We start from the raw sequence: 892418 nt of genomic DNA, 5'->3' as shown, positions 1-892418 counted from the left end.
ATCTCGGTGAAGATGGACGACAAGCCGAGCCAGGCGCTGCGCTACGGCCGCTACAAATCCTCGATGTGGCGCGCCATCGACGCGACCAAGACCGGCGAGGCCGATGTCACCGTCTCGGCCGGCAACACCGGCGCGCTGATGGCGATGTCGAAATTCTGCCTGAAGTCGATGGCGCAGGTCGACCGGCCGGCGATCGCCTGCCTGTGGCCGACGGCGCGCGGCGAGAGCATCGTGCTCGATGTCGGCGCCACCATCGGCGCCGATGCCCGCCATCTCGTCGACCTCGCGGTGATGGGCGCGGCCATGGCCCGCGTCGTCTTCGATCTCGACCGGCCGACGGTCGGCCTGCTCAATGTCGGCGTCGAGGAGATCAAGGGCGTCGAGGCGGTCAAGGAGGCGGGCCGCATCCTGCGCGAGGGCAATCTCCCGCATCTGGCCTATCACGGCTTCGTCGAGGGCGACGATCTCGGCAAGGGCACGGTCGACGTGGTGGTGACGGAAGGCTTCACCGGCAATATCGCGCTGAAGACCGCCGAGGGCACCGCCCGCCAGATCGCCTCCTATCTGCGCGCGGCGATGGGCCGGTCGCTGATGGCCAGGATCGGCTATGTCTTCGCCCGCGGCGCCTTCGCGGCGCTGCGCGAAAAACTCGATCCGCGCAAATCCAACGGCGGCGTCTTCCTGGGGCTGGAAGGCATCGTCATCAAGAGCCATGGCGGCACGGACGCCGTCGGCTTCGCCAGCGCCGCCGAACTCGGCTACGAGATGGCGCGCGAGGACCTGATGGCGAAGCTGCGCGAGATGGTCGCCGCCAGCAGCCAGCCGGCGCCGTCGGCGGTGCAGCCGGCCGAGACCGAATAGGGAAAACGTTTCTTGTCCATCTTGCGCTCCCAGGTCATCGGTTGCGGTTCCTATCTTCCCGCCCGCATCGTCACCAATGCCGAACTCGCCGCGCGCGTCGACACCAGCGACGAGTGGATCGTCCAGCGCACCGGCATCCGCCAGCGCCATATCGCGGCCGATGACGAGCCGACCTCCGTGGTCGGGCTCAAGGCGGCGCAGGACGCCATCGCCGATGCCGGCATCGACGCCTCCGAGATCGACCTGATCGTCGTCGCCACCGCGACGCCGGACCACACCTTCCCCGCCACCGCGACGCAGATCCAGGCCGCGCTCGGTATCACCGGCGGCGCCGCCTTCGACCTGCAGGCGGTCTGCTCCGGCTTCGTCTTCGCGCTGGCGACGGCCGACAAGTTCCTCACGACGGGCGCGGCGAAGACCGCGCTGGTGATCGGCGCCGAGACCTTCTCGCGCATTCTCGACTGGGAGGACCGCGCGACCTGCGTCCTCTTCGGCGACGGGGCCGGCGCCCTGGTGCTGCGGGCGGTGCCGGGCGAGGGGACGCTGAAGGATCGCGGCGTGCTCGCGACCCATATCCGCTCGGACGGGCGCTACAAGGACAAGCTCTATGTCGATGGCGGCGCCGGCTCGACCAAGACGGTCGGCTTCCTGCGCATGGAGGGCAAGGAGGTCTTCCGCCATGCCGTCAACAACCTGGCCGAGACGGTGCGCCACACCTTCGCCGAGACCGGGCTCTCCGGCGCCGATATCGACTGGTTCGTGCCGCATCAGGCCAATCGCCGGATCATCGACGCCACCGCGGACAAGCTCGGCATCAGCCATGACCATGTCGTGCTGACCGTCGACCGCCATGGCAACACCTCGGCGGCCTCGATCCCGCTGGCCCTGGCCGAGGCGCATAAGGACGGCCGCATCAAGCCCGGGCAGCTCGTTCTGATCGAGGCGATGGGCGGCGGCTTCACCTGGGGGTCGGCGCTGATCCGCTGGTGAGCCGGCTTTCGGAATTCGCGCAATTTGTGATGTTTTCTCGCCAATTCGGGCCGTTTTTGGCCGCCGCGGTCGCAAATCCCGTGTTCGAGGATTGACCGGGGCGGCGGGGGCGCCTAGCGTCCGCCGTCCGTATTTGGCGAAAGGTGGTGGCTCGATGCCGCCGCCCGTGATCCGCCTTTGGAGGATGTGAATGTCGGGGCAAACGGTGACTCGTGCGGATCTGTGCGAGGCTGTCTACCAGAAGATCGGGCTGTCGCGGACGGAAGCGTCGAAGCTGGTCGAGACCGTGCTCGACGAGATCTGCAATGCGGTGGCGCGCGGCGAGAATGTGAAGCTGTCCTCCTTCGGTTCTTTCGTCGTGCGCGACAAGGGCGAGCGAATCGGGCGTAATCCCAAGACGGGCGTCGAGGTGCCCATCGAACCGCGTCGCGTCATGGTGTTCAAGCCCTCGAACGTGATGAAGGCCCGCATCAACGGGCAGTTGAGTGAGGGTGAGGCCGAGTGAAGCTCGAGTTCCACGCCGGCGAAGCGGATGCGGAGGCCGAGATGGACACCAAGAGCCCGGACGCTTTCCGGACCATCAGCGAGGTCGCCGAGGACCTCGACGTTCCCCAGCATGTGCTGCGTTTCTGGGAAACCCGCTTCAACCAGATCAAGCCGCTGAAGCGTGGCGGCGGGCGCCGCTACTACCGTCCCGACGACGTCGCCCTGCTCAAGGGCATCCGCCGCCTGCTCTATGGCGAAGGCTATACGATCAAGGGCCTGCAGCGCATCCTCAAGGAGCAGGGGCCGCGCCATGTCCAGGCGATCGGCCGCGGCGCCCCGGTCGGCCCCGCGAGCGATCCCGGCTCCGCCGCCCCGGCGGCAGGCGTGCAGCCCGCCCATGACCGGACGCCGCCGCGCCAGCCCGTCCCGGAAGGGCTCGACGACATCACGGTGCTGACGGCGGTGATGGCGGAGCTGGGCGAGTGCCGCCGCATCCTCGAAAACGCGCTGAAGCCGGCCGACGAGCCGGCCTGAGCCGGCAACCGCCCGGTCGCGGCGCGCGAATCCTCCCATCGCAGGGGTGGGGGCGCATCGGCGCTTGAACGGCTGAACCCGCATATTAGCTTGCAGGGCGAGGACGACCTCGGGCGAGCAGCCTTCTCTTCTTCAGGCGTGGACGACCTCGCCGGATTCCTCAGGAGGCCGTCATGGCCTGGTTCACTCTTGTCATCGCGGGACTGTTCGAGGTCGGCTGGGCGATCGGGCTGAAATACACCCATGGCTTCACCCGGCTGGGACCGACCGCCTTCACCGTCGCCAGCATGGCGGTCAGCCTCGGGCTGCTCGGGCTGGCGCTGAAGAGCCTTCCGGTCGGGACGGCCTATGCCGTCTGGACCGGCATCGGCACGATCGGCACCGCCATCCTGGGCATGGCCCTGCTCGGCGAGCCGGCGAATGCACTCCGGCTCGCCTGCATCGGCCTCATCGTGGCCGGCATCGTCGGGCTGAAGCTGGTCTCGGCCTGAGCGGCAGGCTCAGCGGCGGCGCAAGGCCTCGGGCCAGTAGCCGCCGCGTTCCAGCGCGACGACCAGGATGATGATGGCGAGCGTCACCACGATCGTCATCAGCTTGGCGTTCCAGGGCACGCCGCGGCCGATCAGCCAGAGCAGCGCGAGGCCGGCGATGAGCGGAACCATGATCTCCATGGCGCGATCATAGCTTGCTTCGGCCGCGGGCAGAACCGTCGCCGGCAATCCGGCGGGGATTCAGTCCTGGGCTTCGTCGCGCGGGGAGGCGACGGTCCGGTCCCCTTCGACCAGCGGCTTGAGGCGCGCGAGCGCGCCGAAGGCGAAGTCGAGGAACAGCCGCACGCGCGGCGTGTGCCGCAGGTCGGGATGGGTCAGGAGCCAGAGATCGGCGGCGAGGTCCGGGTCCGGCGCCGCCAGCCGGGCCAGGCCCGGCCGCACGTCGCCGATGAAGCAGGGCAGGAAGCCGATGCCGATGCCGGCCTCGATCGCCTCGGCGAGGCCGAGCACCGTGTTGAGCCGGTAGACGACACGCTCCGCCGCGACATGGCGCGCGAGGTAGCGCACGGCGCTCAACTGGGTGAACTGCTCGCCCAGCGACACCCATTGCCGCTGCCACAGCGCCTCGATCGGCGGCAGTTCCGGCCCGGGGAAGTCTGAGCTGCGGCCGTAGAGCGCCCAGGCGATGCGGGCGGGCTTGCGGCCGATCAGGGTTTCCGGCGGGTTGTCGGTGGCGCGGATGGCGATGTCGGCGTCGCGCTTCGAGAGATTGGCGGCCTGGTTGCCGATCAGGATGTCGAGCCGGATGTCCGGGCACTGCGCCAGGAACTGCGCGAAGACCGGCGTCAGCAGGTCGACCAGCAGCGTGTCGTTGGTCGCGATCCGCAATTCGCCGGCCGGCTTGATCTCCTGGCCGGCCAGCCGGCGCGTGAAGGCGTGGATGTCGTCATCGACGCGGCCTGCGAGCTGGACCATCTCTTCGCCGGCAGGCGTCGCGATATAGCCGCTGCGGTGGCGCTCGAACAATCTGACGCCGAGCGCCTCCTCGATCTGGCCGAGCCGCCGGAACACCGTGGAATGGTTGATGCCGAGGGCCGTCGCGGCGGCGGGCAGGGCGCGCTTGTCGGCGATCGCCTTGATCAGCCGGAAATCGTCCCAGGCCAGCGATTTGGCCGGGTTGGAGCGGGGAGCGGACGTCATCGCGCCACTCTCCGCCAAGGCGGTTTCGTGTTCAAGCGCGGCGCGAGGCGTGCGCGCGCCGCATCCGCGAGGGCCGGGCTCAGGCAAGGGCGGCCTTCGCCGGCAGGAGCGCGCGCTCGGAGCGCAGGGCGAGGGCTCCCTAGGAGGCGAAGCGGGTGTCGGTCATGGTCGTGTTTCCGGGGGAGTAGGAAGATCTCGCCGCCGAAGGTCGGTCTGCATTCGTTGCAATTAAAATTGTAATTTTAGTCATATGACATTGCGTTGAAGCAATGCGTTTGCCCTGGCGCCCGGAGCGAACACTGACGATCTTTCGGCCAACGGCGACGCCGCTGCTCCCCGGAACGCTCCGGTCTGGCGGCGCCCGCCAAAGCACTCTTCGAAACGGAGGATCGTCATCATGCAGATCAATGGACTCCACCACGTCACCGCCATCTCCGGCCCGGCCCGCCGCAATCTCGACTTCTACGGCCGCGTGCTCGGCCTGCGCCTGGTCAAGAAGACCGTCAATTTCGACGATCCCGGCACCTATCATCTCTATTACGGCGATGCCGACGCGGCGCCGGGCTCGATCCTGACCTTCTTCCCCTGGGACCAGGCGGCCCCCGGCCGTCTCGGCATCGGCGAGACGCAGGAGACCGTCTTCCGGGTGCCGGAAGGCGCAATCGGCTTCTGGACGCATCGCTTCGTCGAGCTCGGCGTGCCGCATGAGGCGCCGGCGAAGCGCTTCGGCGAGTCCGTCCTGAGCTTCCGCGATCCCGACGGGATGCGGCTGGCTCTGGTCGGCCTGCCCGGCGTCGAGTCCGAGCCCTGCTGGACCGAAGGCGGGATCGCGGTCGAGAACGCGATCCGTGGCTTCCACAGCGTCAGCCTGCTTCTGGCCGACGCCGCGCCCACGGCGGCGATCCTGACGGACATCTTCGGCTTCGCCGAGACCGCCCGCGAGGGTTCGCTGATCCGCTATGCGGTCGCGGGCACGAAGGTCGGCGGCGTGATCGACCTGCGGGTCGCCGGCGGCTTCCTGCCGGCCCGGCAGGGCGCGGGCTCGGTGCACCACATCGCCTTCCGGGCCGCCGATGACGCGGCGCAGGAGGAGATGGTGCGTCGCCTGGTCGAGAACCATCGCATCCGGACCACGGAGCAGCGCGACCGGAACTACTTCCGTTCGGTCTATTTCCGCGAGCCCGGCCATGTCCTGTTCGAGATCGCGACCGATGTCCCCGGCTTCGCCGTCGACGAGCCTGCCGCCGAGCTGGGCCGCGCGCTCAAGCTGCCCGCCGGGCTGGAAGCGCACCGCGCCCAGATCGAGGCCGTCCTGCCCGCGCTCGACTGAGCGGACGCGACCCCGCCGCCCTGCCGCCATCCATGGAGCAGGGCGGTCCCTCCGCTTCCCGAAGGGAGAGAACCCATGACCGAGACCAAGGCCGATACCGGCTTCATTCATGTCTTCGAGTCGGGCGGCGATCCGGCTCGCAAGCCGCTTCTGCTGCTGCACGGCACCGGAGGCGACGAGCGCGACCTGCTTGCGCTCGGCCGTTCCGTCGCGCCGGGGGCGAGCCTGCTCTCGCCGCGCGGCAAGGTGCTGGAAGGCGCAGCGCCGCGCTTCTTCCGCCGCCTGGCCGAAGGCGTGTTCGACGAGGCCGACCTCCGCCGCCGCACCCATGAGCTCGCCGATTTCATCGTGGACGCCCGGTCGCGCTACGGCCTGCCGGCGCCGATCGCGGTCGGCTTCTCCAATGGCGCCAACGTCGCGGCGAGCCTTCTGCTGCTGCGCCCCGAGGCGCTGGCTGGGGCGGCGCTGCTGCGCGCGATGCCGCCGTTCCGCGATCCGCCTTCCGCCGATCTCTCGGGCAAGCCCGTGCTGCTGCTTTCGGGCCTGCTCGATCCGATCGTCCCGGCGGCGGACTCGGAAAGGCTGGCGGCGCTGCTCGCCTCGGAGGGCGCGGCGGTGGAGCATCGCAGCCTGCCTGCCGGCCACGGCCTTTCCCAGGCCGATCTCAGCCTGCTGACCGGCTGGCTGAGCCGGGTCTGAGGCGGGTTCATCCCGGGCGGCCCCTGGCCGCCCGTCGCATGTTGCATTCGGCCGGAAGGCGGCAAGGGACGCGGCAGCGGGCGGGAAACCAGCCCGCTTCGGGCCGGTTCCTTGCGGGGACAGGGGAGGCGAGGGGCGCGGCCGCCGGCGTCCGGAGCTCGATCCTCGGCCGGAAAATGCGTTGCCGGACCGAAATCCACAACCGGGATGAGCGAAGCAGGGTTAAATCGCCCGGCGCGGGCGGCGTTCGGTCGTGTCGGCGGCGGAATCAGAAACTAATCCTTCCGCCGTATCGAAGCGGATTGCATCCGGGGCAGTGCGCCACTATAAGCCGTTGCGTCGGAGCGTAGCGCAGCCCGGTTAGCGCACTTGTCTGGGGGACAAGGGGTCGGAGGTTCGAATCCTCTCGCTCCGACCATCTCTTCAATCAGAACAGCGAATTGAGCATCGCAGGGCCACGGGCCCCAAGGGTGGTTTCCGGCGTGTCCGCCGGAGATCGGCGGCGCGGATTCCCGGCATGGAGGCGGGCTTTCTTCCGTCCAGGCGGGACCTCATGCTCTGCGATCGCATTTGGGAAAAGGTTCTCCGGCCCCTAACATCGTCCGGCATGAACGCTTTCCGACGGCGGCGTTCATGAACCATTGAGCTTTCACCGTGTTGATTGGTCAGACGAACCTAAGGAGTTTCGCATGCGATTTCTTGTCCTGTCCGCCGCCATTGCCCTGGGCGCCGCTTTCGGCACCCCCGCCCTGGCATCCGAAGCCCTGCCGCAGGATCTGGCCCAGCGCCTGGACAAGGCGCCGATCGCGTTCACGATGACCGCAGCGAAACAGCGCCGGCTCATGATGATGCAGGGCGCCCGGCCGCATGGCTATGGCCGCCCCGGCTACGTTCGTCCCGGCTATGGCCCGCGCCCGGGTTACGGCCCGCGTCCCGGTTATGGTCCGCGCCCCGGCTACGGCCCGCGTCCGCGTCACGGCTACGGTCCGCGCCCGCGCTGGTGATGATCCGGCGGTGACCCGGAAGGCCGAACACGAAAAAGCCCCCGCCGGACGCCCGGCGGGGGCTTTTTCATCGGAGTGTCATCGGGGCAGCCGCGCATCGTCGCCGGAGCAGAGGCGAATGAGCTTCGCGTTGCGGATACCGCAGCCGCAGACCCGGTCCGCGCGCAGCGGACAAGCGCCCCAGCGCCTGTCCCCGAGCCTGCGATCCGCTAACCAGCCGACGAGGCCGGCCGCCACCATTCCCATGCAAACCGCGATTTCCGTGACCATCTCAAACCCTGCTGATTCGAGGGCTTGGTAAGGGCGCTTCGCGCGCGCCTCATTGAGCTGGCGCAAATGCTTGCGCGCGAGGCCATGCCTGCGCGCGTCCGGCCGGCGACAGCGGCCGTCTCGCCGGTTCCTCGGAGGGCCTCCCGGAGCGCAAACGCCGGCCGCCGGAGCTATTTGAGCTGGCTGTCCTTGCTGCCGCGCCGGTTATAGGCGCTGGCGGCGGCGGGACGGTCCAGGGCCGTCTGGCAGGCGATGCAGGTGCGGGCGCCAGGCATGGCGCGGCGCCGCGCCTCCGGAATCTCCTCTCCGCATTCCTGGCAGTGAATCTCGCCCGGCCCCGTCGGCAGGCGCGAGCGGGCGAGGCGCACCGCATCGCTGATGGAATCGTCGATCTGGTCCTGAACGGCTCCGTCCGGAGCCCACCCGCTGGCCATGGCTGCACCTCCACCCGGAAGATGGGGCTTGTCGCGCCGGAATCCAGGCCGCTCCCCGCCGCGCCGCGACGGCCCGCGGCCCTAATAGGCGTTCTCGTTCTTGGTCAGGAGGGAGAACGGCGTCTTCAGCAGGATGTAGAGGTCGAGCAGGACCGACCAGTTCTCGATATAGTAGAGGTCGTGCTCGACGCGCCGCTGGATCTTCTCCTCGGTGTCGGTCTCGCCGCGCCAGCCATGGATCTGCGCCCAGCCGGTGATGCCCGGCTTGACCTTGTGGCGGGCGAAATAGCCGTCGACCACCTGCTCATAGGCGCGGTTCGCGGTGTGCGCGTGGATGGCGTGCGGCCGCGGGCCGACCAGCGAGAGGTCGCCCTTGAACACGACGTTGATGAGCTGCGGCAACTCGTCGATCGAGGTCTTGCGGATGAAGCGGCCGACGCGGGTGACGCGCGGGTCGTCGCGGGTGACCTGCCTGGCCGCGGCCTTGTCGGCCATGTCGTGGCGCAGCGAGCGGAACTTCAGCACCTCGACGGTCTCGTTGTTGAAGCCGTAGCGCTTCTGCCGGAAGAGCACCGGCCCCCTGCTGTCGAGCTTGACCGCGATGGCGGTCGCCAGCATCACCGGCGAGAGCGCGATCAGCGCGAGCGTGCCGACGATCTTGTCGAACAGCCATTTGACGACGACGTCCCAATCGGCGATCGGCCGGTCGAAAACGTCGAGGACGGGCACGGCGCCGAGATAGGAATAGGAGCGCGGGCGGAAGCGCAGCTTCGACATATGGGCCGAGAGCCGGATGTCGATCGGCAGCACCCAGAGCTTGCGCAGCATGGTCAGCAGCCGTGCCTCGGCCGAGATCGGCAGGGTGAAGATCACCAGGTCGAGCCGGGTGCGCCGGGCGAATTCGACGAGGTCGTCGATGGTGCCGAGCTTGGGATAGCCGGCGACGAGGTCGGGCGAGCGCGCATCGTTGCGGTCGTCGAAGACGCCGCAGATGCGCAGGCCGGTATCGGGCTGCGCCTCGAGCGCCTCGATCAGCGCGGCGCCGGCCTCGCCGCCGCCGACGATGGCGGTGCGCCGCTCGAGCCGGCCGGAGCGCGTCAGGCGGCGGATGGTGACAGCCGCGGCGAAGCGCCCGGCGATCAGCGCCGCGCCGCCGCCGAGATAGAAGCCGACCAGCCAGCCGCGCGAGATCTGGCTGCCGATCTTCAGCATGAAGATGATCGCGAGCGCGATCAGGAACAGCATGGTCCAGCCGCCGAGCAGGCGCACCGCCGAGCCGGCGAAATGGCGCAGCGCTCCGATCGGATAGAGCCGCAGCATCTGGAAGGTGACGAGCGTGCCGCCGGCGAAGGCCGGGATCGCGATCTGGTAGATGATCGCGGACGCGACGCTGCCCGCCACGTAGAGCCGGTAGACCAGCGTCCCCATGACCAGGACGATCGCGATGTCGAGCAGGCGCGCCAGCCCCTCGATCAGCACCGGCGACAGCGTCGGCTTGACCGGCATGGCCGCGATCCGCTCGGCGAGCGGATGGAAGCGGCGCGTCTGCCCGTTTCCTGATTGCGCGCCCGATGTCGCAGAGGCCGCGCCGGCGGCATCCGCCTTCATCATGTCGCGGACATCGAAAGCACCCATGACGTCCAACCCTCGTCCAGACCGCGGCGTCTCCTGTCGCGGCCGGGGCCGTATACTAGCAGACATTGCTCTCGGAACGCTTAACCCGACTTGAACGATCATACCGCGTTTCCCGGCGATCTGGGGGACGATTCGCGGCTTTGCGAGAGGCCATCGGCGCAGTTTTTTTCGCCGCTTCCGAAGACGTCGAAATTGCCTTTTCGCTTCAAGGGGTTGCCCAAGGTTTTGCGCGCCTGATTTTGCGCTCGTCTGCGAGCGCTTTGGATAATCGATAGTGTTTATCCGTTGACAGAAGGTCTTGGCGCCAGCATATTCCCGCTCGATGAGTGTCTGAGAAACACATATTTCGCGTGATGAGTTCTGCCCTTGCGGCGTTGCTCCCTCCGCGGTTCGGTTTTCCGGAGCGAAGCTCCGGAAAGGCGATTTCATCGGAACTCACGATTTAAAACCCTAACGATTGCTAGGCTGTTCTTGCGGCGCTGATGCGCCGTGCGGCGCGGCTTCGCCCGTGTGCAACATGTCTTTTCATTGGTTGGTTCTGCTCGCGGCCATCGCCGTCGAGATTATCGCGACGGCCGCGCTGAAGTCGGTCGTCTCCGCATCCTGGCTCGTCGGCGTCCTGCCGCTGCTCCTGATCGGATTGTCCTTCGCGCTGCTCAGCGTCGCCCTGCGCGTCATTCCCATGGCGGTCGCCTATGCGGTGTGGGAGGGGCTCGGCATCGTCGGCATCGCCGCCGCCGGGCATGTCCTCTTCGGAGAGCATCTGACGCCGGGGCGGATGGTCGCGCTGGCGGCGATCCTGGCCGGCATCGTCCTGATCGAGGCCGGCGTCGGCCATGGCGGCGGCGAGGAGGAGGGTGAGGCTCTCCCGAGCGAGGGGAGGCATGTGTGAATGTCTCCACCCTTCATCTCATTCCCCTGTTCTGGCTGCTCGGCGCCGTCGTCCTCGAATTGTCGGGCACCTATCTGTTGAAGCGCTCGGACGGCCTGACGCATCGCCTGCCCGGTCTGGGCGGGGTGGTGCTGGTAATGGCCGCCTTCGGCGCGCTCGCCCAGGCGATCAAGGGCATGGACCTCTCGGTCGCCTATGCGGTCTGGGGCGGTGCCGGCCTCGTCGCCACGGCGGTGATCGGCGCGCTCGCCTTCGGGCAGAGGATCACGCCGGCCGGCTGGCTCGGCATCGCCCTGGTGGTGGCCGGCGTGGTCGGACTCAAGCTGCTCTAGCCGCGGGCTCGTCCGCGCGGCGCGCCGCGAGCGCCTCGCGATAGGCGGCGATCACCCCGTCGGTCATGGCGTCGAGACGGAAATGCTGGCGCACATGCCTTGCGAGATCGGTCGCCTCCGCCCGCCGTTCGGCTTCGGGCCTGGCCAGCATGGCGCTGATGGCTCCGGCGAGGACCGCCGGGTCGTCGGCCGGGATCAGGCGGTGGCGATGGCGCTCGCCATAGATCTCGTTGATGCCGCCGACATCGGTCGCGATCATCGGCTGGGCGGCGGCGGCGGCCTCGAGGATGACATAGGGCAGGGACTCCGCGCGCGAGGGGATGACCATGATCCGCGCCTGCGCCAGCGCCTCGCGGATCGGTCCCGGCGGCTCGAAGACGCATTGCTCGGCGATGCCCCGCGCGCGGGCCATCCCCTTCAGCGCCGCCTCGTCCGGCCCCGAGCCAACGATCAGGATGCGCGGCGCCAGATCGTTCCGCCGGCGCAGCAGGGCCAGCGCGTCGATCAGCGTGTCGACGCCCTTCGCCGAGCGCAGCTCCCCCAGATACAGCAGATCGAAACGCGCCTCGCCATGGTCGATCGGGACGAGTTCCGCCTCGGAGATGCCGTTGAGCACGATGCGGTGCGCGGTTCTCGGCGGGTGCCCGACATAGGCCTCGAAGCGGCCGGCGATGAAGCGGCTCTCGAACAGGAACATGTCGGTCGCGCCTTCGAGCAGGCGCTCGACGCCCATATAGATCTTATGCTCGACGCTGCCGGGCCTGTAGTTGAAGCTGCCGCCATGCGGCGTATAGGCCGTGACGTAGCGCCGGCCCGGCGCGAACAGGGCCGGCAAACGGCCATAGACCCCGCCTTTCGAGCCATGGCAGTGCACCACGTTGGGATCGAGCCGCCGGCGCAGCGCGATCTGCGCGATCTGCGCCCGCAGGTCGGTGAGGCTGGGATAGCGCGACATCGGCACCCGGGTGACGCCGAGCGGCAGGGTCTGCGAAAGCGCGCGGAAGACCGCGTCGGCCCGCTCCCCGCCCGTCGTCGAATTGCAGAAGATGCCGACCCGGTGGCCGCGCTCGGCCTGGCCGCGCGCCACGTCGAGCACATGCCTAAAGAGCCCGCCCAGCGGCGCCCGGAAGACATGGAGGATGCTGAGCGGCGCGGCGGCGGCGTCCGCGCGGGCAGGGCCGGGCAGGGGCGTCAGAACCAGCGTTCCTTGATGACGATCGTGTCGCCGGCCTGGACCGGATAGGTGATCGGCACCGTGATCGTGACGGTCTGGCCGTCGATCTGGCGCGTGATCTCGGCGGAGTTGCGCTGGCCGCGCGGGGTGAAGCCGCCGGCGATGGCGACGGCATTCTGCACGGTCATGCCGTTGACGAAGGGGAACTGGCCGGAATTCGTGACTTCGCCGAGGACGAAGAACGGCCGGTAGGTGTCGACCTCGACGGAGACCTTCGGTTCGCGCACATAGCCGCCGCGCAGCTTGGCCTCGATCTCGCGGGCGAGCTGCTGGGTGGTGCGGCCCTGGGCCGAGACCGTATTGATCAGCGGCATCGAGATCTTGCCCGAGCCGTCAACGGCATAGATGTTCGACAGATTGTCCTGGCCGAAGACGATGACGCGCAGCTTGTCGCCGCTGGCGAGCCGGTAGGGGCCCTCCGGCTGGGCCAGCGCGGTGTCCGCCGCCTGGTAGTCGGGCGCGCAGGCGCCTGCCGTCAAGGCGGCGGCCAAGGCGAAGGAGGCGAGGCGACGACTCATCACTGGCTACCCATGCGTAATTCGCGCCGAGCTATAGGACGGATATGGTTAACAAAGCCTTCCGCCGGGCTCCCGGCGCCGCTTCCCGGGGAGCATGGGGCGGCGGGCGTCGGACGGGCGCTCGGAGTTCGCGCCTTATTCTGGCCGCCGCGAGGGACTTGTCTGGCATCGCAGCCCGGATGATTCCCGCGTGGAGATCGCAGATGAGGCCAGCAGCGCTTGCCGTGACCGTCCTCGCGATGGCCGTCCCGGCGCTCGCGGAGGATCTGCCGCAGCGCCGGCCCGGACTTTGGGAGACCCGCTGGCAGGGCGAGCAGGGCGAGGTGGTGGCGAAGCAGTGCCTGGGTCCGGACACCGAACGCTTCCTGGCCGGGAGCCTGGCGGGCGGGACCTGCTCCAAGCTCCTGGTGACCCGGACCGCCACGGGCTACGCGATCGAGACCGAATGCGCGATGGGGCCGGTCAAGGCTTCCGGCAGCAGCGTCGTCACCGGCGATTTCGAGACGGCGATCCGCAGCGAGGGCGCGACGCGGCTGACCGGCATGCCCGGCCAGTCCGCGCCGCTGGAGCGCCGGCTGGTGATGGAGTCGCGGCGGCTCGGCGATTGCGGGCCCGGCCAGAAGCCCGGCGACGTCGTCGCGTCCGGCGGGCCGGGACCCGCGAAACCCTAGGCCGGGCTGAGGATCGTACGCGCTTCGCCCGGGCTGTCGGTATCGGCGCATGATCCGCCAACGTCATTCCGGGGCGGGCCGCAAGGCCCGCGCCCGGAACCCGGAACCGACGGCCCGGCTCGCGAAGGCATCCCCGATCGACCTGCTTCCCGACGAAGGGCATCGGTTCCGGGTTCCGGGCTCATGGCTTCGCCATGCCCCGGAATGACGGTGGTGGTTCCGTACGGGACCGGAATGGCGGTTCCCGTGCCGCGTGCGATATTCAGTCCGATACTTTAGGCACGCAGCCGGGCGCACCGTTACCGTCAGGCGCCCGGCGGCGGAGGGCGCGCACGGCCTTCGCCGGTGGCGTCTTGCGGCATTTACCGGACAATAACCTTACCGCGCCTTAAATGACGCGGCATGCCTGCGGGGATGCGGGAGTTCTGCGTCACATGGGTGGGTCATGACCGCTGAAGCTGGGACCGAGGCACGGGGTGGTGGCGAAGGCCGCGGCGATATGCTCGACCTTTCCGCACTCTGGGCGGCGATCAAGCGCCGGAAGGCCTGGATCGTCGTGCCGACCCTGGCCGCGCTCGGCCTCTCCTTCCTCGCGGTGAATGTGGTGACGCCGCGCTATACCGGCGAGGCGCGCCTGCTTCTGGAGAGTCGCAGCGGCTTCTATGCTTTGCCCGGGCAATCGGCGCCGGATACCTCCGGCCAGTTCGATGCCGAGGCGGTGCAGAGCCAGGTGCAGGTCATCATGTCGCGCGACCTGGCGCGCGAGGCGATCAAGCGCATCGGCCTCGTCGGCAATCCCGAATTCGATTCCGGCGCCGGCGCGCTCGGGGCGCTGCGCAAGGTCGCGGTGATGATCGGGCTCGGCACCCATCCGGCCGACCGCTCCCCGGAGGAGCGGGTGCTGGAGAAGTATTTCGACCGGCTGCTGGTCTATCCGGTGGCGCGCTCGCGCATCGTCGCGATCGAGTTCACTTCGCAGGACCGGGCGCTCGCGGCGAAGGCCGCCAACGTCATCGCCGAGACCTATCTCGAATTCCAGGAGGCGGCGAAGCAGGACAACGCCCGCAGCGCCTCCGCCTGGCTCTCGACCACGATCGAACCCCTGCGCAAGCGCGTGGCCGAGGCCGATGCCAGGGTCGAGACGTTCCGCGCGAAGCACGGCCTCTTCGCCGGCCCCAACAATACGAGCATCACCTCGCAGCAGCTCGCCGACCTTTCCACCCAGCTTTCCGCCGCGCGCAGCCAGCAGGCCGAGGCCCAGGCCAAGGCCGGGCTGATCCGCGACGCGATCAAGCGCGGCCGCACCTTCGAGATCCCGGACGTCGCCAACAACGAGCTGGTGCGCCGGCTGATCGAGCAGCGCGTCACCCTGCGTGCCCAGATCGCGGCCGAGTCGCGCAGCCTCCTGCCGGGCCACCCGCGCATCAAGGAGTTGAACGCCCAGCTCGGCGACCTCGAAGGCCAGCTCCGCGCCGCCGCCGAGCGCGCCGTCCGCACGCTGGAGAACGAGGCCAAGATCGCCGGGCAGCGCGTCGAGAGCTTCCAGGCCGCGCTCGACGGCCAGAAGAAGAGCGTCGCCTCCGCCAACGACAATGAGGTGCAGTTGCGCGCGCTCGAGCTCGACGCCCGCACCCTGCGCGAGCAGCTCGAGCAGTACATGCAGCGCTACCGCGAGGCCGCCGCCCGCGACACGCTGAACGGCGCCCCGGCGGATGCGCGCATCATCTCGCGCGCCGTCGAGCCGACCGATCCCTCCTTCCCGAAGAAGCTGCCGATCGTGCTGGTCTCGACGCTCGCGACCTTCCTGATCGCGCTGGCGACGATCGTGACGCGGGAATTGCTCAACGGGCAGGCGCGCCCCTTGCCGCCGACGCCGCAGGGGCCGCGCTGGGTGTCCGTCGGCGAGGAGGACGAGGAGGGGCGCAGGCCGGAGGGCCCGGCGCCGGAGCGGCCGCGCCGGGATGCGGTTGCGGGCCTGCTCACCCATGCCGGCCGCCTCGGCCAGATCCGGCTCGACCCCGAGAAGCCGGAGGCTGTGCTGGTCGCGCTATCGGAGCGGACAGATGAGCCGCCGCCGGGGCTGGCGCCGCTCGCGCTGGTCCTCGACGCCGGGGGCGAGGGCGCGGCGGGACCGCGCGATCTCGCCGAGGCGCTGTCGCAGCGCTGCCGCTGCATCCTCCTCGATCTCGCCCGCGACGACGATCACGGCGAGCCGGGCTTTTCGGAGCTGCTGGCCGGCGAGGCGCTGTTCTCCGACATCATCATGCGGCAGGCCGGCTCGCGCCTGCACAGCATCGGGCCGGGCCGGGCCGGGCGCGAGGCGGTGTTCGCCGCGCCCGATCTGGTCGATGTCGCGCTCGAGGCGCTCTGCGAGACCTATGACTGGGTGCTGGTCGCCGCCGCCTCGAACGACGAGGGCGCGATGCTGGAGCCGGTCGCGCGCCGCGCCCAGGGCGGGCTGGTGATGAGCGGCCAGGCCGGAAACGGCCATGCGCTCGAGGCGGGCTATCGCCTGAGCGAGCTGGTCAAGGGGCCCGTCTCGCTGGTGCTCGATGCCGAGCGCGCCCCGGCGATGGCGCGGATGCCGCGCGTCGAGGAGGAGCCGGCGGAGGCCTGAGCGCGCCGCCTCGACGCTGCCCGGATGGCGGGATCCCTCGGCCGGGCATGGCTGCTTCTATTCGCCGCCCGTCGTCTCGGCCGGCCGCCGCCTGAGCCAGCGGGAGGCGCGCTGCGCCAGCCTGAGCGCCCTGGGCGAGCTCTTGATCCGCCGCTTCAGCTCCCGCTTCGCCTGCGCGACCCTGACGAACCACCGGCCCTTCAGGGTCAGCGGCAGGAAGCTGTCGACGAGGTCGTCATGCGCGTCGCAGAAGGTCGTCTTGTAGCGCGCCTCGCCGACACCGAGATCGAAAGCCGCGAAGTTCTCGCTGCATTTCAGCCGGATCAGCTCGGCGAGCAGAAGCTCGCCCGGGCTGACCCGCGCGGTCTCGCTGGCCATGTCGAAGGAGGTCGCCATGCCCGAGAAGCGGCCTCCCTGGACGGCGCCGACATAGGTGGCGACGCAGGCGCCCTTCAGGTCGAGCGTATAGAGCTCGACGGCGGGCTGGGCCTCGCCGTCGCCTGTCGCCGCCCTGGCGAGGAAGGTGCGCATCGCCGGCTCCTCGAAGGGATCGGGCACGCCCATGCGGCGGAAGCGCTCGGCCTTCTGCTGCAGGAAGGCGTCGACCGCCCGTTCGATCTCGGCCGGCGTCCGGGCGCGCGTCACCGTCGAAGGGCCGAAATCGGCGAGGCGGCTGCGCTTGTTCTTGAGCTTCTTGCGGGCGTGGCCGCTCATCGAGCGCCTGAGCGTGGCCTCGCCGTCGCCGGGAATCAGGGCGAGCCTGTAGGCCCGGCTCGGGCTCGGCCCGGCCGCGAGCAGGGCGGCGGGGTTGGCGATGTCGTGCCACCGCGTCGGCTGGTTGATGAAGACCAGCGCGTCGAGCCCGCCGATGGCCCGGCCGATCTCGGAGAGCATCCGCGCGGCGAGCCCGGCGTCGAGCCGTTCCGCGAAACCGGGCGCATAGAGGCCCATATGGTAGTTGGCGTGCTTGCCGCCGATGAATTCGGCGAAGCGGATGCCGCTGCGCCGGGTGATCGCGAGCGGGAGCAGCGCGCAGAGAGCGCCCTCCGCGTCCCGCAGCAGCGCGTAGCGGAATTCCATGCCATGGGCCGCACCCACCGTCTCGACGAAGGCGCGCACCCAGCCATGGCTCTGATAGGGGGTGACCAGCGCCCGCGCCTCGAAGCCGCGCCACGCGGCCGCGATCGCGGCGATCTCCGTCTCGACCGCTATCGACGCCCAGGGCGCGGCGGCGGCCCCTGAGGAGCCGGCGGGTCGGGAGGAGGAGGGCGGAATGGGGGCAGGCACGCGCCGTCGCCTCGCGAGCAGGACAGGACGGCCCTTCCTTAACCCGGCATTGTGAACGGATCGGTCAAGATCCTGAGGCCGGCGGCGCGATCGCGCGATAGCGTTAGCGGGCGGTTGCACGGACAGGCGATGAACGGACGACACAGGGCCATCGCGGCCGCATTCAGGATCATGGCGGCGACCGGCGCCGACCGCTGGAGCCGGGGCTTCGCTCAGGGGAAGGGCGTCATCCTGACGCTCCACCATGTCCGCCCGGCCGGGCCGCGCGGCTTCGCGCCCAACGCGCTGCTCGAGATCACGCCGGATTTCCTCGACGCGGCGCTCGGCCTGATCCGGGGCGAGGGCTACGACCTCGTCTCGCTCGACGAGGCGCTCGCCCGGCTGCGAAGCCCGAAGCGCCGGCGTTTCTTCGTCGCGCTGACCTTCGACGACGGCTATCGCGACAATGTCGAATATGCCTGGCCGGTGCTCGCGAAGCATGGCGCGCCCTGGACGCTGTTCGTGACGCCGGGCTTCGCCGACCGCACGGCCCGGCTCTGGTGGCTGGAGCTTGAGGAGGCGATCCGGGCCCTGCCGCGCCTCGAACTGGCGCTGCCAGGAGGGCGCTTTGCCGCCCGCACCGGGAGCGAGGCCGAAAAGGACCGCGCCTTCGCCAGGCTCTACTGGCGTCTGCGCAAAGGCCCGGAAGCGATTCTCCTGTCGACGGTTTCCGATCTGGCACGGCAGGCCGGCATCGACCCGGCCGCGCTGGTCGCGCGCGAATGCCTGCCCTGGGAAACTTTGCGCGCCCTGTCCGGCGCGCCCGGAATCGCGATCGGCGCCCATACGCTGACGCATCCGATGCTGGCGAAGCAGGACGAGGCGACGGCGCGGCGCGAGATCGCCGAGAGCAAGGCGAGGCTCGAAGCCGAGCTCGACCTGCCCATCCGCCATTTCGCCTATCCCGTGGGCGATCCCGGCTCGGCCGGGAGGCGGGAGTTCGCGCTGGCCGCGGAGGCCGGCTTCGACAGCGCCGTCACGACCCGGCCGGGGCATCTGATGCCGGAGCATGCCGGCCAGCTCCACGCCCTGCCGCGCGTCTCGCTGAACGGCCTCCACCAGAACGAGGCGGCGCTGCGGGCGCTGCTCTCGGGCCTGCCCTTCTGGCTGCGCGACCGCGGCCGGCGGTCGGATCCGGGGTAGGGCGCGGCTGCTCTGCGCAAGCGCTGCGCCCTACGCCTCGTCCCGGCGCTCCATCCAGCGGATCAGCGGCAGCAGCGGCAGCACCCAGGCGAGGCCGAGCGCGACATAGGCGATGCCCTGCACGAGCTTCGAGGCCTCGGTGATCCGCCCCTGCGCCAGCGCCATCGCGACGAGCGCATAGACGCAGACGAAGACCAGGATCAGCACGGTTCCGACCAGCTTGCGCGTGCGTTGTTTCATCGGTTTCCCTGCCGGGTTCGGCTCTGGCTCGGCCGCTGCTGCGGCAACGCGATCATTGTCGCGCTGTCGCGACGGGTCTAAAGCATGTCCCGCAAAAGCGGGTACCGTTTTTGCGACCAGAATTTGCTTCCTTCGCGCTATGTCACCCTCGACCGCGCTTGTGAAGCGCCACCGCGTCCAAGGGTCCGTCGCGTGAGCATTGCCTTGAACCAGCCGGCCGCCGCACCGGCCCTGACCGCGAACCATGCCGGCATCCGCCGCTGGCTCTGGACGGTGGCGGGGCTCGTCTTCCTGATGATCGTCGTCGGCGGCGCGACGCGGCTCACCGGCTCCGGCCTCTCGATCACCGAATGGAAGCCGATCACCGGCGCCATGCCGCCGCTCTCCGCCGCAGCCTGGGCCGAGGAGTTCGCCAAGTACCGGGCGAGCCCGCAATACCAGATCCTCAACAACGGCATGAGCCTCGGCGAATTCCAGTTCATCTACTGGTGGGAATGGGGCCATCGCCAGCTCGGCCGCTTCATCGGCCTCGTCTTCCTGGCGGGCTTCCTCGTCGTGGCGCTGCGCCGGCTGCTGCCCGGCCGCCGCGTCGCTCTCCTCTTCGGCATGGGGCTGCTGCTCGGCCTGCAGGGGGCGATCGGCTGGATCATGGTGGCCTCCGGCCTGGAGCCCGGCATGGTCGCCGTCGCGCCGGTGAAGCTGACGCTGCATCTCACCTTCGCCGGGCTGTTCTTCGCCTCCGTCGTCGCCTTCGCCACGGCGTTGACGCCGCAGCGCCGGCCCGAGACCGCCGGCAGCCCTGCCATGGCCTGGCTGCTGCTGGCGCTGACCTTCGTCCAGATCGCGCTCGGCGGGCTGGTGGCGGGCTCCAAGGCCGGCTTCGCCTTCAACACCTGGCCGATGATGGACGGGGCCCTGGTGCCGCCGGGCTCGCTGCTCTTCGCCAGGCAGCCCTTCTGGGAGAACTTCGTGGACAATGTCGCGCTGGTGCAGTTCAACCACCGTCTCGGCGCCTATGTCCTGCTCGCGGCCGCTCTCTGGCAGCTCTGGCGGCTTCAGCGCGCGGCGCCGCGATCCAGCGCGGCCCGGCGCGCCCGCGCCATCGCCGGCATCGTCGCGGCGCAGGCCGTGCTCGGCATCGTGACGCTGCTCCTGGTGGTGCCGCTCTGGGCCGGGCTGGCGCATCAGGCGCTGGCCTTCGCGGTGCTCGCGATGGCCGTCGTCCATCTCACCCGCCTGGCGGCGAGGCGTGCCGATGTCGTCTGATTCCTGCCTGTTCTGCGGCATCGCGGCGGGCCGCATCCGGTCGCACCGCGTCGCCGAGACCGAGAACCTCGTCGCCTTCCTCGACATCGCTCCGGTGCGGCCGGGCCATGTCCAGATCGTGCCGCGGGCGCATTACCCCTATTTTGACGAATTGCCGCCGGAGCTGGCGGCCGAGATCGTCCAGCTCGGCCAGCGCGTCGCCAAGGCGCTGAAGGCGATCTACGGCGTCGGCCGCGTCGCCTTCCTGTTCACGGGCAACGATGTCGCGCATGCCCATGCGCATCTCATCCCGATGGTGAGCTCGGACGACGTCACCTCGCGCCGCTACATCGCCGAGGAGGTCGTGACCTATCGCGCCATGCCGCGCCCTCCCGCCGCGGAGCAGGCGGAGACGGCGGCGCGGATCCGGGCCGAGCTGGGATAGGAGTATGTTTTCATAAGAACGCGGGTCATCCCGGACGCGGCCCTCGGGCCGATCTTCGATCGGCCCGAGGATGAACGCCGCGCGGTCAAGCCCGGGATGACGACGCGGTTCCGTAAAGAAGGCCGTCAGGCCAGCGCCTGATCCAGATCGGCGATCAGGTCCTCGACATCCTCGAGCCCGATCGAGAGGCGCACCACCTGGGGGCCGGCGCCGGCCTGCGTCTTCTGCTCGTCGTTGAGCTGGCGGTGGGTGGTCGAGGCCGGGTGGATCACCAGCGAGCGCGTGTCGCCGATATTGGCGAGATGCGAGAACAGCTTGAGCTTCGAGACCAGCTTGACGCCGGCATCGTAGCCGCCCTTGAGCCCGAAGGTGAAGACCGCGCCGGCGCCCTTCGGCACATAGCGCCTGGCGAGCTCGTGATACTTGTCGCCGGGCAGGCCGGGATAGCTGACCCATTCCACCGCCGGGTGCCTGGCGAGGTGCTCGGCGACCTTCTGGGTCGAGTCGCAGTGCCTCTGCATGCGCAGCGGCAGCGTCTCGATGCCAGTCAGCAGCATGAAGGCGTTGAAGGGCGAGAGCGCCGGGCCGAGATCGCGCAGGCCGAGCACGCGCGTCGCGATGGCGAAGGCGAAATTGCCGAAGGTCTCGCCCAGCACCATGCCGTTATATTCCGGCCGCGGCTTGGAGAGCATCGGGTAGCGGTCGTCGCCGACCCAGTTGAACGAGCCGCCGTCGACGATCAGCCCGCCGATCGAGTTGCCGTGGCCGCCGAGGAACTTCGTGGCCGAATGCACGACGATGTCGGCGCCGTGCTCGAAGGGGCGCAGCAGATAGGGCGTCGCCATGGTGTTGTCGACGATCAGCGGGATGTTGTGCTTCTTGGCGATGGCGCTGATCGCGGCGATGTCGACGATGACGCCGCCCGGATTGGCGACGGATTCGATGAAGATCGCCTTGGTCTTCGGCGTGACCGCCTTGGCGAAGCTCTCGATATCGTCCGGATCGGCCCAGATCACGTTCCAGCCGAAGCTCTTGTAGGAATGGTTGAACTGGTTGATCGAGCCGCCATAGAGCTTGCGGGCGGCGACGAACTCGTCGCCCGGCTGGAGCAGGGCGTGGAAGCTCAGGAACTCGGCCGCATGGCCGGAGGCGACGGCGAGCGCGGCGGTGCCGCCCTCCAGCGCCGCGACGCGCTCCTCCAGCACCGCGTTGGTCGGGTTGCCGATGCGGGTATAGATGTTGCCGAAGGCCTGCAGGCCGAACAGCGAGGCGGCATGGTCGACATCGTCGAAGACGAAGGAGGTCGTCTGGTAGATCGGCGTGGCGCGCGCGCCCGTCGCCGCGTCCGGCGCGGCCCCGGCATGGATTGCGAGCGTGTTGAAGCCGGGCATCCGGTCGGTCATGGCGTGCTCCCTGAAGTGATCTGATATGCGAATGCTCTGTTCGATTTAACGAACGGTCCTCGCAGCGTCAATTCGGCCGGGCGGGCGCGAGCTGCGGGCCGATATGCTCGGGGCGGAACCCCATGCCGACGAGCCGGGCGGGCAGGCGCCGCAGCGGCGGGAACCAGCGCAGCAGCTCCAGCGGGAAGGGCGGCTTCACCGGGCCGCCGCCGGCGAGGATCGGCGTGATCACGCGGTTCTGGATCGCCACCTGCAGCGCCTGGGTCGCCCGGGTCGGAAAGCTGCGGCGCTCCTGGATGGCAGCGAGGTCGGCGTTCGTTACCCGCTTCTCGCGCAGCGGCACCGCGAGCCGGTTGGCGGCGGCGACGGCGTCCTGGATGGCGAGGTTCACGCCGACGCCGCCGATCGGCGACATGGCATGGGCGGCGTCGCCGATGCAGATGAGCCCCGGCTGCCACCAGCGTTCCAACCGGTCGACCGCGACCGAGAGCAGCTTGAGGTCGTCCCAGCTCGCGATCTCGCCGACGCGGTCGGCCACGACCGGCAGCAATGCGGCCAATCCTGCCTTGAAGGCGTCGAGCCCGGCGGCCCGCAGCGTCTCCAGCGCGCCCTTGGGGATGACATAGGCGCATTGCCAGTAGCTGCCCCGGTTCAGCATCACGGCGAAGCGCCCGCGTTCGACCTGGCCGAAGGTCTGGCCGGCGTCGCTCTCGCGCCGCGACAGCCGGAACCAGAGCACGTCCATCGGCGCGCCGATCTCCCGGACGGTGAAGCCGCCGGCCTGGCGCAGGTCGGAATGGCGCCCGTCCGCCGCGACGACGAGATCGGCCCAGATCGTCGTCTCGCCCTCCGGCGTCTCCACCGTGACGGCGGCGACCCGGCCGCCCGAGCGGACCAGCCCGGTCGCCTTCGTCCGCATCAGCAGCCTGAAAGCCGGCAGCGCGCGGCCGCGATCCGCCAGGAAATCGAGGAAGTCCCATTGCGGCATGAAGGCGATATAGGGCGCGGCCACCGGCAGATGGCTGAAATCCGCGATCGGGACGTCCCTGTCGCCGAAGCGGGCGACGATGCTGCGCTCCTCGGTGTGCGGCAGCTTGAGGAAATCGTCGAGCAGGCCGAGTTCCTGCATCAGTTGCATCGTCGAGGGGTGGATGGTGTCGCCGCGGAAATCGCGCAGGAAGTCGGCATGCTTTTCCAGCACGGTGACCTCGACGCCGGCCCGCGCCAGCAGGAAGCCGAGCATCATCCCCGCCGGGCCGCCCCCGGCGATGCAGCAGGTGGTGGCAAGCTCGCGCATAATCCTGCGTCCCGTGAGAATGGGCTTCGGAGTCCAGCCTAGAGCAGGTTGATTCGGTGCGGAAGCGCGCGGTCGTCGCGGGCGACCGGAGGAGAGCCGGGATCGGTGCCGGAGCCTTTCCAGCAAAGGTCCGGGCCTGGATCCCCGGGGCTTCGCTTTACTGCGCCCGGGATGACGGCGCTAAAACCGGGAAGAGGGTCACGTCCCCGGACGGTTGATCGACAGCTTCTGGAAGCCCTTGCCGGCGAGCGCGGGCTTCTTGGCCGAGAGGATGCGCGAATTGATGCCCTGCCAGCCGATCTCGCCGGAAAGCCGGCCGTATTCGATCTTGGGGCAGCGGTTCATGACGACGGTGACGCCCTTCGCCTCGGCGCGGGCGGCGGCTTCGTCGTTGCGCACCGAAAGCTGCATCCAGATCACCTTCGGCAGCGGATCGAGCGCCAGCGCCTCGTCGGTGATCGGGCCGGCGGCGTCCGAGTTGCGGAAGATCTCGACCATGTCGACCGGGCCGGGGATGTCCCTGAGCGCGGCATGGACCGTCCTGCCGAGGATGGTCTGGCCGGCGAGGCCGGGATTGACCGGGACGACGTCGTAGCCGCGCTCGAGCAGGTATTTCGTCACGATCCAGCTCGGCCGCGCCTCGTTGGCCGAGGCGCCGACCAGCGCGATCCGCTTCACGGATTTGAGGATGTCGCGGATCAGGCTGTCGGGATAGGCGTCGTGGTTCATGCCGATACTCTGTGTCGTTCCCGGGCGAGGCGAAGCGTGGAGCCGGGAATCGCTTCGAGGAGGATTTCCGGTTGGCGGGATGCCCGGGTCAAGCCCGGGCAAGGCGGCCTCACGGCCTCTTCCACACCGGCGGGCGCTTTTCCATGAAGGCGCCGATGCCTTCCTCGGCGTCGCGCGCCAGCATGTTCTCGACCATCACCGCCGAGGCGTGGTCATAGGCCGCCTTCAGCCCCATCTCGCGCTGCTCGTAGAAGGCGCGCTTGCCGATCCTCACGGTGGCCGGCGATTTCGAGGCGATGATCGCGGCGAGCCGCCGCGCCTCGGCCAGCGCCCCGCCGGCCGGCACGACGCGGTTGACGAGGCCCATCCGGGCCGCTTCCGCCGCCGGCACCATCTCGCCGAGCAGCAGCATCTCCAGCGCATGCTTGGCCGAGAGGTTGCGCGAGAGCGCCACCATCGGCGTCGAGCAGAACAGGCCGATATGGACGCCCGGCGTGCAGAAGCGCGCTTCCTCGCCCGCGACGGCGAGGTCGCAGCTCGCCACGAGCTGACAGCCGGCCGCCGTCGCCGTGCCCTCGACCGCGGCGATCACCGGCTGGGGCAGGGCGGTGATCTGCTGCATCGTCGCCGAGCAGCGTCCGAGGATATCGGCGAAATAGGCCCGGCCCCGGTCGGGATCGGCGCGATGCGCCGTCATTTCCTTGAGGTCGTGCCCGGCGCTGAAGACGGGCCCGGCGGCGGCCAGGACGACGGCCTTGACCGAAGGGTCGGCGGCGATAACCGTGAAGGCCTGGCTCAGCGCCGCCAGCATCGCCTCGCTCAGCGGGTTGCGCGCCTGCGGCCGGTTGAGCGTCAGCACCGCGATGCCGTCGGCGTCCTCGCGCAGCAGCACGGGGGCGGCGTCGGGCTTGTGATGGGCGTTCATGGCATTCCCTTTCGGCATTTCGGCCTATTGTCGGGGCGGGTCCGCCATGCTGCAAGGGGATAAGACCCGCTTCAGCCTCCGGTTTTCCGCATGACCACCCGCATGACCGCCTCCGAGATCGAAGCCTATCTCGACGAGGTCTTCCCCCAGCTTCACCATGGCGGGCGCACCTATTTCGTCGAGGCGGTCGGGCCGATGACGGCCCGGATGCGCTGCGATTATCACGAGCGCCATCTGCGCCCGGGCGGCACCATCTCCGGCCCGACCATGATGGCGCTGGCCGATCTCGCGCTCTATGCGGCGATCCTGGCCCAGATCGGCCCGGTGGCGCTGGCCGTGACCACCAGCCTCGCCTTCAACTTCCTGCGCAAGCCGGGGCCGACGGCGCTGATCGGCGAGGCGAAGCTGATGAAGCTCGGCAAGCGCCTGGCGGTCGGCGAGGTCGGGCTCTATTCGCAGGGCGAGGCCGAGATGGTCTGCCACGCGACGGGGACCTATTCGATCCCGGCGGAACGATGAGGCGACGCCCGCCGTGATTGCGAGGTGCGGAGCGACGAAGCGATCCAGAGGACCGGGCCAGCGCTTCACCCCGGTCCCTGCATGGCTCCGCGGGGCCGGTCCATGGGCTTGCCGGAGGCAAAACCCCGGATTCGCAATGACAGAGTAAGAAATATGATGCGGTATCTCGATACCGTTTTTCATATCTGATTGAAAAATCGAAACTTTCTTCCTTCTTCCGCCGATTGCGGTGCTTGACAGTCGATGCGCCGCCCCCTATTGCCACGCCACACCGCCGCCGGATGTCCCGGCGGCTTGTCCTTTTTTACGCAACCGAAGGGTGTCCGCGATGAAGACCGTCTCGCTCAAGCCCGCCGATGTCGAAAAGAAGTGGGTTGTGATCGACGCCTCCGGGCTCGTCGTCGGCCGTCTCGCCTCCATCGTGGCGATGCGCCTGCGCGGCAAGCACAAGGCTGCCTACACCCCGCATGTCGACTGCGGCGACAATGTCATCGTGATCAACGCCGAGAAGGTCTCCTTCACCGGCCGCAAGCGCGAGCAGAAGAACTACTACCACCACACCGGCTTCCCGGGTGGCATCAAGGAGCGTTCGGCCAAGTTCATCCTGGAAGGCCGCTTCCCCGAGCGCGTCGTCGAGAAGGCCGTGGAGCGCATGCTGCCGCGCGGCCCGCTCTTCCGCCAGATCCTCGGCAATCTGCGCGTCTACAAGGGCTCGGAGCATCCGCACGCCGCCCAGTCGCCGGAGGCGCTCGACGTCGCCGCGCTCAACAGCAAGAACAAGAGGGTCTGACCATGGCCGAGGTTCTTCAGTCTCTCTCGCAGCTCGGCGAGGTCGCCAAGCCCGAGCAGCCGGCCGCTCCGGTCCATGTCAAGAAGGTCGACGCCCAGGGCCGCGCCTATGCCACCGGCAAGCGCAAGAACGCCATCGCCCGCGTCTGGATCAAGCCCGGCTCCGGCAAGGTCACGGTCAATGGCCGCGACCAGGAGGTCTATTTCGCCCGCCCGGTGCTGCGTCTCGTGCTGGCGCAGCCGCTCCAGCTCGTCGATCGCATGACGCAGTACGACGTCGTCGTCTCGGTCAAGGGCGGCGGTCTTTCCGGCCAGGCCGGCGCGGTGCGCCACGGCATCTCCAAGGCTCTGACGCATTACGAGCCCGAGCTGCGCGGCCCGCTCAAGAAGGAAGGCTTCCTGACCCGCGACTCGCGCGTCGTCGAGCGCAAGAAGTTCGGCCGGGCCAAGGCTCGCCGCAGCTTCCAGTTCTCGAAGCGCTGATCGTCTCCGGTTCGTCCGGCATGCGGAAGGGCGGCTCTCGCGAGCCGCCCTTTTCGTTTGCGCGCCACCCTGGCGCCGGGCCGTCGCGCCGCGCGGGCGGCGCCGGTCTCCTGGGAGCTCAGTCGCAGACTTCCACCTGCCGCATCACGCCTTCGACATTGGCCTGGGTGAAGCGGCACGGATTGGCCTTCACCGGCGGCGAATAGTAAACATCCGTCTGCTGGTCGTGGTATTTCGGATATTCCTGCGGCGCCTGCTGCGGCTGCAGATCGGCCGGCCTCTGGGTTCCGCGGCTGGCGACGGGGGTGATCAGCCCGCCGAGGCCCGCGCCGGACCGGGCCGGGACCGGGCCGGCCAGAGCCGGCGATTGGAAGGCGAGCCCGCTGCCGGCCAGGGCGAGGGCGAACGCTGCTGCGGCCAGTGTCTTCTTCATGGCTGTCTCCGAACCATTGCATTGAGAGATAAGGGCTATTCGCTCCCGCAGGGTGCTGGGAACGGCGCAGGATGCGGCCCGGAAATGGACCTAGCTTGGTCCGGTCCGCGGCAAATCGGTGGCAGCGATCACAATCATGTGCCTGCTTATCATCATTCGGCTTATGAATTGGCGGCAGGGTATCCGTCAGATGGCGAGCCGGGGGGGCGAAACGCGACCATGCCTCGCGCTGAGAGGCTGATGCGCGCCGCGGATCGTGCTAAAGCCCGGTCGTCCCGATCCCGCCGGTCCGCCATGCGTGTTGTCCTCGTCCTGATCGCCTTCGTCCTGATCGCGGTGCCAGCCCTGATGATGCTGTCGCGCGAGGATCTGCCGCGCGGGCGCCGCATCGGCCGGGCGCTGGTGATCTTCCTCGCCCCGGCCATCGCGCTCGGCGCGATCCAGAGCGTGCCGGAGCTCGACGGGCGCGCGCTCAGCTATCCCAATGCCTGGACGATGCTGCGCCTCGTGCTCAGCGGCCTCGCGCTGATCCTGCCCTGGTGTCTCTATGTCTGGTTCACGGCCCGCCGCTGAGCGGCCCGGCCTTCCCGAGGAGTCCTCATGAGCGAAATCGCCGGCAAGCCGCCGATCGACCACGCCTTCGCCGGCGAGCGCCGCGGCGGCGCGGCCGACCCGACCTATGCGGGGGCGCTGTCCTTCATGCGCCGGCCCTATGGCAAGGCGGTCGCCGGCTGCGATCTGGTGATCTGGGGCGTGCCCTTCGACCTCTCCGTGACCAACCGGCCCGGCACCCGCTTCGGGCCGCAGGCGATCCGCCGGGCCAGCGCGATCTTCGACGGCGACCCGCAATACCCTTCGCGCATCGACCCCTTCGCCCGGCTCGCCGCGATGGATTACGGCGACTGCGCTTTGCCGCGCGGCGATCTGCCCGGCTCCGCGCGGGCGATCGAGGCGGAAGCCGCCGGCATCCTCGCCACCGGCGCCCATCTCGTCACGCTCGGCGGCGACCACTTCGTCACCTTGCCCTTGCTGCGCGCCCATGTCGCCCGGCACGGCAAGCTCGCGCTGATCCAGTTCGATGCGCATCAGGACACCTGGGACGACGGGCCGGGCGGCATCGGCCATGGCAGCTTCGTGCTGGAGGCGGTGAGGGAAGGGCTGATCGACGTCGCGCGCTCGATCCAGGTCGGAATCCGCACGGTGGCGCCGCGCGATTGCGGCCTCGCCGTCATCGACGGCTACGAGGCGCAGGCGCTCGGCGTCGACGCCGTGGCCGAGCGCGTCCGCGCGCATGTCGGGGACGGGCCGGCTTATCTGACCTTCGACATCGACGCCCTCGATCCCGCCTTCGCTCCCGGCACCGGCACGCCGGTCTCGGGCGGGTTTACGGCCGATCAGGCGCTGCGCCTGGTCTGGGGGCTGCGCGCGCTCGACATCCGCGGCATGGACGTCGTCGAGGTTTCGCCGCCCTACGACCATGCCGACATCACCGCGATCGCGGCCTCGACCATCGTCCAGCACCACATCCAGGCGCTGGCCTTGAAGAAGGGCGGCTGAATCGGTTTCTCAGGAAAGGCCGCGAAGCGATTCCCGGGATTCGGCTTTCCTGCCTGGCAGGTCCGTCATCCGGGGGCGGGGGAGCGGCTGCGTCGAGCCTCCTGCCCAAGGCGAGAGCCGCAGGGCGCAATGACGGGATCGGAGCCCAAGCGCGATTGACACCTGCTGCGACCGCGAACATATACGGATGCATGAAGATCCGTTTCATCCGACGTCGCCCGTCCCAGGCCGCTCCGGCGCGCCCGCGATGACGCTCGGCTGAAGCCCGAACGCCCGCGACCGCGCCATCGAGCGCGGTTTTTTTATGCCTTAGCCAACTCGCCTGCCCAGCCACCGGGGGTCCCGATGAGCCAGAACCTGAAAACCATCTTCATCGACGGCGAGGCCGGCACCACCGGGCTCGGCATCCGCGAGCGCCTCGCGGCCGTGCCCGAGGTCGCGGTGAAGAGCATCGACCCGGACAAGCGCAAGGACCCGGCCGCCCGCAGGGAGATGATGGCCGCCGTCGATCTCGTCGTGCTCTGCCTGCCGGACGAGGCGGCGAAGGAGTTGGTCGCGCTGGCCGACGAATTGGGGGCCGACGCGCCGAAGATCGTCGACGCCGCCACGGCCCATCGCGTCGCGCCGGGCTGGGTCTACGGCTTCGCCGAGCTCGAGCCGGGCCACGCCGCCCGGATCGCCAAGGCCGACCGCGTCGCCAATCCCGGCTGCTATCCCACCGGCGCCATCGCCCTGCTGCGTCCGCTCGTCGACGCCGGGCTGATCCCGCATGACTATCCGGTCGCGGTGAACGCGGTCTCCGGCTATTCCGGCGGCGGCAAGTCGATGATCGCCGATTTCGAGACCGGCGTGGCGCCCGCCTTCGAGCTCTACGGGCTGGGCCTGCGCCACAAGCACCTGCCCGAGCTCCAGGCCTATGCCAGGCTGACCCGGCGGCCGATCTTCGTGCCCTCGGTCGGCAATTTCCGGCAGGGCATGCTGGTCTCGGTGCCGCTGCATCTCGACACGCTGCCCGGCCGGCCGGGCATCGCCGATCTCCATCACGCGCTGGCGGAGCGCTATGCCGGCTCGACCTATGTCAGCGTGATCTCGCAGGAAGGGGCGGGCGGCAAGATCGAGCCCGAGGCGCTGAACGACACCAACAAGCTGGAGCTCAGGGTCTTCGGCCAGGACGATCTCGGCCAGGCGGTTCTGGTGGCGCGGCTCGACAACCTGGGCAAGGGCGCGTCCGGCGCGGCCGTGCAGAACATCCGGCTGATGCTGGGGCTGCCCGAGGGCTGAGGCGGGGCGGCCCGCATCGGACCTCCGGGGTGGTTTTCGATACAAAAAGGGCCGCTCGCGCGGCCCTTTCCATATCCCTCGAGCGGGAAGCTCAGTCCTTGTAGGCGACGACGTTCTGCTTCTGCTCGCCCAGGCCCTCGATGCCGAGGCTGACAACCTCGCCGCCCTTCAGGAAGCGCGGCGGCTTGAAGCCGAGGCCGACGCCCGGAGGCGTGCCGGTGGTGATGACGTCGCCCGGATCGAGCCGCATGAACTGGCTGATATAGTGCACCAGATAGGCGGCGCCGAAGATCATCGTCTTGGTCGAGCCGTTCTGGACGCGCTCGCCGTCGACCTCGAGCCACATGGCGAGGTTCTGCACGTCCTTGATCTCGTCGGTCGTCACCAGCCAGGGGCCGAGCGGGCCGAAGGTCGGGCAACCCTTGCCCTTGGCCCACTGGCCGCCGCGCTCGATCTGGAAGGCGCGCTCGGAGACGTCGTTGCAGACGCAGAAGCCGGCGATCGCCGCCATCGCCTTGTCCTCGGGGATGTAGGAGCCGCCGTCGCCGATCACGATCGCCAGCTCGACCTCCCAGTCGGTCTTGTTCGAGCCCTTCGGAATGACGACGTCGTCATTCGGGCCGACGATGCAGTTCGGCGCCTTGTTGAAGAGGATCGGCTCCTTCGGGATGTCCGCGCCGGTCTCGGCCGCATGGTCCGCGAAGTTCAGGCCGACGGCGATGAAGTTGCGCACGTCGCCGACGCAGGCGCCGATCCGCGGCGAGCCCTCCACCAGCGGCAGCGATTCCGGCGACAGCGCCTTCAGCTTGGCGAGCGAGGCCGAGGTCAGCGCCTTGCCGGCGAGGTCCGGAATCACGCCCGACAGGTCGCGCAACCCGCCCTTCGCATCGAGAAGGCCCGGCTTTTCCTGGCCGGGAGCACCGTAACGGAGGAGTTTCAAGGCATTTCCCCAATTCAAACGATATAAATGGCGCGCGATCAGACCGGATGCGCCGCGCGATGACAAGGCCATCGTTACGCATGGCGCGCCTGCGTCTCAAGGCTTCGATGGCGCCGCTTCCGGATTTGTTGCGGGAATGCAACGCGGGCCAGCAAAGCGACATGTCCCTGCGGTCGCAGGGTGACCTCCGGCGCAGGCCGGAATGGTTCAAAAATCGGCAATAGTTCGCATGTGAACGGTCCTTTTGACTCAGAACCGGACGGGCCGTCTTCAAAAACCGTGATTTTGAGCGGTTTTCGTGGTTGCGCTGCCCGATATGGGCCAAAGCGAGGGCGTTTTGCGGCGTTCGCGGCGGGATTGCGGCGGCAATCGGCTCGGGTCATGCTCAGAATCAGGCGGGACGATCAGGTCCCGCACAATGAAAAACGGGATGGATTCGATGAAGGGCCTCGTTCGCAGCGTCGCTGCCGCTTCGGTTTCTCTGGCTGCCCTCCTGGCCGCGGGGGCGGCTTGCGCCTCGTCCTTTGCCATCCGCAGCGGCCAGAGCGCCGAAGGCCTCGGCATGGCCTATGCCGGCGCCGCCTCGGGCGGGATCGGCATGGGCGCGATGGCCTGGAACCCGGCCACCATCACCATGTTCCCCGGCCGCAACAGCCAATGGAACTTCACCTATCTCTATGCGAACGGCGACTATCAGCCGACCTCGACCTCGCGCGTCGTCACCCCGCTCGGCACGATCACCAATCCGATCCAGAACGGCACCGGCAATCTCGGCGGCGACGGCGGCTTCATCCCGGCCTCCTATTCGGCCTGGCAGCTCACCGACCGCCTCTGGATCGGCATGACGACGGGCGCGCCCTACGGGCTGCGCTCGAAGGCGGATAATCAGGTCAACGCCGCGCAGATTTACGGCCGCTCGGCGCGGGTCGCGACGATCAACGTCTCGCCGACGATCGGCTACCAGGTCAATGACTGGCTCTCGATCGGCGCCGCGGCCCAGATCCAGTATTTCAAGGCCGAGCTGAAGCAGGCCTCCGGCATCGGGCCGACGGCCGCCCCGGTCATTCTCGAAGGCGACACCATCGACTTCGGCTATCGCTTCGGCCTCACCCTGACGCCGCTGCAGGGAACCACGATCGGCCTCGCCTATCGCTCCGAGGTGCGCCAGACGCTGGAAGGGACCTTCCGCGCCCCGACCGTCGGGGTCATCCCGGTCAAGGCCAATCTCAACCTGCCCGATTCGGTCGTCTTCGGCCTGTCCCAGGTCGTCAACGACCAGTGGCAGGTCCATGCCGGCGTCGAATGGACGAACTGGAGCCGCTTCCGCAACATCCCGATCGTCGCCCGCGGCATCGGCGTGCCGGTCACCAGCCTGAACTTCCAGTATGACGACGCCTGGTTCTTCTCGCTCGGCGCTGAATACAAGTACAGCAACGCGCTGACGTTGCGCGCCGGCGTCGGCTACGAGCTCTCCGCCGTGAACGACCGCAACCGGACGATCTTCATCTCCGACAACGACCGGCTCTGGCTCTCGGCCGGCGCGAGCTACCAGGTCACCGACAAGATCAAGCTCGATCTCGGCTACACCTATATCGACGTGAAGAAGGCCAAGGTGAACTATAGCGGCACGCATCCCCAGCAGAGCGCGGTGCTCTTCACCGGCGAGGCGAAGCCCTATGTCCACGTCGCCTCGATCGGCCTGACCTATCGCTGGGACGATCCGGCCCAGACGATCCCGGTCCATCCGGTCGTCCGCAAGTACTGAGCCCAGTCGCGGGCCCGGCGCGCTCCGGCCTTTTCGGAAAGCCGGCCTTTGGGCCGGCTTTCCTTTTCGGGCGCCCGGCCGATGCGGCGCCTCAGCGCCACTGGCGCCCGTTGCCGGCCTGGCAGCCATAGGGCGGCAGCGCGCTGTCGAACTGCGCATGCAGCTTGTCGCAGCCCCATTTGTTGATCGGGCCGGGCATCCGGCTGTTCAACGCGATGCCGACCTCGTCATAGGGGCTCACGGTGTTGCTGACATACTGGAACCAGCGCCAGCCGACGGTGCCGGCGACGGCGATCAGGACGACCAGGAGGATTTTCAGGACTTTCACGGACACGGCCTCGCAAAAGGCCGCTGTCTAGAGCACCGACCCGAAAAGGGGAACGCGGTTTTCGGGGAAGGCCGATGCGGAATCGAAGAACCGGGGCCGCGGTGCCGGCAGGGCCGCGGGCCGCCGCGGCGTTCTCCGCCGGCCGGAGCCGGCCTACACCCTCACCTTGACATAGGTTCCCGGCGCATCCGCCAGGGGGGCGATCCTGCCGCCGCCCGGCTCCCGTGCCGCGACCTTCTTCGGCGCCTGTGCCGCGAGCCAGGCGAACCAGTGCGGCCACCACGAGCCCGGATGCTCCTGCGCCGCGGCCATCCAGTCGTCATAGGAGCCCTTCGCCGGCCCCCCGGTCCAGTACTGGTACTTCACCTTGGCCGGCGGGTTGACCACGCCGGCGATATGGCCCGAGCCCGCCACCACGTGCTCGACCGGGCCGCCGAAGCATTGCGAGCCGATGAAGACGGAAGGGGCGGGGGCGATATGGTCCTCGCGGGTGGCGAGGTTGTAGACCGGGATCTTCACCGCCTTGAGGTCGAGCCGCTTGCCGGCGATCTGCATCTCGCCTTTCGAGAGCTTGTTGTCGAGGTAGCAGTTGCGCAGGTAGAAGGAGTGGTTCGCGGCCGGCATCCGCGTCGAATCCGAATTCCAGTAGAGCAGGTCGAAGGGCGCCGGGGCCTTGCCCTTGAGGTAGTTGTTGACGGCGTAGGACCAGATCAGGTCGTTCGGCCTCAGCATGTTGAAGGCGCCGGACATCCGCGAGCCGTCGAGATAGCCGGTGCGGGCCATCTGCTCCTCGATCGCGCGGATCTGCTCCTCGTCGACGAAGACGGAAAGCTCGCCTGCCCGGGAGAAGTCGACCTGCGTGGTGAAGAAGGTCGCGCTCTCGATCCGCTTGTCGCCGATCGCCGCCATATAGGCCAGCGTCACGCCGAGCAGCGTGCCGCCGACGCAATAGCCGATGGCCGAGACCTTCTTCTCGCCGGTGGCCTCTTCGATGACGTCGAGCGCGGCGAAGACGCCCTCGCGCATATAGCTCTCGAAATCCTTGCCGGCATGGCGGGCGTCCGGATTGACCCAGGAGATGCAGAAGACGGTGAGCCCCTGCTCGACGCACCAGCGGATGAAGCTCTTCTCCGGGTTGAGGTCGAGGATGTAGAACTTGTTGATCCAGGGCGGCACGATCAGCAGCGGCCGCTTCAGCACCTGCGGCGTCGCCGGCGCGTACTGGATCAGCTCCATGATGTCGTTGCGGAAGATCACCTTGCCCGGCGTCGTGGCGATGTTGACGCCGACCTCGAAGGAGCGCGCATCCGACTGGCGGATCTTGAGCTCGCCGCCGCCGGCCTCGACGTCCTCGGCGAACATCTTCATGCCGCGCACCAGGTTCTCACCGTTCTGCTGCAGGGTCTCGCGCAGCAGTTCCGGATTGGTCGCGATGAAGTTGGTCGGCGAGAGGGCGCTGGCGATCTGCTTGATGTAGAAGCGCGCCTTCTCGCGGGTATGCGGGTCGAGGTCGTCGGCCTTGTCGACCATGGTCTCGGCCCAGCGCGAGCCGATCAGATAGGCCTGCTTGATGAAGTCGAAGGTCGGATGCTCGGTCCAGTCCGGGTCCCTGAAGCGGGAATCGCGCTTGTCCGGCTCGGCGACCGGCGCGACCTCCTCGCCGCCGGCCCGCTTCAGCGAGGCGCTCCACAGGTTGAGGAAGTCGCCGGTGAGCGAGGCCTGGGCCTCGATGATCTTCGCCGGATCGCTGACCCAGCGCTCGGCCACGCGTCCCAGCGTCCTGACCATGTCGCTGGCCTCGTCGGCCTGGCCGGTCTTGGCCTCGCCGCGCTCGATCGGCTTCAGATAGGCGGCGGTGACCTTGCCGTATTCCTCGAAGAGCCGGCCCATGTTCTGGGCGAACTGGTCGAAGTCCGGGGTCGAAGCGGCGGACGCCCCGGCGGCCTCTTTCGATCGGTCGTCTCCCTGCCGGCCCATGAATCGGATCCCCCTTTGCGACGAGGCTAGCGCATCGCTTCCTATTTTGGTCCTATTAAGGACGCAGCGACTGTGCTTTACCAAGAAAATTCGTCGACCCGCCGGAAGTCCTGATGCCGATCGATTCCCTCGTGAAAAAGCCGCTTCTCCTGTCGGCGATGCTGTTGGCCGGCGTCGCCCTGGCGGGCTGCGCGGCGGACGGTCCGGTCAAGGGCACGGCCGAGGCCATCGGCATGGCGACGACGCCGCAGGAAGCGAAGGCCTTCGTCCGCGCCACCCGCCCTTCCGAGATGGAGTACATCCCGGTGGGAACGACGATTCCGGTGGCGCAGCTCTGCCCCGGCCCGAACCCACCGCCGGCCTATACGCCGAGCGGCCAGTCGGCCCATTTCGCCGCCCCCAAGCCGCTCGTCGACCCGAGCGCTCCCTGCAAGCCGCGCGCCGACTTCAAGGGCATCCAGACGCGCCTCGAGGCCCAGCAGAAGACCAACGAGGCGGCCGGCGAGACGGCCAAGGCGCTCGGCGCCGCGACCACCCCGCCCAAGCCGGCGCAGATTCCGCCGGCGAACTGAGGCACCGCCTTCGGCTCAGGCCATGATCGCCGGCGCCCGGCCGAGCCGTGCCGGCAGCGCGTCGCTGAACAGGGCGATCGGTTGCGCCGCTTCCAGACGCTCGGCCGGCATGCCCTCAGCCTGTTGCGGCCCGAGTTCCGCGGGCACCTCGACGGCCTCCATGGCGGGCTTACCCTTCCTCGGCGGCGCGGCAGGCCCGGCGCTCGCGGGGCTGCTCTGGGTCCGGGGCGGCTGGGGCGCGGTCTGCGCCACGGGCGCGCTGGCGGCGGCGATGCTGGTTTTCGACGGCCGCAGGGGCGCAAGCGGATCCCGCGTGGCGGCAGTTCGACATGATTTCATCGATTCTTGCGTTTTTATCTCTGTCCTGGCGAAAGATGCGGTGCTAAGCACCTTCGGCGCAAGGAAGTGACCGCGCGAAAACACGCCGCTGCCCTCGCGGCCCTGGGACCTGTTCGAGATGACCGATTTTCACCGCATCAAGCGCCTGCCGCCCTACGTTTTCGAACAGGTCAACAAGATCAAGGCCGCCGAGCGCGCCAAGGGCGTCGACATCATCGACCTCGGCATGGGCAATCCCGACCTGCCGGCGCCGAAGCATGTCATCGAGAAGCTGGTCGAGACCGCCGGCAAGCCGCGCACCGACCGCTATTCCGCCTCGAAGGGCATCGTCGGCTTGCGCCGCGCCCAGGCGCATTATTACGAGCGCCGCTTCGGCGTGAAGCTCAACCCGGAGACCCAGGTCGTCGCGACGCTGGGCTCGAAGGAGGGCTTCGCCAACATGGCGCAGGCCATCACCGGCCCCGGCGACGTCGTGCTCGTGCCCAATCCGAGCTATCCGATCCACGCCTTCGGCTTCCTGATGGCGGGCGGGGTGATCCGCTCGGTTCCGGCCGAGCCGACGCCGGCGATGTTTCCGGCGCTGGAGCGGGCGGTGATGCATTCGGTGCCGAAGCCGATCGCACTCGTCACCTGCTATCCGGCGAACCCGACCGCCTATGTCGCCTCGCTCGACTTCTACCGCGACCTCGTCGCCTTCGCGAAGAAGCACGAGCTGATCCTGCTCTCCGATCTCGCCTATGCCGAGGTCTATTTCGACGAGACCAATCCGCCGCCCTCGATGCTGCAGGTGCCGGGCGCGATCGACGTCGCGGTCGAGTTCACCTCGATGTCCAAGACCTTCTCGATGGCGGGCTGGCGCATGGGCTTCGCCGTCGGCAACGAGCGGCTGCTCGCGGCGCTGGCGCGGGTGAAGTCCTATCTCGACTACGGCGCCTACACGCCGATCCAGGTCGCGGCGGCGGCGGCGCTGAACGGCCCGGAGGACTGCATCCGCGAGATGCGCGAGACCTATCGCAGGCGCCGCGACGCGCTGGTCGAGAGCTTCGGCAAGGCCGGCTGGGCCTTCCCGGCGCCGGAGGCCTCGATGTTCGCCTGGGTGCCGATCCCGGAGAAGTTCCGCCATCTCGGCTCGCTGGAGTTCTCCAAGCTGCTGATCGAGAAGGCCAAGGTCGCGGTCGCGCCGGGCATCGGCTTCGGCGAGCATGGCGACGACTATGTCCGCATCGCCATCGTCGAGAATGAGCAGCGCATCCGCCAGGCGGCGCGCAATATCGGCCGCTTCCTCAAGAGCGCCGACGCGACCCTGCACAACGTCATCCGCATGCCCAGGGCGGGGTAGGGGCCGCTGCCGGCCGCCCGGAAGCGGCGGGTCGTCCCGGGCGAAGCGCGGCGCAGACCCGGGCTCCCTGCCTGAACCTCTTCCGGAAAGGCTCCGGCATGGAGCCCGGATCGGCGCGGCCTCGCCGCTGGCCCGGGGTGACGGCATCGCATTGTCGAGGCCGTGACACCCTGGGCTCTGGACCCGCCGCCGAAAACATGGGAACCGGAGCGCTGCGGAGAAGGAGATTCCGCATCCTGTCCGGGGTTAGCTTCATGCAACGAAAAGGCCGCCTGCTCGGCATCGGCTTCGCCGCTTTCGCGCTGATCTGCCTGGTGGCGACCTACGATTATTCGCGGGGCCGCATCACCGACACCCGGTCCGAACTCGTCCGGGACGTCCTCGCCTCGTCGGGCAACGCCCGCGAATGCGCCCGCGACGTGACCGACGTCGTCTCGCGCCATATCCCCCTCGGCACCGAGCGGGCGGAGGCCGAGCGCATCCTCGCCGCCGCGACCATCGACCCGCCGAAGCCGTGGTTCTGGACGCCCGATGTCGAGAACAGCACGGCTTCGGAGGGCCAGACGCTCGAGGCGATGCACACCATCAAGGCCACGGCCTTCGTCAGCAACCTGCTGCGGGTCTACCTCTCCTTCGAGGACGGCAAGGTGAAGCGCGTCGCGGCCGAGGTGATCTGCCATTTCGGCTGAGGCTTCCGGCGGCACGCCTGCGGCCGGCCTTGCGGCGGCCCGCAGCCGGTGACGCTGCGGCTGGGGCAGGCGCTGTCGTCGTCCTGCAGCGCGGGCCGCCGGCCGCGCATGGCGACGCCGCGATTTCCTGCGTCTCGCGGCGCTGCTCTCCGTTGACTCGCATCGCGCCTCATGCGACCCCGCGCCGATGAGCAGCGCGATCTTTTCACCTCATTCCCAGCCCCTGCGCGTCGGCGTTGCCGGCCTCGGCACGGTCGGCGCCTCCGTGCTGCGCATCCTGCGGCGGCAGGAGAACGCGCTCGCCGCCCGCTGCGGCCGGGCGATCCGCGTGGTCGCCATCTCCGCCCGCGACCGCAAGCGCGACCGCGGCGTCGATCTCGGCGGGCTCGCCTGGTTCGACGATCCGGTGGCGCTGGCGAAATCCGACGAGGTCGACTGCCTGGTCGAGCTGATGGGCGGCTCGGACGGACCTGCGAAAGCGACGGTCGAGGCCGCGCTCGGCGCCGGCAAGCCTGTCGTGACCGCCAACAAGGCGCTGCTCGCCGCCCATGGCGTCGCGCTGGCGGAGCTGGCCGAGAGCAAGGGCGTGGCGCTCGCCTTCGAGGCCTCCTCGGCCGGCGGCATCCCCGTGGTGAAAACGCTGCGCGAGGCGCTGGCGGGCAACACGATCAGCCGCATTTCCGGCATCCTCAACGGCACCTGCAACTACATCCTCTCGCGGATGGAGGAGGAGGGGCTGACCTTCGAGGCCTGCCTGAAGGACGCGCAGCGCCTCGGCTATGCCGAGGCCGACCCGACCTTCGACGTCGAGGGCTTTGACACCGCCCACAAGCTCGCCATCCTGACCAGCCTCGCCTTCGGTACGAGGATCGACGCAGAAGCGATTCATGTCGAAGGCATTTCGGCGATCACGCCGCTCGATCTGAGGATGGCCGACGAGCTCGGCTACCGCATCAAGCTGCTCGGCGTCGCCGAGCGCACCAAGACCGGGATCGAGCAGCGCGTCCACCCGACCATGGTGCCGAAATCCTCCGCCATCGCGCAGGTGATGGGCGTCCTCAACGCCGTCTCGATCGACGCCGACGCGGTGCGCGAGGTCACGCTGGTCGGCCCGGGCGCCGGCGGCGATCCGACCGCCTCGGCCGTCGTCGCCGACATCGCCGATGTCGCGCGCGGCACGGCGGGCCTGCCCTTCGGCCTGCCGGTGGCGCGGCTGGAGAAGGCGAGCCGCGCCGCGATGCAGCGCCATGAGGGCGGCTACTATGTCCGCCTCGCCGTGGCCGACCGCCCCGGCGCCGCCGCCTCGATCGCGACCCGCATGGCCGAGGCCGACATCTCGCTGGAGAGCATCGTCCAGCGCCGCTCGCCGGAAGCCGCCAATCGTGACCCCGGCGGCCGCTCCGGCGCGCCCGTTCCGGTCGTGCTCATCACCTATGCCACCAGCGAGGCCGCCATCCGCGCGGCGCTGAAAAAGGTCTCCGCCGACGGCCATGTCGCGGAACCGCCGCAAGTTATTCGCATAGAGCGGGAATAGGCCGCCAGGTCGATTCCATTCGCCGCATTGCAAGGGGAAACCATTTCATGTCCGTCGATCTCCGCATCTCCCCCGATCAGATCATCGAGCGCTACCTCTCCATGGAGCTGGTGCGCGTCACCGAGCGCGCCGCCGTCTCCGCCGCGCGCTGGCGCGGTCACGGCAACGAGAAGGCCGCCGATCAGGCCGCCGTCGACGCCATGCGCCGCGAACTGAACCGCCTGCCGATCGACGGCGAGATCGTCATCGGCGAGGGCGAGCGCGACGAGGCGCCGATGCTCTTCATCGGCGAGAAGGTCGGCAACAAGCAGGGCCCGAAGGTGCATATCGCGGTCGACCCGCTCGAGGGCACCACGCTCTGCGCCAAGGACATGCCGGGCTCGATCGCGGTGATGGCGATGGCCGGCGCCGGCAGCCTGCTCTATGCCCCCGACGTCTATATGGACAAGATCGCGATCGGCCCCGGCTATCCGCAGGGTGTCATCGACCTCGACGCCTCGCCGGCCGACAACATCGCCGCGCTGGCCAAGGCCAAGGGCGTGAAGCCGCGCGAGATCTCGACCCTGATCATGGACCGCCCCCGCCACGCTAAGCTGATCGAGGAGGTCCGCAAGACCGGCTGCTCGATCCGGTTGATCACCGATGGCGACGTCGCCGGCGTGATCTTCTGCACCCAGCCCGAGAAGACCGGCATCGACCTCTATCTCGGCATCGGCGGCGCGCCGGAAGGCGTGCTCGCGGCGGCGGCCTTGCGCTGCGTCGGCGGCCAGATGCAGGGCCGGCTCATCCTCGACACCGAGGAGAAGCGCCAGCGCGCCCATGGCATGGGCGTCACTGACCCGAACCACAAATACGACATGTCGGAAATGGCCTCGGGCGACGTCATCGTCTGCGCCACCGGCGTCACCGATGGCGGCCTGCTCTCGGGCGTGCGCTTCGGCCAGGATGTCATCGAGACGGAGACGATCGTCTATCGCTCGATCACCGGCACGGTCCGCCGCATCTATGGCGAGCACCGCGAATTCTCGAAGTTCCAGCTCGACTGAGCCGGGGCGGCGCCCTCGGCACAGGGCGTCATTCCCGCGTGAAAGCGTGGCTTCGATCCGAAAATCTCTTTCAGGAGAGGCCCGGATTCGCACGCACCCCCGCCGTCATTCCGGGCTCGACGCTGCGCGATGTCCCGGAATGACGGCGGGTGTGCGTGAAAACTGGCAGGCTTCAAAGCAGGGCGGTCTCCAAAGCCCCGTGACAAGGTGGCGCTGCCCGTCCGCGGCGGTTGACGGGCCCGGCGCGGTGCGCGACCCCGGTGGACGATGGATTCGCAGGCTCACCGCTTCTTTCTCGGCGTTTCGCGCTCGGTGCTCGGCCGTCCCTGGCGCGACCGCCTCGACATGGCCGGCCTCGGCCGGGCCGAGGCGCTGAGTCAGCAGCAGGGCCTGCCCGACATCCTCGCCCGCCTGCTCGCCGCCCGCGACGTCGCGCCGGGCGAGGCGCTGCGCTTCCTCGAGCCGAAGCTGCGCGACCTCCTGCCCGATCCCATCGTGCTCACCGACATGGCCGCCGCCGCGGCTCGGCTGGCGCGGGCCGGCGCGGCCGGGGAGCAGGTTGCGATCTTCGGCGACTACGATGTCGACGGCGCCTGCTCGGCGGCGCTGCTCGCCGGCTTCCTGCAGCAGGCCGGCGCTCGCCCGCGCATCCATATCCCCGACCGGCTGATCGAGGGCTACGGCCCCAACAGCGAGGCGATCCGCATGCTGGCGGGCGAGGGCGCGACGCTGCTGGTCACGGTCGATTGCGGCACCACCAGCGAGGAGCCGCTGGCCGAGGCGCGCCGGCTCGGCCTCGACGTCGTCGTGCTCGACCATCACCAGGCGCCCGAGCGGCTGCCGGCGGTCGAGGCGCTGGTCAATCCCAACCGCCAGGACGACCTCTCCGGCCTCGGCCATCTCTGCGCGGCCGGCGTGGTCTTCCTCGCTTTGGTCGCGACCAGCCGGGAGTTGCGCCGGCAGGGCGTCTGGGCCGGGCGCGGCGGCGAGCCCGACCTGCTGGCGGCGCTCGATCTCGTCGCGCTGGCGACGGTGGCCGACGTCGTGCCGCTGCGCGGGCTCAACCGCGCCTTCGTCCGGCAGGGCATCGCCATGATGCGCGCCCGCATCCGGCCCGGCCTGACCGCGCTGATGGATGTCGCCGGGCTCGACGGCCCGGTCCAGCCCTGGCATCTCGGCTTCCTGCTCGGCCCGCGCATCAATGCCGGCGGGCGCATCGGCGACGCCGGCCTCGGTGCCCGCCTGCTGCTCACCGCCGACGAGGTCGAGGCGCGCGCCATCGCCGGCGAGCTCAACCGCCTCAACCAGGAGCGGCAGGAGATCGAGCGCCTTGCGGTGCTGGAGGCGGTTTCGCAGGCCGAGCATGAGTTCGACAGGGCCGGCGGCGACCTGCCGGTGCTGCTCGCGGCCAGCGCCGACTGGCATCCCGGCATCGTCGGGCTGGTGGCGGCGCGGCTGAAGGAGCGCTTCCGCCGCCCGGCCTTCGCCCTGGCGCTGAACGGGGAAGGCGGCGCGACCGGCTCCGGCCGTTCGGTCGCGGGCGTCGATCTCGGCCGGGCCGTGCGCGCGGCGGTGGAGGCGGGCATGGCGGTCAAGGGCGGCGGCCATGCCATGGCGGCCGGCGTCACGCTGGCGCAGGGGCAGGCGAACGCCTTCCACGCCTTCCTGAACGCGCATCTCGCCGGCGAGGTCGCGGGCGCGAGCGAGGCAGAGGCGCTGCTCGTCGACGCCGCCCTGAGCGCCGGCGGCGCCAGTCCGCGCCTGATCGCCGAGATCGAGAAGGCGGGTCCCTTCGGTTCGGGCAGCCCGGAGCCGGTCTTCGTCTTCCCGGCGCATCGGCTGACGGATGCGATCCCGATCGGCAGCGGCGGCCATGTCCGCATCAAGCTGCGCAGCGGCGACGGCGCCAGCATCGGCGGGGTCGCCTTCCGCGCGGCGCAGGAGCCGCTCGGCCAGGCGCTGCTGGCGGCGCGCGGCGAGACGGTGCACCTCGCCGCGACGCTGAGCCTCAACCGCTGGGGCGGCAACGAGACGGCGGAACTGCGCCTTCTCGATCTCGCCCGGCCGGTTTGAGCCCGTTCGGGGTGCGTGCCCGAATTTTCCGGGCCGGCTCACAATTCTTGTGAACGGGAGCTTGCGGAGCGGCACTCCCCCCACTATACCTCGCCCCGCTTCGCGACGCGGCCCTGGCCGCAGAGAGCAAGCGGTCTTCGTCTATCGGTTAGGACACCAGCCTTTCACGCTGGGAAGACGGGTTCGATTCCCGTAGACCGCGCCAAGCTATTGATTTTACTACATAATTTCTCATTTAGGACTACTTGAAACCGGCGTTAGGACCGGTTTTTAGGACCGTTTTCGAACGCTCCGAATCCGGCCGGAAAGCACGGTTTTTGGGAGCGTGCCGTTCGAGGTCAGCGCGACGATGTTGTCCTGGTCGATGACATGGTCCTCGGTATGATCGACGAGGGGTGAGCGCGGGCCGCGCACACCCGCTCGCATCGGATGACCAGCCGGGCAGCTTCGGCCGCTACGCGACCTCGGCCCGCTCGCTCACCCGCCGATCTCTTCGAGCCCGGCATGATGGGCGTCGGGGGATCGGGGGATCGGGGGTGACCCCGGCCAACATTTGCGGCGGGGTGGTAGGCACCAACAGAACTCTCTCTAAAATATCTCCCGAAATACCCGAAAGCCCTTATTTTACAGGGGTTTTCGCGGCGGGAGATGGTCCCAGGCATCCCCCGCCGCCGCCTTCGATCCCCCGGCGAGATCAGGCCGGACACTTCCGGGCGATCTCGTCCATCCTGATGAGCGCTTCCGGCCGCTTCGTCGGGGATGTCAGCATCGTGGTTTCGGGCAGCGTCTCCACGATCGTCATGACCGGAAGCCGAGATCGTCACTCCGAATCGTCCCGGCAATCGTGTTCGTGTCCAAGATCGTTCTTTACTCAGATTACCGTCAGACCGTTTTCCCCAATTTCGATCGTGGCATCGGCATCGCATTCCATCTGGTCAAGCTGGTAGAAGATGTTGCCTCGCTTGCGCACCTCGGTTTCGGCGGTGCGAACTGGCAGTAGCTCCGGGTGTTTGCTGCCATCTCCATTGTATGCTCGCTCGGCGGCCCATGTTCCCACGACCTCCTCCGTGTAGCTAATGAAGTCGCAAGCAAATCGAACGACGCATGACGGGAACAGCGCACTTGCGGAATTCCGATCATAGACCGGGTGCTTGCTGCCGGGAGCCGTGCCGTAGAAACTGAGAATGAACAGGCTGGGTGTCATGACGGGCCAGCCCCTGCTCGCAGCGTAAGCCGGAAACAGCACGCCAATCTCGTCCAGTCGTTCGTCCGCTTCCCTTTTTGCTGGTGCGTCAAGCGAGCCATAGTTCCTTTTGCATTCGAAAACGTACGCTGTCTTCGTGCTCTGGTTCACCGCGATGCAGTCCGGCTTGTAATACCCCTTGCCCAGACGCGGCACCTTGGATTTTTCTGCCACCCACCCTTGAACGCCGTTGATCGCGGCTATGAGCGCATCTTCGATAAGCGGACCATGTCGCTTCTTGACGCTATCTACGACGGAAACAACTTCCGAAAGCCGAGGTGCGGCCATGAGGAGAGGATCGGTTGGGATGCCAGCCGCTACGGCACCGGCAACCATCTGATGGGCACGCTGGTTCCAGAGGCGGGCTTCTTGGTAGCGTAACTTCAGGCACATCTCGGGCTCATTCGGTCGATAGGTCTACCTTGATGCCCGCCTCTTGCGCCTTTTGAAAGCCTCTCTCCTCAGCCGATCACACTGGTTCAAGCAATGTTTGGAGGATGCGCTCGGCGATATCGTTCGCGCCCGCTTGTGCCAAACTGCGTACGAGATGAAGCAACGTGTTCTGGCTGGGCTGTTCGCGGGTCCGTTTCGCGCTCGCGTAGTTGTGCGCCCGCCCCAGGAATTGGCGGCTGAAAGCGCTTCGGTTCTTCACGAGACCGCGCTCGCGGACCTGCTCATAGATATCATCCAGCATAGGACAGTTTCTCAGATTACCCTGTATTTATACCGCACGTCCGCCAGAAAGTCGAAATTTGATATCAGCGACTCCACCCGGAATCGCACGAATATAAATATTGCGTAGCCACAGCTACGAGCGTTAAATATGCATAGATTGAAGAGATTACTTCAATGGATACTAGAAATATTATTTTATGAACATTTCAACAAAGGCAGAATACCCGCCTTGCGCGAGCTATCTGCGCGAAGTTTACACCGGCCGCGATGGGGTACGCACCCTCCATCAGGCCAAGATCACGGAAATGATCGCGCATCAGAACTTCGTCGCGTTTGCGGCGGATTTCAGGGTGAACGAGGCCTATCCGCAAGCCCAGACGCACAAGCAGGAGAGTTTCGGCTTCCTGCCGACCGTTTTCGAAGAAAGCGGGTGGGTGCCTCGCAGCGATCCCGGCCGTACTCCGCTGTGGGGCCTCTGGCGGCGGGCCGAGCATTCCGTGCGCGAGATCACGCTGATGTATCTCGACCTGGACAATGCAGCGGCCGATCGGCCGTTCGTCACCCTCGACGAGATGGAAACGACGCTGAAGGCTCTGGGCCTGTCGCATATCCTCTATACGTCATTCAGCCACACCTCCGAACGCCACAAGGTCCGGGCCATCCTGCCTGTCAGCCGCAGCTTGGACTACGACACGGCGTTCCTGGTCTTCCTCTGGTTCAACGCGATGGTCTGCGGCGGCCAGCTTGATGAGGCAATCTACGACGACGGCGATTTCCTGTACGGCCCGCCGTTCGTTGGACAACAGCGCCAGTGGTTGGACGGAAGCGTCGATGTCGATGCCGTCCTGGCCCTCGTCGAAGACCTGTCGGACGAAAGCCTGGAGCCAGCCCGTCGCCGTTGTGGCGCTGTCCAATCTCGCCGCGAACTCACCCCGACCGAGATCGCTGAGATGCGTGCTGCGATGCAGGACGACACCGTCCGCCACGGTGAGGTGACGATCACCAATCCGGCCGTTTTCAACCCCGATTGGCTGGTCGATCTACACGCCCTCTGCAACGCGGGTTCCCATCGCCAGACGTTGCTGACCATCCTGACGAGGGCCTTTGTCAAGTCGGAACACGGCCTGACTTTCGGCGAACTTCGGCATCTTCAGAACGAATTGGACGCGGAGTGGGGGTTCTACTGTCGCGTCAAATACGGGGACCGTGAACTGGCGGCAGACGCTCGTTCGGTCCTCACCGTCCGCTCAACAAAGCCGCTCTCCTCTCCGACCTATCAGCGCCAGCAGTCCGTCAAGGCGGCGCTGGCCCGGAAGCGGCGCTCCTAATCTCTCTTCATAGAAATGAGTCCCACTATGACAACCACCCAGCAAGATACCTCCTCCGAATTCCAGGCCGCCCTGAGGGCCTGGGACAACATGAAAAAGCCCACTGATGACGAAGTGGCCGCCCTTATTGCGTGTGCCGAAAAGGCACGGCACGCATCCGAATTGGCAGGGCCATGGGCAACGCTTGCCCGCCACCTCGTGGAGTTGGGCGGCTTCAGCAAGGACGCCGCCCAGAAGGAGGCGAGCCGGTGCCGGATCGTCGCAGCGCTTGGCCGGTATCCCGAGGGCTATGATGATTTCGTCGCCCTCTGGCTCGATGCGCGCGGCTATTCCATGAAGCATAGCGGCGAGTTTCTCGGCCCGCGTGGCGTGCCGGTTTGCCTTGATCATGTGCTCAACCAGATGAAGGTCTGGACCGAGGACAAGCGGGTTTTCAAAGGCGCGTACGAGGCTGCGCTGCGGCTCTGGACCGCTGATGAACGGCTCAAGATCATCGAACGGACGTATCGCGACCTCGTCTTCGATGCCGCTGCTGACCCCGACATGAACGAGTTGAAGCGCTGGATCGACCTCATCGTTCGCGAGGACGAGGACCCCGAAATCACCGAGCGCAACAAGCGCGGCGTCCTGGTCGCCGTTACCAACTTCATCCACCGGGTCAAGAACCACCTGGGTGCCATGGTGGGCATCGAGCATCCGTCCGGCGACGCCCGCTGGCATCACCACACCCACGTCATGCCCGTGCTCTATGGCGCGCAGGAGGACGGAAAGACCCTCGCGGTGAAGACCCTGCTTCGGGCCGTGTCCGATCTCGCCACGGGCATGGGCTTCGAGGTGCTCGAAGACAACTCCAAGCAGAACATGCTGAGCTACATGCCTGTCATGTCGTTCGATGAACTCGCTGGCTTGAAGAACGCCAACGTCGAGAAGCTGAAGGGCATCATGACCGAAGAAACGCGCTCAATGCGCGACGTTTATGAGCGGGCTGGGCCGAAGCGGGTGGTGACGACCTTCATCGGCTGCACGAACGAGGACTTGAACGGATTCGTCAGGGATAAGACCGGAAACCGTCGCTTCTTTCAGTTCGCGACGAAGCTGGTCGATGTAGCCGCGATGAGGTCGATTGATGCCCGCCGCATCTGGCGTAGCGTCGATGAGAACGCGGTGAGCCCCTGGTACGCCCATGCCGAGGACCTTCAGATCGTAAAGGCAATCCAGGCTGAGCAGCGGCACAAGTCGTCGGTGGAGGACTGGATCGAGAATTGCTCGACGCTCCCCACCGGAGGCGGCGGCTGGGTCACAACGAGCGAACTGTATCGGAGCTACTTCGCCTACATTGAGGAGTTCCACCGCTCTGAGGTGAACGGCGCGAACGTCGGCAAGTTTGGCCGCGAGTTGAACAGGCTTTTCGGCGCGAGGCATCCGCAGATCGAGCAGAACTACAACACCAAGACGAAGAGCAACCAGTACAGGATCGCGCGCCCAGGCGCAGTGAAGCGCTCGAAGCCGAAGACTGCTACCTCCCTTCCCGTAGCGGCAAACACGAACACGATTGCCGGGACGATTCGGAGTGACGATCTCGGCTTTCCGGTCATGACGATCGTGGAGACGCTGCCCGAAACCACGATGCTGACATCCCCGACGAAGCGGCCGGAAGCGCTCATCAGGATGGACGAGATCGCCCGGAAGTGTCCGGCCTGATCTCGCCGGGGGATCGAAGGCGGCGGCGGGGGATGCCTGGGACCATCTCCCGCCGCGAAAACCCCTGTAAAATAAGGGCTTTCGGGTATTTCGGGAGATATTTTAGAGAGAGTTCTGTTGGTGCCTACCACCCCGCCGCAAATGTTGGCCGGGGTCACCCCCGATCCCCCGATCCCCCGACGCCCATCATGCCGGGCTCGAAGAGATCGGCGGGTGAGCGAGCGGGCCGAGGTCGCGTAGCGGCCGAAGCTGCCCGGCTGGTCATCCGATGCGAGCGGGTGTGCGCGGCCCGCGCTCACCCCTCGTCGATCATACCGAGGACCATGTCATCGACCAGGACAACATCGTCGCGCTGACCTCGAACGGCACGCTCCCAAAAACCGTGCTTTCCGGCCGGATTCGGAGCGTTCGAAAACGGTCCTAAAAACCGGTCCTAACGCCGGTTTCAAGTAGTCCTAAATGAGAAATTATGTAGTAAAATCAATAGCTTGGCGCGGTCTACGGGACCCCTCTGACCTCATTTCGCATGTCTAGCGAACTCGTTCTTTTGATTGCGGCTTTTCTGTTTCGGGGTAGCGTTTTCACTGTTTGGGAGCAGATCGGCCAGTTGAAGCGGCCGGAGAAGGTGAGCGAGGTCGCGATCGAGGATGCCGCGTTTTGGACTGGTTCCCTTCACGAAGCAGGATGTGAAGGGCGACATTTTCCGGTTCCGGCTCCAACTTCCAGATGATGTGTTCGAGAGGCTGGTCGCGACCGGAACGGCCGGTGTGCGGCGGACAGTGACCTTCTCGCTCAGGACCCGCGATCCCATGGCTGCGCGAAGCCGGGCGCTGCGGGCTGCGGCCGATGTCAGCGACATGATCGTGGCGGTCGGAGCCGGGGGGACATCGCCCAGGTGGCCTGATCCAACCGTGTATCAGCGGGACGGGATCGTTCTGCCGAGCAGTGGCCACAAGCCGGTGGCTCCGAAGCGTGTCAGGAGTTCAGCGAAGCCGCAGAAGGCCATGACCCTGCGCCGGACGTATGAGGAGGTCTATCTGCCTCGTCGGACCGATCGGAAGGGGCAACCACCGCGACGGAGAGCCCGCCTCGGCGATCGCGCTCTTCGTGGCCTCGGCCGGTGATCTCGCCATCACCAGCATCTCGCGGAAGGAGGCGGAGAAGTTCGTGCGCGGGTTGGAGATGGGCTCGATCGGCACGAAGAAGAAGCTCGTCATCGCGCTCTCTACAGTGTGCAACGCAGCCGTCGCGGCCGATCTGATCCCGGCGAATCCGTTCAGGGGGCTCGGCCCGGACAGGTCGGCGATCGCAGCCGCCCGGCGCAGCTACAGCCGGTTCGATCATGATCAACTGGCCCGGTTCTTTGCCAGGACAGAGCGTGAAGACGGAGCGGTGCTGTGGTTGCCCCGCTTGCTCCTCCTGACCGGGGCTCGCCTCGAAGAGATGGCCCAGCTTCGCAGCGAGTGGTTCGTGCGCCGGGATGGCGTCGAGGTGATCGACCTGCACAACGCCCAGGTGAAGAGCGCCCACAATCGCCGGTACATCCCGTTGCATCGGGACCTTCTCGATCTCGGTATCCTCGATCTGGTTCGCCGTTCCCCCGATCGGCTGTTCCCCGAGCTTCGGTATCGTCCTTCCGCCGAGCGCTGGAGCGGGGCGATCAGCATGAAGCTGATTTGCAAGACGAGATCGATCTCGGCTCCGTCAGGAATAGGGCCATCCTGACGGGCGTCTTCGGTGATGGCTGTCCGGTCATCGGGCTTGGGTCTTTCCTCTACGTCGAAGAAGCTCCGTCGCCGAAAGTCTTGCGGCAATCCTAATTTGTATCGCGCGGATAAATACCCTCAGAAATCTGTCCCGAGCGAACGATGCCCAGCCATGCTCTGCCTCCAATTCTCGATTTCGTGCGTGACCCCACTGCGCGGGAAGCTGCGCTCGTCGTGTTGGAGGGCGAGACCCTCGATCTCATGGCTGTGCTTATGGAATGCGGGGACTACACCCTCGTTGAGCGTGCACGCCCTGATCCGAGACTGCCGATCATGCATTTCATCCGCTGCCCGTCTCAGCTTTGGGCTGAACGCCTTAAGCGCGCCTGGGCGCAGCACCGTTTGCTGAAGACTCTTCATGGCCGAAGGTAGAGCCTGCTGCTCAGCTTTTCGGTGCTGTTCGATCGACTGCGCCTCGTGCGGGTGGCGATATTCGCTATCCGTGGCGCGCCGTATCCTCGCCTGGGAACTGCGTAACCTCCATGCGGCGACGATCATGTGCGCGGCTTCGAGCCCGGCGGAATTTCGAACTTGGAGAAAGGCCGTTCATAATGTCGTGGCCTACCAGAGACGCAGGTCACGATGGTGGCGGAGCGTCGGCCTTTGGGCATGGTGGACCAGCATCGGTCTGTACGGCATCGTCGAACTCGGTTCGATCACCGCGACCGAGTTTGTTTCCGCTCTGCGGCATCGCGGAGATGTTCGTCTGCGGCCAATTGCGATCGAGACGGTCCGAACCGAGGTCTACCGGGCGGCACAATCCGTCTCGCTGTCCCAGCGCGGCGATGCTGCGGGTCGATACCAGCCGGTGAAGATTGCGATCGAGCCGGTGATCGTGGCGGTGTCTGCCGTGCCGATCGTTGGCAGCAGGATGATCCCGCCGATGCCTATGATTGTGTGAGCGTATCGCGCTGGAACTCGTGCGGGTCGAAACGTCCTGATGTCGAGGCAAGTGAAAGCGAAGCGATGCCTGGAATGGCAACGAGCGATCACCACCTGTTTCCGGGAGACCGACCCATGCTCTTCGGAAACCGCCCAGGGCTCGACATGGCAGGATTAAACCCGATCGCGCTCAGCGCCTCGATCTGGCGCGCGGACAGCGGGCCATTGTATCCATCGGGCAGCAGCTTGAAGCCGTACCCGAGCGGCTCGGTCTTGCCGGGCGCTCTGACGAAGCGCGGGGCAAGCTCGGAAATGAACTCGGGCACGACGGTACCGAAGCGGTCTTCGTCAACAGCCTTGAAGATCGAGCTTGCGACGCAGTCGGCAAACTGGAGTCCGGGCTCGCTCTTCGACCGAGCACTATCGATCAGGGAGGGATTTACGACAGACCAATCGATCTGGTGCTTGTTGTTGAAGTACGAGGCGTCGCGCGTTGAGATACTGAGCTTGTGAAGGTACGCCTTGGTCTGTGAGTATCGGAAATGTTTGCGATGCGAGAAAATGACCTGGATGGGGAGGTTCCGGCCAAAGGCTGCAACAGAATACCTTGCGCATTCCGCACTCGCGGTTTCTAGCAGGTAACGGAAGAGATGGTTGTAAAACCAATTGTAGCGCTGCGGCTACTCCTTACCGTCTCTTACGATCTCCATATTCTTGGCTTCGACGCGCTTGTTCCGGTATTGGCGCATGTTTCGCTTGTTTGAAACGACCGCGACCAGTCCGGCGTTGAACCGAGCCAACTCCCTGATGACGCTGATCTGAGCTTCAGCGGCAACATCACGGAAGTGCAGTTCCTGTTCCGGCCGAAGTTGTGCCAAGCGTTTGGCGGCGTTGACGCTGTCCAGTAGCTCGTTACGCCGATGAACACGGATGAGGACGCCCGCGAGGATAAAGAACTCCGATGATCCGTTTTCGTCGATCGGCCTGACGGTGTCGGTGCCGTCGTCTCCAGCCTCATCGATGAACAATAAGAAGCCGGGTTGCATCATCAGGCACTCGCGGTGACCAACAGGTTGCGATCGGAAAGTATCGGTTGCGATTTCTGACGACCCACACCTGATCGCCGCATGCCCGCTCTCTCGTTTAATTCTCGAACCTCCGGTGACCGGACGATCTGCCCAGTCTCTACCTGTACCAAAAACCCTCCCGCCGACGCTCCCCAAGCGTCATCGCACCCCCCCTGCATTTCCTGGGCTGGCGACGCTCCCTGAACGCGGCTTCGACTGTTTCCGCAACCATCTGGTTCCGACCGCCCGATCCCCTCGAAGCCCTCTCTCACAAACGGTCGTTTCCGCGACGCTGCTGATGTGGCGGGATCGTCGCGGATTTTCGTAGCGGACGGTCTCGCAAAAACTACTTGCGGAACTGGCTTCTCATGAGAGCCTGCTCCCGACGAGTTTTGCGAAGGAGAGGCGATGAAGCTGGGGCTGGCGCGGGTTTCGACGGACGGACAGGATCACAGCCTTTAGCTTGATGCGCTGAAGGCAGCCGGGTGCGAGAAGGTCTTCGTCGAGACCGTGTCCGGCACCAAGGCCGAGAGGCCCGAGTTGCGGAAGCTCCTCGACCATGCTCGTGCTGGTGATGTGGTGGTTGTCTACTCGCTGTCCAGGCTGGCGCGATCCGTGCGCCATCTGATCGACCTGAGCGAGGAGTTCCAGCGCCGCGACATCGGCCTGATGTCGATCACCGAGGCGATCGATACGACGACGCCTGCTGGCAGATTCCTCTATGTTACGATGTCGGCGCTAAGCCAGCTTGAGGTAGACCTACTTCGCCAAAGAACTGCTGCTGGGCTTTTGGCTGCCCGCCAAAGAGGGCGAGTTGGCGGACGCCCGAAAGCTCTCGACCCGGTGAAGCTGACCGTGGTGAAGACGCTGCTCAGCGAAGGGACGTTGACGGTCGCCGAGATCGCCGAGCATGTCGGCGTCGCGCCCAGCACGATCTATCGAGCCGTGAAGGGTGGGCGGAGCGCGTTGGCCTAGCGGTCCGGGAGATAGTGGGGCTACGTTCTCGCGTACGAGATTCAGTCAAAAACAGACCCTCTCAGGCCGCGATCGGCGCGCAAACCTGCCTCAGGAATGGGAAGTCGATCTGATCAAGATGCCGCTTCAGCAGCGCCACGTCGTCCTTCAGCATCAGGTAGTGCTCTTCTGACACGTCGCCCAGTTTGTGGCCGGTGATCGCGTTGATGCTGGTTTTGGAACCCCGATCACATAGGCGGCGTGCTCGAACGTCTTTCTGAGCGAGTGCACCGTCAGCCGCCGATCCCGCCCCAAAGCCTCGTCGATCGTCCTGTTCAGCTTCATGCTGATCGCCCCGCTCCAGCGCTCGGCGGAAGCCCGCAGCGCCCGGCTTCGCGCAGCCATGGGATCGCGGGTCCTGAGCGAGAAGGTCACTGTCCGCCGCACACCGGCCGTTCCGGTCGCGACCAGCCTCTCGAACACATCATCTGGAAGTTGGAGCCGGAACCGGAAAATGCCGCCCTTCACATCCTGCTTCGTGAAGGGAACCAGTCCAAAACGCGGCATCCTCGATCGCGACCTCGCTCACCTTCTCCGGCCGCTTCAACTGGCCGATCTGCTCCCAAACAGTGAAAACGCTACCCCGAAACAGAAAAGCCGCAATCAAAAGAACGAGTTCGCTAGACATGCGAAATGAGGTCAGAGGGGTCCCGTAGACCGCGCCACCGAAGCATTCAAGCGCTTGATCTGAAAGAAGTGATTGGCTTTCAATAGCTTCCGCTCGCCCTTCCGCGACAAAGGGCGCTACAAATGGCTGTTGCGATGACCTCCCTAACCCGCGCCCAAAACGGCGTGGTTCGCCCGCCGGGAAACGATACGGGAAGCTTTAACCCAAGGCGATCCAGTTTTAAGGGCTCAGATCATCCGGATGGCGGGCCGCACGCCTGCGGCGCTTCCGGCCGCTCGATCGGAGACGGGGAACGGATGGAACAGCTCGTTCAAACGCAGCCGGATGGGGAGACGCAGGAGCATCGCGCCTTCGACCGGCTGGCCTCGGCGCGCCATAGCTGCCGCGGGTTCCTGCCCGCGCCGCTGCCGCAGCCCCTGATCCGGCGGATTCTCGAAACCGCCCAGCGGGCGCCGTCCTGGAGCAACGTCCAGCCCTGGCAGGTGGTCGTGACCTCAGGGGAGGGCACGGAGCGGTTTCGCCGGACGATGCTGGCCAAGGCCGGCTCGTCCGAGCCGATGCGGCGCGATTTCGCGTTCCCGCGGGCCTATTCGGAGGCCCAGCTCGCCCGGCGCCGCGCCTGCGGCTTCCAGCTCTATGCCGCCGTCGGCATCCCGCGCGGCGACAGGGAGGGCTATGCCCGCCAGACGATGCGCAACTTCGCCTTCTTCGACGCCCCCCATGTCGCGATCGTCACCACCGACGAGGCGCTGGGCGTCTATGGCGCGGTCGATTGCGGCGGCTATGTCTCGCATTTCATGCTGGCGGCCCAGTCGCTCGGCGTCGGCACGATCGCGCAGGGCGCGCTGGCCGAGTATGCCGGCGACATCCGCGCGCATTTCGGCCTGGGCGAGGACAGGCGGGTGGTCTGCGGCATCGCGTTCGGATGGCCGGATCCCGCCCATCCGGCGAACAGCTTCAAGACCGGCCGGGCGGCGCTGTCGGAGGTTGTCACCTGGGCCGGCGACTAAGCATCGGCCCGAAAACCGCGTTCCGCTTCTCGGGCCGATGGACTAGCCGCCGGATTCCCGCGTCGCGTCGCGCGCCGCCGCGAACAGCGCGGCGCGATGTCCCTCGGCGTCGGCCGTCCTGACGAAGGACACCGTCGTCGCGACGCAGGCGATCTCGCCCAGCGCGTTGAAGACCGGCGCGGCCTTGCCGGTCAGCAGCGAGAACAGGTGCTCGTTCAGCTCGGCGCCGCCTTCGCGCCTGACCGCGTCGAGGATGCCGGCCGGCGGACGGCTGCCGCGGAAGGAGGGCGGCTGCTGCTCGCGCGCCATGGCGATCGCCTCCTTCGGCAGATAGGCCTGGAAGACGAGGCCGCAGGCGGTGTTGTCGACGGGCAGGACGTCGCCCAGCGTCACCGTGCTGATCGCGAAATCGGTGCTGCGGTACCAGCGCACGATCGTCGGGCCGCGCTCGGTCCAGATCGCCACGCCGCAACTGGCGGCAATGCGGGCGGAGAGCGCCTTCATCGCCCGCGCCGCGACTTCCACCGAATCGATACGGCGAAGGGCGCGCACGCCGATGTTCAGCGCGGCGGGGCCGAGGTCGTAATGCCCGGTCTCGGCATCCTGCGCGGCGAGCCCTTCGCGGACCAGGCTCTGCATGTAGCGATGGGCGGTCGAGGCGCCGGTGCGCGCCCGGCGGGCGACCTCGCCGAGCACCAGCGGGCCGTCTGCCCTGGCCAGGATGTCGAGGAAGCGGGCGGCGATCGAGACGGACTGGATCGTCGCCGAGCGTTTGGCGGCGCCGCCGCCATCTCCCGCGGGCGTCACCGACCGGGCCCCGGATCGGTCGCCGTCGGGGTCGAAAGGGGGGTGGGGCGGGGAAGGCTGGTCATCATGCGAATCGCGCTGGAACGGGCGGCGGGCGCCGGAACGCGCTTTGTGCCATCGCGAGCCCGAGCAGGACAAGCGCGGGGCGGGGAAGCATGGGGGTGCGGTTCCGCCCCGGGCTGTCCGGACGCCGATCGCATCCCGGCCCCTGCGACCTGAAAACCACAGCCCGCGACAATGCCCGGCCGGCGCCGATATCGATATTGACATGCGGAATGCGTTCCGCACTGTAGGATACCTTGTTGCAAACTCGCGAGCCACGGCCCTGTCCCCAGCCAGCGAGACACGTCCGATCCGGGGATCGTCATGTCATCCAAGCTTGTCCTGATGCGCGGCGTCAGCCTCGTATCGCTCCTCACCGTCGCCGCCGCCATGCCGGCCTTCGCGCAGAGCGGCCCGGCTGCGCCCGCCGCGACGGCGATCGAGCTCGACACGATCACGGTCACCGGCGAGAAGGTCGAGCGCGACCTCCGCAGCACCGCCTCCTCGGTGGCGGTGAAGACCGCCCGGGACATCGACAGGGAGGATACCGGCAACGCCTCGGTCTCCGAGGTCCTCACCGGCACGCCCAACGTGACCTACACCGACACGGTCGGGGCGCCGATCATCCGCGGGCAGGACACGCAAGGCCCTCTCACCGGCCAGAACTCGTTCTGGGGCGGCACCGTGCCCCGCGCCACGATCAATGTGGACGGGCATTATCTCAGCTACAACGAGTTCTATTTCGGCGCGACCTCGCCCTGGGACGTCAAGAGCATCGAGGTCTTCCGCGGGCCGCAGACGACCTCGCAGGGCGCCAACGCCATCGCGGGCGCGATCGTCGTCAACACCAAGGACCCGACCTTCACGCGGGAGGCGGCCTTCCTCACCGAGTTCGGCAGCTATTCGTCGCGGCGCACCGCGCTCATGCTCTCCGGGCCGATCATCGCGGACCAGCTCGCGGGCCGGATCTCGCTCGACTATTCCGGCCGCGACAGCTTCATCGACTATGTCAGCCCGAATTTCCAGCGGCGCTACGCCGATCAGGACTTCCGGGCCCTGAACCTGCGCGCCAAATTGCTCTGGCGCCCGACGGACCTGCCCGGATTCGAGGCGAAGCTGACCTTTTCGCGCAATTCGACCAACCGCCCGAGCCAGGAGGCGGCGTCCGCGCCCTTCGATAGGCTGAAGCACACCACCACCACCATGCCGAGCTGGCGGCAGGACACCACCACCGGCATCCTCGACCTCAGCTATGATTTCGGCAACCGCTTCAAGCTGTTCAACCAGAGCCAGTACAGCGACCTCTCGGTGAGCCGGAAGACCGGGCTGCTCGGCAATGGCGATGCCTATATCGACCAGTGGAACGCCTCCAACGAGACCAGGCTCACCTATGGCGAGCAGGGCGACGTCCTGAGCGGCGTCGCCGGCATTTACTATGCCCATACCAAGACCGACGAGATCCTCTACCTCTCCGGCCGCTCGACCTTCGACGACACCAAGCGCAATCTCGGCATCTTCGGCGAGGCCAGCTACCGCCTGACCGACCGCTGGACCTTCACCGGCTCGCTGCGCTTCCAGCAGGACCAGATCGAACGCGCCGGCCAGACGGTGCTGGCGCGGCAGGGCGTCGATTTCGACAAGACCTTCCAGGCCGTGCTGCCCAAGGCCTCGCTCGCCTATGCGGTGACGCCGGACTGGACCGTCGGCGCGATGGTCAATCGCGGCTACAATCCCGGCGGCGTCTCGCTCAACCTCAATGCCGGCCAGTGGCAGCCCTTCAAGGAGGAGACGCTCTGGAACTATGAGCTGTTCACCCGCGCCAGCCTGCTGGAGAACCGGCTGAACGTCAGCGGCAATCTGTTCTATACCGACTTCAAGAACGCCCAGTACTTCATCCCGGTCGTGCTCGCCACCGGCGTCGTCCAGTCCTACGGCATCAACGCCGAGAAGGCCCATGCCTACGGCCTGGAGGTCAATGCCGACTACCGCGTGCTCGACAACCTGACCCTCAAGGCCGGCGCCGGCCTGCTGCGCACGGAGATCGACAAGATCTCGGCCAATACCGGCTACAAGGGCAACGAATTCGCCAAGTCGCCCGGCTATATGCTCAGCTTCGGCGTGAGCTGGGACGTCACCAGCAAGTTCAACGTCACCGGGCAGCTCCGGCACACCGACGGATACTATTCCGACGTGGCCAATACGCGCCTCTACCTGATCAAGCCCTATACGATCGCCGATTTGCGCGCGAGCTACCAGTTCACCGAGAACCTTCAGCTCTACGGCTATGTGAAGAACATCTTCGATGCGCGCAAGCCGACCTATATGCAGCAGAATCGCGGCATCGGCGGCACCGAGGCGAGCATGACGGAGCCGCGGATGATCGGCGTCGGCCTGAAGGGCACCTTCTGAGCCGGGCCCGGCCGCAAGGCCCGGGCGGGGCTTTCTCCCGGCCGGGCCGTGCGGACCGACAGGCGCCCGGCCAGAGCCTCGGCCCGAAAAGCGGGACGCGGGGTGCGGGAAAAGCCGGTGCAAGATCAAAGGGCTGGAGCATCGGACTGAATACGATGTCCGGTCCGACACTCCCAGCCGGACGCAACCGCCGGCCCGCCTGCCGCCACACGCTCGCCCGCGCGGGATTCCCGCGCTCCCGGCGGGGCCGGGCGGCCTCTCGCCGCTCATCGATGGATCGGCCCGCAATGGGTGGTCTCACGGCCGCGCCTGTCCGGCGCGGCCTCGCTTATTTCGTCAAGATCAGCTTTCCCTGCCGCGTGATCCGCAGGCGGTAGAGCTCGCCGTGATGCTCGATCCCGATCTCGGTTTCCCCGCCGAAGACGCTGGAGCTCGGAATCAACTTCGCCGGCTTCGGCGACGGACTCGCGACGGCTCGCCGGGAAGCGCTCCAGGCAGCTTGTCTCGGCGGTCGGGCAGGGGTCGGGGTGTTCACGTGAGCGCTCTGGTCGGTGACGGTGCCGCGGAAGGCGGAGACTATCTGCCATCAAACAAAAAAGACAGCAATTACAATAATTTATACCTATAACGATTCAAATCTTCTTCTTCCTTGGCGAACGGTCCGGAGAGCCACTGCATCGGGTTTCTCGACCTCCTCGACACGGTGCGCTCGGCGATGCGCGATCCGACCTGGGCATCGCCGTGCTCGAGGGCTATGTCTTCACGGCGCTAGCCTATGCGGTGCTCAGCTACGGCAGGGGCTCCTACAGCGGCTTCGTGGAGCGCCGCCTCAAGACCTGCCATCGCGCTTGCGCGGCGGAGCGCCCGGCATGTCGAGAACGCGGATTCCACTTTTACGCCAGATGCCTTAGGCGGTTCGTTGCGGGGCCGCTTGCGCTTCCGCAGGGCGACAGGAGCTCGCAGCCACGATGCCGAACTACCCGGATACCTTCTATGCCCGCACCGCCGCGACGACGCAGGAGCGCGCGCCGCTCCAGGGCCGGGTCGAGGCCGATTGCTGCATCGTCGGCGGCGGGCTAGCGGGACTGACCTGCGCCCATGAGCTGGCCAGGGCGGGGCGCTCCGTCGTGCTGCTCGAGGCGCAGGCCGTCGGCTGGGGCGCCTCGGGCCGCAATGGCGGCTTCGTCGGCACCGGCTATGCGCGCAGCCACGCCTCGATCGCCGGCGCCATCGGCGAGGCCGGGGCCGATGCCCTCCACGCGCTCTCGATCGAAGGCATGGAGATGGTCCGTCAGACCATCGAGGAACTCGGCATCGCCAGCGCGGAGCCGCTGCCGGGCAAGCTCGGCGTGGTCCGCTACGACAGCGGCGATGCGCTCGAGCGCAGCCGCGACAGGCTGGCGCGCCAGCATGGCTACGAGGTCGAGTTCTGGCCGACCGAGCGGGTGCGGGCCGTGCTGCGCTCGCCGAAATACCATCAGGCGCTCTACGATCCGCATTGCTTCCATATCCACCCGCTGAACTATGCCCGCGCGCTCGCGGCCGCGGTCGAGGCCGGGGGCGGGCGCATCTTCGAGGCCTCGCGGGCGGTCGGGACGGAGCTTTCCGGAGCGGAGAAGCGCGTCGCCACGGCCTCCGGCGAGGTCCGCGCCCGGCACGTCGTCTTCGCCGGCGGCGGCTATACCGACCGGCTGGTGCCGAAGCTGCGCGCGAGCCAGCTTCCGATCGCCACCTATGTGCTGACGACCGAGGAGGCGCCCGAGACGATCGCGTCCGTGATCCGGACGCGCGCCGCGATCAGCGACGACCGCCGGGCCGGCGACTATTACCGGCTGGTCGAGGGCGGCCGGCGCCTGCTCTGGGGCGGGCGGATCACCACGCGCACCAGCGAGCCGCGCGACCTCGCCGCCCTGCTGCGGCGCACGATGATCTCGACCTATCCCGAGCTCGCCCCGCTCAGGGTCGAGCTGGCCTGGTCGGGGCTGATGTCCTATGCGCGCCATCTGATGCCACAAATCGGCGAATTGCAGCCGGGGGTCTGGTACTGCCAGGGTTTTGGCGGCCACGGGCTCAACACCACCGCCATCGGAGGGCGCGTCGTCGCCGAGGCCCTGCTCGGCCGGGGCCGCCGGCACGAGCTCTTCGCGCCCTTCGGCCTGGTCTGGAACGGCGGCCCCTTCGGGACGTTCGCCGTGCAGGGCACTTATTGGGGCTACCAGCTCATGGATTGGTGGCGCGAGCGCTGAGCGCGCCGCCGGCTGGGCGCGGGGCAGGCTTCGCGCCCGTTCTTTCGGCGCATCCTCTCCCTGCCATCGACGCGGTCCGGCTCCCGGCCGGGCTAGCCCGAAAGGGGTACCCCATTTGTGCGGACGGGAATCCCTTTGCTCGCTTCGTTTTGCGGTGCACCAAGCGTAAGCTGGGCATTCAATTGGGTCGAGTGAGGGTCGTGTCGTGCTGCCGAACAGGATTTCTTCCGAAACCGCGATCACTCCGGCGGAGTTGAAAGTATCGGCTCAGAAAATCAAGGATCTTCGTCTCTCGGCGACCGCGAGCTCGGTCGAGATAGGCAGGGAACTGCTTAGAGTCAAGGAAAAGTTGCCCCACGGCATTTTCGTCAAGTGGGTCGAAAGAGCCTGCGAGTTCAAGATCAGGACGGCGCAGGATCTGATGAAGCTCGCGCGGGAGGCGGAAACCGACGCGAAGCTGGTCGCCCTGATGGTGCCTTCGACGCTGCGCGTCTACCTCTCGAAGAAGACCCCGCCCTCGGTCCGCGAGGCCATCCGGCAAAGGCTGGAGAACGGCGAGCGCGTCTCGCGCAGCGATCTGCATTCCCAGATCGCGGACATCAGGGCGAAGGCCGGGGCCGAAACGGGGGCTCCGCCGGCGCGGGAGGGGTTTTCCTCCTCCTTCCTCTCGTCCGGCCTGCGCGGATCCGTCGACGGGCGGCGCAGCGACGGGGGCGGCGACAAGGCCCGCAAGGTGGCCGAGCTGCTGCTCAGCCGCCTGAGCGCGGAGGATTACGACCAGATCATGGACGGGACGAGCTGGGAGGTCTGGAACAGGGTTTTCGTCTGGATGAGGGCCGCGCGGGGCGCGCAGACCGGAGAAGCGGAGCCGGCCCTTTCCAGCGCGCCCGCCCCGTCCCTCGCCATCGCCGACATGCCGTCGGCCAAGCTCCAGTAACGATCATCGCGGTTGCCTGTTCGGTTGTTCCCGGTTCGAGACGCGTGCCCCTGAACCCGCTTTCCGGCGGCGAAGCATGATGCGGGCAGCGCATGGCCGGCGGATTGGAGAAAGAGCGGAAAGCCAATGTCGGGTGATGTCGACGATCCTCGGTCCCTGTCGCCGCTCGGCTGGCTCACCCTGCGCCGGCGCTGGAAGCTGATCTGCGCCTGTGCCGCGGCGGGGCTGCTGCTCGGTGCGGCTTTCGTCGCGCTGAGGGGCGCGAGCTACACGGCCTCGACGCAGTTCCTGGTCTATGTGAAGGAGGTCCAGCCCGGCTCGGAGCTCGTCGTCTCCCTCGGGCGCGCCGATCTGACCCAGGTCGAGAACGAGATCGAGATCATCCGCTCGCGCGGCACGCTGGCCAAGGTCGTGGATGCGCTGGGCCTGGCCGACGACCCTGAATTCGGGCCCGCCGCCTCGCTGCTCGGCAGCGGCGCCCGCTGGCTGCCCGGCGCGTCGCGGGCCGCTTCCGAGGACGCGCGCGGCCGGCGCGAGATCGCGATCGAGGCGCTGGCGCGGCACATCGCGATCAGGCGGATCGGCACGAGCCACGCCATCCTCCTTGCGGTCACCACCGCCGATCCGCAGAAATCCGCGCTCATCGCCACCGGCATCAGCCAGGTCATGCTCCAGGCCCGCGTCAGCGCCGAGCAGGACGGCGACCGGTCGTCGCTGCTGCGCGAGCGGCTGCAGGGGCTGGGCCCCAGCGTCTATGTGATGACGCCGGCCCTGGTCCCGGACAGGCCGAGCGGGCCGCGCAGGATCCTGCTCGTGCTCGGCTCCGCCATGGCCGGCCTGCTCGCCGGCGTCGTGCTGGCGCTGTTGCGCGACCTGGCGGACCGGACGATCCGCACAGCGGCCGAGCTGGAGGGTTTCGGGCTGGAATGCCTCGGCGCGGTGCCGTGGATCGCGCAGAGGGGGCGGGGGGCACGCGGCCGGCACCTGCCGGGCGAAGCGCCGCGCGCCGCGGAAGCCGTGCCCGCGCCGCTCGCGAACCAGACCTTCCTGCGGATGGTGGCGGCGGCCGAGGCGGCGAAGGCGCGCCTCGTCGGCATCGCCTCGCCGCTGGCGGGAGAGGGGGCCGCGACCGTGGCGCGGCATGTCGCCCGGGCGGCGGCGCGCAGCCGCAGGACGGTGCTGCTCGTCGAGGCCGGCGGCGCGGCGCCCGCGCTTCGGGACGGGGAGACGCCCGTGCCGGCCGTGCTCGGCGACGCCCTCTTCCAGCGCCATGGCGGCGTTCTCCGGCATGGCGGCGGCGAGGAGCCCGACATTCTCATGGTCGCGCCGCAGGGCGAGGGCGGCATCGCCAACTGGCGGCTGCGGGCGGACCGCAGCTTCCTCGCCGCCTACGACCTGATCGTCATCGGCCTGCCGCCGCTCGAGCAGGGCCCGGTCTTTCGCATGGCGGCGCAGGGCGTCGACGGGATCCTGCTGGTGACGCGCTGGGGCGGGGCGAGGATGGAGCGGATCGAGCGCGCCTTCACTGTCTCGGGCGCGGTGCCGTCGGATTTCATCGGCGCGGTGCTGAACTGGGTCGACGACCGGATGATCGGGCGGTTCGGCGACGGATTCTGGCAGGCGGAGGCGTCGATCGCGGCCCGGCGACGCCCGTTCGCGGCGGCGACATCGTCCATTCCGGCCGCAGGAACAGCGTAACGGAGCAGCGTAACGCGGAGAGGTGCTACAATGAAGCGGAACCGTTCATGGGTGAATTTCGTCGGCACAACGTCACTGCTTCTATGCATGCTCGACGGCAATGCGGTTCGCGCCACGTCCGACTACGTGGTCCGCGCCGACGACAAGCTCAAGATCAAGGTCTTCCAGTATCCGGAGCTGAGCGGCGAGTACAAGGTTCGCGCCAACGGCACGATTTCCATCGCGCCGCTCGGCGATATCCCGGTCAACGGCCTGTCGACCAAGGAGATCGCCAACCAGATCTCCGAGCGCTTCGTGCGGGCGGGGATTTCCGACAAGCCGGGAACCTCGGTCGAGGTGCTGGAGACGCGGCCGGTCTATGTGCTGGGCGATGTCCAGAAGCCGGGGGAATATCAGTTCCGCCCGGGCATGACGGTGCTGCAGGTCGTCAGCCTGGCGGGCGGCTGGCTGCGCTTCAACGATCCCGGGCTGATGCGGCTCGACCGCGACAGCATCACCATCACCGGCGAGATGCGCAATCTGGTCCGGCGTTATTATGAGCTGACGGCGCGCCGGGCGCGGCTGAACGCCGAGCTGGTGATGAAGACCGACGTGCAGTTCCCGGCCGAATTGGTCGCGCGTTCGCAGAGCGACCCCGGGCTGAGGCAGTTGATCGACGAGGAGCGCTCGCTGCTGAACATCCATGTCGATGCGCTGAAGACCCAGATCGACAGCCTGGAGCAGAACCGCAGCCTCTACGAGCGCGAGATCGAGGCGATCGGCCGCCAGATCGAGGCCAACAAGGTCCAGGCGGCGAGCGTCGAGAAGGAGCTGGTGGAGGTGCGCGGCCTGGTCAAGCGCGGCCTGACCACCATCGGCCGCCTGGCCAATCTCGAGCGCATGCAGGCCCAGCTCGAGATGAACGAGCAGGGCTTCCAGACGCTGATCCTGCGCTCGCGCCAGAACATCACCCAGGCCGACCAGCGGATCTTCGACCTCAAGAGCGAGCGGAACGCCTCGCTGACCGCCGAGGTCCAGAAGGTCCGCATGGATATCGACGACATCAGCGTCCGGTTCGACACCAACAAGAGCCTTCTCGTCGAGGCCAAGGTGACGGTCCCGACCCTGGTCGGCGTCTCCGACGGCGCCGTCGAGACCCGCAGCCTCGTGGTCGTGCGCATGCAGGACGGCAAGGCGCTGACGATCGACGCCAGCGAGCATACCGAGCTCCTGCCCGGCGACGTGCTGCGGGTCCAGCGCAGCATCCTTCCCGATGCGCTGGGGATCGGCCCGCTCGAGCAGACCGGCCTGGCGGCGCCGGCCGCCGGCCTCACGACCCCGGCCGGCGTCAAGCAGTAGCCGCGCCGCAAGGTCCGTATCCAATCAGTATCGTTGCGTGTGGTGCCTTGTTTCGTCCCGTGGATGCGAGTGGGAGAGATCGACGATGGCCTTGGGAGACGGTGATCCCGGAAAGAAGGGGGCTGGCGAGCCCTCCATCCAGCAGCAGATGCTGGCGTTCGAGCCGCAATTGCGTGCCTATGCCATGTCCCTCAGCCGCAGCGCTGACAGATCCGACGATCTCGTGCAGGAAACGCTGCTGCGCGCGATCACCAAGATCGACACCTTCCGGCCCGGCACCAATCTCGGCGCCTGGCTGACGACGATCCTGCGGAATTGCTACCTCTCCGACCTGCGGCCCGGCGCCACGAGGTCGAGGACGCCGATGGCTGCTATTCCGAGGCGCTGCGCGCCGCCCCGGAGCAGGAGGGGCTGCTCGAATACCAGGAATTCTGCTCGGCCCTGCGGGAGATCCCGTTCGACCAGCGCGAGGCGCTGATGCTGGTCGGCGCGGCGGGGCTCTCCTACGAGGACACCGCGACGCTCTGCCGGACCACCACCGGCACGATCAAGAGCCGGATCAACCGCGCCCGCGCGCGGCTGGCCGCGCTGCTCTCGATCGACAGCGTCAGCGAGATCGGCTTCGACAGCCGCACCCGCGCGGTCATGGCCGGCGGCCAGGCCAGCGTTCCGAAGCGCTGGTCTTTCTGACCGACGGCCCTTGCTTGGGCCGGAACGGCGCCGCCGGCGGTGCCGGGAGTGCGCTTCATTTGACCGAACCAGGCCGTCCTTCCGGGCTGGCCCGGAAGGACGGCCTGGTTCCGCGTGAAGCGGACCTGCTCTAGCGTTCGCGCAGGCTGTCGTGCCGGTAGCGGGCGAGCGGAGAGAGCAGATAGCTGATGATCCGCCGCCGTCCGGTCTTGATCTCCGCCGTCACGGCCATGCCGGGCGACAGATTGACCTGCTTGTCCTCGATCGCGAGCTGCGTGCGGTCCAGCGAGATCCGGGCCGAATAGAGCAGCTCCTGGCCGCGGGGCTCGCTGCTGTCGGTGGCCGCGCCCGAGGTCTTCTCGCCGCCGGGGGCCTTGTCGCGCGGGATGGCATCCTGCGAGATGCTGAGGATGTTCCCGCGCAGCAGGCCGTAGCGCGTGAAGTTGAAGGTGTCGATCTTGATCGCGGCTTCCTGGCCGGCGCCGACGAAGCCGATATCCCGGTTCGAGATCATCGCCTCGATCTCCAGCCGGCTCTCCGCCGGGACGATGAACATCAGGGTCTGTGCCGGGGTGACGACGCCGCCGATGGTGTGGATCGCGAGCTGCTGCACCACGCCGTCGACCGGCGCGGTCAGCCGCTGCAGGTTGCGGCGCTGCTCGGCCTTGACGATGTCCCGCCTCAGGCCGGCCGCCTTCTGCTGCGCCTTGCTGAGATCGTCGAACAGGGTTCTCTCGTATTCGGCGATGGTCTTGGTCCGGGTCTCCGTCAGGGCCGCGACCGCGGCCTTGGTCTCGCTGCCGCGCTTCTCCTGGACCAGGATATCCTGGCGCTGGCCGACGAGGTCCTGCAATTCGGCCAGATAGGTGACCTTGGAGCCGAGCTCCTTCTGGAAGAGCTGCTCGCGGATCTCGACGCGCTGCTGGAGCGGCACGATGGTCGATTTCAGCTTGTCGACGGAGGCCTGGATCGTGTCGCGCTCCGCCACCTTCTGCGCGAGCTGGCCGTCGATGGTGGCGAGCTTGGCCTTCTGCTCGCTGCTCTGGCTGACGAGCAGGCCGCGATAGACCTGGAGCAGCTCGGGCGGCGCGTCCGCCGGCGGCGCGAAGACCGAGATCGGGTTTTCCTTGTCGGCGATCGCCGCCTGCAGCCGGGCGATGTCGAGCCGCGCGGCCATCAGGTCGCTCTTCAGATGCCCGAGCTCGGCGTCGACGGTCGTGGTGTCGAGATCGACCAGCACGTCGCCGGCCTTGACGCTCTGGCCGTCATGGACCTGGATCGCGCGCACGACGCCGGTCTCGAAAGGCTGGATCATCTTGGTCCGGTCGCTCGGCACGATCTTGCCGGGCGCGACCGCGACGATGTCAACCGTGCCGATGCAGGCCCAGGCCAGAGCGGCGCCGAAGATCGCGACGATGCTGAGCCCGATGATCCGGCCGAGCGGCGAGGGCGGCGTCTCCACGATCTCGAGCGCCGCCGGCAGGAAGGCGAGCTCCAGCGCCCGCAGGCGCTTCTCGTCGGTCGAGCGGGCGATGACCGCCCGCTGCAGCGCCTGGGAGCGCATGGCGAGGCCGGACACCGCCGAGCGGGTGTTGTCCGCGCCCCAGCGCGCCGTCGTCGCCAGCGCCCGGCGCGCCCGGATCGCCACCGCCCTGTCGAAGCGCGGCACGCGCGCGCCAGCCGTCCTGGAGGGCCTCAGCAGGATGATGCGGCCATCCCATTCGTCCTCGAACTCGGCCCGCGTCATCAGGATCGGCCGCGGGCTTTCCGCCCGGACGACCAGCACCTTCTCGGCATTGGCCTTGCCGAGCAGCAGGAAGCCGCCGTCGCGGAGCCCTGCGATGCAGGGCAGAGGCAGGGCGGCGAGCTTGTCCCAGCCCACCGACCGCAGCCGGCCGCTGAAGCCGCAGGCCCGCGCGCCGCGCAGGATGGCGGCGGCATCGACGGCGCCGCCGCCGAGATGCCGGCGGAGATCGTCCGTGGTGATCGTGGCGCCGCGCAGGCGCAGCAGCATGTCCAGGGCGTGAAGGCCCGACTGATGATGTGTGAACGCTTGCATGGCGTTTGTCTGGCCGCGGTCCCCGCTCGGGATTCAACGCGGCACACTGGTCCCCGATACGATGGAAGGTGCGATTATCCGACGGCGTCCTGGAACGGCTCCTGGAACGGCTCTTGGAGCGGTCCTTGGCGCGCCTCCTGGCCGCGCCTCGCGGCGATGCCCGAAGGCTGGTGCCCCGCGAGCGCCGGCAGCGCCGCGCCGGCATGCGGTTCGGCCCGGCCCGGCCCGCGATGCGCGGCCGCGGGCGCGCCGCCGGCTTCCGGCAGGCCGGACTGGAGCCGGTGCAGCGTGGCGTAGCGGCCGCCCGTCCGCACGAGCTGCTCATGCGTGCCGTCCTCGATCAGCCGGCCCGACTCGATGGTGACGATGCGGTCCGCCATCCGCAGGGTGGAGAGCCGGTGCGCGATGATGAGTACGGTGCGGGACCGCGCGATCTGCGCCATGTTCTGCTGGATGATGTGCTCGCTCTCGTAGTCGAGCGCGCTGGTCGCCTCGTCGAAGATCAGGATGCGCGGATCGGTCGCCAGCGCGCGGGCGATGGCGATGCGCTGCCGCTGCCCGCCGGACAGGCTGCCGCCGCGCTCGCCGACGATGGTGTCGTAGCCCTCGGGCAGCTTGAGGATGAAGTCGTGCGCGCCCGCCAGCTTCGCCGCCTCGATCACCCTGTCGGCCGGGAGGGCCGGGTCGGCGAGGGCGATGTTGTCGCGGATCGAGCGGTTGAACAGGACGTTGTCCTGCAGCACGACGCCGATCTGGCGGCGCAGCCAGGACGGGTCGATCTGCGCGACGTCCACCCCGTCGACCAGCACCCGGCCGTTCTCCGGCACGTAGAGGCGCTGGGCGAGCTTCGCCAGCGTGCTCTTGCCGGAGCCGGAGGGACCGACGATGCCGATCATCTGCCCGGCCGGGATGGTCAGGTTGATGTTGTGCAGGATTTCCGGCCCGTCGATCCGGTAGCGGAAGGTGACGTGCTCGAAGCTGATGTCGCCGCGGATGGCCGGGAGCGCCGTCCGGTTGGGGTTGTAGGCCGGCTCCGGCGTGGTGTTGAGGATGTCGCCGAGGCGGGCGATCGAGAGCCGCGTCTGGTGGAAGTCCTGCCAGATCTGCGCCAGCCGCAGCACCGGGCCGCTGACCCGGCCGGCCAGCAGGTTGAAGGCGACGAGCTCGCCCACGGACAGGTCGCCGGCGATCACCAGCTTGGCGCCGACATAGAGCAGCGCGGCGGTCACCAGCTTGCTGACGAGCTGGACGACCTGGCTCGCGACATTGCCGAGGTTGAGCACCCGGAAGCTCGCCGCGACATAGGCGGCGAGCTGCTCTTCCCAGCGCTGCTGCATCTGCGGCTCGATCGCCATGGCCTTGAGCGTCTCGACGGCGGTGACGCTCTCGACCAGGAAGGCCTGGTTCTCGGCGCCGCGGGCGAATTTGTCGTCGAGATAGCGCCGGAACAGCGGCGTCACGCCCGCCGAGATGCCGACATAGAGCGGCAGCGAGGCGAGCACGATCCAGGTCAGCAGCGGCGAGTAGAAGAACAGCGCCGCGACGAAGACCAGCGTGAAGAACAGGTCGATGACGAGCGTCAGGCCGGAGCTGGTCAGGAAGTTGCGGATGTTCTCCAGCTCGCGCACCCGGGCGACGGAATCGCCGACGCGCCGCGCCTGGAAATAGCCGATCGGCAGCGCCAGCAGATGGCGGAATAGGCGCGCGCCGAGCTCGACGTCGATCCGGTTCGTGGTGTGCGAGAACAGATAGGTCCTGAGCCCTCCGAGGACGACCTCGAACAGCGCGATCGCCACGAGCCCGATCGCCAGCACGTCGAGCGTGCTCAGGCTGCGGTGCACGAGAACCTTGTCGATGACCACCTGGAAGAACAGCGGCGAGACCAGCCCGAAGAGCTGCAGGAAGAAGGACGCCACCAGGACTTCGGTGAGGAGCCAGCGATATTTGTGGATGGCGCCCATGAACCAGGTGATGTCGAACCGGCGCGCCAGGTCGGTCAGCGTCGCGCGCTTGGTCATCAGCACGAGCCTTCCGTCCCAGACCGCTTCCAGCTCGGCGCGCGACATCATGCTCGGCCGCGGCGCGTTCGGCGCCTGGACGAGGATCCTGTCGTCGCCGCAGCGCCCCAGCACCAGGAAGCCGCCGTCGCGCAGCGCGGCGATCACCGGCAGCGGTGTCTTGGCCAGCCGCTCCCAGCTCGTCGTGATGGAGCGCGCCTTCAGGCCGAGGCCCTTGGCGCAGCGCACCATCTCCGCGACCCCGATGGGGCGCCCGGGAAACTGGTGCTGGATCTGTTCCGGGAGGACGCTGACGCCCTGTCCGCGCAGGATGAAGAGCAGCGCGATCAGGCCGTCATCGGAGATGGGATGGGTATCGTTGTCGGGATTTTCCAATCGCCGTACCCCGCATTCATAATGGTGAACGCGTGCGCGCGGGGATAAGCTCCGCGTGCACGGCTTGGTGAGCGCGCCGGGCGCTCCGGTGGCGTCGCGATCCGGGAAGGCCGGGCGCGGCTCCTCTGCCGGCCCGGCCTCGCTGCGGGATCAGCGATTCGGCTTCGCCAGCGTCTGCGCGGGGTTGTTCCACCACGCTTGCGCGGCCCCGCCGGAGATCGCTGCGGGGGTGGCGAAGCTCGACGCCGCATACTGGTCGAGCAGGGCGAGCCTGGACATCGCCGACCCTTGGGACGAGGTGGCGCCGGCCACGCCGTCCTGCGCGCCCGGATAGCCGACCGTCCTGCGGTTTCCGAAGGAGAAGTCGGAGCCGCTGCCGTGACGGTTGCCGCCGAACCAGGTGCCGGTCGAGGCGGCGGCGGACGCATCCGTGCCGGAGGCTGCCGTCGCAGTCGTCGCCGCCTCCGCCGTGGTCGCCGGAGCCGCGAGGTCGGTTGCCGCGACCCGCGCCGCCTGGCGGGTCGATCCGCTCGACGACGCCGCTGCGACCACCAGCGTTCCGGCCGGCTGGTGCGGCGCGCCGGAGACGTTGACGGCGTTGCCGGCCTTGTCCTTGACGCCGGCCAGGTTGTAGCCGGAGACCTCGAGATCGGAGGCCTTGTCGCCGGCCTGCACCTTGTAATCGAACTGCAAGGTGGTGGTGCCGGCGCCGCTGACGTATTTGGCCGTCCCGTTGCTGTTCAGCGACAGGGTCGGCGTGCCGTCGACGGTCACCGCCTCGTTGAAGTTGACCGAGAGGCGGACGGTGTCGCCGGCGCGAACGGTGCCGTTTCCGTTGGTGATGCCGGAGCCGTTGGCCGCGATCCACTGCACCTTGGGCGCCGTGGCGTCGCCGCGGGTGTCGACGGCGAGCGTCCCGGCCGGCTGGTGCGGCGCGCCGGAGACGTTGACGGCGTTGCCGGCCTTGTCCTTGACGCCGGCCAGGTTGTAGCCGGAGACCTCGAGGTCGGAGGCCTTGTCGCCGGCCTGCACCTTGTAGTCGAACTGCAAGGTGTCGGTGCCGGCGCCGCTGACGTATTTGGCCGTGCCGTTGCTGTTCAGCGACAGGGTCGGGGTGCCGTCGACGGTCACTGCCTCGTTGAAGTTGACCGAGAGCCGGACGGTGTCGCCGGCGCGAACGGTGCCGTTTCCGTTGGTGATGCCGGAGCCGTTGACCGCGATCCACTGCACCTTCGGCGCCGTGGTGTCGCCGCGGGTGTCGACGGCGAGCGTCCCGGCGGGCTGGTGCGGCGCGCCGGAGACGTTGACGGCGTTGCCGGCCTTGTCCTTCACGCCGGCCAGGTTGTACGCGCTGATCTCGAGATCGGCGGTGTTCTGGCCCGCGGCGACCTTGTAGGCGAACTGCAAGGTGTCGGTGCCGGAGCCGCCGACATAGCTGGCGGTGCCCTTGTCGTCGAGCGACAGGGTCGGCGTGCCGCTGACGGTGACCACCTCGCTGAACTTCAGCGTCAGATAGACGGTGTCGCCGAGATGGACGGTGCCGGTGCCGTTCTTGACGCCGGGGCCGTCGGCCGCGACCCACTGCACGGTCGGCTTCGTCGTGTCCTTGCCGGAGGAGGAGCCGCCGGAGGATCCGCCGGTCGCCGGCGGGTTGGTCGTGGCCGGAGGATCGGTCACGACCGGCGGGGTCGTCGTCGGGGGCGTGGTGGTCGTGCCGCCGGACGAGCCCGAGCCGCCGCTCACGCCCTGGAGCAGGGGCGTGATGTTGCCCATGTCGTGCCACAGCGCCGTCATCGTGGCATCGTCGAAGGCGTTCGCCTGCGCGCGGATATTGGTGGTGCCGCCCGCCACGTCGACGACATAGGCGCCGTATTTCTGCAGGGCGGTGAAGACCTCCTGGCCGAGCTTGGAGAGGCCGGCCGGCATCGGCGTGCCCGGCGGGATCGCCAGGAGCTGGCCTTCCTTGACGATGCCCGAGGCGCTGCTGCCGTCGCTGGCGATGGCCTGGCCGATGGCGCCGGACTGGACCAGCTTGGAATCGACCACAAGCTGCAGGGCGTGGTCGATCGAGCCGTCATTGACCTCGTCCTTGACGAGAAGGCCGCCGAGCTGGCTGGCGCCCACGGCCGTGATCCCGGCGCCGAGGAAGGGCGACTTGCTGCCCCAGCCGTCGCCGGTGACGATGTTCTCGGCCCCGAACGAGGCGGCCGAGGCCGTCGTCGCGCTGGTCCGCTTGAACTGCCAGAAATTATAGGCGACGTCGCCGTCGATGACGATGAGCTCGCCATCGGTGCCGGCGGCTCCGTTCGCGGCTGCCGGCATGTGAACGCTGACGGTGCCGCCGGGGTAGCCCCAGCCCGGGGGATAGGTGACCTGGACCAGCGGATCGGAAGAAGAGGCAACGTAAACGGCGGGGGAGTAACTATCCCACGCTACGCTGTAATTGTATCCGGTTGAAGCGGGCCAGTTGAGTTTGGTGAATGTAGCATCGCTAGATACTTGGGTATTCCAACTCGAAGACGCAGAAAACGGCGGGGTTTCGAGTGAGGTCATATGCCTATTTTCCTTGGGTATATAGCAGGAAGCGGACGCGAGCTTGGTAGGCCAGCCGGATAGTGCTCGCTGATCCGTGGAAACGCAGCGGATAGCCAGGCATGCTGCGCGACGTGGAAGGCCGGATGACGGGTCGTCGCCCTCTCAATCGGCGACTCTTAGGCCCATCCGCGAGCGAGGGTGGTGAAATATCGTGTTTGGAATGTGATGCGCAAAGAAATTTGTTGTTAAAAAATTTTCCAAAGATTTTTCAATGAATTATACCGTTTTCTTCTGTGGGAATCTCGTGTCCCCCGCCTGAATCGGGCGTCGGACCGGGCTCCCGGAAGGGCTGTCCGGGCCGATCGGGAACCGGCGGAAGGGCCGCGGATTCGGCGGTCGTGCGGGGGCGGACGGGGCGTCGCAGGGAACGCTAGGGTACGGTCTGCTTCACGCGCCGGAGCAGCGGCGAGATGCGCGCGAGGTCGCGCCGCAGGGCCGCGATCGTCGCCTCGTCATAGGCGTTCGCCTGGGCGCGCAGATTGGTGACGCCGCCGGCGACGTCGACCACGAAGGCGCCGTAGCGCCGATAGGCGCGAAACACCTTTCCGCCCAGGGGCGAGAGCCCGTCCGGCATCGGCGTCGCGGCGGGAATGGCGAGGCGCTCGCCTTCTTGGACCAGCCCTGCCGGGCTGCGGCCGTCGCCGCCGATCGCCGCGCCCGTGTAGCCCGGCTTCGCATAGGCCGCGTCGATCGCGATCTGGAGCGCATGGGCGATTTCGCCGCGGTCGGTTTCGGCCTGCACCAAGAGGCCGGCGAGCTGGCTCGCGCCGGCGGCCGTGATGCCCGCGCCGAGAAAGGGCGAGGCGCGTCCCCAGCCATCGCCGCAGGCGAGATCGGCCGAGGCATAGGCCTGCGCGGTCGCTTCCTCGGGGCCGAGCCGCCTGAACTGCCAGAAATTGTGAACGGTGCCGCCGTCGATCACCAGCAATTCGCCGTCGCTTCCCCGCGCGCCGTCGGCCTCGGCCGGGATGCGGATGGCGAGCCGGCCGGCCGCGCGGCCCCAGCTCGCCGGATAGGCGACCAGGACGAGCGGGTCCGAGGCCGCGCCGACATGGATGGCGGGGGAATAGCTGCTCCAGGCGACGCCGAACAGCGCGTCCGCCGGCCAGTCGAGCTTTTCGAGGGGCGTGCTCGCGGGCAGCGGCGTGTTCCAGGAGGACGCAGCCGCGAATGGCCGCTCTCCCAGGGTGAACCCCCCGGCTGGAGGAGCCTCGGCGGCGGCGCGCCCACCACCGGGCGCGTTCGCCGGGCACCAGCCCGCGATCGCCAGAAGCGCGAGGGAAAGGGCGAGGCGCTGCATCCGGCCGGCGCCCATGGTCATCGCTCCGTGCGGACCCAGTCGATCCGGCGGCGGATGAGGAAGCGGGCATAGGAGGGCAGCTTGCGCAGGCCATAGGCCGGGCCGGCCGCCAGCTCGCGCCAGGAAATCACGTCCCGGCCGAAGCGCCGCCATGCGGCGGCGATGGAGGCGGCGAAGCAGGCCAGCGTCGCCGAGGCGGCAAGCAGCGGGGCCGTCGCGCCCGTCGCGGCAAACCAGGCGAGGCCCGCGCCTTCCAGCAGGAGCAGGGTCAGCGCCAGCAGCGTCAGCGGCGGCGTGCACAGGTCGAGCGTGAAGGCGAGGAGATGCAGGCTGCGCCGCGCGACCGCGCGACGGGCCAGCGGGAGCAGGAATTCGGCGATGATGGCGAGATGGCCGTGCTCCCAGCGCGTGCGCTGCTGGCGCTTTCCGGCCTCGGCGCCGGGAAGCTCGCTGACGATCCCGGCATCCGGGCAGAACAGCGGCGCCAGGCCGGCGAGGGCGAATTCGGCGCCGAGCTTCTGGTCTTCCGCGAGGTGGCCGGTGGCGAGGTCGAACCGGCCGAGCGGCGCGAAGGGCAGGGCCATTCCCGAGCCCATCAACTGGCAGGGCCAGCCGAGATGCGCCGAGCCCAGCGGCCGCACGAAGGTCTTGATCGTCCAGGCCAGCCGCGAAACCTTGTCGGCCGGGCTCGCGAGGGGCGGCGCCAGCATGGCGTAGCGTGCCTGGACGGGGCGCCCCGTCGCGGCGCAGCGCCGGGCGAGCAGCGCCAAGCTTCCGGGCAGGGCCTCGCAATCGGCGTCGACGACGATGACCACCTCCGGCGGCTCGGCGGCGAGGACGCGCAGCCCATGCGCCAGCGCATGGCCCTTGCCGCGCCGCGTCGCGTCCCGGCGGACCGTCACCTGCGCGCCGGCGCGCGAGGCGGCCTGCGCCGTCTCGTCGGAGCAGTTGTCGGCGACCACCAGCAGGCGCCCGGCCTCGGCCAGTTGCGGCAGGATCGCGGCGATGCCGCGGGCGATGATCGCCGCCTCGTCATGGGCGGGCATGATCACGGCGAAGCGCGGGCACGGCCCGGCCGCCGACGGGCCGGGGCGCCGGCCGGGACCGAGCGCCGCGCCGATCTGCACCGCGAGGAAGAGGACGGGCACCGCCGCCAGGAGGCAGGCCGCGAGCAGGGCGAGGGTCAGGGCGCCGGTCATCGTCACGCTGGCTCCACGCCCGGGAGGCTTGCCGGCGAGCGGGCCGCCTCCGCCGCGATCACGGCCTGGAGGACCGCCTGCGCCGGCAGGGCCGCGGCCTGCGCGGTTCCGGCCGCGGCGCCGCGCCATTCGCTTTCGCCGGGCGAACGGGCCAGGACGTCGAGGATCTGCTCGGAGGCGTGCCCGTCGCCGAACGGGTTCCGCGCCTGCGCCATCGCGCGATAGGCCGCGGGGTCGGTGAGCAGTTCCCGGCAGGCCGAGACGATCGCGCCGACCTCGGTCCCGACCAGCCGGGCGGTGCCGGCCTCGACGGCCTCGGGGCGCTCCGTGCTGTCCCGCAGCACGAGGACGGGCTTGCCGAGGGCGGGTGCCTCCTCCTGGACGCCGCCGGAATCGGACAGGATGATATGGGCGCGGTTCATCGCCAGGACGAAGGCCTCGTAGCCCAGCGGCTCGATCAGCGACACGCGCGGATGCGCCCCCAGCATCGGACCGACGACCTGCCGCACGCGCGGGCTGAGATGCATCGGGCAGACCACCCTGAGCTGGGGGAAGGCCTTGAGCAGGATCAGCACGGCTTCGCAGATGCGCCGCATCGGCTCGCCCTGGTTCTCGCGGCGATGCGTCGTCAGGAGAAGGGTGGGGGCGGGCGGGGCCGCCGCGGCCGGGGCTGCCCTGGCCAGGGTCAGGAGGAGCGCGTCGATCGCCGTGTTTCCGGTCACCCAGATCGTTTCCGCCGGCACGTTCTCCTTCAGCAGGTTGAGTCTGGCCGTCTCCGTGGGCGCGAAATGATAATCGGCGATGACGCTGATCAGGCGGCGATTGACCTCCTCCGGGAAGGGCGCGCGCTTGTCGTAGGTTCTCAGCCCGGCCTCGACATGGGCGACCGGCACGTTCTCGTAGAACGCCGCCAGGGCGCCGACGAAGCTCGTCGTGGTGTCGCCCTGCACGACGACGACATCGGGCCGGACATCCGCGAGCAGCCGTTGCAGTTTCCCAAGGATCGCGGTCGTGACCTGGGCGAGGCCCTGGTCCCGGCGCATCACGTCGAGATCGGCGAGGATCGGCAGGCCGAAGAAGCCGACGACCTGGTCGAGCATCTCGCGATGCTGGCTGGTGCGCACGGCGAGCACCTCGAAGCGGCCGGCATCGGCCCCGGCCGCCAGGATGAGCGGAGCGAGCTTGATCGCCTCGGGCCGTGTGCCCATCACCACGAGAAGGCGTTTGCGGCGAGCCATCGCGAGCCTCCGTCAGGGCCGCGGGGCGGCGCGCCGGGCCTGGAAGATCTGGGCGGGGGAGAGCTGGGCGAGGACGCTCCAGGACATCAGGCCGAGGAAGCGCGAATTCGTGACCAGATAGCGCCGGAACAGCCGGCGCGGCTCCTGGGCGAGGCGGTAGGCCCATTCGAGGCCGGCGCGCTGGAGGAAGGCCGGCGCCCGCTTCCGCAGCCCCGCGATGACGTCGAAGCTGCCGCCGACGCCGATGACGACGCGCGCGCCGAGACGGTCCCACTGCTCCTCGATGAAGCTCTCCTGCCGCGGCACGCCCATCGCGACGAAAAGCAGCTCGGCGCCGCTCTCCGCCACCGCCTTCGCCCGCGCCTCGGCCTGCTCAGGCCCGAAATAGCCGTCGGCGCAGCCGCGCAGGGCGAGCCCGCGATGCCGCTCCTGCAGCACCCTGGCGACGGTGCGCACGGTGGCGCCTTCCGCGCCGAGGCAATAGACGCCGATGCCCTCCCGCGCCGCGCGGGCGCAGAGCAGGTCGATCAGGTCGATGCCGGTGACGCGCTCCGGCAGGGGCTGGCGCCACAGGCGGGAGGCCCAGACCAGCGGCTGCCCGTCGGCGACGGTCCATCGCGATCTCTCGACGAAGCGCTGGAGGCGCGGATCGGAGCGCATCGTCATCAGGACCGCGACATTGACCGTCGAGAGGATGCCGCGCTCCCCGGCGCGGATCGCCCGGACGACCGCTTCGACCGTCTCCTCGGCCGTGAGGCTGTCGAAGCGGCCGTTCAGGATCTGGATCCGTGGGGGCGCCTCGGGGACGAGGCCTTCTGCGACAAGGCTCCCGGAAGCACGGCTTGCGACTGCGTCTGGCGGCATCGGAAATCCCTCGGGCGGAAGTCGAAGGGCGGCGGCAGGCAGGCCGGCGGGAGGATCGGCACGGCGAGAATTCGCCGTCCGCCGGACGCATGCCGTACGGAAAGCCAATGCCGGATTCTGGGCTTTGTTCGCGCGGGAGCGGTTATCGGACTGCTTTGCAGCGTATCGCCGGAGGTCAAGACGATGGGAGTGCGGGGACATCCGCATGAGGAGCGCGGCGCCAGCGTCAAAAGCGCAACCGGTTGCGTTTTCGACGCTGGCCTTGCTGTCGCGGAGACTTGAGGGCGCCGATTCGGGCGGCTGCGAAGAACCGGCGGCCACCGCCTGCATTAAGGCAGTGCGGATGTCGAAACCTTCGATGCGCGCCCCAGCATTCGGTGAGCCGATGTCGACCAATGCCATCTCCCCCCGGATGCGACATCTCTCCATGGCCGTGCTGGCGCATGGAACCCAGCTCTTCTGGACCGTGCTGGTGGCCGCCCTGGAGATGATCGTGATTGTCGCCTGCGCCTATGGCGCGTTCGTCGCCTATTCGGCGGTCGTCTATGGCGTGATCTTCTTCCGGCTCGACTATGCGCTCGCCTCGCTCGCCGTCGGGGCGCTGTATGTCGCCCTGTGCATCGCCGACAACCAGTACGACCTGCTCGGCCCCCAATGGAACGAGCATTGCTGCTCGCGCGGCGGCGTGGCGCTCGGTCTGTCCTTCGTGACGCTGCTGACGATCGGCTACCTGACCAACAGCCTCGGCGGCTATTCCCGCGGCACCTTCCTGGCGCAGTTGCTGGCGACGCTGTTCGGCCAGATCGCGATCCGGGCCGGCCTCGCCCATGTCATCGAGCGCGTGCGCTGGCGCGGGCGATGGCGCCGCGAGAGCATGGTCGTGCTGGTGATGCCGGGCGCGCGCGGCGTCGGCCATGTCCGCGCCCGGCTGGCGGCGCGGCACGAGCACATCCTGCGCTGGTACGACTTCCCCGCGGCGCCCGGCGGTGGCGGCGGCGCCTCGCTGGAGGCCCAGCTCGCGGCGATCCGCAGCGAATGCCGGGTGCTGCCGATCGACGCCGTGCTCGTCCTGTTCGGCTCGGACAACATGGAGGATGTCTCGAAAGCGGTCGGGGCGCTGTCGGAGCTGCCGGTGCGGATCCAGCTCCTGCCGGTCGAGCTGGCCGAGCTGATGCGGCGCAGCCGCATCGGCAGCTACGGCCATCTGCGGGTGCTCGAGCTGTTCTGCGGCCCGTGCTCGCTGCGCGACCGCTTCCTCAAGCGAACCTTCGACATCGCCGGCTCGGTCGTGCTGCTGACGCTGCTGTGGCCGCTGTTCCTCGTCGTCGCCGCGCTGATCAAGCTCGATACGCGCGGGCCGGTGCTGTTCCGGCAGATGCGGCTCGGCTTCAACAACGAGCCGATCCAGGTGCTGAAGTTCCGCAGCATGAACTGCCTGGAGGAGGCCCGTGCCGGATTCCGCCAGGCGACCCGCGGCGACCCGCGTGTGACGCGCGTCGGCCGGGTGCTGCGGCGGACCAATATCGACGAGCTGCCGCAATTGCTGAACGTGCTGAGGGGCGAGATGTCCCTGGTCGGGCCGCGGCCGCATGCGGTGGCCCACAACCAGATGTTCGCCGACCAGATCCGCCGGATGTTCCGCCGCCACAACGTCAAGCCCGGGATGACCGGCTGGGCCCAGGTCAACGGGCTCAGGGGCGAAACCGACACCTTCGAGAAGATGCAGAAGCGGATCGAGCACGATCTCTACTATGTCGACAACTGGTCGTTCTTCTTCGACCTCAGGATCCTGGTCAGGACGATCGTCTCCAGGAGCGCGCGCATCAATGCCTACTGAGCGGGAGGGGGAAGCCGCGATGCGGGTCTGCTATTTCGTCAGCGAATACCCCGCCGTCTCGCACACCTTCATCCGGCGCGAGATCGCCGAGCTCGAGCGGAGCGGCCTGTCGGTGCTGCGCGTCTCGCTGCGCGGCGGCGGCCGCAGCCTGGTCGACGAGGAGGATCTCCGGGAGAAGGCGCGCACGCGCTACATCCTCGACGGCGGCAAGGCGCGCTTGGTGGCGCGCTGCGCGGCCGCCTTCGCCGCGGCCCTGCTGCGCAGCCCCCTGGCGCTGGCGAGAGCCGCCGGTGCGGCCTTTGCGATGATGCGGCGCTCCAGCCGTCCGGCGCCGCTTCACCTCGCCTATTTCGCCGAAGCCCTGCTGCTCGCGCGCCGGGTGGTCGAGGAGGAGGTCGAGCACGTCCACGCGCATTTCGGCACGAACGGCGCGGAGGTCGCCATGCTGTGCCACCTCCTGACCGGCGTGCCCTACAGCTTCACCGTGCACGGCCCCGACGAGTTCGACAGGCCCGAATATCTCGGCCTGCCCGCCAAGGTCCGGCACGCGGCCTTCGTCTGCGTGGTCAGCGCCTTCACCGGCAGCCAGTTGCGGCGCTGGGTCCCGGCTGGGGAGTGGCACAAGATCCAGATCGTCCGATGCGGGCTCGATGCCGCCTTCCTGTCCCGGCCGCCGCTGAGGGGCGTGCCGAAGAACCGCCTCGTCGCGGTCGGGCGGCTCAGCGGGCAGAAGGGTCATCTCGTGCTGCTCGAGGCGCTGGGGATGCTGGCGCGCGAGGGCGTGCCGTTCGATCTGACCCTGGTCGGCGACGGCCCGCTGCGCCCGCTGCTCGCGCGCGGCATCCGCGAGCGCGGGCTGGAGCGGCAGGTCGAGCTGGCCGGCTGGATGAGCAATGCCGAGGTGCGGGCTGCGATCGGCGAGGCGCGGGCGCTGGCCCTGCCCAGTTTCGCCGAGGGTCTGCCCGTCGTCCTGATGGAGGCGCTGGCGCTCGGCCGCCCGGTCGTCGCGACCTATGTCGCCGGCATTCCCGAGCTGGTCTCCGACCGGGAGAACGGCTGGCTTGTCCCGGCCGGCAGCGCCGAGCGCCTGGCGGGCGCCATCCGGCAATGTCTCGCGGCGCCCGACGCCGTGATCCGCGCGATGGGGGCGGCCGGCCGGCGGCGCGTGCTGGAGCAGCACGACATCGCCCGGGAATGCCGCAAGCTCGCCGCCCTGTTCGCCGCCGGGCGGCCGGCGCAGGCCGCGGTGGCGGTGTCCGCGGATGTGAGCGAGGCCGCAGCCTTCGCCGGCGGCCATCCGATGCGGCTGGGCGAGGTGGTCACGCTCCGGACGGGGCATTCGGGCTGGATCAAGCGCTGAGGCGCGGACACAGCCAATGGCCCGCGGGGGCAGGAACGGGGAAGCCCTTATGATCGACGTCTCCGTCGTCGTTCCGACCCATGATCGCCGGCAGCTCCTGCCGCAGGCCGTCCGCGCGATCCTGGGCCAGAGGGAGGTCGCGATCGAGCTCGTCCTGGTCGATGACGGCTCGACCGACGGGACCGGGCCGTGGCTCGACCGTCTCGCCGCGGTCGAACCGCGGGTCAGGGTCGTGCACCATGCCCAACCGCGCTTCATCTCGGCCGCGCGGAATGCCGGCATCGCCCATGCCGCCGGGCGCTGGATCGCCTTCTGCGACGATGACGATCTCTGGGCTCCCGACAAGCTCGCCGCGCAGCTTGCCGCGATGCGCGCCGCCGCCGCGAGCTGGGCCTGCACCGGCGTCGCGGTGGTCGACGAGGCGCTTCGGGTCGTCGGGCATCATCGCGCCGCGGGCGGCCGGGTGCTGCCCGGCCTGTTGCAGGCCAACCGGGTTCCGAGCGGGTCGACGGTGATCGTCGAGCGCGACCTCCTTCGCCTCGCCGGCGGCTTCGATCCGGGGTTGCGTGGCTCCGAGGACTGGGACCTCTGGATCAGGCTCGCGGCGCATGCGCCGCTGGCCGCGGTCGACCGGCCTCTGGTCGCCTACCGGCTCGGGCGGCGATCCCTCTCGATGGACGTCCGGGCGATGCGCGCCGGCCGGGAGGTCATCGCCGCGCGCTATGCGGCGCTGGCTTCCGCCCATGGCGTCGCGACCAATGTGGCCGGCCATGAGCGCTATCTCGCCCGGCAGCTCCTGCGGGCCGGCGCGCGCCGGTCGGCCGCGGCCATCTTCGCCGCGCTGGCCTTCCGGCATGGCCGCTGGCGCGAGCTGCCGCGCGCCGCCGCCGCGCTGCTCGCGCCGCGCCTGACGGACCGGATCGGCCAGGCGCGTGCCGCAGGCGCGGTTCCCGCGGCCTGGCGGCGGGAGGTCGAGCCCTGGCTGCGGCCGATCCGGGAAGCCGGCGGCCTGCTCCCCGCGCAGGTCGGGCGCTGGGCCGACGCCGTGGAGCAGGCGACATGAGGCCGGCGGCGGGGGCCGTCGGCATCGCCCTGCGCGAAGGGCCGCCGGTTGCCGGCCGCATCCCGCTGACCTGCTCGGTGCGGACGGCCAATGACGAGGCGATCGGGCGGCTGCTGCGCGGCGCGGTGTTCGCCATCCTGCTGGTGCGGGCCTCCTCCGACCCCATCTTCAACCTGCTCGGCGGCGAGTCCGGCACGTCGATGGGCGTCGGCGCCCTGTTCAACGTCCTCGCCATCGCGATCGCCGGCACGCTCTTCCTGCGGGCGCCGCTGAAGGCGCCGTTCCCCGTGCTGGCGATCTGGGGGCCGTTCCTGCTGATCGCCTTCGGCTCGACGCTCTATGCGCCGGACTTCAAGGCGGCGGCGCGGCTGGCCTGCGTGCTGCTGTCCTACTGGGCCTTCTTCGCGATCCCGTTCTTCATCCTGCGCACCGCGCGCGATCTGTGGCGCTTCGTCCTCGTGGTGCTGGCGTCCTCGCTTCCGCCGACGCTCTACGCCTTCGTCGACATCGCGCGCGGTCTGTCGGACCTCGGCGCGTTCCGCCTGCAGAGCACCTTCTCGCATCCGAACATCTATGCCTTCTACCTCGTGCTCATGCTCGGGCTGGCACTCTATGTCCGGGCGTCGCGGGCCGTGCGCTTCTCGCCCCGGCTGCGGCGGCTGGTGACGCTCTATGTCCCGCTCCTGGTCCTGTTCCTGCTGCTGACCAAGACGCGCAGCGCCTGGGGCGCCTGCGGGCTGATGTTCCTGGTCTACGCGGTCCGGATCGACCGCCGGTTCCTCGCCGGGCTGCTGCTGGTGCCGCTGCTGTTCGCCGCGAATCCGAGCCTGATGGACCGGCTGACCGACATCACCGCCGCGACGGAGGTCGACAGCTTCTCGCAGCTCAACGACAGCACGCGGCTGAACTCCTATGTCTGGCGGCAGGCGCTGTGGCAGTCCGCCCTTCCGGAGATCCTGGAGCGGCCGCTGCTGGGCCACGGCCTCGAAACCTTCAGGCCGTCGACGCCGCGCTTCTTCCCGCTGATCGGCCCGCAGGGCATCGACGGCCACAACTTCTATCTTCAGATGGCGTTCGAGATCGGCCTCCTCGGCGTGCTCGCGCTGGCCTGGCTGCTCGCCTGCGTCGGCTGGAGGCTGGCGCGCGGCCTGCGGCGCGATCCGCCCGGCCTCCTGATCGTCGCCTGCATCCTGCTGGCCTACCTGCTCGAATCCTATTCGGACAACATGCATTTCTACCTGTCGTTCAACTGGTACTTCTGGTTCGTGATGGGCTGCGTCCATGCCTGGCTCGGCCGGCGGGAGGCGCCGGCTCCGGCCGGCTGCCCTACGGGAACGGCGGCGAAGAACCCGGCGTTGTCTCCGTGAATGCCAGAGCGGGCGAAAGGCGCCGGCTGGGCGGTGCCGGCGATCCGATCCCGCCACGGGCGGTCCGGGCGTCCCTCCGCTCCCGTCGCGGGCCTGTCGGGCCGGATGTGATCGAAGGCCGAGATGGACACGAGAAGCCGCCCGCAGCTCATCGACGACAGGGACGGGCTCGAGGGCGGCATCGCCGTGCGGCCGCACCCGTCCTTCGGGCCGGGAAGCCTCAGGAGCCGCAAGCGCCTCCTGGCGGGCGGTGCCCTGGCCTGCCTCGTCCTCGCCGCGCTCTATCTCGGCCTGCGGCCGGCGACCTACACCGCCACGAGCCAGCTCCTGGTTTATATCCGGCAGATCCTGACGGGTCCCGACCAGGCGATCCTGCCGGGCCGGGCGGACCTGCCGATGGTGCAGAACCAGATCGAGCTGCTGCGCTCGGGCAATGTCCTGGCCAAGGTCGTCGAGGCGCTGGACCTGGCGGAGGACCCGGAATTCGCCGGCGAGGCGCGGCTCCCGGCGGGCGGCTCGGCCTCCCGCGCCGCGCTGGGCGCGCTGGGCGCCAGGCTCGCCGTGCGCCAGATCGGGACCAGCCATGTGATCGCCGTGAGCTTCAGGGCCTCCGACCCGGCCAAGGCCGCCCGCATCGTCAACACCGTGGTCCGCATCTATCTGCAGGAGCTGGCGCGCGCCTCGGACGCGGCCTCGTCGCGGGCGCCGACCCTGCGCGAGATCTACCAGAGCCTCGGGCCGAGCGCCCAGGTGATCGCGGCGGCGGAGCCGCCGGTCCGGAAGGACGGGCCGCCGCCGGCGCTGATCCTCGCGGCCGCCGCGCTGTTCGGCCTGGCCGCGGCGGCCGGGCTCGCTTTGCTGCTCGACGCGCTCGACGACACGATCCGCAGCCGCAATCAGATGGAATACGTCCTCGGGCTGGAATGCCTGGGCGTCGTGCCGCGCGTGCCGGAGAGCGGCGACGGGGCCGGGGACGCCGCCGCCCGCCGCCTGCTCGCGGCGAAGCATCCGGCGCTGCGACGCGCGCTCGCGCTGATCCGGGAGCGTTCCGCCGGCGGGCTCAGGACGGTCGGGCTGACCTCGGCGCTGCCCGGGGAGGGGGCCACGACCCTCGCCATCGGCCTGGCGCAGGCCGCCGCCGCCACGGGCTGGCGCGTGCTGCTGGTCGATGCGGTGCCGGACGACCCGGCGCTGTCGCGCCGGGTCGCGAGCCTCGTGCAGGAGCCGCCTGCGCCTGGCGCGCCACCGGGCGCGGGAGCGCTCGACGGCCTCGTCGCCGTCCGGCCGGGGCTGGACGTCCTGCCGCTGGCCGAGCGGCTCGGCGGCACGGACCGCCTGGCGCCGCGCGGCCTGCTCGAGGCGGTGCTGGGCGCGGCCGGGGCGGCTTACGACCTCGTGATCGTCGACATGCCGCCGCTCGCCGCCGGGCCGCAACTGCGCGCCGCGGCCGGCGCGCTCGACGGCATCCTCCTCGTGGTCAGATGGGGCGCGACCCGCTCCGAGCTGGTCCGGCAGGCGTTCCGCTCCGCCGGGCCCGCGCGGGAGCGGTTCGCCGGCACGGTCCTCAACATGGCCGATGAGGCGGCGATGAAACGTTATGGCTACGAGCTTCCCGCGGATCCGACGGCCGCAGCGGCAGCCTGAGACACTTCGCTCCGGCCTCCGGACGGAGACTTGCAGAGGGAGAGCATCATGAAGGTCGTACTCTTTTGCGGCGGCATGGGCATGCGGCTGCGGGGCTATGTCGACGATGTTCCGAAGCCGATGGTGCAGATCGGCTCGCGCCCGATCCTCTGGCATCTGATGAAGTACTACGCCCATTTCGGCCACAAGGACTTCATCCTCTGCCTCGGCCACAAGGGCGGCGCCATCAAGGATTATTTCCTGAAATACGACGAGTCGATCTCGAACGACTTCGTTTGGTCCCGCGGCGGGCGGAAGATCGAGTTCATCAACCGGGACAGCGACGACTGGACGATCACCTTCGTCGAAACCGGCCTGCATGCGACGATCGGCGAGCGGCTCAAGGCCGTCGAGCCCTATCTGCGGGGCGAGGAGTATTTCCTCGCCAATTACGGCGACGGCCTCAGCGACCTGCATCTGCCGACCATGATCGGCGAGCTGCAGCGCAGCGACGCCGTCGGCTCGCTGCTGCTGGTGCAGCCCACGGCGAGCTTCGACATCGTCAGGACGGCGCCTGACGGCAAGATCGCCGAGGTGGCGGCGCTGAGCCAGTCCGACATCTGGATCAATGGCGGCTTCTTCGTCTTCCGCAACGAGATCTTCGACGACATCCACCCCGGCGACGAGCTGGTGCGGGAGCCGTTCGCCCGGCTGATCCGGCGCCGAGCCCTGCTGGCGCATAAATGCACCGGGTTCTGGCAGTGCATGGACACCTTCAAGGACAAGCAGCGCCTCGAGGAGCTGAACGACACCAACCCGCCCTGGAAGGTGTGGAAGGAGAGCGCCGCCGTCTCCTATCCCGCCAGGGCCAAGCCGGTGCCGGCGATGACCCAGGTCGCCTGACCATGCTGCGCCTGAAGCCGGACCGTGACGGCGCCTCTCCGCTGCGGGTCCTGTGCCTGGGCTGCCACTCCGACGACATCGAGATCGGCTGTGGCGGCACGGTGCTGCAGCTCGCGGCGGAGCATCCGGGGGCGGTGTTCGACTGGGTCGTCTTCAGCGCGAGCGGGGTGCGTGCCGCGGAGGCGGCGAGCGGGGCCAGGCGCTTCGTCGATCCCGCCCGCATGGAGCGCGTGGTCCTGAAGGATTTTCGCGACGGCTACATGCCGTTCGCCGGCGCCGAGATCAAGGACGTCTTCGAGGAGCTGAAGCGGGAGATCTCCCCCGACATCATCTTCACCCACAACCGCCGCGACGCGCATCAGGACCATCGCCTGATCGCCGAGCTGACCTGGAACAGCTTCCGCAGCCACCTGATCCTCGAATACGAGATCCCGAAATATGACGGCGATCTCGGCCGGCCCGGCGCCTTCAGCGCGCTCTCGCGGGAAACCTGCGAGAGGAAGGTCGAGCTGATCCTCGAGACCTTCGCGTCGCAGGGCGGCAAGCACTGGTTCGACCGCGCGACCTTCATGGCGCTGATGCGGCTGCGCGGCATGGAATGCGACGCACCGAGCGGATATGCCGAGGCGTTCTACGCCCGCAAGCTGCTGCTCTGAACCGGCAAGCGAGGCCGCCATGCAGGACCTGAAGGGCAGGACCGTCCGCGCCGGACTCATCAATGTCGGCTCGCGCGGGCTCGGCTTCGTCATCCGCATCCTCGCCCTGATGGTCCTCGGCCGGCTGCTCACCCCGGAGGATTACGGGCTGGTCACGATGGTGACGGCCTTCACCGGCGTCTTGAACATGTTCGGCTGCTTCGGCCTGTTCCAGGCCGCGATCCAGCGCGACCGGCTGAGCGAGGAGGAATCCTCGTCGCTGTTCTGGCTGAACCTGGTGTTCGGCGGGCTGCTCACCCTGACGGCGCTCCTGGCGGCGCCGCTGGTCAGCGCCTTCTACCGGGAGCCGCGCCTGCTGGCGATCATGGACGTGATCGCCTTCACCTTCGTCATCACGGCGGCCGGCATCCAGCACGGCGTGCTGCTGCAGCGGCGATTGTCCTTCGGGGTCTCCGCCAGGGTCGATATCGGCGCGCTCGTCGTCGCCACCGCCGTCTCGGTCGGGATGGCCATGGCCGGCTACGGCTACTGGGCGATCGTCTCGATGACCATCACCCTGCCTCTGGCGACGACGATCGGCCTGTGGCTGTCGACCGGCTGGGTTCCGGGCCGGCCGCGGCTCGTCGCCGGGCTTTCCGCCATGCTGCGCTTCGGCGGCGGGACGACGCTCACCGGCTTCCTGTCCTACGTCACGATCAATATCGACAAGCTTCTGCTCGGCCGCGTCTGGGGCACGGAGGCGACCGGCCTCTACAGCCGCGCCTTCTATCTGGTCAATTTCCCCACCGAGAGCCTCAACACCACGATCGGGGAGGTCGCCTTCGCGGCGCTGTCGCGGACCCGGGAAGACCCGGACCGCCTCCGCCGCTACTTCCTGAAGGGCTATTCGCTGGTGGTGACGCTGACCCTGCCCCTGACCGTGGTGTGCGGGCTCTTCGCCGACGACCTGATCCTGGTCGTGCTCGGGCCGAAATGGACCAGCGCCGTCGGGATCTTCAGGATCCTTGCCCCAACGATCCTGGTGTTCGCGATCTCGAGCCCGCTCGGCTGGCTGCTCAACGCGCTCGGCCTGGTCCGGCGGGGCGTGCAGATCGGGCTGTTCTCCGCCGCCTTCATGGTCGCGGGCGTGCTGGCCGGGCTGCCTTACGGCCCGCATGGCGTCGCCCTGGCCTATTCCTCGGTGATGGTGCTCAAGGTGATCCCGGTCGCGGTCTGGGCGCTGCACGGCACCGGGGTGCGGCTGCGGGCCTTCGCGGGGGCGCTGGCGAGCCCGCTCGCCGCCTGCGCGTTCGCGGCCGCCGTCGGCTACGGCGTGCATGGCCTGTGCCCGCCGGCCTGGCCGCCGGTGCTGCGCCTGCTGCTGGATATGGGTTCGTTCGGCGCGACCTATCTCGTGGTCCTGCTGCTGATCGCGGGAGAGAAGGCGCTGTATCTCGACCTCTTCCGCGCCATCAGGTCGCGCGCCGACCAGATGGCCTAGCCGCCTGCCTCCTGCTCCCGGCCCCCGGATACCGCGCTTCCTGCGCCGGAACGGCGCGGCGCGGCCGGCATTATCCGGTAGAGGGCCTGAATCCGGGGGCTGGGCATGCATTTTGCGGCGACGGACGTCGAAGGGGCGATGGTCATCGACCCGTCTCCCCATGCCGATGCGAGGGGGCGCTTCATGCGGGCCTGGTGCGTCGCCGAATTCGCCGAGCACGGCCTGGATTTCGTCCCGGTGCAGGCGAATATGGGCTTCAGCACCAGGCGCGGCACGCTGCGCGGCCTGCATCTCCAGTGCGCGCCGGCGCGCGAGGCCAAGCTGGTGCGCTGCACGCGCGGCGCGATCTTCGACGTGGTCCTCGACCTGCGGCCGGACTCGCCCGGCTACGGCGCCTGGCACGGCGTCGAGCTGAGCGGCGAGAACGGCCGCATGCTCTACCTGCCCGAGGGCTGCGCGCATGGCTATCAGACGCTCGAGCCGGATACCGAGATGCACTACATGACCTCGGCGTTCTACGCGCCGGCCTGTGCCACCGGGGCGCGTTTCGACGACCCCGCCTTCGGCATCGCCTGGCCGCTCGCCGTCACCGAAATCTCCGAGCAGGACCGCAACTGGCCGCTGACCGAGCGCCGGCGGCCCGCGTCGCTGCCGGACCGGCTCCTGCCGGCCTGACTGCCTCCGGCGCCATCGAAAGGGAACGCATCATGGCTCTCGATCTGGTGTTGCGGGACTTCGAGGCGGCCGGCCGGCCGATCCGCGTCGGCCTGGTCGGCGCAGGCGCCACCGGCCGCGCCTTCGCGCTCCAGCTCGGCACGCCGGTGCCCGGCATGCGTCTCGTCGCGATCGCCAACCGCACGCCCGCCCATGCCGAGCGGGCCTTTCGCGAGGCGGACATCCGGGGGTGGAGCCGGGCCTCCTCGGCGCGGGAGGCGGCAAACGCGATCGCGCGCGGGCTGCCGGTCCTGGCCGAGGATCCGTCCGTGCTGACCGCCTGCGAGGCCGTCGACATCGTCGTCGAGGTCACCGGGACGGTCGAGGCCGGGGCGGCCGTGGTGCTCGATGCGATCGCGCATGGCAAGCATGTCGTGATGGTCAATGCCGAGCTCGACTCGCTGCTCGGCCCGCTCCTGAACGCGCGGGCCCGCGAGGCCGGGGTGGTCCTGACCAATACCGACGGCGACGAGCCCGGCGTCGCCATGACCCTGCTGCGCTATCTGCGGACGCTCGGCCTCAGGCCCGTGGCCGCGGGCAACATCAAGGGCATGGTCGACCATTACCGCAATCCCGACACCCAGCGGGCCTTCGCCGAGAAGAACGGCCAGGACCCGCGCAAGGTCACCTCCTTCGCCGATGCGACCAAGCTCTCGATGGAAACCGCGGTGCTCGCCAATGCCACGGGCTTCCAGGCCGGCCGTCGCGGCATGTACGGGCCGGCCTGCACGGATGTCCGCGAGATCGCCGAGCGCCTGCCGGCGCAGGCGATGCTCGAAACCGGGCTGGTGGACTATGCCCTGGGGGCCGCGCCCCATACCGGCGCCTTCGTCGTCATCCACGAGGAGAACCCGCTGAAGCGGGCGCAGCTCGCCTATTACAAGCTCGGCGACGGGCCCTTCTACGTCTTCTACACGCCCTTCCACCTGCCGCATCTGCAGATCGCCTCGACCATCGCGCGCGCCGTCATCCGGCACGATCCCACCGTGGCCCCGCTCGGCGGCCCGGTCTGCGAGGTGGTCACGGTGGCGAAGCGCGATCTCAGGGCCGGCGAGCGCCTCGACGGCATCGGCGGTTTCTGCGCCTACGGCCTGATCGAGAACGTCGCGGCGGCGCGGGCCGCCGACGCGCTGCCGATCGGCCTGTCCGAGGGCTGCGTCCTGCGGCGCGACAGGCGCCGGGACGAGGTCGTCGCCTTCGCCGATGTCGCGCTGCCGGCCGGCCGCCGGGCGGATGCGCTCTGGCGCGAGCAGGCGATGCGCTGGCCGAGGCGCCCGGTGCAGGCGCCGCCGCGGCGCGCCCTCGCGGCGGTGGAGGGCTGAGATGGCACGGCGTCTCGCAGACGGGCGCGCGCGCCGGCCGGGGCAGGCCCCGGCGGCATCCGATTCCTCGATCGCAACGGGGCTGGACCGGCCATGCTGAATCGCTCCTTCTGGCAGGGCCGCAAGGTCTTCCTCACCGGCCATACCGGCTTCAAGGGCGCCTGGCTCTCGCTCTGGCTGGAGGCGCTGGGCGCCGACGTCACCGGCTACGCGCTCGACCCGCCCTCCGAGCCGAGCCTGTTCGTCCAGGCGCGGGTGGGCGAATGCATCCGCTCGATCCGCGGCGACGTGCGCGACCTCGCGCATCTGCAATCCGCGATCGCGGCCTGCGATCCCGACATCGTCATCCATATGGCGGCGCAGTCGGTGGTGCGGCGCAGCTATGACGAGCCGGTCGAGACCTATGCGACGAATCTGATGGGCACGGTCCATCTGCTCGAGGCCGTCCGTCGGCGCGGGCGCCCCTGCGTCGTGGTCAACGTCACCAGCGACAAATGCTACGAGAACCGGGAATGGGTCTGGGGCTATCGCGAAAGCGACCCGATGGGCGGCCACGATCCCTATTCCAGCTCCAAGGGCTGCGCGGAGCTGGCGACGAAAGCCTATCGCGACTCCTATTTCGCGCCGGAAGCGCTGTCCCGCCACGGCGTGGCGCTGGCCAGCGCCCGGGCGGGCAACGCCATCGGCGGCGGCGACTGGACGGCCGACCAGCTCATCCCCGACCTGATCCGGGCCTTCCTCGACCGGCGCCCCTGCCGCATCCGCAATCCCGGCGCGATCCGGCCCTGGCAATTCGTGCTGATGCCGCTCCACGGCTACCTCCTGCTCTGCGAGAGGCTGGCGGAGGACGGCGCCGGCTTCGCGTCCGGCTGGAATTTCGGGCCGGCGGAGGCCGATGCCAGGCCGGTTTCGTGGATCGCCGACAGGCTCGTCGCCTCCTGGGGCGAGGGCGCTTCCTGGACGCAGGACGGGGCGGCCCACCCGGCCGAGGCGCAGTTGCTGCGGCTCGACACGTCGCGGGCGCGCGCGCTGCTGGGCTGGCGCCCGGTGCTCCAGCTCGATCAGAGCCTGCTCTGGATCGTCGAATGGTACGAGGCGTTCCAGGCGGGGCAGGATCTCCAGTCGCTCACGCGCCGGCAGATCGAGCGCTACGAATATCTCCTCCAGGACGACGCCGAGACCAGCGCTCAGGCGGCACGGCGGCGGATGAAGGCCGCCGCCGCGCCGCTGCTTTCGGCCGCCGAAGGCTGATCCGGAAATTGAACGACGGCACAGGGAAAGCACGCTCATGCCGAACGCGATTGTACTGGGAACTGGAATGGCCGGCTTCGGGGCGGCTCACCGCCTCCGGGAGGAGGGCATCACGCCGATCATGTACGACAAGAACGCGTATTATGGCGGCCATACCATGTCGTTTCGCCACGAGCCCGGCTTCGTCTTCGATATCGGGCCGCATATTTCCTTCACCAAGGACGAGCGCATCCAGGGCCTGTTCGCCGACAGCGTCGACCAGCTCTACGAAACCATCCAGATCAGCCTCAACAACTACTGGCGGGGCTACTGGCCTCAGCATCCCGTCCAGCTCCACCTGCACGGCCTGCCCGAAGACGTGATCGTCAAGGTGATCGCCGATTTCGTGGAGGAGCGGCAGAAGCCGGAGGGGCCGATCGACACCTACAACGACTGGCTGATGGCCTCTTTCGGCCCGACCTTCGCCGAGCTCTTTCCGAAGCAGTATACGCGCAAATACCACCTCACCACGGCCGAGAACATGAGCACGGACTGGCTCGGGCCGCGGATCTACCGCCCGACGCTGGAGGAGGTGCTGCGCGGCGCGATCTCCGCCTCGTCGCCGAACATCCACTACATCACGCATTTCCGTTACCCGAACCGGGGTGGCTTCGTCTCCTACCTGCGGAAATTCGTGCCATTCGGCGACATCAGGCTGAACCACGAGCTGGTCTCGGTTGACCCGCGGGCGCGCCAGCTCGCTTTCTCGAACGGCGCGCGCGCCGGCTACGATCTCCTGGTCTCGTCCGTGCCGCTTCCGGATCTCGTCCCGATGATCAGGGGCACGCCGCCAGACGTTCTGGAGGCGGCGCGCCGGCTCGCCTGCTCCTCCTGCGTGCTGGTCAATATCGGCGTGGACCGCGAGGACATCTCCAGCGCCCACATGACCTATTTCTACGACGAGGACATCTGCTTCACGCGCCTCGGCTTCCCGCACATGCTCTCGCCGAACAACGCCCCAAAGGGCATGGGAAGCATCCAGGCGGAGGTCTATTTCGCGGACAAGTACAGGCCATTCACCGGCAGGCCTGCCGATCTCATCGAGCCCGTCATCGGCGATCTTCGCCGCTGCGGTCTGCTGCGCGACAGCGACCGGATCATGTGCCGCAACGCGATGTATCTGCGCTACGCCAACATCATCTTCGATCTCGACCGGGCAGCCGCGCTCGCGACGGTGCACGGCTATCTCGACGATCTCGGCATCTCCTACTGCGGGCGCTACGGCGACTGGGGGTACATGTGGACGGATGAGAGCTTCAAGAGCGGTGAGGCGGCGGCAGGGGCGGCGCTCTCCCGGCTGGCGGCCTCCCGGGTCCAGCGGCAGGTGCAGATGGCATGAGCGACCGGGGCCGCATCGATCTCCGCGCCGGCGCCACGCCGCTCGAACCGTCCTGGTCCGAGCGGCGGGAGGCAGGCGTCGAGCCGGTGCGGGCCGTGCCGGCGCGGTCGAGCCGTATCGCCCTTCTGGGGCATTGCGGCACGGGCAATCTGGGGGACGAGGCCTCGATCGCCGCCGTGCTCGACAACATCGCGAGCAGGGTCTCCGGGGCGTCCATCGTCGGCCTGTCGATGGACCCGGAGGACACGACGCGCCGGCACGGCATTCCCTGCTTTGCGATGCGCCAGCGCGTTTTTCCGTTCGAGCGCGAATGGTCGTCGGCCCAGCATCCGGGCGGCCCTCAGGGAGTTGCAAGCAAGCTCAAGGCTTTCATCAAGAAAACCGGGCCCTTGTTCCGCGTCGGGAACGCGGTTCGGCGCGGGCTGATCCTGCGGCCCGCCCAGTTCATTCGCGAGACGGCGTTTCTGCTGCGCGCGCTGCTTTTGCTTTGCGGGCTCGACATGCTCGTCATCTGCGGAGGCGGGCAGCTTCTCGATTGGGGCGGCCCCTGGGCGTTCCCCTATACGCTGTTCAAATGGATCCTCCTCGCCAAATGCGCCAACGTCAAATGCGTCTTCCTGAACAGCGGGGCAGGGCCGCTCGATGCGCCTTTGAGCCGCTGGTTCGTCCGGCGCATGCTCGCCATGGCCGATTACGTGTCGGTGCGCGACCGCGCTTCCGGCGAATTGCTGCGGAGGATCGGCTTCCGCGGCAAGGTCAGGGTCGTCGTCGACACGGTGTGGAATCTGCGGCTGCCGGACTCCGCCAGGCAGGCCCCGGCCGCTGCGCACGCGGAGGGCGTGATCGGCATCGGGCCCATGGCCTATGGCGATTCCTCGCGTCACTGGGTCGATGACGATCGGGGCTACCGGAACCTGATCGCCAGCCTGGCCGAGTTCGGCAGCCGGATGCTCGCGCGCGGATACCGGATCAAGCTCTTCAGCAGCGATATCTGGTTCGATTCCCGGGCGATTGCGGATCTCGAGGCTGCTATTCGGAGGAATGACCCGGCATTGGCGCCGGACCGCGTCACCTGCGAGGCGGTTTCCGGCATCGACGGCATGTTCGCTGCCTTGTCCGGCCTGGATTGCTACGTCACCTGCCGCTTCCACGGCGTGGTGTTCGCGTCATTGCTCAATGTGCCCGCCGTCGCGCTGGCGCCGCATCCGAAGGTCACCAACCTGATGGAAGAGCTGGGGCTCGGCGAATACTGCGTCGAGATCTCCCGCTGCGATGCGGAAGATCTGGCAACCAGGGTCGAGCGCCTGCTCGCCAATGCCGATGACGTCAAAGCCCGCATCGGAAGGCAGGTTGCGATCTTCCAGGTGCAGTTGACCCGGCAATTCGACGATCTTTTCCTGGACAACAACGAAAAAGAGGCCGGGAAGAAGGAATAATGCGAGGAAGGTGGGCGAGATGAGCGAAAGCAGCGAGCCGTTGGTCAGCGTTGTGACCCCCGTCTACAATGGAGAGAAGTTCCTCAGGGAATGCATCGAGAGCGTTCTGTCGCAGACATACCGGAATTGGGAATACATCGTTCTCAACAATGCCAGCACGGACGGGACGCTCGGTATCGCCGAGGAATACAGCCGGCGCGACAGCAGAATTCGCGTCCTCAGCAATGACGCGCTGCTTCCGATCATCGCCAACCACAACAGGGCGTTCGGACTGATCGCGAAGGACAGCAAATACTGCAAGGTCGTCTCGGCGGATGACTGGATCTATCCGGAATGCCTCGAAAAGATGGTCGCCCTCGCCGAGGCGCATCCATCGGTCGGCATCGTCGGCGCCTATCAGCTCAGCGGGGGCCGGGATATCTGGTATGTCCGCAATGTCGGGCTGTCCTATGCGCAGCCCGTCATCCTGGGGCGGGACATCTGCCGCGCGCAACTGCTCGGCACCTTGAGGGTCCTGGGAAACCCGACCTCGGTCCTGTACCGGGCCGATCTCGTGCGAAGCACCGACGCATTCTTTCCAAATCCCACCCAGGAGGCGGATACCAGCGCCTGCCTCAAGCATCTGCGCCATGCGGATTTCGGTTTCGTGCATCAGATCCTGACGCATGAGCGGATTCACTACGACCGCGTGACCACCGCCTCGCTCGAAAACAACGCCTATGTGTCGGCGGAGATCAGCGACTGCCAGGAATATGGCGACTGGTATCTCACCCGCAGCGAGAAGCAGGCGCGGATCGCGCAATTGCTGGACCAGTACTACGCCTATCTGTCGCTCAACGCCTTCAAGTTCAGGGACAGGGCGTTCTGGGACTATCACATCCAGCGGCTGCGCGATCTCGGCTATCGCTTCGACGGGCGAAAACTCTCTCTCGGTATCGCGGCGAAAGCGGTGGATTCGGTTCTGAACCCGAAGGGCACGATACAGACCATCAGCAAGAGAATTCGCCTTCATTACATGATCAAAGGGATGAAAGTTTCCTAGAGGGGCAATTTCGACTGAAATCGAATGTTGAAGGGACTGTGTTCGATCAGCAGACAACGGTTCGTGCCGGATCAGGCGCTTGCCGGCGAGAGGCGCTTGCTCAAGGCCTCTCGGTCATGACGTTGCTGAATTGGTTAACGGATTGATAATCAACTTGCGCGATCGGTGAATTTTGAGTAGCTTTCAAAACAGGAGATGCCGACGGCCCGATGCTTCCTCGGGTCGACCGTTCATGTGTTGCGGGCATTCCAGTGATAGGCAGCGTCTTTCACGATCTGCGGCGGCGCGAGGCGGGTGAGCCCGCTCTCGACAACCGCGGGCTCGTGCGGCCGGGGCCGCGCCGGCGGCCATCGGGCGCCGGCGGCCTTTCCGCCGCAGGAGCGCCTGCGGCAGCCGGTCGGGCGGCCCAGGCCCGGGCCCAGGCCTGCGTCGAGACCCATGCTCAGGCGCATCCGGCGAAGTCGGCGGGGCCGTTGTCGCAATTGCCGAAGCTTTTGAAGGCGGCCGGGAGGGATGCCTGTCGGGCCGCCTTGCGCCGCGCCGTGCCGCGTGGGCGGCGGATCAGGGCCGGCGCGGCCGCTTCGGCCGAGCCGGCGTCCAGCGTTCCGATAAACTGAGTTTTTCATGGGGGAGGAACAACGAAAGCTGCCTGAAGAGTCAGGAGGATTACATGAAGGAGAGTCGATCCTTCGGAATCGCCGTCCTGGGGAAATATTCCCTGATGCGGGAAGGCATCTCCCGAATCCTGCAGGAGCAGAAGTTTCGCGTCCTGACCTCCGCCACCGGCGTCGAGGAGTTGCGCGGCAAGGTCCGGGCGCAACGGCTCCTCTTCCTGATCGTTCATACGAGCGACGATTTCAGCCTCGTCGCCGCGGAAATCGGACGCCTGCGCGACGAATATCCGGAGGCGCATGTCGCGGTCGTGGCCGAGCATTACGCCGCCGCCGAACCGGGGCTGGCCTTCCGGGCCGGGGCCGCCGGCTATCTCGTCAATGCGATTTCCTGCGACGCTTTCGTCAAATGCATCGAATTGCTGATGCTGGGGGAGGCGGTGTTCCCGCCGGCCTTTCCCGCGCCCGAGCCCATGGCCGGAAAGCGCCGCCGCACCGGCCGGGGCGCCGGAATCCCCCGCCAGGAGCAGGCTGCCACGGCCGGCTGCGCCTCTCCCGAGAGCCCGGCGGCGCCGCTGCTGTCGCCGCGCGAGACCGCGATCCTGCGCTGCCTGATCGAGGGCGATTCCAACAAGTTCATCGCCCGCAAGATCGACATCGCCGAGGCGACGGTGAAGGCCCATATCAAGGCCATCCTGCGCAAGATCCGGGTCCAGAACCGTACGCAGGCGGCGATCTGGGGCATCAACAACGCGGTGCTGCTGCTGCCCGCAAACAGCAACTCGGTGTTTTCCGCCGCCGAGGCCGAAACGGGCTGGACACTCTCCCGCTAGAGCATTTTCGAGCGAAGTGGATACCGGTTCGCGTGAAGAAAATGCGTTAAATCAATAAGCTAGAGCATCGGACTGGATGTCGTATTCAGTCCGATGTTCAGGTTCTTTGATCTTGCATCGGCTTTTCCCGAAAGCCGCGTTCCGCTTTGCGGGCCGATGCTCCGGGAGCCTCCGCGCCCCGGCCGCCGGCGATGCGATAGATCCCTGCGCGGCATCTCAGGCCAGCCCGACCAGGTGCAGCAGGGCGAAGCAGCCGGCGCCGCCGCCGATCAGCAGGAGCGGGTTGATCGGGGTGGCCATCAGCAGCGCCGTCGAGGCCAGCGCCAGCCCGCGGCCGATCCAGCCGCTGTCGAGCGAGGCCAGCAGCACGTAGCTCGCCGCCAGGATCGTCCCGGCGGCGACCGGCCGCAGCCCTCTTTCCAGCGCCTTGAGCAGCCTCGCGCCCTCGAAGCGCGACCAGATATGGGCGACGCCGTAGATCAGCAGCGCGGTCGGGCCGAAGATGCCGATCGTCGCCGCCAGCGCCCCCCAGGGCCCGGCGATGCGCCAGCCGATCAGCGTCGCCAGCAGCGAGCCCGGCCCGGGCGCCAGCCGCGAGATCGCGAAGGCGTCGACGAATTGCGAGGCGGTCATCCAGCCATGCAGGTCGACGATCTGGCGGTGCATGTCGGCGACAGCACTCTGCCCGCCGCCGATCGTCACCAGCGAGAGCGGCAGGAAGACGACGAGAATGCTGAGGGCGATGGCGGGCATCGGCGAGATCAGCCCCGGGAATAGCTGACGGCGACGCTGAGCGAGCCGGCGACGAGCACGGTCCAGATCAGCGGCCATTGCAGGATGGCGACCGCGACGAAGGTCGCGGCCATGATCGCGAGCGGGAAGGCGCGGCGCGGCACGCGCCGGGCCGCGGTGAGCCCCATCGACAGCGACAGCCCGATCGCCGCGCAGGCGGCGCCGGCCAGCGCGACATGGGTGAGCGCGAAGCCGGCGAGCGCGCTGAAGGCGGTGCTGATCAGCACGATCAGCAGGGCGGCGGGCACGACGATGCCGAGCCAGGAGGCGATGGCGCCGTTGCGCCCGCCGAGCCTGTAGCCGATCCAGATCGCCATGTTGGTGACGTTCACCCCCGGCAGCGCCTGCGCGATCGAAAGCCCGTTGAGGAAGTCCTCCTCGCTCATCAATTTGCGCTGCTGCACGAATTCGCGCAGCAGCCAGCCGCTGAGCCCGCCGCCGAAGCTGGTCAGCCCGATGCGGGCGAAGATCAGGAAGAGCTGGGCCGGGCTGGGAGGTTCTGGGGTCGAAACCGGCATCTGAGGTCCGCGGGGCAGGCGACTCTGGGATCGGCACAATGCCGGCTTCGGCGGGGATGGCCAGCGCGGCCGTGCATGCGAGCCATGACCGCGCGGCGGTTCCCGCCGCGCGCCGGCGGCGTCACGAGCGCGGCGGCGGCCCGCGCCGGCCGAGGGTACGGTTGACCGCCCGCTTGAGCCGGGCTCCCGCCTCCCGCACGCGCTCGCGGTTGCGCTGCCCCGCCTCGCCGCGCGGCAGCGGCTCCGGCATGGGCAGGGGCCGCTCGGAGAGGGGCGCGGGCCTGCCGCCGCGGGCGAGATCGGCCTCCGCCGGGGAGAGATCCGGCAGGCCGGGATCGACATAGGCCTTGATCGGCAGATGGTCCGAGGCGGTACGCGCCAGCGGCGTATCGTGGACCTCGACATCGGAGAGGATTTCCGGCCGGTTGGCGATGATGCGGTCGAGCGCCAGCAGCGGCAGGCCCGAGGGGAAGCTCGGCACCGGCACCGGCAGGGTGTGGAAGGCCGGTCCCAGCTCCTTGAGCGAGGAGCGCGCGCCCAGGCGCCATTCGTTGAGATCGCCGAGCAGCAGGGTGGGGCGCTCGTCCCGGCTTTGCATGATCTCGATCAGGCGGCGCGCCTGCTGGGCGCGCGAACGCTTGAGCAGGCCGAAATGGGCGGCGACGATCCTGAGCGCGGCGCCGCCTTCCAGGTCGAGCTCGACGACGAGCGCGCCGCGCGGCTCCAGCCCCGGCAGTGTCACCTGGTGGACGTCCCGCACCATGCCGCGCCGGAACAGCACGACGTTGCCGTGCCAGCCATGGGCGCGGCTCGCATTGCCGAGCGGCACGGGCACGAGGCCCGTCTCCTGCTCCAGCCGGGGAAGGTCGAGCAGGCCGTGGCGCTCGCCGAAGCGCTTGTCGGCCTCCTGCAGGGCGATGACGTCCGGCCCGATCTCGGCGATGACGCGGGCGATCCGCTCCGGGTCGAAGCGCCCGTCGACGCCGACGCATTTATGGACGTTGTAGGAGGCGACCAGCGTGCCGGAAGCCTGCTCGGCGCTGCGCCCGGAGGGCGCGGCCGGCCGGCTTCTGCGGTGGCGGAGCGAGGAGATGATGCTCGCCGGCAGGCTCGGGCTCTTCTTGTGCATCGCGGCGCCAGCCTGTGTCGGCATGGAATCGAATCGGCGGACCGGCAGGATACGCCAGAGCCGTCTCATGCGCCCGCGCCGTGTCAGAGATAGGGCGAGCCGAGCCAGATCAGCCGGTCGGTCAGACGCAGGAGATAGGGTCGCGCGCGCAGGCCGGCAAGCGTCACCTCGGTCGCGGCCTCGATCACGCCGGCGATCCGGGCGTCGATCTCGCCGGCGAAGTCGCGGTCCAGCACCTCGACGTCGATCTCGAAATTCAGCCTGAGCGAGCGCGGATCGAGATTGGAGGAGCCGACATAGGCCCATGCGCCGTCGACGACGAAGAGCTTGGAATGGTCGAAGGCGCCGGAAGCCCGCCAGATCCGGCAGTAGTTCTTCAGGATCTGGTCGAACTGCGCCGTCATCGCCCGGTCGACCAGCACGAGGTTGTTGACCGAGGGCACGACGATGTCGATGGCGACGCCGCGCCGCGCCGCCGTCACCAGCGCGCTGATCAGCTCCTGGTCCGGCAGGAAATAGGGCGACATGATCCTCACCGAATGGCGCGCCACCGAGAGGGCGCCGGTCAGGATCTTGTGGTTGTTCTCCAGGCAGGAATCGGGGCCGGACGGCACGGCCCGCATCAGCACCTCGGGCCCCTCGGCGGCGGGGGCGCGCAGCGCCCAGGCCTCGCCTTCGAGCGCCTCGCCGGTGGTGAAGCGCCAATCCTCCGCCGCCACGGCGAAGAGGTCGGCGACCACCGGCCCGGTGACCCGGAAATGCGTGTCGTGCGCCGAAGCCTCGCCCGCGAACTCCGCGGTGAAGCCCTGCCGGATGTTCATGCCGCCCATGAAGGCGACCGCCCCGTCGACGACGATGATCTTCCGGTGGGTGCGCAGATTGGCGTAGGGCAGCCGGAGGCCCATGATGATGTTGCCGTTGAAGACCCGGACGTCGAGCCCGCCCGCGCGCAGATAGCCGGCCATGCTCGGCACCGAATAGCGGGCGCCGACGGCGTCGATCAGCACCCGCACCGCGACGCCGCGCTTCTGCGCCGCGATCAGCGCATCGGCGATGCGCAGGCCGAGCGGATCGCGGTCGAAGATGTAGCTTTCGAGGATCACGCTGCGCTCGGCGGCGGTGATGGCGACGAGCATCGCGGCATAGGCCTCGTCGCCGGTGCGCAGCGTCTCGATGCGGTTGCCCATGGTCAGCGGGTGGCGGGCGACGCGGTCGCCGAGCGTCTTCAGCGCGGCGAAGCGCCGCCCGAACAGCCGCTCGACCGTCGCGCCGTCGGCATGGACCGCCGCGCCGCCATCCCCCCCGACGCGATGGCCCGGCCGCTGCGACAGGATGGCGGTCCGGCGGATGCGGTTGACGCCGGCGATGGCGTAGAGCAGGGCGCCGACGATCGGGGAGAGGACGATGACGCCGGCCCAGCCGATGGCGGCGCGCACCTCGTCCTTGGTCATCACCGCATGGACGGCGGCCGTCGCCGCCATCGCCAGCGAGATGACGGCGAGGATATGCGGCCAATAGGCCGAGAGAATCTCCCACATATGCCGAAGCTAGAGCATGTTTCGCACGGATTGAAACGTCATTGCGGGCGCAGCGCGGCGATCCGGGGCGGCCGGGTCGATCGGTGCCGCCGGGCCCCTCTGGATGGCCTCGTCGCCGCGCTCCTCGCAATGACGGGAGCGGGGGATCCCGCCACCCGCTGTCAGCGGTTCACCGCCCAGCCCCAGACTCGACTCGCCTTCCATGAGAGGGCGTTCTATAAGAACAAAGAGAGAACAATTGAGCCGCCACCCATGCAGACAGCCGCCTCGCCAGCCTTGTCCGACCTGCGCCGCAGCCTCGCCGAAGCGGCTTTGCGGACGGGCCCGGCCGCGGCCGGCAGGGTCGGGCTCGGCGCGGCGGAGATCGACGCGGCCCTGTCCGGCGGGCTCGAGCGGTCGGCCCTGCACGAGGTCTACGCCGCTGGAACCGCCGGCCTCGCCGCCGCGACGGGCTTCGCGCTCGGGCTGGCGCTGCGGGCGGCGCGGGGAGACGCGCAAGGGGGCGTGCACGAGGACGCACAAGAGGGCGCAGCCGGGAGCGGGAGGCCGATCCTCTGGGTGCGGCAGGATTTCGTCGACGCCGAGACCGGCCGGCTGCATGCGCCGGGGCTAAACGAGTTCGGGCTCGATCCGGCCCGGCTGCTGCTGGTCAGGGCGCGCGACGGCGAGGGCGTGCTGCGTGCCGGGGCGGAGGGCGCGCGCTGCCCGGCGCTCGGCGCCGTGCTGATCGAGCCCTGGGGCGAGCCCCGCGCCTTCGACCTCACCGCGAGCCGCCGGCTCGCGCTCGCGGCGGAGGGCTCGGGCGTGACGACCCTGCTGCTGCGCGTCGCCGCGGCGGAGATGCCGAGCGCGGCGCGCACGCGCTGGCAGGTCCGGCCGCTGGCCTCGCGGGCGCTGGAGGCGAATGCGCCGGGCGGCCCGGCCTTCGGGCTGCGGCTGCTGCGCCAGCGCGGCGGCGTGGCGGAACGAGAGTGGCGTGTGGAGTGGAACCGTGACCGATGCGCTTTCGAGAACCGAACCGTCTTCGACCGATCCGACACTTCCCGCAGAACCGATGTCCCGCCGCTATCTCGCCCTCTGGTTCCCCTATCTGGCGACGGACAGGCTGCGGCGGCTGGGCCGGATTCCGGCCTGCGGCGCACCGGCTGAGAAGCCGCATGTCCTGGTCGGGATGCAGGGCAACGCCCTGCGCCTCGTCGATTGCGACCGGCTCGCCGTCCGCCTCGGCCTGACGCGGGAGATGACGCTGGCCGATGCCCGTGCCCGCATCCCCGACCTCGTCGCGCTGGAGGCGGAGCCGCTGGCCGACCGGGAGTTCCTCGACGGGGTCGCCGCCTTCTGCGACCGCTTCACCCCGCTCGTCGCGCGCGACGAGCCGCATGGTCTCGCGCTCGACATCACCGGCTGCGCCCATCTCTTCGGCGGCGAGGAGGGGATGATCGGCCTCGTCCGACGCAGCATGGAGCGGATCGGCCTGATGTCGAAAGCCGCCATTGCCGGCACGCCCGACGCCGCCCGCGCCTGCGCCCGCTTCGGGCCGTGCGGCATCGTCCCGCCGGGCCGCGAGGAGGCGCTGCTGCACCCGCTGCCGGTCGCCGCGCTGGAGACCGAGGCCGAGACCGTGATCGCGCTCTCCCGCGCCGGCCTGAAGACGCTGGCCGACGTCGCGTCGCGCCCCTCGGAAACCCTCTCGGCCCGTTTCGGCGAGGCGCTGGCGGTGAAGCTCCGGCGCATCCTCGGCCGCGAGGACCGTCGCATCATCCCCTTGCGCCCGCCGCCGGATTGCGTGGTCGAGCGTCATTTCGCCGAGCCTTTCGCCGATATGGCGAGCCTCGAGGCGGTGGTCGTCCGGCTGATCGGGGAGGCGGCGCGGGTGCTGGAGGCGCGCGGCGCGGGCGGGCGCGTCTTCGAGCTCGGTTTCTTCCGCAGCGACGGCGCGGTGCGCCGCCTCGCCATCGAGACCGGCCGGCCCTCGCGCGAGCCAAAAGCGCTGCTCCGGCTCTATCGCGAGCGCATCGAGACGCTGGCCGATCCGCTCGATCCCGGTTTCGGCTTCGACGCGATCCGGCTCGCCGTGCCGCTCTGCGAGCCCCTCGGCACGCCCCAGCACAGCCTCGATGGTCGTGCGGTCGAGGAGGAGGCGGTGGCCGATCTGGTCGACCGGCTCGCCACCCGTTTCGGTCGCGACCGGGTGCTGCGCTTCGCGGCGCAGGACACGCACCATCCCGTCCGCGCCGCAAAGGCGCTCTCCGCCGCGGCGCCGCAGCCGGAGACGGCCTGGCCCGCGCCCGAGCCGCGCGAGCCGCCGGCCCGCCCGCTCCAGCTTTTCGAGCCGCCGCAGCCGGTCGAGGCCATCGCGGAGGTGCCGGACGGGCCGCCGATCCGCTTCCGCTGGCGGCGCCTCACGCACGATGTCGCCCGCGCCGAAGGGCCGGAGCGCATCGCTCCCGAATGGTGGCGCGACGGCTCGGACGAGCCGGTGCGCGACTACTACCGCGTCGAGGATGCTGAAGGCCGCCGCTTCTGGCTCTACCGCATCGGCGTCTACGGGGTCGGCGCCGTCCCGCCGCGCTGGTTCCTGCACGGGCTCTTCGCATGAATCAGATCGGAAACCTTTTCGCCGAACCCGTTGCCGCGACGCATTTTTCCTTCCTGCGCGGCGCCTCGCCGGGGCCGCATATGGTGCTGACGGCGCTGCTGCTCGGCTATGCCGGCATCGGCATCGCCGACCGCAACACGGTGGCCGGCGTCGTGCGCGCCTGGGCGGCGCTCCGGCAATTGCGGGAGGACGGCCTGCCGGCGCCCGACAAGGTCCGGGAAGGCGGCAGCCCCGGCGAATATGTCTGGGTCGAGAATGCCGACTTCGCCGCGCTGCCCTTCACCTCCGACCAGATGAAGGCGATGGCGAAGCGCTTCAAGCTCGCCACCGGCGCCCGCCTCGTCTTCGCCGATGGCACGCCCGACATCGTCGTCTATCCGGCCAATCGCGACGGCTGGGGCCGGCTCTGCCGCCTGCTCAGCCACGGCAACCGCAAGGAGGACGTGAAGAAGGGCGAATGCCGGCTGGTCCTCGACGACCTCCTGAACGATGCCCGCGACCTGCTGCTGATCCCGCTGCCGGGCCGCAGGCTCGACGGCCTGCCGGCGCTGCTCGCCCGGCTCGACGAGGCCGCGCCCGGCGCGGTCTGGCTCGGCGCGACCATGCATCGGCGCGGCGACGACCGCCGCCGCCTCGCGCGCCTGAAGAACATCGCCGCCGCGACCCGCACGCCGCTGATCGCGACCAATGACGCGCTCTACGATTCCATCGGGCAGCGCGATCTGCAGGACGTGCTCACCTGCATCCGCGAAGGCGTCACCATCGAGCGGGCGGGGCGGCGGCTGGAGGCCAATGCCGAGCGCCATCTCAAGCCGCCCCGGGAGATGGCCCGCCTCTTCCGCGACGCGCCCGAGGCCATTGCCGAGACGCAGGCCCTCTTCTCGCGCGTCGAGTTCGACCTCGGGCAATTGAAATACGAATACCCCGACGAGCCGATTCCGCCCGGCTGGAAGGATCAGGACTGGCTCGAGGAGCTGGTCCGTCGCTGCTGTCTGATCCGCTACCCGGACGGCGTGCCGGAGAAGGTGCAGGGCTTGCTGAAGAAGGAGCTCGATCTGATCGCGAAGCTCGAATATGCCCGCTATTTCCTGACCATCCGCCAGATCGTCGAATTCGCCGAGAGCAGGGGCATCCTCTGCCAGGGCCGCGGCTCGGCCGCCAATTCCGCCGTCTGCTACGTGCTCGGCATCACCGCCGTCGATCCCGCCGAGAACGACGTGCTGTTCGAGCGCTTCATCTCGACCGAGCGCAAGGAGCCGCCCGATATCGATGTCGATTTCGAGCATGAGCGGCGCGAGGAGGTGATCCAGTGGATCTACGAATTCTATGGCCGCGAGCGGGCTGGCATCGCCGCGACGGTGATCCATTACCGGCCGCGCAGCGCCATCCGCGAGGTCGGCAAGGTGTTGGGTCTGACCGAGGACGTCACCGCCCGCATCGCCGACACGAATTGGGGGAGCTGGGGCAGCGAGATCGGCGACAACCGCGTCCGCCAGGCCGGTCTCGACCCGAAAAATCCGACGATCCGCCGCGCCGTCGACTTCGCCATCCGGCTATTGGGCTATCCGCGCCATCTCTCGCAGCATGTCGGCGGCTTCGTGCTCTCGCGCGGGCGCCTCGACGAGACGGTGCCGATCGGCAACGCCGCGATGGAGGACCGCACCTTCATCGAATGGGACCGCGACGACATCGACGCGGTCGGGCTGATGAAGGTCGATGTCCTGGCGCTCGGCATGCTGACCTGCATTCGCAAGGCGTTCGATCTGCTGCGCGAGCACGAAGGCATCGATTGGGGTCTTGCCGATGTGCCGAAGGAGAACGACGCGACCTACGACATGCTCTGCGAGGGCAAGTCGCTCGGGGTCTTCCAGGTCGAGAGCCGAGCGCAGATGAATATGCTGCCGCGTCTCAAGCCCAATAAGTTTTATGACCTCGTCATCCAGGTCGCGATCGTCCGGCCCGGCCCGATCCAGGGCAACATGGTGCATCCCTATCTGAAGCGGCGGGCGGGGATCGAAAAGGTGACCTTTCCTGCTCCATCGCCAGAGCATGGGCCGGAAGACGAACTCCATCACGTACTGGAGAAAACTGAAGGCGTTCCGCTCTTTCAGGAACAGGCGATGCGGCTCGCCATGGTCGCTGCCAAATTCTCCGACATCGAAGCCAACGGCCTGCGCAAGGCGATGGCGACCTTCCGCAATGCCGGCACCATCGGCGATTACGAGGCGATGATGGTCGAGCGCATGGTCGCGCGGGGTTATGAGCGCGATTTCGCCCAGCGCTGCTTCGAGCAGATCAAGGGTTTCGGCAGCTACGGCTTCCCGGAGAGCCACGCCGCCTCCTTCGCCAAGCTGGTCTACATCTCCTCCTATCTGAAGCGCTGGCATCCGGCCGCCTTCGCCTGCGCGCTGCTGAACGCGCAGCCGATGGGTTTCTACGCCCCCGCCCAGATCGTGCGGGAGGCGCAGGAGAACGGCGGCGTCGAGCCGAGGCCGGTCGATGTGAATGTGAGCGGCTGGGACAACGGGCTGGAAGCGGTCGGGCACTTTGAAGAAAACGGCTCAGTCATCCCGGGCGACCGAAGGGAGACCCGGGATCCATGCCGGAGCATTTCCGAAAGAATCGCGGAGAACCCTCTCCCGGAGGGAGAGGGCAGGGTGAGGGGTAGGCCGTTGGACGATGTCGCGAGACCTCACCGCTGCGACGCCGCAGGGGCGCACCTCGCTGGTCGAACGGCCAGCACCTCACCCCTGCCCCTCTCCTTACAGGAGAGGGGTTCTAGAGCATTTTCGAGCGAAGTGGACACCGGTTCGCGTGAAGAAAATGCGTTAAAACAACGGCCTAGAGCAATTCCGCGATTCGAAGAATTGCGGAATTGCTCTACCGGAGTGTCTGCTGGAAAGGGATCAGACGAACCGAAGCAGAAACACCCCTTCGCGCTGCGTCTCGGCTTCCGCCAGATCGACGGCTTCAAGGAGGATTGGGGCAAGGCGATCGCAAAGGCGCGGGATGCCGGCGGCCCCTATCGCGATGTCGAGGAACTGATGCGCCGCGCCGGCCTTCCGGCCCACGCCCTGCGCCTGCTCGCCGATGCCGACGCCTTCCGCTCGCTCGGGCTGGATCGGCGCGAGGCGCTCTGGGCCGTGCGCCGCCTGCCGGACGACGCGGCGCTGCCGCTCTTCCAGGCCGCGCAGGCCCGCGAGCTGGGGCGGGAGCCGGCGATGGCGCTGCCGGCCATGCCGCTCTCCGAGCACATCGTCGCCGACTACCAGACGGTCCGCCTCTCGCTGAAGGGCCATCCGATGCAGCTCCTGCGCCCGCGCTTCCGCCGCGAGGGCGTGCTGAGCTGCGCCGAGACCGAAGGGAGGGCCGATGCCGCCTTCGTCCGCACGGCCGGAATCGTGCTGGTGCGCCAGCGGCCGGGCAACGGCAACGCCATCTTCGTCACGCTGGAGGACGAGACCGGCATCGCCAATGTCGTGATCTGGGCGCGGCTGTTCGAGCGCTTCCGCCGCGAGGTGATGGGCGCGCGTTTGATGCTGGTCGAGGGCCGCGTGCAGAAGAGCCCCGAAGGCGTGGTGCATCTGATGGCCCAGCGCATCCTCGACCGCTCGCCCGATCTGCTGTCGCTGTCGGACACGCATCGCGCCGAGGTTCCCCTGCCCGTCGACGAATTGAAGAACCCGCCGCTGCCGCGCCACCGTCACCCGCGCAATGTCCGCATCCTGCCGAAATCGCGGGATTTCCATTGAAGGGGGCGACCGTCCGGCTGTTGCTACTTCCGTTATCTTCCGGGTCATCCCGGGCGACCGGAGGGAGAGCCGGGATCGATGCCTGAGCCTCGACCGAAGGCGCTCAGGCATGGATCCCGGATCGGCGCGACTTGGCCGCTTGTCCGGGATGAGGGCGGGGATGTTGCGGCAGGGCCTCATTCAGGCGCGCCGCGCAGGCGCGTCCGTCAAAACAAACTTCTCCAATGGAAGTGAAATAAGAAAAAACCGGCTACCTCATGTTAATTGCGCCTTCGCCCTCCTGGGTATAACTGCTTTGTTCGATTTACCGAACAGAAGCCAGGTCCATGGCGCTCAGCTCCGGCCCCGACGAAACGCCGCCCGCTCCTCCGCACAGCGCGGCGCTGGCGCGTCGTGCGGACGGGCTCGACACGGCGTTCGGCGGGGCGGACGTCGCGGACCGCCTCGCCGGCCTCGTCGCGCAAGCGGTCGGCCCCGTCGTCTTCACCACCTCCTTCGGCCTCGAAGACCAGGTGCTCACCCATCTCATCGCCGGCGCGAAACTGCCCGTCACCTTCGCCACGCTCGACACCGGCCGGCTGTTCCCGGAGGTCTATGCGCTCTGGCAGGAGACCGAGGAGCGCTATGGCATTCTGATCCGCCCCTATTATCCGCGCCATGAGGCGGTCGAGCTCTATGTCCGCCGGAACGGCGTCAACGGCTTCTACGGCTCGCGGGAGGCCCGCAAAGCCTGCTGCGACATCCGCAAGGTCGAGCCTCTCGGCCGGGCGCTCGCCGGGGCGGATCTCTGGCTCACCGGCCTGCGCGCCGACCAGTCGGCCGCGCGCGGCGGCGTCAGGCTGGCCGAGGCCGATGCGGGCCGCGGCCTCGTCAAGGCGAGCCCGCTGTTCGACTGGACGCGCGAGCGGGCGCTGGCCTTCGCGCAGCGCAACGCCGTGCCGATCAATCCTCTGCACGCGCGGGGCTTCGTCTCGATCGGCTGCCAGCCCTGCACCCGCGCCATCCGCCCGGGCGAGCCCGAGCGGGCCGGGCGCTGGTGGTGGGAGGACGATGCCGCCCGGGAATGCGGCCTGCATGTCGGACCGGACGGAAGGCTGGTGCGCAGCAAGCCGCCCCTGCGGGAAGCTCCGCCGGCGGAGGCGCTGGCATGATCCAGCTCAGCCATCTCCAGAAGCTCGAGGCGGAAGCGATCTTCATCATCCGCGAGGTGGTGGCGACCTGCGACAAGCCGGTGCTGCTCTATTCGATCGGCAAGGATTCCGCCGTCCTGCTGCATCTGGCGATGAAGGCCTTCTCTCCGGCCAAGCCGCCTTTCCCGCTGCTCCATGTCGACACGACCTGGAAGTTCCGCGACATGATCGCCTTCCGCGACGAGACGGCGAAGCGGCTCGGGCTCGACCTGATCGTCCATATCAACCAGGAGGGCGTGAAGGCGGGCATCAACCCCTTCGCCTCGGGCTCGCGCATCCATACCGACGTGATGAAGACGCAAGGGCTGAAGCAGGCGCTCGACCTCCACAAATTCGACGCCGCCTTCGGCGGCGCCCGCCGCGACGAGGAGAAGAGCCGGGCCAAGGAGCGCGTCTTCTCGCTGCGGAGCCCCGAGCATCGCTGGGACCCGAAGAACCAGCGTCCCGAGCCCTGGCAGCTCTTCAACACCCGCAAGCATCGCGGCGAGAGCTTCCGTGTGTTTCCGCTCTCCAACTGGACCGAGCGCGACGTCTGGGACTACATCGCGCTGGAGAACATCCCGGTCGTGCCGCTCTATTTCGCCGCCCCGCGCCCGGTGGTGCGGCGCGACGGCGCCTGGATCATGCGCGACGACGAGCGCCTGGAACTCCTCCCCGGCGAGACGGTCGAGACCCGGATGGTCCGCTTCCGCACGCTGGGCTGCTATCCGCTGACCGGTGCCGTCGAGAGCGAGGCGGCGAGCCTCACCGACATCATCGCCGAGATGCGCTCCTCCCGATCCTCCGAGCGGCAGGGCCGCGTCATCGACCATGACGGGGCGGGCTCGATGGAGCAGAAGAAGCAGGAAGGCTATTTCTGATGGGCTTTGCCGTCGCCGGGAGTCTGGCCAGGAAGATACCGATCAGGAAGGCGAAGCCGGCGCCGAACCTTCTCCCTGCCAACGATACGCCAGGCAGCAGCGAAACCGGCCAGCATTCGCTCCTGCGCTTCATCACCTGCGGTTCGGTCGATGACGGCAAGTCGACGCTGATCGGGCGCATGCTCTACGAGGCCGGCGCGATCTTCGACGACCAGCTCGACGCGCTCGACAGCGATTCCCGCAAATTCGGCACGCAAGGGGCGAAGCCCGATTTCGCGCTGCTGGTCGACGGCCTCTCGGCCGAGCGCGAGCAGGGCATCACCATCGATGTCGCCTATCGCTATTTCGCCACCGAGACGCGCAGCTTCATCGTTGCCGACACGCCCGGCCACGAGCAGTATACCCGCAACATGGCGACCGGCGCCTCCACCGCCGACCTCGCCGTCATCCTGATCGATGCGCGCAAGGGCCTGCTGCCGCAGACGCGCCGCCATTCCTTCATCGTCTCGCTGGTCGGCGTCCGCCACGTCGTCGTCGCGATCAACAAGATGGACCTCGTCGGCTATGACGAGGCCGTCTTCGAGCGGATCGCGGGCGAGTATCGCGCGGCGGTGCGGAGCCTGGGTTTCGCCTCGATCCGCTTCGTGCCGGTCTCGGCCCGCGACGGCGAGAACGTCATGCGGCCCTCGGCGCTGATGCCCTGGTATGACGGCCCGGCGCTGCTGCCCTATCTCGAAAGCGTCGCGGTCAGCCGCGCCGGGGGCGGCGAGGAGGGCTTCGTCCTGCCGGTGCAATGGGTCAACCGTCCCGATCTCGACTTCCGCGGTTATGCCGGCACCCCCGTCGCCGGCCGCGCCCGCATCGGCGACCCGGTCGTGGCGCTGCCCTCCGGCCGCGCGAGCCGCATCGCCCGGCTGATCGGTGCGGGGGGCGAGGCGAGCCAGATCGCGGCCGGGCAGGCGGCGACCGTGACGCTGGAGGACGACATCGACATCTCGCGCGGCGACGTCATCGCCGCCGCCGGCACGGCGCTCCCAGTGAGCCGCGGCCTGAAGGCACGCCTGCTCTGGACCGGCGCGCGCGCCATGCTGGAGGGCTCGCAGTTCCTGCTGAAGCTCGGGACGCAGAGCGCCAACGCCACGGTCGAGACGCTGCATCACAGCATCGACATCGAGGGCTTCCGGCCGCTGCCGGCGCAGAGCCTGCGCATGAACGGCATCGGCCTCGTCACGCTCCGGCTCGACCGGCCGCTGGTATCCTTGCCCTACAGGCGCAGCCACGAGCTTGGCGGCTTCATCCTGATCGACCGGATCAGCAACGAGACGGTCGCCTTCGGCTTCGTCGAGCCCGGCGCGGGCGAGGCCCGGCAGGCCGTGGGCGAGGGCAGCGCGCTGGCGCGGGCGAAGCGCGGCCTGATCCGCATCGTCGGCCGGCGCGGCACGCCGGACCGCCGGGCCTGGCTCGCCGCGCTGAGCTGGCGCGTGCTCAGCACGGCCGGGCTGTTCGCGGCCGCCTTCGCCCTGACGGCGAACGCCCCGGCCTCGCTCGGGCTCGCCTTCGGCGACATCCTGCTGCGGCCGGGCCTGCGGGCGCTGCATATGCGGCTCTGGCGCAAGGCGCCGGTTGGAGCGCTGCAGGACGGCGCGGGGATTTGAGGGCGACCGGCTCGTCTTTCCTTGTCATTCCGGGGCGCGCCATCGGCGCGAACCCGGACAACAGGGCTCCGGCGTTATCTCGGCGACCGCGCGCTATAGCGCGCTAGCCTCCGACCACCGCCGTCGCCTCGATCTCCAGCAAGGCTTCCGGCTCGACCAGCGCCGTCACCGCGACCACCGCCATCGCCGGGAAATGCCGGCCGAAGACCTCGCGATAGATCGGCCCCATGGCGCCCAGGCTGGCGCGATAGGCCGCGATGTCGGTGACGTACCAGGTCATCCGCACGATGTCCTCGACGCGCCCGCCGCCGGCCTCGACCACCGCCCTGACATTGAGGAAGGTCTGGCGGAGCTGGCCGATGAAGCCCGGCGCGAAGACGCCCTCGGCGTTCCAGCCGACGAGCCCGCCCGTCACCAGCACGCGGCCTTCCGCCACCATGCCGTTGGCATAGCCGCGCGGCTGCGGCCAGCCCTCGGGCAGGATGGCGCGGGATTGCGGATGGTCGGACATGGATGGTCGCCTCGGTTTCGGCTGTTGTCGGGCTCTGGTTGACGTATCTCAGGCCTCGCCCTGGGCCATCCGGCGCAGGGCGAAGCGTTGCAGCTTGCCTGTCGCCGTCTTCGGCAGGGCGTCGACGAATGCGATCGCACGGGGATATTTGTAGGGGGCGATGCCGGCCTTCACATGCTCCTGCAGCGCCCTGGCCAGCGCCGCGTCGCCGGAAATGCCTTCGCGCAGCACGACATAGGCCTTCACGATCTGCCCGCGCTCGGGGCAGGGCGCGCCGACCACGCCGCATTCGGCCACCGCCTCATGCGTCAGCAGGCAGGCCTCGACCTCGGGGCCGGCGATGTTGTAGCCGGCCGAGACGATCATGTCGTCGGAGCGGGCCTGGTACCAGAAATAGCCGTCCGCATCGCGCAGATAGGTGTCGCCGGTCAGGTTCCAGCCATCCAGCACATAGACGGACTGTCGCGGATCGGCGAGGTAGCGGCAGCCGGTCGGCCCGCGCACGGCGAGGCGCCCGGGCGTGCCGTCCGCCACCTCGCGCCCTTGCGCATCGACGATCTTCGCCTCGTAGCCGGGCACCGGGAGCCCGGTCGAGCCCGGCCGGATCGCCTCGCGCGGCGCGCCGATGAAGATGTGCAGCATCTCCGTGGCGCCGATGCCGTCCATCAGCGGCAGGCCGGTGCGCGCCTGCCAGGCCTCGAAGGTCGCCCTGGGCAGCGCCTCGCCGGCCGAGACGCAGATCCTGAGCGAGGCGATGTCGCGCCCGTCGAGCTTGTCGAGCATGGCCCGATAGGCCGTCGGCGCGGTGAAGACGACGCTGACCTTGTGGCGCTCGATCGCCTCGATCAGGTCGGCCGGAGCGGCCTTCTCGGGCAGCACCATCGCCGCGCCGATCCGCATCGGGAAGAGGACGAGCCCGCCGAGCCCGAAGGTGAAGGCGAGCGGCGGCGAGCCGGTGAAGCGATCATCCGGCGAAGCCTTCAGCACGCGGGCGCCGTAGCAGTCGCAGATCGCCAGCATGTCCTGGTGGAAATGCATGGTGCCCTTGGGCTCGCCGGTGGTGCCGGAGGTGAAGGCGATCAGGCAGACATCGTCGCGCGCCGTATCGGCGGCCTCGAAATGTTCGTAGCCCGGCTGCGCCATCAGCGCCTCCAGCTCGCCGCCGGCGGCGCCGAACGCGACGATGCGGGAGAGTTCCGGCGCCTGCGCCCGCGCGGCTTCGAGATCGGCGGTGAGGCGGTGGTCGCAGAGCGCGAGCGCGATCCTGGCCTTGCGCAGCGGATAGGCGAGCTCGCCCGCCCGCAGCATCGGCATGGTCGCCACCGCGATGCCGCCGGCCTTGATGACGGCGAGATAGGCCGCGACCATCATCGGCGTGTTGCCGGCCCGCAGCAGCACGCGGTTGCCGCTGACCATGCCGAGGTCGCGCACCAGCACATTGGCGATGCGGTTCACCTTGTCGGCGAGGTCGGCATAGCTCCAGTGCAGATCGCTGGCGATCACGGCGATGCGCCCGCCGCGCCCATCGGCGATGTGCCGGTCGAGCAGTTCCGCGACGCAGTTCAGCCGCTCGGGGTAGTTCAGGCCTGCCTCTTCCAGCCTCAGATCGGGCCAGCTTTCGCGCGGCGGCAGGTTCTCCCGCGCGAAGCCGTCCTGATGCCCCGATCTCGCGAATCCGGTTGCTGTCATGGCGTTCCCCTGCGAGAGCCGGGTTCGGTCAGGCCGTTGGCCCGATCGGTGCTCCGGCCCTAACGATGTGCTCTTCCGGCATGCGTCTTGAGCAGGTCGCGCGCGATCACGACCTTCTGGACCTCCGAGGCGCCCTCGTAGATGCGCAGCGCCCGGATCTCCCGGTACAATTCCTCGACCTTGACGCCCCTGGTGACGCCGAGGCCGCCATGGATCTGCACGGCCCGGTCGATCACCTTCTGGGCGTTCTCGGTGGCGACGAGCTTGGCCAGCGCCGCCTCGCGGGTGACGCGGGCGGCGCCGCGGTCCTTGGTCCAGGCGGCGCGATAGACGAGGAGGGCGGCGGCATCGACCTCCGCCGCGCTCTCGGCGATGGCCGCCTGTGAGAGCTGGAGATCGCCGAGCGAGCCGCCGAAGAGCTTGCGGCCGTTGGCATGCTCGAGCGTCTCGTGCAGGGCGCGCCGGGCGAAGCCGAGCGCGGCGGCGCCGACCGTCGCGCGGAAGATGTCGAGCGTCGCCATCGCGACCTTGAAGCCGTCGCCCGGGCCCCCGATGCGGTTGTCCAGCGGCACGCGGCAAGCCTCGAAGCGCAGGGTCGCCAACGGATGCGGCGCGATCACCTCGATCCGCTCCGCGATGGTCAGCCCGGGCGTGTCCGCCTCGACCAGGAAGGCGGAGAGCCCGCGCGCGCCGGGGGCTTCGCCGGTGCGGGCGAAGACGACGTAATGGTCGGCGATGCCGCCATTCGAGATCCAGCTCTTCTCGCCGTCGATGCGGACATGATCGCCGCCGTCCGGCGTCGCGGTCGTCGCCATGGCGGCGACGTCGGAGCCGGCCTCCTTCTCCGAGAGGGCGAAGGCGGCGATGCGCCTGCCGGCGGCGACCTCCGGCAGGATGCGCCGCTTCATCTCCTCCGGCCCGGCGAGGCTGATGGCGCCGGTGCCGAGTTCCTGCATGGCGAAGGCGAAATCGGCGAGGCCGTCATGCGCGGCCAGAATCTCGCGGGCGAGACAGAGCGTGCGCACGTCGAGCCTGTCGGAAAGCCCGCCATAGGCGGCCGGCACGGCGGCCTTGAGGAAGCCGGCGGCGCCGAGCGCCACGACGCGCGCCCGGCAGGCCGCGTCGATTTGCGTATGCGGCAGGCCGGCGAGATGGGTACCGGCCCAATCGGCGAGCGCGGTGGCGAAGGCGCGGTGGCGCTCCTCGAAGAACGGCCAGTCCAGCGTATCGCCGAGAATGTCCAGCCCGAGGCGAGGAGCGCGGTCCATCTCAGTTGCCCTCGAACACCGGCTTCCGCTTCCCGGCGAAGGCGTGGTAGGCGCGAGCGAAATCCTCGGTCTGCATGCACAGCGCCTGCGCCACGGCCTCGGCCTCGATCGCGCTCTCGACCGACATCGCCCATTCCATCTCGAGCATGCGCTTGGTCATGGCATTGGCGAAGGTCGGCCCGTCCGCCAGCTCGGCGGCGAGCGCCTGCGCCTCGGTCAGCACCGCTTCCGGCGCGCAGAGCCGGTTGAGAAAACCCCAGCGCTCGGCCTCCTCGCCCCTGAGCACGCGCCCGGTATAGAGCAGCTCGGCCGCACGGCCCTGGCCGACGATGCGCGGCAGCATCGCGCAGGCGCCCATGTCGCAGCCGGCGAGCCCGACGCGGTTGAACAGGAAAGCGATCTTGGCCCCCGCCGTGCCGAGCCTGAGATCGGAGGCCATGGCGACGATGGCGCCGGCCCCGGCGCAGACCCCGTCGATGGCGGCGACGACCGGCTGCGGGCAGGCGCGCATCGCCTTGACCAGCTCGCCGGTCATCCGGGTGAACTTCAGCAGGTCCTTGGTCTCCATCGCGACCAGCGGCCCGATGATCTCGAAGACGTCGCCGCCAGAGGAGAAATTGCCGCCGGCGCCGGTGACGACGATCGCCTTGACCGCTTCCTCCTTCTGCGCCGCGAGGAAGAAATCCGTGAGTTCGCGGTAGCTTGCGAAGGTCAGCGGATTCTTTTTCTCAGGCCGGTCCAGCGTCACCGTCGCGACCTTGCCGGAGACCGAGAGCGCGAAATGCCGCGGGGCGAAGCCCGCCAGCGGCAGGGTGGTGGCGTTGGCGATGCTCATCGGGCGTCTCCCTTGGCGGCCTCGTCGGCGCCGCCTTGCAGGCGCCCGGCGATGGCGCGGTGCAGCGAGGCCTTGGTCTCGCCGAGCAGCCGGAAGAGCTGCGCGCGTTCGGGTTGGTCGAGCCCGGCGAACAGCTCGGCGATCCAGCTCTCATGGCGCTCGGCCATGGCCTTGAAGCTCTTTCGGCCCTGCGCCGTCAGGGTGAGGATCTGGACGCGCCGGTCCTGCGGCGCCGGGCGCTTGTCGACCAGCCCCTCCGCCACCAGCCCGGCGACGACGGCGGTGACGTTGCCGTTCGAGACCATCAGGCGCTGCGAGACCTCGCCCACGGTCATGCCGACCACGCTCTTGTCGAGCTGGGCCATCAGGTCGAAGCGCGGCAGCGTGGTCCTGAACTCCTCGCGCAGCCGGTTGCGGATCTCGGTCTCGATCAGCGTCGAACAGGTCAGCAGCCGGAGCCAGAGGCGCAGCTCGTCCTTATGGTCGCCGGGGCGCTCGCTCGCCTTGGTCTCGCGGTCGAGCAGCAGCGCGGCGAAGGAGGGGATCTCCATCTCAGAACTCCCCGCCATTGATCATCAGCGACTGGCCGGTCACGGCGTCGCTGCTGGCCCCGCAAAGATAGAGCACCGCCGCCGCGACCTCCGCGGGCGCGACCAGCCGGCCCTGCGGATTGTCCCTGAGCAGGGCCGCCAGCGCGTCGTCGCGGCTCTTGCCGGTCTTGGCCGCGACATTGTCGATGCTGGCGGCCGCCATGTCGGTGTCGGCATAGCCCGGGCAGACGGCGTTGACGGTGACGCCGGAGCGGGCCGTCTCCAGCGCCAGCGACTTCACCAGCCCGATCACGGCATGCTTCGCCGCCGTATAGGCGCTGACATAGGGATAGCCGCGATGCCCGGCCGTCGAGGCGATGGCGATGAGCCGGCCGCGGCGGCGCTCCAGCATCGCCGGCAGCGCGGCATGGAACAGGTTGACCGTGCCGATCAGGTTGATCTCGACCATGCGGCGGAAGCGCTCCGCGTCGCTGCGCAGGAACGGCCCCGTCTCGACCGCGCCGGCATTGGCGACGGCGATGTCGAAGCCGTGGCCACCGGAGAGCCGCCCGAGCGCCGCCGCGACGGAGGCCGCGTCGCGCACGTCGCAAACCGCGAAATCCGCCGCCGCGCCGGCCGCGACGGCGTCCCGCAAGGTCGCTTCGTCGCGGCCGAGGATGCCGACACGGGCCCCGGTTTCGGTCAGCGCGCCGGCGATGGCGCGGCCGATGCCGCGTCCTCCCCCCGTCACCAGCGCCCGCTGCCCTTCCAGAGTCATGCTCGTCCGCCTCCTGCCGCAAATGTATTTTAAGTCTCAATCAATTTGCAAGCCGCCGCATCGCGCAGGGCGGGCGGAGGCTCAGTGCGGGGGAAGAAGCGCGCCGGCACAGAGGGTTCGTCGAAAGCCGGAGAGGGATCGGGAAAAGGCGCAGATTCCGCCTTGCAGGGCAGCGGAAGCCCTCTGAAAGCCTGGTCCGCGGCGCTTCGCCCTCACGCCGCATCCCGGCGGGGCCCGGGCGTTCGGCAATGGGAAAAGCGCTTGAGGGAAAAATCGTTTGAGGTTTAAAATAATTTCCAGGCCGGATCGCCCGGCTCCCGGATGGAGGCGTCGATGCGTATCGCGGTCGTGGGCGGAGGGCCGGCGGGGCTCTATTTCGCGCTGCTGATGAAACGGGACTGGCCGCAGCTCGCGGTCGACGTCTTCGAGCGCAACCAGCCCGACGACACCTTCGGCTTCGGCGTGGTCTTCTCGGATCAGACGCTCGACATCTTCAGGGCCGCGGATGCCGAGAGCTATGCGGCGATCCGCGACAACTTCGCCTACTGGGACGACATCGAGATCCACTTCAAGGGCGAGGCCTTCCGCGTGCCGGGCAACGGCTTCTGCGGCTGCTCGCGCCGCTCGCTCCTGATGCTGGTGCAGGCGCGGGCGCGCGCGCTCGGCGTCGGCCTGCATTTCGGCGCCGAGATCGCCGATGTCGCGGCGCTGAGGCGGGATTACGACCTCGTCGTCGCCGCCGACGGCGTCAACAGCCGCATCCGCGAGAACTGGCGCGAGCGCTTCCAGCCGGAAACCGACCTGCGCCCCAACAAATTCGCCTGGATGGGCTCGACCCGCCCCTTCGACGCCTTCACCTTCTTCTTCAAGCGGACGGAGCACGGGCTCTTCATCGCCCATTGCTACCAGTACGAGGCCGGCCGCTCGACCTGGGTGCTGGAGACCGACCCCGAGACCTTCGCGAAGGCGGGCCTCGACGCGATGGACGAGGCGCGGTCCGCCGCCTTCCTCGAAGGCGTCTTCGCCGAGGAATTGCAGGGCCACAGGCTGATCACCAACCGCTCGCTCTGGCGCAATTTCCCGATGATCCGCTGCCGCAACTGGGTGAGCGAGAACGTCGTGCTGATCGGCGACGCCAAGGCGACGGCGCATTTCTCGATCGGCTCGGGCACCAAGCTCGCGATGGAGGACGCCATCGCCCTGCACGGGGCGATGGGGCAGGCGAAGCTCGATGTCGCCGCGGGCCTGAAGCTGTTCGAGGCGCAGCGCCGCGAGGAGGTCGAGAAGACCCAGCACGCGGCGGATGTCTCGCTGGTCTGGTTCGAGGAATTGAAGCGCTTCTGGGATTTCGAGCCTTTGCGCTTCGCCTTCGGCCTGATGACCCGCTCCAAGGCGATCACCTACGACAATCTGGCGCTCCGGGCGCCGGAGATGGTCGCGGCCGTCGACGCGATGGTGGCGGACGGGCTCGGCCCGCTGGCGAGGCGGCGCAGGGACGGCTCGCCCGTGCCGCCCGCCTTCCAGCCCTTCATGCTGCGCGGGATGCGGGTGGAGAACCGCATGACGCTGTCGCCGATGTGCCAGTATTCGGCGCAGGACGGCCTGCCGGGCGACTGGCACCTGATGCATTACGGCGCGCGCGCCATCGGCGGCCCGGGGCTGGTCTTCACCGAGATGACCTGCGTCGCGCCGGACGCGCGCATCACCCCCGGCTGCACGGGCTTGTGGAACGACGCGCAGGAAGCCGCCTGGAAGCGGATCGTCGATTTCGTCCATGCCCATTCGGCGGCGAAGATCTGCCTCCAGATCGGCCATGCCGGGCGCAAGGGCGCGACGAAGCTGATGTGGGAGGGCATGGACCGGCCGCTGCCGGAGGGCGCCTGGCCGCTCGTCTCGGCCTCGCCGCTGCCCTACTATCCCGAGAGCCAGGTGCCGCGCGGGATGACGCGCCTGGACATGGACCGGGTCAAGGCCGAATTCGTCGCCGCCGCCGAGCGGGGGCTGCGCGCCGGCTTCGACATGCTGGAGCTGCACTGCGCCCATGGCTATCTGCTGGCGAGCTTCCTCTCGCCGCTGACCAACAGGCGCGACGACGACTATGGCGGTCCGGTCGGGAACCGCCTGCGCTATCCGCTGGAGGTGTTCCGGGCGCTGCGCGAGGCCTGGCCGCGCGAGAAGCCGATCTCGGTGCGCATCTCCGCCACCGACTGGGCCGAGGGCGGGCTCACGGCGGCGGATTCCGTCGCCATCGCCGAGGCTTTCGCCGCCGAGGGCTGCGACCTCGTCGACGTTTCGACCGGCCAGACGGCGGCGGAATCGCGGCCGGTCTATGGCCGCATGTTCCAGACGCCGTTCTCGGACCGCATCCGCAACGAGGCCGAGGTCGCGACGATGTGCGTCGGCAACATCACGACGGTGGACCAGGTCAACACCATCGTCGCCGCCGGACGGGCCGATCTGGTCGCGCTCGGGCGCCCGCATCTGGCCGATCCGTCCTTCGTCCTGCGCGGGGCGGCCTGGTATGGCGTCGATATCGCTCAGCCGGTGCAGTACCGGCCCGGTCAGGACCAGCTCATGCGCAACACGCCGCGCGAGCGCGAGGAACTCCAGGAGCTGAAGCTGAAGGCCCGGCCCGGGCGCCACGCCCCCCGTTCGTGAGCGTCCGTCTCGTCCGGCTGAAACCCGCCGCCTGCGCTATTTCGCCTCGGCGTGGCTCCTGTGGCCCGCGGGCGAGACCTCCGGGATGGTCGGCGCGACCGGCTTGCGCTCGCCGAAGGGGTGGGCGGAAGGCGGCTTCAGCCTGAGGCGGAAGGCGAGATAGATCCCGGTCGCCGCCGAGAGGCCGCCGAGATAGACCAGCATCCCCTGCGGCCCCATGCCCTGCATGAAGGCGGTGGAGACCAGCGGACCGATGGCGGAGCCTGTCGCCCAGAGGAATAGGAGCTGCGCCGAGAGGCCGAGCGCCCGCTCGCGGCCGAGCCGGAAATAGGCATGCGCCACGGCGACGGTGTAGACCGGCATCGAGCCGGCGCCGATCAGCGCGAACAGGCCGAACAGCCAGAGCCGGCTATGGGGCAGGGCGAACCAGAGCACGGCGCCGAGCGCCAGCGTGCACAAGACGACCGAGGCCGTGGCGCTCAGCATGATGACGCGGCTCTCGACCCGGTCGGCCAGCAGGCCGAGCGGCCATTGCAGGACGAGCGCGCCGATCTGGATCCCGGCGGTGAGCAGGATCGCCCATTCCTGGTCGAGCCCGATCAGGATGCCGTAGGCCGGGGCGACATTGGTCAGCGCCCCGCCCATCAGCCCGACATAGAGGCAGCCGATCACCGCCGCCGGCGCGTATTGCCAGATGGTGTGCAGCCGCACCGAGATGACCTCGCCCGATTCCGGCCCCTTGGCCCGGGTCATCGCGACGGGGATCAGCGCCAGCGAGAAGGCCGCGCTGGCGATCAGGAAGATGTCGCCGGACTGCATCGAGACATAGCCGGTGCCGATCTGCGAGCCGATCAGGGCGAGGCGGTTGAGGATCTGGTAGAGGCCGAAGATGCGGCCGCGCTGGCCGGCGCTGGCCTGCCCGCTGATCCAGCTCTCGATGCAGATGGCGTGGCCGGCGCCCGCGACCCCCATGCCGAGGCGCGACAGGCCCCAGAGGTCGACCGGCCAGAGCGGGAAGCTCAGCGTCAGCGCGCCCTGGACGGCGGCGAAGACCGCGAAGGCGCGGATATGGCCGACGCGGCGGATGAAGGCCGGGATTACGAAGCAGCCGGCGAGGAAGCCGACCGAATAGGCCGAGCCGACGAGGCCGATCAGCAGCGGCGCCTTCTGCGCCAGCGCCATCTTGAGCGGGATCGCCGTGTTCACGATCGTGGCGGCGACCTGCAGGATCAGGGCGCCGCTGACGATGGCGCCGAGCGCCGCGACCGAGCTGGTCTTCGCCTCCGCCGCTGGTGTCACAGGGGGCGCGGCCTCGGGAGAGGCCGTGTCTGCGGGCTGCGGTCCTGTCGACATGTCCGATTCGGCGAAGCTGGGCGGAAGAGGGCCCCCTTTCGCCGGGAAAGATGGACTAATCAGGGCGGGCAGGCCAGCAAAAAACCTCTCCGGCGGCGCGGCCGCCGGCGCCATGATGGCGCCGCCTTTGCGTGGCCTCTCGGCGGCCCCGGCGCCGGCCGTCCCGCGCCCCGGGGAATGCGAAAAAAAAGCCTGGCCGGGTTCACCGACGATTAACCAACGCGGCGCCTTATCGAATGAGAACGAGATTTGGGTTCTCCCAGCATGGCCGGACGCATCGTCGCGTGCCGCTTGTCCCGTCGTGACGGGGCCGGGCGGAGCGGGTGCGCGCGCCTGCCGGGGCGTGGCGTAGGCGTGTCGAGAGTGCGGCAATGAGCTATGGCAGACATGCGCGGCGGGGCGGGGCGTCCCATCTGCGTCTTCGGCGTCGTCGCCGGCCCTTCGGCCGGACCCTGTTCTGGACTGCCGCGCTCTGTCTCGGCGCCATGACCGGCTTCAAGGTGCTGGACCAGGTCTCCCCGCATGATCCGAATGTCGAGGTCGCCGGCAAGGGCGCCAGGCCCGCCGCCCGCCTCGCCGTGGCGACCGCGCCCGAGCGCCCGGCCGCCGGCGTGACCCCGCCCGCCTATAGCGGCCTGCTCGCTCCGGGCTTCTCCGGCACGACGCCGTCCTCCCTGGCGCAGAGCCGGCCGGTGGGCTCGGCGATGCGCCTGGCCTCGGTGCCTGAGGCGCTCGACCTGCCGGATTCCGAGCCGGTGCTGCCGCTGCCCTCGCAGGCGCCGGTGAGCCTGGCCGAGAAGGCCGCGCCGCAACCCGCCTCGCGACCTGCCGACCTGATCGCCTCCCTGCCGCCCGAGACGCTGGCCGCGGACGCCGCCATTCCCGGGCTGGGCACGGCGCCGCTTCCGGTTCCGCGTCCCTCGGAGCTGGCCCTGCCGCCGGCCGAGGCCCAGCCGCCGCGCCTCGCGCAGCAGCCGGCCGCGTCCTCCCGCCGCAGCCGCACGGCCGCGACGGCACCCGCGCCGACGCCCGGGGACAACCGCAATTTCTTCGAGAAGCTGTTCGGGGTGCAGAAGCAGCAGCCGGCCGGGCCGGCGCTTGCCTATGCCGCGCCGCAGGACGACATCGTCGACCGCGGCCGCGTCACCCGGATGAGCCCGTCGCTCGGCACGCCGCCGCGCACGGCCGAGGCCGGCACGGCGATCTACGACATCAGCGCCAGGCTGGTCTATCTGCCCAATGGCGAGCGGCTGGAGGCCCATTCCGGCCTCGGCGAGATGATGGACGATCCGCGCTACGCCCATGTCCGCATGAAGGGCGTTACCCCGCCGCACACCTATACGCTGACCGAGCGCGAGGCGCTGTTCCACGGCGTGCGCGCCATCCGCCTGAACCCGGTCGGCGGCAGCGGCGCGATCCATGGCCGCGCCGGGCTGCTCGCCCACAGCTATCTGCTCGGGCCGCGCGGCGACTCGAACGGCTGCATCTCCTTCAAGGAGTACGACCGCTTCCTGCAGGCCTATCTGCGCGGCGAGGTGAAGCGCATCGTGGTGGTGGCGAGCCTCTGACGAGGCGGGCCGGCGGGGTTGCCCGGACGCAGTCCTCGGGTCCGATCTTCGGCCCGGGATAAACTCCGCGGGATCCGGGATCCTGCCAGAATCCTTGCCGGAAAGGCTCCGGCCTGTGGAACCCGGGCCCGGGATGACCGCGTGTCTCCGCGTAAGACCGGCGCGCTCCGAGGCTTCAGCGTCGCGGCGAGCGGTGTCCGATCCGCAGCGCGAGACCTGTCGCGATCAGGATGCCCCCGACCACGAAGGGCGGGATGAACAGGCTGAGCGCCTCGCTGTCCTCCCAGCGCAGGCGGAAGCCCTTGCAGCCCGTCGGAATCATGCCGCAGGCGAAGGCGTTGAGCCAGACCCAGCCGGCGAAGGTCGCCAGGCAGAGGAAGAGGCCGCCGCCCAGGAGCAGCCAGCCGGCGCGCCGCATGACGAGCCCTTTTCCGCGCGGCGCCGTCAGCCGCGCGCCGCCTTCGGCGCCTTCTTCACCGGCGCGTCCGCCTCGGCGGAAGCCTTGGGGGCGGCCGCCTTCTTCGCCGCGGGCTTCTTGGCTGCGGGCTTCTTGGCGGCAGCTTTTTCTGCGGCCGGTTTCTTGGCCGCAGCCTTCTTCGCCGGCGCCTTGCCCTTGGCTCCGCCCTTGGTCGCGGCCTTGGCGTTGACCAGCTCGATCGCCTGCTCGAGCGTCAGCGCGTCGGGCGATTGCGACTTCGGCAGGGTCGCGAAGATCTTGCCCCAGGCGACATAGGGTCCGTAGCGCCCGGCCTTGACCTCCAGCGCGCCGCCGTCGGGGTGTTCGCCGAGCGCCCGTCCGGGCGTCGCCGCGGCCCGGCCGCCGCGCCCGCCGCCGCTTTCCTTGGCGACGATCAGGTCGATGGCGCGATTGGCGCCGAGCTCCAGCACGTCGTCGCCCTTGTCGATATTGGCATAGGTCCGGCCATGCTGGACGTAAGGCCCGTAGCGGCCGATGCCGACGAGGATCGGCTCGCCGCTCTCGGGGTGCTTCGCCACCTCGCGCGGCAGGGAGAGCAGCGCGAGCGCCTTCTCCAGCGTCACGCTGGCCGGGCTCATGCCCTTGGGCAGGCTGGAGCGCTTCGGCTTCTCGCCTTCGCCGAGCTGGACATAGGGGCCGAAACGGCCGTCGCGCAGCGTCACTTCGAGGCCGGTCGCCGGATCGGTGCCGAGCACGCGCACGCCGGGCGTGCCCTGTCCGCCTTCCGCCGAGGCCTCGCCTTCAGCGGCGGGAATCGAGAGCGGGCGCGTATAGCGGCATTCCGGGTAGTTCGAGCAGCCGACGAAGGCGCCGAACTTGCCGAGCTTGAGCGAAAGCTGGCCGTTGCCGCAGTTCGGGCAGATGCGCGGATCGGAACCGCCGGCCTTCTTCGGGAAGATGTAATCGCCGAGGATGCCGTTCAGCGCCTCCAGCACGTCGCCGACGCGCAGATCCTTGGTCTCGCCGATCGAGGCCTGGAACTCCTCCCAGAACTGGCGCAGCAGCGCCTTCCAGTCGACTTCGGCGTTCGAGACGCGGTCGAGATTCTCTTCGAGGTTCGCGGTGAAGTCGAACTCGACATAGCGCTTGAAGAAGCTTTCGAGGAAGGCCGTGACCAGCATGCCCTTGTCCTCGGGCACGAGGCGCTTCTTCTCGATGCGGACATATTCGCGGTCGCGGAGCGTCGAGAGCGTCGCGGCATAGGTCGAGGGCCGGCCGATGCCGAGCTCCTCCATGCGCTTGACCAGGCTCGCTTCCGAGAAGCGCGGCGGCGGCTCGGTGAAATGCTGGTCGGCGGCGATGGCGCGCTTCTCCAGCCGGTCGCCCGCCTTCATCGCCGGCAGCTTCTTCGAGTCCTCGTCCTCCTCGTCGTCGCGGCTTTCCTGATAGAGCGTCAGGAAGCCGTCGAAGAGCACGACCTGTCCCGAAGCGCGCAACTCCAGGTTGCGCGCGCCGACCTTGGCCGCGATGTCGACCGTGGTGCGTTCCAGCTCGGCCGATTCCATCTGGCTCGCGATGGTGCGCTTCCAGATCAATTCGTAGAGCTTCGCCTGCTCCGGCTCGAGATGGCGCGCGACCATCGCCGGCAGCCTTCCGAGGTCGGTCGGGCGGATGGCCTCGTGGGCCTCCTGCGCGTTCTTGGCCTTGACCGTGTATTTGCGCGGCACGTTCGGCACGTAAGCGTCGCCGAACTCCTTGCCGATGACGCGGCGCGCCGCGGCGATGGCCGAGCCGTCCATGTCGACGCCGTCGGTACGCATATAGGTGATGAGGCCGACCGTCTCGCCGCCGATGTCGACGCCCTCGTAGAGCCGCTGGGCGAGCTGCATCGTCCGCGCCGGCGCGAGGCCGAGCTTGCGCGAGGCCTCCTGTTGCAGCGTCGAGGTCTGGAAGGGCGGGTAGGGGTGGCGCTTGACCGGCTTGGCCTCGACCTGCGCGACGGCGAAGAGCGCGGTTTCCAGCGCCTCCTTGAAGGCCTTGGCCTCTTCGGCATTGCCGATGTCGAGCCGGGCGATCTTCTTGCCGTCGGCGCCGACGAGCCTCGCCTCGAAGGTCTGGCCGGATTCGGTAGCGAGCGTCGCCACCAGCGACCAGTATTCGCGCGGCCGGAACGCCTCGATCTCGCGCTCGCGGTCGCAGACCAGCCTGAGCGCGACGGACTGCACGCGGCCGGCCGAGCGGGCGCCGGGCAGCTTGCGCCAGAGCACGGGCGAGAGCGTGAAGCCGACGAGATAGTCGAGCGCCCGGCGCGCCAGATAGGCGTCGACCAGCGCCTGGTCGATGGCGCGGGGATTGGCCAGCGCCTTCTGCACGGCGTCCTTGGTGACGGCGTTGAAGGTGACGCGCTCGACGGGAATCCCCTTCAGCACCTTCTTCTGGTTCAGCGCCTCCAGCACATGCCAGGAGATCGCCTCGCCCTCGCGGTCCGGGTCGGTGGCGAGGATCAGCTTCTCGGCGCCCTTCACGGCGCGCGCGATCTCGGAGACCTGCTTGGCGCCGCGGCCCTCGATCTCCCATTTCATGGCGAAGTCGTGGTCCGGTTCGACCGAGCCGTCCTTGGCCGGCAGGTCGCGGATATGGCCGAACGAGGCGATGACCTCGTAGTCGGAGCCCAGATATTTATTGATCGTCTTGGCCTTGGCCGGCGACTCGACGACGAGGAGCTTCATGATTTTCGTGTCTCGATAACAGCCCTGATCAGAGCGCGGGACCGGCCGTAGCGGACGGTTCCGCGACCCGCAAGAGCGCTGCGGTTCGGAAGTGCGCGCGAAAGTGGTTCAGCGGAGAGGCCGTGTCAAACGGCGATTGTCCTTTCGGGGCCGCGCGGAACCGTTTAGGGCCTTGCCCGTCGCGTTGCCGTCACATGGGGAGAGGGGCATGTCGTCGCAAGTCCGGATCAGGCGCCTGACCGCGCTGGATATCCGCGGTCGCAAAGGGGGCGAGCCGATCGTCTCGCTGACCGCCTATACCGCGCCGCTGGCGGCGCTGGCGGACCGCCATTGCGATTTTCTGCTGGTCGGGGATTCGCTGGGCATGGTCGTGCACGGCCTCGACAGCACCGTGCCCGTCACCCTGGAGATGATGATCCTGCACGGGCAGGCGGCGATGCGCGGGGCGCAGCGCGCGCTGATCGTCGTCGACATGCCCTTCGGCAGCTATGAGGAGAGCCCGCAGCAGGCCTTCCGCAACGCCGCCCGCATCATGCAGGAGACCGGCTGCGGCGCGGTGAAGCTGGAGGGCGGCGGGCGCATGGCCCCGACCATCCGCTTCCTGGTCGAGCGCGGCATCCCGGTGATGGCGCATGTCGGGCTGACGCCGCAGGCGGTCAACGTGCTCGGCGGCTTCAAGGCGCAGGGGCGCGAGCGTGCCGAATGGCCGGCGATCATCGCCGATGCCGAGGCGGTTGCGGCGGCCGGCGCCTTCGCCGTGGTGCTGGAGGCGGTGGCCGAGCCGCTGGCAGCCGAGATCACCGGCAGGATCGCGGCCCCGACCATCGGCATCGGCGCCTCCGCCGCCTGCGACGGGCAGATCCTCGTGCTCGACGACATGCTCGGCCTGACCGGGCGCGTGCCGAAATTCGTCAAGCTGTTCGGAAACCTGACCGAGAACGTCGACAAGGCGGTGGCGGACTATGCCGCCGAGGTCCGCGCCCGGCGCTTCCCGGGGCCGGCGCAGGTCTACGCGGTAAAAGACTGAGCTGAAAACCCGCCGTCATTCCGGGGCTTCGCGGAGCGAAGAGCCCGGAACCCATGAACACGACGTTTATCGCGTCAATGCAACGCCTGTCGCGTCATCGTCGGGCGAGCATGACGGAACTGGAACAGTGTCGTGTTCATGGGTTCCAGGCTCAAGCCTTCGGCTTGCCCCGGAATGACGAATGCGGTTTTCGGGCGAACGCGGCGAGCGCTTAGCTCTGCGCCGCCAGCAGCCGGTTGATGAAGCCCTCGGTCGCGGCGCCGTTGATCCAGCGCAGCACCGCGACGATGTCGCGCTCAGGCTCGACCCAGATCACGTTGCTGCCGGCGCCGAGCGCCGAGAAGGCGGTTTCGGGAACGCCCGGCCGCGCCGCCGGCCCGCGCGCCAGCCACCAGAGATAGCCGTAATTGCCGAGCGTGGGGGAGGGCGTCAGCGAACGCTCGATCCAGTCGCGCGAGACGAGCTGCCGCCCGTTCCACTCGCCCCGGCGCGCCATCAGCAGGCCGAAGCGGGCATGGTCGCGCGCGCCGATGAACAGCCCGCCGCCCCAATGCCCACCCCCCGGCACCGACTGGATGCGCTTGCCGTCGATCTCGACGAACGAGGTGCCGTAACCTTCCCAGCGCCAGTCCGGCGAGGCGCCGATCGGGTCCATGATCCGCTCGCGCAGCACCTCGGGCAGCGGCCGGCGGAACAGCCGGAGCAGGGCGTAGGACAGCACGTTCACCCGCACGTCGTTGTATTCGTAGAGGCTGCCGGGCTGCTTGAGCTCGCGGCGCTGGCCCTTGCGGCTATTGTCGGCGCCGGGGCCGATCTGGCGGTTGTGGTCGACCTGGTCGGACTTGCCGAACAATTCGCCCTGCCACTCGCTCGACTGCTGCAGCAGATGCCGCCAGGCGATCCTGCCGTTATGCGGCCCGGCGAAGGCCGGATCGTCGACGCTCCGACCCACGGGCTCCTCGACGTCGCGGATCAGGCGATCGTCGAAGGCGATGCCGGCGAGCACCGAGAGATAGCTCTTGGCGATCGAGAAGGTCATGTCGGTACGGGCGGTGTCGCCCCATTCGGCGACGATGCGCCCGCCCTTCAGCACGAGCCCGGCCGGGCCGCCGCGCTCGCGCACCGGGCCGACGATCTCGGTCCAGGGGCCGGTCTCGTTCCACTCGACATTCCCGACATAGCTGCCGTCCGGATAGTACAGGCTGCGCGGCCAGGGGCTTTCGTTCGCCTGCGCGAAGGCGACCGCCTCGCCGAGGCGGCCTGCGTCGAAACCGGCCTCGGCCGGCGCGATCGTCGGCCAGGCGCTCCCATGCGGAGCCGGAACATGAGCTTGGGATAGGCCGGGCACGCTGTGATCCTTTCGAGGCAGGCAGATAGCGGTTTCGCCGAAAGCGCCGGGCGGCGCAAGGAAGCGCCATGGCTCCCTGCGCGAGCAGCGGGACCGTCATGCCGGCGCTGCGCTTCAAAATAGATGTAGATGCAATTATTGTTATTGCATCGAAAAGAGGGCGCATGGCTTCCGAAACAGCGAGGGAGATGATCGGCCGCACCGTCGCGCGTGCCGGCCGGCTGCTGCGGCGGGCGGTTGATCTCCGCTTGCAGGCGTTTGGCCTGACCGAAGCGACGTGGTTGCCGCTGCTGCATCTGTCGCGTGCGGCTGAGCCGATGCGCCAGAAGGATTTGGCCGCCTCGCTCAATCTCGACGGCTCGACTGTCGCCCGCCTGCTCGACGCTCTGCAGGCCGCGGCGCTGATCGAACGCCGCGAGGACGAGGCGGATCGCCGGGCCAAGACGATCCATCTGACCCCCGAGGCGGAAGACCTCGTCGCGCAGGTCGAGGCGATTTCGCGCGAGGTCCGGCTCGCCGCCATCCAAGGCATTCCCGATGAGGATATCGCGTGCACGGCGGCGGTCCTGGAGCGGATCTGCGCCGCGCTCACCACTCTTCCCGACAGAGATAACGCATGACGATGACGACCGACATATCTCCCCTGCGGGCCGCGATGGCGCGGCCCGCGCCGCTCTGGCTGCTGGCGCTGATCACCTTCAGCGGCACGCTCGCCATGCATGTCTTCGTGCCGGCCCTGCCGCTGGCGGCGCGCGATCTCGGCGCGAACGCCGGCTCGCTCCAGCTCACCATCAGCTTCTACATCCTCGGCCTCGCCTTCGGGCAGCTCTTCTACGGGCCGATCTCGGACCGCTTCGGCCGCCGCCCGGTCCTGATGGTTGGGCTCACGCTCTACACGCTCACCAGCATCGCCGCGGCGCTGACGCCGAGCGCGGAAGCCCTGATCGCCACGCGGCTGCTGCAGGCGCTGGGCGGCTGCGCCGGGCTCGTCCTCGGCCGGGCGATCGTGCGCGACGGCTCGGGCATGGCCGATTCGACCCGCCGGCTCGCCACCATGAACCTGATCGTCATCCTCGGGCCGGGCGTCGCGCCGCTGATCGGCACGGCCGTGTCGGAGACGCTCGGCTGGCGTGCGATCTTCGTCGGCCTCGCCGCGATGGGCGTCGCCAACCTGCTGCTGACCTGGCGCGTGCTGCCGGAAACGGCGCAGCCGGGCGCCGGCGTCGATTTCCGCTCGGTGCTGCGCGGCTATCGCCGCCTGCTGCGCTCGCCGGCCTTCCTCGGCTATGCCGTCGGCGGCAGCCTCGCCACCACGCCGATGTACGCCTTCATCAGCGCTGCGCCCTTCATCTTCACCAAGGATCTTGGCCGCCCGGCGCATGAGGTCGGTACCTATCTCGCCTTTGTCGTGGCCGGCGTCTGGCTCGGCAATCTCGGCTCCAGCCGCCTCGTCGGCCGCGTCCGCGTCGGCAGGCTCCTCATCGGCGGCAGCGCGCTCGGCCTCCTCGGCGCGCTGATCCTGCTGGCGGGCGCGGCGTCGGGCCATCTGAGCGTCGCCTCCGTCCTCGCCGGCGCCATGCTCTTCACCCTCGGGGCGGGCGTGGCCAGCGCCCCGGCGCTCGCCGAGGCGATGAGCGTCGATCCGCATCTGGCGGGCTCGGCCTCCGGCTTCTACGGCTTCATCCAGATGGCGATCGGCGCCTTCGCGACCTCGCTGGCGGGGCTGGGCGGCGTGCCGGCGCTCGGATCGGGGCTCGTGCTCACCGTCGCGGCGCTGGGCGCCCAGCTCTGCTTCGCGCTCGCCCTGCGCGCGAGCCGCCGCGCCGCCGTCCAGCGTCTCGCCGCGCTGCCGGAAGAGTGAGGCCCGACCGCGCGGTTTCGTGATGCCCGAGCCTTGCGCCCCGCCCGACTCGGGCCTATGAACCCGGCTTCAAATGACATCGCCAGCGCCGCTCTATCCGCACCGCCACCTGCTCGGCATCGAGGGGCTGTCCCATCTCGACATCGAGGGGCTGTTGGACCGGGCGGAGGATTATGTCGCGCTCTCCCGCCAGGTCGAGAAGAAGGCGGCGACCCTGCGCGGCCGCACCCAGATCAACCTGTTCTTCGAGCCCTCGACCCGGACGCAGGCCTCCTTCGAGCTTGCGGGCAAGCGCCTCGGCGCCGATGTGATGAACATGTCGGTCGCCTCTTCCTCGGTGAAGAAGGGCGAGACGCTGATCGACACCGCCGCGACGCTCAACGCGATGCGGCCCGACATCATCGTCGTGCGTCATCACGCCGCCGGCGCGGTCAACCTGCTCGCCCGCAAGGTGAGCTGCTCGGTGGTCAATGCCGGCGACGGCGCCCATGAGCACCCGACGCAGGCCCTGCTCGACGCGCTGACGATCCGCCGCAACAAGGGCCGCATCCAGGGGCTGACGGTGGCGATCTGCGGCGACATCCTGCATTCGCGCGTCGCCCGCTCCAATATCATCCTGCTGAATGCGCTCGGCGCGAAGGTCAGGCTGATCGCGCCCTCGACGCTGATGCCGCCGGGCATCGAGCGCATGGGCGTCGCGCTCTTCACCGACATGAACAAAGGGCTCGAAGGCGCCGACATCGTGATGATGCTGCGCCTCCAGCTCGAGCGCATGCATGGCGCCTTCGTGCCGTCCTCGAAGGAGTATTTCCGCTATTACGGGCTCGACCGCGAGAAGCTGGAGCGCGCCCAGCCCGATGCGCTGGTGATGCATCCGGGGCCGATGAATCGCGGCGTCGAGATCTCTTCGGAGGTGGCCGACGGCGCCCAGTCCCTGATCCGCGAGCAGGTCGAGATGGGCGTCGCGGTCCGCATGGCGGTGCTGGACGCGCTCGCGCAGCACCTGCCGAATGTCTGAGGTCGATGGCGGCCCCGCGCAACCGGCTGCTCGGAGCGTTGCGACGGGCGCGGTTCGTCCTGCTGGGGCTCTATCTCGTCGTGGCGGCCGGCTATCTCTGGGCCGATCCGCGCGCCGGCTGGACCTGGTTCATCGTCGTCGCCGGCGGCTCGCTCTGCTGTCTGCTCTGGTGGCTCGTCGCCCGCCAAAACTTCGTCTTCACGCGCCGTCCGGATGCTGACGGCAATGGAACCGGTCATGGCTGAAACGCAGGATATCGCCATCGTCAACGCCCGCCTGGTCGACCCGGCGACGGGGCGCGAGGGCGCGGGTGCGGTGCTGCTGCGCGACGGCGCGATCGCGGCCGTCGAATGGGGCGGGGCGCCCGCGACGGGCGAGGGCGTCCGGCGGCTCGACGCCAAGGGGCTGGTGCTCGCCCCGGGCCTGATCGATCTGCGCGCCTTTCTGGGCGAGCCCGGCGCGGAGTTCCGCGAGACGCTCGGCACCGGCTCGCATGCGGCGGCGGCCGGCGGCGTCACCACCATCGTCTGCCGGCCCGACACCGACCCGCCGATCGACGATCCGGCCATCATCGACTTCCTCAAGCGCCGCGCCCGCGACAAGGCGATCGTCAACGTGCTGCCCTCCGCCGCCCTGACCAAGGGGCTCGAAGGCCGGGAGATCACCGAATTCGGCCTGCTGCTGGAGGCCGGGGCGGTCGCCTTCGGCGATGGCGCCAGGGGCCTGCGCAACCCGCAGGTGATGCGCCGCGCCATGATCTATGCCGGCAATTTCGACGCCCTCATCATGAACCATGTCGAGGATCCGGAGCTGCGCGGCTCCGGCGTGATGAACGAGGGCGAGTTCGCCAGCCGCAAGGGTCTGCCGGGCATCCCGGCCGAGGCCGAGACCGTGATGCTGGAGCGCGACCTGCGCCTCGCCCGCGCCACCGGCGCCCGCTACCATGCCGCGATGATCTCCTGCGCGGACTCGGTCGAGCTGATGCGCCGCGCCAGGCAGGACGGGCTGCGCGTCACCTGCGGCGTCTCGATCAACAATCTCACCCTCAACGAGAACGACGTTGGCGACTACCGCACCTTCTGCAAGGTCTCGCCGCCGCTGCGCAGCGAGGATGAGCGCCTTGCGATGATCGCGGCGCTGGCCGAGGGCGTGATCGACGTCATCGTCTCCGACCACGACCCGCAGGACGTCGAGACCAAGCGCCAGCCCTTCGCCGAGGCTGCCGATGGTGCGCTCGGCATCGAGACCATGCTGCCGGCGGCGCTGCGGCTGGTGCAGGCCGGCCAGCTCGGACTGCCGCAACTGCTGGCGGCGCTATCGACCAGGCCGGCCGGGCTGCTCGGGCTCGCCGGCGGGCGGCTTGCAGCCGGAGCGCCGGCCGATCTCATTCTGCTCGATCCTGATGCGCCCTTCGTCGTCGACAAGCGCAAGCTGAAATCCCGCGCCAAGAACTCGCCCTTCGACGAGGCCCGCCTGCAGGGCATCGTCCAGACAACATTCGTCGGCGGCCGGGTGGTCTACGAGGCCGAGGCGGGCTGAGCGTCGGGCCGATCCGGTGCTTTTTCCGCGAGGTCATCCCGGGCAAGCGAAGCGCAGACCCGGGATCCATGCCCGAACCTTTCTCGGAAGCGCTCCGGCATGGATCCCGGATCGGCGCGGCTTCGCCGCTTGTCCGGGATGACAGCGCGCTTTCTATTCGTGAAAACGGATTCTATCCTGCCGGCGCTGGCCGGGGCGAGGGGACTGCATGGCTGAGACGTTGACCTGGAGCCTGTCCGGCTCCGCCACGCTGATCGCGCTCGTCGTCGGCTATCTCTTCGGCTCCATCCCCTTCGGCATCATCCTGACGAAGCTCGCCGGCGGGCCGGACCTGCGCAGCATCGGCTCGGGCAATATCGGCGCGACCAATGTGCTGCGCACCGGCAACAGGAAGCTCGCCGCCGCCACGCTGGTCGGCGACATGCTGAAGGGCACGGTGGCCGTGCTCGTCGCCTGGCACTGGCTCGGCGGGCCGCAGGCGGCGCTGGCGGCCGCGATCGGCGCCTTTTTGGGCCATCTCTTCCCGGTCTGGATCGGCTTCAGGGGCGGCAAGGGCGTCGCCACCTATCTCGGCGTGCTGATCGGCGTGAACGGCTGGATCGCGCTCGCCTTCGCCGCGATCTGGCTCGCGGTGGCCTGGCTTTCGCGCTATTCCTCGCTGTCGGCGCTGACGGCGAGCGTGCTGACGCCGCTCCTGCTCTGGTTTGTCGCCGGGATGCATCAGGCGGCGCTGGTCATGGCCGTCCTGACGCTGCTGCTCTGGGTCATGCACCGCACCAATATTTCCCGCCTGCTCGCCGGGAGCGAAGGCAAGATAGGCCAGAAGGGCTGAGGCGCATGGCGGCTGGCATCGTCCTTTCCGATCGCCAGCGCCTCGATTGGCTGAGGCTGATCCGCAGCGACGGCATCGGGCCGCGCAGCTTCCGTTCCCTGACGAACCGCTTCGGCGGCGCCGGCGCGGCGCTGGAGGCGCTGCCCGCCCTCGCGCGGCAGGCCGGGCGCGACATCCGCATCTGTCCGCTGGCCGAGGCCGAGCGCGAGATGGCCGGGCTGCTGCGCCTTGGCGGGCGCTTCGTCGCGCTCGGCGAAGCCGGCTACCCCCGCCCGCTCCAGGCGATCGACTCCGCCCCGCCACTGCTCGCGCTCATCGGCAACGCGGCGGTTCTCCAGCAGCCCGCCGTGGCCATGGTCGGCTCGCGCAACGCCTCGGCGGCCGGGCTCAGCTTGACCCGGCGGCTGGCCGGCGGGATCGGGAATGCGGGCTTCGCCATCGTTTCCGGTCTCGCCCGCGGCATCGACACCGCCGCCCATGAGGCGAGCCTCGCCACCGGCACCGTCGCCGTGCTGGCCGGCGGGCTCGACCGGATCTACCCGCCGCAGAACAGCGGGCTCGCCGCGCGCATCGCGACCGAGGGCGCGCTGGTCAGTGAGATGCCGCTCGGATGGGAGCCGCGCGGGCGCGACTTCCCGCGCCGCAACCGCATCGTCTCGGGGCTGGCGCTCGGCACTGTCGTCGTCGAGGCGGCCCGCCGCTCCGGCTCGCTCATCACCGCGCGCTTCGCCAACGAGCAGGGCCGGCAGGTCTTCGCGGTGCCGGGCTCGCCGCTCGATCCCCGCGCCGAGGGCGGCAACCATCTGATCCGCGAGGGTGCCACGCTCTGCGCCGCCGCCGCGCATGTCGTCGAGGCGCTGCAGCCTATGCTCGCGGGTCCCGGCGAGCGCTTCGATCCGCCGCGCGCGCTGCGCGAGGAGCCCGCGCCGGAGGCGGAGGAGCCGCTCTGGGACGAGCTTGACCTGCCCGATATCGACCGGCCGCCGCGCGCCGCGGCGCAGCCGGCCGGGCCCGGCCGCTTTCCGCCGCCTCCCCCGGCCGCGGACGGGATGGGAGCGGTGGGGGATCTTGGCCCGCAACTGCTCGGCCTGCTCAGCCCCACCCCGATCGCGCTGGACGAGCTGGTCCGGGCGAGCGGACGCCCGGCGCGGGAGGTCGGGCAGGCGCTGGCCGAACTCGAGCTGGCGGGCGCCGTGCTGCGCCATCCGGGCGGCGGGCTTTCGCGCGGCCCGGGCTGAGCGCCGCGGGGGCCGGCTCAGGAGGCGAGCTCGCGCTCCGCGATGATCTCGATCTGGGCGGAGGCTTCGATCCGGGCCATCTCGAGGAAATAGGACAGGGTGTCGAGCTTGACGGCGCGCGCCATCAGACGCAGTTCCGCGGCCATGCCTTCGATGAAGGTCGCGGCCTCCAGCGCCGAAAGCGGATGCTCCGGCAGCGTCGCTTGCCGTTCGGCCTCGTCATAGGGAAGGATTGTCTTGGCTGGGGTCATCGCAGAGAGGCTCCCTCACCCGTTGGACGCCGGACAGCCCGCGTTTCGGCTCCAATCGGCGATACAACTATAGAGTGTATATCTTAAAAAATACAAGTTTACGTATCGCAGGTTCCGGCGGCCGCCGACCGCTCGGGCAGAGGCTGGGGGGAGCTTCCTCGCGCATGCTTTCGCGGAAAGGCAGCGCGCTCTAGCCGAGCAGGAAGACGGCGGCGGGCAGGGTGGCGAGCGCGAGCACGGTCTGCAGGGTGGTGATCTCGGCCATCAGCGGGGCGTCGCCGCCGAGGTCGCGGGCCAGGAAATAGGCGGCGGTCGCGGTCGGGACGGCGCCGGCGATGATCGTCATCGTCAGCGCGGGGCCGGAGACGCCGAGCTGGCGGGCGAAGAGCCAGGCGAGCAGCGGCATCGCCACCAGCTTCAGCAGCACCGCCGCGCCATGGGCGAGGCTCGGCCGCGCCAGCCTCTTCAGGTCGAGCCCGGCTCCGACCACCAGCAGCCCGATCCCGAGCGAGGCCCGGCCCAGCACGTCGAGATAGCCGATGAAGGCGGCAGGCAGCAGCCCCTGCGCCGGATTCAGCGCCAGCCCCAGCGCCGAGGACCATATGAAGGGGTTGTAGAGGATCGAGCGCAGGGTCGCGCCCGCGCTCATCGGCCGGCCATTGGCGAAGCGGGCGAGCGCCAAGACGCAGATCACGTTCAGCAGCGGGATCATCGCGGCGACGGCGATCGCCATCAATGTCGCGCCGGTGCGGCCGAGCAGGCCGGAGGCGAGCGCCAGCGCGACGAAGGTGTTCCAGCGCACCGAGCCTTGGAAGACCGAGGTGAAGGCCGGGCCGCCGATGCCGGCGCGCGCCAGCAGCGGCCGCGCCAGCAGCAGGAGGGCGGCGACGGAGAGGATGGCGAGGACGAGGCTCAGCCCCATCGCCAGCACCGGCAGGTTGCCGAGATCGGCGGTCGCCAGCGTCGCGATGACGACCGCCGGAAACAGCACCTGATAGGTCAGCCGCTCGACGCCGATCCAGTGCTCCGGCGCCACGATCCCGCGGATCTTCAGGCACCAGCCCGTCGCGATGACGAGGAAGACGGCGATCAGGCTGTCGAGCATGAGGGGTTGGAACTCGGCTGGTCGGGTCGGAAGGAACAACGGCCGGGCCTGGCCGTTGTGGTCTGATGGAACGCCGGCCTGTCCCTCTCATGGCGCGCCGCCCGCGGGCAAGGGCCTTGCCGTGCGGTCGCATCTGCCCCTGCCGCAATGCCGCCGCGATTGGTTCAGGTCCCATTCAAGCGCGACGGGGCAGGGTGTCCGCGAGGTTCGGGCATCGTCCCGGGAAAGGAGATGTCGCCATGATGTCTTTCAGGAAGAAATGGATTGTCGCCCTGACCGCGGCCGGCGTCGCGGCGGGCAGCCTGGCCGTGCCGGCGATGGCGCAGGAGCGTCGCTCCTTCGATCCCGCCCGGCTCGACAAGACGCAGGCGGAATACAGCCAGTACCGTTACCGCGGCTATCGCGGCGGCTGGCGCGGTCCGTCCCGCGGCGCGGCGATCGCGGCCGGCGTCGGCCTCGGCATCCTCGGTGCGGCCGCCGCCGCGGCGAGCACCCGCTCCTACGACCCCTATTATGACGGCTATTACGCCGCTCCGGTCTATGCGCCGCCCCCGCCGCCCGTCTATGTGGCCCCGCGCTATTACGCGCCCTATGGCTATTACGCGCCCTACGACTTCCGCGACCATCGCTGAGGTCGGGAGACGTCCTGCTGTGCGGCCCGCGCTCCGGCGCGGGCCGTTTGCGTTTCAGGCCTCGTCGTCCTCGTCCGCGGGCTGCAGGCGCAGCAGCCGGTCGAGCGCGCCTTGCAGGATGTAGGCCGCCGCCATCTTGTCGACCACGGCGGCGCGCTTGGCGCGCGAGGCATCGGCGTCGAGCAGGGTGCGCGTCACGGCCAGCGTCGACATCCGCTCGTCCCAGAACGCGATCGGCAGGCCGGTCAGCGGCGCGAGATTGCGCACGAAGGCCCGTGTCGACTGCACGCGCGGCCCTTCGCTGCCGTCCATGTTGAGCGGCAGGCCGATCACCAGCCCGGCGACCCGATGTTTGTCCGCGATCTTGAGCAGGGCGGCGGCGTCGAGCCCGAACTTGACGCGCTGGATGGTTTCCAGCGGCGTGGCGATGCGGCGCTCGACATCGGACAGGGCGAGCCCGATCGTCTTGGTGCCGAGGTCGAGCCCGAGCAGCCGGGCATGGGCCGGCAGGGCGAGGAAGTGCTCGAGCGGGACGAGGGCGCTGGTCATCCCCGCGCGGTACCACGCCCGCGCGGCGCAGGCGAGCGCTTGCGGCGCGAAGGGGGGCGTCGCGCCGGGCGAATGGCGGTTCCGGCGCAGGACGCGCGCCGCAGCGGTCGCCGCCCGCCGCCGACCGCTCTATCCTCGTTCCCTCCGGCGGACTCGCCGCGACATAAGGAACATGGCGGCCCATGCCAGCGTCGATCTCGCTGCGAATACCCGACAGAGCCCTGCTCGACGCCTATGAGGCTGCGCTGCGCGGCGGCTGGTCGCCGAACACCACGCGCGATGTCGCGCCGGAGCAGCTTGCCGCCATCGCCGCCGATCCCGATGCCTTCCTCGCCGAGATCCGGGGCGGGCCGGGCCGCGTGCGCCTGCCGGATGGCCGGGAGGTCGATCGCATCCCCGGGCCGACGCGCTGGATCTTCGCCGAGGACCGGCCGGAGCGGCCCTTCATCGGCTCGATCAACCTGCGCTGGCAGGAGGATGCCGAAGGCCGGCCGATGCTGGCCCTGCCCGAGCATGTGCTCGGCCATATCGGCTACACCATCCTGCCGGCCTTCGCCGGCCATGGCTACGCCACCGCCGCGCTCGCGGCGATGCTGGGCGTGGCGCGTGAGGCCGGGCTGCCGGACGTCATCATCACCTGCGACGAGGCCAACCACGCCTCGCGCCGCGTCATTGAGAAGAATGGCGGGCGGCTGGTCGAGACCTTCGTCGCGCCGCTCTATGGCCCGGCTAGGCGTCTGCGTTTCATGCTCGGCACCGCCGCGCCGTGATCGGCCTCGGCAGCCGCGGGTGAAGCGATAAGTGAAGCTGTGAACGGAAGCGATTCGGTTCATTGAAGAATCGTCCGCGCCTGGATAGGCTCGAATTATGTGTCGCGTCATCTCGGACAAGCCGCGCCAGCGGCGCCGATCCGGGATCCATGCCTGAACTTCTTGCGGAAATGCTCAGGCATGGATCCCGGGTCTTCGCTTCGCTCCGCCCGGGATGACCGGTCCGCGAGGAGCTCCTCACAGGAGCGCGAAGCGGTCGACATCGACCAGCCCCTTGTCGGTGATCTTCAGATGCGGGATCACCGGCAGCGTCAGGAAGGCGACCTGCAGGAAGGGCTCGGCCAGCACGACGCCGAGCGCCTTCGCCGCGGCGCGCAGCCTTTCGAGATCGCGCCGCACCGTCTCGAAGGGCTCCTCGCTCATCAGCCCCGCGACCGGCAGCGCCAGCTCCGCCACGACCGTGCCGCCATCGGCCACCGCGAAGCCGCCGCCGGTCTCGATCAGCCGGTTGGCCGCGGCCGCCATCGAGGCCTCGTCGACGCCGACGACGCAGAGATTATGGCTGTCATGCCCGACCGAGGAGGCGATGGCGCCGCGCTTCATGCCGAAGCCATGGACGAAGCCGGTGGCGATGCCGCCATTCCGGCCGTGGCGCTCGATCACCGTGACCTTGACGGCGTCCTGCGCGGGATCGGGCAGGGCCTCTCCGTCGCGCGTAGGCAGGCTCATCGCGAGCCGTTCGGTGATGATCCGCCCCGGCACCACCCCGATCACCGGCGTCTCGCCCGTGCGCGCCTTCACGCGAAAATCCTCCGGCGTGACAGGCCGGCATTTCACGCTGCCATGCCCGACCGCGGGAACCTCCGCCCGGCCTTCGAACAGCCCGTCCTCGACCAGCCTTCCGCCGCTGAAGACCCGGCGCACCGAGCAGGCGGCGAGGTCCTCGACCAGCACGATGTCGGCACGCTTGCCGGGCCCGATGAAGCCGCGATCGGCGAGGCCGAAGATGCGGGCCGCCGAGAGCGAGGCGATGCGGTAGGTCGCCAGCACATCCGCGCCGTTGGCGATGGCGGTGCGGATCATGTAGTCGAGATGGCCTTCCTCGCCGATGTCGAGCGGGTTGCGGTCATCGGTGCAGAAGGCGAGGAAGGGCGAGGCGTCGCGCGAGATCAGCGGGATCAGCGCATGCAGATCCTTCGAGACCGAGCCCTCGCGGATCAGGATCGCCATGCCCTTGGCGAGCTTTTCGCGGGCTTCCGCGGCGGTGGTGGTCTCGTGGTCGGTGCGGATGCCGGCGGCGAGATAGGCGTTGAGGTCGAGCCCGCGCACCAGCGGCGCATGGCCGTCGATATGGCGCTGGGAGAAGGCTTCGAGCTTGGCGAGGCAGCCCGGGTCGCGGTGGATCACGCCGGGAAAGTTCATGAACTCGGCGAGCCCGATGACCTTGGGATGGTCCATCAGCGGCGTCAGGTCGGCGGCCTCGAGCTGGGCACCGGCGGTTTCCAGATGCGTCGCCGGCACGCAGCTCGACAGGTTGACGCGCAGATCCATCCGCATCGCCTCGGCTGAGGCGAGGAAATAGCGGATGCCCTCGGTGCCGAGAACATTGGCGATCTCGTGCGGGTCGCAGATCGCCGTGGTGACGCCGTGCGGCAGCACGCAGCGCTCGAACTCGAACGGCGTCACCAGCGAGGATTCGATGTGCAGATGCGTGTCGATGAAGCCCGGCACGGCGATCAGCCCGGCGGCATCGACGACGCGCTTGCCTTCGTAGCGGCCATAGGTGCCGACGATGGTGTCGCCGCAGATGGCGATGTCGCTCTCGCTCAGGTCGCCGGTGACGAGGTCGAGGAGCCGCGCGCCCCTGATGACGAGATCGGCCGGTTTGTCGCCATGGCCCTGCGCGATCCGGCGGGCGAGTGTGGCGGCGTCGGTCATGGGAGGTTTCCGTTCCGTGGTCATGGGCATCAGCCTGCATGGGCGATCCCAGCTTGTCGATACCGCTCCAACCCGGTCATCCCGGGCAAGCGGCTTCAGCCGCGCCGACCCGGGATCCATGCCTGAACGTTCGTCGGATTGCGCCGCCTGCAGCCCGCTTAGCTGACGAAGGTTCCGGCATGGATCCCGGGTCTGCGCTTCGCTCCGCCCGGGATGACCCGCGTATGGAGCAGGAATGTGGATCTACATTCTCGCAAGCCAGAAAAACGGCACCCTCTATGTCGGCGTGACCAACAGCCTCTCCCGGCGTGTCGGCGAGCATCGCGATGGCCATGGCTCCGAATTTGCGCGCCGTTATGGCGTCGCGCGTCTGGTCTATGCCGAGCACTATGATGATCCCGCCGAGGCCATCGCGCAGGAGAAGCGTGTCAAGCATTGGCGGCGGAGCTGGAAGGTAGAGCTCATCGAGCGTGCCAATCCCGATTGGAATGATCTATACCGGACGGCACATCTCGATTGATACGCACGTCCCTGGAGACCCCGCATGAAGCTCACCTGGTACGGCCATTCCGCCTTCCGCGCCGAGATCGACGGCGCCGTCATCCTGATCGACCCGTTCTTCACCGGGAACCCGGCCTTCGAGGGCGATGTCGCGGCGATCTCCGAGGGCGTGAGCCATATCGTCGTCACCCACGGCCATGGCGACCATGTCGGCGACACGCTCGCCATCGCCGGGAAGACCGGCGCGGTCGTCATCACCAATTACGACCTCGCCATGCACCTCGCCTCGAAGGGGCTGAAGACATTCCAGCCGATGAACACCGGCGGCACCGTCGATCTCGGCCCGTTCAGCGTCACGCTCACCCGGGCCGACCATTCGGCCGGCATGGGCGAGGCCGGCGTTTCCGTCCCGGTCGGCAGCCCCAACGGCGCGATCATCAAGGCCAAGGGCGAGAAGACGCTCTGGCATATGGGCGACACCGACATCTTCTCCGACATGGCGCTGCTCAGCGAGATCCACGGCGTCGAGGCCTGCATCTGCCCGATCGGCGATCGCTTCACCATGGGCGGCAAGGTCGCGGCGCTCGCCATGAGCCGTTTCGTCAAGCCGAAGCTCGCGATCCCGAGCCATTACGGCACCTTCCCGATCATCGACCAGAACGCCGACCTGTTCGTCGCGGGGCTGGAAGGCAGCGGCATCAAGGTCGTGGTGCCGAAGAAGGGCGAGGCCTTCGTGATCTGACCGCGTTGCCCCGCGGTCGTCCGGGCGACCGCGGGGAGACGCGGGATCCCTGCCGGAGCGTTTCCGGTAAGGTTCGGGCATGGATCCCGGATCGGCGCGGCTTCGCCGCTTGTCCGGGATGACGGCTCGGTTCAGTAAGCACTTACTTATTTGCCAAACCCTCTGCTATAGCGCGGCGAACGCATCTCAGGCGCGCCAGCCCGCGCCTCATTCAGGAGCCCGCCATGTCGGTCGATCTCGCCACCGTCAAACGCGTCGCGCATCTGGCGCGCATCGCCGTGCCGGAGGCCGATCTGCCTAAGCTGCAAGGCGAGCTCAACGCCATCCTCGGCTTCGTCGAGCAGTTGAACGAGGTCAATGTCGAGGGCGTCGAGCCGATGACCTCGGTCACGCCGATGGCGATGAAGCTGCGCGAGGACGTGGTCACAGACGGCGGGATCGCGGAGAAGATCGTCGCCAACGCCCCGGCCTCCGAGGACAATTATTTCATGGTGCCGAAGGTGATCGAATAGGCGCATCGCTTCGCCTGCGTTCCCGTCATTGCGGGCGCAGCGAGGCACTCCAGCGTCGTAGAGCTCTACGTCCGCCTGGATGGCTTCGTCGCTTTGCCCCTCGCAATGACGGCTTCGATCCGCCCGACCGTATAGATGCTGGATAGTCCCGTGACCGATCTCACCCGCCTGACGCTGACCGAGGCCCGCGACGGCCTGAAAGCCAAGAGCTTCTCCGCCACCGAGCTGACGAAGGCCCATATCGCCGCCGTCGAGAAGGGCCGCGCGCTCAACGCCTATGTGCTCGAAACGCCGGAGCATGCCCTGAAGCAGGCCGCCGCCTCCGACGAGAAGCTGGCGAAGGGCGAGGCCCGCCCGCTCGAAGGCCTGCCGCTCGGCATCAAGGACCTTTTCGCCACGCAGGGCGTGCGCACCACCGCCTGTTCGAAGATCCTTGGCAATTTCGTGCCGCCCTATGAATCGACCGTGACGAGCCAGCTCTGGCGCGACGGCGCGGTGATGCTCGGCAAGCTCAACAACGACGAGTTCGCCATGGGCTCGTCGAACGAGACCTCGGCTTTCGGCAATGTCGTCAACCCGTGGCGGCGCAAGGGCTCCAACGTCTCGGCCGGGCAGGGCGGCGCCGTCGAGGGCAACCATCTCGTGCCGGGCGGCTCCTCGGGCGGCTCGGCCGCGGCCGTCGCCGCCGATCTCTGCCTCGCCGCCACCGCGACCGATACCGGCGGCTCGATCCGCCAGCCGGCCGCCTTCACCGGCACGGTCGGCATCAAGCCGACCTATGGCCGCTGCTCGCGCTGGGGCACGGTGGCCTTCGCCTCCTCGCTCGACCAGGCCGGGCCGATCGCCAAGACGGTGCGCGACGCGGCTGTCATGCTGCGCTCCATGGCCGGCCACGATCCGAAGGACACCACCTCGGTCGACCTGGCGGTGCCGGATTACGAGGCGGCGGTCGGCCGCTCGGTCAAGGGCATGAAGATCGGCATTCCGAGGGAATACCGGCTCGACGGGCTCAACCCGGAGATCGACGCGCTCTGGCAGCAGGGCATCGAATGGCTCAGGGCCGCCGGCGCCGAGATCGTCGAGATCGCGCTGCCGCACACCAGATACGCCCTGCCGGCCTATTACATCGTCGCTCCGGCGGAAGCCTCGTCCAACCTCGCCCGCTATGACGGCGTCCGCTATGGCCTGCGCGAGCAGGGCAGGGACATCGTCGAGATGTACGAGAAGACCCGCGCCGCCGGCTTCGGCGCCGAGGTCAAGCGCCGCATCATGATCGGCACCTATGTCCTCTCGGCCGGCTATTACGACGCCTATTACCTGCGCGCCCAGAAGGTCCGCACCCTGATCAAGCGCGATTTCGAGACGGTCTACGCGCAGGGCATCGACGCGGTGCTGACGCCGGCGACGCCGTCCGCCGCCTTCGGCATCGGCGAGAAGGGCTCGGCCGACCCGGTCGAGATGTACCTCAACGACATCTTCACGGTGACGGTGAACATGGCGGGCCTGCCTGGCATCGCCGTGCCGGCCGGGCTCGACGAGCAGGGCCTGCCGCTCGGCCTGCAGCTCATCGGCCGGCCCTTCGACGAGGAGACGCTGTTCGCGCTCGGCGCGGCGATCGAGCAGGCGGCGGGCCGCTTCCCGGTCGCCGAGCGCTGGTGGGGCTGAGCCGGCTTCGGCTTGAGGCCGCGCCGTCATTCCGGGGCGGGCCGTAGGCCCGAGCCCGGACCGCATGAATACCTCGGTTTATCGAAAAGGCGCCGAATCAGCCTTTTAGTCCGATCTCGTGTTCAGGGGTTCCGGGCTCTTCGCTGACGCGAAGCCCCGGAATGACGGGGCGGTTCGTGTCATGCCGGCACCTACTCGATGGGGGTGCGGGCAACCTTCCAGGGAGACGGCGATGATCTTCAGCCGCGCCATGGCCTATGCCTGCCTGACGGTGCTCGCCGGCATCCTCGCCGTCGTCGCCGTGCTGATGATCCTGCTGACGATCGTGCAGATCGCGCGCGGGGAGGCGGTTCCCGAGCCGGTCGCCAGGGCCGTCGGCACCGTCATCGCCGCCGGCCTCGCATTCCTCTGCCGGGCGGTGGCGAAGCGCCTGGTCTGACCGGCTCCGGCCGGAATTCGCCGCCGGGAGCTCGGCTGCGCGCAGAAGAGAGACGAAAAAAGGGGCCGCGGCGCGGCCCCTTTCCTGTTGGCGATCCGGCTGTTCGCGCCCTCAATGCGCCGCTGTCGGCGCGGTCGGCGGCTGGACCTGCGCCTTGCGCTTCGTCCCGCGCAGATCCGCCAGCCAGCGCACCATCACGTAGAAGACCGGCGTGAAGATCAGGCCGAAGAAGGTCACGCCCAGCATGCCGGCGAACACCGCGATGCCCATCGCCTGGCGCATCTCGGCGCCGGCGCCGATCGAGACGGTCAGCGGCAGCACGCCGAGGATGAAGGCCATCGAGGTCATCAGGATCGGGCGCAGGCGGGTGCGGGCGGCGGCGATGGCGGCGTCGCGCCGGTGCATGCCTTCCTCCTCCGCCTGCTTGGCGAACTCGACGATCAGGATCGCGTTCTTCGCCGCCAGGCCGACGAGCACCACCAGGCCGATATCGACCAGGATGTTGCGGTCGAGATTGGCGTAGTTCACCCCGAACATCGCCGCCAGGATGCACATCGGCACGATCAGGATGACCGCCAGCGGCAGCAGCCAGCTCTCGTAGAGCGCCGCCAGCAGCAGGAAGACGAAGACCACGGCCAGGCCGAAGGCGATGATCGCCGTATTGCCCGCGAGCTTCTCCTGCAGCGCGATCTCGGTCCATTCGAAGCCGAACCCTGCCGGCAGGCGCTCCTTGGCGATCTGCTCGACCGCCGCGATGCCCTGGCCGGTCGAATAGCCGTGCTTCATCGAGAGCTGGACCTCCGCCGCCGGGTAGAGGTTGTAGCGCGGCACGCGATAGGCGCCGGTCGTGTCCTTGAAGGAGGCGACCGAGCCGATCGGCACCATCTCGCCATCCGCGTTGCGGGTCTTGAGATTGGCGACGTCGCGCGTGGTCAGGCGGAACGGGTTGTCGGCCTGCGCCGTCACCCGGTAGGTCCGGCCCAGCAGGTTGAAGTCGTTGACATAGGCCGAGCCCATATAGATCGACAGCGTCTCGAAGATGCGGGTGATCGGCACGCCGAGCATCTCCGCCTTGGTGCGGTCGATATCGGCGTAGATCTGCGGCGTCTTGGTCGAGAATAGGGTGAAGGGCTGCACGATGAAGGGCAGTTGCCCGGCCGAGCCGGCGACCGTCCAGGCCGCGCCCTCGAGCGCCGCGAGGCCGCGCCCGCCGCGGTCCTGCACATAGCCCTTGAGGCCGCCGCCATTGCCGATGCCGGAGATCGCCGGCGGCTCGATCACCAGGGTGAAGGCCTCGGCGATGCCGAACATCTGCTGGCGCAGGTCGTTGAAGATGCCCTGCGTCGTCAGGCCCTGCGCCTCGCGCTCCTTGAACGGGGTCAGCGAGACGAAGGCCACAGCCGCGTTCGGCGCGATGGTGAAGGTCGCGCCGTCGAGGCCGGCGAAGGCGACGGTATGCGCCACGCCGGGCCGCGACTGCAGCAGGTCGTTGGCCTTGCGCAGCGCCGCGTCGGTCCGCTCCAGCGAGGCGCCCGGCGGCAACTGCATCGCGACGATGAAGTAGCCGCGGTCGAGCTGCGGCACGAGGCCGGTCGGCGTCTGGACCAGGCGCTGGGCGGTGAGCGCGATCAGGCCGGCATAGACGATGAGCAGGATCACCGCGAGCCGGATCAGCCGCGAGGTGACGCGCCCATAGCTGTGCGACAGCCAGTCGAAGGCGGCGTTGAAATAGTGGAAGAACCACCGCACCGGCGCGCCCAGCCGGTAGAGGAAGCCGTGCGGCTCGTGCTCGCCATGCTGCTTGTGCGGCTTCAGCAGGATCGCCGACATGGCGGGCGAGAGCGTCAGCGAGACGAAGCAGGAGATCGCCGTCGAGGCCGCGATGGTCACGGCGAACTGCTGGTAGAACGTGCCCTGCAGGCCGCTGATGAAGGCGGTTGGGATGAACACGGCGCAGAGCACCAGCGCGATCGCGAGCAGCGCGCCGCCGACCTCGTCCATGGTCTTGTGCGCGGCCTGCGCCGGCGTCATGCCCTGGGCGAGATAGCGCTCGACGTTCTCGACCACGACGATGGCGTCGTCGACGACGATGCCGATCGCCAGCACCAGCGCGAGCAGCGAGATCGTGTTGAAGGAGATGCCGATCGCGCTCATCACCAGGAAGGTGCCGACCAGCGAGACCGGGATCGCCACGATCGGGATCAGCGCGGCGCGCCAGGTCTGCAGGAACAGGATCACCACGATGACGACGAGGACGATGGCCTCGAGCAGCGTGTGGACCACGGCGTTGACCGATTCCGCGATGAACTCGGTCGGGTTGTAGATGATGCGGTGCTCGAGGCCGGGCGGGAAGTCCTTCGACATCGAGGCCATCGTCGCGATCAGCGCGTCCGAGGTCGCGAGCGCGTTCGAGCCCGGCCGTTGGAAGACGCCGATGGCGACGGTGTTCTGGTTGTCGAGATAGGCGTTCGAGGTGTAGTCCTGCGAGCCGAGCTCGACCCGCGCCACGTCGCGCACCCGGATGGTGCCGCCATCGGCGTCGGAGCGCACGACGATGTTCTCGAACTCCGAGACGTTGGTCAGGCGGCCGAGCGTGTTCACCGCGAGCTGGAAGGCCTCGTTCGACTTGGCCGGCGGCTGGTTCAGCGCACCGGCCGCGACCTGCACGTTGGCGGCCCTGAGCGCGGCGACGACGTCGCTCGCCGTCAGGTTGCGCGCCGCGACCTTGGCGGGGTCGAGCCAGATGCGCATCGAGAAGTCGCGGGCGCCGAAGACCTGCACGTCGCCAACGCCGTCGACGCGGGTCAGCACGTCCTTCACATAGAGCGAGGCGTAGTTGGAGATGTATTGCGGGTCGCGCGATCCATCCGGCGAGATCATGTTGATGACCATCAGGAAGTCGGGCGAGGCCTTGCGCACCTGGATGCCGAGCGCGCGCACGTCCTGCGGCAGGCGCGGCTCGGCCTGCGAGACGCGGTTCTGCACCAGCACCTGCGCCTGGTCGATATCGGTGCCGGCCTTGAAGACGACGTTGATCTGCACCACGCCGTCGCCGGTCGACTGCGAGGTGATGTAGAGCATGTCGTCGACGCCGTTCACCTCCTGCTCGATCGGCGTCGCCACCGTGGCGGCGACCGTCTCGGCCGAGGCGCCGGGATAGGTGGCGCGGATCGACACCGTGGGCGGCGCGATCTCGGGATATTCGGCGATCGGCAGCGTGCGCATCGCGATCGCGCCGGCGATCGTCAGCAGCACCGAGAGCACGGTGGCGAAAATCGGCCTGTCGATGAAGAAATGGGTGAAGCGGAACATGGAAGCTTCCTGTCCGGAAAAGGCGGGCGGGCGCCGCGAGGCGCCCTGAGGGTCGTGGCGGGGCCGCGAGGAGCGGCCCCGACGCCGTTCAGTTCGTGGTCGCGAGCTTGATCTCGCCGGGCTGCGGCGTGACCGCCACGCCGGGGCGGACCATCGGGTTGGCGTTGCCGCCGACGATGACCTTGTCCTGCGCGGTCAGGCCGGCGCGGACCACGCGCAGGCCCTGGCTGATCGGCCCGAGCTCGACGACCTTCGGCACCACCTTGTTCTCCGGGCCGACGGTCAGCACCACCTTGTGCGCCTGGTCCGAGGCGATCACTGAGTCAGGCACCAGCAGCGCCTCGGCCTCGCCGGCATAGAAGCGCAGCCGGCCGAACACGCCCGGCGTCAGGAACTGGTCCTTGTTGTCGAACACGGCGCGGCCGCGGATCGTGGCCGAGCGGGCGTTGACCGCGTTGTCGAGGAAGTTGACCGTGCCCTTGTGGGTCCATTCGGTCTCGTCGGCCAGCCGGACCTGGACCGGCGTGCCGGTGTTGCGGCTGGCGCTGTCGCGGACGTTGGCGATGCGGGCATAGCGCAGATAATCCGCCTCCGAGACGTCGAAGGTGAAGTAGATCGGGTCGACCGCGACGATGGTCGTCAGCAGCGTCGCGCCCGACTGGCCGCCGGCGATCAGGTTGCCCGGGTCGACGCGGCGGTTCGAGATCCGCCCCGAGAGCGGCGCGCGCACCTCGGTCCATTCGAGGTTGAGCTCGGCGTTCTTCAGATTGGCCTCGGCGCCCTGCAGGGTGCCGATCGCGCTGTTCAGGTTGGCGCGGCGCTGGTCGACGTCGCGGGCGGTGATGGTGCGGTTCTGGGTCAGGCCCTCGGCGCGCTCGACCTCGTTCTGGGCGAGCTCGACCTGCGCCTTGGCGCGCGCGACATCGGCGCGCGCCACATCGACTGCCAGTTTGTAGGGACGCTGATCGATGGTAAAGAGGAGGTCGCCCTTCTGGATCAGCGAGCCGTCGCGGAAATGGACGTTCTCGATGAAGCCGGAGACGCGCGCGCGCACCTCGACCTGGTCGCTGGCCTCGAAGCGGCCGGTATATTCGTCCCAGTTGGTGATGCGCTTGGCGAGCGGGGGCGCGATCTGGACCGGAGGCGCCGGCGGGGCGCCCTGGGCCGCGGCTTCCGACGCGGGGAGGCCGGTCGAAGCAGCAATGGCAGCAAGCGCCAGGCCGATGAAACGGCTGCGTGACATGGGGGAACTCCGAAATAGCTGGCCGGCGCAACCCTGTCGGTTTTGCGGCCTTGGCCGCAAGAAGGGTGTCCTAGTGACGAATGTCAAGATCCATCACCCGTCAAAATCCGTGATGGGACGACGATTACGCCATGTTCCCGCCATCGGGTTGCAGGAGCGCAACGCCCCAGGCCCGCTCCGAGGCTCGCGATGGCAGGCTCCGGCGCAACGGAAGCTTGCCGCACGCGCGCCGACATCGTAACGCGTAGGCAATCGCTGAAGCCGGAAGAGACCAGATGAACGCGCATGTCCGCCCCGCCGACCCGAAGAAGCTGATCAAGGGCGCGACCGGGGACTGGGAAGTGGTGATCGGCATGGAGATCCATGCCCAGGTCACCTCCAACGCCAAGCTCTTTTCCGGCGCCTCCACCGGCTTCGGCGCCGAGCCGAACGCGCATGTCAGCCTCGTCGACGCGGCGATGCCGGGCATGCTGCCGGTGATCAACGCCGAATGCGTCCGCCAGGCGGTGCGCACGGGCCTCGGCCTCAATGCGCAGATCAACAGGCGTTCGGTCTTCGACCGCAAGAACTATTTCTATCCCGATCTGCCGCAGGGCTACCAGATCAGCCAGTACAAGAGCCCGATCGTCGGCGAGGGCGAGATCGTCGTCGATCTCTCGCCGACCGAGCAGATCACCGTCGGCATCGAGCGGCTGCATCTCGAGCAGGATGCGGGCAAGTCGATCCACGACCAGCACCCGACCATGAGCTTCGTCGACCTCAACCGCTCGGGCGTGGCGCTGATGGAGATCGTCTCCCGGCCCGATCTGCGCTCCTCGGAGGAGGCGAAGGCCTTCGTCTCCAAGCTGCGCACCATCCTGCGCTATCTCGGCACCTGCGACGGCGACATGGAGAAGGGCAATCTGCGCGCCGACGTGAACGTCTCGGTCCGCCGGCCGGGCGAGCCCTATGGCACGCGCTGCGAGATCAAGAACGTCAACTCGATCCGCTTCATCGGCCAGGCGGTCGAGGCGGAGGCGCGCCGCCAGATCGGCATCATCGAGGATGGCGGCACCATCGACCAGGAGACCCGCCTCTACGATCCCGGCAAGGGCGAGACCCGCTCGATGCGCTCCAAGGAGGAGGCGCACGACTACCGCTATTTCCCCGATCCGGACCTGCTGCCGCTCGAATTCGACGACGCCTTCGTCGCGAATCTGAAAAGCGCGCTGCCGGAGCTGCCGGACGCCAAGAAGGCTCGCTTCATCGCGGAATACGGGCTTTCGCCCTATGACGCCTCGGTGCTGGTCGCCGAGCGCGAGCAGGCCGATTACTTCGAGGCCGTCGCCAAGGGCCGCGACGGCAAGGCCGCCGCCAACTGGGTGATCAACGAGCTGTTCGGCCGCCTCAACAAGGAAGGCAAGGACATTGCCGCCTCGCCGGTTTCGGCCGCGCAGCTCGGCGGCCTCGTCGATCTGATCGGCGAGGGCACGATCTCCGGCAAGATCGCCAAGGATCTGTTCGAAATCCTCTGGACCGAAGCAGCAAGCGGACCTTTGGACCCGCGCCAGATCGTCGAGGCCCGTGGCATGAAGCAGGTCACCGACACCGGCGCGATCGAGAAGGCGGTCGACGAGATCATCGCGGCCAATCCCGACAAGGTCGAGCAGGTCAAGGCCAAGCCGACCATGCTGGGCTGGTTCGTCGGCCAGGCGATGAAGGCCTCGGGCGGCAAGGCCAACCCGCAGGCGCTCAACGAGATCCTGAAGAAGAAATTGGGCATCTGACTTTGACCAGCGGCGCGGGAAACACGCCGTCATTCCGGGGCTTCGCGTCAGCGAAGAGCCCGGAACCCATGAACACGGTTGGCGCAAGACGGGCTGGACCCGTTCGCGCTTTTCCGCGACGGCCGGTGTTCATGGGTTCCGGGCTCGCGCCTGCAGCGCGCCCCGGAATGACGGCGCGCTTCTTTCGCCTCTTGAGCCCATGACCCCCGCCGATCTCGTCATCCGCGATGCCGAAGCCGCCGATATCGCGGCGGTCAGGGCGCTTCTGGTCGAGACCTGGCATGCCACCTATGACGGCATCTATGGCTGGCGGCGCGTCGCCGAGATCACCAATGCCTGGCACTCGCTGGAGAATCTGCACAGTCAGCTCGGCTGCGAGGAAGGCGTCTTCCTGGTCGGGCTCCTCGGCGAGCAGATCGTCGCGACGGCCTCCGCCCGCTCCGAGCGAGACGGCGCGGCGCTGCTGACCCGGCTCTATGTCCTGCCGGCCTGGCAGGGCGTCGGCATCGGCCGCACGCTGCTGCAGGTCGCGCTCGCCTGCTTTCCGCTGGCGCCGGTCGCCCGGCTCGAGGTCGAGAGCCAGAACGAGCCGGCGATCGCCTTCTACGAGCGCATGGGCTTCTTCCTGCAGCGCCAGGCCCGCTTCGACGGGCGCGACGACACCCCCAACACCCTGCTGATGGCAAAACGCCTCTTCGTCGAATGAGCCGCCATCGCCTCAACCCTTGCCCGAGCCGAAAGCCGAAGCGATGACCAGGACGCCCGTCACTGCCGCCGAGATCGCCATCCGCCGCGCGCAAGCCGGCGATGTGGAGCGCATCGCCGAGCTGATCATGCTCGGCGCCCCGACGCAGACGATGACGGCGGAGGAGATCCGGGCCGAGGCGCGCCATCCCGGCTATGCCGAGGCCTTCGCCGAGATCGACGCCAGCCGCGACAACGCCCTCTTCGTCGCCGAGCGGGCGGGCGAGGTGGTCGGCACCTTCCAGGTCACGCTGATTCCCGGCCTCGTCGCGCGCGGCCGCAAGCGCGGCAAGATCGAGAGCGTCCATGTCGCGCCGGAGAGCCGCGGCCTCGGAATCGGCGCGCTGATGATCCGGCATGCCCTGGCTTTCGCCGGCGAGAACGGCGTCGGCCTGGTCGAGCTGTCCTCCAACAAGTCCCGCACCGACGCGCATCGCTTCTACCGCAATCTCGGCTTCGACCAGAGCCATGAGGGCTTCAAGAAGATGCTCTGACCTCGCGGTCATCCCGGACGCAGCGAAGCGGAGATCCGGGATCCATGCCTGAGCATGGATCGGAAAGGCTCCGGCATGGATCCCGGGTCTCCCTCCGGTCGCCCGGGATGACCCTCTTTTCGGGAAAAGCCGCCCGCGACTGTGAAATGGCGCGCCTTGAGGGCATGGCGCGGTCGCGCTGGGGGCAGGCGCGGCCCCTTCCGGCTCGCCGGCCCGCCGCTTAGGCTTGCGCCCGAAAGCGCTGAGCCCGAAAGGAAGCGAACGATGTCCGAAGCTCCCGCCAAGCCGATCGACCTCTATTACTGGCCGACGCCGAACGGCTTCAAGATCACCATCATGCTCGAGGAATGCGGGCTGCCCTACAACGTGATCCCGGTGAATATCGGCAAGGGCGATCAGTTCAAGCCGGACTTCCTCGCCATCTCGCCGAACAACCGCATGCCGGCGATCGTCGATCCCGCCGGGCCGGACGGCAAGCCGATCTCGGTCTTCGAATCCGGCGCGATCCTGCAATATCTCGGCCGCAAGACCGGGAAGTTCTATCCGCAGGACGAGCGCGCCCGCGTCGCGGTCGATGAATGGCTGTTCTGGCAGATGGGTGGCTTCGGCCCGATGCTCGGCCAGACCCACCATTTCCGCCTCTACGCGCCGGAACAGATTCCCTACGCCGTCGAGCGCTATACCAACGAGGCCAACCGGCTCTACGGCGTGCTGAACAAGCGCCTCGAAGGCCGCGACTATATCTGCGGCGACTATTCCATCGCCGATATGGCCTGCATCGGCTGGGCCCGCGGCTGGGAGCGCCAGGGTCAGGACATCAAGCAGTTCCCCAATGTCGGCCGCTGGATCGAGACCATGTTGGCCCGTCCGGCCGTCGCCCGCGGCCTCAAGGTCGGCGAGGAGCTGCGCAACCCGGCCGGCATCAGCACGCCCGAGGAAAAGGCGATCCTCTTCGGCCAGAAAGCCCGCTGAGGCCCTGTCTTTTGCCCTTCCGGTCATCCCGGACAAGCCGCGTGAGCGGCGCCGGGCCGGGACCGATGCCTGAACCGTTCCGGTGGGGGGCCCTGGGTCCACGCTTCGCTTGGCCCCGGACGACCGGCGTCCGGAGCAAGGGGCGCGAGGACCCGAATAGGCCCGTCCAGGCGGCGCCTGCGGATGTCTCGCCTTGCGATCCCGCGGGGATGCCGGGCCGCCGGCGGGCTCCGCCTCAGTTCGTCCGCTTCCAGGTCACCGAGCGGCAGATCAGCCCGCCCAGCACGCAGCCGGCGGTGGTCAGCGTCGGGCCGGAGAGCGTCATCGTGCCCGAATAGGTCTTGCCGTCCTCGGGATTGAAGGCGCTGCCCTTCCAGGTGTTCGCGCCGCTCGGCTTCATGTCGAAGAAGATGCGTTGGCCGAGCTTCGCCGGCCCGTTCGGATCCTTCAGCCAGGAGATCGTGCCGCAGATCGCCTCGCCGCATTTGCCGAAGCGCACGCGAGAGGCGCCGGTGTCGCGCTCCCAGACGCCGAGTACCTCCTGCGCCGAGGCGCCGGCGAGGCCCGCTCCCAGGAAGAGCGCCGCCATGCCGGCCAGTCCGAATGCCGCCGTCCTTGCCATTCCATCCTCCTTCTCGACCGGGGTCGTTATGGTTTAGGTATGAACCATATCGCCGTTCGAGCCCGCCTCCAAGAGGTGTCGTCAAGAGACGCTTCCAAGCGACGCTTTCGGGCTGCCGCGAGGCCGGCGTTCGAAGGGGCTTCCGCGAGGCAGGGTGAATCCATCCTCAACACCGCTGGCGGGCGCGGTTGGAGAGGCCTTTGAAAAGAAACGAATTTCCGGATTTTCTTGGTAAGCGTCCGGTTGCCTTAACCCGGCGATGACGTCGAGTTGAGATTCGATTCATCGCAAAATTTAGCGCGCGTTTTAACGATCGCGGTCACCCTCGCCTCATCGGTCGCGGCTCCGGGACGGGCGGTCGGCCGGCAGAAAAAGACAGACAGGGTGGGTTCAGTCATGGCACGCATGGAGATGAGCGCGATCCCCGCTTCGCTGGCGCTTCCGCCGGAAGCTTCGGCCGAGGCCTGTTGCGAACTCGGGCTATTGCATGCCTCGGGTCGGGCAGGAGCCGTCGACCTGGTCAAGGCGCAGACCTGGTTCAACATCGCCTTCGCCAGCGGCAGCGCTCGCGCGGCGGCGCATCGCCGGGAGCTGGCGCTGGAGATGAGCCGTGACGAGGTGGCCGCGGCGCTGCGCGAAGCCCGCAGCTATCTGACGCGGTACTGAGCGCCGGGCGCTCCCTGCCGCGCGGTTCCGGTCGCGGACGGCGCGTCCGCGCCGCTCAGAAGGCCGCGATGCCGCCCGAGGGCGGCGGCAGGTTGCCCCTGCGGTCCTTCGTGATGGATTCGGGCGTCACGAGCAGCACCTGGCAGAGCATCGTCAGGAAACCGGCGAAGACGAGCGCAACGACAACCATGGATCGGCTCCTTGTCGTCAAGGCCCCCATCCTAGCATGAAATCGCGCAGCCGGCTCATGGATTCCGGGGGCCGGGCATCGGCATGAACGTCCGGCGGGGCAAGCCTTGTGGGGGGCGAAGGCGGCGGCTATAAGCGCGCCGCGTTCCCCTTATTCGAGCCGTTCAAGGATCTTTCGATGGCAGTCCAGCGTACCTTCTCCATTCTCAAGCCCGACGCGACGAAGCGCAATCTCACCGGCGCGGTCAACGCGGTCATCGAGAAGGCCGGCCTGCGCATCGTCGCGCAGAAGCGCATCCAGATGACCAAGGCCCAGGCCGAGACCTTCTACGCCGTCCATGCGGCGCGCCCGTTCTTCGGCGAGCTCGTCGCGTTCATGACCTCGGGCCCGGTCGTCGTGCAGGTGCTGGAAGGCGAGGACGCCATCGCCAGGTATCGCGACGTGATGGGCGCCACCAACCCGGCCAACGCCGCCGAGGGCACCATCCGCAAGCTCTTCGCCGAGTCGGTTGGCGAGAACACCGTCCACGGCTCGGATGCGCCGGAGACCGCCGCGGTCGAGATCGCGCAGTTCTTTTCGGGCAACGAGATCGTCGGCTGATTTCAGCCGCACGCCTTGCTGAAATGCAGAAGGGCGGGCCGGAAAGCGGCCCGCCCTTTTCTTTTGGCGCTGCCGGTCCTCAGAGGCCGCCGAGCGAGTAGTTCGAGCCGGTGTCGAAGGAATAGCTCGCCGAAATGCCGACGGTGAGCGAATTGCGCGAGCCGAAGGGCCGCACGATCGGCGAGCGGGCGGCGTCGCCGGTCAGGCGCTTGTACTCGATATAGGTCGTGGTCTGGAGGCGGTCCGACCAGTGATAGGTCGCCTGCGCCAGCGCGCCGTAGGAATGGACGCCGGCGTTGAAGCGCTGCAGCAGCCCGGAGGTGCCGGGCATGGCGCCATAGGTGCCGAAATAGGTGCGGACGTAATCGGCGCTGGCGATCCGCATGCGCGGGCCGACGCCGAAGGTCCAGGAGCCGAGATTGGTGAAGGCGTCGAGCTTGAGATCGGCGACGACGCCGTCATGGGCGACGATGCCGCGGCGGACATTGGCGCGGGCGCGCAGCCAGGAGGCCGGGTAGAACTCGACGAAGCCGCCGGCCTCGCCGCCGAACTTGGTCGCCGGCACCGCCACCAGCGCCGGATTGACCTTGGCGCTGCGCTTCCAGAGCAGGTCGCCCGAGAAGCCGATGCGCCAGCCCTGGCCGGAGAACACGCCGATGCTGAGCATGGCGTCGTCCTCGGCGCTCCACCAGGTGCTCTTCAGGCCGCGGCCGAGCGAGATGATCGGCCGTGCGCGGAAGATGTAGTCGTCGGAGCCGGTATAGTCCGGCTGGTAGCGCAGCCCCGCGCCGACGGTGAGATACCAGTTCTGGGCGGATTGGGGTGAGGTGAGCTGGCTGTAGTCGCTCGACTGCGCCAGGGCGCGGCCGGGAGACGACAGGGCGAGGCAGGCCGCCAGGCCCGCCAGGTACACAACGCAACGCATGATCCAAAACTCCGACGCAAAAGGCGTCATCGGCAGAAGGGATGCCGGTAGACTGAAACAAGTCCGTTAAGGCGCGGTTAGCGTTGACGAGACCTTGCGCTGCGCGTCGCTTCTCCCGGCCTGCGGCCGCCGCGGTCGAAGCTGCGGCGAGGCGGCGTAAATCGGGAAGGCGTGACTTTCGAACCCCTTGACCTTTCATGTAGCTGTGGCATGCGGAAGCGGGGCGTCGCCGCGAGCCATGCGGCGCCTCTTCGCGAAGGACGGGCAAGTCATGATGATGCGGCGGTTGGGTGCGGTCGTTCTGGCCGGTGGACTCTCTGTGCTGTTGGGCGCCTCGGCCTATGCCGCGAGCAGCTCGACCGCGCTGCCCCCGCCCGACCCGACCGCGAAGAACCTGTCGCCTTACATGATCAAGCTGCGCGCCTTCGACGCCTGCCTGATCACCCAGTCGCGCCTCCTCAATACGACCCGCGAGGCCGTGCACTCGCCCTGTAGCTGCTACGCCAGCGGCACGGTCGACTCCATGAGCAAGGACGAGATCCAGGCCTTCCGCGACACCGGCTATTTCAACGACTCGGCCCGCGAGAAGGGCCTCCGCTTCATCGACAAGTGCAAGCTGAAGCGGCCGTTCTGAGCGGGCCGACGGCTCCTCGATTCCTTTAAAATCGCGGGTCATCCCGGGCGACCGGAGGGAGACCCGGGATCCATGCCTGAACCGTTCCGGCAGGGATCCCGGGTCTGCGCTTCGCTCCGCCCGGGATGACGGCGCGTTTGTTGCGCGCCCTTACGGGACGGCGACCAAAAACGGGACGACGATCAAAATCCCGTCCTCTGCCGCCTTGCTGCTGACACGCTCCTGACAGAAACTGTCAACCCGGCTGAGCCATCCTGCGGTCATTCAAGCATGCGCCGGCCGGATCGCGAAGGCTATCCGATCGGAGCCGTGCTTTCCGCCAGAGCATCGGCCCCAAAACGTGGAATGCGGTTTTCGGGACAAGCCGATGCCCGAAGAGTTTCGATCCGGGTAGGGGGACGACGCCGTGCAGCGCGCCGAACGATTGCTCGACATGATCCAGAGCCTGCGCCGCCGCAGGCGCCCCGTCACCGCCGAGACGCTGGCCGCCGAGCTCGACGTCTCGGTGCGCACGGTCTATCGCGACATTGGCGCGCTGGTGCGCCAGGGCGTGCCGGTGCGCGGCGAGGCCGGCATCGGCTATGTCCTCGACGCCGGCTTCGACCTGCCGCCGCTGATGCTCTCGCCCGACGAGATCGAGGCCGTGCTGGTCGGCATGCGCTGGCTGAGCGAGCGGGCCGACCCGGTGCTGGCCCGCGCCGCCGAGGACGTGGTCAGCAAGGTCGCGGCGGTGCTGCCGCCGCATCTGCGGCCGATCCTGCTCGACGGGGCGCTGTTCGCCGCCTCCCATCCCGGCGACGTGCCGGCCGACCAGGTCGATGTCGCGGCGGTGCGCGCCGCCATCCGCAACGGCCGCAAGCTCTCGATCCAGTACAGCGACGAGAGCGGCCAGGCGACGCAGCGCATGATCTGGCCGATCGGCATGACCTTCTACGAGCGCGTGCGCATCGTCATCGCCTGGTGCGAGCTCAGGCAGGCCTTCCGCCATTTCCGCACCGACCGCATGACCGGCCTCGTCGCGCTGGAGGAACGCTATCCCGCCCGCCGGGCCGATCTCTTCCGCCGCTGGCAGAAGGAGGAGGAGCGCGCGCGGGAGGAGTGGGAGCGCTGCAAGCGCGAGGGCGGCCAGATGCAACCGAACGGCGAGGGCGCCGCCGCGGCTCAGCCGCGGATGACGGCGCCGTCGACGAGCCTCGCCCGGCCGGAGGCGACCTCCGCCAGCGCCGCCGGATAGAGCTTGTGCTCCTCGACGAGGACGCGCTGCGCCAGCCTGTCCTCGTCGTCGCCGGGCAGGACCGGCACCTTCGCCTGCAGGATCACCGGCCCGGCATCGAGCTCCGGCACGACGAAATGCACCGAGCAGCCATGCTCGGCAACGCCGGCTTCCAGCGCCTGCCGATGCGTATGCGTGCCCTTGAACAGCGGCAGCAGCGAGGGATGGATGTTGATCATCCGCCCTTCCCAGCGCTTGACGAACCAGGGCGTCAGGATGCGCATGAAGCCGGCGAGCACGACGATCTCGATCCGGTTGAGGCGCAGGAGTTCGTCCACCGCCTGCTCGAAGGCCTCGCGATCCTTGCCGAAAGGGCGATGGTCGACCGTCGCCGTGGCGATGCCGAAGCCGCGCGCCCGCTCCAGCCCGGCGACGTTGGGGATGTTGGAGACGACCAGCGCGATCTCGGCCGGGTAATCCGGCGCCTGCGCCGCCTCGGCGAGCGAGACCATGTTGGAGCCGCGCCCCGAGATCAGCACCCCGACGCGCCTGCGAGCCGCTGCCATGCTCACAGCGAAAGCGTGCCGCGATAGCCGACCGGCTCCTCGCCGGCGGCGACCGGCACGATCTCGCCGAGCTTCACCGGCGCCTCGCCGGCGGCCTTCAGCGCGGCGAGCACCGCATCGGCCTTGGCGGCCTCGGCCGCGACGATCATGCCGATGCCGCAGTTGAACGTGCGCAGCATCTCGCGCTCGGCGACGCCGCCGACCCTGGCGAGCCAACCGAAGACGGGCGGCACCGGAATCGCGGGCAGGTCGAGCGCGACGCCGAGCCCTTCGGGCAGCACGCGCGGGATGTTGTCGGGGAAGCCGCCGCCGGTGATATGCGCCAGCGCCTTGATGCCGTCGGTCGCCTTCAGCGCCTGCAGCAGCGGCTTCACATAGATCCGGGTCGGCTCCAGCAGCGCTTCGGCCAGCGTCTTGGCCTGAGCGAAGGGGGCGGGCGCCTCCCAGCCGAGGCCGCTCAGCGCCACGATGCGGCGCACCAGCGAATAGCCGTTGGAATGCACGCCGGAGGAGGGCAGGCCGAACACCACGTCGCCGGGCTTCAGGTCCTCGCGCGGCAGCAGCGTGCCGCGCTCGGCCGCGCCGACGGCGAAGCCGGCGAGGTCGTAATCCTTCCCGGCGTACATTCCGGGCATCTCGGCGGTCTCGCCGCCGATCAGTGCGCAGCCGGCCTGGCGGCAGCCCTCGGCGATGCCGCGCACGATCTCGACGCCGACCTGCGGGTCGAGCTTGCCGGTGGCGTAGTAGTCGAGGAAGAGCAGGGGCTCGGCGCCCTGCACGACGAGGTCGTTGACGCACATCGCGACGAGGTCGATGCCGATGGTGGAGTGCAAACCGCTCTCGATCGCGATCTTGACCTTGGTGCCGACGCCGTCATTGGCGGCGACGAGGATCGGGTCGCTGAAGCCGGCGGCCCTGAGGTCGAACAGCCCGCCGAAGCCGCCGATCTCCGCATCGGCGCCCGGCCGGCGGGTGGCGCGCACCAGCGGCTTGATCTGGTCGACCATGGCATTGCCGGCGTCGATATCGACGCCGGCCTGCGCATAGGTCAGTCCGTTCGCGCCGGGCTTGCTCATTGCGGTCTCGCTTCCGTTCCTGCTCGCGCGAGCGATAGGCAAGCGCGCCGCGGCTGGCAAGGCGTTCGGGCGGTTTTCTCGACTTCTCACAACTCGTCATCCCGGGCGAAGCGAAGCGTAGACCCGGGATCCATGCCGGAGCGCTGTCGGGACAGGTTAAGGCATGGATCCCGGATCGGCGCGGCTTCGCCGCTTGTCCGGGATGACGGACTGTCGCGCGTGAATGGCTCGCCGCTGGCATCGTGCCGCGCCCTGAGCGAAACTGCTGCCATGACGATCCCGAACCTGATCACGATCGCCCGGCTCTTCCTGGTGCCGCTCGTCATCGTCATGATCGTCAATGCGCGCTGGGAGACCGCCTTCATCCTCTTCGTCGTCGCCGGCGTGTCCGATGCCGTCGACGGCTTCCTCGCCCGGCATTGCGGCATGGCGAGCGAGCTCGGCGCCTGGCTCGACCCGATCGCCGACAAGGCGCTGATCGTCTCGATCTACGTCACGCTCGCCGTCGTCGGCGTGGTTCCCGTCTGGCTCGTCGTCCTCGTCGTGGCGCGCGACATCATGATCGTGGCCGCGGTGCTGCTCTCCTGGCTGCTCTCCCGGCCGGTCGCGATGGCGCCCTTCGCGGTCAGCAAGCTCAACACCGCGGCGCAGATCGCCTTCGCCGCGCTGGCGCTGGGCTCGCGCGCCTTCGGCCTCGATCCGGGGCCGGCGGAGGCGGCCGGGGAGCTGCTGGTCGCGCTGTTGACGCTCGCCTCGATGGCGGCCTATCTCGCCTTCTGGCTGCGGCACATGGCGGGCTGAGGCTGGCCGGGAACCGTGGCTGCGCTTATAGAGTTGCAACGTCTTCCCCCGGAGACGCGAAGAGGCTGATGGATGACGTTACAGCGCCAGATCGGCTTTTGGCTGGGTTCCCTCATCGTCTTCGTGCTGTTCCTGGTGCTGCTCAGGGACATCCTGCTGCCCTTCATCGCGGCGCTGGCGCTCGCCTATCTGCTCGACCCGCTGGCGGACCGGCTCGAGCGCATGGGGATGAGCCGGCTCGCCGCGACCATCGTGATCCTGATCGTGTTCATCCTGATCTTCGCCGTGGCGCTGGTCCTGCTGGCGCCGCTGCTCGGTCAGCAGCTCGCCGGGCTGGTGGCGCGGCTGCCGGGCGACGCGGCCAAGCTGCAGGCGCTGCTCCTGGAGAAGGGCGCGCCCTGGCTCGAGCGCTTCGGCGGCGGCGAGCTGACCAAGGAGGCGCAGAATTCGCTCGGCAACCTCGTCGGCGAGGCGACGAAATGGGCCGGCGGGCTGCTGCAGTCGCTCTGGACCGGCGGCACCGCGATCGTCGGCGTGTTCTCGCTGCTGGTGCTGACGCCGGTGATCGCCTTCTACCTGCTGGTCGACTGGGACCGCATGGTCGCGACCGTCGATAGCTGGCTGCCGCGCGACCATCGCGACACCATCCGCGGGCTCGTCCGCGAGATGGACACCGCGATCGCCGGCTTCCTGCGCGGGCAGGCGCTGGTCTGCCTGCTGCTCGGCGGCTTCTATGCCGTCGGTTTGAGCCTCGTCGGCGTCAATTTCGGGGCGCTGATCGGCATCATCTCCGGCTTCCTCTCCTTCATCCCCTATGTCGGCTCGCTGACCGGGCTGGTGCTGGCGGTGGGCGTCGCGACCGTGCAGTTCTGGCCCGACTGGACCTGGCCGCTGGCGGCGCTCGGCGTCTTCCTGGCCGGGCAGTTCCTCGAAGGGAACATCTTCCAGCCGAAATTCGTCGGCGATTCGATCGGCGTGCATCCGGTCTGGCTGATGTTCGCGCTGCTCGCCTTCGGCTCGCTGTTCGGCTTCGTCGGCCTGCTCGTGGCGGTGCCGCTGGCGGCGGTCATCGGCGTGCTCTGCCGCTTCGCGCTCAGGCAGTATCTCGGGAGCAATCTCTATCGCGGCCTCGCGCCGCCGCAGCCGAAGGGGATCGAGGTCGAGATCGACCTCGAGCGCTGAGCCCGTCATGTCCGAAGCGCCGTCGCGCCCGCGCCAGCTCGCCTTCGACCTGCCGCTCGACAGCCGCCATGGCGTCGAGGACTTTCTCGTCGGCCCCTCGAACGAGGCGGCCTACGGGCTGGTCGAGAGCTGGCCGCGCTGGCCGGAAGCCTGGCTGCGGCTGACCGGGCCGGAAGGGGCGGGCAAGACCCATCTCGCCGCGATCTGGGCCCGCATGGCCCATGCCTGGACGATCCCCGCCCGCGAATTGTCGGACGACCAGGTTGCGCATCTGGTCTCGGGCGGGGCGCTCGTCATCGAGGATTGCGATGCCGGCCCCTTCGACGAGCCGGCCCTGTTCCACCTGATGAACGCGGTCAAGGCGCGCGGCGGCCATCTCCTGCTGACGGCGCGCAGCGCGCCCGAGCTCTGGGGGCTGAAGGTGCCGGACCTGCTCTCGCGGCTGCGGCTGGCGCCGAGCGCCACCATCGAGCCGCCGGATGACGGCCTGCTGCGCGCCGTGCTGGTCAAGCTCTTCATCGACCGCCAGCTCGTGGTCGACACCGCCGTCATCGACGCGCTGGCGCTCAGGATGGAGCGCTCCTTCGCCGCCGCGCGCCGGGTCGTCGACCGGCTCGACAGGGTGGCGCTGGAGCGCGGCCGGCGGGTCACGCGCCCGCTGGTGCACGAGGTGCTGGCCGAGCTCTTCCCGCAGGAGCCGGGCTGAGGGTGCCGGCGCTGGACGCTCCGCCGATGCCTGCTAACCTTCCCGATGGCCGCTTCAGGCCGCCCGTCATCGAACTGTCACGATAGGGTGGCTTCACACGGTCCATGAGACGCACAGGCAGGACGACGACCAGGACGCGGGCGAAGCGCATGACCACCGAGATTGCGGCCGAGAGGCCCGGGACGACGGACGGGGCGATGACGGATTCCGACGCGCCGTCGCTGCGCCGGCTGCCCGAGCGCTTCATGAACCGCGAGCTCTCCTGGCTGGAGTTCAACCGCCGCGTCATGGAGGAGGCCTCCAACCGCCGCCATCCGCTGCTGGAGCAGCTCCGCTTCCTCTCGATCTCGGCCAATAATCTCGACGAGTTCTTCATGGTCCGGGTCTCGGGCCTGCGCGAGCAGCTCAAGGCCGGCGTAGTCACCCGCAGCCAGGACGGCCTGACCCCGGCCGAGCAGCTCGTCGCGATCGGCAAGGCGGTCTCGGCCCTGACCGACGACCAGCAGGCGCGCTGGGTCGAACTGCGCCACGAGCTGCACGAGAACCGCATTCACCTGCTCGGGCCGGCCGATATCGGCCCGCAGGACCGGATCTGGCTGGAGGACTACTTCCTCAACTACATCTTCCCGGTGCTGACGCCGCTCGCCATCGACCCCGCGCATCCCTTCCCCTTCATCCCCAATCTCGGCTTCACCGTCGCGCTGGCGCTGGAGCGGATCAGCGACGGGCGCCAGCTCGACGCGCTGATCCGCGTGCCGACGAAGATCGACCGCTTCATCGAGCTGCCCGACCTCGCCCGCGAGGGTTTGCACCGCTTCATCGCGCTCGACGACGCCGTCTCGCTGTTCATCGCCAAGCTGTTCCCGGGCTACGAGGTGAGGGGGGCCGGTTCCTTCCGCATCATCCGCGACTCCGATCTCGACATCGAGGAGGAGGCGGAGGATTTGGTGCGCGTCTTCGAGACCATGCTGAAGCAGCGCCGCCTCGGCGTCGTGATCCGGCTCGAGCTCTCGACCGGCATGCCCGACCATCTGCGCCGGCTGATCGTGCGCGAGCTCAAGGTCGACAGCGACGAGGTCGTCGAGGTCAACGGCATGATCGGCCTCACCGAGCTCTCCCAGCTTGTCGGCGTCGACCGGCCGGACCTCAAGTTCAAGCCCTACAACGCCCGCTTCCCCGAACGCATCCGCGAGCATGGCGGCGACTGCTTCGCCGCGATCCGCCAGAAGGACCTGCTCGTCCACCACCCCTATGAGAGCTTCGACGTCGTCGTGCAGTTCCTGCAGCAGGCGGCGCGCGACCCCAATGTCGTCGCGATCAAGCAGACGCTCTACCGCACCTCGGCCAATTCGCCGATCGTCAAGGCGCTGACGGAAGCCGCCGAGGCCGGCAAGTCGGTGACCGCGCTGGTCGAGCTCAAGGCCCGCTTCGACGAGGAGGCCAATATCCGCTGGGCCAAGGAGATGGAGCGCGCCGGCGTCCAGGTCGTCTACGGCTTCATCGAGCTCAAGACCCACGCCAAATTGTCATTGGTCGTGCGGCGCGAGGCCGGCCAGCTCGTCAGCTACTGCCATATCGCGACCGGCAACTACCATCCGATCACGGCGCGCATCTACACCGACGTCTCCTTCTTCACCGCCGATCCGGTGATCGCGCAGGACGTCGCGCGGATCTTCAACTTCATCACCGGCTATGCCGAGCCGGCCGGGCTGGAGCGCATGGCGGTCTCGCCGACGGGGCTGAAGCAGCGGCTCCTCACCGACATCGCCGAGGAGATCGCGCATGTGAAGGCCGGCCGCAAGGGCGCGATCTGGGGCAAGTGCAACGCGCTGGTCGACCCCGAGATCATCGACGCGCTCTACGATGCCAGCCAGGCCGGCGTCGAGATCGATTTCATCGTGCGCGGCATCTGCTGTCTCAGGCCCGGCCTGCCCGGCCTGTCCGAGAACATCCGGGTCAAGTCGATCATCGGCCGCTTCCTGGAGCACACCCGAATCTACGCTTTCGGCGGCGGACATGGCTTGCCAGCGCAGAAGGCCAAGGTCTACATCTCCTCCGCCGATCTGATGCCGCGCAATCTCGACCGCCGCGTCGAGGCGCTGACGCCGATCCTGAACGCGACCGTGCATCAGCAGTTGCTGGATCAGATCATGCTCGCCAACCTGCTCGACAACGAGCAGAGCTGGACGATCCTGCCCGATGGCGGTTCCCGCCGCATCGTCCCGGCGCCGAACGAGGAACCGTTCAATGCGCACAACTACTTCATGACGAATCCGAGTCTGTCCGGCCGTGGAAAATCGCTCTCCAGCTCCAGCCCCCGCGCCCTGTCCCGAAAAGGCGGGCGCAAGGCCTGAACTGCAGCACGCCCCGGGGCGCCTGGCGCTCGGGGACACCATCGCCATCGTCGACATCGGTTCGAACTCGGTTCGTCTCGTCGTCTACGAGATGCTGGTGCGCGCCCCGGCGCAGGTCTTCAACGAGAAGGAGATGGCCGGCCTCGGCCGGCAGGTGGCGACCACCGGGCGCCTCGCCGCCGACGCCATCGAGAAGGCGATCGCGGCGCTGGTGCGCTTCCGCATCCTCTGCGAGGCGATGCGCGTCGGCGAGATCCGGGTGATCGCCACCGCGGCCGCCCGCTACGCCGAGAACGGCCCGGACTTCATCGCCCGCGCCGAGGAGGCGATCGGCCAGCCGATCGAGCTGATCTCCGGCCGGCGCGAGGCTGTCCTCTCCGGGCTCGGCGTGATTTCCGGCTTCGACGACCCCGACGGGGTGGTGGGCGACCTGGGCGGCGGCAGCCTCGAGCTGATCTCGGTGAAGGGCGGCGAGGTCGGGCCGGGCGCCAGCGTCCCGCTCGGCGGGCTCGCTTTGCTCGACCGCTCGAAAGGCTCGCTCAAGGCGGCCGAGAAGATCGTCAAGGACGAGCTCGACAAGCTGCCGCAGCTCGCGGCCATGAAGGGACGGGACTTCTTCGCCGTCGGCGGCACCTGGCGCGCGCTGGCGACGCTGCATCAGCGCCGGGCCAATTATCCGCTCAACGTCATGCACGGCTATGCGATCCCACCCCGCGACGCGTCGGACTTCGTCAGGCTGGTCGAGCGGGCCGACGCCTCGGTGCTCGATGCCATCGACGTGGTGTCCTCGGCCCGCCGCCCCCTGCTCGCCTATGGCGCGCTGGTGCTCGACGAGCTGATCAAGCGCGGCAAGCCGCGCAACATCGTGATCTCGGCGCAGGGCGTGCGCGAAGGCCTGCTGCACGAGCAGCTTTCACCGGAGGAGCGTGCCGCCGACCCGCTGCTGCAGGCGGCCCGCGACTACAACCTGTTGCGCGCCCGCGACCCGCGCCACGCCGCCGAACTGATCGACTGGACCCGCAGCATCCTCGAAAGCGCCGGGCTGCCGGAGCACGAGCCGTCGAACCGGCTGGTCGAGACCGTCTGCCTGCTCTCCGATATCGGCTGGCGCGCCCACCCCGACTATCGCGGCGAGCAGAGCATGAACGTCATCGCCCATGCCTATTTCACCGGGATCGATCATCTCAGCCGGGCCTTCCTGGCGCTGGCGATCTTCCATCGCTATGCCGGGCTGAAGGCGTCCTCGCCCGCCGCGGCCGGGCTCAGGGCGCTGCTCGCGCCGGCTCTGTTCGAGCGCGCGCTGCTGATCGCGGCGATCTTCCGGGTCGCCTATCTGCTCTCGGCCGGCATGGCCGGCATCCTGCCGCGCATCCAGGCGCAATGCGTCGACCGGCGTCTGGTGCTGCGCCTGCCCGAGGATCTCGCGGCGCTGGCGAGCGAACGCGTCGAGGGCCGGCTGAAGCAGCTCGCCAAGCTGCTGGCGCGGGATTACGAGGTCGCCCGGATGTGAGCGAGGCAGCCGGCAATCGGCGGCAGGCAGTCGGGTCATGATGGGCAGTTTCCGACCGCCCCCCGCCGATTTCCGACCGCCTTTCGCTCAGGCCGCCGCCTTCAGCCGCGCAAACCCCGCTTCCAGATCGGCCTTGAGGTCGTCGAGATTCTCCAGCCCGATGTGGATGCGCACCGTCGGGCCCTTGTGGTCCGGCGTCGTCGCGGTGCGGTAGGCGCGGCAGTCGAAGGGCAGGACCAGGCTCTCATAGCCGCCCCAGGAGGCGCCCATGCCGAACAGCGAGAGCCCGTCCAGCATGGCGGCGACCGCCTTCATCGAGACCGGCTTGAACTCCACGGCGAAGAGCGAGGAGGCGCCGGTGAAGTCGCGCTTCCACAGTGCATGGCCGGGGTCATCCGGCAGGGCGGGGTGCAGCACGCGGGCGATCTCCGGGCGCGCCTGGAGCCATTTCGCCATTTCGAGGCCGGCCGGCATCTGCTCCTTGAGGCGGATCGCCATGGTGCGCATGCCGCGCAGCGTCAGGAAGGCGTCCTCCGGCGCGACGATGACGCCGAGCTCCTCCCAGGCCTTGCGCAGGGTCTTGTAGAGCGCCGGCGTGCGGGCCGAGATGGTGCCGATCAGCACGTCGGAATGGCCGGCATAGTATTTGGTGCCGGCCTGGACCGAGATGTCGACGCCGAATTTGTGGCTGTCGAAGAAGAGCGGCGTCGCCCAGGTGTTGTCCATCATCGTCAGGATGCCGCGCGCCGCGGCGGCCCCGGCGATGGCCGGGATGTCCTGCATCTCGAAGGTCTGCGAGCCCGGCGCCTCGGTCCAGACCGCCTTGGTGTTCGGCTTGAACAGCCGCTCGATCGCGGCGCCGGCATGCGGGTCGTAATAGCTGACCTCGACGCCCATGCGCGTCAGGAAGGAATCGCAGAAATTGCGCGTTGGCCGGTAGACGCTGTCCGTCACCAGCACATGGTCGCCCGCGGAGAGGAAGGCGAGGAAGGGCAGGGTGCAGGCGAGCAGCCCCGACGGCGTCACCACCACGCCCGCGCCGCCCTCGATAGTGTTGGCCGCCGCCTCCAGCGCGTCCAGCGTCGGGTTGCCCTGGGTGCCGTAGGTGTAGCGCGCCTTCCGCGCCAGGAAGTCCTCCGTGCTCGGATAGAGCACCGTCGAGCCTCGTACGATAGGCGGATTGACAAAGCCGTAGCTGTCGCTGGGGTCGCGGCCGGCCAGGGCGAGGCGGGTCCGCGTTCCGAGGCGGGCGAATTCGGAAGAAGGCAGCTTTTTCATGGAACCGATGCGGCTGGAGCGGCGGGCGGAGGCGGCCAGACTTGACCACCTTGCCAAACTCGCATGTGATGATTGAGGCGAACAAGTGGCGGTCGCGGCGGATGGCCGTTGCTTGACGCTCATGGGTCGCTCTGGCAATCGACTCGGTCAAGGGGACGCCGTTTCAGAACTGGGAACGACAGAGCGGTTCGACAAAGGACCGCCGGCGGCGAACCGGATCGATGTGCCTTCCGGGCTTCTCCGGGGTGGTTGTTTTCAATGGGAGAGTACTGATGAAGAAAATTCTGGCGGCCGGTCTCTTTGCAGCGGCCGGGCTTGCGATCTCCGCCACGGGGGCTTCCGCGCAGGCGACGCTGGCGCAGGTCAAGCAGCGCGGCATCCTCAACTGCGGCTCGAACCCCGGTCTCGCCGGCTTCGGCGTGCCGGACGCGCAGGGCAACTGGACCGGCCTCGACGTCGATGTCTGCCGGGCGATCTCGGCCGCGATCTTCAACGATCCGAGCAAGGTCAAGTTCATCCCGCTCTCGGCCAAGGACCGCTTCACCGCGCTCCAGTCGGGCGAGGTCGACGTGCTGGTCCGCAACTCGACCTGGACGATGTCGCGGGACGCCTCGCTCGGCCTGCTCTTCACCGGCGTCAACTACTATGACGGCCAGGGCTTCATGGTCCGCAAGAAGCTCGGCGTGAACTCGGCGCTGCAGCTCAACGGCGCCTCGGTCTGCACCCAGCAGGGCACGACGACCGAGCTGAACCTCGCCGACTACTTCCGGGCCAACAACCTGAAATACGAGGTCGTGGCCTTCGCCACCGCCGACGAGACCGTCAAGGCCTATGACGCCGGCCGCTGCGACGCCTTCACCACGGACGCCTCCGGCCTCTATGCCGAGCGCCTGAAGCTCGCCAACCCCGAAGACCATATCGTGCTGCCGGAGATCATCTCGAAGGAGCCGCTCGGGCCGTCGGTCCGCAACAACGACCCGCAATGGTTCAACCTGGTGAAGTGGGTCGGCTTCGCCATGCTGAACGCCGAGGAGCTCGGCGTCACCAAGGCCAATGTCGACGAGAAGCTGAAGTCGGACAATCCCGAGATCAAGCGCCTGCTTGGCACCGAGGGCAAGTTCGGCGAGCAGATCGGCCTGACCGGCGACTGGGTGGTCCGCATCCTCAAGCATGTCGGCAATTACGGCGAATCCTTCGAGCGCAATGTCGGCCAGGGCTCGCTGCTCAAGATCGCCCGCGGCCAGAACGCGCTCTGGACCAAGGGCGGCCTGCAATACGCTCCCCCGGTTCGCTGAGCGGAGTTGGGGGAGGCGCCGGACCGTCCGGCGCCTCTTCGTGTCTTCGCGCGGTTCCGCGAGCCGGGCGAAGCGTGATGGCATCGGCCGCTCGCCGGCCGCAACCGCCGGTCTCGCCATGGAAAGAGCAGGGATAGCGCCCGTTCTCGCGCCGCTCGCCGCCAGGGCGACGGCTGCGGCGGGCAGCCTGCGGGCCCGCGGCGCCTTCCTGCCGGGACGGGCCGGGCCGGACGCCATCGCCCCCTGCGGCCGGAGCGGCCCCGCCGGCGCGGCGCCGGCGCGCGCCGTGCCCGTGCCGCGCGGCCGAGCCGCCTTGCCTGAAAGCCTCGTCAGACCGCCCTCCGGCCCTGCCGGGAGCGCCGTCGCTGCCCTGCCGGCATCGGCATGGCGGGCGCTCCGCCGCCATGCCGGGGTCGCGGCGACGTTTCGGACCAAGGGAGGATTGCGTTGCGCGCCCGGGGCGCGCTGAAATCCGCCGATGCATCGGCGAGGGTGCCGGGAGGGCGGCTCGCCGGCGCGCGGGACAGGGCAGGTCGCGGAGGGGTGGTCCGGGACTTGCTACGAAGGCAGCGAGGGCGGGACGAACCCGCTCCCAACAGGGGAACCACGATGAAGCATGCGAGCCAGAGGCGACGCCGGCCGGATGCCCCGCAGCCAGGGATGGCGCGGGGCCGGGAGGGGGCATGGCCGGCAGCGGAACGGCCGCGGTGACGCCGCCGGCGGCGAGCGGCGCCCGCGCGGGGGCGGGCCGCTCGTCCCGCCGGGCCGCCGCGGGCGGAAACGGCAGGAGCGCCGAGCGAGGATAGCGACAGACAAACGGTCCGGACTGAACGGCCTTGGGTGGAATCGCACCGCCCCGGGATCGCCGGCCTCAACAAGCGAAACACAAAGGGCGTAACAGGTGTCGAGCATCCCGACCGAAACGGTATCACCCGGCAAGGCGTCGTTATTCTACGACCCGAAGATCCGCGGCTATGTCTATCAGATCGTCCTGCTGGCGGTGGTCGGCTTCCTGGTCTGGTCGGCCGCCTCGAACGCGATCGAGAATCTGCGCGCGCAGAAGATCGCCTCCGGCTTCGGCTTCTGGAACAATGCGGCGGGCTTTGACGTCAACCAGAAGCTGATCCCCTTCAGCGCCTCGGGCTCGACCTATGGCCAGGCCTTCTGGGTCGGCCTGCTCAACACGCTGCTGGTCGCGGCGCTCGGCATCGTGCTGGCGACGATCATCGGCTTCGCGGTCGGCGTGGCCCGGCTGTCGAGCAACTGGGTCGTCGCCAAGCTGGCGATGGTCTATGTCGAGGGCATCCGCAACATCCCGCTGCTGCTGCAGCTCTATTTCTGGTACAACGCGGTGCTGAAGCCGCTGCCGGACGCCCGCAACTCGATCGCGCTGCCCGGCAGCATCTATCTCAACAACCGCGGCATCATCCTGCCGAGCCCGCAATTCGCGCCGGCCTTCGAGGCGGTGGCGGTCGCCTTCCTCGTCGGCATCGCCGGGGCGGTCGCCTTCTTCGTCTGGGCGCGGGGGCAGCAGGCCCGGACCGGCCGGCAATATCCGAACGGCTGGGTCGCGCTCGCTCTGATCGTCGGGCTGCCGCTGCTGGTGTTCTTCGCCGTCGGCCAGCCTCTGTCCTTCGACTATCCGCAGCAGGGCCGCTTCAACCTGACCGGCGGCATGCAGATCTTCCCGGAATTCGTGGCGCTGCTGCTCGGGCTCTCGACCTATACCGCGGCCTTCATCGCCGAGGTGGTGCGCGCCGGCATCCTCGCGGTCTCGAAGGGCCAGAGCGAGGCGGCGCATGCGCTGGGCCTGAGGCCCGGCCCGACGCTGAAGCTCGTCGTCATCCCGCAGGCGATGCGGGTCATCGTGCCGCCGCTGACCTCGCAATATCTCAACCTGGTCAAGAACTCGTCGCTGGCGGTGGCGATCGGCTATCCCGACCTCGTCCAGGTCTTCACCGGCACGGTGCTGAACCAGACCGGCCAGGCCGTCGAGGTCGTGGCGATCACCATGGCCGTCTATCTGACGATCTCGCTGGTGACCTCGCTCGCCATGAACATCTACAACAAGCGCATCGCGCTGGTCGAACGGTGAGGGCGCAAGCGATGACCGACGCAACTCTCGACAACGCCCCGCGCGCCTTCGTCCGCACCGAGACGCTGCCGCAGCAGCCGGCCCCGCTCTCCGTCGCGGGGCCGCTGGCCTGGATCCACGCCAACCTGTTCTCCAGCCCGCTCAACGCGATCCTGACGCTGCTCTGCATCTGGTTCGTCGTGGTGACGGTGCCGGAGCTGGTGCATTTCTACATCCTCGACGCGGTCTGGTCCGGCGCCAGCCGCGACGCCTGCCTCGCCGACAAGGTCGGCCGGCCGGTCGGCGCCTGCTGGGCCTATGTCGCGGACCGCTTCCAGTACTTCATCTACGGCTCTTACCCGATCGCGGATCGCTGGCGGGTCAACATCGTCTTCGCGATGTTCGCGCTCGGCGTCGTCTGGCTGCTCTGGAACCGGGCGCCGCTGAAGCGGATCGGCGTCTTCTACTTCTTCGTCATCCTGCCGCTCAGCGGCTTCATCCTGCTGCTCGGCGGCGACCGGGCGCAGGGGCTGCTGCGCTTCCTGATCCTGCTGAGCTTCGCGCTGGCGGTGCTCTATCTCGTGCTCTCCTTCGTGCCCTCGCTCGCCCGCTTCTGGACGAATCCGGCGCTGCTGGCGGTCGAGCAGGAAGCGCCGCCCTGGAAGCGCTTCCACGGCGCCAAGAGCCTGATCCTGCTCTCGCTGGTGGTGTTCGGCATCCTCGCCATCCTCGACGACCGCATCGGCCTGCTGCGGGTCGACACCGGCCTGTGGGGCGGCATGATGGTGACCTTCCTGATCTCGGCGGTCGGCATCGTCTTCTCGCTGCCGCTCGGCGTCGTCCTGGCGCTCGGCCGCCGTTCCCGCCTGCCGATCATCCAGTTGCTCTCGGTGATCTTCATCGAGTTCGTGCGCGGCGTGCCGCTGATCACGGTGCTGTTCATGGCCAACACCATGCTGCCGCTGTTCGTGCCGCAGGAGTACTCGCCGGACCGTTTGCTGCGCCCGCTGATCGGCGTCGCGCTCTTCGCCTCCGCCTATATGGCCGAGGTCATCCGCGGCGGCCTGCAGGCGATCCCGAAGGGGCAGTTCGAGGGCGCGATGTCGCTCGGCCTCGGCTATTGGCAGATGATGCGGCTGATCATCCTGCCGCAGGCGCTGCGGATCGTGATCCCGGGCATCGTCAACACCTTCATCGGGCTGTTCAAGGATACCACGCTGGTCACCATCGTCGGCATCTTCGACTTCCTGCGCACCGTCGAGGCGACGCTGGTCGATCCGACCTGGGCGACGCCGACGACCCGGACCACCGGCTACGCTTTCGCGGCGGTCTTCTATTTCCTATGCTGCTGGGGCATGTCGCGCTATTCGATCGCGGTCGAGAAGCGCCTGGCTGCCGGCCAAAAACGCTGAGAGGGACAAAAGACATGGCAATGGCAGAAACCAAGACCACGGACACCCGCCCCGCGGCCTTGAAGCCGACCTCGCTGAAGACGGCGACGGCGGTCGAGATGATCGGCGTCAACAAGTGGTATGGCGAGTTCCACGTGCTGCGCGACATCAACCTCAAGGTCGAGCGCGGCGAGAAGCTGGTCATCTGCGGGCCGTCGGGCTCGGGCAAGTCGACGATGATCCGCTGCATCAACCGGCTGGAGGAGCACCAGAAGGGCCAGATCATCGTCGACGGCACGGAGCTGACCAACGATCTCAAGAAGATCGACGAGATCCGCCGCGACGTCGGCATGGTCTTCCAGCACTTCAACCTGTTCCCGCATCTGACGATCCTGGAGAACCTGACGCTCGCGCCGATCTGGGTGAAGAAGATGCCCAAGAAGGACGCCGAGGAGATCGCGATGCACTATCTGCGCCGCGTGAAGATCCCCGAGCAGGCGACGAAATATCCGGGCCAGCTCTCCGGCGGCCAGCAGCAGCGCGTGGCGATCGCCCGCTCGCTGTGCATGAGCCCCAAGATCATGCTGTTCGACGAGCCGACCTCGGCGCTCGACCCCGAGATGGTCAAGGAGGTGCTCGACACCATGGTCTCGCTGGCGGAGGAGGGCATGACCATGCTCTGCGTCACCCATGAGATGGGCTTCGCCCGCCAGGTCGCCGACCGCGTCATCTTCATGGATGCCGGCCAGATCGTCGAGATGAACACGCCCGACGAATTCTTCAGGAACCCCCAGCACGAGCGCACCAAGCTCTTCCTCTCCCAGATCCTGCACTGAGGCTCGGGCGAGGGCGATCGACAGGCCGGTCCACGGGCGCGCCGCGGAATCGGCGCGCTTTCCGGTTCCGGCCGGGGCTGCCGCCGACGGGAGCAGGGTCGCCTCGCGGTTCGTCTTTGCCGTTGCGCCGGCCGGCATCGCCCCCTATCTTTCCGGTGATGGGGATGGAGTTCCCCCGAAACCGCCTGCCGGTCGCCTTTGCGGTCGAGGCTGATGACTCCTACCGCAGCAAGCCGCGGTAGGGGTGTGTCCGACGCCCGCCGCCAGGCGGGTTTTTCATGCCCGCCGACAAGGGAGCCAAGCGAGCATGTCCTTCTCGACCGTCGTTCTCGTCATGACCGGAGGCGCGCTCGGCACGCTGGCGCGCTATCTTCTCTCGATCCTCGCCCTGCCGATCAGCCGGGACCTGCCATGGGGCACCATCCTGATCAACATCGCGGGCTCCTTCGTCATCGGCTTCTTCGGCACGTTGACGCTGGCGAGCGGCCGTTTCCCCGTCTCCGAGCCGGTGCGCCTGTTCGTGATGGTGGGGCTGTGCGGCGGCTTCACCACCTTCTCGTCCTTCAGCCTGCAGACGCTCGACCTGCTGCGCAGCGGCGAGATGGTGCGGGCCGCGATCAACATCGTCGCGTCCGTCGTGCTTTGCGTCACCGCCGTCGCGGTCGGCCACGCCGTCGCCAGCAAGTTCAACGGCGACCAGCGCATCGCCCAGATGGTGGTGGAGGAGGAGGCCTGAAAGCCCGTCCGGCGCCATCCCGAGCTCTCCGACCGAGAGGCTGACCTGAAAATCGCGGCCTGATGCCGAGAAGCCGCGAGAGCGGCGTCTCGAAGGATGTTCCAGAGGGGCGGCGGGCCGCCTGGAGCACTTCTCGAGATGCCATTTGCGCCGAAATCGCTCCTCGGGGGGAGGACCGGGTTCTTCGGGCTGTCCTTTACTGGCCGTCGCGCGCCTTCACGGCGTGGTCGGTGAAGTCGGTGAACACGCCGTCGACGCCGAGCGCCAGATGCGCCTTGTACTCGGCGATCGGATCGCCGTTGTAATCGGCGGCGAGCCGGCTCGCCTCGCTGCGATAGGCCCAGGGATGGACCAGCAGCCCGGCCGCATGCGCATTCTTCACCACATCGCTCGGCGCGATGACGGTGCGGTCGCGCTCGTCGATCTTGCCGTCGCCGTTCAGGTCCTTCGGCTTGCCGTCCGGGCCGATCGTCTGCTTCGCGCCGATCAAATAGGCCTTCCACGGGCCGACGCCGTCGGCATAGGTCGCGATCTCCTTGAGGCCCTCGGCCGAGAGCATGTCCTGGAAGCTGCGCTTGTCGCCGAGCACGGCGAAGTCGTAGGGCCGGTCGAAGGGAGCGGCGAGCGTGACCTTGCCGTCCTTGTCGACACCGTCGCCGTCGACGAGCTGGACGAGGCGGATCTGTGTCTTGCGGCGCAGATATTTCAGGTTCGCCGTCTCGAAGCTCTGGATGAAGACGGGGGAGTTCTTCTCGGTCCAGCCCGCGGCCTTGAGCATGTCGAGGAGTTTGTCCTCGAAGGCGAGGCCGAGCGAGGCGTGATAGGTCGGGTGCTTGGTTTCCGGATAGATGCCGATGGTCCGGCCGCTGCGGGCGCTCTCGGCCTTGGCGAGGTCGATCACCTCCTGGAAGGTCGGGATCTCGTATTTGCCGTTATGCGACTGGTCGCGGTCGGCGAAGGCCTGCCTGGCGCGCAGAGTCTTGATCTCGGCGAGCGTGAAATCATTGGCGAACCAGTCGGTGGTCTCGATGCCGTCGAGCTTGCGCGTTGTCTTGCGGCCCGCGAATTCCGGGCGTTCGGCGACGTCGGTGGTGCCGCTCAGCATCGGCTCGTGGCGCACCACCAGCACGCCGTCCTTGGTCGAGACCAGATCGGGCTCGATGTAGTCGGCGCCGAGCGCGATGGCGCGGCGATAGGCCTCCAGCGTGTGCTCCGGCAGATAGCCGCTGGCGCCGCGATGGGCGATGACGAGCGGGCGCTGCCCGGACAGCGTCGGGGCGGGCTCGGCGCCGGCCGCCAACGGCAGCAGCGCCAGGGCGGCGGCAAGCGATGTCGAGAAAAGCAGGGTCTTCGTCATGGCGGCCTCGGCTCGCGAAAGGGCGTGCGAAACTAGGCTGCGGGATGTGACATCCCCATGAAGCGCACGGTCCCGCCGCGCCATGCGGGCCGCCGGCCGCATCGGCCAACCGGCCGCGGAGAAGCGGCAGCAGCCACGCGCCATCCCGGAGAAAACGGCGATCCGGGATGGCGGCGGGGTCCCCTGGAAAAGCGGCGCGCTTCAGCCGCTCATGCGGCAGCCGATCTCAGCGGTGATTCTCGAGGGTGGTCTTGGCGTCGAGGCGCTTGGCCGGCGGCGGCGTCAGGTCGGCCTGCGGCTGGGTCGCGCAAGCGGCGAGGGCGAAGGCGAAGAAGCCGAGAACGGCGAGGCGGGCAGCATTTTTCATCGTGGCGTGTCCCCTTGGCCGCGACATGCGGTTGCATCGTCTTTCCGCTTATGAAACGACCGCGTCAAGAACATGCCGCGACGGCGCCCATGCCGAAGCGTCATGCTTGAATTGGTTGAAACAAGCCCTTGCCTCGCGGCGCTCCGCTTCCGGCGGTTTGCGTCAGGACCGAACGACCATGACGCCAGCCGCCCGGATCAACGCCGCCATCGAGGTGCTGCAGGATATCGTCGAGCGCCGCCGCCCGGCTGCCGATGCGCTCAAGGATTGGGGCCTGTCGCGCCGCTTCGCCGGCTCGAAGGACCGCGCGGCGGTGGCCTCCCTGATCTATGACGCGCTGCGCCGCAAGGCCTCCTCGGCCTACGCCATGGCGTCGGAGGAGCCGCGCGCGCTGGTGCTCGGCATGCTGAGGGGGCTGCGCGGCCTGGCGCGGGACGAGATCGCCGCGCTCTGCTCGGGCGAGAACCACGCGCCGGCGCCGCTCTCCGCCGACGAGACCGCGCTCCTCACCGCCTTCTCGGACGACGACGCGCCCGGCTGGGTCCGCGCCGACGTGCCGGAATGGCTCTGGCCTTCCTTCGAGCGGGCTTTCGGCGCCATGGCGGTCGAGGAGGGGCAGGCGCTCGCCGCCCGCGCCCCGGTCGATCTGCGCGTCAACCGGCTGAAGGCGAGCCGCGAGGCCGTCGCGAAGGACCTTGCCCATCTCCAGCCGGAGGAGAGTGCCTGGTCGCCGGATGCGCTGCGCTTCCAGCCAGGCCATGACGGGCGCGGTCCCTCGCTTCAGACGGAACCCGGCTTCTTCGCCGGCGCCTTCGAGATCCAGGACGAGGGCTCGCAGCTCGTCACACTACTCGCCGGCGCCAGGCCCGGCGACACCGTGATCGACCTCTGCGCCGGGGCAGGCGGCAAGACGCTGGCGCTCGCCGCGCTGATGGCCAATCGCGGCAATCTCTACGCCACCGATCTCGACAGCCGCCGCCTCGCCCCCCTGCACGACCGGCTGGCGCGCTCGGGCGCGGCGATCGTCGATATCCGCATCCCGCGCTCGCGCGGCCACGAGCCGCTGGCGGATGTCGCCGGCCAGGCCGATCTCGTGCTGGTCGACGCGCCCTGCACCGGCTCCGGCACCTGGCGGCGCAACCCCGATGCGAAATGGCGCGTGCGCCCCGGCGCGCTGGCCGAGCGCGTCAAGGACCAGGCGGAAGTGCTGGCCCGCGCCGCCAGGCTGGTGAAGCCGGGCGGGCGCATCGCCTATGTCACCTGCTCGATGCTGCCGGAGGAGAACGACGAAGCCATCCGCGCCTTCCTCGGCAGGCATTCCGGCTTCTCGACTGTCGCCCCGATTGACGTGCTCGCCGGGGCCGAGAGCGACTTCTCCCTGCTCGCCCGCTTCGCCACGGAATTCGGCCTGCAGCTCTCGCCGCGACGCACCGGCACGGACGGTTTCTATCTGGCCTGCCTGCGACGCGGGGACTGAAGCGGGAGAAGCGTTGCGCGCGCCCGCGCGATCCAGTAACGGGACGCGATGACGAGCGCTCAGCCCCATCACGACTCCATCCTGATCATCGATTTCGGCTCGCAGGTGACGCAGCTCATCGCGCGGCGCATCCGCGAGATCGGCGTCTATTGCGAGATCGCTCCGTTCCAGAAGGCGGGCGAGGCCTTCGCGCGGCTGAAGCCCAAGGGCGTGATCTTCTCCGGCGGCCCCGCCTCGGTGCCGGACGAGGGCAGCCCCCGCGCGCCCGAGGCCGTCTTCACGGCGAACATCCCGCTGATGGGCATCTGCTACGGCCAGCAGACCATGGCGCATCAGCTCGGCGGCACCGTCGAGGGCGGGCATGCCGCCGAGTTCGGCCGCGCCGATGTCGAGATCGTCGCGCCTTCCGCGCTCTTCGCCGGCGTCTGGGAGCAGGGCGGCCGCTATCCGGTCTGGATGAGCCATGGCGACCGCGTCACCGAGCTGCCGCAGGGTTTTTCGGTCAAGGCGACCTCGGAGAACGCGCCTTTCGCGGTCGCGAGCGACGAGGAGCGGCGCTTCTACACCACCATGTTCCATCCCGAGGTGGTCCACACCCCGGACGGCGGCAAGCTCCTGCGCAACTTCGTCGTCGAGATCTGCGGCTGCAAGCCGGACTGGAGCATGGCGGCCTATCGCGCCGAGATGCAGAAGAAGATTCGCGAGCAGGTCGGCAGCGGCCGCGTCATCTGCGGGCTCTCCGGCGGCGTCGATTCGGCGGTGGCGGCGGTGCTGATCCACGAGGCGATCGGCGACCAGCTCACCTGCGTCTTCGTCGATCACGGCCTGATGCGCCTCGGCGAGGCCGAGCAGGTCGTGACCCTGTTCAGGGATCACTACAACATCCCGCTCGTTCATGTTGAAGCCGAGGAGCTTTTCCTCTCGGAGCTCGCCAAATGCGGCGCCGACCCGGAGGCCAAGCGCAAGACCATCGGCCGGCTCTTCATCGAGGTCTTCGACGCGGAAGCTGCCAAGCTGGGCGGCGCGGATTTCCTGGCCCAGGGCACGCTCTACCCGGACGTGATCGAGAGCGTCTCCTTCTCCGGCGGGCCTTCGGTGACGATCAAGAGCCACCACAATGTCGGCGGCCTGCCCGAGCGCATGAAGATGAAGCTCGTCGAGCCGCTGCGCGAATTGTTCAAGGACGAGGTCCGCGTGCTCGGCCGCGAGCTCGGCCTGCCGGAAGCCTTCGTCGGCCGCCATCCCTTCCCGGGACCGGGCCTCGCCATCCGCTGCCCCGGCGAGATCACCAAGGAGAAGCTCGACATCCTGCGCAAGGCGGATGCGATCTATCTCGACGAGATCCGCAAGGCGGGGCTCTACGACGTGATCTGGCAGGCTTTCGCCGTGCTGCTGCCGGTGCGAACGGTCGGCGTGATGGGCGACTACCGCACCTACGACCATGTCTGCGCCTTGCGCGCCGTGACCTCGGTCGACGGCATGACGGCGGATTTCTATCCCTTCGACATGAACTTCCTCGGCCGCGCCGCGACCCGCATCATCAACGAGGTTAAGGGCATCAACCGCGTCGTCTACGACGTGACCTCGAAGCCCCCCGGCACGATCGAGTGGGAGTGATCGGCGCGGCGGCGCCTTATATGGAGGCTGGCGCTCTGTCGGGAATGTGAGCTAGGCGACCGCGGCGGCGAGGCTAGCCATGTGGCCGGGCGGCACGGGCAGATGCTCGATGGCCGGGCGCGCGAAATAGTAGCCCTGCATCAGCTTGATGCCGAGCCCGCGCAGGGCGTCCATTTCCTGCCTTGTCTCGATGCCCTCGGCGATGACCGCGATCCGCAGGCGGCGACAGACGTCGTGGATCGCCGCCATGATCGAGCGCCGCCGGACGTCGGAATCGATGCCCCGGATCAGGCTCATGTCGAGCTTCAGGATATCGGGCCGGATCTCCAGCAGCGCGGCGATGCAGTTGTAGCCCGCGCCGAAATCGTCATAGGCGATCAGCGCTCCCCGGCGCCGGCAGGCCGCGATCTCGGCCTTGACGCGGCCAAGGTCGCCGAGCGCCCTGTGCTCCGAGATCTCGAAGATCAGCTTCCGCTCCGGGAAGCCCAGCCCTCGTGCGGCCTCGAGCGTCGCGAGCAGCCCGTGCGCGGAATGCCCGACCGCCTCGGCCGAGATGTTCACGCTGAGGTGGCAGGGTAGCCTGAGGCGCTGCGCGAGCTCGACCGCGCGCCTGCGGCAGGCCGCGTCGAAGGCCGCGGCATCCGCGCCGCCGATCCCGGAGAGGACATGCGCGGCGCCTTCGCCTTTCGTCCCCCGGACCAGGGCCTCGTAGGCATAGGGCGCAGCCCCCGAGGCGAGGTCGACGATCGGCTGGAACGCCATCGTGAAGGAGCGGGGCTGCGTGGCTGCGCCCGGCGGGCCGGGCTCCGCCGCTTCACGGGCGGCGCCGGCCGGCAGCATCGGCATCTGCCGGCCCGGCGTCGGGCGCGCGGTGGCGGTGCGGGACATGGCGCAAGACAATCTGGGACCCTTTCGCTGTCGACGCTAATCTGTGGAGAGGGGGCCTTTGCGGCCGCTCGGGCTTCCGTCGGGGTTCAACCCGTATTGGCGATAGAGCGCGGCCCGATCCTTCGCCGCCTGGGCGTCCAGCAGGGCGTCGGCCCGGCGGCGGAAGGCCTCCCGGGCGGCGAGGCCGGCGGTCGTCGTCACCAGGCTGGCGGCTCCGGTCGGGTCCCAGGCCGCGGGCATGCTCGCCAGTGCCTGCGCCGTGCCCAGGGCCGTGGCTTCCGCGTCGAGCTGCTTCTCCAGCGCGCGGCTCTCCGCCGGGATCGGCGGATGGTCGGGGCGCGTCTCGCCGGTGCTCTGGCAGGAGGACAACGCGATCGTCGCGGCCGCGACCGCCAGCAGGCGGGCAGGGCGAAGGACAGCCTCGCCCCGGCCCGAAGGCCGATGCGGCGGCGTGCGTGGCGCTGTTGCAGGCGTGATCATGGCATCTGCCCCCGGCTGTGGAAGCAGTCCTATCAGGGCGGCCGCGCCGCTGCCCCCTCCGAACGGGGAGGGAGCATCCGGCTCAGGGCTGCAGCGAGAGCGGAACCGTGGCGCGGATCAGCAGCGCGACCAGATCGGCCTGGCGGTTGGTGTGCGTCTTCTGGAACAGGTTCTGCAGATGGAACGTCACGGTCGTCTGCTTGACGCCGAACTCCTCGCCGATCTCCTCCAGCCGCTTGCCCGCCACCAGGGCGGCGGCGAGCCGCGCCTCGGTCGCGGTGCAGCCGAACAGCGAGGCCAGCACCTCGGTCGAAATCTCGGGCTGCTTGTCCGGGTCCACCACCAGCGCCAGGGCATGGCGCGCATTGCTGCCGGGCAGGCCGAGCGAAGAGAGCTGGAAGACGAGCGGGTGCCCTTCCTCGCGCTCGACCGCGACCGTCAGGCTGCTGCCGGTCTCGCGCAGGACGGTGGCAAGCGCGGCCTTCAGCGATTGCGAGGACCTGGCGGTGCGGGCGAGGAGGCCTGCCCCTGTCAGGGCCAGCCCGTCCGCCTGGCCGATCAACTGCCGCCCGGCCTCGTTGGTGAGGCGGACCTCGCCGCTTTCCTCGAGCAGGAAGATGCCGATCGAGAGCCGGTCCAGCGCCGCCGCCAGCGCCGCGAGGGTGATGTCGCCGCCGCGGACGGCCTGCTCGATCATCTGCTGCTGCTGCGCGCGCAGATCGGCCAGCAGCGCCTGCCGGACCCGGTCGACCAGGCGCAGCCGCGAGCGGACCGTCGCGAGCAGGTCGTCATAGTCGACGGGCTTGACCAGATAGTCGTCGGCACCGGCATTCTTGCCGTTCAGCATCTCGGCCCGGTCGGCCAGCGCCGTGAGGAAGATGAACGGCACCTCGGCGAGGTCGGGCCGGTCGGCTCTGAGCTTGGCCATCAGCTCGTAGCCGCCGAGCTCGGGCATGGTGATGTCGCACAGGATCGCGTCCGGGCGGGTGGTGTCGAGCCGCAGGAGCGCCTCGCGGCCATTGCTGGCCTCGACGACGCGGTAGCCGGCCGCGACCAGCTCCTCGACGATGTCGGAGCGAAGATCGGCCTCGTCCTCGATGCAGAGGATCGTCCTCTGGCGCTCGGGGGAGAGGTCCGGTGAACCGGGCTGATCCGCTGTCATGCTGCCAGTGCTTTCTCGGTCGGAATTGCCAGGACGAAGGTCGAGCCGCCGCCGCTGCGCAGGGAGGCGGTGACGTCGCCGCCATGCATCCGGGCGATGGTGCGGGCGACGTGCAGGCCGATGCCGGTGCCTTCGACGCCGACCGCGTTACGGGCGCGAAAGAAGCGGTCGAAGAGGTTGTCGCGGTCGCCTTCCGGGAAGCCGACGCCGCGGTCGCTCACCTTGATGCGGATCCATTCCGCATCCGCCTCGGCCACGATCTCGATCGGGTCGGGCGGCTGCGAGTATTTGGCGGCGTTGGACAAAAGATTGGCGACGACCTGGTCGATCAGCAGCGGATCGCACGAGACCGATGCGGGCAACTGGTCGAGATCGAGCCGGAAGCGCCGGTCCGGCGTGGTTTCCTTCTGGCGCTCGCAGGCCTCGACGATCAGCTTCCCGAGATCGTGGCGGCATGGCACGAAGTCGATCTCGCCGGCGTCGAGCTTGGTGGCGTTGAGCGTGCTGGAGACCAGCCGGGTCAGGCGCAGGATGGCGGTCCTGATCTTCCCGGCCCGCTCGCGGATCTCCGCCTCGCTCATCTCCCGGCCGCGGCGGATCATGCGCTGGGCGCTGGAATCGACGATCGAGAGCGGCGTCCTGAACTGGTGCGACACCATCGAGACGAAGCCCTTGTAGAGCTCGCGCAGCTTGGTCTCCCTTTCCAGCGACTCTTGCAGGTCCTTGGTGCGTGCCTTGACGGTCGCCTCGAGCTGGTCGCGGCGGTCGACCAGTTGCAGCCGCGCCAGATGCGCGTCGGTCACGTCGCGGATGAAGAGGATGCCGCCGATGATGGCGTTGTCCGACCAGACCGGATAGGTGAATTTCTCGATATAGCGGTCGCCGCCGGGGACCGGATGAGCCGGCATGTGCAGACTCTGCCCCGCCAGCGTGTCGCGGATCATGGCCAGGATGATGTGGCCCTCCGGCAGGCGGTAGGCTTCGCTGATGGCGCGGCCGATCACGCCGGAGCCGCAGGGCGCCGGAAACATCCGGCCCATCGCCGAGTTCCAATGCGTGCAGCGGCCCTCGACGTCGAAGGCGATCACCCCGTCGCCGCTCGATTCCAGCAGCAGGTTCGAGAAGTCCCTGTCCCGCCGCAGCGCCTCCTTGGCGCGGGCGGCGCTGCGCAGGCTGACCAGCAGGCGCGCGACGATGAAGGCGCCGCAGCCGAGGATGAGCAGGATCGCGACGATCGCCTGCCACAGAACGGAGGAATAGCGGTCGCGCTGCCGGCCGATATTCTCGCGCTCGGCCAGGAACACCCGGGTCGCGGCCGTCTTGAGCCTGCTCGCATCGGCGCGCAGGCCTTGCATGAGTGCCGGCGGGATCGGGCTGCCATCGCGGATGGCGGTTTCCATGGCGTCGTTGAACGCCATCAGATGGGCGCGCGCGGCGGCGATCACGGGGCCTTCGCGGGTGCCCGCCAGCGCGCGGCCCAGCGTTCCATGCGAGACCACGTCCATGCGGCTGAGCGCCAGGTCCATCTGGAGCCGAAGCTTCTCCGTGTCCTGCTCGCTGCGCGCGCCGTCCTTCCAGCCATAGGCCTCGAGGACGAGGCGCTGCTCCTGGTCATGGGCCTGGAACAGCGCGTAGAGCAGGCTCTCGCCGGAGCCGGTGGCGAGCTGGGCCTCGGTCTGGAACAGCCGCTGCAGCGCGAAGGTCAGCAGCAGCGCGGAGACGACGACGGCGCCGAGCGTCATGGCCGTGATCGTCCATGTCCGCGCCGGACTGCTCATTCGATCTCGATCCTGGCGAGCTGCCAGACCCAGCGGGCATCGTGGCGCTCGTCCTGGATCCTGGGGTTGGCGTCGCGCGGATAGACGATCCAGATCGGCCCCTTGTCCCGGCGCGTCATGGGCTTGCCGTCCATGCGCGTCGCCAGAAGCGCGCCGTGCTCGACCGCCTCGGGCAGGGGCGTATCGATCTCGTATTCGTTCAGCGCGACCGCGCGGAACCGTCCCGTGGCCTTGACGCCGAGGAAGTCGAGCAGATCGGCGAGGAGCACGCCCTCGAAGACCTTGGTGCCGTCGGTCCACGGCGTCGAGGTCTCGACGCGCTTCTGTGGCAGGCCGGCGAACAGGGCCTCGTCGAAGGCCGCTGCGGCGCCCTGATTGGTCCGGCCGAGCTTCCCCGTGACGGTGAGGAGAACCGGCCCGGCCGGCGCCGGGAAGCCGTCGGCCTGGGCCGCGCTCGCGATGAGGAACGCGGCCAGCAGGACGGCCAGATGCCGGAGCAGGCGCAGAAGCCTGCCCGGCAAACGAAAGTCTCGGGAACGTTGCATGAATATTCGGCCCCCCGAATAGTTGCATGGCGCGGACAATACCATTCCTGATCTTCTATCCTTACACATTTTTCCCGTCCCCCTCCGAACAGAGGGGGTGCCCCCCATCCGGCGACCTAAGGGGAGGCGGCAACGCGATCCCGCCGCGGCGCCGCAGCGCGCCGGAAGCGGATGCGCGGGAGCGTCCCGCTCCTGGCCTGGGGGGAAACATGGATATCGTCGCAGAAGCAGGCATGGCCGTTGCCGGCCCCGCCACGGAAGGCCGGCCCGCGCGGGCCGGGAGGTCTTCGCTGCGCAGCCGTCGTCCGCTGCCGGCACTGCTCGCCGCCCTCTCCCGGCCCGAGCTGGAGCGGATGACGCGGGACTATTCCGACAGGCTTGGCAAGATGACGCCCGAGCACAGGCAGATGGCGAGGGCCATGCTGCGCGAGCAGGTGAAGCATGTCGACGCCCTGCGCGAGCGGGGAGAGCGCCATCGCCCGATGGTCGTGCCCTACGCCGCGCGCCTCAGGCTGCTGTCGCGGCGGAACTGGCAGGCGGCAGCGGGGAGGGAGGCCGGGCGGCAGTGGTGGGCGGTGACGGGCTCGAACCGCCGACATTCTCGGTGTAAACGAGATGCTCTACCGACTGAGCTAACCGCCCCCGCTTCCGCGTTTAAGGCTTCGGCGCGCGTATCGCAAGCCGGCCCGGCGGCGTCGGCGCTGCCGAATTCCGCCATCTTCATCGGGACAGATCAGGGCCATGAAACGCGCATCACGACGCTCCGGCCTCGCGGCCAGGCTGCTGCTCTCCCTGGCGCTCATCGCCGCGCAGCAGGCGGCGGCGCAGACGGCTGTGCCCGATTCCTTCTTCGAGGGGCGGCCGGCCTTCTCCCCGCCCGAGCAGCCGGGGACGCCGGCGAGCTGCGAGAGCATCGCGGCGCAGCTTCCCGATTCGGTGCCGCCCGATTCGCGCGTCGACATGGCGATCGCCGGCCCGGTCACACTGATCCAGAACGACGGCACGGTCTGGTACGTCGCCGTCTGCGCCGACCCCGGCATCCGCGTGCTTTGCGTGACCTATGGGGCGGGCGACCTGAAGCTCGGCGACATCGCCGTATTGCGCGGCGGATACAACCGGCAGAACGCCCGCCACGTCATGCTCGATCCCTGTCTCGCGGCTCGGGAATGAGCCGCGCGCCGCGCGGCGGCGCAGGCCGCGGCGGGCGAGGCCGGGGATATTTTCCACCGAAGTGATTTTGCCGGCATCCGGTGCTTGACACTTCGGGTCGAGGGCAATACTCACCACGTCGCTGACGGCCGACGCGCCCCAGCCGCCCAGCGCGGGCGTAGCTCAGTTGGTTAGAGTGCCGGCCTGTCACGCCGGAGGTCGCGGGTTCGAGCCCCGTCGCCCGCGCCATGTATCTCTCTGAAGATACTCATCTTTTCTTCTTTTCCAAATTCTTGGAATGCCTCGGTTCGGAATCGCCAGACCGGCGCTTTCGGAATTACGGGCCGGTTTCGTTCCCGGCCCGAGCTCGTCTGCCCTTCTTCCTGGCCTCCGGAACGGTGGCTGCTGTGGCGATCTGGGCCGGAGTGTAGGTGCGCTGCAGCGTCCGGCTCTGAGCGATCGTGTTGCCCATCACGTCCGAGAGTGCCTTGGGGTCAACCGAGCCTGCCGCGGCCTCGAGCGCGCCGCTGCGACGCATGTCGGAAAGCTTCCTTTGCTCCGCCTCTCCGAATTCGGCGGCTCTGACGACTCGGAAGACCGACTTCGACGGCCATCCCATCGCCTTCGATCTGACCGGAGGCGAGAAGAGCGACGCGCCGCATTTCCCGATCCTGCTCGGACACGGCCCCGACATCGACCCGGGTGCCACTGTCGGTGACAAGGGTTATGCCAGCAAGGCAAATCGGCAGGCGGCACGGTCACGCGGCATCATCCCGGTCATTCCGCACAAGGTGAACGAGAAGGACAAGCCCGGCTTCTTCGCGAAAGCCCTTTATCGCGGGCGTGCCCGCATCGAGCAGACCGTCGGCAAGCTCAAGCGCTTCAAGCGGGTCGCCCTACGATGCGAGAAGGCCAAGCGAAACTTCACAGCCATCGTCGCCCTCGCAGCAGCATTCGTCTTGGTCAAATCCGTCCACACCGCTTAGGGCTTGTAGGGATTCATCGTGAATTGATGACGGCGGCGACGAGATGGATCATTGCCGCGAAGCTTTTGGTCGGTTTTGTCGGCTCGCATTGCGATGCGCTTGAACTCCTTGAGCTTGCAGAAGAAGTTCTCGATGAGGTGGCGCCATTTGTAGAGCTCGCGGTCGAGCGGCAGCGGGGTTTTGCGGCGTGGGTGCTGCGAGATGACGATCTTAGTCCCGCGGGCGTTGAGATCTTCGACGATCCAGTTACTGTCGAAGGCCTTGTCGGCGATCAGGCCGCCGAAATCGATGCCTGCCAGCAGGGGCTCGACGCCGACCGTGTCGAAGCGGTGACCAGGCAGCAGTTCGAAGCGCACGAGATTGCCCAGTGCGTCGGTCAGCGCAAGGATCTTAGTGGTCATGCCGCCCTTGGAGCGGCCTATGGCTTGGCTCTGAGTCCCCTTTTGCGCCCTGGCCATGGCGGTGGACCTTAACGATGGTGGCGCCGACCATGGCGTATTCCATGTCAGGTTCGTCCGAACAGGCCTCGAAAAGCTTCACGAAGGCATCGGCCTTGCGCCAATCGCTGAAGCGCCGGAACGCTGTGCTCCGGTTGCCGAAATGGGCCGGAAGGTCGCGCCAAGGGCTTCCCGTCCGCGCGATCCATAAGACCGCCTCGATGAAAAGCCGGTTATCCTTACCACTGCGGCCCGGGTCCGCAGCCTTCCCCAGACAATGCGGCTCCATCTTCGCCCATTGGGCGTCCGTCAAGACAAAACGATCCATCAAAAGCTTGAATCACATCCAAATCTCCATGAGAATCCCCACAAGCCTTAGTCTACCTTACCCCGCCTGTGTAGCCGGCGGGGCGTTTTCAATTTGGAAAGTGGTTGCCTTTAATTTCACTCGCCGGATTTTCTCCGCCTAACCGACCATGCGCGCGTACGCGTCGGTCGAGTAGACGGTTCGGTTGCCAGCGGGTTTGTTGGGGGGGGGGCGTTGAGGTGGCCTTCTTGCTACATTCTTATTAGAGCCCGTTCTGTTGACACAGCTTGCTCGCCCGCTAAACACAGGCGCCAGTTGGTAAGTCGCTGACACAGTGGATTATGATGTCTAAAGCCGTCACCATTGCAGCTAAGATCAATTTAGCCGCCTTGATTGTGATATTCCAATCCAATTTTCTGTATTTTTTTTACGGACCTCTCTCATCTTTTTCATTTTGGAAGTTATGTTATTATTCTATATGGGGGGTAACGGTACTTGTTTCACTAATTTCTATTATTGAACGACGGCATTTGGCGCGAGCTGTAGCGCCAATCGCTAATGTTTTAATGTTGTGTGCTCTCATTATCTTTATTCATCCAATTGATAATATCTCTAAGAGCTTTCTGGCTGGGCTCTGTACTTTCATCTGCGTCTTTGTCTTGGCATCTCGCGCAGGCGCGAAATGGGCTCTCTCATTCTCTGCCTGCGTGACAGCCTTTGCGGGGGGATTATGTTTGATGGACGCTGCTTTTCCTGCGTTGTTTGGGAATACAGCCGGTCGAGCGAGCGGCTTTGTGGGTAATGCCAATGACGCTGCAATGCAGCTTCTTCTTGGCCTGATTGTCTCGGTTCAGGCGCTTCCTCGCGGGTTGCGGGCCAGCTACGTCGTCTGGATTTGCGCTGCCATCATCGCGACGCTTTCGCGTTCGACAATGCTAGTTGCATCGATCGTCTTGGCGATTTCCGCGGCTAGGCAACCTGAAGTGCGTGCAATGGTAAGGAATGTTGCCGGGGCTAGAGAAACGCGTGTGATTGCGTCAGTTGTCGTCCTCTGGCTAGCTGCCGCTGCGATTTGGAATCCGTTCTTTGGCAAAGGGAACGATTCGATTGTTGATCGAATCGGCCAATTGCCCTTTGCCCTGCAGTCGTTCTTGGGCTCGGTTCGTCCTATGTGGGATCAACAGGCAGAAAATAACTCTTATCCCGATGGGGCGTCCAACGGTGATTTCAAAAACCTAGAACAAGTCGATAGCGCTGCTGCGCGAGGCATTTACCTGCGGAGATCCATTTCTGCCTATTCAAGCGGACCTCCAACAGGAATTGGGCTTGCCGAGGCCTATAAACTCAGTTCACACAATACATATCTGTTGTTCGGTGTGGCGTTTTCAACTATTGGATTTGCGATTCCGATTATGATTATTTTTTTGATATTTGCTTATTCTGGATTTGGTTTGGCCCTTCCAATGACGGTTTGCACGCTAATGCTGTTCTCCAGTAACATATTGTTTTTCCCAGCCACCATGATTCTGTTGTCTCTCGGGATGGTCGGAAAACAAGCGTCGATATCCGTTTCGTCATCCTCAGCAGAAAACCGGATCTAAGTATGCTCGCAGCTAGCTCAAGCGTAATGCTTAACACTGCGCTTGCGCAGGTTATTGGTTTTTTTAGAACGGCTATGATCGCCTCATATTTTGGGGCCTCGATTGAAGTAGATTCCTATTACATCAGTCTTGTCGTTCCGACATTCGTCGCTACTGCTGTCGCTAGCTGGCTTCAGGTGGGTTTCGTCGGGCAGTACTCGATACTGCGATCGCAATCCCGAGAAACAGATGCAGTGGATTATCGGACGAGCATGATACTCAGCGTCGCGTTCGTGTCTATTGCTGTAATGGTTGTCTGCATTGCTTTTCCATATCAGGTAATGAGCGCTCTATTGCCTGAAAATCAAAGCAGCTCCGTGGCAGCGCAAGCTCTTGTTCTCAGTAGTTTGACGATTGCTCCGATCCTTCTCTCCGATTTTTTTGCTCTTATCTTAAACTGCCATGGGGGGTTTTTTGCTCCTTCTGTGGCGCCTGTCGTGAATGCTGCAGTCTCTGTTTTCTCCCTGTGGATCTGGCCGAGCGCTGACCTCAATGCGTTGTTGCTGACGCTGGTTCTGGGCAGTTTGGGCCAGTTTTCGGTCGTTTTTGTTGCGCTACTGAGATCCAAGATTGGATTTCGGCTTAGCTTCGGGCGCGGCAAAGAGCTTGCTTGGAAAAGCCTGTTTGTGGGCATGCCCGTTATCCCAGCAATCCTTTTATCGAATGCGACGAGTGCCACGATCCAGCTTCGAAGCGCTCAATTAGGCGAGGGGGCTGTTTCCATCCTAAATTATGCTCAGCGGCTCAGTGGCTCTATCGGCCAGGTTCTTGTCATTGGCATCGGGACCATTCTGCTCCCCCAAATGGCATCCTTGATGTCTCAGGAGAACAGAGCGGCAGCGCTGGCGGTAATTCGCAAAATTTCGCGTGTGGCTGTTGCGATCTCCGCATATTTCCTTGTTGGCATCTACCTGTTCGGTTTCCCGGCGGTTAAAGCAATTCTCTCCAGAGGTTCATTCAGCGTCGATATTGCAAGGCATGTTTGGGAGGTTTGGTTTATCTTAACTATATCGCTGTTGCCTTTTTCTCTTGGGACATTTATCGCGAAAGTCGCTCAGGCAACGCAAAAGTCGGTTATGATACTTATCAGTAGCGCGATCCTATTTGGGGTGATCTGGGTAGCCACCCTTTGCGGGGTTGCGATCGAAAGCTTGAGTCTGATCGCAGCGTCTCTGGCCTTGGCCTACTCTGCGACGGCTATCTTCTGGCTCGTTTGGATGATGCGGTCGTTCGATGGTGGGGTACTAATTCAAGACCTGCTACAGTCGCTCGTATTTGTGGCGCCCGCCATCGCCGCTGGAACGCTATGTGATCTAGCGGTGTCAACGCTGACCGGTTCGTGGTTGCCGATTCTTGAGGTGGCGGTTCGTGGCGCGATCTACACAATCGCTTTCGGTGCCGCCTTGGAGCTGCTCAGGTTCAGAAAGTGGTTGGGGCAGACAGGGACGGTTCCGAGCACTTCCGATCTGCAGGCGTCAACTCAATAGGGATGAGCGATCGTCAAGGCCACGAGCAGTCGTCTGTCGATAGCCCCGCCAGCCAGCGGCGGCGGGGCTAGCGCCGCCGCCGCTGGCTGGCGATGCCGCGCGCGCTGATCTCCAAAAGCTGGCCGGCGAACCAGCCCGCATCGTCAGTCCTGTCTGCCACGAATAAGGGTCTCTATTATTCGATAACATAATAATCATTGATTAGGGCCGCCTGAAGAGGTGCTCGGTAATCCGCAGCATCCGCGCACGCGCCTGTTCCTCAGCCGCTTCATCGACAAGGCCTGAAGCCGCCGCCTTGGCCGGAAAGCCGGGGCGGCGCGTTCGTACCGGGGCTGCCCTGTTCTCAGGCGGCCTTGGCGGCGGCGGCCTTCTTGTCGGCGGCGTGCTGGTCCTCGGCCAGGCCGGCGCGCCAGTAGCTGACGACCAGGTGCCGGTCGCGGTCGCGCCGCAGCCGCTCGCGGGCACCGGCCCGGATGCGGAGGAAGTCGGCGTGCTCCATTGCCGCCCAGAGATAGGTGTCCGGCCCGTCGGCGGGCCAGTCGAGCGCCTCGAAAGCCTCGGCCAGGCACGAGGGAGCGCCCTCGGCGCGGTGCAGCCAGCGCAATGTCACGCCCTCCGGCCGGGCCAGCGCCTGCTCCTCCTCCGGGCCGGCGACTTCGACGATGGCGAGGCCGGTGGCCTGCGCCGGCAGCGCCGCCAGCATCCGCCCGACGGCGGGCAGGCCGGTCGCGTCGGCGAGGAAGACATAGCGTCCGGCGCTCTGCAGGCCGCGCCCGCCGGGGCCCGCCATGCCGACCTGGTCCCCGGGCTGCGCCCGGGCCGCGAAGGCCGCGCCCGGGCCGGCATCGTCATGCAGCACGAAGTCGATCGCGAGCCTGCCGGCGGCGGCGTCGATGCTGCGGATGGTGTATTTGCGGATCGCCGGGCGCTTGTCCTCGGGCGGCGCGATCGGCAGGCCGTCCTCGCCCAGCATCGGCCAGGCCGGCTCGGCCAGCCCCGCCGGCGGAATGAACAGCCGTACATGCAGCGCCTCGAGCGAATCGTAGCGCGCCAGATCCTCGCCGGCGAAATGGATGCGCCGCATATGCGGCGTCACCGTTTCGATCGCCGCAACGGTCAGGACCCGGAAGCCGGGCAGCAGCGAGGGGCCGGCCCCGTCGCCCTCCCAATGGATCCGAAGCTGCTTTCCGTCCGGCGCGAACTCGACGACATGGCTGGCGACCGCGAAGCGCAGGCTCGTCAGCGCGGCGAGCTCCGCCGCCTCGACCGCGACCTCGAGCTGCGCGTCGTCGTAGCGCAGCGTCGCCGTGGCGCCCGCGAGGGCGATGCGCGCCTCGCCGGGGCCGGTTTCGACGACGGCCTCGTGCTCGACCAGATGCGCGCAGAGCGGCGTCACCACGGAGGCGGGATCGGGCAGGGCGATCCGGGCGCGGGTCAGGAACATCGGTTTCTCCATCGGCGGGCGGGCCGGGCGGCGGCTTCGCCGCAGGCCGCATCGACGCGGCGGTGCAGGGCTGCCGCCTTCAAGCTTCGATCCAGAGCGTGCCGTCAAGCGGGATCGCCGAGAAGGCGGCCGCCTCGGCCATCGTGGCGGCGGGGTCGATATCGGCGAAGCGCTCGGGATGGAGCCATTTCGCCAGCCGCTCGATGGCGACGACATGCAGGGGCGTGTCGTTGAACAGGTGCCACAGCCCGTAGGCGCGCCGCTCCGAGACCGCCTTGAGCGTGGCGATGCCGGGCCTGGCGAGCAGGCGCCGGAAGCTCTCCTCCGCCGTCGCGCGGTCGACGCCGAGCCCGAGCACCAGCCCGCCCTGCTTGGCCATATGCGTGCCGCCGGTCGCGACATAGACCTGCGGGTCCGAGACGATGAGCTGTTCGAGGCTGATCTGCCCGGTGGCGCCCGGCAGCAGGCCGGAGGCGATGTTGCGCCCGCCCGCCGCGGTGATGAAGTCGTCGAGGGTGCCGCGCCCGGGCGACATGCAGCACTCGGCGCCGCCGGCATGGGCGTGGATGAAGACGCCGGGCGCGGGCGCGCCCGCGATCCGCGCCGCGACCCCGCGCATCCGGCCCTCGTAGAAGGCGAGGAGCCGCTGCGTCTGCTCCTCCCGGCCGGTCAGGCTTCCGAGCAGCGTCAGGCTCGGCAGCGTGTCCTTCAGCGGGTCGAGGAAGAAGTCGATCACCGCGACCGGGATGCCGGCGGCCTCGAAGCGCTCGACCAGGTCGCCCGGCCCGTTCCGGGTTCCGGCGAGCGAGCGGCTCAGCACCATCAGGTCGGGGGCCAGCGCCAGCGCCTGCTCGAAGGAGAAGCCGCCCGCGGTGGCGCCGTCGCCGACGAAGGGCAGGGTCTCGATCGCGGGAAAACGCTGCCGGTAGCGCGCGAAGGTGTCGGGGCTCTGGCGGCGGTAGTCGCTGCCCCAGCCGGCGAGGATGCTCACCGGGTCCGGGTGGATCAGCCCGAGCGCGTTGATCTGCCGGCCCTGGCCGAGCACGATGCGCCGGGCCGGAGCGGGCAAGGTCACCTTGCGGCCGAGCACGTCGGTCGCCGAGACCTCCTGCGCGCGGGCCGGCCGGATCAGGGCCGGGGCGGCGAGGGCGCCGAGCATCACGGCGCGCCGGGAGGGCCGGGCGCTCATGCCGCCCTCCGGCCGGCCAGCCCCGGCGCGGCCAGCGCGAAGCCGACCGCCCGCGACAGCATCGCCGGGATCACCGAGGCATGGTTCTCGCCCGGCCATTCGACGAAGCTGCAATCGACCCGGCCGCTGGCGGCGAGGCGCGCGGCCATCTCGGCGGCGTTGTCGCGCATGCGCGCCATCGCCCGTCTTTCGCGCCGGCGCGGGTCGCCGCCGTCCGGGCCGTCCTGCTCCGCCCCGCCGAGGGTGATCAGCAGGCGCCCGGCGAAGCCCGATGCCGCGCGGAAGCGCTCCTCGGTCGCGAGGATCGCCCGCTCGCCCCACCAGATCGACGGGCTGCCGGCGACATGGGCCGCGAACAGGCCGGGGCGGGTGAACAGCGCATGCAGCGCGAACAGCCCGCCATAGGAATGGCCGGCGAGGGTGCGGCGGGTGGGGTCGAGCGGCGCGAAGCGCTCCACCGCCGGCAGGATCTCCTGCACGATGCTCGCCAGGAAGCGGTCGGCGCCGCCCTCGACCGGCAGCAGGTCGCGCTGCCGGCGCTCGGCGTCGAAGGGCGCCGCGCCGGGATAGCCGATGCCGACGATCACGGCGGGGGCGACGCCGGTGACCTCGGCGCGGGCGGCCTGCAGCCGCGCCGCGCTCACCGCGGTTGCGAACAGCGCCTGCCCGTCGACCAGCACCAGCGTCGGATAGCCGGCGGCCGGCGGCGGCGCCTCCGGCCAGGCGACCGCGATGCGATAGGCCGAGCCGTCGCCCGCGACGAGGCCGAACGCCGCCGTCCGCTCCAGCGTGAAGGGCGCGGGCGCCGCTGCGGCGGAGGGGGCTTCGTCCGGACTCACCTGCCGCCTCACCACCTGTAGGAGACGGTCGCCAGCACGGTGCGGCGCAGGCCGAAGGAGCACTGCGTGGTGCCGTAGCAGCCGGAGATGTATTCCTTGTCGAACAGGTTCTGCGCGTTCACCTGGAGCTTCCAGCCCTTGAGCGAGGGATTGGCGATGCCGAAATCATAGCTGATTCCGGCATCGACCAGCGTGTAGTCGCTGGTCCAGAAGGTGTTGCCGGGGTCGCCGGCGCCCTTGCCGACATAGCGCACGCCGGCGCCCAGGCCCAGCCCGGCGAACAGCCCGGTGCGGAAGGTGTAATGGGCCCAGAGCGAGGCCATGTGGCGCGGCACCACCGGCGGCCGCTTGCCGAGATCGACGCCGTTGCTCTTCGTCACCTCGGCGTCGGTATAGGTGTAGGCGGCGACGAGGTCGAGATCCTCGAACAGGCGGGCGCGAGCCTCGAGCTCGACGCCGCGGGCGCGCACCTCGCCGGTCTGGATCTGGAAGGTCGGGTGGGCGAGGTCGGTGGTCAGCACATTGCTCTGGGTGAGCTGGTAGACCGAGCCCTGGAGCAGGATGTTGCTGCCCGGCGGCTCGTATTTCAGGCCGACCTCGTATTGCTCGCCCTCGGTCGGCTTGAACGGCGTGCCGCCGAAGGCGGTGCCGGACTGCGGCTCGAACGAGGTCGCGTAGCTGGCATAGGGGGCGAGGCCGTTGTCGAAATTGTACATCAGCGCGACGCGGCCGGTGCGGGCGTCGTCGTCCTGCTTGGTCAGCACGCCGGTGCTGGCGGCGCGGGTGCGCGCCATGGCGCGGTCGTAGCGCCCGCCGACCAGCAGCGACAGCCGCTCGTAGCGGATCTGGTCCTGGATGTAGACGCCGTATTGCTGGGTCGTCTGGGCGGTGCCCGCCAGGGCCGGCAGCACGAAGGGCGTGCGCCCGTAGACCGGGTTGGTGAAGTCGAGGCTCTGAACCGTGCCGCCGGCGCCGGTCCAGGCGGTGGCGTCGGTCCAGTAGCCGTCGACGCCGACCAGCACCTTGTGGGTCAGCGGGCCGGTGCGGAAATCGGCCTGGAGCTGGTTGTCGATGGCGGCGGTGCGCGCCTTCTCGTTCGATATGGTGGCGCGGCGCGTCAGCGTCTTCTGGTCCGCCGCGATGCCGCCGACCGCGACCGTGCGGTTGCGCGATTCGAGGTCGGAATAGCGGAAGTTCTGGCGGAAGCTGAAGATGTCGTTGAAGCGGTGCTCGAAGCTGTAGCCGATATTGAGCTGGTTGCGGCTGTAGCCCTCGAAATTCGGCTCGCCCGGGAAGAACTTGCTGTGGATCCGGCCCGCCTTGCTCGGCAACACGCTGCCGACGGCGGGGATGAAGCCGTAGAAGCCGGTTTCCGGGTCGCGCTGGAACGAGGTCAGCAGCGTGAAGCTCGTCGCCGCGTCGGGCCGGTAGGTCAGCGACGGCGCGATGAAGATGCGCTCGTCCTTGGTGTAGTCGACCTGGGTGTCCGCCGACCGCCCCAGGCCGACGACCCGGTAGAGCCAGTGCTTCTCGGCGTCGATCGGGCCGCCGATGTCGAAGGCCATCTCGGCGCGGTCATAGGTGCCGTAGCGGAGCTGGACCTCGCCATGGCGCTCCTCGAGCGGCCGCTTCGAGACCAGGTTGACCAGGCCGCCGGGCTTGACCTGCCCGAAGACGACGGAGGAGGGGCCGCGCAGCACCTCGACGCGCTCCAGCCCCCAGGGGTCGTAGCTCGGCACCAGGAAGCTGATGCCGCGTTGGTAGCGCAGCCCGTCGAGATTGTTGACGAAGCCGGCGCCGCTGCCCGCCCCGCCGAAGCCGCGGATGAAGACGCTGTCGTAGCGGCCGCCGGAGGAGAGCCGGGTCTCGCCGAGGACGCCGGCGCTGTAGCGCAGCGCCTGGCTGACCGTGGTCGCGGCCTGGTCGTCCATCTGCTCGCGGCTGACGACCGTGATCGATTGCGGCGTCTCGATCAGCGGCGTGTCGGTCTTGGTCGCGGTGGCGCTGCGGCGCGCGACATAGCCGTCGACCGGACCGGAGGCGCGCTCGCCCTGCACCTCGATGGTGTCGAGGCTGACGGCGCCGGACTGCTGCTGTTGCTGCGCCCGCGCGGCGCCGGCCGCCGCCATGGCCGAGAGGGCGACGCCGAACATCAGCGCCGTGCGACCGCAGACCAGAACACCTGCCATGATAGAACCCTTGCCCGCCGCCCCGTCGCGGCCCATCGGCCCTGTTTCTTTCAAGAACCGACAGGGGGTCGCAATGCGCTCGGCTTTCGGTCGCGGCAGTATTTCTTGCGCGGCAGTTTCGAATGGCTCGAATGCGAAACGGATTCGCGGCGAACGGCCGTGCGGCATCAGCGCAGGGCGCTCGGCGGCAGGCCGAAGCGGCGCCGGAACAGCCCCGAGAAATGCGCCGGCGTATAGCCGACGCGGAAGGCCGCCTCCGCGACGCTGGCCTCGCCGCCGGCGATCAGCGCATGCGCGTGCTGCAGGCGTTGCTCCTGGAGATAGCCGAAGACGCTGCTGCCGAACTCGCTGCGGAAGGCCGAGGTCAGCTTGGTCGGGTTGAGGCCGCTGGCGCGGGCGAGCTCCGCCAGGCTCGGCGGCGCATGCATCGAGGCCAGCAGCATGTCGCGCACCAGGTGCACCTGCTCGCGCGTCCGCTCCGGCAGCCGGCGCGCGCGCTGGCCGGGCGCCCCGAGCAGCTCGTCCAGCGCATGGGCGGTGAGCTCCAGCGCCTTGCCGCCGAGATAGATCGGCCGCAGGCTCTCGGCCACCGGGCACTCCGCCATCTGCCGGGCGAGGCCGCGCAGCACGGCGCCGGCCGGGCGCACCCAGGCGCCCGCGCCTCCCGGCCCGGCCAGGGCGAACAGGCGCCGCATCGGCACGGCGAATTCCTGCTCCACGAAATCGAGCTCGAGCTGCAGGATCGCGCAGCGCAGCGAGCCGCCGACGATGCCGGTGCGCTGCTGGACATGCTCGCCCTCATTGGCGGCGATCAGCACGGCCGGCCCCTCGATCGTCAGCGCCGGCCGGTTGTCGAGCGCGAGCGACTGCAGCCCGTCGAGCAGGACCGCGATCTTCAGGCCGCGCCGCATCGGCCCGACGATGCGCTCGCCGGAGGCGACGGGGAAGGCGCCGGCGGACAGCGACAGGCTGTCCGAGAAGAACTGGAGCGCAGTCGCCGGGGCGGCCTGCGACGGCGGAGTCGAAACCATCACGTCCTCGCAACTGCGGGCAATATAGCGAGGGCGACAAAAATATCAATTAAATCAATATTTTATAGATTCTAAACAAGGTTTTCCCCCGGGCGCGGTGCCGGCCCCGCATGCCGCCGGCGCGCTTCGCTTCGCCGGGGGCCGAACGAGCGGGGCCGATCCGGATCGGCGGCGTGGCTCCGAGAAACGAAGCCGACCCTGGATCATCGCGCGTCCTTTCGGACGCGGTAACGATGATCTATCTCATTTCTGTTGCATCGGATTCTTCCGAAAAGTGGATTCCACTTTTCGGTCCGGCGTTCTAGTGGCGCGTGTTGCGCAAAAATTCGGCGAGGCGCGCGCTCTTGGGATTGCCGAAGATCTCCGCGGCCGGGCCTTCCTCGTGGATGCGTCCCTGCTCCATGAAGACGACGCGGCTGGAGACGTCGCGGGCGAAGCGCATCTCATGGGTGACGATCAGCAGCGTCGCCCCGTCCTCGGCGATGCCCTTCACCGTGTTCAGCACCTCCTGGACCAGCTCCGGGTCGAGCGCCGAGGTCACCTCGTCCAGCAGCACGAGCTTGGGGTTCATCGCCAGCGCCCGGGCGATGGCGACGCGCTGCTGCTGGCCGCCGGAGAGCTGGCTCGGGTAATGGTCCGCCCGCGCGGCGAGTCCGACGCGGGCGAGCCACGTCTCGGCGATGGCGCGCGCCTCGGCCTTGGGCAGCTTCAGCACCTTGCGCAGGCCCAGCATGACGTTGCCGGCGGCGCTGAGATGCGGGAACAGGTTGAAGCTCTGGAAGACCATGCCGGTCATGGCGCGCTGGCGCGAGAGCGCGCGATCGCCGAGCCTGTGGCGCCGCCCGTTCACCGAGCGGTAGCCGATGGTCTCGCCGTCGAGCACGATGTCGCCGCCCTGATACTCCTCGAGCAGGTTGACGCAGCGCAGCAGCGTCGTCTTGCCCGAGCCGCTGGAGCCGATGATCGAGACGACGTCGCCCTGGTCGAGGTCGAGGTCGACGCCCTTGAGCACCTCGACCGCGCCGAACTGCTTGGTCAGCCCGCGGATGGCGAGAAGGGGTTGGGGCTTGTTCATCAATGCTGTCCCACGCGCCGCTCGAGGCTCTTGCCGAGCTGGTCGAGGGCGATGTTGATCACGAGGTAGACGATGCCGGCGAAGATGTAGAACTGGATCGTCATGAAGGTCCGGCCGATCACCTCCTGCGTGCGCAGCAGCAATTCGCCGACGCCGATGATCGAGAGCAGGCTCGAGCCCTTGATCAGCTCGACGCCGGTGTTGATCCAGGGCGGCAGGGCGCTGCGCGCCGCCTGCGGCAGCAGCACATAGGCGAGGAGCTGCGGGAAGGTCAGGCCGATGCTGCGCCCGGCCTCCGCCTGCCCGGGCGGGATCGCCTGCAGCGAGCCGCGCAGCAATTCGCCGATATGGGCGCCGGCGAAGAGCGTCAGTGCCAGCGTGCCGGCTTCCGTCGGGCCGAGGCTCAGCCCGGCCACGGCGGGGATGTAGAAGGCGGCGAGGATCAGCACCAGCACCGGCGTGCCGCGCATGATGTCGACATAAAGCCGGAAGGGCAGGCGCAGCCACCAGGGCGCATAGGCGAGCTGGACGCCGACGATGCCGCCCAGCAGCGTCCCGAAGGCGATCGCGGCCGCGGCGATCCCGGCGGTCAGCAGCAGCCCGTCCCAGAGCGGCCAGCGGGCGATCCAGAGCTGATCGAGAAAGGCTTGCATGGCTCCCGGCTCAGAACTTGGGGAAGCGCCGTTCGAGGCCGCGCAGCAGGGCGGCGATCACGACGCAGGCGGCGATGTAGAGGCCGCTCGCCACCGTCCAGGTCTCGATGACGCGGAAGGTGTCGACATTGATCTTGCGGGCCTCGAAGGTCAGCTCCGGCACGGCGATGGCGGCGGCGATGGAGGAGTCCTTGAACATGCCGATGAAGGTGTTGCCGAGCGAGGGCAGGGCGTTGCGCAGCATGATCGGCGCCACGACCGAGACATTGGTCTGCAGCCGCGTCAGCCCGATCGAGCGCGCCGCCTCGATCACGCCCTTCGGCACCGAGAGCAGCCCGGCGCGGAACACCTCGGTCAGATAGGCGCCCGAATAGAGCGCGAGCGCCCCGGCGAAGCTCTGGTACTTGTCGAGCGCGATGCCGATCTGCGGCAGGGCGAAATAGGCCAGCAGCACCAGGACGAGCAGCGGCAGGTTGCGGATCAGCGCGACATAGAGCCCGGCGAGGCTCCTGAGCGGGCGATAGGGCGAGACGGCCGCGAAGGCCGCCAGCAATCCGAGCACGGTGCCGATGGCGACCGCGACCACGGCGAGCGCGAGCCCGATGGCGAGCCCCGACAGAAGCCTGTCGAAGCTCGCCCAGACGGCGCCGAAATGCAGCGAATATTCCACGAGACGCTGGCGGCTCAGCGGAATTCCTGCGGGAAGCCGATCTTGGGCTCCGGCGGCGTTTCGCCGAACCAGCGCTCGAAGGCGGCCTTGTAGAGCGGGAAGGTCGTCCCGGTCATCGATTCGCGCAGCGCGACGTTGACGAAGTTGAGCCAGTCCTGGTCGCCCTGCCGGACGATGCAGGCATAGGTCTGCGGGTTCCAGCTATAGCCGGAATCGACGTAGCGGCCGGCATTCTGCTTCATGTAGTAGCGCAGCGAGGAGGAATCCGTCGCCGCCGCCTGGGCCCGGCCGGAATTCAGCGCCTGGTACATCAGGTCGACGCTGTCGAACTGGTCGACCTTGGCCTCGGGCAGGGCGTCCTTGACCATCTTCTCGGCGAAGACGTTCTGCAGCACCGAGACGGTGACCTTGCTGCCCGCCGCCTTCAGCGCCGCATAGTCGGCATAGGGGCCGCCGGCGACCATCATCAGGCTGACGCCCTCGCGGTAATAGGGCACGGTGAAGGCGACCTGCTGGGCGCGCGCCGCCGTGACCGTGACGAACTGGCAGGAGATGTCGACCTTGCCGGTGACGATGTTCGGGATGCGCGCATCCGAGGCCTGGTTGACGAACTCGACCTTGTTGGGGTCGTCGAACAGGCCCTGCGCGATGATCTTGGCGATCTCGATGTCGAAGCCGACGAGCTGGTTCTTCTCGTCGCGGAAATGCCAGGGCGGGTTGGTGCTGCCGGTGCCGACGATCAGCTTGCCGCGGTTCAGCACCTCCTTGAGCTTGCTTTGCGCCGAGGCGTCCGTGGCCGGCAGCAGGGTGCAGGCGGCGATGCCGATACCGGCGGCGATCCTGGTCAGGTTCTGGAACATGGCTTCCCTCTGTTGTCGTTGGAATTGGCGGCATGGCCGACGCTCGCCGGAGCAGACGACGCACCGCCCCATGGAACAAGGCGCGCGCGTTTCGCGAGGCGAAACGGCTGTGGACGGGTCGGCGCGTCGGCCGGGCCGGGCCTTCGGCCCAGGCTACGCCTCGTCAGCCTGGATCGGAAAGACGTCCTTGCGCAAACGCTTATAGGGCAACCCGGCGATCCTGCTGGTGCAGGGGCCGGGCGTCGCCACGGTGAAGCTGCCTCTTGCGATCTTGTCATAGGCGCGCCGATGCGCCACCGCCGCCTTGACGCCGATGGCCTTCAGCCTCTCGGGATGGATGCCCTGCGAGCGGAACTGGCCGAGATCGAAGGGCGGGGTCTTGCGGCTGCTCAGCAGCACGGTGACGCCGCCCGCCTGCACGACCGCGCAGGGGCCCATGCCGAAGCGCGAGCCCTGCGAGGCGGCGAGGTGGCTGTTGAGGTCCTCCAGCGCGAAGAGCCCGTCGCTGGCGCTGACGAAGCGGGCCTCGATCTCGACCGGCCCCTCGGCGATGGCGCTACCCTTGCCGCCGATTGAGAGCCTGCGGACCTCGCCCGGCGCCGCCCCGGCCATCGCCGCGACCGCGGCCGGGTCGGCGATCGCGACGGCGCAGTTCTCGACGCCGTGGCGCAGGAAGGCGCGCAGCACCGAGGTGCCGTCGCCCGGCGCGCCGCCGCCGATATTGTCGGCCGGCTCGACCACGAGATAGGGCCCGCCCGGCGAGCGCTGGATCTCGGCGATCGCCGCGTCGATGTCCCATTCCTCCGGCAGGCCGAGCGCGCGCAGCGCCACGGCGGTTTCGCTCAGTTGGGCCAGCGCCTCCCGCGCCGCCGCTTCCGGGCCGGTGAAGGCGACCGCGAAGGCGACGCCGGCCTCGGGAACGTCGGAGAAGGAATAGCCGCCGACGACATTGGCGACCCAGATCGCCGGGTCGTCCCGCTCGATGCCGCGCGCCAGCGCCTCGAGGTCGCGCATCGGCCGGTCGGCCGTGCCGGTGCCGGTCGGCGGCCACATCACCGGCGGGTTGCAGGAGAGCATGCGCGGCAGCGCGCCTTCCTTCAGCGAACGCGCCAGCAGCCGGGCGGCGCGCACCGCGGATTCGCGGGCGTCGCTATGCGGGTTCTCGCGATAGGCGACGAGCGCGTTCGCGTTCGCGGCCATCGCGGCGGTGAAATTGGCGTGGAGGTCGAAGACGCCGAAGATCGGCAAGGTCTCGCATCCCGGCACGGAGCGGATATGGGAGAGCAGGGCGCCTTCGGGATCGGGGCATTCGGTCGTGACCATGGCGCCGTGCAGGGCGAGCCAGATGCCGTCGAGGCCGCCATCGGCGAGCGCCGCCCGCAGGCCTGCGTCGAATTCGGAGAGGAAGCGCGCGAAGACGGCATGCTCGACCGTGCCGGCCGGCAGCGCCGTATAGTCGACCGTCGGCACCACCTGCCAGCCCTCGGCCTCGGCGACTTCGAGGAAGCCGTCGACGGTCGAGCCGTCGCCGCGCCGGCGCAGCAGCTCCTCGCCGCTGCGGATGGTGAAATCCTCCAGCCGCGTGACCTCGTCGACGAAGCTGTGCGTCTCGTGGAAGAGCGATCCCAGCAGGATCCGGCGAGGCTGCGGCATGACGATGGAGGCTCCCTGCTCACGAGGCCCGCGCATCTCGGCCGCTGCGCCGTTCCGATTCAAGCCTGCATTGTTCCGCTCGGAGGAACGCGGATGCTTTGACAGCCTGCGCCCGCTGCCGGTTTCATGAGGCCGGCCGGGGGCTTCGGAGCGCCGCCGCGCCTGATCGGGAAACCATGCGGATACGCGTCTTCACTGCCTCGCTGGCGACGGAAACCAACACCTTCGCGCCGCTCTTCGTCGACCGCAGCGCCTTCGAGAGCGCCTTCTACTGCCCGCCGGGCACGCATCCCGAGACGCCGACATTGTGCTCGGCGCCGACCGTCGCGGCCCGGCGCCGCGCCGCGAGCGAGGGCTACGACCTGGTCGAGGGCACCGCGACCTGGGCCGAGCCCGCCGGGCTGGTCTCGCGGGAGAGCTATGAGAGCCTGCGCGACGAGATCCTCGGCCAGCTCGAGGCCGCCCTGCCGGTCGACATCGTCCTGCTCGGCCTGCACGGGGCGATGGTGGCGCGCGGCTACGACGATTGCGAGGGCGACCTGATCGCGCGGGTCCGGGCACTGGCGGGGCCGGATTGCGTCATCGGCGCCGAGCTCGACATGCATTGCCACCTGACGGCGCAGATGGTCGAGGGCGCCGATGTCATCGTCGCCTTCAAGGAGTTCCCGCATACGGATTTCCTGGCGCGGGCCGAGGATCTGCTGGAGCTCTGCCTCAAGACGGCACGCGGGCAGGTCAGGCCGGTCAGCGCCGTCTTCGACTGCCGCGGGCTCGCCGCCTTCATGACCAGCCGCGAGCCCGGCCGGGGCTTCGTCGACCGCATCAAGGCGCTGGAGGGCAAGGACGGCATCCTCTCGATCTCGGTCGCGCATGGCTTCCAGGCGGCGGATGTCGCCGATGTCGGCACGAAGGTTCTGGTCGTCGCCGATGGCGACAGGGACAAGGCCGCTGCATTGGCGAAGGAACTCGGCCTCGAAATCCTGCGGTGGGGGCAGGGCGCCTCGCCGAGGCACTACAAGCCGGAGGAGGGGATCGCGGAGGCGCTGAAGCTGGCGCAGCCGGGCAGGCCGGTCGTCCTCGCCGACCGCTGGGACAATCCCGGCGGCGGCGTCGCCGGCGATTCCTCGGTGATGGTCGAGGCGCTGCTGCGCCATCCCGCGATTCCGGCGGCGATCGGCGCGCTCTGGGACCCGGTGGCGGTGGGCTTGTGCCGCGCCGCCGGCGTCGGCGCCGAAATCCCGCTGCGCTTCGCCGGCAAGGCCGCGCCGTCCTCCGGCCGGCCGATCGACGCGACCGTCCAGGTCGTCGGCACGACGGCGGACCTGCTGATCCCGTTCGAGCAGAGCCGGGTCTCGCTCGGCCCGGCGGCGGCGATCCGGATCGGCGAGCTGGACATCGTGCTGGCCTCGACCCGGGCGCAGACCTTCAGCCCGCCGGTCTTCACCGATCTCGGCGTCGATCTCGCGGCGAAGACGATCGTGGTGGTCAAATCCTCGAACCATTTCCACGCCGCCTTCGCGCCGATCGCGGCGAGCGTGCTCTATCTCGACAGCGGCGGCCCCTATCCGCCGGATGCGAGCAAGATCCCCTACACCAAGGTCGCGCGACCGTTCTCGCCGCTGGATCCGAACCCATGGCTGTAACCGCTCCCGCCGCCGCTCTGCCGCGCCTGTCGCTGGGCGAGATCGAGGCACAGCGCCTCGATGTCCTGACCAAGGGGCTGCCGCCGGGTGCGGCGCTGCGGCTCGGCGAGATCGGCAGGCAGGGCTGGAGCCTGCTCGAGGGCGACATGCCGCTGCCGCTCGCGGTCATCCGCGAGAGCGTGCTGAAGGCCAACAGCGCCTGGATGAAGGCCTTCACCGCCGCCAACGGCCTCCTGATCGCGCCGCATGGCAAGACGACGATGGCGCCGCAGCTCTTCGACCTGCAGATCGCCGACGGCGCCTGGGCGATCACGGTGGCGACGATGCAGCAGCTCGCCGTCGCCCGGCATTTCGGCGTGAAGCGCGTCATCCTCGCCAACCAGCCGGTCGGGCGCCAGGACATCGCCTATTGCTTCGCGGCGCTGCGCGACCCCGGCTTCGAACTCTATTGCCTGGCGGACACGCTGCCCGGCGTCGCATTGCTGGCGGAGGCGGCGCAGGCGCATGGCGGCGCCAATCCCCTGCGCATCCTCGTCGAGATCGGCTTCATGGGCGGGCGCACCGGCGCCCGCAGCCGCGAGGAGGCGCTGGCCGTGGCGCGCGCCGTCGCGGCGGCGCCGGGCCTGAGGCTCGCCGGCTTCGAGTGCTTCGAGGGGCTGATCAGCGATACGGCGGGCGCCGACAGGCTGCTCGGCGAGGTCGTCGCGGTCGCGGCCGCCGCTGAAGGCGAGGGCTTGCTCGGGGCGGAGCCGCTGGTGCTCAGCGCCGGCGGAACCGCCCTGTTCGACCGCGTCGGCGAGGCGTTCAACGCCGCCGCCTTCAGGCGCCCGATCGTCAAGCTGCTGCGTTCCGGCTGCTACCTGACCCATGATTCCACCGTCTACAGCGCCGCCTTCCGGCGGATCGCGCTGGAGACCAGCCTCAAGCTGCCGCCGGGCGGCCTGGAGCCCGCGCTCGAGGTCTGGGCCCATCTCCAGTCGCGGCCCGAGCGCGGGCGCAGCCTGCTCACCCTCGGCAAGCGCGATATCTCGTTCGATTCCGGCATGCCAGTGCCGCTGCGCTGGTACCGGCCGGGCGGGGCGATGGCGCGGCCGCAGCCGATGCCGGCCGGGCACACGGTTCTGGCGCTGAACGACCAGCACTGCCATCTCGGCACGCCCGAGGGGAGCCCGCTGCAGGTCGGCGACATGGTGGCGTTCGGCATCGGCCATCCCTGCACGACCTTCGACAAATGGGCCGTGCTGATGCTGGTCGACGACGACTGGCGCGTGACCGGGGCGGTGCGAACCTTCTTCTGAGATCGGCCGCCTGTTCCTTCTTGTGAAACCGGCGATCCTTGACGCGGATTCGGGCCGTTCCTAGCCTGATCTCCAGAGAGGGAAAGCCCGCCATCCGCTCCGGCCGGTGAGACGGGCAAGCCAGTACCGGCCGCATGGAGGGAGCGAAAGCTCTCGTTCGCGGCAATCCGGCCCGGATGAGGCCGGCCGCTGAGAGGGAGGATCGTTCGTGACCACACCATCAGGCGAGATGGCGGCCGGGCAAGACGGCGCCTTGCACGGCTCGTCGCGGCGCAGCCTGCTACAGCTCCTGGCCGCGGGCGGCGCGGCGCTGGCGACGCCGGGGCTCTGGAGCACGCTGGCGGCGGCGCAGGCGCCGGTCGCCGGCGGCACGCTGACGATCGGCGCGGATGCCGACCCGATCGGCCTCGATCCGGTCACGGTCAACGCCTTCTCGTCCTACGATTTCACCAGCCTGATCTATTCCGGCCTGCTGCGCTGGAACGCGCGGATGCAGGTCGAGCCCGATCTTGCGACGGGCTACGAGCAGCCCGATCCAAAGACTTACGTCTTCAGGCTCAGGCAGGGCGTGAAGTTCCACAACGGCAAGGATTTCACCGCCGCCGATGTGAAGCACACCTTCGACCGGATCATGGACCCTGCGACCGGCAGCCGGCTCAAGGCGCTCTATTCGAGCGTGGAATCGGTGACGGTGGTCGATCCCTTCACGGTCAGATTCCAGCTCAGTGCAACCGACGCCGCCTTCCTCAGCAATCTGGCGACCAATCCGAATGGCTGCATCGTCCCGGCCGGGGTCGACGGCATCAACACGCAGCCGGTCGGCACCGGCCCCTTCGCCTTCGAGGCCTATCAGCCCAACCAGCAATTCTCGCTGACCCGCTTCGCCGATTATTACGAGAAGGGCGAGCCCTATCTCGCCAGGGTCGTGTTCAGGTTCTTCAAGGACCAGGCGACGCTGACCTCGGCGCTGCGCTCGCGGGCGATCGACATGACCTGGGTGAAGGATCCGAAGGTCGCGGCCGCCATCGCGCGGACCTCGCCCCAGTTCGTCTCGGCGCCGGGCCAGACCTCGCGCACCTTCCCGATCTGGCTGAACATGAAGGCCAGGCCCCTGAACGACGTCAGGGTGCGGCGCGCGCTCAGCCTCGCCACCGACCGCAAGGCCTGCCTCGACACCGTGCTCGGCGGCTCCGGCAAGGTCGGCGCGATGATTCCGGAAAGCCAGGTCGGCGGCTATGACGGCACCGGCGAGATGCCCTATTACAGGCACGACCCGGCGGCGGCGAAGGCGCTGCTGGCCGAGGCCGGCTATCCGAACGGCATCGATCTCGGCGACTACATCATCGTCGCGGCCAATCCGCTCGACGTCGCCTGCGCCCAGATCCTGCAGCAGCAATGGCAGGCGGCCGGCATCGCGGTGAAGCTGGTGCCGATGGAGACCGCCCCGCTGCTCAGCAAATGGGCGACGGGCGATTGGCCGACGCTGCTCTCGGTCGCGCTGTCCTGGACGCCGGATCCCGATGGGATCTTCCAATACGTCAAGTCGGACAGCGGCTTCGGCAAGGCGATGGGCTCGAACGATCCCGAGCTCGACAGGATGATCTTGGAGGCGAGGGCCGAGCTCGACGTGGGCAAGCGTGCCGCGAAGAACCTCGCGATCCAGCAGCGCATCGCCGACAACGCCTATGTCATCCAGATCTACCAGTACCCGCTGCGCTGGGAGATCTGGTGGAACTATGTCCAGGGCTATGTGCCGCTGGCCGCGAATATCCGCTCCTTCGTGCGCACGACATGGCTGAAGAAATAAGAGCTCGTCCGGACAGTCGAGCCCTCATCCTGAGAGTCTGGCCGATAAAGAATGCAATGATCTCAAAGTGGGGCAGGCGCCCAAAAAGAGAGCGCGTCATCCCGGGCGACCGCAGGGAGACCCGGGATCCATGCCGGAGCGCTTCCGATGAAGGTTCAGGCATGGATCCCGGCTCTCCGCTTCGCTCCGGCCGGGATGACCTCGCGTTTGAGATACAGAACAAACCTGAAAAGCCCCGCATCATTTTAGGCGGGCCTCCGAGGAGCCGCGAAGCGACGTCTCGAAGGATAAGGGCTCGCATGATTTCCACGCAGCCTCCAAAGCCTGCCTGCCGCCTCCCGGCGGAGGCGTGCCGATGACCCGCTTCGTCCTCGGGCGTCTCGCCTGGATGGTGGCGATCCTGCTCGGCGTCTCGCTCGTCGCCTTCCTGCTGATGCGTGCCATTCCCGGCGATTTCGCCATCGCGGCGGCGGGGTCGCAGAGCGTGGCGCCGGAGGTGCTGGCGACGATCCGGCGCGATCTCGGGCTCGACCAGCCGCTGATGGCGCAATATCTGCGCTGGCTCGGCCATGCGCTGACCGGCGATCTCGGCACCTCCTTCGTCACCCGCCGGCCGGTGCTCGGCGAATTGCTCGACCGGCTCGCCGTCACCATCCAGCTCACCCTGCTGGCCGCGGTCATCGCCGCGGCGATGGGCGTCGCGACGGGGCTCGCGGCCGCAAGGCTGCGCGGCGTGACCGACTGGCTGGTCCGGCTCTGGAACGGGTTGATGCTGGCCGTGCCGAACTATGTCGTCGCGACGCTGATCGTGCTGCTCTTCGGGCTCTATTTCCCGCAGGTCACGGTGCTGGGCTATACGCCCTTTCTCGAGAACCCGCTCGCCAATCTCGCCAGCCTGCTGCTGCCGGCGCTCGCGCTGGCGCTCGCCGTTTCGGTGACGATCGCCGAGAATACGCGCGCGGCCGTGCTGGAGGTCGCCAACCAGGATTTCGTCATGGTCGCCCGCGCCAAGGGGCTGACGCCGGCGACGATCCTGCGCGACTACCTGATGCGCAACGCGCTGACGCCGGTGGTCACCGCCGCGGGCCTGAAGATCGCGGCGCTGCTCGGCGGCAGCATCCTGGTCGAGACCATCTTCGCCATCCCGGGCATGGGGCAGTACCTGTTCGATTCGATCAACAGCCGCGACTATCCGGTGATCCAGGCGATCGTGCTGGTCGCCGCCGGCATCGTCGTGCTGGTCAACACCCTGATCGACATCGCCTATGCCCGGATCGACGCGCGGGTGCAGATGTGAGCGGGCCCGTGCAGGAGAGCGGGCAGGCGGCCGCTGCGGCGCCGGGCGTGCGCAGGCGGGGCGGGCTCGGCCAGGGCTGGCCGCTGCTCGGGCTGGGGCTCGCCATGCTTGCGCTGATGCTGGCGCTGACGGTCTTCGCGCCGCTGGTCGCGCCCTACGATCCCTCCGCGACCTCGCCGGATTCGCTCGCCCCGGCGACCGCCGCCCATTGGCTCGGCACGGATTCGATCGGGCGGGACGTGCTGAGCCGTCTCATCGTCGGCGGGCGCACGACTTTGCTCATCACCGTGACGGCCGTGCTGATCGCGATGGTGGCGGGGCTGATCCTCGGATTGGCGGCGGGCTATCTCGGCGGGCGCACCGACGAGATCGTCATGCGCCTGCTCGACGTCGTCTTCGCCTTTCCGGTGCTGCTGCTCGCCATCGCGGTCGTCGCGGCGCTGGGGCCGACCGTGCCGAACCTGATCCTGACCATCGCCATCGTCTACACGCCCGCCATGGCGCGGGTGGTGCGGGCGCCGGTGCTGAGCGTCAAGCGCTGGGACCATGTCGAGGCGGCGCGCAGCGTCGGCATGAGCGAGATGCGCCTCGTGCTGCGCCATATCCTGCCGATCGTGGTCTCGCCGATCCTGGTCGCGACCAGCCTGACCCTGTCGCAGACCATCTTCACCGTGACGGCGCTGTCCTTCCTGGGGCTCGGCCCGCCGCCGCCCGATCCGAACTGGGGCGGCATGCTGTCCGAGGCGCGCCAGTTCATGGAGCTCGCGCCGCTGACGGTGATCGGCCCGGCCGCCGCGATCGTCTTCGCGACGCTGACCTTCATCATCATCGCCAACGGCTTGCGCGAGGTGCTCGACGTGGGGAGCGTGCGATGACCGGCCCCTTGCTGCGGGTGCGCGACCTGACCGCGACCGTGACGACGCGCCGCGAGGTGATCCGGGCGGTGCGCGGCGTCTCCTTCGACATCAACGCCGACGAGGCGGTCGGCTTCGTCGGCGAATCCGGCTGCGGCAAGAGCGTCACCGCCAAGGCGCTGATGCGGCTGGCGCCCGAGGGCGCCTCGATCGCGCTCGGCGGTTCGGTCGCCTTCTGGGGGCAGGAGCTGCTCGGGCTCGGCGAGGAGGAGATGCGCGACCTGCGCGGCCGGCGCATCGCCATGGTCTTCCAGGACCCGATGACCTCGCTCAACCCGGTGATGAGCATCGGCGCCCAGATGGCCGACATGCTGCGCCGCCATCTCGGCCTGTCGGGCAGGGCGGCGCGCGAGCGCGGCATCGAACTGCTCGACCTCGTCGGCATTCCCGAGCCGGCGCGGCGCATCGACGATTTCCCGCACCAGTTCTCCGGCGGCCAGCGCCAGCGCATCCTGATCGCCATCGCGATCTCCTGCGAGCCGGACCTGCTGATCGCCGACGAGCCGACCACGGCGCTCGACGTCACCGTGCAGGCGCAGATCCTGCGGCTGCTGCTGCGGCTCAGGGAGGAGCGCGGCATGGCGCTGATGCTGATCACCCATGATTTCGGCGTGGTCGCCGGCATGGTCGACCGGGTCAATGTGATGTATCGCGGCGAGATCGTCGAAACCGGGCTCGTCGACGACGTCTTTTCCGCGCCGCAGCACGCCTATACGCGGGCGCTGCTCGACGCCGTGCCGCGGCTGCAAGGGGCGGGGGCAATCCGATGACGGCCGCGCCGCTGCTGCAGGTCCGCGATCTCTCGGTGCTGTTTCCGGCCCGGCGCGGCGCGCCGCCGGTCAGGGCCGTGGAGCGCCTGTCCTTCGAGATCGCGCCCGGGCAGACGCTCGGGCTCGTCGGCCAGTCCGGCTCGGGCAAGACCACGGCCGGGCGCGCCATCCTCCAGCTCCAGAAGGCGAGCGGCGGCTCCGTCCGGCTGCTCGGGCAGGAATTGACGACGATGCCGGCCGGCGCGCTGCGCCGGATGCGCCGGCACATGCAGTTCGTCCTACAGAACCCCTATTCCAGCCTGCATCCGCGCATGACCATCGGCCAGATCCTGAGCGAGCCCTTGCAGGTGCATCGCAGCGTGCCGGCGAATCGCGTCCGGGAGCGTGTTGAAGAGCTGCTGGAGCTGGTCAATCTCGATCCGACGATGATGCGGCGCTATCCGCATGAATTCTCCGGCGGGCAGCGCCAGCGCGTCGTCATCGCCCGCGCGCTGGCGGTCAATCCCGATTTCGTCGTCTGCGACGAGCCGGTCTCGGCGCTCGACGTGCGCACCCAGGCGCAGATCGTCGCGCTCCTGCAATCGCTGCAGGAGAAGCTCGGCCTCTCCTATCTCTTCATCGCGCACGACCTCGCCATCGTGCGCGAGATGGCGCATCGCGTCGCGGTGATGTTCCGCGGGCGCATCGTCGAGATGGGCAGCGCGGACCAGGTCTATGACAGCCCGGCCCATCCCTATACGCGGCTCCTCCTCGACGCCGTGCCGGTGCCCGATCCCCGGTTGCAGCGCGAGCGCCTGCGGCAGGCGCCGCCGGATCTGCGCTTCCTCGAAGGCGATGGCGGGGCTTGCGTCCACGGCGTCGACCACGAAGGTGCCGGAACGCCCGAATGGCACGAGGTGGCGGAGGGACACGGAGTCTCCTGCCGCTACTGGCCGGCCGGATCGTCCCCGGCAGGCTGACGCCGGTTCCTTCTGGCGGAACGGTCGATCCTTGACGTGAAATGTTTGTGACAACTAGGCTTTCGACGGTGGCGCGGGCTGCCCCTCCGGCCCTGGCCGGGGGCCGATGCGGCCGCTGCCGCGCCGCGCCGACGGTTGATTCGCCCGGTTCCACGGGCACTCGTCATTGCTTTCCGGGAGGTCGCTGTGCGCCTGGCGCTGATCCACATCGTTCAGGAAACGAACGACTTCAATCCGCAGTTGACGACGCTCGCGGATTTCGAGGCCTTCGGCCGCTATGAGGGCGCGGAGATCGCCCGGCATTTCGGCGAGATCGGCCAGATCGGCGGCCATTACGCGGCGGTGCGGGAATCCGGCCTCGACATCGAGACGATCCCGATCATCCGCGCCTGGGCGGTGGCGGGCGGGCGCATCTCGCGCCAGGCCTTCGACTTCTTCCAGGCCAAGATCCGCGCCGGGCTCGAGACGGTCGGGCCAATCGACGGCCTCGTCCTGCACCTGCACGGCGCCTGCGCCGCCGAGGGCATCGACGATGTCGAGGGCGAGCAGGCAGAGCTCTGCCGCAGCATCCTCGGCCCCGATGTGCCGATCCTGCTCGGGCTCGACCACCACGCCAACATCACCCGCAAGATCATGGCCAACTGCACGGCCATCGTCGGCCACCGCACCCAGCCGCACGACGTGTTCGACACCGGCAAGGTCGGCACCGAGGTGCTGCTGCGCATCCTGCGGGAGAAATGCAGGCCGGTGATGGCCTGGCGCAAGATTCCGCTGCTCTCGCATCAGGAGCAGTTCCTGACCGCACAGGGGCCGATGAAGCTCTGGTTCGACCGGGCGCGGGCGCTGGAGGCCGACCGTCGCGTGCTCCAGGCCTCGAACTATCCGATGCAGCCCTGGCTCGACGTCGCGGAGGGCGGCTGGTCGACCATCGTCGTCACCGACGGCGACCGGGCCCTGGCGGAGAAGCTGGCCGACGAGCTCGCCGATCTCGCCTGGTCGCTGCGCGACGACTTCCAGCGCCGCGAGGCGGTGTCGGTCGACGATGCCGTGCGCCGGGCCGATGCGGCGCCGCGCGGCATGGTGGTGCTGAGCGACACCGGCGACACGGTCTTCGGCGGCGCGGCCGGCGACAGCAACCTGCTGCTGGAGGCGATGCTGCGGCTCGGCATCGAGAACCGGGCGCTGATCCCGCTGATCTCGCCCGCGGCGGTCGCGACGCTGACCGCCGCGGGCGAGGGCGCCGAGGTCACACTGCCGCTCGGCGGCGACGTGGCGACGGCCTTCTTCGCGCCGCTGACGGTGACCGGACGTGTGCGCAGGCTCGGGGGCGGGACGATCCCGCTCGCCTTCAACCACCAGACCGAGGTCGATATGGGCCGGGTCGCGGTCTTCGATGTCGGTCCCGTGACGCTGCTGATCTCGGAGCTGCGCGGCGTCGCCGGCAATGTGCCGGGCGTCTACGAGGCCTTCGGCATCGACCTGTCCGCCTATAAGATGGCGGTGCTGAAGACGGCCTCGAACTTCCAGTATTTCGCGCCGATCAGCTCCGAGGTCGTCCGCGCCGACACGCGCGGTCCGGGGCAGTCCGACGTCTTCACCCTGCCATGGCGGCGGATTCCGCGCCCGGTCTATCCGCTGGAGCAGATCGCCGACTGGCGGGCGCATTCGTCCCAGCCGGGCGCGGGAGCGCGCTGAAGAGACACCGAACCGACAAGAAGGGGAAAGCGATGACAAAGCTGTCGCGACGTCGATTCTGCATCACCGGCCTCGCCCTCGCGGGAGCGGCCCCGTTCGCGGCGGCGCTGCCCGCCGCCGCCCAGACGCTCAAGGGCGGGACCTTGCGCGTCGGCGTGCTGTACGAGCTGGCGAATTACGATCCGCAGCAGCTCTCGACGGTGAATTTCCACGTCATCAAGAACCTCTATGACAGCCTGATCGAATACACGCCGGAAGGGAAGCCGGAGCCGAGCCTGGCGACGAACTGGACGATCGCGCCCGACAAGACCTCGGTGACGCTGACGCTGCGCGAGGGCGTGAGCTTCCACAGCGGCAACCCGTTCAAGGCGGATTCGGTGCTGGCCACCCTGCAGAAGGGCGCCGATCCGAAGCGCGGCAAGAACGTCTTCTCGACCATGGCGATCGTGAAGGACTGGTCGGCGCCCGACGAGCGCACCGTGACGATCAACTTCAAGGCGCCGGTGCCGGACCGGCAGATCCTCGACCTGCTGCAGTTCCTGATCCCGATCGACCCGAAGGGCATCGACACGGTCGAGACCGTGCCGGCCGGCACCGGCGCCTATACGCTCGTCAGCCGGGCCGTGGGGCAGGGCCTGACGCTCAAGGCCAATCCGAAATACTGGCGGGAGAAGCAGCCGCTCGCGCAGGACCTCGTCTTCACCGTGTTCAGCGAGGACGCCGCCGCCAGCGCCGCGCTCGAATCGGGGGCGGTCGACATCGTCTATAACGGCTCCTCGCGCAGTGCCGTCCGGCTGAAGGATGCGGGCTTCCAGGTCTTCTCCGGGCCGGGCCAGCTCGTGCAGGTCTTCCGCATCAACTCGACGCGCGGGCCCTTCCGCAACAAGTCATTCCGGCAGGCCTTCAACTACCTGATGGACCGGGCGAGCATCCTGCGCGTCGGCTATGCCGGCATGGGCAAGGTGGTGGCGCTGCCCTGGGCGCCGGCGAGCCCGGCCTTCGACGAGAGCTACACCCGGACCTACGCCTACGACCTCGACAAGGCGAAGAAGCTGATCGCCGCCTCCGGCCTCTCCGCCGATGCGATGAAGGGCTGGAAGATCCTGGTGGACGGCAGCAACGAGGCCTCCGTCACGATCAGCCAGGTCGTGCAGGGCTCGCTCGCCAAGGTCGGCATCCCGGTTGAGCTCGACATGCGCCAGGGAGCCGAATACGTCACGGCGCTGCTCGGCGGCGATTTCGACGCGACCTTCGGGGCGGTCGGCAACGTCCAGAAGTTCCCGACGCGGGTCACCACCAACTCGATCTACCGCACCGCGGGCAACCCGATCCTGAAGGACCCGCACCCGCATCCCGACTATGTCGCGGCGATCGCCCGGGTCGACGGCGCGGCCGGCGGCGAGGCCGAGGTCAAGGCGGCCTATGACAACCTCAACCGCGTGCTGGTCGACGAGGCTTTCGGGATACCGACCAATTCCTACGATGTCGGCCTGATCGTCGCCTCGGAGAAGATCGGCGGGGTGACGCTCGACATCGACAACCTCTTCGTCGCGCGCACCATCGGGTTCAAGTGATGCGGCGCGTCGATCCGCGGCGCCGGGCCGGCGCCCCCTGATGCGGGATGGCCTGATCTCGCTGGGCCGCCGGCTGCTCGCCCGGCGCGGCGCGGCGCTGAGCCTGGCCTTCCTGGCGCTGGTCGCGCTGGCGGCGGCCTTCGCCGGGCTGCTGCCGCTCGACCCGCTGGGCCAGAGCGTCGCCGACGCGCTGAAGCCGCCCTCGTCCGAGAGCTGGTTCGGCACGGACGAGCTCGGCCGCGACATCCTCGCCCGCGTCGTCTACGGCGCGCGCACCTCGCTGGTCACGGCCTTTGGCGCGGTCCTGACCGCGGCGCTGGTCGGCGTGCCGGTCGGGCTGGTCGCCGGCTTCTACGGCGGCTGGCGCGACTCGCTGCTGATGCGCTGCATCGACGTGCTGCTGGCCCTGCCCAACATCCTCTTCGCCATGGCCCTGATCGCCGTTCTCGGGCGCAGCCAGAGCGCCGCGCTGATCGCCGTCGGCGTCGCCGGGATTCCGGGCTTCGCCCGCATCGCGCGGGCGCAGGTGATGACGCTGCGCTCGCTCGACTTCGTCACGGCGGTGCGCGGCTTCGGCGGAAAGCCGGGTTACATCATGTTCCGAACCATCCTGCCCAACGCCTTGAGCCCGCTCGTGGTCCAGGCGATCGTGCTCGCCTCGATCGCGATCCTGCTCGAGGCGGCGCTGGCCTTTCTCGGGGTCGGCGTGCCGCCGCCGACGCCGAGCTGGGGCGAGATGCTGCGCACCGGCAAGTCCTATCTCTACGAGGCGCCGAGCTATGCGGTGCTGCCCGGGCTGGTGCTGACGCTGACGATCCTGTCCTTCGACACGATCGGCCGGGCGCTGACCGCGATCCTCGACCGCGACGAGACCGACGCCTCCGGCGCGACGATCGGGGGGCGGCGATGACGGCCTATGTCCTGCGCCGCCTCGCCCAGATGCTGCCGGTGCTGCTGCTCGCCTCCTTCGCCATCTTCGCGATGATCTATGCCGTGCCGGGCGGCCCGGTGGCGGTCATCGTCGGGGAGAATGCCGGGCCGGAGGAAATCGCGGCCGCCATCCGGCGCTACGGCCTCGACCGGCCCATGGCGGTGCAGTATCTCGACTGGCTCGGCCGCGCGCTCGCCGGCGATTTCGGCTCTTCGCTGCACAGCCGCCAGCCGGTGCTGCAACTGATCGGCGAGCGGCTGCCGGCGACCCTGCAGCTCGCCCTGGCGGCCATCCTCGTGGCGCTCGCCATCGGCATCCCGGTCGCGATCGCGAGCGCGGTCCGTCCGCATTCCTGGCTCGACCGCATGCTCAGCGGCTGGAGCGCGCTGGCGCTCGGCGTGCCGACCTTCTGGCTCGGCATCCTGCTGATCCTGCTCTTCGCGGTGGAGCTGCACTGGCTGCCCTCGGCCTCGCGCCATGTGCCGTTCTGGCAGGCGCCGCTCGACGCCCTGCGCAGCCTCGCCTTGCCGGCGCTGACGCTCGGCGTCTATGTCTCGGGCATCCTCGCCCGCTTCCTGCGCGCCTCGCTGATCGGGGAGGCGCGGGCCGACTATGTCCGCACCGCCCGCGCCAAGGGCGTGCCGGAGCGGCGCATCGTCGGCCTCCACATCATGCGCAACGCGATGCTGCCCTTCGTCACCATCGTCGGGCTGATGATGGCGAACTTCATCGGCGGGGCGGTGGTGACCGAGGCGGTCTTCACCTATCCGGGGCTGGGCCGCCTGCTGATCCAGGCGATCAGCACCCGCGACTATCCGCTGATCCAGGGCTGCATCCTGGTGATCCTGGTCGCCTATATGCTGATCAACCTCCTGGTCGACGCGCTCTATGCCTGGATCGACCCGCGGATCGAATACCGATGAGCGCCGCCTCAGCCCGCCGTCGTCGGCGGCGGCGAGCCGAGCCGGGTCGAGATGCCGGCGGCGACCTCGCGCAGCCTGACGCCGGCCTTGGCCGCCAGCGAATGCGGCATCCGCATCAGCGGCGCCGAGATCGACAGCGCCGCGACCGGATAGCCGTCCTCGTCGAAGACCGGCACGCCGATGCACATCGCCCCGTCCTCGTTCTCGCCCAGCTCGGTCGCATAGCCGACGCGCTTCACCTGCCGGAGCTGGCGCTCGATCTCCTCCCGCTCGAGCAGGGTCCGGCCGGTGCGCTCGGTCAATGGCAGGTCGAGCTGGCGCTGGCGCTCTGCCTCCGGCAGGAAGGCGAGGATCGCCTTGCCGAGCGCGGTGGAGTGCATCGGGTGGCTGTCGCCGATGCGCGCCTGCATCCTGAGCGAGCGGTTGGCCTCGACCAGGTCGATATAGACGATGGTGCCGTTGCCCTTCACGGCGAGGTTCACCGTCTCGTTGAACTCGTGCATCAGCTCGATCATCGCCGGGCGGGCGAGCTCCCGCACCTTGCTGACGCTGGCGTCGGCGCGGGCGATGGCGCGCAGTTGCGGCCCGAGATTGTAGCGGTCGGTGGTGCGGTTGTGGTCGAGGAAGCCGGCGGCCGTCAGCGTCTGCAGGTAGCGGAAGGTCGTCGTCTTGGGGATGCGGAGCTCCTTGCTGACGGCGGTGAGCGCGATCTCGTGGCCGTGGCGGGCGACCAGCTCCAGCACCTTCAGCGCCTTCATCACGGGCTGCACGACGTAAGGGTTGTCGGATTTCTTCGCCATGGCGGCCGTGCCTTTCGGAGAGTGACGGCGCCGGCATAGCCCGGCCGCCCATAATTCCGCAAGGCGAAACTCGTGTTCCTTTACACGGTAAGGTCGGTCTGGTCTGGTCGGCATGACAGCATCGGAGGCAAGGCAAGTGGCAGGCAACGGCACCCAGCAGGCGGCAGCGCTGCGCTTCGAGGAATCGGCGCGGCGGATCGCGGAGAACGCGCGCTACATCGCCGGCGGCGTGAACAGCAACTTCCGGCTCGGCATGGTGCCGGGACCGCTCGTCTTCGAGCGCGGCGAGGGTGCCTATCTGATCGACGCCGACGGCAACCGCATCATCGACTATTACTGCGGCATGGGCGCGACCGTGCTCGGTCATACGCCGAAGCCGGTGATCGAGGCGGCGCAGCGCCAGGCCGAGAAGGGCATCCTCTTCGCCGGCCAGATGCCGATCGAATACGAGGCGGCCAGGCTGATCTGCGAGCGCGTGCCCTCGGCCGAGCGGCTGCGCTTCGGCTCCTCGGGCTCGGAGGTGGCGCAGGCCGCGATGCGGCTGGTGCGCGCCGCCACCGGCAAGCGCATCATCGTCAAGTTCGAGGGCCATTATCACGGCTGGTTCGACAACATCCTGTGGTCGACCGCGCCGGGGCTGAACGCCGCCGGCCCGGAGGACGCGCCGACGCCGGCGATCGGCAGCAGGGGGCAGGACCCCGCCGCCGGCGACGGCCTCTCGATCCTCGGCTGGAACGACCTCGCGGCGCTGGAGGCGCGGCTCGCCCGGGGCGACGTCGCCGCCGTGATGATGGAGCCGGCGATGTGCAACCAGGGCGCCATCGCCCCGGCGCCGGGCTATCTCGAAGGCGCCCTCGCGGCCTGCCGCAGGCATGGCGCGCTGCTGATCTTCGACGAGGTGATCACCGGCTTCCGCCTCGGCCGGGGCGGGGCGCAGGAGCGCTTCGGCGTGACGCCCGACCTGACCATCATGGCGAAGGCGATCGCCAACGGCTTCCCGGTCGCGGCCGTGGCCGGGCGCGCCGACCTCCTCGACCTCTTCGCCGACGGCGTGCTGCATGGCGGCACCTTCAACGCCCAGCCGATCGCCATGGCGGCGCTGGTCGCGACCCAGACCATGCTGACGCCGGAGCATTACGAGCGCAGCTCCGCCCACGGCCAGCGCCTGCAGGACGGCATCCGCGCCATCCTGGCGGAGGAGGGCATCAAGGCGCAGGTCGTCGGCTTCCCGCTGATGTTCCACGTCGCCTTCGGGCTCGACGCGCCGGCGCGCAACTACCGCGACGTGGCGCGCGCCGACAAGGTCGCCTACAGCCGCTTCGCCCATGCGCTGCTGAAGCGCGGCGTGCGCGCGCTGGAGCGCGGCGCCTGGTTCGTCTCCTCCGAGCACGATGCCGCGGTGATCGACCGCACGCTGGAGGCGGTGCGCGGCGCGGCGCGTGAAGTGGCGGGGCAGGCGGCGTAGCGCCGCGCCTTTTCCACCGATATCCGGGCATCCCGGACGCCGTGACGCGGCGGTCCGGGATGTTTCGCTGCGCCTTCGCCGGAAACGGTCCCGCATGCGTCCCGGGCTGGCCGCATGGTGCCGCCGAAGTCCGGCGCGGCGGCTTCCTTCCCCTTCCTTCCGCCGGCTGGCGCGCCCTGGCCGGCCGGGCGGCCCGGACTACCCTCCCGTCACGCCTCGCGCGGCTCGTCCGGAACGACGGCATGGTCCCGCGTCGCCTCGGCGCGCTCTAGCTTCGCCTGCCCGAGTGCAGTACTGCGTCCCCGCGCGTCCGCTCCTCGGCGACGGGCGCGCTGGCGTCGGGACGTGGGCGGGCCGCGTACGGCCGTCGCCGCGGCCTTGCCCACACGGCAGTTCGCCCATGCGGCAGGGACAGTGGTACACGCCGAAGACGGCTTGCTGATTCCGCGATTGCGGCGATGCTGCCGCAGGGGCAGCAGGCCGGCTTCCGGCCGGACGGAGAGGATGGGATGAAGAAGGCGCAGGACAGCGGCTCCGCTGCCGCCGCCCGGGGCGGGCGGCGCGCATGAGCTATGAATTCGATTTTGCCGACGTCTTCGCGGCCTGGCCGGAGCTGCTGCAGGGTCTGCTCAATTCGCTGGTGCTCTCGGCGCTGGCGATGGCGATCGGCATGGTGGTCTCGGTCGCGGGCGCGCTCGGCAAGACCTCGGGGCCGGGCTGGCTGCGCCGGATCATCGACGAATATATCGAGCTCATCCGCAACACGCCGTTCCTGATCCAGATCTTCGTGATCTATTTCGGCCTGCCGGCGGCTGGCCTGAAGTTCTCCTCCAACGCGGCGGCGCTGCTGGCGCTGGTGGTGAATGTCGGCGCCTACGGCATCGAGATCATCCGCGCCGGCATCGAGAGTATCCAGAAGGGGCAGGTCGAGGCCGGCAAGTCGCTCGGCATGCGCCCGCTCCAGATCTTCCGCTACATCATCCTGAAGCCGGCGATCCAGGCGATCTACCCCTCGCTCACCAGCCAGTTCATCCTGCTGATGCTGAACACCAGCGTCTGCTCGGCGATCGCGGCCAGCGAGCTGACGGCGGTGGCCGGCGACATCCAGTCGCGCACCTTCCGCAGCTTCGAGGTCTATTTCGTCGCCACATGCCTGTATCTTGGCTTGTCCGTCTTCTTCTGGACGGTCTTCGCCGGGATCGAACGCGCCTTCCTGCGCAAGCCGACACGGTAGGTTGACCCATGCGCGCACTCGGATCAGGCGACATCATCTACATCATCATGGCGGTGCGCTGGACGCTGCTGCTCTCGCTCGTCGCCTTCCTCGGCGGGGCGATCGGCGGGGCGCTGGTGGCGCTCGCCCGGACCAGCGAGTTCAAGGGCGTCCGGATCGTCTCGGCCGGCTACATCAAGCTCTTCCAGGGCACGCCGCTGCTGATGCAGCTCTTCCTCGCCTTCTTCGTGCCGGGGCTGTTCGGCTGGTCGGTCGACCCCTGGACGGCGGCGGCGCTCGGCCTGTCGCTGCATGCCAGCGCCTTCCTCGGCGAGATCTGGCGCGGCGCGATCGAGGTCGTGCCGCGCGGCCAATGGGAGGCGGCGACCTCGCTCGGCCTGCGCTACTGGCCGAAGATGGTGCTGGTGATCGCCCCGCAGGCGATCCGCATCGCCATCCCGCCGACGATCGGCTTCCTGGTGCAGCTCATCAAGGGCACCTCGCTCGCCTCGATCATCGGCTTCGTCGAGCTGACGCGGGCGGCGCAGATCATCAACAACGCCACCTTCCGGCCCTTCACGATCTTCGCGCTCGTCGCGCTGATCTATTACGTCATCTGCAGGCCGCTTTCGGCCTACAGCAAGCGGATGGAGCAAAAGCTCCTCGTCGCCGCGCGCTGAGCCTGTGCCGCGAAAGGGGGAAACCCCTCTCGTGGCAGGGACAGGCCCGGAACGCATCGATGCAAACACCAGCCTACCCCATGAGGAGAACGACCCATGTCCCTGTTTAAAACGATTTGCCGGCGCGGATTCGGCGCGCTGGTCGTCGCCGGCCTCGCCGCCGCCGCGCTCGACGCCGCCCCGGCCCATGCCGCGACGCCCGACGAGATCAAGGCGCGCGGCAAGCTGATGGTCGGCGTGCTGACCGACTACCCGCCCTTCGGCGGCACCGACGCCAACCAGCAGCCGGCCGGCTACGACGCCGATGTCGCGGCGCTGATGGCCAAGAAGCTCGGCGTCAAGCTCGAGCTCGTCCCGGTCACCGGCCCGAACCGCATCCCCTATCTGCTGACCAACAAGGTCGATCTGCTGATCGCGACCTTCGGCATCACCCCCGAGCGCCAGAAGCAGGTGCTGTTCTCCAACCCCTACAGCGCCATGACGATCTATGTGCTGGCGCCCAAGAGCTTGGCCATCAAGACGCCGGAGGACCTGAAGTCGGTGACCATCAGCGTCGCCCGCGCCTCGACGCAGGACATCGCGATCAGCGCCGTCGCCCCGCAGGGCACGCCGCTGAAGCGCTTCGACGACGACGCCACCACCCTGCAGGCCCTGATCTCGGGCCAGGTCCAGGCGATCGGCGCGAGCAACATCGTCCTCGCCCAGCTCACCAAGGACTATCCGCAGCTCGGCATCGAGCCCAAGATCATCCTGAAGGAGCAGGCCAACGGCATGGCCTTCCGCAAGGCCGACACCGCGCTGGCCGACTACGCCAACGGCTTCATCGCCGAGCTGGTGAGCAATGGCGAGCTCTCGAAGATCAACCAGAAGTGGTTCGGCGTCCCGCTGACGAAGCTGCCGCCGATGCCGCAGTTCTCCTCGGACAAGTGGTGACCGTCCGCGGAGCCACGGCCTGATCCCGGCCCCGCCCGAACGCCTCCGCTCCCGGAGGACCCGCTGCGGCCGTCTTCGCGCCGGCCGCAGCGTCCAGCCCAGCAAGAACGGTTTTTGCAGATGCCCGCGACCGCTCCCCCAGCCGCCGATCACGCCCTCGGCGACACGATCATCGAGATGCGCCATGTCGACAAGTTCTATGGCGACTTCCACGTCCTGCGCGACATCGACCTCTCCGTCGCGCGCGGCGAGCGCATCGTCATCTGCGGCCCCTCCGGCTCCGGCAAGTCGACGCTGATCCGCTGCCTGAACCAGCTCGAGGAGCACCAGAAGGGCGAGATCGTCATCGACGGCACCGCCGTCCACGCCAGGCTCAAGGGCATCGAGGACATCCGTCGCGAGATCGGCATGGTGTTCCAGAGCTTCAACCTGTTCCCGCATCTGACGGCGCTCGAGAACTGCATGCTGGCACCGATGAAGGTACGCGGCATCCCGAAGGCCGAGGCCGAGGCGACCGCCCGCAAGATCCTCGAGCGCGTCCATATCCCCGAACAGGCGCACAAATACCCGATCCAGCTTTCCGGCGGCCAGCAGCAGCGCGTCGCCATCGCCCGCTCGCTGTGCATGAACCCGAAGATCATGCTGTTCGACGAGCCGACCTCGGCCCTCGACCCCGAAATGGTCTCGGAGGTGCTCGACGTCATGGTCGAGCTGGCCGAGAGCGGCATGACCATGCTCTGCGTCACCCATGAGATGGGCTTCGCCCGCAAGGTCGCCGACCGGGTGATCTTCATGGATGCCGGCGAGATCGTCGAGGTCGCGCCGCCCGAGCGCTTCTTCACCGCGCCGCAGAACGAGCGCACCCGCAAGTTCCTCGGCCAGATCCTGCACGCGCAGACGCAGGCGCATTGAAGCCCCGCCATGCGTGATCTGTCGCCTTCCGGCCTGCAACGCTGGACCCACGGCACGCTGATCCCGGCCTGGATCGAACGCGCCCACGCGCGCGAAGGCGGCTATGTCGAGGAGTTCGCGGCGGATGGCCGCCCGCTCGCGGCGCCCGACCGCAGCGCGCTGACGACGGCGCGCCTGGCCTACACCTTCAGCCATGCCGCGCGGCTGAGCGGCGATGCGGCGGCGCTGGAGGCGGCGCGCCGCGGCTTCGACCTGCTGCTGAAGGCGCAGGCCGCGAACGGCCATGTGCCGAAGCGTTTCCTTCCGGACGGCGCGGCGAGCGTCCTGCGCCGCGACCTCTACGATCTCGCCTTCGTGCTCTTCGCCTGCGCCCATTATCACCGGGCGACCGGCGAGGCGGCCGCCATCCGCCTGGCCGAGGCGACGATGGACGGGATCGAGACCGGGCTGGCCGCTCCGTTCGGCGGCTATGCCGAGGACGACCGCGGCACGCTGCCGCGGCGGCAGAACCCGCATATGCACCTGCTCGAAGCCTTCCACGCATTGGCGGAGGCGACGGGCAGCCAGCGCTGGTTCGACGCCGCCGACCGCATCGTCCGGCTGGCGGCGGAGCGCTTCATCGATGCCGGGGGCACGCTCGGCGAGTTCTTCGATATGAATTGGCAGCCTGTCGCTGGCGCCGCCGGCCGGCTGCGCGAGCCGGGGCATCAGTTCGAATGGGTCTGGCTGCTGCATCACCACCAGCGCCTGACCGGCTGGGAGCCGGCGCGCAGGCTGGCAGACGGGCTCCATCGCTTCGGCCTCGCCCAGGGGCTCGACCGCGATCCGGGGTGCCCGCCGCTCGTGCTCGACGGCGTCGAGACCGACGGCACGCCCGTCGCCGCGACCAAGCTGCTCTGGCCGCAGACGGAATTCGTCAAGGCGCTCGGCGCGCGCTTCGAGTTCGCCGGCGAGGCGGAGGCGGCGGACCGGCTGACGCACCATCTCGGCCTGATCTTCGCGCATTTCATCGATGCGCGGACCGGGCTCTGGCGCAACCAGCTCGACCGGGCCGGCGCGCCGCTGCCGGTCGCGCTGCCCGCGCGCGTGCTCTATCACCTCTTCCTCTGCCTGGCCGAGACGCTGCGGGTCCTGCCGCCGCCTTCCGGCCCGGGCGGGCAGGCGGCCTGAAGGCGGCGTTCTGGCCTCCGGGGCGCGGCCGCCCTAGATTGCCTTCGTTCCGGGGCGCCGCTTCGGGGCCGGGGCGCGCAACGGACTGGACTGCGACATGGCCGCCAAACCCGACTGGGATGCCGAGCAATATCTGCGCTTCGAGGATGAGCGCACCCGCCCCTCGCTCGACCTGCTCCAGCGCGTCAGGCTGGCGGCGCCGGCCCGCTGCATCGACATCGGCTGCGGCCCGGGCAACAGCACGGAGCTGGTGGCGGCCCGCTTCCCGCAAGCCGAGGTCAGCGGGCTCGATTCCTCACCCGACATGATCGAGAAGGCGCGCAAGCGCCTGCCGGGACTCGCCTTTGCCCTGGCGGATCTCGACACATGGTCGGCCGAGTCCCGCTACGACCTGATCTTCGCCAATGCGGTGCTGCAATGGCTGCCCGACCATGCCGCCCTGTTCGCGCGCCTCGCCGCGGCGCTGAAGCCGGGCGGCGTGCTGGCGGTGCAGATGCCCGACAACCTCGCCGAGCCCTCGCATCGGGCCATGGCGGAGACCGCGGCGGAAGGCCCCTGGGCGGCGCGCCTCGCCGGGGCCGCCGAGGCGCGGGCCTCGATCGGCAGCTTCTCCGACTACCGCCGCTGGCTCGCGGCCGCCGGCTGCGCGAGCGACCTGTGGCGGACGACCTATGTCCACGCCCTGGACGGCGCCGACGCGATCGTCGAATGGTTCAAGAGCACCGGGCTGAAGCCCTATCTCGACCCGCTGCCGGCCGAGCAGCGCGCAGGCTTCATCGCGCGCTACCGGGAGCGCATCGCGCAGGCCTATCCGGCCGAGCCGGACGGCAAGGTGCTGCTGCGCTTCCCGCGGCTGTTCATCGTGGCGACGCGGGCGGCGGCCTGAGCGGCCGGGACGCCGCGCCGCGCCGCGGGCTCACCAGGGCCGGCGCGGCCCGGTGTCGATATGGATCAGCCCGTTCCAGTAGACATGGTTGCCGCCGACCTCCGGCAGCGTCCGGGCCCATTCGAGGACGACCCGCGGCCGGACGCCCGGCACGCGGAAATCCATCGCCTCGCAGCGCCGGTGATAGGAGTTGCGCCGCGCCCGCCAGGGCGGCCGCCAGGCCGAGGTCACCTTCACCGCCCCGTATTTCTCGACGATCTTGCCGAGAATCCCCTTCAGCCGCTCCGGCAGGCAGGCGATCGAGGTGCCTGGATCGGTCGAGATGCCGGGATGCTCGGCTTTCTCGTTCGGGTCGAATGCGGGCTCGGCTCCGGCCTTCTGGCCGGGGGTGAGCTTCGGCCATTCCGGGCCCTCGTCCTCGTCGGGCCCGCCGAGGGCGGGGGAGGCGCCTTCCGCCGGAGGGGTTTCCGTGGCCGGCGCCTCCGGCTCCGGGGTTTCGGCCGAGGGCGCGGCGGGCGGGGTTTCCGCGACGGCCGGGCTCTCCGGCGTCTCCTGCGGCGAAGGCGCGCGGGGCGGGATGACGATCGGCGGCAGCTTCGGCGTGCCCTCCAGGTCGAGGTCGAAGGGCCGCTGCGGCGGCAGCGGCGCGCGCATGCTCTCGCCGGACTGGGCGAGGCTTGCGGTCGGGAGGGCAAGGAGGGCGGCGAGCGCCAGGCTCGCCGGCAGGCCGGCGGACCTCACGCGGCGCGGGCCGCTATCGGCAGCGCGGCATGAGCGGTCCGGGTCGGTGAAGGCATGAAGGCGACCTTTGAAAAGCGGCCCTGCCGCGGGCGATTCGGGCAGGGTGAATGAATGCATAGGGGCCAACCGCGCAAAAAATGCGCATTTGCGGCCGAATTTCGCCTCGCGGCTGTCGGAGCAGGCCGGGGCGGGATGATTTTGCCTCATCCTGCGCCGCATACAACCCGCCTGCGCGATTGTGCGGCGCGGCGGAGTCTTGCTTCATTCTAATCGACGGTCTAAGCGAACGGGGCGGCAAGCCTCGGTGCGGCCGCGCGAAGCGAGTTCGACGATGCAAGCTTTCCCGATGCATTCCCTTCTGACCGATTATCTGCCGCTGGTGCTGTTCATCGGCGTCTCGGCGGTGATCGGTCTGGCGCTGCTGATCGCGCCCTTCGCCATCGCCTATTCCAAGCCGGATGCCGAAAAGCTCTCGGCCTATGAATGCGGCTTCAACGCCTTCGACGACGCCCGCATGAAGTTCGACGTCCGGTTCTACCTGGTCGCGATTCTCTTCATCATCTTCGATCTCGAGGTCGCGTTCCTGTTCCCCTGGGCCGTCGCCTTCGGCAGCCTCGGCTGGTATGGTTTCTGGTCGATGATGATCTTCCTCGGCGTGCTGACCGTGGGCTTCATCTACGAGTGGCGCAAGGGCGCGCTGGAGTGGGACTAACTGTCCGGTCGCGAAACGGTTTTCCGCTTCCTATCTGACAGGCTTGAAGTTCACGAGGATTAGGTCATGGCAGTCACAGCGATCGATCGCGGCGACCCGCTCGTCGCGCCGGCACCGAGAGGGCTTCTCGGCCCCGACGGCAAGCCGGCCGGCGTGCGCGATCCTTTCTTCGTCGAGATCAACAACGAGCTGGCCGACAAGGGCTTCCTGGTCACCGCCACCGACGATCTGATCAACTGGGCCCGCACCGGCTCGCTGATGTGGATGACGTTCGGCCTGGCCTGCTGCGCCGTCGAGATGATGCAGCTCTCGATGCCGCGCTACGACGTCGAGCGCTTCGGTTTCGCGCCGCGCGCCTCGCCGCGCCAGTCGGACGTGATGATCGTCGCGGGCACGCTGACCAACAAGATGGCACCCGCCCTGCGCAAGGTTTACGATCAGATGCCGGAGCCGCGCTACGTCATCTCGATGGGCTCCTGCGCCAATGGCGGCGGCTATTACCACTACAGCTATTCGGTGGTGCGCGGCTGCGACCGCATCGTCCCGATCGACATCTATGTCCCGGGCTGCCCGCCGACGGCGGAGGCGCTGCTCTACGGCGTGCTGCTGCTGCAGAAGAAGATCCGCCGCACTGGCACGATCGAGCGATAGAAGGTGGAAGACGGCTCCGGTTGACCTCCGTGTCATTCCGGGGCCGAGCGAAGCGAGGAGCCCGGAACCCATGAACACAGGTGTTCCCTTGCAAGGCTCCGACTGTGTTCATGGGTTCCGGGCTCGCGCCTGCGGCGCGCCCCGGAATGACGTGGTGGATGGACGATGAGCGAAGCGCTCGTGAAACTCGGCGAAGAGATCCAGGCCGCGCTGCCCGGCGCGGTCACGGAGGCGGTCGTCGCCTTCGGGGAGCTGACGATCCATGCCGAGGCGGCCGAGATCGTCCGGGTCATGAAGACGCTCTATGCCGACCCGCGCTTCCGCTTCGTCAATTTCACCGATATCGCCGGCGCCGACTATCCGGGCCGCGAAAAGCGCTTCGACATCGTCTACCATTTGCTGGCGCCGCATCATAACCGCCGCATCCGCGTCAAGGTGCAGACCGACGAGGCGACGCCTGTTCCCTCCGTCGTCGAGGTCTTCCCGGCGGCGAACTGGTTCGAGCGCGAGGCTTACGACTTTTACGGCATCCTGTTCTCCGGCCATCCGGACCTGCGCCGCATTCTCACCGACTACGGCTTCGAGGGCTATCCGCTGCGCAAGGACTTCCCGCTGACCGGCTTCGTCGAGGTCCGCTACGACGACGAGCAGAAGCGCGTCGTCTACGAGCCGGTGAAGCTGACCCAGGAATTCCGCAACTTCGATTTCCTCTCGCCCTGGGAAGGGACGGACTACGTCCTCCCGGGCGACGAGAAGGCGAAGGGGGCGTGATGGCGCCCGGCGCGGAAAAACTGTCCGGCGGCTGCCTGTGCGGCGCGGTGCGGTTCACCGCCGTGCCGCAGAAGCGCGAGATGGACGTCTGCCATTGCGGGATGTGCCGGCGCTGGAGCGGCGGCGTCTTCATGGCCGTGCCCTGCGGCGAGGTCACGGTCGAGGACGAGAGCCGGCTCGGCAGCTATGTGTCGTCGGACTGGGCACTGCGCCAGTTCTGCCGCAACTGCGGTTCCAGCCTGTTCTGGCGGCTGCGCGAGGGCGGCGACCATGTCGCGGTGGCTTTCCAGAGCTTCGACGATGTGAGCTCGTTCAAGTTCCTCGAAGAGATCTTCATTGACGAGAAGCCGGCGCTTTACGCCTTCGCCGGCGAGCGCCCGCGGCTGACGGGCGAAGAAGTGATGGCGCGCTTCCAGGCGCAGCAGGAAGGCCGGTCATGACCGAGCACAATATCCGCAACTTCTCGATCAATTTCGGGCCGCAGCATCCGGCGGCGCACGGCGTGCTGCGCCTCGTGCTGGAGCTCGACGGCGAGGTGGTCGAGCGCGTCGATCCGCATATCGGCCTGCTGCACCGCGGCACCGAGAAGCTGATCGAGGCCAAGACCTATCTCCAGGCCGTGCCCTATTTCGACCGGCTCGACTATGTCGCGCCGATGAACCAGGAGCATGCCTTCGCGCTGGCGGTCGAGCGCCTGCTCGGCATCGCCGTGCCGCGCCGCGGCCAGCTCATCCGCGTGCTCTATTCCGAGATCGGCCGCATCCTCTCGCATCTGCTCAACGTCACCACGCAGGCGATGGACGTCGGCGCGCTGACGCCGCCGCTCTGGGGCTTCGAGGAGCGCGAGAAGCTGATGATCTTCTACGAGCGGGCCTGCGGCGCGCGCATGCACGCGGCCTATATCCGCCCCGGCGGCGTGCATCAGGACATCCCGGTCTCGCTGATCCACGACATCGCCGAATGGTGCGACCCCTTCCTCAAGGTCTGCGACGACCTCGAAGGGCTGCTCACCGACAACCGCATCTTCAAGCAGCGCAATGTCGATATCGGCGTGGTCGATCTCGAAACCTGCTGGAAATGGGGCTTCTCGGGCGTGATGGTGCGCGGCTCCGGCGCGCCCTGGGACCTGCGCAAATCGCAGCCCTACGAATGCTACGAGGAGATGGAATTCGACATCCCCGTCGGCAAGAACGGCGACTGCTACGACCGCTACTGCATCCGCATGGAGGAGATGCGCCAGGCTACGCGCATCATGAAGCAGTGCTGCGAGAAGCTGCTGGCGGCCGATGGCGGCGGCCCCGTCTCGTCGCTCGACGGCAAGATCGTGCCGCCCAAGCGCGGCGAGATGAAGCGCTCGATGGAAGCGCTGATCCACCATTTCAAGCTCTACACCGAGGGCTACAAGGTACCGGAAGGCGAGGTCTACGCCGCCGTCGAGGCGCCGAAGGGCGAGTTCGGCGTCTATCTGGTCTCGGACGGCACCAACAAGCCCTATCGCTGCAAGATCAAGGCCCCGGGCTTCGCCCATCTCCAGGCCATGGATTTCATGTGCCGCAAGCACATGCTCGCCGACGTCTCCGCGATCCTCGGCTCGCTGGACATCGTGTTCGGGGAGGTCGACCGGTGAAGCTCGTGCTGCTCGCCCTGTTCGGCATCGGCGTCGCGACCTCGGCCGTGGGGGAGGAGCCCGTCTGCCGAAGCGCGGACAGGGACCAGTATCCCTGCTACAGCGATGCCATCCGGACGGGCGGGCTGCCTCAGCCTGGCCTGACCTCGGGCCGCGACGGATATTTCCGCGTAAAACGGGGCGGTACGACCTTCAATTGCATCCGGTTCGAGGACAGGCAGACCGGTCGCTTTATCGAAGAGGGCTGTGAGCCGACGCAGGCCGTCCTGTCTGAAGAGCTGCAGTACCGAATTCAGAATCGGAAGTGATTCATGTCCGTCCGTCGCCTCGCACCTGATCCCGTCCAGCCGGCCTCCTTCGCCTTCACCCCGGCGAACGAGAACTGGATCGACCAGCAGATCGCCAAATATCCGGAGGGCCGGCAGGCCTCGGCCGTCATCCCGCTTTTGTGGAAGGCGCAGGAGCAGGAGGGCTGGGTCTCGCGCGCGGTGATCGAGACCGTCGCCCGGCGCCTCGGCATGGCGCCGATGCGCGTGCTGGAGGTCGCGACCTTCTACACCATGTTCAACCTCCAGCCGGTGGGCGAGTATTTCGTCCAGCTCTGCGGCACGACGCCCTGCGCGCTGCGCGGCGCCGAGGCGCTGAAGAAGGTCTGCGAGGAGGTCATCGGCCCGCAATCGACCGTCACCGCCGACGGCAAGCTGTCCTGGCTCGAGGTCGAATGCCTGGGCGCCTGCTGCAATGCGCCGATGGCACAGATCAATGTCGACTATTACGAGGACCTGACGCCGGATTCCTTCCGCCGGCTCCTCGACGACCTGCGCCATGGCCGCCCGACCAAGCCCGGCCCGCAGAACGGCCGCACCGGCTCCGAGCCGGAAGGCGGCCCGCAGACCCTGACCGACAAGGCGCTCTATGACGGCTCGATGATCGGCGCCGGCGATTGGCAGAAGCGCGTCGTCGAGCAGCGCAGGGCCGCGGCCGAGGCCGCCGCCGCCAAGGCCGCCGCCGAGGCGGAGGCCAAGAAGGCCGCCGAAGCCGAGGCGAAGAAGGCCGAGGCCACGCCCGCCGCCGTCGCCGCGAAGCCCGCGAGCGAGACGGCCGCCGCCGCCCGCCCGAAGCCCTCCGAGCCGGCGCAGCCTTCCGGCGCGGCCAACGACACCCCGGCCGCCAAGGGCAACGTCGAGGCGAAGGACGTGGCCGGGACGGCCACGCCCGCGACCGACGAGAGCAAGCCGGAGCTGCTGGCCGCCGCGCGCAGCGGCAAGGGCGACGATCTGGAGCTGATCTGGGGCGTCGGACCGAAGCTGGCCAGGATGCTCAACGAGATGGGCGTCTGGCATTACGACCAGATCGCGAAATGGACTCCGGCCGAGCTCGCCTGGGTCGATGCGCGCCTGACCGGCTTCAAGGGCAGGGCGCTGCGCGACGACTGGATCGCCCAGGCGAAGAAGCTCGCGACGGGCTGGCGCCCCGAGTCGAAGCTCGGCGACAAGCCGGTGGAGTGAGGACGAGACCATGCTCGCAGATCGCGACCGCATCTTCACCAACCTCTACGGCCGGCACGACCGCACCCTGAAGGGCGCGATCCAGCGCGGCGCCTGGGACGGCACCAAGTTCCTGCTCGACCAGGGCCGGGACTGGATCATCGACGAGATGAAGAAGTCCGGCCTGCGCGGGCGCGGCGGCGCCGGCTTCCCGACCGGGCTGAAATGGTCCTTCATGCCCAAGCAGAGCGACGGGCGCCCGCATTATCTCGTCGTCAATGCCGACGAGTCGGAGCCGGGCACCTGCAAGGACCGCGAGATCATGCGCAACGACCCGCATACGCTGGTCGAGGGCTGCCTGATCGCCTCCTTCGCCATGGGCGCGCATGCGGCCTATATCTATATCCGCGGCGAATATGTCCGCGAGCGCGAGGCGCTGCAGCGCGCCGTCGACGAAGCCTATGAGGCGAAGCTCATCGGCAAGGATAACGTCCACGGCTATCCCTTTGATCTCTATGTGCATCACGGCGCGGGCGCCTATATCTGCGGCGAGGAGACGGCGCTGCTGGAGAGCCTCGAAGGCAAGAAGGGCATGCCGCGGCTGAAGCCGCCTTTCCCCGCCAATATGGGTCTCTATGGCTGCCCGACCACGGTGAACAACGTCGAGTCGATCGCGGTCGCGCCGACCATCCTGCGCCGTGGCGCGGCTTGGTTCTCCTCGATCGGCAACCCGAACAATGTCGGCACCAAGCTGTTCTGCGTCTCGGGCCATGTGAACAAGCCCTGCAACGTCGAGGAGGCGATGGGCATTCCGTTCCGCGAGCTGATCGACAAGCATTGTGGCGGCATCCGCGGCGGCTGGGACAACCTCAAGGCGGTCATTCCCGGCGGCTCCTCGGTGCGCATGGTGCCGGCCGAGCAGATCATCGACACGCCGATGGATTTCGACTCGCTCTCGAAGCTGCGCTCGGGCCTCGGCACGGCGGCGGTGATCGTGATGGACAAGTCGACCGACATCGTCCGCGCCATCGCCCGCATCAGCCATTTCTACAAGCATGAGAGCTGCGGCCAGTGCACGCCCTGCCGCGAGGGCACGGGCTGGATGTGGCGCGTCATGGAGCGCATGGCCGAGGGCCGCGCCCAGAAGCGCGAGATCGACATGCTGCTCGACGTCACCAAGCAGATCGAGGGCCACACCATCTGCGCGCTCGGCGACGCGGCGGCCTGGCCGATCCAGGGCCTGATCGCGCATTTCCGGCACGAGATCGAGCAGCGCATCGACGACTATGCCGCCAACCCGTACAGCGAGCCCGTGCGGCTGATGGCGGCGGAGTGAGACCATGACCAAAATCGTCATCGACGGCATCGAGGTCGACGTTCCGGCCGACTACACCGTCCTCCAGGCCTGCGAGGCCGCGGGGGCCGAGATCCCGCGCTTCTGCTTCCATGAGCGGCTCTCGATCGCCGGCAATTGCCGCATGTGCCTCGTCGAGGTGAAGGGCGGCCCGCCGAAGCCGCAGGCCTCCTGCGCCATCGGCGTGCGCGACCTGCGCCCCGGCCCGAACGGCGAGCCGCCGGTCGTCATGACCAAGTCGCCGATGGTCAAGAAGGCGCGCGAAGGGGTGATGGAGTTCCTGCTCATCAACCACCCGCTCGACTGCCCGATCTGCGACCAGGGCGGCGAATGCGACCTGCAGGACCAGGCCATGGCCTTCGGCACGGATTCCTCGCGCTTCGCCGAGAACAAGCGCGCCGTCGAGGACAAATATATCGGCCCGCTGGTCAAGACGACGATGACGCGCTGCATCCAGTGCACGCGCTGCGTCCGCTTCACCACCGAGGTCGCCGGCGCCTCCGATCTCGGCGCCATCGGCCGCGGCGAGGACATGGAGATCACCACCTATCTCGAGCGGGCGATGACCTCCGAATTGCAGGGCAATGTCGTCGACCTCTGCCCGGTCGGGGCGCTGACCTCGAAGCCCTACCAGAACAAGGCCCGGCCCTGGGAGCTCTCCAAGACCGAGAGCATCGACGTGATGGACGCCGTCGGCTCGGCGATCCGCGTCGATTCCCGCGGCAAGGAAGTGATGCGCATCCTGCCTCGCCTCAACGAGGCGGTGAACGAGGAGTGGATCTCCGACAAGACCCGCCACGTCGCCGACGGGCTCAAGACGCAGCGCCTCGACCGGCCCTATCTGCGCGAGCATGGCCGCCTGCGCCCCGCGAGCTGGAGCGAGGCCTTCGCCGCCATCGCCGCCAAGGTGAAGGCGACCGCGCCCGAGAAGATCGGCGCCATCGCCGGCGATCTCGCCGCGGTCGAGGAGATGTTCGCGCTGAAGAGCCTGATCGCCGCCCTCGGCAGCGCCAATCTGGACTCCCGCCAGGACGGCACCAGGCTGCATCCGCGGTTCGGCCGCGCCTCCTACGTTCTCAACGCCGGCATCGCCGGCATCGAGGAGGCGACCTCGCTGCTGATCGTCGGCGCGAATCCGCGCCGCGAGGCGCCGATCCTGAACGCGCGCATCCGCAAGCGCTGGCTGCGCGGCGACTTCAAGATCGACCTCATCGGCGAGAAGGCCGATCTGACCTATAGCTATGACTATCTCGGCGCCGGCCCGGAGACGCTGGCCGAGGTCGTGAAGTCGGCCGCCGCTGCCGGCGGCAAGCCGATGGTGCTGGTCGGGCAGGGCGCGCTCGCCCGCGCCGACGGCGAGGCCGTGCTCTCGCTCGCCGCCAAGGCGGCGCAGGCCCTCGGCGCCGTCACCGAAGGCTGGAACGGCTTCGGCGTGATCCATACCGCCGCCGCCCGCGTCGGCGGGCTCGATCTCGGCTTCGTGCCGGGCGAGGGGGGACTGGACGTGGCGGGCATGCTCCAGCCGGGCGCGCTCGACCTGCTCTTCCTGCTGGGGGCCGACGAGATCGACGTGCCGGAAGGCGCCTTCGTCGTCTATCAGGGCACGCATGGCGACAAGGGCGCCCACCGCGCCGACGTCATCCTGCCCGGCGCGGCCTATACCGAGAAGTCGGGCACCTACGTCAACACCGAAGGCCGCGTCCAGATCGGCGAGCGCGCCACCTTCCCGCCGGGCGACGCCCGCGAGGACTGGGCGATCCTGCGTGCGCTCTCCGGCCATCTCGGCAAGACGCTGCCCTTCGACTCGCTTTCCGGCCTGCGCAAGGCGCTCTACGAGGCCCATCCGCAATTCGCCGCTATCGACGGGCTGCCGGCCAACGACGCTGCGGCGATCGGCAGCCTTGCCGGCCGCGGCGGCAAGACCGACAAGGCGGGCTTCGTCTCGCCCATCGGCGATTTCTACCAGACCAACCCGATCGCGCGTGCCTCCGCCGTGATGGCGGAATGCTCGGCGCTGGCCTCGGGCCGGCACCAGCAGGCGGCGGAGTAACCGGCCATGAACTGGGACCTCGTCCTCGATATCGCGATCATCCTCGGCAAGAGCCTGCTGCTGCTGGTCTGCCTGCTGGTCTTCATCGCCTATATCCTGCTGGCCGACCGCAAGGTCTGGGCGGCGGTGCAGTTGCGCCGCGGCCCGAACGTCGTCGGCCCGTGGGGGCTGTTCCAGAGCTTCGCGGACCTGATCAAGTTCGCGCTCAAGGAGCCGATCATCCCGGCCGGCGCCAACAAGGGCATCTTCCTGCTGGCGCCCTTCGTCTCCTGCCTGCTGGCGCTCGGCGCCTGGGCGGTGATTCCGGTGGCGGAGGGCTGGGCGATCGCCGACATCAATGTCGGCATCCTCTATATCCTCGCCATCTCCTCGCTCGGCATCTACGGCATCATCATGGCCGGCTGGGCCTCGAACTCGAAATATCCGTTCATGAGCGCGCTGCGCTCGGCCGCGCAGATGGTCTCCTACGAGGTCTCGATCGGCTTCGTCATCATCACCGTGCTGCTCTGCGTCGGCTCGCTCAACCTCTCGGCCGTGGTCGAGGCGCAGCAGAACCGCGGGCTCGCCCATGCGCTGGGCGTGCCGTGGCTCTCGATCCTGAACTGGTACTTCATTCCGCTCTTCCCGATGTTCGTCGTCTTCTTCGTCTCGGCGCTGGCCGAGACGAACCGGCCGCCCTTCGACCTGGCCGAGGCGGAATCCGAACTCGTGGCGGGCTTCATGGTCGAGTATTCCTCGACGCCGTACCTGCTGTTCATGCTCGGCGAATACGTGGCGATCATGACCATGTGCTCGCTGACCACGATCCTGTTCCTCGGCGGCTGGGCGCCTCCGGTCCAGCTTCCGCCCTTCACCTGGCTGCCCGGCGTGTTCTGGTTCGCGCTCAAGGTCTGCCTGGTGTTCTTCATGTTCGCGCTGGTGAAGGCCTTCGTGCCGCGCTACCGCTACGACCAGCTCATGCGCCTGGGCTGGAAGGTCTTCCTGCCGCTCTCGCTCGCCAGCGTGATCGTCGTGGCGCTGGTGCTGCAGGTCATGGGCTGGGCGCCGGTGGCGGGATGAATGGGGCCGGCCTGCTCGGCGCCGCGATCGGCCTCGGGCTCGGCCTGCTGGAGTACCGGCTGATGTCGGCGGTGGTGATCGGGGCGCTGAGGCGCACGGATCGCTCCGGGACCGAGGCCGAGAAGATGGATTACGAGCGCCGCATCCGCATCCTGCGGTGGGCGCTGATGGCAATGACGGTCGGCTTCACGCCGATCCTGGGTTTCGTGATCGGCCGGACCTTGTTCGGCTGAGGATGTAAAGGACGAAGGCGATGTCACTCGCGCAAGCCGCAAGGGGCCTGCTGCTGAAGGAGTTCGTCGGGGCGATCGGCCTGTCGATGCGCTATTTCTTCAAGCCGAAGGCGACGCTCAACTACCCGTTCGAGAAGGGCCAGCTCTCGCCGCGCTTCCGCGGCGAGCACGCGCTGCGCCGCTATCCCAACGGCGAGGAGCGCTGCATCGCCTGCAAGCTCTGCGAGGCGATCTGCCCGGCGCAGGCCATCACCATCGAGGCCGGCCCGCGCCGCAACGACGGCACGCGCCGCACCACCCGCTACGACATCGACATGACCAAGTGCATCTATTGCGGCTTCTGCCAGGAGGCCTGCCCGGTCGATGCCATCGTCGAGGGGCCGAATTTCGAGTTCGCGACCGAGACCCGCGAGGAGCTGTTCTACGACAAGGACAAGCTGCTCGCGAACGGCGCGCGCTGGGAACGCGAGATCGCGCGCAACATCGCGATGGACGCGCCCTATCGGTGATGCTTTTCCGGCCGCCTCCCGGCGGTCATCCCGGGCGACCGCAGGGAGACCCGGGATCCATGCCTGAACCTGTGCCGGTAGCGCTCCGGCATGGATCCCGGATCGGCGCCGCTTCGCGGCTTGTCCGGGATGACGGCATGGAAAACCGAACGAGACCAGACCCGCCGCGCGGTTGTCCGGCACGGCGGGCCTGATTATAGACGCTCCAAATTGCGCCGGGTCCTTTTGAGTCCCGGAGCACGAACCAAACGAGGACCGCTCCGGAAAGGGGCGGGAAGGGCTGGCCGAGATGAATGCCGCAGCGGCTTTCTTCTATCTCTTCGCAGGGGTGACCGTGGCGTCCGCCTTCATGGTGGTGACGTCGCGCAACCCCGTGCATTCGGTGCTGTTCCTGATCCTGGCCTTCGTCAACGCGGCCGGGCTGTTCGTGCTGCTGGGCGCCGAGTTCCTGGCGATGCTGCTGGTCGTCGTCTATGTCGGCGCGGTCGCGGTGCTCTTCCTCTTCGTGGTGATGATGCTCGACGTCGATTTCGCCGAGTTCCGCCAGGGCTTCCTCAACTACCTGCCGATCGGCGCGCTGATCGGCTTCATCTTCGCCGTCGAGCTTTTGATGGTGCTCGGCGCCTGGGCCATCGACCCGCAGCTCGTCAAGGCGCCGGTCGCGGCGATCCCGACCGGCATGACCAACACCGAGGCGCTCGGCCGGGTGCTTTACACCCAGTATGTCTACTACTTCCAGGCCGCCGGGCTGGTGCTGCTGGTCGCGATGATCGGCGCGATCGTGCTGACGCTGCGCGACCGCAAGGGCATCAAGCGCCAGAGCGTCCCGGCCCAGAACGCCCGCACCAAGGAGGCCGCCATGGAGGTCAAGCAGGTGCCCTCGCGCGCCGGTGTTCCCGAGGAGATGGCATGATGATCGGACTGGGCCACTATCTCGCCGTCGGCGCCATCCTGTTCACGCTCGGCGTGCTCGGCATCTTCATCAACCGCAAGAACGTCATCGTCATCCTGATGTCGCTCGAGCTGATCCTGCTCTCGGCGAACATCAACTTCGTCGCCTTCTCGAGCTTCCTGGGCGATATCCTCGGCCAGGTCTTCGCCCTGTTCGTGCTGACGGTGGCGGCGGCCGAGGCCGCGATCGGGCTGGCCATCCTCGTCGTCTACTTCCGCAACCGCGGCTCGATCGCGGTGGAAGACATCAACATGATGAAAGGCTGAGCGCTTCCCCAGCGCCTGGACCTCACGACCATGTATCACGCGATCGTCTTCCTACCTCTCATCGGCTTCCTGATCGCCGGCCTGTTCGGCCGGCTGATCGGCGCGCGCGGCTCCGAAATCGTCACGACCTCGCTGCTCGTCGTCTCGGCGGTGCTGTCCTGGATCGCCTTCTTCCAGGTCGGCTTCGGCGCCGGCACGACGCGCATTCAGGTCGCGAGCTGGATCGCCTCGGGCGAATTGCAGGTCGACTGGGCCTTCCGCATCGACACGCTGACCGCGGTGATGCTGGTCGTCGTCAACACCGTTTCGTCGCTCGTGCACCTCTACTCGATCGGCTACATGCACGAGGATCCGCACCGGCCGCGCTTCTTCGCCTATCTCTCGCTCTTCACCTTCGCCATGCTGATGCTGGTGACGGCCGACAACCTCCTGCAGATGTTCTTCGGCTGGGAAGGCGTCGGCCTCGCCTCCTATCTGCTGATCGGCTTCTGGTACCAGAAGCCCTCGGCCAATGCCGCGGCGATGAAGGCCTTCATCGTCAACCGCGTCGGCGATTTCGGCTTCCTGCTCGGCATCTTCCTGATCTTCGTCCTGTTCGGTGCGGTCACCTTCGACGCGATCTTCCCGCGCGCCGGCGAGATGGTCGGCCAGGGCTTCCGCTTCCTCGGCTATGACTGGAACGCGCTGACCCTGACCTGTCTGCTGCTGTTCATGGGCGCCATGGGCAAGTCGGCGCAGTTCCTGTTGCACACCTGGCTGCCGGACGCGATGGAAGGCCCGACCCCGGTTTCCGCCCTGATCCATGCGGCGACCATGGTCACGGCCGGCGTGTTCATGGTGGCGCGGCTCTCGCCCGTCTTCGAATACGCGCCCGTCGCGCTCACGGTCGTCGTCGTCATCGGCGCCACCACGGCCTTCTTCGCCGCCACGGTCGGCCTGGTGCAGAACGACATCAAGCGTGTCATCGCCTATTCGACCTGCTCGCAGCTCGGCTACATGTTCGTCGCGCTCGGCGTCGGCAATTACGGCGCCGGCGTCTTCCACCTGTTCACCCACGCCTTCTTCAAGGCGCTGCTCTTCCTCGGCGCCGGCTCGGTCATCCATGCGATGCACCACGAGCAGGACATGCGCCATATGGGTGGGCTGAGGAAGTACATCCCCTTTACCGCGGCGACGATGACGATCGGCACGCTGGCGCTGACCGGCTTCGGCATCCCCGGCACCGTGCTCGGCTTCGCCGGCTTCTTCTCGAAGGACGCGATCATCGAGAGCGCCTATGCCTCGGTGGCGCATGGCGGCTTCGCCTCGTCCTATGCCTTCGTGCTGCTGGTCGTCGCGGCCTGCATGACCTCCTTCTACTCCTGGCGCCTCTACTTCCTGACCTTCGAGGGCGCGCCGCGCTGGGGCCATGCCGCGCATGGTCACGACGATCACGCCCATGCCGCGCACGGCCATGACGACCATGCGCAGGACGACCATGCGCATGACGATCACGGCCACGGCCACACGCCGCATGAGAGCCCCTGGGTGATGCTGCTGCCGCTGGCCCTGCTTTCGATCGGCGCGATCGCGGCCGGCTTCGCCTTCAAGGAATACTTCATCGGCCATGACTTCGCGCATTTCTGGAAGTCGGCGCTGTTCATGGGCAAGGACAACCACATCCTGCACGAGATGCACGAGGTGCCGGTCTGGGTGATGGTCTCGCCCTTCCTGGCGATGCTGATCGGCTTCGTGCTGGCCTGGTACATGTATGTCCGCCGGCCGGACGTTCCCGGCAGGCTCGCCGCGGCGAACCCGGCGCTCTACCAGTTCCTGCTCAACAAGTGGTACTTCGACGAGATCTACGACTTCCTGTTCGTGCGTCCGGCGAAGTGGCTCGGCCGCTTTCTCTGGAAGAAGGGCGACGGCTTCGTCATCGACGGCTTCGGTCCGGACGGCGTCTCGGCCCGCGTGGTCGACGTGACCAACCGCGTCGTCAGGCTGCAGAGCGGCTATGTCTATCACTATGCCTTCGCCATGCTGATCGGTGTCGCCGGGCTGGTGACCTGGTATCTCGTGACCCGCGGGTGAGATGATGTTCGGCTTCGGTATCCTCACCGGTCTCCTGATCCTGCCGCTGGTCGGCGCGGCCCTGATCCTCGTGCTACGCGGCGACGAGGCCTCGGTCTCCTCCAATGCGCGCTGGATCGCGCTGTTCACGACGGTGCTCGCCTTCGTGCTCGCCTGCGTCGCCTGGAGCCGCTTCGACACGGCCGATCCCGGCTTCCAGCTCGTCGAGAGCCATGGCTGGATCTCGGAGGCGATCCGCTTTAAGCTCGGCGTCGACGGCTTCTCCTTCCCCTTCATCGTGCTGACGGCCTTCCTGATGCCGTTCTGCATCCTCGCCTCCTGGACCTCGGTCGAGAAGCGGGTGGCCGAGTACATGGTCGCCTTCCTGGTGCTCGAGACGCTGATGATCGGCGTCTTCGCGGCGCTGGACCTCGTGCTGTTCTACCTGTTCTTCGAGGCCGGCCTGATCCCGATGTTCCTGATCATCGGCATCTGGGGCGGGAAGCGGCGCGTCTACGCCTCCTACAAGTTCTTCCTCTACACGCTGCTCGGCTCGGTGCTGATGCTGCTCGCCGTGATGGCGATGTACTGGAACGCCGGCACCACCGACATTCCGTCGCTGCTCGCCCACAAGTTCCCGGCCGGCATGCAGACCTGGCTCTGGCTCGCCTTCTTCGCCTCCTTCGCGGTGAAGATGCCGATGTGGCCGGTGCATACCTGGCTGCCCGACGCCCACGTCGAGGCGCCGACCGCCGGCTCGGTCGTGCTGGCCGCGATCCTGCTGAAGATGGGCGGCTACGGCTTCATCCGCTTCTCGATCCCGATGTTCCCGGAGGCGTCGCACTACTTCGCGCCGCTGGTCTTCGCGCTCTCCGTCATCGCCATCGTCTACACCTCGCTGGTGGCGCTGATGCAGGAGGACATGAAGAAGCTGATCGCCTATTCCTCGGTGGCGCATATGGGCTTCGTCACCATGGGCCTGTTCACGCTGACCCCGCAGGGCATCCAGGGTGCGATGTACCAGATGGTCAGCCACGGGCTGGTCTCGGGCGCGCTCTTCCTCTGCGTCGGCGTGATCTACGACCGCATGCATACCCGCGAGATCGCCGCCTATGGCGGGCTGGTGAACCGGATGCCGCTCTACGCGGTGGTGTTCATGATCTTCACCATGGCCAATGTCGGCCTGCCGGGCACCTCGGGCTTCGTCGGCGAGTTCCTGACCCTGCTCGGCTCCTTCCGGGCCAATCCCTGGGTCGCCTTCTTCGCCACCTCGGGCGTCATCCTCTCGGCCGCCTATGCGCTGTGGCTCTATCGCCGCGTCGTCTTCGGCGAGCTCACCAAGCCCGAGCTCAAGGACATCTCGGATCTGAACGGCCGCGAGGTCCTGATCCTGGCCCCGCTCGTGCTGCTGACGATCTGGTACGGCATCCAGCCGCACACCATCCTCGACGCCTTCGCGGCGCCGACCGAAATGCTGATCAAGAACTATCAGGCCGCGCTCACCGTCGCGAAGACGGCGCTGGCGGCCGCGCAGTAAGGTCTCTGACATGGCTCTGCCCGCTCTCGGCCCGGCCCTGCCGGAAATCATCCTGGCCATCGGCGCCATCGCCATGGTGCTGGTCGGCGCCATCCGGCGCGAGCGCGCCGCCCGCCTGCTCGAAGGCGCGGCGCTGATCCTGCTGGCCGCGGCGCTGGTGCTCGTCGTCACCGGCGAGGGCAGGGCCACGACCTTCAACGGCAGCTTCGTCGTCGACGCCTTCGCCCGCTTCATGAAGGTGCTGACGCTGATCGGCGCCGGCGCCGCGATCCTGCTCGCCTCCAGCCCGCTGCGCCGCGACGGGGTGATGCGCTTCGAGTTCCCGGTCCTCGTCGTGCTGGCCGTCATCGGCATGATGATGATGATCTCGGCCAACGACCTGATCGGCCTCTATGTCGGCATCGAGCTGCAGTCGCTCGCGCTCTATGTCGTCGCCGCCTTCGACCGCGACAGCGCCCGGTCGACCGAGGCCGGCCTGAAATACTTCATCCTCGGCACGCTCTCCTCCGGCATGCTGCTCTATGGCGGCTCGCTGGTCTACGGCTTCACCGGCACGGTCAGCTTCACCGGCATCGCCGCGGCGACGCAGGGCGGCCATGCCGGGCTCGGCCTGGTCTTCGGCATCGTCTTCATCGCCGCCGGCGTCGTCTTCAAGATCTCCGCCGTGCCGTTCCACATGTGGACGCCGGACGTCTACGAGGGCGCGCCGACCCCGGTCGCCGCCTTCTTCGCCTCGGCCCCGAAGATGGCCGCCATGGCGATGGTGGTGCGCATCTTCATCGGCGCCTTCCCGGGCGCGATCCATGACTGGCGCCAGATCATCGTCTTCATCTCGATCGCCTCGATGGCGCTCGGCGCCTTCGCCGCGATCGGCCAGCGCAACATCAAGCGCCTGCTCGCCTATTCCTCGATCGCCAATATGGGCTTCGCGCTGGTCGGCCTCGCCGCCGGCACGCCCGACGGGGTGCAGGGCGTGATCACCTATATGGCGGTCTATCTCGCCACCACGCTCGGCGCCTTCGCCTGCGTGCTGATGATGCGCCGCGACGGCAAGCTGGTCGAGGACATGTCCGAGCTCGCCGGCCTGTCCCGGACCAATCCCTGGATGGCCTTCGCCTATTCGATGATGATGTTCTCGCTCGCCGGCATCCCGCCGCTGGCCGGCTTCTGGGCGAAGTTCTACGTCTTTCTCGCCGCGATCGACGCCAAGCTCTACGTGCTCGCCGTGGTCGGCGTGCTGACCAGCGTCGTCGGCGCCTACTACTATCTGCGCATCGTCAAGCTGATCTATTTCGACGAGCCGAAGCCGGCCTTCGAGCATGGCGACCTCGGCGTGCGCACGGTGCTGTTCGTCTCGGCGCTGTTCGTGCTGGCGCTCTCGCTCGTGCCGGCGCCGCTGTTCAATTCGGCGGCGGCGGCTGCGAAGTCGCTGTTCTGAGCTGACGGCGCGTGCTCGGCGAAGCCGCCCGCGCCGCGGGCTACCGGCTGATCGTCCGCGACGCGGTCGGCTCGACCATGGAGGAGGCCCGCCGCGCGCTCGACCAGGGCGAGCCCGGTCGGCTCTGGATCGTCGCCCGCAGCCAGAATGCCGGCCGCGGCCGGCATGGCCGGCAATGGGGCTCGCCGCCCGGCAATCTCTACGCCAGCCTGCTCCTGACCGACCCGTGCGAGCCGGCGCTGGCGCCGCAGCTCGGCTTCGTCGCCGGGCTCGCCTTGCACGACGCGGTGGCCAGGCTGCTCGGCCCCGCCGCCGCGGCGCTCCGGCTGAAATGGCCGAACGACCTGCTGCTCGGCGGCGCCAAGATGTCGGGCCTGCTGCTCGAGGGCGAGAGCCGGGCAGGGCGGCTCAACGTCATCCTCGGCTGCGGCGTCAACATCGCCTCCTGCCCCTCCGATACGCCCTATCCGGCGACCTATCTCAAGGCGCTGGCGCCGGAGGCGAGCGTCGAGGCCTTGCTCGCCGCCCTCAGCGACGCCTGGGCCCGGCGCTTCGCGATCTGGTCGGAGCCCGGCGGCTTCGGTCCGACCCGCGCGGCCTGGCTGGAGCGCGCCGCCTTCCTCGGCGAGACGATCACCATCCGCCTGCCGGAAGGGCCGCTGAGCGGCCGCTTCACCGGGCTCGACCCGACCGGGCGCCTCGAACTCGAGACGGAGACGGGGCGGCGGCTGATCGATGCCGGCGATCTGTTCTTTGGCCAGCCGGCCTGAGGCGCGCGCCTCCATGCTGGTCTGCCGCGGTGCGGCCATGCTAAGGGAGGCTGCCGTTTTCAACGCGGTCATCCCGGGCGACCGCAGGGAGGCCCGGGATCCATGCCTGAGCCTCTCCGGCAGACGCTCGGGCATGGATCCCGGGTCTGCGCTCCGCTCCGCCCGGGATGACCCGCGTTCTTCGTGATTTCAGTCCAGAAGGCTGCGGCGGCGTACGACCCCGTACCCGCGGCCGCCTTCGCGCCGTTCAGGATTGCCAGTGACCCGTTCCAGCGACCAGCTCGTTTTCGTTCCCCTCGGCGGCCTCGGCGAGATCGGCATGAACGCCGCTCTCTACGGCTTCGGACCCGAGGGCAGGCGAAAATGGATCCTGGTCGATTGCGGCCTGTCCTTCGCCGGGCCGGAGGCGCCGGGCGTCGATATCGTCCTGCCGGACCTGCGCTACATCGTCGAGGAGCGGGCGAACCTCCTCGGCATCGTCATCACCCATGCGCATGAGGACCATATCGGCGCGCTCGCGGCGCTCTGGCCGAGCCTGCGCGCGCCGGTCTGGTGCACGCGCTTCGCCGCGGGGCTGCTCGGCACGCGCCGGCTCTCGGAGCCCGGCGCGCCCAAGGTCGAGATCAATGTCGTGCCGCAGGGCGGGCGCATCACGCTCGGCCCCTTCGAGATCGAATTCGTCCCGGTCGCGCATTCGATTCCCGAATCGAACGCCCTCGCCATCCGCACCCCGGCCGGGCTCGTCGTCCATACCGGCGACTGGAAGATCGATCCGACCCCGCGCGTCGGCCTGCCGACCGACGAGAAGCGCCTGCGCGAGCTCGGCGAGGAGGGCGTGCTCGCCCTGATCTGCGACTCGACCAACGTGATGCGCGAGGGCATCAGCCCGAGCGAGGCCGATGTCGCCGCCAAGCTGAAGGAGCTGGTGCAGTCGGCGCCGGGCCGCGTCGCCGTCACCACCTTCGCGTCCAACGTCGCCCGGCTGCGCGCCGTCGCCGAGGCGGCAATGGCGAACGAGCGCGACGTCGTGGTCGTCGGCCGCGCCATGGAGCGGGTCATCGACGTCGCGCGCGAATGCGGCTATCTCGACGGCATCCCGGCCTTCCGCCCGGTCGACGCCTATGGCTACCTGCCGCGCGACAAGGTGGTGGCGCTGCTGACCGGCAGCCAGGGCGAGCCGCGCGCCGCGCTCTCGCGCATCGCCGCCGACGACCATCCCGAGATCGCGCTCTCGCCCGGCGACCGCGTGATCTTCTCCTCGCGCACCATCCCCGGCAACGAGAAGGCGGTCGGCAACATCCTGAACGCGCTGGCGCGCGACAATATCGAGATCATCACCGACCGCACCCATCTGGTCCATGTCTCCGGCCATCCGCGCCGCGAGGAGCTGGCCCGGCTCTATGGCTGGCTGAAGCCGCAGATCGCCATCCCCGCCCATGGCGAGGACCTGCATCTGGCCGAGCATGAGAGCTTCGCCCGCAGCCTCGGCGTGAAGCATGTGCTGCGCGCCGGCAATGGCGACGTCGTCGCGATCTCGGCCGCCGGCGCCAGCAAGGTCGACGAGGCCCCGCATGGCCGGCTCTACCAGGATGGCAGCCTGCTGGTGAACGCGCTGGAGAAGACGATCCAGGAGCGGCGGCGCCTGTCCTTCGCCGGCATGGTGTCGGTCGCGGTCGCCGTCGACGAGAAGGGCGGCATCGCCGGCGAGCCGGAGATCGCCATCCTCGGCCTGCCGCCGCGCACGCAGGACGGCACCGATTTCGACGAATACGTCGCCGATACCGTCGCCGACCTGCTCGACGGCATCCCCAAGGCCCGCCGCCGCGACCCGGAGGCCCTGCGCAACGCGCTGGAGCGCGGCGTCCGCAGCGCGGTCAACGAGGAGTGGGGCAAGAAGCCGCTGGTGCATGCGCTGGTGATTGAGGTTTAGGGTAGTCGGGAGTAGGCAGGCGGCAGGAGGGCACGGATTCCGATTGCCTAATGCCGACTGCCCATTGCCCAGCGGAGCCCCCATGATCGGACGCCTGAACCATGTCGCCATCGCGGTGAAGGACCTCGCGGCCGCGACGGCGCTCTACCGCGACACGCTCGGGGCGCGGGTCTCGCAGCAGCAGCCCGAGCCTCAGCATGGCGTCACCGTCGTCTTCGTCGAATTGCCCAACACCAAGATCGAATTGCTGGAGCCGCTCGGCGCCGAATCCCCGATCGCCAAGTTCCTCGAGCGCAATCCCGATGGCGGCATCCACCACATCTGCTACGAGGTCGACGACATCCTCGCCGCCCGCGACCGGCTGAAGGAACGGGGCGCGCGCGTGCTCGGCTCCGGCGAGCCGCGCATCGGCGCGCATGGCAAGCCGGTGCTGTTCCTGCACCCCAAGGATTTCCTCGGCACGCTGGTCGAACTGGAGCAGGCTTGAATGTCGGAGATCCGCTTCCTCGGCCAGCCCGAGCCCGGCTCGCCGCGCCCCTTCAGCGCCGCGACCGTCGCCGGCGGCCTGGTCTTCGTCTCCGGGCATTCGGCGCCGCATGATCCGGCCCGCGGCGTCCATCGCGGCGCCACGCCGGCCGAGGAGGTGCGCAACGCGCTCGGCCGCATCGCCGCGATCCTGGCCGAGGCCGGCAGCGGGCTCGACCGCGTCGTGCAGATGACGATGCTGATCACCGACCCGGCCGACTACGCCGCCTGCAATGCCGAATATGTGAAGCATTTCCCGGCCGGCCTGCCGGCACGGCACACGGCCCGCTTCGGCGTGCCGACGGAGGCGCGCGTCGCCTTTTCCTGCATCGCGCTGGCGGGAGCGGCAGCATGACCATCGCCAGCGCGCTCGCGGTCTATTTCATCATCTGGTGGACGACGCTCTTCGCGGTGCTGCCCTTCGGCATCCGCAGCCAGCATGAGAGCGGCGAGGTGGTCGAGGGCACGGAGCCGGGCGCCCCGGTCCTGCCCGGCCTGCTGAAGAAGGCGGCGATCACCTCGGTCATCGCTGCGATCATCTTCGTCTTCGTCTGGTACATCTGGGCGAATTACGACTTCTGATCCCGCCTTTCGGGCAGGCGGGGCTGTCCGTGCAGGCAGGCCGCTTCTCCGCGCCGAGACGAAGCGTCAGCGGGCAGGGCGCAAGGCCCGCCGCCGGCCTTGCGCGGAAACGGGGCGCGTTCTCGGTCCTGCGCGCGGAAGCGGGAAACGGCCTGTCCGGAAAGGCAAATCATCGCGGCTGCAGCATCAGCGCATGCCGGAGCGGCCCTAACGTCACCTGGCGGGGAAGCTGCCAAAGAAAAAGGCAAGGCCAATGCCCTGCCTTGGTTAGTACGCTTTTTTCCGCAGTATCGGCATACGTCTAGGTGCGTGCGCCTTGTATACGTGCGGGCGTTCGTTCCTCCCGAGACCTGGTCCGCGGCGCCTTGGCTAGCAAAGCGTGCCCAGCGGAAGAAGGATTAGCCGATTGTGACGCAGTTGTCATCTGTTTAGGCATGTCGAGCCTCAACTTTTTGCAAATCCATTCTCGGCTGCACTTGTGCAGTGCAACAAAGTCGGATTCGCGCCCGTGCGATGCCTTGTTCCGGTCAAAGGATATCGCTACTCAGCGCGGGATTGCCGCTGTCCCCGATGCGGCCATGGAGATCTTCATGCTGCGCAGCTCGCTCGCCGCCCTGGCCCTTCTCGCCTCGCTGGGCTTCGCCCAGGCCCAGAAGGCCGATCCCGAGAACACCGTGGTACTGACCACCAAGGACGGCCCGGTGACCATCCGCCTGCGGCCCGACCTCGCGCCGAAGCATGTCGCGCAGATCAAGACGCTGGTGAAGCGCGGCTTCTATGACGGCATCGTCTTCCACCGGGTCATCGACGGCTTCATGGCCCAGACCGGCGACCCGACCGGCACCGGCACCGGCGGTTCCGACCTGCCCAACATCCCGGCCGAATTCAGCCAGACGCCGTTCAAGGTGGGCTCGGTCGGCATGGCGCGCTCGCAGTCGCCGAACTCGGCCAATTCGCAGTTCTTCATCTGCTATGAGGGCTGCGGCTCGCTGACTGGCAGCTACACGCTGTTCGGCGAGGTCGTCTCCGGCATGGATGCGGTGCGCAAGATCAAGAAGGGCGCGCCCGGCAGCGGCCAGGTCACGAACCCCGACAAGATCGTCTCGATGCGGATGCAGTCGGACGCCAGGTAAGGCGCGGCGAACATCCTGCCGGAAGGGGCGTTTCGGTGCAAAGGAGTGGTTCATGCGCCATCTCGTCCTGACCGCCTTCCTTCTCGGCGCGGCACTCGCGCCGGCCGCCGCGCAGGAAACGCTCGATCTCGGCCGGCCGCCGCCCTCGGGCTCGCAGAATCCGGTCCTGCCGCCGCCTTCCGGCGCGCAGAACCCGATCCTGCCGCCGCAGAGCGGCCAGCGCTACGCGCCCGGCGTCGGCGGGCCGTTCGGCGGCAACGACATCCCCGGCATCGACCAGCGCCGCATCGGGCCGCCGCGCCTCAGGGGCGTGGCGGGCGAGATCGGGCTGGTTGGCGACGTCTCGCCCGATATGCCGGACGAGAAGGGCGACACCGTCGACAAGCTCGCCGACATCGCGCCGGCCCTGCGCCGTTGCTGGCAGCCGCCGCCACTGCCCGGCGATCTCACCGGCGCAATGGTCTCGCTGCGCTTCAGCCTGCGCCGCGACGGCACGCTCTTCGGCCAGCCGCGCGTCACCTGGGAAACCCGGCGCGGGGATCCGGCGTTCCAGAAGCGCTTCGGCGATTCGGCCATTGCCGCCGTGCATGCCTGCACGCCGATGAGGTTGTCGAAGGGCCTCGGAGCGAGTATCGCGGGGCGCCCCTTCACCATACGCTTCCACGGCCATGGGCCGCTCAACGAAAGGCAGAGCTGATGTCGCTCGATCCGGAAAACACCATCGTCATGGAGACGACCAAGGGCCGCGTGGTCATCAAGCTGCGCCCCGATCTGGCGCCCGGCCATGTCGAGCGCATCAAGACGCTCGCCCGCGAGGGCTTCTATGACGGCATCGTCTTCCACCGCGTCATCGACGGCTTCATGGCGCAGGTCGGCTGCCCGCACGGCACCGGCACCGGCGGCTCGAGCTATCCGGACCTGAAGCAGGAGTTCAACGCCGAGCCGCATGTCCGCGGCATCTGTTCGATGGCCCGCGCCCAGAACCCGAACTCGGCCAACAGCCAGTTCTTCATCGTCTTCGACGATGCCCGCTTCCTCGACAAGCAGTACACCGTCTGGGGCGAGGTCGTCGAAGGTATGGAGAACGTCGACAAGATCAAGCGCGGCGAGCCGGTGCGCGATCCCGATTCGATCGTCTCGATGAAGGTGATGGCCGACGCGGCCTGAGATTTCGACATTGGGCGAGCCCTCGTCCTGAGGAACCGCGCTTGCGCGGCGTCTCGAAGGATGGTTCCGGTGAGACCTGGAGCATCCTTCGAGACATGAGCGCTGCTCGTTCCTCAGGATGAGGGCTCGCTGCTTTTGGAAGAGACACACTCGCCATGAATGTCGATCTCTTCGATTTCGACCTGCCCGAGGAGCGCATCGCGCTGAGGCCGGCGAGCCCGCGCGATGCGGCACGCCTGCTCGTGGTGCGTCCGGACGCTCCCGAGCCCTTCGCGGATAGGGGAATCCGCGACCTGCCCGCGCTGTTGCAGCCGGGCGACGCGCTCGTCCTCAACGACACGCGGGTCATTCCGTCCCGCCTGCGCGGCCGGCGCTATCGCGGCGCGGATTCGGCCCGCGTGGAGATCATGTTGCACAAGCGCGAGAGCGACGATCGCTGGCGCGCCTTCGCCCGTCCGGCCAAGAAGCTCAACCTGGGCGAGACGGTCGTGTTCGACGCGGAAGGCGCCAGCAATGCCTGCGAGCTCGGCCGCCTCCAGGCCGAAATCGTCGGCAAGAGCGAGGGCGGCGAGGTCGAATTGCGCTTCAGTCTGACCAGCGCCTATCTCGACGAGGCGATCGCCCGGCTCGGCGAATTGCCGCTGCCGCCCTATATCGCCGGCAAGCGCCCGGCCGACGGCGCCGACGCCACCGACTACCAGACCGCCTATGCCCGGCATGAGGGCGCCGTCGCCGCGCCCACCGCCGGCCTGCATTTCACGCCGGAGCTGTTCGCGGCGCTGGAGGCGCGCGGCGTCTCGCGCCACTTCGTCACGCTGCATGTCGGCGCCGGCACCTTCCTGCCGGTGAAGGCGCAGGACACCGACGCGCATCGCATGCATGCCGAATGGGGCACCGTCTCGGCCGAGACCGCCGCCGAGCTCAACGCGGTGAAGGCGCGGGGCGGACGCATCGTCGCCGCCGGCACGACCTCGCTGCGCCTGCTCGAAAGCGCGACTGACGCGGACGGGACCGTGAAGCCCTTCGCGGGCGACACGGCGATCTTCATCACGCCGGGTTATCGCTTCCGCGCCGTCGACCTGCTGATGACCAATTTCCACCTGCCGCGCTCGACATTGTTCATGCTGGTCTCCGCCTTCTGCGGACTCGACATGATGAAACGGGCCTATGCCCATGCGATCGCAGCGAATTATCGCTTTTATTCCTACGGCGACGGCAGCCTGTTGTTCCGGGCGGCCGCGCCGCCGCTTCCGCCATCGCGCGCCTAGCGCATCGGCCCGAAAAGTGGAACGCGGTTTTCGGGAAGAGCCGATGCAAAATCGAGGAAGCGGGGCGCGCGGGATGGCTTGGCCGCTGCCGGTCCTCGCGACGACGGGGATGGGCGATCGGACCTGTTCCGGCTCGCATTCCCGGTGCGAAAATGCTACCGGGCTCCCAACAGGGATTTTGACAGTCAAATGGCCGATATTTTTCGCGAGATCGATGAAGAGGTCCGCCGGGACAAGGCGGCGCAGCTCTGGAAGAAATATGGCTGGCTGATCACGGCTCTGGCCGTGATCGCCGTCGTCGGCGTGGCCGGCTGGCAGTTCTGGCAGCACCAGCGCAACCAGGCGGCGGCCGAGGTCGGCGCGCGTCTCGAAGCGGCGCTGAAATCCTCGCGCGACGGCGACAGCGGCCAGGCCGAGGCGATCCTCAAGGAGCTCGCCGCCGGCGCCCCGGCGGGCTATCGCGAGATCGCCCGCTTCCGCCTCGCCGCCGAGACCGGCAAGGGCGACCCGGCCGCGGGCGCCGCGGCTTTCGACGCGCTCGCCGGCGACGCTTCGCTCGACCAGAGCTATCGCGATCTCGCCCGCCTGCGCGCCGGCATCCTGCGCGTCGATCTGGTTCCCTATGCCGAGATCAAGCAGGCGCTGGAGCCGCTGGCGACGCCCACCGGCGTCTGGCGCCATTCGGCCCGCGAATTCCTCGGCGTCTCGGCGCTGAAGCACAATCTGTTCGAGGATGCCGGCCGCTGGTTCGACGCCATCGTCACCGATCCGGCGACGCCGCAGGCCGAGCGCCAGCGGGCCGACCTCTATCTCGCGCTGGTCCGTGGCGGGCCGGTGACGGTGCAGAACTAGAAAAATCTCCTATCATCGCGCGTCATCCCGGGTGACCGAAGGGAGACCCGGGATCCATGCCTGAGCCTTTCCGGATGACGTTCAGGCATGGATCCCGGCTCCGCGCTCCGCTTGGCCGGGATGACGACGGAAGACGTGAAAACTGATGACTGCCATCGTCGCCCTCATCGGCCGCCCCAATGTCGGCAAGTCGACGCTGTTCAACCGGCTCGTCGGCCGGAAGCTCGCGCTGGTCGACGACCGGCCGGGCGTCACCCGCGACCGCCGCGAGGGCGACGCCACGCTCGGCCATCTGCGCTTCAAGGTCATTGACACGGCCGGCCTCGAGGAGGCGGACCGCGATTCGCTCGCCGGCCGCATGCGCGCCCAGACCGAGACGGCGATCGCCCAGGCCGACATCATCCTGTTCATGATCGATGCCCGTCTCGGCCTGACGCCGATGGACCAGCCCTTCGCCGATCTGGTGCGCCGCTCCGGCAAGCCGGTGATCCTGCTCGCCAACAAGGCGGAGGGGAAGAAGGGCGCCGACGGCATCATCGACGCCTATGCGCTCGGGCTCGGCGATCCCGTCCCGTTCTCGGCCGAGCATGGCGAGGGCACTTCGGATCTGCTGGAGGCGCTCGCGCCCTTCATCGACGACGAGCCCGAGGAAGACGCGGAAGAGAGCGGGGCGGGCTGGGACGAGGTCGCGGGCGATGACGGCGTGGAGGGTCTCGATCCGAACCGGCCGCTGCGCGTCACCATCATCGGCCGGCCCAATGCCGGCAAGTCGACCCTGGTCAACCGCATGATCGGCGAGGAGCGGATGCTGACCGGCCCCGAGGCCGGCATCACCCGCGACACCATCTCGGTCGACTGGGAGTGGCGCGGCCGCAAGGTCAAGCTGTTCGACACCGCCGGCATGCGCAAGCGCGCCCGCATCGAGGAGAAGCTGGAGAAGCTCTCCGTCGCGGATTCCCTGCGCGCCATCCGCTTCGCCGAGGTCGTGGTCGTGCTGCTCGACGCCACCATCCCCTTCGAGAAGCAGGACCTGACGCTGGTCGACCTGACCGAGCGCGAGGGCCGGGCCGTCGTCATCGGCCTCAACAAATGGGATCTCGTCGCCGACAAGCAGGGCCTGCTCGCCGAGCTGAAGGAGAAGGCGAACCACCTGCTGGCGCAGGTGCGCGGCGTGCCGATCGTGCCGCTCTCGGGCCTCGCCGGCGAGGGCATCGACCGGCTGATGCAGGCGGTGTTCCAGGCCTATGACGTCTGGAACCGCCGCGTCTCCACGGCGCGGATCAACCGCTGGCTCGAGGGCGTGCTCTCGGCCCACCCGCCGCCGGCGGTGGCCGGGCGGCGGATCAAGATCCGCTACATGACGCAGGCCAAGTCCCGCCCCCCGACCTTCGCCCTGTTCGGCAACCAGCTCGAGCACCTGCCGGTGTCCTATATCCGCTATCTGGTGAACAACCTGCGGGAGGGCTTCGACCTGCCGGGCACGCCGATCCGCCTGCATCGCCGCGGCGGGCACAACCCCTACGACAAGGAGCGCAAGGGGTGATGCGCCGGTCGGACGCCGCGTGACCCGGGCGAAGCGGCCGATGCCCGAGACGGTGAGCGCGCTCTTCGTCGACCGGGACCGGAAGGTGCTGCTCGGCCTGCGCGCCGTCTGGAAGCGTGCCTGGCCCGGCCATTGGGACGCCATCGGCGGCCATGTCGAGCCGGGCGAGGTGCTCGACCAGGCGCTGATCCGCGAATGCCGCGAGGAGGTCGGGCTGACGCCGACCCGCTACGAGCTGGTGCTGTCGGAGGCCGAGCGCTTCCCGGAGCGCAACGGCGCGGCCCTCCACCACATCTACGTCGTCAGCGACTGGGAGGGCGGCAATGCGGTCAACCTCGTCGAGGAGCATGACGAGATCCGCTGGTTCAGCCTGGAGGAGATGGCGGCGCTGCCGAACCTGACCATCCCCGACCTGATCCGGCTCGCGCGCGCGTCGCTGGGCTGAGAGCCCGCCGGCCGAGGCCGCCGCCGGCGGCTCAGGCCGGCTTCTGCGGCGTCAGCACCTTGCCCTGCGGGAAGTCGAAGATCCGGCCGCTCTCGGTCCAGCCGGGCGAGGCCAGCCGGACCAGATGCGGCGCCAGCTCCTCCGGCGTCTTCAGCGTCAGCGGGTCCTCGCCCGGCATCGCCTCGGCGCGCATCTTGGTGCGCAGCGGCCCCGGATTGACCAGCATGACCTTGACCGGCGTCGTCGCCGTCTCGGCCGCATAGGTCCGGCCGAGGGCTTCCACCGCCGCCTTGGAGATCGAATACGGCCCCCAATAGGCCGTGCATTTATGGGCCGCGCCCGAGGAGAGCAGGATGACGCGCCCGGCATCGGAGGCGCGAAGCGCCGGGTCGAGCGTCTTGATCAGCCGCCAGTTCGCGGTGACGTTGATGTCCAGCGTTTTCGCCCATTCCTTCTCGGTGGCGTGGCCGAGCGGCGTCAGCGGGCCAAGCACGCCGGCATTGGCGAGCAGGATGTCGAGCCGGCCCCAGCGCTCCAGCAGGGCCGGGCCGAGCTTCTCCAGCCCGCCGGCATCGGAGAGGTCGAGCGGGACCAGCGTCGCGCTGCCGCCGAGCGCCTGGATCTCGTCGTCCAGCTCCTCGAGCGCGCCCTTGGTGCGGGCGAGCGCCACGACATGGGCGCCGGCGGCCGCGAAGGCCAGCGCCGCGGCGCGGCCGATGCCGCGCGAGGCGCCGGTGACGAGCGCGATGCGATCCTGGAGTGGTTTGGTCATGACGGACGCGGCCCCGGTCTCATCAAGCGCTCGTCATCCCGGACGAGCCGCGCGGCGGCGCCGATCCGAGGTCCATGCCGGAGCGCTTCCAGCAAAGGTTCAGGCATGGATTCCGGATCTTCGCTTCGCTGCGCCCGGGATGACGGTTGAGGGTGGAAAAGCTTCAGCCGGCTTCGGCCAGCAGGGAGATCTGCTGCTTGGCGCTCTCGCCGATCACGTCGGTCAGCGAGGTCGGATAGTCGCCGGTGAAGCAGTGGTCGGTGAATTGCGGCCTCTGCGGATCGCGCCGCTCATGGCCCATGGCCCGGTAGAGCCCGTCGACCGAGATGAAGGCCAGCGAATCGGCGCCGACGAACTGGCGCATCTCCTCGAGCGAATGCGTCGCGGCGAGCAGCTTCTCGCGATCGGGCGTGTCGATGCCGTAATAGTCGGGATGGGTGATCGGCGGCGAGGAAATGCGGAAATGCACCTCCCGCGCTCCGGCCTCGCGCATCATCTTCACGATCTTGAAGGAGGTCGTGCCGCGCACGATCGAATCGTCGACCAGCACGATGCGCTTGCCCTCGACCACCGAGCGGTTGGCCGAATGCTTCAGCTTGACGCCGAGCTCGCGGACCTTCTGCGTCGGCTCGATGAAGGTGCGCCCGACATAGTGGTTGCGGATGATGCCGAGCTCGTAGGGGATGCCGCTCGCCTGGGCGTAGCCGAGCGCGGCCGGCACGCCGGAATCCGGCACCGGCACGACGACGTCCGCGTCGGTCGGCGCTTCCTGGGCGAGCACCGCGCCCATCGCCTTGCGGCGCTCGTAGATGCTGCGGCCTTTCACGATGGAATCCGGCCGGGCGAAATAAATGTACTCGAAGATGCAGGGCCGTTCCGCCGCCGGCGGGAAGGGCTTGTGGCTCTCGATGCCGCTGTCGGAGATGATCACGACCTCGCCGTTCTCGATCTCGCGGACGAACTTGGCGCCGATGATGTCGAGCGCGCAGGTCTCGGAGGCGAGGATCGGGCAGCCGTCGAGCTCGCCCAGCACCAGCGGGCGGATGCCGAGCGGGTCGCGCACGCCGATCAGCTTCTTGTTGGTCATGCCGACGAAGGCATAGGCGCCCTCGATCTGGCGGATCGCCTCGATCAGCCGGTCGACGAACTGGGATTTGCGGCTGCGCGCCACCAGATGCAGCAGCACCTCGGTATCGGAGGTCGACTGGTAGATCGCGCCGTCGCGCACCAGGTTGCGGCGCAGCGTCAGCCCGTTGGTGAGGTTGCCGTTATGCGCCACGGCGAAGCCGCCGCCATGCAGCTCGGCGAAGAGCGGCTGGACGTTGCGCAGGATCGTCTCGCCGGTGGTCGAGTAGCGGACATGGCCGATCGCCTGCCGCCCCTTGAGCTTCTCGATGACGCCGGCCTCCGAGAAGGCGTCGCCGACCAGGCCGAGCCGGCGCTCCGAATGGAAGCGCTTGCCGTCGAAGGAGACGATGCCCGTCGCCTCCTGGCCGCGATGCTGCAGCGCATGCAGGCCCAGCGCCGTCAGCGCCGCGGCATCGGCATGGCCATAGATGCCGAAGACGCCGCATTCCTCCCGCAGCCGGTCGGCGTCGGGGTCGAAGGCGGTCTCCGTCTCGGTCTGCGAGATCATGGCGAGCTCCACGCGGCGGGCTTGAGCGGACTTTCTACGCGCTAATTAGGGTCGGGTCGGGGCAGGCGCAACCGGCGCCGCCGGCGCGGGCGTGCGCGGCTCCTCGGCCGGGGCCTCCGGCGCGGTCTCGGCGACCGGCTTCTTCAGCAGGTTCTTGATGAAATCGGCGTTCACGTCCTGCGGCAGCAGGGCGATCAGCGAGCGGCCGGTCTCCTCGAGCATCGGCTTGGCCTTGGCGTCCTTCGCCCAGACCGGCATCTTCTCGTTGCCGACCAGCGCCGCGAAGAAGAGGTAGCCGATCACCGCGAGCAGCAGCCCGCGCGCCGCGCCGAAGACGAAGCCGAGCGTGCGGTCGAGCGCGCCGATGCGCGAATCGAGCACGAAATCGGAGATCCGGGCCGTGATCAGCGAGACCACGATCAGCGTGCCGAGGAACAGCGCCGCGATCGAGGCCACGAGCGCGATCGTGTCCTGCGCCGAGCTCGCCGGAATGTATTGCTTTACGAAGGGCACGAGCTGCGGGTGGAACACCCAGGCCACCGCCGCCGCGGCGATCCAGGAGACGATGGCGAGGACTTCACGGGTGAAGCCGCGGACCGCCGCCAGCAAAGCCGAGATCAGAACCACGCCGATGACGACGAGATCGAGAATGGTGACAGGCATGGGAGGGCCGCTTTGCTGATGACTCAGGGCGCGGCGGCCCGCAGGCGGACCACCGTTTCGGCTTTGCTATACGCGCTCCGGGCTCTTGCGTCACCCATCCGCGGAGGTCATTTCACACTCTTGCGCGGTGCGCGGGCGGCGATATCGGCAACGAGTTCCGTGACATGGCCGAAACGGCGCAGGCTGAGGCCGTTGCCGTCGCCATGGTCCGCGCCGCCGGCGGGCATCAGCGCCGATTCGAAGCCGAGCTTCGCCGCCTCCCTGAGCCGCGCCGCCGCGACCGAGACCGGCCTGATCGCGCCCGACAGCGCGATCTCGCCGAAATAGACCGCTTCCTGCGGCAGGATCGCCCCCGTCAGCGAGGAGACGAGCGCCGCCGCCACCGCGATATCGGCGGCCGGCTCGTTGACGCGCAGGCCCCCGGCGACGTTGAGATAGACGTCGTGCTGGCCGAGCCTCAAGCCGCCATGGGTCTCCAGAACCGCGAGCACCATGGCGAGGCGGCTGTTCTCCCAGCCGACGACGGCGCGCCGCGGCGTTCCGAGCGCCGTCGGCGCCACCAGCGCCTGGATCTCGACCAGCACCGGGCGGGTGCCCTCGACCCCGGCGAAGACCGCCGCGCCCGGGGCCGGCTGGTCGCGGCCGGCCAGGAACAGCGCCGAGGGGTTCGTCACCTCCGACAGGCCCTTGCCGGTCATCTCGAAGACGCCGATCTCGTCGGTCGCGCCGAAACGGTTCTTCTGGCCGCGCAGGATCCGGAAGGAATGCGCCCCTTCTCCTTCGAAGGACAGCACGGCATCGACCATGTGCTCGACCACGCGCGGCCCGGCGATCTGGCCGTCCTTGGTGACATGGCCGACCAGGATCAGGCAGACGCCGCTGGTCTTGGCGTAGCGGATCAGCGCCTGGGCCGAGCCGCGCACCTGCGTCACCGTGCCGGGCGCGCTCTCGACCTCGCCCGACCACATGGTCTGGATCGAATCGATCACGACGAGGGCAGGGCGCTCGCCCTGGCCCAGCGTCGCGACGATGTCCTCGACATTGGTTTCGGCGGCGAGGTCGACCGGCGCCTCGGCCAGCCCCATGCGCTCGGCCCGGAGCCTGACCTGCCCGGTCGATTCCTCGCCCGAGACATAGACGACGCGCCTTCCGGCCTTGGCCAGCGCGGCGCAGGCCTGCATCAGCAGGGTCGACTTGCCGATGCCGGGATCGCCGCCGATCAGCAGCACCGAGCCCGGCACGAAGCCGCCGCCGGTGACGCGGTCGAGCTCGCCGATCCGTGAGACGATACGCGGCGCGTCCTGCGTCTCGCCCTTCAGCGTCTCCAGCGCGAAGACGCGTCCGCGCGCCCGCCCGCCGGAGGAGGGGCGGCCGCCGCCGGGGGCGGGCGCGGCCTGCGCATCCTCGACCAGCGAGGACCAGGTGCCGCAGGCGTCGCACTTGCCCTGCCAGCGGTGGTAGACGGCGCCGCAGGCCTGGCAGTGATAGGTCGGGCCGCGCTTGGCCATCAGCTCGACGCCGTCAACGGCTACAGCCCCACATATCGCCGCCGGTAGCGGCGGCCGAGGCTGGTCAGGATCTCGTAGCCGATCGTCCTGGCGCCGGCGCCGACGGCTTCGAGATCGAGCGGGCCGCCGATCAGCGTCACCGGCGCGCCGCGCACGGCGGATCCTTCCGGGGCTTCCGTCACGTCGATGATGATCAGGTCCATCGAGACCGAGCCGACGAAGGGGCAGGTCACGCCGCCGACCAGCGCCGAGCCGCCCGTCGCCGTGTCGGTCCAGCTCGCATTGCGCGGATAGCCGTCGGCATAGCCGAGGCAGATCGTGGCGAGCTTGCGCCGGCTCCCGGCCGTCCAGCGCCCGTTATAGCCGACCTGCGTGCCGGCCTCGACCACGCGGGTCTGGATGATCGTCGCCTCCAGCCCGACGACGGGCTGCATCGGGTTCGGCTTGCCCGGCGTCGGGTTGCCGCCATAGAGCGCATAGCCCGGCCGGGTGAGCTGGTAGGACGGGCAGTCCTTCAGGAAATGGCCGGACGAGTTCTTGAGCGAGGCCGGCAGGCCGGGGAAGGCCGCGGCGATCTCGGCGAAGGCGGCGATCTGGCGGGCATTGGCCGGGTCGGCCTCGTCCTCGGAGGAGGCGAAATGGCTCATCACCAGCCCGATATCGGCGGCGGCGATCGCGCCCGATTTCTCGCGGGCGAGGTTCAGGCCTTCGCCGGGCCAGAGTCCGAGCCGGTTCATCGCCGTGTCGACATGCAGCGCCGCCGGCCTGACCTTGGCTCCGGTCTGCCGGAAGGAGGCCCATTCCAGCAGTTCCTCATGCGAGCCGAGCACCGGCGAGAGCGCATGCTCGGCATAGAGGCCGCAACTGCCGGGCAGCAGGCCGTTGAGGATGTAGACCGTCGCCTCGGGCGCAACCTTGCGGGCGCGCACCCCCTCGGAGAGATGGGCGACGAAGAAGTTGCGGCAGCCGGCCCTGGCGAGCGCCGTCACCGCCGGCTCGATGCCGATGCCGTAGGCGTCGGCCTTGACCACGGCGCCGGCTTCCGTGCCGGCGCGCCGGCCGAGAAGCCGCCAGTTCGAGACCAGCGCAGCGAGGTCGATGGTCAGCGTCGCGCCATAGGCGGGGGGATCGGGCGTGTCGAAGGACATCATTCACGGTCCGGGAGATGGAGTTCGTCGGCGCGGTCGGAGAAGCGTGTCACATCGGCGTCGAACTGCAAGGCGACGGTGCCGGTCGGGCCGTGGCGCTGCTTGCCGATGATCAGCTCGGCGAGGCCGTGGGCGGCCTCCATCTCGATCTGCCATCTGTTGTGCTCCTCGGTGCCGGGGCGCGGCTCCTTGCCCTTGAGATAGTACTCCTCGCGATAGACGAACATCACCACGTCGGCATCCTGCTCGATCGAGCCGGATTCGCGCAGATCGGCGAGCTGGGGGCGCTTGTCGTCGCGGTTCTCGACCTGGCGCGAGAGCTGCGAGAGCGCGACGATCGGGACGTTGAGCTCCTTGGCCAGCGCCTTCAGGCTGGTGGTGATCTCGGTCAGCTCCTGCACGCGGTTCTGGTTGTTCTTGGACGAGCCGGAAAGGAGCTGGAGATAGTCGATGAACAGGACGTCGAGCCCCTTCTGGCGCTTGAGGCGCCGGGCGCGGGCCATGAGCTGGGCGATCGAGATGCCGCCGGTCTGGTCGATATAGAGCGGCAGCTTCTCGATCTGGGCGGCGACGTCGGTCAGCCGGGCGAAGTCGGCCTCGGTGATGCGGCCCTGCCTGATCTTGTAGGAGGAGATGCCCGACTGCTCGGCGACGACGCGGGTGGCGAGCTGGTCGGCCGACATTTCGAGGGAGAAGAAGCCGACCACGCCGCCGTCGACCGTCTTGATCGACCCGTCCTCCTGGCGCTCGCCGCGCCAGGCCTTGGCGATGTTGAAGGCGATGTTGGTGGCGAGCGAGGTCTTGCCCATCGCCGGGCGGCCGGCGAGGACGAGCAGGTCGGAGCGCTGCAGGCCGCCCATGCGCTGGTCGACGTCGCGCAGCCCCGTCGAGATGCCGGAGAGGCCGCCGGCGCGCTGATAGGCACTGGCCGCCATGTCGATGGCGAGGCGCAGCGCCCCGTCGAATTTCTGGAAGCCGCCCTCGTAGCGGCCCTTTTCCGCGAGCTCGTAGAGCTTGCGCTCGGCATCCTCGATCTGCTCGCGCGGCGCCATCTCGACGGGGGCGTCATAGGCGACGTTGACCAGATACTCGCCGACGCCGATGAGCTGGCGGCGGATGGCGAGGTCGTAGATCGTGCGGCCGTAATCGCCGGCATTGATGACGGTCGTCGCCTCGGCGGCGAGGCGGGCGAGATACTGGCTCGGCGTGATCTCGCCGAGGTCGAGGTCGTTGACGAAGGTCTTGAGCGTGATCGGCGTCGCGATCTTGCCGGCCCGGATCAGGCTTCCCGTCAGCTCGAAGACGCGCTGATGGATCGGCTCGAAGAAATGCTCCGGCAGCAGGAAGTCGGAGACGCGGTAGAAGGCGTCGTTGTTGACCAGGATCGCGCCGAGCAGCGCCTGCTCCGCCTCGATGTTGTGAGGCTGGACGCGATATTCGGCCTCGCGGTTGTCGAGGCGGGCGACGAGGGCGGTAGCGGTGGCCATGACTGCCTTGATAAGTAAGCGTTTACTTACTTTTTTCGCGCCGCCATAGGCCCGCCGGGGACGGGCGCACGACGGCAACTGAGTCGGGATGGTCCTAGAGTATCACCGCGCCAGCTCCTGCCAGTAGGGTCTTGCATGATCCACCCCTTTGCACAGGCCATGGAACGAAAAAGGCGCCGTGTTGCCACGGCGCCCTTGACTCGTCGTCCGAGCGGTTCGGCTCAGCGATCGTCGTCGCCCGCCTCGGCCAGCGCCGCGCCGACCTCGAGGCCGAGATCGTCGAGATCGAACTCCTCGCGGGCCGTGACGTTCTCGCCGGCGGCCTGGCGGTCGGCCTCCTCGGCCGAGCGGGCGACGTTGACCGTGACCGTGACGGCGACTTCCGGGTGCAGCACCACCGGGACGGTGTGCAGGCCGAGCGTCTTGATCGGGTGGTTCAGCGTCACCTGGCTGCGGGCGACCTTGAAGCCTTCGGCCGAGAGGGCCTCGGCGATGTCGCGGGTCGAGACCGAGCCGTAGAGCACGCCGGACTCGCCCGACTGGCGCAGGATCACGACGGTCTGGCCGTCGAGGCGCTCGGCGACGGCATCGGCTTCCGACTTCAGCTCGAGGTTGCGGGTCTCGAGCTCGAGCTTCTGGCTCTCGAAGCGCTTCTTGTTCTCCTCGGTGGCGCGCAGCGCCTTGCCGCGGGCGAGCAGGAAATTGCGGCCGAAGCCGTCGCGGACGCGGACGACGTCGCCCATCTGGCCGAGCTTGGCGACGCGTTCGAGCAGGATCACTTCCATTTTGTCTTCTCCTTGGGTTCGGTATGCGGATGTCAGGTTCGGCTGGGCGGAGGAGGCAACGCCGCCCGCCTGCGCAGGCCGAACAGCGAGTTGGCCAGCCCGATGAGCGCGAGCAGCGGTGTCAGCACGGCCTGCATCACGACGAGCGCGACATAGACCGAGATCAGCATCGGCGCCCGCCAGGGGCGGCCGCGCGAGATGTCGTGCAGCAGGCAAAGCCCGCTGAACATGAAGGCGGCGAGCAGCGCGCCGGCGAAGGCCGTCGCCGCGAGGCCGACGAAGCCGCCGAGCGCGGCGAGGGCGGCTGCGAGCAGGAGCAGCAGCAGCCCCGTGCGCGGCAGCGCCGTCGCGGGGATGAAGGGCCAGGGTCGGGGCAGCCGGCCCGAGACCTTCACCGCCCGCGCCGCGAGCCAGAGATTGGCGGTGATGGTCGTGACGAAGGAGGCGCCGATGCCGAGCGGCACGGCCGGCGCCAGGCTGTGAGCCAGCTCGCCGATCTCGAGATCCGCCGGCAGGGAGATCAGCCGCCCGCGCACCATCTCGTTCAGCAGGCTCTCGATCATCCGGGCGATCACCGAGCGGTAGGTCTCGTAGTCGGTGGTCATCACCAGCGCGCTGCCGACGGTGGCGAGCGCGGCGGTGGCCGCGATCCAGACCATGAGGTTGCCGAGCGGATACCATTCGACGGCGCCCTGGGCGTCCGTGCGGGCGAGCAAGGCGAGATAGGCGATCCACCAGGCCGGCAGGCCGATGATCAGCGCGAAGGCCACGCCGCCTGTCGGCGCCAGCGCCACGGCGACCGCGAGCGCGCCCGCAACCGTGGCGAACAGCCCGGAGCGGTGGTTCCAGCCCAGCGATGCGATGAAGATCGGCAGGGGAGCGGCCGAATACAGCAGGGCCGCCAGCGGCGATCCGGTGATCACCACTGAGAAGAGCAGGGCCGATACGAGGCCCGCGCCGATGCCGACAATCGGAATCATGGTCCGTCCTGCTGTCCCGCTGCTCGCACGCCTTCCGGCGCGGCAGGGTGAGAGGCCCTTGGCCTCAACGAACCCGGAGGAGTCTCACCGCCGGGCGACTGGTTGGTCTTGAATGCGAGAGCCGGAGGCGCCGGGGCGCCTCCGGAAATTGTCAGTATCCGGATCCGAATGGACGGATCAGCGGATGACGTAGGGCAGCAGGCCGAGGAAGCGGGCGCGCTTGATCGCCTGGGCGAGCTCGCGCTGCTTCTTGGCGGAAACCGCCGTGATGCGGGACGGCACGATCTTGCCGCGCTCGGAGATGTAGCGCGAGAGCAGGCGGACGTCCTTGTAGTCGATCTTCGGCGCGCCCTCGCCCGAGAACGGGCAGGACTTGCGGCGGCGGAAGAAGGGGCGGCGGGCGCCGGCGGATGCAGTCGACATGGATCAGGCCTCCGCTTCGGCGGTTTCGGTGGTCGCTTCGTCCTCGCGGCGCGGACGGTCGCGGCGCGGGCCGCGCTCGAAACGGTCGCCGCCGCGCTCGGGGCGGTCGTCGCGGTCGCGCTTCTGCAGCATCGCGGACGGGCCTTCCTCCAGCTCCTCGACCTTGATGGTCATGAAGCGCAGGATGTCCTCGTTGATGCGCATCTGGCGCTCCATCTCCAGCACGGCGGCGGAGGGGCCCTCGATGTTCAGCAGCGTGTAATGCGCCTTGCGGTTCTTCCGGATGCGGTAGCCGAGGGACTTGACGCCCCAGTACTCGACCTTGCGGATGGCGCCGCCATTCGCCTCGATCACGCTCTTGAACTGCTCGACAAGAGCCTCGACCTGCTGCGCGCTGACATCCTGCCGCGCGAGCAGCACATGCTCGTACAATGCCATATGTGGCCTTCCTTGTTTCACCCTGCTTCGTCCGGCGCGGAGCCCTTCGAGCCCTGGATAAGGCCCGACAGGATTTCATTCGAAGGCGGAGACACGGGATGCCGGTTCTGTCGCCTCGGCCGAAAGGTGGATTCCACTTTTCGGAAAATCCGATGCGACGACAAAGCCCGATCACCGTTATCGCGTCCTGTCGGACACGCGGTGATCTGAGGAACCTGCGCCCGTCCTTGCGGGCGAGCGCCATCCGTTCAGCCTCCGGCCGAACAAGCAGGAGGCGGTCGTTACAGTGTCCGCGCCGCAATGGCAACCGGAATCTGGCACCGAAACCCGCTCGCGCAGCGGAAAATCCGGGCTCCAAGCTTGACTTGGCGGCAAAACCGTTGTGACAGCCCCGTCACAAAGACAGAAAACATTAAGGACGAGGCGTTCCGGACATGACGACAGCCTTCATCTTTCCCGGGCAGGGCTCCCAAGCCGTCGGCATGGGCAAGAGCCTGGCCGAAACCTTCCCGGCGGCGAAGGCGGTGTTCGACGAGGTCGATGCGGCCCTGTCGCAGAAGCTCTCCGCGCTGATGTGGGAGGGGCCGTCCGAGGAGCTGACGCTGACGGCCAACGCCCAGCCGGCGCTGATGGCGGCGAGCCTGGCGGTGGTGCGCGTGCTCGAAGCGGAGGCCGGGCTGGACCTGGCGCGCGACGCCGCTTTCGTCGCGGGGCATTCGCTCGGCGAATATTCGGCGCTGGCGGCGGCCGGCACCTTCTCGGTCGCCGACGCCGCGCGCCTGCTGCGCATCCGCGGCGACGCCATGCAGCAGGCGGTGCCGGCGGGGCAGGGCGCCATGGCAGCGCTGCTCGGCGCCGAGCTCGACCTTGCCCGCGAGATCGCGGCGGCCGCCGCGCAGGGCGAGGTCTGCGAGGCGGCCAACGACAATGGCGGCGGCCAGGTCGTGCTCTCCGGCGCGAAGGCGGCGATCGACCGCGCCATCGCGCTCGCGACCGAGCGCGGCGTCAAGCGGGCCATGCTGCTGCCGGTCTCGGCGCCCTTCCACTGCGCGCTGATGCAGCCGGCGGCCGAGGCGATGCGGCAGGCCCTGGCGACGGTCGCGATGCAGGCGCCCGTCGTGCCGGTGATGGCCAATGTCGGCGCCGCGCCGCTGAGCGAGCCGGAGGCGATCCGCGCCTCGCTGGTGGCGCAGGTCACCGGCACCGTGCGCTGGCGCGAATGCGTGCAGGCGATGGCGGCGGCCGGCGTCAACGATTTCGTCGAGCTCGGCAGCGGCAAGGTGCTCGCCGGGCTGGTCAAGCGCATCGCCGCCGGCGTCGCGACGGCTTCGGTCGGCAGCGCCGACGACATCGCGGCCTACAAGGCCCGCAGGGGCTGACGACCGCGCCCCGCCTCGGAAGGCGGATGCGCATGCACGGCAGAAGGCCGCAGAAGGGGAGTAGACATGTTTGATCTGACCGGCCGCAAGGCCCTGGTCACCGGCGCGACCGGCGGCCTCGGCGGCGCCATCGCAAGGACCCTCCACGCCCAGGGCGCGAGCGTCGCGATCTCCGGCACGCGGGCCGAGGCGTTGGAGACGCTCGCCGCCGAGCTCGGCGAGCGGGTCGTGGTCGCGCCCTGCAACCTCGCCGACAGGGATTCGGTCGAGGCGCTGGTGCCGGCCGCCGAGGAGAAGCTCGGCGGGCTCGACATCCTGGTCAACAATGCCGGCATCACCCGCGACAACCTGTTCCTGCGCCTCAAGGACGAGGATTGGGACAGCGTGCTCGCCGTCAACCTGACCGCGGCGTTCCGCCTCTCGCGCGCGGCCGTGAAGTCGATGATGCGCCGGCGCTACGGCCGAATCGTCGCGATCGGCTCCGTCGTCGGCACCACCGGCAATCCGGGGCAGGGCAACTACGCCGCCGCCAAGGCGGGGCTGATCGGCATGTCGAAGGCGCTGGCCGCCGAGGTCGCGAGCCGCAACATCACCGTCAACGTCGTCTCGCCGGGATTCATCGAGTCACCGATGACGCAGGTCCTGACCGAGAAGCAGCGCGAGGGCATCCTCGCCGACGTGCCGATGGGCCGCCTCGGCTCCGGCGCCGACATCGCGGCGGCGGTCGCCTATCTCGCCAGCGAGGAAGCCGGCTACGTCACCGGCCAGACGCTTCATGTCAATGGCGGAATGGCTATGATCTGAATGGGTTACGGTGCATTCTGGACGCTCTCCAGAAGCGGTTTTACGCTCTCGCCACTGTGGACAGGGTGTGTTAACTAGCGCCGTCGCTCTGCCTTTCGAACGCCCGGGGACTTGACGAAAACCCGGTTGTTGCGTTTGTGCAGGCTTCGAGCTTTCCGGATCGCGGGCATCATTCCGATGGCGCGGCGGGGCGGAATGAAGATCCATATGCGCGTCGCGAATCCGCGATGCGTTTCCAGTTTCTAAGGAAGAGACTCATGAGCGATGTCGCCGAGCGCGTGAAGAAGATCGTGGTCGAGCACCTCGGCGTCGAGCCCGAGAAGGTCGTCGATAGCGCCAACTTCATCGAGGACCTGGGCGCGGACAGCCTCGACACCGTCGAGCTCGTCATGGCCTTCGAGGAAGAGTTCGGCGTCGAGATCCCGGACGACGCGGCCGAGACGATCGTGACGGTCGGCGACGCGGTCAAGTTCCTGTCGGCCAAAAGCGCCTGATCGACAGCGCTGATCAACGGCGCCTGATCAAGAACGCCGGTCCCGGCTTCCGATCGGCCCTCCGGGGCCGTTTCCCGCAGAAGGTATCATGGCTCCTCGTAGTGTTTCGATGCGGCGTGTCGTCGTGACCGGGCTCGGCATGGTGACGCCGCTCGCTTGCGGCGTCGAGCCGACCTGGACCCGCCTCCTTGCCGGCGCCAGCGGCGCCGGCCCCATCACCAGCTTCGACGCCAGCGACCTGCCGGCGCGGATCGCCTGCAACATCCCGCGGGGTGACGGCAGCGACGGGACCTTCAATCCCGACGAGTGGATGGAGCCCAAGGAGCAGCGCAAGGTCGACGATTTCATCGTCTTCGCCATGGCGGCGGCCACGCAGGCCCTGGCGGATGCCGGCTGGAAGCCGGAAAGCTACGAGGACCAGACCCGCACCGGCGTCGCCATCGGCTCCGGCATCGGCGGGCTGGGCGGCATCTACGACGCCTCGCTGCTGCTGCACGAGCGGGGCCCGCGCCGCCTCTCCCCCTTCTTCATCCCCGGCCGCCTGATCAACCTCGCCGCCGGCTATGTCTCGATCGAGCACGGCCTCAAGGGGCCGAACCATTCGGCCGTCACCGCCTGCTCGACCGGCGCGCACGCCATCGGCGACGCCGCGCGCATGATCGCGCTGGGCGACGCCGACGTGATGGTCGCGGGCGGCGCCGAATCGGCGATCAACCGCATCGGCATCGCCGGCTTCTGCGCCTGCCGCGCGCTTTCGACCGGCTTCAACGACACGCCCGAGAAGGCCTCGCGCCCCTATGACAAGGATCGCGACGGCTTCGTCATGGGCGAGGGCGCCGGCGTCGTCGTGCTCGAGGACCTGGAGCACGCCCTGGCCCGCGGCGCCCGCATCTATGCCGAGATCGTCGGCTACGGGCTGTCGGGCGACGCCTATCACATCACCTCGCCGGCCGAGGACGGCGACGGCGCCTATCGCTGCATGAGCATGGCGCTCGACCGCGCCGGCATCGCCGCCTCGGACCTTGACTACATCAACGCCCACGGCACCTCGACGCCGCTCGGCGACGAGATCGAATTGCGCGCCGTCGAACGGCTGCTGGCGAACGCGCCGAAGCGCCCGTCGATGTCCTCGACGAAATCGGCGACCGGCCATCTGCTCGGCGCTGCCGGCGCGATCGAGGCGATCTTCACCGTGCTCGCGATCCGCGACCAGATCGCGCCGCCGACGATCAACCTCGACAACCCCTCCGTCGAGACCGAGATCGACCTGGTGCCGCATGTCGCCCGCAAGCGCGAGATCGACTACGCCCTGTCGAACTCCTTCGGCTTCGGCGGCACCAACGCTTCGCTGGTGCTGAAGCGCTTTCAGCCGGCCGGCTGAAGGTTCGCGCATCGGGCATATCTTCCCCGTCATTGCGAGCCCCCGCGTCCTGCCTTCGGCAAGCCCGGGGGCAGGCTCCGCGAAGCAATCCGGGGATCGGGCGGGGCGCTCCAGCCCGGTCCCCCTGGATTGCGTCGTCGCTTCGCCCCCCGAGGACGGAGGGGCGTTCCGGCCCCGGCCAGCGCGGTTTCGCCATAATCTTGGGTAGAGTTCGCGCCCGGTGCTGGCGAATGCATGATTCCGCGTTCACAGCCGCGACGAAACCGGCTCTAATGGCGCGGCTCCGGAGTCCGCCGTGCCCGGTGTTCCATCCGGCCGATGCGCTTCGGACGCGTCGTGCCGAGGTCGTCTCTCCCGTTCTGCGAGCGCTGAAACTGTGAACGATACGCCCCGCGTCGCCCCCAAAAGCCCGAGCGAGGCCCTCAAGCCGGTAGCGCCGCCGGCGCCGCCGCCCAAGGCGCGCCGCCGCCGGCGCAGCCCCTTTCTGGCGATGCTCAGCGGCCTGTTCACGCTGCTCCTGGTCGCGGCCGGCGTCATCGGCGCCGGAATCGCCGTCGTCTCGAATCAGAGCAAGGCGCCCGGCCCGCTGACCAGCGACCGCGCCCTGATCATCCCGAAGGAGAGCGGCCTCACCGAGATCGCCGAGCTGCTGCAGCGGGAGGGGCTGATCGAGCATCCGCTCTCCTTCCGCATCGCCGCGGTCGTCAGCGGCGACTGGCACAGGCTCAAGGCCGGCGAATACCTGTTCAAGGCCCGGGTCAGCCCGCAGGAGATCCTCGACATCATCTCGAGCGGCAAGGTGGTGGAGCATTCGATCACCATTCCCGAGGGGCTGACCAGCGAGCAGATCGTCGAGCGGCTGCGCGAGAACGACCTGCTTACCGGCGAGATCGCCCAGGTTCCCAAGGAAGGCTCGATCCTGCCGGACACCTATCGCTTCCCCCGCGGCTTCTCGCGCCAGGCCATCATCGACCGCATGGCGCGCGACCAGCGCGTGGTGCTGGCCCGGATCTGGGAGCGCCGCCCCGCCGACCTGCCGATCAAGACGCCGCAGGACCTCGTGGTGCTGGCCTCGATCGTCGAGAAGGAGACCGGCCGCGCCGATGAGCGCCCGCGCGTCGCCGGCGTCTTCATCAACCGCCTGAACCAGAAGATGAGGCTGCAGTCCGACCCGACGATCGTCTACGGCCTCGTCGGCGGCAAGGGCACGCTCGGCCGCCCGATCCAGCGCAACGAGATCACCCAGGCGACGCCGTACAACACCTATGTCATCCCCGGCCTGCCGCCGGGGCCGATCGCCAACCCCGGCCGCGCCGCGATGGAGGCCGTGGTGAACCATTCGCGCACCAAGGAGCTCTACTTCGTCGCCGACGGCACCGGCGGCCACGTTTTCGCCGAGACGCTCGATCAGCACAACCGCAACGTCTCGCGCTGGCGCCAGATCGAGACGACGCGCTCGCAGCAGAACGGCAAGCCGCCCGCCGACGCCATCGACAAGGTCGAGCCGCCGCCGGCTCCCGACAACCGCACCGAGGCGCCGGCTTCGACCCAGCCCGCGGCGGACACCGGCGCGGCCGAAGGCGCCGCCCCGGCCGTCGCCCAGCCCGGCGGCGTGGCGGGCACCCGCGCCCGCGCCTTCGACGCCTCGGAGGGCACGGCGCGCGACCCGCTGCTGAACAAGAGCTTCGACCTGAATTCGCCCAAGCAGGTGCCGCAGCTCAAGCTCCCCTGACGAGGCCGGGGACGGCGGCCCGTCGTCCCCATCTTCCGCGTCGCCGCGCTTGCGATGGCCGCAGCGCGCCACTACGGTCCCGCCGCATCGCGCCCGGGAAAGGCGCGGCAGACGGATCGCAAAGCGGGGGATGAATGGCCATCGAGAGCATGACGGGCTTTGCCCGTGCGGCGGGGACGGCCGGCATTCATGGCTGGGCCTGGGAGATCCGCAGCGTCAACGGCCGCGGGCTCGATCTGCGGGTCCGTGTCCCGCCCGGCTTCGAGGTGCTGGCCGAGGCGGCCCGCAAGCGCCTGACCGGCGCCTTCGCGCGCGGCACCCTGCACGTCAATCTCAGCGTCACCAGCGACGCCGGTCCGCCGCGCCCCCGCGTCAACGAGGCGGTGCTGGAGGCCCTGCTGGAGGCGATCGCGAAGCTGCCGCCGGCAGCCGGCATCGACCCGCCGACCTATGACGGGCTGCTCGGCATCCGCGGCGTGGTCGACTATGCCGACGAGGCCCAGGACGCGCTCGGCGCCATCGAGAAGCCGGCGCTCGCCGGGCTCGAGGCCGCCGCCGAGGCGCTCAAGGAGGCCCGCGCCGGCGAGGGCCGCGCGCTCGAGGCGATCGTGCTTGGCCATGTCGAGACGATCGCGCGCCTGGCCTCGGAAGCCGAGAACCATCCGGCTCGCAGCGCCGAGGCGATCCGCGCCCGCATCGCGGCCCAGCTCGAGGCCCTGCTCGGCGCGGCGGGTGGGCTTGACCCGCAACGCCTCCACCAGGAAGCCGCGCTCATCGCCGTGCGCGCGGATATCCGCGAGGAGATCGACCGGCTGCACGCCCATGTCGCGGCCTTGCGCGAATTGCTGGCGAAGGGCGGCCCGATCGGCCGCAAGCTCGATTTCCTGGCGCAGGAATTCGGCCGCGAGGCCTCGACGCTCTGCGCCAAGGCCAACGATCCCGGCCTGTCCCGGATCGGCCTCGACCTGCGCACGGTCGTCGACCAGATGCGCGAGCAGGTCCAGAACGTGGAGTGAGCCCGATGGCCGAGACAACCCGCCCGGCCCGCCGCGGCCTCATGCTGATCCTGTCCTCGCCCTCGGGCGCCGGCAAATCGACTCTGACGCGCAATCTCTCGCAGAACGAGAACAATCTCGATCTCTCGATCTCGGTGACGACGCGCCCGCGCCGGCCCTCCGAGATCGACGGCGTGCATTACCGCTTCATCGACCGCGGCGCCTTCGACGCCATGCGCCAGCACAACGACCTGCTGGAATGGGCCGAGGTCCACGGCAATGGCTACGGCACCCCGCGCAAGGAGGTCGAGGCCTCGCTGGCGGCCGGGCGCGACGTGCTCTTCGACATCGACTGGCAGGGCACCCAGCAGATCGTCAAGAAGGCGCGCGCCGATGTGGTGACGATCTTCATCCTGCCGCCCTCGATGGCGGAGCTGCGCTCGCGCCTCGTGCGCCGGGCCGAGGATGCGCCCGAGGTCATCGCCAAGCGGCTGGCGAATGCGCGCGACGAGATCGCCCGCTGGAGCCAGTACGACTACGTCATCGTCAACGACGACCTCACCGCCGCCTATGACGCGATCAAGGCGATCCTGACCGCCGAGCGGCTGAAGCGCAGCCGCGCCGTCGGCCTCGGCGATTTCGTCGATCAGCTTCTCGCCGAGGAGCCGGCCTGAAGCTCCGCCGCGAGCGCGTTCGCCAGCCTCACGAAGCCGGAGACCGGCACCTCCTCGGCCCGCGCCGTCTCCGCCAGGCCGGCCGCGGCGATGATCGGGGCCGGATCCGGCAGCACCGCCTTCAGGCTCTGCCGCAGCATCTTGCGGCGCTGGCCGAAGGCCGCGAGCGTCACCCGCTCCAGCAGGCGGCGGTCGCAGGGCTCGGGGGCCTCGCGCGGCAGGAGCTGGACCACGGAGGAGGTGATCTTCGGCGGCGGCACGAAGGCGCCGCGCGGCACGTCGAACAGGATCTTCGTCCGGCAGCGCCAATTGGCCAGAACCGCGAGCCGGCCGTAATCGGCCCGCTCCTCCGGCGCGGCGACGATGCGCTCGGCGACCTCGCGCTGGAACATCAGCGTCAGCGACGTCCACCAGGACGGCCAGGGCTCCTGGCTCAGCCAGCCGACCAGCAGGGGCGTCCCGATATTGTAGGGCAGGTTGGCGACGATGCGGGCGGGCCTGCCCTGGAGATAGGGCGCCAGATCGGTGGCGAGGGCGTCGCCGTCGACGACCTCCAGCCGCCCCGGATAATGCGCCGCGATCTCCGCCAGCGCCGGCAGGCAGCGCCGGTCGCGCTCGATCGCGATGACGCGGCCGGCGCCGTTGGCGAGCAGGGCGCGCGTCAGCCCGCCGGGCCCGGGGCCGATCTCGACCACCGTCTCGCCGTCGAGCGGGCCGGCGGCGCGCGCGATCCGGCCGGTCAGGTTGAGGTCGAACAGGAAGTTCTGGCCGAGCGCCTTCCGGGCCATCAGCCCGTGGCGCTCGACCACCTCGCGCAGGGGCGGCAGGTCGTCGATCTGGCTCATGCGCGGGATACCGTGTCCTGCCGCTCCGCCATGCGCGCCGCGAGCTTCAGCGCCGCACAGAGGCTGTCGGGGCGCGCGATGCCGCGTCCGGCGATGTCGAAGGCCGTGCCATGGTCGGGCGAGGTGCGGATGAAGGGCAGTCCGAGCGTGACGTTGACGCCGTCGTCGAAGGCGATGGTCTTGATCGGGATCAGCGCCTGGTCGTGATACATCGCCAGCGCCACGTCGTAGCCGGCCCTGGCGCGGGCATGGAACATCGTGTCGGCCGGATAGGGGCCGCGCGCGTCGACGCCTTCGGCCCGAAGCTGCGCGATGGCCGGCTTGACGATCTCCTCGTCCTCGCGCCCCATCGTGCCGTTCTCGCCGGCATGCGGGTTGAGCCCGCTGAGGGCGAGCCGCGGCGCGGCGATGCCGAACTGCCGGCGCAGCCCCACCGCGACGATGCGGGCCGTCTCGACGATCAATGGCGCGGTCAGGAGATCCGGGACCTCCCGCAGCGGGACATGAATGGTTACCGGAACGACGGCGAGCTCCTCGCACCACAGCATCATCACCGGCAAGGGTTCGACTCCGCCGTCGGCGGCCAGGTGAGCGAGGTATTCGGTGTGTCCGGGATGCTTGAAGCCGGCGGCATAAAGCACTGATTTCGCGATCGGATTGGTCACGACGGCACCGGTCTGGCCGCTTCGCACGGCCGCCACGGCCCGGTCGATCGAGGCGATCGTGGCCGCGGCCGAAGACGGGTCGGGCTCGCCGGCCGCGGCTTCGACCGGCTGCTCCAGCGGGATCACCGGCAGCGCTTGGGAAAAGACCGCGGGGGCGTCGCTCCAGCCGCATTCCCGGATCGGAACATGCCAGCCCAGCCGCTCCGCCGTCCGCCTCAGATGGCCGGGATTCGCGATGCAGGCGAAGGCCGGAAGCGTGCGCTCGCGGCGTTCCTGCCAGGCGCGCAGGGTCAGTTCCGGCCCGACGCCGGCCGGGTCGCCCTGGGTCAGCGCTAGCGGCAGGCTCGGCAAGGGGTGCTCCGATATCGCGGCGGGCGCGGGCCGTCCGGCGGCCCGCATCGCCTCAATTGCTGCTGCTCACGCCGTCGCCGGTCGTGGCTCCGAGATTCTGAGAATAGTTGATCTCGCCCAGCGTGCGCAGCTCCAGCCGGAACATGATGGTGCGGGTGTCCTTCGTCGCGCCGGCCTGCCGGTCCGCATAGCTCTGCGAATAGCTGACGTCGAAGACGGTGCACTCGTCGGTGTAGTTGAGGCCGAGCGATGTCGAGGCGGTCTGGAACGGGCCTGTATTGGGATAGGTCGCGACCGTCGCCGTTCCGGCGGCATAGGCCGCGCGCCACTGCTCGCGATCGTATTTGTACTTGTCGAGGTCGAACAGCACGCTGCCGCGGACGCGCCAGTTCTCGGCGACGCGCAGCGAACCGCTCAGCGACAGGCCTTCGCGCCGGCGGAAGATGCCGAGATCGGGCTGGGGCTCGTAGCGGCCGTATCCGACCGAGGTCGAGATCACGGTATTCGAATAGGTCGCCGCGGCGTCGATCCGCTGCGGTTCGAAGGTGCTGTGGTCGAGGCGGGTCGCTCCGGTCAGGAAGAACCCCTTCATCGGCGAGATCTGGGCCCGGGCGACATAGTCGGAGCTGTCGGTGTTCAGCCCGGAATCGAGGCCGGTGTTGACGAGGTCGCCGGAGGAATAGGAGTTGCGCCCGGCGAGCTGGAAGGACTGGCCGATGAGAAGGTTGGCATAGGCCTCCTTGCCGAAGCGGCCCGTATAGAGCGCGCCGACATTGGCGCGCGTGCCGCCCTCCAGCCGGTCGTAGCCGGAGAACTTGCCGTTCCACTCGAACAGGTTGTTGGCGTCGAACACCAGGCTCTGCGCGTCCTCGTTGGCGACGCGCAGGCTGTTGGTCTCGTTCGGCCGCGCGACGATCTGCGCCACCGGCTCGATGATGTGCGTGCCCCAATCCGTCTTGGCGACGAAGGGATAGCGGTACATCAGGCCGACGGCCGGCATGACGCGCCCGAAGACGTCGTCCGAGGCATCGGCGATGGTCGCGACGCGCGAGTTGATGATTCCATTGGTGTCGGGGCTGATCGCGAAGACGTTGGCCCGCAGCGAGGCGTAGGGCGTCCAGATCTGGCCAAACGAGTCGATGACGTTGCGCCGCCAGGACAACTGCGCCGATGCGCGCGAGACATTGCCCGCCAGGCCGCGCACGAGGCAGTGGTTCTTGTCGTAGACCGCGCAGCCGTCATAGAGCGAATAGCTCGGCGTCGAGATCAGGTAGCTCTTCTGCTGCGGCAGCTCGGCGAAGGCCGCCGTGTCGCGGTTGAGGCTGGTGACGTTGACGTTGAACTCCAGCTCGCCGCCGAAGAAGGCCGGCTTGTGGATGCGCTTGTCGTAGTCGAGCACCGGCAGCACGACGGGCTGCTGCTTCTGCCAGTCCTGATAGTTGAGGGGCTGGAAATAATAGCCGCGCAGATCGAACCAGGCGGTCGGGCTCTGGCCGTTCAGATAGGCGGTCGAGATCGATTCCTGCAGATAGGTCGTGTTGCTCAGGGTCGTGTTGAGGATGCGGTAGTTCTTGTAGAACCAGCGATCCGTCGACATCGAGGCGTTCCAGCCGATGGTCCAGCGCGGATTGATGAAGAACTTGCCGCTGCTCTCCAGCGAGCCGCGGAACTCCTTGTCGCGCGGCCCCAGCGGCGCCGCGAGGAAGGCGTCCTTGTCCTGCTGGAAGATCCCCGAGGCCCGGATCGAATAGGAGCCGTTGAGCAGGCGGTGGCGCCACTCGACCTGGCCCAGCAGCCCCTGCCGGGTCAGATAGGTCGGCGTCAGCGTCAGGTCGTAATTCGGCGCGAGGTTGATGAAATAGGGCAGGCCGACGCCGAAGCCGAGCGCCGAGGTGTTGATGAATTTCGGCGCCAGGAAGCCGGTCTTGCGCTTCACGGTCGAATCCGGGCCCGACATATACGGGATGTAGGCCATCGGAATACCGGCGAATTCGAGCCGGGCGTCCTCGTAGTAGATCGTCTGCTCGGACTTCTTGTGAATGATCCGCGCCGAGCGCACCTGCCAGAGCGGCGGGCGCTCGGGATTGTCCTTGCAGGGCTCGCAGGCCGTGTAGATGCCCTTGTCGAAGATGAAGGTCTCGCCGTCGGTCCGTTCGGCGCGGGGGGCGGAGAAGCGGGTCTTGTCGGGATTGACCACCCGGAGCGAGTCGATGAAGCCGTCGCGGAAATCGTCGGTGAGGTTGAAGCGGTCGCCGGTGATCACCGAGCCGTTCGACTCGATGATGCGGGCGTTGCCGACCGCGGTGACGCGCTTGTTGGCCTGGTCGTAGACGACCCGGTCCGCCTCGATGGTGCGGCCCTGATAGAGAATCTGGACGTCGCCTACGGCTGCGACGGTCTTCTTGTCGTTGTCGTAGACGAGCTCGCGGGCATCGACGACCATGCGGTCCTGCGGCTTCGTCGCCGCGGCCGCCGGCTTTCCGTCAGCCGAAGGCTTGCCGCCAGCGGAGGGCTTGCCCTGGGCGAAGCCCGGGCCCGCCATCAGAAAGGCGAGGCTGGAGGCGAGTGCCGTCGCCGCAGCGAAACGCGCTACGTTGGTCACGCCTTGATCCGTCCGTTAAACGCAAAATTAACCATAGGCACAATATGTTCTACCCGTCTTCCTGATGGAGGAGGGCGAGAGCGCCCAGCATTGTCCCCAATGCTGCGGGCAGCCACGCCGCGACGATCGGATTGACGATTCCCGACGATCCCAGTTCCTCCGACAGCTGTGTCGCCACATAGAGCACGAACCCCGCCGTGACGCCAGCCACCACCAGTTTGGTGACACCACCAAATCGGAAAAATCTTAAGGAAACGGATGCGGCCACCAGCACCATGGCGATCAGCAGCAGCGGGCGCGCCATCAGCGATTGATAGCGCAGCTCGTAGCGTGTCGTGTCGAGCCCGGCGCGCTGCGTCCGTTCGATGACGGCAGGCATCGACCAGAAGCCGACGGCCTCGGGCGGGGTGAAGCTCTGCCGCATTTGGTCCGGCTCCAGCGTCGTCGCGAGCATGTAGCTCTTGTAGCTCTGCGGCTCCTCCTTGGCGGAGGTGATGCGCGCGTCGCTGAGCTCCCAATGGCCGGGCCGCAGGACGGCCTGGCGCGCGTCGATTCGGTCCCGGAAGGAGCCGTCGGGATTGAAGTTGAAGAACGCGACACGCGAGAGCCCGTCCTCGTCGGGCAGCGCTCCGGCGGCGCGGATGACGGCCTGGCCGTCGACGCTGGCCTGGCGCAGCCAGACTTCCGGCAGGCTGGCCGAGGATTGACCGCCCGCGCGCACGAAGAGCCGCGTTTCCAGCGCGGTCGCGCGGCGCTTCATCTCGGCGGCCAGCGGGTTGTAGATCATGATCGAGACCAGCCCGATCACGCCCGCCACCACCGCCGCCGGCTGCAGGAACTGCCAGGCCGAGACGCCGGCGGAGCGCGCGATCACGAGCTCCAGCTTCCGGCTCAGCGTCAGCAGCGCGAACATGCCGCCGAAGAGCGCCGCGAACGGGAAGATCTGCTCGGCGACGCTGGGCACGCGATAGAGCGCCAGCATGATGATCTTCGGCGTGGTGGCGATCGGCGAGTCGCCGGCCCGGCGCATCAGCTCGACGAAGTCGAGCGTGCCGATCAGGAAGAAGAAGGTGCTGAACACGCTGAGGATGGCGCGCGTGAAGCGCAGCGTCAGATAGCGGCCGAGGGTGGTGAAGAGCAGCATCAGGCGCGCCGGAATCGAGCCATGAGGGAGACGAGCGGCATGGTCAGCGGGGCTGTCAGCCGCGCCAGGATCGGCCGCATCCTTTCGCCGTAGAAGATGAAGGCGACGGCGAGCACCATCGCCGCGATCGGCAGGATATAGAGCAGGGCGGCGGCGAAAGGCGAGCGCACGCTCGCCGTCCACGCCGCATAGGCGGCGAGCCGCGTTCCGCCGACGATCAGGATCGCCGCCTGGATCGCCAGCGCCCGGCCCTGGCGGGTGGTGCGCGCCTCGCCGATGGCGGCGAAGGCGAGCAGCATGAAGGCGAAGGGGTAGAGCGGCGCCGAGAGGCGGTTGTGCAATTCGGCCCGGAAGCGGCCTGCCTGGATCTGGTAGTAGGGCTCGTTCGGGTCCTGGTTGATCAGCTCCCAGGTCGAGCGCTCGCGCGGCTTGTAGATCACCTTGTCGCCGTCGCCCTCGCCGGGGCCGCCCGTCGTGTCGCCGGTCAGCGCCGAGAGGTTGAGGGCGTAGCGCTCGAACGAGATGATCGAGGTCGTGTCGGTGTTCTTGGCCTCGCGCTGGATCGTGCCCTTTTCCAGCATCAGGAAGCTCTGGCCTTCCGCCTCGACGGTGCGGCCGCGCTCGGCGAGATAGATCGAGGGCTGGGTCGGATCGCGCCGGTCCTGCATGAAGATGCCGACCAGGGCGTCGCCGACCTTCTCGCGGTAATGGAAGGTGACGCCGGAATCGAGCGAGACGAACTGGCCTTCCTTGACGACGTTGGCGACGAAGTCGGCGCGGATCAGCGTGATCAGGTCGCGCAGCATCCGGAAGCTCGCCGGCATCACCGAGACTGTCATCCAGGCGACGATCAGCGCGGTCGCCACGGTCAGCACGAGGAAGGGGCGGGTGACGCGGTGCGGCGCCACGCCGGCGGCGTTCATCACGATCAGCTCGGAATCGCCGTTGAGCTTGTTCAGCGTGTAGAGCGTCGACATGAACAGCGCGACCGGGGCGATGCCCGCGATCAGCGCCGGCAGCGAGAGCAGCGTCACCGTCAGGAAGATCAGGATCGTCTGGCCCTTGCCGGTGATCAGGTCGACCTCGCGCAGCGCCTGCGTCACCCAGATCACCCCGGTGAGGCCAAGCAGCAGCACGATCGCCGCGACCGCCGCGATCTTGAGGATGTATCGGTCGAGGCGGTTGAGGAACACGCGTTACTTTCCGGGAAAAGGGAACCGGAGCTCCCTCAGGTGGTTCGGCGAACACACCCTATGGTATAGGCGGATTTGCGGCGCAAACGGGAATCGTCTGCGGCGCGTCCCCCAACTGTCCCTTCCCGACAGTTTTCGCAAGATTGTGAGCCGGTCATGTCGCAGCACCCGAAGCTCGAGATCAAACCCCTGGACGCCGTCGAAGGGCGCGATCTCGTGGTTTTCCTGTCCGACGAACTGGCCTTGCCCGGCCGGGCGGAGGCGCTGGCCGGTCCGGGCGCGCAGGCTCTGCTGACGCGGGCGGCCGCGGCCGAGCGCTTCAAGGGCAAGGCTTTGTCCGCACTGGCGTTGCCCTCGCCGGAGGGCGCGCCCTATGAGCGGCTCGTCGCCATCGGCGTCGGGCCGGCGGGCGAGCGCGGCGATCTCGATTTCGTGAAGCTCGGCGGGGCGATCGCCGGGCGGCTCGGCGCCGGCCGCGAGGCGGATGTTGCGCTCGTGCTGCCGGAGGGCGAGGTCGATGCGCGGCAGGCGGCCGATCTGGCCCTTGGGCTCAGGCTGCGCAGCTACAGATTCGACCGCTACAAGACGAAGAGCAAGGACAAGGACGACGCCGGTTCGCGTTCGGTGACGCTGCGCGTCGCCGACCCGGCGGCCGTGAAGAAGGCGCTCAAGGCGGCGGAGGCGGTCGCGGCCGGCGTCCTGCTGGCGCGCGACCTCGTCAACGAGCCGCCGAACGTCCTCTACCCCGAGGAATTCGCCGACCGCGCGAAGAAGCTCGGGAAGCTGGGCGTCGAGGTCGAGGTGCTCGACGAGAAGGAGCTGAAGAAGATCGGCATGCGGGCGCTGCTCGGCGTCGGGCAGGGCTCGCGCCGCGAGAGCCGCGTCGTCGTGATGCGCTGGAACGGCGGCAAGGGCGATGAGCCCGTCGCCTTCGTCGGCAAGGGCGTGACCTTCGACACCGGCGGCATCTCGCTGAAGCCGGGCGCCGGGATGGAGGACATGAAGGGCGACATGGCGGGCGCGGCGACCGTCGTCGGGCTGATGCACGCGCTCGCCGCCCGCAAGGCCAAGGTCAACGCCGTCGGCGTGATCGGCCTCGTCGAGAACATGCCGGACGGCAACGCCCAGCGTCCGGGCGACATCGTCGCCTCGCTTTCCGGCCAGACCATCGAGATCATCAACACCGACGCCGAGGGCCGGCTCGTCCTGGCCGATGTGCTCTGGTACACGCAGGACCGCTTCAAGCCGCGCTTCATGGTCAATCTGGCGACGCTGACGGGGGCGATCCTGGTCGCGCTGGCGCAGGAGAACGCCGGCCTGTTCAGCAACAATGACGAGCTGGCCCAGCGCCTGACGGCGGCCGGCCTTGCCACCGGCGAGACGGTCTGGCGCATGCCGCTCGGCAAGGCCTACGACAAGATGATCGATTCGAAATTCGCCGACATGAAGAACTCGGCCGGGCGCTATGCCGGCTCGATCACCGCGGCGCAGTTCCTGCAACGCCATGTCAACGACACCCCCTGGGCGCATCTCGACATCGCCGGCACCGGCATGGCGGCCAAGGACAGCGAGATCAACCGTTCCTGGGGGCCGGGCTGGGGCGTGCGCCTGCTCGACCGGCTGGTGAAGGACCATTACGAGCGGTGAGAGGGGCGTGATGCGGAGCGATTTGCGGCAGTCGGCAATGGGCGGTAGGCAGTCGGAAACTGCTCGCGCTTCGGCCCCGACGGCCGACTGCCTCCTGCCGGCTGCCGCACATGGCTGAGATCCTGTTCTTCCATCTGCAGTCGCGCCCGCTCGAGCAGGTCCTGCCGACCATCCTCGACCGGGCGCTGGCGCGCGGCCAGAAGGTCGTTGTCGAGGTTTCCAGCCGGGAGCGCATGAGCGCGGTCGACGACCATCTCTGGACCTATGCCGACGAGAGCTTCCTGCCGCATGTCACGGCGATGGAGGCGGATGCGGCCCGGAACCCGATCGTGCTGACGACCGAGGCGCATAACCCCAACGCGGCGCAGGTCCGCATCTGCGCCGACGGCGTCCGCATTCCAGACGCATTGCAGGACTACGAGCGCGTCGTTCTGATATTCGATGGTGACGATCCCGAGGCGCTCGACGCCGCCCGCGCGGATTGGAAGAAGGCCAAGGCTTCCGGGCATGCCGCCAGCTACTGGCAGCAGGACGAGGCCGGCCGCTGGGAGAAGAAAGCGTGAGACTGCCTATCCTGTTTTTCTGCGCCGCGGCGCTCGGCGGCTGCTCGGTCGACATGGGCGGCTTCGCCTTCCAGTCGGAGACGAAGGGTGGCGTCACCACCACGACGACCACCTCGGGCAGCGCCGGCATCTCGACCCGCGAGCCGGTGCTGACGCCGGAGGGCGAATGCAGCGTCGGCCTCTCGCTCGATCCCTCGACCCGGCCGCTGCCGAAGGAGATCGCGCCCGGCATCACCGAATGCGAGCTGGTGAAGCTCAAGGGCAAGCCCCCGACCGACGTGCTGATCGGCCAGAGCGGCAAGGGCCAGCGCGAGGTGCAGGTGCTCTATGCCGAGCCCGGCGGCCGCGAGCTTTATCTGTTCACTGACAACCGCTTGGGGCGGATCGTGAAACCGGGCGGTGAAGGCTGAGCCGATGAAGCCCCGTATTCTCGCCGCGGCCCTGCTCGCCGCTTTGGCCGGCCCCGTCGCCGGTCCGGCGCAGGCTCAGGACCCGACCTACGACTATCGCACCAGCGACCCGGAGATGGACGCCGCCATCGACGCGGCACGCGCCAGCCTGCCGCGTTTCCGCACGGATTTTCGCGAGCGGCGCGGCGAGAGCTTCGTGGTCAAGGTGGCGATCCCGATCAAGGGGTCGGACGGTCGCGAGCATATCTGGATGAATCTCGACGCGATCGAGGGCGACAGCTTCGTCGGCCGGCTCGCCAACGAGCCGCAGCGCCTGGCGCCGCTGGTCAAGGGGTCGCCGTATCGCGCGGCCGGCAGCATGATCAGCGACTGGGGCTATCGGCGCGATGGCCGCATGTACGGCAACTACACGACGCGGGTGATGCTGAAGCGGATTCCCGCCGAGCAGGCGGAGGGGCTGCGGAAGGTGCTTTCACCGCAGCCCTGAGCGCTCAGGCGCTCTCGAGCTCCTCGCCCAGCAGCAGCCACTCCTCCTCGGCGGCGGCCAGCGCTTCCGACAGTTCCGCACGCTGCCGCGAGATCTGCAGCGCCTTCTCCGGGTCGCGCGCGAAGGCGCCGTTGGCGAGCGCCTCGTCGACCTTCCCGATCAGCCCGGTCAGCTTGGCGATGCGGGCTTCCGCGAGGTTGAGCTTCTGCCGCAGCGGGCCTTGCGCCACGCGCTTCGTCGCCGCTTCCTTGCGCTCGTCGGCCTTCGGTCGCGCCGCGGGTTCCGGCGCCGGCTTGCCGCGCCTCTCCGCCTTGGCCGCGCCGAGCACATAGGCGCGGTAGTCGTCCATGTCGCCGTCGAAATTCTTCACCGTGCCGCCGCCGACGAGCCAGAGCCGGTCGGCGCAGGCCTCGATCAGGAATTGGTCGTGGCTGACCAGGATGACGGCGCCGGGATAGTCGTTGATCGCGGTGACCAGCGCGGTGCGGCTGTCGATGTCGAGATGGTTGGTCGGCTCGTCGAGGATGAGCAGATGCGGGCCGTGGAAGGTGGCCAGGCCCAGCATCAGCCGCGCCTTCTCGCCGCCGGAGAGCAGCTTCACCGGCGTGTCGGCCTTGCTCGCCGGAAAGCCGATCTGCGCCGCCTTGGAGCGGACCTTCGCTTCGGGCGCGTCCGGCATCAGCTCGCGCAGATGGCCGACGGGTGTGTCCTCGATGCGCAGTTCGTCGAGCTGGTGCTGGGCGAAATAGGCGGTCTCCAGCTTGCTCGACTTCTTCATCTCGCCCGACATGGCGGGAAGCCGGCCGCCGATCAGCTTGCAGAAGGTCGACTTGCCGTTGCCGTTCGAGCCGAGCAGCGCGATGCGGTCGTCCGGCGCCAGCGACAGGTTGAGCCGCGACAGCACCTTGCGCTCGCCATAGCCGGCGGCCGCATCCTCCAGCACGATCATCGGCGGCGAGAGCGGTTTTTCCGGGCCGGGGAAGACGAAAGGCTGGACGTCGCGGTCGACGATGGTCGCGATCGTCTGCATCTTCTCCAGCCGCTTGACGCGGGATTGCGCCTGGCGCGCCTTGGTGGCCTTGGCCTTGAAGCGGTCGACGAAGGATTGGAGATGCTTGCGCTCGGCCTCCTGCTTCTCCCGGGCGCGGGCGAGCTGCATCTGCTTTTCGGCGCGCTGCTTCTCGAAGGAGGAATAGCCGCCGCGATAGAGGGTGAGCTTGCCCTGGTCGAGATGCAGGATGTGGTCGACCGAGGTGTCGAGCAGTTCGCGGTCGTGGCTGATCACGATCACCGTATGCGGATAGCGCTCGAGATAATCGTAGAGCCAGAGCGTGCCTTCCAGGTCGAGATAGTTGGTCGGCTCGTCGAGCAGCAGCAGGTCGGGCTCGGAGAACAGCACGGCCGCCAGCGCCACGCGCATCCGCCAGCCGCCGGAGAAATCGGAGCAGGGGCGCTGTTGCGCCGCCTCGTCGAAGCCGAGGCCGTGCAACACCATCGCGGCCCGCGCCGGGGCCGAATGCGCGCCGATATCGGCGAGTCGCGTCCCGATCTCGGCGATGCGGTGCGGATCGGTCGCGGTCTCCGCTTCCTTCATCAGCGCCGTGCGCTCGGTATCGGCGGCCAGCACGACCTCGATCAGCGTCTCCGGCCCGCCCGGGGCCTCCTGCGCCACGCCGCCGATGCGCCGGCCCCGGGGCAGGCTGATCGTGCCGCTCTCGGTGCCGAGATCGCCGGTGATGATCTTGAACAGCGTCGTCTTGCCGGTGCCGTTGCGACCGACGAAGCCGACGCGCGCCCCGTCCGGGATCGCGGCGCCGGTGTGGTCGAGCAGCAGGCGCTCGCCGAGCCGGTAGGTGATGTCGTTAATCGTCAGCATGGCGGGCGATGTAGGGCGCTATGGCGCAAAAGCCAATCGAAAGCCGCCGGAAACGGCGCGATGTCACCGTTTCGTCACGTTCTCGCCCTTGCGCGGCCCGCCGGGAGGGTCACCTAGCGGAACGGAAGTATTCTGTGATTCGTCGAGATCATGCCCATGTTCGCCGACCAGCCTTATGCTCTCCCGCGCCGCGTCTCGCTCTGCGCCTCGCTGCTCGTCTGCGGTTCGATCGTCGCGGCCAGCCTCGCCGCGCTCGCGACCTTCATGCCGCTGTCCTGACGCTCCGGCTCGCTCCGCTCCCCGTCTTCATTCCCTGAAGCATTCCGCGCTGCATCCGGCCGTCGCCCTGTAACCCGCGCCGCGGAGGCATGCGGCGCCTATGATCGGGCGTCGCGGCGGCATGCTGCCGCGGGGAGAGCCTTCCGCCGGGGCGGCGCCGGAAATTCGGTTTCCTCTTTCCGCCCGGATGCTCTAACGCTGGGTCCATGATCCGCACCGCCTTCTACACCGGCTCCTTCGACCCCGTGACCAACGGTCATGCCGACGTCATCGCCGCCGCCGCCGGCCTGTGCGACCGGCTCGTGCTGGCGATCGGCGTGCATCCGGGCAAGACGCCGCTGTTCACGGCCGACGAACGCGCGGCGCTGCTGCGGGAGGTCGCCGCGCCGCTGCTGGCGCCGCGCGGGACCGCGCTCGAGGTCGTCACCTTCGACGATCTGGCCGTCGATGCGGCGAAGCGGGCAGGGGCGGGCATCATCGTCCGCGGCCTGCGCGACGGCTCCGATCTCGACTACGAGATGCAGATGGCGGGCATGAACGCCGCCATGGCGCCGCAGGTGCAGACGGTCTTCCTGCCGGCCTCGCCGGCGGTGAGGCCCATCACCGCCACGCTGGTCCGGCAGATCGCGGCGATGGGCGGCGACGTCTCGGCCTTCGTGCCGGTCCCGGTCCTCGCGGCGCTGAAGGCCCGCTTCGCCCGCCGCTGAGGCCGGCGCGGCGAAGGGCCCACAACTTCGCCATGTTCCGCCGCTTTCTGCTGATTTTGGTTTGCATTTTGCCGAGAGCGATGGTGTCTCTCAGGTGAAGCGACTCGTTGCGTAGTTTCCCGGCGCGATCCCTCGCGCGCTGCCTTCCGACAGGTTTTCCGATGCGCCTTTCCCGCTATTTCCTGCCCCTCCTGCGCGACACGCCGAAGGAGGCCGAGATCGTCTCGCACCGGCTGATGCTGCGTGCCGGCATGATCCGCCAGGAATCGGCCGGCATTTACGCCTGGCTGCCGCTGGGCCTGCGCGTGCTCGACAAGATCTGCAAGGTCGTGCGCGAGGAGCAGAACCGTTCCGGCGCCATCGAGATCCTGATGCCGACCATCCAGTCGGCCGATCTCTGGCGCGAGAGCGGGCGCTACGACGCCTATGGCAAGGAGATGCTGCGCATCAAGGACCGGCACGACCGCGACATGCTCTACGGCCCGACCAACGAGGAGATGGTCACCGAGATCGTCCGCGCCTATGTCAAATCCTACAAGGACCTGCCGCTCAACCTCTACCATATCCAGTGGAAGTTCCGGGACGAGGTGCGGCCGCGCTTCGGCGTGATGCGCGGGCGGGAATTCCTGATGAAGGACGCCTATTCCTTCGACCTCGACAAGGATGCGGCGCGCCACGCCTATAACCGCATGTTCACCGCCTATCTGCGCACCTTCGCGAGGCTCGGGCTGAAGGCGATCCCGATGAAGGCCGATACCGGCCCGATCGGCGGCGATCTCAGCCATGAATTCATCGTGCTCGCCTCGACCGGCGAGAGCGAGGTCTTCTGCCACAAGGACTATCTGGACTTCCGCACGCCGGCGGCCGACACCGATTTCGACAGCGTGCCGGGGCTGCAGGGCATCGTCGACAAATGGACGAGCCTTTATGCCGCCACGGAAGAGATGCACGACAAGGCCGCCTTCGAGGCTATCCCTGAAGACAAGCGCGTCTCGGCGCGCGGCATCGAGGTCGGCCACATCTTCTATTTCGGCACGAAGTATTCCGAGCCCATGGGCGCGACCGTGACCGGGCCGGACGGCCAGCAGATGCCGCTGCATGGCGGCTCCTACGGCATCGGCCCGAGCCGCCTCGTCGCGGCGCTGATCGAGGCCGGCCATGACGAGGCCGGCATCGTCTGGCCCGAGGAGATCGCCCCCTTCGACATCGGGGTCATCAACCTCAAGGCCGGCGACGCCGCGACCGACGCGGCGAGCGAGCGCATCTACAAGGAGCTGCTCGCCAAGGGCTACGACGCGCTCTACGACGACACGCAGGAGCGGCCCGGCGCCAAATTCGCCACCGCCGACCTGATCGGCGTGCCGTGGCAGATCATCGTTGGCCCGAAGGGGCTGGCTGAGGGCAAGGTCGAGATCAAGCGCCGCGCCGGCGGCGAGCGCGAGACCGTTTCGCTCGAAGCGGCGCTCGACCGCTTCCAGGGCCGGGCGGCGTGACGGGGCGCCGGGCATGAGCGCCGTCGTCGAAAGCGCGGAGGTGCCGACCGGCACGAAGCCCTTCGCCGGCTTCGAGTGGAGCCTCGCGGGACGATATCTCCGGACGCGCCGGCGCGAGGGCTTCGTCTCGGTCATCGCCGGCTTCTCCTTCCTCGGCATCATGCTCGGCGTCGCGACCCTGATCATCGTGATGTCGGTGATGAACGGCTTCCGCATCGAGCTGCTGAGCAAGATCGTCGGCGTGAACGGCCATATCTTCGCCACCCCGATCGACCGGCCGCTCGACGATTTCGACAGCGTCGCAGAGCGGCTGCGCAAGATCCACGGCATCACCCTCGCCATTCCGCTGGTCGAGGGGCAGGCGCTGGCCTCCTCGCAGACCGGGAACAGCGGCGTGCTGGTGCGCGGCGTGCGCGAGGCCGACATCAAGTCGATCCCCTTCATCGGCGGCAATATCAAGTCCGGCACGCTGGAGGGGTTCGACGCCACGCCCGGCGTGGTCATCGGCATCCGGCTGGCCAATGCGCTCGGCGTCCAGGTCGGCGACACGATCACGCTGGTGACGCCGCAGGGCGCCTCGACCCCGTTCGGCACGGCGCCGCGCATCAAGGCCTATCCGATCAAGGCGATCTTCCAGATCGGCATGACCGAGTTCGACGGCACCTTCGTCTACATGCCGCTCGCCGAGTCCCAGGCCTATTTCAACCGCGACGGCGACGTGAACGTCATCGAGATCTTCGTCGACAATCCCGACAACACGCAGAAGGTCCGCGACGCCATCGAGGCCGATGCGCCGCGCCCGCTCGTGCTCTCCGACTGGCGCCAGCGCAACCGCAGCTTCTTCAACGCGCTGGAAGTCGAGCGCAACGTGATGTTCATCATCCTGACGCTGATCGTGCTCGTGGCGGCGCTCAACATCGTCTCCGGCCTGATCATGCTGGTGAAGGACAAGACCGAGGACATCGCGATCATGCGCACCATGGGCGCGACGAGCGGCACGGTGCTGCGCGTCTTCCTCATCACCGGCGCGACGATCGGCGTGGTCGGCACCTTCGCCGGCTTCATTCTCGGCGTGCTTTTCTCCCACTACATCAAGTCGATCATGGCGGCGCTGAACTGGATCACCGGCGCCAATCTCTGGGACCCGACGGTGCGCTTCCTCAGCGACATTCCCTCCGTGCTCGACTGGAGCGAGGTGGCGAGCGTCGTGCTGATGGCGCTGGTGCTGTCGCTGCTGGCGACGCTTTATCCCGCCTGGAAGGCGGCGCGCCTCGACCCGGTCAAAGCGCTGAGGATGGGCTGATGGCGGTTCAGGAAACGCCCGCGCTCTTCCTCTCGCAGGTCGAGCGCTTCTATCCGCAGGCCGACGCGCCGCTGGAAGTGCTCCGCAAGGCCGATTTCGCGCTCTGGCCGGGCGAGGTCGTGGCGCTGGTGGCGCCGAGCGGCACCGGCAAGTCGACGCTGCTGCATGTCGCCGGCCTCTTGGAAAAGCCCGATGGCGGCGAGGTCTTCGTCGGCGGCCTCGCCACCACCAGGCTCGACGACAAGGGCCGCACGCGGCTGCGCCGCACCGAGATCGGCTTCGTCTACCAGTTCCATCATCTCCTGCCCGAGTTCACGGCCCTGGAGAACGTGGTGCTGCCGCAGCGCATCCGCGGGCTCGACCGCGCGGTCGCGGAGGAGCGGGCGACGGAGCTGCTGAGCTTCCTCGGCCTCGGCCAGCGGCTCGACCATCTGCCGGGCGAGCTTTCCGGCGGCGAGCAGCAGCGCGTCGCCATCGGCCGCGCCGTCGCCAACGGCCCGCGGCTGCTGCTGGCCGACGAGCCGACCGGCAATCTCGATCCGCATACCTCGCAGCACGTCTTCGGCACGCTGATCGCGCTCGCCCGCGCTTCGGGCCTCGCGGCCCTGATCGCGACGCACAACCTCGATCTCGCCCGCCGGATGGACCGCCAGGTCACGATCAGGGAAGGGCTGGTCGTCCCGCTGGAGTAGCGCCGCCTCGATCCGGCGCCCCCGGCACGGGAGCCGTCATTGCGACCCCGGGTCTTGCCTTCGGCAAGCCCGAGGACAGGCTCCGCGAAGCAATCCGGGAGCGGCAGAGCTCCATCTCCCCCTGGATCGCTTCGTCGCTTCGCTCCGCGCCATGATGGATGGGGCATCCGCGATAACCGCGCGGTTCCGCGTCAAATCAGCAGGCGCTAGCGCCCGAGCTGCCGCGCATCCCTGAGCGGGAAGGCGTAGCTCGGCTGGGCGAGCCATGTGCCGTCCTTCCAGACGAATTCGATCTTGCCCTTTTCGCCGGAGGTCCTGAGCTGGGTCGGGATGGCCGAGAACGCGGCCTGGACGGCTTTGGCCTCGGCCCAGGGGGCGATCTCGACGACGCGCTGGTCGAAGGTGATCCGGGCCTTGCGCGGCTCCAGCGCGAAATCCTCCTCGCCGCGCGGCGGCTCGATCTCGGTTGCGACGATGCCGGTGATCTCGCGCCGCGCGAAGCAGAGCACCGGCTGGCGCGGAATTTCCGGCAGGCCCTCGGCCCGGTAGAAGCCCGCGCCGGCCTGCGTCAGGGTGAAGCGGCGCGACGGGCCGATCGCGGCCGAGACGTCGGCCGGCGGGGTTTCTTCGGCGAGCAGCCCCTGGTCGACCAGCGTCCGCAGGTTCCCCTGGACCCAGGCATCGTTGGTGTCGATCGGGATCCTGCGCACGGCGACGCAGACCGGCTCCTTGTCGAAATAGGCCTGGATCAGGGGCAGGAAATCCTCGCCCTGCGCCTCGGCGTCGCGGCATCCGCTGCAGGCGAGCGCGGCGAGGAGAACCAGGCCGCAAGCGCGAAGATCGATCATGCTCTGCCTCCTTCCGGCGCTGCCCCGGCCACGCCGTCGATCCGGCTCCATCCGCCGGCGGCATCGGCCTGCGATGGCTGGAGGAGGTGGCGAAAATGAGGATCGGCCGCGGCAAGACCTGCGTGGAAAGTTTTCGTTAACCGATTCCTCATGCGCGGGCTGCGGGTGACGTATCGCGATTGACGAGAACAAAACAGGAACTAAGATGAACCTATCGAGAACGACGGAGGTTCGTCATGACTGCAGCGCGCAAATTCGCCGCCGGCCTCGCCGAGATCGCTTCGCTGGGCGTGTTCCTCGGCATGATCTGGCTCTGGGCGGCTCTTCTCTCCGGGCCGCATGTCTGATCCTGGCAGGAGCCATCCACAGCCGGCCGGTTTCGGCGCCTGCGGCCTCGACGCCGGCCTCGCCACGGCGCCATAACGGAACGGGCGGACGGACGAGTCGCATCGCGACGGGAGAGGGACATGGCTCGGGAAGCGGACGGAGCACGCGTTCTCGCGGAGATCGGCTTCGTGCATCTTCATGTCCATTCGAGCTATTCGCTGCTCGAGGGCGCGATGACCGTCTCGACGCTGGCCAAGCTCGCCGCCGCCGACGGCCAGCCGGCGCTGGCGCTCACCGACACCGACAATCTCTTCGGCGCGCTGGAGTTCTCCGAGAAGCTCTCGGGCGCGGGCCTGCAGCCCATCGCCGGCGTGCAGCTCTCGGTGGATTTCGCCGATGAGGGCGAGGGCGGCCGCCGGCCGGCGCAGCCGCAGCGCCTGCCGCATATCGTCCTGCTCGCCATGGACGAGGCCGGCTACGGCAACCTGATGAAGCTGGTCAGCGAGGCGGCGCTGGCGACCGGCGGCGCCGGCCAGCCCGTGACGACGGTCGAGCGGCTGGCGGCCTATCCTGACGGCCTCATCGCGCTCACCGGCGGCAGCGACGGGCCGGTCGACACGGCTTTGCGCAACGGCCAGCTCCCCGTGGCCGCGGCGCGCCTCGCCACGCTCGCCCGGATCTATGGCGACCGGCTCTATGTCGAGATCCAGCGCCATGGCCGCGACAACGAGGCGGCGCTGGAGGCCCATCTCCTGCGCCTCGCCTATGATTCCGACCTGCCGATCGTCGCCACCAACGAGCCCTTCTTCGCCAAGCCGGCCGATTTCGACGCGCATGACGCGCTGCTGGCGGTGGCCGAGGGCCGGCTGGTCTCGGACGGCGAGCGCCGGCGCGTCACGCCCGAGCATTATTTCGCCTCGCGCGCCGAGATGAAGAAGCGCTTCGCCGACCTGCCGGAAGCGCTGGCCAACACCGTCGAGATCGCGATGCGCTGCCACTGGCGCGTCACCACCCGCAAGCCGATCCTGCCGCGCTTCGGCGAGGAGGGGCGCGACGAGGCCGAGGAGCTGGAAGCACAGGCCCGCGCCGGCCTGGCGGCGCGGCTCGAAAAGCACGGCCCGGCCGAGGGCTTCACCGTCGAGGATTACGGGAAGCGGCTCGATTTCGAGCTTTCGATCATCACCCGCATGAAGTTCCCGGGCTACTTCCTGATCGTCTCGGACTTCATCAAATGGGCCAAGGCGCACGACATTCCGGTCGGGCCGGGGCGCGGCTCGGGCGCGGGCTCGCTCGTCGCCTATGCGCTGACCATCACCGATGTCGACCCGCTGCGCTTCGGCCTGCTGTTCGAGCGCTTCCTGAATCCGGACCGCGTCTCGATGCCGGATTTCGACATCGACTTCTGCCAGAACCGGCGTGAAGAGGTGATCGAATATGTCAAGCATCATTACGGGCAGGAGCGCGTCGCCCAGATCATCACCTTCGGCACGCTGCTTGCGCGCGGCGTGCTGCGCGATGTCGGCCGCGTGCTGGAGATGCCCTACGGCCAGGTCGACAAGCTGACCAAGCTGGTGCCGCAGAACCCGGCCAAGCCGATCTCGCTGAAGGACGCGATCGAGGGCGAGCCCAAGCTCCAGCAGGCGGCGCAGGACGAGCCGATCGTCGCGCGGCTGCTCGAAATCGGCCAGAAGCTGGAAGGGCTTCACCGCCATGCTTCAACCCACGCCGCAGGCGTGGTGATCGGCGACAGGCCGCTCGAACAGCTCGTCGCGCTCTCGGTCGATCCGCGCACCGGCATGCGCGTCACCCAGTTCAACATGAAATGGGTCGAGCAGGCCGGGCTGGTGAAGTTCGACTTCCTCGGCCTCAAGACGCTGACCACGCTGACGACCGCGGTGAAGCTCATCGCCCAGCGCGGCATCCATATCGACCTTGCCAAGCTGCCCTTCGACGATCCGGCGACCTACGCCATGCTGGCCCGCGGCGAGACGGTCGGCGTGTTCCAGGTGGAATCGGTCGGCATGCGCAAGGCGCTGGTCGAAATGAAGGCCGACCGCATCGAGGACCTGATCGCGCTGGTCGCGCTCTACCGGCCGGGCCCGATGGACAACATCCCGACCTATTGCCGCCGCAAGCTCGGGCTGGAGGAGCCGACCTATCTCCATCCGGGCATGGAGCCCTATCTGCGCGAGACCCACGGCATCATCGTCTATCAGGAGCAGGTGATGCAGGTGGCGCAGGCGCTCTCGGGCTATTCGCTCGGCGAGGCAGACCTCTTGCGCCGCGCCATGGGCAAGAAGATCAAGGCGGAGATGGACGCCCAGCGCGACCGCTTCGTGAAGGGCGCCGTCGACGGCGGCATCAAGAAGGACGTGGCCTCCGAGATCTTCGACCTGCTGGCGAAGTTCGCCGATTACGGCTTCAACAAGAGCCACGCGGCGGCCTATGCCATCGTCGCCTTCCAGACCGCCTATCTGAAGGCGAATTACCCGGTCGAGTTCCTCGCGGCCTCGATGACGCTCGACATGGGCAACACCGACAAGCTCTCGGAATTCCGCCGCGACGCCGAGCGGCTCGGCATCAAGGTCGAGCGCCCGGCGATCAACCATTCCGGCGTCGAGTTCGACGTCGCCGACGGCAAGATCTTCTACGCGCTCGGCGCCATCAAGGGCGTCGGCCGGGCCGCGGTGGAATCGGTGGTGACGGCGCGCGCCGCCGGCGGCCCCTTCCGCGATCTCGCCGATCTCGCCCGCCGCATCGACACCAGGCTGGTCAACCGGCGCACGCTGGAGGCGCTGATCGCCGCCGGCGCGCTCGACGAGCTGGAGGAGGACCGGGCGCGCGCCATGGCCGCGATCGACGGCATGCTGGCGCTCTCCAACCGCACTCGCGAGGAGGCGGCCGCCGGCCAGTTCGATCTTCTCGGCGGCGGCGTGGTGCAGGAGGCCTTCCGCATCCCGCAGGTCGAGCCCTGGGCGCCGGCCGAGAAGCTCAGGCGCGAGCACGAGGCGGTCGGCTTCTTCCTCTCCGGCCATCCGCTCGACGATTACGAGCATGTGCTGAAGCGCCTGCGCGTGCAGCGCTACGCCGATTTCGCCCTGACGGTGCGGGCCAACGGCACCGGCGTCGGCAAGGTCGCGGTCTCGGTCATCGACAAGTCGGAGCGGCGCACCAAGTCCGGCTCCAAGATGGGCATCGTCAACCTGTCCGATCCAAGCGGCCAGTTCGAGGCCGTGCTGTTCTCGGAGGGGTTGATGCGCTTCCGCGACCTGCTGGAGCCGGGCAGGGCGCTGGTGCTGCGCCTCTCGGCCGTGCTCGACGGCGAAGAGGTCCGGCCGCGCATCGAGGATGTCGAGGTGCTCGACGATCTCGCCTCGCGCCAGAAGCAGGACCTGCTGATCTATCTGCGCGACGAGAAGGCGGTGCCCTCCATCGCCGAGCGCATCCGCCCGCGCGGCGAGGCGGCGCGCTCCGACGGCAAGGTCTCGATCGTGATGATCCTCGAAGACGGCGCGCAGGAGGTCGAGATCGAATTGCCGGGCAAGTATCCGGTGACCCAGCAGGTCGCCAACGCGGTGCGCGCGGCGCCGGGCGTGGTTTCCGTCGAGCTACGCTGAGCGGGCAGGGACTTCCGGAACGCCGGGCCTCCCGCATGCGGCTCTTGCCGTCCTCGCGGCGCTGACGCAGGCTGACGCCGTATCGGCGATCGGGAGGCGCATCCTGCGCCTCGGCCGGCGCCGCGGGAGGCTGCCATGGCGGGGGCTTTCGGGATCGACAGGCGCAGCTTGATCGCGGGAGCGGGCGCGCTCGGCGCCGCGGCCGCCGCACGGGTTGCGAGAGCGCAGGAGAAGCCGGTGATCGATGAGCGCACGATTCTGATCGTCGTCGATGTCCAGAACGATTTCTGCCCCGGCGGCAGCCTGGCCGTGCCGGGCGGGGACGAGGTCGTGCCGGTCATCAATGCTCTGGCCAAACGCTTCAGCCATGTCGTGATGACGCAGGACTGGCACCCGGCCGGGCATTCCTCCTTCGCCTCGAGCCATGCCGGCAAGCGGCCCTTCGAGACGATCGCGATGGCTTACGGCCAGCAGGTGCTCTGGCCGGATCATTGCGTGCAGGGCACGAAAGGAGCGGAATTCCGGGCCGATCTCGCGATTCCGCAGGCGCAGGCGGTCATCCGCAAGGGCTATCGCCGGGAGGTCGACAGCTATTCCGGCTTCGTCGAGGCGGATCGCACGACGCCGACCGGCCTCACCGGCTATCTGCGCGAGCGCGGCATCCTGCGCGTCGTCATCGCCGGTCTCGCCACCGATTTCTGCGTCAACTGGACGGCGCAGGACGCGGTGCGGGCCGGGTTCGACTGCTATGTCGTCGAGGATGCCTGCCGCGCCATCGATCTGGAAGGCTCCCTGGCGCGGGCCTGGGCCGAGATGGCCGACAACGACGTGGTCCGCATCCGGTCGAGCGAGCTGCCGGGCTGAGATGGGCCGCCTCCGACCGGCCTCAGGCCGCCGTCGGGGCGACCCGCACCTGCACCCGGTCGCGCCCGAGCCTCTTGGCGCGATACAGCGCCTCGTCCGCCTCGGCCAGCAGCGCCTCGAGGCCGCGTCCGCGCAGCTCGACTTCCGCCACGCCGATGCTGAGCGTCGGTGCGGGCGGGGCGAGGGCGCGCGCCGCCTCGCGGAAGGCGCTGCGGATCCGCTCCGCCACGCGCACGGCCTCGTCCGCGCCGATCTCCGGCAGGACGATGGCGAATTCATCGCCGCCCTGCCGGGCCAGGATGTCGCCGCTGCGCAACTGCCCGCGCACCGCATCGGTGAAGAGGCGCAGGATCTCGTCGCCCGCGGCATGGCCGAGCGTGTCGTTGAGCCGCTTGAAATGGTCGATGTCGACGAGGAGGATCGAGGCCGGCTGCCCGGCCTGTCGCGCGCCGCCGGACCGCCGGGCGAGCCATTTCTCCAGGCCGGAGCGGTTCATCGCGCCGGTCAGCGGGTCGCGCTGGGCCAGGGTCGCCAGCGCCTCGTTGCTGCGTTCGGCGGCCAGCAGCAGCAGCGCCTGGCCGCGCAGGATGATGAAGGCGACGCCGGTTCCCGCCAGCCAGCCGACCGGCGCCCAGTCGGAGGCGAAGAGTTCCGTCCCGACATGGTCGAACGCCGCCAGCAGGCCGCGGACGCCGTAGATCACGACGGTGGGCGCGAAGAGCAGGGCGACGAGCCAGGCCGAGCGCAGCTTTTCCGTCCGCGCGAGCCGGGCGGCCTCGCGCACGATGGCGGCGTCGCAAAGCATCGTCGCCAGGGAGAACACCGCGACCCGCTTCGGATAGCCCTGCACGCCCGGCATGAGCGCGAGCAGCGCCCAGATCGTCGCCAGCGTGCAGCCGAAGCCGAGCCAGTAGAGCTTGCGTCCGGCGAAATGGCGGATGCCGGTCAGCAGCAGCAGGCAGCCGGCGAGCAGGACGGTGTTCGCCATCTGGATCGAGATCCAGTCCGGGATCTCGCCGCGCAGCGCGGTGCCGAGCAGGCCGAATCCGATGCACAGGCTGCTCGCGCCCCACCAGATCGGGCTGCGGCTGAAGCGCCCTGTCGCGAAGGTGGCGAACTGCATCATGCCGATGATGAAGCATGTCAGCGCGCCAGTGATGAAGATCGTGCGTAGGTCGAGGAACATACCGCCCTCATTCCCGTTTCAGCCGGGCCCCGGGAAATGCCGGCCGGCGCCGAACCGCCTGTGCACCTCTTGGCCGCAAGGGTTGTCGGCGTGGGTCTGGCAAGATAATCACCGGGCCGGGGGGTGGAGCGCATGTTCGTCATGCTTTTGTCCTGAAACTTTAAAGGATATCTCAAGGTGATCTCGAAAAAGTCATTTATGGCCGTTGCCGCCGCGGCGTTGCTGTCCTCCGTTGTGCCGTCCTTCGCCCAGTCCCAGGCCGATCAGCTCAAGATCGCCTATCAGGCCGCGCGCAACCAGCTCGGCATTCTCGGCTATTGCGTCGACAAGGGCTATACCGACGGCGCCGCCGTCGACGTCCAGAAGAAGCTGATCGCCCTGATTCCGGCTCCTGCCGATGTCAGCGGCGGCGATGCCGCCGAAGCCGCGGGCCGCAAGGGCACGATCTCGGCGATGGGCATGGAGCAGGACATCGAGGCCATCGCCAAGGCGCAGAACGGCACGCCCGCCGCCTATTGCAAGCAGATCGGCGACCTGGTGAAGCAGATGGGCGCCAAGCTGCCGCAATAAACCGCTCCGCAGTAAGCCGCTCCGAACGAGCGGTTTCGACGAGACTGCGATCCCGCGCGAGCCCTCGCGCGGGATTTTTCGTCGGCAGCGGCGGGTTTCCGCCCCGGGCCGGCTTGCATTGCGGCGCCATCCCTTGTAAGGCGCACGCCATTCCACATGGAGCGTATCGCCTCTTTCGCAGAGGCGTTCCGGTGACGTGGCAGCTCATGCCTGTTCATTCGCGCTCCAGAGGCTCAACCGGAAGGACAGTGAACACCATGGCTCTGCCTGATTTCTCCATGCGCCAGCTCCTCGAGGCCGGTGCCCATTTCGGCCACCAGGCGCATCGCTGGAACCCGAAGATGTCGCCCTACATCTTCGGCACCCGCAACAACATCCACATCCTCGACCTGTCGCAGTCGGTGCCGATGCTGCACCGCGCCCTGCAGGCGGTCTCGGACACCGTCGCCCGCGGCGGCCGCGTCCTCTTCGTCGGCACCAAGCGCCAGGCGCAGGATGCCATCGCCGACGCCGCGAAGCGCTCGGCCCAGTACTACGTCAACTCCCGCTGGCTCGGCGGCATGCTGACCAACTGGAAGACCATCTCGGCCTCGATCCAGCGCCTGCGCAAGGTCGAGGAGCTGCTCAACGGCGGCGGCTCCGGCCTGACCAAGAAGGAGCGCCTGATGCTGTCGCGCGAGCGCGACAAGCTCGAGAAGGCGCTCGGCGGCATCAAGGACATGGGCGGCACGCCGGACATGATCTTCGTGATCGACACCAACAAGGAGCAGCTCGCGATCAAGGAGGCCCAGCGCCTCGGCATCCCGGTCGCCGCGATCGTCGATTCGAACTCGGATCCGGATGGCATCACCTTCCCGGTCCCGGCCAATGACGACGCCGGCCGCGCCATCCAGCTCTATTGCGACCTGATCGCCCGCTCGGCCATCGACGGCATCGGCCGCGCCTCGGGCGACCAGGGCATCGACATCGGCGCCGCCGAGGCGCCGGTCGTCGAGGAGGCTCTGGAGCCGGCCGCGGCCGAAGGCCAGGTCTTCGAGACCCTGACCGCTCCGCGCGGCGCGCCGGACGACCTGACCAAGCTCTCCGGCATGGGTCCCGACGCGGTCCAGAAGCTGAACGACGGCGGCATCTACCACTTCTGGCAGATCGCGGCGATGTCGCCGGCCAACGTCACCAAGGTCGACCACGACCTCAAGCTCGGCGGCAAGATCGAGCGCGAGGGCTGGGTCGCCCAGGCGCGCGAGCTCGCCGACGCCTGATGCAGGCCGCATGATCGCGGCGCGTCATCGGCGCGTCGCAATCAGCCTCTCGATTTGACGCCGATCAGCGCCGACGGCCGGAAACGGAGCGTCGGCGTTTTCCCATAAGGCGTCCGGACATTCCGATCCGCGGCCGGCCTTCGGGCCCATGCCGCAACGACAGCAAGGATTTGAGACATGGCAGCGATCACCGCCGCACTCGTGAAGGAACTCCGCGACAAGACCGGCGCGGGCATGATGGACTGCAAGGCCGCGCTCTCCGCCAATGACGGCAACCTCGAGGCCGCCATCGACTGGCTGCGCGCCAAGGGCCTCGCCAAGGCCGCCAAGAAGGCCGGCCGCGTCGCCGCCGAGGGCCTGGTCGCGGTCGCCGTGCAGGGCCATGAGGGCGTGGTCGTCGAGGTCAACTCCGAGACCGACTTCGTCGCGCGCAATCCGGAATTCCAGGCGCTCGCCAAGACCATCGCCGATGTCGCGCTGGAGCGCGGCGGCGACGTCGAGGCGCTGCTCGGCCATCATTATCCGGGCGGCGGCACCGTGCAGGAGGCGATCGCCAACGCCATCGCCACCATCGGCGAGAACATGACGCTGCGCCGCGTCGCCGCGCTCAAGGTCTCCTCGGGCGTGATCGGCTCCTATGTCCATGGCGCGATCGCCGAAGGCCTCGGCAAGATCGGCGTCATCGTCGCGCTCGAATCGACCGGCAAGGGCGACGAGCTCGCCGCGCTCGGCCGGCAGCTCGCCATGCATGTCGCCGCCACCAGCCCGGTCGCGCTCGACCTCGCTTCGGTCGACCCGGAGGTCCTGGAGCGCGAGAAGGCGATCCTGGCCGAGAAGAATGCCGGCAAGCCCGCCCATGTCCTCGAGAAGATCACCGAGAGCGGCCTGAAGAGCTACGCCAAGGAGCACTGCCTGCTTGAGCAGGCCTATATCCATGACGGCTCGAAGTCGGTCGCGCAGGTCCTCAAGGAGATCGAGGGCAAGGTCGGCGCGCCGGTGAAGCTCTCCGGCTTCGCCCGCTTCGCGCTCGGCGAGGGCATCGAGAAGGAAGAGCAGGACTTCGCCGCCGAGGTCGCCGCCGTCGGCGGCACCGCGGGCTGAGCGATCCGGCTTCCCGCCCGGGAGATACGCGCCGCGAGCGGCGGCTTTGCGCCGCCCGGGCCATGCTCCGGGCCGGGCACGGGCTGACAAGCCCCGGACGAGGTGACAGAAAGGCCGCGCATCGCGCGGCCTTTCTTGTAGGAAGGGTAGCCGGCGATTCCCGGCGGCAGCCAGAATGACGGAGAGATCACCGATGAGGCCCAAACGCGTTCTCGTGAAGCTCTCCGGCGAAGCCCTGGCCGGCCCGCAGGGGACCGGGCTCGACGGCGGCACGCTGGTGGCGCTCGCGGCCGACATCGCCCATGCCTCCCGCGAGGGCGTCGAGGTCGGCATCGTGGTCGGCGGCGGCAATTTCTTCCGCGGCGTGCAGGGCCTCAACAAGGGGCTCGACCGCACCACCGCCGATTCGATCGGCATGCTCGGCACGGTGATGAACGCGCTGGCGCTGGAGCACGCCATCGAGGCGGCCGGCGCGCCGGCGCGCGCCATGTCGGCGGTGCCGATGCCCTCGCTCTGCGAGAGCTATGCCCGCAAGCGCGCGCTCGACCATCTCAGCAACGGCAAGGTCGTCATCCTGGGCGGCGGCACCGGCAACCCCTATTTCACCACCGACACCGGCGCGGCCCTGCGCGCGGCCGAGCTCGACTGCAGCCATCTGCTCAAGGCGACGCAGGTCGACGGCGTCTACAGCGCCGACCCCAAGAAGGACCCGAGCGCCACGCGCTACGACACGCTCACCCATGAGGAGGCGATCCGCCGCGACCTCAAGGTGATGGATACGGCCGCCTTCGCGCTGGCGCGCGACGCGCTGCTCACCATCGTCGTCTTCTCGATCGCCGAGACCGGCGCCCTCGCCGCCGTGCTGCGCGGCGAGGGCAGGGCGACCTATGTGACTCCGTGAGGCGTGGGCGACCCTGAAGAGGGGCGCCGGCCATCCCGGGCAACCGCAGCGAGACCCGGGATCCATGCTTGAAGCTTCATCGGCCGCGCCCTGGCACGGATCCCGGATCTTCGCTTCGCCCCGTCCGGGAAGACGACCATTTCCCGCTCGATGCGCTGTCCGGCCTGCCGATCCCCAGGAGGGCGGAAGAGCGCCAATCCTCAATAAATGCGCCAGATCCCCGGCGTCATCAGCTCGAGCAGATGGCCGTCGGGATCGCGGAAGTAGAGGCTCCTGCCGCCGCGGTCCCACTGCATCCGGCCCTCCACGGCGATGCCGGACCGTTCCAGCTTCTCCTCCCAGGCCGCCAGCTCGGCCTCGTCGACGGCGAAGGCGATATGCAGGGGGCCTTGCCCGTCATGCGGCGGAATGCTGCCGCCGGGGGCGGTCTGCGTAGCCAGCGAGGCCCCGCGCCGGAACAGCAGCAGCACGCTCCGCCCGCCGACGTCGCAGGCGACCAGCGTCGGGGTGCTGAGCAGCGGCGCCAGGCCGAGCTTCGTCTCGTAGAAGTCGCGGGCGCGTTCGAGGTCGTCGACATAGAGCGCGGTCTCGACGATGCGGTTGAGGCGGGGCACGGCGGTTCTCCCAAGGTTTCCGCAAACCGCAACTGGCTCGCGGTGGCTCGCGGGTGGGGGCGAGGCGCTCGATCGTCGCGCGCCTCCCGGGCGCGGTAACGATGATCTATCCCATTGCTGGCGCATCGGATTTTTCCGAAAAGCGGATTCCACTTTTTCGGTCCGATGCTCTAGGGTTAGATCGGGTGTCCGGGAGGAGACTTCCAGCCCTCTTCCCCGTCGCCCGGCCGAAGGCTCGCCCGTCCGCGCGGCTTTCCCCTTGCCCGCCGGCGGGGAACATGCTGTTCGGGCAGGTAGAGCTTGACCCTGTGCTGTCCCGCCGCCATGGTCGCGCCGATTTTTGATTATCTGCAAGGTCTTGATTGAAATGGCCCAGACGACGTTCGACCTCGCCGACCTCAAGCGCCGCATGGCCGGCGCCGTGCAGTCCTTCAAGGGCGATCTCGCTTCGCTGCGCTCCGGTCGCGCCTCCGCCAACATGCTCGACCCGATCATGGTCGAGGCTTATGGCGCCCGCACGCCGCTGAGCCAGCTCGCCACCGTCTCCGTGCCCGAGCCGCGCCTGCTCAGCGTCCAGGTCTGGGACCGCTCGATGGTGCAGGCCGTCGACAAGGCGGTGCGCGAATCCGATCTCGGCCTGAACCCGCAGACCGAGGGCCAGGTGCTGCGCATCCGCATCCCGGAGCTGAACGAGCAGCGCCGCAAGGAGATGGTCAAGGTCGCGCATAAATACGCCGAGGAATCCAAGATCGCCGTGCGCCATGTCCGCCGCGACGGCATCGACATCCTCAAGAAGCTGGAGAAGGACGGCGACATGACCAAGGACGACGCCCAGCGCCAGTCCGACCAGGTCCAGAAGGCGACCGACCAGCACATCGCCGAGATCGACCAGGCGCTCGCCGCCAAGGAAAAGGAAATCCTGCACGTCTGACGAAACCGCCCTGCGGGGCGGCGCGCCTTCATCATCCGGCCCAGCGAGGCTCATCCGCATGTCATCCGGCCAGGGGGGCCCGACCCCCACCCATGTCGCCATCATCATGGATGGAAACGGCCGCTGGGCGCAGATGCGCGGCCTGCCGCGCCAGGAAGGCCACCGGCGCGGCCTCGAGGCGCTGCGGCGCACGGTGCGCAACGCCAGCGACCTCGGCATCGGTGTGCTGACGCTCTACAGCTTCTCGACCGAGAACTGGCGCCGGCCCCAGGCCGAGGTCAGCTTCCTGATGGGGCTGCTCAGGCATTTCGTCGAGAAGGACCTCGCCGAGCTCTCCGCCGCCAATGTGCAGGTGCGCATCATCGGCAGCCGGCAGGATCTGGCGCCGGATCTGCGCCGCCTTGTCGAGCATGCCGAGGCGCGCACCCGCGGCAATACCGGCCTGATCCTGGCGATCGCCTTCAATTACGGGGCGCGCGACGAGATCGTCCGCGCCGCCCGCGCCCTGGCCGCCGATGCCGCGGCCGGGCGCGTCGAGCCCCGCGCCATCGACGAGGCGGCGCTCTCCGCCCGGCTCGACACCCATGACCTGCCCGATCCCGAGCTGGTGATCCGGACCTCGGGCGAGACCCGCATCTCGAATTTCCTGCTCTGGCAGGCGGCCTATGCCGAATTCGTCTTCACCCCGGTGATGTGGCCGGATTTCGACCGCGCCGCCTTCGAGGACGCTCTGGCGCAGTACCGGCAGCGCGAGCGCCGCTTCGGCGGCCTCTCGACGCCGCCAGGCCGCAGCGTGGGCGTGGCGTGAATGGGCCTCTCCCCGCGTCCGCGCCGGGCTCGAGCGAGCTGAGGCGGCGGGTCGTCTCGGCGCTCGTCCTCGCGGCCGTCGTCCTCGCCCTGACCCTGTGGGGCGGCTGGCCGTTCCGGCTGGCCTGGGTGCTGGTCGCGGGCCTCGTCGCCTATGAATGGTTTTCCATCGTCAGCCGCGCCAATGCGGTGGCGGCCGGGGCCGGGGTCGTCCTGGCCGGGCTCGTCCTGGCCGTGCTGCCGGTTTCGGCGGGCGCCGTGGCGGGCGTGACCGCCGCCGCCGCCCTGCTCGGGGCGCTGGCGGCGCCCTTCGTCCGGGCGCGGCTGCCGCTCGAGCTCTGCGGTGTCGCCTACGCGCTCGCCTTCGCCATGATCACGCCGGCCCTGCGCGACCGGCCCGCGGTCGGGCTTGCCCTGATCCTGTGGAGCTTCGCGGTCGTCTGGCTGACCGACATCGCCGCCTATTTCTCCGGTCGGCGGTTCGGCGGGCCGAAGCTGATGCCGCGCGTCAGCCCCAAGAAGACCTGGTCCGGCGCCATCGGCGGCACGCTGGCCGGCACGCTGGCGGGCGCGCTGGTCTGGAGCTGGGCGGCCGGCGGCGCGCCTGCCGCGAGCGGCCGGGTGCTCGCCGCCTCGCTCGTCGCCTCGGTCGCCAGCCAGGCCGGCGACCTCTACGAATCCGCGCTCAAGCGCCGTTTCGGTACCAAGGATTCGAGCGGCCTCATTCCCGGCCATGGCGGCTTCCTCGACAGGCTCGACGGCTATTGGGCGGTGCTGGTGCTGGCCGGGCTTGTTCTCTTCGCCTTCCAAGCCGATTTCTGAACCGATGTCGCTTCGCACCGTCACGCTTCTGGGAGCGACCGGCTCCGTCGGCCGGTCCGTGCGCGACGTCGTCGCCGAGAACCCGCAGCGATTGGCCATCGGCAGCGTGGTGGCCGGGCGCGACGCCGAAGCGCTCGCCCATGTCGCGATCGAGACGGGCGCGTGCTTCGCCGCCTTGGCCGACGAGGCCGCCGGCGGGGCGCTGAAGCAGGCGCTGGCCGGTACCGGAATCGCGAGCGGGGCAGGGCGCATGGCCGTGCTCGAGGCGGTCGCCCGGCCGGCCGACATCGTCGTCAGCGCGATCGCGGGCGCGGCGGGGCTGGAGGCGACCTTCGCCGCGCTCGTGCCCGGTCGGGTCATCGCCCTCGCCAACAAGGAAAGTCTCGTCTGCGCCGGCGAGGCCGTGATGGCGCGCGCCGCCGCCGTCGGTGCCCGGATGCTGCCGCTCGATTCCGAGCACAACGCCCTGTTCCAGGTGCTCGGCGCGGAGCCGCTCGATTCGATCCGCGGCATGACGCTGACCGCCTCCGGCGGGCCGTTCCGAAGCTGGAGCGCGGAAGAGATCGCCCGGGCCCGGCCCGAACAGGCGCTGAAGCACCCGAACTACGCCATGGGCGCCAAGATCACCGTCGATTCCGCCAGCCTGATGAACAAGGGGCTCGAGGTGATCGAGGCCCGCTTCCTCTTCGGCCTGCGCGCGGAGCAGCTCGACGTGCTGGTGCATCCGCAGCAGGTCGTGCACGGGCTCGTTACCTTCCGGGACGGCTCGGTCAGCGCCGGCATGGCGGTGCCCGACATGCGGGTCGCGGCGGCGCATTGCCTCGGCATCGACGGCCGCCTCGACGCGCCGCCGGCCCGCTTCCTCGACCTCGCCGCGGGCGAGCCGCTGAGCTTCGAGCGGCCCGATCTGGAGCGCTTCCCGGCGCTCGGCCTGGCATTGGCGGCCCTGGCGGAGGGCGGCGCGAAGCCCGCCATCCTCAACGCCGCGAACGAGGTGGCGGTCGCGGCCTTCCTGGCGGGGCGGATCGGGTTCCCGGGCATCGCCGCGCTCGTCGCGGAGGTCTGCGCCCGCGATTGCGGCGGCTTCGGCACCCCGCGCGACGTCGCGGAGGCGCTCGCCATTGACCATGACGCGCGGCGACGGGCCGCCTCGCTCTTGTCGCAAGCCCGGTTCACTGTCACCTAACGGGGAGGAGCAGGAGAGTTCGATGGAAATCTTGGGGTCGATCGGCAGCGCGGGACATTTCCTGCTCGGATATCTGGTGCCGTTCCTGTTCGTGCTGACCTTGGTCGTCTTCGTCCACGAGCTCGGCCATTTCCTGGTCGGCCGCTGGTGCGGCGTCGACGTGAAGACCTTCTCCATCGGCTTCGGCCGTGAGCTCTTCGGCTTCCATGACAGGCACGGCACGCGCTGGCGCTTCGCGCTGATCCCGCTCGGCGGCTACGTCAAGTTCTCCGGCGACGCCGATGCGGCCAGCGCTCCGGACGACGAGGCGGTCGGGCGCATGTCGCCGCAGGAGCGGGCGCGCTCCTTCCCGGCGCAGTCGATCGGCGAGCGCGCCGCCATCGTCGCCGCCGGCCCGATCGCCAATTTCCTGCTCGCGATCCTGATCTTCGCCGGGTCGGCCTTCATCTTCGGCAAGCAGGTGCTGACGCCGCGCGTCGACGCGGTCGTCGCCGGCAGCGCCGCCGAGCGCGCCGGTCTGCTGCCGGGCGATCTCGTCGTCGCCATCGACGGGCAGCCGATCCACAGCTTCTCCGACATGCAGCGCATCGTCTCGACCCGGCCCGACGAGACCCTCTCCATCACCCTCGCGCGCGGCGCCGACACGGTGACGCTGCCGGTGACGCCGGCGCTGGTCGAGATGGATTCCCCACTCGGCAAGCAGCGCATCGGCGTGATCGGCGTCAAGGCCTCGCCCAAGCCCGAGGACTGGACGACCCAGCGCTTCGGCCTCGCCGATTCCGTCAGGCAGGGCTTCACCGAGAGCTGGTTCATCGTCGCGCAGACCTATGACTACGTCGCCAAGCTGGTCCGCGGCCGGGCCTCGACCGACCAGCTCTCCGGCCCGATTCGGATCGCGCAGGTCTCCGGCGCTGTGGCCCAGAACGCCGGCCTGCTCGGCCTGATCAACCTCGCCGCCATCCTCTCGGTCTCGATCGGCCTGATGAACCTGCTGCCGGTGCCCATGCTCGATGGCGGGCACCTGCTGTTCTATCTCTACGAGGCGGTGCGCGGCCGGCCGCTCAGCCCGCGCGCCCAGGAGATCGGCTTCCGCCTCGGCCTCGCCCTGGTGCTGATGCTGATGCTGTTCGTGACCTGGAACGACCTCGTCCACGTCAAGGGCCTGCTCTGACCGGCTGCCGCGGCGCCGCTTTGGGGCGGAATCACGGCGGCCCGCGTGGCGCCCCGGCAACGAAGCCTTTAAAAATACTTTATTAACGATGATGCCGGTTTGCACCTCGCAGGAAACTTTGTAGAAGCGATTGCACTGCAAATCTCGCCCTGCCGCGATCCTCCGGATGGCGGACCCCTGTTGGGGTGGTGACCAGAGAAATGGAATAGGCGACCCGATGACGTCGACCCAAAAGAGCCGGACGACCAAGGCGCGGCTCTCTCGATCGATCGGACTTTCGGCCCTGATCTTGGCCGTGAGTGGTGGCGTAGCGTTCGCGCAGGCCGTGGTTGTCCACGGCAACCGGCGCGTCGATGCCGAGACGATCCGCTCCTATGCCGTGGGCCGTGAGAATCCGCAGGAGATTCGCGAGGGCCTGCTGGCGACCGGGCTGTTCAGCAGCGTCCAGGTCAGCCGCCGCGGCGCGCAGACCGTGATCTCCGTCAAGGAGCAGGGCGGGACCATCAACCGCGTCGCCTTCGAGGGCAATCGCCGCCTGAAGAGCGACCAGCTTTCGCCGCTGGTGCAGTCCAGGGCGGGCGGTCCGCTCAGCCAGGACCTCATCAATTCCGACGTCGAGCGCCTGCGCGAGGCCTATCGCCGCGCCGGCTACGGCCTGTCCTCGGTCAGCGGCCGCATCGCGCCGCTGCCGAACGGCCGGCAGGACGTCGTCTTCACCATCAACGAGAGCGGCAAGACCGGCATCAAGTCGATCAACTTCGCCGGCAACAGCGCCTATTCGGCCGGCCGCCTGCGCGGGCTGATGACCTCGACCGAGTCGAACTTCCTGAGCTGGGTCAAGACCTCCGACGTCTACGATCCGGACCGGATCAATTCCGACCTCGAGCTGATCCGCCGCTTCTATCTGAAGAACGGCTATGCCGACTTCCAGATCGTCAACAACAGCGCCCGCTTCGACGAGGCGGCCGGCGGCTGGGTGATCGACATCCAGGTCGAGGAAGGCCCGCAATACAAGGTCGGCAATGTCAGCGTCGACTCGTCGGTGCCGGGCGTCGATGCGGCGCGCCTGCAGCGCTATCTGGCGACTTCGACGGGCGACACCTACAACGCCGAGGCGGTCGAGAAGTCGCTCGTCGCCCTGACCACCGAAATCAACCGCGAGGGCCATGCCTTCGCGCAGGTCCGCCCGCGCGGCGACCGCGACGCGGCTGGCCACCTGATCGGCATCACCTATGTCGTCGACGAGGGCCCGCGCGTCTATGTCGAGCGCATCAATGTGCGCGGCAACACCCGCACCCGCGACTACGTCATCCGCCGCGAGCTCGATCTCGGCGAGGGCGACGCCTACAACAAGGTGATGATCGACCGGGCTGAGCGCCGCCTGAACAATCTCGGCTTCTTCAACAAGGTCCGCATCACCAACGAGCCCGGCTCGGCGCCGGACCGCGTCGTCGTCAACATCGACGTCGAGGACAAGGCGACCGGCTCCTTCTCGATCGCCGGCGGCTACTCGACCTCGGACGGCATGATCGGCGAGGTCTCGCTGTCGGAATCGAACTTCCTCGGCCGCGGTCAGTTCGTCCGCATCGCCGGCACGCTCGGCCAGCGCACGCAGGGCATCGATTTCTCCTTCACCGAGCCGTATTTCCTCGGCTACCGGGTGGCGGCGGGCTTCGACCTGTTCTCGAAGTACAACGACAACTATCACATCGGCCGCTTCGAGAGCCGCGTGACCGGCGGTCAGGTTCGCTTCACCTTCCCGATCACGGAAGAGTTCTCGGTCACGCCGCGCTACTCGCTCTATGTGACCGACATCAAGATCCCGAACGACTATAACCGGCCCTATAACGACTGTACCTATCCGATCCCGGGCATCACCCCCGAACCGGCGGGCGCGATCAGCTCGGATTCCTATTACAACTGCGTCACCAACGGCGAAGCCAGCGTCGCGGTCAAGGAAGCGCAGGGCTCGACCCTGACCTCGCTCGTCGGCCTGAACTTCAACTACAACTCGCTCGACAGCACGCAGAACCCGCGCAACGGCTTCATCGCGGAGCTGAAGCCGGAGTTCGCCGGTCTTGGCGGCGACTCGAAGTTCCTGCGCATCGCGGCCGATGCGCGCTATTATCGCGAGATCTTCGACGACGTCGTCGGCTTCATCCGTGTCCAGGGCGGTCACGTTCAGGCGACCAGCGGCAATCTCCGCATGGCCGACCATTACTTCCTCGGCCCGACCCTCGTTCGCGGCTTCGCGCCGTCCGGCATCGGCCCGCGCGACGTGATGAACGACCCGACGGCGAACGCGCTCGGCGGCACGACCTATTTCGGCGGCACGCTCGAGGTTCAGTTCCCGATCTGGGGGCTGCCGCGCGATATCGGCCTGCGCGGCGCGATCTTCGCGGATGCCGGTACGCTGTTCAATTACGACGGCGGCACGAAGTCGGTGCTGGGCAACTGCCCGGCGGGCACGGAGGCGCGCGCCTTCAACGTCCTTACCGGCGGTGCGCAGTCGAACATCGCCTGCGTGCGTGACAAGAACGTGCTGCGTTCGTCGATCGGCGCCTCGATCCTGTGGCAGTCTCCGCTGGGTCCGATCCGCTTCGACTACGCCTATGCGCTCACCAAGGATGACGGCCAGTGGGGTACGCTGAACGGCATCTCCGGCAAGTACGGCGGTGACCGCACCCAGGCCTTCCGCTTCTCGGGCGGCACGCGCTTCTGACGGGGCGGGGCTTCGGCCCCGCTTCGGATATCCCGATGGCAGATCCTGTTTTCTTTCCGTTCGCAACCTCGCTGGATTTCGGCGAGGTTGCAGGCATTTCGGGCGCCTCCTTGCCCGAGGGCGCCGATGCGGCGCGCCGGATCGAGGGCGCGGCCGCGCTGGAGACGGCCGGACCGGCCGATCTCGCCTATATGGACAACCCGAAATATGTCGAGGCGCTGGCCGGCACCAGGGCAGGGCTCTGCCTGGTTTCGCCACGCTTTGCCGACCGTGTGCCGGCCGGCACGGTCGCGCTGATCTCGCCGGCGCCCTACCATGCCTTCGCCCGAGTGCTTTCACGCTTCTTTCCGAGCGCGCTGCGGCCTGAATCTGTCTTCGCGTCGCAGGGCGTCGCGCCCGGCGCGATCGTCCACCCCACCGCTGTGCTCGAGGCCGGGGTCACCGTCGATCCGGGAGCCGTGATCGGACCGGGCGCGGAGATCGGGGCGGGCACCGTCGTTGCTTCTCACGCCGTCATCGGCCCGCAGGTCCGGATCGGGCGCAACTGCTCGATCGGTGCCGGCTGCACGATCCAGGCCGCGCTTGTCGGCAACCGGGTGATCGTCCATCCCGGCGCCCGCATCGGGCAGGACGGCTTCGGTTTCGCCATGAGCCCGAAAGGCCATATGAAGGTGCCGCAGATCGGCCGGGTCATCGTCCAGGACGATGTCGAGATCGGCGCCAACAGCACGATCGACCGCGGCGCCAGCCGCGACACGGTGATCGGCGAGGGCACCAAGATCGATAACCTCGTCCAGATCGGCCATAACTGCGTCATCGGCCGCCATTGCGTGATCTGCGCCCAGGTCGGGCTCGCCGGCTCCTCGACGCTGGAGGACTTCGTCGTCCTCGGCGGCCAGGTCGAACTCGCCGGCCATCTGACGGTCGGCGCCGGGGCGCAGGTCGCGGCCCAGAGCGGCGTCGCCGGCGATATTCCGCGCGGCGCCCGTTTCGGCGGCTATCCGGCGCAGCCGGCCTTGAGCTGGGCGCGCGAAAGCGCCTGGCTGAAGGCGGCGGTGGCGCGGCGCGGCCGCAAGGGAGACGACGTTCGGGACTGACGGGACGGAAAGCGCGTGCCTTCGCGGTTCCAGCGGGGCGGGCCGAGATTCCTGTTGCCGAACCCGGCTCCTTTCCGGCAAAGGGACGTGAAATCCGAGAGGCCCGTCAGCGCCGGGGACCAGGCGCGGCAGGCCGATAGCTCAAACGGCGCGAGGGCAGGGACAGCGCGCCGCAGTTGTGGAGAACAGGGGCGATGAGCGAAACGAAGACGACGCTGGATGTGATCGATATCCAGAAGATCATGACGTCGATTCCGCATCGCTACCCGTTCCTGCTGGTCGACCGCGTCGTCGAGATCAACGGCGACGAGAGCGGCGTCGGCATCAAGAACGTCACCGTCAACGAGCCGCAATTCACCGGCCATTTTCCGGAGCGGCCGGTCTTTCCGGGCGTGCTGATGATCGAGGGCATGGCCCAGACGGCCGGCGTGCTGGTGGTGAATGCGCGCGCCGTGGGCGAGCAGCAGGTCAATTCGGTGCTCTTCACCACCATCGACAAGGCCAAGTTCCGCAAGCCGGTCGTTCCGGGCGACCAGATCCGCTTCCATCTCACCAAGCTCGCCCGCCGGCGCAACATCTGGTTCTACCGCGGCGAGGCCAAGGTCGACGGCGTCCTCGTCGCCGAGGCCGAGATCTCGGCCATGGTGGCCTGAGCGGTCGGCGGCGCCAGCAAGGTCAATGAGCTTTCGATGAGCACCAGCATTCATCCCATGTCGATCGTCGACCCCAGGGCGCAGCTCGGGGACGGGGTGATCATCGGCCCCTTCTGCACGGTCGGCCCGGATGCGGTGCTCGGAGAGGGGGTCGAGCTGGTCAGCCATGTCGTGCTCGCCGGCCGGACCACGATCGGCCCGCGCACGCGGATCTACCCCTTCGCCTCGATCGGCCATCCGCCGCAGGACGTGAAATATCGCGGCGAGCCCTCGACCCTGACGATCGGCGCCGACTGCCAGATCCGCGAGGGCGTCACCATGAATCCCGGCACCGAGGGCGGCGGCATGGAAACCGTGGTCGGCGACCGCTGCTTCTTCCTGGCCAATTCCCATGTCGGCCATGACTGCCGGCTCGGTAACAACATCATCTTCTCCAACAACGTGATGTGCGCCGGGCATGTCACCATCGGCAACTTCGCCATCCTGAGCGGCGGCTGCGGCATCCAGCAATTCGTCCGCGTCGGCGACCACGCCTTCATCGGCGGCGGGGCCGGGGTGATGAGCGACGTCATTCCGTTCGGCACCGTCCGCGACAACCCCGCCCATCTGGCCGGGCTGAACCTGATCGGCCTCAAGCGGCGCGGCTTCACGCGCGAGCAGATCAACGAACTGCGCCGGGCCTACCGGCTGCTCTTCGCCGACGAAGGCACGCTCTCGGAGCGGGTCGAGGACGTGGCGAGCCAGTTCGCGGATCACCCCCTGGTTCACGAGATTCTCGATTTCATCAGGGAAGGCGGCGACAAGGCGCTGTGCGTGCCGCGTGACGTCACCGTACCGGAGCGGTGACGCGCCCGGCCGGTCCCGCCGGAGCTTCCGTCGCGCTTCTGGCGGGCGGCGGCGATTTTCCGATTGACCTGACGCGGATCCTCGTCGCCCGCGGCGAGAGCGTCTTCGTCGCGGCGCTCGACGGCGTCGCCGATCCGCAGGCCTTTCCGGGCGCGGAAGTCAGGATGATGCGCCTCGGCCAGCTCGGCAGCCTGCTCGACGAATTGCGCCGCCGCCGCATCGGCGACATCGTGATGCTGGGCGGCCTGCCGCGACCGAGCTTCGGCGCGCTGCGGCCCGAGCTGGCGACGCTGAAATACCTGCCTTACTTCGCCCGCGCCTTTCGCGGCGGCGACGACCACCTGCTCAGGAGGGTGGTGCGCTTCTTCGAGGATTACGGCTTCCGCGTCCACGGCCCGGCCGAGATCGCGCCGGAGCTGGCGGCTCCGCTCGGGCCGCTCGGTTCGCTGCGCGCCAACGAGGTCCAGCGCGAGCTGTTCCTGCGTGGCTTCTCCCTGCTCGACGCGCTGTCGCCCTTCGATATCGGGCAGGCCGCGATCCTCGCCGATCACCGCGTCGTCGCGGTCGAGGCGGCGGAGGGAACCGACGAGATGATCGCGCGCGTGGCCGAGCTGGTGGCGCGCCGGAGGCTCAGGCTGGACAAGCGGGACGGAGTGCTGGTCAAGGCCCCCAAGACCGGCCAGGATCTGCGCGTCGACATGCCGGCGATCGGCCCCCAGACGCTGCACAACATCGCCCGCGCCGGGCTCTCCGGCATCGCGCTCAGGGCCGGGCAGGTGCTGGTCGGCGATCGCGCCGGCCTCGGCCGCCTCGCTGACGAGCTCGGCCTGTTCGTCGAAGGGGTTGCCTGATGCGTCCGTTTCGCCTGGCCATGATCGCCGGGGAGGCCTCCGGCGATGCGCTGGCCCTGCGTTTCCTCGCCGCCCTGCGCCAGCGCCTCGGCGCGCGCGAGATCGAATTGCGCGGCGTCGGCGACCATGGCCTGCCGGAAGCGGGGCTGAAGCCGTTCTTCCCGCAAGCCGACATCGCCGTCATGGGTTTCGCGCCGGTGATCGCCCGCCTGCCGCTGCTGCTGCGCCGCATGGAGGATGCGGCGCGAGGCGTCGTCGCCTTCCGGCCCGACCTGCTGCTCACCATCGACAGCCCGGATTTCTGCCTGCGCGTCGCCCGGAAGGTGCGGGCGCGGGCGCCAGAGATCCCGATCGTGCACTGGGTCTGCCCCAGCGTCTGGGCCTGGCGTTCCGGCCGCGCCCCGGCGATGGCGCCGCATATCGACCGCATCCTCGCTTTGCTGCCCTTCGAGCCGGCGGCGCTCGCCCGGCTGCGCGGCCCGGAGACGGTCTATGTCGGCCATCCGCTGATGGAGCGGCTCGCCGAGTTCCGGCCCGGCAACGCGATCGAGCGGACGTCGCGCGACGATCAGGCACGCCCGCTCGTGCTCGTCCTGCCCGGCAGCCGGCGGGCCGAGATCAGGCACATCCTGCCGGTCTTCGGCGAGGCGGTCGCCCGGATCGCGGCCTCCGCCCCCGGCGCGCGCTTCGTCCTGCCGGCCGTCGCCCGCCTGCAGCCGATGATCGCCGAGATGATCGCCGGATGGCCGGTCGCACCCGAGATCGTCACCGGCGAAGCGGCCAAGCTCGCGGCCTTCCGCAACGCGCGAGCCGCCCTCGCGACCTCGGGCACCGTCACCCTGGAGCTCGCTCTGGCCGAGATCCCGACCGTCGCGGCCTATCGCGCCGCGGCCTGGGAGATCGCCATCGCCCGCCGGCTGGTCAAGCTGCCGAGCGTGATCCTGCCCAACCTGATCCTCGGCCGTAACATCGTGCCGGAATTCATCCAGGACGAGGCGACGCCGGATGCGCTGAGCCGCCACCTTCTGGCGCTGCTGCCCGAGGGAGCCGAGCGCCAGGCCCAGAGCGACGGCTTCGCCGAGCTCGAGGCGATCATGCGCTCGGCCGGCCCGAGCCCCGCCGCCAATGCGGTGGAGGCCGCCCTGGCGGTGGTCCAGGCGCGCAGCGGCAAGGCCGTCCTGGCGGGCTGAGCGCCCGTCGTCCCGCGGATTCTCCGGTCGCGGCCGCGCGCTGAGCGAAGGCCGGAGGGGGGCGAACGCATCTTGTTCCCCCGGCCGCGTGCCTGCCGCTTGTCGCGGCGGCGAACCGGAACCCGCATGAAAAAAGGGCGCGGCCGGAGCCGCGCCCTCGTTTCCGGGTCCGGAGCCGCGCTCAGCGGCGGCCGATCGGCGTATAGTCGCGCTGCGGCGAGCCGGTATAGAGCTGGCGCGGGCGGCCGATCTTCTGGGACGGGTCCTCGATCATTTCCTTCCACTGCGCGATCCAGCCGACCGTGCGCGCGACCGCGAAGAGCACGGTGAACATCGAGGTCGGGAAGCCCATCGCCTTCAGCGTGATGCCCGAATAGAAGTCGATGTTCGGGTAGAGCTTCTTCTCGATGAAGTACTCGTCATGCAGCGCGATGCGCTCCAGCTCGATCGCGACGTCGAGCAGCGGATCGTCCTTGATGCCGAGCTCGTTCAGCACCTCATGCGTGGTCTTCTGCATGATCTTGGCGCGCGGGTCGTAGTTCTTGTAGACCCGGTGGCCGAAGCCCATCAGGCGGAACGGATCGTTCTTGTCCTTGGCCTTGGCGATGTATTTCGGGATGTTCTCGACCGTCCCGATCTCCTCCAGCATCTTCAGCGCCGCCTCGTTGGCGCCGCCATGGGCGGGGCCCCAGAGGCAGGCCGTGCCGGCCGCGATGCAGGCGAAGGGGTTGGCGCCCGAGGAGCCGGCGAGGCGGACCGTCGAGGTCGAGGCGTTCTGCTCGTGGTCGGCGTGCAGGATGAAGATCCGATCGAGCGCGCGCGAGAGCACCGGGTTGACCTTGTACTCCTCGGCCGGGACCGCAAAGCACATGCGCAGGAAATTCGAGGTGTAGTCCAGCGAGTTCAGCGGATACACGAAGGGCTGGCCGACCGAGTATTTGTAGGCCATCGCCGCCAGTGTCGGCACCTTGGCGACCATGCGCATCGAGGCGATCATCCGCTGGTGCGGGTCCGAGATATCGGTCGAGTCGTGGTAGAAGGCCGACATCGCGCCGATCGAGCCGACCATCACCGCCATCGGATGGGCGTCGCGGCGGAAGCCCTGGAAGAAGCGGGCCATCTGCTCGTGCACCATGGTGTGGCGCGTGATGCGGTAGTCGAAATCCGCCTTCTGCGCGGCGGTCGGCAGCTCGCCGTAAAGCAGCAGGTAGCAGGTCTCGAGGAAGTCGCCATGCTCGGCGAGCTGCTCGATCGGGTAGCCGCGATAGAGCAGCACGCCGGCGTCGCCGTCGATATAGGTGATCTGCGACTCGCAGCTCGCCGTCGAGGTGAAGCCGGGATCGTAGGTGAACATGCCCGTCTGGGCGTAGAGCTTGGCGATGTCGATGACGGCGGGGCCGACCGACCCTTCCTTGATCGCCATGTCGACGGTCTTGTCGCCGACCTTAAACTGGCTGGTATTTCCGCTCATCGATACCGATCCTTTCAAGGCTCGCTGCCGTTCAGCCGCCTTTTGCGTGCCCCGTCCGCGGCGCTCTGCGGGTAGTCCTTCATCCGAACGGGCCAACGTGACGAGAGCATGTCAGCGGGAGGGGCAATGGCAATGCATGCGACTGATGGACAAGCAATATTCGCACGTCGCACCGTGTCGCGGCGCAATGCACTTGCGCGTCACTAGACCATTTGCCCCATGCATTCAACAGAGCCGAAAGGCGGTTCACGCCGCCTTCCGCGCATGCCTGGGCCCGCGCGGCGGCCTCCCTCCGGCGCCGCCTCAGCCCTGGTCGGCCAGCCGCGCCAGCGTCTCCTCGCGGCCGAGAACCGCCATGACGTCGAACAGCCCCGGCGACATGGCCCGGCCCGTCAGGGCGGCCCGCAGCGGCTGCGCCGCCTGGCCGAGCTTGATGCCGGTTTCCTCGACATAGGCGCGGACAGCGGCCTCCAGCGGCGCCGGCGCCCATTCCGCCACGGCGGCGAGCCTGCCGGCGATCGCCGGCAGGCGCCCGCGCGCGGTCTCGTCGAGCAGGCCGCGGGCCTTGTCGTCGAGCTTCAGCGGGCGCTGCGCATAGAGGTAGAAGGCGCTGTCGAGCAGTTCGACCAGCGTCTTGGCCCGCTCCTTCAGCCCCGGCATGGCGGCGAGGAACCTGGCTTCCAGCTCGGGCGGGAGCGTCGGAGCCAGCCCCCGCGCCGGGCCGATCTCGGGCAGGATCACCTTCAGCGCCTCGAGCAGATCACGATCGCTCGACTGGCGCATATAGAGCCCGTTCAGGTTCTCCAGCTTGGCGTAGTCGAAGCGCGCCGGCGAGCGGCCGATCGAGGACAGGTTGAACAGCGCGATCATCTCCTGCGTCGAGAAGATCTCCTGGTCGCCATGGCTCCAGCCCAGCCGCAGCAGATAGTTGCGCAGCGCCACCGGCAGGTAGCCCATCGAGCGATAGGCGTCGACGCCGAGCGCGCCGTGGCGCTTCGAGAGCTTGGCGCCGTCCGGCCCGTGGATCAGCGGGATATGCGACATGCTCGGCACGTCCCAGCCGAGCGCGTCGTAGATCTGGGTCTGGCGGGCGGCGTTGGTCAGGTGGTCGTCGCCGCGGATGATATGGGTCACGCCCATGTCGTGGTCGTCGACCACCACGGCGAGCATATAGGTCGGCGTGCCGTCCGAACGCAGCAGCACGAGATCGTCGAGATTCTCGTTCTGCCAGACGACGCGGCCCTGGACCTCGTCGTTCACCACCGTCTCGCCGGTCTGCGGCGCCCTGAGGCGGATCACCGGCTTGACGCCGGCCGGCGCCGTCGCCGGGTCGCGGTCGCGCCAGCGCCCGTCATAGCGCAGCGGCTTGCCCTCGGCGCGGGCCTTCTCGCGCATCTCCTCGAGCTCGGCCTGGCTCGCATAGCAGTAATAGGCCTTGCCGGCGGCGAGCATCTGCTCGGCCACCTCGCGGTGGCGCGCGGCGCGCTGGAACTGGTAGACGGTCTGCCCGTCCCAATCGAGGCCGAGCCATTCCAGCCCGTCGAGAATCGCGGCGATCGCGGCGTGGGTCGAGCGTTCGCGGTCGGTATCCTCGATGCGCAGCAGCATCTTGCCGCCGTGGCGGCGCGCATAGAGCCAGTTGAACAGCGCGGTGCGGGCGCCGCCGATATGCAGGAATCCGGTCGGGGACGGCGCAAAGCGCGTGACGACGGCATTGCTCATGGAAGGCAACTCCAGCCGGGCGGCGAATCCGCCCGGGGCGAGACATGGGGAACGGCGTGCCCTATCCGCCGCAGCGGGCATGACAACCGGCGCGCGCCCTGTAACATGGCTTCGCCGGGCGGTTAAGCGCTCAATGCGAAACCGGCCGGCCGAGGGAAGGGCTGCCGGAAGGCGGCCGCCAGGGGATGGCAGCCGGGATGGCGAGGCAAGCCGCATCGCCGGGACGCCGGGGGGCGTCGAGGGCCGTCGCCGGCATGCTGCCGGCGCGCCTGCCGCCTTTCGCTCTCGGCCGCCCGGCGCTCGCCGCGGGCTTCCGGGCGCTGGGGCGTCGGGGCGCCGCCTCGCTCGCGCTGGAAATCGAGCGCCGCCGGCCCTTCCTCTGGCTGCCGGTGGCGATGGGGCTCGGCATCCTGCTCTATTTCGCCGCCGACCGGGAGCCCGCGCTCTGGGCGCCGCTCGCCGGCTTCGCGATGGCGGCGGGGCTCGCCGTCATGCTGCGCAGGCGGCCTGTCCTCGCCGCGACCTGCATCGGCTTCGCGGCCGCCTTTGCCGGCTTCGCCGCCGGGGTCTGGCGCACGGCCGACATCGCCGCGCCGATGCTGGAGCGGCCGCGCATCGGCAGGATGAGCGGCTTCGTCGAAAGCGTCGAGGCGCGCGACAAAGGCGCCCGGCTGGTCCTGCTGGTGACGGATATCGCCGGGCTGCCGGCCGGGAGCCGGCCGAAGCGGGTGCGGGTCAACATCCGGGGCGGCACGGTCGCGCCCGGCGACCACATCACCGCGACGGCGCGGCTCCTGCCGCCGCCGGGGCCGGCGCGGGCCGGCGGCTATGATTTCGGCCGCGACGCCTTCTTCCGCGGGCTCGGCGCCGTCGGCAGCATCTCCGGCAAGATCGTCCTCAGCCCGCCGCCGCAGGCGCGGCCATGGCGGCTTGCGCTCGATGTCGCGATCGACAAGGCCCGCAACGCCCTGACGGAACGGATCGCCGGCGTCGGCGGCGGGCAGGGCGGGGCGGTGGCGGCGGCCCTCGTTACCGGCAAGCGCGGCCTGATCACCGAGGCGACCAATAACGACCTGCGCGCCGCCGGCATCTATCACATCGTCTCGATCTCCGGCCTGCACATGGTGCTGGCGGCGGGGACGATCTTCTGGCTGGTGCGGGCCCTGCTGGCCCTGTCGCAGACGCTGGCGCTCGGCTGGCCGGTGAAGAAGATCGCGGCGCTGGCCGCCATGCTCGGCGCCACGGCCTATTGCATCTTCTCCGGCAGCGACGTCGCCACCGAGCGCTCGCTGATCATGACGCTCGTCATGCTGGGCGCGATCCTCGTCGACCGGGCGGCGCTCAGCATGCGCAACCTCGCCCTCGCCGCGATCATCGTGCTGCTGCGCGAACCCGACGCGCTGCTCGGGCCGAGCTTCCAGATGTCCTTCGGCGCGGTCGCGGCACTGATCGCCTTCGCCGAGCGCTGGGACCGGCGCGACCCGTCGCAGCCGCCCTCGCTCCTGCCCTGGCCGCTGCAGGCGCTCTGGACCGCCTCGCTCGGCATCCTCGTCACCACCATCCTGGCCACGGCCGCGACCGCGCCCTTCGGCGCCTTCCACTTCCAGACCTTCAATCCCTTCGGCCTGCTCGGCAACGCCATGGCGCTGCCCTTCGTCTCGCTCTGCGTGATGCCTGCGGCGGTGTTCGGCGTCATCGCCTATCCCTTCGGGCTGGACTGGCCGGCCTGGGCGCTGATGGGCCTGGCCTCCGAGATCGTGCTCAAGGTCGCGCATGGGGTCGCGACCATCGACCATTCGACCGTGACCGTCGCGGCCTTCGGTCCCGGCGTCCTGCTCGCCTTCGTCGTCTCGCTGCTCTGGCTCACGCTCTGGACCACCGGCCTGCGCTGGCTCGCCGTGATCCCGCTGGTGCTCGGCGTCGCCTTCGCGGCGAAGCCGGAGCGGCCGGAGATCCTGATCGAGCGCGACGGTTCCGGCATCGCCGTGCGCGGCAGCGACGGCCGCCTGGCGATCGCCGGCCGGCCGAGCCGCTTCGTGGTCCAGCAATGGCTCGCCTCGGACGGCGACGACCGTTCGCCGGAGGATGCCGGGCTGCGCGGCGGCGTCGCCTGCGACAGCCGCGCCTGCATCGCCCGCACCGCCGACGGGCGCAGCGTCTCCTATGCGCGCGACCGGGTCGCGATCATCGAGGACTGCCGCCGCGCCGACCTCGTCGTCACCAATATTCCGTGGAGCGCGCCTTGCGCCGCGATGCTGGTCGATCGCATGGCCCTGTCGCGCAACGGGGCGACCTCGCTCCATCGCAGTCCAGGCGGCTGGAGAAGCGATTCCTCGGAGGCCGGCGCCGGCGAGCGACCCTGGAGCCGCCGCAAGCCGCCGGCTCCGGCGCAGCCGGCTGCCGCACGGACACAGCCCTTGCCGGAGAGCCCGGCCGACAGCGACCCGGACCCGCTCTAGGAGCGCGCCAACTTAACGCGGAACCGCCTTGACGCGGAACCGCGCCGTCAGTCCGGACAAGCCGCGCGAGCGGCCCCGATCCGGATCTAGGCCCTAGCCGTCCGGAATCGATCCCCCGTCTTCGCTCCGCTCCGCCCGGGCTGACAGCTCCGCCCGGGACGACATGGCAGGTCCGTTCACCGAGCAGATAGGGTCAGGACCCGCCGGTCGATAGGCGGCTCAGTAGCGCCGCAGCAGGTTGACGAGGCGGCCCTGGATCTTGACGCGGTCGGGGCCGAGGACGCGGGTCTCGTAGGCCGGGTTGGCGGCTTCGAGCGCGATCGAGGAGCCGCGCCGGCGCAGGCGCTTCAGCGTCGCCTCCTCGTCGTCGATCAGGGCGACGATGATGTCGCCGGTATTGGCGGTGTCCTGCCGGCGGATGACGACGGTGTCGCCGTCGAGGATCCCGGCTTCGACCATCGAATCGCCCCGCACCTCCAGCGCGTAATGCTCGCCCGAGCCCAGCATGTCGGGCGGCAGCGAAACCGTGTGGCTGCGGCTCTGGATCGCCGAGATCGGCGTGCCGGCGGCGATGCGGCCCATCACCGGGATCGAGACCGGCGCCCGGGCATCCTCCTCGGCCGGGGCAGGGCGGGGCTTGGCAAGGTTCGGCTGCGCGCCGAGGCCGCCCTGCACGACGGCGGGGTTGAAGCGCCGCGGCTGCGGGCCGGCGAGCCCTTCCGGCATCTTGATGACCTCGAGCGCCCGTGCGCGGTTGGGCAGGCGGCGGATGAAGCCGCGCTCCTCCAGAGCCATGATCAAGCGGTGAATGCCGGATTTCGAGCGCAGGTCGAGCGCATCCTTCATCTCGTCGAAGGAAGGAGGCACGCCGCTCTCGCGCAAGCGTTCCTGGATGAAGCGCAGGAGTTCGTGTTGCTTGCGTGTCAGCATGATCGTCGCCGGCGCTCCCCAAGGCGGTTCGGTGCAGATTCGAAACAAAGCCAGAACACTATAGCTGTTCGCTTTGTGTTCCGCAAGGAGCCGCTAGCGCAGGCGCAGCACCCGGCAGGCTTCGCCTTTCTTAGCCGGCTCCGAATGGGCCGGCCGGATCGTCAGGGCCCTGGCCCGGGCGAGGGTACCGAGCATCGCGGAATCCTGCTTGTCGAACGGCGTCGCGACCCATCCCGCCGGAGTCAGGGCGAGATCGGAGCGGACATAGTCCTCGCGCTCGTCATTAGCCGGCATATCTTTTCCGAGAATCGCGGGGATGGCGCGACTGCGGTCGGGCTCGGGCATGCCGAGCAGGGCTTCGATCAGCGGCAGCACGAAGAGATGGCCGCAGACGATCGAGGAGACGGGATTGCCCGGCAGGCCGAGCACGACCATGCGCCCGAGCCGCCCGGTCATCATCGGCTTGCCGGGGCGCATCGCGATCTTCCAGAAGCCGAGGCTCATCCCGGCCCGCGTCAGGGCCTCCTGCACGAGGTCGTGGTCGCCGACCGAGGCGCCGCCCAGCGTGATCAGGACATCCGCCTCCGCCGCCCGCGCGGCGGCGATCCGGGCGGCGAGGTCGTCATGGTCGTCGCGGGCGATGCCGAGATCGAGGGCTTCGCCGCCGGCCTTCTCGACCAGCGCCAGCAGCGAGAAGGAGTTCGAGGCGACGATCTGGTCCGGCCCGGTCGGCTGGCCCGGCGTCACCAGCTCGTCGCCGGTGGCGAGGATCGCGACGCGCGGCTTGCGGCGTACCCGCAGCTCCGGATAGCCCATGGCGGCGGCGAGCCCGAGGGCGGCGCTGTCGAGCACGCGTCCGGCCGCCAGCGGCACGTCGCCCTCGCTGAAATCGAGCCCGGCCGGCCGCAGGAACTGGCCCTTGGCGGCCGGCACGCGCACCGTGATCGTCTCGCCGCCGACGCCCTCGGCATTCTCCTGGATGAGGATGGTGTCGGCCCCCTCCGGCATCGGCGCGCCGGTGAAGATGCGCACGGCCTCGCCCGGGCCGATGCCGCCCCGGAAGCGCCGCCCGGCCGCCGATTCCCCGATGACGCGCAGTTGCCGGCCGGCTGCCATGTCGCCGGCGCGGACGGCGTAGCCGTCCATGGCGGAGTTGGCGAAGGGCGGCTGGGTCCTAAGCGCGGCGAGATCGGCGGCGAGCACCCGCCAGGCGCAGCGCGCCAGCGGCAGGGTCTCGCTGCCGGTCGGTCCCGGAACGCTGTCGAGCAGGGCCTTGAGCGCGACGGGAACCGGGGTGAGGGCCATGTCGGGATGCCTTTGACGATCGCGTCTGGGTTGCCGGAAGGCGCGCCGGGCCTCAGCCCGCCGCGCCGGCGTCGTAGTCGCCGGATTGTCCGCCGGACTTGTGCAGCAGGCGGATATTCTCGATCCGCATCGCCCGGTCGACCGCCTTGACCATGTCGTAGACGGTGAGGCAGGCGACCGAGACGGCGGTCAGCGCCTCCATCTCGACGCCGGTCTGGCCCTTCATTCTGACCTCGGCGCGCACGCGCACGCCGGGCAGGGCCTCGTCCAGGGCCAGATCGACGGCGATCTTGCCGAGCAGCAGCGGGTGGCAGAGCGGGATCAGCTCATGGGTGCGCTTGGCCGCCATGATGCCGGCGAGCCGCGCGGTGCCGAGCACGTCGCCCTTCTTGGCGTTGCCGTCGCGGACGATCGCGACCGTCTCCGGCGCCATCACCACGCTGCCCTCGGCGATGGCGAGGCGGGCCGTCTCGGCCTTGCCGCCGACATCGACCATATGCGCCTGGCCCTGCGCGTCGAGATGGCTGAGCCGGCTCACGCCGCGCTCTCGCGCGCCGCGCCGGTGAGCAGGGCCCGCGTCGCGGCGGCGACGTCATCCTGCCGCATCAGGCTCTCGCCGACGAGGAAGCCGTTCACCCCGGCCTTGCTGAGGCGCTGGACGTCGGCATGGCTGAAGATGCCGCTCTCGCCGATGACGATGCGGTCGCGCGGCACGCGCGGCGCCAGCCGCTCGGTCACGGCGAGATCGACATGGAAGCTGCGCAGGTCGCGGTTGTTGATGCCGAGCAGCCGGCTTTCGAGGGCGAGCGCCCGGTCGAGCTCGGCGTCGTCGTGCACCTCGACCAGCACGTCCATGCCTAGGGCGCGCGCGGTGTCGTTGAGCGCCCGGGCGGTGGCGTCGTCGACGCCGGCCATGATGATCAGGATGCAGTCGGCGCCCCAGGAGCGGGCCTCGTAGACCTGATAGGGGTCGTAGAGGAAATCCTTGCGCAGCGCCGGCAGGCCGGAGGCCTCGCGCGCGGCCGTCAGGAAATCCGGGCGGCCCTGGAAGGAGGGCGCGTCGGTCAGCACCGAGAGGCAGGCCGCGCCGCCCGCCGCATAGGCGCGGGCGAGCGCCGGCGGATCGAAATCGGCCCGGATCAGGCCCTTGGACGGGCTCGCCTTCTTGATCTCGGCGATGAGCGCCGGCTCGCCCGCCGCGATCTTGCGAGCGAGCGCGTCGGCGAAGCCGCGCGGCCGGGCCGCCGCGCCGGCGCGCTTCTCGATCTCGGCTTGCGGCACCGCCGCCTTGGCGGCGGCGATCTCCTGCCGCTTATAGGCTTCGATCCTGGCGAGAATGTCGGTCACGACCCATCTCCTCAGGCGTTCGAGACGGCGATCAGCTTCGCCAGCACCGCCTTGGCCTTGCCGGAATCGAGGGCGGCGGTCGCCTGGGCGAAGCCGTCCTTCAGGTCGCCCGCCTTGCCGGCGACCAGCAGCCCCGCGGCGGCGTTGAAGGCGGCGATGTCGCGGAAGGCGGTTTTCTCACCCGAGAGCGCCGCGTTCAAGGCGGCGGCGTTCTCGTCCGGCGTGCCGCCGCGCAGCTCTTCCGGCCTGGCCAGGCCGAGCCCGACATTGGCGGGGTCGATCGCGAAGCTCTCGATCCTGCCGTTCTCCAGCGAGACGACGCGGGTCGGGCCGGTGGTGGTGATCTCGTCGAGCCCGTCCGAGCCGTGCACCGCCCAGACGCGGGTGGAACCCAGCGAGGCGAGCACCTTGACCATCGGCTCCAGCCAGGTCTCGGAGAAGGCGCCGATGAGCTGGCGCTTGACGCCGGCCGGATTGGAGAGCGGGCCGAGCAGGTTGAAGATGGTGCGCGTGCCGAGTTCGGTGCGCACCGGCGCGACATGGCGCATCGAGGCGTGATGCGCCGGTGCGAACATGAAGCCGACGCCGGCCTCCCGGATGCAGCGCTCGGTGCCGGCGGCGTCGAGCCCGACCTTGACGCCGAGCGCGGTCAGCACGTCGGCCGCGCCCGAGCGCGAGGAGGCGGCGCGGTTGCCGTGCTTGGCGACCGGCACGCCGCAGGCCGCGGTGATGATCGAGGCCAGCGTCGAGACGTTGTAGGAGCCGGAGGAATCGCCGCCGGTGCCGACGATGTCGATCGCCTCCGGCGGCGCCTTGACGGTGAGCATCTTGCCGCGCATGGCGCCGACCGCGCCGGCGATCTCGTCGACGGTCTCGCCGCGGACGCGCAGCGCCATCAGGAAGGCGGCGGATTGCGCGTTCGTCACCTCGCCCGAAAGGATGGTGTCGAAGGCGTCGCGCGCTTCGTCGCGGGAGAGCGTCGCGCCGGTCGCCACCTTGGCGATGAAGGGTTTGAAATCGTCCATGATAACTCTGCGGAATCAGGCTGAAGGGGTCAGGGCGGCGGCGTCGCGTTCGCTCTGCCATCGCTCCGCGAGATCGAGGAAATTCCGCAGGATCGTCGCGCCATGCTCGGAAGCGATGCTTTCCGGATGGAACTGGACGCCCTGGACCGGCAGCTCCCGGTGCGAGAGGGCCATGATCAGGCCGTCATCGGTGTCGGCCTCGATGGCGAAGACCGGCGGGCAGGATTCGCGCTCGACGACGAGGGAGTGATAGCGCGTCGCTTGAAACGGGCCGTTGATGCCGCGGAACATCCCGCGCGCCTGGTGGCGGATCGGCGAGACCTTGCCATGCATCGGCACCGGGCAGCGCACGACCTTCCCGCCGAAGGCCTGGCCCATCGCCTGCAGGCCGAGGCAGACGCCGAAGATCGGCTTCACGCCCGCGCCCCGCCCGACGAGATCGAGGCAGATTCCGGCTTCGTCGGGGGTGCAGGGCCCGGGCGAGAGCACGATGGCGTCGTGCTCGCCGGCGAGCGCCTGCTCGACCGTGAGCGCGTCGTTGCGCCAGACATCGACCTCCGCTCCCAGCCCGCCGATAAGGTGGACCAGGTTCCAGGTGAAGCTGTCGTAGTTGTCGATCAACAGAACGCGCATGGCCGGACCCGTGTATGCGGCTTGAGGTCATGCACGCTCGGGGGCGGGGTGGTCAAGTTTCGACGGGGCCACGCGCAGGAGCCGCTTCCGTCTTTCCGGGCGGCCCGCAGGGCAGAGCCCGGAATGGCGGCGGAGGTTCTTTGCCTAGCCCCGCGCGCTGCGCGGCATGCCGGCCGTGCGCGGCTGGGCCAGCCCGGGTGCGGTCTCGACGCCGAGCGCCGGCAGGGCGAGCGTGCGCTGGCCGCGGAAATCGACATGGCAGACGATCAGCCCGCGCTCCTCGATATAGCCGAGGAGCCGCCGCGCCCGGCTCGGCGAATGGCTGCCATAGACCCGCGCCAGCTCCGCGTCGCTCGGGCAGGAGCCGCCCTCGATCGCGGTGCGGGCGATGAACAGGAACAGGCCCTGCAGATCCTCCGGCAAGGCGCCCGACGCCGCGACGGCGGCCTGCCAGCCTTCGCTCGCGGCGATGCTGTCGCTGACCCCGGCGCGCGCCACGGCGAGCCGGCGGCGGAATTCCTCCAGGCTCAGATGCGTGCGGCCGAGCCGGCGCATCCGGCAGCGCACGGTGAAGTCCTGGTAGAGTACCGCGATCTGCCGCGACTGCGCCTCGGGATCGGCCATCAGCTCGCGCAGGATCTCGGTCATGATCGCCTCGCGCTCTTCCGGCTCCAGCTCGATCTCCGGCTCGGGCTCCGGCAGCGGGGCAGGGCGGTAGGTCTCGATCCGGCGCAGCACCTCGGTCGGGTCGGGGCGCGGGCGCGGCGCGGGGCGCGCCGGACGGGCCAGCGGCGGCGGCTCGTCCTCGCCGGGCGTGAAGATCAGCTTGCCGGCCTCTTCCGGCGCCTGCTCGGGCAGCGGCATCAGGCCGGGGGCGCCGCCGCGGTCCACCGAGGAGACGGCGCCGATCCGGAGCGGCAGCGGCCGCTTCGACAGAGCGGGGCCGAGCGCCACGAACTGGCCGCGTTCGAGGTCGCGGAACATCTCCGCCTGGCGCCGGTCCATGCCGAGCAAATCGGCGGCGCGCTGCATGTCGATGTCGAGGAAGGTGCGGCCCATCAGGAAGTTGGAGGCCTCCGCCGCGACGTTCTTGGCGAGCTTGGCGAGGCGCTGCGTCGCGATGACGCCGGCGAGCCCGCGCTTGCGGCCGCGGCACATCAGATTGGTCATGGCGCCGAGCGAGAGCCGGCGCGCCTCGTCGGAGGCCTCGCCCGCCATCACGGGGGCGAAGAGCTGGGCCTCGTCGACGACGATCAGCATCGGGAACCAGAGTGAGCGGTCGACGTCGAAGAGCCCGCCGAGGAAGGCGGCGGTGGCGCGCAACTGCTCGTCGGCTTCGAGGTTTTCGAGGTTCAGCACCACCGAGACGCGGTGCTGGCGCACGCGCAGCGCCACGCGCTGCAATTCGGCCTCGCCGCATTCGGCGTCGACCACGACATGGCCGAACTGGTCGGCAAGCGAGACGAAGTCGCCCTCCGGGTCGATCACGGCCTGCTGCACCAGCGGCGCGCTCTGCTCCAGCAGGCGGCGCAGCAGATGCGACTTGCCGGAGCCGGAATTGCCCTGCACGAGCAGCCGCGTCGCCAGCAGTTCGGGGAGATCGAGCAGGCCGGGTTCGCCGGTCCGTGTCGTTCCCATCTCGATCGCTGTCGTCATGCCGGTCGTGAATTGTCTCGTTTGAGCGCGCCCGAGGGCGCGGCGGGGGCTTCTAGAGCATCGGGCCGAAAAGTGGAATCCGCTTTTCGGAAAAATCCGATGCCCCAGCAATGAGATAGATCATCGTTATCGCGTCCGGAAGGACGCGCGACGATCTAGCATGGCCTTGCGCCCGCCGGGCGCGGGGCAGGGCTGCCTTCCACAGGCAATCGCCGCCTCCTGCCTGTCAGCGCGGGCAGCGCAGGGCGCGCTCCTGCCGGACGATGTCGGCGATGACCCGGCGGTCATGGGCCGAAAGCGGCACGTCCTCGATCTCGTCGTACTGGCAGCCGGCATTGCCGAAGGCGGCGATGGCGCGCTGCGTGCGGAAGCAGTAGCCCCGCGCCTTGTAGATCTCGTTGCGGGAGGTCCAGAGGCCGGCGCAGCGCTCGGACTGGGCCGGGGCCGGCGTCGACAAGAGGGCCGTCAGCAGGGCGGCCCCGGCCAGAACCGGGCCGAACGAGGCGCGGGGGCGCATGTCATCTCCTTTCAGCGGGGTGGGCCGCGCTGTTGTGGCGAAGCCCGGCCGGCGGCGCAAGCCCGGCCTGCGTGGCCCCGCCGCGTGAAGGACCCCGGCCGAAGCCGCCGTCACATCTCGAGGCAGGTGATGACCTGGACATAGCTCGGCGGGCCGCCGAGCCTGGCGCCCGCGACGCAACTGTTGCGCTTCGCGACGGGATAGCTCGACCATTTCGCCGCAAGGGAATCGCGCGCCTTTTCCTCGTCGGCCCGGCAGGCCGCGACCGTTCCGCCGACGCCGTCTCCGGCCCTGCCGACATCGCGGCAGGTCGCCGCGATGTCGAAGCGCGGCGGCCCCTCGGCGACGGGGACGAGCAGCCCGGAGGAGAGGGAGAGGGAAACGAGGCCGGCGATGAGCATGGCGAACTCTCCATTGGCGCGCCCGGCCAGATCAACGCATCGGAACGGGCGCGGTTCCGATGCGGTGGCGCAGGGCGCCGCCAGGATCCCTAGCGCCGGGCGACCGCGATCGCGACCGCCGATCGGGCCTCGACGTCCACGATCGCGAGATCGGGCCGGCCGAGGGTCGGGCAGGCGCGCTCGCCGGCCCGCCTGACGAAGACGACGCTGGCCAGCGCGGGATGGTCGGCCAGCCGCGAATGGGCGAGCGCCGGCTCCATTTCGCCGGGCAGGACGAGATGGACGTCGCGTCCGCCCTCGATGCAGGCCTGCAGGTCGCCGAGATTGAACAGGCCGAGCGGCAGGAGCTCGATGCCCGCCAGCATCGCCATGCCGGGACCGCTCGCCAGGGCCGCGAGGTCGCCGCCGACCAGGGTCGTGACGATGCGCGAGGAGGTCACGGGCTTCAGCAGCCGCGACAGCTCCAGCGCCTTGGCGAGGATGTCGCGCTCGGACAGCGGCAGCGGGCCGGACATCGTCGCGGCATCGGCCACCTGGATCGCCGGCCGCGCCGGCAGGGTCGGCAGCGGATGCGGCGCGGCCTGCGCCATCAGCGCGTCGAGCGGGGCGACTCCGTCCGGGACCTCCGGGCCGAAGCCGCCGACGAAGCGGGTGCTGAAGGCGCGCAGCGCCAGGTTGCGCAGGATCAGCAGCGGGCGCAGCGGCCCGATCCGGCTGACGCCGAGCGCCATCACCGCCCCCGAGGCCTCGACCAGCCGCAGCAATTCGAGCTCGTTGCCGTGCAGCGGCAGCATTAGCGGCGACAGCCCGGCACGCAGGCTGGCCAGCATGGCGACGATGGATTCCGGCCCGAGCGGCGCCATGATCGCGACGCTCGCCCCGGGCTGGCCCTTGTTGATCGAGAGAAGCCGTGCCAGCCGGTCGATGCGCTGGTCGAGCTGCTGGAAGGTCAACGAAGCGGGGTTGACGTCGCTCCAGCCGCGCCGCCCCGGCGGGTCGCGCAGCGCCGTCTCGTAGCCGCGTCCGCGGGTCAGCGCCCCGAGCAGGGCGTCGAGGTCGAGGCCGTCGAGCAGGGCGGAGGCGTCGTCCTGTCCAACCCGCATCGCCGCCCCCTCAATTCGCCGCGTCCGGCGCGGCCGGGAGGCGCGCCAGCGTCTCGTTCGACAGGAAATAGGCCGGCTGCCGCCCCGCCAGCACGACATCGCGGGCATGGGCGAACCAGGTGTCGGGCAGGTAGTAGAGCGGCACCACGTAGAAGCCGGAGATCAGCAGCCGGTCGAGCGTGCGCACGGCGGCGACGAAATCCTCGCGCTCGCGCGCCTTCAGCAAGGCCTGGAGCACGGCGTCGACGGCCGGCGACGCCACCCCGGCATAGTTGAGCGCGCCCTTGCGCCCGGCATTGGCCGAACCCCAGCGGCCGATCTGCTCGTTGCCGGGAGAGGCCGAAGCCGGCCAGGTCCACTGGACCATGTCGAAATCGAAGGCGGAGAGCCGCCGCCAGTACTGCACGTCGTCGATCAGCCGCACCTGGGCGGCGATGCCGAGCCGGCCGAGCGACTGCGCATAGTTCAGCGCCAGCCGCTCCTGCGGGCGGTTCGTCACCGTGATCTCGAAGGTGAAGGGCTCGCCCCCGCCGTCGCGCAGCGTGCCGTCGCGCAGCGTGAAGCCGGCGGCGTTGAGCAGGTCGAGCGCCTTGCGCGCCTGCTCGCGGTCGCGGCCCGAGCCATCCGTCTCGGAGGGGTGCCAGGCTCCGCTCAGGACGTCCTCGCGCACGGCGCCGGGGAAGGGCGCGAGCAGCGCCTTTTCGCGCGCATCGGCCGGCACGCCCAGCGCCGACAGCTCCGAATCCGAGAAGAAGCTGCCGGCCCGCCGGTAGACGCCGTGGAACAGGTTGCGGTTGACCCATTCGAAATCGAACAGCAGCCCCAGCGCCTCGCGCACCCGGATATCGGCGAAGACCGGGCGGCGGGTGTTGAAGACGAGGCCGGTCATGCCCTTGGGCGTGTCGAAATGCAGCGTCTCGCGGACGATGCGCCCCTGATGCACTGCGGGGATGTCGTAGCCGGTCATCCAGCGGGTCGGATCGCTCTCGAGCCGGACATCGCAGAGCCCGGCCTTGAACGCCTCGAACAGCGCGTTGGAGTCCCGGTAGAAATCGTAGCGGATCTCGTCGGCGTTGAAGAGCCCGCGCATCAACGGCAGCCCTTCGGCCCAGAAATCCCTGCGCCGCTTCAGGATCAGCGATTCGCCGGGCCTGACTTCGTTGACGGCATAGGGCCCCGAGCCGAGCGCCGGCCTGAAGCTGGTCTCGCCGAAGGTCTCGGCGTCGGTCGCATGCCTGGCGAAGATCGGCAGGGAGCCGATCACCAGCGGCAATTCGCGGTTGCCGCCGTCGCCGAGTTCGAACTCGACGCGCCGCGGCGAAGATGAGGAGGCCCGGGTGATGCCGGCGAGGCTGGAGCGATGAAACGGCTTGCCCTTCGTCTTCAGCATTTCGACGGTGAAGAGCACGTCCTCGCCCGTAACGGGCCGGCCGTCGGAGAAAGTCGCGCGCGCATCGATCTCGAAGGCGAGCCTCGTCCGGTCGGGGTCGAGCTCGACCCGCGAGGCGAGCAGGCCATAGGCGGTGAAGGGCTCGTCGGCGGAGCGGTAGAGCAGGCTCTGCTGGACGTATTTCGGCACGGCGTCCGGCGCGACGCCGAGCACGACCAGCGGGTTGAGGCTGTCGAAGGTGCCCTGGACGCCGAAGACGATGCGCCCGCCCTTCGGGGCCTTGGGGTCGGCATAGGGCAGGTGGTCGAAGCCCGGCGGCAGCGCCGGGCGGCCATGCATGGCGATGGCGTGCTCCGCCGGATTCGCGGAGGCGGAAGCCGAATCGGCATGCGCCTTCCCTCCCGCCGCGACGGCGAACGGGAACAGGGTGAACAGCAAACCGAATTCGCGACGCGATGGCGTCACGGTCAATCGAGGCAAATCCATCGCGCAACCTGATTCCCTGCCGGAAGAATAGCATGGTGACAGGCCGGTCAGGCAGTTATTCGGGCTGGAATATGCCGGCCGAACTCGCTAAAGGCGTGAGCGGGTGTCATTCAAACGCCTCAATCGCCCTTGATGTGCACGGTCTGCGGTGGCCGGCATGGTCATGCGATTGGGCCGCCGGCGGTGACGCACGCGGCTTGCGAAGTCGTGATCCCGAATTCGCCTGTGAGGAAAAACAAGGAATGCCCGCTTCGTTTCGCCTGTCATCGTCCGTCCTGGCGTTCGCGCTCAGCGCGGCCGTGGGCTTCTCGCCCGTAGCGGCCTTCGCCCAGGCTCAGCGGCCGGCGCCGGCGCGCCCCGCCGCCCCGGCCCAGCAGCCGGCGGCTCCCGCCCAGCCCGGAGCCGCCGCGCCGACCGGCCCGACCGTCGTCCAGGTCAAGTCCAATCCCGAGCAGACGAGCTGGACCAAGGTCTGCGGCAAGGACCAGGCCGCCAACAAGGAAATCTGCTACACCACCCGCGACTTCGTCTCGGATCAGGACCAGCCGGTGCTGGCCGTCGCGATCTATGACGTGAAGGGCGATCCGAACAAGATCGTGCGCTTCCTGATGCCGCTCGGCCTGCTGCTCCAGCCGGGCATCCGCTTCGGTGTCGACAGCGCCCAGCCGACCGGCGGCCGCTACGCGATCTGCTTCCCGAACGGCTGCTTCGCCGAGGCGCAGGTCAAGGACGACTTCATCAACGCGATGAAGAAGGGCACGAATCTCAACGTCAGCGTCCAGAACCAGGGCGCCCGCGAGGTGACCTTCCAGATCCCGCTCGCCGATTTCGCCAAGGGCTTCGACGGCGCGCCGATCGATCCGAAGGTGCTCGAGGAGCAGCAGAAGAAGCTGCAGGACGAGGTCGCCAAGCGGCAGGAAGAGCTGCGCAAGCGCCTCGGCGCCGGCGATGCGCCCGCTCCCGGCGCGGCTGCGCCGGCTCCGGGCGCCGCCCCGGCCCCGGCGACGCCGCCGAAGCCCTGATCGGGCCTCCGGCACGAATCGAAAGGCCGGCCCTGCGGGGCCGGCCTTTTTCGTCATGAGCCGGGATTGCCGGCCTGCCGGCGAGGGGAGGGCTGGGCCGAGGCGGATTCGCCGAAGCGCGGAGCCTCCTGCATGCGGCCGCGCGTTGTGCCGGGCTGGCCCTCTGGTCCGGGCTGGCGGCGCGGTTCCGCGAAAAAGCGGCGCCGTCCGGCGGCTGCCGTCTCAGTTCAGCTCGGCGCGGTCGATCCGGTACTGCCCCTTGCGGTCGCGGCGGAAGAATTCCCGCGCCCGCGGATGCCGGATCGGCGCGCCGGATTCGTCGACGACGAGATTCTGCTCGGAGACATAGGCGACGTATTCCGTCTCCTCGTTCTCGGCGAAGAGGTGGTAGAAGGGCTGGTCCTTCGACGGCCGCATGTTCTCCGGGATCGCCTCCCACCACTCTTCGGTATTGGAGAAGACCGGATCGACGTCGAAGATCACGCCGCGAAACGGGTAGATGCGGTGCTTGACCACTTGCCCGATGCGGAATTTGGCCGAACGCGCTTCCATGACAGTTCCATGCTGCGCCGGCATGATACGCAGCCGGCTCGGTTCTCGCCGCCCTTGCGCAAGAATTGCGTCGCAAATACGTCGAGATCAACCGACCGGGCGATGAATCCCCATCACATTCCGTCATGTTCTTCCGCGCCCGATCGCATCGCGGTGTCGGCAGGGACCGCCTGGATCGCCTGCACAGGCGCCCCGCGACCCGCCGGGGAGCTCGGATCGGCGGAGCGGGGGAGGATCGAAAACCTAGGAATATAGGCTTATCAGGCTTTCAAAGAAAATATGCCTAGGGATACTGTCCCTGGCGGGTGTCGCTTCGGCGGCCTGCGATGGCGCGGGGTTTGCTGCGCCGGCGGAATTGCCCAGGATCTGTGCCGAAACGTGACGAGAGCCATGAACCAGCCGAACGTCTCCCTGCCCGGACATCGCCTCGAGGCGCTCGATGGATTGCGGCTCGTGGCGGCCCTGTCGGTCGCCCTGTTCCATTTCGGCTTCCTCGGCGCGACGATCGACTATACGCGGATGTCGCTGCCGGCCGCCGAAAGCGTGCTGAAATACGGCTATCTCGGCGTGCCGCTGTTCTTCGTGATCAGCGGCTTCGTGATCGCCTATTCCGCCGAGGGGCGCACGCCGGTCCAGTTCGCGATCGCCCGCTTCGCCCGGATCTACCCGACTTTCGTGATCTGCATGACGGCGACCTTCCTGGTGGTGCTGGCCTTCGGCGCGCCGTTCCTGCAGACCGACTTGGCGCAATGGGCGGCCAATCTGATCGTCAAGCCCGAGCTGCTCGGCCAGAAGGCCATGGACGGTTCCTACTGGTCGATCTTCTACGAAGCGGTCTTCTACGGCTGGGTCGTGCTGCTGATGGCGCTCGGAGCCTTCCGGCGCGAGCGCTACCCGGCCATCGTCCTTCTCTGGCTGCTGATCTCCGTCCTCGACCGCGCCTTCCTTTCCAGCAAGATCCTGCGCTACCTGCTGCTGACCGACGAGAGTGCCTTCTTCTGCGCCGGGCTCCTGCTCTATGCCGCGTTCCGGGACGGCTATACGCGGCGCATCCTCGCCCTTCTGGCGCTCGCCGCCGCCGTCGCGGTCTACCAGTCCCTCGACCTGCTGCACTGGAACAGGGCGAACTACCACGTCGATTACAGCGACCTCGTCACCGCTATCGCCACGATCGCGGTCATCGCGATCGTGGCGGCTGCGATCCGGCTGCCGCGCCTGCCGCTTCCCTCGGGCGTGACGCTGGCAATCGGCGGGCTGACCTATCCGTTCTATCTGCTGCATCAGCATATCGGTTACGTCGCCTTCAACCGGCTGGGCGACGCGCTGCCGCCGGCGGCCCTGCTCGCGGCGGTGACGCTCGTGCTGCTCCTCCTGTCCGCCCTGGTCTGGCGTTTCGTGGAGCGCCCGGCCCAGGACTGGACGAAAGCCACCCTGAGCGGCTGGGCCGGGGCGCGCGCCTTGCTTCCAGCGAATGGGGCGCGGCCGCATCCGGGGATTGCCAATTGAGCCCGGCCGGGATTTAGCCTCCGGGCGGCGATTCAGCCATCGACGGGCCGCCCGGTCCCGGCCGGCGCCCACAAGGATCCGAACGTTTCGCGATGGCCGACCTTCTCAGCATCTTCAATCTGGTCGCGCCCTTCTTCGGGCTGATCCTGCTCGGCTTCGTCATCGGCCGCTACAGGCGATTGCCGGAGGAAGGGCTCGCCTGGCTGCAGTTCTTCCTGATCTATGTGGCGCTGCCGCCGCTGTTCTACCGGCTGATCGCCGACAAGCCGCTGAGCGAGCTCGCCAACTGGAAGTTCATCCTCTGCACCACCACGGCGACCTTCTGCGCCTTCTGCCTCTCCTTCGCGCTCGGCCTCAAGCACACTCATGGCAACATGCCGCAGGCGGTGATGCAGGGCGTCGCCGGCGCCTATTCCAATATCGGCTATATGGGGCCGCCGCTGATCCTGGCCGCGCTCGGGCCCGATGCCAGCGCCCCGGTCGTGCTGATCTTCGTCTTCGACAACATCCTGCTGTTCTCGCTGGTGCCGTTCCTGATGGCGCTGGCCGGCGTCGAGAAGAAGAGCGCGCTGGCGACCGCGCGCGAGGTGATCTGGCGGGTGCTGACGCATCCCTTCAACGTCGCGACGCTGGCCGGCGTGGCGGCGAGCTATTTCAAGCTCGAACTGCCGCTGGCGCTCGACCGCATGGTGCTCTGGCTGTCGCAGGCGGCCGCGCCCTGCGCGCTCTTCCTGCTCGGCGTCACCGTGGCGCTGCGGCCGATGAAGACGATGCCGGGCGAGGTGCCGGGTCTGGTCGGGATCAAGCTGCTGCTGCATCCGCTGCTGGTCTGGATGCTGCTCTCGGCCATCGGCGGCATCCCGGTGAACTGGATCTATGCGGCGATCATCATGGCGGCGCTGCCGCCGGCGCTGAACATCTTCGTCATCTCGACGCAGTACAGGGTCGGGGTGGAGCGCGCCTCGGCCTGCATCCTCGTCGGCACGATCGTTTCGATGATCACGCTGCCGGGCTTCCTGTGGCTGGTGAAGACGGGCAGAATAGCGGCCGATCTCTTCCATTAGAGGCCGCCGATGCCGCCGCTTGACGACCTGCTCGTCCTCGACTTCTCGACGCTGCTGCCGGGCCCTCTGGCGAGCCTGTTCCTGTCGGAGGCCGGCGCCCGCGTCGTCAAGGTCGAGCGGCCGGGCGGGGAGGACATGCGCGGCTTTCCGCCCCGCTTCGGCGAGACGGCGGCGCCTTTCGCCGTGCTCAACCGCGGCAAGCAGAGCATCGAGATCGACCTGAAGGCGCCCGATGCGCTGGAGCGGCTGAACCCGCTGATCGCCAAGGCGGATATCCTGATCGAGCAGTTCCGGCCCGGCGTGATGGAGCGCCTCGGCTTCGGCTACGCGGCGCTGAAGCGCCTCAACCCGCGGCTGATCTACTGCTCGATCAGCGGCTATGGCCAGGCCGGGCCGCGGGCGCAGGAGGCCGGGCACGACATCAACTACCAGGCGATCGGCGGCCTGCTCGGCCAGTCGCTGCAGCGCGGGGCGCCGCCGCCCTTGCCGCCGCCGCTGGTGGCGGACATCGCCGGCGGCACCATGCCGGCCGTGCTCAACATCCTGCTGGCGCTGCTGGAGCGCGGGCGCAGCGGGCAGGGCTGCCATCTCGACATCGCCATGGCCGACGCCATGCCGACCTTCGCCTGGTACGGGCTGGCGCAGGGCCAGGCCACCGGCTCCTTTCCCGAGGGCGGCGAGGGGCTGCTGACGGGGGCGAGCCCGCGCTACGGCCTCTACGCCACCGCCGATGGCTGGTTCCTCGCGGTGGGGGCGCTGGAGCCGAAGTTCTGGCAGGCGTTCTGCGACGGCATCGGGCTCGACGAGACTTTCCGCGACGACCGCCGCCGCCCAGAGGCGTCGCGGGCTGCGGTCGCCGCGATCATCGCCGGCGAGAGCGCCGCGCATTGGCGCGCGAGGCTCGAACCGCTGGATTGCTGCTGCACCGTCGTACGCACGCTGGAAGAGGCGATGGCCGATTCCCACGTCACGGCGCGCGGCCTGCTCGATGCGCAAGCCGAGGAGCCCGGCGGCCGTAGGCTGGTCTCGACGCCCCTGCCATTGGCGCCGGTGTTCCGGTCGCAGGTGGCCGGCATGCGCCGTGTCGCGGCCAGCGGCGCCGATACCAAAACGGTGCTGGAGGAGCGCTAGAGCATCGGACCGAAAAGTGGAATCCACTTTTCGGAAAAATCCGATGCGCCAGCAATGGGATAGATCATCGTTACCGCGTCCGAAAGGACGCGCGATGATCTAGACGGCGCTGCGGCGCGTCTCGGCCCCGCCGGCCAAACCCTGCCGCATCACGAAGCGCCGCAGCGGCCCGATCCGCGACAGCGCCAATAGCCCTGCGCCGCGCATCAGGTCGGCGGGCAGAAGACCGGTCAGCAGCGTGCGGTTCAGCGCGTCGACCGCGCCGGTCCGCAGCCGGACATCGGTGCGCCGCGCCGCGTCATAGGCCGCCATCGCCCGCTCGCTGCCCGGATCGTCGCTCCCGGTCACGGCATCGCGCAATGCCGCGACGTCGCGCAGGCCGAGATTGAGCCCCTGCGCGCCGATCGGCGGGAAGACATGCGCGGCCTCGCCGATCAGCGCCATGCGGCCGGCGGCGAAGCGATCGACCGAGAGCCCGCCCATCGGGATGCGCCCGCGCGCCCCAACGAGGCGCATCGCGCCGAGCAGCGATTGCACCTGCGTCTCGACCCTGCGGGCGAAGCCGGCATCGTCTAGGGCCGCGACGGCTTCCGCCGCCGCGGGATCGAGCAGCCAGACCAGCGAGGAGCGCCGGCCGGGCAGGGGGACGAGCGTGCAGGGACCCTTGCGGGTGTGGAATTCGGTCGAGGTCTCGCGATGGTCGCGGCGGTGCTCGAAGATGCCGGTCAGCGCCACCTGCGGATAGCGCCAGTCGCGGCTCGCGATCCCGGCGGCGGCCCGGACCTGCGAATTGCGCCCGTCGGCGCCGATGACGAGACGCGCCCTGAACGGCGCAAAGCCGTCGCCGGAGAGCCCGACCGCGCCGTCTCCGGGGGCGATCGCGCGGACGAGCCCGGGCAGCAGCCGCAGGCCCGGCCGTGCCCCGGCGGCCGCGGCCAAAGCCTTGGTCAGATCGGCGTTCTCGACGTTCCAGCCGAAGGCGTCGAGCCCGATCTCGGAGGCGCGGAACTCGACCGGGGGCTGGCGGAACAGGCTGCCGCTGTCGTCGACCAGCCGCATCACGGCGAGCGGCGCCGCCTTGTCCATGAGCGCGTCCCGGACGCCGAGCTCGGCGAGCAGGCGCCAGGAGCTGTCGAGCAGGGCGACGGTGCGTCCGTCGCGGGGCGTCGCCAGCGGGCCGAGAAGGGCGACGCTGCGCCCTTCCGTCGCCAGCGCCAGCGCCGCGGCGAGCCCGACGGGGCCGGCGCCCACGACGGCGATATCGAGCGGTTCGTCGGCATGCGTGCTCATGTCTTCTCGCTAGCCGATGCGCGGCGTTTTGGCCACGGGCCGCAAAGTCGCAAGGGGCGGCTTGCGTTGCGCGAGGATGCTGCTTGCATGCGCGATGAACTATGCTCGGGCCATTCATCGAGGGAGATGCATTCCATGGTCAAAGCCATTCGCGCGCACAAGACCGGCGGGCCGGACGTGCTGGTGTTCGAGGACGTCGCGCTGCCTGAGCCCGGGCCGGGGGAGATCCTGATCCGCAACCGCGCCATCGGCCTCAACTTCATCGACACCTATTTCCGCTCGGGGCTCTACCCCGCGCCGCAACTGCCCTTCACGCTCGGCAACGAGAGCGCCGGCGAGGTGCTCGCCGTCGGGCCGAAGGTGACGGAGTTCAAGGCCGGCGACCGTGTCGCCGTGGTCTCGGGGCTCGGCGCCTATGCCGAGGAGCGCATCGTGCCGGCGGCGAACGCCGTCGCGCTGCCGGAGGGCATCTCCTACGAGGCCGCCGCCAGCATGATGCTGAAGGGCCTGACCGCCGAATACCTGCTGCACCGGACCCATAAGGTGAAGCCGGGCGACACCATCCTGGTCCACGCCGCCGCCGGCGCCACCGGCCTGATCCTCTGCCAATGGGGCAAGGCGCTGGGCGCCACCGTGATCGGCACGGCCGGTTCGAAAGAGAAAGTCGAGCTGGCGAAGGCCCATCGCGCCGACCATGTCATCAACTATCGCGAGGAGGATTTCGTCGCGCGGGTCAGGGAGATCACCGGCGGGGCGCTCTGCGACGTGGTCTATGACGGCGTCGGCAAGGACACCTTCATGAAGTCGCTCGACACGCTGAAGCCCTTCGGCCTGATGGTTTCCTTCGGCAACGCCTCCGGCCCGGTCGAGGCCTTCAATCTCGGCGTCCTCTCGGCCAAGGGCTCGCTCTATGTCACGCGCCCGACCCTGATGACGCATACCGCGAAGCGCGAAACGCTGGTCGCGATGGCGAAGAACCTGTTCGACGCCGTTCTCTCCGGCAAGATCAAGGTGCCGGTCAACGCCACCTTCCCGCTGAAGGACGCCGCCGAGGCGCATCGCGCGCTGGAGTCGCGCGGCACGACCGGCTCGACGGTGCTGATTCCCTAGGCCGGGTCGATTCTGCGCGGAACCACGCGGTCATCCCGGGCTTGACCCGGGATCCAGGCCTGAACCGTCTTCGGAAGCGCTCAGCCATGGGTCCCGGATCTGCGCGGAGTTTATCCTTGGGCCGATCGAAGATCGGACCCAAGGGCTTCGCCCGGGGTGACCCGCTGATGCGCCCTGCCGCGCGGGGCGCAATTTTGCCGAAGCCGTGAACCTGCGGCGATGTCGCCGCGACGAATGGGAGCCAGCGCAACGCCGACTCGCATTTCAGGACGACAGTCATGTCGACCCGGTTTCAGGCAGTCATTTTTCTTCTCGGTATGTCAGGTCTTTCCGGCGTTGCGCTGGCACAGCAGCTCCGGGAGCGGGGCACGGAAGATCCCGCAGCCTCCGCCATCCGCATGCCGGTCCTGCAGGAGCGGATGCGCATTCCGGGCCCGGTGCGGCTGCGCCATGCGGCGGCCGGCCGGTCCGCCGGCTCTGCGCCTTCGATTGAGGGCGTTGCGGCCCCGAGCCGGCCCCATCGTGCTCAGACCGCGACGCCGTGCAGGTCGTAGGCGTCGGCGCGCTCGATCTTGACCGTGACGATGTCGCCCGGGCGCAGCGGCCGGCGGCTCGCGACATAGACGTTGCCGTCGATCTCCGGCGCATCCCATTTCGAGCGGCCCTTCGCGACGCTCGGCCCGGCCTCGTCGATGATGACAGGAATGCGCTTGCCGACGCGGCCCTTGACGATGCGGGCGGAAATCTCGGCCTGGGTCTTCATGAAGCGGTGCCAGCGTGCCTCCTTCTCCTCCTCCGGGACGAGGGCAAGGCCGAGCGCGTTGGCGGGCGCGCCCTTGACCGGCTCGTATTTGAAGCAGCCGACGCGCTCCAGCTTCGCTTCCTTCAGCCAGTCGACGAGGATGTCCATGTCTTCCTCGGTCTCGCCGGGGAAGCCGACGATGAAGGTCGAGCGGATGGCGAGATCCGGGCAGATCTCGCGCCATTTGCGGATGCGGTCGAGCGTGCGGTCCTGATGCGCCGGCCGGCGCATCGCCTTGAGGACGCTCGGCGAGGCGTGCTGGAACGGGATGTCGAGATAGGGCAGCACGACGCCCTCCTGCATCAGCGGGATGACCTCGTCGACATGCGGGTAGGGATAGACATAGTGCAGCCTGACCCACATCCCCATCTGGCCGAGCTCGCGGGCGAGCTCGAAGAAGCGGGTGCGGATCTCGCGGTCCTTCCACAGGGACGGCGCGTATTTGATGTCGAGGCCATAGGCGCTGGTGTCCTGCGAGATCACCAGCAGTTCCTTGACGCCGGCCTTGGCCAGCTTCTCGGCCTCGCGCAGCACCTCGCCGATCGGCCGAGAGACCAGGTCGCCGCGCAGCTTCGGGATGATGCAGAAGGTGCAGCGATTGTTGCAACCCTCTGAAATCTTGAGATAGGCGTAGTGCCGCGGCGTCAGCTTGACGCCCTGGTCGGGGACGAGATCGACGAAGGGGTCGTGCTTGGGCGGCACGGCCTGATGCACGGCCGAGACGACGCTCTCATAAGCTTGCGGGCCGGTGATCGCGAGCACGTTCGGGAAGACGTCGCGGATCTGCTCCGGCTCGGCGCCCATGCAGCCGGTGACGATGACCTTGCCGTTCTCGGCCATGGCCGAGCCGATCGCCTCGAGCGATTCGGCCTTTGCGCTGTCGAGGAAGCCGCAGGTGTTGACGATGACGAGATCGGCGCCGGAATGGCTCTTCGAGAGCTCGTAGCCCTCGGAGCGCAGCGAGGTGATGATCCGCTCGGAATCGACGAGGGCTTTCGGGCAGCCCAGCGAGACGAAGGAGATTTTCGGCGCGACGGCGTTCATCGGCTGATGCTTGTGTCCAATATGTCGGGAGCCGCCGGCGCATCGCGACGCGCAGGCGGCGCTTCCTTTGAACCTTTTCAAGCTGTTTGGCAATTCCGAAGGCCGATGCTCGGAGCCGACATGCGAGCCCTCATCCCGAGGAGCGAGCCGAAAAAGCTCGCGTCTCGCAGGATCAGGGCAGGGCGCGTGTTGGGTCGCTCAGCCCGCGGGTCCCGTCGCCACCGGGCGTTCCGGGTCCTGCGTCCAGTCGGTCATCGAGCCGTCATAGAGCGCGACCTCCTCGCGGCCGAGCAGTTCGGACAGCACGAACCAGTTCGCCGCAGCCGAATGGCCGGTGTTGCAATAGGAGATCGCCGGCCCCTGCGGCACCGCGGCGAAGAGCTGCTCCAGCTCGGCGCGCGGCTTGAGCCGGCCGGTGCCGGGTTCGAAGGCGCCGGCATAGTCGCGCGGGATCGCGCCGGGGATATGGCCGCCGCGCGTCGCCTCGGCCGCCTTTTCGCGGCCTTCGAAATAGCGCGGGCCGCGGGCGTCGACCAGGCTCGCCTGCTTGCTGCGCGAGGCGATCAGGGTCGCGTCGGTCGTGCTGCGCAGGTGCTGCTGGGCGACGACGGGATAGGGCGGCGCCGCTTTCGGCCGGGACGGGCCGGTCTCGACCGGGCGCTGCTGGTCGCTGGTCCAGCCCCTGAAGCCGCCGTCGAGGATGGCTTGCTGGCCGTGGCCGATGAACTTCAGCGTCCAGTAGACCCGTGCCGCCGCGGCGAAGTCGGTCGGCGCCGTTCCGGCCGGGACGATGACGACGTCGTCATCCGGCCTGATGCCGAGGCGGCCGACGAGGGCGGCGAGGTGGTCCGCGGCGGGCAGCATGCCGGGCGCGTTGCCGACCCTGGCGCGCCAGCCATCGGCGGCGTAGTCGGAATGGACGGCGCCCGGGATATGCCCGGCCTCGAACGCCTCCCGGCCGCCATCGGCGGCGGTGCGGATGTCGATGACGACGAGGTTTTCGTCGCCGAGCCGGGCGGCGAGGGCCTCGGGGGCGATCAGTCCGGCGAATGCGGGCTGGCTCATGCAGCTTCGTCCTTCTGCAGTTCGTCGATCACGTCGAGCGCGTAGCTCGTCTCGGCGGTCGCCCCGAGCATGATCGAAGCCGAACAGTATTTTTCCTTCGACAATGTGACGGCGCGCTCCGCCTTGGCGCGCGAGAGCCCCTTGCCGGAGATGCGGTAATGCAGGTGGATCCTGGTGAAGACCTTGGGGTCGGTCGCGGCGCGTTCCGCCTCGACCTCGACCTCGCAGCCGGTCACGGTCTCGCGGCCCTTCCTGAGGATGCTGACGACGTCGAAGCCGGTGCAGCCGGCGAGCCCGATCAGCAGCATCTCCATCGGCCGGATGCCGATATTGCGGCCGCCATGGTCGGGGGCGCCGTCCATCATCACCGCATGGCCGCTGCCGGCCTCGCCCATGAAGGCCATGCCTTCCACCCATTTCGCGCGTGCTTTCATCGCGATCTCCTGTCCGGACCGGGGACCGGCCGCGTCCATCGCCGCCGGGATTCGGTCGGGAGGCTATGGCATCGGGCGGAAAAGTGGAAACCGGTTTTCGGCCCGCCCGCCTCCCGCGGGAATCGGGGATCAGGCCGCCGCGAACAGATTGCCATGGGTGATGCGCAGCCTGACCCGCTCGCCGATCGCCGGCGCCACCTGGCTGGCGAGATCGACGTCGAGCCGCTTCTTCAGCCCATCGACCGCGACCTCGGCCCGGCGCAGGGGGCCGTTGCGGCGCAGATGCTCGACGGTGCCGGGCAGCGCCAGCGGCGTCTCGTCGACGATGCGCAGATGCTGCGGGCGGACATAGAGCGAGGCCGGCCCGCCCTGGTTCTGCGCCAGCCCGCCCAGCACCGGCCGGTCGCCGAAGAAGGCCTGGCTGCCGACGACCTTGACCGGCAGCTTGTTCACCTCGCCGAGGAACTCGCAGACGAAGGGCGTCGCCGGATGGTCGTAGACGTCGTCGGCCGAGCCGACCTGCTCGATGCGCCCTTCGTTCAGGATGGCGACGCGGTCGGCCAGCTCCAGCGCCTCCTCCTGGTCGTGGGTGACGAAGACGGTGGTGTGGCCGGTGCGGCCATGCAGTTCGCGCAGCCAGGCGCGCAGATCCTTGCGCACCTTGGCGTCGAGCGCGCCGAAGGGCTCGTCGAGCAGCAGGACGCGCGGCTCGATCGCCAGCGCGCGGGCGAGCGCGACGCGCTGGCGCTGGCCGCCGGAGAGCTGGCTCGGATAGCGCTTTTCCAGTCCCGGCAGTTGAACCAGCTCGAGCAGCTCCTTGACGCGCCTGCCGATTTCGCTTGCGCCCGGCCGTTCCCCGCGCGGGCGGGAGCGCAGACCGAAGGCGATGTTGTCGGCGACGTTCATCGTCTTGAACAGGGCGTATTGCTGGAAGACGAAGCCGATGCGGCGCTCCCGGAGGGAGAGGTCGCGCGTATCGGTCTCGCCGAACAGCACGCGGCCGCGATCGGCCTCCTCCAGCCCGGCGATCAGGCGCAGCAGCGTCGTCTTGCCGGAGCCCGACGGGCCGAGCAGCGCGACGAGCTCGCCCGGCTGGATGTCGAGCGAGACGCCGCGCAGCGCCGGGAAGTTCTCGAAGCGCTTCTCGATGGTTTCGATGGTGACGGCGACCGACATGAGGGCGTCCTTCGTCCGGTGCGGGGTCAGTGGCGGCGGCTGGCGGCGATGGCGTCGCCGTAATGCCATTCCAGCAGCGTCTTGAGCACGAGCGTGACGAGGGCGAGCCCCGCCAGCAGCGAGGCGACGGCGAAGGCGGCCGGCCCCATATACTCGTTGTAGAGGATCTCGACATGCAGCGGCATGGTGTTGGTCTCGCCGCGGATCTTGCCCGAGACGACCGCGACCGCGCCGAACTCGCCCATCGCCCGGGCGTTGCAGAGCAGCACGCCGTAGAACAGGCTCCATTTCACATTCGGCAGGGTGATGGTGAAGAAGGTGCGCCAGGGCGAGGCGCCGAGCGTCAGCGCCGCCTCCTCGTCGGCCGAGCCGAGCGACTGCATATGCGGGATCAGCTCGCGCGCCACGAAGGGGAAGGTGACGAAGACCGTGGCGAGGATCAGCCCCGGCAGCGCGAAGACGATCTTGATGTCGTGCGCCTGCAGCCAGGGCCCGAAATAGCCCTGCGCGCCGAAGAGCAGCACGAAGACGAGGCCCGAAATGACGGGGGAGACCGAGAAGGGCAGGTCGATCAGGCTGATCAGCAGGTTCTTACCGCGGAACTCGAACTTGGCGACGGCCCAGGCGGCGGCGATGCCGACCACGGTGTTGAACGGCACGGCGATCGCCGCGACGAGCAGGGTGAGGCGGATCGCCGCCAGCGCGTCGGGCTCGGTGACCGCGGCGCGGTAGGCCTGCCAGCCCCGCGCCGCGGCCTCGACGAAGACCGCGGCCAGCGGCAGCAGCAGGAAGAAAAGCAGGAAGGCAAGCGAGACGCCGATCAGCGCGAACTGGACGAGCCGGCTCTCGCCGCGGGCGCGGGCGGCCTCGCGCCGGGCGGGAGGGGCGGCGGCGGGCAGGGCTGCGTCAGACATCGCCATATCTCCGGCGCGCCCGCGCCTGAACCAGATTGACGGCGAGGATCAGCGCGAAGGCGATCAGCAGCATCATCGCCGCCATCACCGCGGCGCCGGCATAGTCGAACTGCTCGAGCCGGATCACGATCAGCAGCGGCGCGATCTCGGAGACCATCGGAATGTTGCCGGCGATGAAGATCACCGAGCCGTATTCGCCGATGGCCCGCGCGAAGGCGAGGACGAAGCCGGTCAGCAGCGCCGGCAGCACCGGCGGCAGCACGACGCGGAAGACGGTGCGCAGGCGGCTGGCGCCGAGCAGGGCGGCCGCCTCCTCGACATCGCTCTGCAACTCCTCCAGCACCGGCTGGACGGTGCGCACGACGAAGGGTAGGCCGATGAAGATCAGCGCCACCATGACGCCGAGCGGCGTATAGGCGACCTTGCCGTCGAAGCCGAAGGAGAGGTCGGTGAAGGGGATGGTGAGCCTGAAGGCGAGCGGCGCCAGCCAGGCCCCGACCCAGCCGTTCGGCGCGTAGATCGCGGCGAGCGAGATGCCGGCCACCGCCGTCGGCAGGGCGAAGGGCAGGTCGACGGCGGCGTCGATCAGCCGCCTGCCAGGAAACTCGTAGCGCACCAGCACCCAGGCGAGGATCAGCCCGAAGACGGTGTTGACCAGCGCGGCGAACAGCGCGCCCAGGAAGGAGAGCCTGAGCGCGGCCAGCGTCCGCGGCGAGGTCGCCACCGCCCAGATATCGGACGGGCCGGCGCTGGCGGCCTTGACGAAAAGGCCGGCCAGCGGGATCAGCACGACCAGCGACAGCGCCGTCACGGTGATGCCCAGCGCCAGCCCGAAGCCGGGCAGGATGCTGGGCTCGCGCCAGCGGAGGGACGCCGTCGCCATGCGTTACCGGGCCGGCTTGTAGAGCTGGTCGAAGGTGCCGCCGTCACCGAAATGGGCGGGCTGCGCCTTGGCCCATCCGCCGAAATCCTTGTCGATCGTCAGCAGGTCGAGCTTCGGGAAATTGGCGAGGTCCTTCGGATCGGCGGCCTCCGGGTTGCGCGGGCGATAGAAGTTCCTGGCGATGATCGCCTGCGCCTTCGGGGTGTAGAGGAATTCGAGATAGGCCTGCGCCGCCTCGCGCGTGCCCTTGGCGTCGACATTGCCGTCCACCAGCGCGACCGGCGGTTCGGCCAGGATCGACAGGCTCGGCACGACGATGTCGAACTTGTCGGCGCCGAACTCCTTCTGCGCCAGGAAGGCCTCGTTCTCCCAGGCCAGCAGCACGTCGCCGATGCCGCGCTGGGTGAAGGTCGTGGTCGCGCCGCGCGCGCCGGTGTCGAGCACCGGGACGTTGGCCAGGAGCTTGGCGATGAAGTCGCGGACCTTGGCCTCGTCCTTGTTGAAGGCCTTCTCGGCATAGCCCCAGGCCGCGAGATAGTTCCAGCGCGCCCCGCCCGAGGTCTTCGGGTTCGGCGTGATGATCTGGATGCCGGGCTTGGCGAGGTCGCCCCAATCCTTGATCGCCTTGGGATTGCCCTTGCGGACGAGGAAGACGATCGTCGAGGTGTAGGGCGCGGAATTGTCCGGCAGGCGCTTCTGCCAGTCGAGCGGCAGCTTCTTCGAGCGCTCCGCGATGGCGTCGATATCGCCGGCCAGCGCCAGCGTCACGACATCGGCGTTGAGGCCGTCGATCACGGTGCGCGCCTGGGCGCCCGAGCCGCCATGCGACTGGCGGATCGTCGCTATCTTCTTGTCCGGGTGCTTGCCGTTCCACTCGGCCAGGAAAGCGGCGTTGATGTCGCGGTAGAGCTCGCGGGTCGGGTCGTAGGAGACGTTGAGCAGCTCGGTCGACTGCGCGCGGGCTCCGGCGACGACGCCGAAGCAGACCGTGAAGGCTCCCAGGACCAGTCCGGCCCGAACCAGGCGGCGAAACGCGGGTCGTGTCATGTCAGGGCTCCGTTGCGATCCGGGCGAAGCATCCGCAGGGGCACTCCGCCACGTTCTGAATAACAAACGAAACGTACTGAAATCCAGGTATTGCCACAATCTGCCCGGGCAGCGGCGCCGTTCCAAAGATTCCATGCGGGGGAGAACATGCATCTCCCGGCATCGTCTTCGAGCTTACCGCCGGATTCGGCCTCCGGCGGCGTTCAGGCGCTGCGGCGATCCGCCGCTTCTCCGGCCGCGGCCAGGGCCGCGCCGAAGGCATGGCCCAGCAGGACCAGAACCGGGCCGGCGGTGGAAAGTTCCGCGAGCCGTTCCGGCAGGGTCGCGATCGTCGCGGCGATGCGGATTTCCTCGGGCCGCGTCGCTGAGAGCACGGCGACGGCCGGCGTCTGCGGGTCGAGCCCGGCGGCGAGCGCCTTCTCGCGGAAGCCGGGCAGGGTGGCCCGCGCCATGTAGATCACGGTCGAGGCGGCGGGATCGGCCATGGCGCGCCAGTCGAGATCGTCCGGCAATTCGCCCTTGCGCGAATGGCCGGTGACGAATTGCAGCCGCCTGGCATGGTCGCGATGGGTCAGAGACAGGCCGAGCGCGGCGGCCGCGCCCTGCGCCGCCGAGATACCCGGCACGATCGCCACCGGGATGTCGGCGCCCCGGCAGGCCTCGATCTCCTCGCCGGCCCGGCCGAAGATGCCGGGGTCGCCGCCTTTCAGCCGCACGACATGCTTGCCCTGCAGGGCGAGGGAGACGATCAGCGCGTTGATCTCGCCCTGCTTGACCGAAGGGCCGTAGCCGGTCTTGCCGACCAGCATGCGCTTCGCCTCGCGCCGGGCGAATTCCAGCACGCCGGGCGAGACGAGGTCGTCATAGAGGATGATATCGGCGCTCTGCAGCGCGCGGATGGCCTTGAGCGTCAGCAGTTCCGGATCGCCCGGCCCGGCGCCGACCAGCGTGACCCGGCCCTTGCCGTCATGCGCGGCTTCCAGCCCGGCGAGCGCCGCAAAAAGCTCGGCCGCATCCTGCGGCGCCGGCTCGCGCCCGGGCTCCGCCATCGCCTTGCCGGCGAAGAGCTCCCAGAAGGCGCGGCGCAGCGCGAAGGGCAGCTCGCGCGCCTGCACGACCGGGCGCCAGTCGCTCGCCGCCTGCGCCCAGCCCTTCAGCCCGGCCGGCAGCAGCGCCTCGATCTTGGCGCGGATCGCCTGTCCGAACACCGGCGCGGCCCCGTCGGTCGAGACGGCGACGACGAGCGGCGAGCGGTTGACCAGCGCGCCGAAGGCGAAGTCGCAGAATTCGGGCTTGTCGACGATGTTGACCGGCGTTCCCGCCCGGCGCGCCGCCGCGACGAAAGCCTGGATCTCGCCGGCATCGTCGAGATCGGCGACGGCGAGCGCCGCTCCGGCGAGGTCCTCCGCCGACCAGCGGCGGGCATGGAGATGGATCCGCGCGGCGGCCTCGTCGGTGGCGAGCGGCGCGAAGGAGGCGGCCTCGGACCCGGCGAAGACATGCAGTTCCGCCCCGGCCGCCGCGAGCAGTTCGGCCTTCCACAGCGCGCCCTCGCCATGGCCGGCGAGCACGGCCTTGCGCCCGTCCAGCTTGTGGAACAGCGGCAGGGTCGCCAGCGGCTCGATGCGCCGCGCCGTCGCCTCGGGTCGTCTCTCGCTCATCGCGTGGTCGCTATCGCTTTCCCGTCGGGGGCCGGCGGGGTTGCGCCCGCCGCCGGCATCAGCAGCCACAGGACCGCCAGTCCGAGAATGATAAGGCGAAAGCCGAGGTCGAGCCAGCGGCCGGGGGACGCATCGCCGGGCAGCAGCAGGTTCTCGGCGTCCTCCGCCGGGTCGGGCTGCCGGTTCCGGGGCGCCCCGCCGCTCATCGCGGGCCCGGCGCCGCCGCTGCGCGGGCGGCGCGCCGACGGTCCAGGATGTTGCGGTCCGGCGTGCCGTAGCCGCGCTGATAGGTCAGGCTGTAGGAATCGCGGGCGCGCAGCCATTGCTCGAGTGGCTGGCGCTCGGCATTGGCCTGCGGCAGCTCGATCGTGTCGAAGCCGCAGGCGAGGGCATAGGCGAACTGGTCGGGGATCAGCGGGCCGCTGGCGCGCAGCTCGCCGGCGAATCCGGCGCGCCGGAGCTGGCGTGCGAGGCTGAAGCCGCGCCCGTCCGAATAGGCCGGGAAGCCGATCGCCACCAGCGCCAGCCGCGGCAGGAACGGCGCCAGGGCGGAAATGGCGAGGCTGTTGGGGATAAGGACGCCGATGTTCCGGCCGTCGCCCTGCTGGGCGAGCGCGTCGGCCAGCGAGTCCCAGGGGACGATCACGGCGGGGATGTTGCCGACGGCCGCGCCCTCGCTGCGGGTCCAGCCGTCCTCGCGGGCGCCGTTCCGGTCAAGCAGCGGCACGGGGAACCTCCTGGAAGGCGGCCTTGAAGGGCGCGAGCCCGAGCCGGCGCACCGCGTCGATGAAGCTCTCCGCCTCCAGCCGCTCGGCCAGATAGACCGCGACGATGCGCTCGATCGCGGCCGGAACCTCCTCGGCGGCGAGGCCCGGTCCGAGGATCTCGCCGATCGCGGCGTTCTCGCCGGCGTCGCCGCCGAGCGTGATCTGGTAGGATTCGATGCCGCGCTTCTCCAGCCCGAGAATGCCGATATGGCCGACATGGTGGTGGCCGCAGGCATTGATGCAGCCCGAGATCTTGATGCCGAGCGGGCCGATCTCGCGCTGGCGCTGCGCATCGGCGAAACGCTGCTGGATCGCCTGCGCGATCGGGATCGAGCGGGCCGTCGCCAGCGCGCAGTAGTCGAGCCCGGGGCAGGAGATGATGTCGGTGACGAGGCCGATATTGGCTTCGGCCAGCCCGGCCTCGCCGAGCGTCCGCCAGATCGCGGGGAGATCGCGCAGGCGCACATGGGGCAGCACGAGGTTCTGGGCGTGGGTGACCCGCAATTCGTCGAGCGAATAGCGCTCGGCCAGATCGGCGACCGTCCGCATCTGCGCGGAGGTGGCGTCGCCCGGCGCCTGGCCCGCCGGCTTCAGCGAGATCGTCACCGCCGTATAGCCGGGAACCTTGTGCGCCGTGGTGTTGACCTCGACCCAGCGCGCGAAGGCCGGGTTCGCCGCCCGGGCCGCTTCCAGCGTGTTGCTCACGGCCGGCAGCGTCTCATAGGCCGGCGGCGCGAAATAGGCCGCGATCCGCGCCACCTCCTCCGGGTCGGCATTGATCGAGGGGCCGTCGAGCCGGGCGAATTCCGCCTCGACCCGGCGGGCAAATTCCTCGGCGCCGATCTCGTGGACGAGGATCTTGACGCGAGCCTTGTACTTGTTGTCGCGCCGGCCTTCGAGATTGTAGACGCGCAGGATCGCCTCGAGATAGGCGAGCAGATCCTTCTTCGGCAGATAGTCTCGCACCACCTTGCCGATCATCGGTGTGCGCCCGAGCCCGCCGCCGACGCTGACCTCGTAGCAGGTCTCCTGCGTGTCGGGGTGCCGGCGCAGGCGCAGGCCGATATCGTGCGCCCGGGTGACGGCCCGGTCCTCCTGCGCGCCGGTGACCGCGATCTTGAACTTGCGCGGCAGGTAGCTGAATTCGGGATGGCCCGAGGACCATTGCCGGATCAGTTCGGCGGTCGGGCGCGGATCCTCGATCTCGTCGCGGGCGACGCCGGCGAAATGATCGGCCGTGACGTTGCGGATGCAGTTGCCGGAGGTCTGGATGCAATGCATCTCGACATCGGCGAGCAGGCCGAGGATCGCGGGGATGTCGCGCAGCTTCGGCCAGTTGAACTGCAGGTTCGTGCGCGTGGTGAAATGGCCGTAGCCGCGGTCGTATCTCTCGCCGATCAGCGCGAGCTGGCGCAACTGCCGGGCGTTCAGCGTGCCGTAGGGCACGGCGATGCGCAGCATATAGGCGTGGAGCTGGAGATAGACGCCGTTCTTCAGCCGCAGCGGCTTGAACTCGTCCTCGCTTAGCGAGCCGTCGAGCCGGCGCGCGACTTGGTCGGCGAATTGCGCCACCCGCTCGCGCACGAAGCGCTCGTCGAATTCATCGTAGCGATACATGCCTCAACCCTTCGGCGCTGGCGCGATGCCCTCGCCGGCCTGCTTGCCGAGATCGGGACGGTTGCTGGGGCCGAGCGTCTTGAAGCGCTCGCGGAAATGGCGCGGCACCGGGCGGCCGCCCTCGAGCGCGATATCGACCAGATAGGCGTCGACGACCGTGTTGCCGCGCAATTCGGCCGCCGCGAAGGCCTCCAGCCGCTCGGCCGCCGCGTCGTCGCTCGCCACCAGCGCCCGGGCCGGATCGCGCGTCCAGGCGAGACCGCCCGGTCCGGCCGCCGCCGCGAAGACGACGTCGCCGTCGAGCAGGTCGTTGGCGAGCAGGATCGCCGGCAGCGGAACGCGCTTGGCCGCGGCCGCCATCACGCGGTCTCCGCGCGGACGGCTTCGGGGAGGGGGGCGATCAGGTCCCGGCGCGCCAAGTTCTGCGTCCATTCCGTTCGTTTTTCCGAACGTTTAAAATAAGGCAGCAGGGCACGGGCTTCAATTCACGTTAGGTAGCGTGATTTTCTTTATTGCCGCCGATCTGGAGTAATTTAATCCGCGATTGTTGTGGCGCGCCGCTTGCAGCTAATGACCGGCGAGCATGCGGAGCGGCTGGGGATGACACAAAGCGTATCGAAATCGGACAAGGGCCATGCGGATGAGGGGCAGGCCCGCCGGGATGGCGGCTTTCTCGGCTCGCTGCCGACGGCCGCCGATATCCTGGAGCGCAATGGCGGAGAGGGGCCCGGCTTCAACGCCTTGCGCCTGATCCTGTCGGTGACGATCCTCGCAGTCCATTCCGGCTGGGTCGCCGGCGCGGACACCAGCGAGGACTGGGTCGGCTGGGGCGGGCTGTTCCGGCTCAGCCTCGTCCCGGCCTTCTTCGCGCTGAGCGGTTTCCTCGTCACCGGCAGCGCTCTCCGCACTGGCGCCGTAAGGCCCTTCATCACCCTGCGGGCGATCCGCATCGTCCCGGCGCTCTTCGTCGAGATCACCCTGTCGGCGCTGGTGCTCGGGCCGCTGCTGACGACATGGGCTCTGCGGGACTACGTCTCGGACATCCGGTTCTGGGAGTATTTCGGCAACGTCGTCGGGCGCATCCGCTTCGAGCTGCCCGGCGTGTTCGAGCACAATCCGGTTCCAAACACGGTCAACCAGAACCTGTGGACGCTGAAGCCGGAATTCTATTGCTATATCGTGATGGCGCTGATGATCGGCGTCGGCCTGGTGCGTCGCCGCGTGCTCTTCGCGATGCTCTCGGCCGCCATCATCCTTGCCGCGACCGTCGCGGCCCATATGCGCGGCTTCGGCATCACCGAGGGCAACTACCACTGGACCGTGGTGGTGTTCTACTTCCTGGTCGGGTGCCTCTATTTCCAGTGGCGCGACCGCCTGCCGATGCATTGGAGCTTGTTCGCGGCGGCACTCGCAGCCTCGATCGTGCTGATGTCGGCGCCGCGTGAATGGTGCTTCCTGGTGCCGCCCTTCCTGACCTATTGCGTGATCTATATCGGCCTGCTGCCGCTCAGGCTGCCGCAGCGCATCCGCAAGCTCGACGTCTCCTACGGCATCTATCTTTACGGCTTCCCGATCCAGCAGGCGCTGGTCTACCAGACCGATCTGGTCCATGGCAGCGGGCTCGTGCTCTTCGCGATTTCGGCGCCGCTGGTCGTGCTGTTCGCGCTGTTTTCCTGGCTCTGGATCGAGAAGCCTTTCCTGGCGGTGAAGCCCTATGTGCTGGGCCAGAAGCCCTGGCGCGGGCAGGCGCGGCGGGTCACGGTGCCCGCGGCGTAGTAGCAGCCGCCGGCTCAGTCCGCCTTCACCTGCATCCGCCGCAGCAGCTCCAGCCCCATCACCGCCAGGGCGTAGAGGGTCCAGAGCGGGTCGGAGCGGTTGAGCAGGAAGGTCTCGAGCATGCCGACATAGGTCATGAAGACCACGATCATGGCGAAAAGGTCGGCGAGCCTGCGATTGGCCGGCTCGCGCGCCGCGGCGATATAGTTTCGCAGCGGCCGGACCATCAACAGCCAGAGCGTCACCGCCGCGCCGGGGATGCCGAACATCAGGGCCGCGTCGAGATAGGTGTTGTGCCCCGAGCCGATGCCGCGCACGTCCCAGCTCGCCTCGTAGTTCTCCTCCAGCCCGGTGACGACCGGCGTCTGCCAGAAGCTGGCATAGCCGTAGCCGGTCCAGGGGCGTTCGGCGATGCGGGAGAGCGCGAATTTCCAGATCTCGTCGCGGCCGGTATAGGTCGGGTCCGGGATCAGCGCCGTGCCGATGCGGTGGAGCTGAGGCGATATCACCGTGCCGACGGTGAGGCAGCCGAGCGCGGCGACCAGCAGGAGATGCAGCGCCACCGCAAGCCCGGGCCGACCGGTAATCCGTCCGAGCAGCACGATCCCGACCGCGACGGGCAGCACGCCGAGCGTGGTCTTCGAGCCGCTGTTGAAGACGAAGACCACGCAGAGCAGCACGATCAGCGCGCCGCGCCATCTCAAGCCGGCACGCCAGCCATAGATCCCGATCATCGCCATCATGGAGAACACCGGCGCGGCGAAGTTCTTATGGGAAAGGTGCCCGCGCCATTCGCCGACATGCACGCCTTCGGCGCCCTCGGCGCTGTGCACCGCGAGGTGATGGGCGAAGATCAGCACGCCGTAGACGAGGACGAGCACCGCGATGCAGGCGTCGACGGCCGCCGTCGCGAAATCAGCCTCGCTTTCCGGCAGGACCAGCACGCCCGCCACCACGATCATCGCGACCGCTCCGAGCAGGAGGCCGCGCAGCGAAGCCGCCGGGTCGAGCGCCTGGAAGCTCGACAGGCAGGCCAGGGCGAAGACGGCGAACCAGATGCCGAGGCCGAGCCGGGCCAGGACCGGCCGCGGCGTCAGGCGCAGGATCGCCGTCAGATAGAGCCCGCCCAGCACGAGGTAGCCGATCTGGTTGACGAGGTTGCCGCTATTGGGAGCGGAGAGCTGCGCCGCGTCCGGCGGCGGCGCGAAGGGCTGCAGCGTCATGATCAGGATGAACAGCCCGAAGCCGGACAGCGCCGTGGCGAGCCGCCGGGTGCGCCCGTCTGCGCCCGCGCCTGCGGCTTCTGCGATGGTGCCCGTCTGGCTCATGCGTGGCGCTCGTCCCGGCCTCGCGGCCCTGGGAAAGCGGCCGCCGCGCCGATCATATGCCAGACGCGCGTTAAGAGCCCGTCATGAGGTGGCACAGAGCCATTCCCGCCGGTCAGGGCTCCTTCTGTGCCGGGCGGATCCGGGCGAGGATCAGCGCCGGGACGAGGCCGGCGAGCACGATCAGCAGCGCCGCCGGCGCGCCTTCCTCGAACACGCCCCGGGAGGCATGGCCGTAGACCGTGGTCGCCAGGGTCTCGACGCCGAGCGGGCGCAGCAGCAGCGTCGCCGGCAGCTCCTTGAGCACGTCGACGAAGACCAGCAGGCCCGCCGTCGCGATCGCCGGGCGCGCCAGAGGCCAGTAGAACTGGCGCAGCAGCACCCCGCCGCCTGCGCCGAGGCTGCGGGCGGCGTCGTCGACGCGCCGGGGGATGCGCGCGAGACCGCTCTCGATCCCGTTGATGCCGATGGCGAGGAAGCGCGCCGCATAGGCGACGAGCAGCGCCGCGCCCGAGCCGATCAGCACCAGCCCGACCTCGCGCCCGAACCAGCGGCGCAGCGTATCGGCGACGAGATTGTCGATCGCGGCGACCGGAATCAGCACGCCGAGCGCCAGCACCGTTCCCGGCACCGCGTAGCCGAGCCCGGCGAAGCGCGCGAGCAGTCGCAGGAAGCGTTCCTGCCCGCGCCGGGCGGCCGCGGCGATCCCGAAGCCGAGGGCCAGGACGATGAGCGACGCCGCCATGGCCAGCAGCAGGGCGTTGCCGAGCTGGCCGAGCAGCGCCGGGTCCAGCCCGGCGAGCCGCTGGAGCCTCAGCGTCTCGGCGATCAGGAACCCGACGGGGAGCACCGCGCCCAGCAGGACGGGCAGCAGGCAGGCGAGGGCGGCGAGCATCCCCGCGCCCCGGCCCAGGCGCCGGCGGGCGGCGATGCGGCCGGGCTGGGCGGAGATGGCGAAGCCACGCCGTTCGCGCAGCCGCGCTTCGCCCAGCAGCAGCGCGAAGACGAGCAGCAGCATCACGCAGGCGATCTGCGAGGCGCCGGCCAGCGATCCCCGGTTCAGCCAGGTCGTGTAGATCGACAGCGTCAGCGTGCGGATGCCGAGATATTCGCTCGCGCCGATGTCGTTCAGCGTCTCGAGCAGCACGAGGATCAGCCCCGCCGCCAGCGCCGGCCGGGCCAGCGGCAGCCCGACATGCCGGAACAGCCGGCCGCGCCCGGCCCCGAGCGTGCGGGCCGCATCGATGATCGCCGCGCTCTGCACGACGAAGAGCGCGCGCACGCTCAGATAGACGTAAGGGTAGAGCACGAGCGCCATGATGACGATCGCGCCGGGAAGGCTGCGCGGCTCGGGAAACCAGTATTCGCGCAGGGACCGCCAGCCGGTGGCCGCGCGCAGCGCGCCTTGCAGCGGGCCGTTGAAGCCCATGAATTCGACGTAGATATAGGCGGTGATGTAGGTGGGCAGCGCCAGGGGCAGGGCGAGCAGCCATTCGAGCGCACCCCGGCCGGGAAACTCGCTCTGCGTGACCAGCCAGGCGGCGCCGACGCCGATCGCCGCGCTCAACGCCCCGACGCCGGCCAGCAGCAGCCCGGTCTGGATGAGCGCGGTCGGCAGGACATGGGCGGCCAGATGCGGCCAGATCTCGGCCGCCTGCCGCAGCGACAGCGCCGAGCCAACCAGCGCCGCCAGCGGCAGCAGGATCAGCGCCGCGCCGAGCAAGGTGGCGTAGGCCAGACGCGTCGACGGCCGCCACGGGAATGACGGCCGCCGGGATAGGCTCTGCGGTGCGGCTGCGCTCAACTGTCGAAGCCGGCCTTGTCGACCAGATCGGCGGCGGGCTTGCGGTGCCTGGCGACCTCGGAGAGCGAGAGGCTGTCCGGCGTCACCGGCCCGAGAAGCTGCACCGCGGCGCTGTCCTTGACGGCGGCGTTGACCGGATACTCGAAATTGCCGTTGGCATAGACGGCCTGCGCCTTCTCGCCGAGCATGTAGTCGACCAGCTTGACGGCGTTGTCCTTGTTCGGCGCGTTCCTGGCCAAGGCGACGGCCGAGACGTTCACATGCGTGCCGCCGCCGGCGAAGCTGGTCCTGAGCGGCTTGATCGCGTCGAACCAGCCCTTCTGCTCGTTCTTCGCCTGGCTCATCAGACCGATGTAATAGGTGTTGATGATCGCCACGTCGCACAGCCCGGACTGGATGTCGCGGGCGACATCGCGGTCGCCGCCGCCCGGCTTGCGGGCCGCATTGCCGCGCAGCGCCTTGATGTAGCTTTCGGCCTTGGCCTCTCCGTTATGGGCGAGATAGGCGGCGAAGAAGGCGTTGTTGTAGGGGTGCTGGCCGGAGCGGATGCAGAACTTGCCCTTCCATTTCGGCTCGGCCAGCTCCTCATAGGTGATCGCATCCTGCGCGACGCGCTCCTTGGAGGCGATCACGATCCGGGCCCGCTGGGTCAGCGCGACCCAGTTGTTGTCCGGACGAAGCTGCGCCGGAACGACCTTGTCGACGGTCTCGGACCTGATCGGCTGGGTGATGCCGGCCGCGACCGCGGCGTTGATCTCGCCGACATCGACGAGGAGCATGAGGTCGGCCGGGCTGTTGGCGCCCTCGGCGCGGATCCGTTCCTGCAGGCCGTCCTTCAGGAAGACGGCGTTGACCTTGATGCCGGTGTCCTTGGTGAAGGACTCGAGCACCGGGTTGAGCAGGGCGGGTTCGCGCGTGGTGTAAAGGTTGACGCTCTGGGCGAGAACCGGAGTGGCCAGAAGGCAGGACGACAGAGCCAACAGGCTGAGATGCGTCTTTCCAATCATCATGTCTCTCCTCGGTCAGGGGCCGGCATGGACCGAGGGATATGGCTCAGACACTTCTGCGGTCAATAAAATAATCTTTTGAAATCAATATGTTGATAGAAATTCTAAGGAGTGTTCTCCTTTGATTCGTTCCAGTCAGCCGGGATCTCGCTGGAAAACAAGCAGGATCCGCCGCGGGTTCGGGCGACCCCGCCTGCGGCGGCGTTGCGGCTGACCTTGCGGGCCTGCCGCGCTATTCCGCCGCCTGCCTGACCGCCGCCTTGCCCTTCTTGATCGGGCGGCGGTCCAGCACTTCCTTGAGGAAGCGCGCGGTGTGGCCCTTGGCCGCCCGGACGATGTCCTCCGGCGTGCCCTGCGCCACCACCTCGCCGCCGCCGTCGCCGCCCTCGGGGCCCATGTCGATGATCCAGTCGGCGGTCTTGATGACCTCGAGATTGTGCTCGATCACCACCACCGAATTGCCCTGGTCGACCAGCTCGTGCAGCACCTCCATCAGCTTGGCGACGTCGTGGAAATGCAGGCCGGTCGTCGGCTCGTCGAGGATGTAGAGCGTGCGGCCGGTGGCGCGCTTCGACAGTTCCTTGGAGAGCTTGACGCGCTGCGCCTCGCCGCCCGAGAGCGTCGTCGCCTGCTGGCCGACCTTGACATAGTCCAGCCCGACGCGCGCCAGCGTCTCCATCTTGTCGCGGATCGAGGGCACCGCCTTGAACAGGCCCTTGGCCTCCTCGACCGACATGTCGAGCACGTCGGCGATCGACTTGTCGCGGTATTTCACTTCGAGGGTCTCGCGGTCGTAGCGCTTGCCCTTGCAGACGTCGCAGGTGACGTAGACATCCGGCAGGAAGTGCATCTCGATCTTGATGACGCCGTCGCCCTGGCAAGCCTCGCAGCGGCCGCCCTTGACGTTGAAGGAGAAGCGCCCGGCCTGATAGCCGCGCGCCTTCGCCTCCGGCAGGCCGGCGAACCATTCGCGGATCGGCGTGAAGGCGCCGGTATAGGTCGCCGGGTTCGAGCGCGGCGTGCGGCCGATCGGCGACTGGTCGATGTCGATGACCTTGTCGAGATGCTCCAGGCCCTCGATCCGGTCATGCGGGGCCGGATGCTCGATCGAGCCGTTGAGCTTGCGCGCCACCGCCTTGTAGAGCGTGTCGATCACCAGCGTCGACTTGCCGCCGCCGGAGACGCCGGTGATGCAGGTGAACAGCCCGAGCGGGATCTCGACATCGACATTCTTGAGGTTGTTGCCGCGCGCGCCGACGATCTTGAGCGAGCGGCCCTTCTGCGCCTTGCGCCGTTTCTCCGGCACCGGCACCGACATCTCGCCGGTGAGGTACTTGCCGGTGAGCGAGTTCGGATCGTCGAGAATGTCCTGCGGCGTGCCCTTGGCGACGATCTCGCCGCCATGGATGCCGGCGCCGGGGCCGACATCGACGACGTAGTCGGCCGTCAGGATCGCGTCCTCGTCATGCTCGACCACGATCACCGTGTTGCCGAGGTCGCGCAGCCGCCGCAGCGTGCCGAGCAGGCGCTCGTTGTCGCGCTGGTGCAGGCCGATCGAGGGCTCGTCCAGCACATAGAGCACGCCGGTGAGGCCCGAGCCGATCTGGCTGGCGAGGCGGATGCGCTGGCTCTCGCCGCCGGAGAGCGTGCCGGAGGCGCGGGCGAGCGTCAGGTATTCCAGGCCGACGTCGAGCAGGAAGGTCAGCCGGTCGCGGATCTCCTTGAGGATGCGCGGGGCGATCTCGTTCTGCTTCTTCGAGAGCCGGGCGGGCAGGGCGGTGACCCAGTCGAGCGCGTCCCTGACCGAGAGCTTCGAGATCTCGCCGATATGGCGGCCGTCGATCTTCACCGCCAGCGCCTCGGGCTTCAGGCGATAGCCGTTGCAGGCGGCGCAGGGCGTCTCGGACATGAAGCGGCCGATCTCCTCGCGCGCCCAGTCCGACTCCGTCTCCTTCCAGCGCCGCTCCATATTGGTGATGACGCCCTCGAAGGGCTTTTTCACCTCGTAGCTGCGCAGGCCGTCGTTGTAGGCGAAGCGCACCGGCTCCGTGCCCGTGCCGAACAGGATCGCCTTGCGGGCGCTCTCCGGCAGCTCGGACCACGGCTTGGTCATCGAGAAGCCGAAATGCCGGGCGAGCGCTTCCAGCGTCTGGCCGTAATAGGGCGAGGTCGATTTGGCCCAGGGCGCGATGGCGCCCTTCTTCAGCGTCAGCGAATGGTCCGGCACGATCATGTCCGGGTCGATCCGCATTTCGTGGCCGAGGCCGTCGCAGGCCGGGCAGGCGCCGAACGGGTTGTTGAACGAGAACAGCCGGGGCTCGATCTCGGGGATGGTGAAGCCGGAGACCGGGCAGGCGAATTTGGACGAGAAGGTGACGCGCCTCGCCTCGCCGTTCTCCTCTTTCTCGTCCGCATACTCGAAAACCGCGATGCCGTCGGTCAGCTCCAGCGCCTGTTCCAGCGAGTCGGCGAGGCGGGCGCCCAAATCCGGCCTGATCACAATGCGATCGACCACGACGTCGATATCGTGCTTGAACTTCTTGTCCAGGGCCGGCGCGTCCGGGATCTCATAGAACTCGCCATTGACCTTGACGCGCTGGAAGCCGCGCTTCAGCCAGTCGGCCATCTCCTTGCGGAACTCGCCCTTGCGGCCGCGCACCACCGGCGCGAGCAGGTAGCCGCGCGTCTTCTCCGGCAGCTCGGTCAGGCGGTCGACCATCTGCTGCACGGTCTGGCTCTCGATCGGCAGGCCGGTCGCGGGCGAATAGGGAATGCCGGCGCGCGCCCACAAGAGGCGCATATAGTCGTGAATTTCGGTGACGGTGCCGACGGTCGAGCGCGGGTTCTTCGAGGTCGTCTTCTGCTCGATCGAGATCGCCGGCGAGAGCCCGTCGATCTGGTCGACATCGGGTTTCTGCATCATCTCGAGGAACTGGCGGGCATAGGCCGACAAGCTCTCGACATAGCGGCGCTGGCCCTCGGCATAAATCGTGTCGAAGGCGAGCGAGGACTTGCCCGAGCCGGAGAGGCCGGTGAACACCACGAGCTTGTCGCGCGGGATGGCGAGGTCGACGTTCTTGAGGTTGTGCTCGCGCGCGCCGCGCACGGAGATGACGCGCAAATTGGGATCGGCGGCCTGGTTGCGGTCGAACATGTCTTCCAGCGCAGCAGCCTGGGCAGCGGCGGTATCGGTCTTGCGGGCCATCGGGGCGTCCGTTGCGGTGAAGCGCTAGAGATAGGGCAAAAGCCGGACCATTCCAGCCCGGTCCTCCGGGCAGCGGGAATGTTTAGCATGCAGCCGTGCGGATGCACCGTCCTTGCGGGGCGCCTTGCTGACAGGAGACGGCAGGAGCGCGGCTCTGCCCGCCTTCGCCGTCATCCCGGACGGAGCGAAGCGGAGATCCGGGATCCATGCCTGAGCGTGGATTGGAAAGGTTCAGGCGTGGTTTCCGGGTTTCCCTACGGTCGCCCGGGATGACCGCGCCTTTACCCGGTCAATGCCGCAACCCCGGCGCCTCCTGCCCCGTGCGGGCGACATATTCGGTATAGCCGCCGCCATAGGCGTGGACGCCTTCGGGCGTCAGCTCCAGCACGCGGTTGGAGAGCGCGGCGAGGAAATGCCGGTCGTGGCTGACGAACAGCATCGTGCCCTCGAAGGCCGCCAGCGCCTCGATCAGCATCTCCTTGGTGGCGATGTCGAGATGGTTGGTGGGCTCGTCCAGCACCAGGAAATTCGGCGGATCGTAGAGCATCAGCGCCATGACGAGGCGCGCCTTCTCACCGCCGGAGAGCACGCGGCAGCGCTTCTCGACATCGTCGCCCGAGAAGCCGAAGCAGCCGGCGAGCGCCCTGAGCGAGCCCTGATTGGCCTGCGGGAAGGCATCTTCCAAGGTTTCAAAAACGGTTCTGTCGCCGTCGAGGATTTCCATCGAATGCTGGGCGAAATAGCCGAGCTTGACCCCGGCGCCGAGCTGCACGGTTCCGGAATCGGGCTCGGAGGTGCCGGTGACGAGCTTCAGCAGGGTCGACTTGCCGGCGCCGTTGACGCCCATCACGCACCAGCGCTCGCGCCGGCGGATCTGGAAGTCGAAGCCGTCATAGATCACCTTCTCGCCATAGCGCTTGGCGACGCCCTTCAGGCCCGCGACATCGTCGCCGGAGCGCGGCGCCGGCTGGAACTCGAACTTCACGGTCTGGCGGCGCTTGGGCGGCTCGACCCGCTCGATCTTGTCGAGCTTCTTCACCCGGCTCTGCACCTGCGCGGCATGGGAGGCGCGGGCCTTGAAGCGCTCGATGAAGGCGATCTCCTTGGCCAGCATCGCCTGCTGGCGCTCGAACTGCGCCTGCTGCTGCTTTTCGGAAAGCGCCCGCTGCTGCTGGTAGAACTCGTAATCGCCGGAATAGGTGGTGAGCGCGCCGCCGTCGATCTCGACGATCTTGCCGACGATGCGGTTCATGAAGGAGCGGTCGTGCGAGGTCATGAGGAGCGCGCCCTCATAGCCCTTGAGGAACTCCTCCAGCCAGATCAGGCTCTCGATGTCGAGATGGTTCGAGGGCTCGTCGAGCAGCATCGCGTCCGGCGCCATCAGCAGGATGCGGGCGAGCGCGACGCGCATCTTCCAGCCGCCGGAAAGGGCGCCGACATCGCCCTCCGTCATCGCCGGGCTGAAGCCGAGGCCGGCCAGAACCTCGCGGGCGCGGCCGTCGAGCGCGTAGCCGTCGAGCTCCTCGAAGCGCGCTTGAACCTCGCCATAGCGCAGGACGATCTCCTCCATCTCGTCGGCCCGGTCGGGGTCGGCCATGGCGGCTTCCAGCGCCGCGAGCTCGGCCGCGACGCTCGAAACCAGGCCGGCGCCGTCCATGACGGCCGAGACGACGCTCATGCCGGACATCTCGCCGACATCCTGGCTGAAATAGCCGATGGTCGTGCCGCGATCGATCGAGACCTGGCCCTCGTCGGGGCTTTCCTCGCCGGTGATCAGGCGGAACAGCGTGGTCTTGCCGGCGCCGTTGGGCCCGACGAGGCCGACCTTCTCGCCCTTCTGCAAGGCCGCGGAGGCCTCGATGAAGACGATCTGCTTGCCGTTCTGCTTGCTGATATTTTCGAGCCGGATCATCGGTGTGGGGCCGGGATTGTTGGATCTGGATACGGAACCGCCGTCATTCCGGGGCGCGCGCAAGCGCTGAGCCCCGGAATGACGGCGGGTGATTGTCTGCTTCAGGCCGCTTCGGCGAGGCTCGCGACCGCCGCCGCGACGCCGCCGGAGCCGTGCGGGATTTCCCTGGCCTGCAGCGCCATCTCGACCGCGCCGAGCGTGCCGAGCAGGGCCGCGGCGTTGAAATGGCCCATATGCGCGATGCGGAAGGCCTTGCCGGTATAGTCGCCAATGCCGAGGCCGAGCGAGACGCCGCAGGTGTCGCGCACGAAATCGGTCAGCGCCGTCACCTCGAAGCCGGGGGTCAGGATGGTCGTCACGGACGGGGCGCGCTCCTGCGGCTCCGGCACGCCGAAGCCCAGCGACTGGCCGCCGGCCCAGGTCTCGACCGCCGCATGCGTCGCCCTGGCCAGGACGGCGTGGCGGCGCCAGACGGCCTCCAGCCCTTCCTCGAAGATCATGTCGAGGGCGGCGCGCACGCCGAAGAGCAGATGCTCGGGAGCGGTGCCGCAATGCTTCATATAGGCCATGGTGTCCATGCGGCCGGACCAGTCCCAGTAGCCGCTGCGCATGTCGGCGCGCTTATGCGCCGCCAGCGCCTTGGCGCTCGCGGCGACGAAGGCGAGGCCGGGCGAGGACATCAATCCCTTCTGCGAGGCGGAGACGGCGACATCGACGCGCCAGGCGTCCATCTCGAACTCCATGCAGCCCAGCGAGGCGACGCCGTCGACCATGAACAGGGCAGGGTGCCCGGCGGCGTCGATCGCCTTGCGGATCGCCGGGATGTCGTTGACGACGCCGGCGGCGGTGTCGATCTGCACCGTCATCACCGCCTTGATCGCGTGATGGGTGTCGGCGCGCAGCCTCGCCTCGACGGCGGCGGGGTCGACCGCCCGGCGCCAGCTTCCGGGCAGCATCTCGACATCGGCGCCCATGAAGCGCGCCATCTCGCCCCAGCCGACGGCGAAGCGCCCGCTCTCCAGCACCAGCACCTTGTCGCCGCGCGACAATACGTTGGTGAAGGCCGCCTCCCAGCCGCCATGGCCGTTGGCGGCATAGACGAAGGTTTCGCCCCCGGTCCTGAAGATACGCTTGAGATCGGCCAGCACCGTCTCCGTCAGGTTCACGATGCTGTCGGAGGCCAGCTCCTCGGCCGGACGCATCATCGCCTGCAGCACGCGGTCGGGAATATTGGTCGGGCCGGGCATCGCGAGAAGCTGCCGGCCATTGGCCAGGGTCATCGGGAATCCTCGAGGCGGGAAGGTCACCTGCCGCAGGCCATCCGACATATCGCGGGCGCGCGCAAGATAGGCCGCGGCATTGCCCGCACTCCCGCCCTGCATGGCGCCGCCGGGCAGGATGCCGAACGCGCCCCGCACGGATAGGCCTTGCGTCCCCCGCCGAAAAAGGACCACAAGGCCCCTCCGGAATCGCGACCACCGTCGCCGATCGTACCACGGAGCGACCATGACCGATCTTGCCCTCCGCCGCCCCTTCAGCCCGCTGCGCCTGGAAAGCCGCTCGCTCGCCTGGCAGGCCGGCGCCGTCGTCGTGGGCAGCCTGCTGCTGGCGCTGTCCTCGCAGATCAAGGTGCCGATGTATCCGGTGCCGATGACGATGCAGACCTTCGCCGTGACGCTGATCGGCGCGCTCTATGGCTGGCGGCTCGGCTCCGTCACCGTGATCGCCTGGCTGCTGCAGGGCTTCGTCGGGCTGCCGGTCCTCGCTGGCGCCGTCGGCGGCGCGGCCTATTTCGCCGGCCCGACGGGCGGCTATCTGATCGCCTTCCCCTTCGCCGCGGCGCTGACCGGCTGGCTCGCCCAGCGCGGCTGGAACGGCGGCCGGGTCGGGCTCGCCTTCGCCGCGATGCTCGCCGGCAATGCGCTCTGCCTGGTGATCGGCGTGGCCTGGCTCGCCGTCCTGATCGGCCTGCCGAAGGCGATCGCCCTCGGCGCCACGCCCTTCGTGCTCGGCGCCGTGCTGAAATCGGCTCTCGCCGCGGCCGCGCTCAAGGCCTTCGCGCCGCGCAGCTGATCCGGCTTCACAGCCTCTTCCATGACGACCCGGCAGGCGTCGGCCTGCCGGGTCGTTTCGTTTCGGGCCGCGGCCCGGCAGGGTCGGAACTGGCGCGCCCGCCATGCCCCGCGATGCTGGCGAAAGGGAGCGGGCCGGCGTCCCGCCGCGACGAGGGAACGATTCGCGGGTTTTGCGCTCCCTGCAGGAGGTCGGCCGGCAGGAAGCGACCGGGCTGCGCAGCCGGAGGGAATGCGATGATGAAAGCGGTTCTGCGAGGCGCCGTGCTGGCGCTTTCGCCACGCCGATCCTCGCCTGCGATCGCAACCGGCCGGTCGCATCCTCCGTGAAGCCCCACGAATCAGCCGGGGAAAACCGGCTTTCGGCCCCTTGAACAAAGCGGGAACATCATTGATATTGGGCGGACAGGCCGATAGGGTTCGGCTCCGGTCGTCCGGCCGGTTTGTGTTTGAAGTGCGCAGGAAGTGGAGCCTGTCATGGCTGGCAGCGTCAACAAGGTCATTCTGGTCGGCAATCTCGGGCGCGACCCCGAGGTGCGGCGCCTCGGCAGCGGCGAGCCGGTCGTCAATCTGCGCATCGCCACCTCGGAAACCTGGCGCGACAAGCAGTCGGGCGAGCGCAAGGAGCGCACCGAGTGGCACTCGGTCGTGATCTTCAACGAGAACCTGGCCAAGGTCGCGGAACAATATCTCAGGAAGGGCTCGAAGGTTTACGTCGAGGGCCAGCTCCAGACCCGGAAATGGCAGGACCAGTCCGGTGTCGAGAAATACACCACCGAGATCGTGCTGCAGCGTTTCCGCGGCGATCTCACCATCCTCGACAGCCGCCAGGGCGGCGGCGGCGACGAATATGGCGAGGGCGGCGGCGGCAGCTATGGGGAGGACCGCTCCGGCGGCGGCTCCTTCGGCCGTTCCGGCGCGATGGGCGGCGGCTCGCGCCAGCCGGCGATGTCGGGCGGCGGCGGTGGCGGCGGGCGCTCCTCGTCGAGCCATCTCGACGACGACATCCCGTTCTAGTCCCGGCGCTGCTGCACGCAGGCGAGGGCGGTCCCGGGCTCGACCCGGGATTCACGACGGAGCCTGTCCGGCAAAAGGTCCTGGCAGGGCTTCCGCGCTCCGTCCGGCATGACCCGCATCGCTGCTGCCCGGCCGGCCGCGCGGCGGTTTTCCGGAGCCCGGCGCGGTGTTGTGGAACTGCGGGTCATCCCGGACGCAGCGAAGCGGAGATTCGGGATCCATGCCTGAAGCCATGCCGGAAGAGGTTTCGGCAAGAATTTCCGGTCGGGTCCGGAATGACGGCCTGTTCCCGCGTAAAGCCGGCCTTCTCTAGTTCAGCTCGATGATCACCGGCACATGGTCCGAGGGCTTCTCCCAGCCGCGGACATGCTTGGCGATCCTGACGCCGGCGAGGCGGTCGGCTGCCTGCGGCGACAGCAGCAGATGGTCGATGCGGATGCCGTTGTTCCGCTGCCAGGCGCCGGCCTGATAATCCCAGAAGGTGTAGAGGCCGCCGGCATCGGTCGTGCTGCGCAGGGCGTCGGCGAAGCCGAGGTCGAGGAGCTCCCGGAAGGCGGCGCGCGTTTCGGGCAGGAACAGCGCGTCGCTGACCCAGGCGCCCGGATCGCGCGCGTCGCGCGGCTCCGGGATGACGTTGTAGTCGCCGGCCAGCACCAGCGGCTCCTCGTGCCGGAGCAGCATCCGGGCATGGCCGGTGAGCCGCTTCATCCAGCCGAGCTTGTAGGGATATTTCTCGGTGTTCGGCGGGTTGCCGTTGGGCAGGTAGATCGAGGCCAGCCGCACCACGCCCGTCCCGAACGGCAGCACGCCTTCGAGATAGCGCGCCTGCCCGTCGCCGTCGTCGCCTGGCAGGCCCCGGCCGACATCCTCCAGCTTGGCGCGGCTCAGGATGGCGACGCCGTTGAAGGTCTTCTGCCCATGCGTCTCGACCTGCCAGCCGGCCGCCTCGATCTCGCCGCGCGGGAAGTCGGCATCCAGGCACTTGATCTCCTGCAGGCAGAGCGCGTCGGGCTCCGCCTCCTTCAGGAAGTCGAGCAGATGGCCGAGCCGCTGGCGGACCGAATTGACGTTCCAGGTGGCGATACGCACGAAAGGCTCCGATCTGAGGCGGGAGGCAGGATAAGCGGGATCGCCGCCGCTCTGGCAAGCCGCTTTCCACCGCAAAAGAAAACTCCCCGCATCGCTGCGGGGAGGCATTGATTCCCGGCCGGGACGTCGGTTGCTGTCAGGGGCAGGCGCGAACCACGCCGCCGCTGGCGATATAGGTCCCGGTCTCGGGGTCGTAGGAGCGGAAGCGGCGCGAGCAATAGGCGATCGCGTCGACATCCTCGATGCCGTAGCCATAGACCGGCGCCGGCGCGGGATAATAGACCGGCGGCGGCGGAGGAGGCGCGGCGAGGGCGCCGGCCGCGAGCGCTCCGCCGAGGATACCGGCGGCGATGCCGGCACCGATCGCGGGGCCGCGCCGATAGCCGTAATAGCGCGGGCCGTAGCCGTAGCGGCGCCACTGCACCTCCTGCACCAGGGCGCTGCCGCCCGTCGAGAGGGACTGGGCCGCGCCGGCCGCATTGAGAGGAGCGGCCGAAACCGGCGCCGCCAGGGCGGCTCCTCCGGCCAGCGCGGCTGCCACGACAAGAGACTTGATCATGACGAAACTCCTTTTTTCTCCAACGGGAGTGGAACGCCGCCAGTTCCCCCGATAGGACTCGACCCTAGCGATCTGTCGACCTGGATGGAAGACTAGCGCTCGATATCGGCGCAATTGCGCCGTCACGGGATTGTGGCCGGACTGTCGTTTGTCACGGGCAAACGGGTTGCGCATCGGCGATTCGCTCGCCATCTAGCGCTGCACTGCACCTCACCCGCACCCTCCACGCGAAGGACGAAGAAACGACCATGGCGCATCCCGGCGGCCATTCCCAGAACCCTGCTGCCCACGGCGAGATGAAGCCGTTGCCGTTCATCATCTTCAGCTCGCGCTGGCTGCAGCTCCCGCTCTATCTCGGGCTGATCGTCGCGCAATGCGTCTACGTGTTCCTGTTCCTGAAGGAGCTCTGGCACCTGATCAGCCACGCCACCTCCTTCAGCGAGCAGCAGATCATGCTGGTCGTGCTCGGCCTGATCGACGTGGTGATGATCTCGAACCTGCTGATCATGGTCATCGTCGGCGGCTACGAGACCTTCGTCTCGCGGCTGCGCCTGCAGAACCATCCCGACCAGCCGGAATGGCTCAGCCACGTCAATGCGAGCATCCTGAAGATCAAGCTCGCCATGGCGATCATCGGCATCTCCTCGATCCATCTGCTCAGGACATTCATCGAGGCCGGCAATATCGGCACCGCGGTCACCGCGAACTACACGCCGACCGGCGTGATCCTGCAGACCGCGATCCATGTGGTCTTCATCCTGTCCGCGATCGGCATCGCCTGGGTCGACCGGATGACGCTGGCCGGCGGCAAGGGCCACTGACCGGGAAGGCCACTGACCGGAAGGGCGGCGCCTGCGCCGCCCTTTCTGATCGGCCTACTGGCCGCGCCCGCTGCGGGCGGCGAAGCGGATCGCCTCCTCGGCCGCGCGGAAGAGCGCCCTGGCCTTGTTGATGCACTCCTCCTGCTCGGAGGCCGGGTCGGAATCGTAGACGATGCCGGCGCCGGCCTGGACATGCATCTTGCCGTCCTTGACCACGGCGGTGCGCAGGACGATGCAGGTGTCCATCTCGCCATTGGCGCCGAAATAGCCGATGCAGCCGGCATAGGCGCCGCGCGCATCGCGCTCCAGCTCGTCGATGATCTCCATCGCCCGGACCTTCGGCGCGCCCGAGACGGTGCCGGCCGGGAAGCCGGCGATCAGGGCTGCCAGCGTGTCGTGGCGCGGGTCGATCCGTCCCTCGACATTGGAGACGATGTGCATGACCTGGCTGTAGCGCTCGATGAAGAAGGAATCGGTGACCTTGACTGAGCCGATCTCGGCGACGCGGCCGACATCGTTGCGGCCGAGGTCGAGCAGCATCAGGTGCTCGGCCCGTTCCTTCGGGTCGGCCAGCAATTCGGCGGCGAGCGCCTCGTCCTCGGCCGGGGTCGCGCCGCGCCGGCGGGTGCCGGCGATCGGGCGGATCGTCACCGTGTCGTCGCGCCGCCGGACCAGGATCTCCGGGCTGGAGCAGACGATCTGGAACTCCCCGAAGTCGAGATAGCACAGGAACGGCGCCGGATTGACCCGGCGCAGCGCCCGGTAGAGCGCGAAGGGCGGCAGCGAAAAGGGCGCCTCGAAGCGCTGCGACAGCACCACCTGGAAGATGTCGCCGGCGCGGATGTAGTCCTTCGCCCGGGCGACCATCGCGAGATAGTCGGCCTCGCTCGTGTTCGAGGTGGTGACCGGCTCGGGCAGGCTGGCGATGTCGATCTCGGCCTCGGCGGGCAGGGCGCCTTCGAGCGCGTCGACGACGGCGTCGAGCCGCTCCTGCGCCCGCTCATAGGCGTGGCGCGCGGCGACGCCGGGCTGCCGCCTGACCGGCGTGACGATATGGATCTCGTCGCGCACCGCGTCGAAGACGACCATCAGCGTCGGCCGGGTCAGGATCGCGTCGGGGACGCCGGTGCCGGTCTCCTTCGGTTCCGGCAGGCGCTCCATCAGGCGCACCATGTCGTAGCCGAGATAGCCGAAGACGCCGGCCGCCATCGGCGGCAGGTCCTCGGCCTCGGGGATGGCGCTCTCGGCCAGGAGGGCGCGCAGGCTCTCGAAGGCCGGGCGGGAATCGTTGAGGAAGGCCTCGCCCAGCGCCGGGCGGCAGATCGCCGCCTTTCCGTGATGGCAGCGCCAGATCAGGTCGGGCTCCAGCCCGATCATCGAATAGCGCCCGCGCACCGCCCCGTCCTCGACCGATTCGAGCAGGAAGGCCGGCCCCGAGGTCGCGTGCCGGAGCTTCAGGAAAGCGGCGACCGGGGTTTCGCAATCGCCGACGAGGACCCGGCGCAGGAGCTGCGGGGCGCCCGTCTCATAGGTCTGCGCGAAGCGCTCGAACGTATCGATCGGCGGCATCGTCAGTTCTGCGCCCCGCCCGTCGCGCTGCGGAAGGCGGCCTCGTTGATGCGGACCCCGAGCTTGGCCTGCCGCTCGGCGACATATTGCAGCAGCAGGCCTTCGCTCAGATTGGCCGAGAGCAGCCGCACGAAATTATCCGCCTCCTGCGTGGTGCGGACATAGGGCGGCACGGTCGCCGAATCGACCTTGAACAGGATGCGGCTCCCCTCGGCGCCGGCGGCCGAGCCGGCCTTGCCGGCGGTGGTGCCGAAGATCTGGGTCACGACGTTGCCGGGCAGTTCCGGGCGCTGCTCCTGCCGGCCGATCCCGGTGGCGGTCTCGACCGTCAGCCCGGCGGAGGCCGCGACCGTGGCGAAGGCCTCGCCCTTGTCGAGGGCCTGGACCAGCTCGCGCGCCTTGGCGGCGAGCCTGGTCGCGGTCTCGTCGGCGCGCCATTGCGTCTCGACCTCGGCCTTGACCTCGTCGAAGCCGCGATCGCGCGACGGATCGATCTTGCTGATGTCGAACCAGACATAGCCGGCGTTCTGGGGCAGGCGGATCGCCTCGTTGTCGACGCCGATATCGGAGGCGAAGATCGCCCGCAGCGTGGCGTCGCCGCCGGGCAGGGGCTCTTCCCGCGAACCGTCAGGCCTGGTCATGCCCTGGCTCATCGGGCCGGCGCTGCGCAGCGTCAGGTTGAACTGCCTGGCGATCTCGGCCAGCGGCTTGGCGGAGGCGCGCTCGTCCTCGATCTTGTCGTGGAGCTCGCTGATCAGGCTGGCGGCGCGGCCCGTCGCGATCTCCTTCTTCACCTCCTCGGCGACCTCCTCATAGGGCCGGACATGGGCGGGATCGACCTTGGTGACGCGCAGCAGCACGACGCCGAAGGCGCTCGTCACCGGGGCGCTGACGCCGCCCTGCTCCAGGGCGAAGGCGGCCTCGCGCACGGCCGGGTCGAAGATCTGGTCGCGGGTGAAGGTGCCGAGCGTCAGGTCCTTGAAGGCGATGTTCCGCTCGGTCGCGATCTCGTCGAAGGTCTCGCCGCCGTCGATCTTGGCCTTGGCGGCCTGCGCCTCCGCGGCGGTGGGGAAGGGGATCTGCTCGACCGTGCGGGTCTCCTGCGTGGTGAAGCGCTGCGCCTTCAGCGCCTCGTAGCGCGCCTTCGCCTCGTCCTCGGTGACCTTGGCCGGGTCGGCGACGGCATCGGCGGTGATCGCCAGGATCGCGGCGGTCCGGTATTCCGGGGCGCGGAAGGCGACCTTGCGCTCGTCGTAGAAGCTCTTGAGCTGCTCCTGCGTCGGGGCGGCGATCTCGCCGGCGGCGCTCGCCGGCATGCGCGCGAAGGTGACGGCGCGCTTCTCGTTGCGCAGGCGGTTGCCGATTTCCTGGAGGGCGATCGGCACGGTGAAGCCGCCGGAGATCAGCTCCGCCACCTGCTGGCGCAGGATCGTGGCGCGCTGGAGCGCGACATAGGACTGCTCGCTGTAGCCGTTGGAGCGCAGCAGCTCGTTGAAGCGCGCCGCCGAGAACTGGCCGGAGGCGTCGCGGAAGACCGGGTCGTCGAAGATCAGGTTGCGGATCGTCTCGTCGGAGACGGCGAGCCCCATGCCCTGCGCCGTCTGGTCGAGCGTGGCCTCGCTGACCAGGCGGGAGAGGACCTGCCGGTCGAGGCCGAGCGCGCGCGCCATCTCCGGCGAGATCTGCCGGCGCTGCTGGCGGATCAGGTTCTGCAGGTCGTTCTGATAGGCGGAGCGCATCTGCTCGACGCCGATCTCGACCTTGCCGACCTTGGCGACCTCGTTGCGGCCATAGCCACGGAAGATGTCGCCCACGCCCCAGATCGCGAAGGAGATGATGAGGAAGCCGAACATGACGGCGATGACGAGCTTCCCGAGGAAACCTTGTCCCGCCTTGCGGATGCCCTGCATCATCATGGAAACTGTCTTTCCCTGAGCCTGTTCGTGGCGCGAAACGGGGCCGCGCGCGTTTTTCCGGCGCTGCTTATAGGAACCGGCGGCGAAAGCCGCAATCGCCGCCTTGGCTTCCCGGTCGCTTCACATGAGATTGCGGCGCCAGCCGGGCATTGCTAGAGGCGGTCCCAGCCAAGACCGGAGGACGACCAACGTGACGCGCAGCATCAGGCCGCTGGTGGCCGGCAACTGGAAGATGAACGGCCTCAAGGCCGACCTCGCCATCGCGACCGAGGTCGCCCGCGGCTACGACGCCGCGTTGAAGGCCGCCGTCGATCTGGCGATCTGCCCGCCCGCGACCCTGCTGTTCCCGGCCAGCGCCGCGCTGATCGGCTCGCGCATCGCGACCGGCGGGCAGGATTGCAGCGTGCAGCCCTCCGGCGCCTTCACCGGCGAGGTCTCGGCCGCGATGCTGGCCGATGCCGGTGCCGCGTTCTGCATCGTCGGCCATTCCGAGCGGCGCACCCTCCATGGCGAGGGCAACGCGACCGTGCGCGCCAAGGCCGAGGCGGCGCGCAAGGCGCTGCTGGTGCCGATTATCTGCGTCGGCGAGACGCGCGAGGAGCGCGAGGCCGGCAAGGCGCTCGCCGTGGTGCGCAAGCAGCTCAAGGGCTCGGTGCCGGAAGGGCTCGACGCCGCGAGCCTCGTCATCGCCTACGAGCCGGTCTGGGCGATCGGCACCGGGCTGACCCCGACGGCCGACGACGTCGCCGAGATGCACGCCTCGATCCGCTGGGACCTGGCGCGGATCGTCGGCAAGGCGGCGGCGGCCGGCGTGCGGCTGCTCTATGGCGGCTCCGTGAAGCCCTCGAACGCGGCCGAATTGATGAATGTCGCCAATGTCGACGGCGCGCTGGTCGGCGGCGCCAGCCTCAAGGCGGAGGAGTTCCTGGCGATCGCGCGGGCCTGCGCCGGCTGAGGGGCGCGCTTGTTCCTTCGCTAGGAGCGTCCTGACTCTGCACGGAACCACGCCGTCATTCCGGGGGCCTTCAGGCCCGAGCCCGGAATGACGGCGGTGGATGACGAGCCTCGACAACCGACGTCCAAGGGGTGGCGCAGCCGGAAAGCGCGTGCTATGTGCCCGGCCGAATTCGCCTCGCCCTTCGAGGAGGAGCGGACCGCCCTTGGCGGCGGCCCGCGCCATGCCCATTTCGTGAGATCATGCAGAACGTTCTCATCGTCATCCATCTGATCATCGTCGTCGCGCTCGTCGGCGTCGTGCTGCTGCAGCGCTCCGAGGGCGGCGGCCTCGGCATGGGCTCCGGCGGTGGCGGCGGCGTCGGCGGCTTCATGACCGGCCGCGGCCAGGCCAACGCGCTGACGCGGGCCACCGCGATCCTCGCCGGCCTGTTCTTCCTGACCTCGATCGTGCTGGCCGTGATGGCCAATCGCGGCCGCGAGCAGCGTTCGATCATCGACGGCGCTCCGGCCACGACCGCGCCGGCCAATCCGGGCCAGCCCGCGGCGCCGGCCGCGCCCAATGCGGGCGGCGTGCTCGACCAGTTGCGCCAGCTCCAGAACCAGACGCAGGGCGGGGCGCAGCCCCCTTCGCCGCCGGCGGCGCCGCAGCAGTGAGGCGGCCGGTCCCGCAGGAGCGGTTTCCGCTGTTGCGAGAAGGACCCGCCGGACAGGACGATCTTGGCAGGGGCCGGGTGACCGGCCCTTCTCTTTTGATGTGAGGGCGGGCCGGGCGACCGGCCTTCTCTTTGTGGACAAGCGCTCAGGGCAAGGCGGGACTGCTCTGCAAGCGCTTAGCGAATCGAACCCGTGGCGATAGAGGTGAATTCCCATGACGCGGTATGTTTTCATCACCGGCGGCGTGGTGTCCTCGCTCGGCAAAGGCCTGGCGGCGGCGGCTCTCGCGGCCCTTCTGCAGGCGCGCGGCTACAAGGTCCGCCTGCGCAAGCTCGACCCCTATCTCAACGTCGATCCGGGCACGATGAGCCCGTATCAGCACGGCGAGGTCTTCGTCACCGACGACGGCGCCGAGACCGATCTCGACCTCGGCCATTACGAGCGCTTCACCGGCCGGCCCTGCAACAAGGGCGACAACATCACCACCGGCCGCATCTATATGGACATCCTGACCAAGGAGCGGCGTGGCGACTATCTCGGCGCCACCATCCAGGTCGTCCCGCACGTCACCAACGCGATCAAGGAATTCGTCCTCGCCGGCAATGAGGGCTACGACTTCACCCTGGTCGAGATCGGCGGCACGGTCGGCGACATCGAGAGCCTACCCTTCCTCGAATCGATCCGCCAGATCAGCCAGCAATTGCCGCGCGGCCAGTGCATCTTCACGCATCTGACCCTGCTGCCCTACATCCCGACCGCCGGCGAGCTGAAGACCAAGCCGACCCAGCATTCCGTCGCCGAATTGCGCTCGATCGGCATCCAGCCCGACATCCTGCTCTGCCGCACCGACCGCGAGATTCCGCGCGAGGAGCGCCGCAAGCTCGCCTTGTTCTGCAATGTGCGGGAGACAGCGGTGATCGAGGCCCGCGACGTCGCCTCGATCTACGACGTGCCGCTCTCCTACCATGCCGAAGGGCTCGACAACGAGGTGCTCGCCGCCTTCGGCCTCGACGCCTCGGCGGAGCCGGACATCTCGAACTGGAAGCGCATCTCCGACCGGGTCAAGAACCCGGAAGGCGAGGTCACCATCGCCGTCGTCGGCAAGTATACCGGCATGAAGGACGCCTATAAGTCCCTCATCGAGGCGCTGACCCATGGCGGCATCGCCAACAACGTCAAGGTCAATCTCGACTGGATCGAATCGGAGGTCTTCGAGAAGGAGGACCCGACGCCCTTCCTCGAGCATGTCCACGGCATCCTCGTGCCCGGCGGCTTCGGCTATCGCGGCGCCGAGGGCAAGATCAAGGCGGCGACCTTCGCCCGGCAGCACAAGGTGCCCTATTTCGGCATCTGCTTCGGCATGCAGATGGCGGTGATCGAGGCCGCCCGCTCGCTCGCCGGCATCAAGGAGGCGAGCTCGACCGAGTTCGGCGAGACCACGGAGCCGGTCGTCGGCCTGATGACCGAATGGCTGCGCGGCAACGAGCTGGAGCAGCGCGCGGCCGGCGGCGATCTCGGCGGCACGATGCGGCTCGGCGCCTTCGCCTCGCAGCTCCTGCCCGACACCAAGATCGCGAAGATCTACGGCGCGACCGAGATCTCGGAGCGTCATCGCCACCGCTACGAGGTCAACATGAACTATCGCGAGAGGCTGGAGGCGCAGGGCCTGCGCTTCAGCGGCGTCTCGCCGGACGGCCTGCTGCCGGAAACGGTGGAGTATCCCGAGCATCCCTGGTTCATCGGCGTGCAGTACCATCCCGAGCTGAAGTCGCGCCCCTTCGAGCCGCATCCGCTCTTCGCCAGCTTCATCGAGGCGGCGGTGATCCAGAGCCGCCTGGTCTGAGGCGGCGCGAGGCCGCGCCCCCCGGGGCGCCTGCCGTCGGCATCCCGCGCATAGAGCTTTCAAAGCGATCGGAAAATGCTCTAGATCATCGCGCGTCCTTTCGGACGCGGTAACGATGATCTATCTCATTGTTGGTGCATCGGATTTTTCCGAAAAGTGGATTCCACTTTTCGGTCCGATGCTCTAGCCTTTCGGCCCGACCAGCCTGCCGAAAGGGTCTGCCATGCCTGCCAACGCTCCCGCACCCCGGGGCCTCGACCATCTCGTCATCGGCGTCCGCGACCTCGACGCGGCCGGCGCCTTCTACGAGAAGCTCGGCTTCCGGGTCGGCGCGCGCAACCGCCACCCCTGGGGCACGGAGAATCGGATCGTCCAGTTCCCCGGCTCCTTCCTCGAGCTGGTGACGGTCGTCGATCCCGGCGCCATCCCGCCGGCCGGCGCGCGCAGCTTCTCCTTCGGCGCCTTCGTGCGCGACGCCCTGGCCGGGCAGGGCGAGGGGCTGTCCATGCTGGTGCTCGAAAGCCGGGACGCCAAGGCGGACGCGGCGGCGTTCAAGGCGGCCGGGATCGGCGATTACGAGCCGTTCTTCTTCGAGCGCGAGGCCCGCCGGCCGGACGGCTCCGCGGTCAGGGTCGCCTTCGAGCTCGCCTTCGCCGCCGACCCGAAGGCGCCGGAATGCGGCTTCTTCGTCTGCCGGCAGCTCGAGCCGCAGAACTTCTGGAACCCGGATTTCCAGCAGCACCCGAACGGCGCCACGGCGCTGTCCTCGGCGGTGATGCTGGCCGACGTTCCCGCCGCGCATCGCGCCTTCCTCACCGCCTTCAGCGGCGGCGCCGAGGTGCTCGAAGGCAACGAGGACTATGTGCTCGCCCTGCCGCGCGGCCGCCTCGACGTGCTCGACCCCGAGACCGCGCAGGGCGCCTATCAGGTCGAGCCCGACACGACGCCGGCCCGCTTCCTCGGCTTCTGCGTCTCGGTGCCGGATCTGGAGGCGGTGGCGGAGCGACTGACCGCGGCCGGAATCCCCTTCGTCCAGAACGAGGAGCGGGTCTTCGTCCAGGCCGGGGACGCGATGGGCTGCATGGTCGCCTTCGAGCCGGCCTGAGCCGGCGCGGCCTTCAGGCCGCGCTCTCGGCCCGCTCGCTCGGCAGCGTCGACAGCAGCCCGATCAGCGCGCGGTCGTGCAGCACGACCATGCGCTCTTTCGGCTTCAGCCAGATCGCCGCGTCCTCGATCGTCTCGGCGTCGACGAGCTTCGCCTGGGCCACGGCGCGCTCGGGGTCGATCTCGCCGCGCCGCCGCGGCTGCGCGTCCGGCAGCATCAGCTCATGCGCGTGCCGGAGCTCGGCGTCGGCATGGATCGCCTTCAGCCCGTCGGCATCGTCGAAGCCGGCCTTGGCGAATTCCGTCTGCAATTCGTTGGCGCGCAGGGCGACGGCCGGCGGCTCGCCCTCTTCCGGCGTCAGCAGCAGGCCGCGGCGCTTGAGCCAGAGCCCGATGGCGAGCTGGCCCGAGGCCCAGGACAGCGGGATCGCCAGCACCAGGCCGACGATGGTGGGCGACATCCAGGCGAAGAGCGAGGTCGCGATCATGAAGGCCGAGAGGCCGGTCACCACGCCGAGCACGGTATGGGTGCGGTGCCGCCGGATGATGTCGTTGAGCGGGATCGAGCCGTCGTCGCGGCGCTGCGGGTTCCAGCCCGTATCGCGCCCGAGCAGGATCTGGAAGACCGAGCCGGACTGGATCAGCATCATGATCGGCGCGAAGAAGGCCGAGAACAGCACCTCCAGCAGCGAGGACAGGACGAGCCTGATGGCGCCGCCGCCGGCGCGGCGCAGCCGGTTGTTGAACAGCGTCAGCAGCAGGCCGAACAGCTTCGGCGCCAGCAGGATCGCCATGGTGATGGCGAAGAGGCGCAAGGCGCGCTCGGGGTCGAAGCGCGGCCAGACCGGGAAGAGGGTGAATTCCTGGGTGAAGTACTCGGGCCGCGCGTAGTTGACCTGCAGCACGATCAGGATGCCGACCACGAGCTGCATCAGCCAGAAGGGCGAGGCGAGGTAGCCCATGATGCCGGTGGCGAAATGCTGCCGCGTCGGCAGCACGAAGCCCTTGGCGCCGATGATCCGCGCATGCTGGAGGTTGCCCTGGCACCAGCGCCGGTCGCGCACCGAGATGTCGATCAGCGAGGGCGGGCTTTCCTCGTAGGAGCCCGTCAGGTCCGGCAGCATGTAGACCGACCAGCCGGCGCGGCGGATCAGCGCCGCCTCGACGAAGTCGTGGCTGAGCACATGGCCGCCGAAGGGCGGCTTGCCCTTGAGGTCCGGCAGGCCGCAATGCTCGGCGAAGGCCCGCGTCCTGATGATGGCGTTGTGGCCCCAGTAGTTGCCGTCGCGGCCCGACCACATGGCGAGGCCGGTCGCGATGACCGGGCCGTAGACCCGCGCCGCGAACTGCTGGAGCCGCGCGAAGAAGGTGTTGCGGTTGATGATCAGCGGCAGCGACTGGATGATGCCGGCATCCGGGTCGGCCTCCATCGCGGCGGCGAGGCGCACGATGCAGCTCCCGGTCATCAGGCTGTCGGCGTCGAGCACGATCATGTGCTCGTAATGCCCGCCCCAGCGTGTCACGAAATCGGCGATGTTGCCGGCCTTGCGGTGATGGTTCTTCGGCCGATGGCGATAATAGACCCGCGATTCAGGGCCGAGCCGTTCGCGCAGGGCGAGGAAGGCTCGTTCCTCCGAGATCCAGATGTCGGGATTGGTGGTGTCGGAGACGATGAAATAGTCGAAATGGTCGCCGAGCCCGGTCGCCTCGACGGATTCGCGGATGGCGGCGACCGCCGCGAAGGTCCTGGCCGAGGATTCGTTGTAGATCGGCATCACCACGACGGTGCGGTGCTGCAGGGTTTCGGCCCGCTCCGCCCGGCCGACGCCGAACAGCACCCCGAAGAAGCCGAGGATCGCGCTGGTGAAGGCGAGCGCGATCCAGGAGAAGTTGATCGTGAACAGCGCGAGCAGCACGTACTGCAGCGAGGTCGTGCGGCTGACCGACACGACATGGTACATTTCCCAGGCGCCAAAGGCGGTCAGCGCCAGCCCGCCGCCGAAGACGAAGAGCCGCTGGAGCCAGGGCGTCCGCCAGTTGTGCGGCTGGGCCGGCTGGCGCCGGTCCGACGCCTTCCAGCTCCGGAAGGACTGCACCGGCATGACGAGCCGGTTCTCGTCCGGCGTCGCCGGTTCGCGCGAGACGATCGCGCGCATCTCGGGCGCGGCCGGAGTCGGGCGGGGTGCGTCTACCACGTCCATCGGTTCAACCAGGTTTCCGAGACGGGCTGGCCGCCCGCTTGCAGGACGAGCCGGAGCTCGCAGAGATTGTCGTTGCCCGGGTCGACCTCGAAGCCGACGCGCATCAGCTTGCGCTCGGGATAGGGCCACAGGCGGACGTTCTGGATGCTGCCCGGTTGGGTCGTGATCGCGGCGCGGGTCGCCGCCACGATGCCGGCATCCGCGAGCCTGTCGCCGGTGAACTCGACGAGGAAGCGCCGGCGGCGCCCCTGCGAGCCCTTGCCCTGCCGCACGCGGGTCGCGACGGCGAGGTCGGGCCGGTCGGGCGGCTGCCAGCACCAGGCCTGGCGGTAGCTGATCGCCGTCTCGCTGCCGGCGGCGAGCGCCTGCTTCGGCCGCCAGTACATGATGATGTTGCGGTTCGGCTCGGCCTCGCTCGGGATCTCGATCAACTGGACCGAGCCCGCGCCCCAATCGCCGAGCGGCTGCATCCAGACGCTGGGCCGCAGCTCGAAGCGCTGGTCGTCGTCCTGGAAGGCGGCCGGATCGCGCTCGCGCTGCACGAGCCCGAAGCCCTTGGGATTCTGGTCGACGAAGGAGGAGACCTGAAGGGCCGTGGGGTTGTTGACCGGGCGGTAGATCCATTCGCCACCACCCGATTCCATCTGCACGCCCGAAACCTCGTGGATCGCCGGACGAATGTCGTCGAAGGTGCGCCGGCTTTGCGGGCCGGACAGGAAGCTCGCCGTGGCGCAGCCGAAGCCGACATGGTCCAGCGCCTGCCGCGCGAACAGCGTGGTCTCGACGTCGACATAGGTGACGTCCCCGGGGCGCAGCGTCATCCGCACCGCGCCGCTGACGCTTTCGGAATCGAGCAGCCCGTGAATCACGAGCGCGGCCGTCGCCGGGTTCGGCCGCTCGATCCAGAAGGCGCGGAAGAACGGGATCTCCTCGCCGCGCTGCTCGCCGGGGCGCAGGATCAGCGCGCGCGCCATGGCGCCGAAATTCTGGCCCCGCGCGATCGCCCGGAAGAAGGTGGCGCCCTGGAAGCTCGCGACCTCGAAGGGGCGCTCCAGCCCGGCCGAGATCCGCATGCCGGAGAATTGCAGGTCGGCATTGTCCGGCGGCGGGGCGACCCGGCCATAGTCGAACTTGGCGCGGTCGAAGGCGACGCGCCGAATCATGTCGTCCTCGACGGTGAAGAGGCTGACCGGATTGGAGAAGACATAGCCGCGATGCAGCGGCTCGACGGTGAAGCCGCGATTCTCGCCCGCCCAGATCGTCGCGCCGGGCTGCATCCGGATGCCGGAATACTGGTCGAAGGGCAGGGAGGCGTAGCCTTCCGGCAGATCCGTCGCCGTCAGCGGAATCAGCGGTTTCTGCGCGAGCATGCGCGCGGCGTCGACGACCAGGCCGGCGTCGAAGCGCTGCCCGTTGCCGAGGCTGGGGATGTTGAAGGCTGCGGCCCCGGTCGGCGCCTGGGCGGATGCGGAGGCCGCCAGGGACGCCAGCGCCGCGCCGCCGGCAGCGGCTTCCAGAAATTGTCTGCGATTCAAAGACTTCGCCATGTGGTCCAAACTACGCGGACGACGCCCTCGTCCTCCGCGCTTCTAGAGCATTTCCAATACGGGTGGAAAGCGCCGGCGCGCGGAAAAGCGCGCGGCACCTGCTTTTGTTGAATCCGGCCGCAGGCTACCGGGCCTGTGCTGTCTCGACGCTCATCGTCTCGCCCCTCCGATCATGCGATTGACTTTGGCAAATGTCGCGCGGATCGGCTATCCACGCGCCCTGCAACGCCATCATGCGCCGGATCGACCGCCCTTCGGCGGCCGCCCCGCAAGGGAAACGAAAAACATGACCGAAATGCAGCCTGCCCGCTCCTGCCTCGCCGTGATCCTGGCGGCCGGGGAGGGCACGCGCATGCGCTCCCTGCGCCCGAAGGTGCTGCACGAGGTCGGCGGACGCTCGCTGCTCGGCCATGTGCTGGCGGCTGTCGCGGCGGCCGGCGCCGAGGCCGCGACGGTGGTGATCGGCCCGGACCGGCCCGAGGTCGCGCGCGAGGTGCGGGAGCGCTTTCCGGCCGCCGCGCTCGCGGTCCAGCACGAGCGGCGCGGCACCGCCCATGCGGTGCTCGCGGCGCGGGAGAGCCTGCTGCGGGGCTATGACGACGTCATCGTCGCCTTCGGCGACACGCCGCTGGTGCGGCCGGAGACCTTCGCCGCGCTGCGTGCCGCTCTGGCCAAGGGCGCGGCGGTCGTGGCGCTGGGCTTCGAGGCCGGGGACCCGACCGGCTATGGCCGGCTGATCGAGCGCGACGGCGGGCTGGAGGCCATCGTCGAGCACAAGGACGCCTCGCCGGAACAGCGCGCGATCACGCTCTGCAATGCCGGGCTGATGGCGCTGGCGGGGGAGCACGCGCTCGCGATCCTGGACGCGATCGGCGACGACAACGCCCAGGGCGAGTTCTATCTGACCGACGCGGTCGCGGCCGCCCGCGCGCGCGGGCTCGGGGCGGCGGTGCTGCGGGCGCCGGAGAGCGAGGTCCAGGGTGTGAACGACCGCGCCCAGCTCGCTGCCGCGGAAGCCGAATTCCAGCGGCGCCGGCGCCTCGAGGTCATGGCCGAGGGCGCCACGCTGATCGCTCCCGAGACGGTCTTCTTCAGCTTCGACACGCAGGTCGGACGCGACGTCCTGATCGAGCCGAACTGCGTCTTCCTGCCCGGCGTCCGCATCGCCGACGGCGCCGTGATCCACGCCTTCTCGCATCTGGAGGGCGCGCAGGTCGGGCCGGGCGCGATGGTCGGCCCCTTCGCCCGCCTGCGCCCCGGCGCGAAGCTCGCGGAAAAGGCCAGGGCCGGCAATTTCGTGGAGATCAAGGCCGCCGAGATCGGCGCCGGCGCCAAGGTCAACCACCTGACCTATATCGGCGACGCCTCGATCGGCGCGGCGGCGAATATCGGCGCCGGCACCATCACCTGCAACTATGACGGCTTCGCCAAGGCGAGGACGACGATCGGCGCCGGGGCCTTCGTCGGCTCGAATTCCTCCCTCGTCGCGCCCGTCACCATCGGCGAGGGCGCCTATGTCGGCTCGGGCTCGGTCATCACCGCGGACGTCAAGCCGGACGCGCTCGCGGTCGGCCGCGGGCGGCAGGTCGAGAAGGAAGGCTGGGCCAGGAGCTTCCGCGAAGCGGCGGCCGCTCGCAAGGCGGCTAAAAAAGCGGTAGAATAGCCCGGAAGACAGCTTGGCTCCGCGGGTTTCCATTCACAGTTCGTCACGCATAGTGATTGGGCAGGCGGCCCTTTCCTGGCTATGCGGATGGCCGGTAACAACGGCTGGAAAGGTTCGCCATGTGCGGCATCGTCGGGATTCTGGGCAAGGAAGCGGTCGCGATCCAGGTCGTCGAGGCTCTGCGGCGGCTCGAATATCGCGGCTATGACTCGGCGGGCGTCGCGACGCTGGAATCCGGCAAGCTCGCGCGCCGCCGCGCCGAGGGCAAGCTGCGCAATCTCGAGGTCCGCCTCTCCAACGAGCCGCTCGAAGGGCTGATCGGCATCGGCCATACGCGCTGGGCGACCCATGGCAAGCCCAACGAGACCAACGCCCATCCGCATGCGACGGACAGGCTGGCGGTCGTCCATAACGGCATCATCGAGAATTTCCGCGAATTGCGCGCCGAGCTGCAGGCCGACGGCTACGTCTTCGAGACCGAGACGGACACCGAGATCGTCGCCCATCTCGTCACCCGGGAGCTCGACCGCGGCAAGACGCCGGTCGAGGCCGTGGCCGCCAGCCTGCCGCGGCTGAACGGCGCCTTCGCGCTCGCCTTCCTCTTCCAGGGCGAGGAGGATCTGCTGATCGGCGCCCGCAAGGGCTCGCCGCTCGCGGTCGGCGTCGGCGACGGCGAGATGTATCTCGGCTCGGATGCGCTGGCGCTGGCGCCCTTCACCAATCTCATCGCCTATCTCGAGGAGGGCGACTGGGTCGTCCTCAACCGCAAGGGCGCGACCTTCTACGACAAGAGCAACGCGCCGGTGGAGCGCCGCGCCCAGCGCGTCGCCGCCGGCGCCTTCCTGGTCGAGAAGGGCAATCACCGCCATTTCATGGCGAAGGAGATCTACGAGCAGCCCGAGGTCGTCGGCCATACGCTGACCCAGTATCTCGACATGGCCGGCGGCACGGTGCGGCTGCCCTTCGGCGACAAGATCGACTGGAAGAGCCTGTCGCGCCTGACGATCAGCGCCTGCGGCACGTCCTATTATGCCGGCCTCGTCGCGAAATACTGGTTCGAGAAGCTGGCGCGCCTGCCGGTCGAGATCGATGTCGCCTCCGAGTTCCGCTATCGCGAGGCGCCGCTGCCGGACCAGGGCCTGGCGCTCTTCGTCTCGCAGTCCGGTGAAACCGCCGATACGCTCGCCGGTCTGCGCTATGCCCGCCAGAACGGGCAGGCGATCCTCTCGGTCGTCAACGTGCCGACCTCAACCATCGCCCGCGAGAGCGATGCGGTCGCGCAGACGCTCGCCGGCCCGGAGATCGGCGTCGCCTCGACGAAGGCCTTCGTCTGCCAGCTTGCGGTTTTCGCGTCGCTCGCGCTCGCCGCGGCCCGTGCCCGCGGCACGCTCTCGGCCCAGGACGAGGCAGGCCATGTGCAGCACCTGATCTCGCTGCCGGGACTGATGGCGCGGGCGCTGGAGCTGGAACCCGAGATCGAGAAGCTCGCGCGCGAACTCTCCAAGGCGAAGGACGTGCTCTATCTGGGTCGCGGCACCAGCTTCCCGCTGGCCCTTGAAGGCGCGTTGAAGCTCAAGGAAATCAGCTACATCCACGCGGAAGGTTACGCGGCGGGCGAGCTGAAGCACGGCCCGATCGCGCTGATCGACGAGGACATGCCGGTGATCGTCGTGGCGCCGCATGACACACTCTACGAGAAGACCGTCTCCAACATGCAGGAGGTCGCAGCGCGCGGCGGCCGCATCATCCTGATCACCGATGCGAAGGGCGCCGCCGAATGCGGCATCGAGCCCGAGGCGACGATCGTGATGCCGGAGATGGACCCGACCTTCGCCCCGATCGTCTACGCCCTGCCGATCCAGATGATCGCCTACCAGACGGCCGTCTTCATGGGCAAGGACGTCGACCAGCCGCGCAACCTGGCGAAGTCCGTCACGGTGGAGTGAGGCTGCGATCGCCTTCGCCGCCATAGCGGGCGAAGCGTGGCAATCCGGGAGGACCGGGCGATACCGTCCAGCTCCGCGGCTCCGGATTGCTTCCTCGCTTCGCTCTCCGCAGTGGCGGGAGAAGCATGCCTGTCCCTTTCAGCGTTCCGGCCTGCTCGCCACATAGATTCCTGCGCCGATCAGGCAGATCGCCGTCACGATCAATGCGATCGGCGGCGCCGGTGTCAGCGTCAGCAGGACGAAGCTCAGCGCCATCGAGCCGCAGGCGAGGATTTTCGCCCGCCGCGCGATGGCGCCCGTCTCGCGCCAGCGCCGGACATGCGGCCCCAGCGTCGGATGCCCGACCAGCCAGGCCTCGAAACGCGGCGAGGAGCGCGAAAAGCACCAGGCCGCGAGAATCAGGAAGACTGTCCCCGGCATCAGGGGCAGGATCAGCCCGGCGACGCCGAGCGCCGTGAAGACCCAGCCCAGCGCGAACAGCAGCGGCCGCGGCCAGCGGCGTCGCGAGGGGTCGGCATTGGCCACGGCCTGGTCCTTGCTTGCTTGCGTGACATCGGGGCTGGCGGATGCCGTCGCCTCGCTTATCTTGTCATATCGCGGCGCGAGACGGCGCCCGCAAGCGAGCGAAAGGTCGCGCCGGTGAGCTGGGGAAACGAATGACTGGCGGTCCGCCCGATCCGCGCCTCGTCCTGCCGACGGAGATCCTGCGACCGACCTGGGGAGCGCGGCTGCGCCGCTATTTCCTGACCGGCCTCGTCATCGCCGCGCCGCTCGCCATCACCGCCTCGGTGACCTGGTGGTTCATCAACTTCATCGATGGGCTGGTGAAGCCTCTCATCCCGAATTCCTACCTGCCCGATTCCTATCTGCCTTATCCGGTGCCGGGCTTCGGCCTCGTCATCGGCTTCGTCGGCCTGACGCTGCTCGGCTTCCTCACCGCCAATCTCGTCGGCCGCTCGCTGATCGGCGCGGGCGAGGCGATCCTCGGCCGCATGCCGGTGATCCGCAGCCTCTACAAGGGCGTGAAGCAGGTCTTCGAGACGATCTTCTCGCAGTCGGGCACCTCGTTCCGCAAGGTCGGGATGGTGCAGTTCCCGCAGCCCGGCATGTGGTCGATCGTCTTCATCGCGCAGGAGGCGGCGCCCGACATCGCCGGGCGCCTGCCGGAGGGCGAGCAGCAGGTCGGCGTCTTCCTGCCCTGCACGCCCAATCCGACCACGGGCTTCTTCTTCTACCTGCCGCGGCGCGAGATCGTCGAGCTCTCGATCTCGGTCGAGGACGGCGCCAAGCTCATCATGTCGGCCGGGCTGATCCAGCCGGGCGAGCAGAACGGCAAGCCGAAGCCCGCGGCCGGACCCGGTGCCGACCAGATCCAGCCGATCTGATCGCCGCCCGTCCTAGCCCTCGACAGGAACCCAGACCTCGACGATGCCCGTCCCGGTCTGGGAATCGAAGCGTTCGTCATAGCGCTCGAAGCTCGGGCTCTCGGCCGGTTTCCGTCCCGATCGCGGCAGCCACTCGTTCCAGATGGCGTCGAAGGTCCCCTTGATCGCGGTGACGTGGCCGTGATGGGTGAAGACGGCGTAGACCTGCTCCGGAATGCGGATGCGGTCGAACGCGGGAGGCAGGTCGCCGAAGGAGGCGACTTCGACGCCGGCAAGATAGTCGACGCCGTTTTCATCGGCCGCGTGGCTGACGCCGTAGCACACCTCGCCGACCTGCCCGGGAATATGCCCGAGATGTGAGGCCAGCCGTCGCCAGAGCGCCGGAATGCCGTTAAACGCCTCATAGCCGAATCGGCTGCCGAAGCCGGCCAAGAGCATGGCCTTGCCTCTCTGGATACGCGGTTCGTCGAGGATGACGGAGGGAATGCTGTTCATGGCGAGCGGTTCCACGAGTTCGAGTGACGCGAGATCGCGCCGCCCTCGCAACGCCTCGGGCGTCAGCCCGAATTGCTCGCGAAAGGCGCGGGTGAAGGCTTCGTGGGAGCCATAGCCCCAGTCGAGCGCGACCGAGAGGATATCGGGCGCTCCCTGGGCGAGCTGGCGTGCCGCTTCCGTCAGTCGACGCTCGCGCACATAGCGCATCACCGGCCGGCCGGTGGCATTGCCGAATGCGCGGCACAGATGAAAGCGCGAAACGCCGCAGGCCTGGGCGATCTCGTCAAGCGAGAGATCGGAGGTGAAGTGGCTCTCGATGAACCAGACGGCTGCCTTGACCGGATCCATGTTCTCTCCACGAAGCGCGGGCACGATGGCGCAGGCAAGACGGCGGCGCTTGATCGGGATTGCTCTGGGCTCGGATGTCATTTTCGGGTCGAGGCCGGGCATGACGGCAGGCTTTATCCCGCCCGCAGCAGCCGGATCGCCACGTCGCGCTCGAACAGGTAGAGCAGCACGCGGATCGCCTGGCCGCGCGGCGTTTCGAGCTGCGGGTCGCGCTCGATCAGCAGCCGCGCATCGTCGCGCGCCGCCGCCAGCAGGTCGCCGTCGCTCTCCGGCCGGGCGATGCGCCAGTCCGGCGAGCCCGACTGCTTGGTCCCGAGCACCTCGCCTTCGCCGCGCAGCCGCAGATCCTCCTCCGCGATGCGGAAGCCGTCCTCGGTCTCGCGCATGATGGTGAGCCGCGCCTCGGCGATCGGCCCGAGCGGCCCCTTGTAAAGCAACAGGCAGGTCGAGGCGGCCGCGCCGCGCCCGATCCGCCCGCGCAACTGGTGGAGCTGGGCGAGGCCGAAGCGCTCGGCATGCTCGATCACCATGACGCTGGCATTGGGCACGTCGACACCGACCTCGATCACCGTGGTCGAGACCAGGATGCGGGTTTCGCCGGCAACGAAGGCCGCCATCGCGGCGTCCTTCTCGCGGCCGGGCATCTGGCCGTGCAGCAACCCGACCTTGCCGCCGAAGACCTCGCGCAAGGCGTCGAAGCGCTCCTGCGCGGCGGCGACGTCGAGCGTGTCGGATTCCTGCACCAGCGGGCAGACCCAATAGACCTGCTGGCCGTTCTCGACGGCCCGGCCGATGGCGCCGACCACCTCGTCATAGCGCTCCGAGGAGATGGCGCGGGTGACGATCGGCTTCCGGCCCGCCGGCTTCTCCGCGAGGATCGAGATATCCATGTCGCCGAACCAGGTCAGCGAGAGCGTCCGCGGGATCGGCGTCGCGGTCATCACCAGCACGTCGACCGCCTCGCCCTTGGCCCCGAGCAGCAGGCGCTGATGCACGCCGAAGCGGTGCTGCTCGTCGACCACGGCGAGGGCGAGGTCGTGGAAGGCGACGCCCTCCTGGAACAGCGCATGGGTGCCGACGGCGATGTCGATCGCGCCGCTCGCCAGCCCTTCCAGCACCTGCCGGCGACCGGCGCCCTTTTCGCGGCCGGTCAGCAAGGCGAGCTTCAAGCCCGCTTTCTCCGCCAGCGGCGCCAGCCGCTCGGCATGCTGGCGGGCGAGGATCTCGGTCGGCGCCATCAGCACCGATTGCCGCCCGGCCTCGGCGGCGGCAGCCATCGCCATCAGCGCCACCACGGTCTTGCCGGACCCGACATCGCCTTGAAGAAGCCGCAGCATCCGCTCGGACCTAGCCATGTCGGCGTGGATGTCCGCGATCGCCTTGCGCTGGCCCTCGGTCAGTTCGAAGGGCAGGGCGGACTGGATGCGGAAGCGTAAGGCCCCGTCGCCGCTGGTGGCCCGGCCGGCGATCTTCTTCTGCTGCCTGCGCACGAGGGCGAGTGCGATCTGGCTCGCCAGCAATTCGTCATAGCCGATGCGCCGGCGGGCGACGGTGTCGCCCTCGGCCGCCTTGCGGTCGGCCGGGTGGTGCAGCGCCGCGATCGCTGCATGGAAGGAGGGGAAATCGCCCTTCGCCAGAAAGGCGGGGTCCTGCCATTCCGGCATCTCCGGGCAGCGCTCGGCGGCGGCCTGGGCGATCCGCATCATCACGCGCGCGCCGATGCCTTCGGTGAGCGGATAGACCGGCTCGAAGGAGGGCAGCTCGCCGGCCGCCTTGGGATCGAGGATGCGCTCGGGATGCACCATCTGGCGCATGCCTTCCCAGAGCTCGAGCTTGCCGGAGATGAGACGATAGGCGCCGACCGGCAGGCTCTGCGCCAGATGCCGGGAATCGGCGTGGAAGAAGACGAGCGTGACGTCGCCGGTCTCGTCCTCGACGATCACGCGATAGGGCGCCTTGCGGCCGGCAGGGGCGGGGCGGTGCTCCACGACCCGGGCGGCGAAGGTCGCGACGTCGCCGATCGGCGCCTCGGCGATCGAGGGACTCGGACGGCGGTCGACCGCGCCGCTCGGCAGATGGAACATCAGGTCGAGGACGCGCGCAGGCCGCGTCTCCTCGCCGAGGAAGCGGTCCAGCACCTTGCCGAGCTTCGGCCCGACGCCGGAAAGCGTCGTCGCGGGAGCGAAGAGCGGATCGAGGATCGAGGGGCGCACGCGGTCTCGGCAATTGTCAGGAGCGCGAAGATTGCAGCGGCTTGGCCGCTGACTTCGCCGGGTTGCGTCGCTATATAGCCCCTGCAGGCAGGCTCCGCGACGGGGCCGGCCCGGTTGCCATTGCGCCATCCCCCAGTTTTGTTGCCGAGGTTCCCATGTCCGGCTCGACCCGCACCAGCGCCGATCTCGACCCGCGCCGCCGCAAGATCCTGTTCCGCGCCTGGCACCGCGGCATGCGGGAGATGGACCTGATCATGGGCCGCTTCGCCGACGAGGCCATCGCCGGCTTCAGCGAGGCCGAGCTCGACGAATTCGAACGGCTGATCGAGGTGCCGGACCGCGACCTGCTCGGCTGGATCACCGGCGAGATCGCCGTGCCGGAGAACTACGACACGGAACTGTTCCGCCGGCTGAAGGCTTTCCATCGGCACGACAAGCCGATTCATGCGTGAGCGCTGATGAAGTGCGCGCTGTCATCCCGGGCGTAGCGAAGCGTAGACCCGGGATCCATTCCGGAACGCTGCCGATAGAGGTTCAGGCATGGATCCCGGATCGGCGCCGCTTCGCGGCTTGTCCGGGATGACCTCAGATATTTGAGAAACGACGACGTCCATGAGCATCCCGCCCCCCTCCCAGATCGCCAAGCCCCAGCTCGACTGCCTGCTCGACGCGCTGAACCGGGGCGACAAGCCGACGCTGGCCGGCGTGCCGGACGGCTTCGACGCCGTGGTCCTCGCCGATCTCACCCGCGCCCGGGCGAAGAAGGCCGAGGGGCCCGCGCTGCTCGTCTTCATCGCGCGTGACGGCCAGCGCCTGCAGGTGCTTGAGAGCGCACTGCAATTCGTCGCGCCCGATCTCGAGGTGATGAGCTTCCCGGCCTGGGATTGCCAGCCTTATGACCGTGTCTCTCCCGCGCCTGCCATTGTAGCGCACCGGATGACGACGCTGTCGCGCCTCGCCAGGACCAAGTCGGGCGAGCGACCGCGCCTGCTGCTGACCACCGTCAATGCCGCGCTCCAGCGCGTGCCGGCCTTCGGCAAGGTCGCCTCGGAAAGCTTCTCGGCGGCGCCGGGCAACATGGTCGACATCGAGGAGCTGGCGCGCTGGCTCGACATCAACGGCTATCTGCGCACCTCGACGGTGCGCGAGACCGGCGAATTCGCCGTGCGCGGCGGCATCGTCGACCTGTTCCCGCCCGGCATGCCGGCCCCGATCCGGCTCGATTTCTTCGGCGACACGCTGGAATCGATCCGCACCTTCGATCCCGAGACGCAGCGCACCACCGGCCAGCTCCGCGGCCTCGACCTCGTGCCCATGTCCGAGGCGCAGATGACCAGCGAGAGCATCCGCCGCTTCCGCCAGTCCTATATTTCGACCTTCGGCACGCCCGGCCGCGACGACACGCTCTACGAGGCGGTGAGCGAAGGCCGCCGTCCGGCCGGGCTGGAGCATTGGCTGCCGCTGCTGGCCGAGAAGCTCGACACGCTCTTCACCTATCTGCCGGACGTGCCGCTGGTGCTCGATCATCAGGCGGAGGATGCCGTCGGTGAGCGCATCAGCCTGATCAAGGACTATTACGACGCCCGCAAGGCGGCGCTGGAGCAGCCCGGAGCGGGCGGCATCCCCTACAAGCCCCTGCCGCCGGAAGCGCTCTACCTTTCGCCGGCCGACTGGCGCGGCATCGTCGACAATGCGGGCGTCGCGAGCCTGACCCCGTTCCAGTTGCCCGACAGTGAAGGCAAGCTCGTCCTCGATCTCGGCGGCAAGCAGGGCCGCAGCTTCGCGGCCGAGCGCGCAGGCGATTCCGGCAGCGTCTTCGAGGCCGCGGTCGGCCATGTCCGCGCGCTGGAGGCCGAGGGCAAGCGCGTCATCCTCGCCGCCTGGTCGGAAGGCTCGCGCGAGCGCCTCGCCCATGTGCTCGAGGACCATGGGCTGAAGAGCGTCCAGATGACCGGCTCGCTGCGCGCCGCCTTCGACCTGAAACCGGGGACGGTCGCGCTCGCGGTCTGGGGCTTCGAGGCGGGCTTTGAGGCCGGGCGCCTCGCTGTCATCGGCGAGCAGGACATCCTCGGCGACCGCCTCGTCCGCCCGCGCCGCAAGACCAGGCGGCCGCAGGACTTCATCGCGGAACTGTCCTCGCTCGCGCCGGGCGACATCGTGGTCCATGTCGACCACGGCATCGGCCGCTTCGTCGGGCTGCAATCGATCGAGGCAGCCGGCGCGCCGCATGATTGCTGCGAGATCCATTACGCCGGCGACACCAAGCTCTTCCTGCCGGTCGAGAATATCGAACTCCTGTCGCGCTACGGCTCCGAAGATACGGAAGTCCAGCTCGACCGGCTCGGCGGTGGCGGCTGGCAGGCGCGCAAGGCCAAGCTCAAGCAGCGCATCCGCGAGATGGCGGGCAAGCTCATCCAGGTCGCGGCCGCCCGCGCGCTCAAGGACGCGCCGCGCCTCGTGCCGCCGGCCGGCGTCTATGACGAGTTCTGCGCCCGCTTCCCCTATGAGGAGACCGAGGACCAGCAGAACACCATCGATGCCGTGCTGGACGATCTCGCCGCCGGGCGGCCGATGGACCGGCTCGTCTGCGGCGATGTCGGCTTCGGCAAGACCGAGGTCGCGCTGCGCGCCGCCTTCGCCGCGGCGCTCAACGGCAAGCAGGTCGCGGTCGTGGTGCCGACGACGCTGCTCGCCCGCCAGCATTACCGCAATTTCGCGGATCGTTTCGCCGGCTTGCCGGTCAGGGTCGGGCAGGCCTCGCGCTTCGTCGGCTCGGCCGATCTCAAGGCGGTGAAGCAGGGCGCGAAGGACGGCACGATGGACATCGTCGTCGGCACGCATGCGCTGCTCGGCAAGGGCGTCGACTTCAAGGATCTCGGCCTCGTCATCGTCGATGAGGAGCAGCATTTCGGCGTCGCCCATAAGGAGAAGCTGAAGGAATTGCGCGCCGAGGTGCATATGCTGACGCTCTCGGCGACGCCGATCCCGCGCACCCTCCAGCTCGCCATGACCGGGGTGCGCGAGCTCTCGATCATCGCGACGCCGCCGGTCGATCGGCTCGCGGTGCGTACCTTCGTCACGCCCTTCGACCCGCTGATCGTTCGCGAAGCCCTTCTGCGTGAAAGATATCGCGGAGGGCGGTCGTTCTATGTCGTGCCGCGCATCGAGGACATCGCCGAGGTCAAGGACTTCCTCGACAAGCAGGTGCCGGAATGCAAGGTCGGCATCGCCCATGGCCAGATGGCGGCCGGCACGCTGGAAGACGTGATGACCGCCTTCTATGACGGCCAGTACGACATCCTCCTCTCGACCACGATCGTCGAGTCGGGTCTCGACATCCCGACCGCCAACACGCTGATCGTGCATCGGGCCGACATGTTCGGCCTCGCCCAGCTCTACCAGCTCCGCGGCCGGGTCGGCCGCTCGAAGACGCGCGCCTATGCGCTCTTCACCGTGCCCGCCAACCGCAAGCTGACCGAGCAGGCCGACAAGCGGCTGAAGGTCCTGCAATCGCTCGACACGCTCGGCGCCGGCTTCCAGCTCGCCAGCCACGATCTCGACATCCGCGGCGCCGGCAACCTGCTCGGCGACGAGCAGTCCGGCCATATCAAGGAGGTCGGCTACGAGCTCTACCAGCAGATGCTGGAGGAGGCGGTGGCGGCGCTCAAGGCCGGCATCGAGTTCGAGACCGAGACGCAATGGTCGCCGGCGATCCAGGTCGGCGCGCCGGTGATGATCCCGGAGCATTACGTCGCCGACCTGACGCTGAGGCTGACGCTCTACAAGCGCCTCTCGACCATGGACGACGACGCCGAATTGCAATCCTTCGGCGCCGAATTGGTCGACCGCTTCGGCCCGCTGCCGGAGGAGGTCGACCAGCTTCTGGAGATCGTCGCGATCAAGGCGTTGTGCAAGCGCGCCAATGTCGAGAAGGTCGAGGCCGGGCCGAAGGGCATCATCGTCGCCTTCCGCGGCAACGAGTTCGCCAATCCCGAGGGGCTGGTGAGCTTCGTCGCCAGGCAGGGCACGCTGGCCAAGGTGCGCCCCGACATGCGCGTGGTCTTCATCGACGATTTCGCCACCGTCGAGCAGCGGCTGAAGGCGACGCGCCGGCTATTGACCGATCTCGCCCGCATCGCCGAGCGCAAGAAGGCGGCTTGACCGGGCAGGCCCGCCCCGGCCGCGACGGCGCCGGCATTTGACCGCGCCTGCGGTTCCGGCGGATAGTCGGAACGGGGGAGTCGGTAACAGCAGGACAGGGCGATCATGCTGTCGATTTCGAACCATCTGGCCGTGATCCTGACGGGACTGGCGCTCTGCGGCTGCATGCAGCGGCTGCCGACGGCCGAAAGCCTGACGCGGCCGACGGCGGAAGCCTTCGCCCGGCTCGGAAGCTGGACGCCATGGGGCGCGAAGCCGGAGCCGGAGCCTCCACCGATCGTTGCCGAGCTCCCGCCCCCGGCGCCGGAGGCGCTGCCCGCCGCCCGGCTCCCGGAACCCGTTGCCCCGGCGGCGCGACGACACCGCGAGAGGCCTCGCCCGGAAAGCGCCGCCAGGCTCGCCACCGCGAAGCGGGTGCCGGTCGCTCCCGTCCGCGCCGCGCCGCCCGCGGAGGAGCCGCCCGCCCTGGTGCCCGCCCGGATGTCCTGCCAGACCACGGCCCAGCCCGGCGAGCGCGTCAGGATGGAGTGCAGGCCCGCCGATTGAGGGCCGGTCCGGCCGAAGCGGGGCATCCGCCGTATCCGTCTCTCGGCGCGGCCGCGAGCTTGCGTCTCTCAGCGCGGCCGCGGGCTTGCATCTGCCGGCCGAAGCTTTTCTCCTGCCCCGAACGATGACCCGCGTCGATTCGCAAGGGGCCGAATAGTGCGGCCTTGCGGCGTCGGCATATCGGGCTGGGAGGTCCAGGATGGCGGATATCTGGTTGCGTGAGGTTGCCGAGCAATTCGGCGTGCGCGGCGCGTTGCGCCGGCTCGGCGGCGAATACGACCTCAACTTCCGGGGCGAAACCGCCGAGGGAGACGTCATCGTCAAGGCGATGCGGCCGCAGGGCGAGCCGGCCCTGGTCGAGCAGCAATGCGCCGCGATCCGGCACGCGCTCGCCGCCGACCCGGCGCTGCCGCTGCCGCGCCTTCTCCCGGCCGGGGAGGCGCGGCTCTGGCGCGAGGCAACGGACGAGGCCGGGCAACGGCGCATGGTCTGGGCCCAGCGCGCCTTCGCCGGAATCCCGATGGGCGAGGCCGGCCCGCAATCGCCCGCCGTCCTGTCCGAGCTGGGAGCGCTGACGGCGCGGCTCGACCTCGCGCTGCGCGATTTCGCGGTCACGCCCGCGCCGGACGCGGCGAAATGGGACCTGACCCGGGCCGGCTGGATCAAGCCGCATCTGGATCTGCTCGAAGGCCCGCGCCGCGCGCGCGTCGCGGGGATCGTCGCCGCCTATGAGGCGCTCGCGCCGGCGCTCGACCGCCTGCCGCGGCAGACCCTGCACAACGATCTCAACGACTTCAACATCCTGGTCGAGCCCCGCCTGGGCGGCCCGGCCCGGATCAGCGGCGTGATCGATTTCGGCGACATGACGATGGGGCCGCGCGTCTGCGAGATCGCCATCGCCGCCGCCTACGCCATCCTCGACCATGAGACGCCGGAGGCCGCGCTTGCCGCCTTCGTCGCCGGCTATCATGCCGTCTCGGCCCTGAGCGCCGAGGAGATCGACCTGATCTGGCCGCTCACGCGCATGCGTCTGGCGGTCAGCGTCGTCAACTCGACGATCGAGGCCAGGGACCGGCCGGACGATCCCTATGTCACGATCTCGCAGGCCCCGGCCTGGCGGCTCCTCGAGAACGCCGCCATCGACGGCGAATTGATGGGACCGCGCCTGCGCAACGCCTGCGGCCTGCCCGTCACCGACGCCGCCGGGCGCATCGCCGCCTGGATCGCCGGGCAGCGCGGGCGCTTCGCGCCGGTGCTCGGCCGCCCGCTCGACGATCTCCCGGCCGGTTCGCTCGCCGTCGCCGAAGCGACCGTTCCGCAGAACCCCTTCCACCTGCGCGCCGACGAGGCCCGCCATCTCGGCGCCGGCATCGGCGTCACCGCCGAATGGTGGCTCGGCCATTATGGCGAGCCGCGGCTGGTCTATACCGACAAGGCCTTCCGCAAGGGGCCCTGGCTCGCCTCCAACCGCCGCACCATCCATATGGCGGTCGACATCTTCGCGCCGGCGGGGGAGCCGGTCCGCGCGCCCCTGGCCGGCCGCGTCGCGCTGGCCGAGAACCGGACGGGCCATCTCGACTATGGCGGCGTCGTCATCCTGGAGCACCGCACGCCGGACGGCGACGTCTTCCACACGCTCTACGGCCATCTCGCGGCCAAGGTCGCGGCCGGATTGACGCCCGGGCAGGAGATCGCGGCGGGCGAGGCCTTCGCCGAGCTCGGCCCGGCCGAGGAGAATGGCGGCTGGGAGCCGCATCTGCATTTCCAGCTCGCCCTGACGCTGGACGGCATGGGCCATGACTGGCCGGGCGTCGCCGATCCCGACGACTGGGCGCTCTGGCAGGCGATCTGCCCGAACCCCGCCGCTCTGCTCAACCTGCCCGACGAGCGCGTCGCCTATCGGCCGGTCGACGAGGAGGCGCTGCTGGCCGAGCGCAAGGCCCGTTTCGGCGCCAATCTCAAATTGAGCTACGAGCGCCCGGTCACCTTCCTGCGCGGCTGGCGCCACCATCTCTTCGACACGATGGGCCGGCCCTATCTCGACGCCTACAACAACGTGCCGCATGTCGGCCACGCCCATCCGCGCATCCGGGCCGTGGCGATGGACCAGCTCGCGCGGATGAATTCCAACACGCGCTATCTGCACCCGGCGCCGATGGCGCTGGCCGAGCGGCTGACGGCGAAGCTGCCGAAGGAGCTGGAAATCTGCTTCTTCGTCAATTCCGGCTCCGAGGCGAACGAGCTGGCGCTGCGGCTCGCCCGCGCCGCCAGCGGCGGCTACGACATCGTCACGCCCGATCACGGCTATCACGGCAACACCACCGGCGCGATCGACATCTCGGCCTACAAGTTCAACAAGCCGAACATGGGCGGCCGCAAGCCCTGGGTGCAGCTCGTCGACGTCGCCGACGACTATCGCGGCCGCTTCCGCCGCGACGATCCCGACCGGGCGCTACATTATGCCCGGCAGGTCGACGGCGCGCTCGCCGCCATCGCGGCGCGCGGCGGCAAGGTCGCGGGCTTCATCGCCGAGACCTTTCCCAGCGTCGGCGGCCAGATCATTCCGCCGCCCGGTTATCTCGCAGCGGTCTATGAGCGCATCCGCGCCGCCGGCGGCATCTGCATCGCCGACGAGGTCCAGACCGGGCTCGGCCGCCTCGGCGATTATTATTTCGGCTTCGAGCAGCAGCAGGTCCGGCCGGATATCGTCGTGCTCGGCAAGCCGCTCGGCAACGGCCATCCGATCGGCGCGGTCATCACCACCCGCGCCATCGCCGAGCGTTTCGCCGAGGGGCCGGAGTATTTCTCGACCTTCGGCGGCTCGAACCTCTCCTGCCGCATCGCCTCTGAAGTGCTCGACATCGTCGAGGAGGAGGGGCTTTCGGCCAATGCCAGGGCGATGGGCGAGCAGTTGCTGTCCGGATTGCGGACGCTGGCGCAGGACCATCCCGTCATCGGCGACGTGCGCGGCATCGGGCTCTTCCTCGGCCTCGAGCTGGTCGAGGACCGCGACACGCTGGAGCCGGCGACCGAAGCGGCCGCCCACGTCATGAACCGGCTGCGCGAGATGCGCATCCTGGTCGGGCGGGAGGGCCCGGCCGACAATATTCTCAAGATCCGCCCCCCGCTGACCATCGCCGCCGACGATGTCGGGATGATCCTCGACCGGCTGAGGATCTGCCTGCGCGAGGTCGAGGCCGCGCGCCGCTGACCGGGGCGAGGCGGCCCGGGCCCTCCGGCCGGGTCCGCCTCCCGCCGCGGCCGGCGGCGGCTACCCGACGCGCAGCACCTTCTTGAGGAAATGGGAGAAGGAGCCGCGCTTCTTCTTGCGCTCGACGTCTTCCTGGCTTCTGAGCCAGGTCATCTGGACGACGCGCCTCTCGCCGACGAAGGAGGTGTGTCCGTGCCATGAATTGTCGGCCCGGCGGAACGCGAAGAAGGAGCCGATGACCGGGCTGATCTCCTCGACCATGTCCTCGAAATCCGTTCCGTTGCGCAGCACCCTCAGGCGCCCTGCGGGCGAATCCTGCCAGCTCTCGTTCAGGTAGACGAGCATCGTCGCGATCTTGGCTTCGCTGTCGGTATGGATGCGCCCGTCCTTGGCCGCCGAGAGCTTGCGCACGGTGATCATCTTCGGCCGGCCGACGAGATCGATATCGAGCTTCTCGGAGGCGATTCGCGAGACTTCCTCGCTCTTCATCTCGTCCAGCAGGGTGGCGAAGCTGCCCCGGGCGGTCAGGTCCTCTTCGGGAAAGAAACCCGCCTCGCGGATATCGGGAAAATCGGCCTTGAGGGAGTCGACGGCGCCGGGCTGGATGCCGTGGTCCCCGACGAGGTAGTGATAGGGTTGTCGCTCGAGACGGGCAACGCGGAAGGCATCGATATTGAGGCAGGAGTAAGCCGTAGGCATGATGGTTCTCTCCCGATGCGATGCATGATTTCCTTTTGGTCAGGCCAGGGCATTGCGCCGACTTCGTCAGCTTGGAGCCTCGCATTCCATGATCGACGAAAGGGACGGCGCCTGCGCTCCGCTCTGCGAAAGGCGGTGACGGAAGCGGGTCCGCGCAGCCTGTCCCCATAGCGTCCGAGCGCCGCAGACTACAACGCGCGCAAGGCGTTGGAAAGCGAGGCGGCGCGCCCCTGCCGCCCCCGGATTGCGGCCGCTCCGCCGAGGCACCGGGGCGGAGCGTCACAAGACGGTCATGAGCCCGGCGCTATGGCAGCCCCATGCAACCCGTGACAGCTCCCCGGGCGGGCAAGCCAAGCCTGCCGTTCCCGATGCGCGTCGACGCGGCTTCCGAGCCGCCTCTGCTGCGCCTGCGCGATTTCTCCGTCTCGGTGCAGGGCGGCGTGCCGATCGTGCGCGGTGTCGAGCTTTCGGTCGCCCGCGGCGAAGCGATCGGCATCGTCGGCGAATCCGGCTGCGGCAAGAGCATCACCTGGCTCGCGGCGCTGCGCCTTCTCGGCCATGGCGCGACGACGGGCGGGGCGGCCCTTCTGGAGGGGCGCGACCTCACGGGCCTTTCCGAGCGCGAGCTGGCGCGCGTGCGCGGCGGCCGCATCGCGCTGATCTTCCAGGACCCCTCCAGCGCGCTGAATCCGGTCCAGCGCATCGGCACGCAGCTTGGCGAGGTGCTGCGCCTCCATCGCGGCCTGAGGGGAGAAGCGGCGCGGCGCGAGGCCCTGCGCCTGCTCGACCGGGTTGGGATCGCCGATGGCCCCCGACGCCTGCGCCAGTATCCGCATGAATTCTCCGGAGGCATGAACCAGCGCGTGATGATCGCGCTCGCCCTGGCCGGCGAGCCCGATCTGCTGGTCGCGGACGAGCCGACGACCGCGCTCGACGCCACCATCCAGGCGCAGGTGCTCGATCTCATCCGCGATCTCCGCCGCGAGACCGGCATGGCGCTCGTGCTGATCTCGCACGATATCGGCGTCGTCGGCGATCTCTGCGACCGGATAGCGGTGATGTATGCCGGGCGGATCGTCGAGACCGCGTCGACGCGGGACCTGCTCGCCCGCCCGCGCCATCCCTATACGCAGGGCCTGCTCGCGGCGCTGCCGACGCTCGACGGGCCGCGCCGGCGGCTGACCCCGATTCCGGGCACGGTGCCGGCCCCTGCCGACATCCCGCCGGGCTGCGCCTTCGCGCCGCGCTGCCCTTCCGCGATCGCGCGCTGCGGCGCGGAGCTGCCGGAGCTGGCTTTCGCGGCCCAGGACCAGCGCGCCGCCTGCCTGCGGCTCGCGGAGCTGCCGCCGCCCGAGGCCGAAGCGGATATCGCCGCGGCAGCGGCCCGGCCTCTGGAGCTGCCGGCATGACGGCGCTGCTCGACGTCCACGACCTCGCCCGCGCCTATCCGGTCGCGGCGGCGGGAGGCGAGCGCCGGACCCTGCACGCCGTCGACGGCGTGAGCTTTACCCTTGCACGCGGCAAGACACTCGGGCTGGTCGGCGAATCCGGTTGCGGCAAGTCGACCACGGCCAAGCTCACGCTCGGCCTGCTGCCGGCGACGCGCGGGCGGATCGCCTTCGAGGGCGCAGCGGTGACGGCCGAGCGCGACCGGCATTGGCGGGCCCTGCGCCGGCGCATGCAGATGGTGCATCAGGACCCGCTGGCGGCGCTGGACCGGCGCCTGCCGGTGGGCGCGCAGGTGGTCGAGCCGCTGGTCATCCACGGGCTGGAGTCGGGGTCGGCGGCCCGGCGGCAGAAGGCGCTGGCGCTGTTCGAGGCGGTGGGGCTGCGCGCCGATCTCTTCGCGCGCTATCCGCACGAGCTTTCCGGCGGGCAGCGCCAGCGGGTCGTGCTGGCGCGCGCCCTGGTGCTCGGCCCGGCGCTGCTCGTCTGCGACGAGCCGATCTCGGCGCTCGACGTCTCGGTCGCCGCCCAGGTGGTCAATCTGATGCAGGACCTGCAGGCGCGCTTCGGCACGGCCTATCTGTTCATCAGCCACGATCTCAAGGTCGTGCGCCAGATCGCCGACGAGGTCGCGGTGATGTATCTCGGGCGCGTCGTCGAGCAGGGGCCGCCCGACGCCCTGTTCCATGCGCCGGCCCATCCCTATACGGAGGCTCTGGTCTCGGCCGTGCCGACGCCGTTGCGCGGCACGCAAGGGCGCATCATCCTGAAGGGCGATCCGCCGAATCCGGTCGAGCGTCCCTGCGGCTGCGCCTTCCATCCGCGCTGCCCGCGCGCCGTGGCCCGCTGCCGGGAGGAGGTTCCGCCGCTGCGGCCGGCGGCCGACGGCCGCCTTGCCGCCTGTCACCTGGCCGCCGCCGTGCCGGCGGCGGCCCCTGCCGCGACCAGCCTCCGGGAGACGCCATGAGCCGCCTCGATTCCCCTGCCGCCGACCGCGTCGTCGTCGCCGTCTTCGACGGCCTGAGGCCCGACCTCGTCACGCCGGAGCTGACGCCCAACATCCTGCGCCTCGCCGCGCGCGGGACCTGGTTCCGCCAGGCGCGCAGCGTGTTTCCCTCGGTGACCCGCGTGGCGACGAGCTCGATCGCGGCCGGGGCGCCGCCGGTCGTCCACGGCATCGTCGGCAACGCCTTCTACCACCGGGAGGCGATCCCCGACCGGATGTTCGACACCGGCGACGCGGCGCTGATCCGGCGCGCCGAGGCGCATCACGACGGGCGCCTGCTCGCCGCCGACAGCTTCGGCGACGTGCTGGCGCGGGCCGGCAAGCGCCTCGCCGTGGTCCATACCGGCTCGGCCGGCTCGGCGCATTTCATCAATCCGCGCGCCCGCGCCAACGGGCACTGGACCTTCTCCATGCACGGGGCGGACGCGACGCAGACGCCGGAGGCGGTCGAGCAGGCGACGGCCCGCCTCGGCCCGCTGCCGGAGCGCGCGCTGCCGCGGCTGGGAGAGCTCGCCTATGGCGGGCGCGTGATGACCGACCTCGTCCTGCCCGAGCTCCGGCCGGATGTCGCGTTGGTCTGGTTCAACGAGCCCGACACCACCTTCCACTATCGCGGCCTGGGCTCGCCCGAGGCGATGGCCGGCCTGCGCGAGGCCGACCGCGCCTTCGGCGCCATCCTCGACTGGGTCGAGGCGCAGCCGGATGCGGAGCGCATCGCCGTCATCGCGGCCTCCGACCACGGCCAGATCTCGACCGGCTCGGTCGAGCCGCTGTTCGAGGCGGCGCGGCAGGGCGGCTTCGATCTCAGCGCCGCCAAGGCCATCGACGGCGCCACCCTCGTCGCCACCGGCGGCATCAGCGGCGAGATCCGCCTGCGGGCCGGCGACCGCGCCGAGATCGGCCGCGTCGCGGACTGGTTGATGCGGCATCCGGCGGTCGGCCATGTCTTCTCGCCGGACCGCAACGGCGTCGAGGGCGAGGTTCCGGGCACGCTCTCGCTCGCGCTGATGGGCGCCGGCCATGCCGCGCGGCAGCCGGAGCTGATGTTCATCCTGAAATCGAGCCTCGCCCCGGATCAGTACGGTCTGCCCGGCCTCGGCGCGATGACGCCCGGCGACGTGCCGCTCGGCGGCGGCATGCATGGCGGCATCAACCCGCACGAGCTGAACACCGTGCTGATCCTCGGCGCTGCCGGCGGCTCCGGCGGCGTCTCGCAGGAGCCGGCCGGCATCATCGACATCGGACCGACCGTGCTCGGCCTGCTGGGGCTCGCGCCCGCGGCCGGCATGGTCGGCCGCAACCTCGCCCGGCCGGCGCGGGAGGAGGGGCGCGTCCTGCGGCATTCGGCCGGGACGGGCGCCTTCGCGCAGCATGTCGATGTCGTCGAGCAGGACGGCCGCCGCTTCATCCTCGGCGGCGGGCAGTAGCGCCGTCCGGCGAAAAGAGCGCTGCGGACATTTCACCGAACAAAAGGGCGGCCACCGGCCGCCCTTTGCGTCTTCACCGCCTCGAACCGGCCTCTCAGGCCTTGCCGAAGCTGAGATTGTCCGGGCGCAGATCCATGAAATAGAAGGTCGTGGGCCGCCAGCCGATCGACTTCCTGATCGCATAGGCCTCGCTCGGCTGGTAGAGGATCGTCGCCGGAGCCTCGTCCTCCCAGGCGTCGAGCATCTCGGTGAAGAGCGCCTTGCGCTTCGCCGGATCGATCTCGGCCTCCAGCGCCGTGCCGGCCTTGTTGAAGGCCGCGGCCGAGGTCCAGAACTTCGACACCTGGATCTCGCCGGCCGGTCCCCACGCCACCCAGATCGAGCCGAGCGGATCGGGCAGGCGGGTGGAGTTCGACCAGTTGAAGATCTGCACGCCGGGACCGCGCAACTGCGCCGAGTTCTCGACGACCTGCAGGGAGGCGTTGATGCCGACGGCCTTCCACTGCTCGATCAGGATCTGGCCGGCTTCGAGCGCGTTGGTGTAGTAGTTCGCCTGGGTGCGATAGACCACCGGCTCGCCCTTGTAGCCGGCTTCCTTGAGCAGGGCCTTGGCCTTGTCGGGATCATAGGGCAGCTTGCGGCCCTCGACGAACATCGGGCCGTATTCCGGGAAATTGTGGCTGGCAGGAACCTCGGCCGTGCCCTGCCAGAGCGTGTCGACCAGCTTCTGCCGGTCGATGGCGAGGCAGAGCGCCTGCCGCACCCGCTTGTCGGCGAGGACCTTGTCCTGCTCGTTGAAGGCGAGCACATGGATGTTGGCGAGGACGACCGAGCGCACGTCGATGTCCTTGTAGCCGCCGACGACGCCCATCTGGTCGGGCGGGACGTTGGTGATGAGGTCGTAATCGCCCGCGACGAGGCCGGCGACGCGGGCCGCGAGCTCCGGCACGCGCTTGAAGGTGACGCGCTTCGCCGTGGGCTTGCCCATGAAATAGTCGTCGAAGGCCTCGAGCACCGTCGCATCCGCCGCCGCATGCGAGACGACCCGATAGGGGCCGGTCGCGACCGGCTTGCGCGAATAGGCCTCGAAACCCATCGCCTCATAGGCGCGCTTGTTGACGATCCAGGCGCACCAGGAGGCGAGGCGCTGCTCGAGCAGCACATCGGCGACCTTGGTCCTGAAGCGGACGGTGTAGCGGTCGATCGGCTCGACGCTGGCGAGGATGCCGAAATAGGGCCTGCCGCCCGGGATCTGCGCCTTCTCGCCCCGGAGACGGCCTTCGCGGAAGGTGTAGGCGACGTCCTCCGAGGTCAGCTCGTCGCCATTGTGGAACTTCACGCCCTGGCGCAGCGTGACCACGAGCTCCTGCGGCGAGACCCGCTCCCATTTCGTGGCGAGATGCGGCTTCAGCTCCGAGCCGCCGCCATCGGGCGCGCCGAGGAAGTCGCGGCGGATCAGCGTGTCGAAGATCGAATAGGTCACGCGGGTGCCGACATTGGACAGCTCGCGCGCGGGCTCGAGCGTCGCCGGCAGGTCGGCCACGGCCACGGTGAAGTTCGGCCGGGAATCGTCGCCCGCGGCGAAGGCCGGGCGAGCGCTGAGCAGAGCCGGGGCTACGGCCGCACCTTCCAGGAAACGGCGGCGGGAAATCGTCATGATGAACCTTCTCTTCGTCGGGCGGAGGCGGCGTCGCGGATCGGGCGGAGCGCCGATGACTGCCTTGCCTCAGCTTGGCGACAGGCCGGTGACAGCGCGGGCCGCGACGAGCAGGCGCGGATCGTCGAGCATGACCGCATCCGGGCGCAGCGCCAGGATCCGGCGCAGCCCGTCGGCATCGACGCGCCCGACCGGGAAGGCGGGATAGCCGGGCAGCGCGACCGAGCGCGGCTGGCCGACCATGACGACGCAGCGCATGCCGGCGGCCCGGACGGCGCCGATGCGGCTTTCGTCGGCTTCGGCCTGCCACAGCCGGAACCAGCCGGCCCCGGCCTCCCGCGCCTGCGCCACCGCATCGGGGTCGGCCGCGAAGGCGAGCAGCGCGAGATCGGGCGCGAGGGCGCGCGCCGCCGCGAGGAGGGCGGTCTCGCGCAGCCCCAGCACGCAGCGCCGCGAGGCGCCCGCCGCGGCGAGGACGGCGAGGATCGGCGGCAGGATTGCCGGCTCCGGCAGCTTGACGTCGAGCAGCAGGCCGAGCGGCTGCGAGGCCGCCACCGCCTCCTCGAGCGTCAGCAGGCCCGGCAGGAGGGCGCGCAGCGTGGCGAGGTCGGTGTCCGCGACCCGGCGCCGATCTCCCCCGATCCGCGCGAGATCGGCATCGTGCAGGCAGACGAGGCGGCCATCGGCGCTCAGGCGCAGATCGGTCTCGACCATCTCGGCACCGGCGGCGGCCGCGGCGCGGAACGCCGCGGCGCTGTTCTCCGCCGCGAGCAGCGCGCCGCCGCGATGCGCGATCGCGAGCGGCAACGGCGTGTCGGGAAAGGCCGTGCGCATGATCAATGCCTGTCGCTGGTGGGGTCGAACCGGTCGCGCAGCCAGTCGCCGAACAGGCTCATCGACAGCGTCGTGAGGAAGATCGCCAGGCCGGGGAAGACCGCGATCCACCAGGCGTTCAGCAGGTAGCGCCGGCCTTCGCCGAGCATCAGCCCGAGCGAGGTCCCCGGCGGCTGCACGCCGAGGCCGAGGAAGGAGAGCGAGGTTTCCAGCAGGATCGTGCCGGGGAAGTTCAGCGTCGCCTGCACCACCAGCGCGGCGGCGATATTGGGCAGGAGATGGCTCAGGATGACCCGCGACGACCCGGCGCCGAGCGCCTCGATGGCGTTGATGTAGTCGCTCTGCTGCTCGGAGACGACGAGCCCGCGCACCAGCCGCGTATAGCGGTCCCAGCCGTCGATGCTGACGAGCACGATGAAGAGGACGATATTGTTGCCGAAGAAGGCGAGCATGGTCAGCGCCAGGAACAGTGCCGGGATCGCCGCCTGGGCGTCGACGACCATCATGATCGCCTGGTCGACCGAGCCGCGCATGCGCGCCGCGACGAAGCCCAGCAGCGTCCCGAAGATCGCGCCGATCAGCGTGCCCATCACGGCGATCAGGATCGAGGTCCTGACCGCGAAGATCATCCGGCTCAGGATGTCGCGGCCGAGCTGGTCGGTGCCGAGCCAGTGCACGATGCCGCCGGCCTCCGTCAGCGGCGGCTTCAGCCGCGCCGCGAGATTCTGGGCGGTGTAGGGCAGCGGCGCCAGCCAGTCGGCGAGCAGCGCCACCAGCACCACGGCGAGCAGGAAGCAGGCCGAGAGCCTGACCACCGGCGACATCGCGCGGCCGCGGGAGCGGGCGGCCGGCGCGGGCCGGGCGTGAATGTCGACGGTTGTCATCAGGCGGGCTTTCCCTTGGCGCGCGCGAAGCCGCCGAGCCGCGGATCGATCAGGATATGCACGACATCGACCAGGAGATTGGCGCCGACCATGATCACCGTCACGGTGAAGATCACGGCCTGCACCACGGCGAGGTCCCGCGTCGCGACCGAATCGACCAGCAGCCGGCCGATTCCGGGCCAGGCGAAGATGGTCTCGACCACGGCGCTGCCGGCGAGGATGTGGCCGATCTCGAGGCCGATGAACATCAGCAGCGGCACGGCCGCGTTCGGCAGCGCGTGCCGGACGATCACCGCCAGCGGCATCACGCCGCGCCCGCGCGCGGCCCGGATATAGGGCTTGCCCAGCACCTCGAGCGTCGCGGTGCGGGCGAAGCGCGCGAGGCGGCCGGCGAGCGGCAGGCCGAGCGTCACGCTCGGCAGGATGAGATGCCGGAGGCTTTCCGAGCCGGCCGACGGCAGCACCCGCAATTTCAGCGCGAACAGCAGGATCAGGAGGATGCCGAGGAAGAAGACCGGAATGGCGTAGCCGAGCACGGCGGTCGCCATGGCCAGCCGGTCGGCGGCGCGGTTGTGGCGCAGCGCCGCCAGCATGCCGAGCGGCATGCCGACGAGCAGCGCCAGCATCAGGGCCGAGGCGCCGAGCAGGAAGGTCTTCGGCAGCGCCTCCGTCACGGCCGCGAAGGCGGGCCGCTCATCGGCGAAGGACAGGCCGAAATCGCCGCGCACGGCGCTGGCGACATAGCGCAGATACTGCTCCGCCAGCGGCCGGTCGAGGCCCCACAGCTCGCGGTAATGGGCGCGCACCTCCGGGGGCGTGTCGATCGACAGCATGATGTCGGCCGGGTCGCCCGCTAGGCGCAGGGCGACGAACACGGCCGACACGCAGATCGTCACGGTCAGCAGGGCGCGCAGGAGGCGAAGGGCGAGAAAGCGGAGCATGTGAGCCGGCAGCGGAGTCGCGGAACCGCGGTTCTGCCGGCCGCTCCACGACAGGCTGATGACGAAACCCCGGAACCGGGGCGGGCAGGGGATCGTCCGGCCGGTTTTCCGGCCCGGTCCGTCCCCCCGCAAACGCCGCCGGCAGCCGGCGCCGAAGCCGCTGGACCTTCGCGGCCGCCCATGCATTGCTGTGCCGCCAGGACAACGCGGCAGGCAATGCCGGAACGACTGGCGAGACCTTTGGAGGGAACACCATGAAGGAAGAGGAAATCCGCGGCCTGGTCGCGGATGTGAAGGACGGCACGCTGTCGCGACGATCCTTCATTCAGAGAATGGCGGCCGTGGGCATCACCGCCCCGATCGCGAGCCAGATCCTGGCCTGGAACGACGTCGCGATGGCGGACGCCACGGTCAAGTACAAGCCGACCAAGGCCGGCGGCGGCGGGCCGCTCAAGATCCTGCTCTGGCAGGCGCCAACCCTGCTCAACCCGCATTTCGCCGCGGGCACCAAGGACCAGATCGCCTGCCGCGTCTTCTACGAGCCGCTCGCCGGCTGGGACAAGGAAGGCAACCTCATCCCGCAGCTCGCGGCCGAGATCCCGACCAAGGCCAATGGCGGCCTGTCGGAGGACGGCAAGAGCGTGACCTGGAAGCTGAAGCAGGGCGTGAAATGGCATGACGGCAAGCCGTTCACCGCCGACGACGTCGTCTTCAACTGGGAATATGCCGCCGATCCGGCGACCGCCGCCTACACCACCGGCTCCTATGTCAACATCAAGGTCGAGAAGGTCGACGACCACACGGTCAAGGTGATCTTCAAGGAGCCGACGCCGTTCTGGGCCGACCCCTTCGTCGGCGTCGTCGGCATGATCATCCCGAAGCACCATTTCGCCGAATACAAGGGCGCCAAGTCGCGCGAGGCGCCGCTCAACCTGAAGCCGATCGGCACCGGCCCCTACAAATTCGTCGACTTCAAGCCCGGCGACCTGCTGCTCGGCGAGCGCAACCCCGACTATCACGTCAAGAACCAGCCGCATTTCGACACGGTCGAGGCCAAGGGCGGCGGCGACGCCGTCTCGGCGGCGCGGGCCGTGCTGCAGACCGGCGAATACGACTATGCTTGGAACCTGCAGGTCGAGGACGAGGTCCTCAAGCGGATGGAGACCGGCGGGCGCGGCAAGGTGGTCGCGGTTCCGGCCGGCGACCTCGAATTCATCACGCTGAACACGACCGATCCCTGGACCGAGGTCGACGGCGAGCGCTCCAGCGTCAAGACCAAGCACCCGACGCTCTCCGACCCGAAGGTGCGCGCCGCGCTGAACCTGCTGATCGACCGCGACTCGATCGAGAAGTTCATCTATGGCCGCGGCGGCACCGCGACGGCGAGCTTCGTCAACGAGCCGAAGCGCTTCAAGTCGACCAAGCTCAAATACGAGTTCAACATCGACAAGGCCAACAAGATCCTCGACGAGGCTGGCTGGAAGAAGGGCGCCGACGGCATCCGCGAGAAGGACGGCAAGAAGCTCAAATACGTCTTCCAGACCTCGATCAACGCCCCCCGCCAGAAGACGCAGGCGATCATCAAGCAGGCCTGCCAGCGCGCCGGCATCGAGCTCGAGCTGAAATCGGTCACGGCCTCGGTGTTCTTCTCCTCCGACGTCGCGAACCCGGACACCTACACCAAGCTGTATTGCGACATGGAAATGTATACGCAGACGCAGCCCCAGCCCGATCCGGAGCGCTTCCTCAACCAGTGCGTCTCCTGGGAGGTCGCCAGCAAGGAGAACAAGTGGCTGGGCCGCAACGTCTCGCGCTACACCGACCCGGAGGCCGACAAGGCCTACAAGGCGGCGCAGACGGAGCTTGACCCGGCCAAGCGCGCCGCGCTGCTGATCAAGGTCAACGAGATCTTCTGCGAGGCCAATATCTTCCTGCCGATCATCTCCCGCACGGTCGTCGGCGCCGCCGCCAACAACCTGACGGCGGACATATCGGGTTGGGAGGTCACCACCTGGAACCTCGCGGCCTGGTATCGCGACTGACCGGAACTGTCACTGCAAGGACCGGCCCCCAGGGGCCGGTCCGGCCGTGCCTGCCGCGCGGCCTGCCGGGCATTCTCAGCCGGTCTGCGCGGGCAGGCCGGCCGGATAGATCATGCTCTTCACCAGCCCCGCCTCGTTGGCGGCGTGGCGGCGGAACGCGGCCGGCCCTTCGGCCAGCGTGAAGCGGTGGCTGATCACCGCCTCGACATCGACCTTGCCCTGGGCCACCAGCGCGATCGCGCGCGGATAGACATGGCCCATCCGGCGCGAGAACTTGATGTTCAGCCCGCGCCTGCGCGCTTCCGCGGCGGGGATCACATAGCGGTCGCCGTCCGGGATGCCGACGAGCACGACCCGGCCGCCGATGCGGGCGGCGCGGATGGCATCGCGAAAGCCCTCGGGCGCATTGGTCGCCTCGATCACCAGCGGCAGGCCTTCGCCCTCCGTCCAGGCCGCGATATCGGCGACGCTCGCGCCTGCCTTGTCCGCACCCAGCCTGAGCGCGAGCGCGCGGCGATGCGGCTGCGGATCGCAGGCGAGGATCTCGCCGGCCCCGGCCGTCCGCAGCACCTGCAGGATCAGCAGCCCGATCGGGCCGCAGCCGACCAGCGCCACGCGCTCCAGCAGCCGCGGCCTGGCCAGGTCGACCGCATGGATCGCGACGCCGAGCGGCTCGAGCATCACCGCATCGCTCGGCGAGAAGCTCTCCGGCACCGCGACGATCTGCGACTTCGGCACCCAGATCCGCTCGGTCATCGCCCCGTCATGCGGCGGCGCCCCGATGAAGGCGACCTCGGGGCAGAGATTGGGGTGGCCGCTCCGGCAATGCGCGCAATGCCCGCAGGCCCGGTTCGGATCGACCGCGACCAGCGCGCCGCGCACCAGCCCCCATTCCGGCAGGTCCTCGGTGAGCCAGCCGGAGAATTCATGGCCGGGCACGAAGGGCGCCGCGATCACGGCCGAGCCGATTCCGCCGTCCTTGTAGTAGTGCAGGTCGCTGCCGCAGAGCCCGACGGCCGCGACCTCGACCAGGGTTTCCCCGGCCGCCCCCGCGCGCAGGTTGAACGGCGCGACCCGGGCATCGCCGGCGGCATGGAGGAAGACGGCATGGGACATGGCGGATCGACACTCGTTCGGCGAAACAGTCCTTTAACAAATGTATTCTGTTTATTACATTGGTTTGCGTCAAGCGTGAAACCGAAACGGCTCAGCACGTTGTGGGAGAGAGCGAAAGCGATGTAAGCCGGTTCCGAGGATCACGCCGAGCCCCGCCGCGCCTGCCCGGGCGGCATGCCCATCGCAGCAGGATACCGCCATGCCGGAGGAAACCCAGACGCAGGTCCGAGCCGCCTGGCTCTACTACATGGAGGGCCTGACCCAGGCGGAGATCGCGAGCCGCCTGAAGATGACCCGCCTGCGCGTCAACCGGTTGCTGGTCGAGGCCCGCAGCAGCGGCCTGGTCAACATCACCATCAATTCGCGGCTGGAGAGCTGCGTCCGCCTCGAGCGCGCGCTCGTCGCCGCATTCGGCCTGAAGCAGGCGATCGTCGTGCCCGGCCCCGCCGATCCCGGCCAGACCGCCGCGCAGATCGGCAAGGCGGCCGGCGAATTCGTCTCGAAGATCATCGAGGAGAGGCCGTCCGGCATTTTCGGCGTCGGCTGGGGCGGCACCTTGCGGGAAACCATCCGCCATGTCCGCCCCGGGCAGTATCGCGACCTCGCGGTGACCTCGATGATGGGCGGGCTGACCTACGGCATCGAGATCAACACCTTCGAGACCGCCAGCCGCTTCGCGCGGCTCTGGCAGGCCGAATGCCATTATCTCGCGGCGCCGATCTATGCCGGCACGCCGCAATCGCGCGACACCATCCTGGCGCAGGACGTCTTCGAGGCCGCCTTCGCGCGCATCCAGGCGACGGATGTCGCGATCCTGAGCGCGGGCGATCTGAGCGATCGTTCGCTGCTGGTGCGCTATGGGCTTCCGGGCGATGTCGGCGTCGCGGAGCTGGCCGAATCCGGGGCCGTCGGCGACATGCTGGGGCAGTTCATCGACCGCAACGGCCAGGCCGTCGCCCATCCGATCAACCGCCGCGCCATCGCCCTGCCGCTCGCCGGGCTGCGCCGGATCCCGACCGTGATCCTCGCTTCCGGCGGGCTCAACAAGGCGCAGATCATCGCCGCGACCCTGCGCGGCCGACTGGCCTCGGTGCTGATCACGGACGAGGACGCGGCGGCGGCGGTTCTGGCGAGCGAGGCGCCCGGGAGCGCCTGATCCTGCGGGCGCTCAAGCGCTGCGGATCGCCGCCAGCAGTTCGTCGTGGATCAGGCCGTTCGTGACGATCTTCTCCAGATCCTCGTCGCGCGAATCCAGGCCCTCGACGGTGGTGACCTTGCCGCCGGCCGCGCGCACCAGCGGCATCGCCGCGGCATGCGAGACGATATCGGCCTTCAGGCCGATGAAGGCGTCGAGCCGGCCCGCCGCCACCAGCGACATCTCCAGCCCGCCGGAGACGATGACGCGCACGCCGCGGCACAGCCCGGCGAGGCGGCGGATCACGTCGCTCGTCCGGTTGGCTTCCGCGGCCGTATAATGCGAGGTCAGGCAGATCGAGACGACGGCGTCGCTCAGCCGGCGCGTCGCCGAGACGCGGGCCGGCCGGCCGTCGACCGTCGCCTCGCCCCCTTCGGCGAAGCGGGCGGACAGCCCCGCCCGCGGCGCATGCGTCAGGCCGATAAGGGTGCGGCCCTCTTCCTGATAGGCCAGGGTCACGGAGAACCAGGGCAGGCCGGCGGCGTAGTTCACGGTCCCGTCCAGCGGGTCGATGATCCAGCGCGGCGCCTGCCCGGAGCCGGAGAAGCCGGCCTCCTCGGAGAGGATCGCCGCCTCCGGCGTCAGGGCGCGCAGGCCGTCGATGACGAGGCGCTCGGAGGCGAGGTCCGCCGCCGTCACGACGTCGTTGAGCTCCTTGCGCGTCACGTCGAGCTCGGCGCCCTGCATCTGCACAAGCACCTCGCCGGCCCGGCGCGCCAGCTCCTCGGACTGGTCGAGCAGGGCGAGGAGGCGTGGTTGGGTCATGATGCAGGCACCGTTTGCGGCTTTCCGGGATAGGCGGGATCGAGCACGAAATCCCGGATCGGTCCATAGTCCCCGATCGGCTGGAGATGGCTGACCAGGCCGAGCCCCGGCTTCCAGACATGAAGGGCGAGGGCGGGCGGCTCCATCACGAAGCGGTTCTCCGTGCCGGGCCTGAGATCGAGCGCCACCTGATGGGCGGTGCCCGGCACGACATAGCCGATGGTGCCGGCGAAACGGAGCTGGATCGGCCGGTGGTAATGGCCGCAGAGCACGCGCTCGATCTCGGGATGAGCGGCGATCAGCCTGGCGAAGCCCGGCGAGACCTGGCAGGGCATGACGTCCATGCCGTCGACGCCGACCGCGAAGGGCGGGTGGTGCATGAAGATCGCCGTCGGCTTGCCCTGTCCCTCCGCCAGCCGCTCGGCCAGCCAGGCCTCGCGGGCGGCGCAGATCTCGCCGCCGTCCTCGCCCGCGATCACCGTGTCGAGCCCGATCAGCCGGACCGGGAAATCGTCGACCGCATAGTGCAGGAAGCCGGACTGCGGCAGGTAGGGGTGACCGGGGCGGAGCTCCGCGCGCAGCGTCTCGCGGCGGTCGTGGTTTCCGGGGATGACATAGACCGGCATCGGCAGCCGCTCGAGCGCGGCGCGGACGATGCCGTATTCCTCCGGCAGCCCGCAATCGGAAAGGTCCCCGGTGACCAGCACGCAATCGGGCCGCGGGTCGAGCTTCAGGATCTGGTCGACCGCGCGCGCGATCGCCGGGTTGGTGTCGACGACGCCATAGGCGGGGCTGCCATGGGGGCGGGCATGGAGATCGCTGATCTGGGCGATGATCATCGGAAAGCCTTTGGAGCGAGGACCGGCATGGACTCTCGGCCCGCATCCTGAGGAGCATCCTTCGAGACGCCGCTTGCGCGCTTCCTCAGGCTGTGAGCCCGATAGCAGGGCCGCCCGGCAAGAAGGCCGGGCGGCAGGGGGATCGGCGGGCCGATCGGCTCACTTCATCAGGGCTTCGGTCTCGGAGACGATGCGCTCGATGCCGGCCTTGGGCTGGATCTCGCCGCGCATCACGCCGGCGATGACCTCGCGCTGCTGGCGCCAGATGCGCACCGAATTGCCGCCCGGATAGCCTTCCCACGGCGCGGCGCGGGAGACCTGGCCGTTGATCGTGCGGAAATTGGCGTTCGCCTTGTAGAACGGGCCGAGGAAGGCGTCCTCGCCGGCGCGCAGATTGGTCGGCATGTAGCCGGCGGTCTCGACCACGATCTTCTGGGCTTCCGGCCCGGTCACGAACTTGATGAACTCCCAGGCCGCCTTCTGCCTGGCCGGGTCCTTGGCCGTGATCAGCGCCGCGTTGCCGCCGGTGGGCAGCTTGCCCTTGGCCTTGTCGTCGACCGGAAAGAGGGCGGTCTTCAGCGTGAAGCGGTCGCCGATCAGGTCGGTGACCTGGCGCAGGCGGGCCGGGGTGTCGAAGAAGATGCCGATCTTGCCGGCGATGAACTGCTGGCGTGACTGGTCCCAGTCGATCAGCGGCATGCCGGCTTCGGTGACGAAGCTGCGCAGCATGGCGAGCGTCTTCTCGCCGGCCTCGCCGCCGAAGGCGACCTTCTTGCCGTCGGCCGACAGCATCGAGTGGCCGCTCTGCAGGATGACGCCGCGCCACAGCCAGTCGTCCGGCCAGTCATGGATGTTGTAGGCGAGGCCGGCCGTGTCGCCGCTGTTGATCTTCTTGGCGAGCGCGACGATGTCGGCCCAGTTGTCGGGCATCTTATCGGGATCGCCGCCGGCCTTCTTCACCAGTTCGGCGTTGAAGTACATCAGCGGCGTCGAGGCGTTGAAGGCGAGGCCGACCTGCTTGCCGTTGACCTGGCCGAGCGAGAGCAGCGCGTCGGAATAGTTCGCCTTGCGCCAGTCTTCCGGCTCGGCCTTGAGCAGCGGGCCGAGATCGACGATCTGCTTGCGCTTGTCGAGGGTCTCGGTCAGCTCGGTCAGCAGATGGAAGCCGGAATAATAGACGTCCGGCAACTGGTTGGTGACCGACTGGCGCAGCATTGCCTGATGGCCTTCGTCGTAGCTCGCCGCCGGCGCCCGGAAGTTGATCTTGATCTCCGGGTGCTTCTTCATGAATTCCGCGGCGATCGGCTCGTGGAACTTGGCGAAGGCCGGGAAGGCGTAGAACACGTCGAGCGTGACGGGCTCGGCCCTGGCGGTCGTCGCGGCGGCGAGGGCGAGCGCTGCTGCGGCAAGCATTTTGCCGAGAGGTTTCATGCGTGATCTCCTTGGCATGGACAGCGGGGCTGTCGGGTTGCGTTGCTTCAGGCCTGAACTCTTGGCGGGGCGGGCGGCGATGGGCCGGCTACTTCACCCCGGTCACGGTGATGCCGTCGATGAACCGGCGGCGGGCGACGAGGAAGGCGATGACGAGCGGCGCGGTCAGGATCGTCGCGGCGGCGGTGAGCGCGCCGTAGTTCGACCCGGTCTCGGCATCGGCGAAGAACATCATGCCCAGCGGCGGCGGCGCGAGCCTGGCGTCGGAGATGACGATCAAGGGCCAGTAGAGGTCGTTCCAATGCGCCACCGCCGAGAACACCGAGAAGGCGGCGATGGCCGGCCAGGCGCTCGGCGTGACGATGCGCCAGACGATCTCGAACTCGCTCATGCCGTCGAGCCGGGCGGCGTTGATGATGTCGTCGGGAAAGCTGCGGAAGAACTGGCGGAACAGGAAGATGGCGAAGACCGACAGGAAGAACGGCACCATCATCGCGAAATAGGTGTTGAGCAGCCCGAGCTGGGCGAGCGCGATATAGAGCGGCATCGCCGGCACCTGCACGGGAATGCACAGGCCGAGCAGCACCAGCACGAAGAGCGCGTTGCGGCCGGGGAAGCTCAGCTTCGCCAGCGCGTAGGCGCAAGGGATCGCGACCAGGAGCTGCACGATCAGGATGCCGCCGCAGAGGATGACGCCGTTCAGCGCGAAGCGCAGCAGCGGCGCCTTCTCCATGGCGAAGCCGTAGTTCTGCAGGCCGTAGAACTGCTTGGGCCAGAGCGAGATCTCGGCGTTGAAGATCTCGGCCGGCGGCTTGATCGAGGTCACCAGCATCCAGACGAAGGGCGCCAGCATGAACACCGCGCCGGCGATCAGCACGCCATGGATCAGGACGAGCGACAGGAAGCGGCGCAGCGCCGAGCGGACGGGCGTGACCGGGGCGGGAAGGACGAGATCGGTCATCAGTAGTGCACCTTCTTGTCGAGGGCGAAGGTCTGCACGGCCGAGAAGACGAGGATGAAGGCGAGGAAGATGAAGGTCAGCGCCGCGGCATAGCCGGTGTGGAAGTACTGGAAGCCTTCGAGATAGACGTTGTAGAGCAGGACCTCGGTGGAGCCGACCGGGCCGCCGCGGGTCATCACCGCCACCGTGTCAAAGATCTTGAAGGCGGTGATCATCGTGGTGACGAGGACGAACATCGTCGTCGGCCCGAGCAGCGGCCAGGTGATGGTCAGGAAGCGGTCGATCCCGCCGGAGCAGCCGTCGATATCGGCCGCCTCGTAGAGGTCGCGTGGGATCGCGGTCAGCCCGGCGAGGAACAGGATCATGTTGAAGCCGAGCAACTGCCAGATGCCGATCACGGCGAGCGTCGCCAGCGCCGTGGAGGGCTCGCTGAGAAAGGCGACCGGCCCCAGCCCCAGCCATTTCAGCACGCCGTTGACCGGCCCGAGCGAGGGATGCAGCAGGAATTGCCAGACCGTCGCCATGGCGATCAGCGTCGAGGTCACGGGCAGGAAATAGATCACCTCGTAGACGGAGCGCGTGCGCTTGCGCCGGTGCACCAGCACCGCGATCAGCAGCGCGCCGAGCACGCCGCCAGGCACGACGATCGCGACATAGAGCAGCGTGTTGACCAGCGAGCGTCGGATGATCGGATCGGCCAGCGCCTTGCGGAAATTCGCCAGCCCGACCCAATCCATGTCGACGCCGCCGAACTCGTAATTGGTGAAGCTGAGCCAGAGCAGCACGGCCAGCGGCAGCAGGATCGTCAGCAGGAGCAGCACGAAGGCCGGCAGCGCGAAGCCGAGCCCGGTCACCCGCTCGATCCGGAGCCGGCGGCGCGCGGCGGGAGCAGGCCCGGAGGCAGAGGCGAGGGCGAGCGTCATGCGCCGGCCCTCAGCGGCACGACGGAGGCGGTCGCGGCGCCCTGGCCGCGCGGCTCGACGCGGTCGCCGGCGGCCGCGAAGACATGGGCTGCGGCTTCCTCGAAGCCGAGCGTGACCTCGGCGGCTTCGTTGACGCCGGCCGCCACGGCCGGGGTGGCGCGCATCGTCACGCCGGTCGCGTCGCGCCCGGCCAGGTCGAAATGCAGGACGTATTCGGAGCCGAGATTCTCCTTGCGCCGCAGGCGGGCCGAGAACCAGGCCCGGCCGCCGCCGGGCTCGCCCTGGACGAGCGAGAGCGCTTCGGACCGGAGGCCGAGGGTCACGGCCTGTCCCGGCTCCAGCGGGACGGAGAGGGCGAGGGGGCGGCCGAACAGCTCGACCCGGCCGCCCTCGGCGACCGTCGCCGGCAGCAGGTTGATGGCCGGGCTGCCGATGAACTGCGCGACCTTGAGGGAGGCTGGCTTCTCGTAGAGCTGCGAGGGTGTGCCGAGCTGCAGGATCGCGCCCGAATCCATCATGGCGACCCGGTCCGACATCGTCATCGCCTCGACCTGGTCGTGCGTCACATAGATGAAGGTGGTGCCGAGGCGCTTGTGCAGCTCGGCCAGCTCGGTGCGCATATGGACGCGCAGCTTGGCGTCGAGATTGGACAGCGGCTCGTCCATCAGGAAGACGTTGGGATTGCGCACCATGGCGCGCCCCAGGGCGACGCGCTGGCGCTGCCCGCCGGAGAGCTGAGCCGGCTTGCGGTCGAGCAGATGGCCGAGCTGGAGCTGCGCGGCCACGGCGGCAACGTCGCTCTCGATGCCCCGCATCACCGCGCGGCGTTCCGCCGAGAGCAGCCGCAGCAGCGGCAGGCGCTGCCAGAGCCTGAGCCGCGCCATGGTCAGCGGCAGGGCGATGTTGGCGCCCACGCTCATATGCGGATAGAGCGCGTAGGACTGGAACACCATCGCGACGCGGCGCTCATGCGGGCGCAAATGATCGACCCGGCTGCCGCCGATGGCGAGGCTGCCGGCGTCCTGATGCTCGAGCCCGGCGATGATCCGGATCAGCGTCGATTTTCCGCAGCCGGACGGGCCGACCAGGGTCAGGAACTCGCCGTCGGCGATGTCGAGATCGATCCCGTCGAGAACCTTCGTCGCTCCGAAGGACTTGGCGATGGAGGACAATGCGACCTTGGCCATGTGGTTCGCCTTTCTGCGGCCCTCGGGGCTCTTCGTTGGACGTGTCTTGAGGCGCGTCTGGCGGCGCGCGCGTCTTGCGAGGCTGCCGAGGGGGCAGCCGGCGGATGCTCAGGCGGCGCGGGCCGGGTAGACCTCGTCGATCACGTCGTCGATCCAGAGCCTTTCCAGCGCGGGGATTTCGTGGATCGCGGCGGAGAAATCGCGGCCGGAGAATTCATAGGAGACCGCGCCGAGCGTGCTGGTCCCGGCCATGCCGGCCTGAGTCTGCGGACCGACCACGAAGCCGGAGGACGGCCCCCAGATGTAGCGCGTCCCCGCGATCGCGAAATCATGGGCCCGGTGCAGATGGCCGCTGGCGACGAAGGCGACGGCGTGGCGGCGCACCAGATCGAGCAGATGCGCGCGCGGCCGCGGCGGCACGCTCCAATAGCCCTTGTCGCCCTCGTCCGGCGCCTCGATGAAGAGAGGCCGGTGCAGGAACCAGCCGAGCCGGCGGCCCTGCGCCTCGGAAACCTGCCGGTCGAGCCAGGCGAGCTGGCGCGCCTCCTCCGCCTCGTCGCTGCCGAACAGCATCGCGTTGAGGCCGATCAGCCGCCAGCCCTCGAGGTCCCGCACCCAGAAATCCTCGCCGATATGGCTGCGCCAGCGCGTCAGCCGCGCTTCGTTGACCGGCTGATGCGGATGATGGGCCTCGCCGACATCGTGATTGCCCGGCACGCTCAGCACCGGCGCTCCGAGGCTGTCGAGCAGCGCGCGGCAATGGCTCATATCCGCGTCGAGATCCGCGCCGTCGACGGAGACGTCGCCGGTATGGACGACGAGGTCGGGCGCCCGGCCAGCCAGCCAGGCGGCCAGCGGCTCCCAATTGCCGGCGAAATGCCGCTTGGTCGGGCTGAGATGGGTGTCAGAAATCTGCACGACCCGCTGCATGGTTTCCTCCGGAAGTCGCCGCTTGATCGGGCGGCCGTCTGCCTCCGACAGGGGCGGGGGCAGCGGCTTTGCCTTGGACCTTACAAATGAATGTTTGATGACACAAATGTATTTTCCACCATGACGCCGCTCTCCCGAGCCCCGATTCCCGCTCCCTCCCGCCGCTCAGAGATCCGTGCTCTGCGGCAGGATGACGAGGTCGCGGATCGTGACGTTGCGCGGCCGCGTCAGCATGAAATGCACGGCCTCCGCCACCTCTTCCGGCTCGATCAGGCCGCCGCGGGCGCGTTCCGCCTCGCGCTTCTCCTGCGGCCAGTCGGCGATCAGGGCCGTCGCCACGGGACCGGGCAGGATCGCCCCGACGCGCAGCCCGTGCGGGATGACCTGGCGGCGCAAGGTATGCACGAAGGCCTGCACCGCATGTTTCGAGGCCGTGTAGATCGGCTCCCACACCACCGGAACGACGCCGGCCACCGAGCTGGTGACGAGGATATCGCCGGTCCGGCGCGCGATCATGCCCGGCAGCACCGCATGGATGCTGCGGAAGACCGCGTTGACGTTGAGGTTCAGCATGCGGTCCCAGGCATCGGGATCGCCATCGCTGACCGTGCCGCCGACATAGGAGCCGGCATTGGCGTGGAAGATGTCGAGCGGGCCGGCCATGTCGAGGATCCGCGGGACCATGCCGGCGAGGGCGGCGGGGTCGGCGAGGTCGACGACGAGGGGGAGGGCCTTTGCGCCGAGTGGCTCGCAGAGCCGCGCCAGGGCCTGCCGGTCGCGGTCGACGAGGACCACGGTGGCGCCGGCGGCGAGCAGCCGCCTGGCGCAGGCGAGGCCGATTCCCGAGGCCGCGCCGGTGATCGCCGCGATTTTTCCTGTCAGTTCCACGCTCACCTGCCGCTCTCCGATAAGGTCCCGGCCGAGGCCGGGCGCATCAGCCCCCGCGCCGTGCGGGCCGCGGCCTGAAGCGTCTCGAAAGCCGCGAACCGGCCGGCATGCCGCTGCGCGACGGCGCCTTCGGCCGGCATGAAGACGGCGGCGGCCGGCGCCATGCCGGTCATCGCCCCGCCCAGATCGGGAAATGCTCCTGCTGCCGCGGCGGCGAGCATGGCCGAGCCGAGCAGGACCGGATCGACCGCGTCCGGCACCAGCACGGGCAGCCCGGAGCAATCCGCCAGCAGTTGCCGGATCAGGGGACGGCGCCCGGCGCCGCCGCTGAGCACGATCGCATCCAGCGTCGCGCCCCTGGCCCGGCTCGCCTCGACGATCTGGCGCAGGCCGTAGCCGATCCCGGTGAGGCCCGCGACATAGAGCCCGATCAGGCCGTCGAGATCCCGTTCCATGCCGAGCCCGGCGATGACGGCCCGCGCCTGCGGGTCGGCAAGGGGCGAGCGGTTGCCGAGGAAATCGGGAACGACGACGATCTCCCCGGCGAGGCGCACGGCTTGCGCGGGCGTCTCGACCTGCCGCGCCGCCGCCTCCGCCAGCCAGTCGGTCAGGGAAAGGCCTTCCGCCCCGGCCCGCTGCCGCGCCTCCGCCGCAGCCGGATGCAGCGCGACGAGCTGTTCGATCGCGGCGCCCGCGCCCGATTGGCCGCCCTCGTTCAGCCAGAGCCCCGGAACCATCGCCGAGAAATAGGGGCCCCAGACGCCCGGGATGAACAGCGGCTCGCGGCTGCTCGCCATGGTGCAGGCCGAGGTGCCGAAGACATAGGCCATGCGGGTGAGCACGCCGCCATGGGGCGAGCGCACGCCGGCCGAGCCGATGCCGCCGGCATGGGCGTCGATCAGCCCCGCGGCGACGACCGTGCCGGGCCGCAGCCCGAGTTCGCCGGCGGCCTCTTCCGTCAGGCCCGCGCCCAGGGCGCTGCCGCCCGGCACCATCTCCGTGCCGATGCGGGCGAATCCGTCCTCCGCCAGGTCGCCCAGGCCGATCTGGCGGAAATAGCCCGCATCCCAGCGCGCCTCATGGGCGAGATAGGTCCATTTGCAGGTGACGGTGCAGGTCGAGCGCGCCAGCGAGCCGGTCGCGCGCCAGCCCAGGAAATCGGCGAGGTCGAAGAACTGCCAGGCCGCGGCATAGGTCGCCGGCAGATTCTCCTTGAGCCAGAGCAGCTTCGGCGTCTGCATCTCGGGCGAGATCGTGCCGCCGACATAGGCCAGGACCGGATGCCGCGTGGCGTTGATGCGCCCGGCCTGCGCCAGGGCGCGATGGTCCATCCAGACGATGATGTCGCGATCCGGGTCGCCATGGGCCCCGACCGGCAGCGGCGTTCCGCCTGGCCCGAGCACGACCAGCGAACAGGTGGCGTCGAAGCCGATGCCCGCGATGTCGTCGGCGCCGAGCCCCGCCTGGGTCACAGCCTCGCGCACGCAGGCGCAGACGGCCCGCCAGATGTCCGCGCTCGACTGCTCGGCGATCTCGGCCCCGTCCCGATGGAGCGCGATCGCGCGCCTCGCCGTCGCGACCATGCGCCCGGCCGGATCGAAGACGCCGGCCCGCGCGCTGCCGGTGCCGACATCGATGCCGATGAGATGCCGGCTCATCTCACGCAGCCGCCCGTTGGGGCGCCTGAAGCGGCGTTCCAGCGCGGCGGACAGCGATCGGCAGGGCTGGGGCCGTTCGTTCGATCTGCACCTTTTCCTCCCGTCGTCATCCAGGCGGGCCCGGTCGCCCGGACCGGCTCGATCCCGTCAGTGCACGGCCTTGGGCGGAACGCCCGGCCTCTCCGGCCTCGGCAGCGGATCGCGCTCCCGCGCAGCGGCCTTCCGGGGCACGGCTGTGAGGTCGCGCACCGAGTCGCGGACCTGCAGGCTCGTCTGCAGCACCGAATGCTGCGGCGGGCCCTGATCGCCGGACATGCGCGCCCGCAGCCGGCGCCAGGCGACCGCGGCGATCTCCGCGATGGGCTGCCGGATCGCGGTGAGGCCGGTCTTGCGCGCGCTCATCCAGGGATAGTCGTCGAACCCGACGACGGAGACGGCGTCGGGAATGTCGACCCTGAGCCGCGCCAGGGCCGAGAGCATGCCCAGTGTGGTGACGTTGGTGAGCCCGATGACGGCGCTCGGCTGCGGGTGCCGTTCCAGCCAGTGCAGGGCGATGGCGGCGCCGCGATCGGCGTTCGAGCCGAGCTCGACGACGGTCGGCTCGCGGCCGATCGCCGCCCGCACCAATTCGCAGGCGCCGCGGGCGCGCTCCCGGATCGGCGAGATGCCGAGGCTGGAGGCGGCGACCAGGATGTCGCGATGCCCCCTGGCGAGGAGGTGCCGTGCGGCGATCTCGCCGGCCTCGCGATTGTCGATCGCCACCGTGTCGACGAGCGCGCCGTCCGGCAGCACGCGGTCGGCGAAGACGATCGGCAGCCGGCCGACCTCGCCGCGCAGCGCCTCCGGCACCGCATCGGTGCAGGGCACGGCGATCAGCCCGGAAGGCCGCCATGACAGCAGGGTCCGCAGCCGCGACTGCTCGAGCCCGCGATCGTCGCGCGAGCTGGCGACCAGGATGTCGTAGCCGTCCTTCTGCGCCAGCACCTCGAGCTGCGAGACCAGCGAGGTGAAGAAGGCGTCGTCGAGATCGGGCACCAGCACCCCGACCACGCGGGCCTGCCCCGAGCGCAGTTGCGACGCCGCCCGGTCGACCTGATAGGCCAGGTCCTCGGCCGCCTTCAGCACGCGCGCCCGCAGATCGGCATTCACCGGCTTGTTGCCGCTGAAGACGTTGGAGACCGTGGCGATCGAGACGCCCGCGCGGGCGGCGACATCCCGGATCGTGACCCGCGCATTGTCCATGGGGAGCCTGTTAAACGTTTTACTGTAAAACGTTTAACAGGCGCGAAGCGCCGGCGCAAGCGGGTGATGCGCCGCGCCGCCTCGCCGCCGAAGAAGATGCTCCGGGAGGAGAGGCCGAAGATCGCGCCGAAGCGGCGATCTCCGGCTTGCGCAGGCCCTGGCGCTTGCCGGATCAGGCGCTGTTTCGGCCCTTGCCGCGCCTTGCGAGAAATTCGGAGACCTTCGCCAGCCCGGCGACGAGGATCTCCGGCGCATTGGCGTAGCCGATGCGGACATAGCCCTCCATCTCCATCGTCGAGCCGGGCGTGAACATCACGCCGGTTTCCTGGAGCAGCGCGATGCAGAAATCGCGGGAGGGCATGTCGAGGTCGTATTTCAGCAGGGCCGTGGTGCCCGAGCGGGGCCGGACCCAGGAGATCGCCGGCTCGCTCTCGACCCAATCGGCCAGGATCTTCAGGTTGCCGCGGGTGATCGACCGGCTCCGGGCCAGGATCTTGTCGCGATGCTCGAGGGCGAGAGCGGCGAAATGGTCGTCGATCATGCCGACCGAGATCGTGTTGTAGTCGCGATGGTGCATCACCGTCTCGATCACCGCGCGCGGCGCGGCGATCCAGCCCAGCCTCAGCCCGGCCAGCGAGAAGGCCTTCGACATGCCGGCGGTGCTGATGCCCTTCTCGTAGAGATCGGCGACCGAGGCGGTCATGCCGGAGCCGTCCTGGTCGGTGCCGCGATAGACCTCGTCGCAGAGCAGCCAGGCGCCGGCCTCGCGGGCGATCTCGGCGATGGCGAGGAGCATCTCGCGGTCCATCAGCGCCCCGGTCGGGTTGTTGGGGTTGTTGATGGCGATGAGGCGCGTCCCGGGCGTCGCCAGCCGCTTGAGCTCGGCCAGATCGGGGAGGAACCCGTTCTCCTCGCGCAGGACCAGCGGCACGACCTCGGCGCCGATGCTTTCCGGGATCGAATAATGCTGCTGATAGGTCGGGATCACCGAGATCACCCGGTCGCCGCGCGAGACCAGCGCCTGATGGACCAGCGCGTTCGCGCCGATCGTGCCATGGGTGGCGACGATGTTCTCCGGCTTCTGGCCCTCGTAGAGCGCGGCGACGGCGTTGCGCAGCCGGTCGGATCCCTCGATCGCGCCATAGGTCATCTTCATCGGCAGAAGCTCGGACAGGTCCGTGTCGTTCCGGCCGGCCAGGGTGAGGAGCTGCGCGATGGTGATGCTCTCCACGCAGGTCTCGGCGAGGTTGAGCTCGCATTTGAGCTCGTACTCGTTCATCCAGATTTCGACGCCGAAAGGCTTGATATCCATCGTCTTGTCCTGTGGTCAGCGCGCATCCGCGGCGCGCAGGATGGCGTCCGCCATGGCTATGTCTTCGAGGCCGAGCCCGATCGAGCGGAAGAACACCGGGGCATCCTCCGTGGGGCGCGGGCAGGTGCCGGCGACAAGCCCGGCCAGATCGCCGCGGATCCGCTCCGTCGACCAGTCGCCCGCCGCGGCGGCGAGCACCATCTCGCCGGCCGCGCCGGGCGTCGTCTTGCGATCGTCGCAATAGACCTGGGCAGAGCGCAGGAAGGCGGGCGGCACCTCATGGGCCTGCGCCACATTGGTGCTGATCGAGGTCACCAGCGCGCCCGGCCGGACCCATTCGGGGTCGATGACGGGCTGTCCCGACGAGGTGCAGAGCAGGATCGCGTCGGCACCGGCGCAGGCTTCCTGCGCGCCGTCCGCGATCCGGATGCGCGCATCCGCCGCCAGCCAGTCCCGGATGCCGTCGGCCCGCTGCTTCAGCCTCGGCGACCAGACCCGGACGCTTTCCCAGGGGCGCAGCCCGGCGACGTGCCGCCAATGCGCCGTCGCGATCGGGCCGCTGCCGATGATGGCGAGGCGCCGGGCGCCTGCCGGGGCGAGCTCGTCCACAGCCAGGGCGGTGGTGCCGGCGGTGCGCTCGACGGTGAGCCGCCCGGCGTCGCAGAGCAAGAGCGGCTGGCCGGTGGTCATCGACATCAGGCTCGTCCAGGCCGTGATGATCGGGCGCTCTGCCGTCACGATATAGGGCGACAGCTTCACCCCGAAGACGCCCCTGCCGGACAGCACGCCGAGATAGGAGATGAAGTCGCCCTTGTCGTCCGGGAAGAGCGTCAGGCTCTGGGGCGGCTGCACCGCCGTCCCGGCGGCGAGCTCGCGGAAGAGCGCGCGCAGGGTCGCGATCACATCGACCTCGGGCAGCAGGCTCGCGATCGCCGCCGCATCGAGGACGCGCGGGGCAGGGGCGGCGGGAGGGGCGGTCATGGGAACCTCGGTGGATCTGACGATGCGGTGGCTCTCAACCGGACGGAAGGCGCGTCAGAGCCAGCGCCTGGTAGCGCGTTCGATGGCCTCGCCGACGACGTCGGGAGAGGTTCCGCCATAGCTGCGCCGGCTCTGCACCGAATGCTCGGGCGCGAGCACCGCGAAGACCGAATCCGTGACGCGGCCGTCGACCGCCCGCATGGTGTCGAGGTCGAGCTCGCCCAGCGTGCAGCCGCGCTCCTCGGCCTTGGCGACGATGCGCGCGGTGATGTGATGGGCGTCGCGGAAGGGCACGCCGGCTTCGCGCACCAGCCAGTCGGCCAGGTCCGTCGCCGTGGGGAAGCCGCGCTCGAGGAAGCGGCGCATCGGCTCGGGCCGGACCGTCATGTCGCGCACCATGCCCGTCGTCGCGGCGATGCAGAGCTGCACGGTCTCGAGCGCGTCGAAGAGCGGCTCCTTGTCTTCCTGCATGTCCTTCATGAAGGTCATCGGCAGGCCCTTGACCGTCATCAGCAGCGCGTTGAGCGAGCCGACGACGCGCCCCGTCTTGCCGCGGACCAGCTCGGCCGCATCGGGATTGCGCTTCTGCGGCATGATCGAGGAGCCGGTGGTGAAGGCGTCCGACAGCGCGATGAAGCGGAAGCCGTCGCTGCACCAGAGCGTGATCTCCTCGTTGATGCGCGAGAGATGGACCGCATGCATCGCGCAGCAGAACAGGAGCTCGACGATATGGTCGCGCGAGCCGACCGAATCCATGGAGTTCTCGGTCGGGCGGGAGAAGCCCAGCTCCTTCGCCGTGTAGTGGCGGTCGATCGGGAAGGCGGTGCCGGCGAGGGCGGCCGCGCCCAGCGGCGAGACGTTGGTGCGCTCGCGCGCGCCAGCCAGCCTCTCGCGGTCGCGGCCGAACATCTCGACATAGGCCATCAGATGGTGGCCGAAGGTCACGGGCTGCGCGACCTGCATATGGGTGAAGCCGGGCATGATCGTGGCCCGGTGCTCGCTCGCCCGCTCGATCAGGGCGCGCTGCATCTCCCGGATGGCGCCGTCGAGCGCGTCGATGGCGTCGCGCATCCAGAGGCGGACATCGGTGACGGCCTGGTCGTTGCGGCTGCGGGCGGTGTGGAGACGGCCCGCGGGCTCGCCGATCAGCTCCCTGAGCCGGGCCTCGACATTCATGTGGATGTCTTCGAGGTCGATGCTGAATTCCAGCCGCCCTTCCTCGATCTCGCGCCGCACCTGGTCGAGACCGTCCTGGATGCGGGCATTGTCCTCGGCGCCGATGATGCCCTGGCGGGCGAGCATCGCCGCATGGACCTTCGAGGCGGCGATGTCCTGGGCGTAGAGGCGGTAGTCGAAACCGATCGAGGGATTGATCTTCCGCATCACCTCGGCCGGCGCGGTGGTGAACCGTCCGCCCCACATCTTGTTCGCACCGTTGTCGGCCATGGTCGACGCCTCTTCCTTCCGGGATCGTGACGGGAGCCGGGGCGAACGGGCCCCGGCTCCGCGTTCTGGTTGCGGCCGCCGGGGCCGCCGCCGCTACTTGGCCGCGTTGATCTGGATTTCCGCGAGGCCGTTGCGGGCCAGGCCGTATTTGTCGAGCAGCTTGGCGTAGGTCCCGTTCTTCACCAGCCTGTCCATCGCGGCCTTGATGCCGTCGCGCAGCTCGACCTTGGTCTTGAGGACGGGCAGGCCGGTGATCTCCTCGGTCAGCGGCTCGCCGAGCAGGACATAGGTGTTCGGCTCCAGCGTCTGGAAATAGGGCAGGGTCTCGTTGCCCTGCACCGAGGCGTCGATGCGCTGGATCTTGAGCTGGTTGCGCGCGTCGACCGAGCCTTCTGTGCCGATGACCTCGATGGCCGGCTTGCCCTTGGCCTCGCAATGGGCCTTGCTCCATTCCGCGATGCGCTGCGGGTTGTTGGTGCTGCGGCTGGCGCCGACCTTCCTGCCGCAGAGATCGGTCGCCTGCCTGATCGTCTCGGCCTGCTTGGTCACGGTGTAGAATTGCGTTCCCGAGCGCATGTAGTCGACGAAATCGACCATCTCGCGCCGGGCGAGGGTGTCGCTCATGCCGGCCATCGCCGTGTCGACGCGCTCGGTCTGGAGCGATGGCAGCATCTGGGCGAACTGGATCTCCTGCCATTCGGCCTTGACGCCCATCTCGGCGGCGATGGCCTCGCCGAGATCGATGTCGAAGCCGGTGAGCTTGTTGGTTGCGGTGTCCTTGTAGGTGATCGGCGGATAGTTCGGCATGGTCGCGATGACGAGCTTGCCGGCCTGCTTGACCTTGGCCAGCGAGCCGTCGGCGAGCGCGCTGCCGCAGCCCAGCAGCCCTGCGAGCGCGACCAGCGCGCCGATCGATGTCCTGTTCATGCGTCTCTCTCCCTGTTCCGGCCGCTTCGGGACCGCTCCGATGATGCTCTTGCGGAGGCTGCCGGCGCGCGACGGATCGCAGGGCCAGGGCCCCGCGCCGGCGACGTTCCATGCTCCATGCCGACGGTCTCGCCGACGCCTGCGGCGCGGGCGCTCCTCGCCATGGCTCCCCTCTGGTTGGGGAGGGTCTAGCAGCAGGAAATTGGACTGTAAATTCCAAATCAGATTATACAATCCAGGCAACGGCGCCGCGTCACGATGCGGTCTTTGCCAGGGAGGCCCGGCCTTCGCGGCGAAGCCACCGGCCGCTCGCATGGCGTGCGCCGATTCCCGGCCGCGCCGGCGCGCAGCCGATGCGGCAAAGATCGGAGACAAGAAAATGCAGACCGGACTCGCGGCCTATGTGCCGATCTGCGATGCGATCGCGCTGCTATTCCAGCCCTATGCCGAAGTGGTGCTGCACGAATTGTCGTCGCAGTCGGTGGTCCACATCGCCGGCAATTTCTCGAAGCGGGAGCTCGGCGAGCCCTCCCTGCTCGACGAGATCGGCTTCGACCCGCGCGAGACCACCATCGGCCCCTATGAGAAGGTCAACTGGGACGGCCGGCGGATCAAATCCGTGAGCGCGGTCCTCACGGCGCAGGAGCGGCCCATCGGCGTGCTCTGCATCAATGTCGACGTCTCGCATTTCCATGGGGTGATCGACGCGCTCAATGCGCTGGTGCACGTCTCCGGCGGCGCCCAGCGGCATCCGCTCCTGTTCAAGGAGGACTGGCACGAGCGCATCAACGAATTCGTCCAGCACTGGACCCGCTCGCGCGGCCTGCTGGTGACGGCGCTCTCGCGCGACCAGAAGCGGCAACTCGTCGCGGACCTGTCGAAGGAGGGCGCCTTCGGCGGCCGGAACGCGGCGGCCTATATCTCCCGGATCCTGGGCCTGGCCCGGGCGACCGTCTACAACTACCTGAACCAGGCCGCCGCGGCGGAAACCGGGGCGCCGCCCGACGGCGGCGCCTAGCGCGAGGCCCGGAAATGCGATGCCGGCCGCCCCTCCTGCTATGGCGCGTCGGCGGCCGGAACGGCCGGGCGAGAGGCGCCCTCATCCCATCGCGGACTGGACAGGGCGGGGCGCTGACGCCATAAGTCCCGCGAGGTCGCGTCGCCCCGGAGCGGCGCCGCAAGCGCATGGACGAAGGCAATGATGAAATTGCTGCTGCAGGTCTTCACCTGGTGGAACAGCCAGACGATCGGCACGCGCTTCCACACCTGGCGCTTCGGCGAGAGGGTCGGCGAGGACGAGCTCGGCAACGTCTACTACCGCACCAAGGGCGGGGCGAAGGACAAGGCCCTCGGCTTCCAGCGCCGCTGGGTGATCTATAACGGGCCGATCGAGGCCTCCAACATTCCGGCCGGCTGGAACGGCTGGCTGCATCACACCGTCGACGTGGCGCCCTCCGAGGAAAGCTACCAGCCGCGCGAATGGCAGCAGCCGCACCAGCAGAACTGGACCGGCACGGCCCTGGCCTATCGCCCGCAGGGTTCGACGCTCGCGGAAGGCGAGCGCCCGCCGGCGACCGGCGACTACCAGGCCTGGACCCCCGGGCGCTGAGAGGCCGTCTGCCGGGCCTGCCCGCCCTGATCGCCCGGGAAGGCGGCTGAACGGCGCTGCCGGCCGCTACGCCCTTTTTCCGCTGCCTTTGCCGTGTTACTGCGCCTCGTCGCGCCCTGTCCGCGATGCCGGAGAGATTCGCGCCAGCATGCCGTCCCTGTCCCGTTTTCCGATCCTGGCCTTCGCCGCGAGCGCGCTGACGATGACGGTCGCCGCCGGCCCGGCCCTGGCGGACCGCATCAAGAATCCGACGGCCGTTTTCGCCGGCCTCGACAAGATCACCGGCCGCATCATCTCCTTCGAGGTGGCGATCGACGAGACCGTGCAGTTCGGCGCGCTGCAGCTCACGCCGCGCGTCTGCTGGACGCGGCCTCCGACCGAGGCTCCGCGCACCGACGCCTTCGTCGAGGTCGACGAGGTGACCTTCAACAACGAATACCGCCGCATCTTCACCGGCTGGATGTTCGCCGACAGCCCGGGCCTGCACGGCGTCGAGCATGCGATCTACGACGTCTGGCTGACCGACTGCAAAGGCGGCACCGAGATCATCGTCGACCCGCGCGAGCCGGAGCCGCCGCCGCCACCGGAGGAGCCGCGCAAGCCGCGCGCCGCGCCGCCGCGGGACGTCAACCAGCCGCCTCCGGGCGACGGGCGCATCGATGTCGCTCCGCCGCGCGGCGTGCCGGTGCAGCCGCAGCGGCCGAGCCAGCGCTTCTTCCCGACCAACCCCGTGCCTGGCCGCGACCCCTCCGGCGGCGGCGGCTGAGGCATGGAGGCCGGGCGCGCGGACAAGGGGGCCGGGCGCGAGAGCAGGCGCATCCGCCGCCTGCGCGGCTACCTCGCCGCCCTGCGCAAGCGCCTGCCCGTCGGCCAGCGGCTCAGGGACGGCGTCGAGCACGCCCTGATGTCGACGGCGGCCGCGCTCGCCGCCTATCTGCCGACCCAGGCCTTGGGGCTGCGCGAAGGCTTCTGGGCGGCGATCACCGCCATCGCCGTGGTCCAGACCGAATTCGGCGCCACCCGCACCACTGCGCGCGACCAGTTCGTCGGCGCCGCCATCGGCGGGGTGATCGGCGTCGCGGTGGTGCTGACGACCGGCCAGCACATCGCCAGCTACGCGATCGCGGCGGGGCTCTCCGTGCTCGCGGCATGGCTGCTCAACGTGGCGACGGCGGCGCGCCTGGCCGGCATCACCGCCACCATCATCCTGCTCGTGCCGCATCCCGGCACCAGCGCCCAGCAGATGATGCTGTCGCGCGTCTTCGAGGTCGGCTGGGGCGTCAGCGTGGCGATCGCCATCGTCTGGCTGGCGGAGCGGCTCGACCCGCATTCCGCAGCCTGACGGGCGGCCCGGCGCTGCTGCGGCGGCCGCCTTTCTCGCCGCGAGCGGGGAGGGGCGTTTACAGGGCGCGCTTTCACCCCTATCTCAGCGCCCTGGATACGACAGAGCACGGAAGACCGAAGCAGAATCATGCGCCCCGAAATTCAAACGCAACTGGATAACGCCAAGCAGTCGATCGGACTGCTGAGGAGGCATCTTTGACTGGGATGAAGCCCAGCGCCGCCTCGCCGAACTGAACGCCCTCTCCGAAGGGCCCGATTTCTGGAACGACGCCGAAACCGCGCAGAAGCTGATGCGCGAGCGCACCGCGCTGGAAACCCAGATCGAGGGCATCGGCAAGCTCGAACGCGACCTCGACGACGCGCTGACGCTGATCGAGCTCGGCGACATGGAGGACGACGAAGCCACCGTCGCCGAGGGCGAGCAGGCGATCAAGGCCGTCCAGGACGAGGCCGCGCGCCTCCAGGTCGAGACCCTGCTTTCCGGCGAGGCCGACATGCTCGACACCTATGTCGAGATCCATCCCGGCGCCGGCGGCACCGAAAGCCAGGACTGGGCCGAGATGCTGCTGCGCATGTACCGGCGCTGGGGCGAGCGGCGGAAGTTCAAGGTCGAGACGCTCGATTACCAGGACGGCGACACGGCCGGCATCAAGTCGGCGACGCTCCAGTTCAAGGGGCACAACGCCTATGGCTGGCTGAAGACCGAATCCGGCGTGCACCGGCTGGTGCGCATCTCGCCGTTTGATTCCAACGCGCGGCGGCAGACCTCCTTCGCCTCGGTCTGGGTCTATCCGGTCGTCGACGATCGCATCCAGATCGAGGTCAAGGAATCGGATTGCCGGATCGACACCTACCGCTCGTCCGGCGCCGGCGGCCAGCACGTCAACACGACCGATTCGGCGGTGCGCATCACGCATATCCCGACCGGCATCGCCGTGGCCTGCCAGCAGGAGCGCTCGCAGCACAAGAACCGGGCCAAGGCCTGGGACATGCTGCGCGCCAGGCTCTACGAGCTCGAGCTCAAGAAGCGCGAGGAGAAGGCGAATGCCGAGGCCTCGTCCAAGACCGATATCGGCTGGGGCCACCAGATCCGCTCCTATGTGCTGCAGCCCTATCAGCTCGTGAAGGACCTGCGCACCGGCGTCAGCTCGACGGCGCCCGACGACGTGCTCGACGGCGATCTCGACCCGTTCATGGAGGCTTCGCTCGCCCAGCGGGTCTACGGCACCCAGGTCGAGGTCGAGGATATCGACTGAGCCGCGACAAGGGCCCGGGAGCCGACAGGCTTCCGGGTCGATCCCGTTGTCGTCTCCCGGCCGTCATGGCGGGAAGAGACGCGGCAAGGCCCTGCGGATGATTGGGCTGAAATCCTCGCCCATTCCCCTCGAACCTTCCGCGGAGCCTGCTTCAGAGCAGGCCCGCCAGCTTGCTCCCGGCGTTGAGGAAGCGGGTCGGGTCGACCGGCTCCTCGTTGATGCGGGTCTCGTAGTGCAGATGCGGGCCGGTCGAGCGGCCGGTCGAGCCGACCTTGCCCAGGACCGAGCCGGTCTTGACGATCTGGCCGACCGAGACCGAGATCGCCGACATATGAGCATAGCGCGTGCTCAGCCCGTTGCTGTGCTCGACCTCGACCATGTTGCCGTAGCCGCCATTGTACTCCGCCGCCACGACCTTGCCGGGCGCGGTGGCGAGCACCGGCGAGCCCGCCGCGGCGCGGAAATCGACGCCGGTATGCATCGCCAGCCCGCGGGTGAAGGGGTCGGTGCGATAGCCGAAATTCGAGGTGTAGTCGTGGTCGCCGGCCATCGGCCGGGCGAGCGGCATCTGCTCGACGAGGCCGCGCAGGCGCAAGAGCGCGGTCAGCCGCGGCTGCAGGGCCGTCAGCGTCGCCTCGAACGGGCCGGCGGAGGCATCGAGCTTGACCGGCACCAGCGGCCCGCCGACGCCGCCGTCGACGGGGGTCGGCACGCTCATCCGGTCGGTGTCGAGCCCGGTCTCGGCCAGCGCGCTGCGCAGCTTCCTCTGCGCGGCCGCGACCTTGCGGTCCATCTCCCGGAGGAGGTCGATCTGGCTGTTGGAGGTACGCGCCATCGCCTTGTCGAGCTTCTCCAGACTGGCCTCGACCCGCTTGGCGGGGGGCTGCGCGGGCGCCGCCTCGCCGGACTGCCAGCCGCCCGCGGCCCGGGCGTCGGCCCCGCGCAGCGCCGGGGTCTCGGGGGCGGGGGTCGGCTTGCCCGGCAGCAGCGGCGCGAAGCTCGTCACGCCGGAAGCGCGAATCGGCTCCTCGGGCTTGGCCACGCGCGGCCGCAGCGGCAGCTTGCTCGCCGGCAGGATGCCGTTGGACTGGAGCACGTCGGTGAGCGCCGTCACCAGCGACTGGCGCGATTCCAGCTCGGCCTGGCGGGTCGCCAGCTCGTCGACGCGCGATTCGACGCCGTCCTGATCGAGCAGGGCGCGGCTGGCATAGCGGTCGATATCCGCTCGCAGCGCCGCGATCCGGTCCTCATAGGCGTATTGGCGCGTCGTCTCGCGGGCGATCAGGCGAGCGGCGAGGTCGTCCTTGCTGAGGATGTACCAGCCGGCCGTGCCGCTGCAGGCCGTCATCAGCGCCAGCCAGCCGAGACCGGCCAGCATGGTCGAGCGACGGATCGTGTAGGTCCTGTGGGCGATCAGGCCGGTGGCGGGGAGGGCGGGGGCCGTGTGGGGTTGAGCATGCATACGCGGGTACCGGGGAAACGCTGCCGATACCGCCATTAGGAATTGTTAGGGTTAATCTTTCGCAAAGGCCGGGGAGAAAGCGCCCCTACAGCGCGCGGGCGGCCGCGAGCACCTCCTCGGCATGGCCGGGCACCTTCACCTTGCGCCAGATCCGCGCGATCCGCCCCTCGGCGTCGATCAGGAAGGTGGCCCGTTCGATCCCCATATATTTGCGGCCATAGAGGCTCTTCTCGACCCAGATGCCATAGGCGTTGGCCAGCGCCTGGCTCTCGTCGGCCAGCAGGGTGAGGGCGAGCCCATGCTTCAACTTGAAGCGGTCATGGCGCCCGGCCGGGTCGGGCGAGACGCCGACGACCTCGGTGCCGCAGGCGGCGAACTCCGGGCGGAGCCGGTTGAAGTCGATCGCCTCGCGCGTGCAGCCGGCGGTGTCGTCCTTGGGGTAGGCGTAGAGCACGAGCTTGCGGCCCCGGAAGCCCGCCAGCGTGGCCTCGCCGCCGCCGTCGCGCGGCAGGCTGAAATCGGGCGCCCTGTCGCCTTCCTGCAAAGCCATGGTTTCTGCCTTCCTTTTGTCGCCTTCCGGGGGCATGGACGGCCTTGAGCCGGTTAGCTGGGCCGGGGGGCGGCGCCATCTGACGAAAGACGAGGCACGCGCGGGGTTCCGGCTTGCCGAATCGCCTCGTCAGGCCACATCGACATCCATGCCGTCTCCCGCGATTGCGGCAAGGCGCATTTCCGCGCCACCTTGCGCGGGACGGCAGCAGCGCCCGAGAGGACCACGCGGATTTTGGCGGACGAGCAAGCAAAGGCTGTGGAACCCGGCACATCCGCGCCGGCAACATCGCCGGATCGCGCCTGCGATGCCGCGGTCGTGAAGAAGCGCGCCAGGGCGGGCCTCGGCCTGATCTGCGCCGCCGTGCTGTTCTCCGCCCTGGTGCTGGCCGGCGGGGCGGTGACGCTGCTGGTCACCGGCATCATTCCGCTCTCCGGCCTGGAAGGACGGATCTCCTCCGCAATCGAGGAAAGGCTCGGCCCCGGCTGGACGGTCGAGGCCGCCTCGGCCGAGCTCGGCCGCATCGACGGACATTCGCAGCTCAGGGTCCGGCAGGTCTCCTTCCGCCACTCCAGCGGCGCCACCATCCGGGCTCCCGAGGCGATCCTGGGCTACGAGCCGCTGGCGCTGCTCCGGGGCGACATCCGCCTGGTCTCGATCGACCTGCGCGGCGTCAACGTTCGGCTCGGCGTCGACAAGAGCGGCGCGCTGGTCGTCAATGCCGATTCGGCGCCGGCCGAGGCGCAGCTTCCCGCCTCGGTCCCCGACGCGGCCCAGTGGAACGCCTTCACCGGGATCATGAGCGCGATCACCACGCTTGCGCGCGGCGACGGCCTGCTCGGCGCGCTCGAGACGGCCGGGATGAACGGCGCCCGGCTTTCGCTCGTCGACCCGGAAGGGCGCCAGAAGGCGGGGCTGGAGGATGTCGAGATCCGGCTGACGCGGCTCGGCGCGCGCGGCACCCGCCTCCTGGTGAAAGGGCGCACCGGACAGCGCTGGAAGGAGATGTCGGCCGACCTTTCCACCGAGGCCGACGGAACCCAGCGCGCCGATATCGACATCCTGCATTTCGAGCCGGCCGAGGCGGTGGCGCTCGCCTTCGGCACCGGCGGGGTGGTGCTCGAAGGGCTGCCGCTCAAGGGCAAGGCCACCTTGCGCCAGGCGCCGGACGGCAAGCAGTCGATGACCGCGGCGATCGACGTCCAGTCCGGCACGGTCCAGTTCCCGGGCAGCCCGATGCCGGCGTTGAAGCTCGATTCGGCCCATCTCGAAATGGCCAGCGGCGCCGACCTTTCGGACCTTCGGATCGTGCGCGGCGAGATCAATGCCGGCGCGACCCATCTCCTGGGCACCGGGACGCTGCGCGAGGACAATGGCGGCTGGCGGCTCGCGCTCGACGCCAGCGGCCAGCTCGCGGGCCTCGACGCCGACCCGGCCGTGCGGATCGACAGCCTCAAGACCGACCTGATGATCGACCCCGCCAACGGCGCCGTCTCGGTCGATTCGCTCGGGATCAGCGGGCCCGCGGCGCATGTCGACCTGACCGCCTTCGTCCAGCGCGTCGGCAGCTCGCCGCTGCAGCGCTTCCACATCAAGGCGAGCGATTCCGACATGCGGGCGCTGCTCGCGATCTGGCCCGGCTTCACCTCTCCGGATGTGCACGACACGCTGCGGCGGCAGCTCGCATCCGGCTGGATGAGGCAGCTCACCGTCGATCTCGACCTGCCGGCGGAGGAGCACGCCAAGCTGGTTCACGGCCAGGGGCTGCCGGACGAAGCCCTGCTCGTCGTCATCGACGCGGAGAAGGTCCGCTATCTGCCCGATCCCGGCCTGCCGCCCCTGACCGACGCGACCGTCGCGGGCAAGGTCACGGGCCGGAACGTCCAGCTCGCCATCGGCCAGGCCACCGCCGATCTCGGCAATGGCCGCAGCCTGAAGCTGAGCGAGGCGAGCTTCGCCATGCCGGAGTTCTGGCGCGCCCGCGCCCCCGCGAATATCGGCTTCCGGATCAACGGCTCGGCGGGGGCGCTCGTGGCCCTGTTCGCCTTTCCGGCGCTGAAGGACTTCTCGCCCGGCCTGATCGACCCCGCCTCGATCAAGGGCGCGAGCGATCTCAAGGTCGCGCTCACCCTGCCCCTCGCCAACGACCTCAAGACCGAGGAGATCGCGGTCAGCGGCAGCGGCACCCTGTCCGGCATCGCCTCGGACACGCTGCTCGGCACGGAGAAGCTGGACGGCGGCACGCTGGCGGCGACCTTCGACCGCGCCGGCCTCACCCTGCGCGGCGATGCGAGGATCGGCGGCGACAAGGCCCAGGTCGACGTCAGGCAGGACGCGAAGGGGCAGGGCGAGGCGACGATGCTGCTGCAGCTCGACGCCGCCGCGCGGCAGAGGCGCGGCTTCGGGGCGGAGGCGGGCATTTCGGGCACCTTGCCGGTCAAGGTGACGAAGAGCTTCGGCAAGGGGGCTGAGGCGCCGCCGCGGGTCGAGATCGACCTCACCAAGGTCGGCCTCGACGGCACGGTGCCCGGCCTCAGCAAGCCGGCGGGCCGGCCGGGCAAGCTGAGCTTCAGCTATATCGCCGATGCCGACGGGCCCGACCTCGACGATCTCAGCCTCGACGCCGGCAGCGCGCAGATCAGGGGCCGGGTCGAGCTCAACCGGCAGAACGCGCTGGAGAGCGCCAGCCTGTCGCAGTTCCGCATCTCCCCCGGCGACAACCTCAAGCTCGACGCCAAGCGCGACGGCAACGTCACGAAGCTGACCATCCGCGGCGCCGTGGCGGATCTGCGCCCCTTCATCAAGACCATCCAGAGCCCGACGCAGGCCGGGCGCGGCGAGCGTTCCGATCAGCAGAAGCCCGCCGATTACGATATCGACCTCGAGGTGCCGATCCTCACCGGCTTCAACAACGAGGCGATCACCAGCGCCACGCTGAAGGCCTCGCGGCGCGGCGGCGAGCTGCGCATGATCAATTTCCAGGGGCGGATCGGCAAGGCCAACGTCTCGGCGCGGCAGCGCCAGAGCGAGGGCGGAAAGCTCGTCGTGCAGACGGAGAACGGAGGCTCGCTGCTGCGCTTCCTCGACCTCTACAACCGGGCCTATGGCGGCAATCTGGTGCTGACGACGCGGATGGGCGAAAGCCAGAGCGGCGACCTGCTCTTCCGCGACTTCCTGGTGCGCAACGAGCCGGCGCTGAGGCGCGTCGTCGGCACGCAGCCGGCCAGCGCCTTCGCGGGCGACGGTCCCGGCGGGGCCGAGGCCCGCATCGACGTCTCCGAGGTCGCCTTCACCAAGCTGCGCGCCGAATTCACCCGCTCCGCCAGCCGGCTCGACGTCTCCGACATGGTGATCTGGGGCCAGCAGGTCGGCTTCACCTTGCAGGGCCATGTCGATTACGGCCGCGACCGGGTCGATATCGGCGGCACCTTCGTGCCGGGCTACGCCTTCAACAACGCCTTCGCGCAGGTGCCGGTCTTCGGCGCGCTGCTCGGCGGCGGCAGCCAGTATGGCGGCCTCTTCGCGGTGAATTTCCGGATCTCGGGGCCGGCCAGCGCGCCGACCATGACGATCAACCCGCTCTCGGCGATCGCGCCGGGCATCCTGCGGCGCTTCGTCGATCCGCTCGGCGGCGCGCCCGAGCAGAGGCCGGTCCAGCCCGGCCAGCCGCAGCCGCGCCCGTGACGGAAGCGGCCGGCCGGCGCCGGCCGGCTATTCCGGCCGCAGCAGGACGTGCTTCTTCTTGCCGAAGGAGAGCTTGACCACCCCGTCCGAGGTGAGATCGCCGAGGCCGAGCAGGGCGCGCTCGTCGGTGACGACGGCGTCGTTGACGCGCAGGCCGCCGGCCTTGACCTGGCGGCGGGCCTCGCCGGTCGAGGGGACCAGACCCGCCTTGACGAAGGCGCTGAGCACGCCGAGGCCGGGCTCGATCTCGCCGCGCGGGACCGCGACGGTCGGCAGGTCGGTGGCGAGCGCGCCTTCCTCGAAGGTCTTGCGCGCCGTCTCGGCCGCAGCCTCGGCCGCCTCGCGGCCATGGACGATCGCGGTGATCTCGGTCGCCAGCACCTTCTTGGCCTCGTTGATCTCCGAGCCGCCCAGCGCCGCCAGCCGGGCGATCTCGTCGAGCGGCAGCCGCGTGAACACCTTGAGGAAGCGGCCGACATCGGCGTCCTCGGTGTTGCGGAAATACTGCCAGAAATCATAGGGGCTGAAGACGTCGGCATTGAGCCAGACCGCGCCGTTGGCGGTCTTGCCCATCTTGGCGCCCGAGGCGGTCGTCAGCAGCGGAGTGGTCAGGCAGTAGAGCTGCGGACCGCCCATCCGGTGCGAGAGGTCGACGCCGTTGATGATGTTGCCCCACTGGTCCGAGCCGCCCATCTGCAGCCGGCAGCCATAGCGGCGGTTGAGCTCGACGAAGTCGTAGCCCTGCATGATCATGTAGTTGAATTCGAGGAAGGACAGCGACTGCTCGCGGTCGAGCCTGAGCTTCACCGAATCGAAGGAGAGCATGCGGTTGACCGAGAAATGCCGGCCGACCTCGCGCAGGAACGCGACATAGTTCAGCTTCAGCAGCCAGTCGGCATTGTTGGCCATGATCGCGTCGGTCGGCCCGTCGCCATAGCGCAGGATGCGGCTGAAGACGCGCTTGATGCTCTCGATATTGGTCGCGATCTCCTCGACGGTCAGCAGCTTGCGCTGGTCGTCGCGGAAGGAGGGGTCGCCGACCATGGAGGTGCCGCCGCCCATCAGCGTGATCGGGCGGTGGCCGGTCTCCTGGAACCAGTAGAGCATCGTCAACGAGATGAGGTTGCCGATATGGATCGAGGTCGCTGTCGCGTCGTAGCCGACATAGGCGGTCTGGGTTCCCTGCCGGCACAGCGCATCGAGGCCTTCCGGGTCGGAAACCTGATGGATGAGGCCGCGCTCGTCGAGCACGCGCAGGAAATCGGACGTGTAGGTGGTCATGGCGGCTTTGCGATCTGATCGGTGTCGTTCCGCCGTCGTCTAAAGCATCGGCCCGAAAAGTGGAAACCGCTTTTGCGCGGCCGGCCCCGCGCGAAGCGGCAGCCCCGCGGGGAACGCCCGGCGCCTCAGCCGGGCGCCCGGACCAGCCAGAGCAAGGCCGGGTCCCGCGGCGCGGGCGGCTCCACCATGTCGCGCGGCAGCCCGAGATCGCGCAGCGCCCGATCGTCCAGCCTGGCGAGATGGTCCGCGGCGCGGCTCGACCGGCGCTGCCGGGCCCAGAGCCGGAGCCAGGCGCGCAGCCGGGAAGGCCCGCCGGATCTGTCCGGCGGCGCCGCAGGGGAGAGGCATGTCATGGTTCGGTTCCCGCAAGGGGCGGGCGACGACGCCCGCTGATCCGAGGCTGAATCTCCGCCCGATGCCGCCCCGCCGCAACGCGGAAGATTGCCGCCTGCCATAAGGGTGCCTTATGCTTGCCGCCATGGCCGAACCGCCTCCGCCCCCGCCGAAGCTCCCGCCGCTCGCGGCCGTGCGCGTCTTCGAGGCGGCGGCGCGGCACCAGAATTTTACGCGCGCGGGCGAGGAGCTCGGGATGACGCAGGCGGCGGTGAGCTACCAGATCCGCCTGCTCGAGGACCGGGTCGGCGCGGCGCTGTTCCTGCGCCAGCCGCGGCAGGTGGTGCTGACGCCGCTCGGGCAGAGACTGGCGGGCCCGTTGAGCCGGGCGCTGCACGATATCGGCAGCGTGTTCCGCGCGGTCTGCGAGGAGAACCGGACCGCCCTGACGATCTCGGCCCTGCAGACGATGGCGATCACCTGGCTGTCGCCGCGGCTGGCGCAGTTCCAGATCGAGAATCCGCAGGTCGCCGTGCGCGTGCGCACCTCGCAGCATCTGGTCGACTTCGCCACCGAGGCGGTCGATCTCGCCCTGCGCTACGGCCCGGGCGGGTGGCCCGGCGTGGCGGCGGAGAAGCTGTTCGCCTGCCATTACGCGCCGCTCTGCACGCCCGAGCTGCGCGAGCGGCTGCACCTGCGCGAGCCGGCCGACCTGCTGCGGGCGCCGCTGCTGAGCCCCGAGGAATCGTCATGGAGGGTCTGGTTCGCCGATCTCGGCCTCGACGCGCCCCGGCAGGGCGGGCTGGCGATGTCGCTGGAGATGCAGGCGATGAACGTCCAGGCGGCGATGCGCGGCCACGGCGTGGCCATGGCCGTGCCCGAGCTCTTCGCCTACGACATCGCGGCGGGGCGGCTCGTCTTCGCGGTCGAGCACGCTATCCGCGACCGCTGGTCCTATTGGCTGGTCTATCCGCCGGCGCGCCAGCGCGAGCACAAGATCCGCCGGTTCCGCGACTGGATCCTGGCGGAGGCGCGGGCGGCGGAACTGGCGCTGCCCGTCATGGCCGGGAGCAAGGGGCTGATCCACCCCTCGTCCTGAGGCGGCGGCTCAGGGCTGCTCCTGCTCCGACTTGAGGATCTCAGGCCCGACCTTGGCATCGAGATAGGCGCCGACCTGCTCCATGAGCTGCTCGACGCGCCCGTCGAAGAAGTGGTTGGCGCCCTCGACCACGGCATGCTCGATCTGGATGCCCTTCTGGGTCTTCACCTTCTCGATCACGGCCATGACCTCCTTGACCGGCGCGACGCGGTCCTCCGAGCCGTGCACGAACAGGCCGGAGGACGGGCAGGGCGCCAGGAAGGAGAAGTCGTAGCGGTTCGCCATCGCCGCGATCGAGAGGAAGCCCTCGATCTCCGGGCGGCGCATCAGGAGCTGCATGCCGATCCAGGCGCCGAAGGACACGCCCGCGATCCAGCAGTTCTTGGCCTCGGGGTTGAGCGCCTGCATCCAGTCGAGCGCGGCGGCGGCGTCCGAGAGCTCGCCCGCGCCATGGTCGAAATGGCCCTGGCTGCGGCCGACGCCGCGGAAATTGAAGCGCAGCGCCGAGAAGCCGCGGTTCACGAAGGTGTAGAACAGGTTGTAGACGATCTGGTTGTTCATCGTCCCGCCGAACTGCGGGTGCGGATGCAGGATGATCGCCAGCGGCGCGCCCCGCTTCTTGGCCGGCTGGTAGCGGCCTTCGATCCGCCCTGCGGGCCCGTTGAAGATAACCTCTGGCATCGTCTCACCGCTTCTTGCAGCAGCGCCGGCAGGGGGCGGGCAGAAAGCGGACGCATGCCCACTCGGAACCCGGCCGCCCTTGACGGCGCCACCTTGCGCGCCCTAGATGAAGGGCGCTTAGAATAGTTCTAACAGCCGTGAACAGGTCGAGAACAAAAGGGTCGATCGCGCGATGCGGACCGTGTCTCGACCGTTCCGGCCGGTTCGGATGGGCGGCTATAGCACGGCGCACAGGTGCGATTTCAAGCATTTCGTATCGGAGGCGCGGCGATGACGAGGATGGAGCAGACAGGATCGTGACGGCAGGACGCGCCTATCTCGACCACAATGCCACGACCCCGGCCCGGCCCGAGGTGGTGGAGGCGGTCGCGCATGCGCTGTCGCTGCCCGGCAACCCGTCCTCCGTCCATGGCGAAGGCCGTGCCGCCCGCGGCGCCATGGAGCAGGCGCGCGAGCAGGTCGCGGCGCTGGTCGGCGCCAGGCCCTCGAACGTCGTCTTCACCAGCGGCGGCACCGAGGCGAACGTCACCGTGCTCTCGCCCGGGCTGATGGATTGCGACGGCGGGCGCGACTGCGTGAGGACGCCGGCCTCGCTGCTGCTCCACGGCGCGACCGAGCATGCCTGCGTGCGCGACGGCCACCGTTTCCCGGCCGGCATGGCGGAGGAGATCCCGGTCGACGGCGAGGGGCGTGTCGACCTCGCTTGGCTCGACGCGCGGCTGGCGCGCTTCGCCGCGAGCAATCCCGGCGCCCGCGCGCTCGTCTCGATCCATCTCGCCAACAACGAGACGGGCGTGATCCAGCCGGTCGCCGAAGCCGCGGCGATCGTCCATCGCCATGGCGGCCTGCTGCACAGCGACGCCGTCCAGGCCGCCGGCAAGATCGCGATCGACATCGCTGCGCTCGGCGCCGACGTGCTGACGCTCTCGGCGCACAAGATCGGCGGGCCGAAGGGTATCGGCGCCATCGTCTTCCGCACCGGCGCGCTCGAACTCGCCGACAAGCCGCTGCGCGGCGGCGGGCAGGAGCGCGGCTGGCGCGCCGGAACCGAAAACCTTCCGGGAATCATCGGTTTCGGCGCGGCGGCTGATTCCGCGCTGAAGGCTCTGCCGGCCGAAGCGGCCCGCCTTGCCGCGCTGCGCGACAGGCTCGAGGCCGGCGTGCTGGCCCTCGCGCCGGAAGCGGCGATCTTCGGCCGCCTGGTGCCGCGCCTGCCCAACACCTCCGCCTTCGCCGTGCCGGGCTTCAAGGCCGAGACGGCGCTGATCAAGCTCGACCTGCTGGGCGCGGCGCTGTCCTCCGGCTCGGCCTGCTCCTCCGGCAAGGTCAGGCGCTCGCATGTGCTGGATGCCATGAAAGTCGACCCGGCCATGAGCGCAGGGGCCTTGCGGGCGTCGCTCGGATGGACCACCTGCGAGGCGGACATCGATCTTTTCCTCGCGGCCTACGGCAAGCTCGTGGCCGCAAACACCGATCGGGGTGCCCGGGCTGCCGCCTGAGCGCTTCGCAACACAAGAAACTGAACCGGCGGGCCTTGAACCCGCGACAGGAGAGTCAACATGGCAGCGGTCCAGGAGACCATCGATCAGGTCAAGTCGATCGACGTGACCGAGTACAAATACGGCTTCGTTACCGAGGTCGAAGTCGACAAGCCGGCCAAGGGCCTCACCGAGGACACGGTCCGCTATATCTCGGCGCGCAAGAACGAGCCGGCATGGATGCTGGAATGGCGCCTCGACGCCTTCCGCCGCTGGAAGACGATGACGGAGCCGACCTGGTCGCGCGTCCAGTATCCGCCGATCGACTACCAGGACCTCTATTATTACGCCGCCCCCAAGACGGGCGCTTCGCCGAAGTCGCTCGACGAGGTCGATCCGGCGATCCTGGCGACCTATGAGAAGCTCGGCATCCCGCTGCGCGAGCAGGAGATCCTGGCCGGGGTCGCGCCGGAGAACCGCGTCGCGGTCGATGCGGTGTTCGACTCCGTCTCGGTGGTGACGACCTTCAAGGAGGAGCTGAAGAAGGCCGGCGTGATCTTCTGCTCGATCTCCGAGGCGATCCAGGAACATCCCGATCTGGTCAGGAAGTATCTCGCCAGCGTCGTGCCGGTGACGGACAACTACTTCGCCACCCTCAACAGCGCGGTCTTCACCGACGGCTCCTTCGTCTATGTGCCGAAGGGCGTGCGCTGCCCGATGGAGTTGTCGACCTATTTCCGCATCAACGAGCAGAACACCGGCCAGTTCGAGCGTACGCTGATCATCGCCGACGAGGGCGCCTATGTCAGCTATCTCGAAGGCTGCACGGCGCCCAAGCGCGACGAGAACCAGCTCCACGCCGCGGTGGTCGAGCTGATCGCGCTCGACGATGCCGAGATCAAGTACTCGACCGTGCAGAACTGGTTCCCCGGCGACGCCGAGGGCAAGGGCGGCATCTACAACTTCGTGACCAAGCGCGGCGACTGCCGCGGCAAGCGCTCGAAGATCTCGTGGACGCAGGTCGAGACCGGCTCGGCGATCACCTGGAAATACCCGTCCTGCATCCTGCGCGGCGACGGCTCGCGCGGCGAGTTCTACTCGATCGCGGTGTCGAACGGCATGCAGCAGGTCGATTCCGGCACCAAGATGCTGCATCTCGGCAGGAACACGACCTCGAAGATCATCGCCAAGGGCATCGCGGCCGGCAAGTCGGACTCGACCTATCGCGGCATGGTCTCGGCCCATCGCAAGGCGACCGGGGCGCGCAACTTCACGAACTGCGACTCGCTGCTGATCGGCGACCAGTGCGGCGCGCACACCATCCCCTATATCGAGGCCAAGACCGCGACCGCGATCTTCGAGCATGAGGCGACGACCTCGAAGATCGGCGAGGACCAGCTCTTCTATTGCCAGCAGCGCGGCCTCTCCGAGGAGGAGGCGGTGGCGCTGATCGTCAATGGCTTCGTCAAGGAGGTGCTGCAGCAGCTCCCGATGGAGTTCGCCGTCGAGGCGCAGAAGCTGATCACGATCTCGCTGGAAGGCTCGGTCGGCTGACCTTTTACGGCCGGGTTCGCCCCGGCCAACACGTCTTTCCTTAAATCGCCCGAGTCGCAGGCGCCTAGCATATGGCCAAGGCCTGCGGCGGCAAGAACACTGGACACGAACAATGCTCGAAATCCGCAATCTCACCGTCAAGATCGCCGACGAGGACAAGCAGATCCTCAACGGCCTCAACCTCACCGTGAACGACGGCGAAGTCGCCGCCATCATGGGGCCGAACGGCTCCGGCAAGTCGACGCTGTCCTATGTCATCGCCGGCAAGGAGGACTATGAGGTCCTCGACGGCGAGATCCTGCTCAACGGCGAGAACGTGCTGGAGATGGAGGCCGATGCCCGCGCCGCCGCCGGCATCTTCCTCGCTTTCCAGTACCCGCTGGAGATCCCCGGCGTCGCCACCATGACCTTCCTGAAGGCGGCGATGAACGCCCAGCGCAAGGCGCGCGGCGAGGACGAACTGCTGACGCCGGACTTCATCAAGCAGGTCAACGCCGCGGCCGACAAGCTCGGCATCGCCAAGGACATGCTGCGCCGGCCGCTCAATGTCGGCTTCTCTGGCGGCGAGAAGAAGCGCATGGAAATCCTTCAGATGGCTCTGCTTTCGCCGTCCATGTGCATTCTCGACGAGACCGATTCCGGCCTCGACATCGACGCGCTGCGCATCGTCGCCGAGGGCGTCAACGCCTTGCGTGCGAAGAACCGCAGCTTCCTGGTCATCACCCACTACCAGCGCCTGCTCGACCACATCGTGCCGGACACCGTCCACGTCATGTCGAAGGGCCGGATCGTCAAGACCGGCGGGAAGGAGCTGGCGCTGGAGCTCGAGAAGAGCGGCTATGCCGCCTATGGGGAGGCCGCGTAAATGGCCATCGTCACCCCGTTGAAGACGGCGGCCGAGCAGCAGCTCGTCCAGCAATATGCCGACAGCAAGGCCGCGCTGCCCGGCGGACCGGCCGTGCGCGCATTGCGCGAGCAGGCCTTTGCCGGGTTCGAGGCCAGGGGGCTGCCGCACCGGCGGCTGGAATCCTGGCGCTATACCGACCTGCGCGCCCTGCTGCGCGAGGCGCGCCCGCTCGCCGGAGCCGGCGTCGCCACCGCCGCGGTCGAGGCGAGGCTCGCGGCGCTCGGGCTCGAGGGGCTGCGCCTCGTGCTGGTCGACGGCATCTTCGCGCCGGATCTCTCCAGCCTCGACGCGATCCCCGAAGGCGTCTCGGTGCAGTCGCTGGCCGAGGCCCTGGCCGCGCCGCGCGAGGGGCTGGACCGGGTCCTCTCCGGCCCGTCGGTCGCCGCCGACGATGCCGGGCTCATGCTCAATACCGCGCTGATGCGCGACGGCGTCTTCATCGAGATCGCCGAGGGCCGGGAGCTGGCGCAGCCGATCGTGATCGTCTCGCTCGCCTCCGGCGAGGAGGAGCGGGCGGTGTTCCACCGTTCGGTCGTGCTGGCCGCGCAGGGCAGCCGCGCCACCATCGTCGAGGTCAGCGAAGCGGCCGGCGCCGCCGCTCAGCAGATCAACGCCGCCATCGTCTTCGAGACCGGCGAGGAGAGCGAGATCCAGCATGTGCGGATCGTCACCCGCCAGCAGGCGGCGACCGTCGAGGTGCAGAGCCTGCTCGCGACCGTCGGAGCCCAGGCGAAGTTCGATTCCTTCGCGCTGGTCGCCAATGCCGGCACGGTGCGCCAGCAGCATTTCATCCGCTTCGCCGGCGAGCACAGCGAGATCGGCTTGCGCGGGGTGAACCTGCTCGGCGGCGCGCAGCACTCGGACGTGACGCTGGTCGTCGACCACGAGGTGCCGCACGGCACCAGCCGCGAGCTGTTCAAGACCATTGCCGGCGGCCAGTCGACCGGCGTCTTCCAGGGCAAGGTCATCGTGCGCCCGCATGCGCAGAAGACCGATGGCGGCATGAAGAGCAACGCGCTGCTGCTGAACGACGGCGCGACCATGTACAACAAGCCGGAGCTCGAGATCTTCGCCGACGACGTTGTCTGCGGCCATGGCGCGACGGTGGCGCAGATCGACGGCGAGCAGCTCTTCTACCTGATGGCGCGCGGCCTGCCGCGCCCGCAGGCCGAGGCGCTGGTGCTGCAGGCCTTCGCCGGCGAGGCGGTCGCGTTCGTCGCCGACGAGAACCTGCGCGACTGGCTGATGCGCGAGGTCGAGGCCTGGCTCAAGGCTCGCGAGGCCGCCTCCGAGGTGAGTACCGTCTGATGCCCTACGTCAATCTCCAGATCACGAAGGGCGCGACGCGCGAGCAGAAGGCGCGGATCGTCAAGGAGTTCACCGAGACCCTGGTGAAGGTGCTCGGCAAGAACCCGCAGAACACCCATATCGTGATCCAGGAGATCGAGCGGGAGGATTGGGGGCATGCCGGGGCGCTCGTCGCCGACCGGCAGCCCGGTTCCGGAAAGGCGTGAACGATGAACGCGGTCACCGGCCAGCCCGTGCTGAAGCCCTATGATGTCGCGGCGGTGCGGCGGGATTTCCCGATCCTGTCGCGCGAGGTCTACGGCAAGCCGCTCGTCTATCTCGACAACGCCGCCTCGGCGCAGAAGCCGAACGCGGTGATCGAGGCGATGTCGAAGCTGATGCGCGAGGACTACGCCAACGTCCATCGCGGCCTGCACTATCTCGCCAACGCCTCGACCGAAGCCTATGAAACCGCTCGCGAAAGTGCGCGCCGCTTCCTCAACGCCAGGCATCTGGAAGAGGTCGTCTTCACGCGCTCCTCGACCGGGGCGCTCAACACCGTCGCATCCTCGCTCGGACGCCATCTGAACCTCGGCGAGGGCGACGAGATCATCGTCTCGATCCTGGAGCATCACTCCAACATCGTGCCCTGGCATTATTGGCGCGAGCGGCACGGCGCCGTGCTGAAATGGGCGCCGATCGACGAGGACGGCAATTTCCTCATCGAGGAATTCGAGAAGCTGATCTCGCCGCGCACCAAGGTCGTGGCGCTGACCCATATGTCGAACGCGACCGGCACCGTCGTCCCGATCGCCGAGGTGGCGAAGATCTGCCGGGCGCATGGCATCCCGCTCGTCGTCGACGGCAGCCAGGGGGCGGTGCATCTGCCGGTCGACGTACAGGCGCTGGGCTGCGATTTCTACGCCTTCACCGGCCACAAGACCTATGGGCCGACCGGCTCCGGCGTGCTCTGGGGCCGCAAGAAATGGCTCGACAGGCTGCCACCCTATGAAGGCGGCGGCGAGATGATCGTCACCGTCACCGAGGATACGGTGACCTATAACGATCCGCCGCATCGCTTCGAGGCCGGCACGCCGGCCATCGTCGAGGCGGTGGGGCTGGGCGTCGCGCTCGACTACATGATGGCGCTCGGGCGCGAGAACATCGCCGCCCATGAGGCGAAGCTCGGCGCCTATGCGCTGGAGCGGCTCGGCGCGATGAACTCCATCCGCATCTTCGGCAGGGCGCGGGAGAAGGGCGCGATCGTCGCCTTCGAGATGAAGGGCGCCCATGCCCACGACGTCGCGACGGTGATCGACCGCGCCGGCGTCGCGGTTCGCGCCGGTACCCATTGCGCGATGCCGCTTTTGGCACGATATGGGGTGACATCGACCTGTCGTGCCTCCTTCGGCCTCTACAACACGCTGGAGGAAGTGGACGCGCTGGTCGAAGCCCTGCGGAAGGCCGAGAGCCTGTTCGCCTGACACAACAAGGATCGAGAGCCTTGGCCACGTCCGAACCCATCGAGCTGAAGGAAGACGGCTACAAGCCGAACGAGCCGCAGGTCGGCTCCGGCTCGTCCCTGCCGCCCGAAGAGATCGACCGGCTGACCGACGACATCGTCGCGGCGCTGAAGACGGTCTACGACCCTGAGATCCCGGCCGACATCTACGAGCTCGGCCTGATCTACCGCGTCGACATCGCGGACGACCGCCACGTCACCATCGACATGACGCTGACCGCGCCCGGCTGCCCGGTCGCCGGCGAGATGCCGGGCTGGGTCGAGAACGCCGTCGGCACGGTGCAGGGCGTCTCGGCGGTGACGGTCAACATGACCTTCGACCCGCCCTGGGACCAGTCGCGCATGTCCGACGAGGCGCGTGTCGCCCTCGACATGTGGTGAGCGAGCGGCCGTCCGCGCCGCCCTGGCGAAGATGGGGACCGTCTCCGATCGGAGGCGGTCTTTCTTTTGCGGCGTCGCCGTCGGCTCAGCCTCGCGAGATCACCAGCCGCAGAGAGCCGTCATAGCTCGGCTGACGGCGCAGGGCGCCGTAGCGCGCGTCCCAGGCGCCGGAAGCGAGATCGCCGCGCAGCCGCGAGATCGAAGCTGCGTTTTCCGCCGCATCGACGAAACTCCAGGCCGAGCAGGCAAGACGCGCGCCCTCGTCGAGGAAGCTTTCCGGGCGGCCGTAATAGGCCTCGTTGAAGCCGTCGCGGCAGGCGAGGGGGATCGCCACGGGCGCGATCTCGACGCTGCCGCCGAGCACCTGGCCGATATGGTCGAGCGCGGGATAGCGCCGGGCCTCGGTGGCCAGCACCTTCGGCGCGTAGTCCGCGAGCCAGAACGCCTCCACCAGCGCGGGATCGCAGGACAGGATCACCACCGGCCCGCGCGTCACCCGCCGCATCTCGCGCAGCCCCGCAGCAAGATCCTGCCACTGGTGCACGGTGAAGGTCGCCATGGCGGCGTCGAAGGCCTTGTCGGGAAAGGGCAGCCTCTCGGCGGCCGCGTCGATGGCCGCGGCGATCTCGGCCGGGCGCTGCGCCCGCATCGAGGCGGACGGCTCGACGGCGGTGACGTCGCGGCCGCGCGGCTCGTAGGAGCCGGCGCCGGCTCCGACATTGAGGATGCGTCCGGCCGGCCCGAGCGCGGCCTCGATCTGCGCCGCGATCGCCGGCTCCGGCCGGCGATAGGAGGCATAGCCTCGCCCGATGCGGCCGTAATCGGCATCGCCCGCGCTGCCATCCGCATGCCGCGCCGCCCGGCTGTCGTCGCCGTCCATCTCGTCACCTCACTGGCAGGAACGCCATAGCGGAAGCACATGGTCGTTGGTCAATGGCGCCAATGTGACGGTTATGGCCGCGTCGGGGGACAACCATGCGATCTCGGCGATTTCCGCGGCAGGCTGCGGCAGCGCGTCCGAAACCAGCCGGAACAGCTCCGCCTCCACCGTAAAGCCCGGCTCGTTGGCGGCCGGCGCCGACAGGGTGCCGAGATGGGCCAGCGACCCGCGCCGTTCCCTCAGGCCCAGCTCCTCCCGCAGCTCGCGCAGCAGCGCCGCCCCCGGCTCCTCATGCGGCTCGATCTTCCCGCCCGGCTGCATGAAGCTCGCGGTGCCGCGCTTCCTCACCAGCAGGAGGCGCCCGCGACCGTCCGTCAGCAACGCGGCGGCGATGCGGATGAGGCGGCCGGACGGAAGCATGGGCGAGCGGGCCGATCGTCGGGCGCGGCGCGGGCGGCGCCTCGCCTGTCATGGCGGAGCCCGGCCGATGGTGCTAGGAATCGGCCGGTGGTTCAGGGACGCATGATCATGTTCGAAGCGCGGGACATCAAGACCGAGGACAAGGCCGAATTCTATCGCGAGCTGGCCCAGCAGCTCGAAGCGCTGCTGCATGGCGAGCCCGACCCGATCGCCAACGCCGCCAACACCGCGGCCCTGCTGTTCCAGACGATGCCGGAGCTGAACTGGGCCGGTTTCTACCTGATGCGCGACGGCGAGCTCGTGCTCGGGCCGTTCCAGGGGCGGCCGGCCTGCGTGCGCATCGCCGTGGGCGCCGGCGTCTGCGGCGCGGCGGTGGCGCGCCGCGCGTCGGTTCTGGTCGAGGATGTCCACGCTTTTCCAGGACATATCGCCTGCGACGCCGCCTCGCGCTCCGAGCTGGTCGTGCCGCTGATCGCCGCCGGCGAGGTCATCGGCGTGATCGATTTGGACAGTCCTTCCCGCGCGCGCTTCGACGAGGCCGATCAGAGCGGCATCGAGCGGGTCGCGGCGATCTATCTGGCGGCTTGCGCGCAGGCCCCGGCCCCCGTTCTGGCCAGGGCCTCCTAGAGGCCGCCCGTGCCGTCGCTCAGCCTGCGCATCCAGCTCGACCCGGAAGGCCGCATCGGGCCGGGCAAGATCGAACTGCTCGAGAAGATCGCGGCGCTGGGCTCGATCTCGGCGGCGGGCCGCGCCATGGAAATGTCCTACAGGCGCGCCTGGGGGCTGGTCGAGGAGTTGAACGCGCTGTTCGGGCAGCCGGTGGTCGAGCGCCAGATCGGCGGCAGGAATGGCGGCGGCGCCCGCCTGACCCGGCTGGGCGAGGTGCTGGTGACGCGGTTCCGCGCGGTGGAAAGGGCGGCCGCCGATGCGGCGGCCGAGCATCTGGCGGCGCTCCAGGCGGAGATCGGGTCTGGCGGGGCCGGCTGACGCCTGCCGTGCCGGCGCTCGGGGGCATTCCCTCTCCGGCCGATCCCGCTATCATGCCGCTCCGCAAGCGCGCCGCGCGATGCAGCAGGAGATCTTCGATGGAAAGCTTCGCCGCCACCATGGCCCAGCCGGGCTACGGTTTCTTCATGACGCTGCTGATCGGTCTGATTGCCGGCTGGATCGCCGAGCGGCTGACCTCGTCGAACCACGGCCTCTTCACCAACATGCTGGTCGGCGTGGCGGGCTCCTTCGTCGGCGCGAAGCTCGCGGAGCTGCTGGAGGTGCCGATCTTCGGATTCTGGCGCACCTTGACCGCCGCCGTGGCCGGCGCGGTCGTCATCATCGTGATCTGGAACGCGGCCCGCGGGCGCGGTTGAACCGCGCGTGAGCCGCGCGCGGCCGCCGGGCGGTTGCGGGAACGCTCTTTGGAGATTAGCTAAGGGAGGCCGGCCCGGCCGGCTCCCGCTGTTGAAGCCCGGACCTCGATATGGCGCTTGTTCTCGACCTGCTGAACCGCGATCCGCGGCCCAATGCCGGCAATCCGAAGGCCGAGCCGCGCCCGCCGGCGGCGGAGTTGCGCCATCCCGAAAAGCAGAAGCGGCCGGAAAACCCGGTGCTGCGCAAGCCGGACTGGATCCGGGTCAAGGCCCCGGGCTCGCCGAAATGGGCCGAGACGCAGAGGATCGTGAAGGCCGAGAAGCTGGTCACGGTCTGCGAGGAGGCCGGCTGCCCGAATATCGGCGAGTGCTGGGAAAAGAAGCACGCCACCTTCATGATCATGGGCGACACCTGCACGCGGGCCTGCGCCTTCTGCAACGTCAAGACCGGGGTGCCGCAGCCGCTCGACCTGGAGGAGCCGCGCAAGGTGGCGGACGCCGTCGCCAAGCTGGGGCTGGAGCATGTCGTCATCACCTCGGTCGACCGCGACGACCTCAAGGACGGCGGCGCGCAGCATTTCGCCGACGTGATCCACGCCATCCGCAAGGCGTCTCCGGGCACGACCATCGAGATCCTGACCCCGGACTTCCTGCGCAAGCCGGGCGCGCTCGAGGTGGTGGTCGCGGCCAGGCCGGACGTCTTCAACCACAATCTCGAGACCGTGCCGGGCAAGTATCTCAATGTGCGCCCCGGCGCGCGCTACTTCCATTCGCTCCGGCTGCTGCAGCGGGTGAAGGAGATCGACCCGTCGATCTTCACCAAGTCGGGCATCATGGTCGGCCTGGGCGAGGAGCGGAACGAGGTCCTGCAGTTGATGGACGACCTGCGCTCGGCCGAGGTCGACTTCATGACCATCGGCCAGTACCTCGCGCCCTCGCGCAAGCACCATGCGGTGATCCGCTTCGTCACGCCCGACGAGTTCAAGAGCTTCGAGACGATCGCCTACGCCAAGGGCTTCCTGATGGTGTCCTCGACGCCGCTGACGCGTTCCTCGCACCATGCCGGCGAGGATTTCGCCCGGCTGCGCGCGAACCGCGCGGCGAAGCTCGGCGGCTGACGGCTTTCCCCGATGCCGATGTTCAACAGCACGCGCCGGGTGAGGCACTCACCCGAGCAGATGTTCGCGCTGGTCGCGGATATCGAGAAATACCCACAGTTCCTGCCGCTCTGCGAGGGGCTGGCGGTGCGCCGACGGTCGCCGCGCGAGGATGGCGGCGAGGTGCTGCTGGCCGACATGACGGTCGGCTACAAGGCGATCCGCGAGACCTTCACCAGCCGCGTCACGCTCGACCCGGCCAATCTCAAGATCCTCGTCGAATATGTCGACGGCCCGTTCCGCCATCTGGAGAATCGCTGGACCTTCAAGCCGCACGAGGCGGGCTGCGAGGTCGGCTTCTTCATCTCCTACGAATTCGCCAGCCGCATGCTCGGCATGCTGATGGGCGCGATGTTCGACAAGGCCTTCCGCAAGTTCTCGGAAGCCTTCGAGCGCCGGGCGGATCTGGTCTATGGCCGCGGGGCGGCGGCCCTCGGCACCTGAGCCGTCCTTGCGAGGAGCGGAACGACGCGGCGTTCCAGGGACCGGTCGAGACGTTCAGCCCCGTCCCCCCGGAGTGCTTGGCTGAGTCTGCCCCCGGGCTTGCCGAAGGCAAGGCCGGAGGCTCGCCGGGGGGCGAGACCGGCGAAACGAGGCTAAGATCCGGCCAGCACCGTCTCGCGCAGCAGGTCGAGTGCTTCCAGCACGCTCAGCCGACGGATCTCGTCACGCGACCGATCGCCGAAGCGGCGTTCGCGATGGCGCGTGCCGGACGGGCCGGCGCAGGCGAAATGGACGAGGCCGACCGGCTTTTCGACGCTGCCGCCGCCGGGGCCGGCGACGCCGGTGGTCGAGACCGCGAAGGTTGTGGCGAGGCGCTGCCGGCCTCCCTCGGCCATGGCGCGGGCCACCGGCTCGCTGACGGCGCCATGCTGCGCGATCAGCCCGGACGGCACCCCGGCCAGCGCCGCCTTGGCCTCGTTGGCATAGGTCACGAGCCCGCCCAGCACCATCGCGGACGAGCCGGCGATCGCCGTCAGCGCGCCGCAGACCAGCCCCCCGGTGCAGGATTCGACCGTCGCGACGGTGAAGCCGCGCTTCTCGCCGAGCGCGAGCAGTTCGGCCGCAAGCGTGCGGATGCCGGCGTCGAACATGGCGTCACTCCTCCTCGGGCAGGCGGATCGTCGCCGTCGCGAGCGCCGCGAGCCCCTCGCGCCGGCCGGTGAAGCCCATCCGCTCCGAGGTCGTGGCCTTGATCGCCACCCTCTCCACCCCGATACCGGCGATGGCGGCGATCTCGGCGCGGATGGCCTCGCGATGCGGGCCGACCTTCGGCGCCTCGCAGACGATTGTGAGGTCGAGATGGTCGATCCGCCCGCCGCGCTCGCGGACGCGGGAGGCGGCGAAGGCGAGGAACTGCGCCGAGGCGGCGCCGCGCCATTGCGGGTCGCTCGGCGGGAAATGCGTGCCGATATCGCCCTCGGCGAGGGCCCCCAGCAACGCGTCGGTCAGGGCGTGGAGGCCGACATCGCCGTCCGAATGCGCCAGCACCCCGTGATCGTGGCCGATCCTGACGCCGCCGAGCCAGACATGGTCGCCCGCCCCGAAAGCGTGGACGTCGTAGCCGGTGCCGACACGGGTCACGAGCACCTTGCCGTGGCGCGAGCCCGCCCGCAGGAAATCCTCGGGATGGGTCAGCTTGACGTTGCCGGCGTCGCCCTCAAAGGTCGCGATCGGGTGACCAGCCCATTCCATCAGGGCCGCGTCGTCGGTGAATCCGTGCAGGAGCGCGCGCTCCGCCGCCTCATGCGCCGCCAGCAGCGGGCCGAAGCGGAAGGCCTGCGGGGTCTGCACGCTGACCAGGCGGTCGCGCGCCGGCGTCTCCGCGATATGCCCGTTCTCGTCGGTGCGCTTGATCGTGTCCGTCACCGGCAGGGCCGGGATGGCGGCAAGCCCGCTCGGGCCGAGCGTGCGGATCGCCGCTCCGATCTGTGCCGGCGAAACGAAGGGGCGGGCGGCGTCATGGACCAGCACGATCCCGTCGAAGCCCTCGCGGGCGAGCGCCAGCAGGCCGCGCCGCACCGAGGCCTGGCGGGTGGCGCCGCCCAGGGTCGGCTGCGCCAGCCGCGCCGGGTCGAGCCCGGCGATGGCGTTGGCGTAGCGGTCCTCGTCGCCCTCGCCGATGACGACGGCGATCGTCCCGATCGCGGGCTCCGCCAGGAACGGCGCCAGCGCCTGGGCGAGAACCGGGCGCCCGTCGATCAGCCTGTACTGCTTCGGCTCGCCGGTTCCGGCGCGCAGGCCGCGTCCGGCGGCGACGAGCAATGCGGCGATGGGGGCGGGGGGATCAATCCGGTTCAACACGAGCCCTTGTCCTGGCTGGAATAAGACGGTCGGCGCAAGCCATAGCCAATTCCAAGGCGCCGGGGCAGGGGGTGCGGCGATGTTGCATCGCAATATGAATCTCAAGACGCTTGCGCAGACGCAGCAATGTCTAATAAATATGCACGGTGAAGATTGCCTCGAAAGCAGGCTGTAGCCCCGTGCAGATCGCCGGTATCCCGATCCAGTCCCGCGCCTTCCTGGCGCCGATGTCGGGCGTGACGGACATCGTCATGCGCCGCATCGCCGCCCGTTTCCGAGCCGGCGTCGTCGTTTCCGAGATGGTGGCGTCGGACGAGTTCGTGCGCGGCAGCGAGGAGGCGCGCATCCGCGCCGAGGGGCAGGGCGTTTCGCCGCATGTCGTGCAGCTCGCCGGCTGCGATCCGCACTGGCTGGGCGAGGCGGCGCGGCTGGCGGAGGCGAACGGGGCGGCGATCGTCGACATCAACATGGGCTGCCCGGCCAAGAAGGTGACGGGCGGCTGGGCCGGCTCGGCCCTGATGCGCGACCTCGACCATGCGGTCAGCCTCGTCGAGGCCGCCGTGGCGGCGGTCGCGATCCCGGTGACGGTGAAGATGCGGCTCGGCTGGGACGACGCCTCGCGCAACGCGCCCGAGCTGGCGCGCCGGGCCGTCGCGGCGGGGGCGCGGCTGATCACCGTCCATGGCCGCACCCGCCAGCAATTCTACAAGGGCCGGGCCGATTGGCGGGCGATCGCGGCGGTGAGGGCCGCCGGGGATTTCCCGCTCGTCGCCAATGGCGACATCCGCGACGTCGCCGATGCGCGGAGCTGCCTCGACCAGTCGGGCGCCGATTTCGTCATGGTCGGACGCGCCGCGCTCGGCCGGCCCTGGCTGGTCGGCGCGATCGGCGCCGGGCTCGACGGCCTGCCGCCGCCGCCGGTGACGCTGGCGGACAAGCTCGCCATGGCGCGCGAGCATTACGAGGGATTGCTGGCGCTGATGGGCGTCGCCCATGGCGTGCGCCATGCCCGCAAGCATCTGGCGGCCTATGCCGACGACGCGCTGGCGGAGGGCTGCGAGGCCGACCCGGAGCGCCGCCGGCTGCTCCTGACCTCCGAGGAGCCGCGGCAGGTCGTCGCGGCGCTGACGGGCCTGTTCTCCACCGAGCGCCGCGAAGCGGCCTGAAACGGCACCGAAGGGGATCGCGGTGACGATCGTCGAGAAGCGCATCCGGTCGCGGGACGGCGAATGGCTCGATCCGATCGAGACCCAGGCGCTCGGCGTCCTGCCCATTCCCGTCCTCGTCATCGGCGAGGAACAGGCGATCCTCTACGCCAATATCGCGGCCGAGGATTTCCTTCAGTCCAGCGCGGCGCTGCTGAAGCGGCAGAGGCTGGACGAGCTGCTTCCCTTCGGCTCGCCGGTGCTGGGGCTGGTCGAGGAGGTCAACCGGCGCGGCGCCAGCGTCAGCGAGTACAAGCTCGATCTCGGCCTGCCGCGTCTCGGCACCGAGCGCGTCGTCGACGTCTTCGCCGCCCCCCTGCCCAGGCTGGACGGCGCCGTCGTGCTGATGCTGCAGGAACGGACAATTGCCGAAAAAATGGACAGGCAACTGACGCATCGGGGGGCAGCCCGTTCGATCACGGCGCTGGGCGCCATGCTGGCCCATGAGATCAAGAACCCGCTCTCCGGCATCCGCGGCGCGGCGCAATTGCTCGAGGGCTCGATCCCGGACGCCGACCGGATGCTGACCCAGCTCATCTGCGACGAGACCGACCGGATCGTGAAACTGGTCGAGCGCGTCGAGCTCTTCGGCGACGAGCGCCCGAGCGAGCGCGACGCCGTCAACGTCCATGACGTGCTCGACCATGTGAAGCGCCTGGCCCAGTCCGGCTTCGCCCGGCATATCCGCTTCGTCGAGGTCTACGACCCGTCGCTGCCGCCGGTGGCGGGCAATCGCGACCAGCTCGTCCAGGTCCTGCTCAATCTGGTGAAGAACGCGGCCGAGGCCGTGGGCGACGAGGCGGCCGATGGCGAGATCACGCTCTCGACCGCCTATCGCCCGGGCATCCGCATGCAGGTGCCCGGCTCGCAGGACCGCATCGCGCTGCCGCTGGAGATCGTGGTCCGCGACAACGGTCCGGGCGTGCCGGCGGACCTGCTCCAGCACCTTTTCGATCCCTTCGTCACCACCAAGGCGCAGGGAAGTGGCCTTGGACTTGCACTCGTCGCCAAGGTGATCGGCGATCACGGCGGCATCGTCGAATGCGAATCCGTGCCGCGCCGCACCAGTTTCAGGATCCTCCTGCCCCTGCATCAGCGCCCGGGGCAGACAACGCAAGGCTGACGCGAACCCATGCCGACCGGGAACATCCTCGTAGCCGACGACGACGCCGCGATCCGCACGGTCCTCAACCAGGCTCTCGCCCGGGCCGGCTACGAGGTCAGGACGACCGGGCAGGCGGCGACGCTCTGGACCTGGGCGGCGCAGGGGCTGGGCGACCTCATCATCACCGACGTCGTGATGCCGGACGGCAACGCCTTCGACCTGCTGCCGCGGATCAAGCGGGTGCGGCCGGAGCTGCCGATCATCGTGATGAGCGCGCAGAACACCTTCATGACTGCGATCAAGGCCTCCGAGCGCGGCGCTTATGAATATCTGCCGAAACCCTTCGACCTGAAGGAGCTGGTCGCCATCGTCGGGCGCGCCATGTCGCGGCCGCGCGGGGAGGCCGCCCGAACGCAGATGGGCGAGGCCGAGGACATTCCGCTGATCGGCCGCTCGCCGGCGATGCAGGACGTCTACCGGGCGCTGGCGCGGCTGATGCCGATCGACCTGACCGTGATGATCAACGGCGAATCCGGCACCGGCAAGGAACTGGTGGCCCGCGCCCTGCACGATTACGGCAAGCGCAAGAACGGCCCCTTTGTCGCCATCAACATGGCCGCGATCCCGAAGGACCTCATCGAATCCGAGCTGTTCGGCCATGAGAAAGGCGCCTTCACCGGCGCGCTGACCCGCTCGTCCGGCCGCTTCGAGCAGGCCGAGGGCGGCACGCTCTTCCTCGACGAGATCGGCGACATGCCGATGGAGGCGCAGACCCGCCTGCTGCGCGTCCTCCAGCAGGGCGAATACACCACGGTCGGCGGCCGCACCCCGATCAAGACCAATGTCCGCATCGTCGCCGCGACCAACAAGGATCTGCGCATCTCGATCGCCCAGGGCCTGTTCCGCGAGGATCTGTTCTTCCGGCTGAACGTGGTGCCGATCCGGCTGCCGCCCCTGCGCGAGCGCATCGAGGACATTCCGGATCTCGTCCGCCACTTCTTCTCGCTGGTCGAGAAGGAGGGCCTGCCGCGCAAGCAGGTCGATTCGGAGGCGATGGACGTGATGCGGCGCTATCGCTGGCCCGGCAATGTCCGCGAGCTGGAGAACCTCGTGCGCCGGCTCGCCGCGCTCTATCCACAGGAAACCATCACCGCGCCGATCGTCGAGGCCGAACTGCAGCCGGCCACGGCGACGCCTGGCTTCCTCGGCGCCGGCACGGCGCCCGAACGGGCGGAGACGCTGTCAGGCTCGGTCGAGCGCCATCTCGGCCAGTATTTCGGCGGCTTCGGCGACAGCATCCCGCCTCCGGGCCTCTATCACCGCATCCTGCGCGAGATCGAGCCGCCCTTGATCGCCGCCGCGCTCGCCGCCACGCGCGGCAACCAGATCCGCGCCGCGGAACTGCTTGGGCTCAACCGCAACACGCTGCGCAAGAAGATCCGCGAGCTCGACATGCAGGTGGTACGGACGCCGCGCTGACGACTGAAAATCCGCTCCAGCCGTCATTGCGGGGGCGAAGCGACAAAGCGATCCAGGAGCGGCCGCGCTCGACGTCCCACTGGATTGCTTCGCGGAGCCTGATGGCCTGCCTTGTCTATGTCATATTTTGACAACACCGTTGCGTCGGCGCATCAGTGTCGCCCGCGACCGGCGACGGTCGTGCGGCTTGCGCCTTGGAGTTGTCAGACATCGTGTCGGTTTCCGTGAGTGACACCAGAATCGTGCCGCGTGCCGAGGAGAAGCCGCGCCACGTCTCGGGGTGGATCGGCGGAATCATTGTCGTCCTGGCCCTGGTCTCCGCGCTGCTGACCTTCCTTGTGCTGTCGGGCGCGACGCCGATCGCGCCGGTGCACGAGGTCGTCATCGGCGTCTTCGTGCTGAACGCGCTGCTGATCCTGGCGCTGATGGTGATCGTCATCTTCGAGGCGGCGGTGCTGATCCGCGCCCGCAAGGCGGGGGCGGCGGCGGCCGGGCTGCATGTCCGGATCGTCGGCCTGTTCAGCTTCATCGCGGCGCTGCCGGCGATTCTCGTGGCCGTCATCGCCACCGTGACGATCGAGCGCGGGCTGGAGCCCTGGTTCTCGGACCGGATGCGCGACGCCATCTTCAAATCGGTCGAGGTGGCGGACGCCTATGCCGCCAGCCAGTGCAAGTCGCTCGGCCGCGAGATCCGCATCCTGGCCGACGACCTGACGCGCGCGAAGCCGGCCTTCGACGTCGACCGCAAATGGTTCGACAGCTTCATCACGGCGCGGGCGACAGCGCTCGGCGTGCCGGTCGCGGCGATCATGCAGGCGCCGGACAAGACGATCGCGCGCGCCAATATCGACGTGCTCAAGGACCCGCCGAAGCCGGACCAGGCGGCTTTCGACGACGCGCAGGCCTCCTCCGATCCGATCTGCGTGATTCCGCGCAGCAGCCGCGTCTTCGGCGCGCTGATGAAGCTGCCGAACTACGACAGCAATTTCCTCTACATCGCCCGCGAGGTCGACCCGCTGGCGGTCGAGTTCCCGGCGGTCGCGCGCGGGGCCGCGGTCGAATATCTCTCGATCGACGCGCGCCGGAAGGGCGTCCAGATCGCCTTCGCCTCGATGTACGGCCTGATCGCGCTGATCCTGCTGCTCTCGGCGATCTGGTTCGGGCTCAGCTTCGCCAACCGGCTGGTCGCGCCGATCCGGCGGATGATCCATGCCGCCGACCAGGTCTCGAGCGGAAACTTCTATGTGCAGGTGCCGATCAAACGTTCCGAGGGCGACCTCGCCCATCTCGGCGAGACCTTCAACAAGATGACGGCGGAGCTGCGCCGGCAGCGCGACGGGCTGGTGACGGCGAGCGAGGTCATCGACCGGCGCCGGCGCTTCACCGAGACCGTGCTGGCCGGCGTCTCCTCCGGCGTGCTCAGCCTCGACGGCGAAGGCCACATCACCATCATCAACCGTTCGGCCGAGAGCCTGATCGGCAGCGGCGGGCGGCTGCTCGGCCAGCCGATCGCCGATGTCGCGCCGGAGGTGGCGAGCTTCGTCGCCGATGCCTTGCAGGGGCGCCTGCGCCACAGCTCCGGCCAGGTGACGATCGCCCGGGCGGGGCAGGACCGGGTGGTCAATGTCCGGGCCGTGCACGAGGGCGAGGGCGTCAATGCCGGCCTCGTGGTGACGCTCGACGACATCACCGATCTGGTTTCGGCGCAGCGCACGGCGGCCTGGGCCGATGTCGCCCGGCGCATCGCCCATGAGATCAAGAACCCGCTGACGCCGATCCAGCTCTCGGCCGAGCGCATCAAGCGCCGCTTCGGCAAGGTCATCACCGATGGCAAGGAGGTCTTCGACCAGTGCACCGAGACGATCGTCCGGCAGGTCGAGGATATCCGGCGCATGGTCGACGAGTTCTCCTCCTTCGCCCGCATGCCGAAGCCGGCGCTGCTGCGCGAGGACATCGTCGAGACCGTCCGCCAGATCGTCTTCCTCTGGCGCGTGGGCCATCCCCAGGCGCGGATCGAGGAGAACCTGCCGGCCGAGGCCGTGCTCGCCCGCTTCGACCGCCGCCTGATCTCGCAGGCGCTCACCAATGTCGTCAAGAACGCGACCGAGGCCATCGAGGCCGTGCCGCCGGAGGAGCGGGGGCAGGGGCTGATCCAGGTCAGGTTCGAGCGCCGGGAGGACGGACGGATCGTCATCGACGTCACCGACAACGGCAAGGGCCTGCCCGCCGACCAGCGCCAGAAGCTGCTCGAGCCCTATATGACGACGCGCGAGGGCGGCACCGGCCTCGGCCTCGCCATCGTCGGCAAGATCCTGGAGGACCATGGCGGCGGCATCGAGCTGCTCGACCGCCCCGACGGCGCGCGCGGCGCGCGGGTCCGCCTCTGGTTCCCCGAAACAGGCCCGGTTCAGGAGGCCGATAGCGGCGAGGAGGCCGCCCCGGTGGCGGACGACGCGCCCGAGCACGACATGCAGAATGGGACACGCCTATGAGTGCTGACATCCTGGTGGTGGACGACGAGGTCGATATCCGCGATCTGGTCGCCGGCCTTCTCGAAGACGAGGGCTACCGGACCCGCAAGGCGGGCTCGGCCGACGAGGCCCTGGCGGCGATCGCCGCGCGCCGGCCGAATCTGGTCTTTCTCGACATCTGGCTGCAGGGCAGCCGCCTCGACGGGCTGCAGGTGCTGGAGCTGATCAAGGAGAGCCATCCCGACCTCGCCGTCGTGATGATCTCCGGCCACGGCAACATCGAGACCGCCGTCTCGGCGATCCGCAGCGGCGCCTACGACTTCATCGAGAAGCCGTTCAAGGCCGACCGCCTGGTCCTGGTCGCCGAGCGGGCGCTGGAGGCCTCGCGCCTGCGCCGGGAGGTCCGCGAGCTCAAGACCCGCTCCGTCCAGGCCAGCCGCATCGTCGGCCGCTCGACGGTGATCAACCAGCTCCGCCAGACGATCGAGCGCGTCGCGCCGACCAATGCGCGCGTCCTCATCACCGGCGAGCCCGGCTGCGGCAAGGAGCTCGCCGCGCGCACGCTGCACGAGGCCTCCAGCCGCTCGACAGGGCCCTTCATCGTCATCAACGCGGCGACGATCACGCCCGAGACGATGGAGGAGGAGCTCTTCGGCGTCGAGGGCGGCGACGGGCGCTCGCGCCGCGTCGGCGCGCTGGAGGAGGCGCATGGCGGCTCGCTCTATATCGACGAGATCGGCGACATGCCGCGCGAGACGCAGAACCGCATCCTGCGCGTGCTGGTCGACCAGAATTTCCAGCGGGTCGGCGGGGCGACGCGCGTCCATGTCGACGTGCGCATCATCTCTTCGTCCAGCCGCGACCTGGCGCAGCTCATCGCCGACGGGCGCTTCCGCGAGGACCTCTACCACCGGCTCGGCGTCGTGCCGGTCAAGGTGCCGCCGCTGTCGGAGCGGCGCGAGGACGTGCCGGAGCTGATCGAGTTCTTCATGGAGCAGATCTCGATCGCCACCGGCCTGCCCAGGCGCCGGATCGGCTCGGACGCGATGGCCGTGCTGCAATCGCATGAATGGCCGGGCAACGTCCGCGAGCTGCGCAACAATGTCGAGCGGCTGATGATCCTGACCAAGGGCGACCCGACCGCGGAGATCACGGTCGAGATGCTGCCCGCCGAGGTCGGCGCCATGGTGCCGACGACGCCTTCCGGCACCGGCGGCGAGCGGCTGATGAGCCTGCCGCTGCGCGACGCCCGCGAGATCTTCGAGCGCGAATATCTGATCGCGCAGATCGCGCGCTTCTCGGGGAATATCTCGCGCACGGCCGAGTTCATCGGCATGGAACGCTCCGCGCTGCACCGCAAACTGAAGTCGCTCGGCGTCGGCTGACGGGCGCATGTCAGGCGCCGAACGCATGCGCATTTGCGCGAAACGCAGATGCGATGCCCGAAAACACGGCTTTGCTGCACTTGCGTTGCGTGCGAAGTCGACGATCTAATGTGTCGTCGGTGTCCCGCGGTCGGCAAGGTGGCTTGCCGACCAGAACGGGACGAACTGGATCGCGGATACAATCCGATCGGCGATCCCAACAACAGGGACTACCCATGGCCGCAGAGCGGGCTCAAAACCTTCAGGACACGTTCCTCAATCACGTTCGCAAGCAGAAGATTCCGCTGACGATCTTCCTCGTCAACGGCGTCAAGCTGCAGGGCGTGGTCACCTGGTTCGACAATTTCTGCGTGCTGCTGCGGCGTGACGGCCACTCGCAGCTCGTCTACAAGCACGCGATCTCGACCATCATGCCGGGGCATCCCGTGCAGTTGTTCGAGCCCGAGGACACGGACAAGAACTGACTTGGCGGCTCGCCGCGCAGACAGCAGCGAACGGGCGGCCGTGAAGGTCTCCGGCCCCAAGCCGCTCGACGAGATCGAACGCGAGATCGCGGCGAATACGCGTGCCTATGTCGTGGGCCCCTATCTCCAGAAGCGCGGGGCCGCGCCCGATTCCAACCAGCGCTCCTTCGCCGCCCGCCTCGACGAGGCGGTCGGCCTGGCCGCCGCGATCGACCTCGCCGTGGTCGAGTCCGTGCAGGTGCTGCTCACGGCCCTGCGCCCGGCCACCTATCTCGGCAAGGGCAAGGCCGACGAGCTGGCCGCGCGCATCGAGGCCGAGGAGATCGGCCTCGTCGTGATGGATTGCGCGCTCTCGCCGGTGCAGCAGCGCAACCTCGAAAAGGCCTTCGGCTGCAAGGTGATCGACCGGACCGGGCTGATCCTGGAGATCTTCGGCCGGCGCGCCCGCACCAAGGAAGGCACGCTCCAGGTCGAGCTCGCCCATCTGAACTACCAGAAGAGCCGGCTCGTGCGGTCCTGGACCCATCTCGAACGCCAGCGCGGCGGCTTCGGCTTCCTGGGCGGCCCGGGCGAGACCCAGATCGAGGCGGACCGGCGCATCATTCAGGAGCGCATGAGCAAGATCGAGCGCGACCTGGAGCAGGTGAAGCGCACCCGCTCGCTGCATCGCGCCAGCCGGAAACGCGTGCCTTATCCGATCGTTGCGCTGGTCGGCTACACCAATGCGGGAAAGTCGACCCTGTTCAACCGCCTGACCTCGGCCGAGGTTCTGGCGCAGGACATGCTCTTCGCCACGCTCGATCCGACGGCGCGCGCGATCAAGCTGCCTCACGGCGCGCGGATCATGCTCTCCGACACGGTCGGCTTCATCTCGGACCTGCCGACGCAGCTCGTCGCCGCCTTCCGCGCCACGCTGGAGGACGCGATCGAGGCCGATGTCCTGCTGCATGTCCGCGACGTCTCGCATGAGGACACCCAGGCGCAGGCCGCCGATGTGCAGGCGATCCTGCGCGACCTCGGCATCAACCCCGATGACGGCCAGCGCGTGGTCGAGGTCTGGAACAAGGCCGACCTGCTCGACGCCGACGAACGCGCCCGCCAGCTCGAGGTGGCGGCACACCGGCCCGAGGGCGCGCGCCCTGTGCTGGTCTCGGCGCTGACCGGGGAGGGGATGGACCGGCTGACCGCCGCCATCGAGAGCCGCATCGCGCAGCGCCGGCCGGTCTACGACCTCGCGCTGGAAGCGGGCGACGGCAAGTCGCTCGCCTGGCTGCATGCCAATGGCGAGATCCTTGCGCGCGAGGACGATGCCGAGGGCGGGCTGAAGCTGACAGTGCGCCTGCCGCCGGAGCGGGAAGGGGCGTTCACCGCCCGTTTCCCGCAGGCTCAGCGGCAGCCATAAATCAAAACCGTCATTGCGAGGAGCGAAGCGGCTCGCAATGAGGTTCACTTGCTCAGCTTCTCGGCCTGCTTCGCCGCCTGCCAGAGCGCTTCCATTTCGTCGAGGCTCGCTTCCTTCGCCGTCCGGCCCTCGGCCTCCAGCGCGGCCTCGATGCCCCTGAATCGGCGCTCGAACTTGGCGTTGGCGGCGGCGAGGCAGCCTTCCGGGTCGGCGTCGGCGTGGCGGGCGAGGTTGGCGACGGCGAAGAGCAGGTCGCCGATCTCCTCGTGGATCTGAGCCTTGTCGCCGCCGTCGAGCGCCTCCTCGACCTCGCCGATCTCCTCGCGAATCTTGTCGAGCACCAGCCGCGCGTCGTTCCAGTCGAAGCCGACGGTGGAGGCGCGGGCCTGCAGCTTCCAGGCGCGGGTGAGGGCGGGCATGCCATGCGGCACGCCGGCGAGGACGCCCTCTTCCTCCTCGCGCGGCGGCAGGCCGGCCGCGGCGCGGGCCGCGGCCCTGTCCGCCTTCTCCTCGGCCTTGATCCGGTGCCAGAGCGCCTTGACCTCGGCCGGCGACAGGTCGCGCGCATCGCCGAAGACGTGCGGATGGCGGCGGATCAGCTTCGTGGTGATCGCCTCGACGACGTCGGGAAAGGCGAAGGAGCCTTCCTCCTCGGCCATGCGGGCATGGAACACGACCTGCAGCAGCAGGTCCCCGAGCTCGTCCCTGAGATCCGCCTTGTCGCCGCGCGCGATGGCGTCGGCGACCTCATAGGCCTCCTCCACCGTGTAGGGCGCGATCGAGGCGAAATCCTGGTCCAGGTCCCAGGGGCAGCCCGTTCCGGGGGTGCGCAGCGCCGCCATGATCCCGATCAGCCGGGCGATGTCACGAGAAGGCTTCAAGGCAGGCACGTCTCCGCTGCAACTCTTCGCGAACTGAAGTAGCCTCTCCCCATGATTCAAGTCACCCCCTCCATCGCGATCGACGAGAGCGAGATCGAGGAAAGCTTCGTGCGCGCCTCCGGCCCCGGCGGGCAGAACGTCAACAAGGTCGCGAGCGCCGTGCAGATCCGCTTCGATGCGCGCCGCTCGTCCTCCTTGCCCAACGAGGTCGCGATCCGGCTGATGAAGCTCGCCGGCAGCCGGCTGACTCAGGACGGCGTCATCGTCATCGTCGCCCAGGCGCAGCGCAGCCAGAAGCGCAACCGCGAGGAGGCGGTCGAGCGGCTGCTCGAGCTGATCCGGGCCGCCGCCATACGCCCGCAGGTCCGGCGCGCGACGAAACCGACCAAGGCCTCGAAGGAGCGCCGGCTGGCCTCCAAGGAGAAGCGCTCCGGCGTCAAGGCCGGCCGGCAGAAGCCGATCGCCGACTGACATGGCGGAGCAAGGCGACAGGCGAGGGCGGGGCGCGCGCCCCGCCCGGGCACCGCGGCGGATCACGCCCGACTATCTCCAGCGCGCCGCGATGCATTATCTCGAGCGTTATTCCGCTCCGGCAGCGCAGTTGCGCCGGGTGCTCGCGCGCAAGATCGCCCTGAGCTGCCGCCATCACGGCGAACACCCGGCCCTGCACATAACCGCGCTCGACGATGTCGTGGCGCGTTGTGTTTCTTCCGGGCTGGTTGACGACGAGCGCTTCGCCGAGGCGAGGGCTGCAACGCTTCGCCGCCGGGGCCGTTCGGCGCGGGCCGTCGCCGCCTCGCTCGCCGCGAAGGGGGTCGGTCGCGAGCTTGCGGAACGGGCCAGCACCTCCGGGGACGAGGAGGAGATGGCCGCCGCCCGGACAACCGCGCGGCGCAAGCGGCTCGGCCCATGGTCGCGTGGCGACCGGGCCGCGAACCGCCAGAAGGACCTCGCCGCATTGGCCCGCGCCGGCTTCTCGATCGCGGTCGCCCGTGCCGTCATCGACGGTGCGGGAGACGATGATGCGGATGGCGGCGCGGCCTGATCTCAGGTCGGAATGCAACGCTTCCTTGCCGCATCCCACATCCCGTCCTGACAGGGAACGGTCGCGAAATCGGTAAGGACGCTCACCGCCACCAGCGCGGCAAAGCCGGCCAGTGCAACCGCCAGGCCGATGATGGCGAGCCTCCTCATGCGCGACCTCTCACGGATCGACGGCCTCGGCCAGGGCGATGCGGCAGTGGGAAGGGGCGCTGCAAACCGCCGGTCTCATTCCAGCTTGACCTGCGCCTCCTTGACGACCTTGCCCCAGCGCTCGACCTCGGCGGTGATGAACTTGCCGAAATCGTCGCCTGCCAGGGTCGGCATCGGCGAGCCGTTCTTCTTCCAGGCGGCCTCGATGGTGGGCGTCTTGAGGGCCTTCTGCACCTCGTCGCGCATCCGGGTCACGATCTCCGGAGGCGTGCCCTTGGGCACCCAGAGCGCGTACCAGGTCGAGACCTCGAAGCCCTCGAGCCCGGCCTCCTTGGCCGTCGGCACATCCGGCACGGCTTCCGAGCGGGAGGGCGCTGCGACCGCCAGCGCCCGCAGCGCGCCGCTCTGGATCTGCGCGGCCGAGGAGCCGAGCCCGTCGAAGAGCAGGTCGACCTGGCCCGCGACCGTATCCTGCAGGGCCGGGCCGGCGCCGCGATAGGGCACATGGGTCAGCCTGGTCCTGGTCGAGATCTGGAAGAGCTCGCCGGCGAGGTGGTGCGTCGTGCCGTTGCCGGCCGAGGCGTAGTTGAGCTTTTCCGGGTTCTTGCGGGCATAGTCGACCAGCTCGGCGACCGTCTTCGCCTGCACCTTGCCCGGATGCACGACGATGACCTGCGGCGGCTGGGCGATGACCGCGATCGGGATGAAATCCTTCTGGATGTCGTAGTCGAGCCTGGGATAGAGCGCCGGCGCGATCGCATGATGGGCGGCGCCGACGAAGAAGGTGTAGCCGTCTGGCGCCGCCTTGGCCGCCGCCGAGGCCCCGACCGTGCCGCCGGCGCCGCCGCGGTTCTCGATGACGATGCGCTGGCCGAGCTGCTGGTCGAGCTGTGCCGCCAGGGGCCGGGCGAAGGCGTCCGTGCCGCCGCCGGCCGGGAAGGGCACGATGAAGGTGATCGGGCGGGCCGGCCATGTCTGGGCCAGCGCCGGCGCCGCCAGTCCGCCCAGCGAAACCGCCGCGGCCGCGATGATCAGATGTCGTCTCGTTGTCATCTCTGGTTTCTCTCCCGAAAATGGCGGCTCTTGTCGGCCGCTGAGCCATGCTCGTCTTGCGCGAGGCGCCGTAGCCTCCCTATGGGGCCGCGTCGGCGGGGTCTTGGCAAGAACATCGAAAGACGGAGAAGGCCGGTGGCGACCGCAACAGGCAAAGCGCAGGGAGGCCGGGTCGGCTTCGATTCGATTCGCATAAGACATATTATGGAACAAACACGCAGCTTCGCTTGTGCTGCAATTGACGCCGGGCCGTCTTTTCAGTCTCCGAGCCGACTACGAATTAGCCGTCGCTTCGCCTGTTGCGGCGATGGCAGCGGCTTCATCGCCGTGCTCACGCCCTGCCAGGCCGCCGGCATCAAGATGCCGTCCGTCATGCTCGTGCGGCTCCCGCCAGCGAACAGCTCCTGACCGACAAGGCTCCTGGCCGACAAGACTTGCGACAGCAACCCGTTCGCCAGGACCTCGTCCAACGCCACCGGCCATCCCGAACAAGGATCGCCGCAAATTCCTCGATCCCCTTCGACTGCAAGCGCTATCGCTGCCGCCTGTCCCACGCCGGCTGCGTTCAGTCTCGTTCCGGGATCGGCTCCCCCGCCCCGGCCTCTCGGCGGCGGGCGTGCCTGAGATGGATCGTCCGCTGGAAGAAGTGATGGCCGATATCGCTGTCGGTGCTGACGATGGTGCATTGGCCGAGCTTTGCCGCGAAGGCCGCCATCAGCGCAGCGCGGCGTTTCTCGGACACCGCTCCCAGCGAATCGTTGAGAAAGACCCAGCGCGGCGCGTGCAGGAAGACGCGGGCGAAACCGAGGGTCTGCTGCTCCTCCAGCGACAGGCGCCTGTCCCAGTCGATCTCGCGGTCGAGATCCTCCACGAAGCGGTCGAGGCCGACCGAGCGGAGCGCCTCCGCATAATGCTCGTCCTTATGGTCGAGCGGGCCGGCCGGATAGGCAAGGGCAACCCTCAACGTGCCGATCGGAAAATACGGGCGCTCCGGCAGGAACAGCATCTCCGCCCGCGGCGGCAGGCCGATGCGGCCGTCCCCCCAGGGCCACAGACCGGCCAGGCTCATGAACATCGTCGTCTTGGCCGCCGCGCTGTCCCCCGCGATCAGGACATGCTCGCCCGCTTTCAGCACGATCTTGCGATCTTCCGGCGCAGCGCACTCAACCAGCGATCCGGGAAGATAGGCCTCCACATCCTCCAGGATCAGCGAGCCGTCCGGCGTTTCGTAGAAGGTGATCCGATGCTGGTCGCCATGGAGCTGCTCGATATGCTGAAGCCTGTCGCGCAGGGCCATGATCCGCAGCAGCGTCGCCCGCCAATCCGCGATTTTCGAGAAGTTGTCGACGAACCAGCGCAGGGCGTACTGGACCTGGTTGAACGCGCCGACCGCGATCATCAGGGAGCCGAGCGAGAGCTGGCCGCCGAAATAGCCGGGCGATGCGATGAGAAAGGGTGCCGCCATGGCGAGCCAGCCATGGCCGGAGGTGACCCAGGTCAGCGAGACGATGCCGCTGGCGAGCTGGCGCGCCAGGCGCTGGACCTTGTGGAAGGTCTCGTCGAGATGGCGGCGCTCGTCGCTTTCGCCCTGATAGAGCACGATGGCTTCCGATCGCTCGGCGACCCGGATCAGGGAGACCCGGAAATCCGCCTCGCGCGCGTAGCGCTCGGCGTTCAGAGCGATCAGCGGCCGGCCGACGCGCCATGCCAGCCAGGACCCGATGGCCGCATAGGCGATCGCGCACCAGACCATGTAGCCGGGGATGCTGACGTTGCCATGCCCGAAATTGAAGACCACCTGCTCCGAGAGAATCCAGAGCACCCCGATGAAGCTCAGCAGCATCAGCGAGGCCTGCAGCAGGCCGTTGCCGAGATCGACCGAGAGCTCGGTCAGGTGCCGGGCGTCCTCGTGGAGGCGCTGGTCCGGGTTGACGCCGGCTTCGCCGGCGAAGGCGAGCAGATAGGCCCGCTTGGGCTTCAGCCATTCGTCGAGCAGGTCCCGCGTCAGCCAGCCCCTTAGCCGGACCTTGCCGACCTCCGTGAGCCAGGTCTGGGCCACGACGAGCAGCAGCAGGACGGCGATGAGCATCAGGAACACCAGGAGCTGGTGGCCGAAAGCGCCAATGTCGCGGTTCTGGAGGGCGTCGTAGAGCGCGCCCTGCCAGTTGTTCAGCCGGATCTGGAACACCGCGTTGGTCGCGATGACGATGACGCTGCCGACCGGCAGGAACAGCAGGGCGTCGCGCCGTGGCGACGAGCGCATCGCCTTGATCAGGATCCAGAGCTGGCGCAGGACGCCGCTCGCCGGAACGTCCAGCATAGAAGCCGCCGCAGGCCGCGCGGAGGGATCATCCATCGGAGTGCCTGAGGGCGGCGCGGCGTTCATGCGTCAGGCCGCCTGTTGCTCATCGAGGGGCCCGTGCTGTCCTGATCGAAGCCGGGCGTACCCGCAGCTCAAGCGTCTGCAGCCGCGCCGGATCGGCGCTCGGCCCGACCAGGATTTCGAAGGCGCCCGGCTCCAGCACCGGCTCGAGATCGGGACCGAGAAAGCTGAGCTGGTCGGGCGAGAGGGTGAAGCGCATCGTCTTCATCTCGCCCGGCGCAAGCGCGACCTTGGCGAAGTCCTTCAGCTCGAGCGCAGGCCGGGTGATCGATGAGACGAGGTCCCGGATGAACAGGAACACGGTGTGCTCCCCGGCCATCGGCCCGGTATTGCTGACGTCGACCAGGATCTCGGTGGTCTCCTCCGCGCCGATCGTCCATTTGGTCGCGCGCGGATTGGTCATGACGAAGCTGCCGTAGGACAGGCCGTGACCGAACGGGAAGCGGGGCTCGTTCGGAACATCGAGGTACTTGCTGGAAAAATGCTCCTCCTCCAGCCGCGGGCGCCCCGTCGGGCGTTCTGCGAAAAAGATCGGGATCTGGCCGACATCGGCCGGCCACGACATTGTGAGCCTGCCGCTCGGGTTATACGCCCCGCTCAGAACGTCGACGATGGCGCCGGCGCCCTCGGAGCCCGGATGCCAGACGGCGAGGATCGCCCTGGCGCGCTCCGCCAGCCAATCCGGCAGGATCAGCGGCCGCCCCGAGAACAGCAGGACGACGACCGGCTTACCCGTTTCCAGCATCGCGCGCGCCAGGTCCTGCTGGGCCTGGGGCAGCCCGGGACAGGCGCGGCTGCTCGCCTCGCCCGCCATATCGACCCTTTCGCCGACGCTAAGCACGATCACCTCGCTCTGCCGCGCGTCTCGCAGCGCCGCTGCGAGCCCCCTCTCGCTCGCCTGCTCGACGGCGCTTCCGGTCGCAGCCGAGATCGTGGCCCCGGGAAAGGCCGACTTGAACCGGTCGACCAGCTCGGCAATGCGCGCGGCGGCGTCCGGTTCCGAGTTGCCCCCGACGATCTGGCCGAAAGGACCGACGATCGAGAGCGACGTCAGGCTCTTCCTGAGCGGCAGCGTGCCCTCGGCATGGGTCAGCAGCACCATCGACTTGCGTGCCGCCTCTCGCGCCAGCGCGCGCCTCGCGGGCTGGGCCTTGACGGCCGCGACGGCTTCCGGCGAACCGCAGCGGCGATAAGGATCGTCGAACAGGCCGAGCCGCAGCTTGAGCAGCAGCACGCGCCGCACCGCCTGGTCGATGGTGGCCATCTCGACGAGGCCGCGATCGAGCGCCTCCGGCAGGCCGTCATAGTAGGCGCCCTTGCCCATCATGTCGATGTCGACGCCGGCGTTCAGCGCAAGCGCCGCGGCCTCGGCGGGATCGGCCGCGACGCCGTGCACCAGCAGCTCGGCGACGGAGCTCCAGTCGCTGACCATCACCCCGTCAAAACCCCAGCGCTCGCGAACCAGCCCGCGCAGGAGCCGCCTGTTGATCGACATCGGCGTGCCGTTGAGGTCGATGAAGGCCGGCATGATACAGGCCACGCCGGCCTCGACGGCCGCCTTGAACGGCGGCAGATAGACTTCGTGCAGCAGCCGCTCCGACATGTCGACCGAGGCATATTCCCGCCCCGCCTGGACGGCTCCGTAACCGGCGAAATGCTTGGCGGTCGCTGCGATTGCCGTGGCCGAAGCGAGGCTGGCGGTCTGATAGCCGCGCACCTTCGCCCTGGCGAGCCGTTGGCCGACGAGAGGATCCTCGCCGGGCCCTTCGAGCGTGCGCCCCCAGCGCGGGTCCCGCGCGATGTCGATCATCGGCGCAAAGGTGAGGTCGATGCCTTCGACGGCGCATTCTTCTGCCGCGACCCTGGCGGTGGCTTCCCACAGCGCCGGGTCGAGGGCCGCCGACTCCCCGAAGGGAATGGGGAACATCGTCCGCAGCCCATGAAGAACATCCAGCGAGAAGAAGAGCGGGATCCCGAGGCGCGAGCCCTCGACGGCATGCCGCTGCGCATCGCGGATCCGGTCCGGCCCGACCAGGTTCAGGAGGCTGCCGACCTCGCCGTTCTGGATGGCTGCGGAGGTGACCGGGGCGGAGGCGGGCCCCGTCTGGACCAGCTCGCCGCTCAGCATGGTGAGCTGTCCGAGCTTCTCCTTCAATGTCATCGCACCGATCAGCTTTTCGATGCCCCGACTGTCCAGAAGCGCTTTCATCAATCGCCTTTCCGCAGCGGCGGGTCATGCGAGGCCTCCGCGAGCGAAGGCCGTCGTCGAGAACTCGCGACGGCACCGGGATCCGGACCCCGAACCCGTCTCGGAGCTGTCCTTCCGGCTTCCGCCGCGAGCGTGCCGCCCCCCAACATGTCGGTAAAATCCGGCCGGGACCAGATGCCCAAACATCGGCACGGCACTTCGCAGGATGATGGGCCGGAGCCGAAACGAATCGCGGATTGAGGTGGATTCAAGCCACGCCGCGCCAGTGCCCGCGGACTGCCGGCGCAGTCCGCGGCGCTTCGCGCCTGGGCGCAGTTCCTGTGCGCGGCTCAGGCCGCCGGTTCGGCCAGCTCGACCAAGGCGAGCGCGTCCTCGGCGATGACAGCTTCCTCGTCGGTCGGGATCGCGAAGGCGGCGATGCGGGCATCGCTCCGGCTGATCCGCACGGCATTGGCGGCGTTGGCGCTCTCGTCCAGCGCGAGGCCGAGCCATGCCAGCCGTGACGCCACGGCCGCGCGGATCGGCGGCTGATGCTCGCCGATGCCGGCCGTGAAGACGACGGCGTCGAGCCCGCCCAGCGTCGCCGCGAGCCGGGCGATTTCGCCCGCGATGCGGAAGCAGAACAGATCCAGTGCCTCTCGCGCCTCGGGCCTGTCGCTGTCGAGCAGATCGCGGCTGTCGGCGCTGATGCCGGACACGCCCAGCAGGCCGCTGCGGCGGTAGAGCAGGTCCTCCAGTCGCGCCGCGTCGTAGCCGCCCTGGCCGAGCAGATGCAGCAGCACGCCGGGGTCGAGCGCTCCGCAGCGCGTCGCCATCGGAATGCCGTCGAGCGCCGAGAAGCCCATCGAGGTGTCGCGGCTGACGCCGTTTTCCAGCCCGCAGAGGCTGGCGCCGCTGCCGAGATGCGCGACCACGACCCGGCCCTTGGCAAGCGCCGGCTCGCGGCGCGCCAACTCGCCGGCGATGTAGCGGTAGGACAGCCCGTGAAAGCCGTAACGCTTGATGCCTTCATCATGCATCGCGCGCGGAATGGCGAAGCGGCGCACGACATCGGCATGGGTTCGGTGGAACGCCGTGTCGAACGACGCCGTTTGCGGCAGCTCCGGGCGCAGCCGGCGGATGGCGCGGATCAGGCCGAGGCCTTGCGGCTGATGCAGCGGCGCCAGCGGCACCAGCGCCTCGATGGCGGCGAGCGCCGCATCGTCGATCAGCACCGGGCCGGCATAGCGGTCGCCGCCATGCACGATGCGGTGGCCCATCGCGACGACGCTGTCGAGGTCGAAATGCCAGGACAGCCGCCGGAAGGCCTCGGCCAGGACCGCGTCGAGCGCAGCGTCGGGCCCGGCCTCAAGGGCGATGTCGAAGGTGTCCGGCCCCTCGATCAGCCGGAAGCGCAAGGGCGGCTCGCGGAAATCGATCACACCCTTGCCGATCCGCCGCGGCCCCTGCCCGCCCAGCGCGAACAGGCCGATCTTCACTGTCGAGGAGCCCGCGTTGAAGGTGACGAGAAGCGGCTCGCTCATGCCGCGGCTCCCGGCTGCCGGCGGCGGGCCGCTCCAGGCATCGCCGGGCCGGCGGCGCGGCAGATGTTCGTGAGATGCTTCCGTTCCATGGCTCACCCTTCTCCCGCCTCGAACGAACGGCATTGATATGCGTCAACGAGGACGATGGCGACAAGCCGGGCTCAGCCCGCGGCGATCCTCATGCCATCGAACGCGACTTCGACACCGTCCGGCAAGCGGCTGGAAAGGCTGGCATGATCGAGATCGACATGGAGGTTGGTCAGGATCGCGCGCCGCGGCTTCAGGACCCGGATCGTCTCGAGCGACTGCGCCAGGTGGAAATGGCTCGGATGCGGGGTCTCGCGCAGGCAGTCGAGAATCAGCACCTCCAGATCCGCCATGGCTTCCATCGCAGCCGGCGGGATCAGGCTGACATCCGGCAGATAGGCCAGATCGCCGAAGCGGAAGCCGAGCGCCTCGTAATTCGGGCCGTGCTCGACGCGGAACGGCATGGCCTCGATCGGCCCGCCGGAGCCTTCGATGGTCTGGCTATGCCCGGAACCGATCTCGTCCATGTCCAGGATCGGCGGATAATAGCTTCCGGGCGGCGTCTCGAAGAGATAGCCGAAGCGCGTCCGCAGCGAGGCCTGCGTCGTCTTGTCGGCATAGATCCGGATGCGCCGGCGCATATGCAGGACCAGCGCGCGCAGATCGTCGATGCCGTGGGTGTGGTCGGCATGGTCATGCGTCATCAGCACGCCGTCCAGCGCCGGGACCTCGGCCGCGAGCAGTTGCTCGCGCAGATCCGGCGAGGTGTCGACCAGAACGCGCGTGGCGCCGTCGGGGCCGGAACGCTCGAGCAGGATCGAGCAGCGCCGGCGCCGGTTCTTCGGATCGGCCGGATCGCAGGCGCCCCAGCCGGAGCCCGGCCGCGGCACGCCGCCGGAGGAGCCGCAGCCGAGGATCGTGACCGTCAGCGCCATCGCCGGATCAGGCGCGCTGCGCCAGGGGCGCGGCATGGTCCATCTTCCAGTAGCAGCGCCGCGCATTCTCCGTCGTGATCCGCGCGACCTCGTCGAAACCGACGCCGGTCGTCTCGGCCAGAACCTTCGCTGTCTCAACGACATAGGACGGTTCGTTGCGCTTGCCTCTGAACGGTACTGGCGCGAGATAGGGCGCGTCGGTCTCGACCAGCAGGCGCTCGCGCGGGACCATGCGGGCGATGCGGCGCAGATTCTCCGAGGTCTTGAAGGTCAGGATGCCGGAAAAGGAGATGTAGAGGCCGAGATCGACCCCCGTCATCGCCAGGGCCTCTCCCGCCGTGAAGCAGTGCAGGATGGCGGAGAAGGCGCCCTTCCCCATCTCCTCGCGCAGGATCGCCGCCATGTCGTCATCGGCCTCGCGGGCGTGGATGACGAGCGGCAGCCCCGTCTCCCGGGCCGCGGCGATGTGGGTGCGCAGCCCCCGGGCCTGCGCGTCGCGCGGGCTGGAATCGTAATGGTAGTCGAGCCCGGCCTCGCCGATGGCGACGCAGCGCGGATGGCGCGACAATGCGACGAGCTGCCCGGCGGTGACGTCGAGCTCCTCATGCGCCTGATGCGGATGGGTGCCAACCGAGCACCAGACCGACGGAAAGCGCTCCGCGATTCCCGCATAGTCCGCGAAGCGCGCCACCCGCGTCGAGATCGTCACCATCCGGCCGACACCGGCAGCCTCGGCCCGCGCGACATACGCCGGCAGGTCTTCGGCGAAATCCGGGAAGTCGAGATGGCAATGCGTATCGATCAGCATCACGCAGCCTGGCCGTCCTCGGGCTCGACATAGCGCGGGAAGACCGCGCTCGGCGCCGGCAGCGTCGTGCCGCTCGCCAGGCGCCCGGCCTTCCCGAGCGAAGCGAAGCTGCGCGCCTCGGGAGCGACCGCGAGCAGGTCGAGCAGCTTGCCGGCCGCGGCCGGCATCACCGGCTGCACCAGGATCGCGACCTGCCGGATCACCTCGATGGTGATGGAGAGCACCGTGTCGCGCCGCGCCGGATCGGTCTTGGTCAGGCGCCAGGGTTCGTTGCCGGCGAAATAGCGATTGGCCTCCGCCACCACCGCCCAGATCTCGGCCAGCACCGTATGGAGCGCGAAATCCTGCATCGCCGCGCGCGCCTTTTCGAGCGCGCCGTCGGCCAGAGCGAGCATCGCCTCGTCCGCCTCGGTCAGCGCGCCGCAGGGCGGCACCCTGCCCTCGCAGTTCTTGGCGATCATCGAGAGCGAGCGCTGCGCCAGATTGCCGAGATCGTTGGCGAGATCGGCATTGATCCGCCCGACGATGGCGTCGTGGCTGTAGTTGCCGTCCTGGCCGAAGGAGACCTCGCGCAGGAAGAAATAGCGGAGCTGGTCGACGCCATAGCTCGCGGCAAGGTCGAAGGGATCGACCACATTGCCGAGCGACTTCGACATCTTCGTGCCCTTGTTGAGCAGGAAGCCGTGGCCGAAGACGCGCCTGGGCAGCGGCAGCCCGGCCGACATCAGGAAGGCCGGCCAGTAGACCGCGTGGAAGCGCACGATGTCCTTGCCGATGATGTGGACGTTGGCCGGCCAGTAATGCGCACGCGGGCTCGCCGGATCGGGGAAGCCCGTTCCGGTCAGGTAGTTGTTGAGCGCGTCGACCCAGACATACATCACATGCTTCGGGTCGCCCGGGACGGGCAGGCCCCAGTCGAAGGTCGTGCGGCTGATCGAGAGGTCTTCCAGCCCGCCTTTGACGAAGGAGACGATCTCGTTGCGGCGGGTCTCCGGCGAGATGAAGTCGGGGACGTCCTCGTAGAGCTTCAGCAGCGCGTCCTGGTACTTGGCGAGGCGGAAGAAATAGCTCTCCTCCTCGACCCATTCGACCGGGGTGCCCTGCCCGCCCAGCCGCGTGCCGTCGGGCTGGAGGGTCGTCTCCTCCTCGCCGTAGAAGGCCTCGTCCCGAACCGAATACCAGCCGGAATATTTGGCGAGATAGATGTCGCCATTGGCCTCCATCCGGCGCCAGAGCTCATGCGTCGACGGCAGGTGGTCGGGGTCGGTGGTGCGGATGAAGCGGTCGAAGGAACAGCCGAGCGCCTGTTCCATCTCCTGGAAGCGCCCGGCGATCTTGTCGACGAACTCCTTCGGCGAAAGGCCATTCTGGGCCGCGGTGCGCGCGACCTTCTGGCCGTGCTCGTCGGTGCCGGTCATGGCGAAGACGTCGTAGCCGTCCAGGCGCTTGAAGCGCGCGATCGCATCGGCAGCCACCATCTCATAAGCGTGGCCGATATGCGGCGGTCCGTTGGTGTAATGGATCGCGGTCGTCAGGTAGAATTTCGGGGCCGTGGCCATCATCTGTCCGAGAGCTTCGCTTCACGCTGCGCGCGAGCGGGAAACCGCAGCCGACAGATCATGAAACATCGAGATCACCAGCGGACGGCGGTCGAGATTATAGGTCTCGACCTCGCGCGCCGAACGTTCCAGCTTTTCCCATACCTCCGCCAGCGGTGCAAGGCGCGCCGGTTGCGCCGCAGCATGCGCGTGGAGATGGTCGGAAAGCCAGCCCTGCACGGTCTCGATCATCACGGCGAAGTCGCGCTCGCCGGCCTTGCCCGCGACATCCTCGGCCAGCGCCAGCAAGGCGTTGAGATCGACCTGCGGCAGGGCGTCGAGCCGCGCCCGCACCGCCTCGACCAGAGCCAGCGTCTCGGGATCGACATAGCTCAGCGCCCGCTTCACCGAGCCCTCGGCCAGCGAGGCGGCACGCAGCAGCGCGGATTCGTCGAAGGGGGTCTCCATGCGCTGCAAGGCCATGCGCCCGGCCTCGACGACGTCCGCGGCCGAAAGCGGCTCGAAGCTCAACAGCCGGCAGCGCGAGCGGATCGTCGGCAGCAGCCGGCCCGGCGCATGGGCGACGATCAGGAACAGGGCCCGCGGCGGCGGCTCCTCCAGCAGCTTCAGCAGCGCATTCGCCGTCGGCCGGTCCATATCCTCGGCCGAGTCGACGATGCAGACGCGCCAGCCGCCCTCCGCGGCGCTGGCGCCGAAGCGGTCGATGACGCGCCGCGCCGCGTCGACCGGGATGTTGCCGGTGTAGCTCTTGCCGTCGGGCTTCAGGCTGCGGCGCAGGAGGTGGAGGTCGGGGTGCGAGCGGGCCATGACGCGCCGCGTCGCCGGATCGCTTTCCGCCATGGCGAGGCTGTCGCAGCGCCCGGCCCGCTCCGACGGATCACCCGCCGCCAGCATGAAGCGCGCGGCCCGGTAGGCGAAGCTCGCCTTGCCGATGCCTTCCGGCCCGCCGAGCAGCCAGGCATGGTGCATCCGCCCGCCGCGCAGCGCGTCGAGGAAGGCGCGCTCCTGCGCGGCATGGCCGATCAGCGCCAGCGTCTCGCGCGGATGCGGGGCGATGGGCAGCCGGTCGGGTTCGTCGCTCGTCTGGCGCATCAGGATCCCTGTCTCGTCGTCAGGCGCTCGCTCAGCACGGCCCAGGCCGCATCCGCCAGCGCGGCGGGCGGCAGGCCGGCATCGAGCACGGCGCAGCGCTGCGGCTCCTGCCGCGCGATCTCCAGATAAGCCTCGCGCAGCCTGCGATGAAAGGCGAGCGTCTCGCTCTCGAAGCGGTCGACGCTCTCGCCGGGGCTGCGGCGCCCGGCGGCACGGGCGAGGCCAATTTCCGGGTCGAGATCGAGGATCAGCGTCAATTCCGGCATCAGACCGTCGATGGTGACCTGCTCGAGTTCGGCGAGCAGCTTCGCCTCGATCTCGCCGAGCACGCCCTGATAGACCCGCGTCGAATCGATGAAGCGGTCGCAGATCACCCAGTTGTCCTGCGCCAGCGCCGGGCGGATCAGGCGGTCGATATGGTCGATGCGTGCCGCCGAGAACATCAGTGCCTCGGCGAAGGCGCCGTATTCCTTGATGCGCCCGGCCAGGATCGCCTCGCGGATGGCTTCCGCCTTCGCGGAGCCGCCGGGCTCGCGCGTCGTGACGACGCTCGCGCCGGCCTCGCGCAAGCGCTGCGACAGGGCGCGCGCCAGCGTCGATTTGCCGGCGCCCTCGCCGCCCTCGAGGGTGATGAAACGTCCCCGCCCCATCTCAGGACCGCGTGACCCGCGCCAGCGCCTGCCGGATCCAGCCGGTCGACAGTTCGAGCACGGCATCGAGCGCCCGGCTCTGCAGGCTTCCGGCCTTGACCGTCTCCGCCGCATAGAGCGGAATCTCCAGCGTCTTGACCTCGCCGCGCGAGACGACGAGCTGCGCAACCGCCGCGCCTTCCTGAACGGGCACGCTCAGCGGCCCGCGATAGACGATCCGGGCGGAAAGGCGCTCGCCGGTGCCACGCGGCAGCAACAGGCTCACCGCTCCCCCGGTGCGCAAGGCGACGCGGCCCTTCTCGCCGCCATAGACGCTGGCCTCGCCGACCACTTCGCCATCGCCGAAGAGCTGGCGCTTCTCGAAAGCGCGAAAGCCCCATTCGATCAGCTTGCGCGCTTCGGCGGCGCGATCCCGCCCGGTCTTGAGCCCGTTGACCACGACGATCAGGCGCTGCCCGTTCTCCACGGCCGAGCCGACGAGGCCGTAGCCGGATTCCTCGAGATCGCCGGTCTGCAGCCCGTCGGCGCCGATATCCATCGTCAGCAGCGGGTTGCGGTTCACCTGGCGGATCTTGTTCCAGGTGAATTCCTTCTGGCCGAAATACCTGTAAAGCTCCGGATAGGTCTTGACGATGTGGTTCGCCAGCAGCGCCATCTCCCGCGCCGTCACCCGCTGCTCGGGATCGGGCATGCCGGTGGCGTTGCGAAAGACGGATCTGGTCAGGCCGAGTGCCCTCACCCGCTCCGTCATCACCCGCCCGAACGTCGTCTCGTCGCCGGCGATCGCCTCGGCCAGGGCTATGGCCGCGTCGTTGCCGGCCTGGACGATCAGCCCCTGGAGGATGTCGGAAAGCTTGATGCGGCTATGCACGAGCGCGAACATCGTGGTGCCGCGGGCCGGGGCGCCGCCCTTGCGCCAGGCGTTCTCCGAAATCCCGATCTCGCTGTCGAGATTGAGGCGCCCTGCCCCGATTTCCTGGAATGCGACGAGCGCCGTGGCGATCTTGGCCATGCTGGCCGGCACCATCGGCTCGTCGGCCGCCTTCTCGTAGAGCACGGCGCCGCTATCGGAATCGAGCAGAAAGGCGAAAGGCGCCTGAGACTGGAAGTTCTGCGCCCGGGCGAACGAGGCCGACACCGCGAAGAGCGCGATCGCCAGGCCACGGAGGAGCCTTCCGGCCACCGGAATCCGCCTGCCCTGCGATGTCGGGTGAAACGCCGCGCTCATGCTCCGATCTGAAGCAGAGCGCCGCCGCTCCGGTCAAGCCGGATCGGCGTCAATTCCGCGCCAGCGACTGCAGCGGCTGCGGCGCCAGGCGGTTCAGCGGGTGCTTGCCGGAGAACCGCTCGATCGGGGTCTTCTCGGGCGAGGCGAACAAGCTCGCGACATTGGCGCGCGCCGGCGGCAGCGTCGCCCGCAGCGGCGCGGGAACCGCGACCGGCCTTGCGGCGTTGGCGATGGTGTCGAGATCGAAGGGGCGGTTCGGCGGCAGCGGCGCGGCGCGGACGGGCGTGCCTGCGGCGGAGGCGCTGAACGGCACCGAGCCGGCGGAGGCCAGGGTCGCGACGACCGGCGCGCTCGGCGCGATCACGCGGGGTTGAGGCGGCGCGTAGGCCTGGACCACCGGCTGGCTGACGGGGGCCGGAGCGGCCGGCTCGGCCACCGGCTCCGTCTGGCTGTCCAGATCCGGGGTCGCCGCGCGCTCCATCGCCGCGCCGCTGGTGCTCGCCACCATCGTGCGCGCGCTCGTGCCCGGAATCGGGGCGGGCGTGCCGTCGGTGCGCAGGGTCGCCAGCAGGAGCTTGTCGTCCGAGCCGGCGAGCGAGGCCTGCCCGAGATATTCCATCTTGATGCGCGCCGTGCCGAGATGGCGGAAGGCGAGCGCCTCCGCGGTCTTCTGCGACAGGTCCATCAGGCGGCCGCCATGGAAGGGGCCGCGATCGTTGACGCGCACGATGATCGAGCGGTTGTTGAGCAGGTTGGTGACCCGGGCATAGGCCGGCAGCGGCATGGTCGGATGCGCGGCGGTGATGCTGTTGCGATCGTAGATCTCGCCATTGGCGGTGCGGCGGCCATGGAAGGCCTCGCCATACCAGGAGGCCATCCCGACGGCGGAGTAGCCGACCGGCTTCTGGAACGGAACGTAGCGCTTGCCGGCCACCGAATAGGCCTTGCCGACGAGCTGGCGGCCGCCGCCCTTGGGAACCGGCTCGCCATCGGCGACCACGCGCGGGCTGGCGGCGCCGTATTTCCACTGCGGGAAGGCGCCGATCTCCTTGGAGCGGCGCCCCGCGGTCTGGTTGCCGGCGCAGTTCGCCGCCAGAAGCCCGACGAGCACCACGCAGCCGAAGCGCAGGATGGAAGGAAGGGATGAGGGCGTCGCAGCCGACCCGGAATCTTCGCAGGACATCTCCGTGGCCGAAAAGCGTGCGCCTCGAATCATGCCGTCATTCCGTCTTTCGGGCCAAAAACTTCACACCGAGCCAGGCCGCATGAGCGGCCTTGCCGAGTTTTCGGCCAATTCCGTTAAGGGATCGTTAAACGACGGGAACGCGACGCGCCGCCGTCAATGGGCCGTCCCATCGCCCTCGGACGGGCACAAAAGTGTCGGAAACCGGACACATGTCAACCCGATCGCCGGCCGCGCTCGATTTTTCGGAAAGGCGTGGCCTTCGCGCCACGCCCCCTCCCCGGCGGGGAGCCTGCTCCGAGGGTGGGCGCAAGCTGGCGAGAAACCAGATTCGAGCGGGAATCGCCGGCGTCAGGGCTGGAGTGGAACGGCTTGCAAAATCGGTGGACGAGCGGCATTGAACCGTCACCGGAAGGGTGGCCGAGTGGTTTAAGGCAGCGGTCTTGAAAACCGCCGTGGGTGCAAGCCCACCGTGGGTTCGAATCCCACCCCTTCCGCCATTGTTTCGCACAAGGCCCTTCGCTTCGCTCACCGTCTCCGCCATGGCGCCCTCCCCGGGCGGGCGCGCAGTCGCGCTTCTGGCTCCGGGTTCGCACGCGACGGCTCCGTGGCGATATTCGGTCGCCTGATGGCCGTGCCGCATGGTCGTCGTCACGGGATGATCGCCTTGGTTGCGAGGACGGTCAGCACCGCATTCAGCCATCGTCGTCAGTCCCGATTCCGCAAAGAGTCTCGGGAGCACGTCGAACAGCGGCCGGGAGCGGTTTCCGGCCCGACCGCCTTCTAGGACATGGCGCGAAAAGCCCCTCGCACTTTGGAGAGCGCGCCTGTCGCGGACATTTGTCCCCGGGGCAACCGAAGAGCGCATCTCCGCTTATGCGGGGCGCCGCGCCTCGAAACTGATGATTTCGTCGTCCTTATGCGGCGCTCTTCCGTGCTGGTAGTTGCCTGACACCACGACATCCACGAAGCCTGCGCGCTGCAGCACCATCGAGAACTCCTCGACCCCCCACCACCGCAACTTGAACAGATCAAGTTCGGTTTTCAGAAGGCTTCCATCCCGCCAATGCTCGTAGCGGAGATGGGATAACGTAGTCTGCGCGACATAGTCCGTTTCAACTCGCTGTTCCGTCAATGTGAGCAGATCTCCGTCCTCTGCCTCCCAGCGTCGAACCGGACCGGCTGGGCCAAGGAAGCTGCCTATGGGATCGAGATCCATGACCAGCTTAGCGCCGGGAAGGAGATGATCATGGAACCGCCTCAGCACAGCGGCCGCCGACATCGTATCCGTGAGCAACTGAAACGACCCCGCCGGGATGATAATGGCCGCAAAGCCCTTGTCGTAGGAGAACTCTTCGAACGTCTGTCGCGTCACCTTCGCCGGAAGGTTCCGCTTCCCGCATTCATCAAGGCAGTAGCGCAGCATCTCCTCAGACGCATCGAACCCCTCTATCGACAAGCCCGATTCGAGCAGCGGCACGAGAATACGGCCATTGCCGACGGCAGGCTCCAGAATCGGGCCTTCGGACTCCCTGAGACGTTGCAGATAGTATTCCACGTCTCCGAATGAGCGCCCGACCGGCTTGTCCAGGTTGTAAACCCAGGAAGCCAGTGTTCCGTAGCGGTTGTGCATGATCGTCTCACAGAATTTCAAGAATGGGCGCCGGCGTGCCGGGGAACGTCGTGAGGGCACCTCATATCCAGCCGCCGACCGGCCCCGCAACCGAATATGGGACGCGCCCTCCATACCCTCGCCACCGCGAACGTCCACGCTCTCGTCGAGGGCGCGCCGCCGGAGCCGCATCGCCGGAATCGCCCATCCGCGTATCGTCGCCGGATTATCCGCGTTGAACGCCAGATAGATCAGCGCCGGTAGGACAGCCCGCCCAGGGCGGCGATGCCGGGCAGAATGCGCCGGCTCCAGGTGGAGAGCTGGCCATCCAGCATCTCCCGCTTGATCTCCAGCCCGACCAGCAGAAAGAACAGCGCCATCAGCGCGTCCTTGATCCAATGCGCAACGCTGAGCGGGCCGAGATAGCCCGACAGCAGGCCGAAATAGGCGGGCGCCAGAGGGAATTGGCGACGACCAGCTCCAGCGCGGCCGAGCCCATCAGCACGAGGCCGCCCGAGGCGGAACTGTCGAGAAATTCTCGCAGCATCGAGAGCGGCCGGCGGTTGCCGGGCGGAGCGGCATGGGCAGGCGACAAGACGTGGTTCGTTCAGGAAAGGGGGAAGGTTTCGGCTGGTCCGGAGCGGCCCGCCCGCCGGCGGCGGCCCTTCACGCCCGGCCGAGCTTCGGTGCCGCCGCTTCGGCCCGCCGGAGGTCGATGTCCGGCGCCTGCGCGTTCCGCATCCGCTCCAGCGCGATGGCCGCATGCCGGCCGGCGGCTTCCCTGAAACCCGGGGCCTCAAGGCGCGAGAGCGCGGCCAAAGCCTTCTGCAATCGCACCTGAACCTCGACCATGCCGGCCCCGTCGCGGGCCACCGGCAGGAAGAAATCGTCGAACAGCTCCCCTGCCTCGATCGCAGGGACATGGATGCGGGGGTAGCGAGGCTGCCGGGCCGGCGAGGGCTGCCCCCAGAGCGACAGCACCCGGACCGCCCGCCCGATGACGTCGATCGCCGTGCCCGGGTCGTTGACGGCGGGCGAAAGCGCTCTTTGCGCGATCTCGGCCAAGACGATCAGCCCGAACCGGGGGTCCTGGTCGAAGCTGCGCTCGGCGGCGATCGAGAAGGCCGAGGCGGCGTTGGCGTGCAGCTCCTCATCGGCGCTCGTGACGACCGCGAGCGGGCGCCGGGCGTCGATGAAGGCGCCGGGCAGCGCCAGCACATGGATCTCCGCATCATGCGCGTCCGCCAGCTTCTGGAGCGCGGCCGTGTCGATATGCTCGACATAGCCGATCTCGGGCGCGCCGATCTCGAAGCGAGGCGTCGGCATGCCGCCTCGTCCCGGCAGCGGGCTGCCGCCCAGGAACGGTTCATCGCGGCGCTCGGTCATCGCCCGGATGGCCGCCTCCTCCACCCGCCTGGTGGTTTCACCGACCCGGCCGAGCCGCATCAGATAGTCGATCCAGCGCAGCAGGGTGACGACGATCAGGATCACGACCAGCAGCGTGACGAAGAACAGCACGATGCGGCCGCGCTCCCCATAGCCCCCCATCGCCAGCGTGATGATGGCGACGAGGCTGTAGAGGAACGAGCCGACGAACGCCGCCAGCACGTTCTGGGTCGTGGAATCCTCCATGATGAGGCGCGTCGCGCGCGGGGTCACATTGCTCGTCGCGGCGCCATAGGCGGTGACCATGGTCGAGAGCGAGAAGGTCGTGACCGCCAGCATCGACGATGCGATGATCGACAGAAGCTTGTCGGCGGATTCCGCCCCGATCTCCGTCGACAGATCCTCCGGCAGATAGGGCGAGATCACGAAGGCGAACAGCGCCGCCGCCACAGCCAGCAGCGATATCAGCGAAGCGCGCACCCAGAGCTTTCGGGTGAGCAGACGCAGACGCCAGAGGGTCTTGGATGTCATCGCGGCTCACCCGGCAGGCTGACGGCGCAAAGCGGGGCGCTGCGGCACGGCATCCTCGCCGCCCCGCAGCGCCCGAAAGCGTCCCGAGCCCTCACGGCGAATAGCGCAGGATCGCCGCGAGCTCCTTGCCGCCGGGAACGTCTTCGCGCCGCAGGCCCACCACGGTCCCGCCGCTGGCGAAGATGCGGGCGGTGATCTCGTCGACCACGCCGTAAGCGCGGGCGTCGTCCTCCTCGACGAAGGTGGCGCGGAAGGTCCGGATGTCGTCCAGGGTGGCCAGCACGGCGAGGCTGTTGGCCTGGAACCGCCAGAACTCGTCGTCATCGAGGGTTTCGCCGAGCCGTCCCAGCAGGGCTGCAAGACGCCGCTTGTCGAACGCCGCGTTCCCGAGCGGTCTGCGCCTCCCTGATGAAGTTCTTCATCTCGATACGGCTGGCCTGCACGTCCTGCGTCACCGGGGTCGTGTTCAGACAGATCGAAACGCAAGGGTCCGCACGCCTCTCCGCCAATCGCGAGAACTCGCTTTTGGTGGGGATATCGACATGAAGCATGCATTCTCCTTGGGCCATCAGGGGCTCTGACCCTGAAAAGTCTTGAGCTGCCCGGAAGTTCCCAGAAACGCTCATGCCGATACAGGATCGCGCGGCGTTCGACCTTCGCGCGGCGGTGAACCGCGCGGCATGGGCGCGATAGCGCCGCCGGCGCGCCCATCCCGGCGCCAAAGAAAAACCGCCGGCGCTTTCGCGCCGGCGGCTTCCATTCCGCGAGCCGCGGTCAGTGGGCGACCACACCCGCCGCGTCGTCCTCGGCGCCCTTGGGCGGAGGCGCGTTGAGATCCTCCTCCCAGACGATCGGAACCGGCTGGCGGGTCAGCGCATGCTGGAGCACCTGTTCCATGCGCGCGACCGGGACGATCTCCAGCCCGTCGCGGACGGACTTCGGCAGGTCGATCAGGTCCTTGGCGTTCTCCTCGGGGATCAGCACCTTCTTGATGCCGCCCCTGAGCGCCGCCAGGAGCTTCTCCTTCAGCCCGCCGATCGGCAGCACCCTGCCCCGCAGCGTGACCTCGCCGGTCATGGCGACGTCGCGATTGGTCGGAATGCCGGTCAGCACGGAGACGATCGCCGTCGCCATCGCGATGCCCGCCGACGGCCCGTCCTTCGGGGTCGCCCCCTCGGGAACGTGGACGTGGATGTCGCGCCGGTCGAAGAGCGGCGGCTCGATGCCGAAATCGACGGCCCGCGAGCGGACATAGGACGCCGCCGCCGAGATCGATTCCTTCATCACATCGCGCAGATTGCCGGTGACGGTCATGCGGCCCTTGCCGGGCACCATGACGCCCTCGATCGTCAGCAACTCGCCGCCGACCTCGGTCCAGGCCAGGCCGGTGACGACGCCGACCTGATCCTCCGTCTCCGCCATGCCGTAGCGATAGCGCGGCGGGCCGAGATACTCTTCCAGCAGCGTCTCGTCGACGACGACCTTGGCCTTCTTGCCGAGCACGATGTCCTTCACGCCCTTGCGGACCGTGTTGGAGAGCTCGCGCTCGAGGTTGCGGACGCCGGCCTCGCGGGTGTAGCGGCGCACCAGGGTCTGCAGGGCCTCGTTGGTGATCGACCACTCCTTGCCGTCGAGCCCGTGCTTCTTGATCGCGTTCGGGATCAGGTGCTTGCGCGCGATCTCGACCTTCTCCTCCTCCGTGTAGCCGGCGATGCGGATCACCTCCATCCGGTCCAGCAGGGCCGGCGGGATGTTGAGCGTGTTCGCCGTCGTCACGAACATCACGTTCGACAGGTCGTAATCGACCTCGAGGTAATGGTCGTTGAAGGTCGCGTTCTGCTCGGGGTCGAGCACCTCCAGCAGGGCCGCCGAGGGATCGCCGCGGAAGTCCTGGCCCATCTTGTCGATCTCGTCGAGCAGGATCAGCGGGTTCGAGGTCTTGGCCTTCTTCATCGACTGGATGATCTTGCCGGGCATCGAGCCGATATAGGTGCGCCGGTGACCGCGGATCTCGGCCTCGTCACGCACCCCGCCGAGCGACATGCGCACGAATTCGCGCCCTGTCGCCTTGGCGATCGACTTGCCGAGCGAGGTCTTGCCGACGCCGGGAGGGCCGACGAGGCACAGGATCGGACCGGCGAGCTTGTTGGCGCGCTGCTGCACGGCGAGATATTCGACGATACGGTCCTTGACCTTGTCGAGGCCGAAATGATCGTCGTCGAGCACCTGCTGGGCGGCGTTGAGGTCCTTCTTGATCTTCGAGCGCTTGCCCCACGGGATGCCGAGCATCCAGTCGAGATAGTTGCGCACCACGGTCGCCTCGGCCGACATTGGCGACATCTGGCGCAGCTTCTTCAGCTCGGCCGTCGCCTTGTCGCGGGCTTCCTTGGTGAGCTTGGTCTGGGCGATGCGCTCCTCCAGCTCGGCCAGCTCGTCGCGGCCTTCCTCGCCGTCGCCGAGCTCCTTCTGGATCGCCTTCATCTGCTCGTTGAGATAGTACTCGCGCTGGGTCTTCTCCATCTGGCGCTTGACGCGCGAGCGGATGCGCTTCTCGACCTGGAGCACGGACATCTCGCTTTCCATGAGCGAGAGCACCTTCTCCAGCCGGTGGGCGACGTTGGTGATCTCCAGCACGGCCTGCCGGTCTGCGATCTTGACCGCCAGATGCGAAGCGACCGTGTCGGCGAGCTTGGCGGGCTCGTCGATCTGCGAGACGGCAGCGACGATCTCGCCCGAGATCTTCTTGTTGAGCTTCACATAGCTCTCGAACTCGGAGACGACCGAGCGGGCGAGCGCCTCGATCTCGACCTTCTTGCCCTCCTCCTCGGCGAGGCCGGTGGCCTCGGCCTCATAGAAGGATTCGCTGGCCGAATAGGACAGCGCCTTGGCACGGCCGACGCCCTCGACCAACACCTTCACGGTGGAGTCGGGCAGCTTGAGGAGCTGCAGCACGCGGGCGAGCGTGCCGATCTCGTAGATCTCGTTGGGCTGCGGGTCATCGTCGCCGGCGTTCTTCTGGGTCGCCAGCAGGATGAGCCCGTCCGTCTTCACCACCTCCTCGAGCGCGCGGATGGACTTCTCGCGGCCGACGAAGAGCGGGACGATCATATGCGGGAAAACGACGATATCGCGCAGAGGCAGAACCGGATAGGTGCCGGTCTCGCCAGAGACGAAGGGAGCGCGGGGCGTCGACGTCATTGACTTGTCCTTTGCAGTTGCGCCCGGCGAACCCCCATGATGGGCGGAACGATCGGACGTATGCGGCCAGAGCGACCATTCACCCTTCCGCCCTCGCGCGTCCCACCCTGACTAGGCATGCGACTCTCGCAAGTGCACATAAGGTGGAGATTTCCTCGCCGGCTTTCAAGCGAGGCCTCCGGTTCATGCACCGCGGCGTTGCGTGACGGGTTGCCTCCCACCGTCATTCCGGGGCTTCGCGTCAGCGAAGAGCCCGGACCCCATGAACACGAGCTTGCCATGCAGGCTGCCCGTGCTTTCGCGAGACATGTCGTGGCCATGGGTTCCGGGTTCATTGCTGCGCAATGCCGCGGAATGACAGCAAGGATCGCGGCCAGTCCCTCAACATCGAAACGCAAAACGCGCGCCAGGGGCGCGCGTCCTGTTGTCGCATTGCAGCAAGCGCTCAGGATGCCGAGGCCGCCTTGGTCTCGTCCTCGCGCTCGGCATAGATGAAGAGCGGGCGGGCCTTGCTCTCCACCGCCTCGGGGCCGATCACCACCTGCTCGACGCCTTCCAGCCCCGGCAATTCGTACATGGTCTCGAGCAGGATGCCCTCCATGATCGAGCGCAGGCCGCGCGCGCCGGTCTTGCGCTCGATCGCCTTGCGGGCGATCAGGCTGACGGCCTCGTCGGTGAAGGTGAGCTGGGTGTCCTCCATCTCGAACAGGCGCTGGTACTGCTTCACCAGCGCGTTCTTCGGCTCGGTGAGGATGATCTTCAGCGCGGCCTCGTCGAGGTCCTCCAGCGTCGCCAGCACCGGCAGGCGGCCGACGAACTCCGGGATCAGGCCGAACTTCAGCAGGTCCTCGGGCTCGACGTCGCGGAAGATCGCGCCGGTGCGGCGATCGTCCGGCGATTCGACCTTGGCGCCGAAGCCGATCGAGGTGCCCTTGCCGCGGCCCGAGATGATCTTGTCGAGACCGGCGAAGGCGCCGCCGCAGATGAACAGGATGTTCGTGGTGTCGACCTGCAGGAACTCCTGCTGCGGATGCTTGCGGCCTCCCTGCGGGGGAACGGAGGCGACCGTGCCTTCCATGATCTTGAGCAGCGCCTGCTGCACGCCCTCGCCCGAGACGTCGCGGGTGATCGAGGGATTGTCCGACTTGCGGCTGATCTTGTCGATCTCGTCGATATAGACGATGCCGCGCTGCGCCCGCTCGACATTGTAGTCGGAGGCCTGGAGCAGCTTGAGGATGATGTTCTCGACATCCTCGCCGACATAGCCGGCCTCGGTCAGCGTCGTGGCGTCGGCCATGGTGAAGGGCACGTCGAGGATGCGGGCGAGCGTCTGCGCGAGCAGCGTCTTGCCCGAGCCGGTCGGGCCGATCAGCAGGATGTTCGACTTCGCCAGCTCGACGTCGTTGTGCTTGGTCGCGTGGCTGAGGCGCTTGTAGTGGTTGTGGACCGCGACCGAGAGCACCTTCTTGGCGTGCTCCTGGCCGATGACATAGTCGTCCAGAACCTTGCGGATCTCCTTCGGGGTCGGCACGCCGTCCTTCGACTTCACCAGCGCGGATTTCGATTCCTCGCGGATGATGTCCATGCAGAGCTCGACGCATTCATCGCAGATGAACACGGTCGGCCCCGCGATGAGCTTGCGGACCTCGTGTTGGCTCTTTCCGCAGAAAGAGCAGTACAGCGTGCTCTTCGAGTCGCCGCCGGGCTTGCTAGCCATTGTCCATCTCCAGTTCCGGAGGCCGGGACCGCACCTGCCGAGGCGGATGCTGCCGTCGTCCCTCCGTCATAAATAAGCGCTCAGATCACGAGGATTAGGTTAACGACCCGTTCCGATACATCCGGATACGCAGGGCCGATCCAAACCGGATCATGACGGAGCGCCTGTCCGCTCACCCCCGGCCTCATGCAAACACGGGGCCGATAGCCTTTCAATATGGGCATTCCGTGACCGCGGGCCAACCCACAGGATCGGGCGGGCTCGCCGCGGCCTCACGCCGCCTCGTCGCTGCGCTTCTCGAGGACCTTGTCGATCAGGCCGAAATCGCGGGCCTGCTCGGCGGTCATGAAGTTGTCGCGCTCGAGGGCGTTGTGGATCTCGTCGTAGCTGCGACCGGTATGCTTCACATAGATCTCGTTCAGCCGCTTCTTCAGGCTCTCGACCTCCTTGGCGTGGATCAGGATGTCGGTGACCTGGCCCTGATAGCCGCCGGAGGGCTGGTGGACCATGATCCGGGCGTTCGGCAGGGCGAAGCGCATGTCCTTGGCGCCGGCGGTCAGCAGCAGCGAGCCCATCGAGGCGGCCTGGCCGACGCAGAGCGTCGTCACCGGGCAGCGGATGAACTGCATCGTGTCGTAGATCGACAGGCCGGAGGTGACCACGCCGCCGGGCGAGTTGATGTAGAAGGAGATCTCCTTCTTGGGGTTCTCGGCCTCGAGGAAGAGGAGCTGGGCGACGACCAGCGAGGCCGAGACGTCCTCGACCGGGCCGGTCAGGAAGATGATGCGCTCGCGCAGCAGGCGCGAATAGATGTCGAAGGCGCGCTCGCCGCGGCTCGACTGCTCGACCACCATCGGGACGAGATTGTTGTAGGTCTCGATCGGATCGCGAAGCATGGGGTCAATCCTCGGGTGAGAGCGCCGAATTCCGGCGATGTGTCGAATCAGCGTTGTCCAGGAAGACAACCACATAAGCACGGCGGCGCCGGCTGAAAAGGGAAGCGCCGCCGGTCGCGGAGGCCGGCGGCGCGAATGCCTGCACAGGGCTTGCCGGCGGCCTCAGGCCGAGGCGTCGTCGGCCTTGGCCTCGGCCTTCTTGGTCTTCTTCGCGGCGGCCTTCTTCGGCTTGGCCTCGGCGGCCTCCTCGGCCTCGTCATCGGCGAAGAGCGCCTCGCGCGAGACGGTCTCGTCGGCGACCTTCACCTGGCCGAGCAGATGGTCGACCACCTTCTCCTCGAAGATCGGGGCGCGGATCTCGGCGAGCGCCTGCGGGTTCTTGCGGTAGAACTCCCAGACCTGCTTCTCCTGGCCGGGGAACTGGCGGGCGCGCTCGATCAGGGCCTGCGTCACTTCGTCGTCGGCGATCTGCACCTTGGCCTGCTCGCCGATCTCGGCCAGCACGAGGCCCAGCCGCACGCGGCGCTCGGCGATCTTGCGGTAGTCGGCGCGGGCGGCGTCCTCGGTGGTGTCCTCGTCGGCGAAGCTCTTGCCGGCGCTCTTCATGTCGGCCTCGACCTGGCTCCAGACCGCGGCGAACTCCTGCTCGACCAGGGTCGGGGGCAGCTCGAAGCCGTATTTGCCGTCGAGCGCGTCGAGCAGGCTCTTCTTGAGCTTGCGGCGCGACTGGGCGGCGAAATCACGGCCGATCTGCTCGCGCACGGCGGTCTTCAGGGCGTCGAGCGACTCGATGCCGAAAGCCTTGGCGAGCTCGTCGTCGATCTTGGCGGCCTCGGGCTTCTGCACCTCGGTGACGGTGACGGCGAACTCGGCCGGCTGGCCGGCGAGATGGGCCGCGCCGTAATTCTCCGGGAAGGAGACCTTCACCGTGCGGCTCTCGCCCTGCTTCACGCCCTCGAGCTGCTCCTCGAAGCCGGGGATGAACTGGCCGGAGCCGAGGTCGAGCGGGATGCCCTCGCCGGTGCCGCCCTCGAAGGCCTTGCCGTCGATGGTGCCGACATAGGAGATGATCAGGCGGTCGCCGGTCTCGGCCTTGGCCTTCTCGCCCTTCGGCGAATAGCTGCGGTTGCCGGCGGCCATGCGCTCCAGCGCGGCGTCGACATCGGCATCCGGAACCTCGGCGACCGGCTTGACGAGCGAGACGTCCGAGAGGTCGGCGAGCTCGATCTTCGGCAGCACCTCGAGCGCGACGGTGAAGGCGAGATCGCCCTTGGCCTCCATCGCGGCCTCGATCTCCTCCTTGTTCTCCGGGAAGCGGATCTGCGGCTCGAAGGCGAGCTTCAGGTTGTTGTCGGCGACGATCTTCTGGTTCGCCTCGTTGACGGCGTTCTGCAGCACGTTGGACATGACGGAGCGGCCGTAGAGGCGACGCAGATGCGCGACCGGCACCTTGCCCGGACGGAAGCCGTTGATGCGGGCCTTGCCCTGGAGGTCCTGCAGGCTATCGTCGAGCCTGGTCTTCAGGTCGGCGGCGTTCAGCACCACCTGGAATTCGCGCTTGAGGCCCTGGGACAGGGTTTCGGTCACGTTCATTTTTGTACCGCCAACAGCTCGTTACTTCATCAATGTCCAAAGCGCGACGCCGGTTCGGACCGCCGCCGCGCTCGCGAAAAACTCTTCTGCATCGGACCGAAAAGCGGATTCCACTTCTCGGAAGATCCGATGCGTCAACAAACACACCGACCGTCGCCTCCGCCCCCTGACGGGTGCGCTACGACCCGAGGCCTTTGGTGCGGGCGGAGGGACTCGAACCCCCACGACTTTCGCCGCTGGAACCTAAATCCAGTGCGTCTACCAGTTCCGCCACGCCCGCCGGCCCGATAGCGCTGCGCGCGAGCAAACGCAGCGCGGCCATCGTCAAGCCGCAGGGCTATACGCATTTCAGCCGGCGGTTGCAGCAAAAAAATGACGGTTCTGCAAAGTGGCGCAGCAACGCGCTTTTCGCCATCGGCCCGGCCCCGCCCTCTCGCCAGCGCCGGCGCGCCGGATTATGCGGAGGGGATGACGCGCCCGCCGCCCGACCGCCCCAGCGCCACCCGCCGCCAGTTGCTGGCCGGCCTGGGCAGCGCCCCCCTGGCTGCCTCCGCTCTGCTCGCAGCTCCGCCCGCCCATGCCGAAGGACGCAAGCCGGCCGAGGTCCCGCAGCAGCCGCAGGAGCCTCCCGCGCGAACGCTGATCGCCGGCCCGGCCAAGGCGCGCCTGCGGCCGGCGCCGGCGCCCGAGAGCGAGATCTGGGCCTTCGACGGCGCGACGCCGGGCCCGATCTTGCGAATCAGACAGGGCGAGACGCTGAGGCTGAAGCTGGAGAACAGGACGACGGCACCGCTTGCACTGCATTGGCAGGGGCTGCGCGGCGAGGCGTCGCAGGACGGCGTCGGCGGCTTCAGCCAGCCTCCGGTCACGCCGGGCGGGAGCTGCGAATACCGGCTGACGCCTCCGGATTCGGGCACCATCCTCTACCGTCCCCTCGTCGTCGGCGGCTCCTCCGAACCGGCCGGCCGAGGCCTGAGCGGGCTTCTGGTCGTCGAGGAGCGCGCGCCGCCGGCCGTCGATCTCGACCTGCCGGTGCTGGTGACCGACTGGCTGATCGGCGACGACCAGGCGATCCAGCCCTTCGATCCGCGTGGCACGGGTTCGGCCGCCGCCGGGCGCCTCGGAAGTTGGCTCACCGTCAACGGCAAGCCGCCGCCCCAGCCGGTCAGGCTGCGGCCGGGCTCGCGCGTGCGGCTCCGGCTCGCCAATGGCTGCAACGCCCGGATCATGCGGCTGCGCTTCGATGGCGCCAAGGCCGCCGTGGTCGCCGTCGACGGGCAGCCGACCGAGACCTTCGAGCCCGTGCACGCGCAGCTCCCCTTCGCGCCGGGCAACCGCTACGACGTCATGCTCGACCTGCCGATCGAGGCCGGCGTCTCCGTCAACGTCACCGCCCTGATCGGGCCGGGCCTGCCGCTGGTGCGGATCGTCACCGAGGGCGCGGCGAGGGTGCCGCAGGCCGCCGCGCCGGCGCTCGGGCTCAACCCTGCCCTGCCCGCCGCGGTCAGGATGCAGGACGCGCTGCGGCCCGAGATCGTGATCGAAGGCGGCGCCCGGCTGACGCCGGAGCGGACGCTCGACTATGCCGGCCTCGACCTCGCCCGGCCCTGGCTGGTCAATGGCGGCACCGGAGCCGGGGACGGCAAGCCGCTGTTCAGCGTCAGGCGCGGCACGCCGATCGTGATGGCGATCGACAACCGCACCGCCTTCATCCAGCCGCTGCATGTGCATGGCCACGCCTTCCGGCTGCTGCACCCGCTCGACGACGGCTGGGAGAACTATTTCCTCGACACGGTGCAGGTCCCGGAGGGCAAGAAGCGGCATATCGCCTTCATCGCCGACAACCCTGGCCGCTGGCTGATCTCCTCGACCGTGCTGGAGCGCTTCGACCTCGGGCTGTGGAGCTGGTTCGAGGTGGTGTGAGTAGGCAGGGACCGGCCAAAAACGCGGTCATCCCGGACAAGCGGCTTTAGCCGCGCTGATCCGGGATCCATGCCTGAGCTTTTATAGGAAACGCTCAGGCATGGATCCCGGGTCTACGCTTCGCTGCGCCCGGGATGACCCATCGAGTCCGTGAAGGCCCCTCACAATCCCAGCCGCTCGACCACATCCTGCACGATCGCGTCCTTGCTGTCCTCGACCGAGACGACGAGCGGCCGCTCGTCCGCACCCGGCTCCTCCAGCGTGGCGAACTGACTGTCGAGCAGGGCCGGCGGCATGAAATGATGCTGGCGCGCCGCCATCCGCCGGCCGATCAGCTCGCGCGAGCCCCTGAGATAGACCAGCGCCACATCCGGCCGGTCGCCGACGATGACGTCGCGATAGGCCTTCTTCAGCGCCGAGCAGGTGACGATGCCATGCGCGCCCTTGCCCCGCAGCCCGTCGATCCAGGCGGCGATGGCGGCGAGCCAGGGCCTGCGATCCTCGTCGGTCAGCGGCGTGCCGCCGGCCATCTTGGCGACGTTCTCCGGCGGGTGGAAGGAATCGGCGTCCCGGAACGGCCAGCCGAGGCGCTCCGCCAGCCGCTCGCCCAGCGAGGTCTTGCCCGAGCTGGCCACGCCCATGATGACGATGACGGCGGGCTTTCCACGCCTCTCAGATGCATTCCCCACGAATTTGTCTTTCCTGTCTCGGATAGAACGGGTCATCCCGGCCGGAGCGAAGCGCAGAGCCGGGATGACCGCGGTTGGAGGATCGGCAGAACAGGCGGGCCGGTTCAGCCCTGCTTTTTCGGCTCGACATGGCCGCCGAAGCCGGCGCGCATGGCGGAAAGAATCTTCTCGCCGAAGGTATGCCCGACCCGCGAGCGGAAGCGCGCGAACAGCGCCGAGGTCAGCACCTCGGCCGGGGTCGCCGTCTCGACGGCGGCGTCGACCGTCCAGCGGCCCTCGCCCGAATCCGAGACGTTGCCGGCATAGGCCGAGAGCTCCTCGTCGGCCGCCAGCGCCTCGGCCGTCAGGTCGAGCAGCCAGGAGGTGACGACCGAGCCCCGGCGCCAGACCTCGGCGATCTCGGCGACGTCGAAATCGAAGCCGTAATCGGCCGGCAGGCCTTCCTTGGCGGAGGCGTTGCGCAGCAGGTCGAAGCCCTCGGCGAAGGCCTGCATCATGCCGTATTCGATGCCGTTATGGACCATCTTGACGAAATGGCCGGAGCCGACCGGCCCGCAATGCAGATAGCCCTGCTCGCTGGTCGGGTTGCGGCCCTCGCGGTGCTTCGTCGGCTCGACCTCGCCCTTGCCCGGCGCCAGCACCCTGAAGATCGGCTCGAGTCGGTCGAAGGCCTCCTTGGCGCCGCCGATCATCAGGCAATAGCCGCGCTCGAGCCCGTGGACGCCGCCCGAGGTGCCGATATCCATGTAGTGGATGCCCTTGGCCGCCAGCTCCCTGCCGCGGCGGACATCGTCCTTCCAGAAGGCGTTGCCGCCGTCGATCAGCACGTCGCCCGCGCCGACGAGGCCGGCAAGCTCGGCGAGCGTCGCCTCGGTGATCGTGCCGGCCGGCAGCATCACCCAGATCGCCCGCGGCGCCTTCAGCCTGGCGACCATGTCCTTGAGGCCGGAGGCCACGATCGCGCCGTCGGCCGCGAGCGCCTGTCCGGGCTTCGGATCGCGGTCGTAGACCACGCATTCATGGCCGGCGCGCATCAGCCGGCGCGCGATGTTGCCCCCCATCCGGCCGAGGCCGATCACTCCGAGCTGCATGTCACGTCACTCCTGCCGTCGAGCCGGCTCCATCGCCTGCTTGAAGCATGGCGGCAGCCGGCGGAGCAAGCACGAGGAGGCTCAGCGCATGGCGCCCGGGCGATTCTGCAAGGCCCGCCAGCGGCCCGGCGTGACGCCATAGGCCCGGTGAAACTGGCGTGTCAGATGGCTCTGATCGGCGAAGCCGCAGGCGGCCGCGACCTCCGCGAGACCTCGTCGGGCTCGGGTTCCATGGCGCGCGCAAGGACATCGACAAGATCATCAAGGGCCTGAAGCTCCACGGCTGAAACGCAAGCTCCGGGCCGCTCGCCGGAGAAGTCTATTTTTGCCATTTACGAGCGGGAGAGAATCGCCTTAGCCTCCCTCTTGTCGGCAACAACTGAAAGGAGGTGATCCAGTGTCTCATTGTCATCAACCGCTGGTGCAAGGCGGCCGGACCTGGACCTCTTCTTGCTGGGGTTTCTGTTCCGCGTAAGTTTTTCGCACCTTTGATCCGGCTCGCCGGGTCGCGGTTCGACAATGGAAGGGCTGTCCGCAAGGGCGGCCCTTCTTCGTCGTCGGCGATGTTAGTCTCGTTTGGTCAGCTCCGATCTTAAGATCGCATGACGATCGCCCGAATGGTGCCGTAACCTGACTCAACCTGTATCAGGCCGCTTCCTGCCGAGGAAACTGCATATACGATGAGATTATAATAGGCATCGCCTGTGACACCGCTGTCCGAGGTTGCCAAGTTCAACACCTTGTGGTGAAGATAGTAGGGATCAACGTTGTCCATCGCTGCTGGTAGAACATAAGTTCCACTTCCGACGTTGTCCGGTCCGATGGGCGAACGCAAAATCATCCGACCGACACCTACATTGAAACTGAGATTATTCGTAATCTCAGCCTGTGCCTGAATCGAAACCACATCAGCCGGCGTCAAATTTGGTACCTTGACGGACAGAACGACGTTCTGAAGCCCGCTATTCACCTGGATCGTCGAAACACGCTCGGCTCCACCAATATAGTGCTCCACCTGCATTTCATTTTCCTTTGCGAGGGAGTTTCAAATTGCCCGGCACCGCCAATTGCGGAGGAGTTGAGTCCGAACCTCGGCGGGAAAGGTCGTTCGACGATACGAGAGCAAAAAGCCCCGGGGATTACTTGAGAAACCACTCTGGCGTTATTCGTGATCGCCTTGCTTGATCGCCCTGCATTCGGATCAGCCATCGGGGTGCGAAGCCGACCTCTTTATTCCCGCCGGGGCCCCGGTTGTTACGGTAGTGGCCATAGCATCGGCGGGGCTCGGTGCTCCATTATGCTGGCGGCTTGCGTGCCGGCATGCCAAAAGACCGGCGTGACCTCTTTCGTTTCTTTGCCCAACCCATCCGTCGGCCATGCCCCTTTCCGCGCCTGAACCGAGCCGCGAGGCGATCCTCGACTTCATCGAGGAGGAGCGCGCCGCCGGCCGCGAGGTCGGCCGGCGCGAGATCGCGCGCGCCTTCGGCCTCGATCAGGGCGGCAAGATCTGGCTGAAGCGCCTGCTCAAGGAGATGGCGGCGGAAGGCGAGATCGGCGGCGACGGCAAGGAGCGCCCGGTGCATCCGCGCGGCGCCCTGCCGCCGGTGCTGCTCTGCGAGATCAAGGCGCGCGACCGCGACGGCGACCTCGTCGCCCAGCCGCTCGAATGGAACGAGGACGATCTCGGCGCGCCGCCGCGGATCCTGATCGAGGCCCCGCGCGAAGGTCGGCGCAGGCCGAAGGATGCCCGCCCCGCCCCCGGCGTCGGGGACCAGGCCCTGCTCAAGCTGACGCGGCTGCGTGGCGTCGGCGGCTTCGCCTATTCCGGCCGCGTGCTGAAGGTGATGGGCAAGGCGAAGGCGGCCGTCCTCGGCATCTTCCGGGCGCTGCCCGACGGCTCCGGCCGGCTGGTGCCGATCGACAAGAAGGCGCAGGGCCGCGAGGCGATCATCCCGAAAGGCCGCACCGGCGACGCCCAGGATGGCGACTTGGTCTCTGTCAGCCTGCGCCGCGAAAGCCGCTTCGGCCCGCCGGAGGCGCAGGTGCGCGAAAAGCTCGGCTCGATCAAGTCCGAGCGCGCCGTCAGCCTGATCGCGATCCACGCCCATGGCATCCCGCACGAATTCCCGCCGGCGGCACTGAAGCAGGCCGCCGAAGCCCCCGCGGCGAGCCTGAAGGGCCGCGCGGATTGGCGCGAATTGCCGCTCGTCACCATCGATCCGGCCGACGCCAAGGACCACGACGACGCGGTCCATGCCGCGCCGGATGAGGATCCCGCCAATCCGGGCGGCTTCGTCGTCACCGTCGCCATCGCCGATGTCGCGGCCTATGTCACGCCGGGCTCGGCGCTCGACCGCGAGGCGCTGGAGCGCGGCAATTCGGTCTATTTCCCCGACCGCGTCGTGCCGATGCTGCCGGAGCGGATCTCGAACGACCTGTGTTCTCTTCGCGAAAACGAGGACCGGCCGGCTCTTGCCGTCCGGATCGTGCTCAAGGCGGACGGGTCGAAGAAGAGCCATTCCTTCCACCGCGTGCTGATGCGCTCGGCCGCCAAGCTCTCCTACCAGCAGGCGCAGGACGCCATCGACGGCAGGCCGGACGGGAAGACGGCGCCGATCCGCGAGAGCGTGCTGATGCCGCTCTGGGCGGCCTACGGAATCGCGGCGCGCGCCCGCGACCAGCGCCAGCCGCTCGAGCTCGACCTGCCCGAGCGCAAGCTGGTGCTCAAGCCCGACGGCTCGGTGGAGCGCGTGATCGTGCCGGAGCGGCTGGCGGCGCACCGGCTGATCGAGGAGTTCATGATCCTCGCCAATGTCGCGGCGGCCGAGACGCTGGAGAAGGCCGGCAGCCTGCTGATCTATCGCTGCCATGACGAGCCTTCGCTGGAGAAGATGCGGGCGCTCGGCGAGGTTCTGGCCTCGATCGGCATCAAGCTGCCGAAGGACGGGGCGCTGAGGCCCGTGCTGTTCAACCGCATCCTGGCGATGATCAAGGGCTCGGAGAACGAGACGCTGATCAACGAGGTGGTGCTGCGCACCCAGGCGCAGGCCGAATATGTCGCCGAGAACTACGGGCATTTCGGCTTGAACCTGCGCCGCTACGCCCATTTCACCTCGCCGATCCGCCGCTACGCCGACCTGATCGTGCACCGCGCGTTGATCGCGGCGCTGAAGCTCGGCGAGGACGGCCTACCGAAGAGCACGACACTGGCCGAACTGCGCGAGGTCGCGACCCGCATCTCGGCGGCGGAGCGGCGCGCCATGGCGGCCGAGCGCGAGACCACCGACCGATTGATCGCGCATTTCCTCGCCGGCCAGATCGGCGCGAGCTTCGACGGGCGGATCGGCGGCGTCAACCGCGCCGGGCTGTTCATCAAGCTCGACGATACCGGCGCCGACGGCTTTGTCCCCGCCTCCACCCTCGGCGGCGATTATTATCGCCATGACGAGGCCGCGCATGCGCTGATCGGCGAGCGCACCGGCGAAAGCTGGCGCCTCGGCGACAAGGTTCACGTCCGGCTCGTCGAGGCGGCGCCGGTCGCCGGCGCCCTGCGCTTCGAACTGCTCTCCGCCGGACGCACCGTGGCGACGGGACGCGCTGGCAAGCGGCGCGGCGCGGTGCCATATGGAGCGAGCCGGCCCGCCGCTCCCTTCGGCTGGAAGAGCAAGGTGAAGCCGGGCGGGAACAGGCCTGGCAAGAGGCGCTGATGGTCGTTCAGCTTCATGGCCGGGCCGGCGATGCCGCGACGCGCGACTGGCGCCCGGCGATCACGCGCGGCGTCCGGGGCCGCTGCCCGCATTGCGGCGAGGGGCGCCTCTTCCGCGCCTTCCTCAAGCCCGTCGACCGCTGCGAATCCTGCGGCGAGGAGCTGCATCACCAGCGCGCGGACGACCTGCCGCCCTATATCGTCATCACCATCGTCGGCCATGTCGTGGTCGGCGGGCTGCTGCTCGCCGAGAAATACGGCGACTGGCCGATGTGGTGGCATATGGCGTTGTGGCCCGCTCTGACCATCCTGCTCTCCTTCGCATTGATGCAGCCGGTCAAGGGCGGCGTCGTCGGCCTGCAATGGGCCTTGCGGATGCATGGCTTCGGCGGCGAGCCGGACCTGCCGGAGCGCCAGCCCCTGCCACCTCGCGGAAGACAGCCATGACAGACCACACCGTGACCTTGACGCAGACCGAGCGCCTGCGCGTCGCCGCCAACCAGCGGCCGAAGGACGCCGCGACGATGCTGATCATCGACCGCACCAGCGCGCGGCCGAAGGTGCTGATGGGCAAGCGCCACGAGAGCCACAAGTTCATGCCGGGCAAATACGTCTTCCCGGGCGGGCGGCTCGACGACGGCGACCGGCGCATGGTCGCGACCGGCGCCCTGCCGCAGATCTGCGAGGACCGGCTGCTCAAGCGCGCGGTGCGCCCGAGCGCGGCCAAGGCGCGCGCCCTGGCGCTGGCGGCGATTCGGGAGACCTTCGAGGAAACCGGGCTGCTCTTCGGCTCGGACGAGTTCGGCGCTCCCGCGGCCGCGCCCGACGGAAGCTGGGCCGATTTCGCCGGCCACGGCGTCTTCCCGGACCTCTCCGCCATCACCTTCGTCGCCCGGGCGATCACCCCGCCGCGCCGGCCGAAGCGGTTCGACACGCGCTTCTTCACTATCGACGCCTCGGGGCTGGCCAAGAAGATCGACGGGGTGACCGGGCCGGATTCGGAGCTGACCGATCTCGTCTGGGTCGATTTCGACGAGGCCAAGGAACTCGACCTGCCGACCATCACCAAGGTCATCATCCAGGAGGTAGAGGCGCGCATCGAGGCGGGTTTCGCGCCCTATTTGCCGGTTCCGTTCTACTGGGAGAAGCGCGGCAGCTTCGTCCGCGAGGAGCTTTGAAAGGACCGCCTGGCAGAGCAGGCCATCCCGGACGGAGCGCAGCGGTGATCCGGGATCCATGCCCGAGCATCAATCGGAAAGGCTCCGGCCTGGCTCCCGGGTCTCCCTGCGGTCGCCCGGGATGACCGCGTCAAGGATGCAAGGCCCACCTTGCGACGAAGCGCCGGAGCGGCGCTAATCTTCCTTGACTTCACCGCCCCTTTGCGGCATTTCCCGCGCTGACGGTTTGCCGGGCCACCCCGGCCATTTTCTTTTCTGAGGGTCCGCCAAGGCCCGCATGGTTCGAGGATAAGCCCATGGCCAAGGCCGTGACGATCAAGATCAAGCTGCTTTCGACCGCCGACACCGGCTTCTTCTACGTGACGAAGAAGAACTCGCGCACGATGACGGAAAAGATGTCGAAGAAGAAGTACGACCCGATCGCGCGCAAGCACGTCGAGTTCAAGGAAACCAAGATCAAGTAAGGCCCTCGCCTCACGATCCCGACACCTTGCAAAGCCGCCCTTCGGGGCGGCTTTTGCGTTTCCGGCCGCGATTGCCCGGCCCAACCCCCGCTTCGGCCGCCGCAGCCCGAGGCCGCAACCTCGCCGCCTGCAAGAATTCCCGTCGAATGGATCGAGGCGTTGCGGCGAAGCTTCGCCGCGGAGGCGGAACGCAGCCGGGATACGGGAGGCGCCGGCTCGTCCGGCGGGCGCGCCGCGGCAGGAGGCGGAGCGGCTCCCATCGGCGTTTTCGCAGCGCAGGAGGCCGATGGGGTGGCCGGCCGGCGGCGGGTCTGAGGAGGCCAGAATTCCGCTACCGGCCGGCCGAGCCCTTCAGTCGCCCAGGAGATGCGGCGGACCTGGGTTTCCGAGGGGCGTTGCCGTGCAGCGCTGCGGCTGCGTTGCGGAAACCCTTACAATTCGATCGAAACGAATCAATCGAATACGACCGATTCCCCGGCATCCATCGTTTCTTAACCTTACCGGGCGGATTTGAGCTTGAAATCCCGCATTCTGCCTCAACGTCATGATCGCCGTGCCGATGCAATGACTTAGCGGAAGGGGCTTATCCGGGAGGTGAGCGATCCAGGCTCAGGCGGCGCTGGCGACGATCACCTGGTTGCGGCCGCCGGCCTTGGCCCGGTAGAGCGCATCGTCGGCGCGTTTCATGACATTGGCGCAGGATGCGTCGCCCGCCCTGCGGCTCGCCACCCCGATCGAGACGGTGACGGGGATCTCGCGGGTCGCGCCGTAGATCGGGAAAGGCGATCCCTCGACGCGCTCGCGAATCCGCTCCGCCACGGCATAGGCCGCCTTGGGCCCGGTATCCGGCAGCACCACCACGACCTCCTCGCCGCCCATCCGCGCCACCAGGTCGATGCCGCGCGTGCAGGCCCGCACGCGCTCGGCGAACTCCTTGAGCACCTCGTCGCCGGCATCGTGACCCCAACTGTCGTTGACCGCCTTGAAGTGGTCGACATCGAGCACCAGCAGCGACAGCGCCCGCGCCCGCAAGGCGGATTCGTCGAACATCTCCGCCAGGCGCGTGTCCATGAAGCGCCGGTTGTGCAGCCCCGTGAGCTGGTCCAGCACCGCCATTTCCATCGAGGATTGCAGGCTGTCGCGCAGCCGGTCGGTGAAGCGCTTGCGCCGGATCTGGGTGCGTACCCGGGCGAGCAGCTCGTTGCGGTCGATCGGGCGGAGCAGGAAATCATGGGCGCCGATCTCGAGCCCGCGCAGGATGCGCGCGCGATTCTCGACCTCTCCCATCAGCAGCACCGACATGTCGCGCGTGCGATCGAGCGAGCGGATCTGGCTGCACAGGCGCAAGCCGTCCTGCCCTTCGAGATCGAGGCTGATCAGGACGCTGTCGTAATCCTCCTCGCAGGCGCGCTGGACCGCCTGCCGCGCATCCGTCTCGACCGAGACGAGATGGAAGGCCGAGAGGGCGTTCTCCAGGCGGTCGGCGATCGCCGGGCGATCCTCGACCAGCAGGACGCGGCCGTTCAGGCCGGTCTCGGCCGCCGCCGCCACGAGCGGGTCGGCGATGCCGAGGCGCCGCGACGCGACGGCGCGGTTGCGCAACTCGTCCGTCATCGCCTTCAGCCGGGCAAGGCTGCGGACGCGGGCGAACAGCGCCGCATCGTCGAGCGGCTTGGTCAGGAAGTCGTCGGCGCCGGCATCGAGCCCCTGCAGCCGGTCGCGCGGCTGGTCGAGCGCCGTGACGATCACCACCGGGATATGCGCCGTCGCGGGCGTGCTCTTGAGCCGGCGGCAGACCTCGAAGCCGTTCATGCCGGGCATCATCACGTCGAGCAGCACGATGTCGGGCTCGCCGCGCTCGCAGATCGCCAGCGCGTCCGGGCCGCTGGTCGCCGTGAGCACCTCGAAATACTCCGCCGAAAGCTTCGCTTCGAGCAGCCTCAGATTGGCGGGGACGTCGTCGATGACGAGGACGCGAGCGGACATGGAACGACTTTCGTCTTAAAAGCGGTCTCTTCGTTGCGGCGCCGGCTGTCCCCGCGAGGCGCCCACGCCCTGCGGGTGCCGCGCCCTAGGCTTCGCCGGCATAGGTACGGACGGTCTCCAGGAATTTCGCCACCGAGATCGGCTTCGAGAGATAGGCCTCGCAGCCGCCCTCGCGGATGCGCTCCTCGTCGCCCTTCATCGCGAAGGCGGTGACCGCCACCACGGGAATAGCCTTGAGGTCGTCATCCTCCTTGATCCATTTCGTCACCTCGAGCCCGGACACCTCCGGCAACTGGATGTCCATCAGGATCAGGTCGGGGCGGTGGGTGCGCGCCAGCTCGATGGCCTCGATCCCGTCGGAGGTCTTGAGCGTGGCATAGCCATGCGCCTCCAGCAGGTCGTTGAAGAGCTTCATGTTGAGCTCGTTGTCCTCGACGATCAGAACCGTCTTCATCCGGCCGCCCTTCATTCTGCGCCGCCGAAAATCCGCTGGAAGCGGAGCCCGGCCTGGCGGCTTCGTTCGCGAAATGTGCTAGCATGCCAGCGGTTGACGAAACGCAAATCCGATACGCGACACGAAGGCCCCGATGGCACCGCGACAGAGCTTCGAAGACGCCGAAACGCTGGCGGTCCAGGCGCTGGGCTTCCTCGCCTCCGAACCCGAGCGAATCGGCCCGTTTCTGGCCTCGACCGGGCTCGATCCGGCGAATCTGCGCGCCGCCGCCAGCGAGCCCGGCTTTCTCGCCGCCGTGCTCGAGCATATCGGATCGAGCGATTCGCTCCTGCTCGAATTTGCCGGAAATTTAAGGCTGAATCCGGAAATCGTGGCGCAGGCCCGCCGCCGCCTCGCCGGCGAGGCGCCCGGACCCGGCGATTTCGCCTGAGCGAGCGGAGCCCCGCGCGTGCGCAGCCTGTGCCGCGACTGCCTGAGCGACCATGAGGCGGCCGGCCCCCTGCGGCGCTGCCCGGCCTGCGGCTCGCCGCGGCTGGTCTGCCATGCCGAGCGCGACGCCCTGAGCCTCGCCCATATCGACTGCGACGCCTTCTACGCCACGATCGAGAAGCGCGACGATCCGAGCCTGCAGGACAAGCCGGTGATCGTCGGCGGCGGCAAGCGCGGCGTCGTCTCGACCTGCTGCTACATCGCCCGCACCTATGGCGTGCGCTCGGCCATGCCGATGTTCAAGGCGCTGAAGGCCTGCCCCGACGCCGTGGTGATCAAGCCGAACATGGCGAAATACGCCGCCGTCGGCCGCGAGGTCCGCCAGATGATGCGGGACCTGACCCCGCTGGTCGAGCCGCTCTCCATCGACGAGGCCTTCCTCGACCTCGCGGGCACCGAGCGGCTGCACCATGCCAGCCCCGCCGCGACGCTGGCGCGCTTCGCCAGGCGCGTCGAGGATGCGCTCGGCATCACCGTCTCGGTCGGGCTGTCCTATGCCAAGTTCCTGGCCAAGGTCGCCTCCGACCTCGACAAGCCGCGTGGCTTCTCGATCATCGGCCGGGCCGAGGCCGTAGCCTTCCTCGCCGACAAGCCGGTCGGGCTCATTCCCGGCATGGGACCGGCGGGGGTCGCCAGGCTGGCCGAGGGCGGCTTCAAATTGATCGGCGATCTGCGCGAGGCGCCGGTCGACAGGCTCTTCCGCCTCGCCGGCAAGGACGGTCCGCGATTGAAGAACCTCGCCAACGGCATCGATCCGCGCCAGGTCACGCCGGAGCGCGAGACCAAGAGCGTCTCCAGCGAGACCACGCTGGACGTCGACCTCTCGGCCTTCGAGGATCTGGAGCCGATCCTCTGGCGGCTCTGCGAAAAGACCTCGAAACGGCTGAAGGCGCAGGAGCTCGCCGGCCGCACCATCACGCTGAAGCTCAAGACCGCGGATTTCCAGAGCGTCACCCGCGCGGCGCGCCTGCCCGAGCCGACCCAGCTCGCCGCCCGGCTCTTCGCCGCCGGGCGCGACCTGCTGAAGCGGGAATGCAAGGGTCTGCGCTACCGGCTGATCGGCATCGGCGCGAGCGATTTCAGCCCGCCGGTCGAGGCCGACCATGGCGACCTCGCCGATACCGTCACGCCGCGGCTCAAGGCGATGGAGGGCGCGCTCGATGCGCTGCGCGCCCGCTTCGGCGACGCCGCCATCGGCCGGGGCCTGAGCCTGCGCCTGCCGCAGCGCGGCCCGGCCGAGCCGGCTACTTCGCGCAACGCTGCTGAGGAAGAAGATCCAGACGGGTGAGCGTGCCGCGCAGCGAGAAGCTGCCATAGTCGAGATGGATCGCGCCGGTGACGCCGTTCTCGTAGAGCTCGAAGGAGATGGTGTAGGACGGCGTCGATTCGCCCGAGCCCGTCTTGTAGTAGGAGATCGAGACCGGCCAGCGCGCGATCTTCTCGAATTCCGGGCGCTGCAGCGGCTTCTCGGAGGGCTCGCCCTCGATCCGCTTCCCGATGATCGAGAGCGTGTCGTAGACCTCCTTGCCGTTGTTGGCGCCGTCGTAGAGCCGCACGTTCAGCGTGTTCCTGCCGGCGCGCGCCGCCTGGATCACCGCCTTCATCTGCGCGTTCGGGAACAGCGCGTCGGTCGCCTCGCGATGCGTCTCGGCCTTGGGCTGGCGCAGCTTGACCTCGTAGCCGCCGCCGGCCTTCTCGGCCGTGCCGTCGACCGTCTCGGGCTTGGCCCCGCCGGAAGAGCTTTCGGTCTTGAAGCGGTAGCTCGCGCCGTCGCCGGCCTCGAAGCTGGTGGTGCGGGCGTCGACGACGCGCGGCCCCGCCTCGGTGCCGAGCTGGGTCACCTGGCGGAAGGAGAGCGCATAGCCCTCGCAGGCGTCGCCGGTGAACTCGAAGGCGATGCGCCCCTTGGCCGTCTCGATGTTGCCCGAAGGCTTGGTGTTGTCGAGGACGAGGTCGTAGACCGCGCGATGCGGCGCCAGCACCACCGCCTCGTTCGCCTTATCCGGCGCGGCCCCCTGAGCCCGCGCCCCGCCCGCCAGCAGCAGCGCCGCCACGCAAACCCGCCCCGCAAGGCCGAACCGTCTTCCGCTCATGTCATCGCTTGTCCGCTTCTCGTCAGCGAAATCTAGGTGCATCGCCGCGATGGCGCAAACATGGCGAAACGTCCCGCTTCCGGCGCGCAGGCCGCCCTGCCCGCCCGGCATGCCGCGGCGCTTGCGGGGCGTCGGGCCATCGGCCATGAAAGACGCCTGCCCGCGCGGCACCCCGTCAGATGGAGCCAGGACCATGAACGCCGTCGACACCAAGCTCGCCGAACTCGGCATCACCCTTCCGGCTCCCGCGGCCCCCATCGCCAACTACGTGCCCTATGTCATCACCGGCAAGCTGCTGGTCATCTCGGGCCAGATCTGCTTCGGCCCCGACGGCAAGCTCTCCGACAAGCACAAGGGCAAGCTCGGCGGCGAGATCTTCAACGAGGCGGGGCTGGAGGCGGCGCGGCTCTGCGCCATCAACGTGCTGGCCCAGGCCAAGGCCGCCCTCGACGGCGATCTCGGCCGGATCGTGCGCTGCGTGCGCCTCGGCGGCTTCATCAACGCCGTCCCGCATTTCGCCGCCCTGCCCGCGATCATGAACGGCGCCTCCGACCTGATGGTCGAGGTTCTGGGCGACAAGGGCCGCCACGCCCGCTCGACCGTCGGCGTCGCCGAATTGCCGGCCGATGCCGCGGTCGAGGTCGAAGCGATGTTCGAGATCGCCTGATGACCGCGCGCTCCGCGAAAGACGCCGCCCGCCCCGATCTCGGCTGGCTGGTGGCGAAGCCGATCGCCCATCGCGGCCTGCACGACCTCGCCGCCGGCGTGATCGAGAACAGCCCCTCGGCGGCGAAGGCCGCCATCGCCGGCGGCTTCGGCATCGAATGCGACGTGCAGCTCACCGCCGATGGCGAGGCCGTGGTGTTCCACGACTTCGTGCTCGACCGTTTGACGGAAGAGACCGGCCCGGTCGCCGCCAGGACCGCCGCCGAGCTGGGCAGGATCGCGCTCAAGGGCTCGAACGACCCGATCCTGACGCTTTCCGCCTTCCTCGACCTGATCGGCGGCCGCGTCCCGCTCGTCGTCGAGATCAAGAGCCGCTTCGACGGCAATCTCGCCCTGACGAAACGCACGGCCGAAGTGCTGGCCGGCCATGCGGGCCAGCCGATCGTGATCAAATCCTTCGATCCCGAGATCGTGACCGCGCTGCGCACGCTCGCGCCGCAGATCCCCCGCGGAATCGTCGCGATGAACGCCTATGATTACGGCGATTACGACAGGCTCTCGCCCGAACGGAAGCATGCGCTCGCCAATCTGCTGCACTTCACCGAAAGCCGGCCGGACTTCCTCTCCTGGAAGGTCGCGGATCTCGAAAGCGCCGCGCCCTATCTCTGCCGCAACGTCGTCGGGATGCCGCTGATGAGCTGGACGGTCCGCACGCCCGAGGAACGGCAGCGGGCGGCGCGCTTCGCCGACCAGATGGTGTTCGAGGGCTTCCGTCCTTGAGCGACGGCCCTGAGGCAGGTCTCGCCGTCCGCGTCGCGACCTCGCTCAAGGCCGTCCCCGCCGGCGCCTGGAATGCCTGCGCCAACCCCCGCGCCCTGCAGGACGCCCTCGCGGCGCCCTGCCCTCCGCAGAACGACGGCGGGATCGACCGCGACAATCCCTTCGTCAGCCATGAATTCCTGCTGGCGCTGGAGGAAAGCCGCTGCATCGGCGGCCGCTCCGGCTGGTCTCCGGCCTATCTGGTGGTGGAGGACGAAGCCGGGCGGATCCTCGCCGCGGCGCCCAGCTTCCTGAAGAGCCACAGCCAGGGCGAATATGTCTTCGACCATGGCTGGGCCGATGCCTATGAGCGCGCCGGCGGCCGCTACTATCCGAAGCTCCAGGTCGCCGCGCCCTTCACCCCTGCGACCGGCCCGCGGCTGCTGGTGGCGGACACGCCGCGCGCCGAGGAGGCACGGGCGGCACTGATCGCCGGGCTGGAGGCCTTGCGCGCGCAGACGCAGGCCTCCTCCGTCCACGTCACCTTCGCGCAGGATCCCGATGTCGCGGCGCTGAAGCAGGCCGGCTATCTCGAACGCAACGACCTGCAGTTCCATTGGCGCAACGAGGCCTTCGCCAGCTATGACGACTTCCTCGCGACCCTGGCCTCGCGCAAGCGCAAGGCGCTGAAGCGCGAGCGGCGCGAGGCGCTCTCGGCCGGCATCACCGTCGAGGCTTTGTCGGGCCGCGAGCTGACGGAAGCGGTCTGGGACGATTTCTACGGCTTCTACCAGGACACCGGCTCGCGCAAATGGGGCCGGCCCTATCTCAACCGCGAATTCTTCTCCCGCGTCGGCGCGGCGATGGGCGAGCGCATCGTGCTGATGATGGCGCGCCGCGCCGGGCGCCATATCGCCGGCGCGATCAATTTCCGCGGCGCCAACACGCTCTACGGCCGCAACTGGGGCTGCATCGAGGACCACCCCTTCCTGCATTTCGAGCTCTGCTACCATCAGGCCATCGACTATGCGATCGCGCATCGCCTTTCCCGCGTCGAGGCCGGGGCGCAGGGCGAGCACAAGCTGGCGCGCGGCTACCGGCCGGTCGTCACCCGCTCGCTGCACCATATCGCCGATCCGGGGCTGCGGCGGCCGGTCGCAAACTACCTGGCGCAGGAGCGCGCGCAGATCGCGGCGGCGCAGGCGGCGCTGGAAGCCGAGGCACCGTTCCGCAAGACGGATAACGATGACTGACGAATCGCCCGAACGAAGCCCCGGCTTTCGCCCCGATGCGGCCGCGCCGGCGAGCGTCGGGTTCTGCACCGACGCCGAACTCGGCTACCGGCGCAGCCTGACCGATTTCTCCGGCCCCCTCGCGCTCGACGAGGGCTATCGGCTGGCGCATCTGCCGCTGCTGGCACCGGCGCATCCGCGCGTCATCCCGCGCCGCGAGGGCAAGTCCTACGAAATGGGCCGGCATCCGCGCATCTTCTCGCTGGTGCTGCCGGTCGAGGATGCGGCGCTGCGGGCCTCGCCGGCCTTCCGGGAGCTGGAGGCGGCGCTGAAGGCCTCGCCCTTCGCCGGCAAGATCGCCTGGGACCTGCTGCCCAGGCGGCGCGACAGGCTGCATGCGACGCTCTGCGGCTCGCTCGGCGTCGACCGCCCGCCCGCCGTCGCGCCGGAAATCCGGCGAACGCTGGCGCAAACCGGCCCCGTCACCGTCGAGCTGCGCGGATTGTTCTCCGGCAACGTCAATCGCGGCCGGCTCTATCTCGCCGTCTATCCCGAAAAGCGCGGCGGGACCAATCCGTTGCAGGCCATCCAGGCCGCTTTCGGCCGGCCACCCGGCGACCTCTGGCTGGTCGGGCTCTACAACCTGACCGACGATCTCGACGCGGAGGAAACGGCGGCGCTGGCAGCCCTCGTCCGGCGCTGGTGGAACCTGCCGCTGCTGCGCTTCACCGCAGGCGAGCTCTGGCTGCTCGGCGCCGCCGACGACCTCGTGCTCGACTCCGCGATCGCCGAGCGCCTGCCGCTCGGCGCCTGACGCGGGACCGTCGGCCTTGACGCCCCGACGGCCGGGCCACAGGCTGGGCCTCCCTGTCGAACCAGCCGGACCCGCCATGAGCGCCTACGACCCGTCAAACGTCTTCGCCAAGATCCTGCGTGGCGAATTGCCCTCCCAGACCGTCTACGAGGACGCCGAGACGCTCGCGATCATGGACATCATGCCGCGCGCCGACGGCCATGTTCTGGTGATCCCCAAGGCGCCCTGCCGCAACATTTTCGACGCCCCGCCCGAGGCGCTGCAGGCCGTGGCGGTGACGACGCAGAAGCTCTCCCGCGCCGTCAAGGACGCTTTCGCCGCCGACGGCCTCACCATCCAGCAGTTCAACGAAACGGCCGGCGGACAGGTGGTGTTCCACCTGCATGTCCATGTTATGCCGCGCTTCGAGGGCGTGGCGCTGCGCCCCCATACCGGCGCGATGGAGAAGCCGGAGGTGCTGGCCGCCAACGCCGAGAAGATTCGCGCCGCGCTGAAAAATTCCTGAGGGAATGTCACAGCGGCGCGGGCTGTCTCGTCTTGTCTTCATCAACCGATGGAGACAGGACCATGAGCCAACGCCTCAACGGCTTCCGGGTCGCGCCGGGCTGAACATCGTCTTCAGCCCGATACTCCAGCTCTTCGATTTTATATCGGCTGTTCGCGAAAAACGCGTTCCGCTCTTGGGGCCCGGCTTCAGATCGCCCCGAACAGCCAGACGCCGCCGATCAGCACCGCCTCGGCCATCAGCACGGCCAGCATCATCCGCCGGCGGCTCAGCGCCATGACGGCGACGGCGGCGGCGAGCGCCGCGACCCGCACCGGAACGGGCACCTGCGCCAGCACGCCCGGCGGCGAGACCACGAGCTTGGCCACGATTCCGGCGAGCAGCGCGGTCGCGACCGCCCGCACCCAGTCCAGCAGCGCCGAATCCGCATCCAGGCCCCGCGCGAAGGCGACGGCGAGCCAGCGCCAGATCTCGGTCGGCAGCACGGCGAAGAGGATGAGGGCGAGATAGGGCCAGTGCGGGCCGTCGAGCCAGGCGATCGGCTGGGTCATGCGGCCTTGCGCCTCTTGCCGACGACGACCGCGACGGTCCCGGCGATCAGGCCGGCGACGATGAGGTCGAAGCCGCCGCCGATGAAGCGCTCGCAGAGCGGGGCCAGCGCCAGCCCGAGGACGAGCGCGGCGACGTCGCCGCGATGGCGCAGGCCCGCCGTCAGCGAGACCAGGAAGAAGATCGGCGTCAGGCAGAGCAGCCCGGCGGCGAAAGGCAGCGGCAAGGCGCCCAGCAGGTAATAGCCGGCGAAGGTGCCGAGCGCGCTCACCATCATGCAGGCATTGGCGAAGCCGAGAAAATAGGGAACGCGCTGCCGGAGCGGGATCGGCGGCAGGCGCCGCAACCCCTCGGTCCAGGCTGTGACGGCGACGTAATGCGAGAGCAGGAGCTGCAGCCAGACGCTCTGGCCGGGCCGGCGCAGCAGCGGCAGGATCGCGACCGTCATCGGCAGGAAGCGCAGCGAGGCGAAGGCGATGGCGATGAAGATCGCGCTCCAGGCCGCGCCCGCCGCGATCGAGGCGAAGAACAGCACCTGCGACGGGCCGGCCCAGACGAGGATGGTCGAGAGCACAGCGCTGCCGACCGGGTAGCCAACGTCATGCGCCAGGGAACCGATGCCGACGAGGCCGAATCCGACGATCCAGGCCGGCAGCGACAGCGCATCGCGCATGCCGGCGAGCGCGACGCGCTGCCAGCTCCAATCGGCGGATACGCTCATGCGGTCATCGGCTGCGGAGGGCTCGGCGAAGGGTGTCGGCTCTCTCGCGAGAGCCTCCTCCCCTATGCGACATGCGTGCGCCGCTTCGCTAGGACGCGCCGGGCCGCCCTGCTCTGCGGATTCTGCAAGGCGATGCGGCGAGAATGATGAAAATGGAAAACCACCGCTCGTCATTCCGGGACGGGCCAAGGGCCCCGGCCCGGAACCCATGAACGCGACATGTGCAAAAAAGGCGGCATCGATGCCGCCTGTTTCAGACCTCGTGTTCATGGGTTCCGGGCTCGCCGCTGCGCGGCGCCCCGGAATGACGGCGGTAGCGCCGTGGTCGGTGCGGACCGGCCCCTCAGCCCTTGCCCTTCATCACCATGGCGATCAGCTCGTTGGCGAAATCGACCAGCTCCTTGGGGATTCCGCCGACCGACTGGACGCCGAGATAGATCAGATAGATGAAGGCCGGCACGAGGATCCAGCCCAGCACCTCCTCGAAGATGATGCGCCGCCGCCGGCGCCGGCTGCGCTTCTCGAACCAGCCGAGCTTTTCCTTCTGCCGCCGCGCCGGCGCCTCGGCGGCTTCGGTCGCGACCTCGCCGGTCTCGGCGGCGAGCGTCGCAGTCTTGCGTTTGAACAGCACGGTCTCAGGCCTTCGTCAGCGGAACCTTCGGCACGGTGCGGACGGCGCGGCCGGACGCCTTGGCCGGCGCGGCGGGGCCGCCCGGACCTTCGCCCGGCCCTGCGCCCTTGGGCGCGCGGCGCGGCGGGCTGGATTTGGGCGAGCCGGAGCCGGAGGCCTTGGCGCGCGGCTTCGGCAGGCGCTTGGCGTTGGCGGCCTCGACATCCTTCTCGGGCTTCGGCTTGACCGGCCCGTCCGGGAATTCCAGGCCGAGCACCTTGATGCCGGTCTCGGAGTGGACGACCACGACCTTGACGGCGCCGCCGTTCTTGAGGCGGCCGAATAGCACCTCGTCGGCGAGCGGCGTCTTGATCGTCTGCTGGATCAGCCGGGCCATCGGGCGGGCGCCCATCGCCTCGTCATAGCCGTTCTCGACCAGCCATTCGCGCGCCTCGTCGGAGAGCTCAATGGTGACGTTGCGGTCGGCGAGCTGGGCCTCGAGCTGGAGCACGAACTTGTCGACGACGCGGGCGACCACGCTCTTCGGCAGATGGCCGAAGGAGATGGTGGCGTCGAGACGGTTGCGGAATTCCGGCGCGAACAGCTTGTTGATCGCCTCGGTGTCGTCGCCCTCGCGCTTGCTGCGGGTGAAGCCATAGGCGTTGCGGGCCATGTCGGCGGCTCCGGCATTGGTGGTCATGATCAGGATGACGTTCCTGAAATCGACCTGCTTGCCGTTGTTGTCGGTCAGCTTGCCGTGGTCCATCACCTGCAGGAGGATGTTGAACAGGTCGGGATGGGCCTTCTCGATCTCGTCGAGCAGCAGCACGCAATGCGGATGCTGGTCGATCTGGTCGGTCAGCAGGCCGCCCTGGTCGAAGCCGACATAGCCGGGAGGCGCGCCGATCAGCCGCGAGACGGTGTGGCGCTCCATATACTCCGACATGTCGAAGCGGATCAGCTCGACGCCGAGCGAGGAGGCGAGCTGGCGCGCGACCTCGGTCTTGCCGACGCCGGTGGGGCCGGCGAAGAGATAGCAGCCGATCGGCTTCTCGCCGTCGCGCAGGCCGGCGCGGGCGAGCTTGATCGAGGAGGACAAAGCCTCGATCGCCTTCTCCTGGCCGTAGACGGTGCGCTTCAGCGTGGTCTCGAGGTTGCGCAGCACCTCGGCATCGTCCTTCGAGACGGTCTTGGCCGGGATGCGGGCCATGGTCGAGACCGCCGCCTCGACCTCCTTCACGCCGATCGTCTTCTTGCGCCTGCCTTCGGGCAGCAGCATCTGCGAGGCGCCGGTCTCGTCGATGACGTCGATCGCCTTGTCCGGCAGCTTGCGGTCGTGGATGTAGCGCGCCGAGAGCTCCACCGCCGCCTTGATGGCGTCCTGGGTGTAGCGCAGCTTGTGGAACTCCTCGAAATAGGGCTTGAGGCCCTTGAGGATCTCGATCGTGTCCGGCACCGAGGGCTCGTTGACGTCGATCTTCTGGAAGCGGCGCACCAGCGCCCGGTCCTTCTCGAAATACTGGCGGTATTCCTTGTAGGTGGTCGAGCCGATGCAGCGCAGCGAGCCCGAGGCCAGCGCAGGCTTGAGCAGGTTCGAGGCGTCCATGGCGCCGCCCGAGGTCGCACCGGCGCCGATCACCGTGTGGATCTCGTCGATGAACATGATCGCCTTGGGATGCTGCTCGATCTCCTTCATCACCTGCTTGAGGCGTTCCTCGAAATCGCCGCGATAGCGCGTGCCGGCGAGCAGCGTGCCCATGTCGAGCGAGAACACCGTGGCGTCGTGCAGGACCTCCGGCACCTCGCCGCGGGTGATCTTGAGGGCGAGGCCCTCGGCGATCGCCGTCTTGCCGACGCCGGGATCGCCGACCAGCAGCGGGTTGTTCTTCTGACGGCGGCAGAGGATCTGGATCGTGCGCTGAACCTCGGCCTCGCGGCCGATCAGCGGATCGATGCGCCCGTCCCTCGCCTTCCGGTTGAGGTTGACGCAGTAAGCCTCCAGCGCGCTTTCCTTTTTCTTCTTGTCCTTGTCCGGCTCGCCGGCCTGGTCCGAGCGTTGCTCGCGCTGCGGCTCGGCGTCGTCCTCGGCGCCGCGCACCGGGCGGCTCTCGCTGGCGCCGGGGCGTTTGGCGATGCCGTGGCTGATGTAGTTGACCGCGTCATAGCGGGTCATGTCCTGCTCCTGCAGGAAATAGGCGGCGTGGCTCTCGCGCTCGGCGAACATCGCGACGAGCACATTGGCGCCGGTCACCTCCTCGCGGCCGGAGGACTGGACATGGATGACGGCGCGCTGGATCACGCGCTGGAAGCCGGCGGTCGGCTTGGAATCGTCGCGCCCGTCGGTAACGAGGTTGGTCAGCTCCGAGTCGATATAGTCGACGAGGTTGCGCCTGAGCAGGTCGAGATCGACGCTGCAGGCGCGCATCACCGCGGCCGCGTCCTGGTCATCGACCAGCGCGAGCAGGAGATGTTCGAGGGTGGCGTATTCGTGGCGGCGCTCATTGGCGAGAGCCAGAGCCCGGTGAAGCGCCTGTTCGAGACTGCGCGAGAAACTCGGCAAGGGGCGCGCTCCTATCTGTTTCGGGAATATGCGGTCCGGCCCAACGCTACTTCTTCTCCATCACGCATTGCAGCGGGTGCATGTGCTTGCGCGCGAGATCCATGACGAGAGTGACCTTGGTTTCGGCGACCTCATAGGTGAAGACGCCGCATTCGCCGACGCCGTTCTGATGCACATGCATCATGATCCGGGTCGCCTCGGCGCGGTCCTTGTTGAAGAACCGCTCCAGCACGTGAACGACGAACTCCATCGGGGTGTAGTCGTCGTTCAGAAGCAGGACGCGGTAGAGATTGGGCTTGCGCGTGCGGGTGCGGGTCAGCACCGCCGTTCCCGTGCCCTCGCGCCCGCCATCGGCCGGCGGGCCGGCCCGCTTCGGGCGGTCGGCCATGGCGACCGTCGCCGCGATGCCGTGCGGGTGCGCCGATCTCTCCGGCGCCGTTCCGATCCGCATCGCTGTGCCCTGGCCTGCCTCGATCATATCCGTCCGCGCCGTATCCAACCGATCCTGCGTTCCCGTCAAAGATAGTACCTCGCCTGCGAATTTACAGACCTCGCTCCCGCTTCGCCAGCCCGTTGCGCCCAGGCCGAACAACTTCTGCACGGCGTGCCCCGACTTGACCCGGAAGGGCGAGCCGCCCTATGCCCGGCAGCCTGCATGCCAAGGCCTCGCCGCGAAGCCTCGCAGCGAAGTCTCGCCGCAAAGCCTTGCCGCGAAGGACCCGCCATGACCCCCAACGCCATCGTCACCATTGGCGAGGATCTCGCCCGGCCCGTGCGTTTCGGAAACCGGCTGCCGCTGTCGGTGATCGCCGGGCCCTGCCAGATGGAGAGCCGGAACCACGCGCTTGAATGCGCGCTGGCGCTCAAGGAGATCGCCGATGCGCTGGAGGTCGGTCTCGTCTTCAAGACCTCCTTCGACAAGGCGAACCGCACCAGCGTCAAGGGCGCGCGCGGCATGGGGCTGGAGGCGGCGCTCCCCGTCTTCGCCGAGATCCGCGAGCGCACCGGCCTGCCCGTGCTGACCAACGTGCACGAGGCGAGCCAGTGCGCGCCCGTCGCCGAGGTCGTCGACGTGCTGCAGATCCCCGCCTTCCTCTGCCGCCAGACCGACCTGCTCGTCGCGGCGGCGAAGACCGGCCGGGTCGTCAACGTCAAGAAGGGCCAGTTCCTCGCGCCCTGGGACATGGTCAACGTCGCGGCCAAGGTGACCGAGAGCGGCAACGCCAACGTCATGCTGACCGAGCGTGGCGCCTCCTTCGGCTACAACACCCTCGTCACCGACATGCGCAGCCTGCCGATCATGGCCGAGATCGGCGCGCCCGTGATCTTCGACGCCACCCATTCGGTGCAGCAGCCGGGCGGCAAGGGCTCCTCGACCGGGGGCCAGCGCGAATTCGTGCCGGTGCTGGCGCGCGCGGCGGTCGCGGTCGGCGTCGCCGGCGTCTTCATCGAGACCCATCCCGATCCGGACAGGGCTCCCTCCGACGGCCCCAACATGGTGCCGCTGCCGGAGTTCCAGGGCCTGATCGCGGCATTGCAGGCCTTCGACCGCCTCGCCAAGGGCAGCCCGGCGCCAAACGTCGCCTATGTCTGAGCCGAAGCCGGCTTCCGGCGACGATCTCGGCGCGCTGATCCCGATCCTCGGCCTCTGCGGCTTCGCCTCGACCTTCACCATGCGGCTCATCGACCCGCTGGTGCCGACGCTCGCGGTCGAGTTCGGCCAGAGCGTCCACCAGATCGCCTTCCTGGTGACCGCCTTCTCGGGCTGCTACGCGCTCGGCCAGCCCTTCCTCGGGCCGATCGCCGACGCGGTCGGCAAGCTGCGCAGCATCTCGACCTGCCTCGTCCTGCTCGGCACGCTGTCGGCGCTCGCCGCCTTCGCCACCGATTTCTGGATGCTGCTGGCCTTACGCGCCGTTGGCGGCGTGATGGCGGGCGGCGTCATCCCCGCCGCGATGGCGGCGATCGGCGACCGCGCCCCGATGGCCGAGCGCCAGATCATGCTCGGGCGCTTCCTCGTCATCATGATCATCGGCCAGATGGCGGGTGCCGCCTTCTCGGGCGTCGTCGCCGACCATATCGGCTGGCGCGCCGTGCTCGGCACCGCGGCGCTGCTCGCGATCGGCGGCGCGGCGCTCGTGCGGCTCGTCCTGAAGCCGCGCCCGAACGCGGACCGCCCGCCGCTCAGCCTCTCGGGAGCGATCGGGAGCTACCGCGCGGTCTTCGCCAATCCGCGCAGCAAGCTGCTCTATCTCCTCGTCATGCTCGAGGGGGCGATGGTCTTCGGCCTGCCGCCCTTCGTCGCGGCGATCCTGCACGAGCGCTCCGGCACCGGCTCCTCGGAGGCCGGTCTCGCCATCGGCGCGATGGGGCTCGGCGGGCTGGTCTACGGCGTGCTGACGCGAATCCTGGTCCAGCGCGTCGGGCCGCGGCAGATGATGCGCTATGGCGGCATCGCCATGGCGCTGGGCTACGGGCTGTTCGTCATCCCGGCGCCGTGGTGGAGCGCGATCGGCATCTTCCTGCTGATCGGCTTCGGCTTCTTCCTGCTGCACGGCACCTTCCAGGCCCAGGCGACCGAGCTCGCGCCGACGGCGCGCGGCTCGGCCATGGCCCTGTTCGCCTGCTTCTTCTTCATGGGCCACGCCACCGGGCCGCTGGCGATGGGGACCCTGCTGAACGCGCTCGGCACCTCCGGCGCGCTCGCCGTCTTCGGCGTCGGCATCGGGCTGCTCGGGCTGCTGACGCCGAAGCTCCTGCCGCCCCTGGGCTCGCGGAGCTGAGGCGCACTTACATCGTCATTGCGCGCCCTCGGGTCTTGCCTTCCGCAAGCCCAAGGACGCGCGATGACGGAGAGGTTCCCTACCGCCCGCGATAGGGCGCCACGCCCTGGTCCGGCAGCCACAGCCCCTTCGGCGGCTCGCCGGTCTGCCAGAACACGTCGATCGGGATGCCGCCGCGCGGATACCAGTAGCCGCCGATGCGGAACCATTCCGGCTCCAGCAGGTCGACCAGCCGCTTGCCGATGCCAATGGTGCAGTCCTCGTGGAAGGCGCCATGGTTGCGGAAGGAGGCGAGGTAGAGCTTCAGCGACTTCGACTCGACCAGCCACGGGCCCGGCAGGTAATCGATGACGAGGATGCCGAAATCGGGCTGGCCCGTGACCGGGCAGATCGAGGTGAATTCCGGGCAGGTGAAGCGGGCGAGATAGCGGGTGCCGGCATGCGGGTTCGGCACGCGGTCGAGGCGGGCTTCCTCCGGAGAGGCCGGCAGCGCGCTGGCCTGCCCGAGCTGCAAGGTCGAGGCGTCGATGGACATCGGATGCTCCTGTGGTTGCGCCGCTTCTAGAGCATCTTGCGCTGCGGAGGGAACTCTCCGCGGCAACGCGCCGCCCCTGCCCCCGGTCGACCCCGTATCGGGCCTCTCTGGCGGCGGGCTGGAAAGCACTCCCAAGGATATCGGGGGAGGTATTTCAATATTTACCGATCTTCCACACGCATCCTTGCGATGTCTCCTGCCAGATCATAGTCCAGACCGACAGGCCAACGGATCAGATCCCGACAATTTTATGCTTATCGCAGGCATTCTCTTTCTGCTCGGAAGCCTGATCGGCCTGTCCTTTGGCTATCCCGCCATCATCGTCGCCAGCGTCGCGCTGACGGTGTTCTTCTTCCCGCTCTGGCTGATCCGCGGAGAGCTCAGCCTCTTCAGCGCCTTCGTCTGGATCGGCTATCTGTTCGCGCTCCAGAGCGGCTTCCTGTTCGGCAGCTATCTCGCCACGCCGGGCGAGGACGAGTGATCACCAGAACCAGATCGGCCGGCCGGCATAGAGGCACAGGCCCGTCCACCAGGCGACGGTGAGTGCGCACCAGAACAGGACGGCGGCCAGCGAAGGACGGCGAGGGGCGGACATATTCTGGAACATGCTTGTTTCCCGATGGGGCGAAGCGCCGGAGCTGGCCCGAAGCCGCGCAACCGCCACGCCAGAGCGCGCCTTCGCCCGCATGTCCCGCTTCCATCTGCGGCCTCCCTGCCCTTCCTGCCCTTCCCCCCGGCCGATCGCGCCGATCGGGGCTTCCCGCCGCACGGCCGGTTGGGTAGAAGCGCCTATTCATTCCGCCCGCCCCTTCGGAGCCTGCCATGACCGCGATCATCGACATCATCGGACGCCAGATCCTCGATTCCCGCGGCAACCCCACGGTCGAGGTCGATGTCGTGCTGGAGGACGGCTCGATGGGCCGCGCCGCGGTTCCCTCCGGCGCCTCGACCGGCGCGCATGAGGCGGTCGAGTTGCGCGACGGCGACAAGAGCCGCTATCTCGGCAAGGGCGTGCTCAAGGCCGTGGAATCGGTCAACGTCGCCATCGCCGAGGCGATCGTCGCGATGGACGCCGAGGACCAGACCGGGATCGACCAGGCGATGATCGAGCTCGACGGCACCCCCAACAAGGGCAAGCTCGGCGCCAACGCCATCCTCGGCGTCTCGCTCGCCGTGGCCAAGGCAGCGGCCGAGGCGTCGGGCCTGCCGCTCTACCGCTATGTCGGCGGCACCTCGGCCCGCGTCCTGCCCGTGCCGATGATGAACATCGTCAATGGCGGCGCCCATGCCGACAACCCGATCGACTTCCAGGAATTCATGATCATGCCGGTCGGCGCTCACTCCTTCGCCGAGGGGCTGCGCATGGGCTCGGAGATCTTCCACACGCTGAAGAAGAAGCTGCACGACGCCGGCCACAACACCAATGTCGGCGACGAGGGCGGCTTCGCCCCCAACATCAAATCGGCCGAGGCGGCGCTCGATTTCGTGATGCAGGCGATCGAGACCGCCGGCTACAAGCCCGGCGAGGATATCGCGCTGGCGCTCGACTGCGCCGCGACCGAGTTCTTCAAGGACGGCTCCTACATCTATGCGGGCGAGCGCAAGACGCGCGACCCCAAGGCGCAGGCCAAGTACCTCGCCAAGCTCGTCGGCAACTACCCGATCGTCTCGATCGAGGACGGCATGTCGGAGGATGACTGGGAGGGCTGGAAGGCGCTGACCGACCTCGTCGGCGGCAAGTGCCAGCTCGTCGGCGACGACCTCTTCGTCACCAATGTCGAGCGCCTGTCGCGCGGCATCAAGGGCGGGACGGCCAACTCGATCCTGGTCAAGGTCAACCAGATCGGCTCGCTGACCGAGACGCTCGCCGCCGTCGATATGGCGCAGCGCGCCGGCTACACCGCCGTGATGTCGCACCGCTCGGGCGAGACCGAGGATTCGACCATCGCCGACCTCGCCGTCGCGACCAATTGCGGGCAGATCAAGACCGGCTCGCTCGCCCGCTCCGACCGGACCGCGAAGTACAACCAGCTCCTGCGCATCGAGGAGGAACTCGGCACCCAGGCCGTCTATGCCGGCCGCGCCGCGCTGAAGGCGCTCGCCTGATCAGGTGATTGCTGCCGCGCTCACCAGCGCGGCAGCAGGCTCGCCGCCTGCGACAGCCCCCAGGAGCCCGCCGCCTGCACGGAATCGGCGGCGCCGGAGACGGCATCGACCACCTGCGTCGCCGGCTGGCTCAACAGGCGGCTCCAGGCGTCGTCGCGACCGGAATCGTCGCGCGCGGCCTCCAGGGCCGTCGCCGCCGCCGGAGGCAGGATGACCAAAGGCGCGCCCGTCGCGGCGGCGTGGACCGGCAGCGCGGCGATACGATACTGGGGTAGAACGGCCGCGCCCTCTCCCGCGCGGGGCCTCGCCCGGGCCGCGACCGCGAGCCGCTGCGCGGGCGGCGTCCATTCGCCGCTCCCGGGCCAGTTCAGCGACATCGGCATCGCCAGCGCCGCCGGCAGCCCCGGCGCATTCGTCGCCGCCATCTCGGGCCCGGCGACGGTATTTTCCCCGAGGCGATCGACGATCTTGCCGTCCCGCAGCAGCACCGGCCCCGCCGGGGCGGAAGCCCGCGCCGGGGCACGCTCCCAGGGCGCGCCGGAGACGAGGGCCGGCAAGGTCGCGACCAGGGCGGTGGCCAGCGTCACGCCGAGGGAGAGCAGGAGATGGTGGCCGAGCCGCTTCGCCATGGCCGCGGGCTGCGGGGGATAGCGGTTGCTGGACATCGCCGTCGCTCCGATCGTTCAAGCCCCTTCAGCGCGGAGAGTGAGCCGCCGCCTTCGGGCACCAGAAGGGCTGAAACGCGGCGCAAATGCGGATCGCCGTTTCGAGCGCGGGGGCCATGCGCCATGGCGCGTAACGGCCCCGCCGCCATCCGCGCTATGTCGGCTCCATGGATCAGCGCATCGCCCGCCCCGCCGCAGCGCCGGACACGGAACGCCGCCGGCGCCGGCTGGCGGTCGCCGGGATGCTGCTCAGCGTCCTGATCTTCGGCTCGAACTTCGTCATCAGCCGCCATGCCGTGCTCCACGGCATCGGCGCCCATGACCTGCTGGCGCTGCGCTTCGGCACCGCCGGCCTGCTGCTGCTACCGCTCTTCCTGCGGGCCGGGGGCTTGCGGAACTGCGGCGGCGTCGGCTGGAATCACGGCGTTTGGCTCGCCGTGACCAGCGGTTTCCCGATGACCTTCCTGATGCTGATGGGGCTGACGATGGCTCCGGCCGCGCATGGCGCCACGATCGGCCCGGGCACGGTGACCGTGATCGGCATCGTCGGCAGCGTCGTCCTGTTCGGGGCGCGCCTCTCGGCGCCGCTGATCCTCGGCATCGCGAGCGTGATCGGCGGCCTCGGCTTCCTCGCCTTCGCCGGCAGCCACGGCGCGGCCGGCGACACCTTGCGCGGCGACCTCTGCTTTCTCGGCGTCGGCCTGCTCTGGGGCTTCTACCCGCTGCTGATCCAGCTCTGGAAGGTCGACGGCCTCAAGGGCTCGATCGTCGTCTCGGTGCTGTCGCTCGCCTATCTGCCGTTCTACTTCCTGTTCTTCTTCCGCGGCTTCGACATCGCGCCCTGGTGGGTGCTCGGGCTGCACGCGGTCTATCAGGGCATCATCAACGTCATCCTCGGGCTGTGGCTCTGGGGCTGGGCCGCGCATGTGCTGGGGGCAGCCGTGGTCGGGCGCTTTCCGCCGCTGATCCCGGTCACCGGCACGACGCTCGCCATCCCGGCGCTCGGCGAGATCCCCGGCCCGCTGCAACTGGCCGGTTTCGGCCTGATCATCGGCGGGCTGTTCGTGGCGTCATGGCGCCGGCCGGCGCGCAAGGCCGAGTAGCCCGGCATTCCAGGCGACCGAGACCGTCAGTCCGATCAGCAGGGCGAACCCCGAGCCCAGCGGCACGGCGGCGGCGTAGAGCGCCGCCAGGCCGAGGCCGACCCCGAGCAGGCCGAGCGCGCCGTTGCCGATCAGGGCGGCGGTGGCCGGGCCGCCGATGCGCGGCTGCAGGATCAGCACGAGGCTCGACAGCACCAGCGGAACCCCGGCGAGGACGCCCGACCAGTTCGCGCCGACCTGGTGGCTCGCGAGCGTGACGCCGCCGACAAGCCCGGCGACGCAGGCCGCCCGCAGCGGAATCGCGAACCAGGCGCGCCGGGGCGGCGCGACCGGGCGGGCCGCGAGATAGGGCCGCGCGGCCCGGTGCACGGCGGCGAAGGCGGCGACCGCGAGCCCGGTCAGCGCCCAGGCCGGCAGGCCGAAGCCGCGTGTGGCCAGCAGCGCGACGACCCAGGCGGCGAGCGCCGCCGCAAGGCTGGGCAGCGTCGCGAAGCGCTGCGCCGCGAAGACATAGGCCAGCACGAAGCCGGCATTGGCGACATTGGCGTTCATCGTGCCGCGGGCGCTTTCGGCGAGGAAGGCCGGCTCGTGTTCCAGCGACAGGAAGAACAGGACGGGGCCGAGCGAGATCGGCAGGGTGGCGATCATCGCCGCGATCTTCGGCCCGCTGCGCTCGGCGATCAGCGAGCAGGTGACCACCACCGCGGCCGCGATCGCCATCTTGAGCAGCAGGCCGGGATCGAGGGCCGTCACGCCGGGGCGCCTCCATCCTCGCCCCGGGTCCAGCCCTCCTTCGTCTCGGCGATGAAATCGGCGAGACGCCCGGCCGCGATGGCGCCGCGCAGGCCGGCCATCAGCTCCTGGTAATAGGCGAGGTTCACCCAGGTCAGCAGCATCTTGCCGAGCATCTCCTCGGCCTTGACCAGATGGTGCAGATAGGCCCGCGACCAGTCCTTCGCCGCCGGGCAGGAGGATTGCTCGTCGATCGGGCGCGGGTCCTCGGCGAATTTCGCGTTCTTCAGGTTCATCCGGCCGAAGCGGGTGAAGATCTGGCCGTGGCGGCCGGCGCGCGTCGGCATCACGCAGTCGAACATGTCGATGCCGCGCGCCACCGACTGGAGGATGTCGTCGGGCGTGCCGACGCCCATCAGATAGCGCGGCTTCGCCTGGGGCAGATGCGGCTCGACCGTCTCGATCATCGCCAGCATGACGTCCTGCGGCTCGCCAACCGCAAGCCCGCCAACGGCGTAGCCCTTGAGGTCCATGGCGGCGAGCGCGCGCGCGCTCTCAACCCGCAGATGCGGCACGTCGCCGCCCTGCACGATGCCGAACAGGGCCCGGCCGGGATGATCGCCGAAGGCGGCCTTGCAGCGCTCGGCCCAGCGCAGCGACAGCCGCATCGCCTTCTCCGCCACCTTCTCCTCGCAGGGCAGCGCCACACATTCGTCGAGCTGCATGACGATGTCGGAGCCGAGCAGGTTCTGGATCTCGACCGAGCGCTCGGGCGTCAGCACATGCTTCGAGCCGTCGATATGTGACTGGAAGGTCACGCCCTCCTCGGTCAGCTTCCGGAGCTGCGAGAGCGACATCACCTGGAAGCCGCCCGAATCCGTCAGGATCGGGTGCGGCCAGTTCATGAACCGGTGCAGGCCGCCGAGCCGGGCGACACGTTCGGCGCCGGGACGCAGCATCAGGTGATAGGTGTTGCCGAGCACGACATCGGCACCAAGCGCCCTCACCTGCTCGGGATACATGCCCTTGACGGTGGCGGCGGTGCCGACCGGCATGAAGGCCGGCGTGCGGATGACGCCGCGCGGCATGGTTATCGCGCCGGTGCGGGCGGCGCCGTCGCGGGCGGCGACATGGAAGGTGAAGTCGGCGGTCGCGGCGATGTCGCGCTGCGCGGGCTGAGGCTGTGCGGTCATGGCCTGCGAGGTAGAGCAGAGCGGTGTTTTAGGGAAGAGGCGCCCGCACGAAGGGGGTCATGCACGGCTTCCGCCGCTTGCCGGCGGGCGATTGGGCGGCTGAAGAACGCAAGGTCATCCCGGGCGCAGCGAAGCGGAGACCCGGGATCCACGCCCGAGCACAGCCTTTGAAGGTTCCGGCATGGATCCCGGATCGGCGCGGCTGAAGCCGCTCGTCCGGGATAACCCGCGCCACTAGCCGCTCAATTGGTCCGATCTCCCGCCAGCGCCGCCTCGTAGACCTCCGGCTTGAAGCCCACGACGGTGCTGCCCTTGCCGAGGTCGAGCACGGGGCGCTTGATCATCGAGGGCTGGGCCAGCATCAGCGCGATCGCCTTCTGCGCATCGAGCCCCTGCTTCTCGGCGTCGGGCAGCTTGCGGAAGGTGGTGCCTGCGCGATTCAGCACGGTCTGCCAGCCATGCTCCTTCACCCAGCGTTCGAGCGAAGCCCGGTCGATCCCGCTCGCCTTGTAGTCGTGGAAGGCATAGGCCGCGCCGTGGCCGTCGAGCCAGGCGCGCGCCTTCTTCATCGTGTCGCAGTTCTTGATGCCGTAGATCGTGATGGCCACGTCGCTGTCCTCAGGCCGGGCGCTTCGGGATGTCGAGGCCGCGCTGCACGGCCGGGCGCGACAGGCAGCGCTCCAGCCAGATCGGCACATGGGTCAGGCTGGCATAGTCGACGAGCTCGCCGGCGCCGTAGAAGCCGACGAGGTTGCGCACCCAGCCGAGGATGGCGATGTCGGCGATGCTGTAGTCGTCGCCCATGATCCAGGTGCGGTTCGCAACCCGGTCCTCCAGCACGCCGAGCAGGCGCTTGCTCTCATTGGCGTAGCGGTCGCGCGGGCGCTTGTCCTCGTATTCGCGGCCGGCGAATTTGTGGAAGAAGCCGAGCTGGCCGAACATCGGGCCGATCGCCGCCATCTGGAAGAACACCCACTGGATCGTCTCGTAGCGGGCGGCGGGGTCCTTCGGCAGCAGCTTGCCGGTCTTTTCGGCGAGATAGAGCAGGATCGCGCCCGACTCCCACAGCCCCAGCGGCTTTCCGCCCGGGCCGTCGGGGTCGATGATCGCCGGGATCTTGCCGTTCGGGTTGAGCGAGAGGAATTCCGGCCCCCAGGTCTCGTTCTTGCCGATGTCGATGGCATGCGGCTCATAGGGCAGGCCGAGCTCCTCCAGCGCGATCGAGACCTTCACGCCGTTGGGCGTCGGCAGCGAATAGAGCTGGATGCGATCGGGATGGCGGGCGGGCCAGCGCCTGGTGATCGGGAAAGCGGAGAGGTCGGCCATAAGGGGCTCCGGTTGAATCGGGCGGGCGTCGAAGGCGAACGATAGTGACCTGAGCGGCCAAGGCAACGCGGTTGAGCCGCCCCCGGCCGCAAGGCGCGCTTGCGGCCTTGCATGATCGCTCAGCCGTTCCGCAGCGGCCAGCGCCCGAGAATCTCGTAGTCCCGGCGCGGGATGCTGCGGATCAGCACGAACTCCGTCACGCGCCAGCCCAGCCGCCTGACCCGAAAAGCCCGCGCGCGGCAGTGGTCGTAGAGCAGCGTCAGATGCGGGCGGAACGAAGCCCGCCCGCTCCGAAAGCCGCTCGCCCGCAGCTCCCCCTCGATGGCCTCATGCAGCCGATCGGCGCCGATGACCCCGTCGCTGCCGACCATGACCAGGGCCGGTTTCCCGGCTTTTCGGGTGAAGACCGCCACCGCATCGAAATCCAGCCGGAAGGCGTCCTGCCGGATGCGTTGCCCGACGCGCCGCAACAATGCCAGTTCCGTAAGGTCCGGCTCCCGGGCCTCCGGCCAGCCCCAGAGCGTGACATGGTATTTGCGCGTGCCGCGCGGCGGCCCCGACAGATCGAGCCAATGCCGCAGCGCATGCGCCATCCGGTCGGCCGAGGCCGCGGCGAGCGGGCTGGGCAGCAGCGCGAAGAAGTAGTTCGTCCGTCCTGGAAAACCGGCGCCCGGCGCCATAGCCGCCTCCCCGCTCGGTGGCCGGGGACCAATCTGGAACAAAACAGAAACAACGGCAAGCCGACCGCTTCCTTGCGCCGGGCCGCACTCTGCGGCCGCGAGGACCGAGGCGGGCTGATTTACGCGGAACCTGCCGTGAAAGGCGGCGGGCCCTAAAGCAGGAAATGCAGGCCGAACCCGAGAATGATGCAGCCCGTCGCGACGATCTGCGCGACGAACAGCGGACGCAGCCGCCATTGCTGCGCGGAGCTGAACGCGGCCTTCTCGGCCCGCGTCATCCGCTCGCGCGCCCGGGCCTGCTCGACGAGGACCGTGGGCTCCGGCGAAGGCCCGTCGCGCTCCAGGTCCATGCGTACCGTGACGAAGGCGATGACCAGCCCGAGCAGACCGAGGCCGAAAAAGCCGAGCAGGCGCAAGGCGGCGTAGAACACGCCGATCGCGAGCCCGGCGAACACGGGGAAAGCGAGATAGTCCCACTTCGTGAAGCGCATGGCGCAGCATGCGGGAAGCGGCCGGCCCCGTCCAGCCGGACCGGGCGCCCCAAAAAGCCGATGCCCGGCGCGGGCCGGGCATCGCATGCGGGAACCTGCGGGGAGGCGCCGGCCGGCGCCTACTCCCAGCTCAGCGCGCCGCCGTTCTGGTATTCGATGACGCGGGTCTCGAAGAAGTTCTTCTCCTTCTTGAGGTCCATCGCCTCGGACATCCAGGGGAACGGGTTTTCCGCCTCGGCGAAGACCGGGGCAAGGCCGAGCTGCGCGCAGCGGCGATTGGCGATGAAGTGCATGTACTGCTCGCACAAGGCCGCGTTCAGCCCGAGGAAGCCCCTCGGCATGGTGTCGCGACCATAGGCGGCCTCGAGTTCGGCGGCGTCCTTCAGCATGCCGCGCACCTCCTCCTGGAAGGACTTGGTCCAGAGATGCGGGTTCTCGATCTTGATCTGGTTGATCACGTCGATGCCGAAGTTGAGATGGATCGACTCGTCGCGCAGGATGTACTGGTACTGCTCGGCGATGCCGACCATCTTGTTGCGCCGGCCGAGCGAAAGGATCTGCGCGAAGCCGGTATAGAACCACATGCCCTCGAAGACGACGTAGAAAGCGACGAGGTCGCGCATGAAGCGCTGGTCCGCCTCGGGCGTGCCGGTGGCGAAGGCGGGATCGTCGAGCGACTGCGTGTGCTTCAGCGCCCAGGCCGCCTTGTCGGTGATCGAGGGCACCTCGCGGTACATGTTGAACAATTCGCCCTCGTCGAGGCCGAGGCTCTCGACGATGTACTGGAAGGTGTGGGTGTGCACCGCCTCCTCGAAAGCCTGGCGCAGCAGGTACTGGCGGCATTCCGGGTTGGTGAGGTGGCGGTAGATCGCCAGCACGATGTTGTTGGCGACGAGGCTCTCGGAGGCGGCGAAGAAGCCGAGATTGCGCTTGAGCATGCGCCGCTCGTCCTCGGTCAGCCCGTCCTTCGACTTCCACAGCGCGATGTCGGCCTGCATCGAGACCTCGGTCGGCATCCAGTGGTTGTTGCAGCCGGAAAGGTACTTCTCCCAGGCCCATTTATACTTGAGCGGCAGAAGCTGGTTCACGTCGGCGCGCGCGTTGATCATGCGCTTCTCGTCGACGGTGACGCGGGCGGCGCCGCGCTCGATCTCGCCGAGGCCGGTGGCGTCGGCGACCGGCGCGGTGCCGGCGAGGATGGCGGGCTGCGTGGCCTTGGCGGCGTCGGATTTGGGATCGGACCAGTCGAGCATGGAAAGGGGTTCCGTTCTGAAACTGAAGGGTGTTCCGCCCGGGGCTTGCCCCGGGCCTGTGTTGTGCCGTGCGAGGCTTTCGCCTCGCCCCGCCAACGGTCCCGGCTCCGCCTGGGGCGTCGTCCGGGAATGGCGGGGCTGGCGCGGGGCGCTCCTACTGGCAGGCCTCGCAGGTCGGGTCGTCGAGCGAGCAGGCGCTCGGCACGGCCGCGCCGTTCTCCAGCGGGATGTCGACGATGATCGGCGCCGCGGCCTTGGCGGCGGCCGGCACCGAGGCCGAAACCGCGTTGAGCTTACCATCCGTGCCCTTCAGCGTCGACTTCTCGACATGGGTCGCGGACAGCGCGCGCAGGTAATAGGTCGTCTTCAGGCCGAGCCGCCAGGCGAGGCGATAGGCCTCGTCGAGCTTCCGGCCCGAGGGCTGCGCCATGTAGAGGTTGAGCGACTGGCCCTGGTCGATCCACTTCTGCCGGCGCGCCGCCGCCTTGATCAGCCACTCCGTCGGGATCTCGAAGGAGGTCGCATAGAGCGCCTTGAGATCGGCGGGGACGCGGTCGATCTGGCTGACCTTGCCGTCGTAGTATTTCAGGTCCGAGACCATCACCTCGTCCCAGAGCCCGCGCGCCTTCAGATCGTGGACCAGCCCGGCATTCACCACGGTGAAGTCGCCCGACATGTTCGCCTTGACGTAGAGCTGGCTGTAGGACGGCTCGATCGACTGCGAGACGCCGACGATGTTGGAGATCGTCGCGGTCGGCGCGATCGCCATCGTGTTCGAGTTGCGCATGCCGGTGCTCGTCACCCGCGCCCGCAGGCTCTCCCAGTCCAGCGTCGAGGAGCGGTCGAGATCGACGTCGCCGTCGCGGGCTTCCGAGAGGATCTCGAGCGAGTCGATCGGCAGGATGCCCTTCGACCAGAGCGAGCCCTCGAAGCTCGGATAGCGGCCGCGCTCGGCGGCGAGGTCGACCGAGGCCGAGATCGCATGGAAGCTGATCGCCTCCATCGAGGTATCGGCGAAGGCGACCGCCTCCTCCGACGCCGCCGGGATGCGCAGGACCTGGAGGGCGTCCTGGAAGCCCATGATGCCCAGCCCGACCGGGCGGTGGCGCAGATTCGAGCGGCGCGCCTCCGGGATCGTGTAGAAATTGATGTCGACGACGTTGTCGAGCATGCGCATCGCGGTCGTCACGGTGCGGGCCAGGCGCGCCTGGTCCAGCCCCTCGGCCGTGACATGCGCGGCCAGGTTGACCGAGCCGAGATTGCAGACCGCGACCTCATCGGCCGAGGTGTTGAGCGTGATCTCCGTGCAGAGGTTCGAGGAGTGCACCACGCCGGCATGCTGCTGCGGCGAGCGCAGGTTGCAGGCGTCCTTGAAGGTGATCCAGGGATGCCCGGTCTCGAACAGCATGGTCAGCATGCGCCGCCACAGATCGACGGCCTTGATCCGCTTGAAGACCTTGATCTCGCCGCGCTCGGCCTTGGCCTCATAGGCCTCGTAGGCCTGCTTGAACGGCTTGCCGTAGAGGTCGTGCAGCTCCGACACCTCGTCGGGGGAGAACAGCGTCCAGTCGGCGCCGGCCTCGACCCGCTGCATGAACAGGTCCGGGATCCAGTTCGCGGTGTTCATGTCGTGGGTGCGGCGGCGGTCGTCGCCGGTGTTCTTGCGCAGGTCGAGGAATTCCTCGATGTCGACATGCCAGGTCTCGAGATAGGCGCAGACCGCGCCCTTGCGCTTGCCGCCCTGGTTGACCGCGATGGCGGTGTCGTTGGCGACCTTCAGGAAGGGCACCACGCCCTGGCTCTCGCCGTTCGTGCCCTTGATATGGGCGCCGAGGCCGCGCACCGGCGTCCAGTCGTTGCCGAGGCCGCCGGAATACTTGGCCAGCAGGGCGTTGTCCTTGATCGCCTTGAAGATGCCGTCGAGGTCATCGGAAACCGTCGTCAGGAAGCAGGAGGAGAGCTGCGGCCTGAGCGTGCCCGAATTGAACAGCGTCGGCGTCGAGGCCATGAAGTCGAAGGAGGAGAGCAGGTCGTAGAACTCGATCGCCCGCGCCTCCCGGTCGATCTCGCGGATGGCGAGGCCCATGGCGACGCGCATGAAGAAGGCCTGCGGCAGCTCGAAGCGGTTGCCGCGGACATGCAGGAAGTAGCGGTCGTAGAGGGTCTGGAAGCCGAGATAGTCGAACTGCAGGTCGCGCTCCGGCTTCAGCGCCGCGGCGATGCGGGCCAGGTCGAAACGGCCGAGCTCGGGGTCGATCAGCTCGTTGGCGATGCCGGTCTTCAGATAGGCCTGGAAGTAATCGGCGTAACGCCCGGCCATCTCGGCCTGCGTCGCCTGCTCGGGCTGGCCGTGGACGAAGCTCAGCGCCTCGCGGCGGAGCTTGTCGAGCAGCAGCCGGGCCGAGACCTTGGAATAATTCGGCTCGGTCTCGATCAGGGTGCGCGCGGCCAGGATCGGCGCCAGCGCCAGCTCGTCGAGCGAGATGCCGTCATAGAGGTTGCGGCGGGCCTCGGCCAGGACCGGATCGGCCGAAACGCCGTCGAGCCCGGCGCAGGCCTCGCGCACGACGTTGTCGAGGCGGGCGGCGTCGAGCGGCGCGTAGGAGCCGTCGGCGAGCTTCATCCGCAGCGAGGGGGCGGCGGCCGCGGCCGGCTTCGCCTCGGACAGCGCCCTCGCCCGCTCGCGGGCCCGATCCTCGCGATAGAGCACATAGGCGCGGGCGACCTTGTGGTGCTCGCCGCGCATCAGGGCGAGCTCGACCTGGTCCTGCACGTCCTCGATATGGAAGGTGCGCCCGGTGGCGACGCGGCGCGTCAGCCCGGCGACGACCTGCTCGGTCAGCTCGGCGACGACGTCGTGGATGCGGCGCGAGGCGGCGGCGCTCGAGCCCTCGACGGCGAGGAAGGCCTTGGTCAGCGCGACCGCGATCTTGGCGGGGTCGAAGGGCGTGACCGCACCGTTGCGGCGAATGACCTGATAGCCGGGCTCGTTCGCCGCGGCCGGGGACGGCGACGCGGCGGCGGCCTGAGGAGCGGCAGAGGGCCGTTCGGCTTCAACGGAAAGAGACATCGGCATCAACCCCAAGATCAAGATGTTGGGGGCGAAGGTCGGGCGGCAGCGTCGGGAGGCACACGGCCCTGCAAGGACCGCGACCCGTCACACGCTCCGCCGGGACACTCCACCCGAGGACATAAACCAGGGTCGCGGCAGGTCTCCTGGCTCGCGGATCGTCGTTCCCATCCGTCTTTCCGCAGCCTTGCGGCCCCGGTGACATTACGCTGGATGCGAACGCGCCGCTGACAGGTGCGGGCACAGCGCCGGCCTCTCACCGGCTTCCCTCTTGGCTCTCGATCTTGCGATTCGAGAGACCGTCGACCACCACATTTAGTATCTGGAGCCCCGCTCCTGTCAATAGGTCGTCTCGCGCTCTTCAGCCATCTGTGAAGATCGGGGATCGTCGCGGCGCGGGCGACCCTAACCCTTTTTGGCCGCTCGACAACACCGCGCGAGGCCCCGCCGCGCGCCATCCCCTCATTTCACCGCATAGGGGGCGAAGGCGCTTCTCTGCTCGTCGACATGGAGCGGTTTTCCGACCGGGGGAAAGGCCCGCTGCGGGCAGGCCGGGCGCTCGCAGATGCGGCATCCCGCGCCGATCGGCGTCGCCGCATCGGCATTGCCGAGATCGAGACCGTCGGCATAGACCAGCCGCCCGGCATGGCGCAGGTCGCAGCCCAGCGCGACGGAGAAGGTCTTGCGCGGCTGATGGTAGCCCCCGCGCGCCCGCGAGACCGAGCGCGCCACCCAGAGATAGGTACGGTCGTCCGGCATGCGGGCCACCTGCGTCAGCACGCGCCCGGGCTGGACGAAGGCGTCGTAGACGTTCCACAGGGGACAGGTCCCGCCCACCCGCGAGAAATGGAAATCGGTGGCCGACTGGCGCTTCGAGATGTTGCCGGCGCGGTCGACGCGGATGAAGAAGAAGGGCACGCCCTGGGCGCCGGGCCGCTGCAGGGTCGAGAGCCGGTGGCAGACCGTCTCGAAGCCGACCCCGAAGCGCTGGCCGAGCAGCTCGATGTCGTAGCGGCAGGCTTCCGCCGCCGCGAGGATCTCGCCATAGGGCAGGACGAGCGCGCCGGCGAAATAATTCGCCAGGCCGATCCGGGCGAGGCGCCGGGAATCCTCGCCGCCGAAGCGCCCGGTCGCGACCAGCCCGTCGATCGCGTCGCGATGCTCGAGGAAGGCGAGCTGGGTCGCGATCTGGAAGGCGCGCTGCCCCGTTCCCAGATGCGAGGACAGCCGCAGCACGCCCTCGGCCACGTCGAAATGGCGCTGCCCGCCCTCCTCGCCCTCGGGCCGGAAGGTGGCGACGCGGATGCCGTGCCGGTCCCGCAGCCGCTCGATCAGGGCGGCCTCGGCCTGGCCCCCCGCGGCGCCGAGCTCGCGCGCGATCGCCTCGGCGGCGCGGTCGAGCGGGTCGATATGGTTGTGCCGCTCGTAGAAGAAGTCCCGCACCTCCTCGAACGGCGTCGAGACGGCCGAGGTCAGGGCGGACTGGCGATCGTCGCCGAGCCGCGCCGCCAGCGCCGCGGATTGCTCCAGCGCGCTGCGATAGCGCCGGTGCAGCGAGACCAGCGCGCGCCCGACCGCCGGCATGCTCGCCGCCAGCTCGCGCAACTCCGCCGTCGCGATCTGCTCGCCGATCGCGGGATCGGTCAGCGCCTCCCGCAGATCGCCGATCAGCCGCGCCTCGTCGTCGTCGGAGAAGAGCTGCACGTCGACGCCGAAGGCGGCGTTGAGCTTCAGCAGCACGGGCACGGTCAGCGGGCGCTGGTTGTTCTCGAGCTGGTTGAGATAGCTCAGCGACAGGCCGAGCGCCGAGGCGAGCGCAGCCTGAGTCAGCCGGCGTTCCTCGCGCAGGCGCTTGAGGCGGACGCCCATGAAGGCCTTCTTCATGTCCCGGCTCCTTCGCGCAAGGTCGCTTCGCAAACTTTGCAGATTTGCCGATCCGTCTCCGCAAAACTCCGCAATTTCAGCCCTTTATCGCAGGGTAGTTCCGCAGATATTGCGAAGAAGATCGATGATTGCAAGCGCATGGGCCCGCGGCATGGCAATGGCGGCAGAACAGGGAAGCGAACGTCGCGAGGCGCCGACGCGCTTCGTGGAGTTGGTGTTTCCCGAGCAGTCCAATCATGACGGCACGCTCTTCGGCGGCCATGCGCCAAGCCTGATGGGCAAGGCCGCCTTCGTCGCCGCCACGCGCCGCGCGCGCTGCGCCGTCGTCATGGCGACCCCCGACAAGGTCGCCTTCCACGAGCCGGTGCGCGTCGGCGAGCGCGTCGAGCTGACCGCCGAGGTCACGCGCGTCGGCCGCTCCTCGATGACCGTCACCGTCGACATGGTCGCCGAAGCGCCGGTCTCCGGCGAGACGCGGCTGGCGGTGCGCGGCGCCTTCGAAATGGTCGCGGTCGCCGCGAATGGCCGGCCGATCCGCATTCCCTCCTCCCCCTCCTCCGTTTCCAGCCCATCCGAGGAAACCCAGTCGTGAAGCAGCACAGCGTCCGTACCCATAAGTCCGCCGAGAACCTGCCGCGCCCGCAGCAGCTCGCCTGGAAGATCGCGGAGGTCGCCGCCGACCCGGTCGCGGTCGAGCCCGCCGTGGTCGAGATGATCGGCAACCGCATCATCGACAACGCCGCCGTCGCCGCCGCCTCGCTGACGCGCCGCCCGGTCGCCAGCGCCCGCGCCCAGGCGCTGGCCCATCCCTTCAAGCCCGGCGCCACCGTCTTCGGCCTGGCGGCCGACCGGCGCGTCTCGCCGGAATGGGCGGCCTGGGCCAACGGCGTCGCCGTGCGCGAGCTCGATTTCCACGACACCTTCCTGGCCGCCGACTATTCGCATCCGGGCGACAACATCCCGCCGGTGCTGGCGGTCGCGCAGCATTGCCGGCTCGACGGCGCGGCGCTGGTGCGCGGGCTCGCCGCCGCCTACGAGATCCAGGTCGATCTGGTGAAGGGCATCTGCCTGCACGAGCACAAGATCGACCACATCGCCCATCTCGGCCCCTCCGCCGCCGCCGGCATCGGCGCGGCGCTGAACCTGCCGGCGGAGACGATCTATCAGGCTGTGCAGCAGGCGCTGCACGTCACCACCACCACGCGCCAGTCGCGCAAGGGCGAGATCTCGAGCTGGAAGGCCTATGCCCCCGCCTTCGCCGGCAAGATGGCGGTGGAGGCCGTCGACCGCGTCATGCGCGGCGAAGGCGCGCCCTCGCCGGCCTGGGAGGGCGAGGACGGCTTCATCGCCTGGCTGCTCTCCGGCCCGAAGGCCGAATACCATGTGCCGCTGCCGGAAAAGGGCGAGCCGAAGCGCGCCATCCTCGACACCTACACAAAGGAGCATTCGGCCGAGTACCAGAGCCAGGCGCTGATCGACCTCGCCCGCCGCATGGGCCCCAGGATCAGGCAGGCCGGCGGCGACCTGTCGCGGGTGAAGAGCATCGTCATCCACACCAGCCACCACACGCATTACGTGATCGGCACCGGCGCCAACGACCCGCAGAAGATGGACCCGAAGGCGAGCCGCGAAACCCTCGACCATTCGATCATGTACATCTTCGCCGTCGCGCTGGAGGATGGCGGCTGGCACCATGAGCGCTCCTATGCGCCCGAGCGCGCCAACCGGCCGGAGACGGTCGCCCTCTGGCACAAGATCTCGACGGTCGAGGACCCCGAGTGGACGCGGCGCTATCACAGCCACGACCCGAAGGAGAAGGCTTTCGGCGGGCGCGTCGTCGTGACGCTCGCGGACGGCTCGACCGTCACCGACGAGCTCGCCATCGCCGATGCGCATCCGCTCGGCGCCCGCCCCTTCGCCCGCGCCCAGTACATCGAGAAGTTCCGCACCCTGGCGGAGGGCATCGTCTCCGCCGCCGAGCAGGAGCGCTTCCTCGGCGCGGTCGCGCGGCTGGAACGGCTCGATGCGAACGATCTCGCGGGCCTGAGCTTCGCGGTCGACCCCGCCCTGCCGGGCACGGGCGCGACCGGCATCTTCGACTGGAACGCCAGCCATGGCGGGGCCCGCTCCGGGCTCTCCGTCGTGGCCTGACAAGGGAGGACAGGATGAGCCAGGAAAGCACCGCGCCGGCGAAGCCCGCGCCGAAGAAGTCGGTGGCGCTGTCGGGCGTCGTCGCCGGGAACACCGCGCTCTGCACCGTCGGGCGCACCGGCAACGACCTGCACTACCGCGGCTACGACATCCTCGATGTCGCCGAGCGTTGCGCGTTCGAGGAGATCGCCCATCTCCTCGTCCACGGCACGCTGCCGACGGCGGCCGAGCTCGCGGCCTACAAGGCGAAGCTCGCGGGCCTGCGCGGCCTGCCCGCCGCGGTGCGCTCGACGCTGGAGGCGCTGCCGGCGGCGGCCCATCCGATGGATGTGATGCGCTCCGGCGTCTCGGCGCTCGGCTGCGTGCTGCCCGAGGCGCATGACCACAACCATGCCGGCGCCCGCGACATCGCCGACCGGCTGATGGCCTCGCTCGGCTCGATGCTGCTCTACTGGCACCATTTCGCCCAGAACGGGCGCCGGATCGAGGTCGAGACCGACGACGACAGCATCGGCGGCCATTTCCTGCACCTGCTGCACGGCAAGCGGCCGAATGCGGAGCATGTCCGGGCGATGCACACCTCGCTCGTCCTCTATGCCGAGCACGAGTTCAACGCCTCGACCTTCACCGCGCGCTCGATCGCCGGCACCGGCTCCGACATCTATTCGGCGATCACCGGCGCGATCGGCGCCCTGCGCGGCCCCAGGCATGGCGGCGCCAACGAGGCGGCCTTCGACATCCAGAAGCGCTATGCCGACGCGGACGAGTCGGAAGCCGACATCCGCCGGCGGGTCGAAGCGAAGGAGGTGGTGATCGGCTTCGGCCATCCGGTCTACACCATCGCCGATCCGCGCAACGCCGTGATCAAGGAGGTGGCCCGCCGGCTCTCGCGCGAGGCCGGGGCGATGAAGATGTTCGAGATCGCCGACCGGATCGAGGCGGTGATGAGCGAGACCAAGAAGATGTTCGCCAATCTCGACTGGTTCAGCGCCGTCTCCTATCATCTGCTCGGCGTGCCGACCGCGATGTTCACGCCGCTCTTCGTGATCGCCCGGACCTCGGGCTGGGCCGCCCACATCATCGAGCAGCGGCAGGACAACAAGATCATCCGGCCCTCCGCCAACTATGTCGGCCCGGAGAACCTGCCCTTCGTGCCGCTCGAGGCGCGCGGACGCGCGCCCTCCCCGGCGCGCGCGGCCTGAGGAGAAGAAACATGCCTTATCTCGTTGGCTCCGAAATCCCGGACCAGCCCGCCGGCCGGCGCTTCCGGGCGCTGATCGAGCGCGGCGGCATCGCCCGCCTGCCGGGCGCCCATAACGGCATGACGGCGCTTCAGGCCAAGGCGGCCGGCTTCGAGGGGCTCTATCTGTCGGGCGCGGCGATGACCGCCTCGATGGGCCTGCCCGATCTCGGCATCATCACCGTCGACGAAGTCGCCTTCTTCATCCGCCAGATCGCCCGGGCCTCGGGCCTGCCGCTGCTGGTCGACGGCGACACCGGCTATGGCGAGGCGCTCAACGTCATGCACATGGTGCGCGTCTTCGAGGAGGCCGGCGCCGGCGCCGTCCATATCGAGGATCAGCTCCTGCCGAAGAAATGCGGCCATCTCAACGACAAGAAGCTCGCCGACGCGCACGACATGGCGGCCAAGGTCGCCGCCGCCGCCAAGGCCCGCCGCCACCTCTACCTGATCGCCCGCACCGACGCCGCCGCGAGCGAGGGCATGGACGGCGCCGTGGCGCGCGCCAGGCTCTTCGTCGAGGCGGGCGCCGATGCGATCTTCCCGGAGGCGCTGACCAATGCCGAGATGTTCCGCGAATTCGCGCGCCGCCTGCCCGGCGTCCCGCTGCTCGCCAACATGACCGAGTTCGGCCGCACGCCGTTCTTCACCGCCGACGAGTTCGAGGACATGGGCTACCGCATGGTGATCTGGCCGGTCTCCTCGCTGCGCGTCGCCAACAAGGCCCAGCAGCGTCTCTACACCGCCCTGGCCCGCGACGGCGGCACCCATGCCATGGTCGAGCAGATGCAGACCCGCGCCGAGCTCTACCAGACCATCGGGCTCGCCGATTACGAGGCGCTCGACGCCTCGATCGTCGCCACCGTCATCCCGGAGGGCATGCCCCAGCGGGAGCGCGAGGCCTCGTGACGATCCGACCGTGCGGGATGTGCATGGTTGCCTCCCGCATGGCCGCTTCCCGCACCGCCATCCTCGGATATGCTCGGCCAACCGGATCCGTCCCGACATTCCGGCAGGGGTGACACCATGCACAGCTACATCGCCGCCGTCGTCCAGGCCGCCTCCTTTCCCGACGATCCGCTCAGGACCGCCGGCAAGGCGGCCGAGCTGATCGGGGAGGCGGCCGCGAAGGGCGCGAAGCTGGCGGTGTTTCCCGAGGCTTTCCTCGGCGGCTATCCCAAGGGGGCGTCCTTCGGCGCGCCGGTCGGGATGCGCAAGCCGGAGGGCCGCGAAGCCTTCCGGCGCTACTATGAGGCCGCGATCGGCCTCGACGGCGAGGAGGTCGCGACCATCGCCGCGGCCACGGCGGAGACCGGGCTCTTCACCGTCATCGGCTGCATCGAGCGCGATGGCGGCACGCTCTATTGCACCGCCTTGTTCTTCGACGGGGCGAAGGGGCTGATCGGCAAGCACCGCAAGCTGATGCCGACCGCCGCCGAGCGATTGATCTGGGGGTTCGGCGACGGCTCGACCATGCCGGTCTACGAGACCGCGCTGGGGCGCGTCGGCGCCGTGATCTGCTGGGAGAACTACATGCCCATGCTGCGCATGCACATGTACTCCAAGGGGGTCGGCATCTATTGCGCGCCGACGGCGGACGACCGCGACACTTGGTTGCCCTCGATGCAGCATATCGCGCTCGAGGGGCGCTGCTACGTGCTCACCGCCTGCCAGCACATCACCCGCGGCGCCTATCGCGACGACCATGAATCGGCGCTCGGCGACGATCCCGCGACGGTGATGATGCGCGGCGGCAGCGCCATCGTCGATCCGCTCGGCCGCGTCCTTGCCGGCCCCGACTTCTCCGGCGAGACGATCCTCTACGCCGAGATCGACCCGGGCCAGATCGCCCGCGGCAAGTACGACTTCGATGCGACCGGGCACTACGCCCGTCCCGACGTCTTCCAGCTCACGGTCGACGAGCGGCCCAAGCGCGCGGTTTCCAGCACCGCCGGCTGAGGCCGGCGCAGCGGAAGCGCCTCCCCGGCCCGATGCCTAGACGGCGTTGTAGGGCACGAAGCCGTGGATGCGCTCGTCGATGGCGAGCGGCTTGCCGATCGGCGGGAAGGCGCGCTGCGGGCATTCCAGCCGCTCGCACACCTTGCAGCCGGCGCCGATCGGCGTCGCCGCGCTGGGATCGCCGAGGTCGAGCCCCTTGGAATAGACCAGCCGGCCGGCATGGCGGATATCGCAGCCGAGCCCGATCGAGAAGCTCCTGCCGATATCGCCATAGCCGCCGACGGCGTCGTTCACCGTGCGGGCGATCCAGAGATAGGTGCGCCCGTCCGGCATCTGCGCGGTCTGGGTCACGATGCGCCCCGGCTGGGCGAAGGCCTCGTAGACGTTCCAGAGCGGGCAGGTGCCGCCCACCCGCGAGAAATGGAAATCGGTCGCCGATTGCCGCTTGGAGATGTTGCCGGCGCGGTCGACCCGCACGAAGAAGAACGGGACGCCGGGGGCGCCGGGCCGCTGCAACGACGACAGGCGGTGGCAGACGGATTCGAAGCCGACGCCGAAGCGGCGGCCGAGCCGGTCGATGTCGTAGCGCTCGGCCTCGGCCGCCGCGAGGAAGACGCGGTAGGGCATGAGCAGCGCCGCGGCGAAATAGCTGGCGAGGCCGATCCGGGCGAGCGCATGCGCCTCGGGAGAACCGGCCGCGGCCTCCTCCGCCAGCCGCCCGATCGCCTCCTCCAGCTCGAGATAGCCGATCTGCGTCGCGATCTGGAAGGCGCGCTGGCCCGGATCGAGCAGCGCCGAGAGATGGAGCCGGCGCTCCTTCGGGTCGTAGCGGCGCTGGGCCTGCCCCAGGCTCTCGTTCGAGAGCAGGATGCGCACGCCGTGCCGGCGATCGAGGCGCCGCGCCAGCCCTTCCGTCACCTGGCCGGGCCTGAGCTGGGCCGCCTCGAAGATGCGTTCGGCCGCCTCGTCGAGCTCGGGGAAATGGTTGTGGTGGGCGTAGAAGAAGTCGCGCACCTGCTCGTGCGGCATCAGCGACCTGAAGGTCGCCTCGCCGCCGCTGCCGAGCCCGAGCTCGCCGGCCATGGCGTCGGCCCGCTCCAGCGCGTTGCGGTAGCGCCGGTGCAGCGCCACCACCGCCCGCCCGAGCGCGGGCATGTTCTCGACGACCTCGCGCAGCTCGCTCACGCTCACGGAATCGCCATTGGCCGGATCGGCGAAGACCTCGCGCAGATCGGCGATCATCCGCGCCTCGTCCCCTTCCGAGAAGAGCTGCACGTCGACGCCGAAGACCGCGTTGATCTTGAGCAGCACCTGCACCGTCAGCGGCCGCAGGTTCTTCTCGATCTGGTTGAGGTAGCTGGGCGAGACCTCGAGCGCCTGCGCCAGCGCGAGCTGGGTCAGGCCGCGCTCCTCCCGCAGGCGCTTGAGGCGGACCCCGGCAAACACCTTCTTCATGCGCCGCCTCCATTCACAAAATTCGCAAACATGGCCTATCGCGTTCGCATTATTTTACATTTTCAGTTCTTTTGCAGTGCACCCAGAAGTGAATATTGCGAGTCAGTCAAATCTAGCAAGAGGGCTTTCGCAATGGACGTGATTGGTTTCGACCCGGCTGCGGGACATCGCGGGGCGAGCGCCGCCGTCGCCGCGCCGGAGGCTCCCCGCAAAACCTATTCCGCGCTGCGCGGCGAGCTGCTCGCCCGCTATCCCTCGGGCTTCGCGCCCGGCGGCGTCGCCATCGACGACATCCTGCAGTTGCGCCTGCAGAACACCTTCGACACGCATCTCGACATCGCCCGCGCCATGGCGAGCGTCGTGCGCCGCGACATGGCGATCTACGACGCCGACCCGTCGCGCTTCACCCAGTCGCTCGGCTGCTGGTCGGGCTTCCACGCACAGCAGATGATCAAGGCGGTCAAGCGCCTGCGCGGCACCGCCAGGGGCGCCTATGTCTATCTCTCCGGCTGGATGGTCGCCGGCCTGCGCAACCGCTTCGGCCACCTGCCCGACCAGTCGATGCACGAGAAGACGGCCGTCGCCGACCTGATCGAGGAGATCTACGTCTCGCTGCGCCAGGCCGACGAGGTCGCGCTGAACGATCTGTTCCGCGCGCTGAAGACGGCGCGCGAAGCGGGCGATGCCAGGGCGGAGGCCGAGGCGATCGCGGCGATCGACGGCTTCGAGACCCATGTCGTCCCGATCATCGCCGATATCGACGCCGGCTTCGGCAACGAGCACGCGACCTATCTGCTCGCCAAGGAGCTGATCAAGGCCGGCGCCTCCTGCCTGCAGATCGAGAACCAGGTCTCCGACGCCAAGCAGTGCGGCCACCAGGACGGCAAGGTCACCGTGCCGCGCGAGGACTTCATCGAGAAGCTGCGCGCCTGCCGCCTCGCCTTCGAGGAGCTCGGCGTCGCCGACGGCGTCGTCGTCGCCCGCACCGACAGCCTCGGCGCCGGCCTGACCCAGAAGATCCCGGTCAGCCAGAAGCCGGGCGATCTCGCGGCCGAATACACCAAATGGCTCAAGACCGAGCCGGTCACGGCGGAAGCGCCGCTGCGCGACGGCGACGTGGCGCTCTGGCAGGACGGCAGGCTGGTGAAGCCGGCGCGGCTGCCCAACGGCCTCTTCCAGTTCAAGGAAGGCTCGGGCCGCGCCCGCGTCGTCGAGGACTGCATCGCCTTCATCAACGAGGGCGGCGCCGACCTGCTCTGGATCGAGACCGATACGCCGAACGTCGCCGAGATCGCCGCGATGGTGAGCGAGATCCGCAAGGCGGCGCCGGGCGCCAAGCTCGCCTACAACAACTCGCCCTCGTTCAACTGGACGCTGAACCTGCGCAGGCAGGTCCGGGCCGAATGGCTGAAGGAGGGGCGCATCGCAGCCGGGGACTATCCGGACGGCCCTGCACTGATGGCCGCCGATCTCGACGACAGCGAACTCGGCCGCGAGGCCGATGCCAGGCTCGCCCGCTTCCAGGCGGACATCGCCGCTGAGGCCGGCGTCTTCCACAACCTGATCACGCTGCCGACCTTCCACCTCACCGCCAAGAGCGTCGACGAGCTCTCGCGCGGCTATTTCGGGGCGGACCGGATGAAGGCCTATGTCAACACCGTCCAGCGCGAGGAGATCCGGCGCGGCATCTCGGCGGTGAAGCACCAGCACGAGGTCGGCTCCGACCTCGGCGACAGCTTCAAGGAGATGGTGGCCGGCGAACGCGCCCTCAAGGCCGGCGGCCACGCCAACGCCATGAACCAGTTCGCCGCCGCCTGATCGAGACATGGCCGGCGCATCCCGCGCCGGCCTTCCAGCCCATTCATTCTCCAGAGGGAGGCCATCATGTCCCAGCCGGAATTCAAGATCGTCCCCAAGCCGGAAATGTCCGCGGAGGACCGCGCCATCAACCGCCTCGCCGACGCGGTTCATCGTCTCAACGAGGCGGTGCAGCGCGCCGTCGAGGCCGGCATCTCGATCGAGCTGGTGCGCGTCTCGCGTTTCCATGACGGCAGCGGCAACTGGGGCGACCAGATGGTGCCCCTCGTCCGGGCGCCGGCCAGAGCGAGCGAAGGCTGATTCCCCCCCAAGGATATCCGCGAGACCATCGCTTCAGGAAACCCGGCGGGCCAGGCCCGCCGGGTTTCGCGCTTTCCCGCCCCTGGCGCCCGCTGATGTTACGGGGAAACGGGATCGTCTCGCGCTTGCCCCGGAACCCATGCCGGATCTGCGCAGCGTCTCTCCGGGGGACGGCCAAAGGCCGGCCCGAGGGCCGCGTCCGGGATGACCGCGCTCCCATGAGAACCAGCAGGGACCAGCCGGCGGCGCTGCCTCACCGCTCGACGACACATTCAAAGACATAAAGATGTCTTTATATCTCCATTGACGTTTGCGGCGGGATCGGCATACTGGCACCGTCGAGGTTCTCCCGTGCGGCCTGTCGCGCGGGAGCTAAGACGGGAAGCCGGTGAGAGGCCGGCGCTGCCCCCGCAACTGTAAGCGGCGAGCTCTTGCCCACCTGCGTCACTGAGGCCTTCGGCCTTGGGAAGACGGGCACGAGCGATGACCCGCGAGCCAGGAGACCTGCCCCGACAACGTGAACGTCCTCGGGCGGGGTGTCCCGGTGGTGCGCTTGGCGGCTCCGCCCGGACACGCGTCCGGCGGTCGTCGCTCCGCGTCCGCTATGGCCTTTGCCCCCATTTATTGGGGTTGAGCCTATGTCAAAATCAGTCTCCGTCGCCGCTCTCGGCACGCCGCGCATCGGTCCGCGCCGCGAACTCAAGACCGCGCTCGAAAGCTTCTGGGCCGGCAAGTCCGACGAGAAATCCCTTCTCGACACCGCCGCCGGCCTGCGCGCCGCCAACTGGGCCCGGCAGAAGGCGCAAGGGATCACGGTGATCCCGTCCAACGACTTCTCCTTCTACGACCAGGTGCTCGACACCAGCGTGATGGTCGGCGCGATTCCCGCGATCTACGGCTGGAAGGGCGGGCCGGTGCCGCTCGGCACCTATTTCGCCATGGCCCGCGGCTCTCAAGGAGCGGCCGGGCCGCACACCTCCTGCGGCCATGCCCATCACGACCACGACCATCATCACGGCGTTCCGGCGCAGGAGATGACCAAGTGGTTCGACACCAACTACCATTACATGGTGCCGGAATTCGAGGCCGGGCAGCGCTTCGAGCTCGCCTCGCTGAAGCCCGTCGACGAATACCGTGAGGCAAAGGCGCTCGGCTACGAGACCCGTCCGGTGCTGCTCGGCCCGGTGACCTTCCTCAAGCTCGGCAAGGCCAAGGACCCGAACTTCGCCCCGCTCTCGCTGCTGGGCGAGCTGCTCCCGGTCTATGTCGACGTGTTGCGCCGGCTCTCGGCCAACGGCGCCGAATGGGTGCAGATCGACGAGCCCTGCCTCGTGCTCGACCTCGACGAGCCCACCCGCGAGGCGCTGCGCCGGGCCTATGCGACGATCGCTCACGCCCTGCCGCAGCTCAAGCTGATGTTGGCGACCTATTTCGGCGCGCTCTGCGACAATCTCGACACCGCCGTCGCCCTGCCCGTCGCCGGCCTGCATCTCGACCTCGTCCGCGCGCCCGAGCAGCTCGACGCGGTTCTCGCCAAGGCGCCGCGCGGCCTCGTGCTCTCGCTCGGCGTGGTCGACGGCCGCAACGTCTGGAAGACCGATCTGGAGAAGGTCCTCGCGAAGATCGAGCCGGTCGCGGCCCGGCGCGGCACCGACCATGTCCAGATCGCGCCGTCCTGCTCGATGCTGCACAGCCCGATCGACCTGGAGCTGGAAGCCAATCTCGATGCCGAGGTGAAGGGCTGGCTCGCCTTCGCCGTGCAGAAGATGGACGAGCTCGCCACGCTCGGCCGGGCGCTCGCCGGCGGGCGCGAGAGCGTGAAGGACAAGCTCGCGGCCTCGACCGCGGCCGCCGCCGCCCGGCGGGCTTCGCCCAAGGTCAACGACAAGGCCGTCGCCGCACGCATGGCGCAGGTCACGGAAGCCTTCGCCCGCCGCAAGAGCGGCTTCGCCGACCGCGCGAAGCTCCAGCGCGCCCGCTTCAACCTGCCCGCCTTCCCGACCACCACGATCGGCTCCTTCCCGCAGACACCGGAGGTCCGCAAGGCCCGCGCCGCCCATGACAAGGGCCGGCTCGGCCATGCCGAATACGAGCAGTTCCTGCGCGAGGAGACGGCCCGCACCGTGCGCTGGCAGGAGGAGATCGGCCTCGACGTGCTCGTCCATGGCGAGTTCGAGCGCAACGACATGGTGCAGTATTTCGGCGAGCAGCTCGCCGGCTTCGCCTTCACCCGCCATGGCTGGGTGCAGAGCTACGGCTCGCGCTGCGTGCGCCCGCCGATCCTCTACGGCGACGTCTCCCGCCCGAATCCGATGACGGTCGCGTGGTGGCGCTATGCCCAGTCGCTGACGAAGAAGCCGATGAAGGCGATGCTGACCGGGCCGGTCACCATCCTGAACTGGTCCTTCGTGCGCGACGACATCCCGCGCAGCCAGGCCTCCCGGCAGATCGCGCTGGCGATCCGCGACGAGGTGCTCGACCTGGAGAAGGCGGGCGCCGCGATGATCCAGATCGACGAGGCGGCCTTGCGCGAGGGCCTGTCGCTGCGCCGGGGCGACTGGAAGCGCTATCTCGACTGGGCGGTGGAGAGCTTCCGCATCTGCGCCTCCGGCGTCGCCGACGCGACGCAGATTCACACCCATATGTGCTATTCGGAGTTCAACCAGATCATCGACGCGATCGCGGCGATGGACGCCGACGTCATCTCGATCGAGACCTCGCGCTCGAAGATGGAGCTGCTGGAAGCCTTCCGCAGCTACCAATACCCCAACGAGATCGGCCCGGGCGTCTACGACATCCACTCGCCGCGCGTGCCGGACGTCTCGGAGATGACCGAGCTCCTCCGGCTCGCCCGGCAGCGGCTGAAGGACGAGCAGCTCTGGGTCAATCCGGATTGCGGGCTGAAGACGCGCAAATGGGAAGAGGTCAGGCCCGCCCTGATCAACATGGTGGAAGCGGCGCGCGACCTGCGCGCGGCCGCGCACTGACGAGCCGGAAGCAGGCGCGGCCGGCCGGTCGCGCCTGCCTCTCGATCGAGATCTCCGGGGGCGCCCGCAGCCTCCGGAGCGCCGTCCTCAGCCGAGGCGGCGCGTCACGCCGCCCTTGCCCGGAATCCGGCCATGGGGCGAGAACCGTTCCCGCAGCAGATAGGCGCCGCCGCCCGGGCCGAGCGCCGGCCAGCCGGGATCGACATAGGCGTTGAGCTCCCAGCAGCGCAGTTGCAGCCGCTCGGCCTCGTTCGTCGCATCGGAGCAGCGCGAGCCCTGCGAGCGCTGCCAGAAGGCGGCCGCCGGCTCGCCTGCCAGCGCCGCGGCAGCCAGAACGGTCGCGGCCAGAATCCTAATCATCGTCGGCCCTTTCGCCTGCCCCGCCGAGCCCCATCCATGCGCCTGCGCGCTTGCGGAAAACTTAATCGCGCGGGAACAGCCGCGCCGCTCGCGGGTATTCCCCATGCAGCAACCGGGAGGCGACAGATGCGAGCCAGGGTCGAGCATGGCGCAGCCGCCGGCGATCCCACCCGCCCCGTCCTCGCGATCGAGACGGCCGAGGATTGCGAGCGGGCGCGCCACCGCATCGCGGCCCTGCGGGACTCGACTCGCGGCGAGGACGAGGAGCATGAATTGCAGGCCCTGCTCGACGCCGTGCGGAACTGGGAATCGGATCACGCGGCCCGCAAGGGCTAGGAGAACGGAGGAGAACACCGTGAAGACGCCGATCGTGGTCCATACCGACGAAGACTATGAGCGGGCTCAGCAGCGCGTCGCCGAACTGAACGCCATGCCCGACAGCGCCGAGAAGGACAACGAGTTGCAGGCCATCGCCGATGCGATGCTCGCCTTCGAGCTGAGGCGGGACGAGCCGGAGGATTGACCCGGCCGCCTCCCGCCGGCCGATCAGGAATTGTTGCTGGCGTTGAGTTCGTCGGGTCGCAGCCCCTCGTCCGGGGCGGGCGCCTCGCTGCCCGGCTGCGCCTCGGCCCAGCGCCTCGCGATCTCCGCCATGACCCGCTCGCGGGAATGGCCTGGGCGGCAGGCCGCGATATAGCGGTCGAGAGCGGCCAGCTCGGCATCCTCCAGCAGGACGGTCACGGCAGTGGGCATGGAATGGCTCCCCGGCATGGGAACAGCGGCGGCTTGCGGGCGTTGTAGCCAGAGCATCCGATCACGTCATCGCGATGCAAGCAAGTCGGCAGATCGAACGCACCGAACCTGCGGTTCGGCGCAGCGCGCGGTTTCCGCGCGCTTTCGACCGGAACCCATCCCTGCCGGCACCGGGCGGAAACGCGTTTCCGCAGCCTGTCTCGACAAGGCGCCGCCCTGGATCGTTCTAAGGAGGCAAAGATGCTCAAGAGTCAGCTCGTATTCGCGTCCGTCGGTTTTTCGTTGCTGACGGCGGCCGCGCTCGCCCAGACGAACACCCCGGCCCCGCCCTCGCCCGCCGCGCCGGCGCCGACCACGCAATCGGACAAGCTGCCCGACAACAACCTCGCCGGCCAGGGCAAGTGGCGCGCCAGCAAGCTCATCGGCGTCGACATCTACGGCCCCGACGACAAGAAGGTCGGCGACGTGACCGAGGTCATCGTCGACAAAACCGGCAAGGTCGAGATGGTGACGGTCGGCGTCGGCGGCTTCCTCGGCATCGGCTCCAAGGATGTCGCCATCCCCTTCGAGCAGGTGAGCTGGAGCGACCAGCCGGTCGCCCCGCCCGCTCCGGCCCCGGCACCCGCCGGCGGCACCGGCAATGCGGGCGGCGGCATGGCGGCGCCGCCGGCAGCCACCGCCCCCCGCGCTCCGGCGATGTATCCGGACCACGGCAAGATCTCCCTGACCAAGGAACAGCTCAAGGCGGCTCCCGCCGTGACCTATTCCGGCAGTTGAGCGCCGGCCCGAAACCGCCCCGAAACGGGGCGGTTTCCTTTTGTCGTCAGACGGTTCTCGCCAGAATCTCATGCAACAGCGGCGGCAGCGCCTCCGGCAGGTCGTCCGCGATCAGCCCGAAGCCCAGCCGCTCGCCGGCGCGGCCATGCAGCCACACGGCCGCACAGGCCGCCTCGAAGGCCGGCATGCCCTGCGCCACCAGGCCGGCGACCATGCCGGCCAGCACGTCGCCGGCGCCGGCCGTCGCCAGGGCCGGCGAGCCGGTCGCATTGATCGCGGCCCGCCCGTCCGGGCTGGCGATCACGGTATCGGCACCCTTGTAGACGACGGTCGCCCCGCTGAGCGCCGCCGCCTTGCGGGCTCGCTCCAGCTTGGAGCGCTCGGCCTCGATCGCCGGCTCCCGCCCGAACAGCCGGCGGAACTCGCCTTCATGCGGCGTCAGCACGCAGGGCGCGCCCCGCCTGGACAGGCCGGAGAGCAGGGCCGCCTCGCCGGCGAGGATGGTCAGCGCATCGGCATCGAGCACGAGCGCCTCCTCGCCGGCGACGAGCTTCGCCACCAATTGCCGGGCGCGGGCATCGAGGCCGAGGGCCGGTCCGGCCAGGACGGCAGCCCAGCGCCGGTCGGCGAGCACCTGTCCGAGCGCCGCCTCGTCCGCCAGCGCGCGCTGCATCAGGGCGTCCGGCCCGCGGGCGGCATGGGCGATCAGCGCGGCCGGCGCGCAGAAGAGCGTGGCGAGGCCGGCACCGCTGCGCAGCGCCGCCCGCCCGCTCAATCGCGGCGCCCCCACGCCCGCGACGCCGCCCGCCAGGACCGCGACCGCGCCGCGCGCGAATTTATGCGTCTCGCTGCCATGCCGGGGAAATCGGCCGGACCAGAGGCCGGGACGGTTGGCGAAGGCCGCAGGCGCGATCGCGCCGAGGGCGGCCTCGGCCGGAATGCCGATATCGGCGAGCGTCACCGGCCCGCAGAGGTCGCGGCCGGGCAGCAGCAGATGGCCGGGCTTGAGGCGGAAGAAGGTCACGGTCTCCGTGGCGCGAACCACCGGGCCCTCCGCCAGCCCGGTATCGCCCGAGAGCCCGCTGGGGACGTCGACCGCGATCACCGGCCGGCCGGAGGCGTTCAGCCGCGCCACGGCCTGCGCCGCCTCGCCGGCGAGCGGCCGGTCGAGGCCGGCGCCGAACAGGGCGTCGACGAAGACCTCGGCGCCGTCTGAAGCGACGGAGGACAGGGCCTCCACCGCGCTCCCCCACCGCCCGGCGGCCAGGGCCGCATCGCCCCGCAACGCCCCGCTCCCGCCGAGCAGCGCGACCGCGACCCGGTAGCCGCGCTCGCGCAGGATCCGCGCCGCGACGAAGCCGTCCCCGCCATTGTTGCCGGGTCCGCAGAGAACGGCGATGCGCGCCCCCGCAGCGGCATGGCGCGCAGCCACCTCCGCCACCGCGGCCCCAGCCCGCTCCATCAACGCGATTCCGGGCGTCCCGCCCGCGATCGCGATGCGGTCGGCCTCGCCCATCTGCCGCGTGGTGAGCAGGGCGAGGTCGCGGGCGGGCGCGGCAGCGGCAGCAGTCGGCGCGGCGGGCGGGGTCGAGACGGGCATGGCCCATCATGACGGCAGGCGGCGCCCACCGACAACATCCCCGGCCGGAAGCGTTGTTCAATAAATAGGCTGATGATGTATTTTTGTGCTGTTTTTTGCCTCATGATCGGGCCGCGGATACGGGGCTGCCGCATGGCGGGGCGCTGGCGCCGATGCTATGAGCAGTCATGATGTTTTGCAGATGCGAGCGGGTCCGCTCCGTCACAGCAGGCACGATCCGGCTTCGGCCGGACCCAGGGGCGCAAAGGAGGCCGGTCGGCGCATGAAGAAGATCGAAGCGATCATCAAGCCCTTCAAGCTGGACGAGGTGAAGGAAGCGCTTCAGGACGTCGGCCTGCAGGGCATCACGGTTCTCGAGGCCAAGGGCTTCGGCCGCCAGAAGGGCCACACCGAGCTGTATCGCGGCGCCGAATACGTCGTCGACTTCCTGCCCAAGGTGAAGATCGAGATCGTGCTGGCCGACGACATGGTCGAGCGCGCCATCGAGGCGATCGTCAAGGCCGCCCAGACCGGCCGCATCGGCGATGGCAAGATTTTTGTATCGGCCATCGAGGGTGCGATCCGCATCCGCACGGGCGAGACGGGCGCGGACGCGATCTGACGTTTTCCCGCATTGAGACGGTCGAGAGCTGCCGGGTGGCTTGAACACGCCCGCAGCGCGCGAATTTGAGAAGCTGCTGGCAAGAGGAATTGCTGAAATGAAGAGCGCCAAGGATGTCCTCAAGGCGATCAAGGACAACGACGTCAAATATGTCGACTTCCGCTTCACCGACCCGCGCGGCAAGTGGCAGCACTGGACGTTCGACGTCAGCATCATCGACGAGGACATCTTCGCCGAGGGCACGATGTTCGACGGCTCGTCGATCGCCGGCTGGAAGGCGATCAACGAATCCGACATGCTGCTGATGCCGGATCCGACCACCGCGACGCTGGACCCGTTCTTCTCGGCCGCGACCATGGTCATCAACTGCGACGTGCTCGAGCCCGGCACCGGCGAGCCCTATGCCCGCGACCCGCGCAGCATCGCCAAGAAGGCCGAGGCCTATCTCAAGTCGACCGGCATCGGCGACGCGGTCTATGTCGGCCCCGAGGCCGAGTTCTTCATCTTCGACGACGTCAAGATCGCCGCCGACCCCTACAACACCGGCTTCCAGCTCGATGCCGTCGAACTGCCGGTGAACGGCATGACCGACTATGAGGGCGGCAATTTCGGCCACCGCATCGCCACCAAGGGCGGCTACTTCCCGGTCCCGCCGCAGGATTCGGCGCAGGACATGCGCGGCGAGATGCTGGCGGCCATGGCCGCGATGGGCGTCGCGGTCGAGAAGCACCATCACGAGGTCGCCTCGGCCCAGCACGAGCTCGGCATGAAGTTCGACACGCTGGTGCGCACCGCCGACCAGATGCAGATCTACAAGTACTGCATCCACAACGTCGCCCAGAGCTACGGCAAGACCGCGACCTTCATGCCCAAGCCCGTCTATGGCGACAACGGCTCGGGCATGCATGTCCACCAGTCGATCTGGAAGGGCGGCAAGCCGCTCTTCGCCGGCAACAAATATGCCGACCTGTCGCAGGAGTGCCTCTGGTACATCGGCGGCATCATCAAGCACGCCAAGGCCCTGAACGCCTTCACCAACCCCTCGACCAACTCCTACAAGCGCCTCGTCCCGGGCTATGAGGCTCCGGTGCTGCTCGCCTATTCGGCGCGCAACCGCTCGGCCTCCTGCCGCATTCCGTGGACGACCTCGCCGAAGGCCAAGCGCGTCGAGGTCCGCTTCCCCGATCCGATGGCGAACCCCTATCTCGCCTTCTCGGCCATGCTGATGGCCGGCCTCGACGGCATCGTGAACAAGATCGATCCGGGTCCGGCGATGGACAAGGACCTGTACGACCTGCCGCCGCGCGAGCTGAAGAAGATCCCGACGGTCTGCGGCTCGCTGCGTGAGGCGCTGGAATCGCTCAAGAAGGACAACGCCTTCCTCAAGGTCGGCGGTGTCTTCAGCGACGATTTCCTGGAGAGCTATATCGAGCTCAAGATGCAGGACGTGATGCGCTTCGAGATGACGCCGCATCCGGTCGAGTTCGCGATGTACTACTCCTATTGAGAGAGACCGGCTGCGGCCGGCAGGCCGGGGCGCTGATGCGCCCCGGCCTTTTTTATGCGGTCTCCCGCTCCTCAGGAAGCGCGATTGCCTGCGATGAGGATCTGGCCGGCGCTTCCCGCCGTCTGGGAAGAGAGATTGGCGTCGTAGGGCGTGAGCGGCGGAATGAGCACGACCGTCGCGGCCGAAACGATCGCATTGGCTCCCGCGCCCGAGATGATGTTGTTGCTGATCACCATCTTCCCGGCTTCGGCGCTGGACGAGAAGGCGATCCCGACGCCGCAGCCCCGGATCAGATTGCCGTCGCAAACGAGATCGCGAGCCCCCTGGGCCACGCCGAGCTTGATGCCGCCGGCCGCGCCTTCGATGATATTGCCGCTGACGACGGAATCCTGCTCCACCGTAATGCCGATGGCGCCGGTCTCGTAATCTCCCACTCCGTCCGACCCCGGAATGAGCGTGGAGACGAGGTTGCCGATCTGATTGCCTGCGACGATCGAGCGGCGAGCCACGCCGTCACCGTAATAGCCGGAATTGGCGACGTTGATGCCGGCGCCGGCAGTATCGACCCGATTGTTGACGATGGTGGCGCCCGTCCCGTCCTGCCCGGCAGCCGGCGCCTCGTAATAGAGACAGGCCTCCCGGATATTCCAGCAGGAATTGCCTTCGATGAAGGCTCGCGAACCGGCGTTGACGCGAACCGCCGAAAAGGCGCAATTGAAGATGGTGTTGCCGACAATGGAAACGTCGTTGGCCAGATAGGCTGAGATGCCGTTCCCGTTGGCGCCGGTCCCGGCGTCGCTGTCAACGAAGTTGATGAAGTTGTTGCGGACGACGGAGAGGTTTCCGCCGCTTCCGATCGTGCCGTAGATCGCGATGCCGTTGTTCTTCGCGCCGATTACACGGCAATCCTCGACAAGGATCTCGGAGCTGAACGCCCAGACGGCAACGTCGATATTGTTGAAGTTGCACTGGCTGACGCGAGGGCGCGAATCGTTCACGCACAGGAGCGCAGCCTTATAGGATCCCGCCGGCTCGGCAGCGGTCTTGGCCGTGTTGCGGAACGTGCAGCGCGAGAACACGACGTCATAGACGTTGTCGACGATGACGAGGCCCGCTGCCGCCGTGATGACGTTCGGAGCAGAATAGGCCGGCAAGCCGAGACTCTCGCCGTCGAAGACGATGTTCCGGAACGTCATGCCGGTCTGGCTCGAAACCCGAAGGCCGTAATTCCCGCCCGTGAGCCGCAGAATGGCCTCGCCCGCAGCGCAGAAGATCTCGATGCCGCGACCGGAACCGCTTGTTGTCGCGATATCGATATTCGACATGTCGTAGGTGCCCGGGCGAAGCTGAAGCGGCTTTGCGGCATTGCGCGCCGCCTCGATTGCGTCTCCGATTGTTGCGGTGGTGAAGCCGGACGGCGCCGGCGTGGCCGGGTCTGCGATCACCATGTCGTCGAGAATCCGATAGCCAGGCATTGAAAACTCCAAGACGGCTCAAATTTGGTTTCGCCCGCCTCGCCGCCGCGGTGCGATAGCGAGAACGAACAGGGAACATAATAGGCATAAATTCTTATAACGCAAGCGATTGACAGCGTTTTCGACCACGTCGCGGGCTCAACCGGGGATAACCCGGCCTTTACCCATGGTCCGGCAGTGTCGGCCGACTCATTCTGGAAGGCAGTGCCCAGAAGTTGCAGGTGATCTCGATCAACGGCCGTTTCCTCGGCCAGCCGCTGACCGGCGTGCAGCGTTTCGCGCTCGAGTTGACCAAGGCGCTTGACCGGCGCATCGGCTCCGGAGACCTTCCAGAAGCGCTCAGCCGGGCGCGCTGGCGCCTCCTGGCTCCGCCGGACGTCCCCGAGACCGGCGAATTCCGGCACATCGCCCTTGAACGCTTCGGCCCGTTCTCGGGCCATCTCTGGGAACAGACCTCGCTCGCGCGCCGGGCCGCTGGCGACCTGCTCGTCGGCTTCGGCGGAAGTGGCCCGCTGCTTCATCGCCGGCAGCTCGTGGTGATTCACGACGTCACGATTTTCCGGCACCCGGAAGCCTTCAGCAGGGCCTATCGCACCACCCACAAGCTGCTCGGCTTCGGGCTGACGCGAACCGCGCGCATCGCGACCGTATCCCGGTTCTCCCGCGGGGAACTGAGCGCGGTCTTCGGGGTGGAGCCTGACAGGATTCCGGTCATCTACAACGCCACTGACCACTTCTCAGGATTGGCTCCGGACGACACCATCCTGCCGCGGCTGGGCCTCGAAGATGCGAACTTCCTCTTCATGCTGGGGACGCTGAAACCCAACAAAAACGTCGACTTCGCCATCCGTGCCTTCGACGCCCTCGGGAAACGCGGCTGGAAGCTCGTGATCGCGGGCGCGCTCGACCGGGGCGGCGTGTTCAAGGCCGCAGCCCCGGCGAACGCGGAAAACCTGATCTTCACCGGTCGGCTGACGGATGCCGAGATCGTCGCGCTCGAGCGCCGGGCGCGCGCCTTCGTCTTTCCGAGCCTCTATGAAGGCTTCGGCATCCCGCCGCTCGAAGCCATGACGCAGGGCTGCCCGGTCCTGGCCGCCGACATCCCGGCTGTGCGCGAGGCCTGCGGGGATGCGGCGCTCTATTTCGACCCTCGCGACCACGGCAGTCTCGAAGATGCGATGCGTCGGATCATGGATGCCGGCACTGACGTCCTCGGCCTCACCGAAAAGGGACGGGCCAATCTCGCGCGCTTCTCCTGGGACCAGAGCGCCGCCTCCCTGCTCTCGGTCCTTTCGGAAATGTCGGCGCAGCGGCGCTGACGCCCCCTACTCCAGTGACAGAATCCGCTGCGGCGCGAGCCGCCCGCGCAGCAAGTCCCAGAAGGCGAGGCAATTGCCCTTCAGCCGGCCGCGCCGGTCGACGGGATTGTTCGGCTTCAGGCTGCCGCCGATATTCGCGGCAATGTTGCCCGCAGCCATGCGCAGGGCCCTGCGGGGCCTGAGGGTGCCCTTGCGTACCAGGTAAAACGGGTTGGCGATCTGCGAATAGCCGAAGCGCAGGCCGGAGGTCCGGCCGCGCTTGCTGCCGCGGTGCACGCCGCGCAGCGCCGTGCTGCGCACAATCCGCCCCTGGCCGGCGAGCTGCGCGCAGAAATCGGTATCCTCCTGCCAGCCATAGAGCGGTAGGTTCTCGTCGAAGCGCACTCCCGCGGCCCGGATCGCCGCCATGCGGAACGCCATGTTGCAGCCATAGGCGTTCTCGACCGGGATCAGCCGCGCCGTTGCGGGCGGCCGGTCGCGCGCCAGGATCGCCCGGGCTTCTTCGGCACCGAGCCCCGGCCCGTGGATGCCGTCGGCCAGGACCTCGCCCGTCGCCACGACGACATCGCCCTGCCCGGAAAACAGCGCCTCCGCCGCGGCGATGAAGTCCTGAGCTGGCAGGAAATCGTCGTCGAAGAACAGCAGCAGGTCGGCCTCGGCGATCGCATCGAGGATCGCGTTGCGCTGCAGGCACAGGCCCCGGCGCGGCGCGAGGCGCCTGACCGGCACGGCCAGCGTGGCGGCAAAGGCCCAGTCGACATCCTCCTCCTGCGCCGGACAGACCAGGATCTCGTCCGGCCGGCGCCGCTGCCCGGCCAGAGCCGCGAGCGTGTCGCACAGCACCTCGCGCCGCCCTGCGGTGGCGATCCCGACGACGATCCTCATGGCGGGTGTTTCCTCGTGCATGACGTCCCTCACTGCGCCAGCCAGCGCAGCATCCGCGGCAGCGCCGGCAGGCTGGCGATTAGCGTCGCGGCGAGCCCGGCGGCGGCGGCCAGGGCGGGACTGTCGGAGAACCACGCCGCGACGGCCCAGGCGGAGGCCAGCGCCCCGAGGCCGAGGACGAGCGGCAGGCGTTGCGGCTCGAAGGGCAGCAGGCGCAGCAGCAGCAGTCCGCCCGCCAAGGCGATCAGGGCTCCCGCCGCCGCACCGCCGGAGATGGCCACGTCGGAGCCGCCGAGAAGCCCCGCGGCAATCAGGGCGCCGAGGCACATCAGCGCGGAATCGATCACGGCCAGCAGGGCGATGGCTCCAAGCCGGCGCTGGAGATGCGCGGCTGTCGGCAGCAGCGTCTGCACCAACGCGCGGGCGAGCGCGGTCAGCGTGATCAGCGGCGCCACCCGGAGGAAAGCCTCGCGCAGCTCCGGCGCGATCAGGAAGGCGCTCGCCAGAGCGAGCAGGCTCAGTACGGCCGCCGCCCCCATCGTGCAGAAGCCGGCCAGCAAGGCGTAGTAACGGCCGAGCTCGCGGCGAAACGCCATGCCGTCGCCGTCGCGGTCGAAGAGCTGCACCAGCGACGGGTAGCGGATGGCATGGATCGCCGAGACGACCAGGACGAATGGGCGCTGCAGCAGGTCGAGCGCCAGGAGTGGGGCGGCCGCGCCCTGCCCGCCCAGCATGGCGGTGAAGATCGCCTTCAGGCCGAGCGGCGCCAGCATCGCGGCGACCGCCGCGCCGGCCGAGACGCCGCCATAGGCGAGGTGCCGGCGCGTGGCTTGCGGACTCCAGCGCATCGGCGCGCCGAAGCTCGCGCGATCGGCCAACCCCGCCACCACCGCATAGGCGAGATAGCCCGCTGTCATGCCGGCGAGGACATGGGCGAAATCCGCCCCCGCCCAGGCACCGGCGAGCGTCCCCGCCGCCAGCAGCGAGGCCCGCAGCGCCTGCATCCGGGAAAACAGCCGGAAGGCGTGGCGGAAGCGCAGCATGGCAAGATGGATCTCGCTGCCGCCCTGCACGATCGCCGCAAACGCGCCGAGCCCTGCAAGCGGTGCGGATACTCCGCAGAGCCACGCAACCAGCCCGCCGCATGCGCAGAACGCGCAGCAGGCGAGGAATTCGACGGTGAGGGTTGCGCGCTCGGCGGTCTCGCTCGCGGCGTCGGGTCCGGGATAGAAGCGGCTGCAGGCGAAACGGATCCATTCGAAGCAGGCGATCGCCGCGAACTGGACGATCGAGACGAACAGCGAATAGGCGGTGAACTCCGCCGAAGGCAGCCGGTTGGAGACGACCAGAAGCAGCCCCAGCGCCAGGACAGCCTGATAAAAATAGGCGCCGAGCGCGACGAGCTTCGCCATCGCTTCGCCTCAGCCGGCGACGAACGCGGCGAAAGCACTCGCCGGGGCGGTATGACCGATGATGACGCTGTTCACGCTGCGAACCCCTCCGCCGCCAGGGCTAAGGCAGAAAGGTTGATATTTCGCGTGGACCGGATCGCCGCCCGATCCGAACGCGGGCGCGGCGGAGTCTCAGGAAAAATGCAGGAAGGCGAGCCCGGCGCCGGCGGCCGTGGCGACGAGCCACCAGAGGCCGCGCGAGAACAGCCAGTCGAGGCGCGGCGCTTCCGTCGCGAGCCTGGCATCCTCGTAGCCGAAGGATTCTCCGGCCATCCGCGCCGCCCGCTGGAGCCCGGCCATTCTCGTCACAGGAACCGACTGACGCGACACCACGACGCCCTCCCCCTCAGGCCGACCGTAGCATGTTGCGAATCGCCGCACTGGCCCGGTCATGCGCATCATCCTCGACCTTGGCGCTTAACGCAGCCTGAACGGGCCGGGTTCCGCGCCCCGGTGTCGCGGCCGCCGATGACCGGCGGATGACGCCGCGCTCCTGACAGATGCGGAAGGCGAGGTTTTTATAGCGGGCCGGGCCGTCTATAAGCGGCGGCGAGCGCAGGACGGGCCGGAATGCGCTAGAGTTTTGCGTTGCGAATCAGGAAGCATTGGACGCGATGGCGGAGAACGGCGATCTTTTCGGCGGCGAGATGGAGCGGCCCGTGGCGGCCGGCCCGGGGCCGGAAGCGCGCGCGCCCGTCGAGACGCCGAAACCGGCGCGCGCCACCCCTGCCCCGGCGCGCAACGGCACGCTCTCGGAAGCCGGCTACGACGCCTCCGCCATCGAGGTGCTGGAGGGGCTGGAGCCCGTCCGCCGCCGCCCCGGCATGTATATCGGCGGCACCGACGAGCGCGCGCTGCACCATCTCTTCGCCGAGGTGATCGACAACGCCATGGACGAGGCGGTGGCCGGCCACGCCACCTTCATCGAGGTCGAGCTGTTCGAGGACGGCTCGCTCGCCGTCACCGACAACGGCCGCGGCATCCCGGTCGATCCGCATCCGAAGTTTCCGGGCAAATCGGCGCTCGAAGTGATCATGACGACGCTGCATGCCGGCGGCAAGTTCGACTCCAAGGCCTATGAGACCTCGGGCGGCCTGCATGGCGTCGGCGTCTCGGTGGTCAACGCGCTGTCCGACCGGCTCGAGGTCGAGGTCGCGCGCGGCAGGACGCTCTATCGCCAGGTCTTCTCGCGCGGCCTGGCGCAGGGGCCGCTGGAGACGGTCGGCGCCGTCGCCAACCGGCGCGGCACCAGGGTGCGCTTCCACCCGGACGCGCAGATCTTCGGCGAGGGCGCGCATTTCTCGCCGGCGCGCCTGTTCCGCATGGCGCGGTCCAAGGCCTATCTCTTCGGCGGCGTCGAGATCCGCTGGAGCTGCGCGCCCTCCCTGCTGAAGCCCGAGGGCGACGTCGCGGCCGAGGCCGTGTTCCGCTTTCCGGGGGGCCTGCGCGACTATCTCGCCCAGGAGATCGAGGGCAAGGACCTCGTCGCCGAGCCGATCTTCTCCGGCAAGATCGCCAGGGATGGCGGCCACGGCTCGCTCGAATGGGCGGTCGCCTGGCTCGCCACCGGCGAGGACGGCTTCTCCTCCTCCTATTGCAACACGATCCCGACGCCCGAGGGCGGCACGCACGAGCAGGGGCTGCGCATCGCCCTGCTGCGCGGCCTGCGCGACCATGCCGAGCGCATCGGCCAGTCGAAGCGCATGGCGCAGGTCACCTCCGACGACGTGATGGCGACCTGCGCGGCGATGCTCTCGGTCTTCATCCGCGAACCGGAATTCCAGGGCCAGACCAAGGACAAGCTCGCGACGCAGGAGGCGCACCGCATCGTCGAGGGCGCGGTGCGCGACGCCTTCGACCACTGGCTCGCCGCCGCCCCGCAACAGGCGCTCAAGCTGCTCGACTGGGCGGTCGACCGGGCCGAGGAGCGCCTGCGCCGGCGCCTCGAGAAGGAGGTCTCGCGCAAGACCGCGACGCGCAAGCTGCGCCTGCCCGGCAAGCTCGCCGACTGCTCCAATGCCGGCGCGGCCGGCTCCGAGCTCTTCATCGTCGAGGGCGACTCGGCCGGCGGCTCCGCCAAGCAGGCGAGGAACCGCGCGACCCAGGCGATCCTGCCCTTGCGCGGCAAGATCCTCAACGTCGCCAATGCGACGCGCGAGAAGCTGAACCAGAACCAGCAGCTCGCCGACCTGATCCTGGCGCTCGGCTGCGGCATCGGCACGCAGTTCCGCGAGGACGATCTGCGCTACGAGAAGGTCATCGTGATGACCGACGCCGATGTCGACGGCGCCCATATCGCCTCGCTGCTCGTCACCTTCTTCTGGCGCCAGACGCCGAAGCTGATCGAAAAGGGCCATCTCTATCTCGCCGTGCCGCCGCTCTACCGGCTCCAGCACGGCGGAAAAAGCGTCTATGCCCGCGACGACGCCCATAAGGACGAATTGCTGGAAACGGTGTTCAAGGGCAAGAAGCCGGAGATCTCGCGCTTCAAGGGCCTGGGCGAGATGATGCCGCAGCAGCTCAAGGAAACCACCATGGACCCGAGCAAGCGCATCCTGCTCAAGGTCATGGTCGATCACGAGAACAAGGAGGAGACCTCCGAGACGGTCGAGCGGCTGATGGGCAACAAGCCCGAGGCGCGCTTCACCTTCATCCAGGAGCGGGCGGCCTTCGCCGGCGCGCTGATCGACCTGTGAGACCGGCTGCCTTTGAGACGGACCGATGCGGATTTGCCGTCATGGCGCGCGCGGCGAAGCAGTGACGGCAGGCCGGCAATGACCCAGGGGCGGGCGCGAGGGTTGGCATCGAGAGCGGCGAGGCCGGCAGTTCTGCAGGGGTGGAGACCAGCACCGCCGGGCTGCCGCCATCCGCCGGGGCTGGCAGGGTTCGCCCATGCCCACCCCCTTCCGCTTCCCGAGTTGCCATGACCGCAAAGCCCCTGCCCCGGTCGACCGCCCGTCCCTGACGCCATGGCTGGGTCTGCTGCATCTGCATCTCGACCCGATGGCCGGCTGGCGGCAGCCGGACAGCCCTCCTGGGACGACATCCGCATCTTCGAAGCCGTCGCCGTCGCCGGGTCGATGGCCGTGGCGGCGGCGCGGCTCGGCCTGAGCGAGGCCACCGTCGCGCGCCGGCTGAAGGCGCTGGAGAAGGATCTCGGCCTCCAGCTCTTCCTTCGCGAGGCCAACCGGCTGGTGCCGACCGGCGCCGGATGCGCGCTCGCGGTGGAAGCGGCGGCCATCGCGGCGGCGACCCGGCGCTTCCTGTCGCGCGCCGAGGCTGCCCGCCCGCTCGCCGATGCGCCGGTGCGCGTCACCGCGACGACCTCGATCAGCCTGTTCCTGACCAGGCACGCCACCACGGTCTCCCGCGATGCCGGGGACATCGAGATCGTCATCCTCAGCACGCGCGAGCGCCTCAGTCTGGCCCATGGCGAAGCGGACGTCGCGCTGCGGATGAGCAGGCCACCGGACGAGCCCGGCTATTACGCCCAGAAGATCGGCCGGCTGATGCAGGCGCTCTATTGCCGCCGCGACGTCGATCCGGCGACGGCGCCGATCATCTCGGTCAACCGCGAGACCTCTTCCCGGATCGACGATCATATCCTGCGCTATGCCGAGGGGCGGCCGATCGCGGCCCGCGTCGGCGATTCCGCGGCGCGCTACGAAAGCATCCGTTCGGCCGGCGCCCTGTCGATGGCGCCCTGCTTCATGGCGGACGCCGACCCGGCGCTCGAGCGCCTCGCGCCGCCGCCGGAGGCGACCGGCGACGACATCTTCCTGCTCTCGCACGACGTCTCGCGGCAACGCCCCGGCGTCGGCGCGGTTCTGGCGGCGCTGCGCAAGCTGTTTCGCGCGCATCGCGCAGGGCTGGAAGGCCGGCTACCGGAGGCCGGCCCCTGATCCTGACGATTGCAGGCTGTCCGGAAAGCTCCGGCTAACCAAGCTTTTACCGCTCCCGGCGCATGCTGGCGCCCGTACCCGCGCCGAAACGGGCCCTGGAGAGCGCGATGCGCCTGATCGAACTGTTCTGGAAGAACAACCGCGGCACCGTGGCGACCGACATCGCCAAGGCCGCCGCCGCCATCGCCTTTCTCTCGGTCATCGCCGCCAATTTCGTCTCGAGCCAGACCGCAGGCCTCGACAAGGGCAGGCTGGCGCAGGCGAGCCTCGCCGCCTCGAAGCGCCAGCCGGTCGATCCGATGGTCACCGGCTCGATCGGCCACATCGCCAACGAGAGCAAGCTCGACCCCTGCGCCCTGCCGCGCTGATCGCCGCACCGCACCGAGCCGGCTCTCGACAAGGACGCGGGCCGTCCCGGACGGAGCCAAGCAAAGATCCGGGCCCGTGCCGGAACCGTTCAGTCATGGACCCCGGATCTCCCCGCGGTCGCCCGGGATGAGCCGCGCGGTTCCGCTGCCGAACCGTAAAAAGCCCGTTCAGCCCGAATGGCCCGCCTCGAGCCAGCGCGCCAGCTCGGCCGTCACCCGCTCCGGCTCCTCCAGCGTCGACAAATGGCCGCAGCCAGGCAAGGTGGCGAGCCGGGCCTGCTCTCCGACGATCCCGGCCATCTCCCGCGCCTCCTCGACCGGGGTGATCACGTCCTCCTCCCCGACGAGGACGAGCGTCGGCAAAGCGAGTCCGGCGAGAGCGGGCCGCGAATCCGGCCGCTGCATGATCGCCTTCTGCTGGCGCACGAAGCCGTCCGCGCCGATATCCTCGGCCATCCGCCGCACCGTAAGCCGCAGCCGCTCGTCCGCCAGGCGCGCCGGCGCCACCAGCCGCTGCCAGAGCAGGGTGGTGACGTTGTCATAGGCGCCCTTCTCCGCCAGATCGATCATCTGGGCGCGCGGCTCGTTGCTCTCGGGCGTCGCCGGCCTGGCGCTGGTGTCGAGCAGCGCGAGCCGCGCCACGCGCCCGGGCGCGCGGCGCAGCACCTCGAAGGCGACATAGCCTCCCATCGACAGGCCGCAGAGCGCGAAACGCGGCGGCGCGGCGGCGAGAAGCCGTTCGGCGATGGCGCCGAGGCTGTCGTCCCGGCTGTGTTCGGCCACCAGAACCAGGCGGCCATCGGCGAGCGCGGACCATTGCGGAGCGTAGAGTGCGGCGTTGCAACTGAGGCCGGGAACGAGAACGAGAGGGTCCTTCATCAGGCAAAAAGCGTCCTTTTCAGGCTACGTGATTGACTTTGCCGCATTTTCTTTGCATTCCACAGCGGTCCGAAGGCGCGCAGGTCCAGTTGTCGCGCCAGCGTGGCGGTTGATGAGGTCTTCCCGCCATGTGCCACCGACTCTGAAGAAGCGCGAAACGCGATGTCATTTGCCGAACTCGGCCTGAGTGAAAAGGTTCTGACGGCTGTCACGGCCGCCGGCTATAGCACACCGACTCCCATCCAGGCCCAAGCCATTCCACATGTATTGGCCCGCAAGGACGTGCTGGGCATCGCCCAGACCGGCACGGGCAAGACGGCGGCCTTCACCCTGCCGATGCTGACGATCCTGGAAACGGGCCGCGCCCGCGCCCGGATGCCGCGCACCCTCATCCTGGAGCCGACGCGCGAGCTCGCGGCCCAGGTCGAGGAGAACTTCACCCGCTACGGCGTCAACCAGAAGCTCTCCGTCGCGCTCCTGATCGGCGGCGTCTCCTTCGGCGACCAGGACGCCAAGATCACCCGCGGCGTCGACGTGCTGATCGCGACGCCCGGCCGCCTGCTCGACCATGTCGAGCGCGGCAAGCTGCTGCTCACCGGCGTCGAGCTGCTCGTCATCGACGAGGCCGACCGCATGCTCGACATGGGCTTCATCCCGGACATCGAGCGCATCTGCAAGCTCGTCCCCTTCACCCGGCAGACGCTGTTCTTCACCGCGACCATGCCGCCGGAGATCACCCGCATCTCCGAGCAGTTCCTGCACAATCCGGTCCGCGTCGAGGTCTCGCGCCCCGCCACCGCCGCCGCGACCATCACCCAGCGCCTGATCGCCTCCAATCCGCAGGATTTCGAGAAGCGCGAGACGCTGCGCAAGCTCATCAAGGGCGCGACCGACCTGCAGAACGCCATCGTCTTCTGCAACCGCAAGCGCGACGTGGCGACGCTGCACAAATCGCTGCTGCGGCACGGCTTCCCCGCCGTCGCTTTGCATGGCGACATGGACCAGTACGCCCGCATGGCGGCGCTCGAATCCTTCCGCACCGGCGAGAACCCGATCCTCGTCGCCTCGGATGTCGCGGCGCGCGGCCTCGATATCCCGGCGGTGAGCCATGTCTTCAACTTCGACGTGCCGACCCATGCCGAGGACTATGTCCACCGCATCGGCCGCACTGGCCGCGCCGGCCGCGAAGGCGCCTCCTTCACCATCGTCACGCGCCATGACGACAAGCTCGTCGCCGCCATCGAGAAGCTGACCGGCCAGACCATCGCCTTCGAGGGTCCCGGGCTCGACGCCCTGCCGCCAGGCGAGGCGCGCGAGGAACGGCGCGGCAAGCGCGACGACAAGCGCTCCTCCGCGCGCGGCCGCGGCCGCGGCGAGCGCGACGGCAAGCGCCGCGACCATGGCGAAGCCGAGGCCGCCCCCGCCGTCGAGGCCGTGGAGGAGCGCCGCGAGGCGCGCCGCCAGCGTTCGCGCCACGAGGCCGAGCCGATCCGCCCCGGCACCCCGGAGCGCAAGGAACGCGGCGAGCGCCGCCGCAATCGCGACGAGGATGACGGGCCGCAGGTCAAGGGCCTCGGCGATCACGTGCCGGCCTTCCTGCTGCGCCCTGTCCGCATCGGCTGACGCGGCTTCGTAAACCCGATCTTAACGGCTTTCGCGCGATGTTTTCGCCGCCGCGATACGGCTCGTATCGCGGTGGACGGGCGCATGCCGCCGTAGATACGGACAGGATGTCCCGCTTCGATTGAACGATCGAAGCTGACGTGGCCGAAAGCCGCGACCCGCTTCGCACGGGAATGGCATGTCATGGACGAGGCCCCGGTTTCCGCCCATCACGATCTGGCCGAGCGCGTCGTCACGGCCATGCGCCGGCACGGCTCGCCGGGCTATCCCCGCGCCTTCGAGGTCTGGTACGCCCATCTGAGCGGCGAAATGCCGGCGGTGAGCATCGCGCTGAACGCGATCTTGGCCGGCGGCGACGGCAAGATCACCGCCGCCGACATCGACAGCCTCTACGAACGCTTCATCAACACCGAGCGCTTCTCGCGCCAGGCCGAGCGCACCAGCTTGCAGGTGCTGGGCGAGATCGACGCGATGATGGCGCTGGTCGACAAGGCGCTCGGCTCCAGCGAGCTCTACCACGGCCGGCTGACGGCGATGTCCGAGGACGTGCCGCCGGTGAGCGACCGGCAGAAACTGCGCGAATGGGTCGAGGCGCTGGTGCTGTCGACCCGCGAGGAGGTGACGCGCAAGGCCCAGCTCGAAGCCGAGTTGCGCAACAGCGCCAACGAGATCCGCAATCTGCGCGAGGCGCTGGAATCGACCCGCGCCGAAGCCCTGACCGACCCGCTGACCGGCCTCGCCAACCGCCGCCATTTCGAGGAGATGCTGCAGAAGTCGATCGATCAGGCGACGCTGCGGCGCGAGCCCTTTGCGCTGGTGATGGCCGATATCGACTTCTTCAAGCGCTTCAACGACGCCCATGGCCACCTCACCGGCGACCAGGTGCTGCGCCTCGTCGCGCGCACGATGAAGGACAAGTTCAAGGACAAGGCGATCATCAGCCGCTTCGGCGGCGAGGAATTCGCGATCATCCTGCCCGAGTCCGACCTCATCGCCGGCAAGTTCGGCGCCGAGACGGTGCGGCAGGCCCTGCTCACGCGCGAGCTGGTCAAGCGCTCGACCAACGAGAATCTCGGCCGCATCACCATCTCGCTCGGTGTCGCCATGTACCGGCGCGGCGATACGGCGGGCTCGCTCGTCGACCGGGCCGATCAGGCGATGATGCGGGCGAAGCGCGACGGCCGCAACCGCACCGTCACCGAGGAAGCCGTGGAGCTGGCGAGCCGCGTCGCCTGAAGCTTCCGCTCCGCCCTCCCGAGACCTCGCCGTCATTTGCGGGCGCCGCGAAGCAATCCAGGGGCAGCCGTAGTTAGGCAGCCGGGACCGTTTCGGTCCGCAGTTCGCTTTTGCAGATGGCGATCGCGGCTCAGGAGGCGGCCAGCGCGCCTTCGCTGCGCGGCTTGATCTCGACGGATTCGCCGCAGCCGCAGGCGGAGACCTGGTTCGGGTTGTTGAAGACGAAGGTCGAGGAAAAACGGTCGCTCTTGAAGTCGAGCTCGGTCCCGAGCAGGAACAGCACCGCCTTGGCGTCGACGATCACCGTCGCCTCCTTCTCGGTGACGATCTCGTCGCCCTTGTTGATCTCCCGCGCGATCTCGAAAGTGTATTCCATTCCCGCGCAGCCGCCCTTCTTCACGCCGACCCGGAGGCCGAGCGCGGGCGTCGCATCCCCTGCGGTCTGCGCCATGATCTCGCGAATGCGGGCGGCGGCGGCATCGGTCAGGGAGATGACCTTCAGGCCGGGAATCGAAAACATCGTCTGTCCTCCTCGACCGGGTTCAAGGCCCGGTGAAGCAAGATTGCGCTCCTAAGATAGGGATTGCGGAGGCTGCCGTCGAGATGCCGCGCGCGGCCGCGCGCCCGCCATGCATCCGCGGGACCGCGTTGCCCCGCCCGGCGCATTGCGGTTCGCCCGCCATCATGCACTCTGGAGCGCCATCGATCCCCAGCATCTGCGAAGCCATGTCCCATAAGCTGCACCGCCCGGAAGCCCTCCGCTCCCTGATCCGCGACATGGTCACCAAGGCCGGCTGGAGCGAGGCGGAAGCGCAGGAGACCGCCGACCACCTCGTTCTCGCCAATCTCAGCGGGCACGACAGCCATGGCGTCGGCATGATCCCGCTGTATTTCCAGTCGCTTGCCGATGGAAACCTCAAGCCCGAATTGAAGGGCGTCACCCGCGTCGAGGCGGCGCCCTTCCTGATCGTCGACGGCAACATCGCGCTCGGCCAGCCGAATGCGCGCAACGCCGTCGACCGCGCCGCCGCCATGGCGGGCCAGACCGGCGTCGCGATCGTGAACCTGCTCGATTCGCACCATATCGGCCGCATCGGCCACTATGCCGAGGTCGCCGCGGCGGCCGGGCTGATCTCGTTCTTCTGGGTCAATGTCGCCGGCCGCCCGCCGATCGTCGCGCCCTTCGCCGCCAAGGAGGCGCGCTTCGGCACCAATCCGCACGCCATCGGCATCCCGGTTCCCGGCGGCGAGCCGCTGATCCTCGATTTCGCGACGAGCCGCATGGCCCATGGCAAGGCCCGCGTCGCGCTCAACAAGGGCGAGCAGGTGCCGCCCGGCTACATCATCGACGGCGAGGGCCGCCCGACCACCGACCCCGCCCATGTCTTCGCCAGCCCGGACCATCCGCTCGGCGCGCTGCTGCCCTTCGGCGACCACAAGGGCGCCGGCCTGTCGCTGATCGCCGAACTGCTCTCGGCCGGGCTGATGGGCGCGGCGCGCATCGACCAGAAGCCGCAGAAGAGCTGGATCATCAACTCGCTCTTCGGGGTGCTGATCGACCCTGCCCGGCTCGAGCCCGACGCCGATCTGCGCCGCAGCCGCATCGACAGCTATCTCGCCTTCGTGCGCGCCGCCAGGCCGCAGGACCCGGCCAACCCCGTGCTCGCCCCGGGCGACAAGGAGCGCCGGGTCCGGATCGAGCGCGGCGCCGCCGGCATCCCGCTCGACGACGAGACCTGGTCGCAGATCAGGGCGGCCGCTGCGCGCCACGGCATCGACGCCGACAGCTACTGAGCCGATGACGCCCGCCGCCTGCAACGCCTTCTGCGCCTCGCTGCCGGCGGCGCGCCATGTCGTGCAATGGGGCGGCGCCGATGTCTGGAAGGTCGGCGACAAGGTCTTCGCCATCGCCCGGGCGCAGGCCGATGGCGCGGTGGCGGTGAGCTTCAAATGCTCGCCGCTGGCCTATGACATCCTGAAGGACCAGCCGGGTCTCAGGCCCGCGCCCTATCTCGCCTCGCGCGGGATGAAATGGATCCAGTGGCTCTCCGGCGAGAGCATGCCGGACGACGCCCTGCAGGACTATCTGCGCGAGAGCCACCGCCTCGTCGCCGCCGGGCTGACGCGGCGGGCGCGGGCCGAGCTGGGGCTCGCTAGAGCTCCGCCTCGCCGCGGAACATTGGCGCACAGGCGCCGCCGACGCGGGAGCGATAGCCGTCCTCGGCCCGGCGCGAGGCGACGTTCAGCAGGCTCGGCCGGCCCATCTCGACGCCCTGGGTGATGGTGTAGGAGGCCGCCTCGCCGCCATCGAGAGAGAGCAGCAGGGCGCCGAGCGTGGCGCTGGCGCTGCCGGTGGCGGGGTCCTCCCAGGTGCCGGCGAGCGGCGCGAACATCCGCGCCCGGATGCGGTTGCCGTCGCGCGCATAGAGGAAGAGCGAGAGCCGCCCCTGGAGCCCGGCATGCTGGCGTTCCAGCTTGCGGAAGGCGACGAGGTCGGGCGCCGCGCCGGCCAGGGCCTCGGGCGCCGCCTGCGCCAGCACGAATTGGACGCCGAGCGAAGCCTGGACCGGGCGATGCGCCGCCGTCAGGATGGCCCCGGCCTGCAACCCGGCGCAGGCGGCGATGCCGTCTGCCGGCAATTCGATCCCGAGCGAGAGTGCCTGCGGCGCGGCGATGACGGCGCCGGTCACGGCCCCGGCCGGATTGCGTTCGATGGCGATCTCGACCAGCCCCGCCATCTGCTCGAAGCGCAGCACGCCGTTGCGGTCGCGGCCGTGGCGGGCCAGCACGCAGGCCGTGCCGACATTGGGATGGCCGGCGAAGGGCATCTCGGCCGTGCGGTGGAAGATGCGCACGCGCGCATCGTTGGCCGGATCGTCCGGCGGCAGGACGAAGGTGGTCTCGCTGTAGTTCATCTCCGCCGCCAGCGCCTGCATCTGCGCGTCGGAGAGGCCGCGGGCATCGGTGAAGACGGCGAGCGGATTGCCGCCGAAAGGCTTGTCGGTGAAGACGTCGACGGTCTCGTAGGGAAAGCTCGGCATGACGGATCCCGCTCGCGTGCCTGATGGGGCCTTCACCGCGCGGCGCAGGCGCGCGACGGCCCTGCCATTCCTGCCAGCGAAGCCGGTTCGGCGCCAATCAAGCGATGAGATGCATTCCATCACGGCCGCGACGGAAACGGGCCTGCCGAAGCTCCGGCTGGGTTGGGATCGGCCGGAGCCGGCAGCCGCAGCGCCGATCAGCGTTGCATCGTCGGCGAGCCGCTGCCGGCGAGCTGCTGGCGCTCGAGCAGCGCCGTCGCCGCCTGGCGGTCCGCGGCGGAAGCCGCCGCGAAGGCCGCGTCATGGCGCTCGATGATCCAGCTCTCGCGCACCGGATCGGCGCCGTCGCGGGCCAGGGCGAGCCACATCAGCCCGAGGACGGGCTGGCGCGGCACGCCCTCGCCGCCGCGCAGCAGCATCTCGCCGAAGGCCGCGCGGGCCGGCGCATGGCCCTTCTCGGCCGCGAGCTTCATCCAGCGCGCCGCCTGACGGGGATCGCGGGCCGTGCCCTGCCCCTTCATGTAGAGCCGCGCGAGATTGTACTGCCCGTCCGGGTCGCCGAAATAGGAGGCGGCGTAGTTGAACATGTCGAAGGCGCGGTCGGGATTGGGCTTCACATAGCTGCCGCGGATCCCGTCGGCGAAATAGCTCCCGAGCGCCACGAAGGCGCTGCCGACCATGCGGCCGGCGGCCGTGCCGGGAGCGGCGTCGGCATTCTCGTCCGCGATCTTCGAGAAATACTCGAAGGCCTTGAGATCATTGGCGGGAACGCCCTCGCCGCCGGCATACATCCGGCCGAGCTTGTACTGGGCGGTCAGGTGCCCCTGCGAGGCGGCGTATTCGAGCGCGCGCACGGCGCCGACCTGATCGCCGGCCGAGGAATCGCGCATCCAGGCGCGCAGCGCCTCGCGGGCGTTGCTGAACGGCACGAAGGGCAGCGCGCTATGGGCCGTCGGCGTGTTCGGCGCCGGGGCGATCACGGCGTCGTCGGAAACGGCAGGGCGCGACGGCCCCGGCTCGGGCAGAGCGATGCCGGGAATCGGACGCGGCGGCAGCGGCGGCTGCCCATTGGCAAAGTCCTGCGCCCGGGCGCCCTGGGGGGCGCCGACGAACAGCAGCAGGCATGCGATGGTGAGGTCAGATATCCGCATAGCAGTGAGCTTCGCCCGCCCTTCCTGGGTGAGTCGGGGCGCGGCCTCCGGCAAAGCCGGCGATCTCCGCGCCTTTCCGCAGCACTCCGGATTCGTTGCTGGCGTCCCCTGGCATCCGGCAGCCAGCAGGCGCTCCAAGTTCGGCATCACGAAGGCGCTTTGCGAGCATTCCTGTGATCGCGCCTGTGATCGCGCGCGGGAAGAGCCTTCCGCCTTCGCGCGGCGGAGCGCCGGCGGCAGCCGCGGGCCCCATGCCCGCAGGGCGGCCCGGCCTGCCCCACTCCTCGAACACACGCGCCTTCATCGCCACTCGTCCTGTCCCCCCCAGACTGGCACGGCCGAAAACTGCCATGTCGATCGGGCCGGCTGCAACGTCGACCCTGAACCCCCGTTCCCGCAGGAAAAACCGCGCCCGCCGCGGCTCGAAAGTTCAATTTGTCTATATCTCAAAGACTTAATCCGCCCTTTTGCTGGGCGTCTTTTGTGGCGGCTTCACGGCGGCCGGGCGCGGCGGCGGGCTCCCGGAAGGGTTCCCGCCACAGTGTTGCAGCGATGTCACGAAAATGCGTATGCCCCGGGCCCGCAGCCCGGATCAGAGCACCATCGGCAGGACGAAGAAGCCGCCCACCACAACCGCCAGGAGAGTCAGCGCCGCCATCGGCAGATGCTTCTCGATGAAGATGCGGATGTCGTCGCCGTAAAAGCGCAGCGCCAGGGCGATCATCACGAAGAAGCTCGCCCGCGAGACGACCATGCCGACCGTGAACTTCCACAGGTCGAAATGCAGGAAGCCCGACATGATCGTGACGATCTTGAACGGGATCGGCGTCAGCCCCTTGGTGACCAGCACCCAGAACCAGTAGTCCTGCGAGGTCGCGATGAGATGGGCCGCCTTCTCCTGCAGGCCGTAGATCCCGATCAGCCAGGCGCCGAGCGAGTCGTAGAGCAGGAAGCCGATGCCGTAGCCGACATAGCCGCCGAGCACGGCGCCCAGCGAGCAGATGCCGGCATAGAACAGGGCGCGGTCCGGCCGGGCGATGCACATCGGCAGCAGCAGCGGAATCGGCGGCAGCGGGCTGATCGAGCTCTCGACGAAGGTCAGCGCGAAAAGCAGCCACGGCGCGGCCGGATGCGAGGCGTAGGAAACACACCAGTCATAAGCCCGCTTGAGCATGGGTTCCTGCTCTGCCGATCCTGTCTGCCGCCAGCTTGCGCATGGCGGAACTGCGCCGCGCGCATCTAAGCGATCTCCGGGGAGGAGCGCCAGTCTTCTCTCCCCGCAGCGTCAATTTAACGACGGAGCCGTGGCCGCAATGCGGTCGCGGCGCCTTTTCAGGCCAGCCGCGCCAGCGCCTCGGCGATCTTCAGCTTGCGCGCTTGCGCCGCCGCCTTGCGCTCGCGGTTCTCCTCGACGATCTCCTCCGGCGCGCGCGCCATGAAGTCGGGATTGCCGAGCTTCTTCTCGACGACCGCGATGTCCTGGTCGAGCCTGGCGAGCTCCTTGGTCAGGCGCGAGCGCTCGGCATCGAGGTCGATCAGCCCGGCGAGCGGCAGCGCCGCGACCTCGCCGCGCACGATGATCTGCGCCGACTGCGCCGGGGCGGCAGCCGCGAAGGCGATGTCGGAGACGCGCGCCAGCCGCTCGATCATCGGCCGCCAGCTCTCGATCGTCGCCCGCGTCGCCGCCGAGGCATTGACGAGGACGAGCGGCGCCTGCGTGCCGGCCGGCACGTTGACCTCCGAGCGCACCGAGCGGATGTCGGAGATGAGGTCGACGACGAAGCCGATCTCGGCCTCGGCCGCCTCGTCCTTGAGGCCGGCGAGGTCGGGCCAGCGCGTCAGGCAGACCAGCGCGGCATCGCCGGCAGCGAGCTTGCGCGGCGCGCCGGCCGCGGCCTTCTGCGCCCAGAGCTCCTCGGTCAGGAAGGGCATGAAGGGGTGCAGAAGCTGGCAGATCAGGTCGATGACATAGGCGACCGTCGCCTGCGTCTCGGCCTTCTCGGCGGCGTCGACGTTCTCGCCCTGCAGCACCGGCTTGGCGAGCTCGAGATACCAGTCGCAGAACTGGTTCCAGACGAAGCGATAGGCCGCGCCCGCCGCCTCGTTGAAGCGGAAGCTCGGGATGGCGGCCGCGGCCTCCTCCGCCGCCTGGGCGGCCTCGCTGAGGATCCAGCGGTTGAGCGGCTGCTTGACGGCGGCCGGGTCGAACCCTTCCGCCCGCGCGCAGCCATTGAGCTCGGCGAAGCGGGCCGCGTTCCAGATCTTGGTCGCGAAGTTGCGGTAGCCCTCGACGCGCTGGGTGCTGAGCTTGATGTCGCGCCCCTGCGCCGCCATCGCCGCCAGCGTGAAGCGCAGCGCATCGGCGCCGTACTGGTCGACGAGGGTGAGCGGGTCGATGACGTTGCCCTTCGACTTCGACATCTTCGCGCCCTTCTCGTCCCGGACGATGGCGTGGATGTAGACGTCGCGGAACGGCACCTCGTCCATGAAGTTGAGGCCCATCATCATCATCCGGGCGACCCAGAAGAAGATGATATCGAAGGCGGTGACCAGCGTCGCCGTCGGATAGTAGCGCTTGAGCTCCGGGGTCTCCTGCGGCCAGCCTAGCGTCGAGAACGGCCAGAGCGCCGAGGAGAACCAGGTGTCGAGCACGTCCTCGTCCCGGCGCAGCTCGACCGGCCCGCCGTAATGGCCGACCGCGAGCGCCTGCGCGCCGGCTTCCGATTCCGCCACGAAGACCTCGCCGTCCGGCCCGTACCAGGCCGGGATCTGGTGGCCCCACCAGAGCTGGCGCGAGACGCACCAGGGCTCGATGTTTTCCAGCCAGTCGTAATAGACCTTGGTCCAGTTCTCGGGCGTGAACTTCGTACGCCCGTCCTGCACCGCCTTGAGCGCGCGCTGCGCCAGCGGCTTGACGTCGACATACCACTGGTCGGTGAGCCAGGGCTCGATGACGACGTCGGAGCGGTCGCCATGGGGCACGGTATGCGCATGCGGCTCGACCTTGGCGAGGAAGCCGCGCTCGGCCATCATCGCCACGACCTCGCGGCGCGCCGCGAAGCGGTCGAGCCCGTCGAGCGCCAGCGTCTCCGCCTCCGGCTTCGCGCCGGCGAGGAAATCCTCGTTGCCGGCGAGCGTGATCCGCGCCTCGCCGTCGAGGATGTTGACGACGTCGAGCCGGTGGCGCTTGCCGACCTCGAAATCGTTGAAGTCGTGCGCCGGGGTGATCTTGACCGCGCCGGTGCCCTTCTCCGGGTCGGCATAGTCGTCCGGCACGATCGGAATGACGCGGCCGACCAGCGGCAGCACCGCCTTGCGGCCGATCAGATGGCCGATCGTCTCGTTGTCGGGATGCACCGCGACGCCGGTATCGCCCAGCATCGTTTCGGGACGCGTGGTCGCGACCGTGATGAAGGTCGAAGCGTCGTCGGCATCGTAGGTCGCGCCTTCGAGCGGATAGTTGAAATAATAGAGATGGCCGTTCGGATCGCGGTTCAGCGCCTTGTCGAGCTTGGCGGCGTCGAAGGGCTCCTCACTGCCGCGCTGCCATTTGAAGCTGCCGGTCTTTTCGACCTGGAGCACCTCGAGATCCGAGATCGCGGTCTGGAACTTCGGATCCCAGTTCACCAGCCGCTTGGCGCGGTAGATCAGCCCCTGCTTGTGAAGGCCGACGAAGACCTTGAGGACGGCGGCCGAGAGCCCCTCATCCATGGTGAAGCGCTCGCGCGACCAGTCGCAGGAGGCGCCGAGGCGGCGGAGCTGGTTGACGATCGTGCCGCCGGACTCCTCCTTCCACTTCCAGACCTCGGCGAGGAAGGCCTCGCGCCCCATGCTGCGGCGATCGGTCTTGTTCTCGCCGGCGAGCTTGCGCTCGACGACCATCTGCGTCGCGATGCCGGCATGGTCGGTGCCCGGCTGCCAGAGCACGTCCTTGCCGCGCATGCGCTCGAAGCGGCAGAGCACGTCCTGCAGCGTGTTGTTGAGCGCGTGGCCCATATGCAGCGAGCCGGTGACGTTCGGCGGCGGGATCACGATGCAATAGGGCTCGGCTCCGGGGCCTGCGCCCCGGCCCGCCCTGAAGGCCTGCGCCTCGTCCCAGGCCTTGCTGATCCGGGCCTCGACGGCTGCCGGCTCGAAAGTCTTGTCCATCATCGCATCGCTCGAAACGCAGAAAGGCCGGGGAACCTGCCCCGGCCGGGAAAATTTTACGGCCCAAAAGCTCTCGCCGCCTTAAGAGCGCATGCGAAGGGCGCGCGTCAACGTTTTCGATGACGTCGCGCCGGCAGTCGCCTCCGAAGCGGGCTCAGCCGAGATTCGACTGCAGGAACCAGAGCGATTTGTCGAGCATGCGGGAATAGGCGGTGAGGATGTCGGCGGAATTGGCGTCGCCGGCCTCGTCGCAGGCGTCGATCGCCTCGCGCACCTTGTTGCCGGCGTCGGCATAGCGCTCGATCAGCGCGCCGAGGTGATCCTGAACCGAAATGATGTCGGTCGGATAGGCTTTGAGCGAGGTCGCGTCTTCCGTGGTCTGCGCCGTGCCCAGGGCGATGCCGCCGAGCTGCGCGATCCGCTCCGCGACCGTGTCGACATGCACGTCGAGCTCGTCGCGAAAGCCGTCCAGCATCAGATGCACGCCGATGAAGCCGGGCCCCTTGAGATTCCAGTGCGCCTGCTTGGTGATCAGCGCCAGATCGATTCCGTCCGCGAGGCGCTCGTTGAGCAGGCCCACGACCTTCGTCTTGGTGTTGGAAGCCAGGTCGATCTTGCTCGACTTCACGATTTTCGCGGCAGCGGATGATTTCGTCGCAGTCTTGGCCATGAGCAGGCTCCCCCGGGGTGAAACAACGGTCGCGCGTTCTGCCTCTCTGGTGGAGCGCGCGCAGCTTCTACGCGCGAGAGTGCGGGTTGTTCCCGCATCGGAACCGCCGGGCCGACGGAACCTCGCCCGCGCCCGGCAGTTGCATCGGCACGACCCGCAACAGGAGAACCGCATGTCGCGCAACGATCAGGACCGCGTATGGGACCTCGTCGACTCGATCAAATTCGCGATGCTGGTGACGCATGACGGCGACGGAGACGGGCTGCGCGCCCGCCCAATGCATGCGAACGCCCGGCGCGAGGACGATGCGATCTATTTTCTGACCGACCGGCGCGACCAGAAGGACGACGAGATCCGGCTCAACGACGCCGTCTGCCTCGCCTTCGCCGACCCGTCCGACCAGCGCTATCTGTCGATCGGCGGGGTCGCCACCCTCCTCGACGACCGCGCCCTGGTGAAGTCGCTCTGGGCGGCCGCCGACAAGCTGTTCTGGGACAGCCCCGACGATCCCGATATCCGCGTCCTGCGCGTGCGCCCGACATCGGCGGAATACTGGGACAGCCCCGGCAAGATCGTCACCAGTGTGAAAATGGCCGCGGCCGCCCTGACCGGGGCGAAGCCGCAGCTCGGCGACCACCGCAAAGTCAGTCTCTGAGGGCAGGCAGATGAAGCTTCTCGTTCACCTTCTCGGGGCGTGGGTCTCGGTCGAGGCCGCGTCGGGCCGCTACCCCCGGCCGCTGGCCATCGGCCTCACCATGCTGGTCTCGCGCCTCGGCGCGCCGACCGCGGCGCTGACCGTGGCGGGCTACGCTCTCAAGCGCCTCAACGAGGCCGGCGCCTTCGACCGCTTGCGGAAGCCCGCCCGCAGGGCCGAGGCCAAGGCAGGCCGTCTCGCCAAGGCGGAATAGGCGCGGCGGAACGCCGGCCAGCCTGCTTCGGGCGGCCGACGCGATGGCTTGGAGCCTCGCGCCGAAAAGCGGGCTGTGGTTTTCGGCAAAGCCGATGCGGAGCGAGGCGTCCAGGCCATCGGACCGACTACGATATCCGGTCCGATGGTCAGCCGCGCCCGCCGCGCGCGACCCGCTCGATCTCGGCCCGCACCAGACGCTCGACCATCGAGGGAAGATTGTCGTCGAGCCAGGTCTTCAGCATCGGCTTGAGCATATCCTTGACCAGGTCCTCCAGCGTGCGGGCATTGTTGCTCAGGACGGTGTTGGCGAGCTGGCCGAAGGCGCTGGTGACGGCCGAGCTGGCCTGATCGGACAGCAGGCTCGCCATGTCGACCGCCTGCGGCGCCGGCTCGGGCCGGGGAGCGGCGGCGGCGATCGGCGCCGCCTCGGCCGGAGCGGCCTCCGCCGCCGGAGCCGGCGGACCGAAGGCCTCGGTCTCGCGGAAATCGAGATCGGCCTCGACCTCGGGCTGGTCAGCGGCAGCGGCCGTTTCCGGCTCCGCCGGCGGGGCGGCGACGAAGGCCGCCTCGGTGCCCAGATCGAGCACGTCGTCGTCGATCACGGCCGGCTCCGGCTCGGGAGCCGCAGGCGCCGGCGCGGCCCCGGCCGGCTTGGCTTCGTCGTCGGAAATGATCCGGCGGATGGAAGCCAGGATCTCCTCCATCGACGGTTCATTGGGCTTGGCTTGCGCGTTCATGGCAGTCCGGACCGTTGGGCACCGCGCGCGCCGATGGAATCAACGCCGCTCCACCGCGCAGTATTCCATGTGAGTCCGGTCAGACAAGGCGGTAAAGCCTTCCCCCACAGGAGAAAACCGCTCCGCCGCCTCGTTTCCGGGAGATGCCGGCCCTGCCCCGAGCCGGCGGCCGGGCGAACGCCGTCCGGGCTCAGCGCCCGTCGGGCGTCTGCGTGCCCCACAGCTTGTCCTTGACCTGGTCGTAATGCTGCCGCGCGTCATAGGTGGCGGTCTTCAGCCTCAGCGTCTGGGCCGAGAGCTTGCCGATCGCCGAGAGCACGGCATAGGACGCCACGACGCGGTCGCGCTGCGCCGTCACCAGCGTCGAGCGGGCGCTGACCAGCTCCTGCTGCGCGTTGAGCACGTCGAGCGTCGTCCGCTGCCCGACCTTGGCTTCCTCGCGCACGCCGGCGAGCGCCGTCGAGGCCGCCTCCACCTGGGCCTGCGCCGCCACGATCTGCGCCTTCGCCGCCTCGAGCCCGCCCCAGGCCGAAATCACCGCGGCGCGCACGGTGTCGCGCTGGGTGTCCACCTCGATCCGGCGCTGCCCGGCCGTCTCCTTGGCCTGGCGGGTGCGGGCATAGACCTGCCCGCCTTCGTAGATCGGGATCGTCAGGGCGCCGACGATGCTCGCCGAGACCCGGTTGTCGCCGTAATACTGCGAATCGTAGCGCTGCTGCACCGAGCCGGTGACGCCGAAGGTCGGGCCGAGATCGGCCTCGGTCACCTTGACCTGCAATTCGGCCGCGTCGACGCCGTGCAGCGCCGCGACGATGGCCGGATGGCCGGTCAGCGCCTGGCTGAGGGCCGCCGGCAAGGATTTCGGCAACAGGTTCTCGACCGGCCGGCCGGGCGCGAGCGAACGCGGCTCCATGCCGACATTCTGGCGATAGCGCGCCACCGACGTCTTGAGGTTCGATTCGGCCAGGATGGCCTGCGACTGCGCCGAGGACAGGCGCGCCTCGGCCTGCGCGACGTCGGTGCGCGTCACCTCGCCGACCTGGAAGCGGTCGCGCGTCTGGCGGAGCTGCTCCTCCAGAACCTCGACGTTGTTGCGGTTGAGGTTGAGGATCGCGGTGTCGCGCAGCACGTTCATATAGGAGGTCGCGGCGTCGAGCAGGACGTTCTGCTCGGTGTTGCGCAGCGTCTCGCGCGCGCCGAGAACCTGCGATTCGGATTGGCTGATCGCGCTGCGGGTCTTGCCGGAATCGAAGATGTTCTGGGTGATCTGCACGCCGGCGCCGCGCGGCGCGAGGCGCGAATCGACCCGGGTGTGATAGGGAGACGTGCTCGCCAGGGCGGGGATTTCCGACTCGGTGATGCTGGCTCCGATATCCGCGGAGGCGGTGATCTTGGGCCGGTAGCCGGCCCGCGCCTGCGGCACGTTCTCGTCGGTGGCGCGCACCGAGGCCCGCTGGGCGTTCAGGGTCGGATTGCCGGCATAGGCCCGTGCCAGCGCGGCTTCCATCGTCTGCGCCTGCACGCTCGCCGACCAGCCGCCCGCGAGCAGCACCGTCAGGACGGTGCCGACCCCGAGACCCAAACCCTTTTTATCGCTTCGTCTTTCCACTGGACGCCTCTCGTGCGCACTCAAGTCGCGCCCAGGCATCGCCCCAGCCTCGGCAGAAGTCTTCATTTCATACCTGTCCCGGAGCCGTCCGCCAACAGCGGTCGCCGCCCCGGGCCGGGTTTCCGTGAACAGGTGCCGCAAAAATGCGACACCCCGGCCTCAGAACACGAATTCCGGCGGGCGCCGGAATTCGGCGAGTTCGGGCGCCGCGGCGTCGAAGACGGGGCGGCCGGCAACGACCTCCCCGGACTTCTGGTAGAGCTTCACGCGGGCGGCGCGCCCGATTCCCTCGACCACGACGAGGCGGCCTTCCTGCCGCAACAGGGGAAACAGGCTCGCCGGCTCGACCTCGCAGGAGCCGCTCACCAGAATCGCATCGAAGGAGCCCTTGGCCGGCTCGGCCTCGGCGACGACAGCCCCGCTTCCGGCCCGCGCCAGCGCCGCGACGGCCAGCGCGCGCGCCGCCGGATCGGTCTCCCAGAGCGTCGCCTTCACGCCCATGCGGTCCATCAGGGCGGCCCCGTAGCCGGTGCCGCCGCCATATTCGAGCGCAGCCTCGCCGGGCTGGAGATCGAGCGTCTGGATCATCCGCGCGATCACCATCGGCGCCATCAGCGCCCGCCCGGTGCCCGCCAGCTCGATCGCCTGGTCGAGATAGGCCAGATAGGCCTGATTCTCCGCGACGAAGACCTCGCGCGGAACCGTGTCCGCCGCCGCCAGCACGGCCCGGTCCGTGACGTCATAGGTCCGCAACTGGCAATCGACCATATTGCGGCGAAGCCCGGTGAAACCTTCCATGCCCTGAACTCTCCGTCTGCACCGCCGCCCGGACGCAGCTCCGAGGCCATCTCGCCAGAAGCCCGGCACGGCGGCGCCGCTCATGGCAGCTTTCTGTTCGAGTGCAGCGCAAAAGGCAAGCGCGCTCGCGCAAGGCGGGCTCGCCGGCCGGCGAGCGAAAATCAGTCCTGCGGACGCCCGAAGCGGCGCCAGCCCCACAGAGCTCCGAGGACCAGCAGCGAGCCCGCGAAGGCGGCGATCACGTCGCGCAGGGAAATGGCGATGGCGTCGAGGCCGGCGAAAAGCTGGAACCAGCGGAAGATCAGGCCGCCGACCACGGCGCCGGCGAGCCCGACGGCCAGATTCCGCAGCGGGCCGAATCCGCGCCGCTCCCAGCGGATCGCGAACCCCGCCAGGCTGCCGCCGATCAGCCCGACAATCACCCAAACGACGAGATGATCCAGCGTCTGCATGCCCCGCTCCGGTCGGCCGGCCCCTGCCGGTGGCGCCACCATGACGCAATCCCGGGTCTTCAGCCAGCCCGTGGCCTCGCGGAGCGGTTCTCGCGGGCGCGGCGGACGGGATGACCGTCTGCGAGCCCGCCCGCATGCGAGGCCCAGGGCCGCGTCTTTTGCTGCGTCTGCGTTTCAGGCGGCCGCAACGAAAAAGGGCTCGGGCGATCGCGCGCCCAAGCCCTTGAAACTGCTGGCTCCCGGAGCAGGATTCGAACCTGCGACCAATCGATTAACAGTCGATTGCTCTACCGCTGAGCTATCCGGGAACGGTGGCGGGGTAATAGCCGCGCACTCGGCGGTGCGCAAGCCCCTTGTGACGGCAAAACACATCTTCATGCCGCGGCGGCGAAACCGGCTGTTGCGGCTTGCGGCGCGTCCGGCTTGTCGGTATAGCCGCTGTCGCGAGAGCGGCGCTGGCCGCCCTCGCTGGAAGGCCTCGTGGCGGAGTGGTTACGCAGAGGACTGCAAATCCTTGCACCCCGGTTCGATTCCGGGCGAGGCCTCCAACAGCATTTTCAAGCGCTGATTTTATTGCGCTTTTTCCGCGATTTCCTCGCTCTTCCGGCCGCCGGCTTTTCCGGCGGGTCGTTTCGCTCGCGGCTTCGCCCTCGGAGCGAGTGATGGCGCCCGCTCAGGCGCCGGCCGGCTCGCGGCGGTCCGCCTTCCTGAAATCGTGGTCCGCTTCCGCGATTCCCGGCCGAAGGTCGCCATCCGCTCATGCCGGAGGCTCCGCTGCCGGCGGCGACCCCGCCGCTGATCGGGATCGCGATCAGCGGCGGCACAGGCGCGTCGCCGGGCCGGCGCGCTGGTCAGGACGCGTCGGCCAATGCCCTTGCGATCTCGTCCTTGATCTGAAGACGGCGCTTGCGCAGCTCGACCTCGCTCAGATCGTCGATCGGCTCGATCTTGGTCTCGGCCAGATGGACCTGATCGTTCACCTGGTCGTATTGCTCGAGCAGCCTGGCGAATTCGGCGTTCGAGACCTTGAGCTTGTGGATCGCGTCCATCTGCCCGGGAAATTCGTCGGCAAGCGTATGCGGCGTGTTGGACATGGAGGCACCTCGTCACTGTGTGGATGCCTGGACGATAGCCATGGATGCCGGCCCGGGGCTTGATCTGGCGCAACGCCTTTCGACACGATCTGCGCAACTGCCTTTTCGCTACCGCCCCTGCCATCCTCCCGACCGATCACGGCCGCAGCCGGTGAATCAGCCTCGCTTCAGGCTCCGGCTCGCCACGCGCGCCATCAGCGCGAAATAGGCGCGGTACGGCAGGCAGCGGCCGATCTTGAGCAGGAAGGCCAGGCGGCGCGGAAAGGTGATCTCGAAGCCGCCGCGCTCGAAACCGTCGGCGATCCGCCGGGCGCTTTCGGCGGCCGACATCAGCAAGGGCATGGCGAAGCCGTTGCGCTGCGTCATCGGCGTGTCGACGAAGCCCGGATTGACCACCTGCAGCCGCACGCCGAGGGCCTCGCAGTCGAAGCGCAGCGATTCGCAGAGATGGATCGCCGCCGCCTTGGAGGCGCCATAGGCCGCGCCGCCCGGCAGGCCCCGATAGCCCACCAGCGAGCCCGTGACGGCCACCTGCCCGCGCCGCCGCCCCTGCATCGGTTCCAGAATCGCCGAGAGGCTTTTGACGACGCCGAAGAAATTGACGGCCATGGCCTGCTCGAACGCCGTCAGGTCGAGCGGCGAGCCGGGGGTGCCCGAAGCCACGCCGGCATTCAGGAACGCCAGCGCGATCGGGCCGTGCACCGTCTCGATGCCCGCCACCAGGTTGCGCATCGAAGCCGCATCGGTGACGTCCCCGGCATGGACGACGAGCCGCCCCGGCAGGCCCTGCGCCTGCCGCGCCAGCGCTTCGAGCTGCTCGAATCGGCGGGCGGTGACGGCGACCGTCCAGCCGCGCCGCGCCAGCTCGAGCGCCACGGCGGCGCCGATGCCGGAGCTGGCGCCGGTGACCCAGGCGACGCCGTCCTGCGGTTTCATGCGGGGCAACGCCATGACAGCTCCGGATCCGGTCGGGACCTCCATCTAGGCATCGGCGCGGGGCACAGGAAGCCTCGCCGCCGCGTCATCCCCGTTATCCCGCCGGCGAGGTGGCACCCGGCGCGCAATCGGTGCAGTCTGCGGCACAGCGGCGCCGCGCCGCAGGACACGAGACCAGGAAGCCCATGCCGACCGAACTGCTCTTTCGCCAGGACGCCTATCTGAAGGAGACCGCCGCGACGGTCGCGGCCGTCAACGAGCGCGGCGGCATCGTCCTCGACCGGACGGTCTTCTATGCGACCGGCGGCGGCCAGCCGGGCGATGCCGGCAGCCTGCGCCGCGCCGACGGCAGCGAAATCGCGATCGGCACGACCATCTACGATCCCGAGGACAAAAGCCGCGTGATCCACGTCCCGCTCGAAGGACAGGCGTCGCCGGAGCCCGGCGAAACCGTGACGGCGGTGCTCGACTGGGAGAAGCGCCTCAAGCGCATGCGCGTCCACACCGCCCTGCACCTGCTCAGCGTCGTCCTGCCCTACCCCGTCACCGGCGGTTCGGTCGGCGACGCGGACGGGCGGCTCGACTTCGACATTCCCGAGGGCGGGCTCGACAAGGACGAGGTCGCCGAGAAGCTGAACGCCCTCGTCGCCCGCCATGCCGACGTCACCGAGCGCTGGATCACCGATGCCGAGCTCGACGCCAATCCCGGCCTCGTCAAGACCATGTCGGTGAAGCCGCCGCGCGGCTCGGGCCGGGTTCGGCTCGTCGCCATCGGCGACATCGATCTGCAGCCCTGCGGCGGCACCCATGTGCGCAACACCGCCGAGATCGGCCTGCTCGCCGTCACCGCCATCGAGAAGAAGGGCAAGCAGAACCGGCGCGTGCGCATCGCGCTCGCCTGACGCTGCGCTCCGCCTGACCCACCGTCGCCGTTCCGGGCAAGATCGTTCCGGGCTAGCGGCGAAGCCCTGCCCGGACCGGCGGCGCGGTCGGGCTGCTCGGACAAGATCCCGCCCGGAGGACATCACCATGGCCCGCGAAGACGTTTTCGTTTCGACCGACTGGCTCGCCGGGCATCTCGACGCGCCCGAAGTCGTCGTGGTCGACGGCTCCTGGTATCTGCCGGCCCATGGCCGCGACCCCCATGCCGAATTCGCCGAGCGCCGCATTCCCGGTGCCGTGCATTTCGATATCGACGCGGTGAAGGACACCGCCTCCAGCCTGCCGCACATGCTGCCGCGGGCGGAGGACTTCGCGGCGGCGGTCGGCGCCATGGGCATCGGCGACGGCATGCGCATCGTCGTCTATGACGGCCTCGGCCTGTTCTCGGCGCCGCGCGTGCGCTGGACCTTCCGCAGCTTCGGGGCAAAGGACGTGGTGATCCTGGAAGGCGGCTTCCCGAAATGGCAGGCCGAGAGCCGGCCGATCGAGCACGGTCCGCCGCGCGCCCGCGCCGCCCGCAATTTCACCGCCCGGCTCGACGCCGCCGCCGTGGCCAGCGCCGAGGATGTCGCCGGAGCGCTCGCCGGCGGCGAGGCGCAGATCGTCGACGCCCGCCCGGCCGACCGCTTCCGCGGCGAGGCGCCGGAGCCGCGCCCCGGCGTCCGCTCGGGCCATATGCCCGGCGCGCTCAACGTGCCGGCGACCGCCCTGATCGCCGATGGCCGGCTGAAGGACGCCGCCGCGATCGCCGCCGCCTTCACCGAGGCGGGCGTCGATCTCGACAGGCCGCTGATCACGAGCTGCGGCTCGGGCGTCACCGCCGCGATCCTGTCGACGGCGCTGGAGAGCATCGGCAAGCCGGGCCGCGCGCTCTATGATGGCTCCTGGTCGGAATGGGGCGCGAGCGACCGGCCGATCGCGACCGGGCCGGCGAAGCAAGGCTGACCGGACACCGTTCACAGCCCTCGTCCCGAGGGCAAGGAGGCCGCCATGGACGACGATCATTCGCACGACCACCCGCACGAGCATTCCCATGAGGAGCCACGCTGGAAGCATGACGGCGTGCGGGTGATCTCCGGCGACAAGCTCGACCCCAACACGGCGCAGACGCCCGGCATGTTTCGGCAGGCCGCGATTAACCACGCCCGCGTCGGCGCGCAGAAGATCTGGGCCGGCACGGTCGCGATAGAGCCCAATGCCAAGACCGGCGTGCACCATCACGGCGAGCTCGAAAGCGTGATCTATGTGGTGAGCGGCAAGGCCCGGATGCGCTGGGGCGAGCGGCTGGAATTCGTCGCCGAGGCCGGGCCGGGCGACTTCATCTACGTGCCGCCCTTCGTGCCGCATCAGGAGATCAACGCCGATCCCGACAACCCGCTGCAATGCGTGCTGGTGCGTTCGGACAACGAGGCGGTGGTGGTCAACATCACCGATGTCGACCCGGTCGAGAAGCCGGAAGAGGTCTACTGGGTCGACCCGATCCACAAGCACCCGCACAAGTGAGCGGATGCCGGCGGCAGGCTCTCACCCCGTCTCGAAATCGCCCGGCTGCGGCGGGGCGATCGGCTTGAACAGCGTCCTGTCCGGCTTGATGTCGAGCAGCGGCGTCTCGTCGAGGCAGTCGAGCCCGCGCACCAGCAGCACAGGGCCCTCGCGCGCCACCAAGGTCGCGATCGAAGTGCCGATCGGATTGGGCCTGACCGGCGTGCGCAGCGCGAAGGTGCCATGGGTCTCGCCGTTGCTGGCCGGACTCTGGCGGACGAGGTCGCGGCGCGACTGGTGCAGCCAGTAGAGCACCTCCAGCCGCTCGAAGCGCTCGATGCCGGCGAGCGCCTGGTCCCAGGGCGCGAACAGCGCGATGCGGCAGACCGGCCCGTCCGCCCTGCCCTGCCGCGGGCAGATCAGCCGCGAGGTCCAGGGCGTGCGGATGGTGCCGATGAAGACGAGGCCGGCATCGTTCGCCTGCGGCGGCGGAACGGCGACCTCGTTCTCGCGGATCTCGTTCTCGCGCACCATGGCGGCCTCTTTCCTCGCTGCGTCGGCCCGATCCCGAAAGCGGTTCCCGCTTCCGGGTCCGGCGCGGGTCAGTCGATCGCGATCATCACGTCGGAGGCCTTGACCACGGCATAAGCCTCCTTGCCGACCGTCAGGGCAAGGTCGTCGACCGCGGCGTTGGTGATCGAGGCGGTGACGATCGTGCCGCCGATATCGATGCGGACATGCGCGGTGGTGGCGCCCTTGGCGACCTCGACGATCCTGCCCTTGAGCTGGTTGCGCGCGCTGATCTTCATCGCTGCCTCTTCGTTTCCGATGCCGCGGCCAGGCCGTGGCCGCCGGCCATCCTTGACTTGGCCGCGGGCGCGCGGCAACCATCGCTATATCCGTTCGTATACAACGACAACATCATGAGGGACAGCATGATCAAGCGCCGGACGATGCTGGGGATGGGCCTGGCCTTGGCGATGGGGCTCGCGCCCGCTTTCGACGCCGCCCAGGCCCAGACCAAGGAACTGGTGGTCTTCGCCGCCGCGAGCATGAAGAACGCGCTCGACGAGGCCGCCGCCAACTGGGTCAAGGAGAGCGGCAAGCCCGCGCCGAAGATCTCCTACGCGGCCAGCAACACGCTGGCCAAGCAGATCGAGAGCGGCGCCCCGGCCGACATCTTCATCTCGGCCGATCTCGACTGGATGGATTATGCGGCGAGCAAGAACCTGATCAAGCCGGAGACGCGCGTCAGCCTGCTCGGCAACAAGATCGTGCTCGTCGCCGCCAAGGATTCGACGGCCAAGGTCGAGCTCAAGCCGGGGGTCGACCTCGCCGCCGCGCTGGGCTCGAACCGCCTCGCCATGGGCAATGTCGATTCCGTGCCGGCCGGAAAATACGGCAAGGCGGCGCTCGAGAAGCTCGGCGCCTGGGACAAGGTGAAGGACAAGATCGCGCAGGCCGACAATGTCCGCGCCGCGCTGCTGCTGGTCTCGCGCGGCGAGGCGCCCTTCGGCATCGTCTACGCCACAGACGCCGCCGCCGATCCCCAGGTCAAGGTCGTCGCCGCCTTCCCGGAAGGCTCGCATCCGCCGATCGTCTATCCCGTCGCCGCCACCAAGGATTCGACCAATCCCGACGCTGCGGCCTTCCTGACCTATCTGCGCGGCCCGGCCGCCAAGCCGGTCTTCGAGAAGCAGGGCTTCACCGTCCTCAACAAGCCCGCCTCCGCGTCGTGAGCCGGCCGGCTTGAGCCATTGGTTGACGCCCGAGGAGTGGACGGCGGTCAGGCTCAGCCTGGTCGTCGCCACCACCGCCATGCTGGCGAGCCTGCCTTTCGGGCTCGCCGTCGCGCTTTTGCTGGCGCGCGGGCGCTTCTGGGGCAAGTCTCTGCTCGACGCGGCGGTGCATCTGCCGCTGATCCTGCCGCCGGTGGTCACCGGCTACCTGCTGCTCGTCGGCTTCGGCCGGCGCGGACCGATCGGGCAGTTCCTCTATGAGTGGTTCGGGATCGTCTTCTCCTTCCGCTGGACCGGGGCGGCGCTGGCCTGCGCGGTGATGGGCTTCCCGCTGATGGTGCGGGCGATCAGGCTCTCGATCGAGGCCGTCGACCGCAAGCTCGAGGCCGCCGCCGGCACGCTCGGCGCCAACCCGGCCTGGGTCTTCCTCGTGGTAACGCTGCCGCTCTGCCTGCCCGGCATCCTCGCCGGCATGATCCTGTGCTTCGCCAAGGCGATGGGCGAGTTCGGCGCGACCATCACCTTCGTCTCGAACATCCCGGGCGAGACGCAGACCCTGCCCTCGGCGATCTACACCTTCACCCAGGTTCCCGGCGGCGAGACCGGCGCGATGCGGCTGACGCTGATCTCGATCGCGATCTCGGTCGCCGCCCTCTTCCTCTCCGAGGTCATGGCCCGGCTGGTCGGGCGGCGGATCGCGGTCGAATGACCGAGCCCGTCCTCGACATCGCCGTCCGCCACAAGCTGGGCGACTTCCTGCTCGACGCCAGCTTTCGCTCACAGGGCCGGCTGACGGCGCTGTTCGGCGCCTCCGGCTCCGGCAAGACCTCCCTCGTCAACGTCATCGGCGGCCTGATCCGCCCGCAATCCGGCCATGTCCGGGTCGAGGGCGAGACGCTGGTCGATACCGCGCGGGGCGTCGTGCTGCCGCCGCACCGGCGCCGGCTCGGCTATGTCTTCCAGGAAGCGCGCCTGTTCCCGCATCTCACCGTGCGGCAGAACCTGCTCTTCGGCCACTGGTTCGTGCCGCGCGCGCTGCGCAAGCCGGCCGAGCTCGACATGGTGCTGGACCTGCTCGGCATCGGCCATCTGCTAAAGCGCCGGCCGGGCGCGCTGTCGGGCGGCGAGAAGCAGCGCGTCGCCATCGGCCGCGCGCTGCTGGCCCAGCCGCGCCTGCTCTTGATGGACGAGCCGCTCGCCGCGCTCGACGAGGCCCGCAAGGCCGAGATCCTGCCCCATATCGAGCGGTTGCGCGACGAGGTCGGCATCCCGATCGTCTATGTCTCGCATGCCCTGACCGAGGTCGCCCGCCTGGCGACGACCGTCGTCGTGGTCGAGGCGGGCCGGGTCGGCGCCTGCGGACCGACGGCGGAAATCCTCTCGCGCCTCGACCTCGCCTCGCGCCCCGGCGCGCCGGAGGCCAGCACGCTGCTGGCCGCCGAGGTCGTGGACTTCGACGAGGCCTTTGGGCTCGCCCGGCTGGCGACGCCGGCCGGAGAGTTCGCCATCGCCCGCGGAGCGCTCAGGGCCGGGCAGCGCCTGCGGGTCCGGATCATGGCGAGCGACGTCATGCTCGGCCTGGCCCCGCCCGAGGGCACCAGCGCGCTCAACATCCTGCCCGGCCGCATCGCCGAGATCGGCGAGCGCAGCGGCGAAGGCGGCAGCACCGTGCATCTGCGCCTCGACTGCGCCGGCGAGGCGCTGGTGGTGCGGCTCACCGCGAAATCGGCGGCAAATCTGGCGCTCGCGGTCGGCAAGCCGGTCTACGCCATCGTCAAGAGCGTCTCGGTCGAGACCCCTTGACGCTGTCCCGCGGCGGTGCCGCGGAAGCCGCCGTGTTGCGCCAACCCCACCCCCGTCATTCCGGGGCTTGACGCAACGAAGGTTCGCGCCTCGGGCGCGCCCCGGAATGACAGCATGGGGCCGCGAAAATCACGCGCGCCCCCAAGGTCGAGGCTCGCGGCCCGATCACCCGTTGCCCGAAAAAGACATCACGCCTCCCTTGACCTTCCCATGATGGGAAGCCCCATATGAACCGTCATCACGATGAAGGAGACGGCGATGACGGTCGGCGACAAGACGAAGGACGAGCTGGCGACGCTCGACATGGGCATCGAGGGCATGTCCTGCGCGAGCTGCGTCGGCCGGGTCGAGCGCGCCATCGCGGCGGTTCCCGGCGTCGAGTCCGTTGCGGTCAATCTCGCCACGGAGCGGGCGCATCTGACCTTCGCCAATGATGGCGACAGGCGCGGCGACGTGCTGAAGCGCGTCGAGGAAGCGGTGCGCCAAGCCGGCTACCAGCCGGCCGAGCAGACCATCGAGCTTTCCGTCGACGGCATGAACTGCGCCTCCTGCGTCGGCCATGTCGAGAAGGCATTGCGCGCCGTGCCGGGCGTGGTCGACGCCACCGTCAATCTCGCCACCGAGCGCGCCAGCGTGAAGGCGCTGACCGGCGGCGATCTCATTCCCGCGCTCGTCGAGGCGGTCGAGAAAGCCGGCTACGAGGCGAGCCCGCTCAAGTCCGATGACGGCGACGCGGCCGGCCATCACGACCATATGGCGATGGCGAAGGCGCAGGAGCAGGCGCAATTGCGGCGCTCGGTCCTCCTCGCCGGCGCGCTGACGATCCCGCTGCTGGTGATCGAGATGGGCGGCCATATGGTGCCGGCCCTGCACCACTGGCTCTCCGGCACCTTCGGCGACGGGAATCTGCGCATCCTCTCCTTCGTCCTCGCCACCATCGTCCTGTTCGGGCCGGGGCTGGTCTTCCTGCGCAAGGGCTTGCCGGCGCTGCTGCGCGGCGCCCCCGACATGAACACGCTGGTCATGCTCGGCGCCGGCGCGGCCTGGCTCTATTCCAGCGCCGCGACCTTCCTCCCCGGCCTGCTGCCGGAAGGAACGGCGCTGACCTATTTCGAATCGGGCGCGGTCATCGTCACGCTGATCCTGCTCGGCCGCTGGTTCGAGGCCCGCGCCAAGGGCCGCACCGGCGCCGCGATCCGCAGCCTGATCGCACTCCAGCCCAAGACCGCCCGCGTGCTGCGCGAGGGCCGCGAGAGCGATATCCCGGTCGAGGAGGTCCGCCCCGGCGACAGCGTGATCCTGCGGCCGGGCGAGCGCGTGCCGGTCGACGGCGAGGTCACGGAAGGCTCCTCCTTCGTCGACGAATCGATGATCACCGGCGAGCCCGCTCCCGTCCGCAAGGAAGCCGGCAGCCTCGTCACCGGCGGCACGGTCAACGGCTCCGGCGCGCTGCGCTTCACCGCCCGCAAGGTCGGTTCCGACACGCTGCTCGCCCAGATCGTGCGCACCGTGCAGGAGGCGCAGGGCGCCAAGCTGCCGATCCAGGCCGCGGTCGACCGGATCACGCTCTGGTTCGTGCCGGCGGTGATGGGCGTGGCGCTCGTGACCTTCCTCGTCTGGCTGTTCTTCGGCCCAAGCCCGGCCCTGTCCTTTGCGCTGGTCAATGCCGTCGCGGTGCTGATCATCGCCTGCCCCTGCGCCATGGGGCTCGCGACGCCAACCTCGATCATGGTCGGCACCGGCCGCGGCGCCGAGCTCGGCATCCTGTTCCGGCAGGGCGACGCCTTGCAGGCTCTGCGGGACGTCGCGATCGTGGCGCTCGACAAGACCGGCACCCTGACCCGGGGCAAGCCGGAATTGACCGATATCGAGCCGGCCACGGGCTTCGAGGCGAACGCGGTGCTGCGCCTGATCGCCTCGGCCGAGAACCGCTCCGAGCACCCGCTGGGGCTGGCCATCGTCGCGGCGGCGAAGGAGCGCGGCCTCGCGCTCGCCGAGCCGGCGGATTTCGCCAGCGATGCCGGCCGCGGCGTCACCGCGACGGTCGAAGGCAGGAAGGTCGCCATCGGTGGCCACAGGCTGCTGGAGCAGGACGGCATCGACGTTTCCGCTTTCACCGGCCGGGCGCAGGCGCTGGCCGAGGCCGGCAAGACACCGCTCTACGCAGCGATCAACGGCAGGCTCGCCGCCGTCATCGCCGTCGCCGACGCGGTCAAAGAGACGACGCCGGCCGCGATCAGGACGCTGCACGAGCTCGGCCTCAAGGTCGCGATGGTGACGGGGGACGATCGGCGCACCGCCGAAGCCGTGGCCCGCCAGCTCGGCATCGACGAGATCCGCGCCGAGGTGCTGCCGACCGACAAGGCCGAGGTCGTCAAGGGCCTCCAGAAGGACGGCGCCCGGGTCGCCTTCGTCGGCGACGGCATCAACGACGCCCCCGCCCTCGCCCAGGCCGATGTCGGCATCGCCATCGGCACCGGCACCGACATCGCCATCGAGAGCGCCGATGTCGTGCTGATGTCGGGCGACGTCATGGGGGTACCGCGCGCGATCGCGCTCTCCAAGGCGACGATCGCCAATATCCGCCAGAATCTCGCCTGGGCCTTCGGCTACAACGCCATCCTGATCCCGGTCGCGGCCGGCCTGCTCTATCCGCTCTGGGGCGTGCTGCTCTCGCCGGTCTTCGCCGGGCTCGCCATGGCGCTGTCGAGCGTCAGCGTGCTCGCCAATGCGCTGCGGCTCAGGCGCTTCAAGGTGGAGACGTGACGATGAACATCGGCGAAGCCTCGGCCCGCTCGGGCGTCAGCGCCAAGATGATCCGCTACTATGAGAGCATCGGATTGATCGAGCCGCCGTCGCGGAGCGCGGCGCAGTACCGGGTCTATGCCGATGACGACGTGCATACGCTGCGCTTCGTCCGGCGCGCCCGCGACCTCGGCTTCTCGCTGGAGGAGACCCGCGCATTGCTGGCGCTCTGGCGGGATCGCGGCCGCGCCAGCGCCGATGTGAAGAAGCTCGCCATGGCCCATATCAACGAGCTCGAGGCGAAGGCGGCCGCGCTCAAGGCGATGGCCGACACGCTCCGGCACCTCGCCGCGCATTGCCATGGCGACCACCGGCCCGACTGCCCGATTCTGAGCGATTTCGCCGCCGCGACGCCGGCACGGGGAAAGGGCTGACTGCGCAGGACGGCTTCGGCCGACCGATGGCTTTCACCTCGTCGTCATTCCGGGACATGGCGAAGCCATGGGCCCGGAACCCGGAACCGATGCGGCCCATCGAGACTTGCCCCGATCGGACCCGCCTTCGCGCAGCAGGGCATCGGGTCTGGGTTCCGGGCTCGATCCTGCGGATCGCCCCGGAATGACGGCGAAAGCGCCGTTCCGCCATGCGCAGGGCGTCTGGACTATGACAGGAAGCCTTGCTCATATGCCGCCTTCATCAAGGCGGAACGATCATGGACAATCGAAACGATCTCTGGCGGCATGTCGACGCGAACAAGGAGCGGCTGATCGCGCTCTCCGACCGGGTCTGGGGCATGCCCGAGGTCTGCTATACCGAGAAGCGCTCCGTCGCCGAGCATATCGCCGAATTGAAGCATCAGGGCTTCCGCGTCACCGAGAACGTCGCCGACATCCCGACCGCCGTGATCGGCGAGGCCGGCGAAGGCGGCCCGGTCATCGCCTTCCTTGGCGAATACGACGCCCTGCCCGGCCTGTCGCAGGAGGCCGGAATCGCCGAGCACAAGGAGATCGAGGCCGGCGGCCACGGCCATGGCTGCGGCCACAACCTGCTCGGCTCCGCCGCCATGCTCGCCGCGGTCGCGATGAAGGACTGGCTCGTCGAGAACAAGATCCCCGGCCGCGTGCGCTATTATGGCTGCCCGGCCGAGGAAGGCGGCGCGGCAAAAGCCTTCATGGTCCGCGCCGGCGCCTTCGACGACGCCGATATCGCGATCTCCTGGCATCCGTCGAGCTTCTGGGAGGTGGCGCCGGCCCTCGCCCTCGCCAACACCCGCGCCGATTTCGTCTTCACCGGCCGCGCCTCGCATGCCGCCGCCGCGCCGCATCTCGGCCGCTCGGCGCTCGACGCCGTCGAATTGATGAATGTCGGCGTCAACTACATGCGCGAGCACATGCCGAGCGACGCGCGCGTGCACTACGCGCTGCTCGACACCGGCGGCATCGCGCCCAACGTCGTGCAGGCCCATGCGCGCGTGCGTTACTCGATCCGCGCCCGCGACCTGCGCGGCATGCTGGAGCTCGTCCAGCGCGTGAAGAAGATCGCCGAAGGCGCCGCGCTGATGACGGAAACCAAGATGGAGATGCGCATCGTCAGCGCCGTCTCCGACCTCCTCGCCAACACGCCGCTCGAAGAGACGATGCACAAGGTGATGGAGGAGCTCGGCCCGCCGCATTTCGACGATGCCGACAAGGCCTTCGCCGAGAAGATCCGCGCCACCCTCTCGCCGCAGGACATCGCCGCGATCTGGCGCACCATCGGCATGCCGGATACCGGCGCACCGCTCGCCGACTTCCTCGTCCCGCGCGACGCGAAGCGCAACCCGGCGATCGGCTCGACCGATATCGGCGATGTGAGCTGGGCCGTGCCGACCGTGCAGGCTCACGCGCCGACCGTCGCGCTCGGCACGCCCTTCCACACCTGGCAGGTGGTGGCGCAGGGCAAGGCGCCGGCCGCGCACAAGGCGATGGTCCATGTCGCCAAGGCGATGGCCGCGACCGGCGCCGCCGTGCTGAGCGATCCGGCGCTGATGGCGGCCGCCAAGGCCGATCACAAGGCCCGCCTCGGCAAGGAAGGCTACACCTCGCCGCTGCCGCCCGAGGTCAAGCCGCCGCTGACGATGTCTCTGGGCTGATCGGCGCCCGCAGCCATGCGCGAGCGGAGCGCGGGATTCGCTCCTGCGCCCCGTCTCGCCGCCTGCCGGCAGAGCCAGGCCCGGGGCTCCGGCCGCAGCGGAAAAACACCGCCGAACCGAGACCGCGCGGCCGGTATCGATGGTCAATGCGTTGATTTTTCAGCGATCTTCATCGGGTCAAAAATAAGTCAGCAATGCTACCCTTTTGCCCTTGCGGGAGGCGGGTGGCCCTCCTATTTAGGATGCAGCGCAGCAGAGATGTTGCGCCGCCCTCCTTGGGCGTTTCCTCCCTAGACTTGGGCTGCGCTCCGCGCGGCCCTTTTTTCTGTCTGGAGGTCCGCCGCCAGTCGCGGCGCGGCCGCTACCAGCGCCGCCAGCCGTACCAGGGGCCGCCGAAACCTGCGTCGAAGCGGTCGAACTGGTAGCGCCGGTCGGCCGAACGATCGAGGTCGACCTGCAGCAGGCAGTTGGCGAATCCCTCGCTGCCGACCCGGAAGCCGTAGGAGCGGCAGCGCGCCTCGTCGGCCGCCCTTCGCTCCTCCATCGTGACGCAGCCGCTGCACAGGAGCGCCAGCAGCAGCCCGGCGGCCAGTTTCGATACGGTCATCGCAAATCTCCTCTCTGCGACTGCCGGGATTAACCGCCGGAAACGCCGCCGGTTCAATCCCGGACGATCCCTATCGCGAGAATCTGATCGGAACGGAGAGCGAGATCGAGCCGCCGCCGAGTCCGTCGGGCGGCGGCGGAACCGGGCTCGCCCGGCGGATCATCGCGACCGCCTCCTGGTCGAGAGCCGCGTCGCCCGAGCCGCGCACGAGGCGCGCCGACAGCACGCGCCCGCCGCGGTCGATGCTGAAGGCGACCTGGACCGTGCCCGGGTTCGCCCCGGTCGGGAAGCGCTTGAAGCGGTTGAGATGGGCGATCAGCGTGCCGCGCCAGCTCGCGGTCGCCGCCGGCGAGGCGGAGGACGCGCCGGAGGCCGGAGCGGCGGCGCGCGGCGCGATCTGCGCCTGCGCGGTCGGCGCCGAATTCTGCTCGGACCGGGGCTTGTCGGGATTCACCGGCTTCCTGCGCTGGACCACCTTCGGCTTCGGCGGCGGCTTGCGCTTCACCTCCTTCGGCGGTGGTGGCGGCTCCTGCTTCGGCGGCGGCGACAGCACGGCCGCCGGATCCGGCAGCGGCGGCAGCTCGGGGATCTTGATCTCCGGCTCCGGCTGCGCGACAGGCTCCGGCTCCTCCGGCGGCGGCTCGGGCTCCTTGGGTGTCTCGACCGGCTCTGGCGGCGGCGGCTCGGGCTCGGATTCGACCATCTGCGGTCCGGGCGCGATCTCCTGCGGCGGCGTCTCCGGCGCCACCGCGAGCGGGGCGAGCTCGATCATCACGGCCGCGGGCGGCGCGCCGGCCGCAGCCTCGGCGCGCTGCCAGGTCGCCACCGCCCAGCCGGCCGCGCCATGGGCTCCGGCGACCACCAGGGCAGCCGCGCTCCAGCGCAGGGCGGCCGGCCAGAAGCGCGGCTGGGAGGAGCGTTGCAGACTCATGGCCCGGCCGCCGGAGCGCCCTGCCCGGTGTCTTCGAGGCCGACCAGCGCGATCTTGAGATAACCGGCCTTGCGCAGCAGGTTCATCACCTCCATCAGCTCGCGATAGGCCACGGCGCCGTCGGCGCGCAGGAAGATGCGCTGCTCGCGGTCATTGCTGGTGCGCTGGTCCAGCGTCGCCTGCAGCGCCTCGCGCGGCACCGCGTCGTTGCCGAGCGCCAGCGAGAGATCGCCCTTGACGGTCAGGAAGACCGGCGTCTCGGGTCGCGGCTGCGGCTGGGCGTTCGACACCGGCAGGTCGACCGCGACGTCCACGGTCGAGAGCGGCGCCGCCACCATGAAGATGATCAGCAGCACCAGGATGACGTCGATGAAGGGTGTGACGTTGATGTCCGCGACTTCGCCGAGATCGCCGTCCTGCGGATCCTTGAGCGAAACGGCCATGATTCACTCCGCCGGCATGCGGGGCATCGCCGCGGCCGGCTGGACGGCCTGCAGCGGCGCGCGCGCCGGCGCGGCGGCGGCGCGGCTGCGCCGCTCCAGATCGCGCGAGAGATGGCGCAGGATCTCGCCCGACGCGTCCGACAGCATCGCGCGGTAGCCGGTGATGGCACGGGCGAAGACGTTGTAGATGATGACGGCGGGGATGGCCGCGACCAGGCCGATCGCCGTCGCCAGCAGCGCCTCGGCGATGCCCGGCGCGACCACGGCGAGGTTGGTGGTCTTCGACTGGCTGATGCCGATGAAGGAATTCATGATGCCCCAGACCGTGCCGAACAGGCCGACGAAGGGCGCGGTGGAGCCGATCGTCGCCAGCAGGCCGGTGCCGCGCGCCATGTTGCGGCCGGCCCGCGCCTCGATCCGGGAGAGCGCGATCGCGGTGCGCTCCTTGGTGCCGTCCTCGCCGAGATCGGCCGAGCGGCGCGTCTCGTCCTGGGCCGCGGCGAGCAGCGCGCCGATCGCGCCGCGCAGCTTGCCGTCCTTGCCCGAAACGGTCCGGGCGGCCTCGCCGAGGCTGTCCGCCGCCTCGATCCGCCGCAGCGCGCGCCGCGCGCCGGTCTTGGCGGCGGCGAGTTCGAGCGCCTTGGCGAGCCAGATCGTCCAGGTCACCAGCGAGGCGAAGGCGAGGCCGATCATCACGGCCTTCACGACGATGTCGGCCGCCATGAACATGCCCCAGGGCGACAGGTCGTGCGGCAGGGTCGCGGCTGCGGGAGGATTCGCCGCCGCCGGAGCGGCGGGCGCATCGGCCGGCGGGAGCGCGGGATGGGCCGCGCTCGGCGGCGCGATCCCCATCTGCGGCGCGGCCGGCGGCAGCGGCTCCGTCGGCAGGGCCGGCTGCCCCGCCGGTGCGGCGGGCGCCGGAGCCGGCGACGGCGTCGGCTGGGCGGTCGAGGGAGCGGCCTGCTGCGGCTGATCGGGCGCCTGGGCCAGCACGGCCGAGGCCGGCGGCAGCAGCAGGCTCGCTGCGAGGAACACCGAACGGAACAGCTTTGTCATGACCAGTCCTACGTCCATCGCTCGGTCGCCGCTCCTCCCGGCCCGCCGCCTGAGACAGGGATCGCTTGCACGTTCTCGTCGACTATCCATCGGCGTGTGCAGCGGGAGCTTGCAGCCTCACATTGGAATAAATAAAAAAAGCGTACGTTTTCAGCGACTTGCGAGCAGCACGAGTGTTGGAAACGCTCCCTTGTGTCAAGGCTTCATTGCACTGCGGGATGAAGGGTCGCGTTTCGCGTATGCCTCGCGCGCGTTCCCGTGCGCCGCGGCGGCCTCCCCCGGCCCGGCGCGATCCGTGCGGAATCGGCCCGGGGAGCCGGACCGAACGGTCGCCCTGCCCTCGGGGAGCGTTTCGCTTTCATGGACATGCGCGGTCATCGCGGAGGCAGCCCGTGGCTGCGAACCGCGGACGGCACGAGGATGAGCGCCGCGGAAATCCGGGCTCCGGGCCCGAAGCGCTCCGGCCCGGTTTCCCGGAGCGCGCCCGGACGAGCGCATGTTTCCCTGTGACATCAAGAGGCCCGGCCGGACGGATCGCCGCCAGCGGAAATCGCGGCCTCATCACGGCAAGCCGGCCGCGAACGGCCGGCGCCACGAGCTCAGTAGAGGCCGCCGGTGCCCGAGCCGATGGCGCGGCCGCCGGCGCCCGCGCCGGGAACGACGCTGCCGTCGCCCGGCGAGCCGACGACCGAATAGCTGTCGGGCGGCGCGGTGCCGGGCTTGAAGGCCTCGAGGATGCCGCCGTCGCCGCTGGTGCGCATGCCGGTCTTGGGATCGACGCGGATCAGCTTGATGCCGGCGGGCACGCGGAACGGGGTCGCCGGCTTGTCCTTCAGCGCGACCGTCATGAAGTCGCGGAAGATCGGCGCGGCATACTGGCCGGCGGTGGCGGAGGTGCCGAGCGATTTCGGCTTGTCGAAGCCCATATAGACGCCGACGGCGAGATCCGGCGAGAAGCCGCAGAACCAGACGTCCTTGGCGTCGTTCGTGGTGCCGGTCTTGCCCGCGAGCGGCTTGCCGACCGACTTCACCACGGTCGCCGTGCCGGCATTGACCACGCCTTCGAGGATCGAGACCATCTGATAGGCAGTCAGCGGATCGATCACCTGCTCGCGGTTGTCGACCAGCCGCGGCTCGGGCTGGTTGGCCCATTTATCGGCGTTGCAGCCCTCGCAGACGCGCTGGTCGTGCCGGAAGATGGTGCTGCCGCTGCGGTCCTGGATGCGGTCGATCAGCGTCGGGCGGATGCGCTTGCCGCCGTTGACCAGCATCGAATAGGCGGCGGTCATCCGCATCACGGTGGTCTCGCCCGCGCCGAGCGACATCGACAGCACCGGCTGGAGATCGTCATAGATGCCGAAGCGGCGGGCATATTCCGCGATCAGCGGCATGCCGACATCCTTGGCGAGGCGCACGGTCATCAGGTTCTTCGAGAACTGGATGCCGTAGCGCAGCGTGCGCGGGCCGCTCCATTTTCCGCCGAAATTCTCGGGCCGCCACATGCCGAGCCCGCCGCCCTGATCGATCTCGATCGGCGCGTCGAGGATGATGCTCGACGGGGTGTAGCCGTTGTCGAGCGCCGTCGAATAGACGAAGGGCTTGAACGACGAACCCGGCTGGCGCAGCGCCTGGGTGGCGCGGTTGAACTCGGACTGGTCGTGGCTGAAGCCGCCGACCATGGCGAGCACGCGGCCGGAGAAGGGATCCATCACCACGATGGCGCCGTTGATCTCGGGAAGCTGGCGCAGGCGGGCATAGCCCGGCCGGTTGGCGATCGGCTCGACATAGACGACGTCGCCGACCGAGACCGCCTGCGAGACGCGGGCGCGCCGGGTCCACTTGATGCCGTCGGAGGCCAGGGTGATCGTGTCGCGCCGGGCATTGAGGATGCCGGCATTGTCGCGCAGCGGATGCAGGCCGAGCTTGGCGCTGTCGCCGCTGGTTTCGAGCACCACCGCGAGCCGCCAGGGAGCGACGTCGCCCAGCACCGGCAGTTCGCCCAGCACCTTGCCCCAGTCCTGCCCGGCGATGTCGAGCTTCTGGATCGCGCCGCGCCAGCCGCGCGCCTCGTCGAAGCGCACCAGCCCGTCGACCAGCGCCTTGCGCGCCATGAGCTGCATCTTGGGGTCGACCGTGGCGCGCACCGAGAGGCCGCCTTCGAGCAGCTTCTTCTCGCCGTAGCGGTCCTGCAATTCGCGGCGGATCTCCTCGGCGAAATAGCCGGCGGCGATGTTGTTGGGCGAGACCTGGCGCGGATTGACGCCGAGCGGCTGCTTCTTGGCCGCCTCCGCGACCTCGCGCTTGACGTAGCCGTTCTCGACCATGCGGTCGATGACGTAGTTGCGCCGCTCGATGGCGCGGTCGGTGTTGCGGAAGGGCTGGAGATCGCTCGGCGCCTTCGGCAGGGCCGCGAGATAGGCCGCCTCCTGCAGGTTCAGCTCGTGCACCGACTTGCCGAAATAGTTCAGCGCCGCGGCGGCGATGCCGTAGCTGCCGAGCCCCGGCGCCGGCGCGCCGAGATAGATCTCGTTGAGATAGAGCTCGAGGATCTTGTCCTTCGAATAGGTCGATTCGAGCTTCAGCGCGACCAGCGCCTCGCGGATCTTGCGCTCCAGCGACTGCTCCGAGCCGACGAAGAAGTTCTTCGCCACCTGCTGGGTGATGGTCGAGGCGCCCTGCGGCCGGCGATTGGCGCCGCGGTTGCGGAAATTATAGATCGCGGCGCGGACGAGGCCCTCGGGGTCGACGCCCATATGCTTGTAGAAATTCTTGTCCTCGGCCGAGATATAGGCGTCGACGAGCAGCTTCGGCACCGCCTGGATCGGCAGATAGAGGCGGCGCTCGCGCGCATATTCGGCGATCAGGCTGCCGTCGCCCGCATGGACGCGGGTCATCACCGGCGGCTCGTAGTTCCTGAGCTGGGCGTAGTCGGGCAGATCCTGCGAGTAATGCCAGATCAGGCCGCCGACCACGGCGGCGCCGATCACGAAGGCGATCGCGCCCGCGGCGAACAGCCAGCCGAAGATTCGCAGGATAAACCGCATCTCAGGTCCCGGACCCCATTTCTCCATCCGGCGGGCGCCGGATCGGGGCGCTTCGCAACGTGGAGCTATAACATGACCGAGATGGCGGAACCGTGGCCTGACGACCACAATCCATGCCAACCCGCGCTTCCTCGCGAACTACTGCGCGTGCCGGTTCTCGGCCGCCTGCCCGACCGAGGCGCGCTCGCGGGCAAAATATTCGTCGACCGCCGCCCCGACGGCGCCCACCGCTTTTCCGCGCCATTCGGGCGAAGTCAACAGTTCCGCGTCCTTCGGGCTCGACATGTAGCCGAGTTCGATCAGCACCGAGGGCACGTCCGGCGCGCTCAGGACCCAGAACCGAGCCGAGCGCAGCGGGATCTTGTGCATCCGCACCGAGGCTCCCAGCTTGTCGACCAGATTGCGGGCGAAGACGCCGGAAAAGGTGCGCGTCTCGCGCCGCGCCAGGTCCATCAGGATGCCGGCGACGTCCGGATCCTCCTCGCCGGGCTCCAGCCCGGCCACCGCGTCGGCCTGATTCTCCTTGGCCGCGAGCCTGGCCGCCTCGGCGTCGGTGGCGCGCTCCGAGCGGGTATAGACGGTGGCGCCGCGCACGTCCTGCGCCTGCGTCAGCGAATCGGCATGGATCGAGATGAACAGGTCCGCCTTCTCGTCCTGCCCGATCTTCACGCGCTCGGCGAGCGGCACGAAGCGGTCGTCGTCGCGGGTCATCACCACGCGGTAGCGCCCCCCGGCCTCGAGCTGCTGCTTGAGCGCCAGGCCGAAATCCAGGACCATCGACTTCTCGGCGATCGAAGCGACGACGGTGCCCGGATCGATGCCGCCATGGCCCGGATCGATCACTACCGTGCGGCGCGCCTCGCCCGGCGGCCGCTCCGGCGCCGCCACCGGAGCCGGAGCGCTCGCCTTCCGGGCCCTGGCCTCGGCCAGGAATTCGGCGCGCCCGGTCTTCCTCAGCTCGATCGCGAGTTCGCCGAGGCCGCCGCGCAGCGCCCGCGCCTCGGCCTTCACGATCGCCGCCGGCTGCGACAGGTCGATGATGATTCGGGCCTTGTCCGTGGTGAACAGCCCGAAGCGGTAGCCGCTGACGAAGCCGGCGCTCTTGCGGGCGCCGGGCTGGATCTGGAAATTCGTCGAAGGCAATTCGACGATGACCCGGTCGGGCGCGGCCTGCACCCAGGCGTCGACGGCGACGACCGCCGAGAGCGCCATGGTCAGCCTGACCGTCTCGCCCTGCTGCTCGATCCGCGCATCGGTCGCGACGGGAAACTCGCTTTGCGGCCGGCCGGGTTCGCCCTGGGCTGGAAGGACGCCGAGCGCCGCGCACAGCCCGGCCGCCGCGGCCGCGCGGCGCCATGCGGCGGGACACGCGACCCGGCGCATGGCTGCGAAGGCGCCCTGCCCGCTCTGACGAATGCGCGAAAACAGATGAAAAATCCCGCTTGCCGTCACCGATGCTTAACCATAGGCGATCCGATTTCCTAACAGGGCGTTACCATGCCGCGGCGAAGCGATGAACCGCGCCGCCATGCATCGCGCGCGGTCCGGCTGCGATGTGACTTGCAAAACACTGTGACCTATCTGTAATGGAACGTGGTTGCCCTTCAGCCTGCCCGCGGGACACATCCGGATCGAACCATCCGTCGGCGTCCGGTGCAGGCTGGGCCTCTGCCCGTTCGGGGCGGGGGCAGCAGGTCGACCGTAACGGATCGTCCGCAGAGGGCGGGACCGGGATCGCGAGTTCTGCGCCCTGTCCTGTCTCGCGAGCGTGCAAACGCGGGGCGCCTGTCGAAGGACGGGCGGACCGCAGGTCAGGGCAGATGACGGGGCAAGCGACGCCGCACGTATCATCGGTGAATCGTTCAAACCTGCGGGATGGCGCCGGGCGTTTCGCCCGCTGGGCCCTCCCGAATCGCATTCCTGTTCAGACCGACTTCTCCCTCCTGCAACAAGCCGGCTCCCGCCGGCCCTTCAGCGGCGCCTCGGTTCGCAGCGGCGGAATTGTTTTCGCAAGCTCGCCAGCCCGGCCGGCGGCCGCGCCTATGGAAATTTCTGATGGCCAACAAAATGCTTATCGATGCCACCCACCCGGAAGAGACCCGGGTCGTGGTGGTGCGCGGATCGCGCGTCGAGGAATTTGACTTCGAATCCGCCAGCCGCAAGCCGCTTCGCGGCAATATCTATCTCGCCAAGGTGACCCGCGTGGAGCCGTCGCTCCAGGCGGCCTTCGTCGAATATGGCGGCAACCGGCACGGCTTCCTCGCCTTCTCCGAGATCCACCCCGACTACTACCAGATCCCGGTCGCCGACCGGCAGGCGCTGCTCGACGACGAGGCCCGGGCCGAGCGCGACGAGGAGCGCGACGAGGAACGGCGCGAGAAGCGCGGCCGCCGCGGCCGTCGCGGCGATCGCGACAGCCGCGCCAAGAAGGCGGCGGTGGACGAGACCGTCACGGCCGAGGTCGAGGTCGCCGGCGAGGCGGCCGGAGAGCGGGTCGAGACCGACGGCAAGGAAGCCGCCATGGTCAATGAGGGCGCTCCCGCCTTCGGCGAGTTCTTCGCCCCGGCGGTCGCCGAGTCGACAAGCGAGGAAGCCGCCGGGAATGCCGCGCCGCTGACCTTCGAGACGGTCGCCGCGCCGGAGCCGTCCGCAGGCGGCGAGCCCGCGGCCGGGGACGCGCCTGCCGGCGAGGACGGCGCCGACGCGCCGGCGTCGGAAGCCCGCGCGCCCTCGGAGGACGGCGAGGACGACAACGGCGAGGACCATGACGAGCACGAGGAGCAGCCCGAGCAGCTCGGCGGCGGCGACGCCCTCGACGACATGCCCGAGCGCCCGCACCGCCAGTCGCGCCGCCAGTACAAGATCCAGGAGGTGATCAAGCGCCGCCAGATCATCCTGGTCCAGGTCGTCAAGGAGGAGCGCGGCAACAAGGGCGCGGCCCTGACCACCTATCTCTCGCTCGCCGGCCGCTATTCGGTGCTGATGCCCAATACCGGCAAGGGCGGCGGGATCTCGCGCAAGATCACCAATGCCGACGACCGCAAGCGCCTGAAGGAGATCGCGCAGGAGCTGGAGGTGCCGGAGGGGATGGGCCTCATCCTGCGCACGGCCGGCGCCTCGCGCACCAAGGTCGAGATCAAGCGCGACTACGAATATCTGATGCGGATGTGGGAGAGCGTGCGCGAGCTGACGCTGGCGTCCGTCGCCCCGGCGCTGGTCTATGAGGAGGGCAACCTCGTCAAGCGCTCGATCCGCGACCTCTACAACAAGGACATCGACGAGATCCACGTCGCCGGCGAGGAGGCCTATCGCGAGGCCAAGGACTTCATGCGCATGCTCATGCCGAGCCATGCCAAGAGCGTGAAGCCCTATCGCGAGCAGACCCCGCTCTTCGCCGCCTTCGGCGTCGAGAGCCAGCTCGACGCGATGTTCTCCAACACGGTGACGCTCAAGTCCGGCGGCTATCTGGTGATCAACCAGACCGAGGCGCTGGTCGCGATCGACATCAATTCGGGCCGCTCGACCCGCGAGCACAATATCGAGGACACGGCCCTCAAGACCAATCTCGAAGCCGCCGAGGAGATCTCCCGGCAACTGCGCCTGCGCGACCTCGCCGGCCTCATCGTGATCGATTTCATCGACATGGAGGAGAACCGGAACAACCGCGCCGTCGAGAAGAAGCTGAAGGAGTGCCTGAAGGACGACCGCGCCCGCATCCAGGTCGGCCGCATCTCGGCCTTCGGCCTGCTCGAGATGTCGCGCCAGCGCATCCGCACCGGCGTGCTCGAAAGCTCCTCCGTGCCCTGCCCGCACTGCGCCGGTGCCGGCATGATCCGCTCGACGCCGTCGGTCGCGCTGCAGATCCTGCGGGCGCTGGAGGAGACGCTGATCAAGAGCGCCTCGCACAACCTCACCGTCCGCACCCGGCCGGAGGTCGCGCTCTACGTCCTCAACCAGAAGCGCGCGCATCTGGCGGATCTGGAGAACCGCTTCGCCGTCACGATCACGATCTCGACCGATGCGAGCCTGCTCGGCACCCGCTATTTCGAGGTCGAGCGCGGCGAGTTCGTCGGCAACGAGGCCCGGGTCGTGCCCTCGCCCTTCAAGGCCGAGGCGCTCGCCTCGGATGTCGATGACGAGGCGCTCGACGCCGCCGCCGAGGCCGCTGCCCTCGACGCCGAGGCCGGCGACAACGTCTCGGTCGCGGACGACGCCCAGGGCGAGCGCGGCGACGCCGAAGGCCGCGACGGCCGCCGCCGCCGGCGCCGGCGGCGCCGGCGGCGCGGCGGCGAGCGCGACCAGAGCCTGCAGGGCGAAGGCGCGGATGGCGAGGGCGAGAGCGACGACGACGGCGACGAGGGCGACGAGCCCGCCGCCAGCGAAGCCGGCGCGGCCGAGTCCGTTGCCGAGGCCCCTGTGAGCGAGGCGCCGGAAGCCGCGGCCGAGCCGGCCGCCGCCGAGGAAGCCGCTCCGCCCGCCGAGGAAGCCAAGCCCAAGCGCAGCCGCGCCCGCAAGCCGAAGGCCGTCAAGGTGGCCGAAGAGGCCAAGGCTCCGGAGGCCGCCGAGGCTCCCACGGCGACCGAGGCCGCTGCGGCCGACGCGGCCCCCGCCGAAGCCGCCCCGGCCGAAAAGCCGAAGCGCAGCCGCTCGCGCAAGAAGGTGGTTCCGATCACCGAGGACGGCGTGCCCGCGGCCGAGCCGGCCCCGGCCGAATCCGCTCCGGCGGAGACGCCGGCAACGGCAGCGGCTCCTGAGCCGGCGACCGCCGAGCCCGCGCCTGCCCCGGAGCCGGAGGCCCCCGCAGCCTCCGCCCCGGCGGAGGAGCCGGTCGCGGTCGTGCTGACCCAGCCCGACCCGACGCGCCCGAAGCGCGGCGGCTGGTGGAACCGGCTCGCCGGACGCTCCTGAACCTCGATATCGTTGCCGTAACAGGGCCCGCTGTTCCGCAGCGGGCCTTTTTCGTGACGAGCGCCCGCCATTGGCGGCAGCCGCGAAACACGGCATCATCGCCTGGTCGCAAATCGGTGACGGAGTTGGCATGCCGCCGCCCCGCAGCGCGGAACGCCTGATTCTGACCGGCCTCTCGGCGGTGCTGCTCCTGGGCTCGCCTTCCTCGCTGGCATGCGGTCGGCTGGTTCCGCGTCGGCGTGCCCGAACTGCTCGTCCTGGTCATCGCGATCCGCGTCGAGCGCGAAGGCAGCCGCCCCATCGGCCCGCAGATGCCCCCCGGCCTCCATGCCGACCGTATCGCAGCGAAGCGAGCGGGACCGCGGCGCCCATGCGACCTGCTGCGCCGAGCGCCTCGCGATCACCGGCGCCGCGCCGGCGACCGTCGGCTTCCGCCCGTTCCTGCTCGCCTGACCGCCGATCGCCCGGCCGCTCAGCGCCGCCCGAGCCAGGTCCCGAGGCGCGAGACCGCTTCCTCGCATTCCGCGAGCGAGCCGGCGAAGGACAGGCGCACCGTGCGCCCGCCCCGGCCTTCGTCGAAATCGAGCCCCGGGGTGATCGCGACCCCGGCCCCTTCGAGCGCGTTGCGGCAGAAGCTCATCGAATCGTTCGAGTACCGGCCGATGTCGAGATAGATGTAGAAGGCCCCGTCGACGGGCAGGAAATCGCCGAGCCCGATCGCCGGCAGAGCCGCGAGCAGGAAGGCCCGGTTCGCCGCGTAGCCGGCCTTGATCGCCTCGCACTCCTCTGTCGCGTCGAAGGCCGCCTCGCCGGCGACCTGGCTGAGATAGGGCACCGAGATCGAGAAATTCTGCTGCAGCCGCTCGATCGGGCGCACCAGCCGTTCCGGCACCACCAGCCAGCCGACGCGCCAGCCGGTCATGCAGTAGTATTTCGAGAAGGAGTTGACGATGATCGCGTCGGGATCGGCGGCGAGCGCCGTGGTCGCCGGCGCCTCGTAGGTCAGGCCATGGTAGATCTCGTCGGAGATGTACCAGAGCCCGAGCCTGCGGCAGCAGGCGGCGACGTCGGCGATGGCCTCGGGGCGCATCACCACGCCGGTCGGATTGGCCGGGCTCATCGTCAGCACGCCGGCGAGCGGCTTCTCGCGATGCGCCCGCTCAATCAGTTCCGGCGTCAGCGCGAAGCGGGTCTCGGGCCCGACCTCGATCGCCACCGGCTCCAGCCCGAGCGCGATCAGGATGTTGCGATAGGCCGGATAGCCCGGAGCCGTGATCGCGACGCGCGCGCCCGGCTGGAAGCAGGCCAGGAAGGCGAGGATGAAGCCCCCGGAGGAACCGGTTGTCACCACGACGCGCTCGGCCGCCACGGCGACGCCATAAGCCTCGCGATAATGGCGGGCGATGCGGGCCCTCAAGGAATCCGTCCCCAGCGCCTGGGTGTATCCGATCCGTCCGTCCTCCAGCGCATGGGAGACGGCGGTGCGGATCGAGCGCGGCGTCGGCGCCGAGGGCTGGCCGACCTCCATATGCACCACCGAGCCGCCCCGGCGCTCGATGGCCGCCGCCTGGCTCATCACGTCCATGACGATGAAGGGGGCGACGCGCTCGGCCCGCTCCGCGATGGCGGGGTACCCGGACAGCGGCGATTCGGCGGGTGGGAGGGTTGGCTTCTGCATCGTCCTGTCCGGTTGCGGCGCTCCATCAGCGGGCGTAGCCGAGGCCGCCCTCGCCTGCAACCGCTGGCAAAGCTGTGATTTGACGCCTGGCGGCCGAGCCACCACAAGCACAGGCTGACACGCTTCTGTGCCGGCCCCCCGCTCGCCGGGGCACCGACAGCGAAAGGATGACGACATGGCTTTCCCGACCTTCACCGGCCTGGTGCGCTCCGGCCTGAGGCCCGCCGGCCTCACGCTCGGCGTCTGGCTCGCGACGGTTGCCGCCCCCGCGCTCGCCCAGGACAAGGCGCCGCTGACGCCGGAGCAGCGCAAGGCCATCGTCGATCTCGTCCGCGAAACCATCGTCAAGAATCCCGAGATCATCCAGGACGCGCTGGTCGAGCTGGAGCGGCGCAACACCGTCGCCCAGGCCGAGGCGCAGCGCGGCGCGGTCGCGGCCGAGAAGGCGCGCCTCGTCGATCCGGCGACCTCGATCATCATCGGCAACCCGGAAGGCGACATCACTCTCGTCGAGTTCATGGATTACAATTGCGGTTACTGCAAAAGGGCGATGCAGGACGTCACCGCCCTGTCCAAGGCCGATCCGAAGCTCAAGGTGGTGCTCAAGGACTTCCCGATCCTCGGCCCCGACTCGCTCGAGGCGAGCCGCGTCGCGATCGCGCTCAAGAACCAGATCCAGGGCCCGAAATACTTCGATTTCCATAACAAGCTGATGAGCGTGAAGGGCCGCATCAACGGCGCCAAGGCAATCGAGGTCGCCAAGGATTTCGGCATCGACGTCGAGCGCCTGCGCAAGGACATGGACGCCCCTGCTACCAAGGCCTCGATCGAGGACACCGTGGCGCTCGGCGACCGGCTTGGCCTGACGGGCACGCCGGCCTTCGTCATCGGCGACGAGGTCGTCTTTGGCGCCGTCGGCGAGGCCGCCCTCAAGCAGAAGCTCGAATCGGTGCGCCGCTGCGGCAAGACCGACTGCGCCGGCTGATCCGGCACGCCATGACCGCCCTTTGCGGGCCGGCGAGGGAGCCTTCAGGCTTCCCCTGCCGGCCCGCAGCGTTTAAGAGGACGCGTCCGCCGCTTCGCGCGGTTCCTGGAATCCACATCCTTCATGGTCGCCACGCCCGATCCGAAAGGTCACTCCTTCGTTCTGCCGGCCGCGTCCGGCAGCGGGCTTTCCCCTGCCGCGCCCCTCCGGGCGGAGCGGAGGATCGGCGCGCCCTCCGGGATGGAGCCCGCGGCCTCGGCCGCCTGAACAACACGAGCGGGATGGCGGAAGACCACCGTCCCAAGCGCTAATCCGAAGAAGACGGTGATACCGCCATGGCGACCAAGAGCCCGATCGATCCGGACCTCGTCCGCGAGCTTGCCGAACTTTTGAACCAGACCGACCTCACCGAGATCGAGGTCGAGAAGGGCGATCTGCGCGTCCGCGTCGCCCGCAGCCTCGCCACCACCGTGCATGTACCGGCCGCGGCTCCGCCGGCCGTCGCCGCCGCTCCGGCGGCGCCTGTGCCTGCCGCACCGGCCGCCGACGCCAAGCCCGGCGCGGGCCATCCCGGCGCCGTCAACTCGCCGATGGTCGGCACCGCCTATCGGCGCCCCTCGCCCGAGGCCAAGCCCTTCGTCGAGATCGGCAGCGTCGTGAAGCAGGGCGAGCGCATCCTGCTCGTCGAGGCGATGAAGACCTTCAACGACATCGTCGCGCCGCGCGCCGGCACGGTCACCGCGATCCTGGTCGAGGACGGCCAGCCGGTCGAGTATGGCGAGCCGCTGCTGGTGATCGAGTGACGGCCGGGCGCAAGGACGGCGAGTTCAAGATGTTCGACAAGATCCTGATCGCCAACCGCGGAGAGATCGCGTTGCGCGTGCTGCGCGCGGCGAAGGAACTCGGCATCGCCACCGTCGCGGTCCACTCCACGGCCGACGCCAACGCCATGCATGTGCGCCTCGCCGACGAGAGCGTCTGCATCGGGCCGCCGGCCGCCCGCGACAGCTATCTCAACATCCCGGCCCTGATCGCCGCCTGCGAGATCACCGGCGCCGACGCGGTCCATCCCGGCTACGGCTTCCTCTCCGAGAACGCCCGCTTCGCCGAGATCCTGGAACGCCACAACATCACCTTCATCGGCCCCAAGGCCGAGCATATCCGCTCCATGGGCGACAAGATCGAGGCCAAGCGCACCGCCAAGCGCCTCGGCATCCCCTGCGTTCCCGGCTCGGAAGGCGGCGTCTCCGACGACGGCGAGGCGCTCGAGATCGTCCGCGAGATCGGCTTCCCGGTCATCATCAAGGCGGCTTCCGGCGGCGGCGGCAAGGGCATGAAGGTGGTGCGCAACGAGGAGGAGCTCCCCGTCCTGCTCGCCACCGCCCGCAGCGAGGCCAAGGCCAATTTCGGCGACGACGCGGTCTATATCGAGAAATATCTCGAGAAGCCCCGCCATATCGAGATCCAGGTGCTCGGCGACGGGCGCGGCAACGCCGTCCATCTCGGCGAGCGCGACTGCTCGCTGCAGCGCCGCCACCAGAAGGTCTGGGAGGAAGGCCCCTCGCCCGCCCTCAACGCCGGCGAGCGCGACCGCATCGGCGCGATCTGCGCCAAGGCGATGTCGGAGCTCGGCTATCTCGGCGCCGGCACGATCGAGTTCCTCTACGAGGATGGCGAGTTCTACTTCATCGAGATGAACACCCGCATCCAGGTCGAGCACCCGGTCACCGAGATGATCACCGGCATCGACCTCGTCAACGAGCAGATCCGCATCGCCGCCGGCGCGCCGCTCTCGCTGAAGCAGTCGGACATCGTCATCGAGGGCCACGCCATCGAATGCCGGGTCAATGCCGAGCATCCCGCGACCTTCCGCCCGTCGCCCGGGCGGATCACCTCGTTCCATACGCCGGGCGGCCTCGGCGTACGCGTCGATTCGGCGGCCTATCAGGGCTACATGATCCCGCCGAACTACGATTCGCTCGTCGGCAAGCTGATCGTCCACGGCCGCAACCGCGACGAATGCCTGATGCGCCTGCGCCGCTCGCTCGACGAATTCGTCGTCGACGGCGTCGACACGACGCTGCCGCTGTTCCGCACCCTGGTGCGCAACCCGGACATCCTGAACGGCGACTACAACATCCACTGGCTCGAGAAATTCCTCGCCGCCGGCGGCATGGACGAGCCCGAGGCCTGAGCGCCGGGCCGACCTCCTGAACATGCGAAAGGCCCCTCGCGGCGCGAGGGGCCTTTCTTGTTCGCTCATCTTCGATATCGACGATCGCCGCTCATCCCCGGCGAAGCGGCGCGCAGGTCAGGCATCCATGCCGGAGCGCTTCCAGGCAAGGTTCAGGCGCGGTTCCGCGACAACCCGTATCGTCTTGAAGACCCGCGGCATGAGGCGCGAGCGCCTCAGATCGTCTCCAGCAGCCCCTTGATCAGCCCCTGGCGCGGCGCGATCGAGGAGATCAGTCCGTATTCCTGCAAGGTATGGGCGCCGTCGCCGTCGATGCCGAGCCCGTCCAGGGTCGGCACACCGAGCGCGGCGGTGAAATTCCCGTCCGAGCCGCCGCCGGTCATCGGGCAGTCCTGCAGGTCGAAGCCGACCTCGGCGGCGACGCCGCGCGCCAGCTCGAACAGCGCCGCCACCGCCGGGGATTTCTCATAGGGCGGCCGGTTCATGCCGCCGGTGACGCGAATCGCGACGTCCGGATCATGTGCCTTCAGGCTGAGGATGCGGTTCTCCATCATCGTCCCGTCGGCGAGCGTGGTGACGCGGCAATCGACGCTGAACCAGGCATGCTGCGGAATGACGTTCGCCGCCGTGCCGCCGCCCATCAGCGCGACGCTGGTGGTGATGCCGCGCGCATAGTCGGTCATGGCCTCGACGGCGAGGATCTGGTGCGCCGCCTCGCGGATGGCGCTGCGCCCGTCGGCATGGCGCGAGCCGGCATGGGCCGGCCGGCCCTCCAGCCTGACGTCGAAGCGCCCGACGCCCTTGCGCGCCGTCACGATCCTGCCGCCGGCCCGCGCCGGCTCGGTGACCAGCACGGCCGCCGATCCCCGTCCGATCTCCTCGATCAGGCCGCGGCTGGTCGGCGAGCCGATCTCCTCGTCCGGCGTGAACAGGAACGCCATCGGCCGCTTGGCCGTGCCGGCCTTCGCCACCGCCTTGAAGGCCTGCAGCGCGAGCCAGGCGCCGCCCTTCATGTCGTAGACGCCGGGGCCGTAGAGCCGGTCGCCCTCGACGCGGACCGGCAGCTCCTTGGCGCTGGTCCCGACCGGATGCACCGTGTCGAGATGCGACATCAGCGCCACGCCCGGCTGGCCGTTCGCGCGCCCCGCCCGCAGCAGGACCATGTCGCCGAGCCCGTCGCGACCGGCGATCCGCTCGACGGCGATCGGCAGGCCCGCGACCTCCCCGGCGACCAGGTCCATCATGCCGTTGACCCCGGCGGGATGGTTGGTGGGACTTTCAAGCGCAACCCAGACGGAGAGCGCGGCGGCGGCATCGGCATGTGTCATCCCGCGATGTTCGCCGAAGAGTCCGGCGCGGGACAAGTGCGTTTTGCGAGCGCGTGCCCCGGCGATGAATCATGGCGAACGCCGCCGCGCCCGCTTCGCCCCGCGATCGCCCTTCCATCCCGCTTGGCGGAGCGGCCACTGAAACTCTCCCCGTCCCCCGGAAGCCCGGCCTTTTCGCTCAACCGCCAACCCCGTGCGCCGCGGCCGCCCGCGACCGAGCCTGAGCTCAAGCGCGGAATCGGCTGCGGCCCGGCGGTGCAGCCCGCGAGGCTCCGGGGCCGGACGAGCGGCAATGCGGAGCGATTTGTCAGATATCGCGACATGGCGTCGTCAGGGTCTCATGCAATCTTCCACCGCCAAGACGCATTTCTGCTCTTGCCAAGCCGGAGCGCATTGATTAGACCCCGGCTCACCAACGGCGAGCCGCACGCGCCGCCCCGTTGGGGGATCGTCTAACGGTAGGACCCCAGACTCTGACTCTGGTTGTCTAGGTTCGAATCCTAGTCCCCCAGCCACTTTCCAGTGGCGTTACACCATTCTCCAAGCTCAAGCCTCCACAACGCCTCTGCTCTGACGCCCCAGGTCCATTGTGGATTTCCCGGGCTCCGCGAAGGACACGAACACCGCCCTCGGGCGCTCCGGCCCGCTACCCTTCTTCGGCGAGCCGCAGATGCTCGCGCAGGGTCGTGCCCTGATATTCGGCGCGGAACAGGCCGCGCCGCACGAGAGCGGGGACGAGCTCGTCCAGGAACAGCCGCAGGGATTCCAGCGAGCCGCCGGGCAGCGCGATGAAGCCGTCCAAGGCGCCGGCCTCGAACCAGTCCACGATATCGGCGAGGACGTCGTCCACCGTCCCGACGGAAACCCAATGGGCCGAGCCCACCACCTCGGGCCGCGCCAGCAGCTCGGTCACCGTCGGCTCCTTCGCCTCGACGAAGCGCCGCAGCAATTCGGCATGGGTCCGGCTGCGAACCGGCGCATCCCGCGGCGGCAGCATCGCCGCCGTCACCCGCGCCGTGGGCGCGAGATCGCCGAGATCGAGCCCGAGGACGGTCTTCACCGATTTGCGCCGCTGCTCCGGCGTGAGATGGGCATGGGCGCGCGCATGCAGCGCCCAGGCCTCCTCGCGCGTCGCGGCCAGGAAGAAATAGAGACCTGGCAGCACGCGGACCGAATCGGCGCTGCGGCCATGCCCCTGCGCGCGCCGGCGCAGGTCGCCGCGCAGCTCGACCGCGGCCTCGCGATCCGGCGCCGCGGCGAAGGTGGCGTCGGCGATCGAGGACGAGAAGTCGCGCCCGATCTCGGAGGCTCCCGCCTGGAAGAGCGGCGGCTGCCCCGCCGGATGAGCGGGAATGTTGAGCGGCCCCCTGACGCTGAAGAAGGAGCCGCGGTGATCGATCGCCGCGGCCGTCGCCGCGCCGCTCAGCGCCTCGTGCGGATAGCTGCGCCAGAGCCGGCGCATGACGTCGGTGAATTCGGCCGCCTTGCGGTAGCGGGTCTCGGGCGGCGGCATCGGCTCGTCGCCGAAATTCTCCGCGCCCTCGATCGAGGTGACGATGTTGAGCCCCGCGCGGCCCCGGCTGATCCAGTGCAGCGACTGGATCTGGCGCGCCACCACGAAAGGCGGGTTGAAGCTGGTCGAAACCGTGGTGACGAGCCCGATCCTGTCGGTGCCCCGCGCGATGGCGGCCATCATCAGCGTCGGGTCGAGCCCGACCGCGCCGCCGCCCATGCCCGGATACATCACCAGGTAGTCGGCCTTGAAGACGAAATCGAGCTTCGCCCGCTCCGCCATGCGGGTCAGCGCGAGATAGAACGCCGTCGGATCTTCCCCCGAACCGCCTTCGGGATGGTCCGCCGGCCTGCCCTTCAGCCAGGTCGGCGACAGGCTGAGCCCGATATGGAGCTGCCTGCCCCTGGGAAATTGCCCGGCCTCGGCCATCGATCCGTCTCTCGCTGTTCGTTCGTGATCGCAATGCGGCGCGGTAGCGCTCTCAGGCGCGGGCTGCGGAGGCGCCGCGCCCATCCGTCGCCGGGTTCCGGCAGGCCCCGCCCCTCGCCCTGGGCACCACCAGGGGCGTGCCGGCGACGGGATCAGGAATGACGATGCAGGACAGGCCGAAAACCCGCTCGACCAGCTCCGCCGAGACGATCCGGCCGGGAGGCCCTTCGGCGATGATCGCGCCGTCCTTCATCGCCACGAGATGGGAGGCGTAGCGGCAGGCCTGGTTCAGGTCATGCAGCACGGCCACGATGGTCCGGCCCTGCGCGTTCAGCTCCGCCAGCAGGTCGAGCAGTTCGATCTGGTGGGCGATATCGAGGAAGGTGGTGGGCTCGTCGAGAAGCAGGATCGGCGTCTCCTGCGCCAGCACCATGGCGATCCAGACCCGCTGGCGCTGCCCGCCGGAAAGCTCGGCGACGGGCCGGTCCGCCAGCGCCTCGACGCGCGTCGCCCGCATCGCGTCGAACACCGCCTCCGCATCGGCCTTCGACCATTGCCGCAGGAAGGACTGGTGCGGATAGCGGCCGCGGGCGACGAGGTCCGCGACGGTGATGCCGTCGGGCGCGACCGCGCTCTGCGGCAGCAGGCCGAGCCGCCGCGCCACCTCCTTGGCCCGGTGGTCGCCGATCTGCCGGCCGTCGAGGATGACCTGCCCCGATGCCGGGGCCAGCAGCCGCGACAAGGCGCGCAGCAGGGTCGACTTGCCGCAGGCATTGGGCCCGACGATCACGGTGAAGGAACCGTCGGCGACCGCGACCGACAGATCCGTCGAGATCGTGCGCGCATCGTAGCGAAGCGTGACCCCCTCGGCCCGCAGGCGCGGCGCCGGCACGGCCCCGGCCTGCGCCGCGCCGGGAGGGATGGCGCAGCGCGGCGGGCTTCCATCCGGCATCTTCGGCGCGTCAGACATTCCAGTACTTTTTAAGTCTTTCAAACAGGAAGTCATCGATCGGTATTATGCTTTCGAAATCGCCGGGCGATCGCTCTGATCTGTGACAATTTCGCATGCAAGGATCGCTTTACATGCGATAACCGACGGATCGCTCCCCGTCCATATTGCATTGCAGGATGCGATCCGCCATGAGGAATGTCTAGCGCTCATGCGGGCGCCTCGCAGCGATCCGGGCCGCGGTTTCCGTCGCCTCGCGGGGCAGGCCGCGCGCTCGACAGGACAATCCGGCCGGAACGACGATGCCCTTCGCCAAGCTCTTCATCGCCATCATCGCCGTCCTGGCCGCGCTGGGCGCGTCTGGGCCGGCCCGCAGCCAGGATTCGGGCTGGCCGCGCACGATCCGGCACGCCGGCGGCGAATTGACGCTGGCGGCCAAGCCGAAACGGATCCTCTCGACCACGCCGAGCGTGACGGGGATCCTGCTGGCGATCGAGGCGCCGCTGCTCGCCAGCGCCGCGACCACGCCGAGCGCGCTCACCGACGCCAAGGGCTTCTTCTCGCAATGGGCCGGGGACGCCGACCGCAAGGGCGTCAAGGTGCTCTACCCCAACCTGAAATTCGACATCGAGGCGGTGCTCGGCTGGAAGCCCGACCTGGTGATCGGCTCGACGACCGGCGCCGACAACATCCTGCAGCATCGCCACGAGCTGGAGGCGCTGGGCGTTCCGACGATGATCGTCGACTATTCCAGCCGGAGCTGGCAGGAGCTCGCGACCGAGCTCGGCAGGGCAGCGGGCCTCGAAAGCGAAGCCGCCGCCGCCATCGCGCGCTTCGACGCGGATCTCGCCGCCGTGGCCCGCAGCCTCGCCGGCCGCGGCACCAGGGCGAGCATCGTCGGGTACAACATCGCCGGCAGCTATTCGGTGGCGCGCACCTCGAGCCCGGTCGCCAAGCTCCTCGCGGGACTGGGTTTCGAGATCGTCGGCCTGCCGCCGGCGCTCCGGTCGGAAACGGCGCGCCCCTCGGATTTCGAGTTCTTCTCGCGCGAGAACCTGTCCGCCGCCATCACGGGAGACACCGTCTTCCTGCTGCGCGCCACCGAGAAGGACGTGCAGCCCTTCCTCGACGAGCCGGTGCTCGCCAACCACCCGGCGGTGCTCGGCAAGCGCGTCTACCCGCTCGGGCTGACCTCCTTCCGCATCGACCCCTATTCCGGCCGGCAGATCCTGGAGCGGGTCCGGCAGAGCTTCGCCGGGCCATGAGGCCCCGCACGCGCCGGTGGTGGCTCGCCACCGGCCTGGCGGCGCTCGCCGTGCTGGCGCTGGCGAGCCTGGCGGTCGGCTCCCGGCCGATCCCGCCGCGAACCGTGCTCGCCGCGCTGTGGAGCTACGATCCCGGCAACGACCTTCATCTCGTTGTCCGCAGCCTGCGCGTGCCGCGCCTCGCCACCGCCGTGCTCGCCGGCGCGGCGCTCGGCCTGGCCGGCGCGATCATGCAGGCGATCACGCGCAATCCCCTGGCGGAGCCCGGCCTGCTCGGCATCAATGCCGGGGCGGCGGTCGCGGTCGTGATCGGGGTCAGCCTGTTCGGGCTGACCCGGCCGGCGCATTACGTCTGGTTCGCGGCGCTCGGCGCCGGCCTCGCCGGCACCGCCGTCTTCCTGCTCGGGCGCGCCCATGAGACCGGGACCAATCCGGTCCGCCTCGTCCTCGCCGGGGCGGGGCTGAGCGCCGTTCTCCTGGCCGCGACCGGGATCGTCGCGCTCAACGCGCCGCCCACCGCCTTCGACGATTTCCGCCACTGGATGGCCGGCTCGGTCGAGGGGACGGGGCCGGAAGCCCTCGCGGTGCTCGCGATCGCCGTCGCCGCCGGCTTCGTCGCGGCCCTGTCCGTCGTCGGCGGGCTGAACGCGCTCGCCCTGGGGCAGGAGCTGGGGCAGGCGCTCGGCGCCGCTCCCGGCCGCGTCTGGCTGCTCTCCTGCCTCGCGGTCATGCTCCTGGCGGGCGCGGCGACCGCGGCCGCCGGGCCGATCGGCTTCATCGGCCTGGTCGCGCCGCATCTCGCCCGCCTGGTCTGCGGGCCCGACCATCGCTGGACGCTGCCGGGCTCGGCCCTCTTCGCCGCGCTCCTGCTGCTGGGCGCCGATGTGGTCGGGCGCGTCGTCGCCGCGCCGGCCGAGGTCGCGGCCGGGATCGTCGCGGCGCTGCTGGGAGGGCCGTTCTTCATCGCCGTGGTGCGCCGCTTCCGGGTCAGCCAGCCATGAGCGCGCGCAGCCTCGTCCTCAGGCTCGGCCCTTTCTCGCTGATGTGGCGGCCGCGCACCGCGCTGGTCTGCGCCGCCCTCGCCGGCATCGCCGCCGGGCTCGCGGTCGCCCTGCTCGGCACGGGCACGCTCGCCTTCTCCCCGGCCGAGATCCTCGCGGCCCTGGCCAGCGAAGGCCGCGACCCGATGGCCGAAAAGGTCGTCTGGGGCCTGCGGCTGCCGCGCGTCGTCACCGCCTGCTGCGTCGGCGCGGCGCTGGGCATGGCCGGGGCGATCTTCCAGTCGGTCTCGCGCAACGCGCTGGGCTCGCCCGACATCATCGGCTTCACCGCCGGGGCGGCGACCGGCGCGATCGTGCAGATCATCCTGTTCGACGCCGACCCGCTCGCCGTCTCGCTGGCGGCCGCGCTCGCGAGCATGGCGATGGCGGTCCTCGTCTTCCTGCTGGCGCTGAAGGGGCGCGTCACCGGCGGCTATCGCCTGGTCCTGGTCGGCCTCGGGGTCGGCGCGACGCTGACCGGCGTCAACACGATCCTGCTGGTCGCGAGCGACCTCGACCGCTCGATGTCCGCCCAGCTCTGGCTGGCCGGCTCGCTCGCGGCGCGCAGTTGGGCGCATGCCGGGCCGGCAGCGCTCGGGCTGGCGCTGATCGTGCCCGTCGCGCTGCTGCACGCCCGGCGCCTCGCCCTGCTCGAGATGGGCGACGACGCCGCCAGCCAGCTCGGCATCGCCGTCGAGCGCACCCGGCTGAGCATGGTGATGACGGCCGTCGGCCTGACCGCTCTGGCGACCGCCGCGGCCGGGCCGATCGCCTTCATCGCCCTGGCCGCCCCGCAGCTCGCCCGCCGGCTGTGCCGCTCGCCGGACGTGCCGCTCGTCGCGGGGGCGGCCATGGGCGCGGTGCTGCTTCTGTCGGCCGACCTGTTCAGCCAGCGCTTCCCCGCCGGCCTCAACCTGCCGATCGGGCTGACGACGGCGCTGCTGGGCGGGCTCTACCTCCTCTGGCGGCTGTCGCGCGACGAGCGGATCTGACCTCGCTGCGCCAGCCGCCCCTCCCTTTTTGCGCGTGGACAAACGAAAGACGCCCGCGCCGATCATCGGCGCGTTCGAATTGGGTACGGACGAAGCGGGCGATCATTGGAGGGATCCGTGCCGGAGCCTTCCGGCCGAGCCTCAGGCAAGACTCCCGGATCCCCGCCTACGGAAAGCCGGCCCCCCGGGATGCTCCCTCCGGCGGATCCGCGTTTCCGCGAAAACGCAAGCAGGCTTTGGAGTATCGGACTGCCTATCGTATCGGCCCGATCCTCCAGCTCTTTGATTTTGCGTCGGCATTTTCCGAAAACCGCGTTCCGCTTTCCGGGCCGATGCTCTAGGAAGTGTGGACTCTTGGGATTCCCAAGACTGATGAGGCGTGATTCAAGGCTGTCTTTTGGAGGCAGCCATGGGCGTTCTGGACCGTCTGATTCTTCGGGACGATCAGTGGGAGCGGATGTCGGTCCACATCATCGGCGACGAGCGGACGCGCGGCTCGTCTGGCCGCGACAATCGCATGTTCGTCGAGGCGGTGTTGTGGATCGTGCGAACCGGCTCGCCTTGGCGCGATCTACCCGAGGCGTTCGGTGACTGGAACAGCGTCTTCCGCCGCTTCAGCCGCTGGAGCCATAAGGGCGTCTGGTGGCGCATCTTCGCGGCGATGTCGGACGATCCGGACTTCGAATACCTGATCGTCGACTCCACCATCATCCGCGCCCATCAACACGCCTCGGGCGCAAAAAAGGGGCTGAAGATCAGGCTCTTGGCCGCTCCCGTGGCGGCCTGAGCACCAAAATCCACATGGCCGTGCGCGGTCTCGGCTGTCCGGTCCGCTTCGCACTCACGGCCGGCCAGAAGGGAGATGCCCCACAGGCCGATGCCCTGATCGAAGGCTTGCCTGCCGCAGTCATCATGGCCGATGCCGCCTATGACAGCGACCGCCTGCGTCAGGCCATCGCCCGCAAGGGAGCCGTGGCCGTGATCCCCAACAACCCGTCGCGTGCCCGCAGGTACCCGATCGACAAGCACCTCTACGCCCAACGCCACCTGATCGAGTGCTGTTTCTCTAAACTCAAACAGTTCCGCCGCGTCGCCACCCGGTTCGAGAAAACTGCCAGACACTACCTCGCCGTCGTCACCCTCGCCGCAACCGTCCTATGGCTCAAATAACTGTCCACGAAACCTAGCCGTGCACCGGCGCCGGCATCGAGATCGGCCGCGCGAGCCTCGCCTGCGCCGTCAGGCGGATGCCGGCATTGGCCGCCCCATAGCCTGAATAGCCGTCGCGCTGGACGATCTCGAAGAACAGCCCGCCATCCAGGGTCTGCGTATAGGCCTGCCGGAAGCTGCCGCCGGCGTCGCTGTCATAGAGGATGTCGAGCGCCTTGAGCCGGTCGATCTCGCCGGCCGACAGGTCCGAGCGCGCCTCGAGGTCGTCATAATAGTTCTCGGGGATCGGCAGCATGGCGACACCGTTGGCGACAAGCTGCCCGACGGTCTTCTCGATGTCGTCGGTCGCGAAGGCGATATGCTGCACGCCGGAGCCGAAGAAATCCGTGATGAAGCGGGCGGAGAGCGTCCTGTGGCTCTGCGAGCCGTTGAGGATGAGGCGCAGCCCCCCGCCCCCGCCGCCTGTCAGGCCGCTCTCGATGACCTGGCTCTGGACCACCCCGCCGGGGTCGAGCACGGCCTGGCTCGGCGCCTTCCTCGTGTCGAACAGCGAGGAATAGAACAGCAGCCAGGTCAGCATCTCCTCGTACTGCATGCTCTGCGAGACATGGTCGACGCCGGTCAGCCCGGCTCCTGCCCCCTCGTCGCCGGTCGGCGCGAAATCGACCTCCGACCAGCGGCCGAGCGCCGAGGCGCGGTCGAGGAAATAGACCAGGCTGCCGCCGAGGCCGCGTACCGCCGGGATGTCGAGCTCGCCCGGCCCGACCGCGCCGGCATGCGGCACGTCGAGCAGCGCCTCGGCCCGCGCGATCGCGGCGCGCGCATCGGGCACGCGCAGCGCCAACGCGCAGACCGAGGTGCCGTGGGTGATCTGATAGCTGTGGGCGAAGCCGTCGGCCTCGCTGTTGAGCACGATGCGGATGTCGCCCTGGCTCCAGAGATCGACGTCCTTCGAGCGATGCGCGCCCGTCCGGCCGAAGCCGAGCGCGCGCAGCAGGGTCTCGAAGCCCGGCCGCTCCGCTTCCGAGACGGCGAACTCGATGAACTCCACCGCCTCGACCGGCCCCGGCGGCGGCATCGGCACCGCCCCCGGCACCGGCTCGGCCGTCTGCCGCGCCGTCTCGTCGAGCAGCCAGATCAGCGAGCGGTGGCCATCGAGCGCCACCGAGCGGGCCGAGCCGGCGCGGAAGCGGTCGTTGAAGATCTCGAGCGAGAGCACGCCGTCATAGCCGGTCGAGACCAGTGCGCGCATGAAGCCGGCGAGATCGAGGTCGCCCTGCCCCGGCAGGCAGCGCCAGTGCCGGCTCCAGGACAGCGGGTCCATCTGCAGGAGCGGCGCGTCGGCCATCTGCACCATCGCGATCCTGTCCCGCGGGATCGTGCCGATCGCCGCAAGATCGAGCCCGCGCGCCAGGATGTGGAAGGAATCGAGCACGATCCCGACCTCGGGACGGCTGGCGCGCCGCACCACCTCCCAGGCGTCGCGATAGTCGAAGACATGCCGCCCCCAGGCCAGCGCCTCATAGCCGACCTTGAGGCCGCGCCGTCCGGCCCGCTCGCCGAGCTCGGCGAAATCCGCCGCGAGCCGGTCGATGCCCGCAAGCGCTTCGGGCGAGGTGTTGGAGCAGACGAAGAGCAGGTCGGTGCCGAGTTCCTGGAGCAGGTCGAATTTGCGCTCGGCCCGGTCGAAGACGCGCTGGCGGCGGCCTTCCGGCATGCCCTCGAAATCGCGGAAGGGCTGGCAGGTGACGATCCGCAGGCCGAGATCGGCGCAGATGCGGCGGACCTCCGCCGGCGAGCCGGGAAAGGCGATCAGGTCGTTCTCGAAGATCTCGACCGCCGGGAAGCCGGCGGCGGCGATGGCCTCGAGCTTTTCCTGAAGCGTGCCCGACACGCAGACCGTGGCGATCGACGGAATCACGGACGTCCTCTCCCCATTTCGCGGCCGGACGCGGCACGGCGGCGAGCCGGCGGCCAACAACCGGGACCGCGGGCCGGAAACCCGCCTTGCCGGCATGGGCGCGACCGGACCCGTCCGGACCGCGGCCCGGACGGCGACGGCACCCCGGCGAAGGCGCTCAGGCGGCCTTGGCCAGCTCCGGCGCGACGGTGAAGGGCGCCTGCGTCTTGGCCTTAACCTCGTCGAGCGTGACGCCGGGCGCCAGCTCGAGCAGGGTGAGGCCGCCGCCCTTCGCCTTGTCGCAGCTCAGGACGCAGAGGTCGGTGATGATCAGATCGACCACCCCGGCGCCGGTCAGCGGCAGGGCGCAGCGCTCCAGCACCTTGGATTCGCCGGCCTTGTTGGCGTGCTCCATCACGACAATGACCTTCTTGACGCCGGCGACGAGGTCCATCGCGCCGCCCATGCCCTTCACCATCTTGCCGGGAATCGTCCAGTTGGCGATGTCGCCATTGGCCGCCACCTCCATCGCGCCGAGGATGGTCAGGTCGATATGGCCGCCGCGGATCATCGCGAAGGAATCGGCCGAGGAGAAGAAGCTCGAGCTCGGCAGGATCGTGATGGTCTGCTTGCCGGCATTGATCAGGTCCGGATCGGCCTCGCCCTCATAGGGGAAGGGGCCGATGCCGAGCAGGCCGTTCTCCGACTGCAGGGTGACGTCGATGCCCTCGGGGATGTAGTTCGCTACCAGCGTCGGGATGCCGATGCCGAGATTGACGTAGTAGCCGTCCTTCAGCTCCTTGGCCGCACGGGCAGCCATTTCCTCACGGGTCCAGGCCATCAGGCTGCCTCCCTCTTGCGCTCGGTCAGCTTCTCGATCTTCTTCTCGTTGATCGTGCTCTTGATCACGCGATCGACATAGATGCCGGGGGTGTGGATCGCTTCGGGGTCGAGCGAACCGACCGGCACGATCTCCTCGACCTCGGCCACCGTCACCTTGCCGGCGGTCGCCATGTTCGGATTGAAGTTGCGCGCCGTGCGCCGGTAGACGAGGTTGCCGGCGGTGTCGGCCTTCCAGGCCTTGACGATGGCGAGGTCGGCCTTGAGCCAGGTCTCGCGGACATAGAGCTGCCCGTCGAACTCCTCGACCGGCTTGCCCTCGGCCACCACCGTGCCGACGCCGGTCTTGGTGTAGAAGGCCGGGATGCCGGCGCCGCCGGCACGGATGCGCTCGGCCAGCGTGCCCTGCGGGTTGAGCTCGAGCTCGAGCTCGCCGGCGAGGTATTGCTGCTCGAACAGCTTGTTCTCGCCGACATAGGACGCGATCATCTTCCTGATCTGCCGGCTCTGCAGCAGCATCCACAGGCCGAAGCCGTCGGCGCCGGCATTGTTCGAGATCACGGTGATGTTCTTCACGCCGGAGTCGCGAATCTGCGGGATCAGGCTCTCGGGATTGCCCGAGAGGCCAAAACCGCCCGACATGATCGTCATCCCGTCGAACAGCAGCCCTTCGAGGGCTGCCTTCGGGCCGTCATAGATCTTGTTCGTCATCCATCCCTCGTCATCGTGGCTGGCCAATCTGGCCGCAGACTATCCTGTTCTGTCAAACCCGTTCCAGCGCAATCGCGATGCCCTGCCCGACGCCGATGCACATGGTCGCGAGCGCGCGCCTCTTGCCGGTCAGGGACAGTTCCAGCGCCGCCGTGCCGGCGATGCGGGCGCCCGACATGCCGAGCGGGTGGCCGAGCGCGATCGCGCCGCCATTCGGGTTCACATGGGCGCCGTCCTCGGCGATGCCGAGCTCGCGCAGCACGGCGATGCCCTGCGAGGCGAAGGCCTCGTTGAGCTCGACCACGTCGAAATCCGTCGGCTGGAGCCCGAGTCTCGCGCAGAGCCTGCGGGTCGCGGGGACCGGCCCCAGCCCCATCACCCGCGGCGCGACGCCGCCCGCGGCGCCGCCCAGGATGCGCGCCAGCGGGGTCAAGCCGTATTTCGCCGCCGCCTTCTCCGAAGCGACGATCAGCGCCGCGGCGCCGTCATTGACGCCGGAGGCGTTGCCGGCGGTGACGGTGCCACCGTCCTTGCGGAAGGGCGTCGGCAGCTTCGCCAGCTTCTCCAGCGTGGTGTCGCCGCGCGGATGCTCGTCGGTGTCGACGATGATGGGATCGCCCTTGCGCTGCGGGATCGCGACCGGGACGATCTCCCTGGCGAGCCGGCCGTTCTGCTGCGCGGCGACCGCCTTCTGCTGCGAGCGCAGCGCGAAGGCGTCCTGGTCGGCGCGGCTGATGTTGCAGTCGGCGGCGACGTTCTCGCCGGTCTCCGGCATCGAATCGACGCCGTATTGCCGCTTCATCAGCGGGTTGACGAAGCGCCAGCCGATCGTGGTGTCGTGGATCTCGGCATGGCGCGAGAAGGCGCTCTCGGCCTTCGGCAGCACGAAGGGCGCGCGCGACATGCTCTCGACGCCGCCGGCGATCATCAGCTCGGCCTCGCCCGCCCGGATCGCGCGGGCCGCGCTGATCACCGCATCCATGCCCGAGCCGCAGAGCCGGTTGATCGTGGTGCCCGGCACCTCCTGCGGCAACCCGGCGAGCAGGAGCGACATCCGCGCGACGTTGCGGTTGTCCTCGCCCGCCTGGTTGGCGCAGCCGAAGATCACGTCGTCGACCGCGCCGAAATCCACGCCTGCATGGCGCGCCGCCAGCGCCTTCAGCGGCACCGCCCCGAGATCGTCCGCCCGCACCGCGGACAGGGAGCCGCCGAAGCGCCCGATCGGCGTGCGGAGATAGGCACAGATGAAGGCTTCGCTCATGGCGTCGGTGCTCTGCTTGCTGGCGTGTCGGGCTGGGAAGGCGGCGCGCGGCCGCCTTCAGATGTCGAAGAAGACGGTTTCGTTCTCGCCCTGCAGGCGGATGTCGAAGGTGTAGACCGGCTTGCCGTCCGCGTCGCTGCGCGGGGCGATCAGCGTCGGCACGCGCAGGCGGTGCTCGATGCGGCCGAGGATCGGGTCGGCCGCGTTGGCCTTGTCCTCGTCGCCGAAATAGAGCCGCGTGTGCAGGCCGATATTGATGCCGCGCGCCACGATCCAGAAGGTGATGTGCGGCGCCATCGGCCTACCGTCGAAATAGGGCACGATGCCGGGCTTGATCGTCTCGAAGCGGTAGACGCCGCTGGTGCCGTCGACCGGCTGGCGGAACCAGCCCGGAAAATGCGGATCGGCCGCGCCGCGGCGCTCGCCCTGGCCGGGATAGAGGCCCTGCGCGTCGGCCTGCCAGATCTCGACCAGCGCATCCTTGATCGGCGTGCCCGAGCCGTCGAAGATCCGGCCGGTGACGACGATGCGCTCGCCCTCGACCTCGGGCGCCAGCGGCAGCGAGCCGAGATCGTGCGGATAGACGCCCTCGATGCCGGAGAAGTTCGGCGTCGCGCCGATATGGACGTAAGGACCCGCCGTCTGTGACGGGCTTTCCTTGAGGCGGCGCAGAGACTGGACCATCAGTTGCCCTCCATCCGGTTCTCGAACAGGGTCGAGCGGCGGCCCCGCAGCACGATGTCGAACTTGTAGGCCATGGTGTCCATCGGCAGCGTGTTCTCGCGGTCGAGCGCGGCGACCAGCCGCTCCACCGCCTCGCGGCTCGGGATGCCCATCACGATCGGGCACTGCCAGATCATCGGGTCGCCCTCGAAATACATCTGGGTGATCAGGCGCTGCGCGAAGGCGTGGCCGAAGACCGAGAAATGGATATGGGCCGGGCGCCAGTCGTTGACGCCGTTCGGCCAGGGATAGGGGCCGGGCTTGATGGTGCGGAACCAGTAGCGGCCCTCTTCGTCGGTGATGGTGCGGCCGCAGCCGCCGAAATTCGGATCGATGGCGGCGAGATAGCTTTCCTTCTTGTGGCGATAGCGCCCGCCGGCATTGGCCTGCCAGAACTCGACCAGCGCGCCGCGCACCGGCCGCGCATCCTCGTCGAGCACCTGGCCGTGCACGATGATGCGCGGACCGATCGGCTCGCCCGTCTGGGCGTAGTTGAGGATCAGGTCGTTATCGAGCGGCCCGAGCATGGCGTGGCCGAAGACCGGCCCGGTCATCTCGGAGAGCGTGTTGCCCAGCGAAAGCAGCGCGTATTTCGGCGAGCGCAGCACCGAGGTCTTGTAGTCGGGCGTGAAGGCCGGCGGATGCCAGCTCCGGTCGCGCTGGTAGAACGAGCCGCCCTGATGGCTCGAATTGTCGTTGCGCATGCGCGCCTCCCTCCCTGGAGCCCTTCCCGTCAGGCTTGACGCCAGAATGCGACGAGGTGGTCCCGCCGGTCTTGATCTGGCTCAACGCGCCCCCGCCGCCTCTCGGTCGCGGCGGCGCCGGGCGCGGCCGGCTGTTCAGCCCGCCTTGTCGTCCTGCATCTCGGCATAGGCCGCCCTGGCGACCTTGAACGCGTGGTTGGCGGCCGGCACGCCCGCATAGATCGCGACATGCAGCAGCGCCTCCTTGATGTCGTCCATGCTGGCGCCGGTGTTGCGCGTCGCCCGGACATGCATCGCCACCTCGTCATGGTGCCCGAGCGCCGCGAGCAGCGCGATGGTCAGCATCGAGCGCTCGCGGCGGCTGATCGTGTCGCGCGCCCAGACCGTGCCCCAGGCGCTCTCGGTGATGAGCTTCTGGAAATCCGCGGTGAAGGGATCGGTATTGGCGACCGCCGCGTCGACATAGCGTTCGCCGAGCACGGCACGGCGGGTCGCCATGCCCCGGGCATATCTGTCCTGCGCGTCAGCCACGTCCGTATCTCTCCAGATGTCCGCCGGCCAGCGCGACCAGCCGGGCCGGCTGCTCCACAGGCGGAATATGCCCGCATCCCTCGATCAGCGCGAAGCCCGCGCCCGGAATCCGCTCCGCCATCGCCCGTACCAGATCGGGCGGCGTCGAGAGATCCCCATCTCCTGCGACCGCAAGCGTCGGCACGCGGATGCCGCCGATGGCGGCGGTGAGGTCGGCGTCGCGCAGGGCCTCGCAGGTCGCGACATAGCCGTCGGCCGGCTGGCGCAGCAGCGCGTTGCGCCAGCCGGCGAGATCGTCCGGCCGCCCGCTGTGGAAAGCCGGGGTGAACCAGCGCTCCATGACCGGATCGGCGATGGCGGCGAGCCCGCCCCGGCGCACGGCCGCGATCCGCCCGCTCCAGCTTTCGGCGGTGCCGACCTTCGGGGCGGTGTCGGCCAGCACCAGCGCCGTCAGGCGCTCGGGCCGGCGCAGCGCCAGGTCCTGCCCGATCAGCCCGCCGATCGAGAGGCCGATCAGGGCGAAGCGCTCCAGGCCGAGACGATCGGCGAGCGCCAGGAGGTCGCCGGTGAAATCCGCGATCGCATAGGGGCCCGGCGGCACCTCGGAAAGGCCGTGGCCGCGCTTGTCGTAGACGACGACGCGCCAGTCGCGCGAGAGCGCCGCGGCGACCGCATCCCAGATGCGGAAATCCGTGCCGAGCGAATTCACCAGGACGACGGCGGGCGCGTCCAGCGGGCCGCTTTCGCGCCAATGCACCAGCCTGCCGTCGATACGCGTGAAAGCCATGGAAGACGTCTTACCTCGAATGCGGCTTCATCATGAGCGATTTGGACCCTTATGTTAAATGGCTTTCCGAGGGCCCGGCATAACCTGGAGGTTATCCGTCCGAAGGCGCCGCCCCGGCCGCGTCGATCTCCGCCTCCGGCAGCGAGGGCTGCGGGCCGAGCTGGGTGCCGCCGCAGACATGGATGACGTCCCCGGTGACGAAGCTCGCGCGCGGCGAGGCGAGGAAGGCGACGGCGCCGGCGACATCCTCCGCCGTGCCGAGCCGGCCGAGCGACGGCGGCTCCGACGGCCCCGGCTCCGCCGGTGACGAGCGCGACCTTCATCGACCGGTCCTCATTTCTGCCAGGGCATGAGCCGGCGCTGCAGCCATTGCAGCGCATAGGTCAGCAGCACGCCGAGGATCATCACCACGACGAGGCCGGCATACATCTTCTCGGGGTTCAGGACCTCCCAGTAATAGAAGGTCATGTAGCCGACGCCCTGCTTGGCGCGCACGAACTCGACCGAGATGATCACGATCATCGCCGTGCCGAGCGCGATGCGCAGCCCCGAGAAGATCACCGGCAGCGCGCCGGGCAGGATGACGTGGCGCAGCATCGACCAGCCCCTGGCGCCGTAGTTCCGGCCGGCCATCAGATAGACCCTGTCGATGCCGCGCACCGCCGCCATCGTGTTGATCGCCATCAGGATGAAGACCGAGAGCCCGACGACCAGGATCTTCGGCGCCTCGCCGAAAGGATCGGCGAACATCAGCATCACGATCGGGAAGATCGCGATCTTGGGCAGGACATAGATCGCCGAGAGCGTGGTATCGAGCATCAGCCTGACCGTCTGGTTCAGCCCCATCACCACGCCGAGCAGCACGCCGGGGATGGCTCCAAGCACGAAGCCGACGAGGACGCGCGCCACCGTCGCGAAGACATGGCTCTCGGCCACCAGCGCCCAGATTCCGGCCCAGCCCTCCTTCGAGAAGGCTTCCGGCATCAGCCAGGGCCGGCCGAGCAGCGTCGTACCCGAGAAGCGGTCATAGCGCGTGCTGAGGTCCCAGAGCGCCGCGCCGATCCGGCTCGGCGGCGGGAACCAGGTCGGGTTGATGAAGCCGCTATCAGCGGCGAGCTCCCAGAGCACGAGCACGAGGAGCGGGAAGCCGAGCGCCAGCGTGCGCTCATAGGCGGCCCTGCCCTTCACCGGCACGAGCCGGCCGATGCGCTCGCAGGCCAGAACCAGCAGGACGAAGCTCGCCCCGATCGCCGGCCAGGCGAAATCGCTCCACAGCCCGGCGGCCGCGAGCGCCGCGTTGAGGGCGGCCCCGGCGGCGAGGAACAGCAGTCCGGCGCGGAGATCGCCGCCGGAAGCGCGCCCGCGCCGCGGCGCCTCCCGATGCCCGGCCGGCGCCGGCCCGTCCGTCGTCGCGCTGGTCATGGCCTGGCCTCCATGGCGCGCGTCACCTCGGCGCTGAGCTGTTCCCAGATCTGCGCCCGGTATTCGGCGAAGCGCGGCGAATTCGTCATCGCGATCGAGCGCGGACGCGGCAGCTCGATCCTGAAGGTGGCGAGGCGCCGGCCGGGCTGGGCGCTCATCAGGATGACGCGGTCGCCGAGCAGCACCGCCTCGTCGAGGCTGTGGGTGATGTAGAGCACCGTCTTGCGGGTCTCCTCCCAGATCCGCAGCAATTCCTCCTGGATGACGACGCGGGTCTGGGCGTCGAGCGCGCCGAGCGGCTCGTCCATCAGCAGCACCTCCGGGTCGTTGGCGAGCGCCCGGATGATGCTGACGCGCTGCTTCATGCCGCCCGAGATCTGGTGCGGGTAGTAGTCGGCGAACTTGCCCAGGCCCACCCGGTCGAGCCAGTAGCGCGCGGTGTCGAGACGCTCCGCTCGGCCGACGCCGCGCATCTGCGGGCCGAAGGCGACGTTCTCGATCAGCGTCTTCCAGGGAAAGATCGCATATTCCTGGAAGACGACGCTGTTGAGCGGCTTGCCCCTCTCGCTGCCGGGGCGGATGTCGATCGAGCCGAGCGAGATCGATTCGAGCCCCGCCACCATCCGCAGGAAGGTCGACTTGCCGCAGCCGGAGGGGCCGACGATGCAGACGAACTCGCCATCGGCCACGTCGAGGGAGAAATCCTCGAGCGCGACCATGGTGCCGTCCGCGGTGGGGTAGTGCTTGCTGACGCTGCGCGCCGCGATCTTCGGCGCGGCGGCCGGCAGGGAGGCGGTCATCGGTCGCCCTTCCAGGCTGGTTGGTCCTGACTCCGGGACCCGCATCCGGGCCCGGCCGCCGCGAGCCCGGTCATTTGGCCGGGGCAGCCTTGCCGAGGACCGCGATGGCCTTGGCGACGAAGCGCTCGTCGACGACCTTCGCCATGTCGAGCGGCTTGTCGTATTCGGTGCGGCCGTTCTCGCGGTGCACGCGCTCGATATCGGCGAGGCCGGCGGTCGGGATCGCCATGTTCGGATCGTAGATCAAGGCGCCGCCGTTCCGCACCGCCTCGGGCGTCGAGGCGGTGTATTTCAGATAGCCGTCCATATTGGGCTGGGCGAGGAAGTCGGGCCCCTGCATCAGGCGCGCCGCCTCGGTCATCGCCAGCACGAAGCGCTCGGCCGCCTCCGGCCGCTCCTTCAGGAACTTGCCCGAGCCGACGAAGACCACCGTCATCAGGCCGGGCGTGAAGTCCTGCGCCAGGAGCTTGCCGGTGCCCGCCTTGAAGATCTGGTCCGAATAGGGCGAGGAGGTCAGCACCGCGTCGACCGACTTCGCTTCCATCGCCGCCGGCATGTCGCCATTGCCGATGTTGAGGAGCTGCACGTCGCGCAGGCTGAGCCTGGCGCTCTCCAGCGCCTTGGTGACGAAATACTCGCCGCCGCTGCCCGGCCCGCCGGCCGCGGCGATGCGCTTGCCCTTGAGGTCGGCGACCGACTTGATCGCGCCCGACTCCATCAGGTCCGTGCGGACGATCAGCTTGGTCGGGCCGTCGGTCATCGGATCGAGCGCGCCGGGCGCGATCACCCGGATGTCGAGGCCGCGATTCCAGGCCGACCAGAGCGAGGCGACGATGGCGATGCCGCCGACATCGACCGAGCCCTTGTCGAGAAAGGCGATCGCCTCGGTGCCGGACTTGACGCTGTCGAGCTGGACGTTGAGCCCGTATTTCTTGAACAGGCCGCGCGATTCCGCGACGAAGGCGGTCGCGAACTTCATGATCGGGACATAGGCGACGCGCACCGCCTGTGGCGGGTCGAGCGGTTTGGGCGCGGGGGCCTGCGCCAGGGCCGGCGCATTCGTGCCGGCGAGCCCGAGAATCACGGCGGCGCAGACGCTGCGCCAGCGAGCAAGGCCTTCGAACATTGCGTTCCTCCCTTCGGGAGCGGCCGGCTGCCGCCTTCCCGCGCATTTTATGCAGCAGGCTTCTTCGACCCGCTCATCGGCTCCCGTCAACCGCGACGATGGCCGATCCAGCGCCGGATGCGGGCTCAGCCTTCCGGCCGGGACGGGGCGACGACCTGCGGAAGCTCGTCCCGGTCGATCAGATAGGCGAGGTCGTAGGCCGTCCAGGGCGCGCGTCCCAAGGCGAGCCCCGGCCCGTCGAGTGCCGGAGCGAGCGCCGCGGCGATCCCGGCGAGGCAGGCGCGGTCATGGCATTCGACGAGGATCGCCCCGCCATCGGCATGGGCCTCTCCTCCTCCCGGCGGCACGGCGAAAGGCACCGGAGCGACCGCGGGATCCTTGGCCAGGACGTGAATCGCGGTCGCCGCCGTCTCGCGCAAAATCCGCTCCGCGGCGCTCTCCCAGCGCCCTTCGGCGGCCGGCAGATCGGCGAAGGTCGTCGCCATCAGGGCGCCGGCGACGCCGCCGCCGCGGCTCAGGAGCGGCCGATGGCCGACGCGGAAGAAGCCGCGGAAGGACGGCCGCATGCTGCGCGACCAGGCGGTCGGGGTCTCCAGCAGCGCCCGGTAGGGCGCGCCGGCGAGCACCGCATTGGTCTCGAGCTCGTAGAGCGTCAGGAATTCCGGCAGCGGCCCCTCGCCGCGATGATAGCGCCGGGCCCGCAGCATGCCTGGAATGGCGAGGCGCTCGGGAACATGCTCGCGCGTGTGCCAAAGGTCGTATTCGGCGCGCCGCGCGGGCTCGACCCCGTTCCAGAGCGACAGCAGGCCCTGCCCCTTCAGCATTCCCGCGCCCTGCCCTTCAATGGGAGCTCAGCGTCCGCCGCACCGCGTCGCGCCAGCCTGCGACCTTGTGCTCGCGCTGGCTCGCCGCCATCGCCGGCAGGAAGCGCCGCTCCAGCCGCCAGAGATCGGCGAAGCGGTCAGGCTCCGGCAGGAGCCCGGCATCGAGCCCGGCGAGATAGGCCGCGCCCAGCGCCGTCGTCTCCAGCACCGTCGGCCGGTCCACCGGCAGGTCGAGGATGTCGGCGAGGCGCTGCATCGTCCAGTCCGACGCGACCATGCCGCCATCGACGCGCAGCACCGAGCGGCCGCCCTGTCCGGCCTGGGGCCAGTCGGCATGCATCGCCTCGATCAGGTCGAGCGTCTGGTAGCAGACGCTCTCCAGCGTGGCGCGGGCGAATTCGCGGGGGCCGGTGCCGCGCGTCAGCCCGAACATCGCGCCGCGCGCATGGGCGTCCCAATGCGGCGCGCCGAGCCCGACGAAGGCCGGCACGAGATAGACGTCCTGCGCCGGGTCCGCCGCTTCCGCCAGCGGGCCGGTATCGCTCGCCTTGCCGATGATGCCGAGCCCGTCGCGCAGCCATTGCACCGCGGCGCCGGCGATGAAGATCGAGCCTTCCAGCGCATAGGCCCGCCTGCCGTCGAGCTGGTAGGCGATGGTGCTGAGCAGCCGGTTCTTCGAGCGGACCGGCGTGTCGCCGGTGTTGAGCAGCGCGAAGCAGCCGGTCCCGTAGGTCGATTTCACCATGCCGGGGGCGAAGCAGGCCTGGCCGATCGTCGCCGCCTGCTGGTCGCCGGCGATGCCGCGCACCGGGATCGGGCCGCCGAACAGCTCCGGCGCCGTGTCGCCGAAATGCGCCGCGCAATCGCGCACCTCCGGCAGGATCGCCGCCGGGATGTCGAGCAGCGCGAGCAATTCCTTGTCCCAGACGCCGCGGCCGATGTCGAACAGCATCGTCCGGGCCGCATTGGTCGCGTCGGTCGCATGGACGGCGCCGCCCGTCAGCCGCCAGAGCAGGAAGGAATCGACGGTGCCGAAGGCGAGCTCGCCCGCCTCGGCGCGCCGCCTGGCGCCGGGCACGTTGTCGAGCAGCCAGGCGATCTTGGTGCCGGAGAAATAGGGGTCGATGCGCAGGCCGGTGCGGCTGGCGACCAGGTCCTCATGGCCGGCGGCGGCGAGCTTGGCGCAGGCTTCCGCCGTGCGCCGGTCCTGCCAGACGATGGCGCGGTGGATCGCCCTGCCGGTCCGACGGTCCCAGATCAGCGTCGTCTCGCGCTGGTTGGTGATGCCGATTCCGGCGATCTCCCGCGCGACGAGGCCGGCCTTGGCGATGGCCTCGCGCGCGGTCGACAGCACGGTTTCCCAGATGTCCTCCGGCTCGTGCTCGACCCAACCCGAGGCCGGGAAATGCTGCGGGAACTCCTTCTGGGCGCTGGCGACCGGGCCGAGCGACGAATCGAACACGATGGCGCGCGAGGAGGTCGTACCCTGGTCGATGGCGAGAAGGTATCCGGCGGCCATGTCCTGTTTCCTGCCCTGTGCTGCGGCGCTCTGCGGCGGCGCGCGCGGAGACTGGCCGAAGCGGCCGCGTTCGCGCAAGGGCGCTGCCCCCGATTTCGCGATCCCGGCCCGCGCGCCCGCCGCACCGGCAAGGTTCCGCTTGGCATGCGGCTTGCCCTGTAGTTAGCTTGCTGACGAAGCAGATGGCTGCGCGGGACGCGGCCCTTGCCGGATCGCCTCGGGCGGGACGGCAGGTCGGGGGATTTGGAACGGTGGCGGTCGAGGACCGACAGCACGGAGGCGTCGCCTATGTGACGCCGCCGCACAGGGCTAGCGCCGACCCTCTCCGGGCCGGCGGCCCCTCTGCTGGCCCGAACGCCCGGCCCCATAACGGCCATAACGTCTACCGCGCCCAGGCGACCTATGCGGCGCTCGATCTCGGCACCAATAATTGCCGGCTGCTGATCGCGCGGCCGGCGCAGCACGGCTTCCGGGTCGTCGACGCCTTTTCGCGAATCGTGCGCCTCGGCGAGGGCCTGGCCGCCAGCAGCCGGCTCGGCGAGGCCGCCATGGACCGGGCGGTGGAGGCGCTGAAGATCTGCCGCGGCAAGATGGCGAATCGCGGCGTCACCCGCGCCCGGCTCGTCACCACCGAGGCCTGCCGCGCCGCCACCAACGGCCTCGACTTCATCCGCCGCGTCGCGGCCGAGGCGGAGCTCTCGCTGGAGATCATCGACCAGCGCACGGAGGCCTCGCTCGCGGTCTCCGGCTGCGCGGCGCTCGCCGACCCCGGCGCCGAAGGCGTCATCGTCTTCGACATCGGCGGCGGCTCGACCGAGATCGTCTGGCTCGGCAGCCGCAGCGAGGCGCGCGATCCCGCCGCCCGCATCCGCGAATGGGCCTCGCTGCCGACCGGCGTCGTCACCGTCGCCGAGCGCTATGGCGGCGTCGAGGTCAGCCGGGAGCTGTTCGAGCGCATGGTCGCCGACTGCTCGCAGGTCCTCGAACCCTTCGTGAAGAAGGCGGCCGGCGCGCGCCATGCCCGCGGCTTCCACCTGCTCGGCACCTCGGGGACCGTGACCACGGTCGCCGGCATCCATCTCGGCCTGCCCCGCTACGACCGGCGCGAGGTCGACGGCCTGTGGATGCAGCAGGACGACATCCTCGCGGTGATCGACCGGCTGATCGAGATGGACTATGCGGCCCGGGCGGCCAATGCCTGCATCGGCCGCGAGCGGGCGGATCTCGTCCTCGCCGGCTGCGCGATCTTCGAGGCGATCCGCCGCGCCTTCCCGAGCGAGCGGGTCCGCATCGCCGATCGCGGCCTGCGCGAGGGGATCCTGCTGCGCATGATGCATGAGGACCGCGCCTGGTGGCGGCGCAGATAGGTTTGGAGCGATGAGCGGCGCAAGATCGGGAGGGGCCGGCGGCAAGACGGCGGCCGGCGCGCGCGACCTGCGCGTCAAGGTCAGGAAGGCCGGCAAGCTCAAGCATTCCTCGCAGCTCTGGCTCGAGCGCCAGCTCAACGACCCCTATGTCAAGCGGGCGAAGGAGCTCGGCTATCGCTCGCGGGCCGCCTTCAAGCTCGAGGAGATGGACGACCGCTACAAGTTCCTGAAGGTCGGCCAGCGGCTGGTCGATCTCGGCTGCGCGCCGGGCGGCTGGTGCCAGGTCGCGGGGAAACGCATCGGGCTGGAGCGCGGCAAGGGCCATATCGTCGGCATCGACCTGCTCGCGGTCGACCCGATCCCCGATGTCGACCTGATCCAGATGGACTTCATGGCCGAGGAGGCTCCCGCCCTGCTGACCGAGCGGCTCGGCGGCCGGGCCGACGGCGTGATGTCGGACATGGCGGCCAACACCACCGGCCACAAGAAGACCGACCACCTCAAGATCATCGCGCTGGCCGAGGCGGCGCTGGAGTTCGCCCATGACGTGCTGGCGCCCGGCGGCTTCTTCCTCGCCAAGCTGTTCCAGGGCGGCGACAGCGCCACGCTGCTGGCGGGCCTGAAGCGCGACTTCACCACGGTGCGCAACGTCAAGCCGGCGGCCAGCCGCGCCGATTCCTCGGAGCTCTACGTGCTGGCGACGGGCTATCGGCGGCCGCGACGGCAGGAGGAAGCGGCAGACGAGGCCGGGACCGAAGCCGCCGAAGGCTGAGCTCAGTCCAGCGGCTTCTGGTCGGCGATCGCCTCGGCGGTCAGCTTGCGCTTGCTCACCGGCGAATGGCCGGACACCTCGGCGCCGGCATCCGGCGCGAGCTGCGCCATCCACAGCGCCGAAGACGCCGAGATCAGCCCGACGATGACGAAGGCGGGCCAGAAATCCCCGGCCGCGAGCGCCCTGCCCCCGTGAAAGGCGTTCACCCCCTCCAGCGCGAAGGCGCCGATGGTGACGCCCATGCTGAGCGAGAGCTGCTGCGCGACGCTGGACAGGCTGGTCGCGCTCGACATCTCCCGGTTGGAGACGTTGGAATAGCTCAGCGCGTTGATGCCGGTGAATTGCAGCGAGCGGAAGCAGCCGCCGATCAGCAGCACCGAGAGCATGACCGCATGCGGCGTCGCCGGCGTGAACAGCCCCGACGCCGCCAGGAAGGCCGAGCCGACCAGGGCGTTGAAGACCAGCACGCGGCGGAAGCCGTATTGCGCCAGGATCGACTTCGCCAGCGTCTTCATCAGCAGCGCGCCCGCCGCCGAGGCGAAGGTGATCAGGCCCGACTGCAGCGGGTCGAGCCCGAAGCCGAGCTGGAGCATCAGCGGCAGCAGGAAGGGAATCGCGCCGATGCCGGTGCGGAAGATCGAGCCGCCGATCACCCCGATGCGGAAGGTCGGGATGCGGAAGAGCGAGAGGTCGAGGACCGGATAGGGCACGCGCCGGGCGTGGAACCAGTAGGCGACCAGAGCCAGCGCGCCGCCCGCCATGCAGCCATAGGAGACCGAGGCCGGGACCATGTGCCGCCCGCCCGAGGCCAGCCCCAGCATCAGCGCCGCGAAGCCGAAGGCCGAGAGCACGAAGCCGCGCAGGTCGAGCGGCGCCACGTCCTCCTCCCGGACATCCTCGAAGAAGAGGCTCGACAGGACGATGCCGACCACGCCGATCGGAATGTTGATGAAGAAGATCCAGCGCCAGTCGAAATAGGTGGTGATGAAGCCGCCGAGCGGCGGCCCGACCACCGGCCCGACCAGCGCCGGCACGGTGAGATAGGCGAGCGCGCTCACCATCTCGGCCTTGCTGACGCTGCGCAGGATGACGAGGCGGCCGACCGGCACCATCATCGCCCCGCCCATGCCCTGGATGAAGCGCGCGCCGACGAAGGCCGCGAGCGAGCTCGACAGCGCGCACAGCACGGAGCCGAGCATGAAGACGCAGAGCGCGGCGCGGAAGACGCTGCGGGCGCCGAACCTGTCGGCCATCCAGCCCGAGATCGGGATGAAGACGGCGAGGCTGACGAGATAGGAGGTCAGCGCCAGCTTCAGCGCGATCGGATCCTCGCCCAGCGACTTCGCGATCATCGGCAGGGAGGTGGCGATGACCGTCGAGTCGGTATTCTCCATGAACAGGGCGCAGGCGACGATCAGGGGAAGCAGTTTGGCGCGTTGCAAGTCTCGGACCTTCTGCGCCCTCTGCCGATAGGCGCGCTTGAAATCATAAGCTTGGCTATTAACGCGGCGCCGGGCGCCTGACGAGGCCGGATTTCCGGATTCGGCCCGCTGTCCGAGCGCTTCCGCTATGCTCTGTGATTATGACTCGGCGCCGTGCACAGAGCCGCCATGCGTTGTCCGCTCTGCAAGGACAATCGGGATCGCACCACTTCACAATCGTTCGGCACGACCGAACCGTCGCGAGGGGCGCGCGCCGTCGACCTTCGGAGGCTATCATGTTCGATATTTCATATCTTTCCACCGCTGCCCGGCGTTGCCGCCCGGGCCTGAGCCTGGCGGCTTTCGGCGCGCTGGCGGGACTCGCCTGGGGCATCGCCGGGACCGCGCCCGCCGCCGCCGCTCCGACCGACTGGCAGGCCGCCTGCCAGGACAAGGCCGCCCCTCAGGGCTATGGCGAGAGCATCCGCTACAACAACTGCATCCGCCAGTTGGATTGCGAGCGCCTGGCCAATCAGGAAGGGCATGTGGCGAACTCGATGGGCTGCTTCGGCGTGGCGCCGGACGCAGGCCCCGGCGCGTCGCGGCTGCGCCGCTGAAGCCGACGGCCCGTTCTCCCGGCTCCGGCGCAGCGCTGTGCCGGGGCCGTTGCCGCACTGCAAAATTCTCGCCATGCCGCACTAGCGAAGCGCGGGCAGCCGTGCTAACGGGCCTCGTCAACTCGGCCATGGGCGCCTCCGCCCGGCCCTTCAGAAAAGCCGGTCCTGCCCGGTGACGGAGTTGACGATGGCGCTTTCCCTCGACGGTTTGATTCGCGACGGCCTCACCTTCGACGACGTGCTCCTCGAGCCGGGCCCCTCCGAGGTCATGCCGGCGGATGTCGATGTCCGCACCCGGCTCACCAACGCGATCTCGCTCAACCTGCCGATCATTGCCTCCGCCATGGACACGGTGACCGAGGCGCGCATGGCGATCGCCATGGCGCAGGCCGGCGGGCTCGGCGTCATCCACCGCAATCTCGAGGCCGAGCAGCAGGCCGAGCAGGTGCGGCTGGTCAAGAAATTCGAATCCGGGATGATCGCCAACCCGATCACGATCCATCCCGACGAGACGCTGGCCGACGCGCTGGCGCTGATGAAGCAGCACGGAATCTCCGGCATCCCGGTCGTCGAGCGCGGGCCGCAGGGCCACAAGGGCAAGCTCGTCGGCATCCTCACCAACCGCGACGTCCGCTTCGCCGCCAATCCGGGCCAGCCGGTCTCGGAGCTGATGACGAAGGAGCGGCTCATCACGGTGCGCGAGGGCGTCAATCCCGAGGAGGCGCGCCGCCTGCTCCACCAGTTCCGCATCGAGAAGCTGCTCGTCGTCGACGACCATTATCGCTGCATCGGCCTAATCACCGTCAAGGACATGGAGAAGCAGGTCGCCTATCCCAACGCCGCCAAGGACGCGCAGGGCCGCCTGCTCGTCGCGGCCGCGACCACGACCGGTGAGCAGGGCTTCGAGCGCTCCGAGCTGCTGATCGACGCCGGCGTCGACCTCATCGTCGTCGACACCGCCCACGGCCATTCGGCCAAGGTGCTCGACGCGGTCAGCCGCGTGAAGAAGCTCTCCAACGCCGTGCAGGTGATCGCCGGCAACGTCGCCACCGCCGCCGGCGCCCAGGCGCTGATCGACGCCGGCGCCGACGCGGTCAAGGTCGGCATCGGCCCGGGCTCGATCTGCACCACCCGCATCGTCGCCGGCGTCGGCGTGCCGCAGCTCACCGCGATCCTGGACGCCGCCTCCGCCGCCAGCAAGGCGGGCGTGCCGGTCATCGCCGATGGCGGCATCAAATATTCGGGCGACCTCGCCAAGGCGCTCGCGGCCGGCGCCTCCTGCGCCATGGTCGGCTCGCTGCTCGCCGGCACCGACGAGACCCCCGGCGAGACCTTCCTGTACCAGGGCCGCTCCTACAAGGCCTATCGCGGCATGGGTTCGGTCGGCGCCATGGCGCGCGGCTCGGCCGACCGCTACTTCCAGCAGGACATCAAGGACACGCTGAAGCTCGTGCCCGAGGGCATCGAGGGCCAGGTCGCCTATAAGGGCCCGGTCTCGAACGTGCTGCACCAGCTCGCCGGCGGCCTGCGCGCCGCGATGGGCTATGTCGGCGGCAAGGACCTCAAGGACTACCAGGCCAAGGCCCGCTTCATCCGCATCACCAGCGCCGGCCTGCGCGAGAGCCACGTCCACGACGTGACGATCGTGCGCGAGAGCCCGAATTATCCGACCCGCTCTTGAGCCTGCCCCGGCTTCGTGCAGTCTGGCCCGCGGCCCGATGAGCCGGGCTGCGACGAAGGCGGAGAAGGCGCGATGACCCTGAAGCTGATCTATCCGGCGCTCGCGATGATCCTGTGGATCTTCGCGGTCGGCATCATCCTCGCGGTTCGCCGCAGGAATGCCTTCGTCTCGGGCGAGGTCCGGCCCGAGGAGGTCGCGGTCTCGACCGAGCGCTATCCGCTCGGCGCCCGCCTCGCCTCCGCCAATTTCTCGAACCAGTTCGAGCTGCCGGTCGTCTTCTTCGCGCTGATCATGCTCGCCATGGAGGTGGCGGCGACGGGCTATGCGATGGCGGCGCTGGCCTGGATCTTCGTCGCCTCCCGCGTCGCCCACACCCTGATCCATATCGGCCCCAACCGTCTGCCCCTGCGCGGCGCGGTCTACGGCATCGGCGTCGTCGTGCTGGTCTGCATGTGGGCCGGGGTGCTGCTCGCCGTGCTCTGAGCCCCCGCCCCGCTCCCCGGCGGGCGATCCGTTAAGCATTCCCGCCCTTTACCGCGGGCTCTTCACGCTCCGGCGTTGAATCTTAACAAGGAGTAAACTACACCCTTCCTGCGGCGGACGGTGGAACAAGCGTGGTTTGGAGTAGCGCATGTCGCGTGTCCGTGACGTTTCCGAGCAGGCGCCCGCCTGCGGCGGTCAGGCCCTTGTCGCGGCACTCCGGCGGTCGCATCCCTGTTCTTCCGGCACGGGGCGCGGATCGCGCCCGCGCCGCCTCGCGGCGATGGCCGCCGCCGGGCTCGCGCTCGGCGCAGGCGGCATGATCCTGACGGCATCGCTCGTCCAGGCCGGCGACGATTCCGGGATCCACGCCTTCTTCCTCGAGGAAGCCGCGCGCCGGGCGGAGCGATCGGCCGGCTTTGCGCCGCAGGCGAGCGCCTATGCTCCGGCGGAGCGGGGCTGGCGGCTGCCGCTGTTCCGGACGGGCGCCGACGGGCGGATCGCCCAGCCCGCCATCGATCTCAACCCCTTCCGCCGCCAGGCGTCCCGGCCGAAGGCGCGCTCCGCGAAGGCGGCCGCGCCTGCCCGCGCCGGCGCCTTCTCCGGCTCGGCCAGGACGGCGCAGACGATCTGCGTCAGGCTGTGCGACGGCTTCCATTCCCCGATCGGCCAGTTGCGTTCCGCCTCCGACCTCAAGGCGCATCAGGCGCTCTGCGAGGCGATGAATCCGGGCCTGCCGGTCAAGATCTTCACCGTGGCGGCCGGAGCGACCTCGATCGACCGGGCCGTCGCCGCCGACGGCCAGCGCTATGGCGCGCTGGCGACCGCCTACCGGCACGAGACGGTGGCCGACCCGGCCTGCCGCCTGCCGATCGTCCAGGCCGGCGAGCACCGGGTCTCGCTGCTGCGCGACATCACGCTGCGCCCCGGCGACAGCATCGTGCTGGACGGCAAGGTCACGACCTTCATGGGCGGCTCGAGCTGGCCCTATAGCCGCCGCGACTTCCGCGACTTCCGCTCGGCGCCGGAGCTGAGCAAGGCGCAGCGCCGCCAGATCGACGAGCGGGTCGGCATCTCGCGGATGGAGGCGCAGGCGCGCAATCTCCGCCGCCAGATGCGCGTCCGCGAGGCCAGCCTGGCGCCGGATACGGTGAGCGACGCCTTCCTGCGCGGCTCTTTCGAGCCAGGCGCCGCCCACGGCCCGGTCCGCATGATCCCGCTCGTGCTGGCGGCGCAGTGAGGCGGGCGGCCCGGCGCCGCCCTCTGCCCGGCGCCTCCATTCGGCCGCGTTTGCGGTGAAAAGCGGTGCAAACCGCCCTGCATAGCCGGCTTCGCCGGCTCGACAAGCCTGCCGGATCGGCCTAAACCCACTCGCGCCAGGGGGCTGGCTGACTTTCGGCCGTGCCGATTCGGAAGTCCATGACCAGACGCACTGCGTTCCTCGCCTTCAGCTTCGTCGTCGTGATCGGCCTGCTCGGATTGCAGTCGTGGGATCTTGCGCGCGGCCGGATCGAGGCGAGCGCCGTCCGGGCGATCGAGGCGCGGACCGGCTTCGTCGTGAAATCGCTGGAGCGGGCCGAGATCGCGCTCCTGCCGCTGCCGCGCATCAGCCTCTCCAGGGTCGCCTTCGCCCAGCATGACGGCGCCGTCGCCGGCGAGGCCCTGCGGGTCAGGGTCTATCCGCGGCTGCTGCCGCTGCTCGCCGGGCGTCTCGGCTTCGACCGCATCGACCTCGTCGCCCCGCAGCTCGACATTGCCGTGCCGGCGGGCAGCGACGGCATCACCGACTGGCTCTCCCCGCCGCTCGCCGAGCTCGAGAAGCTGCGCAGCCAGAGCCGCATCGTCATCCGTTCCGGCGCGCTGTTCCTGCGCGCCGCCGGACAGGTCCAGAGCATCGTGCGCGACCTCAACCTCGTCCTCGACGAGCGCGAGCTCGACGACCCCCTCAGCCTCTCCGGCTCCTTCACCTGGCGCGGCGTCTCCAGCGACGTCAGCCTGCTCTGGCCGGCGGCGGGCGGCGGCAAGGCGGCCCTGTCCGCCTCCTCGCCCCTGCTGAAGCTGCGCTTCGAAGGCACCCGCGCCGGGCCGGGCGAGCCCGTGATCGACGGAGCGCTGGCCCTGTCCACGCCCTCGCTGCCGCAATTGCTCGACTGGTTCGGCGAGAAGTCCCGGCTCTCAACCGCGCTGGGCGGCCTGACGCTCAACGCCGATCTGCAGCTCAAGCCGCGGGAGGCGTCGTTCAACAACGCCGTGGCGAGCCTGGACGGAGACCGGCTCGACGGCGTCATGAAGCTCACCGAGGTCGATGGCCGCTTCGCCCTGTCGGGCACGCTGGCCGGAGCCGGCCTCGATCTGGGCCGGCTGATCGGCCGGCTGCCCCTCCCCGCCATCGACGCCCGCGATCCGGGCCGGCTCGACCTCGACGGCTGGACCGGGCGCGACATCGACCTGCGGGTCTCGGTCGATGCCGCGCGGCTGAACGGCGCGCGCCTCGCCGACGCCGCGACCTATCTCCTCGTCAAGAAGGGCCGCTTCGAGGCCGGGCTGCTGCGCGCTTCCGCCTATGGCGGCACGGTCAAGGCGCGCTTCCTCGCCGTGGGCGCGCCGGCCGGCGTCGACGTCAAGATCCAGGCCGGCCTCGACAAGGTCGATTTCGGCAAGGCCGCGGCCGATGTCCCGCAATTCGCGCGCCTGACCGGCACGGGCGGGTTCCAGCTCGCGCTCGACGGCGCCGGGGGCACCTTCGACGAATTGCTCGGCGGAATGACCGGGCGCGCCGGCATCAACCTGCGCCAGGGCGAGATCGGCGGGGTCGCGCTGGCCGATCTGGTCCGGCGCGCCGAACGCAATCCCTCACAGCTCCTGCGCGACTGGCACCAGGGCAAGACGCCGTTCGAGACGCTGACGGCCAATGCCGGCATCGCCAACGGCCTGCTCGTGCTGACGGACGCGCAGATGAACGGGGCGAACTACCGGCTCGGCCTCGCCGGCAACGCCTCCCTGCGCACGCGCCAGCTCGACATGCGCGCTTCGCTGGCCTCGCTCAGCGGCTCGCTCAGGCTGCCTCTGGTCCTCAAGGGCCCTGTCGACGCGCCGTTCTTCGATGTCGAGAGCGAGGCTTTCCTCAGCCCGACCGGCAGCACCGGGGCCATCGCCGCGCCGACGCTGATCGAGCGCTGAGCGTCTCGGGGCATCGCTTCCGCATCCCGCCGGAATCCGGTCTGATCGCCGCGAGGCCCGGCCGGGCCGCGGCAGGAGGATGCGCGATGCGGACATGGATCATGGGCGCCACCGCGCTCGCAGCAACGATGGTGACGGGCATGGCCGAAGCGCAGGAACTGATCGTCGAGAAGAAGGTCTTCGAGCTGCCGAGCTTCACCACGCAGTCGGGCCGCACGCTGAAGCAGGTCCGCGTCGGCTGGGAGAGCTACGGCACGCTCGCCCCCGACAGATCCAACGCGGTGCTGATCTGCCACTTCTTCTCCGGCAATTCGCATGCCGCCGGAAAATACGACGCCGCGGATGCGCAGCCCGGCTATTGGGACGCGATCATCGGTCCCGGCAAGGCGATCGACACCGACCGCTATTTCGTCATCGCCTCCGACACGCTGGTGAATCTCAACACCGGCGACCCGAGGACCACGACCACCGGCCCGGCCTCGATCGACCCCGACACCGGCAAGCCTTACGGGCTGGACTTTCCGGTGGTGACCATCCGCGACTTCGTCGAGGTTCAGAAGGCCCTCGTCGAAAGCCTTGGAATCAAGCGGCTCGCCCTGGTCGCCGGTCCCTCGATGGGCTCGCTCCAGACCTTCGAGTGGGCGGCGAGCCATCCCGAGATGGTGGCCAAGGCGATGCCGGTGATCGGCGCGGCCGAGGCCAATGCGATGCTGATCGGCTGGCTCGACGTCTGGGCCGCCCCCATCCTCGTCGATCCCGACTGGAACAACGGCGACTATTACGGCAAGGCGCCCCCGCTCGCCGGCCTCGCCAAGGCGCTCACCGCGGTGACGCTGCAGGCCAATCACGAGGACTGGGCCGGCGCGACCTTCGACCGGCGCCCGGCCAGGGCCGGCGAAGAGCCCGGCAAGGCGCTGCGCAACAAGTTCCAGGTCCAGAGCGTGCTCGACAATGCCGGCGAGGCCCGCGCCCGGCTCTCCGACGCCAACCACTTCCTCTACCTGGTCAAGGCGAACCAGCTCTTCGCCGCCGGCGGCACCTCCCTCGCCGACGGCATGGCGAGGATCAGGGCGCCGCTGCTCTACATCACCCAGCCGAAGGACCTCGTCTTCACCCCGGAGACCGTCGCGCGCACCGTCGAGGCCGCCCGGGAGGCGGGGCGCGACATCACCCATCTCACCATCGACGGCGTGCGCGGCCATCTCGACGGCGTGATGTCGATGAAGCAGGCCGAAGGCGCGATCCGCGCCTTCCTGGAAAGGTAGCGCCCCGCGCAAGCCTCGCTACCCGCCGGGAAGCCCCGGAAAAGCCGGCATCGTCTTCGATGCGCCGCCCAGGCGGACAAGGACAGGCTCGATCCCGGACGGGCGAAGCGACGATCCGGGATCCATGCCGGAGCGCCGGTCGGTCCCCCCTCAGGCTATCGGCAGGCGCCGCCGCACGATCCCGGCATGGAACCGCGCCCCATGGATCAGCCCGGCATCGTCGAAATCGTAGCGCGGGTTGTGCAGCGGCGCGCTGTCGCCATTGCCAAGAAAGGCGAAGCAGCCCGGCACATGATCGAGGAAGCGGGCGAAATCCTCCGAGCCGGTGAAGGGCTCGGAGACGACCGAGACGTTCTGCGCACCCAGCAGCGCCCGCGCCGCGCCGAGCGCCTCCTCCGTCAGGGCGGGGTCATTCAGCAGCGGCACGAATTCGCGGGTATAGGTCACGGAGGGCTCGACGGCATAGGCGCGCGCGATCCCGTCCGCGATCGTGCGCATCTGCTCCTCGATATCGGCGCTGACCTGCGGGCTGAAGCTGCGGGCGTCGCCGCGGATCCGCGCCTCTCCCGGCAGCGCGTTGCGCGTGCCGTCGGTGATCAGCTCGGTCACCGAGACGACCGCGATCTCGGCCGGGCTCAGGCGGCGCGAGACGATGCTCTGCAGGCTCATCACCAGGGCGCAGGCGGCGACCAGCGTCTCGCGGCCGGCATGCGGGCGGGCGGCATGGCCGCCGACGCCGCGCAGGACGATCTCGAAATTGTCCTCCGCCGACATGATCGCGCCGGCGCGCGTCTCGAAGCGGCCGACGGCGAGCCCCGGCGCATTGTGCAGCCCGTAGATCTCCGCGAAGGGGAATCGCTCCAGCAGGCCGTCATCGAGCATCGCGAGGGCGCCCCGCCCCCATTCCTCGGCCGGCTGGAAGACGAAGCGCACCGTGCCGTCGAAGCCGCCCTCCACCGCCAGCAGCTTGGCCGCGCCGAGCAGCATCGCGGTATGGCCGTCATGGCCGCAGGCATGCATCACGCCGGGATTGCGCGAGCGGTAGGGCGCCTCGCCCTGCTCCGGGATGCGCAAGGCGTCCATATCGGCCCTGAGCGCGATCGCGCGACTGCCGCCGCCGCGCTTCAGCGTGCCGACCACGCCGGTGCGGCCGACCCCGGTGACGACCTCGTCGAGCCCGAATTCCCGCAGCTTGCCGGCGACGAAGGCGCTGGTGCGCGCCTCCTCGAAGCCGAATTCCGGATGGGCGTGCAGGTCGCGCCGCCAGCCGGCCATCTCCTGCGCCAGATTGTCGAGATCGATCGTCACGGCTTCTCCCTCCGCCGGCCGAAGCCTCTTCGGCGGCGGAGGGACGATAGCGCAGCGGCGGCGAGAGAGGCGCTGCAATTCGCCGGCCGATTTGCAAGGTTCTTTCGGAGCCTCAGGGCTGGGCCGGGATGCCCGGCCGATCCTCCGCCCGATCCACGACGCGGTCGATCAGCCCCCATTCCAGGGCCTCCTGCGCCGTCATGAAGCGGTCGCGGTCCAGCGTGCGCTCGACCTCCTCGTAGCTGCGCCCGCAATGCTCGGCATAGAGGCGCGTGACCCGGCGCTTGGTCTGCTGCATCTCCTCGGCATGGATCAGGATGTCCGAGGCCTGCCCCTGGAAGCCGCCGAGCGGCTGGTGCACATGCAGGCTCGCATTGGGCAGCGCCGCGCGCTCGCCCGGCTCGCCCGCCATCAAAAGGAACGAGCCCATCGAGCGGGCCGTGCCCATGCACAGCGTATGCACCGGCGCGCGGATGTAGCGCATCGTGTCGTACATGGCGAAGCCGCTGGTCACGACGCCGCCGGGCGAATTGATGTAGAGATGGATCGGCCGCTTCGGGTTTTCCGCCTCCAGGAACAGGAGCTGGGCGCAGACCAGCGCGCTCATCGCATCGTTGACCTCGCCGTTGATGAAGATGATGCGCTCGCGCAGCAGCCGGGAATAGATGTCGAAGGAGCGTTCCCCGCGGCTCGACTGCTCGACGACCATAGGGACGAGTTGCATCGTTTCGCGCATCGGCGAACTCCATAGGCTGTGGATGGGACCGGAAGTGAGGGTGTCAGGCCGCGCGCAGCAGCGGCGGCGCGTTGCTGTTCGCCGCCATGATCGTCCGTCCGTCAGAACACGCCGCGCGCTCGTGGATCACGTTGAGGCGGGTGCCGCCGGCCGCGTCGGCGGAGATCCGGAAGGTGACGGCGCTTTCGCGGAAGGGCGGCTCGTCCTCGCGCATGCGGTAGCGCAGGGCTTCCCCCGGCGCGAGAACGATCGGCTCGGGATCGGCCAGATCGGCGCCCGGCAGCCAGGCCTCCCGCAGCCCGGGCATGCTGATCGCGCGCCAGACCTTCTCCGGCGGCGCATCGAGCCGATAGTCCAGGACCAGAGGCTCGGGCGCCCCTTCGGCCTCGTCTGCGCTCATTGGTCCATCTCCTTGAGCAGGCCCTTGAGGGCCTCGATGCGCCGGGGCCAGTAGGCGCGGTATTTCGCCAGCCATTGCGCGATCGCGGCGAGGCCTTGCGGATCGACCTCGTAGCGGACGAAGCGCCCCTGCCGCTCCTCGCGCACCAGCCCGGCACCGCGCAGCACCGACAGGTGCTGCGACATCGCCGGCTGGCTGATCGCGATGCCCTCGCGCAGGGCGCTGGCGTTCATGCCGCCGGCCGCCAGCTTCTCGAAGATCGCGCGGCGCGTCGGATCGGCCAGCGCCTTGAAGATGTCGTTCTCGGCCATGCCATAACATAAGCATTCACTTATGCAATAAGCAAGCCCTTTCCGGCACCGGGCGCGCTCCGCCTACCCCGCCAAAGTCGCCTTCACCCCGTCGATCACGAACTGCACGGCCAGCGCCGCCAGGATCACGCCGAGCAGCCGCGTCAGCACGACATTGCCGGTCACGCCGAGAAGCTTGGCGATCGACGAGGCGGCCAGGAAGACGGCGAGGCAGCACAGGATCACCAGCCCGCAGATCACCGCCAGCGTGACCAGCAGCACCGGGTCGCCCTGCGCGCGGCCGGCGAGCAGAATCATCGCGGTCAGCGCCCCCGGCCCCGCCATCAGCGGGATCGCCAGCGGAAAGGCCGCGACGTTGCGGATATGGTCCTGCGTGATCGCCGTCTCGGCCGTCTGCTGCTTGCGCTCGGTCCGGCGCTCGAACACCATCTCGAAGGCGATCCAGAACAGCAGGAGCCCGCCGGCGATGCGGAAGGCCGGCAGCGAGACGCCGAGCGCCTTCAGCACGACGTCCCCGGCCACGCCGAAGAAGCCCATGATGCAGAAGGCGATGATCGAGGCGCGGATCGCGACCTGCCGCTGCTCCCCCGCCGACATGCCGCGCGTCAGCGACAGGAAGATCGGCGCGAGGCCCGGCGGATCGAGCGTCACCAGCATGGTGACGAGGGCTGCGGTGGCGAATTCGGCGTACATCGGCCGGACTTCACCACGAGTTTCGCCCGCCGTCACCCGCCAAGAAAGGCGGGATTATGGCAGGCTGTCCGCGACGGCTCGAAAACGACCCGTAACGCCTTGATAAAAATCATGATTTTTTTGCTTGGACAGAGCCTGCTTTTGCTGGCGCGAAGAACCGGAATCGGATAGCCAGAGAGCTCAAAACAAACAGGAATCGGGACATTCCCAGTTGAGCGAAGACAACGACGACAAGCGCGACGACGCCCCGGATTTCGGCGGCGACATCAAGCCGATCGCAATCACTGACGAAATGAAGAAGAGCTATCTCGATTACGCCATGAGCGTGATCGTGAGCCGCGCTCTGCCCGATGTCCGCGACGGGATGAAGCCCGTCCATCGCCGCATCCTCTATTCGATGTGGGAGAACAACCACACGCCGGACCGCAAGCACGTCAAGTCGGCGAACATCGTCGGCGCCGTGATGGGTCAGTACCATCCCCATGGCGACCAGGCGATCTACGACGCGCTGGTGCGCATGGCGCAGCCCTTCTCGATGCGGCTGCCGCTGGTCGACGGCCAGGGCAATTTCGGCTCGATCGACGGCGACCCGCCGGCGGCGATGCGCTACACCGAGAGCCGGCTCGACAAGTCGGCGATGCCGCTGCTCGACGATCTCGACCGCGACACCGTCGACTTCCAGCCCAACTACGACGACAGCCGCAGCGAGCCGAACGTGCTGCCGGCCAAGTATCCGCAGCTTCTCGTCAACGGCGCCGGCGGCATCGCGGTCGGCATGGCGACCAACATCCCGCCGCACAATCTCGGCGAGGTCATCGACGCCTGCGTCGCCTATATCGACGACCCCGAGATCTCGATCGAGGACCTCAACGAGATCATTCCCGGCCCCGATTTCCCGACAGCCGGCCAGATCATGGGCAAGAGCGGCATCCGCTCCGCCTACCAGACCGGGCGCGGCTCGATCGTGATGCGGGCCAAGACGCATATCGAGGAGCTCCGCAAGGAGCGCGAGGCGATCATCGTCACCGAGATTCCCTATCAGGTGAACAAGGCGACGATGGTCGAGAAGATCGCCGATCTCGTCCGCGAGAAGCGGATCGAGGGCATCTCGGACCTGCGCGACGAGTCGAGCCGCGAGGGCATCCGCGTCGTCATCGAGATCAAGCGCGACGCCGTCGCCGATGTGGTGCTGAACCAGCTCTACCGCTTCACCCCGCTCCAGACCTCCTTCGGCGCCAACATGGTCGCGCTGAACGGCGGCCGCCCGGAAGTGCTGAACCTCAAGGACTTCATCTCGGCCTTCGTCGAGTTCCGCGAGGAGGTCGTCTCGCGGCGCACGCGCTTCCTGCTCAACAAGGCCCGCGAGCGCGCCCATGTGCTCTGCGGCCTCGCCACGGCGGTCGCCAATATCGACGAGGTCATCCGCCTGATCCGCACCGCGCCGACCCCGGCCGACGCGCATGAATCGCTGATGGCGCGCGACTGGCCGGCCGACGACATCGCCCCGCTGATCGCGCTGGTCGACGATCCGCGCCATCCGATGAACCCGGACGGCACCTACCGTCTCTCCGACGCCCAGGCCAAGGCGATCCTCGAGCTTCGCCTCGCCCGCCTCACCGCTCTCGGCCGCGACGAGATCGGCGACGAGCTGGAGAAGCTCGCCCGCGAGATCGGCGACTATCTCGACATCCTGCGCTCGCGCGCCCGCATCCAGGACATCGTCAAGACCGAGCTGGCGGAGGCCAAGGCCGCCTTCGCCACGCCGCGCCGCACCGAGATCCAGGACTGGGGCTCCGACCTCGACGACGAGGACCTGATCGCCCGCGAGGACATGGTCGTCACCGTCTCGCATGGCGGCTACATCAAGCGCGTCCCGCTCTCGACCTACCGGGCGCAGCGCCGCGGCGGCAAGGGCCGCTCCGGCATGGCGACCAAGGACGAGGATTTCGTCTCGCGCCTCTTCGTCGCCAGCACGCATACGCCGGTGCTGTTCTTCTCCTCCGAGGGCCAGGTCTACAAGGAAAAGGTCTGGCGGCTGCCGCTCTCGGCGCCCAACGCCCGCGGCAAGGCGCTGGTCAACATGCTGCCGATCGAGGCCGGCGAGCGCATCACCACGATCATGCCGCTGCCGGAGGACGAGGCGAGCTGGGAGACGCTCGACGTGATGTTCGCCACCGCCTCGGGCGGCGTGCGGCGCAACAAGCTCTCCGACTTCGTCAACGTCAACCGCGCCGGCAAGATCGCGATGAAGCTCGACGAGGGCGACCACATCGTCGACGTGCAGATCTGCACCGAGAACGACGACGTGCTGCTGACCACGGCGAACGGCCAGTGCATCCGCTTCGCGGTGCCGGAGGTGCGCGTCTTCAAGGGCCGCGACTCGACCGGCGTGCGCGGCATCAACCTCGCCCCGGGCGACACGGTGATCTCGCTGGCGATCCTGCACCATCTCGACGCCACTCCTGACGAGCGCGCCGCCTATCTCAAGCGCGCGGCCGCAGCCCGGCGCGCCCTCACCGGCGAGGCCGAGGACGGCGCCGAGGCAGCAGCGGCGGTCGAGGCCGATGCCGAGGAGAGCGCCGGCGACATCGAGCTCGGCCAGGAGAAATACGCGGCCATGGGCGCGGCCGAGCAGTTCATCCTGACGGTTTCGGAGAAGGGCTACGGCAAGCGCACCTCCTCCTTCGAGTACCGGGTCACCGGGCGCGGCGGCAAGGGCATCGTCGCCATGGTCGTCAACGACCGCAACGGCAAGCTCGTCGCCTCCTTCCCGGCGCTGGAGACGGACCAGCTCATGCTGGTCACCGATGGCGGGCAGCTCATCCGCGTGCCGGTCGATGCCGGCCCGGACAACCGCATCCGCATCGCCGGCCGCTCGACGCAGGGCGTGACCGTGTTCAACACCGCCAAGGACGAGAAGGTCGTCTCGGTCGAGTGCATCAACGACGACGGCGAAGATGATGAGGAAGCCGGCGAAGAGGCTCCGGGCGGCGAGCCGGCGGAGGGTTGAGGGCTCAGGCGGTTGTGGCGGTATCTTCAGTCTTCGCCTGAAGATACCGCCCTCCGCCGCATCTCGCCCCGGTTGCCCGAAGGGAGGCCCGGGATCCAGGCCCGGACCTTTGCGGCATACGCTCCGGCAGGGATTCCGGATCGGCGCGGCCCAGGGCCGCCTGCCCGGGATGACGTGGCTTTCCTTCGGTCGTTCCGGAAACGGCGCCGAGGCGATGGCGGGCAACCCGGCGCGATGTTGCGCGAAAGACGGCCTTCCCGTTTGACTTGCCCGCCGCCGCAGGCTCCCATCCTCTCATGAAAGCCCGGTCCGTTCCCGTGCACACGCCCGACATCACGCCGGAGATCATGCTGCGCGCCTATGCGGCCGGCATCTTCCCGATGGCCGAGACGGCGGACGACCCGGGGCTGTTCTGGGTCGAGCCGGAATGGCGCGGCATCATTCCGCTCGACGGCTTCCATCTCTCCGCGCGGCTCGCCCGCACCCTGCGCTCCGACCGTTTTGAGGTCCGGGTCGACAGCGATTTCGCGGCCGTGATCGCCGCCTGCGCCGAGCAGCGGCCGGACCGGCCCGAGACCTGGATCAACGGCCGCATCCGCGCGATCTTCGGCGAGTTGTTCACGCTCGGATACGCCCATACGGTCGAGTGCTGGCGCGACGGCCGGCTCGTCGGCGGGCTCTACGGGCTGTCGCTCGGCGCCGCCTTCTTCGGCGAGAGCATGTTCCACCGCGAGACCGACGCCTCGAAGGTGGCGCTCGTCCATCTCGTCGCGCGGCTGCGCCATGGCGGCTATCGCCTGCTCGACACCCAATTCCAGACCGGCCATCTCGCCCAGTTCGGCACCATCGAGATCCCGCGCGACGCCTATCGCCTGCGGCTGGAGGACGCCTTGCGCCATCGGGGCAACTGGTTCGCCTGGCCGGCGGCGACGGCCGTCACGGGAGCAGAGGCGCTGGCGGCACTGCGCGGTTAGATCATCGGACTGAATATCGCACGCGGCACGTCAACCGCCATTCCGGTTCCGTACGGAACCACCACCGTCATTCCGGGGCATGGCAAAGCCATGAGCCCGAAACCCGGAACGGATGCGCTTTGTCGGGAAGCAGGACGATCGGGTGATGCCTTATCGAGCCGGGCCATCGGTTCCGGGTTCCGGGCCTTGCGGCCCGCCCGGTGACGATGCGCTCAGGCGATGAAGCGGGCCAGCAGGATGACCAGGATGGCGCCGAGGACCGCCATGCCAGCATCGTCGAGGAAGCCGTAGCCGGTGTTCAGCCGCCAGCCGGTGAGGCGCACGATGCCCTGCCCGACCAGCATGCCGAGGACGCCGACCACCGCATGGCGGATCAGCCCGCCGCCGCCGACCACGAGGCTCGCGGCGAAGCCGATGACGGTTCCCGAGGCGACCGTCGGCACGATGACGCTCCAGTCGAGCGGCAGCGTCCGGCGCGGCGGCAGGATCTCGACCTCCTCGTCGCGGACGACGCGGTCGGGCTTGGGCGATTTGCGGGTGCGCGGCGGCATGACCGAACTATGCCCGCAAACAACGGACAGGTCATCCCGGGCGACCGCAGGGAGACCCGGGATCCATGCCTGAGCCTTTCCGATAGAGGCTCAGGCATGGATCCCGGATCGGCGCCGCTTCGCGGCTTGGCCGGGATGACGGCAGTGGTCGCCAGCGCCTTTCGTCAGGCGTTCAGCACCTTGCCATAGGCGTCGAGCACGCTCTCCTTCATCACCTCCGACAGGGTCGGATGCGGGAAGATGGTGTGCATCAGCTCTTCCTCGGTCGTCTCGAGGTTCATCGCGACGACGAAGCCCTGGATCAGCTCGGTCACTTCCGGGCCGACCAGATGGGCGCCGAGCAGCTTGCCGGTCTTGGCGTCGAAGATCGTCTTGGCCAGGCCCGAATCCTCGCCCAGCGCCACGGCCTTGCCGTTGGCGACGAAGTTGAAGCGGCCGACCTTGATCTCGTGGCCGGCGGCCTTGGCCTTCGCCTCGGTCAGGCCGACGCTGGCGATCTGCGGGTGGCAATAGGTGCAGCCCGGGATCATCTGCTTGTCCATCGGATGCGGATGCAGCCCCTTGATCGCCTCGACGCAGATCACCGCCTCGTGCTCGGCCTTGTGCGCCAGCATCGGCGGGCCGGCGACGTCGCCGATGGCGTAGACGCCCTTGACGTTGGTGCGGCAGAATTCGTCGATGACGATGCAGCCGCGATCGGTCTTCACGCCGAGCGCTTCGAGCCCGATATTCTCGACATTGCCGACGACGCCGACGGCCGAGATCAGCCGCTCGGCCTGGATCGTCTGCTTGCCGCCCTTCTCGTCCTCGATATGGGCGGTGACGGAATCGGCGCCCTTCTCGACCTTGGTCACCTTGGCGCCGGTGATGATCTTGATGCCCTGCTTCTCGAAGGCCTTGCGCGCGAAGGCGGCGATCTCGGCATCCTCGACGGGCAGGATCTGCGGCAGCAATTCGACCACCGTCACCTCGACCCCCAAGGTCCGGTAGAACGAGGCGAACTCGATGCCGATGGCGCCGGAGCCCATGACGAGCAGCGATTTCGGCAGCTTGGCCGGAACGAGCGACTCGAAATAGGTCCAGATCAGCTTGCCGTCCGGCTCGATGCCGGGCAGCGCGCGCGGCCTTGCGCCGGTCGCGACGATGATGTGGTCGGCGGTATAGCTGCCCTCGCCCTTGGCGCCCTTCGGCACCGGCCCCTGCGGCTGCATCGCCGGCTTCCTGGTCGGCGCGACCGCGATCGTGCCGGGCTTGGTCAACTTGGCCTCGCCCCAGATCACGTCGACCTTGTTCTTCTTCATCAGGAACTGGACGCCGTTGTTCATCCTGACCGCGATGCCGCGCGAGCGCTTCACGACCGCTTCCAGATCGGCCTTGAACGAGCCTTCCAGCGTCAGCCCGTAATCCTTGGCGTGCTCGCCGTAATGCAGGATCTCGGCGGACCGAAGAAGGGCTTTCGTCGGGATGCAGCCCCAGTTCGAACAGATGCCGGCGAGGTGCTCGCGCTCGACGATGGCGGTGCGGAAGCCGAGCTGCGCGGCCCGGATCGCGGCGATGTAGCCACCGGGGCCGGAGCCGATGACGATGATGTCGTAGTCAGCCATGGTGCTCTCCCGCCGCTCAGACCAGCATCGCCATGGGCTTCTCGATATAGCCCTTGAACGCCTGCAGCAGTTCCGCGCCGAGCGCGCCGTCGACCGCGCGATGGTCGGTCGAGAGCGTCACCGACATCACCGTCGCGACGGCCGGCTGGCCGTTCTTGACCACGACGCGCTGCTCGCCGGCGCCGACCGCCAGGATCGTCGCATGCGGCGGGTTGATCACCGCGGCGAAGTCCTTGACCCCGAACATGCCGAGGTTGGAGACCGCCGTGGTGCCGCCCTGGTACTCCTCGGGCTTCAGCTTGCGGGCCTTGGCGCGCGCCGCATAGTCCTTCATCTCGTTGGAGATCTGCGACAGCGTCTTGTGGCAGGCATCGCGCACGATCGGCGTGATCAGCCCGCCCGGGATCGATACCGCGACGCCGACATCCGCGTGCTTGTGCTTGAGCATCGCGCCTTCGGTCCAGGAGACATTGGCGTCCGGCACGGCCTTCAGCGCCAGCGCCAGCGCCTTGATGACCATGTCGTTGACCGAGAGCTTGTAGGCCGGCTTGCCGTCCTTCTCGGGCGCGGCGGCGTTGAGCTCGGCCCTGAGCTTCAGCAGCGCGTCCAGCTCGCAATCCACGGTGACGTAGAAATGCGGGATGGTCTGCTTGGCCTCGGTCAGGCGGCGCGCGATGGTCTTGCGCATGCCGTCATGCGGGATCTCCTCATAGGAGCCCGGCTCGAACAGCTTCTTGACCGCCTCGTCGGAGGGGCCGGCCGCGAGCGGAGCGGCTCCGGGCTTGGGCGCGGCCGTGGCACCAGCCGGCGCAGCCGCCGGAGCGGCCTTGGCGGCGCCGCCCTTCTTGGCGGCCTCGACATCCTTCTCGACGATGCGGCCATGCGGGCCGGAGCCCTGGATGGCAGAGAGGTCGAGCCCGGCCTCCCGGGCGAGCCGGCGCGCCAGCGGCGAGGCGAAGGGTCGGTCGCCGCCGGCGGAAGCCGCTGCGGCGGTCGGCGCCGGCGCGGCGGGCGCCTTGACCGCGGCGGGAGCAGCCGCCGGGGCCGCTTCGGATTTCGCGGACTCGGCCTGTGCCGGCTCGGCCTTGGGCGCTTCCGCCTTGGCGGGCGCGGCGCCGGCCGCCGGCGCGGAGACGCTCTTGGGATCCTCGCCCTCGCCGGCGATCACGCCGATGATCTCGTTGACCGGGACGTCGGCCGTGCCCTCCGGCACGACGATCCTGGCGAGGATGCCCTCGTCGACCGCCTCGACCTCCATCGTCGCCTTGTCGGTCTCGATCTCGGCAATGATGTCGCCGGACTTGATCGTGTCGCCTTCCTTCTTCAGCCATTTGGCGAGATTGCCCTTCTCCATCGTCGGAGAGAGCGCGGGCATCAGGATGTTGGTCGGCATCGGTCAGCCCCCTCTCAGCGATAGCAGACGGCCTTGGCCGCCGCGACGACCTCGCCGACATTCGGAAGCGCCAGCTTCTCGAGGTTCGCCGCGTAAGGCATCGGCACGTCCTTGCCGGTGACGCGGGCGACGGGCGCGTCGAGATAGTCGAAGGCCGCCTCCATGATGCGCATGCCGATCTCGGCGGTGACGCCGGATTGCGGGAAGCCCTCCTCGACCGCGACGCAGCGATGGGTCTTCTGCACCGAGGCGATGACGGTCTCGATATCCATCGGGCGGATGGTGCGCAGGTCGATCACCTCGGCGTCGATGCCCTCCTGGGCCAGCGCCTCGGCGGCGCCGAGCGCATGGGTCATGCCGATGCCGAAGGAGACGATGGTGACGTCCGCGCCCGGCCGGACCACCTTGGCCTTGCCGATCGGCACGAGGAAGTCGTCGCCCTTCGGCACGTCGAAGGACTTGCCGTACATGATCTCGTTTTCGAGGAAGATCACCGGGTTGGGGTCGCGGATCGCGCTCTTGAGCAGGCCCTTCGCGTCCGAGGCGCTGTAGGGCATCACCACCTTGAGGCCGGGCACGTTCGAATACCAGGCGGCGTAGTCGTGGCTGTGCTGGGCCGCGACGCGGGCGGCGGCGCCGTTCGGGCCGCGGAACACGATCGGGCAGCCCATCTGGCCGCCGGACATGTAGAGCGTCTTGGCCGCGGAGTTGATGATCTGGTCGATCGCCTGCATGGCGAAGTTGAAGGTCATGAACTCGACGATCGGCTTGAGGCCCGACAGCGCCGCGCCGACGCCGATGCCGGCGAAGCCGTGCTCGGTGATCGGGGTGTCGATGACGCGCTTGGCCCCGAATTCCTGCAGCAGCCCCTGCGTGACCTTGTAGGCGCCCTGGTATTCCGCGACCTCCTCGCCCATGACGAAGACGTCCTGGTCGCGGCGCATCTCCTCGGCCATGGCGTCGCGCAGCGCCTCGCGCACCGTCATCGAAACGATCTCGGCGCCGGCGGGGAATTCGGAGGAGGCGTCATAGGCCTTGGCCTGGGCCGGAACGCTGGCCGGCTTGCCCGCCGCGGGAGCCTCCTCGGCCGGGGCAGTCGGCGCGGCCGCCTCCTGCCTTGGCGCCTCGGCCGCGGGCGCCGGAGCGGCCGGGTTGATCTTGGCCGGATCGGCGGCGGCCGCCGCGCTCACATCCTCGCCCTCGGCCGCGATGATGCCGATCGGCGTGTTGACCGCGACGTTCTCGCTGCCGTCGGGCACCAGGATCTTGGCGAGGACGCCTTCGTCCACCGCCTCGACCTCCATGGTCGCCTTGTCGGTCTCGATCTCGGCGATGATGTCGCCGGCCTTGACCTGGTCGCCTTCCTTTTTCAGCCACTTGGCCAGTTTTCCTTCCTCCATGGTGGGAGAAAGGGCAGGCATGAGAATGTCGATCGGCATGAACGCACCCGGATTCTGAGACGCGGGGAAAGGCGAGAGGCGGCAAGGGCGCGGGCGTCAGCCCTGCGCCGGCTCCAGCAGGATGTCGGTATAGAGCTCCGACGCATCGGGTTCGGGATCATGCGTGGCGAATTCGGCCGCGTCGTTGACGATCTCGCGGACCTTGGCGTCGATCGCCTTCAGCTCGTCCTCGGCGACCTTGAACTCGCGGATCAGGCGGGCGCGCACCTGCTCGATCGGGTCGTGCTCCTCGCGCATGCGCTGGACCTCGTCCTTGGAGCGGTACTTCGCCGGGTCGGACATCGAATGGCCGCGATAGCGATAGGTCTGCATCTCGAGGATGTAGGGCCCCTTGCCGGAGCGGGCATGCGCGATGGCGCGCTGGCCGGCCTCGCGCACGGCGCGGACATCCATGCCGTCGACCTGCTCGCCGGGAATGTTGAAGGAGACGCCGCGGCGCGAGAAATCGGTCTGCGCCGAGGCCCGGTTCACCGCGGTGCCCATGGCGTAGCGGTTGTTCTCGATCACGAACACGACCGGCAGCTTCCAGAGCTCGGCCATGTTGAAGCTCTCATAGACCTGGCCCTGATTGGCGGCGCCGTCGCCGAAATAGGTCATCGAGACGGTGTTGTCGCCGCGATACCAGTTGGCGAAGCCGAGCCCGGTGCCGAGCGAGACCTGCGCGCCGACGATGCCGTGCCCGCCGAAGAAGTTCTTCTCGCGCGAGAACATGTGCATCGAGCCGCCCTTGCCGCGCGAATAGCCGCCGCGCCGGCCGGTCAGCTCCGCCATCACGCCGCGCGATTCCATGCCGCAGGCGAGCATGTGGCCATGGTCGCGATAGCCGGTGATGACCTGGTCGCCCTCCTTCGCGGCCATCTGCATGCCGATGACGACGGCTTCCTGGCCGATATAGAGATGGCAGAACCCGCCGATCAGGCCCATGCCGTACATCTGGCCGGCCTTCTCCTCGAAGCGCCGGATCAGCAGCATCTCGCGATAGGCGTGGAGATCCTCGTCCTTGGTGAAGGGAGTGACGTTGCTGGGTGCCGGAGCGGCCTGTCCGGCTCCCTCCTTGGCCGAGCGGGCCTTCGCCGGCTTGGCGGCCGCTTTCGATGGGGCGGGAGCTTTCGATTGACGCGCAGCAACAGCCATAGACGATCCTCCAAGGGCCTTCGACCTTTGTTGTAGAGGATCGAAAAAACCTTGGCGAGCACGCTGTCTCGCAGTGCAACATGGCTTAACTATTTGATTTATAAAGAAATTGAAGGCATAACCGATTTTCGGTTAATTGATACGCTTGGAACTAAAATCCGGCCTTCGGGAGGGGCCCATCCCGCCGAGGCGGCGCCGCGGGCCGACCCCGCGCCGGCCTAACCCGCAACGGGCCTTCGGCCCGAGCGGGGGCCTCAGCGCCCCATGATGACGACGTCGTTCTTGTGCGTGCGCCCGAGATTGGCGCGGGCCGATTCCTCGAGCAGGTCGCGATCGATCGAATCGTCGCGCACCAGCGCGAGGCGCTGCTCCCACGACTTGCGCTCGGCCGAGAGCACCGCCAGCTCGGTCTCCATCTGGCGCAGCGCCTCGCGGATGGCGCCGCGCGCCTCGAGGCCGCGCGCGCCATGCTGGGCATGGAACAGGAAATAGCTGACCGCCAGCGCCGACACCACATAGAGCGCGAGCGTCACGAAAACGGAGCGGAGACCGCGGCGAATGACCATGGCGCAACGCTAGGACGACGTGGTTTCCGGCCGGTTAACGTTTTGGCCGGACCGCGACCATGGCTGTGCGATCCTGCATCGAACATGTTGACCGACGCCCTGCGCCTCCGTATGTCAGCGGGCCTGTGAGGGCGGGTAGCTCAGTGGTAGAGCACGTGACTTTTAATCATGTGGTCGTGGGTTCGATCCCCACCCCGCTCACCAATAAAATCAAGCACTTAGCAAGCGCCTGAGCCGCTGGCTATAAATTTTGTAGCCACACTGTAGCCAGACAACGCAGCCTATAGCCAGAAAACCCGCCGCCATTCGGCGACGGGCAAGCGAGGCGCTGCTGCTGCGGTTAGGCCGGACTCTCCGCAAGCGCCCTGATCGTCTCGCCCAGCGCCGCACCGGCACGCCCAGCGCATGATATGGGCAGGCTTACCGTCGCCCAGGCCGCGCCGATCGTGAAGGCCAGCGCTGCGACCAGCCCGACGAAGGCCGTGGCGCGAGTCATGCGAAGGCCGCCGTCTGGTCGATGAGTTCGCCGAGTTGCGCGATATGGTGATGCAGCATCTCGGCGTCTTTCGATGATAGCGGACGCCCAATGCCGTCACTTAGAGCCGGCTCGAGCAGCGCCCAGTACATCCGAAGCCGGTACGAAAGCTGCTCCAGCCCGTCGTATCGATTGAAAGCGTCGCGATACCGGCTGAAGGGCACGGTCTCGGGCTGCGGGCCGGCTGGCTTGCGGAAGCGCCCGCGGGCGTCGCGGGTGAAGTTCACAGTGTGGATGTTCATGTGGCGGTGTCCTTGTCATATTAAATTGGTGACGTGGACATTAAGGGCGCAAATCACACTTCGAGTCAACAAAAAAATATCACAGAGACAAATTATGTTCCTGTCAAATAACGTTGTTGACATTAGTAACATAACATCGCTACAGCGGCGTCATGCTCCCCGCCCATCAATCCCGTGCAGCGCGCGCTCTCCTCGGCTGGTCTCAAACCGATTTGGCCAACGCATCGCGCGTGAGCATTTCGACAATCCGCGACTATGAGACGGAGAAGCGCGTTCCAATCCCCAACAACCTCGCCGCCATCCGCGCCGCGCTCGAAGCGGCCGGCATCCAGTTCGTCGAGCCGGGTATAGACCCACAGGGCAGCGGTGTGGTGCTGAGGAAGGCCTAACAGGCAAGCCCCGTGAGTTCGGCTAGTTCGGCCGCGTACTGCTAGCCGGTGGGGCTCCGGCTCACCCGCGAAGCTGCCTATTGCCCTGCCGTGCCCCGATTGCCGCGCTGAGCGGGCCGCGTCCGCGCACGAGGTCATCCGCCATCATGGCCTGCATCGCCTTGACGTAGACCTGGATATCGCCATTAGGCCCTTGGGACGTCGTCACGGCGGCGCCAGCCTCGTTGTGGACGGCGACATTCACCACAGGCTTGCCACCGCCCGCACCCAACCCCGTTGGAACGCTAGGCGGCCCGACATACCCGCCACTGGCATAACCCCTGCTGAGTGCTTCCAGATTGCCCAAGCCCATCTTCTGGACCTGTGCCTTCGTGAAGACGTACTCGCCTTTGTGCACCACGCCCGCCGGCTCGTTCTTGCCGCCCGGACCGGTGTAGCCGCCCGAGGCGTACAAGCCGCCCGTGCCACCACCGCCGCTAAAGCCCTTGAACAGCGCCCCAAAGATGCCGCCCGCCGCGCCATTGCTGCCCGACGTGCCGAAGATACCTGCAAGCGGCCCCGAGCCCATTAGCGCGGCCTGCAAGGCCGCTTTTGCGAGTTGCTTCACGAGATTCTTCATCACGTCGGTGGCCTTGTCGCCATTCAGGATCAGGTCTTCAAGGCTGTCCGTGACGGCATCACCAAAGAACTTGGCGGCCTCGTTCGCGTCCTTCTGAGCCCGCTTCACCTTCTCGATGGACTCGCGCAGGGTCTCGTTGGCTTTGACGATGTCCTCGATCTTTTTCTTCTGGTCATCGTCGGTCACGGTGCCAATGCGGGCAAGCTCAATCGCGGCGGCACGTTCGGCCTTCGACTTGCCGAGCGTGTTCTTCTCGGCCTCGAGGACACGATTTACCTTCTCGAGCGCCTCGATGTAATTCTGGACTTGGTCGTAGCGCTGTTCCTCTTCGGACTTGCCACCACCGCCGCCCCCCGAGGTCTTGCTCGGAATGCGCGTGGCGTCACTGCCGATATACCCCCGGCCCGGTCGGCTGGGCGGCAATGGAGCCGTAGTAGGCGTGCCATCCGGCCTGGACGGTGGCGTTGGTGCAGTTGTTGGCTGTCCGCCGGCAGCCATCGTCGCAATCTGCTGCCCCAGCGCGGCGCCGGCCTGACGGGCCGTGTTCATCCTCTTCTGGAAGTCATCAGCCTGTTTGATCAGGTCGCCGAGCGCCGTCGCCGCGCTGACTGTCGCCGACTTGGCGGCCGTGATGAACGAGTTCCAAGCGCCATTCCACGCATCGTCGAATGCCTTGCTTTTGGCAATAACGTCATCGGACAAGGCCGCACCGGCGTCACGCGCATTCTTCGCGAGCTGGTCCAGCGCCGCGCTACCGCCTTCCAGCAACGGCACGAAATCGGCCGGGATACCGAACTTGCTGGCGATATCGACCTTGTCGGCTTCCGTGGCGGCTCGGCTGGTTCACCAGGATGTTGGCGGCATTGAGCGGGATGTCGTGGAGCCCTTCCGCGATGGCCGTTTCGCGTCGCTCCCACCAATGCGCGGCAATCAACAGCGTGGCTTGCTTGACGTCCGCGGGCGGGACGTAGTCTTCGTCTGGGGCGATCAGGGCAGTGACGTAAGCGTTGGCCGCGTCGACGATGGCCTGGGCGGAAGCGTCTTCGTCGGTATCCGCGATTGGACGGCGGACACCTTCAGCGACCAGCCGGAGCCGGTCGACTATCTCGTGGACGGTTCGATTGAGATGGGCGTGCCCGGCGTCGTTGCGGCCATGGGCGACACGGGCAAGTCGTTCGCGATGTTGGATCTATGCCGGCGCGTCGCATTCGGCTCCGGGCCTTTGGCGCGCCCCGTCTTCGGCGGGCGGGTTGTGAAATCCGGTAGTGCCGTCTTCCTCACGGCTGAGGACGCTTACAAGACGGTCCACCGCCGCCTACACGACATGGACCCGACGGGCGCGCGTTTCTCCGAGAAGGGCGAGCGCCTTCTGGTCGTTCCGCTGCCGGATGCCGGCGGCGTTCAGGCGTTCTGGCAGCTTGGCAAGGACGGGATGCTGGAAACCGACGCGTGGAAGCGCCTTGGCGACCAGCTTGCCAGCATCGACGACCTTGCGCTCGTTTGCATCGACCCGTTGGCGAGCTTCGCCCATGCTCCCGTCAATGAAGACCCGGCGGCCGGCGCGTTCGTCACGGCCAGCCTGGCACGGGCCGCGGCGCAGACCGGCGCCTCGGTCCTTGTCGCGCACCACATGCGGAAGACGGCCAAGCCCGTCGAGACCCTGGCGGAAGCCCGCGAGGCCATCCGTGGAACGACTGCGCTAGTTGACGGCGTTCGGCTCGCCTATGCCCTGTGGCCAGCCGAGGAAAAGCGGGCAAAGGCTGTATGCAAGGAACTGGGGCGACCCTACTCCCCCGGCTGCATTGTCTTGGGCGGTATCGTCAAAGCCAACGGCGCGGCGCGGCGTGTCGTGTCGACCTATGCCCGTAACGGCTTCGGCTTGCTTGAAGACGTCACCGCCGACCTGAAGGCTGCCGCGCCGAAGCAGGACGACACGCTCGAGGCACTTGCCTTCGCTATCGCCAATGCTGCCGCAGCCGGCCAGCCGTTTACGAAGACGGGAGCGAGCGGGTTGTACCAGCAGCGGCATCGCCTGCCCGAGCCCCTGAAAACCATGGGCCGAAACAGGCTTGAAAGCCTGGCGGACAACGCGCTGGATGCAGGTGAAATCGTCGCCGCTATTGCCAAGGGCAACACCCCGAAATGGCTCGATGTGCGCGGCGGGCAGTTCGCGGAAGGGTATGGGGAATTCCAGCCGGGGGCGTCGTCATGACGCCGTTCCCGGCCTTCCCGGCCGTTCCCGGGAATGGTGAAAGCCGTTCCCGGTTTGCGAGCCGTTCCCGGGAACGCGGGAACGGTGATGTCAATGAAATCAATGGGTTAGCGTTCCCGTTCCCGGCCTTCCCGAAAAAATCGGGAACGGCGCAAGTCATTGAAATCATTGAGATTACCGGGTTCCCGGCGTTCCCCTACTACGTAGGTAGGTGTAAGGGCGTTTCGGGAACGCTCCTTACACCACCAAATGACTACCAGAAGAGCCGCGCGGCGGCCATCTCTCAGAACGGAGCAGCAGCATGACAACCACCATCATTCCCGCAGCGGCCGGCTACTACGGACTATGGCCTGCGGACAACGGGCGAGGATATGGACGATCGCCGATCGTGGCCTGGCAGGTGACGACGGACGGCGACTCCGATGTCACTCTCACCGAACCGGTCATAGAGGGCAGCACCGGCCCGGAGATCGCGGCGATCCTCTGCCCGGATGGTACAGTAAACGAAGCGGATGGCGGAGACTGGTTTGAAGCCGTCGGCGATTGGGTTCGGCAGAGGGCGCCGCGATGAGCCAAGCCTATTTCATCGCCCCCGACGATCCGCACGACACGGAGGGCCGGCGCGACATTCTCGAGATCCTTCGCGCTACTGACGCCGCAAACGATAACGAGCCTGCTGTAAGGCAGGCTCACACAGACAGCCCACGCCTTCGTGGCTGGCAGGAACAGTTCAAGGCGCTGCTGATCTGGCGCCGACTGCGTGATGACTCTGAAGCGGGTGCGTGCGGTAGCACGTGGATGGCCGAACCTGGCGACCCTGCCGCGCCAACACAAGCAGAAGCCGGCAAGCTAAACGACTGGTCTCCGGAGTACCTGATTGAGAAGGCCTCGCAGGGCGTCATTTGGAAAGAGGTAGGCGGGCGGATCGTTCCCCACAAAGGACAGGTTGAATACGACGCATTTGGACGCACCATCCGCTGCGGCGCGCTCATCATTGCCGGAGCCACCGGCGAGCCGATAGCGGCCAACGACGACGACAAGCCCCAGCCTACGGACGACGACGACAAGGTAGAAGTGATAGGCGGCGTCAAGCGCCCGACCGAGCGCGTTGAAGAAGTGGATGACCCCGACGACATCTCGGACGATATCGCAGACATCTTCGGACGGGCGCTCGGCTCGGGCGAGGACATCGACCGCGGCAGGCGTCATGGCGACAAGGTGCGCGTAGGTGAAATCATCGGAATCCTTCACCGCACGGCAAAGTCCGACAAGTTCGTCGTCCTGAAGGAGCCTCGCAACGCGGCAGGCAGGTTCAGGACGCGTAAGGGCAAACTGCCGCCACCATCGTACACCGTCTCGCCCGACGACCGCATAGACTCGCAGGAGATGCTTGACCGCATCCTGCCGCTTGTGTCCGCGGATACCGTAATGGTTCTCGACTACGCCCTGCGTGCCGCGAACCTGTCCGATATCGGCGAGATCTTTGGAAAGTCGGGCAAGAATGCCGAGCGCGTCGGTAAGCAGAAGTTGATTGATGCTTGCGCTGAATTCGATGCGGCTTTGCAGACGGCTAAGGAAGAAGGTGCGCGACGCCTAGCGGCGTGATGTCCCTTTTTTGCAAGCTTGGGCCCTTATAGTAAGGGCGTTGGTTCTTCTCCGTTCCCATCGCCTATTGCCGCCACCCGGAGTTTCTCAAATTTCGCCGGGTGGCGGCTTTTTATTCTTATCGTGCGGCGCCGGGATGGCGCTGTTCGGTGGGCTTGAGCGCGTCGGTGTTCCTATCCACTGGCGCGCTCGCCCTTTTTTATTCATCGAAAAACTTACACTCGGACCTTTGGGAGCGTGCTTCGCATCGCCGGCATTGACCGGGAATCCGATCGTCTCGGCTTCAACCATGGCCTCACCGAGACGCTGCATTTCCTCAACCGTCAGGAAGCGCTCGCGCGCTTCTTCCTTATAGCGGTCAACGCCGGACGCGGGATTGTAACCAGCGGGCACATGCTCCTGCTTGCCTCCCCATGAGTATGCGGCCTTTAGGAGCGCTACGGCCCGGTTGGCTGCATACTTGCCTCGCCCTACTCCGACCTTCGTGTGCATGACCTGAACTTCGCGCCGAGTCAGCGCAGATGCCTTCACCGCCCCAATATGCGGCACGATGTTCACGCTTGCGCTCAACTCGTAGCCGTCCGCGGTGGAGGCCTTCTTCTTGTCGCGCGTGCGCTCGATGTAGAGATCCAGGAGCCGCTTGACGGTCACGCTGGCGCGGTCATCCGCCCTACCCTGCGCGAGGTCTTTTCCCAGCGCGGCATTCGCTATCGCCTTGCGCGCCGCTTCCCTGGCCTCGTTGGCCTTCAATGTCCCGACACGCCCTAGCTTGATGCGCTTCTTTGCCCCACCTGCCACGGGCCGGAACTCGGCAAAGAACGTGCCGGTATCACCCGGAGTCCGGTAGAATCCAAAGCCCGCCAGATCGGCGTCGAAATAGAAGGTCGTTCGGTTCGGACGAGCCGACTTCATGACCTCTGCGACGCTATCCGCTGTGATCCGAATTTTAGCCACGGCCCACCTTTTATAGCCACATTGTAGCCAGCAATATGGGGCGGCGTTCAAAAAAAATCAAGTGGACATAGGTTTCTTTTTGTTTCTTTTTCAGTGCCTTGAGTGTTTTTCGGAAACTCAGGAAATGGCTAGAAAACAGCCATAATCAGACTTTTAATCATGTGGTCGTGGGTTCGATCCCCACCCCGCTCACCAGCGCTATCCGGAACCGGACGGCGACCCCGAGCCTGCGCGACTGAGCCTGCGGCCGCGCCGCGGCGCATCGGCAAGCCCCGCGGGGCAAGCCTCCCTCGCTCCCCTCAATCCAGCCTCGCGACGCTCCTCAGATCCTCCGCCGTGGTCGAGGGCAGGCCGAAGAATTCGAGATAGGCCGGAATCTGCTCGAACAGCATGTCCTTGCCGACCTGCACGGCGCAGCCGCGCGACCGCGCCGCGGCCAGGAAGGGCGTGATCTCCTCCGCCATCACCACCTCGCCGACGAAGCTCGCAGCGTCCAGACGCGCGACGTCGAGCGGCAGCGGGTCGCCCGGCCTCATCCCGAGCGGCGTGGCGTTGACGACGATGTCGAAGCCGGCGGGATCGTTCGACCCCAGGGAAAGTCCCAGCGCCGGATGAAAGCGGGCGAGCCGCAGGGCGAGCGCCTCGGCCGCCGCGGCATCGATGTCGTAGAGCCCGAGCGCGCCGACTCCCGCCTTGGCCAGCGACGCCGCGATGGCCGAGCCGACCCCGCCCGCTCCCAGAACCAGCGCCCGCCGGCCGGCAACCGGGCGTCCCTTGCGCAGCAGGCCGCGCACGAAGCCCTCGCCGTCGAACATCTCGCCGGTGAGGCCCCCGTCGGGCTCGCGGCGCACCGCGTTGCAGGCGCCGGCGATGGCCGCCGTCGGCAGCAGCGTGTCGACGAGCCCCGCCGTGGTCACCTTGTGCGGCATGGTGACCAGCGCGCCGAGGCTGTTGGAGAGCCGGAAGACCAGCCTCAGGAAGGCGGGATAGTCCTCCGCGCCGCAGCCCATCGGCACGACCACGGCGTCGATGCCCTCGCGCTCGAAATAGGGGTTATAGATCATCGGCGCCTTGAAGCTCCCGGTCGGATAGCCGAGATGGGCGATGAGCCGCGTCGTGCCGGTGATCATGCCGCGCCTGCCGGTGCCGCGGACGGGAAGACGGTCTCGCCGGAGCGGGCCGCCCGCCGGACGGCGTCGATCACCGCCAATGTCGCGAGCCCTTCCCGGCCCGAGGCGATCGGCGCCGCGCCATGGCGGATGACGTCGCAGAAATGGCGGATTTGGCGCGCGAGCGGGTCTTCCGGGACGAAGGGCACGCGCTCGCGCAGGAGCGGCTCCCACCAGCTCCGCCGATCCCGGTTCGACCAGATCTCGAGCTGCGGGATGGTGAGCGAGCCATGCGTGCCGCCGATCTGGTAGCAGGACTGGTCCTGCTGCGGATAGGCCGGGTTCTCGCCGGTCGTCAGCTCCCAGCTCCAGGGCGCGACGATGGTGTCGGAGACGGTGACGGTGGCGATGGCGCCGCTGGCGAAGCGCAGCAGGATCGCGGCCGTCTCCTCGGCGGCGTGCCCCCTGACGGCGTTCCCACTGAGCGCCTGGACCGAGACCACCTCGCCGCAGAGATAGCGGAACAGGTCGACGTCGTGGATCAGGTTGAGCAGGATCGGCCCCGCCCCCTCCTCCCGGCGCCAGGCGGCCTCGAAGTAGTCGTCCGGCTTCATCAGCCAGAACTGGCCGTGAAGCGCCAGCACGCGGCCGAGCCGGCCGCTGTCGACGATCTCCTTGGCCTTGGCGACCATCGGGTTGTAGCGGCGGTGATGGCCGGTCAGCAGCGGCACTCCCGCCCGTTCCGCCGCCGCGACCAGCCGGGCCGCCCCGGCGAGGTCGTCCGCCAGCGGCTTCTCGACGATGGCGGGAATGCCGGCCTCGATCGCCTCCAGCCCATGGGCGACATGGAGCTGGTTCGGGGTGGCGACGATGACGCCCTCGGGCCGCCCGGCCGCGAGCAGATCGGCGAAGCTGCGATGCCAGCGCGTGCCGAGCCGCTCGGCGAGATCGCGCCCGACCTCCGACGGATCGACGATGGCGCAGAGCGCCGTGCCGGGCTCGCGCGCGACATGCTCGGCATGGCGCCGGCCGATCAGCCCGGCGCCGACGACCGCGAGTTTGACAGGTGCCATGCTCAGCTCCGTCGCAATCCGTTCCGACCGGCGGTCACTGCGCGGCTTCGTCGATCAGCTTCGCGATGCGTCTCAGTCCGAGCTGGTAGCCCTGCGTGCCGAAGCCGGCGATGACCCCGTCGGAGCGCAGCGAGACGTAGGAATGATGCCGGAAGGCCTCGCGCTTATGCACCTGCGAGATGTGGCACTCGATCACCGGCCCCTCGAAGGTGTTGAGCGCGTCGAGCAGCGCGACCGAGGTATGCGTGAAGGCGGCCGGATTGATGACGATGCCGGCCCCGTCCTCGCGCGCCTCATGGATCCAGTCGATCAGCTCGTATTCGCGGTTGGACTGGTGGAAGCGCAGTTCGAGCTTCAGCTCCTGCGCGAGCCGGCGGCAGTCGGCTTCGACATTGGCCAGCGTCTCGTGGCCGTAGATATGCGGCTGGCGCTTGCCGAGCAGGTTGAGGTTGGGCCCGTTGAGGACATAGACGAGGCGGGACATGGAAGGGGATCCGTCGCTGGTTCCGGGGTGGGTCAGGGCTGGTGCAGGATTTCGCCGAGGAATTTCCGCGTCCGTTCATGGCGCGGATTGCTGAAGAAGTCTTGCGGCGGCGCCTCCTCGACGATGGCCCCGCCGGCCATGAAGATCACCCGGTCGGCCACCTGCCGGGCGAAGCCCATCTCATGGGTGACGCAGATCATCGTCATGCCTTCCTCGGCCAGCCCAATCATGGTGTCGAGCACCTCCTTGACCATCTCCGGGTCGAGGGCGGAGGTCGGCTCGTCGAACAGCATCACCTTCGGCTTCATGCACAGCGCCCGGGCGATGGCGACGCGCTGCTGCTGCCCGCCCGAGAGCTGCGCCGGATATTTCTCCGCCTGCTCGTGGATCCTGACCCGCTCCAGCAGGGCGCGCGCCGTCGCCTCGGCTTCGGCCCGGCTGGCGCCGAGCGAGCGCATCGGCGCCAGCATGCAGTTCCGCAGCACGCTCATATGCGGGAACAGGTTGAAGTGCTGGAAGACCATGCCGACCTCGCGGCGCACCGCGTCGATCGTCCGCGCATCGTCGCCGAGCCGCGTCCCGCCGACCCGGATCTCGCCCTTCTGGTAGTCCTCGAGCCGGTTGATGCAGCGGATCAGCGTCGACTTGCCGGAGCCCGACGGCCCGCAAAGCACGATCTTCTCGCCTTTGCGGACCGCGAGGTTGATGTCGGTCAGGGCCTGGAAGTCGCCATACCATTTCTCGACATGGGACATGACGATCATGGCATCCGCCGGGGCGGCACCGGTCGCGGCAGCGTCGCTCATTGGCCCTGGCTCCGCCCGTCGCGTCAGTTCGCGGTGAAGGGCACGCCTTCCAGGCTGTCCGGGAACTTGTGCACCGGCACCTTCATCCACTTGTCGTAGACCTTCTGCAGCTCGCCATTGGCCTTGATCTTGTCGATGAAGGCGTTGAGCGCGGCGTTGATCTCCTTCTCGCCGAGGCGGGTGCAGGCGCCGTTGTAGAGGTTCTGGAATTCGAGCTTGTTCTCGAACTCGCCCGGGCGGCCCTGCTCGATCCGCTGCATGTAGAAGATGTTGCCGCCGATCGCCTGGACCTGGCCGGAGACCAGCGCCTGGATCGAGGGCGCGTCGCCGTCATAGCGGCGGATCACGGTGCCGGCGGGCGCGTTCTTGGTCACCTGCGTGTCCTGCGCCGCGCCCTTGGCGACCGCGATGGTGTAGCGGCCCATGTCCTCGTTGCTGGTGATCTTGTCCTTCTTCGGCCCGATGAAGACGATGGTGTTGGCGACATAGGGCTTGGAGAACTGCACCGCCTTGGCACGCTCCGGCAGCATCGCCATGGTGGCGAACAGCACGTCGACGCGGCCGGTGGTCAGCGCCGGGATGCGGTTGTTGACCTCCAGCGGCACGAACTCGACCGCGACGCCGAGATCCTTGGCGAAGAGCGTCGCGATGTCGGCGTCGAGCCCGTCCTGCTTGCCGGCGCTGGTGACGAAGCCCCAGGGCGGGTTGTCGCCCTGGATGCCGACGATGATCTTGCCCCGGGCCTTGATCTCGGCCGGGGTGACGGCGCCGGCCGGGCTGGCGAGCAGCGCCGGCAGGGCGAGCGCGGCGGCGCCGGCGGCGAGGAGGCTGCGGCGTGTGGTCCTGGTCATGTTTCTCTCCCTGTGACGTTTCATGTTTGGCTTCTGTGGTGAAGGATTTGCCGCGCTCAGCGCGCGGCGACGGCCATGCGGCGCTCCAGATGCGCCCCGTAGAGCGACAGCGGCCAGCAGAGCAGGAAATACAGGATGCCGACGACTCCGAAGACGAGGAGCGGCTTGAAGGTCTGGTTCGAGACGATGTTGCCGGCCCGCGTCAGCTCGGTGAAGCCGACGATGGCGGCGAGCGAGGTGCCCTTGATGAGCTGGACCAGGAAGCCGATCGTCGCCGGCAGCGAAATCCGGATCGCCTGCGGCAGGATCACGTCCTTCATCCGCGCGACATAGTGCAGGCTCAGCGCCTTGGCGGCCTCGGTCTGGCCGCGCGGCACGGCTTCGATCGAGCCGCGCCAGATCTCGCCGAGATAGGCGCTGGCATGCAGGGTGAAGCCGATGGCGACCGCGACCCAGGCATCGAGCTTCAGCCCGACCAGCGCCAGCCCGTAATAGACCACGAAGAGCTGCATCAGCAGCGGCGTGCCCTGGAACAGGGCGATATAGCCGGCGGTGCCGCGCTCCAGCGGCGCGATGCCGGAGCTGCGCATCAGCGCGACCGCGAGCCCGCAGATGCCGCCGCCGGCGAAGCCGACCAGCGAGAGCAGCACGGTCCATTTCAGCCCGGTCAGGAGGAACAGGAATTCGGCCTCGCCCATCGCCCCCTCCTCACTTCACCGGATAGCTGAAATAGCGCTGCGAAATCGCTGAAAAGAAACGCATCATCACCCAGGATATGACGAGGTAGAACAGCGTGATCGTGCCGAAGACCTCGAAGGAGCGGAAGCTCTCCGACTCGATCCGCTGCGCCACCGAGGTCAGCTCATAGGCCGAGATCGCCGAGCAGACGCTGGTCGTCAGGGTCAGCAGCACGAACTGGCTGGTCAGCGACGGGAAGATCGCGCGCAAAGCCGGCTTCAGCACGATCAGCCGGAAGACCTGCCCCCGGTGCAGGCCGAGCGCCAGCCCCGCCTCGATCTGCCCCTTGCCGATCGACTGAACGCCGCCGCGGATGATCTCGATGGCATAGGCGCCGCCATTGATGCCGAGCGCCAGGATCGCCGTCGGCGTCGGGTCGAGCCGCACCCCCGCCAGCGGCAGCGCGAAATAGATGAAGAAGATCTGCACCAGGAAGGGCGTGTTGCGGACCAGCTCGACGAAGCCCTTCACCAGCCAGCGCAGGGGCGCGATGCGCGAATTGCGCAGGATCACGCCGCCGACGCCGATCACGATGGCGAGCGCCATCCCGCCGAGGGCGAGGCCGAAGGTTCCGAGGCACGCCAGCAGCAGATCCGGCAGCCCCTCGATCACCGGCGTGAAATCGAGTTTGTAGTTCATTCTTCCTCCCCGAGGCGGCCGACCTTCTGCCGGGTCGATCCGGAGCTTTTCCTCGACGGAGCCTCTTTGCGGGCCCTGTGCCCGACGGCTTGCACCGTCGTGGCAGGATGATAAATGTACTGACTGGTTCAATTGGTCAAGCGCAATGTACCACCCTGTCCATTTCGCGGCGCCGTCCTCTGTCGGCGCAGGCATCCGATGAGCGAGGCAGCGTGACGAACACGGCCGGCACGGTCCGCGGCAAGCGACGTCAGACATCCTGGACCCAGGACCCCGAGGGCGTGCGCCGCAACATTCTCGAGGTGGCGCGGGCGGAGTTCGTCGAGAACGGGCTGAGCGGCGCCCGCGTCGACGACATCGCGGCCAAGACGGCGACCAGCAAGCGGATGATCTACTATTATTTCGGGGACAAGGAAGGGCTCTACCGCGCCGTCCTCGAAGGCATGTACGACCGCATCCGCAGCTTCGAGCGCAGTCTCGACCTCGACGCCCTGCCCCCCGAAGAGGCGATGACGCGGCTGACGGAAGCCACCTTCGACTACCACATTGAGAATCCCGATTTCGTCCGGATGGTGATGGTCGAGAACGTGCACCATGCCCGCCATCTCAAGGCCTCGCGGACCATCACGCGGCTCAACAGCTCCGTCGTCGAGGTCACGCGCGGCATCTATGAGCGCGGCGTCGCGGCGGGGCTGTTCCGGGCAGGACTGGAGCCGCTCGACATTTCCCTGACGATCAGCGCGCTCAGCATCTACAATGTTTCGCACCGGGCGACGGTCGGCCAGGTCTTCGACTACGACATGTGCGCGCCGGACGCCCTGGCGCGCCGGCGCAGCATGACGGTGGCCGCCATACTGGGCATACTGCGGCGCTGAGTTCCCCTGCTGAACCTGATCTCGGGAAGGCGAACCGTCATTGCGGGCGCCGCTTCGTCGCCTCGCTCCTCGCAGCAATGACGGAAAGGCAGGCGCCTCAGGCCCGCTCGACGAGCCCGGCCATCGCCTGGATCGCGAGCTCGTAGCCGTCGGCTCCCAGCCCGGCGATGACGGCGGTCACGGCGCGCGAGACCAGCGAATGGTGGTAGGTCGCCTCGCGCGCATGGATGTTGGAGATGTGCAGCTCGATCTTGGGGCCGTCGAACATCTTCAGCGCGTCGAGCAGCGCCACGGAGGTGAAGCTGTAGCCCGCCGGATTGATGACGAGGCCGCAGGCCTCCTGCCGGGCCCGGTGCACGCTCTCGATCAGCTCGCCCTCGAAATTGCTCTGGCGGAAATCGACCTCGTAGCCGAGCGCGCCCGCCTTCGCCCGGCAGCGCGCCTCGATCTCGGCCAGCGTCGTCGTGCCGTAAATCGCCGGCTCGCGCTGTCCGAGCAGGTTCAGGTTCGGGCCGTTCAGGATGAAGATGGGCTTGCGCATTCGCTCTCCGGGGCTCCGGCCGGCGCGGCTCGTTCGCCGGCCGCCCCGCCGGTCTGCTTCATCGCGACCGGCCTCCGCGGCTCAGGCCGCGGCGGTCCTGCCGCCGAGATAGGCCGCGCGGATCTCCTCGTTCGACCAGAGCTGGTCCGGCGTGCCGGAGAGCACGAGCTTGCCGGTCTCGAGCACATAGCCGCGATCGGCGACGGAGAGGCCCATCCGGGCGTTCTGCTCGACCAGGAGCACGGTGGTGCCGCGCCGCCGGATCTCGGCGATGATCGCGAAGACGGCCTGCACGATCACCGGCGCCAGGCCGAGCGAGGGCTCGTCGAGCAGCAGGATACGCGGCTTCGCCATCAGGCCGCGCGCCACCGCCACCATCTGCTGCTGGCCGCCGGAGAGCGTCCAGCCGAGCGCGTCGGCGAAGCGGCGGATATCGGGGAAGAGATCGAACATCTCGTCCGCCTCCCGCCTGATCTGCGCCTTCCGCAGCCCGCTCCGGTTCGAGGCGCCGAGCATGATGTTCTCGCGCACGCTCAGGCCCGGGAAGACGCGGCGGCCCTCCGGCACATGGGCGATGCCGCGCCGGACGATCTCCTCGGGCCGCAGGCCGAGGATGGACTGGCCCTCGAACAGGATGTCGCCGGAGGCCGGCTTCACCAGCCCCGAGATGGCGCGCAGCGTCGTCGATTTGCCGGCTCCGTTCGAGCCGAGCAGGGTGACGACCTCGCCCGCCTCGACGACGAGCGAGATTCCGTCGACGGCCTCGACCTCGCCATAGCGGACCACGACGGATTTGAGTTCAAGCAGGGACATCGGGCGCCGCTCCCAGATAGGCCGCGATCACGTCGGGATGCTTCAGCACGTCGGCCGAATAGCCGTCCGCGATGCGGCGGCCGAAGTTCAGCACGGTGATGTGCTGGGCGACCTCGCTCACCAGCGTCATGTCGTGATCGATGATCAGGATGGTGAGGCCGCGGGCCGAGATGCGCTTCAGCAGGTTGCGCAATTCGACCTTCTCGGAGGAGTTGAGCCCCGCCCCCGGCTCGTCGAGCAGGAGCAGCGCCGGGTCGCCGGCGAGCGCGCGGGCGATCTCGACCGCCCGCTGGTGGCCGTAGGAGAAGCTCGCCACCACCTCGTCGGCCCGGTCCTCCAGCTCGACGAAGGCCAGCGCCGCCCGCGCCCGCGCCATCAGCGCGGCCGGGTCGCTGCCGGCCGGGCTGCCCGGCCGCTCGGCCCCGACCATCACGTTCTCCAGCGCCGTCATCGAGCGCCAGAGCCGGATGTTCTGGAAGGTGCGGCCGAGCCCCGCCTGCGTGCGGGCATGCGGCGGCAGGTTGGTGATGTCGCGCCCGTCGAGCACGATGCTGCCGGCCGTCGCCTTGTAGAGGCCGGAGAGCACGTTCAGCGTCGTGGTCTTGCCCGAGCCGTTCGGGCCGATCAGCGCATGCACGCCGCCGCGCCTGATCGTCAGGTCGACCTCGTCGACCGCCTTCAGCCCGCCGAAATGCTTGGAGAGTCCGCGCACCTCGAGCACCGTGTCGGCCCCCTGCCCGCCGCCCGAGAGCTGCAGGGCCCCGCCCGAGCGGACCGGCAGGACGGCCCGCTTCAGACGGTCGAGCCGCCCGCGCAGGAAGCCCCAGATCCCGTCCGGCATGAACACCATGATCAGGATCACCGCCGCGCCGTAGATGGCGAGGTAGAGGCCCGGGATGCTCTTCAGGAAGCGCAGCCATTCCGGGATCAGGATCAGCAGCCCCGTGCCGATCACGGCGCCGACGGGCGACGCCGCGCCGCCGAGCAGCACCATGGTCAGGAACACCACCGATTCCGCGAAGGAGAACTGGTCCGGGCTGACATAGGAGAAGCCGCCGGCGAACAGCCCGCCGCCGACGCCGCCGAGGATGGCGGAGAGCGCGAAGGCGGTGACCTTGGTCCGGTAGACGTCGATGCCGGCGACGCCGGCCGCGAGCTCGTTGTCGCGCACCGCCCGCATCGCCCGGCCGAGGCGCGAATCGCGCAGCCGCCAGACCAGGAAGCCGACGGCGGCGAGCACGGCGATGCAGAAGGCGAGATAGGTCGAGCCATCGGCGAGGAAGCCCGGCCGCGGGATGGCGCGCACGCCGTCCGGCCCCTTGGTCACCGGGATCCAGTTGATCAGCACCAGCGTCACGATCTGCTGGAAGGAGATCGTGACCATGGCGAGGTAGTGGCCGCCGAGGCGAAGCGTCGAGGCGCCGAGCAGCGCGCCGAAGCCGGCGGCGACGCCGGTCCCGATCAGCAGGCAGGCCCAGAAGTTCAGCCCATGCTCGGTCTGGCCGATGCCGACCGCATAGGCGCCGAGGCCGAAGAAGGCGGCCTGGGCCAGGTTGATCTGGCCGCAGAGCCCGAGCACCACCGTCAGGCCGAGCACGGCGATGGCGTAGGTCGTCGCCTGCAGCGAGATGTTGAGCACATAGCCGGTCTTGGGCACCACGATGGCGAGCGCCATCGCCGCCAGGACGAGCAGGAGATAGGCCGGGACGCCCCAGCGCAGGCGGGGCCGGATCGCGCCGGCGGAGGCGGTGGTTTCGCTGCTGCTCATGCTTTTTCCGCCACGCGCTCGCCGAAGATGCCCTGCGGCCGGAAGATCAGGAAGGCGATCAGCACCAGGAAGGCGAAGCCGTCCTTGTAGGGCACGGAGATATAGGCCGCGCCGAAGGTCTCGATGACGCCGAGCGCCAGCCCGCCGATGATCGCCCCGGTCACCTCGCCGAAGCCGCCGATGATGGTTGCCGCGAAGGCCTTGAGCGCGATCGTCGCGCCCATGCCGATCGAGACGAACAGAACCGGCGCGACCAGGATGCCGGCGATGCCGCCGATCACCGCCGAATAGACGAAGGTGATCATGATCATCACGGCGACGGGGATGCCGAGCAGCGCCGCCATCTCCTTGTCCTGCGAGGTCGCCTGCAGCTTCTTGCCGAGCAGCGTATGCTCGAAGAACCAGTATTGCAGCGCCACCAGCAGCGCCGTGACGACGATGATCAGCACGTACTGGTTGTCGAAATAGACCGGCCCGAGCATGAAGCCGGGCGTGTCGAACCAGCCGGACAGCACCTCCGGCTCCGGCCCGTGGATCGCGAGCGTGGTGTTGGCGATGAAGATCGAGGCGCCGATGGTCGAGATGATCACCGGCAGATAGGTCCGGTGCCGTAGCGGGTAGTAGACCGCCAGGTTGAAGACCGCGCCGAGCCCCGCCATGCAGATCAGGGCGATGATGAAGGCGACCCAGTAGGGCAGCCCGATCTTGACCGAGAAGACGACCATCAGGAAGGCCGCGACCATCGAGAACTCGCCCTGGGCGAAGTTCACGACATTCGTCGCCCGGAAGATCAGCACGAAGCCCAGCGCCACCAGCGCATAGACCGAACCGATGCCGATTCCGGTGAAAAGAAGCTGAAGTACGAGATCCATCTGTCTACCGCGCTTGCATGGAGCCGATCATTCCCTCGCGGCGGGCGGCAACGGCCGCCGGCCCTCGGAAGGCGGGGTACGGGATGTGCGGGCGTTGCCCGCATCCGCGAATCCACGGATGCGGGCAACGCTGAACGGAAGGCCGGCCCGCGGGACGGAGAGCCGGCACCCGGCGGCGATCAGCCCAGATTCGGCGGAAAGTCGATCCGCTTGTCGAACTTGATCTCGCCCTTCTCGTTCTTGACGATGTTGTAGCCGTGCAGGCCGTCGCCGTTCTTGTCGAAGTTGTATTCGCCCTCGGCGCCCTTGTGGCCGCGGATCGCCAGCATCGCCTCGCGCACCTTGTTCGGGTCGGTGGAGCCGGCCTTGTTCATCGCCATCGCCAGGCAGGTCACGGCGTCGTAGGTCCAGGAGGACTGGTTGTCCGGCGCGACCTTGCGGATGTCGCGATAGGCCTTGCCGAAGGCCTTCGAGGCATCGCTCGAATCCTCGGCATAGTCGGCGACGCCGAAGGTGTTGTAGAGCGCCGGCCCGGCGAGCTTCAGCGCCGAGACGTTGACGATCGAGGGCGAGCCGACCCAGGGGATGTTCACCCCGAGCTGGCGCAATTGCCGGGCGAAGATGCCGAGATCGGTCTCGAAGGTGAAATAGGTGCCGAGGATGTCGGCGCCGGACTGGCGCACCGCCAGCACGACCGGCGTGAAGTCCTGGCTCTGGTTGGCGTAGCCCTGCTTCAGCGCGAGCGTCGAGCCGTTGTCGGGCAGCGCCTCCTCCAGCGCCTTGGCGCCGGCGGTGCCGAAGGCGTCGGTCGAATGGACGATCGCCCATTTCTTCTTGCCGAGCTCCTTGGCGCCGTATTGCGCGATCACGCGGCCGGAATAGGAATCGTTCGGGCGGAAGCGGAAGAGCCAGGGATTGCCGAGCTTGGTCAGGTTCGGGTCGGTGCCGCCGAAGCCGACCGGCTTGCCGGCCTTGAGCATGTCCGGCGCCATGGCGTGCATCTGCGTCGAGCGGATCGAGCCGAGGAAGGCGACGATGTCGGACTGGCTGGCGAGCTTGGAGAAGGCGAGCACCGCGCCGGGATTGGTGGTCTGGTCGTCCTCGTAGACCAGCTCGAGCGGCTTGCCGAGGACGCCGCCGGCCTTGTTGACCTGCTCCAGCGCGATCTTGGCGCCGGTCTGGGCGAAGGAGCCCGACTCGGCCGCAGCCCCGGTCATCGGCATGACCATGCCGATCTTGACCGTCGCGCCCTGGGCGTAGGCGCTGCGAAGAACGGCCGGCGCGGCAATCGTGCCGGCGAGCGCGGTCGTGAACCCGCGACGGGTCAAATGCATGGATGTCCTCCCGTTTCAATGGATTAGATTGGGTCTTGAAGCCCGCTTTCGGCTATTGTGTATCCTGTATGCCGGCGGCAAAACACCACAGAGCCTTATCCTTTAGTATGAGCCGCCCGGCCGGATTCCGCGACGTTTCCTCCAACCTCCCAGGCAGATTTCCATGGCTTCCTCTGGCGCTTTGACCCCGGTTCTCGACCATATCGAAGCAAACCGGCCCGTTTTCCTCGATCGCCTGATCGACTATCTGCGCCACCCCAGCATCAGCGCGGAGAACCTCGGAATCGCCGAGGTCGCGAATCTGCTGCGCGAGATGCTGACCGGGATCGGGCTCGAGACCAGCCTGGTCGCGACGGCGGGGCACCCGATGGTGGTCGCGCGCTGGGAGAAGGCGCCGGGCAAGCCGACCGTGCTGCTCTACGGCCATTACGACGTGCAGCCGGCCGACCCGCTCGACAAATGGCTCTCGCCGCCCTTCGAGCCGACGGTCCGCGACGGGCGCCTCTATGCCCGCGGCGTCGGCGACAACAAGGGCCAGCACTTCGCCCAGATCCTGGCGATCGAATCGCATCTCAGGGTCCATGGCGAACTGCCCTGCAACGTCATCCTGCTGCTGGAAGGCGAGGAGGAGATCGGCAGCCCGCATATCGCCGATTTCGTGCGCGCCAATGCCGGGCTGCTGAAGGCCGATCTCGCCGTCACCGCAGACGGGCCGCGCCACGCCAGCGGCGCGCCGACCATCAAGTTCGGCTCGCGCGGCGTCGTCTCCTTCGACCTGCGCTGCCGCCATGCCGGCCGCGACGTCCATTCCGGCAATTTCGGCGGCGTCGTGCCGAACCCGATCTGGACGCTGGTCCATCTGCTCGCGACGATGAAGAACGCCACCGGCGAGATCACCATCGCGGGGCTGCACGACGACGTGCAGCCGCCGACACCCGAGGATATCGAGGCGATCAAGCGCCTGCCGCTCGACATCGAGGCCTTCAAGCAGGGCCTGGGCCTCGCCCGGCTCGACGCCCCGCTCGAGCGCCCCTTCTACGATCGCCTCTGCTTCCAGCCGACCCTGACCATCAACGGCTTCCATGGCGGCTATGGCGGCCCGGGCACCAAGACCGTCCTGCCCAGCGAGGCGCTGGTGAAATGCGACATCCGCCTGGTCGAGGCGCAGGACCCGGAGGACGTGCTGAGTAAGGTCCGGGCGCATGTCGAGAAGCATGCGCCGGAGGTCGAGTTCATCGTCGTCGAGACCGGCATGCAGCCCTCGAAGACGCCGATCGCCTCGCCCTACACCGCCCCGCTGCGCCGCGCCTTCCTCGCGGCCCATGGCGAGGAGCCGCTCCTGATCCCGGCCGGCTTCGGCAGCCTGCCGAACTACGTCTTCACCAAGATCCTCGGCATCCCGGCCTTCGTCACGCCCTATGCCAACCATGACGAGGCCAACCATGCGCCGAACGAGAACATGACGCTGGACTGCTTCCACAGCGGGGTGCGGACGGGCGCCGCCCTGCTGCACGAGCTCGGGCAGATGCGGCAGCCGGCCTGACGCGCGGCCATCCACCGCCACGGCGGCGCGCGGAGATGCGCGCCCATCCCTGGCGAGCGCAGCGAGACCCGGGATCCATGGGGGAACGGTTCCGGCATGGGTCCCGGATCGGCGCCGCCGCCGCGGCTTGTCCGGGATGACCGGCGGTGCCGAGCCGGCCTTCCGGAGGCGACGTCAGGAGGCCGCCCGCTCGTCCTCGCGCCGGCGCAGGACATGGAACCCCGCCCAGGCGCTCATTCCGGCCAGGCAGAACCAGGTCAGCGCATAGACGAGATGGGTGTTGCGGAAGCTGACCACCGTCAGCCCGCCCAGCGGCAGCGGCCCCGGTTCGGAGGCCGCATCGGCATCGACGAAATAGGGCGCGACGTCGCCCAGCCCCCGTGCCTGCGCGATCGCCGCGACGTCGCGCGAATACCAGCGCCCTCCCGCCGGATCGTTGCTGCGCAGGAAGCCGCCGCCGGGTTCGCTCAGCCGCAGCAATCCCGCAAGCCGGGCCTCGCCGCGCGCGACCGCGTCGCTGCGCTGCGACGGGTCGCGCCGCCCCTCCGGCACGAAGCCGCGATTGACCAGGACCGTGAAGCCGCGGGCGCTGCGGAACGGCGCCAGCACCCAGAAGCCCGGCCCCTTCTCCGTCACCGCCTTCACCAGCGTCTCCGGGCCGGGGAGATATCGCCCTTCGAGCGCGACCTTGCTGTATTCGGCATCGGCGGCATCGAAGCCGGCCCATTGCTCGGGCCCCGGGGCCGGCCGCGCCGGCGCGTGGATGCGGGCCTCGACCCGCGCGATCAGGTCGAGCTTCCAGCGCCGCCGCTCGACCTGCCAGATCCCGAGCCCGACGAAGACGATGGCGAGCAGCCCGGTCAGGCTCAGCAGAGCGAGGCGGCGGGCGGGCACAGCCCTCCCCGCCTCGACCCGCGCTCGCGGCGGTGAGGCCAAGGCGGCCTCCTCACATCGGATGGTCGCCGGGCGCCATCGGCATCATGTTGACGTTGAGGTGGTACATCACCCAGAGCGAGCCCGAGAGGGCGATCACCACGATGACGATGGTGAAGATCAGCGCCATCATCGTCCAGCCGCCTTCCGAGCGCGAATCCATGTGCAGGAAGTAGACCATGTGGACGACGATCTGCACGGCGGCGAAGGCCATGATGACGATCGCCGTGGTGGTCGCGTTGCCGAGCACGTCGGCCATGACCAGCCAGAACGGGATCGCCGTCAGGATGGCGGCGAGGACGAAGCCGGTGAGATAGCCGCGCAGCGTCGCATGCGAGGCGCCGTGCTCGCCGCGCTCGGCGCCATGCTCGCCCGAATGGTTCTGCGATCCGCTCATTTCAGCACGCCCATCAGATAGACGAAGGTGAAGACGCCGATCCAGATGACGTCGAGGAAGTGCCAGAACATGGAGAGGCACATCAGCCGGCGGCGATTGGCCTCGATCAAGCCGCGCTGCGACACCTGCACCATCAGCACCGTCAGCCAGATCAGGCCGAAGCTGACATGCAGCCCGTGCGTGCCGACCAGCGTGAAGAAGGAGGACAGGAAGGCGCTGCGCATCGGCGTCGCGCCCTCCAGGATCATGTGGTGGAACTCGTAGAGCTCGATCCCGATGAAGGCGAGGCCGAACAGCCCGGTCACAATCAGCCAGCCCTGCACCGCCGCCTGCCGCCCCTTCTCCATCGCCAGCATGGCGAAGCCGTAGGTGATCGAGGAGAACAGCAGCATGGCGGTGTTGACCGCCACCAGCTTGAGGTCGAACAGGTCGGCCCCGGAAGGCCCGGCCGCATAGCTGCGCCCGAGCACGCCATAGGTCGCGAAGAGGACTGCGAAGACCAGGCAGTCGCTCATCAGGTACATCCAGAAGCCGAGCATGGTCGAGCCGCCGGAGTGCTCGTGCTCGTCATCCGTGACGTGGAAGACCGGGGTGTCGGCCTGTTGCGCCGTCGCCGTCGCCGTCGTCATCGTCATCCCTCAGGCCCGCGCGAGCTGTTCGGTGCGCGCATTCTCCTCGCGCAGGACCGTCTCGGCCGGAATGTGGAAGTCCCGGTCGTAGTTGAAGGTATGGGCGATCGCCGTGACGATCACCGCCGCGAAGCTCAGCGCCGCCAGCCACCAGACATACCAGACCAGCGCGAAGCCGCAGATCGTCGCGAGAGCGGAGATGATCAGGCCGGCGCCGGTGTTCCGCGGCATGTGGATCGGCCTGAATCCGCCGAGCGGGCGCCGGTAGCCGCGCTTCTTCATGTCGGCCCAGGCGTCGTGGTCATGGACGACCGGGGTGAAGGCGAAGTTGTAGGCCGGCGGCGGCGAGGAGGTCGACCATTCCAGCGTGCGCCCGTCCCAGGGATCGCCGGTGAGGTCGCGCAGCCGGTCGCGGTGCAGGATGCTGACGGCGATCTGGATCAGGAAGCACAGGATGCCGAACGCGATCAGCACCGCGCCGAAGGCCGCGATCATGAACCAGATCTGCAGCGACGGATCCTCGAAATGGTTGAGGCGCCGGGTCACGCCCATCAGGCCGAGCACGTAGAGCGGCATGAAGGCGACGTAGAAGCCGATCACCCAGAACCAGAAGGAGAGCTTGCCCCAGAACTCGTCGAGCTTGAAGCCGAAGGCCTTCGGGAACCAGTAGGTGATGCCGGCGAAGGCGCCGAAGACCACGCCGCCGATGATCACGTTGTGGAAATGCGCGATCAGGAACAGGCTGTTGTGCAGGATGAAGTCGGCCGGCGGCACCGCCAGCATCACGCCGGTCATGCCGCCGATGACGAAGGTCAGCATGAAGGCGATCAGCCACATCATCGGCAACTCGAAGCGGATGCGCCCGCGATACATCGTGAACAGCCAGTTGAAGATCTTGGCGCCCGTCGGGATCGAAATGATCATCGTCGTGATGCCGAAGAAGGAGTTCACGCTGGCGCCCGAGCCCATCGTGAAGAAATGGTGCAGCCAGACCAGGTAGGACAGGATGGTGATCACCACCGTCGCATAGACCATCGAGGTGTAGCCGAAGAGCTTCTTGCCGGCGAAGGTCGAGGCGATCTCGGAATAGATGCCGAAGCAGGGCAGGATCAGGATGTAGACCTCCGGGTGGCCCCAGATCCAGATCAGGTTCACGTACATCATCGGGTTGCCGCCGAGATCGTTCGTGAAGAAGTTGGTGCCGACATAGCGGTCGAGCGTCAGCAGCGCGAGCGTGCCGGCCAGGATCGGGAAGCTCGCCACGATCAGCACGTTGGTGCACAGCGCCGTCCAGGTGAAGACCGGCATCTTCATCATGTCCATGCCGGGCGCGCGCATCTTCACGATCGTCGCGATCAGGTTGATGCCCGAGAGCGTCGTGCCGACGCCCGCGATCTGGAGCGCCCATAGATAGTAGTCCATGCCCACCCCGGGCGAGTAGGCGGCCCCCGAGAGCGGCGGATAGGCCAGCCAGCCGACCTTGGCGAACTCGCCGACGAAGAGCGAGGCCATCACCAGCACGACGCCGCCGACGGTCATCCAGAACGAGAAATTGTTGAGGAAGGGGAAGGCGACGTCGCGCGCGCCGATCTGCAGCGGCACGACATAGTTCATCAGCCCGGTGACCAGCGGCATCGCCACGAAGAAGATCATGATCACGCCATGCGCCGTGAAGATCTGGTCGTAATGGTGCGGCGGCAGATAGCCCTCATTGGCGCCGAAGGCGATCGCCTGCTGGCCGCGCATCATCAGCGCATCGGCGAAGCCGCGCAGCAGCATGACGACGCCGAGCACCATGTACATGATGCCGATCTTCTTGTGGTCGACGCTGGTGAACCACTCGTTCCAGAGATAGCCCCAGGCCTTCAGCCGGGTGATCAGGGCGATGACCGCGAGGCCGCCGATCACGACGCCTGCGAAGGTCGCGACCAGGATGGGCTCGTGATAGGGGATCGCTTCGAGCGTGAAGCGTCCGAACACGAGCTTCCACCAGTCGGGATAGGAATTCATGGCTTCCTCGGATCGCTAGAGCCGGATGACGTCAGACGGAAACGGAGGGTGTTTCCATCTGAAGCCTGAATCCGTCTCTTATCAAACAGTTAGAGCAGGATTCTCGTGAAAACCGATATCCACTTTAGCGCATCCTGCTCTCGGCTTGGCCGGGCGGCCGTTGAGTTCGTGGCTCAGTTCGCGGCCCGGGCGGTGACGCCGCCCTTGCCGTAGACATCCGCCGGCGTGCAGATCGCGGTAACGAAGGGACGCGGCGGCAGGGGCGCGCCGCCCCGGCGCACCGACTTGTCGTATTCGAGCGCCATGACGGTGGAGATACCCTCCCTGCCGCCGCCGCCCTTGGCGTCCATCGCCATCATGTCGCGCATGCACATCTTGGCGCGGTCGACGCACATGTTGAGGATGGCGTCGTAGAGATCGGGGGCGACGCTGCCGAACTGGCGGGCGGGCTCGCGCTCGCTCGGCCGCTCCAGCACGAGATATTCCTCGCGGCCGAGCTTGTCGCCCTTGGCCTGCGCCGCCTTCACCCAGTCCTCGAAGCCGTTGCCCTCGAGGCCGCGGAAGCGGAAGCGCATGCCGGAGAAGCCCTCGCCGCTGTAATTCGCCGAGAACCCCTCGAAATCGCCGGGATGGTTGATGACGGCGTTGAGCTTGGTCTGCATGCCGGGCATCGCGTAGATCTGGCCGGCGAGCGCGGGGATGAAGAGCGAGTTCATCACCGAGGAGGCGGTGATGCGGAACTCGACCGGCTGGTTCACCGGCACCACCGCCTCGTTGACCGAGGCGATGCTCTGCTGCGGGTAGATGAACAGCCATTTCCAGTCGAGCGCCACGACCTGGATGACCAGCGGCTCCTTGCGCATCTGCGTGCTCCCCGCCTGCGCCGTCGCGATCGGCGTCGCGGCGCTGATCCGGTTGAGCGGCCGGTAGGGGTCGAGCAGATGCGTGCCCATCCAGGTCAGCGCGCCGAGGATGACGATGATCAGCAGCGGCACCGCCCAGATCACCACCTCGAGCGGCAGCGAATGGTTCCAGTCGGGGTCGTATTCGGCCTTGGCCGAAGCCCGGTAGCGCCAGGCGAAATACACCGTCAGCGCCATCACCGGGATGATGATCGTCAGCATCAGCGCCGTCGAGATCAGCATTAGATTGCGCTGCTGCAGCGCAACATCCCCGGAGGGGGAGAGCAGCACCGCCTGGCAGCCGCCGAGCAGGGGCAAGAACGGCAGCACTGCCAGAAAACGACGATTTCTCAAGAGACCAAGCCCTCCGTGACCGGAAAGTTGCCGCTCTGTCTATCGTATTCTTTTGCACTGCACATAGGACACGATGTCCCATTGGCAGAGGCCGGGTAGTCCGCTTTTATCCGCCGCATCCATGGCGTCCGGAGCCGGGGAATGTTATCCCTTTTCCGCGCGAACGAGGAAGCCCCCGAATGAGCGCCCATGCGGCAAGCCCGGCATCGAACCACCTGACGGACGAGCACGGCCGGGATCATGTCACCCCCGGCGAGATCGCGATCGGCGTCATCATCGGCCGCACCTCCGAATATTTCGACTTCTTCGTCTTCGGCCTGGGCTGCGTGCTGGTCTTCCCGCAGCTCGTCTTTCCCTTCGCCGATCCGCTGACCGGGACGATCTATTCCTTCGGCATCTTCGCCCTCGCCTTCCTGACGCGCCCGATCGGCTCCGTGCTGTTCATGACGATCGACCGGATCTATGGCCGCGCCACCAAGCTCACCGCCGCGCTGTTCCTGCTCGGCGGCTCGACCGCCGCGATCGCCTTCCTCCCCGGCTACGAGACGATCGGCATCTGGTCCGGCATCATCCTGGCGGCCTTCCGCCTGTTGCAGGGCATCGCGCTCGGCGGCGCCTGGGACGGGCTGTCCTCGCTGCTCGCCCTCAACGCGCCTGCGGCGCGGCGCGGCTGGTACGCCATGCTGCCGCAGCTCGGCGCGCCGATCGGCTTCATCCTCGCCGCCGGCCTGTTCGCCTTCTTCGAGGGCGCGCTCTCGACCGAGGATTTCCTCGGCTGGGGCTGGCGCTATCCCTTCTTCGTGGCGCTGACGATCAACGTCGTGGCGCTGTTCGCCCGCCTGCGCATGGTCGCGACGCAGGAATTCGCCCAGCTCATGGAAACCCGCGAGCTGATGCCGATTCCGGTGAACCAGCTCATCCGCAAGCGCGCCAGCACGCTCGTCCTCGGCGCCTTCGTGCCGCTGGCGAGCTTCGCTCTGTTCCACCTCGTCACCATCTTCCCGGTGAGCTGGATCAACCTCTTCACCAACCGCTCGGTGGCGGAGTTCCTGATCGTGCAGGGCGCCGGCGCCGTCGTCTGCGCCGGCGCGATCATGACCTCGGGCCTGATCGCCGACCAGATCGGGCGGCGGCGGACGCTGGTCCTCTCCGGGCTGATGATCGGGCTGTTCAGCCTGAGCAGCATCATCGCGCCGCTGCTCTTCGGCGACAGCCTCGCCGGGCAGACGGTCTACGTCATCATCGGCTTCGGCCTGCTCGGCCTGTCCTACGGCCAGACGGCGGGCGCCGTGGCCTCGAGCTTCGGCCGGGAATACCGCTATACCGGCGCGGCCCTCACCTCCGACCTCGCCTGGCTGATCGGCGCCGGCTTCGCGCCGCTGGTGGCGCTGACGCTCTCCAGCAAGCTCGGCCTCGCCTGGGTCGGGCTCTACCTGCTGTCGGGCGCGGTCTGCACGCTGGTCGCGCTCTGGATGGACCGCCGGCTCGAAGCCCGCTACGGCTGAGCGGGCCTTTCGCCGGCACCGGGCTCAGCGCCCCCGCCAGACCGGGCGGCGCTTGGCCAGGAAGGCCTCCATGCCCTCGCGGAAATCCTCGCTGGTGTTGCAGAGCGTGACGAGGTCGTCGCTGGCGACGTCCTTCGCCGCCGCGGCCGTCAGCCTCCGCATCGCCTCCTTGGTGGCGCGCATCGTCAGCGGCGCGTGGCCGGCGATGGTCCGGGCGAGCTCCGCCGCCCGCCGCATCAGCGCGGCATGGTCTGGCAGCAATTCGCTGTAGAGCCCGACCCGGTGCCCCTCCTGCGCCTCGACGAGCCGGGCGGTGAAGACGATGTCCTTCACCAGCGCCGGACCGAGCAGGGCATAGAGCCGGGCGTAATTCGCCATCGACAGGCAGTTGCCCAGGGTCCGCGCGATCGGGAAGCCGAAGCGCGCCGTCGTCGACGCGATCCGCAGGTCGCAGGCGAGCGCGAGAAAGGCGCCGCCCCCCGTCACCGCGCCCGAGACCGCGGCGATCGTCGGCACCGGGCAGCGCTCGATCGAATCGAGCACGGCCTCGATCCGCTCCTCATAGGCCAGCGCGTCCGCGGCGCCCGAAAAGGCGCGGAACTGCGCGATGTCGGTGCCGGAGGCGAAAGCCTTCTCGCCGGCGCCGGTCACGACGATGACGCGTGGGTCGCCATGGGCGGCCGGGTCGCGGCAGATCGCGGCCAGCCCCTCATACATGGCGTAGGTCAGCGCGTTGCGCGCCTGCGGGCGGTTGAAGGTGACGGTGCCGACCCCGTCCTCGACCGCATACAGAATCTCCGAATCCATCCCCTGCCCCAGCTTCGCGCGACTCGCCTGTGAACGGAGCCGCGCGGACGGCGAATGGCAAGGCGAATTTTTCGCTTGAACCTGAAGTCGCTAGAGCTTGTAGAAGCCGAGTCCCGTAGCCAAGGCAGACGGAGACTCGCCATGTCGACCAGCACCGAATCCGCACCGAAGACCTTGTCCTGGAAGGTCGGCGGCATGGATTGCGCGAGCTGCGCCACCAAGATCCGCGGCGCGGTGGAGCGCCTGCCGGGCGTCGGCGACGTCAGGCTCTCGGTGATGTCGGAGACGCTGACCCTGCTGCTCGACGAGACGCAGACCAGCGCCGCGACGGTCGAGAAGCGCGTCAACGGCCTCGGCTATACCACCGCGGCGCTGGCCCAGGCGCCCGTCGCGAAGCCGGCGGCCGAGGCAGGCCCCTGCTGCGGCGGACATGGTCACGACCATCGCGGCCATGCTCCGGGCCACGCCGCGGAGCCGCAGGGAGGCGCCTGTTGCGCTGGGCACGCCGAGAGCCATGGCCGCGAGCACCACCGGGCCGATCCCGGCCACGATCACGCCGGGCATGACCATGCCGCCCGCAAGAGCGGCAAGGCCGCCGGCGGCGGCGAGGCCGATCGCGGCCACGGCCTGCCGGGTCATGTCCACGAGGCCGCGCCGGAGGGCGCGCGCTGGTACCGGACCGGAAAGGGCCGGCTGGTTCTGGTGACGGGCGCCCTGCTCGCCGCTGCCTGGATCGTCGGCGCGGTCCGGCACGACATCGCCTACTGGGCCTTCCTCGTCGCCTGCCTGATCGGCGTCGCGCCGGTGGCGAAGCGGGCCTTCGCGGCGGCGCGCGCCGGCATCCCCTTCACCATCGAGATGCTGATGACGATCGCCGCCATCGGCGCGCTCTTCATCGGCGCCGCCGAGGAGGCGGCGCTGGTCGTCTTCCTCTTCGCGGTCGGCGAGGTCCTGGAAGGCGTGGCGGCCGACCGCGCCCGCGCCTCGATCCGGGCGCTCGGCGCGCTGGTGCCGAAGACGGCCATCGTCGAGGAGAACGGCATCGGCCGGCAGGTCGATGCCGCCGGCCTGTCGATCGGCCAGATCGTGCTGGTGCGCCCCGGCGACCGCATCCCGGCCGATGGCGAGATCACCGACGGCACCTCCGGCATCGACGAGAGCCCGGTGACCGGCGAATCCGTACCCAAGACCAAGGGCGTCGGCGAGCCGGTCTATGCGGGCTCGGTCAACCGCGAGGCGGCGCTGCGCATCCGCGTCGAGAAGGCGGCGCAGGACAACACCATCGCCCGGATCATCCGCCTGGTCGAGGAGGCGCAGGAGGCCCGCGCCCCGACCGAGCGCTTCATCGACCGCTTCTCGCGCTGGTACATGCCGGCGATCGTCGGGCTCGCCCTGGCGGTCGCGCTGGTGCCGCCGCTGCTCTTCGCCGGCGAATGGTCGGTCTGGATCTACCGGGCGCTGGCGCTGCTGCTGATCGGCTGCCCCTGCGCGCTGGTCATCTCCGTCCCCGCCGCCATCGCCGCCGCGCTCTCGGCCGGCGCGCGCCAGGGCCTGCTGATGAAGGGCGGCGTCGTCATCGAGACCGCCGCCCGCACCGGGCTCGTCGCCTTCGACAAGACCGGCACCCTCACCCGGGGCCGGCCGCGCGTCACCGACATCGTCGCGTTGGGCCGCGACGGGCGCGAGGTCCTGGCGCTCGCCGCCGCGGTCGAGGCCGGCTCGGCCCATCCGCTGGCCGAGGCCGTGCTCGAGCGCGCCCGCGCCGACGCCGTCGCCTTCGTCCCGGCGGCGGAGGCGGCGGCGCTCGCCGGCCAGGGCGTCACCGGCAAGGTCGATGGCCGCACGGTCTTCGTCGGCGCCCCGCGCCACGCCACCTCCCGCGCGCCCTTCGATCGCGGCGCCGATTCGGCCGTCGAATCGCTGGAATTGGCCGGCAAGACCGTCGCCGCCGTGATCGTCGACGGCACGCTGGCCGGGCTGATCGCGCTGCGCGACGAGCCGCGCGAGGATGCCGCCGCCGCCATGGCGGAGCTCAGGGCGATGGGCGTCCGCGCGACCATGCTGACCGGCGACAACGCCCGCACCGCCGCCGCCATCGCCGACGCGCTCGGCATGGAGCACCAGGCCGAATTGATGCCCGACGGCAAGGTCGCGGCCCTGAAGCAGCTCGGCGCCGGCACGACGGTGATGATGGTGGGCGACGGCATCAACGACGCCCCGGCCCTGGCGGCCGCCGGCATCGGCATCGCCATGGGCTCGGGCACCGATGTCGCGCTGGAGACGGCTGACGGCGCCGTGCTGAAGAGCCGGGTGAGCGACGTGCCGGCGCTGATCCGGCTCGCCCGCGCCGCCATGGGCAATATCCGCGCGAACATCGCGATCGCGCTCGGCCTCAAGGCGGTGTTCCTGGTGACCAGCGTGCTCGGCTATACCGGGCTCTGGGTCGCCATCCTCGCCGATACCGGCGCGACGGTGCTGGTCACGGCCAACGCGCTTCGCCTGCTGCGCTTCGACGCGGGCAAGCCTGCCTGAGCCCGGCGCGCCGGGGCGCCGGGCGCGGGAGCTTCCGCAACGCCGTCTCCGGGGCTCCGCCCCCACCCGCACGGCAAGAAACCCCGACAAAGCGCTCCGGCTGAATCGCGCCGGGCGCGCCTGCCGGCTGGGGCTGCGAATACGGCCGGATGATGGCTTGGGGCCGATTTCGCACCGCAAAACCAACCCTGCGGCTGCGGCGCATCAGTGAGCAGTTGCAACATGCCTATTTTAAAGCCACAGCACGAAATGCGCCCGCTAGCGCCCACCAAAATGATGACTAAATAGGCAGGAATCGGTTGCATTTGAAACAAGAACCGCGCTCAGCGCGGGACTCCCCCTCCAAATCAACTGGTGAACGAAAGGTTCATGCCTACAACGCATAACAGAGCTGAACTGGAGCCTCTGTTTGAAGCGGCCTGCCTCGCTTATATGCAGTGCACAACGAGATTGTCGCTGTGGGCACCGTCCCGCTCCGGACCATACGCAAGGAAAACCGCCATGTTCGTCACCATGATCGCCGCCAAAATCCGCGCCTACCTCCGCTATCGCGAGACCGTCCGCGAGCTCTCCCGCCTGACCGACCGCGAGCTCGACGATCTCGGCCTGTCGCGCTCGGAGATCAACTTCATCGCCCGCTCGCACGCCGCGGCCTGAAGTCTCTGAATCAGAACAGCCGCGCATCGGGCGCGGCGCGTTCCGTGTCGTTTCTCCCGAGGCTCGTGTTTCCCCTCCCCTCGAGCTTCGGTCGAAGAGCGAATGCCCGCCTCACGGCGGGCATTTTGCATTCCGGGCTCCGTTCTTCCCGTCGTTGCGAGCCCTCGGGTCTTGCCTGCCTCTAGCCTACTCCCACTCTTGCCTTCCCCAAGCCCAGGGGCAGGCTCCGCGATGCCGCCCGGGGCTGGCGACCTCTCGCCCGATCCGCCTCGATGGCGTCGCCGCTTCGCCCTTCGCGATGACGCCGTGCCGGATGCGATCAGGGCGAACCCGATTCAGCCCTTGACCTGACAGCAGGCTGCGGACACATCCCCAGCCATGGAACCCGTTCATGTCATCGGCGGCGGTCTCGCCGGCTCCGAAGCCGCCTGGCAGGTCGCCGAGGCCGGCGTCCCCGTCGTCATCCATGAGATGCGCCCGGTCCGCGGCACCGACGCCCACCAGACCGAAGGGCTGGCGGAGCTCGTCTGCTCCAACTCCTTCCGCTCGGACGATGCCGAGAGCAACGCCGTCGGCCAGCTCCACTGGGAGATGCGCCGCCTCGGCTCGCTGATCATGGCCAAGGGCGACGCCCATCAGGTTCCGGCCGGCGGCGCCCTCGCCGTCGACCGCGACGGCTTCTCGCAAGGCGTCACGGCCGCGCTCGAGACCCATCCGCTGGTGACGATCGCGCGCGGCGAGATCGCCGGCCTGCCGCCGGCGGAGTGGGACAGCGTCGTCGTCGCGACCGGGCCGCTCACCTCCGCGGCGCTGGCGCAGGGCATCCTGTCGCTGACCGGCGAAAGCTCGCTCGCCTTCTTCGACGCCATCGCCCCGATCGTCCATTTCGATTCGGTCGACATGGAGACCGCCTGGTTCCAGTCGCGCTACGACAAGGCCGGGCCGGGCGGCAGCGGCGCCGACTACATCAACTGCCCGCTCGACCGCGACCAGTACGAGGCCTTCGTCGACGCGCTGCTCGCCGCCGAGAAGACCGAATTCAAGGAGTGGGAAGGCACGCCCTATTTCGACGGCTGCCTGCCGATCGAGGTCATGGCCGAGCGCGGCCGCGAGACCCTGCGCTGGGGGCCGATGAAGCCGGTCGGCCTGACCAACAGGCACAACCCCACCGTGAAGCCCTATGCCGTGGTACAGCTCCGGCAGGACAACGCGCTCGGCACGCTGTTCAACATGACCGGCTTCCAGACCAAGCTGAAATATGGCGAGCAGTCCCGCATCTTCCGGATGATTCCGGGCCTGCAAAACGCCGAATTCGCCCGGCTCGGCGGCATCCACCGCAACACCTATCTCAACTCGCCGAAGCTTCTCGACGAGAGGCTGCGGCTGAAGGCGGCCCCGCGGCTGCGCTTCGCCGGCCAGATCACCGGCTGCGAGGGCTATGTCGAGAGCGCCGCCATCGGCCTGCTCGCCGGCCGGTTGGCCGCGGCCGAGCGGCTCGGCCGGGAGCTGCCGCTGCCGCCCGCCGCCACCGCGCTTGGCGCCCTGGTCAACCACATCACCGGCGGCCACATCGTCACCATCGACGAGGGGCCGCGCTCCTTCCAGCCGATGAACATCAATTTCGGCCTGTTCCCGCCGATCGAGGGCGTCGCCAGCACCGGCCCCGACGGCAAGCGCCTCAAGGGCCCGGCCAGGAGCCTCGCCCGCAAGCAGGCGCTGACCGCCCGCGCCAAGCGCGCGATGGAGGCGTGGATCGGCGCGCCGGCCTGAGCCGGCGCATGGCGCCATGCCGCCACGCCCATAACCTCCGCCGGCGGCCTGCGATAACCTCCCCCGCCTAAATCGTTTGAGAGACCGGAGGCGCTCCGCGCATGACCGCAGCCACTGCCACCCCGCCCGCCCAGGCCAGCCAGGCGAATATCCGAAAGGCCGTCACCGCCGCCACGGTCGGGACCGTGATCGAATGGTATGACTACGCGCTCTACGGCGCGGCTTCCGGCGTCATCATCAACAAGCTGTTCTTCCCCAACCTGGCGCCGAATGCCGGCGTCCTCGCCGCCTTCGCCACCTTCGCGGTCGGCTATTTCGCCCGTCCCGTCGGCGGCATCGTGATCTCGCATATCGGCGACAGGTTCGGCCGCAAGCCGGCGCTGATCCTCACCATCGCACTGATGGGCCTCGCCACCGTGCTGATGGGCCTGCTGCCGACCTACGAGACCATCGGCATCATGGCGCCGATTCTGCTGGTGCTGATGCGACTGATCCAGGGCTTCGGCGCCGGCGCGGAGCTCGCCGGCGCGATCGTGCTGGTGGCCGAATACGCCCCGCCCGAGAAGCGCGCCTTCTATACCGGCCTGCCCAACGCCGCGACGCTGGTCGGCATCATGCTGGCGACGCTCTCCTTCCTGACCATCTCCTACCTGCCCGAGCAGGTGCTGCTCGGCTGGGCCTGGCGCGTCCCGTTCCTGATCTCGGGCGTGCTGTTCTTCGTCGCGCTCTACATCCGCCGGCATCTCGACGAGACGCCCGAATATGTCGAGGCGATGGCCCGCGCCGAGGAACGCCGCCACGAGCAGTCGGTCCCGCTCGGCCAGCTCTTCCGCGAAAGCCCGAAGGAGGTTCTCTTCGGCTTCCTGTCGGTGACGGCCCACAACGCCAACGCCTATATCCTCAGCGCCTTCTCGCTCAGCTACATGATCAACACGGTCGGCATGAGCCGGACCGACGGGCTGGTCGCGGTCACGATCGGCTCGCTGTTCGGCATCGTCGGCGTCGGCTTCATGGGCGTGCTCGCGGACAGGATCGGCGCCGCCGCCGTCTACATCCTCGGCGCGGTCGTGATCGGCGTCATGGCCTTCCCGCTGTTCTGGCTGTTCGACACCGGCAGCCTGCTGTGGTCGACGGTCGGCATCGCGCTCGGCTACGGGCTCGGCTTCGGCGCCACCTCGGGCGCGCAGGGCGCCTTCCTCGCCAACCTCTTCCCGACGCGCTACCGCTTCTCGGGGCTGGCGATGTCGCGCGAGCTCAACGGCGTGCTGGTGGCGGGGCCGACGCCCTTCATCGCGCAGGCGCTGGTCGGCGCGGCCGGCGGCAGGCCGGGCTATGTCTCGCTCTACATCCTGGGCTGCTGCGTGCTCTCGATCGCGGCGATCCTCATCGTCAGGCACCGTTCCGTCCATATCTGACGGAGAGGGCCGCGCCGGCGTTCAGCGCGTCCGCGCGGCCCGCCACAGGATCCACTGCCGGCGCCAGCCCGGCAGGGTGACGATCGTCCGGTAGGGATCGTAGCCCGTGCCCTCCATCTGGCGCAGATAGGGCTCGACCAGCGCGACCGGCAGGAAGGCGGGCTTCAGGGCCGGCGGGATCGTCTCGCTCAGGCTCAGGAGCTTGCGGAGATGGTTGCGCGCGATCTCGCGCAGCTCCTTCAGGCTGTAGAGCACGCCCGGCCCGCCGCGCCCGCTGACGATGTCGTCGCGGGTGACGCCGTTGCGGGCGAGGATGTCGGCGGGCAGATAGACTTGCCCCTCCGCCGCATGCCAGGGGAAGGCGCGCATCAGCCCGGCCAGGGCATAGGCGACGCCGGCATGGCCGCAGGCCGTCGCCCCGCCCGGATCGCGCCCGCCCGCCAGCACGATGCAGGCGAGCCGGATCAGCGCGCTCGACGTCTCCCCCGCATAGCCTTCCAGATCCCGCAGCGACGGCATCGGGTCGTCGTAGAGATCGAAGGTGCGGGCGTCGATCAGCCCGGTCAGCGGCGCGATCGGCAGGCGGTAGCGCTTCACCGTGTCGAGCAGCGCGGCGGCGACGGGGTGCCCCTGGGCCTCGCCGTTCGGCTGGCCCTCGAGCAGGTCGCGCCACCATTGCAGCCGGACCTCGCCCGGCAGCGGCTCGCTGACCAGCGCCCTCACCCGCGCGATCTCCTGGCTGAAGGCATAGAGCGCGAAGAGCCCGTGGCGGCGCGCCTCCGGCGCATAGAGCGTCGCGATGTAGCGGTCCTGATCCTGCTCGCGGACCAGCGCGGCGCAATGCGCATAGGCTTCCGGCAGGCGCGTGGGCACCGTCTCGCCGCGCCGATCCGTCTCTACCCGCGGTGTGGTTCCGCTCCGGCCCGTCATCTCCGGCCTCGCTTTCGCGCCTCAGTCTAGGCCAATGCCCGCGCCGCTGCCATGCCCGCGATACAGGGCGGCCAAAACGTCGCAGCCGGGCGGCTCAGGGAATCGCGATCAGGGCCGCCGCCACCCGCCGGTCCTCGCCGACGAGGACGTTGTAGGTTCGCGCCGCGGCGCCCGTCGCCATGCCTTCCACGGTGATCCCGGCCCGTTTCAGCGGTTCGCGCAGGGCCGGCGGGACGAAGGCGATGTCCGCCCCGGTGCCGATGATCAGGAAATCGATCGCCTCGGCCTCGTCGAGCACCGGCTGGAGGCTCGCGAGCGTCACCTCGGAGAATTGCGCGACCGGCCAGATGCGGATCCCGGACGGCGTCACGAGGATCGAGCCCTTGTGGCTCATCTCGGCGAAGCGGAAGCCGCCCGCCCCGATCGCGTCGAGCGGCCAGCGCCCGGGGACGAAGCCGTCGAAACGGGCCACCGGCGCCTCGCCTCAACCGGCCTTCGCCTTGGCGCCGGCGAGCGCCTTCTCGCGGGCCTCCTCGCGCTGGCCCTGGCCGCGGACGTCCATGTAGAGCAGCACCGGCGTCGAGATGAACATCGCCGAATAGGTGCAGACCACGACGCCGAACAGCATGACCAGCGCGAAGCCCTCGATCGCCGAACCGCCGAAGATGACCAGCGCCAGCAGCGACAGGAAGGTCGTCGTCGCCGTCATCGCCGTGCGCGACAGGGTCGAGTTGACCGAGAGGTCGAGCAGTTCCGGGATCGGCATGGTCTTGTAGCGGCGCAGCAATTCGCGCGTGCGGTCGAACACCACCACCGTCTCGTTCAGCGAATAGCCGACGATGGTCAGGATCGCCGCGATCGAGGTCAGGTTGAATTCGAGCCGCGAGATCAGGAAGAAGCCCATGGTCAGCACGATGTCGTGCAGCGTGCCGAGGATCGCGCCGATGGCGAGCGGCATCTCGAAGCGGAACCAGAGATAGATCAGCACGCCGGTGATCGCGAGCACGACGCCGAGCGCGCCGGCCTGCACCAACTCGCCCGAGACGCGCGGGCCGACCGTCTCGATGCGGCGGAACTCGTAGGTCGAGGCGAAGGCCTCGCGCGCCTTGCTGACCACGCTCTGCTGCGCCGCCTCACCGCCCGCCTGGAGCGGGAAGCGCATCGACAGTTCGGTGCCGTCGCCGAATTCCTGCACCTCCGCCTCGCCGAAGCCGAGCGCGTTGGCGGTCTGGCGCACCTGCGCGATCTCGATCCGGCCGGCCTTGGCCTGCATCTCGATCAGCGTGCCGCCCTTGAAGTCGATGCCGAAATTCAGGCCGACCGTCAGGAAGAGCGCGAGCACCAGGATCGAATAGGCGGCCGAGAGCGGATAGCTGAACCGGCGGAACCAGACGAATTTGAAGCGGGTATTGTCGGGAACGATGCGAAGCAGGCGCAGGCGCATGGCCAATTTCCTCTCGAGCATTTTCAAGCGAAGTGGATGCCGGTTCGCGTGAAGAAAATGCGATCAAACAATGGTTGGCAGCGTCAGAACGGAAGATGCTTGGGCTTGGCCCAGCGATACCAGACGGCGATCAGCATCCGCGTCAGCGTCACCGCGGTGATGACCGTGGTCAGGATGCCGAGGATGAACACCACCGCGAAGCCGCGCACCGGGCCCGAGCCCAGCGCGAACAGCGCCACCGCCGCGATCAGCATGGTGACGTTGGAGTCGATGATGGTGGCGAAGGCGCGCTGGAAGCCGGCCTCGATCGCGGAGATCAGCGAGCGGCCCTGATGCTCCTCCTCGCGCATGCGCTCGTAGATCAGCACGTTGGAGTCGACCGCCGTGCCGATGGTGAGCACGATGCCGGCGATGCCGGGCAGCGTCATCGTCGCCCCGATCAGCGACATCAGGCCGAAGATCAGGCAGACATGGACGAAGAGCGCGACGCTGGCGATCAGCCCGAAGACGCCGTAGCTCGCGAGCATGTAGAGCACCACGAACACGCCGGCGATCAGGGTTGCGAGCTTGCCGGCATGGATCGAGTCGGCGCCGAGGCCGGGGCCGACGGTGCGCTCCTCGACGATGGTCATCTTGGCCGGCAGCGCGCCGGCGCGCAGCAGGATCGCCAGGTTGTTGACCTGCTGCACGGTGAAATTGCCGGAGATCTGGCCCGAGCCGCCGGTGATCGGCGACTGGATGACCGGCGAGGAGATCACCTTGTTGTCGAGCACGATGGCGAGCGGCCGGCCCAGATTCTCGGTGGTGATCTGGCCGAAGCGCTGCGCGCCGCGGATGTTGAAACGGAAATTCACGATCGGCTGGCCGGTGCGCGAATCGAAGGAGGGCTGCGCGTCGACGAGATCGGCGCCGTCGACGACCGGCTGGCGCAGCACCGGAACCGGCTGGCCGCCGGAATCCTGCGAGGGCAGCATGTCGACATCGGTGCTGTTGGCGTCGCCGAGCAGGCGGAACTCCAGCTTGGCGGTGTCGCCGAGGATCTCCTTCAGGCGCTGCGAATCCTGCAGGCCCGGCACCTGGACCAGGATGCGGTCGAGGCCCTGGCGCTGGATGTTCGGCTCGGTGGTGCCGAGCGCGTCGACGCGCCGGCGCAGCACCTCCATCGCCTGCTCGACGGCGCGGCGGATGCGCTCGTTCGAGCCGGCCTCGGTCACGGCGAGCTGGACGAGGCCGTCCGGCTGCTCGGTGATGGCGATCGACTGGTTGCCCGAGGGGCCGAAGGCGCCGAGCGTGCCGACCGGCTGGGCGAGCTCGCGCAGCTTCGGCAGCACGCGCTCGCGCTCGGCCGCATCGGCGATGCGCATCTGCACGCCGCGCTGGGTGGTCTGGATGCCGCCCTGGAGGCTGACGCGCTCCTCGCGCAGGATGCGGCGGACATCATCGCGCAATTGCGTCACCTGGCTGCGGACGAGGTCGGCCCGGTCGATCTCGAGCAGGACGTGCGAGCCGCCCTGCAGGTCGAGGCCGAGCACCACCGCATGGATCGGCAGCAGCAGGCGCGGAATCCAGGACGGGGCGTTGTCCTCGATCGCCTTGCGCGTTTCGGGCGAGAACAGGTTCGGCACGGCGAGCCCGCAACCGAAGATCAGCACGAGCAGGACGAGGATGACCTTGCGGGCCTGGAGGCGAAGCATCTGCGTGAACAGCCTTTTTGTGGCGCCGGCTCCGCGCGGAAGCCGGCCGTCGTCGCGGTCGACGTCGTCTTAGTTCTTGACCGGCTCGGTCTTGGAGCGGACGTCCTGGATCATGCCGCGCACGATGCGCACGCGCACGCCCTCGGCGATCTCGGCCTCGACCTCGCCGTCGTCGACCACCTTCGACACCTTCGCGACCAGGCCGCCCGAGGTGACGATGGTGTCGCCGCGGCGCACGTTCTTGATCATCTCCTGATGCGACTTGGCCCGGCGCTGCTGCGGCCGGATGATCAGGAACCACATGATGACGAAGATCAGGAGGAAGGGCACCAACTGGATCAGCATGTCGGCGCCGCCGCCGGCTCCTGTCGCCTGGGCGAAAGCGGGGGTGATCACGAAAACACTCCTCTGGTACGGCGGCAGGATGCCGCCGGGCCGCAAGACACGCCGTCCAAAGACACGGCAAGACCATCGACGGAGCCGAGCCCGGCCAGGTCGTTTCGACCCGGCCGGAGACTCCGCCTCTCAATTCAAGGCCGGAGAACGCGAGGCCCGACCGGATTGCGCTGCAACCTGATCGGCGCGTGCTCCGCCGGGAAAATCGCGCGGACTATAGTCGGCAACGCCATGAAATCAATCGGACACGCCCGCTCGCGCCGACGCGTTCCTCACCTATGAGCTTGCCGCCATTCGCGCAATGCCCTTGCGCAAGATCGCGCGAAGCGGTTTAGCTAGGCACACAACCGTACCGGACGGTACGGTACGGTTGCCAGCCGAACCATGAAGGCGCATGCCAGATGACCGACACGACTCCTGATCAAACCGCCGCCGAGACGCTCGCCACCCTGCTGCGGATCGCCTCCGCGCTCGAGCGCATCGCCCCCTCCCCGCGCAAGCCGATCGACCTCGCGGCCGCGGACGCCTTCGTCTGGCAGGCCGCCGGCTCCGAGCTCGTGCCGGTGCCGAAGGTGAACCGCGTCGCGATCTCGCTGCTGCGCGGTGTCGACCGGGTTCGCGACACGCTCTCGGAGAACACCGAGCGCTTCGCCAAAGGGCTTCCCGCCAACAACGTCCTGCTCTGGGGGGCGCGCGGCATGGGCAAGTCCTCGCTGGTCAAGGCCGTCCATGCCGACACCAACCAGCGCCTGGCGAAAGGCGAGCTGCCGCTGAAGCTGATCGAGATCCACCGCGAGGACATCGAGAGCCTGCCCGCGCTGATGGGCCAGCTCCGCAGCGACCCGCACCGCGCCATCGTCTTCTGCGACGACCTCTCCTTCGACAGCGACGACACCTCCTACAAGTCGCTCAAGGCGGTGCTCGACGGCGGCGTCGAGGGGCGGCCCGAGAACGTGGTGTTCTATGCCACCTCGAATCGCCGCCACCTGCTGCCGCGCGACATGATGGACAATGAGCGCGCCACCTCGATCAATCCGGGCGAGGCGATCGAGGAGAAGGTCTCGCTCTCCGACCGCTTCGGCCTCTGGCTCGGCTTCCACAAATGCAGCCAGGACGAATATCTGGAGATGATCAACGGCTATGTCGGCCATTTCGGGCTAGCGATCGCGCCGGACGAATTGCGCCGCGACGCGCTCGAATGGTCGACCACCCGCGGCTCGCGCTCCGGCCGCACCGCCTGGCAGTACATCCAGGATCTCGCCGGGCGCCTCGGCAAGAAGCTCGAAGGCTGAGGCTCGAAGGCTGAGGCTGGAGGACTGACCCGGAGCGCTCCGCCGGCCTATCCCCAACGCCAAAAAACGGGACGGACCAGGGTCCGTCCCGTTTCTGTTCCGATCGGCGGGGTCTCGCGGGTACCGATCGAAGGGTGAAACCGGATTGGGCGGCTTCGATCGGGGATCAGTTGTTCAGATAGGGCGTCGGGTCGACAGGCGTCGAGCCCTTGCGCAGCTCGAAGTGAAGCTGCGGCGAGGAGACGTTGCCGCTCTGGCCGGAGCTGGCCACGACCTGGCCGCGCTTGACCACGTCGCCGCGCTTCACCTTGAGCTCGCCATTATGGGCGTACGCCGAGACATAGCCGTTCGGATGGCGGATCAGGACGAGGTTGCCGTAGCCCTTCAATTCGCTGCCGGCATAGGCGACGGTGCCCTCCTCGGCGGCCTTGACCGGCGTCCCGTCCGGAACCGCGATGTTGATGCCCTCGTTGCCGCCCTTGCCGCTGAAGCCCGAGATCACCCGGCCGCGCGCCGGCCAGCGGAAATCCGCCTTGTCGGCGCTCGACGACGCGACGCTCTCCTGCTTCGGCAGGCTGGCCGTGGTCTTGGGATCGGGCAGGGAGGCGGGCTCGACCTTCGCGGCCGGAGCGCTGGCGACGGCTGCAGGCCGCGCCGGCTCGACCGGGGCCACGGTCCTGGCGGGGCGCACGGGCGCGGCCGTGGCCGACTTGGCGTCCGCGAGCGGCCGGGCCGCAGGAGCGGCGGAAAGCTTGCGCGCCTCGGCCTTGGCCTTAGCCTCGGCCGCGAAGCGGGCGCGCGATTCCCGCATCGCCTGCGCGTCGGCTTCCGCCTTGGCCTTCGCCGCGGCAGCCGCAGCGGCCCTGGCTTCGGCGGCGCCGCGGGCCTGGGAACGGGTATCGGCCGCGGCCTGGCGCAGGGGCGGAGAGAAGCCGCGCGGCTCGGACGCGGCCGGCGCGGCGTGCCGGATCGGCTCCGCGGCGGCGGCCGCGGTCCCGCTCGCATTATAGACCGGGATGGTCAGGCGCGTTCCCGGCGCCACATTGGCGCTGCTCAGCCCGTTGGCCGACATCAGCGCCGCGCGCGGCACACCGTAACGCGAGGAGATCATGTCCAGCGTCTCGCCCTGCGCCAGCACGATCGGCGTGCCGCCGACCGCGCTCCAGCCGGCGGCGCTGCCGCCAACGGGCTGCACGGGAGCCGGCGTCGGCGCCGAGCGCATCGCGACGGCCGACTGCGGCGGCGGCAGGGCCTGCGAGCGCACGACCGGCGCGGAGGGAACCGGCTGCAGCGGCGCCCGCGCGCCGGAACCGATCGAGCCGGTGGTCACCGGATCGCGCATCGGCGAGGCCTGGGCCGTCCTGAAGGGATTGTCGAAGGGCGTCTCCGTGAAGCGCACCGCCTCGGACGAGCAGGCGCTGGCACCCAGGGCAAGCAGGCAAACCGTCGAGAGACGGAAAAGGAGACGGGATTTGACCGTTCCGGCTTGGCTAAACATGGACAGAGTACTCGCGAACGACGCAACTCGATGACGGGCATTAAAGTCCCGTTCAGCCTAATTTAGAGTTAATGATCTCAACTTCTTGAGCGGCATCACTGGCGGCACGCGGCAATTATTCCGGCGCTTTTGCGGCGCCCTCACCGGCCGCCGGTCATCACGGCAGAGAACCGGGTCCGCGCAGGCGCTCCACCTTATCGTCCCACTTGTTCACCGCCGTCGTCAGACCGCTCAGCGTAACGTTCTGCACGTCGATCTTGCCGGCGAGGGTGGCCAGCGCGGCGGCGTCCACGCCGCGCTGGGCCGTCAACTGGCTCAACTGGTTTTCCTGCCGCTCGATCTTGCCCTCGGCCACCGTCATGCGCGTGTCCATCTTGCCCCAGGCCAGGATGATAGCGGTCAGCAGCGCGAGCAGGCTGAAGCCCTGCGTCGCCATCGAGAGTTTATTGCCGAGGGTAATCTGGGGTTGTGGCATCTCATCGTCCCTTCGGTCGGGTCCAGCATCCTGCGGCAACGCCGGCCTCGAAGATCTCGTCGATTTGGGCCGGGGCGGTCGCGAGCGCCAGTTCATTGCCGAGCCCCCGGCACAGACCGCTGACATTGGCCTTTGGCACGGTCCCACACGCCGCCACCATCATAGCAAGCGCGCACGCGCGCGCGAGCTTCAGACATCGCATCCGCCGCATCGCGGTTCTCCTGGTTGAAGATTTCGGTCGCCTTGCTGACGCGGCCCACCGCGACCAGGTCGACGAACTTCCAGCCGGCGAAGAACACGCCGGCCGCGATGATCCCGATCAGGGCGAGACGCAGGTTGAGGCTCATGCCGCACCATTCGGCGCGGCGATCGCCGCCTTGATGTCCCGCACCGCCGCGATGATCCGTGCATGGAAGACGAGGCCGAGTGCAGCGATGACGACGACGCCGCCCAGTGAAATCGCCGTGACCTTCCAGTCGCCGAAGACGAGGGTTCCCAGGCCGGTGGCGGCCGAGCCCATGGTGAAGATGCGTTCCCAGAAACCGCCCGTCTTCTCGATCGGCTTGTCGAGCGCCGCCGGCGTCACCGCCACCGGCTTCTCCTCGACGACAGGCGCAGCCGCCGCGTCCGCCGGCTGGGACGCCGGGACCGTCAGAGCGAGCAGCCGGGCATGGATCGCCGCCCTTGTCTTCGGCCCGAAGATACCGTCGACCTTCAGCCTGGCGTCGCGCTGGAAGACAGCGAGCTCGGCCGGGCCGTAGCCGAGACGCACGAGCGAGCAGCGACCCAGCCATTTCAGGCGATCGTCGAAGCCATTGCGGCCGCCGTTGATCTTCAAGGTGATGTTCTCGACATCGCCCTGATCTGCATACTTGTTGAGGTTCCGGCTGTCCCAGTACCAGAGGGGCACGAGCCCTTCCCAGGGATCGGTCAGCACCTTGTCCGGCTCCGCCTCGAAATCCGGCGCGGCCGGGTCGATGTGCTTGCGCGCCCAGGCCGTGAAAGCGCGATAATTCGCCCGGCCGGTGAGCATGCCTCCGGTGCGGCCGTAGTAGCGCCGCCCGTCGCCCGGCTGGGTATTGCCGAGATCTATGGCCAGTTGCGACCCGGAAGCCGGATCGTATCTCAACTGCTGCTGCGTCGGGCCCCAGATCTCGCGATCCCATTGGAAGACGCCACTCTCATGCAGAGCCTGGGCGAGATACTGTTGCTCCCGGTGCGGCTGGTCGAGGCCGAGGACCGGCCCGAACCTTTGCAGCGACATCAGGAAGGAGAGCGCATTGGCCCGCTGCTTCTGCGAGAGCGGCTTGCCTGCGATGCGGGAAAGCTGGTCGAGATCCATGGGGCAGGCCTCATAGGGTGGCGCAATGCCGCCAGAAAGCGGCGCGGGTTTCCAGGCTCCAGGGCGGATCGGCCAGCCCGGCGAACGCCTCGGCGAGCGGATGCGAGAACTCGAATTTGGTCGCCCCCCGCACCAACATGCGCGCCGGGAAGCGCTGCTCGGCCGGCAAAGCATCGACCAGGGCGAGGATGGCCGCCGGCAGTGTCCCGTTCGCCGTCCACTCCTCGGCGTCCGCCTCGGCGATCAGTCCGAGCTCGGCAAGGCCCTGGGCGAACTGACGGCGGGAGATGTCGTCGGGAAGCGCGAACGGCTCGACGAACGGCGCGATGGAAATCTCGTCCAGAAGCGCCCAGGCCACGGGATCGTCGTCGCGGCTGATGATGACCGATCCGGCCTCCTGCGTCTCCGCGATCACGGCGGAGAAGAATGGGTTGCTGTAGGCCGCAGACAGGATCGTGTAACTCACCCCTTGATCTCCTCAATCAGAAGGCTGCAAGCCATGCTGCCGCCGAGCAGACGACCGGAAGACCCACCATTGATCGAAACGGCGTTGCTGGCGCCACCTGCGCCCATGCGTACCGCGAGGGTCACCGGACCGAGGCTGCCGTTGACGTATTCGTGCGTGAGGACGATGACGCCGCCGTAGTTCAACTGGCCGTATCGCCAGGTCGCCTTGATGGCGCTGGGATTTCCGTCGAAAAGCGCGACGCAGACGGCGCCGTTCGCGGTCTGTGAAGCGCAATGCGCCTCGACCGAGATCCGAAGCTTGTTCGTCGCGCTTTTCGGCGTGATCGTCCCGGCGAGGATCTGAGAGCCTTCGTTGCTCTGCGGGGCCGTATCGTCGAGCGGGATGCTCGTGCTGAAGAGCGAGTAGGCCGAGTTCACCACCAGTACGCGGTCGATCACCGAACCCACAGGCATATGCTTCCAGTCGAGCGGAACGAAGCCACCGGACGAGTCCAGGATCTGCCTCGCCGGCGCCGAACCGATCGCCAGGATCGCTCGACCGAGCGCACCGGCCCCGAGCGCCGACAAGGCCGTGACCTGGTCGGGCGCCAATACGATAGCCTCGCCCAGCGCCGTCATTTGCAGAGCGGCGCGCTGGGCCGCTTTGCTGACTGCAACGATCAGCTCGTTGCCAGGTGTTGAAATGCCCAGCAGCGTCTTGATCGCCGCTTCCGCCAAGGGCTCGATCTGGCCCGTTCCGGCCGAGGCGCGCCCGAGCAGGACGCCGCCGGGAATGCGCGGCAGGCTTTCAAGCGTCATTTCGCGCCAGCCCGAAGTATTCAGCGCGGTCGCGGCCAGCCAAAAGCCGATCTGGCTGGCGAGCGGAGGCGGCACGTTCCCCGTCGAACCGCCGACATCCTGGAGCTGCTGCACCGTGGCCGCGTCATTGGGGTCTACGCCTGGCCCGAGATTGGTCATGCGGGTGCCCTGGAGATCAAAGGCACCGGAGCCGATCTCGTCGGCCGGACGCAGGATGATTGAGCGCGCGGCGTCGCGGCGCGCCTCGCCCCCGCGCATGGCATCGCGATCGAACAGCTGCTGCACGATCCTGATCGAGAAGCCCGCGCCATCCTGAAGCGTCTCGCTGACGAGGGCCGGCGTGTCGCGGTACGTCACGATCGTTCCGACCGGACCCGGGATCGAGATTGGCGCGACCACCGCCACCTTGTTGCCAGCGACGACGGCGAGGCTGACCGTGTGGTTGACGCCGGCCACCAGCTCGACGGAGGAGCCGTCGGGGGCACGGAAAAAGACGCGCACGTCCGCCGGACTGTCCGCGGGATAGCCGGTGTTGAGGGCGGTCTCGACGCCGGTCCAGGGATGGGTCGAGCGGCAGAGCTCGGTTGCGACCGTCATGGCATGGCTCCGAAGGAAGGCGTGTCTTGCGGCGCGGCGCGGCCAGGCGACCACCAGAAGCGTTGGCCCCAGTCGCGCTGGGCCATGTCCTCCATGCGCCGAAAACGATCCGGCGCGCGCGGATCGATCTGGAGCGCGAGCTGGTCGAGCACCGTCCGCTGGAAGCCCAGGCGGGCGTACCAGAGCGAGGAACCGGGAAGGAAGGACGCGGCCGTATAGAGCGCATCGCCGGCGAAATGCGTCTCCTCGCCCTTGCCGGCGCGCTGGAGATTGCCGAGGACGAATTTTGCGACCTTCTCGCCCGCCGCGAACTGCGAGCCCGCCAGCGTCGCGATCAGGCTGTTGCCGTTGCGGGTCATGTCCTGGCCGAGGAAATCTCCGAAGATGCCGAGCCCACCGCCTTGCAGGAGGGCCGACCCATAGGCGAGCTGACCTCGCGTCGTGGTCGGATCGAGGCTGTAAGGGTCCTTGCCGTTGGCGATCTGCTTGGCCTGCATGGCGACCAGGCCGAGCGCCCACATCGCCGAAAACGAGATCGCGGCATGCCCCATGCGCGAGCCGTCCCAGCCCCGCGCCATGGCACGGGCGAAATGCATGGTGACGAAAGTCAGCGGGAAGGTCTTGTAGAGGCCGAAGGCGCGGCGCACCTCGCCCTCATAGGTGCCCGGCCGGGCCTCACCGTTGATCAGGGCCCGCGTCATCGGGTCGGCCTCGATCACGGCATAGTCCATCTCCGTATCGATCAACCGCTTCAGCTTGTCCGCCGCCTTGCCGGCCGCCTCCCCGCCTTGGGCGCGGACATCCATCGGGCGCAGCAATGAGGCGCCGGGCCGCTCCTGGTAGAGTGGAGAATGGCGGATCACGTCCCAGTCACCGGCGTCGATGCCATAGCGCGACAGGCTCTCGCGCATCTTCGGGTCGAGATCGGCGAAGCCCTTGCCGGCCTCGCGGGCATGCAGCGCCATGGTCTCCAGCGCAAAGGCATTGCGCAGCACCGCCGACCAGCGCCGCAGGCCAGAGGCCCGCACCACCCCGCCCGCGAGCTGCCCTGCCCGGCCGGCACGGATGGTCTCTCCGGCGAAACGGTCCGCGCCATGGACGCCATGGGCCAGCGTGTCCGCAACCAATCCCATCTGAGCCGCACGGACTTCGGATCCGGCCTCGCCGAGCTCCCGGATCGCACGGCCGATCACGCCCATGACGGGAATGCCGTTGAAGCGCGCCGCCATGGCGAGCGTCGCCTGGTCGGAGATCGACGAGATGATCGCCGAGCCCATCTGCGAAGCGACGAGCACGGCGCGCATGTTGCCCATCATGTTGGCCAGGCCGGTATCGACCGGCGTATCGGCCGCCCCGCTGACATGGGCCCAGGCCGTCTCGAACGAGCGGCGCTGGCGGTTGAGGCGGCTTTCCGCCTTGCGGTTCTCCTTCACCGCCTTGACCTTGACGGCTTCGCTCGCGCCTTCCGGCGCGCTGACCGTGACGCTCTCCAGCTCGCGATCGAACAGGGAGAGGATGTAGCGCTTCAGCCCTTCCGGGTTGGGGCCGAGCGTGCGCAGCATGGCGATGTCCTCGCTCATGCGCCCGATATGGTTCATCATCGCCGCGAAGGGGCTGTCGTGCTCGCCGTACTTGCCGGCGAATTCGCGCCAGCTGGCGGCGTCCTTCAACACGAGGATGCGCGGGTCGCGCCGGCTGTTGGCCAGCATCTCGCGGCCCATCGTCGCGGTCGTCGGCGGGCCATCGACCCAGCCGGCGACGGCGTTGTCGTAGACCTCTCCCATCACCCGCGCGACACCGTCCTGGTCGAGCATGCGGCCGGTGGAGAAGTCCAGCAGCTGCTCGCGGTCGTTCAGCCGCAGCATGTCGGCCACGAACTCCTCGCGCGCCACGGCCGCGACCTTGCTGCGGTCCAGCGTCGGGTTCGGAAGCTTCCAGCCCTTGCGCTCGGGGATCGCCCCGCCGGCGGCATTGAACTGCTCGCGCAGGTTCTCGGCCACGCCGCTCCAGCTCTGGGCCATCCGGTGGCCTTCGGCTGTCGCGCCAGCCTCGCCATAGAGCGCGTCCAGCAGCTCCGCCTCGCGCAGCGTCTCGTGCTTGAAGCCGAAGGCCTTGGCCCTGAGCTTCTCGATGGTATCGGCGAAGGCCGCGTGCGCCTCCCCCCGGATGGTGCGCGCGAGATAGGTGACGTTGCCCCAGGTGGCGATCTCGTGGGGGTCGCGCCAGAACAGCGAGCGGATGGCCGGCCAGACCGTCGATTTGCGCTCATCGGACAGGAGCGCGGGGGCCTTGCTCCCGAAGCCGAAATCGCCCGGCGTGGCGCGCAGCTCCCTGACCTTGGCGTCATAGTCGCGCACGACCTGGAGTGTCGAAAGCTGAGCCTCGATCGAGCGCACCGTCAGATCGGCGTGGCGGGCCGCCGCCCTGGTCGCATCGTCGGCGGTCTCCAGAGCGATCGCGTTGAGCGGCCGCTCCGCAGCCGATCTGGCATCAGCCAGCGCGGCCCGGCGCTCCTCGATCGCGGCGGCCAGCTTGTCGGCCGAAGCGCGCTTGACCAGGCCGGCCTCGACCTTGCCGAACAGACAGGAGAGCACGCTCATGAGCCGCCCTCCCGCACGCCTTGACCGAGGCAGGCCTTGAGCGCATCCGCCGCCGTGGCGTCGTCGCGGATCTCCTCCAGGAGCTTGCGCGCGGAAACGGGCCCTGTGTCGAGCTCAAGCCGGATATCGCCGCCGGCTGCTTCGAGATTGCGCTGGAGATCCGCGAGCCGCGCCTTGAACAGGGCGGGATCGTCGCTGGCCTGGGCCAGCCGGGCGAGACTACCGGCTAGTGCCTGGTCGCCTGCCGGTCCGCCTTGGCCTGGGCCATCCTGGCCAGCGCCCGGAACTTGGTCGCCCGCCGCTCCAGATCGGCTTTCGCCGCCGGCTCCTGCGTCTGCTCGGCCTTGGCTTCCAGCTCGGCCGCTATCTGGTTGTGCGTCTCGGCCGAAAATTGCATCGGCAATCTCCCAATCGGGCAGGTCCTCGGCGGCGGCGAGCGCCGTGGGCGAGGCATCATGCGCCAGCTCGCGCGCCATGACAACGCGCTCCAGAGCGGTTTCCCAGCTTTCGTCGACCCCGCGTACCAGCCGGTCGGCCGCGTCGCTGATATCCTGCGGGTCCCAGTCCTCCACGCGGTGCCCGGCCTCCGTCAGCTGCTGGCGGATGCCGTCCGCCTCGGCCGCGATCTCGTCACGCCAGCGCTGGTCCATGTCGAGGGTGCGGCCGGTCTCCAGCTGCTCGACGCGGGCCTGGTCCTGGAAGCGGTAGAGCGGGCGCTTGTGGGTGAACTCCGCGACCAGCGCGTCATGCACCTCCTGCGTCACGTCCCGCGACGGCATGTTCGGATCCTGCGGGCGCAGATAGCCCTCGGCGATCAGCAGCGGCTCCAGGTCGCGATCGAGCAGCTTGCCGTCGATCCGGCCGACCATGCCCGCGCCGGGAACGAACATCTGGTTGATGCCGAGGTAACGGACCTCGCCCTGATCGTCGATCTTCAGCCCGCCATTCTCGGCGATGAAGCGGGCGAGCGAGACCGGCTTGCGCTCGGCGGGGGGGCGTCGACGGCGGGCGGGTGGCGCGGGAGGAGAAACGCCCTCCCCGCCCGCCGTCTGCGCCTGCGCGTCCCCCGACGACTGGCGCAGGCGCGTCTCCAGCTCGGCGATCTTGCTGTCGAGCCCGGCCATGATGTCCTGCCGGCTCTCCTCCATCCTGGCGATCATCGTTTCGACCGTCTCGGCATGGACGAGCTTGCCGGCACCGCTCTGGTCGGGCGCGAGATGGTCGATCAGCTCGTCACGTTCGGCCAGCCGCGCCGCCGCGTCGAGATCGGCCGGGCCGAGATCGCGCAGGCTCGCGGGAATGGCCGGCTCCGCCGCAGCCGGCGTGACCGCCTCGCCGGCGTGCAGGGCGTTGGCATTGGCCACGAGCTCGCTGCGAGCCGCCGGCATGCCTGCGTCTAGTCGAGGCTCCTGCAAGGCCTGGGAAACGGCATCGGCGGCGCGGACGGCCGGAGCATCGCCGGCACGGGCGGCGCGGCTCATCAGCCAGCCGGCGCCCCGGAACAGGCCGGCGAGCCCGGCATTGCCGATACCGGCCTCCAGCACGTTCCCGAGCGCCCGGCCGATGCCGGCCTCAAGGCCGAGCTCGGCGCGGCCGGCCTGCACGAACGGCTCCTGCACGGCCTGGATGCCAGCCCCGAGCGCGGCCTCGCGGGCCAGCATCTTCGGGACCGAGCTCGCCAACGGCCCGCCCAGGAACATCGTGCCGAGATTGATGGGATCGATCGCGGCACGGCTCACGCCGGCGAGAAAGCCGACCGCATGGCCGGTCAGGCCATAGGTCCGGTCGGCGATGTCCGCCGCCTGGCGCTCGCGGTCGGCCGAGATCCGGCGGGCGCGGGCCGGCACGTCCAGGAAGGGTTTGACCTTCTCCTGCTGCTCGGGCGTCAACCCGGCCGAGAGCTCGCCGAGCTCGCGCGCCTGGTCCTGCCAGGTCGCGCCGGCCCAGTCGACGGCGCGCAGGCTGCGGCCCTGGGCCTTGGCGAGCTCGGCGGCGCTCATGCCGGCCGCGCCCTCGACGGCCTGGCGCAGCTCCCCTTGCGCCTGGTTCCAGGGATCGCCCTGCCCGAACACCGTATCGAGCCCGGCGGCATCCCAGCCCGAACGCCAGATCTCGCCCAGTGTCGCGGGCGCGGCCGGAACCGGGCCGCGCGCCGCCTGCTCGCGTTCACCGGCGAAGGCGCTGTCCCAGCTCATGGCTCGCCTCCCAGATCCTTGAGACGCTGGCGGGTCACGGCCAGATCGCGCTCGATACGGGCCCGGACCTGCCGGCCGAGAATGCTATCGGGATGCGGCGCGCGGGCATTGGCGTATCCATCCCGCTCGGCTTCGAGATCCTTGAGCTGCTGGCGGGCGATCTCCAGCGAGCGGGCCTTTTCCTCCGCTGGCGTCGCGTAGGGCCCGCGCGCCGGGGACATTTCGCCCCGGAAGGTCGGATCGGCGCGGCGCATGACGTTGCCGGACTGCGCGTCCCAATAGGCCTGCGCCATCTCGTTGCCCTGGACTTGCGGCCAGGCCGCCTCCGCCCGTTTCACAGTGGGCAGCATGTCGACGACAAGAGGCTGGCCGTCCGCGCCGCGCACGGCGGCGTCCTGCCCGCCGGGCCCCGGCAGCATCACCATGTAGCGGCCGTCGCCGAGGCCCTGCGGTCGCAGCCGGCCATAGGAGCGCAGGAAACCGATATCGAGCGGCTGGCCATCCCGGCCGACCGGCGTGCCGCCCAGATCCTCGGCGCGCAGATCGGCCAGGCCGCGCGCGAACTGGGTTTCGCTGATGCCGCGCGGCAGCGGCACCTTGACGCCGTTGACCTTGGCGAGCTTGCCGGTGACGCTCTCGATCGCGGCTTCGAGCGCGCGCGGATCGGAATTGTCGAACAGAGCGCCCTTGCCGTCGCGGTCGGCGACATAGATCGCCAGCGCCGCGTCGACGAGCTCGCCCTGGACTTCCGGCGGGAAGACGGAGCGGCCGAGCGTATTGCCCAACGCCGTGCGCAGATCTGCCGCCTTGCCGTCGTCGACGCCCTTGCTCTTGAGCAGGGCCGCACCGCGCATGATCTTGGGCCCGAGATCGGGATCCACGGCGGAGAGGCGCGCGGCCGTGACGGTGAGCTTGTCCGCGCCGATCTGCGCGGTGGCGGCGTCGAAGGCCGGGCCCGGCATATTCTGATGGAAGGCCTTGACCAGGTCGAGACGCTCCGGCGCGGTCGCGTCCTGATAGCGCTGCTTGAGCTGGGCCGCCTCCTGCGGCTTCAGCGGCTTGAGCTCGCCCTGGTAGAGGCGCTGCGCGTCGGCGGCGACGACGGCCCGCTGCTGAAGCGCCTGGCCGAATTCGGGTGCGGTCGCGGGAGCCTGGACGGGGATCGCGGTGACCGGCTGGCGGCCCGAGCGCTCGATCAGGCCGACCGGGTTCTCACCCGCCTGTTTGGTCACCTCGCTCTGCACCGCCTCGAAGACCTGGAGGCGGCGCTGGGCCGGCGCGCCGGCATTGCCATTGGCGATCTCCCGGCGCAGCACGGCGATGCCGGTTTCGAGCGCGGCCGGGTTCATCTGGTAGGCCTCGCGCACGATCGGCGCGACCTGTTCGAGCTCGGTGAACTGCCGCAGCTTCTGGACCGCCGTCGCGTCCCCGGCCGCAGCGGCCGCGATCAGGGGGGCCTTGGCAGCAGCGACCGCCTGCGGATCGACAGCGTAGCCGTTCTTGAAGGCCGTCAGCACGGCGTCGCGATCGTCCTGCGTCAGGCTGACCAGCTGGTTGAGCTGCTGGCGCTGCTGGGTGAGGTCCGCCTTGATGCCGGTGTCGACGGCGGAACCGATGCGGTAGGCGGCATTGGTCGAGACACCGCCCCGGCCGGGATCGGCCCCGGCGCGCGCGAGCATGCCGGCGACGTAATCGCGCGTCGTCATGCCCGGCTTGCCGTTCTTGGCATCGGTCGAGCTTTCGGGAATGACAGACAGAAACTGCGCGGCCGTATAACCCTCACCGAACTGCGCGACGGCCCTGGCGTGCCAGGCATCCGCCGCACCCTGGCCGGCGTGATACCCGGCAAAAGCCGCGGCGAGCGATCCGGTCCGCCGCCAGATATCGCCGATCTCCCGCTCGGCCATGAGGGTCGATTTCTCGGGATTGGCCTTGAGCCAGGCGCGCACGCCGGCATCGTCGAGCCCGTCGAGGTCCGTCCAGCCTTTCGATTTTGCGAGCCGCCGCGCCGTGTCCGGCATGATCTGGGCGATGCCGGCGGCCCCGGCGTGGCTCTGCGCCCCAGCGTTGCCGCTGCTCTCCCCGGGGATCAGGGCACGGCGCACGACCTGGCCGACGATGCCTTGTTCCGGCGCACGCGAATAGGTCGCTGCCGCCCCGGCCGGGTCGCGCTTCTGCATGTCCTGCGCTTCCAGGCCTTTCCGCTCGTCGAGCGCGGCCTGCGCCTGCGCGGTCGCCGTCTCGCGCTGGAGCGGCGTCAGCGAGCCGAACATGGCGGGATCCTGGAGGGCCTTGAGCGTGCCTTCCGGGTTGCTCTTGATGCCCTTGTAGAGCTCCGTCTGGTCGAGCTGCTGGCGGAAATTCTGCTTGGAGGTGAGCGCCTGCGTCGGCTCCAGGATGCCGCGCTTGACCAGATCGTCGATCGCCGTGTCGTTCTCCTGCACGATGGCCAGGCGCTCCTCGGCCGAGGTCGCGCGCGACGCACGGCTGAGATAGGTCTGCGACAGTTCCGTCTGCGAGGCGACGGCCGCGTTGTTCATCTTCGAGAGCGAGGTCTGGCTGATCTCGCGCTGGAGCGAGAGGCTGGAGCGCAGGACCGATTGCGAGAGCTTGGCCTGGTCGCTCGCGCCGAAGCCGGACAGGATCTCGTCCTGGTCCTTCCTCATCGCCTCGGCGAGGCGCGTCGGCGCGCTCTGCCAGTCGGGATCGTTGCGGAATTCCTCGCGGCGCGCTTCCTGCTTCTTCAGCAGCGCGCTCTGCGCCTCGATCAGCCGGGTCTGCGCCTGCGCGTCCTGGATGGCGTTGCCGATGCTCTGCGCCGCCTGGGAGACCGCCCCGGCGAATTTCGTCTCGGCCGCGTTCTTGCCCATCGCGGCCTGGGTGATGGCGCGGCTACCCTGGATCTCGGCCTGGGCCTCTCCCTCGATGCCGGCGATCTCGGCCTGGGCGGCGCGGCGCGTGCCGGCAATCTGCGTCTGCAGCTGGCCTTCGCCGGTCGAGAGCTGCGGCAGGGCCTGCGGACCGCCGAGGCGCTGGCGCGAGACGATGATGGGAGCCTGCGCCATGCGTCAGATCCCCTTGATGCCGATGGCCGAGAGCTTGCCGCCCATGGCCTGCGTCGCCCAGTTGGTGGCGACGGACAGCAAGGCCGTGGCCGCCCCGTACTGGCCGGCGCGCAAGGTGTTCGAGGCGGTGATGCCGGCGGCGATATTGCCGGACGCCCCGCGCGTCTTCGCCGTGCGATAGGCGCTGTCGATCTGGTTGGAGGCGGTCTTGTAGCCGCTCTCGATCGAGAAGCCTGCCGTCTTGATGCCTTCGTCCTGCTTGTCGGCGAGCTGATAGGCGGTCCAGCGCTGGTCCGCCGCCTCCTGCCTACCGCCGGCACGGACGATCAGGGCATCGCTCTCGCCCTGGGCCGCGCCGAAGGCGGAGAGCAGCAGCGGTGAACCATAGGTCGGGTCCATGTTGTTGGCGGCGAAATAGGTCGATTGCTGAGCCAGCGCCGCCTTGGTCTCGTCGCGGACGCGGTTCTCCTCCAGGTTGGCCTTGCCCAAAGCCAGCTCGGCGTTCTTGTTGGCGATCTCGATCGCCAGCGAATAGGCGCGGGTCGCTCGCGTCGCCTGATCGACGGTAAAGCCGGCGGTGTCGTTCGCCTCGCCGACCAGGACGCGGGAGACCGCGCCGGCCTCATCGAAACCGGCCTGGCTCTCCTGGACGGCCTGCCAGATGCCGAGGCGCGCCTGCGAAGCACTGGCGCGCGACTGCATGCCGGCGGAGAACAGCCCCGCCCCGGCCTGGAGGCCCATCGTCGCGGCGGTGAGGAGTGTCGGCTCGCACATCAGCCCCGGTCCTCGACGAAATTGACATGCGGCGAGAGGCCGAGGATCGTGTCGGGATAGACTGTATCGTTGACGAGCTCGATCTCCATGAAGTCCTCGATCGGGCTTTCGGTCGTGACCGACCTGGAGATCGTTTCGAGGGGCCATGCGCCTGCCGGCATGATGTGGCCGGACAGCAGCAGCGGCTCGGGCGGCCCGTCATTGGCCGAGAGCGTGCCGCCGGCCCCGAACAGGCGTTCGAGGAGGACGCTGTCCGCCTTCTTCTTGGTTCCCTTGGTGCCGCTGCCGTCGATCGTCGTTTCCGCCGAGAGCGTGCGGATACGGCCATTGATCGGCAGGCCGACCAGCACGTCGCCGGCGGCATATTGCAGGGTAATCTCGCCATCCGCGCTGACCGTGCGGCGCACATGCTGGCGGCCATCCGTCATGATCGCGACCTCCTCGCCCCTGAGATGGTCGAGACCGCTGATCGTGGTGGCCGGCGCGCCCTGGTAGCGCAGGCCGCTGCGGACCATCCATGCTCCCGAGGCGTCCGGCGTGTTGAAGTTCGCCGGGCGGAAGAAAGGAGCCATCGTCTCGATATAGCGGCGCGTCTGCCCGTCGATCGAGCGCCGGACGATCATCCAGAGCTGGCTGTAGGAGGCGTCCGCCGAGGCGATGACCGCCATGTCCTCGACGCTGCCGTTATCGTCGGGATGACGCGCCCAGCCGATCACCTCCTGGTCGGGGCGGAACGTCACCGAGATCAGCTCGCCGGCCGCGGTCGCGATCCAGACGACGCGATGCGGGTCGCGCTGATAGGCCAGGACCGTGGCGACGCCGCGCAGGATGTTGCGGGCGTAGAGCGTGAGCTCCGACATGTCGATGTCTTCGGAGACGCGATCGAACTTGGCGAAGTGCAGCCGGTCCCGCGAACGGCCGATGAAGACGGCCCCGCCATCGACGGGCTGCGGGATATGCGGTGCCGAGCCCTCGTTGGTGTCCGGGATCATGCGGATATTGGCCAGGGTGAGCGGCTCGAACGGATCCGAGCCGCCGCGCACGATCCATTCGCCGGAGCGCGTGCCGAGCACGAGGATGCCGGCGTTCAGCACCCACTGGATATCGACGAGCGTGCCGTCCTGGCTGAAGATGCGCGTCGCGATGGCGCTGTCGTCGTCGGCCGAGAGCTCGAAATCGTAGAGATCCGTGACCTTGCTGCGCCAGAAGCGGTTGCGGTCGGTCCAGACCAGGCTGTTGTCGGCCAGGCGGACCTGCTTGGGCCAGCCCTTCACGTCCGACCAGGCCGCCTCGTACCAGCGATAGGTCGCGTTCGGGGCGACGACATCGCCCGGCAACTGGCCGATCACAGTGGCGGTGACGTGGGTGGCGTCGATGAAGGCCGTGATCTTCACATGGCCATAGCCGGAGTGCTCGTACTGCCAGACGACGTTGCCCTTGCCGGCGAGGACCTGGCCTTCCTCGTGCGTCGGCGGGTTCGGGCCCGCATCCTCGCCGACATTGGTGCCGGTGATGGCCGCGACCGAGTAGACCTTACCGCCGTTGCGGCGCAGGTCGCCGACCGCGAGCGGCTTCTCGTTGCCCTTCCAGGTCGGGACATTGGCGAGGTTGGCCTCGTCGAGCCGCCAGATCGAGCCGACATGGGCGGCCTGGAAGAGGTCGCTGCTGGCTGTCAGGGTGACGGAGCCGGTCGCGGCCGAGGCGCTGATCGTCTTGGCCGTATCGGTATTCTGCGGCTCGACCGGGCCGCGCAGATTGCCGTAGTCCTCGATCGTCCAGTCATCGTGATCCTTGCGGGTCAGGACCTTCGGCTGCTTGGCCCAGGCGATGAAGATCACGTCGCCGGAGCCGGCCCAGCGCAGGTTCGGCAGGTCCGCCTCGGCGAACGGGACGGCGAGCTCGTAGGGGTTCGGCGGATCGTCGCCGTCGATGACGATGCCGCCGTTGCGGTGGACCCGCATGACGCCGGCGTTGAAGGCGAGCATGTAGTTGTCGTCGACGGAAAACTCGAAGGGCACGAGCTTGCCGCGCTGCATCTCGTCCTTCAACGGCGCGACATAGGCGGTGCCGGGCGTGCGGGTGAGCCCGCCCTCGACCATGACGACGTAGTTTTCGCAGGCCTTCAGCCCCGCCTGGTTGCGGGCGAGGTCCTTGCGGGCATGCAGCGCCGGATCGAGCTCGCCGGCCGAGAACTGCGACTTGTCGAGATTGGCCGTCACCATGGTCGCCGGCCTCCGCGGCGGGCCGCGAGCCAGCTGGTCTCGCGCGGCAGCTGGGTGCGCGCCTTCTCCTGGCTGTCCCTGCGCTTGGCCGGTTTCAGCAGGGCCGCCGCCTCCCCGTTCAGCCGGCCGGCGATGGCCTGGCTGCGGCCGATGCGCGGCGCGGCGGCCGCGCCGAGGCGCTTCTGGAAGACGGTGAGGAACAGCGCGTCCCAGAGGACCGGCTGCTGGATGATGCGGGTGTAGCAGACATTCGGCGCGGCGGCATTCGTGACCAGGATGCCGCCCAGGATCGGCGCGGAGGTCGGATCGACGGAGGAAGCCTCCAGCGCCCACTCGTCTTCTTCGAGCCCCTCGACGAAGCGCACCTTCACGCAGTCCGGCGGCAGGACATAGCGCTTCTTCAGCGGCCCGCGCGCCGGCGTCGGGTCCATGCCGGGAACGACCCAGGCCGTGGCGAAATTCCAGTCCGCCTCGCGCAGCAGCGCGTCGCGGACATCGTGGAAGCGGGACTTGCAGACGCGGGCGGCCGCGCGCGGCTCGTCGAGCGAGGCGATCGGCGGCTCGCCGATCTCGGCGAGCGCACCGTTGGCCGCCTCGGTCTCTGTCGCCGCGCGCGCCATGCCGCTACTTCTTGGCGTAGAGGACGAACGCTTCCAGCACGCCGTCGGCCGAGGCATCGGCCTTGAGCGTGCCGACCAGATCGTATTCGCAACCCGGATCGGTCGCCAGACCGAGGACCTCGAACAGGCGCTTGCCGATCGAGCCGGTGGCGAGCTTGGCGACGACGCTCTTGTTGCCGGCCGAGGTGAGGTTCAACCCGTCCGCCAGGGCGTCGATGCTGACGGTGGTGCCGTCCTTCTCGACGCCGATATCGAAGTCGGACACGCCGGTGAGCGCGCCGTGATAGAGCGTCGACATCGGCAGGATGATCGCGCTCGACGGAACCTTGCCGAGATAGAGCCGCGAGGTGGCGCTGTCGCCGCTGGCGATGGCGACGGGGCCGGTGGTGATGCACCGCACGCGGCCCTCGACGAAGGCGGCGGGCGGCAGGGCGACGGTGGCGGGATCCTTGTAGGACCGCGCGTATTTCTTGACGACGGCCATGGGGGCCTCCTGGATATGCCGGGCCGCAGCTCCGGCAGCATGAAGATGGAAGGCGATGGATGCGGCGCGCCGGCAGGCGCGCTGCGAAGGCGAGCGATCAGCCCTGCTTGTTCAGGATCTTGATCACCTTCTCGTCCTGGAGGCGGGTCGCGCCGATCCAGGTCTCGATGTAGGGGTGCTCGCGGTACTGCTTGGCCGGGTTGGGCTCGGACTTGACCGAAACCGGGTCGAACTCGCCCCAGACCATGCCGGACTTGCACCACAGCGCCGCCGCCGAGACGTTGGCGCTGTCGTCGGCAATGCGCTTGGTCGGGATGATCGGGATGCCGAGGATGGAGAGCACGCGCTTCTCCTCCAGCACCGCCTTGGAGCGATAGTCCTTGTTGACGTAGGTGAGATCGTAATAGAGGTCCTCGATCTCCTGCGGGTCGAGCGCGAGGTAGATATCCTCCTCCTCGACGACGATTTCCTTGTCCTCCAGCAGCTTGAAAGCCCGGAGGATCTTCTTGACGTTCATGCCGACCGCGGTGGAACCGTCGTCGGAGCCGACCGTCTGCGGCACGGTCGAGCCGGCCCAGGGGGTGGCGACAGGAACCTCGGAGCCGATCAGGCGCGCGTTGAAGAAGGCATCCGAGAGGATGATGTTCTTCTTGCGCACGACGGCGAGCGCGCCGCCCTGGACGTATTCCGACTTGTAGTCGGTGAGGGCCTTGATCTGGTCCTCCTTCTTGATGACCTTGCCCCAGTCGATGCGGCGCGGGCGGACCCAGACCGGCTCGTGGGTGGCCTCGACATTGGGCGTATCGCCGCCTTCCGGCGCGTCGACGCGCGCCTCGGTCGCGCCGATGATATCGGTCATCTGGACCTGTTTGCCCTTCAGCCCGCCATCGAACATGAAGGCGTCGTCGAAGATCGCCTTCCGCTCCTGGAGGGCGAGGATGATGTTTTCTCGATAAGTGATGCGGTGCGTATCGCTGACGGGGCCTGCCATGGCCACCTCCTCGTCACGAAGCAAAGGGAAGTCGGTTGCTTCGGCGAGGTTGCGGCTGGTAGGGGCGCACCCCATCCAGCGGGCCAGGCCTGTCGTTTAACGCCCGCGATCGGCGGCTGGTTGAGCGGGGCTCCAGCTCCCCGGCGGGCCACCCGGAGCGGGCGGTTGCGGCATTTGCCGCCGGCGCTGCGCCGGCGGGCTCCTATGGCGTCAAGGGCTGTCTGATTTGCCCTGCGCTGTCAAGACAGGTCGAATTTGATGTTCTTCGGGAACAGCCCGTTGTCGCTGTGCGCGGCCGTGACGGGCTCGCCGCCTTGAATGCGGATGGCCCATTCGCCCAGCCTATACCAGCCATCGAGGAGGCCCGGCTTGGTGCGATACCAGCGGTCGCGAACGCAGAAGCTGTAGAGACCGCCTTGCGCCTGCGCCTCGTGCGGCACGTCGTCGACGAAGCCCTGCATGAAGGCCTTGGCCTTCTTCCTCTGTGCAGCTTCTGCCTTGCTCTTCTCCGCCGCCGCCGAGCTGTCCTGGTCGGTCGCGGCGTTGGTCGGTGCGGCCGCCTTCTTCGTCTTGCCCATCATGACCTCCTGTCGGTTCCAAGGGCTGTCGAACTACGGGGTCGATCAGCGCCGCTGCTTGAGCTCGATCGCGGCGATCTTGTCGATGATCGCCTTGCGCTGGGCCGCGACATTGGCATGGCGAGCGTGGCGCTCGTCACCGAGCGCGGTCATGAAGTCCTTGTCGCCCTGGAGCCGGCGGAGCTCGGCGCGCAGCCCCTCCATGCTCTCGCCGAGGCCGCCGCCTCCGCCGGAGACCACGAGCTTGTCCTCGCCCATGGCCGCGCCGATCTGATGGAAGAGCCTGGTGAGGCTCGGCGCGCCGATGATCGCCTCCAGCTGGGAGCTGTCGTCGAGGCCGACGCCGAAATGCCGGACCGCACGCCGGGCGAGCTCGACATTGCGGTCATAGTCCGCGCCCCAGTCCTTCCGCAGCGCCACGTCGAGATCCTGCGCGGCCTTCGCGCCGCGCGCGTCGGTGGCGTCGATCTCGGACACGGCGAAGGCGGTGAGGCCGTCGAGCATCGCCTGGGCCGCCGGCAGCGGCACCTTGTTCTCATGCGCGATCTTCTTGATCGCGTCCTCGAAGCTCTGCATGTACTGGAAATTCTGCGGGGTCTGCGGCTTCTTCAGCGCGTAGTCTTCCGGCTTTTCCTTCCAGCCGAGCTCCGACCAGCCTGCCCATTCGTTCACCCGGGCAGGGTCCGGCTTCTCGAAGACGTTGCGGGAGCGGGCGACCCGATCACTCTCGATCGCGGACTTCAGAAGAGACTGGAGCCCATCCGGCCGATCGAACTTGCGATCGGCGATGAACTGCTTGGCCGGCTCGTCGAGATTGAACGGCGTGTACCAGGGCTCGGCCCCGCCGCCCTGGCCGCCATCGCCGCCACCGGCCGCCGCGGCGGCGGCCGCTGCGCCGCCGTCACCGCCACCGCCATCCGCGCCTCCTGTGGCGTCGGCGGCATTGAAGACGGGCATGGGCAACAGCTTACGGATCAACATAGGTCACTCCTCCTGGATGATGGCTCGGGCGCCGGTGATCGACGGGGATGGGATCGGTGCAGGCCTTCTGGAGCTCGGCCGGTTCGAGCCCGGACGTGCGGATCAACTCGAGTGCGATCTGCCGGCGGCCTTCGGCGACGCCGGCGGCATAGAGATCCGGCTGGCGCGGACCCGCGCTGAAGATCCCGCCGCGCTTGGCGATATCGGCCAGCAGGATCCGCATGCGGCCGAGCTGCTGGTATTCGGCGACGAGCTGGCGGCGCTCGCGCAGGTTCGGCCAGAAGGCCCGGAGCGGCGCGATCAGCCTCATTGTCCGGCCTCGCGCTGCGTCGAGAGCGTCGCCGCCTGGGCGGCATGGGCGCGGGTGGCCTCGGTCTCGGCCGCCTGACCGTCCTGCACCAGCTGCTCGCGCCGGGCTGCGATCTGCGCGCGCTGCTGGCGCAGCTTCGCGACCTCGGCCGGATCGCGCCGGATCGAGGGCGGCGGCCCCATCGCCTCGTGCAGCACGGCCGCCACGGCATCGCCGTCGACATTGTCCATGACGCCGATATCCTGCGTCGCGGCCGCGAGCTGCTGCATCCCGTTGACGTATTGCAGCGTGGCCTTGGCCTCGCCGGCCTTCTGCATCTTGGCGAGCGGCGAGGTATATTCGATCTGGAGCGGCTGGTTTTCGAGCTCGGGCGGCGGCGGGTCGATCTGTCCGGCCTGGGCCAGGATATCGTAGCGACGGGCGATCAGCGGGGCCAATCCTTGCGACTGGATGCGGCCGAGGTTCGGCCCCATCTGGCGCAAGTACTCCTCCTGGAAGCCGAGGAATTCCGTCGCGGTCATCTGCGGCCGGTTCACCAGCTGCATGACGCTGAAATAGAAGGCCTGGCGGATCGCGTCCCGCCGCTCCTTCGACATGTCGAGCGAGAGCTGGAGGTTCGCGCCGCTGTTGAGCGGCTGGGCCAGGGGCTGGCCGCGTTCGTTCACCTGGCCGTAGATGACGTTGCCCGGATAGTAATCCGCCGGCGAGAATGTGTCCTCGTCATGGGCCAGGATGGTCGGGTCCGCCGCCCGCTGCGCCGCGACGATATGGGTGCGCTCCATCTCGTTGAGCATCGCCGCCTCGGGGCGGGCGATATGGCCGGGGCCGACCGGATAGACCCGGCCGGGGCGACGCTTCCACATGACGACGTGATACGGCATGCGATGATAGCCGCCGACCCGGATGAAGTTCTTGATCTGGGGCGCGACATAGACGGACAGGAAGGCCTTGCCATGGACGCCGATGCGGCGGGCGTCGTATTCCGGGTTCGGGCAGACCGCGTGGATGACATCATAGGTCGTGCGGTCGTTGACCTGGTTGCCCAGTGCGTCGAGCTCGGGGAATTTCTGCTTGGCCTGGCGGCCGGTGAGCCTGAAGGCGCGATGGAAGGTGTCGACATCGCCCTCGGCATCGACATCGATGTAGCTTTCGCCGAGCGGAATGGCGCGGTCCAGGAAGCGGCCGGCGCCGACGATCTCCTCGGAATACATCGTGCCCAGGCCGAAGATGCCGAGATCTCCGAACCAGCCGGGCGCTTCCGAGTAGAACTTCGAGCGGGCCGGCGAGAACGTGCCATAAGCCTTGCGGCTCTGCCGCCACAGCCAGCTCTTGACCGGGTAGTAGCTGGCGAGCTCGGGATCCTCCAGGCCGAACTCGAACCAGTTGTTCGCCGGATTGGTCATCTGGCCGTAGATGCCACCGGAGAAGGCCTCCGCCGCCTGCATCGTCGTGGCGTCGTAGATCTCGTCATAGGCGGGGTTCGTCCGGCTGTTGCCGGTGAACATGTCCTCCTGCTCGGGGCACATCAGCTGCGCGATCTCGCGCCACTGGCGCTCGACCGGAGCGCGGATCGCCTTGAGCTCGTCATGGCGCGCGAGAATGTCGGTGAGCCCGAGCATGGCGGATCAGGCCCCGAGCAGCTGCTGCGTCGCCACGGAGGCCGCGCCGAGCCCGCCCGTGCGCTGCACGATCGTCGAGGCGACGCCGCGCGCCGCCTGGAGCTTCTTCAACCGGCGATCGGCGGCGGCCCGCGCATCCTCGCTGTCCGCCGGCGTCAGCGAGGCCCGGTAGTTCGCCTCCTCCGCCTGCTTCTGGGCCTGGCGCGCCGTCTCCGCCGCCTGGGCCAGCGCCGCCTCGCTTTGCTGGTTGAGCAGCTCGATCTGCTTCTGCGAGTTCTCGCGGTTGGCCGCGATCTCGTCGTTCAGCCGCTGCTGCTCGGCCGCCGCGGTCGCCTGCTGCTGCTGGAACTGCTGCGCCTGCCAGATCTGGGCGATACGCGCCTGCTTCCCGGAAAACAGATTACTGAAAAAGCTCATGCGGAGCCTCCTGCCGGTATGAGGGATTAACCCACGCGCACTGCACGAAACTCTCACCGCGCTTGCCCAAGCGAGGCAGAACGGCCTCTTCGACGAAACCCAGGCGCTTGAGCCAGAGACGGGCCCTGGCGTTGGTTTCCAGCGCCCGGCACTCGACGCGGCGGAAGGCGCGCGGCACGGCATCGCGCATCAGCCTGTCCCGGCAGAAGCGATGGGCCTCCTTCGCGATGCTGGGAAAGGCCGGGGTCGCGAACATCGCGACCGTGGCGACGCCGGGCGCGATCTGCCAGAAACCGACGAAGGCGACGGGCGCGCGCCGATCGTCCAGCAGGGTGAGCGCGACGACGGCCTGGTCGAGCCCCGAGGCGATCGCCGCGCCGTGCTCGGCCGGATCGTCGACGAAGCTGGTCGCCAGCATCTCGGCCCGGTCGGCCGGGCGCAGATCCGCGCAGATCTCCAGGATCTCGGCCGGGTGGGTGCGACGGACGAACATCAGCGCACCTTCCTGGCGAGCGGGGAATAGCGCTGCGGCTTGCCGCCGGCGGCCCGGTTGCGCTTGGCCTCGCGCTGGCGAATGCGCTCAGTCTTGCGGATGCGGGCGCTCTCCGTGCCGCACTGCATCGCGCCGTATTCCGCCGCCTCCATGACGTGGCTGTCGGGGTTCTTGACGGCGCGGCCGCGCTCCGCCGTGCCCCGCGTGCGGTGGTACTGGTAGGTGCCGGCGAGCGCGCGACGGACAGTCGGGCAATGCGTGGCGTCGACCTGGAGCTTGCGGCGACCGTCCTTGATCTTTTCGCGGATCGGCGCGTGGCGGCTCTCCGGGTCGTTGGTCGCAGCGAGCTTCACCGCCAGCGACGGCAGGCCCAGCGCCTTCGCCAGGCGGGCGCGCATCGAGCCGATGGTCAGATCGTCACCGGCATCCATCGCCGGATCACACTGGATCGCGAACTCGCAGCCGGCGAAGCGCGCCGAGCCCATGATCACCTTCATGCCCTCGGCCAGGTCGAACTCGTCGCCGCGCGTGATGACCACTTCCGCGAGGAGGTTCAACGTGCCGTCGGGCAGTTCCTGCTCGAACACCGCCGCCGGCGTCAGACCGCCATCGATGCCGACCAGGACCGGCAGCACCGGATAGACCTTGAGCGGGGTCATCGAGACGTGCAGATCGTCGTCGAAATCGGCGTAGATCACGTCGGTTTCGCGATTGTAGCCGGGCTTGTGGTGGACCTTGATCTTGATCCACCAAGGCCGGTGCCGGTTCGCCTCGACCATGGCCGTGTAGTACGTCCGGCCGACCGCCTTCAGGTTTTCCGCGTTCGGGTCCAAGCCGCCCGGCTGGCGGAAATGTCGATAGCCTTCCGGCTTCTCCGGCCCCCAGAAATCGCGATAGACCCAGCTGTCCGGCTCCGGGGCATTGGCGTCGCCGAAGATCGCGCCGTACGGGATCGCCGGATCGTCGGGCAGGCCGATCTCGCCCCGGTTCGGAAAGCGGCCGACCGTGCGGCCGAGGTTGATGAACAGGTCCTCGCGCAGCGTCGGCATCTCGTTGAGATAGGCGTCCGTCGCTTCCGTGCCGCCCAGGCTGTCGGGGTCGGCATCCTCGCCCCAGGCGAGGAAATTCGCCTCGAAATGGATCGGCCCCCAGCCGTCGTCGAAGTCGAGCGTGTATTGGCCGGGGCGCGGCGAAGAGCCGACGAGCTTTCCGACGCCCTTGTTCTCGTCGAGGATCTTGCACCAGCTCGGGACGGTGGTCTGCCAGATGTCCTTGTACGTCGCCCGGTAGACGTTGAGCCGGTAGAAGCGCGGCGCGCCCTTGAGGCGCTTGCCGTTGTGCAGCATTGGCGGCTGGCGCATCGCGGCGCGCAGGGCACGCTTGACCGCCGCCGTCGTCTTGCCGGAGCCGACCGGGCCGGAGATCAGGTCCCGCGTCCCGCGCGACATGATGAAGGCGTCCGAGACCGGCCCGGCGCTGTCGAGCAGCAGGGCGGTGCCGGCGTCGTAGCTGCGCAGCATCTCGTCGAGCGTGCCGTAGCGGAGGATCGTCATGCCCCCTCCTCCGGCGTGACATCGAGGAGCGGGCCGGCGTCCTGCGCACCCTGGAACCACTCGGACCAGGGCTGCGCCCCGTTGGCCTGGCCGACCTGGCCGCCGATCGAGAGCGCGACGAGCGGCACCGCGCGGCCCTGGTCGTCGACCGGCTGCATGTTCGCCATGAAGTAGCCCTGCAGCGACTGGGCGATCCGATCCTGCCGGTCCCAGGCCTCCGCGACCGAGCAACCCAGCCGCCTCGCCAGTTCCTCGGGTTGGATCATCAGCCAGCGGACCCGCCATTCCTGCGGCGTCCGGCCGAGCAGCTGGACGAGCCAGCGCTTGAGCTCCCGCGTCGCCAGGTTCTGCGCGCCATTCGGCCGCCCGGCCTTGCGGGTGCGCTCGGCCTCGGCCGCGACCTTGGCTTTGTCCCAGCGGATAAGATCGCCGGCCGGCCGGTTCTCGCTGACGAGCAGATCGAGCTGTTCGGCCTCGCTCGGCACCTCGCCGCGGAGCTCGCGAGCGACTTCGGCGACGACGCCGGCGCTGCCGTGGTGGTCAGCCATGCCAAACCTCCCCCGAACCCGCTTTTTCGAGGACGCCTGTCTTCGCCGCCCCTGATCCCGGAGCCCCGGAACCCTTGGACCCAGCGCCCCACCGATCCGCGTTTTCGCCCCCTCGATCAGGGAAGCCCTCGGAGGGGCCGGCAGGCGCAGCCAGGCGGGCGGCGGAAAAGGGGGCGGGCGGTTCCGGGGGGTGGGGGTCCGGGAGCGAGGGGGGGTGGGGTCCGAAGGCGAGGCTACCCCCCCAAATAGATGCGGCGCTTACGAAAACGGGGAGGCTAAGCACTTGATATCGCACGATTTCACTGGCGACTGGCGGCGGATCGGACGCGAAAACGGCCGGTGCGGGCCGCGCCAGGGCGAGGCCGAGCGGCCGCGCCCTACCCTGATCGGAGCGCCCGGCGCGCCGCCGCGAGCCCGGCGCACGCATCGCCAACACCCCATTTCCGAGGTTCCCGCCGCCGGCTGACCTCGCAACCCTCAAGCCTTTGAATATCCGAGGATATTTAATCGCCTGCGGCGCTGCGGAGCCGATCGAGCAGGGATGATCCGCAACACCCTGCGCCAGCGCCGAAGCGAGGCGTTGCAAAGGGTGTTGCAGGTAACCAATTGATATATATATAGATTTATCATCTGCAACACTTGCAACACTTGCAACAGGCCCGAACCCGCGCGTAGATGCGCCCGCCCTCGCCTGCGCCCGCCCTCGCCTATGCACACGTGAGGCAAATGGGCGTTGCAGGTGTTGCAGGTGTTGCGAGCGCGAAAATGCAAGCGATCGCAACGCATTACGCTGCAACACCATCCGCAACGCCCCCGCAACACCTGTCGGCCCGAACCCCGTCAGCGCGCGCGATCCAATCGCGTTGCCAAACAGGGTTGCAGGGAGGCAGAGGCGGCGAGGCATCGCGTGAGCGTTCCTTCAGATATGCAGAATGTCACACGCCGATCTGATTTGCGCCCGCAAGTCAATATCCTCGCGCGATCCACATGCCGATCCCCAACAGGAACCAGATAGCAAAAAGGCGCTTAAGCTCTGAAATGGCGCATGTTTTCACTGCTGTTCAGAATTATGCATTTTGGCATTGATTTAATTTCAGCGCATGTGCAATAACTCTCCTCACGGCCTTGCCAGAGGCCGCCACACAACCCGGAGAGAAGACATGGACAGGAAAAAACAGCTCGACGCGGTCTGGGCCGCGACGCATCGGGATTACAAGGGGCGGATCGAAGGCCGGCGCACGATCATGGTCAATCGCCGCGGCACCTGCCTGGTCTACCTGGAGGATCTCACCGACCAGGAGATCGCCGAGCGCCTGCCGAAGGATCGCCGCTGATGATCCCCGCGAACGACAACACGACCGCGACCTGGTCGAGCGTCTACTATTCCGAGGGCGCGGACCGCTTCCACGTCGAGCTCCGCCATGGCGAGGACCTGATCCGCCAGGCGTCCCGCATCATGTCGGCCCGCACCGCCTCAGCAATGGCCGGCACATGGCTGCTGCTGGCGATGCGCGGCGATATCCCTGCCACACCGATGACGCGACTAGACGCAGCCATACAGGAGGTCCAGGAGCGACGCATGGCCAAGCGCCCGCCGCAGGAGTTCGACACGTCCGCCCTGCCGCTGTTCGGCGACCAGCGCCACCAGCTGGACCTGTTCTGATGCCGGACATGGCGCGCTGGTCCCTGAGCTGGGGCAATCCCTATACACAGCCGCCAGGGCCGCGCGTCCTGGCGGCTGTCCTCGTCGAGCGCGGGCAGCCCTGCCCGGCCGAGGTCAAGGCGCTCTGGTCGCCCGGCTGCGGCTATGTCATCAGCTGGCAGCTGGTGACGCAGCGCCCGATCCGCCGCTGGAGCGCCGAGGCGAAGGCGAAAGTACGCCGACGCAATCTGCGCGATAGGCTGGAGCGGAAGGTCCCGCTCTTCGCCGAGATCCTGATCGCCGAGGAACTGGAGCGCCGGCCGAGCTATTACGCCGGCGGCGAGGAAGACGCCCGGCCGCTGCCAGGCGGCCGGGCATGACATCGGCCGGCGAACCCGGAGAGGCGACGCCGGCGACATCGAGGAGGGTCTAGCAGATGCATGGCATTTTCATAGGGGATCGCCGCATCGGCACGGTCGCCAAGTTCATTGGCAACAAGCCGGGGGAGCGCTGGGTTGCATGGTCGATCCATCGCCCGGCCGGCGCGCCAGTTCATGCCCAGCAACGCCGCTTCCCTCGGCAGCGGGACGCCATGGCCTGGCTCCTCGCCCGCGACGCAGAGGAGAAGTGCTGATGGCCCGCCCGCTGAAATACGACGCCGCGATGCCGCGCGATCGCGCCACCATGGCGCGCCTGGCGCGCGAGCAGCTGAAAGCCCGCGGCGGCCGGCTGCTCTCGATCCAGCTGGAGCGCGAGGCCCTGGAGCACCTGGAGGCGATCCGCCGGCCGGGCGAGAGCGATGCGAGCGTGATCACTCGCGCACTGCAACGGGTCCAGGGATTGTATTGGTAATCAGAAAGTCACTTTCGGCCGCGCAATACGAACACCGTGGCCATGTCGATCTCGGCCGTTCGACTCTTCTCAAGCTCCGCTCTTACGGCCGCTGTCAGTTCACCGCGGCCATTACGGGTTGAGAACCGACCTGGATGGCAGGTTGCAACCACCGCGGCCGCGACAGTCCGAGCATCGGAGCGTTTATCGTCGAGGCGCGCGGCCTGCCTCTCATAGCAATCGAATTCAGACTGCCCCCGCGCCGCCCCAGACACCACCATCAGCCCCGCCGCGATCACCGCTCGCATCATCGCCCTGCCCTCCTGCGGCGCGGATCATGTCGCGGCCGGTGGAGCGCGTCCAGTCGCACCTTGACAGGGGATGGGACTCCGCTCCTATGTTCCGCTTTCGTTCTTATCGTGGAGACGGAACATGATCCTGCGCGAACCGCTCAACATCGTTGTCGAAGTCGAGGACCGGGAGCTGCCGAGGCGGCATCGGGAGAGCATTCCGGTTGCGCAATGCGCGGCTCTGACGATCGGCTTCGCGGCCTTCGACGCGGCCGTGGAGCGCCACCCGCGCGACAGGGTGCGGCTACGCCAGGGCATCATGGTCATTCGGGACACCCATCGCGACGAGCTGGAAGACTTTCCTGGACGCTAGGCCCGCGCCGGCGCAGCGCATTGCCGCTGGTGATCATGGTGAAGCCGTCCGCGAAGACGACGCGGACGGAGTTCATCTTCCCCCGCGCCGTGACCTGACAGGGCTCGCCCTTCCGTCCGTGGCGGTCCCAGCGGTAGAGATAGGGCAGATCGTCAGCGGCCGAGATCATGCAACACCTGGTGCACCTGGTCGGCCGTGATCCCGCCGTTATCGAGGAACCACTGCCAGGCGCCGGGCTTGAGCAAGCCAAGCCTTTCGCAACGCTCTACGAGCTGACGGGGCTTGCAGCCGTCCATCCGGGCCAGCACGATCGCCATGCGGCGCGAAAAGCAGGATGCACCCTCACGGTGGGCCTGGAAGGCAACCGCAAGGGTGTCATCGTCCATCACGCCAGCGCCTGGCGCACGGCCTCTGTCGGCAGGCCGAGCTCGCGGGCAATCGCGCGAGGCGTCAGACCACAGGCCGCTTTGGCACGGATCAGCCGCTTCAACTGGACGATCTTTTCGTGCTCACCCGCATCCTGGTCTACCGGGGCGAGCCGACGAGCCGGCTCCGCCTCCCGCTTCAGGATCTCGCTGGCCTGGTTGACGACGACGAGCTGGCCCTTGGCCGCCTCGCGCATCTCGCGGATCTCGGCCGCCTGGTCGAGCAGCTGGCGATCCTTGCCGGCGATGACGGCTTCCCGCTGCTTCACCTGGTCGCGCGCCTCGGCGAGCTGCTGCTGGAGATCCTCCTCCAGGGCATCGGCCATCGCGCCGGCGGCCGCCACCTGGCCGGCTGCGCTCTTGCCCATGCACCTGGCGGCATAGGCTTCGTCGAACAGCTCCTGGGCCATGCGCTGCGGCGTCTTGCCGAGCTCGCGGCCCAACTTGATCAGCTTGGAGAATACCGCGTTGCTGAGGGAGAGCGCGACGCCGCGCTTCCCCTCCTCGTTGTGCTGAAAGGGGCCGCGGCTCATGGCCTGGCCTCCTTCCGGTCGAGCCGCTCGATCTCGGCGACGAGCAGCGCGGCCGCCTTGACCAGGATACGACGCGTGCCGCCGGCGGGCTTCCACCAGCTACGCGCCCAGGGCCAGCTGCGAGGCACGTCAGCCGCGGCCGAAAGCTCGTCTATCTTCACCGGCGGATAGCCGTCCGCCGTCATCCGCAGGCGGACGGCGGCATTGGTGCCGTAGGAGACGGCCGCCAGGACCATCTCGCCTCGTGTGTGCGCGTCATCGTGCTCAGGCGTCCAGCCCTCGCCTTCGACGTGCCGGCGGCGCTCGGCGATGACATCGACAAGGGCTCGGGAGAGCGGCGGAGGGGCCGCCGCCCTGGCCTCGTCGGCCGTGGCGGCGACGAAGAGGGTGCGGCCCTGTTTCATGCCGCCTCGCGCTCGCGGGCGGCCGCCTTGATCGCTTCCATGCGCTCGACGACGAGCGCGGTCTCGATCGGCTCGGCCTGCCTGCCGATCGCCAGCATGCCTTCGAGAGCCCCAAGCCCCCAATCCACGTAGAAGGCTCGCTCCTTCTTCCAGTCGGCGTCGGCGGCGGCGTAGGCGTAGGCGTCGGCGGCGGCTTTGGCGTAGGCGTCGGCGTAGGCTTTGGCGTCGGCGTAGGCTTTGGCGTAGGCGTCGGCGTAGGCTTTGGCGGCGGCTTTGGCGTCGGCGTAGGCTTTGGCGTCGGCGGCGGCTTTGGCGTCGGCGTAGGCTTTGGCGTCGGCGTCGGCGTAGGCGTCGGCGGCGGCTTTGGCGGCGGCGTAGGCGTAGGCGTCGGCGGCGGCTTTGGCGGCGGCGTAGGCGTAGGCGTCGGCGGCGGCTTTGGCGGCGGCGGCGGCTTTGGCGGCGGCTTTGGCGTCGGCGTAGGCTTTGGCGTCGGCGGCGGCTTTGGCGGCGGCTCGGCTAGTCTCCCTGCACTCCTCCATGGTCCTGGCGTTGGCGCAGGCCTGCGCCAAATCATCGCGTCCCAGCACCGTCATCATACGGCAGAGCATGACATTGACCAGGGACCGGACAAGGTATTCCACACGCTGGATCTCGATCGCGCGCGTGTCGGCCGTGCCGGCCAGGCGCGTCACGAAGGGGATCAGCCGCTGGCGCTCCTCATCCGTCATGCTGTCGTTGAGGCCGATCGCGAACTGGGCGATCGGGCGGGAGAAGCACTCCGGCATGTCGAAGGCCGAACCGACCTTGCGATATGCGAAGCCGGACGCGACCAGCGCCGCCTCGTTGATGCAGGTGCCGCCGGCCGGGCCGGGGAATTCGTGGCTGCCGGAGAGCAGCTTCCAGTCGCAGGCGGATTTCAGGGTCTCGATGCTGTTCATGACGATGCTCCTCAGGATGGAAGAGACCGGGATCCGCCCGGCCGGCGGGTTGGGCGGCTAGGGGATGGTGATGCCGGTCGCGGCCGCGTAGGCGGCCTTGGCGGCGTCGAAGTTCGGGAAGCACCGGCCGCGCTGCCATTCGAGGAAGGCGACATAGCCGGGGTGGCCATCGGCCTCGTAGCGCCGGGCACTCGCCAGCCATTGCTCGAGGCTGTCGACCTCGAGCAGCACGTTGCGGCAATGCGGGCAGACCGGCAGGCCGTCCCGGCTGCCGACCTTGTCGATGCTGTCCCACCAGGTGCAGTGCAGGCCGTAGGGGATGCGCCGGTCGGCGGTTTTCGGGGCGAGTTTCATGGCCGCCCCCTAATGCTTGTGTGCCCGGCCTGCGCCGAGCTGCTCGCTCTCGTCCGCGAAGGCGACCAGGTTCTCCGCCATCGCGCGCGCCGTGGCAGCGTCGATCGGCAGTGCGACGAACTGGCGCTCGGCCCGGTCATGCCCGCCGATGAAGATGCGCCCGCAGCAGGAGCACATGTTGACGCTGACGCTGTTGGACATCAGCACGCCGTCCAGGTGCTTCGCACGATCGACCTGCGACAGGTCCGTGGTGAAGCCGCTGTGCTCGGTGCTGGCGGGTTCCGCCTTGAACGTCATCCTCACTCCTCCTCCATGCGCAGGAAGATCTTGGCCGGCAGGGACCATCCCCGGCCGATCCCGAGCTTCCTGGTGTTGACTTTCCTGCCGAGCGCCTGGCCGTCGGGGCCGCGGGCCGTGCACAGGCGCTGCATGGCCTGCTGCCAGCCGGAGAGCGCCGCACCCGGCTTCGTGCCCCAGGGCGACCCATCGAGCAGATGCGCGAGGCCCGCGCTTTGGTTGGGCAGCGTCACCCAGGCCTGGTCCTTGAAGCCCTCGACGAAGACGCCATGCGCATGCAGGTGGGTCGCATAGCTGTAGGGCGTCGCGCCTTCGCTCGAGAGCTCGACCAGCCCGGCCGCGCCGGCGACGAGCGCGCCGATCGTCATCTGGTTGCCGCCCCGGAAGGCGACGACGGTCTTGGTGATCAGCCAGTTCAGGAACTGCTGCGAGGTGGTTTCGTCCTTCGGCTGGTTGCGCTTGTCGAAGGGCACGCAGCACAGCGCGATATCGTCGCTCACGATCTCGTCGAAGCGCACCATATCGGCCATCGCCAGCAGGCCGCCCAGCTGCTCGCCGCCGCGGCCGTCATGGCCGAGCTCGCCGAGCGCGATCGCGTAGCTTTCGAGCGTGGCTTCCCAGCGATACCAGTTATCGACCAGGCGGCGCAGCAGCATCGTTCCGAAGGCGGCCCAGCGCGCCTGGTCGATCTTCGGTTTCTGCGAGCCCTTCGGCAGCGGTGCGAGCGGCAGGATAGTGATGCGCGTCAGGTCCTGGCCGAACAGGGGCGGAATGACGATCGAGGAGAGCAGGAAGGAGGAGCGTGCCGTGAAGCCGCGCCACTTCTTCGGGTCGTTCGAGCCGCGCAGGATGTTGCCGCCAGAGCTCGACTGGCGGACGAGCTCCACCATGCCCTTCATCTTCTGACTGTTCGGATCAGCCTCCGCCTCGTCGATGCCTGCGGCGCGCGACGAGTAGCCGACGCTCTGGTAGATGCCGGCGGCCGTGGCGTCCGATGACGTAACCAGGCGCAGGCCCAATATGGCCGCGACGAGCTTCTGCAGGGTGGATTTGCCGGATGCCGCCTCGCCCGTCAGCCAGATCATCGGCCGCCAGTCCAGCGCGCCGCCGACCAGGGCGGAGCAGATCCAGCCGAGCACCAGCAGCGAGGAGATCTTGTGCTTGGTACCGTGGAAGTTCACGCGCTCGCCGGTATCAACGTTCTGCTCGAACTCGGCCGCCCAGTTCCAGCTGTCCAGGATGGTCAGGAGCGCATCAAGCTCGGCGAAGAAGCGCCGCTTCTCGGCCTTGGCCTCGGGCTCGTCATCCGACCAGGTGAAGGGCTTCGGTAGCGCCGGCGCGCCGGGATAGACGTGGTCGAGCAGATAGCCGGGCTTCTGCCAGGCGGCTCCGTCGAAGATCCTGTCGCCGCAATGCAGGACGAGCTCGCCGTTCGGCAAGCGCCACGCCCCTTGGCCGCGCAGCTTCTCGCTAGGGTCGAAAGGGCCGCGCTTGCCGCAGGCCTGGATCAGGCTGTCCGAAGCCTTGGCCGCGTCCCAATTGGTCTGCTCGCCGGTGTTTTCCTTAAACTTCGGGAAATTGTTCCAGAGCCAGGACAGGTCAGGCGCGAAGAGCTTGCGCAACCCTTCGGCGGCATGGCTGTCGAGCGGCAGGAACTGGCCATTCGGCGTCAGGTAGAAGCAGACCTCGCCATCGATGCCGAGCGGGATGACGGGACAGTCCTTCGGCAGCTTCTTGACCGGGTTCTTCTTCAGCTTCCACTTCGGCGGCTCGTCGCCTTCGTCCGGCTGCGGCATCGAGGGCGGCAGTCCGCCGTCATCGCCGCCGCCGGCGGGCGCGGGCGGCTCCGGCGGATAGATCAGGTCCTCGACCTGGTCGGCGGTCCAGCTCGTCTTGCAGGAGCGGCCCATGGCCAGGGCGAGCTTCATCCCGCCGCGCTTGAAGGCATCCTTGATCGCCCTGGCGTCGTCTTCGAGCTCGGCCTGTTCCTGCTCGGCCTTGCGCTTCGCCTCGGCCTCGGCGGCCGCGTCGGAAACCTGCTGCCGGGCCGCCTGCTCGGCCGCCGCCAGCGCGTCGGCCATCGGCGCGAGATGGGGTGCGAGGGGTTTCAGGGGCTTCGGTTTGCTCATCGGCCGAAGCCCTCGGCCGGTTCGAGCGGGAAGCGGCAGGCCAGCAGCCGGCGCAATTCGGCGTCGTATTCCCAGACAGGGATGACGCCGACGCGCTCCAGCCCGGCGAGGATGGCCTGCGCGGCCTGCTGGCACTTGCAGCCCTCGGCATCGCCCAGGCAGAAGCCGTCCGTCCATTTCACGCCGCAGAGGTAGCGGGCGATATCGCGCTGGGCCCGCGCACGGTGCTTCGCCCGCATGGCAGGCGACATCATCACGAGCGCGGGCTGGGGCAGGCCTGTCATGCGGCAGGCCTCGGCATCTCGTCATGGGGGCGGCCATCGAGGAGGCGGCCGGCGCGCTTCTTGCCGATGCGGAACATACCCGCGACGGCGCCAGGGCGCTCCGCTTGCCAGTTCACGCCCCCGCGCGGCGTTGTTCGGATCGAACCGTCATCATCTTCAATCGCCGCCGTGTGAGGCGACCACTCGCCCCATTGCTTGAAGAAGAAGGCTACGCCCTGGTCCGCGCACTGGTCGCGGATCGAGCGCACCCAGGCCGGATGCATCGGCCGGGCGTCCGGCCCGCTCTCGCCGCCGACGATGACGAGATGGATCCCGGTGAGGTCGAGCTCGCCGAGATCTTCCAGCAGCGGCTCGATCGAGAGGAAGCGCACAGCCGCCGGCACGCGCCGGAGATGCTCCAGGTTGATCAGCCGCTGGCGATCCTCGATCGTCGTGCCGAGCCAGACATTGGGCCAGCCGTCACCCCACTCGGGCGCGCCGATCGCCGGCGTCGGCAGGAACTTCGCGTAGTTCTGCGGCCGCTTCGACAACATCATCCAGTCGAGCCAGGGGCACATGCTGATGCAGTGCCAGGTGTCATCCCGCCAGCGGCTCGGCACCTGGTTGTCGGCGAAGTCCATCAGCGAGCCGCAGAAGACGCGCCGGCGCTCACCGACCGCTGCCGCCTCGCGGTTCCATTTGAACGGCTGATGCCGGGTCTGTGCGGAAGTCTGCCGGCGCTCGCCCTGCCAGAGATGTTCCTGGCCGTAGCGCTTCGCCCAATCGGCGGCATAGCAATGGTCGCAGGCCGGCGAGATCCGCGTGCAGCCAATCCACGGATTATAGGTATGGTGCGCCCACTCGATCTTGGTATCGGCACCCATCAGGCCCGCCCCTGCATCTCGGGCTGGCCCTCGAAGCGCGCGATCATCTCCTTGAACAGCGCCACGAGATCGGCCCGATGCGCGCCGTTGGAGATGAAGTTGCAGCGCCCATCCGTGGCACCGAAGGGGAAGACGAGCAGCACGAAGCCTGCCTTGCGCTCATCGCCGCGCGCTTCGCCATTCAAATATCCGTCGATGGCGCGTGCCAGCATGTTCATCTGCTGGTGGTATTCCGGCGATATCGGGCCGTCCCCGAGCTGATGTTCGCTCACGCCACTCTCCCTTGTTCGGCCTGGCGCTTGAGCGCGACCAGCCAGTCGTTGAAATCCTTGATGCCCTCGGGCGGGCGGACGATCTCGAGGCGGAAGCCGCGCGCCTTCAGCCGGGCCACGGCCCGCTCGAAACCGGCTTTCGGCTCCGGCTTGGTGTCGTTGTCGGCGAGCATGAACAGACCTCCGATCTGCGGCGGCAGGACGATGTTGGCGAGGTTGTCGAGCGAGACGCCGGCGACGACGCGCCAGTCCGGCCGGATGATCGCGGCCGACCAGCCGTTCTCGACGCCTTCCGCGACGCCGACCCATTCGCCCTCGGGCGCGTATTTCAGCGGCTTGCCGGACGCGCCCCGGTTGAGCGGGATATGCCCGCCGGTGAACTCGCCGAGCGTCATCTTCGGGTTGACGAGATCAGCCTTGGTCACGCGCCCGTCCGGGTGGCCCTGCAACCAGGTGCGGTGCACCGAGATCTGCTGGCCGGTCTCCGCATGGTTGATCGGCAGCAGCATCGCCGGCAGCTCGACGCCGCCGGCCTCGCGGTTCCACACGCGCGGATGGAAGCGCGGCGCGCTCGGCACATGCGGCAGCTGCATCAAATCCATGGCGCGGCCGAGCAGATAGCGCTCCACCATCGTGCCCGGCCAGAGCTCGCCGGCGAGGTAATAGCCCTTCGCCTTGCGCCGCATCTTCTCGACATCGCTGGCGAGCCGCGCCTCGGCCGCCTCGCGCGCCTGCCTCGCCTTGCGCTCCTGGCGGCGCAGCTCCTCGGCCGTCATCGAGCCGAGCCCCAGCCATTTCAGCGCGGCGGGAATAGCCGCCCGCACGTCGCCGTCGCACATCCCGACCGCGATCAGGGTGAGGATGTCGCCCTTCGCGCCGCTGTTGTTGAAATCCTTCCACCAGCCGATCTTCTTGCCGGTGCGGCAGATCGACAGGCTTTCGCCGGGCGCGCCGAAGACATCGCCAACGACCCATTCATGCCCCTTGATCCGGGCATTCGGGAACAGCTGCGGCACGAGCGTATCGATGCGCTCATGCAGCTTCTGCTTGATCAGGTCGATGGAGACGGGGTGAGACATCTATCGCTCCGCGCTGACGCTTGGAGCGGGGAAAATGCGTTGATCGTTGAGAACGGCGACGATCGCGTCGCAGAGCTCGCCGCGAACCGCCGAGGCGCGCGAGCCGTAGCGGCCGCTGCGGCCAACCGGCGGGCACGCTTTCCGCGCAGCTCCCAGCGCGAAATAGAGACAACCGAAGCCGGGGTCGAAGTCCGTGCCTCGCCGCGAATAGGAGATGATCCGGCCGAACTGATTGGGCCGGAACGAGATGCGCCACGCCTCGCCATCCGTCAGCTCGACGATCCACCCGCTGGGGCTGAGGTAGCTGCGCCACTTCATGCCCGCCACTCCCAGAAGCCTTGCGCGCCTTTGGCCGGGATCGGCGGCTGCATCTCCTCGATGTCGGAAACCGGCCAGGCCCAGTTGCGATGCTCGTCGCGCGCGCTGTCGTTGGCCGGTGAGCCGAACTCGCACAGCAGCTCGGCATCGCGCCTGGGCTCGCCGAGCACCGCAGTGGCCACGATCGCCGAGAGCGGAAGCGAGGCCGGGTTCGAGTAAGCGCGCTCCAAAAAGGCCAGCGCCTCGGGCTTGAGGCAGGTCAGCCAGGGCTCCGGGCCGCGTAGGCGCATGATGAGGTCCGCGATTTCACCCTTGCGGACAGGCCGAGCACCGGCATGGATGGCGATGCGCCGGCCGCGATAGGCGCGCGGCGCGGCCCAGCCACGGAACTCGTACGGCTTGACGCCGACCGCGATCAGTGAGGCCCACGGCTGCCAGACAGTGAGGGCGGGAAGCCTGGTCATGCCCGCCCTCCCCCGGCCGTCGAGCCGCGCATGGCGCGCCGGGCCCGGCCTTCGAGCCGCGAGCGCTGGGCGTCGGGATGCTCGGGCCCGTAGAGGCGCGTCGCCTCCTCCTGGATCAGCCGGCACATCAGGAAGATCTCGGCGGTGCGCATGTTCGCGACGCTCGCGCCGGCCGAGCGGTAGACATCGAGCCGCTTCGCCGCCTTGCCCATATGCATGTGGTAGGGCGCGAGCGCATGGACGCGGCGCAGCTCCGCCGGCATCGCGTCGAAGCGCCGGAACATCAGCACCGGATCTTCATAGACGCCGAAGCTGCCGTTCCTCATGGCCGGCGCTCCAGGCGGGAGCGCTCGGCGTCGGGATGTTCGGGCCCGTATGTCTTGCGGACCGACCTCATCATGCCGGCGCAGATCCAGCCGATCATGTGCCGGCGATAGCTGGTGACGTTGCCGCCTTCCCGGCGATGCTCGCGCAGCTGCCGCTCGATGCCGGCCAGCTCGTATTTGTAGGGCGCGGCGGCGACCACACGCCGGATCTCGGCAGGCAGGCGCTCGTAGATCCTGAATTGCGTCGCCATGTTGACCGCGACGCCGCCGATGTGATTGCCGCTCACGCCGCCGCTCCCTGCGAGACGCCGCCGGCGGCGGGCGCGTCCATCAGCGCGATCGCGGGGCCGAAGAGGTCGCGGGCGGAGCTGTCGGCATCGTGCAGCAGCCGCAGCCATTTCGGCTTGGCCAGGTCGCGCAAAGCGTTGAGCAGCTTGACCTGGTCGCGGACCAGGGTGCGCCCCAGGCTGACATCGGCCTCCTCCTGGAGGATGTAGCCATGCGGCACCGCGCCGGGCTGGAAGCGCACGAGCTCGACGCGCGTCTGCCCGCCAGCATATTTGATCAGGATTTCGAGCGTGACGCGGTTGTCCATCGCGAACCTCGACCAGAGAGAAGGGAAAGGCCCGGCCGGCGACCAGGGCCGGCCGGGCGACAAGACACGACGCAACGGGAACGAAACTGACGCTCAGGCCGCCCGGGGCCGGGGGGAGTGGCGGGCGGCCTCGGCGTTCTCCAGCGCGGCCTGCGGATGCAGCCGCGCGAGATGGATGAGGAGCGAGAGCTCTTCCTCGACGAGCGCGCTGGCGATCGCCGCGGCCTTGGACGAGCGGGTATCCTTCTCCCCGCTCAGGCAGCGCTTAGCCGTGTATTTGTCGACGCGCGCCAGAGCAGCGAGATCGACCATCGGCAAACGAATGCGTGCACGACGCTGTTCAAGACTGCTGACCTGCATTGTGCGATCGGCTCCAAATATGCCTATATGCACATGCCAATCTGATTTGGTGCTTAGCTGTCAAGGCAGAATGTTGCGTATCGCCACAGCAGAGGGATCAACGCACACCCTGTTGCACTACCGCAGTGCAACAGGTGTCCCGATGGCCCCACCCTCCTCACGGTCGGAACGGCAGCTTCGCCTCCGCGCCGCGCAAGTCGCCTATCTCGACCTGGTCGTCGAGGAGACTGGCAAGAAGCTCTCGCGTATCGCTCGCGAGGCTGGCATGAACACGACCACCCTCACGAGGTTTCGAAACGATGAGGAGCGCGGCGGCACGCTGGCTTTGGCCACGCTCAGCGCGGTATCCCAGCATACCGGGATCCCGCTGCCGGCAGAGGCGCGCGGCGATCTCGCCGAGCAAGGAGCCTTCAAGGAACCTGAAGCTATCCCATATCGTTCCGAGATGGGGGATGCGCGCGCCGAGCTGGTCGCCGCCTATCTGAAGCAACACCCCAGCCTGTTCGCGATGACGGTCAGGGCCCGCACCCTGGAATACCGAGGCATCAAGCCTGGCGACGTGCTGATCATGGACATGAATGCCCAGCCGCTCGCCGGCGATGTCGTCGTCGCCCAATTCTACGATTGGCAGTCGCCGCAGCAGGCGGAGACAGTGCTACGCCTCTACATGCCGCCCGTCCTCATGACGGCGGGCATCGAGGGCGGAGAGATCGAACGCCCGCGCCTGATCGAGGATCGGTCAGTGGGCATCAAGGGCGTCATGCTGGTCAGCCTGGGCGGCAGGCAGGGTCGGATGGCCGCCTGATTATCAACAACCGATGATATGCAGCACGCTGAGCCCAGCCGCACATTGTCATCCCTTAATATGCATATTGTCATATCCAAGAGTTGCGAGTATCCCTATCCGCGATCCGCTGATTTGCAGCGGCGTGGAGAGGGAGCATGTGAATGCAGCACGCTCGTATCGAGTTTCCGGCCGAAGGCGCTGTAGCCGCCTTTCCTGCGCCCGCGACTAGTCGCAGTCTCGCAGCCCGTCTCGCGGTCGCCTCCCGGCCCCGCCGCGACTTCGAGTGCCTGGAGTGCGGCGAGCCTTTCCAGAGCGTCGAGGCGCATGCCGAGTTCTGCTGCGCGGCCCATCGCAAGGCCTGGAACAACCGTCGCATGGTCCGGGGCGCCCAGCTCTACGACCTGTGGATGATGGTGCGCTACGAGCGCGGGCTCGCCCGGCTCAAGGGCCTGCGCAACCTGATGTCCAATCTTTCGCGAGCCTATCGCGACGCGGACCGCTCGCTCCGCAACGGCCGGCGCTCCTGGCGCCGATGCTCCGATGCGCTGGGCGCGATCCCGATGGCCTATGGCAGCGAGGGGGACGGACGATGAGCCGGGGCCAACGTCGCACGCCGAGCATGGGCCGCACCAAGACGCAGTCCTACTGCCTCGTCGCCGCCAGGAGCGGCAAGCTCTACGTCAACAACCAGGGCACCCTGGTCATGCGTCAGGCGTCCGAGCGTGTCCTGCCGGTCCGCACCTTCAGCAAAGGCATTGTCAAGCAGTGCGAGAAGGCCGGCTGGATCACGCGCATTCCCAACCACGGCTGGGAACGGATCATGACGACGCCGGCGGGCGATCGTGAGCTGGAGAAGCCCCTGCGCCTGATGCCGTTCAGCAACAGCTGGCAGGACGCCCAGCGGGAGGCGCTGCGATGATGCTGGCCTTCCAGCTCGGCATGGCCGCCTATCTCAGCGGCCTCGCCGGCTTCACCCTTGCCGGCTGCTATACCCATTACCGTAACGGCCAGGGCCTGCAGGCCGCGACCGACGCCGGTTTCACCCTGGTCCTGGCGGCGCTCGCCGCCCTGGTCCTGGCGAGGACGCTATGAGCGCCCTTCCCGCCCGCCGGCTCGCCGATCCGTCCGCGCCCTGGTGGACCATGGCCGACATCGCGGCCCGCGCCGGCCTGGCCGAGGTCACGATCCGCAAGGTACGTCTGCCGGAATGGGAAACGGACAAGGTGCTGCCGTTTCCCCGGCCGCTGCCCTGGTCCAAGCGCCAGCTCCGCTGGCATACCGGCGCGGTGCTGCGCTGGTTCGAGATGCGCGAGACCGCGGCGATGGCCGCCCCCGTCCGCCTCGCCATTGTGCAGGGCGGCCGTCCGTAGCTTGCCCTCGAAGCGCCCGCACGCTTGAGTGCGGGCGCTTCCCTCTCGGAGATCCGATCATGAAGCGGAAGGCGACGCTGCGTGGCGCGGCGCAGGATATCGCGCGCCTGCATCAGAACGAATGGGGCGTCTGGCACTGGAAGCCGGAGAAGAAGCTGCGCCCGCAGTTCAAGGGCCAGTCGCTCGGCAAGGATCCGGCGGCCGCCATGCGCGAGGCGAAGCGCCTCAACCGCGAGGTCGAGGCCTGGACGAAGGGCCTGCCGGCCGCGCCGGCCCATCGCAAGCCGCGCCGCCGGTCCGGCCCGCTCACCGTCAGCCAGCTCGCCAACCTCTGGCGGCTGGGCGAGGACGGCCAGGGCTCGGACCACTGGCGCGGCCTGCGCGAGCGCACCCAGCAGCAGTTCCGCTACGCCCTGAAGGTGGTCGAGGCCGAGTTCGGCGACGATCTGGCGGAGGCGGTCACGCGCTCCCGCGTGAAGAACTGGCTGGATCCGCTGAAGCGCCGCGCGCCGGCCGGAGCGCGCAGCTACTGCATCGTGGCGCGCGTGCTTTTCGGCTGGGGCATGGAGGGCGGCCATATCAGCCTGCCGGCGAACCCCTTCAGCAAGCAGAAGCTGAGTTCGGGCAAGCACCGGCCGCGCTACTACAGCTTCGCGGACATCAAGCACCTGGTCGCGGTGGCCGATGGCCGGGTCAACCCGCCGCCGAACAGCTACAAGGGGCAGGACCAGTGGATGCCGCGCCCCTCGATCGGGACGGCGCTCGTGCTGGCCTTCGCCTGCGTCCAGCGCATCACCGACGTGCTGGCGCTCGGCGAGCAGGACCTGGTCGAGAAGGGCGGCGTCACCCGCCTGATCTTCACCCAGTCCAAGAGCCAGAAGAAGGGCCGCGATTTCGAGCTCGAAGGCGGCGTCAGGATCGACATGAAGCTGCCGCCCCTGGCCGCGCAGCGGCTAAAGGATGCGCCGCCGGCCGAGGCCCCCAAGCTCAACTGGCAGCCGCTTGTGGTCAACGAGACGACGCGGCGGCCGTTCAGCGACGTGCTGGCGGCGATCCGCTTCGCCGGCGTGCGCAAGCGCGCGATCGCGGTGGATCCCGAGCGCTGGGGCCATCTCGACGGCATGCAGATGCGGGACTGCCGCCGCTCCGGCTTCATCCACCTGCGCAAGCTGGGGCTGACGGTCGAGCAGATCGTCAACCTCTCCGGCCATACGCTGGAGGCCGGCTACAAGATCGTGGAACACTACCTGCCGCGCACGGCCGAGGAGGCCGACGAGGTCGCGGCGCTGATGACGGGAGAGCTGTGATGGCTCGCCTGACAGAGGCCCGGCTGCGCATCCTCAGTTACATGGAGCAGACCGGCTGTCAGATCAGCCGCTTCGGAAACTCCTCCGGCTGGACCGACTGCGCGTTCCAGTGGCCCGTCTCGACACTGACGCTCGACGCCTTGATCGAGAATGCGCAGATCGAGCGCAGCCCACAGCAGCGGAGCAACCAGACGGTGAGCTACCGGCTAACCGAGGGGGGCCGCCGCGACCTCATGGCCGCGCTGACGAACAGGGCTGGAACATGAAGAAACTGGCGGCAATCGCCAGTGCTGTCGCCAGTGCATTTCCTGCCGCCAGTTTTCGCGATCTGTTCCGCAGGCCAAACTGGCGAAAAGCCCGATGCCATCGGCAAAATAAAACGGCGGCCCTCATCAGGCCGCCGTCTGCATTTCGTAGGCGTTCAGGTTACGAAAACGTTTCGCTCCCGGCGTCCGATTCACCTTTTTCGTTTTTTTGCCCGAGCGAGCGCGAGGCCTCCCGCGGCCCGCGCTAAAAAGGCTACAGCGCCTGCGAGCGCCCCGGGATCAGCGGCGGCAGGCGCAGCACCGGCCCGGTGGCGTGGTCGAGCTGGCCGTCGTCGAGGCGCGTCACCACAACCCGCCGCGCCACACCCTCCACCCGCAAGGCGCCGACGAGGCGTCCGCCCGGCGCGAGCCGCGCCAGCAGCGCCTCCGGCACGGCGCTCGTCACCCCGTTGACCAGGATACGGTCGAAGCGCCCCAGCGTGCGGTCGGGCTGGAAGCCGTCGGCATGGCGCAGATCCACCGCGCCGCCGAAGCCGCTGCCGGAGACCCGCTCATGCGCCGCGAGCGCGAGCGAACGGTAGCGCTCCAGCGAGACGACCTCGCCCCCCATCGCCGCCAGCAGCGCCGAGACATAGCCCGAGCCGGTGCCGACCTCGAGCACTCGCGCGCCAGCCTGCATGTCGAGCGCGCCGAGGAGGCTCGCGACCGTATAGGGAGCGGTCATGGTCTGGCCGCAAGGCAGCGGCACCGAGACGTCCTGCCGCGCGAGATCGGCGAAGCGGGCCGGCGCGAAGCGGTCGCGCGGCACCCGCTCCATGGCGCGCAGCAGGGCGAGGTCGCGCACGCCGCGCGCGCGCAGGGAAAGCAGGAAGGCGACGGTGCGCTCGCCCTCGCTGGCCGGCACCTCCTCGCTCATGCCCCCTCCCGCGATGCCTCAGGCGAAGAGCTGCGCGAACCGCGTCAGCGTCGGCTCATGGGTGAGATCGAGCTCGAGCGGCGTGATCGAGATGCGGCTCTCGGCCATGGCCCGCAGATCCGTGCCGTTCGCCGGCTCCTTGCGGCTGCGCTGGAAAGCGATCCAGTAATACGGATTGCCGCGCCCGTCCCTGCGCGGCTCGAGCTTGACCAGCTCCTGATCGCGCCGGCCCTGCACCGTGACGGAAACGCCCTTGACCTCGTCCGGCCCGGCATGGGGGAAGTTGAGGTTGAACAGCACGCCCTCGGGAATCCCCTCCTCCAGCAGCCGCCGGATGATGCCCGGCGCATGGCTCTCGGCGCAGTCCCAGCGGATCACGTTGCGGTCGCCCGGCATATAGGCCTGGCTGATCGCGATCGAGGGAATGCCGAGCAGCGTGCCTTCCATCGCCGCGGCGATGGTGCCGGAATAGGTGACGTCCTCGGCCACGTTCGAGCCGCGGTTGACCCCCGAGAGCACCAGATCGGGCCGCGCCTCGGCCATCACCGAGCGCACCGCCATGATGACGCAGTCCGTCGGCGTCCCGGCCACGGCGAAGCGCTTCTCGCTGATCTGGCGCAGGCGCAGCGGGTTCGACAGCGACAGCGAATGGGCGACGCCGGACTGGTCGGTCTCGGGCGCCACGATCCAGACGTCGTCGGAGAGCTGGCGCGCGATGCGCTCCAGCACCTCGAGCCCCTCGGCATGGATGCCGTCGTCGTTGGTTACGAGGATCCGCATCTCAAGCCGCCTTCTCGATCTTGGTCACGCCGCGCATATAGGGCACCAGAACCTCGGGCACCGTGACCGAGCCGTCGGCGTTCTGGTAGGTTTCCATCACCGCGATCAGGGCGCGGCCGACCGCCGTGCCCGAACCGTTGAGGGTGTGGACGAAGAACGGCCCCTTGCCGTCCCTGGTCTTGTAGCGGGCGTTCATCCGCCTTGCCTGGAAATCGCCGCAGACCGAGCAGGACGAGATCTCGCGATAGGTCTTCTGCCCCGGCAGCCAGGCCTCGATGTCCCAGGTCTTCTGCGAGGCGAAGCCCATGTCGCCGGTGCACAGCGTCATCACGCGGTAATGCAGGTCGAGCTTCTTCAGCACCGCCTCGGCGCAGGCGAGCATGCGCTCATGCTCCTGCCGCGACGTCTCCGGCGCGGTGATCGAGACCAGCTCGACCTTCTCGAACTGGTGCTGGCGCAGCATGCCGCGGGTATCGCGCCCGGCCGAGCCTGCCTCGGCGCGGAAGCAGGGGGTGAGCGCGGTGAATCGAAGCGGCAGCTCCTCCTCGGAAAGGATTGATTCCCTTGCCAGATTAGTGAGAGGGACCTCGGCCGTCGGGATCAGCCAATGCTCCTCGCCGGCGCGGAACTGGTCCTCGCGGAACTTGGGCAGTTGCGCCGTGCCGAACATCGCGTCGTCGCGCACCAGCAGCGGCGGGTTGACCTCGGCATAGCCGTGCTCTTCCGTGTGGGTGTCGAGCATGAACTGGCCGATCGCCCGCGACAGCCGGGCGATCTGGTTGCGGAGCACGACGAAACGGGCGCCGGAGAGCCTGGCCGCCGCCTCGAAATCCATCTGGCCGAGGGCCTCGCCCAGCTCGAAATGCTGCTTGGGGTCGTTGACGCCCTTGAGCAGGCCGCGCTCCTCCGGCTTCACGCCATGGACATGCAGCACGACGTTATCGTGCTCGTCGGCACCATCGGGCACGTCGTCGAAAGGCGTGTTCGGAATCGCGCCGAGCCTCTCGTCGAGCGCGTCCTTGGCGGCCTTCTCCTGCGCCTCCAGCGCCGGCTGCTCCTCCTTGAGCGCCGCGACCTCGGCCTTCAGCTTTTCGGCGAGCGCGACATCCTTCGCGCCCATCGCCTTGCCGATCTCCTTGGAGAGCGCGTTGCGACGCTCCTGCGTGGCCTGGGCTTTGGCGATGGCGGAGCGGCGCCTGTCGTCGAGTTCGAGCAGCGAGGCCGACAGCGGCTCCAGCCCCCGTCGCGTCAAGCCCCTGTCGAACGCCGCGGCGTTCTCGCGAATCCATCTGATGTCGTACATCGTCTTTCAGGCCATGCATCGCTGCGGAATGCAGCGCTGCATGCTCTAGACCGGGATGGCGCGGGAGGGAACAGGCTTCATCACCCGGCGGCCCGTCATGGCGGGCGCAGCGGAGCAACCGGGAGGCCGGGTTGACCGCCCATCCCCGCTGCCGCCGGAACGCTTCGGCGCTGCGCTTCCCCGCACTGACGCGGAGAGTGGCGCGGCGCCCTATTCCGCCTCCTCGGCCGCCTTTGCCGCCTCGTGCTTCTTCTCGACGCGCCGCACCGAGAACACGGAGAGCTCGTAGAGCAGCAGCATCGGCACGGCGAGCATGAGCTGCGACAGGATGTCGGGCGGGGTGAGCACCGCCGCCACGATGAAGACGAAGACGATGGCGTAGCGGCGCTTGTCCTTCAGGAACTGCGAATCGATGATTCCCGCCTGGCCGAGCAGCGTCAGGATCACCGGAAGCTGGAAGGCGACGCCGAAGGCGAAGATCAGCGTCATGATCAGCGAGAGATATTCGCTGACCTTCGGCAGCAGCGCGATTCCCGCCTGGGTCTCGGTCGCCGCCTGCTGCATGCCGAGCGAGAACTTCATCAGCACCGGCATGGCGAAGAAGAAGACCAGCATCGCGCCGAGCGTGAAGAACACCGGCGTCGCGACCAGATAGGGCGCGAAGGCCGCCTTCTCGTTCTTGTAGAGGCCGGGCGCGACGAATTTGTAGATCTGCGTCGCGATCACCGGAAAGGCGAAGAAGCCGGCGCCGAAGGCCGCCACCTTGATATGGGTGAAGAACAGCTCCAGCGGGCCGGTATAGATCAGTTGCGCATTGGCCGCGCTCCCCGCCGCCCAGACATAGGGCAGCACGAGGATGTTGTAGATCTTCGTCGAGAAGCCGAAGCAGATGAAGAACATCACCAGGAAGGCGATCAGCGACTTGATCAGCCGCGAGCGCAGCTCGATCAGATGGTCGAGAAGCGGCGCGCGCGAGGCCTCGATCTCGTCCTCGCCCTCGCGAGGATTGGCGACGCTCATGCGGAACTCCCCTCGCCCTTCACGGCGGCTTTCTTGACAGCGGCCTTCGGCCCGGGCTTGCCGGCAGGCCTTGCGGCGGCCTTTTTGGCGACCTTGGCAGCAGGCTTGGCGGCCGCGACGCGCTGCTTCGCGGCGGGAGCCTCCATCTCGGCGAGCTTGGCCGCCCCGGCCGCCTTGGCACGGCGGGCGCGGGCCGGCCCGGCAGCCGCCTTGCCCGGATCGGCAGCCTCGGCCTCGGCGGCCGGGGTCGCGGGCTCGGCCTTCGGCTTGCGGGCGCGCTTCGGCTTGACGGCCGGGGTCTCGGCGGCCAGGCCGACCGGCGGCGGCGGCGGTTCGGGCACCGGCAAGGCGGCGAGCTTGGCTTCCGCCTCCTTCAGCGCCGCCTCGTCGGGCTTCGCCACATCGCCGGTCGCGGCCGGGGCGGAAAAGTCCTTCGGCTCCTCGATCGGCTTGTAGTCGCTGTTGAGCGCGCTCGATACGCTGCCGCCGACATCCTCGACCTGCTTCTTCAGGTCGGCGAGCTCAGCCTCGCGCATCGCCTCGTTGAACTGGCCCTGGAACTCGGCCGCCATGCGCCGCACCTTGGCGACCGTCTGGCCGACCGTGCGCAGCACTCTGGGCAGGTCCTTCGGGCCGATCACGACGAGCGCGACCGCGCCGATCAGCACCATTTCGCTCCAGGCGATGTCGAACATCGAGGGCTCGTCCTCTCGGAGCACGCGCCGACCGGGTGGCGAAGACAACCGGATCGGATCAGGCGTTCTCTATCAATCTCACGAAGGCCGATGCGCCGGCGGGGCTGTCATGCCCCGGCCGGGCCCGGCCCCAGCGCGCTCATGGCCGGCAGCGAACGGCCGGATACCGCAAGACGCGCATGACCAAACCGCGTCGCTGGGACGCCGGCCGCATCAGGCCTTGTGCTCGGCCTTGGCCTGCGCCGCGGCGTTGCCGGCCTGCGTCTGGTCGATGACCTTGGGGTCGACATTGGTCGCGCCCGGCGCCGGCTCGTCGTCCTCGGCCATGCCCTTCTTGAACGATTTGATGCCCTTGGCGACATCGCCCATCAGCTCGGACACCTTGCCGCGCCCGAACAGCAGCATCACGATGACGCCGACGACGATCCAGTGCCAAATGCTCACGCCACCCATGGCGAAACTCCTCCGAAATTGCTCTGACCGGGGTCGATCCCCAACCAAATCGCGACCCGGTCGATCACTCGGCGGCGGAACCTATTGACCTGCCGCCGGAAACACAAGGACTTCGTCCAGCGGAATCGCAGGATCGGCCGCCGCTCCCGCTGCGCCGAAGCGCCATGGCGGCCCGCCCGGCCCCGCCGACGACGCCGCGCCGCAGCGGCTGATGCGGACGCCATCCGTTCGATATGGGGCGCAAACCTCGGAAAAGGAACACCCGGGGCGCCTTTCGACGCTCTAACCTTCGCCGTCGTCGAGCGGCGAGAACAGGTCGCCCAGCGGATCCTCGTCGTCGCGTAGGGACGGATCGTCGTCGGGAACCGGCACGGCGAGGTCGCGCGTCAGGCGCCCCTCGATGAAGCCCGCCCCCTTCAGCTCCTCGAGGCCGGGCAGGTCGTCGATGCGGTCGAGCCCGAAATGGTCGAGGAAGCCCGGCGTCGTGCCATAGGTCACCGGCCGGCCCGGCGAGCGCCGCCGCCCGCGCAGGCGCACCCAGCCCGCCTCCAGCAGGATGTCGAGCGTGCCCTTGGCGGTGGCGACGCCGCGGATCTCCTCGATCTCGGCGCGCGTCACCGGCTGGTGATAGGCGATGATCGCCAGGATCTCGAGCGCGGCCCGCGACAAGCGGCGCGGCGGCTCGGCCTCGGCGGCGAGCAGGTAGCCGAGATCCGGCGCCGTCCGGAAGGCCCAGCCGCCCGCGACCTGCCGCAGGTTGACGCCGCGATCGGCGTAGAGCGCGGCGAGCCGCATGAGGACCTGCTCGACGGCGATCCCCGCCGGGACGGAACGGCCGAGCTCCTCCGCCGGCAGCGGCCGCGTCGAGGCGAAGAGCAGCGCCTCGACGACGCGCAGCGCCTGCGCGAAGGCCGTGGCCCCACCGCCATCCGCCTCGCCGGCATCGTCCGCCATCGCCATCGTCATCGGCCCGCGCGTCCGGCAAAGGGCAGGACCGGCGGCCGGGCGGAGCGGCGGCGCACATGGATCGGCGCGAAGGCCTCCTCCTGGCGGATATCGAGCACGCCCTCGCGCACCATTTCGAGCATGGCCGACAGGGCCGAGGCCCGCACCGTCGCCCTCATCTCCCCGGCCGGCAATCCATGCGAGCGCATATACGCGTTGAGATAAGCGTCGATCTCGGTCCAGTCCCCGGCCTCGCCGACCAGCCGCTGCAGGGCCTCGCGCGCCTCGACCAGCGACCAGACGGCGCGGTGGCCGACCGAGATATGCCCCTGCACCCGCTTCTGCCGCTGCTGGGCATAGGCGGCGAGGAGGTCGTAGAGCTCCGCCTCCCAGACCGGCCGGGCGCCGGCGACGATCTCCTCGGGCGCGCCGCGCGCGAAGACATCCTGTCCGAGCCGCTCGCGGGCGGAGAGCCTGTTCGCCGCGGCCCGGATCGCCTCCAGCCGGCGCAGGCGCAGCGCCAGCGAGGTGGCGAGGTCGGCCGCGCTCGGCTCCTCTCCCCGGGGTGGCTCCGGCAGCAGCAGCCGCGACTTCAGATAGGCGAGCCAAGCCGCCATCACGAGATAATCGGCGGCGAGCTCCAGCCGCAGCGCCCGCGCCTCCTCGACGAAGGCGAGATACTGCTCCGCCAGCGCCAGGATCGAGATCCGGTGCAGATCGACCTTCTGGCGGCGCGCGAGGTCGAGCAGCAAGTCGAGCGGCCCTTCATAGCCGTCGACATCGACGACGAGCGCCGGCTCGCCCGCGGACCGGGCGCGATCCTCCTCGAATGGCAGTTCGGCCGTCATGCTGGCCTGCCCTCACCCCGCCTCGTCCCCATGCGGACATCCCCGCCGCAGCGTCGGCCCTGCGGTCGCCCGGGATGATAGCGCATGGGAAGACTTCATCTGCCCCGCGGGCAGATTCGGCCTTTCAGCCCTGCAACGCAAGCGCGCTCGCGAGTTCGGCGCGGGCGGCGTCGCGATCGAGCGGCTCCGGCTCGTGGCGGATGCGGCCGAGCGCGGCGGCGGCCCGGCGGGCCCGCGCGCCCTTCATCTCCGGCACGGCGCCCGCGACGGCGACCATCTCCTCCATGATGCCGTGGCAATGCAGGATCACGTCGACGCCGGCGCGGATGGCTGCCCGCGCTTTCGCCGCGAAGGAGCCGGAGAGCGCCTTCATCGAGATGTCGTCGGTCATGATCAGCCCGTCGAAGCCGATCTCGCCGCGCATGATCCCGCGCACGATCTTCCGCGAGACGGTCGCCGGATGCTTCGGGTCGAGCGCGGTGAAGACGACATGGGCCGTCATCGCCAGCGGCATGTCGGCGAGATGGCGGAAGGGCCGGAAATCATGCGCCCGGAGCGCGTCGAGCGTCGCCTCGACGACCGGCAGGTCGTGATGGCTGTCGGCCCGCGCCCGGCCATGGCCCGGCATGTGCTTCACCACCGGCAGCACGCCGCCGGCGATCAGCCCCTCCGCCGCCGCCCGGCCGAGCCGCGCGACCTGGTCCGGGTCGTGGGCATAGGCGCGGTCGCCGATCACGTCATGGCTGCCGGCGACCGGCACGTCGAGCACCGGCAGGCAGTCGACGTCGATGCCGACAGCCTTGAGGTCATGCGCCATCAGCCGCGCCGAGAGCCGGACGATCTCGCGCTGGCGCACCGGGTCGTTGATGGCGAGGAAGGCGCGCGCCGGCGGGTATTTCGGCCAGAGCGGCGGCCCCATGCGCTGCACCCGCCCGCCCTCCTGGTCGATCAGGATCGGGGCGTGCCAGCCGACGGTCTCGCGCATCTCGGTCGTCAGTGCCGCGACCTGCTCGGGCGACTGCGTGTTGCGCCTGAACAGGATGAAGCCCCAGGGCCGCGCATCGCGGAAGAAGGCGCGCTCGTCCGGGGTGAGGCTCGTGCCGAGGCAGCCGGCGATGAAGGCGCGCGAGGTCATGGCACCCGGTTAGGAAGTGGTGGTGGCGCGGTCAAGCGCTGGCACGGCAGCATTTGAAGTCATCCCGGACAAGCCGCCTTCGGCGGCGGCGATCCGGGATCCATGCCTGAGCCGATATCGGAAAGGTTCCGGCATGGATCCCGGGTCGACCTGCGGTCGCCCGGGATGACTCGCTCTGTCTCACTTCACCTGCTGGAAGTTCTGCGCGTTGAAGGCGTCGAAGGGCAGTTCGGCGATGCGGAACCAGAGCTGCTCCTTCTTCCAGTAGGGCAGGAAGGAATCGTAGAAGGTCTTGAACTGCGGGTTGCTGGCGGCGAGCTCGGCATACATCGCGAAGGCTTCCTTGTAGGCCGCCGCCATCACCTCCTGCGGGAAGGCGCGCATCTCCGCCCCGGCGCCGACCAGCCTGACCAGCGCGTCGGGATTGCCATGGTCGTATTTCGCCACGCACAGCGCATTGGCCTCGGCGCAGGCCGCCTCGACGATCGCCTTGTAGGAGGCCGGCAGCGCGTTCCACTTGTCCATATTGGCGAGGAAGCTGACATTGGCGTTCCCCTCCCAGAAGCCCGGGTAATAGTAATATTTCGCCACCCGGACGAAGCCGAGCTTCTCGTCGTCGAACGGCCCGGAGAACTCGACCGCGTCGAGCGTGCCGCGCTCCAGCGCCGGATAGATGTCGGCGCCGCCGATGGTCTGCGGCACGACGCCGAGGCGCGCCATGATCCGCCCGCCGAGGCCGGCGATGCGGAACTTCAGCCCCTTCAGATCCTCCAGCGTCTTGATCTCCTTGCGGAACCAGCCGCCCATCTGGGCGCCGGTGTTGCCCGAGGGGATCGTGTAGCAGTTGTAGCCCTTCATGAAGGCGCGGCAGAGCTCGAGGCCGCCGCCCTGGTAGAGCCAGGCGTTCTGCTGGCGGGTGTTGAAGCCGAAGGGCAGCGAGGTCTCGAAGGCGAAGGCCGGGTCCTTGCCGATATAGAAGCTCGACAGCGTGTGGCTGCACTCGATGGTGCCGTTCTGCACCGCGTCGAGCGCCTGCAGCGCGGGCACGATCTCGCCGGCCGCGAAGACCTGGATCTGGAAATTGTTGTCGGTCGCCTCGGCCACGCGCTTGGCGACATGGGTCGAGATTCCGTAGAGCGTGTCGAGGCTCTTGGGATAGCTGGAGGCCAGCCGCCAGTTGATCTTGGGCTGCGACTGCGCGATGGCGGGCGCCGCGATGACGGCGCTGCCGGCAGCCCCCGCCCCGGCGACCTTGACGAATTTGCGACGGTCCATGGCTCATCCTCCGCTCGATGCTTCAACGCGATGGCGGCCGAGACCGCGGGCGCATCGTTGACTGCTAAGTCGCATGCGGATTCAGGCGCCGCAAGAGCCCTGTCGCCCCGGCCCGCGGCCGCCCCGCCGGCAAGACCCGCCCGCGGAGAAAAAACAGGAAAACGCAAGAAAAAAGGGCAGCGCCGCAAGCGCTGCCCTTTGCCGGGGGGTATGGGGCCCCGGCGTCAGTTCTTGGCGATGAAGCACTGGCCGCCGGCAGCCTGGAGCTGCGAGCACATCGAGGTCGCGCCGTCGCGGGAATAGGGGCCGACGCGCAGCCGGTAGACCGTCTTGCCGCCGGCGAGCTCGGTCCTGCGGATGATCGGCGACTGGCCGCCGAGCTGCTGCGGATATTTGCGCTGCAAGGCCGCGAAGGTCGCCTTGGCCTCCTGCTCGCTGCCCGGCGCGCCGAGCTGCACCACGAAATCGCCCGTGCCGGCGCGAATCGCGCTGTTGGCGGGAGCCGTAGCAGCGGCGGGCGGCGCGCTGGCGAGGCGCATCGGGGCGGCAGGCGTCGTCGCGGCCGGCGTCGTCGCGCGCTCCTGCGCCTTCGGCGCGGGCTGCGGCGCGGCGGCGGCCGGGGGCAGGCTCATGCTGCCGGGGCTGCCGGCGATGGAACGCGCGGGGGCGGAACCCGTCGCCAGCGGCCGGCTGCCATTGGCATCGGCCGCGGCCGCGGCCTGCGCCGGAGTGCCGTCGGGCCGGATCGCGACCGTGCGGACCTTGCGGGGCTCGCCCAGGCCCGGAACGGCCGGCATCGGCGTCAGCGCCGGCTCGGGCATGACGATGCTGCGCTGCGCCGCATCGGGCGCGGGAGCCGTGGCAGGGGCCGCCTCGGCGGCGCCGGCGCCCGGCCCGGCCAGGACGACCCGCGACGGCATCGTGCGGGCGGCCTCCTGGATGTCGACCGGCTGCTCCTGGTTGTCGACGAGCTTGGTCTGGCCCTGCGGGGACTCGGCCGAGCGCTCGTAGATCTGCTTGTTCTGATTCGGAATTTCGGTGCCGCCGGGATTGGCCGGCTCGACCTTCACCGGGCCGCTATCGGCGGCGATCACCGGCGGCTGCCCGTCCTTGGAGGCCGAGCCCCCGCGCAGCAGCATGGTCCCGCCGACGCCGATCACGCCGATCGCGATCACCGCGGCGGCGGCCCAGAGCCCCTTGCGCGAGCGGCGCGGCTCGAGATCGGGCATGTCGTCTTCATCGTAGTCCGGCTGATAGGCCGGCTGCGCCGCGGCATAGCCATGGGGCGCCATCGCCGGCTCGTGGGCCGGCTGGTAGAAGCCCTGCTCCTCGTCGAGGTCGCGGGCGGCGGCGACGCCATGCCCCTGCCCCGGCTGGGCATAGGCAGGCTCGGCATAGGCGGGCAGCGCGGGCGGAATGTCGTCGTCCTCGGCCGCGGCCTGGTGCGGCCGGTAGGCCTGCTGCGGCCAGGCCGGGGCCTGCGCCGGCGCGGCCCGGCGCTCGGGCTCCGTCCGGCGCAGCAGGGCCTCGAACTCGTCGAGGGCGCCGCGCAGTTCGGCCGGCGGTTCGGAGACGGGCGCGGGCACCGGCGCCGGACGCGGCGGCACCACCGCGAGGCCCGGCTCCTGCCGCATCGCCGGCTGCGCGGCCTGCGGCCGCCGCTCGGCGAAGATGTCCTTGAGCGGATCGTCCTGGCCGACGATGCGGGTCAGCTCCGCCAGCGGGTCCGGCGACGCAGCGGGACGCTGCGTCTGCCCGGCCGCGCGCAGCTGGCGCTCGAGGTCTTCGAGATCGAGCGCGAAACGATTCCTAGCTGGCTCACTCATGGCATGATCCATTCCAGCACAAGCCGCCTCCCCCTATGGAGAGCCGGAAACTCTGTGCGGTCAACCTGACCTTGTGCGCGCCGGCGGAAAGCGACCGTCAGCGCATCTCTTCCGGCGCCGCAACTCCGGCGACAGCCAGACCGGAAGCAAGGACGCCGCGCACCGCATGCACAAACGCCAATCTCGCCAAGGTCGACTTTCGATCAGTTTGATTAACGAACCGTAATTGGGGTGAATCCTTGCCCTTGTTCCAGAGCGAGTGGAAGGCGCTCGCCAGCTCGTGCACGAAGAAGGCGACGCGATGCGGCTCATGCGCCGCCGCCGCGGCCTCGATGATCCGCGGATAGGCGGCGATCAACTTGACGATGCCGATCTCCGCCTCGTCGGTCAGGATCGCGAGATCCGCCTCGGCCAGCGCCGCCGGCGACAGGTCGAGATCGGGGAAGGCCTCGCGCGCCTGCCGGAAGATCGAGGCGCAGCGGGCATGGGCGTACTGCACGTAGAAGACCGGGTTGTCCTTCGACTGCTCGACCACCTTGGCGAGATCGAAATCCAGCGTCGCGTCGTTCTTGCGGAAGATCATCATGAAGCGCACGGCGTCGCGGCCGACCTCGTCGATGACCTCGCGCAGCGTCACGAAGTCGCCGGAGCGCTTCGACATCCTGACCTGTTCGCCGTTGCGCAGCAGCCGGACGAGCTGGCAGAGCTTGACGTCGAGCGAGCCCTGCCCGTTCGTCACCGCCTTGACCGCCGCCTGCATGCGCTTGACGTAGCCGCCATGGTCGGCGCCCCAGACGTCGATCATGCCGGGGAAGCCGCGCATGAACTTGGAGCGGTGATAGGCGATGTCGTTGGCGAAATAGGTGTAGCTGCCGTCCGACTTCAGCAGCGGCCGGTCGACGTCGTCGCCGAAGCGGGTGGCGCGGAACAGGGTCTGCTCGCGGTCCTCCCAATCCTCGTCCTTCTGGCCCTTGGGCGGCGGCAGGCGGCCCTCATAGACGAGGTCGCGCGCGCGCAGATCCTCGATCGTCTGGTGCACGGCGTTGGAATTGCCGTCCCGTCCCTGCAGGGAGCGTTCCGAGAAGAACACGTCATGGACGACGCCGAGCGCGGCGAGGTCGTCGCGGATCATCGCCATCATGCCGTCGATCGCGGCCTGGCGGACGAGCGGAAGCCAATCCCATTCGGCCTTGTCGCGCAGCGCCGGCCCGTATTGCTCGGCGAGGGCCTTGCCGACCGAGATCAGGTAATCGCCCGGATAGAGCCCCTCGGGGATCGCGCCGATCTCCTCGCCCAGCGCCTCGCGATAGCGCAGGAAAGCGGAACGGGCGAGCACGTCGACCTGCGCGCCGGCATCGTTGATGTAGTATTCGCGCGTCACGTCATGGCCGGCGAAGGCGAGCAGGCTGGCCAGCGCATCGCCGAACACCGCGCCGCGGCCATGGCCGACATGCATCGGCCCGGTCGGGTTGGCCGAGACGTATTCGACATTGATCCGCGGGGCCGGCTTCGGCGTGCCGCGGCCGTAATCGGTGCCCGCCGCGATCGCGGCTTTCAGCACCGCGGTGAACACCGCCGGCTGCAGCGTCAGATTGATGAAGCCGGGCCCCGCGATCTCGGCCCTGACGATCTCCGGGTCCTTCGCCAGCTCCTCGACCAGCAGCCCGGCCAGGGCGCGCGGATTGGTGCCCGCCTCCTTGGCCAGCACCATCGCGGCATTGGTGGCGAGGTCGCCATGCGCCGGATCCTTGGTCGGCTCGACCACGACGCGCCCGAGATCGAGCCCGGCCGGAAGCGCGCCTCGCTCGGCCAGGGCCGAAAGCGCGGCATGGAGACGGGCGGAATAGGTCTCGAACAGGTTCATCGCGGTCTTGATCATGGAGGAAAAGCCGCCCGGCCCTATCGCAGCGAGGGGGTGGCGTCAAACAGGCGCCGATGCTCGTCGAGTGCGTACCAGTCGGTCATCCCGGCGATATAGTCGGCGATGCGGCGCATTCGGCGCGCCTCGTCGAGCTCCGCGCAGCCGGCCGCCCACTCCGCCGGCATCGCCGCCGGATCGGCGCTGAAGCGCGCGAACAGGTCGCGCACCACCTGCGCCGCATCCTCCCTGATCGGCGCGATGCGCGGATGGCGGTACATGTTCGGATAGAGGAAGCCCTTGATGTCGCGGTCGGCCACCGCGATCGCCGGCGAGAAGGCGATGACCGGCCCGTCCGCCCGCCGGATCGCATCGGCATCGGCCGGCGCCAGCGCGGCCAGGCGCCGTTGCGATTCGGCGATCACGTCCTCGACGAAGCGGGTGATGACGCGGCGCACCAGCTCGTTCGTGGCGCGCACCCGCTCCAGCCCCGGATGCAGCCGCTCGATCTCGTCGAGCAGCCCGGCGAGAAAGGGCACGGCCCTGAGCTCGGCATGGCCGAACAGCCCGGCGCGCAGGCCGTCGTCGATGTCGTGGGCGTTGTAGGCGATGTCGTCGGCGAGCGCGGCGGCCTGCGCCTCGGCCGAGGCATAGCTGTCGAGCCAGAGGTCCTGCCGGTGCTGGTATTCCACGATCGCCGCCGGAATGCCGGTCTCGGCATAGCGCGCCGTCGGGCGCCCCTCATGGTCGAGCAGCGGGCCGTTGTGCTTGACCAGCCCCTCCAGCGTCTCCCAGCTCAGGTTGAGGCCGTCGAAATCGGCATAGCGCCGCTCCAGCCGCGTCACGATCCTGAGCGTCTGGGCGTTGTGATCGAAACCGCCGAAGCCGGCCATGCATTCGTCGAGAGCATCCTCGCCGGTATGGCCGAAGGGCGTGTGGCCGAGATCGTGCGCCAGCGCCAGCGCCTCCGCCAGGTCCTCGTCAAGCCCGAGCGCCCGCGCCAGGGCGCGCGCGATCTGGCCGACCTCGATCGTATGGGTCAGGCGGGTGCGGTAATGGTCGCCCTCATGCGAGACGAAGACCTGCGTCTTGTGCATAAGCCGCCGGAATGCAGTCGAATGGATGATGCGGTCGCGGTCGCGCTGGAACTCGCCGCGCGTGGGAGAAACCGGCTCGCCGACGAGCCGCCCGCGGCTCAGACCGGAACGGCAGGCATAGGGCGCGCGCCAGCGCTCGCCCGGCTCGTGGTCGGCGGCGCCCTGGCCGAATCGCGGGAATGGGCCTTGTGATGACGGCATAACGGCCTCGTCGCGCCCGCCTGCTTGTGGAGGCGCTGCCGGGCCATTACCTTTCCGGGCAGCAAGGGTGCAAGGAGCATCTGCCGAGGAGCCGAACATGTCGACCGATCTCGCGGTCAATCCGCGCGGCATCGAAGTAACTGCCAACGCCGCCAGGCGCATCCTCTCCGTGATGGCGCAGGAGCCTCCCGGCTCGATGCTCCGCGTCAGCGTCTCCGGCGGCGGCTGTTCCGGTTTCCAGTACGTCTTCGACGTCGAGCGGGAGAAGGCGCCGGACGATCTCGTCATCGAGCGCGACGGCGCCACCGTCCTGATCGACGAGACCTCGCTCGACCTGCTCGCCGGCTGCACCATCGACTTCGTCGACGACCTGGTCGGCCAGTCCTTCCGGATCACCAACCCGAACGCGACCAGCTCCTGCGGCTGCGGGACGTCCTTCGCGATCTGAAGCGCCGGCGGCGCTCCCGCTCAGGCCACCCGTTCCGCGTCGCGGGGACCGGCCGGGCCGAGAACCTTGCCCAGCCGGCTGACGGCCGTGCCCAGCACCACCTCGCCGAAGACGCGCACCAGATCGCGGTCGAGCTTGCCGCCCATGCCGACCAGGACGGCGAAGGCCTCGCCCGGCGGCAGCGGCTGCTTGTAGGAGCGGCGCTCGATCAGCGCGGCATAGATGTCGCAGATCGTGATCACCCGCACCGGGTCAGAGATCCGCTCCGCCCCGATCCCCCGCGGATAGCCCGACCCGTCGAGCATCTCGTGATGCGACAGCACCGCGTCGAGGACCAGCGGGGCGAAGCCCCCCTGCGCGACCAGCATGTCGTGGCCGATCTGCGGATGGCGGCAGATGATCGCGCGCTCCTCGGGCGTCAGCGGCCCCTCCTTGCGCAGGATGTCGAGCGGGATGCGCGCCTTGCCGATGTCATGCAGGACCGCGGCGCCGGTGATCAGTTGCCGGTCAGCCTCGCTGAAGCCGAGCTTGTGCGCGAAGGCGGCGACCAGCCCCGAAACGAGCAGGCAATGCTGGTAGGTCGCGTCGTCATGGCGCCAGACCAGGTCGAGCCAGGCGTCGAGATCGGCATCGGCGGCCGCCCGGTTGATCGCCTCGACCCCGTCATGGATGAGCTGGACCGGCAGCGCGTCGCCGGAGCCCGCCGCCTCGAGCAGATCGGCGAAGGCGGCGGAGGCCCGGACGAAGCGGCGCTGCTGCGCCGCCTGCGGCCCCGCCTCCTGCAGGAGCCCGAGCAGCGCGCCCACCCGGTCGAGCAGCGCGGGCTGCGCGGTCGCGGCCGGCAGGACCACCCTCGCGCCGAGCGCGTTCGCCTGCATCTGGCAGCGCGCCGACATGTCCCGGAGCAGGAACAGGAACGGAGTGCCCCCGCGCCGGTGCGGCGCCAGCGCGGCGCGCGCCGCGCCGATCGTCGCCGGATCGGACAGGTCGAGATCGACGATCAGGATCCGGCCGGAGGCGGCGGCGATCGCATCGGTCTCGGCGAGATCGAAGCTCCGGCACGCTCCCCAGACCGAGAGCGCGCGCTGCAACGCCAGACGCTGCCGGTCACGATCGCTGACGAGAAGGATGATGGGGCGAAACCTCCGGCGGAAACGCCTTATTCTAGCCCAAGGGATTGAGGAACCGTAAAAGCCGCTTGCCGAAACCCGCGCTATCTGCGGCATGAAACGAAAAAGCCGGCGGAAGCCCCGCCGGCGCGTTCGTTCCACCGCTTCCGGGCGCGTCAATGCGCGGCGGAGGCCCCGCCCGCCTCGAGCCGGACCTCGGCCGCCATCAGGCCCTTCGGCCCGGGGCCGTAGCGCACCAGCACGGTCTGCCCGGGCACCAGCTCGACGAGGCCGTAGCGGCGCAGCGTCTCCATATGCACGAAGACGTCAGGCGCGCCCTCGCCCTTCGAGACGAAGCCGAAGCCGCGCAGCCGGTTGAACCACTTCACCACCATGCGTTCCAGCCCGCTGGTCGGCGCGACGGTGACGTTGGTGCGGGCGAGCGGCATCTCCGAAGGATGGCGCGCCGCGGTGGTGTCGATCGAGAGAACGCGGACCGCCTGGCGCCCGCGCGGCTTCTCGACCGCCTCGAGCACGATGCGAGCGCCTTCCGCTATGGCGTTGAACCCGTCGCGTTTCAGGATGGTGACGTGAAGCAGAACATCGGCGCCGCCGGCCTCGGGCACCACGAAACCGTAGCCCTTGGAGACGTCGAACCATTTGACGTAGCCGGTGACCTCGACGGGCACGTCCGCGACGCCATGCGCCGGACCGTCCAGCCGCACGACGCGGTTCAATGACTGAATGGGACCCATCGGTGGCCGCCCGCTCTCACCGAATTCGTCGGACATGTGCCGCTCACCCCACGCAGAACGTCTTGATTCGTGCCGTCACGATAGCACCGCTGCGGATTCGGGATACACCCCCCATCGGATCTTCCACATGATCCGGCGGCAACGATCGTGCCCGCAGATGGAATCGGCGCCCGCACCATCACCCGCGCCCCGGCGGTGGAGGCCGGCTCCGGCGTGCCCGCCGCGCTCAGGAAAGCAGCGGCGCCAGCGCCCGGCCGCTTTCGGCACGGATCACCAGATCGGCGATCGGGTCGAGCTCGGTCGGCTCGCGGTTGAGGATGACGAGCCGCGCGCCCTGGCGCTTGGCGATGACCGGCAGCGTCGCCGCCGGGAAGACCACCAGCGACGAGCCGACGACGAGGAAGAGATCGCATTCGAGCGCCAGCTCCTGGGCCCGCATCATCGCCGCCTGCGGCATGGCCTGGCCGAAGGAGATCGTCGCCGACTTCACCGGCCCGGCGCAGATCAGGCAGGCGGGCGGCTCGCCAGTTTCCTCGAAGGCGTGGCGGATCGCCGCCAGCTCGTGGCGCCAGCCGCAGTTCAGGCAGGTCGCATAGGTGCCGTTGCCGTGCAGCTCGACGATCCGGTCCTCCGGGACGCCCGAGGCCTGGTGCAGCCCGTCGATGTTCTGCGTCACGATCGCCGGCGAGCGCCCCTCCGCGACCAGCCGCGCCAGCGCCCGGTGGCCGATATTCGGCTGCGCGCCGCGGTAATGGTCGTCCATCGCGAATTTGCGCCGCCAGGCCTCGATGCGCGCCTCGCGGCTCGCCACGAAGGCGTCGAACGGGATCGGCTTGTTGACCATCCAGGGCGAGCCGGCCGAGCGGAAGTCCGGCACCCCCAATTCCGTCGAGATGCCGGCGCCGGTGAAGCTGACGATGCTATCCGCCCGGTCGAGCATGGCATGCAGCTCGGCGATCGCATCCTCGGTCTCGTCCTGCATCGGCTCTCACCCGGTCCCGGAATGGGAAACGTTCCAGATATGGCGGAGGGTTGCGACGCTTCCAAGGCGATTGACGCGCGGCCCGCGCCGCCCCAAAGCAGGCCTGCCATGCCGACCTCCCCGTCCCCCGCGCTGAACCCCGACCTCCTCGACACCGGCACGCCACCGATCCCGGAGGCGCAGGGCTGGGCGCGCCGCTATGACGGCGCCCGCGGCCCGCTGGTCGACCTGTCGCAGGCGGTGCCCGGCTCGGCCCCGCCGGAGGCCCTGCTGCGCCGGCTGGCGGAGGCGGCGGCCGAGCCCGGCAATGCGCGCTATGGCGGCATCACCGGCGACGCCGCCCTGCGCGAGGGCTATGCCGCCGAGATCTCGCGAATCTACGGCGCCGCCTTCAGCCCGGCCGAGGTCGCGATCACCTCCGGCTGCAACCAGGCCTATGTCGTGACGATGATGGCGCTGGCGCGGGCCGGCGACAACGTGCTGCTGCCGACGCCCTGGTATTTCAACCACGAGATGACGCTGACCATGCTCGGCGTCGAATCGCGGCCGCTGCCCTGCGCGCCGGAATCCGGCTTCGTTCCCGATGTCGCCACCGCCGAGGCGCTGATCGACGCCCGCACCCGCGCCATCGTGCTGGTGACGCCGAACAACCCGACGGGCGCGGTCTACCCGCCCGAGACCATCGCCGCCTTCGCCGCGCTCTGCGCCCGGCGCGGGCTCTGGCTCGTGCTCGACGAAACCTATCGCGACTTCCTGCCGGGAGACGCTTCCAGGCCGCATGAGGTCTTCGCCGCAAGCGGCTGGCGGGATTCGGTGATCGGGCTCTACAGCTTCTCCAAGGCCTATGCCGTTCCGGGCTGGCGCCTGGGCGCGATCACGGCCGGCGAGCCGGTCGTCGCCCAGATCGGCAAGGTGCTCGACTGCATCCAGATCAACCCGGTCCGCAGCGGGCAGGCCGCGGTGAGCTGGGGCATCGACGGCATCCGCGCCTGGCGCGAGCGCAACCGCGCCGAGATCAACGCCCGCGCCGGCCTGTTCCGCGCGACGATGACGCCGCTGAACGGCTGGCGCGTGCTCTCGGCCGGCGCCTATTTCGCCTATGTCGCCCATCCCTTCGCGGGCGCCAGGGCGGCCGAGGTGGCGCAGCGCCTGGCGCAGGAGCGCGGCGTACTCGCCCTGCCCGGCCCCTATTTCGGCCCTGGCCAGGAAGCGCATCTGCGGATCGCCATCGCCAATGTCGCGGCCGAGCGGATCGCCCTGCTCGGCGAACGGCTGACCGGGTTTTCGCTCTGAGGCCCGCCTTCGCTTCGGGCCGCCGCAGCCGCCGCCACGGCGAGCGAAGCAAAGCCATCCGCCGGGCCTGGTCGGGCCGCCCGAGCCTTGGGCCCGGAATGAGGCCTCGGATCGCTACCGGAACAGCGCCGCGTAGCGGTCGCGATAGGCAAAGGCCAGCACCGCGCCCAGACCGGCGACGATGATCGCGACCGGAATGCCCTGCACGTTCAGAACGAAGTGGAAGAACACGATCACCGTCAGGATCGGGGCGATCAGGACGAGACCGAAGGCCGGAGCCAGGTTGAACAGCAGGCTCGTGCCGCCGACCAGGTTCACCACCTTGATCAGGGGCCAGAGGAATCCCGATTGCTGCAGGGCCGCCTCGAAAGCGAGCCCGCGCTCGCTGGTGGGCGGATGGATCAGGTTCTCGCCGGTTGCCAGCCACCAGAAGCCGTCGACGGCGCTGACGAGGAAAAGCAGTCCGAGCAGGACGCGCGGGATCGTAACGAGAAACACGGTCTTCATGATCATCCCCAACCGACAATGGAAGGGCCGGCCCGCTTCGCAGCGGTGCCGGCCCCTGCGCAAAGGTCGCGCGGAAACGCGGTCGGGTTCAAGCGGTCGCGGCCGGTGTCACATCGTCGCGCCGATCTGCCAGGGCACGTATTCGGCGTCGCCATAGCCGAGCTGCTCGGATTTGGTCCGTTCGCCCGAGGCGACCTTGAGCAGCTTCTCGAAGATCTCGCGGCCCTTCTGCTCGAGCGAGACTCCGTCGAGCACGTCGCCGCAATTGATGTCCATGTCGTCGATCATCTTCTCGTAGATCGGCGTGTTGGTCGCCAGCTTCATCGAGGGCGTCGGCTTGCAGCCATAGGCGGAGCCCCTGCCCGTCGTGAAGGCGAGGATGTTGGCGCCGCCGGCGACCTGCCCCGTCGCCGCGACCGGATCGTAGCCGGGCGTGTCCATGTAGACGAAGCCCTTCGCCTTCACCGGCTCGGCATAGTGGTAGACCGCCGACATCGTCTTGGTGCCGCCCTTGGCGGCCGCGCCCAGCGACTTCTCCAGGATGGTGGTCAGCCCGCCCGCCTTGTTCCCCGGCGAGGGGTTGTTGTTCATGCTCATCCGGGCGCGCTCGGTATAGTCCTCCCACCATTTGATGATGCCGACGAGCTTCTCGCCGACCTCGCGCGTCGCGGCCCGCCGCGTCAGCAGGTGCTCGGCGCCGTAGATCTCCGGCGTCTCGGAGAGGATCGCCGTGCCGCCATGCTCGACGAGGATGTCGACGGCCGCGCCCAGCGCGGGATTGGCGGTGATGCCGGAATAGCCGTCCGAGCCGCCGCACTGCAAAGCCAGCATCAGCTCGGAGGCCGGCACGGTCTCGCGCCTGGCCCGGTTGGCGATCGGCAGCATCACCTTCAGCGCCTCGATGCCGGCGGCGACCGCCTTCCTGGTCCCGCCCGTCTCCTGGATCGTTAGCGTGCGGAAGACGTCGCTCTCGGTGACGCCATAGGCCTCCTTCATGCGGCTGATCTGGAAGCCCTCGCAGCCGAGGCCGACGACCAGCACCGCCGCCATGTTGGGGTTGCAGGCATAGCCCCAGGTGGTGCGCTTCAGCACCTCGAAGCTCTCGCCGTTGTAGTCGATGCCGCAGCCGGTGCCGTGGGTCAGGGCGATGACGCCGTCGACATTGGGGTAATCGGCGAGCAGGCCGGAGCGCTTGACCTCCTCGGCCATGAAGCGCGCGGCCGAGGCCGAGCAGTTCACCGAGGTCAGGATGCCGACATAGTTGCGCGTGCCGGCCTTGCCGTTGGCGCGGCGGAAGCCCTCGAAGGTCGCCTGCCGCTCGACCGGCAGCACGAATTCGGGTTTTGCCTCGGCGGCATAGGCGTAGTCCCGCTCGAAGGCGTGGAAGCCGGTGTTGTGCTCATGCACCCAGTCGCCGGGCAAGATGTCGCCGGTGGCGAAGCCGATGATCTGGCCGAATTTGCGGATCGGCTCGTCCTTTGCGATCGGCGCGATCGCCATCTTGTGCCCGCGCGGAATGCGCTTCAGCGCCTCGACGCCGGCGGCCGTGACGCCGGCATCCACGGGGTCGACCGCGACGACGACGTTGTCGGCTGCGTTGAGCTTCAGCGTGCGGGGCGGAGCGGCTTTGTCGAGCATGGCGAAACGAAGGTCCCTCTCGCCGCAATCTGCGGCGTCCGCCCTAGAGATGCGCTCAATCCTGCCCGTTTTCAATCGGTTCAAAAGAGCGGCGGCCCCGCGCGCGCCGCAACGGAAGAAGCCCGGCCGTCAAGGCCGGGCTTCCCGAAACGCTGCATCGCAGGACGCCATCGGCGCGGACCGGCCGCGCCGCGGGTCACGAGCCGGAGATCACTTGCCGGCGATCACTTGCCGGCGGCGGCCGGAGCCGACTTGGCGACGATGCCCTCGAACGGCTTGTAGGCGTCCTTGGCGAGGGCCGTGTAGAGCTCGCCCATCTTGGTGAGCTGGGCGACGGCGCCCTCGAACGAGTTCTTGACGAAATCGGCCTGGATCTCGAGGGCCTTGTCGAAGGTCTTCACGCCGGCGAGCTTCTCGAGCGTGGCGGTGCCGGCCTCGAAGGACTTCTTGGCGTAGTCGGTGGCCTCGACGGCGATGGTCTGGACGCCCTTGGAGGTGGCGCCGAAGGCCTTCAGAGCGGCGTCGACGTTCTCTTTGGAGGCTTTCTGGAAGGTCTCGAACTGCTGGATCATGGCTATCTCCTGGCACGCTGGGTGCCCACTCAGGTGGCGAGCCGTGCAAGGCCCGGTCGTGTCGCCCCAAGGTCGTATGAAGAGATCACCACCGGGGACTGCCGCTATATTGTGCAGCGCAACATGAATGTCAAGCGGACGCTGCAATGCACCAAGCGCAGATCGTTCCGGTCGCAACCGTTCAATTTTTAACGGCTCCGTAACCGCGTCGTCCTAACCTCCCCTACTGTGTCCTTCGCGCCACGTGGCGGCGCGGGATCGGACTTGTGAGCGTTGAGTTCGGGGCCTTTCATGGTGTTTGGTTGCGTTGGGTTGCGGCGTCCGCGTCTGCGGGTCGCCGCCGGGCTGATCGGGATGGTCGCCGTGGCGGCCACCATGGCCGCTTCCCCCGCCGAGGCGCGCAAGCGCCGTCATCACGCGTCCGGCGGCGGCTACACGCCGCCCTATGCCGCGATGGTGGTCGACGTGAAGACCGGCCGCACGCTGCATGCGGTCAACGAGGATGCGGCGCGCATCCCCGCCTCGCTGACCAAGGTCATGACGCTCTACATGCTGTTCGAGCAGATGGAGCGCGGCCGCTTCGACATGGATTCCGAGCTCAAGGTCTCGTCCTACGCGGCCTCGCAGCCGCCGACCAAGCTCGGCCTGCGCCCCGGCTCGACGCTCTCCGTCAGCGACGCCATCAAGAGCATGATCACCCTCTCGGCCAACGACGCCTCCGTCGTGGTGGCCGAGAACATCGCCGGCTCCGAGGCCGCCTTCGCCGAGATGATGACGCGCAAGGCACGCTCGCTCGGCATGGCCTCGACGCGCTTCTCCAATGCCAACGGCCTGCCGGCCTCGCCGCCGAACATCACCACGGCGCGCGACCTCACCATTCTCGCCCGCGCCATCCAGGAGCGCTTCCCGCGCTATTTCCCGCTCTTCCAGACCCGCGCCTTCCAGTATGGCAACCGCACCATCCGCGGCCATAACCGCCTGCTCGGCAAGGTCGAGGGCGTCGACGGCATCAAGACCGGCTACACCCGCGCTTCGGGCTTCAACCTGATGACCTCCGCCAAGGCCGGCGGCCGGCAGATCGTCTCGATCGTGCTCGGCGGCCGTTCCGGGGCCTCCCGCGACAAGATCATGACCGATCTCGTCCTCGCCAACCTGCCGCGTGCCTCCACCAGCGGCCGCGCCGCGGTGATGGTCGCCGAGGCGCCGGAGCGCGAGGAGCGCGCCCGCCCCGAGGAGCGCGTCCGGCCGGAGGAGCGCCCGCGCCTCGCCACCGCCGAGCCCGCGCCGATCCCGGTGCCGCGCCCGGAGACCGTCTCCGCGCCTCTGCCGGCGGTCGCCCGCGCCTATGCGCCGATGCCGACCCAGACCCCGATCGCGCCGCCGCGCCCGGTGCCCGCCGGCCAGCCGCTGCAGATCTCCAACATGCGCCCGGTCACCGCGACCACGACGCCTTCGGCGATGCGCTGGTCGATCGGCGCCCAGCCGGCCGACGCCAAGGTCCTGCGGCCGCCGGCGAACGTCGACACCACCTCCTCGATTGCCAGGCTGCCCGAGCCGGCCGCCGAGCCCGTGAAGGTCGCCGAGGCGAAGGCCGTGCCGGCCGCCGCCAGCGCCGTCCGCAAGGCGGAGCCCGCCCCGGCCAGGGCCCAGGCGCCCGAGCCCGCGCCGGCGATGTCGCACCAGGCCGCGGTCGTCGCCTCCGGCAAATGGGTGATCCAGCTCGGCGCCACCGACGACGAAGCCAAGGCCAAGGAGATCCTGGCCCGTGCCCGCGCCAAGGCCGCCGGCCCGCTCGCCAGCGCCTCGCCCTTCACCGAGAAGGTCGAGAAGGGCGGGTCCACCCTGTTCCGCGCCCGCTTCGCCGGCTTCGACGACTCGAAGGACGCGCAGAACGCCTGCGCCAAGCTGAAGCGGGGCGGCTTCTCCTGCTTCGCCACCAAGAGCTGACCGGCCCGGGAAAGGAGTTCACGCCATGTCGCCGACCTATTCCCAGAACCCGGCCCTATCCGCGCTTCAGAAGGACGTCCTTGGCCTGGTTGACGCGAGCGGCAAGGCCGCTCGTACCGCCGGCATCCGGGTGAATCCGCTTCATCAGAGCCCGGTGGGCTTCGCGGACCGCCTCCTCGCCCGCCCCCGGCTGAAGCCCCAGGATCTCGTAGGCCTCCTGCTGCGTCATCGCGCCCGCGCCCGGCGCGCCGCGCTGCCCCGCGTCACCGTCACGCTGAGCGTCTTCACGCCAGCCGGGCGACCGGCGGTCGAGATAAGCCTCTAGCAGGCGGGCGCCCTCGGCGTCGTGCGCCAGGCAGTCGCGCATCAGCGCGCCGAGCTCGGCCGTCCCGAGACTGTCGAGGTCGCGCCCGGCATAGGCGCCGCTCCTGACCCGGCCGCGCATCGCGCCGCTGTCGTGGTCGAGCTCCATCTCCAGCAGGAGCGACTGCACCCGGGAGGTCGCGCCCGGCGTCGGCCCGGCGCGGTCGGCCCAGGGAAAGCGGATGCCGCCCGGGCCGGTCGCGCTCCAGCCGAGCAGCCAGGTGCCGATGCCGCCGAGGAAGATCGCCATGTCCATGCGCCCGCGCGCCATCAGCAGCGCCGCGACGCCGAGCGAGGCGACGCCGCCCACCGTCTTGCCGAGCTTGGCCAGGACCTTCGGATTGGCGCCGGCGAAGAGCTTCGCCAGCCACCAGACCAGGATGAGGACGGCGACGCCGTAGAGCAGCCCCACTAGCGCTCTCCATCCATGGCGGCGATCAGCCCCTTCACGGCCGGGCTTTCGCCGGCGAGCCGGAGCATCGCCGCGCGCCCGCCTGCGGCATAGGCGGCGGCGGCGCGCAGCAATTCCAGCAGCGAGGCCGGCGCCGAGACGTCGAAGCGCGCATGCGCCCCGCCGGTCAACCGCGCGATCGCCGCGAAGGCGCGGGCCGCCACGGGATCGTTCCCCTCCTGGAAGACGAAGCCGCGGATACCGCGCAGCCCGAGCTCGCCGGCAAGGCCGGCCAGCACATTGGCGTCCTCCTCCATCGCGTCGCCGACGAAGACGAAGGCCCGCAGCGGCACGCGCCGCGCCTCGTCGCGCACATGCCGCAGCACCCGCGCGATCTGCGTCTGCCCGCCCTCGCAGGCGATGCGCCCCATCAACCCCTTGAGGCGACCGGGCTCGCCGACCCAGCCCGAGGCCCGGCATTCGCCGAGCCCGCGGAAATAGACGAGCTGCACCGCGAGCCCGCCGCCGGATTCTGACCCCTTGGCCGCGACCTCGAACATCCGCCCCTGCAGCGAGCAGGCGAGGTCCCAGGTCGGCTGCCGGCTCATCGTCGCGTCGAGCGCGAAGACGAGGCGTCCCGCCGTCCCGGCGGCGAGCGGCGCCAGCCGCCTGGCGGCGCCGAGAAAGCGGTCGATCTCGCCCGGCCGCGACGCTTCCGCGGCGGATCGCCCCGCCGCACGGCCCACGGCCCGGTCGTTCTTGTCGCTCATGACCTGTCGGCGGCCTTCCTGAATCGCATCCTGCCCCGATCCTGATATTGGCCAGAGCGGCCGCATTTGCTACCCGTCCGCCGGGTGGAGGAAACGAGAATGGCCGGGATCACGATTTTCGAGACGGTTGCCGCGATGCGCGAAGCCGTCGCGGGCTGGCATGCGGCCGGCGAAGAGGTCGCGCTGGTCCCGACCATGGGCGCCCTGCACGAGGGCCATATCGCGCTGGTGACGGAGGGCCGGCGCCATGCGCGCCGAACCATCGTCTCGATCTTCGTCAACCCGACCCAGTTCGCGCCGCACGAGGATTTCAAGAAATACCCGCGCACCTTCGACGACGACTGCGCCAAGCTCGTCGCCGCCGGCGCCGACGCCGTCTATTTCCCCTCCGTCGAGGAGATGTACCCGGCCGGCTTCGCCACGCGCGTTCTGCTGCTGGGCCCTGCCGCCGTCGGGCTGGAGGATCGCTTCCGGCCGACGCATTTCGAAGGCGTGGCAACGGTCTGCTGCAAGCTCTTCACGCAGTCGCGCGCCGACCACGCCGTCTTCGGCGAGAAGGACTACCAGCAGCTCAAGGTCGTCACCCGCATGGCGGCCGATCTCGACCTCGGCATCCGCATCGTGCCGCTGGCGACGATCCGCGAGGCCGACGGCCTCGCCATGTCCTCGCGCAACCGCTATCTCTCGGCCGAGCATCGCGCGCTGGCGCCGACGCTGCATCGCGCGATGCAGGATCTCGCCGCGCGCATCCGCAACGAGGATCCGCTGTTCCAGGCGGTCTCGGATGCGCAGAACGAGATCATCACGGCCGGCTTCGAGCTGGACTATCTGGAAGCGCGCCACGCCGAGACCCTGGCGCCGGTCACATCGCTGGCGGACGGCCCGATGCGCCTGCTGATCGCGGCGCGCATCGGCGGCACGCGGCTGCTTGACAATATCGCGGTCTGAACGGGCGTTCTACAGCAGCCCCAATCCCGCCAGCTCGCGCCGCATCGCCTCCGGCATCTCGCCGAGATCGCCGCCATGCTCGGCGAGGTCGCGCGGGGCGTCTTTCGCCAGTAGGTAGCGCCAGCCCTGGAAGGGGCGGAACGGGCGCGGCTCCACCGGCACCACCACCGGCTCCATCACCAGATGGCAGCGGCCGATGCCCTCGGCATCGGTGAAGGGCCGGATGCCGGTCAATCGCTGGCGCGCCGCGATCTGCCCCTTGATCACCCAGTAGAGCGAGCCGCCGTCGAGGATCTCGTCGATCTTCTTCGGCACCATGCGCGTGGTGTGCAGTTGCTCGGCCGGCTCGCCGCGCCCCCGGCGCTGCGCCATCCGCTCCTCGACCCAGCCCTCGAGATCCGAGATCGATTCCGCGCCGACGCAGAGCTTGAGCAGGTGAAGGGCCATGTCCGCAAAATAGGCGCGGGCACGGCATGGAGCCAGCCTCCGCCGCGCTTCTCCACAGACGGGCTTCAGCGGGCGTGGGCGAGCACGTTGACCAGCCGTCCGAACGGGTCGCGCAGGAAGAAGCGCCGCACGCCCCAGGGCTCGTCGGCCGGGCCGTATTCGATCGCCAGCCCCGCCGCCGCGACCCTGGCCAGCACCGCCTCGAGATCGTCGACCTCGATCGACAAATCCGGCACCGGCGCGCCGGAGCCGCCCTCGCTGGCGAAGCCGAGCTGCGGCCCGGCCGGGTCGCCCTCCGCCGCGCAGATCCGGATCCAGCCATGGTCCATGACGGGGTGCATGTCGAAAAGGCCGCCGTAGAAGGGTTTCGCGCGCTCCGGTTCGGCGGTTAGCATGTTCACGACGATACGCTTCACCGTCATCGTTGGCTCCCGGACTGGCTACGGACGTTTCATCATGCGCGGACTTGCAGGCAAGGTCATCCTCGTCACCGGCTCATCGAGCGGCATCGGCCATGCCATGGCGGAACGGCTGGTGGCCGAAGGCGCGAAGGTGCTTGTCCATGGCCGCGACGAGGCGGAGGTCGCCGCCGCCGTCGCGAACCTCGGCGACGCGGCGCGGGGCGCGACCGGCGATCTCGCGGCGCCGGAGGCCGCTCAGGCCATCGTCGACGCGACCATCGCCGCCTTCGGCCGGATCGATGGCCTGGTCAACAATGCCGGCATCTATCCGCGCGGCGTGCTGGGCGAGACCACCGCCGCCTTCTTCGACCATGTCTTCGCGGTCAACACGCGGGCGCCGCTGCTCTGCGCCGAGGCCGCGATCCGCGCCTTCCGGGCGCAGAAATCGCCCGGCGCCATCGTCACGGTCGGCTCGATCAACGCCTGGTGCGGCCTCTCGAACCTCACGGTCTATTCGATGTCGAAGGGCGCGCTGATGACGATGACGCGCAACCTCGCCGACACGCTCGGCCCCGAGCGCATCCGCGCCAACCAGCTCAATGTCGGCTGGACCTGGACGGCCAACGAGGACGCGACGCAGCGGCGCGAGGGCCGTGAAGCCGGCTGGCAGAATCATGTGCCGCTCCGCCACGCGCCGACCGGCCGGATCATGCAGCCGGAGGAGATCGCCGCCCATACCGCGTTCTGGCTCTCGGACGACAGCGCGCCGGTCTCCGGCCAGATCTACGAGGCCGAACAGTTCCCTGTGATCGGCCGCGGATGAGCGCGGTTCCTCGAACGGTTTTCGGACCCTGGCTCGCCCGTTGGGGCCTCGTGCCAGACGGCAAGCCGATCCGGACCCACGCCAGCCACCTGCTGCCCGTCCTTCGAGGCGGCGCACCCGCAATGCTGAAGCTGCCCGAGGTCGAGGACGAGCGGCGCGGCTATCTGCCACTGGAATACTGGAACGGCGATGGCGCCGCCCGCCTGCTCGCGCGCAGCGAGAATGGCGAGGCCATGCTGATCGAACGCGCCACCGGCCAGCGTTCGCTCGCCGCCATGGCGCGCAGCGGTGCAGCGGGCGATGACGAAGCCACTGCCATCCTCTGCGATGCCATCACCGCCTTGCAGAAGCCGCGCGGCCCGGCTCCATCCGGGCTGATCCCGCTCAAAACCTGGTTCAAGGACCTGTTTCCGGCAGCGGCCCGGCATGGCCGCCTTATTGCTCGTGCCGCCGAGGAGGCGACTGCGCTCCTGCCGGCACAGCGGGAGATCGTACCGCTCCATGCCGACCTGCATCACGACAACGTCCTCGATTTCGGGGAACGCGGCTGGCTCGCCATCGATCCGAAATCGGTAATCGGCGACCGCGCCTTCGAATACACGATCCTGTTCTGCGACCCCGACCTCGCCAACCCCGAGCCTCCGGCCGCCGTCGCGCCAGGAGCCTTCGAGCGCCGGCTGGAGATCGTTCTGGCGAAATCGGGACTGGAACGTCAGCGTCTTCTGCGCTGGATCATCGCCTCGTGCGGGTTGTCGGCGAGTTGGTTTCTGGAAGACGACGACCCGCTGGCGGAGATCAATCTGACGATCCTGGCGAAGGCGGCGGCAGCTCTCGACGCATAGCGCGCCGCCCTGCTCGCCCTTGCGGCGAGCATCCAGGTTTTGAACGCGACCTTCGACCAGCGAAGACGTGGATGGTCGAAACAAGCCCGACCATGACGAAACCGGCCTAAATCAATCTCCCAGCAATCACCCGCAAGCGATTCCGCCGTCTCACTTATTCCCCCAGCACGACCACCTTCGCGCCTTCCGCCACCTGCGCGCCCGGCTCGCCCGCAACCTCGCTGACGGTGCCGTCGCGCGGGGCGGTCAGCACATGCTCCATCTTCATCGCCTCGACGATGGCGAGGCGCTGGCCCTTCGTCACCGCCTCGCCGGGCGCGACGAAGAGCGCGACGAGCTTGCCGTGCATCGGCGCCTTGACCACGCCGCCCGAGCCGGCCGCGGCATCGAGATCGACGCTGAACGGATCGAACAGCGACACCGCCGTCTGCCGGCCGCGATGCAGCGCATACCAGACGCCGCCCTCGCCTTCGGCCAGCGCAACCTCGTGCTCGCCCGCGCCGATCTCGTGACCGGGCAGGCTGACGCGCGCATCCGCGCCGTCCCACTCGATCCGGGCCTCGACCCGCTCGCCATCGACCAGCAGCGGCAAGCCGAGCGGCGGGCGCGGCATCAGCGAGAAGGCATCCGCATCGAGCCATGGCGAGCGTGCCTCGCTCTCCGCCCGGCCGGCGGCCTCGACCATCCCGGCCTCCTGGCGCTCCTCCTCGAGCTGCAAGGCGGCGGCCGCCACCGCCGCCGCATCGAGCGGCTGCGGCTCCGCGCCGAGCGCGGCGATATTGCGGTCGATGAAGCCGGTGTCGAACGGCCCCTTCCGGAAGCCTTCCGCCTCGGTCAGCTTCTTGAGAAAAGCGAGATTGGTGCGCGGGCCGGCGACGGTCGTCTCGCCCAGCGCCGCGCCGAGCCTGTCCAGCGCCTCGTCGCGCGTTGCGCCATGGGCGATCACCTTGGCGATCATCGGATCGTAGAACGGCGTCACCGTATCGCCGGCCTCGACGCCGGTATCGATGCGGATGCCCTCGCCATGCGGAAAGCTCAGCGCCCAGAGCTTGCCGGTCGAGGGCAGGAAGCCCTTCTCGGGATCCTCGGCATAAAGCCGAGCCTCGACGGCATGGCCCTTCGCCGTCACGTCGTTCTGCGTGAAGCCGAGCGGCTCGCCGGCCGCGACCTTGAGCTGCAATTCGACGAGATCGAGCCCGGTGATCGCCTCCGTCACCGGATGCTCGACCTGCAGCCGCGTATTCATCTCCATGAAATAGAAGCGGTCGGCGCGCAGGCCATCGCGCCCGTCGGCGATGAACTCGACCGTGCCGGCGCCGACATAGCCGACCGCCCTCGCCGCCTCGGTCGCGGCCTTGCCCATCGCGGCGCGCACCTCCGGCGTCATGCCCGGCGCCGGCGCCTCCTCGATCACCTTCTGATGGCGGCGCTGCAACGAGCAATCGCGTTCATAGAGATGCACGACATTGCCGTGGCCGTCGCCGAAGACCTGGATCTCGACATGGCGCGGCGAGAGCACGTATTTCTCGACCAGCACGCGGGCGTCGCCGAAAGCGTTCTGGGCCTCGCGCTGGGCGCTGGTGAGCGCGTCGTCGAACTCCTCGGGCCGGTCGACCTTCTTCATGCCCTTGCCGCCGCCGCCGGCGACCGCCTTGATGAGCACGGGGTAGCCGATGCGCCGCGCTTCCCCGCGGAGGAAATCGGCGCCCTGCTCGGCCCCGTGATAGCCCGGCACCACCGGCACGCCCGCCTTCTCGACCAGCGCCTTGGCCGCGTCCTTCAGGCCCATCGCCCGGATGGCGGAGGGCGGCGGGCCGACGAAGACGATCCCCGCTTTCGCGCAGGCCTCGGCGAATTCCGCATTCTCGGAGAGGAAGCCATAGCCCGGATGGATGCAGGCGGCGCCGGCCTCCTTCGCCACGGCGAGGATCTTGCCGGCATCGAGATAGCTTTCGCGGGCCGGGGCCGCGCCGATATGCCAGGCCTCGTCCGCCATCTGCGCGAACAGCGCCTGCGCATCGGCGTCCGAATAGACCGCGATGGTGCGCAGACCGAGCCGCTTCGCGGTGCGGATGACGCGGCAGGCGATCTCGCCGCGATTGGCGATCAGGATGGAAGGCAGCTTGGCGGCGATCGTCATGGGCGGCGGCATCCTCGCGAACGTTGCCGCCAGTTATAGCCCGCCCGTCGCTCCTGTCTGCGCCTTGTTGCGCAAACCCGGCTGGGCCGCTTCCGGCCTCCCGCCCCGGCCATTCCGGAGCGGGAGGCGAAGCGCCCTCAGCCGCGCCCGACGAGCGGAGCCTTGGTCGCCATCACCGTGACGAAGAGGATGTTGGCCTCGAGCGGCAGGCCCGCCATGTGCAGCACCGTGGAGGCGACATGATCGACATCCATCACCGGCTCGACCTTGATCGAGCCGTCGGCCTGCGGCACGCCGGTGGTCATCTTCTTCGCCATCTCGGTCAGGGCGTTGCCGATATCGACCTGCCCGACGGCGATGTCGTATTTGCGCCCGTCCAGCGAGGCGGTCTTGGTCAGGCCCGAGATCGCATGCTTGGTCGCGGTGTAGGCGACGGAGTTCGGCCGCGGCGCATGGGCCGAGATCGAGCCGTTGTTGATGATGCGCCCGCCGCGCGGCTGCTGCGCCTTCATCGCCTTGAAGGCCTCCTGCGTGCACAGGAAGGGTCCGGTCAGGTTGGTGTCGACCACCTTCTGCCAGTCCTCCAGCGAGAGGTCTTCCAGCAGCACGCCGCCCGGCGCATTGACGCCGGCATTGTTGAACAGCACGTCGACCCGGCCGAAGGCCTCCCTGGTCTTCGCGAAGAGATTTTCGACCGAGGCCTTGTCGGTGACGTCGGTCGGCACGGCGAGCGCCCGCCCCTTGTCGACGCCGGAGAGCGCGATCGTCTCCTCCAGCGCATCCGCCCGGCGCCCAGCCAGAACCGTGCGATAGCCATCCTTCAGGAAGGCGATGGCGACCGCCCGGCCGACGCCCGAGCCGGCGCCGGTGATGATCGCGACCTTGTCGTGGTAAGCCATGCGTTTCCTCTTGCTTTCGGCCATTCAATCGTTTCGACCAAGAGCATAAGCGCCGGCGCAGGACAAGGAAGAGCTGCCGATGCAGGCCATGCCGGCGACGGCGACGGGTGGACGCCCCTCAGGCGACGCCGTAGCGCTTGAACCAGGCCAGCATCCGCGCCCAGCCATCCTCGGCCTGCGCCTTGCGGTAGCTCGGCCGGTAATCGGCGTGGAAGCCATGCGGCGTATCGGGAAAGATCACGATCTCGACCGTCTTGCCGGCGGCCTTGGCGGCATCGCGCTGCTTCTCGACGCTGGCGACCGGAATGCCGGTATCCGCCGCTCCATAGAGGCCCAGCACCGGCGCCTTGAGATCGCCGACGACATCGGCGGCCGTCTTCGGCTGGATAGCGGTGGGATTGCCGCCGAGCGGCCCGTACCAGGCGACCGCGGCCTTCAATTGCGGATTATGCGCCGCATAGAGCCAGACCGCCCGGCCGCCCCGGCAGAAGCCGGTGACGCCGAGCCGGGCGGCATCGCCCTTCGATGAGGCCGCGGCCCATTTGGCGGTGGCATCGAGATCCGAGAGCACGGTCGCGTCAGGCGCCTTGGAGATCACGTCGCGCACGATGACCTGCGCATCGGTCATCTTCGAGAGATCGCCGAGCCGCGCGTAAAGCTCCGGCGCCACGGCGCAGTAGCCGAGCTTGGCCAGGCGCCGGCAGATATCCTTGATGTATTCGTGGACGCCGAAAATCTCCTCCACCACGAGGATGATCGGGAACGGCCCCGCCCCCTCCGGCATGGCGCGATAGCTCGGCAGCTCGCCATCGGCGGTCGGGATCTTCACCTCGCCGGCGACGAGGCCCTTGCTGTCGGTGTTGATCGTCTGGCCATGGACCACGGTCGTGGCGAGGGTGAAGCCGCTGACCAGCCCGGTCATCACGAAGCCCCGCCGCGAGAACGGCTCCGTCTTCAATCCGTCCAACCCTTCGAGCTCATTTTTCGCAGCGGTCTTGACTGATGTGATCATGAGAGACTCCCTTTCGCTCGGCGGAGCCTGAGGCCGGGAAGCGCGGCTGCCAAGCGCGGAGAACGGCGCGCCGGTCACAGTGGCGTGAGCCCGACTGCCGTCGACGGACGCGCCTCGGCCAGCGCAAAAGCGGACCCGGATCCCCGCCGTTTTCGGAAACAGGAGTGCATGCGGTGGCGAATAAGACAGCGAAGGCCGCGAAGGCGGAAAAACCGGATTCCGGGCCGGGCGCAGGGAAACCGAGGCTCCTCGCAGGCGGCAATCCCCAGATCGCGAAGGCCGATGGGGACGCCCCCGTGCAAGCCTACATCGCCGCGATGCCGGGCTGGAAAGCCGATGTCGGACGACGCCTCGACGCGCTGGTCACGCGGGAGGTTCCCAACGTCCGAAAAGCGGTCAAATGGAACTCGCCGCTCTATGGCATCGAGGGCCGGGGCTGGTTCCTCGGCATCCATTGCTTCACGAACTACGTCAAACTGGCGTTTTTCCGCGGTGCGTCGCTGTCTCCCGTCCCTCCCGTCGATTCCAAGGACGAGAATACGCGCTACTTTCATATCCGCGAGGGCGACCCATTCGACGAGGAACTCCTGGCGAGCTGGGTCGTGCAGGCGTCGAAGCTGCCCGGCTGGATTGTCTGACAGACGAGCGGAAGGAGGACCACGATGAGCAGGAACGAGTCCCGGGACGACGAGTCTCCCTCCCGGCTGATCGACGCGCGGATTCGCGAACTGGGCGACTGGCGCGGCGAGATGCTCGCCCACCTGCGCGGCCTGATCCGGCAGGCGGTGCCCGACATCGTCGAGGAATGGAAATGGCGCGGCGTGCCGGTCTGGTCGCGTGACGGCATCATCTGCACCGGCGAGACCTACAAGGCCGTGGTGAAGCTGACCTTCGCCAAGGGCGCTTCCCTCGACGATCCGGCAAAGCTGTTCAACGCCAGCCTCGAAGGCAAGACGCGGCGCGCCATCGACATCCGCGAGGACGAGACGATCGATGCGGATGCGTTCCAGGCCCTGATCCGCGCGGCCGCGGCCCTCAACGCGTCGTCTCGGCCGCGCAAGCCGCGCCAATAAGGCGCCGGCGCCGAGACGGCCTCACATCCGGAACACGCCGAATGTCGTCTCGGGGATTTCGGCGTTGAGCGTCGCCGAAAAGGCCAGCGCCAGCACGCGACGCGTCTCGGAGGGCAGGATGATGCCGTCATCCCAGAGGCGCGCCGTGGCAAAGTAGGGAGAGCCCTCTTCCTCGTACTTCTCGCGGATCGGTGCCTTGAACGCTTCTTCCTCGGCGGAAGGCCAGCTCTTGCCCTCGGCCTCGATATTGTCGCGCCGGACAGTGGCGAGCACGCTCGCCGCCTGCTCGCCGCCCATCACCGAAATGCGCGAATTCGGCCAGGTGAACAGGAAGCGCGGGCTGTAGGCCCGCCCGCACATGCCGTAATTGCCGGCGCCGAAGGAGCCGCCGACCAGCACCGTGATCTTCGGCACCCGCGCCGAGGCCACGGCGGTGACGAGCTTGGCGCCGTCCTTGGCGATGCCGCGGGTCTCGACGTCGCGCCCGACCATGAAGCCGGTGATGTTCTGCAGGAAGAGCAGCGGGATGCGCCGCTGGCAGCAGAGCTCGATGAAATGCGCGCCCTTCAGCGCGCTCTCCGAGAACAGGATGCCGTTATTGCCGATGATGCCGACCGGGATGCCGTGGATGCGGGCAAAGCCCGTCACCAGCGTCGTGCCGTAGAGCTTCTTGAACTCGTCGAACTCCGAGCCGTCGACGAGCCGCGCGATCACCTCGCGGATGTCGTACTGCTTCTTGAGGTCGGTCGGCACCACGGCTTCGAGCTCGGCCGGATCGTAAAGCGGTTCGACCGGCTCGGCGATGTCGATATCCGGCCGCTTGACGCTGTTGAGGTTGCCGGCGATGCGCCGGGCGATGGCCAGCGCATGGGTGTCGTCGCCGGCATAATGATCGGCGACGCCGGAAAGCCGCGCATGCACATCGGCGCCGCCGAGGTCCTCGGCCGAGACGACCTCGCCGGTCGCGGCCTTCACCAGCGGCGGGCCGCCTAGAAAAATAGTGCCTTGTTTTCTGACGATGACAGTCTCGTCCGACATGGCCGGCACATAGGCGCCGCCGGCGGTGCAGGAGCCCATCACCACGGCGATCTGCGGGATACCTTCGGCCGAAAGCGTCGCCTGATTGTAGAAGATGCGGCCGAAATGCTCGCGATCGGGGAAGACCTCGGTCTGGTGCGGCAGGTTCGCCCCGCCCGAATCGACGAGATAGATGCAGGGCAGCCGGTTCTCGCGCGCGATCTCCTGCGCCCGCAGATGCTTCTTCACCGTCATCGGGTAATAGGTGCCGCCTTTGATCGTCGCGTCGTTGCAGACGATCATGCATTCGCGGCCCGCGACGCGGCCGATGCCGGCGATCATGCCGGCGGCATGGACATCGCCCCCATACATGTCGAAGGCGGCGAGCGAGCCGATCTCGAGGAAGGGCGAACCCGGATCGGTCAGGCGCAGCACGCGCTCGCGCGGCAACAGCTTGCCGCGCGAGGTATGGCGCTCGCGGGACTTCGCATTGCCGCCGAGCGCGGCGGTGGCGCGCCGCTGCTGCAATTCATTGCGCAGCCCGGCCCAGGCCTCGGCATTGGCGCGCGTCTCGGCCGAATCCAGATCGACCTTGCTTTCGATGACCGGCACGGGCGCGCTCCCTCGGCGACAATCTCCGCCGAGGTTATGGCGCGCCGCGCCGAAAACGCCAACCGGCACGGACGCCCGAACGCAGCCGGGCAATTCCGCGCCGAAGGCCCGCCTCGCTCGCGGCCCTGCGCCTTACTCGCTCGCGCGATTGATCGATCCGGTGACGGAGGGCGCCGCGACGGCGCCGATCGCTCCGCCGGCTACCGCGCCGATCGGCCCGCCGACCAGCGCCCCCGCGCCCGCTCCGGCCGCCGCACCGGCGATGCGCTGGTCCGTGGTGTTGCACGCTGCGAGCAGCAGCCCGAGGCTGCCCGCGAGAAGAAAAACCCGCATCTCTCGTCCCCGTTTTTGATCAAAAACTGGACGAAGCATGGGCCCCGCATGGCTAACGAAAGCTGAATCAAGCGGAAACGGTCGGGCCGAAGACGCGCTCGAACGCCTCGCGCAGCACCGAATCGGCCTCCGGCATCGTCACCGGCAGTCCGAGATCGACGAGCGAGGTCACGCCGTGCCGGCTGACGCCGCAAGGCACGATGCCGTCGAAATGGGAGAGGTCCGGATCGACGTTGAAGGAGATGCCGTGGAACGAGACCCAGCGGCGCACGCGGATGCCGATGGCGGCGATCTTGTCCTCGACCGCCGCTCCCCGCTCCGGCCGCCGCACCCAGACGCCGACGCGGTCCTCGCGCCGCTCGCCGCGGATGTTGAAATCATCGAGCGCGCCGATCAGCCAGCCTTCGAGCGCGGCGACGAAGCGGCGCAGGTCGGGCTGGCGCCGCTTCAGGTCGAGCATGACATAGGCCACGCGCTGGCCGGGGCCATGATAGGTGAACTGCCCGCCCCGACCGGAGCGGTACACCGGGAAGCGCTCCGGCGCGATCAGGTCCTCGTCGCGGGCCGAGGTGCCGGCGGTGTAGAGCGGCGGATGCTCGACCAGCCAGACGCGCTCGCGCGCCAGCCCGTCGGCGATCAGCCCGGCGCGGTTCTCCATCTCGGCCACCGCCGCGTCATAGCCCGTCAGCCCTTCGGCCACGACCCATTCCACCGGCTCAGCCGGCTCCGTCTCCGGCAGGAAGGAAACCGCCAGCGCCTCGCGCAGATTCACCATGGCTTAACCATGTCCGTCCAAAGTTTCCGGGCCGGCGCCGCCCGGCCGACCTTGACCCGAGCCTCTTGCGCCCAAAAGCCGCCGATAGGCAAGTTTCGCTGGTCCAATTCTGAAGTAGGGTTCCGGAGGCCGGAGTTGAAGACCGATCTCGATCTCGTTCCTGTCGAGCTCACCGTCGTGCTCGGGCAGACACAGATGCCGATCTACAAGCTGCTGCGACTCGGCCGCGGCGCCATCATCGAGCTGAACGCCAGCGAGACGGATGAGGTCCAGATTCTCGCGAACAACCACCCCTTCGCCAAGGGAATCGTCGTCGTCAGCGGCGCGCGCATCTCCGTCGAGATCACCCAGATGCTGAAGCGCCCGACCGTCTACACGCTCGAGAGCGTCGCCGAGGCCGCCTGAACGGCTATTGTCGCGGAAAAGTCGAAAGGCCTCGCTTTTCCACAAGGACGCTCTTGTGGCGGCGGATTCGATTTGCTAGATCGGCGCCGCTCACCGGATGCACCGCCCGCAACCGGAACCGAGCTGCGGTCGTGGCGGAACTGGTAGACGCACTACCTTGAGGTGGTAGCGGGGAGACCCGTGGAGGTTCGAGTCCTCTCGACCGCACCAAATTCGGACGACAGTCCAGCGAACGGCGACCCTCGCGGGTCGCCGTTCTCGTTTCCGGCTCCGCGATCTCCCTGCGCGATTCGGGCCGGAGCGCGCCGGGCCGGGCTGACAGGCGTCAGAACTTTGGTAACGTAAATCGGCGATCAACTTGTCTCGTCCGCCCTCCGAGAACCGCGTCCCCGCAATGTCACGCATCCGCCTCCTGCCCTGTCTGGCTGCTGCCGCGCTCGCGGCTCTCGGCGGCTGCGTCGCTCTCGACACCGCGGGCGACCGGCGCCCGCATCCCGGCGTCGCGGAAGCGCACAGCTACGCCGTCCACGGCATCGACGTCTCGCGCTGGCAGGGCGAGATCGACTGGGCCTCGGTGAAGGCCTCCGGCATCCGCTTCGCCTATATCAAGGCGACGGAGGGCGGCGACCATGTCGACCCCGCTTTCCAGCGCAACTGGGAGGGCGCGCGCCGCGCCGGCGTCGCGCGCGGCGCCTATCATTTCGTCTATTGGTGCCGCCCGGCCCATGAGCAGGCGCTCTGGTTCAAGCAGCAGATCCCGAACGATCCCGACGCCCTGCCCCCGGTGCTCGACGTCGAATGGAACGGCCATTCCCGGACCTGCCCGCAAAAGATCAACCGCGAGCTCGCGCTGGAGAAGATCCAGCTCATGCTGACCGAGCTGGAGCAGCTCACCGGCAAGCGCCCGGTGATCTACACCGACATCACCTTCCACCGGGAGGTGCTGGAGGGCCGGTTCAACGACTACCCCTACTGGATCCGCTCGACGGCGGCGAAGCCCGAGGCCCGCTACGCCAACCGGCCCTGGGCGCTCTGGCAGTTCACCACCACGGCCCGGATCCCCGGCATCCGCGGCGATGTCGACCGCAACGCCTTCTTCGGCAGCGAGAGCCAGTTCGCCGGCTGGCTCCAGGGCGAATACGACATCGCCACCCGCCGCTGGGAGAAGCGCCGGCCGCCCGCGCCGCAGCCGATCCCGAGCGAGCATCCGGCCGCCCCCATGCCGGCGCCGGCCGGGCCCGCGCCGGCGCCGGCCCCGCTTCCCGAGCAGGATCTGGAAGACGTGCCGGTGGCGCGCCTTCCCGGCAGCGTGCCGGCCACGGCCTCCGCCTTCCAGACGCTCGGCGACCAGACCGTCCAGGACTGATCCCCGGAGCATCTTCCCGCCGCCGGGGCGCGGATCGCCGTCCCGGGCGCGGCGAAGCGGGAATCCGGGACGCCCGCGGGCGCGTTCCCGGCACAGGTTCCGGCTCGGAGACGCGGCCTTCCCGCGGCCGCCCGGAACGGCGCCGCGGCCCCGTCTCCGCCCGCCCGCATTCAGCCGGTTAACCAAGGCTGAAAAACATCTCTCGACTGCCGCGCAATTCTAACCGGCGCTTAACCACGTCCTCCGCATCTGGACCTGTGATGCGGGAGGAACACATGCCAGCGCGCAAGCTGACCAGGGCCGGGACGAGCTTCGGAGTTCTCACCTTCGTGGCGGCGCTCGCCTGTCTGGCCGGGCCCGCCCTCGCGCTCTATCCGAAGAAGGGCGACAGCGCGCCGCATCACGGCGTGCGCGACGCGCGCCGCAAGGTGATCCAGGGCATCGACGTCTCCCGCTGGCAGGGCGATATCGACTGGGCGAAGGTCAAGGATGCCGGCACCCGCTTCGCCTTCATCAAGGCAACCGAGGGCGGCGACCATGTCGACCCCAATTTCAAGCGCAACTGGGCCGAGGCGAAGAAGCACGGCATCCCGCGCGGCGCCTATCATTTCGTCTGGTGGTGCCGCCCGGCCAAGGACCAGGTGCGCTGGATCAAGAAGCATATCCCGCGCGACCCCGACGCCCTGCCGCCGGTGCTCGACGTCGAATGGCAGAACGATTCGCAATGCAGCCGCCGGGTCTCGCGCGAGGACGCGCTGGAGAAGATCCGGATCATGATAGCGGGCCTGCGCGCGCACACCGGCAAGAAGCCGATCATCTACACCGACATCAACTTCCATGAGGACGTGCTCGAGGGCGCCTTCAACGACCACCCCTACTGGCTGCGCTCGACGGCCGCGCCGCTGGCCAAGCGCTATGCCCGCGACCGCTGGGAATTCTGGCAGTTCACCACCACCGGCCGCGTCCCCGGCATCGTCGGCCATGTCGACCGCAACGCCTTCTTCGGCAGCGAGCGGGAGTTCGAGGCCTGGCGCCAGGGCCGTTTCGACATCGGCGCGCGCAAATGGCACGGCGGCGAGCCGAAGGTCGCGGTACGCACGCCGCCGCCGACACCGGCCGGCCTGCGCGCGCCCAAGGCGGCCGGCGGAACCAGGCTGCGCTTCGTCCCCCCCGGCCGCATCCCGGCCCGTACCGCCGACAACCGCGATGTCGGCATCACCGGCTCGCTCGGGCGCCGCTGAGGAAAGCAAAGCCGGCTGTCACGCCTCCGTCACATTGGCGGAGCCCTTTGACGGCAGCGCCGCGGCATGGCGGCGCGCCCGACAAGCGACGATGCCGACCGACCTGCAATCCCGATCCGGTATCATCTGGACCTACCGCTTCGACGCCGAGGGGCGCCCCGCCCCGATCCCGCGCGAGGAGCTGCCGGAGCTCGCGCCGGAGGAGGGCTTCGTCTGGCTGCATCTCGACCTGGTCCATACCCGCGCGCAGAGCTGGGTCGCCGCGCAGGAGCTGCCCGACGCGGCGCGCGAGGTCTTCCTGTCGCAGGAGACGCATCAGCGGCTCGACCACTCGGCCCAGCTCGCCTGGGGCGTCTCGCATGACCTGATCCGCAGCGTCGGCGAGAAATCCGACAGCGTCGGTGCGCTGCGCTGGATCATCGGCGAGCGGTTCCTGCTCACCGGCCGGCGCGAGGCGCTGCATTCGATCCGGATGACCGCCGAGGCGCTCGACCGCGGCGAGCCGGCGGAAAGCCCGAGCGCGCTCTTCGAGCAGATCATCGAATACATCATCGACGACCTCACCGACAGCGTCGTGCGCCTGATCGACGAGACCGACAACGTCGAGGACCAGATCCTGCTCGACCGGCTGCGCGACGGCCCGCAGCGCGTCGGGTCGATCCGGCGCGTCGCGGTCCGGCAGCATCGCCAGCTCAGCGGGCTGCATGTGCTGTTCCGCCGCTTCGCCGAGGCGCAATCGGGCCGCAGCGCGCCCGATGCCGTCAAGGCGACGGCGGCGCGGCTGCTGCTGCGGATCGACACGCTCCACCATGACGTCCAGTCGGTGCAGGATCGCGCGCGCCTGCTGCAGGACGAGATCGCCGCCCGCTCGGCCAACCGCACCAACCGGCAGCTCTATGTGCTCTCGATCCTGACCGCGCTGTTCCTGCCCGCGACCTTCATCACCGGCCTGTTCGGCATCAACGTCCGGGGGCTGCCCTGGATGGAGGCGGATGCGGGGGCCGTCTATGTCGCGCTGGCCTGCGTCTTCGCGGCGCTGCTGACCCTGATCCTGCTGCGCCGGCGCGGCGTGATCGGCGACTGAGGGCCTGAGACCTGATTGCGCGCTCGCGGAAAGGACCGCGCCCCGGCGTCCTGCTGCCTAGGCCGCCGCATTGACCTCGACCGTCAGATGCGCGAGCTGCGGCAGGGCAGCCAGATGCGCCTTGTAGACCGCCGGCGCCGCCGCCTCCACGGCCACGACGGAAACGATCGCGCCATAGTGCCCCGGCCCGACCTGCCACAGATGCAGATCGGCGACCTCCGCCCCGGCCGCGTCCATCCGCTCCTTGATGGCATCGACGAGGGCCGCGTCGGGCACGGCATCGAGCAGAACCGCGCCGGACCGGCGGATCAGGCCGATCGACCAGTGCGCGATCACCAGCGCGCCGATCAGCCCCATCGCCGGGTCGAGCCAGATCCAGCCATAGAGGCTGCCGCCGAGCAGGGCGCCGATCGCCAGCACCGAGGTGAAGGCATCGGCGAGAACATGGAGATAGGCCGCCCGGAGATTGTTGTCAGCGCCGCGACGGAGCGCCTGCGGATGGCCATGGTCTTCATGACGATGGTCGTGCGCATCATGGCGATCGCGGCCGCCATGCGAGTGGCCATGCTCATGGCCGTGCGCATGGCCGTGCCCGTGATGATCCTCCTTCAGGATCAGCGCGCTGGCGAGGTTGACGCCGAGGCCGAGCACGGCGACCACGAGCGCCTGATTGAAGCCGATCGCGACGGGGCTCGCCAGCCGGATCACGGATTCCCAGGCGATGAAGAGCGCGGCCAGCATCAGAACGAGGGCGCTGGCGAAGGCCGCGAGGTCTCCCAGCTTGCCGGTTCCGAAGGTGAAACGCCGATCATGCGCGTGGCGCCGCGCGAAGCTGTAGGCGAAGCCGGCGATGCCCAGCGCCGCCGCATGGGTCGACATGTGCCAGCCATCGGCGACGAGCGCCATCGAACCGAAGAGCGTGCCCGCGACGATCTCGACGATCATCGTCACGAGCGTCAGCCCGACGACGATCCAGGTTCGCCTTTCATGGCGGTCATGGTCGGCTCCGAGGAACACATGCTCGTGTCGCGGCGCGAAGCGGTGGGTCTCGGCCATGGTTTCGTTCCGTCTCAAAGGTATTTGGTGAGGGCCTTCAGGCTCTCGATCATCCGTCGTGCTTCCGGCGTCGCCGCTTCGGCGCGGTCGAAGAGATGATGCTCGATATGATCGAAGATCAGCAGCTCCTTGACCTTCGACAAAGCTTTCTCGACCGCCTGGAGCTGTTGCACCACCTCGGGAACCGCCCTGCCCGCCTCGACCATGCCGACGACGGTGCCGAGATGCCCCTGTGCGCGGCGCAGGCGGTTGATGATGTCGGAATCCATTGCATGGCTCATATGCGTTATCCTATCCCCCTGGATAGGATATGCAAGCCCTGGCACCTGCCGATTGGGGTGCCGTTCCTCGCCCGCGGTGCCGCACCGACGCCAAACCGCGCCGGGCGTGCCTGCGCACTGACGCGCGCGTCACGGCCCGGCTATAACAAGGGCAAGGGAGTTCCGCTCCCAACGCTCTGCCGGGAGGTTCCGCCATGCTCGCCAACGCGCCGCGCCCCTTCAATTTCGACCTCGGCGAGACCGCCGATGCGATCCGCGACACCGTCCATGGCTTCGCGCAGGAGAAGATCGCCCCGCGCGCCGGGGAGATCGACCGGACGAACCAGTTCCCGCGCGATCTCTGGCCCGAGATGGGCGCGCTCGGCCTGCACGGCATCACCGTCGAGGAGGACTATGGCGGCGCCGGCCTCGGCTATCTCGAGCACTGCATCGCGGTCGAGGAGATCAGCCGCGCCTCGGCCTCCGTCGGCCTCTCCTACGGCGCCCATTCCAATCTCTGCGTCAACCAGATCCGCCGCAACGGCAGCGAGGCGCAAAAGCGCAAATACCTGCCGAAGCTGATCTCGGGCGAGCATGTCGGCGCGCTCGCCATGTCCGAGCCCGGCTCCGGCTCCGACGTCGTCTCGATGCGCACCCGCGCCGACAGGAAGGGCGACCGCTACCTCCTCAACGGCAACAAGATGTGGATCACCAACGGCCCGATCGCCGAGACGCTGGTGGTCTACGCCAAGACCGATCCCGAGGCCGGCCCGCGCGGCATCACCGCCTTCCTGATCGAGAAGGGCATGAAGGGCTTTTCGACCCACCAGAAGCTCGACAAGCTCGGCATGCGCGGCTCGGACACCTGCGAGCTCGTCTTCGAGGATTGCGAGGTGCCAGAGGAGAACGTGCTGGGCCAGGTCGGGCGCGGCGTCAACGTGCTGATGTCCGGGCTCGACTACGAGCGCGTCGTGCTGGCGGCAGGCCCCCTCGGCATCATGCAGGCGGCGCTCGACGTGGTCATGCCCTATATCCATGAGCGCCGGCAGTTCGGCCAGTCGATCGGCGAGTTCCAGCTCGTCCAGGGCAAGGTCGCCGACATGTATGTCGCGATGAACTCCTGCCGGGCCTATGTCTATGCCGTCGCGAAAGCCTGCGACCGGGCCGAAACCACCCGCGAGGACGCCGCCGGCGCGATCCTGCTCGCGGCCGAGAAGGCGACGCAGGTGGCGCTCGACGCGATCCAGCTCCTCGGCGGCAACGGCTATATCAACGACTATCCGACGGGGCGCCTGCTGCGCGACGCCAAGCTCTACGAGATCGGCGCCGGCACCAGCGAGATCCGCCGCATGCTGATCGGGCGGGAGCTGTTCAACAAGACGAAGTGAAGGTAGAGGGCCCCCCATGCCCCTCTACTTCGCCTATGGCCTCAACATGGACCCGGCCGGGATGGCCGAGCGCTGCCCGCATTCCCGGGCGCTCGGCCTTGCCCGCCTGCCCCGGCATCGCTTCATCGTCACGCGCGACGGCTACGCCTCGGTGATCCGCGATCCGCGCGAGGCGGTTCACGGGGTGCTCTGGGATTGTTCGCTCGGCGATATCCGCGCGCTCGACAAGTTCGAGGACATCGCCAGCGGGCTCTATGTGAAGATCAGCCAGCCGGTGATCGTACCCGGCGGCGCCAAGCGCGCCCTGATCTATATCGGTCGCTCGGGCGAGCCCGGAAAACCGAAGCCGGGCTATATGGAAACAGTCATCCTCGGCGCAAAACATTTCGGACTGCCAGAGGCTTGCATCGCCAACCTGAATCGTTTTCTGACCAAGCCGAGCTTCGGTCTGAAGCCATTGGAACAGGAGACCGGCGCGCCGCCGCCCGGCCCGGTGAAGGGCGTGCGCGCCCGCGCGGCCGCTCCTGAAACAATTCACCAACCGGGACAGCGCGAATGACGCCACGCGTCCTGGCGATCGCCCTCACCCTCCTGCCCGGTTTGCCGCTGCCGCATGCCGGCGCCCAGCCGGCGACGAAGGACGATGTCGCACGCCTGCTCCGCATCGCGGCGATGACCGAATGGGTGACGCAGGAATGCGGCGAGCGCTATGTCGGGCAACTGAAAGCCATGCTGCTGTTGACGGCGCAAGGCACCTTGCGCGCGGCCGACGCCGACGACGTCGAAAAATTCCGGACCGCCGTGCGCGAACATGCCTTCACCTTCAAGAGCAGGCGGGACGCGTGCAGGAGCGCAACAGAATACCTGAAGTCCGTGCAGTGATCGAAGGCAGATGAACGGACTGCTTTCGCAAAAGCAAGCCAGCCTCCCGTTACGGTAAATAGAATAATTGCAGTCCGGCGCATCACGAGCGTTCAGCCCGCAGAAAGGGCGGTCGTTTCTCGTGGAATGACTGGAGCATGGCATTCATTGCCACAAAATCGCCTCAATTAACCTGTCCGCCAGACTGGTTATTTCGAGCATTGTCCGTAAGGAGGCGATTATGAGCGGAATTATTGGCTGGGTTGCCGGCAAGGTAAAATGGCTGTTGTTGATTGCTGCCGTTGGCGGACCCTTCATGGCCTATATGAGCTGGCAGGATGGCGAGCGCGTGAAGAAGGTCGTGGCCGAAGGCATCGAGGCCCAGGCTTCCGTCGAGGGCGCCACCCGCACCAAGCGCCGCCGCGGCGGCACGAGCTACACCGTCGACCTTGCCTGGAAGGACGCCTCCGGCCAGGAGCGCACGGCGGAGAAGGTGTCGATCTCGCACCAGTTCGCCAGCCGCATCATCGCCAATGACCGGCTCACCGTCGATGCGCTGCCGATCAAGTACCTTCCCGGCGAGCAGGGCAAGGACAGCGTCGTGATCCGCGACGATGCCCACCAGCAGGCCGATCTCGATCGCGACATGATCTATGTCGGCGGCGGCGCCGGCATCGTCGGCATTCTCGGCTCCGGCCTGTGGTTCCTGCTGGGCCGCCGCCGCTCCGAAGACGAAGGCGCGCAATCCGCCGCCTGAACCGTTCGCCCACCGCCCGACGAGAGGAAAGGGCCGCTCGCGCGGCCCTTTCCGTTTCTGCCGATCGTCAGGCCGCCAGCCCCTTGGCCAGCTCGCGGACCTGCTTCTCGAACAGCGCGCGATAGGCACCGTCCTCGCGGGCGAGCAGGGCCTCGTGCGGCCCCTCCTCGACCACGCGGCCGCGATCGAAGACCAGGATGCGGTCCATCGCCCTGACCGTCGAGAGGCGGTGCGCGATGACGATCGTGGTCCGGCCTTCCATCAGCCGCTCGATCGCCTGCTGGATCAGCGCCTCCGATTCCGAATCGAGGCTGGAGGTCGCCTCGTCCAGGATCAGGATCGGCGCATCGGCCAAGAAGGCGCGGGCCAGCGCGACGCGCTGGCGCTCGCCGCCCGAGAGCTTGATGCCGCGCTCGCCGACGAGCGTGGCATAGCCCTTGGGCAGGCGCATGATGAAGTCATGCGCATTGGCGAGCCGCGCCGCCTGCTCGATCTGCGCCAGCGAGGCGCCGGGCCGGCCATAGGCGATGTTCTCGGCCAGCGAGCGGTGGAACAGCACCGGCTCCTGCTGCACGATCGCGATCTGCCGGCGCAGGCTCTCCTGCGTCACGCCGGCGATGTCCTGCCCGTCGATCGCGATGCGCCCGCCGGTGACGTCGTAAAGCCGCTGCACCAGCTTGACGAAGGTCGTCTTGCCGGAGCCCGAGCGGCCGACGAGGCCGACCTTCTCGCCGCCGCGGATGGTGAGCGAGAAGTCCCGGTAGAGCGGATCGTGATGGCCGCCGTAATGGAAGGTCACGTCCTCGAAGGCGATCTCGCCCTGCGTGACCTCCATCGCCACCGCCCCCTTGCGGTCGGGCACGCCATAGGGAAGGTCGTGCATCCAGACGAGCTCCTCCATGTCGTTGACCGAGCGCTGGAGATTGTGGACGTGCTGCCCGACATCGCGCAGATAGCCGTGCACCACCGCATAGGCCGTCAGCACGAAGGCGACGTCGCCGGCGCCGGCCTGCCCGTTCAGCCACAGCCAGATCACCAGGCCGATCACCGCGGCGCGCAGGGCGAGCAGCACGACGAGCTGGCCGGTGCCCGACCAGGTGCCGCGCAGCCAGGCGCGCCGCGTCCTGAGGCTCCACTTCGCCACCACCGTCGCCAGGCGCAGATCCTCGCGCGCCTCGGCGCCGAAGGCCTTCACCACCGGGTTGCAGGTGATGGAATCCGCCAGTGCGCCGCCCAGCCGCGTATCCCAGGCGTTGCCCAGCCGCGCCGCCGGGGCGACGAAGCGCAGCGAGAGCGTGAGCGTCATGCCGATATAGGCCAGCGCCCCGAGCGCCACGACGAGCCCCATCACCGGCCACTGCCAGGCGAGGAGCGCCGTCATGCCCAGCAGGATGACCAGCGAGGGCAGCAGCGCGATCAGGATCGTGTCGGTCAGGAGGTCGAGCGCCCACATGCCGCGCGTGATCTTGCGCACTGTCGAGCCGGCGAAGTTGTTGGCGTGCCAGTCGGTCGAGAAGCGCTGCAGGCGCGCGAAGGCCTCCTGCGCCACCTGCGTCATCGTCTGGAGCGTCATGCTGATGAGGCCGACGAAGGCGAAATGCCGCCCCGCGACGGTGACCGCCGCCAGAGCCATCATCGCGGCGAGCGCCCACAGCGCCGCTTCCGCGCCGCCGGTGCCGCTCGCCACGGCGTCGACGAGGCGGCCGGCGTAGACCGGTGTGAACAGCTCGGCGAGGGTGGCGGCGACCATGACGCCGGCCACCCAGGCGACCTTTCCGGGCTGGCGGGCCCAATGACGGAAGGTGAAGCCGAGAACGGCCCGGAACGGCTCGCGCCGCTCGGTTTGAGTATCGAGAGACATAGGATCATTCGGCGCCGCGAAGGCCGCCGACTCCAGATCGAAGGGAGACGGCGGCGCACGCCGGCTCCAGCGAAGAACGAAAGGGTTTGGAAAAAGGCTCAGGAGGTCGCCAGCCGGCGGACCTCGCGCGAGACCGACCTAGTGCCGGTTTGGTCGCCTGGGAGCGACGAAGATGGTGAATGCCATTCAGCCCTCCCTTTCGTGAGTTGGAGCCAAGGCGGAGGAAAATGCCTGAATTTCAGGCAGGACGCAACCCCGCCTGTGAACAATCGCCGATGAGCCGGCGAAATCTCAGCGGGAGCCCTCGATCACGCTGCGCACCACGCCCTCGACCTGCTCGCGAACCGCCGTGACGGCCGGGGGCTTCGCGAAGTGGAAGATATTGACGACGAAGGGTCCGGCGCCGCGGAACGCGAAGGCCGACACGCCGCGCGGCCCCGGCGCCGCCTGGGCGGACCAGTCCCCCTGCTGCAGATAGACGGCCTGCTCGTCCCGCCCGAGCACGGGCGCCTTCGCCGCGAGCTCCGGCGCGCCGAATCGCTTCTCCAGCGCCTCGAGCGCGGCCTCCGGCGCCGGCGGCAGGCGCGGATCGGGCTGGAGGTCGAAGATCGTCAGCATCGCGGCCGGCCGGGCGAGGTGCCCCGCCTCCAGCCGGTGCAAGCTGGCGCAATCCACCGCCAGGAAGCGCAGCGTCGCGCCGCGCTCCGGGGGCGGGACCGTCCTGCGCCAGAGCTCTCCCTGCATGGCGCCGGCACCCGGCACCACGGCGCAGAAATCCGCCGGCAATACGGGTTGGACGAAGGCGCTGGCGCGCCCCGCCCCCGGCGTCGAACCGCCGCCGGCGGCAAGGCCGGGCGCGGCGGCCGGCAGCATGGGGCCGATGGCGATCCCGAGCCACAGGACGAACTGGCGGACGATCCCTGCGAGACGCTTCATCCTGCCTCCTGCTACCACAGCGCCGCGACGAGCCGCAGGACCATCACCAGCAGGAAAGCCGCGATGATCGTGCCGAGAACCTGCTGGCGCCTGGCCCGATTCGGGAAGCGGCGGGCGAGAAGACGGCCGAGCGGCTTGCGGAAGACGAAGGCCGCGATCAGCAGGACGATGACGATATGGGACAAGTCCGGGCTCAGCCCTTCCGGGGAGCGGGCGGCTCGACCGGCGCCCCGGCCTGCTTCCAGGCGCCGAAGCCGCCGGCGAGATGGGCGACCGGCTTCAGCCCCATCTCCTGCGCCGCCTGCGCCGCCAGCGCCGAGCGCCAGCCGCCGCCGCAGAAGAACACGAATCGCTTGTCCTCCTGGAAGACCGGCTTCGCATAGGGGCTCTCCGGGTCGATCCAGAATTCCAGCATGCCGCGCGGGCAGTGGAAGGCGCCGGGCATGCGCCCTTCCCGCTCCAGCTCGCGCGGATCGCGCAGGTCGACGAAGACCACCTCGTCGCGGCCGTGGAGCGCCTGCGCCTCGGCCACCGACAGGGTCTCGATCCGGCTCTCCGCTTCCGCGACCAGGGCCTTGTAGCCCTTGGTGATGGTCTGCGGCATGGCATCGTCCTCCCCGAAATCGGGCGCAAGGTGGCGGCTCCCGGCCGATGCGTCAATGGCCGGCGCCTTGCCGGCCCGCGCAGGCCGTCGCAAGCTGCTTGCCCCCGCGGCGGATGAGATGGCAAAGCGGCGCCATGATCGGATTCAGCAACCTCGACCTGGTGGCGCTCGCATTCTTCGTCCTCGCCTGGATCGGCTATCACCATGCCGTCGAGCGCGGCCCGCATGCGGCCAAGAGCCTGAACATGCGCATGAACCTGCGCCGCGCCCGCTGGGTCCAGGAGGCGCTGAACCGCGACAACCGCATCCTCGACGCCCAGGTGATGAACGGCCTGCAGAACGGCACCGCCTTCTTCGCCTCGACCTCGATCATCGCCATCGGCGGCACGCTCGCTTTGCTGCAGTCGGCCGAGCGGGTCGTCGCCATCTTTTCCGACCTGCCGCTCAACGTCGCGCCGACGCGCACGGTCTGGGAGGTCAAGGTGATCGGCCTCGCCATGATCTTCGGCTACGCCTTCTTCAAGTTCGCCTGGGCCTACCGGCTGTTCAACTACTGCGTCATCCTGATCGGCGCCCTGCCCCCGCCCGACAGCCCGGACAAGCAGGGGGCGCAGCGCGCCGTCCACGAGACCATCGAGATGAACGTCGCCGGCGGGCGGCATTTCAACCGCGGCCAGCGCGCCTTCTTCCTCGCTTTGGCCTATATGGGCTGGTTCCTCGGCCCCGTGACCTTCCTGATCTTCACCGCTGCCGTGCTGGTCGCGATGTATCGGCGCCAGTTCGCCTCCGACGCCGCCCGCGTCTTCGGCTATCCGGAGGAACGGTGATGGCGCAGCCCGCGGAGCTCGAAGCGGCGATCCTCGCCCTGCTGGCGCAGCAGGAGCCCGGCCGCACGCTCTCGCCGATGGACGTCGCCCGCTCGCTCGGCGGCGACCATCCCGACGGCTGGGGCCCCTTGATGCAGCCGCTGCGGCGCGCGGCGGTGACGCTGATGAAGGAGGGCCGGCTCGTCATCACGCGCAAGGGCCGCCCGGTCGACCCCGACGATTTCCGCGGCGTCTACCGGCTCTCGCTGCCTACCGCCCGCGGCGGAGATCACGGGCCGGGGAACAGCGAATCGGTATAGCCGGCCAGGCGATAGGCGACGAGGCCGACCCATTCCTTGAAGCCGTTATCGGCGATTTCGAGCGCGCGCGGCGCCCGGCTATAGGGCCGGAGGAAGTCGCCGGGCTTCCCGCTCGACCAGTAGTCGACCGGAAAGGCCTCGACCGGGAATCCGGCCTTGCGGAACACGCCCATCGCCCGCGGCATGTGCCAGGCCGAGGTCACCAGCAGCCAGCGCTCGCCGGGCCTGGGATCGACGAGGCGGCGGCTGAACATCGCGTTCTCGCGCGTGTTGCGCGACTTGTCCTCGAGGATCAGCCGGCCGGGCTCCAGCCCGAGCCCTTCCATCAGGCGCCGGGCGCCGTCGGCCTCGGTCACGGTCGCCTGCGAGATCAGGGTGGCGGCGCCGCCCGAAAAGACGACCTTCGCCTGCGGATGCAGCCGCGCCAGCTCCACCGCCTTGGTCATGCGCGCGGCCGAGGCGTTGAGCACGACATCGCCGCGCGCCAGCCCGATCGCGCCGCCGAGCACGACGATGCCGGTCACCGGACCCCTGGCCGCATCCTGCTGGGGAAAGCGATCCTCCAGAGGCCGGATGACCGCGCGCGGCAGCGGGCTGAACGCCATCAGGCCAAGCAGGACGACGGCGAACAGGCCGAGCCAGCGCGCCGGGCGCGCGAAGCGGGTGAAGGCCAGCAGCGCGGAAAGCCCCGCGAGCAGGATGACGAAGTTGACCGGCGAGAACAGGAACCAGACGATTTTGGACAGGATGAAGAACATCGGGCTCGCACCGGCGGGAAAACAGAGGGAACGCGACGGTCACTCTGGATCGGAAGGTTGAAGATCGTCTTCAGCCCGATGGTCCAGGCGTCTGATTTTGCATCGGCCCGGAACCGGGACGCCGCGTGTCCACCCAGCCGGAAGGCCGTCACGCGACCGGGAGCGGCAGCGCGGCCTTCGCCGCCGGGCGCGCGAACAGCTCCGCATACCAGCGCTGCACATGCGGCCGCGCGATCCGCTCGACCGGCATGTTGAGCCAGCGATGCGCACCGCAGCCGACGGCGATATCGGCGACGCCGAAGCGCTCGCCCGCCAGAAAGGGCCGGTCCGCGAGCTGCGCGTCGAGAATCGCCATCAGCGCCTCGGTCCGCCGCATCCCGGCCGCGATCGCCTGCGGGTCGGTATGGCCCGGCACCTTGCGCACGGTGCCCCACAGCACCGGCGCCGTCGCCGGCTGGAGCTCGGACAGCATCCAGTCCATCCAGCGCTCGGCATCGGCCCTGCGCGCCGGATCCGCTTCCCAGATCCCGGACGCGCCGTAGCGGGCCGCGAGATAGCGCACGATGCTGTTCGATTCCCACAGGCGGAAGGCGCCGTCCTCCAGCACCGGGATCTGCCCGTTCGGGTTCAGCGCGCGGAATTCCGGCGTATCGAGCCCGCCGAAGGGGCCGCCGGCGTCGATGCGCGCGAAATCCTGCCCGACCTCGCCGGCCGCCCAGACGACCTTCTGGACGTTGATCGAGCTGAGCCGGCCCCAGATCTTCAGCAAGACGGCGTGCTCCGCTCAGGCGAATTCGAGGATGACGGCGTCGACGGCGAGCGAATCGCCCTCCTTCGCCAGGATCTTGGCGACGGTCGCGTCCTTCTCGGCGCGCAGCACGTTCTCCATCTTCATCGCCTCGACCATGGCGAGCGGCTCGCCCGCCTTGACCTCCTGCCCGACCGCGACGGCGATCGACTTGACCAGCCCCGGCATCGGGCAGAGCAGGAACTTGCCGGCATCGGCGGCGACCTTCTCCGGCATCAGCGCCGCCAGCTCCGCCTCGCGCGGCGTGTAGACATGCGCGTCGGCATAGGCGCCGGCATGGCCGAGCGCCACGCCGTTGAGGATCGGCCGCACCTGCGCCGCGACCTTGACGCCGTCGAGCGTGCCGCGCCAGACCGGCTCGCCGGGCGCCCAGTCGCTGACGACGCTGACGCTGCGCTCCGGGAAGGCGACGAGCACGGCCTCGCCCTGTTCCGACACCTCGCCCTCGAAGCGTTCACCACCGAGCTCGACGATGCGCTGCCGGTCGAAGGAAACCTTGCGCCACCCCTCCATCTGCGCCGAGACCTGCCGCTTGCGCCGGTTGAGCTTGTGGTCGCAGGCGATGGCGATCGCCGCCATGCGCAGGGCCGTCTCGCCCTGCGGCTGCGGCAGCGAGAAGCCCTCGGGAAACTCCTCGGCGATGAAGCCGGTCGAGAGACGGCCGGCGATCCAGCGCGGATGCTGCATCACCGCCGAGACGAAGGGGATGTTGTGGCGGATGCCGTCGATGGCGAAGGCGTCGAGCGCGCGCGCCTGCGCCTTGATCGCCGCCTCGCGCGTCGGCGCATGCGTCACCAGCTTGGCGATCATCGGGTCGTAATAGATCGAGATCTCGCCGCCTTCGAAGACGCCGGTGTCGTTGCGCACCACCGCCTCGCCGTCCGGCCCCTCGCTCGGCGGCCGGTAGGTCACGAGCCGGCCGGTCGAGGGCAGGAAGTTGCGGGTCGGGTCCTCGGCATAGACGCGGGATTCGACCGCCCAGCCGTCGAGCTTCACGTCTTCCTGCGCGATCGCAAGCTTCTCGCCATAAGCGACCCGGATCATCTGCTCGACGAGGTCGATGCCGGTGACCATCTCGGTCACCGGATGCTCGACCTGGAGGCGGGTGTTCATCTCGAGGAAATAGAAGGACTTGTCCTGCCCAGCGACGAACTCGACCGTGCCGGCGGAGTCATAGTTCACCGCCTTGGCCAGCGCCACGGCCTGCTCGCCCATCTTCCTGCGGGTCGCTTCGTCGAGCAGCGGCGACGGCGCCTCCTCCAGCACCTTCTGGTTGCGGCGCTGGATCGAGCATTCGCGCTCGCCGAGATAGATGACGTTGCCGTGCTTGTCGCCCAGCACCTGGATCTCGATATGGCGCGGATCGACGATGAACTTCTCGACGAAGACGCGATCGTCGCCGAAGGACGAGGCCGCTTCCGACTTGGCGCGGGCGAAACCCTCCGCCACCTCGGCGGCCGAATGGGCGATGCGCATGCCCTTGCCGCCGCCGCCGGCCGAAGCCTTGATCATCACCGGATAGCCGATCTCGTCGGCGATCGTCACCGCATGTTCGGGGCTCTCGATGACGCCGAGGAAGCCGGGAACGGTCGAGACTTTCGCGGCAGCCGCGGCCTTCTTCGATTCGATCTTGTCGCCCATCGCCGCGATCGCGCCGGGGTTCGGGCCGATGAAGACGATGCCGTTCTCCTTCAGCGCCCGGGCGAAGGCCTCGCGCTCGGAGAGGAAGCCGTAGCCCGGATGCACGGCCTCGGCGCCGGTCGCCTTGCAGGCGGCGATGATCCTGTCGATCAGCAGATAGGACTGGGCGGCGGGCGCCGCGCCGATATGCACGGCCTCGTCGGCCATCTCGACATGCAGCGCGTCCCGATCCGCATCCGAATAGACGGCGACCGTCCTAATGCCCATGCGCCGGGCCGTCTTGATGACGCGGCAGGCGATCTCGCCGCGGTTCGCGATCAGGATCTTCGTGAACATGCGAGGGCCACTCCCGGCTTCAGTCCAGACTGCAATAGCCGGGGTGTATGGGACGCCGCAACCGGCGTCCATCGCTGCGAAGCCCGGCCATGCATCGGATCGCCCGGCGAACCCGCTGCTTGGACGATCCGGAGCACAGGAAAAGCGCCCGGATCGCGCCCTCGTCCAGCGCGATCCGGGCGCGATCGGCGCCAGGCCGTTGTGCGCGAATGCGCAGGCTCAGCTCGCGAGCAGGACGCGGTAGCCGGCGCCGGCCTCCTTCGAGGCGCCCTTGGCGAAGGCGAAGGCGAGCAGCATCTCGTCGCAATGCTCGGCCTCGCGCACGATCTCGCTGGCGATGCGCCGGGCGGTCGGGCTCGGCCCCTCGCCGGCCGAAAGCGTCGTCACCAGCCAATGCGCCTTGTCGCGGTCGATCACGCCGGTCGGGCGGTTGTCCCAGACGGCGAAATCGACGACCAGCGCCACGAGGTAATCCGAAAAAGCCTCGCAGCTTTCCGGAACGGCCCGGTCGAGCGCGACCAGAACATCGACGATGTCGCGCGTCACGACCGTGTCGGCCAAGATCTCGCGCTGAAGAATATTGACGTCGTTCTGGTCGATCGCGCGATGATCCATCACGCGATCGACGAATTCACGAAACTCATGTCCGATCATGTCTGAACCCCTGTCCGGCGTTGTTTTGTGCCGGTATGTCCCTGTTGTGGGATCACCATGCATCCGGGGCGAGAAGCAGGTGGTTAACGCGCAAATCTGAACGGTTATTCAGGTTAAACGAGGCTGAGTCGATGTGGTTGCGAGGTCGTTACTGAACCGGACGCCTCGCCGGAACCCGGCCTCGGCAAGGACCTCGCCCGAGGGGCGCCCTCGCTCTCCTCGCCTCTCCCATGCTCCCTGCTTCAGGCAGCGGCGGCCCCCGCGAGCCCCAGCGCCCCCGGCAGCTCCGCCATCGCGGCGAGCCGGTGCCGCGCGCCCAGCGCGACAAGCCTCTCCACCGGCTGGAAGCCCCACGACGCCGCGACCGGCACGACCCCGGCCGCGACCGCCATCTCGATGTCGAAGGAGCTGTCGCCGACCATGGCGGTGCGCTCTGCGGCGGCCCCGGTTTCGGCCATGGCGTTCAGGATCATGCCCGGATGCGGCTTCGAGGGCGCGTCGTCGGCCGACTGGATCGTGTCGAACAGGCCCTGCCAGCCATGACGCGCGACGATGAACTCCGCGCCCTGGCGCGACTTGCCGGTGGCGATGCCGAGCTTGAGCCCGGGCACGCGGCGCAGCCGCGCCAGCGTCTCGGCGACGCCCGAAAACAGCGGCTCGTCCAGCGCCGGGTCGGCCTGCGCCTGGGCGCGCATGGCGCCGAAGACCTCGCGATAGGTCTGCGTCAGCCGGTCGTCCGGCGCATCGAGCCCGGCGAGTTGCGCCATCGCGATGTCGAGCGTGAGCCCGACGATGCCGAGGCCGGCCTCGCGGCCGGGATGAACCCGGCCGCAGCGCCTGAAGGTCTCGTATTGCGCGCCGAGGATGATCGCCTCGGAATTGATCAGCGTGCCGTCGAGGTCGAAGATGATGAGATCCATGCCGGTGCCTTAACCCGGATCGCCCGGCGAGGCCATGGCCGGCGGCTCATGGCGCCCTCCCGCCCCGCGGCCTGGCCTGGCCGGCCCGGCACCGGCGGCGTCTTCGCCCCGGCGCCTTCAGCTCCGGGCCTCGCGGGCGCAGGCCTCGACCGCCTTGCGCAGCTCGGCGCCGTCGAGCCCCCTGGCGCGCGCTTCCTTGCGGCATTCCGCCCGCTGCGCGAGGTCGGGGCGCTTGGCATTGAAGCAGGCTGTGAGCGCCGCGATGCGCTGCACCCCTTCGAGCCGGCGCGCATCGATCTCGGTCTTGCAGGCGGCGCGGGCCGCGACCGCGGTCGGCCTGCCGTCCCGCGTCACGCCGTCATGCGCATAGAGCTGCACGCCCGGGAACTTGCCCTGCATGCAGAGCCGCATCGCCGCGCGCAGATCCTCGCCCGACAGCGCGATGTTCTCCGACAGGCAGTCCTGCCGGGCCCTGGCGCGCTCGGCCCGCGGCACGGGCTCGTCCGGCGCCGCAGCCGCGACGGCGGCCGGTGCCGGCCGCGCCGGTGCGGTCTGGGCGGAGGCTGCAGTCGCAGCCCCGAAGACAAAGACGGAAACGATCGCGATCCGACGCATGGCAGCCCCCTTCCCCAACGTGAACATAGTTAGAACAGAAAACAGAATGTTCCGCAACTGTTCTCATTGCTTCCGTCAGGGAAAGCGCAGCCTATTCGTCCGGCGCCTCGACGATCGGATCGTAGGGCGCGTCGTCGAAGCCGAGCAGGTTCCAGCTCTGGCGCATATGCGGCGGCAGCGGCGCGCTGACGTCGATGGTGCCCTTGCCGCGCGGATGCGGCAGCACGATCCGCCGCGCCAGCAGATGCAGCTTGTTCTGGATGCCGCCGGGCAATTCCCAGTTCAGGATGTTGAAGTATTTCGGGTCGCCGACGATCGGATGGCCGATATGGGTGGTATGGGCGCGCAATTGATGGGTGCGTCCCGTCACCGGCTTGAGCGAGAGCCAGGCCAGCTTCTGCGCGGCGGTCTCGACCACGGCGTAATAGGTCACGGCATGCATCGCGCCGTCCTCGCCATGCTGGGCGACCGCCATGCGCTGGTCGCCGTCATAGGCCTCCTCGCGGGCGAGATAGGCCGAGATCCGGCCCTGCTTGACCCGCGGCACGCCGGCGACCAGCGCCCAGTAGACCTTGCGGGCGGCACGCGAGCGGAAGGTCTTGGCCAGCGTCGCCGCGGCGAAGCGCGACTTGGCGATGACGAGGCAGCCCGCCGTGTCCTTGTCGAGCCGGTGGACGAGGCGCGGCTTCTGGCCGTCCTTGTCGGTCAGGGCCGCGAGCATGCCGTCGACATGCTTCTTCGTGCCCGAACCGCCCTGCACCGCGAGCCCAGCCGGCTTGTTGAGGACCATGACGTCGTCGTCCTCGTAGAGCGTGATCGCGCGCAGGAAGCCGATCGTGTCGGCGTCCGCCTTGGCCGAGCGCGGGCGCTCCGCCTGCTGTTCCAGCTTGAGCGGCGGAATGCGCACCGTCTGGCCGGCCGCGAGCCGGTCCTTGCTGTCGGCGCGCTTGCCGTCGACGCGCAATTCGCCCTTCCGGACGATACGCTGGATATGGCTGAAGGAGAGCTGCGGGAAGCGCGCCTCGAGGAAACGGTCGATCCGCATCTCGTTCTCGTCCGGCGTCACCACGAGCTGCTGCACGCCGGTCGAGAGCACCTGCGCCGTCTCTGCCTTGACCTCGGCCCGCGTCCGCTGCGGCGCCTCGGCCGGCCGGCGCGGCGCCTGGGCGCGCACCGGGCGACCCTCGCCCTCGGCCTTCGGCCGTGCCGCCGCGCGCCGCCGCTCGTCATGGCTCGGGCGCCTGCCGCGCGGGCCTTCCGCCGCACGCGGCCTTCCGCCCCGTCCGGGCGCGCCGGCGCCCTCGCCGGATCCCTTGCCGGGTCCCTTGCCGCCGGTCCTCATGCCGCCCCCCGGCAGGAACGGGAGCCGGCGGCTGCGACGGGGAAGCGCCCGGCGCGGCACGCAGCGGCGCGAAGGCGGGTCTGTGAGATCGACATCATCGTCGTGGAATAATGTGCCCGCCTACCGCATACAAACGAAATCCGCCGCAATCGCCCGCTCTCCTGCGCTCTTCGCGAGCAAGCGGAGCGGGAGCGATGACGGAAGCGGACGGGACGACGCGCGCGCGGCGCCGGGGATCGCTCGTCGCGATGGGGGCATGCCTCGCCTGGGCGCTGGCGAGCCTGCCCGCGGCGGCTCGGCAAGGCGCCGCGCCCGACTGGCCGACGGAGAAATGCAACCGCTACAAGGCGGCCTACGAACTCCTGCTCAAGCGGCAGGGCAAGGCCGGGCTCGGCGCGGAATTCCTCGCCAGCCACGACGCCTTCCTGGCCGCAAACTGCCAGTCCCGCGCCGAGGTCTGCGCGCGCAGCCCGGAGGAGATCGCCCTGGCCGACAAGCTGACGCTGATGGCGATGAACCGCGGCATGTCCGGCACCTTCCTGCCGTTCGACTGCCGGAAGTGAGCCCCGCTCCGATTCAGCCCTTGCGGCGCCGGCGCAGGCGCGGATGCACATAGAGCTCGAAGGCGATCGTCAGCACGATGAAGACCAGCGCGATCGCGAAGGCGATCACCCAATAGGACACGTCCTCCTGCGAGACGAACCAGCCCGCGATCACCGAAGGAACGAAAAGCAGCAGCCGCGCGACCAGGACCATCGTCGAAACCCGTGAGAAGACATCCGCAAAAGCGGTCGAGATGCCGCCATCTAGGGAGCAGACCGCGGCGAAAGACAAGCGGCCAGTCTCGGCCCCGGCGCGGAAGCCGGCCGCGCCCGCCTCAGCGGCCGCGCTCCTGCCGGAGCTTCTCCCAGTATTCCAGCCGCTTCCGGATCTCGCGCTCGAAGCCCCGCTCCGGCGGGTCGTAGAAATGCTGGCGCCCGAGCGCGTCCGGCCAGTAGTTCTGCCCGGAGAAGGCCTCCGGCTGGTCGTGGTCATAGGCGTAGTCGGCGCCGTAGCCTTCCTCGCGCATCAGCTTGGTCGGCGCGTTGAGGATGGTCATGGGCGGGGTCAGGGAGCCGCGCTCCTTCGCGACCCGCGCCGCCGCCTTGTAGGCCATATAGGCCGCGTTCGATTTCGGCGCGGTGGCGAGGTAGATCACGCTGTTGGCGAGCGCGAGCTCGCCCTCCGGCGAGCCGAGCCTTTCATAGGTCTCCGCCGCGGCCCGCGCATGGACCAGCGCCTGCGGATCGGCGAGGCCGATATCCTCCACCGCCATCCTGACCAGCCGCCGCGCCAGGAAGCGCGGGTCCTCGCCGGCATCGAGCATGCGCGCGAAGTAATACAGCGCCGCATCCGGGTCCGAGCCGCGGATCGTCTTATGCAGCGCCGAGATCAGATTGTAATGGCCGTCCTGCGCCTTGTCGTAGATCGGCGCCCGGCGCTGGATCACCTCGGACAGGCCGTGCTCGTCGAGAATCTCGCCGGGCTTGGCCGCCCGCCAGATCTCCTCGGCCAGCGTCAGCACGGCGCGGCCGTCGCCATCGGCGAAGCGGGCGAGCGCCAGCCGCGCCTCCGGCGTCAGCGGCAGCTCCCGCCCCTCCAGGGCCTCGGCCCGGCCGAGCAGGAAGAGCAGCGAGCCTTCGTCCAGCGCCTTGAAGGTCAGCACGCGGGCGCGCGACAGCAGGGCCGCGTTGAGCGCGAAGGAGGGGTTTTCGGTGGTGGCGCCGATCAGGGTGATGGTGCCGTCCTCCATCACCGGCAGGAAGGCGTCGAGCTGGGCGCGGTTGAAGCGGTGGATCTCGTCGACGAAGAGCAGCGTGCCCTTGCCGCCGAGCCGCCGGCCGCGCGCCGCCTCGAACACCTTCTTCAGATCGGCGACGCCGCTGAAGATCGCGCTGATCTGCTCGAAGCCGAGATCGACGAGGCCGGCGAGCAGGCGCGCCACCGTGGTCTTGCCGGTGCCGGGAGGGCCCCAGAAGATCAGGCTGCCGAGCGAGCCGGAGGCGACGAGCCGGGTCAGCGCCCCGTCCGGTCCGGTCAGATGCTCCTGCCCCGCCACCTCGGCGAGCGTCTTCGGCCGCAGGCGGTCGGCGAGCGGGCGCGGCCCCGCCTTGTCGAGGCCGGAGGCGGAAAAGAGATCGCTCATGACAGGGAACCAACCCCGTCATTCCGGGGCCTCGCGAAGCGAGGAGCCCGGAACCCATGAGCATAGGTTTTACTCATCAAAGCGCACAGCGTTCCGGCTTCCTGACTATCGCCCGGTGTTCATGGGTTCCGGGCTCAGGCCTTCGGCCTGCCCCGGAATGACGGCGAGTTCCGGCGGCCAACCTCACCCCGGGAAGACCGAGGTGATCGTCTGCCCCTTGCGCGAGATCGTCACCTCCCAGGCGCGGCGGCGCTCCTTCAGGATGGCCTCGACATCGCGCGAGGTCGCCATCGGCTCGCCGTTCAGCGCCATGACGATGTCGCCCTTCTGGAAGCCGATATCGGCGGCGGTGCTGCCCTCCTCGACATCGCTGACGACCACGCCCTCATTGGCGGTCTCCATCGCGAGCTCCTCGGCCACGGCGGGCGAGAGGTTCATGACGGTCAGCCCCGCCAGCGGCGAGCGGCTGGTCAGCTTCACCGGGTCGCGCGGGCGGGTTTCCGGCGCCGCGACGAGCTTGACCGGGATCGAGATGCGGTTGCCGCCGCGCAGCACCGTCAGCGCGGTGGTGCCGCCGATCGGCCGCGTCGCGAAGCGGTAGCCGAAGGCCTCGGGATCGTCGACGGCGACGCCGTCGACGGCGAGGATCACGTTGGAGCGGCGCAGGCCCGCCTGGTCCGCCGGCCCCTTCTCGACCACGCTGGCGACGACCGAGCCGGCCGGACGGTCGAGGCCGAGCCCGTCGGCGACATCCGCCGTCAGCGCCTGCAGCCGCGCGCCGAACCAGGGCCGGCGCACGGTGGCCGCGCCGGCCCTGGCGCTGTCGACGACGAGGCGCACCATCGCGGCGGGAATGGCGAAGCCGATGCCGACGCTGCCGCCCGAGCGCGAATAGATCGCCGTATTGATGCCGACGACGCGGCCCTTCATATCGATCAGCGGGCCGCCCGAATTGCCCGGATTGATCGCCGCATCGGTCTGGATGAAGGATTGCGCATCGCCGACGCCGATCTGCGTGCGCGCCAGGGCCGAGACGATGCCCTGCGTCACCGTCTGGCCGACGCCGAAGGGGTTGCCCATGGCGAGCACGATGTCGCCGACCTGCAACTCGTCGGTGTCGGCCAGCTCGATCGCGGTCAGGTTCCTGGCCTCCGCGACCTTGAGCACGGCGAGGTCGGTGCGCGGGTCGCGCAGCAGGATCTTGGCCTCGACCTCGCGCTTGTCGGCGAAGGCGACCTTCACCTCGCTCATGTTCTCGATGACGTGGTTGTTGGTGACCACGAGGCCGGCCTGCGCATCGACGATGACGCCCGAGCCGAGCGAGCGCTGCACCCGCTCGCGCGGCACGCCGAAGCCGCCATCGCCGAAGAAGCGGCGGAAGAAGGGATCGTCCATGAAGGGGTTCTGCGGCCGCTTCTCGACGCGCGCGCCATAGACGTTGACCACCGAGGGCGCCGTCCGCTTCACCAGCGGGGCGAAGGAGAGCGTCACCTGCTCGCGGGTCTCGGGCACCTGCCGCGCCTGCGCGAAGGCCACCCCCGGCAGCGCCGTCAGCGCGCAGGCGAACAGGCCGGCCGCGAGCGCCCTGCGCCTGGTTGCAATGCAGTCGATCATGCTCACCCTCATTCGAACAGATGAAACGCGCGGCTCTTCCGGTCACCGCGCCTCACCCGCTATACCCATGCGAAGCGCTGCGGTTCCCGCGGCATGTTACTCCAACCCGATCCGTTCCACGAGCCGGACAGGAAGAGCAGGATGAGCCTGATTCGGCTTGTATATGCCAGCGAAAGCCGGCTGCCCGAGGATACCCGCCGGGAGGAGCTCGAACGCATCCTGGCGAGCGCCCGCCGGCTCAACGAACAGAACGGCGTCAGCGGCTTCCTGCTGGCGACGGATGGCGGCTTCGCCCAGGTGCTCGAAGGCAGCGCCGAAGCCGTCGCCGAGACCTATGGCCGGATCGGGCGCGACGCGCGCCATGCCGCCCTGCGGCTGCTGGCGCAGGGACCGATCGCCGCGCGCAGCTTCGCCGGCTGGTCCATGGGCATCGCCGAGCGCGACGAGACCACGACCTTCATCTTCGGGCTCTACGGCGTCACGCCGGAGCAGGATCTGATCGACCAGCCGCTCGACGTCATCGTCGACCTCGCCCGCGAGCTCGCCCAGTCTCCCGCCTGAACCGCAACGGAAAGGGCGGCCCGAGGACCGCCCGCCCGCATTCCGGCTCCGGGAGCGTCGGACTGAAGATCGTCCTCGGTCGGATGCTCCCGCTCCTTGGAGCTCGCATCAGCTTTTCCCGAAAACCGCGTTCCGCGTTCGGGCCGATGCTCCGGCGCCGCTCAGGTCGCGAAGAAGCTCTGGGTGCCGTGCGCCTCGATCGCCTCGGCGAGGCGGCTCAGCGCGTGGACATAGGCCGCGGTGCGCATGGCGATGCCCTTCTCCTGGGCCACCGTCCAGATCGCGCGCCCCTCGCGCTCCATGATGTCGCGCAGGCGCTCATGGATCTCCGGGAGCAGCCAGTAGAAGCCCTGCCGGTTCTGCACCCATTCGAAATAGGAGACGGTGACGCCGCCGGCATTGGCCAGGATGTCGGGCAGCACGATGACGCCGCGCTCCTCGAGCAGCGCATCGGCCTCCGGCGTGACCGGGCCGTTGGCCAGCTCGAGCACGACGCGCGCCTTCACGCTGGCGGCATTGCCCTCATGGATCATGTTCTCCAGCGCCGCCGGCACCAGCAGCTCGCAATCGACGCCGACCAGATCCTCGGCGTCGATCCCGCGATGCCCGCCCTCGCCCGCCGTGGCCGCGATCGACTGGCCGCGATCCTTGGCCGCGATCAGCCGCTCGATGTCGAGCCCTTCGGAACAGGCCACGGCGCCGGCCGAATCCGACACCGCGACGATGCTGTGCCCGTCCGCCGCCAGCAGCTTGGCGATGAACTGGCCGGCATTGCCGAAGCCCTGGATCGCCACCCGCATCTTGTCGCCGAGGCCGAGATCCTCGCGCAGATGCCGGACGAGATAGTAGCCGCCGCGCGCCGTCGCGTCGTTGCGGCCAAGGGAGCCGCCGAGCGCGATCGGCTTGCCGGTGATCACCGACGGAACCGCCTGGCCGACGATCTGGGCGTATTCGTCGGCCATCCAGCCCATGATCATCGCATTGGTGTAGACGTCCGGCGCCGGAATGTCGCGATCGGGACCGATGGTGCGCGCGAAGGCCTGGATATAGGCCCGCGACAGCCGCTCGAGCTCCGCCTTGGAGAGCTGGCGCGGATCGACCTGGACCGCGCCCTTGCCCCCGCCATAGGGCAGGTTCATCACGGCGCATTTGAAGGTCATCCAGAAGGCGAGCGTCTCGACCTCGTCGGCGGTCGAGGACGGATGAAAGCGGATGCCGCCCTTGGTCGGCCCGCGGGTGTCGTCATAGCGGCAGCGCCAGGCGAGAAAGGACTTCCGGGAGCCGTCATCCATGCGGATCATCAGGCGGACCTTCGTCGTCTCACGCGCGAATTTCAGTTTCTCGATGACGTCCGGATCGACATTGAGATGTTTCGCGGCGGCGTCGAGACGTACGAGCGCGTGATCGAGAAGGTTGTCATCCGACATGGTGCGATCCGTCCTTGTGGCTGAAGACTAGGCACCCGCTTAAATTCCAGGCACGCAATGCACAAGCGGCCGAAGGCGATTTCGCACTCGCAAAAAACATAGCTGCCTTGAAAAAAACAAAAAGGCGGCCGCAAGGCCGCCTTTCCGAAACGCGAATCGGGCTCGCCGATCAGGCGGCTTCGTCTTCGGCCGTGAAGACCGGGCCGGAATCCTTGCCCTTGGCCTCGACGTCGCGGTCGACGAACTCGATGATCGCCAGCGGGGCGTTGTCGCCGAAGCGGAAGCCCGCCTTCATGATGCGCAGATAGCCGCCATTGCGCTCCTTGTAGCGCGGGCCGAGAACCGCGAAGAGCTTGCCGACCAGCTCGACGTCCTTGATCTGGGCGATGGCCTGGCGGCGGGCGTGCAGGTCGCCGCGCTTGCCGAGCGTGACCAGCTTCTCGACCACCGGACGCAAATCCTTGGCCTTCGGCAGGGTGGTGGTGATCTGCTCGTGCTTGATCAGGGCCTGGGCCATGTTGGCGAACATCGCCTTGCGATGCTCGGCCGAGCGGTTGAAACGACGGCCGCGGAAACCGTGACGCATGATTGGCTCCTTCGTTGCTTACGGCCGCCGTGCCACGGAACGGCCGTTCATTGTGATTGGGCAGTCGGCAATCGGCAGTCGGAAGAGGCGCCGATCACGACTGCCTGCTGCCGACTGCCCACTGCCGTTCTCAGTAGTGCTCCTCGAAGCGCTTGGCGAGCTCTTCGATGTTCTCCGGCGGCCAGCCCTGGACGTCCATGCCCAGATGCAGGCCCATGGTGGCGAGCACTTCCTTGATCTCGTTCAGCGACTTGCGGCCGAAGTTCGGGGTGCGCAGCATCTCGCCCTCCGACTTCTGGATGAGGTCGCCGATATAGACGATGTTGTCGTTCTTCAGGCAGTTGGCCGAGCGGACCGAGAGCTCGAGCTCGTCGACCTTCTTGAGCAGCGCCGGGTTGAAGGGAAGCTGCGGCGCGGCGGAGACGGCCTCTTCCTTGCGCGGCTCCTCGAAGGTGATGAAGACGGCGAGCTGGTCCTGCAGGATGCGGGCGGCGAGCGCCAGCGCGTCCTCGGGGGTGACCGAGCCGTTGGTCTCGATCGCCAGCGTCAGCGAATCCTTGTCGAGGTTCTGGCCCTCGCGGGTGTTCTCGACGCGATAGGAGACCTTCTTGACCGGCGAGTACAGGCTGTCGACCGGGATCAGGCCGATCGGCGCGTCCTCGGGGCGGTTCTGCTCGGCCGGGACATAGCCCTTGCCGGTGTTGACCGTGAACTCCATGCGGATTTCGGCGCCGTCGTCCAGCGTGCAGAGCACGAGGTCGGGGTTGAGGACCGAGACGTCGCCGATGGTGTTGATGTCGCCGGCGGTGACGGTGCCCGGGCCCGACTTGCGCAGGGTCATGCGCTTCGGCCCCTCGCCCTGCATCTTGATGGCGATGGCCTTGATGTTGAGGACGATGTCGGTGACGTCCTCGCGGACGCCCGGGATCGAGGAGAACTCGTGCAGCACGCCGTCGATCTGGACGCCGGTGACGGCGGCGCCCTGCAGCGAGGAGAGCAGCACGCGGCGCAGCGCGTTGCCCAGCGTCATGCCGAAGCCGCGCTCCAGCGGGCGCGCGACGACGGTCGCCAGGCGCTTCGGGTCGTCCCCGACCTTGACTTCGAGCTTGTTCGGCTTGGAAAGATCCTGCCAGTTCTTGCTGATCACGACCGCACTCCTCGTGCTGAATTCATCTGGCGGCCGGAAGCCGCCCCGGACAGGCGCCCGCCCCTGCGGGCGCCTCTTCGACCCTCAGGCGTCAGACGCGGCGACGCTTGCGCGGCCGGCAGCCATTGTGCGGGATCGGGGTGACGTCGCGGATCGAGGTCACGGTGAAGCCCGCGGCCTGGAGCGCGCGAAGAGCGGATTCGCGGCCCGAGCCCGGACCCGTCACCTCGACCTCGAGGGTGCGCATGCCGTGCTCGGCCGCCTTGCGGGCGGCGTCCTCGGCGGCGACCTGCGCGGCGTAGGGGGTCGACTTGCGCGAGCCCTTGAAGCCCATCGTGCCGGCCGAGGACCACGAGATCGTGTTGCCCTGCGCGTCGGTGATGGTGATCATGGTGTTGTTGAACGAGGCGTTCACATGGGCGACGCCGGAGACGATGTTCTTGCGTTCGCGACGGCGGACGCGGGTGGCTTCCTTGGCCATGGTTCTCTTTCTTTCATCCTTCAGGCGCGCCCGTCATGCCAGGCGCTGGGGAGAAAGGCGAATGGCGAATGGGCGAGCGGCGAGTGGAAGAACCCACTCGCCATTCGCCACTCGCTACTCGCCCGAAATCACTTCTTCTTGCCGGCGATCGGCTTCGCCTTGCCCTTGCGGGTGCGGGCGTTGGTGTGGGTGCGCTGGCCGCGGACCGGCAGCGAGCGGCGATGGCGCAGGCCGCGATAGCAGCCGAGGTCCATCAGGCGCTTGATGTTCATCGAGACTTCGCGGCGCAGATCGCCCTCGACGAGATAGTCCCGGTCGATGGCCTCGCGGATCTGGAGGACCTCGGCGTCGGTGAGCTGGTTGACGCGGCGCTCGTCGGCGATGCCGACCTTCTCGCAGATCTCCTTGGCCTTGGCGGCGCCGATGCCGTGGATATACTGCAGGCCGATGACGACGCGCTTGCCGGTGGGAATGTTGACGCCCGCGATACGAGCCATGGTCTCTTCTCCATGTCGGCCGACGCGCCCGATGGCGCCCCGGCGGTGAAAATGACCCTGCGTCCGGTGGAGGCCGGCCCCTGCAGGGCGTTGGACGGCTCCACGCGATAACGCGACGTCGTCCCTCCTCGCGAAGGTAACGGCATCGCTCCCATGAAACCGGATTGCGGCTCGTTAACGGGTTGCCGGTCGCGAGTCAAGCGTTCGCAACCAAGAAACATGCCAAGGCGGGCGAGGCCGCCGAAGCACCGCGCGGCCAAGGCGGCGGCCGTCCCCGCCGGGGGCCCGTCACTCCGGGCGAGCGCAAGGGGGCGCCACCCGGAATGACGGGCCTTCTGCCATCGGTCCTTACTTCTTCACCAGGCTGCACTTGCTCTCCGAGAGCGGCGGGATGATCTCGGCGGCCGGGATCTTGCGGACGACCTTGAAATAGTCCCAGGGCGCCTTCGACTCGGCCGGGGACTTCACCTCGACCAGCAGCATGTCGTTCATCAGCCGGCCGTCCTCGCGGATCTTCGCGCCGGGCGCGTAGAAATCGTCGACCGGCGTCTCCCGCATCTTCGCCGCCACCGCCGGGCCGGCGGCCGTGCCCGCCGCCTTCACCGCCCTGAGATAATGCAGGACGGAGGAATAGACGCTGGCCTGGATCATGCCCGGCATCTTCTTGGTCCGGGCCATGTAGCGGTTGGCGAAGGCGCGGCTCGCCTTGTCGGCGTCGTGATAATAGGCGGTGGTGGTGATCAGCCCCTTGGCCTTGTCGAGGCCGAGACCGTGGACGTCGCTCAGCACCACGACCATCGCCGCGAGCTTCTGGCCGCCGTCGACCAGGCCGAACTCGCCCGCCTGCTTGATCGAGTTGATCGTGTCGGTGCCGGCATTGGCGAAGGCGACGATCTTCGCCTTGGAAGCCTGGGCCTGCAGCAGGAAGGAGGAGAAGTCGGGCGTCCCCAGCGGCGCGCGCACCGTGCCCAGCGTCTTGCCGCCATTGGCGGCGACGATCGCCTCGATATCGGCGGTGAGCTGGTGGCCGAAGGCGTAGTCCGCCGCGATGATGTACCAGCTATCGCCGCCCTCGCGCAGGGTCGACACCGCCGTGCCCTTGGCCGAGGTCGTGGTGTCGAAGGTCCACATGAAGCCGGTCGCGGTGCAGTCCTCGTTGAACAGGCGCGTCGTCGCCGGCCCGTTATAGAGCGCGATCTTCTGCTTCTCCTTGGCGATGCCGGCCACGCCCAGCGCCACCGCGGAGTTGGTGAGGTCCGCGATCGCGGTGACGCCGTCGACGTCGTACCAGCGCCGGGCCAGCCCGACGGCGATATCCGGCTTGTTCTGATGGTCGGCCGCGACGATCTCGATCGGCTTGCCGAGCACCGACCCCCCGAAATCCTCGATCGCCATCTTCGCGGCCTCGACCGAGCCGAGCCCGCCGAACTCGGCATAGTTGCCGGACTGGTCGTTGAGGATGCCGATCTTGACCGCGTCCTGCGCCCGCGCCGCCGCGGGCGCCAGCGCCAGCGTGCTCGCGACCAGCCACATACCCCATCTCGTCATGCGCCTGCTCCCTGTCCTGTCCCGGATCGGAAAGCCGTCCCGCTCCCGATCGACGGGGTTCACACCGCTTGCCACGGCTTGGGTCCAGCACAACCGCCGGGCCTTGGCCTGTCAACGCAGGCAAGCGCGGAGAAAGGGCAAAGGCAGCCGGGTAAAAACGCACAGCACAGACGAAAAAACCCGGGCTGGCACGACAGCCTGCCCGGGTTTCAATTCTGCGAGGGTCTTGCGTTCAGCCCTGGGCCGCGACCGAGAGCGCCGCCTCGATGGCGGCCGAGACCGCGTCGATCGGCTGCATGCCGTCGACGGCCGTGAGCTGGCCGCGCTTCTCGTAATAGGGCGCGACCACGGCGGTGTCGCGGTTATAGGCCTCGAGCCGGGTCTTGAAGACCTCCGGATCGTCATCCTTGCGCACCGGCTGCCCGGCCGCCCTCGCCTCCTCGGCGCGGCGGACGATGCGGTCCACCAGCTTCGACTGGTCGACCTTGAGCTCGAGCACGGCGTCGAGCTTCAGCCCCTTGCCTTCCAGCATGCGGTCGAGCGCCTCGGCCTGCGCCAGGGTGCGCGGAAAGCCGTCGAGGATGAAGCCCTTCTTCGCGTCCGGCTCCTCGATGCGGTCGGCGACGATGCCGATCACGATCTCGTCCGAGACCAGCCCGCCGGCATCCATCACCGCCTTGGCCTTCTGGCCGACCGGCGTGCCGGCCGCGACGGCGGCGCGCAGCATGTCGCCGGTCGAGAGTTGCGGAATGCCATGCTTCGCGACGATGCGCGCCGCCTGAGTGCCCTTGCCCGCCCCCGGCGGCCCCAGGAAAATCAACCGCATCTCAGCGCCTCGCTCCTCTCAACTTCGCCTTCTTCACCAGCCCCTCATACTGATGGGCCAGCAGGTGGCCGTGGACCTGGGCCACGGTATCCATCGTCGTCGTCACCACGATGAGCAGCGAGGTGCCGCCCAGAAGGATGATCGGGATCTGAGCATAGGTGATCATGAACTCGGGGATAAGGCACACGATCGTCAAATAACCTGCGCCCAGAACGGTGATGCGCGTCAGAATGCGGTCGATGTGCTCGGCGGTCCGCTCGCCCGGCCGGATGCCCGGCATGAAGCCGCCATGCTTCTTGAGGTTGTCCGCCGTCTCGACCGGGTTGAACACGATCGCGGTGTAGAAGAAGCAGAAGAAGATGATCAGCGCCGCATAGAGCACCATGAACAGCGGCCGGCCATGGGCGAGATAGGTCGCGATCGTCGACAGGAAGCCGGTGCCGCCCTGGGCCTGCGAGAAGCTGGCGATGGTGGTCGGCAGCAGCAGCAGCGAGGAGGCGAAGATCGGCGGGATGACGCCCGAGGTGTTGAGCTTCAGCGGCAGGAACGAGGTCTGCCCCTCATACATGCGGTTGCCGACCTGGCGCTTCGGATAGTTGATCAGCAGCCGGCGCTGGGCGCGCTCCATGAACACGCAGAAGGCGATGACGCAAATCGCCATCACCAGGATGCCGAGCAGCAGCCCGGTCGAGATCGCGCCCTGGCGTCCGAGCTCGAGGGTCTGGGCGAGCTGCGCCGGGAATTCGGCGATGATGCCCGAGAAGATGATCATCGAGGTGCCGTTGCCGATGCCGCGGCTGGTGATCTGCTCGCCGAGCCAGAGCAGGAACATCGTGCCGCCGACCAGCGTGATGGTGGTCGAGAGCAGGAAGAACGGCCCGGGCTCGAGCACGAGATTGCCCGAGCCTTGCAGGCCCACGCCGATCGCATAGGCCTGGAACACGGCCAGAACGAGGGTCAGGTAGCGGGTGTACTGGTTCAGGGTCTTGCGGCCCTGCTCGCCTTCCTTCTTCAGCGCCTCGAAGCTCGGCACCACGCTGGAGAGGAGCTGCACGATGATCGAGGCCGAGATGTAGGGCATGATCGCCAGCGCGAAGATCGCCAGGCGCCCGACCGCGCCGCCCGAGAACATGTTGAACATGCCGAGCATGCCGGACTGGGTCTGGCGGAACAGATCGGCCACCGCCTCGGGATTGATGCCCGGCAGCGGGATATAGGTGCCCAGCCGGTAGACGATCAGCGCCCCCAGCGTGAACCAGATGCGCTTCTTGAGTTCGTCCGCCTTGGCGAGCGCCCCGAAATTGAGGTTTGCCGCTAGCTGTTCAGCCGCCGATGCCATGCGTCCGGTCCTTAAGTCGATCGATTCCCAAGACAACCATGTCATCCCGGCCGAGGCGGAGCGAAGAGCCGGGATCCATGGCTGAGCCTGTCCGGAAAAGGTCCAGGCATGGATCCCGGGCCTGCCTGCGGTCGCCCGGGATGACCGCGCGAGCCCTGCGGGGCCGCGCGATCTTGAAGCACTCAAACAGTCGAACGGCGGCCTGGGCTGCTGGCCCGGCCGCCGTTCGCGAACTTCATGTAGGCGCTCGGATCACGCCTGTGAAGCGGCGGCCAGGATCTTGACCGAACCGCCGGCCTTCTCGATCGCGGCGACGGCCGACTTGGAGGCAGCCGTGACCTCGAAGGCGAGCTTGGTCTTGATCTCGCCATTGCCGAGGATCTTGACGCCGTCCTTGGCCTGGCGGGTGATGACGCCGGCGGCGACGAGCGCCTCGACGGTCACCGCGCCCTTGGCGTCGAGCTTGCCGGCCTCGACGGCCTGCTGGATGCGGCCGAGGTTGACCTCGTTCAGCTCGCGGCCGAACAGGTTGACGAAGCCGCGCTTGGGCAGGCGGCGATAGAGCGGCATCTGGCCGCCTTCGAAGCCCTTGATGGCGACGCCGGCGCGCGAGGTCTGACCCTTCACGCCGCGACCGCCGGTCTTGCCCTTGCCGGAGCCGATGCCGCGGCCGACGCGCATGCGCGACTTGGCCGCGCCTTCGTTGTCACGAATCTCGTTGAGTTTCATGGTGTCGCCCTCCTCACTTCGCGTCGACGACGCGCACGAGGTGCTTGACCTTCTCGACCATGCCACGCACCGCGGGGGTGTCCTGGAGGGTCGAGCGGCGGCGGATCTTGTTCAGGCCGAGACCGATCAGGGTCTGGCGCTGGGTGGCGTCGCGGCGGATCGGGGAGCCGATCTGCTCGACGGTGACGGTCTTCTCAGCCTTTGCCATCGAAGCCTCCTCACGCTTCCGCGGCCGCATCCGCGCCGGCGTCGCGGCGGCGGGTCTGCAGGGCCGAAACCTTGAGCGAGCGACGGGCCGCGACCGAGCGCGGGCTGTCCTCGTTCTTCAGCGCGTCGAAAGTGGCGCGCACGAGGTTGTACGGGTTGGAGGAGCCGAGCGACTTCGACACGACGTCCTGCATGCCGACCGCCTCGAAGACGGCGCGCATCGGGCCGCCGGCGATGATGCCGGTACCGGCAGGCGCCGCGCGCAGCACGACCTTGCCGGCGCCGTGGCGGCCGTGCACGTCGTGATGGAGGGTGCGGCCCTCGCGCAGCGGGATGCGGACGAGGCCGCGCTTGGCGGCTTCCGTCGCCTTGCGGATCGCCTCGGGAACTTCGCGGGCCTTGCCGTGGCCGAAGCCGACGCGGCCCTTCTGGTCGCCGACGACGACGAGCGCGGCGAAGCCGAAGCGACGGCCGCCCTTCACCACCTTGGCGACGCGGTTGATGTGGACGAGCTTGTCCACGAATTCGGAATCGCGCTCTTCGCTATCCCGACGCTCACGCGGCTCTCTAGCCATGTGTCATGTCCTCTTACTTGCGCGGCACGTGCCGCTCGCTCGAGCGCTCCCCAAGGAGCGGTGAATGGCGAGTGGCGAGTGGCGAGTGGCGAATAGTTTTCGGAGCTATTCGCCACTCGCTATTTCGCCATTCGCCGCATCAGAAGCTGAGGCCGCCCTCGCGGGCCGCCTCGGCCAGGGCCTTGACGCGGCCGTGATAGCGGTAGGCGCCGCGATCGAAGACCACCTCCGTCACGCCGGCCTTGGCGGCGCGCTCGGCGAGGATCTTGCCGATCTGGCCGGCCGCCTCGACATTCGCGCCGGACTTGATGTCCTTGCGCAGATCCTTGTCCAGCGACGAGGCGGAAGCGAGGGTGACCCCCTTCGCGTCGTCGATGACCTGGGCGTAGATCTGCTTGCCGGTGCGGTGCACCGAAAGGCGCGGACGGCCGTTGGCGACGGCCTTGATCGCGCGGCGGACGCGAGCCTTGCGGCGCGCAGTCGCATCGTTCTGCTTGCTCATGGCTGGCGTCCTTACTTCTTCTTGCCTTCCTTGCGGAAGATGAATTCGCCGGCGTATTTGACGCCCTTGCCCTTATAGGGCTCGGGGCCGCGATACTCGCGGATCTCGGCCGCGATCTGGCCGACGACCTGCTTGTCGATGCCGGCGACGACGATCTCCGTCGGCTTGGGCGTCGTGATCGAGATGCCGGCCGGGATGTCGTAGTCGATGTCGTGGCTATAGCCCAGCGACAGCTTCAGCGTCTTTCCGGCAACGGCGGCGCGATAGCCGACGCCGTTGATCTCGAGGCGCTTCTCGAAGCCGGCGGTGGTGCCGACCACGAGGTTGTTGATGCGGGCGCGCGAGGTGCCCCAGAGCGCGCGGGCGCGCTTGGTCTGGTAGCGCGGCTGAACGGCGATCTCGCCGTTCTCCATGGCGACCGAGACGTCCTCGGGCACTTCGAAGGAGAGCTCGCCCTTGGAGCCCTTGATCTTGACGAGCTGGCCGGTGACCGAGGCGGTGACGCCCGCGGGAACCGGAACCGGCTTCTTACCGATACGAGACATTGGATTTCTCCTGAAGATGAGCGGCGCCTGGCGGGTCAGAAGACCCGGCAGAGCACTTCGCCGCCCACGTTCTGCTCGCGGGCCACATGATCGGCCATCACGCCCTTCGGCGTCGAGACGATCGTCACGCCGAGGCCGTCGGCCACGCGCGGCATGGTCTCGACCGACGAATAGACGCGGCGGCCGGGCTTCGAGACACGGGAGATCGACCGGATGACCGGCTGGCCCTCGTGATACTTCAGCTCGATGTCGAACTCGGTCCGGCCGTTGCCGAACTCGGTCGTCGAGTAGCCGCGGATGTAGCCCTCGGCCTGGAGCACGTCGAGGACGCGGGCGCGCAGCTTCGAGCCGGGGGTGGACACGCGGGACTTGCGGCGCATCTGCGCGTTGCGGATGCGGGTCAGCAGATCGCCGAGCGGATCAATGACTGCCATTGTTCCTGTCCTCCTTACCAGCTCGACTTCACGAGGCCGGGAACCAGCCCCTTGTTGCCGAGCTCACGCAGCGCGACACGCGACATCTTCAGCTTGCGGTAGAACGCACGCGGACGGCCGGTCACCTCGCAGCGGTTGCGGATGCGGTTCTTGGCCGAGTTGCGCGGCAGTTCGGCCAGCTTCAGGCGGGCGAGGAAGCGCTCGTCCATCGGCTGGTTTTCGTCATTGGCGATTGCGAGCAGACGGGCCCGGCGGCCGGCGAACTTCTTCACCAGCTTCCTGCGGCGCTCGTTGTTCTCGACGGAGCTTTTCTTAGCCATCGATCTCTCCTGGTTTCCGCGTTTGAACGGTCAGTTCACTGCCGGAACGGGAAGTTGAAGTGCTTGAGCAGAGCGCGCGCCTCGTCGTCCGACTTCGCAGTCGTGCAGACGATCACGTCCATGCCCAGGACCTGGTCGACCTTGTCATAGTTGATCTCGGGGAACACGATGTGCTCCTTGATCCCGAGCGCGAAATTGCCGCGCCCGTCGAACGACTTCGGGTTCAGGCCCCGGAAGTCGCGCACCCGCGGAAGCGCGATGGTGACGAGCCGGTCGACGAACTCGTACATCCGCGTCTTGCGCAGCGTGACCTTGCAGCCCACCGGCATGTTCTCGCGCAGCTTGAAGCCGGCGATGGCCAGGCGGGACTTGGTGATGACCGGCTTCTGGCCGGCGATCAGGGCGAGATCGCCCGCGGCGTTGTCGACCTTCTTGCGGTCGGCCGTGCCTTCGCCAACGCCCATGTTGATGACGATCTTCTCGATCGTCGGCACTTCCATGGCGTTCTTGTAGCCGAATTCCTTGATCATCGCGGGACGGACGACGTCCTCGTAATGCTTCTTCATCCGCGGCGTGAGCGCCGCCTGCTGAGCCTCAGCCATCGATCAGATCCCCCGAACGCTTGGCGAAACGAACCTTGCGGCCGTCATCGAGCACCTTGAAACCGACGCGGGTCGCCTTGCCGTCCTTCGGATCGGCGACGGCGATGTTCGACAGGTCGATCGTCGCTTCCTTGCTGATGATGCCGCCCTCGGACTGCGGGGACTGCTTGGTGTGGCGCTTCACCAGGTTGACGCCGCGCACGACGGCGCGGCCGTCCTTCGGCAGGACCTGGAGGACTTCGCCCGACTTGCCCTTGTCGCGGCCGGCGAGCACGACGACCTTGTCGCCCTTCTTGATCTTCGCAGCCATCACAGCACCTCCGGCGCCAGCGAGATGATCTTCATGTGGTTCTTGGCGCGCAGCTCGCGCGGAACCGGTCCGAAGATACGGGTGCCGACCGGCTCCTTCTGGTTGTTGATCAGCACGGCCGCATTGCGGTCGAAGCGGATCACCGAACCGTCGGGGCGCTTGACGTCCTTGGCGGTGCGCACGACGACCGCCTTCATGACGTCGCCCTTCTTCACGCGGCCGCGCGGGATGGCTTCCTTGATCGAAACGACGATGATGTCGCCGACACCGGCGTATTTGCGCTTCGACCCGCCGAGAACCTTGATGCACATCACACGACGCGCGCCGGAGTTGTCGGCGACGTCGAGATTCGTCTGCACCTGGATCATGGCCTTGATCCTTCCAAATGGTATCAGGCGGTTTCCCGGGCGGCCTCAGCGCTGGCCGGGACTACGACTGACGGGGGTCGATCGCCCCCTGGCCTCAAACAAAACATGATCCGCAAAAGTGGTTTCCACCTTTGCGGAGAAACATGTCCGGCTTCTTTCCTGCCCCGCCCTGCCCCTGATTCGGGGCCGGGCGAAGCCGTCCTCGACTCACGCCTTGGGGGCGTCGTCGAGCACAACCCAGCTTTTCAGCTTGGAAATCGGCTTGGACTCCTCGATCCACACCGTGTCGCCGACCTTGAACGCACCCGCCTCGTCATGGGCGTGATAGTTCTTCGTGCGGCGCACCGTCTTCTTGAGGAGCGGGTGCGTATAACGCCGCTCGACCTTCACGACAACAGTTTTGTTCTGCTTGTCGCTGACGACGACGCCCTGCAGTACGCGCTTAGGCATATTCTTCTCCTCACGCGCTCGCGGCAACGGTCTTCGACCGCTGCAGCGTCTTGATGCGGGCGATGTCCTTGCGCACCTCGGTGACGCGCGCGGTGTTCTCGAGCTGCCCGGTCGCCTTCTGGAAGCGCAGGTTGAACTGCTCCTTCTTCAGCTTGAGCAGCTCGTCCTGGAGCTGGTCCGTGCTCATCGCGGTGAGGTCGGACAGACGCTTGGTGGTTTTCATCTCGCCCTCCCTTACTCGGCGATGCGCTGGATGAAGCGGGTCTTGATCGGCAGCTTGGCGGCGCCGAGGCGGAGCGCCTCGCGGGCGATCTCCTCGGACACGCCGTCGAGCTCGAACATGATCCGCCCCGGCTTGACCTTGGCCGCCCAGAACTCGGGCGAGCCCTTGCCCTTGCCCATGCGGACTTCGGTCGGCTTGGCCGAGACCGGCACGTCCGGGAAGACGCGGATCCAGACGCGGCCGACGCGCTTCATCGCGCGGGTGATGGCGCGGCGGGCCGCCTCGATCTGCCGGGCGGTGATGCGCTCGGGCTCCTGGGCCTTCAGGCCGAACTGGCCGAAGTTGAGGTCCGTGCCGCCCTTGGCGACGCCGTGGATGCGCCCCTTGAACTGCTTGCGGAACTTGGTGCGTTTTGGTTGCAGCATGGCTCTTCTCGATCAGCCTTACGCAGCCTGCTCGCGACGATCGCGATCGCGGTGATCGCGGTCGCGGCCGCCGGAACGGCCGCCCTCGTCGGAGAGGCGCTTGTCCTGGGCCATCGGGTCGTGTTCCAGGATCTCGCCCTTGAAGATCCAGACCTTGATGCCGCACGTCCCGTAGGTCGTGAAGGCGGTCGCCACGCCGTAGTCGACGTTGGCGCGCAGCGTGTGCAGCGGCACACGACCCTCGCGATACCATTCGAGACGGGCGATCTCGGCGCCGCCGAGGCGGCCCGAGCAGTTGATGCGGATGCCCTCGGCGCCGAGACGCATCGCCGACTGCACGGCGCGCTTCATGGCGCGACGGAAGGCGACGCGGCGCTCGAGCTGCTGGGCGATCGAGTCGGCGACAAGCGTCGCGTCGATCTCCGGCTTACGCACCTCGACGATGTTGATCGTCACGTTGGCCTTGGTGAGCTTGGTGACCTCCTTGCGGAGCTTCTCGATGTCGGCACCCTTCTTGCCGATCACCACGCCCGGACGAGCCGAGTAGATGGTGACGCGGCACTTCTTATGCGGACGCTCGATGATGATCTTCGAGACGGCGGCCTGCTTCAGCAGCTTCATCAGGGCGGCGCGGATCGCCATGTCCTCATGCAGCAGCTTGCCGTACTCGCCCTTGTTGGCGAACCAACGCGAGTCCCAGGTCCGGTTGATGCCGAGGCGCAGGCCGATCGGATTGATTTTCTGACCCATCGTTCTCTCCTCAGGCCTGCGCGGCAGCCTGCTCGCGCACCACGATCGTGATGTTCGAGAACGGCTTCATGATACGGGCGCCACGGCCGCGGGCCCGGGCATGGAAGCGCTTCATGACGAGCGCCTTGCCGACGAAGGCCTGCGACACGACGAGGTCGTCGACGTCGAGATCGTGGTTGTTCTCGGCGTTGGCGATCGCGCTCTGCAGGCACTTGCGGACGTCGATCGCGATGCGCTTGCGGGAGAACTCGAGATCGGCGAGCGCCGTCGCGACCTTCTTGCCGCGGATGAGCTGAGCGACGAGGTTCAGCTTCTGCGGCGAGACGCGCAGGTTGCGGGCGACCGCAACCGCTTCGTTCTCAGGCAGCGCACGGGGGGCGGATGCTTTACCCATGGCTTACTTCCTCTTCGCCTTCTTGTCGGCGGCGTGGCCGTGGAAGGTGCGCGTCGGCGAGAACTCGCCGAACTTGTGGCCCACCATCTCCTCGGACACGGACACCGGCACATGCTTCTGGCCGTTGTAGACGCCGAACGTCAGACCGACGAACTGCGGCAGGATCGTGGAGCGGCGGCTCCAGATCTTGATGACTTCATTGCGGCCCGAGGTCCTGGCGACCTCGGCCTTCTTCAGGAGGTATCCGTCGACGAACGGACCTTTCCAAAGCGAACGCGCCATGACGGACCTCAGTTCTTCTTCTTGCGGGCGTGACGGCTCGACACGATGAACGTATCGGTCCGCTTGTTCGAGCGGGTCTTCTTGCCCTTGGTCGGCAGACCCCACGGCGTGACCGGATGACGGCCGCCGGAGGTGCGGCCTTCACCACCGCCATGCGGATGGTCGACCGGGTTCATCGAGACGCCGCGGTTATGCGGACGGCGGCCGAGCCAGCGCGAGCGACCGGCCTTGCCGTCGTTCCGGTTCATGTGATCCGGGTTCGAGACGGCGCCGACCGTGGCGTAGCACAGGCCCGAGATCAGGCGCTGCTCGCCCGAGTTCAGGCGGACGATGACGTAGCCCTGGTCGCGGCCGACGATCTGGGCGTAGTTGCCCGCGGACCGCGCCAGCGCGCCGCCCTTGCCGATCTTGAGCTCCAGGTTGTGGACGATCGTGCCGATCGGCAGCGAGCCCATCGGGGCCGCGTTGCCGGGCTTCACGTCGACATTGTCGCCCGCGATCACGCTGTCGCCGACAGCCAGGCGCTGCGGCGCCAGGATGTAGGACTGCTCGCCGTCCTGATAGGTGATCAGGGCGATGAAGGCGGAGCGGTTCGGATCGTACTCGATCCGCTCGACGGTCGCCGGGACGCCCGCCTTGCCGCGACGCTTGAAGTCGATCAGGCGCAGCGTGCGCTTGTGGCCACCGCCGCGGAAGCGGACGGTGATGCGGCCCAGGTTGTTGCGGCCGCCCGAGGAGCTCTTGCCCTCGGTCAGAGCCTTGACCGGCTTGCCCTTGTAGAGCTCGCTGCGGTCGACGATCACGAGCTGGCGAAGGCTCGGCGTGATCGGCTTGAAATGCTTCAAAGCCATTGTGCTTCCCTCACAGGCCCGTGGTCACGTCGATCGAATGGCCCTCTTCGAGGGTCACGACCGCTTTCTTGACGTCCGAGCGCTGGCCGAGCCGGCCCCGGAAGACCTTGACCTTGCCTTCGGTGACGAGCGTGTTGACGCTCTTCACCTTGACGTCGAACAGCTTCTCGACCGCCGCCTTGATCTGCGGCTTGGTCGCGGTCTTGGCAACCTTGAACACGACCTTGTTGTGCTCGGAGAGCATGGTCGCCTTCTCGGTGATGACCGGCGCCACGATCACATCGTAGTGGCGCGGGTCCAGATTCTTCGCGGTCTGGCTCATTTGAAGCGCGCCTCCAGCGCATCGACAGCCGCGCGCGTCAGGACGAGCTTGTCGCGACGCAGGATGTCATAGACGTTGATGCCCTGAACCGGCAGCACGTCGACATTCGGGATCGAACGGGCGGCCAGGCCGAAATTCGCATCGATCTCGGCGCCGCCGACGATCAGCGCGCTCGACAGGTCGAGCTTGCCGAAATGGCCGAGCAGCACCTTGGTCTTCGGCTCGGCGAGCTTGGCGTCGTCGATCACGATGATGCCGGCGTCCTTGGCCTTGGCCGAGAGCGCGTGGCGCAGCGCCAGGGCGCGGACCTTCTTGGGCAGCTCATGGGCATGGTCGCGCACGACCGGGCCGAAAGCCTTGCCGCCGCCGCGGAACTGCGGAGCCGAAGCCGCGCCGTGGCGAGCGCCGCCGGTGCCCTTCTGCTTGTAGATCTTCTTGCGGGTGCGGTCGACTTCCGAGCGGCCCTTGGACTTGTGGGTCCCGGCGCGGCGCTTGGCGAGCTGGTAGCGCACCATGCGGGCGAGCAGGTCGGCGCGCGGCTCGAGGCCGAACACGGTCTCCGACAGCTCGACCGAACCGGCCGACTTGCCCTCGAGAGTGGTGATATCGAGTTTCATCACGCGTTCTCCTCAGCCTGGGCCGCAGGAGCCTCTGCCTTTGCCTCGCCGGCAACCTTGAACTTGCCCGGCAGCGGCGCGTCCTTCGGCAGGGCGCGCTTGACGGCGTCACGGACATGGATCCAGCCGCCGGCGACGCCGGGAACGGCGCCCTCGACGAGGATCAGGCCGCGCTCGGCATCCGTCTGGACGACGCGCAGGTTCTGCGTGGTCACGCGCTCCGCACCGAGATGGCCCGGCATCTTCTTGTTCTTGAAGGTCTTGCCCGGATCCTGACGGCCGCCGGTCGAACCGATCGAACGATGCGAGATCGACACGCCGTGCGTGGCGCGCAGGCCGCCGAAGTTCCAGCGCTTCATGCCGCCGGCGAAGCCCTTGCCGGTGGTGACGCCGGAGACGTCGACGAACTGGCCGACGACGAAGTGGTCCGCGGTCAGCTCGGCGCCGACGGGGATCAGCGCGTCGTCGGAGACGCGGAACTCGACCATCTTGCGCTTCGGCTCGACCTTGGCGACCGCGAAATGACCGCGCTCCGCCTTCGAGACGTTCTTCACCTTCGCCGTGCCGGAGCCCAGCTGCACGGCCAGATAGCCGTTCTTCTCCTTCGTGCGATGCGCGACGACCTGGCAGTTGTCGAGCTTCAGCACGGTGACCGGAATGTGCTCGCCGGCATCCGTGAAGATGCGGGTCATCCCGACTTTCTGTGCAATCACACCGGAACGCATCGGTGCATACCTTCCCTTGGGGTCATGTCCATCCGGGGTCGCCGGAAACAGAGGACCCGTTAAATCGGATCCGAAGACGGTCTGACGAAGCGGAGGCCGGTTCGTCGTTCACACCATCTCCGACTTAGAGCTTGATCTCGACGTCGACGCCGGCGGCGAGATCGAGCTTCATGAGGGCGTCGACCGTCTGGGGGGTCGGGTCGACGATGTCGAGAACCCGCTTGTGGGTCCGCATCTCGAACTGCTCGCGCGACTTCTTGTCGATATGGGGCGAGCGGTTGACCGTGAACTTCTCGATGAGCGTCGGCAGCGGGATCGGGCCGCGGACCTGGGCACCCGTCCGCTTCGCGGTCGACACGATCTCGCGGGTCGACGCGTCGAGGACACGGTGATCGAACGCCTTGAGGCGGATCCGAATGTTCTGACCGTTCATGGTCTTTGTTCTCCGTGACGTGAAGAGGCGAAGGCCCCGAAGGGCCCTCGCCCCTCACGAAAACGCGTTACGCGATGATCGAAGCGACGACGCCGGCGCCAACGGTGCGTCCGCCTTCGCGGATGGCGAAGCGCAGCTTCTCCTCCATCGCGATCGGGGCGATCAGCGTCACCTCCATCGAGATGTTGTCGCCCGGCATCACCATCTCCGTGCCTTCCGGCAGCGTCACCACGCCGGTCACATCCGTCGTGCGGAAGTAGAACTGCGGGCGGTAGTTGGTGAAGAACGGCGTGTGGCGACCGCCCTCTTCCTTGGTCAGGATATAGGCCTCGGCCGTGAACTTGGTATGCGGCTTCACCGAGCCCGGCTTGCACAGCACCTGGCCGCGCTCGACGTCCTCGCGCTTCGTGCCGCGCAGCAGCGCCCCGATGTTGTCGCCCGCCTGGCCCTGGTCCAGCAGCTTGCGGAACATCTCGACGCCCGTCACCGTCGTCTTCACCGTGTCCTTCAGCCCGACGATCTCGATTTCCTCGCCGACCTTCACGATCCCGCGCTCGACGCGGCCCGTCACCACCGTGCCGCGCCCCGAGATCGAGAACACGTCCTCGACCGGCATCAGGAACGGCTGGTCCACCGGACGCTCCGGCTGCGGGATGTACTCGTCGACCGTCTTCATCAGCGCGATCACCGCGTCGTGCCCGATCTCCGGCGTCACGCCGTCCAGCGCGGCCTTCGCCGAGCCCTTGGTGATCGGGATGTCGTCGCCGGGGAAGTCGTATTTCGACAGAAGCTCGCGGATCTCCATCTCGACCAGCTCGAGCAGCTCCGCGTCGTCGACCAGGTCGACCTTGTTCATGAACACCACCAGCGCCGGAACGCCGACCTGCCGCGCCAGCAGGATGTGCTCGCGCGTCTGCGGCATCGGGCCGTCAGCCGCCGAAACAACCAGGATCGCCCCGTCCATCTGCGCCGCGCCCGTGATCATGTTCTTCACATAGTCGGCGTGCCCGGGGCAGTCGACATGCGCATAGTGACGGTTCGGCGTCTCGTACTCGACATGCGACGTCGAGATCGTGATCCCGCGCGCCTTCTCCTCAGGAGCCTTGTCGATCTGGTCATACGCCGTGAACGACGCCCCGCCAGCCTCCGCCAGAACCTTCGTGATCGCAGCCGTCAAAGACGTCTTGCCATGGTCAACGTGACCAATCGTTCCAATGTTGCAGTGCGGCTTCGTCCGCGAAAACTTCTCTTTGGCCATCGTAGCCTCCGTCCAATCTCTCAGTGTTCAGTCGAAGGTTCCGGTCAGGCGTACTTGGCCTGGACCTCGGCGGCGACCGCCGACGGAACCTGCTCATAGTGGTCGAACTGCATCGTGTAGTTCGCGCGGCCTTGGCTGAACGAGCGAAGCTGGTTCACATAGCCGAACATGTTCGCCAGCGGGACCATCGCGTTGATCACGACGGCGTTGCCGCGCATGTCCTGGCCCTGGATCTGGCCGCGACGCGAGTTCAGGTCGCCGATGACCGAGCCGGTATAGTCCTCCGGGGTCACGACCTCGACCTTCATGACCGGCTCCAGCAGCACCGAGCCGCCCTTCTGCAGCGCTTCGCGCAGAGCGGCGCGCGAGGCGATTTCGAAGGCAAGCGCCGAGGAGTCGACCTCGTGGAAGGCGCCGTCGATCAGCTCGACCTTGATGTCGACGACCGGGAAGCCGGCGAGCACGCCCGAGCCGATCACCGACTGCAGGCCCTTCTCGACGCCGGGGATGTACTCCTTCGGCACCGCGCCGCCGACGATCTTCGACTCGAACTCGAAGCCCTTGCCGGCCTCGTTCGGCATGACCACCAGCTTGACGCGGGCGAACTGGCCGGTGCCGCCGGTCTGCTTCTTGTGGGTGTAGTCGACCTCGGTCTTCTTGGTCATCGTCTCGCGATAGGCGACCTGCGGCGCGCCGATATTGGCGTCGACCTTGTAGGTGCGCTTCAGGATGTCGACCTTGATGTCGAGATGCAGCTCGCCCATGCCCTTCAGGATGGTCTGGCCGCTCTCCTGGTCGGTCGAGACGCGGAAGGACGGATCCTCGTTCGCGAGCTTCGACAGCGCGAGGCCGAGCTTCTCCTGGTCGGCCTTGGACTTCGGCTCGATCGCGATCGTGATCACCGGCTCGGGGAACTCCATGCGCTCCAGGATGACCGGCTGGGCCGTGTCGCAGAGCGTATCGCCGGTGCGGACGTCCTTGAGGCCGGCGAGCGCGACGATGTCGCCGGCGAAGGCCTCCTTGATGTCCTCGCGGTTGTTCGCATGCATCAGCAGCATGCGGCCGACACGCTCCTTCTTGTCGCGGGTCGAGTTGATGACGCTCTGGCCCGCCTCGACCTTGCCCGAATAGATGCGGCAGAAGGTGATGGTGCCGACGAAGGGGTCGTCCATGATCTTGAAGGCGAGCATGGAGAAGGGTTCGTCGTCGCTCGGCTTGCGCGTCGTCGGCTCTTCCGTCTTGAAGTCGATGCCTTCGACCGCGCCGCGATCAACCGGCGAGGGCAGGAAGTCGACGACGGCGTCGAGCAGCGGCTGCACGCCCTTGTTCTTGAAGGCCGAGCCGCACAGAACCGGGTGGAAGGCGCGGCGCTGGACCGCGGTGCGGATCAGCCGGCGCAGCGTGTCGACATCCGGCTCGGTGCCCTCAAGATAGGCCTCCATCGCGGCGTCGTCCATCTCGACGGCGGCCTCGACGAGCTTGTTGCGGTACTCGGCGGCCTTGTCGGCGAGATCGGCCGGGATGTCCTGCTCTTCATAGGACGCGCCCAGCGCCTCGCCGTTCCAGACGATCGCCTTCATCTTGATCAGGTCGACCACGCCGGCGAAATCGGACTCGGCCCCGATCGGGATCTGCAGGCAGACCGGCTTGCCGGCGACGCGGTCGATGATGTCCTGGACGCAGCGGAAGAAGTCGGCGCCGATCTTGTCCATCTTGTTGACGAAGACGACGCGCGGGACGTCGTACTTGTCGGCCTGGCGCCAGACGGTCTCGGTCTGGGGCTCGACGCCCTGGTTGCCGTCGAGCACGCAGACGGCGCCGTCGAGCACGCGCAGCGAACGCTCGACCTCGATGGTGAAGTCAACGTGGCCGGGGGTGTCGATGATGTTCAGGCGGTTGTCGCGCCAGAAGCAGGTCGTCGCCGCGGAGGTGATGGTGATGCCGCGCTCCTGCTCCTGCGCCATCCAGTCCATCGTGGCCGAGCCGTCATGGGTCTCGCCCAGGCGGTGGTTCTTGCCGGTGTAGAACAGGATGCGCTCGGTCGTCGTCGTCTTGCCCGCATCGATGTGGGCCATGATGCCGAAGTTGCGATAGCGCTCGATGGGATGGGAACGGGCCATTGTCGTGCTCTGTGTCTCGGGAAACCGTGCCGCTTACCAGCGGTAATGCGAGAAGGCGCGGTTGGCTTCCGCCATCCGGTGCGTGTCTTCGCGCTTCTTGACGGCGTTGCCGCGGTTGTTGGCGGCATCCATCAGCTCGGCCGACAGGCGCTCCACCATGGTCTTGTCGTTGCGGCCGCGCGCGGCGGCGATCAGCCAGCGGATCGCCAGCGCCTGGCGGCGCTCGGTGCGGACCTCGACGGGAACCTGATAGGTCGCGCCACCGACGCGGCGGGAGCGGACCTCGATCGCCGGAGCGACGTTCTCGAGCGCCGACTTGAAGACGCCGAGCGGCTCGCTCTTGGTCTTGGCCTCGATGATGTCGAAGGCACCGTAGACGATCCGCTCGGCGGTCGACTTCTTGCCTTCGTACATGACCGAGTTCATGAACTTGGTCACGACGATATCGCCGAACTTCGGGTCCGGGATAACTTCGCGCTTTTCGGCACTGTGGCGGCGGGACATCGTCTAGTCTCCGGTCAATCTGGAACGCTGCGGACCGGCCCGGGCCGGAAGGCCCCGCCGGTCTGGCAGAAAATTACTTCGGACGCTTGGCGCCGTACTTCGAACGGCGCTGCTTGCGGTTCTTGACGCCCTGCGTGTCGAGCACGCCGCGCAGGATGTGGTAGCGCACGCCGGGAAGGTCCTTGACGCGGCCGCCGCGGACCATCACCACAGAGTGCTCCTGAAGGTTGTGGCCCTCGCCCGGAATGTAGCCGATCACCTCGAAGCCGTTGGTCAGGCGAACCTTGGCAACCTTGCGGAGCGCCGAGTTCGGCTTCTTCGGGGTCGTCGTGTAGACGCGCGTGCAGACGCCGCGCTTCTGCGGGCACGACTCGAGCGCCGGAGCACTGTTGCGCACCTTCACGGGCGACCGCGGCTTGCGGATGAGCTGGCTGATTGTCGGCATTCTGGCCTCTCGCCCCACTGAGCGTTTGGAAATTCCTGGTCAATCTCCCAGGCCGCGCGAAGGCGTGGCATAAACGAAGCCGCGCCATCGGCGCCCTTTCAGGGGCCTCAGGCGCGTTCGCCAGCAGAGGAACACGGAAAATTTTCCGCATTCATGCATCCTGCCATGTCGTCGTTCGACGCTGGAATTCCGACGGAGTTTCGGTCGCGAACCTCGCTCGCGAACCATGCGCAAGCGACAAACGTGTCCGACAGCCGTCGACAGTGGCGCGCTTATGACTCAAGCGGAGATTCGCGTCAAGCCCGAAACCGCTGAAAACGGCGGGTTTTGCGGGGTTTCGGCCGGTTGCGCCGGCCCCTGCCCTTCCGCGAAAGAAAAAGGCCGCCCGGCGGGGGCGGCCTTTCCGATCGTTGCGCGCGCTGCGCCCCGCCTCACTCGGCGGCGGGCAGCACCGCGGCGGCTTCGGCCGCGGCCTTCGCCGCCGCATCCGCCTTCTGGCCGACGATGAGGTCGTCGCGGCGCGTCGCCACCTGCTTGATGCGGGCGACCTGGGCGCCGGTGCCGGCCGGGATGAGCGAGCCGACGATGACGTTCTCCTTGAGGCCCTCGAGCAGGTCCGACTTGCCGTTGACCGCCGCCTCGGTGAGGACGCGGGTGGTCTCCTGGAAGGACGCCGCCGAGATGAAGGAGCGGGTCTGCAGCGAGGCCTTGGTGATGCCGAGCAGGACCGGCACGCCGGAAGCCGGCTTCTTGCCCTCCTCGCGCATCTTCGCGTTGATCTCCTCGAGCTCGACGCGATCGACCTGGTCGCCGGTCAGGATGTCGGTGTCGCCGCCATCCGTGATCTCGACCTTCTGCAGCATCTGCCGGACGATGACCTCGATGTGCTTGTCGTTGATGCCGACGCCCTGGAGGCGGTAGACCTCCTGGATCTCGTTCACCAGATAAGCCGCCAGCTCCTCGACGCCCTTGATCGCCAGGATGTCGTGCGGGGCCGGGTTGCCGTCGAGGATGTAGTCGCCGACCTCCACCACGTCGCCGTCCTGGAGATGGATGTGCTTGCCCTTCGGGATCAGGTACTCGACCACGTCCGAACCATCGTGCGGCGTGAGCGTCACGCGGCGCTTGTTCTTGTAGTCCTTCCCGAAGCCGATGACGCCGGCCTTCTCGGCGATGATCGCCGCATCCTTCGGACGACGCGCCTCGAACAGCTCCGCGACGCGCGGCAGACCGCCGGTGATGTCGCGGGTCTTGGCCGAGTCGGTCGAGACGCGGGCGAGCACGTCGCCGGCCTTCACGGTCGAGCCCGGCTCGACCGAGATGATGCCGTCGACCGGCAGGATGTAGCGGGCGTCGCCGCCGCGGGCGAGCTTCGCCACCTTGCCGTCCGCGCCCATGATCGTGATCGCCGGCTTGAGGTCGGCCGTACGGGCCGAGCCGCGCCAGTCGATGACGACGCGCTTGGAGATGCCGGTCGCCTCGTCGGTCGTCTCGGTCATCGACATGCCGTCCACGAGGTCCTCGTAGCCGACCTTGCCGTCGACCTCCGCCAGGATCGGGCGGGAATAGGGATCCCACTCGATCAGGCGCTGGCCGCGCTTGACCTTGTCGCCCTCGTCGACGCGCAGCTTCGAGCCGAACTGGACGCGATGGACCGCGCGCTCGGCGCCGTCCGGCCCGACGATCACGATGGCGATGTTGCGCGCCATGGCGATCAGGTCGCCGTCCGAGTTCCGCGCGACGTTGCGGTTGCGCATCTTGACCGTGCCTTCGAAGTTCGACTCGACGAAGGACTGGTCGGCGATGGTGGCCGCGCCGCCGATGTGGAAGGTGCGCATGGTGAGCTGCGTGCCCGGCTCGCCGATCGACTGCGCCGCGATGACGCCGACGGCCTCGCCCATATTGACGGGCGTGCCGCGGGCGAGGTCGCGCCCGTAGCAGGTGGCGCAGACGCCGTTCCTGGTCTCGCAGGTGAGAACCGAGCGGATCTTCACCTCCTGGACGCCGGCGGCGTTGATCTTCTCGATATGGCTCTCCTCGATCATCGTGCCCTTCGCCACCAGGACGTTGCCGTCGATGTCGGTGACGTCCTCGGCCGCCGAGCGGCCCAGGATGCGCACGCCGAGCGAGGCCACGACCTGGCCGGCATCGACGATGGCGCGCATCTTGATGCCGTTGTCCGAGCCGCAATCCGTCTCGGAGATGATCGCGTCCTGCGCCACGTCGACGAGGCGGCGGGTGAGATAGCCGGAGTTGGCCGTCTTCAGCGCCGTGTCGGCGAGGCCCTTGCGGGCGCCGTGGGTCGAGTTGAAGTACTCGAGAACGTCGAGGCCTTCCTTGAAGTTCGAGATGATGGGCGATTCAATGATCTCGCCCGAGGGCTTGGCCATGAGCCCGCGCATGGCGGCGAGCTGGCGCATCTGCGCCGGCGAACCGCGCGCCCCGGAGTGCGACATCATGTAGATCGAGTTGATCTGCTTGTCGCGGCCGGTCTCGTCCTTCTGGACGGTCGAGATGCGGGCCATCATCTCCTGGGCGAGCTTGTCGGAGCACTTCGCCCAGGCGTCGACGACCTTGTTGTACTTCTCGCCCTGGGTGATCAGGCCGTCCTGGTACTGCTGCTCGTAATCCTTGGCGAGCGCGCGGGTGGTGTCGACGATCTGCCACTTGTTCTCCGGCACGACCATGTCGTCCTTGCCGAAGGAGATGCCGGCCTTGAAGGCGTGCTTGAAGCCGAGCCCCATGACGCGGTCGCAGAAGATCACCGACTCCTTCTGACCGCAGCCGCGATAGACGGCGTCGATCATTCCGGAGATCTCCTTCTTGGTCATCAGCTTGTTGACGACGTCGAAGGACACCGCCGGATGCTCCGGCAGCGCGGTCGAGAGGATCACGCGGCCCGGCGTGGTGTCGTAGATCTTCGTATACGGCTTGCCGTCATGGCCGACGCCGGTCCAGCGGTATTTGATCTTCGAATGCAGCGTCACGACCTTCTCGTGCAGCGCGTATTCGAGCTCGCCGAAATCGCCGAAGATCTTGCCCTGGCCGGGCTCGCCGTCCGAGACGATCGAGAGGTAGTAGAGGCCGAGCACGATGTCCTGCGACGGCACGATGATCGGCTGGCCGTTCGCCGGGTGCAGGATGTTGTTGGTCGACATCATCAGCACGCGCGCCTCGAGCTGCGCTTCCAGCGACAGCGGGACGTGCACCGCCATCTGGTCGCCGTCGAAATCGGCGTTGAAGGCGGCGCAGACCAGCGGATGGAGCTGGATCGCCTTGCCCTCGATCAGCACGGGCTCGAACGCCTGGATGCCGAGGCGGTGCAGCGTCGGCGCGCGGTTCAGCATCACCGGATGCTCGCGGATGACCTCGTCCAGGATATCCCAGACCTCGGGCTTCTCCTTCTCGACCAGCTTCTTGGCCTGCTTGACCGTGGTCGAGTAGCCCTTGGCGTCGAGGCGCGCATAGATGAACGGCTTGAACAGCTCCAGCGCCATCTTCTTCGGCAGGCCGCACTGGTGCAGCTTCATCTCCGGGCCGACGACGATGACCGAGCGGCCGGAATAGTCGACGCGCTTGCCGAGCAGGTTCTGGCGGAAGCGGCCCTGCTTGCCCTTCAGCATGTCGGCGAGCGACTTCAGCGGGCGCTTGTTGGCGCCGGTGATGACGCGGCCGCGCCGGCCGTTGTCGAACAGCGCATCGACCGATTCCTGCAGCATCCGCTTCTCGTTGCGGATGATGATGTCCGGCGCGCGCAGCTCGATCAGCCGCTTCAGGCGGTTGTTGCGGTTGATGACGCGGCGATAGAGGTCGTTCAGGTCCGAGGTCGCGAAGCGGCCGCCGTCGAGCGGCACGAGCGGGCGCAGATCCGGCGGGATGACCGGGATCACGGTCATCACCATCCATTCCGGCTTGTTGCCCGACTGCTGGAAGGCCTCGATGATCTTGAGGCGCTTCATCAGCTTCTTCGGCTTCAGCTCCGACGTCGTCGTCGCGATCTCATGCTTGAGATCGGCCGCGATCTGGTCGAGGTCGAGCGCGCGCAGCATCTCGCGGATGGCTTCCGCGCCGATCATGGCGGTGAAGGTGTCCGCGCCGTACTCCTCCTGAGCCCGGACATACTCCTCCTCCGAGAGGAGCTGACGGTCCTTGAGCGGGGTCAGGCCCGGCTCGATGACGACATAGCTTTCGAAATAGAGGATGCGCTCCAGGTCCTTGAGCGGCATATCCATCAAGAGGCCGATGCGCGAGGGCAGCGACTTCAGGAACCAGATATGCGCGACCGGGGCGGCGAGCTCGATATGGCCCATGCGCTCGCGCCGGACGCGGGCGAGCGTGACCTCGACGCCGCACTTCTCGCAGATGACGCCCTTGAACTTCATGCGCTTGTACTTGCCGCACAGGCACTCGTAGTCCTTGATCGGCCCGAAGATGCGGGCGCAGAACAGGCCGTCACGCTCCGGCTTGAAGGTGCGGTAGTTGATGGTCTCCGGCTTTTTGATCTCGCCATAGGACCAGGACAGGATCTTCTCCGGGCTCGCGATCGAGATCTTGATCGCGTCGAAGGCCTGCTGGACCGGCTGCTGGCCGAAAAGGTTCATGACCTCTTGCTTCATCGCCTGTCTCCTCTCGCCGGCGGGGTTCGACGGAACCGCCCTGCCCGGCATCAATCTTCAATTGGCAGTCGGGAGTAGGCAGTCGGCAGTCGGGTTCAAATCTCCCGATTGCCGACTGCCGATTGCCTACTGCCTCATTCGGCGGCTTCGGCCGGCGGCAACTCGCCCGGCTTCACCTTGTTGTTGACGAGCTCGACATTGAGGCCGAGCGAGCGCATCTCCTTGACGAGCACGTTGAAGCTCTCCGGGATACCCGCTTCGAAGTTGTCCTCGCCGCGCACGATCGACTCGTAAACCTTGGTGCGGCCCGCGACGTCGTCCGACTTCACCGTCAGCATCTCCTGCAGGGTGTAGGCGGCGCCATAGGCTTCGAGCGCCCAGACCTCCATCTCGCCGAAGCGCTGGCCGCCGAACTGCGCCTTGCCGCCCAGCGGCTGCTGGGTGACGAGCGAGTACGGACCGATCGAACGGGCGTGGATCTTGTCGTCGACCAGGTGGTGCAGCTTGAGCATGTAGATGTAGCCCATCGTCACCTTGCGGTCGAAGGGCTCGCCGGTGCGCCCGTCATAGAGCGTCGACTGACCCGAGGAATGCAGGCCGGCCTGCTCCAGGAGCCGCTCGATATCGGCCTCCTTGGCGCCGTTGAACACCGGCGTCGCGACGGGAACGCCGCGGCGCAGGTTCTGGCCCATCTCGACGAGCTCGTTCTCGTCCATCGAGGCGATGATCTCGTTGTCCTCGTAGACGGCATCGAAGGAGGCCTTCAGCGCCTTGAAGTCGTTCGTCTTCTTGTAGGCGTCGAGCGCCGCGCCGATCTGCTTGCCGAGTCCGGCGGCCGCCCAGCCCAGATGGGTCTCCAGGATCTGGCCGACATTCATGCGCGAAGGCACGCCGAGCGGGTTGAGCACGATGTCGGCATGGGTGCCGTCCTCGAGGAACGGCATGTCCTCCACCGGCACGATGCGCGAGACCACGCCCTTGTTGCCGTGGCGGCCGGCCATCTTGTCGCCGGGCTGGATCTTGCGCTTCACCGCGACGAAGACCTTGACCATCTTCATCACGCCCGGAGGCAGCTCGTCGCCGCGCTGCAGCTTCTCGACCTTGTCGAGGAAGCGCTGCTCGAGGCGCTTCTTCGACTCGTCGTACTGCTTCCGCATCGCCTCGATCTCGGTCATCAGCGAGTCTTCGGCGGTGGCGAACAGCCACCATTGCGAGCGCGGGAACTCGCTCATCACCTCGCGGGTGATGACCGTGTCCTTCTTGAAGCCCTTCGGGCCGGCGAGGCCGGTCTTGCCGGTCAGGATCTCGGCCAGGCGCGCGAAGGTGTTGCGGTCGAGGATCGCCTGCTCGTCGTCGCGGTCCTTGGCGAGACGCTCGATCTCCTCGCGCTCGATCGCCTGGGCGCGCTCGTCCTTGTCGACGCCGTGGCGGTTGAACACGCGGACCTCGACGATCGTGCCCTGCACGCCGGGCGGAACGCGCAGCGAGGTGTCGCGCACGTCCGAAGCCTTCTCGCCGAAGATGGCGCGCAAGAGCTTCTCTTCCGGGGTCATCGGGCTCTCGCCCTTCGGCGTGATCTTGCCGACGAGGATGTCGCCCGCCGCCACTTCCGCGCCGATATAGACGATGCCGGCTTCGTCGAGATTCTTCAGCGCCTCTTCCGAGACGTTCGGAATGTCGCGCGTGATCTCCTCGGGCCCGAGCTTGGTGTCGCGGGCCATGACCTCGAACTCCTCGATATGGATCGAGGTGAAGACGTCCTCGGAGACGATCTTCTCGGAGAGAAGGATCGAATCCTCGAAGTTGTAGCCGTTCCACGGCATGAACGCGACGAGCACGTTGCGGCCGAGCGCGAGCTCGCCGAACTCGGTCGACGGGCCGTCCGCGACGATGTCGCCCTTCTTGACGACGTCGCCGACGCGCACCAGCGGGCGCTGCGTGATGCAGGTCGACTGGTTGGAGCGCTGGAACTTCTGCAGCCGGTAGATGTCGACGCCCGGCTTGGTCGGGTCGGTCTCGCCCGAGGCGCGGATGACGATACGGGTCGCGTCGACCTGGTCGACGACGCCGGCGCGGCGGGCCGCGATCGCGGCGCCCGAGTCGCGGGCGACGACCGCTTCCATGCCGGTGCCGACGAAGGGCGCATCGGCGCGAACCAGCGGCACCGCCTGGCGCTGCATGTTCGAGCCCATCAGCGCGCGGTTGGCGTCGTCGTTCTCGAGGAACGGGATCAGCGCCGCGGCGACCGAGACGAGCTGCTTCGGCGACACGTCCTGAAAATCGACCTTGTCGACCGGCGTGACCACGACCTCACCGGCGCGGCGGCAGACGACGAGGTCGTCCGTCAGGCGGCCGTCCTTGTCGACGGCGGCGTTCGCCTGGGCGACGTTGTACTTCGCCTCCTCCATCGCCGAGAGATAGATCACCTCGTCCGTGACCTTGCCGTCGCGGATGCGGCGATAGGGGCTCTCGATGAAGCCGTATTTGTTCACCCGCGCGAAGGTGGCGAGCGAGTTGATCAGGCCGATATTCGGGCCTTCCGGCGTCTCGATCGGGCAGATGCGGCCGTAATGGGTCGGGTGCACGTCGCGCACCTCGAAGCCGGCGCGCTCGCGGGTCAGGCCACCCGGGCCGAGCGCCGAAAGACGACGCTTATGCGTGACTTCCGAGAGCGGGTTCGTCTGGTCCATGAACTGCGAGAGCTGCGAGGAGCCGAAGAACTCGCGCACGGCGGCGGCCGCCGGCTTGGCGTTGATCAGGTCCTGCGGCATCACCGTGTCGATGTCGACCGAGGACATGCGCTCCTTGATGGCGCGCTCCATGCGCAGCAGGCCAAGGCGGTACTGGTTCTCCATCAGCTCGCCGACCGAGCGCACGCGGCGGTTGCCGAGATGGTCGATGTCGTCGATCTCGCCCTTGCCGTCGCGCAGGTCGACCAGCGCCTTGACGACCGCGAAGATGTCCTCCTTGCGCAGGATGCGCACGGTGTCCTCGGCGTCGAGGTCGAGGCGCATGTTCATCTTGACGCGGCCGACGGCCGAGAGGTCGTAGCGCTCCGGATCGAAGAACAGCGACTGGAACATGTTCTCGGCCGTCTCGAGGGTCGGCGGCTCGCCCGGGCGCATCACGCGGTAGATGTCGAACAGGGCTTCCTCGCGGCGCGAGTTCTTGTCGACATTGAGCGTGTTGCGGATATAGGGGCCGACCGTGATGTGGTCGATGTCGAGCACCGGAATCTCGTCGAAGCCGTCGTCGACGAGCTGCTTCAGCAGCTTCTCGGTGATCTCCTCGCCGGCCTCGGCATAGACCTCGCCCGTCGCCGGGTTGACCAGGTCCTCGGCGATGTACTGGGTGTACAGGTCCTCGTCCTGCGCGCGCAGGAACTTCAGGCCCTTCTCGGCGAGCTGGCGGGCGGTGCGGGCGACGAGCTTCTTGCCGGCCTCGACCACGACCTCGCCGGTATCGGCGTCGATCAGGTCCTCGGTCGCCTTGAAGCCCTTCATGCGCTCCGCGTCGTAGGGAACGCGCCAGCCCTTGGCGTCCTTGGTATAGGTGATGGTGTTGTAGAAGCGGCTGAGGATCTCCTCGCCGTCCATGCCGAGCGCGAACAGCAGCGACGTCACCGGGATCTTGCGCTTCCGGTCGATGCGGGCATAGACGATGTCCTTGGCGTCGAACTCGATGTCGAGCCAGGAGCCGCGATAGGGGATGATGCGCGCGGCGAAGAGCAGCTTGCCCGAGGAATGGGTCTTGCCCTTGTCGTGGTCGAAGAACACGCCCGGCGAGCGATGCATCTGCGAGACGATGACGCGCTCGGTGCCGTTGACGATGAAGGTGCCGTTGTCGGTCATGAGCGGCATGTCGCCCATGTAGACGTCCTGCTCCTTGATGTCCTTGACCGACTTCGCCTGGGTGTCCGGGTCGATATCGAACACGATCAGGCGCAGGGTCACCTTGAGCGGCGCCGAGAAGGTCATGCCGCGCTGGCGGCACTCGTCGACGTCGTATTTCGGCGGCTCGAAGGTGTATTTCACGAACTCCAGCAGCGAGGCGCCGGAGAAATCGCCGATCGGGAAGACCGACTTGAAGACGGACTGAAGACCCTCGTCGGGCCGGCCACCCTTGGGTTCGTCGACCATCAGGAACTGGTCGTAGGACGCCTTCTGAACCTCGATGAGGTTCGGCATCTCCGCCACTTCCTTGAGTTTGCCGAAGAACTTGCGGACGCGCCTGCGACCCTGGAGCGAATTGACCATGTTGTTCCTCGCAATCTCTTCGGACGGCTCACCCGGTGGTCCGCGGCGACAGCCTGAGGCCGCCGGGTGAGCCGTTCGGCGCCGCATCGCGCCGACCTGCATTTCGATCGAAGCCACGCCGCCAGGTTGCGGCGGACCTCAGCAACAACTCCCGCGCACCGGCGCGGAAACGACGCAACAGCCCCGGAGGCGTAGCCGCCCCGGGACTGTCGCTCTTGACTACGGTCGGACCGGCATCAGCCGGCCCTGGCTCACTTGAGCTCGACCTTGGCGCCGACGGCCTCGAGCTGCTTCTTGAGCTTCTCGGCCTCGTCCTTGGCGACGGCTTCCTTGACCGGCTTCGGAGCGCCCTCGACCAGGTCCTTGGCTTCCTTGAGGCCGAGGCCGGTGATGGCGCGGACTTCCTTGATCACCTCGATCTTCTTGTCGCCGGCCGAGGCCAGGACGACGGTGAACTCGGACTGCTCCTCGGCGGCGGCGGCGCCGGCGGCAGCGCCACCGGCAGCCGGGCCGGCCGCAACGGCGACGGCGGCGGCGGCGGAGACGCCCCACTTCTCTTCGAGCATCTTGGCGAGGTCAGCGGCCTCGAGAACGGTGAGCGACGACAGCTCGTCGACGAGCTTGGCGAGATCGGCCATGGTTAACTTCCTGTCTTAGAGGTTCGAACGATAAGGGTGTGCTGGCTGTCAGGCCGCATTCTTGTCGGCATAGGCCTGAACCACGCGAGCCAGCTTGCCGGCGGGCGCGTTCGTGAGCTGCGCGAGCTTGGTAGCCGGGGCCTGGATGAGGCCGATGAGCTTGGCGCGCAGTTCGTCGAGCGAGGGCATCGTGGCCAGGGCCTTGACGCCGTCGGGGTTCAGGGCGGTCTTGCCCATCGCGCCGCCGAGGATGACGAGCTTGTCATTGTCCTTGGCGAAAGCGGTGGCGACCTTCGGCGCCGCGACCGGATCGCTGGAATAGGCGATCAGGGTGGGACCCGTCAGCAGCTTGCTGATGGACGCGACGTCGGTGCCTTCAAGAGCGATCTTGGCCAAGCGGTTCTTTGCGACTTTGACGGTGGCGCCATTCGCCTTCATCTCGCGACGAAGCTTCTGGAACTGGGCCACGGTCAAGCCCGCATAGTGGGCCACGACGACGACCGACGTGTTCGCAAACACATCGTTCAGCGACGCGACGGCATCTTTCTTTGCCGCTTTATCCACTGGGCTCTCTCCGGTAGGCGGCAGGCTTTTTAAGGCTCGCCGCCGGTTGCACGTGTCGCTTCCTGGAACCCCGGTTGACACCGGCGCCCCGCGAAGCGACGCTTGGTGCCCTGTCCCCGCTCCCGGACCGTTAAGGGCCGCGACCGGGCGAGATGGTTCGAACCTCTTTCCGGATCTCGCGATCCGGGATTAAGCTCTTGCACCGTCTATGCAGGCCTCTTGGCGAAATTATGCCCGGAACCGAAGCTCCGGAGCACCTGCAGTCTCAGACAGGACTGGATGATTCCGGCCCCGGAGATCGCTCTCCCGAGCCCCAACCACCCATTCTTCAGCGGAAACCCGCTGAAAAACGCGAAACGGACCCCTGCGCGCCGAACGCGCCGGAGCCCCGTCACTTATGGAAACAGGCGAGCGTCATAGCGCTTTCGCCTGCTTCTGCCAAGTAGGCTCTTGACATCCGATGTTCAAGAGCGGGTGCGGCCAGCGACCGCAGCCGGGGATCAGGCGCCGAGGACGGTGTTCGGCTCGACCTTGATGCCGGGCCCCATCGTCGAGGAGATCGCGACGCGCTGGATATAGGTGCCCTTCGCACCCGCCGGCTTGGCCTTCGAGACGGAGTCGACGAAGGCCTTGATGTTCTCCTCGAGCTTCTCGGCCGAGAACGAGGCCTTGCCGACCGCGGCGTGGACGATGCCGGCCTTCTCGACGCGGAACTCGACCGAGCCGCCCTTCGAGGCGGCGACGGCGGCGGTCACGTCCATGGTGACGGTGCCGACGCGCGGGTTCGGCATCAGGCCGCGCGGGCCGAGCACCTTGCCGAGGCGGCCGACCAGACCCATCATGTCCGGGGTCGCGATGCAGCGGTCGAAGTTGATCTCGCCCTTCTGGACCGCCTCGACCAGTTCCTCGGCGCCGACGACGTTGGCACCGGCGGCCTTGGCCTCCTCGGCCTTGGCGCCGCGGGCGAAGACGCCGACGCGCAGCGTGCGGCCCGAGCCGTTCGGCAGGTTGCAGACGCCTCGGACCATCTGGTCGGCGTGGCGGGGATCGACGCCGAGATTCATCGCGATCTCGACGGTCTCGTCGAACTTGGCGTTGGCGCGCTCCTTGATGAGCGAGACGGCCTGCTCGAGCGGATACAGCTTGGTGCGGTCAATGCCCTCACGGCCCTTGACGACGCGCTTTCCGACATGTGCCATTGTCAGCCTCCCCTCAGCCCGCGACGTCCAGGCCCATCGAGCGGGCCGAACCACGGATCATGGCCGCAGCCGCTTCGACGGTGTCGCAGTTGAGATCCGCCATCTTCTTCTCGGCGATCTCGTTGATCTGCGCAGCGGTGACCTTGCCGGCGGCGCCGCCGCGGCCCGGGGTCTTGGAGCCCGAGGTCAGACCGGCCGCCTTCTTGAGGAAGTACGAGACCGGCGGCTGCTTCATCTCGAAGGTGAAGGAGCGATCCTGATACGCGGTGATGATCACCGGGATCGGCATGCCCTTTTCCATCTGCTGGGTCTTCGCGTTGAAGGCCTTGCAGAATTCCATGATGTTGAGGCCGCGCTGACCGAGCGCGGGACCGATCGGCGGCGACGGATTGGCCGCGCCCGCCGGAACCTGAAGCTTCACGTAGCCCGTGATCTTCTTCGCCATGATGGCTGCTCCTGCCGTCCGCTCCGCTGCCTTTCGGAACGACGACGCCCCTGCCTGCCGACGTTCTCCGCCGGGGCCGGGGTGGTTGCAGTGCGTGGTGCGGCGCCTATGATCCGGCTGGCGACCGGCACGCCTCCCACGCGGTTGAGGCGCCGCCTATGGCATATCGCGCGCCGAATGGAAAGAGGATTCACGAAGCCAGCCTGTCCCAAAACCCGTGCGTTTCGCTGCCACGGCCCGCCGCTCCTGTGCCCCCTCCGCTCCCGATCCTGACGAATCCCGGCCTGCCCATGATCCCGACGCTTCCCCGAGAAGGGGCCGACCATCCGCTCTTCGCCCGCATGGACCCGCTCGACGGCCTCGAGCTTTTTCTCTGTCATCCCCGGAGAGAGCCGCTAGGCGACGCCGGCAACACGGCGATCGAGGCCTGGTATCAGGATCTGCGCAGCCGCATATCCGCCGTCTGCCGCGCCGATGCCGGCCCCCTCGCCTCGTGGAACAACACCGCGACCCGCCTCGTGCTGGCCAAGGTCGAGCAGCCGGCCGTCGCGCTGAAGCTGATGCTCTGGCGCGCGGAATCCCATCCGCTCGCCGTCAACCAGATCCTGATCCGGCGCGGGCCGATGAACGAGCGTGGCGACATCGCCGAATCCTGTCCGGATCCACGGGCACCGGCGGCCTATCGTTCGGCGCCGCAATCCAACGAGGAGCTCTGGAACGGAACCTTCGCGGCCGAGACCGCGCCTTTCGCCAGCATCGCGGAAGACATCAGCCTGATCGTCGTGACGACGACCAGGGGCGCGATGCTGACGGAGACCCGGCTCGCCGATCCCTATCATCCGCGCGTGCGGATCATCGGTTATCTCGGCAGCATCGAAAAAATCCCGCCGCAGGCCGACGATTCCCGCGCACAGCAGCTCGCGCGAGCCTTGCGCGCTGCACTCGCGGAACGCTGGCCAACCGGTCTGGCGCTGCCGCGCCTGACGAATCGCGAAGGTTGCGACGACCTGCCTTATCTCGACCGCATCGACTGGCTCGGACGCAGCGGCTTCGCCTTCGCCGCCCTGCGCGACAATGACCGGATGGTGCAGCCGCTGCTCGACTCGGTGCGTTGCCGCGAGCAGGAGATCCTCGACGCGGCGACGGACGTCATCGAAAGCTGCGACCTGTTCCCCGCGCTCAACTGGGAGCGCGCGAACGGGGCCCTCATCTTCAACCTCTGGGAGAAAGCCTGAAGCGCGCGAGCGCTCAGATCTTCTCGACCTGGCTGTATTCGAGCTCGACCGGCGTGGCGCGGCCGAAGATCGAGACCGCGACCTTGAGGCGGGCGCGGGCATGGTCGACGTCCTCGACGACGCCGTTGAACGAGGCGAAGGGGCCGTCCGCCACCTTGACCTGCTCGCCGACCTCGAAGACCACCGTCGGCTTCGGCCGCTCGATGCCCTCGGCGACCTGGCCCTTGATCCGCATCGCCTCATGCTCGGGGATCGGCATCGGCTTGGCCTTGTCGGCCCCGAGGAAGCCGGTGACCTTCGGCGTGTTCTTGATGAGGTGGTAGACCTCGTCGGTCATCTCGCACTTCACCAGCACGTAGCCGGGGAAGAACTTGCGCTCGGTGTCGACCTTGCGGCCGCGGCGGACCTCGACGACCTTCTCGGTCGGGACCAGCACCTCTTCGAACTTGTCGGCGAGATTGCGCTGCTGCGCCTGGTCGCGGATCGATTGCGCGACCTTGTTCTCGAAGTTGGAATAGGCGTGGACGATGTACCAGCGGGTGCTCACGTGCGTAATTCCGTTCAACGGGCGCCGAGGATGACGCCGAGACCCCAGCGGATGATGGCATCGGCGAAGAAGAAGAACAGGCTCGAGACGACGACCATGGCAAGCACGAGGCCCGTGGTGATCAGCGTCTCGCGGCGCGAAGGCCAGGTGACCTTGGCCGCTTCCGAGCGGACGTCCTGCAGGAACTGGAAGGGATTGGATTTCGCCATGAACCACCTCGGGTTCCGAAGCCGCCCGCGGCCCCTGCCGCAAGGCCGAATTGGCCGTCCTGAAACATTCGCGGCGCGGAACCCGGGGAGGGTTGCGCGCCGTCATCGACCGCCCTCTTACATTGCCCGGGGCCGTTAGCCAAGACCCTTTCGGGCCGCCCGCTCAGCCTCGCCGCAGCGACAGGAGCAGGAAGAAGGGCCGCTCGCGCTCCTTCGCCCAGCCCGGCTCGGCGGCGACCTGCTCGGGGCTGGGCGCCCATTCCACCAGCCGCGCCAGCGTGAAGCCCGCCCCCAGCAGCAGGTCGAGATAGGTCGCGACGGTGCGATGGCGCTTGACCACGCCCGGCGCGAGCCAGTCGCTGACTCGTTCGCCCTCGTCGAGATAGCCGTTGACCGGCCAGGCCGCGCGGCCGTCGGCGTCGGTCAGCCAGCCCTGCCGCGCCGGCGCCGTCATGATCGGGTGCTCGACCGAGCAGACCAGCGCGCCGCCGGGCTTCAGCGCGGCATGGACGCGGCCGAACAGCCCGGCGAGATCGGCGATGTAGTGGAAGGCGAGCGAGCTGTAGGCCAGGTCGAAGCGCCCGGCCGCCGGCGCGAAGCATTCGAGATCGGCCCGCTCATAGGCGATGCGGGGATCGGCCGTCTCCCGGCGCGCCCGCTCCAGCATCTTCCCGGAGACGTCGACGCCGAGCACGCTCGCCGCCCCCTGCTCCGCCGCGAAGCGGCAGAACCAGCCGAAGCCGCAGCCGAGATCGAGCGCACGCCTGCCGGCGAGGTCCGGCAGCATGGCCCGCAGCACCGGCCATTCCGGCGCGCCGGCCAGCCCGTGAACGGAGCGCGGGAGCTGGCTATAGCCCGCGAAAAAGGTGTCGTCGTCGTAGATGTTCTGGGTCATTGCGCTTCGCCTGCCTGCTCGGGCGATCGGCGCATCAGTCGCGAAGGAAGCGACTGGCAGGGGCAGCAGGGCTCGAACCCGCGACCTGCGGTTTTGGAGACCGCCGCTCTACCAACTGAGCTATACCCCTGCAGGTGGGCGTCATGTGCCCCAAGGCGCGGCGCATTTCAAGTCGAAATCGCGCGCCCTCCTCATTTCCGATACGGGCCGAGCTCGCGGGCGTAGCGCTCGACCAGCTTCAAGCCGAATGCGGTCGGCCTCAGCGCCGGGCCGCGGTCGTGGATCGGGATGCCCGCCCGCGCTCCGAAGATGCGCTTGCCGTAGCAGAGCAACGTCTCGATCGACTGCATGATGAAGGTGATCGCCGGCAGAACCTCGCGATAGGCGGCCTCGGCCCCCGCCTCGTCCCCCGCCTTGTAGAGGTTGTAGCTCCGCAGCGCGTAGTCAATCGTATCGGGCGCCAGGATCATGCCGATGCAGCCGGCGCGGAAATTGTCGACGAGCTCGAGGCCGCCGCGCCCGTTCAGGATCGGCAAGCGGCCCTCGGTCACGGCGATCAGCCGCTCGATCTCGATGACCGAGCCCTCGCCCTTGATCAGGCTGATGTTCGGATGCCGCCGCGTCAGCTCGCGGATGTCCTCGGCCGAGAGGCCGCGCCCCATATAGGCCGGCGCGTTCTGGATCGCGACCGGCAGCGTGGTCTGATCGGCGATCCGGCCGAAGAAGCGGATATATTCGGCGGCGCCGAAGCTGCCGACCATCGGCGGCTGGAGAATCACCCAGTCGGCCCCGTTCTGCTCGGCGACCTTGACCAGTTCGACCTGCTCCGCCACCGAGGAACCGAAGATGGTGAAGGCGAGCGGCTTCCTGCCGGCCACGTCCTCCGCCATCCATTCCATCACGGTGCAGCGCTCGCTGAAGCTCAGCTTGGAGACTTCGGTGGCCAGCCCCAGCGCCGCCATGCCCTGCACGTCGAGATCGAGGCTGATCCCGGCCTGCTTGCGCATCGCCGCGCGGTCGAGCCGCTCATGCTCGTCGAACAGCGCGAAGACGATCGAATGAATGCCGGGAAACGGCGGCTTGAACGACATGGGCAGGCTCCTCCGCAGCGGGAGCGGCTGATCCGCTCTCTCCCGGCGATTGAGAGCATGGATCGCCGGCTCCGAGCAGCCCCCCGGGGCTGGCGCCGCCCCTGCGCCCAGGGCATGGACCCGAAAATGGCCCCGAAAGGCCCCTCGCAACGAAAAAGGGCGGTGTCGCCACCGCCCTTTCCCCATTCGCTCTGCGTGACGTCGATCAGGCGATGATCGAAGCGACGACGCCGGCGCCAACGGTGCGTCCGCCTTCGCGGATGGCGAAGCGCAGCTTCTCCTCCATCGCGATCGGGGCGATCAGCGTCACCTCCATCGAGATGTTGTCGCCCGGCATCACCATCTCCGTGCCTTCCGGCAGCGTCACCACGCCGGTCACATCCGTCGTGCGGAAGTAGAACTGCGGGCGGTAGTTGGTGAAGAACGGCGTGTGGCGACCGCCCTCTTCCTTGGTCAGGATATAGGCCTCGGCCGTGAACTTGGTATGCGGCTTCACCGAGCCCGGCTTGCACAGCACCTGGCCGCGCTCGACGTCCTCGCGCTTCGTGCCGCGCAGCAGCGCCCCGATGTTGTCGCCCGCCTGGCCCTGGTCCAGCAGCTTGCGGAACATCTCGACGCCCGTCACCGTCGTCTTCACCGTGTCCTTCAGCCCGACGATCTCGATTTCCTCGCCGACCTTCACGATCCCGCGCTCGACGCGGCCCGTCACCACCGTGCCGCGCCCCGAGATCGAGAACACGTCCTCGACCGGCATCAGGAACGGCTGGTCCACCGGACGCTCCGGCTGCGGGATGTACTCGTCGACCGTCTTCATCAGCGCGATCACCGCGTCGTGCCCGATCTCCGGCGTCACGCCGTCCAGCGCGGCCTTCGCCGAGCCCTTGGTGATCGGGATGTCGTCGCCGGGGAAGTCGTATTTCGACAGAAGCTCGCGGATCTCCATCTCGACCAGCTCGAGCAGCTCCGCGTCGTCGACCAGGTCGACCTTGTTCATGAACACCACCAGCGCCGGAACGCCGACCTGCCGCGCCAGCAGGATGTGCTCGCGCGTCTGCGGCATCGGGCCGTCAGCCGCCGAAACAACCAGGATCGCCCCGTCCATCTGCGCCGCGCCCGTGATCATGTTCTTCACATAGTCGGCGTGCCCGGGGCAGTCGACATGCGCATAGTGACGGTTCGGCGTCTCGTACTCGACATGCGACGTCGAGATCGTGATCCCGCGCGCCTTCTCCTCAGGAGCCTTGTCGATCTGGTCATACGCCGTGAACGACGCTCCGCCAGCCTCCGCCAGAACCTTCGTGATCGCAGCCGTCAAAGACGTCTTGCCATGGTCAACGTGACCAATCGTTCCAATGTTGCAGTGCGGCTTCGTCCGCGAAAACTTCTCTTTGGCCATGACACCCTTGTCCTCGAAGGCGGCCCTCCGGGGCCTTGAAACGGGGGTCGCATTAGGGGTTTTTGCGAGCGGATGCAAGAACGCTCGCGAACAAGAACGCTCGCGATCGGCCGCGATCGCCCGGCGTGCGCCGGGCGGCGCGGAGGCCGGTCCCGTGCCGGCGGGCAGGCAACCTTCCGCGCGTCGCTTGCGCCGCAGGCCCGGGCGGTTAAGGTCCCGACATCTGCGGGGGACGGAATGCTGCGAGGAAACGCGACGAGTTTGTGCTGCGGCCTTGCCCTGCTCGGCGCCGCCTGGAGCGGGCCGGCGGCAGCCGGGGAGCCGGCGCCGCCATCGAAGCCCGCGCGGGAATGGGCCCTCCTCGTCAGCCCCTATGTCTGGGGCGCCTCCCTGCGGGGCAAGGGCTCGCTCGCCGGCATCGACACCAGGATCGACATCCCCTTCTCCGAGGTCCTCGAAAATCTCGACCTGGCGGTGATGGGCAATGTCGAGGTCACCAATGGCCGCTTCGGCTTCTATCTCGACGGCCAATATGTCGAGACCAGCCAGCACGAGCATCTGCTGGCCCGGCGGATCTCGCTGCGCATCGCCACCACCCGGCTCTCCGCCGGTGCCTTCTTCAAGCTTTACGAGACGGAACTCGGCGGGTCGACGGTGTTCGGCCGGCCGCGGACGCTCTCCCTCGAACCGACCGCCGGCCTGCGCTGGACGAGGCTGTCGGGCGATGTCGGCCTGTTCGGCCTCGGCTTCGGCAAGGCGTCGGGATGGTACGACCCCTTCGCCGGCGTGAGGGTCAACGCCGACCTGACGGATCGCTGGAACCTCGCCGCCGAGGCCGATATCGGCGGGACCGGCCAGTCCCGGTACAGCCTCCACGCGCAGGCCTATCTCGGCTACCGTACGCTGCTCTTCGGCCATGAGACGACCTTGCGCGCCGGCTACCGCGCCATCCGCCAGAGCTACGCGGCGGACGACTTCACCGGGCGGAACCGCTTCCGCTGGAACGTGACGCAGCACGGCCCGGCCATCGGGCTGACGATGCGCTTTTGAACCCCGAGACCAGGAGTATGGAAACGATGGCCCGAGACCTTCGCCGCCCCGGACGCCGCCTCGCGGCCTGCGTCCTCGCCGCCGCCCTGCTCGCGCAATCCGCCGCCGAAGCCTGCACGCGGCTGGTCTATTTCGGCGCCGAGGGCCGGGTGATGACGGCGCGCTCGATGGACTGGAAGAGCGATATCGCGACCAATCTCTGGATCATGCCGCGCGGCGTCGCGCGCGATGGCGAGACCGGCCCCAACACGATCCGCTGGACCTCGAAATACGGCAGCGTGATCGCCTCTGGCTACGACATCTCGACCACGGACGGCCTCAACGAGGCCGGGCTTTCCGCCAACCTGCTCTGGCTGGTGGAGTCGGACTATCCCAAGTTCGACGACCGCTCGAAGCCGGGCCTGACCATCGCGGCCTGGGCGCAATATGTGCTCGACAATTTCGCCACGGTCGCGGAGGCGGTGGCGGCGCTGCGCCAGGAGCCCTTCACCATCGTCACCGACGCCGTGCCCGGCGAATTGCGGCTCGCGACGCTGCACCTGTCGATGTCGGACGCCACCGGCGACAGCGCCATCGTCGAATATATCGGCGGGCGCCAGGTCATCCACCACGACCGCAAATACCAGGTGATGACCAACTCCCCGATCTTCGACAAGCAGCTCGCGCTCAACGAATACTGGAAGCAGATCGGCGGCACGGTGATGCTGCCCGGGACGAACCGCGCCGCCGACCGCTTCGCCCGCGCCTCCTTCTACGTGAACGCGATCCCGAAATTCGAGGACCCCAACCGCGCCGTCGCCAGCGTCTTCAGCGTGATCCGCAACGTCTCGGTGCCGTTCGGGCTGAACACGCCCGAGGAGCCCAATATCTCCTCGACCCGCTGGCGCACGGTCGTCGACCATGCCCGCAAGCTCTATTTCTTCGAATTGGCACTGACGCCGAACACCTTCTGGGTCGACCTCAACAAGATCGACTTCTCCCCGGCGGGCGGCACGCGCAAGCTCGACCTCGGCCCCGACCAGGATCATCTCTACTCCGGCGACGCGACCGGGCAGTTCGTACCGGCGAAGCCCTTCACCTTCCTTGGCGTCAAGAGCTAAGAGCATTGGCCCGAAAAGGGAGTGCGATTTTCGGCAAAGCTTCGGGCGCGGCTAGAGCATCGGACCGAAAAGTGGAATCCACTTTTCGGGAAAATCCGATGCACCAGCAATGAGATAGATCATCGTTACCGCCTCCCAAAGGACACGCGATGATCTAGCGGAACACCCGCCGGTAGCGCGCCACCGCCTCCGGTTCGCCCGAGACCTTTTCGGGATTGTCGGAGAGCTTCACCGCCGGGCGCCCGTTCGCCCGGGTCACCTTGCAGACCAGCGACATCGGGTCGAGCTCGCGCGAGCCGTCCGGCGAGCAGCCGACGAGATCGTTGGTCAGGTCCGTGCCCCAGCCGAAGGCCATGCGCACCTTGCCGTCGAAATGATGGTAGACGCGCTCGATCGCCTCGACATCGAGCCCGTCGGAGAAGACCAGCAGCTTCTCGCGCGGGTCGCGCCCGTGCTCGCGCCACCAGCGGATGATGGTTTCGCCGGCCGGGATCGGCGGCGCGCTGTCCGGCCGGAAGCCGGTCCAGTCCGCCACCCAGTCCGGCGCATGGCGCAGGAAGCTCTGCGTGCCGAAGGCGTCCGGCAGCGCGATCAGGAGGTTGCCGCCATAGACCTGGCGCCACTCGTCGAGGACGCGATAGGGCGCGCGCAGCAGTTCCTCGTCCGAATCGGCCAGCGCCGCCAGCACCATCGGCAATTCATGGGCGTTGGTGCCGATCGCCTCGAGATCGGTATCCATGGCGAGCAGCACGTTGGAGGTGCCGGTGAAGGCCGGCCCCAGCCCCTCCTTCAGCGCCAGCACGCACCAGCGCTGCCAGAGATGGCCATGACGCCGGCGCGTGCCGAAATCGGAAAGCTTCAGGTTCGGCAGCTTCTGCAGCCGCTCGACCTTGTCCCACATCTTCGCCTTGGCGCGGGCATAGAGCACGTCGAGCGAGAAGCGCCGCTGGCCGAGCATGACGCGGCGGGCGCGCAATTCGTTGATGATGGCGAGCGCCGGCACCTCCCACATCGTGGTGTGGGTCCAGGGGCCGTCGAAATGCAGCTCGTACTGGCCGTCGACCTTGCGCAGATCGTATTCGGGCAATTGGAAATCGGCCAGCCAGGCCATGAAATCCGGCGAGAACATCTGCGTCTTGCCATAGAAGCTATTGCCGGCCAGCCAGATCAGCTCCTTCTTGGTGAAGCGCAACGAGCGGGCATGGTCGAGCTGGGCCCGCAATTCGGCTTCGTCGACGATGTCGGCGAGGCGGATATGCTTCGAGCGGTTGATCAGCGAGAAGGTGACGCGGACCTCCGGGTGGAAGGCCCGGATCATCTGCAGCATCAGAAGCTTGTAGAAATCGGTGTCGAGCAGGCTGCGGATGATCGGATCGAGCCGCCAGCCGTGATTATAGGTCCGCGTCGCGATGTCGGCGTAGATCATATCGGCATCAGATCCGGGGGTTCGGCGGCAGGACGGCGGGCGGCGACGCGCGGGCGCCGATGACGAGGCGTCATCAGAACAACGCCTTGGCCGAAGGTGCAAGCGCCGGCCACGCAGCCATGCCCAGCGACAGGACCATGAGCGCCGCCAGCAGCACCCCGAGCAAGGGCAGAACCGCCCGGAACACCGCCCCCGCCGGCACCCGCATCACCCCGCTGACGACATAGACGAGGATGCCGAGCGGCGGCGTCAGCCCGTGGATCATCAGGTTGACGACCAGCACCACGCCGAACTGGATCGGATCGAGCCCCGCCGCCACCGCCGCCGGCAGCAGGAGCGGCGCCAGCAGCAGGATCGCCGCGCCGATGTCGAGGAAGAGCCCGGCGACCAGCAGCACCAGATTGGCGAGCAGCGTCACCGCATAGGGCCCCGCGCCCAGCGCCGTGACGAGCCCCGCCATCTGCTCCGAGACGCGGTCGACCGCGAGCAGGAAGGCGAAGGGCGCGGAGGCGCCGATCAGCAGGCCGATCGCGGCGGTTTCCGTCGCCGCCTTGCGCAGGGCGGCCGCGACGCCGCACGGGCCCAGGCTGCGCAGCGCCAGGCAGGCCGCGGCGGCATAGGCGACGGCGAGCGCCGAGGCTTCCGTGATTGTGACGACACCGAAGCGGATGCCGACGACCACGACGACGCCGAGCCCGATGGCGGGAACCGCTCCGACCAGCGCCCTGCCCCGCTCGGCCGCGCTCGCCCGGGGCGCGGCGTCGGCGACGCCGCGGACGCTCAGATGGATGCCGATGGCGAGCGCCAGCGTCAGCACGCCGCCCGCGACGAAGCCGCCGACCAGCAGCGAGCCGACGGAGAGATTGGTCGCGCTCGCCAGGATCAGGAAGGCGATGGAGGGCGGGATGATGTTGTCGAGCATCGAGACCCCGGCGACGATCGCGGCGGCGTTCGCCGGCGGATAGCCGCGCGCCACCAGCGTCGGCGCCATCACCTTGGCGCCGAAGGCGGCATTGGCGATCGACGAGCCGGAAGCCCCCGAGAACAGGGCGCTGGAGACCAGCGCCGTCTGCGCCAGCCCGGCCCGCCAGTGGCCGACCAGCGTCGCGGCGAAACGGATCAGCCGCTCGGCCAGCCCGCCTTCGGTCAGGAGCTCGCCGGCCAGCAGGAAGAACGGAATCGCCAGCAGCAGGAACTTGCCGACGCCGCCGACCAGGGTCTGGACGATGGCCGGCTCCGGCATCAGCCCGCCGAAGGGCGCCGTGGCCGAGACGCCCGCCAGCAGCGCGAAAGGCAAAGGCGCGCCGAGCAGCAGCCCCGCTCCGGCGAACAGCGCCGCGACGAGGCTCGGCGTCACGACGAGATCGGCTTGCATCCGCGTCGCCGCATGGAGGCACAGACCCAGCGCCAGCGCGGCGATCGCGTCGCGCGCCCCGCTCTCGCGCCGGACATGCAGCAGGAGCAGCAGCAGCGTCAGGCCGCCCGCACCGGAAAACCCGGCGAAGCGCAGCCATTCCGGCAGGCCGAGCACCGTCGAATGCCCGCCGACCAGCACCGCGACATCGGCCCCGCCCAGCGCCAGCACGCAAGCGCCCTGAAAGGCGACGGCCTCGGCCAGCACGCGGGCGGCGCGGCGCCCGCCCGCCGGCAGCAGCTTCACCGCCACGTCCAGCCGCATCGCCAGCGGGCCGGTGGCGGCGAGCGGCGCGCCGATGGCGACCAGCGCCAGGAACAGCCAGGTCGCCAGCTCGTCCGACCAGACGAAGCCGCCGCCGAAGAGATAGCGCCGCAGCACCGCCGCCATCACCACGAGGAACAGCGCCGCCAGGACGAATCCGCCCGAGATCTCCAGCGCGGCGCGCAAAAGCCTCTCGATGCGGGCGAGAGGCCCCGTCGTCTCCTCCCGCTCCCGCATCCCGCTCATCCAGCGCCTCTGCCGCCCTTGTGCCATGCAGGCCCTTCTCCGAGGATGGGGCCGGCGGAATGCTCAGTGGCGAGTCGGCGCGACATCCGTCAAGCGGACGCCATGCCGTCCCGCCTCGCGCGCCATGCAGGGTTGAACCCGCACATGCGGGCGGCCGCCCGCGGCCATTGCCGACCGGGGCCCTCTCAAGCTATCTCGCCCATTCGATCGGGATCTGAAGGCACATGGCGACCGAAACCACACTGCCCGCGGCCGGCTTCGGCGCCAGCCCCTCCGCCCCCTACGATCTCGCCGTCATCGGCGGCGGCATCAATGGCTGCGGCATCGCCCGCGACGCCGCCGGGCGCGGCGCCTCCGTGGTGCTGTTCGAGAAGGACGACCTCGCCAGCGCGACCTCCTCGCGCTCGACCAAGCTGATCCATGGCGGGCTGCGCTATCTCGAATATTACGAGTTCCGGCTGGTGCGCGAGGCGCTGATGGAGCGCGAGCGGCTCTGGGCGATCGCGCCGCACATCATCCGGCCGCTGCGGTTCGTGCTGCCGCATCACAAGGGCTTGCGCCCGGCCTGGCTGCTCCGGCTCGGCCTGTTCCTCTACGACCATATCGGCGGGCGCAAGCTGCTGCCGGCGACGCGCACGCTCGACCTCGCCCACGACCCCGTCGGCCGGCCGCTCAAGGACGACCGGGCGAAAGCCTTCGAATATTCCGACTGCTGGGTGGAGGACGCCCGGCTCGTGGTGCTCAACGCCATGGACGCGGCCGTCCGCGGCGCGGCGATCCACACCCGCACGCGCGTCCTCGCCGCGATCCGCGAGAACGGCCTCTGGCACGTCACGGCGGAAGGTCAGCAGGGGCGCTCCGAGATCTGGGCCAGGGCGCTGGTCAACGCCGCCGGCCCCTGGGTCGGCGAGGTGCTGAACGGCGTCGTCCACAGCAACGCCAGGGCCGGCGTCCGCATGGTGCAGGGCAGCCACATCGTCGTGCCGAAGCTCTACGAGCACGACCGCTGCTACATCTTCCAGAACGGCGACGGCCGCATCGTCTTCGCGATCCCCTACGAGCAGGACTTCACCCTGATCGGCACCACCGACCGCGACTACCGCGGCGACCCCGCCGATGTCGCGGCGACGCCGGAGGAGATCGCCTATCTCTGCGCCGCCGCTAGCGAGTATTTCAGCAAGGCCGTGACGCCGGATTCGGTGGTCTGGACCTATTCGGGCGTGCGCCCGCTCTATGACGACGGCGCCTCCAAGGCGCAGGAGGCGACGCGCGACTACGTGCTCACGCTCGATGCGCCAGAGGGCGAGGCGCCGCTGCTTTCCGTCTTCGGCGGCAAGATCACCACCTATCGCCGCCTCGCCGAATCGGCGCTGGCCAAACTGGCGCCGCATGCGCCCTGGGCCGCCCGCGCCGAATGGACGATGACGGGCGCCCTGCCTGGCGGCGATTTCCCGGTGCGCGGCTTCGACGCCCTCGTCGACGAACTGGCCAGAGCCTATCCCTGGCTCGAGCGCCGCACCGCGACCCGGCTCGCCCGCAGCTACGGGACCCGCGCCCGCGACATCCTGGCCGGCGCGACGCGCCTCGCCGATCTCGGCCGGCCGTTCGGCGCCGATCTCTACGAGCGCGAGGTCCGCTACCTGATGCGGTCCGAATGGGCGCGCCGCGCCGAGGATGTGCTCTGGCGCCGCAGCAAGCTGGGCCTCAGGCTGACGCCGCAGGAGCGCGAGGCGCTCGACGCCTTCATGCAGCAGGAGCCGACGCCGGCCGCCTGACTTTCGACCAACACGACAACCGCTTACGCAGAGCTCCTGACTCTCTTTCTCAGCTCCAGAACCGGATGCGTCCGGCATCCGGCTCCCCGTGCGGCCGGGAGCCGGTGCAAAATCGCGCCGGGCCGCGCCCCGATCGCGTCGGAACGCTTGACTTCCTGCGCCATGATGGGGAATTTGGCGCCCGCTGCGGGTGTAGCTCAATGGTAGAGCAGCAGCCTTCCAAGCTGAATACGAGGGTTCGATTCCCTTCACCCGCTCCAGCTTCCCTCGACATTCCGAATGATCCTCCGGCCTCCGGGGCGCCGCCCACTGAGCCGGCGCGCAGAAGCCGGCAGGGCCCGCTTCCCGATCTCGGGAACGATCTCCGTTCCCGAAGCGGCGGCTGCCGGAGCGCCTCTGGAGGAGATTTCAGGTGCTTGGAAAAAGAAGTGGTGGGGGAAGTAGGACTCGAACCTACGAAGGCATAGCCAGCGGATTTACAGTCCGCCCCCTTTGCCGCTCGGGACATTCCCCCGCCTGCGCCCATGACCGGCTCTCCGAGCCGCGGGCCGCCGATATGTCACTGGCGTGACGACCGGCAGGCGCGGCCGGACTTATGGTGACCGGGCCGCGGCATGTCAACGGCAAAAAGGCGCCCGCGCCAAATTCTCTGCCGCGGGGCGCCGGTTCCTGTGCAAAGCAGCCTAAGCTGCGGCGGCGAGATGCCCGAGCACGAAGCCGACCCGCTCGGCCACGCTCATCCGCGGCAATTCGACCAGCCGGTAGCCGTAGCGGGGATAGACCGCACGCATCGCCTCATAGGTCCTTTGCGCCTCCGCGAGGTCCTGCTTGCGCTCGGCATCCTGCGTGAAGATCTCCGGCCAGGGCGGCGCGATGAAGACACTGGGGCGATAACGGCAGGTCCGGGCCGCCTGCACCAGCGCCTCCGGCTCCGCCAGCCCGCACAGGGCCAGGTAGCCGGCGATGTCGGGGATGCCCCGGTCGAAGAAGACGAGCCCGCTCCCGGCCAGCGCCTGCGCGTGGCTGCGGCGATCCTGCTCCAGCATCAGCGCGGCGAAGAGCCCGCGATCGGCCCAGGGCAGCCCCTGCCCGCCGGCAGCGAGCTGCGCGCGGATCACCGCGCGGCCCGCTTCCGGCATCACCCTGTGGCCGGCGGCGGCGAGCGCCTCGATCAGCGTGGTCTTGCCCGAGCCCGGGCCTCCGGTAACGACGACGAGACGATGGCTGGCATCTGCCATGATTTCAGACCTTTCACGATCGAGGAGGGGTGCGCGGAGCGTTCCGCGCTGGTCAAGCACGCCGCGCCGTGGCACGGCAGGCGAACGATTCTGGAGAAAAAGATGGCCCCGCCATTCCGTCCCAAACAGGCAAGGCCCGCCGGCGGCAGGGCGTCAGGCCATGCCCGCCGCACCGGCGCCCCGCCGCACCGCCCCGGCGATATCGACGAGGCCGTGCTCTACGGCGTGCATCCGGTCGTCGAGGCGCTGCGCAATCCGCAGCGGCGCTTCCGGCGCCTGCTCGCCACCGAGAACGCCCTGCGCCGCCTGCGCGAGGAGGTCGGCGCGCTGCCGCTCGAGGCCGAGCTGGTCCGGCCCTCCGAGATCGACCGGCTGCTGACGCCCGATTCGGTGCATCAGGGACTATACCTGATTTGCGATCCCCTGCCCTCGCCCGATCTCGACAGCCTGCCGGACGACGCTGTGGTCCTCGCCCTCGACCAGATCACCGATCCGCACAATGTCGGCGCGATCCTGCGCTCGGCGGCCGCCTTCGGGGCGGCGGCGGTGATCGTCACCATCCGCCATTCGCCGGCGGCGACCGGGGTGCTGGCGAAATCGGCCTCCGGCGCGCTGGAGCATGTCCCGCTCGTTGCCGTGCGCAATCTCGGCGACGCGCTGGAGACGCTCGGCCGGCGCGGCTTCCTGCGCCTCGGCTTCGATTCGGACGGCGACGTCGCGCTCGACGACGTCGCGCTCCGCCGCCCGCTGGTCATGGTGATGGGGGCCGAGGGCAAGGGCCTGCGCCAGCGGACGCGCGAGCTCTGCGACCATGTCGCAAGGCTGGAGGTGCCCGGCGCGATCACTAGCCTCAACGTCTCGAACGCGACGGCGATCGCGCTCTACGCCGCGAGCCGGCGCCGCTGAGCGGCCTTCCCGCCGGGGCGTCCCGCCCCGGCATTCCGCACGGGCGGTCTCGCCAAGGCGCGGCTTTCCGGCTATGCTCGCCAAGCGCTGCCGGACATCCCCTGCGCGAGCCGCCGCCGCGTTTCCCTCGCCTTCATCCATAGTCGTAAGACCAACGGTGCAAGACCAAGTGCTTGATTGCACCGGTGTCTTTCCGCGCGCAAACCTCTGCCTCAACCCGGAACGGCGTGCGGTTTCGCCGTTCCGGCGGCGCGGATACCGGATCGAGCGAAGCCGGATCGCGCCCCCGGGAAGGACATCGCCAAGGGGAGGCAAACGCCATGAGCATGGCATCGCAGACATCGGGGTCGGCCACGGCGCCACGCCCGATGACACGGGAAGAAAGAAAGGTCATCGTCGCCTCGTCGGCCGGCACGGTCTTCGAGTGGTACGACTTCTACCTGGCCGGCTCGCTGGCCGCCAACATCGCGCAGACCTTCGTGCCCGGCGACAACGACACGGCGAAATTCATCTTCGTGCTGTTCGGCTTCGCGGCCGGCTTCGCGGTGCGGCCCTTCGGCGCGCTGTTCTTCGGCCGCCTCGGCGACATGATCGGCCGCAAATACACCTTCCTCGTCACCATGGTGGTGATGGGCCTTTCCACCTTCGTCGTCGGCCTGCTGCCCAGCTTCCAGAGCATCGGCTATGCGGCGCCCGCGATCTTCATCGCCTGCCGCCTGCTGCAGGGCCTCGCGCTCGGCGGCGAATATGGCGGCGCCGCCACCTATGTGGCCGAGCATGCGCCGATGGGCCGGCGCGGCTTCTACACCTCCTGGATCCAGACCACGGCGACGGTCGGCCTGTTCCTGTCGCTGATCGTCATCCTGGTGCTGCGCCTCAGCATGACGCCGGAAGCCTTCGCCTCCTGGGGCTGGCGCGTGCCGTTCCTGCTCTCGATCATCCTGCTCGGCTTCTCGATCTGGATCCGCCTCCAGCTCGCGGAATCGCCGGCCTTCGTGAAGATGAAGGCGGAAGGCACCCATTCCAAGGCGCCGCTCTCGGAGGCCTTCGGCACCTGGGCCAACGCCAAGATCGGCCTGATCGCGCTGCTCGGCGGCACCGCCGGCCAGGCCGTGGTCTGGTACACCGGCCAGTTCTACGCGCTGTTCTTCCTGACCCAGACGCTGAAGCTCGACGGCACGACCGCGAATCTGATGATCGCGCTGGCGCTGCTGCTCGGCACGCCGTTCTTCATCTTCTTCGGCTGGCTCTCGGACAAGATCGGCCGCAAGCCGATCCTGCTGGCGGGCTGCCTGATCGCGGCGCTGACCTATTTCCCGCTGTTCACCATGCTGGCGAAGACGACGAATCCGAACCTCATCAACGCCACCGAGAACGTGAAGCTCGTCCTCACCGCCGATCCGGCCGCATGCGGCACGCTGTTCGACCCCGTCGGCGTGCGCACCTTCACCAAGCCCTGCGACGTCGTGCGCCGGACGCTCGCCACCAACTCGATCCATTACGATCTGGTGCCGGGTCCCGCGGGTTCGGCCCTGAAAGCGACGGTCAACGGCGCCGACGCGCCGACCGGCGCCAATGAGCTGGTCGCCGCGGCCCAGGCCGCCGGCTACCCGAAGGCCGGCGATGCGAGCATCCTGAAGACACCCTCGCTCGGCGAGCTGTTCTCCAGCAGCCGCGCCCTGCAGGCGGTGGGCATCCTGTTCCTGTTCGTGCTGTTCGTGACGATGGTCTACGGGCCGATCGCCGCGCTGCTGGTCGAGCTCTTCCCGACCCGCATCCGCTACTCGGGCATGTCCCTGCCCTACCATATCGGCAATGGCTGGTTCGGCGGCTTCCTGCCTCCCACCGCCTTCGCCATCGTGGCGGCGAGCGGCAACATCTTCTCGGGCCTGTGGTATCCGATCATCGTGGCGCTCGGCACCTTCGTGATCGGCCTGCTCTTCCTGCCCGAGACCAAGGATCGCGACATCCTGAAGTGACCGCCGCCTCCGGCGACGATCGAGCCCCGCCCGCCAAGGGCGGGGCTTCTCTTTGGCGGGGCTTCTTTTTTGGAAAGCCGGAACGCCCTGCCGGGCCCGCCCGCGACGGCACCCGCTTGCCCTCGCCGGCCGCGGCTGGTAACCGCTACGGATCGTCGACGGTCCCGTTCCGGGAACCGCCGATGCCGGTCCGCAGGGCCGGAAACCGGCGCCGGCTTAGCACAGCGGTAGTGCAGCGGTTTTGTAAACCGAAGGTCGGGGGTTCGATCCCCTCAGCCGGCACCAGTTCTCCCTGGTTCTCAAGGAGGCGTCGACAGCAACTGGAATTGCTGCAGCGAGCGCCGCACCGGGCAACCGATCGGTCTCCTGCTCCGTGTCGGGCGCCGGCGCGGCGGCCTGCTGGAATCCCGCCCGGAGCCCTTCGGACGCCGGCGGATGCCTCCGCCCCCGCAAGCCATGATCCCGGCGTTCCGACCGCAACCGCGGCGGCCCGCCGCCGCCGCGCCGGTCGTCGCCGGAACCGGCGCATTCGAGGGGTCAAAGCGCGGAGCAGGACCTACCAATAGGCGACGAGCTTCCGGCGATCGTCGGCGAAACAGCCGAGCGCATCCGCCTGCGCGCGAAGCGAGCGCACGGCGGCGCGCTCGGCCGCGACCCAGAGATAGCCGGGTTCCGTCCCCAGCGGCATCTCGGTCAGCAGAGAGCCGAGCCGGCTTTGGCCGACGCCGTTCCCGCTGCCTGTCAGCCATGTGACATTCGCCCCCGGATGCTCCGGCAGGGTTTGCTGCTCGCCCGCGTCGCGGACTTCGATGACGACATGGCTCTCCATGTCGCGCGGCGCATTCTCGAGAATCCGGGCAATGGCCGGCAGGCCGGTCGCGTCGCCGAGAAGGATCTGGCGGCGGCAATCCGCCGGCGGCTTGTAGAGCCCGCGCGGATTGTTGATGACCACCCGATCGCCCTCGCTTGCGGCGCAGGCCCAGTCGCTGGCGCAGCCGCCGGCGTGAACGACCATGTCGATGTCGAGTTCGCAGGAAGCGGCATCGTGGCGACGGACCGTATAGGTCGAATAGCGGACGCGGTGGCGGTCCTCGGGAAATGTCCAGCGCCCGTCCGCACCGATCTCCGGCAGGACGAGTTCGCCCGTCTCGGGATCGGGAAAGAACAGGCGCAGATACTCGTCGGCGATGCCGGTCGAGCGGAATCCGGCGAGGCCGCCGCCCCCCAGGGTCAGCCGGATCATCCCCGGCGTGAGATAGCGCCGCCTGACGACGGCAGCTTCATGAAACGGTTTGGGGTTGGCTTCCATCATGCCGATTGAGCCGCCGAAACGCCGCTGCTATGGCGTTGAGTCCTGAGGTATCCGGAGCCAGCGGGTCCATGTCGAGCAGCCTCGACGATGTCGGCACACTCTACGCGCGGGAGCATCGCCGGCTGGAACGGCGGGCTGCCCGGCGCGTCGGTGTCGGCAACGCCGCCGACGTCGTGCAGGACGTCTTCGTCGCCTTCTGGTCGCGCGCCCGGGATCACATCGACTGCCAGGCTTCCTATCTGAGCCGTGCGATCGACTACGCGGCGATCAGCCACCAGCGCGCCGAACGCCGGCGCGCCAGCCTGCCGCTGCGCATCACCGAGGAGCAATATGCCGCGCCCGCCGCCCAGCCCGATCAGGTTGCGGCCGCGCGGCAGGATCTGGAGCGCGTGGCGCGGGCCATTGCGATCCTGCCGGAACGCACGCGCCAGATCTTCCTGCTGAACCGCATGCATGCCTGCAGCTACGACGAGATCGCGGCCGCGTTCGGGATCTCCTACAGCACGGTCGAGCGCGAGATCGCGCGCGCGCTTCTGGCATGCCGGGAGACATTGCGGTAACGCCTGACGCACGATCCACCGGGCCAAAGCCGCAACTCGGGCGCCATGGACACCGACGACAGCCCCCGCTCCGACGAGCTCCTGCTGGAAAAGCAGGCGATCGCGTGGTTCACCCGCATGAACGGGCGCCCCTCCCATGCGGATCGTATGGATTTCGAGGCCTGGCTTGCCGCATCGGGCGACCATGTCCGCCACTATGACAAGGTCGCGGCGCTCTGGTCCGAGATGGGAACGCTCTCGGCCGCTCTCGGCGCCTCCGAGACCGCGGCGCTGGCCGCGCCGCTGGAGCGGATCCGGGCGCTGCGCCGCGCCCGCGGCCGCGGGCGTGCCGCCGCCGGGACCGTGCTGTGCCTCGCTCTTGTCCTGTGCCTCGGCTGGATCTGGCTCGACAGGCCGCATCTGCTCGAGAACTGGCAAGCCGATCAGGTCACCGCCCGCGGCGAACAGCGCACCATCGTGCTGGCGGACGGCTCCACGGCGCAGCTCGATTCGGACAGTGCCCTCGCCGTCGATTTTTCCGACGGGTTGCGGCGCGTCCGCCTGCTCAGGGGGACGGCCTTCTTCGAGGTCAAGCCCTCCGGGATCCCTTTCGTGGTCGGCGCGGGACAGGGCGAGGCGCGCGTGCTGGGCACCAGCTTCGAGGTCGCCGCGAGCGACGACGGCAGCGTGGCCGTCACGCTCGCCAGCGGCAGCGTGACGGTCGAACTGCCTCAGTCCCGCGAGGCCGTCATCCTCAGGCCCGGCGAACGGGTCGCCTATGGCGGGCGCGGTCTCGGCACGGCCGAGGCCGTGGATGTCGCGGATGTCACGGCCTGGCGCAGCGGCCGCCTGATCTTCAACGACATGCCGCTCTCGCAGGTCCTGGCCCGGATCGAGCGCCACCATCGCGGCCGCATCGTTCTGCTCGGCTCCGCGCTCGGCGGACGTCATGTCACCGGCAACGTCACCCTGCGCGACCGCACGGCGGCGCTGGCGGCCCTGCAATCCTCGGTCGGCTTCTCGATCACGACCCTGGGCTCGGTCATCATCGTCTCGCCCTGAGGGAGCGCCGAGCCGACATCGAAAAAATCCAGGACATGTGAGGGTGCGCAGCCCGCCCGTTCGACAAGGAGATAGAGGGCAAGGCTGGACGCCTTGCGCCCATCCTGTACGAAAAGGGCCGGTGGATGCGTTCGATGCGGTTGACGGCGAGGGAAGTTCTCCTCGCAGCGACATTTCTCAGCCCGCTGGCTGCCGGCCTCGCCATTCCCGCCGCCCTGGCGCAGGCGCAGGCGGTGCACAGCTTCGACATTCCGGCAAAGCCGGTCCGCGCCGCGATGAACGATATCGTTCGCGTCACCGGGGTCGACGTCGTCTTCGCCGAGACACCGGCCGCCTCGCGCCGCGGCAATCCGGTCAAGGGCTCGCTGACCGCGGCGCAGGCGGTCGCGACCCTGCTCGACGGCACCGGGCTCGCCTTTCGCTTCAGCAACGCAACCACCGTCCAGATCTATGATCCGACCCGGCCCGCCGCCGCCGGCGGGGCCGTCGAGGGCGCGATCCCGCTGGAGACGATCGAAGTCGTCGGCAGCGGCGTTCCAGGGCTCCCGCCGGCCTATGCCGGCGGCCAGATCGCGACCGGCGGCGGCCTCGGCGTGCTCGGGCAGCGCTCCGTCATGGATACGCCCTTCTCGGTCACGAACTACACCTCCAGGCTGATCGAGGATCAGCGCGCCCAATCCGTCGCCGACGTCGTCAAGAACGATTCCTCGATCCGCAACGTCGAGCCAACCAATGTCGGCAACGCCAATTACTTCGTCATCCGCGGCATCCAGGTCGGCAATGCGGCGATCGCCTTCGGCGGGCTCTTCGGCATCGCCCCCAACGCGCAGTCGACGCTGGCGGGGATCGAGCGGGTCGAGGTCCTGAAGGGTCCCGGCGCCTTCCTCGGCGGCCTCTCGCCGAGCGGGGTCGGCGGCGTCATCAATCTCGTGCCGAAACGCGCCGCGGACGAGCCGCTGACCCGCTTCACCGCGACCTGGATCGGCAAGTCCCAGCTCGGCGGCCATCTCGACCTCGGCCGCCGCTTCGGCGACCAGAAGCAGTTCGGCCTGCGCGCCAACCTGCAATATCGCGACGGCGGCACGCCGATCAGCCAGCAGTCGCAGACCCTGGTCAACGGCACGATCGGTCTCGACTATCGCAGCGACGCCTTCCGCATCTCGCTGGATGCCGGCTACCAGGTGCTGAACACCGACCGGATGAACAACACGGTCACACCCCTGGCCAACGAGCCGGTGCCGCGCCCGATCAAGCCGGACAAGAGCTATGTCTCCCCCTGGAACTACAGCAAGTTCGCAGACAGCTTCAGCATGGTCCAGGCCGAATACGACCTGACCCGCAACGTCACCGTCTACGGCAAGGCCGGCGTCAGCCATATGGACTGGGACCAGGCGGTGGAGGCCGGCACCGGCCTCAGGCGCAACGGCAACTTCACCAGCACAGGCTCTCGCTACCAGATCGACATCAACCGCTATTCCGGCGAGGCGGGTGTTCGCGGGCGCTTCCAGACCGGCCCGCTCGACCATGAGGTCGTCATCTCCGCCAACACCTTCTACCAGGCGCGCGCCTCCGGCCTGCCGGCGACGCTCTCGGTGACCCCGTCGAACATCTACCACCCGACCTTCTCGCCCAACCCGATCATGCCGGAAGCCCGGCGCTATCGCCAGAACGACAACAGCTTCACCAGCTATTCGATCTCGGACACGATCTCGGCCCTCGACAAGCGCCTGCAGGTGACGCTCGGCGTGCGCAAGCAGTTCGTCGACATCAACAACTACACGCTGCAGACCGGCTTGCTCTCCTCCCGCAACAAGAGCGATGCGGTGACCCCGGTCGTGGGCCTGGTCGTGAAGCCGCTCGAGAACGTCTCGCTCTACGCCAGCTATATCGAGGGCCTGACGGCGGGCTCGGTCGTCGGCAACACCTTCGCCAATGCCGGCCAGGTCCTGCCGCCCTTCGTCACCAAGCAGTACGAAGCCGGGGTCAAGATCGACTGGGGCAGGCTGATGACCTCCGTCGCCGTCTTCCAGTCGACGCAAGCCTCGGGCATCGCCGACACCGCCACCAACCTCTTCACCGACAATGGCGAGACGCGCTATCGCGGCGTCGAGCTCAGCGTCGCCGGCGAGATCGTGGAGAGCGTCCGGGTGCTCGGCGGCATCACCTTCCTCGATTCAAAGCTGGTGCGCACCGCCAACGGCACCTTCGACGGCAACGAGGCGCAGGGCACGCCGCGCGTTCAGGCCAATCTCGGCCTCGAATGGGATCCGGGCTTCGTCCGCAACCTCACGCTCTTCGGCCGGATGATCTATACCGGCTCGAACTATGCCGACGCCGCCAATCTGCAGAAGCTGAAGGCCTGGACGACCTTCGACATCGGCGCCCGCTACAAGATCGAGCGGGCCGGCGCCAAGCCGATCATCCTGCAGGCGAACGTCACGAACCTGTTCAACAAGGCCTATTGGACGACCTATCCGGGCTACAATCTGCTCTATCCCAGCGAGGCGCGCATGGTTTCGCTCTCCTCGACTTTCGAGTTCTAGGATCGCAGGCGGGGAAAGCGTGGCGACACTCCTCTGCCGACGCGGCTTCACGGCGGGCGGGGCGGCCATCCTGGCCGGCTCCGCCCTTGCCCCCTCCGAGCGCCGCATGGTCGAGACGCCGCTCGGTCGCGTCGAGATCCCGGCCGAGCCGCGCCGGGTGGTGGCGATCGACTCGCGCATCAGCCTGGAGATGGCGCTGGCGCTCGCCTTGCCCCTAATTGGCTACAGCCACAGCCGCGCGAGGCCCTGGGTGCCGGTGCCGGCCTCGGTGCCGTTCCTGGCCGCGCCGCCCGATCTCGAACAGATCCTGATGCTCGAACCCGACCTGATCCTGTGTCCGGACACCTCCCCTCACTCGGAATGGTGGCCGCTCGCCAGGCTGAGGCGGATCGCCCCCGTCCTGCCGAGCAACCATCGCACGCACTGGCGCGGCAATCTGAGCCGGCTGGCCGGCTGGCTGGCGCGCACCGGCGCCTTTGAACGCGAAGCCGCCGCCTATGACGAGCGGATTGCCGCGCTGCGCCGGCGCCATGCCCCCGCGCTCCGGCGGAGCCTGCTCACGGCAGCGACCTATGACCCGCTGAAGCGGCGGCTCATGGTGCGCAGCGACGGTACGGGATACGGCTTCGTGATGCCGGCCCAGGTCCTGGCCGATCTCGGCGGCCGTGGCGTCGAGGCCGGGCGGCTCGGCCCCTATGGCGAGGTCGCGCTGGAGTCGCTGGGAGGCGTGCTCGGACAGGTGGACGGCATCCTGCTGATCGATCTGGGCGACGGCGCCCCGACGGCGCTCGCCCGCGAACCGCTCTGGCAGCGGCTGCGGGCGGTTCGGGCGGGACAGGTGCATGTCACGCAGGGGAACAGCATCTTCGGGTCGGTCTACACCGCGCATCATCTCGCGGGCGCCTGGGATGCGTTGCTGACCCGGATGCCGTCGTGACGCGGGCACCGCCGCTGGCGATCGTCTTCGGAGCCTTGCTGCTGCTCGCGGCCTCGCTCGCCGCACTGACGCTCGGCCTGCGGCCGATCGCGGCCGGCGAATGGCTCGCCATCCTGCGCGACGGGCGCGGCAGCGAAGCCGCCGAGATCGTGCTGGGGCTTCGCCTGCCGCGCGTCCTTCTGGGAGCGATGGTCGGTTCCGCTCTGGGACTTGCCGGCGCGGTCGTCCAGATGGCGACACGGAACCCGCTGGGCGATCCGGGCCTGCTCGGCATCAATGCGGGGGCGAGCCTCGCGCTGATCCTCGGCAGCGATCTCGTCGGCCTTGCCGGCCCGCAGGCCGCGACCTGGCTCGCGGCCTGCGGAGCTGCCGGAGCGGTGCTCGCGGTCCAGGCGCTGGCGGGCGCGCGCGGCGGCGCCGACCCGATCCGCCTCACGCTTGCCGGCGTCGCCGTCACGGCCCTGTGCATCGGCATCGGCCAGGCGATCGCGCTGGCGGACCCCGAGCGCTTCGATCTCGTCAGGAACTGGCGCGTCGGCGCCCTCTCCGGGGCGGCCGATGCGGTGCTGCCGAGCCTGACCGCCGCATGGCTCGCCGGAACGCTTCTGGCGCTCGCTCTGGCGCCGCGCCTCGACCTGCTCGCGCTCGGGGACGACCGCGCCGCCTCGCTCGGCGTCGCCGTCCGGCCGACGCGGCTCGGGTCGCTCCTTGCCGTCGTCCTGCTCGCCGGCGGCGCGGTCGCGGCAGCCGGCCCCATCGCCTTCATCGGCCTCGCCGCCCCGCATATCGCGCGCCGTCTCGGCGGCATCGGCGCGGTGGCGCATCTGCCGCTCTCCGGCCTGATCGGCGCCGCTCTCGTGGTGAGCGCCGACACGCTCGGCCGCATCGCGACGCCGCCCGCCGAGGTACCGGTCGGCGTCGTCGCCGGGCTCCTTGGCGCGCCCATCCTGATCCTGCTCGCCCGCCGCCGGAGCGCCGCCGCATGACAGGCCTCGCCGGACGGCGCCAAAGGCTCCCCGGCCGCGCGATCGCGCGGCCGGCGCTGTGCCAGGTCGCGCTGGGGCTCGTCAGCCTGGCCCTGGCGCTGGCCTGCCTGACGCTGGGCACGATCAGGCTCACGCCGCTCCAGGCGTTGCAGGCGCTTGCCGGGCAGGAAAGCCCGGCGCTGCAATTGCTCGTCGACTGGCGCCTGCCCCGGATCGGGGCGGCGCTCGCGGCCGGCGCCGCCCTCGGCCTCTCGGGCGCCTTGTTCCAGACATTGCTCCGCAATCCGCTCGGCAGCCCCGACATCGTCGGCTTCGACGCCGGCGCGTTCGGCGGCGCCATGCTGGCGCTGCTCGCAGGCCTCGCGCCGGCGCTGGTCGCGCTGGCGGCCTTCGGCGGCGGCCTCGCTGCCGGCATCCTGGTCTATCTCGCGGCCGGCGGCCTGCATGCCGAGCGCGGCCGGCTGATCCTCATCGGCATCGCGGTCGGAGCGGCCTTCACGGCGCTGGGCGACTGGATGATCTTCGTCGCGCCTCTCGACATCGCGCTGGTCGCCGCCAACTGGAAGCAGGGAGCGCTCGCCGGCGTCGATGCGCCGCGGCTGGCCATCGGCGCGGCGATCCTGGGGCTGCTGCTGCCTCTCGGGCTGGCCTGCGGCCGCCTGGTCGAGGCGCTCGCGCTCGGAGACGACAAGGCGCAATCCCTCGGCGTTCCGGCCGGCTGGGCCCGGCTTCGGCTCGGCCTCGTCGGCCTCGGCCTCACGGCGACGGCGACCTTCATCGCCGGGCCGATCGGCTTCGTCGCGCTGATCGCGCCGCAGGCGGCGCGCAGGCTCGTCGGCTCGGCCGGATTGCCGCTGGCGACCTCCGCCCTCTTCGGCGCGGCCTTCCTGCTGGCGAGCGATGCGGTCGCGCGGATCGCGCTGGCGCCGCGATCCCTCCCCGTCGGGGCCGTGACGGCCTGCCTCGGCGGAGCCTATCTCGCCCTGCTGTTCGGCACCTGGATCCGCCGTGGAGAGCGTCTGCGATGAATGCCGGAACGAGGCTGCGAGCGGAGGCCCTGCGCGCGCATCACGGCGCGCGCGAGGTGCTCAAGGGGATCGATCTCGCGCTGCCGGCCGGCGGCTTCACGGTGATCGTCGGCCCCAATGCCTGCGGCAAGTCGACCTTGCTGAGAAGCCTCGCGCGGCTGCATCGGCCTTCCGGCGGCACCGTCCTGCTCGATGGCCTTTCGATCGCGCGCTATCGCCCGCGCGACCGCGCCCGCCTTCTCGCGGTGCTGCCGCAGGGAGCGGAAGCGCCGGAGGGGATCACCGTGGTCGACCTCGTCGCGCGCGGACGGCATCCCCACCGGAGCCTGTTCCAGCCCTGGACCGCCGCCGACCAGACCGCGGTGGAAACAGCCATGGTTTCGGCGGGCGTCTCGCTGCTGGCGGAGCGCAGGCTCGAAAGCCTGTCCGGAGGCCAGCGCCAGAAGGCCTGGATCGCGATGGCGCTGGCCCAGGGCGCGGACATCCTGCTTCTGGACGAGCCCACGACATTTCTCGATCTCGCCCATCAGATCGACGTGCTCGAACTCTGCGTCGCCCTGAACCGCGCCGGCACGACCATCGTTGCGGTGCTGCACGATCTGAACCAGGCCGCCCGCTACGCCTCCCGGCTCGTGGTGATGCGCGCGGGAGAGATCGTGGCGCAGGGCCTGCCGGAAGACCTGCTGACACCCGGCTTCATCGACGCGATCTTCCACGTCCCCTGCATCGTCATGCCCGACCCGCTGACGGGAAAGCCGTTGATCGTCCCGAAACCCGTCCCGCCCTCGAGGTGACCCGCCGCGCCGGCCCGATGGACGACCTCCCGGCGGCGGGAGCCGCACCGCCCTGCGGCCGCGAGCCGCCGAAGCTCAGGGAGGCGCCGAGGCGGCATCGGAGGGCTTGAACGTCCCTGCGCCGGCGGGAACATGCCCGGCTCGCTTCGCGTCATTGCAACAGAGGACCCTATGGCGGTGATATGCTGCCATGCGAAAAGGCTGGTCCGGCCGAATCGCCGGTTCGCCGCGCTCGTGGAGGCTTTGATGAAACGCATCGCAGTCGCGTTCGCGCTGATCCTGGGCGCGCAGGGCGCCATCGCGCAGCCGCGCCCGTCGACGCCGGCGCGCTCCTGCGCCGCGAGCCGCCAGGACGTGCTGGCGCACGGGGCCGCCGTGCTCGGCACCGGCGGCCAGACCTATGACCGCTTCGTCCGGGATCGCAGCTTCTGCCAGTTCGACGAGATCATCGAACCGGCCTGGGTGCCGAGCCGCGACACCCCGACCTGCTTCGTCGGCTATCGCTGCAAGACCGGCTCGTTCTGGGACGATTGAGACGCCCGCCCGCCGGGAACACCGCAGGGCGTCGGCCGTTGTCTACCGAGGGGCGGTTTCTCCAACGGAGGTGCGCAATGCGTCGCCTGTTCCTCATCGCGGCTTCGGTGGCGCCGCTGCTCTTCGCCGCCGGCACCGAGGCGGTCGCCCAGAACCGCGGCGGCGGGCACGGCTTCCGGGCCGGGGGCTTCCACGGCGGCGGCTTCGGCGGCTGGCGCGGCGCACGCGGCTGGCACGGCGCCGCGGGCTGGCGCGGCGCCTATCGGGGCTACCGGCCGCACGGCGGGTACTGGCGCGGCGGCTATCGCCGCTGGGGCGGACGTCCCGGGTGGGGCTGGGGCGCCGCAGGCCTGGCCGCGACCCTCGGCACGCTCGGCGCCTATCCGGGCTACGGCTATTACGCCTATCCAGCTTACGGCTACGAGGTTTACCCCGCCTACCCCGTCTATCCGGCCTACCCCGCCTATGGCGCCGTTCCGGCGGCCTCGGGCGGGCGCTGCAGCACGCCGGTCAAGATCTGCACGCTCTACCGGCGGGCGCCGCTCGGCATCGGCTGCTCCTGCCGGGTTCCGGGCGGCCGCGCGCGCGGCACCGTGATCGGCCCCTGAGGGCCGGCCCGGCGCCGTAGGCCGGGGCCGCGGCCCGCATCGAAGCTGGCCGTGCCCGGCCGCAATGCGCTAGGATGCCCGGCAATGACCGACCGGAAGCCGCCTCGCCGCGGCCCAAGGCATCCCGATCGCGTTGTGGAACGAATGGACGACCGGAACCGTCTTCTGGCGCTGGCGGAGCGTTGCGAGGCTTCCAGCAGGCCCGACCGCGGGCTCGACGCCGATATCTACGAGGCGCTGGGCTTCACGGTGCGGCGCAAGCCGACGCGCTTCGCCACGCGGCGCACGCCGGCCGGCGGCATCTATCAGCAGGGCAGCCTCTGGAAGTCGCTCGGCGCGGTCAGCGGCGACATCGACACTGCCGTCACGCTGCTGCGCGAAAAGGCCCCGGGCTGGAGCTGGAGCCTGCAATGCCTCGTCTCCGACGACAGCCTCGCCTTCCAGGCTCTGGTGGCGGAGTGCTCGGGCCAGGGCGTGATCGGCTCGCTCGCGCTCTGCGCGGCGATGCTGCGCGCGCTCGCACGCCGCACGGGCGAGCCGGGCGAGCAGCCTTGAGAACGCGCCCGGCCGCGGAACGCCGCGCCCGGCCGGCGGGCAGCGCTTTGCCGGCCCCGCGCCTCGCGCCGGGCCGCCGCCCCGTGCTACAGCGATGGCGAACCGCAGGCCCGCCGCTTCAGGATCCGTCATGACCGAGCGATTTGGCGCGATCTCCTTCGTCGCCAGCGAAACCCCGGAAGCCGAGGCCGCCCTCGCCAAGCTGGTCGAGCGCTACGGCAATGCCGACCCGTCCGAGGCCGACGTCATCGTCGCGCTCGGCGGCGACGGGCTGATGCTGCAGACGCTGCATCGCTTCCTCGGCACCCGCAAGCCGATCTACGGCATGAATCGCGGCTCGGTCGGCTTCCTGATGAACGAGTTCCGCGAGCGCGGCCTGCGCAAGCGGCTCGAGGCCGCCGAGCGCAGCGTCGTCCACCCCCTGTCGATGCACGCCGTCGAGCGCCAGGGCGGCGAGGTCGAGGCCAAGGCGATCAACGAGGTCTCGCTGCTGCGCCGCTCCTACCAGGCCGCCAAGCTCCGCATCTCCATCGACGGCCAGGTCCGTCTCGCCGAGCTGATCGCCGACGGGGTGCTGCTGGCGACGCCGGCCGGCTCGACCGCCTACAACCTCTCCGCCAACGGCCCGATCCTGCCGCTCGACGCGCCCTTGCTGGCCCTGACGCCGATCTCCGCCTTCCGGCCCCGGCGCTGGCGCGGCGCCCTGCTACCCGACTATGCCAAGGTGACGATCGAGGTGCTGGAGGCCGACAAGCGCCCGGTCAGCGCCGTCGCCGACCATACCCAGATCGACGAGGTCGCCTCGGTCTCGATCGCGATCGACCGCAGCGTCGACCTCGTCATGCTGCACGATCCCGGCCACAGCCTCGACGAGCGCATCCTGAGGGAACAGTTCGGCTACTGAACCCTCGCCGTCACGGCGCTCGCGACGACGCGGAGGCGATCAGGCCGCGTCGCGCAGATCGCCGCTTTCGAGCTCGATCAGGAAGGACGGGTCGGCCTCGATCAGCAGCGCGAAGGCGGCGTCGTCCGCCAGCGAATCCGCCATCAGCCGGGCCTGCTCGCGCGCGGCCTCGGCGTCCATCCGCCGCAGCAGCGCCAGCAGCGCATCGGCCTCCGGCCCCGCCATCGCCTCGCAGGCGTCCAGCACGTCGCGCAGCAGCGCACGGTCGATGCCCTGCGATCCGCCGGCATCGAAGCCGCGCGCGTTCAGCGCTAGGATCGCCGCGACGAAGGCGGGCTCCAGCGCGGGCGGCAGCCCGGCCTTGCGGCAGAGCGCCCGCAGGCCCGCGCCGCGCCGGTCGCGCAGCAGCGCCGCGACGCGCATCCGCGGCAGTTCCGACAGAGCGACGAAGGCCGCCTCCGCCAGCGCCGGTTCGCCGCTCAGCAGCGAGCGCAGCATCAGCCCCGGCGTCAGCCGCCCGGTCGCGCGCAGCACCTCGACGATCGCCGGCGCGTCGCTCGCCTCGCCGCCGGCGGCCAGGGCCACCGCGACGCGCTCGGTCGATTCGCGCGCCAGCCGCGCGCTGCGCTCCGGCGTCAGCCAGCCGCAGCCCGAGACGAAATGCGCCAGCGCGTCGGAGACGCGGGCCGCGATCACCTGCCGCAGGCCCGGCGGCAGGTCGGGCCGCTCCAGCAGGGCCTCGCGCAGCGCCCCGGCATCGCCGCAGCGCTCGATCATCCGCTCGAAGGAGAAGGCGGGAATCTCCGCCGTCCGGTTGCCGGCGAGGGTCAGCAGGGCCTCCTCGCAGCCGACCTCCGCCAGCGCCGCCGCGACGCTCGCCGGCAGGCGACGGCGCATGGCAATGGCGCGCTGGGCGAGCCCGTCGCCGACGGCGGCGGCATCGACCAGATCGGCCTCGGTCAGCACCGGCGAGCGCGCCAGCACCAGCGCCGCGACGTCGCCCTGCTCGGCGACAAGGCCGAGCGCCAGGCTGCGCGGCGTACGCGGCGAAACCGCGACCGCCTCGGCGATGGCGCGGCGCACCGGCGGCGACGGGTCGTCGAGCAGCGCGATGAGCGCCGTCTCCGCTTCCCGCTCGTCCTCCGGCGAGAGTCGCGCGCCCAGATAGGCTCCGGCCAGCGCCGCGGCGCCGGAGGCGCGCGCCTCGGCCGGAGCCGTGCGGGCCCAGAGCAGGAAACGGCGAACGATCATGCACCGCTCCGCTGGGTCATGAAGGAAGACAGGTCGAGCGGCCCGCGGCGCGGCTTGCCGGCGGCCCGGGTCGCGCTTGCGGCGGGATCGGCGAGCTCGGCGGGGCGCGTCGGCGGCAAGGGCGCGGCCACGGCCTTGCCCTGCCCGTCGCCGTCCGGAGCGCCGCGAGCCTCGGCAGCGACCGGCGACGCGTCGCTCTTCACCCGCGGGAAATAGCGCTCGCCGCCTTCCAGCGAGGCCATGCGGGTGCCGTTGGCGCGCGGCGTCGTCCAGAGATTGGCGACGGCCTGCGAGACCGGGGAGCGCGAGCCGCCGGTCGAGAACAGCCCGATCAGCCCATGCGCCCGTCCCGGCTGGAGCGCCGCGACGATCTCGGCCGCCGGGGTTTCGCCGGCCGCGGCGCTTCCGGTCGCGGTCGCCGCGATCTGCGTGCTGGCATGGCTGGCGGCGAGCGCGCCATAGACCTCCTGGGCGCTGCGCGCCCGGCCGGCCTTGTCGTAGAAGATGCCGCGATTGGCGGCGGCGGCCTCGGGGAAGTCGCGGGCCGCGACGCGACCCGGATCGGTCGCGGCGGTGCGGATCAGCTCGGCGGCGCCGCGCGCGCCCAGCACATGCGCCATATAGAGCTCGCCCGCCTGCGGCTGGCGGCCGAGACTGCTGGCGAGCTGATCGCGGTTCTTCTGGGTCAGCGCGCCGGCCATCACGGCCGAGACCTGCGGATCGTTGCGCAATTGCAGGATCTTCTCGCGCATCGCCGGATCGGTGACGCTGAGCCGCCCGCCGCTTTCGCTGATCGCGTCGGCATAGCCCTGCAGGCCCTGCTTCGGCCCCTCCTGCTTCACCATCGACAGCCAGGTCTGCTCGATGAACTGGAAGAGGCCGGTGGCACTCGAGGATTTCGCCTTGGCGTCGGGGGTCAGCGCCGATTCCCGCTGCGCGGTCTTGAGCAGATAGTCGAAGCCCGTGCCGGTCCGCTCCGCGCCCTGGCGGATGGCGCTGACGACCGGATCGGGGCTTTGCGTCTCGCGGCTCGGCGGGGTGGTGAAGAGGAACATTGGCGGTCTCGAACGCGCCGCGCCGCGACGCTGCGGGGACGCGCCGCGAGATTGCCTCACTTATGGTAAGCGAAGCGTTAAGGCCGCCCCGCTCCCGGTTAACCGGATGCTTTCCGCTTCCCTCCCGGCTGAACCCCCTTTACCACTTTTCGCGCCGGCTCACTGGCCGGCATCTTTGATGCGGAGAATGTCGATGGCCGAACGGGTGCGTCACAAGCGCGGCGGGATCTACTTCGAGGACTTCCAGGTCGGCGCCGTCATCGAGCACGGCCTGACGCGGACCGTCACGCAGATGGACAACATGCTGTTCTCCAACATGACGCTGAACCCGCAACCCCTTCACATCGATGCGCATTTCTGCGCAACCGAGACGGAATGGGGCAAGCCGCTGATGAACTCGCTGTTCACGCTCGGGCTGATGATCGGCATCTCCGTCAACGACACCACCCTCGGCACCACCATCGGCAATCTCGGCATGACCGACGTCGTCTTCCCCGCCCCGCTCTTCGAGGGCGACACGGTGAACTGCACCACCGAGATCGTGGCCAAGCGCGAGTCGCGCTCGCGGCCCGACGCCGGCATCGTGGAGTTTCTCCATAAAGCCTACAAGCAGGACGGCACGCTGGTCGCGCAATGCCGCCGCCAGGCCTTCATGCGCAAGCACCCCGCCCCCGCCCCGGTCGCGGTCTGACCCGGATGCGCTCGCTCCTGTTCGTGCCGGGCGACAGCCCGAAGAAGCAGCAGAAGGGCCTGGAGAGCGGCGCCGACGCGCTGATCCTCGACCTCGAGGATTCCGTCGCCCTCGACGGCAAGCCGCAGGCCCGCGCGATCACCCGCGACTTCCTCGAGGCGGCCCGCGCCCTGCCGCGGCGGCCGCGGCTGATCGTGCGGATCAACGGCCTGGCGACCGGGATGAGCGATGCCGATCTCGACGCGGTGATGCCCGGCGCGCCGGACGCGATCATGCTGCCGAAATCGGAGGGCGGCGTCGATGTCGGCCATCTCGCCGCCAAGATCGCCGTGCGCGAGGCCGAAGCCGAATTGCCCGACGGCGCGACCGGCATCCTCCCGATCGCGACAGAGAACGGCAAGGGCGTCTTCGGCCTCGGCAGCTATGCCCGCTCCTCGCACCGGCTGATGGCGCTGACCTGGGGCGCCGAGGACCTTTCGGCCGAGCTCGGCGCCGAGACCAACCGGCTGGAGGACGGCTCCTATGCCGATCCCTACCGCCTCGCCCGCGCGCTCACCCTGCTCGGCGCCAGCGCGGCGCAGGTCGAGGCGATCGACACCGTCTTCACCCATTTTCGCGACGAGGCGGCCTTCCGCGCCGAATGCCTCGCCGCCCGGCGCGACGGCTTCACCGGCAAGATGGCGATCCACCCGGCGCAGGTCGCGCCGATCAACCAGATCTTCGCCCCGGCGCCGGAAGCGCTCGCCAGGGCCGAGCGGATCATCGCGCTCTTCGCCGCCAATCCCGGCGCCGGCGTGATCGGCCTCGATGGCGAAATGCTGGATCGTCCCCATCTGATCAGGGCGGAGCGTCTCGTCGCCCGCGCTCGCAAACTGGCTGAATGATCGGCCGGAGGTGATTCCGATGACTCAGGTTTTCGAAGTGTCCGGCATGCATTGCAGCGGCTGTGCCGCCGCCGTCCAGCGCGCCGCCGCGGCTCTGGTCCCGGGCGCCAAGGTCACGCTCGACCCGCCGCGCCTGATGGTGCCGGAAGGTGCGGCGCTGGAGGCCGCGACGCTGAACAAGGCGCTCGCCGAACTGGGCGAGTACCGGGTGAAGGGCCCGCTGGCGGACGGCTGACCCGCTCCGCCGGCGGCCGGTCCCTACCCGCCCGGCGGCCGCTGGATCGAGAACAGCTCGGTCACCGCGGCGTAGTCGGCATAGCCACAGCGCGCGATCGGGTTGGCCCCGGCCGTGTCGAAGCGCCCGTCCTTGACGAAGGCGTCGTCGATGAAGATGCCGACGACCTGGCCGATCACCATCCAGCGCGGCACCTCCTGGCCGTCGATGTCGCGCAATTGCTGGATCGAGACGGATTTGCATTCCAGCGCCGCCGGCGTGCCGGCCACGCGCGGCGGCCTGACGAAACGCGACGGCGCCATGTCGAGCCCGGCATGGGCGTATTCGCTCTGCCCGCGCGGCAGCGGCGCCGAGGTCAGGTTCATCTGCCGCACCAGCGCGCCCGAGACCAGCGAGCAGGTGAACTCGCCGGTCTCCTCGATGAAGCTCACCGCGTCCTTCTTGTTCTCCGAGGAGAACACGACCATGTTCGGCCGCGCCGAGATCGCGTTGAAGAAGCTGTAGGGCGAGAGGTTGACCTCGCCCTTGCCGTTCAGCGCCGTGATCCAGCCGATCGGCCGCGGCGCGACGATGGCCTTGAACGGATCATGAGCGAAGCCGAGATCGTCCCGCGTCGCCGAATAGATCATCGTTCAGGCCCCGTAGTAGCTGACGATATCGGCCATCACCGGCCGGTCGCGATCGGTGATCGGCGCGGTCGGCGTGCCGAGATGCACGAAACCCGCGATGCGCTCGTCGTCGGCCAGGCCGAATTCGGTCAGCACCTCGCGGTCGAAGGCGAACCAGTTCGTCAGCCAGGAGCCGGCATAGCCCATGGCATAGGCCGCGACGAGCATCGTCATGCAGACGGCGCCGGCCGACAATTCCTGCTCCCAGAGCGGGATCTTGACGTGCTCGCGCGCCCGCGACACCACCGCGACGATGACGGGGGCATGGGTCAGGCGCTTGCGCTCGAATTCGACCTGCTCGGCGCTGGCCTGCGGATTGCGCTGGCGGAAGACCCGCTCGACCACGGCGGCGGCCTCCTCCCGCGCCTCCCCCTTGAAGACAACGAAGCGCCAGGGCACGAGCTTGCCATGGTCGGGCACCCGGGCCGCGAGGGAAAGGAGCTCGTCGAGCTGCGCCCCTTCGGGGCCGGGAGCGGTGAGGAACTGCGGCGGCACCGAGCGACGCAGCTTGAGCAGGGAGAGCGTATCGGTCATGAAACATCCGCGACGATGGCAACATCCCTGACCTAGGCCTTTGCCATGATGAGGACAAGCGAGCCTGCTCAGACATCGCCGCAAGGGCGCTGAGGACGAGATGCATGTTTGAACTGGATGGCTTCGAAGCTGGCGGCCGCGCGGCGCGCGCGCTCGCCCTGCTCGCGGCCCTGCTCGCGCCGGGCCTCGCCGCCGCCCAGATCCCGCCGCCGCGCCCCGAGGCGGCGCCGGAGGCGCCCGCCCCGGCCGAGCCGCCGCCGCTGCCCGCTCCCGCCCCGCCGGTCGCCGGCACGGGGCTCGCCCTGCTCTCCCTCGGCGCCCAGTTCGCCAACGACCGCAAGCCGATCCGCTCGGGTCTGAACTGGCGCGTCCTGGCCGAGGCCGCCGACGGCTCGGCGCCGCGCATCGTCGCCCGCTCCGCCAGCGCCAATCCGAGCTTCTCCCTGCCGCCGGGCAGCTATGTCGTGCATGCCGCCTACGGCTTCGCCAGCGGCACCCGGCGGATCACGCTCGGGCCGCAGGGACTGAACGACCAGGTCGCGATCAGCGCCGGCGCCCTCACGCTCGCCGGCTCGATCGGCGACACGCCGATCCCGGCCGGCCAGCTCTCCTTCCAGGTCTTCGTGCCGCTACAAGGCAATTCGGAAGGCCGCCTCGTCACCGGGGACGCCAAGGCCGGCGACCTCATCCGCCTGCCGGAGGGCACCTATCACGTCGTCTCGACCTATGGCGATTCCAACGCCATCCAGCGCGCCGACGTCCGCGTCGAGACCGGCAAGGTCACCGATGCGACGCTGCATCACCGCGCCGCCAAGGTGACGCTGAAGCTCGTCGCCAGCGCCGGAGGCGAAGCCTTCGCCGGCACCGCCTTCAGCGTGCTGACGCCGGGCGGCGACGTCATCCGCGAGGCGATCGGCGCCTTCCCGCAGGTGATCCTGGCTGAGGGCGACTACGTCCTGATCGCCCGGCAGGAGGGGCAGGTCTATTCGCGCGACTTCAAGGTCGAATCCGGCATCGACCGCGACATCGAGGTCCTGGCGAAATAGCCTCGGAACCCGGTTCCGCTCACTCGCCCAGGCTGGCCGGCCGGCCGATGACCTGGATCGGCACGTCGCCCACCGCCGCGACGATGCCGTCCGCCAGGCGCGAGGCCAGGCAGCGATAGCCCGCATCGACGAGGTGGAGCCCGTCCATGCCGACCAGCTCCTGCTCGGTGAACTGCTTCGAGCGCGACCAGCCCTTCATCATGGCGTAGCGCGGGAACAGCGGAACGCCCTGCTGCTCCGCCGTCCTGGCGAGCACGGCCCGGTATTCGTCGAAATGCGGATAGCGCCCCTCCCGCGGCAGCCAGGGCAGGTCCATCAGGATCATGTCGATGCCGGCGGCACGCGCCTTGGCGATGCCCTTGCGCAGGATCTTGGCCAGCCTGTCCTCGCCGATGTCGCGGATCGCGTCGTTGACCACGGTCTGCCAGATCACCACCGAGGGCTTCTCGTCGATGACGTCGTTGTCCATCCGCCGCAGCATGTCGTAGGCCGACTGGCCGCCGACGCCCTTGTTGAGGACGCGCACCTCCGCCCCCGGCAGCCGCCGGCGCAGTTCGCTCTGCAGGACGAAGGGGTAGCTCTTGTCCTCGGCGCTGGCGCCCGAGCCGGCGGTGGTCGAGGAGCCGAGGGCGACGATGATGAGCCGGCCCGTCTCCTGCAGGGCGCGCCGCGCCGCCGGGATCAGCGGACGAAAGGGCTGCATCGCGCCCGCGCGGCAGCGCGCATCCACGGCGACAGGCGACGGCTTGGGCGTGGCCGCGCCGAACGAAGTCAGCGCGGCGAGAAGGATGGCCGCTGCACCGGCGCGCCCGACGCCGCGACGGGCTCGGCGCGCTGTTCGCGACTCGTGATCGAACGGTACCACGACAGGAAAATCCCTAGCCCTGTCAGCATTGTAATGCCGCCGGCGCAGAGCAGCAACTGGACGTCCAGGGCGAAAGACGTTTCCGCCAGCACGATCTGGCCGGTGACGGCGAGCACGATACCAACGCAGAAGACATGCAGGGAGTTTCGTCCCGAACAGGCCAAGGCGCGCCCGAGGGCCGAGCGGGTCAGCCTCCCGCTCGCCGGCAGCCAGCTTATCGCGAGCCAGGTCAGCGCCCCGAGATGGAGGAGCCGGCTCCAGGCGAGATTGGTCTTGTCCGAGCCGAGCTGGACGGAATCGAACCAGTCGTTCAGCGCCGCGATCCCGGTCGGATTGCCGGCCGGGATCTTCACCAGCCAGGCGAAGACGAGGAAGGCGACGGCGAGCGCGTCGAGCCAGCGCAGCCGCGGCGCGGCGATGCCGAGCTGCACCGTGCGGCCGAGGATGACGCCGAGCGTGAAGATGACCTGCCAGGCGAAGGGATTGAAGAACCAGACCCCGCCGGAATTGGGCAGGTTGAGCTCGAACGCCAGCGCCGCCTGCCAGACGAGCAGCGAGCAGGCCAGCGTCAGCGCCGGGCTGAAGCGCACGCCGTAATAGATCGCCGGGAACAGGGCGAGCAGCACGATGTAGAGCGGCAGGATGTCGAGATAGGAGGGCTGGTAGGTCAGCGTCAGCGCGCCGATCAGGGCATCGACCGTGTCGCGGAAGAAGGGCTGGATGTTGATCGCCTCGATATAGAGCGGGTTCTGCGTCCGCGTCACCGCCACCGCGATGACGCCGCAGACGAGGATGAACACCGCCATATGGGCGATGTAGAGCGTCCAGAGCCGCGCCCCGAGCTTCAGCGCGGCGACGGCGAAGCCGCGCGTCTCGATCAGCCCGCCATAGGCCAGGGTCGCCGAGACCCCGGCCAGCAGCACGAAGACGTCGGCCGCGTCGGAGAAGCCGAAATTGTTCGGCATATAGGCCGAGACGACGTTGCCCGGCATGTGGTTGATGAAGATGATCAGCAGCGCCAGCCCGCGCACCATGTCGATCCGCGCATCCCGTCCCGCCGGCCGGGCCGCCGCGCCCTCGGCCCGGCGGCCGAACAGCATGAAGCGCTGGAATGACGGATCTGACGACACGAAAGCGGGTCCCCTGACAGGCTTCGTCGGACGGAGAACGAAACGCCGGCGTCCGACGGCGGGTTCCTATGGCTTGCGCAAGGTGAACGGGTCCTCCCGAATCCGTTCATCCGCCGTTCATATAATGCGGTCCGTGTGCCGTCACGCGGCGCGATGTCACAAGCCCGTGTGAAGGGCGGGCCGGCATTCGAAGGACCGCAGGAGCCTCAGCCCTGCGGCCCGGCAAAGGCCGACGGAAAGAGGGTGGCGGCCATTCGCGGCTTCAATAGGGCGGCTCGGCATAGACCGGCTTGCCGTCGATCAGGAGCCGCTTGATCGCCGCCTCTCCGGAGGAGGAGACGGCGACGACCACCTCGATGCGGGCCTTGTCGGTGGTCTCGATCGCCCGCCCCTCGCCCTGCGGCACGAAATAGCTTTCGATGCCGTAGGCGATGCGCAGCCGGCGGCGCTCGCCCGAGCAGTCGAACGCGCCGGTCTCGTCGCGGCCGCAGGCGCTGGTCGAGGTCACCCGGCCGGCGATCACCACCGCGTCGCCGCCCGTCGCGGGCCAGGTGCGCGAGACGCCGAGCGCGCGGGCGAAGCCGCTCGCATCGCGCCCGAGGCTGACATAGACCGTCTCGCCGCTCACGAACGGGCCGGCATCCTTGCCGGCGTCGACCACGCTGATCGGATAGCTGAAGACGACATAGTCGCCACGGAACAGGTCGCGCGGATCGACCGGAACCGTGCGCAGGCGCACCTCCGTGCCGCGGCTGAGGATGCCGGCCCGCTGCTGGACGAGGGCCAGCAGGCCGAGCACCAGCAGCAGCACGGTCGCGATCGCGCGCCAGGCGAGCGGCAGCCTCGCGACGAGGCCATCGGCGGACGGGATGCGCATCAGGCGGCCTCCCCGGCCGGAGCGTTGAGCCTGGCGAAGAGGCGCCTCGCGCCCCAGGCCGTGGCGAGCAGCGCCGCCCCGGCCGCCAGGAAGAACAGCGACTGGTCGAGCAGCGTGCCGATGGTCTGCCAGAGCAGGATCAGGATGGCGATGCCGAACAGGAAGGAGCCCGCCGTCAGGATCCGGCGCATGCCGCCCGCCGCGCCGGCCACGACCAGCGCCGTCGCCGCCAGCAGGATCAGGCTCGCCACCGCGACCCGGCCGGGCATGCCGGCAACGCGGTCGCTCCAGAACACCACCGGCACCAGCAGCGCCAGCAGCAGCCCCGCGGCGAGCGGCCAGGCGAAGCGCCGCTCGCGCGCGGCCAGGCCGAGCCCGACGCTCAGCGGCACGGCGACGGCATAGGCGTAGAACACGAAGAGGAAGGCGTGCCCCGCCCGCGCCTCATGGTCGTCGAGGATGCGGGCCAGCTCGGCATTGAGCATGACCACGAGCCCGATCAGCCCCCAGGGCAGGCAGGCGGTCAGCAGCGCCGGCCAGCCCCGGTCGAGCGCCAGCGCGCCCAGCGCGGCGAAGCCGGCCGCCATCGCCAGCCCGTAGGCCAGCAGGCCGTAATCGAAGGAATGCAGCAGCCACGCGCCCGGCACCGTGCCGAGCCAGAAGGCGGCGGCGAGCACGGCGAGATGATGCACCAGCCGGTTGCCGCGTGAGAGCGCGATCCAGAGCGCCGGCAGATAGAGCGCGAAGAAGCCGTAATGCATGCGCCCGGCCGCCTCGTCCCAGCGCCCGCCGCTCCAGGCGCAGAGCGCGGCGAAGGCGATCGCCAGCGCCCCGTTCGAGCGCATCAGCAAGGCGGCGACCAGCGCCCCGACCGCGACCAGCATCGCCCCGCCCGGCCAGTCCTCCGGCAGATGGTACATCTGCCCGACCAGCGCGAGCCCGGCGCCGAAGATCAGCACGCCGCAGGTCGTCGCCGCATCGGAGCCGGCGGCCGAGCCCGCCTTCTGCAGGCGATAGGCGACCGCGAAGGCGACGACGATCGCCAGGAGAATCATCGCGAGCTTCACCAGCCGCGGAATCGCCTCCCAGTTCGCCGCGACGAAGGCGGCGACGCTGGAGGCGATCAGAAGCCCGCCGAACAGCCCGAGCAGCGCCGGCAGGCGAAAGCCCGCATGGTCTCGGGCGACGTCGCGCCGGATGGCTCCGGCGCCGTCGGGCGTGACCCAGCCGGCCTCCGCCCAGCGGATCAGGTCGGCCTCGAGTCGTTTGCGGTAGGAACCGGTCAGCATGGCCCGTATCTGCCACGAGCCGCCCCGGTTTTACCAGAGGGGCTCAACAGCACCTCGTCCTTCTCCCCTCGGGGGAGAAGGCGAGCCTGTCACGCAGCCTTCACCTTCGCCTGCCGGGCCAGGTCCGGCGCCTGCGCCTCCTGCGTCAGCGCCGCGAGCGCCTCCGCCAGCGGCAACACGGTCTGCGCCTGGCTGCCGAGGCGGCGCACGGTCACGGTCTTCTCCTCGGCCTCGCGCTTGCCGACGGCGAGGATGACCGGGACCTTGGCCAGCGAATGCTCGCGCACCTTGTACGAGATCTTCTCGTTGCGCAGGTCGGCGCGCGCCCTGAGGCCGGCGGCCATGCAGGCCATGGTCACCTCCTCGGCATAGCCGTCGGCATCCGAGGTGATCGGCGCGACGATGACCTGCTCGGGCGCCAGCCAGAGCGGGAAATGCCCGGCATGGTGCTCGATCAGGATGCCGGTGAAGCGCTCCAGCGAGCCGCAGATGGCGCGGTGGACCATCACCGGCTGCTTCTTCTCGCCATCGGCGCCGATATAGAAGGCGCCGAAGCGCTCCGGCAGGTTGAAATCGACCTGCGTCGTGCCGCACTGCCAGTCGCGACCGATGGCGTCGCGCAGGACATACTCGAATTTCGGCCCGTAGAAGGCGCCCTCGCCCGGATTGATCTCGGTCCTGATCCGGTTGCCGGACTGCTTCGCGATCCTCTCCAGCACGCTGGTCATCACCTGCTCGGCATGGTCCCAGACCGCGTCGGAGCCGACGCGTTTCTCGGGCCGGGTCGAGAGCTTGATGACGAGGTCGTCGGTGAAGCCGAAATCCTCGTAGACCGAGAGGATCAGGTCGTTGATCTTCAGGCATTCGGCAGCGAGCTGCTCCTCCGTGCAGAAGATATGCGCGTCGTCCTGGGTGAAGCCGCGCACGCGCATCAGCCCGTGCAGCGCGCCGGAGGGCTCGTAGCGGTGGACGTTGCCGAATTCCGCAAGCCGGATCGGCAGGTCGCGATAGCTCTTCAGACCGTGCTTGAAGATCTGGACATGGCCGGGGCAGTTCATCGGCTTCAGCGCGAACATGCGCTGGTCCTTCTCGGGATCGTTGGGATGCTCCAGCGCGCCCGCCGACTTCACCGCGAACATGTTGTCCTGGTACCAGCCCCAGTGGCCCGAGGTCTCCCAGAGCGACTTGTCGAGGATCTGCGGCGCGTTGACCTCCTCGTAATCGGCGGCGAGGCGCCGGCGCATATAGGCGATGATCTCCTGGAACAGCCGCCAGCCCTTGGAGTGCCAGAACACGACGCCCGGCCCCTCCTCCTGGAAGTGGAACAGGTCCATCTCCCGGCCGAGCTTGCGGTGGTCGCGCTTCTCCGCCTCCTCGAGCTGCTTGAGATAGGCGTCGAGCTCCTCCTGCTTCGCGAAGGCGGTGCCGTAGATGCGGGTCAGCATGGCGTTGTTCGAGTCGCCGCGCCAATAGGCGCCGGCCACCTTCATCAGCTTGAAGGCGTTGCCGACCTTGCCGACCGAGGTCATGTGCGGGCCGCGGCAGAGGTCGATCCAGTCGCCTTGCGCGTACATCTTCAGCGTCTGGTCGGCGGGAATCGCATCGACCAGCTCGACCTTGTAGTTTTCGCCCTTCTTCGCGAAGAAATCCTTGGCCTTGTCGCGGCTCCAGACCTCCTTGGTGAAGGGTTTGTCGCGCGCGATGATCTCCCGCATCTTCTTCTCGATCGCGGGGAAGTCCTCCGGGGTGAAGGGTTCGTTGCGGGCGAAATCGTAGTAGAAGCCGTTCTCGATGACGGGGCCGATCGTCACCTGCGTGCCGGGGAAGAGCTCCTGCACGGCCTCGGCGAGGACATGGGCGGTGTCGTGCCGGATCAGCTCCAGCGAACGCGGGTCCTCCCGGTTCAGGAACTCAATCCTCGCATCGCGCTCGATCGGGTCGGCAAGGTCGACCACGGTGCCGTCGAGCGCCATGGCGACGGTGCGCTTCAGGAGGGAGGGAGAGATGCCCTTGGCGATCTCGACCCCGGTGATGCCGGAGGGGAATTCGCGCTGGGCGCCGTCGGGAAAAGTCAGGGAGATCGTCATCGATCGCGCTCCTGCTCACTCGGGGAAACGAACCCCGTAAGTCAGACCGGCTACGTATGTGAGGTTTACGTTCCGCCGCCCGCAGTCGGATCGGCGCCGGAATCGAGAGCCGCTGGATCTTCCGGGGAAGGCGGCACGTTCGTCCCGCGCCAGCGGCCATAGGCCCAGGGCCTATACCACCGCGCGTCCGACGGCAATTCCTCGCAGACGAGATCGACGCCGCTGGTTCCCCAGGGATGGCAGCGGCAGATGCGCGCGAAGCCGGCCCAGCCGCCCCGCCACAGCCCGAAGCGCAGGATCGCCTCGTCGGCATAGGCCGAGCAGCTCGGCCAGTGCCGGCAATGCCGCCCGACCAACATGGAAAGGCTGAGCTGGTAGCCGCGAATCGCGATATGCGCGGCCCTGCGCGGCCAATGGGCGACCTTGTGCAAGCGCGAACATCTTTGTTTAACAAAGAGACGTTGAAATAAAGCCTCCGCCTCGTTTTGCCGACCTGCCACCTGAACCGCTTTCCTTGATCGATTTCATAACATGATGCGCGCCAGTCATTTTCGCCATGCCCTCGCCGGTTGCGGCCTCGTCTTCGGGCTCGCCCTGGCCACGGGCGCCAGCGCCCAGCAGCGGCCCTATCTGCTCTGGCTCGACGGCGCCAGGCTCGACATCGCCAAGATCATCGGCCTGCCGCCCGCCCAGAACACGCCCGAAGCGAAGGCCGAATTCGAGAAGGTGCTGGAGATCTCGCAGGCCCGCACGCCCGAGCGCGAGAAGGCCGCCATCGCCGACCAGCGCCAGGGGCTGGTGAATTTTCTCGACGGCCTCGACCACGGCTATGTCGCCGGCACGCATCGCGAGGTCCGGCTGCTGTTCCGCGAGGCACAGATCGAGCTCGCGATCCTGCTGAAGAGCGTCCACCGCCTGACCAGCCGGCCGCGCCCCTTCGCGGTCTGGAACAAGGTCCGCGTCAAGCCCTGCCCCGGCGCTCGGCCGGAGGGCACCTCCTTCCCCTCCGGCCATGCCGCCACCGCGGCGCTCTACGCCGAGCTGCTCAAGGCGGCCGTGCCGGAGCTCGGCGAGCAGCTCGAGGAGAGGGTCAAGAGCTATGACGAGAGCCGGCTGGTCTGCGGCTTCCACTATCCCAGCGACCTCGTCGCCGGCGACAAGGTCGGCCGCGCCGTGGCCAAGGCCCTGCTCGCCGACCGCGCCTTCAAGGCCCGCTTCGACGAGACGCTTCCCGAGATCCGGGTGGCGCTCGGGGCGAAGTGAAGCAATAGGAAGTGAGGCAACAGCAAGCCGGCAATAGGCAGTCGAAAATCGCAAATCCCGACTGCCGACTGCCTATTGCCTCTCGCCTTCACGCCGCCGCGCTTTTGCGCTTCGCCTCGATCTGGTCGATGGCGTCGACCACCGCGTCGAAGGTCAGCATGGTCGAGGCGTGGCGCGCCTTGTAGTCGCGCACCGGGACGAGCACGGCGAGGTCGGCCCATTTGCCCTGCGGCGGCTCGGCATTCTCCTTCAGGATGGCGCGGGCCTGCTCGCGGACCTCGCGCAGCTCCTGCGCCGTCGAGCCGACGACATGGCGCGCCATGATCGAGGACGAGGCCTGCCCCAGCGCGCAGGCCTTCACCTCATGGCCGAAGCCGGTGACGACGTCGCCCTCCATGGTGACGTCGACTGTCACGGTCGAGCCGCATAGCTTGGAATGGGCCCTGGCGGTGGCGTCCGGCGACGGCAGCCGCTCCAGGAGGGGGATGTTCGCGGCCAGCGCGAGGATGCGCTTGTTGTAGACGTCGTCCAGCATGGCTCGATCTCTCGCCGGTCTGGAAGGATCGGCTTCGCGGACCAATATAAGGTTGATCGCCGCGGAACGGGAGGGCATTGGGAAGCCGTCCGCCGCCAGGCATCGAACTTGTCGCGGTCGAACTTGTCGCAACGGCCTCGCAGCCGCGGCCCGCCGGGCCGGGCTCGGGGCCTTCATCATCCCAACGGGAGGCACCACATGATCCCTGTGGTTAAGTCCTTGTCCGTCGAGGGGGCCGTGAGCTCCTCCGCCGACAAGTTTCTGACGCGCAGACCCTCGCAGGAGGAGGCCGAGGCCGCCGTCCGCACCCTCATCCTCTGGGCCGGCGACAACCCCGCCCGCGAGGGGCTGGCCGAGACGCCGCGGCGCGTCGCCAAGGCCTACAAGGAATTCTACAAGGGCTATGGCGAGGATCCGCACCACATCCTCGACCGCGTCTTCGAGGAGGTCGAGGGCTATGGCGACATGGTCCTGGTCCGCGACATCCCGTTCTATTCGCATTGCGAGCACCACATGGTGCCCTTCGTCGGCAAGGCGCATATCGGCTACTACCCGGCGAAGGGGGTCGTCGGCCTCTCCAAGCTCGCGCGCATCGTCGACGTCTATGCCCGCCGCCTGCAGACGCAGGAGACGATGACGGCGCAGATCGCCGATATGATCGAGGAGGCGCTGGAACCGCGCGGCGTCGCCGTCCTGATCGAGGCCGAGCATATGTGCATGTCGATGCGCGGCGTGCAGAAGCAGGGCTCCTCGACGATGACGACGCAGTATCGCGGCCTCTTCCGCGACGACCCGGCCGAGCAGGTCCGCTTCTTCACCATGGTGAAGTCGCCGGGGCTGTAGAAACCGGCTTCGCGAGGCGGCAGCCCGAGGGAAGCGTTTCCGATCGGGCCGCTCCCTTGTAGAAGGCACGGGACCGATCCTTCCCTGGAGCCGCCATGAGCCTCTTCCCCGCCCCGGCCGACAAGCACGCCCTCGAGGAGGGCACGGTGCTCAGCCCCCGCTTCGACGCGAACGGCCTCGTCACCTGCGTCACCACCGACGCCGCGACCGGGGAGCTGCTGATGGTCGCCCATATGAACGCCGAGGCGCTGAAGCGCTCGATCGAGACCGGCGAGGCCTGGTACTGGTCGCGCTCGCGCAATGAGCTCTGGCACAAGGGCGCGACCTCCGGCCAGATCCAGACCATCGTCGAGATGCGCGTCGACTGCGACCAGGACGCGGTCTGGCTGAAGGTCGCGGTCGCCGGCGACGGCGGCTGCTGCCATACCGGCCGGCGCTCCTGCTTCTACCGGGTGCAGCCGCTGCGGGGCGAGGCCGGGGAGGCGCTCGTCCTCGCCTGAGCCTAAGGCAGGGCTGCCCTGCTGCGGCGCTCCTTCACCTTGCCGTCAAATGCAGCCGATAATAGCTGGACGGCATGCCGTTCACCTTTCGCTCATCGCATTCTGGGATTCTGGGCCTCTGCGGAGGGACGGATCCATGTTGTGGGACAACGCCGCGCGGCGAGCCTTCGGTCTCGGCGGAGGTGGAAGCACCATGAACGAGATGACCTCCGCGCCCCATCTGACCGCCAGGCGCAAACCCAAGATCGGCCTGGCCCTCGGCGGCGGCGCGGCGCGCGGCTGGGCCCATATCGGCGCGCTCGAGGTCCTGATCGAGGCGGGCTATGCGCCGGAGGTCATCGCGGGCACCTCGATCGGAGCGGTGGTGGGCGGCTGCTACGCCGCCGGCAAGCTGCCCGAACTCACCGCATTCGCCACCGGCCTGACCAAGCGGCGCGTCGTCGGGCTGATGGATTTCCATATCGGCGGCGCCGGGCTGATCTCGGGCGGCCGGCTGAAGCGCCTGCTCGAGGAGCATCTCGATGGCGCGCGGATCGAGGAGCTGGACCAGCGCTTCGTCGCCATCGCCACCGAGCTCGGCACCGGCCATGAGATCTGGCTGACGCATGGCCCGCTGATCCAGGCGCTGCGCGCCTCCTACGCCCTGCCCGGCATCTTCGACCCGGTGAAGCTCGGCGGCCGCTGGCTGATGGACGGCGCCCTGGTCAATCCGGTGCCGGTCACCGCCGCCCGCGCCCTCGGCGCCGATGTCGTGGTCTGCGTCAACCTCAACAACGACCTCGCCGGCCGCGGCACGGTGATCCAGAACTACGCCTCCGATCCCGACCCGGAGTCGGAGACGGACACGGTCGTGCCCGAGCTGGAGGTGCGTCCCTCGCCGCGCTGGTTCGACGGCATCAGCCATGCGGCCAAGCGCGTGCGCAATCTCGTCGGCCGCCCCGGCGAGAACCGCCCCGGCCTCGCCGGCGTGATGATCGACGCCTTCAACATCACCCAGGACCGGATCTCGCGCTCGCGCCTGGCGGGCGACCCGCCGGACGTGATGATCGGCCCGCGCCTCGGCCGGGTCGGCCTGTTCGATTTCCACCGCGCCGAGGAGACGATCGAGCTCGGCCGCCAGGCGGCGACGCGCGTCCTCGACGAGATCGCCGCCGTGGTCGCCGCCAACCACATTCCCGCCGGCTAGAGCGTCGGCCCGAAAAGTGGAACGCGGTTTTCGGGAAAAGCCGATGCAAAATCAAAGAGCGGGAGTATCGGGCTGAATACGGTATTCAGTCCGATACTTCAGCGCGGGCCGGCCTTGCAGGGAACACGCCGGCAGCCCTGTCGCGGGCGTCCCGCGGCCGCTCAGGCCATCGCGATATAGTTCCGCATCGCCTGGCTTTCCGCCTCGATCGCCGCGACGCGATGCTTCACCACGTCGCCGATCGAGACGATGCCGATGACGCGGCCGTTCTCGATCACCGGCACATGCCGGAAGCGGCCCGTCGTCATGATCTCCATCAGCTCGTCGACACTGGTCTGCGGCCGGCAGGTCACGACCTTGGCCGTCATCACCCGCGAGACGGCGCTGTCCAGCGCCGCGCCGCCCTCGGCCCCGAGCGCCCGGATGATGTCGCGCTCGGACAGGATGCCGACGAGCGCGCCATCCGCCCCCATCACGGCCACGGCGCCGATCCGCCGCTCGCTCAGGACGCGCACCGCTTCCGCAAGCGTGCGGTGCGGCTGCACCGAGATCACCTCCCGGCCCTTGTCGCTCAGCAACTGCTCGACATTCATCGAAGGCTCCTCCTGCCTGGCGCGCCGTGGGCCGGCGCGCGTTTCCGCTGTCGCCCCTGGGCGCCGGCGAACTCACGATGCCGGACGGCCCGAGGAGTGCTTCGCAATGGCGGGAGTGTGGGATAAGACCGTGGCGCAGGCAAGACGCGCCGCGGCGCTCAGCGGCTGCGCGACCCGCGGTCGAACAGCGGGAACAGCAAAAGCCCGACGAGGAAGCCGCCGATATGCGCCTCCCAGGCGATGCTGGTCTCCTCGCCGAAGATCGGCACCAGCCCGGAGCCGAACAGGATGTTCGTCGCGAACCAGATGCCGGTGAACAGCAGGGCGCGCGAATTGCGCCAGAGCTGCCCGAGCGGCTCGGCCGGGATCGCCCGCACCACCGCGTCGTCGCCGAGCGTGCCGAAGCGCAGGCCGGGCGCGAAGACGAAGCGGATCGCGGCCGCCGTCGCCCCCGAGATTCCGGCCGAGGCGCCGACGAGCGGCAGCACGTCGAGGTCGCGCGACCACCAGTGCAGCAGCGCGCCGCCGATGGTCGAGAGCGCCATCAGGTTGAGGAAGCGGCCGGGACCGAGCCGGCGCGCCACCGGGCTGCCGAAGGCCGCCAGCCAGAGCGCGTTCGAGGCCAGATGCAGCCAGGAGCCGTGCAGGAAGCCGTAGCTCAGCAGGGTCCAGAGCCGGACGCCGCCATCGGCGAGCAGGAGCTGCACCAGTTGCAGCCGGTCGCCGACATCCTGCCCGACGGTCGACTGCGCCAGGGCGCCCACCACGTCGTCGAGCCTTTCGGGCGACAGCCAGAGCGTCAGGCGCGCCGGCACGAAGGCCAGCCACGACATCAGCACATAGTCGTTATAGTCCGACAGCAGGCTGCGGCCGGCCTGGATCAGCACCAGCACGGCGAGGAGCTGGACCACGACGGGCGGCAGGTTGAAGGCGGGTTCGCGCGCCGGCGGGCGGGGATCGTGGAAGACCATTGCGCCGCGACATTTGCCGAAGCCGCGGACGGGCGCAAGGCGGCGCGCCGGCGCATGCACGAAAAAGCCATCCACGAAAAAGCCATGCACGAAAAAGGGGAGAACGCGAGGCTCTCCCCTTTCCCGCCGGCTGTGCCGTCGCCCGGTTGCGCGGGCGACGTGTCACGCCCCCCTCCGGCCCAGCCCGGGCCGGCGATCCGCCGGCCCGGAATTCCGCTCGATTCATATGCATTTTATCGATCTTCCACAAAAGCAAGACTTCATTAACCCTAACTGCCCCGCTGCCTCCTCCGACTCAGCCCGGAATGGCAAGACGGCATGGCGGGTGCGTCTTCGATCGCCTCGAAGAACGATTCGTCTCCCTTTCGGACGGATCTGCGCCATCGCTGGACGCAGGTCCGGCGCGTGGGACAACCGGCTACATGGGCGCAGGATGAAGAACGCGAGCACAAGACTGGTCTTCGACTACTGGGACGCCCTGCGCGGCGAGCGGGCGGCGCCCGAGCGCGGCGAGATCGAGCCCGGCGCGCTGCGCCACGCGCTGGCCGACACCTTCATCCTCGAGAACGAGCCGGTCGGCCCGGTCTTCCGCCTCGCCGGCACGCGGCTCTGCGCGCTGATCGGCCGCGAGTTGCGCGCCCGCCCCTTCACCGCGCTCTGGCCCGATGTCGAGGCGCAGGGCGACATGCGCCGCCTGGTCCAGACCGTGATGGACGAGACGGCCGGCGCCGTCGCCGGCCTCTCCGGCGAAAGCAGCACCGGCGCGCCGATCTATCTCGAATTGCTGCTGCTGCCGCTGCGCTATCGCGGCCGCACCCATGCCCGCATCCTGGGGGCCCTGTCGCCCACCCTCTCGCCCGACTGGCTCGGCCTCGACACCATCGCCTCGATGCGGATGATCTCGCTGCGCATGCTCTGGCCGGACGCCTCCGCCCGCCCCGCCGCCCCCGCGCCGCAGCGCGCCGGCCCGCCCCGCCTCGTCGTCCTGCCGGGCGGACGGGCCTGAACCGGCCAAATCCTAACCCTCCGTTAACTGCCCGCCGCCTAGGATCGGCCGGGATTCAGGCTGGTCAGTGATGTTGAGCGCGCTTCAAACGCCCCGGGCGGCGCCCATTCCCGTCGAACGCAGGCGGCATCGCCGGATGAAGGTGGTGCTGTTGGGCCGTTACATGCTGCCCAGCCGGCTGGAATATCCCTGCCAGACGATCGACATCTCGCCGGGCGGCGTCCATCTGGCGGCGCCGGCCAAGGCCGCGCCGGGCGAGCGGGTCATCGTCTATCTCGAGCATCTCGGCCGGATCGAAGGCAGTTGCGTGCGGACCACGATGGAAGGGTTCGCCATGACGATCACCGCCACCAGCCGCAAGCGCGAGAAATTCACGGCCCAGCTTACCTGGCTCGCCAACCGCGACGAGCTCGGCCTGCCGGAGGACCGCCGGCACGAGCGCATCGCTCCGCGCAATCCCCGCTCGCTCTTCGCGCTGCGGGACGGGTCCGAGCATCCGGTCCGCGTCATCGACATCTCGCTCTCCGGCGCGGCCGTCACCAGCGATCTCGACCTGCCGGTCGGCACCCCGGTCCGGCTCGGCTCGACGCCGGCCCGGATCGTGCGCCGCTTCGACGGCGGCTACGCGGTCGAGTTCAACTTCCCGCTCTCGGCCGACCTGCTCGACGAGAATCTCGAGCTCTGAGCCCGGGCCGCCCGGCCGACCTCCCCATCTTCTGACAGCCGCCCGCGACGCCCCCGCCGGCCAGGGCGCCCGCGGCCGGCCGCGCGCTCATCCCGAACCGGGCGCGCATGCGGCGCCCCCGGCTCTCTCCCCATGCACTCCACGCACCGCCACAGCCGAGCGGCGGCGGACCGCGCGCGCCCTCGAAATTGCCGTGGAAAAGGCCCCTCCGATGGCTCCATGCCGGCGCCGCATCCTGGTAATAATCAGGTAAGTTAACGCGACCTTGCCGCGTAACGCACAATTAATGGTTAAAACTTGGTTCTGAGATCGTCGCAAATCGTTACTTATGGATTTGAACAAGATTGGCCCTGATGTAGACCGATGGCGTTGCTGGGCGAATTACATAAATTTGTACGCTTTCACTTCAAGCCAAATCCATCGGCCGGATCGCATCGTCTCCCCCGGGACAGAAAGGGGACGACATGTTTTCACTCCACCGCACTCTGATCGGCAGCGCCTTCGCCGCGCTTCTCGCCATCGCCGGCACGCCGGCTGACGCGCAGGGCTCCTCGGGCATTCCGGTGGCGAGCGCCCCGGCCTCCGCCAGCGGCGACGCCCGCGCGCCCTATGCCTGGACGGATTTCTGCAAGCGCGCGCCTTCGGAATGCCGGGTCGATACCCGCGAGCCCGAGCGGATCGAGCTGACCGCGAAGGCCTGGAAGACGATCGTCGCGCTGAACAGCCGGATCAATCGCGAGATCGAGCCGATCACCGACGAAGAGCATTGGGGCGTGGTCGACCGCTGGGACATCCCGGCCGACGGCAAGGGCGACTGCGAGGACTATGCCCTGCTCAAGCGCAAGCGCCTCGCCGAAGCCGGCCTGCCGCGCCGCGCCATGCTGATGACGGTGGTGATCGACGAGGAGAACGCCGGCCATGCGGTGCTGATGATCCGCACCGACCGCGGCGACTTCGTCCTCGACAACAAGCGCAACGCCATCCTGCCCTGGAGCCAGACCGGCTACGTCTACGTCAAGCGCGAGTCGCAGTATCAGACCGGCTGGACCTCGCTGGGCGGCACGCAGACCCCGACCGTCGCTTCGGTCCAGCGCTGAGGCGCAGGGCCGCCGCACGGCGGCCGGCACGAGAATTCACCGAGCGGCCCGCAGCCTTGCCGGCCCGCTCCTTCGGAAAGGCGAGGCTCGGTCACGTCCCCACCCACCCGTCCCCAAGGATCGGGTTTCGCCAGGGTCGGCTCCCCGCACAGGGGAGCCGGCCCGATCTTCTTGAAGCGGCCCTCAGCCCAGCCGCTGCAAGCCGGCGGCGAACTGGCGCCAGCGCCTGGCATAGCCCTCGGCCGAAGCCGTGATCCCGGCCGCGGCCTTGTCGTCGAGCGTGCGGATCGCCCGCGCCGGCGCGCCGACGATCAGCGAATTGTCCGGGAACTCCTTGCCCTCCGTCACCAGCGCATTGGCGCCGACCAGGCTGTTGCGGCCGATCCTCGCCCCGTTGAGCACCGTCGCGCCCATGCCGACCAGGCTGTTCCCGCCGATCGTGCAGCCATGCAGGATCGCACGGTGGCCGATGGTGCAGCGCGGCCCCACCGTCAGCGGGAAGCCCATATCGGTATGGAGCACGCAGCCTTCCTGGATGTTGCTGTCCTCGCCGATCGCGATCCATTCATTGTCGCCGCGCAGCACCGCGCCGAACCAGATCCCGACGCCGGCCGCCAGCCTGACGCGCCCGATCACATGGGCGTCCGGCGCGAGCCACCACTGCCCGTCCGGGGGCGTTTCCGGCCTGGTGCCGTCGAGCGAATAAAGGGGCATGGGCATCTCCTGACGTCTGCCGCCGAGGATTGCAGACCGGCAGGCCCCGCCGTCAAGCCGAGAGGACCTGCAGCAGGTCCAGCACGACGCGGCCCGAGGCCATGCTCCAGACCGCCGCGACCATGCTCGCCAGCATCACGAACATGAAGGGGCGGCCCTCGATCCGCCGGCCGCGCACCGTGTTGCGCAGGATCAGGAACGGCGCGCTGAAGACCACCACCGGCACGCTGGCGACGGCGACCAGCCCGCCGGCCTGGAGCAGCTTGAAATCGGCGCGCCGCGCCGTGAACAGCTCGAAGGCGCTCGCCAGGAGCCCGGCGAAGGCGAAACCGAGCAGCAGCGACTGCAGCGCCTCGAAGGCGGCGGGTTCGATCGTCACGGCGCGCGGCCTCCCCTCGAAAGCGACGCGCCACACTGGCGCATGCCCCCGGTCGCGGGAAGAAGATCCTTAACGAATAGTAAACGGACAGGGTTAACGCTTCGGCGCCCGGGGGCTGCCCCTGGCGCGTGCCTTCCTTGGCACAGTCCCGCGCCGAATGCGGGCGGCGCCCTCCCGACCGTTGACCCTCCCGCCGGAAAGGTGCCGTAGAGTACGGGGTATCGTTCAGAACCTTCGACGATGGCAGGCATCCTCCTTCTCCTGGCCCAGGCGCTGATCTATTTCGGCGTCATGGCCCTCCTGTTCCGGCTGCGCCATGTGATGGGCCTCGGCGTCTTCCTGTGCGCGCTGGGCGTGATGCATTTCCTCGAGACCTATCTGGCCGCGGTCTTCTTCATCCAGTTGCCTTTCGGCCTGCTCTCACCCGGCTCGACGGTGCTGTTCTCGGGCAAGCTCGCGATCATCCTGCTGTTCTACATCCGCGAGGACGCCGAATCCGTGCGTCAGCCGATCTACGGCCTGCTGGTCGGCAACTTCCTGATGGTCGCCCTGGTCATGACGCTGCGCCTCTACGGCGCGCCGGTGGCGCTCCCCGGCTACAATCCCGACCTCGTCCTGATCGACCAGATGGGCGCGCTGATGATCTGGGGCACGACGCTGCTCTTCATCGATTCGATCGCGCTGATCCTGCTCTACGAGAAGCTGCGCCGGCTGCTGCCGCACGCGACGGTGCTGCGCGCCTGCCTGAGCCTGGCCGTGATCCTGTCCTTCGACCAGCTCTGCTTCTTCGTCGGGCTTCATGCCGTCAGCGGCACGCCCTGGGACGCCCTGTTCGGCGGATGGGTCGCCAAGATGGGCGCGGCCGTCGTCTTCAGCGCGCTGATGGGCGTCTATCTGCTGCTGGCCGAGCGCAACCTGGCCGAGGTCGCGCCGCAGCCCCTCGCCGACGTCTTCCACAAGCTGACCTACCGGCACAAATACGAGGAGCTGCTCGGCAAGAGCGGCCAGGACGCGCTCACCGGCGCGCTCACCCGCGAGCGCTTCGAGACCGCCGGCCCGGCCCTGCTGTCGCGCGCCGCTCTCCTGCGCAGGCCGATCAGCCTGGCGATCATCGACGTCGACCACTTCAAGAGCATCAACGACCGCTACGGCCATATCATCGGCGACGAGGTGCTGCGCCGGGTGGTGGAGTGCCTGCGCCTCGAGATCCGCGCCGAGGACCGGATCTTCCGCTATGGCGGCGAGGAGTTCGTCGTCCTCTGCGAGAACATGGCGCATCCGGACGCCCTCGCCTATGCCGAGCGCATGCGCGTCGCGGTGCACGCCACGCTCGCCCGCGAATTCGCCGCCGCGCCGACCATCAGCATCGGCGTCGCGACCTTCCCCAGCGACGCGCAGACCATCCGCGACCTCCTGGCCCATGCCGACGCGCATCTCTACCAGGCCAAGCGCCTCGGCCGCGACCGCGTCGTCGGCAACGCCCCCGAGATCCGCGAGACGGCGGGCTGAGCCGCCTTATGGTTTACGCGGCGTTAAGGCGCCGGTGATTCAGTGGCGTGAAACCGTCCCGAGAACACCGGACATGTCTGCGTCGCTTCACCATCACCTGCCGGGGCACCAGGCCGCGGCGCTCACCTCCATGGTCCGCATGCGCCTGCAGCGGCCGGCGCCGCCCCTGCCGCGCGCCGACGGCGCCGTGCTGAAGGCGGCCCTCGCCATCCTGCTGGCCGGTGCGCTCGGTACCGGCGCCGCGCTCTATGCGACGCATCGGCGCGAGGCGGCTCCGACCGAATTGCAGCCCGCCCGCGTCGGCGCGGTCGCGCTGGCGATCCCGAAGAACCTGACCGGGATCGACGATGGCGAGGCCGACCGCAGCCAGCTCGTCGGCATGGCCCGCCTGCGCCTTTCCTGGCCCGATCTCGGGCCGGCCGGCCCGGAGAGCCGCTACAGGCTGCTGGTGACGCTGAGCCCGCCCGACAAGGTCAACGAGCCGGCCCGCCAGCTCGCCACCTATGCCCGTTTCCTGACGCCGATGGTCTGGTCGAATCCCGGCGGTCTCGTCGTCCGCGGCTTCCGCAAGGGCTCGCCCTTCGAGGGAGACGAATTCTACGTCTCGGTGCCGGACGGGCGCGGCTTCGCCGCGCGCTGCCCGATCGAGACGGGCAGCCTTCTCGATGAGCCCTGCCGCGTCACCTTCCGGCATCGCGGCATGGATGTGAACATCCGCTTTCCCCGCGCCATCATCGCCGATTGGGCGGTGATGCTCGGCGGCGTGCGCCGGACGCTCGACGGGCTGATCCGCTGAGCGCCGGGCCCCGGGGCCGGAACGCGCCGCCTTGCCGCCGCGGCCCCGCGCGAAGGGCCGGCCCGCCGCGAGCAGGGGCCGGAACGCGCCTCAGCCCTCGAGGTCGACGTCGAGGATCGCCATGGTGAAGTTGAAGGAGCGGTCGCCGTCCTCGTCGTCGACATGGATGATGCCGATATACTCCTCGCCCAGGTAGACCTCGGCGGAATCGGTCTTCTTCATCCGCGCCCGCACGGTGATGTTGGTGTTGCTGAAGGTCCGGCGCAGATAGTCCTGCAGCTTGGCGAGTTCTGTCTTGTCCACGATCTGTATCCCTTTCGGTCGGGCGGGAGCGATGCCACGCCCGGCCGCACAGGGCAAGCGAAAGCGGCCCGGCCGCCCTGCCGGGACCCGGCTTGCGCCGGGCAGCGCGATCCGTAGCATGCGCCTCGCCCACCCTGAGGACGGATCCCGCCCATGACGCCCTGGCTTCCCGCTGCCCTCGACTATGCCGCGAGCTGGCTCGACTTCCAGCGCCGCCAGCACGACCAGCCGGGCGTGGCCCTCGCCGTCGCGAGCGGCGGCGAGATCCTGCTCGAAACCGCCTTCGGCAGCGCCGATCTCGCGACCGGCGAGGCGCTGACGCCGCGCCACGGCTTCCGCATCGCCTCCCATTCCAAGAGCTTCACCTCCGCCGGCATCTTCCGGCTCGTCGAGGAGGGGCGCCTGCGTCTCGACGACACGGTCGGCGCGCTGATCGACGGGCTGCATCCCGAGATCGCCGCCGCCACGATCGGGCAGGTGCTGTCCAACAGCGCCGGCCTCACCCGCGACGGGCCGGATGCCGGCCAGTTCCTCGACCGCAAGCCCTATTGCGACAAGGCCGAGCTCCTCGCCGACCTCGCCGCGCCGCCCGTGTTTCCCGCGGCGCAGCGCTTCAAATACTCCAATCACGGCTTCGCCCTGCTCGGCCTCGCCATCGAGGCGGTGACGGGGCTGAGCTACAGCGAATGGATCACCGATGAGGTCGTCGCGAAGGCCGGCCTGACCGAGACCAAGGCGGATATCGGGCTCTGGGGCGAGCGGCCGATGGCGAAGGGCCATAGCGGCCCGCAGCCGCTGGGCTACCGCGTCGTCATCCCCGGCGACAATCCGGGCAGGGCGATGGTCTCCGCCGCCGGCTTCGTCGCCACCGCCGCCGATGTGGCGCGCTATTTCGCCCAGCTCTCGCCGGGCGCCGGGCGCTCGATCCTGTCGCCGCTCAGCCGCCGCGAGATGAGCCGCCGCCTCTGGCCGGACGACGAGGCGAGCCTTGGCCGGCATTACGGCTACGGCACCATCCATGGCGGCGAAGGCGACTGGCGCTGGTTCGGCCATTCCGGCGGCTTCCAGGGCTTCATCACCCGCACCGCCGTCTTCCCGGTGCACGACCTGACGGTCTCGGTGCTGACCAACGCCATCGACGGGCTCGCCCATCCCTGGCTGGACGGCGTCGCCCATATCCTCAGGACCTTTTCCGAACGCGGCGCTCCCCCGCCCGAAACGAAAGACTGGAGCCGGCGCGGCTGGACCCTTTGGGGTGCAGGCGATCTGGTGCCGGTCTCTGACCGCGTCCTGGTCGCCAACCCGGCCCTGCTGACGCCCTTCCTCGATGCCGCCGAGATCACGCTCGACGGCCCCGACCATGGCCGCATCACCCGCGCCTCCGGCTTCAACAGCCCGGGCGAAGCGGCGCGGCTGGTGCGCGACGCGGCCGGTGCGGTGCAATCGGTCTGGCTCGGCGGCACCCGCGCCGTCGGCGAAGAGGACATGAAGGTCGAGATGCTCGCGCGCTATGTCGAGAGGGCACAGGGATAATCCCGCCGGCGCCGCGCCCGACCCGGCCTGCCGTGCTGCGCCCATGACTCTCCGACCGGAAGCCCCTCGAGCCCTCATCCTGCGGCACGCCTCCAGATGGTCGTCCGCGGGAACGGGGAGAAGCAAGACCAGGCGCGGGTCGCAAGGGCGAGGTTAGGCTCTCAAGGCACGCCGCCCCTCCCGCGCAGGCGCCACGCATTCGCCGCCTTCGGCGCGCAGGCTTCCGGTGAGGGCTGGCCGATGCGCTTGATCGCTTCATTCGCCATGGTGCTGTTCCTGGCAGCGGGAGGCAGGCCCGGCCATGGCCATGAAGCGCCGGGCGGCTGGGAGTATCCGTTCTACTGCTGCTTCGATTCCGACTGCGCCCCGATCGAGGCCGAGACCGTGCGGGAAGGCCATGGCGGCTTCACCGTGACGATCGCCCCGGGCCAGCATCCGATGTGGTCGCGCGAGCGCCGCGCGCCCCTGGTCCTCGAAATCCCGTATGACAAGGCGAAGCCCTCGCCGGATGGCCGCTGGCATCTGTGCATCGACGATGCCGGCGACCTTCTCTGCTTCTTCGCGCCGCCGGGCGATTCCTGATGCGGGAACCGCTTGGCGTGGTCGCCCATGGCCCTGTAAGAGGCTGAACGCCCCCAACCGCCCGGACGCCATGACCGCCCTCGACGATCTCCTCACGCTGCGCGACCTGCTGCGCTTCGCCGTGTCGCGCTTCAACGCGGCCGGGCTGAGCTTCGGCCACGGCACCACCAACGCGCTCGACGAGGCCGCCTTCCTGTTGCTGGAGGCGTTGAAGCTGCCGGTCGACGACGTCAATCCCTGGCTGGAGGCCCGGCTGACCCGCAAGGAGCGCGTCGGCCTGCTCGACCTCATCGACAGGCGCATCACCACGCGCAAGCCCGCCGCCTATCTGGTCGGGCGCGCCTATATCCACGGCCTCGGCTTCCGCGTCGACGAGCGCGTCATCGTCCCGCGCTCCTATATCGGCGAGATCCTGATGCGCGGCGTGCTCGAATCCGACGGGCTCGGGCTGGTGCCGGAGCCGGAGGCGATCGGCCGCGTGCTCGACCTCTGCACCGGCTCGGCCTGCCTCGCCATCATCGCCGCGGGGCGCTTCCCGAACGCCGAGGTCGACGCCGTCGAGCTGTCGCCGGCGGCGCTCGAGGTCGCCCGCCTCAATGTCGCCGACTACGGCCTCGAGGATCGCGTCCACCTGTTCGAGGGCGACCTGTTCGCGCCAGTGAACGGGCAGCGCTACGACCTCGTCATCGCCAACCCGCCCTATGTCACGGCGGAAGAGGTCGCGGCCTTCCCGCCCGAATATGGCAGCGAGCCGCAGATGGCGCATATCGCCGGCGCCGACGGGCTCGACATCGCGCGCCGCATCCTGGCCGAGGCGCGCAGCCACCTGAATCCCGGCGGCGCGCTGATCTGCGAGGTCGGCACCGGGCGCGCGGCGCTCGAAGCCGCATACGACCTGCCCTTCACCTGGCTCGACACCGAGGAGAGCGAGGGCGAGGTTTTCTGGATCGACGCGGCCGACCTGCCGGGCTGAGCGAGCCGCCTGCCTTCGCGGCTCAGCGCATGAAATGCAGTTCGCGAAACCGGCTGCGGAAGGCGGTCACGTCCTTCGCCAGCGCCTCGGCCGGGCGCGAGCCGTTCAGCCCCTCGGCGATATAGCCGGCGAGCTCCGGCATGTCGGCCGCCGTCATGCCGAAGCGCACGATCTCGGGCGTGCCGAGCCTCAACCCGTTCACGTCGCCCTCCACGGCCGGCAGGGGCAGGCCAATGCCGCAGGACAGGATGTTGACGGCGCGCAGCTTCCTCGCCGCCGCCTGCCCGCCGCCATAGGGCGCCGCCTCGACGGCGAACTGGTGCGAGATGGTCATGCCGCGGTCGCGGGCGAAGACCGGCACCTGCCGCTCGGACAAGGCTTCCGCCAGCGCCTTCGCCGTCTTCGCCATCTCCTGCGCATAGGCGCGGCCATGGGCCTTCCAGTCGAGCAGCGAGACGGCGAGCGCCGCCGATTTCGCCGCGTCGAAATTGGCCGTCAGCCCGGGATAGGCGATGGCGTCGAGCTTTTTCGCGATCCCGGCGTCGTTGGTCAGGATCAGCCCGGAGGGCGGGCCGCCGAGGCTCTTATAGGTGCTCATCGTCATCAGATGGGCGCCCTCCTCCAGCGGCTGCTGCCAACCCCGGCCGGCGATCATGCCGGACATATGCGCCGCATCGAACAGCACCAGCGCCCCGATTTCGTCGGCGACGGCCCGGATCTCGCGGATCGGATGCGGAAACAGGTTGAGGCTGCCGCCGATGGAGATCAGCTTCGGCCGCAGACGCAGAGCATCGACCCTGAGCTTCTCAACATCGACCGTGTAGTTCACCGGGTCGATCGGTGCCGGATAAGTGACGATGCCGTAAAGCCCGGCTGCGCCGGCGCCGTGATGGGTGACATGCCCGCCGATCTCCGCCGGCGGCGCGATGATGCAGTCGCCGGCCTTCGCCGCGACCATGAAGGCATAGAGATTGGCGATGGCGCCCGATGGCACGCGGATCTCCGCGTATTTCGCGCCGAACACCTCGGCCGCCAGCTCTGCGGCGATCACCTCGATCTGCTCGATCGCCTCCAGCCCCATCTCGTATTTGTCGCCGGGATAGCCGAGCGAGGGCCGCGCCCCGATCCCGGCCGAGAGCAGCGCCTCGGCCTTGGGGTTCATGACATTGGTGGCGGGGTTGAGGTTGACGCAGTCGCGCTCGTGGATGGCGCGGTTCTCGGCGGTCAGCGCCGCGATCCTGTCGGCGATGGCGTCGAGCGGCCGGCCGGCCGTCTCGCCGGCGATCCGCTGGACATAGTCCTCGCTCGCCTGCGGCACCCAATCGCGCCGTCCCAGTGCCGTCATCGCTTCCCCTCGCAAGCCTGCGCCCAATTCCTCGCGCCATAACAGCGGTTTGCCAGGCGCCGCGCAAATGAGTATTGCTGCGCGGGAGCCTGAGGAAATCTCAGCCTTCGACCCGGAGCCTCGCCTTGCCCGTCAAGCCGCCGCGCCCGCGCCTGCCGCCGCTCAATGCGCTGCGCGCCTTCGAGGCCGCGGCGCGTCTGCAGAGCTTCGCCAAGGCGGCCGCGGAGCTCGGCGTCACGGCCGGCGCCGTGACCCAGCATATCCGGCAGCTCGAGGCGACGCTGGGCTTCCCGCTCTTCAGGCGGATGCCGCAAGGCGTGGCCCTCACCGACGCCGCGCGCGAGGCGCTGCCGAAGCTGACGCGCGGCTTCGAGCTGCTCGGCCAGGCCGTGCAGACCCTGCGCGATGCCGAGCCGCACCGGCCGCTCGCCATCGCGGCCTTGCCTTGCATCGCCCAGCTCTGGCTTTCGCCGCGGCTCGGCAGATTGCAGCAGGCCTTCCCGGAATTGCAGATCTCCGTCTCGGCCATGGAAGAGCCGCCCGACCCGCTTCGCGATTCCCACGATCTGTCGCTGTTCTACCGGGAGGCCGCCGCCGAGCCGTCCGCGGTCCAGGTCGGCCCCGACGCGATCCTGCCCGTCTGCGCGCCCGCGCTGGCCGCGAGGCTGGCGGCGCCTGCCGATCTGGCGCGCGAGACGCTGCTGCACGACGCGGTCTGGCGCGGCGACTGGGCACGCTGGCTCGCCGCCGCGGCGCCGGAGGCGAAGCTCGATCTCGCTCGCGGCCCGGCCTTCTCGCTCTACAGCCTGGCGCTGGAGGCCGCGCTCTCCGGCTCGGGCGTGCTGATGGGGCGGATGAGCCTCGTCGCGCCCTATCTGTCGGCCGGCCGGCTGGCCGCGCCTTTCCGGCAGGCCGTCCCGACGGCGGACAGGCTCACCCTGACGCCGGCGACGCTTCCCGGCGCGCATGCGCGCCGGATCGAGGTGATGGAATGGCTCGCGGCCTCGGCCGACGCGGCCGTTCAGATATAGGCGCCGCAATCGCCTTCGAGGATCTGGTCCATCGAGCGCGACGGCTCGGCGCAGCCGGCTTCGCCGACGACCTTGGCCGGCACGCCCGCCACGGTCTTGTTGCGCGGCACCGGCGCCAGGACGACCGAGCCGGCGGCGACGCGGCTGCACTGGCCGACCTCGATATTGCCGAGGATCTTCGCGCCCGCGCCGATCAGCACGCCCTTGCGGATCTTGGGATGGCGGTCGCCGCCCTGCTTGCCGGTGCCGCCCAGCGTGACGCTGTGCAGCATCGAGACGTCGTCCTCGATCACAGCGGTCTCGCCGACGACGAGACCGGTCGCATGGTCGAGGAAGATGCCCTTGCCGATCCGGGCCGCCGGGTTGATGTCGGTCTGGAAGATCTCCGAGGCGCGCGACTGCAGGTAGAGCGCGAAATCGCGCCGGTCCCGCCGCCACAGCCAATGCGCCAGCCGGTGGCATTGCAGCGCATGGAAGCCCTTGAAGTAGAGCACGGGTTCGAGCATGCGGTAGCAGGCGGGATCGCGGTCGAGCACGGCCACGACGTTGGCGCGCATGCCGGGCCCGATGCTGTCGTCCTCGGCCATCGCCTCGGCGAAGGCCTGCTCGATCAGGTCCGAGGTCACGGCCGGGTGGCCGAGCCTGACGGCGACGCGATGCGCCACCGCGCATTCGAAGCTCGGCTGGTTGAGCACCGAGGCGACGATGAGCGTGCCGAGCGCCGGCTCGGCGGCGACGGCGGCCTCGGCCTCGGCGCGCAGGCGGGACCAGACGGGGTCGAGCCGGTCGAGGCCGGTGGCGGGATCGCGAGCTTCCACGACGGAGCGCCCTGACGGCATGTTCGTTCTCCGGAAAGGGTCGTCGACAGGAGGAGAGCCTAGCCGCAAGCCGGGGGCGGCATCAAAGGCTCAAGCCGGACGATGTTGAATCGAAAAGCGAGGCGGCGGATTCAGTTTTTCAGGGAATGTCGACAACACATTGGCGTCGCCCGGTTTTTCCAGAATGCCTCGGATCGGCCCGAAGAGTCTCACAAACGCGCGAGAAAGTCGAGAACCGCCTGCTTGTGGCTCTTGTCGCCGACCGCGAGATTGTGGTCCCGCCCCTCGATCGCGAAGGATTCCGCGCCGGGGATCAGCTTCGCCAGCTCCGGGCCGGAGCCGGAGACATCGTCCTTCGTGCCGACGCTGACCAGGGTCGGCACCGAGATGCGGCCGACCTGCTCGGCGGTCAGCGTCTGGCGGGTGCCGCGGATGCAGGCGGCGAGCGCCCTGAGATCGCTCTTCGTCTGCTCGGCGAAGGCCCGGAACATCCGCTGCATCGGGTCGGTCAGGACATCGAGCGAGGGCGCCTCCATGGCATCGGCGATGCCGATCGGCAGCCCCACCCCCTCGACCAGATGGATGCCGAGCCCGCCGAGCAGCAGCGCGTCGAGCCGCTGCGGATGCGCCAGCGCCAGATGCGCCGAGATGCGCGCGCCCATCGAGTAGCCCATCACCGCTGCGCGCGGGATGTCGAGATGGTCCATCAGCCGGCGCACATCCTCGGCCATGATCTGCGAGGAATAGGCGGCCGGATCGTAGAGCTTCTCGCTCTCGCCATGGCCGCGGTCGTCGAGCGCGACGACGCGGTAGCCGGCATGGGTCAGCGATTTGGTCCACTGGGTGTTGACCCAGTTGATCGCGTGGGTCGAGGCGAAGCCGTGGACGAGGACGACGGTCCGGTGCCGCGGCGTCTCGCCGGTGGGCGCGAGGTCGATATAGGCGATCCTCACGCCGTCGGAAGAAAAGCTCTGCATGGGTCCCGCCGCCGAAATCCGTCTATGGTCGCCGCTCTCCCTGCCATGCCGGGGCGGCTTTGGGTAGCCGCGCCGGCGCGGCTTGCTTATGAACGACAGCCATGACCGAGCCCGCCGCAGCCGCTCCCTCCGCACCGATTCCGGCCCCGGCGCCGACGGGCGGCCGCATCGCGCTCGTCGACCTCGCCCGCGGCGTCGCGCTCTTGGCGATGTTCGTCTTCCATTTCGCCTATGACCTGTCGAATTTCGGGCTGATCGAGACCGACATCGCCTTCGAGCCCGGTTGGCGGCTGTTCGCGCGCTGCATCGCCGGCTCCTTCCTCGCCATCGTCGGCGTCAGCCTCGTGCTGGCGACGCGCCGGGGCCTGAACCGGGCGGCCTTCCTGAAGCGGCTCGCCATGGTCGTCGCGGCGGCCGCGGCGGTGACGATCGGCACCTTCTTCGCGATGCGCGAGAACTTCATCTTCTTCGGCATCCTGCACCATGTCGCGGTCGCGAGCGTGCTCGCCCTGCCCTTCCTGCGCCTGCCGGTCGTCCTCGTCGTGCTCGCGGCGGCGGCGTCCTTCGCCCTGCCCGCCTTGGTCGCGAGCCCGCTGCTCGACCGGCCCTGGGCGGTCTGGCTCGGCTTCTCGCATGCGCCGATCCAGACGGCGGATTTCGTGCCGGTCTTCCCCTGGTTCGGCTGCGTGCTCGCCGGCATCGCGCTCGCCCGCCTCGCCTTGCCCCGCCTCGAGGGAACGGCCGCGGCCGGCTGGCGCCCGCGCTCGGGGCCGGCGCGAATCATCTGCTGGGGCGGGCGCCACAGCCTGCTCGTCTATCTCCTCCACCAGCCGCTCTTCATCGGGCTGATCATGCTGGCGACGCAGGTCGTGGCGCCCCTCTCGCCCGACGAGCGCGCCTTCCGGGCCGAGTGCCAGCGCAGTTGCGCCGGCCCCTCGCTGTCCGGGCAGGCCTGCCGGGAGATCTGCGCCTGCACCGTCGACGGGCTGAAGCGCGAGAATCTCTGGCAGAAGGCGCTGGCCGACACGCTCTCCTCCGAGGAAGGCGCCCGCATGACCCGCCTGGCCCAGGCCTGCCTGCGCGGGCCGTGAGGGAACCCCGGCCTCTCGAACACGTCGCTGAGACAAATCGCTCCGGCGCCGGCGCCCGACAGCCTCTGGAATCTCGCTTCGCGACGGGATAGGTTGCGCGCGAATTCCAGCTTTGAAGAGCGAAGAGCCATGGCCGCGACCGGCATTCCGCATTTCCAGAACGACCCCGGCGTCGCCGTCATCCATATCGGCGCGCGCGAATTCATGTGCATCGGCGCCAAGCCGCCCTTCGACCATCCGCATGTCTTCCTCGACATGGGCTCGGATGCCGAGATCATCTGCCCCTATTGCTCGACGCTGTTCAAATACGATGCCTCGCTCAAGGGCGGCGCCTCGAACCCGCCGGAATGCGAGTATCACGACGCGGCCAAGGCGGCCTGAACGCCAGGGCCCGGTCTTCCACGGCCCGACCCCGGCGGCCCCGCCGGCCGCCGCCCCGCCGCGCAGGTTCTGAGGGGCATCTGCGCTGACCATCCCGCGCTCGCCGATTCATCCAGGGCTTCCGCCGTGACCGCTCCTCACCTCCTCATCGCCGGCGCCGGGATCGGCGGCCTGACGGCCGCGTTGTCGCTGGCCCGGCGCGGCATCGCCGCGACCGTGATCGAGAAGCGCACCGGCTTCGGCGAGACCGGTGCGGGCCTGCAGATCGGCCCGAATTCCGGCCGGGTGCTCGAGGCGCTCGACCTCGCCTTGCCGCTGAAGCGCGTCGGCGTCTCCTCGCATGGGCTGATCGTGCGGCGCTGGCGCGACGGCCGGCCGATCGTCGAGATGCCGGCCGATCCGGCGCCGTCGCCGACGCCCTTCCGCCTGCTCAGCCGCATCGACCTGCACACCATCCTGCTCGACGCCGCCCGGGCGATGCCGAACATCCGCTTCATCGTCGGGCGCGGCGTCGAGGAGATCCGGCAGGACGAGGCCGGCGTCACCGCAACGCTCGCCGGCCAGAACGGCGGCGAAAGCCTGCGCGGCCTCGGCCTGATCGGCGCCGACGGGCTGTGGTCGCGCGTGCGCAGCCTGACGGGTGACGCGACCGCGCCGGAATTCACCGGCTACGAGGCCTGGCGCACCATGGTTCCGGCCGCCGCCGTCAAGAACCCCGCCGGCGAGAAACCGCGCGTGACCCTGCATCTCGGCCCCCGGCGCCATGCGGTCCACTATCCCGTGTCGAGCGGGCGGCAGGTCAATCTGGTCGTCCTGCGCCAGGCGCCGGAAGCGCGCGAGGGCTGGAGCCGCGAGGGCGACGGGGCCGTGCTGGCTGCGCATCTCGCCGCCGGCTCCCCGGCGCTGCGCCGGCTCGCCTGCGCGGCGCCCGGCTGGCAGGTCTGGTCGCTGTTCGACCGCAAGCCGGCCGCCATGGCGCAGGGACGGATCGCGCTGCTCGGCGACGCCGCCCATCCGGTCCTGCCCTTCCTGGCGCAGGGCGCCTCGCTCGCCATCGAGGATGCCGCGGTACTGGCGCGCCTGCTGGCCGAGCATCTGGCGCGGGAGGGCGCGGCCGGCGTGCCCGCCGCCATGGCGGCCTATGCCGCCGCCCGTGCCCGGCGCGCCGCCCGCGTGCAGGCGGCGAGCCGCGAGAACGGCCGCAACTTCCATCTCGGCTGGCCCTGGAGCGTCGGGCGCGACCTCGTGCTCAGGCGCCTGGGGCCGGAGGGGATGCGCAGCCGCTATGACTGGCTCTACGACTGGCGCGACGCCGCCTGAGGACCAAGAGTCGCAAGCCGGCATCTCGCCAGCGCCGCAATTCCTTCCTATCTCTGGGCGCGGGAAGGAATGAAAACGACATGATCCGCGTCAATCTGCAAGATCGGCTCACCGGACGCGCCGGCACGGCGCCGCGCTGGGTGACCTGGCTCGTCATGGCGGCGAGCTTCGTCGTCGGCGTGACGCTGTTCCTGGTGGCCGCGAGCCTCGCCCTCATCCTGATTCCGATCGTCGCGGTCGCCGGCGCCATCGCCGTCTGGCGGCTCAAGGCCAAGCTCCGGGCCGCCGGCTTCGACCGCCCGGCAGACCCCTTCGCCGGCCAGCGCCCCGCGGCGGACCGGATCGAGATCATCGACGCCGAATACCGCATCATCGAGCCCGGCGAGCCGCCGCGAAACGGCTCGTAACCAGGCTCAGGCGAGCGGGCTGAGCAGGATCTTGTCGATCCGCCGGCCGTCGAGATCGACCACCTCGAAGCGCCAGCCATCTTTGTCGAAGGTCTCGCCGACATTGGGCAGATGGTTCATCTCGGCCAGGATGAAGCCCGCGACGGTCTGGAAATCGGCGTCGCGCGGCATCGGGATGCCGAATTCCGAGGAGAACTCGTCGGCCTGCATCCAGCCGGCGATCAGATAGGAGCCGTCCGGACGGGGCACCACGGCGGGCTCATCCTCCTCCTCCTCCTGGAAGGCGCCGATGATCGCCTCCAGCACGTCGCCGGGCGTGATGATGCCCTCGAAATGGCCGTATTCGTCGAAGACCAGCGCCATATGCACGCGGCTGGCGCGGATCTCGCGCAGCACATGCAGCGAATCCGCCGTGTCCATCACGATCGGCGTCTCCTGCACATGCTTGCGCAGCTCCTCCATCGTCGTCCCGCCCTGCGACAGGAAGTCGATCAGGTCCTTGACCACGACGACGCCGACGATCGCATCCGACTCGCCGTCCTGCACCGGCAGGCGCGAGCGGCGGGTCGCGCGGATCTGAGCGCGGATATCGTCGAGATCGTCGGAGAGGTCGATGGCCTCGACGTCGCGGCGCGGCGTCATCAGGGCGCGGGCCGAGCGGTCGGCCAGGCGCATGACGCCGGCGATCATCTGGCGTTCGTCGCGCTCCAGCACGCCGGCCGTCTCGGCCTCGGCGATGATGGTGCGGACCTCCTCCTCGGTGACCTTCTCCTCGGATTCGCCCTTCTGGCCGAGCAGGGCGAGCACCGCCTTGCCGGAGACGTCGAGCAGGAAGACCAGCGGCGCGCCGATCCGCGACAGCAGCGCCATCGCCGGCGCCACCCGGGCGGCGACGCGCTCGGGGTCGCGCAGGGCGATCTGCTTCGGCACGAGCTCGCCGAGGATCAGCGACAGATAGGTGATGGCGACGACCACGAGGCCGACGCCGAGCGTGTCGGCCGCCGATGGCGAGAAGCCGTGCGTGCCGAGCCAGGCCGACAGGCGCGTGCCGAGCGTGGCGCCGGAGAAGGCGCCCGACAGCACGCCGACGAGCGTGATGCCGATTTGGACGGTGGAGAGGAAGCGGCCGGGATCGTCGGCGAGGCGCATGGCGGTCGCCGCGCCCTTGTTGCCCTGATCGCTGAGAACCTTGAGCCGAGCCGGCCTCGATGAGACGACGGCGAGTTCCGACATGGAGAGCAGACCGTTGACCACGGTCAGCACCACGACGATCAGGATTTCGGTTAACAAAACCAGCCTGCTGACTGCAAAGCCGCGACATCTGGCGGCCCGCTTCCGGCCCCCTTATAGCGTATCGTGCCCCCAAAGCGATGGGGGAGAACCAAGATTTGCGAGGCCGCCCGTGACGACCGCCAAGCCGAGCTTCTGGAATCCCGCCGAAATCGCCCGCCTGCGGGGCGAGGCGAAGCTGCATGCGCCCTCGGCGCAGCGCAACCGCGACGCCATCCTCGCCGTGCTGCGCGAGGCCCTCCCCGCCCAGGGCCTCGTCCTCGAGATCGCCAGCGGTTCGGGCGAGCATGTGCTGCATTTCGCGCAGGCGCTGCCGGCCCTGACCTTCCAGCCGAGCGACCCGAGCCCGGAGGCGCGCGCCAGCATCGCGGCCTGGGTCGCCGAAAGCGGGCTCGGCAACATCCGCCCGCCGCTCGATCTCGATGCCGGCGGCGCCGCCTGGCCCGCGCTGGCGCCGGCGGCGATCCTCTGCATCAACATGCTCCATATCGCGCCCTGGAGCGCGGCCGAAGGGCTTTTCGCGAAGGCGGGCGCGGGGCTGGCGAGCGACGCCCCGCTCTATCTCTACGGCCCGTTCCGCCGGCCGGGCCGGCCGCTCGAGCCCGGCAACGCCGCCTTCGACGAAAGCCTGCGCGGCCGCGACCCTGAATGGGGGCTGCGCGATCTCGGGGCGGTCACGGCGCTGGCGCAGGCCAGCGGCTTCGCCGCTCCCGGGATCGTCGAGATGCCGGCGAACAATCTCAGCCTGATCTTCCGGAGGCGCTGAAGCCTCTGCACGAGCCGGCCGCGATCGGGCGGCCCCGGCGCTTGCATCGCGCCGTCCGGCCCGCTACCGCTCGAACCGCGCGGACGTGGCGAAACTGGTAGACGCAAGAGACTTAAAAGGCACACCCTTATCTATGCACTAAGGCATAGGAAGCACTCTTTATCTCTCGAACCGCCGCTGTAGTAGGGCTTGGCGAGTAATCGCCATCTATTCACTTATGCATTTAATTCAGAATGTTCGCCACGCTCGGCTTGCCACGCGGCGTTTTGTGGCGCCTCGCTCTTCTCCAGCGAGGCGATAGCGTCGACCAGCGCTTGAGCCCCGACCCGGATATAGCGCTGCGTGACGACCAGCGAGGAGTGGCCCGCCAGCTCCTTGATGACCGCCGCGTTTAGTCCCCGGTCGGCCAGCCGCGAGCAGAACTCGTGACGCAGGATATGGGGGACGAAGTCGCGGTCGTCCTGAAGCTTCATCGTCGAGGAGAGCCGGTCCCAGTAGTGGGCCACGCTCCAGCGGTTGAGACCGTCAAAGACGGCCTTGCGCCGGGCCTCAGAGTCCCCGCCAGCGGCCTTGAAGCGCCGAGCTATGATACCCTGCGCGCGGGCCGTGAGGGGCACTGTACGGCTTCGCCCGCTCTTTGCCAGCTTGCCCCATACGGTGGCCTTGTTGGTCAGGCAGTCCTCGAACAGGATGGATAGCACCTCGCCCTGCCGCATTCCGGTGTCGAGGGACAGCGCCGTATATCCGGGGCTTCCCCGCGCAGCAGACGGGCCTTGCTCTCGGCCTCCCAAGCGCGGGCCTCGTCCTTGGTCGGGAAGTTGCGCCGATAGCGCTGCATCTTGTGGTTCACCTGGGCCTGCCAGGACGAGCCCCTGAGGGTTATGGGCATATCTGCATTCCTTCCACACCTGCATAGGTTGACTCGCGCAAACGCGGCGGGCAGGTGTAGTGCCGCGCGCGCTTGCTGAAATTGGTAGCCAGACCGGACTTAAAATCCGAGGCCCTCGGGCGTGCGGGTTCGAGTCCCGCAGCGCGCACCATTAGACCCCCGAGCGGGCCTTCACGATGGAGGCCACATGAGCCCGTGCCACGGGGCTCTCGAAGTCGACCTGAGTAGTGCCGTGAAGGACGCCGATAAGCTGCCCCATGAGGTCCCGTCCCTTCTTCGTCAGAAAGGAAATCTTGCGGCGGGAGTCCTCCGGGTCATCGACGGTGTCAACGATGTTATAGCCGGCCTTCTTGCGGGTGTAATGCTCCTTGCCCAGGGAGGTCAGGAGACGGGACACAGCCGGCTGCGACAGGTCCGTCTCCTTCACTAGCTCGGCCGTCGTGATGCCGGGCCGCTGGGCGACCGCGAGTATCACATGGACCATCTGGACCGGGAAATGCTCGTCGACTTCCCGGCGCAGTATCTTGATAACGTTCGTCAGCGTCTGGATGTCTCGACCGAACGACATAGGGGGCTCCTGTTGCACGCCCCCAAAACTACTCACAAGTGAGTTGATTGCAAGGGCTGAATTTAATGCAGGGATGTTGCCGCCTGAAAGAGGTGCGGGTCGTCATCGTCAGACGTGGCTGACAAAGGCGACGGCATGGCCAGAGCGGCAACGACCGCGAGCACCACAACGATGAGGGGAAAGCGCTTGCGCGGAGCCGCAGCCTCGACGTGAAGCGGCCCGGCCCACAGCTCCAAGCAGTTTTCCAGCGAGGCGTCAAAGAACCGCCCGCCTCGACCTCGCGTAACGCCCTTCCATTCGACGTTCACTTCGCCCACATAGGGCACATTCACATAGTAAGACCGCATTTTCCGGTGTTGTCCCAAATTCGCAGGTAAGGTCGCATGGGCGGTGCGTCGGGCTGCGCCTGCTCGTCAGCCCAAGTGAACATTACGCGAACAAATTCCCATCGTGAAGAGCAATAGGACAATGATCCTATGTATTGCGGATAGCTCGTCAGGCAGCGCACTAAGCTGCGACCATCGGGGCCGCGCAGCAGCCCCTAGGTTTCGCTATTTCGGGTCGTTTTTGGTGTGTTTCGGGGCCTTTAGAGGCCGGCGCGGCTCCCGGCCATGAGTCAATTTGACTCAACCGGGGCTGTGCACAGGTAACTTTTGGCTAACTATGCGTGTGCTGCTCCAGACCCGGCCGGTCGGCCATGAGCTTCGCGGCGAGGTCAGCGGGGATGCGCCGGCCCATCGACCAGATGAGCAAAGCGGTAGCGAACGCCGACGCTTCGCGCCGGTCGGGGGTGTGTTTACGGGGCATGTTGGGGGTCTCGGTTGTCGAGCGGCGCAGAGGGCGCCTTGGATTTGCTAGTGTGAGGGGCAATCGAACTCGCCCCTCGCTATGGCGTTGTTTATATTCACTTGTGCATAGGTTCAGGCGAAGAAAAACGGGCTCTCCAGAACCTGGGACAGGTCCAAGGAGCCCTTCGGGGGTAGCTCGGGGAGATTACTGCCCAGCGGGAGCTGCTGGAGCAGGTCATCCCTGAACTTCGCCAAGACGTCCCGCTCGCTGTACATCCTCACGAACTCCTCACGGAGCGCGTTCGCCATCACCTGCGCGTTGCCGGCGTGGGTCTGGCGCCTTCCACCTACACCGTGATAGCGGACCAATGGGGCACCAAAGTCTTCGTCTGGAAGCTACGGGCCTCATTCAGCCGAAAGGACGGAGACTATGAGCCTGACAGCCCTCACGAAGGGTCTTCTTCTGGTGAAGGAGTTCAGGAACCTGAACGCCGAGATGCCAGCCCAGCAAATTGCGCTGTTCCTGCTTATCGCTCGGCAGCCTAGGGCCACCCTCGCGGACCTGAACAAGCAACTCGGTCAGGGCAAATCGAGCATCAATCGGAACGTCGCAGCCCTCGCAGAGAAATACGGCCTCGTTGAATATGGCCGCGATCCTGCGGACGCCCGGAACAACATCGCGTGGCTGACCCCTAAGGGTCAGAACCTCGTGAACACCCTCGAAACGATCTTAGGATGACGCCATGGCAATCAGAAAGCGCGGCTCAAGCTGGCAATGGGACCGGAAGCTGAACGGCATCCGCTACCGGGAGACTTTCAAGACAGAGCGAGAGGCGAAGGACTGGGACGATATCGTCCTCCAATCCCTGGCCAAGGGAGACGCTTATCCGTGCCGTAAGGGTCCCACGACTGAGACCGAAGACCCCAAGCCGGCCAAGAAGGACATTGGAAACACCACAAGCAGCCTAGTCTGTTGCGTGTCTACTGGTGCCACTTGTGGGACCCTAGGGACACAACTGATGTGACCTAGGCTTGCGGACGTGGCGAAACTGGTAGACGCAAGGGGCTTAAAACCCCTCGGCATTTCAATGCTTTGCGGGTTCGATCCCCGCCGTCCGCACCACCATCCGGGTCACACGGATTTTCCTTAAAATCTCTCGGCCTTCGGCCATGCGGGTTCGATCCCCGCCGTCCGCACCACCGGCGCACCGCCCTCAGTGCTTGCGCGCCGGCTTGTACCATTCGACCCCGTCGGGATCGACATAGAGCCCGGGCGGCACATCGGCGCCGATCAATTCCTTCTTCATCGGTACTGCCACCGTGTCGTCGCGGTCGCCGCTGCGGGCGGCGCCGGCGCCGGAGGACGAGCCGGCATGCCGGTGCGCGGCGCGCCCGACATTGCTGACGAAACCGACCACGCCCTGCTGGCCGGCGACCTTGTCCTGCAACTCCGAGACGGGCCGGCCGGCGAAGGCGACGGCCATGCGGCCCTCGATCACCGGCAGCGCGCGCGCCGCCGTTCCTTCGCCCGTCACCCTGATGCCGACGAAGCGCGGCACATAGGTCGCGCCGCCCTTGCCGAAGGATTCCCAGCCGCCCGTCGCGATCATCTGGGCGCCGCAGCGCTTGTGGTTGCGCTCGCAGGCCGCGCGCGAGGCGTAGCGCGGCGCCTTCTGCAGGAATTCCGCCCGCGCGTTGCGATAGGCGAATTCGCACTGATCGGCCGAGAGCCGGCCTGCCGTGACGCATTCGTCGCGCCGGACATAGACCGCGCCGGGCGACTGCGCCGCCAGATCGGCCGGCCCGGCCAGCGACAGGACGGGAGCGAGCGTGGCGACGCGCAGCGTGGCGAGGATGGAGGCCGGGATCATCATGCGATGCAACATAATTACAATTGTGGCTGAACAGTGCCTAAAGCAGCGAGCGGCGCGAGGCCGCCAGCTCCCGCGTCGCGCCATAGTCGATCTTGCCGTTGCCGAGCACGGGAATGGCCTGCGTCACCAGGATCGCGCGCGGCACCCAGAGCTCGGGAAAACCCTGCGCCTTCGCGCCTTCCAGCAGCGCCGCGCGGTCGGCGTCCGGCTTCTCCGTCACCAGGATGAGCTGCTCGCCCTTGCGCGGATCGGGCAGGCCGACGACGACGTGATTCTGGTCCGGCCAGAGTTTCGCGACCATCGTCTCGACCGCCGCCAGCGAGATCATCTCGCCGCCGAGCTTGGCGAAGCGCTTGGCCCGCCCGCGAATCGCGACGAAGCCGTCATCGAGCGTGACGATGTCGCCGGTGTCGTGCCAGCCGCCCTCCGGCGGCACGATCCGGCCCGGCTGGGCCGCGTCGAGATAGCCCGCCATGACGTTCGGCCCGCGCAGCCGCAGCCGCCCGCCCTCGGGAATCCCCTCGACCGGATCGAGCACCGCCTCCAGCCCCGGCAGGAGCTTGCCGACCGTGCCCTCGCGCATCGCCTGCGGCGTGTTGACCGCGATCACCGGCGAGCATTCCGTGCAGCCATAGCCCTCGAGGATGGTGGTGCCGTAGGGCTCCCACATCCGCTTCGTCTCCGCCTTGACCCGCTCGGCGCCGGCGACGACGAAGCGCACGCTGCTCAGATCGTCCTTGTCGGAGGCCCGGGCATAGCCCTGAAGGAAGGTGTCGGTCGCGAGCAGGAAGGTCGCCTTCATGTCGCGGATCAGCCGGGGCACCTGCTTGTAGTGCAGCGGGCTCGGATAGAGCACCACCTTCATGCCGTGCAGCAGCGGCACCAGCATCCCGGCCGTCAGCCCGAAGGAGTGGAAGGCCGGCAGCGGGTTCATGAAGATGTCCCGTTCCGAGATCGCCCCGCCGGCATGGGCGAAGACCTGCCGCGCATTGGAGACGAGATTGGCATGGCTCAGCACCACGCCTTTCGGCGTACCCTCGGTCCCTGAGGTGAAGAGAATCACGGCCGGATCGTCCGGCTTTGCCTCGTAGCGCCGGTGCACCAGCCCCGGCGCGAGGCTCTGCAGCGCCCCCCAGGCCTTGTCGAGGCTCGTCACCTGCTTGCGGACATCCTCCAGATAGATCACCCGCCGGCCCTCGCCGAGCGCCGCGATCTCCGCGTCGAGCTCGCCCTTCTCGACGAAGCGGCGCGAGGTGACGATGGTCCTGAGCTGCGCCAGCTCGCCCGCCGCCCGCAGGTTCCTGACGCCGGCGGTGAAGTTCAGCATCGCCGGCACCCGGCCATAGGCGAGGAGCGCGAACAGCGTCACCGCCATGCCCTGCATGTTCGGCAAAAGCACGCCGACATGCTCGCGCTCACCCGTCAGCGCCGCGAGCTTGCGCCCGAGCACCAGCGCGCCGAGCACCAGCCGGCCATAGGTGATCGGCTGCCGTTCCGGGTCCTCCAGCGCGACGCGGCTCCGGCCGTGCTGGGCGACGGCCTGGAGCAGCGCGCGAAAGACGGTAATCCGTGCGGCGGCGGCATCGAAGGTGGTGGCGGCCATGTCAGGCGCGTCTCCCGGTCGGCGTTTCCTGGCCGGTCAAGGTAGTGGCATTGGCGCGTGTTGCAACGCTTGCAGCCTCGGCTTTTGCGCGGGTCATCCCGGACAAGCCGCCTTTGGCGGCGCCGATCCGGGATCCATGCCCGAACCTTTGTCGGAAACGTTCGGGCATGGATCCCGGCCTCCCTTCGGTCGCCCGGGATGACCTGCGGAATCAGCGTCCGGAACTACCCGAACGCCCCGATCTCGTGCTGGATCGCGCCGGAGATTTCGCGGATCAGCCCGAACAGCTCGGCCATCGGCGTCAGCACGTCGCGGTGCAGCGCCTCGTAGGTTCCGCCTTCGCGCGGGCCTGGCGGCTCGCCGAAATCGAGCCCGATGGTCGGGTCGGGATCGCGCGGGAAGATCTCGGCCAGAAGCGCCAGCGAAGCCGGCAGATCGAGCCTGAGCAGGCGCTCGAACAACGCCTCGCGGGTCAGCCCGGCATGGGGCCGGAAATCCGGGACATGCGCCGCCTTCAGCCAGATCCGGTGCATGGCGGCGAGGCGCAGCGCATGCAGCGCCGCCAGCCTCACCGGCATGCGCGGCACGTCGTCGGCGGTGGCCCGCAGCTTCAGCGCATCGGCGGAAAGACGCCAGAACAGCCGTCGCAGCGCCGGGGCGAGCTCCAGCCGGGACAGCGCCTCGGCCACGGCGAGCAATTCCTCGCGCCGGCCCTCCCGCACCGTGCGCCGCGCCCGGTCGAACCAGCTTCCGGGATCGAGCGAGTCGAGATAGGCGCGCAGCACGTCGAGGTCGCTATGGCCCATCGCATGGGCGGCGAGCCGATAGGCCCGGTCGAAGCGGTCGGACTGCTCGCGCATCGCGCCGAAGGTCTCGGGCGCCCGCGCCGCGGCATGGCCGACGCCGTGCAGGCTGTTCGCCATCCAGCCGAGCTGCTGCAGGATGGCGTTGTTGGGGATGGCCCGCAATTCGCGGGGATGGCGGATGCGCGCCGGCCCCGCCCCTTCGGTCTGCCGCGCCGCCGGGCGCGAGCCGGTCTTGTCGAGCAGCGAGGGGCCGAAGGTGCCGATCAGCGCGGCATAGCCGGGGTCGTCGACCAGCGCGTTCATCTCCTCGCGCACGGTCTGGAAGAACTCGCTGGCGAAGTCGGGCTCGCCATAGATCGGGTCGTCGCCAGGCTCGGGCGCCGCGAACACCGCCTCGGCGATCCGGCCGATCGTCGCGCCCGCCAGAGGGGACGTGCCGAACAGCAGATAGCCGTCGCTGCCCTGGAAGCTGGTCTCGCGCACCGTGGCGATGCCGGCCCGGGCGAAGGCCTGCCGCGCATAGGGCGGGTCGAGATAGGCGAGCCGGTCGGCGAGGCTGTCGGCATGGGCGCCGCGCCCGACCGATTCGCCATGGGTGTCGAAGATGACGAGCTCGATATCGGTGAGCTCGTAGCGGGCGAGCAGTTCGCAGATGCGGATGCGCAGCCGCTCGACCCAGAAGGTCGAGGCGACCTGGCCGATATAGCGGCCGGAATCGGAATAGCCGAACTGGATGCAGAGCCGGCCATGGGCCTTGAGATAGTCGCGGAAATGCGGGCTGCGCAGCGCCTCGTCGATGATGCGCGGCCCCTGCTCCAGCGCGTCCGAGGTCTCGAACAGCGGCGAGATCTCGATCTTGTCGGCGACGCCGAAGCGGCTCGCCAGCCAGAGCGCGCAGAGCAGCGTGTAGCCGGTCTCCGTCTCGGCGATCAGGAAGCGCACCGGCCGCGAGCCGTCGACATGCTTCACGATCTGCGCGATCGTCATCATCATCCGCGCCGCCGAGGCCCGCTCGGCCGCCAGCGCCCCGAAATCGACCGCGACCGGCGCGACCTTGCCGAGCGCCGCATTGGCGGCCGCCAGGAAGGCGCGCCGCTCGGCCGGCTCCGCCGGCTCGCCGTCGGAGGGGATGACGCCGCGCAGGGCGTTGTGGAGCTGCGCCGCGTTGAGCCGGAAATGCGGCAGCGCGATCGAGACGCCATGGGCGACGACGCCCGCCCTGGCCAGCGCCAGCACCGTCCGGGTCTCGTCGTCCGCGGCGGCGGTCAGCGCCGCGTCGAGCGCCGCGAGCAATCCGGCCGAATCGGGCAAGGCCGTCTCGCGCTCGCGCACGAGCGCGAGCGAGAAGGCCTGCAGCGCCTCCAGCGAAGGCTGCGTGCCGATCGGCGGAGCCAGAGCGAGCTGGCGCCGGACGGCCGCGGCCGCCGCCGCGACCAGCGCGCGCAGCGGCGCCGTCGCCGGCTCCTCCGGCAGCTTCTCGAGGATGCGGACGAATTGCCCGTCCTTCGATTCGAGCCGGTAGCGCAGCGTGTCCCACCAGCCGATATCGGTGCGGCCATCCGTGTCGCAGCCGACCCAGGAGGCGAGGATGAGCGGGCGCGGCGCCAGCCGCGTCCAGTCCTCCGGCCAGCGCCGGCGCGCCTCGGCGAGGAAGGCGGCGTTGAGCCGGTCGATGGCGTCGCGGGCATGGCGGACGGCGAAGCGCGCCTGCTCGAACTCGTCCTGCAAGGTGATGCGCGCATCCGGGCGGAAGCTGAGCTGCGCGTCGTCGAGGACCGGGCCGGCGGCGGCGGCGTCGCCGGAAGCGAGATCGGCCAGCGCATGCGCCAGCCGGCGCTGCATGCCGAAGGTCGGATGCGCGGTGAACACCGCGCCGAAGCGCGGCCGCTCGACCGCCGCGGAAAAGGCCGCGAAGCTCCCGGCCGCCTCGGCCTGCCGGCGGGCGATCGCCTCAAAGGCCGCCGCCTCGTCCTGCCCGAGCCCGACATAATGCGCGAGGCGCCCCGCCCGCTGCCGCAGCGCCCGGCGCCCGAGCAGGCGCACCAGCTCGCCGGCGGCCGTGGCGGTCAGCTCGCCGGAATCCATCAGGCGCGTCAGCCAGAGCGTCACCCGCAGCACCGGATTCCCGAACGGGTCGTCGCGCGAGGCCAGCCGCGCCTGCTCGATCTTGTCCTGCAGGTCGTCGGCGAGCGCGCTGATGTCGACCGCGGCGAGCGGCATCGCTTCAATCGGTTGATTCACGGCGAATCGCCTCCCGTTCAGGGCTCCTCACCGGCAGCCATGTTGTTGTTGCTGCATTGCAGCATTCCTAACCTGCCAGGGCAAGCCCGCCGCATCCGGTTATTTTTACCCGGATCATATTGCCGCGCCGGGCTTGATGCGCTAAAGCCGCGCCGCGAAGCTGCTCCTCGTTCCCGGGCAGGCCCGCCCCGGCGCCGGCCCGGGGGAAAAGCCGGCCCGCCGCCCCTCGTGAAAGACCCGCCATGTCCACCCCCATCACGTCCGACCCTGCGATGCCCGACCCGACCATCCGGACCTGCACCGCTTTTCGCGGCGAGTCCCGGATCGCCGCCGGCCCGCTCGCCGAGGTCGCCCTCGCCGTCAAGGCGGCTCTCGCGGCCGACCCAGAGGCCGCGCTCCTCGTCTTCGACGACGCGACCGGTCGCGTCGTCGATTTCGACCTGCGCGGCACGGCCGAGGAGATCGCGGCGCGGCTGGCGCCGCCGGCCCCCGCTTCTTCCGCCGAGCGCGGCCGCGGCCGGCCGAAGCTCGGCGTCGTGGCGCGCGAGGTGACGCTGCTGCCGCGCCACTGGGACTGGCTCGCCGCGCAGCCGGGCGGCGCCTCGCAGGCGCTGCGCCGCCTCGTCGAGGAGGCGCGCCGCAACGATGGCGAACGCGGCCGGGCGCGCCGGGCGCAGGAGGCGGCCTATGCCTTCATCGCGGCGATGGCCGGGGATCGCGCCGGCTTCGAGGAGGCGTCGCGGGCGCTCTTCGCCGGCGACGCCGCGGGCTTTTCGGCGCATAGCCGGAGCTGGCCCGCCGATATCCGCGCCCATGCCGAAAGCCTCGCGGCCGATGCCCTGCGCAACGGCTGAGACGATGCGGACCTATCTCGAACCGCGCTGGGAGGCGGGCCGCGACCTCGTCCGCCGCGGCCTCTCGGGCACGGTGGTGATGCTCAACCTGCTGCGCCTGCGCCCCGTCGCGGATTACGGGGCGACGCCGGAGCTGGCGCCGGAACGGCCGATCAGCGGCGCGGAAGCCTTCGACCGCTATGTCGCGCACACCCGGCCGCATCTGGAGGCGAGCGGCGGCTCGCTCCTCTTCCTGGCCGAGGGCGGCCCCCTCCTCATCGGGCCGGAGACCGAGCGCTGGGACCGCGTCATGCTGGTGCGGCAGAAATCGGTGCAGGATTTCATCGCCTTCGCGAGCAACCGCGACTATCTCGCGGGGCTCGGCCACCGCATCGCGGCAGTCGCGGATTCGCGGCTGCTGCCCGCTGGTGCCGCATTCCGTGGAGGCCTGACGCCGGCGGCCGCCGCGGCGACCGCGGCCTTCAGCCGCGATGGCCGGGTTCAGCCCTGATGCCCCTTGGCGATCGGCTCGACATAGGAGAGCCCCATATCCCAGGGGAAGTAGATCCAGGTGTCCTGGCTGACCTCGGTGACGAAGGTGTCGACCGTCGGCACGCCGGCCGGCTTGGCGTAGACCGTGGCGAAATGGGCGTTGGGCAGCATCCCGCGCACCACGCGCGCGGTCTTGCCGGTGTCGGTCAGGTCGTCGACGACGAGCACGCCCTTGCCCTTGCCGTCGCCGACCGCCTTGATGCTCGGCGCGATGTCCTTGAGCACCCTCAGCTCGGACTGGTTCTTGTAGTCGTGATAGCTCGCGACGCAGACCGTCTCGATCATCCTGAGGCCGAGCTCGCGGCAGATGATCGCCGCCGGCACCAGCCCCCCGCGGGTGATGCAGACCATCGCCTCGAAGGGGCCTTTCTCCGCCAGCCGCCAGGCGAGCGCGCGCGCGTCGCGATGGAACTGGTCCCAGGAAACCGGGAAGGCCTTGTTCGAGGTCGGTTCGGCCATGGCGGAGCGCTCCGGACTGATCGCGGCGCCAGTTGCGCCAGTTCCAGACCGAAAACCCTATTGCAGGGCCGCTGGCAAGACCCCGCCGCGACACGATCCCCAGCGCCGCCCGGCTTAGCCCGCCTTCCGGCAGGCCTCGATCATCTGCCGGACCGCGTCCATCGCCGCCTCGAGCCGGCGCGGGTCGCGCGACCTCACCACGATGTTGGTGTCCGGCCCGGTCTCGGACCAGAAGGGGTAGGAGCCGATCGAGACGCCGGGATGGGCCTTCGCGACCTCGGCGAGCGGGCCGCCGATATCGCCCTCGCGCAAGCCGGCCCGCACCGTGTCGGAGAGGATCTTGGTGCCGGTTTTCAGCGTCGGCGCCACCACGTCGAGCATCGCCTGCATGATCGCCGGCACGCCGGCCATGACATAGACATTGCCGATGTTGAATCCCGGCGCCTTCGAGACCGAATTGGCGATCAGCTCGGCGCCGGCCGGGATGCGCGTCATCCGCATCCGCGCCTCGTTGAGCTCCTCGGCCGCGAAGCGCTCGCGCATCATCGCGACCGCGCGCGGGTCGTGGTCGATCGACACGCCGAAGGCGGCCGCAACCGCATCGGCGGTGATGTCGTCATGGGTCGGGCCGATGCCGCCGGTGGTGAAGACGTAGGTATAGCGGGCGCGCAAAGCGTTCAGCGCCGCGACGATCTCGTCGGTGACGTCCGGCACGACCCGGACCTCGCGCAGCTCGATGCCGATATTGGTCAGGTATTCGGCGATGTAGCCGATGTTCTTGTCCTTGGTCCGCCCGGACAGGATCTCGTCGCCGATGACGAGGATGGCCGCGGTCACGATGACCTGGGGCTGGCTGCTCTGGCTTGCGGACATGGGGAGGCTCCTGACCTGACGGATCAAAGAGCTAGGATGTCGCGGCGCTTTGCTCAAGCAGGCGCGATTGCGCGCCGGCCATGCCGGCCTTGCGCGCTCAGGCGGGCTCGCGCTCGAACAGCATGTTCATGCGGGTCTGCCGCAGCAGGCGGTAGCCGCTGCGCTTGAGCAGCCCGGCGAGGTCGCTCTGCCAGCGCTGGCGCGAATCCTCGATGACGATGAAGCCGGGCCAGAGCGCGGGCGGCGCATCGCGCAGGAAGGGCTCCAGGATCAGGTCCTCCGCGCCCTCGACGTCGAGCTTGATCGCGTCGATCCGCTCGTAACCCTCGCCCTGCACGAGCGCGAGCAGCGTCATCGCCGGCACCTTCACCGGGCTCGCCGTCGCGGAGTTCAGCATGCGCACGCTCGATTCGCCGCGATTGGCCGGGTCGATGAACAGCGTCAGCTCGCCGGGCTTGTCGGCCAGCGCGCAGGCCACCGCCTTGACCGTGCCGAAGGGATTCTGCGCGATGTTGTAGGAGAGCCGGGCGAAGACGTCCGGCTGCGGCTCGACCGCCAGGATGCGCGCCCTGCGCCCCGCCCGCGCCGCGACGAACAGCGAATAGGCGCCGATATTCGCGCCGACATCGATGAAGGTGAAGCCGTCCCGCATCCGCGAGGCCAGCATCTCGCGCTCGACCGGGTCGAAATATTGCGGCGTGAACAGCACCCGCTTCTCGCAGACATTGCCGTCCGGATAGAGCCGCATCCGGGCGCCCAGCGCCTCGATGTCGACCGGCGTGCCCTCGAGCGAGCGCAGGCCAATCCGGCGCAGCGCATAGGCGCTCTTGCGGCCGAGGAAATTGTCCGGGGCCGCGCGCGTGCGGCTGATGATGCGCGCCAGAAAGGGCTTCGGCGCGAAGGCGCCGAAGGGCTGCTCTTCCGCCGGGGAGGGATCGGTCATGGCCATTGCGGCAGCCTGATACACCCTGCGGCAACGCAACACCAGACCATCCGCAGGCCATCGACGCGCGGCGGACCCCGCTTCCGGCTTGTCTCGGCCGCCAAACGCAATAGATATGGGGCGAGGAGTTTCCCGCGCACGATGACATTCGAAGACACCATCGGCCGCACGCGTCCGCGCGAGCCCGCCATCAAGATTCACGGGGCCGAGGCCTTCGCCGCCATGCACAAGGCCGGCCGGCTCACGGCCGCGGGCCTCGACATGCTCGGCGCCTATGTCAAGCCCGGCGTCACCACGCAGCGGCTCGACGACCTCGCCTTCCAGTTCGCCATGGACAACGGCGCCTATCCGGCGACCCTGTTCTACCGCGGCTACACCAAGTCGATCTGCACCTCGATCAACCATGTCGTCTGCCACGGCATCCCGGACGACAAGCCGCTGCGCGAGGGCGACATCCTCAATATCGACTACACGCTGATCCTCGACGGCTGGCACGGCGATTCCAGCCGCATGTACGGCGTCGGCGAGATCTCGCGGAAGGCCGAGCGGCTGATCGAGATCACCTATGAGAGCCTGCAGCGCGGCCTCAAGGCCGTGCGGGCCGGCGCCACCACCGGCGATATCGGCTTCGCGATCCAGCGCTACGCCGAATCCGAGCGCTGCTCGGTGGTCCGCGACTTCTGCGGCCACGGCATCGGCCAGCTCTTCCACGACGCGCCGAACATCCTGCATTACGGCAGCCCCGGCGAGGGCGTGCCGCTCAAGCCCGGCATGGTCTTCACCATCGAGCCGATGATCAATCTCGGCAAGCCCGGGGTGAAGGTGCTCTCCGACGGCTGGACGGCCGTGACCCGCGACCGCTCGCTCTCGGCCCAGTTCGAGCACCAGATCGGCGTCACCGAGACGGGCTGCGAGATCTTCACGCTCTCGCCCGCCGGCCTCGACAACCCGCTCGCCGCGAAATGAGCGCGGTTTCGGGCAAGGGATCGCGCAAGGCGCCCTCGCCCGCCGGCTTGCTCTCCGACATGGCGGCCCACCGGCCGGAAGACCCGCGCCCGCATTACCACGGCCATCGCGACCGCCTGCGCGCCCGCTTCCAGGAGGCGGGCGCCGACGCCCTGCCCGATTACGAATTGCTGGAGCTCTTGCTTTTCCGCGCGATCCCCCGGCGCGACGTCAAGCCGCTCGCCAAGGCGCTGATCCAGCGCTTCGGCTCCTTCGCCGAGGTGCTCGCCGCGCCGGTCTCCCGGCTGAGCGAGGTCAAGGGCGTCAGCGACGCCGTCGCGCTCGACCTCAAGATCGTCGAGGCGGCGCTGACGCGCATGGCCAGGGGCGCGCTCTCGAAGCGCCCGGTGCTGTCCTCCTGGTCCTCGGTGCTGGATTATTGCCGCATGGCGATGGCCTTCGCCGAGCGCGAGCAGTTCCGCATCCTCTTCCTCGACAGGAAGAACGCGCTGATCGCCGACGAGGTTCAGCAGACCGGCACCGTCGACCACACCCCGGTCTACCCGCGCGAGGTGATGCGCCGGGCGCTGGAGCTCTCGGCCTCGGCGATCATCCTGGTCCACAACCATCCCACTTGGCCCTTTTTGATCACGATGGATCACGCTCAAGCATCGTAAAACACTGGCTTTTTTTGGGTTGTCGCAGGGGCGGATACCATGGCATAGTGGGGGCGGTTTTAAGGGGATCGGAGCCCTTTTTGACCCCAGTTGCCGGCACCACAAACCCGTCTGGCGACCCCACCAAAAAGCCGATGGAGAACCCCAGTGCCGAGCCTTACAGATGGAGAAATACGCCGCGCCCTGAAGCAGGTTGAGCAGACCCAAAAACAGCTAAGCCTCGTTGACGGCGAAGGACACGGCACCGGCCGCCTGGTCCTCGTCATGAAGCCGATGCCTACCCGTGTGACTGCGGACTGGATGGCGCAGCAATGGCGCGATCAGAAGCGGATCAAGAAGAAGCTCGGCTC

The 892418-nt window shown here is 68.8% G+C and carries 850 protein-coding genes, 17 tRNA genes, 10 pseudogenes and 3 riboswitches (2 of these 880 only partly in view); of the genes and pseudogenes, 411 read left to right on the top strand and 466 right to left on the bottom strand.

Going from position 1 to position 892418, the window contains the following annotated elements:
• From plsX to sugE, 5 genes are all read left to right on the top strand, one after another.
• On the top strand, nucleotides 1-861 hold the 3' portion of the coding sequence (plsX, locus tag ACWH43_RS14020; RefSeq protein ID WP_158444656.1) for a phosphate acyltransferase PlsX. It extends 198 nt beyond the left edge of the window; only the last 861 of its 1059 coding nucleotides appear in the window; the start codon falls outside the window, past its left edge; it ends in the stop codon at nucleotides 859-861.
• 12 nt (nucleotides 862-873) lie between these two features.
• Nucleotides 874-1851, top strand: coding sequence for a beta-ketoacyl-ACP synthase III (locus ACWH43_RS14015; protein WP_158444657.1), 978 nt, complete (start codon nucleotides 874-876; stop codon nucleotides 1849-1851).
• Nucleotides 1852-2041: 190 nt separating this feature from the next.
• Nucleotides 2042-2356, top strand: a complete 315-nt coding sequence (locus ACWH43_RS14010) for an integration host factor subunit alpha (RefSeq protein ID WP_158444658.1) — start codon at nucleotides 2042-2044, stop codon at nucleotides 2354-2356.
• Nucleotides 2357-2397: 41 nt separating this feature from the next.
• Nucleotides 2398-2871 (top strand): MerR family transcriptional regulator, encoded by a 474-nt coding sequence (locus ACWH43_RS14005; protein WP_260348052.1) that lies wholly within the window; start codon nucleotides 2398-2400, stop codon nucleotides 2869-2871.
• A gap of 173 nt (nucleotides 2872-3044) precedes the next feature.
• The gene (gene sugE, locus ACWH43_RS14000; RefSeq protein WP_158444659.1) at nucleotides 3045-3362 is read left to right on the top strand and encodes a quaternary ammonium compound efflux SMR transporter SugE; all 318 of its coding nucleotides are present in this window, start codon (nucleotides 3045-3047) and stop codon (nucleotides 3360-3362) included.
• A gap of 9 nt (nucleotides 3363-3371) precedes the next feature.
• Here sugE and ACWH43_RS13995 read toward each other — a convergent pair whose 3' ends face one another.
• Together ACWH43_RS13995 and ACWH43_RS13990 are read right to left on the bottom strand one after the other, a co-directional pair.
• Nucleotides 3372-3533, bottom strand: a complete 162-nt coding sequence (locus ACWH43_RS13995) for a hypothetical protein (RefSeq protein ID WP_377785403.1) — start codon at nucleotides 3531-3533, stop codon at nucleotides 3372-3374.
• Between the two features lie 69 nt (nucleotides 3534-3602).
• A complete protein-coding gene (locus ACWH43_RS13990) occupies nucleotides 3603-4562 on the bottom strand; it encodes a LysR family transcriptional regulator (protein WP_158444660.1) in 960 nt (319 codons plus the stop codon).
• A gap of 397 nt (nucleotides 4563-4959) precedes the next feature.
• Here ACWH43_RS13990 and ACWH43_RS13985 point away from each other — a divergent pair, with 397 nt between their 5' ends.
• The 4 genes from ACWH43_RS13985 (at nucleotide 4960) to ACWH43_RS13970 (ending at nucleotide 7595) form a co-directional block, all read left to right on the top strand.
• The gene (locus ACWH43_RS13985) at nucleotides 4960-5892 is read left to right on the top strand and encodes a ring-cleaving dioxygenase (protein ID WP_158444661.1); all 933 of its coding nucleotides are present in this window, start codon (nucleotides 4960-4962) and stop codon (nucleotides 5890-5892) included.
• Nucleotides 5893-5967: 75 nt separating this feature from the next.
• Nucleotides 5968-6591: an alpha/beta hydrolase gene (locus ACWH43_RS13980; protein WP_158444662.1), complete on the top strand. Its 624-nt coding sequence runs from the start codon at nucleotides 5968-5970 to the stop codon at nucleotides 6589-6591.
• A 340-nt stretch (nucleotides 6592-6931) separates the two neighbouring features.
• Nucleotides 6932-7009 (top strand) — tRNA-Pro (locus ACWH43_RS13975).
• 271 nt (nucleotides 7010-7280) lie between these two features.
• Nucleotides 7281-7595: a hypothetical protein gene (locus tag ACWH43_RS13970; protein WP_158444663.1), complete on the top strand. Its 315-nt coding sequence runs from the start codon at nucleotides 7281-7283 to the stop codon at nucleotides 7593-7595.
• Nucleotides 7596-8035: 440 nt separating this feature from the next.
• Here ACWH43_RS13970 and ACWH43_RS13965 read toward each other — a convergent pair whose 3' ends face one another.
• Together ACWH43_RS13965 and ACWH43_RS13960 are read right to left on the bottom strand one after the other, a co-directional pair.
• Nucleotides 8036-8299: a DksA/TraR family C4-type zinc finger protein gene (locus tag ACWH43_RS13965; RefSeq protein ID WP_158444664.1), complete on the bottom strand. Its 264-nt coding sequence runs from the start codon at nucleotides 8297-8299 to the stop codon at nucleotides 8036-8038.
• Nucleotides 8300-8380: 81 nt separating this feature from the next.
• The gene (locus ACWH43_RS13960; protein ID WP_448153517.1) at nucleotides 8381-9934 is read right to left on the bottom strand and encodes an undecaprenyl-phosphate glucose phosphotransferase; all 1554 of its coding nucleotides are present in this window, start codon (nucleotides 9932-9934) and stop codon (nucleotides 8381-8383) included.
• Between the two features lie 517 nt (nucleotides 9935-10451).
• On the opposite strand from ACWH43_RS13960, the gene ACWH43_RS13955 reads away from it, so the two are divergent.
• Nucleotides 10452-10826: a DMT family transporter gene (locus ACWH43_RS13955; protein WP_158446247.1), complete on the top strand. Its 375-nt coding sequence runs from the start codon at nucleotides 10452-10454 to the stop codon at nucleotides 10824-10826.
• Nucleotides 10823-11158 (top strand): SMR family transporter, encoded by a 336-nt coding sequence (locus ACWH43_RS13950; RefSeq protein WP_260349538.1) that lies wholly within the window; start codon nucleotides 10823-10825, stop codon nucleotides 11156-11158. Before ACWH43_RS13955 ends, ACWH43_RS13950 begins: the two co-directional genes overlap by 4 nt.
• Here the strand turns inward: ACWH43_RS13950 and ACWH43_RS13945 are convergent.
• Both ACWH43_RS13945 and ACWH43_RS13940 read right to left on the bottom strand, forming a co-directional pair.
• Nucleotides 11145-12275 carry a glycosyltransferase gene (locus ACWH43_RS13945; RefSeq protein ID WP_448153661.1) on the bottom strand — a complete coding sequence of 377 codons (1131 nt, stop codon included), beginning with the start codon at nucleotides 12273-12275 and terminating at the stop codon, nucleotides 11145-11147. The two genes, ACWH43_RS13950 and ACWH43_RS13945, sit on opposite strands and share 14 nt — an antisense overlap.
• Nucleotides 12276-12349: 74 nt before the next feature.
• A complete protein-coding gene (locus ACWH43_RS13940; RefSeq protein WP_158446249.1) occupies nucleotides 12350-12910 on the bottom strand; it encodes a polysaccharide biosynthesis/export family protein in 561 nt (186 codons plus the stop codon).
• A gap of 203 nt (nucleotides 12911-13113) precedes the next feature.
• Between ACWH43_RS13940 and ACWH43_RS13935 the strand changes: the two genes are divergently transcribed.
• Together ACWH43_RS13935 and ACWH43_RS13930 are read left to right on the top strand one after the other, a co-directional pair.
• Nucleotides 13114-13581, top strand: a complete 468-nt coding sequence (locus ACWH43_RS13935) for a DUF3617 domain-containing protein (RefSeq protein ID WP_158446250.1) — start codon at nucleotides 13114-13116, stop codon at nucleotides 13579-13581.
• Between the two features lie 445 nt (nucleotides 13582-14026).
• Nucleotides 14027-16198, top strand: coding sequence for a GumC family protein (locus ACWH43_RS13930; protein ID WP_158446251.1), 2172 nt, complete (start codon nucleotides 14027-14029; stop codon nucleotides 16196-16198).
• Between the two features lie 57 nt (nucleotides 16199-16255).
• Here ACWH43_RS13930 and ACWH43_RS13925 read toward each other — a convergent pair whose 3' ends face one another.
• Nucleotides 16256-17485, bottom strand: coding sequence for a GNAT family N-acetyltransferase (locus ACWH43_RS13925; protein ID WP_260349535.1), 1230 nt, complete (start codon nucleotides 17483-17485; stop codon nucleotides 16256-16258).
• Nucleotides 17486-17614: 129 nt separating this feature from the next.
• Here ACWH43_RS13925 and ACWH43_RS13920 point away from each other — a divergent pair, with 129 nt between their 5' ends.
• Nucleotides 17615-18667: a polysaccharide deacetylase family protein gene (locus ACWH43_RS13920; protein ID WP_158446253.1), complete on the top strand. Its 1053-nt coding sequence runs from the start codon at nucleotides 17615-17617 to the stop codon at nucleotides 18665-18667.
• A gap of 30 nt (nucleotides 18668-18697) precedes the next feature.
• Here ACWH43_RS13920 and ACWH43_RS13915 read toward each other — a convergent pair whose 3' ends face one another.
• Nucleotides 18698-18907, bottom strand: coding sequence for a DUF2842 domain-containing protein (locus tag ACWH43_RS13915; protein ID WP_158446254.1), 210 nt, complete (start codon nucleotides 18905-18907; stop codon nucleotides 18698-18700).
• 192 nt (nucleotides 18908-19099) lie between these two features.
• Here ACWH43_RS13915 and ACWH43_RS13910 point away from each other — a divergent pair, with 192 nt between their 5' ends.
• Nucleotides 19100-20173: a COX15/CtaA family protein gene (locus tag ACWH43_RS13910; protein WP_260349532.1), complete on the top strand. Its 1074-nt coding sequence runs from the start codon at nucleotides 19100-19102 to the stop codon at nucleotides 20171-20173.
• A complete protein-coding gene (locus tag ACWH43_RS13905; RefSeq protein WP_158446256.1) occupies nucleotides 20163-20597 on the top strand; it encodes an HIT family protein in 435 nt (144 codons plus the stop codon). Before ACWH43_RS13910 ends, ACWH43_RS13905 begins: the two co-directional genes overlap by 11 nt.
• A gap of 125 nt (nucleotides 20598-20722) precedes the next feature.
• On the opposite strand, the gene ACWH43_RS13900 is transcribed toward ACWH43_RS13905, so the two are convergent.
• The 4 genes from ACWH43_RS13900 to ACWH43_RS13885 form a co-directional block, all read right to left on the bottom strand.
• The gene (locus ACWH43_RS13900; RefSeq protein ID WP_158446257.1) at nucleotides 20723-22000 is read right to left on the bottom strand and encodes an O-acetylhomoserine aminocarboxypropyltransferase; all 1278 of its coding nucleotides are present in this window, start codon (nucleotides 21998-22000) and stop codon (nucleotides 20723-20725) included.
• A 67-nt stretch (nucleotides 22001-22067) separates the two neighbouring features.
• Nucleotides 22068-23297, bottom strand: coding sequence for an FAD-dependent oxidoreductase (locus ACWH43_RS13895; protein ID WP_158446258.1), 1230 nt, complete (start codon nucleotides 23295-23297; stop codon nucleotides 22068-22070).
• A 198-nt stretch (nucleotides 23298-23495) separates the two neighbouring features.
• Nucleotides 23496-24026, bottom strand: a complete 531-nt coding sequence (locus ACWH43_RS13890) for a CoA-binding protein (protein ID WP_158446259.1) — start codon at nucleotides 24024-24026, stop codon at nucleotides 23496-23498.
• Nucleotides 24027-24135: 109 nt separating this feature from the next.
• Entirely contained in the window at nucleotides 24136-24951 is an 816-nt protein-coding gene (locus ACWH43_RS13885; RefSeq protein ID WP_158446260.1) for an enoyl-CoA hydratase, read from the bottom strand.
• Between the two features lie 90 nt (nucleotides 24952-25041).
• Between ACWH43_RS13885 and ACWH43_RS13880 the strand changes: the two genes are divergently transcribed.
• From ACWH43_RS13880 to rpsI, 3 genes are all read left to right on the top strand, one after another.
• Nucleotides 25042-25470 carry a PaaI family thioesterase gene (locus ACWH43_RS13880; protein WP_260349531.1) on the top strand — a complete coding sequence of 143 codons (429 nt, stop codon included), beginning with the start codon at nucleotides 25042-25044 and terminating at the stop codon, nucleotides 25468-25470.
• A gap of 328 nt (nucleotides 25471-25798) precedes the next feature.
• Nucleotides 25799-26260 carry a 50S ribosomal protein L13 gene (rplM, locus tag ACWH43_RS13875; protein WP_158446261.1) on the top strand — a complete coding sequence of 154 codons (462 nt, stop codon included), beginning with the start codon at nucleotides 25799-25801 and terminating at the stop codon, nucleotides 26258-26260.
• A 2-nt stretch (nucleotides 26261-26262) separates the two neighbouring features.
• Nucleotides 26263-26742 (top strand): 30S ribosomal protein S9, encoded by a 480-nt coding sequence (gene rpsI, locus ACWH43_RS13870; RefSeq protein ID WP_158446262.1) that lies wholly within the window; start codon nucleotides 26263-26265, stop codon nucleotides 26740-26742.
• Nucleotides 26743-26860: 118 nt separating this feature from the next.
• Here rpsI and ACWH43_RS13865 read toward each other — a convergent pair whose 3' ends face one another.
• On the bottom strand, nucleotides 26861-27175 hold the full coding sequence (locus ACWH43_RS13865; protein WP_158446263.1) for a hypothetical protein: 315 nt from the start codon (nucleotides 27173-27175) through the stop codon (nucleotides 26861-26863).
• Between the two features lie 294 nt (nucleotides 27176-27469).
• Here ACWH43_RS13865 and ACWH43_RS13860 point away from each other — a divergent pair, with 294 nt between their 5' ends.
• From ACWH43_RS13860 to argC, 3 genes are all read left to right on the top strand, one after another.
• Nucleotides 27470-27748 carry a hypothetical protein gene (locus ACWH43_RS13860; RefSeq protein WP_158446264.1) on the top strand — a complete coding sequence of 93 codons (279 nt, stop codon included), beginning with the start codon at nucleotides 27470-27472 and terminating at the stop codon, nucleotides 27746-27748.
• 27 nt (nucleotides 27749-27775) lie between these two features.
• Nucleotides 27776-28732: an agmatinase gene (gene speB, locus ACWH43_RS13855; protein ID WP_158446265.1), complete on the top strand. Its 957-nt coding sequence runs from the start codon at nucleotides 27776-27778 to the stop codon at nucleotides 28730-28732.
• 345 nt (nucleotides 28733-29077) lie between these two features.
• On the top strand, nucleotides 29078-30013 hold the full coding sequence (gene argC / locus ACWH43_RS13850; protein ID WP_448153514.1) for an N-acetyl-gamma-glutamyl-phosphate reductase: 936 nt from the start codon (nucleotides 29078-29080) through the stop codon (nucleotides 30011-30013).
• 91 nt (nucleotides 30014-30104) lie between these two features.
• Here argC and ACWH43_RS13845 read toward each other — a convergent pair whose 3' ends face one another.
• Nucleotides 30105-30953 (bottom strand): fumarylacetoacetate hydrolase family protein, encoded by an 849-nt coding sequence (locus ACWH43_RS13845; RefSeq protein ID WP_158446267.1) that lies wholly within the window; start codon nucleotides 30951-30953, stop codon nucleotides 30105-30107.
• 439 nt (nucleotides 30954-31392) lie between these two features.
• Here ACWH43_RS13845 and ACWH43_RS13840 point away from each other — a divergent pair, with 439 nt between their 5' ends.
• Nucleotides 31393-32718 (top strand): OmpP1/FadL family transporter, encoded by a 1326-nt coding sequence (locus ACWH43_RS13840; protein ID WP_260349530.1) that lies wholly within the window; start codon nucleotides 31393-31395, stop codon nucleotides 32716-32718.
• A gap of 91 nt (nucleotides 32719-32809) precedes the next feature.
• Here ACWH43_RS13840 and ACWH43_RS13835 read toward each other — a convergent pair whose 3' ends face one another.
• On the bottom strand, nucleotides 32810-33046 hold the full coding sequence (locus tag ACWH43_RS13835; protein WP_158446269.1) for a hypothetical protein: 237 nt from the start codon (nucleotides 33044-33046) through the stop codon (nucleotides 32810-32812).
• A 153-nt stretch (nucleotides 33047-33199) separates the two neighbouring features.
• Complete coding sequence (gene phaC, locus ACWH43_RS13830; RefSeq protein WP_158446270.1) at nucleotides 33200-35023, bottom strand: class I poly(R)-hydroxyalkanoic acid synthase; 1824 nt, start codon at nucleotides 35021-35023, stop codon at nucleotides 33200-33202.
• Between the two features lie 113 nt (nucleotides 35024-35136).
• On the opposite strand from phaC, the gene ACWH43_RS13825 reads away from it, so the two are divergent.
• On the top strand, nucleotides 35137-35595 hold the full coding sequence (locus tag ACWH43_RS13825) for a hypothetical protein (RefSeq protein WP_158446271.1): 459 nt from the start codon (nucleotides 35137-35139) through the stop codon (nucleotides 35593-35595).
• Nucleotides 35596-35610: 15 nt separating this feature from the next.
• Here ACWH43_RS13825 and ACWH43_RS13820 read toward each other — a convergent pair whose 3' ends face one another.
• On the bottom strand, nucleotides 35611-35757 hold the full coding sequence (locus ACWH43_RS13820; RefSeq protein ID WP_260349528.1) for a hypothetical protein: 147 nt from the start codon (nucleotides 35755-35757) through the stop codon (nucleotides 35611-35613).
• Between ACWH43_RS13820 and ACWH43_RS13815 the strand changes: the two genes are divergently transcribed.
• From ACWH43_RS13815 to ACWH43_RS13785, 7 genes are all read left to right on the top strand, one after another.
• Complete coding sequence (locus ACWH43_RS13815; RefSeq protein WP_158446272.1) at nucleotides 35756-36004, top strand: hypothetical protein; 249 nt, start codon at nucleotides 35756-35758, stop codon at nucleotides 36002-36004. The genes ACWH43_RS13820 and ACWH43_RS13815 overlap by 2 nt on opposite strands.
• A 48-nt stretch (nucleotides 36005-36052) precedes the next feature.
• The gene (locus tag ACWH43_RS13810; RefSeq protein ID WP_448153513.1) at nucleotides 36053-37273 is read left to right on the top strand and encodes an LL-diaminopimelate aminotransferase; all 1221 of its coding nucleotides are present in this window, start codon (nucleotides 36053-36055) and stop codon (nucleotides 37271-37273) included.
• A gap of 254 nt (nucleotides 37274-37527) precedes the next feature.
• Nucleotides 37528-37962 (top strand): hypothetical protein, encoded by a 435-nt coding sequence (locus tag ACWH43_RS13805; RefSeq protein ID WP_158446274.1) that lies wholly within the window; start codon nucleotides 37528-37530, stop codon nucleotides 37960-37962.
• A 187-nt stretch (nucleotides 37963-38149) separates the two neighbouring features.
• Nucleotides 38150-39496: a homoserine dehydrogenase gene (locus ACWH43_RS13800; RefSeq protein ID WP_158446275.1), complete on the top strand. Its 1347-nt coding sequence runs from the start codon at nucleotides 38150-38152 to the stop codon at nucleotides 39494-39496.
• Nucleotides 39497-39543: 47 nt separating this feature from the next.
• Nucleotides 39544-40542, top strand: coding sequence for a class II fructose-bisphosphatase (gene glpX, locus ACWH43_RS13795; RefSeq protein WP_158446276.1), 999 nt, complete (start codon nucleotides 39544-39546; stop codon nucleotides 40540-40542).
• A 267-nt stretch (nucleotides 40543-40809) separates the two neighbouring features.
• Nucleotides 40810-42615, top strand: a complete 1806-nt coding sequence (recJ, locus tag ACWH43_RS13790; RefSeq protein WP_158471808.1) for a single-stranded-DNA-specific exonuclease RecJ — start codon at nucleotides 40810-40812, stop codon at nucleotides 42613-42615.
• 130 nt (nucleotides 42616-42745) lie between these two features.
• Nucleotides 42746-42820: transfer RNA gene (locus tag ACWH43_RS13785), tRNA-Glu, on the top strand.
• Between the two features lie 666 nt (nucleotides 42821-43486).
• On the opposite strand, the gene ACWH43_RS13780 is transcribed toward ACWH43_RS13785, so the two are convergent.
• On the bottom strand, nucleotides 43487-44251 hold the full coding sequence (locus ACWH43_RS13780; RefSeq protein WP_158446295.1) for a hypothetical protein: 765 nt from the start codon (nucleotides 44249-44251) through the stop codon (nucleotides 43487-43489).
• 76 nt (nucleotides 44252-44327) lie between these two features.
• The gene (locus ACWH43_RS13775) at nucleotides 44328-44552 is read right to left on the bottom strand and encodes a DUF6626 family protein (RefSeq protein WP_158446294.1); all 225 of its coding nucleotides are present in this window, start codon (nucleotides 44550-44552) and stop codon (nucleotides 44328-44330) included.
• A gap of 178 nt (nucleotides 44553-44730) precedes the next feature.
• Between ACWH43_RS13775 and ACWH43_RS13770 the strand changes: the two genes are divergently transcribed.
• The 6 genes from ACWH43_RS13770 (at nucleotide 44731) to ACWH43_RS13745 (ending at nucleotide 50723) form a co-directional block, all read left to right on the top strand.
• Complete coding sequence (locus ACWH43_RS13770; RefSeq protein WP_158446293.1) at nucleotides 44731-45861, top strand: hypothetical protein; 1131 nt, start codon at nucleotides 44731-44733, stop codon at nucleotides 45859-45861.
• A 27-nt stretch (nucleotides 45862-45888) separates the two neighbouring features.
• Entirely contained in the window at nucleotides 45889-47562 is a 1674-nt protein-coding gene (locus ACWH43_RS13765; protein WP_260349522.1) for a virulence-associated E family protein, read from the top strand.
• Nucleotides 47563-48209: 647 nt separating this feature from the next.
• A complete protein-coding gene (locus ACWH43_RS13760) occupies nucleotides 48210-48686 on the top strand; it encodes a DUF6538 domain-containing protein (RefSeq protein ID WP_375797044.1) in 477 nt (158 codons plus the stop codon).
• Entirely contained in the window at nucleotides 48586-49287 is a 702-nt protein-coding gene (locus tag ACWH43_RS13755) for a hypothetical protein (protein WP_260349521.1), read from the top strand. The genes ACWH43_RS13760 and ACWH43_RS13755 overlap by 101 nt, the downstream gene beginning before the upstream one ends.
• 483 nt (nucleotides 49288-49770) lie before the next feature.
• Nucleotides 49771-50229: a hypothetical protein gene (locus tag ACWH43_RS13750; protein WP_158446888.1), complete on the top strand. Its 459-nt coding sequence runs from the start codon at nucleotides 49771-49773 to the stop codon at nucleotides 50227-50229.
• Nucleotides 50230-50345: 116 nt separating this feature from the next.
• Nucleotides 50346-50723 carry a hypothetical protein gene (locus tag ACWH43_RS13745; protein WP_260349520.1) on the top strand — a complete coding sequence of 126 codons (378 nt, stop codon included), beginning with the start codon at nucleotides 50346-50348 and terminating at the stop codon, nucleotides 50721-50723.
• Between the two features lie 167 nt (nucleotides 50724-50890).
• Here the strand turns inward: ACWH43_RS13745 and ACWH43_RS13740 are convergent, their stop codons facing one another.
• The gene (locus ACWH43_RS13740; RefSeq protein WP_158446889.1) at nucleotides 50891-51259 is read right to left on the bottom strand and encodes a DUF3800 domain-containing protein; all 369 of its coding nucleotides are present in this window, start codon (nucleotides 51257-51259) and stop codon (nucleotides 50891-50893) included.
• A 489-nt stretch (nucleotides 51260-51748) separates the two neighbouring features.
• On the opposite strand from ACWH43_RS13740, the gene ACWH43_RS13735 reads away from it, so the two are divergent.
• Entirely contained in the window at nucleotides 51749-52252 is a 504-nt protein-coding gene (locus ACWH43_RS13735; protein WP_260349541.1) for a recombinase family protein, read from the top strand.
• Nucleotides 52253-52405: 153 nt separating this feature from the next.
• Here ACWH43_RS13735 and ACWH43_RS13730 read toward each other — a convergent pair whose 3' ends face one another.
• Nucleotides 52406-52798, bottom strand: coding sequence for a DUF6538 domain-containing protein (locus ACWH43_RS13730; protein ID WP_158472016.1), 393 nt, complete (start codon nucleotides 52796-52798; stop codon nucleotides 52406-52408).
• Nucleotides 52799-53215: 417 nt separating this feature from the next.
• On the opposite strand from ACWH43_RS13730, the gene ACWH43_RS13725 reads away from it, so the two are divergent.
• On the top strand, nucleotides 53216-53929 hold the full coding sequence (locus ACWH43_RS13725; RefSeq protein WP_158446723.1) for a nitroreductase: 714 nt from the start codon (nucleotides 53216-53218) through the stop codon (nucleotides 53927-53929).
• Nucleotides 53930-53971: 42 nt separating this feature from the next.
• On the opposite strand, the gene ACWH43_RS13720 is transcribed toward ACWH43_RS13725, so the two are convergent.
• Entirely contained in the window at nucleotides 53972-54736 is a 765-nt protein-coding gene (locus ACWH43_RS13720) for an IclR family transcriptional regulator (protein WP_158477045.1), read from the bottom strand.
• A gap of 366 nt (nucleotides 54737-55102) precedes the next feature.
• Here ACWH43_RS13720 and ACWH43_RS13715 point away from each other — a divergent pair, with 366 nt between their 5' ends.
• Nucleotides 55103-57187 carry a TonB-dependent receptor gene (locus tag ACWH43_RS13715; protein ID WP_158448245.1) on the top strand — a complete coding sequence of 695 codons (2085 nt, stop codon included), beginning with the start codon at nucleotides 55103-55105 and terminating at the stop codon, nucleotides 57185-57187.
• A 328-nt stretch (nucleotides 57188-57515) separates the two neighbouring features.
• Here ACWH43_RS13715 and hemP read toward each other — a convergent pair.
• Nucleotides 57516-57620, bottom strand: a pseudogene (hemP, locus tag ACWH43_RS13710) (hemin uptake protein HemP); the annotation flags it as partial.
• 535 nt (nucleotides 57621-58155) lie between these two features.
• Between hemP and ACWH43_RS13705 the strand changes: the two are divergent.
• The 5 genes and pseudogenes from ACWH43_RS13705 (at nucleotide 58156) to ACWH43_RS13685 (ending at nucleotide 64096) form a co-directional block, all read left to right on the top strand.
• Nucleotides 58156-59433, top strand: a complete 1278-nt coding sequence (locus ACWH43_RS13705) for an NAD(P)/FAD-dependent oxidoreductase (RefSeq protein WP_158445808.1) — start codon at nucleotides 58156-58158, stop codon at nucleotides 59431-59433.
• A gap of 205 nt (nucleotides 59434-59638) precedes the next feature.
• Entirely contained in the window at nucleotides 59639-60370 is a 732-nt protein-coding gene (locus tag ACWH43_RS13700) for a DUF3102 domain-containing protein (RefSeq protein ID WP_260349516.1), read from the top strand.
• 126 nt (nucleotides 60371-60496) lie between these two features.
• A complete protein-coding gene (locus ACWH43_RS13695) occupies nucleotides 60497-62068 on the top strand; it encodes a Wzz/FepE/Etk N-terminal domain-containing protein (RefSeq protein WP_158445810.1) in 1572 nt (523 codons plus the stop codon).
• A 30-nt stretch (nucleotides 62069-62098) separates the two neighbouring features.
• Nucleotides 62099-63406, top strand: a complete 1308-nt coding sequence (locus tag ACWH43_RS13690; protein ID WP_158445811.1) for a polysaccharide biosynthesis/export family protein — start codon at nucleotides 62099-62101, stop codon at nucleotides 63404-63406.
• 85 nt (nucleotides 63407-63491) lie between these two features.
• A pseudogene (locus tag ACWH43_RS13685) lies at nucleotides 63492-64096 on the top strand (sigma-70 family RNA polymerase sigma factor).
• 130 nt (nucleotides 64097-64226) lie between these two features.
• Here ACWH43_RS13685 and ACWH43_RS13680 read toward each other — a convergent pair.
• The 7 genes from ACWH43_RS13680 to ACWH43_RS13650 form a co-directional block, all read right to left on the bottom strand.
• Nucleotides 64227-66155 carry an HlyD family type I secretion periplasmic adaptor subunit gene (locus tag ACWH43_RS13680; protein WP_158445813.1) on the bottom strand — a complete coding sequence of 643 codons (1929 nt, stop codon included), beginning with the start codon at nucleotides 66153-66155 and terminating at the stop codon, nucleotides 64227-64229.
• Nucleotides 66156-66229: 74 nt separating this feature from the next.
• Nucleotides 66230-68548 (bottom strand): type I secretion system permease/ATPase, encoded by a 2319-nt coding sequence (locus tag ACWH43_RS13675; protein WP_158445814.1) that lies wholly within the window; start codon nucleotides 68546-68548, stop codon nucleotides 66230-66232.
• 150 nt (nucleotides 68549-68698) lie between these two features.
• On the bottom strand, nucleotides 68699-70870 hold the full coding sequence (locus ACWH43_RS13670; protein ID WP_158445815.1) for a hypothetical protein: 2172 nt from the start codon (nucleotides 70868-70870) through the stop codon (nucleotides 68699-68701).
• 643 nt (nucleotides 70871-71513) lie between these two features.
• Nucleotides 71514-72458: a hypothetical protein gene (locus ACWH43_RS13665; protein WP_158445816.1), complete on the bottom strand. Its 945-nt coding sequence runs from the start codon at nucleotides 72456-72458 to the stop codon at nucleotides 71514-71516.
• Between the two features lie 2 nt (nucleotides 72459-72460).
• Complete coding sequence (locus tag ACWH43_RS13660) at nucleotides 72461-73642, bottom strand: glycosyltransferase family 2 protein (RefSeq protein ID WP_158448247.1); 1182 nt, start codon at nucleotides 73640-73642, stop codon at nucleotides 72461-72463.
• A 2-nt stretch (nucleotides 73643-73644) separates the two neighbouring features.
• On the bottom strand, nucleotides 73645-74880 hold the full coding sequence (gene wecB, locus ACWH43_RS13655) for a non-hydrolyzing UDP-N-acetylglucosamine 2-epimerase (protein WP_158471793.1): 1236 nt from the start codon (nucleotides 74878-74880) through the stop codon (nucleotides 73645-73647).
• Between the two features lie 12 nt (nucleotides 74881-74892).
• Entirely contained in the window at nucleotides 74893-75744 is an 852-nt protein-coding gene (locus tag ACWH43_RS13650) for a WecB/TagA/CpsF family glycosyltransferase (protein WP_260349511.1), read from the bottom strand.
• 385 nt (nucleotides 75745-76129) lie between these two features.
• Here ACWH43_RS13650 and ACWH43_RS13645 point away from each other — a divergent pair, with 385 nt between their 5' ends.
• The 15 genes from ACWH43_RS13645 to ACWH43_RS13575 all read left to right on the top strand — a co-directional run bounded on the left by ACWH43_RS13645 (nucleotide 76130) and on the right by ACWH43_RS13575 (nucleotide 94620).
• Nucleotides 76130-77581, top strand: coding sequence for an exopolysaccharide biosynthesis polyprenyl glycosylphosphotransferase (locus ACWH43_RS13645; RefSeq protein WP_260349510.1), 1452 nt, complete (start codon nucleotides 76130-76132; stop codon nucleotides 77579-77581).
• Nucleotides 77571-78941 carry a glycosyltransferase gene (locus tag ACWH43_RS13640; RefSeq protein ID WP_260349509.1) on the top strand — a complete coding sequence of 457 codons (1371 nt, stop codon included), beginning with the start codon at nucleotides 77571-77573 and terminating at the stop codon, nucleotides 78939-78941. Before ACWH43_RS13645 ends, ACWH43_RS13640 begins: the two co-directional genes overlap by 11 nt.
• A gap of 49 nt (nucleotides 78942-78990) precedes the next feature.
• Nucleotides 78991-80004, top strand: a complete 1014-nt coding sequence (locus ACWH43_RS13635) for a glycosyltransferase family 2 protein (protein WP_448153512.1) — start codon at nucleotides 78991-78993, stop codon at nucleotides 80002-80004.
• Entirely contained in the window at nucleotides 80001-81371 is a 1371-nt protein-coding gene (locus ACWH43_RS13630; RefSeq protein WP_158448117.1) for an O-antigen ligase family protein, read from the top strand. The genes ACWH43_RS13635 and ACWH43_RS13630 overlap by 4 nt, the downstream gene beginning before the upstream one ends.
• Before the next feature lie 123 nt (nucleotides 81372-81494).
• A complete protein-coding gene (locus ACWH43_RS13625) occupies nucleotides 81495-83015 on the top strand; it encodes a tyrosine-protein kinase family protein (RefSeq protein ID WP_158448116.1) in 1521 nt (506 codons plus the stop codon).
• Between the two features lie 48 nt (nucleotides 83016-83063).
• Entirely contained in the window at nucleotides 83064-83897 is an 834-nt protein-coding gene (locus ACWH43_RS13620) for a glucose-1-phosphate cytidylyltransferase (RefSeq protein WP_158448115.1), read from the top strand.
• Nucleotides 83898-83899: 2 nt separating this feature from the next.
• Nucleotides 83900-84553, top strand: a complete 654-nt coding sequence (locus ACWH43_RS13615; RefSeq protein WP_158446351.1) for a PIG-L deacetylase family protein — start codon at nucleotides 83900-83902, stop codon at nucleotides 84551-84553.
• A gap of 19 nt (nucleotides 84554-84572) precedes the next feature.
• Nucleotides 84573-86033, top strand: coding sequence for a lipopolysaccharide biosynthesis protein (locus ACWH43_RS13610; RefSeq protein ID WP_260349439.1), 1461 nt, complete (start codon nucleotides 84573-84575; stop codon nucleotides 86031-86033).
• Between the two features lie 105 nt (nucleotides 86034-86138).
• On the top strand, nucleotides 86139-86708 hold the full coding sequence (locus ACWH43_RS13605; protein WP_158446349.1) for a dTDP-4-dehydrorhamnose 3,5-epimerase family protein: 570 nt from the start codon (nucleotides 86139-86141) through the stop codon (nucleotides 86706-86708).
• 32 nt (nucleotides 86709-86740) lie between these two features.
• Nucleotides 86741-88069, top strand: a complete 1329-nt coding sequence (locus tag ACWH43_RS13600) for an NAD(P)H-dependent oxidoreductase (RefSeq protein WP_158446348.1) — start codon at nucleotides 86741-86743, stop codon at nucleotides 88067-88069.
• A 93-nt stretch (nucleotides 88070-88162) separates the two neighbouring features.
• The gene (rfbG, locus tag ACWH43_RS13595; RefSeq protein WP_158446347.1) at nucleotides 88163-89320 is read left to right on the top strand and encodes a CDP-glucose 4,6-dehydratase; all 1158 of its coding nucleotides are present in this window, start codon (nucleotides 88163-88165) and stop codon (nucleotides 89318-89320) included.
• Between the two features lie 37 nt (nucleotides 89321-89357).
• Nucleotides 89358-90698: a protoporphyrinogen/coproporphyrinogen oxidase gene (locus tag ACWH43_RS13590; protein WP_260349442.1), complete on the top strand. Its 1341-nt coding sequence runs from the start codon at nucleotides 89358-89360 to the stop codon at nucleotides 90696-90698.
• Complete coding sequence (locus tag ACWH43_RS13585) at nucleotides 90695-92134, top strand: polysaccharide pyruvyl transferase family protein (protein ID WP_158448114.1); 1440 nt, start codon at nucleotides 90695-90697, stop codon at nucleotides 92132-92134. Before ACWH43_RS13590 ends, ACWH43_RS13585 begins: the two co-directional genes overlap by 4 nt.
• A gap of 19 nt (nucleotides 92135-92153) precedes the next feature.
• Nucleotides 92154-93176, top strand: a complete 1023-nt coding sequence (locus ACWH43_RS13580) for a glycosyltransferase family 2 protein (RefSeq protein WP_158446724.1) — start codon at nucleotides 92154-92156, stop codon at nucleotides 93174-93176.
• Between the two features lie 670 nt (nucleotides 93177-93846).
• The gene (locus ACWH43_RS13575; protein ID WP_158448113.1) at nucleotides 93847-94620 is read left to right on the top strand and encodes a response regulator transcription factor; all 774 of its coding nucleotides are present in this window, start codon (nucleotides 93847-93849) and stop codon (nucleotides 94618-94620) included.
• Nucleotides 94621-94836: 216 nt separating this feature from the next.
• Here ACWH43_RS13575 and ACWH43_RS13570 read toward each other — a convergent pair whose 3' ends face one another.
• The 4 genes and pseudogenes from ACWH43_RS13570 to ACWH43_RS13555 form a co-directional block, all read right to left on the bottom strand.
• Nucleotides 94837-95373 (bottom strand): chromate transporter, encoded by a 537-nt coding sequence (locus ACWH43_RS13570; RefSeq protein ID WP_158448112.1) that lies wholly within the window; start codon nucleotides 95371-95373, stop codon nucleotides 94837-94839.
• An 8-nt stretch (nucleotides 95374-95381) separates the two neighbouring features.
• Complete coding sequence (locus ACWH43_RS13565) at nucleotides 95382-95930, bottom strand: chromate transporter (protein ID WP_158448111.1); 549 nt, start codon at nucleotides 95928-95930, stop codon at nucleotides 95382-95384.
• Between the two features lie 334 nt (nucleotides 95931-96264).
• Nucleotides 96265-97059: pseudogene (locus ACWH43_RS13560) on the bottom strand (endonuclease/exonuclease/phosphatase family protein); the annotation flags it as partial.
• 83 nt (nucleotides 97060-97142) lie between these two features.
• Nucleotides 97143-98597, bottom strand: a complete 1455-nt coding sequence (locus tag ACWH43_RS13555) for a phospholipase D-like domain-containing protein (protein WP_158445561.1) — start codon at nucleotides 98595-98597, stop codon at nucleotides 97143-97145.
• 252 nt (nucleotides 98598-98849) lie between these two features.
• Between ACWH43_RS13555 and ACWH43_RS13550 the strand changes: the two genes are divergently transcribed.
• From ACWH43_RS13550 to ACWH43_RS13525, 6 genes are all read left to right on the top strand, one after another.
• Nucleotides 98850-99746 carry an ImuA family protein gene (locus tag ACWH43_RS13550; RefSeq protein ID WP_158445562.1) on the top strand — a complete coding sequence of 299 codons (897 nt, stop codon included), beginning with the start codon at nucleotides 98850-98852 and terminating at the stop codon, nucleotides 99744-99746.
• Nucleotides 99652-101196 (top strand): Y-family DNA polymerase, encoded by a 1545-nt coding sequence (locus ACWH43_RS13545; RefSeq protein ID WP_158445563.1) that lies wholly within the window; start codon nucleotides 99652-99654, stop codon nucleotides 101194-101196. The genes ACWH43_RS13550 and ACWH43_RS13545 overlap by 95 nt, the downstream gene beginning before the upstream one ends.
• The gene (locus ACWH43_RS13540; RefSeq protein ID WP_158445564.1) at nucleotides 101193-104948 is read left to right on the top strand and encodes an error-prone DNA polymerase; all 3756 of its coding nucleotides are present in this window, start codon (nucleotides 101193-101195) and stop codon (nucleotides 104946-104948) included. The genes ACWH43_RS13545 and ACWH43_RS13540 overlap by 4 nt, the downstream gene beginning before the upstream one ends.
• 326 nt (nucleotides 104949-105274) lie before the next feature.
• A complete protein-coding gene (locus ACWH43_RS13535) occupies nucleotides 105275-106099 on the top strand; it encodes a phosphoadenylyl-sulfate reductase (RefSeq protein ID WP_158445565.1) in 825 nt (274 codons plus the stop codon).
• Nucleotides 106096-106998, top strand: coding sequence for a sulfate adenylyltransferase subunit CysD (cysD, locus tag ACWH43_RS13530; protein WP_158445566.1), 903 nt, complete (start codon nucleotides 106096-106098; stop codon nucleotides 106996-106998). Before ACWH43_RS13535 ends, cysD begins: the two co-directional genes overlap by 4 nt.
• The gene (locus ACWH43_RS13525) at nucleotides 106998-108653 is read left to right on the top strand and encodes a sulfate adenylyltransferase subunit 1 (RefSeq protein WP_260349447.1); all 1656 of its coding nucleotides are present in this window, start codon (nucleotides 106998-107000) and stop codon (nucleotides 108651-108653) included. Before cysD ends, ACWH43_RS13525 begins: the two co-directional genes overlap by 1 nt.
• Before the next feature lie 103 nt (nucleotides 108654-108756).
• Here the strand turns inward: ACWH43_RS13525 and ACWH43_RS13520 are convergent, their stop codons facing one another.
• From ACWH43_RS13520 to ACWH43_RS13495, 6 genes are read right to left on the bottom strand one after another with little or no spacing between them, the layout of a single operon-like run.
• Nucleotides 108757-109164, bottom strand: coding sequence for a RidA family protein (locus tag ACWH43_RS13520; RefSeq protein ID WP_158445567.1), 408 nt, complete (start codon nucleotides 109162-109164; stop codon nucleotides 108757-108759).
• A 48-nt stretch (nucleotides 109165-109212) separates the two neighbouring features.
• Nucleotides 109213-110853, bottom strand: a complete 1641-nt coding sequence (locus ACWH43_RS13515; protein WP_158445568.1) for a benzoate-CoA ligase family protein — start codon at nucleotides 110851-110853, stop codon at nucleotides 109213-109215.
• Nucleotides 110854-110912: 59 nt separating this feature from the next.
• Nucleotides 110913-112121, bottom strand: coding sequence for an acyl-CoA dehydrogenase family protein (locus ACWH43_RS13510; protein ID WP_448153510.1), 1209 nt, complete (start codon nucleotides 112119-112121; stop codon nucleotides 110913-110915).
• A 1-nt stretch (nucleotide 112122) separates the two neighbouring features.
• Nucleotides 112123-112956, bottom strand: coding sequence for an enoyl-CoA hydratase family protein (locus ACWH43_RS13505; RefSeq protein ID WP_158445570.1), 834 nt, complete (start codon nucleotides 112954-112956; stop codon nucleotides 112123-112125).
• Entirely contained in the window at nucleotides 112953-113507 is a 555-nt protein-coding gene (locus ACWH43_RS13500; protein ID WP_158445571.1) for a MarR family winged helix-turn-helix transcriptional regulator, read from the bottom strand. Before ACWH43_RS13500 ends, ACWH43_RS13505 begins: the two co-directional genes overlap by 4 nt.
• 1 nt (nucleotide 113508) lies before the next feature.
• Entirely contained in the window at nucleotides 113509-114264 is a 756-nt protein-coding gene (locus tag ACWH43_RS13495) for an SDR family NAD(P)-dependent oxidoreductase (protein WP_158445572.1), read from the bottom strand.
• Between the two features lie 333 nt (nucleotides 114265-114597).
• Between ACWH43_RS13495 and ACWH43_RS13490 the strand changes: the two genes are divergently transcribed.
• Nucleotides 114598-116922: a bifunctional salicylyl-CoA 5-hydroxylase/oxidoreductase gene (locus ACWH43_RS13490; RefSeq protein WP_158445573.1), complete on the top strand. Its 2325-nt coding sequence runs from the start codon at nucleotides 114598-114600 to the stop codon at nucleotides 116920-116922.
• A 36-nt stretch (nucleotides 116923-116958) separates the two neighbouring features.
• Here the strand turns inward: ACWH43_RS13490 and ACWH43_RS13485 are convergent, their stop codons facing one another.
• Nucleotides 116959-118221, bottom strand: coding sequence for an MFS transporter (locus tag ACWH43_RS13485; RefSeq protein WP_158445574.1), 1263 nt, complete (start codon nucleotides 118219-118221; stop codon nucleotides 116959-116961).
• Between the two features lie 425 nt (nucleotides 118222-118646).
• On the opposite strand from ACWH43_RS13485, the gene ACWH43_RS13480 reads away from it, so the two are divergent.
• Nucleotides 118647-119843, top strand: a complete 1197-nt coding sequence (locus ACWH43_RS13480; protein ID WP_260349452.1) for a DUF2778 domain-containing protein — start codon at nucleotides 118647-118649, stop codon at nucleotides 119841-119843.
• Between the two features lie 175 nt (nucleotides 119844-120018).
• Here the strand turns inward: ACWH43_RS13480 and ACWH43_RS13475 are convergent, their stop codons facing one another.
• Both ACWH43_RS13475 and topA read right to left on the bottom strand, forming a co-directional pair.
• The gene (locus ACWH43_RS13475) at nucleotides 120019-120261 is read right to left on the bottom strand and encodes a hypothetical protein (protein ID WP_158445575.1); all 243 of its coding nucleotides are present in this window, start codon (nucleotides 120259-120261) and stop codon (nucleotides 120019-120021) included.
• A gap of 26 nt (nucleotides 120262-120287) precedes the next feature.
• Nucleotides 120288-122990 (bottom strand): type I DNA topoisomerase, encoded by a 2703-nt coding sequence (topA, locus tag ACWH43_RS13470; RefSeq protein ID WP_158445576.1) that lies wholly within the window; start codon nucleotides 122988-122990, stop codon nucleotides 120288-120290.
• Between the two features lie 208 nt (nucleotides 122991-123198).
• Between topA and panB the strand changes: the two genes are divergently transcribed.
• Entirely contained in the window at nucleotides 123199-124017 is an 819-nt protein-coding gene (gene panB, locus ACWH43_RS13465) for a 3-methyl-2-oxobutanoate hydroxymethyltransferase (protein WP_158448110.1), read from the top strand.
• 211 nt (nucleotides 124018-124228) lie between these two features.
• Here the strand turns inward: panB and ACWH43_RS13460 are convergent, their stop codons facing one another.
• Entirely contained in the window at nucleotides 124229-125365 is a 1137-nt protein-coding gene (locus ACWH43_RS13460; RefSeq protein WP_260349453.1) for a serine hydrolase domain-containing protein, read from the bottom strand.
• Nucleotides 125366-125529: 164 nt separating this feature from the next.
• On the opposite strand from ACWH43_RS13460, the gene ACWH43_RS13455 reads away from it, so the two are divergent.
• The 7 genes from ACWH43_RS13455 (at nucleotide 125530) to dprA (ending at nucleotide 131853) form a co-directional block, all read left to right on the top strand.
• The gene (locus ACWH43_RS13455; protein ID WP_158445612.1) at nucleotides 125530-125985 is read left to right on the top strand and encodes a MarR family winged helix-turn-helix transcriptional regulator; all 456 of its coding nucleotides are present in this window, start codon (nucleotides 125530-125532) and stop codon (nucleotides 125983-125985) included.
• Nucleotides 125982-127226 carry a multidrug effflux MFS transporter gene (locus ACWH43_RS13450; RefSeq protein ID WP_260349455.1) on the top strand — a complete coding sequence of 415 codons (1245 nt, stop codon included), beginning with the start codon at nucleotides 125982-125984 and terminating at the stop codon, nucleotides 127224-127226. The genes ACWH43_RS13455 and ACWH43_RS13450 overlap by 4 nt, the downstream gene beginning before the upstream one ends.
• Before the next feature lie 73 nt (nucleotides 127227-127299).
• A complete protein-coding gene (locus tag ACWH43_RS13445; protein WP_158445611.1) occupies nucleotides 127300-128244 on the top strand; it encodes an aspartate carbamoyltransferase catalytic subunit in 945 nt (314 codons plus the stop codon).
• A 5-nt stretch (nucleotides 128245-128249) separates the two neighbouring features.
• Nucleotides 128250-128489, top strand: a complete 240-nt coding sequence (locus ACWH43_RS13440; protein WP_158445610.1) for a hypothetical protein — start codon at nucleotides 128250-128252, stop codon at nucleotides 128487-128489.
• A complete protein-coding gene (gene pyrC, locus ACWH43_RS13435) occupies nucleotides 128482-129783 on the top strand; it encodes a dihydroorotase (protein WP_158448109.1) in 1302 nt (433 codons plus the stop codon). The genes ACWH43_RS13440 and pyrC overlap by 8 nt, the downstream gene beginning before the upstream one ends.
• A 208-nt stretch (nucleotides 129784-129991) precedes the next feature.
• The gene (gene plsY, locus ACWH43_RS13430; protein WP_158445608.1) at nucleotides 129992-130615 is read left to right on the top strand and encodes a glycerol-3-phosphate 1-O-acyltransferase PlsY; all 624 of its coding nucleotides are present in this window, start codon (nucleotides 129992-129994) and stop codon (nucleotides 130613-130615) included.
• A gap of 17 nt (nucleotides 130616-130632) precedes the next feature.
• Entirely contained in the window at nucleotides 130633-131853 is a 1221-nt protein-coding gene (dprA, locus tag ACWH43_RS13425) for a DNA-processing protein DprA (protein WP_158445616.1), read from the top strand.
• Nucleotides 131854-131870: 17 nt separating this feature from the next.
• On the opposite strand, the gene ACWH43_RS13420 is transcribed toward dprA, so the two are convergent.
• Together ACWH43_RS13420 and ACWH43_RS13415 are read right to left on the bottom strand one after the other, a co-directional pair.
• A complete protein-coding gene (locus tag ACWH43_RS13420; protein ID WP_158445607.1) occupies nucleotides 131871-132104 on the bottom strand; it encodes a hypothetical protein in 234 nt (77 codons plus the stop codon).
• 190 nt (nucleotides 132105-132294) lie between these two features.
• The gene (locus ACWH43_RS13415) at nucleotides 132295-133209 is read right to left on the bottom strand and encodes an AEC family transporter (RefSeq protein WP_158445606.1); all 915 of its coding nucleotides are present in this window, start codon (nucleotides 133207-133209) and stop codon (nucleotides 132295-132297) included.
• 239 nt (nucleotides 133210-133448) lie between these two features.
• Here ACWH43_RS13415 and ACWH43_RS13410 point away from each other — a divergent pair, with 239 nt between their 5' ends.
• The gene (locus ACWH43_RS13410; RefSeq protein WP_158445605.1) at nucleotides 133449-133841 is read left to right on the top strand and encodes a hypothetical protein; all 393 of its coding nucleotides are present in this window, start codon (nucleotides 133449-133451) and stop codon (nucleotides 133839-133841) included.
• A 54-nt stretch (nucleotides 133842-133895) separates the two neighbouring features.
• On the opposite strand, the gene ruvX is transcribed toward ACWH43_RS13410, so the two are convergent.
• Nucleotides 133896-134390 carry a Holliday junction resolvase RuvX gene (gene ruvX / locus ACWH43_RS13405; RefSeq protein WP_158445604.1) on the bottom strand — a complete coding sequence of 165 codons (495 nt, stop codon included), beginning with the start codon at nucleotides 134388-134390 and terminating at the stop codon, nucleotides 133896-133898.
• Nucleotides 134391-134572: 182 nt separating this feature from the next.
• Between ruvX and ACWH43_RS13400 the strand changes: the two genes are divergently transcribed.
• The gene (locus tag ACWH43_RS13400) at nucleotides 134573-135160 is read left to right on the top strand and encodes a GNAT family N-acetyltransferase (protein ID WP_158445603.1); all 588 of its coding nucleotides are present in this window, start codon (nucleotides 134573-134575) and stop codon (nucleotides 135158-135160) included.
• 237 nt (nucleotides 135161-135397) lie between these two features.
• Here ACWH43_RS13400 and ade read toward each other — a convergent pair whose 3' ends face one another.
• Nucleotides 135398-137098, bottom strand: coding sequence for an adenine deaminase (gene ade, locus ACWH43_RS13395; RefSeq protein WP_158445602.1), 1701 nt, complete (start codon nucleotides 137096-137098; stop codon nucleotides 135398-135400).
• A 235-nt stretch (nucleotides 137099-137333) separates the two neighbouring features.
• Between ade and ACWH43_RS13390 the strand changes: the two genes are divergently transcribed.
• From ACWH43_RS13390 to ACWH43_RS13370, 5 genes are all read left to right on the top strand, one after another.
• Nucleotides 137334-137618: a GIY-YIG nuclease family protein gene (locus ACWH43_RS13390; RefSeq protein WP_158445601.1), complete on the top strand. Its 285-nt coding sequence runs from the start codon at nucleotides 137334-137336 to the stop codon at nucleotides 137616-137618.
• A 24-nt stretch (nucleotides 137619-137642) separates the two neighbouring features.
• Nucleotides 137643-138341: a metal-dependent hydrolase gene (locus ACWH43_RS13385; RefSeq protein ID WP_158445600.1), complete on the top strand. Its 699-nt coding sequence runs from the start codon at nucleotides 137643-137645 to the stop codon at nucleotides 138339-138341.
• Nucleotides 138342-138565: 224 nt separating this feature from the next.
• Nucleotides 138566-138853 (top strand): Asp-tRNA(Asn)/Glu-tRNA(Gln) amidotransferase subunit GatC, encoded by a 288-nt coding sequence (gene gatC / locus ACWH43_RS13380; protein ID WP_158445599.1) that lies wholly within the window; start codon nucleotides 138566-138568, stop codon nucleotides 138851-138853.
• Between the two features lie 150 nt (nucleotides 138854-139003).
• Nucleotides 139004-140518 carry an Asp-tRNA(Asn)/Glu-tRNA(Gln) amidotransferase subunit GatA gene (gene gatA, locus ACWH43_RS13375; protein ID WP_158445598.1) on the top strand — a complete coding sequence of 505 codons (1515 nt, stop codon included), beginning with the start codon at nucleotides 139004-139006 and terminating at the stop codon, nucleotides 140516-140518.
• Nucleotides 140519-140750: 232 nt separating this feature from the next.
• The gene (locus tag ACWH43_RS13370) at nucleotides 140751-140957 is read left to right on the top strand and encodes a hypothetical protein (RefSeq protein ID WP_158445597.1); all 207 of its coding nucleotides are present in this window, start codon (nucleotides 140751-140753) and stop codon (nucleotides 140955-140957) included.
• Between the two features lie 111 nt (nucleotides 140958-141068).
• On the opposite strand, the gene ACWH43_RS13365 is transcribed toward ACWH43_RS13370, so the two are convergent.
• On the bottom strand, nucleotides 141069-144269 hold the full coding sequence (locus ACWH43_RS13365) for an efflux RND transporter permease subunit (protein ID WP_448153508.1): 3201 nt from the start codon (nucleotides 144267-144269) through the stop codon (nucleotides 141069-141071).
• An 88-nt stretch (nucleotides 144270-144357) separates the two neighbouring features.
• The gene (locus tag ACWH43_RS13360) at nucleotides 144358-145512 is read right to left on the bottom strand and encodes an efflux RND transporter periplasmic adaptor subunit (RefSeq protein WP_158445595.1); all 1155 of its coding nucleotides are present in this window, start codon (nucleotides 145510-145512) and stop codon (nucleotides 144358-144360) included.
• A 275-nt stretch (nucleotides 145513-145787) separates the two neighbouring features.
• On the opposite strand from ACWH43_RS13360, the gene gatB reads away from it, so the two are divergent.
• From gatB to ACWH43_RS13340, 4 genes are all read left to right on the top strand, one after another.
• Nucleotides 145788-147278: an Asp-tRNA(Asn)/Glu-tRNA(Gln) amidotransferase subunit GatB gene (gene gatB, locus ACWH43_RS13355; protein WP_158445594.1), complete on the top strand. Its 1491-nt coding sequence runs from the start codon at nucleotides 145788-145790 to the stop codon at nucleotides 147276-147278.
• Between the two features lie 199 nt (nucleotides 147279-147477).
• Nucleotides 147478-147984 (top strand): GNAT family N-acetyltransferase, encoded by a 507-nt coding sequence (locus ACWH43_RS13350; RefSeq protein ID WP_158445593.1) that lies wholly within the window; start codon nucleotides 147478-147480, stop codon nucleotides 147982-147984.
• A 43-nt stretch (nucleotides 147985-148027) separates the two neighbouring features.
• Nucleotides 148028-148516: a GNAT family N-acetyltransferase gene (locus tag ACWH43_RS13345; RefSeq protein ID WP_158445592.1), complete on the top strand. Its 489-nt coding sequence runs from the start codon at nucleotides 148028-148030 to the stop codon at nucleotides 148514-148516.
• A gap of 264 nt (nucleotides 148517-148780) precedes the next feature.
• Nucleotides 148781-149488 (top strand): glutathione S-transferase N-terminal domain-containing protein, encoded by a 708-nt coding sequence (locus ACWH43_RS13340; RefSeq protein WP_158445591.1) that lies wholly within the window; start codon nucleotides 148781-148783, stop codon nucleotides 149486-149488.
• A 235-nt stretch (nucleotides 149489-149723) separates the two neighbouring features.
• Here ACWH43_RS13340 and ACWH43_RS13335 read toward each other — a convergent pair whose 3' ends face one another.
• The gene (locus tag ACWH43_RS13335; protein WP_375797038.1) at nucleotides 149724-150110 is read right to left on the bottom strand and encodes a DUF2147 domain-containing protein; all 387 of its coding nucleotides are present in this window, start codon (nucleotides 150108-150110) and stop codon (nucleotides 149724-149726) included.
• Between the two features lie 396 nt (nucleotides 150111-150506).
• Here ACWH43_RS13335 and ACWH43_RS13330 point away from each other — a divergent pair, with 396 nt between their 5' ends.
• Nucleotides 150507-150776, top strand: coding sequence for a sel1 repeat family protein (locus ACWH43_RS13330; RefSeq protein ID WP_260349462.1), 270 nt, complete (start codon nucleotides 150507-150509; stop codon nucleotides 150774-150776).
• Nucleotides 150777-150831: 55 nt separating this feature from the next.
• On the opposite strand, the gene ACWH43_RS13325 is transcribed toward ACWH43_RS13330, so the two are convergent.
• Entirely contained in the window at nucleotides 150832-150966 is a 135-nt protein-coding gene (locus ACWH43_RS13325) for a hypothetical protein (RefSeq protein WP_260349463.1), read from the bottom strand.
• A gap of 177 nt (nucleotides 150967-151143) precedes the next feature.
• Between ACWH43_RS13325 and ndk the strand changes: the two genes are divergently transcribed.
• Nucleotides 151144-151566 carry a nucleoside-diphosphate kinase gene (ndk, locus tag ACWH43_RS13320; RefSeq protein WP_158445590.1) on the top strand — a complete coding sequence of 141 codons (423 nt, stop codon included), beginning with the start codon at nucleotides 151144-151146 and terminating at the stop codon, nucleotides 151564-151566.
• Between the two features lie 79 nt (nucleotides 151567-151645).
• On the opposite strand, the gene ACWH43_RS13315 is transcribed toward ndk, so the two are convergent.
• Nucleotides 151646-152491 carry a MipA/OmpV family protein gene (locus tag ACWH43_RS13315; protein ID WP_448153506.1) on the bottom strand — a complete coding sequence of 282 codons (846 nt, stop codon included), beginning with the start codon at nucleotides 152489-152491 and terminating at the stop codon, nucleotides 151646-151648.
• Between the two features lie 238 nt (nucleotides 152492-152729).
• On the opposite strand from ACWH43_RS13315, the gene ACWH43_RS13310 reads away from it, so the two are divergent.
• Complete coding sequence (locus ACWH43_RS13310; RefSeq protein WP_158445588.1) at nucleotides 152730-153125, top strand: hypothetical protein; 396 nt, start codon at nucleotides 152730-152732, stop codon at nucleotides 153123-153125.
• Nucleotides 153126-153531: 406 nt separating this feature from the next.
• Nucleotides 153532-154200: pseudogene (locus tag ACWH43_RS13305) on the top strand (helix-turn-helix transcriptional regulator); the annotation flags it as partial.
• 86 nt (nucleotides 154201-154286) lie between these two features.
• Here ACWH43_RS13305 and purN read toward each other — a convergent pair.
• Together purN and purM are read right to left on the bottom strand one after the other, a co-directional pair.
• Entirely contained in the window at nucleotides 154287-154910 is a 624-nt protein-coding gene (gene purN, locus ACWH43_RS13300) for a phosphoribosylglycinamide formyltransferase (RefSeq protein WP_448153504.1), read from the bottom strand.
• Nucleotides 154907-155980, bottom strand: coding sequence for a phosphoribosylformylglycinamidine cyclo-ligase (purM, locus tag ACWH43_RS13295; protein WP_158445585.1), 1074 nt, complete (start codon nucleotides 155978-155980; stop codon nucleotides 154907-154909). Before purM ends, purN begins: the two co-directional genes overlap by 4 nt.
• Before the next feature lie 270 nt (nucleotides 155981-156250).
• Here purM and ACWH43_RS13290 point away from each other — a divergent pair, with 270 nt between their 5' ends.
• From ACWH43_RS13290 to ppx, 5 genes are all read left to right on the top strand, one after another.
• A complete protein-coding gene (locus tag ACWH43_RS13290; protein WP_158445584.1) occupies nucleotides 156251-156781 on the top strand; it encodes a CDP-alcohol phosphatidyltransferase family protein in 531 nt (176 codons plus the stop codon).
• Between the two features lie 72 nt (nucleotides 156782-156853).
• Nucleotides 156854-157963 carry an AI-2E family transporter gene (locus ACWH43_RS13285; protein ID WP_158445583.1) on the top strand — a complete coding sequence of 370 codons (1110 nt, stop codon included), beginning with the start codon at nucleotides 156854-156856 and terminating at the stop codon, nucleotides 157961-157963.
• A 7-nt stretch (nucleotides 157964-157970) separates the two neighbouring features.
• The gene (locus ACWH43_RS13280) at nucleotides 157971-158669 is read left to right on the top strand and encodes a hypothetical protein (protein WP_158445582.1); all 699 of its coding nucleotides are present in this window, start codon (nucleotides 157971-157973) and stop codon (nucleotides 158667-158669) included.
• Between the two features lie 149 nt (nucleotides 158670-158818).
• Nucleotides 158819-161023 carry an RNA degradosome polyphosphate kinase gene (locus ACWH43_RS13275; RefSeq protein WP_375797040.1) on the top strand — a complete coding sequence of 735 codons (2205 nt, stop codon included), beginning with the start codon at nucleotides 158819-158821 and terminating at the stop codon, nucleotides 161021-161023.
• Nucleotides 160959-162533: an exopolyphosphatase gene (ppx, locus tag ACWH43_RS13270; protein WP_311734876.1), complete on the top strand. Its 1575-nt coding sequence runs from the start codon at nucleotides 160959-160961 to the stop codon at nucleotides 162531-162533. Before ACWH43_RS13275 ends, ppx begins: the two co-directional genes overlap by 65 nt.
• 87 nt (nucleotides 162534-162620) lie before the next feature.
• On the opposite strand, the gene metC is transcribed toward ppx, so the two are convergent.
• On the bottom strand, nucleotides 162621-163811 hold the full coding sequence (metC, locus tag ACWH43_RS13265) for a cystathionine beta-lyase (protein ID WP_158445580.1): 1191 nt from the start codon (nucleotides 163809-163811) through the stop codon (nucleotides 162621-162623).
• 272 nt (nucleotides 163812-164083) lie between these two features.
• Between metC and ACWH43_RS13260 the strand changes: the two genes are divergently transcribed.
• The 5 genes from ACWH43_RS13260 to crcB all read left to right on the top strand — a co-directional run bounded on the left by ACWH43_RS13260 (nucleotide 164084) and on the right by crcB (nucleotide 170143).
• On the top strand, nucleotides 164084-165106 hold the full coding sequence (locus ACWH43_RS13260) for an amino acid ABC transporter substrate-binding protein (RefSeq protein WP_158448108.1): 1023 nt from the start codon (nucleotides 164084-164086) through the stop codon (nucleotides 165104-165106).
• A gap of 901 nt (nucleotides 165107-166007) precedes the next feature.
• Complete coding sequence (locus ACWH43_RS13255; protein WP_260349757.1) at nucleotides 166008-167201, top strand: amino acid ABC transporter permease; 1194 nt, start codon at nucleotides 166008-166010, stop codon at nucleotides 167199-167201.
• Nucleotides 167202-167212: 11 nt separating this feature from the next.
• Nucleotides 167213-168592, top strand: coding sequence for an amino acid ABC transporter permease (locus ACWH43_RS13250; protein ID WP_158445037.1), 1380 nt, complete (start codon nucleotides 167213-167215; stop codon nucleotides 168590-168592).
• A 20-nt stretch (nucleotides 168593-168612) separates the two neighbouring features.
• A complete protein-coding gene (locus ACWH43_RS13245; RefSeq protein WP_375797053.1) occupies nucleotides 168613-169407 on the top strand; it encodes an amino acid ABC transporter ATP-binding protein in 795 nt (264 codons plus the stop codon).
• A 151-nt stretch (nucleotides 169408-169558) separates the two neighbouring features.
• Nucleotides 169559-169637: riboswitch (Fluoride riboswitch) on the top strand.
• A 77-nt stretch (nucleotides 169638-169714) separates the two neighbouring features.
• A complete protein-coding gene (gene crcB, locus ACWH43_RS13240; protein ID WP_158445036.1) occupies nucleotides 169715-170143 on the top strand; it encodes a fluoride efflux transporter CrcB in 429 nt (142 codons plus the stop codon).
• 196 nt (nucleotides 170144-170339) lie between these two features.
• Here crcB and ACWH43_RS13235 read toward each other — a convergent pair whose 3' ends face one another.
• A complete protein-coding gene (locus ACWH43_RS13235; protein WP_158445035.1) occupies nucleotides 170340-171500 on the bottom strand; it encodes a glycerophosphodiester phosphodiesterase in 1161 nt (386 codons plus the stop codon).
• Nucleotides 171501-171726: 226 nt separating this feature from the next.
• Entirely contained in the window at nucleotides 171727-171867 is a 141-nt protein-coding gene (locus ACWH43_RS13230) for a hypothetical protein (RefSeq protein WP_260349755.1), read from the bottom strand.
• Nucleotides 171868-172045: 178 nt separating this feature from the next.
• On the opposite strand from ACWH43_RS13230, the gene ACWH43_RS13225 reads away from it, so the two are divergent.
• Both ACWH43_RS13225 and guaA read left to right on the top strand, forming a co-directional pair.
• Entirely contained in the window at nucleotides 172046-173344 is a 1299-nt protein-coding gene (locus ACWH43_RS13225; protein ID WP_158445034.1) for an RsmB/NOP family class I SAM-dependent RNA methyltransferase, read from the top strand.
• A gap of 48 nt (nucleotides 173345-173392) precedes the next feature.
• Nucleotides 173393-174961 carry a glutamine-hydrolyzing GMP synthase gene (gene guaA / locus ACWH43_RS13220; RefSeq protein WP_158445033.1) on the top strand — a complete coding sequence of 523 codons (1569 nt, stop codon included), beginning with the start codon at nucleotides 173393-173395 and terminating at the stop codon, nucleotides 174959-174961.
• A gap of 51 nt (nucleotides 174962-175012) precedes the next feature.
• Here the strand turns inward: guaA and ACWH43_RS13215 are convergent, their stop codons facing one another.
• The 6 genes from ACWH43_RS13215 to ACWH43_RS13190 all read right to left on the bottom strand — a co-directional run bounded on the left by ACWH43_RS13215 (nucleotide 175013) and on the right by ACWH43_RS13190 (nucleotide 180456).
• Nucleotides 175013-175849: an EAL domain-containing protein gene (locus ACWH43_RS13215; protein ID WP_260349754.1), complete on the bottom strand. Its 837-nt coding sequence runs from the start codon at nucleotides 175847-175849 to the stop codon at nucleotides 175013-175015.
• 36 nt (nucleotides 175850-175885) lie between these two features.
• A complete protein-coding gene (locus ACWH43_RS13210; protein ID WP_158445032.1) occupies nucleotides 175886-176329 on the bottom strand; it encodes a hypothetical protein in 444 nt (147 codons plus the stop codon).
• 82 nt (nucleotides 176330-176411) lie between these two features.
• Nucleotides 176412-177491: a response regulator gene (locus ACWH43_RS13205; protein ID WP_158445031.1), complete on the bottom strand. Its 1080-nt coding sequence runs from the start codon at nucleotides 177489-177491 to the stop codon at nucleotides 176412-176414.
• Nucleotides 177488-179269, bottom strand: coding sequence for a sensor histidine kinase (locus ACWH43_RS13200; protein WP_158445030.1), 1782 nt, complete (start codon nucleotides 179267-179269; stop codon nucleotides 177488-177490). Before ACWH43_RS13200 ends, ACWH43_RS13205 begins: the two co-directional genes overlap by 4 nt.
• Nucleotides 179266-179790 (bottom strand): molybdopterin-dependent oxidoreductase, encoded by a 525-nt coding sequence (locus ACWH43_RS13195; protein WP_260349753.1) that lies wholly within the window; start codon nucleotides 179788-179790, stop codon nucleotides 179266-179268. Before ACWH43_RS13195 ends, ACWH43_RS13200 begins: the two co-directional genes overlap by 4 nt.
• A gap of 590 nt (nucleotides 179791-180380) precedes the next feature.
• Nucleotides 180381-180456: transfer RNA gene (locus tag ACWH43_RS13190), tRNA-Val, on the bottom strand.
• Between the two features lie 99 nt (nucleotides 180457-180555).
• On the opposite strand from ACWH43_RS13190, the gene ACWH43_RS13185 reads away from it, so the two are divergent.
• Together ACWH43_RS13185 and ACWH43_RS13180 are read left to right on the top strand one after the other, a co-directional pair.
• The gene (locus ACWH43_RS13185) at nucleotides 180556-180984 is read left to right on the top strand and encodes a hypothetical protein (protein WP_158445028.1); all 429 of its coding nucleotides are present in this window, start codon (nucleotides 180556-180558) and stop codon (nucleotides 180982-180984) included.
• A 151-nt stretch (nucleotides 180985-181135) separates the two neighbouring features.
• Nucleotides 181136-181212: transfer RNA gene (locus tag ACWH43_RS13180), tRNA-Asp, on the top strand.
• A gap of 88 nt (nucleotides 181213-181300) precedes the next feature.
• Here ACWH43_RS13180 and ACWH43_RS13175 read toward each other — a convergent pair.
• Nucleotides 181301-181501: a hypothetical protein gene (locus ACWH43_RS13175; RefSeq protein WP_158445027.1), complete on the bottom strand. Its 201-nt coding sequence runs from the start codon at nucleotides 181499-181501 to the stop codon at nucleotides 181301-181303.
• Between ACWH43_RS13175 and ACWH43_RS13170 the strand changes: the two genes are divergently transcribed.
• Entirely contained in the window at nucleotides 181500-181949 is a 450-nt protein-coding gene (locus tag ACWH43_RS13170; RefSeq protein ID WP_448153501.1) for a transposase, read from the top strand. The genes ACWH43_RS13175 and ACWH43_RS13170 overlap by 2 nt on opposite strands.
• Here ACWH43_RS13170 and ACWH43_RS13165 read toward each other — a convergent pair.
• Nucleotides 181946-182675: pseudogene (locus tag ACWH43_RS13165) on the bottom strand (IS5 family transposase). The gene ACWH43_RS13170 and the pseudogene ACWH43_RS13165 overlap by 4 nt on opposite strands.
• 362 nt (nucleotides 182676-183037) lie before the next feature.
• On the opposite strand from ACWH43_RS13165, the gene ACWH43_RS13160 reads away from it, so the two are divergent.
• Complete coding sequence (locus ACWH43_RS13160; RefSeq protein ID WP_158447009.1) at nucleotides 183038-184294, top strand: hypothetical protein; 1257 nt, start codon at nucleotides 183038-183040, stop codon at nucleotides 184292-184294.
• A 2-nt stretch (nucleotides 184295-184296) separates the two neighbouring features.
• Nucleotides 184297-185820: a lipid II flippase MurJ gene (locus tag ACWH43_RS13155; RefSeq protein ID WP_158447010.1), complete on the top strand. Its 1524-nt coding sequence runs from the start codon at nucleotides 184297-184299 to the stop codon at nucleotides 185818-185820.
• Between the two features lie 343 nt (nucleotides 185821-186163).
• Here the strand turns inward: ACWH43_RS13155 and ACWH43_RS13150 are convergent, their stop codons facing one another.
• From ACWH43_RS13150 to ACWH43_RS13105, 10 genes are all read right to left on the bottom strand, one after another.
• Nucleotides 186164-187264, bottom strand: a complete 1101-nt coding sequence (locus tag ACWH43_RS13150; protein WP_260348370.1) for a siderophore-interacting protein — start codon at nucleotides 187262-187264, stop codon at nucleotides 186164-186166.
• A 79-nt stretch (nucleotides 187265-187343) separates the two neighbouring features.
• Complete coding sequence (locus ACWH43_RS13145; RefSeq protein WP_260348369.1) at nucleotides 187344-188453, bottom strand: ABC transporter substrate-binding protein; 1110 nt, start codon at nucleotides 188451-188453, stop codon at nucleotides 187344-187346.
• Nucleotides 188450-189292, bottom strand: a complete 843-nt coding sequence (locus tag ACWH43_RS13140; RefSeq protein WP_260348368.1) for an alpha/beta hydrolase — start codon at nucleotides 189290-189292, stop codon at nucleotides 188450-188452. The genes ACWH43_RS13145 and ACWH43_RS13140 overlap by 4 nt, the downstream gene beginning before the upstream one ends.
• Before the next feature lie 8 nt (nucleotides 189293-189300).
• Entirely contained in the window at nucleotides 189301-191481 is a 2181-nt protein-coding gene (locus ACWH43_RS13135; protein WP_260348360.1) for a TonB-dependent siderophore receptor, read from the bottom strand.
• Nucleotides 191482-191648: 167 nt separating this feature from the next.
• Nucleotides 191649-192512: a helix-turn-helix transcriptional regulator gene (locus ACWH43_RS13130; protein WP_158443688.1), complete on the bottom strand. Its 864-nt coding sequence runs from the start codon at nucleotides 192510-192512 to the stop codon at nucleotides 191649-191651.
• A 301-nt stretch (nucleotides 192513-192813) separates the two neighbouring features.
• Nucleotides 192814-193587: an amino acid ABC transporter ATP-binding protein gene (locus ACWH43_RS13125; RefSeq protein WP_158443687.1), complete on the bottom strand. Its 774-nt coding sequence runs from the start codon at nucleotides 193585-193587 to the stop codon at nucleotides 192814-192816.
• Entirely contained in the window at nucleotides 193587-194240 is a 654-nt protein-coding gene (locus ACWH43_RS13120; protein WP_158443686.1) for an amino acid ABC transporter permease, read from the bottom strand. The genes ACWH43_RS13125 and ACWH43_RS13120 overlap by 1 nt, the downstream gene beginning before the upstream one ends.
• A gap of 10 nt (nucleotides 194241-194250) precedes the next feature.
• Nucleotides 194251-194910, bottom strand: coding sequence for an amino acid ABC transporter permease (locus ACWH43_RS13115; RefSeq protein WP_158443685.1), 660 nt, complete (start codon nucleotides 194908-194910; stop codon nucleotides 194251-194253).
• Nucleotides 194911-194924: 14 nt separating this feature from the next.
• Nucleotides 194925-195770, bottom strand: a complete 846-nt coding sequence (locus tag ACWH43_RS13110) for a transporter substrate-binding domain-containing protein (RefSeq protein ID WP_158443684.1) — start codon at nucleotides 195768-195770, stop codon at nucleotides 194925-194927.
• Between the two features lie 153 nt (nucleotides 195771-195923).
• Nucleotides 195924-197423 carry a M81 family metallopeptidase gene (locus ACWH43_RS13105; protein ID WP_158443683.1) on the bottom strand — a complete coding sequence of 500 codons (1500 nt, stop codon included), beginning with the start codon at nucleotides 197421-197423 and terminating at the stop codon, nucleotides 195924-195926.
• 182 nt (nucleotides 197424-197605) lie between these two features.
• Between ACWH43_RS13105 and ACWH43_RS13100 the strand changes: the two genes are divergently transcribed.
• The 11 genes from ACWH43_RS13100 (at nucleotide 197606) to ACWH43_RS13050 (ending at nucleotide 211234) form a co-directional block, all read left to right on the top strand.
• A complete protein-coding gene (locus ACWH43_RS13100) occupies nucleotides 197606-199066 on the top strand; it encodes a M81 family metallopeptidase (RefSeq protein WP_158443692.1) in 1461 nt (486 codons plus the stop codon).
• Nucleotides 199057-200364: an alanine racemase gene (locus ACWH43_RS13095; protein WP_158443682.1), complete on the top strand. Its 1308-nt coding sequence runs from the start codon at nucleotides 199057-199059 to the stop codon at nucleotides 200362-200364. The genes ACWH43_RS13100 and ACWH43_RS13095 overlap by 10 nt, the downstream gene beginning before the upstream one ends.
• 208 nt (nucleotides 200365-200572) lie before the next feature.
• Complete coding sequence (locus ACWH43_RS13090) at nucleotides 200573-202171, top strand: ABC transporter substrate-binding protein (RefSeq protein WP_260348358.1); 1599 nt, start codon at nucleotides 200573-200575, stop codon at nucleotides 202169-202171.
• Nucleotides 202172-202526: 355 nt separating this feature from the next.
• A complete protein-coding gene (locus ACWH43_RS13085; RefSeq protein WP_158443681.1) occupies nucleotides 202527-203468 on the top strand; it encodes an ABC transporter permease in 942 nt (313 codons plus the stop codon).
• The gene (locus ACWH43_RS13080) at nucleotides 203465-204343 is read left to right on the top strand and encodes an ABC transporter permease (protein WP_260348357.1); all 879 of its coding nucleotides are present in this window, start codon (nucleotides 203465-203467) and stop codon (nucleotides 204341-204343) included. Before ACWH43_RS13085 ends, ACWH43_RS13080 begins: the two co-directional genes overlap by 4 nt.
• Entirely contained in the window at nucleotides 204340-205152 is an 813-nt protein-coding gene (locus ACWH43_RS13075; RefSeq protein ID WP_158443680.1) for an ABC transporter ATP-binding protein, read from the top strand. The genes ACWH43_RS13080 and ACWH43_RS13075 overlap by 4 nt, the downstream gene beginning before the upstream one ends.
• A complete protein-coding gene (locus ACWH43_RS13070) occupies nucleotides 205149-206111 on the top strand; it encodes an ABC transporter ATP-binding protein (RefSeq protein ID WP_158443679.1) in 963 nt (320 codons plus the stop codon). The genes ACWH43_RS13075 and ACWH43_RS13070 overlap by 4 nt, the downstream gene beginning before the upstream one ends.
• Nucleotides 206112-206297: 186 nt before the next feature.
• Entirely contained in the window at nucleotides 206298-207806 is a 1509-nt protein-coding gene (locus ACWH43_RS13065) for a M81 family metallopeptidase (RefSeq protein WP_158443678.1), read from the top strand.
• A 32-nt stretch (nucleotides 207807-207838) separates the two neighbouring features.
• Nucleotides 207839-209380, top strand: a complete 1542-nt coding sequence (locus ACWH43_RS13060; protein ID WP_158443677.1) for an ABC transporter substrate-binding protein — start codon at nucleotides 207839-207841, stop codon at nucleotides 209378-209380.
• A 40-nt stretch (nucleotides 209381-209420) separates the two neighbouring features.
• Nucleotides 209421-210290: an ABC transporter permease gene (locus ACWH43_RS13055; protein WP_158443676.1), complete on the top strand. Its 870-nt coding sequence runs from the start codon at nucleotides 209421-209423 to the stop codon at nucleotides 210288-210290.
• Nucleotides 210287-211234 (top strand): ABC transporter permease, encoded by a 948-nt coding sequence (locus ACWH43_RS13050; protein WP_158448316.1) that lies wholly within the window; start codon nucleotides 210287-210289, stop codon nucleotides 211232-211234. Before ACWH43_RS13055 ends, ACWH43_RS13050 begins: the two co-directional genes overlap by 4 nt.
• An 8-nt stretch (nucleotides 211235-211242) precedes the next feature.
• Here the strand turns inward: ACWH43_RS13050 and ACWH43_RS13045 are convergent, their stop codons facing one another.
• Nucleotides 211243-212034 (bottom strand): IclR family transcriptional regulator, encoded by a 792-nt coding sequence (locus ACWH43_RS13045; RefSeq protein WP_158443675.1) that lies wholly within the window; start codon nucleotides 212032-212034, stop codon nucleotides 211243-211245.
• A gap of 136 nt (nucleotides 212035-212170) precedes the next feature.
• Between ACWH43_RS13045 and ACWH43_RS13040 the strand changes: the two genes are divergently transcribed.
• From ACWH43_RS13040 to tam, 7 genes are all read left to right on the top strand, one after another.
• Nucleotides 212171-213499: an aspartate aminotransferase family protein gene (locus ACWH43_RS13040; RefSeq protein WP_260348356.1), complete on the top strand. Its 1329-nt coding sequence runs from the start codon at nucleotides 212171-212173 to the stop codon at nucleotides 213497-213499.
• A gap of 565 nt (nucleotides 213500-214064) precedes the next feature.
• On the top strand, nucleotides 214065-214733 hold the full coding sequence (locus ACWH43_RS13035; RefSeq protein WP_158443673.1) for an amino acid ABC transporter permease: 669 nt from the start codon (nucleotides 214065-214067) through the stop codon (nucleotides 214731-214733).
• Nucleotides 214734-214741: 8 nt separating this feature from the next.
• Complete coding sequence (locus ACWH43_RS13030) at nucleotides 214742-215392, top strand: amino acid ABC transporter permease (RefSeq protein ID WP_158443672.1); 651 nt, start codon at nucleotides 214742-214744, stop codon at nucleotides 215390-215392.
• Nucleotides 215393-215488: 96 nt separating this feature from the next.
• Nucleotides 215489-216325, top strand: a complete 837-nt coding sequence (locus ACWH43_RS13025) for a transporter substrate-binding domain-containing protein (protein WP_158443671.1) — start codon at nucleotides 215489-215491, stop codon at nucleotides 216323-216325.
• Nucleotides 216326-216502: 177 nt separating this feature from the next.
• The gene (locus ACWH43_RS13020) at nucleotides 216503-217237 is read left to right on the top strand and encodes an amino acid ABC transporter ATP-binding protein (protein ID WP_375797013.1); all 735 of its coding nucleotides are present in this window, start codon (nucleotides 216503-216505) and stop codon (nucleotides 217235-217237) included.
• A 9-nt stretch (nucleotides 217238-217246) separates the two neighbouring features.
• The gene (locus tag ACWH43_RS13015; protein ID WP_158443669.1) at nucleotides 217247-218407 is read left to right on the top strand and encodes an AGE family epimerase/isomerase; all 1161 of its coding nucleotides are present in this window, start codon (nucleotides 217247-217249) and stop codon (nucleotides 218405-218407) included.
• 37 nt (nucleotides 218408-218444) lie between these two features.
• A complete protein-coding gene (tam, locus tag ACWH43_RS13010; RefSeq protein WP_260348422.1) occupies nucleotides 218445-219293 on the top strand; it encodes a trans-aconitate 2-methyltransferase in 849 nt (282 codons plus the stop codon).
• A gap of 30 nt (nucleotides 219294-219323) precedes the next feature.
• Here the strand turns inward: tam and ACWH43_RS13005 are convergent, their stop codons facing one another.
• Nucleotides 219324-220034, bottom strand: coding sequence for a YcbK family protein (locus tag ACWH43_RS13005; protein WP_260348355.1), 711 nt, complete (start codon nucleotides 220032-220034; stop codon nucleotides 219324-219326).
• Nucleotides 220035-220380: 346 nt separating this feature from the next.
• Here ACWH43_RS13005 and ACWH43_RS13000 point away from each other — a divergent pair, with 346 nt between their 5' ends.
• The 29 genes from ACWH43_RS13000 (at nucleotide 220381) to ACWH43_RS12860 (ending at nucleotide 246944) form a co-directional block, all read left to right on the top strand.
• Nucleotides 220381-220746 (top strand): NADH-quinone oxidoreductase subunit A, encoded by a 366-nt coding sequence (locus ACWH43_RS13000; protein WP_158446432.1) that lies wholly within the window; start codon nucleotides 220381-220383, stop codon nucleotides 220744-220746.
• Nucleotides 220747-220812: 66 nt separating this feature from the next.
• The gene (locus ACWH43_RS12995; RefSeq protein WP_158446431.1) at nucleotides 220813-221397 is read left to right on the top strand and encodes a NuoB/complex I 20 kDa subunit family protein; all 585 of its coding nucleotides are present in this window, start codon (nucleotides 220813-220815) and stop codon (nucleotides 221395-221397) included.
• A gap of 165 nt (nucleotides 221398-221562) precedes the next feature.
• On the top strand, nucleotides 221563-222168 hold the full coding sequence (locus ACWH43_RS12990; protein ID WP_158446430.1) for an NADH-quinone oxidoreductase subunit C: 606 nt from the start codon (nucleotides 221563-221565) through the stop codon (nucleotides 222166-222168).
• A complete protein-coding gene (locus tag ACWH43_RS12985) occupies nucleotides 222168-222608 on the top strand; it encodes a GFA family protein (RefSeq protein ID WP_158446429.1) in 441 nt (146 codons plus the stop codon). The genes ACWH43_RS12990 and ACWH43_RS12985 overlap by 1 nt, the downstream gene beginning before the upstream one ends.
• Nucleotides 222605-223795 (top strand): NADH-quinone oxidoreductase subunit D, encoded by a 1191-nt coding sequence (locus ACWH43_RS12980; protein ID WP_158446428.1) that lies wholly within the window; start codon nucleotides 222605-222607, stop codon nucleotides 223793-223795. The genes ACWH43_RS12985 and ACWH43_RS12980 overlap by 4 nt, the downstream gene beginning before the upstream one ends.
• Entirely contained in the window at nucleotides 223792-224103 is a 312-nt protein-coding gene (locus ACWH43_RS12975) for a hypothetical protein (protein WP_158446427.1), read from the top strand. The genes ACWH43_RS12980 and ACWH43_RS12975 overlap by 4 nt, the downstream gene beginning before the upstream one ends.
• A 3-nt stretch (nucleotides 224104-224106) precedes the next feature.
• Complete coding sequence (gene nuoE, locus ACWH43_RS12970; protein ID WP_158448319.1) at nucleotides 224107-225303, top strand: NADH-quinone oxidoreductase subunit NuoE; 1197 nt, start codon at nucleotides 224107-224109, stop codon at nucleotides 225301-225303.
• 10 nt (nucleotides 225304-225313) lie between these two features.
• On the top strand, nucleotides 225314-226618 hold the full coding sequence (gene nuoF, locus ACWH43_RS12965) for an NADH-quinone oxidoreductase subunit NuoF (RefSeq protein ID WP_158448320.1): 1305 nt from the start codon (nucleotides 225314-225316) through the stop codon (nucleotides 226616-226618).
• Nucleotides 226619-226622: 4 nt separating this feature from the next.
• Nucleotides 226623-228686 (top strand): NADH-quinone oxidoreductase subunit NuoG, encoded by a 2064-nt coding sequence (gene nuoG, locus ACWH43_RS12960; RefSeq protein WP_158448321.1) that lies wholly within the window; start codon nucleotides 226623-226625, stop codon nucleotides 228684-228686.
• Nucleotides 228687-228692: 6 nt separating this feature from the next.
• Nucleotides 228693-229745 (top strand): NADH-quinone oxidoreductase subunit NuoH, encoded by a 1053-nt coding sequence (gene nuoH / locus ACWH43_RS12955; protein WP_158446879.1) that lies wholly within the window; start codon nucleotides 228693-228695, stop codon nucleotides 229743-229745.
• Nucleotides 229742-229978, top strand: a complete 237-nt coding sequence (locus tag ACWH43_RS12950; RefSeq protein ID WP_158446880.1) for a hypothetical protein — start codon at nucleotides 229742-229744, stop codon at nucleotides 229976-229978. The genes nuoH and ACWH43_RS12950 overlap by 4 nt, the downstream gene beginning before the upstream one ends.
• 20 nt (nucleotides 229979-229998) lie before the next feature.
• Nucleotides 229999-230487, top strand: coding sequence for an NADH-quinone oxidoreductase subunit NuoI (nuoI, locus tag ACWH43_RS12945; protein WP_038367698.1), 489 nt, complete (start codon nucleotides 229999-230001; stop codon nucleotides 230485-230487).
• Nucleotides 230488-230776: 289 nt separating this feature from the next.
• Nucleotides 230777-231400, top strand: coding sequence for an NADH-quinone oxidoreductase subunit J (locus ACWH43_RS12940; protein ID WP_158446881.1), 624 nt, complete (start codon nucleotides 230777-230779; stop codon nucleotides 231398-231400).
• Complete coding sequence (nuoK, locus tag ACWH43_RS12935; protein ID WP_158446882.1) at nucleotides 231397-231705, top strand: NADH-quinone oxidoreductase subunit NuoK; 309 nt, start codon at nucleotides 231397-231399, stop codon at nucleotides 231703-231705. Before ACWH43_RS12940 ends, nuoK begins: the two co-directional genes overlap by 4 nt.
• 30 nt (nucleotides 231706-231735) lie before the next feature.
• Complete coding sequence (nuoL, locus tag ACWH43_RS12930) at nucleotides 231736-233775, top strand: NADH-quinone oxidoreductase subunit L (RefSeq protein ID WP_158446883.1); 2040 nt, start codon at nucleotides 231736-231738, stop codon at nucleotides 233773-233775.
• A gap of 4 nt (nucleotides 233776-233779) precedes the next feature.
• Nucleotides 233780-235291: an NADH-quinone oxidoreductase subunit M gene (locus ACWH43_RS12925; protein WP_158446884.1), complete on the top strand. Its 1512-nt coding sequence runs from the start codon at nucleotides 233780-233782 to the stop codon at nucleotides 235289-235291.
• A 10-nt stretch (nucleotides 235292-235301) separates the two neighbouring features.
• Nucleotides 235302-236729 (top strand): NADH-quinone oxidoreductase subunit NuoN, encoded by a 1428-nt coding sequence (gene nuoN, locus ACWH43_RS12920; protein ID WP_158446885.1) that lies wholly within the window; start codon nucleotides 235302-235304, stop codon nucleotides 236727-236729.
• An 11-nt stretch (nucleotides 236730-236740) separates the two neighbouring features.
• On the top strand, nucleotides 236741-237499 hold the full coding sequence (locus tag ACWH43_RS12915; RefSeq protein WP_260348351.1) for a biotin--[acetyl-CoA-carboxylase] ligase: 759 nt from the start codon (nucleotides 236741-236743) through the stop codon (nucleotides 237497-237499).
• Between the two features lie 259 nt (nucleotides 237500-237758).
• On the top strand, nucleotides 237759-239429 hold the full coding sequence (locus ACWH43_RS12910; RefSeq protein ID WP_158448322.1) for a ribonuclease J: 1671 nt from the start codon (nucleotides 237759-237761) through the stop codon (nucleotides 239427-239429).
• An 82-nt stretch (nucleotides 239430-239511) separates the two neighbouring features.
• Nucleotides 239512-239916, top strand: coding sequence for a methylmalonyl-CoA epimerase (gene mce, locus ACWH43_RS12905; protein WP_158448323.1), 405 nt, complete (start codon nucleotides 239512-239514; stop codon nucleotides 239914-239916).
• Nucleotides 239917-240309 (top strand): RidA family protein, encoded by a 393-nt coding sequence (locus ACWH43_RS12900; RefSeq protein ID WP_158448324.1) that lies wholly within the window; start codon nucleotides 239917-239919, stop codon nucleotides 240307-240309.
• Nucleotides 240306-240536, top strand: a complete 231-nt coding sequence (locus ACWH43_RS12895; protein WP_158448325.1) for a DUF1467 family protein — start codon at nucleotides 240306-240308, stop codon at nucleotides 240534-240536. Before ACWH43_RS12900 ends, ACWH43_RS12895 begins: the two co-directional genes overlap by 4 nt.
• A gap of 590 nt (nucleotides 240537-241126) precedes the next feature.
• Nucleotides 241127-241669, top strand: a complete 543-nt coding sequence (locus tag ACWH43_RS12890) for a peptidylprolyl isomerase (RefSeq protein ID WP_260348349.1) — start codon at nucleotides 241127-241129, stop codon at nucleotides 241667-241669.
• A 52-nt stretch (nucleotides 241670-241721) separates the two neighbouring features.
• A complete protein-coding gene (locus tag ACWH43_RS12885; RefSeq protein WP_158448327.1) occupies nucleotides 241722-242366 on the top strand; it encodes a hypothetical protein in 645 nt (214 codons plus the stop codon).
• Nucleotides 242366-242836 carry a peptidylprolyl isomerase gene (locus ACWH43_RS12880; RefSeq protein ID WP_158448328.1) on the top strand — a complete coding sequence of 157 codons (471 nt, stop codon included), beginning with the start codon at nucleotides 242366-242368 and terminating at the stop codon, nucleotides 242834-242836. The genes ACWH43_RS12885 and ACWH43_RS12880 overlap by 1 nt, the downstream gene beginning before the upstream one ends.
• A 155-nt stretch (nucleotides 242837-242991) precedes the next feature.
• A complete protein-coding gene (gene queA / locus ACWH43_RS12875; protein WP_158448329.1) occupies nucleotides 242992-244104 on the top strand; it encodes a tRNA preQ1(34) S-adenosylmethionine ribosyltransferase-isomerase QueA in 1113 nt (370 codons plus the stop codon).
• Between the two features lie 189 nt (nucleotides 244105-244293).
• Nucleotides 244294-244956 (top strand): tetratricopeptide repeat protein, encoded by a 663-nt coding sequence (locus ACWH43_RS12870; RefSeq protein ID WP_158448330.1) that lies wholly within the window; start codon nucleotides 244294-244296, stop codon nucleotides 244954-244956.
• A gap of 145 nt (nucleotides 244957-245101) precedes the next feature.
• Nucleotides 245102-246499 (top strand): ribosome biogenesis GTPase Der, encoded by a 1398-nt coding sequence (der, locus tag ACWH43_RS12865; protein ID WP_158446021.1) that lies wholly within the window; start codon nucleotides 245102-245104, stop codon nucleotides 246497-246499.
• A gap of 40 nt (nucleotides 246500-246539) precedes the next feature.
• Nucleotides 246540-246944 carry an NUDIX hydrolase gene (locus tag ACWH43_RS12860; RefSeq protein ID WP_158446022.1) on the top strand — a complete coding sequence of 135 codons (405 nt, stop codon included), beginning with the start codon at nucleotides 246540-246542 and terminating at the stop codon, nucleotides 246942-246944.
• A gap of 31 nt (nucleotides 246945-246975) precedes the next feature.
• Here the strand turns inward: ACWH43_RS12860 and ACWH43_RS12855 are convergent, their stop codons facing one another.
• The 10 genes from ACWH43_RS12855 to rpsF form a co-directional block, all read right to left on the bottom strand.
• Nucleotides 246976-247716, bottom strand: coding sequence for an SDR family NAD(P)-dependent oxidoreductase (locus ACWH43_RS12855; RefSeq protein WP_158448331.1), 741 nt, complete (start codon nucleotides 247714-247716; stop codon nucleotides 246976-246978).
• Between the two features lie 163 nt (nucleotides 247717-247879).
• Complete coding sequence (gene purF / locus ACWH43_RS12850) at nucleotides 247880-249352, bottom strand: amidophosphoribosyltransferase (protein WP_158446023.1); 1473 nt, start codon at nucleotides 249350-249352, stop codon at nucleotides 247880-247882.
• 45 nt (nucleotides 249353-249397) lie between these two features.
• Nucleotides 249398-250015, bottom strand: coding sequence for a CvpA family protein (locus ACWH43_RS12845; RefSeq protein WP_158446024.1), 618 nt, complete (start codon nucleotides 250013-250015; stop codon nucleotides 249398-249400).
• 107 nt (nucleotides 250016-250122) lie between these two features.
• Nucleotides 250123-251523, bottom strand: a complete 1401-nt coding sequence (gene radA, locus ACWH43_RS12840) for a DNA repair protein RadA (RefSeq protein WP_158446025.1) — start codon at nucleotides 251521-251523, stop codon at nucleotides 250123-250125.
• Between the two features lie 20 nt (nucleotides 251524-251543).
• The gene (gene alr, locus ACWH43_RS12835) at nucleotides 251544-252671 is read right to left on the bottom strand and encodes an alanine racemase (protein WP_158446031.1); all 1128 of its coding nucleotides are present in this window, start codon (nucleotides 252669-252671) and stop codon (nucleotides 251544-251546) included.
• Complete coding sequence (locus ACWH43_RS12830; protein ID WP_158446026.1) at nucleotides 252671-254158, bottom strand: replicative DNA helicase; 1488 nt, start codon at nucleotides 254156-254158, stop codon at nucleotides 252671-252673. The genes alr and ACWH43_RS12830 overlap by 1 nt, the downstream gene beginning before the upstream one ends.
• A 221-nt stretch (nucleotides 254159-254379) precedes the next feature.
• A complete protein-coding gene (rplI, locus tag ACWH43_RS12825) occupies nucleotides 254380-254943 on the bottom strand; it encodes a 50S ribosomal protein L9 (RefSeq protein ID WP_158446027.1) in 564 nt (187 codons plus the stop codon).
• Between the two features lie 32 nt (nucleotides 254944-254975).
• Nucleotides 254976-255923: a hypothetical protein gene (locus ACWH43_RS12820; protein WP_448153497.1), complete on the bottom strand. Its 948-nt coding sequence runs from the start codon at nucleotides 255921-255923 to the stop codon at nucleotides 254976-254978.
• A gap of 177 nt (nucleotides 255924-256100) precedes the next feature.
• The gene (gene rpsR / locus ACWH43_RS12815; protein WP_038367644.1) at nucleotides 256101-256346 is read right to left on the bottom strand and encodes a 30S ribosomal protein S18; all 246 of its coding nucleotides are present in this window, start codon (nucleotides 256344-256346) and stop codon (nucleotides 256101-256103) included.
• Between the two features lie 3 nt (nucleotides 256347-256349).
• Complete coding sequence (gene rpsF, locus ACWH43_RS12810; protein WP_158446029.1) at nucleotides 256350-256784, bottom strand: 30S ribosomal protein S6; 435 nt, start codon at nucleotides 256782-256784, stop codon at nucleotides 256350-256352.
• Between the two features lie 434 nt (nucleotides 256785-257218).
• On the opposite strand from rpsF, the gene fabD reads away from it, so the two are divergent.
• The 7 genes from fabD (at nucleotide 257219) to gmk (ending at nucleotide 264243) form a co-directional block, all read left to right on the top strand.
• On the top strand, nucleotides 257219-258163 hold the full coding sequence (gene fabD, locus ACWH43_RS12805; protein ID WP_158448332.1) for an ACP S-malonyltransferase: 945 nt from the start codon (nucleotides 257219-257221) through the stop codon (nucleotides 258161-258163).
• A 66-nt stretch (nucleotides 258164-258229) separates the two neighbouring features.
• On the top strand, nucleotides 258230-258967 hold the full coding sequence (gene fabG, locus ACWH43_RS12800) for a 3-oxoacyl-[acyl-carrier-protein] reductase (RefSeq protein ID WP_158448333.1): 738 nt from the start codon (nucleotides 258230-258232) through the stop codon (nucleotides 258965-258967).
• A gap of 257 nt (nucleotides 258968-259224) precedes the next feature.
• A complete protein-coding gene (locus tag ACWH43_RS12795; protein WP_038367632.1) occupies nucleotides 259225-259461 on the top strand; it encodes an acyl carrier protein in 237 nt (78 codons plus the stop codon).
• A 109-nt stretch (nucleotides 259462-259570) separates the two neighbouring features.
• The gene (fabF, locus tag ACWH43_RS12790; RefSeq protein ID WP_158443566.1) at nucleotides 259571-260842 is read left to right on the top strand and encodes a beta-ketoacyl-ACP synthase II; all 1272 of its coding nucleotides are present in this window, start codon (nucleotides 259571-259573) and stop codon (nucleotides 260840-260842) included.
• 376 nt (nucleotides 260843-261218) lie between these two features.
• Entirely contained in the window at nucleotides 261219-262574 is a 1356-nt protein-coding gene (gene mltG, locus ACWH43_RS12785; protein ID WP_158443528.1) for an endolytic transglycosylase MltG, read from the top strand.
• A 134-nt stretch (nucleotides 262575-262708) separates the two neighbouring features.
• Nucleotides 262709-263590, top strand: coding sequence for a YicC/YloC family endoribonuclease (locus ACWH43_RS12780; RefSeq protein WP_158443529.1), 882 nt, complete (start codon nucleotides 262709-262711; stop codon nucleotides 263588-263590).
• A gap of 5 nt (nucleotides 263591-263595) precedes the next feature.
• The gene (gene gmk / locus ACWH43_RS12775; RefSeq protein WP_158443530.1) at nucleotides 263596-264243 is read left to right on the top strand and encodes a guanylate kinase; all 648 of its coding nucleotides are present in this window, start codon (nucleotides 263596-263598) and stop codon (nucleotides 264241-264243) included.
• On the opposite strand, the gene rsmA is transcribed toward gmk, so the two are convergent.
• Genes rsmA through lptF form a run of 5 tightly spaced genes read right to left on the bottom strand, consistent with a single transcriptional unit; the run spans nucleotide 264216 to nucleotide 271043 of the window.
• Complete coding sequence (rsmA, locus tag ACWH43_RS12770) at nucleotides 264216-265088, bottom strand: 16S rRNA (adenine(1518)-N(6)/adenine(1519)-N(6))-dimethyltransferase RsmA (protein ID WP_158443531.1); 873 nt, start codon at nucleotides 265086-265088, stop codon at nucleotides 264216-264218. The two genes, gmk and rsmA, sit on opposite strands and share 28 nt — an antisense overlap.
• Nucleotides 265085-266152 carry a 4-hydroxythreonine-4-phosphate dehydrogenase PdxA gene (pdxA, locus tag ACWH43_RS12765; RefSeq protein ID WP_158443532.1) on the bottom strand — a complete coding sequence of 356 codons (1068 nt, stop codon included), beginning with the start codon at nucleotides 266150-266152 and terminating at the stop codon, nucleotides 265085-265087. The genes rsmA and pdxA overlap by 4 nt, the downstream gene beginning before the upstream one ends.
• A gap of 4 nt (nucleotides 266153-266156) precedes the next feature.
• Nucleotides 266157-268706 carry an LPS-assembly protein LptD gene (locus tag ACWH43_RS12760; protein ID WP_448153495.1) on the bottom strand — a complete coding sequence of 850 codons (2550 nt, stop codon included), beginning with the start codon at nucleotides 268704-268706 and terminating at the stop codon, nucleotides 266157-266159.
• 49 nt (nucleotides 268707-268755) lie between these two features.
• On the bottom strand, nucleotides 268756-269850 hold the full coding sequence (gene lptG, locus ACWH43_RS12755; protein WP_158443533.1) for an LPS export ABC transporter permease LptG: 1095 nt from the start codon (nucleotides 269848-269850) through the stop codon (nucleotides 268756-268758).
• Nucleotides 269850-271043 carry an LPS export ABC transporter permease LptF gene (gene lptF / locus ACWH43_RS12750; protein ID WP_158443534.1) on the bottom strand — a complete coding sequence of 398 codons (1194 nt, stop codon included), beginning with the start codon at nucleotides 271041-271043 and terminating at the stop codon, nucleotides 269850-269852. The genes lptG and lptF overlap by 1 nt, the downstream gene beginning before the upstream one ends.
• 156 nt (nucleotides 271044-271199) lie before the next feature.
• Between lptF and ACWH43_RS12745 the strand changes: the two genes are divergently transcribed.
• The 4 genes from ACWH43_RS12745 to ACWH43_RS12730 all read left to right on the top strand — a co-directional run bounded on the left by ACWH43_RS12745 (nucleotide 271200) and on the right by ACWH43_RS12730 (nucleotide 274150).
• A complete protein-coding gene (locus ACWH43_RS12745; RefSeq protein ID WP_158443535.1) occupies nucleotides 271200-272690 on the top strand; it encodes a leucyl aminopeptidase in 1491 nt (496 codons plus the stop codon).
• A gap of 110 nt (nucleotides 272691-272800) precedes the next feature.
• Nucleotides 272801-273253 (top strand): DNA polymerase III subunit chi, encoded by a 453-nt coding sequence (locus ACWH43_RS12740; protein ID WP_158443536.1) that lies wholly within the window; start codon nucleotides 272801-272803, stop codon nucleotides 273251-273253.
• Nucleotides 273250-273663, top strand: a complete 414-nt coding sequence (locus ACWH43_RS12735) for a hypothetical protein (RefSeq protein ID WP_260348341.1) — start codon at nucleotides 273250-273252, stop codon at nucleotides 273661-273663. The genes ACWH43_RS12740 and ACWH43_RS12735 overlap by 4 nt, the downstream gene beginning before the upstream one ends.
• 4 nt (nucleotides 273664-273667) lie before the next feature.
• A complete protein-coding gene (locus ACWH43_RS12730; RefSeq protein ID WP_158443537.1) occupies nucleotides 273668-274150 on the top strand; it encodes a YegJ family protein in 483 nt (160 codons plus the stop codon).
• Nucleotides 274151-274154: 4 nt separating this feature from the next.
• Here ACWH43_RS12730 and ACWH43_RS12725 read toward each other — a convergent pair whose 3' ends face one another.
• On the bottom strand, nucleotides 274155-276026 hold the full coding sequence (locus ACWH43_RS12725) for an ABC-F family ATP-binding cassette domain-containing protein (RefSeq protein WP_448153493.1): 1872 nt from the start codon (nucleotides 276024-276026) through the stop codon (nucleotides 274155-274157).
• A 156-nt stretch (nucleotides 276027-276182) separates the two neighbouring features.
• Between ACWH43_RS12725 and ACWH43_RS12720 the strand changes: the two genes are divergently transcribed.
• The 5 genes from ACWH43_RS12720 to ACWH43_RS12700 all read left to right on the top strand — a co-directional run bounded on the left by ACWH43_RS12720 (nucleotide 276183) and on the right by ACWH43_RS12700 (nucleotide 280500).
• A complete protein-coding gene (locus tag ACWH43_RS12720; RefSeq protein ID WP_260348340.1) occupies nucleotides 276183-276305 on the top strand; it encodes a hypothetical protein in 123 nt (40 codons plus the stop codon).
• 206 nt (nucleotides 276306-276511) lie between these two features.
• Entirely contained in the window at nucleotides 276512-277012 is a 501-nt protein-coding gene (gene coaD / locus ACWH43_RS12715; RefSeq protein WP_158443539.1) for a pantetheine-phosphate adenylyltransferase, read from the top strand.
• 161 nt (nucleotides 277013-277173) lie between these two features.
• A complete protein-coding gene (gene proS / locus ACWH43_RS12710) occupies nucleotides 277174-278505 on the top strand; it encodes a proline--tRNA ligase (protein WP_158443540.1) in 1332 nt (443 codons plus the stop codon).
• Between the two features lie 13 nt (nucleotides 278506-278518).
• Nucleotides 278519-279808 carry a lipoprotein-releasing ABC transporter permease subunit gene (locus ACWH43_RS12705; RefSeq protein ID WP_158443541.1) on the top strand — a complete coding sequence of 430 codons (1290 nt, stop codon included), beginning with the start codon at nucleotides 278519-278521 and terminating at the stop codon, nucleotides 279806-279808.
• Nucleotides 279808-280500: an ABC transporter ATP-binding protein gene (locus ACWH43_RS12700; RefSeq protein WP_158443542.1), complete on the top strand. Its 693-nt coding sequence runs from the start codon at nucleotides 279808-279810 to the stop codon at nucleotides 280498-280500. Before ACWH43_RS12705 ends, ACWH43_RS12700 begins: the two co-directional genes overlap by 1 nt.
• Nucleotides 280501-280706: 206 nt before the next feature.
• Here the strand turns inward: ACWH43_RS12700 and ACWH43_RS12695 are convergent, their stop codons facing one another.
• Nucleotides 280707-281348: a hypothetical protein gene (locus ACWH43_RS12695; RefSeq protein ID WP_158443543.1), complete on the bottom strand. Its 642-nt coding sequence runs from the start codon at nucleotides 281346-281348 to the stop codon at nucleotides 280707-280709.
• 467 nt (nucleotides 281349-281815) lie between these two features.
• Between ACWH43_RS12695 and dnaE the strand changes: the two genes are divergently transcribed.
• Together dnaE and pncA are read left to right on the top strand one after the other, a co-directional pair.
• Nucleotides 281816-285292: a DNA polymerase III subunit alpha gene (dnaE, locus tag ACWH43_RS12690; RefSeq protein WP_158443544.1), complete on the top strand. Its 3477-nt coding sequence runs from the start codon at nucleotides 281816-281818 to the stop codon at nucleotides 285290-285292.
• Nucleotides 285293-285427: 135 nt separating this feature from the next.
• A complete protein-coding gene (gene pncA / locus ACWH43_RS12685) occupies nucleotides 285428-286156 on the top strand; it encodes a bifunctional nicotinamidase/pyrazinamidase (protein WP_158443545.1) in 729 nt (242 codons plus the stop codon).
• Nucleotides 286157-286178: 22 nt separating this feature from the next.
• Here the strand turns inward: pncA and ACWH43_RS12680 are convergent, their stop codons facing one another.
• Nucleotides 286179-287342, bottom strand: a complete 1164-nt coding sequence (locus ACWH43_RS12680) for a GGDEF domain-containing protein (protein WP_158443546.1) — start codon at nucleotides 287340-287342, stop codon at nucleotides 286179-286181.
• Between the two features lie 198 nt (nucleotides 287343-287540).
• Between ACWH43_RS12680 and ACWH43_RS12675 the strand changes: the two genes are divergently transcribed.
• From ACWH43_RS12675 to pyrH, 4 genes are all read left to right on the top strand, one after another.
• Nucleotides 287541-287912, top strand: coding sequence for a pore-forming ESAT-6 family protein (locus ACWH43_RS12675; RefSeq protein WP_158443547.1), 372 nt, complete (start codon nucleotides 287541-287543; stop codon nucleotides 287910-287912).
• 257 nt (nucleotides 287913-288169) lie between these two features.
• Nucleotides 288170-289171 (top strand): 30S ribosomal protein S2, encoded by a 1002-nt coding sequence (locus tag ACWH43_RS12670; protein WP_448153492.1) that lies wholly within the window; start codon nucleotides 288170-288172, stop codon nucleotides 289169-289171.
• Between the two features lie 177 nt (nucleotides 289172-289348).
• Nucleotides 289349-290272, top strand: coding sequence for a translation elongation factor Ts (gene tsf, locus ACWH43_RS12665; RefSeq protein WP_158443549.1), 924 nt, complete (start codon nucleotides 289349-289351; stop codon nucleotides 290270-290272).
• A 193-nt stretch (nucleotides 290273-290465) separates the two neighbouring features.
• The gene (gene pyrH, locus ACWH43_RS12660) at nucleotides 290466-291173 is read left to right on the top strand and encodes a UMP kinase (protein WP_260348337.1); all 708 of its coding nucleotides are present in this window, start codon (nucleotides 290466-290468) and stop codon (nucleotides 291171-291173) included.
• Nucleotides 291174-291373: 200 nt separating this feature from the next.
• Here pyrH and ACWH43_RS12655 read toward each other — a convergent pair whose 3' ends face one another.
• Nucleotides 291374-291787: a VOC family protein gene (locus ACWH43_RS12655; RefSeq protein WP_260348336.1), complete on the bottom strand. Its 414-nt coding sequence runs from the start codon at nucleotides 291785-291787 to the stop codon at nucleotides 291374-291376.
• Between the two features lie 367 nt (nucleotides 291788-292154).
• Between ACWH43_RS12655 and frr the strand changes: the two genes are divergently transcribed.
• The 11 genes from frr to lpxB all read left to right on the top strand — a co-directional run bounded on the left by frr (nucleotide 292155) and on the right by lpxB (nucleotide 304063).
• The gene (gene frr / locus ACWH43_RS12650; RefSeq protein ID WP_158443552.1) at nucleotides 292155-292718 is read left to right on the top strand and encodes a ribosome recycling factor; all 564 of its coding nucleotides are present in this window, start codon (nucleotides 292155-292157) and stop codon (nucleotides 292716-292718) included.
• A gap of 58 nt (nucleotides 292719-292776) precedes the next feature.
• The gene (locus ACWH43_RS12645) at nucleotides 292777-293526 is read left to right on the top strand and encodes an isoprenyl transferase (RefSeq protein WP_158443553.1); all 750 of its coding nucleotides are present in this window, start codon (nucleotides 292777-292779) and stop codon (nucleotides 293524-293526) included.
• Nucleotides 293523-294347 (top strand): phosphatidate cytidylyltransferase, encoded by an 825-nt coding sequence (locus ACWH43_RS12640; RefSeq protein WP_158443554.1) that lies wholly within the window; start codon nucleotides 293523-293525, stop codon nucleotides 294345-294347. Before ACWH43_RS12645 ends, ACWH43_RS12640 begins: the two co-directional genes overlap by 4 nt.
• Nucleotides 294348-294351: 4 nt before the next feature.
• Complete coding sequence (dxr, locus tag ACWH43_RS12635; protein ID WP_260348334.1) at nucleotides 294352-295533, top strand: 1-deoxy-D-xylulose-5-phosphate reductoisomerase; 1182 nt, start codon at nucleotides 294352-294354, stop codon at nucleotides 295531-295533.
• A gap of 22 nt (nucleotides 295534-295555) precedes the next feature.
• Nucleotides 295556-296704: an RIP metalloprotease RseP gene (gene rseP, locus ACWH43_RS12630; RefSeq protein WP_260348331.1), complete on the top strand. Its 1149-nt coding sequence runs from the start codon at nucleotides 295556-295558 to the stop codon at nucleotides 296702-296704.
• 217 nt (nucleotides 296705-296921) lie between these two features.
• Nucleotides 296922-299426, top strand: coding sequence for an outer membrane protein assembly factor BamA (gene bamA / locus ACWH43_RS12625; RefSeq protein WP_260348329.1), 2505 nt, complete (start codon nucleotides 296922-296924; stop codon nucleotides 299424-299426).
• A gap of 35 nt (nucleotides 299427-299461) precedes the next feature.
• On the top strand, nucleotides 299462-300523 hold the full coding sequence (lpxD, locus tag ACWH43_RS12620; protein WP_448153489.1) for a UDP-3-O-(3-hydroxymyristoyl)glucosamine N-acyltransferase: 1062 nt from the start codon (nucleotides 299462-299464) through the stop codon (nucleotides 300521-300523).
• A 194-nt stretch (nucleotides 300524-300717) separates the two neighbouring features.
• Nucleotides 300718-301176, top strand: coding sequence for a 3-hydroxyacyl-ACP dehydratase FabZ (gene fabZ / locus ACWH43_RS12615; RefSeq protein ID WP_158443559.1), 459 nt, complete (start codon nucleotides 300718-300720; stop codon nucleotides 301174-301176).
• A gap of 36 nt (nucleotides 301177-301212) precedes the next feature.
• Complete coding sequence (gene lpxA / locus ACWH43_RS12610) at nucleotides 301213-302022, top strand: acyl-ACP--UDP-N-acetylglucosamine O-acyltransferase (protein WP_158443560.1); 810 nt, start codon at nucleotides 301213-301215, stop codon at nucleotides 302020-302022.
• On the top strand, nucleotides 302019-302873 hold the full coding sequence (locus ACWH43_RS12605) for an LpxI family protein (protein ID WP_158443561.1): 855 nt from the start codon (nucleotides 302019-302021) through the stop codon (nucleotides 302871-302873). Before lpxA ends, ACWH43_RS12605 begins: the two co-directional genes overlap by 4 nt.
• Nucleotides 302873-304063: a lipid-A-disaccharide synthase gene (lpxB, locus tag ACWH43_RS12600; protein WP_158443562.1), complete on the top strand. Its 1191-nt coding sequence runs from the start codon at nucleotides 302873-302875 to the stop codon at nucleotides 304061-304063. The genes ACWH43_RS12605 and lpxB overlap by 1 nt, the downstream gene beginning before the upstream one ends.
• A 181-nt stretch (nucleotides 304064-304244) precedes the next feature.
• Here the strand turns inward: lpxB and gltA are convergent, their stop codons facing one another.
• Together gltA and gltX are read right to left on the bottom strand one after the other, a co-directional pair.
• The gene (gene gltA, locus ACWH43_RS12595; RefSeq protein ID WP_158443563.1) at nucleotides 304245-305534 is read right to left on the bottom strand and encodes a citrate synthase; all 1290 of its coding nucleotides are present in this window, start codon (nucleotides 305532-305534) and stop codon (nucleotides 304245-304247) included.
• A 303-nt stretch (nucleotides 305535-305837) separates the two neighbouring features.
• Nucleotides 305838-307256: a glutamate--tRNA ligase gene (gene gltX, locus ACWH43_RS12590; RefSeq protein ID WP_158443564.1), complete on the bottom strand. Its 1419-nt coding sequence runs from the start codon at nucleotides 307254-307256 to the stop codon at nucleotides 305838-305840.
• Nucleotides 307257-307510: 254 nt separating this feature from the next.
• Here gltX and ACWH43_RS12585 point away from each other — a divergent pair, with 254 nt between their 5' ends.
• Nucleotides 307511-309715, top strand: coding sequence for a ComEC/Rec2 family competence protein (locus tag ACWH43_RS12585; protein ID WP_260348327.1), 2205 nt, complete (start codon nucleotides 307511-307513; stop codon nucleotides 309713-309715).
• A 219-nt stretch (nucleotides 309716-309934) separates the two neighbouring features.
• On the opposite strand, the gene lexA is transcribed toward ACWH43_RS12585, so the two are convergent.
• The 11 genes from lexA to ACWH43_RS12530 form a co-directional block, all read right to left on the bottom strand.
• Nucleotides 309935-310645, bottom strand: coding sequence for a transcriptional repressor LexA (lexA, locus tag ACWH43_RS12580; protein WP_158444792.1), 711 nt, complete (start codon nucleotides 310643-310645; stop codon nucleotides 309935-309937).
• Nucleotides 310646-310738: 93 nt separating this feature from the next.
• Nucleotides 310739-311950, bottom strand: a complete 1212-nt coding sequence (locus ACWH43_RS12575) for a molybdopterin molybdotransferase MoeA (protein WP_158448336.1) — start codon at nucleotides 311948-311950, stop codon at nucleotides 310739-310741.
• A 52-nt stretch (nucleotides 311951-312002) separates the two neighbouring features.
• Entirely contained in the window at nucleotides 312003-312488 is a 486-nt protein-coding gene (gene moaC / locus ACWH43_RS12570; RefSeq protein WP_158444790.1) for a cyclic pyranopterin monophosphate synthase MoaC, read from the bottom strand.
• Nucleotides 312485-313297 (bottom strand): indole-3-glycerol phosphate synthase TrpC, encoded by an 813-nt coding sequence (gene trpC, locus ACWH43_RS12565; protein ID WP_158444789.1) that lies wholly within the window; start codon nucleotides 313295-313297, stop codon nucleotides 312485-312487. The genes moaC and trpC overlap by 4 nt, the downstream gene beginning before the upstream one ends.
• Before the next feature lie 11 nt (nucleotides 313298-313308).
• Nucleotides 313309-314322: an anthranilate phosphoribosyltransferase gene (gene trpD, locus ACWH43_RS12560; RefSeq protein WP_448153488.1), complete on the bottom strand. Its 1014-nt coding sequence runs from the start codon at nucleotides 314320-314322 to the stop codon at nucleotides 313309-313311.
• 15 nt (nucleotides 314323-314337) lie between these two features.
• Nucleotides 314338-314955, bottom strand: a complete 618-nt coding sequence (locus ACWH43_RS12555) for an anthranilate synthase component II (RefSeq protein ID WP_158444787.1) — start codon at nucleotides 314953-314955, stop codon at nucleotides 314338-314340.
• Between the two features lie 144 nt (nucleotides 314956-315099).
• A complete protein-coding gene (locus tag ACWH43_RS12550) occupies nucleotides 315100-316611 on the bottom strand; it encodes an ATP-binding protein (RefSeq protein WP_158444786.1) in 1512 nt (503 codons plus the stop codon).
• 226 nt (nucleotides 316612-316837) lie between these two features.
• Nucleotides 316838-317128, bottom strand: a complete 291-nt coding sequence (locus ACWH43_RS12545) for a YARHG domain-containing protein (protein WP_158444785.1) — start codon at nucleotides 317126-317128, stop codon at nucleotides 316838-316840.
• A gap of 110 nt (nucleotides 317129-317238) precedes the next feature.
• Complete coding sequence (locus ACWH43_RS12540) at nucleotides 317239-317529, bottom strand: hypothetical protein (RefSeq protein WP_158444784.1); 291 nt, start codon at nucleotides 317527-317529, stop codon at nucleotides 317239-317241.
• Between the two features lie 89 nt (nucleotides 317530-317618).
• On the bottom strand, nucleotides 317619-318632 hold the full coding sequence (locus ACWH43_RS12535; protein ID WP_260348325.1) for an AMP-binding protein: 1014 nt from the start codon (nucleotides 318630-318632) through the stop codon (nucleotides 317619-317621).
• 10 nt (nucleotides 318633-318642) lie between these two features.
• Entirely contained in the window at nucleotides 318643-320487 is a 1845-nt protein-coding gene (locus tag ACWH43_RS12530; RefSeq protein WP_260348322.1) for an extracellular solute-binding protein, read from the bottom strand.
• 263 nt (nucleotides 320488-320750) lie between these two features.
• On the opposite strand from ACWH43_RS12530, the gene ACWH43_RS12525 reads away from it, so the two are divergent.
• Nucleotides 320751-321530: an invasion associated locus B family protein gene (locus ACWH43_RS12525; protein ID WP_158443734.1), complete on the top strand. Its 780-nt coding sequence runs from the start codon at nucleotides 320751-320753 to the stop codon at nucleotides 321528-321530.
• 222 nt (nucleotides 321531-321752) lie between these two features.
• Here ACWH43_RS12525 and hspQ read toward each other — a convergent pair whose 3' ends face one another.
• Complete coding sequence (gene hspQ, locus ACWH43_RS12520) at nucleotides 321753-322082, bottom strand: heat shock protein HspQ (protein ID WP_158443733.1); 330 nt, start codon at nucleotides 322080-322082, stop codon at nucleotides 321753-321755.
• A 378-nt stretch (nucleotides 322083-322460) separates the two neighbouring features.
• On the opposite strand from hspQ, the gene ACWH43_RS12515 reads away from it, so the two are divergent.
• The 3 genes from ACWH43_RS12515 (at nucleotide 322461) to ACWH43_RS12505 (ending at nucleotide 325783) form a co-directional block, all read left to right on the top strand.
• Nucleotides 322461-323588 (top strand): acyltransferase family protein, encoded by a 1128-nt coding sequence (locus tag ACWH43_RS12515; protein ID WP_260348321.1) that lies wholly within the window; start codon nucleotides 322461-322463, stop codon nucleotides 323586-323588.
• A gap of 92 nt (nucleotides 323589-323680) precedes the next feature.
• Complete coding sequence (locus ACWH43_RS12510) at nucleotides 323681-324652, top strand: AEC family transporter (RefSeq protein WP_158443731.1); 972 nt, start codon at nucleotides 323681-323683, stop codon at nucleotides 324650-324652.
• A gap of 9 nt (nucleotides 324653-324661) precedes the next feature.
• Nucleotides 324662-325783 (top strand): CaiB/BaiF CoA transferase family protein, encoded by a 1122-nt coding sequence (locus ACWH43_RS12505; protein ID WP_158443730.1) that lies wholly within the window; start codon nucleotides 324662-324664, stop codon nucleotides 325781-325783.
• 99 nt (nucleotides 325784-325882) lie between these two features.
• On the opposite strand, the gene ACWH43_RS12500 is transcribed toward ACWH43_RS12505, so the two are convergent.
• The gene (locus ACWH43_RS12500; protein ID WP_158443729.1) at nucleotides 325883-327073 is read right to left on the bottom strand and encodes a UbiH/UbiF family hydroxylase; all 1191 of its coding nucleotides are present in this window, start codon (nucleotides 327071-327073) and stop codon (nucleotides 325883-325885) included.
• Nucleotides 327074-327208: 135 nt separating this feature from the next.
• Here ACWH43_RS12500 and ACWH43_RS12495 point away from each other — a divergent pair, with 135 nt between their 5' ends.
• On the top strand, nucleotides 327209-328183 hold the full coding sequence (locus ACWH43_RS12495) for a quinone oxidoreductase family protein (RefSeq protein ID WP_158443728.1): 975 nt from the start codon (nucleotides 327209-327211) through the stop codon (nucleotides 328181-328183).
• Nucleotides 328184-328709: 526 nt separating this feature from the next.
• Here ACWH43_RS12495 and rimO read toward each other — a convergent pair.
• The 11 genes from rimO to ACWH43_RS12440 all read right to left on the bottom strand — a co-directional run bounded on the left by rimO (nucleotide 328710) and on the right by ACWH43_RS12440 (nucleotide 339953).
• Nucleotides 328710-330029, bottom strand: a complete 1320-nt coding sequence (gene rimO / locus ACWH43_RS12490; RefSeq protein WP_158443727.1) for a 30S ribosomal protein S12 methylthiotransferase RimO — start codon at nucleotides 330027-330029, stop codon at nucleotides 328710-328712.
• Between the two features lie 198 nt (nucleotides 330030-330227).
• Nucleotides 330228-331094, bottom strand: a complete 867-nt coding sequence (locus ACWH43_RS12485; protein ID WP_158443726.1) for a sulfurtransferase — start codon at nucleotides 331092-331094, stop codon at nucleotides 330228-330230.
• Nucleotides 331091-331528 carry an OsmC family protein gene (locus ACWH43_RS12480; RefSeq protein ID WP_158443725.1) on the bottom strand — a complete coding sequence of 146 codons (438 nt, stop codon included), beginning with the start codon at nucleotides 331526-331528 and terminating at the stop codon, nucleotides 331091-331093. The genes ACWH43_RS12485 and ACWH43_RS12480 overlap by 4 nt, the downstream gene beginning before the upstream one ends.
• Nucleotides 331529-331657: 129 nt before the next feature.
• Complete coding sequence (locus tag ACWH43_RS12475) at nucleotides 331658-332704, bottom strand: sulfate/molybdate ABC transporter ATP-binding protein (protein WP_158443724.1); 1047 nt, start codon at nucleotides 332702-332704, stop codon at nucleotides 331658-331660.
• Between the two features lie 26 nt (nucleotides 332705-332730).
• Complete coding sequence (gene cysW, locus ACWH43_RS12470) at nucleotides 332731-333618, bottom strand: sulfate ABC transporter permease subunit CysW (protein ID WP_375797010.1); 888 nt, start codon at nucleotides 333616-333618, stop codon at nucleotides 332731-332733.
• Complete coding sequence (gene cysT, locus ACWH43_RS12465; RefSeq protein ID WP_158443722.1) at nucleotides 333611-334501, bottom strand: sulfate ABC transporter permease subunit CysT; 891 nt, start codon at nucleotides 334499-334501, stop codon at nucleotides 333611-333613. The genes cysW and cysT overlap by 8 nt, the downstream gene beginning before the upstream one ends.
• Before the next feature lie 3 nt (nucleotides 334502-334504).
• Nucleotides 334505-335548 carry a sulfate ABC transporter substrate-binding protein gene (locus ACWH43_RS12460; protein WP_158443721.1) on the bottom strand — a complete coding sequence of 348 codons (1044 nt, stop codon included), beginning with the start codon at nucleotides 335546-335548 and terminating at the stop codon, nucleotides 334505-334507.
• A gap of 203 nt (nucleotides 335549-335751) precedes the next feature.
• Nucleotides 335752-337209, bottom strand: coding sequence for a siroheme synthase CysG (gene cysG / locus ACWH43_RS12455; protein WP_158443720.1), 1458 nt, complete (start codon nucleotides 337207-337209; stop codon nucleotides 335752-335754).
• A 202-nt stretch (nucleotides 337210-337411) separates the two neighbouring features.
• Entirely contained in the window at nucleotides 337412-337936 is a 525-nt protein-coding gene (locus ACWH43_RS12450) for a DUF934 domain-containing protein (protein WP_158443719.1), read from the bottom strand.
• Complete coding sequence (locus ACWH43_RS12445; protein ID WP_158443718.1) at nucleotides 337923-339593, bottom strand: nitrite/sulfite reductase; 1671 nt, start codon at nucleotides 339591-339593, stop codon at nucleotides 337923-337925. Before ACWH43_RS12445 ends, ACWH43_RS12450 begins: the two co-directional genes overlap by 14 nt.
• A gap of 3 nt (nucleotides 339594-339596) precedes the next feature.
• Nucleotides 339597-339953: a DUF2849 domain-containing protein gene (locus ACWH43_RS12440; protein WP_158448240.1), complete on the bottom strand. Its 357-nt coding sequence runs from the start codon at nucleotides 339951-339953 to the stop codon at nucleotides 339597-339599.
• Between the two features lie 240 nt (nucleotides 339954-340193).
• Between ACWH43_RS12440 and ACWH43_RS12435 the strand changes: the two genes are divergently transcribed.
• Nucleotides 340194-341369, top strand: a complete 1176-nt coding sequence (locus tag ACWH43_RS12435; protein ID WP_260348320.1) for an acyltransferase family protein — start codon at nucleotides 340194-340196, stop codon at nucleotides 341367-341369.
• 14 nt (nucleotides 341370-341383) lie between these two features.
• On the opposite strand, the gene ACWH43_RS12430 is transcribed toward ACWH43_RS12435, so the two are convergent.
• The 6 genes from ACWH43_RS12430 to ACWH43_RS12405 all read right to left on the bottom strand — a co-directional run bounded on the left by ACWH43_RS12430 (nucleotide 341384) and on the right by ACWH43_RS12405 (nucleotide 351902).
• Nucleotides 341384-342697, bottom strand: a complete 1314-nt coding sequence (locus tag ACWH43_RS12430; protein WP_158443715.1) for an O-antigen ligase family protein — start codon at nucleotides 342695-342697, stop codon at nucleotides 341384-341386.
• 112 nt (nucleotides 342698-342809) lie between these two features.
• Complete coding sequence (locus ACWH43_RS12425) at nucleotides 342810-344498, bottom strand: ABC transporter permease (protein WP_260348319.1); 1689 nt, start codon at nucleotides 344496-344498, stop codon at nucleotides 342810-342812.
• Nucleotides 344495-345508, bottom strand: coding sequence for an extracellular solute-binding protein (locus ACWH43_RS12420; protein WP_158443714.1), 1014 nt, complete (start codon nucleotides 345506-345508; stop codon nucleotides 344495-344497). The genes ACWH43_RS12425 and ACWH43_RS12420 overlap by 4 nt, the downstream gene beginning before the upstream one ends.
• A 229-nt stretch (nucleotides 345509-345737) precedes the next feature.
• Entirely contained in the window at nucleotides 345738-348710 is a 2973-nt protein-coding gene (gene uvrA, locus ACWH43_RS12415; RefSeq protein ID WP_375797009.1) for an excinuclease ABC subunit UvrA, read from the bottom strand.
• A gap of 289 nt (nucleotides 348711-348999) precedes the next feature.
• Nucleotides 349000-350622 carry an ABC-F family ATP-binding cassette domain-containing protein gene (locus tag ACWH43_RS12410; protein ID WP_158443713.1) on the bottom strand — a complete coding sequence of 541 codons (1623 nt, stop codon included), beginning with the start codon at nucleotides 350620-350622 and terminating at the stop codon, nucleotides 349000-349002.
• A 101-nt stretch (nucleotides 350623-350723) separates the two neighbouring features.
• The gene (locus tag ACWH43_RS12405) at nucleotides 350724-351902 is read right to left on the bottom strand and encodes a pyridoxal-phosphate-dependent aminotransferase family protein (RefSeq protein ID WP_158443712.1); all 1179 of its coding nucleotides are present in this window, start codon (nucleotides 351900-351902) and stop codon (nucleotides 350724-350726) included.
• A gap of 226 nt (nucleotides 351903-352128) precedes the next feature.
• Between ACWH43_RS12405 and ACWH43_RS12400 the strand changes: the two genes are divergently transcribed.
• Together ACWH43_RS12400 and ssb are read left to right on the top strand one after the other, a co-directional pair.
• Nucleotides 352129-352695 carry a biotin transporter BioY gene (locus ACWH43_RS12400; protein WP_158443711.1) on the top strand — a complete coding sequence of 189 codons (567 nt, stop codon included), beginning with the start codon at nucleotides 352129-352131 and terminating at the stop codon, nucleotides 352693-352695.
• 476 nt (nucleotides 352696-353171) lie between these two features.
• The gene (gene ssb / locus ACWH43_RS12395; RefSeq protein WP_158443710.1) at nucleotides 353172-353711 is read left to right on the top strand and encodes a single-stranded DNA-binding protein; all 540 of its coding nucleotides are present in this window, start codon (nucleotides 353172-353174) and stop codon (nucleotides 353709-353711) included.
• A 309-nt stretch (nucleotides 353712-354020) separates the two neighbouring features.
• Here ssb and xth read toward each other — a convergent pair whose 3' ends face one another.
• Nucleotides 354021-354800: an exodeoxyribonuclease III gene (gene xth / locus ACWH43_RS12390; RefSeq protein ID WP_158443709.1), complete on the bottom strand. Its 780-nt coding sequence runs from the start codon at nucleotides 354798-354800 to the stop codon at nucleotides 354021-354023.
• A 136-nt stretch (nucleotides 354801-354936) separates the two neighbouring features.
• A complete protein-coding gene (locus ACWH43_RS12385) occupies nucleotides 354937-355359 on the bottom strand; it encodes a BA14K family protein (protein ID WP_158443708.1) in 423 nt (140 codons plus the stop codon).
• A gap of 248 nt (nucleotides 355360-355607) precedes the next feature.
• Here ACWH43_RS12385 and ACWH43_RS12380 point away from each other — a divergent pair, with 248 nt between their 5' ends.
• Nucleotides 355608-356180: a TIGR00645 family protein gene (locus ACWH43_RS12380; RefSeq protein WP_158443707.1), complete on the top strand. Its 573-nt coding sequence runs from the start codon at nucleotides 355608-355610 to the stop codon at nucleotides 356178-356180.
• 54 nt (nucleotides 356181-356234) lie between these two features.
• Here the strand turns inward: ACWH43_RS12380 and trpE are convergent, their stop codons facing one another.
• Together trpE and ACWH43_RS12370 are read right to left on the bottom strand one after the other, a co-directional pair.
• Nucleotides 356235-357749, bottom strand: a complete 1515-nt coding sequence (trpE, locus tag ACWH43_RS12375) for an anthranilate synthase component I (protein ID WP_158443706.1) — start codon at nucleotides 357747-357749, stop codon at nucleotides 356235-356237.
• Between the two features lie 2 nt (nucleotides 357750-357751).
• On the bottom strand, nucleotides 357752-359665 hold the full coding sequence (locus ACWH43_RS12370) for a peptidylprolyl isomerase (RefSeq protein ID WP_158443705.1): 1914 nt from the start codon (nucleotides 359663-359665) through the stop codon (nucleotides 357752-357754).
• 190 nt (nucleotides 359666-359855) lie between these two features.
• On the opposite strand from ACWH43_RS12370, the gene tpiA reads away from it, so the two are divergent.
• The 4 genes from tpiA (at nucleotide 359856) to ACWH43_RS12350 (ending at nucleotide 364224) form a co-directional block, all read left to right on the top strand.
• The gene (gene tpiA, locus ACWH43_RS12365) at nucleotides 359856-360620 is read left to right on the top strand and encodes a triose-phosphate isomerase (RefSeq protein ID WP_158443704.1); all 765 of its coding nucleotides are present in this window, start codon (nucleotides 359856-359858) and stop codon (nucleotides 360618-360620) included.
• A gap of 242 nt (nucleotides 360621-360862) precedes the next feature.
• The gene (gene secG / locus ACWH43_RS12360) at nucleotides 360863-361276 is read left to right on the top strand and encodes a preprotein translocase subunit SecG (RefSeq protein WP_158443703.1); all 414 of its coding nucleotides are present in this window, start codon (nucleotides 360863-360865) and stop codon (nucleotides 361274-361276) included.
• Between the two features lie 214 nt (nucleotides 361277-361490).
• The gene (locus tag ACWH43_RS12355) at nucleotides 361491-363119 is read left to right on the top strand and encodes a CTP synthase (RefSeq protein WP_158443702.1); all 1629 of its coding nucleotides are present in this window, start codon (nucleotides 361491-361493) and stop codon (nucleotides 363117-363119) included.
• 223 nt (nucleotides 363120-363342) lie between these two features.
• Nucleotides 363343-364224: a VOC family protein gene (locus ACWH43_RS12350; RefSeq protein ID WP_158443701.1), complete on the top strand. Its 882-nt coding sequence runs from the start codon at nucleotides 363343-363345 to the stop codon at nucleotides 364222-364224.
• Between the two features lie 13 nt (nucleotides 364225-364237).
• Here ACWH43_RS12350 and mdoH read toward each other — a convergent pair whose 3' ends face one another.
• Together mdoH and ACWH43_RS12340 are read right to left on the bottom strand one after the other, a co-directional pair.
• On the bottom strand, nucleotides 364238-366424 hold the full coding sequence (gene mdoH, locus ACWH43_RS12345; protein ID WP_375797008.1) for a glucans biosynthesis glucosyltransferase MdoH: 2187 nt from the start codon (nucleotides 366422-366424) through the stop codon (nucleotides 364238-364240).
• Nucleotides 366412-367971: a glucan biosynthesis protein gene (locus ACWH43_RS12340; protein ID WP_158443700.1), complete on the bottom strand. Its 1560-nt coding sequence runs from the start codon at nucleotides 367969-367971 to the stop codon at nucleotides 366412-366414. Before ACWH43_RS12340 ends, mdoH begins: the two co-directional genes overlap by 13 nt.
• Before the next feature lie 295 nt (nucleotides 367972-368266).
• Between ACWH43_RS12340 and glmU the strand changes: the two genes are divergently transcribed.
• Together glmU and glmS are read left to right on the top strand one after the other, a co-directional pair.
• Entirely contained in the window at nucleotides 368267-369634 is a 1368-nt protein-coding gene (gene glmU, locus ACWH43_RS12335) for a bifunctional UDP-N-acetylglucosamine diphosphorylase/glucosamine-1-phosphate N-acetyltransferase GlmU (RefSeq protein WP_260348389.1), read from the top strand.
• Nucleotides 369635-369753: 119 nt separating this feature from the next.
• Nucleotides 369754-371580, top strand: a complete 1827-nt coding sequence (glmS, locus tag ACWH43_RS12330) for a glutamine--fructose-6-phosphate transaminase (isomerizing) (protein ID WP_158443699.1) — start codon at nucleotides 369754-369756, stop codon at nucleotides 371578-371580.
• 138 nt (nucleotides 371581-371718) lie between these two features.
• On the opposite strand, the gene ACWH43_RS12325 is transcribed toward glmS, so the two are convergent.
• The gene (locus ACWH43_RS12325; RefSeq protein WP_158443698.1) at nucleotides 371719-372105 is read right to left on the bottom strand and encodes a YbaN family protein; all 387 of its coding nucleotides are present in this window, start codon (nucleotides 372103-372105) and stop codon (nucleotides 371719-371721) included.
• A 131-nt stretch (nucleotides 372106-372236) separates the two neighbouring features.
• On the opposite strand from ACWH43_RS12325, the gene ACWH43_RS12320 reads away from it, so the two are divergent.
• Complete coding sequence (locus ACWH43_RS12320; protein ID WP_158443697.1) at nucleotides 372237-372965, top strand: DUF502 domain-containing protein; 729 nt, start codon at nucleotides 372237-372239, stop codon at nucleotides 372963-372965.
• 12 nt (nucleotides 372966-372977) lie between these two features.
• Here ACWH43_RS12320 and ACWH43_RS12315 read toward each other — a convergent pair whose 3' ends face one another.
• Together ACWH43_RS12315 and recG are read right to left on the bottom strand one after the other, a co-directional pair.
• Nucleotides 372978-373808 carry an AraC family transcriptional regulator gene (locus ACWH43_RS12315; protein ID WP_158443737.1) on the bottom strand — a complete coding sequence of 277 codons (831 nt, stop codon included), beginning with the start codon at nucleotides 373806-373808 and terminating at the stop codon, nucleotides 372978-372980.
• A 113-nt stretch (nucleotides 373809-373921) separates the two neighbouring features.
• Nucleotides 373922-376021, bottom strand: coding sequence for an ATP-dependent DNA helicase RecG (recG, locus tag ACWH43_RS12310; protein WP_260348316.1), 2100 nt, complete (start codon nucleotides 376019-376021; stop codon nucleotides 373922-373924).
• Nucleotides 376022-376176: 155 nt separating this feature from the next.
• Here recG and ACWH43_RS12305 point away from each other — a divergent pair, with 155 nt between their 5' ends.
• The 4 genes from ACWH43_RS12305 to ACWH43_RS12290 all read left to right on the top strand — a co-directional run bounded on the left by ACWH43_RS12305 (nucleotide 376177) and on the right by ACWH43_RS12290 (nucleotide 383939).
• Entirely contained in the window at nucleotides 376177-376473 is a 297-nt protein-coding gene (locus ACWH43_RS12305) for an FAD assembly factor SdhE (RefSeq protein ID WP_158443695.1), read from the top strand.
• Nucleotides 376474-376633: 160 nt separating this feature from the next.
• A complete protein-coding gene (mfd, locus tag ACWH43_RS12300; RefSeq protein WP_158443694.1) occupies nucleotides 376634-380182 on the top strand; it encodes a transcription-repair coupling factor in 3549 nt (1182 codons plus the stop codon).
• Nucleotides 380183-380287: 105 nt separating this feature from the next.
• A complete protein-coding gene (locus tag ACWH43_RS12295) occupies nucleotides 380288-380728 on the top strand; it encodes a hypothetical protein (RefSeq protein WP_158448239.1) in 441 nt (146 codons plus the stop codon).
• A 214-nt stretch (nucleotides 380729-380942) separates the two neighbouring features.
• Nucleotides 380943-383939 carry an aminotransferase class III-fold pyridoxal phosphate-dependent enzyme gene (locus ACWH43_RS12290; RefSeq protein WP_260348314.1) on the top strand — a complete coding sequence of 999 codons (2997 nt, stop codon included), beginning with the start codon at nucleotides 380943-380945 and terminating at the stop codon, nucleotides 383937-383939.
• Nucleotides 383940-383999: 60 nt separating this feature from the next.
• Here ACWH43_RS12290 and ACWH43_RS12285 read toward each other — a convergent pair whose 3' ends face one another.
• Complete coding sequence (locus ACWH43_RS12285; protein ID WP_158445787.1) at nucleotides 384000-384638, bottom strand: 2OG-Fe(II) oxygenase family protein; 639 nt, start codon at nucleotides 384636-384638, stop codon at nucleotides 384000-384002.
• 368 nt (nucleotides 384639-385006) lie between these two features.
• Here ACWH43_RS12285 and ACWH43_RS12280 point away from each other — a divergent pair, with 368 nt between their 5' ends.
• The 3 genes from ACWH43_RS12280 to ACWH43_RS12270 are packed head-to-tail and all read left to right on the top strand — an operon-like array spanning nucleotide 385007 to nucleotide 388517.
• The gene (locus ACWH43_RS12280) at nucleotides 385007-386047 is read left to right on the top strand and encodes an ABC transporter ATP-binding protein (RefSeq protein ID WP_260348386.1); all 1041 of its coding nucleotides are present in this window, start codon (nucleotides 385007-385009) and stop codon (nucleotides 386045-386047) included.
• Nucleotides 386044-387051 carry an ABC transporter ATP-binding protein gene (locus ACWH43_RS12275; protein WP_158445788.1) on the top strand — a complete coding sequence of 336 codons (1008 nt, stop codon included), beginning with the start codon at nucleotides 386044-386046 and terminating at the stop codon, nucleotides 387049-387051. Before ACWH43_RS12280 ends, ACWH43_RS12275 begins: the two co-directional genes overlap by 4 nt.
• Nucleotides 387048-388517: an alkaline phosphatase family protein gene (locus tag ACWH43_RS12270; protein WP_158445789.1), complete on the top strand. Its 1470-nt coding sequence runs from the start codon at nucleotides 387048-387050 to the stop codon at nucleotides 388515-388517. The genes ACWH43_RS12275 and ACWH43_RS12270 overlap by 4 nt, the downstream gene beginning before the upstream one ends.
• Before the next feature lie 94 nt (nucleotides 388518-388611).
• Here ACWH43_RS12270 and ACWH43_RS12265 read toward each other — a convergent pair whose 3' ends face one another.
• The 4 genes from ACWH43_RS12265 to ACWH43_RS12250 form a co-directional block, all read right to left on the bottom strand.
• Entirely contained in the window at nucleotides 388612-390174 is a 1563-nt protein-coding gene (locus ACWH43_RS12265) for an ABC transporter substrate-binding protein (RefSeq protein ID WP_260348313.1), read from the bottom strand.
• Nucleotides 390175-390243: 69 nt separating this feature from the next.
• On the bottom strand, nucleotides 390244-391008 hold the full coding sequence (locus ACWH43_RS12260; RefSeq protein WP_158448127.1) for a glycerophosphodiester phosphodiesterase: 765 nt from the start codon (nucleotides 391006-391008) through the stop codon (nucleotides 390244-390246).
• A gap of 2 nt (nucleotides 391009-391010) precedes the next feature.
• Nucleotides 391011-391892, bottom strand: a complete 882-nt coding sequence (locus ACWH43_RS12255; protein WP_158446805.1) for an ABC transporter permease — start codon at nucleotides 391890-391892, stop codon at nucleotides 391011-391013.
• Entirely contained in the window at nucleotides 391892-392833 is a 942-nt protein-coding gene (locus ACWH43_RS12250) for an ABC transporter permease (protein ID WP_158446804.1), read from the bottom strand. Before ACWH43_RS12250 ends, ACWH43_RS12255 begins: the two co-directional genes overlap by 1 nt.
• 254 nt (nucleotides 392834-393087) lie before the next feature.
• Between ACWH43_RS12250 and ACWH43_RS12245 the strand changes: the two genes are divergently transcribed.
• A complete protein-coding gene (locus tag ACWH43_RS12245; RefSeq protein ID WP_158448126.1) occupies nucleotides 393088-394875 on the top strand; it encodes a peptide ABC transporter substrate-binding protein in 1788 nt (595 codons plus the stop codon).
• Nucleotides 394876-394950: 75 nt separating this feature from the next.
• Here ACWH43_RS12245 and ACWH43_RS12240 read toward each other — a convergent pair whose 3' ends face one another.
• Nucleotides 394951-395991 carry a zinc-dependent alcohol dehydrogenase gene (locus ACWH43_RS12240; RefSeq protein WP_158445785.1) on the bottom strand — a complete coding sequence of 347 codons (1041 nt, stop codon included), beginning with the start codon at nucleotides 395989-395991 and terminating at the stop codon, nucleotides 394951-394953.
• Nucleotides 395992-396190: 199 nt separating this feature from the next.
• On the opposite strand from ACWH43_RS12240, the gene ACWH43_RS12235 reads away from it, so the two are divergent.
• Nucleotides 396191-397147 (top strand): sugar-binding transcriptional regulator, encoded by a 957-nt coding sequence (locus ACWH43_RS12235; RefSeq protein WP_158445784.1) that lies wholly within the window; start codon nucleotides 396191-396193, stop codon nucleotides 397145-397147.
• Between the two features lie 12 nt (nucleotides 397148-397159).
• Here ACWH43_RS12235 and ACWH43_RS12230 read toward each other — a convergent pair whose 3' ends face one another.
• From ACWH43_RS12230 to ACWH43_RS12165, 14 genes are all read right to left on the bottom strand, one after another.
• Nucleotides 397160-397951, bottom strand: coding sequence for an inositol monophosphatase family protein (locus tag ACWH43_RS12230; RefSeq protein ID WP_158445783.1), 792 nt, complete (start codon nucleotides 397949-397951; stop codon nucleotides 397160-397162).
• Entirely contained in the window at nucleotides 397948-398790 is an 843-nt protein-coding gene (locus ACWH43_RS12225; RefSeq protein WP_158445782.1) for a phosphodiesterase, read from the bottom strand. The genes ACWH43_RS12230 and ACWH43_RS12225 overlap by 4 nt, the downstream gene beginning before the upstream one ends.
• Nucleotides 398791-398949: 159 nt before the next feature.
• A complete protein-coding gene (locus ACWH43_RS12220; protein ID WP_158445781.1) occupies nucleotides 398950-400221 on the bottom strand; it encodes an ABC transporter substrate-binding protein in 1272 nt (423 codons plus the stop codon).
• Nucleotides 400222-400309: 88 nt separating this feature from the next.
• Nucleotides 400310-401182, bottom strand: a complete 873-nt coding sequence (locus ACWH43_RS12215; protein WP_158445780.1) for a carbohydrate ABC transporter permease — start codon at nucleotides 401180-401182, stop codon at nucleotides 400310-400312.
• The gene (locus ACWH43_RS12210; RefSeq protein ID WP_158445779.1) at nucleotides 401182-402105 is read right to left on the bottom strand and encodes a carbohydrate ABC transporter permease; all 924 of its coding nucleotides are present in this window, start codon (nucleotides 402103-402105) and stop codon (nucleotides 401182-401184) included. Before ACWH43_RS12210 ends, ACWH43_RS12215 begins: the two co-directional genes overlap by 1 nt.
• Complete coding sequence (locus ACWH43_RS12205) at nucleotides 402102-403292, bottom strand: ABC transporter ATP-binding protein (RefSeq protein WP_448153482.1); 1191 nt, start codon at nucleotides 403290-403292, stop codon at nucleotides 402102-402104. Before ACWH43_RS12205 ends, ACWH43_RS12210 begins: the two co-directional genes overlap by 4 nt.
• A 108-nt stretch (nucleotides 403293-403400) precedes the next feature.
• Nucleotides 403401-404222 (bottom strand): metallophosphoesterase family protein, encoded by an 822-nt coding sequence (locus tag ACWH43_RS12200; RefSeq protein ID WP_158445777.1) that lies wholly within the window; start codon nucleotides 404220-404222, stop codon nucleotides 403401-403403.
• Nucleotides 404223-404387: 165 nt separating this feature from the next.
• Nucleotides 404388-405116 (bottom strand): SDR family oxidoreductase, encoded by a 729-nt coding sequence (locus tag ACWH43_RS12195; RefSeq protein WP_158448125.1) that lies wholly within the window; start codon nucleotides 405114-405116, stop codon nucleotides 404388-404390.
• Nucleotides 405113-406768 carry an FGGY-family carbohydrate kinase gene (locus ACWH43_RS12190; protein ID WP_158445105.1) on the bottom strand — a complete coding sequence of 552 codons (1656 nt, stop codon included), beginning with the start codon at nucleotides 406766-406768 and terminating at the stop codon, nucleotides 405113-405115. Before ACWH43_RS12190 ends, ACWH43_RS12195 begins: the two co-directional genes overlap by 4 nt.
• A gap of 147 nt (nucleotides 406769-406915) precedes the next feature.
• Nucleotides 406916-408010, bottom strand: a complete 1095-nt coding sequence (locus ACWH43_RS12185; protein ID WP_158445104.1) for a LacI family DNA-binding transcriptional regulator — start codon at nucleotides 408008-408010, stop codon at nucleotides 406916-406918.
• A 172-nt stretch (nucleotides 408011-408182) separates the two neighbouring features.
• Nucleotides 408183-409322 carry an aminotransferase gene (locus ACWH43_RS12180; protein WP_158445103.1) on the bottom strand — a complete coding sequence of 380 codons (1140 nt, stop codon included), beginning with the start codon at nucleotides 409320-409322 and terminating at the stop codon, nucleotides 408183-408185.
• Between the two features lie 15 nt (nucleotides 409323-409337).
• A complete protein-coding gene (locus tag ACWH43_RS12175) occupies nucleotides 409338-410303 on the bottom strand; it encodes an ornithine cyclodeaminase family protein (protein WP_158445102.1) in 966 nt (321 codons plus the stop codon).
• 54 nt (nucleotides 410304-410357) lie between these two features.
• Nucleotides 410358-411749, bottom strand: a complete 1392-nt coding sequence (gene argH / locus ACWH43_RS12170; protein ID WP_260348309.1) for an argininosuccinate lyase — start codon at nucleotides 411747-411749, stop codon at nucleotides 410358-410360.
• 93 nt (nucleotides 411750-411842) lie between these two features.
• Entirely contained in the window at nucleotides 411843-412676 is an 834-nt protein-coding gene (locus tag ACWH43_RS12165) for an ABC transporter substrate-binding protein (protein ID WP_158445101.1), read from the bottom strand.
• Between the two features lie 379 nt (nucleotides 412677-413055).
• Between ACWH43_RS12165 and ACWH43_RS12160 the strand changes: the two genes are divergently transcribed.
• The 5 genes from ACWH43_RS12160 (at nucleotide 413056) to prfB (ending at nucleotide 416885) form a co-directional block, all read left to right on the top strand.
• Entirely contained in the window at nucleotides 413056-413694 is a 639-nt protein-coding gene (locus ACWH43_RS12160) for a helix-turn-helix transcriptional regulator (RefSeq protein WP_158445100.1), read from the top strand.
• A 183-nt stretch (nucleotides 413695-413877) separates the two neighbouring features.
• Nucleotides 413878-414285: an NADH:ubiquinone oxidoreductase subunit NDUFA12 gene (locus ACWH43_RS12155; RefSeq protein ID WP_375797007.1), complete on the top strand. Its 408-nt coding sequence runs from the start codon at nucleotides 413878-413880 to the stop codon at nucleotides 414283-414285.
• A gap of 157 nt (nucleotides 414286-414442) precedes the next feature.
• Nucleotides 414443-415051 (top strand): DUF2155 domain-containing protein, encoded by a 609-nt coding sequence (locus ACWH43_RS12150; protein ID WP_375797012.1) that lies wholly within the window; start codon nucleotides 414443-414445, stop codon nucleotides 415049-415051.
• Between the two features lie 3 nt (nucleotides 415052-415054).
• A complete protein-coding gene (locus tag ACWH43_RS12145; protein ID WP_158445097.1) occupies nucleotides 415055-415627 on the top strand; it encodes an FUSC family protein in 573 nt (190 codons plus the stop codon).
• A 129-nt stretch (nucleotides 415628-415756) separates the two neighbouring features.
• Nucleotides 415757-416885 (top strand): peptide chain release factor 2 gene (gene prfB / locus ACWH43_RS12140; RefSeq protein ID WP_158445096.1). Its coding sequence is split into 2 segments (ribosomal slippage): nucleotides 415757-415825 and nucleotides 415827-416885, totalling 1128 coding nucleotides; the frame shifts between segments, so codons are not numbered across the junction.
• Between the two features lie 151 nt (nucleotides 416886-417036).
• Here prfB and ACWH43_RS12135 read toward each other — a convergent pair.
• A complete protein-coding gene (locus ACWH43_RS12135; protein ID WP_158445095.1) occupies nucleotides 417037-418347 on the bottom strand; it encodes a peptidoglycan DD-metalloendopeptidase family protein in 1311 nt (436 codons plus the stop codon).
• A gap of 85 nt (nucleotides 418348-418432) precedes the next feature.
• Complete coding sequence (locus ACWH43_RS12130; RefSeq protein WP_158445094.1) at nucleotides 418433-418897, bottom strand: peroxiredoxin; 465 nt, start codon at nucleotides 418895-418897, stop codon at nucleotides 418433-418435.
• A gap of 318 nt (nucleotides 418898-419215) precedes the next feature.
• Here ACWH43_RS12130 and ACWH43_RS12125 point away from each other — a divergent pair, with 318 nt between their 5' ends.
• Nucleotides 419216-422581: a hypothetical protein gene (locus ACWH43_RS12125; RefSeq protein WP_448153481.1), complete on the top strand. Its 3366-nt coding sequence runs from the start codon at nucleotides 419216-419218 to the stop codon at nucleotides 422579-422581.
• A gap of 27 nt (nucleotides 422582-422608) precedes the next feature.
• Here ACWH43_RS12125 and tyrS read toward each other — a convergent pair whose 3' ends face one another.
• Both tyrS and ACWH43_RS12115 read right to left on the bottom strand, forming a co-directional pair.
• Entirely contained in the window at nucleotides 422609-423862 is a 1254-nt protein-coding gene (gene tyrS, locus ACWH43_RS12120; protein ID WP_158445092.1) for a tyrosine--tRNA ligase, read from the bottom strand.
• 125 nt (nucleotides 423863-423987) lie between these two features.
• A complete protein-coding gene (locus ACWH43_RS12115; protein WP_260348305.1) occupies nucleotides 423988-424215 on the bottom strand; it encodes a DUF1127 domain-containing protein in 228 nt (75 codons plus the stop codon).
• Nucleotides 424216-424340: 125 nt separating this feature from the next.
• Here ACWH43_RS12115 and gcvA point away from each other — a divergent pair, with 125 nt between their 5' ends.
• Nucleotides 424341-425294: a transcriptional regulator GcvA gene (gene gcvA, locus ACWH43_RS12110; protein WP_158445090.1), complete on the top strand. Its 954-nt coding sequence runs from the start codon at nucleotides 424341-424343 to the stop codon at nucleotides 425292-425294.
• Nucleotides 425295-425303: 9 nt separating this feature from the next.
• Here the strand turns inward: gcvA and ACWH43_RS12105 are convergent, their stop codons facing one another.
• Nucleotides 425304-425975: an alpha/beta hydrolase gene (locus ACWH43_RS12105; protein ID WP_089175548.1), complete on the bottom strand. Its 672-nt coding sequence runs from the start codon at nucleotides 425973-425975 to the stop codon at nucleotides 425304-425306.
• A 293-nt stretch (nucleotides 425976-426268) separates the two neighbouring features.
• On the opposite strand from ACWH43_RS12105, the gene ACWH43_RS12100 reads away from it, so the two are divergent.
• The 7 genes from ACWH43_RS12100 to ACWH43_RS12070 all read left to right on the top strand — a co-directional run bounded on the left by ACWH43_RS12100 (nucleotide 426269) and on the right by ACWH43_RS12070 (nucleotide 433104).
• On the top strand, nucleotides 426269-427474 hold the full coding sequence (locus tag ACWH43_RS12100) for a cysteine desulfurase family protein (protein WP_158445110.1): 1206 nt from the start codon (nucleotides 426269-426271) through the stop codon (nucleotides 427472-427474).
• A gap of 60 nt (nucleotides 427475-427534) precedes the next feature.
• Nucleotides 427535-429007: a Fe-S cluster assembly protein SufB gene (gene sufB / locus ACWH43_RS12095; RefSeq protein ID WP_158445089.1), complete on the top strand. Its 1473-nt coding sequence runs from the start codon at nucleotides 427535-427537 to the stop codon at nucleotides 429005-429007.
• A 112-nt stretch (nucleotides 429008-429119) separates the two neighbouring features.
• Entirely contained in the window at nucleotides 429120-429872 is a 753-nt protein-coding gene (gene sufC, locus ACWH43_RS12090) for a Fe-S cluster assembly ATPase SufC (protein WP_158445088.1), read from the top strand.
• Complete coding sequence (sufD, locus tag ACWH43_RS12085) at nucleotides 429873-431222, top strand: Fe-S cluster assembly protein SufD (RefSeq protein ID WP_158445087.1); 1350 nt, start codon at nucleotides 429873-429875, stop codon at nucleotides 431220-431222.
• Entirely contained in the window at nucleotides 431222-431428 is a 207-nt protein-coding gene (locus ACWH43_RS12080; RefSeq protein WP_158445086.1) for a tautomerase family protein, read from the top strand. Before sufD ends, ACWH43_RS12080 begins: the two co-directional genes overlap by 1 nt.
• A gap of 3 nt (nucleotides 431429-431431) precedes the next feature.
• Nucleotides 431432-432685 carry a cysteine desulfurase gene (locus tag ACWH43_RS12075; protein ID WP_158445085.1) on the top strand — a complete coding sequence of 418 codons (1254 nt, stop codon included), beginning with the start codon at nucleotides 431432-431434 and terminating at the stop codon, nucleotides 432683-432685.
• A gap of 98 nt (nucleotides 432686-432783) precedes the next feature.
• Nucleotides 432784-433104: an SUF system Fe-S cluster assembly protein gene (locus ACWH43_RS12070; protein ID WP_375797011.1), complete on the top strand. Its 321-nt coding sequence runs from the start codon at nucleotides 432784-432786 to the stop codon at nucleotides 433102-433104.
• Nucleotides 433105-433189: 85 nt separating this feature from the next.
• Here ACWH43_RS12070 and ACWH43_RS12065 read toward each other — a convergent pair whose 3' ends face one another.
• Together ACWH43_RS12065 and ACWH43_RS12060 are read right to left on the bottom strand one after the other, a co-directional pair.
• A complete protein-coding gene (locus ACWH43_RS12065; protein WP_158445084.1) occupies nucleotides 433190-433984 on the bottom strand; it encodes a class I SAM-dependent methyltransferase in 795 nt (264 codons plus the stop codon).
• Between the two features lie 9 nt (nucleotides 433985-433993).
• A complete protein-coding gene (locus tag ACWH43_RS12060; protein ID WP_158445083.1) occupies nucleotides 433994-434404 on the bottom strand; it encodes an NUDIX hydrolase in 411 nt (136 codons plus the stop codon).
• Between the two features lie 108 nt (nucleotides 434405-434512).
• Between ACWH43_RS12060 and ACWH43_RS12055 the strand changes: the two genes are divergently transcribed.
• From ACWH43_RS12055 to ACWH43_RS12035, 5 genes are all read left to right on the top strand, one after another.
• The gene (locus ACWH43_RS12055; protein ID WP_158445082.1) at nucleotides 434513-435031 is read left to right on the top strand and encodes a GAF domain-containing protein; all 519 of its coding nucleotides are present in this window, start codon (nucleotides 434513-434515) and stop codon (nucleotides 435029-435031) included.
• A 9-nt stretch (nucleotides 435032-435040) separates the two neighbouring features.
• Nucleotides 435041-435391 (top strand): winged helix-turn-helix domain-containing protein, encoded by a 351-nt coding sequence (locus ACWH43_RS12050; protein ID WP_158445081.1) that lies wholly within the window; start codon nucleotides 435041-435043, stop codon nucleotides 435389-435391.
• Nucleotides 435392-435489: 98 nt separating this feature from the next.
• Entirely contained in the window at nucleotides 435490-435768 is a 279-nt protein-coding gene (locus ACWH43_RS12045; RefSeq protein WP_158445080.1) for a GlsB/YeaQ/YmgE family stress response membrane protein, read from the top strand.
• A gap of 110 nt (nucleotides 435769-435878) precedes the next feature.
• On the top strand, nucleotides 435879-436886 hold the full coding sequence (lipA, locus tag ACWH43_RS12040; RefSeq protein WP_260348304.1) for a lipoyl synthase: 1008 nt from the start codon (nucleotides 435879-435881) through the stop codon (nucleotides 436884-436886).
• A 12-nt stretch (nucleotides 436887-436898) separates the two neighbouring features.
• On the top strand, nucleotides 436899-437369 hold the full coding sequence (locus tag ACWH43_RS12035; RefSeq protein WP_158445078.1) for a type II toxin-antitoxin system RatA family toxin: 471 nt from the start codon (nucleotides 436899-436901) through the stop codon (nucleotides 437367-437369).
• 152 nt (nucleotides 437370-437521) lie between these two features.
• On the opposite strand, the gene ACWH43_RS12030 is transcribed toward ACWH43_RS12035, so the two are convergent.
• Both ACWH43_RS12030 and ACWH43_RS12025 read right to left on the bottom strand, forming a co-directional pair.
• On the bottom strand, nucleotides 437522-438019 hold the full coding sequence (locus ACWH43_RS12030) for a CinA family protein (RefSeq protein ID WP_158445077.1): 498 nt from the start codon (nucleotides 438017-438019) through the stop codon (nucleotides 437522-437524).
• Between the two features lie 4 nt (nucleotides 438020-438023).
• Nucleotides 438024-439226, bottom strand: coding sequence for a bifunctional 2-C-methyl-D-erythritol 4-phosphate cytidylyltransferase/2-C-methyl-D-erythritol 2,4-cyclodiphosphate synthase (locus ACWH43_RS12025; protein WP_158445108.1), 1203 nt, complete (start codon nucleotides 439224-439226; stop codon nucleotides 438024-438026).
• A gap of 182 nt (nucleotides 439227-439408) precedes the next feature.
• Between ACWH43_RS12025 and dusB the strand changes: the two genes are divergently transcribed.
• The 7 genes from dusB (at nucleotide 439409) to hflX (ending at nucleotide 448740) form a co-directional block, all read left to right on the top strand.
• A complete protein-coding gene (gene dusB, locus ACWH43_RS12020) occupies nucleotides 439409-440395 on the top strand; it encodes a tRNA dihydrouridine synthase DusB (RefSeq protein ID WP_260348303.1) in 987 nt (328 codons plus the stop codon).
• A 43-nt stretch (nucleotides 440396-440438) separates the two neighbouring features.
• Nucleotides 440439-441557, top strand: coding sequence for a two-component system sensor histidine kinase NtrB (locus ACWH43_RS12015; protein WP_158445106.1), 1119 nt, complete (start codon nucleotides 440439-440441; stop codon nucleotides 441555-441557).
• 9 nt (nucleotides 441558-441566) lie between these two features.
• Nucleotides 441567-443018, top strand: coding sequence for a nitrogen regulation protein NR(I) (ntrC, locus tag ACWH43_RS12010; RefSeq protein WP_158445076.1), 1452 nt, complete (start codon nucleotides 441567-441569; stop codon nucleotides 443016-443018).
• Nucleotides 443019-443242: 224 nt separating this feature from the next.
• A complete protein-coding gene (locus tag ACWH43_RS12005; protein WP_260348302.1) occupies nucleotides 443243-445510 on the top strand; it encodes a sensor histidine kinase NtrY-like in 2268 nt (755 codons plus the stop codon).
• Entirely contained in the window at nucleotides 445507-446874 is a 1368-nt protein-coding gene (gene ntrX / locus ACWH43_RS12000; protein ID WP_158445075.1) for a nitrogen assimilation response regulator NtrX, read from the top strand. The genes ACWH43_RS12005 and ntrX overlap by 4 nt, the downstream gene beginning before the upstream one ends.
• Nucleotides 446875-447089: 215 nt before the next feature.
• Nucleotides 447090-447338 (top strand): RNA chaperone Hfq, encoded by a 249-nt coding sequence (gene hfq / locus ACWH43_RS11995; RefSeq protein ID WP_055726983.1) that lies wholly within the window; start codon nucleotides 447090-447092, stop codon nucleotides 447336-447338.
• 40 nt (nucleotides 447339-447378) lie between these two features.
• Nucleotides 447379-448740: a GTPase HflX gene (gene hflX, locus ACWH43_RS11990; protein WP_158445074.1), complete on the top strand. Its 1362-nt coding sequence runs from the start codon at nucleotides 447379-447381 to the stop codon at nucleotides 448738-448740.
• A gap of 44 nt (nucleotides 448741-448784) precedes the next feature.
• Here hflX and mazG read toward each other — a convergent pair whose 3' ends face one another.
• Entirely contained in the window at nucleotides 448785-449621 is an 837-nt protein-coding gene (mazG, locus tag ACWH43_RS11985; protein WP_158448124.1) for a nucleoside triphosphate pyrophosphohydrolase, read from the bottom strand.
• Nucleotides 449622-449672: 51 nt separating this feature from the next.
• On the opposite strand from mazG, the gene arfB reads away from it, so the two are divergent.
• Together arfB and ACWH43_RS11975 are read left to right on the top strand one after the other, a co-directional pair.
• Entirely contained in the window at nucleotides 449673-450092 is a 420-nt protein-coding gene (arfB, locus tag ACWH43_RS11980) for an alternative ribosome rescue aminoacyl-tRNA hydrolase ArfB (RefSeq protein ID WP_158443664.1), read from the top strand.
• 1 nt (nucleotide 450093) lies between these two features.
• A complete protein-coding gene (locus tag ACWH43_RS11975; RefSeq protein WP_158443665.1) occupies nucleotides 450094-450666 on the top strand; it encodes a regulatory protein RecX in 573 nt (190 codons plus the stop codon).
• A gap of 2 nt (nucleotides 450667-450668) precedes the next feature.
• On the opposite strand, the gene ACWH43_RS11970 is transcribed toward ACWH43_RS11975, so the two are convergent.
• The 12 genes from ACWH43_RS11970 to ACWH43_RS11915 all read right to left on the bottom strand — a co-directional run bounded on the left by ACWH43_RS11970 (nucleotide 450669) and on the right by ACWH43_RS11915 (nucleotide 465393).
• Nucleotides 450669-450815 carry a hypothetical protein gene (locus ACWH43_RS11970; protein WP_260348301.1) on the bottom strand — a complete coding sequence of 49 codons (147 nt, stop codon included), beginning with the start codon at nucleotides 450813-450815 and terminating at the stop codon, nucleotides 450669-450671.
• Between the two features lie 75 nt (nucleotides 450816-450890).
• A complete protein-coding gene (locus ACWH43_RS11965; protein WP_158443666.1) occupies nucleotides 450891-451868 on the bottom strand; it encodes a Bug family tripartite tricarboxylate transporter substrate binding protein in 978 nt (325 codons plus the stop codon).
• Nucleotides 451869-452433: 565 nt separating this feature from the next.
• Nucleotides 452434-454188, bottom strand: coding sequence for an ABC transporter ATP-binding protein/permease (locus ACWH43_RS11960; RefSeq protein ID WP_260348300.1), 1755 nt, complete (start codon nucleotides 454186-454188; stop codon nucleotides 452434-452436).
• An 85-nt stretch (nucleotides 454189-454273) separates the two neighbouring features.
• Complete coding sequence (locus ACWH43_RS11955; protein WP_158448123.1) at nucleotides 454274-456460, bottom strand: glycoside hydrolase family 3 N-terminal domain-containing protein; 2187 nt, start codon at nucleotides 456458-456460, stop codon at nucleotides 454274-454276.
• A 329-nt stretch (nucleotides 456461-456789) separates the two neighbouring features.
• Entirely contained in the window at nucleotides 456790-457983 is a 1194-nt protein-coding gene (locus ACWH43_RS11950) for an acetate/propionate family kinase (protein ID WP_158448122.1), read from the bottom strand.
• 161 nt (nucleotides 457984-458144) lie between these two features.
• A complete protein-coding gene (locus tag ACWH43_RS11945; protein ID WP_260348299.1) occupies nucleotides 458145-458981 on the bottom strand; it encodes an MBL fold metallo-hydrolase in 837 nt (278 codons plus the stop codon).
• The gene (locus ACWH43_RS11940) at nucleotides 458953-459753 is read right to left on the bottom strand and encodes a TatD family hydrolase (RefSeq protein WP_260348297.1); all 801 of its coding nucleotides are present in this window, start codon (nucleotides 459751-459753) and stop codon (nucleotides 458953-458955) included. Before ACWH43_RS11940 ends, ACWH43_RS11945 begins: the two co-directional genes overlap by 29 nt.
• Complete coding sequence (gene metG, locus ACWH43_RS11935; protein ID WP_448153480.1) at nucleotides 459753-461312, bottom strand: methionine--tRNA ligase; 1560 nt, start codon at nucleotides 461310-461312, stop codon at nucleotides 459753-459755. Before metG ends, ACWH43_RS11940 begins: the two co-directional genes overlap by 1 nt.
• Nucleotides 461313-461333: 21 nt before the next feature.
• Nucleotides 461334-462404, bottom strand: coding sequence for a DNA polymerase III subunit delta' (locus ACWH43_RS11930; RefSeq protein WP_158443900.1), 1071 nt, complete (start codon nucleotides 462402-462404; stop codon nucleotides 461334-461336).
• Nucleotides 462404-463054, bottom strand: a complete 651-nt coding sequence (gene tmk, locus ACWH43_RS11925) for a dTMP kinase (RefSeq protein ID WP_158443901.1) — start codon at nucleotides 463052-463054, stop codon at nucleotides 462404-462406. Before tmk ends, ACWH43_RS11930 begins: the two co-directional genes overlap by 1 nt.
• Nucleotide 463055: 1 nt before the next feature.
• On the bottom strand, nucleotides 463056-464237 hold the full coding sequence (locus tag ACWH43_RS11920; protein WP_260348294.1) for a D-alanyl-D-alanine carboxypeptidase family protein: 1182 nt from the start codon (nucleotides 464235-464237) through the stop codon (nucleotides 463056-463058).
• Nucleotides 464238-464331: 94 nt separating this feature from the next.
• Nucleotides 464332-465393, bottom strand: coding sequence for a septal ring lytic transglycosylase RlpA family protein (locus ACWH43_RS11915; protein ID WP_311734813.1), 1062 nt, complete (start codon nucleotides 465391-465393; stop codon nucleotides 464332-464334).
• Nucleotides 465394-465875: 482 nt separating this feature from the next.
• On the opposite strand from ACWH43_RS11915, the gene ACWH43_RS11910 reads away from it, so the two are divergent.
• Nucleotides 465876-465965, top strand: a tRNA-Ser gene (locus ACWH43_RS11910).
• 374 nt (nucleotides 465966-466339) lie between these two features.
• On the opposite strand, the gene ACWH43_RS11905 is transcribed toward ACWH43_RS11910, so the two are convergent.
• The 9 genes and pseudogenes from ACWH43_RS11905 to ACWH43_RS11865 form a co-directional block, all read right to left on the bottom strand.
• The gene (locus ACWH43_RS11905) at nucleotides 466340-467098 is read right to left on the bottom strand and encodes a methyltransferase domain-containing protein (RefSeq protein ID WP_158443927.1); all 759 of its coding nucleotides are present in this window, start codon (nucleotides 467096-467098) and stop codon (nucleotides 466340-466342) included.
• Nucleotides 467099-467269: 171 nt separating this feature from the next.
• Nucleotides 467270-467624 (bottom strand): annotated as a pseudogene (locus ACWH43_RS11900) (Na+/H+ antiporter NhaA); the annotation flags it as partial.
• 119 nt (nucleotides 467625-467743) lie between these two features.
• Nucleotides 467744-468994 carry a DUF2254 domain-containing protein gene (locus ACWH43_RS11895; RefSeq protein ID WP_158443904.1) on the bottom strand — a complete coding sequence of 417 codons (1251 nt, stop codon included), beginning with the start codon at nucleotides 468992-468994 and terminating at the stop codon, nucleotides 467744-467746.
• 91 nt (nucleotides 468995-469085) lie between these two features.
• A complete protein-coding gene (locus ACWH43_RS11890; protein ID WP_158443905.1) occupies nucleotides 469086-469277 on the bottom strand; it encodes a hypothetical protein in 192 nt (63 codons plus the stop codon).
• Between the two features lie 491 nt (nucleotides 469278-469768).
• Nucleotides 469769-472192 (bottom strand): endopeptidase La, encoded by a 2424-nt coding sequence (lon, locus tag ACWH43_RS11885; RefSeq protein ID WP_158443906.1) that lies wholly within the window; start codon nucleotides 472190-472192, stop codon nucleotides 469769-469771.
• 445 nt (nucleotides 472193-472637) lie between these two features.
• A complete protein-coding gene (gene clpX / locus ACWH43_RS11880) occupies nucleotides 472638-473909 on the bottom strand; it encodes an ATP-dependent Clp protease ATP-binding subunit ClpX (RefSeq protein WP_158443907.1) in 1272 nt (423 codons plus the stop codon).
• Nucleotides 473910-474181: 272 nt separating this feature from the next.
• On the bottom strand, nucleotides 474182-474805 hold the full coding sequence (locus ACWH43_RS11875; protein ID WP_158443908.1) for an ATP-dependent Clp protease proteolytic subunit: 624 nt from the start codon (nucleotides 474803-474805) through the stop codon (nucleotides 474182-474184).
• Nucleotides 474806-474967: 162 nt separating this feature from the next.
• Complete coding sequence (gene tig, locus ACWH43_RS11870; RefSeq protein WP_448153479.1) at nucleotides 474968-476398, bottom strand: trigger factor; 1431 nt, start codon at nucleotides 476396-476398, stop codon at nucleotides 474968-474970.
• 195 nt (nucleotides 476399-476593) lie between these two features.
• Nucleotides 476594-476678: transfer RNA gene (locus ACWH43_RS11865), tRNA-Leu, on the bottom strand.
• Nucleotides 476679-476866: 188 nt separating this feature from the next.
• Between ACWH43_RS11865 and ACWH43_RS11860 the strand changes: the two genes are divergently transcribed.
• The gene (locus tag ACWH43_RS11860; RefSeq protein ID WP_158443910.1) at nucleotides 476867-478321 is read left to right on the top strand and encodes a multicopper oxidase family protein; all 1455 of its coding nucleotides are present in this window, start codon (nucleotides 476867-476869) and stop codon (nucleotides 478319-478321) included.
• 161 nt (nucleotides 478322-478482) lie between these two features.
• On the opposite strand, the gene ACWH43_RS11855 is transcribed toward ACWH43_RS11860, so the two are convergent.
• The 4 genes and pseudogenes from ACWH43_RS11855 to ACWH43_RS11840 all read right to left on the bottom strand — a co-directional run bounded on the left by ACWH43_RS11855 (nucleotide 478483) and on the right by ACWH43_RS11840 (nucleotide 481122).
• A complete protein-coding gene (locus ACWH43_RS11855; RefSeq protein ID WP_260348291.1) occupies nucleotides 478483-479010 on the bottom strand; it encodes a gluconokinase in 528 nt (175 codons plus the stop codon).
• A gap of 104 nt (nucleotides 479011-479114) precedes the next feature.
• Nucleotides 479115-480101, bottom strand: a complete 987-nt coding sequence (gene gnd, locus ACWH43_RS11850) for a phosphogluconate dehydrogenase (NAD(+)-dependent, decarboxylating) (RefSeq protein ID WP_158443911.1) — start codon at nucleotides 480099-480101, stop codon at nucleotides 479115-479117.
• Between the two features lie 81 nt (nucleotides 480102-480182).
• Nucleotides 480183-480314: pseudogene (locus ACWH43_RS11845) on the bottom strand (helix-turn-helix domain-containing protein); the annotation flags it as partial.
• 379 nt (nucleotides 480315-480693) lie between these two features.
• Nucleotides 480694-481122, bottom strand: coding sequence for a hypothetical protein (locus ACWH43_RS11840; RefSeq protein WP_158443912.1), 429 nt, complete (start codon nucleotides 481120-481122; stop codon nucleotides 480694-480696).
• A gap of 355 nt (nucleotides 481123-481477) precedes the next feature.
• On the opposite strand from ACWH43_RS11840, the gene rnr reads away from it, so the two are divergent.
• The 4 genes from rnr to rpmG all read left to right on the top strand — a co-directional run bounded on the left by rnr (nucleotide 481478) and on the right by rpmG (nucleotide 485449).
• Entirely contained in the window at nucleotides 481478-483808 is a 2331-nt protein-coding gene (rnr, locus tag ACWH43_RS11835; RefSeq protein WP_158448394.1) for a ribonuclease R, read from the top strand.
• Entirely contained in the window at nucleotides 483808-484254 is a 447-nt protein-coding gene (locus tag ACWH43_RS11830; RefSeq protein WP_158443914.1) for a DUF983 domain-containing protein, read from the top strand. Before rnr ends, ACWH43_RS11830 begins: the two co-directional genes overlap by 1 nt.
• Nucleotides 484251-484985 carry an NUDIX hydrolase gene (locus ACWH43_RS11825; protein WP_158443915.1) on the top strand — a complete coding sequence of 245 codons (735 nt, stop codon included), beginning with the start codon at nucleotides 484251-484253 and terminating at the stop codon, nucleotides 484983-484985. The genes ACWH43_RS11830 and ACWH43_RS11825 overlap by 4 nt, the downstream gene beginning before the upstream one ends.
• 296 nt (nucleotides 484986-485281) lie before the next feature.
• Nucleotides 485282-485449, top strand: coding sequence for a 50S ribosomal protein L33 (gene rpmG, locus ACWH43_RS11820; protein ID WP_066716495.1), 168 nt, complete (start codon nucleotides 485282-485284; stop codon nucleotides 485447-485449).
• Between the two features lie 609 nt (nucleotides 485450-486058).
• On the opposite strand, the gene ACWH43_RS11815 is transcribed toward rpmG, so the two are convergent.
• Nucleotides 486059-487435, bottom strand: coding sequence for a PleD family two-component system response regulator (locus ACWH43_RS11815; RefSeq protein ID WP_448153477.1), 1377 nt, complete (start codon nucleotides 487433-487435; stop codon nucleotides 486059-486061).
• Nucleotides 487436-487520: 85 nt separating this feature from the next.
• Nucleotides 487521-487889: a response regulator gene (locus ACWH43_RS11810; RefSeq protein ID WP_158443917.1), complete on the bottom strand. Its 369-nt coding sequence runs from the start codon at nucleotides 487887-487889 to the stop codon at nucleotides 487521-487523.
• 133 nt (nucleotides 487890-488022) lie between these two features.
• Here ACWH43_RS11810 and ACWH43_RS11805 point away from each other — a divergent pair, with 133 nt between their 5' ends.
• On the top strand, nucleotides 488023-488319 hold the full coding sequence (locus tag ACWH43_RS11805; RefSeq protein ID WP_158443918.1) for a DUF3572 domain-containing protein: 297 nt from the start codon (nucleotides 488023-488025) through the stop codon (nucleotides 488317-488319).
• A gap of 18 nt (nucleotides 488320-488337) precedes the next feature.
• Nucleotides 488338-489666 (top strand): DNA polymerase IV, encoded by a 1329-nt coding sequence (locus ACWH43_RS11800; protein ID WP_158443919.1) that lies wholly within the window; start codon nucleotides 488338-488340, stop codon nucleotides 489664-489666.
• On the opposite strand, the gene ACWH43_RS11795 is transcribed toward ACWH43_RS11800, so the two are convergent.
• Nucleotides 489623-490471, bottom strand: a complete 849-nt coding sequence (locus tag ACWH43_RS11795; protein WP_260348287.1) for a cell envelope integrity EipB family protein — start codon at nucleotides 490469-490471, stop codon at nucleotides 489623-489625. The two genes, ACWH43_RS11800 and ACWH43_RS11795, sit on opposite strands and share 44 nt — an antisense overlap.
• A 193-nt stretch (nucleotides 490472-490664) precedes the next feature.
• Between ACWH43_RS11795 and ACWH43_RS11790 the strand changes: the two genes are divergently transcribed.
• The 5 genes from ACWH43_RS11790 to ACWH43_RS11770 all read left to right on the top strand — a co-directional run bounded on the left by ACWH43_RS11790 (nucleotide 490665) and on the right by ACWH43_RS11770 (nucleotide 494447).
• On the top strand, nucleotides 490665-491138 hold the full coding sequence (locus tag ACWH43_RS11790) for a RidA family protein (protein ID WP_158443921.1): 474 nt from the start codon (nucleotides 490665-490667) through the stop codon (nucleotides 491136-491138).
• On the top strand, nucleotides 491138-491917 hold the full coding sequence (locus ACWH43_RS11785) for a glycerophosphodiester phosphodiesterase family protein (protein WP_158443922.1): 780 nt from the start codon (nucleotides 491138-491140) through the stop codon (nucleotides 491915-491917). Before ACWH43_RS11790 ends, ACWH43_RS11785 begins: the two co-directional genes overlap by 1 nt.
• Complete coding sequence (locus ACWH43_RS11780; protein ID WP_158443923.1) at nucleotides 491914-493149, top strand: GNAT family N-acetyltransferase; 1236 nt, start codon at nucleotides 491914-491916, stop codon at nucleotides 493147-493149. Before ACWH43_RS11785 ends, ACWH43_RS11780 begins: the two co-directional genes overlap by 4 nt.
• Complete coding sequence (locus ACWH43_RS11775; protein WP_260348286.1) at nucleotides 493142-493942, top strand: 2'-5' RNA ligase family protein; 801 nt, start codon at nucleotides 493142-493144, stop codon at nucleotides 493940-493942. The genes ACWH43_RS11780 and ACWH43_RS11775 overlap by 8 nt, the downstream gene beginning before the upstream one ends.
• Nucleotides 493943-494018: 76 nt before the next feature.
• Nucleotides 494019-494447: an HIT family protein gene (locus tag ACWH43_RS11770; protein ID WP_158443924.1), complete on the top strand. Its 429-nt coding sequence runs from the start codon at nucleotides 494019-494021 to the stop codon at nucleotides 494445-494447.
• 188 nt (nucleotides 494448-494635) lie between these two features.
• On the opposite strand, the gene ACWH43_RS11765 is transcribed toward ACWH43_RS11770, so the two are convergent.
• The 5 genes from ACWH43_RS11765 to clpS form a co-directional block, all read right to left on the bottom strand.
• A complete protein-coding gene (locus tag ACWH43_RS11765) occupies nucleotides 494636-494998 on the bottom strand; it encodes an AzlD domain-containing protein (RefSeq protein WP_260348285.1) in 363 nt (120 codons plus the stop codon).
• Nucleotides 494995-495717: an AzlC family ABC transporter permease gene (locus tag ACWH43_RS11760; protein ID WP_377785418.1), complete on the bottom strand. Its 723-nt coding sequence runs from the start codon at nucleotides 495715-495717 to the stop codon at nucleotides 494995-494997. The genes ACWH43_RS11765 and ACWH43_RS11760 overlap by 4 nt, the downstream gene beginning before the upstream one ends.
• A gap of 343 nt (nucleotides 495718-496060) precedes the next feature.
• Nucleotides 496061-496348 carry a hypothetical protein gene (locus ACWH43_RS11755; protein WP_260349659.1) on the bottom strand — a complete coding sequence of 96 codons (288 nt, stop codon included), beginning with the start codon at nucleotides 496346-496348 and terminating at the stop codon, nucleotides 496061-496063.
• A 4-nt stretch (nucleotides 496349-496352) separates the two neighbouring features.
• Entirely contained in the window at nucleotides 496353-498887 is a 2535-nt protein-coding gene (gene clpA / locus ACWH43_RS11750) for an ATP-dependent Clp protease ATP-binding subunit ClpA (RefSeq protein WP_260349661.1), read from the bottom strand.
• Between the two features lie 46 nt (nucleotides 498888-498933).
• The gene (gene clpS / locus ACWH43_RS11745; RefSeq protein ID WP_158446059.1) at nucleotides 498934-499275 is read right to left on the bottom strand and encodes an ATP-dependent Clp protease adapter ClpS; all 342 of its coding nucleotides are present in this window, start codon (nucleotides 499273-499275) and stop codon (nucleotides 498934-498936) included.
• A 336-nt stretch (nucleotides 499276-499611) separates the two neighbouring features.
• Here clpS and kdsA point away from each other — a divergent pair, with 336 nt between their 5' ends.
• Both kdsA and ACWH43_RS11735 read left to right on the top strand, forming a co-directional pair.
• Nucleotides 499612-500481, top strand: coding sequence for a 3-deoxy-8-phosphooctulonate synthase (kdsA, locus tag ACWH43_RS11740; protein WP_448153476.1), 870 nt, complete (start codon nucleotides 499612-499614; stop codon nucleotides 500479-500481).
• The gene (locus tag ACWH43_RS11735) at nucleotides 500474-501670 is read left to right on the top strand and encodes an MFS transporter (protein ID WP_158446055.1); all 1197 of its coding nucleotides are present in this window, start codon (nucleotides 500474-500476) and stop codon (nucleotides 501668-501670) included. The genes kdsA and ACWH43_RS11735 overlap by 8 nt, the downstream gene beginning before the upstream one ends.
• 79 nt (nucleotides 501671-501749) lie before the next feature.
• On the opposite strand, the gene queF is transcribed toward ACWH43_RS11735, so the two are convergent.
• Nucleotides 501750-502205 carry a preQ(1) synthase gene (gene queF / locus ACWH43_RS11730; protein ID WP_158446054.1) on the bottom strand — a complete coding sequence of 152 codons (456 nt, stop codon included), beginning with the start codon at nucleotides 502203-502205 and terminating at the stop codon, nucleotides 501750-501752.
• 250 nt (nucleotides 502206-502455) lie between these two features.
• Here queF and ACWH43_RS11725 point away from each other — a divergent pair, with 250 nt between their 5' ends.
• A complete protein-coding gene (locus tag ACWH43_RS11725) occupies nucleotides 502456-502686 on the top strand; it encodes a hypothetical protein (RefSeq protein ID WP_158446053.1) in 231 nt (76 codons plus the stop codon).
• Here ACWH43_RS11725 and ACWH43_RS11720 read toward each other — a convergent pair whose 3' ends face one another.
• Nucleotides 502687-502812, bottom strand: coding sequence for a hypothetical protein (locus ACWH43_RS11720; RefSeq protein WP_260349664.1), 126 nt, complete (start codon nucleotides 502810-502812; stop codon nucleotides 502687-502689).
• A gap of 215 nt (nucleotides 502813-503027) precedes the next feature.
• Between ACWH43_RS11720 and eno the strand changes: the two genes are divergently transcribed.
• Nucleotides 503028-504311, top strand: coding sequence for a phosphopyruvate hydratase (gene eno, locus ACWH43_RS11715; protein WP_158446052.1), 1284 nt, complete (start codon nucleotides 503028-503030; stop codon nucleotides 504309-504311).
• A 20-nt stretch (nucleotides 504312-504331) separates the two neighbouring features.
• Here the strand turns inward: eno and ACWH43_RS11710 are convergent, their stop codons facing one another.
• Nucleotides 504332-504976 (bottom strand): hypothetical protein, encoded by a 645-nt coding sequence (locus tag ACWH43_RS11710; protein ID WP_158446051.1) that lies wholly within the window; start codon nucleotides 504974-504976, stop codon nucleotides 504332-504334.
• 167 nt (nucleotides 504977-505143) lie between these two features.
• Here ACWH43_RS11710 and ACWH43_RS11705 point away from each other — a divergent pair, with 167 nt between their 5' ends.
• Nucleotides 505144-506079: a DMT family transporter gene (locus ACWH43_RS11705; protein WP_158446050.1), complete on the top strand. Its 936-nt coding sequence runs from the start codon at nucleotides 505144-505146 to the stop codon at nucleotides 506077-506079.
• On the opposite strand, the gene ACWH43_RS11700 is transcribed toward ACWH43_RS11705, so the two are convergent.
• From ACWH43_RS11700 to ACWH43_RS11660, 9 genes are all read right to left on the bottom strand, one after another.
• On the bottom strand, nucleotides 506047-506832 hold the full coding sequence (locus tag ACWH43_RS11700; protein ID WP_158446049.1) for a hypothetical protein: 786 nt from the start codon (nucleotides 506830-506832) through the stop codon (nucleotides 506047-506049). The two genes, ACWH43_RS11705 and ACWH43_RS11700, sit on opposite strands and share 33 nt — an antisense overlap.
• Complete coding sequence (tgt, locus tag ACWH43_RS11695; protein ID WP_158446048.1) at nucleotides 506829-508004, bottom strand: tRNA guanosine(34) transglycosylase Tgt; 1176 nt, start codon at nucleotides 508002-508004, stop codon at nucleotides 506829-506831. Before tgt ends, ACWH43_RS11700 begins: the two co-directional genes overlap by 4 nt.
• Before the next feature lie 242 nt (nucleotides 508005-508246).
• On the bottom strand, nucleotides 508247-508612 hold the full coding sequence (locus ACWH43_RS11690; RefSeq protein ID WP_158446047.1) for an ArsC family reductase: 366 nt from the start codon (nucleotides 508610-508612) through the stop codon (nucleotides 508247-508249).
• Between the two features lie 10 nt (nucleotides 508613-508622).
• The gene (locus ACWH43_RS11685) at nucleotides 508623-509330 is read right to left on the bottom strand and encodes a glutathione S-transferase N-terminal domain-containing protein (protein WP_158446046.1); all 708 of its coding nucleotides are present in this window, start codon (nucleotides 509328-509330) and stop codon (nucleotides 508623-508625) included.
• A 119-nt stretch (nucleotides 509331-509449) separates the two neighbouring features.
• The gene (locus tag ACWH43_RS11680) at nucleotides 509450-510010 is read right to left on the bottom strand and encodes a 2'-5' RNA ligase family protein (RefSeq protein ID WP_260349667.1); all 561 of its coding nucleotides are present in this window, start codon (nucleotides 510008-510010) and stop codon (nucleotides 509450-509452) included.
• A 152-nt stretch (nucleotides 510011-510162) separates the two neighbouring features.
• The gene (locus ACWH43_RS11675) at nucleotides 510163-510501 is read right to left on the bottom strand and encodes a hypothetical protein (RefSeq protein ID WP_260349669.1); all 339 of its coding nucleotides are present in this window, start codon (nucleotides 510499-510501) and stop codon (nucleotides 510163-510165) included.
• A 119-nt stretch (nucleotides 510502-510620) separates the two neighbouring features.
• Nucleotides 510621-511754 carry a ribonucleotide-diphosphate reductase subunit beta gene (locus ACWH43_RS11670; RefSeq protein WP_158446044.1) on the bottom strand — a complete coding sequence of 378 codons (1134 nt, stop codon included), beginning with the start codon at nucleotides 511752-511754 and terminating at the stop codon, nucleotides 510621-510623.
• A 154-nt stretch (nucleotides 511755-511908) separates the two neighbouring features.
• A complete protein-coding gene (locus tag ACWH43_RS11665) occupies nucleotides 511909-514824 on the bottom strand; it encodes a ribonucleoside-diphosphate reductase subunit alpha (protein ID WP_158446043.1) in 2916 nt (971 codons plus the stop codon).
• Between the two features lie 119 nt (nucleotides 514825-514943).
• Nucleotides 514944-515144: riboswitch (cobalamin riboswitch) on the bottom strand.
• Between the two features lie 142 nt (nucleotides 515145-515286).
• Nucleotides 515287-516708: a short-chain fatty acyl-CoA regulator family protein gene (locus ACWH43_RS11660; RefSeq protein ID WP_158446042.1), complete on the bottom strand. Its 1422-nt coding sequence runs from the start codon at nucleotides 516706-516708 to the stop codon at nucleotides 515287-515289.
• Between ACWH43_RS11660 and ACWH43_RS11655 the strand changes: the two genes are divergently transcribed.
• The 5 genes from ACWH43_RS11655 (at nucleotide 516692) to ACWH43_RS11635 (ending at nucleotide 522058) form a co-directional block, all read left to right on the top strand.
• The gene (locus ACWH43_RS11655; RefSeq protein WP_311734887.1) at nucleotides 516692-517300 is read left to right on the top strand and encodes an acyl-CoA thioesterase; all 609 of its coding nucleotides are present in this window, start codon (nucleotides 516692-516694) and stop codon (nucleotides 517298-517300) included. The genes ACWH43_RS11660 and ACWH43_RS11655 overlap by 17 nt on opposite strands.
• Complete coding sequence (locus ACWH43_RS11650) at nucleotides 517297-518859, top strand: MmgE/PrpD family protein (protein ID WP_158446041.1); 1563 nt, start codon at nucleotides 517297-517299, stop codon at nucleotides 518857-518859. The genes ACWH43_RS11655 and ACWH43_RS11650 overlap by 4 nt, the downstream gene beginning before the upstream one ends.
• 14 nt (nucleotides 518860-518873) lie before the next feature.
• Complete coding sequence (gene prpC, locus ACWH43_RS11645; RefSeq protein ID WP_158448061.1) at nucleotides 518874-520061, top strand: bifunctional 2-methylcitrate synthase/citrate synthase; 1188 nt, start codon at nucleotides 518874-518876, stop codon at nucleotides 520059-520061.
• 11 nt (nucleotides 520062-520072) lie between these two features.
• Entirely contained in the window at nucleotides 520073-521008 is a 936-nt protein-coding gene (prpB, locus tag ACWH43_RS11640; protein ID WP_158448060.1) for a methylisocitrate lyase, read from the top strand.
• Between the two features lie 117 nt (nucleotides 521009-521125).
• Nucleotides 521126-522058: a carbon-nitrogen hydrolase family protein gene (locus ACWH43_RS11635; protein ID WP_158446346.1), complete on the top strand. Its 933-nt coding sequence runs from the start codon at nucleotides 521126-521128 to the stop codon at nucleotides 522056-522058.
• Between the two features lie 36 nt (nucleotides 522059-522094).
• Here ACWH43_RS11635 and ACWH43_RS11630 read toward each other — a convergent pair whose 3' ends face one another.
• On the bottom strand, nucleotides 522095-523513 hold the full coding sequence (locus tag ACWH43_RS11630; protein WP_158448059.1) for a short-chain fatty acyl-CoA regulator family protein: 1419 nt from the start codon (nucleotides 523511-523513) through the stop codon (nucleotides 522095-522097).
• Nucleotides 523514-523645: 132 nt separating this feature from the next.
• Here ACWH43_RS11630 and ACWH43_RS11625 point away from each other — a divergent pair, with 132 nt between their 5' ends.
• The 3 genes from ACWH43_RS11625 to metE all read left to right on the top strand — a co-directional run bounded on the left by ACWH43_RS11625 (nucleotide 523646) and on the right by metE (nucleotide 528618).
• Nucleotides 523646-525331, top strand: coding sequence for an isocitrate lyase (locus tag ACWH43_RS11625; protein ID WP_448153472.1), 1686 nt, complete (start codon nucleotides 523646-523648; stop codon nucleotides 525329-525331).
• A gap of 66 nt (nucleotides 525332-525397) precedes the next feature.
• Nucleotides 525398-525631 carry a hypothetical protein gene (locus ACWH43_RS11620; protein ID WP_158446343.1) on the top strand — a complete coding sequence of 78 codons (234 nt, stop codon included), beginning with the start codon at nucleotides 525398-525400 and terminating at the stop codon, nucleotides 525629-525631.
• A 324-nt stretch (nucleotides 525632-525955) separates the two neighbouring features.
• A riboswitch (cobalamin riboswitch) is annotated at nucleotides 525956-526157 on the top strand.
• 112 nt (nucleotides 526158-526269) lie between these two features.
• The gene (gene metE / locus ACWH43_RS11615; RefSeq protein WP_260349673.1) at nucleotides 526270-528618 is read left to right on the top strand and encodes a 5-methyltetrahydropteroyltriglutamate--homocysteine S-methyltransferase; all 2349 of its coding nucleotides are present in this window, start codon (nucleotides 526270-526272) and stop codon (nucleotides 528616-528618) included.
• 87 nt (nucleotides 528619-528705) lie between these two features.
• Here metE and ACWH43_RS11610 read toward each other — a convergent pair whose 3' ends face one another.
• Nucleotides 528706-528978, bottom strand: a complete 273-nt coding sequence (locus ACWH43_RS11610; RefSeq protein ID WP_158446341.1) for a hypothetical protein — start codon at nucleotides 528976-528978, stop codon at nucleotides 528706-528708.
• Nucleotides 528979-529104: 126 nt separating this feature from the next.
• Here ACWH43_RS11610 and ACWH43_RS11605 point away from each other — a divergent pair, with 126 nt between their 5' ends.
• Together ACWH43_RS11605 and ACWH43_RS11600 are read left to right on the top strand one after the other, a co-directional pair.
• Nucleotides 529105-529314, top strand: a complete 210-nt coding sequence (locus ACWH43_RS11605; protein WP_158446340.1) for a hypothetical protein — start codon at nucleotides 529105-529107, stop codon at nucleotides 529312-529314.
• A gap of 19 nt (nucleotides 529315-529333) precedes the next feature.
• Nucleotides 529334-529501, top strand: a complete 168-nt coding sequence (locus ACWH43_RS11600; protein ID WP_260349675.1) for a hypothetical protein — start codon at nucleotides 529334-529336, stop codon at nucleotides 529499-529501.
• Nucleotides 529502-529524: 23 nt separating this feature from the next.
• On the opposite strand, the gene ACWH43_RS11595 is transcribed toward ACWH43_RS11600, so the two are convergent.
• On the bottom strand, nucleotides 529525-529731 hold the full coding sequence (locus ACWH43_RS11595) for a hypothetical protein (protein ID WP_448153471.1): 207 nt from the start codon (nucleotides 529729-529731) through the stop codon (nucleotides 529525-529527).
• Nucleotides 529732-529971: 240 nt separating this feature from the next.
• On the opposite strand from ACWH43_RS11595, the gene ACWH43_RS11590 reads away from it, so the two are divergent.
• Nucleotides 529972-530508: a PRC-barrel domain-containing protein gene (locus ACWH43_RS11590; RefSeq protein ID WP_158448058.1), complete on the top strand. Its 537-nt coding sequence runs from the start codon at nucleotides 529972-529974 to the stop codon at nucleotides 530506-530508.
• Between the two features lie 46 nt (nucleotides 530509-530554).
• Here the strand turns inward: ACWH43_RS11590 and ACWH43_RS11585 are convergent, their stop codons facing one another.
• Entirely contained in the window at nucleotides 530555-532108 is a 1554-nt protein-coding gene (locus ACWH43_RS11585) for an NAD(P)H-hydrate dehydratase (RefSeq protein WP_377785419.1), read from the bottom strand.
• Between the two features lie 262 nt (nucleotides 532109-532370).
• Between ACWH43_RS11585 and ACWH43_RS11580 the strand changes: the two genes are divergently transcribed.
• Both ACWH43_RS11580 and glnA read left to right on the top strand, forming a co-directional pair.
• The gene (locus ACWH43_RS11580) at nucleotides 532371-532709 is read left to right on the top strand and encodes a P-II family nitrogen regulator (protein ID WP_158444997.1); all 339 of its coding nucleotides are present in this window, start codon (nucleotides 532371-532373) and stop codon (nucleotides 532707-532709) included.
• Between the two features lie 97 nt (nucleotides 532710-532806).
• On the top strand, nucleotides 532807-534216 hold the full coding sequence (glnA, locus tag ACWH43_RS11575; RefSeq protein WP_158444996.1) for a type I glutamate--ammonia ligase: 1410 nt from the start codon (nucleotides 532807-532809) through the stop codon (nucleotides 534214-534216).
• 71 nt (nucleotides 534217-534287) lie between these two features.
• Here the strand turns inward: glnA and ACWH43_RS11570 are convergent, their stop codons facing one another.
• Complete coding sequence (locus ACWH43_RS11570; RefSeq protein ID WP_260349626.1) at nucleotides 534288-535691, bottom strand: TIGR03808 family TAT-translocated repetitive protein; 1404 nt, start codon at nucleotides 535689-535691, stop codon at nucleotides 534288-534290.
• Nucleotides 535692-535912: 221 nt separating this feature from the next.
• Here ACWH43_RS11570 and ACWH43_RS11565 point away from each other — a divergent pair, with 221 nt between their 5' ends.
• Nucleotides 535913-537010: a glycosyltransferase family 4 protein gene (locus tag ACWH43_RS11565; RefSeq protein ID WP_260349625.1), complete on the top strand. Its 1098-nt coding sequence runs from the start codon at nucleotides 535913-535915 to the stop codon at nucleotides 537008-537010.
• Nucleotides 537011-537016: 6 nt separating this feature from the next.
• On the opposite strand, the gene ACWH43_RS11560 is transcribed toward ACWH43_RS11565, so the two are convergent.
• The 3 genes from ACWH43_RS11560 to ACWH43_RS11550 all read right to left on the bottom strand — a co-directional run bounded on the left by ACWH43_RS11560 (nucleotide 537017) and on the right by ACWH43_RS11550 (nucleotide 539646).
• Nucleotides 537017-537895, bottom strand: coding sequence for a glycosyltransferase family 2 protein (locus ACWH43_RS11560; protein WP_158444993.1), 879 nt, complete (start codon nucleotides 537893-537895; stop codon nucleotides 537017-537019).
• Between the two features lie 29 nt (nucleotides 537896-537924).
• The gene (locus tag ACWH43_RS11555; protein ID WP_158444992.1) at nucleotides 537925-539307 is read right to left on the bottom strand and encodes a hypothetical protein; all 1383 of its coding nucleotides are present in this window, start codon (nucleotides 539305-539307) and stop codon (nucleotides 537925-537927) included.
• Nucleotides 539308-539478: 171 nt separating this feature from the next.
• The gene (locus ACWH43_RS11550) at nucleotides 539479-539646 is read right to left on the bottom strand and encodes a hypothetical protein (protein WP_448153470.1); all 168 of its coding nucleotides are present in this window, start codon (nucleotides 539644-539646) and stop codon (nucleotides 539479-539481) included.
• A gap of 314 nt (nucleotides 539647-539960) precedes the next feature.
• Here ACWH43_RS11550 and parE point away from each other — a divergent pair, with 314 nt between their 5' ends.
• From parE to ACWH43_RS11535, 3 genes are all read left to right on the top strand, one after another.
• Nucleotides 539961-542042 carry a DNA topoisomerase IV subunit B gene (gene parE / locus ACWH43_RS11545; protein ID WP_375797047.1) on the top strand — a complete coding sequence of 694 codons (2082 nt, stop codon included), beginning with the start codon at nucleotides 539961-539963 and terminating at the stop codon, nucleotides 542040-542042.
• A 273-nt stretch (nucleotides 542043-542315) separates the two neighbouring features.
• Nucleotides 542316-543248, top strand: coding sequence for a LysR family transcriptional regulator (locus ACWH43_RS11540; RefSeq protein WP_158448057.1), 933 nt, complete (start codon nucleotides 542316-542318; stop codon nucleotides 543246-543248).
• Between the two features lie 107 nt (nucleotides 543249-543355).
• A complete protein-coding gene (locus ACWH43_RS11535; protein ID WP_260349621.1) occupies nucleotides 543356-543616 on the top strand; it encodes a hypothetical protein in 261 nt (86 codons plus the stop codon).
• A gap of 168 nt (nucleotides 543617-543784) precedes the next feature.
• On the opposite strand, the gene ACWH43_RS11530 is transcribed toward ACWH43_RS11535, so the two are convergent.
• Nucleotides 543785-544495, bottom strand: a complete 711-nt coding sequence (locus ACWH43_RS11530; RefSeq protein ID WP_158444988.1) for an alpha/beta fold hydrolase — start codon at nucleotides 544493-544495, stop codon at nucleotides 543785-543787.
• Nucleotides 544496-544657: 162 nt separating this feature from the next.
• On the opposite strand from ACWH43_RS11530, the gene ACWH43_RS11525 reads away from it, so the two are divergent.
• A complete protein-coding gene (locus ACWH43_RS11525) occupies nucleotides 544658-546118 on the top strand; it encodes a DEAD/DEAH box helicase (RefSeq protein ID WP_158444987.1) in 1461 nt (486 codons plus the stop codon).
• Nucleotides 546119-546301: 183 nt separating this feature from the next.
• Nucleotides 546302-547354 (top strand): GGDEF domain-containing protein, encoded by a 1053-nt coding sequence (locus tag ACWH43_RS11520; protein ID WP_158444986.1) that lies wholly within the window; start codon nucleotides 546302-546304, stop codon nucleotides 547352-547354.
• 130 nt (nucleotides 547355-547484) lie between these two features.
• Here the strand turns inward: ACWH43_RS11520 and ACWH43_RS11515 are convergent, their stop codons facing one another.
• Nucleotides 547485-547874, bottom strand: a complete 390-nt coding sequence (locus ACWH43_RS11515; RefSeq protein ID WP_158444985.1) for a HesB/IscA family protein — start codon at nucleotides 547872-547874, stop codon at nucleotides 547485-547487.
• A 206-nt stretch (nucleotides 547875-548080) separates the two neighbouring features.
• Between ACWH43_RS11515 and ACWH43_RS11510 the strand changes: the two genes are divergently transcribed.
• Together ACWH43_RS11510 and ACWH43_RS11505 are read left to right on the top strand one after the other, a co-directional pair.
• A complete protein-coding gene (locus tag ACWH43_RS11510) occupies nucleotides 548081-549148 on the top strand; it encodes a malate/lactate/ureidoglycolate dehydrogenase (RefSeq protein ID WP_448153468.1) in 1068 nt (355 codons plus the stop codon).
• A gap of 4 nt (nucleotides 549149-549152) precedes the next feature.
• Nucleotides 549153-549506, top strand: a pseudogene (locus tag ACWH43_RS11505) (MmcQ/YjbR family DNA-binding protein); the annotation flags it as partial.
• 1 nt (nucleotide 549507) lies between these two features.
• On the opposite strand, the gene ACWH43_RS11500 reads toward ACWH43_RS11505, so the two are convergent.
• The 5 genes from ACWH43_RS11500 to dps form a co-directional block, all read right to left on the bottom strand.
• The gene (locus ACWH43_RS11500) at nucleotides 549508-550395 is read right to left on the bottom strand and encodes a PhzF family phenazine biosynthesis protein (protein ID WP_158448056.1); all 888 of its coding nucleotides are present in this window, start codon (nucleotides 550393-550395) and stop codon (nucleotides 549508-549510) included.
• Nucleotides 550396-550592: 197 nt separating this feature from the next.
• Entirely contained in the window at nucleotides 550593-551546 is a 954-nt protein-coding gene (locus ACWH43_RS11495; protein WP_158448055.1) for a tetratricopeptide repeat protein, read from the bottom strand.
• A 592-nt stretch (nucleotides 551547-552138) separates the two neighbouring features.
• Nucleotides 552139-552720, bottom strand: coding sequence for a YqaA family protein (locus tag ACWH43_RS11490; RefSeq protein ID WP_158444982.1), 582 nt, complete (start codon nucleotides 552718-552720; stop codon nucleotides 552139-552141).
• A gap of 158 nt (nucleotides 552721-552878) precedes the next feature.
• A complete protein-coding gene (locus tag ACWH43_RS11485; RefSeq protein ID WP_158444981.1) occupies nucleotides 552879-555698 on the bottom strand; it encodes a valine--tRNA ligase in 2820 nt (939 codons plus the stop codon).
• 151 nt (nucleotides 555699-555849) lie between these two features.
• On the bottom strand, nucleotides 555850-556365 hold the full coding sequence (gene dps, locus ACWH43_RS11480; RefSeq protein ID WP_448153467.1) for a DNA starvation/stationary phase protection protein Dps: 516 nt from the start codon (nucleotides 556363-556365) through the stop codon (nucleotides 555850-555852).
• Between the two features lie 172 nt (nucleotides 556366-556537).
• Between dps and ACWH43_RS11475 the strand changes: the two genes are divergently transcribed.
• Complete coding sequence (locus ACWH43_RS11475; protein ID WP_158444979.1) at nucleotides 556538-557020, top strand: pyridoxamine 5'-phosphate oxidase family protein; 483 nt, start codon at nucleotides 556538-556540, stop codon at nucleotides 557018-557020.
• A 10-nt stretch (nucleotides 557021-557030) separates the two neighbouring features.
• Nucleotides 557031-557273 (top strand): hypothetical protein, encoded by a 243-nt coding sequence (locus ACWH43_RS11470; RefSeq protein ID WP_158444978.1) that lies wholly within the window; start codon nucleotides 557031-557033, stop codon nucleotides 557271-557273.
• 148 nt (nucleotides 557274-557421) lie between these two features.
• Here the strand turns inward: ACWH43_RS11470 and ACWH43_RS11465 are convergent, their stop codons facing one another.
• The 5 genes from ACWH43_RS11465 to ACWH43_RS11445 all read right to left on the bottom strand — a co-directional run bounded on the left by ACWH43_RS11465 (nucleotide 557422) and on the right by ACWH43_RS11445 (nucleotide 561179).
• Nucleotides 557422-558012 (bottom strand): PopZ family protein, encoded by a 591-nt coding sequence (locus ACWH43_RS11465; protein ID WP_158448054.1) that lies wholly within the window; start codon nucleotides 558010-558012, stop codon nucleotides 557422-557424.
• Nucleotides 558013-558202: 190 nt separating this feature from the next.
• Complete coding sequence (locus tag ACWH43_RS11460; protein ID WP_260349618.1) at nucleotides 558203-559594, bottom strand: TolC family outer membrane protein; 1392 nt, start codon at nucleotides 559592-559594, stop codon at nucleotides 558203-558205.
• Between the two features lie 186 nt (nucleotides 559595-559780).
• A complete protein-coding gene (locus ACWH43_RS11455; protein ID WP_158445393.1) occupies nucleotides 559781-560419 on the bottom strand; it encodes a protein-L-isoaspartate O-methyltransferase family protein in 639 nt (212 codons plus the stop codon).
• A 161-nt stretch (nucleotides 560420-560580) separates the two neighbouring features.
• A complete protein-coding gene (locus ACWH43_RS11450) occupies nucleotides 560581-560871 on the bottom strand; it encodes a GlsB/YeaQ/YmgE family stress response membrane protein (RefSeq protein WP_158445392.1) in 291 nt (96 codons plus the stop codon).
• A gap of 233 nt (nucleotides 560872-561104) precedes the next feature.
• A tRNA-Asn gene (locus ACWH43_RS11445) sits at nucleotides 561105-561179 on the bottom strand.
• 166 nt (nucleotides 561180-561345) lie between these two features.
• Between ACWH43_RS11445 and ACWH43_RS11440 the strand changes: the two genes are divergently transcribed.
• Nucleotides 561346-561419, top strand: a tRNA-Cys gene (locus ACWH43_RS11440).
• A 303-nt stretch (nucleotides 561420-561722) separates the two neighbouring features.
• Here ACWH43_RS11440 and ACWH43_RS11435 read toward each other — a convergent pair.
• Together ACWH43_RS11435 and ACWH43_RS11430 are read right to left on the bottom strand one after the other, a co-directional pair.
• Nucleotides 561723-561965, bottom strand: coding sequence for a YdcH family protein (locus ACWH43_RS11435; RefSeq protein ID WP_158445391.1), 243 nt, complete (start codon nucleotides 561963-561965; stop codon nucleotides 561723-561725).
• A gap of 156 nt (nucleotides 561966-562121) precedes the next feature.
• Nucleotides 562122-562916: an SDR family NAD(P)-dependent oxidoreductase gene (locus tag ACWH43_RS11430; RefSeq protein WP_158445390.1), complete on the bottom strand. Its 795-nt coding sequence runs from the start codon at nucleotides 562914-562916 to the stop codon at nucleotides 562122-562124.
• A gap of 170 nt (nucleotides 562917-563086) precedes the next feature.
• Here ACWH43_RS11430 and ACWH43_RS11425 point away from each other — a divergent pair, with 170 nt between their 5' ends.
• The 3 genes from ACWH43_RS11425 (at nucleotide 563087) to ACWH43_RS11415 (ending at nucleotide 565346) form a co-directional block, all read left to right on the top strand.
• Complete coding sequence (locus ACWH43_RS11425; protein WP_158445389.1) at nucleotides 563087-563803, top strand: alanyl-tRNA editing protein; 717 nt, start codon at nucleotides 563087-563089, stop codon at nucleotides 563801-563803.
• Nucleotides 563804-563930: 127 nt separating this feature from the next.
• The gene (gene sseA, locus ACWH43_RS11420) at nucleotides 563931-564788 is read left to right on the top strand and encodes a 3-mercaptopyruvate sulfurtransferase (protein ID WP_158445388.1); all 858 of its coding nucleotides are present in this window, start codon (nucleotides 563931-563933) and stop codon (nucleotides 564786-564788) included.
• Between the two features lie 45 nt (nucleotides 564789-564833).
• Entirely contained in the window at nucleotides 564834-565346 is a 513-nt protein-coding gene (locus ACWH43_RS11415) for a cupin domain-containing protein (protein WP_158445387.1), read from the top strand.
• 21 nt (nucleotides 565347-565367) lie between these two features.
• On the opposite strand, the gene tsaA is transcribed toward ACWH43_RS11415, so the two are convergent.
• Together tsaA and ACWH43_RS11405 are read right to left on the bottom strand one after the other, a co-directional pair.
• On the bottom strand, nucleotides 565368-565859 hold the full coding sequence (tsaA, locus tag ACWH43_RS11410) for a tRNA (N6-threonylcarbamoyladenosine(37)-N6)-methyltransferase TrmO (protein ID WP_158445386.1): 492 nt from the start codon (nucleotides 565857-565859) through the stop codon (nucleotides 565368-565370).
• A gap of 68 nt (nucleotides 565860-565927) precedes the next feature.
• Complete coding sequence (locus ACWH43_RS11405; RefSeq protein WP_158445385.1) at nucleotides 565928-566134, bottom strand: TOBE domain-containing protein; 207 nt, start codon at nucleotides 566132-566134, stop codon at nucleotides 565928-565930.
• Nucleotides 566135-566248: 114 nt separating this feature from the next.
• Between ACWH43_RS11405 and modA the strand changes: the two genes are divergently transcribed.
• The 6 genes from modA to ACWH43_RS11375 all read left to right on the top strand — a co-directional run bounded on the left by modA (nucleotide 566249) and on the right by ACWH43_RS11375 (nucleotide 573743).
• Nucleotides 566249-567064: a molybdate ABC transporter substrate-binding protein gene (gene modA / locus ACWH43_RS11400; RefSeq protein WP_158445384.1), complete on the top strand. Its 816-nt coding sequence runs from the start codon at nucleotides 566249-566251 to the stop codon at nucleotides 567062-567064.
• Nucleotides 567065-567074: 10 nt separating this feature from the next.
• Nucleotides 567075-567773 (top strand): molybdate ABC transporter permease subunit, encoded by a 699-nt coding sequence (modB, locus tag ACWH43_RS11395; protein ID WP_158445383.1) that lies wholly within the window; start codon nucleotides 567075-567077, stop codon nucleotides 567771-567773.
• On the top strand, nucleotides 567770-568867 hold the full coding sequence (gene modC / locus ACWH43_RS11390) for a molybdenum ABC transporter ATP-binding protein (protein WP_158445382.1): 1098 nt from the start codon (nucleotides 567770-567772) through the stop codon (nucleotides 568865-568867). Before modB ends, modC begins: the two co-directional genes overlap by 4 nt.
• A gap of 258 nt (nucleotides 568868-569125) precedes the next feature.
• Entirely contained in the window at nucleotides 569126-571633 is a 2508-nt protein-coding gene (locus ACWH43_RS11385; protein ID WP_158445381.1) for a heavy metal translocating P-type ATPase, read from the top strand.
• Between the two features lie 2 nt (nucleotides 571634-571635).
• Entirely contained in the window at nucleotides 571636-572046 is a 411-nt protein-coding gene (cueR, locus tag ACWH43_RS11380) for a Cu(I)-responsive transcriptional regulator (RefSeq protein ID WP_158445394.1), read from the top strand.
• A gap of 278 nt (nucleotides 572047-572324) precedes the next feature.
• Nucleotides 572325-573743 (top strand): M20 family metallopeptidase, encoded by a 1419-nt coding sequence (locus ACWH43_RS11375; RefSeq protein ID WP_158445380.1) that lies wholly within the window; start codon nucleotides 572325-572327, stop codon nucleotides 573741-573743.
• A 361-nt stretch (nucleotides 573744-574104) separates the two neighbouring features.
• Here the strand turns inward: ACWH43_RS11375 and ACWH43_RS11370 are convergent, their stop codons facing one another.
• The 6 genes from ACWH43_RS11370 to ACWH43_RS11345 form a co-directional block, all read right to left on the bottom strand.
• Nucleotides 574105-574350, bottom strand: a complete 246-nt coding sequence (locus tag ACWH43_RS11370) for a hypothetical protein (RefSeq protein ID WP_158445379.1) — start codon at nucleotides 574348-574350, stop codon at nucleotides 574105-574107.
• 70 nt (nucleotides 574351-574420) lie between these two features.
• Nucleotides 574421-575281 (bottom strand): energy transducer TonB, encoded by an 861-nt coding sequence (locus tag ACWH43_RS11365; RefSeq protein ID WP_260349616.1) that lies wholly within the window; start codon nucleotides 575279-575281, stop codon nucleotides 574421-574423.
• Nucleotides 575278-575724, bottom strand: coding sequence for a TonB system transport protein ExbD (exbD, locus tag ACWH43_RS11360; RefSeq protein ID WP_158445377.1), 447 nt, complete (start codon nucleotides 575722-575724; stop codon nucleotides 575278-575280). Before exbD ends, ACWH43_RS11365 begins: the two co-directional genes overlap by 4 nt.
• Nucleotides 575725-575727: 3 nt before the next feature.
• Nucleotides 575728-576780 (bottom strand): tonB-system energizer ExbB, encoded by a 1053-nt coding sequence (gene exbB / locus ACWH43_RS11355; protein ID WP_158448052.1) that lies wholly within the window; start codon nucleotides 576778-576780, stop codon nucleotides 575728-575730.
• Nucleotides 576781-577379: 599 nt separating this feature from the next.
• Nucleotides 577380-579824: a penicillin-binding protein 1A gene (locus ACWH43_RS11350; protein ID WP_158446094.1), complete on the bottom strand. Its 2445-nt coding sequence runs from the start codon at nucleotides 579822-579824 to the stop codon at nucleotides 577380-577382.
• A gap of 138 nt (nucleotides 579825-579962) precedes the next feature.
• Complete coding sequence (locus ACWH43_RS11345; RefSeq protein ID WP_260349615.1) at nucleotides 579963-581207, bottom strand: N-acetylmuramoyl-L-alanine amidase; 1245 nt, start codon at nucleotides 581205-581207, stop codon at nucleotides 579963-579965.
• A gap of 672 nt (nucleotides 581208-581879) precedes the next feature.
• Between ACWH43_RS11345 and ACWH43_RS11340 the strand changes: the two genes are divergently transcribed.
• Together ACWH43_RS11340 and ACWH43_RS11335 are read left to right on the top strand one after the other, a co-directional pair.
• Nucleotides 581880-584732, top strand: coding sequence for a ribonuclease E/G (locus tag ACWH43_RS11340; RefSeq protein ID WP_158471850.1), 2853 nt, complete (start codon nucleotides 581880-581882; stop codon nucleotides 584730-584732).
• A 327-nt stretch (nucleotides 584733-585059) separates the two neighbouring features.
• The gene (locus tag ACWH43_RS11335; protein WP_260349762.1) at nucleotides 585060-585185 is read left to right on the top strand and encodes a hypothetical protein; all 126 of its coding nucleotides are present in this window, start codon (nucleotides 585060-585062) and stop codon (nucleotides 585183-585185) included.
• 19 nt (nucleotides 585186-585204) lie between these two features.
• Here the strand turns inward: ACWH43_RS11335 and ACWH43_RS11330 are convergent, their stop codons facing one another.
• Nucleotides 585205-586374: a pyridoxal phosphate-dependent aminotransferase gene (locus ACWH43_RS11330; RefSeq protein WP_260349765.1), complete on the bottom strand. Its 1170-nt coding sequence runs from the start codon at nucleotides 586372-586374 to the stop codon at nucleotides 585205-585207.
• Nucleotides 586375-586585: 211 nt separating this feature from the next.
• On the opposite strand from ACWH43_RS11330, the gene ACWH43_RS11325 reads away from it, so the two are divergent.
• From ACWH43_RS11325 to accC, 3 genes are all read left to right on the top strand, one after another.
• Nucleotides 586586-587395: a DsbA family protein gene (locus ACWH43_RS11325; RefSeq protein WP_158444781.1), complete on the top strand. Its 810-nt coding sequence runs from the start codon at nucleotides 586586-586588 to the stop codon at nucleotides 587393-587395.
• Between the two features lie 335 nt (nucleotides 587396-587730).
• On the top strand, nucleotides 587731-588198 hold the full coding sequence (gene accB / locus ACWH43_RS11320; RefSeq protein WP_158444780.1) for an acetyl-CoA carboxylase biotin carboxyl carrier protein: 468 nt from the start codon (nucleotides 587731-587733) through the stop codon (nucleotides 588196-588198).
• A 29-nt stretch (nucleotides 588199-588227) separates the two neighbouring features.
• On the top strand, nucleotides 588228-589589 hold the full coding sequence (gene accC / locus ACWH43_RS11315; RefSeq protein WP_158444783.1) for an acetyl-CoA carboxylase biotin carboxylase subunit: 1362 nt from the start codon (nucleotides 588228-588230) through the stop codon (nucleotides 589587-589589).
• A gap of 215 nt (nucleotides 589590-589804) precedes the next feature.
• Here accC and ACWH43_RS11310 read toward each other — a convergent pair whose 3' ends face one another.
• On the bottom strand, nucleotides 589805-590917 hold the full coding sequence (locus ACWH43_RS11310; RefSeq protein ID WP_158448418.1) for a M20 family metallopeptidase: 1113 nt from the start codon (nucleotides 590915-590917) through the stop codon (nucleotides 589805-589807).
• 441 nt (nucleotides 590918-591358) lie between these two features.
• On the opposite strand from ACWH43_RS11310, the gene ACWH43_RS11305 reads away from it, so the two are divergent.
• Nucleotides 591359-591432 (top strand) — tRNA-Gln (locus tag ACWH43_RS11305).
• A gap of 131 nt (nucleotides 591433-591563) precedes the next feature.
• Here the strand turns inward: ACWH43_RS11305 and ACWH43_RS11300 are convergent.
• Together ACWH43_RS11300 and ACWH43_RS11295 are read right to left on the bottom strand one after the other, a co-directional pair.
• Nucleotides 591564-592859: an NtaA/DmoA family FMN-dependent monooxygenase gene (locus tag ACWH43_RS11300; protein WP_158444779.1), complete on the bottom strand. Its 1296-nt coding sequence runs from the start codon at nucleotides 592857-592859 to the stop codon at nucleotides 591564-591566.
• A gap of 52 nt (nucleotides 592860-592911) precedes the next feature.
• Nucleotides 592912-593829 carry an ABC transporter ATP-binding protein gene (locus ACWH43_RS11295; RefSeq protein WP_260349760.1) on the bottom strand — a complete coding sequence of 306 codons (918 nt, stop codon included), beginning with the start codon at nucleotides 593827-593829 and terminating at the stop codon, nucleotides 592912-592914.
• A gap of 281 nt (nucleotides 593830-594110) precedes the next feature.
• Here ACWH43_RS11295 and fepB point away from each other — a divergent pair, with 281 nt between their 5' ends.
• The 4 genes from fepB (at nucleotide 594111) to ACWH43_RS11275 (ending at nucleotide 598275) form a co-directional block, all read left to right on the top strand.
• Nucleotides 594111-595073, top strand: a complete 963-nt coding sequence (fepB, locus tag ACWH43_RS11290; protein WP_158444778.1) for a Fe2+-enterobactin ABC transporter substrate-binding protein — start codon at nucleotides 594111-594113, stop codon at nucleotides 595071-595073.
• Nucleotides 595070-596074 (top strand): FecCD family ABC transporter permease, encoded by a 1005-nt coding sequence (locus ACWH43_RS11285; protein ID WP_158448419.1) that lies wholly within the window; start codon nucleotides 595070-595072, stop codon nucleotides 596072-596074. The genes fepB and ACWH43_RS11285 overlap by 4 nt, the downstream gene beginning before the upstream one ends.
• Nucleotides 596071-597105: a FecCD family ABC transporter permease gene (locus ACWH43_RS11280; RefSeq protein ID WP_158448420.1), complete on the top strand. Its 1035-nt coding sequence runs from the start codon at nucleotides 596071-596073 to the stop codon at nucleotides 597103-597105. Before ACWH43_RS11285 ends, ACWH43_RS11280 begins: the two co-directional genes overlap by 4 nt.
• A gap of 409 nt (nucleotides 597106-597514) precedes the next feature.
• Nucleotides 597515-598275 (top strand): IS5 family transposase gene (locus tag ACWH43_RS11275; RefSeq protein ID WP_158444027.1). Its coding sequence is split into 2 segments (ribosomal slippage): nucleotides 597515-597842 and nucleotides 597842-598275, totalling 762 coding nucleotides; the frame shifts between segments, so codons are not numbered across the junction.
• A 13-nt stretch (nucleotides 598276-598288) separates the two neighbouring features.
• Here ACWH43_RS11275 and ACWH43_RS11270 read toward each other — a convergent pair.
• From ACWH43_RS11270 to glpK, 14 genes and pseudogenes are all read right to left on the bottom strand, one after another.
• A complete protein-coding gene (locus ACWH43_RS11270) occupies nucleotides 598289-600196 on the bottom strand; it encodes a bifunctional sugar phosphate isomerase/epimerase/4-hydroxyphenylpyruvate dioxygenase family protein (RefSeq protein WP_158444889.1) in 1908 nt (635 codons plus the stop codon).
• A 157-nt stretch (nucleotides 600197-600353) separates the two neighbouring features.
• Nucleotides 600354-601016, bottom strand: a complete 663-nt coding sequence (locus ACWH43_RS11265) for a 3-oxoacid CoA-transferase subunit B (RefSeq protein WP_158444888.1) — start codon at nucleotides 601014-601016, stop codon at nucleotides 600354-600356.
• The gene (locus ACWH43_RS11260; protein ID WP_158444887.1) at nucleotides 601016-601726 is read right to left on the bottom strand and encodes a CoA transferase subunit A; all 711 of its coding nucleotides are present in this window, start codon (nucleotides 601724-601726) and stop codon (nucleotides 601016-601018) included. The genes ACWH43_RS11265 and ACWH43_RS11260 overlap by 1 nt, the downstream gene beginning before the upstream one ends.
• 52 nt (nucleotides 601727-601778) lie before the next feature.
• A complete protein-coding gene (pcaF, locus tag ACWH43_RS11255; RefSeq protein WP_158444886.1) occupies nucleotides 601779-602987 on the bottom strand; it encodes a 3-oxoadipyl-CoA thiolase in 1209 nt (402 codons plus the stop codon).
• Nucleotides 602988-603044: 57 nt separating this feature from the next.
• Nucleotides 603045-603671, bottom strand: a complete 627-nt coding sequence (pcaG, locus tag ACWH43_RS11250; RefSeq protein ID WP_158444885.1) for a protocatechuate 3,4-dioxygenase subunit alpha — start codon at nucleotides 603669-603671, stop codon at nucleotides 603045-603047.
• Nucleotides 603671-604414, bottom strand: a complete 744-nt coding sequence (gene pcaH, locus ACWH43_RS11245) for a protocatechuate 3,4-dioxygenase subunit beta (protein WP_158444884.1) — start codon at nucleotides 604412-604414, stop codon at nucleotides 603671-603673. The genes pcaG and pcaH overlap by 1 nt, the downstream gene beginning before the upstream one ends.
• 135 nt (nucleotides 604415-604549) lie before the next feature.
• Entirely contained in the window at nucleotides 604550-604945 is a 396-nt protein-coding gene (pcaC, locus tag ACWH43_RS11240; protein WP_158444883.1) for a 4-carboxymuconolactone decarboxylase, read from the bottom strand.
• Complete coding sequence (pcaD, locus tag ACWH43_RS11235; RefSeq protein WP_158444882.1) at nucleotides 604938-605732, bottom strand: 3-oxoadipate enol-lactonase; 795 nt, start codon at nucleotides 605730-605732, stop codon at nucleotides 604938-604940. Before pcaD ends, pcaC begins: the two co-directional genes overlap by 8 nt.
• A 91-nt stretch (nucleotides 605733-605823) precedes the next feature.
• Nucleotides 605824-605994 (bottom strand): annotated as a pseudogene (locus ACWH43_RS11230) (SDR family oxidoreductase); the annotation flags it as partial.
• Between the two features lie 71 nt (nucleotides 605995-606065).
• On the bottom strand, nucleotides 606066-607154 hold the full coding sequence (locus tag ACWH43_RS11225; protein WP_260349433.1) for an ABC transporter permease: 1089 nt from the start codon (nucleotides 607152-607154) through the stop codon (nucleotides 606066-606068).
• On the bottom strand, nucleotides 607151-607954 hold the full coding sequence (locus ACWH43_RS11220) for an ABC transporter ATP-binding protein (RefSeq protein WP_158444880.1): 804 nt from the start codon (nucleotides 607952-607954) through the stop codon (nucleotides 607151-607153). The genes ACWH43_RS11225 and ACWH43_RS11220 overlap by 4 nt, the downstream gene beginning before the upstream one ends.
• A 70-nt stretch (nucleotides 607955-608024) precedes the next feature.
• Nucleotides 608025-609080 carry an ABC transporter substrate-binding protein gene (locus tag ACWH43_RS11215; protein WP_158444879.1) on the bottom strand — a complete coding sequence of 352 codons (1056 nt, stop codon included), beginning with the start codon at nucleotides 609078-609080 and terminating at the stop codon, nucleotides 608025-608027.
• A gap of 125 nt (nucleotides 609081-609205) precedes the next feature.
• Nucleotides 609206-609904: a hypothetical protein gene (locus tag ACWH43_RS11210; protein ID WP_158444878.1), complete on the bottom strand. Its 699-nt coding sequence runs from the start codon at nucleotides 609902-609904 to the stop codon at nucleotides 609206-609208.
• 16 nt (nucleotides 609905-609920) lie between these two features.
• Entirely contained in the window at nucleotides 609921-611423 is a 1503-nt protein-coding gene (gene glpK / locus ACWH43_RS11205) for a glycerol kinase GlpK (protein ID WP_158444877.1), read from the bottom strand.
• A 251-nt stretch (nucleotides 611424-611674) separates the two neighbouring features.
• Between glpK and ACWH43_RS11200 the strand changes: the two genes are divergently transcribed.
• Together ACWH43_RS11200 and ACWH43_RS11195 are read left to right on the top strand one after the other, a co-directional pair.
• Nucleotides 611675-612790, top strand: a complete 1116-nt coding sequence (locus ACWH43_RS11200; protein WP_260349426.1) for a Ppx/GppA phosphatase family protein — start codon at nucleotides 611675-611677, stop codon at nucleotides 612788-612790.
• A 10-nt stretch (nucleotides 612791-612800) separates the two neighbouring features.
• Nucleotides 612801-613562, top strand: coding sequence for an RlmE family RNA methyltransferase (locus ACWH43_RS11195; RefSeq protein WP_158444875.1), 762 nt, complete (start codon nucleotides 612801-612803; stop codon nucleotides 613560-613562).
• Nucleotides 613563-613564: 2 nt separating this feature from the next.
• Here the strand turns inward: ACWH43_RS11195 and ACWH43_RS11190 are convergent, their stop codons facing one another.
• On the bottom strand, nucleotides 613565-615004 hold the full coding sequence (locus ACWH43_RS11190) for a DHA2 family efflux MFS transporter permease subunit (protein WP_448153465.1): 1440 nt from the start codon (nucleotides 615002-615004) through the stop codon (nucleotides 613565-613567).
• A 275-nt stretch (nucleotides 615005-615279) separates the two neighbouring features.
• Here ACWH43_RS11190 and ACWH43_RS11185 point away from each other — a divergent pair, with 275 nt between their 5' ends.
• The 6 genes from ACWH43_RS11185 (at nucleotide 615280) to ACWH43_RS11160 (ending at nucleotide 622206) form a co-directional block, all read left to right on the top strand.
• Entirely contained in the window at nucleotides 615280-615600 is a 321-nt protein-coding gene (locus ACWH43_RS11185; protein ID WP_158444873.1) for a hypothetical protein, read from the top strand.
• Between the two features lie 187 nt (nucleotides 615601-615787).
• Nucleotides 615788-617281 (top strand): IMP dehydrogenase, encoded by a 1494-nt coding sequence (guaB, locus tag ACWH43_RS11180; RefSeq protein ID WP_158444872.1) that lies wholly within the window; start codon nucleotides 615788-615790, stop codon nucleotides 617279-617281.
• 72 nt (nucleotides 617282-617353) lie between these two features.
• Complete coding sequence (locus tag ACWH43_RS11175) at nucleotides 617354-617764, top strand: MAPEG family protein (RefSeq protein WP_158444871.1); 411 nt, start codon at nucleotides 617354-617356, stop codon at nucleotides 617762-617764.
• Nucleotides 617765-617912: 148 nt separating this feature from the next.
• Nucleotides 617913-619001: a DUF2865 domain-containing protein gene (locus ACWH43_RS11170; protein ID WP_158444870.1), complete on the top strand. Its 1089-nt coding sequence runs from the start codon at nucleotides 617913-617915 to the stop codon at nucleotides 618999-619001.
• 179 nt (nucleotides 619002-619180) lie between these two features.
• On the top strand, nucleotides 619181-620941 hold the full coding sequence (locus ACWH43_RS11165; RefSeq protein ID WP_158444869.1) for an AsmA family protein: 1761 nt from the start codon (nucleotides 619181-619183) through the stop codon (nucleotides 620939-620941).
• 86 nt (nucleotides 620942-621027) lie between these two features.
• On the top strand, nucleotides 621028-622206 hold the full coding sequence (locus ACWH43_RS11160) for an E22 family MetX-like putative esterase (RefSeq protein WP_158444868.1): 1179 nt from the start codon (nucleotides 621028-621030) through the stop codon (nucleotides 622204-622206).
• 150 nt (nucleotides 622207-622356) lie between these two features.
• Here ACWH43_RS11160 and ACWH43_RS11155 read toward each other — a convergent pair whose 3' ends face one another.
• The 5 genes from ACWH43_RS11155 to ACWH43_RS11135 form a co-directional block, all read right to left on the bottom strand.
• Nucleotides 622357-623514, bottom strand: a complete 1158-nt coding sequence (locus tag ACWH43_RS11155) for a M20 aminoacylase family protein (RefSeq protein WP_260349425.1) — start codon at nucleotides 623512-623514, stop codon at nucleotides 622357-622359.
• Between the two features lie 112 nt (nucleotides 623515-623626).
• Entirely contained in the window at nucleotides 623627-624250 is a 624-nt protein-coding gene (locus tag ACWH43_RS11150; RefSeq protein ID WP_158444867.1) for an ATP-dependent Clp protease proteolytic subunit, read from the bottom strand.
• A gap of 43 nt (nucleotides 624251-624293) precedes the next feature.
• Nucleotides 624294-624650: an SRPBCC family protein gene (locus ACWH43_RS11145; protein WP_158444866.1), complete on the bottom strand. Its 357-nt coding sequence runs from the start codon at nucleotides 624648-624650 to the stop codon at nucleotides 624294-624296.
• The gene (locus tag ACWH43_RS11140) at nucleotides 624647-624961 is read right to left on the bottom strand and encodes an ArsR/SmtB family transcription factor (protein ID WP_158444865.1); all 315 of its coding nucleotides are present in this window, start codon (nucleotides 624959-624961) and stop codon (nucleotides 624647-624649) included. Before ACWH43_RS11140 ends, ACWH43_RS11145 begins: the two co-directional genes overlap by 4 nt.
• A 63-nt stretch (nucleotides 624962-625024) precedes the next feature.
• Entirely contained in the window at nucleotides 625025-625654 is a 630-nt protein-coding gene (locus ACWH43_RS11135) for a MarC family protein (RefSeq protein ID WP_158444864.1), read from the bottom strand.
• Nucleotides 625655-625865: 211 nt separating this feature from the next.
• On the opposite strand from ACWH43_RS11135, the gene gyrA reads away from it, so the two are divergent.
• The gene (gene gyrA / locus ACWH43_RS11130; RefSeq protein ID WP_260349424.1) at nucleotides 625866-628664 is read left to right on the top strand and encodes a DNA gyrase subunit A; all 2799 of its coding nucleotides are present in this window, start codon (nucleotides 625866-625868) and stop codon (nucleotides 628662-628664) included.
• Between the two features lie 296 nt (nucleotides 628665-628960).
• Entirely contained in the window at nucleotides 628961-629638 is a 678-nt protein-coding gene (gene aat / locus ACWH43_RS11125; RefSeq protein ID WP_375797033.1) for a leucyl/phenylalanyl-tRNA--protein transferase, read from the top strand.
• Between the two features lie 212 nt (nucleotides 629639-629850).
• On the opposite strand, the gene ACWH43_RS11120 is transcribed toward aat, so the two are convergent.
• The 6 genes from ACWH43_RS11120 to ACWH43_RS11095 form a co-directional block, all read right to left on the bottom strand.
• Nucleotides 629851-630189, bottom strand: a complete 339-nt coding sequence (locus ACWH43_RS11120; RefSeq protein ID WP_158444862.1) for a GlsB/YeaQ/YmgE family stress response membrane protein — start codon at nucleotides 630187-630189, stop codon at nucleotides 629851-629853.
• 164 nt (nucleotides 630190-630353) lie between these two features.
• Nucleotides 630354-631793: a dihydrolipoyl dehydrogenase gene (gene lpdA, locus ACWH43_RS11115; RefSeq protein WP_158444861.1), complete on the bottom strand. Its 1440-nt coding sequence runs from the start codon at nucleotides 631791-631793 to the stop codon at nucleotides 630354-630356.
• 16 nt (nucleotides 631794-631809) lie between these two features.
• On the bottom strand, nucleotides 631810-633186 hold the full coding sequence (locus ACWH43_RS11110) for a pyruvate dehydrogenase complex dihydrolipoamide acetyltransferase (protein WP_158448233.1): 1377 nt from the start codon (nucleotides 633184-633186) through the stop codon (nucleotides 631810-631812).
• 14 nt (nucleotides 633187-633200) lie between these two features.
• Nucleotides 633201-634625: a pyruvate dehydrogenase complex E1 component subunit beta gene (locus tag ACWH43_RS11105; RefSeq protein WP_158445677.1), complete on the bottom strand. Its 1425-nt coding sequence runs from the start codon at nucleotides 634623-634625 to the stop codon at nucleotides 633201-633203.
• A 57-nt stretch (nucleotides 634626-634682) separates the two neighbouring features.
• Nucleotides 634683-635780, bottom strand: a complete 1098-nt coding sequence (pdhA, locus tag ACWH43_RS11100) for a pyruvate dehydrogenase (acetyl-transferring) E1 component subunit alpha (protein WP_158445676.1) — start codon at nucleotides 635778-635780, stop codon at nucleotides 634683-634685.
• Nucleotides 635781-636034: 254 nt separating this feature from the next.
• Nucleotides 636035-636346 carry an FtsB family cell division protein gene (locus ACWH43_RS11095; protein ID WP_158445675.1) on the bottom strand — a complete coding sequence of 104 codons (312 nt, stop codon included), beginning with the start codon at nucleotides 636344-636346 and terminating at the stop codon, nucleotides 636035-636037.
• Between the two features lie 129 nt (nucleotides 636347-636475).
• Here ACWH43_RS11095 and ACWH43_RS11090 point away from each other — a divergent pair.
• Nucleotides 636476-636550 (top strand) — tRNA-Lys (locus ACWH43_RS11090).
• 136 nt (nucleotides 636551-636686) lie between these two features.
• On the opposite strand, the gene ACWH43_RS11085 is transcribed toward ACWH43_RS11090, so the two are convergent.
• On the bottom strand, nucleotides 636687-636842 hold the full coding sequence (locus ACWH43_RS11085; protein ID WP_260349423.1) for a hypothetical protein: 156 nt from the start codon (nucleotides 636840-636842) through the stop codon (nucleotides 636687-636689).
• A complete protein-coding gene (locus ACWH43_RS11080) occupies nucleotides 636839-637123 on the bottom strand; it encodes a hypothetical protein (protein ID WP_260349422.1) in 285 nt (94 codons plus the stop codon). Before ACWH43_RS11080 ends, ACWH43_RS11085 begins: the two co-directional genes overlap by 4 nt.
• 152 nt (nucleotides 637124-637275) lie before the next feature.
• On the opposite strand from ACWH43_RS11080, the gene ACWH43_RS11075 reads away from it, so the two are divergent.
• A complete protein-coding gene (locus ACWH43_RS11075; protein ID WP_260349421.1) occupies nucleotides 637276-637512 on the top strand; it encodes a helix-turn-helix domain-containing protein in 237 nt (78 codons plus the stop codon).
• 61 nt (nucleotides 637513-637573) lie between these two features.
• Here the strand turns inward: ACWH43_RS11075 and ACWH43_RS11070 are convergent, their stop codons facing one another.
• The gene (locus ACWH43_RS11070; protein ID WP_260349420.1) at nucleotides 637574-638905 is read right to left on the bottom strand and encodes a hypothetical protein; all 1332 of its coding nucleotides are present in this window, start codon (nucleotides 638903-638905) and stop codon (nucleotides 637574-637576) included.
• Nucleotides 638883-639155 carry a head-tail connector protein gene (locus tag ACWH43_RS11065; protein WP_375797035.1) on the bottom strand — a complete coding sequence of 91 codons (273 nt, stop codon included), beginning with the start codon at nucleotides 639153-639155 and terminating at the stop codon, nucleotides 638883-638885. The genes ACWH43_RS11070 and ACWH43_RS11065 overlap by 23 nt, the downstream gene beginning before the upstream one ends.
• On the opposite strand from ACWH43_RS11065, the gene ACWH43_RS11060 reads away from it, so the two are divergent.
• Genes ACWH43_RS11060 through ACWH43_RS11045 form a run of 4 tightly spaced genes read left to right on the top strand, consistent with a single transcriptional unit; the run spans nucleotide 639051 to nucleotide 641948 of the window.
• Nucleotides 639051-640343, top strand: a complete 1293-nt coding sequence (locus tag ACWH43_RS11060; RefSeq protein ID WP_375797034.1) for an AAA family ATPase — start codon at nucleotides 639051-639053, stop codon at nucleotides 640341-640343. The genes ACWH43_RS11065 and ACWH43_RS11060 overlap by 105 nt on opposite strands.
• Nucleotides 640340-640648, top strand: coding sequence for a hypothetical protein (locus ACWH43_RS11055; RefSeq protein WP_260349418.1), 309 nt, complete (start codon nucleotides 640340-640342; stop codon nucleotides 640646-640648). The genes ACWH43_RS11060 and ACWH43_RS11055 overlap by 4 nt, the downstream gene beginning before the upstream one ends.
• A complete protein-coding gene (locus ACWH43_RS11050) occupies nucleotides 640645-640914 on the top strand; it encodes a hypothetical protein (RefSeq protein ID WP_260349417.1) in 270 nt (89 codons plus the stop codon). The genes ACWH43_RS11055 and ACWH43_RS11050 overlap by 4 nt, the downstream gene beginning before the upstream one ends.
• Entirely contained in the window at nucleotides 640911-641948 is a 1038-nt protein-coding gene (locus tag ACWH43_RS11045) for a hypothetical protein (RefSeq protein WP_260349416.1), read from the top strand. The genes ACWH43_RS11050 and ACWH43_RS11045 overlap by 4 nt, the downstream gene beginning before the upstream one ends.
• A gap of 87 nt (nucleotides 641949-642035) precedes the next feature.
• On the opposite strand, the gene ACWH43_RS11040 is transcribed toward ACWH43_RS11045, so the two are convergent.
• The 8 genes from ACWH43_RS11040 to ACWH43_RS11005 all read right to left on the bottom strand — a co-directional run bounded on the left by ACWH43_RS11040 (nucleotide 642036) and on the right by ACWH43_RS11005 (nucleotide 648602).
• Entirely contained in the window at nucleotides 642036-642860 is an 825-nt protein-coding gene (locus ACWH43_RS11040; RefSeq protein WP_260349415.1) for an integrase arm-type DNA-binding domain-containing protein, read from the bottom strand.
• A 341-nt stretch (nucleotides 642861-643201) separates the two neighbouring features.
• A complete protein-coding gene (locus ACWH43_RS11035; RefSeq protein WP_158445674.1) occupies nucleotides 643202-644032 on the bottom strand; it encodes a shikimate dehydrogenase family protein in 831 nt (276 codons plus the stop codon).
• Nucleotides 644029-645084 carry a Gfo/Idh/MocA family protein gene (locus tag ACWH43_RS11030; protein ID WP_158445673.1) on the bottom strand — a complete coding sequence of 352 codons (1056 nt, stop codon included), beginning with the start codon at nucleotides 645082-645084 and terminating at the stop codon, nucleotides 644029-644031. The genes ACWH43_RS11035 and ACWH43_RS11030 overlap by 4 nt, the downstream gene beginning before the upstream one ends.
• A gap of 34 nt (nucleotides 645085-645118) precedes the next feature.
• Nucleotides 645119-645568, bottom strand: coding sequence for a type II 3-dehydroquinate dehydratase (gene aroQ / locus ACWH43_RS11025; protein WP_448153464.1), 450 nt, complete (start codon nucleotides 645566-645568; stop codon nucleotides 645119-645121).
• Nucleotides 645569-645600: 32 nt separating this feature from the next.
• Nucleotides 645601-646332: an amino acid ABC transporter ATP-binding protein gene (locus ACWH43_RS11020; RefSeq protein WP_158445681.1), complete on the bottom strand. Its 732-nt coding sequence runs from the start codon at nucleotides 646330-646332 to the stop codon at nucleotides 645601-645603.
• A gap of 65 nt (nucleotides 646333-646397) precedes the next feature.
• Complete coding sequence (locus ACWH43_RS11015; protein ID WP_158445671.1) at nucleotides 646398-647225, bottom strand: transporter substrate-binding domain-containing protein; 828 nt, start codon at nucleotides 647223-647225, stop codon at nucleotides 646398-646400.
• A 56-nt stretch (nucleotides 647226-647281) separates the two neighbouring features.
• Nucleotides 647282-647923: an amino acid ABC transporter permease gene (locus tag ACWH43_RS11010; RefSeq protein WP_158445670.1), complete on the bottom strand. Its 642-nt coding sequence runs from the start codon at nucleotides 647921-647923 to the stop codon at nucleotides 647282-647284.
• 10 nt (nucleotides 647924-647933) lie between these two features.
• Nucleotides 647934-648602, bottom strand: coding sequence for an amino acid ABC transporter permease (locus ACWH43_RS11005; RefSeq protein ID WP_448153463.1), 669 nt, complete (start codon nucleotides 648600-648602; stop codon nucleotides 647934-647936).
• A 212-nt stretch (nucleotides 648603-648814) separates the two neighbouring features.
• On the opposite strand from ACWH43_RS11005, the gene ACWH43_RS11000 reads away from it, so the two are divergent.
• Complete coding sequence (locus ACWH43_RS11000) at nucleotides 648815-649477, top strand: TetR/AcrR family transcriptional regulator (protein WP_260349413.1); 663 nt, start codon at nucleotides 648815-648817, stop codon at nucleotides 649475-649477.
• 97 nt (nucleotides 649478-649574) lie between these two features.
• Here the strand turns inward: ACWH43_RS11000 and ACWH43_RS10995 are convergent, their stop codons facing one another.
• The 5 genes from ACWH43_RS10995 to ACWH43_RS10975 form a co-directional block, all read right to left on the bottom strand.
• Nucleotides 649575-650018, bottom strand: a complete 444-nt coding sequence (locus ACWH43_RS10995) for a type II 3-dehydroquinate dehydratase (RefSeq protein WP_158445668.1) — start codon at nucleotides 650016-650018, stop codon at nucleotides 649575-649577.
• Nucleotides 650019-650099: 81 nt separating this feature from the next.
• On the bottom strand, nucleotides 650100-650831 hold the full coding sequence (locus ACWH43_RS10990; RefSeq protein ID WP_158445667.1) for an ABC transporter ATP-binding protein: 732 nt from the start codon (nucleotides 650829-650831) through the stop codon (nucleotides 650100-650102).
• Nucleotides 650818-652599 (bottom strand): branched-chain amino acid ABC transporter ATP-binding protein/permease, encoded by a 1782-nt coding sequence (locus ACWH43_RS10985; RefSeq protein WP_158445666.1) that lies wholly within the window; start codon nucleotides 652597-652599, stop codon nucleotides 650818-650820. The genes ACWH43_RS10990 and ACWH43_RS10985 overlap by 14 nt, the downstream gene beginning before the upstream one ends.
• Nucleotides 652596-653471: a branched-chain amino acid ABC transporter permease gene (locus ACWH43_RS10980; RefSeq protein WP_158445665.1), complete on the bottom strand. Its 876-nt coding sequence runs from the start codon at nucleotides 653469-653471 to the stop codon at nucleotides 652596-652598. Before ACWH43_RS10980 ends, ACWH43_RS10985 begins: the two co-directional genes overlap by 4 nt.
• A gap of 179 nt (nucleotides 653472-653650) precedes the next feature.
• A complete protein-coding gene (locus ACWH43_RS10975; protein ID WP_158445664.1) occupies nucleotides 653651-654805 on the bottom strand; it encodes an ABC transporter substrate-binding protein in 1155 nt (384 codons plus the stop codon).
• A 163-nt stretch (nucleotides 654806-654968) separates the two neighbouring features.
• Here ACWH43_RS10975 and ACWH43_RS10970 point away from each other — a divergent pair, with 163 nt between their 5' ends.
• Entirely contained in the window at nucleotides 654969-656348 is a 1380-nt protein-coding gene (locus tag ACWH43_RS10970) for a M20/M25/M40 family metallo-hydrolase (protein WP_158445663.1), read from the top strand.
• 174 nt (nucleotides 656349-656522) lie between these two features.
• On the opposite strand, the gene ACWH43_RS10965 is transcribed toward ACWH43_RS10970, so the two are convergent.
• The 5 genes from ACWH43_RS10965 to cyoA form a co-directional block, all read right to left on the bottom strand.
• The gene (locus tag ACWH43_RS10965; protein WP_377785392.1) at nucleotides 656523-657242 is read right to left on the bottom strand and encodes an SURF1 family protein; all 720 of its coding nucleotides are present in this window, start codon (nucleotides 657240-657242) and stop codon (nucleotides 656523-656525) included.
• A 52-nt stretch (nucleotides 657243-657294) separates the two neighbouring features.
• On the bottom strand, nucleotides 657295-657678 hold the full coding sequence (gene cyoD, locus ACWH43_RS10960; RefSeq protein ID WP_158445662.1) for a cytochrome o ubiquinol oxidase subunit IV: 384 nt from the start codon (nucleotides 657676-657678) through the stop codon (nucleotides 657295-657297).
• Complete coding sequence (gene cyoC / locus ACWH43_RS10955) at nucleotides 657675-658307, bottom strand: cytochrome o ubiquinol oxidase subunit III (RefSeq protein ID WP_158445678.1); 633 nt, start codon at nucleotides 658305-658307, stop codon at nucleotides 657675-657677. The genes cyoD and cyoC overlap by 4 nt, the downstream gene beginning before the upstream one ends.
• 9 nt (nucleotides 658308-658316) lie before the next feature.
• A complete protein-coding gene (gene cyoB / locus ACWH43_RS10950; RefSeq protein ID WP_158445661.1) occupies nucleotides 658317-660317 on the bottom strand; it encodes a cytochrome o ubiquinol oxidase subunit I in 2001 nt (666 codons plus the stop codon).
• Between the two features lie 173 nt (nucleotides 660318-660490).
• Entirely contained in the window at nucleotides 660491-661573 is a 1083-nt protein-coding gene (gene cyoA / locus ACWH43_RS10945; protein WP_158445660.1) for a ubiquinol oxidase subunit II, read from the bottom strand.
• Between the two features lie 179 nt (nucleotides 661574-661752).
• On the opposite strand from cyoA, the gene ACWH43_RS10940 reads away from it, so the two are divergent.
• Entirely contained in the window at nucleotides 661753-663078 is a 1326-nt protein-coding gene (locus ACWH43_RS10940) for an MFS transporter (protein WP_158445659.1), read from the top strand.
• 24 nt (nucleotides 663079-663102) lie between these two features.
• Here ACWH43_RS10940 and ACWH43_RS10935 read toward each other — a convergent pair whose 3' ends face one another.
• Nucleotides 663103-663885: an enoyl-CoA hydratase/isomerase family protein gene (locus ACWH43_RS10935; RefSeq protein ID WP_158445658.1), complete on the bottom strand. Its 783-nt coding sequence runs from the start codon at nucleotides 663883-663885 to the stop codon at nucleotides 663103-663105.
• A 141-nt stretch (nucleotides 663886-664026) separates the two neighbouring features.
• On the opposite strand from ACWH43_RS10935, the gene ACWH43_RS10930 reads away from it, so the two are divergent.
• The 4 genes from ACWH43_RS10930 to ACWH43_RS10915 all read left to right on the top strand — a co-directional run bounded on the left by ACWH43_RS10930 (nucleotide 664027) and on the right by ACWH43_RS10915 (nucleotide 670259).
• On the top strand, nucleotides 664027-666417 hold the full coding sequence (locus ACWH43_RS10930) for a heavy metal translocating P-type ATPase (RefSeq protein ID WP_448153462.1): 2391 nt from the start codon (nucleotides 664027-664029) through the stop codon (nucleotides 666415-666417).
• Nucleotides 666418-666918: 501 nt separating this feature from the next.
• Nucleotides 666919-667074: a DUF1127 domain-containing protein gene (locus ACWH43_RS10925; RefSeq protein WP_081925531.1), complete on the top strand. Its 156-nt coding sequence runs from the start codon at nucleotides 666919-666921 to the stop codon at nucleotides 667072-667074.
• A 378-nt stretch (nucleotides 667075-667452) separates the two neighbouring features.
• Nucleotides 667453-668844, top strand: coding sequence for a methylenetetrahydrofolate--tRNA-(uracil(54)-C(5))-methyltransferase (FADH(2)-oxidizing) TrmFO (gene trmFO, locus ACWH43_RS10920; protein ID WP_158446567.1), 1392 nt, complete (start codon nucleotides 667453-667455; stop codon nucleotides 668842-668844).
• 101 nt (nucleotides 668845-668945) lie between these two features.
• Nucleotides 668946-670259: an MFS transporter gene (locus tag ACWH43_RS10915; protein ID WP_158446566.1), complete on the top strand. Its 1314-nt coding sequence runs from the start codon at nucleotides 668946-668948 to the stop codon at nucleotides 670257-670259.
• A 21-nt stretch (nucleotides 670260-670280) separates the two neighbouring features.
• Here the strand turns inward: ACWH43_RS10915 and ACWH43_RS10910 are convergent, their stop codons facing one another.
• The 5 genes from ACWH43_RS10910 to yajC form a co-directional block, all read right to left on the bottom strand.
• Nucleotides 670281-671189 (bottom strand): phytoene/squalene synthase family protein, encoded by a 909-nt coding sequence (locus tag ACWH43_RS10910; protein WP_158446565.1) that lies wholly within the window; start codon nucleotides 671187-671189, stop codon nucleotides 670281-670283.
• A gap of 94 nt (nucleotides 671190-671283) precedes the next feature.
• A complete protein-coding gene (locus ACWH43_RS10905; RefSeq protein ID WP_260349410.1) occupies nucleotides 671284-671661 on the bottom strand; it encodes an Mth938-like domain-containing protein in 378 nt (125 codons plus the stop codon).
• 12 nt (nucleotides 671662-671673) lie between these two features.
• The gene (gene secF, locus ACWH43_RS10900) at nucleotides 671674-672627 is read right to left on the bottom strand and encodes a protein translocase subunit SecF (protein ID WP_158446569.1); all 954 of its coding nucleotides are present in this window, start codon (nucleotides 672625-672627) and stop codon (nucleotides 671674-671676) included.
• 89 nt (nucleotides 672628-672716) lie between these two features.
• Nucleotides 672717-674327 carry a protein translocase subunit SecD gene (secD, locus tag ACWH43_RS10895; RefSeq protein ID WP_158446564.1) on the bottom strand — a complete coding sequence of 537 codons (1611 nt, stop codon included), beginning with the start codon at nucleotides 674325-674327 and terminating at the stop codon, nucleotides 672717-672719.
• A gap of 69 nt (nucleotides 674328-674396) precedes the next feature.
• On the bottom strand, nucleotides 674397-674723 hold the full coding sequence (yajC, locus tag ACWH43_RS10890; protein ID WP_158446563.1) for a preprotein translocase subunit YajC: 327 nt from the start codon (nucleotides 674721-674723) through the stop codon (nucleotides 674397-674399).
• A 401-nt stretch (nucleotides 674724-675124) separates the two neighbouring features.
• Here yajC and ACWH43_RS10885 point away from each other — a divergent pair, with 401 nt between their 5' ends.
• Nucleotides 675125-676015, top strand: a complete 891-nt coding sequence (locus tag ACWH43_RS10885; RefSeq protein WP_158446562.1) for an ATP-binding protein — start codon at nucleotides 675125-675127, stop codon at nucleotides 676013-676015.
• 166 nt (nucleotides 676016-676181) lie between these two features.
• Here ACWH43_RS10885 and ACWH43_RS10880 read toward each other — a convergent pair whose 3' ends face one another.
• The 22 genes from ACWH43_RS10880 to ACWH43_RS10775 all read right to left on the bottom strand — a co-directional run bounded on the left by ACWH43_RS10880 (nucleotide 676182) and on the right by ACWH43_RS10775 (nucleotide 700643).
• Nucleotides 676182-677513 carry a peptidoglycan DD-metalloendopeptidase family protein gene (locus ACWH43_RS10880; RefSeq protein ID WP_158446561.1) on the bottom strand — a complete coding sequence of 444 codons (1332 nt, stop codon included), beginning with the start codon at nucleotides 677511-677513 and terminating at the stop codon, nucleotides 676182-676184.
• 157 nt (nucleotides 677514-677670) lie between these two features.
• Nucleotides 677671-677988, bottom strand: a complete 318-nt coding sequence (locus tag ACWH43_RS10875; protein WP_260349409.1) for a hypothetical protein — start codon at nucleotides 677986-677988, stop codon at nucleotides 677671-677673.
• 92 nt (nucleotides 677989-678080) lie between these two features.
• The gene (locus ACWH43_RS10870; RefSeq protein WP_260349408.1) at nucleotides 678081-678335 is read right to left on the bottom strand and encodes a hypothetical protein; all 255 of its coding nucleotides are present in this window, start codon (nucleotides 678333-678335) and stop codon (nucleotides 678081-678083) included.
• Nucleotides 678332-679330, bottom strand: coding sequence for a peptidoglycan-binding protein (locus tag ACWH43_RS10865; RefSeq protein ID WP_260349407.1), 999 nt, complete (start codon nucleotides 679328-679330; stop codon nucleotides 678332-678334). Before ACWH43_RS10865 ends, ACWH43_RS10870 begins: the two co-directional genes overlap by 4 nt.
• Nucleotides 679331-679340: 10 nt before the next feature.
• A complete protein-coding gene (locus ACWH43_RS10860; RefSeq protein WP_260349406.1) occupies nucleotides 679341-679796 on the bottom strand; it encodes a hypothetical protein in 456 nt (151 codons plus the stop codon).
• Nucleotides 679793-681193: a hypothetical protein gene (locus ACWH43_RS10855; protein WP_260349405.1), complete on the bottom strand. Its 1401-nt coding sequence runs from the start codon at nucleotides 681191-681193 to the stop codon at nucleotides 679793-679795. The genes ACWH43_RS10860 and ACWH43_RS10855 overlap by 4 nt, the downstream gene beginning before the upstream one ends.
• A complete protein-coding gene (locus ACWH43_RS10850; protein ID WP_260349404.1) occupies nucleotides 681190-683793 on the bottom strand; it encodes a hypothetical protein in 2604 nt (867 codons plus the stop codon). The genes ACWH43_RS10855 and ACWH43_RS10850 overlap by 4 nt, the downstream gene beginning before the upstream one ends.
• Nucleotides 683790-685988: a hypothetical protein gene (locus ACWH43_RS10845; RefSeq protein WP_260349403.1), complete on the bottom strand. Its 2199-nt coding sequence runs from the start codon at nucleotides 685986-685988 to the stop codon at nucleotides 683790-683792. Before ACWH43_RS10845 ends, ACWH43_RS10850 begins: the two co-directional genes overlap by 4 nt.
• On the bottom strand, nucleotides 685985-689053 hold the full coding sequence (locus ACWH43_RS10840) for a lytic transglycosylase domain-containing protein (protein ID WP_260349402.1): 3069 nt from the start codon (nucleotides 689051-689053) through the stop codon (nucleotides 685985-685987). Before ACWH43_RS10840 ends, ACWH43_RS10845 begins: the two co-directional genes overlap by 4 nt.
• 3 nt (nucleotides 689054-689056) lie before the next feature.
• Entirely contained in the window at nucleotides 689057-689827 is a 771-nt protein-coding gene (locus ACWH43_RS10835; protein ID WP_260349401.1) for a hypothetical protein, read from the bottom strand.
• Nucleotides 689827-692049: a hypothetical protein gene (locus ACWH43_RS10830; RefSeq protein ID WP_448153461.1), complete on the bottom strand. Its 2223-nt coding sequence runs from the start codon at nucleotides 692047-692049 to the stop codon at nucleotides 689827-689829. The genes ACWH43_RS10835 and ACWH43_RS10830 overlap by 1 nt, the downstream gene beginning before the upstream one ends.
• Nucleotides 692043-692669 carry a hypothetical protein gene (locus ACWH43_RS10825; protein WP_260349399.1) on the bottom strand — a complete coding sequence of 209 codons (627 nt, stop codon included), beginning with the start codon at nucleotides 692667-692669 and terminating at the stop codon, nucleotides 692043-692045. The genes ACWH43_RS10830 and ACWH43_RS10825 overlap by 7 nt, the downstream gene beginning before the upstream one ends.
• A 4-nt stretch (nucleotides 692670-692673) precedes the next feature.
• Complete coding sequence (locus ACWH43_RS10820) at nucleotides 692674-693153, bottom strand: hypothetical protein (RefSeq protein WP_260349398.1); 480 nt, start codon at nucleotides 693151-693153, stop codon at nucleotides 692674-692676.
• A gap of 97 nt (nucleotides 693154-693250) precedes the next feature.
• Nucleotides 693251-694144, bottom strand: a complete 894-nt coding sequence (locus tag ACWH43_RS10815; RefSeq protein WP_448153460.1) for a phage capsid protein — start codon at nucleotides 694142-694144, stop codon at nucleotides 693251-693253.
• A gap of 239 nt (nucleotides 694145-694383) precedes the next feature.
• Nucleotides 694384-694722 (bottom strand): hypothetical protein, encoded by a 339-nt coding sequence (locus ACWH43_RS10810; RefSeq protein ID WP_260349396.1) that lies wholly within the window; start codon nucleotides 694720-694722, stop codon nucleotides 694384-694386.
• 45 nt (nucleotides 694723-694767) lie between these two features.
• Nucleotides 694768-695703 (bottom strand): hypothetical protein, encoded by a 936-nt coding sequence (locus tag ACWH43_RS10805; RefSeq protein ID WP_448153458.1) that lies wholly within the window; start codon nucleotides 695701-695703, stop codon nucleotides 694768-694770.
• Entirely contained in the window at nucleotides 695690-696013 is a 324-nt protein-coding gene (locus ACWH43_RS10800; protein ID WP_260349394.1) for a Bbp19 family protein, read from the bottom strand. Before ACWH43_RS10800 ends, ACWH43_RS10805 begins: the two co-directional genes overlap by 14 nt.
• A complete protein-coding gene (locus ACWH43_RS10795) occupies nucleotides 696010-697632 on the bottom strand; it encodes a portal protein (protein ID WP_260349393.1) in 1623 nt (540 codons plus the stop codon). Before ACWH43_RS10795 ends, ACWH43_RS10800 begins: the two co-directional genes overlap by 4 nt.
• Before the next feature lie 6 nt (nucleotides 697633-697638).
• Nucleotides 697639-698049 carry a hypothetical protein gene (locus ACWH43_RS10790; protein ID WP_260349392.1) on the bottom strand — a complete coding sequence of 137 codons (411 nt, stop codon included), beginning with the start codon at nucleotides 698047-698049 and terminating at the stop codon, nucleotides 697639-697641.
• Complete coding sequence (locus tag ACWH43_RS10785; protein ID WP_260349391.1) at nucleotides 698033-698542, bottom strand: hypothetical protein; 510 nt, start codon at nucleotides 698540-698542, stop codon at nucleotides 698033-698035. Before ACWH43_RS10785 ends, ACWH43_RS10790 begins: the two co-directional genes overlap by 17 nt.
• Nucleotides 698542-700095 (bottom strand): hypothetical protein, encoded by a 1554-nt coding sequence (locus tag ACWH43_RS10780; protein ID WP_260349390.1) that lies wholly within the window; start codon nucleotides 700093-700095, stop codon nucleotides 698542-698544. Before ACWH43_RS10780 ends, ACWH43_RS10785 begins: the two co-directional genes overlap by 1 nt.
• A complete protein-coding gene (locus ACWH43_RS10775) occupies nucleotides 700092-700643 on the bottom strand; it encodes a hypothetical protein (RefSeq protein WP_260349389.1) in 552 nt (183 codons plus the stop codon). The genes ACWH43_RS10780 and ACWH43_RS10775 overlap by 4 nt, the downstream gene beginning before the upstream one ends.
• Before the next feature lie 1160 nt (nucleotides 700644-701803).
• Here ACWH43_RS10775 and ACWH43_RS10770 point away from each other — a divergent pair.
• From ACWH43_RS10770 to ACWH43_RS10750, 5 genes are read left to right on the top strand one after another with little or no spacing between them, the layout of a single operon-like run.
• A complete protein-coding gene (locus ACWH43_RS10770) occupies nucleotides 701804-701977 on the top strand; it encodes a hypothetical protein (RefSeq protein ID WP_260349728.1) in 174 nt (57 codons plus the stop codon).
• Complete coding sequence (locus ACWH43_RS10765; RefSeq protein WP_260349726.1) at nucleotides 701977-702306, top strand: hypothetical protein; 330 nt, start codon at nucleotides 701977-701979, stop codon at nucleotides 702304-702306. Before ACWH43_RS10770 ends, ACWH43_RS10765 begins: the two co-directional genes overlap by 1 nt.
• 8 nt (nucleotides 702307-702314) lie before the next feature.
• A complete protein-coding gene (locus ACWH43_RS10760; RefSeq protein WP_260349725.1) occupies nucleotides 702315-702665 on the top strand; it encodes a hypothetical protein in 351 nt (116 codons plus the stop codon).
• Between the two features lie 56 nt (nucleotides 702666-702721).
• Nucleotides 702722-702919, top strand: coding sequence for a hypothetical protein (locus ACWH43_RS10755; RefSeq protein ID WP_260349724.1), 198 nt, complete (start codon nucleotides 702722-702724; stop codon nucleotides 702917-702919).
• Nucleotides 702919-703137, top strand: a complete 219-nt coding sequence (locus ACWH43_RS10750) for a hypothetical protein (protein ID WP_260349722.1) — start codon at nucleotides 702919-702921, stop codon at nucleotides 703135-703137. The genes ACWH43_RS10755 and ACWH43_RS10750 overlap by 1 nt, the downstream gene beginning before the upstream one ends.
• Nucleotides 703138-703145: 8 nt before the next feature.
• Here the strand turns inward: ACWH43_RS10750 and ACWH43_RS10745 are convergent, their stop codons facing one another.
• Nucleotides 703146-703427: a hypothetical protein gene (locus tag ACWH43_RS10745; protein ID WP_260349721.1), complete on the bottom strand. Its 282-nt coding sequence runs from the start codon at nucleotides 703425-703427 to the stop codon at nucleotides 703146-703148.
• A 121-nt stretch (nucleotides 703428-703548) separates the two neighbouring features.
• On the opposite strand from ACWH43_RS10745, the gene ACWH43_RS10740 reads away from it, so the two are divergent.
• Nucleotides 703549-703779 carry a hypothetical protein gene (locus tag ACWH43_RS10740; RefSeq protein WP_260349720.1) on the top strand — a complete coding sequence of 77 codons (231 nt, stop codon included), beginning with the start codon at nucleotides 703549-703551 and terminating at the stop codon, nucleotides 703777-703779.
• Between the two features lie 152 nt (nucleotides 703780-703931).
• Here the strand turns inward: ACWH43_RS10740 and ACWH43_RS10735 are convergent, their stop codons facing one another.
• The 17 genes from ACWH43_RS10735 to ACWH43_RS10655 form a co-directional block, all read right to left on the bottom strand.
• Complete coding sequence (locus ACWH43_RS10735) at nucleotides 703932-704165, bottom strand: hypothetical protein (RefSeq protein WP_260349718.1); 234 nt, start codon at nucleotides 704163-704165, stop codon at nucleotides 703932-703934.
• Nucleotides 704165-704737, bottom strand: coding sequence for a hypothetical protein (locus ACWH43_RS10730; protein WP_377785393.1), 573 nt, complete (start codon nucleotides 704735-704737; stop codon nucleotides 704165-704167). Before ACWH43_RS10730 ends, ACWH43_RS10735 begins: the two co-directional genes overlap by 1 nt.
• Nucleotides 704734-705141: a hypothetical protein gene (locus ACWH43_RS10725; RefSeq protein ID WP_260349714.1), complete on the bottom strand. Its 408-nt coding sequence runs from the start codon at nucleotides 705139-705141 to the stop codon at nucleotides 704734-704736. The genes ACWH43_RS10730 and ACWH43_RS10725 overlap by 4 nt, the downstream gene beginning before the upstream one ends.
• Complete coding sequence (locus ACWH43_RS10720; protein WP_260349712.1) at nucleotides 705138-706079, bottom strand: hypothetical protein; 942 nt, start codon at nucleotides 706077-706079, stop codon at nucleotides 705138-705140. The genes ACWH43_RS10725 and ACWH43_RS10720 overlap by 4 nt, the downstream gene beginning before the upstream one ends.
• Nucleotides 706080-706136: 57 nt before the next feature.
• On the bottom strand, nucleotides 706137-706433 hold the full coding sequence (locus ACWH43_RS10715) for a hypothetical protein (RefSeq protein ID WP_260349710.1): 297 nt from the start codon (nucleotides 706431-706433) through the stop codon (nucleotides 706137-706139).
• Nucleotides 706434-706442: 9 nt separating this feature from the next.
• Nucleotides 706443-706730 (bottom strand): hypothetical protein, encoded by a 288-nt coding sequence (locus tag ACWH43_RS10710; RefSeq protein WP_260349709.1) that lies wholly within the window; start codon nucleotides 706728-706730, stop codon nucleotides 706443-706445.
• 2 nt (nucleotides 706731-706732) lie between these two features.
• The gene (locus tag ACWH43_RS10705) at nucleotides 706733-708859 is read right to left on the bottom strand and encodes a hypothetical protein (protein WP_260349707.1); all 2127 of its coding nucleotides are present in this window, start codon (nucleotides 708857-708859) and stop codon (nucleotides 706733-706735) included.
• A complete protein-coding gene (locus ACWH43_RS10700) occupies nucleotides 708856-709143 on the bottom strand; it encodes a hypothetical protein (protein WP_260349706.1) in 288 nt (95 codons plus the stop codon). Before ACWH43_RS10700 ends, ACWH43_RS10705 begins: the two co-directional genes overlap by 4 nt.
• A complete protein-coding gene (locus tag ACWH43_RS10695) occupies nucleotides 709140-710006 on the bottom strand; it encodes a phage Gp37/Gp68 family protein (protein ID WP_260349704.1) in 867 nt (288 codons plus the stop codon). Before ACWH43_RS10695 ends, ACWH43_RS10700 begins: the two co-directional genes overlap by 4 nt.
• Nucleotides 710006-710278 carry a hypothetical protein gene (locus tag ACWH43_RS10690; protein ID WP_260349703.1) on the bottom strand — a complete coding sequence of 91 codons (273 nt, stop codon included), beginning with the start codon at nucleotides 710276-710278 and terminating at the stop codon, nucleotides 710006-710008. Before ACWH43_RS10690 ends, ACWH43_RS10695 begins: the two co-directional genes overlap by 1 nt.
• On the bottom strand, nucleotides 710275-711357 hold the full coding sequence (locus tag ACWH43_RS10685) for a DUF7146 domain-containing protein (protein ID WP_260349701.1): 1083 nt from the start codon (nucleotides 711355-711357) through the stop codon (nucleotides 710275-710277). The genes ACWH43_RS10690 and ACWH43_RS10685 overlap by 4 nt, the downstream gene beginning before the upstream one ends.
• On the bottom strand, nucleotides 711358-711675 hold the full coding sequence (locus tag ACWH43_RS10680; protein ID WP_260349700.1) for a hypothetical protein: 318 nt from the start codon (nucleotides 711673-711675) through the stop codon (nucleotides 711358-711360).
• Entirely contained in the window at nucleotides 711672-712139 is a 468-nt protein-coding gene (locus tag ACWH43_RS10675; RefSeq protein ID WP_260349699.1) for a hypothetical protein, read from the bottom strand. Before ACWH43_RS10675 ends, ACWH43_RS10680 begins: the two co-directional genes overlap by 4 nt.
• Nucleotides 712136-712465: a hypothetical protein gene (locus ACWH43_RS10670; RefSeq protein WP_260349698.1), complete on the bottom strand. Its 330-nt coding sequence runs from the start codon at nucleotides 712463-712465 to the stop codon at nucleotides 712136-712138. Before ACWH43_RS10670 ends, ACWH43_RS10675 begins: the two co-directional genes overlap by 4 nt.
• Complete coding sequence (locus tag ACWH43_RS10665; RefSeq protein ID WP_260349696.1) at nucleotides 712462-712752, bottom strand: hypothetical protein; 291 nt, start codon at nucleotides 712750-712752, stop codon at nucleotides 712462-712464. The genes ACWH43_RS10670 and ACWH43_RS10665 overlap by 4 nt, the downstream gene beginning before the upstream one ends.
• The gene (locus ACWH43_RS10660) at nucleotides 712749-713060 is read right to left on the bottom strand and encodes a hypothetical protein (protein ID WP_260349694.1); all 312 of its coding nucleotides are present in this window, start codon (nucleotides 713058-713060) and stop codon (nucleotides 712749-712751) included. Before ACWH43_RS10660 ends, ACWH43_RS10665 begins: the two co-directional genes overlap by 4 nt.
• 93 nt (nucleotides 713061-713153) lie before the next feature.
• On the bottom strand, nucleotides 713154-713420 hold the full coding sequence (locus ACWH43_RS10655; RefSeq protein ID WP_260349693.1) for a hypothetical protein: 267 nt from the start codon (nucleotides 713418-713420) through the stop codon (nucleotides 713154-713156).
• Nucleotides 713421-713685: 265 nt separating this feature from the next.
• Here ACWH43_RS10655 and ACWH43_RS10650 point away from each other — a divergent pair, with 265 nt between their 5' ends.
• From ACWH43_RS10650 to ACWH43_RS10620, 7 genes are all read left to right on the top strand, one after another.
• Entirely contained in the window at nucleotides 713686-714225 is a 540-nt protein-coding gene (locus tag ACWH43_RS10650) for a hypothetical protein (RefSeq protein ID WP_260349691.1), read from the top strand.
• Between the two features lie 143 nt (nucleotides 714226-714368).
• Entirely contained in the window at nucleotides 714369-714800 is a 432-nt protein-coding gene (locus ACWH43_RS10645; protein ID WP_260349689.1) for a hypothetical protein, read from the top strand.
• A 26-nt stretch (nucleotides 714801-714826) separates the two neighbouring features.
• Nucleotides 714827-715126 carry a hypothetical protein gene (locus ACWH43_RS10640; RefSeq protein ID WP_260349687.1) on the top strand — a complete coding sequence of 100 codons (300 nt, stop codon included), beginning with the start codon at nucleotides 714827-714829 and terminating at the stop codon, nucleotides 715124-715126.
• Nucleotides 715123-715299, top strand: coding sequence for a hypothetical protein (locus ACWH43_RS10635; protein ID WP_260349685.1), 177 nt, complete (start codon nucleotides 715123-715125; stop codon nucleotides 715297-715299). The genes ACWH43_RS10640 and ACWH43_RS10635 overlap by 4 nt, the downstream gene beginning before the upstream one ends.
• Entirely contained in the window at nucleotides 715296-715577 is a 282-nt protein-coding gene (locus ACWH43_RS10630; protein ID WP_260349684.1) for a hypothetical protein, read from the top strand. Before ACWH43_RS10635 ends, ACWH43_RS10630 begins: the two co-directional genes overlap by 4 nt.
• 59 nt (nucleotides 715578-715636) lie before the next feature.
• Entirely contained in the window at nucleotides 715637-716884 is a 1248-nt protein-coding gene (locus tag ACWH43_RS10625) for a hypothetical protein (protein ID WP_260349683.1), read from the top strand.
• Complete coding sequence (locus ACWH43_RS10620; RefSeq protein ID WP_260349682.1) at nucleotides 716884-717150, top strand: hypothetical protein; 267 nt, start codon at nucleotides 716884-716886, stop codon at nucleotides 717148-717150. Before ACWH43_RS10625 ends, ACWH43_RS10620 begins: the two co-directional genes overlap by 1 nt.
• 253 nt (nucleotides 717151-717403) lie before the next feature.
• Here ACWH43_RS10620 and ACWH43_RS10615 read toward each other — a convergent pair whose 3' ends face one another.
• The 13 genes from ACWH43_RS10615 to ACWH43_RS10555 all read right to left on the bottom strand — a co-directional run bounded on the left by ACWH43_RS10615 (nucleotide 717404) and on the right by ACWH43_RS10555 (nucleotide 731403).
• A complete protein-coding gene (locus ACWH43_RS10615) occupies nucleotides 717404-718066 on the bottom strand; it encodes a protein-L-isoaspartate O-methyltransferase family protein (protein WP_158446560.1) in 663 nt (220 codons plus the stop codon).
• A gap of 18 nt (nucleotides 718067-718084) precedes the next feature.
• Nucleotides 718085-718846, bottom strand: coding sequence for a 5'/3'-nucleotidase SurE (gene surE / locus ACWH43_RS10610; RefSeq protein ID WP_158446559.1), 762 nt, complete (start codon nucleotides 718844-718846; stop codon nucleotides 718085-718087).
• Between the two features lies 1 nt (nucleotide 718847).
• Nucleotides 718848-720149: a serine--tRNA ligase gene (serS, locus tag ACWH43_RS10605; protein WP_158446558.1), complete on the bottom strand. Its 1302-nt coding sequence runs from the start codon at nucleotides 720147-720149 to the stop codon at nucleotides 718848-718850.
• Between the two features lie 210 nt (nucleotides 720150-720359).
• Nucleotides 720360-721169, bottom strand: a complete 810-nt coding sequence (gene tatC, locus ACWH43_RS10600) for a twin-arginine translocase subunit TatC (protein ID WP_158448235.1) — start codon at nucleotides 721167-721169, stop codon at nucleotides 720360-720362.
• On the bottom strand, nucleotides 721166-721864 hold the full coding sequence (tatB, locus tag ACWH43_RS10595) for a Sec-independent protein translocase protein TatB (RefSeq protein WP_260349681.1): 699 nt from the start codon (nucleotides 721862-721864) through the stop codon (nucleotides 721166-721168). Before tatB ends, tatC begins: the two co-directional genes overlap by 4 nt.
• 213 nt (nucleotides 721865-722077) lie before the next feature.
• On the bottom strand, nucleotides 722078-722317 hold the full coding sequence (locus ACWH43_RS10590) for a twin-arginine translocase TatA/TatE family subunit (protein ID WP_158443333.1): 240 nt from the start codon (nucleotides 722315-722317) through the stop codon (nucleotides 722078-722080).
• 282 nt (nucleotides 722318-722599) lie between these two features.
• Nucleotides 722600-723277, bottom strand: coding sequence for an SMC-Scp complex subunit ScpB (gene scpB / locus ACWH43_RS10585; protein WP_260349729.1), 678 nt, complete (start codon nucleotides 723275-723277; stop codon nucleotides 722600-722602).
• A gap of 2 nt (nucleotides 723278-723279) precedes the next feature.
• Nucleotides 723280-724110, bottom strand: coding sequence for a segregation and condensation protein A (locus ACWH43_RS10580; RefSeq protein WP_158443335.1), 831 nt, complete (start codon nucleotides 724108-724110; stop codon nucleotides 723280-723282).
• Nucleotides 724111-724234: 124 nt separating this feature from the next.
• Entirely contained in the window at nucleotides 724235-725245 is a 1011-nt protein-coding gene (gene nagZ / locus ACWH43_RS10575) for a beta-N-acetylhexosaminidase (RefSeq protein ID WP_158448236.1), read from the bottom strand.
• A 180-nt stretch (nucleotides 725246-725425) separates the two neighbouring features.
• A complete protein-coding gene (locus tag ACWH43_RS10570; protein ID WP_158443336.1) occupies nucleotides 725426-726520 on the bottom strand; it encodes a TRAP transporter substrate-binding protein in 1095 nt (364 codons plus the stop codon).
• Nucleotides 726521-726744: 224 nt separating this feature from the next.
• A complete protein-coding gene (locus ACWH43_RS10565; protein ID WP_377785395.1) occupies nucleotides 726745-728346 on the bottom strand; it encodes an SPOR domain-containing protein in 1602 nt (533 codons plus the stop codon).
• 97 nt (nucleotides 728347-728443) lie between these two features.
• Nucleotides 728444-730210, bottom strand: coding sequence for an arginine--tRNA ligase (gene argS / locus ACWH43_RS10560; RefSeq protein ID WP_158443411.1), 1767 nt, complete (start codon nucleotides 730208-730210; stop codon nucleotides 728444-728446).
• A gap of 35 nt (nucleotides 730211-730245) precedes the next feature.
• On the bottom strand, nucleotides 730246-731403 hold the full coding sequence (locus ACWH43_RS10555) for a deoxyguanosinetriphosphate triphosphohydrolase (RefSeq protein WP_260349322.1): 1158 nt from the start codon (nucleotides 731401-731403) through the stop codon (nucleotides 730246-730248).
• Between ACWH43_RS10555 and ACWH43_RS10550 the strand changes: the two genes are divergently transcribed.
• Nucleotides 731323-731493: a hypothetical protein gene (locus ACWH43_RS10550; RefSeq protein WP_260349323.1), complete on the top strand. Its 171-nt coding sequence runs from the start codon at nucleotides 731323-731325 to the stop codon at nucleotides 731491-731493. The two genes, ACWH43_RS10555 and ACWH43_RS10550, sit on opposite strands and share 81 nt — an antisense overlap.
• A gap of 106 nt (nucleotides 731494-731599) precedes the next feature.
• Entirely contained in the window at nucleotides 731600-731950 is a 351-nt protein-coding gene (locus tag ACWH43_RS10545; protein ID WP_158443339.1) for a HesB/IscA family protein, read from the top strand.
• Between the two features lie 20 nt (nucleotides 731951-731970).
• Here ACWH43_RS10545 and ACWH43_RS10540 read toward each other — a convergent pair whose 3' ends face one another.
• The 3 genes from ACWH43_RS10540 to ACWH43_RS10530 form a co-directional block, all read right to left on the bottom strand.
• A complete protein-coding gene (locus tag ACWH43_RS10540) occupies nucleotides 731971-733041 on the bottom strand; it encodes an HD-GYP domain-containing protein (RefSeq protein WP_260349306.1) in 1071 nt (356 codons plus the stop codon).
• 194 nt (nucleotides 733042-733235) lie between these two features.
• Nucleotides 733236-733850 (bottom strand): cold-shock protein, encoded by a 615-nt coding sequence (locus tag ACWH43_RS10535; protein ID WP_158443341.1) that lies wholly within the window; start codon nucleotides 733848-733850, stop codon nucleotides 733236-733238.
• Between the two features lie 190 nt (nucleotides 733851-734040).
• Nucleotides 734041-734796, bottom strand: coding sequence for an SIR2 family NAD-dependent protein deacylase (locus tag ACWH43_RS10530; RefSeq protein WP_448153456.1), 756 nt, complete (start codon nucleotides 734794-734796; stop codon nucleotides 734041-734043).
• Nucleotides 734797-734904: 108 nt separating this feature from the next.
• Between ACWH43_RS10530 and ACWH43_RS10525 the strand changes: the two genes are divergently transcribed.
• Nucleotides 734905-736089 carry an aminotransferase gene (locus ACWH43_RS10525; RefSeq protein WP_158443343.1) on the top strand — a complete coding sequence of 395 codons (1185 nt, stop codon included), beginning with the start codon at nucleotides 734905-734907 and terminating at the stop codon, nucleotides 736087-736089.
• A 114-nt stretch (nucleotides 736090-736203) separates the two neighbouring features.
• Here ACWH43_RS10525 and ACWH43_RS10520 read toward each other — a convergent pair whose 3' ends face one another.
• The 3 genes from ACWH43_RS10520 to ACWH43_RS10510 form a co-directional block, all read right to left on the bottom strand.
• Nucleotides 736204-736596 carry a DoxX family protein gene (locus ACWH43_RS10520; protein WP_158443344.1) on the bottom strand — a complete coding sequence of 131 codons (393 nt, stop codon included), beginning with the start codon at nucleotides 736594-736596 and terminating at the stop codon, nucleotides 736204-736206.
• A 108-nt stretch (nucleotides 736597-736704) separates the two neighbouring features.
• Nucleotides 736705-738234, bottom strand: a complete 1530-nt coding sequence (locus ACWH43_RS10515; protein ID WP_158443345.1) for a UxaA family hydrolase — start codon at nucleotides 738232-738234, stop codon at nucleotides 736705-736707.
• 224 nt (nucleotides 738235-738458) lie between these two features.
• Nucleotides 738459-738806: a phasin family protein gene (locus ACWH43_RS10510; RefSeq protein WP_158443346.1), complete on the bottom strand. Its 348-nt coding sequence runs from the start codon at nucleotides 738804-738806 to the stop codon at nucleotides 738459-738461.
• Nucleotides 738807-739160: 354 nt separating this feature from the next.
• Here ACWH43_RS10510 and ACWH43_RS10505 point away from each other — a divergent pair, with 354 nt between their 5' ends.
• Complete coding sequence (locus ACWH43_RS10505) at nucleotides 739161-740753, top strand: serine hydrolase (protein ID WP_158443412.1); 1593 nt, start codon at nucleotides 739161-739163, stop codon at nucleotides 740751-740753.
• 55 nt (nucleotides 740754-740808) lie between these two features.
• On the opposite strand, the gene ACWH43_RS10500 is transcribed toward ACWH43_RS10505, so the two are convergent.
• Nucleotides 740809-741528: a DnaJ domain-containing protein gene (locus tag ACWH43_RS10500; RefSeq protein WP_158443347.1), complete on the bottom strand. Its 720-nt coding sequence runs from the start codon at nucleotides 741526-741528 to the stop codon at nucleotides 740809-740811.
• Nucleotides 741528-742277 carry a VWA domain-containing protein gene (locus ACWH43_RS10495; protein ID WP_448153455.1) on the bottom strand — a complete coding sequence of 250 codons (750 nt, stop codon included), beginning with the start codon at nucleotides 742275-742277 and terminating at the stop codon, nucleotides 741528-741530. Before ACWH43_RS10495 ends, ACWH43_RS10500 begins: the two co-directional genes overlap by 1 nt.
• Before the next feature lie 99 nt (nucleotides 742278-742376).
• Between ACWH43_RS10495 and panC the strand changes: the two genes are divergently transcribed.
• Nucleotides 742377-743225, top strand: a complete 849-nt coding sequence (panC, locus tag ACWH43_RS10490; protein ID WP_158443349.1) for a pantoate--beta-alanine ligase — start codon at nucleotides 742377-742379, stop codon at nucleotides 743223-743225.
• Nucleotides 743226-743234: 9 nt separating this feature from the next.
• Here panC and ACWH43_RS10485 read toward each other — a convergent pair whose 3' ends face one another.
• Complete coding sequence (locus ACWH43_RS10485; protein ID WP_158443350.1) at nucleotides 743235-743672, bottom strand: DUF1489 family protein; 438 nt, start codon at nucleotides 743670-743672, stop codon at nucleotides 743235-743237.
• Between the two features lie 65 nt (nucleotides 743673-743737).
• Nucleotides 743738-744094 (bottom strand): VOC family protein, encoded by a 357-nt coding sequence (locus ACWH43_RS10480; RefSeq protein ID WP_158443351.1) that lies wholly within the window; start codon nucleotides 744092-744094, stop codon nucleotides 743738-743740.
• A gap of 34 nt (nucleotides 744095-744128) precedes the next feature.
• Here ACWH43_RS10480 and ACWH43_RS10475 point away from each other — a divergent pair, with 34 nt between their 5' ends.
• Nucleotides 744129-744896, top strand: a complete 768-nt coding sequence (locus ACWH43_RS10475) for an SDR family NAD(P)-dependent oxidoreductase (protein WP_158443352.1) — start codon at nucleotides 744129-744131, stop codon at nucleotides 744894-744896.
• Nucleotides 744893-745738: an aminoglycoside phosphotransferase family protein gene (locus ACWH43_RS10470; protein ID WP_158443353.1), complete on the top strand. Its 846-nt coding sequence runs from the start codon at nucleotides 744893-744895 to the stop codon at nucleotides 745736-745738. Before ACWH43_RS10475 ends, ACWH43_RS10470 begins: the two co-directional genes overlap by 4 nt.
• Nucleotides 745739-745892: 154 nt before the next feature.
• Here the strand turns inward: ACWH43_RS10470 and ACWH43_RS10465 are convergent, their stop codons facing one another.
• The 3 genes from ACWH43_RS10465 to ACWH43_RS10455 form a co-directional block, all read right to left on the bottom strand.
• Complete coding sequence (locus ACWH43_RS10465; RefSeq protein WP_158443354.1) at nucleotides 745893-747878, bottom strand: acetyl/propionyl/methylcrotonyl-CoA carboxylase subunit alpha; 1986 nt, start codon at nucleotides 747876-747878, stop codon at nucleotides 745893-745895.
• A gap of 137 nt (nucleotides 747879-748015) precedes the next feature.
• Entirely contained in the window at nucleotides 748016-748777 is a 762-nt protein-coding gene (locus ACWH43_RS10460) for an SDR family oxidoreductase (protein WP_158443355.1), read from the bottom strand.
• Between the two features lie 118 nt (nucleotides 748778-748895).
• On the bottom strand, nucleotides 748896-749789 hold the full coding sequence (locus tag ACWH43_RS10455) for a dienelactone hydrolase family protein (protein WP_158443356.1): 894 nt from the start codon (nucleotides 749787-749789) through the stop codon (nucleotides 748896-748898).
• A 173-nt stretch (nucleotides 749790-749962) separates the two neighbouring features.
• Between ACWH43_RS10455 and ACWH43_RS10450 the strand changes: the two genes are divergently transcribed.
• Nucleotides 749963-750427 carry a DUF1801 domain-containing protein gene (locus ACWH43_RS10450; protein WP_158443357.1) on the top strand — a complete coding sequence of 155 codons (465 nt, stop codon included), beginning with the start codon at nucleotides 749963-749965 and terminating at the stop codon, nucleotides 750425-750427.
• 24 nt (nucleotides 750428-750451) lie between these two features.
• Entirely contained in the window at nucleotides 750452-750862 is a 411-nt protein-coding gene (locus ACWH43_RS10445) for a DUF1801 domain-containing protein (protein WP_158443358.1), read from the top strand.
• 21 nt (nucleotides 750863-750883) lie between these two features.
• Here ACWH43_RS10445 and ACWH43_RS10440 read toward each other — a convergent pair whose 3' ends face one another.
• The 3 genes from ACWH43_RS10440 to lipB form a co-directional block, all read right to left on the bottom strand.
• Nucleotides 750884-752491: a carboxyl transferase domain-containing protein gene (locus ACWH43_RS10440; protein WP_158443359.1), complete on the bottom strand. Its 1608-nt coding sequence runs from the start codon at nucleotides 752489-752491 to the stop codon at nucleotides 750884-750886.
• Between the two features lie 132 nt (nucleotides 752492-752623).
• Nucleotides 752624-752824, bottom strand: coding sequence for a hypothetical protein (locus ACWH43_RS10435; RefSeq protein WP_260349308.1), 201 nt, complete (start codon nucleotides 752822-752824; stop codon nucleotides 752624-752626).
• 67 nt (nucleotides 752825-752891) lie between these two features.
• Nucleotides 752892-753599, bottom strand: coding sequence for a lipoyl(octanoyl) transferase LipB (gene lipB / locus ACWH43_RS10430; RefSeq protein WP_158443360.1), 708 nt, complete (start codon nucleotides 753597-753599; stop codon nucleotides 752892-752894).
• A 135-nt stretch (nucleotides 753600-753734) separates the two neighbouring features.
• Here lipB and ACWH43_RS10425 point away from each other — a divergent pair, with 135 nt between their 5' ends.
• From ACWH43_RS10425 to ACWH43_RS10405, 5 genes and pseudogenes are all read left to right on the top strand, one after another.
• Entirely contained in the window at nucleotides 753735-754004 is a 270-nt protein-coding gene (locus ACWH43_RS10425) for a FliM/FliN family flagellar motor switch protein (protein ID WP_260349310.1), read from the top strand.
• 125 nt (nucleotides 754005-754129) lie between these two features.
• Nucleotides 754130-754214 (top strand) — tRNA-Leu (locus tag ACWH43_RS10420).
• Between the two features lie 184 nt (nucleotides 754215-754398).
• Nucleotides 754399-755148 (top strand): annotated as a pseudogene (locus tag ACWH43_RS10415) (glycoside hydrolase family 25 protein); the annotation flags it as partial.
• Between the two features lie 497 nt (nucleotides 755149-755645).
• Nucleotides 755646-756611 carry a glycoside hydrolase family 25 protein gene (locus ACWH43_RS10410; protein ID WP_158443363.1) on the top strand — a complete coding sequence of 322 codons (966 nt, stop codon included), beginning with the start codon at nucleotides 755646-755648 and terminating at the stop codon, nucleotides 756609-756611.
• Between the two features lie 91 nt (nucleotides 756612-756702).
• Nucleotides 756703-757695, top strand: coding sequence for a CorA family divalent cation transporter (locus ACWH43_RS10405; protein ID WP_260349312.1), 993 nt, complete (start codon nucleotides 756703-756705; stop codon nucleotides 757693-757695).
• Nucleotides 757696-757752: 57 nt separating this feature from the next.
• Here the strand turns inward: ACWH43_RS10405 and dmeF are convergent, their stop codons facing one another.
• Together dmeF and ACWH43_RS10395 are read right to left on the bottom strand one after the other, a co-directional pair.
• Complete coding sequence (dmeF, locus tag ACWH43_RS10400; protein WP_158443365.1) at nucleotides 757753-758751, bottom strand: CDF family Co(II)/Ni(II) efflux transporter DmeF; 999 nt, start codon at nucleotides 758749-758751, stop codon at nucleotides 757753-757755.
• 14 nt (nucleotides 758752-758765) lie between these two features.
• Nucleotides 758766-759032 (bottom strand): metal-sensing transcriptional repressor, encoded by a 267-nt coding sequence (locus ACWH43_RS10395; protein WP_158443366.1) that lies wholly within the window; start codon nucleotides 759030-759032, stop codon nucleotides 758766-758768.
• 194 nt (nucleotides 759033-759226) lie between these two features.
• Here ACWH43_RS10395 and ACWH43_RS10390 point away from each other — a divergent pair, with 194 nt between their 5' ends.
• The 4 genes from ACWH43_RS10390 (at nucleotide 759227) to ACWH43_RS10375 (ending at nucleotide 762017) form a co-directional block, all read left to right on the top strand.
• A complete protein-coding gene (locus ACWH43_RS10390) occupies nucleotides 759227-760399 on the top strand; it encodes an isovaleryl-CoA dehydrogenase (RefSeq protein WP_158443367.1) in 1173 nt (390 codons plus the stop codon).
• A gap of 16 nt (nucleotides 760400-760415) precedes the next feature.
• A complete protein-coding gene (locus ACWH43_RS10385; protein WP_158443368.1) occupies nucleotides 760416-760958 on the top strand; it encodes a gamma-glutamylcyclotransferase family protein in 543 nt (180 codons plus the stop codon).
• On the top strand, nucleotides 760955-761281 hold the full coding sequence (locus ACWH43_RS10380) for a hypothetical protein (RefSeq protein WP_158443369.1): 327 nt from the start codon (nucleotides 760955-760957) through the stop codon (nucleotides 761279-761281). Before ACWH43_RS10385 ends, ACWH43_RS10380 begins: the two co-directional genes overlap by 4 nt.
• A gap of 220 nt (nucleotides 761282-761501) precedes the next feature.
• Complete coding sequence (locus ACWH43_RS10375) at nucleotides 761502-762017, top strand: hypothetical protein (RefSeq protein ID WP_158443370.1); 516 nt, start codon at nucleotides 761502-761504, stop codon at nucleotides 762015-762017.
• 67 nt (nucleotides 762018-762084) lie between these two features.
• Here ACWH43_RS10375 and ACWH43_RS10370 read toward each other — a convergent pair whose 3' ends face one another.
• From ACWH43_RS10370 to ACWH43_RS10355, 4 genes are all read right to left on the bottom strand, one after another.
• The gene (locus ACWH43_RS10370; protein WP_158443371.1) at nucleotides 762085-763878 is read right to left on the bottom strand and encodes an ABC transporter ATP-binding protein; all 1794 of its coding nucleotides are present in this window, start codon (nucleotides 763876-763878) and stop codon (nucleotides 762085-762087) included.
• 291 nt (nucleotides 763879-764169) lie between these two features.
• A complete protein-coding gene (locus ACWH43_RS10365; RefSeq protein ID WP_158443372.1) occupies nucleotides 764170-764814 on the bottom strand; it encodes a hypothetical protein in 645 nt (214 codons plus the stop codon).
• Between the two features lie 11 nt (nucleotides 764815-764825).
• A complete protein-coding gene (locus ACWH43_RS10360; protein ID WP_260349313.1) occupies nucleotides 764826-764999 on the bottom strand; it encodes a hypothetical protein in 174 nt (57 codons plus the stop codon).
• Between the two features lie 8 nt (nucleotides 765000-765007).
• Complete coding sequence (locus tag ACWH43_RS10355) at nucleotides 765008-765418, bottom strand: rhodanese-like domain-containing protein (RefSeq protein WP_158443373.1); 411 nt, start codon at nucleotides 765416-765418, stop codon at nucleotides 765008-765010.
• A gap of 134 nt (nucleotides 765419-765552) precedes the next feature.
• Between ACWH43_RS10355 and ACWH43_RS10350 the strand changes: the two genes are divergently transcribed.
• Both ACWH43_RS10350 and ACWH43_RS10345 read left to right on the top strand, forming a co-directional pair.
• Nucleotides 765553-766245 (top strand): DUF599 domain-containing protein, encoded by a 693-nt coding sequence (locus tag ACWH43_RS10350; RefSeq protein WP_158443374.1) that lies wholly within the window; start codon nucleotides 765553-765555, stop codon nucleotides 766243-766245.
• The gene (locus ACWH43_RS10345; protein ID WP_158443375.1) at nucleotides 766245-766544 is read left to right on the top strand and encodes a DUF3253 domain-containing protein; all 300 of its coding nucleotides are present in this window, start codon (nucleotides 766245-766247) and stop codon (nucleotides 766542-766544) included. The genes ACWH43_RS10350 and ACWH43_RS10345 overlap by 1 nt, the downstream gene beginning before the upstream one ends.
• Here ACWH43_RS10345 and ACWH43_RS10340 read toward each other — a convergent pair.
• The 7 genes from ACWH43_RS10340 to ACWH43_RS10310 form a co-directional block, all read right to left on the bottom strand.
• Nucleotides 766514-767302: a YdcF family protein gene (locus tag ACWH43_RS10340; protein WP_158443376.1), complete on the bottom strand. Its 789-nt coding sequence runs from the start codon at nucleotides 767300-767302 to the stop codon at nucleotides 766514-766516. The two genes, ACWH43_RS10345 and ACWH43_RS10340, sit on opposite strands and share 31 nt — an antisense overlap.
• A gap of 148 nt (nucleotides 767303-767450) precedes the next feature.
• On the bottom strand, nucleotides 767451-768071 hold the full coding sequence (locus ACWH43_RS10335) for a glutathione S-transferase family protein (RefSeq protein ID WP_158443377.1): 621 nt from the start codon (nucleotides 768069-768071) through the stop codon (nucleotides 767451-767453).
• Between the two features lie 15 nt (nucleotides 768072-768086).
• Nucleotides 768087-770087 carry an acetyl-CoA carboxylase biotin carboxylase subunit gene (locus tag ACWH43_RS10330; protein WP_158443378.1) on the bottom strand — a complete coding sequence of 667 codons (2001 nt, stop codon included), beginning with the start codon at nucleotides 770085-770087 and terminating at the stop codon, nucleotides 768087-768089.
• Between the two features lie 219 nt (nucleotides 770088-770306).
• Nucleotides 770307-770741: a hypothetical protein gene (locus tag ACWH43_RS10325; RefSeq protein ID WP_158443379.1), complete on the bottom strand. Its 435-nt coding sequence runs from the start codon at nucleotides 770739-770741 to the stop codon at nucleotides 770307-770309.
• A gap of 242 nt (nucleotides 770742-770983) precedes the next feature.
• Nucleotides 770984-771661, bottom strand: coding sequence for an HAD-IA family hydrolase (locus tag ACWH43_RS10320; RefSeq protein WP_158443380.1), 678 nt, complete (start codon nucleotides 771659-771661; stop codon nucleotides 770984-770986).
• Nucleotides 771662-771778: 117 nt separating this feature from the next.
• The gene (locus ACWH43_RS10315) at nucleotides 771779-772276 is read right to left on the bottom strand and encodes a hypothetical protein (RefSeq protein ID WP_158443381.1); all 498 of its coding nucleotides are present in this window, start codon (nucleotides 772274-772276) and stop codon (nucleotides 771779-771781) included.
• Between the two features lie 91 nt (nucleotides 772277-772367).
• Complete coding sequence (locus ACWH43_RS10310) at nucleotides 772368-773618, bottom strand: RluA family pseudouridine synthase (RefSeq protein WP_158443382.1); 1251 nt, start codon at nucleotides 773616-773618, stop codon at nucleotides 772368-772370.
• Nucleotides 773619-773812: 194 nt separating this feature from the next.
• On the opposite strand from ACWH43_RS10310, the gene ACWH43_RS10305 reads away from it, so the two are divergent.
• Entirely contained in the window at nucleotides 773813-774181 is a 369-nt protein-coding gene (locus ACWH43_RS10305) for a hypothetical protein (protein ID WP_158443383.1), read from the top strand.
• A gap of 13 nt (nucleotides 774182-774194) precedes the next feature.
• On the opposite strand, the gene ACWH43_RS10300 is transcribed toward ACWH43_RS10305, so the two are convergent.
• From ACWH43_RS10300 to ACWH43_RS10290, 3 genes are all read right to left on the bottom strand, one after another.
• Complete coding sequence (locus ACWH43_RS10300) at nucleotides 774195-774374, bottom strand: hypothetical protein (protein WP_158443384.1); 180 nt, start codon at nucleotides 774372-774374, stop codon at nucleotides 774195-774197.
• A 121-nt stretch (nucleotides 774375-774495) separates the two neighbouring features.
• Nucleotides 774496-775803 carry a replication-associated recombination protein A gene (locus ACWH43_RS10295; RefSeq protein ID WP_158443385.1) on the bottom strand — a complete coding sequence of 436 codons (1308 nt, stop codon included), beginning with the start codon at nucleotides 775801-775803 and terminating at the stop codon, nucleotides 774496-774498.
• Between the two features lie 183 nt (nucleotides 775804-775986).
• Nucleotides 775987-777417: a DegQ family serine endoprotease gene (locus ACWH43_RS10290; RefSeq protein ID WP_448153454.1), complete on the bottom strand. Its 1431-nt coding sequence runs from the start codon at nucleotides 777415-777417 to the stop codon at nucleotides 775987-775989.
• 141 nt (nucleotides 777418-777558) lie between these two features.
• On the opposite strand from ACWH43_RS10290, the gene ACWH43_RS10285 reads away from it, so the two are divergent.
• The gene (locus tag ACWH43_RS10285; protein ID WP_260349315.1) at nucleotides 777559-777978 is read left to right on the top strand and encodes a BLUF domain-containing protein; all 420 of its coding nucleotides are present in this window, start codon (nucleotides 777559-777561) and stop codon (nucleotides 777976-777978) included.
• A 161-nt stretch (nucleotides 777979-778139) separates the two neighbouring features.
• Here the strand turns inward: ACWH43_RS10285 and ACWH43_RS10280 are convergent, their stop codons facing one another.
• From ACWH43_RS10280 to rplK, 39 genes are all read right to left on the bottom strand, one after another.
• The gene (locus tag ACWH43_RS10280) at nucleotides 778140-779405 is read right to left on the bottom strand and encodes a Glu/Leu/Phe/Val family dehydrogenase (protein WP_158443388.1); all 1266 of its coding nucleotides are present in this window, start codon (nucleotides 779403-779405) and stop codon (nucleotides 778140-778142) included.
• Nucleotides 779406-779574: 169 nt separating this feature from the next.
• A complete protein-coding gene (gene rplQ / locus ACWH43_RS10275) occupies nucleotides 779575-779991 on the bottom strand; it encodes a 50S ribosomal protein L17 (RefSeq protein WP_158443389.1) in 417 nt (138 codons plus the stop codon).
• Between the two features lie 130 nt (nucleotides 779992-780121).
• Nucleotides 780122-781138 carry a DNA-directed RNA polymerase subunit alpha gene (locus tag ACWH43_RS10270; RefSeq protein ID WP_158443390.1) on the bottom strand — a complete coding sequence of 339 codons (1017 nt, stop codon included), beginning with the start codon at nucleotides 781136-781138 and terminating at the stop codon, nucleotides 780122-780124.
• A gap of 91 nt (nucleotides 781139-781229) precedes the next feature.
• The gene (gene rpsK / locus ACWH43_RS10265; RefSeq protein WP_038365430.1) at nucleotides 781230-781619 is read right to left on the bottom strand and encodes a 30S ribosomal protein S11; all 390 of its coding nucleotides are present in this window, start codon (nucleotides 781617-781619) and stop codon (nucleotides 781230-781232) included.
• 128 nt (nucleotides 781620-781747) lie between these two features.
• Nucleotides 781748-782116, bottom strand: a complete 369-nt coding sequence (gene rpsM, locus ACWH43_RS10260) for a 30S ribosomal protein S13 (protein WP_158443391.1) — start codon at nucleotides 782114-782116, stop codon at nucleotides 781748-781750.
• A gap of 348 nt (nucleotides 782117-782464) precedes the next feature.
• Nucleotides 782465-783664 (bottom strand): ABC transporter substrate-binding protein, encoded by a 1200-nt coding sequence (locus ACWH43_RS10255; RefSeq protein WP_158443392.1) that lies wholly within the window; start codon nucleotides 783662-783664, stop codon nucleotides 782465-782467.
• Nucleotides 783665-783896: 232 nt separating this feature from the next.
• Nucleotides 783897-784490: an adenylate kinase gene (locus ACWH43_RS10250; protein ID WP_158443393.1), complete on the bottom strand. Its 594-nt coding sequence runs from the start codon at nucleotides 784488-784490 to the stop codon at nucleotides 783897-783899.
• Between the two features lies 1 nt (nucleotide 784491).
• Nucleotides 784492-785829, bottom strand: coding sequence for a preprotein translocase subunit SecY (secY, locus tag ACWH43_RS10245; protein WP_158443394.1), 1338 nt, complete (start codon nucleotides 785827-785829; stop codon nucleotides 784492-784494).
• A gap of 252 nt (nucleotides 785830-786081) precedes the next feature.
• Nucleotides 786082-786558 (bottom strand): 50S ribosomal protein L15, encoded by a 477-nt coding sequence (gene rplO, locus ACWH43_RS10240; protein ID WP_158443395.1) that lies wholly within the window; start codon nucleotides 786556-786558, stop codon nucleotides 786082-786084.
• A 13-nt stretch (nucleotides 786559-786571) separates the two neighbouring features.
• Nucleotides 786572-786766 (bottom strand): 50S ribosomal protein L30, encoded by a 195-nt coding sequence (rpmD, locus tag ACWH43_RS10235; protein ID WP_158443396.1) that lies wholly within the window; start codon nucleotides 786764-786766, stop codon nucleotides 786572-786574.
• Between the two features lie 10 nt (nucleotides 786767-786776).
• A complete protein-coding gene (rpsE, locus tag ACWH43_RS10230) occupies nucleotides 786777-787340 on the bottom strand; it encodes a 30S ribosomal protein S5 (protein WP_158443397.1) in 564 nt (187 codons plus the stop codon).
• 139 nt (nucleotides 787341-787479) lie between these two features.
• Nucleotides 787480-787842: a 50S ribosomal protein L18 gene (gene rplR / locus ACWH43_RS10225; RefSeq protein ID WP_158443398.1), complete on the bottom strand. Its 363-nt coding sequence runs from the start codon at nucleotides 787840-787842 to the stop codon at nucleotides 787480-787482.
• Nucleotides 787843-787853: 11 nt separating this feature from the next.
• Nucleotides 787854-788387: a 50S ribosomal protein L6 gene (gene rplF, locus ACWH43_RS10220; protein ID WP_158443399.1), complete on the bottom strand. Its 534-nt coding sequence runs from the start codon at nucleotides 788385-788387 to the stop codon at nucleotides 787854-787856.
• Nucleotides 788388-788422: 35 nt separating this feature from the next.
• A complete protein-coding gene (rpsH, locus tag ACWH43_RS10215; protein WP_158443400.1) occupies nucleotides 788423-788821 on the bottom strand; it encodes a 30S ribosomal protein S8 in 399 nt (132 codons plus the stop codon).
• Nucleotides 788822-788835: 14 nt separating this feature from the next.
• Nucleotides 788836-789141 carry a 30S ribosomal protein S14 gene (gene rpsN / locus ACWH43_RS10210; protein ID WP_158443401.1) on the bottom strand — a complete coding sequence of 102 codons (306 nt, stop codon included), beginning with the start codon at nucleotides 789139-789141 and terminating at the stop codon, nucleotides 788836-788838.
• A 35-nt stretch (nucleotides 789142-789176) separates the two neighbouring features.
• The gene (rplE, locus tag ACWH43_RS10205) at nucleotides 789177-789743 is read right to left on the bottom strand and encodes a 50S ribosomal protein L5 (RefSeq protein WP_158443402.1); all 567 of its coding nucleotides are present in this window, start codon (nucleotides 789741-789743) and stop codon (nucleotides 789177-789179) included.
• Entirely contained in the window at nucleotides 789736-790053 is a 318-nt protein-coding gene (rplX, locus tag ACWH43_RS10200; RefSeq protein ID WP_112581127.1) for a 50S ribosomal protein L24, read from the bottom strand. Before rplX ends, rplE begins: the two co-directional genes overlap by 8 nt.
• On the bottom strand, nucleotides 790053-790421 hold the full coding sequence (gene rplN, locus ACWH43_RS10195) for a 50S ribosomal protein L14 (protein ID WP_089175051.1): 369 nt from the start codon (nucleotides 790419-790421) through the stop codon (nucleotides 790053-790055). Before rplN ends, rplX begins: the two co-directional genes overlap by 1 nt.
• A gap of 207 nt (nucleotides 790422-790628) precedes the next feature.
• Nucleotides 790629-790871: a 30S ribosomal protein S17 gene (gene rpsQ, locus ACWH43_RS10190; protein ID WP_055730186.1), complete on the bottom strand. Its 243-nt coding sequence runs from the start codon at nucleotides 790869-790871 to the stop codon at nucleotides 790629-790631.
• Nucleotides 790872-790881: 10 nt separating this feature from the next.
• The gene (rpmC, locus tag ACWH43_RS10185) at nucleotides 790882-791094 is read right to left on the bottom strand and encodes a 50S ribosomal protein L29 (protein ID WP_158443403.1); all 213 of its coding nucleotides are present in this window, start codon (nucleotides 791092-791094) and stop codon (nucleotides 790882-790884) included.
• A gap of 11 nt (nucleotides 791095-791105) precedes the next feature.
• Nucleotides 791106-791519: a 50S ribosomal protein L16 gene (rplP, locus tag ACWH43_RS10180; protein ID WP_076439184.1), complete on the bottom strand. Its 414-nt coding sequence runs from the start codon at nucleotides 791517-791519 to the stop codon at nucleotides 791106-791108.
• 18 nt (nucleotides 791520-791537) lie between these two features.
• On the bottom strand, nucleotides 791538-792269 hold the full coding sequence (gene rpsC, locus ACWH43_RS10175; protein WP_448153453.1) for a 30S ribosomal protein S3: 732 nt from the start codon (nucleotides 792267-792269) through the stop codon (nucleotides 791538-791540).
• A gap of 10 nt (nucleotides 792270-792279) precedes the next feature.
• Nucleotides 792280-792663, bottom strand: a complete 384-nt coding sequence (gene rplV, locus ACWH43_RS10170) for a 50S ribosomal protein L22 (protein WP_158443406.1) — start codon at nucleotides 792661-792663, stop codon at nucleotides 792280-792282.
• Between the two features lie 3 nt (nucleotides 792664-792666).
• Nucleotides 792667-792945 carry a 30S ribosomal protein S19 gene (gene rpsS, locus ACWH43_RS10165; protein WP_055730182.1) on the bottom strand — a complete coding sequence of 93 codons (279 nt, stop codon included), beginning with the start codon at nucleotides 792943-792945 and terminating at the stop codon, nucleotides 792667-792669.
• Between the two features lie 8 nt (nucleotides 792946-792953).
• A complete protein-coding gene (gene rplB, locus ACWH43_RS10160; protein WP_158443407.1) occupies nucleotides 792954-793796 on the bottom strand; it encodes a 50S ribosomal protein L2 in 843 nt (280 codons plus the stop codon).
• Nucleotides 793797-793806: 10 nt separating this feature from the next.
• Nucleotides 793807-794118, bottom strand: a complete 312-nt coding sequence (locus ACWH43_RS10155; protein WP_158443408.1) for a 50S ribosomal protein L23 — start codon at nucleotides 794116-794118, stop codon at nucleotides 793807-793809.
• On the bottom strand, nucleotides 794115-794735 hold the full coding sequence (gene rplD, locus ACWH43_RS10150) for a 50S ribosomal protein L4 (protein ID WP_158443409.1): 621 nt from the start codon (nucleotides 794733-794735) through the stop codon (nucleotides 794115-794117). Before rplD ends, ACWH43_RS10155 begins: the two co-directional genes overlap by 4 nt.
• Nucleotides 794735-795460 carry a 50S ribosomal protein L3 gene (gene rplC, locus ACWH43_RS10145; RefSeq protein ID WP_158443410.1) on the bottom strand — a complete coding sequence of 242 codons (726 nt, stop codon included), beginning with the start codon at nucleotides 795458-795460 and terminating at the stop codon, nucleotides 794735-794737. The genes rplD and rplC overlap by 1 nt, the downstream gene beginning before the upstream one ends.
• A gap of 124 nt (nucleotides 795461-795584) precedes the next feature.
• Entirely contained in the window at nucleotides 795585-795893 is a 309-nt protein-coding gene (rpsJ, locus tag ACWH43_RS10140) for a 30S ribosomal protein S10 (RefSeq protein WP_038365384.1), read from the bottom strand.
• A gap of 67 nt (nucleotides 795894-795960) precedes the next feature.
• Nucleotides 795961-797151: an elongation factor Tu gene (tuf, locus tag ACWH43_RS10135; protein WP_158446298.1), complete on the bottom strand. Its 1191-nt coding sequence runs from the start codon at nucleotides 797149-797151 to the stop codon at nucleotides 795961-795963.
• 44 nt (nucleotides 797152-797195) lie between these two features.
• Complete coding sequence (gene fusA / locus ACWH43_RS10130) at nucleotides 797196-799271, bottom strand: elongation factor G (protein WP_158445926.1); 2076 nt, start codon at nucleotides 799269-799271, stop codon at nucleotides 797196-797198.
• A gap of 33 nt (nucleotides 799272-799304) precedes the next feature.
• Entirely contained in the window at nucleotides 799305-799775 is a 471-nt protein-coding gene (gene rpsG / locus ACWH43_RS10125) for a 30S ribosomal protein S7 (protein ID WP_089175040.1), read from the bottom strand.
• Between the two features lie 73 nt (nucleotides 799776-799848).
• Nucleotides 799849-800220 (bottom strand): 30S ribosomal protein S12, encoded by a 372-nt coding sequence (gene rpsL, locus ACWH43_RS10120; protein WP_158445925.1) that lies wholly within the window; start codon nucleotides 800218-800220, stop codon nucleotides 799849-799851.
• A 431-nt stretch (nucleotides 800221-800651) separates the two neighbouring features.
• A complete protein-coding gene (gene rpoC / locus ACWH43_RS10115; RefSeq protein WP_158445924.1) occupies nucleotides 800652-804836 on the bottom strand; it encodes a DNA-directed RNA polymerase subunit beta' in 4185 nt (1394 codons plus the stop codon).
• 134 nt (nucleotides 804837-804970) lie between these two features.
• Nucleotides 804971-809092, bottom strand: a complete 4122-nt coding sequence (gene rpoB / locus ACWH43_RS10110; protein WP_158445923.1) for a DNA-directed RNA polymerase subunit beta — start codon at nucleotides 809090-809092, stop codon at nucleotides 804971-804973.
• Nucleotides 809093-809343: 251 nt separating this feature from the next.
• Entirely contained in the window at nucleotides 809344-809730 is a 387-nt protein-coding gene (rplL, locus tag ACWH43_RS10105) for a 50S ribosomal protein L7/L12 (protein ID WP_158445922.1), read from the bottom strand.
• 48 nt (nucleotides 809731-809778) lie between these two features.
• Nucleotides 809779-810294, bottom strand: coding sequence for a 50S ribosomal protein L10 (gene rplJ / locus ACWH43_RS10100; RefSeq protein WP_158445921.1), 516 nt, complete (start codon nucleotides 810292-810294; stop codon nucleotides 809779-809781).
• Nucleotides 810295-810794: 500 nt separating this feature from the next.
• Nucleotides 810795-811493: a 50S ribosomal protein L1 gene (gene rplA, locus ACWH43_RS10095; protein WP_448153452.1), complete on the bottom strand. Its 699-nt coding sequence runs from the start codon at nucleotides 811491-811493 to the stop codon at nucleotides 810795-810797.
• 13 nt (nucleotides 811494-811506) lie between these two features.
• Nucleotides 811507-811938: a 50S ribosomal protein L11 gene (gene rplK, locus ACWH43_RS10090; RefSeq protein ID WP_055729730.1), complete on the bottom strand. Its 432-nt coding sequence runs from the start codon at nucleotides 811936-811938 to the stop codon at nucleotides 811507-811509.
• 290 nt (nucleotides 811939-812228) lie between these two features.
• On the opposite strand from rplK, the gene ACWH43_RS10085 reads away from it, so the two are divergent.
• A complete protein-coding gene (locus tag ACWH43_RS10085; RefSeq protein ID WP_158445919.1) occupies nucleotides 812229-813173 on the top strand; it encodes a hypothetical protein in 945 nt (314 codons plus the stop codon).
• Nucleotides 813174-813186: 13 nt separating this feature from the next.
• Here the strand turns inward: ACWH43_RS10085 and nusG are convergent, their stop codons facing one another.
• From nusG to tuf (ACWH43_RS10055), 6 genes are all read right to left on the bottom strand, one after another.
• Nucleotides 813187-813720, bottom strand: a complete 534-nt coding sequence (nusG, locus tag ACWH43_RS10080; protein ID WP_158445918.1) for a transcription termination/antitermination protein NusG — start codon at nucleotides 813718-813720, stop codon at nucleotides 813187-813189.
• 14 nt (nucleotides 813721-813734) lie between these two features.
• On the bottom strand, nucleotides 813735-813929 hold the full coding sequence (gene secE / locus ACWH43_RS10075) for a preprotein translocase subunit SecE (RefSeq protein ID WP_158445917.1): 195 nt from the start codon (nucleotides 813927-813929) through the stop codon (nucleotides 813735-813737).
• A gap of 163 nt (nucleotides 813930-814092) precedes the next feature.
• Nucleotides 814093-814824 carry a class I SAM-dependent methyltransferase gene (locus ACWH43_RS10070; protein WP_158445916.1) on the bottom strand — a complete coding sequence of 244 codons (732 nt, stop codon included), beginning with the start codon at nucleotides 814822-814824 and terminating at the stop codon, nucleotides 814093-814095.
• Between the two features lie 54 nt (nucleotides 814825-814878).
• A tRNA-Trp gene (locus ACWH43_RS10065) sits at nucleotides 814879-814954 on the bottom strand.
• Between the two features lie 61 nt (nucleotides 814955-815015).
• The gene (locus ACWH43_RS10060) at nucleotides 815016-815915 is read right to left on the bottom strand and encodes a dihydrodipicolinate synthase family protein (RefSeq protein WP_158445915.1); all 900 of its coding nucleotides are present in this window, start codon (nucleotides 815913-815915) and stop codon (nucleotides 815016-815018) included.
• 205 nt (nucleotides 815916-816120) lie between these two features.
• Nucleotides 816121-817311, bottom strand: a complete 1191-nt coding sequence (gene tuf, locus ACWH43_RS10055; RefSeq protein WP_158446298.1) for an elongation factor Tu — start codon at nucleotides 817309-817311, stop codon at nucleotides 816121-816123.
• A gap of 237 nt (nucleotides 817312-817548) precedes the next feature.
• Between tuf (ACWH43_RS10055) and ACWH43_RS10050 the strand changes: the two genes are divergently transcribed.
• Complete coding sequence (locus ACWH43_RS10050) at nucleotides 817549-818361, top strand: hypothetical protein (protein WP_260349316.1); 813 nt, start codon at nucleotides 817549-817551, stop codon at nucleotides 818359-818361.
• A gap of 26 nt (nucleotides 818362-818387) precedes the next feature.
• Nucleotides 818388-819461 (top strand): linear amide C-N hydrolase, encoded by a 1074-nt coding sequence (locus ACWH43_RS10045; RefSeq protein WP_448153451.1) that lies wholly within the window; start codon nucleotides 818388-818390, stop codon nucleotides 819459-819461.
• A gap of 154 nt (nucleotides 819462-819615) precedes the next feature.
• Here the strand turns inward: ACWH43_RS10045 and pncB are convergent, their stop codons facing one another.
• On the bottom strand, nucleotides 819616-820887 hold the full coding sequence (gene pncB / locus ACWH43_RS10040; RefSeq protein WP_158444473.1) for a nicotinate phosphoribosyltransferase: 1272 nt from the start codon (nucleotides 820885-820887) through the stop codon (nucleotides 819616-819618).
• Nucleotides 820888-820960: 73 nt separating this feature from the next.
• Nucleotides 820961-822811 (bottom strand): TRAP transporter large permease, encoded by a 1851-nt coding sequence (locus tag ACWH43_RS10035; RefSeq protein WP_158444474.1) that lies wholly within the window; start codon nucleotides 822809-822811, stop codon nucleotides 820961-820963.
• 224 nt (nucleotides 822812-823035) lie between these two features.
• Here ACWH43_RS10035 and glpD point away from each other — a divergent pair, with 224 nt between their 5' ends.
• Nucleotides 823036-824586 (top strand): glycerol-3-phosphate dehydrogenase, encoded by a 1551-nt coding sequence (gene glpD, locus ACWH43_RS10030; protein WP_158444475.1) that lies wholly within the window; start codon nucleotides 823036-823038, stop codon nucleotides 824584-824586.
• 186 nt (nucleotides 824587-824772) lie between these two features.
• Nucleotides 824773-824846, top strand: a tRNA-Gly gene (locus tag ACWH43_RS10025).
• A gap of 169 nt (nucleotides 824847-825015) precedes the next feature.
• Here ACWH43_RS10025 and ACWH43_RS10020 read toward each other — a convergent pair.
• Nucleotides 825016-825100 (bottom strand) — tRNA-Tyr (locus ACWH43_RS10020).
• A 169-nt stretch (nucleotides 825101-825269) separates the two neighbouring features.
• Nucleotides 825270-825824, bottom strand: coding sequence for an AAA family ATPase (locus tag ACWH43_RS10015; protein ID WP_158444476.1), 555 nt, complete (start codon nucleotides 825822-825824; stop codon nucleotides 825270-825272).
• Between the two features lie 102 nt (nucleotides 825825-825926).
• Here ACWH43_RS10015 and rlmB point away from each other — a divergent pair, with 102 nt between their 5' ends.
• From rlmB to ACWH43_RS10000, 3 genes are all read left to right on the top strand, one after another.
• Nucleotides 825927-826730, top strand: a complete 804-nt coding sequence (gene rlmB, locus ACWH43_RS10010) for a 23S rRNA (guanosine(2251)-2'-O)-methyltransferase RlmB (RefSeq protein WP_158444477.1) — start codon at nucleotides 825927-825929, stop codon at nucleotides 826728-826730.
• Nucleotides 826731-827050: 320 nt separating this feature from the next.
• Complete coding sequence (locus tag ACWH43_RS10005) at nucleotides 827051-828709, top strand: MFS transporter (protein WP_158444478.1); 1659 nt, start codon at nucleotides 827051-827053, stop codon at nucleotides 828707-828709.
• Nucleotides 828710-828919: 210 nt separating this feature from the next.
• A tRNA-Thr gene (locus tag ACWH43_RS10000) sits at nucleotides 828920-828994 on the top strand.
• Between the two features lie 271 nt (nucleotides 828995-829265).
• Here the strand turns inward: ACWH43_RS10000 and ACWH43_RS09995 are convergent.
• Complete coding sequence (locus ACWH43_RS09995) at nucleotides 829266-830021, bottom strand: siderophore-interacting protein (protein WP_158444479.1); 756 nt, start codon at nucleotides 830019-830021, stop codon at nucleotides 829266-829268.
• Nucleotides 830022-830089: 68 nt separating this feature from the next.
• On the opposite strand from ACWH43_RS09995, the gene ACWH43_RS09990 reads away from it, so the two are divergent.
• The 11 genes from ACWH43_RS09990 (at nucleotide 830090) to ACWH43_RS09940 (ending at nucleotide 840511) form a co-directional block, all read left to right on the top strand.
• Nucleotides 830090-830581 carry an RNA polymerase sigma factor gene (locus tag ACWH43_RS09990; protein ID WP_260349317.1) on the top strand — a complete coding sequence of 164 codons (492 nt, stop codon included), beginning with the start codon at nucleotides 830090-830092 and terminating at the stop codon, nucleotides 830579-830581.
• Nucleotides 830582-830626: 45 nt separating this feature from the next.
• Nucleotides 830627-831622, top strand: coding sequence for a FecR family protein (locus ACWH43_RS09985; RefSeq protein ID WP_158444481.1), 996 nt, complete (start codon nucleotides 830627-830629; stop codon nucleotides 831620-831622).
• A 134-nt stretch (nucleotides 831623-831756) separates the two neighbouring features.
• A complete protein-coding gene (locus ACWH43_RS09980; RefSeq protein ID WP_260349318.1) occupies nucleotides 831757-834165 on the top strand; it encodes a TonB-dependent receptor in 2409 nt (802 codons plus the stop codon).
• Between the two features lie 19 nt (nucleotides 834166-834184).
• On the top strand, nucleotides 834185-835102 hold the full coding sequence (locus ACWH43_RS09975; RefSeq protein ID WP_448153450.1) for a hypothetical protein: 918 nt from the start codon (nucleotides 834185-834187) through the stop codon (nucleotides 835100-835102).
• The gene (locus tag ACWH43_RS09970) at nucleotides 835099-836088 is read left to right on the top strand and encodes a FecCD family ABC transporter permease (protein ID WP_260349319.1); all 990 of its coding nucleotides are present in this window, start codon (nucleotides 835099-835101) and stop codon (nucleotides 836086-836088) included. The genes ACWH43_RS09975 and ACWH43_RS09970 overlap by 4 nt, the downstream gene beginning before the upstream one ends.
• Nucleotides 836085-837116 (top strand): FecCD family ABC transporter permease, encoded by a 1032-nt coding sequence (locus tag ACWH43_RS09965; protein ID WP_158444485.1) that lies wholly within the window; start codon nucleotides 836085-836087, stop codon nucleotides 837114-837116. The genes ACWH43_RS09970 and ACWH43_RS09965 overlap by 4 nt, the downstream gene beginning before the upstream one ends.
• Complete coding sequence (locus ACWH43_RS09960; protein ID WP_158444486.1) at nucleotides 837113-837910, top strand: ABC transporter ATP-binding protein; 798 nt, start codon at nucleotides 837113-837115, stop codon at nucleotides 837908-837910. Before ACWH43_RS09965 ends, ACWH43_RS09960 begins: the two co-directional genes overlap by 4 nt.
• Nucleotides 837911-838156: 246 nt before the next feature.
• Nucleotides 838157-838444, top strand: a complete 288-nt coding sequence (locus ACWH43_RS09955; protein WP_158444487.1) for a hypothetical protein — start codon at nucleotides 838157-838159, stop codon at nucleotides 838442-838444.
• A 77-nt stretch (nucleotides 838445-838521) separates the two neighbouring features.
• Nucleotides 838522-839052, top strand: a complete 531-nt coding sequence (locus ACWH43_RS09950; RefSeq protein WP_260349320.1) for a hypothetical protein — start codon at nucleotides 838522-838524, stop codon at nucleotides 839050-839052.
• 144 nt (nucleotides 839053-839196) lie between these two features.
• The gene (locus tag ACWH43_RS09945; protein WP_158444488.1) at nucleotides 839197-839607 is read left to right on the top strand and encodes a hypothetical protein; all 411 of its coding nucleotides are present in this window, start codon (nucleotides 839197-839199) and stop codon (nucleotides 839605-839607) included.
• A 130-nt stretch (nucleotides 839608-839737) separates the two neighbouring features.
• Nucleotides 839738-840511 carry an NAD kinase gene (locus tag ACWH43_RS09940; RefSeq protein WP_158444489.1) on the top strand — a complete coding sequence of 258 codons (774 nt, stop codon included), beginning with the start codon at nucleotides 839738-839740 and terminating at the stop codon, nucleotides 840509-840511.
• A gap of 39 nt (nucleotides 840512-840550) precedes the next feature.
• Here the strand turns inward: ACWH43_RS09940 and ACWH43_RS09935 are convergent, their stop codons facing one another.
• Both ACWH43_RS09935 and ACWH43_RS09930 read right to left on the bottom strand, forming a co-directional pair.
• Nucleotides 840551-841762 (bottom strand): DUF2336 domain-containing protein, encoded by a 1212-nt coding sequence (locus tag ACWH43_RS09935; protein ID WP_158448388.1) that lies wholly within the window; start codon nucleotides 841760-841762, stop codon nucleotides 840551-840553.
• A complete protein-coding gene (locus tag ACWH43_RS09930) occupies nucleotides 841759-842817 on the bottom strand; it encodes a lytic transglycosylase domain-containing protein (RefSeq protein ID WP_158448387.1) in 1059 nt (352 codons plus the stop codon). Before ACWH43_RS09930 ends, ACWH43_RS09935 begins: the two co-directional genes overlap by 4 nt.
• A 193-nt stretch (nucleotides 842818-843010) precedes the next feature.
• Between ACWH43_RS09930 and ACWH43_RS09925 the strand changes: the two genes are divergently transcribed.
• From ACWH43_RS09925 to ACWH43_RS09915, 3 genes are read left to right on the top strand one after another with little or no spacing between them, the layout of a single operon-like run.
• Nucleotides 843011-843508: a MaoC family dehydratase gene (locus tag ACWH43_RS09925; RefSeq protein WP_158444034.1), complete on the top strand. Its 498-nt coding sequence runs from the start codon at nucleotides 843011-843013 to the stop codon at nucleotides 843506-843508.
• A gap of 5 nt (nucleotides 843509-843513) precedes the next feature.
• Complete coding sequence (locus ACWH43_RS09920; RefSeq protein WP_158444033.1) at nucleotides 843514-844392, top strand: HpcH/HpaI aldolase/citrate lyase family protein; 879 nt, start codon at nucleotides 843514-843516, stop codon at nucleotides 844390-844392.
• Nucleotides 844393-844411: 19 nt separating this feature from the next.
• Complete coding sequence (locus ACWH43_RS09915) at nucleotides 844412-844627, top strand: cation transporter (RefSeq protein WP_158444032.1); 216 nt, start codon at nucleotides 844412-844414, stop codon at nucleotides 844625-844627.
• Between the two features lie 23 nt (nucleotides 844628-844650).
• Here the strand turns inward: ACWH43_RS09915 and ACWH43_RS09910 are convergent, their stop codons facing one another.
• Both ACWH43_RS09910 and ACWH43_RS09905 read right to left on the bottom strand, forming a co-directional pair.
• Nucleotides 844651-845256: a flavin reductase family protein gene (locus tag ACWH43_RS09910; protein WP_158448386.1), complete on the bottom strand. Its 606-nt coding sequence runs from the start codon at nucleotides 845254-845256 to the stop codon at nucleotides 844651-844653.
• Between the two features lie 3 nt (nucleotides 845257-845259).
• Nucleotides 845260-845829: a nitroreductase family protein gene (locus ACWH43_RS09905; protein WP_158448385.1), complete on the bottom strand. Its 570-nt coding sequence runs from the start codon at nucleotides 845827-845829 to the stop codon at nucleotides 845260-845262.
• A gap of 104 nt (nucleotides 845830-845933) precedes the next feature.
• Here ACWH43_RS09905 and ACWH43_RS09900 point away from each other — a divergent pair, with 104 nt between their 5' ends.
• Nucleotides 845934-846875, top strand: a complete 942-nt coding sequence (locus ACWH43_RS09900; protein WP_158471792.1) for a hypothetical protein — start codon at nucleotides 845934-845936, stop codon at nucleotides 846873-846875.
• Between the two features lie 19 nt (nucleotides 846876-846894).
• Here the strand turns inward: ACWH43_RS09900 and ACWH43_RS09895 are convergent, their stop codons facing one another.
• The 6 genes from ACWH43_RS09895 to yidD all read right to left on the bottom strand — a co-directional run bounded on the left by ACWH43_RS09895 (nucleotide 846895) and on the right by yidD (nucleotide 853554).
• Nucleotides 846895-847578, bottom strand: a complete 684-nt coding sequence (locus ACWH43_RS09895; protein ID WP_158445843.1) for an SGNH/GDSL hydrolase family protein — start codon at nucleotides 847576-847578, stop codon at nucleotides 846895-846897.
• Between the two features lie 68 nt (nucleotides 847579-847646).
• Complete coding sequence (locus ACWH43_RS09890) at nucleotides 847647-848870, bottom strand: OpgC family protein (protein WP_158445842.1); 1224 nt, start codon at nucleotides 848868-848870, stop codon at nucleotides 847647-847649.
• A gap of 262 nt (nucleotides 848871-849132) precedes the next feature.
• Nucleotides 849133-849747, bottom strand: coding sequence for a GDYXXLXY domain-containing protein (locus ACWH43_RS09885; protein ID WP_158445841.1), 615 nt, complete (start codon nucleotides 849745-849747; stop codon nucleotides 849133-849135).
• The gene (locus ACWH43_RS09880; RefSeq protein ID WP_158445840.1) at nucleotides 849747-851036 is read right to left on the bottom strand and encodes a DUF2157 domain-containing protein; all 1290 of its coding nucleotides are present in this window, start codon (nucleotides 851034-851036) and stop codon (nucleotides 849747-849749) included. Before ACWH43_RS09880 ends, ACWH43_RS09885 begins: the two co-directional genes overlap by 1 nt.
• Nucleotides 851037-851125: 89 nt before the next feature.
• Complete coding sequence (gene thrS, locus ACWH43_RS09875) at nucleotides 851126-853123, bottom strand: threonine--tRNA ligase (protein ID WP_158445839.1); 1998 nt, start codon at nucleotides 853121-853123, stop codon at nucleotides 851126-851128.
• Nucleotides 853124-853188: 65 nt separating this feature from the next.
• Nucleotides 853189-853554, bottom strand: a complete 366-nt coding sequence (gene yidD, locus ACWH43_RS09870) for a membrane protein insertion efficiency factor YidD (RefSeq protein WP_158445838.1) — start codon at nucleotides 853552-853554, stop codon at nucleotides 853189-853191.
• 100 nt (nucleotides 853555-853654) lie between these two features.
• Between yidD and ACWH43_RS09865 the strand changes: the two genes are divergently transcribed.
• Entirely contained in the window at nucleotides 853655-854386 is a 732-nt protein-coding gene (locus ACWH43_RS09865; RefSeq protein WP_158445837.1) for a phosphatase PAP2 family protein, read from the top strand.
• An 88-nt stretch (nucleotides 854387-854474) separates the two neighbouring features.
• Here ACWH43_RS09865 and ACWH43_RS09860 read toward each other — a convergent pair whose 3' ends face one another.
• Entirely contained in the window at nucleotides 854475-854921 is a 447-nt protein-coding gene (locus tag ACWH43_RS09860) for an iron-sulfur cluster assembly scaffold protein (RefSeq protein ID WP_158445836.1), read from the bottom strand.
• 198 nt (nucleotides 854922-855119) lie between these two features.
• Between ACWH43_RS09860 and folE the strand changes: the two genes are divergently transcribed.
• From folE to ACWH43_RS09845, 3 genes are all read left to right on the top strand, one after another.
• Nucleotides 855120-855764, top strand: coding sequence for a GTP cyclohydrolase I FolE (folE, locus tag ACWH43_RS09855; protein WP_158445835.1), 645 nt, complete (start codon nucleotides 855120-855122; stop codon nucleotides 855762-855764).
• Nucleotides 855765-855859: 95 nt separating this feature from the next.
• Entirely contained in the window at nucleotides 855860-856264 is a 405-nt protein-coding gene (gene hisI, locus ACWH43_RS09850; protein WP_158445834.1) for a phosphoribosyl-AMP cyclohydrolase, read from the top strand.
• A gap of 193 nt (nucleotides 856265-856457) precedes the next feature.
• The gene (locus ACWH43_RS09845) at nucleotides 856458-857450 is read left to right on the top strand and encodes a patatin-like phospholipase family protein (RefSeq protein ID WP_260347852.1); all 993 of its coding nucleotides are present in this window, start codon (nucleotides 856458-856460) and stop codon (nucleotides 857448-857450) included.
• 161 nt (nucleotides 857451-857611) lie between these two features.
• On the opposite strand, the gene ACWH43_RS09840 is transcribed toward ACWH43_RS09845, so the two are convergent.
• Together ACWH43_RS09840 and ACWH43_RS09835 are read right to left on the bottom strand one after the other, a co-directional pair.
• Nucleotides 857612-858043 carry a CBS domain-containing protein gene (locus ACWH43_RS09840; RefSeq protein ID WP_158445832.1) on the bottom strand — a complete coding sequence of 144 codons (432 nt, stop codon included), beginning with the start codon at nucleotides 858041-858043 and terminating at the stop codon, nucleotides 857612-857614.
• A gap of 158 nt (nucleotides 858044-858201) precedes the next feature.
• Nucleotides 858202-859014 carry a rhomboid family intramembrane serine protease gene (locus ACWH43_RS09835; protein WP_158472014.1) on the bottom strand — a complete coding sequence of 271 codons (813 nt, stop codon included), beginning with the start codon at nucleotides 859012-859014 and terminating at the stop codon, nucleotides 858202-858204.
• A 433-nt stretch (nucleotides 859015-859447) separates the two neighbouring features.
• Between ACWH43_RS09835 and ACWH43_RS09830 the strand changes: the two genes are divergently transcribed.
• The 3 genes from ACWH43_RS09830 to ACWH43_RS09820 all read left to right on the top strand — a co-directional run bounded on the left by ACWH43_RS09830 (nucleotide 859448) and on the right by ACWH43_RS09820 (nucleotide 861802).
• Nucleotides 859448-860020, top strand: a complete 573-nt coding sequence (locus ACWH43_RS09830; protein ID WP_260347851.1) for a PAS domain-containing protein — start codon at nucleotides 859448-859450, stop codon at nucleotides 860018-860020.
• 70 nt (nucleotides 860021-860090) lie between these two features.
• Complete coding sequence (locus ACWH43_RS09825) at nucleotides 860091-860705, top strand: PilZ domain-containing protein (RefSeq protein ID WP_158447079.1); 615 nt, start codon at nucleotides 860091-860093, stop codon at nucleotides 860703-860705.
• A gap of 464 nt (nucleotides 860706-861169) precedes the next feature.
• Nucleotides 861170-861802, top strand: a complete 633-nt coding sequence (locus ACWH43_RS09820) for a transglutaminase-like cysteine peptidase (RefSeq protein WP_158448266.1) — start codon at nucleotides 861170-861172, stop codon at nucleotides 861800-861802.
• Nucleotides 861803-861985: 183 nt separating this feature from the next.
• On the opposite strand, the gene ACWH43_RS09815 is transcribed toward ACWH43_RS09820, so the two are convergent.
• Nucleotides 861986-862516: a gamma carbonic anhydrase family protein gene (locus tag ACWH43_RS09815; RefSeq protein WP_158444202.1), complete on the bottom strand. Its 531-nt coding sequence runs from the start codon at nucleotides 862514-862516 to the stop codon at nucleotides 861986-861988.
• A gap of 52 nt (nucleotides 862517-862568) precedes the next feature.
• Nucleotides 862569-862895, bottom strand: a complete 327-nt coding sequence (locus tag ACWH43_RS09810) for a DUF6949 family protein (RefSeq protein ID WP_158444203.1) — start codon at nucleotides 862893-862895, stop codon at nucleotides 862569-862571.
• Nucleotides 862896-863135: 240 nt separating this feature from the next.
• Here ACWH43_RS09810 and ACWH43_RS09805 point away from each other — a divergent pair, with 240 nt between their 5' ends.
• Nucleotides 863136-864404 (top strand): GGDEF domain-containing protein, encoded by a 1269-nt coding sequence (locus ACWH43_RS09805; protein ID WP_158444204.1) that lies wholly within the window; start codon nucleotides 863136-863138, stop codon nucleotides 864402-864404.
• Between the two features lie 73 nt (nucleotides 864405-864477).
• Nucleotides 864478-865200, top strand: coding sequence for a hypothetical protein (locus ACWH43_RS09800; protein ID WP_158444205.1), 723 nt, complete (start codon nucleotides 864478-864480; stop codon nucleotides 865198-865200).
• Between the two features lie 90 nt (nucleotides 865201-865290).
• Here ACWH43_RS09800 and ACWH43_RS09795 read toward each other — a convergent pair whose 3' ends face one another.
• The gene (locus ACWH43_RS09795; RefSeq protein ID WP_158444206.1) at nucleotides 865291-865503 is read right to left on the bottom strand and encodes a DUF3126 family protein; all 213 of its coding nucleotides are present in this window, start codon (nucleotides 865501-865503) and stop codon (nucleotides 865291-865293) included.
• Nucleotides 865504-865656: 153 nt separating this feature from the next.
• Here ACWH43_RS09795 and ACWH43_RS09790 point away from each other — a divergent pair, with 153 nt between their 5' ends.
• The 3 genes from ACWH43_RS09790 to prmB all read left to right on the top strand — a co-directional run bounded on the left by ACWH43_RS09790 (nucleotide 865657) and on the right by prmB (nucleotide 868591).
• Nucleotides 865657-867036 (top strand): serine hydrolase domain-containing protein, encoded by a 1380-nt coding sequence (locus ACWH43_RS09790; RefSeq protein ID WP_158448312.1) that lies wholly within the window; start codon nucleotides 865657-865659, stop codon nucleotides 867034-867036.
• Nucleotides 867037-867276: 240 nt separating this feature from the next.
• Complete coding sequence (locus ACWH43_RS09785) at nucleotides 867277-867618, top strand: hypothetical protein (protein ID WP_158444207.1); 342 nt, start codon at nucleotides 867277-867279, stop codon at nucleotides 867616-867618.
• A 70-nt stretch (nucleotides 867619-867688) separates the two neighbouring features.
• A complete protein-coding gene (prmB, locus tag ACWH43_RS09780; protein ID WP_158444208.1) occupies nucleotides 867689-868591 on the top strand; it encodes a 50S ribosomal protein L3 N(5)-glutamine methyltransferase in 903 nt (300 codons plus the stop codon).
• 22 nt (nucleotides 868592-868613) lie between these two features.
• Here the strand turns inward: prmB and ACWH43_RS09775 are convergent, their stop codons facing one another.
• Nucleotides 868614-869936, bottom strand: a complete 1323-nt coding sequence (locus ACWH43_RS09775) for a serine hydroxymethyltransferase (RefSeq protein WP_158444209.1) — start codon at nucleotides 869934-869936, stop codon at nucleotides 868614-868616.
• A gap of 125 nt (nucleotides 869937-870061) precedes the next feature.
• On the opposite strand from ACWH43_RS09775, the gene ACWH43_RS09770 reads away from it, so the two are divergent.
• Nucleotides 870062-870967: a LysR family transcriptional regulator gene (locus ACWH43_RS09770; RefSeq protein ID WP_158448311.1), complete on the top strand. Its 906-nt coding sequence runs from the start codon at nucleotides 870062-870064 to the stop codon at nucleotides 870965-870967.
• On the opposite strand, the gene cysE is transcribed toward ACWH43_RS09770, so the two are convergent.
• Both cysE and ACWH43_RS09760 read right to left on the bottom strand, forming a co-directional pair.
• Entirely contained in the window at nucleotides 870958-871806 is an 849-nt protein-coding gene (cysE, locus tag ACWH43_RS09765; protein WP_448153449.1) for a serine O-acetyltransferase, read from the bottom strand. The genes ACWH43_RS09770 and cysE overlap by 10 nt on opposite strands.
• A gap of 188 nt (nucleotides 871807-871994) precedes the next feature.
• Nucleotides 871995-872762, bottom strand: a complete 768-nt coding sequence (locus ACWH43_RS09760) for an alpha/beta fold hydrolase (protein ID WP_158444211.1) — start codon at nucleotides 872760-872762, stop codon at nucleotides 871995-871997.
• Nucleotides 872763-872863: 101 nt separating this feature from the next.
• Between ACWH43_RS09760 and ACWH43_RS09755 the strand changes: the two genes are divergently transcribed.
• From ACWH43_RS09755 to ACWH43_RS09740, 4 genes are all read left to right on the top strand, one after another.
• Nucleotides 872864-873853 carry a heparan-alpha-glucosaminide N-acetyltransferase gene (locus ACWH43_RS09755; RefSeq protein ID WP_158444212.1) on the top strand — a complete coding sequence of 330 codons (990 nt, stop codon included), beginning with the start codon at nucleotides 872864-872866 and terminating at the stop codon, nucleotides 873851-873853.
• Nucleotides 873854-873982: 129 nt separating this feature from the next.
• Nucleotides 873983-874234, top strand: coding sequence for a zinc-finger domain-containing protein (locus ACWH43_RS09750; protein WP_158444213.1), 252 nt, complete (start codon nucleotides 873983-873985; stop codon nucleotides 874232-874234).
• Between the two features lie 126 nt (nucleotides 874235-874360).
• Nucleotides 874361-875554, top strand: coding sequence for an FAD-dependent monooxygenase (locus tag ACWH43_RS09745; RefSeq protein WP_260347850.1), 1194 nt, complete (start codon nucleotides 874361-874363; stop codon nucleotides 875552-875554).
• An 80-nt stretch (nucleotides 875555-875634) separates the two neighbouring features.
• Complete coding sequence (locus ACWH43_RS09740; RefSeq protein ID WP_158446382.1) at nucleotides 875635-875961, top strand: hypothetical protein; 327 nt, start codon at nucleotides 875635-875637, stop codon at nucleotides 875959-875961.
• 6 nt (nucleotides 875962-875967) lie between these two features.
• Here ACWH43_RS09740 and ACWH43_RS09735 read toward each other — a convergent pair whose 3' ends face one another.
• Nucleotides 875968-877251: a hemolysin family protein gene (locus ACWH43_RS09735; protein ID WP_158446383.1), complete on the bottom strand. Its 1284-nt coding sequence runs from the start codon at nucleotides 877249-877251 to the stop codon at nucleotides 875968-875970.
• A gap of 160 nt (nucleotides 877252-877411) precedes the next feature.
• Between ACWH43_RS09735 and ACWH43_RS09730 the strand changes: the two genes are divergently transcribed.
• Entirely contained in the window at nucleotides 877412-878017 is a 606-nt protein-coding gene (locus ACWH43_RS09730) for a DUF938 domain-containing protein (protein WP_375796986.1), read from the top strand.
• Between the two features lie 215 nt (nucleotides 878018-878232).
• On the opposite strand, the gene ACWH43_RS09725 is transcribed toward ACWH43_RS09730, so the two are convergent.
• The gene (locus ACWH43_RS09725) at nucleotides 878233-878931 is read right to left on the bottom strand and encodes a site-specific integrase (protein WP_158446385.1); all 699 of its coding nucleotides are present in this window, start codon (nucleotides 878929-878931) and stop codon (nucleotides 878233-878235) included.
• A 41-nt stretch (nucleotides 878932-878972) separates the two neighbouring features.
• Between ACWH43_RS09725 and ACWH43_RS09720 the strand changes: the two genes are divergently transcribed.
• Nucleotides 878973-879057, top strand: a tRNA-Leu gene (locus ACWH43_RS09720).
• Here ACWH43_RS09720 and ACWH43_RS09715 read toward each other — a convergent pair.
• From ACWH43_RS09715 to ACWH43_RS09705, 3 genes are all read right to left on the bottom strand, one after another.
• The gene (locus tag ACWH43_RS09715; protein WP_158446386.1) at nucleotides 879058-879474 is read right to left on the bottom strand and encodes a MarR family winged helix-turn-helix transcriptional regulator; all 417 of its coding nucleotides are present in this window, start codon (nucleotides 879472-879474) and stop codon (nucleotides 879058-879060) included.
• Between the two features lie 62 nt (nucleotides 879475-879536).
• Nucleotides 879537-879821 carry a hypothetical protein gene (locus ACWH43_RS09710; protein ID WP_260347848.1) on the bottom strand — a complete coding sequence of 95 codons (285 nt, stop codon included), beginning with the start codon at nucleotides 879819-879821 and terminating at the stop codon, nucleotides 879537-879539.
• Nucleotides 879822-880394: 573 nt separating this feature from the next.
• Entirely contained in the window at nucleotides 880395-880631 is a 237-nt protein-coding gene (locus ACWH43_RS09705; RefSeq protein WP_260347847.1) for a DNA-directed RNA polymerase, read from the bottom strand.
• A gap of 61 nt (nucleotides 880632-880692) precedes the next feature.
• Here ACWH43_RS09705 and ACWH43_RS09700 point away from each other — a divergent pair, with 61 nt between their 5' ends.
• Complete coding sequence (locus ACWH43_RS09700; protein ID WP_158446389.1) at nucleotides 880693-881001, top strand: MarR family winged helix-turn-helix transcriptional regulator; 309 nt, start codon at nucleotides 880693-880695, stop codon at nucleotides 880999-881001.
• A 295-nt stretch (nucleotides 881002-881296) separates the two neighbouring features.
• A tRNA-Leu gene (locus tag ACWH43_RS09695) sits at nucleotides 881297-881385 on the top strand.
• A 91-nt stretch (nucleotides 881386-881476) separates the two neighbouring features.
• On the opposite strand, the gene ACWH43_RS09690 is transcribed toward ACWH43_RS09695, so the two are convergent.
• The 3 genes from ACWH43_RS09690 to ACWH43_RS09680 form a co-directional block, all read right to left on the bottom strand.
• The gene (locus ACWH43_RS09690; protein WP_448153448.1) at nucleotides 881477-882148 is read right to left on the bottom strand and encodes a DUF1190 domain-containing protein; all 672 of its coding nucleotides are present in this window, start codon (nucleotides 882146-882148) and stop codon (nucleotides 881477-881479) included.
• 25 nt (nucleotides 882149-882173) lie between these two features.
• Complete coding sequence (locus ACWH43_RS09685; RefSeq protein WP_158446391.1) at nucleotides 882174-883739, bottom strand: AMP-binding protein; 1566 nt, start codon at nucleotides 883737-883739, stop codon at nucleotides 882174-882176.
• 224 nt (nucleotides 883740-883963) lie between these two features.
• Nucleotides 883964-886765, bottom strand: a complete 2802-nt coding sequence (locus ACWH43_RS09680; protein ID WP_158448314.1) for a phosphoenolpyruvate carboxylase — start codon at nucleotides 886763-886765, stop codon at nucleotides 883964-883966.
• Between the two features lie 263 nt (nucleotides 886766-887028).
• Between ACWH43_RS09680 and ACWH43_RS09675 the strand changes: the two genes are divergently transcribed.
• Nucleotides 887029-887640 carry a DUF2239 family protein gene (locus tag ACWH43_RS09675; RefSeq protein WP_377785397.1) on the top strand — a complete coding sequence of 204 codons (612 nt, stop codon included), beginning with the start codon at nucleotides 887029-887031 and terminating at the stop codon, nucleotides 887638-887640.
• A gap of 4 nt (nucleotides 887641-887644) precedes the next feature.
• Entirely contained in the window at nucleotides 887645-888130 is a 486-nt protein-coding gene (locus ACWH43_RS09670; RefSeq protein WP_377785398.1) for a DUF1330 domain-containing protein, read from the top strand.
• Here ACWH43_RS09670 and gpt read toward each other — a convergent pair.
• The 3 genes from gpt to ACWH43_RS09655 form a co-directional block, all read right to left on the bottom strand.
• A complete protein-coding gene (gpt, locus tag ACWH43_RS09665; RefSeq protein WP_158446618.1) occupies nucleotides 888121-888630 on the bottom strand; it encodes a xanthine phosphoribosyltransferase in 510 nt (169 codons plus the stop codon). The two genes, ACWH43_RS09670 and gpt, sit on opposite strands and share 10 nt — an antisense overlap.
• A gap of 114 nt (nucleotides 888631-888744) precedes the next feature.
• A complete protein-coding gene (locus ACWH43_RS09660; protein ID WP_158446619.1) occupies nucleotides 888745-889503 on the bottom strand; it encodes a competence/damage-inducible protein A in 759 nt (252 codons plus the stop codon).
• 97 nt (nucleotides 889504-889600) lie between these two features.
• Nucleotides 889601-890446 carry an FkbM family methyltransferase gene (locus ACWH43_RS09655; RefSeq protein ID WP_158446620.1) on the bottom strand — a complete coding sequence of 282 codons (846 nt, stop codon included), beginning with the start codon at nucleotides 890444-890446 and terminating at the stop codon, nucleotides 889601-889603.
• 141 nt (nucleotides 890447-890587) lie between these two features.
• On the opposite strand from ACWH43_RS09655, the gene map reads away from it, so the two are divergent.
• The 3 genes from map to ACWH43_RS09640 form a co-directional block, all read left to right on the top strand.
• Nucleotides 890588-891412, top strand: coding sequence for a type I methionyl aminopeptidase (gene map / locus ACWH43_RS09650; protein WP_158446621.1), 825 nt, complete (start codon nucleotides 890588-890590; stop codon nucleotides 891410-891412).
• 59 nt (nucleotides 891413-891471) lie between these two features.
• Nucleotides 891472-892068: a JAB domain-containing protein gene (locus ACWH43_RS09645; RefSeq protein ID WP_260347877.1), complete on the top strand. Its 597-nt coding sequence runs from the start codon at nucleotides 891472-891474 to the stop codon at nucleotides 892066-892068.
• 147 nt (nucleotides 892069-892215) lie between these two features.
• On the top strand, nucleotides 892216-892418 hold the start of the coding sequence (locus ACWH43_RS09640) for a site-specific integrase (protein ID WP_260347843.1). It continues 1039 nt past the right edge of the window; the window shows 203 of its 1242 coding nt (coding positions 1-203); it begins with the start codon at nucleotides 892216-892218; the stop codon falls past the right edge of the window.

It is taken from the genome of Allobosea minatitlanensis, from assembly GCF_964020775.1.
The sequence above is the reverse complement of the archived record's forward strand: the minus strand, read 5'-3'. Positions and strand labels throughout refer to the sequence as shown.

Bases quoted from the DNA above. Each gene is read 5' to 3' on its own strand.
- ACWH43_RS14010 (WP_158444658.1), top strand. From the start codon at position 2,042: ATGTCGGGGCAAACGGTGACTCGTGCGGATCTGTGCGAGGCTGTCTAC.
- ACWH43_RS14005 (WP_260348052.1), top strand. From the start codon at position 2,398: ATGGACACCAAGAGCCCGGACGCTTTCCGGACCATCAGCGAGGTCGCC.
- sugE (WP_158444659.1), top strand. From the start codon at position 3,045: ATGGCCTGGTTCACTCTTGTCATCGCGGGACTGTTCGAGGTCGGCTGG.
- ACWH43_RS13995 (WP_377785403.1), bottom strand. From the start codon at position 3,533: ATGGTTCCGCTCATCGCCGGCCTCGCGCTGCTCTGGCTGATCGGCCGC.
- ACWH43_RS13990 (WP_158444660.1), bottom strand. From the start codon at position 4,562: ATGACGTCCGCTCCCCGCTCCAACCCGGCCAAATCGCTGGCCTGGGAC.
- ACWH43_RS13985 (WP_158444661.1), top strand. From the start codon at position 4,960: ATGCAGATCAATGGACTCCACCACGTCACCGCCATCTCCGGCCCGGCC.
- ACWH43_RS13980 (WP_158444662.1), top strand. From the start codon at position 5,968: ATGACCGAGACCAAGGCCGATACCGGCTTCATTCATGTCTTCGAGTCG.
- ACWH43_RS13970 (WP_158444663.1), top strand. From the start codon at position 7,281: ATGCGATTTCTTGTCCTGTCCGCCGCCATTGCCCTGGGCGCCGCTTTC.
- ACWH43_RS13965 (WP_158444664.1), bottom strand. From the start codon at position 8,299: ATGGCCAGCGGGTGGGCTCCGGACGGAGCCGTTCAGGACCAGATCGAC.
- ACWH43_RS13960 (WP_448153517.1), bottom strand. From the start codon at position 9,934: ATGGGTGCTTTCGATGTCCGCGACATGATGAAGGCGGATGCCGCCGGC.
- ACWH43_RS13955 (WP_158446247.1), top strand. From the start codon at position 10,452: ATGTCTTTTCATTGGTTGGTTCTGCTCGCGGCCATCGCCGTCGAGATT.
- ACWH43_RS13940 (WP_158446249.1), bottom strand. From the start codon at position 12,910: ATGAGTCGTCGCCTCGCCTCCTTCGCCTTGGCCGCCGCCTTGACGGCA.
- ACWH43_RS13935 (WP_158446250.1), top strand. From the start codon at position 13,114: ATGAGGCCAGCAGCGCTTGCCGTGACCGTCCTCGCGATGGCCGTCCCG.
- ACWH43_RS13930 (WP_158446251.1), top strand. From the start codon at position 14,027: ATGACCGCTGAAGCTGGGACCGAGGCACGGGGTGGTGGCGAAGGCCGC.
- ACWH43_RS13920 (WP_158446253.1), top strand. From the start codon at position 17,615: ATGAACGGACGACACAGGGCCATCGCGGCCGCATTCAGGATCATGGCG.
- ACWH43_RS13915 (WP_158446254.1), bottom strand. From the start codon at position 18,907: ATGAAACAACGCACGCGCAAGCTGGTCGGAACCGTGCTGATCCTGGTC.
- ACWH43_RS13905 (WP_158446256.1), top strand. From the start codon at position 20,163: ATGTCGTCTGATTCCTGCCTGTTCTGCGGCATCGCGGCGGGCCGCATC.
- ACWH43_RS13900 (WP_158446257.1), bottom strand. From the start codon at position 22,000: ATGACCGACCGGATGCCCGGCTTCAACACGCTCGCAATCCATGCCGGG.
- ACWH43_RS13895 (WP_158446258.1), bottom strand. From the start codon at position 23,297: ATGCGCGAGCTTGCCACCACCTGCTGCATCGCCGGGGGCGGCCCGGCG.
- ACWH43_RS13890 (WP_158446259.1), bottom strand. From the start codon at position 24,026: ATGAACCACGACGCCTATCCCGACAGCCTGATCCGCGACATCCTCAAA.
- ACWH43_RS13885 (WP_158446260.1), bottom strand. From the start codon at position 24,951: ATGAACGCCCATCACAAGCCCGACGCCGCCCCCGTGCTGCTGCGCGAG.
- ACWH43_RS13880 (WP_260349531.1), top strand. From the start codon at position 25,042: ATGACCACCCGCATGACCGCCTCCGAGATCGAAGCCTATCTCGACGAG.
- rplM (WP_158446261.1), top strand. From the start codon at position 25,799: ATGAAGACCGTCTCGCTCAAGCCCGCCGATGTCGAAAAGAAGTGGGTT.
- rpsI (WP_158446262.1), top strand. From the start codon at position 26,263: ATGGCCGAGGTTCTTCAGTCTCTCTCGCAGCTCGGCGAGGTCGCCAAG.
- ACWH43_RS13865 (WP_158446263.1), bottom strand. From the start codon at position 27,175: ATGAAGAAGACACTGGCCGCAGCAGCGTTCGCCCTCGCCCTGGCCGGC.
- ACWH43_RS13860 (WP_158446264.1), top strand. From the start codon at position 27,470: ATGCGTGTTGTCCTCGTCCTGATCGCCTTCGTCCTGATCGCGGTGCCA.
- speB (WP_158446265.1), top strand. From the start codon at position 27,776: ATGAGCGAAATCGCCGGCAAGCCGCCGATCGACCACGCCTTCGCCGGC.
- argC (WP_448153514.1), top strand. From the start codon at position 29,078: ATGAGCCAGAACCTGAAAACCATCTTCATCGACGGCGAGGCCGGCACC.
- ACWH43_RS13840 (WP_260349530.1), top strand. From the start codon at position 31,393: ATGAAGGGCCTCGTTCGCAGCGTCGCTGCCGCTTCGGTTTCTCTGGCT.
- phaC (WP_158446270.1), bottom strand. From the start codon at position 35,023: ATGGGCCGGCAGGGAGACGACCGATCGAAAGAGGCCGCCGGGGCGTCC.
- ACWH43_RS13825 (WP_158446271.1), top strand. From the start codon at position 35,137: ATGCCGATCGATTCCCTCGTGAAAAAGCCGCTTCTCCTGTCGGCGATG.
- ACWH43_RS13815 (WP_158446272.1), top strand. From the start codon at position 35,756: ATGGCGGGCTTACCCTTCCTCGGCGGCGCGGCAGGCCCGGCGCTCGCG.
- ACWH43_RS13820 (WP_260349528.1), bottom strand. From the start codon at position 35,757: ATGGAGGCCGTCGAGGTGCCCGCGGAACTCGGGCCGCAACAGGCTGAG.
- ACWH43_RS13810 (WP_448153513.1), top strand. From the start codon at position 36,053: ATGACCGATTTTCACCGCATCAAGCGCCTGCCGCCCTACGTTTTCGAA.
- ACWH43_RS13805 (WP_158446274.1), top strand. From the start codon at position 37,528: ATGCAACGAAAAGGCCGCCTGCTCGGCATCGGCTTCGCCGCTTTCGCG.
- ACWH43_RS13800 (WP_158446275.1), top strand. From the start codon at position 38,150: ATGAGCAGCGCGATCTTTTCACCTCATTCCCAGCCCCTGCGCGTCGGC.
- glpX (WP_158446276.1), top strand. From the start codon at position 39,544: ATGTCCGTCGATCTCCGCATCTCCCCCGATCAGATCATCGAGCGCTAC.
- recJ (WP_158471808.1), top strand. From the start codon at position 40,810: ATGGATTCGCAGGCTCACCGCTTCTTTCTCGGCGTTTCGCGCTCGGTG.
- ACWH43_RS13780 (WP_158446295.1), bottom strand. From the start codon at position 44,251: ATGTGCCTGAAGTTACGCTACCAAGAAGCCCGCCTCTGGAACCAGCGT.
- ACWH43_RS13775 (WP_158446294.1), bottom strand. From the start codon at position 44,552: ATGCTGGATGATATCTATGAGCAGGTCCGCGAGCGCGGTCTCGTGAAG.
- ACWH43_RS13770 (WP_158446293.1), top strand. From the start codon at position 44,731: ATGAACATTTCAACAAAGGCAGAATACCCGCCTTGCGCGAGCTATCTG.
- ACWH43_RS13765 (WP_260349522.1), top strand. From the start codon at position 45,889: ATGACAACCACCCAGCAAGATACCTCCTCCGAATTCCAGGCCGCCCTG.
- ACWH43_RS13760 (WP_375797044.1), top strand. From the start codon at position 48,210: ATGCCGCGTTTTGGACTGGTTCCCTTCACGAAGCAGGATGTGAAGGGC.
- ACWH43_RS13755 (WP_260349521.1), top strand. From the start codon at position 48,586: ATGAGGAGGTCTATCTGCCTCGTCGGACCGATCGGAAGGGGCAACCAC.
- ACWH43_RS13745 (WP_260349520.1), top strand. From the start codon at position 50,346: ATGCTCTTCGGAAACCGCCCAGGGCTCGACATGGCAGGATTAAACCCG.
- ACWH43_RS13740 (WP_158446889.1), bottom strand. From the start codon at position 51,259: ATGATGCAACCCGGCTTCTTATTGTTCATCGATGAGGCTGGAGACGAC.
- ACWH43_RS13730 (WP_158472016.1), bottom strand. From the start codon at position 52,798: ATGCCGCGTTTTGGACTGGTTCCCTTCACGAAGCAGGATGTGAAGGGC.
- ACWH43_RS13725 (WP_158446723.1), top strand. From the start codon at position 53,216: ATGGAACAGCTCGTTCAAACGCAGCCGGATGGGGAGACGCAGGAGCAT.
- ACWH43_RS13715 (WP_158448245.1), top strand. From the start codon at position 55,103: ATGTCATCCAAGCTTGTCCTGATGCGCGGCGTCAGCCTCGTATCGCTC.
- ACWH43_RS13705 (WP_158445808.1), top strand. From the start codon at position 58,156: ATGCCGAACTACCCGGATACCTTCTATGCCCGCACCGCCGCGACGACG.
- ACWH43_RS13695 (WP_158445810.1), top strand. From the start codon at position 60,497: ATGTCGGGTGATGTCGACGATCCTCGGTCCCTGTCGCCGCTCGGCTGG.
- ACWH43_RS13690 (WP_158445811.1), top strand. From the start codon at position 62,099: ATGAAGCGGAACCGTTCATGGGTGAATTTCGTCGGCACAACGTCACTG.
- ACWH43_RS13680 (WP_158445813.1), bottom strand. From the start codon at position 66,155: ATGCAAGCGTTCACACATCATCAGTCGGGCCTTCACGCCCTGGACATG.
- ACWH43_RS13670 (WP_158445815.1), bottom strand. From the start codon at position 70,870: ATGCCGGCAGCCGCGAACGGAGCCGCCGGCACCGATGGCGAGCTCATC.
- ACWH43_RS13665 (WP_158445816.1), bottom strand. From the start codon at position 72,458: ATGGGCGCCGGCCGGATGCAGCGCCTCGCCCTTTCCCTCGCGCTTCTG.
- ACWH43_RS13660 (WP_158448247.1), bottom strand. From the start codon at position 73,642: ATGACCGGCGCCCTGACCCTCGCCCTGCTCGCGGCCTGCCTCCTGGCG.
- wecB (WP_158471793.1), bottom strand. From the start codon at position 74,880: ATGGCTCGCCGCAAACGCCTTCTCGTGGTGATGGGCACACGGCCCGAG.
- ACWH43_RS13650 (WP_260349511.1), bottom strand. From the start codon at position 75,744: ATGCCGCCAGACGCAGTCGCAAGCCGTGCTTCCGGGAGCCTTGTCGCA.
- ACWH43_RS13645 (WP_260349510.1), top strand. From the start codon at position 76,130: ATGTCGACCAATGCCATCTCCCCCCGGATGCGACATCTCTCCATGGCC.
- ACWH43_RS13640 (WP_260349509.1), top strand. From the start codon at position 77,571: ATGCCTACTGAGCGGGAGGGGGAAGCCGCGATGCGGGTCTGCTATTTC.
- ACWH43_RS13635 (WP_448153512.1), top strand. From the start codon at position 78,991: ATGATCGACGTCTCCGTCGTCGTTCCGACCCATGATCGCCGGCAGCTC.
- ACWH43_RS13630 (WP_158448117.1), top strand. From the start codon at position 80,001: ATGAGGCCGGCGGCGGGGGCCGTCGGCATCGCCCTGCGCGAAGGGCCG.
- ACWH43_RS13625 (WP_158448116.1), top strand. From the start codon at position 81,495: ATGGACACGAGAAGCCGCCCGCAGCTCATCGACGACAGGGACGGGCTC.
- ACWH43_RS13620 (WP_158448115.1), top strand. From the start codon at position 83,064: ATGAAGGTCGTACTCTTTTGCGGCGGCATGGGCATGCGGCTGCGGGGC.
- ACWH43_RS13615 (WP_158446351.1), top strand. From the start codon at position 83,900: ATGCTGCGCCTGAAGCCGGACCGTGACGGCGCCTCTCCGCTGCGGGTC.
- ACWH43_RS13610 (WP_260349439.1), top strand. From the start codon at position 84,573: ATGCAGGACCTGAAGGGCAGGACCGTCCGCGCCGGACTCATCAATGTC.
- ACWH43_RS13605 (WP_158446349.1), top strand. From the start codon at position 86,139: ATGCATTTTGCGGCGACGGACGTCGAAGGGGCGATGGTCATCGACCCG.
- ACWH43_RS13600 (WP_158446348.1), top strand. From the start codon at position 86,741: ATGGCTCTCGATCTGGTGTTGCGGGACTTCGAGGCGGCCGGCCGGCCG.
- rfbG (WP_158446347.1), top strand. From the start codon at position 88,163: ATGCTGAATCGCTCCTTCTGGCAGGGCCGCAAGGTCTTCCTCACCGGC.
- ACWH43_RS13590 (WP_260349442.1), top strand. From the start codon at position 89,358: ATGCCGAACGCGATTGTACTGGGAACTGGAATGGCCGGCTTCGGGGCG.
- ACWH43_RS13585 (WP_158448114.1), top strand. From the start codon at position 90,695: ATGAGCGACCGGGGCCGCATCGATCTCCGCGCCGGCGCCACGCCGCTC.
- ACWH43_RS13580 (WP_158446724.1), top strand. From the start codon at position 92,154: ATGAGCGAAAGCAGCGAGCCGTTGGTCAGCGTTGTGACCCCCGTCTAC.
- ACWH43_RS13575 (WP_158448113.1), top strand. From the start codon at position 93,847: ATGAAGGAGAGTCGATCCTTCGGAATCGCCGTCCTGGGGAAATATTCC.
- ACWH43_RS13570 (WP_158448112.1), bottom strand. From the start codon at position 95,373: ATGCCCGCCATCGCCCTCAGCATTCTCGTCGTCTTCCTGCCGCTCTCG.
- ACWH43_RS13565 (WP_158448111.1), bottom strand. From the start codon at position 95,930: ATGCCGGTTTCGACCCCAGAACCTCCCAGCCCGGCCCAGCTCTTCCTG.
- ACWH43_RS13555 (WP_158445561.1), bottom strand. From the start codon at position 98,597: ATGTGGGAGATTCTCTCGGCCTATTGGCCGCATATCCTCGCCGTCATC.
- ACWH43_RS13550 (WP_158445562.1), top strand. From the start codon at position 98,850: ATGCAGACAGCCGCCTCGCCAGCCTTGTCCGACCTGCGCCGCAGCCTC.
- ACWH43_RS13545 (WP_158445563.1), top strand. From the start codon at position 99,652: ATGTCCCGCCGCTATCTCGCCCTCTGGTTCCCCTATCTGGCGACGGAC.
- ACWH43_RS13540 (WP_158445564.1), top strand. From the start codon at position 101,193: ATGAATCAGATCGGAAACCTTTTCGCCGAACCCGTTGCCGCGACGCAT.
- ACWH43_RS13535 (WP_158445565.1), top strand. From the start codon at position 105,275: ATGGCGCTCAGCTCCGGCCCCGACGAAACGCCGCCCGCTCCTCCGCAC.
- cysD (WP_158445566.1), top strand. From the start codon at position 106,096: ATGATCCAGCTCAGCCATCTCCAGAAGCTCGAGGCGGAAGCGATCTTC.
- ACWH43_RS13525 (WP_260349447.1), top strand. From the start codon at position 106,998: ATGGGCTTTGCCGTCGCCGGGAGTCTGGCCAGGAAGATACCGATCAGG.
- ACWH43_RS13520 (WP_158445567.1), bottom strand. From the start codon at position 109,164: ATGTCCGACCATCCGCAATCCCGCGCCATCCTGCCCGAGGGCTGGCCG.
- ACWH43_RS13515 (WP_158445568.1), bottom strand. From the start codon at position 110,853: ATGACAGCAACCGGATTCGCGAGATCGGGGCATCAGGACGGCTTCGCG.
- ACWH43_RS13510 (WP_448153510.1), bottom strand. From the start codon at position 112,121: ATGGACCGCGCTCCTCGCCTCGGGCTGGACATTCTCGGCGATACGCTG.
- ACWH43_RS13505 (WP_158445570.1), bottom strand. From the start codon at position 112,956: ATGAGCATCGCCAACGCCACCACCCTGCCGCTGGCGGGCTTCGCCCCG.
- ACWH43_RS13500 (WP_158445571.1), bottom strand. From the start codon at position 113,507: ATGGAGATCCCCTCCTTCGCCGCGCTGCTGCTCGACCGCGAGACCAAG.
- ACWH43_RS13495 (WP_158445572.1), bottom strand. From the start codon at position 114,264: ATGACTCTGGAAGGGCAGCGGGCGCTGGTGACGGGGGGAGGACGCGGC.
- ACWH43_RS13490 (WP_158445573.1), top strand. From the start codon at position 114,598: ATGCGTATCGCGGTCGTGGGCGGAGGGCCGGCGGGGCTCTATTTCGCG.
- ACWH43_RS13480 (WP_260349452.1), top strand. From the start codon at position 118,647: ATGAGCTATGGCAGACATGCGCGGCGGGGCGGGGCGTCCCATCTGCGT.
- ACWH43_RS13475 (WP_158445575.1), bottom strand. From the start codon at position 120,261: ATGCGGCGCGCCGGCTGGCTGCTCCTGGGCGGCGGCCTCTTCCTCTGC.
- topA (WP_158445576.1), bottom strand. From the start codon at position 122,990: ATGAAGCTCCTCGTCGTCGAGTCGCCGGCCAAGGCCAAGACGATCAAT.
- panB (WP_158448110.1), top strand. From the start codon at position 123,199: ATGTCGTCGCAAGTCCGGATCAGGCGCCTGACCGCGCTGGATATCCGC.
- ACWH43_RS13455 (WP_158445612.1), top strand. From the start codon at position 125,530: ATGGCTTCCGAAACAGCGAGGGAGATGATCGGCCGCACCGTCGCGCGT.
- ACWH43_RS13450 (WP_260349455.1), top strand. From the start codon at position 125,982: ATGACGATGACGACCGACATATCTCCCCTGCGGGCCGCGATGGCGCGG.
- ACWH43_RS13445 (WP_158445611.1), top strand. From the start codon at position 127,300: ATGACATCGCCAGCGCCGCTCTATCCGCACCGCCACCTGCTCGGCATC.
- ACWH43_RS13440 (WP_158445610.1), top strand. From the start codon at position 128,250: ATGGCGGCCCCGCGCAACCGGCTGCTCGGAGCGTTGCGACGGGCGCGG.
- pyrC (WP_158448109.1), top strand. From the start codon at position 128,482: ATGGCTGAAACGCAGGATATCGCCATCGTCAACGCCCGCCTGGTCGAC.
- plsY (WP_158445608.1), top strand. From the start codon at position 129,992: ATGGCTGAGACGTTGACCTGGAGCCTGTCCGGCTCCGCCACGCTGATC.
- ACWH43_RS13420 (WP_158445607.1), bottom strand. From the start codon at position 132,104: ATGACCCCAGCCAAGACAATCCTTCCCTATGACGAGGCCGAACGGCAA.
- ACWH43_RS13415 (WP_158445606.1), bottom strand. From the start codon at position 133,209: ATGCTCGACAGCCTGATCGCCGTCTTCCTCGTCATCGCGACGGGCTGG.
- ACWH43_RS13410 (WP_158445605.1), top strand. From the start codon at position 133,449: ATGATGTCTTTCAGGAAGAAATGGATTGTCGCCCTGACCGCGGCCGGC.
- ruvX (WP_158445604.1), bottom strand. From the start codon at position 134,390: ATGACCAGCGCCCTCGTCCCGCTCGAGCACTTCCTCGCCCTGCCGGCC.
- ACWH43_RS13400 (WP_158445603.1), top strand. From the start codon at position 134,573: ATGCCAGCGTCGATCTCGCTGCGAATACCCGACAGAGCCCTGCTCGAC.
- ade (WP_158445602.1), bottom strand. From the start codon at position 137,098: ATGACCGACGCCGCCACACTCGCCCGCCGGATCGCGCAGGGCCATGGC.
- ACWH43_RS13390 (WP_158445601.1), top strand. From the start codon at position 137,334: ATGTGGATCTACATTCTCGCAAGCCAGAAAAACGGCACCCTCTATGTC.
- ACWH43_RS13385 (WP_158445600.1), top strand. From the start codon at position 137,643: ATGAAGCTCACCTGGTACGGCCATTCCGCCTTCCGCGCCGAGATCGAC.
- gatC (WP_158445599.1), top strand. From the start codon at position 138,566: ATGTCGGTCGATCTCGCCACCGTCAAACGCGTCGCGCATCTGGCGCGC.
- ACWH43_RS13370 (WP_158445597.1), top strand. From the start codon at position 140,751: ATGATCTTCAGCCGCGCCATGGCCTATGCCTGCCTGACGGTGCTCGCC.
- ACWH43_RS13365 (WP_448153508.1), bottom strand. From the start codon at position 144,269: ATGTTCCGCTTCACCCATTTCTTCATCGACAGGCCGATTTTCGCCACC.
- ACWH43_RS13360 (WP_158445595.1), bottom strand. From the start codon at position 145,512: ATGTCACGCAGCCGTTTCATCGGCCTGGCGCTTGCTGCCATTGCTGCT.
- gatB (WP_158445594.1), top strand. From the start codon at position 145,788: ATGAACGCGCATGTCCGCCCCGCCGACCCGAAGAAGCTGATCAAGGGC.
- ACWH43_RS13350 (WP_158445593.1), top strand. From the start codon at position 147,478: ATGACCCCCGCCGATCTCGTCATCCGCGATGCCGAAGCCGCCGATATC.
- ACWH43_RS13345 (WP_158445592.1), top strand. From the start codon at position 148,028: ATGACCAGGACGCCCGTCACTGCCGCCGAGATCGCCATCCGCCGCGCG.
- ACWH43_RS13340 (WP_158445591.1), top strand. From the start codon at position 148,781: ATGTCCGAAGCTCCCGCCAAGCCGATCGACCTCTATTACTGGCCGACG.
- ACWH43_RS13335 (WP_375797038.1), bottom strand. From the start codon at position 150,110: ATGGCAAGGACGGCGGCATTCGGACTGGCCGGCATGGCGGCGCTCTTC.
- ACWH43_RS13330 (WP_260349462.1), top strand. From the start codon at position 150,507: ATGGCACGCATGGAGATGAGCGCGATCCCCGCTTCGCTGGCGCTTCCG.
- ACWH43_RS13325 (WP_260349463.1), bottom strand. From the start codon at position 150,966: ATGGTTGTCGTTGCGCTCGTCTTCGCCGGTTTCCTGACGATGCTCTGC.
- ndk (WP_158445590.1), top strand. From the start codon at position 151,144: ATGGCAGTCCAGCGTACCTTCTCCATTCTCAAGCCCGACGCGACGAAG.
- ACWH43_RS13315 (WP_448153506.1), bottom strand. From the start codon at position 152,491: ATGCGTTGCGTTGTGTACCTGGCGGGCCTGGCGGCCTGCCTCGCCCTG.
- ACWH43_RS13310 (WP_158445588.1), top strand. From the start codon at position 152,730: ATGCGGCGCCTCTTCGCGAAGGACGGGCAAGTCATGATGATGCGGCGG.
- purM (WP_158445585.1), bottom strand. From the start codon at position 155,980: ATGAGCAAGCCCGGCGCGAACGGACTGACCTATGCGCAGGCCGGCGTC.
- ACWH43_RS13290 (WP_158445584.1), top strand. From the start codon at position 156,251: ATGACGATCCCGAACCTGATCACGATCGCCCGGCTCTTCCTGGTGCCG.
- ACWH43_RS13285 (WP_158445583.1), top strand. From the start codon at position 156,854: ATGACGTTACAGCGCCAGATCGGCTTTTGGCTGGGTTCCCTCATCGTC.
- ACWH43_RS13280 (WP_158445582.1), top strand. From the start codon at position 157,971: ATGTCCGAAGCGCCGTCGCGCCCGCGCCAGCTCGCCTTCGACCTGCCG.
- ACWH43_RS13275 (WP_375797040.1), top strand. From the start codon at position 158,819: ATGACCACCGAGATTGCGGCCGAGAGGCCCGGGACGACGGACGGGGCG.
- metC (WP_158445580.1), bottom strand. From the start codon at position 163,811: ATGAAAAAGCTGCCTTCTTCCGAATTCGCCCGCCTCGGAACGCGGACC.
- ACWH43_RS13260 (WP_158448108.1), top strand. From the start codon at position 164,084: ATGAAGAAAATTCTGGCGGCCGGTCTCTTTGCAGCGGCCGGGCTTGCG.
- ACWH43_RS13250 (WP_158445037.1), top strand. From the start codon at position 167,213: ATGACCGACGCAACTCTCGACAACGCCCCGCGCGCCTTCGTCCGCACC.
- ACWH43_RS13245 (WP_375797053.1), top strand. From the start codon at position 168,613: ATGGCAGAAACCAAGACCACGGACACCCGCCCCGCGGCCTTGAAGCCG.
- crcB (WP_158445036.1), top strand. From the start codon at position 169,715: ATGTCCTTCTCGACCGTCGTTCTCGTCATGACCGGAGGCGCGCTCGGC.
- ACWH43_RS13235 (WP_158445035.1), bottom strand. From the start codon at position 171,500: ATGACGAAGACCCTGCTTTTCTCGACATCGCTTGCCGCCGCCCTGGCG.
- ACWH43_RS13230 (WP_260349755.1), bottom strand. From the start codon at position 171,867: ATGAAAAATGCTGCCCGCCTCGCCGTTCTCGGCTTCTTCGCCTTCGCC.
- ACWH43_RS13225 (WP_158445034.1), top strand. From the start codon at position 172,046: ATGACGCCAGCCGCCCGGATCAACGCCGCCATCGAGGTGCTGCAGGAT.
- guaA (WP_158445033.1), top strand. From the start codon at position 173,393: ATGACGAGCGCTCAGCCCCATCACGACTCCATCCTGATCATCGATTTC.
- ACWH43_RS13215 (WP_260349754.1), bottom strand. From the start codon at position 175,849: ATGTCCCGCACCGCCACCGCGCGCCCGACGCCGGGCCGGCAGATGCCG.
- ACWH43_RS13210 (WP_158445032.1), bottom strand. From the start codon at position 176,329: ATGATCACGCCTGCAACAGCGCCACGCACGCCGCCGCATCGGCCTTCG.
- ACWH43_RS13205 (WP_158445031.1), bottom strand. From the start codon at position 177,491: ATGACAGCGGATCAGCCCGGTTCACCGGACCTCTCCCCCGAGCGCCAG.
- ACWH43_RS13200 (WP_158445030.1), bottom strand. From the start codon at position 179,269: ATGAGCAGTCCGGCGCGGACATGGACGATCACGGCCATGACGCTCGGC.
- ACWH43_RS13185 (WP_158445028.1), top strand. From the start codon at position 180,556: ATGAAACGCGCATCACGACGCTCCGGCCTCGCGGCCAGGCTGCTGCTC.
- ACWH43_RS13170 (WP_448153501.1), top strand. From the start codon at position 181,500: ATGTCGGAAAGCTTCCTTTGCTCCGCCTCTCCGAATTCGGCGGCTCTG.
- ACWH43_RS13175 (WP_158445027.1), bottom strand. From the start codon at position 181,501: ATGCGTCGCAGCGGCGCGCTCGAGGCCGCGGCAGGCTCGGTTGACCCC.
- ACWH43_RS13160 (WP_158447009.1), top strand. From the start codon at position 183,038: ATGTCTAAAGCCGTCACCATTGCAGCTAAGATCAATTTAGCCGCCTTG.
- ACWH43_RS13155 (WP_158447010.1), top strand. From the start codon at position 184,297: ATGCTCGCAGCTAGCTCAAGCGTAATGCTTAACACTGCGCTTGCGCAG.
- ACWH43_RS13150 (WP_260348370.1), bottom strand. From the start codon at position 187,264: ATGTTCCTGACCCGCGCCCGGATCGCCCTGCCCGATCCCGCCTCCGTG.
- ACWH43_RS13145 (WP_260348369.1), bottom strand. From the start codon at position 188,453: ATGAGCGCCCGGCCCTCCCGGCGCGCCGTGATGCTCGGCGCCCTCGCC.
- ACWH43_RS13135 (WP_260348360.1), bottom strand. From the start codon at position 191,481: ATGGCAGGTGTTCTGGTCTGCGGTCGCACGGCGCTGATGTTCGGCGTC.
- ACWH43_RS13130 (WP_158443688.1), bottom strand. From the start codon at position 192,512: ATGGTTTCGACTCCGCCGTCGCAGGCCGCCCCGGCGACTGCGCTCCAG.
- ACWH43_RS13125 (WP_158443687.1), bottom strand. From the start codon at position 193,587: ATGAACAAGCCCCAACCCCTTCTCGCCATCCGCGGGCTGACCAAGCAG.
- ACWH43_RS13120 (WP_158443686.1), bottom strand. From the start codon at position 194,240: ATGCAAGCCTTTCTCGATCAGCTCTGGATCGCCCGCTGGCCGCTCTGG.
- ACWH43_RS13110 (WP_158443684.1), bottom strand. From the start codon at position 195,770: ATGTTCCAGAACCTGACCAGGATCGCCGCCGGTATCGGCATCGCCGCC.
- ACWH43_RS13105 (WP_158443683.1), bottom strand. From the start codon at position 197,423: ATGCCGCAGCCTCGCCGGATCCTGCTGGGATCGCTCTTCCACGAGACG.
- ACWH43_RS13095 (WP_158443682.1), top strand. From the start codon at position 199,057: ATGGCTGTAACCGCTCCCGCCGCCGCTCTGCCGCGCCTGTCGCTGGGC.
- ACWH43_RS13085 (WP_158443681.1), top strand. From the start codon at position 202,527: ATGACCCGCTTCGTCCTCGGGCGTCTCGCCTGGATGGTGGCGATCCTG.
- ACWH43_RS13075 (WP_158443680.1), top strand. From the start codon at position 204,340: ATGACCGGCCCCTTGCTGCGGGTGCGCGACCTGACCGCGACCGTGACG.
- ACWH43_RS13070 (WP_158443679.1), top strand. From the start codon at position 205,149: ATGACGGCCGCGCCGCTGCTGCAGGTCCGCGATCTCTCGGTGCTGTTT.
- ACWH43_RS13060 (WP_158443677.1), top strand. From the start codon at position 207,839: ATGACAAAGCTGTCGCGACGTCGATTCTGCATCACCGGCCTCGCCCTC.
- ACWH43_RS13055 (WP_158443676.1), top strand. From the start codon at position 209,421: ATGCGGGATGGCCTGATCTCGCTGGGCCGCCGGCTGCTCGCCCGGCGC.
- ACWH43_RS13050 (WP_158448316.1), top strand. From the start codon at position 210,287: ATGACGGCCTATGTCCTGCGCCGCCTCGCCCAGATGCTGCCGGTGCTG.
- ACWH43_RS13045 (WP_158443675.1), bottom strand. From the start codon at position 212,034: ATGGCGAAGAAATCCGACAACCCTTACGTCGTGCAGCCCGTGATGAAG.
- ACWH43_RS13035 (WP_158443673.1), top strand. From the start codon at position 214,065: ATGAGCTATGAATTCGATTTTGCCGACGTCTTCGCGGCCTGGCCGGAG.
- ACWH43_RS13030 (WP_158443672.1), top strand. From the start codon at position 214,742: ATGCGCGCACTCGGATCAGGCGACATCATCTACATCATCATGGCGGTG.
- ACWH43_RS13025 (WP_158443671.1), top strand. From the start codon at position 215,489: ATGTCCCTGTTTAAAACGATTTGCCGGCGCGGATTCGGCGCGCTGGTC.
- ACWH43_RS13020 (WP_375797013.1), top strand. From the start codon at position 216,503: ATGCGCCATGTCGACAAGTTCTATGGCGACTTCCACGTCCTGCGCGAC.
- ACWH43_RS13015 (WP_158443669.1), top strand. From the start codon at position 217,247: ATGCGTGATCTGTCGCCTTCCGGCCTGCAACGCTGGACCCACGGCACG.
- ACWH43_RS13000 (WP_158446432.1), top strand. From the start codon at position 220,381: ATGCATTCCCTTCTGACCGATTATCTGCCGCTGGTGCTGTTCATCGGC.
- ACWH43_RS12995 (WP_158446431.1), top strand. From the start codon at position 220,813: ATGGCAGTCACAGCGATCGATCGCGGCGACCCGCTCGTCGCGCCGGCA.
- ACWH43_RS12990 (WP_158446430.1), top strand. From the start codon at position 221,563: ATGAGCGAAGCGCTCGTGAAACTCGGCGAAGAGATCCAGGCCGCGCTG.
- ACWH43_RS12985 (WP_158446429.1), top strand. From the start codon at position 222,168: ATGGCGCCCGGCGCGGAAAAACTGTCCGGCGGCTGCCTGTGCGGCGCG.
- ACWH43_RS12980 (WP_158446428.1), top strand. From the start codon at position 222,605: ATGACCGAGCACAATATCCGCAACTTCTCGATCAATTTCGGGCCGCAG.
- nuoE (WP_158448319.1), top strand. From the start codon at position 224,107: ATGTCCGTCCGTCGCCTCGCACCTGATCCCGTCCAGCCGGCCTCCTTC.
- nuoF (WP_158448320.1), top strand. From the start codon at position 225,314: ATGCTCGCAGATCGCGACCGCATCTTCACCAACCTCTACGGCCGGCAC.
- nuoG (WP_158448321.1), top strand. From the start codon at position 226,623: ATGACCAAAATCGTCATCGACGGCATCGAGGTCGACGTTCCGGCCGAC.
- nuoH (WP_158446879.1), top strand. From the start codon at position 228,693: ATGAACTGGGACCTCGTCCTCGATATCGCGATCATCCTCGGCAAGAGC.
- ACWH43_RS12950 (WP_158446880.1), top strand. From the start codon at position 229,742: ATGAATGGGGCCGGCCTGCTCGGCGCCGCGATCGGCCTCGGGCTCGGC.
- nuoI (WP_038367698.1), top strand. From the start codon at position 229,999: ATGTCACTCGCGCAAGCCGCAAGGGGCCTGCTGCTGAAGGAGTTCGTC.
- ACWH43_RS12940 (WP_158446881.1), top strand. From the start codon at position 230,777: ATGAATGCCGCAGCGGCTTTCTTCTATCTCTTCGCAGGGGTGACCGTG.
- nuoK (WP_158446882.1), top strand. From the start codon at position 231,397: ATGATGATCGGACTGGGCCACTATCTCGCCGTCGGCGCCATCCTGTTC.
- nuoL (WP_158446883.1), top strand. From the start codon at position 231,736: ATGTATCACGCGATCGTCTTCCTACCTCTCATCGGCTTCCTGATCGCC.
- ACWH43_RS12925 (WP_158446884.1), top strand. From the start codon at position 233,780: ATGTTCGGCTTCGGTATCCTCACCGGTCTCCTGATCCTGCCGCTGGTC.
- nuoN (WP_158446885.1), top strand. From the start codon at position 235,302: ATGGCTCTGCCCGCTCTCGGCCCGGCCCTGCCGGAAATCATCCTGGCC.
- mce (WP_158448323.1), top strand. From the start codon at position 239,512: ATGATCGGACGCCTGAACCATGTCGCCATCGCGGTGAAGGACCTCGCG.
- ACWH43_RS12900 (WP_158448324.1), top strand. From the start codon at position 239,917: ATGTCGGAGATCCGCTTCCTCGGCCAGCCCGAGCCCGGCTCGCCGCGC.
- ACWH43_RS12895 (WP_158448325.1), top strand. From the start codon at position 240,306: ATGACCATCGCCAGCGCGCTCGCGGTCTATTTCATCATCTGGTGGACG.
- ACWH43_RS12890 (WP_260348349.1), top strand. From the start codon at position 241,127: ATGCTGCGCAGCTCGCTCGCCGCCCTGGCCCTTCTCGCCTCGCTGGGC.
- ACWH43_RS12885 (WP_158448327.1), top strand. From the start codon at position 241,722: ATGCGCCATCTCGTCCTGACCGCCTTCCTTCTCGGCGCGGCACTCGCG.
- ACWH43_RS12880 (WP_158448328.1), top strand. From the start codon at position 242,366: ATGTCGCTCGATCCGGAAAACACCATCGTCATGGAGACGACCAAGGGC.
- queA (WP_158448329.1), top strand. From the start codon at position 242,992: ATGAATGTCGATCTCTTCGATTTCGACCTGCCCGAGGAGCGCATCGCG.
- ACWH43_RS12870 (WP_158448330.1), top strand. From the start codon at position 244,294: ATGGCCGATATTTTTCGCGAGATCGATGAAGAGGTCCGCCGGGACAAG.
- der (WP_158446021.1), top strand. From the start codon at position 245,102: ATGACTGCCATCGTCGCCCTCATCGGCCGCCCCAATGTCGGCAAGTCG.
- ACWH43_RS12860 (WP_158446022.1), top strand. From the start codon at position 246,540: ATGCCCGAGACGGTGAGCGCGCTCTTCGTCGACCGGGACCGGAAGGTG.
- ACWH43_RS12855 (WP_158448331.1), bottom strand. From the start codon at position 247,716: ATGACCAAACCACTCCAGGATCGCATCGCGCTCGTCACCGGCGCCTCG.
- purF (WP_158446023.1), bottom strand. From the start codon at position 249,352: ATGATCTCGCAGACCGAGACGGAGACCGCCTTCGACCCCGACGCCGAC.
- ACWH43_RS12845 (WP_158446024.1), bottom strand. From the start codon at position 250,015: ATGCCTGTCACCATTCTCGATCTCGTCGTCATCGGCGTGGTTCTGATC.
- radA (WP_158446025.1), bottom strand. From the start codon at position 251,523: ATGGCCAAGCGCGGCCCGACCTATCACTGCCAGGCCTGCGGCGCCGTC.
- alr (WP_158446031.1), bottom strand. From the start codon at position 252,671: ATGTCCTTCGACACGCCCGATCCCCCCGCCTATGGCGCGACGCTGACC.
- ACWH43_RS12830 (WP_158446026.1), bottom strand. From the start codon at position 254,158: ATGGCCACCGCTACCGCCCTCGTCGCCCGCCTCGACAACCGCGAGGCC.
- rplI (WP_158446027.1), bottom strand. From the start codon at position 254,943: ATGGAAGTGATCCTGCTCGAACGCGTCGCCAAGCTCGGCCAGATGGGC.
- ACWH43_RS12820 (WP_448153497.1), bottom strand. From the start codon at position 255,923: ATGATTCCGATTGTCGGCATCGGCGCGGGCCTCGTATCGGCCCTGCTC.
- rpsR (WP_038367644.1), bottom strand. From the start codon at position 256,346: ATGTCGACTGCATCCGCCGGCGCCCGCCGCCCCTTCTTCCGCCGCCGC.
- rpsF (WP_158446029.1), bottom strand. From the start codon at position 256,784: ATGGCATTGTACGAGCATGTGCTGCTCGCGCGGCAGGATGTCAGCGCG.
- fabD (WP_158448332.1), top strand. From the start codon at position 257,219: ATGACGACAGCCTTCATCTTTCCCGGGCAGGGCTCCCAAGCCGTCGGC.
- fabG (WP_158448333.1), top strand. From the start codon at position 258,230: ATGTTTGATCTGACCGGCCGCAAGGCCCTGGTCACCGGCGCGACCGGC.
- ACWH43_RS12795 (WP_038367632.1), top strand. From the start codon at position 259,225: ATGAGCGATGTCGCCGAGCGCGTGAAGAAGATCGTGGTCGAGCACCTC.
- fabF (WP_158443566.1), top strand. From the start codon at position 259,571: ATGCGGCGTGTCGTCGTGACCGGGCTCGGCATGGTGACGCCGCTCGCT.
- ACWH43_RS12780 (WP_158443529.1), top strand. From the start codon at position 262,709: ATGGCCATCGAGAGCATGACGGGCTTTGCCCGTGCGGCGGGGACGGCC.
- gmk (WP_158443530.1), top strand. From the start codon at position 263,596: ATGGCCGAGACAACCCGCCCGGCCCGCCGCGGCCTCATGCTGATCCTG.
- rsmA (WP_158443531.1), bottom strand. From the start codon at position 265,088: ATGAGCCAGATCGACGACCTGCCGCCCCTGCGCGAGGTGGTCGAGCGC.
- pdxA (WP_158443532.1), bottom strand. From the start codon at position 266,152: ATGCGGGCCGCCGGACGGCCCGCGCCCGCCGCGATATCGGAGCACCCC.
- lptG (WP_158443533.1), bottom strand. From the start codon at position 269,850: ATGCTGCTCTTCACCACCCTCGGCCGCTATCTGACGCTGCGCTTCACG.
- ACWH43_RS12745 (WP_158443535.1), top strand. From the start codon at position 271,200: ATGTCGCAGCACCCGAAGCTCGAGATCAAACCCCTGGACGCCGTCGAA.
- ACWH43_RS12740 (WP_158443536.1), top strand. From the start codon at position 272,801: ATGGCTGAGATCCTGTTCTTCCATCTGCAGTCGCGCCCGCTCGAGCAG.
- ACWH43_RS12730 (WP_158443537.1), top strand. From the start codon at position 273,668: ATGAAGCCCCGTATTCTCGCCGCGGCCCTGCTCGCCGCTTTGGCCGGC.
- ACWH43_RS12725 (WP_448153493.1), bottom strand. From the start codon at position 276,026: ATGCTGACGATTAACGACATCACCTACCGGCTCGGCGAGCGCCTGCTG.
- ACWH43_RS12720 (WP_260348340.1), top strand. From the start codon at position 276,183: ATGTTCGCCGACCAGCCTTATGCTCTCCCGCGCCGCGTCTCGCTCTGC.
- coaD (WP_158443539.1), top strand. From the start codon at position 276,512: ATGATCCGCACCGCCTTCTACACCGGCTCCTTCGACCCCGTGACCAAC.
- proS (WP_158443540.1), top strand. From the start codon at position 277,174: ATGCGCCTTTCCCGCTATTTCCTGCCCCTCCTGCGCGACACGCCGAAG.
- ACWH43_RS12705 (WP_158443541.1), top strand. From the start codon at position 278,519: ATGAGCGCCGTCGTCGAAAGCGCGGAGGTGCCGACCGGCACGAAGCCC.
- ACWH43_RS12700 (WP_158443542.1), top strand. From the start codon at position 279,808: ATGGCGGTTCAGGAAACGCCCGCGCTCTTCCTCTCGCAGGTCGAGCGC.
- ACWH43_RS12695 (WP_158443543.1), bottom strand. From the start codon at position 281,348: ATGATCGATCTTCGCGCTTGCGGCCTGGTTCTCCTCGCCGCGCTCGCC.
- dnaE (WP_158443544.1), top strand. From the start codon at position 281,816: ATGGCTCGGGAAGCGGACGGAGCACGCGTTCTCGCGGAGATCGGCTTC.
- pncA (WP_158443545.1), top strand. From the start codon at position 285,428: ATGGCGGGGGCTTTCGGGATCGACAGGCGCAGCTTGATCGCGGGAGCG.
- ACWH43_RS12680 (WP_158443546.1), bottom strand. From the start codon at position 287,342: ATGTTCCTCGACCTACGCACGATCTTCATCACTGGCGCGCTGACATGC.
- ACWH43_RS12675 (WP_158443547.1), top strand. From the start codon at position 287,541: ATGGCCGTTGCCGCCGCGGCGTTGCTGTCCTCCGTTGTGCCGTCCTTC.
- ACWH43_RS12670 (WP_448153492.1), top strand. From the start codon at position 288,170: ATGGCTCTGCCTGATTTCTCCATGCGCCAGCTCCTCGAGGCCGGTGCC.
- tsf (WP_158443549.1), top strand. From the start codon at position 289,349: ATGGCAGCGATCACCGCCGCACTCGTGAAGGAACTCCGCGACAAGACC.
- pyrH (WP_260348337.1), top strand. From the start codon at position 290,466: ATGAGGCCCAAACGCGTTCTCGTGAAGCTCTCCGGCGAAGCCCTGGCC.
- frr (WP_158443552.1), top strand. From the start codon at position 292,155: ATGGCCCAGACGACGTTCGACCTCGCCGACCTCAAGCGCCGCATGGCC.
- ACWH43_RS12645 (WP_158443553.1), top strand. From the start codon at position 292,777: ATGTCATCCGGCCAGGGGGGCCCGACCCCCACCCATGTCGCCATCATC.
- dxr (WP_260348334.1), top strand. From the start codon at position 294,352: ATGTCGCTTCGCACCGTCACGCTTCTGGGAGCGACCGGCTCCGTCGGC.
- rseP (WP_260348331.1), top strand. From the start codon at position 295,556: ATGGAAATCTTGGGGTCGATCGGCAGCGCGGGACATTTCCTGCTCGGA.
- bamA (WP_260348329.1), top strand. From the start codon at position 296,922: ATGACGTCGACCCAAAAGAGCCGGACGACCAAGGCGCGGCTCTCTCGA.
- lpxD (WP_448153489.1), top strand. From the start codon at position 299,462: ATGGCAGATCCTGTTTTCTTTCCGTTCGCAACCTCGCTGGATTTCGGC.
- fabZ (WP_158443559.1), top strand. From the start codon at position 300,718: ATGAGCGAAACGAAGACGACGCTGGATGTGATCGATATCCAGAAGATC.
- lpxA (WP_158443560.1), top strand. From the start codon at position 301,213: ATGAGCACCAGCATTCATCCCATGTCGATCGTCGACCCCAGGGCGCAG.
- lpxB (WP_158443562.1), top strand. From the start codon at position 302,873: ATGCGTCCGTTTCGCCTGGCCATGATCGCCGGGGAGGCCTCCGGCGAT.
- gltA (WP_158443563.1), bottom strand. From the start codon at position 305,534: ATGAGCGGAAATACCAGCCAGTTTAAGGTCGGCGACAAGACCGTCGAC.
- gltX (WP_158443564.1), bottom strand. From the start codon at position 307,256: ATGAGCAATGCCGTCGTCACGCGCTTTGCGCCGTCCCCGACCGGATTC.
- ACWH43_RS12585 (WP_260348327.1), top strand. From the start codon at position 307,511: ATGCTGCCGGCGCGCCTGCCGCCTTTCGCTCTCGGCCGCCCGGCGCTC.
- lexA (WP_158444792.1), bottom strand. From the start codon at position 310,645: ATGCTGACACGCAAGCAACACGAACTCCTGCGCTTCATCCAGGAACGC.
- ACWH43_RS12575 (WP_158448336.1), bottom strand. From the start codon at position 311,950: ATGGCCCTCACCCCGGTTCCCGTCGCGCTCAAGGCCCTGCTCGACAGC.
- trpD (WP_448153488.1), bottom strand. From the start codon at position 314,322: ATGGACGATTTCAAACCCTTCATCGCCAAGGTGGCGACCGGCGCGACG.
- ACWH43_RS12555 (WP_158444787.1), bottom strand. From the start codon at position 314,955: ATGCGCGTTCTGTTGATCGACAACTACGACAGCTTCACCTGGAACCTG.
- ACWH43_RS12550 (WP_158444786.1), bottom strand. From the start codon at position 316,611: ATGACGACAGCGATCGAGATGGGAACGACACGGACCGGCGAACCCGGC.
- ACWH43_RS12545 (WP_158444785.1), bottom strand. From the start codon at position 317,128: ATGCGCCCCCGCGCCTCGTTCGGCCCGGTTCTGGCCGGGGCCGCCCTG.
- ACWH43_RS12540 (WP_158444784.1), bottom strand. From the start codon at position 317,529: ATGCTCATCGCCGGCCTCGTTTCCCTCTCCCTCTCCTCCGGGCTGCTC.
- ACWH43_RS12535 (WP_260348325.1), bottom strand. From the start codon at position 318,632: ATGCGGGTTGGACAGGACGACGCCTCCGCCCTGCTCGACGGCCTCGAC.
- ACWH43_RS12525 (WP_158443734.1), top strand. From the start codon at position 320,751: ATGCCCGCTTCGTTTCGCCTGTCATCGTCCGTCCTGGCGTTCGCGCTC.
- hspQ (WP_158443733.1), bottom strand. From the start codon at position 322,082: ATGGAAGCGCGTTCGGCCAAATTCCGCATCGGGCAAGTGGTCAAGCAC.
- ACWH43_RS12510 (WP_158443731.1), top strand. From the start codon at position 323,681: ATGGCCGACCTTCTCAGCATCTTCAATCTGGTCGCGCCCTTCTTCGGG.
- ACWH43_RS12505 (WP_158443730.1), top strand. From the start codon at position 324,662: ATGCCGCCGCTTGACGACCTGCTCGTCCTCGACTTCTCGACGCTGCTG.
- ACWH43_RS12500 (WP_158443729.1), bottom strand. From the start codon at position 327,073: ATGAGCACGCATGCCGACGAACCGCTCGATATCGCCGTCGTGGGCGCC.
- ACWH43_RS12495 (WP_158443728.1), top strand. From the start codon at position 327,209: ATGGTCAAAGCCATTCGCGCGCACAAGACCGGCGGGCCGGACGTGCTG.
- rimO (WP_158443727.1), bottom strand. From the start codon at position 330,029: ATGAACGCCGTCGCGCCGAAAATCTCCTTCGTCTCGCTGGGCTGCCCG.
- ACWH43_RS12485 (WP_158443726.1), bottom strand. From the start codon at position 331,094: ATGAGCCAGCCCGCATTCGCCGGACTGATCGCCCCCGAGGCCCTCGCC.
- ACWH43_RS12480 (WP_158443725.1), bottom strand. From the start codon at position 331,528: ATGAAAGCACGCGCGAAATGGGTGGAAGGCATGGCCTTCATGGGCGAG.
- ACWH43_RS12475 (WP_158443724.1), bottom strand. From the start codon at position 332,704: ATGTCGGTCGCCGTCACCATCGAAACCATCGAGAAGCGCTTCGAGAAC.
- cysW (WP_375797010.1), bottom strand. From the start codon at position 333,618: ATGTCTGACGCAGCCCTGCCCGCCGCCGCCCCTCCCGCCCGGCGCGAG.
- cysT (WP_158443722.1), bottom strand. From the start codon at position 334,501: ATGGCGACGGCGTCCCTCCGCTGGCGCGAGCCCAGCATCCTGCCCGGC.
- ACWH43_RS12460 (WP_158443721.1), bottom strand. From the start codon at position 335,548: ATGACACGACCCGCGTTTCGCCGCCTGGTTCGGGCCGGACTGGTCCTG.
- cysG (WP_158443720.1), bottom strand. From the start codon at position 337,209: ATGAGCGAGAGACGACCCGAGGCGACGGCGCGGCGCATCGAGCCGCTG.
- ACWH43_RS12445 (WP_158443718.1), bottom strand. From the start codon at position 339,593: ATGTATCGCTACGATGAATTCGACGAGCGCTTCGTGCGCGAGCGGGTG.
- ACWH43_RS12440 (WP_158448240.1), bottom strand. From the start codon at position 339,953: ATGGCGGCCGCGGCCAAGCGCGTTCCGCTGCCGGCGATCCTGCTCGCC.
- ACWH43_RS12435 (WP_260348320.1), top strand. From the start codon at position 340,194: ATGACACAAAGCGTATCGAAATCGGACAAGGGCCATGCGGATGAGGGG.
- ACWH43_RS12430 (WP_158443715.1), bottom strand. From the start codon at position 342,697: ATGAGCCAGACGGGCACCATCGCAGAAGCCGCAGGCGCGGGCGCAGAC.
- ACWH43_RS12420 (WP_158443714.1), bottom strand. From the start codon at position 345,508: ATGATGATTGGAAAGACGCATCTCAGCCTGTTGGCTCTGTCGTCCTGC.
- uvrA (WP_375797009.1), bottom strand. From the start codon at position 348,710: ATGGCCCGCAAGACCGATACCGCCGCTGCCCAGGCTGCTGCGCTGGAA.
- ACWH43_RS12410 (WP_158443713.1), bottom strand. From the start codon at position 350,622: ATGATCCGGCTCGAAAATATCAGCAAGCAGAACGGCAAGCAGATCGTC.
- ACWH43_RS12405 (WP_158443712.1), bottom strand. From the start codon at position 351,902: ATGACCCTGGCCAATGGCCGGCAGCTTCTCGCGATGCCCGGCCCGACC.
- ACWH43_RS12400 (WP_158443711.1), top strand. From the start codon at position 352,129: ATGACCGATCTTGCCCTCCGCCGCCCCTTCAGCCCGCTGCGCCTGGAA.
- ssb (WP_158443710.1), top strand. From the start codon at position 353,172: ATGGCTGGCAGCGTCAACAAGGTCATTCTGGTCGGCAATCTCGGGCGC.
- ACWH43_RS12385 (WP_158443708.1), bottom strand. From the start codon at position 355,359: ATGATCAAGTCTCTTGTCGTGGCAGCCGCGCTGGCCGGAGGAGCCGCC.
- ACWH43_RS12380 (WP_158443707.1), top strand. From the start codon at position 355,608: ATGGCGCATCCCGGCGGCCATTCCCAGAACCCTGCTGCCCACGGCGAG.
- trpE (WP_158443706.1), bottom strand. From the start codon at position 357,749: ATGCCGCCGATCGATACGTTCGAGCGCTTCGCGCAGACCTATGAGACG.
- ACWH43_RS12370 (WP_158443705.1), bottom strand. From the start codon at position 359,665: ATGATGATGCAGGGCATCCGCAAGGCGGGACAAGGTTTCCTCGGGAAG.
- secG (WP_158443703.1), top strand. From the start codon at position 360,863: ATGCAGAACGTTCTCATCGTCATCCATCTGATCATCGTCGTCGCGCTC.
- ACWH43_RS12355 (WP_158443702.1), top strand. From the start codon at position 361,491: ATGACGCGGTATGTTTTCATCACCGGCGGCGTGGTGTCCTCGCTCGGC.
- ACWH43_RS12350 (WP_158443701.1), top strand. From the start codon at position 363,343: ATGCCTGCCAACGCTCCCGCACCCCGGGGCCTCGACCATCTCGTCATC.
- mdoH (WP_375797008.1), bottom strand. From the start codon at position 366,424: ATGGACGTGGTAGACGCACCCCGCCCGACTCCGGCCGCGCCCGAGATG.
- ACWH43_RS12340 (WP_158443700.1), bottom strand. From the start codon at position 367,971: ATGGCGAAGTCTTTGAATCGCAGACAATTTCTGGAAGCCGCTGCCGGC.
- glmU (WP_260348389.1), top strand. From the start codon at position 368,267: ATGCAGCCTGCCCGCTCCTGCCTCGCCGTGATCCTGGCGGCCGGGGAG.
- glmS (WP_158443699.1), top strand. From the start codon at position 369,754: ATGTGCGGCATCGTCGGGATTCTGGGCAAGGAAGCGGTCGCGATCCAG.
- ACWH43_RS12320 (WP_158443697.1), top strand. From the start codon at position 372,237: ATGACTGGCGGTCCGCCCGATCCGCGCCTCGTCCTGCCGACGGAGATC.
- ACWH43_RS12315 (WP_158443737.1), bottom strand. From the start codon at position 373,808: ATGGATCCGGTCAAGGCAGCCGTCTGGTTCATCGAGAGCCACTTCACC.
- ACWH43_RS12305 (WP_158443695.1), top strand. From the start codon at position 376,177: ATGTCCGGCTCGACCCGCACCAGCGCCGATCTCGACCCGCGCCGCCGC.
- mfd (WP_158443694.1), top strand. From the start codon at position 376,634: ATGAGCATCCCGCCCCCCTCCCAGATCGCCAAGCCCCAGCTCGACTGC.
- ACWH43_RS12295 (WP_158448239.1), top strand. From the start codon at position 380,288: ATGCTGTCGATTTCGAACCATCTGGCCGTGATCCTGACGGGACTGGCG.
- ACWH43_RS12285 (WP_158445787.1), bottom strand. From the start codon at position 384,638: ATGCCTACGGCTTACTCCTGCCTCAATATCGATGCCTTCCGCGTTGCC.
- ACWH43_RS12280 (WP_260348386.1), top strand. From the start codon at position 385,007: ATGCGCGTCGACGCGGCTTCCGAGCCGCCTCTGCTGCGCCTGCGCGAT.
- ACWH43_RS12275 (WP_158445788.1), top strand. From the start codon at position 386,044: ATGACGGCGCTGCTCGACGTCCACGACCTCGCCCGCGCCTATCCGGTC.
- ACWH43_RS12270 (WP_158445789.1), top strand. From the start codon at position 387,048: ATGAGCCGCCTCGATTCCCCTGCCGCCGACCGCGTCGTCGTCGCCGTC.
- ACWH43_RS12265 (WP_260348313.1), bottom strand. From the start codon at position 390,174: ATGACGATTTCCCGCCGCCGTTTCCTGGAAGGTGCGGCCGTAGCCCCG.
- ACWH43_RS12260 (WP_158448127.1), bottom strand. From the start codon at position 391,008: ATGCGCACGGCCTTTCCCGACACGCCGTTGCCGCTCGCGATCGCGCAT.
- ACWH43_RS12255 (WP_158446805.1), bottom strand. From the start codon at position 391,892: ATGACAACCGTCGACATTCACGCCCGGCCCGCGCCGGCCGCCCGCTCC.
- ACWH43_RS12250 (WP_158446804.1), bottom strand. From the start codon at position 392,833: ATGCTCCGCTTTCTCGCCCTTCGCCTCCTGCGCGCCCTGCTGACCGTG.
- ACWH43_RS12245 (WP_158448126.1), top strand. From the start codon at position 393,088: ATGAAGGAAGAGGAAATCCGCGGCCTGGTCGCGGATGTGAAGGACGGC.
- ACWH43_RS12240 (WP_158445785.1), bottom strand. From the start codon at position 395,991: ATGTCCCATGCCGTCTTCCTCCATGCCGCCGGCGATGCCCGGGTCGCG.
- ACWH43_RS12235 (WP_158445784.1), top strand. From the start codon at position 396,191: ATGCCGGAGGAAACCCAGACGCAGGTCCGAGCCGCCTGGCTCTACTAC.
- ACWH43_RS12230 (WP_158445783.1), bottom strand. From the start codon at position 397,951: ATGACCCAACCACGCCTCCTCGCCCTGCTCGACCAGTCCGAGGAGCTG.
- ACWH43_RS12225 (WP_158445782.1), bottom strand. From the start codon at position 398,790: ATGATCATCGCCCAGATCAGCGATCTCCATGCCCGCCCCCATGGCAGC.
- ACWH43_RS12220 (WP_158445781.1), bottom strand. From the start codon at position 400,221: ATGAAACCTCTCGGCAAAATGCTTGCCGCAGCAGCGCTCGCCCTCGCC.
- ACWH43_RS12215 (WP_158445780.1), bottom strand. From the start codon at position 401,182: ATGACCGATCTCGTCCTTCCCGCCCCGGTCACGCCCGTCCGCTCGGCG.
- ACWH43_RS12210 (WP_158445779.1), bottom strand. From the start codon at position 402,105: ATGACGCTCGCCCTCGCCTCTGCCTCCGGGCCTGCTCCCGCCGCGCGC.
- ACWH43_RS12205 (WP_448153482.1), bottom strand. From the start codon at position 403,292: ATGGCCAAGGTCGCATTGTCCTCCATCGCCAAGTCCTTCGGAGCGACG.
- ACWH43_RS12200 (WP_158445777.1), bottom strand. From the start codon at position 404,222: ATGCAGCGGGTCGTGCAGATTTCTGACACCCATCTCAGCCCGACCAAG.
- ACWH43_RS12190 (WP_158445105.1), bottom strand. From the start codon at position 406,768: ATGAGCCGGCATCTCATCGGCATCGATGTCGGCACCGGCAGCGCGCGG.
- ACWH43_RS12185 (WP_158445104.1), bottom strand. From the start codon at position 408,010: ATGGACAATGCGCGGGTCACGATCCGGGATGTCGCCGCCCGCGCGGGC.
- ACWH43_RS12180 (WP_158445103.1), bottom strand. From the start codon at position 409,322: ATGGATATCAAGCCTTTCGGCGTCGAAATCTGGATGAACGAGTACGAG.
- ACWH43_RS12175 (WP_158445102.1), bottom strand. From the start codon at position 410,303: ATGACCGCCCCTCCCGCCGCCCCTGCCCCGCGCGTCCTCGATGCGGCG.
- argH (WP_260348309.1), bottom strand. From the start codon at position 411,749: ATGGCCGACAACGGTGCGAACAAGATGTGGGGCGGACGGTTCACCACC.
- ACWH43_RS12165 (WP_158445101.1), bottom strand. From the start codon at position 412,676: ATGAACAGGACATCGATCGGCGCGCTGGTCGCGCTCGCAGGGCTGCTG.
- ACWH43_RS12160 (WP_158445100.1), top strand. From the start codon at position 413,056: ATGCAGACCGGACTCGCGGCCTATGTGCCGATCTGCGATGCGATCGCG.
- ACWH43_RS12155 (WP_375797007.1), top strand. From the start codon at position 413,878: ATGAAATTGCTGCTGCAGGTCTTCACCTGGTGGAACAGCCAGACGATC.
- ACWH43_RS12145 (WP_158445097.1), top strand. From the start codon at position 415,055: ATGGAGGCCGGGCGCGCGGACAAGGGGGCCGGGCGCGAGAGCAGGCGC.
- ACWH43_RS12135 (WP_158445095.1), bottom strand. From the start codon at position 418,347: ATGCATGCTCAACCCCACACGGCCCCCGCCCTCCCCGCCACCGGCCTG.
- ACWH43_RS12130 (WP_158445094.1), bottom strand. From the start codon at position 418,897: ATGGCTTTGCAGGAAGGCGACAGGGCGCCCGATTTCAGCCTGCCGCGC.
- tyrS (WP_158445092.1), bottom strand. From the start codon at position 423,862: ATGACCACCTACACGTCCGATTTCCTGCGCGTGCTCGACGAGCGCGGC.
- ACWH43_RS12115 (WP_260348305.1), bottom strand. From the start codon at position 424,215: ATGACATGCCTCTCCCCTGCGGCGCCGCCGGACAGATCCGGCGGGCCT.
- gcvA (WP_158445090.1), top strand. From the start codon at position 424,341: ATGGCCGAACCGCCTCCGCCCCCGCCGAAGCTCCCGCCGCTCGCGGCC.
- ACWH43_RS12105 (WP_089175548.1), bottom strand. From the start codon at position 425,975: ATGCCAGAGGTTATCTTCAACGGGCCCGCAGGGCGGATCGAAGGCCGC.
- sufB (WP_158445089.1), top strand. From the start codon at position 427,535: ATGGCAGCGGTCCAGGAGACCATCGATCAGGTCAAGTCGATCGACGTG.
- sufC (WP_158445088.1), top strand. From the start codon at position 429,120: ATGCTCGAAATCCGCAATCTCACCGTCAAGATCGCCGACGAGGACAAG.
- sufD (WP_158445087.1), top strand. From the start codon at position 429,873: ATGGCCATCGTCACCCCGTTGAAGACGGCGGCCGAGCAGCAGCTCGTC.
- ACWH43_RS12080 (WP_158445086.1), top strand. From the start codon at position 431,222: ATGCCCTACGTCAATCTCCAGATCACGAAGGGCGCGACGCGCGAGCAG.
- ACWH43_RS12075 (WP_158445085.1), top strand. From the start codon at position 431,432: ATGAACGCGGTCACCGGCCAGCCCGTGCTGAAGCCCTATGATGTCGCG.
- ACWH43_RS12065 (WP_158445084.1), bottom strand. From the start codon at position 433,984: ATGGACGGCGACGACAGCCGGGCGGCGCGGCATGCGGATGGCAGCGCG.
- ACWH43_RS12060 (WP_158445083.1), bottom strand. From the start codon at position 434,404: ATGCTTCCGTCCGGCCGCCTCATCCGCATCGCCGCCGCGTTGCTGACG.
- ACWH43_RS12055 (WP_158445082.1), top strand. From the start codon at position 434,513: ATGTTCGAAGCGCGGGACATCAAGACCGAGGACAAGGCCGAATTCTAT.
- ACWH43_RS12045 (WP_158445080.1), top strand. From the start codon at position 435,490: ATGGAAAGCTTCGCCGCCACCATGGCCCAGCCGGGCTACGGTTTCTTC.
- lipA (WP_260348304.1), top strand. From the start codon at position 435,879: ATGGCGCTTGTTCTCGACCTGCTGAACCGCGATCCGCGGCCCAATGCC.
- ACWH43_RS12035 (WP_158445078.1), top strand. From the start codon at position 436,899: ATGCCGATGTTCAACAGCACGCGCCGGGTGAGGCACTCACCCGAGCAG.
- ACWH43_RS12030 (WP_158445077.1), bottom strand. From the start codon at position 438,019: ATGTTCGACGCCGGCATCCGCACGCTTGCGGCCGAACTGCTCGCGCTC.
- ntrC (WP_158445076.1), top strand. From the start codon at position 441,567: ATGCCGACCGGGAACATCCTCGTAGCCGACGACGACGCCGCGATCCGC.
- ntrX (WP_158445075.1), top strand. From the start codon at position 445,507: ATGAGTGCTGACATCCTGGTGGTGGACGACGAGGTCGATATCCGCGAT.
- hfq (WP_055726983.1), top strand. From the start codon at position 447,090: ATGGCCGCAGAGCGGGCTCAAAACCTTCAGGACACGTTCCTCAATCAC.
- arfB (WP_158443664.1), top strand. From the start codon at position 449,673: ATGATTCAAGTCACCCCCTCCATCGCGATCGACGAGAGCGAGATCGAG.
- ACWH43_RS11975 (WP_158443665.1), top strand. From the start codon at position 450,094: ATGGCGGAGCAAGGCGACAGGCGAGGGCGGGGCGCGCGCCCCGCCCGG.
- ACWH43_RS11970 (WP_260348301.1), bottom strand. From the start codon at position 450,815: ATGAGGAGGCTCGCCATCATCGGCCTGGCGGTTGCACTGGCCGGCTTT.
- ACWH43_RS11965 (WP_158443666.1), bottom strand. From the start codon at position 451,868: ATGACAACGAGACGACATCTGATCATCGCGGCCGCGGCGGTTTCGCTG.
- ACWH43_RS11960 (WP_260348300.1), bottom strand. From the start codon at position 454,188: ATGCTGGACGTTCCGGCGAGCGGCGTCCTGCGCCAGCTCTGGATCCTG.
- ACWH43_RS11955 (WP_158448123.1), bottom strand. From the start codon at position 456,460: ATGAAAGCGCTTCTGGACAGTCGGGGCATCGAAAAGCTGATCGGTGCG.
- ACWH43_RS11950 (WP_158448122.1), bottom strand. From the start codon at position 457,983: ATGAGCGAGCCGCTTCTCGTCACCTTCAACGCGGGCTCCTCGACAGTG.
- ACWH43_RS11945 (WP_260348299.1), bottom strand. From the start codon at position 458,981: ATGCCGCGCCCCTGGCGCAGCGCGCCTGATCCGGCGATGGCGCTGACG.
- ACWH43_RS11940 (WP_260348297.1), bottom strand. From the start codon at position 459,753: ATGCTGATCGATACGCATTGCCATCTCGACTTCCCGGATTTCGCCGAA.
- metG (WP_448153480.1), bottom strand. From the start codon at position 461,312: ATGGCCACGGCCCCGAAATTCTACCTGACGACCGCGATCCATTACACC.
- ACWH43_RS11930 (WP_158443900.1), bottom strand. From the start codon at position 462,404: ATGCGCCAGACGAGCGACGAACCCGACCGGCTGCCCATCGCCCCGCAT.
- tmk (WP_158443901.1), bottom strand. From the start codon at position 463,054: ATGGGGCGGGGACGTTTCATCACCCTCGAGGGCGGCGAGGGCGCCGGC.
- ACWH43_RS11905 (WP_158443927.1), bottom strand. From the start codon at position 467,098: ATGCACAACCGCTACGGAACACTGGCTTCCTGGGTTTACAACCTGGAC.
- ACWH43_RS11895 (WP_158443904.1), bottom strand. From the start codon at position 468,994: ATGACATCCAAGACCCTCTGGCGTCTGCGTCTGCTCACCCGAAAGCTC.
- lon (WP_158443906.1), bottom strand. From the start codon at position 472,192: ATGACGTCGACGCCCCGCGCTCCCTTCGTCTCTGGCGAGACCGGCACC.
- clpX (WP_158443907.1), bottom strand. From the start codon at position 473,909: ATGGCTAGCAAGCCCGGCGGCGACTCGAAGAGCACGCTGTACTGCTCT.
- ACWH43_RS11875 (WP_158443908.1), bottom strand. From the start codon at position 474,805: ATGCTTCGCGATCCGATCGAGACCTACAACAATCTCGTCCCGATGGTG.
- tig (WP_448153479.1), bottom strand. From the start codon at position 476,398: ATGAACGTGACCGAAACCCTGTCCCAGGGCCTCAAGCGCGAATTCCAG.
- ACWH43_RS11860 (WP_158443910.1), top strand. From the start codon at position 476,867: ATGACGCGCCCGCCGCCCGACCGCCCCAGCGCCACCCGCCGCCAGTTG.
- gnd (WP_158443911.1), bottom strand. From the start codon at position 480,101: ATGCAGCTCGGAGTGATCGGCCTCGGCCGGATGGGGGGCAACATCGCG.
- ACWH43_RS11840 (WP_158443912.1), bottom strand. From the start codon at position 481,122: ATGCAGGTGGAGCACTATATTGGTGGAGCCGAGCGTGTTTCGACGATC.
- rnr (WP_158448394.1), top strand. From the start codon at position 481,478: ATGCCCCTTTCCGCGCCTGAACCGAGCCGCGAGGCGATCCTCGACTTC.
- ACWH43_RS11830 (WP_158443914.1), top strand. From the start codon at position 483,808: ATGGTCGTTCAGCTTCATGGCCGGGCCGGCGATGCCGCGACGCGCGAC.
- ACWH43_RS11825 (WP_158443915.1), top strand. From the start codon at position 484,251: ATGACAGACCACACCGTGACCTTGACGCAGACCGAGCGCCTGCGCGTC.
- rpmG (WP_066716495.1), top strand. From the start codon at position 485,282: ATGGCCAAGGCCGTGACGATCAAGATCAAGCTGCTTTCGACCGCCGAC.
- ACWH43_RS11815 (WP_448153477.1), bottom strand. From the start codon at position 487,435: ATGTCCGCTCGCGTCCTCGTCATCGACGACGTCCCCGCCAATCTGAGG.
- ACWH43_RS11810 (WP_158443917.1), bottom strand. From the start codon at position 487,889: ATGAAGACGGTTCTGATCGTCGAGGACAACGAGCTCAACATGAAGCTC.
- ACWH43_RS11805 (WP_158443918.1), top strand. From the start codon at position 488,023: ATGGCACCGCGACAGAGCTTCGAAGACGCCGAAACGCTGGCGGTCCAG.
- ACWH43_RS11795 (WP_260348287.1), bottom strand. From the start codon at position 490,471: ATGAGCGGAAGACGGTTCGGCCTTGCGGGGCGGGTTTGCGTGGCGGCG.
- ACWH43_RS11790 (WP_158443921.1), top strand. From the start codon at position 490,665: ATGAACGCCGTCGACACCAAGCTCGCCGAACTCGGCATCACCCTTCCG.
- ACWH43_RS11785 (WP_158443922.1), top strand. From the start codon at position 491,138: ATGACCGCGCGCTCCGCGAAAGACGCCGCCCGCCCCGATCTCGGCTGG.
- ACWH43_RS11775 (WP_260348286.1), top strand. From the start codon at position 493,142: ATGACTGACGAATCGCCCGAACGAAGCCCCGGCTTTCGCCCCGATGCG.
- ACWH43_RS11770 (WP_158443924.1), top strand. From the start codon at position 494,019: ATGAGCGCCTACGACCCGTCAAACGTCTTCGCCAAGATCCTGCGTGGC.
- ACWH43_RS11765 (WP_260348285.1), bottom strand. From the start codon at position 494,998: ATGACCCAGCCGATCGCCTGGCTCGACGGCCCGCACTGGCCCTATCTC.
- ACWH43_RS11760 (WP_377785418.1), bottom strand. From the start codon at position 495,717: ATGAGCGTATCCGCCGATTGGAGCTGGCAGCGCGTCGCGCTCGCCGGC.
- clpS (WP_158446059.1), bottom strand. From the start codon at position 499,275: ATGGCCGACCGCCCGAAGCGGGCCGGCCCGCCGGCCGATGGCGGGCGC.
- kdsA (WP_448153476.1), top strand. From the start codon at position 499,612: ATGACCCCCAACGCCATCGTCACCATTGGCGAGGATCTCGCCCGGCCC.
- ACWH43_RS11735 (WP_158446055.1), top strand. From the start codon at position 500,474: ATGTCTGAGCCGAAGCCGGCTTCCGGCGACGATCTCGGCGCGCTGATC.
- queF (WP_158446054.1), bottom strand. From the start codon at position 502,205: ATGTCCATCGACGCCTCGACCTTGCAGCTCGGGCAGGCCAGCGCGCTG.
- ACWH43_RS11725 (WP_158446053.1), top strand. From the start codon at position 502,456: ATGCTTATCGCAGGCATTCTCTTTCTGCTCGGAAGCCTGATCGGCCTG.
- ACWH43_RS11720 (WP_260349664.1), bottom strand. From the start codon at position 502,812: ATGTTCCAGAATATGTCCGCCCCTCGCCGTCCTTCGCTGGCCGCCGTC.
- eno (WP_158446052.1), top strand. From the start codon at position 503,028: ATGACCGCGATCATCGACATCATCGGACGCCAGATCCTCGATTCCCGC.
- ACWH43_RS11710 (WP_158446051.1), bottom strand. From the start codon at position 504,976: ATGTCCAGCAACCGCTATCCCCCGCAGCCCGCGGCCATGGCGAAGCGG.
- ACWH43_RS11705 (WP_158446050.1), top strand. From the start codon at position 505,144: ATGGATCAGCGCATCGCCCGCCCCGCCGCAGCGCCGGACACGGAACGC.
- tgt (WP_158446048.1), bottom strand. From the start codon at position 508,004: ATGACCGCACAGCCTCAGCCCGCGCAGCGCGACATCGCCGCGACCGCC.
- ACWH43_RS11685 (WP_158446046.1), bottom strand. From the start codon at position 509,330: ATGGCCGACCTCTCCGCTTTCCCGATCACCAGGCGCTGGCCCGCCCGC.
- ACWH43_RS11680 (WP_260349667.1), bottom strand. From the start codon at position 510,010: ATGGCGCCGGGCGCCGGTTTTCCAGGACGGACGAACTACTTCTTCGCG.
- ACWH43_RS11675 (WP_260349669.1), bottom strand. From the start codon at position 510,501: ATGCGCTTCACGAAGTGGGACTATCTCGCTTTCCCCGTGTTCGCCGGG.
- ACWH43_RS11670 (WP_158446044.1), bottom strand. From the start codon at position 511,754: ATGCTCGACTGGTCCGATCCCAAATCCGACGCCGCCAAGGCCACGCAG.
- ACWH43_RS11665 (WP_158446043.1), bottom strand. From the start codon at position 514,824: ATGTCTCTTTCCGTTGAAGCCGAACGGCCCTCTGCCGCTCCTCAGGCC.
- ACWH43_RS11655 (WP_311734887.1), top strand. From the start codon at position 516,692: ATGAAGGCCTTCTTCATGTCCCGGCTCCTTCGCGCAAGGTCGCTTCGC.
- ACWH43_RS11660 (WP_158446042.1), bottom strand. From the start codon at position 516,708: ATGAAGAAGGCCTTCATGGGCGTCCGCCTCAAGCGCCTGCGCGAGGAA.
- prpC (WP_158448061.1), top strand. From the start codon at position 518,874: ATGAGCCAGGAAAGCACCGCGCCGGCGAAGCCCGCGCCGAAGAAGTCG.
- prpB (WP_158448060.1), top strand. From the start codon at position 520,073: ATGCCTTATCTCGTTGGCTCCGAAATCCCGGACCAGCCCGCCGGCCGG.
- ACWH43_RS11635 (WP_158446346.1), top strand. From the start codon at position 521,126: ATGCACAGCTACATCGCCGCCGTCGTCCAGGCCGCCTCCTTTCCCGAC.
- ACWH43_RS11630 (WP_158448059.1), bottom strand. From the start codon at position 523,513: ATGAAGAAGGTGTTTGCCGGGGTCCGCCTCAAGCGCCTGCGGGAGGAG.
- ACWH43_RS11625 (WP_448153472.1), top strand. From the start codon at position 523,646: ATGGACGTGATTGGTTTCGACCCGGCTGCGGGACATCGCGGGGCGAGC.
- ACWH43_RS11620 (WP_158446343.1), top strand. From the start codon at position 525,398: ATGTCCCAGCCGGAATTCAAGATCGTCCCCAAGCCGGAAATGTCCGCG.
- metE (WP_260349673.1), top strand. From the start codon at position 526,270: ATGTCAAAATCAGTCTCCGTCGCCGCTCTCGGCACGCCGCGCATCGGT.
- ACWH43_RS11610 (WP_158446341.1), bottom strand. From the start codon at position 528,978: ATGATTAGGATTCTGGCCGCGACCGTTCTGGCTGCCGCGGCGCTGGCA.
- ACWH43_RS11605 (WP_158446340.1), top strand. From the start codon at position 529,105: ATGCGAGCCAGGGTCGAGCATGGCGCAGCCGCCGGCGATCCCACCCGC.
- ACWH43_RS11595 (WP_448153471.1), bottom strand. From the start codon at position 529,731: ATGCCCACTGCCGTGACCGTCCTGCTGGAGGATGCCGAGCTGGCCGCT.
- ACWH43_RS11590 (WP_158448058.1), top strand. From the start codon at position 529,972: ATGCTCAAGAGTCAGCTCGTATTCGCGTCCGTCGGTTTTTCGTTGCTG.
- ACWH43_RS11585 (WP_377785419.1), bottom strand. From the start codon at position 532,108: ATGCCCGTCTCGACCCCGCCCGCCGCGCCGACTGCTGCCGCTGCCGCG.
- ACWH43_RS11580 (WP_158444997.1), top strand. From the start codon at position 532,371: ATGAAGAAGATCGAAGCGATCATCAAGCCCTTCAAGCTGGACGAGGTG.
- glnA (WP_158444996.1), top strand. From the start codon at position 532,807: ATGAAGAGCGCCAAGGATGTCCTCAAGGCGATCAAGGACAACGACGTC.
- ACWH43_RS11570 (WP_260349626.1), bottom strand. From the start codon at position 535,691: ATGCCTGGCTATCGGATTCTCGACGACATGGTGATCGCAGACCCGGCC.
- ACWH43_RS11560 (WP_158444993.1), bottom strand. From the start codon at position 537,895: ATGAGGATCGTCGTCGGGATCGCCACCGCAGGGCGGCGCGAGGTGCTG.
- ACWH43_RS11555 (WP_158444992.1), bottom strand. From the start codon at position 539,307: ATGGCGAAGCTCGTCGCGCTCGGCGCCTATTTTTATCAGGCTGTCCTG.
- ACWH43_RS11550 (WP_448153470.1), bottom strand. From the start codon at position 539,646: ATGGCCGGGCTCCAGCGGGCGGCGCGGATGGCCGGAGAATCCTTCGGC.
- parE (WP_375797047.1), top strand. From the start codon at position 539,961: ATGGCGGAGAACGGCGATCTTTTCGGCGGCGAGATGGAGCGGCCCGTG.
- ACWH43_RS11540 (WP_158448057.1), top strand. From the start codon at position 542,316: ATGGCTGGGTCTGCTGCATCTGCATCTCGACCCGATGGCCGGCTGGCG.
- ACWH43_RS11535 (WP_260349621.1), top strand. From the start codon at position 543,356: ATGCGCCTGATCGAACTGTTCTGGAAGAACAACCGCGGCACCGTGGCG.
- ACWH43_RS11530 (WP_158444988.1), bottom strand. From the start codon at position 544,495: ATGAAGGACCCTCTCGTTCTCGTTCCCGGCCTCAGTTGCAACGCCGCA.
- ACWH43_RS11525 (WP_158444987.1), top strand. From the start codon at position 544,658: ATGTCATTTGCCGAACTCGGCCTGAGTGAAAAGGTTCTGACGGCTGTC.
- ACWH43_RS11520 (WP_158444986.1), top strand. From the start codon at position 546,302: ATGGACGAGGCCCCGGTTTCCGCCCATCACGATCTGGCCGAGCGCGTC.
- ACWH43_RS11515 (WP_158444985.1), bottom strand. From the start codon at position 547,874: ATGTTTTCGATTCCCGGCCTGAAGGTCATCTCCCTGACCGATGCCGCC.
- ACWH43_RS11510 (WP_448153468.1), top strand. From the start codon at position 548,081: ATGTCCCATAAGCTGCACCGCCCGGAAGCCCTCCGCTCCCTGATCCGC.
- ACWH43_RS11500 (WP_158448056.1), bottom strand. From the start codon at position 550,395: ATGCCGAGCTTTCCCTACGAGACCGTCGACGTCTTCACCGACAAGCCT.
- ACWH43_RS11495 (WP_158448055.1), bottom strand. From the start codon at position 551,546: ATGCGGATATCTGACCTCACCATCGCATGCCTGCTGCTGTTCGTCGGC.
- ACWH43_RS11490 (WP_158444982.1), bottom strand. From the start codon at position 552,720: ATGCTCAAGCGGGCTTATGACTGGTGTGTTTCCTACGCCTCGCATCCG.
- ACWH43_RS11485 (WP_158444981.1), bottom strand. From the start codon at position 555,698: ATGATGGACAAGACTTTCGAGCCGGCAGCCGTCGAGGCCCGGATCAGC.
- dps (WP_448153467.1), bottom strand. From the start codon at position 556,365: ATGGCCAAGACTGCGACGAAATCATCCGCTGCCGCGAAAATCGTGAAG.
- ACWH43_RS11475 (WP_158444979.1), top strand. From the start codon at position 556,538: ATGTCGCGCAACGATCAGGACCGCGTATGGGACCTCGTCGACTCGATC.
- ACWH43_RS11470 (WP_158444978.1), top strand. From the start codon at position 557,031: ATGAAGCTTCTCGTTCACCTTCTCGGGGCGTGGGTCTCGGTCGAGGCC.
- ACWH43_RS11465 (WP_158448054.1), bottom strand. From the start codon at position 558,012: ATGAACGCGCAAGCCAAGCCCAATGAACCGTCGATGGAGGAGATCCTG.
- ACWH43_RS11455 (WP_158445393.1), bottom strand. From the start codon at position 560,419: ATGGAAGGTTTCACCGGGCTTCGCCGCAATATGGTCGATTGCCAGTTG.
- ACWH43_RS11450 (WP_158445392.1), bottom strand. From the start codon at position 560,871: ATGCAGACGCTGGATCATCTCGTCGTTTGGGTGATTGTCGGGCTGATC.
- ACWH43_RS11435 (WP_158445391.1), bottom strand. From the start codon at position 561,965: ATGTCCAACACGCCGCATACGCTTGCCGACGAATTTCCCGGGCAGATG.
- ACWH43_RS11430 (WP_158445390.1), bottom strand. From the start codon at position 562,916: ATGGCGTTGCCCCGCATGAAACCGCAGGACGGCGTCGCCTGGGTCACC.
- ACWH43_RS11425 (WP_158445389.1), top strand. From the start codon at position 563,087: ATGCCGACCGAACTGCTCTTTCGCCAGGACGCCTATCTGAAGGAGACC.
- sseA (WP_158445388.1), top strand. From the start codon at position 563,931: ATGGCCCGCGAAGACGTTTTCGTTTCGACCGACTGGCTCGCCGGGCAT.
- ACWH43_RS11415 (WP_158445387.1), top strand. From the start codon at position 564,834: ATGGACGACGATCATTCGCACGACCACCCGCACGAGCATTCCCATGAG.
- tsaA (WP_158445386.1), bottom strand. From the start codon at position 565,859: ATGGTGCGCGAGAACGAGATCCGCGAGAACGAGGTCGCCGTTCCGCCG.
- ACWH43_RS11405 (WP_158445385.1), bottom strand. From the start codon at position 566,134: ATGAAGATCAGCGCGCGCAACCAGCTCAAGGGCAGGATCGTCGAGGTC.
- modA (WP_158445384.1), top strand. From the start codon at position 566,249: ATGAGGGACAGCATGATCAAGCGCCGGACGATGCTGGGGATGGGCCTG.
- modC (WP_158445382.1), top strand. From the start codon at position 567,770: ATGACCGAGCCCGTCCTCGACATCGCCGTCCGCCACAAGCTGGGCGAC.
- ACWH43_RS11385 (WP_158445381.1), top strand. From the start codon at position 569,126: ATGACGGTCGGCGACAAGACGAAGGACGAGCTGGCGACGCTCGACATG.
- cueR (WP_158445394.1), top strand. From the start codon at position 571,636: ATGAACATCGGCGAAGCCTCGGCCCGCTCGGGCGTCAGCGCCAAGATG.
- ACWH43_RS11375 (WP_158445380.1), top strand. From the start codon at position 572,325: ATGGACAATCGAAACGATCTCTGGCGGCATGTCGACGCGAACAAGGAG.
- ACWH43_RS11370 (WP_158445379.1), bottom strand. From the start codon at position 574,350: ATGACCGTATCGAAACTGGCCGCCGGGCTGCTGCTGGCGCTCCTGTGC.
- ACWH43_RS11365 (WP_260349616.1), bottom strand. From the start codon at position 575,281: ATGAGTCTGCAACGCTCCTCCCAGCCGCGCTTCTGGCCGGCCGCCCTG.
- exbD (WP_158445377.1), bottom strand. From the start codon at position 575,724: ATGGCCGTTTCGCTCAAGGATCCGCAGGACGGCGATCTCGGCGAAGTC.
- exbB (WP_158448052.1), bottom strand. From the start codon at position 576,780: ATGACAAAGCTGTTCCGTTCGGTGTTCCTCGCAGCGAGCCTGCTGCTG.
- ACWH43_RS11350 (WP_158446094.1), bottom strand. From the start codon at position 579,824: ATGCGGTTTATCCTGCGAATCTTCGGCTGGCTGTTCGCCGCGGGCGCG.
- ACWH43_RS11345 (WP_260349615.1), bottom strand. From the start codon at position 581,207: ATGCGCCGGGTCGCGTGTCCCGCCGCATGGCGCCGCGCGGCCGCGGCG.
- ACWH43_RS11340 (WP_158471850.1), top strand. From the start codon at position 581,880: ATGGCCAACAAAATGCTTATCGATGCCACCCACCCGGAAGAGACCCGG.
- ACWH43_RS11335 (WP_260349762.1), top strand. From the start codon at position 585,060: ATGCCGACCGTATCGCAGCGAAGCGAGCGGGACCGCGGCGCCCATGCG.
- ACWH43_RS11325 (WP_158444781.1), top strand. From the start codon at position 586,586: ATGGCTTTCCCGACCTTCACCGGCCTGGTGCGCTCCGGCCTGAGGCCC.
- accB (WP_158444780.1), top strand. From the start codon at position 587,731: ATGGCGACCAAGAGCCCGATCGATCCGGACCTCGTCCGCGAGCTTGCC.
- accC (WP_158444783.1), top strand. From the start codon at position 588,228: ATGTTCGACAAGATCCTGATCGCCAACCGCGGAGAGATCGCGTTGCGC.
- ACWH43_RS11310 (WP_158448418.1), bottom strand. From the start codon at position 590,917: ATGACACATGCCGATGCCGCCGCCGCGCTCTCCGTCTGGGTTGCGCTT.
- ACWH43_RS11300 (WP_158444779.1), bottom strand. From the start codon at position 592,859: ATGGCCGAGGCCGGGCAATTTCCCAGGGGCAGGCAGCTCCATATCGGG.
- ACWH43_RS11295 (WP_260349760.1), bottom strand. From the start codon at position 593,829: ATGTCTGACGCGCCGAAGATGCCGGATGGAAGCCCGCCGCGCTGCGCC.
- fepB (WP_158444778.1), top strand. From the start codon at position 594,111: ATGCCCTTCGCCAAGCTCTTCATCGCCATCATCGCCGTCCTGGCCGCG.
- ACWH43_RS11285 (WP_158448419.1), top strand. From the start codon at position 595,070: ATGAGGCCCCGCACGCGCCGGTGGTGGCTCGCCACCGGCCTGGCGGCG.
- ACWH43_RS11280 (WP_158448420.1), top strand. From the start codon at position 596,071: ATGAGCGCGCGCAGCCTCGTCCTCAGGCTCGGCCCTTTCTCGCTGATG.
- ACWH43_RS11265 (WP_158444888.1), bottom strand. From the start codon at position 601,016: ATGGCCTGGACCCGTGAGGAAATGGCTGCCCGTGCGGCCAAGGAGCTG.
- ACWH43_RS11260 (WP_158444887.1), bottom strand. From the start codon at position 601,726: ATGACGAACAAGATCTATGACGGCCCGAAGGCAGCCCTCGAAGGGCTG.
- pcaF (WP_158444886.1), bottom strand. From the start codon at position 602,987: ATGAGCGAAGCCTTCATCTGTGCCTATCTCCGCACGCCGATCGGGCGC.
- pcaG (WP_158444885.1), bottom strand. From the start codon at position 603,671: ATGGTCCAGTCTCTGCGCCGCCTCAAGGAAAGCCCGTCACAGACGGCG.
- pcaH (WP_158444884.1), bottom strand. From the start codon at position 604,414: ATGCGCAACGACAATTCGAGCCATCAGGGCGGCTCGTTCTACCAGCGC.
- pcaD (WP_158444882.1), bottom strand. From the start codon at position 605,732: ATGGCTTTCACGCGTATCGACGGCAGGCTGGTGCATTGGCGCGAAAGC.
- ACWH43_RS11225 (WP_260349433.1), bottom strand. From the start codon at position 607,154: ATGACCAGCGCGACGACGGACGGGCCGGCGCCGGCCGGGCATCGGGAG.
- ACWH43_RS11220 (WP_158444880.1), bottom strand. From the start codon at position 607,954: ATGACCGCCTCCCTGCCGGCCGCCGCGCCGAAGATCGCGGCGCGCAGC.
- ACWH43_RS11215 (WP_158444879.1), bottom strand. From the start codon at position 609,080: ATGTTCGAAGGCCTTGCTCGCTGGCGCAGCGTCTGCGCCGCCGTGATT.
- ACWH43_RS11210 (WP_158444878.1), bottom strand. From the start codon at position 609,904: ATGCTGAAGGGGCAGGGCCTGCTGTCGCTCTGGAACGGGGTCGAGCCC.
- glpK (WP_158444877.1), bottom strand. From the start codon at position 611,423: ATGGCCGCCGGATACCTTCTCGCCATCGACCAGGGTACGACCTCCTCG.
- ACWH43_RS11195 (WP_158444875.1), top strand. From the start codon at position 612,801: ATGAGCGGCGCAAGATCGGGAGGGGCCGGCGGCAAGACGGCGGCCGGC.
- ACWH43_RS11185 (WP_158444873.1), top strand. From the start codon at position 615,280: ATGTTCGATATTTCATATCTTTCCACCGCTGCCCGGCGTTGCCGCCCG.
- guaB (WP_158444872.1), top strand. From the start codon at position 615,788: ATGGCGCTTTCCCTCGACGGTTTGATTCGCGACGGCCTCACCTTCGAC.
- ACWH43_RS11175 (WP_158444871.1), top strand. From the start codon at position 617,354: ATGACCCTGAAGCTGATCTATCCGGCGCTCGCGATGATCCTGTGGATC.
- ACWH43_RS11170 (WP_158444870.1), top strand. From the start codon at position 617,913: ATGTCGCGTGTCCGTGACGTTTCCGAGCAGGCGCCCGCCTGCGGCGGT.
- ACWH43_RS11165 (WP_158444869.1), top strand. From the start codon at position 619,181: ATGACCAGACGCACTGCGTTCCTCGCCTTCAGCTTCGTCGTCGTGATC.
- ACWH43_RS11160 (WP_158444868.1), top strand. From the start codon at position 621,028: ATGCGGACATGGATCATGGGCGCCACCGCGCTCGCAGCAACGATGGTG.
- ACWH43_RS11150 (WP_158444867.1), bottom strand. From the start codon at position 624,250: ATGCGCGAAACGATGCAACTCGTCCCTATGGTCGTCGAGCAGTCGAGC.
- ACWH43_RS11145 (WP_158444866.1), bottom strand. From the start codon at position 624,650: ATGAGCGCAGACGAGGCCGAAGGGGCGCCCGAGCCTCTGGTCCTGGAC.
- ACWH43_RS11140 (WP_158444865.1), bottom strand. From the start codon at position 624,961: ATGGCCGAGAACGACATCTTCAAGGCGCTGGCCGATCCGACGCGCCGC.
- ACWH43_RS11135 (WP_158444864.1), bottom strand. From the start codon at position 625,654: ATGTACGCCGAATTCGCCACCGCAGCCCTCGTCACCATGCTGGTGACG.
- aat (WP_375797033.1), top strand. From the start codon at position 628,961: ATGAAAGCCCGGTCCGTTCCCGTGCACACGCCCGACATCACGCCGGAG.
- ACWH43_RS11120 (WP_158444862.1), bottom strand. From the start codon at position 630,189: ATGCCGCCGCGCACCCGCAAATCGCCCAAGCCCGACCGCGTCGTCCGC.
- lpdA (WP_158444861.1), bottom strand. From the start codon at position 631,793: ATGGCTGACTACGACATCATCGTCATCGGCTCCGGCCCCGGTGGCTAC.
- ACWH43_RS11110 (WP_158448233.1), bottom strand. From the start codon at position 633,186: ATGCCGACCAACATCCTGATGCCCGCGCTCTCTCCGACGATGGAGAAG.
- ACWH43_RS11105 (WP_158445677.1), bottom strand. From the start codon at position 634,625: ATGCCGATCGACATTCTCATGCCTGCCCTTTCTCCCACCATGGAGGAA.
- pdhA (WP_158445676.1), bottom strand. From the start codon at position 635,780: ATGGCTGTTGCTGCGCGTCAATCGAAAGCTCCCGCCCCATCGAAAGCG.
- ACWH43_RS11095 (WP_158445675.1), bottom strand. From the start codon at position 636,346: ATGGTCATTCGCCGCGGTCTCCGCTCCGTTTTCGTGACGCTCGCGCTC.
- ACWH43_RS11085 (WP_260349423.1), bottom strand. From the start codon at position 636,842: ATGACTCGCGCCACGGCCTTCGTCGGGCTGGTCGCAGCGCTGGCCTTC.
- ACWH43_RS11080 (WP_260349422.1), bottom strand. From the start codon at position 637,123: ATGAACATCCACACTGTGAACTTCACCCGCGACGCCCGCGGGCGCTTC.
- ACWH43_RS11075 (WP_260349421.1), top strand. From the start codon at position 637,276: ATGCTCCCCGCCCATCAATCCCGTGCAGCGCGCGCTCTCCTCGGCTGG.
- ACWH43_RS11060 (WP_375797034.1), top strand. From the start codon at position 639,051: ATGCGCGGCAATCAACAGCGTGGCTTGCTTGACGTCCGCGGGCGGGAC.
- ACWH43_RS11055 (WP_260349418.1), top strand. From the start codon at position 640,340: ATGACGCCGTTCCCGGCCTTCCCGGCCGTTCCCGGGAATGGTGAAAGC.
- ACWH43_RS11050 (WP_260349417.1), top strand. From the start codon at position 640,645: ATGACAACCACCATCATTCCCGCAGCGGCCGGCTACTACGGACTATGG.
- ACWH43_RS11045 (WP_260349416.1), top strand. From the start codon at position 640,911: ATGAGCCAAGCCTATTTCATCGCCCCCGACGATCCGCACGACACGGAG.
- ACWH43_RS11040 (WP_260349415.1), bottom strand. From the start codon at position 642,860: ATGAAGTCGGCTCGTCCGAACCGAACGACCTTCTATTTCGACGCCGAT.
- ACWH43_RS11035 (WP_158445674.1), bottom strand. From the start codon at position 644,032: ATGATCACCGGCACGACGCGGCTCATCGCCCATCTCGGCTATCCGACC.
- ACWH43_RS11030 (WP_158445673.1), bottom strand. From the start codon at position 645,084: ATGGCACCTGTCAAACTCGCGGTCGTCGGCGCCGGGCTGATCGGCCGG.
- aroQ (WP_448153464.1), bottom strand. From the start codon at position 645,568: ATGTCCCGCCTCGTCTATGTCCTCAACGGGCCCAACCTCAACCTGCTC.
- ACWH43_RS11020 (WP_158445681.1), bottom strand. From the start codon at position 646,332: ATGATCGTCATGTCCCATGTCGAGAAATGGTATGGCGACTTCCAGGCC.
- ACWH43_RS11015 (WP_158445671.1), bottom strand. From the start codon at position 647,225: ATGACCAGGACCACACGCCGCAGCCTCCTCGCCGCCGGCGCCGCCGCG.
- ACWH43_RS11010 (WP_158445670.1), bottom strand. From the start codon at position 647,923: ATGGGCGAGGCCGAATTCCTGTTCCTCCTGACCGGGCTGAAATGGACC.
- ACWH43_RS11005 (WP_448153463.1), bottom strand. From the start codon at position 648,602: ATGAACTACAAACTCGATTTCACGCCGGTGATCGAGGGGCTGCCGGAT.
- ACWH43_RS10995 (WP_158445668.1), bottom strand. From the start codon at position 650,018: ATGCGCAAGCCCATCTTCATCCTGAACGGCCCGAACCTGAACCTGCTC.
- ACWH43_RS10990 (WP_158445667.1), bottom strand. From the start codon at position 650,831: ATGTCCCTGCTTGAACTCAAATCCGTCGTGGTCCGCTATGGCGAGGTC.
- ACWH43_RS10985 (WP_158445666.1), bottom strand. From the start codon at position 652,599: ATGAGCAGCAGCGAAACCACCGCCTCCGCCGGCGCGATCCGGCCCCGC.
- ACWH43_RS10980 (WP_158445665.1), bottom strand. From the start codon at position 653,471: ATGGATCTCGTACTTCAGCTTCTTTTCACCGGAATCGGCATCGGTTCG.
- ACWH43_RS10975 (WP_158445664.1), bottom strand. From the start codon at position 654,805: ATGCATTTGACCCGTCGCGGGTTCACGACCGCGCTCGCCGGCACGATT.
- ACWH43_RS10970 (WP_158445663.1), top strand. From the start codon at position 654,969: ATGGCTTCCTCTGGCGCTTTGACCCCGGTTCTCGACCATATCGAAGCA.
- cyoD (WP_158445662.1), bottom strand. From the start codon at position 657,678: ATGAGCGGATCGCAGAACCATTCGGGCGAGCATGGCGCCGAGCGCGGC.
- cyoC (WP_158445678.1), bottom strand. From the start codon at position 658,307: ATGACGACGGCGACGGCGACGGCGCAACAGGCCGACACCCCGGTCTTC.
- cyoB (WP_158445661.1), bottom strand. From the start codon at position 660,317: ATGAATTCCTATCCCGACTGGTGGAAGCTCGTGTTCGGACGCTTCACG.
- ACWH43_RS10940 (WP_158445659.1), top strand. From the start codon at position 661,753: ATGAGCGCCCATGCGGCAAGCCCGGCATCGAACCACCTGACGGACGAG.
- ACWH43_RS10935 (WP_158445658.1), bottom strand. From the start codon at position 663,885: ATGGATTCGGAGATTCTGTATGCGGTCGAGGACGGGGTCGGCACCGTC.
- ACWH43_RS10930 (WP_448153462.1), top strand. From the start codon at position 664,027: ATGTCGACCAGCACCGAATCCGCACCGAAGACCTTGTCCTGGAAGGTC.
- ACWH43_RS10925 (WP_081925531.1), top strand. From the start codon at position 666,919: ATGTTCGTCACCATGATCGCCGCCAAAATCCGCGCCTACCTCCGCTAT.
- trmFO (WP_158446567.1), top strand. From the start codon at position 667,453: ATGGAACCCGTTCATGTCATCGGCGGCGGTCTCGCCGGCTCCGAAGCC.
- ACWH43_RS10915 (WP_158446566.1), top strand. From the start codon at position 668,946: ATGACCGCAGCCACTGCCACCCCGCCCGCCCAGGCCAGCCAGGCGAAT.
- ACWH43_RS10910 (WP_158446565.1), bottom strand. From the start codon at position 671,189: ATGACGGGCCGGAGCGGAACCACACCGCGGGTAGAGACGGATCGGCGC.
- secD (WP_158446564.1), bottom strand. From the start codon at position 674,327: ATGCTTCGCCTCCAGGCCCGCAAGGTCATCCTCGTCCTGCTCGTGCTG.
- ACWH43_RS10885 (WP_158446562.1), top strand. From the start codon at position 675,125: ATGACCGACACGACTCCTGATCAAACCGCCGCCGAGACGCTCGCCACC.
- ACWH43_RS10880 (WP_158446561.1), bottom strand. From the start codon at position 677,513: ATGTTTAGCCAAGCCGGAACGGTCAAATCCCGTCTCCTTTTCCGTCTC.
- ACWH43_RS10875 (WP_260349409.1), bottom strand. From the start codon at position 677,988: ATGCCACAACCCCAGATTACCCTCGGCAATAAACTCTCGATGGCGACG.
- ACWH43_RS10870 (WP_260349408.1), bottom strand. From the start codon at position 678,335: ATGAGCCTCAACCTGCGTCTCGCCCTGATCGGGATCATCGCGGCCGGC.
- ACWH43_RS10865 (WP_260349407.1), bottom strand. From the start codon at position 679,330: ATGGATCTCGACCAGCTTTCCCGCATCGCAGGCAAGCCGCTCTCGCAG.
- ACWH43_RS10855 (WP_260349405.1), bottom strand. From the start codon at position 681,193: ATGACGGTCGCAACCGAGCTCTGCCGCTCGACCCATCCCTGGACCGGC.
- ACWH43_RS10850 (WP_260349404.1), bottom strand. From the start codon at position 683,793: ATGAGCGTGCTCTCCTGTCTGTTCGGCAAGGTCGAGGCCGGCCTGGTC.
- ACWH43_RS10845 (WP_260349403.1), bottom strand. From the start codon at position 685,988: ATGAGCTGGGACAGCGCCTTCGCCGGTGAACGCGAGCAGGCGGCGCGC.
- ACWH43_RS10840 (WP_260349402.1), bottom strand. From the start codon at position 689,053: ATGGCGCAGGCTCCCATCATCGTCTCGCGCCAGCGCCTCGGCGGTCCG.
- ACWH43_RS10835 (WP_260349401.1), bottom strand. From the start codon at position 689,827: ATGTGCGAGCCGACACTCCTCACCGCCGCGACGATGGGCCTCCAGGCC.
- ACWH43_RS10830 (WP_448153461.1), bottom strand. From the start codon at position 692,049: ATGGTGACGGCCAATCTCGACAAGTCGCAGTTCTCGGCCGGCGAGCTC.
- ACWH43_RS10825 (WP_260349399.1), bottom strand. From the start codon at position 692,669: ATGGCGCGCGCGGCGACAGAGACCGAGGCGGCCAACGGTGCGCTCGCC.
- ACWH43_RS10820 (WP_260349398.1), bottom strand. From the start codon at position 693,153: ATGGCCGTCGTCAAGAAATACGCGCGGTCCTACAAGGATCCCGCCACC.
- ACWH43_RS10815 (WP_448153460.1), bottom strand. From the start codon at position 694,144: ATGGCAGGCCCCGTCAGCGATACGCACCGCATCACTTATCGAGAAAAC.
- ACWH43_RS10810 (WP_260349396.1), bottom strand. From the start codon at position 694,722: ATGGGCAAGACGAAGAAGGCGGCCGCACCGACCAACGCCGCGACCGAC.
- ACWH43_RS10805 (WP_448153458.1), bottom strand. From the start codon at position 695,703: ATGTTGATCCGTAAGCTGTTGCCCATGCCCGTCTTCAATGCCGCCGAC.
- ACWH43_RS10800 (WP_260349394.1), bottom strand. From the start codon at position 696,013: ATGAGGCTGATCGCGCCGCTCCGGGCCTTCTGGCCGAACCTGCGCGAG.
- ACWH43_RS10795 (WP_260349393.1), bottom strand. From the start codon at position 697,632: ATGCTCGGGCTCACCGACATTCTCGCGCGCCATGACGAGCTCAAGGCG.
- ACWH43_RS10790 (WP_260349392.1), bottom strand. From the start codon at position 698,049: ATGAGCTTTTTCAGTAATCTGTTTTCCGGGAAGCAGGCGCGTATCGCC.
- ACWH43_RS10785 (WP_260349391.1), bottom strand. From the start codon at position 698,542: ATGTTCGTCCGTCGCACCCACCCGGCCGAGATCCTGGAGATCTGCGCG.
- ACWH43_RS10780 (WP_260349390.1), bottom strand. From the start codon at position 700,095: ATGACGATCCTCCGCTACGGCACGCTCGACGAGATGCTGCGCAGCTAC.
- ACWH43_RS10775 (WP_260349389.1), bottom strand. From the start codon at position 700,643: ATGGCTGACCACCACGGCAGCGCCGGCGTCGTCGCCGAAGTCGCTCGC.
- ACWH43_RS10770 (WP_260349728.1), top strand. From the start codon at position 701,804: ATGGACAGGAAAAAACAGCTCGACGCGGTCTGGGCCGCGACGCATCGG.
- ACWH43_RS10765 (WP_260349726.1), top strand. From the start codon at position 701,977: ATGATCCCCGCGAACGACAACACGACCGCGACCTGGTCGAGCGTCTAC.
- ACWH43_RS10760 (WP_260349725.1), top strand. From the start codon at position 702,315: ATGGCGCGCTGGTCCCTGAGCTGGGGCAATCCCTATACACAGCCGCCA.
- ACWH43_RS10755 (WP_260349724.1), top strand. From the start codon at position 702,722: ATGCATGGCATTTTCATAGGGGATCGCCGCATCGGCACGGTCGCCAAG.
- ACWH43_RS10750 (WP_260349722.1), top strand. From the start codon at position 702,919: ATGGCCCGCCCGCTGAAATACGACGCCGCGATGCCGCGCGATCGCGCC.
- ACWH43_RS10745 (WP_260349721.1), bottom strand. From the start codon at position 703,427: ATGATGCGAGCGGTGATCGCGGCGGGGCTGATGGTGGTGTCTGGGGCG.
- ACWH43_RS10740 (WP_260349720.1), top strand. From the start codon at position 703,549: ATGATCCTGCGCGAACCGCTCAACATCGTTGTCGAAGTCGAGGACCGG.
- ACWH43_RS10735 (WP_260349718.1), bottom strand. From the start codon at position 704,165: ATGGACGATGACACCCTTGCGGTTGCCTTCCAGGCCCACCGTGAGGGT.
- ACWH43_RS10730 (WP_377785393.1), bottom strand. From the start codon at position 704,737: ATGAGCCGCGGCCCCTTTCAGCACAACGAGGAGGGGAAGCGCGGCGTC.
- ACWH43_RS10725 (WP_260349714.1), bottom strand. From the start codon at position 705,141: ATGAAACAGGGCCGCACCCTCTTCGTCGCCGCCACGGCCGACGAGGCC.
- ACWH43_RS10720 (WP_260349712.1), bottom strand. From the start codon at position 706,079: ATGAACAGCATCGAGACCCTGAAATCCGCCTGCGACTGGAAGCTGCTC.
- ACWH43_RS10715 (WP_260349710.1), bottom strand. From the start codon at position 706,433: ATGAAACTCGCCCCGAAAACCGCCGACCGGCGCATCCCCTACGGCCTG.
- ACWH43_RS10710 (WP_260349709.1), bottom strand. From the start codon at position 706,730: ATGACGTTCAAGGCGGAACCCGCCAGCACCGAGCACAGCGGCTTCACC.
- ACWH43_RS10705 (WP_260349707.1), bottom strand. From the start codon at position 708,859: ATGAGCAAACCGAAGCCCCTGAAACCCCTCGCACCCCATCTCGCGCCG.
- ACWH43_RS10700 (WP_260349706.1), bottom strand. From the start codon at position 709,143: ATGACAGGCCTGCCCCAGCCCGCGCTCGTGATGATGTCGCCTGCCATG.
- ACWH43_RS10695 (WP_260349704.1), bottom strand. From the start codon at position 710,006: ATGGGTGCCGATACCAAGATCGAGTGGGCGCACCATACCTATAATCCG.
- ACWH43_RS10685 (WP_260349701.1), bottom strand. From the start codon at position 711,357: ATGTCTCACCCCGTCTCCATCGACCTGATCAAGCAGAAGCTGCATGAG.
- ACWH43_RS10680 (WP_260349700.1), bottom strand. From the start codon at position 711,675: ATGAAGTGGCGCAGCTACCTCAGCCCCAGCGGGTGGATCGTCGAGCTG.
- ACWH43_RS10675 (WP_260349699.1), bottom strand. From the start codon at position 712,139: ATGACCAGGCTTCCCGCCCTCACTGTCTGGCAGCCGTGGGCCTCACTG.
- ACWH43_RS10670 (WP_260349698.1), bottom strand. From the start codon at position 712,465: ATGAGGAACGGCAGCTTCGGCGTCTATGAAGATCCGGTGCTGATGTTC.
- ACWH43_RS10660 (WP_260349694.1), bottom strand. From the start codon at position 713,060: ATGGACAACCGCGTCACGCTCGAAATCCTGATCAAATATGCTGGCGGG.
- ACWH43_RS10655 (WP_260349693.1), bottom strand. From the start codon at position 713,420: ATGCAGGTCAGCAGTCTTGAACAGCGTCGTGCACGCATTCGTTTGCCG.
- ACWH43_RS10650 (WP_260349691.1), top strand. From the start codon at position 713,686: ATGAACACGACCACCCTCACGAGGTTTCGAAACGATGAGGAGCGCGGC.
- ACWH43_RS10645 (WP_260349689.1), top strand. From the start codon at position 714,369: ATGCAGCACGCTCGTATCGAGTTTCCGGCCGAAGGCGCTGTAGCCGCC.
- ACWH43_RS10640 (WP_260349687.1), top strand. From the start codon at position 714,827: ATGGGCCGCACCAAGACGCAGTCCTACTGCCTCGTCGCCGCCAGGAGC.
- ACWH43_RS10635 (WP_260349685.1), top strand. From the start codon at position 715,123: ATGATGCTGGCCTTCCAGCTCGGCATGGCCGCCTATCTCAGCGGCCTC.
- ACWH43_RS10630 (WP_260349684.1), top strand. From the start codon at position 715,296: ATGAGCGCCCTTCCCGCCCGCCGGCTCGCCGATCCGTCCGCGCCCTGG.
- ACWH43_RS10625 (WP_260349683.1), top strand. From the start codon at position 715,637: ATGAAGCGGAAGGCGACGCTGCGTGGCGCGGCGCAGGATATCGCGCGC.
- ACWH43_RS10620 (WP_260349682.1), top strand. From the start codon at position 716,884: ATGGCTCGCCTGACAGAGGCCCGGCTGCGCATCCTCAGTTACATGGAG.
- ACWH43_RS10615 (WP_158446560.1), bottom strand. From the start codon at position 718,066: ATGAGCGAGGAGGTGCCGGCCAGCGAGGGCGAGCGCACCGTCGCCTTC.
- surE (WP_158446559.1), bottom strand. From the start codon at position 718,846: ATGCGGATCCTCGTAACCAACGACGACGGCATCCATGCCGAGGGGCTC.
- serS (WP_158446558.1), bottom strand. From the start codon at position 720,149: ATGTACGACATCAGATGGATTCGCGAGAACGCCGCGGCGTTCGACAGG.
- tatC (WP_158448235.1), bottom strand. From the start codon at position 721,169: ATGAGCGTCGCCAATCCTCGCGAGGGCGAGGACGAGATCGAGGCCTCG.
- tatB (WP_260349681.1), bottom strand. From the start codon at position 721,864: ATGTTCGACATCGCCTGGAGCGAAATGGTGCTGATCGGCGCGGTCGCG.
- ACWH43_RS10590 (WP_158443333.1), bottom strand. From the start codon at position 722,317: ATGGGTGGCGTGAGCATTTGGCACTGGATCGTCGTCGGCGTCATCGTG.
- scpB (WP_260349729.1), bottom strand. From the start codon at position 723,277: ATGGCGATGGCGGACGATGCCGGCGAGGCGGATGGCGGTGGGGCCACG.
- ACWH43_RS10580 (WP_158443335.1), bottom strand. From the start codon at position 724,110: ATGACGGCCGAACTGCCATTCGAGGAGGATCGCGCCCGGTCCGCGGGC.
- nagZ (WP_158448236.1), bottom strand. From the start codon at position 725,245: ATGACCTCGCGCGCCTTCATCGCCGGCTGCCTCGGCACGAGCCTCACC.
- ACWH43_RS10570 (WP_158443336.1), bottom strand. From the start codon at position 726,520: ATGGACCGTCGCAAATTCGTCAAGGTCGCCGGGGCGGGGGCTGCCGGC.
- ACWH43_RS10565 (WP_377785395.1), bottom strand. From the start codon at position 728,346: ATGAGTGAGCCAGCTAGGAATCGTTTCGCGCTCGATCTCGAAGACCTC.
- argS (WP_158443411.1), bottom strand. From the start codon at position 730,210: ATGAACCTGTTCGAGACCTATTCCGCCCGTCTCCATGCCGCGCTTTCG.
- ACWH43_RS10550 (WP_260349323.1), top strand. From the start codon at position 731,323: ATGGATGATGCGGTCGCGGTCGCGCTGGAACTCGCCGCGCGTGGGAGA.
- ACWH43_RS10545 (WP_158443339.1), top strand. From the start codon at position 731,600: ATGTCGACCGATCTCGCGGTCAATCCGCGCGGCATCGAAGTAACTGCC.
- ACWH43_RS10535 (WP_158443341.1), bottom strand. From the start codon at position 733,850: ATGTCCGACGAATTCGGTGAGAGCGGGCGGCCACCGATGGGTCCCATT.
- ACWH43_RS10530 (WP_448153456.1), bottom strand. From the start codon at position 734,796: ATGCAGGACGAGACCGAGGATGCGATCGCCGAGCTGCATGCCATGCTC.
- ACWH43_RS10525 (WP_158443343.1), top strand. From the start codon at position 734,905: ATGCCGACCTCCCCGTCCCCCGCGCTGAACCCCGACCTCCTCGACACC.
- ACWH43_RS10520 (WP_158443344.1), bottom strand. From the start codon at position 736,596: ATGAAGACCGTGTTTCTCGTTACGATCCCGCGCGTCCTGCTCGGACTG.
- ACWH43_RS10515 (WP_158443345.1), bottom strand. From the start codon at position 738,234: ATGCTCGACAAAGCCGCTCCGCCCCGCACGCTGAAGCTCAACGCAGCC.
- ACWH43_RS10510 (WP_158443346.1), bottom strand. From the start codon at position 738,806: ATGATCCAGCAGTTCGAGACCTTCCAGAAAGCCTCCAAAGAGAACGTC.
- ACWH43_RS10505 (WP_158443412.1), top strand. From the start codon at position 739,161: ATGGTCGCCGTGGCGGCCACCATGGCCGCTTCCCCCGCCGAGGCGCGC.
- ACWH43_RS10495 (WP_448153455.1), bottom strand. From the start codon at position 742,277: ATGAGCGACAAGAACGACCGGGCCGTGGGCCGTGCGGCGGGGCGATCC.
- panC (WP_158443349.1), top strand. From the start codon at position 742,377: ATGGCCGGGATCACGATTTTCGAGACGGTTGCCGCGATGCGCGAAGCC.
- ACWH43_RS10485 (WP_158443350.1), bottom strand. From the start codon at position 743,672: ATGGCCCTTCACCTGCTCAAGCTCTGCGTCGGCGCGGAATCGATCTCG.
- ACWH43_RS10480 (WP_158443351.1), bottom strand. From the start codon at position 744,094: ATGACGGTGAAGCGTATCGTCGTGAACATGCTAACCGCCGAACCGGAG.
- ACWH43_RS10475 (WP_158443352.1), top strand. From the start codon at position 744,129: ATGCGCGGACTTGCAGGCAAGGTCATCCTCGTCACCGGCTCATCGAGC.
- ACWH43_RS10470 (WP_158443353.1), top strand. From the start codon at position 744,893: ATGAGCGCGGTTCCTCGAACGGTTTTCGGACCCTGGCTCGCCCGTTGG.
- ACWH43_RS10465 (WP_158443354.1), bottom strand. From the start codon at position 747,878: ATGACGATCGCCGCCAAGCTGCCTTCCATCCTGATCGCCAATCGCGGC.
- ACWH43_RS10460 (WP_158443355.1), bottom strand. From the start codon at position 748,777: ATGGCTTACCACGACAAGGTCGCGATCATCACCGGCGCCGGCTCGGGC.
- ACWH43_RS10455 (WP_158443356.1), bottom strand. From the start codon at position 749,789: ATGATCACATCAGTCAAGACCGCTGCGAAAAATGAGCTCGAAGGGTTG.
- ACWH43_RS10445 (WP_158443358.1), top strand. From the start codon at position 750,452: ATGAGCAGGAACGAGTCCCGGGACGACGAGTCTCCCTCCCGGCTGATC.
- ACWH43_RS10435 (WP_260349308.1), bottom strand. From the start codon at position 752,824: ATGCGGGTTTTTCTTCTCGCGGGCAGCCTCGGGCTGCTGCTCGCAGCG.
- lipB (WP_158443360.1), bottom strand. From the start codon at position 753,599: ATGGTGAATCTGCGCGAGGCGCTGGCGGTTTCCTTCCTGCCGGAGACG.
- ACWH43_RS10410 (WP_158443363.1), top strand. From the start codon at position 755,646: ATGCCAGCGCGCAAGCTGACCAGGGCCGGGACGAGCTTCGGAGTTCTC.
- ACWH43_RS10405 (WP_260349312.1), top strand. From the start codon at position 756,703: ATGCCGACCGACCTGCAATCCCGATCCGGTATCATCTGGACCTACCGC.
- dmeF (WP_158443365.1), bottom strand. From the start codon at position 758,751: ATGGCCGAGACCCACCGCTTCGCGCCGCGACACGAGCATGTGTTCCTC.
- ACWH43_RS10395 (WP_158443366.1), bottom strand. From the start codon at position 759,032: ATGAGCCATGCAATGGATTCCGACATCATCAACCGCCTGCGCCGCGCA.
- ACWH43_RS10390 (WP_158443367.1), top strand. From the start codon at position 759,227: ATGCTCGCCAACGCGCCGCGCCCCTTCAATTTCGACCTCGGCGAGACC.
- ACWH43_RS10385 (WP_158443368.1), top strand. From the start codon at position 760,416: ATGCCCCTCTACTTCGCCTATGGCCTCAACATGGACCCGGCCGGGATG.
- ACWH43_RS10380 (WP_158443369.1), top strand. From the start codon at position 760,955: ATGACGCCACGCGTCCTGGCGATCGCCCTCACCCTCCTGCCCGGTTTG.
- ACWH43_RS10375 (WP_158443370.1), top strand. From the start codon at position 761,502: ATGAGCGGAATTATTGGCTGGGTTGCCGGCAAGGTAAAATGGCTGTTG.
- ACWH43_RS10370 (WP_158443371.1), bottom strand. From the start codon at position 763,878: ATGTCTCTCGATACTCAAACCGAGCGGCGCGAGCCGTTCCGGGCCGTT.
- ACWH43_RS10365 (WP_158443372.1), bottom strand. From the start codon at position 764,814: ATGAAGCGTCTCGCAGGGATCGTCCGCCAGTTCGTCCTGTGGCTCGGG.
- ACWH43_RS10355 (WP_158443373.1), bottom strand. From the start codon at position 765,418: ATGCCGCAGACCATCACCAAGGGCTACAAGGCCCTGGTCGCGGAAGCG.
- ACWH43_RS10350 (WP_158443374.1), top strand. From the start codon at position 765,553: ATGATCGGATTCAGCAACCTCGACCTGGTGGCGCTCGCATTCTTCGTC.
- ACWH43_RS10345 (WP_158443375.1), top strand. From the start codon at position 766,245: ATGGCGCAGCCCGCGGAGCTCGAAGCGGCGATCCTCGCCCTGCTGGCG.
- ACWH43_RS10340 (WP_158443376.1), bottom strand. From the start codon at position 767,302: ATGTTCTTCATCCTGTCCAAAATCGTCTGGTTCCTGTTCTCGCCGGTC.
- ACWH43_RS10330 (WP_158443378.1), bottom strand. From the start codon at position 770,087: ATGTTCACGAAGATCCTGATCGCGAACCGCGGCGAGATCGCCTGCCGC.
- ACWH43_RS10325 (WP_158443379.1), bottom strand. From the start codon at position 770,741: ATGATCGGACATGAGTTTCGTGAATTCGTCGATCGCGTGATGGATCAT.
- ACWH43_RS10320 (WP_158443380.1), bottom strand. From the start codon at position 771,661: ATGGATCTCATCATCTTCGACCTCGACGGCACGCTGATCAATTCCGAG.
- ACWH43_RS10315 (WP_158443381.1), bottom strand. From the start codon at position 772,276: ATGCGTCGGATCGCGATCGTTTCCGTCTTTGTCTTCGGGGCTGCGACT.
- ACWH43_RS10310 (WP_158443382.1), bottom strand. From the start codon at position 773,618: ATGAGGACCGGCGGCAAGGGACCCGGCAAGGGATCCGGCGAGGGCGCC.
- ACWH43_RS10305 (WP_158443383.1), top strand. From the start codon at position 773,813: ATGACGGAAGCGGACGGGACGACGCGCGCGCGGCGCCGGGGATCGCTC.
- ACWH43_RS10300 (WP_158443384.1), bottom strand. From the start codon at position 774,374: ATGGTCCTGGTCGCGCGGCTGCTGCTTTTCGTTCCTTCGGTGATCGCG.
- ACWH43_RS10295 (WP_158443385.1), bottom strand. From the start codon at position 775,803: ATGAGCGATCTCTTTTCCGCCTCCGGCCTCGACAAGGCGGGGCCGCGC.
- ACWH43_RS10290 (WP_448153454.1), bottom strand. From the start codon at position 777,417: ATGATCGACTGCATTGCAACCAGGCGCAGGGCGCTCGCGGCCGGCCTG.
- ACWH43_RS10285 (WP_260349315.1), top strand. From the start codon at position 777,559: ATGAGCCTGATTCGGCTTGTATATGCCAGCGAAAGCCGGCTGCCCGAG.
- ACWH43_RS10280 (WP_158443388.1), bottom strand. From the start codon at position 779,405: ATGTCGGATGACAACCTTCTCGATCACGCGCTCGTACGTCTCGACGCC.
- rplQ (WP_158443389.1), bottom strand. From the start codon at position 779,991: ATGCGTCACGGTTTCCGCGGCCGTCGTTTCAACCGCTCGGCCGAGCAT.
- rpsK (WP_038365430.1), bottom strand. From the start codon at position 781,619: ATGGCCAAGGAAGCCACCCGCGTCCGCCGTCGCGAACGCAAGAACATC.
- rpsM (WP_158443391.1), bottom strand. From the start codon at position 782,116: ATGGCTCGTATCGCGGGCGTCAACATTCCCACCGGCAAGCGCGTCGTC.
- ACWH43_RS10255 (WP_158443392.1), bottom strand. From the start codon at position 783,664: ATGACGAGATGGGGTATGTGGCTGGTCGCGAGCACGCTGGCGCTGGCG.
- ACWH43_RS10250 (WP_158443393.1), bottom strand. From the start codon at position 784,490: ATGCGGTTGATTTTCCTGGGGCCGCCGGGGGCGGGCAAGGGCACTCAG.
- secY (WP_158443394.1), bottom strand. From the start codon at position 785,829: ATGGCATCGGCGGCTGAACAGCTAGCGGCAAACCTCAATTTCGGGGCG.
- rplO (WP_158443395.1), bottom strand. From the start codon at position 786,558: ATGAAACTCAACGAGATTCGTGACAACGAAGGCGCGGCCAAGTCGCGC.
- rpmD (WP_158443396.1), bottom strand. From the start codon at position 786,766: ATGGCAAAGGCTGAGAAGACCGTCACCGTCGAGCAGATCGGCTCCCCG.
- rpsE (WP_158443397.1), bottom strand. From the start codon at position 787,340: ATGGCTAGAGAGCCGCGTGAGCGTCGGGATAGCGAAGAGCGCGATTCC.
- rplR (WP_158443398.1), bottom strand. From the start codon at position 787,842: ATGAGCAAGCAGAACGATGCGACTGCGCGCCGCAAGGCTCGCGTCCGC.
- rplF (WP_158443399.1), bottom strand. From the start codon at position 788,387: ATGTCTCGTATCGGTAAGAAGCCGGTTCCGGTTCCCGCGGGCGTCACC.
- rpsH (WP_158443400.1), bottom strand. From the start codon at position 788,821: ATGGCAGTCATTGATCCGCTCGGCGATCTGCTGACCCGCATCCGCAAC.
- rpsN (WP_158443401.1), bottom strand. From the start codon at position 789,141: ATGGCTAAGAAAAGCTCCGTCGAGAACAACGAGCGCCGCAGGAAGCTG.
- rplE (WP_158443402.1), bottom strand. From the start codon at position 789,743: ATGGCTGAGGCTCAGCAGGCGGCGCTCACGCCGCGGATGAAGAAGCAT.
- rplX (WP_112581127.1), bottom strand. From the start codon at position 790,053: ATGGCTGCGAAGATCAAGAAGGGCGACAAGGTCGTCGTGCTCGCCGGC.
- rplN (WP_089175051.1), bottom strand. From the start codon at position 790,421: ATGATCCAGGTGCAGACGAATCTCGACGTCGCCGACAACTCCGGCGCG.
- rpsQ (WP_055730186.1), bottom strand. From the start codon at position 790,871: ATGCCTAAGCGCGTACTGCAGGGCGTCGTCGTCAGCGACAAGCAGAAC.
- rpmC (WP_158443403.1), bottom strand. From the start codon at position 791,094: ATGAAAACCACCAAGCGTCTGTCCGACCTCACCGCGATGAGCACGGAC.
- rplP (WP_076439184.1), bottom strand. From the start codon at position 791,519: ATGCTGCAACCAAAACGCACCAAGTTCCGCAAGCAGTTCAAGGGGCGC.
- rpsC (WP_448153453.1), bottom strand. From the start codon at position 792,269: ATGGGTCAGAAAATCAATCCGATCGGCCTGCGCCTCGGCATCAACCGG.
- rplV (WP_158443406.1), bottom strand. From the start codon at position 792,663: ATGGGTAAAGCATCCGCCCCCCGTGCGCTGCCTGAGAACGAAGCGGTT.
- rpsS (WP_055730182.1), bottom strand. From the start codon at position 792,945: ATGGCGCGTTCGCTTTGGAAAGGTCCGTTCGTCGACGGATACCTCCTG.
- rplB (WP_158443407.1), bottom strand. From the start codon at position 793,796: ATGGCTTTGAAGCATTTCAAGCCGATCACGCCGAGCCTTCGCCAGCTC.
- ACWH43_RS10155 (WP_158443408.1), bottom strand. From the start codon at position 794,118: ATGAGCCAGACCGCGAAGAATCTGGACCCGCGCCACTACGATGTGATC.
- rplD (WP_158443409.1), bottom strand. From the start codon at position 794,735: ATGAAACTCGATATCACCACTCTCGAGGGCAAGTCGGCCGGTTCGGTC.
- rplC (WP_158443410.1), bottom strand. From the start codon at position 795,460: ATGCGTTCCGGTGTGATTGCACAGAAAGTCGGGATGACCCGCATCTTC.
- rpsJ (WP_038365384.1), bottom strand. From the start codon at position 795,893: ATGAACGGTCAGAACATTCGGATCCGCCTCAAGGCGTTCGATCACCGT.
- tuf (WP_158446298.1), bottom strand. From the start codon at position 797,151: ATGGCCAAAGAGAAGTTTTCGCGGACGAAGCCGCACTGCAACATTGGA.
- fusA (WP_158445926.1), bottom strand. From the start codon at position 799,271: ATGGCCCGTTCCCATCCCATCGAGCGCTATCGCAACTTCGGCATCATG.
- rpsG (WP_089175040.1), bottom strand. From the start codon at position 799,775: ATGTCCCGCCGCCACAGTGCCGAAAAGCGCGAAGTTATCCCGGACCCG.
- rpsL (WP_158445925.1), bottom strand. From the start codon at position 800,220: ATGCCGACAATCAGCCAGCTCATCCGCAAGCCGCGGTCGCCCGTGAAG.
- rpoC (WP_158445924.1), bottom strand. From the start codon at position 804,836: ATGAAGCAAGAGGTCATGAACCTTTTCGGCCAGCAGCCGGTCCAGCAG.
- rpoB (WP_158445923.1), bottom strand. From the start codon at position 809,092: ATGGTCAATTCGCTCCAGGGTCGCAGGCGCGTCCGCAAGTTCTTCGGC.
- rplL (WP_158445922.1), bottom strand. From the start codon at position 809,730: ATGGCCGATCTCGCCAAGCTCGTCGACGAGCTGTCGTCGCTCACCGTT.
- rplA (WP_448153452.1), bottom strand. From the start codon at position 811,493: ATGGCACATGTCGGAAAGCGCGTCGTCAAGGGCCGTGAGGGCATTGAC.
- rplK (WP_055729730.1), bottom strand. From the start codon at position 811,938: ATGGCGAAGAAGATCACGGGCTACGTGAAGCTTCAGGTTCCGGCGGGC.
- ACWH43_RS10085 (WP_158445919.1), top strand. From the start codon at position 812,229: ATGATCCCGACGCTTCCCCGAGAAGGGGCCGACCATCCGCTCTTCGCC.
- secE (WP_158445917.1), bottom strand. From the start codon at position 813,929: ATGGCGAAATCCAATCCCTTCCAGTTCCTGCAGGACGTCCGCTCGGAA.
- ACWH43_RS10070 (WP_158445916.1), bottom strand. From the start codon at position 814,824: ATGACCCAGAACATCTACGACGACGACACCTTTTTCGCGGGCTATAGC.
- ACWH43_RS10060 (WP_158445915.1), bottom strand. From the start codon at position 815,915: ATGTCGTTCAAGCCGCCGTTTCCCGGCATTCATTCGATCGTCTTCGCG.
- tuf (WP_158446298.1), bottom strand. From the start codon at position 817,311: ATGGCCAAAGAGAAGTTTTCGCGGACGAAGCCGCACTGCAACATTGGA.
- ACWH43_RS10050 (WP_260349316.1), top strand. From the start codon at position 817,549: ATGCTGCGAGGAAACGCGACGAGTTTGTGCTGCGGCCTTGCCCTGCTC.
- ACWH43_RS10045 (WP_448153451.1), top strand. From the start codon at position 818,388: ATGGCCCGAGACCTTCGCCGCCCCGGACGCCGCCTCGCGGCCTGCGTC.
- pncB (WP_158444473.1), bottom strand. From the start codon at position 820,887: ATGATCTACGCCGACATCGCGACGCGGACCTATAATCACGGCTGGCGG.
- ACWH43_RS10035 (WP_158444474.1), bottom strand. From the start codon at position 822,811: ATGAGCGGGATGCGGGAGCGGGAGGAGACGACGGGGCCTCTCGCCCGC.
- glpD (WP_158444475.1), top strand. From the start codon at position 823,036: ATGGCGACCGAAACCACACTGCCCGCGGCCGGCTTCGGCGCCAGCCCC.
- ACWH43_RS10015 (WP_158444476.1), bottom strand. From the start codon at position 825,824: ATGGCAGATGCCAGCCATCGTCTCGTCGTCGTTACCGGAGGCCCGGGC.
- rlmB (WP_158444477.1), top strand. From the start codon at position 825,927: ATGGCCCCGCCATTCCGTCCCAAACAGGCAAGGCCCGCCGGCGGCAGG.
- ACWH43_RS10005 (WP_158444478.1), top strand. From the start codon at position 827,051: ATGAGCATGGCATCGCAGACATCGGGGTCGGCCACGGCGCCACGCCCG.
- ACWH43_RS09995 (WP_158444479.1), bottom strand. From the start codon at position 830,021: ATGATGGAAGCCAACCCCAAACCGTTTCATGAAGCTGCCGTCGTCAGG.
- ACWH43_RS09990 (WP_260349317.1), top strand. From the start codon at position 830,090: ATGTCGAGCAGCCTCGACGATGTCGGCACACTCTACGCGCGGGAGCAT.
- ACWH43_RS09985 (WP_158444481.1), top strand. From the start codon at position 830,627: ATGGACACCGACGACAGCCCCCGCTCCGACGAGCTCCTGCTGGAAAAG.
- ACWH43_RS09980 (WP_260349318.1), top strand. From the start codon at position 831,757: ATGCGGTTGACGGCGAGGGAAGTTCTCCTCGCAGCGACATTTCTCAGC.
- ACWH43_RS09965 (WP_158444485.1), top strand. From the start codon at position 836,085: ATGACAGGCCTCGCCGGACGGCGCCAAAGGCTCCCCGGCCGCGCGATC.
- ACWH43_RS09960 (WP_158444486.1), top strand. From the start codon at position 837,113: ATGAATGCCGGAACGAGGCTGCGAGCGGAGGCCCTGCGCGCGCATCAC.
- ACWH43_RS09955 (WP_158444487.1), top strand. From the start codon at position 838,157: ATGAAACGCATCGCAGTCGCGTTCGCGCTGATCCTGGGCGCGCAGGGC.
- ACWH43_RS09950 (WP_260349320.1), top strand. From the start codon at position 838,522: ATGCGTCGCCTGTTCCTCATCGCGGCTTCGGTGGCGCCGCTGCTCTTC.
- ACWH43_RS09945 (WP_158444488.1), top strand. From the start codon at position 839,197: ATGGACGACCGGAACCGTCTTCTGGCGCTGGCGGAGCGTTGCGAGGCT.
- ACWH43_RS09940 (WP_158444489.1), top strand. From the start codon at position 839,738: ATGACCGAGCGATTTGGCGCGATCTCCTTCGTCGCCAGCGAAACCCCG.
- ACWH43_RS09935 (WP_158448388.1), bottom strand. From the start codon at position 841,762: ATGATCGTTCGCCGTTTCCTGCTCTGGGCCCGCACGGCTCCGGCCGAG.
- ACWH43_RS09930 (WP_158448387.1), bottom strand. From the start codon at position 842,817: ATGTTCCTCTTCACCACCCCGCCGAGCCGCGAGACGCAAAGCCCCGAT.
- ACWH43_RS09925 (WP_158444034.1), top strand. From the start codon at position 843,011: ATGGCCGAACGGGTGCGTCACAAGCGCGGCGGGATCTACTTCGAGGAC.
- ACWH43_RS09920 (WP_158444033.1), top strand. From the start codon at position 843,514: ATGCGCTCGCTCCTGTTCGTGCCGGGCGACAGCCCGAAGAAGCAGCAG.
- ACWH43_RS09915 (WP_158444032.1), top strand. From the start codon at position 844,412: ATGACTCAGGTTTTCGAAGTGTCCGGCATGCATTGCAGCGGCTGTGCC.
- ACWH43_RS09910 (WP_158448386.1), bottom strand. From the start codon at position 845,256: ATGATCTATTCGGCGACGCGGGACGATCTCGGCTTCGCTCATGATCCG.
- ACWH43_RS09905 (WP_158448385.1), bottom strand. From the start codon at position 845,829: ATGACCGATACGCTCTCCCTGCTCAAGCTGCGTCGCTCGGTGCCGCCG.
- ACWH43_RS09900 (WP_158471792.1), top strand. From the start codon at position 845,934: ATGTTTGAACTGGATGGCTTCGAAGCTGGCGGCCGCGCGGCGCGCGCG.
- ACWH43_RS09895 (WP_158445843.1), bottom strand. From the start codon at position 847,578: ATGCAGCCCTTTCGTCCGCTGATCCCGGCGGCGCGGCGCGCCCTGCAG.
- ACWH43_RS09885 (WP_158445841.1), bottom strand. From the start codon at position 849,747: ATGCGCATCCCGTCCGCCGATGGCCTCGTCGCGAGGCTGCCGCTCGCC.
- ACWH43_RS09880 (WP_158445840.1), bottom strand. From the start codon at position 851,036: ATGCTGACCGGTTCCTACCGCAAACGACTCGAGGCCGACCTGATCCGC.
- thrS (WP_158445839.1), bottom strand. From the start codon at position 853,123: ATGACGATCTCCCTGACTTTTCCCGACGGCGCCCAGCGCGAATTCCCC.
- ACWH43_RS09865 (WP_158445837.1), top strand. From the start codon at position 853,655: ATGATGCGCGCCAGTCATTTTCGCCATGCCCTCGCCGGTTGCGGCCTC.
- ACWH43_RS09860 (WP_158445836.1), bottom strand. From the start codon at position 854,921: ATGCTGGACGACGTCTACAACAAGCGCATCCTCGCGCTGGCCGCGAAC.
- folE (WP_158445835.1), top strand. From the start codon at position 855,120: ATGATCCCTGTGGTTAAGTCCTTGTCCGTCGAGGGGGCCGTGAGCTCC.
- hisI (WP_158445834.1), top strand. From the start codon at position 855,860: ATGAGCCTCTTCCCCGCCCCGGCCGACAAGCACGCCCTCGAGGAGGGC.
- ACWH43_RS09845 (WP_260347852.1), top strand. From the start codon at position 856,458: ATGAACGAGATGACCTCCGCGCCCCATCTGACCGCCAGGCGCAAACCC.
- ACWH43_RS09840 (WP_158445832.1), bottom strand. From the start codon at position 858,043: ATGAATGTCGAGCAGTTGCTGAGCGACAAGGGCCGGGAGGTGATCTCG.
- ACWH43_RS09835 (WP_158472014.1), bottom strand. From the start codon at position 859,014: ATGGTCTTCCACGATCCCCGCCCGCCGGCGCGCGAACCCGCCTTCAAC.
- ACWH43_RS09830 (WP_260347851.1), top strand. From the start codon at position 859,448: ATGAAGAACGCGAGCACAAGACTGGTCTTCGACTACTGGGACGCCCTG.
- ACWH43_RS09825 (WP_158447079.1), top strand. From the start codon at position 860,091: ATGTTGAGCGCGCTTCAAACGCCCCGGGCGGCGCCCATTCCCGTCGAA.
- ACWH43_RS09820 (WP_158448266.1), top strand. From the start codon at position 861,170: ATGTTTTCACTCCACCGCACTCTGATCGGCAGCGCCTTCGCCGCGCTT.
- ACWH43_RS09815 (WP_158444202.1), bottom strand. From the start codon at position 862,516: ATGCCCCTTTATTCGCTCGACGGCACCAGGCCGGAAACGCCCCCGGAC.
- ACWH43_RS09805 (WP_158444204.1), top strand. From the start codon at position 863,136: ATGGCAGGCATCCTCCTTCTCCTGGCCCAGGCGCTGATCTATTTCGGC.
- ACWH43_RS09800 (WP_158444205.1), top strand. From the start codon at position 864,478: ATGTCTGCGTCGCTTCACCATCACCTGCCGGGGCACCAGGCCGCGGCG.
- ACWH43_RS09790 (WP_158448312.1), top strand. From the start codon at position 865,657: ATGACGCCCTGGCTTCCCGCTGCCCTCGACTATGCCGCGAGCTGGCTC.
- ACWH43_RS09785 (WP_158444207.1), top strand. From the start codon at position 867,277: ATGCGCTTGATCGCTTCATTCGCCATGGTGCTGTTCCTGGCAGCGGGA.
- prmB (WP_158444208.1), top strand. From the start codon at position 867,689: ATGACCGCCCTCGACGATCTCCTCACGCTGCGCGACCTGCTGCGCTTC.
- ACWH43_RS09775 (WP_158444209.1), bottom strand. From the start codon at position 869,936: ATGACGGCACTGGGACGGCGCGATTGGGTGCCGCAGGCGAGCGAGGAC.
- cysE (WP_448153449.1), bottom strand. From the start codon at position 871,806: ATGCCGTCAGGGCGCTCCGTCGTGGAAGCTCGCGATCCCGCCACCGGC.
- ACWH43_RS09760 (WP_158444211.1), bottom strand. From the start codon at position 872,762: ATGCAGAGCTTTTCTTCCGACGGCGTGAGGATCGCCTATATCGACCTC.
- ACWH43_RS09755 (WP_158444212.1), top strand. From the start codon at position 872,864: ATGACCGAGCCCGCCGCAGCCGCTCCCTCCGCACCGATTCCGGCCCCG.
- ACWH43_RS09750 (WP_158444213.1), top strand. From the start codon at position 873,983: ATGGCCGCGACCGGCATTCCGCATTTCCAGAACGACCCCGGCGTCGCC.
- ACWH43_RS09740 (WP_158446382.1), top strand. From the start codon at position 875,635: ATGATCCGCGTCAATCTGCAAGATCGGCTCACCGGACGCGCCGGCACG.
- ACWH43_RS09725 (WP_158446385.1), bottom strand. From the start codon at position 878,931: ATGCAGGTGTGGAAGGAATGCAGATATGCCCATAACCCTCAGGGGCTC.
- ACWH43_RS09715 (WP_158446386.1), bottom strand. From the start codon at position 879,474: ATGTCGTTCGGTCGAGACATCCAGACGCTGACGAACGTTATCAAGATA.
- ACWH43_RS09710 (WP_260347848.1), bottom strand. From the start codon at position 879,821: ATGCGGTCTTACTATGTGAATGTGCCCTATGTGGGCGAAGTGAACGTC.
- ACWH43_RS09700 (WP_158446389.1), top strand. From the start codon at position 880,693: ATGAGCCTGACAGCCCTCACGAAGGGTCTTCTTCTGGTGAAGGAGTTC.
- ACWH43_RS09690 (WP_448153448.1), bottom strand. From the start codon at position 882,148: ATGTTGCATCGCATGATGATCCCGGCCTCCATCCTCGCCACGCTGCGC.
- ACWH43_RS09685 (WP_158446391.1), bottom strand. From the start codon at position 883,739: ATGGCCGCCACCACCTTCGATGCCGCCGCCGCACGGATTACCGTCTTT.
- ACWH43_RS09680 (WP_158448314.1), bottom strand. From the start codon at position 886,765: ATGCCGCTCGCCGCGGTCGACATCAGCGCGCTCGCCGACGACCTGCAG.
- ACWH43_RS09675 (WP_377785397.1), top strand. From the start codon at position 887,029: ATGTCCACCCCCATCACGTCCGACCCTGCGATGCCCGACCCGACCATC.
- ACWH43_RS09670 (WP_377785398.1), top strand. From the start codon at position 887,645: ATGCGGACCTATCTCGAACCGCGCTGGGAGGCGGGCCGCGACCTCGTC.
- gpt (WP_158446618.1), bottom strand. From the start codon at position 888,630: ATGGCCGAACCGACCTCGAACAAGGCCTTCCCGGTTTCCTGGGACCAG.
- ACWH43_RS09660 (WP_158446619.1), bottom strand. From the start codon at position 889,503: ATGTCCGCAAGCCAGAGCAGCCAGCCCCAGGTCATCGTGACCGCGGCC.
- ACWH43_RS09655 (WP_158446620.1), bottom strand. From the start codon at position 890,446: ATGACCGATCCCTCCCCGGCGGAAGAGCAGCCCTTCGGCGCCTTCGCG.
- map (WP_158446621.1), top strand. From the start codon at position 890,588: ATGACATTCGAAGACACCATCGGCCGCACGCGTCCGCGCGAGCCCGCC.
- ACWH43_RS09645 (WP_260347877.1), top strand. From the start codon at position 891,472: ATGGCGGCCCACCGGCCGGAAGACCCGCGCCCGCATTACCACGGCCAT.